At 54.3% G+C, this 915905-nt stretch carries 843 protein-coding genes, 16 tRNA genes, 6 rRNA genes, 1 other RNA gene, 14 pseudogenes and 3 riboswitches (2 of these 883 running past the window's edge); of the genes and pseudogenes, 507 read left to right on the forward strand and 373 right to left on the reverse strand.

The genetic code is table 11. The features are described 5' to 3' along the window. Positions 1 to 278, forward strand: the 3' end of a protein-coding gene (locus tag B9K09_RS02765; RefSeq protein WP_087515419.1) for a mechanosensitive ion channel family protein. Its footprint begins 1381 nt before the window's first position; 278 of the gene's 1659 nt are visible here — the last part of the coding sequence; its start codon lies off the left edge, out of view; the stop codon is at positions 276 to 278. Between the two features lie 193 nt (positions 279 to 471). Here B9K09_RS02765 and B9K09_RS22905 read toward each other — a convergent pair whose 3' ends face one another. Together B9K09_RS22905 and B9K09_RS22910 are read right to left on the reverse strand one after the other, a co-directional pair. After that, entirely contained in the window at positions 472 to 1314 is an 843-nt protein-coding gene (locus tag B9K09_RS22905) for a methyl-accepting chemotaxis protein (RefSeq protein WP_371917444.1), read from the reverse strand. A 63-nt stretch (positions 1315 to 1377) separates the two neighbouring features. Beyond that, positions 1378 to 2265: pseudogene (locus tag B9K09_RS22910) on the reverse strand (cache domain-containing protein); the annotation flags it as partial. Between the two features lie 205 nt (positions 2266 to 2470). Here B9K09_RS22910 and B9K09_RS02775 point away from each other — a divergent pair. Next, a complete protein-coding gene (locus tag B9K09_RS02775) occupies positions 2471 to 3412 on the forward strand; it encodes an AraC family transcriptional regulator (protein ID WP_087518954.1) in 942 nt (313 codons plus the stop codon). Between the two features lie 54 nt (positions 3413 to 3466). On the opposite strand, the gene B9K09_RS02780 is transcribed toward B9K09_RS02775, so the two are convergent. Together B9K09_RS02780 and B9K09_RS02785 are read right to left on the reverse strand one after the other, a co-directional pair. Next, positions 3467 to 5380, reverse strand: coding sequence for a tyrosine-protein phosphatase (locus tag B9K09_RS02780; protein WP_087515421.1), 1914 nt, complete (start codon positions 5378 to 5380; stop codon positions 3467 to 3469). A 210-nt stretch (positions 5381 to 5590) separates the two neighbouring features. After that, positions 5591 to 5911, reverse strand: a complete 321-nt coding sequence (locus tag B9K09_RS02785) for a hypothetical protein (RefSeq protein ID WP_087515422.1) — start codon at positions 5909 to 5911, stop codon at positions 5591 to 5593. Between the two features lie 253 nt (positions 5912 to 6164). Between B9K09_RS02785 and B9K09_RS02790 the strand changes: the two genes are divergently transcribed. From B9K09_RS02790 to B9K09_RS02805, 4 genes are all read left to right on the forward strand, one after another. Beyond that, positions 6165 to 6416, forward strand: a complete 252-nt coding sequence (locus tag B9K09_RS02790) for a helix-turn-helix transcriptional regulator (RefSeq protein ID WP_087515423.1) — start codon at positions 6165 to 6167, stop codon at positions 6414 to 6416. After that, a complete protein-coding gene (locus B9K09_RS02795; protein ID WP_087515424.1) occupies positions 6416 to 7612 on the forward strand; it encodes a type II toxin-antitoxin system HipA family toxin in 1197 nt (398 codons plus the stop codon). The genes B9K09_RS02790 and B9K09_RS02795 overlap by 1 nt, the downstream gene beginning before the upstream one ends. Positions 7613 to 8146: 534 nt before the next feature. Further along, positions 8147 to 8629, forward strand: a complete 483-nt coding sequence (locus tag B9K09_RS22745; RefSeq protein WP_305882904.1) for a restriction endonuclease fold toxin 5 domain-containing protein — start codon at positions 8147 to 8149, stop codon at positions 8627 to 8629. Between the two features lie 72 nt (positions 8630 to 8701). After that, entirely contained in the window at positions 8702 to 9361 is a 660-nt protein-coding gene (locus B9K09_RS02805) for an Imm52 family immunity protein (protein WP_256574200.1), read from the forward strand. A gap of 193 nt (positions 9362 to 9554) precedes the next feature. Here B9K09_RS02805 and B9K09_RS02810 read toward each other — a convergent pair whose 3' ends face one another. From B9K09_RS02810 to rpsU, 8 genes are all read right to left on the reverse strand, one after another. Beyond that, a complete protein-coding gene (locus B9K09_RS02810) occupies positions 9555 to 10325 on the reverse strand; it encodes a nuclease-related domain-containing protein (RefSeq protein WP_087515426.1) in 771 nt (256 codons plus the stop codon). Positions 10326 to 10511: 186 nt separating this feature from the next. Continuing rightward, entirely contained in the window at positions 10512 to 11846 is a 1335-nt protein-coding gene (locus B9K09_RS02815; RefSeq protein WP_087515427.1) for a type II toxin-antitoxin system HipA family toxin, read from the reverse strand. A 2-nt stretch (positions 11847 to 11848) separates the two neighbouring features. After that, positions 11849 to 12109, reverse strand: coding sequence for a helix-turn-helix transcriptional regulator (locus B9K09_RS02820; protein WP_087515428.1), 261 nt, complete (start codon positions 12107 to 12109; stop codon positions 11849 to 11851). 473 nt (positions 12110 to 12582) lie between these two features. Further along, positions 12583 to 12659: transfer RNA gene (locus B9K09_RS02825), tRNA-Ile, on the reverse strand. Positions 12660 to 12674: 15 nt separating this feature from the next. Continuing rightward, positions 12675 to 16409 (reverse strand): bifunctional diguanylate cyclase/phosphodiesterase, encoded by a 3735-nt coding sequence (locus tag B9K09_RS02830; protein WP_087515429.1) that lies wholly within the window; start codon positions 16407 to 16409, stop codon positions 12675 to 12677. Positions 16410 to 16517: 108 nt separating this feature from the next. Next, positions 16518 to 18362 carry an RNA polymerase sigma factor RpoD gene (gene rpoD / locus B9K09_RS02835; protein WP_087515430.1) on the reverse strand — a complete coding sequence of 615 codons (1845 nt, stop codon included), beginning with the start codon at positions 18360 to 18362 and terminating at the stop codon, positions 16518 to 16520. Between the two features lie 67 nt (positions 18363 to 18429). Next, positions 18430 to 20403: a DNA primase gene (gene dnaG, locus B9K09_RS02845; RefSeq protein ID WP_087515432.1), complete on the reverse strand. Its 1974-nt coding sequence runs from the start codon at positions 20401 to 20403 to the stop codon at positions 18430 to 18432. Positions 20404 to 20743: 340 nt separating this feature from the next. Beyond that, positions 20744 to 20959: a 30S ribosomal protein S21 gene (gene rpsU, locus B9K09_RS02850; protein WP_003296736.1), complete on the reverse strand. Its 216-nt coding sequence runs from the start codon at positions 20957 to 20959 to the stop codon at positions 20744 to 20746. A gap of 209 nt (positions 20960 to 21168) precedes the next feature. Here rpsU and tsaD point away from each other — a divergent pair, with 209 nt between their 5' ends. Beyond that, the gene (gene tsaD / locus B9K09_RS02855; RefSeq protein ID WP_087515433.1) at positions 21169 to 22194 is read left to right on the forward strand and encodes a tRNA (adenosine(37)-N6)-threonylcarbamoyltransferase complex transferase subunit TsaD; all 1026 of its coding nucleotides are present in this window, start codon (positions 21169 to 21171) and stop codon (positions 22192 to 22194) included. 64 nt (positions 22195 to 22258) lie between these two features. Here the strand turns inward: tsaD and plsY are convergent, their stop codons facing one another. Next, on the reverse strand, positions 22259 to 22828 hold the full coding sequence (gene plsY / locus B9K09_RS02860) for a glycerol-3-phosphate 1-O-acyltransferase PlsY (protein WP_087515434.1): 570 nt from the start codon (positions 22826 to 22828) through the stop codon (positions 22259 to 22261). 344 nt (positions 22829 to 23172) lie between these two features. Here plsY and folB point away from each other — a divergent pair, with 344 nt between their 5' ends. Continuing rightward, positions 23173 to 23529, forward strand: a complete 357-nt coding sequence (gene folB, locus B9K09_RS02865; protein WP_087515435.1) for a dihydroneopterin aldolase — start codon at positions 23173 to 23175, stop codon at positions 23527 to 23529. Continuing rightward, positions 23520 to 24053 carry a 2-amino-4-hydroxy-6-hydroxymethyldihydropteridine diphosphokinase gene (folK, locus tag B9K09_RS02870; protein ID WP_087515436.1) on the forward strand — a complete coding sequence of 178 codons (534 nt, stop codon included), beginning with the start codon at positions 23520 to 23522 and terminating at the stop codon, positions 24051 to 24053. The genes folB and folK (B9K09_RS02870) overlap by 10 nt, the downstream gene beginning before the upstream one ends. Positions 24054 to 24092: 39 nt before the next feature. Here the strand turns inward: folK (B9K09_RS02870) and B9K09_RS02875 are convergent, their stop codons facing one another. The 12 genes from B9K09_RS02875 to B9K09_RS02930 form a co-directional block, all read right to left on the reverse strand. Next, complete coding sequence (locus B9K09_RS02875; protein ID WP_087515437.1) at positions 24093 to 25331, reverse strand: multifunctional CCA addition/repair protein; 1239 nt, start codon at positions 25329 to 25331, stop codon at positions 24093 to 24095. A gap of 56 nt (positions 25332 to 25387) precedes the next feature. Beyond that, positions 25388 to 25906, reverse strand: coding sequence for a DUF4136 domain-containing protein (locus B9K09_RS02880; protein ID WP_087515438.1), 519 nt, complete (start codon positions 25904 to 25906; stop codon positions 25388 to 25390). 60 nt (positions 25907 to 25966) lie between these two features. Further along, a complete protein-coding gene (locus tag B9K09_RS02885; protein WP_087515439.1) occupies positions 25967 to 27547 on the reverse strand; it encodes a SpoVR family protein in 1581 nt (526 codons plus the stop codon). Beyond that, positions 27544 to 28815, reverse strand: coding sequence for a YeaH/YhbH family protein (locus B9K09_RS02890; RefSeq protein WP_087515440.1), 1272 nt, complete (start codon positions 28813 to 28815; stop codon positions 27544 to 27546). The genes B9K09_RS02885 and B9K09_RS02890 overlap by 4 nt, the downstream gene beginning before the upstream one ends. A 111-nt stretch (positions 28816 to 28926) precedes the next feature. Then, a complete protein-coding gene (locus B9K09_RS02895; protein WP_087515441.1) occupies positions 28927 to 30849 on the reverse strand; it encodes a PrkA family serine protein kinase in 1923 nt (640 codons plus the stop codon). 418 nt (positions 30850 to 31267) lie between these two features. Beyond that, positions 31268 to 31597, reverse strand: coding sequence for a thiosulfate sulfurtransferase GlpE (glpE, locus tag B9K09_RS02900; RefSeq protein WP_087515442.1), 330 nt, complete (start codon positions 31595 to 31597; stop codon positions 31268 to 31270). A gap of 2 nt (positions 31598 to 31599) precedes the next feature. Beyond that, entirely contained in the window at positions 31600 to 32418 is an 819-nt protein-coding gene (locus tag B9K09_RS02905; RefSeq protein ID WP_087515443.1) for a symmetrical bis(5'-nucleosyl)-tetraphosphatase, read from the reverse strand. Next, positions 32418 to 32798 carry a Co2+/Mg2+ efflux protein ApaG gene (gene apaG, locus B9K09_RS02910; RefSeq protein ID WP_087515444.1) on the reverse strand — a complete coding sequence of 127 codons (381 nt, stop codon included), beginning with the start codon at positions 32796 to 32798 and terminating at the stop codon, positions 32418 to 32420. Before apaG ends, B9K09_RS02905 begins: the two co-directional genes overlap by 1 nt. Positions 32799 to 32917: 119 nt before the next feature. Beyond that, entirely contained in the window at positions 32918 to 33733 is an 816-nt protein-coding gene (gene rsmA / locus B9K09_RS02915) for a 16S rRNA (adenine(1518)-N(6)/adenine(1519)-N(6))-dimethyltransferase RsmA (RefSeq protein ID WP_087515445.1), read from the reverse strand. Between the two features lie 166 nt (positions 33734 to 33899). Further along, positions 33900 to 34895 carry a 4-hydroxythreonine-4-phosphate dehydrogenase PdxA gene (gene pdxA / locus B9K09_RS02920; protein ID WP_087515446.1) on the reverse strand — a complete coding sequence of 332 codons (996 nt, stop codon included), beginning with the start codon at positions 34893 to 34895 and terminating at the stop codon, positions 33900 to 33902. Then, the gene (locus B9K09_RS02925; protein WP_177408628.1) at positions 34892 to 36184 is read right to left on the reverse strand and encodes a peptidylprolyl isomerase; all 1293 of its coding nucleotides are present in this window, start codon (positions 36182 to 36184) and stop codon (positions 34892 to 34894) included. The genes pdxA and B9K09_RS02925 overlap by 4 nt, the downstream gene beginning before the upstream one ends. Beyond that, entirely contained in the window at positions 36165 to 38939 is a 2775-nt protein-coding gene (locus B9K09_RS02930; protein ID WP_087515448.1) for an LPS-assembly protein LptD, read from the reverse strand. Before B9K09_RS02930 ends, B9K09_RS02925 begins: the two co-directional genes overlap by 20 nt. Before the next feature lie 125 nt (positions 38940 to 39064). On the opposite strand from B9K09_RS02930, the gene B9K09_RS02935 reads away from it, so the two are divergent. From B9K09_RS02935 to B9K09_RS02945, 3 genes are read left to right on the forward strand one after another with little or no spacing between them, the layout of a single operon-like run. Then, positions 39065 to 40099, forward strand: coding sequence for an aminoglycoside phosphotransferase family protein (locus tag B9K09_RS02935; RefSeq protein WP_087515449.1), 1035 nt, complete (start codon positions 39065 to 39067; stop codon positions 40097 to 40099). Next, a complete protein-coding gene (gene murU / locus B9K09_RS02940; RefSeq protein ID WP_087515450.1) occupies positions 40096 to 40767 on the forward strand; it encodes an N-acetylmuramate alpha-1-phosphate uridylyltransferase MurU in 672 nt (223 codons plus the stop codon). Before B9K09_RS02935 ends, murU begins: the two co-directional genes overlap by 4 nt. A 1-nt stretch (position 40768) precedes the next feature. Next, positions 40769 to 41509, forward strand: coding sequence for a DnaJ domain-containing protein (locus B9K09_RS02945; RefSeq protein WP_087515451.1), 741 nt, complete (start codon positions 40769 to 40771; stop codon positions 41507 to 41509). A 25-nt stretch (positions 41510 to 41534) separates the two neighbouring features. Here B9K09_RS02945 and B9K09_RS02950 read toward each other — a convergent pair whose 3' ends face one another. Continuing rightward, positions 41535 to 42602 (reverse strand): alpha/beta hydrolase family protein, encoded by a 1068-nt coding sequence (locus B9K09_RS02950; protein ID WP_087515452.1) that lies wholly within the window; start codon positions 42600 to 42602, stop codon positions 41535 to 41537. 136 nt (positions 42603 to 42738) lie between these two features. Between B9K09_RS02950 and rpe the strand changes: the two genes are divergently transcribed. From rpe to trpC, 6 genes and pseudogenes are all read left to right on the forward strand, one after another. Then, a complete protein-coding gene (gene rpe, locus B9K09_RS02955) occupies positions 42739 to 43413 on the forward strand; it encodes a ribulose-phosphate 3-epimerase (RefSeq protein ID WP_087515453.1) in 675 nt (224 codons plus the stop codon). Beyond that, positions 43410 to 44271: pseudogene (locus tag B9K09_RS02960) on the forward strand (phosphoglycolate phosphatase). The gene rpe and the pseudogene B9K09_RS02960 overlap by 4 nt, the downstream one beginning before the upstream one ends. Positions 44272 to 44339: 68 nt before the next feature. Continuing rightward, positions 44340 to 45815: an anthranilate synthase component I gene (trpE, locus tag B9K09_RS02965; protein ID WP_087515455.1), complete on the forward strand. Its 1476-nt coding sequence runs from the start codon at positions 44340 to 44342 to the stop codon at positions 45813 to 45815. 10 nt (positions 45816 to 45825) lie between these two features. After that, positions 45826 to 46419: an aminodeoxychorismate/anthranilate synthase component II gene (locus B9K09_RS02970; RefSeq protein ID WP_087515456.1), complete on the forward strand. Its 594-nt coding sequence runs from the start codon at positions 45826 to 45828 to the stop codon at positions 46417 to 46419. Next, a complete protein-coding gene (gene trpD, locus B9K09_RS02975; protein WP_087515457.1) occupies positions 46419 to 47468 on the forward strand; it encodes an anthranilate phosphoribosyltransferase in 1050 nt (349 codons plus the stop codon). Before B9K09_RS02970 ends, trpD begins: the two co-directional genes overlap by 1 nt. Then, complete coding sequence (gene trpC / locus B9K09_RS02980) at positions 47465 to 48304, forward strand: indole-3-glycerol phosphate synthase TrpC (RefSeq protein WP_087515458.1); 840 nt, start codon at positions 47465 to 47467, stop codon at positions 48302 to 48304. Before trpD ends, trpC begins: the two co-directional genes overlap by 4 nt. A gap of 80 nt (positions 48305 to 48384) precedes the next feature. Here trpC and crp read toward each other — a convergent pair whose 3' ends face one another. Beyond that, positions 48385 to 49029, reverse strand: a complete 645-nt coding sequence (gene crp, locus B9K09_RS02985) for a cAMP-activated global transcriptional regulator CRP (RefSeq protein ID WP_010486147.1) — start codon at positions 49027 to 49029, stop codon at positions 48385 to 48387. Positions 49030 to 49261: 232 nt separating this feature from the next. Between crp and B9K09_RS02990 the strand changes: the two genes are divergently transcribed. After that, a complete protein-coding gene (locus tag B9K09_RS02990; protein WP_087515459.1) occupies positions 49262 to 49693 on the forward strand; it encodes an OsmC family protein in 432 nt (143 codons plus the stop codon). Between the two features lie 259 nt (positions 49694 to 49952). Next, positions 49953 to 50747: an adenosylmethionine decarboxylase gene (speD, locus tag B9K09_RS02995; RefSeq protein WP_087518956.1), complete on the forward strand. Its 795-nt coding sequence runs from the start codon at positions 49953 to 49955 to the stop codon at positions 50745 to 50747. A gap of 53 nt (positions 50748 to 50800) precedes the next feature. On the opposite strand, the gene B9K09_RS03000 is transcribed toward speD, so the two are convergent. Next, positions 50801 to 51568, reverse strand: coding sequence for a carbonic anhydrase (locus tag B9K09_RS03000; RefSeq protein WP_087515460.1), 768 nt, complete (start codon positions 51566 to 51568; stop codon positions 50801 to 50803). Positions 51569 to 51678: 110 nt separating this feature from the next. Further along, positions 51679 to 52326: a 2-polyprenyl-3-methyl-6-methoxy-1,4-benzoquinone monooxygenase gene (gene coq7 / locus B9K09_RS03005; RefSeq protein ID WP_087515461.1), complete on the reverse strand. Its 648-nt coding sequence runs from the start codon at positions 52324 to 52326 to the stop codon at positions 51679 to 51681. 339 nt (positions 52327 to 52665) lie between these two features. On the opposite strand from coq7, the gene B9K09_RS03010 reads away from it, so the two are divergent. Further along, positions 52666 to 54150, forward strand: coding sequence for an AAA family ATPase (locus tag B9K09_RS03010; RefSeq protein ID WP_087515462.1), 1485 nt, complete (start codon positions 52666 to 52668; stop codon positions 54148 to 54150). Here the strand turns inward: B9K09_RS03010 and B9K09_RS03015 are convergent. The 4 genes from B9K09_RS03015 to hemJ form a co-directional block, all read right to left on the reverse strand. Continuing rightward, the gene (locus tag B9K09_RS03015; RefSeq protein ID WP_087515463.1) at positions 54147 to 54938 is read right to left on the reverse strand and encodes an SDR family oxidoreductase; all 792 of its coding nucleotides are present in this window, start codon (positions 54936 to 54938) and stop codon (positions 54147 to 54149) included. The two genes, B9K09_RS03010 and B9K09_RS03015, sit on opposite strands and share 4 nt — an antisense overlap. Positions 54939 to 55000: 62 nt before the next feature. Continuing rightward, positions 55001 to 55957 carry a DUF805 domain-containing protein gene (locus B9K09_RS03020; RefSeq protein WP_087515464.1) on the reverse strand — a complete coding sequence of 319 codons (957 nt, stop codon included), beginning with the start codon at positions 55955 to 55957 and terminating at the stop codon, positions 55001 to 55003. Positions 55958 to 56126: 169 nt separating this feature from the next. Continuing rightward, on the reverse strand, positions 56127 to 57092 hold the full coding sequence (locus tag B9K09_RS03025; RefSeq protein WP_087515465.1) for a nitronate monooxygenase family protein: 966 nt from the start codon (positions 57090 to 57092) through the stop codon (positions 56127 to 56129). Positions 57093 to 57133: 41 nt separating this feature from the next. After that, positions 57134 to 57562 carry a protoporphyrinogen oxidase HemJ gene (hemJ, locus tag B9K09_RS03030; protein ID WP_087515466.1) on the reverse strand — a complete coding sequence of 143 codons (429 nt, stop codon included), beginning with the start codon at positions 57560 to 57562 and terminating at the stop codon, positions 57134 to 57136. A 135-nt stretch (positions 57563 to 57697) separates the two neighbouring features. Here hemJ and argC point away from each other — a divergent pair, with 135 nt between their 5' ends. The 4 genes from argC to erpA all read left to right on the forward strand — a co-directional run bounded on the left by argC (position 57698) and on the right by erpA (position 60325). Then, positions 57698 to 58732: an N-acetyl-gamma-glutamyl-phosphate reductase gene (gene argC, locus B9K09_RS03035; RefSeq protein WP_087515467.1), complete on the forward strand. Its 1035-nt coding sequence runs from the start codon at positions 57698 to 57700 to the stop codon at positions 58730 to 58732. Positions 58733 to 58779: 47 nt separating this feature from the next. Then, positions 58780 to 59466 (forward strand): DUF6776 family protein, encoded by a 687-nt coding sequence (locus B9K09_RS03040; RefSeq protein WP_087518957.1) that lies wholly within the window; start codon positions 58780 to 58782, stop codon positions 59464 to 59466. A 9-nt stretch (positions 59467 to 59475) separates the two neighbouring features. After that, complete coding sequence (locus B9K09_RS03045) at positions 59476 to 59901, forward strand: polymer-forming cytoskeletal protein (RefSeq protein ID WP_087515468.1); 426 nt, start codon at positions 59476 to 59478, stop codon at positions 59899 to 59901. 73 nt (positions 59902 to 59974) lie between these two features. Continuing rightward, on the forward strand, positions 59975 to 60325 hold the full coding sequence (gene erpA / locus B9K09_RS03050) for an iron-sulfur cluster insertion protein ErpA (RefSeq protein WP_010486164.1): 351 nt from the start codon (positions 59975 to 59977) through the stop codon (positions 60323 to 60325). Between the two features lie 85 nt (positions 60326 to 60410). On the opposite strand, the gene B9K09_RS03055 is transcribed toward erpA, so the two are convergent. Both B9K09_RS03055 and B9K09_RS03060 read right to left on the reverse strand, forming a co-directional pair. Beyond that, positions 60411 to 61502 carry an anhydro-N-acetylmuramic acid kinase gene (locus B9K09_RS03055; protein WP_087515469.1) on the reverse strand — a complete coding sequence of 364 codons (1092 nt, stop codon included), beginning with the start codon at positions 61500 to 61502 and terminating at the stop codon, positions 60411 to 60413. A 5-nt stretch (positions 61503 to 61507) separates the two neighbouring features. Continuing rightward, positions 61508 to 62917 (reverse strand): OapA family protein, encoded by a 1410-nt coding sequence (locus tag B9K09_RS03060; RefSeq protein ID WP_087515470.1) that lies wholly within the window; start codon positions 62915 to 62917, stop codon positions 61508 to 61510. Positions 62918 to 63139: 222 nt separating this feature from the next. Here B9K09_RS03060 and tyrS point away from each other — a divergent pair, with 222 nt between their 5' ends. The 57 genes from tyrS (at position 63140) to bfr (B9K09_RS03350) (ending at position 108624) form a co-directional block, all read left to right on the forward strand. Further along, complete coding sequence (gene tyrS, locus B9K09_RS03065) at positions 63140 to 64339, forward strand: tyrosine--tRNA ligase (RefSeq protein WP_087515471.1); 1200 nt, start codon at positions 63140 to 63142, stop codon at positions 64337 to 64339. A 572-nt stretch (positions 64340 to 64911) separates the two neighbouring features. After that, a 16S ribosomal RNA gene (locus tag B9K09_RS03075) occupies positions 64912 to 66454 on the forward strand. 65 nt (positions 66455 to 66519) lie between these two features. Beyond that, positions 66520 to 66596 (forward strand) — tRNA-Ile (locus tag B9K09_RS03080). A 31-nt stretch (positions 66597 to 66627) separates the two neighbouring features. Continuing rightward, positions 66628 to 66703 (forward strand) — tRNA-Ala (locus tag B9K09_RS03085). A gap of 260 nt (positions 66704 to 66963) precedes the next feature. Continuing rightward, positions 66964 to 69855 (forward strand): 23S ribosomal RNA (locus tag B9K09_RS03090). Between the two features lie 126 nt (positions 69856 to 69981). After that, a 5S ribosomal RNA gene (gene rrf / locus B9K09_RS03095) occupies positions 69982 to 70097 on the forward strand. Together the 16S, 23S and 5S rRNA genes with 2 tRNA genes alongside form the textbook arrangement of a ribosomal RNA operon. A gap of 378 nt (positions 70098 to 70475) precedes the next feature. After that, complete coding sequence (birA, locus tag B9K09_RS03100) at positions 70476 to 71441, forward strand: bifunctional biotin--[acetyl-CoA-carboxylase] ligase/biotin operon repressor BirA (RefSeq protein WP_087515472.1); 966 nt, start codon at positions 70476 to 70478, stop codon at positions 71439 to 71441. Then, on the forward strand, positions 71431 to 72177 hold the full coding sequence (locus tag B9K09_RS03105; RefSeq protein ID WP_087515473.1) for a pantothenate kinase: 747 nt from the start codon (positions 71431 to 71433) through the stop codon (positions 72175 to 72177). The genes birA and B9K09_RS03105 overlap by 11 nt, the downstream gene beginning before the upstream one ends. A 7-nt stretch (positions 72178 to 72184) precedes the next feature. Further along, entirely contained in the window at positions 72185 to 72859 is a 675-nt protein-coding gene (locus B9K09_RS03110) for an SPOR domain-containing protein (protein ID WP_087515474.1), read from the forward strand. A 142-nt stretch (positions 72860 to 73001) separates the two neighbouring features. Next, positions 73002 to 73086: transfer RNA gene (locus tag B9K09_RS03115), tRNA-Tyr, on the forward strand. Between the two features lie 24 nt (positions 73087 to 73110). Beyond that, positions 73111 to 73184, forward strand: a tRNA-Gly gene (locus B9K09_RS03120). Between the two features lie 26 nt (positions 73185 to 73210). Beyond that, positions 73211 to 73286 (forward strand) — tRNA-Thr (locus B9K09_RS03125). Positions 73287 to 73370: 84 nt separating this feature from the next. Next, positions 73371 to 74564 carry an elongation factor Tu gene (gene tuf / locus B9K09_RS03130; protein ID WP_087515475.1) on the forward strand — a complete coding sequence of 398 codons (1194 nt, stop codon included), beginning with the start codon at positions 73371 to 73373 and terminating at the stop codon, positions 74562 to 74564. 53 nt (positions 74565 to 74617) lie between these two features. Then, a tRNA-Trp gene (locus tag B9K09_RS03135) sits at positions 74618 to 74693 on the forward strand. Positions 74694 to 74736: 43 nt separating this feature from the next. Next, on the forward strand, positions 74737 to 75105 hold the full coding sequence (secE, locus tag B9K09_RS03140; RefSeq protein WP_087515476.1) for a preprotein translocase subunit SecE: 369 nt from the start codon (positions 74737 to 74739) through the stop codon (positions 75103 to 75105). Between the two features lie 9 nt (positions 75106 to 75114). Next, positions 75115 to 75648: a transcription termination/antitermination protein NusG gene (gene nusG, locus B9K09_RS03145; RefSeq protein ID WP_087515477.1), complete on the forward strand. Its 534-nt coding sequence runs from the start codon at positions 75115 to 75117 to the stop codon at positions 75646 to 75648. Positions 75649 to 75766: 118 nt separating this feature from the next. After that, a complete protein-coding gene (rplK, locus tag B9K09_RS03150) occupies positions 75767 to 76198 on the forward strand; it encodes a 50S ribosomal protein L11 (RefSeq protein WP_010490901.1) in 432 nt (143 codons plus the stop codon). Next, the gene (gene rplA / locus B9K09_RS03155; RefSeq protein WP_087515478.1) at positions 76199 to 76894 is read left to right on the forward strand and encodes a 50S ribosomal protein L1; all 696 of its coding nucleotides are present in this window, start codon (positions 76199 to 76201) and stop codon (positions 76892 to 76894) included. It abuts the gene before it with no gap. A 201-nt stretch (positions 76895 to 77095) separates the two neighbouring features. Then, entirely contained in the window at positions 77096 to 77596 is a 501-nt protein-coding gene (gene rplJ / locus B9K09_RS03160) for a 50S ribosomal protein L10 (RefSeq protein ID WP_087515479.1), read from the forward strand. 78 nt (positions 77597 to 77674) lie between these two features. After that, positions 77675 to 78046 (forward strand): 50S ribosomal protein L7/L12, encoded by a 372-nt coding sequence (rplL, locus tag B9K09_RS03165; protein WP_087515480.1) that lies wholly within the window; start codon positions 77675 to 77677, stop codon positions 78044 to 78046. Between the two features lie 219 nt (positions 78047 to 78265). After that, on the forward strand, positions 78266 to 82339 hold the full coding sequence (rpoB, locus tag B9K09_RS03170; RefSeq protein WP_087515481.1) for a DNA-directed RNA polymerase subunit beta: 4074 nt from the start codon (positions 78266 to 78268) through the stop codon (positions 82337 to 82339). Between the two features lie 64 nt (positions 82340 to 82403). After that, positions 82404 to 86603, forward strand: a complete 4200-nt coding sequence (rpoC, locus tag B9K09_RS03175) for a DNA-directed RNA polymerase subunit beta' (RefSeq protein ID WP_087515482.1) — start codon at positions 82404 to 82406, stop codon at positions 86601 to 86603. Positions 86604 to 86760: 157 nt separating this feature from the next. Next, positions 86761 to 87132, forward strand: a complete 372-nt coding sequence (rpsL, locus tag B9K09_RS03180; RefSeq protein ID WP_003186084.1) for a 30S ribosomal protein S12 — start codon at positions 86761 to 86763, stop codon at positions 87130 to 87132. A 123-nt stretch (positions 87133 to 87255) separates the two neighbouring features. Beyond that, positions 87256 to 87726 carry a 30S ribosomal protein S7 gene (rpsG, locus tag B9K09_RS03185; protein ID WP_010490886.1) on the forward strand — a complete coding sequence of 157 codons (471 nt, stop codon included), beginning with the start codon at positions 87256 to 87258 and terminating at the stop codon, positions 87724 to 87726. A 33-nt stretch (positions 87727 to 87759) separates the two neighbouring features. Beyond that, a complete protein-coding gene (gene fusA, locus B9K09_RS03190) occupies positions 87760 to 89862 on the forward strand; it encodes an elongation factor G (RefSeq protein WP_087515483.1) in 2103 nt (700 codons plus the stop codon). Positions 89863 to 89892: 30 nt separating this feature from the next. Next, positions 89893 to 91086: an elongation factor Tu gene (gene tuf / locus B9K09_RS03195; protein WP_087515475.1), complete on the forward strand. Its 1194-nt coding sequence runs from the start codon at positions 89893 to 89895 to the stop codon at positions 91084 to 91086. 143 nt (positions 91087 to 91229) lie between these two features. After that, positions 91230 to 91541, forward strand: a complete 312-nt coding sequence (gene rpsJ / locus B9K09_RS03200; protein ID WP_010486970.1) for a 30S ribosomal protein S10 — start codon at positions 91230 to 91232, stop codon at positions 91539 to 91541. A gap of 81 nt (positions 91542 to 91622) precedes the next feature. After that, complete coding sequence (rplC, locus tag B9K09_RS03205; protein WP_087515484.1) at positions 91623 to 92258, forward strand: 50S ribosomal protein L3; 636 nt, start codon at positions 91623 to 91625, stop codon at positions 92256 to 92258. A gap of 12 nt (positions 92259 to 92270) precedes the next feature. After that, entirely contained in the window at positions 92271 to 92873 is a 603-nt protein-coding gene (gene rplD / locus B9K09_RS03210; RefSeq protein ID WP_087515485.1) for a 50S ribosomal protein L4, read from the forward strand. After that, positions 92870 to 93169, forward strand: a complete 300-nt coding sequence (gene rplW, locus B9K09_RS03215; protein WP_069901955.1) for a 50S ribosomal protein L23 — start codon at positions 92870 to 92872, stop codon at positions 93167 to 93169. Before rplD ends, rplW begins: the two co-directional genes overlap by 4 nt. 14 nt (positions 93170 to 93183) lie before the next feature. Further along, positions 93184 to 94008, forward strand: a complete 825-nt coding sequence (gene rplB / locus B9K09_RS03220) for a 50S ribosomal protein L2 (RefSeq protein WP_010486979.1) — start codon at positions 93184 to 93186, stop codon at positions 94006 to 94008. Between the two features lie 16 nt (positions 94009 to 94024). Beyond that, on the forward strand, positions 94025 to 94300 hold the full coding sequence (gene rpsS / locus B9K09_RS03225; RefSeq protein WP_010486981.1) for a 30S ribosomal protein S19: 276 nt from the start codon (positions 94025 to 94027) through the stop codon (positions 94298 to 94300). A gap of 11 nt (positions 94301 to 94311) precedes the next feature. Next, positions 94312 to 94644 (forward strand): 50S ribosomal protein L22, encoded by a 333-nt coding sequence (gene rplV, locus B9K09_RS03230; RefSeq protein WP_003103908.1) that lies wholly within the window; start codon positions 94312 to 94314, stop codon positions 94642 to 94644. 13 nt (positions 94645 to 94657) lie between these two features. Continuing rightward, complete coding sequence (rpsC, locus tag B9K09_RS03235; RefSeq protein WP_010486985.1) at positions 94658 to 95344, forward strand: 30S ribosomal protein S3; 687 nt, start codon at positions 94658 to 94660, stop codon at positions 95342 to 95344. 12 nt (positions 95345 to 95356) lie between these two features. Continuing rightward, positions 95357 to 95770, forward strand: a complete 414-nt coding sequence (gene rplP / locus B9K09_RS03240) for a 50S ribosomal protein L16 (RefSeq protein ID WP_003243901.1) — start codon at positions 95357 to 95359, stop codon at positions 95768 to 95770. After that, on the forward strand, positions 95770 to 95961 hold the full coding sequence (gene rpmC / locus B9K09_RS03245; RefSeq protein ID WP_002555481.1) for a 50S ribosomal protein L29: 192 nt from the start codon (positions 95770 to 95772) through the stop codon (positions 95959 to 95961). The genes rplP and rpmC overlap by 1 nt, the downstream gene beginning before the upstream one ends. Positions 95962 to 95963: 2 nt before the next feature. Then, the gene (gene rpsQ / locus B9K09_RS03250; protein ID WP_087518958.1) at positions 95964 to 96230 is read left to right on the forward strand and encodes a 30S ribosomal protein S17; all 267 of its coding nucleotides are present in this window, start codon (positions 95964 to 95966) and stop codon (positions 96228 to 96230) included. Between the two features lie 23 nt (positions 96231 to 96253). Then, complete coding sequence (rplN, locus tag B9K09_RS03255) at positions 96254 to 96622, forward strand: 50S ribosomal protein L14 (RefSeq protein ID WP_003281831.1); 369 nt, start codon at positions 96254 to 96256, stop codon at positions 96620 to 96622. An 11-nt stretch (positions 96623 to 96633) separates the two neighbouring features. Then, on the forward strand, positions 96634 to 96948 hold the full coding sequence (rplX, locus tag B9K09_RS03260) for a 50S ribosomal protein L24 (protein ID WP_087515486.1): 315 nt from the start codon (positions 96634 to 96636) through the stop codon (positions 96946 to 96948). Between the two features lie 19 nt (positions 96949 to 96967). Continuing rightward, positions 96968 to 97507 carry a 50S ribosomal protein L5 gene (rplE, locus tag B9K09_RS03265; RefSeq protein ID WP_087515487.1) on the forward strand — a complete coding sequence of 180 codons (540 nt, stop codon included), beginning with the start codon at positions 96968 to 96970 and terminating at the stop codon, positions 97505 to 97507. Positions 97508 to 97520: 13 nt separating this feature from the next. Further along, a complete protein-coding gene (rpsN, locus tag B9K09_RS03270) occupies positions 97521 to 97826 on the forward strand; it encodes a 30S ribosomal protein S14 (RefSeq protein ID WP_087515488.1) in 306 nt (101 codons plus the stop codon). A gap of 209 nt (positions 97827 to 98035) precedes the next feature. Further along, complete coding sequence (gene rpsH / locus B9K09_RS03275; protein WP_010486999.1) at positions 98036 to 98428, forward strand: 30S ribosomal protein S8; 393 nt, start codon at positions 98036 to 98038, stop codon at positions 98426 to 98428. 12 nt (positions 98429 to 98440) lie between these two features. Then, the gene (rplF, locus tag B9K09_RS03280; protein WP_010487001.1) at positions 98441 to 98974 is read left to right on the forward strand and encodes a 50S ribosomal protein L6; all 534 of its coding nucleotides are present in this window, start codon (positions 98441 to 98443) and stop codon (positions 98972 to 98974) included. A gap of 9 nt (positions 98975 to 98983) precedes the next feature. Then, positions 98984 to 99334 (forward strand): 50S ribosomal protein L18, encoded by a 351-nt coding sequence (gene rplR / locus B9K09_RS03285; protein ID WP_087515489.1) that lies wholly within the window; start codon positions 98984 to 98986, stop codon positions 99332 to 99334. Positions 99335 to 99337: 3 nt separating this feature from the next. Then, positions 99338 to 99838 carry a 30S ribosomal protein S5 gene (gene rpsE, locus B9K09_RS03290; protein WP_010487004.1) on the forward strand — a complete coding sequence of 167 codons (501 nt, stop codon included), beginning with the start codon at positions 99338 to 99340 and terminating at the stop codon, positions 99836 to 99838. Between the two features lie 2 nt (positions 99839 to 99840). After that, on the forward strand, positions 99841 to 100020 hold the full coding sequence (gene rpmD / locus B9K09_RS03295) for a 50S ribosomal protein L30 (protein ID WP_010487007.1): 180 nt from the start codon (positions 99841 to 99843) through the stop codon (positions 100018 to 100020). Between the two features lie 3 nt (positions 100021 to 100023). Next, complete coding sequence (rplO, locus tag B9K09_RS03300) at positions 100024 to 100458, forward strand: 50S ribosomal protein L15 (RefSeq protein WP_010487008.1); 435 nt, start codon at positions 100024 to 100026, stop codon at positions 100456 to 100458. Next, positions 100459 to 101787, forward strand: coding sequence for a preprotein translocase subunit SecY (gene secY, locus B9K09_RS03305; protein ID WP_087515490.1), 1329 nt, complete (start codon positions 100459 to 100461; stop codon positions 101785 to 101787). A gap of 28 nt (positions 101788 to 101815) precedes the next feature. Next, entirely contained in the window at positions 101816 to 101932 is a 117-nt protein-coding gene (gene rpmJ / locus B9K09_RS03310; RefSeq protein ID WP_002555468.1) for a 50S ribosomal protein L36, read from the forward strand. A gap of 133 nt (positions 101933 to 102065) precedes the next feature. Further along, complete coding sequence (gene rpsM / locus B9K09_RS03315; RefSeq protein ID WP_010487012.1) at positions 102066 to 102422, forward strand: 30S ribosomal protein S13; 357 nt, start codon at positions 102066 to 102068, stop codon at positions 102420 to 102422. A gap of 30 nt (positions 102423 to 102452) precedes the next feature. Continuing rightward, complete coding sequence (gene rpsK / locus B9K09_RS03320; RefSeq protein ID WP_013789773.1) at positions 102453 to 102842, forward strand: 30S ribosomal protein S11; 390 nt, start codon at positions 102453 to 102455, stop codon at positions 102840 to 102842. Positions 102843 to 102859: 17 nt separating this feature from the next. Further along, the gene (gene rpsD / locus B9K09_RS03325; protein WP_087515491.1) at positions 102860 to 103480 is read left to right on the forward strand and encodes a 30S ribosomal protein S4; all 621 of its coding nucleotides are present in this window, start codon (positions 102860 to 102862) and stop codon (positions 103478 to 103480) included. Positions 103481 to 103502: 22 nt separating this feature from the next. Then, positions 103503 to 104504 carry a DNA-directed RNA polymerase subunit alpha gene (gene rpoA / locus B9K09_RS03330; protein ID WP_087515492.1) on the forward strand — a complete coding sequence of 334 codons (1002 nt, stop codon included), beginning with the start codon at positions 103503 to 103505 and terminating at the stop codon, positions 104502 to 104504. A 42-nt stretch (positions 104505 to 104546) separates the two neighbouring features. Continuing rightward, complete coding sequence (gene rplQ / locus B9K09_RS03335) at positions 104547 to 104933, forward strand: 50S ribosomal protein L17 (RefSeq protein ID WP_010487018.1); 387 nt, start codon at positions 104547 to 104549, stop codon at positions 104931 to 104933. Positions 104934 to 105080: 147 nt separating this feature from the next. Further along, positions 105081 to 106454 (forward strand): Na+/H+ antiporter NhaC family protein, encoded by a 1374-nt coding sequence (locus B9K09_RS03340; protein ID WP_087515493.1) that lies wholly within the window; start codon positions 105081 to 105083, stop codon positions 106452 to 106454. Between the two features lie 142 nt (positions 106455 to 106596). Next, positions 106597 to 108039 (forward strand): catalase, encoded by a 1443-nt coding sequence (locus tag B9K09_RS03345; protein ID WP_087515494.1) that lies wholly within the window; start codon positions 106597 to 106599, stop codon positions 108037 to 108039. Between the two features lie 120 nt (positions 108040 to 108159). Continuing rightward, positions 108160 to 108624, forward strand: a complete 465-nt coding sequence (gene bfr, locus B9K09_RS03350; protein WP_087515495.1) for a bacterioferritin — start codon at positions 108160 to 108162, stop codon at positions 108622 to 108624. Between the two features lie 155 nt (positions 108625 to 108779). On the opposite strand, the gene uvrA is transcribed toward bfr (B9K09_RS03350), so the two are convergent. Beyond that, positions 108780 to 111635 (reverse strand): excinuclease ABC subunit UvrA, encoded by a 2856-nt coding sequence (gene uvrA, locus B9K09_RS03355; RefSeq protein ID WP_087515496.1) that lies wholly within the window; start codon positions 111633 to 111635, stop codon positions 108780 to 108782. A gap of 134 nt (positions 111636 to 111769) precedes the next feature. Here uvrA and B9K09_RS03360 point away from each other — a divergent pair, with 134 nt between their 5' ends. From B9K09_RS03360 to B9K09_RS03380, 5 genes are all read left to right on the forward strand, one after another. Continuing rightward, on the forward strand, positions 111770 to 113146 hold the full coding sequence (locus B9K09_RS03360; protein ID WP_087515497.1) for an MFS transporter: 1377 nt from the start codon (positions 111770 to 111772) through the stop codon (positions 113144 to 113146). 29 nt (positions 113147 to 113175) lie between these two features. Continuing rightward, on the forward strand, positions 113176 to 113685 hold the full coding sequence (locus tag B9K09_RS03365; RefSeq protein ID WP_087515498.1) for a single-stranded DNA-binding protein: 510 nt from the start codon (positions 113176 to 113178) through the stop codon (positions 113683 to 113685). A gap of 283 nt (positions 113686 to 113968) precedes the next feature. Next, a complete protein-coding gene (locus B9K09_RS03370; protein WP_256574300.1) occupies positions 113969 to 115117 on the forward strand; it encodes an MFS transporter in 1149 nt (382 codons plus the stop codon). Between the two features lie 394 nt (positions 115118 to 115511). Next, positions 115512 to 116396, forward strand: coding sequence for a sugar nucleotide-binding protein (locus tag B9K09_RS03375; RefSeq protein WP_087515499.1), 885 nt, complete (start codon positions 115512 to 115514; stop codon positions 116394 to 116396). Next, entirely contained in the window at positions 116389 to 117321 is a 933-nt protein-coding gene (locus B9K09_RS03380) for an NAD-dependent epimerase/dehydratase family protein (RefSeq protein WP_087515500.1), read from the forward strand. Before B9K09_RS03375 ends, B9K09_RS03380 begins: the two co-directional genes overlap by 8 nt. 549 nt (positions 117322 to 117870) lie before the next feature. Here B9K09_RS03380 and B9K09_RS03390 read toward each other — a convergent pair. The 20 genes from B9K09_RS03390 to B9K09_RS03480 form a co-directional block, all read right to left on the reverse strand. After that, on the reverse strand, positions 117871 to 118233 hold the full coding sequence (locus tag B9K09_RS03390) for a Mor transcription activator family protein (RefSeq protein WP_256574216.1): 363 nt from the start codon (positions 118231 to 118233) through the stop codon (positions 117871 to 117873). Beyond that, on the reverse strand, positions 118233 to 118778 hold the full coding sequence (locus B9K09_RS03395; RefSeq protein WP_087515502.1) for a hypothetical protein: 546 nt from the start codon (positions 118776 to 118778) through the stop codon (positions 118233 to 118235). Before B9K09_RS03395 ends, B9K09_RS03390 begins: the two co-directional genes overlap by 1 nt. Further along, complete coding sequence (locus B9K09_RS03400; RefSeq protein ID WP_087515503.1) at positions 118778 to 119344, reverse strand: gp16 family protein; 567 nt, start codon at positions 119342 to 119344, stop codon at positions 118778 to 118780. The genes B9K09_RS03395 and B9K09_RS03400 overlap by 1 nt, the downstream gene beginning before the upstream one ends. 1 nt (position 119345) lies before the next feature. Further along, complete coding sequence (locus B9K09_RS03405) at positions 119346 to 119558, reverse strand: hypothetical protein (RefSeq protein WP_087515504.1); 213 nt, start codon at positions 119556 to 119558, stop codon at positions 119346 to 119348. After that, positions 119542 to 120267, reverse strand: coding sequence for an HNH endonuclease signature motif containing protein (locus B9K09_RS03410; RefSeq protein WP_087515505.1), 726 nt, complete (start codon positions 120265 to 120267; stop codon positions 119542 to 119544). Before B9K09_RS03410 ends, B9K09_RS03405 begins: the two co-directional genes overlap by 17 nt. Before the next feature lies 1 nt (position 120268). Then, positions 120269 to 120478: a hypothetical protein gene (locus B9K09_RS03415; RefSeq protein WP_087515506.1), complete on the reverse strand. Its 210-nt coding sequence runs from the start codon at positions 120476 to 120478 to the stop codon at positions 120269 to 120271. After that, positions 120475 to 120720, reverse strand: a complete 246-nt coding sequence (locus B9K09_RS03420) for a hypothetical protein (RefSeq protein WP_087515507.1) — start codon at positions 120718 to 120720, stop codon at positions 120475 to 120477. The genes B9K09_RS03415 and B9K09_RS03420 overlap by 4 nt, the downstream gene beginning before the upstream one ends. Position 120721: 1 nt before the next feature. Beyond that, positions 120722 to 121417 (reverse strand): DUF2786 domain-containing protein, encoded by a 696-nt coding sequence (locus B9K09_RS03425; protein ID WP_087515508.1) that lies wholly within the window; start codon positions 121415 to 121417, stop codon positions 120722 to 120724. Positions 121418 to 121419: 2 nt separating this feature from the next. Beyond that, positions 121420 to 122046 carry a DUF3164 family protein gene (locus B9K09_RS03430; RefSeq protein WP_087515509.1) on the reverse strand — a complete coding sequence of 209 codons (627 nt, stop codon included), beginning with the start codon at positions 122044 to 122046 and terminating at the stop codon, positions 121420 to 121422. Next, a complete protein-coding gene (locus tag B9K09_RS22645) occupies positions 122039 to 122197 on the reverse strand; it encodes a hypothetical protein (RefSeq protein ID WP_177408629.1) in 159 nt (52 codons plus the stop codon). Before B9K09_RS22645 ends, B9K09_RS03430 begins: the two co-directional genes overlap by 8 nt. 14 nt (positions 122198 to 122211) lie before the next feature. Further along, positions 122212 to 122469, reverse strand: coding sequence for a hypothetical protein (locus tag B9K09_RS03435; protein WP_087515510.1), 258 nt, complete (start codon positions 122467 to 122469; stop codon positions 122212 to 122214). After that, entirely contained in the window at positions 122466 to 122807 is a 342-nt protein-coding gene (locus B9K09_RS03440) for a hypothetical protein (protein ID WP_087515511.1), read from the reverse strand. Before B9K09_RS03440 ends, B9K09_RS03435 begins: the two co-directional genes overlap by 4 nt. A gap of 2 nt (positions 122808 to 122809) precedes the next feature. Continuing rightward, entirely contained in the window at positions 122810 to 123988 is a 1179-nt protein-coding gene (locus B9K09_RS03445; protein ID WP_087515512.1) for an ExeA family protein, read from the reverse strand. Beyond that, entirely contained in the window at positions 123982 to 125760 is a 1779-nt protein-coding gene (locus tag B9K09_RS03450; RefSeq protein ID WP_087515513.1) for a DDE-type integrase/transposase/recombinase, read from the reverse strand. The genes B9K09_RS03445 and B9K09_RS03450 overlap by 7 nt, the downstream gene beginning before the upstream one ends. A gap of 2 nt (positions 125761 to 125762) precedes the next feature. After that, complete coding sequence (locus B9K09_RS03455) at positions 125763 to 126692, reverse strand: hypothetical protein (protein WP_157699319.1); 930 nt, start codon at positions 126690 to 126692, stop codon at positions 125763 to 125765. Further along, positions 126692 to 126967: a hypothetical protein gene (locus tag B9K09_RS03460; RefSeq protein WP_087515514.1), complete on the reverse strand. Its 276-nt coding sequence runs from the start codon at positions 126965 to 126967 to the stop codon at positions 126692 to 126694. Before B9K09_RS03460 ends, B9K09_RS03455 begins: the two co-directional genes overlap by 1 nt. Positions 126968 to 126983: 16 nt before the next feature. Further along, on the reverse strand, positions 126984 to 127295 hold the full coding sequence (locus tag B9K09_RS03465) for a helix-turn-helix domain-containing protein (RefSeq protein ID WP_087515515.1): 312 nt from the start codon (positions 127293 to 127295) through the stop codon (positions 126984 to 126986). Continuing rightward, on the reverse strand, positions 127288 to 127773 hold the full coding sequence (locus tag B9K09_RS03470; protein WP_087515516.1) for a hypothetical protein: 486 nt from the start codon (positions 127771 to 127773) through the stop codon (positions 127288 to 127290). Before B9K09_RS03470 ends, B9K09_RS03465 begins: the two co-directional genes overlap by 8 nt. Positions 127774 to 127873: 100 nt before the next feature. Continuing rightward, positions 127874 to 128434 (reverse strand): hypothetical protein, encoded by a 561-nt coding sequence (locus tag B9K09_RS03475; protein ID WP_157699320.1) that lies wholly within the window; start codon positions 128432 to 128434, stop codon positions 127874 to 127876. A 28-nt stretch (positions 128435 to 128462) separates the two neighbouring features. Then, positions 128463 to 128675, reverse strand: coding sequence for a DNA-binding protein (locus tag B9K09_RS03480; RefSeq protein ID WP_087515518.1), 213 nt, complete (start codon positions 128673 to 128675; stop codon positions 128463 to 128465). Between the two features lie 146 nt (positions 128676 to 128821). Here B9K09_RS03480 and B9K09_RS22915 point away from each other — a divergent pair, with 146 nt between their 5' ends. From B9K09_RS22915 to B9K09_RS03630, 31 genes are all read left to right on the forward strand, one after another. Continuing rightward, the gene (locus B9K09_RS22915; protein WP_087515519.1) at positions 128822 to 129220 is read left to right on the forward strand and encodes a hypothetical protein; all 399 of its coding nucleotides are present in this window, start codon (positions 128822 to 128824) and stop codon (positions 129218 to 129220) included. Between the two features lie 23 nt (positions 129221 to 129243). Next, the gene (locus B9K09_RS03490) at positions 129244 to 129741 is read left to right on the forward strand and encodes a hypothetical protein (protein ID WP_087515520.1); all 498 of its coding nucleotides are present in this window, start codon (positions 129244 to 129246) and stop codon (positions 129739 to 129741) included. Positions 129742 to 129785: 44 nt separating this feature from the next. Then, entirely contained in the window at positions 129786 to 130307 is a 522-nt protein-coding gene (locus B9K09_RS03495) for a hypothetical protein (RefSeq protein WP_087515521.1), read from the forward strand. A gap of 276 nt (positions 130308 to 130583) precedes the next feature. Further along, positions 130584 to 130883 carry a putative holin gene (locus B9K09_RS03500; RefSeq protein ID WP_256574217.1) on the forward strand — a complete coding sequence of 100 codons (300 nt, stop codon included), beginning with the start codon at positions 130584 to 130586 and terminating at the stop codon, positions 130881 to 130883. 2 nt (positions 130884 to 130885) lie between these two features. Then, positions 130886 to 131566: a transglycosylase SLT domain-containing protein gene (locus B9K09_RS03505; RefSeq protein WP_087515522.1), complete on the forward strand. Its 681-nt coding sequence runs from the start codon at positions 130886 to 130888 to the stop codon at positions 131564 to 131566. Between the two features lie 187 nt (positions 131567 to 131753). Next, positions 131754 to 132176, forward strand: a complete 423-nt coding sequence (locus tag B9K09_RS03510) for a hypothetical protein (RefSeq protein WP_087515523.1) — start codon at positions 131754 to 131756, stop codon at positions 132174 to 132176. A 117-nt stretch (positions 132177 to 132293) separates the two neighbouring features. Next, a complete protein-coding gene (locus tag B9K09_RS03515; RefSeq protein WP_087515524.1) occupies positions 132294 to 132614 on the forward strand; it encodes a DUF2730 family protein in 321 nt (106 codons plus the stop codon). Continuing rightward, positions 132611 to 132907, forward strand: coding sequence for a hypothetical protein (locus tag B9K09_RS03520; RefSeq protein ID WP_087515525.1), 297 nt, complete (start codon positions 132611 to 132613; stop codon positions 132905 to 132907). The genes B9K09_RS03515 and B9K09_RS03520 overlap by 4 nt, the downstream gene beginning before the upstream one ends. Before the next feature lie 2 nt (positions 132908 to 132909). Next, the gene (locus B9K09_RS03525) at positions 132910 to 133458 is read left to right on the forward strand and encodes a phage protein Gp27 family protein (protein ID WP_087515526.1); all 549 of its coding nucleotides are present in this window, start codon (positions 132910 to 132912) and stop codon (positions 133456 to 133458) included. Next, a complete protein-coding gene (locus B9K09_RS03530; protein ID WP_087515527.1) occupies positions 133458 to 135116 on the forward strand; it encodes a terminase large subunit domain-containing protein in 1659 nt (552 codons plus the stop codon). The genes B9K09_RS03525 and B9K09_RS03530 overlap by 1 nt, the downstream gene beginning before the upstream one ends. Continuing rightward, positions 135110 to 136675 (forward strand): DUF935 domain-containing protein, encoded by a 1566-nt coding sequence (locus B9K09_RS03535; protein ID WP_087515528.1) that lies wholly within the window; start codon positions 135110 to 135112, stop codon positions 136673 to 136675. The genes B9K09_RS03530 and B9K09_RS03535 overlap by 7 nt, the downstream gene beginning before the upstream one ends. Next, positions 136665 to 137894, forward strand: a complete 1230-nt coding sequence (locus tag B9K09_RS03540; protein WP_087515529.1) for a PBECR2 nuclease fold domain-containing protein — start codon at positions 136665 to 136667, stop codon at positions 137892 to 137894. Before B9K09_RS03535 ends, B9K09_RS03540 begins: the two co-directional genes overlap by 11 nt. A 2-nt stretch (positions 137895 to 137896) precedes the next feature. Continuing rightward, a complete protein-coding gene (locus tag B9K09_RS03545; RefSeq protein ID WP_087515530.1) occupies positions 137897 to 138466 on the forward strand; it encodes a phage virion morphogenesis protein in 570 nt (189 codons plus the stop codon). 212 nt (positions 138467 to 138678) lie between these two features. Beyond that, positions 138679 to 139782: a phage protease gene (locus B9K09_RS03550; protein ID WP_087515531.1), complete on the forward strand. Its 1104-nt coding sequence runs from the start codon at positions 138679 to 138681 to the stop codon at positions 139780 to 139782. Positions 139783 to 139785: 3 nt separating this feature from the next. After that, entirely contained in the window at positions 139786 to 140193 is a 408-nt protein-coding gene (locus tag B9K09_RS03555; RefSeq protein ID WP_087515532.1) for a hypothetical protein, read from the forward strand. 14 nt (positions 140194 to 140207) lie between these two features. Continuing rightward, a complete protein-coding gene (locus B9K09_RS03560; protein WP_087515533.1) occupies positions 140208 to 141098 on the forward strand; it encodes a Mu-like prophage major head subunit gpT family protein in 891 nt (296 codons plus the stop codon). 11 nt (positions 141099 to 141109) lie between these two features. Beyond that, positions 141110 to 141874: an HI1506-related protein gene (locus tag B9K09_RS03565; RefSeq protein WP_087515534.1), complete on the forward strand. Its 765-nt coding sequence runs from the start codon at positions 141110 to 141112 to the stop codon at positions 141872 to 141874. Between the two features lie 2 nt (positions 141875 to 141876). After that, positions 141877 to 142392, forward strand: a complete 516-nt coding sequence (locus tag B9K09_RS03570) for a gp436 family protein (protein WP_087515535.1) — start codon at positions 141877 to 141879, stop codon at positions 142390 to 142392. Continuing rightward, a complete protein-coding gene (locus B9K09_RS03575) occupies positions 142392 to 142832 on the forward strand; it encodes a hypothetical protein (RefSeq protein ID WP_087515536.1) in 441 nt (146 codons plus the stop codon). Before B9K09_RS03570 ends, B9K09_RS03575 begins: the two co-directional genes overlap by 1 nt. Then, on the forward strand, positions 142829 to 143038 hold the full coding sequence (locus B9K09_RS03580; RefSeq protein ID WP_087515537.1) for a hypothetical protein: 210 nt from the start codon (positions 142829 to 142831) through the stop codon (positions 143036 to 143038). The genes B9K09_RS03575 and B9K09_RS03580 overlap by 4 nt, the downstream gene beginning before the upstream one ends. Before the next feature lie 11 nt (positions 143039 to 143049). Beyond that, complete coding sequence (locus tag B9K09_RS03585) at positions 143050 to 143820, forward strand: hypothetical protein (protein WP_087515538.1); 771 nt, start codon at positions 143050 to 143052, stop codon at positions 143818 to 143820. 2 nt (positions 143821 to 143822) lie between these two features. After that, positions 143823 to 144329: a DUF6631 family protein gene (locus B9K09_RS03590; RefSeq protein ID WP_087515539.1), complete on the forward strand. Its 507-nt coding sequence runs from the start codon at positions 143823 to 143825 to the stop codon at positions 144327 to 144329. Beyond that, the gene (locus B9K09_RS22650) at positions 144326 to 144469 is read left to right on the forward strand and encodes a hypothetical protein (protein ID WP_177408613.1); all 144 of its coding nucleotides are present in this window, start codon (positions 144326 to 144328) and stop codon (positions 144467 to 144469) included. The genes B9K09_RS03590 and B9K09_RS22650 overlap by 4 nt, the downstream gene beginning before the upstream one ends. A 94-nt stretch (positions 144470 to 144563) precedes the next feature. Continuing rightward, positions 144564 to 148007 (forward strand): phage tail length tape measure family protein, encoded by a 3444-nt coding sequence (locus B9K09_RS03595; RefSeq protein ID WP_087515540.1) that lies wholly within the window; start codon positions 144564 to 144566, stop codon positions 148005 to 148007. Continuing rightward, complete coding sequence (locus B9K09_RS03600) at positions 148007 to 149149, forward strand: hypothetical protein (protein ID WP_256574219.1); 1143 nt, start codon at positions 148007 to 148009, stop codon at positions 149147 to 149149. The genes B9K09_RS03595 and B9K09_RS03600 overlap by 1 nt, the downstream gene beginning before the upstream one ends. Beyond that, positions 149149 to 150030, forward strand: a complete 882-nt coding sequence (locus B9K09_RS03605) for a hypothetical protein (protein ID WP_087515541.1) — start codon at positions 149149 to 149151, stop codon at positions 150028 to 150030. Before B9K09_RS03600 ends, B9K09_RS03605 begins: the two co-directional genes overlap by 1 nt. Before the next feature lie 2 nt (positions 150031 to 150032). Then, positions 150033 to 151748 (forward strand): hypothetical protein, encoded by a 1716-nt coding sequence (locus B9K09_RS03610; protein ID WP_087515542.1) that lies wholly within the window; start codon positions 150033 to 150035, stop codon positions 151746 to 151748. After that, on the forward strand, positions 151738 to 152559 hold the full coding sequence (locus tag B9K09_RS03615) for a phage BR0599 family protein (RefSeq protein WP_087515543.1): 822 nt from the start codon (positions 151738 to 151740) through the stop codon (positions 152557 to 152559). The genes B9K09_RS03610 and B9K09_RS03615 overlap by 11 nt, the downstream gene beginning before the upstream one ends. Position 152560: 1 nt before the next feature. Then, complete coding sequence (locus tag B9K09_RS03620; protein WP_087515544.1) at positions 152561 to 152791, forward strand: hypothetical protein; 231 nt, start codon at positions 152561 to 152563, stop codon at positions 152789 to 152791. A gap of 8 nt (positions 152792 to 152799) precedes the next feature. Then, the gene (locus tag B9K09_RS03625) at positions 152800 to 153030 is read left to right on the forward strand and encodes a hypothetical protein (RefSeq protein ID WP_087518964.1); all 231 of its coding nucleotides are present in this window, start codon (positions 152800 to 152802) and stop codon (positions 153028 to 153030) included. Beyond that, positions 153014 to 155188 (forward strand): phage tail protein, encoded by a 2175-nt coding sequence (locus tag B9K09_RS03630; RefSeq protein ID WP_087515545.1) that lies wholly within the window; start codon positions 153014 to 153016, stop codon positions 155186 to 155188. The genes B9K09_RS03625 and B9K09_RS03630 overlap by 17 nt, the downstream gene beginning before the upstream one ends. Before the next feature lie 368 nt (positions 155189 to 155556). Here B9K09_RS03630 and B9K09_RS03640 read toward each other — a convergent pair whose 3' ends face one another. Beyond that, positions 155557 to 156237, reverse strand: coding sequence for an OmpW family protein (locus B9K09_RS03640; protein ID WP_087515547.1), 681 nt, complete (start codon positions 156235 to 156237; stop codon positions 155557 to 155559). A gap of 189 nt (positions 156238 to 156426) precedes the next feature. On the opposite strand from B9K09_RS03640, the gene B9K09_RS03645 reads away from it, so the two are divergent. The 6 genes from B9K09_RS03645 to B9K09_RS03670 are packed head-to-tail and all read left to right on the forward strand — an operon-like array spanning position 156427 to position 161321. Beyond that, a complete protein-coding gene (locus B9K09_RS03645; RefSeq protein ID WP_087518965.1) occupies positions 156427 to 157194 on the forward strand; it encodes a DUF3450 domain-containing protein in 768 nt (255 codons plus the stop codon). Next, positions 157194 to 158555 (forward strand): MotA/TolQ/ExbB proton channel family protein, encoded by a 1362-nt coding sequence (locus B9K09_RS03650; RefSeq protein WP_371917429.1) that lies wholly within the window; start codon positions 157194 to 157196, stop codon positions 158553 to 158555. Before B9K09_RS03645 ends, B9K09_RS03650 begins: the two co-directional genes overlap by 1 nt. Continuing rightward, the gene (locus tag B9K09_RS03655) at positions 158548 to 159096 is read left to right on the forward strand and encodes a MotA/TolQ/ExbB proton channel family protein (RefSeq protein WP_087515548.1); all 549 of its coding nucleotides are present in this window, start codon (positions 158548 to 158550) and stop codon (positions 159094 to 159096) included. Before B9K09_RS03650 ends, B9K09_RS03655 begins: the two co-directional genes overlap by 8 nt. Positions 159097 to 159107: 11 nt before the next feature. Further along, complete coding sequence (locus B9K09_RS03660; protein WP_087515549.1) at positions 159108 to 159518, forward strand: biopolymer transporter ExbD; 411 nt, start codon at positions 159108 to 159110, stop codon at positions 159516 to 159518. Further along, a complete protein-coding gene (locus B9K09_RS03665; RefSeq protein WP_087515550.1) occupies positions 159518 to 160210 on the forward strand; it encodes an energy transducer TonB in 693 nt (230 codons plus the stop codon). Before B9K09_RS03660 ends, B9K09_RS03665 begins: the two co-directional genes overlap by 1 nt. A 1-nt stretch (position 160211) precedes the next feature. Beyond that, complete coding sequence (locus tag B9K09_RS03670; protein WP_087515551.1) at positions 160212 to 161321, forward strand: lipopolysaccharide assembly protein LapB; 1110 nt, start codon at positions 160212 to 160214, stop codon at positions 161319 to 161321. 434 nt (positions 161322 to 161755) lie between these two features. Here the strand turns inward: B9K09_RS03670 and B9K09_RS03675 are convergent, their stop codons facing one another. The 4 genes from B9K09_RS03675 to B9K09_RS03690 form a co-directional block, all read right to left on the reverse strand. Continuing rightward, entirely contained in the window at positions 161756 to 162292 is a 537-nt protein-coding gene (locus B9K09_RS03675; RefSeq protein WP_371917430.1) for a DUF3299 domain-containing protein, read from the reverse strand. Beyond that, positions 162289 to 163554 carry an ABC transporter permease gene (locus tag B9K09_RS03680; RefSeq protein WP_087515553.1) on the reverse strand — a complete coding sequence of 422 codons (1266 nt, stop codon included), beginning with the start codon at positions 163552 to 163554 and terminating at the stop codon, positions 162289 to 162291. Before B9K09_RS03680 ends, B9K09_RS03675 begins: the two co-directional genes overlap by 4 nt. A 1-nt stretch (position 163555) precedes the next feature. After that, complete coding sequence (locus tag B9K09_RS03685) at positions 163556 to 164266, reverse strand: ABC transporter ATP-binding protein (RefSeq protein WP_087515554.1); 711 nt, start codon at positions 164264 to 164266, stop codon at positions 163556 to 163558. 188 nt (positions 164267 to 164454) lie between these two features. Further along, positions 164455 to 165048: a DUF2796 domain-containing protein gene (locus B9K09_RS03690; RefSeq protein ID WP_087515555.1), complete on the reverse strand. Its 594-nt coding sequence runs from the start codon at positions 165046 to 165048 to the stop codon at positions 164455 to 164457. Positions 165049 to 165175: 127 nt separating this feature from the next. On the opposite strand from B9K09_RS03690, the gene B9K09_RS03695 reads away from it, so the two are divergent. Beyond that, positions 165176 to 165520, forward strand: a complete 345-nt coding sequence (locus tag B9K09_RS03695; RefSeq protein ID WP_087515556.1) for a hypothetical protein — start codon at positions 165176 to 165178, stop codon at positions 165518 to 165520. Positions 165521 to 165564: 44 nt separating this feature from the next. Here the strand turns inward: B9K09_RS03695 and B9K09_RS03700 are convergent, their stop codons facing one another. The 4 genes from B9K09_RS03700 to B9K09_RS03715 all read right to left on the reverse strand — a co-directional run bounded on the left by B9K09_RS03700 (position 165565) and on the right by B9K09_RS03715 (position 168180). Continuing rightward, entirely contained in the window at positions 165565 to 166011 is a 447-nt protein-coding gene (locus B9K09_RS03700) for a DUF417 family protein (protein ID WP_087515557.1), read from the reverse strand. A gap of 101 nt (positions 166012 to 166112) precedes the next feature. Next, positions 166113 to 166985 (reverse strand): thioredoxin, encoded by an 873-nt coding sequence (gene trxA, locus B9K09_RS03705; protein ID WP_087515558.1) that lies wholly within the window; start codon positions 166983 to 166985, stop codon positions 166113 to 166115. An 86-nt stretch (positions 166986 to 167071) separates the two neighbouring features. Beyond that, on the reverse strand, positions 167072 to 167749 hold the full coding sequence (locus tag B9K09_RS03710) for a methyltransferase (protein ID WP_087515559.1): 678 nt from the start codon (positions 167747 to 167749) through the stop codon (positions 167072 to 167074). Continuing rightward, positions 167746 to 168180 (reverse strand): YbaY family lipoprotein, encoded by a 435-nt coding sequence (locus tag B9K09_RS03715; RefSeq protein WP_087515560.1) that lies wholly within the window; start codon positions 168178 to 168180, stop codon positions 167746 to 167748. The genes B9K09_RS03710 and B9K09_RS03715 overlap by 4 nt, the downstream gene beginning before the upstream one ends. 126 nt (positions 168181 to 168306) lie before the next feature. On the opposite strand from B9K09_RS03715, the gene nrdR reads away from it, so the two are divergent. The 14 genes and pseudogenes from nrdR (at position 168307) to B9K09_RS03785 (ending at position 179814) form a co-directional block, all read left to right on the forward strand. Further along, positions 168307 to 168771, forward strand: coding sequence for a transcriptional regulator NrdR (nrdR, locus tag B9K09_RS03720; protein WP_010487069.1), 465 nt, complete (start codon positions 168307 to 168309; stop codon positions 168769 to 168771). A 2-nt stretch (positions 168772 to 168773) separates the two neighbouring features. Beyond that, complete coding sequence (ribD, locus tag B9K09_RS03725) at positions 168774 to 169910, forward strand: bifunctional diaminohydroxyphosphoribosylaminopyrimidine deaminase/5-amino-6-(5-phosphoribosylamino)uracil reductase RibD (RefSeq protein WP_087515561.1); 1137 nt, start codon at positions 168774 to 168776, stop codon at positions 169908 to 169910. Positions 169911 to 170024: 114 nt separating this feature from the next. Beyond that, positions 170025 to 170234, forward strand: a riboswitch (FMN riboswitch). A gap of 280 nt (positions 170235 to 170514) precedes the next feature. Then, a complete protein-coding gene (locus B9K09_RS03730) occupies positions 170515 to 171177 on the forward strand; it encodes a riboflavin synthase (RefSeq protein WP_087515562.1) in 663 nt (220 codons plus the stop codon). A gap of 10 nt (positions 171178 to 171187) precedes the next feature. Beyond that, a complete protein-coding gene (gene ribBA, locus B9K09_RS03735; RefSeq protein ID WP_087515563.1) occupies positions 171188 to 172282 on the forward strand; it encodes a bifunctional 3,4-dihydroxy-2-butanone-4-phosphate synthase/GTP cyclohydrolase II in 1095 nt (364 codons plus the stop codon). A 52-nt stretch (positions 172283 to 172334) separates the two neighbouring features. Beyond that, positions 172335 to 172811 (forward strand): 6,7-dimethyl-8-ribityllumazine synthase, encoded by a 477-nt coding sequence (ribE, locus tag B9K09_RS03740; protein ID WP_087515564.1) that lies wholly within the window; start codon positions 172335 to 172337, stop codon positions 172809 to 172811. Continuing rightward, positions 172808 to 173308 carry a transcription antitermination factor NusB gene (nusB, locus tag B9K09_RS03745; protein WP_371917431.1) on the forward strand — a complete coding sequence of 167 codons (501 nt, stop codon included), beginning with the start codon at positions 172808 to 172810 and terminating at the stop codon, positions 173306 to 173308. Before ribE ends, nusB begins: the two co-directional genes overlap by 4 nt. A 75-nt stretch (positions 173309 to 173383) precedes the next feature. Then, the gene (gene thiL, locus B9K09_RS03750) at positions 173384 to 174352 is read left to right on the forward strand and encodes a thiamine-phosphate kinase (protein WP_087515565.1); all 969 of its coding nucleotides are present in this window, start codon (positions 173384 to 173386) and stop codon (positions 174350 to 174352) included. A gap of 9 nt (positions 174353 to 174361) precedes the next feature. Next, positions 174362 to 174742 (forward strand): annotated as a pseudogene (locus B9K09_RS03755) (phosphatidylglycerophosphatase A). A gap of 84 nt (positions 174743 to 174826) precedes the next feature. After that, on the forward strand, positions 174827 to 175555 hold the full coding sequence (locus tag B9K09_RS03760; RefSeq protein ID WP_087515566.1) for an ABC transporter substrate-binding protein: 729 nt from the start codon (positions 174827 to 174829) through the stop codon (positions 175553 to 175555). Positions 175556 to 175580: 25 nt separating this feature from the next. Beyond that, entirely contained in the window at positions 175581 to 176219 is a 639-nt protein-coding gene (locus tag B9K09_RS03765; protein WP_371917432.1) for a TIGR02281 family clan AA aspartic protease, read from the forward strand. 158 nt (positions 176220 to 176377) lie between these two features. Next, the gene (ribA, locus tag B9K09_RS03770; protein ID WP_087515568.1) at positions 176378 to 176998 is read left to right on the forward strand and encodes a GTP cyclohydrolase II; all 621 of its coding nucleotides are present in this window, start codon (positions 176378 to 176380) and stop codon (positions 176996 to 176998) included. Further along, positions 176995 to 177411, forward strand: coding sequence for an MFS transporter (locus B9K09_RS03775; protein ID WP_087515569.1), 417 nt, complete (start codon positions 176995 to 176997; stop codon positions 177409 to 177411). Before ribA ends, B9K09_RS03775 begins: the two co-directional genes overlap by 4 nt. Further along, complete coding sequence (locus tag B9K09_RS03780) at positions 177411 to 178214, forward strand: cobalamin-binding protein (RefSeq protein ID WP_087515570.1); 804 nt, start codon at positions 177411 to 177413, stop codon at positions 178212 to 178214. Before B9K09_RS03775 ends, B9K09_RS03780 begins: the two co-directional genes overlap by 1 nt. A 226-nt stretch (positions 178215 to 178440) precedes the next feature. Continuing rightward, positions 178441 to 179814: an APC family permease gene (locus B9K09_RS03785; RefSeq protein ID WP_087515571.1), complete on the forward strand. Its 1374-nt coding sequence runs from the start codon at positions 178441 to 178443 to the stop codon at positions 179812 to 179814. Between the two features lie 82 nt (positions 179815 to 179896). Here B9K09_RS03785 and B9K09_RS03790 read toward each other — a convergent pair whose 3' ends face one another. From B9K09_RS03790 to B9K09_RS03815, 6 genes are all read right to left on the reverse strand, one after another. Beyond that, positions 179897 to 181819 carry a TonB-dependent receptor domain-containing protein gene (locus tag B9K09_RS03790; RefSeq protein ID WP_087515572.1) on the reverse strand — a complete coding sequence of 641 codons (1923 nt, stop codon included), beginning with the start codon at positions 181817 to 181819 and terminating at the stop codon, positions 179897 to 179899. 95 nt (positions 181820 to 181914) lie between these two features. Beyond that, a riboswitch (cobalamin riboswitch) is annotated at positions 181915 to 182133 on the reverse strand. 31 nt (positions 182134 to 182164) lie between these two features. Further along, complete coding sequence (gene dxs, locus B9K09_RS03795; RefSeq protein ID WP_087515573.1) at positions 182165 to 184066, reverse strand: 1-deoxy-D-xylulose-5-phosphate synthase; 1902 nt, start codon at positions 184064 to 184066, stop codon at positions 182165 to 182167. Positions 184067 to 184203: 137 nt separating this feature from the next. Continuing rightward, positions 184204 to 187488 carry a carboxyl transferase domain-containing protein gene (locus tag B9K09_RS03800; RefSeq protein WP_087515574.1) on the reverse strand — a complete coding sequence of 1095 codons (3285 nt, stop codon included), beginning with the start codon at positions 187486 to 187488 and terminating at the stop codon, positions 184204 to 184206. A 162-nt stretch (positions 187489 to 187650) separates the two neighbouring features. After that, complete coding sequence (gene ispA / locus B9K09_RS03805) at positions 187651 to 188538, reverse strand: (2E,6E)-farnesyl diphosphate synthase (protein WP_087515575.1); 888 nt, start codon at positions 188536 to 188538, stop codon at positions 187651 to 187653. Then, complete coding sequence (locus B9K09_RS03810) at positions 188535 to 188777, reverse strand: exodeoxyribonuclease VII small subunit (protein WP_087515576.1); 243 nt, start codon at positions 188775 to 188777, stop codon at positions 188535 to 188537. Before B9K09_RS03810 ends, ispA begins: the two co-directional genes overlap by 4 nt. Positions 188778 to 188864: 87 nt before the next feature. Further along, positions 188865 to 189635, reverse strand: a complete 771-nt coding sequence (locus B9K09_RS03815) for a sulfite exporter TauE/SafE family protein (RefSeq protein WP_087515577.1) — start codon at positions 189633 to 189635, stop codon at positions 188865 to 188867. Positions 189636 to 189848: 213 nt separating this feature from the next. Between B9K09_RS03815 and B9K09_RS03820 the strand changes: the two genes are divergently transcribed. The 6 genes from B9K09_RS03820 (at position 189849) to B9K09_RS03845 (ending at position 197696) form a co-directional block, all read left to right on the forward strand. Then, positions 189849 to 189938: a potassium-transporting ATPase subunit F gene (locus tag B9K09_RS03820; RefSeq protein ID WP_157699321.1), complete on the forward strand. Its 90-nt coding sequence runs from the start codon at positions 189849 to 189851 to the stop codon at positions 189936 to 189938. Between the two features lie 8 nt (positions 189939 to 189946). Further along, a complete protein-coding gene (kdpA, locus tag B9K09_RS03825; RefSeq protein WP_087515579.1) occupies positions 189947 to 191647 on the forward strand; it encodes a potassium-transporting ATPase subunit KdpA in 1701 nt (566 codons plus the stop codon). A 12-nt stretch (positions 191648 to 191659) separates the two neighbouring features. Further along, on the forward strand, positions 191660 to 193720 hold the full coding sequence (gene kdpB / locus B9K09_RS03830; RefSeq protein ID WP_157699385.1) for a potassium-transporting ATPase subunit KdpB: 2061 nt from the start codon (positions 191660 to 191662) through the stop codon (positions 193718 to 193720). Positions 193721 to 193781: 61 nt separating this feature from the next. Beyond that, positions 193782 to 194348 (forward strand): potassium-transporting ATPase subunit KdpC, encoded by a 567-nt coding sequence (kdpC, locus tag B9K09_RS03835; RefSeq protein ID WP_087515581.1) that lies wholly within the window; start codon positions 193782 to 193784, stop codon positions 194346 to 194348. A gap of 4 nt (positions 194349 to 194352) precedes the next feature. Further along, a complete protein-coding gene (locus tag B9K09_RS03840; RefSeq protein WP_087515582.1) occupies positions 194353 to 197007 on the forward strand; it encodes a sensor histidine kinase KdpD in 2655 nt (884 codons plus the stop codon). Then, the gene (locus B9K09_RS03845; RefSeq protein ID WP_087515583.1) at positions 197004 to 197696 is read left to right on the forward strand and encodes a response regulator; all 693 of its coding nucleotides are present in this window, start codon (positions 197004 to 197006) and stop codon (positions 197694 to 197696) included. Before B9K09_RS03840 ends, B9K09_RS03845 begins: the two co-directional genes overlap by 4 nt. A 77-nt stretch (positions 197697 to 197773) precedes the next feature. Here B9K09_RS03845 and B9K09_RS03850 read toward each other — a convergent pair whose 3' ends face one another. Continuing rightward, positions 197774 to 198628 (reverse strand): LysR substrate-binding domain-containing protein, encoded by an 855-nt coding sequence (locus B9K09_RS03850; RefSeq protein WP_087518968.1) that lies wholly within the window; start codon positions 198626 to 198628, stop codon positions 197774 to 197776. A gap of 109 nt (positions 198629 to 198737) precedes the next feature. Between B9K09_RS03850 and B9K09_RS03855 the strand changes: the two genes are divergently transcribed. Continuing rightward, entirely contained in the window at positions 198738 to 199448 is a 711-nt protein-coding gene (locus B9K09_RS03855; protein ID WP_087515584.1) for a haloacid dehalogenase type II, read from the forward strand. Between the two features lie 160 nt (positions 199449 to 199608). On the opposite strand, the gene B9K09_RS03860 is transcribed toward B9K09_RS03855, so the two are convergent. Further along, the gene (locus B9K09_RS03860) at positions 199609 to 200235 is read right to left on the reverse strand and encodes a histidine phosphatase family protein (protein WP_087515585.1); all 627 of its coding nucleotides are present in this window, start codon (positions 200233 to 200235) and stop codon (positions 199609 to 199611) included. A gap of 491 nt (positions 200236 to 200726) precedes the next feature. Continuing rightward, the gene (locus B9K09_RS03865) at positions 200727 to 201440 is read right to left on the reverse strand and encodes a response regulator transcription factor (RefSeq protein WP_087515586.1); all 714 of its coding nucleotides are present in this window, start codon (positions 201438 to 201440) and stop codon (positions 200727 to 200729) included. Between the two features lie 1285 nt (positions 201441 to 202725). Here B9K09_RS03865 and B9K09_RS03870 point away from each other — a divergent pair. Both B9K09_RS03870 and B9K09_RS03875 read left to right on the forward strand, forming a co-directional pair. Continuing rightward, a complete protein-coding gene (locus tag B9K09_RS03870; RefSeq protein WP_256574221.1) occupies positions 202726 to 203727 on the forward strand; it encodes a FecR domain-containing protein in 1002 nt (333 codons plus the stop codon). A 71-nt stretch (positions 203728 to 203798) separates the two neighbouring features. Continuing rightward, entirely contained in the window at positions 203799 to 206102 is a 2304-nt protein-coding gene (locus tag B9K09_RS03875; RefSeq protein ID WP_087515587.1) for a CHASE2 domain-containing protein, read from the forward strand. A gap of 90 nt (positions 206103 to 206192) precedes the next feature. On the opposite strand, the gene ppa is transcribed toward B9K09_RS03875, so the two are convergent. Next, positions 206193 to 206720: an inorganic diphosphatase gene (ppa, locus tag B9K09_RS03880; RefSeq protein WP_087515588.1), complete on the reverse strand. Its 528-nt coding sequence runs from the start codon at positions 206718 to 206720 to the stop codon at positions 206193 to 206195. Positions 206721 to 207113: 393 nt separating this feature from the next. Between ppa and B9K09_RS03885 the strand changes: the two genes are divergently transcribed. After that, positions 207114 to 208712 (forward strand): protein kinase, encoded by a 1599-nt coding sequence (locus tag B9K09_RS03885; RefSeq protein ID WP_177408630.1) that lies wholly within the window; start codon positions 207114 to 207116, stop codon positions 208710 to 208712. A gap of 67 nt (positions 208713 to 208779) precedes the next feature. On the opposite strand, the gene B9K09_RS03890 is transcribed toward B9K09_RS03885, so the two are convergent. Beyond that, a complete protein-coding gene (locus B9K09_RS03890; RefSeq protein WP_087515589.1) occupies positions 208780 to 209235 on the reverse strand; it encodes an N-acetyltransferase in 456 nt (151 codons plus the stop codon). A gap of 239 nt (positions 209236 to 209474) precedes the next feature. After that, entirely contained in the window at positions 209475 to 210995 is a 1521-nt protein-coding gene (locus B9K09_RS03895; protein ID WP_087515590.1) for an aldehyde dehydrogenase family protein, read from the reverse strand. 366 nt (positions 210996 to 211361) lie between these two features. On the opposite strand from B9K09_RS03895, the gene mpl reads away from it, so the two are divergent. From mpl to B9K09_RS03910, 3 genes are read left to right on the forward strand one after another with little or no spacing between them, the layout of a single operon-like run. After that, positions 211362 to 212714, forward strand: a complete 1353-nt coding sequence (mpl, locus tag B9K09_RS03900) for a UDP-N-acetylmuramate:L-alanyl-gamma-D-glutamyl-meso-diaminopimelate ligase (protein WP_087515591.1) — start codon at positions 211362 to 211364, stop codon at positions 212712 to 212714. A gap of 2 nt (positions 212715 to 212716) precedes the next feature. Further along, positions 212717 to 213349: a flavin prenyltransferase UbiX gene (gene ubiX, locus B9K09_RS03905; protein ID WP_087515592.1), complete on the forward strand. Its 633-nt coding sequence runs from the start codon at positions 212717 to 212719 to the stop codon at positions 213347 to 213349. After that, positions 213342 to 213641 carry a YceK/YidQ family lipoprotein gene (locus tag B9K09_RS03910; protein WP_087515593.1) on the forward strand — a complete coding sequence of 100 codons (300 nt, stop codon included), beginning with the start codon at positions 213342 to 213344 and terminating at the stop codon, positions 213639 to 213641. Before ubiX ends, B9K09_RS03910 begins: the two co-directional genes overlap by 8 nt. Here B9K09_RS03910 and B9K09_RS03915 read toward each other — a convergent pair. The 6 genes from B9K09_RS03915 to B9K09_RS03940 all read right to left on the reverse strand — a co-directional run bounded on the left by B9K09_RS03915 (position 213638) and on the right by B9K09_RS03940 (position 218047). Further along, the gene (locus B9K09_RS03915) at positions 213638 to 213907 is read right to left on the reverse strand and encodes a peptide methionine sulfoxide reductase (RefSeq protein WP_087515594.1); all 270 of its coding nucleotides are present in this window, start codon (positions 213905 to 213907) and stop codon (positions 213638 to 213640) included. The genes B9K09_RS03910 and B9K09_RS03915 overlap by 4 nt on opposite strands. A gap of 74 nt (positions 213908 to 213981) precedes the next feature. Continuing rightward, on the reverse strand, positions 213982 to 214593 hold the full coding sequence (locus tag B9K09_RS03920) for a class I SAM-dependent methyltransferase (protein ID WP_087515595.1): 612 nt from the start codon (positions 214591 to 214593) through the stop codon (positions 213982 to 213984). Between the two features lie 19 nt (positions 214594 to 214612). Then, a complete protein-coding gene (locus B9K09_RS03925; RefSeq protein ID WP_087515596.1) occupies positions 214613 to 214963 on the reverse strand; it encodes a DUF5629 family protein in 351 nt (116 codons plus the stop codon). A gap of 18 nt (positions 214964 to 214981) precedes the next feature. Then, positions 214982 to 215623 (reverse strand): oxidoreductase, encoded by a 642-nt coding sequence (locus B9K09_RS03930; RefSeq protein WP_087515597.1) that lies wholly within the window; start codon positions 215621 to 215623, stop codon positions 214982 to 214984. 116 nt (positions 215624 to 215739) lie between these two features. Next, a complete protein-coding gene (locus B9K09_RS03935) occupies positions 215740 to 217446 on the reverse strand; it encodes a C13 family peptidase (RefSeq protein ID WP_087515598.1) in 1707 nt (568 codons plus the stop codon). A 145-nt stretch (positions 217447 to 217591) separates the two neighbouring features. After that, positions 217592 to 218047, reverse strand: coding sequence for a MaoC family dehydratase (locus tag B9K09_RS03940; protein WP_087515599.1), 456 nt, complete (start codon positions 218045 to 218047; stop codon positions 217592 to 217594). Between the two features lie 241 nt (positions 218048 to 218288). On the opposite strand from B9K09_RS03940, the gene B9K09_RS03945 reads away from it, so the two are divergent. Genes B9K09_RS03945 through B9K09_RS03955 form a run of 3 tightly spaced genes read left to right on the forward strand, consistent with a single transcriptional unit; the run spans position 218289 to position 219965 of the window. Continuing rightward, positions 218289 to 218651, forward strand: coding sequence for a CidA/LrgA family protein (locus B9K09_RS03945; RefSeq protein WP_087515600.1), 363 nt, complete (start codon positions 218289 to 218291; stop codon positions 218649 to 218651). Next, on the forward strand, positions 218648 to 219364 hold the full coding sequence (locus tag B9K09_RS03950) for an LrgB family protein (RefSeq protein WP_087515601.1): 717 nt from the start codon (positions 218648 to 218650) through the stop codon (positions 219362 to 219364). The genes B9K09_RS03945 and B9K09_RS03950 overlap by 4 nt, the downstream gene beginning before the upstream one ends. A gap of 10 nt (positions 219365 to 219374) precedes the next feature. Next, positions 219375 to 219965 carry an LON peptidase substrate-binding domain-containing protein gene (locus B9K09_RS03955; protein WP_087515602.1) on the forward strand — a complete coding sequence of 197 codons (591 nt, stop codon included), beginning with the start codon at positions 219375 to 219377 and terminating at the stop codon, positions 219963 to 219965. A 42-nt stretch (positions 219966 to 220007) separates the two neighbouring features. Here B9K09_RS03955 and B9K09_RS03960 read toward each other — a convergent pair whose 3' ends face one another. Both B9K09_RS03960 and B9K09_RS03965 read right to left on the reverse strand, forming a co-directional pair. Then, positions 220008 to 221324: a bifunctional DedA family/phosphatase PAP2 family protein gene (locus tag B9K09_RS03960; RefSeq protein ID WP_087515603.1), complete on the reverse strand. Its 1317-nt coding sequence runs from the start codon at positions 221322 to 221324 to the stop codon at positions 220008 to 220010. Further along, positions 221321 to 222037, reverse strand: coding sequence for a DNA-3-methyladenine glycosylase (locus tag B9K09_RS03965; RefSeq protein ID WP_087515604.1), 717 nt, complete (start codon positions 222035 to 222037; stop codon positions 221321 to 221323). The genes B9K09_RS03960 and B9K09_RS03965 overlap by 4 nt, the downstream gene beginning before the upstream one ends. A gap of 64 nt (positions 222038 to 222101) precedes the next feature. Here B9K09_RS03965 and B9K09_RS03970 point away from each other — a divergent pair, with 64 nt between their 5' ends. Further along, positions 222102 to 222950 carry a class I SAM-dependent methyltransferase gene (locus tag B9K09_RS03970; RefSeq protein ID WP_177408631.1) on the forward strand — a complete coding sequence of 283 codons (849 nt, stop codon included), beginning with the start codon at positions 222102 to 222104 and terminating at the stop codon, positions 222948 to 222950. On the opposite strand, the gene B9K09_RS03975 is transcribed toward B9K09_RS03970, so the two are convergent. After that, positions 222883 to 224178: an alpha/beta fold hydrolase gene (locus B9K09_RS03975; RefSeq protein WP_087515605.1), complete on the reverse strand. Its 1296-nt coding sequence runs from the start codon at positions 224176 to 224178 to the stop codon at positions 222883 to 222885. The two genes, B9K09_RS03970 and B9K09_RS03975, sit on opposite strands and share 68 nt — an antisense overlap. A 333-nt stretch (positions 224179 to 224511) precedes the next feature. Here B9K09_RS03975 and B9K09_RS03980 point away from each other — a divergent pair, with 333 nt between their 5' ends. The 12 genes from B9K09_RS03980 (at position 224512) to lipA (ending at position 235830) form a co-directional block, all read left to right on the forward strand. Further along, positions 224512 to 225780 carry a glutamate-5-semialdehyde dehydrogenase gene (locus tag B9K09_RS03980; protein ID WP_087515606.1) on the forward strand — a complete coding sequence of 423 codons (1269 nt, stop codon included), beginning with the start codon at positions 224512 to 224514 and terminating at the stop codon, positions 225778 to 225780. Continuing rightward, positions 225773 to 226417: a nicotinate-nucleotide adenylyltransferase gene (gene nadD / locus B9K09_RS03985; RefSeq protein ID WP_087515607.1), complete on the forward strand. Its 645-nt coding sequence runs from the start codon at positions 225773 to 225775 to the stop codon at positions 226415 to 226417. Before B9K09_RS03980 ends, nadD begins: the two co-directional genes overlap by 8 nt. A 183-nt stretch (positions 226418 to 226600) precedes the next feature. Continuing rightward, complete coding sequence (gene rsfS, locus B9K09_RS03990; protein ID WP_087518972.1) at positions 226601 to 226972, forward strand: ribosome silencing factor; 372 nt, start codon at positions 226601 to 226603, stop codon at positions 226970 to 226972. A 12-nt stretch (positions 226973 to 226984) separates the two neighbouring features. Continuing rightward, entirely contained in the window at positions 226985 to 227452 is a 468-nt protein-coding gene (gene rlmH / locus B9K09_RS03995; RefSeq protein WP_087515608.1) for a 23S rRNA (pseudouridine(1915)-N(3))-methyltransferase RlmH, read from the forward strand. A gap of 12 nt (positions 227453 to 227464) precedes the next feature. Beyond that, a complete protein-coding gene (gene mrdA, locus B9K09_RS04000) occupies positions 227465 to 229354 on the forward strand; it encodes a penicillin-binding protein 2 (RefSeq protein ID WP_087515609.1) in 1890 nt (629 codons plus the stop codon). Between the two features lie 38 nt (positions 229355 to 229392). Next, positions 229393 to 230496, forward strand: coding sequence for a rod shape-determining protein RodA (rodA, locus tag B9K09_RS04005; protein ID WP_177408698.1), 1104 nt, complete (start codon positions 229393 to 229395; stop codon positions 230494 to 230496). 17 nt (positions 230497 to 230513) lie between these two features. Beyond that, complete coding sequence (gene mltB / locus B9K09_RS04010; protein ID WP_087515611.1) at positions 230514 to 231524, forward strand: lytic murein transglycosylase B; 1011 nt, start codon at positions 230514 to 230516, stop codon at positions 231522 to 231524. Further along, positions 231524 to 232516: a septal ring lytic transglycosylase RlpA family protein gene (locus B9K09_RS04015; RefSeq protein WP_157699322.1), complete on the forward strand. Its 993-nt coding sequence runs from the start codon at positions 231524 to 231526 to the stop codon at positions 232514 to 232516. The genes mltB and B9K09_RS04015 overlap by 1 nt, the downstream gene beginning before the upstream one ends. A 132-nt stretch (positions 232517 to 232648) precedes the next feature. Beyond that, the gene (locus B9K09_RS04020; RefSeq protein WP_087515612.1) at positions 232649 to 233812 is read left to right on the forward strand and encodes a D-alanyl-D-alanine carboxypeptidase family protein; all 1164 of its coding nucleotides are present in this window, start codon (positions 232649 to 232651) and stop codon (positions 233810 to 233812) included. A gap of 118 nt (positions 233813 to 233930) precedes the next feature. Next, positions 233931 to 234212: a DUF493 domain-containing protein gene (locus B9K09_RS04025; protein WP_087515613.1), complete on the forward strand. Its 282-nt coding sequence runs from the start codon at positions 233931 to 233933 to the stop codon at positions 234210 to 234212. Beyond that, positions 234212 to 234859, forward strand: a complete 648-nt coding sequence (lipB, locus tag B9K09_RS04030) for a lipoyl(octanoyl) transferase LipB (protein WP_177408632.1) — start codon at positions 234212 to 234214, stop codon at positions 234857 to 234859. Before B9K09_RS04025 ends, lipB begins: the two co-directional genes overlap by 1 nt. Beyond that, positions 234859 to 235830, forward strand: coding sequence for a lipoyl synthase (lipA, locus tag B9K09_RS04035; RefSeq protein WP_087515615.1), 972 nt, complete (start codon positions 234859 to 234861; stop codon positions 235828 to 235830). The genes lipB and lipA overlap by 1 nt, the downstream gene beginning before the upstream one ends. Positions 235831 to 235948: 118 nt before the next feature. Here lipA and B9K09_RS04040 read toward each other — a convergent pair whose 3' ends face one another. From B9K09_RS04040 to leuS, 5 genes are all read right to left on the reverse strand, one after another. Continuing rightward, positions 235949 to 237256 (reverse strand): lytic murein transglycosylase, encoded by a 1308-nt coding sequence (locus tag B9K09_RS04040; RefSeq protein ID WP_087515616.1) that lies wholly within the window; start codon positions 237254 to 237256, stop codon positions 235949 to 235951. A 75-nt stretch (positions 237257 to 237331) separates the two neighbouring features. Continuing rightward, positions 237332 to 237490, reverse strand: coding sequence for an alternative ribosome rescue factor ArfA (gene arfA / locus B9K09_RS04045; RefSeq protein WP_087515617.1), 159 nt, complete (start codon positions 237488 to 237490; stop codon positions 237332 to 237334). A 102-nt stretch (positions 237491 to 237592) separates the two neighbouring features. Next, complete coding sequence (gene holA, locus B9K09_RS04050; RefSeq protein WP_087515618.1) at positions 237593 to 238630, reverse strand: DNA polymerase III subunit delta; 1038 nt, start codon at positions 238628 to 238630, stop codon at positions 237593 to 237595. A gap of 196 nt (positions 238631 to 238826) precedes the next feature. After that, the gene (gene lptE, locus B9K09_RS04055) at positions 238827 to 239435 is read right to left on the reverse strand and encodes an LPS assembly lipoprotein LptE (protein WP_087515619.1); all 609 of its coding nucleotides are present in this window, start codon (positions 239433 to 239435) and stop codon (positions 238827 to 238829) included. A 57-nt stretch (positions 239436 to 239492) separates the two neighbouring features. Beyond that, positions 239493 to 242099 carry a leucine--tRNA ligase gene (gene leuS, locus B9K09_RS04060; RefSeq protein WP_087515620.1) on the reverse strand — a complete coding sequence of 869 codons (2607 nt, stop codon included), beginning with the start codon at positions 242097 to 242099 and terminating at the stop codon, positions 239493 to 239495. Between the two features lie 207 nt (positions 242100 to 242306). Here leuS and B9K09_RS04065 point away from each other — a divergent pair, with 207 nt between their 5' ends. Both B9K09_RS04065 and B9K09_RS04070 read left to right on the forward strand, forming a co-directional pair. After that, complete coding sequence (locus tag B9K09_RS04065; protein ID WP_087515621.1) at positions 242307 to 242732, forward strand: hypothetical protein; 426 nt, start codon at positions 242307 to 242309, stop codon at positions 242730 to 242732. Positions 242733 to 242896: 164 nt separating this feature from the next. Then, positions 242897 to 243655, forward strand: a complete 759-nt coding sequence (locus B9K09_RS04070) for a YdcF family protein (RefSeq protein ID WP_087515622.1) — start codon at positions 242897 to 242899, stop codon at positions 243653 to 243655. A gap of 33 nt (positions 243656 to 243688) precedes the next feature. Here the strand turns inward: B9K09_RS04070 and lnt are convergent, their stop codons facing one another. From lnt to miaB, 5 genes are all read right to left on the reverse strand, one after another. Then, on the reverse strand, positions 243689 to 245209 hold the full coding sequence (gene lnt, locus B9K09_RS04075; RefSeq protein ID WP_087515623.1) for an apolipoprotein N-acyltransferase: 1521 nt from the start codon (positions 245207 to 245209) through the stop codon (positions 243689 to 243691). Positions 245210 to 245329: 120 nt separating this feature from the next. Further along, entirely contained in the window at positions 245330 to 246169 is an 840-nt protein-coding gene (locus B9K09_RS04080; RefSeq protein ID WP_087515624.1) for an HlyC/CorC family transporter, read from the reverse strand. 33 nt (positions 246170 to 246202) lie between these two features. Continuing rightward, positions 246203 to 246664 (reverse strand): rRNA maturation RNase YbeY, encoded by a 462-nt coding sequence (gene ybeY, locus B9K09_RS04085; protein WP_087515625.1) that lies wholly within the window; start codon positions 246662 to 246664, stop codon positions 246203 to 246205. Continuing rightward, positions 246654 to 247658 (reverse strand): PhoH family protein, encoded by a 1005-nt coding sequence (locus B9K09_RS04090; RefSeq protein WP_087515626.1) that lies wholly within the window; start codon positions 247656 to 247658, stop codon positions 246654 to 246656. The genes ybeY and B9K09_RS04090 overlap by 11 nt, the downstream gene beginning before the upstream one ends. A gap of 134 nt (positions 247659 to 247792) precedes the next feature. Continuing rightward, positions 247793 to 249136, reverse strand: a complete 1344-nt coding sequence (gene miaB, locus B9K09_RS04095) for a tRNA (N6-isopentenyl adenosine(37)-C2)-methylthiotransferase MiaB (protein WP_087515627.1) — start codon at positions 249134 to 249136, stop codon at positions 247793 to 247795. Positions 249137 to 249265: 129 nt separating this feature from the next. Between miaB and B9K09_RS04100 the strand changes: the two genes are divergently transcribed. Continuing rightward, positions 249266 to 249589, forward strand: a complete 324-nt coding sequence (locus B9K09_RS04100) for a DUF1820 family protein (RefSeq protein ID WP_087515628.1) — start codon at positions 249266 to 249268, stop codon at positions 249587 to 249589. 86 nt (positions 249590 to 249675) lie between these two features. Here the strand turns inward: B9K09_RS04100 and B9K09_RS04105 are convergent, their stop codons facing one another. The 5 genes from B9K09_RS04105 to B9K09_RS04125 all read right to left on the reverse strand — a co-directional run bounded on the left by B9K09_RS04105 (position 249676) and on the right by B9K09_RS04125 (position 253917). Beyond that, positions 249676 to 250221 carry a tetratricopeptide repeat protein gene (locus B9K09_RS04105; RefSeq protein ID WP_087515629.1) on the reverse strand — a complete coding sequence of 182 codons (546 nt, stop codon included), beginning with the start codon at positions 250219 to 250221 and terminating at the stop codon, positions 249676 to 249678. Between the two features lie 243 nt (positions 250222 to 250464). After that, on the reverse strand, positions 250465 to 251127 hold the full coding sequence (locus B9K09_RS04110) for a hypothetical protein (protein WP_087515630.1): 663 nt from the start codon (positions 251125 to 251127) through the stop codon (positions 250465 to 250467). Further along, positions 251127 to 252416: a glutamate-1-semialdehyde 2,1-aminomutase gene (gene hemL, locus B9K09_RS04115; protein WP_087515631.1), complete on the reverse strand. Its 1290-nt coding sequence runs from the start codon at positions 252414 to 252416 to the stop codon at positions 251127 to 251129. The genes B9K09_RS04110 and hemL overlap by 1 nt, the downstream gene beginning before the upstream one ends. A 69-nt stretch (positions 252417 to 252485) precedes the next feature. Further along, on the reverse strand, positions 252486 to 253109 hold the full coding sequence (gene thiE, locus B9K09_RS04120; protein ID WP_087515632.1) for a thiamine phosphate synthase: 624 nt from the start codon (positions 253107 to 253109) through the stop codon (positions 252486 to 252488). A 13-nt stretch (positions 253110 to 253122) separates the two neighbouring features. Next, on the reverse strand, positions 253123 to 253917 hold the full coding sequence (locus B9K09_RS04125) for a bifunctional hydroxymethylpyrimidine kinase/phosphomethylpyrimidine kinase (RefSeq protein WP_087515633.1): 795 nt from the start codon (positions 253915 to 253917) through the stop codon (positions 253123 to 253125). Here B9K09_RS04125 and B9K09_RS22530 point away from each other — a divergent pair. The 5 genes from B9K09_RS22530 to amn all read left to right on the forward strand — a co-directional run bounded on the left by B9K09_RS22530 (position 253916) and on the right by amn (position 260339). Continuing rightward, positions 253916 to 254053, forward strand: coding sequence for a hypothetical protein (locus tag B9K09_RS22530; protein WP_157699323.1), 138 nt, complete (start codon positions 253916 to 253918; stop codon positions 254051 to 254053). The two genes, B9K09_RS04125 and B9K09_RS22530, sit on opposite strands and share 2 nt — an antisense overlap. A gap of 188 nt (positions 254054 to 254241) precedes the next feature. Further along, positions 254242 to 256209 (forward strand): hybrid sensor histidine kinase/response regulator, encoded by a 1968-nt coding sequence (locus tag B9K09_RS04130; RefSeq protein WP_087515634.1) that lies wholly within the window; start codon positions 254242 to 254244, stop codon positions 256207 to 256209. 142 nt (positions 256210 to 256351) lie between these two features. Continuing rightward, positions 256352 to 256993, forward strand: a complete 642-nt coding sequence (locus tag B9K09_RS04135; RefSeq protein WP_087515635.1) for a TetR/AcrR family transcriptional regulator — start codon at positions 256352 to 256354, stop codon at positions 256991 to 256993. Next, positions 256990 to 258639, forward strand: coding sequence for an acyl-CoA dehydrogenase family protein (locus B9K09_RS04140; RefSeq protein ID WP_087515636.1), 1650 nt, complete (start codon positions 256990 to 256992; stop codon positions 258637 to 258639). The genes B9K09_RS04135 and B9K09_RS04140 overlap by 4 nt, the downstream gene beginning before the upstream one ends. Positions 258640 to 258863: 224 nt before the next feature. Beyond that, on the forward strand, positions 258864 to 260339 hold the full coding sequence (gene amn / locus B9K09_RS04145; RefSeq protein ID WP_087515637.1) for an AMP nucleosidase: 1476 nt from the start codon (positions 258864 to 258866) through the stop codon (positions 260337 to 260339). A gap of 64 nt (positions 260340 to 260403) precedes the next feature. Here the strand turns inward: amn and B9K09_RS04150 are convergent, their stop codons facing one another. After that, entirely contained in the window at positions 260404 to 261438 is a 1035-nt protein-coding gene (locus B9K09_RS04150) for an NAD(P)-dependent alcohol dehydrogenase (protein ID WP_087515638.1), read from the reverse strand. A 145-nt stretch (positions 261439 to 261583) separates the two neighbouring features. On the opposite strand from B9K09_RS04150, the gene B9K09_RS04155 reads away from it, so the two are divergent. Continuing rightward, positions 261584 to 262216: a pseudouridine synthase gene (locus B9K09_RS04155; RefSeq protein ID WP_087515639.1), complete on the forward strand. Its 633-nt coding sequence runs from the start codon at positions 261584 to 261586 to the stop codon at positions 262214 to 262216. A gap of 65 nt (positions 262217 to 262281) precedes the next feature. Here the strand turns inward: B9K09_RS04155 and B9K09_RS04160 are convergent, their stop codons facing one another. From B9K09_RS04160 to B9K09_RS04170, 3 genes are all read right to left on the reverse strand, one after another. Next, a complete protein-coding gene (locus B9K09_RS04160) occupies positions 262282 to 262491 on the reverse strand; it encodes a DUF2788 domain-containing protein (RefSeq protein WP_087515640.1) in 210 nt (69 codons plus the stop codon). A gap of 135 nt (positions 262492 to 262626) precedes the next feature. Next, the gene (locus B9K09_RS04165) at positions 262627 to 263106 is read right to left on the reverse strand and encodes an Lrp/AsnC family transcriptional regulator (RefSeq protein ID WP_087515641.1); all 480 of its coding nucleotides are present in this window, start codon (positions 263104 to 263106) and stop codon (positions 262627 to 262629) included. 329 nt (positions 263107 to 263435) lie between these two features. Further along, on the reverse strand, positions 263436 to 263855 hold the full coding sequence (locus B9K09_RS04170) for an MAPEG family protein (protein ID WP_087515642.1): 420 nt from the start codon (positions 263853 to 263855) through the stop codon (positions 263436 to 263438). 231 nt (positions 263856 to 264086) lie between these two features. Between B9K09_RS04170 and B9K09_RS04175 the strand changes: the two genes are divergently transcribed. Further along, complete coding sequence (locus B9K09_RS04175; RefSeq protein ID WP_087515643.1) at positions 264087 to 264497, forward strand: DUF6515 family protein; 411 nt, start codon at positions 264087 to 264089, stop codon at positions 264495 to 264497. A 25-nt stretch (positions 264498 to 264522) separates the two neighbouring features. Here B9K09_RS04175 and B9K09_RS04180 read toward each other — a convergent pair whose 3' ends face one another. Further along, a complete protein-coding gene (locus B9K09_RS04180) occupies positions 264523 to 265428 on the reverse strand; it encodes a cation diffusion facilitator family transporter (RefSeq protein WP_087515644.1) in 906 nt (301 codons plus the stop codon). Between the two features lie 70 nt (positions 265429 to 265498). Further along, positions 265499 to 265918: a polyribonucleotide nucleotidyltransferase gene (locus B9K09_RS04185; protein WP_087515645.1), complete on the reverse strand. Its 420-nt coding sequence runs from the start codon at positions 265916 to 265918 to the stop codon at positions 265499 to 265501. Between the two features lie 140 nt (positions 265919 to 266058). Between B9K09_RS04185 and hrpB the strand changes: the two genes are divergently transcribed. Continuing rightward, positions 266059 to 268590, forward strand: coding sequence for an ATP-dependent helicase HrpB (gene hrpB / locus B9K09_RS04190; RefSeq protein WP_087515646.1), 2532 nt, complete (start codon positions 266059 to 266061; stop codon positions 268588 to 268590). A 30-nt stretch (positions 268591 to 268620) separates the two neighbouring features. Here hrpB and B9K09_RS04195 read toward each other — a convergent pair whose 3' ends face one another. From B9K09_RS04195 to B9K09_RS04220, 6 genes are all read right to left on the reverse strand, one after another. After that, positions 268621 to 269613: a D-2-hydroxyacid dehydrogenase family protein gene (locus B9K09_RS04195; RefSeq protein WP_087515647.1), complete on the reverse strand. Its 993-nt coding sequence runs from the start codon at positions 269611 to 269613 to the stop codon at positions 268621 to 268623. A 34-nt stretch (positions 269614 to 269647) separates the two neighbouring features. After that, positions 269648 to 271165, reverse strand: a complete 1518-nt coding sequence (locus B9K09_RS04200) for a tripartite tricarboxylate transporter permease (RefSeq protein WP_087515648.1) — start codon at positions 271163 to 271165, stop codon at positions 269648 to 269650. A gap of 3 nt (positions 271166 to 271168) precedes the next feature. Beyond that, positions 271169 to 271624, reverse strand: a complete 456-nt coding sequence (locus tag B9K09_RS04205; RefSeq protein WP_087518974.1) for a tripartite tricarboxylate transporter TctB family protein — start codon at positions 271622 to 271624, stop codon at positions 271169 to 271171. A gap of 52 nt (positions 271625 to 271676) precedes the next feature. Next, entirely contained in the window at positions 271677 to 272660 is a 984-nt protein-coding gene (locus B9K09_RS04210) for a tripartite tricarboxylate transporter substrate binding protein (RefSeq protein WP_087515649.1), read from the reverse strand. A gap of 69 nt (positions 272661 to 272729) precedes the next feature. Continuing rightward, positions 272730 to 274049, reverse strand: coding sequence for an OprD family outer membrane porin (locus tag B9K09_RS04215; protein ID WP_087515650.1), 1320 nt, complete (start codon positions 274047 to 274049; stop codon positions 272730 to 272732). Positions 274050 to 274156: 107 nt separating this feature from the next. Further along, complete coding sequence (locus B9K09_RS04220; protein ID WP_087515651.1) at positions 274157 to 275224, reverse strand: 4-oxalomesaconate tautomerase; 1068 nt, start codon at positions 275222 to 275224, stop codon at positions 274157 to 274159. A gap of 221 nt (positions 275225 to 275445) precedes the next feature. Between B9K09_RS04220 and B9K09_RS04225 the strand changes: the two genes are divergently transcribed. After that, the gene (locus B9K09_RS04225; protein WP_087515652.1) at positions 275446 to 276366 is read left to right on the forward strand and encodes a LysR family transcriptional regulator; all 921 of its coding nucleotides are present in this window, start codon (positions 275446 to 275448) and stop codon (positions 276364 to 276366) included. 79 nt (positions 276367 to 276445) lie between these two features. On the opposite strand, the gene B9K09_RS04230 is transcribed toward B9K09_RS04225, so the two are convergent. Further along, positions 276446 to 277444, reverse strand: coding sequence for an NAD(P)H-quinone oxidoreductase (locus B9K09_RS04230; RefSeq protein ID WP_087515653.1), 999 nt, complete (start codon positions 277442 to 277444; stop codon positions 276446 to 276448). A gap of 314 nt (positions 277445 to 277758) precedes the next feature. On the opposite strand from B9K09_RS04230, the gene B9K09_RS04235 reads away from it, so the two are divergent. Then, positions 277759 to 278604 (forward strand): SDR family oxidoreductase, encoded by an 846-nt coding sequence (locus B9K09_RS04235; RefSeq protein ID WP_087515654.1) that lies wholly within the window; start codon positions 277759 to 277761, stop codon positions 278602 to 278604. Beyond that, the gene (locus B9K09_RS04240) at positions 278604 to 279389 is read left to right on the forward strand and encodes an ABC transporter substrate-binding protein (protein ID WP_087515655.1); all 786 of its coding nucleotides are present in this window, start codon (positions 278604 to 278606) and stop codon (positions 279387 to 279389) included. Before B9K09_RS04235 ends, B9K09_RS04240 begins: the two co-directional genes overlap by 1 nt. Here the strand turns inward: B9K09_RS04240 and B9K09_RS04245 are convergent. Both B9K09_RS04245 and B9K09_RS04250 read right to left on the reverse strand, forming a co-directional pair. Beyond that, entirely contained in the window at positions 279386 to 280048 is a 663-nt protein-coding gene (locus tag B9K09_RS04245; protein WP_087515656.1) for a YciC family protein, read from the reverse strand. The two genes, B9K09_RS04240 and B9K09_RS04245, sit on opposite strands and share 4 nt — an antisense overlap. Before the next feature lie 123 nt (positions 280049 to 280171). After that, positions 280172 to 280750 carry a cysteine hydrolase family protein gene (locus tag B9K09_RS04250; RefSeq protein ID WP_087515657.1) on the reverse strand — a complete coding sequence of 193 codons (579 nt, stop codon included), beginning with the start codon at positions 280748 to 280750 and terminating at the stop codon, positions 280172 to 280174. A 139-nt stretch (positions 280751 to 280889) separates the two neighbouring features. On the opposite strand from B9K09_RS04250, the gene B9K09_RS04255 reads away from it, so the two are divergent. The 5 genes from B9K09_RS04255 to B9K09_RS04275 all read left to right on the forward strand — a co-directional run bounded on the left by B9K09_RS04255 (position 280890) and on the right by B9K09_RS04275 (position 286278). Further along, positions 280890 to 281402 (forward strand): NYN domain-containing protein, encoded by a 513-nt coding sequence (locus B9K09_RS04255; RefSeq protein ID WP_177408634.1) that lies wholly within the window; start codon positions 280890 to 280892, stop codon positions 281400 to 281402. Between the two features lie 86 nt (positions 281403 to 281488). Then, positions 281489 to 282100 (forward strand): PolC-type DNA polymerase III, encoded by a 612-nt coding sequence (locus B9K09_RS04260; protein ID WP_087515659.1) that lies wholly within the window; start codon positions 281489 to 281491, stop codon positions 282098 to 282100. A 117-nt stretch (positions 282101 to 282217) separates the two neighbouring features. After that, complete coding sequence (locus B9K09_RS04265; RefSeq protein ID WP_087515660.1) at positions 282218 to 283549, forward strand: DEAD/DEAH box helicase; 1332 nt, start codon at positions 282218 to 282220, stop codon at positions 283547 to 283549. Positions 283550 to 283668: 119 nt separating this feature from the next. Next, a complete protein-coding gene (locus B9K09_RS04270; RefSeq protein WP_087515661.1) occupies positions 283669 to 284850 on the forward strand; it encodes a PLP-dependent aspartate aminotransferase family protein in 1182 nt (393 codons plus the stop codon). Then, positions 284851 to 286278: a Na+/H+ antiporter NhaC family protein gene (locus B9K09_RS04275; RefSeq protein ID WP_087515662.1), complete on the forward strand. Its 1428-nt coding sequence runs from the start codon at positions 284851 to 284853 to the stop codon at positions 286276 to 286278. Here B9K09_RS04275 and B9K09_RS04280 read toward each other — a convergent pair. Beyond that, the gene (locus B9K09_RS04280) at positions 286273 to 287514 is read right to left on the reverse strand and encodes a TIGR03862 family flavoprotein (protein WP_087515663.1); all 1242 of its coding nucleotides are present in this window, start codon (positions 287512 to 287514) and stop codon (positions 286273 to 286275) included. The two genes, B9K09_RS04275 and B9K09_RS04280, sit on opposite strands and share 6 nt — an antisense overlap. A 57-nt stretch (positions 287515 to 287571) precedes the next feature. After that, positions 287572 to 288486 carry a histone deacetylase gene (locus tag B9K09_RS04285; RefSeq protein ID WP_087515664.1) on the reverse strand — a complete coding sequence of 305 codons (915 nt, stop codon included), beginning with the start codon at positions 288484 to 288486 and terminating at the stop codon, positions 287572 to 287574. Positions 288487 to 288563: 77 nt separating this feature from the next. Here B9K09_RS04285 and B9K09_RS04290 point away from each other — a divergent pair, with 77 nt between their 5' ends. Genes B9K09_RS04290 through B9K09_RS04310 form a run of 5 tightly spaced genes read left to right on the forward strand, consistent with a single transcriptional unit; the run spans position 288564 to position 292655 of the window. Further along, positions 288564 to 289130 (forward strand): GNAT family N-acetyltransferase, encoded by a 567-nt coding sequence (locus B9K09_RS04290; RefSeq protein WP_087515665.1) that lies wholly within the window; start codon positions 288564 to 288566, stop codon positions 289128 to 289130. Continuing rightward, positions 289123 to 290745 (forward strand): SagB/ThcOx family dehydrogenase, encoded by a 1623-nt coding sequence (locus B9K09_RS04295; protein ID WP_087515666.1) that lies wholly within the window; start codon positions 289123 to 289125, stop codon positions 290743 to 290745. The genes B9K09_RS04290 and B9K09_RS04295 overlap by 8 nt, the downstream gene beginning before the upstream one ends. Then, positions 290738 to 291607 (forward strand): acyl-CoA thioesterase II, encoded by an 870-nt coding sequence (gene tesB / locus B9K09_RS04300; RefSeq protein ID WP_087515667.1) that lies wholly within the window; start codon positions 290738 to 290740, stop codon positions 291605 to 291607. Before B9K09_RS04295 ends, tesB begins: the two co-directional genes overlap by 8 nt. Beyond that, positions 291604 to 292203: an HAD family hydrolase gene (locus B9K09_RS04305; RefSeq protein ID WP_087515668.1), complete on the forward strand. Its 600-nt coding sequence runs from the start codon at positions 291604 to 291606 to the stop codon at positions 292201 to 292203. Before tesB ends, B9K09_RS04305 begins: the two co-directional genes overlap by 4 nt. Further along, positions 292200 to 292655, forward strand: a complete 456-nt coding sequence (locus tag B9K09_RS04310; RefSeq protein ID WP_087515669.1) for a GNAT family N-acetyltransferase — start codon at positions 292200 to 292202, stop codon at positions 292653 to 292655. The genes B9K09_RS04305 and B9K09_RS04310 overlap by 4 nt, the downstream gene beginning before the upstream one ends. A 93-nt stretch (positions 292656 to 292748) precedes the next feature. Here B9K09_RS04310 and cueR read toward each other — a convergent pair whose 3' ends face one another. From cueR to B9K09_RS04325, 3 genes are all read right to left on the reverse strand, one after another. Continuing rightward, positions 292749 to 293156 carry a Cu(I)-responsive transcriptional regulator gene (cueR, locus tag B9K09_RS04315; RefSeq protein WP_087515670.1) on the reverse strand — a complete coding sequence of 136 codons (408 nt, stop codon included), beginning with the start codon at positions 293154 to 293156 and terminating at the stop codon, positions 292749 to 292751. Between the two features lie 68 nt (positions 293157 to 293224). Then, positions 293225 to 295600 carry a heavy metal translocating P-type ATPase gene (locus tag B9K09_RS04320; protein ID WP_087515671.1) on the reverse strand — a complete coding sequence of 792 codons (2376 nt, stop codon included), beginning with the start codon at positions 295598 to 295600 and terminating at the stop codon, positions 293225 to 293227. Positions 295601 to 295687: 87 nt separating this feature from the next. Beyond that, positions 295688 to 296080 (reverse strand): hypothetical protein, encoded by a 393-nt coding sequence (locus tag B9K09_RS04325; protein ID WP_087515672.1) that lies wholly within the window; start codon positions 296078 to 296080, stop codon positions 295688 to 295690. 162 nt (positions 296081 to 296242) lie between these two features. Here B9K09_RS04325 and B9K09_RS04330 point away from each other — a divergent pair, with 162 nt between their 5' ends. Continuing rightward, positions 296243 to 296440 carry a heavy-metal-associated domain-containing protein gene (locus tag B9K09_RS04330; RefSeq protein ID WP_087515673.1) on the forward strand — a complete coding sequence of 66 codons (198 nt, stop codon included), beginning with the start codon at positions 296243 to 296245 and terminating at the stop codon, positions 296438 to 296440. 102 nt (positions 296441 to 296542) lie between these two features. Here B9K09_RS04330 and B9K09_RS04335 read toward each other — a convergent pair whose 3' ends face one another. After that, entirely contained in the window at positions 296543 to 297748 is a 1206-nt protein-coding gene (locus B9K09_RS04335) for an NAD(P)/FAD-dependent oxidoreductase (RefSeq protein ID WP_087515674.1), read from the reverse strand. Between the two features lie 290 nt (positions 297749 to 298038). Here B9K09_RS04335 and B9K09_RS04340 point away from each other — a divergent pair, with 290 nt between their 5' ends. After that, positions 298039 to 298602 (forward strand): Rrf2 family transcriptional regulator, encoded by a 564-nt coding sequence (locus B9K09_RS04340; RefSeq protein ID WP_087515675.1) that lies wholly within the window; start codon positions 298039 to 298041, stop codon positions 298600 to 298602. 102 nt (positions 298603 to 298704) lie between these two features. Here B9K09_RS04340 and B9K09_RS04345 read toward each other — a convergent pair whose 3' ends face one another. Then, positions 298705 to 299328 (reverse strand): TetR family transcriptional regulator, encoded by a 624-nt coding sequence (locus B9K09_RS04345; protein ID WP_087515676.1) that lies wholly within the window; start codon positions 299326 to 299328, stop codon positions 298705 to 298707. Between the two features lie 142 nt (positions 299329 to 299470). On the opposite strand from B9K09_RS04345, the gene B9K09_RS04350 reads away from it, so the two are divergent. The 3 genes from B9K09_RS04350 (at position 299471) to B9K09_RS04360 (ending at position 305057) form a co-directional block, all read left to right on the forward strand. Further along, positions 299471 to 300616: an efflux RND transporter periplasmic adaptor subunit gene (locus tag B9K09_RS04350; protein WP_157699324.1), complete on the forward strand. Its 1146-nt coding sequence runs from the start codon at positions 299471 to 299473 to the stop codon at positions 300614 to 300616. An 11-nt stretch (positions 300617 to 300627) separates the two neighbouring features. After that, complete coding sequence (locus B9K09_RS04355) at positions 300628 to 303777, forward strand: efflux RND transporter permease subunit (RefSeq protein ID WP_087515677.1); 3150 nt, start codon at positions 300628 to 300630, stop codon at positions 303775 to 303777. A gap of 89 nt (positions 303778 to 303866) precedes the next feature. After that, on the forward strand, positions 303867 to 305057 hold the full coding sequence (locus B9K09_RS04360) for a multidrug effflux MFS transporter (protein ID WP_087515678.1): 1191 nt from the start codon (positions 303867 to 303869) through the stop codon (positions 305055 to 305057). A gap of 11 nt (positions 305058 to 305068) precedes the next feature. Here the strand turns inward: B9K09_RS04360 and B9K09_RS04365 are convergent, their stop codons facing one another. The 3 genes from B9K09_RS04365 to B9K09_RS04375 form a co-directional block, all read right to left on the reverse strand. Further along, on the reverse strand, positions 305069 to 305248 hold the full coding sequence (locus tag B9K09_RS04365; protein ID WP_087515679.1) for a hypothetical protein: 180 nt from the start codon (positions 305246 to 305248) through the stop codon (positions 305069 to 305071). Positions 305249 to 305478: 230 nt separating this feature from the next. Beyond that, positions 305479 to 306495 (reverse strand): zinc-binding alcohol dehydrogenase family protein, encoded by a 1017-nt coding sequence (locus B9K09_RS04370; RefSeq protein ID WP_087515680.1) that lies wholly within the window; start codon positions 306493 to 306495, stop codon positions 305479 to 305481. Between the two features lie 9 nt (positions 306496 to 306504). Next, positions 306505 to 306798 carry a putative quinol monooxygenase gene (locus tag B9K09_RS04375; protein ID WP_256574228.1) on the reverse strand — a complete coding sequence of 98 codons (294 nt, stop codon included), beginning with the start codon at positions 306796 to 306798 and terminating at the stop codon, positions 306505 to 306507. Positions 306799 to 306916: 118 nt separating this feature from the next. Here B9K09_RS04375 and B9K09_RS04380 point away from each other — a divergent pair, with 118 nt between their 5' ends. From B9K09_RS04380 to B9K09_RS04400, 5 genes are all read left to right on the forward strand, one after another. Continuing rightward, a complete protein-coding gene (locus tag B9K09_RS04380) occupies positions 306917 to 307834 on the forward strand; it encodes a LysR family transcriptional regulator (protein WP_087515681.1) in 918 nt (305 codons plus the stop codon). Positions 307835 to 307888: 54 nt separating this feature from the next. Then, on the forward strand, positions 307889 to 308278 hold the full coding sequence (locus B9K09_RS04385; protein WP_087515682.1) for a DUF2946 domain-containing protein: 390 nt from the start codon (positions 307889 to 307891) through the stop codon (positions 308276 to 308278). A 119-nt stretch (positions 308279 to 308397) separates the two neighbouring features. Next, positions 308398 to 309810 (forward strand): PepSY domain-containing protein, encoded by a 1413-nt coding sequence (locus B9K09_RS04390; RefSeq protein WP_087515683.1) that lies wholly within the window; start codon positions 308398 to 308400, stop codon positions 309808 to 309810. Positions 309811 to 309905: 95 nt separating this feature from the next. After that, entirely contained in the window at positions 309906 to 310325 is a 420-nt protein-coding gene (locus B9K09_RS04395; protein WP_087515684.1) for a DUF302 domain-containing protein, read from the forward strand. A gap of 151 nt (positions 310326 to 310476) precedes the next feature. Next, positions 310477 to 310944, forward strand: a complete 468-nt coding sequence (locus B9K09_RS04400) for a copper chaperone PCu(A)C (RefSeq protein ID WP_087515685.1) — start codon at positions 310477 to 310479, stop codon at positions 310942 to 310944. A 162-nt stretch (positions 310945 to 311106) separates the two neighbouring features. On the opposite strand, the gene B9K09_RS04405 is transcribed toward B9K09_RS04400, so the two are convergent. The 6 genes from B9K09_RS04405 to B9K09_RS04430 all read right to left on the reverse strand — a co-directional run bounded on the left by B9K09_RS04405 (position 311107) and on the right by B9K09_RS04430 (position 318996). Next, on the reverse strand, positions 311107 to 312054 hold the full coding sequence (locus tag B9K09_RS04405) for an adenosine deaminase (protein ID WP_087515686.1): 948 nt from the start codon (positions 312052 to 312054) through the stop codon (positions 311107 to 311109). A 109-nt stretch (positions 312055 to 312163) separates the two neighbouring features. After that, positions 312164 to 313138, reverse strand: coding sequence for a 2-oxoglutarate and iron-dependent oxygenase domain-containing protein (locus tag B9K09_RS04410; protein ID WP_087515687.1), 975 nt, complete (start codon positions 313136 to 313138; stop codon positions 312164 to 312166). A 79-nt stretch (positions 313139 to 313217) separates the two neighbouring features. After that, positions 313218 to 314300, reverse strand: coding sequence for a BMP family ABC transporter substrate-binding protein (locus B9K09_RS04415; protein ID WP_087515688.1), 1083 nt, complete (start codon positions 314298 to 314300; stop codon positions 313218 to 313220). 374 nt (positions 314301 to 314674) lie between these two features. After that, positions 314675 to 316033, reverse strand: a complete 1359-nt coding sequence (locus tag B9K09_RS04420; protein ID WP_177408635.1) for an 8-oxoguanine deaminase — start codon at positions 316031 to 316033, stop codon at positions 314675 to 314677. Positions 316034 to 316210: 177 nt separating this feature from the next. After that, positions 316211 to 316897 carry an SDR family oxidoreductase gene (locus B9K09_RS04425; protein ID WP_087515689.1) on the reverse strand — a complete coding sequence of 229 codons (687 nt, stop codon included), beginning with the start codon at positions 316895 to 316897 and terminating at the stop codon, positions 316211 to 316213. Between the two features lie 131 nt (positions 316898 to 317028). Further along, positions 317029 to 318996 (reverse strand): alkyl/aryl-sulfatase, encoded by a 1968-nt coding sequence (locus tag B9K09_RS04430; RefSeq protein WP_087515690.1) that lies wholly within the window; start codon positions 318994 to 318996, stop codon positions 317029 to 317031. 240 nt (positions 318997 to 319236) lie between these two features. Here B9K09_RS04430 and B9K09_RS04435 point away from each other — a divergent pair, with 240 nt between their 5' ends. Further along, positions 319237 to 319926, forward strand: coding sequence for a Crp/Fnr family transcriptional regulator (locus tag B9K09_RS04435; protein WP_087515691.1), 690 nt, complete (start codon positions 319237 to 319239; stop codon positions 319924 to 319926). An 88-nt stretch (positions 319927 to 320014) separates the two neighbouring features. Here the strand turns inward: B9K09_RS04435 and B9K09_RS04440 are convergent, their stop codons facing one another. The 8 genes from B9K09_RS04440 to B9K09_RS04475 form a co-directional block, all read right to left on the reverse strand. Beyond that, positions 320015 to 320941 (reverse strand): ABC transporter permease, encoded by a 927-nt coding sequence (locus tag B9K09_RS04440; RefSeq protein WP_087515692.1) that lies wholly within the window; start codon positions 320939 to 320941, stop codon positions 320015 to 320017. Positions 320942 to 320994: 53 nt separating this feature from the next. Next, positions 320995 to 322092, reverse strand: coding sequence for an ABC transporter permease (locus tag B9K09_RS04445; RefSeq protein WP_087515693.1), 1098 nt, complete (start codon positions 322090 to 322092; stop codon positions 320995 to 320997). Positions 322093 to 322102: 10 nt separating this feature from the next. Continuing rightward, positions 322103 to 323644: an ABC transporter ATP-binding protein gene (locus tag B9K09_RS04450; protein ID WP_087515694.1), complete on the reverse strand. Its 1542-nt coding sequence runs from the start codon at positions 323642 to 323644 to the stop codon at positions 322103 to 322105. A gap of 237 nt (positions 323645 to 323881) precedes the next feature. Next, positions 323882 to 324466: a YigZ family protein gene (locus B9K09_RS04455; RefSeq protein ID WP_087515695.1), complete on the reverse strand. Its 585-nt coding sequence runs from the start codon at positions 324464 to 324466 to the stop codon at positions 323882 to 323884. Next, positions 324466 to 325131 (reverse strand): TetR/AcrR family transcriptional regulator, encoded by a 666-nt coding sequence (locus tag B9K09_RS04460; protein ID WP_087515696.1) that lies wholly within the window; start codon positions 325129 to 325131, stop codon positions 324466 to 324468. Before B9K09_RS04460 ends, B9K09_RS04455 begins: the two co-directional genes overlap by 1 nt. Positions 325132 to 325408: 277 nt before the next feature. Continuing rightward, positions 325409 to 326710: an NTP/NDP exchange transporter gene (locus B9K09_RS04465; RefSeq protein ID WP_087515697.1), complete on the reverse strand. Its 1302-nt coding sequence runs from the start codon at positions 326708 to 326710 to the stop codon at positions 325409 to 325411. 40 nt (positions 326711 to 326750) lie between these two features. Further along, the gene (locus B9K09_RS04470) at positions 326751 to 327674 is read right to left on the reverse strand and encodes an aldo/keto reductase (protein WP_087518978.1); all 924 of its coding nucleotides are present in this window, start codon (positions 327672 to 327674) and stop codon (positions 326751 to 326753) included. 259 nt (positions 327675 to 327933) lie between these two features. Then, positions 327934 to 328854 carry a LysR family transcriptional regulator gene (locus tag B9K09_RS04475; protein WP_087515698.1) on the reverse strand — a complete coding sequence of 307 codons (921 nt, stop codon included), beginning with the start codon at positions 328852 to 328854 and terminating at the stop codon, positions 327934 to 327936. A 121-nt stretch (positions 328855 to 328975) separates the two neighbouring features. On the opposite strand from B9K09_RS04475, the gene B9K09_RS04480 reads away from it, so the two are divergent. From B9K09_RS04480 to B9K09_RS04500, 5 genes are all read left to right on the forward strand, one after another. Then, positions 328976 to 330322: an aspartate aminotransferase family protein gene (locus B9K09_RS04480; protein WP_087515699.1), complete on the forward strand. Its 1347-nt coding sequence runs from the start codon at positions 328976 to 328978 to the stop codon at positions 330320 to 330322. Continuing rightward, positions 330322 to 330618, forward strand: coding sequence for a cupin domain-containing protein (locus B9K09_RS04485; RefSeq protein ID WP_087515700.1), 297 nt, complete (start codon positions 330322 to 330324; stop codon positions 330616 to 330618). Before B9K09_RS04480 ends, B9K09_RS04485 begins: the two co-directional genes overlap by 1 nt. 111 nt (positions 330619 to 330729) lie before the next feature. Beyond that, positions 330730 to 332226, forward strand: a complete 1497-nt coding sequence (locus tag B9K09_RS04490) for a CoA-acylating methylmalonate-semialdehyde dehydrogenase (RefSeq protein ID WP_087515701.1) — start codon at positions 330730 to 330732, stop codon at positions 332224 to 332226. Positions 332227 to 332536: 310 nt separating this feature from the next. Then, positions 332537 to 333103, forward strand: coding sequence for a nicotinamide riboside transporter PnuC (gene pnuC / locus B9K09_RS04495; protein ID WP_087515702.1), 567 nt, complete (start codon positions 332537 to 332539; stop codon positions 333101 to 333103). Continuing rightward, a complete protein-coding gene (locus B9K09_RS04500; protein ID WP_087515703.1) occupies positions 333100 to 333627 on the forward strand; it encodes an AAA family ATPase in 528 nt (175 codons plus the stop codon). Before pnuC ends, B9K09_RS04500 begins: the two co-directional genes overlap by 4 nt. 30 nt (positions 333628 to 333657) lie before the next feature. Here the strand turns inward: B9K09_RS04500 and B9K09_RS04505 are convergent, their stop codons facing one another. Both B9K09_RS04505 and B9K09_RS04510 read right to left on the reverse strand, forming a co-directional pair. Beyond that, positions 333658 to 334383 (reverse strand): ABC transporter substrate-binding protein, encoded by a 726-nt coding sequence (locus tag B9K09_RS04505; RefSeq protein ID WP_087515704.1) that lies wholly within the window; start codon positions 334381 to 334383, stop codon positions 333658 to 333660. A 188-nt stretch (positions 334384 to 334571) separates the two neighbouring features. Beyond that, on the reverse strand, positions 334572 to 334910 hold the full coding sequence (locus B9K09_RS04510; RefSeq protein WP_087515705.1) for a zinc ribbon domain-containing protein YjdM: 339 nt from the start codon (positions 334908 to 334910) through the stop codon (positions 334572 to 334574). A gap of 942 nt (positions 334911 to 335852) precedes the next feature. Between B9K09_RS04510 and B9K09_RS04515 the strand changes: the two genes are divergently transcribed. Continuing rightward, on the forward strand, positions 335853 to 336938 hold the full coding sequence (locus tag B9K09_RS04515; RefSeq protein ID WP_157699325.1) for a GGDEF domain-containing protein: 1086 nt from the start codon (positions 335853 to 335855) through the stop codon (positions 336936 to 336938). 1 nt (position 336939) lies between these two features. Here B9K09_RS04515 and B9K09_RS04520 read toward each other — a convergent pair whose 3' ends face one another. From B9K09_RS04520 to B9K09_RS04545, 6 genes are all read right to left on the reverse strand, one after another. Next, positions 336940 to 337416, reverse strand: coding sequence for an LEA type 2 family protein (locus B9K09_RS04520; RefSeq protein ID WP_371917445.1), 477 nt, complete (start codon positions 337414 to 337416; stop codon positions 336940 to 336942). A gap of 102 nt (positions 337417 to 337518) precedes the next feature. Next, on the reverse strand, positions 337519 to 338364 hold the full coding sequence (locus B9K09_RS04525; RefSeq protein WP_087515708.1) for a DMT family transporter: 846 nt from the start codon (positions 338362 to 338364) through the stop codon (positions 337519 to 337521). Between the two features lie 135 nt (positions 338365 to 338499). Continuing rightward, the gene (locus B9K09_RS04530) at positions 338500 to 339294 is read right to left on the reverse strand and encodes an outer membrane protein OmpK (RefSeq protein ID WP_087515709.1); all 795 of its coding nucleotides are present in this window, start codon (positions 339292 to 339294) and stop codon (positions 338500 to 338502) included. 398 nt (positions 339295 to 339692) lie between these two features. Next, the gene (hmgA, locus tag B9K09_RS04535; RefSeq protein WP_087518979.1) at positions 339693 to 340985 is read right to left on the reverse strand and encodes a homogentisate 1,2-dioxygenase; all 1293 of its coding nucleotides are present in this window, start codon (positions 340983 to 340985) and stop codon (positions 339693 to 339695) included. 181 nt (positions 340986 to 341166) lie between these two features. Next, complete coding sequence (locus tag B9K09_RS04540; RefSeq protein ID WP_087515710.1) at positions 341167 to 341748, reverse strand: alpha/beta hydrolase; 582 nt, start codon at positions 341746 to 341748, stop codon at positions 341167 to 341169. Between the two features lie 188 nt (positions 341749 to 341936). Then, on the reverse strand, positions 341937 to 342338 hold the full coding sequence (locus B9K09_RS04545; RefSeq protein WP_087515711.1) for a hypothetical protein: 402 nt from the start codon (positions 342336 to 342338) through the stop codon (positions 341937 to 341939). A 410-nt stretch (positions 342339 to 342748) separates the two neighbouring features. Here B9K09_RS04545 and B9K09_RS04555 point away from each other — a divergent pair, with 410 nt between their 5' ends. The 7 genes from B9K09_RS04555 to B9K09_RS04585 all read left to right on the forward strand — a co-directional run bounded on the left by B9K09_RS04555 (position 342749) and on the right by B9K09_RS04585 (position 352346). After that, a complete protein-coding gene (locus B9K09_RS04555) occupies positions 342749 to 343264 on the forward strand; it encodes an Hcp family type VI secretion system effector (protein ID WP_087515713.1) in 516 nt (171 codons plus the stop codon). 116 nt (positions 343265 to 343380) lie between these two features. After that, positions 343381 to 345462, forward strand: a complete 2082-nt coding sequence (locus B9K09_RS04560) for a type VI secretion system tip protein VgrG (RefSeq protein WP_087515714.1) — start codon at positions 343381 to 343383, stop codon at positions 345460 to 345462. Continuing rightward, positions 345459 to 346262, forward strand: a complete 804-nt coding sequence (locus B9K09_RS04565) for a DUF4123 domain-containing protein (protein ID WP_157699326.1) — start codon at positions 345459 to 345461, stop codon at positions 346260 to 346262. The genes B9K09_RS04560 and B9K09_RS04565 overlap by 4 nt, the downstream gene beginning before the upstream one ends. Further along, on the forward strand, positions 346259 to 350071 hold the full coding sequence (locus B9K09_RS04570; RefSeq protein WP_087515716.1) for a hypothetical protein: 3813 nt from the start codon (positions 346259 to 346261) through the stop codon (positions 350069 to 350071). Before B9K09_RS04565 ends, B9K09_RS04570 begins: the two co-directional genes overlap by 4 nt. A 21-nt stretch (positions 350072 to 350092) precedes the next feature. Further along, positions 350093 to 351154 (forward strand): hypothetical protein, encoded by a 1062-nt coding sequence (locus B9K09_RS04575; protein ID WP_087515717.1) that lies wholly within the window; start codon positions 350093 to 350095, stop codon positions 351152 to 351154. Positions 351155 to 351286: 132 nt separating this feature from the next. Further along, positions 351287 to 351703, forward strand: a complete 417-nt coding sequence (locus B9K09_RS22655; RefSeq protein WP_177408636.1) for a hypothetical protein — start codon at positions 351287 to 351289, stop codon at positions 351701 to 351703. A gap of 172 nt (positions 351704 to 351875) precedes the next feature. Next, a complete protein-coding gene (locus B9K09_RS04585) occupies positions 351876 to 352346 on the forward strand; it encodes a hypothetical protein (protein WP_087515718.1) in 471 nt (156 codons plus the stop codon). A 360-nt stretch (positions 352347 to 352706) separates the two neighbouring features. Here the strand turns inward: B9K09_RS04585 and cysW are convergent, their stop codons facing one another. The 3 genes from cysW to cysP form a co-directional block, all read right to left on the reverse strand. Then, entirely contained in the window at positions 352707 to 353537 is an 831-nt protein-coding gene (gene cysW / locus B9K09_RS04590; protein WP_087515719.1) for a sulfate ABC transporter permease subunit CysW, read from the reverse strand. After that, positions 353534 to 354382 (reverse strand): sulfate ABC transporter permease subunit CysT, encoded by an 849-nt coding sequence (cysT, locus tag B9K09_RS04595; RefSeq protein ID WP_087515720.1) that lies wholly within the window; start codon positions 354380 to 354382, stop codon positions 353534 to 353536. The genes cysW and cysT overlap by 4 nt, the downstream gene beginning before the upstream one ends. A 73-nt stretch (positions 354383 to 354455) precedes the next feature. Further along, complete coding sequence (cysP, locus tag B9K09_RS04600; RefSeq protein ID WP_087515721.1) at positions 354456 to 355469, reverse strand: thiosulfate ABC transporter substrate-binding protein CysP; 1014 nt, start codon at positions 355467 to 355469, stop codon at positions 354456 to 354458. Positions 355470 to 355884: 415 nt separating this feature from the next. Here cysP and B9K09_RS04605 point away from each other — a divergent pair, with 415 nt between their 5' ends. Beyond that, complete coding sequence (locus tag B9K09_RS04605; RefSeq protein ID WP_087515722.1) at positions 355885 to 356874, forward strand: sulfate/molybdate ABC transporter ATP-binding protein; 990 nt, start codon at positions 355885 to 355887, stop codon at positions 356872 to 356874. Between the two features lie 151 nt (positions 356875 to 357025). On the opposite strand, the gene grxC is transcribed toward B9K09_RS04605, so the two are convergent. After that, complete coding sequence (grxC, locus tag B9K09_RS04610) at positions 357026 to 357280, reverse strand: glutaredoxin 3 (protein ID WP_087515723.1); 255 nt, start codon at positions 357278 to 357280, stop codon at positions 357026 to 357028. A gap of 12 nt (positions 357281 to 357292) precedes the next feature. After that, positions 357293 to 357811: a carboxymuconolactone decarboxylase family protein gene (locus B9K09_RS04615; RefSeq protein ID WP_087515724.1), complete on the reverse strand. Its 519-nt coding sequence runs from the start codon at positions 357809 to 357811 to the stop codon at positions 357293 to 357295. Between the two features lie 126 nt (positions 357812 to 357937). On the opposite strand from B9K09_RS04615, the gene B9K09_RS04620 reads away from it, so the two are divergent. Beyond that, positions 357938 to 358759: an AraC family transcriptional regulator gene (locus B9K09_RS04620; RefSeq protein WP_087515725.1), complete on the forward strand. Its 822-nt coding sequence runs from the start codon at positions 357938 to 357940 to the stop codon at positions 358757 to 358759. A gap of 447 nt (positions 358760 to 359206) precedes the next feature. Then, a complete protein-coding gene (locus B9K09_RS04630) occupies positions 359207 to 359875 on the forward strand; it encodes a hypothetical protein (RefSeq protein ID WP_087515727.1) in 669 nt (222 codons plus the stop codon). Positions 359876 to 359919: 44 nt separating this feature from the next. Here B9K09_RS04630 and B9K09_RS04635 read toward each other — a convergent pair whose 3' ends face one another. From B9K09_RS04635 to B9K09_RS04645, 3 genes are all read right to left on the reverse strand, one after another. After that, positions 359920 to 360609 (reverse strand): DUF899 domain-containing protein, encoded by a 690-nt coding sequence (locus tag B9K09_RS04635; RefSeq protein WP_087515728.1) that lies wholly within the window; start codon positions 360607 to 360609, stop codon positions 359920 to 359922. Between the two features lie 252 nt (positions 360610 to 360861). Beyond that, complete coding sequence (locus B9K09_RS04640; protein WP_087515729.1) at positions 360862 to 362634, reverse strand: S8/S53 family peptidase; 1773 nt, start codon at positions 362632 to 362634, stop codon at positions 360862 to 360864. Positions 362635 to 363029: 395 nt separating this feature from the next. After that, positions 363030 to 363914 (reverse strand): AraC family transcriptional regulator, encoded by an 885-nt coding sequence (locus B9K09_RS04645; RefSeq protein ID WP_087518980.1) that lies wholly within the window; start codon positions 363912 to 363914, stop codon positions 363030 to 363032. A gap of 139 nt (positions 363915 to 364053) precedes the next feature. Between B9K09_RS04645 and B9K09_RS04650 the strand changes: the two genes are divergently transcribed. The 13 genes from B9K09_RS04650 to B9K09_RS04705 all read left to right on the forward strand — a co-directional run bounded on the left by B9K09_RS04650 (position 364054) and on the right by B9K09_RS04705 (position 377917). Beyond that, positions 364054 to 364797: an SDR family NAD(P)-dependent oxidoreductase gene (locus B9K09_RS04650; protein ID WP_087515730.1), complete on the forward strand. Its 744-nt coding sequence runs from the start codon at positions 364054 to 364056 to the stop codon at positions 364795 to 364797. An 18-nt stretch (positions 364798 to 364815) separates the two neighbouring features. Beyond that, the gene (locus B9K09_RS04655; protein ID WP_087515731.1) at positions 364816 to 365217 is read left to right on the forward strand and encodes a VOC family protein; all 402 of its coding nucleotides are present in this window, start codon (positions 364816 to 364818) and stop codon (positions 365215 to 365217) included. Next, positions 365214 to 366191 carry a trans-acting enoyl reductase family protein gene (locus B9K09_RS04660; RefSeq protein WP_087515732.1) on the forward strand — a complete coding sequence of 326 codons (978 nt, stop codon included), beginning with the start codon at positions 365214 to 365216 and terminating at the stop codon, positions 366189 to 366191. Before B9K09_RS04655 ends, B9K09_RS04660 begins: the two co-directional genes overlap by 4 nt. A gap of 28 nt (positions 366192 to 366219) precedes the next feature. Further along, positions 366220 to 366399 (forward strand): SDR family oxidoreductase, encoded by a 180-nt coding sequence (locus tag B9K09_RS22920; RefSeq protein ID WP_371917433.1) that lies wholly within the window; start codon positions 366220 to 366222, stop codon positions 366397 to 366399. A gap of 123 nt (positions 366400 to 366522) precedes the next feature. Further along, positions 366523 to 366927 carry a VOC family protein gene (locus tag B9K09_RS04670; protein WP_087515733.1) on the forward strand — a complete coding sequence of 135 codons (405 nt, stop codon included), beginning with the start codon at positions 366523 to 366525 and terminating at the stop codon, positions 366925 to 366927. A 210-nt stretch (positions 366928 to 367137) separates the two neighbouring features. After that, a complete protein-coding gene (locus B9K09_RS04675; protein ID WP_087515734.1) occupies positions 367138 to 369123 on the forward strand; it encodes a class I SAM-dependent DNA methyltransferase in 1986 nt (661 codons plus the stop codon). Next, on the forward strand, positions 369120 to 370130 hold the full coding sequence (locus tag B9K09_RS04680; protein ID WP_087515735.1) for a YhcG family protein: 1011 nt from the start codon (positions 369120 to 369122) through the stop codon (positions 370128 to 370130). Before B9K09_RS04675 ends, B9K09_RS04680 begins: the two co-directional genes overlap by 4 nt. Beyond that, positions 370127 to 371503, forward strand: coding sequence for a restriction endonuclease subunit S (locus B9K09_RS04685; RefSeq protein WP_087515736.1), 1377 nt, complete (start codon positions 370127 to 370129; stop codon positions 371501 to 371503). The genes B9K09_RS04680 and B9K09_RS04685 overlap by 4 nt, the downstream gene beginning before the upstream one ends. After that, complete coding sequence (locus B9K09_RS22535; RefSeq protein WP_157699327.1) at positions 371504 to 371677, forward strand: hypothetical protein; 174 nt, start codon at positions 371504 to 371506, stop codon at positions 371675 to 371677. Then, a complete protein-coding gene (gene rhuM / locus B9K09_RS04690) occupies positions 371674 to 372684 on the forward strand; it encodes a virulence protein RhuM/Fic/DOC family protein (protein ID WP_218191982.1) in 1011 nt (336 codons plus the stop codon). The genes B9K09_RS22535 and rhuM overlap by 4 nt, the downstream gene beginning before the upstream one ends. Before the next feature lie 44 nt (positions 372685 to 372728). Then, positions 372729 to 375926 (forward strand): type I restriction endonuclease subunit R, encoded by a 3198-nt coding sequence (locus B9K09_RS04695; protein WP_087515738.1) that lies wholly within the window; start codon positions 372729 to 372731, stop codon positions 375924 to 375926. Positions 375927 to 375954: 28 nt separating this feature from the next. Beyond that, positions 375955 to 376866, forward strand: coding sequence for a restriction endonuclease (locus B9K09_RS04700; protein ID WP_087515739.1), 912 nt, complete (start codon positions 375955 to 375957; stop codon positions 376864 to 376866). A 355-nt stretch (positions 376867 to 377221) separates the two neighbouring features. Continuing rightward, a complete protein-coding gene (locus B9K09_RS04705) occupies positions 377222 to 377917 on the forward strand; it encodes a hypothetical protein (protein WP_087515740.1) in 696 nt (231 codons plus the stop codon). 198 nt (positions 377918 to 378115) lie between these two features. Here B9K09_RS04705 and B9K09_RS04710 read toward each other — a convergent pair. The 4 genes and pseudogenes from B9K09_RS04710 to B9K09_RS04730 form a co-directional block, all read right to left on the reverse strand. Beyond that, positions 378116 to 378345 (reverse strand): annotated as a pseudogene (locus B9K09_RS04710) (integrase arm-type DNA-binding domain-containing protein); the annotation flags it as partial. A 694-nt stretch (positions 378346 to 379039) separates the two neighbouring features. Continuing rightward, entirely contained in the window at positions 379040 to 381160 is a 2121-nt protein-coding gene (locus B9K09_RS04720; RefSeq protein ID WP_256574235.1) for an ATP-binding protein, read from the reverse strand. 13 nt (positions 381161 to 381173) lie between these two features. After that, positions 381174 to 381743, reverse strand: coding sequence for a hypothetical protein (locus B9K09_RS04725; protein WP_087515742.1), 570 nt, complete (start codon positions 381741 to 381743; stop codon positions 381174 to 381176). Positions 381744 to 381801: 58 nt separating this feature from the next. Beyond that, positions 381802 to 382062: a DNA-binding protein gene (locus tag B9K09_RS04730; RefSeq protein ID WP_256574236.1), complete on the reverse strand. Its 261-nt coding sequence runs from the start codon at positions 382060 to 382062 to the stop codon at positions 381802 to 381804. A gap of 127 nt (positions 382063 to 382189) precedes the next feature. Between B9K09_RS04730 and B9K09_RS04735 the strand changes: the two genes are divergently transcribed. The 12 genes from B9K09_RS04735 (at position 382190) to B9K09_RS04800 (ending at position 391477) form a co-directional block, all read left to right on the forward strand. Beyond that, positions 382190 to 382414, forward strand: a complete 225-nt coding sequence (locus B9K09_RS04735; RefSeq protein WP_177408637.1) for a DNA-binding protein — start codon at positions 382190 to 382192, stop codon at positions 382412 to 382414. After that, on the forward strand, positions 382411 to 382575 hold the full coding sequence (locus B9K09_RS04740) for an Arc family DNA-binding protein (RefSeq protein WP_087515744.1): 165 nt from the start codon (positions 382411 to 382413) through the stop codon (positions 382573 to 382575). Before B9K09_RS04735 ends, B9K09_RS04740 begins: the two co-directional genes overlap by 4 nt. Before the next feature lie 114 nt (positions 382576 to 382689). Further along, positions 382690 to 382929: a DUF5447 family protein gene (locus tag B9K09_RS04745; protein WP_371917446.1), complete on the forward strand. Its 240-nt coding sequence runs from the start codon at positions 382690 to 382692 to the stop codon at positions 382927 to 382929. A gap of 60 nt (positions 382930 to 382989) precedes the next feature. Beyond that, positions 382990 to 383316: a hypothetical protein gene (locus tag B9K09_RS04750; RefSeq protein WP_087515746.1), complete on the forward strand. Its 327-nt coding sequence runs from the start codon at positions 382990 to 382992 to the stop codon at positions 383314 to 383316. Between the two features lie 199 nt (positions 383317 to 383515). After that, positions 383516 to 383893: a hypothetical protein gene (locus B9K09_RS04755; protein WP_087515747.1), complete on the forward strand. Its 378-nt coding sequence runs from the start codon at positions 383516 to 383518 to the stop codon at positions 383891 to 383893. A gap of 466 nt (positions 383894 to 384359) precedes the next feature. Continuing rightward, positions 384360 to 384662: a hypothetical protein gene (locus B9K09_RS04765; RefSeq protein WP_087515748.1), complete on the forward strand. Its 303-nt coding sequence runs from the start codon at positions 384360 to 384362 to the stop codon at positions 384660 to 384662. Between the two features lie 399 nt (positions 384663 to 385061). Next, complete coding sequence (locus B9K09_RS04775; RefSeq protein ID WP_087515750.1) at positions 385062 to 386276, forward strand: hypothetical protein; 1215 nt, start codon at positions 385062 to 385064, stop codon at positions 386274 to 386276. A gap of 2 nt (positions 386277 to 386278) precedes the next feature. Continuing rightward, a complete protein-coding gene (locus B9K09_RS04780; RefSeq protein WP_087515751.1) occupies positions 386279 to 386650 on the forward strand; it encodes a DUF5455 family protein in 372 nt (123 codons plus the stop codon). A 9-nt stretch (positions 386651 to 386659) separates the two neighbouring features. Beyond that, entirely contained in the window at positions 386660 to 387760 is a 1101-nt protein-coding gene (locus tag B9K09_RS04785) for a zonular occludens toxin domain-containing protein (RefSeq protein WP_087515752.1), read from the forward strand. Between the two features lie 9 nt (positions 387761 to 387769). Further along, positions 387770 to 389134 (forward strand): type II secretion system protein GspD, encoded by a 1365-nt coding sequence (locus tag B9K09_RS04790; RefSeq protein WP_256574238.1) that lies wholly within the window; start codon positions 387770 to 387772, stop codon positions 389132 to 389134. Between the two features lie 70 nt (positions 389135 to 389204). After that, complete coding sequence (locus tag B9K09_RS04795) at positions 389205 to 390482, forward strand: hypothetical protein (RefSeq protein ID WP_087518985.1); 1278 nt, start codon at positions 389205 to 389207, stop codon at positions 390480 to 390482. Next, positions 390482 to 391477 carry a tyrosine-type recombinase/integrase gene (locus B9K09_RS04800; RefSeq protein ID WP_087515754.1) on the forward strand — a complete coding sequence of 332 codons (996 nt, stop codon included), beginning with the start codon at positions 390482 to 390484 and terminating at the stop codon, positions 391475 to 391477. The genes B9K09_RS04795 and B9K09_RS04800 overlap by 1 nt, the downstream gene beginning before the upstream one ends. A 4-nt stretch (positions 391478 to 391481) precedes the next feature. On the opposite strand, the gene B9K09_RS04805 is transcribed toward B9K09_RS04800, so the two are convergent. After that, a complete protein-coding gene (locus B9K09_RS04805; protein WP_087515755.1) occupies positions 391482 to 392105 on the reverse strand; it encodes a hypothetical protein in 624 nt (207 codons plus the stop codon). A 168-nt stretch (positions 392106 to 392273) separates the two neighbouring features. Next, positions 392274 to 392660, reverse strand: a transfer-messenger RNA (tmRNA) gene (gene ssrA, locus B9K09_RS04810). A 149-nt stretch (positions 392661 to 392809) separates the two neighbouring features. On the opposite strand from ssrA, the gene B9K09_RS04815 reads away from it, so the two are divergent. Then, positions 392810 to 395731: an ATP-binding protein gene (locus tag B9K09_RS04815; RefSeq protein WP_087515756.1), complete on the forward strand. Its 2922-nt coding sequence runs from the start codon at positions 392810 to 392812 to the stop codon at positions 395729 to 395731. 110 nt (positions 395732 to 395841) lie between these two features. On the opposite strand, the gene B9K09_RS04820 is transcribed toward B9K09_RS04815, so the two are convergent. The 5 genes from B9K09_RS04820 to B9K09_RS04840 all read right to left on the reverse strand — a co-directional run bounded on the left by B9K09_RS04820 (position 395842) and on the right by B9K09_RS04840 (position 402953). Then, complete coding sequence (locus B9K09_RS04820) at positions 395842 to 396255, reverse strand: HPF/RaiA family ribosome-associated protein (RefSeq protein ID WP_087515757.1); 414 nt, start codon at positions 396253 to 396255, stop codon at positions 395842 to 395844. A gap of 289 nt (positions 396256 to 396544) precedes the next feature. Then, the gene (locus B9K09_RS04825) at positions 396545 to 396820 is read right to left on the reverse strand and encodes a hypothetical protein (RefSeq protein WP_087515758.1); all 276 of its coding nucleotides are present in this window, start codon (positions 396818 to 396820) and stop codon (positions 396545 to 396547) included. A 229-nt stretch (positions 396821 to 397049) separates the two neighbouring features. Continuing rightward, a complete protein-coding gene (locus B9K09_RS04830; protein WP_087515759.1) occupies positions 397050 to 399860 on the reverse strand; it encodes an FAD-binding and (Fe-S)-binding domain-containing protein in 2811 nt (936 codons plus the stop codon). Between the two features lie 100 nt (positions 399861 to 399960). Next, complete coding sequence (lldD, locus tag B9K09_RS04835) at positions 399961 to 401106, reverse strand: FMN-dependent L-lactate dehydrogenase LldD (RefSeq protein ID WP_087515760.1); 1146 nt, start codon at positions 401104 to 401106, stop codon at positions 399961 to 399963. A gap of 149 nt (positions 401107 to 401255) precedes the next feature. After that, entirely contained in the window at positions 401256 to 402953 is a 1698-nt protein-coding gene (locus B9K09_RS04840) for an L-lactate permease (protein ID WP_087515761.1), read from the reverse strand. A 295-nt stretch (positions 402954 to 403248) separates the two neighbouring features. On the opposite strand from B9K09_RS04840, the gene B9K09_RS04845 reads away from it, so the two are divergent. Next, positions 403249 to 404022 (forward strand): FCD domain-containing protein, encoded by a 774-nt coding sequence (locus tag B9K09_RS04845; protein ID WP_087515762.1) that lies wholly within the window; start codon positions 403249 to 403251, stop codon positions 404020 to 404022. Between the two features lie 44 nt (positions 404023 to 404066). Here B9K09_RS04845 and smpB read toward each other — a convergent pair whose 3' ends face one another. Beyond that, positions 404067 to 404546, reverse strand: coding sequence for an SsrA-binding protein SmpB (gene smpB, locus B9K09_RS04850; protein ID WP_087515763.1), 480 nt, complete (start codon positions 404544 to 404546; stop codon positions 404067 to 404069). Positions 404547 to 404727: 181 nt separating this feature from the next. Between smpB and B9K09_RS04855 the strand changes: the two genes are divergently transcribed. Genes B9K09_RS04855 through B9K09_RS04865 form a run of 3 tightly spaced genes read left to right on the forward strand, consistent with a single transcriptional unit; the run spans position 404728 to position 406932 of the window. Further along, entirely contained in the window at positions 404728 to 406131 is a 1404-nt protein-coding gene (locus B9K09_RS04855) for a sodium-dependent transporter (RefSeq protein ID WP_087515764.1), read from the forward strand. Between the two features lie 34 nt (positions 406132 to 406165). Then, the gene (locus tag B9K09_RS04860; protein ID WP_087515765.1) at positions 406166 to 406600 is read left to right on the forward strand and encodes a type II toxin-antitoxin system RatA family toxin; all 435 of its coding nucleotides are present in this window, start codon (positions 406166 to 406168) and stop codon (positions 406598 to 406600) included. An 8-nt stretch (positions 406601 to 406608) separates the two neighbouring features. Continuing rightward, on the forward strand, positions 406609 to 406932 hold the full coding sequence (locus B9K09_RS04865; protein WP_087515766.1) for an RnfH family protein: 324 nt from the start codon (positions 406609 to 406611) through the stop codon (positions 406930 to 406932). 187 nt (positions 406933 to 407119) lie between these two features. On the opposite strand, the gene B9K09_RS04870 is transcribed toward B9K09_RS04865, so the two are convergent. Further along, on the reverse strand, positions 407120 to 407659 hold the full coding sequence (locus B9K09_RS04870) for an outer membrane protein assembly factor BamE (RefSeq protein ID WP_087515767.1): 540 nt from the start codon (positions 407657 to 407659) through the stop codon (positions 407120 to 407122). A gap of 97 nt (positions 407660 to 407756) precedes the next feature. On the opposite strand from B9K09_RS04870, the gene fur reads away from it, so the two are divergent. Beyond that, positions 407757 to 408161 carry a ferric iron uptake transcriptional regulator gene (fur, locus tag B9K09_RS04875; protein ID WP_087515768.1) on the forward strand — a complete coding sequence of 135 codons (405 nt, stop codon included), beginning with the start codon at positions 407757 to 407759 and terminating at the stop codon, positions 408159 to 408161. A 120-nt stretch (positions 408162 to 408281) separates the two neighbouring features. Here fur and recN read toward each other — a convergent pair whose 3' ends face one another. Next, positions 408282 to 409955 (reverse strand): DNA repair protein RecN, encoded by a 1674-nt coding sequence (gene recN / locus B9K09_RS04880; RefSeq protein WP_087515769.1) that lies wholly within the window; start codon positions 409953 to 409955, stop codon positions 408282 to 408284. Positions 409956 to 410148: 193 nt separating this feature from the next. Between recN and grpE the strand changes: the two genes are divergently transcribed. From grpE to B9K09_RS04920, 8 genes are all read left to right on the forward strand, one after another. After that, on the forward strand, positions 410149 to 410718 hold the full coding sequence (grpE, locus tag B9K09_RS04885; protein WP_087515770.1) for a nucleotide exchange factor GrpE: 570 nt from the start codon (positions 410149 to 410151) through the stop codon (positions 410716 to 410718). Positions 410719 to 410817: 99 nt separating this feature from the next. Continuing rightward, a complete protein-coding gene (gene dnaK, locus B9K09_RS04890; protein ID WP_087515771.1) occupies positions 410818 to 412734 on the forward strand; it encodes a molecular chaperone DnaK in 1917 nt (638 codons plus the stop codon). 205 nt (positions 412735 to 412939) lie between these two features. After that, on the forward strand, positions 412940 to 414082 hold the full coding sequence (dnaJ, locus tag B9K09_RS04895) for a molecular chaperone DnaJ (RefSeq protein WP_087515772.1): 1143 nt from the start codon (positions 412940 to 412942) through the stop codon (positions 414080 to 414082). Positions 414083 to 414268: 186 nt separating this feature from the next. Then, positions 414269 to 415072 carry a 4-hydroxy-tetrahydrodipicolinate reductase gene (dapB, locus tag B9K09_RS04900; RefSeq protein ID WP_087515773.1) on the forward strand — a complete coding sequence of 268 codons (804 nt, stop codon included), beginning with the start codon at positions 414269 to 414271 and terminating at the stop codon, positions 415070 to 415072. 207 nt (positions 415073 to 415279) lie between these two features. Next, positions 415280 to 416428, forward strand: coding sequence for a glutamine-hydrolyzing carbamoyl-phosphate synthase small subunit (gene carA / locus B9K09_RS04905; RefSeq protein ID WP_087515774.1), 1149 nt, complete (start codon positions 415280 to 415282; stop codon positions 416426 to 416428). A 38-nt stretch (positions 416429 to 416466) separates the two neighbouring features. Continuing rightward, on the forward strand, positions 416467 to 419688 hold the full coding sequence (gene carB / locus B9K09_RS04910; protein ID WP_087515775.1) for a carbamoyl-phosphate synthase large subunit: 3222 nt from the start codon (positions 416467 to 416469) through the stop codon (positions 419686 to 419688). Beyond that, complete coding sequence (gene greA / locus B9K09_RS04915; RefSeq protein ID WP_087515776.1) at positions 419685 to 420161, forward strand: transcription elongation factor GreA; 477 nt, start codon at positions 419685 to 419687, stop codon at positions 420159 to 420161. Before carB ends, greA begins: the two co-directional genes overlap by 4 nt. Before the next feature lie 43 nt (positions 420162 to 420204). Beyond that, complete coding sequence (locus B9K09_RS04920; protein WP_087518986.1) at positions 420205 to 420606, forward strand: DUF4149 domain-containing protein; 402 nt, start codon at positions 420205 to 420207, stop codon at positions 420604 to 420606. A gap of 167 nt (positions 420607 to 420773) precedes the next feature. Here B9K09_RS04920 and yhbY read toward each other — a convergent pair whose 3' ends face one another. Then, positions 420774 to 421085, reverse strand: coding sequence for a ribosome assembly RNA-binding protein YhbY (yhbY, locus tag B9K09_RS04925; protein WP_087515777.1), 312 nt, complete (start codon positions 421083 to 421085; stop codon positions 420774 to 420776). A gap of 101 nt (positions 421086 to 421186) precedes the next feature. Here yhbY and rlmE point away from each other — a divergent pair, with 101 nt between their 5' ends. The 15 genes from rlmE (at position 421187) to pnp (ending at position 436781) form a co-directional block, all read left to right on the forward strand. Beyond that, positions 421187 to 421810, forward strand: coding sequence for a 23S rRNA (uridine(2552)-2'-O)-methyltransferase RlmE (rlmE, locus tag B9K09_RS04930; RefSeq protein WP_087515778.1), 624 nt, complete (start codon positions 421187 to 421189; stop codon positions 421808 to 421810). Positions 421811 to 422050: 240 nt separating this feature from the next. Continuing rightward, positions 422051 to 423991 carry an ATP-dependent zinc metalloprotease FtsH gene (gene ftsH / locus B9K09_RS04935; protein ID WP_177408638.1) on the forward strand — a complete coding sequence of 647 codons (1941 nt, stop codon included), beginning with the start codon at positions 422051 to 422053 and terminating at the stop codon, positions 423989 to 423991. 161 nt (positions 423992 to 424152) lie between these two features. Beyond that, a complete protein-coding gene (folP, locus tag B9K09_RS04940) occupies positions 424153 to 425004 on the forward strand; it encodes a dihydropteroate synthase (protein ID WP_087515780.1) in 852 nt (283 codons plus the stop codon). A 20-nt stretch (positions 425005 to 425024) separates the two neighbouring features. Next, the gene (gene glmM, locus B9K09_RS04945; protein ID WP_087515781.1) at positions 425025 to 426362 is read left to right on the forward strand and encodes a phosphoglucosamine mutase; all 1338 of its coding nucleotides are present in this window, start codon (positions 425025 to 425027) and stop codon (positions 426360 to 426362) included. Positions 426363 to 426426: 64 nt separating this feature from the next. Then, positions 426427 to 427182, forward strand: a complete 756-nt coding sequence (gene tpiA / locus B9K09_RS04950; RefSeq protein ID WP_087515782.1) for a triose-phosphate isomerase — start codon at positions 426427 to 426429, stop codon at positions 427180 to 427182. A 4-nt stretch (positions 427183 to 427186) separates the two neighbouring features. Further along, positions 427187 to 427567, forward strand: coding sequence for a preprotein translocase subunit SecG (gene secG, locus B9K09_RS04955; protein WP_087515783.1), 381 nt, complete (start codon positions 427187 to 427189; stop codon positions 427565 to 427567). A gap of 13 nt (positions 427568 to 427580) precedes the next feature. Then, a tRNA-Leu gene (locus tag B9K09_RS04960) sits at positions 427581 to 427666 on the forward strand. Between the two features lie 98 nt (positions 427667 to 427764). Continuing rightward, positions 427765 to 427841 (forward strand) — tRNA-Met (locus tag B9K09_RS04965). A 133-nt stretch (positions 427842 to 427974) separates the two neighbouring features. After that, the gene (rimP, locus tag B9K09_RS04970; protein ID WP_087518987.1) at positions 427975 to 428433 is read left to right on the forward strand and encodes a ribosome maturation factor RimP; all 459 of its coding nucleotides are present in this window, start codon (positions 427975 to 427977) and stop codon (positions 428431 to 428433) included. Between the two features lie 47 nt (positions 428434 to 428480). Next, the gene (gene nusA, locus B9K09_RS04975) at positions 428481 to 429962 is read left to right on the forward strand and encodes a transcription termination factor NusA (protein ID WP_087515784.1); all 1482 of its coding nucleotides are present in this window, start codon (positions 428481 to 428483) and stop codon (positions 429960 to 429962) included. Positions 429963 to 429987: 25 nt separating this feature from the next. Beyond that, positions 429988 to 432495: a translation initiation factor IF-2 gene (gene infB / locus B9K09_RS04980; protein ID WP_087515785.1), complete on the forward strand. Its 2508-nt coding sequence runs from the start codon at positions 429988 to 429990 to the stop codon at positions 432493 to 432495. 110 nt (positions 432496 to 432605) lie between these two features. Next, a complete protein-coding gene (gene rbfA / locus B9K09_RS04985) occupies positions 432606 to 433007 on the forward strand; it encodes a 30S ribosome-binding factor RbfA (RefSeq protein ID WP_087515786.1) in 402 nt (133 codons plus the stop codon). 3 nt (positions 433008 to 433010) lie between these two features. Then, positions 433011 to 433928 (forward strand): tRNA pseudouridine(55) synthase TruB, encoded by a 918-nt coding sequence (truB, locus tag B9K09_RS04990; protein ID WP_087515787.1) that lies wholly within the window; start codon positions 433011 to 433013, stop codon positions 433926 to 433928. Positions 433929 to 434137: 209 nt separating this feature from the next. After that, entirely contained in the window at positions 434138 to 434407 is a 270-nt protein-coding gene (gene rpsO, locus B9K09_RS04995) for a 30S ribosomal protein S15 (protein WP_010487557.1), read from the forward strand. Between the two features lie 268 nt (positions 434408 to 434675). Continuing rightward, positions 434676 to 436781: a polyribonucleotide nucleotidyltransferase gene (pnp, locus tag B9K09_RS05000; RefSeq protein WP_087515788.1), complete on the forward strand. Its 2106-nt coding sequence runs from the start codon at positions 434676 to 434678 to the stop codon at positions 436779 to 436781. Positions 436782 to 436877: 96 nt separating this feature from the next. Here pnp and B9K09_RS05005 read toward each other — a convergent pair. After that, positions 436878 to 437553: pseudogene (locus B9K09_RS05005) on the reverse strand (ArsR/SmtB family transcription factor). Between the two features lie 73 nt (positions 437554 to 437626). On the opposite strand from B9K09_RS05005, the gene B9K09_RS05010 reads away from it, so the two are divergent. The 4 genes from B9K09_RS05010 (at position 437627) to B9K09_RS05025 (ending at position 441342) form a co-directional block, all read left to right on the forward strand. Then, on the forward strand, positions 437627 to 438904 hold the full coding sequence (locus B9K09_RS05010) for an MFS transporter (RefSeq protein WP_087515789.1): 1278 nt from the start codon (positions 437627 to 437629) through the stop codon (positions 438902 to 438904). Positions 438905 to 438946: 42 nt separating this feature from the next. After that, positions 438947 to 440434, forward strand: coding sequence for a tetratricopeptide repeat protein (locus B9K09_RS05015; protein ID WP_371917434.1), 1488 nt, complete (start codon positions 438947 to 438949; stop codon positions 440432 to 440434). Between the two features lie 205 nt (positions 440435 to 440639). Then, positions 440640 to 441011: a BON domain-containing protein gene (locus B9K09_RS05020; protein ID WP_087515790.1), complete on the forward strand. Its 372-nt coding sequence runs from the start codon at positions 440640 to 440642 to the stop codon at positions 441009 to 441011. A 133-nt stretch (positions 441012 to 441144) separates the two neighbouring features. After that, positions 441145 to 441342 (forward strand): CsbD family protein, encoded by a 198-nt coding sequence (locus B9K09_RS05025; RefSeq protein ID WP_087515791.1) that lies wholly within the window; start codon positions 441145 to 441147, stop codon positions 441340 to 441342. 58 nt (positions 441343 to 441400) lie between these two features. Here the strand turns inward: B9K09_RS05025 and B9K09_RS05030 are convergent, their stop codons facing one another. From B9K09_RS05030 to B9K09_RS05105, 16 genes are all read right to left on the reverse strand, one after another. After that, positions 441401 to 442858 (reverse strand): rhomboid family intramembrane serine protease, encoded by a 1458-nt coding sequence (locus tag B9K09_RS05030; protein WP_177408639.1) that lies wholly within the window; start codon positions 442856 to 442858, stop codon positions 441401 to 441403. 58 nt (positions 442859 to 442916) lie between these two features. Continuing rightward, positions 442917 to 443207, reverse strand: coding sequence for a DUF2845 domain-containing protein (locus B9K09_RS05035; protein WP_371917447.1), 291 nt, complete (start codon positions 443205 to 443207; stop codon positions 442917 to 442919). 34 nt (positions 443208 to 443241) lie between these two features. Continuing rightward, the gene (locus tag B9K09_RS05040; RefSeq protein ID WP_087515794.1) at positions 443242 to 443532 is read right to left on the reverse strand and encodes a DUF2845 domain-containing protein; all 291 of its coding nucleotides are present in this window, start codon (positions 443530 to 443532) and stop codon (positions 443242 to 443244) included. 11 nt (positions 443533 to 443543) lie between these two features. Continuing rightward, the gene (locus B9K09_RS05045; protein ID WP_087515795.1) at positions 443544 to 446666 is read right to left on the reverse strand and encodes a DUF748 domain-containing protein; all 3123 of its coding nucleotides are present in this window, start codon (positions 446664 to 446666) and stop codon (positions 443544 to 443546) included. Between the two features lie 100 nt (positions 446667 to 446766). Continuing rightward, on the reverse strand, positions 446767 to 447783 hold the full coding sequence (locus B9K09_RS05050; RefSeq protein WP_087518989.1) for a class I SAM-dependent rRNA methyltransferase: 1017 nt from the start codon (positions 447781 to 447783) through the stop codon (positions 446767 to 446769). Between the two features lie 120 nt (positions 447784 to 447903). Then, positions 447904 to 449085: an acetyl-CoA C-acetyltransferase gene (locus B9K09_RS05055; RefSeq protein ID WP_087515796.1), complete on the reverse strand. Its 1182-nt coding sequence runs from the start codon at positions 449083 to 449085 to the stop codon at positions 447904 to 447906. 333 nt (positions 449086 to 449418) lie between these two features. Beyond that, positions 449419 to 450291, reverse strand: a complete 873-nt coding sequence (locus tag B9K09_RS05060; RefSeq protein ID WP_087515797.1) for an oxygenase MpaB family protein — start codon at positions 450289 to 450291, stop codon at positions 449419 to 449421. Between the two features lie 154 nt (positions 450292 to 450445). Beyond that, positions 450446 to 452383 (reverse strand): acetate--CoA ligase, encoded by a 1938-nt coding sequence (gene acs, locus B9K09_RS05065; protein ID WP_087515798.1) that lies wholly within the window; start codon positions 452381 to 452383, stop codon positions 450446 to 450448. 172 nt (positions 452384 to 452555) lie between these two features. Further along, a complete protein-coding gene (gene pgi / locus B9K09_RS05070; RefSeq protein ID WP_087515799.1) occupies positions 452556 to 454220 on the reverse strand; it encodes a glucose-6-phosphate isomerase in 1665 nt (554 codons plus the stop codon). Positions 454221 to 454510: 290 nt separating this feature from the next. Continuing rightward, positions 454511 to 455371, reverse strand: a complete 861-nt coding sequence (gene panC / locus B9K09_RS05075) for a pantoate--beta-alanine ligase (RefSeq protein ID WP_087515800.1) — start codon at positions 455369 to 455371, stop codon at positions 454511 to 454513. After that, positions 455368 to 456168: a 3-methyl-2-oxobutanoate hydroxymethyltransferase gene (gene panB / locus B9K09_RS05080; protein WP_087515801.1), complete on the reverse strand. Its 801-nt coding sequence runs from the start codon at positions 456166 to 456168 to the stop codon at positions 455368 to 455370. The genes panC and panB overlap by 4 nt, the downstream gene beginning before the upstream one ends. Positions 456169 to 456432: 264 nt before the next feature. Beyond that, positions 456433 to 456924 carry a 2-amino-4-hydroxy-6-hydroxymethyldihydropteridine diphosphokinase gene (gene folK, locus B9K09_RS05085; RefSeq protein ID WP_087515802.1) on the reverse strand — a complete coding sequence of 164 codons (492 nt, stop codon included), beginning with the start codon at positions 456922 to 456924 and terminating at the stop codon, positions 456433 to 456435. Beyond that, complete coding sequence (locus B9K09_RS05090; RefSeq protein WP_087515803.1) at positions 456924 to 458330, reverse strand: polynucleotide adenylyltransferase PcnB; 1407 nt, start codon at positions 458328 to 458330, stop codon at positions 456924 to 456926. The genes folK (B9K09_RS05085) and B9K09_RS05090 overlap by 1 nt, the downstream gene beginning before the upstream one ends. Before the next feature lie 695 nt (positions 458331 to 459025). Next, complete coding sequence (locus tag B9K09_RS05095) at positions 459026 to 460462, reverse strand: sigma-54 dependent transcriptional regulator (RefSeq protein WP_087515804.1); 1437 nt, start codon at positions 460460 to 460462, stop codon at positions 459026 to 459028. 34 nt (positions 460463 to 460496) lie between these two features. Further along, the gene (locus B9K09_RS05100; protein WP_087515805.1) at positions 460497 to 463451 is read right to left on the reverse strand and encodes a sensor histidine kinase; all 2955 of its coding nucleotides are present in this window, start codon (positions 463449 to 463451) and stop codon (positions 460497 to 460499) included. Further along, positions 463435 to 463611, reverse strand: coding sequence for a hypothetical protein (locus B9K09_RS05105; RefSeq protein WP_003244646.1), 177 nt, complete (start codon positions 463609 to 463611; stop codon positions 463435 to 463437). The genes B9K09_RS05100 and B9K09_RS05105 overlap by 17 nt, the downstream gene beginning before the upstream one ends. A 300-nt stretch (positions 463612 to 463911) precedes the next feature. Between B9K09_RS05105 and B9K09_RS05110 the strand changes: the two genes are divergently transcribed. The 4 genes from B9K09_RS05110 (at position 463912) to B9K09_RS05125 (ending at position 471823) form a co-directional block, all read left to right on the forward strand. Continuing rightward, a complete protein-coding gene (locus tag B9K09_RS05110) occupies positions 463912 to 467220 on the forward strand; it encodes a DUF2126 domain-containing protein (RefSeq protein ID WP_087515806.1) in 3309 nt (1102 codons plus the stop codon). A 227-nt stretch (positions 467221 to 467447) separates the two neighbouring features. Beyond that, positions 467448 to 469943 carry a circularly permuted type 2 ATP-grasp protein gene (locus B9K09_RS05115; RefSeq protein ID WP_087515807.1) on the forward strand — a complete coding sequence of 832 codons (2496 nt, stop codon included), beginning with the start codon at positions 467448 to 467450 and terminating at the stop codon, positions 469941 to 469943. After that, complete coding sequence (locus B9K09_RS05120) at positions 469940 to 470893, forward strand: transglutaminase family protein (protein ID WP_256574251.1); 954 nt, start codon at positions 469940 to 469942, stop codon at positions 470891 to 470893. Before B9K09_RS05115 ends, B9K09_RS05120 begins: the two co-directional genes overlap by 4 nt. A gap of 81 nt (positions 470894 to 470974) precedes the next feature. Then, positions 470975 to 471823, forward strand: a complete 849-nt coding sequence (locus B9K09_RS05125) for a mechanosensitive ion channel family protein (RefSeq protein ID WP_087515808.1) — start codon at positions 470975 to 470977, stop codon at positions 471821 to 471823. A gap of 166 nt (positions 471824 to 471989) precedes the next feature. Here the strand turns inward: B9K09_RS05125 and B9K09_RS05130 are convergent, their stop codons facing one another. Beyond that, positions 471990 to 472937, reverse strand: coding sequence for a DUF808 domain-containing protein (locus tag B9K09_RS05130; RefSeq protein WP_087518991.1), 948 nt, complete (start codon positions 472935 to 472937; stop codon positions 471990 to 471992). 224 nt (positions 472938 to 473161) lie between these two features. Between B9K09_RS05130 and B9K09_RS05135 the strand changes: the two genes are divergently transcribed. From B9K09_RS05135 to B9K09_RS05165, 7 genes are all read left to right on the forward strand, one after another. Beyond that, the gene (locus tag B9K09_RS05135; RefSeq protein ID WP_087515809.1) at positions 473162 to 475201 is read left to right on the forward strand and encodes a type VI secretion system tip protein VgrG; all 2040 of its coding nucleotides are present in this window, start codon (positions 473162 to 473164) and stop codon (positions 475199 to 475201) included. Next, a complete protein-coding gene (locus B9K09_RS05140; RefSeq protein WP_087515810.1) occupies positions 475198 to 476034 on the forward strand; it encodes a DUF4123 domain-containing protein in 837 nt (278 codons plus the stop codon). Before B9K09_RS05135 ends, B9K09_RS05140 begins: the two co-directional genes overlap by 4 nt. A gap of 71 nt (positions 476035 to 476105) precedes the next feature. Continuing rightward, a complete protein-coding gene (locus B9K09_RS05145) occupies positions 476106 to 476879 on the forward strand; it encodes a hypothetical protein (RefSeq protein ID WP_256574252.1) in 774 nt (257 codons plus the stop codon). Positions 476880 to 476885: 6 nt separating this feature from the next. Next, positions 476886 to 477674 carry a hypothetical protein gene (locus tag B9K09_RS05150; RefSeq protein WP_087515812.1) on the forward strand — a complete coding sequence of 263 codons (789 nt, stop codon included), beginning with the start codon at positions 476886 to 476888 and terminating at the stop codon, positions 477672 to 477674. 6 nt (positions 477675 to 477680) lie between these two features. Continuing rightward, a complete protein-coding gene (locus B9K09_RS05155; protein ID WP_256574253.1) occupies positions 477681 to 478466 on the forward strand; it encodes a hypothetical protein in 786 nt (261 codons plus the stop codon). Positions 478467 to 478472: 6 nt separating this feature from the next. Next, the gene (locus B9K09_RS05160; RefSeq protein ID WP_256574254.1) at positions 478473 to 480629 is read left to right on the forward strand and encodes a lipase family protein; all 2157 of its coding nucleotides are present in this window, start codon (positions 478473 to 478475) and stop codon (positions 480627 to 480629) included. 381 nt (positions 480630 to 481010) lie between these two features. After that, a complete protein-coding gene (locus B9K09_RS05165; RefSeq protein ID WP_087515814.1) occupies positions 481011 to 481784 on the forward strand; it encodes a type IV pili methyl-accepting chemotaxis transducer N-terminal domain-containing protein in 774 nt (257 codons plus the stop codon). Positions 481785 to 481873: 89 nt separating this feature from the next. Here the strand turns inward: B9K09_RS05165 and B9K09_RS05170 are convergent, their stop codons facing one another. The 8 genes from B9K09_RS05170 to osmE form a co-directional block, all read right to left on the reverse strand. Beyond that, positions 481874 to 482461: a TIGR00730 family Rossman fold protein gene (locus tag B9K09_RS05170; RefSeq protein WP_087515815.1), complete on the reverse strand. Its 588-nt coding sequence runs from the start codon at positions 482459 to 482461 to the stop codon at positions 481874 to 481876. Between the two features lie 1459 nt (positions 482462 to 483920). Further along, positions 483921 to 484832, reverse strand: coding sequence for a glycerophosphodiester phosphodiesterase (locus tag B9K09_RS05175; RefSeq protein ID WP_087515816.1), 912 nt, complete (start codon positions 484830 to 484832; stop codon positions 483921 to 483923). Between the two features lie 156 nt (positions 484833 to 484988). After that, on the reverse strand, positions 484989 to 485561 hold the full coding sequence (locus tag B9K09_RS05180; protein ID WP_087515817.1) for a HupE/UreJ family protein: 573 nt from the start codon (positions 485559 to 485561) through the stop codon (positions 484989 to 484991). A 25-nt stretch (positions 485562 to 485586) separates the two neighbouring features. Next, a complete protein-coding gene (gene ureG / locus B9K09_RS05185; protein WP_087515818.1) occupies positions 485587 to 486201 on the reverse strand; it encodes an urease accessory protein UreG in 615 nt (204 codons plus the stop codon). A gap of 14 nt (positions 486202 to 486215) precedes the next feature. Beyond that, positions 486216 to 486890, reverse strand: coding sequence for an urease accessory protein UreF (locus B9K09_RS05190; protein WP_087515819.1), 675 nt, complete (start codon positions 486888 to 486890; stop codon positions 486216 to 486218). After that, positions 486887 to 487387 carry an urease accessory protein UreE gene (gene ureE / locus B9K09_RS05195; protein WP_087515820.1) on the reverse strand — a complete coding sequence of 167 codons (501 nt, stop codon included), beginning with the start codon at positions 487385 to 487387 and terminating at the stop codon, positions 486887 to 486889. The genes B9K09_RS05190 and ureE overlap by 4 nt, the downstream gene beginning before the upstream one ends. Before the next feature lie 142 nt (positions 487388 to 487529). Beyond that, the gene (locus B9K09_RS05200) at positions 487530 to 488198 is read right to left on the reverse strand and encodes a TetR family transcriptional regulator (protein ID WP_087515821.1); all 669 of its coding nucleotides are present in this window, start codon (positions 488196 to 488198) and stop codon (positions 487530 to 487532) included. Positions 488199 to 488337: 139 nt separating this feature from the next. Continuing rightward, positions 488338 to 488703 (reverse strand): osmotically-inducible lipoprotein OsmE, encoded by a 366-nt coding sequence (gene osmE, locus B9K09_RS05205; protein ID WP_087515822.1) that lies wholly within the window; start codon positions 488701 to 488703, stop codon positions 488338 to 488340. Between the two features lie 190 nt (positions 488704 to 488893). Here osmE and B9K09_RS05210 point away from each other — a divergent pair, with 190 nt between their 5' ends. Then, positions 488894 to 489790 carry an AEC family transporter gene (locus B9K09_RS05210; RefSeq protein WP_087515823.1) on the forward strand — a complete coding sequence of 299 codons (897 nt, stop codon included), beginning with the start codon at positions 488894 to 488896 and terminating at the stop codon, positions 489788 to 489790. A gap of 23 nt (positions 489791 to 489813) precedes the next feature. On the opposite strand, the gene B9K09_RS05215 is transcribed toward B9K09_RS05210, so the two are convergent. Next, a complete protein-coding gene (locus tag B9K09_RS05215; RefSeq protein WP_087515824.1) occupies positions 489814 to 490044 on the reverse strand; it encodes a hypothetical protein in 231 nt (76 codons plus the stop codon). A gap of 342 nt (positions 490045 to 490386) precedes the next feature. On the opposite strand from B9K09_RS05215, the gene B9K09_RS05220 reads away from it, so the two are divergent. The 8 genes from B9K09_RS05220 to B9K09_RS05255 all read left to right on the forward strand — a co-directional run bounded on the left by B9K09_RS05220 (position 490387) and on the right by B9K09_RS05255 (position 499632). Then, positions 490387 to 491277, forward strand: a complete 891-nt coding sequence (locus tag B9K09_RS05220) for a triacylglycerol lipase (RefSeq protein WP_087515825.1) — start codon at positions 490387 to 490389, stop codon at positions 491275 to 491277. 76 nt (positions 491278 to 491353) lie between these two features. After that, entirely contained in the window at positions 491354 to 492298 is a 945-nt protein-coding gene (locus tag B9K09_RS05225) for an alpha/beta fold hydrolase (RefSeq protein ID WP_087515826.1), read from the forward strand. Positions 492299 to 492462: 164 nt separating this feature from the next. Next, positions 492463 to 492969, forward strand: coding sequence for a TRAP transporter small permease subunit (locus B9K09_RS05230; protein WP_087515827.1), 507 nt, complete (start codon positions 492463 to 492465; stop codon positions 492967 to 492969). After that, positions 492969 to 494294, forward strand: a complete 1326-nt coding sequence (locus B9K09_RS05235; RefSeq protein ID WP_087515828.1) for a TRAP transporter large permease subunit — start codon at positions 492969 to 492971, stop codon at positions 494292 to 494294. The genes B9K09_RS05230 and B9K09_RS05235 overlap by 1 nt, the downstream gene beginning before the upstream one ends. A 153-nt stretch (positions 494295 to 494447) precedes the next feature. After that, entirely contained in the window at positions 494448 to 495497 is a 1050-nt protein-coding gene (dctP, locus tag B9K09_RS05240; protein ID WP_087515829.1) for a TRAP transporter substrate-binding protein DctP, read from the forward strand. 130 nt (positions 495498 to 495627) lie between these two features. Then, positions 495628 to 497001 (forward strand): glutamine synthetase family protein, encoded by a 1374-nt coding sequence (locus B9K09_RS05245; protein WP_087515830.1) that lies wholly within the window; start codon positions 495628 to 495630, stop codon positions 496999 to 497001. 65 nt (positions 497002 to 497066) lie between these two features. After that, entirely contained in the window at positions 497067 to 498455 is a 1389-nt protein-coding gene (locus B9K09_RS05250; RefSeq protein ID WP_087515831.1) for an aldehyde dehydrogenase family protein, read from the forward strand. A gap of 7 nt (positions 498456 to 498462) precedes the next feature. Next, a complete protein-coding gene (locus tag B9K09_RS05255) occupies positions 498463 to 499632 on the forward strand; it encodes an iron-containing alcohol dehydrogenase (protein ID WP_087515832.1) in 1170 nt (389 codons plus the stop codon). A gap of 46 nt (positions 499633 to 499678) precedes the next feature. Here the strand turns inward: B9K09_RS05255 and B9K09_RS05260 are convergent, their stop codons facing one another. From B9K09_RS05260 to dksA, 3 genes are all read right to left on the reverse strand, one after another. After that, complete coding sequence (locus B9K09_RS05260; RefSeq protein WP_087515833.1) at positions 499679 to 500212, reverse strand: hypothetical protein; 534 nt, start codon at positions 500210 to 500212, stop codon at positions 499679 to 499681. A 45-nt stretch (positions 500213 to 500257) separates the two neighbouring features. Next, complete coding sequence (gene gluQRS, locus B9K09_RS05265; protein WP_087515834.1) at positions 500258 to 501145, reverse strand: tRNA glutamyl-Q(34) synthetase GluQRS; 888 nt, start codon at positions 501143 to 501145, stop codon at positions 500258 to 500260. 103 nt (positions 501146 to 501248) lie between these two features. Continuing rightward, positions 501249 to 501692 carry an RNA polymerase-binding protein DksA gene (gene dksA, locus B9K09_RS05270; RefSeq protein ID WP_087515835.1) on the reverse strand — a complete coding sequence of 148 codons (444 nt, stop codon included), beginning with the start codon at positions 501690 to 501692 and terminating at the stop codon, positions 501249 to 501251. Between the two features lie 382 nt (positions 501693 to 502074). On the opposite strand from dksA, the gene B9K09_RS05275 reads away from it, so the two are divergent. Next, on the forward strand, positions 502075 to 503256 hold the full coding sequence (locus tag B9K09_RS05275) for a pyridoxal phosphate-dependent aminotransferase (RefSeq protein ID WP_087515836.1): 1182 nt from the start codon (positions 502075 to 502077) through the stop codon (positions 503254 to 503256). Continuing rightward, the gene (sfsA, locus tag B9K09_RS05280) at positions 503246 to 503953 is read left to right on the forward strand and encodes a DNA/RNA nuclease SfsA (RefSeq protein ID WP_087515837.1); all 708 of its coding nucleotides are present in this window, start codon (positions 503246 to 503248) and stop codon (positions 503951 to 503953) included. Before B9K09_RS05275 ends, sfsA begins: the two co-directional genes overlap by 11 nt. A gap of 13 nt (positions 503954 to 503966) precedes the next feature. Here sfsA and B9K09_RS05285 read toward each other — a convergent pair whose 3' ends face one another. Together B9K09_RS05285 and B9K09_RS05290 are read right to left on the reverse strand one after the other, a co-directional pair. Further along, positions 503967 to 504290, reverse strand: coding sequence for a Rieske (2Fe-2S) protein (locus tag B9K09_RS05285; protein ID WP_087515838.1), 324 nt, complete (start codon positions 504288 to 504290; stop codon positions 503967 to 503969). A gap of 284 nt (positions 504291 to 504574) precedes the next feature. Beyond that, entirely contained in the window at positions 504575 to 506884 is a 2310-nt protein-coding gene (locus B9K09_RS05290; protein WP_087515839.1) for a TonB-dependent hemoglobin/transferrin/lactoferrin family receptor, read from the reverse strand. Positions 506885 to 507080: 196 nt separating this feature from the next. On the opposite strand from B9K09_RS05290, the gene B9K09_RS05295 reads away from it, so the two are divergent. The 5 genes from B9K09_RS05295 (at position 507081) to B9K09_RS05315 (ending at position 511811) form a co-directional block, all read left to right on the forward strand. Beyond that, a complete protein-coding gene (locus tag B9K09_RS05295; protein WP_087515840.1) occupies positions 507081 to 508145 on the forward strand; it encodes a hemin-degrading factor in 1065 nt (354 codons plus the stop codon). A gap of 81 nt (positions 508146 to 508226) precedes the next feature. Next, positions 508227 to 509123, forward strand: a complete 897-nt coding sequence (locus B9K09_RS05300) for a hemin ABC transporter substrate-binding protein (protein WP_371917448.1) — start codon at positions 508227 to 508229, stop codon at positions 509121 to 509123. Beyond that, positions 509120 to 510151: an iron ABC transporter permease gene (locus B9K09_RS05305; RefSeq protein WP_087515842.1), complete on the forward strand. Its 1032-nt coding sequence runs from the start codon at positions 509120 to 509122 to the stop codon at positions 510149 to 510151. The genes B9K09_RS05300 and B9K09_RS05305 overlap by 4 nt, the downstream gene beginning before the upstream one ends. Continuing rightward, positions 510151 to 510918: a heme ABC transporter ATP-binding protein gene (locus B9K09_RS05310; RefSeq protein WP_087515843.1), complete on the forward strand. Its 768-nt coding sequence runs from the start codon at positions 510151 to 510153 to the stop codon at positions 510916 to 510918. The genes B9K09_RS05305 and B9K09_RS05310 overlap by 1 nt, the downstream gene beginning before the upstream one ends. An 8-nt stretch (positions 510919 to 510926) precedes the next feature. Beyond that, a complete protein-coding gene (locus B9K09_RS05315) occupies positions 510927 to 511811 on the forward strand; it encodes a ChaN family lipoprotein (RefSeq protein WP_087518993.1) in 885 nt (294 codons plus the stop codon). An 815-nt stretch (positions 511812 to 512626) separates the two neighbouring features. Here B9K09_RS05315 and B9K09_RS05320 read toward each other — a convergent pair. From B9K09_RS05320 to B9K09_RS05330, 3 genes are all read right to left on the reverse strand, one after another. Next, on the reverse strand, positions 512627 to 513427 hold the full coding sequence (locus B9K09_RS05320; protein ID WP_087515844.1) for a Crp/Fnr family transcriptional regulator: 801 nt from the start codon (positions 513425 to 513427) through the stop codon (positions 512627 to 512629). A gap of 105 nt (positions 513428 to 513532) precedes the next feature. After that, on the reverse strand, positions 513533 to 513805 hold the full coding sequence (locus B9K09_RS05325) for a TfoX/Sxy family protein (protein ID WP_087515845.1): 273 nt from the start codon (positions 513803 to 513805) through the stop codon (positions 513533 to 513535). Positions 513806 to 514093: 288 nt separating this feature from the next. Next, on the reverse strand, positions 514094 to 515656 hold the full coding sequence (locus tag B9K09_RS05330; RefSeq protein ID WP_087515846.1) for a bifunctional aminoglycoside phosphotransferase/ATP-binding protein: 1563 nt from the start codon (positions 515654 to 515656) through the stop codon (positions 514094 to 514096). Between the two features lie 119 nt (positions 515657 to 515775). Here B9K09_RS05330 and mrcB point away from each other — a divergent pair, with 119 nt between their 5' ends. The 3 genes from mrcB to B9K09_RS05345 are packed head-to-tail and all read left to right on the forward strand — an operon-like array spanning position 515776 to position 519141. Further along, complete coding sequence (mrcB, locus tag B9K09_RS05335) at positions 515776 to 518094, forward strand: penicillin-binding protein 1B (protein ID WP_087515847.1); 2319 nt, start codon at positions 515776 to 515778, stop codon at positions 518092 to 518094. Positions 518095 to 518110: 16 nt separating this feature from the next. Further along, a complete protein-coding gene (locus B9K09_RS05340) occupies positions 518111 to 518812 on the forward strand; it encodes a M48 family metallopeptidase (RefSeq protein WP_087515848.1) in 702 nt (233 codons plus the stop codon). Then, positions 518812 to 519141, forward strand: coding sequence for a YqcC family protein (locus B9K09_RS05345; RefSeq protein WP_087515849.1), 330 nt, complete (start codon positions 518812 to 518814; stop codon positions 519139 to 519141). The genes B9K09_RS05340 and B9K09_RS05345 overlap by 1 nt, the downstream gene beginning before the upstream one ends. 39 nt (positions 519142 to 519180) lie before the next feature. Here B9K09_RS05345 and B9K09_RS05350 read toward each other — a convergent pair whose 3' ends face one another. Continuing rightward, positions 519181 to 519621, reverse strand: coding sequence for a DUF4124 domain-containing protein (locus B9K09_RS05350; protein WP_087515850.1), 441 nt, complete (start codon positions 519619 to 519621; stop codon positions 519181 to 519183). Positions 519622 to 520027: 406 nt separating this feature from the next. On the opposite strand from B9K09_RS05350, the gene B9K09_RS05355 reads away from it, so the two are divergent. Both B9K09_RS05355 and ilvN read left to right on the forward strand, forming a co-directional pair. Then, complete coding sequence (locus B9K09_RS05355; protein ID WP_087518994.1) at positions 520028 to 521752, forward strand: acetolactate synthase 3 large subunit; 1725 nt, start codon at positions 520028 to 520030, stop codon at positions 521750 to 521752. 2 nt (positions 521753 to 521754) lie between these two features. Continuing rightward, positions 521755 to 522246, forward strand: a complete 492-nt coding sequence (ilvN, locus tag B9K09_RS05360; protein ID WP_087515851.1) for an acetolactate synthase small subunit — start codon at positions 521755 to 521757, stop codon at positions 522244 to 522246. Between the two features lie 54 nt (positions 522247 to 522300). Here ilvN and ilvY read toward each other — a convergent pair whose 3' ends face one another. Further along, positions 522301 to 523182 (reverse strand): HTH-type transcriptional activator IlvY, encoded by an 882-nt coding sequence (gene ilvY, locus B9K09_RS05365; RefSeq protein WP_087518995.1) that lies wholly within the window; start codon positions 523180 to 523182, stop codon positions 522301 to 522303. A gap of 125 nt (positions 523183 to 523307) precedes the next feature. Here ilvY and ilvC point away from each other — a divergent pair, with 125 nt between their 5' ends. The 12 genes from ilvC (at position 523308) to B9K09_RS05430 (ending at position 536563) form a co-directional block, all read left to right on the forward strand. After that, positions 523308 to 524324 (forward strand): ketol-acid reductoisomerase, encoded by a 1017-nt coding sequence (gene ilvC / locus B9K09_RS05370; RefSeq protein ID WP_087515852.1) that lies wholly within the window; start codon positions 523308 to 523310, stop codon positions 524322 to 524324. Between the two features lie 155 nt (positions 524325 to 524479). Continuing rightward, a complete protein-coding gene (pssA, locus tag B9K09_RS05375; RefSeq protein WP_087515853.1) occupies positions 524480 to 525295 on the forward strand; it encodes a CDP-diacylglycerol--serine O-phosphatidyltransferase in 816 nt (271 codons plus the stop codon). Between the two features lie 62 nt (positions 525296 to 525357). Then, positions 525358 to 526371 (forward strand): protein-methionine-sulfoxide reductase catalytic subunit MsrP, encoded by a 1014-nt coding sequence (gene msrP, locus B9K09_RS05380; RefSeq protein ID WP_087515854.1) that lies wholly within the window; start codon positions 525358 to 525360, stop codon positions 526369 to 526371. Beyond that, complete coding sequence (gene msrQ / locus B9K09_RS05385) at positions 526371 to 526994, forward strand: protein-methionine-sulfoxide reductase heme-binding subunit MsrQ (RefSeq protein ID WP_087515855.1); 624 nt, start codon at positions 526371 to 526373, stop codon at positions 526992 to 526994. The genes msrP and msrQ overlap by 1 nt, the downstream gene beginning before the upstream one ends. Positions 526995 to 527566: 572 nt before the next feature. Continuing rightward, positions 527567 to 529109: ribosomal RNA gene (locus tag B9K09_RS05395) — 16S ribosomal RNA — on the forward strand. Between the two features lie 65 nt (positions 529110 to 529174). After that, positions 529175 to 529251: transfer RNA gene (locus B9K09_RS05400), tRNA-Ile, on the forward strand. 31 nt (positions 529252 to 529282) lie between these two features. After that, positions 529283 to 529358 (forward strand) — tRNA-Ala (locus B9K09_RS05405). Positions 529359 to 529618: 260 nt separating this feature from the next. Continuing rightward, positions 529619 to 532510 (forward strand): 23S ribosomal RNA (locus tag B9K09_RS05410). Between the two features lie 126 nt (positions 532511 to 532636). Then, positions 532637 to 532752 (forward strand): 5S ribosomal RNA (gene rrf, locus B9K09_RS05415). Between the two features lie 239 nt (positions 532753 to 532991). Continuing rightward, positions 532992 to 533654: a paraquat-inducible protein A gene (locus B9K09_RS05420; RefSeq protein ID WP_087515856.1), complete on the forward strand. Its 663-nt coding sequence runs from the start codon at positions 532992 to 532994 to the stop codon at positions 533652 to 533654. After that, positions 533641 to 534264, forward strand: coding sequence for a paraquat-inducible protein A (locus tag B9K09_RS05425; protein ID WP_087515857.1), 624 nt, complete (start codon positions 533641 to 533643; stop codon positions 534262 to 534264). The genes B9K09_RS05420 and B9K09_RS05425 overlap by 14 nt, the downstream gene beginning before the upstream one ends. Next, the gene (locus B9K09_RS05430) at positions 534257 to 536563 is read left to right on the forward strand and encodes a PqiB family protein (protein WP_087515858.1); all 2307 of its coding nucleotides are present in this window, start codon (positions 534257 to 534259) and stop codon (positions 536561 to 536563) included. Before B9K09_RS05425 ends, B9K09_RS05430 begins: the two co-directional genes overlap by 8 nt. An 86-nt stretch (positions 536564 to 536649) precedes the next feature. On the opposite strand, the gene mksF is transcribed toward B9K09_RS05430, so the two are convergent. From mksF to mksB, 3 genes are read right to left on the reverse strand one after another with little or no spacing between them, the layout of a single operon-like run. Beyond that, entirely contained in the window at positions 536650 to 539484 is a 2835-nt protein-coding gene (mksF, locus tag B9K09_RS05435; protein WP_087515859.1) for an Mks condensin complex protein MksF, read from the reverse strand. After that, positions 539481 to 540182 carry an Mks condensin complex protein MksE gene (mksE, locus tag B9K09_RS05440; RefSeq protein ID WP_087515860.1) on the reverse strand — a complete coding sequence of 234 codons (702 nt, stop codon included), beginning with the start codon at positions 540180 to 540182 and terminating at the stop codon, positions 539481 to 539483. Before mksE ends, mksF begins: the two co-directional genes overlap by 4 nt. Continuing rightward, complete coding sequence (gene mksB, locus B9K09_RS05445) at positions 540179 to 541447, reverse strand: Mks condensin complex protein MksB (protein WP_087518996.1); 1269 nt, start codon at positions 541445 to 541447, stop codon at positions 540179 to 540181. Before mksB ends, mksE begins: the two co-directional genes overlap by 4 nt. 276 nt (positions 541448 to 541723) lie before the next feature. Here mksB and B9K09_RS05450 point away from each other — a divergent pair, with 276 nt between their 5' ends. From B9K09_RS05450 to B9K09_RS05490, 9 genes are all read left to right on the forward strand, one after another. Continuing rightward, positions 541724 to 542374: a hypothetical protein gene (locus B9K09_RS05450; protein WP_087515861.1), complete on the forward strand. Its 651-nt coding sequence runs from the start codon at positions 541724 to 541726 to the stop codon at positions 542372 to 542374. A gap of 135 nt (positions 542375 to 542509) precedes the next feature. Further along, a complete protein-coding gene (locus B9K09_RS05455) occupies positions 542510 to 543553 on the forward strand; it encodes a hypothetical protein (RefSeq protein ID WP_087515862.1) in 1044 nt (347 codons plus the stop codon). A 2-nt stretch (positions 543554 to 543555) separates the two neighbouring features. Then, the gene (locus tag B9K09_RS05460) at positions 543556 to 544602 is read left to right on the forward strand and encodes a hypothetical protein (RefSeq protein ID WP_087515863.1); all 1047 of its coding nucleotides are present in this window, start codon (positions 543556 to 543558) and stop codon (positions 544600 to 544602) included. Then, the gene (locus B9K09_RS05465) at positions 544592 to 545197 is read left to right on the forward strand and encodes a DUF6160 family protein (RefSeq protein WP_087515864.1); all 606 of its coding nucleotides are present in this window, start codon (positions 544592 to 544594) and stop codon (positions 545195 to 545197) included. The genes B9K09_RS05460 and B9K09_RS05465 overlap by 11 nt, the downstream gene beginning before the upstream one ends. An 11-nt stretch (positions 545198 to 545208) precedes the next feature. After that, entirely contained in the window at positions 545209 to 547533 is a 2325-nt protein-coding gene (locus B9K09_RS05470) for a DUF6160 family protein (protein ID WP_087515865.1), read from the forward strand. A gap of 285 nt (positions 547534 to 547818) precedes the next feature. Next, a complete protein-coding gene (locus B9K09_RS05475) occupies positions 547819 to 548610 on the forward strand; it encodes an energy transducer TonB (protein ID WP_087515866.1) in 792 nt (263 codons plus the stop codon). Further along, on the forward strand, positions 548607 to 549059 hold the full coding sequence (rimI, locus tag B9K09_RS05480; protein WP_087515867.1) for a ribosomal protein S18-alanine N-acetyltransferase: 453 nt from the start codon (positions 548607 to 548609) through the stop codon (positions 549057 to 549059). Before B9K09_RS05475 ends, rimI begins: the two co-directional genes overlap by 4 nt. A gap of 146 nt (positions 549060 to 549205) precedes the next feature. Next, on the forward strand, positions 549206 to 549850 hold the full coding sequence (can, locus tag B9K09_RS05485) for a carbonate dehydratase (protein ID WP_087515868.1): 645 nt from the start codon (positions 549206 to 549208) through the stop codon (positions 549848 to 549850). A 5-nt stretch (positions 549851 to 549855) separates the two neighbouring features. Then, on the forward strand, positions 549856 to 550791 hold the full coding sequence (locus B9K09_RS05490) for a DMT family transporter (RefSeq protein WP_087515869.1): 936 nt from the start codon (positions 549856 to 549858) through the stop codon (positions 550789 to 550791). On the opposite strand, the gene B9K09_RS05495 is transcribed toward B9K09_RS05490, so the two are convergent. Beyond that, positions 550788 to 550994: a hypothetical protein gene (locus B9K09_RS05495; protein ID WP_087515870.1), complete on the reverse strand. Its 207-nt coding sequence runs from the start codon at positions 550992 to 550994 to the stop codon at positions 550788 to 550790. The two genes, B9K09_RS05490 and B9K09_RS05495, sit on opposite strands and share 4 nt — an antisense overlap. Before the next feature lie 204 nt (positions 550995 to 551198). Here B9K09_RS05495 and B9K09_RS05500 point away from each other — a divergent pair, with 204 nt between their 5' ends. The 8 genes and pseudogenes from B9K09_RS05500 (at position 551199) to B9K09_RS05540 (ending at position 557644) form a co-directional block, all read left to right on the forward strand. After that, complete coding sequence (locus B9K09_RS05500) at positions 551199 to 551687, forward strand: PaaI family thioesterase (RefSeq protein WP_087515871.1); 489 nt, start codon at positions 551199 to 551201, stop codon at positions 551685 to 551687. A gap of 431 nt (positions 551688 to 552118) precedes the next feature. After that, complete coding sequence (locus tag B9K09_RS05505) at positions 552119 to 552385, forward strand: type II toxin-antitoxin system HicA family toxin (RefSeq protein ID WP_087515872.1); 267 nt, start codon at positions 552119 to 552121, stop codon at positions 552383 to 552385. Next, positions 552375 to 552818 (forward strand): type II toxin-antitoxin system HicB family antitoxin, encoded by a 444-nt coding sequence (locus tag B9K09_RS05510; protein ID WP_087515873.1) that lies wholly within the window; start codon positions 552375 to 552377, stop codon positions 552816 to 552818. Before B9K09_RS05505 ends, B9K09_RS05510 begins: the two co-directional genes overlap by 11 nt. After that, positions 552815 to 553264 carry a hypothetical protein gene (locus B9K09_RS05515; RefSeq protein WP_087515874.1) on the forward strand — a complete coding sequence of 150 codons (450 nt, stop codon included), beginning with the start codon at positions 552815 to 552817 and terminating at the stop codon, positions 553262 to 553264. Before B9K09_RS05510 ends, B9K09_RS05515 begins: the two co-directional genes overlap by 4 nt. 201 nt (positions 553265 to 553465) lie before the next feature. Next, positions 553466 to 554527 (forward strand): DUF4062 domain-containing protein, encoded by a 1062-nt coding sequence (locus tag B9K09_RS05520; RefSeq protein WP_087515875.1) that lies wholly within the window; start codon positions 553466 to 553468, stop codon positions 554525 to 554527. Between the two features lie 695 nt (positions 554528 to 555222). Beyond that, positions 555223 to 555619, forward strand: a pseudogene (locus B9K09_RS22755) (integrase); the annotation flags it as partial. A gap of 74 nt (positions 555620 to 555693) precedes the next feature. Beyond that, positions 555694 to 556131, forward strand: coding sequence for a hypothetical protein (locus B9K09_RS05535; protein WP_087515876.1), 438 nt, complete (start codon positions 555694 to 555696; stop codon positions 556129 to 556131). Between the two features lie 427 nt (positions 556132 to 556558). Further along, positions 556559 to 557644, forward strand: a complete 1086-nt coding sequence (locus B9K09_RS05540) for a GTP pyrophosphokinase family protein (RefSeq protein ID WP_087515877.1) — start codon at positions 556559 to 556561, stop codon at positions 557642 to 557644. A 156-nt stretch (positions 557645 to 557800) separates the two neighbouring features. On the opposite strand, the gene B9K09_RS05545 is transcribed toward B9K09_RS05540, so the two are convergent. Beyond that, a complete protein-coding gene (locus B9K09_RS05545) occupies positions 557801 to 558274 on the reverse strand; it encodes a hypothetical protein (protein ID WP_087515878.1) in 474 nt (157 codons plus the stop codon). Positions 558275 to 558634: 360 nt separating this feature from the next. On the opposite strand from B9K09_RS05545, the gene B9K09_RS05550 reads away from it, so the two are divergent. The 3 genes and pseudogenes from B9K09_RS05550 (at position 558635) to B9K09_RS05560 (ending at position 561294) form a co-directional block, all read left to right on the forward strand. After that, on the forward strand, positions 558635 to 558805 hold the full coding sequence (locus B9K09_RS05550) for a YhfG family protein (RefSeq protein ID WP_087515879.1): 171 nt from the start codon (positions 558635 to 558637) through the stop codon (positions 558803 to 558805). Next, positions 558805 to 559400: pseudogene (locus B9K09_RS05555) on the forward strand (putative adenosine monophosphate-protein transferase Fic). Before B9K09_RS05550 ends, B9K09_RS05555 begins: the two are co-directional and overlap by 1 nt. Before the next feature lie 388 nt (positions 559401 to 559788). After that, complete coding sequence (locus B9K09_RS05560) at positions 559789 to 561294, forward strand: hypothetical protein (RefSeq protein ID WP_087515880.1); 1506 nt, start codon at positions 559789 to 559791, stop codon at positions 561292 to 561294. A 415-nt stretch (positions 561295 to 561709) separates the two neighbouring features. On the opposite strand, the gene B9K09_RS05565 is transcribed toward B9K09_RS05560, so the two are convergent. After that, the gene (locus B9K09_RS05565; protein ID WP_087515881.1) at positions 561710 to 562663 is read right to left on the reverse strand and encodes a hypothetical protein; all 954 of its coding nucleotides are present in this window, start codon (positions 562661 to 562663) and stop codon (positions 561710 to 561712) included. A 133-nt stretch (positions 562664 to 562796) separates the two neighbouring features. Here B9K09_RS05565 and B9K09_RS05570 point away from each other — a divergent pair. Next, positions 562797 to 563036 (forward strand): annotated as a pseudogene (locus B9K09_RS05570) (tyrosine-type recombinase/integrase); the annotation flags it as partial. Here the strand turns inward: B9K09_RS05570 and B9K09_RS05575 are convergent. Together B9K09_RS05575 and B9K09_RS05580 are read right to left on the reverse strand one after the other, a co-directional pair. Further along, positions 563012 to 563677 (reverse strand): hypothetical protein, encoded by a 666-nt coding sequence (locus B9K09_RS05575; RefSeq protein WP_087515882.1) that lies wholly within the window; start codon positions 563675 to 563677, stop codon positions 563012 to 563014. The pseudogene B9K09_RS05570 and the gene B9K09_RS05575 overlap by 25 nt on opposite strands. Before the next feature lie 85 nt (positions 563678 to 563762). After that, positions 563763 to 563839, reverse strand: a tRNA-Met gene (locus B9K09_RS05580). Positions 563840 to 564191: 352 nt separating this feature from the next. Here B9K09_RS05580 and B9K09_RS05585 point away from each other — a divergent pair. After that, positions 564192 to 565385: a CynX/NimT family MFS transporter gene (locus B9K09_RS05585; RefSeq protein ID WP_087515883.1), complete on the forward strand. Its 1194-nt coding sequence runs from the start codon at positions 564192 to 564194 to the stop codon at positions 565383 to 565385. A gap of 84 nt (positions 565386 to 565469) precedes the next feature. Here the strand turns inward: B9K09_RS05585 and ychF are convergent, their stop codons facing one another. From ychF to B9K09_RS05630, 9 genes are all read right to left on the reverse strand, one after another. After that, positions 565470 to 566570 carry a redox-regulated ATPase YchF gene (gene ychF / locus B9K09_RS05590; protein WP_087515884.1) on the reverse strand — a complete coding sequence of 367 codons (1101 nt, stop codon included), beginning with the start codon at positions 566568 to 566570 and terminating at the stop codon, positions 565470 to 565472. A gap of 36 nt (positions 566571 to 566606) precedes the next feature. Continuing rightward, entirely contained in the window at positions 566607 to 567191 is a 585-nt protein-coding gene (gene pth, locus B9K09_RS05595; protein ID WP_087515885.1) for an aminoacyl-tRNA hydrolase, read from the reverse strand. Positions 567192 to 567259: 68 nt separating this feature from the next. Continuing rightward, positions 567260 to 567913, reverse strand: coding sequence for a 50S ribosomal protein L25/general stress protein Ctc (locus B9K09_RS05600; protein ID WP_087515886.1), 654 nt, complete (start codon positions 567911 to 567913; stop codon positions 567260 to 567262). Positions 567914 to 568030: 117 nt separating this feature from the next. Next, on the reverse strand, positions 568031 to 568972 hold the full coding sequence (locus tag B9K09_RS05605) for a ribose-phosphate pyrophosphokinase (RefSeq protein WP_087515887.1): 942 nt from the start codon (positions 568970 to 568972) through the stop codon (positions 568031 to 568033). 46 nt (positions 568973 to 569018) lie between these two features. Continuing rightward, a tRNA-Gln gene (locus tag B9K09_RS05610) sits at positions 569019 to 569093 on the reverse strand. Between the two features lie 67 nt (positions 569094 to 569160). Then, positions 569161 to 569235 (reverse strand) — tRNA-Gln (locus B9K09_RS05615). 26 nt (positions 569236 to 569261) lie between these two features. Further along, complete coding sequence (gene ispE, locus B9K09_RS05620) at positions 569262 to 570155, reverse strand: 4-(cytidine 5'-diphospho)-2-C-methyl-D-erythritol kinase (protein ID WP_087515888.1); 894 nt, start codon at positions 570153 to 570155, stop codon at positions 569262 to 569264. After that, a complete protein-coding gene (gene lolB, locus B9K09_RS05625; RefSeq protein ID WP_087515889.1) occupies positions 570155 to 570772 on the reverse strand; it encodes a lipoprotein insertase outer membrane protein LolB in 618 nt (205 codons plus the stop codon). Before lolB ends, ispE begins: the two co-directional genes overlap by 1 nt. After that, the gene (locus tag B9K09_RS05630) at positions 570772 to 572499 is read right to left on the reverse strand and encodes a tetratricopeptide repeat protein (RefSeq protein ID WP_087515890.1); all 1728 of its coding nucleotides are present in this window, start codon (positions 572497 to 572499) and stop codon (positions 570772 to 570774) included. Before B9K09_RS05630 ends, lolB begins: the two co-directional genes overlap by 1 nt. Positions 572500 to 572822: 323 nt before the next feature. Between B9K09_RS05630 and hemA the strand changes: the two genes are divergently transcribed. The 6 genes from hemA to B9K09_RS05660 all read left to right on the forward strand — a co-directional run bounded on the left by hemA (position 572823) and on the right by B9K09_RS05660 (position 578309). Beyond that, positions 572823 to 574103, forward strand: a complete 1281-nt coding sequence (gene hemA, locus B9K09_RS05635) for a glutamyl-tRNA reductase (RefSeq protein ID WP_087515891.1) — start codon at positions 572823 to 572825, stop codon at positions 574101 to 574103. Next, entirely contained in the window at positions 574100 to 575182 is a 1083-nt protein-coding gene (gene prfA / locus B9K09_RS05640; RefSeq protein ID WP_087515892.1) for a peptide chain release factor 1, read from the forward strand. Before hemA ends, prfA begins: the two co-directional genes overlap by 4 nt. Before the next feature lie 132 nt (positions 575183 to 575314). Then, positions 575315 to 576148, forward strand: coding sequence for a peptide chain release factor N(5)-glutamine methyltransferase (gene prmC / locus B9K09_RS05645; RefSeq protein WP_087515893.1), 834 nt, complete (start codon positions 575315 to 575317; stop codon positions 576146 to 576148). After that, positions 576141 to 576938 (forward strand): molybdopterin-synthase adenylyltransferase MoeB, encoded by a 798-nt coding sequence (locus B9K09_RS05650; protein ID WP_087515894.1) that lies wholly within the window; start codon positions 576141 to 576143, stop codon positions 576936 to 576938. Before prmC ends, B9K09_RS05650 begins: the two co-directional genes overlap by 8 nt. Next, positions 576931 to 577737, forward strand: coding sequence for a glutamate racemase (gene murI / locus B9K09_RS05655; protein ID WP_087515895.1), 807 nt, complete (start codon positions 576931 to 576933; stop codon positions 577735 to 577737). Before B9K09_RS05650 ends, murI begins: the two co-directional genes overlap by 8 nt. A 53-nt stretch (positions 577738 to 577790) precedes the next feature. After that, positions 577791 to 578309, forward strand: coding sequence for an acyloxyacyl hydrolase (locus B9K09_RS05660; protein WP_087515896.1), 519 nt, complete (start codon positions 577791 to 577793; stop codon positions 578307 to 578309). A gap of 57 nt (positions 578310 to 578366) precedes the next feature. Here B9K09_RS05660 and B9K09_RS05665 read toward each other — a convergent pair whose 3' ends face one another. From B9K09_RS05665 to B9K09_RS05695, 7 genes and pseudogenes are all read right to left on the reverse strand, one after another. Beyond that, a complete protein-coding gene (locus B9K09_RS05665) occupies positions 578367 to 578696 on the reverse strand; it encodes a YkgJ family cysteine cluster protein (protein ID WP_087515897.1) in 330 nt (109 codons plus the stop codon). A gap of 37 nt (positions 578697 to 578733) precedes the next feature. Then, entirely contained in the window at positions 578734 to 579261 is a 528-nt protein-coding gene (locus B9K09_RS05670) for a DUF2878 domain-containing protein (protein ID WP_087515898.1), read from the reverse strand. Then, a pseudogene (locus B9K09_RS05675) lies at positions 579254 to 579892 on the reverse strand (class I SAM-dependent methyltransferase); the annotation flags it as partial. The gene B9K09_RS05670 and the pseudogene B9K09_RS05675, both read right to left, overlap by 8 nt. A 68-nt stretch (positions 579893 to 579960) precedes the next feature. Then, the gene (gene phrB, locus B9K09_RS05680; RefSeq protein WP_087518997.1) at positions 579961 to 581400 is read right to left on the reverse strand and encodes a deoxyribodipyrimidine photo-lyase; all 1440 of its coding nucleotides are present in this window, start codon (positions 581398 to 581400) and stop codon (positions 579961 to 579963) included. Positions 581401 to 581402: 2 nt separating this feature from the next. Then, on the reverse strand, positions 581403 to 582356 hold the full coding sequence (locus B9K09_RS05685; RefSeq protein WP_087515899.1) for a MerR family transcriptional regulator: 954 nt from the start codon (positions 582354 to 582356) through the stop codon (positions 581403 to 581405). Beyond that, positions 582353 to 583315 (reverse strand): DUF523 and DUF1722 domain-containing protein, encoded by a 963-nt coding sequence (locus B9K09_RS05690; RefSeq protein ID WP_087515900.1) that lies wholly within the window; start codon positions 583313 to 583315, stop codon positions 582353 to 582355. Before B9K09_RS05690 ends, B9K09_RS05685 begins: the two co-directional genes overlap by 4 nt. Positions 583316 to 583660: 345 nt before the next feature. Continuing rightward, complete coding sequence (locus B9K09_RS05695; protein ID WP_087515901.1) at positions 583661 to 584653, reverse strand: NAD(P)/FAD-dependent oxidoreductase; 993 nt, start codon at positions 584651 to 584653, stop codon at positions 583661 to 583663. A gap of 255 nt (positions 584654 to 584908) precedes the next feature. Between B9K09_RS05695 and B9K09_RS05700 the strand changes: the two genes are divergently transcribed. From B9K09_RS05700 to B9K09_RS05710, 3 genes are all read left to right on the forward strand, one after another. Then, on the forward strand, positions 584909 to 585814 hold the full coding sequence (locus B9K09_RS05700; protein WP_087515902.1) for a TIGR01777 family oxidoreductase: 906 nt from the start codon (positions 584909 to 584911) through the stop codon (positions 585812 to 585814). A gap of 33 nt (positions 585815 to 585847) precedes the next feature. Further along, positions 585848 to 586873: a ferrochelatase gene (gene hemH, locus B9K09_RS05705; RefSeq protein ID WP_087515903.1), complete on the forward strand. Its 1026-nt coding sequence runs from the start codon at positions 585848 to 585850 to the stop codon at positions 586871 to 586873. A 165-nt stretch (positions 586874 to 587038) separates the two neighbouring features. Further along, positions 587039 to 588418 carry an MFS transporter gene (locus B9K09_RS05710; protein ID WP_087515904.1) on the forward strand — a complete coding sequence of 460 codons (1380 nt, stop codon included), beginning with the start codon at positions 587039 to 587041 and terminating at the stop codon, positions 588416 to 588418. Between the two features lie 233 nt (positions 588419 to 588651). Here the strand turns inward: B9K09_RS05710 and B9K09_RS05715 are convergent, their stop codons facing one another. The 4 genes from B9K09_RS05715 to B9K09_RS05730 all read right to left on the reverse strand — a co-directional run bounded on the left by B9K09_RS05715 (position 588652) and on the right by B9K09_RS05730 (position 593011). Further along, positions 588652 to 588858, reverse strand: coding sequence for a hypothetical protein (locus B9K09_RS05715; RefSeq protein ID WP_087515905.1), 207 nt, complete (start codon positions 588856 to 588858; stop codon positions 588652 to 588654). Between the two features lie 285 nt (positions 588859 to 589143). Continuing rightward, positions 589144 to 590487: an OprD family porin gene (locus B9K09_RS05720; protein ID WP_371917435.1), complete on the reverse strand. Its 1344-nt coding sequence runs from the start codon at positions 590485 to 590487 to the stop codon at positions 589144 to 589146. A 437-nt stretch (positions 590488 to 590924) separates the two neighbouring features. Then, positions 590925 to 592340 (reverse strand): heavy metal sensor histidine kinase, encoded by a 1416-nt coding sequence (locus B9K09_RS05725; RefSeq protein ID WP_087515906.1) that lies wholly within the window; start codon positions 592338 to 592340, stop codon positions 590925 to 590927. Next, complete coding sequence (locus tag B9K09_RS05730) at positions 592337 to 593011, reverse strand: heavy metal response regulator transcription factor (protein ID WP_087515907.1); 675 nt, start codon at positions 593009 to 593011, stop codon at positions 592337 to 592339. Before B9K09_RS05730 ends, B9K09_RS05725 begins: the two co-directional genes overlap by 4 nt. A 718-nt stretch (positions 593012 to 593729) precedes the next feature. Between B9K09_RS05730 and B9K09_RS05735 the strand changes: the two genes are divergently transcribed. The 5 genes from B9K09_RS05735 (at position 593730) to B9K09_RS05750 (ending at position 601649) form a co-directional block, all read left to right on the forward strand. Next, positions 593730 to 594998, forward strand: a complete 1269-nt coding sequence (locus tag B9K09_RS05735) for a TolC family protein (RefSeq protein WP_087518999.1) — start codon at positions 593730 to 593732, stop codon at positions 594996 to 594998. Between the two features lie 504 nt (positions 594999 to 595502). Next, positions 595503 to 596693 carry an efflux RND transporter periplasmic adaptor subunit gene (locus tag B9K09_RS05740; protein WP_371917449.1) on the forward strand — a complete coding sequence of 397 codons (1191 nt, stop codon included), beginning with the start codon at positions 595503 to 595505 and terminating at the stop codon, positions 596691 to 596693. 24 nt (positions 596694 to 596717) lie between these two features. Next, the gene (locus B9K09_RS05745; RefSeq protein WP_087515908.1) at positions 596718 to 599894 is read left to right on the forward strand and encodes a CusA/CzcA family heavy metal efflux RND transporter; all 3177 of its coding nucleotides are present in this window, start codon (positions 596718 to 596720) and stop codon (positions 599892 to 599894) included. 302 nt (positions 599895 to 600196) lie between these two features. Beyond that, positions 600197 to 600337, forward strand: coding sequence for a hypothetical protein (locus B9K09_RS22540; RefSeq protein ID WP_157699329.1), 141 nt, complete (start codon positions 600197 to 600199; stop codon positions 600335 to 600337). A gap of 28 nt (positions 600338 to 600365) precedes the next feature. Further along, on the forward strand, positions 600366 to 601649 hold the full coding sequence (locus tag B9K09_RS05750) for an arsenic transporter (RefSeq protein ID WP_087515909.1): 1284 nt from the start codon (positions 600366 to 600368) through the stop codon (positions 601647 to 601649). A gap of 26 nt (positions 601650 to 601675) precedes the next feature. On the opposite strand, the pseudogene B9K09_RS05755 reads toward B9K09_RS05750, so the two are convergent. The 3 genes and pseudogenes from B9K09_RS05755 to B9K09_RS05765 all read right to left on the reverse strand — a co-directional run. Next, positions 601676 to 602200 (reverse strand): annotated as a pseudogene (locus B9K09_RS05755) (anti-sigma factor domain-containing protein); the annotation flags it as partial. A 223-nt stretch (positions 602201 to 602423) separates the two neighbouring features. Next, entirely contained in the window at positions 602424 to 602996 is a 573-nt protein-coding gene (locus B9K09_RS05760; RefSeq protein ID WP_087519001.1) for a YdeI/OmpD-associated family protein, read from the reverse strand. Between the two features lie 306 nt (positions 602997 to 603302). Beyond that, positions 603303 to 604199, reverse strand: a complete 897-nt coding sequence (locus B9K09_RS05765) for a TauD/TfdA family dioxygenase (RefSeq protein ID WP_087515911.1) — start codon at positions 604197 to 604199, stop codon at positions 603303 to 603305. 141 nt (positions 604200 to 604340) lie between these two features. On the opposite strand from B9K09_RS05765, the gene B9K09_RS05770 reads away from it, so the two are divergent. Further along, complete coding sequence (locus tag B9K09_RS05770; RefSeq protein WP_087515912.1) at positions 604341 to 605357, forward strand: AraC family transcriptional regulator; 1017 nt, start codon at positions 604341 to 604343, stop codon at positions 605355 to 605357. Between the two features lie 97 nt (positions 605358 to 605454). Here B9K09_RS05770 and B9K09_RS05775 read toward each other — a convergent pair. From B9K09_RS05775 to B9K09_RS05855, 17 genes are all read right to left on the reverse strand, one after another. After that, positions 605455 to 605528 (reverse strand) — tRNA-Gly (locus B9K09_RS05775). A gap of 141 nt (positions 605529 to 605669) precedes the next feature. Next, complete coding sequence (locus B9K09_RS05780) at positions 605670 to 606557, reverse strand: alpha/beta fold hydrolase (protein ID WP_087515913.1); 888 nt, start codon at positions 606555 to 606557, stop codon at positions 605670 to 605672. 399 nt (positions 606558 to 606956) lie between these two features. Further along, positions 606957 to 607649 carry a pseudouridine synthase gene (locus B9K09_RS05785; protein ID WP_087515914.1) on the reverse strand — a complete coding sequence of 231 codons (693 nt, stop codon included), beginning with the start codon at positions 607647 to 607649 and terminating at the stop codon, positions 606957 to 606959. 4 nt (positions 607650 to 607653) lie between these two features. After that, the gene (locus B9K09_RS05790) at positions 607654 to 607893 is read right to left on the reverse strand and encodes a cysteine-rich CWC family protein (protein ID WP_087515915.1); all 240 of its coding nucleotides are present in this window, start codon (positions 607891 to 607893) and stop codon (positions 607654 to 607656) included. 175 nt (positions 607894 to 608068) lie between these two features. Beyond that, the gene (gene atzF / locus B9K09_RS05795) at positions 608069 to 609871 is read right to left on the reverse strand and encodes an allophanate hydrolase (RefSeq protein WP_087515916.1); all 1803 of its coding nucleotides are present in this window, start codon (positions 609869 to 609871) and stop codon (positions 608069 to 608071) included. Between the two features lie 64 nt (positions 609872 to 609935). After that, positions 609936 to 613559: an urea carboxylase gene (gene uca / locus B9K09_RS05800; RefSeq protein ID WP_087515917.1), complete on the reverse strand. Its 3624-nt coding sequence runs from the start codon at positions 613557 to 613559 to the stop codon at positions 609936 to 609938. Between the two features lie 200 nt (positions 613560 to 613759). After that, positions 613760 to 614410, reverse strand: coding sequence for an urea amidolyase associated protein UAAP2 (locus B9K09_RS05805; protein ID WP_087515918.1), 651 nt, complete (start codon positions 614408 to 614410; stop codon positions 613760 to 613762). Between the two features lie 10 nt (positions 614411 to 614420). Beyond that, positions 614421 to 615149: an urea amidolyase associated protein UAAP1 gene (locus B9K09_RS05810; RefSeq protein WP_087515919.1), complete on the reverse strand. Its 729-nt coding sequence runs from the start codon at positions 615147 to 615149 to the stop codon at positions 614421 to 614423. 10 nt (positions 615150 to 615159) lie between these two features. Continuing rightward, positions 615160 to 615969: an ABC transporter ATP-binding protein gene (locus B9K09_RS05815; RefSeq protein ID WP_087515920.1), complete on the reverse strand. Its 810-nt coding sequence runs from the start codon at positions 615967 to 615969 to the stop codon at positions 615160 to 615162. After that, entirely contained in the window at positions 615966 to 616781 is an 816-nt protein-coding gene (locus B9K09_RS05820; protein WP_087515921.1) for an ABC transporter permease, read from the reverse strand. The genes B9K09_RS05815 and B9K09_RS05820 overlap by 4 nt, the downstream gene beginning before the upstream one ends. Before the next feature lie 72 nt (positions 616782 to 616853). Beyond that, entirely contained in the window at positions 616854 to 617921 is a 1068-nt protein-coding gene (locus tag B9K09_RS05825) for a putative urea ABC transporter substrate-binding protein (RefSeq protein ID WP_087515922.1), read from the reverse strand. Positions 617922 to 617984: 63 nt separating this feature from the next. Continuing rightward, positions 617985 to 618090, reverse strand: a riboswitch (guanidine-I (ykkC/yxkD leader). Positions 618091 to 618290: 200 nt separating this feature from the next. Continuing rightward, complete coding sequence (locus tag B9K09_RS22665; protein ID WP_177408640.1) at positions 618291 to 618929, reverse strand: potassium channel family protein; 639 nt, start codon at positions 618927 to 618929, stop codon at positions 618291 to 618293. Positions 618930 to 619036: 107 nt separating this feature from the next. Further along, positions 619037 to 619921, reverse strand: coding sequence for a 3-hydroxyisobutyrate dehydrogenase (mmsB, locus tag B9K09_RS05835; protein ID WP_087515923.1), 885 nt, complete (start codon positions 619919 to 619921; stop codon positions 619037 to 619039). 31 nt (positions 619922 to 619952) lie between these two features. Next, positions 619953 to 621056, reverse strand: a complete 1104-nt coding sequence (locus tag B9K09_RS05840; RefSeq protein WP_087515924.1) for an enoyl-CoA hydratase/isomerase family protein — start codon at positions 621054 to 621056, stop codon at positions 619953 to 619955. An 18-nt stretch (positions 621057 to 621074) separates the two neighbouring features. Next, the gene (locus B9K09_RS05845) at positions 621075 to 621893 is read right to left on the reverse strand and encodes an enoyl-CoA hydratase (protein ID WP_087515925.1); all 819 of its coding nucleotides are present in this window, start codon (positions 621891 to 621893) and stop codon (positions 621075 to 621077) included. 193 nt (positions 621894 to 622086) lie between these two features. Next, on the reverse strand, positions 622087 to 623250 hold the full coding sequence (locus B9K09_RS05850) for an isobutyryl-CoA dehydrogenase (RefSeq protein WP_087515926.1): 1164 nt from the start codon (positions 623248 to 623250) through the stop codon (positions 622087 to 622089). Between the two features lie 82 nt (positions 623251 to 623332). Next, positions 623333 to 624826, reverse strand: a complete 1494-nt coding sequence (locus B9K09_RS05855; protein ID WP_087515927.1) for a CoA-acylating methylmalonate-semialdehyde dehydrogenase — start codon at positions 624824 to 624826, stop codon at positions 623333 to 623335. Between the two features lie 195 nt (positions 624827 to 625021). Here B9K09_RS05855 and B9K09_RS05860 point away from each other — a divergent pair, with 195 nt between their 5' ends. Continuing rightward, positions 625022 to 625903: an AraC family transcriptional regulator gene (locus tag B9K09_RS05860; RefSeq protein WP_087515928.1), complete on the forward strand. Its 882-nt coding sequence runs from the start codon at positions 625022 to 625024 to the stop codon at positions 625901 to 625903. 10 nt (positions 625904 to 625913) lie between these two features. Here the strand turns inward: B9K09_RS05860 and B9K09_RS05865 are convergent, their stop codons facing one another. Further along, positions 625914 to 626372, reverse strand: coding sequence for a PaaI family thioesterase (locus B9K09_RS05865; RefSeq protein ID WP_087515929.1), 459 nt, complete (start codon positions 626370 to 626372; stop codon positions 625914 to 625916). Between the two features lie 174 nt (positions 626373 to 626546). On the opposite strand from B9K09_RS05865, the gene ung reads away from it, so the two are divergent. Next, complete coding sequence (ung, locus tag B9K09_RS05870) at positions 626547 to 627254, forward strand: uracil-DNA glycosylase (protein WP_087515930.1); 708 nt, start codon at positions 626547 to 626549, stop codon at positions 627252 to 627254. A 14-nt stretch (positions 627255 to 627268) separates the two neighbouring features. Here ung and B9K09_RS05875 read toward each other — a convergent pair whose 3' ends face one another. The 6 genes from B9K09_RS05875 to B9K09_RS05900 form a co-directional block, all read right to left on the reverse strand. Beyond that, on the reverse strand, positions 627269 to 628141 hold the full coding sequence (locus tag B9K09_RS05875; RefSeq protein ID WP_087515931.1) for a DUF6279 family lipoprotein: 873 nt from the start codon (positions 628139 to 628141) through the stop codon (positions 627269 to 627271). Between the two features lie 196 nt (positions 628142 to 628337). Then, positions 628338 to 629369 (reverse strand): AbrB family transcriptional regulator, encoded by a 1032-nt coding sequence (locus B9K09_RS05880; RefSeq protein WP_177408641.1) that lies wholly within the window; start codon positions 629367 to 629369, stop codon positions 628338 to 628340. Next, positions 629362 to 630867, reverse strand: coding sequence for a tripartite tricarboxylate transporter permease (locus B9K09_RS05885; protein WP_087515932.1), 1506 nt, complete (start codon positions 630865 to 630867; stop codon positions 629362 to 629364). The genes B9K09_RS05880 and B9K09_RS05885 overlap by 8 nt, the downstream gene beginning before the upstream one ends. Positions 630868 to 630871: 4 nt before the next feature. Continuing rightward, the gene (locus B9K09_RS05890; RefSeq protein ID WP_087515933.1) at positions 630872 to 631312 is read right to left on the reverse strand and encodes a tripartite tricarboxylate transporter TctB family protein; all 441 of its coding nucleotides are present in this window, start codon (positions 631310 to 631312) and stop codon (positions 630872 to 630874) included. Positions 631313 to 631426: 114 nt separating this feature from the next. Then, positions 631427 to 632404 (reverse strand): tripartite tricarboxylate transporter substrate binding protein, encoded by a 978-nt coding sequence (locus tag B9K09_RS05895; RefSeq protein WP_087515934.1) that lies wholly within the window; start codon positions 632402 to 632404, stop codon positions 631427 to 631429. Between the two features lie 29 nt (positions 632405 to 632433). Beyond that, positions 632434 to 633699, reverse strand: a complete 1266-nt coding sequence (locus B9K09_RS05900; RefSeq protein WP_087515935.1) for an OprD family porin — start codon at positions 633697 to 633699, stop codon at positions 632434 to 632436. Positions 633700 to 633934: 235 nt separating this feature from the next. Between B9K09_RS05900 and B9K09_RS05905 the strand changes: the two genes are divergently transcribed. Together B9K09_RS05905 and B9K09_RS05910 are read left to right on the forward strand one after the other, a co-directional pair. Continuing rightward, positions 633935 to 634606 (forward strand): response regulator, encoded by a 672-nt coding sequence (locus tag B9K09_RS05905; protein WP_087519004.1) that lies wholly within the window; start codon positions 633935 to 633937, stop codon positions 634604 to 634606. Then, positions 634599 to 635993 (forward strand): sensor histidine kinase, encoded by a 1395-nt coding sequence (locus B9K09_RS05910; protein ID WP_087515936.1) that lies wholly within the window; start codon positions 634599 to 634601, stop codon positions 635991 to 635993. The genes B9K09_RS05905 and B9K09_RS05910 overlap by 8 nt, the downstream gene beginning before the upstream one ends. A 54-nt stretch (positions 635994 to 636047) precedes the next feature. On the opposite strand, the gene B9K09_RS05915 is transcribed toward B9K09_RS05910, so the two are convergent. Together B9K09_RS05915 and B9K09_RS05920 are read right to left on the reverse strand one after the other, a co-directional pair. Then, positions 636048 to 636884, reverse strand: coding sequence for an HDOD domain-containing protein (locus tag B9K09_RS05915; protein ID WP_087515937.1), 837 nt, complete (start codon positions 636882 to 636884; stop codon positions 636048 to 636050). A gap of 106 nt (positions 636885 to 636990) precedes the next feature. Further along, on the reverse strand, positions 636991 to 637932 hold the full coding sequence (locus B9K09_RS05920; protein ID WP_087519005.1) for a folate-binding protein YgfZ: 942 nt from the start codon (positions 637930 to 637932) through the stop codon (positions 636991 to 636993). Between the two features lie 180 nt (positions 637933 to 638112). Here B9K09_RS05920 and B9K09_RS05925 point away from each other — a divergent pair, with 180 nt between their 5' ends. Further along, positions 638113 to 638367 carry a succinate dehydrogenase assembly factor 2 gene (locus B9K09_RS05925; RefSeq protein WP_087515938.1) on the forward strand — a complete coding sequence of 85 codons (255 nt, stop codon included), beginning with the start codon at positions 638113 to 638115 and terminating at the stop codon, positions 638365 to 638367. Beyond that, positions 638351 to 638842 carry a protein YgfX gene (locus tag B9K09_RS05930; RefSeq protein ID WP_087515939.1) on the forward strand — a complete coding sequence of 164 codons (492 nt, stop codon included), beginning with the start codon at positions 638351 to 638353 and terminating at the stop codon, positions 638840 to 638842. The genes B9K09_RS05925 and B9K09_RS05930 overlap by 17 nt, the downstream gene beginning before the upstream one ends. Here the strand turns inward: B9K09_RS05930 and nadB are convergent. Beyond that, a complete protein-coding gene (nadB, locus tag B9K09_RS05935) occupies positions 638811 to 640427 on the reverse strand; it encodes an L-aspartate oxidase (RefSeq protein ID WP_087515940.1) in 1617 nt (538 codons plus the stop codon). The genes B9K09_RS05930 and nadB overlap by 32 nt on opposite strands. 377 nt (positions 640428 to 640804) lie before the next feature. Here nadB and rpoE point away from each other — a divergent pair, with 377 nt between their 5' ends. The 12 genes from rpoE to pdxJ all read left to right on the forward strand — a co-directional run bounded on the left by rpoE (position 640805) and on the right by pdxJ (position 651397). Continuing rightward, positions 640805 to 641386, forward strand: a complete 582-nt coding sequence (rpoE, locus tag B9K09_RS05940; RefSeq protein ID WP_010484408.1) for an RNA polymerase sigma factor RpoE — start codon at positions 640805 to 640807, stop codon at positions 641384 to 641386. Positions 641387 to 641416: 30 nt separating this feature from the next. Further along, positions 641417 to 642013, forward strand: coding sequence for a sigma-E factor negative regulatory protein (locus B9K09_RS05945; RefSeq protein WP_087515941.1), 597 nt, complete (start codon positions 641417 to 641419; stop codon positions 642011 to 642013). A 17-nt stretch (positions 642014 to 642030) separates the two neighbouring features. Further along, a complete protein-coding gene (locus tag B9K09_RS05950) occupies positions 642031 to 642990 on the forward strand; it encodes a MucB/RseB C-terminal domain-containing protein (RefSeq protein ID WP_087515942.1) in 960 nt (319 codons plus the stop codon). Further along, positions 642987 to 643439, forward strand: a complete 453-nt coding sequence (locus tag B9K09_RS05955) for a SoxR reducing system RseC family protein (RefSeq protein WP_087515943.1) — start codon at positions 642987 to 642989, stop codon at positions 643437 to 643439. The genes B9K09_RS05950 and B9K09_RS05955 overlap by 4 nt, the downstream gene beginning before the upstream one ends. Before the next feature lie 39 nt (positions 643440 to 643478). Next, entirely contained in the window at positions 643479 to 644906 is a 1428-nt protein-coding gene (locus tag B9K09_RS05960; protein WP_087515944.1) for a DegQ family serine endoprotease, read from the forward strand. A 205-nt stretch (positions 644907 to 645111) separates the two neighbouring features. Continuing rightward, on the forward strand, positions 645112 to 646911 hold the full coding sequence (lepA, locus tag B9K09_RS05965) for a translation elongation factor 4 (protein WP_087515945.1): 1800 nt from the start codon (positions 645112 to 645114) through the stop codon (positions 646909 to 646911). A gap of 5 nt (positions 646912 to 646916) precedes the next feature. Further along, positions 646917 to 647774: a signal peptidase I gene (gene lepB / locus B9K09_RS05970; protein WP_087515946.1), complete on the forward strand. Its 858-nt coding sequence runs from the start codon at positions 646917 to 646919 to the stop codon at positions 647772 to 647774. A gap of 106 nt (positions 647775 to 647880) precedes the next feature. After that, complete coding sequence (locus B9K09_RS05975; protein WP_087515947.1) at positions 647881 to 648258, forward strand: DUF4845 domain-containing protein; 378 nt, start codon at positions 647881 to 647883, stop codon at positions 648256 to 648258. Further along, positions 648255 to 648944 (forward strand): ribonuclease III, encoded by a 690-nt coding sequence (gene rnc / locus B9K09_RS05980; RefSeq protein WP_087515948.1) that lies wholly within the window; start codon positions 648255 to 648257, stop codon positions 648942 to 648944. Before B9K09_RS05975 ends, rnc begins: the two co-directional genes overlap by 4 nt. Next, positions 648937 to 649839 (forward strand): GTPase Era, encoded by a 903-nt coding sequence (gene era, locus B9K09_RS05985; protein WP_087515949.1) that lies wholly within the window; start codon positions 648937 to 648939, stop codon positions 649837 to 649839. Before rnc ends, era begins: the two co-directional genes overlap by 8 nt. Positions 649840 to 649959: 120 nt before the next feature. Next, positions 649960 to 650658: a DNA repair protein RecO gene (gene recO / locus B9K09_RS05990; RefSeq protein ID WP_087515950.1), complete on the forward strand. Its 699-nt coding sequence runs from the start codon at positions 649960 to 649962 to the stop codon at positions 650656 to 650658. Continuing rightward, the gene (gene pdxJ, locus B9K09_RS05995; RefSeq protein ID WP_087515951.1) at positions 650651 to 651397 is read left to right on the forward strand and encodes a pyridoxine 5'-phosphate synthase; all 747 of its coding nucleotides are present in this window, start codon (positions 650651 to 650653) and stop codon (positions 651395 to 651397) included. The genes recO and pdxJ overlap by 8 nt, the downstream gene beginning before the upstream one ends. Before the next feature lie 64 nt (positions 651398 to 651461). On the opposite strand, the gene cmoB is transcribed toward pdxJ, so the two are convergent. The 5 genes from cmoB to lon form a co-directional block, all read right to left on the reverse strand. Further along, positions 651462 to 652430, reverse strand: a complete 969-nt coding sequence (cmoB, locus tag B9K09_RS06000; protein WP_087515952.1) for a tRNA 5-methoxyuridine(34)/uridine 5-oxyacetic acid(34) synthase CmoB — start codon at positions 652428 to 652430, stop codon at positions 651462 to 651464. Then, complete coding sequence (gene cmoA, locus B9K09_RS06005) at positions 652427 to 653170, reverse strand: carboxy-S-adenosyl-L-methionine synthase CmoA (RefSeq protein WP_087515953.1); 744 nt, start codon at positions 653168 to 653170, stop codon at positions 652427 to 652429. The genes cmoB and cmoA overlap by 4 nt, the downstream gene beginning before the upstream one ends. Positions 653171 to 653300: 130 nt before the next feature. Then, positions 653301 to 653936: a lysoplasmalogenase gene (locus B9K09_RS06010; protein ID WP_087515954.1), complete on the reverse strand. Its 636-nt coding sequence runs from the start codon at positions 653934 to 653936 to the stop codon at positions 653301 to 653303. A gap of 125 nt (positions 653937 to 654061) precedes the next feature. After that, positions 654062 to 654454, reverse strand: a complete 393-nt coding sequence (locus tag B9K09_RS06015) for a protease inhibitor I42 family protein (RefSeq protein ID WP_087515955.1) — start codon at positions 654452 to 654454, stop codon at positions 654062 to 654064. A gap of 175 nt (positions 654455 to 654629) precedes the next feature. Continuing rightward, positions 654630 to 657020 (reverse strand): endopeptidase La, encoded by a 2391-nt coding sequence (gene lon / locus B9K09_RS06020; RefSeq protein ID WP_087515956.1) that lies wholly within the window; start codon positions 657018 to 657020, stop codon positions 654630 to 654632. 168 nt (positions 657021 to 657188) lie between these two features. On the opposite strand from lon, the gene B9K09_RS06025 reads away from it, so the two are divergent. The 5 genes from B9K09_RS06025 (at position 657189) to B9K09_RS06045 (ending at position 664270) form a co-directional block, all read left to right on the forward strand. Next, on the forward strand, positions 657189 to 657941 hold the full coding sequence (locus B9K09_RS06025; protein WP_087515957.1) for an AraC family transcriptional regulator: 753 nt from the start codon (positions 657189 to 657191) through the stop codon (positions 657939 to 657941). Positions 657942 to 658075: 134 nt separating this feature from the next. Continuing rightward, positions 658076 to 658543, forward strand: coding sequence for a GNAT family N-acetyltransferase (locus tag B9K09_RS06030; RefSeq protein ID WP_256574267.1), 468 nt, complete (start codon positions 658076 to 658078; stop codon positions 658541 to 658543). Positions 658544 to 658922: 379 nt separating this feature from the next. Continuing rightward, positions 658923 to 662102, forward strand: a complete 3180-nt coding sequence (gene putA, locus B9K09_RS06035; RefSeq protein ID WP_087515958.1) for a bifunctional proline dehydrogenase/L-glutamate gamma-semialdehyde dehydrogenase PutA — start codon at positions 658923 to 658925, stop codon at positions 662100 to 662102. 276 nt (positions 662103 to 662378) lie between these two features. Beyond that, on the forward strand, positions 662379 to 663866 hold the full coding sequence (gene putP / locus B9K09_RS06040) for a sodium/proline symporter PutP (RefSeq protein ID WP_087515959.1): 1488 nt from the start codon (positions 662379 to 662381) through the stop codon (positions 663864 to 663866). A 182-nt stretch (positions 663867 to 664048) separates the two neighbouring features. Beyond that, on the forward strand, positions 664049 to 664270 hold the full coding sequence (locus tag B9K09_RS06045) for a VF530 family DNA-binding protein (protein WP_087515960.1): 222 nt from the start codon (positions 664049 to 664051) through the stop codon (positions 664268 to 664270). Between the two features lie 71 nt (positions 664271 to 664341). Here B9K09_RS06045 and B9K09_RS06050 read toward each other — a convergent pair whose 3' ends face one another. Then, positions 664342 to 664755 carry a hypothetical protein gene (locus tag B9K09_RS06050; RefSeq protein ID WP_256574268.1) on the reverse strand — a complete coding sequence of 138 codons (414 nt, stop codon included), beginning with the start codon at positions 664753 to 664755 and terminating at the stop codon, positions 664342 to 664344. Between the two features lie 292 nt (positions 664756 to 665047). Here B9K09_RS06050 and B9K09_RS06055 point away from each other — a divergent pair, with 292 nt between their 5' ends. Further along, on the forward strand, positions 665048 to 665731 hold the full coding sequence (locus tag B9K09_RS06055; protein ID WP_087515962.1) for a bifunctional 2-polyprenyl-6-hydroxyphenol methylase/3-demethylubiquinol 3-O-methyltransferase UbiG: 684 nt from the start codon (positions 665048 to 665050) through the stop codon (positions 665729 to 665731). 52 nt (positions 665732 to 665783) lie between these two features. Here B9K09_RS06055 and metR read toward each other — a convergent pair whose 3' ends face one another. Beyond that, positions 665784 to 666701, reverse strand: a complete 918-nt coding sequence (metR, locus tag B9K09_RS06060; protein WP_087515963.1) for a transcriptional regulator MetR — start codon at positions 666699 to 666701, stop codon at positions 665784 to 665786. Positions 666702 to 666878: 177 nt separating this feature from the next. Between metR and metE the strand changes: the two genes are divergently transcribed. After that, complete coding sequence (gene metE, locus B9K09_RS06065; RefSeq protein WP_087515964.1) at positions 666879 to 669167, forward strand: 5-methyltetrahydropteroyltriglutamate--homocysteine S-methyltransferase; 2289 nt, start codon at positions 666879 to 666881, stop codon at positions 669165 to 669167. 210 nt (positions 669168 to 669377) lie between these two features. Then, on the forward strand, positions 669378 to 670367 hold the full coding sequence (locus B9K09_RS06070) for an alpha/beta fold hydrolase (protein WP_087515965.1): 990 nt from the start codon (positions 669378 to 669380) through the stop codon (positions 670365 to 670367). Between the two features lie 124 nt (positions 670368 to 670491). On the opposite strand, the gene glpD is transcribed toward B9K09_RS06070, so the two are convergent. Together glpD and B9K09_RS06080 are read right to left on the reverse strand one after the other, a co-directional pair. Beyond that, positions 670492 to 672048 (reverse strand): glycerol-3-phosphate dehydrogenase, encoded by a 1557-nt coding sequence (gene glpD, locus B9K09_RS06075; RefSeq protein WP_087515966.1) that lies wholly within the window; start codon positions 672046 to 672048, stop codon positions 670492 to 670494. A 181-nt stretch (positions 672049 to 672229) separates the two neighbouring features. Beyond that, the gene (locus tag B9K09_RS06080; protein ID WP_087515967.1) at positions 672230 to 672988 is read right to left on the reverse strand and encodes a DeoR/GlpR family DNA-binding transcription regulator; all 759 of its coding nucleotides are present in this window, start codon (positions 672986 to 672988) and stop codon (positions 672230 to 672232) included. Between the two features lie 93 nt (positions 672989 to 673081). Here B9K09_RS06080 and ybaK point away from each other — a divergent pair, with 93 nt between their 5' ends. From ybaK to B9K09_RS06100, 4 genes are all read left to right on the forward strand, one after another. Continuing rightward, positions 673082 to 673552, forward strand: coding sequence for a Cys-tRNA(Pro) deacylase (gene ybaK, locus B9K09_RS06085; RefSeq protein ID WP_087515968.1), 471 nt, complete (start codon positions 673082 to 673084; stop codon positions 673550 to 673552). A gap of 97 nt (positions 673553 to 673649) precedes the next feature. Further along, the gene (gene glpK / locus B9K09_RS06090) at positions 673650 to 675137 is read left to right on the forward strand and encodes a glycerol kinase GlpK (RefSeq protein WP_087515969.1); all 1488 of its coding nucleotides are present in this window, start codon (positions 673650 to 673652) and stop codon (positions 675135 to 675137) included. A gap of 60 nt (positions 675138 to 675197) precedes the next feature. Beyond that, positions 675198 to 675992, forward strand: a complete 795-nt coding sequence (locus tag B9K09_RS06095; RefSeq protein ID WP_256574269.1) for an ABC transporter substrate-binding protein — start codon at positions 675198 to 675200, stop codon at positions 675990 to 675992. Positions 675993 to 676041: 49 nt separating this feature from the next. Then, positions 676042 to 676833 carry a PhzF family phenazine biosynthesis protein gene (locus B9K09_RS06100; RefSeq protein WP_087515971.1) on the forward strand — a complete coding sequence of 264 codons (792 nt, stop codon included), beginning with the start codon at positions 676042 to 676044 and terminating at the stop codon, positions 676831 to 676833. A gap of 15 nt (positions 676834 to 676848) precedes the next feature. On the opposite strand, the gene B9K09_RS06105 is transcribed toward B9K09_RS06100, so the two are convergent. Next, a complete protein-coding gene (locus B9K09_RS06105) occupies positions 676849 to 677958 on the reverse strand; it encodes an ABC transporter ATP-binding protein (RefSeq protein ID WP_087515972.1) in 1110 nt (369 codons plus the stop codon). After that, complete coding sequence (argF, locus tag B9K09_RS06110) at positions 677955 to 678875, reverse strand: ornithine carbamoyltransferase (protein WP_087515973.1); 921 nt, start codon at positions 678873 to 678875, stop codon at positions 677955 to 677957. The genes B9K09_RS06105 and argF overlap by 4 nt, the downstream gene beginning before the upstream one ends. Before the next feature lie 394 nt (positions 678876 to 679269). Here argF and B9K09_RS06115 point away from each other — a divergent pair, with 394 nt between their 5' ends. Further along, the gene (locus tag B9K09_RS06115; protein WP_087515974.1) at positions 679270 to 681378 is read left to right on the forward strand and encodes a molybdopterin oxidoreductase family protein; all 2109 of its coding nucleotides are present in this window, start codon (positions 679270 to 679272) and stop codon (positions 681376 to 681378) included. Between the two features lie 144 nt (positions 681379 to 681522). After that, a complete protein-coding gene (gene grxD, locus B9K09_RS06120; protein ID WP_087515975.1) occupies positions 681523 to 681849 on the forward strand; it encodes a Grx4 family monothiol glutaredoxin in 327 nt (108 codons plus the stop codon). 220 nt (positions 681850 to 682069) lie between these two features. On the opposite strand, the gene bfr (B9K09_RS06125) is transcribed toward grxD, so the two are convergent. Together bfr (B9K09_RS06125) and B9K09_RS06130 are read right to left on the reverse strand one after the other, a co-directional pair. Beyond that, a complete protein-coding gene (gene bfr / locus B9K09_RS06125) occupies positions 682070 to 682540 on the reverse strand; it encodes a bacterioferritin (RefSeq protein WP_087515976.1) in 471 nt (156 codons plus the stop codon). A 220-nt stretch (positions 682541 to 682760) separates the two neighbouring features. Beyond that, entirely contained in the window at positions 682761 to 682979 is a 219-nt protein-coding gene (locus tag B9K09_RS06130; protein ID WP_087515977.1) for a bacterioferritin-associated ferredoxin, read from the reverse strand. A gap of 285 nt (positions 682980 to 683264) precedes the next feature. On the opposite strand from B9K09_RS06130, the gene B9K09_RS06135 reads away from it, so the two are divergent. From B9K09_RS06135 to B9K09_RS06145, 3 genes are all read left to right on the forward strand, one after another. Then, positions 683265 to 683867 carry a peroxiredoxin gene (locus B9K09_RS06135; RefSeq protein WP_010484487.1) on the forward strand — a complete coding sequence of 201 codons (603 nt, stop codon included), beginning with the start codon at positions 683265 to 683267 and terminating at the stop codon, positions 683865 to 683867. Between the two features lie 254 nt (positions 683868 to 684121). Then, positions 684122 to 684394, forward strand: a complete 273-nt coding sequence (locus B9K09_RS06140) for a CopG family ribbon-helix-helix protein (RefSeq protein ID WP_087515978.1) — start codon at positions 684122 to 684124, stop codon at positions 684392 to 684394. Beyond that, a complete protein-coding gene (locus tag B9K09_RS06145) occupies positions 684382 to 684675 on the forward strand; it encodes a type II toxin-antitoxin system RelE/ParE family toxin (protein ID WP_087515979.1) in 294 nt (97 codons plus the stop codon). Before B9K09_RS06140 ends, B9K09_RS06145 begins: the two co-directional genes overlap by 13 nt. A gap of 286 nt (positions 684676 to 684961) precedes the next feature. Here the strand turns inward: B9K09_RS06145 and rnt are convergent, their stop codons facing one another. Next, positions 684962 to 685636, reverse strand: a complete 675-nt coding sequence (rnt, locus tag B9K09_RS06150; protein ID WP_087515980.1) for a ribonuclease T — start codon at positions 685634 to 685636, stop codon at positions 684962 to 684964. Continuing rightward, positions 685633 to 686679 carry a dihydroorotase gene (gene pyrC, locus B9K09_RS06155; RefSeq protein WP_087515981.1) on the reverse strand — a complete coding sequence of 349 codons (1047 nt, stop codon included), beginning with the start codon at positions 686677 to 686679 and terminating at the stop codon, positions 685633 to 685635. Before pyrC ends, rnt begins: the two co-directional genes overlap by 4 nt. A 152-nt stretch (positions 686680 to 686831) precedes the next feature. Here pyrC and B9K09_RS06160 point away from each other — a divergent pair, with 152 nt between their 5' ends. The 5 genes from B9K09_RS06160 (at position 686832) to B9K09_RS06180 (ending at position 691558) form a co-directional block, all read left to right on the forward strand. Beyond that, complete coding sequence (locus tag B9K09_RS06160) at positions 686832 to 687791, forward strand: OmpA family protein (RefSeq protein ID WP_371917436.1); 960 nt, start codon at positions 686832 to 686834, stop codon at positions 687789 to 687791. Between the two features lie 131 nt (positions 687792 to 687922). Continuing rightward, a complete protein-coding gene (locus B9K09_RS06165; RefSeq protein WP_087515982.1) occupies positions 687923 to 689140 on the forward strand; it encodes an argininosuccinate synthase in 1218 nt (405 codons plus the stop codon). Positions 689141 to 689319: 179 nt separating this feature from the next. Further along, on the forward strand, positions 689320 to 689610 hold the full coding sequence (locus B9K09_RS06170) for a hypothetical protein (RefSeq protein ID WP_087515983.1): 291 nt from the start codon (positions 689320 to 689322) through the stop codon (positions 689608 to 689610). A 155-nt stretch (positions 689611 to 689765) separates the two neighbouring features. Next, positions 689766 to 690158 carry a lactoylglutathione lyase gene (gene gloA, locus B9K09_RS06175; protein WP_087515984.1) on the forward strand — a complete coding sequence of 131 codons (393 nt, stop codon included), beginning with the start codon at positions 689766 to 689768 and terminating at the stop codon, positions 690156 to 690158. Positions 690159 to 690424: 266 nt separating this feature from the next. Then, the gene (locus B9K09_RS06180; protein WP_087515985.1) at positions 690425 to 691558 is read left to right on the forward strand and encodes an aminotransferase class V-fold PLP-dependent enzyme; all 1134 of its coding nucleotides are present in this window, start codon (positions 690425 to 690427) and stop codon (positions 691556 to 691558) included. 154 nt (positions 691559 to 691712) lie between these two features. Here B9K09_RS06180 and B9K09_RS06185 read toward each other — a convergent pair whose 3' ends face one another. The 9 genes from B9K09_RS06185 to metG all read right to left on the reverse strand — a co-directional run bounded on the left by B9K09_RS06185 (position 691713) and on the right by metG (position 700941). Next, complete coding sequence (locus tag B9K09_RS06185) at positions 691713 to 691892, reverse strand: PA3496 family putative envelope integrity protein (RefSeq protein WP_087515986.1); 180 nt, start codon at positions 691890 to 691892, stop codon at positions 691713 to 691715. A 107-nt stretch (positions 691893 to 691999) separates the two neighbouring features. After that, positions 692000 to 692638: an endonuclease III gene (nth, locus tag B9K09_RS06190; RefSeq protein ID WP_087515987.1), complete on the reverse strand. Its 639-nt coding sequence runs from the start codon at positions 692636 to 692638 to the stop codon at positions 692000 to 692002. Beyond that, a complete protein-coding gene (locus B9K09_RS06195; protein WP_087515988.1) occupies positions 692635 to 693348 on the reverse strand; it encodes an electron transport complex subunit E in 714 nt (237 codons plus the stop codon). The genes nth and B9K09_RS06195 overlap by 4 nt, the downstream gene beginning before the upstream one ends. Further along, positions 693348 to 693974 carry an electron transport complex subunit RsxG gene (rsxG, locus tag B9K09_RS06200; RefSeq protein ID WP_177408705.1) on the reverse strand — a complete coding sequence of 209 codons (627 nt, stop codon included), beginning with the start codon at positions 693972 to 693974 and terminating at the stop codon, positions 693348 to 693350. Before rsxG ends, B9K09_RS06195 begins: the two co-directional genes overlap by 1 nt. Positions 693975 to 694004: 30 nt before the next feature. Further along, on the reverse strand, positions 694005 to 695036 hold the full coding sequence (gene rsxD, locus B9K09_RS06205) for an electron transport complex subunit RsxD (protein WP_087515990.1): 1032 nt from the start codon (positions 695034 to 695036) through the stop codon (positions 694005 to 694007). Positions 695037 to 695050: 14 nt separating this feature from the next. Further along, positions 695051 to 697552: an electron transport complex subunit RsxC gene (gene rsxC, locus B9K09_RS06210; RefSeq protein ID WP_087515991.1), complete on the reverse strand. Its 2502-nt coding sequence runs from the start codon at positions 697550 to 697552 to the stop codon at positions 695051 to 695053. Beyond that, positions 697549 to 698139, reverse strand: a complete 591-nt coding sequence (gene rsxB / locus B9K09_RS06215; RefSeq protein WP_087515992.1) for an electron transport complex subunit RsxB — start codon at positions 698137 to 698139, stop codon at positions 697549 to 697551. Before rsxB ends, rsxC begins: the two co-directional genes overlap by 4 nt. After that, positions 698136 to 698720, reverse strand: coding sequence for an electron transport complex subunit RsxA (rsxA, locus tag B9K09_RS06220; protein ID WP_087515993.1), 585 nt, complete (start codon positions 698718 to 698720; stop codon positions 698136 to 698138). The genes rsxB and rsxA overlap by 4 nt, the downstream gene beginning before the upstream one ends. A gap of 178 nt (positions 698721 to 698898) precedes the next feature. Then, positions 698899 to 700941, reverse strand: a complete 2043-nt coding sequence (gene metG, locus B9K09_RS06225) for a methionine--tRNA ligase (protein WP_087515994.1) — start codon at positions 700939 to 700941, stop codon at positions 698899 to 698901. A 170-nt stretch (positions 700942 to 701111) separates the two neighbouring features. On the opposite strand from metG, the gene apbC reads away from it, so the two are divergent. Continuing rightward, on the forward strand, positions 701112 to 702203 hold the full coding sequence (apbC, locus tag B9K09_RS06230) for an iron-sulfur cluster carrier protein ApbC (protein ID WP_087515995.1): 1092 nt from the start codon (positions 701112 to 701114) through the stop codon (positions 702201 to 702203). Between the two features lie 119 nt (positions 702204 to 702322). Here apbC and B9K09_RS06235 read toward each other — a convergent pair whose 3' ends face one another. After that, complete coding sequence (locus B9K09_RS06235) at positions 702323 to 702532, reverse strand: cold-shock protein (RefSeq protein WP_010484518.1); 210 nt, start codon at positions 702530 to 702532, stop codon at positions 702323 to 702325. A gap of 335 nt (positions 702533 to 702867) precedes the next feature. On the opposite strand from B9K09_RS06235, the gene dcd reads away from it, so the two are divergent. The 4 genes from dcd to umuC all read left to right on the forward strand — a co-directional run bounded on the left by dcd (position 702868) and on the right by umuC (position 706280). After that, positions 702868 to 703434, forward strand: coding sequence for a dCTP deaminase (gene dcd / locus B9K09_RS06240; protein ID WP_087515996.1), 567 nt, complete (start codon positions 702868 to 702870; stop codon positions 703432 to 703434). A gap of 608 nt (positions 703435 to 704042) precedes the next feature. Further along, entirely contained in the window at positions 704043 to 704270 is a 228-nt protein-coding gene (locus B9K09_RS06245; protein WP_087515997.1) for a hypothetical protein, read from the forward strand. Positions 704271 to 704587: 317 nt separating this feature from the next. After that, positions 704588 to 705013 carry a LexA family transcriptional regulator gene (locus B9K09_RS06250; protein ID WP_087515998.1) on the forward strand — a complete coding sequence of 142 codons (426 nt, stop codon included), beginning with the start codon at positions 704588 to 704590 and terminating at the stop codon, positions 705011 to 705013. Continuing rightward, complete coding sequence (gene umuC / locus B9K09_RS06255) at positions 705006 to 706280, forward strand: translesion error-prone DNA polymerase V subunit UmuC (RefSeq protein ID WP_087515999.1); 1275 nt, start codon at positions 705006 to 705008, stop codon at positions 706278 to 706280. Before B9K09_RS06250 ends, umuC begins: the two co-directional genes overlap by 8 nt. 85 nt (positions 706281 to 706365) lie before the next feature. Here umuC and B9K09_RS06260 read toward each other — a convergent pair. The 17 genes and pseudogenes from B9K09_RS06260 to B9K09_RS06350 all read right to left on the reverse strand — a co-directional run. After that, positions 706366 to 706833: pseudogene (locus B9K09_RS06260) on the reverse strand (AI-2E family transporter); the annotation flags it as partial. A gap of 479 nt (positions 706834 to 707312) precedes the next feature. Further along, positions 707313 to 707540 (reverse strand): annotated as a pseudogene (locus tag B9K09_RS06275) (transposase); the annotation flags it as partial. Between the two features lie 105 nt (positions 707541 to 707645). Next, entirely contained in the window at positions 707646 to 708830 is a 1185-nt protein-coding gene (locus B9K09_RS06280; RefSeq protein ID WP_087516001.1) for a M20 aminoacylase family protein, read from the reverse strand. A 123-nt stretch (positions 708831 to 708953) separates the two neighbouring features. Beyond that, positions 708954 to 710447 (reverse strand): aldehyde dehydrogenase, encoded by a 1494-nt coding sequence (locus B9K09_RS06285; RefSeq protein WP_087516002.1) that lies wholly within the window; start codon positions 710445 to 710447, stop codon positions 708954 to 708956. A 63-nt stretch (positions 710448 to 710510) separates the two neighbouring features. Continuing rightward, the gene (locus B9K09_RS06290; RefSeq protein ID WP_218191983.1) at positions 710511 to 711935 is read right to left on the reverse strand and encodes an aspartate aminotransferase family protein; all 1425 of its coding nucleotides are present in this window, start codon (positions 711933 to 711935) and stop codon (positions 710511 to 710513) included. 708 nt (positions 711936 to 712643) lie between these two features. Continuing rightward, the gene (locus B9K09_RS06295) at positions 712644 to 713696 is read right to left on the reverse strand and encodes an AraC family transcriptional regulator (RefSeq protein ID WP_177408643.1); all 1053 of its coding nucleotides are present in this window, start codon (positions 713694 to 713696) and stop codon (positions 712644 to 712646) included. A 462-nt stretch (positions 713697 to 714158) separates the two neighbouring features. Further along, entirely contained in the window at positions 714159 to 715271 is a 1113-nt protein-coding gene (locus B9K09_RS06300) for an AI-2E family transporter (protein WP_087516004.1), read from the reverse strand. A gap of 420 nt (positions 715272 to 715691) precedes the next feature. Continuing rightward, on the reverse strand, positions 715692 to 718229 hold the full coding sequence (locus tag B9K09_RS06305) for a penicillin acylase family protein (protein WP_177408644.1): 2538 nt from the start codon (positions 718227 to 718229) through the stop codon (positions 715692 to 715694). Between the two features lie 300 nt (positions 718230 to 718529). Beyond that, positions 718530 to 721073 carry a fused MFS/spermidine synthase gene (locus B9K09_RS06310; protein WP_371917437.1) on the reverse strand — a complete coding sequence of 848 codons (2544 nt, stop codon included), beginning with the start codon at positions 721071 to 721073 and terminating at the stop codon, positions 718530 to 718532. A 101-nt stretch (positions 721074 to 721174) separates the two neighbouring features. Continuing rightward, positions 721175 to 722761, reverse strand: coding sequence for an arylsulfatase (locus B9K09_RS06315; protein ID WP_087516005.1), 1587 nt, complete (start codon positions 722759 to 722761; stop codon positions 721175 to 721177). A gap of 99 nt (positions 722762 to 722860) precedes the next feature. Then, complete coding sequence (locus B9K09_RS06320) at positions 722861 to 723868, reverse strand: HAD family phosphatase (protein WP_087516006.1); 1008 nt, start codon at positions 723866 to 723868, stop codon at positions 722861 to 722863. Positions 723869 to 724044: 176 nt separating this feature from the next. After that, positions 724045 to 725364, reverse strand: coding sequence for a BatD family protein (locus B9K09_RS06325; RefSeq protein WP_087516007.1), 1320 nt, complete (start codon positions 725362 to 725364; stop codon positions 724045 to 724047). After that, positions 725361 to 726959: a VWA domain-containing protein gene (locus B9K09_RS06330; RefSeq protein WP_087516008.1), complete on the reverse strand. Its 1599-nt coding sequence runs from the start codon at positions 726957 to 726959 to the stop codon at positions 725361 to 725363. The genes B9K09_RS06325 and B9K09_RS06330 overlap by 4 nt, the downstream gene beginning before the upstream one ends. A 1-nt stretch (position 726960) precedes the next feature. Next, a complete protein-coding gene (locus B9K09_RS06335; protein WP_087516009.1) occupies positions 726961 to 727962 on the reverse strand; it encodes a VWA domain-containing protein in 1002 nt (333 codons plus the stop codon). Beyond that, entirely contained in the window at positions 727949 to 728455 is a 507-nt protein-coding gene (locus B9K09_RS06340) for a DUF4381 domain-containing protein (RefSeq protein ID WP_087516010.1), read from the reverse strand. The genes B9K09_RS06335 and B9K09_RS06340 overlap by 14 nt, the downstream gene beginning before the upstream one ends. Beyond that, positions 728452 to 729402 carry a DUF58 domain-containing protein gene (locus B9K09_RS06345; RefSeq protein WP_087516011.1) on the reverse strand — a complete coding sequence of 317 codons (951 nt, stop codon included), beginning with the start codon at positions 729400 to 729402 and terminating at the stop codon, positions 728452 to 728454. The genes B9K09_RS06340 and B9K09_RS06345 overlap by 4 nt, the downstream gene beginning before the upstream one ends. 14 nt (positions 729403 to 729416) lie before the next feature. After that, positions 729417 to 730385 carry a MoxR family ATPase gene (locus B9K09_RS06350; protein WP_087516012.1) on the reverse strand — a complete coding sequence of 323 codons (969 nt, stop codon included), beginning with the start codon at positions 730383 to 730385 and terminating at the stop codon, positions 729417 to 729419. Between the two features lie 622 nt (positions 730386 to 731007). Between B9K09_RS06350 and B9K09_RS06355 the strand changes: the two genes are divergently transcribed. The 3 genes from B9K09_RS06355 to B9K09_RS06365 all read left to right on the forward strand — a co-directional run bounded on the left by B9K09_RS06355 (position 731008) and on the right by B9K09_RS06365 (position 734805). Then, complete coding sequence (locus B9K09_RS06355; RefSeq protein ID WP_157699330.1) at positions 731008 to 731706, forward strand: cytochrome P460 family protein; 699 nt, start codon at positions 731008 to 731010, stop codon at positions 731704 to 731706. Positions 731707 to 732249: 543 nt separating this feature from the next. Next, positions 732250 to 733254 (forward strand): DUF2860 family protein, encoded by a 1005-nt coding sequence (locus B9K09_RS06360; RefSeq protein WP_087516013.1) that lies wholly within the window; start codon positions 732250 to 732252, stop codon positions 733252 to 733254. A 276-nt stretch (positions 733255 to 733530) separates the two neighbouring features. Then, entirely contained in the window at positions 733531 to 734805 is a 1275-nt protein-coding gene (locus B9K09_RS06365) for an OmpP1/FadL family transporter (protein ID WP_087516014.1), read from the forward strand. Positions 734806 to 734832: 27 nt separating this feature from the next. Here B9K09_RS06365 and B9K09_RS06370 read toward each other — a convergent pair whose 3' ends face one another. After that, entirely contained in the window at positions 734833 to 735729 is an 897-nt protein-coding gene (locus B9K09_RS06370) for a LysR family transcriptional regulator (RefSeq protein ID WP_087516015.1), read from the reverse strand. 114 nt (positions 735730 to 735843) lie between these two features. On the opposite strand from B9K09_RS06370, the gene B9K09_RS06375 reads away from it, so the two are divergent. Both B9K09_RS06375 and B9K09_RS06380 read left to right on the forward strand, forming a co-directional pair. Beyond that, entirely contained in the window at positions 735844 to 736272 is a 429-nt protein-coding gene (locus B9K09_RS06375) for a VOC family protein (protein ID WP_087516016.1), read from the forward strand. Further along, complete coding sequence (locus B9K09_RS06380; RefSeq protein WP_087516017.1) at positions 736269 to 736856, forward strand: glutathione S-transferase family protein; 588 nt, start codon at positions 736269 to 736271, stop codon at positions 736854 to 736856. The genes B9K09_RS06375 and B9K09_RS06380 overlap by 4 nt, the downstream gene beginning before the upstream one ends. A 14-nt stretch (positions 736857 to 736870) precedes the next feature. Here the strand turns inward: B9K09_RS06380 and B9K09_RS06385 are convergent, their stop codons facing one another. Both B9K09_RS06385 and B9K09_RS06390 read right to left on the reverse strand, forming a co-directional pair. After that, a complete protein-coding gene (locus B9K09_RS06385) occupies positions 736871 to 737620 on the reverse strand; it encodes an ABC transporter substrate-binding protein (protein WP_087516018.1) in 750 nt (249 codons plus the stop codon). 155 nt (positions 737621 to 737775) lie between these two features. Beyond that, positions 737776 to 738660 carry a LysR substrate-binding domain-containing protein gene (locus B9K09_RS06390; RefSeq protein WP_087516019.1) on the reverse strand — a complete coding sequence of 295 codons (885 nt, stop codon included), beginning with the start codon at positions 738658 to 738660 and terminating at the stop codon, positions 737776 to 737778. Positions 738661 to 738772: 112 nt separating this feature from the next. Between B9K09_RS06390 and phnD the strand changes: the two genes are divergently transcribed. The 5 genes from phnD (at position 738773) to phnX (ending at position 743482) form a co-directional block, all read left to right on the forward strand. Beyond that, the gene (phnD, locus tag B9K09_RS06395; protein WP_087516020.1) at positions 738773 to 739639 is read left to right on the forward strand and encodes a phosphonate ABC transporter substrate-binding protein; all 867 of its coding nucleotides are present in this window, start codon (positions 738773 to 738775) and stop codon (positions 739637 to 739639) included. Continuing rightward, on the forward strand, positions 739636 to 740433 hold the full coding sequence (gene phnC / locus B9K09_RS06400; protein WP_087516021.1) for a phosphonate ABC transporter ATP-binding protein: 798 nt from the start codon (positions 739636 to 739638) through the stop codon (positions 740431 to 740433). Before phnD ends, phnC begins: the two co-directional genes overlap by 4 nt. Before the next feature lies 1 nt (position 740434). Beyond that, complete coding sequence (gene phnE, locus B9K09_RS06405; protein ID WP_087519012.1) at positions 740435 to 741253, forward strand: phosphonate ABC transporter, permease protein PhnE; 819 nt, start codon at positions 740435 to 740437, stop codon at positions 741251 to 741253. A 131-nt stretch (positions 741254 to 741384) separates the two neighbouring features. Beyond that, the gene (psrA, locus tag B9K09_RS06410) at positions 741385 to 742476 is read left to right on the forward strand and encodes an iron-containing alcohol dehydrogenase PsrA (RefSeq protein WP_087519013.1); all 1092 of its coding nucleotides are present in this window, start codon (positions 741385 to 741387) and stop codon (positions 742474 to 742476) included. Positions 742477 to 742654: 178 nt separating this feature from the next. Beyond that, a complete protein-coding gene (gene phnX / locus B9K09_RS06415) occupies positions 742655 to 743482 on the forward strand; it encodes a phosphonoacetaldehyde hydrolase (RefSeq protein WP_087516022.1) in 828 nt (275 codons plus the stop codon). A gap of 108 nt (positions 743483 to 743590) precedes the next feature. On the opposite strand, the gene B9K09_RS06420 is transcribed toward phnX, so the two are convergent. From B9K09_RS06420 to B9K09_RS06430, 3 genes are all read right to left on the reverse strand, one after another. Then, a complete protein-coding gene (locus tag B9K09_RS06420) occupies positions 743591 to 745840 on the reverse strand; it encodes a TonB-dependent siderophore receptor (RefSeq protein ID WP_087516023.1) in 2250 nt (749 codons plus the stop codon). A gap of 199 nt (positions 745841 to 746039) precedes the next feature. Continuing rightward, complete coding sequence (locus B9K09_RS06425; protein ID WP_087516024.1) at positions 746040 to 746903, reverse strand: sensor domain-containing diguanylate cyclase; 864 nt, start codon at positions 746901 to 746903, stop codon at positions 746040 to 746042. 204 nt (positions 746904 to 747107) lie between these two features. Continuing rightward, positions 747108 to 747506 carry a hypothetical protein gene (locus tag B9K09_RS06430; RefSeq protein WP_087516025.1) on the reverse strand — a complete coding sequence of 133 codons (399 nt, stop codon included), beginning with the start codon at positions 747504 to 747506 and terminating at the stop codon, positions 747108 to 747110. 89 nt (positions 747507 to 747595) lie between these two features. On the opposite strand from B9K09_RS06430, the gene B9K09_RS06435 reads away from it, so the two are divergent. Further along, a complete protein-coding gene (locus tag B9K09_RS06435) occupies positions 747596 to 747985 on the forward strand; it encodes a GFA family protein (protein WP_087516026.1) in 390 nt (129 codons plus the stop codon). A 187-nt stretch (positions 747986 to 748172) separates the two neighbouring features. After that, the gene (locus tag B9K09_RS06440) at positions 748173 to 749708 is read left to right on the forward strand and encodes a YdgA family protein (protein WP_087516027.1); all 1536 of its coding nucleotides are present in this window, start codon (positions 748173 to 748175) and stop codon (positions 749706 to 749708) included. A 294-nt stretch (positions 749709 to 750002) separates the two neighbouring features. Here B9K09_RS06440 and B9K09_RS06445 read toward each other — a convergent pair whose 3' ends face one another. From B9K09_RS06445 to B9K09_RS06450, 3 genes and pseudogenes are all read right to left on the reverse strand, one after another. Next, complete coding sequence (locus B9K09_RS06445) at positions 750003 to 750476, reverse strand: AAA family ATPase (RefSeq protein ID WP_087519014.1); 474 nt, start codon at positions 750474 to 750476, stop codon at positions 750003 to 750005. Between the two features lie 52 nt (positions 750477 to 750528). After that, positions 750529 to 750816: pseudogene (locus B9K09_RS22765) on the reverse strand (integrase); the annotation flags it as partial. Positions 750817 to 750904: 88 nt separating this feature from the next. Then, positions 750905 to 750989: transfer RNA gene (locus B9K09_RS06450), tRNA-Leu, on the reverse strand. Between the two features lie 110 nt (positions 750990 to 751099). On the opposite strand from B9K09_RS06450, the gene queA reads away from it, so the two are divergent. The 6 genes from queA (at position 751100) to B9K09_RS06480 (ending at position 757154) form a co-directional block, all read left to right on the forward strand. After that, positions 751100 to 752149 carry a tRNA preQ1(34) S-adenosylmethionine ribosyltransferase-isomerase QueA gene (gene queA, locus B9K09_RS06455; protein ID WP_087516028.1) on the forward strand — a complete coding sequence of 350 codons (1050 nt, stop codon included), beginning with the start codon at positions 751100 to 751102 and terminating at the stop codon, positions 752147 to 752149. A gap of 14 nt (positions 752150 to 752163) precedes the next feature. Then, a complete protein-coding gene (tgt, locus tag B9K09_RS06460) occupies positions 752164 to 753279 on the forward strand; it encodes a tRNA guanosine(34) transglycosylase Tgt (protein ID WP_177408706.1) in 1116 nt (371 codons plus the stop codon). A 43-nt stretch (positions 753280 to 753322) separates the two neighbouring features. Continuing rightward, positions 753323 to 753658 (forward strand): preprotein translocase subunit YajC, encoded by a 336-nt coding sequence (gene yajC, locus B9K09_RS06465; protein ID WP_087516030.1) that lies wholly within the window; start codon positions 753323 to 753325, stop codon positions 753656 to 753658. A gap of 62 nt (positions 753659 to 753720) precedes the next feature. Further along, positions 753721 to 755589 carry a protein translocase subunit SecD gene (gene secD / locus B9K09_RS06470; RefSeq protein WP_087516031.1) on the forward strand — a complete coding sequence of 623 codons (1869 nt, stop codon included), beginning with the start codon at positions 753721 to 753723 and terminating at the stop codon, positions 755587 to 755589. Positions 755590 to 755598: 9 nt separating this feature from the next. After that, a complete protein-coding gene (gene secF / locus B9K09_RS06475) occupies positions 755599 to 756504 on the forward strand; it encodes a protein translocase subunit SecF (RefSeq protein ID WP_087516032.1) in 906 nt (301 codons plus the stop codon). Positions 756505 to 756620: 116 nt separating this feature from the next. After that, positions 756621 to 757154 (forward strand): glycine zipper 2TM domain-containing protein, encoded by a 534-nt coding sequence (locus B9K09_RS06480; RefSeq protein ID WP_087516033.1) that lies wholly within the window; start codon positions 756621 to 756623, stop codon positions 757152 to 757154. A 239-nt stretch (positions 757155 to 757393) separates the two neighbouring features. On the opposite strand, the gene suhB is transcribed toward B9K09_RS06480, so the two are convergent. Beyond that, positions 757394 to 758209 (reverse strand): inositol-phosphate phosphatase, encoded by an 816-nt coding sequence (gene suhB, locus B9K09_RS06485; protein WP_087516034.1) that lies wholly within the window; start codon positions 758207 to 758209, stop codon positions 757394 to 757396. Between the two features lie 144 nt (positions 758210 to 758353). Between suhB and trmJ the strand changes: the two genes are divergently transcribed. From trmJ to B9K09_RS06595, 22 genes are all read left to right on the forward strand, one after another. Then, a complete protein-coding gene (trmJ, locus tag B9K09_RS06490; protein WP_087516035.1) occupies positions 758354 to 759133 on the forward strand; it encodes a tRNA (cytosine(32)/uridine(32)-2'-O)-methyltransferase TrmJ in 780 nt (259 codons plus the stop codon). Then, entirely contained in the window at positions 759126 to 759911 is a 786-nt protein-coding gene (gene cysE / locus B9K09_RS06495) for a serine O-acetyltransferase (protein WP_087516036.1), read from the forward strand. Before trmJ ends, cysE begins: the two co-directional genes overlap by 8 nt. 132 nt (positions 759912 to 760043) lie before the next feature. Continuing rightward, complete coding sequence (iscR, locus tag B9K09_RS06500) at positions 760044 to 760535, forward strand: Fe-S cluster assembly transcriptional regulator IscR (RefSeq protein WP_087516037.1); 492 nt, start codon at positions 760044 to 760046, stop codon at positions 760533 to 760535. 50 nt (positions 760536 to 760585) lie between these two features. Next, complete coding sequence (locus B9K09_RS06505; RefSeq protein ID WP_087516038.1) at positions 760586 to 761800, forward strand: IscS subfamily cysteine desulfurase; 1215 nt, start codon at positions 760586 to 760588, stop codon at positions 761798 to 761800. A 41-nt stretch (positions 761801 to 761841) separates the two neighbouring features. After that, positions 761842 to 762228 (forward strand): Fe-S cluster assembly scaffold IscU, encoded by a 387-nt coding sequence (iscU, locus tag B9K09_RS06510; protein ID WP_010484583.1) that lies wholly within the window; start codon positions 761842 to 761844, stop codon positions 762226 to 762228. Between the two features lie 12 nt (positions 762229 to 762240). Next, entirely contained in the window at positions 762241 to 762564 is a 324-nt protein-coding gene (iscA, locus tag B9K09_RS06515; RefSeq protein ID WP_087516039.1) for an iron-sulfur cluster assembly protein IscA, read from the forward strand. A 7-nt stretch (positions 762565 to 762571) separates the two neighbouring features. Next, on the forward strand, positions 762572 to 763093 hold the full coding sequence (gene hscB, locus B9K09_RS06520) for a co-chaperone HscB (RefSeq protein WP_087516040.1): 522 nt from the start codon (positions 762572 to 762574) through the stop codon (positions 763091 to 763093). 53 nt (positions 763094 to 763146) lie between these two features. Further along, positions 763147 to 765012 (forward strand): Fe-S protein assembly chaperone HscA, encoded by a 1866-nt coding sequence (gene hscA / locus B9K09_RS06525; RefSeq protein ID WP_087516041.1) that lies wholly within the window; start codon positions 763147 to 763149, stop codon positions 765010 to 765012. 2 nt (positions 765013 to 765014) lie between these two features. Beyond that, entirely contained in the window at positions 765015 to 765353 is a 339-nt protein-coding gene (fdx, locus tag B9K09_RS06530; protein WP_087516042.1) for an ISC system 2Fe-2S type ferredoxin, read from the forward strand. An 11-nt stretch (positions 765354 to 765364) separates the two neighbouring features. Beyond that, on the forward strand, positions 765365 to 765565 hold the full coding sequence (gene iscX, locus B9K09_RS06535; RefSeq protein WP_087516043.1) for a Fe-S cluster assembly protein IscX: 201 nt from the start codon (positions 765365 to 765367) through the stop codon (positions 765563 to 765565). A 113-nt stretch (positions 765566 to 765678) separates the two neighbouring features. Continuing rightward, entirely contained in the window at positions 765679 to 766110 is a 432-nt protein-coding gene (gene ndk, locus B9K09_RS06540; RefSeq protein ID WP_087516044.1) for a nucleoside-diphosphate kinase, read from the forward strand. Between the two features lie 23 nt (positions 766111 to 766133). Then, a complete protein-coding gene (gene rlmN / locus B9K09_RS06545; RefSeq protein WP_087516045.1) occupies positions 766134 to 767282 on the forward strand; it encodes a 23S rRNA (adenine(2503)-C(2))-methyltransferase RlmN in 1149 nt (382 codons plus the stop codon). Positions 767283 to 767296: 14 nt separating this feature from the next. Continuing rightward, positions 767297 to 768055 carry a type IV pilus biogenesis/stability protein PilW gene (gene pilW, locus B9K09_RS06550; protein WP_087516046.1) on the forward strand — a complete coding sequence of 253 codons (759 nt, stop codon included), beginning with the start codon at positions 767297 to 767299 and terminating at the stop codon, positions 768053 to 768055. Continuing rightward, positions 768055 to 769047: a RodZ family helix-turn-helix domain-containing protein gene (locus B9K09_RS06555; RefSeq protein WP_087516047.1), complete on the forward strand. Its 993-nt coding sequence runs from the start codon at positions 768055 to 768057 to the stop codon at positions 769045 to 769047. Before pilW ends, B9K09_RS06555 begins: the two co-directional genes overlap by 1 nt. Before the next feature lie 3 nt (positions 769048 to 769050). Further along, on the forward strand, positions 769051 to 770163 hold the full coding sequence (gene ispG / locus B9K09_RS06560) for a flavodoxin-dependent (E)-4-hydroxy-3-methylbut-2-enyl-diphosphate synthase (RefSeq protein ID WP_087516048.1): 1113 nt from the start codon (positions 769051 to 769053) through the stop codon (positions 770161 to 770163). A gap of 25 nt (positions 770164 to 770188) precedes the next feature. Further along, positions 770189 to 771478, forward strand: coding sequence for a histidine--tRNA ligase (gene hisS / locus B9K09_RS06565; protein WP_087516049.1), 1290 nt, complete (start codon positions 770189 to 770191; stop codon positions 771476 to 771478). Between the two features lie 27 nt (positions 771479 to 771505). Then, positions 771506 to 772150, forward strand: a complete 645-nt coding sequence (locus B9K09_RS06570; RefSeq protein WP_087516050.1) for a tetratricopeptide repeat protein — start codon at positions 771506 to 771508, stop codon at positions 772148 to 772150. Beyond that, positions 772143 to 773294 (forward strand): outer membrane protein assembly factor BamB, encoded by a 1152-nt coding sequence (gene bamB, locus B9K09_RS06575; protein ID WP_087516051.1) that lies wholly within the window; start codon positions 772143 to 772145, stop codon positions 773292 to 773294. The genes B9K09_RS06570 and bamB overlap by 8 nt, the downstream gene beginning before the upstream one ends. 118 nt (positions 773295 to 773412) lie before the next feature. Continuing rightward, positions 773413 to 774885 (forward strand): ribosome biogenesis GTPase Der, encoded by a 1473-nt coding sequence (gene der, locus B9K09_RS06580; protein ID WP_087516052.1) that lies wholly within the window; start codon positions 773413 to 773415, stop codon positions 774883 to 774885. A gap of 118 nt (positions 774886 to 775003) precedes the next feature. Further along, on the forward strand, positions 775004 to 776152 hold the full coding sequence (locus B9K09_RS06585; protein ID WP_087516053.1) for a pyridoxal phosphate-dependent aminotransferase: 1149 nt from the start codon (positions 775004 to 775006) through the stop codon (positions 776150 to 776152). Further along, positions 776140 to 776931, forward strand: coding sequence for an amidohydrolase (locus B9K09_RS06590; RefSeq protein ID WP_087516054.1), 792 nt, complete (start codon positions 776140 to 776142; stop codon positions 776929 to 776931). Before B9K09_RS06585 ends, B9K09_RS06590 begins: the two co-directional genes overlap by 13 nt. 13 nt (positions 776932 to 776944) lie before the next feature. Further along, entirely contained in the window at positions 776945 to 777388 is a 444-nt protein-coding gene (locus tag B9K09_RS06595; RefSeq protein WP_087516055.1) for a hypothetical protein, read from the forward strand. 93 nt (positions 777389 to 777481) lie between these two features. Here the strand turns inward: B9K09_RS06595 and leuA are convergent, their stop codons facing one another. The 9 genes from leuA to xseA all read right to left on the reverse strand — a co-directional run bounded on the left by leuA (position 777482) and on the right by xseA (position 787918). Further along, positions 777482 to 779149, reverse strand: a complete 1668-nt coding sequence (gene leuA / locus B9K09_RS06600; protein WP_087516056.1) for a 2-isopropylmalate synthase — start codon at positions 779147 to 779149, stop codon at positions 777482 to 777484. Between the two features lie 331 nt (positions 779150 to 779480). Beyond that, on the reverse strand, positions 779481 to 780737 hold the full coding sequence (locus tag B9K09_RS06605) for a mechanosensitive ion channel family protein (RefSeq protein WP_087516057.1): 1257 nt from the start codon (positions 780735 to 780737) through the stop codon (positions 779481 to 779483). Positions 780738 to 780815: 78 nt separating this feature from the next. Continuing rightward, positions 780816 to 781658: a M23 family metallopeptidase gene (locus B9K09_RS06610; RefSeq protein ID WP_087516058.1), complete on the reverse strand. Its 843-nt coding sequence runs from the start codon at positions 781656 to 781658 to the stop codon at positions 780816 to 780818. Between the two features lie 124 nt (positions 781659 to 781782). Next, the gene (locus B9K09_RS06615) at positions 781783 to 782550 is read right to left on the reverse strand and encodes a M15 family metallopeptidase (RefSeq protein WP_087516059.1); all 768 of its coding nucleotides are present in this window, start codon (positions 782548 to 782550) and stop codon (positions 781783 to 781785) included. 4 nt (positions 782551 to 782554) lie between these two features. Continuing rightward, positions 782555 to 783835, reverse strand: coding sequence for a TRAP transporter large permease (locus B9K09_RS06620; protein WP_087516060.1), 1281 nt, complete (start codon positions 783833 to 783835; stop codon positions 782555 to 782557). Beyond that, positions 783832 to 784326: a TRAP transporter small permease gene (locus tag B9K09_RS06625; RefSeq protein WP_087516061.1), complete on the reverse strand. Its 495-nt coding sequence runs from the start codon at positions 784324 to 784326 to the stop codon at positions 783832 to 783834. Before B9K09_RS06625 ends, B9K09_RS06620 begins: the two co-directional genes overlap by 4 nt. Positions 784327 to 784381: 55 nt before the next feature. Next, the gene (gene dctP, locus B9K09_RS06630) at positions 784382 to 785422 is read right to left on the reverse strand and encodes a TRAP transporter substrate-binding protein DctP (RefSeq protein ID WP_087516062.1); all 1041 of its coding nucleotides are present in this window, start codon (positions 785420 to 785422) and stop codon (positions 784382 to 784384) included. Positions 785423 to 785597: 175 nt separating this feature from the next. Then, entirely contained in the window at positions 785598 to 786533 is a 936-nt protein-coding gene (locus B9K09_RS06635) for a LysR family transcriptional regulator (protein ID WP_087516063.1), read from the reverse strand. A gap of 5 nt (positions 786534 to 786538) precedes the next feature. After that, positions 786539 to 787918, reverse strand: coding sequence for an exodeoxyribonuclease VII large subunit (gene xseA, locus B9K09_RS06640; protein ID WP_087516064.1), 1380 nt, complete (start codon positions 787916 to 787918; stop codon positions 786539 to 786541). 129 nt (positions 787919 to 788047) lie between these two features. On the opposite strand from xseA, the gene B9K09_RS06645 reads away from it, so the two are divergent. Next, positions 788048 to 788596, forward strand: a complete 549-nt coding sequence (locus tag B9K09_RS06645) for a sugar ABC transporter ATPase (protein WP_087519015.1) — start codon at positions 788048 to 788050, stop codon at positions 788594 to 788596. A gap of 20 nt (positions 788597 to 788616) precedes the next feature. Here the strand turns inward: B9K09_RS06645 and B9K09_RS06650 are convergent, their stop codons facing one another. Further along, positions 788617 to 789225 (reverse strand): hypothetical protein, encoded by a 609-nt coding sequence (locus B9K09_RS06650; protein ID WP_087516065.1) that lies wholly within the window; start codon positions 789223 to 789225, stop codon positions 788617 to 788619. Positions 789226 to 789432: 207 nt separating this feature from the next. On the opposite strand from B9K09_RS06650, the gene stpA reads away from it, so the two are divergent. Then, positions 789433 to 790710, forward strand: a complete 1278-nt coding sequence (gene stpA, locus B9K09_RS06655; RefSeq protein WP_087516066.1) for a glucosylglycerol 3-phosphatase — start codon at positions 789433 to 789435, stop codon at positions 790708 to 790710. Here stpA and B9K09_RS06660 read toward each other — a convergent pair. Beyond that, positions 790690 to 792645, reverse strand: a complete 1956-nt coding sequence (locus B9K09_RS06660; protein WP_087516067.1) for an ATP-dependent helicase — start codon at positions 792643 to 792645, stop codon at positions 790690 to 790692. The two genes, stpA and B9K09_RS06660, sit on opposite strands and share 21 nt — an antisense overlap. Before the next feature lie 86 nt (positions 792646 to 792731). Next, the gene (locus B9K09_RS06665; protein ID WP_087516068.1) at positions 792732 to 794819 is read right to left on the reverse strand and encodes a TonB-dependent siderophore receptor; all 2088 of its coding nucleotides are present in this window, start codon (positions 794817 to 794819) and stop codon (positions 792732 to 792734) included. Between the two features lie 384 nt (positions 794820 to 795203). Here B9K09_RS06665 and guaB point away from each other — a divergent pair, with 384 nt between their 5' ends. The 4 genes from guaB to B9K09_RS06685 all read left to right on the forward strand — a co-directional run bounded on the left by guaB (position 795204) and on the right by B9K09_RS06685 (position 802094). After that, the gene (guaB, locus tag B9K09_RS06670) at positions 795204 to 796673 is read left to right on the forward strand and encodes an IMP dehydrogenase (protein ID WP_087516069.1); all 1470 of its coding nucleotides are present in this window, start codon (positions 795204 to 795206) and stop codon (positions 796671 to 796673) included. 130 nt (positions 796674 to 796803) lie between these two features. Next, positions 796804 to 798384, forward strand: coding sequence for a glutamine-hydrolyzing GMP synthase (guaA, locus tag B9K09_RS06675; RefSeq protein ID WP_087516070.1), 1581 nt, complete (start codon positions 796804 to 796806; stop codon positions 798382 to 798384). A 246-nt stretch (positions 798385 to 798630) separates the two neighbouring features. Continuing rightward, positions 798631 to 800349, forward strand: coding sequence for a hypothetical protein (locus tag B9K09_RS06680; RefSeq protein WP_087516071.1), 1719 nt, complete (start codon positions 798631 to 798633; stop codon positions 800347 to 800349). Further along, positions 800346 to 802094: a hypothetical protein gene (locus B9K09_RS06685; protein ID WP_087516072.1), complete on the forward strand. Its 1749-nt coding sequence runs from the start codon at positions 800346 to 800348 to the stop codon at positions 802092 to 802094. The genes B9K09_RS06680 and B9K09_RS06685 overlap by 4 nt, the downstream gene beginning before the upstream one ends. Before the next feature lie 219 nt (positions 802095 to 802313). Here the strand turns inward: B9K09_RS06685 and B9K09_RS06690 are convergent, their stop codons facing one another. Continuing rightward, complete coding sequence (locus B9K09_RS06690; RefSeq protein ID WP_087516073.1) at positions 802314 to 803117, reverse strand: helix-turn-helix transcriptional regulator; 804 nt, start codon at positions 803115 to 803117, stop codon at positions 802314 to 802316. Positions 803118 to 803222: 105 nt separating this feature from the next. Between B9K09_RS06690 and B9K09_RS06695 the strand changes: the two genes are divergently transcribed. Then, positions 803223 to 804794, forward strand: a complete 1572-nt coding sequence (locus B9K09_RS06695; protein ID WP_087516074.1) for an MFS transporter — start codon at positions 803223 to 803225, stop codon at positions 804792 to 804794. 660 nt (positions 804795 to 805454) lie between these two features. Here the strand turns inward: B9K09_RS06695 and B9K09_RS06700 are convergent. Genes B9K09_RS06700 through B9K09_RS06720 form a run of 5 tightly spaced genes read right to left on the reverse strand, consistent with a single transcriptional unit; the run spans position 805455 to position 810248 of the window. After that, positions 805455 to 806468 carry a proline racemase family protein gene (locus B9K09_RS06700; protein WP_087516075.1) on the reverse strand — a complete coding sequence of 338 codons (1014 nt, stop codon included), beginning with the start codon at positions 806466 to 806468 and terminating at the stop codon, positions 805455 to 805457. A 35-nt stretch (positions 806469 to 806503) separates the two neighbouring features. Next, positions 806504 to 807292, reverse strand: coding sequence for an ABC transporter permease (locus tag B9K09_RS06705; protein ID WP_087516076.1), 789 nt, complete (start codon positions 807290 to 807292; stop codon positions 806504 to 806506). Next, positions 807289 to 808125, reverse strand: coding sequence for an ABC transporter permease (locus B9K09_RS06710; RefSeq protein WP_087516077.1), 837 nt, complete (start codon positions 808123 to 808125; stop codon positions 807289 to 807291). The genes B9K09_RS06705 and B9K09_RS06710 overlap by 4 nt, the downstream gene beginning before the upstream one ends. After that, a complete protein-coding gene (locus B9K09_RS06715; protein ID WP_087516078.1) occupies positions 808122 to 809186 on the reverse strand; it encodes an ABC transporter ATP-binding protein in 1065 nt (354 codons plus the stop codon). Before B9K09_RS06715 ends, B9K09_RS06710 begins: the two co-directional genes overlap by 4 nt. Before the next feature lie 15 nt (positions 809187 to 809201). Continuing rightward, positions 809202 to 810248, reverse strand: a complete 1047-nt coding sequence (locus tag B9K09_RS06720) for an ABC transporter substrate-binding protein (RefSeq protein WP_087516079.1) — start codon at positions 810246 to 810248, stop codon at positions 809202 to 809204. Between the two features lie 108 nt (positions 810249 to 810356). On the opposite strand from B9K09_RS06720, the gene B9K09_RS06725 reads away from it, so the two are divergent. Both B9K09_RS06725 and B9K09_RS22705 read left to right on the forward strand, forming a co-directional pair. Beyond that, positions 810357 to 811382 (forward strand): GlxA family transcriptional regulator, encoded by a 1026-nt coding sequence (locus B9K09_RS06725; RefSeq protein ID WP_087516080.1) that lies wholly within the window; start codon positions 810357 to 810359, stop codon positions 811380 to 811382. 18 nt (positions 811383 to 811400) lie between these two features. Beyond that, complete coding sequence (locus B9K09_RS22705; protein WP_087516081.1) at positions 811401 to 811616, forward strand: hypothetical protein; 216 nt, start codon at positions 811401 to 811403, stop codon at positions 811614 to 811616. 53 nt (positions 811617 to 811669) lie between these two features. Here the strand turns inward: B9K09_RS22705 and B9K09_RS06735 are convergent, their stop codons facing one another. Then, positions 811670 to 812563, reverse strand: coding sequence for an oxidoreductase (locus B9K09_RS06735; protein WP_087516082.1), 894 nt, complete (start codon positions 812561 to 812563; stop codon positions 811670 to 811672). 345 nt (positions 812564 to 812908) lie between these two features. Between B9K09_RS06735 and B9K09_RS06740 the strand changes: the two genes are divergently transcribed. After that, positions 812909 to 814276: a multicopper oxidase family protein gene (locus tag B9K09_RS06740; RefSeq protein ID WP_087516083.1), complete on the forward strand. Its 1368-nt coding sequence runs from the start codon at positions 812909 to 812911 to the stop codon at positions 814274 to 814276. Next, positions 814276 to 814764, forward strand: coding sequence for a tRNA adenosine(34) deaminase TadA (tadA, locus tag B9K09_RS06745; protein WP_087516084.1), 489 nt, complete (start codon positions 814276 to 814278; stop codon positions 814762 to 814764). The genes B9K09_RS06740 and tadA overlap by 1 nt, the downstream gene beginning before the upstream one ends. A gap of 15 nt (positions 814765 to 814779) precedes the next feature. Here the strand turns inward: tadA and mltF are convergent, their stop codons facing one another. Further along, positions 814780 to 816249: a membrane-bound lytic murein transglycosylase MltF gene (gene mltF / locus B9K09_RS06750; protein ID WP_087516085.1), complete on the reverse strand. Its 1470-nt coding sequence runs from the start codon at positions 816247 to 816249 to the stop codon at positions 814780 to 814782. Positions 816250 to 816416: 167 nt separating this feature from the next. Between mltF and purL the strand changes: the two genes are divergently transcribed. The 3 genes from purL (at position 816417) to B9K09_RS06765 (ending at position 821022) form a co-directional block, all read left to right on the forward strand. After that, positions 816417 to 820313, forward strand: coding sequence for a phosphoribosylformylglycinamidine synthase (gene purL / locus B9K09_RS06755; RefSeq protein WP_087516086.1), 3897 nt, complete (start codon positions 816417 to 816419; stop codon positions 820311 to 820313). Positions 820314 to 820394: 81 nt separating this feature from the next. Then, positions 820395 to 820595, forward strand: a complete 201-nt coding sequence (locus B9K09_RS06760) for a CDGSH iron-sulfur domain-containing protein (RefSeq protein ID WP_256574304.1) — start codon at positions 820395 to 820397, stop codon at positions 820593 to 820595. A gap of 109 nt (positions 820596 to 820704) precedes the next feature. Next, a complete protein-coding gene (locus B9K09_RS06765) occupies positions 820705 to 821022 on the forward strand; it encodes a YqfO family protein (protein WP_087516088.1) in 318 nt (105 codons plus the stop codon). Positions 821023 to 821252: 230 nt separating this feature from the next. Here the strand turns inward: B9K09_RS06765 and B9K09_RS06770 are convergent, their stop codons facing one another. Both B9K09_RS06770 and B9K09_RS06775 read right to left on the reverse strand, forming a co-directional pair. Continuing rightward, on the reverse strand, positions 821253 to 821774 hold the full coding sequence (locus B9K09_RS06770; protein WP_087516089.1) for a murein L,D-transpeptidase family protein: 522 nt from the start codon (positions 821772 to 821774) through the stop codon (positions 821253 to 821255). A 19-nt stretch (positions 821775 to 821793) separates the two neighbouring features. Beyond that, positions 821794 to 822351: an NUDIX hydrolase gene (locus B9K09_RS06775; RefSeq protein ID WP_087516090.1), complete on the reverse strand. Its 558-nt coding sequence runs from the start codon at positions 822349 to 822351 to the stop codon at positions 821794 to 821796. Positions 822352 to 822508: 157 nt separating this feature from the next. On the opposite strand from B9K09_RS06775, the gene B9K09_RS06780 reads away from it, so the two are divergent. From B9K09_RS06780 to B9K09_RS06800, 5 genes are all read left to right on the forward strand, one after another. Then, positions 822509 to 823114: a CoA pyrophosphatase gene (locus tag B9K09_RS06780; RefSeq protein WP_087516091.1), complete on the forward strand. Its 606-nt coding sequence runs from the start codon at positions 822509 to 822511 to the stop codon at positions 823112 to 823114. 12 nt (positions 823115 to 823126) lie between these two features. After that, complete coding sequence (locus B9K09_RS06785) at positions 823127 to 823651, forward strand: gamma carbonic anhydrase family protein (protein ID WP_087516092.1); 525 nt, start codon at positions 823127 to 823129, stop codon at positions 823649 to 823651. Then, on the forward strand, positions 823651 to 823839 hold the full coding sequence (locus B9K09_RS06790; RefSeq protein WP_087516093.1) for a DUF1289 domain-containing protein: 189 nt from the start codon (positions 823651 to 823653) through the stop codon (positions 823837 to 823839). The genes B9K09_RS06785 and B9K09_RS06790 overlap by 1 nt, the downstream gene beginning before the upstream one ends. A gap of 139 nt (positions 823840 to 823978) precedes the next feature. After that, a complete protein-coding gene (gene purT / locus B9K09_RS06795; protein WP_087516094.1) occupies positions 823979 to 825160 on the forward strand; it encodes a formate-dependent phosphoribosylglycinamide formyltransferase in 1182 nt (393 codons plus the stop codon). Then, positions 825157 to 825900, forward strand: a complete 744-nt coding sequence (locus B9K09_RS06800) for an SGNH/GDSL hydrolase family protein (RefSeq protein WP_087516095.1) — start codon at positions 825157 to 825159, stop codon at positions 825898 to 825900. Before purT ends, B9K09_RS06800 begins: the two co-directional genes overlap by 4 nt. Here the strand turns inward: B9K09_RS06800 and B9K09_RS06805 are convergent. Both B9K09_RS06805 and B9K09_RS06810 read right to left on the reverse strand, forming a co-directional pair. Next, the gene (locus B9K09_RS06805) at positions 825866 to 827152 is read right to left on the reverse strand and encodes an HlyC/CorC family transporter (RefSeq protein ID WP_087516096.1); all 1287 of its coding nucleotides are present in this window, start codon (positions 827150 to 827152) and stop codon (positions 825866 to 825868) included. The genes B9K09_RS06800 and B9K09_RS06805 overlap by 35 nt on opposite strands. Positions 827153 to 827167: 15 nt before the next feature. After that, a complete protein-coding gene (locus B9K09_RS06810) occupies positions 827168 to 827968 on the reverse strand; it encodes an inner membrane protein YpjD (protein ID WP_087516097.1) in 801 nt (266 codons plus the stop codon). A gap of 157 nt (positions 827969 to 828125) precedes the next feature. On the opposite strand from B9K09_RS06810, the gene ffh reads away from it, so the two are divergent. The 6 genes from ffh to B9K09_RS06840 all read left to right on the forward strand — a co-directional run bounded on the left by ffh (position 828126) and on the right by B9K09_RS06840 (position 832285). Beyond that, on the forward strand, positions 828126 to 829505 hold the full coding sequence (gene ffh, locus B9K09_RS06815) for a signal recognition particle protein (RefSeq protein WP_087516098.1): 1380 nt from the start codon (positions 828126 to 828128) through the stop codon (positions 829503 to 829505). Between the two features lie 227 nt (positions 829506 to 829732). Further along, entirely contained in the window at positions 829733 to 829984 is a 252-nt protein-coding gene (gene rpsP / locus B9K09_RS06820; RefSeq protein ID WP_010484678.1) for a 30S ribosomal protein S16, read from the forward strand. Between the two features lie 6 nt (positions 829985 to 829990). Next, positions 829991 to 830527 (forward strand): ribosome maturation factor RimM, encoded by a 537-nt coding sequence (gene rimM, locus B9K09_RS06825; protein WP_087516099.1) that lies wholly within the window; start codon positions 829991 to 829993, stop codon positions 830525 to 830527. Positions 830528 to 830532: 5 nt separating this feature from the next. Then, on the forward strand, positions 830533 to 831285 hold the full coding sequence (gene trmD / locus B9K09_RS06830) for a tRNA (guanosine(37)-N1)-methyltransferase TrmD (RefSeq protein ID WP_087516100.1): 753 nt from the start codon (positions 830533 to 830535) through the stop codon (positions 831283 to 831285). A 42-nt stretch (positions 831286 to 831327) separates the two neighbouring features. Further along, positions 831328 to 831678, forward strand: coding sequence for a 50S ribosomal protein L19 (gene rplS, locus B9K09_RS06835; RefSeq protein ID WP_087516101.1), 351 nt, complete (start codon positions 831328 to 831330; stop codon positions 831676 to 831678). A 187-nt stretch (positions 831679 to 831865) separates the two neighbouring features. Next, entirely contained in the window at positions 831866 to 832285 is a 420-nt protein-coding gene (locus B9K09_RS06840) for an acyl-CoA thioesterase (protein ID WP_087516102.1), read from the forward strand. A 65-nt stretch (positions 832286 to 832350) separates the two neighbouring features. Here the strand turns inward: B9K09_RS06840 and B9K09_RS06845 are convergent, their stop codons facing one another. Beyond that, positions 832351 to 834225 carry a sodium:proton antiporter gene (locus B9K09_RS06845; RefSeq protein ID WP_087516103.1) on the reverse strand — a complete coding sequence of 625 codons (1875 nt, stop codon included), beginning with the start codon at positions 834223 to 834225 and terminating at the stop codon, positions 832351 to 832353. A 75-nt stretch (positions 834226 to 834300) separates the two neighbouring features. On the opposite strand from B9K09_RS06845, the gene xerD reads away from it, so the two are divergent. The 5 genes from xerD to gtfA all read left to right on the forward strand — a co-directional run bounded on the left by xerD (position 834301) and on the right by gtfA (position 840509). Then, the gene (gene xerD, locus B9K09_RS06850) at positions 834301 to 835197 is read left to right on the forward strand and encodes a site-specific tyrosine recombinase XerD (RefSeq protein WP_087516104.1); all 897 of its coding nucleotides are present in this window, start codon (positions 834301 to 834303) and stop codon (positions 835195 to 835197) included. A gap of 80 nt (positions 835198 to 835277) precedes the next feature. After that, on the forward strand, positions 835278 to 836006 hold the full coding sequence (gene dsbC / locus B9K09_RS06855; protein ID WP_087516105.1) for a bifunctional protein-disulfide isomerase/oxidoreductase DsbC: 729 nt from the start codon (positions 835278 to 835280) through the stop codon (positions 836004 to 836006). Between the two features lie 130 nt (positions 836007 to 836136). Beyond that, positions 836137 to 837441, forward strand: a complete 1305-nt coding sequence (locus B9K09_RS06860) for a homoserine dehydrogenase (protein WP_087516106.1) — start codon at positions 836137 to 836139, stop codon at positions 837439 to 837441. 11 nt (positions 837442 to 837452) lie between these two features. Further along, entirely contained in the window at positions 837453 to 838862 is a 1410-nt protein-coding gene (thrC, locus tag B9K09_RS06865; protein ID WP_087516107.1) for a threonine synthase, read from the forward strand. 204 nt (positions 838863 to 839066) lie between these two features. Continuing rightward, the gene (gene gtfA / locus B9K09_RS06870) at positions 839067 to 840509 is read left to right on the forward strand and encodes a sucrose phosphorylase (protein WP_087516108.1); all 1443 of its coding nucleotides are present in this window, start codon (positions 839067 to 839069) and stop codon (positions 840507 to 840509) included. Between the two features lie 93 nt (positions 840510 to 840602). Here the strand turns inward: gtfA and B9K09_RS06875 are convergent, their stop codons facing one another. Beyond that, positions 840603 to 841919, reverse strand: a complete 1317-nt coding sequence (locus tag B9K09_RS06875) for a short-chain fatty acid transporter (protein ID WP_087516109.1) — start codon at positions 841917 to 841919, stop codon at positions 840603 to 840605. A 322-nt stretch (positions 841920 to 842241) separates the two neighbouring features. Here B9K09_RS06875 and B9K09_RS06880 point away from each other — a divergent pair, with 322 nt between their 5' ends. Then, positions 842242 to 843033, forward strand: coding sequence for an IclR family transcriptional regulator C-terminal domain-containing protein (locus tag B9K09_RS06880; RefSeq protein WP_087516110.1), 792 nt, complete (start codon positions 842242 to 842244; stop codon positions 843031 to 843033). Between the two features lie 164 nt (positions 843034 to 843197). Here B9K09_RS06880 and B9K09_RS06885 read toward each other — a convergent pair whose 3' ends face one another. From B9K09_RS06885 to B9K09_RS06905, 5 genes are all read right to left on the reverse strand, one after another. Continuing rightward, the gene (locus B9K09_RS06885) at positions 843198 to 844655 is read right to left on the reverse strand and encodes an amidase (RefSeq protein ID WP_087516111.1); all 1458 of its coding nucleotides are present in this window, start codon (positions 844653 to 844655) and stop codon (positions 843198 to 843200) included. Between the two features lie 132 nt (positions 844656 to 844787). Then, positions 844788 to 845822, reverse strand: coding sequence for an extracellular solute-binding protein (locus B9K09_RS06890; RefSeq protein ID WP_087516112.1), 1035 nt, complete (start codon positions 845820 to 845822; stop codon positions 844788 to 844790). 27 nt (positions 845823 to 845849) lie between these two features. Further along, entirely contained in the window at positions 845850 to 846656 is an 807-nt protein-coding gene (locus tag B9K09_RS06895; RefSeq protein WP_087516113.1) for an ABC transporter permease, read from the reverse strand. Continuing rightward, entirely contained in the window at positions 846656 to 847582 is a 927-nt protein-coding gene (locus tag B9K09_RS06900; protein ID WP_087516114.1) for an ABC transporter permease, read from the reverse strand. Before B9K09_RS06900 ends, B9K09_RS06895 begins: the two co-directional genes overlap by 1 nt. Before the next feature lie 15 nt (positions 847583 to 847597). Further along, entirely contained in the window at positions 847598 to 848716 is a 1119-nt protein-coding gene (locus B9K09_RS06905) for an ABC transporter ATP-binding protein (protein WP_087516115.1), read from the reverse strand. Positions 848717 to 848919: 203 nt separating this feature from the next. On the opposite strand from B9K09_RS06905, the gene B9K09_RS06910 reads away from it, so the two are divergent. Next, the gene (locus B9K09_RS06910; RefSeq protein WP_087516116.1) at positions 848920 to 849843 is read left to right on the forward strand and encodes a LysR substrate-binding domain-containing protein; all 924 of its coding nucleotides are present in this window, start codon (positions 848920 to 848922) and stop codon (positions 849841 to 849843) included. On the opposite strand, the gene B9K09_RS06915 is transcribed toward B9K09_RS06910, so the two are convergent. Further along, the gene (locus tag B9K09_RS06915; protein ID WP_087516117.1) at positions 849840 to 850571 is read right to left on the reverse strand and encodes an endonuclease; all 732 of its coding nucleotides are present in this window, start codon (positions 850569 to 850571) and stop codon (positions 849840 to 849842) included. The two genes, B9K09_RS06910 and B9K09_RS06915, sit on opposite strands and share 4 nt — an antisense overlap. Before the next feature lie 222 nt (positions 850572 to 850793). Between B9K09_RS06915 and B9K09_RS06920 the strand changes: the two genes are divergently transcribed. After that, entirely contained in the window at positions 850794 to 851333 is a 540-nt protein-coding gene (locus tag B9K09_RS06920; protein ID WP_087516118.1) for a YaeQ family protein, read from the forward strand. Positions 851334 to 851419: 86 nt separating this feature from the next. On the opposite strand, the gene B9K09_RS06925 is transcribed toward B9K09_RS06920, so the two are convergent. The 5 genes from B9K09_RS06925 to B9K09_RS06945 all read right to left on the reverse strand — a co-directional run bounded on the left by B9K09_RS06925 (position 851420) and on the right by B9K09_RS06945 (position 855914). Further along, a complete protein-coding gene (locus tag B9K09_RS06925; protein ID WP_087516119.1) occupies positions 851420 to 852646 on the reverse strand; it encodes an NRAMP family divalent metal transporter in 1227 nt (408 codons plus the stop codon). Positions 852647 to 852734: 88 nt separating this feature from the next. Continuing rightward, the gene (locus B9K09_RS06930) at positions 852735 to 853526 is read right to left on the reverse strand and encodes a putative hydro-lyase (protein ID WP_087516120.1); all 792 of its coding nucleotides are present in this window, start codon (positions 853524 to 853526) and stop codon (positions 852735 to 852737) included. 20 nt (positions 853527 to 853546) lie between these two features. Beyond that, positions 853547 to 854467: a biotin-dependent carboxyltransferase family protein gene (locus tag B9K09_RS06935; protein ID WP_087516121.1), complete on the reverse strand. Its 921-nt coding sequence runs from the start codon at positions 854465 to 854467 to the stop codon at positions 853547 to 853549. After that, a complete protein-coding gene (pxpB, locus tag B9K09_RS06940; RefSeq protein WP_087516122.1) occupies positions 854464 to 855168 on the reverse strand; it encodes a 5-oxoprolinase subunit PxpB in 705 nt (234 codons plus the stop codon). Before pxpB ends, B9K09_RS06935 begins: the two co-directional genes overlap by 4 nt. Continuing rightward, positions 855165 to 855914 carry a 5-oxoprolinase subunit PxpA gene (locus B9K09_RS06945; RefSeq protein ID WP_087516123.1) on the reverse strand — a complete coding sequence of 250 codons (750 nt, stop codon included), beginning with the start codon at positions 855912 to 855914 and terminating at the stop codon, positions 855165 to 855167. Before B9K09_RS06945 ends, pxpB begins: the two co-directional genes overlap by 4 nt. A gap of 215 nt (positions 855915 to 856129) precedes the next feature. Here B9K09_RS06945 and B9K09_RS06950 point away from each other — a divergent pair, with 215 nt between their 5' ends. From B9K09_RS06950 to B9K09_RS06960, 3 genes are all read left to right on the forward strand, one after another. Beyond that, on the forward strand, positions 856130 to 856657 hold the full coding sequence (locus B9K09_RS06950) for a winged helix DNA-binding protein (RefSeq protein WP_087516124.1): 528 nt from the start codon (positions 856130 to 856132) through the stop codon (positions 856655 to 856657). A 44-nt stretch (positions 856658 to 856701) separates the two neighbouring features. Beyond that, a complete protein-coding gene (gene recJ, locus B9K09_RS06955; protein WP_087516125.1) occupies positions 856702 to 858417 on the forward strand; it encodes a single-stranded-DNA-specific exonuclease RecJ in 1716 nt (571 codons plus the stop codon). Positions 858418 to 858601: 184 nt separating this feature from the next. Beyond that, complete coding sequence (locus B9K09_RS06960; protein WP_087516126.1) at positions 858602 to 859354, forward strand: tellurite resistance TerB family protein; 753 nt, start codon at positions 858602 to 858604, stop codon at positions 859352 to 859354. Positions 859355 to 859424: 70 nt separating this feature from the next. Here the strand turns inward: B9K09_RS06960 and B9K09_RS06965 are convergent, their stop codons facing one another. Continuing rightward, a complete protein-coding gene (locus B9K09_RS06965) occupies positions 859425 to 860009 on the reverse strand; it encodes a carboxymuconolactone decarboxylase family protein (protein WP_087516127.1) in 585 nt (194 codons plus the stop codon). A 223-nt stretch (positions 860010 to 860232) separates the two neighbouring features. On the opposite strand from B9K09_RS06965, the gene B9K09_RS06970 reads away from it, so the two are divergent. The 17 genes from B9K09_RS06970 (at position 860233) to B9K09_RS07050 (ending at position 879519) form a co-directional block, all read left to right on the forward strand. Next, positions 860233 to 860988 carry a tellurite resistance TerB family protein gene (locus tag B9K09_RS06970; RefSeq protein WP_087516128.1) on the forward strand — a complete coding sequence of 252 codons (756 nt, stop codon included), beginning with the start codon at positions 860233 to 860235 and terminating at the stop codon, positions 860986 to 860988. Positions 860989 to 861157: 169 nt separating this feature from the next. After that, positions 861158 to 862834 carry a GMC family oxidoreductase gene (locus tag B9K09_RS06975; RefSeq protein ID WP_087516129.1) on the forward strand — a complete coding sequence of 559 codons (1677 nt, stop codon included), beginning with the start codon at positions 861158 to 861160 and terminating at the stop codon, positions 862832 to 862834. 136 nt (positions 862835 to 862970) lie between these two features. Then, positions 862971 to 864611, forward strand: a complete 1641-nt coding sequence (locus B9K09_RS06980; RefSeq protein WP_087516130.1) for a methyl-accepting chemotaxis protein — start codon at positions 862971 to 862973, stop codon at positions 864609 to 864611. A 6-nt stretch (positions 864612 to 864617) separates the two neighbouring features. Further along, the gene (locus B9K09_RS06985; RefSeq protein ID WP_087516131.1) at positions 864618 to 865136 is read left to right on the forward strand and encodes a chemotaxis protein CheW; all 519 of its coding nucleotides are present in this window, start codon (positions 864618 to 864620) and stop codon (positions 865134 to 865136) included. Further along, entirely contained in the window at positions 865129 to 866415 is a 1287-nt protein-coding gene (locus tag B9K09_RS06990) for a CheR family methyltransferase (protein ID WP_087516132.1), read from the forward strand. Before B9K09_RS06985 ends, B9K09_RS06990 begins: the two co-directional genes overlap by 8 nt. Beyond that, positions 866408 to 867094, forward strand: a complete 687-nt coding sequence (locus tag B9K09_RS06995) for a chemotaxis protein CheW (protein ID WP_087516133.1) — start codon at positions 866408 to 866410, stop codon at positions 867092 to 867094. The genes B9K09_RS06990 and B9K09_RS06995 overlap by 8 nt, the downstream gene beginning before the upstream one ends. Beyond that, positions 867091 to 869379 carry a hybrid sensor histidine kinase/response regulator gene (locus B9K09_RS07000; RefSeq protein ID WP_087516134.1) on the forward strand — a complete coding sequence of 763 codons (2289 nt, stop codon included), beginning with the start codon at positions 867091 to 867093 and terminating at the stop codon, positions 869377 to 869379. The genes B9K09_RS06995 and B9K09_RS07000 overlap by 4 nt, the downstream gene beginning before the upstream one ends. Next, a complete protein-coding gene (locus tag B9K09_RS07005; RefSeq protein ID WP_087516135.1) occupies positions 869376 to 870380 on the forward strand; it encodes a chemotaxis response regulator protein-glutamate methylesterase in 1005 nt (334 codons plus the stop codon). The genes B9K09_RS07000 and B9K09_RS07005 overlap by 4 nt, the downstream gene beginning before the upstream one ends. A 64-nt stretch (positions 870381 to 870444) precedes the next feature. Continuing rightward, complete coding sequence (locus B9K09_RS07010) at positions 870445 to 871458, forward strand: diguanylate cyclase (RefSeq protein ID WP_087516136.1); 1014 nt, start codon at positions 870445 to 870447, stop codon at positions 871456 to 871458. 90 nt (positions 871459 to 871548) lie between these two features. Next, a protein-coding gene (gene prfB / locus B9K09_RS07015; RefSeq protein ID WP_157699331.1) for a peptide chain release factor 2 occupies positions 871549 to 872644 on the forward strand; the annotation gives its coding sequence in 2 pieces (ribosomal slippage) (positions 871549 to 871620 and positions 871622 to 872644; 1095 coding nt in all). A gap of 167 nt (positions 872645 to 872811) precedes the next feature. Beyond that, complete coding sequence (lysS, locus tag B9K09_RS07020; RefSeq protein ID WP_087516137.1) at positions 872812 to 874311, forward strand: lysine--tRNA ligase; 1500 nt, start codon at positions 872812 to 872814, stop codon at positions 874309 to 874311. A 246-nt stretch (positions 874312 to 874557) separates the two neighbouring features. Beyond that, positions 874558 to 875268 carry a TetR family transcriptional regulator gene (locus tag B9K09_RS07025; RefSeq protein ID WP_087516138.1) on the forward strand — a complete coding sequence of 237 codons (711 nt, stop codon included), beginning with the start codon at positions 874558 to 874560 and terminating at the stop codon, positions 875266 to 875268. Positions 875269 to 875364: 96 nt separating this feature from the next. Further along, a complete protein-coding gene (locus B9K09_RS07030) occupies positions 875365 to 875916 on the forward strand; it encodes a hypothetical protein (RefSeq protein WP_087516139.1) in 552 nt (183 codons plus the stop codon). 30 nt (positions 875917 to 875946) lie between these two features. Next, positions 875947 to 877242, forward strand: coding sequence for a flavohemoglobin expression-modulating QEGLA motif protein (locus B9K09_RS07035; protein ID WP_177408645.1), 1296 nt, complete (start codon positions 875947 to 875949; stop codon positions 877240 to 877242). A gap of 326 nt (positions 877243 to 877568) precedes the next feature. Further along, positions 877569 to 878315 (forward strand): TIGR00266 family protein, encoded by a 747-nt coding sequence (locus B9K09_RS07040; RefSeq protein ID WP_087516140.1) that lies wholly within the window; start codon positions 877569 to 877571, stop codon positions 878313 to 878315. Continuing rightward, a complete protein-coding gene (locus tag B9K09_RS07045; protein WP_087516141.1) occupies positions 878312 to 879193 on the forward strand; it encodes an alpha/beta hydrolase in 882 nt (293 codons plus the stop codon). The genes B9K09_RS07040 and B9K09_RS07045 overlap by 4 nt, the downstream gene beginning before the upstream one ends. After that, positions 879190 to 879519, forward strand: a complete 330-nt coding sequence (locus tag B9K09_RS07050; protein ID WP_087516142.1) for a hypothetical protein — start codon at positions 879190 to 879192, stop codon at positions 879517 to 879519. Before B9K09_RS07045 ends, B9K09_RS07050 begins: the two co-directional genes overlap by 4 nt. Before the next feature lie 111 nt (positions 879520 to 879630). Here the strand turns inward: B9K09_RS07050 and B9K09_RS07055 are convergent, their stop codons facing one another. Beyond that, complete coding sequence (locus tag B9K09_RS07055) at positions 879631 to 879975, reverse strand: pilin assembly protein (RefSeq protein WP_087516143.1); 345 nt, start codon at positions 879973 to 879975, stop codon at positions 879631 to 879633. Positions 879976 to 880175: 200 nt separating this feature from the next. Between B9K09_RS07055 and ppc the strand changes: the two genes are divergently transcribed. The 5 genes from ppc (at position 880176) to B9K09_RS07080 (ending at position 885978) form a co-directional block, all read left to right on the forward strand. After that, positions 880176 to 882812: a phosphoenolpyruvate carboxylase gene (gene ppc / locus B9K09_RS07060; RefSeq protein ID WP_087516144.1), complete on the forward strand. Its 2637-nt coding sequence runs from the start codon at positions 880176 to 880178 to the stop codon at positions 882810 to 882812. 268 nt (positions 882813 to 883080) lie between these two features. Continuing rightward, complete coding sequence (gene adk, locus B9K09_RS07065) at positions 883081 to 883728, forward strand: adenylate kinase (RefSeq protein WP_087516145.1); 648 nt, start codon at positions 883081 to 883083, stop codon at positions 883726 to 883728. A gap of 217 nt (positions 883729 to 883945) precedes the next feature. Continuing rightward, positions 883946 to 884626, forward strand: a complete 681-nt coding sequence (gene tsaB, locus B9K09_RS07070) for a tRNA (adenosine(37)-N6)-threonylcarbamoyltransferase complex dimerization subunit type 1 TsaB (RefSeq protein WP_087516146.1) — start codon at positions 883946 to 883948, stop codon at positions 884624 to 884626. A gap of 126 nt (positions 884627 to 884752) precedes the next feature. After that, complete coding sequence (locus tag B9K09_RS07075) at positions 884753 to 885097, forward strand: hypothetical protein (RefSeq protein WP_087516147.1); 345 nt, start codon at positions 884753 to 884755, stop codon at positions 885095 to 885097. Beyond that, positions 885097 to 885978 carry a DUF72 domain-containing protein gene (locus B9K09_RS07080; RefSeq protein ID WP_087516148.1) on the forward strand — a complete coding sequence of 294 codons (882 nt, stop codon included), beginning with the start codon at positions 885097 to 885099 and terminating at the stop codon, positions 885976 to 885978. The genes B9K09_RS07075 and B9K09_RS07080 overlap by 1 nt, the downstream gene beginning before the upstream one ends. 12 nt (positions 885979 to 885990) lie before the next feature. On the opposite strand, the gene B9K09_RS07085 is transcribed toward B9K09_RS07080, so the two are convergent. The 8 genes from B9K09_RS07085 to B9K09_RS07120 form a co-directional block, all read right to left on the reverse strand. Continuing rightward, positions 885991 to 889137 carry an efflux RND transporter permease subunit gene (locus B9K09_RS07085; protein WP_087516149.1) on the reverse strand — a complete coding sequence of 1049 codons (3147 nt, stop codon included), beginning with the start codon at positions 889135 to 889137 and terminating at the stop codon, positions 885991 to 885993. After that, positions 889134 to 890624, reverse strand: a complete 1491-nt coding sequence (locus tag B9K09_RS07090) for an efflux RND transporter periplasmic adaptor subunit (protein WP_177408646.1) — start codon at positions 890622 to 890624, stop codon at positions 889134 to 889136. The genes B9K09_RS07085 and B9K09_RS07090 overlap by 4 nt, the downstream gene beginning before the upstream one ends. Further along, positions 890621 to 891877, reverse strand: a complete 1257-nt coding sequence (locus B9K09_RS07095) for a TolC family protein (protein WP_087516150.1) — start codon at positions 891875 to 891877, stop codon at positions 890621 to 890623. The genes B9K09_RS07090 and B9K09_RS07095 overlap by 4 nt, the downstream gene beginning before the upstream one ends. Positions 891878 to 892001: 124 nt before the next feature. After that, positions 892002 to 892331 carry a hypothetical protein gene (locus tag B9K09_RS07100; protein WP_087516151.1) on the reverse strand — a complete coding sequence of 110 codons (330 nt, stop codon included), beginning with the start codon at positions 892329 to 892331 and terminating at the stop codon, positions 892002 to 892004. 20 nt (positions 892332 to 892351) lie between these two features. Continuing rightward, the gene (locus B9K09_RS07105) at positions 892352 to 892867 is read right to left on the reverse strand and encodes a DoxX family protein (RefSeq protein WP_087516152.1); all 516 of its coding nucleotides are present in this window, start codon (positions 892865 to 892867) and stop codon (positions 892352 to 892354) included. 12 nt (positions 892868 to 892879) lie between these two features. Beyond that, entirely contained in the window at positions 892880 to 893653 is a 774-nt protein-coding gene (locus tag B9K09_RS07110) for a DUF2063 domain-containing protein (RefSeq protein ID WP_087516153.1), read from the reverse strand. Then, positions 893650 to 894546, reverse strand: a complete 897-nt coding sequence (locus tag B9K09_RS07115) for a DUF692 domain-containing protein (protein ID WP_087516154.1) — start codon at positions 894544 to 894546, stop codon at positions 893650 to 893652. Before B9K09_RS07115 ends, B9K09_RS07110 begins: the two co-directional genes overlap by 4 nt. A 25-nt stretch (positions 894547 to 894571) precedes the next feature. After that, positions 894572 to 894877 (reverse strand): DUF2282 domain-containing protein, encoded by a 306-nt coding sequence (locus tag B9K09_RS07120; protein WP_087516155.1) that lies wholly within the window; start codon positions 894875 to 894877, stop codon positions 894572 to 894574. 380 nt (positions 894878 to 895257) lie between these two features. On the opposite strand from B9K09_RS07120, the gene B9K09_RS07125 reads away from it, so the two are divergent. Continuing rightward, entirely contained in the window at positions 895258 to 896013 is a 756-nt protein-coding gene (locus B9K09_RS07125; protein WP_371917450.1) for a class I SAM-dependent methyltransferase, read from the forward strand. An 18-nt stretch (positions 896014 to 896031) separates the two neighbouring features. Here B9K09_RS07125 and B9K09_RS07130 read toward each other — a convergent pair whose 3' ends face one another. Further along, complete coding sequence (locus B9K09_RS07130) at positions 896032 to 896670, reverse strand: TetR/AcrR family transcriptional regulator (RefSeq protein ID WP_087516156.1); 639 nt, start codon at positions 896668 to 896670, stop codon at positions 896032 to 896034. 92 nt (positions 896671 to 896762) lie between these two features. Here B9K09_RS07130 and B9K09_RS07135 point away from each other — a divergent pair, with 92 nt between their 5' ends. The 3 genes from B9K09_RS07135 to B9K09_RS07145 all read left to right on the forward strand — a co-directional run bounded on the left by B9K09_RS07135 (position 896763) and on the right by B9K09_RS07145 (position 901678). Continuing rightward, the gene (locus B9K09_RS07135) at positions 896763 to 897866 is read left to right on the forward strand and encodes an efflux RND transporter periplasmic adaptor subunit (protein ID WP_087516157.1); all 1104 of its coding nucleotides are present in this window, start codon (positions 896763 to 896765) and stop codon (positions 897864 to 897866) included. A 4-nt stretch (positions 897867 to 897870) separates the two neighbouring features. After that, positions 897871 to 900945, forward strand: a complete 3075-nt coding sequence (locus B9K09_RS07140; protein ID WP_087516158.1) for an efflux RND transporter permease subunit — start codon at positions 897871 to 897873, stop codon at positions 900943 to 900945. Between the two features lie 220 nt (positions 900946 to 901165). Continuing rightward, positions 901166 to 901678, forward strand: a complete 513-nt coding sequence (locus B9K09_RS07145; RefSeq protein ID WP_256574271.1) for an ATP-dependent zinc protease — start codon at positions 901166 to 901168, stop codon at positions 901676 to 901678. Between the two features lie 98 nt (positions 901679 to 901776). On the opposite strand, the gene rimO is transcribed toward B9K09_RS07145, so the two are convergent. The 5 genes and pseudogenes from rimO to B9K09_RS22925 form a co-directional block, all read right to left on the reverse strand. Beyond that, complete coding sequence (gene rimO, locus B9K09_RS07150; RefSeq protein WP_087516159.1) at positions 901777 to 903096, reverse strand: 30S ribosomal protein S12 methylthiotransferase RimO; 1320 nt, start codon at positions 903094 to 903096, stop codon at positions 901777 to 901779. Between the two features lie 451 nt (positions 903097 to 903547). Continuing rightward, positions 903548 to 903991 (reverse strand): SRPBCC domain-containing protein, encoded by a 444-nt coding sequence (locus B9K09_RS07155; RefSeq protein ID WP_087516160.1) that lies wholly within the window; start codon positions 903989 to 903991, stop codon positions 903548 to 903550. 357 nt (positions 903992 to 904348) lie between these two features. After that, positions 904349 to 907867, reverse strand: a complete 3519-nt coding sequence (locus B9K09_RS07160) for an AAA domain-containing protein (protein ID WP_087516161.1) — start codon at positions 907865 to 907867, stop codon at positions 904349 to 904351. 556 nt (positions 907868 to 908423) lie between these two features. Next, a complete protein-coding gene (locus B9K09_RS22770; RefSeq protein ID WP_256574306.1) occupies positions 908424 to 910619 on the reverse strand; it encodes a molybdopterin oxidoreductase family protein in 2196 nt (731 codons plus the stop codon). Between the two features lie 852 nt (positions 910620 to 911471). Further along, positions 911472 to 912422, reverse strand: a pseudogene (locus B9K09_RS22925) (4Fe-4S binding protein); the annotation flags it as partial. A 98-nt stretch (positions 912423 to 912520) separates the two neighbouring features. Here B9K09_RS22925 and B9K09_RS07170 point away from each other — a divergent pair. After that, positions 912521 to 913534: an AraC family transcriptional regulator gene (locus B9K09_RS07170; protein ID WP_087516163.1), complete on the forward strand. Its 1014-nt coding sequence runs from the start codon at positions 912521 to 912523 to the stop codon at positions 913532 to 913534. Between the two features lie 510 nt (positions 913535 to 914044). Then, positions 914045 to 914347, forward strand: a complete 303-nt coding sequence (locus B9K09_RS07175) for a hypothetical protein (RefSeq protein WP_087516164.1) — start codon at positions 914045 to 914047, stop codon at positions 914345 to 914347. A gap of 174 nt (positions 914348 to 914521) precedes the next feature. Here the strand turns inward: B9K09_RS07175 and eco are convergent, their stop codons facing one another. Then, the gene (gene eco / locus B9K09_RS07180) at positions 914522 to 914992 is read right to left on the reverse strand and encodes a serine protease inhibitor ecotin (RefSeq protein WP_087516165.1); all 471 of its coding nucleotides are present in this window, start codon (positions 914990 to 914992) and stop codon (positions 914522 to 914524) included. Positions 914993 to 915343: 351 nt separating this feature from the next. Next, positions 915344 to 915905 carry the 3' portion of a TetR/AcrR family transcriptional regulator gene (locus B9K09_RS07185; protein WP_087519020.1) on the reverse strand. 59 nt of this gene lie beyond the right edge of the window, so the window shows 562 of its 621 coding nt (coding positions 60-621); its start codon lies beyond the right edge, outside the window — the gene reads right to left on this strand; its stop codon occupies positions 915344 to 915346.

Consider the following 915905-nt stretch of genomic DNA (forward strand, 5'->3'; position numbering starts at 1 on the left):
TCCAGACTGCGCTCTCAGACTTCTATCCTGAGTATCGCCTGGTCGCACAGGCCATCCCCAGTGAGCCACGCCCTCGTGCGCAATTGCTCAGCGTGTTGCATGCCAATATTCAGGATGTCTTCAACGAGTACGGCGTAGCCATTATGTCGCCGCATTATTTAAGTGACCCGCAAGACGCCAAACTGGTCCCGCGCGAAAACTGGTATGCCGCGCCTGCGCAAAAGCCCAAAACGGCATTGGGTGAAGGCCGAGGGAGCGACAGTGCGGAGCCCGCGTAACGGCTTGGCAGTTTGCTTGGAAAAGTCGCATGGAGAAGGACGAGGGCAAGCGACTTCAGTACCGTTGCCGGACGCCTAGCGATGCAGCTGCTGTGAAACGATCTGCGTAATAAAAAGGGGGCAGAAATTAATCTGCCCCCTTTTTTTGCTGTTTTCGCAGCAGGGTTTGCCCGAGGTCTAAGCTGCTATAGCCTTAGATACGGAACTGACCAACCAGTGAGCCCAAACGATCACCAAGGCCTGCCAAGTTGCGTGCAGTGTGTGCGCCTTGCTGGGTTTCATCCGCCACGCTGTCGACTGCCACAGCAATCTTGTGCACGCTACGGTTGATCTCTTCAGCCACTGCGGTTTGCTCTTCTGCTGCGCTGGCGATCTGCGCGTTCATCGCATTGATGGTGCCGATCAGCTGCGCAATCGCGTCGAGCGAAGTACCCGCGTGGTTGGCTTGCTCGCGGGTTACATCACCGGCATCGCTGGAGCGCTGCATCGAGGTGACCGCAGCTTGCGTACCCTTCTGCAAGCGATCGATCATGCCTTGAATCTCTTGGGTGCTCTGCTGAGTGCGACTGGCCAGTGCACGGACTTCATCGGCGACGACGGCAAATCCGCGACCGGCTTCACCAGCACGTGCGGCTTCGATAGCGGCGTTGAGGGCGAGCAAGTTGGTCTGTTCAGCGATTGAGCGGATCACATCCAGTACGCCGACAATCGAGGTCACATCCTTTTGCAGGGTATCAAGCGATACACCGCTGTCACGAATATCCTGCACCAGAGTGTGAATACGCTCGATACTGCCATCGACCACTTTTTTCGCGGCCTGGCCTTCGGTGTCAGTCTTCTGCGCAGCCTCTGCTGCACCTTGAGCGCTTTGTGCAACTTCTTGCGCTGCTGCCGACATCTCGTTGATCGCGGTGGCAACCTGATCGGTCTCGTGGCGCTGGCGCTCCATGGCATCTTCCGAGCGCTGGGCTTGTGCCGATACCTGGCCGACCAGCTCGGTCAGTTGGCCCGTCACGTCAACCATCTGGCTAACCATGCCATGAATCTTCTCGACAAAGCGGTTGAACGAACCGGCCAGTTGGCCCAGCTCGTCGTCGCCATTAATGGGCAGGCGACGGGTTAGGTCACCTTCACCGGCGGCGATGTCATCGAGGTTGTCCTTGATCTGCTGCAGAGGGCGCAGGAAGGTGTTGCTCAACACCACACCGGCAATGCCGAACACGACCAACAACACAATCGCGATCACCACGATGCTGCTGATGATGGTGCTGATGCGCTGATCAATTGCAACCTGCACCTTGGCGATTTGCGCCTCGACACCGTCCAGATTAATTGCCGTGCCCAGCGCCATGTCCCACTTTGGCAGGTAATAGCTGTAAGCCATTTTCGGCACCATCACTGAGTCATCAGTCGGCAATGGCGAGCTGTAATTCACGTAGTAGGTATTGTCCTTGGCGACCCTCACCAATTCGCGATTGATGTACACGCCGTTGGAGTCGCGTCGGTCGTTCAGATTCTTGCCGACATCCACTGGGCTGTCACCCCGAAACAGGCGAACCACATTGGAGTCATGGCCGAAGAAGTAGCCGTCTTTGCCGTACTTGATCTTCGACAGAATGGCGATGGCCTGCTCACGGCTAGCCATATCGCCCGGCGCTGCGTTGTCATACAGCGTCTGCACCGAACCCAGTGCGATTTGCGAGTAATGCTGCAGTTCCTTGCGGCTTTCCTGTAGCAGGCGCTCGCGCGTTTCCTTGAGCTCTTCGGTGGCCAGGTTTTGCAACACCCAGCCGGCCGCGCCACTAATGACCAAGGCAAAGAGCAGTACAGGTATCAGTGCGAGCAGCACCACTTTGGTTTTCAGTTTAAGCAACATTAGGCAAATCCTCGTACAGCGCCAAAGGCAGATTACTAGCGCGTCGGATACCTTATCGGTCGCTTGGCTGAAAAATTGAATGGGAATTGTTGTGCCGCGATGAACAGTCATCTTCAGGCCCGGCTGAGTGGACTGTCTTCATACCAAGGTGCGTCATCTGTTTGTAACGTTATCGACATAAGTTGGCAGGCGGACTGCTGTGGGTGATGGGTTTCGACGTCATTATTTGTCTTCTTTGTCGGACTTAATGATCGAATAGGAATTTACTATGACGGCCGGTGACACCCGCAGAAAAGTGATAATCAGGTCTGATGACATGAAAGCTGATGACTTCATGCAGCTGTCCTCAATGATGTTTGGCACCGTCTATGCCAACTTACCCCGTTTGGACAAGCGCATTAATATCGCTGGCGTATATGGCCGCTATGACGGGGTTAGTTTTCGCCATATGATTTACCGCGGAAACTTTACGATCGAGCTGCCGCCGGTTAACGATGAAATAACTTTTGTGCTGCCCATCGCAGGCAAGATCATGTTCAACCAGGCCAGCGATATGGTCGGTGTTCCCAGTGTTGGCATTGCCATGGACAAAGCTGATCTGCGCTCAACACGGTTTATCGACAGCCATGAACAATATGGTTTTTCCATTCGCCGGGGGCTATTTGCCGAGCGGCTTTCTACGCTCTTGGGTAAACCCATTTTAAACAGTGTCAGGTTTCATCCGATGGTGGATTTAAACCTGCCTGCATTTGCGGGCGTCAGGTCATTGCTGGAGTTTGCTACTGGCGCTGATGCTGACGCTTTGATCAACTCCAGTGCCCTGATGCCGATGCGTATTCAAGAGATGTTGGTGGATGCTGTGCTGGAGAGCTGGCCACACAATTACACTGACTTGCTGCAACGCAAGGGGCCGCTTATAGCGCCGCGTCACGTGAAGTTGGCTGTTGAGTTTATTCAGGAGCACCCAGAAGCGTCGGTCAGCGGCACTCAACTGGCTGAGCTGACCAATGTCAGCTTGCGCGCCTTGCAAGATGGGTTTCGCCGTTTTATGGGCACTTCAATTGCGGCCTACCAGAGACAAGTACGCTTGGAACGAGCCCATAGCGCTATTGTTCAGGACCCTTCGCGCTCCATCGCTGAGATTGCCCTGTGTTTGGGCTTTACCAATGTGGGGCGTTTTAGTCAGTACTTTCAGAGTGCCTTTGGGCAAAGCCCGCTGGATGTAAAGAACGGTCTGCGCAGGCGTATTTGCACATAGGTTCGCCGCACCCCCAGCTTCTATTCGAGACTGGGTGTGCGGCGTGATAGCGGTTTAGAAGGCAATGCTCGCGTTGATCTGACCACTCAGACCACTGCTTTCATCGCCAGAAAGCACATTAAAGTCGGCACCCAGCGTCAGGGCCTGGTGCGATGCGCTGATGTTCAACCCTGCTTTGATCATGTTGTCTGAGTCGAAAGCCGAATCCTGATCAATGCCCAGCCCTAATACGCTGGCCGAGCTTTTAACCTTCGGGTCATTGAGCATGTGTTCATAGCCCAGCTGCAAGCCGGGCGTCACGCGCCAATCAGCAACCAAGCGCGACTCGAAGCCAAGTTTTACCCCGGCTACCACGCTGTTTAGGCTCCGGTTGGTGCTGTCTACGTCCAGCGCCAGTTCACTGCCTTTTTCCTTGAAACCATCGAGTTGCACATAGCTGGTGCGCAAGCCAATTTCAGGCTCAATGAGCAGAGACCCACGTGTCATGCGATAACCCAAGCTGCCTTTGGCTCCATAGAAGCTGCCATGGGTGTCACCCTTTGCCGTTCCGAGGCCGCCAGTCAGATCGCGCTTGCTGCTGTAGTCGATGTAACCCGCATTAACTTGAACGCTCAGATAGGCACCGCTTTCGAGGCTGTCGAAGGCATAGCGACTGCCCGCGCTGATAAAGGTTGAATCGGTGTTTACATCGCCACCGGCACTGCCAATGCTGCCCTTGTTGTAGCCAAAGGCGACGTTAGCGCTGGTGCGCTCATTGAAGCGATGAACGCCACCGACCACCGCGCCTTTGGTGTGTTCGTTACTGCTGGCGGTGCTGCGGGAGCCGTCAGTGCCAAGGTAACCAGCTAAGCCCGTCATCCACAGCGAGGATTCTCCAGCTTTGAGATTGACTCCTGCTGCATAGGGGCTCAATGCATCCTCGATTAGCGATGCCTGGCGGAGCAAATAGGCACTGGCATCGGCATGTACCTGACCACCGACCTGGGATTCCAGACCGCCTAAGCTGCCAGCATCAATAGCCGATTGCAGGTAAAAGTTATAGGCGCTATAGGTGCCCGCAAGGCTGGTGTCCTGCAAGGCATTGAGCAAGGAGGCACCAGCTGCATCGTTGCCGCTGAAATACTGTTGACCCGGTAGCGTGGCATAACGAACCATCTTGCCACGCAGCACATAAATGGTTTCCTGATCTAAACCAAGGCCTTCTTTGAGGTAGTTATCCATGCTGCCATAAGTGGCCTCAACCTGGTCTAGACCCGCTTGCAGAAAGCTTGCCTGTACGCCCAGAAGCGGCTCATAGGCGGCAGCCATGTCCGGAGAAATGGCGTTCAACTGATCCAAGGTCGCCGCCACGCGTTCAGCGGTGTAGGCGTTGGTCGACAGGTAATCGGCCATAATCGTTTCTTCATCAACCCCGGCCAGGCTTTGCAGCACCGCGGCTGTCCAGCCGGTGCGATCTTTACCCGCTGTGCAGTGAAATACCGCTGCGTCCTCGCTGCTGGCTAATGCGCGCATCAGGTTGCCAAACTCTGAGCGCACATTTGGGTCGGTGACGAACTCACGTTCCCCTGCCTCCATCATCGCAATGCTTTGGTCCGCAGAGGTGAAGTTGATGTTGGTAAAGGCTTGGCCGGTAACATCGAAGGTGGTGTAGCTGGCGCCATCAGGAAGAAGGTCCGGAGCCGATGCAATCTCTTCGGGCGTGCGCAGGTCGAAAACGTTACTGATGTTCAAGGTATCAAGAGTCGCAAGATCTTTAGGCGAAACCGTCAGTTGGTTTGAACGATAAAACACGCCACCACGCATGACCCCATTGTTGCTCGTGGTGTACGCCGTGGTATTGCCTGCGACATCGCGGAAGTTATCCGCGCTTGCCAGTCGTGGGGTATCGAGTGTGTTTGTGCTGGCAGCCTGTGCACTGGAAATGGACAAACTAAGAACGGACAGGGAAAACAGAATGCGGTGAAACACTGAGTAGCCTCCTAGGGCATTGGCTTGTCCGGCCTACTATCGGTACTCAGTTGTTAACCTATGTTACAGAAATTGTTCCGCGCAAAATGGCTGCGCGATCTGTCCTTTTGTTGCGCAAACTGTCTGTTGAGCAGCATGCTCAGACGTGGACAGATTTATTCCGCGCGTGCCATTTGCAGCGCGTTAATAAATCTGTCCCTTGGTGGTTGCTTAGACGAATGTCTGTTTGGCGGCGCCACGCGGCAAGCGATTGCGACCTGGGATTTGCTCTAGCTTCTGACGCCAGGCACTACGAACACTGTGGCTCGTTTTAGGCGTTGCGGTTACGGGTGCAGCCTTCGCGGCTTTGGCCGCAGCGCGCAATTCGGCAAGGCTCGGTGAGCGATTGACAACGGCTGGCGCTGCTTCTTTCTCGATGGTGCGCAAGCAAAGCTTGCATGAAACCTGCGCCTTTTCCTCAGTGCTGCTAAGGCTTGCGCCAGTACGACCGCAAGCAACGGCATCAGGGGAGGGCGAGTAGTGAATAGCCAAGTGTACATCTCCAGCTTTTTAACAAAGCCGGCGATTTTACCTATCAACCACCACCTCTGTCCTTGGAAATCACACCATAAGTGCAACGACGCTTGCGTTGGATCAATGGGGGCCCAAGCTTGGCCTGCGTCAGTCCTGACATATCTAATCGCCGCGTAGCGTCGGTTCTTAGGTTTGAGTAGCCAATTCGCTTTGATTTTTCGATAAGTTAGGTATACGTTACATTTAATATCATTTGTTACGTATACAGAACATGGATCACTCCCTTATCACACAGCGACTTGGCGAGCAGATTCGGCAGCGCCGCCTCAATCGCGGTCACACTCAGGCCGTGCTTGCTTCTTTAGCCAATATCACCCGGCAAAAGGTCATCGCCATTGAAAAGGGTGACCTCTCTGTTGGGATGCTGGCCTATGCGCGAGTGCTGGCAGCCCTGGACTGTGAGCTCAGCGTGGTACCAGCGGCCATGCCCACGCTGGATGAAATCCACGGAGTATTCGACTGATGAGGACCGTGCTGCAGGTTGCGACGCCGCAAGGCGACAGCGGAAAAATTGTTACCAGCGCCAGCGACTATTTGTTCCGTTACCACGAAGACGCCATTGCGCAAACAGCGATAAGTTTGCTAATGCCGATGCGCCTGGATGAATACCGCCACCGGGAACTGCATCCGATCTTCCAAATGAACCTGCCCGAAGGCTACGTTTTGGAGCAGTTGCGCAACCGCTTGGCCAAGGTTGCGAAGGTTGACCCGGTGTTTCTGCTGGCTTTGTCTGGCAGTAGTTCGCCTATTGGGCGGGTGACGGTTAGCTCGCCAGAGATCGATGCGTTGTTGCGGCGGCAACAGTTCCCCGGAGAGAAGCTGGAAGAAATCCTCGCGTGGGACGGCGCTGAAGATATTTTTGCCAACCTAGTGGATCGCTACATCCTGCGCGCCGGTATATCGGGCGTGCAGCCCAAAGTGTTGGTGCCTGAGTACCAGGACTCCGCGCCGCAGCGTTTCACCTCTAAAACCTCTGACCTGATCATTAAGAGCGGCCGAGATGAGTTTCCGGGGGTGGCGATCAATGAGTTCCTTTGCATGTCAGTGGCCAAGGAAGCGGGGATTGCGGTGCCGGAGTTCTATCTCTCCGACAACGCCAAGCTCTTTGTCATGCGCCGCTTTGACCGGGATGCGCAGCTCAATCCAATCGGCTTTGAAGACATGGCGGCATTGATGGGCTTGGGAGCAGAACAGAAGTACAGCAAAAGCTATTCAGCCATCGCCAAGGCCATCCGTCTGTTCTGCCCGGCCGATCAGGTTCAGAGTTCGTTGGCACAATTATTTGCCATCGTGAGCTTGAGTTGTATCGTCGGTAACGGCGACGCCCACCTGAAGAACTTCGGGCTGCTTTATTCCGATCCTATCCAGCGCGATGCGCGGCTGGCACCTGCCTACGATATCGTCAACACCACGGCCTACATTCCAGAAGACGTATTAGCGCTGGAGCTTGTTGGCAATAAGTCACTGTTTGCGTCTCGCCAAGGGCTGTTGGATTTCGCTCAGGTCTGTAATGTGGCGCGGCCAGAGGAAGTGATTCGCGGGCAGTTGAGCGCGCTGGAGCTGGTGCTGGCCCGTTCGACCGAGTTATGCGAACGGGCACTGCATGTCGTCGCGGCGATCAGGCAGAGTGCTGCACCGTTTATGCAGACGTTTGACTAAGGATGTATGAAAAGGTCCTGCTACGAAACACACAGCCCAGTAACCATGAGGCTTGCAGGCCTGTAGTTCGGTAAAGCGGCCTTTTTCAGCGTACCCCTATACATTAATATTTGAAGTTGCGCCGGAGTAAACAGAGAGGGCAAGGCCTCGGTGTATTTTCTGTAAAACGTGGTCTGACCCCTATTTATTTAAACGTGGTCTGACCCCTATTTATTGCGACCCCTATTTATTGCGATCGGCGCCGCGGGAGCTTCACTGGCAAGTCCGGGAGCGGCTATGGGCGTTAGAGTTGCCCCTCGAATAGCCCCAAGCCTACCTCTATCGCGTCCACTGCCACCACGACTGCCAATGCCTCTGGCGCGACCTGCACCTCGGCCCATCCCGGAAACGTTACCGCGGTCACCTGCAAGGCCCGTACCTAGGCCAATTGCTGTCCCGCAAACCCGAACGGCAGACAAGGCTCAAGAACGTACACGCAACTGTGATAGCAAAAAGGATAAGGACTGTATCGATTGTCAACCTGCTGAGGGCACAATGTTGGCGCCCAACAATGGAAAAGGGCACTCGATGTCTAAACAGGCTGCGAGCTATCAGGCCTGGGTAACAGGGTTTCCCTTTCCTTTTGAGTGGAGTTGGAACGCAACTTGGTGGGATGGGTTCGACGAGTTGCGCTGCACTCTACTTGAGGCTAAGGCGAACTACGAGTTTATGTTCATACCTATTATTGGGTTGCCGAAGCCGTGGGCTAATGTTGAAAAGACACTAATTGAACCTGCACGAAATCACTCGTCAAAAGCCAGGCCAACTCCCCCGGTTAGAGTCGAGTGGCATTTCCTCCAGCGCATCGTCTATGAGTATTGTTCTGATAAGTATCTGAGTTTAGGACTAGCCAATTTGACAGCTTTTTGGAATCCCATGCCTGGAGCTTCAGATCACGAGGAATACCTGAAGGAGCGTGACCGTGAAAAGCGGGAGCTGGAAGACTACTACCGCGACAATCCAGATCTTTTGGTCTAAGGAGCAGGCATTACAAGTCCTTTTCGCTTATTCGTGTTCAGAATGCGATTTGATAAGCAAGCAATTGCATCAGTGTCACGTGAAGATCAGGTGGCGAGGGTTCACCGCTATTTGAGAGGCTTAGGTGGATTACACCCACTTCTCAGCAAATGGTATTTAAAAGGTTCCTCTCTTCGGGAGGCGCTCGAAAGTGAAGTGGTAGAAAACTTTGAATGCCTAGCAAACGAAGCGTCAAAAGGGTTTGATGATCAATATCCGAATTGTCTAAGCCTGTACGTCTGGAATGGTCAGGAGAACCCGCTTCAGGGCGGATTGTCCTTTAATTACGACGCGCACGACATGCCATCCATATCCAGTATTGAGTTTGAGGACGCCGGTGCTTTGGTTTCAGCGCTTGATGACCCAAGGACCTTATTGGTTGATATGTTAAGACTAGCAGTCTCCATTTGGTCAGAGATCGATTGGGGTGTAATAGCCCCCCGCAAGTACTACTTGAAAGAACAAGTGTTCTCCGACCGGCAAACCATCGGCTGGATAGGTTTCTGCCCCCACACGCTGAAACGCGGAGACTTTCCAGAGGCTAAAGAACTCATCGACATACCAGGCCGTGGAACCATCATGGTGAACTTCGAGCAGGTGATGGATGAGCGCAACCACGATCACTTCCGCATCGTTGGAACGCACGACACCAAACTCGTCGAGTTGGGCTATCTGCCGATGTTTAATGACTGATCGTGAGCTCGGCTGTTGCCTAGAAGTGCTGCAAGCCTAGTGAAATTGGGCGTAGCCTTCCTTTAGCCCGCTGGTGTAACGCAAGAACAAAAGCACAAGGCCCAGATTTACCGGGCTTTGTGCTGAGCAGTAAAGCTGCTTGAGATTATTGAACGAGTAATAGGGGACCCCAATTAACTCTTTCGGCCTTCCTCTAAAGACTCTGTATCGTCCGACACTTAGGAAACCCCGAACACCCCCAAAACTGCTCTCCAGCCTTAGCTCCTGTTTTTCGCGTGCGGACCAGCAGGGCGCTGCCGCATTTCGGGCATTGCCGCTCGGCTGTCGGGTCGCTACGGCGTTTAAGGTTTTGCACATGCTCGCGGTGGGTGGCGAGAGTGGGGGCGCGGCGGCCGGTTTGTAGGGCGTGCAGCATGGCGTTGACTTCAGCTTCGCTGAACACTGGCTGCTGGAATGATTTGATATAGCGAATAAAACCGATGCCTTGGGTGACATTGGCGGGCATTGGTGTTTTGAAGGTGCTGCCGCCGACAAAGGTAATGACTGAGTGCAGATGCTCTGGGCTGATGTCGAGCGTTGCTTCCAGCGCCTTGAGGTGTTTGTAGTTCTGGCGCAGTGGGTTTTGGAATTTGAAGCGTTTTTTATAAATCTGTTGCGTCCACTGTGGCTGCTTTTCGCTGCCAAAGATCCAGCCGCTCATATTCTTGGTTTCGAGCACGAAGATGCCGAAAGGCGAGAGAAATACGTGATCGATCTGCGTGGTGCCGTCGGGTGTGTTGAGGGTGACGTTGTGCAGGCGGCGGTAGGTTTGCTTATCCAGTTGCAGGTGAGCAAATGGTCGCACCAGCTGCTCACCGATGTAGCCCTTAAACCAAGGCGACTTGAGCAGAGCCGCTAAAAACGCTAGCGGAATCAGCCAGCCTAGCGTGCCCCAGAGCTGCGTGATGATGGGAGTGAAGTCCATTTCCTGATCTTCTGTACACCATAGTTATCTGGACCTTACCGGAATCTGGCGTAATAGCACGGTAGTATTAAAAGGCGTTAATCGGCTCATTCGGTGAGCCGATTGTGCAGGCTATTCGGCTCACAAGCTTCCTGGCTCTTGTGCTTCAGTCACCGACCCCTCACAGCTGTCCCTGCTTTATGTGCTTCAGTGCTTCTTTGCCAGCAGTTCAGAGCGACCAATCACTTCACGGCTGCGCTCTGGTTTGCGCGGCCCTGAGAAACCGGCTTCTTCGATGGCGGTATCCAAGCCTCGGAAATGCGGAGCGGCTTTGGGGCTGCGCAATGTCTCCATGCCCTCGTTCCAAGCATGCACCATCTGTCTGGCCACATCGCGCCAGGCGGGCTCATTTTTCGATGCTTCGATAACTTCGTTACCGACCTCTACGGTGGATTCGCAGAGTTGCTCGACCATGGCGGCATACTGGCGCGGTGGAATACCTAAGACAGCTTTGAAAAAGGTTTCCAGCGACCGACCCGGTGTCCAGGTTTGTCTTCCGCCCACGGACAGGCCAGGAGGGTTGCTGGCGAAGCGCGGGTAGGCCTGAGTGGTCACCAGGTCATAAATCGGGGTAAAGGCCACGTCAGCACGCGAGGTGTAAAACAGCGCGATGTTCTTCGAGTGACAGTCGGCATTGCGCACCACATAGTTGGTCAGCAACTGCCAGCCGAAGTGCTCGCGTTGCGTTTGGAGACGGTTGGCGGGGATATAGGCTCGTGTGGCATTCCACACCCGTTCGGTGGTGGGGTTGTACTTTTCATGTGGCGGCAAACCTAGAAGTCCACAAGCGTCTTCGACTCCGCAGCGCGCGATGCCTTGCTCGTCCACATCGAAGCGATCCACTACCAGGATTTTGCCATCCTCAGACATACGACATGCTGCGACCGGCACGACGTTAAGCCGCTCCAGCACGCGCATGGTGTAGAACTCGTTGAAGCCTAGAAACGGGGTCGTGTCGTCGGAGCCTTTGATGATGTGAAAGCCGGTGCGCAGGGTAGGTTTGCCTAGTGGCTCCCGAGGTTCGGCGGTGTCGGTGGCAATGAATTTTGGCACGACCCCCGACACGGCTACCCGAGCATATTGCCGTACCAGTGCGGCGAACCGGTCAGTGGTGTTTTCCGCCTTGAGCAGATGACTTATCTCAAGCGGTGCCATCTCGACGCCAGGCTGAATGCCTTCAGGCGTGACCGAAACTCTGCCGATGCCGGAGCCTCCCACCACGCCCAGCAGCGACAGGTCGGTGCCATCGAGCAGCGGGCCGAATTCCTCGCGGATAACGCCCAGCAAATAGCCCTCTGGAAGGTTTTGCCGAAAAAAAGGAAACAAATCGCGGGGCCAGCGCCATGCTTGTTCACGAACAGGCATCGTTAGGCTGACAAAGTCTTCCGGTGCTGTTGTTGGAAGATATTTCAGCACGTACTCATCGCGCTCCCGGTAGAGTTTGGCCACTAGCCTGGAGCTGACGTGAACGTCGAGAATCATGCTCAGCTTCTCCCAGATCGTTGCTCGTCGAGGATGTCTTCGACCGTGCGCTGGTGTCCTGCCTTGACCAGTTTCAAGTCATAGCCTGCTGCTTCGAGCAGGCGAACCAGCACCGAGACGCTCATATCGCCTTTGGCCAATGTTTCCATTCGGGCTACCGTTGTGCGTGAGACACCGGCACGGCTAGCCAAGGCTTCTTGGCTCAGCTTCGCATCACCACGCGCCTGTTTCAGCATTTCCGAAACATCGTAGAGAGAGGTCATTTGTAGCCCTTGGGCGTCAAAAATAGATGTAATACCGGAAAATGTAGCTCATGGGCTACATTAACGCAAGAGATGCTGAACTTGATTTGTGGCTTTCGGGCTACGAAATGAATTTATTAGTCATTATTTGTGGCTTAAGGGCTACAAATTAGCGAGCGTGACTAAGCGCATGACTGCGCCTTAGCGTTGGCGCGGGATGAGGTCATGTGAGGCTTCGATCGGAGCCTGGAATGAAGTCAGAAGTAATCACTCAGTTGCCCAAAGAGCTGGCTGTTGCCGTTGTGAGTAGTGATGTCCCTGACTGACTGGAAGTGTCGTTAGAGCGTGACGAGTATGTGATTGAGGGCTGGGTTTTAAGGAAATACCTCACCCGAGTTTACTGATGTGGACGAATTGTGGACGTTGGTACCTGTGAAAGGTCCATGTGTCCGTATTCAGAAAGACAAAAGCCGCGCAGTGCGCGGCTTTAAAGATGGTGGGCCCACACGGACTCGAACCGTGGACCAAAGGATTATGAGTCCTCTGCTCTAACCAACTGAGCTATGGGCCCTCAGAAGCTGGCGGATTATACCGGCGCCTTCCGTGTCATGCCAACTGATCGCTTCGGTTGGAGGAATTTATCTGCAAAAAGTTTGGCATCCAGGGGCCGATTGATAAAAAAGCCCTGTATTTGCTCGCAACCGGCTTCGGCTAAAAATTGCGCCTGGGCTTTGGTCTCGACACCTTCTGCAATTACCGTGAGCTGCAGGCTTTTGCCCAAGGCGATGATGGCGCGGGCGATTGCCGCGTCATGGGGGTTTTGCGGTAAGCCACGTACGAATGACTGGTCGATTTTTAGTGTGTCTAGCGGCAATCGTTTTAGGTAACTCAGCGATGAGTAGCCGGTGCCAAAATCATCGATTGCCAGTTGTAGGCCGAGGTCTTTGAGGTGGTGAAGTGTACCGAGAGCGTCCTCTGTCTGATTCATGATGAAGCTTTCGGTGATCTCCAGCTGCAATAGGTCAGGCGCCAAGTTATAGCGCTTGAGTAATGCTGTGATCATTTCGATCAAGTCGGGCTGGCGCAGTTGAACGCCTGCGAGGTTGACTGCGATTGCCCCGAATGGAGCATGCGTCGCTTGCCAGTTGGCCATCTGTTTGCACGATTGCTCCAGCATCCAACGGCCCAACGGCAGAATCAAGCCGCACTCTTCGGCTATCGGTATAAAACGGCTTGGTTGGATTTCGCCCAGCTCTGGGTGCGTCCAGCGAACCAGTGCCTCGGCGCCGATCAATTGGTTGTTGTTCAGGCTGAATTTAGGTTGGTAGACCACGTGCAACTGGTTGTGCTCCAGCGCATGGCGCAAGCCGATTTCAAGGTTCATGCGTTCGGTGGCAATCGAGGTGAGCTCTGGGGTGTATAGCTCTAAGCGATTGCGGCCTTTGGCTTTGGATTGGTACATGGCCGCGTCGGCATTTTTGATTAGCGAGGCGACATCTTGCGCGTCATCGGGGTAGAGGCTGAGACCGATGCTGGCACTTATGAAGAATTGATGCTGCTCAACGATGAATGCCTGGTTGAAGCAGGCGAGCAGCCTTTCGGCCGTTTTCGCCGCTTGGTCGCGGGTCTGCAGTTCAGGTAAAAGGATGATGAATTCGTCGCCACCGAGCCGCGCCACGGTGTCCTGTTCGCTTAATTGAAGCTTGAGTCGCTCGGCAATACTTTTAAGTAGTTGGTCACCAATCGGGTGGCCGAGGCTGTCGTTGATGTGCTTGAAGCGGTCCAGGTCCATAAACAGTACCGCGCCATGTCGGTCGCTGGCATGGCATTTTTCAAGCTCGGCCTGCAGGCGCGTTTCAAACAGCAGCCGATTAGGCAGGCCGGTTAAAGAGTCGTGGTGGGCTTGGTGGTCGAGTTTTGCTTGCGCTTGTTTCAGTGGGGTGATGTCAGCAAACACACCCACATAATGGGTTATTTCATTAAGGCTGTTTCGTACGGCGCTTATGGTCAGCCATTCTGGGAACAATTCACCGGTTTTACGTTTGTTCCAGATCTCACCCTGCCAATGACCGTTGCGGGTTAGTTGCTGCCACATTTCAGTGTAGAACTTGCGATCATGCAGGCCCGAAGACAGCATGCTGGCGTGGTTGCCCAGTGTTTCAAGTTCGCTAAATCCGGTGATTTCGGTGAAGGCGCGGTTAATTGCGGTGATGTGTTGATTGGTGTCGGTGATCATCACGCCTTCTGCAGTGCTTTCAAATACCGTGGCGGCTTGCAGTAGTTTTTCCTGCATGACTTGCCTGTCCGTCACATCGCGGGCGATGGTGAGCAGGCAGGCCTGGTTGCCTATGGTCATGAGCTGGGCTGAAAGTTCGCAAATACGCACAGCGCCAGTGCTTGTTCTAATCGCGGCGGTGTAGTCCCGTATGCTGCCGTGGCTCTGTAGCTGCTGCAGTATATAGGTGCGTTGTTTGGGGTTGCTCCAAAGCCCGAGCTCCAAGGTTGAGCGATTTAATACTTGTTTTGCATTGAACCCGGTTATGTGGGTGAACCCCTCGTTGGCATCAAGCAGCACGCCATCTTCTGCGCGGGTAATCAGCATGCCATCTGGAGATGCGTGGAATGCTTTAGCGAATTTTTCCTCGGACAGTTCAAGCAGGTGTTGAGTGCTACGTATTATGCTGATGTCGCGGATGACGATGACCAGCGTGCTGTTGTCCGCGTGATTAAGTGCTTCGGCTGAGATCAAACCGGTAAACAGCTCGCCGCTACTGCGGCGAAAAGGCAACTCAAGATTGCGCAGTGAGCCATTTGCCATTTTTTTCTGAAATGTTCGGTCCGCGTCGGGCTCGCCCCAGATATTCAGTTCATGTGGGGTTTTACCAATTGCCTCGTCTATACGGATTGCAAATTGTTGTTCAAAAGCCTGGTTTACTTCGAGCAGGGTGCCAGCCTTACGGTCGGCAATGACCATGATGTCTGGGCACTGTTGGAACACCGAAATAAACTTCTGTTTGGACAGGCGCAATGCTTGCTCTGTGCCTTTGGCTTCGCTGATATCGATCATCAGGCCGCGCAACGTGAGCCTGTCGTTTTGCTGGCTAAGGGTGACGATGTCGCGCACCCAAACGATATGACCATCCTTGGCCAGCATGCGATAGTCGAGACTGTGATCGCGGCCAGCAGCGGTCTCTGTTGTGGTGAAACTTATGGTTTCGGCTGCGTCCTCAGGGTGCAAAATACTTTGCCAAAAACCTGATTTTTTCCAGTTGTCGAGCGGGTAGCCCAAGAGCTTTTCTGCATGGGAGGAGACGTAGGTGTAGCAGAATGAGTCTGCGGTTGATTCCCAGGTGATTGCCGACAAGTTTTCAACCAGGCCGCGATAGTGATGTTCACTTGTACGTAATTCTTGCTCGACCAGGCGTCGTCTGCTGGCTTCGGAATTCAGGCGCCGGTTACTGATTACGACACTTAACAATATAGCGAGCAGAGCCACTAGAAACGGTAGTCCGTAGATCAGCAACTCACGCCAATGGTCGCGGCTATCTATGACCCCGCCAATCCACGGCTCTTGCAATTCATCGATTTGCTCACTGCTCATGTCGTCAAAAACTTTGTCGAGTATGCCGACTAATACATGGTTTTTAGACGGTGTCGCCATCGCTAATTGGTAGCGATAGGGGGTCTCACCACTTATCGATACGCCCTCCAGCTTAAGTTGACGCAAACGCCAGACGCTGGAGGCAAGGTCACCGACCAGTGCATCTGCACGGCCAGTGCTCAGGGCTTGCAGGGCGGCATCAACCGAGGGCAGGGGCAGCAAGTTTAGATCTGGGTTGTTATCGCGCAGTAGCTCGTGTGGTGCGTAGTCTTTGACGACGGCAACCTTTAATCCGTAAAGCGCTTTGAGGTTACGGGGTTGAGGCCCGTCTTTGCGCGCCAAAATGACGATGGGGAAATCAAGATAAGGGCGAGTAAAGGCTAGGTAGGTTTGCCGTTCGGGTGTCGACATGATGCCCGGCAGTAAGTCGATATCACCGGCCTTGGCGAGCGTGAGCACTGCACTCCATTCGCGCGGTTCAATGGGTTTGACTTTGACCTTGAGGGTTTGCTCGATGTGGGTGATGTAGCTTGCGGCGAGACCTCGATACTTGCCTTGTTCATCACGGAATTCAAACGGCGGCCAAGAGGCGTCTATGCCGAGGCGTAGTGTTGGGTGCTGCTGTAGCCAAAGCTTTTCTGTTGGCGTTAACGTGATTGCCGCTGCGGTTGAAGCCCACAGCGCCAGACAGAACAAAATAATGACTGACAATTGCCGCATCACATGTGCAGTCCATGTCGAATGGATAGTTATTTCGAGTGTAGTCTGGGTCTTACTTTGCCGGGAACTATAAAATAAAACCCCCGGTGTTTGCCGGGGGTTTTAGTGTTACTCGTCGAGGAAGGAGCGCAGATGCTCGCTTCGTGTCGGGTGGCGCAACTTGCGTAGCGCCTTGGCCTCGATCTGACGAATACGTTCACGCGTTACATCGAACTGTTTACCCACCTCTTCAAGAGTGTGGTCGGTATTCATGTCGATGCCGAAGCGCATGCGCAGTACCTTGGCTTCACGTGCAGTGAGGCCGGAGAGTACTTCGCGGGTGGCTTCCTTGAGACTTTCCACGGTCGCCACATCAATTGGCGATTGCATGGTGGAGTCTTCAATGAAGTCGCCCAAATGCGAATCTTCGTCGTCGCCGATTGGGGTCTCCATGGAGATCGGCTCTTTAGCGATCTTCAATACCTTACGGATTTTGTCCTCAGGCATTTCCATGCGTTCGCCCAGTTCTTCCGGCGTCGGCTCGCGTCCCATCTCTTGCAACATTTGGCGAGAGATGCGGTTGAGCTTGTTGATCGTCTCGATCATGTGCACAGGGATACGGATGGTCCGTGCCTGGTCAGCAATGGAACGAGTGATCGCCTGGCGAATCCACCAGGTTGCATAGGTCGAGAACTTGTAACCGCGACGGTATTCGAACTTGTCCACTGCCTTCATCAAGCCGATGTTGCCTTCCTGGATCAGATCGAGGAATTGCAGGCCACGGTTGGTGTACTTCTTGGCGATGGAGATAACCAGACGCAGGTTAGCTTCAACCATTTCTTTCTTGGCGCGACGTGCTTTAGCTTCACCGATCGACATGCGACGGTTGATGTCTTTGATTTCAGCCAGAGTCAGGTCGCACTCTGTCTGCAAAGCCACCAGCTTCTGCTGGCAACGCTGAATATCAGCAATGCGGGTGCCAATGGCTTCGGCGTATTTGGCCTTACCTTTAGCTATGGTCTCAGACCAGCTTTCGTCGATTTCATTGCCTGGGAACTGGCGAAGGAAATCAGCACGCGGCATGCGTGCATCGCGAACACAGATTTGCATAATGGCGCGTTCTTGACCGCGAAGGCGCGCAAGCGCGTCACGCAGACGAACAACCAGTGCTTCATACTGCTTAGGCACCAGCTTGATCGGCATAAACAGCTCAGCCAGAGCTTTTAGCTCAGCTTTTGCCTGCTTGCTGCTACGACCATGCTTTTTAAGCGCCTTGTTGGCGATTTCGAGCTGTTCAGCTACTGCGGTGAAGCGGCGAAGGGCTTCTTCCGGATCCGGACCACCGTCGCCTTCTTCTTCCTCGTCATCGCTGTCGTCGCTGTCGTCGTCATCGTCTTTGTCGTCTGCGCTATCGTCCTTTGCAGGAGTCGGGGCGGCAGCTTCGGCAGGCACGGTGCCGTCGTCCGGGTCAATATAACCACTGAGGACTTCAACCAAACGACCACCTTCGGTGGTTACGCGGTTGTATTCGGCAAGAATGCTGTCGACTGTTCCTGGGAAATGGGCAATAGCGCCCATAACTTCGCGGATGCCTTCCTCAATGCGTTTAGCGATTTCGATCTCGCCTTCGCGGGTAAGCAGTTCCACGGTGCCCATTTCACGCATGTACATCCGCACCGGATCAGTGGTGCGGCCGATATCGGTTTCAACGGCTGCGAGTGCTGCTGCGGCTTCTTCAGCGGCAGCTTCGTCGGTGTCGGCTTCAGCCAACAACAGAGCGTCCGCATCGGGAGCACTCTCGAATACGTTGATCCCCATGTCGTTAATCATGCGGATGATGTCTTCCACCTGTTCCGGATCGGAAATATCCTCCGGCAAGTGGTCATTGACCTCCGCGTAAGTCAGGTAACCCTGCTCACGACCGCGGCTGATCAATTCTTTCAAACGAGATTGCTGTTGAGCTTTTACGGACATAACACCCTATCCATTGAAGGTCTTGGCGGGCTAAAAACAAGCCGAGGATTATACCTCGGAATTGGGCTCAAGCGCCAGTTGAGCTCTTCTCGCTCTGTGAGGAAGGGCTGCTGTAGTGTTCTCTCAGCAGTGCTTTTTCCTCTTCGGTCAGTTCGCTCGGGCTTTTCAGCATGACACTGCGCAGTGCCTGTTCACGCCGCCTTTGCGATTGGTTCTGTGCAAGTCTAGTTATGGTGTCGATAAACTGTTGTTCAAGGTTGTCGTGATCAATTAGCCATTCCTTTTCTGCAAGTGCCTGTAATAGACGCCCCTGTTCGGTGCCGTGCCAGCGTGCAATCAGTTGCAGTGAGCGTAAGCTCGGGTCCTTTTGCAGCGCGCCAACCAAGGCGACAAGAAGTTGCGCATAGGTGTCGTCTTCTGCAGCGAAGTGGCTGACATTTTCGACTTTTTGCGCAAGCTCAGGGTGGTGGAGGAGTGTGCGTAATGCACTGATGTTGGGCGATTCAACACCGATAACCGTACGTGGTTTGCGGGGCTTGAAATCGTCGCGAGCTTTCTTGCTCCACTTGCCGTCCTGTTTCTTCCAGTTGCCTTTGCTCTTTTCCTTACTGCTGAACTCAAAGTTTAGCTCTGGTTCAGCATGTTGGTAGTCGTTGTAGTCCGGTTGTCCGTCGAGATAAGCGCTGTCCGGTATGTCAGCGAAATCATTTGGCGCTGCACTGCTCTGGTGGCTGTGAGCTGGAGCCATTTGATTGACTGTTTCACCGCTAAGGCCAGTGATCTCGGTAAGACGTTGGCGCATCAATATGCGCAGGTTGTTGCCTGGGACTTTTTCAATCATTGGTGCGGCGAGGGTGACCAGGTGTGCCTTGCCTTCTAGTGAGCGTGGATCGGCTTCTTCGCTCAAATGTTCGAAAAAGTAGTCAGCAAGTGGCTGTGCTTGCTGGTTGATCCGTGCGCGGAAGGCGTCTGTGCCTTCGCTGCGCACCAGGGTGTCTGGGTCTTCGCCGTCCGGTAAAAATAAAAAGCGGGCGCGTCTGCCGTCCTGCAAATTGGGCAGAGTGGCCTCTAGGGCGCGCCATGCTGCGTTGCGTCCTGCTTGGTCACCGTCAAAACAAAATAATACGCTTGGCACAATGCGAAACAGGCGTTTCAGGTGTTCTTCACTGGTCGCTGTGCCGAGCGTGGCAACGGCATTGCGCAGGCCTTGTTGGGCGAGGGCAATGACGTCCATGTAACCTTCGACGACCATTATTTCGTCAAGGTCACGGTTGCTTTTGCGCGCTTCAAATAAGCCGTAAAGCTCTTGGCCTTTATGGAATACCGGGGTCTCTGGCGAGTTTAGGTATTTCGGCTTGTCGTCACCGAGTACGCGTCCGCCAAAGGCTATTACTCGGCCGCGGCTGTCGCGAATCGGGAAAATAACCCGGTCACGAAAGCGGTCGTAGCGTTTTCCGCTCTCGGCGTTTTCGACCAGCAGGCCCGCGTCAATCATGGCTTTTTGCTGGAGATTATCGCTGGCCAGGTATTTGTGCAGGTTGTCCCAGCCGGGCGGGGCAAAGCCAAGCCCAAAGTCGCGAGCGATTTCGCCTGTAAGGCCGCGACCTTTAAGGTATTCAATGGCGGCTTTGCGCTGTGGATGGCTCTTGAGTGCTTGGCGGTAAAACTCTGCTGCTGCGGTGAGCAGCGGGTAAAGCGGTGAGTCTGTCGGCTGGCGCGGCTTGTTGTTGCGTCCGCCTTCTTCGCGGGGCACTTCCATGCCTGCGCGCTTTGCCAGGTCTTCTATCGCTTGTGGGAAATCAAGCTGGTCGTGGTCCATGACAAAGCCGAGCGCGTTGCCGCCAGCGCCGCAACCGAAGCAGTAGTAGAACTGTTTGTCAGGGCTGACGCTAAAAGAGGGGGTTTTCTCTTTGTGGAACGGGCAGCAGGCGGTGTAATTCTTGCCAGCTTTTTTTAATTGAATGCGCGAACTCACCACGTCGACAATGTCGGTGCGGTTGAGCAGGTCATCAATAAAAGACTGTGGAATCAAGCCGGCCATAGGCGCTCAGTATGTTGGCCTGGAGTTGCGCAGGCGGACATGGGAAACGTACATATATAGTCTATTGTGGAGCGCAGATCATTACATCGAAAACTGCAGCGACACCCAAAGAGTGTGGCCGATGCGATGTGCGGTTACCTGCCATAAAGCGTGTGTTGTGCGTATTTGCGAGAAATTTGTGGCAATCGCTCAGCAAAAAAACTCCGATTATTCGCGATGGCGAAGCGGAGTGGAGCGCTCAATAGTGAGTAAGCTGAGCTAGGTCAGAAGTTATCTGACAGAAACGGCAAAGCCCGGCCGGAGCCGGGCAATGCAGACTGCAGCTATGCGGTCTGTACGATTAGTACAGGCGCACGCTACGGCGCTGTTCGCGCTGTACTTTCTTCGCGTGACGCTTAACAGCGGCTGCTGCTTTACGCTTACGCTCAGAAGTCGGCTTTTCGTAGAATTCGCGGCTGCGAACTTCAGCCAGTACACCGGCTTTTTCGCAAGAGCGCTTGAAGCGACGCAGAGCTACGTCGAAGGGTTCGTTCTCTTTAACTTTGACGGCTGGCATCCAGGGCGTACCTTCACTTTAATTCGGTGGTTAACGTGCTCCTAACTAAAGGCGCTGGAGTACGTAGGTTTTTAAGGGTTGCGGATGTTAACGCCTCATCGCGAAGAATGCAAAGCCTCTGATCGAAAAGCGCTGGTCGGCATACCCGTGCGGCCATTATTATGCCTGACTTCTTGTTCAAGTCCCTCTTTAAATCAAGGCATTAGCCAATGTTGGTACTGGGTTTAGAAACCTCTTGTGATGAAACCGGTGTCGCGCTCTATGACAGTGAGCGCGGGCTTTTGGCTGATGCGTTGTTCAGCCAGATCGATTTACACCGTATCTATGGCGGTGTCGTGCCGGAATTGGCCTCGCGCGACCACGTAAAGCGCATGCTGCCGCTGATCCGGCAGGTATTGGAGCAGGCGCAGTGCAGCACTGAAGATATTGATGCAATTGCCTATACCGCAGGCCCAGGGCTGGTCGGTGCGCTGTTGGTGGGGGCTTCCTGTGCCCAGTCTTTAGCCTTCGCCTGGGGGGTTCCTGCGCTGGGTGTGCATCACATGGAGGGGCACTTGCTCGCGCCAATGCTGGAACAAAATCCGCCTGGCTTTCCGTTCGTCGCTTTGTTGGTTTCCGGCGGGCATACCCAGTTGGTTCGCGTTGATGGCATTGGTCAATATCAGTTGCTTGGTGAGTCACTGGATGACGCCGCGGGCGAGGCTTTTGATAAAACAGCCAAGTTAATGGGTTTGCGTTATCCCGGCGGTCCGGAAATTGCGCGCTTAGCCAGTCAGGGTGTTGCTGGACGGTTTGTGTTCCCGCGACCAATGACTGATCGCCCAGGCCTGGATATGAGCTTTAGCGGCTTGAAAACCTTCACCCTGAATACCTGGCAGCAATGTGTGACTGAAGGTGATGACGGCGAGCAGACGCGCTGTGATATTGCTCTGGCATTTCAACAGGCCGTGGTTGAGACGCTGACAATCAAGTGCCGCCGCGCCTTGAAACTGACAGGGTTGAACAGCTTGGTGATTGCCGGTGGCGTGAGCGCTAACACGGCTTTGCGCCAATCGCTGGAAAAAATGCTCGGCGAGTTTAACGGGCAGGTGTTTTATGCGCGTCCGGAGTTCTGTACCGACAATGGCGCCATGATCGCCTACGCGGGTTGTCAGCGCTTGCTGGCCGGGCAGCACGAAGACTTAAGCATTGCGGTGCGCGCACGTTGGCCGATGGAGCAGCTTGCGCCGCTGTAACCGGATGCTCATGCAGTTTCTGCTGGCGCCGCCCTGCTGGGTGAGCGCGGCTCATGCTGTGGATTCAGAATTGTCGCTCTCGCCCGGCGAAAAGATCGCGTAAATTCCCGCGGTGACGCCACACGATAAGTGCGGTCAATACGCTTACCGGCAGCAACAGGCTAGGCTGTAGCCAGGCCAGTAACGGCAGTGTTAGCGGTGTCGCAATAAGCGCGGCAAGTGAGCTGGTGCGGGTGGTGGCAAATGTCAGCAGCCATAACACGGCCGCCAACAGCGCGGCGGGCAGGTATAGACCGAGGAATACCCCTGCGGCGGTTGCGACGCCTTTGCCGCCTCTAAAGCGGAAGTAAAGGGGATACATGTGACCGACGACGGCAGCCAGCCCGATCCATGCTTGCTGCTGAAGGTTAAGACCGAGCATTTTGGCGATAAAAATAGGCAGTAAACCTTTGAGCAAATCGCCAAACAGGGTGAGCGTTGCTAGGCGTTTGCCAGCGGTTCGCATCATGTTGGTTGCGCCAGGGTTGCCTGAACCGTACGCGCGCGGGTCTGGTCTGCCTGCAATCTGGCTGAGCAAGATCGCAAAGGAGACTGAGCCGAGCAAGTAAGCAAGCATTACCAGCAACGCAAACATGGAGTTGATCCGCCCCAAGAGGTGCATTGATTCTAGCAGGGCTGACGAAGCCCTAGGAATCCTCTGACAAACTAGCAGGGCTAAGCAATCACTAAAAACTGCTGCGCGAGTTATTTTGCGGCTGCCGACGCTGCGCCAGCCGACGCTGCGGCTGCGATGATGGGCCAGCCTTTGGTTATTACTTACTTTGCTCGTTACTTTTTCAGGGGGGGGCTCTAAGTTCGGGGGGCTCTAAGTCGCAATTGAGCATTTATATCTGTCTGGGAATCTTTATAGTGCCAGACTAATATTTTCATTCGAGTAACGTCAGTAATCGTTGGCTAATTCGAGAAGTGGAGAAAAGTTTGGACACAGTCTTTATCGAAGGTCTGGAGGTCGATACGGTGATCGGCGCATACGACTGGGAGCGTACGATTCGTCAGTGCCTGCGTTTGGATCTGCAACTGGGCTGGGATAACAAGCCAGCAGCAGCGGGCGATGATCTCGAGAAGGCGCTTGATTACGCTAAATTGTCTGCGCGAGTGCAGGCGTTTGCCAGCGAGGCGACTTTTATTTTGGTCGAAACATTCGCTGAGCGTTTGGCTGAGATGCTCATGAGTGAGTTCCAGATTCCCTGGTTACGCTTGAAGCTGACCAAACCAGGCGCCGTTCCAGCCGCGCTTGGCGGTGTCGGTGTGGAGATTGAGCGCGGATGTCGCTAACCCCGGTTTATCTTGGTCTTGGCAGTAATATCGACCGCGAAGCGCATCTGTGTGCCGGTCTTGATGCGCTGGCGGGATTGCTCAAGGACATGCGCTGCTCGGCGGTATTTGAGAGTGCACCCGTCGGCATCAAAAGTGGGCCGTTCTTCAATTTAGTGGTGGTCGGCTTGACCGACATGTCGCTGCACGATCTTGATCGTAAATTGAAGTTTATCGAAGCCGATAACGGCCGATATGCGCCTGATCGCGTCGGTTTGCCGTTGGACATTGACGTCTTGCTCTATGGCGATCTGGTTGGCAACTTTGATGGCTTGATATTGCCGCGTGCTGAAATCCTGAAGAATGCGTTTGTGCTTTGGCCGTTGTCGCTGCTAGCGCCAACGGTGTTGCACCCTGGCGAACAACGCAGTTTCACTGAGCTTTGGGCGAACGCGCAGATTGAGCAGGTGCTGAAGCCCACCCTGTTTAGCTGGCGACAGCAGCAACTGACGCCGCAGGCGCTCCTTGAGACGCCTGCCTGCTGAAACCATGCAGTCATTGCGCTAATTCGTGTGCAGCCGCAATCAGACTGATTGCGGCTGATAGCCCTTCTTGAATTGGGTGATGGCCCGCAGCCGCTCGCGCTGTAACGCCTCACCCAATTCCGGCCCTTTGAATCCCTGAGCCAACAAGGGCTGTACGGCGACGGCGCAAGCTGTTTGCATCACACTTCGCAAATAGCTGGCTTGTGGGTAATCACGTCCTTCAAAACCATCACGACCGCGTGCGTCCATCTCGCAGGCAGCAATGAACTCTTCAAAGCGTTGTGGTCTGCGGAATACGTCAAAGCGTTGCAGTAACTCCAACAATGTTGACGGTTTTAGCTCAAGGGCACGATGACCGTGGGTGTGAAACTCACCGACCAGCAACGCCAACTCCTGGCAGTCTTTGGGGGCTTTGCAGCGAGTATTGATGGCCTTGATCAGCTTGAGTCCACGTTGTTCGTGGGCAATGTGCCGTGGCCACTGGTCTTCCGGGGTCAGGCCTTTACCCACATCGTGCAGCAAGCTAGCCCAGCGAACACTGAGTGGCTGGTTATATTCTGCGCACTGGCGCAGCACGCTGAGGACATGCGCGCCGGTGTCTATTTCGGGGTGATGCGCCGGTGGCTGAGGTACACCAAACAGGGCGTCGACTTCAGGCAGCAAAACCTTGAGCGCGCCGCAATCGCGCAGCACCTCAACGAAAACATCGGGTCTTGGTTCCATCAATGCGCGAGATATTTCTTTCCAGCTACGCTCTGCCGTTAAGGCGCTGAGCTCGCCTGATTCGCTCAGTTGCTGCATCAGTTGCAGCGTCTCTGTGGCGACGCTAAACCCAAGAGGCGCATAACGCGCGGCAAATCTGGCGACCCGCAGCACACGCAGCGGGTCTTCAGTAAAGGCGGGCGATACATGGCGCAGTAACTTGGCCTCCAGGTCGCGCTGGCCGCCGTATGGATCATAGAGCTTGCCGTTATCATCCTCGGCGATAGCGTTGATGGTCAGGTCGCGGCGAATCAGGTCTTCCTCGAGCGTAACCTCGGGGCTGGCGTAGAAGGTGAAGCCGCCATAGCCGCGACCGCTTTTACGTTCCGTTCGCGCAAGCGCGTATTCATCTTTTGTTTGTGGGTGCAGAAAAACCGGAAAATCTGCTCCGACCGGACGATAACCCAGCGCGAGCATCTGCTCGGCTGTGGCGCCAACCACGACCCAGTCATTTTCGGTTACTTCACGTCCCAACAAGCGATCACGTACTGCACCGCCAACCTTATAAATTCGCATGTATGCCTCCATTGCTGCAGAGGATAGCGGTTGTAGGTGTCGCATAGGAAGTTAGCTTAACGGGCTGTGCTGACGGGTATCTGTGCAGTGAGTGCAAGCACTGCTTGTTTGAGCTGTTCGGCACTGCAGCTGGCAGGGCTGAGACTGGTTATACCGGTGCCTTGCCACAGCACATTGTCGGCCGGATCGGTCAGGCGTAAGTGTAGGGTGCCGGTTTCGTCGTGCAATACATGAATGGCCTGATAGGCGCCCAACTGGTTGGGCGGCGCTTGGTCAACCTTGAACTCAATAGGTTGCTCACGCACTTCGAGCCAGTAGTAAACATGGAATTGCGCAGGCTCAGCCTGTTGATAACCCAGCTGTTGCAGTTGTTCGCGCAGTAACGAAGTCAGCTGTGGATAAAGTGCAGGAGTCGCCGCTGAGGGTTTTAGTATGGGTTCGGGGGCGATAAGTTTGAAACGGCTTAATGCGCTGAGAGCCTGCGGGTTTACAGTGCTTATCTCGGTATGAGGCGCCGGGGTATTTGCGCAACTGGCCATAGCCACGCAGGTCAGAAGTATCAGCAATAAGCGCATCAAGGTCACCTCACAAGATAGGCCTTGATGCTCTTTAGCGGGAAGGCAAAGCACAACCTATCAAATGGGCGGGATGATCAGGTCTAGGCGCGGGTAGTCAGCCTCACGTTCAGCTTCCTTTTTGGGCGGTACATGCTGGCTGTTGATCTGTTTGTCGCCTTGCATCACTTCAAGATGGATGTCGAAGCCCCACAGGCGATGCAGGTGCTTGAGAACTTCCTCGGTGGAGTCGCCCAGTGGTTTTCGATCATGCTGCTGATGGCGCAAGGTCAGGGAGCGATCACCGCGTCGGTCGATGCTCCATATCTGCACATTGGGCTCCCGGTTGCCCAGGTTGTATTGCGCGGCTAAGGTTTCGCGAATTATTTGGTAGCCGTTATCGTCGTGGATGGCTGGGACAAGCAATTCATCTTGCTGGTCGTCATCGAGCACGCTGAATAGCTTCAAGTCGCGGATCACTTTGGGCGATAAGTACTGCAGGATAAAACTCTCATCCTTGAAGCTGTGCATGGCGAACTTAAGGGTGCTCAACCAATCACTGCCCGCGATTTCCGGGAACCAGCGCTGGTCTTCCTCTGTTGGATCCTCACAGATCCGGCGGATGTCGCAATACATGGCAAACCCTAAAGTGTAGGGATTGATGCCACTGTAATACGGGCTGTCGAATGCTGGTTGGTAGACCACGCTGGTGTGCGACTGTAAAAACTCGATCATAAAACCGTCTGTGACCAAGCCTTCGTCATAGAGGTCGTTCATTAACGTGTAATGCCAGAAGGTTGCCCAGCCTTCGTTCATGACTTGGGTCTGGCGCTGTGGATAAAAATACTGGGCTATTTTGCGCACTATTCGAATCACTTCACGCTGCCAAGGCTCAAGCAGCGGCGCATGTTTCTCGAGGAAATACAGGATGTTTTCTTGTGGCTCAGAAGGAAAGCGGTTGTCGTCTTTGTCGCTGTCCTTGCTCGCGCCTTTAGGGATGGTGCGCCACAGGTCGTTGATCTGCTTTTGCAGATGCTCTTCGCGCTCTTTCTGGCGGCGGCGCTCTTCCTCGGCGGATATTGGGTAAGGGCGTTTGTAGCGATCAACGCCGTAATTCATCAGTGCGTGGCAGGAGTCGATCAGGTCTTCAACTGCATCAATGCCGTGGCGTTCTTCGCATTGCATGATGTATTGCTTGGCGAACACCAGATAATCGATGATCGAGCTAGCGTCTGTCCACGTGCGGAACAGATAGTTGCCTTTGAAAAAACTGTTGTGGCCATAACAGGCATGGGCGATGACCAGTGCCTGCATGCACATGGTGTTCTCTTCCATGAGGTACGCGATGCACGGGTCAGAGTTGATCACGATTTCGTATGCGAGCCCCATTTGCCCGCGGCTGTAGTTTTTCTCGGTAGAGAGGAACTGTTTGCCGTACGACCAGTGGTGATAACCCAGCGGCATGCCAATAGAGGCGTAGGCGTCCATCATTTGTTCGGCGGTGATCACTTCAATCTGATTGGGATAAGTATCCAGCGCATAGCGTTCGGCAAGCCGGCTGATTTCACGGTCGTAGGTCCGGATCAGCTCAAAGGTCCACTCCGAGCCGGTGGAGATTGGTTGACGCTTCTTTTCGGATACAGCCTTCTCAGGATTGATCATGCTGTTAGCCTGCGCTGAAAGAGTTCGCGGAATACCGGGTAAATATCACCGGCAGTCACCAACTGTTGCTGAGCAAAGGTGTCAGCAAACGCCTCACTAATCTGTTGGTATTCGTACCACAGTGCTTGATGCTCGCGCGGGGTGATTTCGACATAGGTGAAGTACTGCACGAACGGCATTATCTGGTTGATCAGAATGTCTTTACACACCGGTGAGTCGTCATTCCAGTTGTCGCCATCCGAGGCTTGCGCGGCGTAGATGTTCCATTCATTCACCGGGTAACGCTCGGTCATGACTTCTTGCATCAGTTTCAAGGCGCTGGAGACGATGGTGCCGCCAGTCTCGCGCGAATAGAAAAACTCCTCTTCGTCCACCTCGCGCGCACTGGTGTGGTGACGAATAAACACCACTTCAATTTTGTCGTAATTACGTTTGAGAAATAGGTAAAGCAGAATGAAGAAGCGCTTGGCGATGTCTTTGGTGGCTTGGGTCATTGAGCCAGAGACGTCCATCAAGCAGAACATCACCGCCTTTGAGCTGGGGTTTGGGTGTTTTACCAGCAGGTTGTATTTAAGGTCGAAGGTATCGAGAAACGGCACGCGATGGATGCGGGCCTGTAGTTTGCTGATTTCTTCCTCAGTGGCTTGAATATCGCCGAAGTTGTCCGGTTCTTCGCGCTTTAGGCGCTCAAGCTCAGCTTGCGCCAGTTTAAGCTTTGCCCGGCTGCTGCCCGATAGAGCAATGCGTCTGGCGTGGGCTGAGCGCAAGGTACGTACGATGTTGATGCGTGATGGATTGCCTTCACTGCTGATGCCCGCCCGCACGGTTTTAAAGGTGTCGGTACCGGTTAAATGACGTTTAACCAAGTTGGGCAGTTCGAGGTCTTCGAACATGAAGTCGAGAAATTCTTCCTGAGTAATCTGAAAGACGAACTCATCCATGCCTTCGCCGGAGTTGCTGGCTTTACCACTGCCCTGACCACCACCGCCCCCTTGTGGCCGGGGGATACGGTCACCGCTTGAAAACTCCTTGTTGCCGGGGTGCACAGTGGTTTGTTTGCCACCGCGGCCGTGATGCAATACCGGTTCGTCGATATCGCGTCCCGGTATGCTGATTTGCTCACCGTGCTCCATATCGGTAATTGAGCGATGGCTGACAGCCTCCTCAACTGCTTTTTTGATGTGCTCGCGGTAACGTCGCAAAAAACGCTGACGGTTTACCGTGCTCTTGTTCTTGCCGTTTAGACGTCGGTCTATCACGTAGCTCATGACTTCTCCTTAGAGAATGTCTGGGCGGTATTAGCCTCAGACAGCTCTATGGCTAGCAGACATTCAAGCGCCTGCAGCAACCCGCGCAGCCATGGGGCTGCCGGGTATTGGTTACTGCGATTTACGTACCCGTAGATACCACTCGGACAGCAGGCGAACTTGCTTATCGGTGTAACCACGCTCAACCATGCGCGTAACGAAGTCGTTGTGCTTTTGTTGATCCTCTTTGCTGGCTTTGGCGTTGAAGCTGATAACCGGTAGCAAGTCCTCGGTGTTGGAGAACATTTTCTTCTCGATCACCACGCGCAACTTCTCGTAACTGAGCCAGGTTGGGTTCTTGCCGTTGTTGTTGGCCCGGGCGCGCAATACAAAGTTGACGATCTCGTTGCGGAAGTCTTTTGGATTACTGATGCCTGCTGGTTTCTCGATTTTCTCCAGCTCTTCGTTAAGGGCGACACGGTTGAGGATTTCGCCGGTTTCCGGGTCGCGGTATTCCTGATCCTGAATCCAGAAGTCGGCGTACAGCACGTAGCGGTCGAAGATGTTCTGACCGTATTCACTGTAAGACTCAAGGTACGCGGTTTGAATTTCCTTGCCGATAAACTCGATATAGCGCGGTGCCAGGTATTCCTTGATGAAGCGTAAGTAACGTTCGCGAACCTCGGCCGGGAATTGCTCTTGCTCAATCTGTTGCTCGAGTACGTAGAGCAAATGCACCGGGTTGGCTGCGACTTCGTTTGCATCGAAGTTGAAGACCTTTGACAAAATCTTGAAGGCAAAGCGGGTTGAGAGGCCGTTCATGCCTTCATCGACGCCTGCGCTGTCGCGGTACTCCTGAATTGACTTGGCTTTAGGGTCGGTGTCTTTGAGGTTTTCGCCGTCATAGACGCGCATCTTCGAGTAGATATTCGAGTTTTCTGGCTCTTTTAGGCGCGACAACACTGAGAATTGAGCCAGCATCTTCAAGGTGTCAGGCGCGCAGTGCGCATTGGCCAGGGAGCTATTGATCAGCAATTTGTCGTAGATCTTGATTTCATCGCTGACGCGCAAGCAATAAGGCACTTTGACGATATAAATCCGGTCGATGAATGCTTCGTTGTTCTTATTGTTACGGAAGCTATGCCATTCCGATTCGTTGGAGTGCGCAAGCAGTATGCCGTTGTAGGGGATCGCGCCGAGACCCTCGGTGCTGTTGTAGTTACCTTCCTGGGTGGCGGTGAGCAGTGGGTGAAGCACCTTGATCGGCGCCTTGAACATCTCAACGAATTCCATCATGCCTTGGTTGGCCCGGCACAGAGCGCCTGAGTAGCTGTACGCGTCGGCGTCGTTCTGTGGGTACTCTTCCAGCTTGCGGATATCGACCTTGCCGACCAGGGCGGAAATGTCTTGGTTGTTCTCGTCGCCAGGCTCGGTTTTGGCGACGGCAATCTGCTTGAGAATCGATGGGTAGAGTTTGACCACGCGGAACTGGCTGATGTCGCCACCAAACTCGCCAAGACGCTTGGTTGCCCACGGCGACATTATGCTGCTCAGATAGCGCCGGGGAATGCCGTATTCCTCCTCTAGAATCTCGCCGTCTTCGGCATCGCTAAACAAGCCAAGCGGGGACTCGAATACCGGCGAGTCCTTGATTGCATAGAACGGCACTTTCTCCATCAAGTGTTTGAGTTTTTCGGCCAAAGAAGACTTGCCGCCACCCACTGGGCCCAAGAGGTAGAGGATTTGTTTCTTTTCCTCCAGGCCCTGAGCTGCGTGGCGGAAATAGGAAACGATCTGGTCGATACACTCTTCCATGCCGTGGAAGTCGGCAAAGGCAGGATAGCGACGTATAACCTTGTTTGAGAATATTCTCGACAGTCGCGAGTTGCTTGAGGTGTCGAGTAGCTCCGGTTCGCCAATGGCCAGTAATAACCGCTCTGCTGCCGAGGCGTAAGCGCTGCGATCCTGCTTACATAGCTCGAGATACTCCTGCAGAGACAGCTCTTCCTGGCGTGTCGATTCGAAACGTTGTTGGAAGTGACTGAAAATGCTCATGACTTCACCTCGCTCGATGTTCAGAGACGGCTCGGGGTCGGTCGTGCAGGCGCTGGCGGTTTAGCTGAGCTTCAGCTACAGATATCCCCCCAGAACACCTACTGAACCTCAGAAAACTACTGCGCTAGGCATTGCTGCGCGTTGCCAGGCTGCTCAATCACGCAGTTTCATCGATAAACTGCGCTTTCTCGCGGTCGATGCTTTGCACTGCCTTTGCGCCCTGCATTTTTCAAGAGGTCCTTATCATACCGATGGCCCGGATGCCGGATGGCAGGCTCTACTTGGTATTTAGATGGCCTAAGATAAATGATAGTTGGTAATTAGAGAGGTCAAGCGTCAAGTGGCCATATCCTTATGATGGAAATGCCAGAATGGGGCGCCAAGCCTTGGCTGGTGCGGCTTGGCGTGATGTAAAAAATTATTCCTGATCAGACTTGCTGGTTTCGTCTGGGAAGCGCGCGTGCCATAGCTCAAAGCCACCATCAAGGCTGTAAACCTCAGTGAAACCTTGGCCGATCAGGTAGGCCGCAGCGCCCTGACTGGAATTGCCGTGGTAGCAGGAGACGATCAAGGGGTGATCGAGGTCCGCTTGGGCGATAAAGTCGACCAGTGAATGGTTATCAAGATGTTGTGAGTCACTGATGTGTCCAGCGGCAAAGCTGTCCGGGTCGCGAATGTCGACGACCACAGCGCCTTGCTGACGCAGTGCGTGGGCTTGCTCGGGGGAAATTCGTTTGAACTCACTCATTACTATTCCTCGCGGCACTCACAGCGGTGCAGCTTAGCATTATCGATATTCATCAAGGTCAGGGCGCCACCCCATACGCAGCCAGTATCCAGAGGGTACAGGTCGGGCTCTGAGCATTTGCCTTCAAGTGCTGCCCAGTGCCCAAAGATAATCTTGGTGCCGAGGCTTTTGCGTTGTTTATGGCTGAACCACGGCTGGTAGCCTGGTGGAGCAGTATCCAAACCTTCCTTGCTTTTCAGGTCCAGAGTGCCATCGGCTGTGCAAAAACGCATGCGGGTGAAGTAATTGGTGATCACCCGTAAACGTGTGACGCCGCTTAATTCGCTATTCCACACACTGGGTTCATTGCCGTACATGCCATCGAGAAACTCTTTCAAGCGGCTGTCATCGCGCAGGACTTCTTCAACTTCGGCTGCGCGTTTGAGGGCTTTTTCGATAGTCCACTGTGGCGCAATGCCCGCATGCACCATCGCCAAGTTGCGCGAGGCATCAAAGTGCATGAGTTTTTGCTGGCGCAGCCAATCGAGCAAGTCTGTCCGGTCCGGTGCGTCGAGGATTTCTTGCAGGGTGTCGGACTTTTTCAAGCGTTCGACATTCTGGGAAACGGCCAGCAGGTGGAGATCATGATTGCCCAGCACACAGGTGACTGACTCACGCATGGCATAGAGAAAGCGCAACGTCTCAAGTGATTGCGGGCCACGGTTTACCAAATCACCTGCCAGCCAGAGCTTGTCTTTAGCAGGGTCGAAGTTGACACCTTCGAGTAAACATTTAAGCGGTTTTAGGCAGCCCTGCAGGTCGCCAACAGCATAAGTCGTCATCAGTGCAATGAACCTGGAACAGCCAGACGGAAGGGGGCGATGTTGGCATCAAAGGGAGTGCTGTCTTCGGCAATCATCTGATAGCTACCTTGCATGGTGCCCACTCGTGTCGTCATGACTGTGCCGCTGGTGTAGGTGTGGGTTTGGCCTGGCGCAATCAACGGTTGTTCGCCGACCACACCCGCGCCGCGAACTTCTTGTACGCGACCTTCTCCATCCGTGATTAACCAGTGCCGCGATATAAGCTTGGCCGCAAGTTGACCGTTATTGGTAATGGTCACGGTGTAGGCGAATGCGAAACGGTTTTGCTCGACCTGTGATTGCTCCGGCAGGTACTGAGTCGCAATGCTGACGTCTATTTGGTAAGGCGAATCTGACATGCTCAAACCTGCGGGGCTAGGTAAAACGGTAAATTGGGTATGCGCGTACAGACATAAAGCTTTAACCCGTTTTTACGCGGGCACATGTCTATTTAGTTGCTGGCAGAGCTCGAGGTTGTTCACGTCGGGCTGCTTTCTGTGCTCTGTTCCACCAGTTTGTCGGCCAAGCGCACGAATGCTGCCAAGTCGAGCTGTTCTGGGCGCAGGCTGCCATCGACTCCTGCCGCTTCAATCTCACTGGCAGGCATTAAAGTCTTGAGCGTATTGCGCAAGGTTTTGCGGCGCTGGCTAAACGCTTCACGCACAACGCGCTCGAGCAGTTTGTGATCCTTGGCAGGGTGCGGCAGAACTTCGTGCGGCACCAGGCGAACAATGGCTGAGTCGACTTTAGGCGGGGGATTGAACGCCCCCGGGCCAACATTGAATAAGTGCTCAACTCGGCAGTGGTACTGCACCATGATCGATAACCGTCCCCAATCACCGCCGCCAGGGCCTGCGGCAAGACGCTCAACCACTTCCTTTTGTAGCATGAAGTGCATGTCACGTATCAGTGATGCATTGTTCAGCAGGTGGAAAATCAATGGGGTCGAGATGTTGTACGGCAAGTTACCAACTACTCGGAGGCTGCGTGGCTGCGCTTCAAGTCGATTGAAGTCAAACTTCAGGGCGTCACCCTGATTCAGGCGAAAGCGCGGTTCGCTGCCGAACTTGGCTTGCAGGATCGGGATCAGGTCTTTGTCGAGTTCAATTACATCCAGCTGTGTGCCGCTGTTGAGCAGGCCTTCAGTCAGGGCGCCTTGTCCCGGACCGATCTCAAGCAGGTGCTCGCCTTCTTTGGCGTGGATTGCGCGAAGGATGCGGTGGATCACGCCGGCGTCGTGCAGAAAGTTCTGGCCAAAACGTTTGCGCGCACGGTGTTGGTAACTCTCGGACATTAGTAACTCTCGGACATTAGTAGCTTTCAGGCATTAAAAGCAGCTTCAAGCGTCAAGCCAGGCTTAAAGCAAATATAAAGGCTTAGGGGTCGTTAGTTTAACAGGGAGTCAGCGCGCTGGCGTCGGTCATCATCGGCGAATGAGCGCAGAGTGGTTTAGCCCGTGATTAACCGCGCAATTGGCTAGCGGCCATCGCATAGGCGGTTTGCAGGGCGACATCCAGGCTTCCACTGTCGATATTGCCACTGCCAGCCAGGTCCAGGGCGGTGCCGTGGTCGACTGAGGTGCGGATAATCGGTAGGCCCAGAGTGATATTCACCGCTGCGCCGAATCCTTTGAACTTGAGCACTGGCAAACCCTGATCGTGATACATCGCCAGCACCGCATCGCAATGGTCGAGATGCTTGGGGGTGAACAATGTATCGGCAGGGAGAGGGCCAATTAGCTGTATGCCTTCGGCGCGCAGGCGGTCAAGGGTGGGCTCGATGATTTCGATCTCTTCGCGGCCAAGGTGTCCGCCTTCACCTGCGTGGGGGTTCAGGCCACAGACTAAAATACGTGGGTTTTCGAGGCCGAACTTGGTGCGCAGGTCGTTGTGGAGGATGCGTGTGACACGGCTTAAGCGTTCGTCGGTAATCGCCTCGGCCACATCTTTAAGCGGTAGATGGGTGGTGACCAACGCCACACGCAAGCCATGGGTCGCGAGCATCATTACCACTTGTTCGGTGTGCGTCAGCTCAGCCAGAAACTCGGTATGTCCTGAAAAGGCAATGCCTGACTGGTTGATCACACCTTTATGCACGGGGGCGGTAATCATCCCGGCAAAGTGTCCGTCAAGGCAGCCTTGGCCTGCGCGAGTCAGTGTTTCAAGCACATATCCGGCATTGGCTGCATCCAGTCGGCCAGCAGTGACTGGTGTCGCTAAAGGGGTATCCCACACATACAGGCTGCCTGCGGGTGCGGGGCGGTCTGGCCACGCAGCAGGGCTGGTGCTGATTAAGCGGATATTCAAGCCGAGTAAAGCCGCACGCTCTGCAAGCAGGGTGTGGTTGGCAATTACAATGAGCGGATGGGGATGTGCTTGCTGGGCAAGCAGCAGGCATAGGTCGGGACCTATGCCTGCTGGCTCACCCGGCGTCAGTGCAAAGCGTTGCGCTGTCACTGTTTAACTTCTACGTAAGCCTCGTCGCGGATCTGGCGTAGCCAGGCTTGCAGCTCTTCGTCGTACTTGCGGTTACGCAAGATGGTCTGCGCCTGCTGCTTGCGAGATTGCTCGCTGCTGTCAGTGGCGCGACGGCCAATCACTTCAAGAACGTGCCAGCCATAACGCGACTTAAATGGCTTGGAGACTTCACCGCTTGGGGTGGCGTCCATCACTTCGCGGAACTCAGGCACCAATGCCGTTGGATCAATCCAGTCAAGCTTGCCGCCGTTGAGTGCCGAGCCCGGATCTTCCGAGTAGCTCTTCGCCAGTTCGGCGAAGTTTTCACCTGCTTGAATGCGCTCGTAAAGGCGTTCAGCCAGGCGCTGGCTCTCAGCATCGCTACGGATTTCGTTTGGCTTGATCAGGATATGACGAACACTGACTTCGTCACGCATCTGGGCGCCACCGCCGCGTTTTTCCTGCAGCTTGATGATGATAAAGCCGCCGGGTGTGCGTACTGGTTCAGTGATGTCGCCAGCACTCATGGAACTCAGCATGCTGTCGAACGGAGGTGGTAGTTGGCCAGCTTTGCGCCAGCCCATTTCCCCGCCTTCCAAGGCCGTTTCGCTAGACGAGCGGGCGATTGCCAATTGAGCGAAGTCGGCACCTTGCTGCAACTGCTGGTAAACGTCTTGGGCTTGGCGGGCAGCCGCTTGAACTTGTTCAGGCGCTGCACTTTCAGGAACTGGCACCAGAATGTTAGCCAAGCGGAACTCTTCCGACAGCTGCATTTTGCCTAGGTCCGAGGCCAGGAAGTTTTGTACTTCTTGATCGGATACCTGAATACGATCAGCAACGCGGCGCTGGCGCACGCGGCTGATGATCATTTCACGGCGCACCTGATCCCGCGCATCGTCAAACGACAGGCCATCTCTGTTCAGTGCAGCACGGAACTGGTCAACGCTCATGCCATTGCGCTGGGCAATGGTGCCGATGGCCTGATTAAGCTCCTCGTCGGTGATGCGAATTCCCGACCGCTCGCCAATCTGCAGTTGGATGTCTTCAATAATCAGACGCTCCAACACCTGCTGTTGAAGCACGTGCTCAGGCGGTAATGCTGAACCACGCTTAGCGATCGTTTGCTGGACCTCATTCATGCGCGCATTAAGCTGGCTTTGCATGATGACATCGTTATCGACGATGGCCGCTACGCGGTCCAAAGGTTGTACTTCAGCGTGTACCGCAGTACCTATTAGCATCGCGCCCAGCAACAGCGGGCGCACGTAATTAGAAAGCTTTGTCTTCACGTTCACGATAACCTTGAATGCCTTGGTCGAGGAAAGATTCAGTTTTGTTGCCAGTCACACCGCCCAAGCCTTTGAGTACGATCTGCAGGAAGATTCCGCGATCAGGCTCATCGTTAAACGATGGGTTCTGGCTAACTTCGTCATTGTCGATCCAGTAACGATTAATTAAGCGCAGTTTCCAGCAGCAGCTGTCGTACTCAAAACCACCAAAGGCTTCCAGCGTACGGTTGCGGCTGTAATCATACTGCCAGCGTGAAATAACGCTCCACTGCGGAACAATCGGCCAGATAACCGAGAAGTCATGCTGACTGATCTTGTAGTAATCCTTGATGTACTCATCGGTGCCAGGCGTGCCGTAGTCACCGCCGCCAACAACCCAGTTACCGGTGCTTTGGTCGTAACGAACGGTGTCGTTGCGATAGCGATAACCAGCGTTGATAACCTTGTTCGGGTTATCTTCAGGTTGATAGTGGAACATTGCACTGCCGGAACGAGTGCGGTGGCTGTCTGGATCCCAGTTGAAATCTGAGCTGAAGCGCCAGTCGCGGTTGAAGCGATACAGATACTGCAGCGCGTAAGGTGATACCGATGCCTGAGCATCGTCACGCGTTTTGTAATCAATGCCTGGCAACTGCACTTTGCGGTCAGCAAAGTAGAAGGCTTGGCCGATGCTGAAGCGCTGACGCTCGAAGCCATTGTCCTCGATCCAGCGGTTGGTCACGCCCAGCGACAGTTTGTTTTCGTCACCGATGCGGTCTTTACCGGAGAAACGGTTCTCACGGAATAACGAGTTGTAGCTGAAGGTAGATTCACTGGTATCGAATACCGGGATATCGGTTTGATCTTCTTCAGGTACATAGAGGTAGAACAAGCGCGGCTCAAGGGTCTGGCGATAATTGGTGCCGAACCATTGGGTGTTGCGATCAAAGTACAATCCACTGTCGACGCTGAGCATGCCAACGCCACGGTTTTGTGTGCTGTCATACTTCTGCTCGGCGAGCAAAGTCGACTTGCCTTGGCTATCCAGGTCCAGATCGTAGTTGGTGTACAGGTATTTAGCCTGTGGCTTGATGTAGCCCCAGCTCCAGTCCAGCGGCAAGCTTACCGCTGGCTCAAGGTGTAACCGGTCACCGTTGGCGCGGGCTAGACCCCTGACGTTCTCGTCGAGACGTCGTTCAGGGTTGCCTTCATCGTCAATGTAGTTACCGCTGCGCAGGTCACGATCAAAGCGAACCAGCTCAGTGCCGTAAGCGAACTGAACACCACCTGGTTGGAATGGCAGCTTACCGTTCAAGGTGATTTGCGGCAGGCGGTTGTAAGGGGTGATATCGCTGATAGTCGCCAGCTCATACGCATGAGCGTTAAGTTTGGCGGTATAGCTGTCACCACGGTAAGTCAGGGTGCCGCGCTGGTTAACGAAGTCCGGCGTATCAATACCAAGATCAGTATTCAGGTCCTGGAAGTAGTACGGGTCACTAATGTCGGTGTAGTCAACCTCAGCCAGCAGCCGATCATTCAGGCCACCTTTGTGCTGCCAGCTGTACATCCAGCGAGTGTCGCTGTAGTCGGACTGGAGCTTGCGGTCATCGTTCTCATCGTTAAGGTAGGCGGCGCCAATCTGGCCTTCGCTATTCTTTGTCAGATAACGGCCTTCGCCTTCCATCAACAAGCCACGGTCACTCATATACGTTGGGTACAGAGTGGCGTCGTAGTTGGGGGCCAGGTTGAAGTAGTACGGCGTCTGTAACTCGAAACCGTTGTCGCTTGAGCTGCCGATGGTGGGTGGCAGGAAGCCTGACTGGCGACGATCATCGATAGGGAAGTAGATATACGGTGTGTAAAACACCGGGAAATCTTTGACCCGCAGGGTTACGTTAGTTGCGGTACCGAAGCCGGTGGCAGGGTTTAACGTGATGTTGTTACCTGTCAGGTGCCAGGCATTGCTGCCAGGTTCGCAACTGGTGTAAGTACCGTCTTTGAGTCGAATAATCGCGGTTTCTTCACGCTTGGCGTACAACGCGTTGCCGCGAATGTGACCGCGGTGCATGACGTATTCGGCGTTATCGATTTTGGCTTCGCCGTTATCGAGCTGTAGCTCGGCATGATCGCCGACAACCAAGGCACCTTTGTCGCGCAGACGAACGTTGCCGTTCAGCTCGCCGAGGTTTTCAGCTTGCCGTAGGTTGGCTTCATCAGCTTCAACCTGCATGCCTGCCTGGCGTATGACGACATCACCCGCCAACGTGGCAATCTGCTCTTCCTGCTGGTAGCGCGAGGCTTTGGCAGAGACGAACATCGGCGCCTGACTTAGCGGCGTATCGTCATTCATGCCTGGGCGTTCAGGCTCGACGTAGGCACCCGAACAGTACGGGGCGGTTTCGGCCAGCTGCGCTTCGCTCAACTTTTCACGCGGCACCCAGTCCAAATGGCTGTAGTCTGCGCTGCGAGATGTCAGACCTTTGCCTTCACTTTCAGTGACAAGCTTGGTGCCGACAGCTGCGGCTGCAACTTTACCGCCGCTACTGCTCTCTGAAGAGGCAGGCATGCTAATACTGGACTCGGTGTGAACCGGGCGCGCAGGCACTGCCGCATCAGCAGTTTTGGGGCTACACGCCCAACCGCCAGAGGCAGAGGCCGCACAGTCATACTGCTCGGCTGCTACAGCAAATTGACTGGCAACAGGTTGCAGGGCCAATAGGCCACTAGTCACCAGAAGTGGGAATTTTTTACGAATAGCGGGGTATTTTACTGCCATCTTATTTTTCCGGGCTTCCTGCGCGCTAATGACCTAGAGGCCGCACGCCTCTCGATGGGCTTGAAAAGATGCTGGATAATAAAGCATGACCCGCGCAACGGCTAGGGCCGTCGGAGACCCTTGTAATGCATAAAGAAGATATACGCCTACAACTGCTGGATAAATGGCTCGATCAACAACTGCCCAATGTGTTTGCAGAGCAAGGCTGGGGGGCGGTTCCAAGCGCCACAATGACCTCTGCCAGCAGTGATGCGAGCTTTCGTCGTTATTTTCGCTGGCAAGGCGAAAATCGCACATTAATTGTCATGGATGCCCCACCACCGAATGAAGATTGTCGGCCGTTTGTGAAAATAGCGGCCTTGCTCCAGCGGGCAAATTTGAATGTGCCGCTGATTTTGGCTGAAGATGTTGAGCAAGGTTTCTTGTTGCTAAATGATTTGGGGCGTCAGACGTATCTGGATGTCATCACCCCTGAAACTGCCGATGAATTGTTTGCCGACGCCTTGCAAGCACTCCTGGCGCTGCAGCAATTGCCAATGGATACAGCATTGCCTAGCTATGACACGGCATTGTTGCGTCGTGAGCTGGAGCTTTTCCCGGAGTGGTACGTTAAGCACCACTTGAAGACTGAGTTCAGTGCTGAGCAGCAAATCGCATGGGACAAAATCAGCGCTTTGTTGATCGACAGTGCGCTGGCGCAACCGCAGGTGCTGGTTCATCGCGACTTTATGCCACGCAATCTAATGATTAGTGAGCCTAATCCAGGTGTGCTCGATTTTCAGGATGCGGTCTATGGCCCAGTAACGTATGACGTGACCTGTCTGTTCAAGGATGCTTTTCTTAGCTGGCCGGAACCTCAGGTGCGTCAGTGGCTTGAAGGTTATTGGCAGAAGGCGCAGGCAGTGGGTATTCCAGTCCAGCCTGAACTCGAAGACTTTTTGCGCGCCAGCGACTTAATGGGGGTGCAGCGCCACCTGAAAGTCATCGGTATTTTTGCGCGCATTTGTCACCGTGATGGCAAGCCCAAGTATTTGGCTGATGTGCCGAGATTTTTCGCGTACATCAATGCGGTTATGCAGCGCCGCCCTGAACTGGCTGAATTGGCGCAATTATTTGCCAGTTTGCCGCAGGCAACTGAACCCTCGGTGAGTCAACTATGAAAGCGATGATTCTGGCTGCAGGTAAGGGCGAGCGCATGCGCCCGTTGACACTGCATACGCCAAAGCCGCTGGTGCGCGCGGCAGGTGTGCCTTTGATTGAATACCACATCAATGCCCTGGTCAGTGCGGGGTTTAGCGAGTTGGTGATCAATCATGCGTGGTTGGGGCAGCAGATCGAGGATTATCTCGGCGATGGGAGCCGTTTTGGGGTGAGCATCCGCTATTCCGCAGAAGGAGAGCCTCTGGAGACCGGGGGCGGAATTCATCGTGCTCTGCCGCTACTCGGTGACGAGCCATTTCTGGTGGTTAATGGCGATGTGTTTACTGATTACAGTTTCGCTAATTTGCAGCAACCCATTAATGGCTTGGCGCATTTGGTGTTGGTTGATAATCCTGCGCACCATACTCAGGGTGACTTTTATCTGCAGCAGGGCTTGGTCAATGATGGCGTTGCAGGTCAGGAGTGCCTGACCTATAGCGGCATTGCGGTGTTGTCGCCCCAGCTGTTTGCTGACTGTGAGCCGGGGGCTTTTAAGCTCGCACCGCTGTTGCGTGAGGCAATGGCTCGAGGGTTGGTCAGTGGTGAACATTTTAGCGGGCACTGGATAGATGTTGGCACGCATGAGCGTCTAGCCGATGTTGAGCGGCTGTTGGCGCAGGAGCACTAAAGTGATTTGGCCGAGCACAGTGTTGGGCGCTGTTGCAGGATTTGCCATTGCCAGTATTCCAGGTGGTTTACTGGGGGCGCTGCTTGGCCAAGTTGTCGATCGGCGTTTGCGTATGGCCAGTTGGGCGCAATTGCGTGAGCGGCTTGGCGGGCCTGCGCAGACCGACGATGATCAACTGCTGTTTCTAATGCTTGGGCGTCTAGCCAAATGTGACGGTCGGGTGTTGCCACAACATATCGAACAGGTGCGTTTAGAAATGCAGCGCTTGCGGCTTGATGAGGTGGCCCAACGGCGGGCGATTGAGGCATTTTCCAGAGGAAAAACCGGGCGTGACAATCTGCGCACACCGTTGCGTAGCCAAAGTCGAAATGCCACGCCGCTGTTGAGTGCATGCTGGCGTGTGGCAAATGCTGCTGGTCGGGTGAGTCGCACAGAGCGTGAGTTGATTTTGCTTTGGGGGACATGGTTGGGGGTGTCGGTGCATGCCAACGAATCGCTGCGCACAGGCGGCCAGTCAATGCCTGTTTCATCTGCATACCAGCAAGCGCTGCGATTGTTAGGCGTCACTGCTCAGAGTGAACGCGCAGAGATCAAGCGCGCATACCGGTTGCTGTTGAGTCGCCATCATCCGGATAAACTGCAAGGCAGTGGCGCCAGCGTAGACCAGGTGCGAGCGGCTACAGACAAAACCCGCGAGCTGCATCAGGCTTACGAGGTTGTACGCAAGCGTCATGGGTTTTAAGTCGTCCCAGCTGCTACGGGTGCGCCTACTGCGCCGCTGGGCCGGTATTGCTTTGCAAGTGCAAGCTAAGCCAGCCTTTGATGCGCCGAAATAGTTGCTCCTGCTCAACATCTCGATTGCCGGGTAGTGAAGTCATTGCCACTTGCAGGTAGGCCGTGCGTTTCTGCCTCTTCGCCGCATTCAGGCGTTGTTTGGCTGCGTCGCGTTCTACGGCTTGATCCTTGTAGTAAAAATCCCCGGTTGCAAGTTCAAGCTGGCTGATCAGTGTCTCCAGTTCGGGTTCAAAACCGGCAGGTGTCTGTGCGGCAACCAACAACAGATTGTTCACCGGCTGCGGTTGTTGTTGTTGTTGTTGTTGTTGTTGTTGTTGTTGTTCGGCGATATAGCGCGCCGCCCAGTAGGCGCCAGTTCCCTGGCCGGTCAATACAACTGTCGTGGCGCCTTTTTGCTGTGCGAAGGTAATACCTGCTGCGATGCGTGCAAATATGCGATCAACATAAGCCTGCTGTTTTTCTACGAGGTCACTGTCGCTAGGTTCAGGCATTGCAGTTGTATCCTGGCTTTGTTCAGCGGGGTCAGACGTTGCTTCCGCCGGTGTCGCAGGTATTTCTGGCTGCTCTGCGGGTACTTCGGCAGTTTCAGTGTTTGTATCTGGTGTTTCGTCTGGCGCAGGCTCATTGCCGTTCTCAGGCGATGGCGCTGCCTCGGCGTCTGGCAGTGTCAGGCTCAGGCTGCTCCAGCCAGCGTCCGGAAGTTTGCGCCGCAGTGGGCCAATGCCGATCGGCCAGTCTGCGCTCTCATCTTTGCCCGGAACTAAGATCACCGCCCCCATTGGTGTGGCGCTATTGGCAGGGCGCCATAAGGCTAGAAATGTTTCGTTTGCCTGGGTTTTCAGTTGCTGCTGTTCGTGAGCGGCTAATTGTCTTTCAAGGGCGGCTGTTTCGGCTTGGCTACGTTCGCCAAGGGCAGGGCGCACGGTGGATTTTTCATCAGCTTTTGCTGGTGTCTCAGCGCTTTCGGGGGCTGTTTCGGCATGCACCAATGGCCCAATGATTAGTAGGCTGAGAACGATAGAACGTGCGCGCAACAACATAAGTAAGCTTCCCCAAGGGCCAGAGTGTTCCAGCCTAGCTGTTTCGGCATCCACTTGTAAGCCGCTATATGCGCGGCAAAACCTTAGTGCGGGCTGCTACAATGCGCGCAATCCGTGTGTATTTCTGAGGTTAGCCATGCAGCCCTTCGCCATTGCCCCGTCAATCCTTTCCGCTGATTTTGCCCGTCTGGGTGAGGAGGTGGACAACGTCCTCGCTGCGGGCGCCGATATTGTTCACTTTGATGTAATGGACAATCACTACGTGCCTAATCTGACCATTGGGCCAATGGTCTGTGCAGCGTTGCGTAAGTACGGCATCACCGCGCCGATTGATGCACACCTGATGGTTAAGCCGGTAGACCGCATTATCGGTGACTTCATTGAGGCGGGTGCCAGCTATATAACTTTTCATCCAGAGGCCTCCGAGCACATCGACCGCTCACTGCAGTTGATCCGTGAAGGCGGCTGCAAGGCAGGTTTGGTGTTCAACCCGGCCACGCCACTGAGCGTGCTTAAGCATGTGCTGGATAAGGTCGACATGATCTTGCTGATGAGTGTTAACCCAGGGTTTGGCGGGCAGAAGTTTATCCCCGGGACCCTCGACAAGCTGCGTGAGGCGCGTGCGCTGATTGACGCGAGTGGGCGCGAGATTCGCCTGGAAATCGACGGTGGAGTCAATGTCGGTAATATTCGTGAAATCGCTCAAGCGGGCGCGGACACGTTTGTTGCAGGCTCGGCGATCTTCAATCAGCCGGATTACTCAGCGGTGATCAATGCCATGCGCGCTGAACTGGCGCAGGTGCAGGGCTGATGCCTTTAAGCTCCGTGCTTGCTGGAGAACTGCCGAAGTTGGTGATGTTCGACCTCGATGGCACCCTGATTGATTCAGCTCCGGATTTGGCTGTCGCCCTCGATAAAACCCTGCACTCGCTCGGCCACACGCCAGCGGGTATCGACAATGTGCGCCACTGGATTGGTAACGGCGCGCGCGTGTTGGTGCGCCGCGGACTGGCTAAGAACATGGCGCATGAACATGTTGATGAGGCGCAAGCAGGGCCTGCGCTTGAACTGTTTATGAGCGCATACGCCGATAATCACCAGCTGACGCAGGTTTATCCTGGCGTGGTCGAAACCCTCGACTGGTTGCAGGAGCAGGGTGTGGTGATGGCTGTGGTAACGAATAAACCTGAGCGGTTTGTTGCCCCGTTGTTAGATGAAAAGGGCTTGGGCGGATATTTTCGTTGGATTATTGGCGGAGATACCTTGCCACAGCAAAAGCCTGATCCTGCTGCGTTGCTGCATGTCATGCATATGGCTCAGGTCAGCGCTAACCAGGCGTTATTTGTCGGTGATTCGCGCAATGACGTGCTTGCAGCCAAGGCTGCGCAGGTTTCGTGCGTCGCACTGAGTTATGGCTATAACCACGGTCGGCCTATTAGCGAAGAGAGCCCAGCCTGTGTGTTGGATGATTTGCGTGAGCTGATACCGTTGATTTCCTTTGAGTCCGAAGCATCGCTGGGTTGATTAGACCCGGCGCCTGCGCTAGTGTTGCCTGACTTTACATCCACTCTCTAGAGATTTCCCCGTGGTGGTTACCTGCAAACTCTGGCTTGAACGAGCTGGAATGAAAATCATCAAGGCTCTGGCCCGTTGGCGCTGGCGCCTCTGAATTGATATTGGCCGGTTAGCCGGCGCGTTTGCACACGACCGTTTTACCCTCAAACCACGAGGCAGATCATGATCCGCGAAGAATTCCTGCGTTTAGCCGCTTCCGGCTATAACCGTATCCCTGTTGCCCACGAAACCATTGCTGACTTCGACACACCGCTGTCGATCTATCTGAAACTGGCTGATCAAGCCAACACCTATCTGCTTGAGTCAGTTCAGGGTGGTGAGAAATGGGGGCGTTACTCAATCATCGGCTTGCCAGCACGCACAGTGCTGCGCGCCTATGATCACACCGTCATTGTTAGCATCGACGGCGTCGAGACCGAACGTCACGAATGCGAAGACCCGCTAGATTTTGTCGAGAAGTTTAAAGAGCGCTATCGAGTCCCGACCCTGCCAGGCCTGCCGCGCTTTAATGGCGGTCTGGTCGGTTATTTTGGTTACGACAGTGTTCGTTACGTTGAAAAGCGTCTGGCTGTTTGCCCCAATCCAGACCCGCTGGGTAATCCGGATATTCTATTGATGGTCTCGGATGCGGTGGTTGTCTTCGACAATCTCGCTGGCAAGATGCATGCAATCGTACTGGCCGACCCTGCGCAGGATGACGGCTTCGAGCAAGCTCAAGCCCACCTGCAAGAAATCCTACATAAATTGCGCCAGCCGATTGAACCGCGCCTTGGTGTCGATCTGAATGCGCCGGTGGGTGCAGAACCTGCATTCCGCTCAAGCTTCAGTCGCGAAGACTATGAGCGTGCGGTTGATACCATCAAGGAATATATATTGGCGGGCGATTGCATGCAGGTGGTGCCATCGCAGCGCATGTCGATTGACTTCAAGGCCGCGCCGATTGATCTCTACCGGGCGCTACGCTGCATCAACCCGACGCCTTATATGTACTTCTTCAATTTTGGTGACTTTCACGTAGTTGGCAGCTCGCCAGAGGTGCTGGTGCGGGTTGAGGATAACCTCATTACCGTCCGCCCAATTGCCGGTACACGGCCACGTGGTGTCAACGAAGAAGCCGATCATGCGCTCGAAGAAGATCTGCTGTCCGATGCCAAGGAGATTGCTGAGCATCTGATGCTGATTGACCTTGGGCGTAACGACGTGGGCCGTGTGGCCAGCACGGGGAGCGTCAAGTTAACCGAGAAAATGGTCATCGAGCGTTACTCCAACGTGATGCACATCGTGTCCAACGTTACCGGGCAGTTGAAGCCAGGCCTGACGGCAATGGACGCCCTGCGCGCTATTTTGCCGGCAGGCACCTTGTCCGGTGCACCGAAAATCCGTGCCATGGAAATCATTGACCAGTTAGAGCCCGTGAAGCGCGGTGTGTACGGCGGGGCAGTGGGCTACATGGCATGGAACGGGAATATGGATACCGCGATCGCGATTCGTACGGCGGTGATCAAAAACGGTGAGCTGCATGTGCAAGCAGGCGGTGGGATTGTTGCTGACTCAGTGCCCGCACTTGAGTGGGAAGAAACGCTTAACAAACGTCGGGCTATGTTCCGCGCTGTTGCCCTAGCCGAACAATCTCACTGAGGAGTTTGCCATGTTACTGATGATTGATAATTACGACTCCTTTACCTACAACGTGGTGCAGTACCTCGGTGAGCTGGGTGAAGACGTCAAAGTTGTACGCAACGATGAGTTAACCATCGCCGATATCGAGGCGCTCAAGCCTGATCGTATAGTTGTGTCTCCCGGGCCTTGCACGCCGAATGAAGCGGGCGTGTCACTTGAAGTGATCAAACACTTCGCTGGCAAGCTGCCTTTGCTTGGTGTGTGCTTGGGGCACCAGAGCATCGGCCAGGCGTTCGGCGGCGATGTCGTGCGCGCACGGCAAGTCATGCACGGCAAAACCAGTCCGGTTCATCACTTCGATAAAGGTGTTTTTGCCGGGCTTAATAATCCGTTGACCGTGACTCGCTACCACTCGTTGGTGGTTAAGCGTGAAACCTTGCCCGACTGCCTTGAGGTGACCGCCTGGACCCAGACTGAAGACGGTGCGGTCGATGAAATTATGGGCCTGCGTCACAAGACCCTGGATGTCGAAGGTGTGCAGTTCCACCCGGAGTCTATTCTCACTGAGCAAGGCCATGAGCTATTTGCCAATTTCCTCAAACAACAAGGAGGCGTGCGCTGATGGATATCAAGCAAGCCCTTAATCGGATTGTCAGTCAGCTCGACCTTAGCACCGAGGAAATGCAGGACGTCATGCGCGAAATCATGACTGGCCAGTGCACTGAAGCCCAGATTGGCGCGTTCTTGATGGGCATGCGCATGAAGAGCGAAACAATCGATGAAATCGTCGGTGCCGTTTCTGTCATGCGTGAACTGGCCAGCCATGTTGTATTGCCGACCTTGGATCACGTTGTAGATGTGGTGGGGACTGGCGGCGACGGCGCGAACATCTTCAATGTTTCAACCGCCGCAAGTTTTGTTGTCGCAGCAGCGGGAGGCAAGGTTGCCAAGCATGGTAATCGCGCTGTTTCAGGCAAAAGCGGTAGCGCTGATTTACTCGAAGCCTCGGGCATCTATTTGAATTTGACCCCAGAGCAGGTCGCTCGCTGTATTGATAGCGTCGGTGTGGGTTTTATGTTCGCGCAGGTGCATCACAAGGCGATGAAGTATGCAGCTGGGCCGCGACGTGAGCTGGGGTTGCGCACACTATTCAATATGCTTGGCCCTCTGACGAACCCGGCGGGTGTCCAGCACCAGGTCGTTGGTGTGTTCAGTCAAGCCTTGTGCCGACCGCTGGCCGAGGTGCTCAAGCGCTTGGGTAGCAAGCATATTTTAGTGGTGCATTCGCGAGATGGTCTGGATGAGTTCAGCCTCGCGGCAGCGACTCATGTTGCCGAGTTGAAGGATGGTCAGATCAGCGAATATGAAGTGTTTCCAGAAGACCTCGGCCTAAAGAGCCAGAGTCTGGTTGGGCTTACGGTCGATAGCCCTGAAGCATCGCTTGAGTTGATTAGCGATGCATTGGGCAAGCGCAAAACTGAAGCCGGAGAAAAAGCGGCTGATATGATCGCACTCAATGCGGGCGCGGCGCTGTATGCTGCTGACTTAGCTACGAGCCTTAAAGAAGGTGTGCAATTGGCGCATGACGCCCTGTGCACCGGTCTTGCGCGCGAAAAAATGCAAGAGCTGGCATCATTCACTGCAGTATTCAAACAGGAGAACCAAGGGTGAGCGGGCCAACAGTTCTGGAAAAAATCCTTGCGCGTAAAGTCGAAGAAGTCGCTGCGCGTAGCCGCATCACCAGCCTCAGTGAGCTGGAGCGTGAGGCACGTGCTGCTGATGCGCCGCGTGGCTTTGCTCTAGCATTGCTTGACCAAGCAGCTGCGAAGAAGTCTGCGGTGATTGCCGAGATTAAAAAAGCTTCGCCAAGCAAAGGCGTGATCCGTGAGCACTTTGAACCTGGCGAAATTGCTCGCTGCTACCAGGAAGGCGGTGCAACCTGTTTATCGGTATTGACTGATATCGATTTTTTCCAGGGCGCTGATCACTTTTTGCAGATGGCACGTAACGCCTGCTCACTGCCGGTGCTGCGTAAAGACTTTATGATTGATCCCTACCAGATCGTCGAGTCGCGAGCATTAGGCGCTGATTGTGTGTTGCTGATTGCCTCTGCATTAGAAGATGGACAAATGGCTGAGCTGGCAGCTACGGCTAAGTCATTCAACCTTGATGTATTGGTTGAGGTGCACGACGCTGCAGAGCTAGAGCGCGCGTTGAACACGCTGGATACTCCGCTTATCGGTATCAACAACCGCAACCTGCATACCTTTGAGGTTAATCTGGATACAACTTTGGAGCTGTTGCCGCAGGTGCCACGCGACCGTCTGGTTGTGACCGAGAGTGGCATCATCAACCGTGCTGATGTTGAGTTGATGGAAATCAATGAGGTGTATGCATTTCTGGTTGGTGAAACCTTCATGCGTGCAGAGAAACCAGGGGTTGAACTGGAGCGTCTGTTCTTTCCGGACCGCAAGCGCTTGTTCAGTAATAACCTTGATGTCGATTAGTCGTACAGGCTAAAAAAAACCGCTACTTCAGTATTCCTGAGTAGCGGTTTTTTTATGTCGCTTGTTGCGCTATAGCGCTATCAACGCGTACCGAAAACAACCATGGTTTTGCCTTTGACGTGCACCAAGCCTTGCTCTTCGAGCGCTTTGAGTACACGGCCAACCATCTCACGAGAGCAGCCGACGATTCGGCCGATTTCTTGGCGAGTGATTTTGATCTGCATCCCATCAGGGTGAGTCATCGCATCAGGCTGCTTGCACAGATCAAGCAGTGTCCGGGCCACGCGCCCGGTTACGTCAAGGAATGCCAAGTCACCGACTTTGCGCGTGGTATTGCGCAGGCGTTCGGCCATTTGGCTGCCCAGAGCATAAAGGATATCGGGGTCCTGCTCTGTCAGTTCGCGGAACTTGGTGTAGCTTAGCTCAGCGACTTCACACTCAGTTTTTGCGCGGACCCAAGCGCTGCGCTCCTTATCGGCGCCTTCTTTATCAAACAGGCCCAACTCACCGAAGAAATCCCCGGAGTTGAGATACGCGATAATCATCTCGCGACCGTCGTCATCTTCAATCAGGATCGTTACCGAGCCTTTAACGATGAAGAATAGCGTTTCGCAGCGATCACCCGCATAGATGATGGTGCTTTTAGCCGTGTAACGACGGCGGTGACAATGTGCAAGAAGCTTGTCGAGGTTCTTTATTTTAGGTGTAAGGGTTATTGCGACCATGCCCGAGTCCCGAAATATAAAATGTGTGCCCGTGTTGGAGGCGTTTTCTTATTAGTTATTTGAGCTAGTGTGCCAGTAAAGTGGCGTCAGCTTAATCAACACTATCTTACACAGGCTAATTTTGCGACCCAGCTAACAACATTGAGTTGAACTTTCTTCAAAGTGAGGCTATAGCCGGGGATTTACGGCGCTGTGATAAGCTGCCGAACTTTTCATCAGCGGGGTCTTGGTAATGAAAGCGCGCATTCAATGGGCTGGTGAGGCCCTTTTTATCGGTGAATCGGGTAGTGGCCATGCAGTGGTGATGGACGGTCCCCCAGAAAGCGGCGGACGTAACCTGGGTGTTCGGCCCATGGAGATGGTGTTGATAGGCCTCGGTGGCTGCAGCAACTTCGATGTGGTGAGTATTCTTAAGAAGTCCCGACAAGCAGTTGAAAGCTGCGAAGCGTTCCTTGAAGCCGAGCGTGCGGGTGAGGAACCTAAGGTTTTCACCAAGATTCATCTGCACTTCGTCGTAAAGGGGCGCGGCTTGAAAGAGGCGCAGGTCAAGCGTGCGGTCGAGTTGTCGGCTGAGAAGTATTGCTCTGCATCAATCATGCTCGCTCGCGGCGGGGTTGAGATCAGCCATGACTACGAGATTATCGAGCTCGGACAGGCGGAATAAGCCGGGTTAACTCCGTTTGATTTAACTCGTTAGCCTTTCGCTGACATCCTTTTATCATTTGTAGCGTCCACACTCTGGCGGGCGGTGCATTGCATCTGCATAATGGCGCCCCTTTTTAGGGGTGCTATGCACTTCGTACACATAACCAAAATCGCCAAAGCGAAGAGGTGTTAACCGTCCTACGCAGCCGAGTACTTCACGGTTGACGGGCATGCTCGACCACGCGGCTTTGCCGCTTTCTATAGAGAGTTTTAAAACGGTGAAAAGCAGACTCAAGCTCCATGGGTTTAACAACCTGACCAAGACCTTGAGCTTCAACATCTATGACATCTGCTACGCGGAAACGCAGGAAGACCAGCAGGCTTATGTTCAGTACATCGACGAAGAGTACGATGCTGAGCGCCTGACGCAGATTCTCACTGATGTTGTTGACATTATCGGCGCTAACATCCTCAACATTGCCCGTCAGGATTACGAGCCGCAAGGCGCCAGCGTAACCATCCTGATTTCCGAGCAGCCGGTTGAGCCGACCGAAAGCCAGATAGAGGAGTCCCCAGGCCCGCTGCCTGAGACAATCCTTGCGCATCTGGACAAAAGCCATATCACCGTACATACCTATCCGGAAATTCATCCGGTAGACGGTATTGCCACTTTCCGTGTTGATATTGATGTGTCGACCTGTGGCGTGATTTCACCGCTGAAAGCGCTGAATTACCTGATCCATCAATTTGATTCGGACATCGTGACTGTCGATTACCGCGTTCGTGGGTTCACCCGTGACGTTGAAGGTAAGAAGCACTTTATCGATCATGAGATCAACTCAATCCAGAATTACCTGTCTGATGACACGCAAGACGCCTATCAAATGACGGACGTTAACGTGTATCAAGAAAACCTGTTCCACACCAAAATGCTGCTCAAGAACTACGATTTGGACGATTACCTTTTCGGTGATGCCAGCCGCAGTTTGACCCCAGAGCAGCGTCAGCAGGTTGAGGCGCGTTTGCGTCACGAGATGCTTGAGATTTTCTACGCGCGCAACATGCCGAAGTAGATGATTTGCTGAATAAAAAAACCCGCTGATGCGGGTTTTTTTAGGGCAAGTACTCAGTCCTCATCAATCTCGCGCTGATTGATTGCTTCTGCTGGACGGTTGTTGCCAGTAAAAACGCTTTGGAATGCGCTGATCTGATCGGGGGAAAGCTCCAATAGCTTCTCGAATAATACCCATTGCACGCCTTCAGTGCAGGGCGGTGTGGTCAATGAGCCCTTATAGAAAAAGTGCTTGCTGGAGCTGGGTAGAATTTTGCCGAGATCAGGCGCCTGCTCTTGGCTGAGTTGTACATGAGCGCCCTTTTTTTGCGGCAACATTTTGCTCCAGATGTGTTCAAGCTGGGTGTTTTTATCACCGCTTTTGATCATCGCTGCAACCACTAACAACGAGCCATCCGACGCCTGATTGACCCAATGCATTTCCATGGGGAAACGTTTGCCGCTGTACAGGTGTTCGCTTGGGGAGTGGAAGTGGAACTGTACTAGCTTGTAAGTTTTGCCCTGAAACTGAAGGCTGTTGTCTCCCGTTACGTTGGCTTGAATCGAGTGACCATTGTTGACTACGTCTAGCGGGCTGCGTTGATAGTTAATACTAAGGCTGGCCGACGCCGCTTTGACATGCGTCGCGCTAGTACTAGGTATATCGATAGGTGATTGGTGTGTGCCCTTGGCACAGGTGGCGTAGTCGCCATTGGCATCGAGCCCGGCCCAGTGATCCGGGGAGTTGTGTCCTGAATAGCTCCATTCGCTTGCAGCGCTGTACAGCGGTAAAGTTGCGAGCACGCAGGCGATAAGTTTCAGGCGAATTGGTTTTACTAACATAAGCACATTCCTTGTGTTTTACAGGTTGGGTTACCTAATCGAGCTTTCTACTCGGCCAAGGCTGTATAGCGTCTCGGCCTTTTGCTTGTCCGACTTGGCAGAGCCAAGCCTCAGATTCGGTAAGCGCTTTTAGTCATGATCTTGGAGAGCAGGGTCATGCCGAACTTAACTGGACGAGGGAATTTAATCCCACCGGCTTCGAGTGCAGTACTTGCGTGATGGCTTTCGTCTACACGCATTTGTTGCAGAATTGCCCGAGTCTTTTCATCATGCTCAGGCACTTGTTCCAAGTGTTCATCTAGGTGTTTAACCACTTGGTCTTCGGTGGCCGCGACAAAACCTAGGCTGACTTTGTCACTGACCAAGCCGGCGAGCGCGCCGACGCCGAATGACAAGCCATAAAAGAGCGGGTTGAAAACACTTGGGCGGCCACCCAGTTGGTGAATCCGCTGCTCACACCACGCGAGGTGATCAACTTCCTCGTCTGCGGAGTGCTCCATTGCCGCTCGAACTTCAGGCAATTTAGCCGTCAGTGCCTGGCCCTGATATAACGCTTGAGCGCAAACCTCACCGGTATGGTTGATACGCATCAACCCGGCAATATGCTTGGCCTCTTGCTGATCAAGCTCGGTATCGGGTTGCACAACCGCAGGAGATGGGCGTGTTGGTTGGCCGCTGAACGGCAGTAGCGTGCGCAAGGCAACATCCGCTTGCAGTAACAGGCGATCGACTGGGGAGTATTGGCGGTCACTGGCCATGGGATAATCTCCGGCGAGAACAATTGCCGACAGTGTACGCTAATCGGCAGAGCAGGGCTTGACCGGGATCTGCCTGGTGGTTGTGTCGTGTGCGCATGGTGCCGTGTTTAGTCACAGCGGCTGATCAATTTCCAGCTGTATTTCAGCGAAATCTAACACCGTTAAATGAATATCTTTGGTCAGCGCTTTATCATCTGTGGATAAAGTCATGCTTTTATAGCGTGTATCAACGGGGGCTGCGACAACGCTAAGAACAGGCACTCGATTGAGTTTGCCGGCTATTGGCTTGGAGTACTGTGCGGCATAGGGCCGTTACAGTAGGTTGTTTGGGGAGTTGCTGTGAAAAACGACATACACGACCTCGGCATGGTGCTCGATTCGAAAGTCAAGTTGGTGCTGATCGAGTCTTGGGATGAGCTGCGCGTTCTGCAAATGCTCACCAGTTTGGCGGTTAAACGCAGTTTGGGCTTGTACACCTGGTCGGTGACCGAAGGTTTGCAGCATCTTGGATTTTCCGCGGATACACCCGACCGAGAGGGGTCGCAGGAGCCTGAAGTCGCATTGCGACTGATCAAGGCCGACCCGCAACCCAATCTTTATGTCATGTGTGATTTGCACCCATTCATGCTGGATAACCCAAAGCTGGTACGGCTGCTTAAAGAAATCGCCATGAATGACAGCTTGCATAAACCAACGCTGGTTCTGGTTTCACATGCGTGCAAGCTACCGCCCGAGATTCAGCGCTACGCAGCCCGCTTCAGCCTGGCATTGCCGAGCGAAGATGAATTACATGCAATTGTGCGTGAGGAGGCGGCGCGCTGGAGTGAGCGCAACCGTAATATTCGGGTGCGCACCGACAATCGCACTTTGCAGCAGGTAGTGAAAAACCTGCGCGGTATGAGCCACGCGGAGGCGCGAGTTTTGGCGCGCAAGGTGATTTGTGATGACGGTGCAATCACCCAGGAAGACTTGCCCGAGCTGAATAAAGCCAAGTCGCAATTGCTTGACCTTGAAAGCGTGCTCAGCTTTGAGTCTGAAACCGCGCGCTTTGCCGATGTCGGCGGTCTGGAAAATCTCAAGCGCTGGTTGGCGGACCGCCAAGCTGCGTTTGTTGAAGCGACGACGCAAGATTTACCAAAAGGCGTGCTGTTGGTCGGGGTGCAAGGTGGCGGCAAAAGCCTGGCCGCCAAAGCCATTGCCGGGCTTTGGGGCTTGCCGTTACTGCGTTTGGATTTCGCCAGCCTGTACAACAAGTTCTTCGGTGAAACCGAGCGTAATTTGCGTGAAGCGCTGAAGTTAGCCGAGCAGATGTCGCCTTGCGTACTGTGGGTGGATGAAATTGAGAAAGGACTGGCCAGCGGGGATAACGATGGTGGTGTGAGCCAACGTGTGCTGGGCACTCTGTTGACTTGGATGGCGGAGCGTAAGACGCCGGTTTTTATGGTTGCGACCGCTAACGTCATTGAACGGTTGCCGCCTGAGTTGGTGCGCAAAGGCCGGTTCGACGAGATGTTTTTCGTTGACCTACCAAGCGTGGTTACACGCGAAGAGATTTTCAGCATCCATCTTAAGCGGCGTGAACTCGACCCTCAGCAATTTGATTTGAAATTGCTGGCGAGTGCCAGTGATGGCTTCTCGGGCGCTGAGATTGAGCAGGTGGTGGTCAGCGCGCTGTATGCGGCCCAGGCGCGTCAGCAACCTGTCGATATAGCAATGCTGCTGGAAGGGATTCAGACAACCTCGCCGTTATCGGTGGTGATGTCTGAACATCTGGTGGCATTGCGTAGTTGGGCGAAAGGTCGAACGGTGGCTGCCAGCGATTAGCGTTGGGCGAGGAATTGGCGATTTAGCCGTGCGCTGATTTTTCTCACCAACCAGCGGGGGGCTAATTTAGGAGAGAGGGCTAAAAGACGATTGCGCCAACCGGGAATAATAATCGCGCGATTTTTATCCAACGCTCGAACGGTAATCAGTGCAACCTCTTCGGCACTCATCATCAACTTACTGCTTCTCAGGCGCCTGTCATCTAGCGCTGCTTTACGAAAAAATGCGCTTCGGGTCGGGCCAGGGCACAGCACCGATACAGCAACTCCATGTTCTTTAAGCTCTTCACGCAGTGCTTCTGACAAGTGCAGTACATAGGCTTTGCTGGCGTAATAATTGGCCATCCAGGCGCCCGGATGAAAAGCGGCGATGGATGCGACATTGAGAATCTGGCCGCTGCCTTGACCTGCCATGACATTGCCAACTGACTGACACAGACGCGCCAAGGCCAACATGTTGACCTCAATCAGTTGTTGTTCTTGTTGCCAGTCCTGGGCCACGAATGCGCCGGATGTGCCGAGCCCTGCGTTGTTGACCAGTAAATCGATGGAGTAAGTGCCTTCCTCCAGCTCCATCAACAAACCCGTCAGCTGGGTTGGCTTGCTCAAGTCGCAAGCACGGATTAACACCTCGACAGAGAAGCGTCGGGAGAGCTCGGCGGCAATGGCTTCCAGGGCTTCGCGTTGGCGAGCCACTAGCAGTAGGTTACGTCCGCGCCTGGCAAGGGCTTCAGCTAGGGCTAAACCAATTCCGCTAGTTGCGCCGGTAACTAAAGCATATCGAGACATCAGGCAGTTCTCCGTGATGGGGTCAGTGTTGACCCCATGCGTGCAAGGCAATAGGCCTTATCTTACGGCTCAAAACCTGAGAAGGCAGTAGGCATTGCGATACCGACAATAACGCCAAGCACAATGAATACTATCCACAGGCCCGCAAGAACCTTAACCGCCGTAGTATTGGCGGGTGGCATTGGGCCGTAACGGTTGGGGCCCTTAGTGCCAGGCATTACCAGCATTAGTAAGCTGAAGACGCTGCCGACTACTGGCACGATGGTAATGAGCAGTAGCCAGCCAGACCAGCCAATGTCATGCAGGCGCTGGACGTTGATCATCACGCCGACTACCACAAGCGCGATACTGACGATGATCATCAAAATAACGCCGACTGTCGTTGATAGTGCAAAACCTGCCGCCGCTATACCGAAAATCGGTGCGCAAACCAGCATCAATACCAGCGTCCACGCCAAGAAACGCAAGCGACCAATACGGCCATCCGTAGTAAATGGCTTTAGCTCACCGAATTCCGGCAAACGCTCACCCACTGGCGCTTGCGGTGGGGCGTATGGTGTATGCGCTGCAGGTGTTGCTGTTGCTGTTACTGCTGGGGCTGGTGCATTTTTTGCGGCTTCTTCTTGCTGTGCCTGTCGTGCCAGAAACTTCTCAATGACAATGCCGCACGCCGAGCACTCAATGGCTTTGTCCTGTTGATGTCCGCACTTTGGACACTTCATCGTTTCAGCCGGTTCGACATTTTGGTTATGGTCTTCGGTATCAACCAGCGATAGGCTCGCAGCCAAATCAGGCTCTTTTCTGGCTTTGGCGCCAGCACGGTGGAGAACGGCAATGTACTTGTCCGCTTCGTCTTCCAGCAGGTCGCGCTTGAGGGCGATTGGGCTGCCGCTAAAGAGTGTGTTGATGCGAGCGCTATCACTTTTAAATAGTTTGGCTAGATTATCTTTGGCTGTCTCAAGTGCCACCTCGGGCATCAGTTCACCATTAAAAACAATCTTGAAACGAGCTTGTGTCATGCGAGCTTCCTTGTCGGCGCCAGTTTGTCATTAGGGGATCAGGCTATCGGCTTATCTCGCCGTTTGAGCTCAGCCTAGAATCTAAAGAGCAGGTTTTCTCTGGCGCATGCTGGGTGGTATCAAAGTGCCGATAAAGGGTTGATGGCAATATGCCGTTAAGCGACTGTGATTATTGATTCCATCTGTGCTGTTGTAAACGCAAAGTACGTTCTTGAGCGGCCTTATACTCGTGATCCAGTCGTGAAATCAGCGATTTAACATCTGGGATCTCATTGATCTCACCAACGCCTTGCCCTGCGGACCACACGGTTTTCCATGCTTTGGCTTCATCGTTGATTGGCTTGAGTTTCTCGCCATAATTGACTTCGCCTTTCTGCTGCAGTTGGGCCAGATCATAGCCAGCACGCTGCAAACTCTGGCGCATAAAGCTTGCTGGTATACCCGACACGGCGGGAGTGTGGATGATGTCAGCGGCTTTGGCTTGGGTAATCATTTGTTTGTAGTCTGCCTCGGCGTCACTCTCTTGCGTGGCAATAAAGCGGGTGCCCATATAGGCGAGGTCTGCCCCGAGTACCTGAGTTGCAAGAATTTCATGGCCGTGATTCAGGCAGCCGGAGAGCAGCAAGGTTTTATCGAAGAACTGGCGTAGTTCAGCGATCAGCGCAAAAGGGCTCCAGGTCCCGGCATGGCCACCGGCGCCTGCCGCAACCGCAATGAGTCCATCAACGCCAGCTTCGGCCGCCTTTTCACCATGTCGGCGGGTGGTTACGTCGTGAAATACCAGTCCACCGTAACTGTGGACTGCATCAACCACCTCTTTGACCGCGCCAAGACTGGTGATCACGATAGGTACACGCTTCTCAACGCAAATCGCCAGGTCGGCCTGCAGGCGTGGGTTGGTGCCATGGACGATCAGGTTCACCGCATAGGGTGCCGCGTGTTCATTGAGCCCCGCTTCTATTTCATCGAGCCATGCGCGAAAGCCACTGCTCTCGCGCTGGTTCAGAGCAGGAAAGCTACCTACTATTCCGTTGTTACAGCAGGCCGTCACTAATTGCGGGTTGGACACCAGAAACATTGGAGCCGCAACTACCGGCAGGCGTAAACGTTGTTCGAGCAGTTGGGGTAATGACATCACAGCACCTTATAATTCGTTGTATGTGGGTTGGGATGAAGTCAGAACGGGCGAACGATCACCAGGATTACAATGCCAATCAATGCCAGTACCGGCGCTTCGTTAAACCAGCGGAAAAACACATGGCTGCGGGTATTCTCGCCTAAAGAGAAACGTTTTAGCTGTGCACCGCACATGTGCTGATAACCGATCAAAAGTATGACTAATACTAGTTTGGCGTGCATCCAGCCTTGGCTGAAGTAATAGCTTGGGTTCAGGCTTATGAGTGCTGCGCCGAAAATAAGGGTGGCGAGCATGCTTGGGATCATGATGCCGCGATAGAGCTTGCGCTCCATGATGCAGAAGCGCTCGCGGCTGACGTTGTCTTCACTCATGGCGTGATAGACGAACAGGCGCGGTAAATAAAACAGCCCGGCGAACCAGCAGACCATAGAAATTATGTGTAAAGCTTTGAGCCACAAGTAGAGCATTTAGACTAACCCGGATAGATTTATACCCGCGATAGTAGTGCTCCGTTACGCATCCGTCATCACTGCTAGTTGGCCGCATCGTCTCAGGGCTTTATTATCGTTGGCTTTCCAGTGGCTTTTAGCAGGGGGCAAGTAATGATTAAGGTCGGAATCGTCGGCGGCACAGGTTACACCGGTGTCGAACTGCTGCGCTTATTGGCGCAGCATCCGCAAGCTCAAGTGACGGTCATTACTTCGCGTTCTGAAACTGGGTTGCGTGTGGATGAGATGTATCCGAATCTGCGCGGTCACTATCCAGACCTAGCGTTCAGCGTGCCAGATGTGGCAACGCTGGGTGCCTGTGACGTGGTGTTTTTTGCCACACCACATGGCGTTGCGCATGCGTTGGCCGGTGAGTTGCTCGATGCAGGCACCAGGGTAATCGACTTGTCTGCTGACTTTCGCTTGGAAAACGCTGAAGAGTGGGCGCAGTGGTATGGCCAGCCCCATGGTGCTCCCGAGCTACTGGGTGAAGCGGTATATGGTTTGCCAGAGGTTAATCGTGAAGCTATTAAAGGTGCGCGCTTAATTGCTGTGCCTGGCTGCTATCCAACCGCGACCCAGTTGGGTTTTATCCCGTTGCTTGAGGCCGGTTTGGCCGACCCGAGCCGTTTGATTGCTGACTGCAAGTCGGGTGTCAGCGGTGCCGGTCGTGGTGCTAGCGTCGGCTCACTGTTCAGTGAGGCTGGCGAGAACATGAAGGCTTATGCAGTCAAAGGGCATCGCCATTTACCTGAGATCAGCCAGGGCCTGCGCCGCGCTGCCGGCCAGCCTGTTGGGTTGACCTTTGTCCCGCATTTAACGCCGATGATTCGTGGTATTCACTCCACGCTTTACGCGACTGTTGCTGATACCACTGTTGACCTGCAGGCGTTGTTTGAAAAACGTTATGCCAACGAGCCGTTTGTCGATGTGATGCCCGCTGGCAGCCACCCGGAAACCCGCAGTGTGCTTGGCGCCAATGTTTGCCGGATTGCCGTGCACCGTCCGCAAGGTGGTGAGTTGGTCGTGGTACTTTCGGTCATCGATAATTTGGTCAAAGGTGCTTCAGGCCAAGCGGTGCAGAATATGAATATTATGTTCGGTTTGGATGAGCATGCAGGCTTGTCGCATCCTGCTTTGCTGCCCTGATGGCGGGCTGGGAGGTACGACCGAGTGGTCCTGATCGTTCAGGACGAGTGCGTCTTCTAGTATTGCTGTTGCTCCTTGCTTTGCCCGCGGTATTTTACGGCGGCGTGTACTGGGAGCGTCAGCAGACGGCATCTCTTTCGGCGCAAATCAAGCCGATGGCCCAACGCCTGGCTGAGCAAGAAACTCAGTTGGATGACTTGCGGGCACAGGTCGCCATCGCGACTAGCGGAGCAAGTGTGGCTGAGAAAGCAAACGAGCAAAACCGCCTAACGATTAAGCTGCTTGAAGAGCAAATCTTCAAAGAACAGCAGGATCTTTCTTTCTATAAAGGTGTGCTGGCGCCTGCGAGCCGACGAGAGGGCTTGCGAATTCGAACTTTTGAGCTGCAGGCAACGGAAAATCCACAGCGTTATCGCTACAAAGTGCTACTCAGTCGCGTGGGCAAAGATGACACCCCGATTAATGGTCAGTTACACATTACTGTTGAGGGTAGTCAGGGTTCAAAAGACAAGGTGGTGCTTGAGCTTTCGAGTCTTGCTCAAGATGAGTTCGTACCCTTTAAGGGCAAGCTGATTCCTTACACATTCAAGCATTTTAAATCGATCCCGGGAGCCGGGCGTTTTGCTGAGCTTGAGTTGCCCGCCGGCTTTGAGCCGAGTCAGATACGAGTGCGTGCCGTCATAAAAGGCGAGAAACCGCTGGAGCGCACATTCAAATGGTTAGACAAAGAGTAAGCAATCCTTATGTGGAATAAAGAAAAATCCAAACCTGATCTGCAGAGTTTCAGCGGTAAGACCAGCTTGATTGCAGCGGGTGCAGCGCTTAGCGGTGACTTGAAATTTTTGGGTGCAGTGCAGGTCGACGGGCGCGTCAGCGGCAACTTGGTGACCAGCGAGGGGATGGTCCGTATTAGTGTTGAGGGTAAGGTTGAAGGTGAGATTCGTGCACCCCATATAGTGATTGATGGCGAAGTGGTAGGTGATGTCTTCGCTAGCAAAAATCTCGAACTGGGTGCGCGCGCGCGCGTACAGGGAAACCTGTATTACGGCCTGATGGAGATGGCCATGGGCGCACAGATTGAGGGCAGCCTGTGCCACCTGAAAGATGAGGCGCGGCCACTCGAGTTACCAGAAACTTTGGATGATATCGAGTCAGAGGTAGTACAATAGTTGACCGCTTTTGTAGGGTAAGCGGATAATAGCCGCAACGCAGTATGGCGCATAGCGCCGGGAGATAGTCAGCATGAGCGTCGAAACCTTCACCCCCACAGCTTTGCAATTTACTCAAGGTGCTGCAAGCAAGGTGAAGAGCCTGGTTGACGAGGAGGGTAATCCTCGTTTGAAGCTGCGTGTGTTTGTCACAGGTGGCGGTTGCTCCGGGTTTCAGTATGGATTCACTTTTGATGAAGAACTCGCGGATGATGACACCATCGTCGAGCGCGAGGGCGTTAGCCTTGTGGTCGACCCAATGAGCTTCCAGTATCTGGCTGGCGCTGAAGTCGATTATCAAGAAGGGCTTGAGGGCTCACGGTTTGTGATCAAAAATCCTAACGCAACGACAACCTGTGGCTGTGGCTCGTCCTTTTCTATTTAAAGGGCTGCTCTTAGCTACAGTTGTAGGGCATGAAAAAGCCGCGATTATCGCGGCTTTTGTGTGTCTGGAGAGGGTGAAGTATTACTCAGGCAGGATAGATAGCCCCGAGTATGCGTAAGCCACTTGCGCCAGTGACACTAGGCCGGTTAGCACAGATTCTCTCCAGGCAGCAGTGTGCCAGCCAAGCAAATGCCATCGCTTCAACCCAGTCGGCAGGTACACCGTAAGCGGCTGTACTGGCAACCTGACAATTAGGCAGCAGTTGGGCAAGGCGCTGCATCAGTGCTGAGTTGTGCGCGCCACCCCCGCAAACCAGTAACTCTTGGGTATTGGTTTGAGCTGCTTGCAGTGAGTCGACGATGCTTTGCGCTGTTAATTCGAGCAACGTCGCTTGGACATCTTCAGGTGAATAGCTAGGTAGTGCTTTAAGCTGTTGCTCAAGCCATGTGAGATTGAACAGCTCGCGCCCGGTACTTTTAGGTCCCGAGGTCTGGAAGAAGGCATCGCCATAGAGTGCCTTGAATAAATCCGGTTGAACCTGGCCACTAGCAGCCCAGGCGCCGTTGCGATCATAGCTCTGCTGTTGCTGGCGCTGGATCCACGCGTCGAGCAGTACATTACCCGGACCACAGTCGAAGCCGTGGACATGACTGTCTGCTTCAATCAGGCTTAGATTGCTGAAACCACCAATGTTTAGCACCGCTCTGGCGCCTTTCCCTTCGCCGAACAGCGCTTCATGAAATGCTGGAACCAAAGGAGCGCCTTGTCCGCCTGCCGCAACATCGCGGCGTCGGAAATCTGCAACCACGGTAATTCCGGTAAGTTCAGCGAGGAGGGCGGGGTTATCTATCTGGATGGTGAAGCCGCGTGCTGGCTCATGTCGGACTGTTTGCCCGTGGCTGCCAATCGCTCGGATCGCATCGGCTTTTAGCCCTGACTCGGTCAGTACCTGACTGACACCTTGTGCGGCAAGGCGGACCCAGCTTTGCTCGGCTAGGGCTGCGCGGGCTAATTCATCATTACCTGATGAACACAGCGCCAGAAGTTCTGCGCGTAAGTCATCGGGCATTGCGATGTAATGGCTTGCGACGAGGCGGGTATTACGCTGTTGTTCGATCAGGGCGATGTCCAGACCATCAAGGCTGGTTCCGGACATCACACCTATATAGTAAGGCATCGCAGTTAGCGCTTGTTTTGTGCAAGCATGGTGCTGCGCTCTTGATCCATCTGCGCCATCAACGGCTTGGTGGTCGCCATGAATCGAGCTTTTTCATTCTTGGCGATTGGGTCTGCCATCGGCAGCTTCTGGCTCAATGGGTCAACGTGCACACCGTTGACCTGGAATTCATAATGCAAATGCGGTCCGGTGGACAGGCCAGTGGTACCAATGTAACCAATGATCTGACCTTGTTTGACCGAGCCACCAGTGCGAATGCCTTTGGCGAAACCCTGCATATGGCCATACAGCGTGCGGTAACGTTGACCGTGTTGAATAATTACGGCATTACCGTAGCCTCCACGGCGCCCCGCGAGGACAATTTTCCCATCGCCAGTGGCTTTAATTGGCGTGCCGCGTGGTGCTGCGTAATCAACACCTTTATGCGCACGGATTTTGTTCAGAATCGGATGCCGACGGCCATTGGAGAAGCGCGAGCTAATACGGGCGAAGTCTACCGGTGTTCGAATAAAGGCTTTGCGCATGCTGCTACCGTCGGCACCGTAGTAAGTGGTGTTACCGCGTTTGTCGGTATAGCGTACGGCTGTATAAGTTTTGCCGCGATTGGTAAAGCGGGCAGAAAGGATGTTGCCGCTGCCGACACGCTTGCCGTTGACGAGCTTGTCTTCGTAGATGACTTCGAACTCGTCGCCATTACGAATATCCATAGCAAAATCGATGTCATAACCGAAGATGTTAGCCAACTGCATCGTTAGGCTGTGTGGCAAACCTGAGCGCTGGCCTGCCAGTGACAGAGAGCTGCGAATCACCCCATGAGCATAAGCGTTCTTCACTTCGGGTTTGATGATGTCGCGTTTGAAAGCATAGCCGTCATCAGTTTTCGCGATGCTGACGGTTTCCATGTCACTGAGCTTGCTGCTCATGCGTTGAAATTCGCCGGTGTCGCTGAATTTGAAATCTAGAACTTGGCCCGCTTTGATCCGCGTAAGCTTCTTCGCTTCTTTGCTACTGCTGAGTACTTCATGCAATGTGCTGGCAGGAATATTGGCGCGCTCGAACAAGGTCGATAGCGTGTCGCCTTTCTCTACTGTCAGTTGGCGTTCGGTAGGGTCTTTGGGCGGAGCTACAGGTTCAGGGGTAATTGCAGCTGTAGCTTCTGGTTGTGTCGGCGTGCCCATGTTTGCGAACGGGGCCGGTACTGTGTCTTCTGGGTTGATTATGTTCGCGGCATCACTGCCTGGTTCGAACTGCTCTGTGTCGTTATTCAGGTCCAAGCCGATGTAGGTTTTTTTCGCTTCTACTTCACGCGTGGGAAACACCAGAAGGGCAAGACTGAGGATGGCGGCGACACCGCTAGCCGCGAGAATATGGGTTTTGGGGTAAAGAGGTGGCTTTTTGCTAGTTATATTTGTCATAAAGATGGCTTTTGGCTACGAAAAGATGAAAAGAGAAATATATAAAATAGGTAGTACATGATGAATGTGCACTAACTGTATAAAATATAACCAAATTGCCCCTGAGGCAACCCGGATAGCGACGCAAAGGTGTAAGTTTGTTTGTAGATTGGCAAAACTTGTCATTTACCTGTGATCTTGTATCGTTGTTCACCTTTATTTTTAGTGGTCATGAGTCCTGCTATGAAGTCGGTTGAAGAGCAGCTAGCGCTAATTAAGCGCGGCGCAGAGGAAGTCCTAGTTGAATCCGAGCTGATCGAGAAGCTCAAGCGCGGGCAGCCGCTGCGTATTAAGGCGGGCTTTGATCCAACCGCGCCAGATCTTCATCTCGGTCATACCGTGCTTATTAATAAGCTGCGTCAATTCCAGGAGTTAGGTCATCAGGTGATTTTCCTGATTGGCGACTTCACTGGGATGATCGGTGATCCAAGCGGTAAGAGTGCAACGCGTCCGCCGTTGACGCGTGAACAGGTTTTGGAGAACGCCGAGACCTATAAGGCTCAGGTGTTTAAAATTCTTGATCCAGCGAAGACCGAGGTTGCATTCAACTCAACGTGGATGGAGCAGCTGACGCCAGCTGACTTTATTAAGCTGGCTTCGCAGTACACTGTTGCGCGGATGCTTGAGCGTGATGACTTTGATAAGCGCTACACCACCAATCAGCCGATCGCGATTCATGAGTTCCTCTATCCGTTGGTGCAAGGCTATGACTCGGTCGCATTGAAGGCTGATGTTGAGCTGGGTGGAACCGATCAGAAGTTTAACTTGCTGATGGGGCGTGAGCTGCAGCGTTCATACGGGCAGTCATCACAGTGCATCGTCACCATGCCTTTGCTCGAAGGTCTTGATGGTGTGAAGAAGATGTCCAAATCGCTGGGTAACTATATTGGTATCCAGGAAGCGCCGGGGGCTATCTATAACAAGCTGGTGTCGATGCCTGACTCGTTGATGTGGCGTTACTTCGAGTTGTTGAGTTTCCGTTCTATGGACGAGATCAATCAGTTCAAGCTTGATGTTGAAGCTGGTGCGAACCCGCGTGACATCAAAATTAAGTTGGCTGAAGAGATTGTTGCGCGCTTCCATGGTGAAGAGGCAGCGGCTAATGCTCATCGTTCTGCGGGTAACCGTATGAAGGAAGGTGAGTTGCCGGAAGACCTACCGGAGATCGAGCTGTTATCCGCTGAAGATATGCCTATCTCTGCGCTGCTTAATAAAGCAGGGTTGGTCAAGAACTCCGCAGCAGCTCGCGACTTGTTAGGTAATGGTGGTGTGCGCGTCGACGGCGAAGTGGTTGATCGCACCTATATAGTCAAGCTAGGCGCAACTCAGGTCTTTCAGGCAGGTAAGAAGGCTTTTGCACGAATTAGCTTAAAAGCCGAATAAAACCCTTGACGGCAAATCTGAGGTGCCTATAATGCGCACCTCTTCCGGCGTAGACCTATCGGAAAACCTCTTGTAAAACAAGAAGTTAGCTTAAAAAGAGGGGTTGCAAAGCAACGAAAGTTGTGTAGAATGCGCCGGGCTCTGAAGGGTGTTTAGATGGCCTTTAGAGTGATCGCCACGGTGATCGAAAGCGGTAGAAAAAGAGGTGTTGACAGCGGTTTTGAACGCTGTAGAATGCGCCTCCCGCTGACGAGAAGCTGGTTTGATCGGAAGCGCAAGTGGTTGAGTAGAAACGGTTTTCTGCGGAAAAGAACTTCGAAAAACAGCTTGACAGTAAATGAGGCTGCTGTAGAATGCGCGCCTCGGTTGAGACGAAAGACTTAACCAACCGCTCTTTAACAACTGAATCAAGCAATTCGTGTGGGTGCTTGTGAGGTAAGACTGATAGTCAACAGATTATCAGCATCACAAAGCAACACTCGTTAATTCGAGAGTTACCTTACATTAATTTGTAAGTTTTGCGATTGCTGAGCCAAGTTTATAAGGTTTTCTCAAAACCTAATTGCAGTATTAAACTGAAGAGTTTGATCATGGCTCAGATTGAACGCTGGCGGCAGGCCTAACACATGCAAGTCGAGCGGTAACAGGAGGTAGCTTGCTACTTTGCTGACGAGCGGCGGACGGGTGAGTAATGCCTAGGAATCTGCCTAGTAGTGGGGGATAACGTTCGGAAACGGACGCTAATACCGCATACGTCCTACGGGAGAAAGTGGGGGATCTTCGGACCTCACGCTATTAGATGAGCCTAGGTCGGATTAGCTAGTTGGTGAGGTAATGGCTCACCAAGGCGACGATCCGTAACTGGTCTGAGAGGATGATCAGTCACACTGGAACTGAGACACGGTCCAGACTCCTACGGGAGGCAGCAGTGGGGAATATTGGACAATGGGCGAAAGCCTGATCCAGCCATGCCGCGTGTGTGAAGAAGGTCTTCGGATTGTAAAGCACTTTAAGTTGGGAGGAAGGGCAGTAAATTAATACTTTGCTGTTTTGACGTTACCGACAGAATAAGCACCGGCTAACTCTGTGCCAGCAGCCGCGGTAATACAGAGGGTGCAAGCGTTAATCGGAATTACTGGGCGTAAAGCGCGCGTAGGCGGTTTGTTAAGTTGAATGTGAAAGCCCCGGGCTCAACCTGGGAACTGCATCCAAAACTGGCAAGCTAGAGTACAGTAGAGGGTGGTGGAATTTCCTGTGTAGCGGTGAAATGCGTAGATATAGGAAGGAACACCAGTGGCGAAGGCGACCACCTGGACTGATACTGACGCTGAGGTGCGAAAGCGTGGGGAGCAAACAGGATTAGATACCCTGGTAGTCCACGCCGTAAACGATGTCAACTAGCCGTTGGATTCCTTGAGAATTTAGTGGCGCAGCTAACGCATTAAGTTGACCGCCTGGGGAGTACGGCCGCAAGGTTAAAACTCAAATGAATTGACGGGGGCCCGCACAAGCGGTGGAGCATGTGGTTTAATTCGAAGCAACGCGAAGAACCTTACCTGGCCTTGACATGCTGAGAACTTTCTAGAGATAGATTGGTGCCTTCGGGAACTCAGACACAGGTGCTGCATGGCTGTCGTCAGCTCGTGTCGTGAGATGTTGGGTTAAGTCCCGTAACGAGCGCAACCCTTGTCCTTAGTTACCAGCACGTAATGGTGGGAACTCTAAGGAGACTGCCGGTGACAAACCGGAGGAAGGTGGGGATGACGTCAAGTCATCATGGCCCTTACGGCCAGGGCTACACACGTGCTACAATGGTCGGTACAAAGGGTTGCCAAGCCGCGAGGTGGAGCTAATCCCATAAAACCGATCGTAGTCCGGATCGCAGTCTGCAACTCGACTGCGTGAAGTCGGAATCGCTAGTAATCGTGAATCAGAATGTCACGGTGAATACGTTCCCGGGCCTTGTACACACCGCCCGTCACACCATGGGAGTGGGTTGCACCAGAAGTAGCTAGTCTAACCTTCGGGGGGACGGTTACCACGGTGTGATTCATGACTGGGGTGAAGTCGTAACAAGGTAGCCGTAGGGGAACCTGCGGCTGGATCACCTCCTTAATCGACGACATCAGCTTCCTTATAAGCTCCCACACGAATTGCTTGATTCATTGCGAAAGACGATTGGGTCTGTAGCTCAGTTGGTTAGAGCGCACCCCTGATAAGGGTGAGGTCGGCAGTTCGAATCTGCCCAGACCCACCAATTGTTGAGGGGTTAGGCCTTGGATGTAAATGGGGCCATAGCTCAGCTGGGAGAGCGCCTGCCTTGCACGCAGGAGGTCAGCGGTTCGATCCCGCTTGGCTCCACCACTTTACAGATTGCTTGATTCGTTTTTGTTAGTGTTCAGAAATGAGCATTCCTACTGAAGGGTAGTTGAATGTTGATTTCTGGTCTTTGACTAGAAAGAAAATCGTTCTTTAAAAATTTGGGTATGTGATAGAAGTGACTAATTGATTACTTTCACTGGTAATTAATTTGGTCAAGGTAAAATTTGTAGTTCTCAATTGCAAATTTTCGGCGAATGTCTACTTCACGTTATAGACAATAACCAGATTGCTTGGGGTTATATGGTCAAGTGAAGAAGCGCATACGGTGGATGCCTTGGCAGTCAGAGGCGATGAAAGACGTGATAGCCTGCGAAAAGCTTCGGGGAGGTGGCAAATAACCTTTGATCCGGAGATGTCTGAATGGGGGAACCCAGCCATCATAAGATGGTTATCTTGCACTGAATACATAGGTGTAAGAGGCGAACCAGGGGAACTGAAACATCTAAGTACCCTGAGGAATAGAAATCAACCGAGATTCCCTTAGTAGTGGCGAGCGAACGGGGACTAGCCCTTAAGTTGATTAGAGATTAGCGGAACGCTCTGGAAAGTGCGGCCATAGTGGGTGATAGCCCTGTACGCGAAAATCTCTTTTCAATGAAATCGAGTAGGACGGAGCACGAGAAACTTTGTCTGAATATGGGGGGACCATCCTCCAAGGCTAAATACTACTGACTGACCGATAGTGAACTAGTACCGTGAGGGAAAGGCGAAAAGAACCCCGGAGAGGGGAGTGAAATAGATCCTGAAACCGTATGCGTACAAGCAGTGGGAGCAGACTTTGTTCTGTGACTGCGTACCTTTTGTATAATGGGTCAGCGACTTATTTTCAGTGGCAAGCTTAACCGAATAGGGGAGGCGTAGCGAAAGCGAGTCTTAATAGGGCGTTTAGTCGCTGGGAATAGACCCGAAACCGGGCGATCTATCCATGGGCAGGTTGAAGGTTGGGTAACACTAACTGGAGGACCGAACCGACTACCGTTGAAAAGTTAGCGGATGACCTGTGGATCGGAGTGAAAGGCTAATCAAGCTCGGAGATAGCTGGTTCTCCTCGAAAGCTATTTAGGTAGCGCCTCGTGTATCACTGCTGGGGGTAGAGCACTGTTTCGGCTAGGGGGTCATCCCGACTTACCAAACCGATGCAAACTCCGAATACCAGCAAGTGTCAGCACGGGAGACACACGGCGGGTGCTAACGTCCGTCGTGAAAAGGGAAACAACCCAGACCGTCAGCTAAGGTCCCAAAGTTATGGTTAAGTGGGAAACGATGTGGGAAGGCTTAGACAGCTAGGAGGTTGGCTTAGAAGCAGCCACCCTTTAAAGAAAGCGTAATAGCTCACTAGTCGAGTCGGCCTGCGCGGAAGATGTAACGGGGCTCAAACCATACACCGAAGCTACGGGTTCATCCTTTGGATGAGCGGTAGAGGAGCGTTCTGTAAGCCTGTGAAGGTGAGTTGAGAAGCTTGCTGGAGGTATCAGAAGTGCGAATGCTGACATGAGTAACGACAATGCGAGTGAAAAACTCGCACGCCGAAAGACCAAGGTTTCCTGCGCAACGTTAATCGACGCAGGGTGAGTCGGCCCCTAAGGTGAGGCAGAAATGCGTAATCGATGGGAAACGGGTTAATATTCCCGTACTTCTAATTACTGCGATGGAGGGACGGAGAAGGCTAGGCCAGCACGGCGTTGGTTGTCCGTGTTTAAGGTGGTAGGCTGGAATCTTAGGTAAATCCGGGATTCTAAGGCCGAGAACTGATGACGAGTTGTCTTTTAGACGATGAAGTGGTTGATGCCATGCTTCCAGGAAAAGCTTCTAAGCTTCAGGTAATTAGAAACCGTACCCCAAACCGACACAGGTGGTTAGGTAGAGAATACCAAGGCGCTTGAGAGAACTCGGGTGAAGGAACTAGGCAAAATGGCACCGTAACTTCGGGAGAAGGTGCGCCGGTGAGTGTGAAGGGTTTACCCCGTAAGCACATGCCGGTCGAAGATACCAGGCCGCTGCGACTGTTTATTAAAAACACAGCACTCTGCAAACACGAAAGTGGACGTATAGGGTGTGACGCCTGCCCGGTGCCGGAAGGTTAATTGATGGGGTTAGCTAACGCGAAGCTCTTGATCGAAGCCCCGGTAAACGGCGGCCGTAACTATAACGGTCCTAAGGTAGCGAAATTCCTTGTCGGGTAAGTTCCGACCTGCACGAATGGCGTAACGATGGCGGCGCTGTCTCCACCCGAGACTCAGTGAAATTGAAATCGCTGTGAAGATGCAGTGTATCCGCGGCTAGACGGAAAGACCCCGTGAACCTTTACTATAGCTTTGCACTGGACTTTGAGTTTACTTGTGTAGGATAGGTGGGAGGCTTTGAAGCGTGGACGCCAGTTCGCGTGGAGCCAACCTTGAAATACCACCCTGGTAACCTTGAGGTTCTAACTCTGGTCCGTTATCCGGATCGAGGACAGTGTATGGTGGGTAGTTTGACTGGGGCGGTCTCCTCCTAAAGAGTAACGGAGGAGTACGAAGGTGCGCTCAGACCGGTCGGAAATCGGTCGTAGAGTATAAAGGCAAAAGCGCGCTTGACTGCGAGACAGACACGTCGAGCAGGTACGAAAGTAGGTCTTAGTGATCCGGTGGTTCTGTATGGAAGGGCCATCGCTCAACGGATAAAAGGTACTCCGGGGATAACAGGCTGATACCGCCCAAGAGTTCATATCGACGGCGGTGTTTGGCACCTCGATGTCGGCTCATCACATCCTGGGGCTGAAGCCGGTCCCAAGGGTATGGCTGTTCGCCATTTAAAGTGGTACGCGAGCTGGGTTTAGAACGTCGTGAGACAGTTCGGTCCCTATCTGCCGTGGACGTTTGAGATTTGAGAGGGGCTGCTCCTAGTACGAGAGGACCGGAGTGGACGAACCTCTGGTGTTCCGGTTGTCACGCCAGTGGCATTGCCGGGTAGCTATGTTCGGAAAAGATAACCGCTGAAAGCATCTAAGCGGGAAACTTGCCTTAAGATGAGATCTCACTGGAACCTTGAGTTCCCTAAAGGGCCGTCGAAGACTACGACGTTGATAGGTGGGGTGTGTAAGCGCTGTGAGGCGTTGAGCTAACCCATACTAATTGCCCGTGAGGCTTGACCATATAACACCCAAACAATTTGCTGTTTGTGTGTCATGACAGAAGTTGATGAAACCGAAAGTTTGCACGACTACAAACATCACATACCCGATTCGAAGCAGCGTCCTAGACGAGGCTTCAAACAAATTGCTTGACGACCATAGAGCATTGGAACCACCTGATCCCATCCCGAACTCAGTAGTGAAACGATGCATCGCCGATGGTAGTGTGGGGTTTCCCCATGTGAGAGTAGGTCATCGTCAAGCGTCTATACCGAAACCCCAGATCATGTAAATGGTCTGGGGTTTCTCTCTGCGCAAAAGAAAAGTTCGGAAGGGCGGCAGCGCGCAGCGTGCCCGCCTATGCTTAACGGCCCAGGTGTTAGTAGCGACACAGCCGGTGGATGGATAAAGCGTCATCCACCCTACGTGGCAGCAGTCGCCGCGACCCGCATGGTGCGCACCAAACCGCGCGCAGGCCCAAATCTCACGCATTAAAAAGCCACCTGACGGTGGCTTTTTAATTACCACGGCTAGTCATGTGAGTAATCACATTTTATCTGCATGGTTAATCATTTGGCCCGTGAGTAGGCAATGTGACGCCTCGCCGTTATCATGCGTGCCTCAATATTTTACGAGCTAAACATGCAGCCACTATTACGGCTACTTCAAGACGGCAGGTTTCATTCGGGCGAAGCTCTGGGTGAGGCGCTGGGTATTAGTCGTTCGGCTGTATGGAAGCAGTTGCAGGTGCTCGAGGCTGAGTTCGGGTTATCGATTCATAAAGTACGTGGGCGTGGTTACCAATTGCAAAATCCACTCATATTGCTCGATCAGCAGCGTCTGTCCGCGAGTCATGCCGCTCAAGGTTGGCCCGTCACGGTATTGCAGTCCGTAGATTCAACCAATGCAGAGGTTCTGCGGCTATTGGCTGCTGGAGAATCAGCACCATTTGTACTGTTAGCTGAGCAGCAGACTGCTGGCCGCGGTCGCCGTGGTCGTACTTGGGTCAGCCCGTTTGCTGAGAATATGTATTACAGCCTGATTATCCGTATTGATGGTGGGATGCGTCAGGTTGAAGGGCTCAGTTTGGTTGTGGGTTTGGCGTTGCTCAAGGCAATTGAACAGCTTGGTATTAGCAATGCTGGATTGAAGTGGCCTAACGATGTACTGGTTGAGGGTCAGAAAATCGCGGGAATCCTGCTTGAAATGTCAGGTGATCCTGGTGATGTATGTCACGTGGTTATCGGTGTTGGAGTCAACGTCAATATGAAGATGGTTGGGGCTGATGTGATCACCCAGGCGTGGACCTCATTGTCTAACGTGCTGGGTCGCTCGGTGGACCGTAACCAGTTAGTTGAGTTCTTTAGCGTGCACCTGCAAAGGTATATTGATGTACATATGCGCAATGGGTTTGCAGCCTTGCAGACTGAATGGCAAGACAATCATCTTTGGCAGGGGCGTATGGCAACGTTAACGGCGGGGCAGACCCCCATCAAGGGTGAAATATTAGGTGTTGATGCTACGGGGGCTATTCGCCTACGGGTTGATGGCGAGGAGCGTAGTTTCAGTGGTGGTGAGTTGAGCTTGAGGCTGAGCGATGATTCTTGAGCTTGATTGCGGTAATAGCTTTATAAAGTGGCGCGCATTGGCGGGAGATGCATCACAGGTTATTTGTGGTGGTGTTGTCGGCTCTGATGAAGAGTTGATGCAGGCGGTGCAGGCGCAATCATTGCGCTTGCGTGTCTGTCGGCTAGTAAGCGTGCGTACTGATGCTGAAACTCAGTCATTGGTTGGGTTGATCAGCCAGCAATTTGGCATTGAGTGTATATGTGCTCAGGCGGTCCCCGAGCTTGCAGGTGTGCGCAATGGCTATGAGCAATATCAGCAACTGGGGCTTGATCGTTGGCTGGCCTTGGTCGGAGCGTACTTGCAGGCTGGCAAGGCATGCCTTGTTCTTGATCTGGGTACGGCGGTGACGGCTGATTTTGTCAGTGCTAATGGTGAGCACCTTGGTGGATTTATCTGCCCTGGCGTTCCGTTGATGCGTAATCAGTTGCGTACCCATACCCGGCGCATTCGCTACAGCGATGATGTCGCCGAGCGCGCGCAACAGAACAACGGTCCAGGGCGCACTACAGCTGAGGCCGTAGAGCGCGGCTGTTCACTTATGCTGCAGGGCTTTGTCGCGACGCAGTTGGAGCTTGCCGGTGAATACCTAGGCGATGCATTTGTGGTATTCCTGACCGGAGGGGATGCTGCACTTGCGGTTGATATGGCGCCAGGCGCGATCATTGCTCCAGATTTGGTTTTTAAGGGGTTGGCTGCTGCCTGCCCGCTGCCTTGAGGTTCGCATGCGTTGGATTTTTTTATTGCTGGTGGTGCTTAACGCTTTCTACTATGTCTGGCATCAACAGCAGGCGCCTTTAAAACCTAAAGAGGTCGCCGCTACAACCTTGCGGCAGGATAGCGGGCGCGATATTCAGTTGCTTAGTGAAACTGATGGTGATCAGCGCCGGGCGCCGGTAGTGGAAGAACTGCCGGCAGATGACACTTGTATGTATCTCGGCGCGTTTGATCAGCGCTCAGAGGCTGAGGTTGTTGAGCAGCGCCTGATAAGTCTCGATATTAATTCTGAAGTGCGTTCGGTTGATGATCAGGCTGGTGTCGATTACTGGGTTTATATTCCGCCGTTAGCGTCGCGTTCGGCATCCCTGCGTCAGCTTAGGGAGTTGCAGGCGCGCAATATCGATAGCTATTTGATTTCCCAGGGGGATCTGGAGAACGGCATCTCTTTGGGTATATTTCCGCGCAAGGACTCTGCGCAGAGCGTTATTCAGCGCCTGCAAGATGTCGGTTATGAATCCTCTTTGCGGGAATTACCGCGCGCACATCGTAGCTACTGGGTGCGTATAGCCCCGGAAAGTCGGCGTTTGGCCGATGATTCGCTGCTGGAAAAGCTCGCTTTTGATTTTAATGGTCTAAAACATCAATTAATGCCGTGCGAAAGCATTGCATCCTCTGAATAGATTGCATAGAATGGCGCCCGCTTCGCAGGGTGGCCTTAAACAGCTGTTCAGCAAAGTTACTGTCAAATGCGCTAAGCTCAGGTTTTTATTGAGAAAATGCTTGACAGTAGGGTGGCTTCTCTTGAGAATGCCGCTTCCTTTTGGAGGGATTCCCGAGCGGCCAAAGGGATCAGACTGTAAATCTGACGTCTACGACTTCGAAGGTTCGAATCCTTCTCCCTCCACCAGATTTAGCGTTAATTGCAAGTAGAGCGGGTGTAGTTTAGTGGTAGAACCTTAGCCTTCCAAGCTAATGATGCGGGTTCGATTCCCGCCACCCGCTCCAAGTTTGCAGTGTTCGCGACACTATTCGCTCATGTAGCTCAGTTGGTAGAGCACACCCTTGGTAAGGGTGAGGTCAGCGGTTCAAATCCGCTCATGAGCTCCATTTGATAAAGGCAGATATGCAAGTATCTGCCTTTATTTTAATGGTGGTAAGGCTTCTGCAATTCTTCGCTTGGAGACGGTCGAGATGGCTAAAGAAAAGTTTGAACGTAAAAAACCACACGTAAACGTTGGCACAATCGGCCACGTTGACCATGGTAAAACTACTCTGACTGCAGCACTGACTCGCGTTTGTGCTGAAACTTGGGGCGGTTCCGCTCGCGATTTCTCCCAGATCGACAACGCTCCGGAAGAAAAAGCACGTGGTATTACCATCAACACTTCCCACGTTGAATATGATTCACCAACCCGTCACTACGCACACGTAGACTGCCCGGGCCACGCTGACTATGTTAAAAACATGATCACTGGTGCTGCGCAGATGGACGGCGCGATTCTGGTTTGCTCGGCTGCCGATGGCCCGATGCCACAGACTCGTGAGCACATCCTGCTGTCCCGTCAGGTTGGCGTACCCTTCATCGTTGTCTTCCTGAACAAGGCTGACATGGTTGATGACGCTGAGCTGTTGGAACTGGTTGAGATGGAAGTTCGTGACCTGCTGTCGACTTACGACTTCCCAGGCGACGACACTCCAATCGTAATCGGTTCGGCGCTGATGGCTCTGAACGGTCAAGACGATAACGAAATGGGCACCACTGCCGTTCGTAAGCTGGTTGAGACTCTGGATACTTATATCCCTGAGCCTGAGCGTGCAATCGACAAGCCATTCCTGATGCCAATCGAAGACGTGTTCTCGATCTCTGGTCGCGGTACTGTTGTGACTGGTCGTGTTGAGCGTGGCATCGTTAAAGTACAGGAAGAAATTGAGATTGTTGGTATCCGTGATACCACCAAGACCATCTGTACTGGTGTTGAGATGTTCCGTAAGTTGCTCGACGAAGGTCGTGCTGGTGAGAACGTTGGCGTACTGCTGCGTGGCACCAAGCGTGATGACGTAGAGCGTGGTCAGGTACTGGCTAAGCCAGGCACCATCAAGCCACACACCAAGTTCGAAGGCGAAGTGTACGTCCTGTCGAAAGAAGAGGGTGGTCGTCACACTCCTTTCTTCAAGGGCTACCGTCCGCAGTTCTACTTCCGTACTACGGACGTAACTGGTAACTGCGAACTGCCGGAAGGCGTTGAAATGGTAATGCCGGGCGACAACATCAAAATGGTTGTTACCCTGATTGCTCCAATCGCCATGGAAGATGGTCTGCGTTTCGCGATTCGCGAAGGCGGCCGTACCGTTGGTGCTGGTGTAGTTGCCAAGATCATCGAGTAATCGGTTGATTTGTCCCTCTTAGGCCGACATAATGGTCGGCCTAATTTTGTTCTAGGTCAGTAGCTCAATTGGCAGAGCGACGGTCTCCAAAACCGTAGGTTGGGGGTTCGATTCCCTCCTGACCTGCCATTTTCTCATGAATTTGGCGCGTCTTTTAACAGGATCCTCGTAAATGAATGCAAAGGCTGAAGCCAAAGAAACTCGCTTTGACCTGCTCAAGTGGCTGGTTGTTGCTGCTCTTGTAGTGGCTGGCGTGGTTGGTAATCAGTACTTCGCAGCTGAGCCGATTCTGTATCGTGTACTGGCTCTGCTGGTTGTTGCTGTAGTCGCTGGTGTTGTTGCGTTGCAAACCTCAAAAGGTCAGGCCTTTTTTGTTTTGCTGAAAGAAGCGCGCGTCGAAATTCGTAAGGTTGTCTGGCCGACGCGTCAGGAAACCACGCAGACCACATTGATTGTTGTGGCTGTTGTTTTGGTAATGGCTCTGTTGTTGTGGGGATTAGATTCTCTGCTCGGCTGGGCTATTTCGTTGATTGTCGGCTAAGGGTGTCCCGTGGCTAAGCGTTGGTACGTCGTGCATGCTTACTCGGGTTACGAGAAGCATGTTATGCGTTCGTTGATCGAGCGTATAAAACTCGCTGGTATGGAAGATGGCTTTGGTGAAATTCTCGTGCCTACTGAAGAAGTGGTCGAGATGCGCAATGGTCAGAAGCGTAAAAGCGAGCGCAAGTTCTTTCCGGGTTATGTCCTGGTTCAAATGGACATGAGCGAAGGCACTTGGCACTTGGTTAAAGATACGCCACGTGTCATGGGTTTCATCGGTGGCACGGCTGATAAGCCGGCTGCAATCACTGATAAAGAAGCAGAAGCGATCTTGCGTCGCGTTGCTGATAGTGGTGATAAGCCTAAGCCGAAGACTCTGTTCGAGCCAGGTGAAATGATCCGTGTTACCGATGGCCCATTTGCTGATTTCAGCGGTGTCGTCGAAGAAGTTAACTATGAGAAGAGTCGTGTTCAGGTGGCTGTCACCATCTTCGGCCGCTCTACACCGGTAGAGCTGGAGTTCAGCCAGGTCGAGAAGGCATAGTTGACATAAGCATCCCTTACCCCGCAGTTATTGACTGCGGGGTTTTGTCGTCACTGGGATAAACGCGTAAGTAACTGGGGAGCCGTTAAGGCGTTTGAACCCAATATTGGAGTAGCTCATGGCTAAGAAAATTTCAGCTTATATCAAGCTGCAGGTAAAGGCAGGTCAAGCTAACCCTTCGCCACCGGTAGGTCCGGCGCTGGGTCAGCACGGTGTGAACATCATGGAATTCTGCAAGGCGTTCAACGCCAAGACCCAAGGCCAAGAGCCAGGTCTGCCGACTCCAGTGATCATCACTGTATATAGCGACCGTAGCTTCACCTTTGAAACCAAAAGCACCCCGGCTTCGGTTCTGTTGAAGAAAGCAGCTGGCTTGACCAGCGGTTCTGCTCGCCCGAATACCGTTAAAGTTGGCACCGTGACTCGTGCTCAGCTGGAAGAGATCGTTAAGGCTAAACAAGCTGATCTGACTGCCGCTGACTTGGATGCAGGCGTACGTACTATCGCCGGCTCCGCACGCAGCATGGGCCTCAACGTGGAGGGTGTGTAAATGGCTAAGCTGACTAAGCGTCAAAAGGCAATCGCTGAGAAAGTTGAAGCTGGTAAGGCTTACAACTTCAACGAAGCTGCCGCTCTCCTGGCCGAGATTTCGGCTGTCAAGTTCTCCGAGTCTGTAGACATCGCTGTGAACTTGGGCGTTGATCCGCGTAAATCTGACCAAGTTGTTCGTGGCGCTACTGTGCTGCCAAACGGCTCGGGCAAATCTGTTCGCGTTGCAGTGTTCACTCAGGGTCCAGCTGCTGAAGCTGCTCTGGCTGCCGGCGCTGATCGCGTTGGTATGGACGATCTGGCTGCTGAAATGAAAGGCGGCGACCTGAACTATGACGTCGTTATTGCATCGCCTGATGCAATGCGTGTTGTGGGTCAGTTGGGTCAAGTGCTCGGTCCTCGTGGCCTGATGCCTAACCCGAAGGTCGGCACTGTTACTCCTGACGTAGCAACTGCTGTGAAGAATGCTAAAGCTGGTCAAGTACGTTTCCGTACTGACAAGAACGGCATCATCCACGGTTCCGTCGGTAAAGTTGGTTTTGACGCCGAGAAGTTGAAGCAGAACGTTGAGGCTCTGATTGCAGACCTTAAGCGTTTGAAGCCTTCGACTTCTAAAGGTATCTACGTTAAGCGCGTGACCCTGAGCACTACCATGGGTCCAGGTTTGATCATTGATCAGGCTTCGCTCGACGCATAAGGAATAAAGCGGGCGTGAATTTCACGCTCGTTTGCAAAAATTGGGGTCCCTGCCTGGCGGGGGCTATCCAAGACCGTAGGTGGCGCAAGCCTTAAACAGGAAAACCTACGCAGATGGTGCTCCCGGTTCTTTACCGAATCAGACACCAAAACGACATCCGGCTTCGGCCAGATGAAACGGTAACAAGCAGGAGTTTTACCCGTGGCAATTAAACTCGAAGACAAGAAGGCCATCGTCGCTGAAGTCAACGAGGCTGCCCAAGCTGCCCTGTCCGCTGTCGTGGCTGATGCCCGTGGCGTGACCGTAGCTGCAATGACCGGACTCCGTAAAGAAGCTCGTGAATCAGGTGTTTACGTTAAAGTTGTACGTAACACTCTGCTCAAGCGCGCAGTTGAAGGCACTTCGTATGATGTGCTCAACGACGTCTTTACTGGCCCAACCCTGATTGCGTTTTCTAATGAACATCCGGGCGCTGCTGCTCGTATCTTCAAAGAATTCGCCAAGGGTCAGGACAAGTTCGAGATCAAGGCCGCCGCGTTTGAAGGAAAGCTGATCGCAGCCAACCAGATCGACGTACTGGCAAGCTTGCCGACATACGACGAAGCGATTTCTCAGCTGATGAGCGTGATTCAAGGCGCTACCAGCAAGTTCGTTCGTACTTTGGCAGCTGTTCGTGACCAGAAAGAATCTGCTGCTGCCTAAGGCACTCAGCACTCTTTCGATCATATTTGTTTATTTGATGGCCGCGAAGGCTGTCCCCCAATACAGGAAATTAGAGTCATGGCTCTGACTAACGAAGACATCATCAACGCCGTATCCGAAATGTCCGTGATGCAGGTTGTAGAACTGATCACCGCTATGGAAGAAAAGTTCGGCGTTAGCGCTGCTGCAGCTGTTGCTGCTGGCCCAGCTGCTGGCGGCGCTGCTGCTGCTGAAGAACAGACCGAGTTCAACATCGTTCTGCTTGAAGCTGGCGAGAAGAAAGTAAACGTAATTAAAGCAGTTCGTGAACTGACTGGTCTGGGCTTGAAAGAAGCCAAGGCAGTAGTTGACAGCGCTCCTGGCGTTGTTAAAGAAGGCGCTTCGAAAGAAGAAGCCGAAGCTGCTAAGAAAGTTCTGGAAGAAGCTGGCGCCAAAGTCGAGCTTAAGTAAGCACGACCTTGCGTCTACAGCCCGAGCAACTCGCTTAAGGCTGATGGCTGGTGGCTTTGCCACCGGCCTTTTTCCGTTCTAGGTTGGCTCTCGTACAGCTAGCCTAGGGCTGGAAAACCCCACCCGAAGTGGTGGCGCAAACCAAAGGGGTTTGCAAGAGTTTCTGGCTGCTCCCGTCGGAGAGGCCAAATAAGCAGGTGACCAAGCTGGGGAACGCTGATGGCTTACTCATATACTGAGAAAAAACGTATCCGCAAGGACTTTAGCAAGTTGCCGGATGTCATGGATGTGCCTTATCTCCTGGCCATCCAGCTGGATTCGTACCGCGAATTCCTGCAGGCGGGAGCGACCAAGGATAAGTTTCGCGATATCGGCCTCCATGCCGCCTTTAAGTCCGTTTTCCCGATTATCAGCTATTCCGGCAATGCTGCCTTGGAATATGTCGGTTATCGCCTGGGCGAACCGGCTTTTGACGTCAAAGAGTGCGTCCTTCGCGGCGTAACTTACGCCGTACCGCTGCGGGTAAAAGTTCGTTTGATCATTTTCGACAAAGAATCGTCGAACAAAGCGATCAAGGACATTAAAGAGCAAGAAGTTTACATGGGGGAAATCCCCCTGATGACTGAGAACGGTACCTTTGTTATTAACGGTACTGAACGTGTCATCGTTTCCCAGTTGCACCGTTCGCCAGGCGTGTTCTTCGATCACGACCGTGGCAAGACGCACAGCTCTGGCAAGTTGCTCTATTCGGCTCGTGTAATTCCTTACCGTGGCTCTTGGCTCGATTTCGAATTCGATCCGAAAGACGCTGTATTCGTACGTATCGACCGCCGTCGTAAACTGCCGGCTTCGGTACTGCTGCGCGCGCTTGGTTATAGCACTGAAGAGATGCTGGACGCGTTCTATGTCACCAACGTATTCCACGTTAAGGGCGAATCCCTGAGCCTGGAACTGGTGCCACATCGTCTGCGTGGTGAAATTGCTGTTCTCGATATCAAAGACGAGAAAGGCAAGGTCATTGTTGAGCAAGGCCGCCGTATTACTGCGCGCCACATCAACCAGTTGGACAAAGCCGGCATCAAGGAACTTGAAGTTCCTATCGATTACCTGATTGGCCGTACTAGCGCCAAGGCAATCGTGCATCCGGCAACTGGCGAAATCATCGCTGAGTGCAACACCGAGTTGAACGTTGAAATCCTCGCCAAGGTTGTTAAGGCGCAGGTTGTACGCATCGAAACCTTGTATACCAACGACATCGATTGCGGTCCGTTCATCTCTGACACCCTGAAGATTGATTCGACTACCAACCAATTGGAAGCGTTGGTCGAAATCTATCGCATGATGCGTCCAGGCGAGCCGCCAACCAAGGACGCTGCCGAAACCTTGTTCAACAACTTGTTCTTCAGCCCAGAGCGTTATGATCTGTCGGCTGTAGGTCGCATGAAGTTCAACCGTCGTATCGGTCGCACCGAGATCGAAGGTTCGGGCGTGTTGAGCAAAGAAGATATCGTTGAAGTCCTCAAGACTTTGGTTGATATCCGTAACGGTAAAGGCATCGTCGATGACATCGACCACCTCGGTAACCGTCGCGTTCGTTGCGTCGGCGAAATGGCCGAGAACCAGTTCCGTGTAGGTCTGGTGCGTGTTGAGCGTGCGGTTAAAGAACGTCTGTCGATGGCTGAAAGCGAAGGCCTGATGCCGCAAGACCTGATCAACGCCAAGCCAGTGGCTGCCGCGGTCAAAGAGTTCTTTGGTTCCAGCCAGCTTTCACAGTTCATGGACCAGAACAACCCGCTGTCCGAGATTACGCACAAGCGTCGTGTCTCTGCACTGGGCCCTGGTGGTTTGACTCGTGAGCGTGCAGGCTTCGAAGTTCGTGACGTACACCCGACTCACTACGGCCGTGTTTGCCCGATTGAGACGCCGGAAGGTCCGAACATTGGTCTGATCAACTCCCTGGCTGCCTATGCGCGCACCAATCAGTACGGCTTCCTTGAGAGCCCGTACCGTGTGGTTAAAGACACGCTGGTAACCGACGAGATCGTCTTCCTGTCAGCAATCGAAGAGGCCGATCACGTGATCGCCCAGGCTTCGGCTCTGATGAACGACAAAGGTCAATTGGTTGATGAGTTGGTGGCTGTACGTCACCTCAACGAATTCACCGTTAAAGCACCTGAAGACGTAACCCTGATGGACGTCTCGCCGAAGCAGGTAGTTTCGGTTGCCGCCTCGTTGATTCCGTTCCTCGAGCACGACGACGCCAACCGTGCGTTGATGGGTTCGAACATGCAGCGTCAGGCTGTTCCGACCTTGCGTTCGGACAAGCCGCTGGTGGGTACTGGTATGGAGCGCAACGTAGCGCGCGACTCCGGTGTCTGCGTAGTTGCACGTCGTGGCGGTGTGATCGACTCGGTTGATGCGAGCCGTATCGTTGTTCGTGTGAATGACGACGAAGTTGAAACTGGCGAAGCCGGTGTTGATATCTACAACTTGACCAAATACACCCGTTCTAACCAGAACACCTGCATCAACCAGCGTCCGCTGGTGAGCAAGGGTGACAAGGTCAAGCGTAGCGACATCATGGCTGACGGCCCGTCGACCGACATGGGTGAGCTGGCTCTTGGCCAGAACATGCGCGTCGCGTTCATGCCGTGGAACGGTTACAACTTCGAAGACTCCATCCTCCTGTCGGAGCGCGTGGTTCAAGAAGATCGTTTCACCACAATCCACATTCAGGAACTGACCTGTGTGGCGCGTGACACCAAGCTTGGGCCTGAGGAAATCTCCTCGGACATCCCGAACGTTGGTGAAGCAGCTCTGAACAAGCTGGACGAAGCAGGCATCGTGTATGTCGGCGCTGAAGTAGGCCCAGGCGATATTCTGGTTGGTAAAGTGACGCCGAAAGGCGAAACCCAACTCACTCCAGAAGAGAAGCTGTTGCGTGCCATCTTCGGTGAAAAAGCGTCTGACGTTAAAGACACCTCCCTGCGTGTGCCAACCGGTACCAAAGGTACGGTCATTGACGTACAGGTCTTCACCCGTGACGGCGTTGAGCGCGATGCGCGTGCACTGTCGATCGAGAAGACTCAGCTCGACGAGATCCGTAAGGACCTCAACGAAGAGTTCCGGATTGTTGAAGGTGCAACCTTTGAACGTCTGCGTTCAGCTCTGGTTGGCAAGGTAGTTGAAGGCGGCGCTGGCCTGAAGAAGGGTGCAGAGCTGACCGACGAATTCCTTGACGGTCTGGAGCGTGGCCAGTGGTTCAAGCTGCGCATGGCTGACGATGCACTGAATGAGCAGTTGGAAAAGGCCCAGGCCTACATTTCCGATCGCCGCCAGTTGCTCGACGACAAGTTCGAAGACAAGAAGCGCAAGCTGCAGCAGGGCGATGACCTGGCTCCAGGTGTGCTGAAAATCGTTAAGGTTTACCTGGCAATCCGTCGTCGCATCCAGCCGGGTGACAAGATGGCTGGTCGTCACGGTAACAAAGGTGTGGTTTCGGTCATCATGCCGGTTGAAGACATGCCGCACGACGTACACGGTACGCCGGTCGACATCGTACTAAACCCGCTGGGTGTTCCATCGCGTATGAACGTAGGTCAGATTCTCGAAACTCACCTGGGCCTTGCGGCTAAAGGGTTGGGCGAGAAGATCAACCGCATGCTCGAAGAGCAGCGCAAGATCGCTGAACTGCGTAAGTTCTTGCAGCAGATCTATAACGAGATCGGTGGCCGTCAGGAAAGCCTTGACGAGTTCAGTGATCAGGAAATTACCGATCTGGCGAAGAACCTGCGTGGCGGTGTGCCAATGGCCACTCCAGTATTCGACGGTGCCAAAGAGAGCGAAATCAAGGCCATGCTGAAACTGGCAGATTTGCCAGAAAGCGGCCAGATGCGTTTGATCGACGGTCGGACGGGTAACCAGTTCGAGCGTGAGACCACTGTCGGCTACATGTACATGTTGAAACTGAACCACCTGGTGGACGACAAGATGCACGCGCGTTCCACTGGTTCCTACAGCCTCGTTACTCAGCAGCCGTTGGGTGGTAAGGCGCAGTTCGGTGGTCAGCGCTTCGGTGAGATGGAGGTCTGGGCGTTGGAAGCCTACGGCGCCGCTTACACATTGCAAGAAATGCTGACCGTGAAGTCGGACGACGTGAACGGCCGTACCAAGATGTACAAAAACATCGTTGACGGCGATCACCGTATGGAGCCAGGCATGCCTGAGTCCTTCAACGTTCTGATCAAAGAGATCCGTTCACTCGGTATCGACATCGATCTGGAAACCGAATAACACGTGACGCGAATCGGCGGTGGAGCACTTTGCTCCATCGCCAGCTCCGCCAGGAGGAAAGGCCTTGAAAGACCTACTGAATTTGCTGAAAAACCAGGGTCAAGTCGAAGAGTTCGACGCCATCCGTATTGGATTGGCATCGCCTGAGATGATCCGTTCGTGGTCGTTCGGTGAAGTTAAAAAGCCGGAAACCATCAACTACCGTACGTTCAAGCCTGAGCGTGACGGCCTGTTCTGCGCCAAGATCTTTGGCCCGGTAAAGGATTACGAGTGCCTGTGCGGTAAGTACAAGCGCCTCAAGCACCGTGGTGTAATCTGTGAGAAGTGCGGCGTTGAAGTTGCACTGGCGAAAGTTCGTCGTGAGCGTATGGCCCACATCGAACTGGCTTCCCCGGTTGCTCACATCTGGTTCTTGAAGTCCCTGCCAAGCCGTATCGGTTTGCTGATGGACATGACCCTGCGTGATATCGAACGCGTTCTCTACTTCGAGAGCTATGTCGTTATCGATCCAGGCATGACCACCCTTGAAAAAGGTCAGCTGCTCAACGACGAACAGTACTTCGAAGCCTTGGAAGAGTTCGGTGACGACTTCGACGCACGTATGGGCGCCGAAGCTGTTCGCGAGCTGTTGCACGCTATCGACCTGGAACACGAGATTGGCCGTCTGCGTGAAGAAATTCCGCAAACCAACTCGGAAACCAAAATCAAGAAGCTGTCCAAGCGTCTGAAGTTGATGGAAGCCTTCTTGGGTTCCGGCAACTTGCCAGAGTGGATGGTCCTGACCGTTCTGCCGGTTCTGCCGCCAGATCTGCGTCCGTTGGTACCGCTGGACGGTGGTCGTTTCGCGACTTCTGACCTGAACGATCTATATCGTCGCGTTATCAACCGTAACAACCGTTTGAAGCGTCTGCTTGATCTGTCTGCGCCGGATATCATCGTGCGCAACGAAAAGCGCATGCTTCAGGAAGCAGTTGACGCATTGCTCGACAACGGCCGTCGTGGTCGCGCCATCACTGGTTCGAACAAGCGTCCGCTGAAATCCTTGGCTGACATGATCAAGGGTAAGCAAGGTCGTTTCCGTCAGAACTTGCTCGGTAAGCGCGTTGACTACTCCGGTCGTTCGGTAATTACCGTAGGCCCAACGCTGCGTCTGCATCAGTGCGGTCTGCCGAAGAAGATGGCTCTCGAGCTGTTCAAGCCGTTCATTTTCGGCAAGCTGGAAATGCGTGGTCTCGCGACTACCATCAAGGCTGCCAAGAAGATGGTTGAGCGTGAGTTGCCAGAAGTTTGGGACGTTCTCGCTGAAGTAATTCGCGAACACCCAGTGCTTCTCAACCGTGCACCGACCCTTCACCGTCTGGGTATCCAGGCGTTTGAGCCGGTTCTGATTGAAGGTAAGGCGATCCAGCTGCACCCGTTGGTTTGTGCGGCCTACAACGCCGACTTCGACGGTGACCAGATGGCTGTTCACGTACCGCTGACGCTGGAAGCCCAGCTCGAAGCGCGTGCGCTGATGATGTCGACCAACAACATTCTGTCGCCAGCTAACGGTGAGCCAATCATCGTTCCTTCGCAGGACGTTGTATTGGGTCTGTACTACATGACCCGTGAAGCTACCAACGCCAAAGGCGAAGGTCGCGTATTCGCTGACCTGCAAGAAGTTGACCGCGTATTCCGTGGTGGTCAAGCGTCTCTGCATGCCCGCGTCAAGGTGCGTATCAACGAGGTCATCAAAGACCGCGATGGCAGCATCACCAAAAATACTCGCATCGTCGACACCACTGTTGGCCGTGCGCTGCTGTTCCAAATCGTGCCGGACGGCCTGTCGTATGACGTGGTCAACCACTCGATGAAGAAGAAGGCGATCTCCAAGCTGATCAACCAGTGCTACCGTACTGTAGGCTTGAAAGACACCGTTATCTTCGCTGACCAGCTGATGTACACCGGTTTCGCATACTCGACGATCTCGGGCGTTTCCATTGGTGTTAACGACTTCGTTATCCCTGATGAAAAAGTTCGCATCATCGACGCGGCTACCGAAGAAGTTAAAGAGATCGAAAGCCAGTACGCATCGGGCCTGGTAACTCAGGGCGAGAAGTACAACAAGGTGATCGACTTGTGGTCGAAGGCCAACGACGAAGTCTCCAAAGCGATGATGGCGAACCTCTCGAAAGAGAAAGTAGTCGATCGTGACGGCAAGACTGTTGATCAAGAGTCCTTCAACTCGATGTACATGATGGCCGACTCCGGTGCGCGGGGTTCTGCTGCGCAGATCCGTCAGCTCGCTGGTATGCGTGGTCTGATGGCCAAGCCAGACGGCTCGATCATCGAAACGCCGATTACTGCGAACTTCCGTGAAGGTTTGAGCGTACTTCAGTACTTCATCTCGACTCACGGTGCTCGTAAAGGTCTGGCGGATACCGCACTGAAAACAGCTAACTCCGGTTACTTGACGCGTCGTCTGGTTGACGTTGCCCAGGATCTGGTAGTGACTGAGATCGATTGCGGCACTGAGCGCGGTCTATACATGACTCCGCACATTGAAGGCGGCGACGTTGTAGAGCCATTGGGTGAGCGCGTATTGGGTCGAGTAATCGCCAATGACGTATTCAAGCCAGGCACCGAAGACGTCATCGTGCCAGCCGGTACCTTGGTTGATGAGCAGTGGGTTGAGTTCATTGAACTGAACAGCATCGACGAAGTAGTCGTGCGTTCGCCAATCACCTGTGAAACCCGTTACGGCATCTGTGCCAAGTGCTACGGTCGCGACCTTGCACGTGGTCACCAGATCAACATCGGTGAAGCTGTCGGCGTAATCGCTGCACAGTCGATCGGTGAGCCGGGTACACAGCTGACCATGCGTACGTTCCACATTGGTGGTGCGGCTAGCCGGACCTCGGCTGCTGACAGCGTTCAGGTTAAGAACGGCGGCACTGTCCGTCTGCATAACTTGAAGCACGTAGAGCGTCTTGACGGCGCACTGGTCGCGGTATCGCGTTCTGGTGAGCTGGCCATGGCTGACGAGTTCGGTCGTGAGCGCGAGCGTTACAAGCTGCCTTACGGTGCTGTGATCTCGGTTAAAGAGGGTGACAAAGTGGAGCCGGGCGCAATCGTCGCCAAGTGGGATCCGCACACTCACCCAATCGTTACCGAGATGAAAGGTACTGTGACCTTCGTTGGTATGGAAGAAGGCATCACGATCAAGCGTCAGACTGACGAATTGACCGGTTTGACCAACATTGAAGTTCTCGATCCGAAAGACCGTCCAGCTGCCGGCAAAGATATTCGCCCAGCAGTTAAGATGGTTGGCGCTGACGGTAAAGACTTGCTGCTGCCAGGTACCGATGTACCGGCTCAGTACTTCTTGCCAGCAAACGCCTTGGTCGGTGTAGCGGATGGTGTGCAAGTGGGCGTGGGTGATGTAATCGCTCGTATCCCGCAAGAAACATCGAAAACCCGTGACATCACCGGTGGTCTGCCACGCGTTGCCGACTTGTTCGAAGCGCGTCGTCCGAAAGAAGCTTCGATTCTGGCGGAGATCAGCGGCACCATCTCCTTCGGTAAAGAAACCAAAGGCAAGCGTCGTCTGGTGATTACACCAACCGACGGTAGCGATCCGTACGAAGAGCTGATTCCGAAGTGGCGTCACCTGAACGTGTTCGAAGGTGAACAGGTTAACAAGGGTGAAGTTATCTCCGACGGCCCAAGCGATCCGCACGACATCCTGCGTTTGTTGGGTGTTAGCGCGTTGGCTAAGTACATCGTTAACGAGATTCAAGACGTTTACCGTCTGCAGGGCGTGAAAATCAACGATAAGCACATCGAGACCATCCTGCGTCAGATGCTGCGTAAAGTTGAAGTGGCTGAATCCGGCGATTCAACCTTCATCAAGGGCGACCAGATGGAGTTGACCGCGGTACTGGGTGAGAACGAGCGTCTGGCAGCAGCCGACAAGTTTGTCTCCAAGTACACTCGCGTATTGCTGGGTATCACCAAGGCGTCGTTGTCGACTGAGTCGTTCATCTCGGCAGCATCGTTCCAGGAAACCACTCGCGTTCTTACCGAGGCGGCGGTTACTGGTAAGCGCGATTACCTGCGCGGCCTGAAGGAAAACGTTGTTGTGGGTCGTTTGATCCCAGCAGGTACAGGTTTGGCCTATCACAGCGAGCGTAAGCGCAAGCGTGAAATCGACAAGCCAGTGCGTGTTAGTGCCAGTGAAGTTGAAGCGGCACTGACCGAAGCGTTGAACTTCAGCGGAAATTAAGAGCGTAATCCCGCCGCATATGCGGCGGGGTTGCATCTTGACTGGGAGGCTGAGTCTCTTTAGACTCATGCACCCCTAAATTTGGCAGGGCATGTTGCTCTGCCATTTTGCTTTGTTTGAAAAGCAATAGCGTCGAAAGACAACAGTGGAGCTAAAGATGGCAACTATTAACCAGCTGGTACGTCAGCCGCGTAAGCGTATCGTCGAGAAATCCGACGTGCCTGCGCTGCAGAACTGCCCGCAACGTCGTGGCGTATGCACTCGCGTGTATACCACTACGCCGAAAAAACCTAACTCGGCTTTGCGTAAAGTTTGCCGTGTTCGCCTGACCAACGGTTTCGAAGTTTCTTCGTACATCGGTGGTGAAGGTCACAACCTGCAAGAGCACAGCGTTGTTCTGATCCGTGGCGGTCGTGTAAAAGACCTTCCGGGTGTTCGCTACCACACCGTTCGCGGTTCTTTGGATACTTCCGGTGTTAAAGGTCGTAACCAGGGTCGTTCGAAGTACGGTACCAAGCGTCCAAAGTGATTGCGGCCCAGTAATGGGGCGTTTCGCTAAATTGCAGTTATCTATTTATTTGAGTCGATAAGAGTAAGGTCGGGCGCATATGCGGTCCCGAGCTAACCTGAAGACCGTTTGAGGGCTTATCACATGCCAAGACGTCGTGTAGCAGCCAAGCGCGAAGTGCTTGATGATCCAAAATACGGAAGCCAAATTCTGGCCAAGTTCATGAACCACGTAATGGAAAGCGGCAAGAAAGCCGTTGCCGAGCGTATCGTTTATGGCGCGCTGGACAAGGTTAAAGAACGTAAGAACAGCGATCCCCTGGAGATCTTCGAGAAAGCTCTCGACGCCATCGCTCCGCTGGTCGAAGTGAAGTCGCGCCGCGTTGGCGGTGCTACTTACCAGGTTCCTGTTGAAGTACGTCCTTCCCGTCGTAATGCTCTTGCCATGCGCTGGCTGGTAGATTTCGCCCGTAAGCGTGGCGAGAAATCTATGGCTTTGCGTTTGGCTGGTGAGTTGTTGGACGCTGCCGAAGGCAAGGGTGCTGCAGTTAAGAAGCGTGAAGACGTGCACCGTATGGCTGAAGCCAACAAGGCTTTCTCGCACTACCGCTTCTAATTTTCTAGCGCTTCTAAACTTTGCGAGGGCTTTATGGCTCGTACTACCCCGATTAACCGCTACCGTAACATTGGTATTGTCGCGCACGTTGATGCCGGCAAAACCACTACGACTGAGCGGGTTTTGTTCTACACCGGTGTTAACCACAAAATGGGTGAGGTGCATGATGGCGCCGCAACCATGGACTGGATGGCGCAGGAGCAGGAGCGTGGTATTACCATCACCTCCGCGGCAACTACTGCTTTCTGGCAGGGTTCCGAGAAGCAGTTCGACAAGCACCGCTTCAACATCATCGACACCCCGGGCCACGTTGACTTCACCATCGAAGTAGAGCGCTCTTTGCGCGTACTCGACGGCGCGGTCGTTGTGTTCTGTGGTACTTCGGGTGTTGAGCCGCAGTCTGAAACCGTATGGCGTCAGGCCAACAAGTACGGCGTTCCACGTCTTGTTTACGTAAACAAGATGGACCGTGCCGGTGCTAACTTCCTGCGTGTGATCGGTCAGATTAAAGCGCGTTTGGGTCACACTCCGGTGCCGATCCAGCTCGCTATCGGTGCAGAAGATAACTTCCAGGGCCAGATCGATCTGGTCAAAATGAAGGCTATCTACTGGAACGACGACGACAAGGGTATGGCTCTGCGCGAGGAAGAAATTCCTGCAGACATGCTTGAGTTGGCTGAAGAGTGGCGCAGCAACATGGTTGAAGCCGCTGCTGAAGCTTCAGAAGAGCTGATGAATAAGTATCTGGAAGGCGAAGAGCTGACCACTGCTGAAATCAAACTGGCTCTGCGTCAGCGTACTATCGCTGGTGAGATCGTTCTGGCTGTGTGTGGTTCTTCGTTCAAGAACAAGGGTGTTCCCCTGGTTCTCGACGCAGTAATCGACTACCTGCCTGCTCCGGTTGATATTCCGGCGATCAAAGGTTCGGACGTTGATGATGAAACCGTAGAGATGGAGCGTCATGCAGATGATGCTGAACCGTTCTCTGCTCTGGCTTTCAAAATCGCTACCGACCCGTTCGTGGGTACGCTGACGTTTGCTCGCGTTTACTCGGGTGTACTGAGCTCCGGTGACGGCGTTCTGAACTCGGTTAAAGGCAAGAAAGAGCGTGTGGGTCGTATGGTGCAAATGCACGCAAACACCCGCGAAGAGATCAAAGAAGTACGCGCTGGCGACATCGCTGCTCTGATCGGCATGAAGGACGTCACCACAGGTGATACTTTGTGCTCGCTTGAGAAGCCAATCATTCTTGTTCGTATGGACTTCCCAGAACCGGTAATCTCGGTTGCTGTAGAGCCTAAGACCAAGGACGACCAGGAAAAAATGGGTATCGCTCTGGGCAAGCTTGCTCAGGAAGATCCATCTTTCCGCGTTAAGACTGATGAAGAGACTGGTCAAACGATCATCTCCGGCATGGGCGAGTTGCACCTCGACATCCTCGTAGATCGTATGCGTCGCGAGTTCAACGTTGAGGCCAACATCGGCAAGCCGCAGGTTTCGTACCGTGAGAAGATCACTAAGTCTTGCGAAATCGAAGGCAAATTCGTACGTCAATCTGGCGGCCGTGGCCAATTCGGTCATTGCTGGGTTCGTTTTGCTCCGGCAGACGAAGGTCAGGAAGGCTTGCAGTTTGTCAACGAGGTAGTCGGTGGTGTTATTCCTAAGGAATACATCCCAGCTATTCAGAAGGGCATTGAAGAGCAGATGAAGAACGGTGTTGTTGCCGGCTATCCGCTCATCGGCCTGAAGGCTACTGTGTTCGATGGTTCTTACCATGACGTCGACTCCAACGAGATGGCGTTTAAGGTAGCTGCCTCCATGGCGACCAAGCAGTTGTCCCAAAAGGGCGGCGCAGTTGTGCTTGAGCCTGTGATGAAAGTGGAAGTAGTAACACCTGAGGACTATATGGGTGACGTGATGGGTGACCTGAACCGTCGTCGTGGTCTGATCCAGGGTATGGAAGATACGGTTTCCGGCAAGGTTATCCGCGCCGAAGTTCCGTTGGGTGAGATGTTCGGTTACGCAACCGACGTTCGCTCCATGTCTCAGGGTCGCGCGAGCTACTCCATGGAATTCTCCAAATACTCCGAGGCTCCGTCGAATATCGTCGAAGCTATCGTTAAAAAACAAGGCTAATCCAGCCCTTTAGGCAAGAGGTTCACTGTCGTGGCTAAAGAAAAGTTTGAACGTAAAAAACCACACGTAAACGTTGGCACAATCGGCCACGTTGACCATGGTAAAACTACTCTGACTGCAGCACTGACTCGCGTTTGTGCTGAAACTTGGGGCGGTTCCGCTCGCGATTTCTCCCAGATCGACAACGCTCCGGAAGAAAAAGCACGTGGTATTACCATCAACACTTCCCACGTTGAATATGATTCACCAACCCGTCACTACGCACACGTAGACTGCCCGGGCCACGCTGACTATGTTAAAAACATGATCACTGGTGCTGCGCAGATGGACGGCGCGATTCTGGTTTGCTCGGCTGCCGATGGCCCGATGCCACAGACTCGTGAGCACATCCTGCTGTCCCGTCAGGTTGGCGTACCCTTCATCGTTGTCTTCCTGAACAAGGCTGACATGGTTGATGACGCTGAGCTGTTGGAACTGGTTGAGATGGAAGTTCGTGACCTGCTGTCGACTTACGACTTCCCAGGCGACGACACTCCAATCGTAATCGGTTCGGCGCTGATGGCTCTGAACGGTCAAGACGATAACGAAATGGGCACCACTGCCGTTCGTAAGCTGGTTGAGACTCTGGATACTTATATCCCTGAGCCTGAGCGTGCAATCGACAAGCCATTCCTGATGCCAATCGAAGACGTGTTCTCGATCTCTGGTCGCGGTACTGTTGTGACTGGTCGTGTTGAGCGTGGCATCGTTAAAGTACAGGAAGAAATTGAGATTGTTGGTATCCGTGATACCACCAAGACCATCTGTACTGGTGTTGAGATGTTCCGTAAGTTGCTCGACGAAGGTCGTGCTGGTGAGAACGTTGGCGTACTGCTGCGTGGCACCAAGCGTGATGACGTAGAGCGTGGTCAGGTACTGGCTAAGCCAGGCACCATCAAGCCACACACCAAGTTCGAAGGCGAAGTGTACGTCCTGTCGAAAGAAGAGGGTGGTCGTCACACTCCTTTCTTCAAGGGCTACCGTCCGCAGTTCTACTTCCGTACTACGGACGTAACTGGTAACTGCGAACTGCCGGAAGGCGTTGAAATGGTAATGCCGGGCGACAACATCAAAATGGTTGTTACCCTGATTGCTCCAATCGCCATGGAAGATGGTCTGCGTTTCGCGATTCGCGAAGGCGGCCGTACCGTTGGTGCTGGTGTAGTTGCCAAGATCATCGAGTAATCGATTGGTCTAGAAAAAAGCCTCCGCTTGCGGGGGCTTTTTTTATTGGGTTGACACTGGTGGGGAGCGTCTATAGAATTGCGCCTCCTTTTAACGGGCGTACTGCGCCCGTTGGGAATCGCAGCTTGGAATCTGAGGTCAAAATGCAAAACCAACAAATCCGTATTCGGTTGAAGGCTTTTGACCATCGCCTGATCGATCAATCAACCCAGGAAATCGTGGAAACCGCGAAGCGTACTGGTGCTCAGGTGCGTGGTCCGATTCCATTGCCTACTCGCAAAGAGCGGTTCACAGTTCTTACTTCTCCGCACGTCAACAAAGACGCGCGTGATCAGTTTGAAATTCGAACCCACAAGCGTGTTCTGGACATTGTCCAGCCAACGGATAAAACCGTTGACGCGCTGATGAAGCTCGACCTTGCGGCTGGCGTGGAAGTGCAGATCAGCCTCGGCTAAGACTTGGGTCTTAGTCGTGTAACGCTCTGAAATGGGCGGCCATAGCGGGTGAAAGCCCCGTACACTCATGAGGTTTACAACATGACTATTGGTGTAGTCGGTCGTAAATGCGGTATGACCCGTATTTTCACCGAAGAAGGTGTCTCCATTCCGGTTACGGTCATTGAGATCGAACCGAATCGCGTCACCCAGTTTAAAACTGAGGAGTCCGATGGCTATCGTGCAGTGCAAGTCACTGTCGGTGAGCGTCGTGCTTCGCGTGTCAGCAAGGCTCAAGCCGGTCACTTCGCTAAGGCGAACGTCGCGGCAGGTCGTGGTGTTTGGGAATTCCGTCTTGAAGAAGGCGAGTACTCAAATGGCGACTTGATCAACGCTGAAATCTTCCAAGCTGGACAGATGGTCGATGTGACCGGTCAGTCCAAGGGTAAAGGCTTTGCCGGTACCATCAAGCGTTGGAACTTCCGCGGCCAAGACAACACTCACGGTAACTCCGTGTCCCACCGTGTGCCGGGTTCTATTGGCCAGTGCCAAACCCCGGGTCGCGTATTCAAGGGCAAGAAAATGTCCGGTCACATGGGTGCTGAGCGTGTGACGGTACAGTCCCTGGAAGTTGTGCGCGTCGACGCTGAACGCAACCTGCTGTTGGTCAAAGGCGCTGTTCCTGGCGCGACTGGCGGTAACCTGGTTGTGCGTCCAGCAGCTAAGACTCGCGGTTAAGGGGAAGCTGACATGCAATTAAATGTAAATGGCGCTCAAGCGATCGAAGTTTCCGAAGCTACTTTCGGTGGCGATTACAACGAGACCCTGGTTCACCAAGCAGTTGTGGCCTACATGGCCGGCGGCCGTCAAGGCAGCAAGCAGCAGAAGACTCGTTCCGATGTATCTGGCGGCGGCAAGCGTCCGTGGCGTCAGAAGGGTACTGGTCGTGCTCGTGCCGGTACCACTCGTGGTCCAATCTGGCGCGGTGGTGGTGTGACTTTCGCGGCTCGTCCGCAGAATCACGACCAAAAGCTGAACAAGAAGATGTATCGCGCGGCGATCCGTTCGATTCTTGCTGAGCTGGTTCGTACTGATCGTCTGGTAGTAGTTGAAGACTTCGCTGTTGAAGCTCCGAAAACTAAAGATCTGCTGGGCAAGCTGAATGGCATGGGTCTGACTAACGTCCTGATCGTGTCTGATGCAATTGATCAAAATTTGTACCTGGCTGCTCGTAACCTGCCGCACGTCGATGTTCGTGACGTTCAGGGTTCCGATCCGGTCAGTCTGATCGCGTATGAAAAGGTACTGGTTACCGTTTCTGCCGTGAAGAAATTCGAGGAGATGCTGGGATGAACCAGGAACGCGTATTTAAAGTGCTGCTGGGGCCGCACATCTCTGAGAAAGCCACACTACTGGCCGATAAGAAAAGCCAGTTCGTATTTAAAGTTGCGACTGACGCAACCAAGCTGGAAATCAAGAAGGCCGTCGAAAGCCTGTTCAGCGTGAAAGTTGAGCGTGTTACTACTCAGAACGTTCTGGGTAAGAGCAAGCGCACCGCTCGCGGTCTGGGCAAGCGTAACGACTGGAAGAAAGCGATCATTTCGCTTCAGCCAGGCCAAGATCTCGATTTCGCCAGCAGTGCTGAGTAAGGAAGGGATGCATCATGGCAATCGTTAAATGCAAACCGACTTCCGCTGGCCGCCGTTTTGTGGTCAAGGTGGTCAATCAGGAGCTGCATAAAGGCGCTCCTTACGCTCCGCTGCTTGAAAAGAAGTCGAAGACTGGCGGTCGTAACAACAATGGTCGCATCACTACCCGTCATATCGGTGGTGGTCACAAGCAGCATTATCGTCTGGTCGATTTCCGTCGCAATGACAAAGATGGCATTCCAGCCACTGTCGAGCGTATTGAATACGATCCGAACCGTACCGCACACATCGCTTTGTTGATGTATGCAGACGGCGAGCGTCGCTACATCATCGCACCTAAGGGTGTGAGTGCTGGCGATCAGCTGATTGCTGGGATCATGGCTCCAATCAAGCCGGGCAACAGCCTACAACTGCGCAACATTCCAGTTGGTAGCACTGTTCACGGTATTGAACTGAAGCCAGGTAAAGGTGCACAGATCGCTCGTTCCGCTGGTGCTTCGGCTCAGCTGATCGCTCGTGAAGGCGTCTATGTGACATTGCGTCTGCGTTCCGGTGAAATGCGTAAAGTTCTGGCCGAGTGCCGTGCGACTTTGGGCGAAGTTTCGAACTCCGAGCACAGCCTGCGTTCGCTAGGTAAAGCTGGTGCTAAGCGCTGGCGTGGCGTTCGCCCGACCGTTCGTGGTGTTGCCATGAACCCGGTCGACCACCCACATGGTGGTGGTGAAGGTCGTACCTCTGGTGGTCGTCATCCGGTGTCTCCATGGGGCTTCCCTACCAAGGGTGCTAAGACTCGTGGTAACAAGCGCACCGATAATATGATCGTCCGTCGTCGCAAGTAATTAGAGGGATACGACAGTGCCACGTTCTCTGAAAAAAGGTCCTTTCATCGATCTTCACCTACTGAAGAAGATTGAAGTGGCAGTTGAAAAGAATGATCGCAAGCCAGTTAAAACCTGGTCGCGCCGTTCTATGATTCTGCCGCAAATGGTCGGTCTGACCATTGCTGTGCATAACGGCCGTCAACATGTCCCAGTTCTTGTGAACGAAGACATGGTCGGTCACAAACTCGGCGAGTTTGCTGGTACCCGCACTTATCGTGGGCACGTAGCAGACAAGAAAGCCAAGCGTTAAGGGGTTAGGAAATGGAAGTAGCCGCTAAGTTGTCGGGCGCTCGAATCTCCGCCCAAAAAGCCCGCTTGGTCGCCGACCAGATCCGCGGGAAAAAGGTGGGCGAAGCGCTCAACTTGTTGGCTTTTAGCAGTAAAAAAGCCGCCGAGATCATGAAAAAAGTGCTGGAGTCGGCTGTAGCCAACGCCGAGCACAACGAAGGCGCAGACGTTGATGACTTGAAGGTCAGCACCGTTTTCGTCAACGAAGGGCGTTCGCTGAAGCGAATCATGCCGCGTGCCAAAGGCCGCGCTGATCGCATCGTCAAGCGGTCTTGCCATATCACTGTCAAGGTTGCGGACAAGTAACGGAGTCGATCAGATGGGTCAGAAAGTACATCCCATTGGCATTCGCCTGGGAATCGTCAAGGAGCACACCTCCGTCTGGTACGCAGACGGTCGGACTTATGCGGACTATTTGTTCGCTGATCTGAAAGTGCGTGAGTATCTCCAAGACAAATTAAAAAGCGCGTCCGTAAGCCGTATCGACATTGCTCGTCCGGCTCAAACTGCACGCATCACCATCCACACCGCTCGTCCGGGTATCGTTATCGGCAAGAAAGGTGAAGATGTTGAGAAGCTGCGTCAGGACCTGACCAAGCAAATGGGTGTGCCTGTGCACATCAATATCGAAGAGATCCGTAAGCCGGAGCTCGACGGTATGCTGGTTGCGCAGAGCGTAGCTCAGCAGCTGGAGCGTCGCGTGATGTTCCGTCGCGCTATGAAGCGCGCTGTACAAAACGCCATGCGTATTGGTGCCAAGGGCATCAAAATCCAAGTGAGCGGTCGTCTCGGCGGTGCTGAAATTGCACGTACCGAATGGTATCGCGAAGGTCGTGTGCCGTTGCACACCCTGCGTGCCGATATCGACTATGCCACGTACGAAGCGCACACCACTTACGGTGTGATCGGTGTCAAGGTTTGGATCTTCAAAGGCGAAGTAATTGGTGGTCGCCACGAAGAACTAAAACCACAAGCACCTGCGCCTCGTAAAAAAGCTGCTAAGTAAGGGGTACGCCAAATGTTGCAACCAAAGCGTACGAAGTTCCGCAAGCAGATGACAGGCCACAACCGTGGCTTGGCACAACGCGGTAGCAAAGTCAGCTTCGGCGAATTCGCCTTGAAGTCTGTTGCCCGCGGTCGTCTCACCGCCCGTCAGATTGAGTCCGCTCGTCGTGCTCTGACTCGTCACGTTAAGCGTGGCGGGAAAATCTGGATTCGCGTTTTCCCGGATAAGCCGGTTACCAAGAAGCCTCTAGAAGTGCGGATGGGTAAAGGTAAGGGTGGCGTTGAGTATTGGGTAGCCCAGATTCAGCCAGGCAAAGTCCTGTATGAAATCGAAGGCGTTTCCGAAGAGTTGGCGCGTGAGGCTTTCGCCTTGGCAGCTGCAAAGCTGCCTCTCGCCACCACTTTTGTTAAGCGGACGGTGATGTGATGAAGGCGAATGAACTTCGTGAAAAATCAGCACAGCAGCTGAACGAGCAACTGCTCGGCCTGCTGCGCGACCAGTTCAATCTGCGTATGCAGAAAGCGACTGGCCAGTTGGGGCAGTCTCATCTGCTCTCGCAAGTTAAGCGCGATATCGCTCGTGTGAAGACTGTGCTCAACCAGCAGGCAGGTAAGTGATCATGGCTGAAGCCGAAAAAACAGTCCGTACGCTGACCGGCCGTGTTGTCAGCGACAAGATGGACAAGACCATCACCGTATTGATCGAGCGTCGCGTTAAGCACCCGATCTACGGTAAATACGTTAAGCGTTCGACCAAGCTGCACGCGCATGACGAAACCAATCAGTGCCACATCGGTGACAAAGTTTCGATTCGTGAAACTCGTCCCGTTGCCAAGACCAAAACTTGGGCATTGGTTGAAGTCATCGAACGCGCAGTGGAAGTCTAAGGACTAGGGGTCGGAGAAATTATATGATTCAGACTCAATCCATGCTCGACGTTGCTGACAACAGTGGCGCACGTCGCGTTATGTGTATCAAGGTGCTGGGCGGTTCACACCGCCGTTATGCAGGCATCGGTGACATCATCAAGGTAACCGTTAAGGAAGCAATTCCACGCGGTAAAGTGAAGAAGGGCCAGGTAATGACTGCAGTTGTAGTCCGTACCCGTCATGGCGTTCGTCGTCCTGATGGCTCGATCATTCGCTTCGATGGCAATGCTGCTGTTCTGTTGAACAACAAGCAAGAGCCTATCGGTACCCGTATCTTTGGGCCCGTGACTCGCGAACTTCGTACTGAGAAGTTCATGAAGATCGTCTCGCTCGCCCCTGAAGTGCTGTAAGGAGATCCGACATGCAAAAGATTCGTCGTGACGACGAGATCATCGTGATCGCCGGCAAAGACAAAGGTAAGCGCGGTAAGGTGCTCAAGGTTCTCGCTGACGACCGTTTGGTCGTTGGTGGGGTCAACCTGGTGAAGCGTCATACCAAGCCTAACCCGATGTCGGGCGTTCAAGGCGGTATCGTTGAGAAAGAAGCGCCATTGCACGCTTCTAACGTGGCCATCTTCAATGGCGAAACCAGCAAAGCAGATCGCGTTGGTTTTAAAGTTGAAGACGGTAAAAAAATTCGTGTCTTCAAGTCGACCCAAAAAGCGGTTGATGCTTGAACACTGCTAGGTAGAGACCATGGCACGACTAAAAGAGATTTATCGGAAGGAAATTGCGCCCAAGCTCCAGGAAGAACTGAAGCTTGCTAACGTGATGGAAGTTCCGCGTATTACCAAAATCACCCTTAACATGGGCCTGGGCGAAGCGATCGGTGATAAGAAGATCATCGAGCACGCAGTTGCCGACCTGGAAAAGATTACCGGTCAGAAAGTCGTTGTGACTCATGCCCGTAAGTCGATTGCAGGCTTCAAGGTTCGTGAGGGCTGGCCGATTGGCGTTAAAGTTACTCTGCGCCGTGAGCGTATGTATGAGTTCCTGGATCGTCTGCTGTCTATCTCCCTGCCGCGCGTGCGTGACTTCCGCGGCCTGAATGCCAAGTCGTTTGACGGCCGTGGCAACTACAGCATGGGTGTTAAAGAGCAGATCATTTTCCCGGAAATCGACTACGACAAAATCGATGCCCTCCGCGGTCTGGATATTACCCTGACCACTACTGCTCGGACGGATGATGAAGGTCGCGCATTGCTGCGTGCTTTCAAATTCCCGTTCCGCAACTGATAGGAGCTGGATCATGGCCAAAATGAGCATGAAAAACCGTGAGCTGAAGCGTCAGCAAACGGTTGCTAAGTACGCTAAGAAGCGTGCTGAGCTGAAAGCCATCATCGTCGATCAGGAAGCAACTCCTGAAGCGCGTTGGGAAGCTACAGTAGCACTGCAGAAGCAGCCACGTGACGCAAGCGCCTCGCGCATGCGTAACCGCTGCCGCATTACCGGTCGTCCGCACGGCGTTTATCGCAAGTTCGGTCTGTCGCGTATCAAGCTGCGTGAAGCTGCTATGCGCGGTGACGTACCAGGTCTGGTTAAAGCCAGCTGGTAAGTCGCTGTTAGCGAGTCACCTGTTTACCCCGGTTTACTGGGGGAAACAGGTGAATATCGCAAGCAATTTGAATCAAGCCCCTTTTGGGGCTTGATTCATTTTTGATCAGTCACTAGAATGTTCGGCTCGCCTGAGCCTGGGTTCGCCCAAAGGTGTCTGGTGACTCTAGCCGTAAGGCTAATTCTTTTTGTATCAGGAGCGTCTAGCCCATGAGTATGCAGGACCCGTTAGCGGACATGCTAACTCGTATCCGTAATGCCCAGATGGCTGAAAAGTCCGTCGTAAGCATGCCATCTTCTACTTTGAAGGTAGCCGTAGCCAAAGTTCTTAAGGACGAAGGTTATGTTGCGGATTATCAGATCAGCGGTGAAGCAAAACCGCAGCTGTCCATCGAGCTGAAATATTTCGAAGGCCGTCCGGTCATCGAAGAAGTAAAACGCGTTAGCCGTCCAGGCCTCCGCCAATACAAAGCTGTCGAAGATCTGCCGAAAGTTCGTGGCGGTCTTGGCGTGTCTATCGTCTCCACCAACAAAGGTGTGATGACGGATCGTGCTGCGCGCGCTGCCGGTGTCGGTGGTGAAGTGCTTTGTACTGTGTTCTAGGGGGAGATAAGCATGTCTCGCGTTGCTAAAAACCCCGTCAAGCTGCCATCTGGTGTAGAGATCAAACTCGCCGGTCAGCAGCTTTCGGTGAAAGGTGCCAAGGGCACTTTGGAACTGAATGTTCACTCGTCCGTTGAAGTGGTCCAGGATTCCGGTGAGCTGCGTTTCGCTGCTCGCAATGGTGATCAGCAGACTCGCGCAATGGCCGGTACCACTCGTGCGTTGGTTAACAACATGGTAATCGGCGTCAGCGAAGGCTTCGAGCGCAAGCTCCAGTTGGTCGGTGTTGGTTATAAAGCACAAGCTAAAGGTCAGGTTCTGTCCTTGGCATTGGGCTTTTCCCACCCAATCGACTACGAATTGCCGCAAGGCGTTACCGCCGAAACCCCTAGCCAGACAGACATCCTGATCAAGGGCGTCGACAAACAACTGGTTGGTCAGGTAGCTGCGGAAATTCGTGACTTCCGTCGTCCTGAACCTTACAAGGGCAAAGGTGTTCGTTACGCTGACGAAGTCGTCCGCCGTAAAGAAGCCAAGAAGAAGTAGGGCTAGCAAATGACCGACAAAAAAGTTACTCGACTGCGTCGCGCTCGCAAAGCACGTCTGAAAATGCACGAACTCGAAGTCGTGCGTCTCTGCGTGTATCGTTCCGCGCAGCACATCTATGCCCAGGTCATCTCGGCCGACGGCAGCAAGGTATTGGCCACCGCGTCGACCTTGGACAAAGCACTGCGTGATGGCGCCACTGGCAACATCGACGCAGCCAAGAAAGTTGGCGAGCTGGTTGCCGAGCGTGCGAAAGCCGCTGGTGTGACTCAGGTTGCATTCGACCGTTCTGGCTTCAAGTACCACGGCCGCGTTAAGGCGCTGGCTGATGCTGCTCGTGAAGGCGGGCTGGAGTTCTAAGTTATGTCAAATAACGACCAAAAGCGCGACGAAGGCTACATCGAGAAATTGGTGCAGGTTAACCGTGTTGCTAAAACCGTAAAAGGTGGCCGTATCTTCACTTTCACCGCGTTGACCGTGGTAGGTGATGGTAAGGGTCGCGTTGGTTTTGGCCGCGGCAAATCCCGCGAAGTGCCAGCTGCTATCCAAAAAGCGATGGAAGCTGCACGTCGTAACATGATCACTGTTGATCTGAACGGCACTACTTTGCAGTACGCAATGAAGTCTGCTCATGGCGCCTCTAAGGTGTACATGCAGCCTGCTTCCGAAGGTACCGGTATTATTGCTGGTGGCGCGATGCGTGCTGTTCTTGAAGTAGCTGGTGTTCACAACGTACTGGCTAAATGCTACGGCTCTACCAACCCTGTGAACGTGGTTCATGCCACTTTCAAAGGTTTGAAAGCTATGCAGTCTCCGGATTCCGTTGCGGCTAAGCGTGGCAAGAGCGTCGAGGAGATTCTCTAATCATGGCTAATACCGTAAAAGTCACGCTGATCAAAAGCGTGAACGGCCGTCTGGCTAATCACAAAGCTTGCGTCAAGGGTCTCGGCCTGCGTCGTATCAATCACACCGTTGAAGTTCTGGATACTCCAGAAAATCGCGGCATGATGAACAAAGCTTATTACCTTCTCCGCGTGGAGGGTTAACGCATGTTCCTGAATGATTTGAGTCCTGCGCCGGGTTCCCGTCGCGAGAAGCACCGTCCGGGTCGTGGTATCGGTAGTGGTTTGGGTAAGACAGGTGGCCGTGGTCACAAAGGTCAAACCTCCCGCTCCGGTGGTTCCATTGCACCAGGTTTTGAAGGCGGCCAGCAGCCTCTGCACCGTCGTCTTCCTAAATTCGGCTTTGTCTCTTTGAAAGCTATGGACCGCGCAGAAGTGCGTACTTCCGAGCTGAACAAGATCGAAGGTGATGTAGTTACTCTGCAGGCGCTGAAGGATGCTGACCTGATTAATCAAAACGTACAGCGTGTGAAAGTCATGCTGTCCGGCGAGATTACTCGTGCAGTTACCCTTAAAGGTATCGCCGCCACCAAAGGTGCGCGCGCGGCTATCGAAGCAGCTGGCGGTAAGTTCGAGGAATAAATGGCTAAGCAAGGTGCTCTCTCAGCGCTAGGCAATGGCGGGTTATCCGAGCTCTGGGCTCGTCTGCGCTTTCTGTTCATGGCGATTATCGTCTACCGGATTGGCGCACACATCCCTGTGCCCGGAATCAACCCTGATAGACTGGCGGATCTGTTTCGACAGAATGAGGGGACCATTCTTAGCTTGTTCAACATGTTTTCCGGTGGTGCGCTGGAGCGCATGAGCATTTTTGCATTGGGGATCATGCCGTACATTTCGGCATCGATCATCATGCAGCTCATGTCCGCTGTCAGCCCACAACTGGAGCAGTTGAAGAAGGAAGGTGAATCTGGTCGTCGCAAGATAAGCCAGTACACCCGCTACGGCACTCTCGTGCTGGCATTCGTTCAAGCTATCGGCATGTCCGTTGGTCTGGCGAGCCAGGGCGTCGCGTTCGCAGTTGATTTCAGCTTCTACTTTGTCGCAGTTACTACGTTCGTTGCAGGCGCAATGTTCATGATGTGGCTCGGCGAGCAAATCACTGAGCGTGGTGTTGGCAACGGTATTTCGATGCTGATTTTTGCAGGCATCGTAGCCGGTCTGCCGCGGGCGATTGGGCAGTCTTTCGAGTCTGCTCGTCAGGGCGATATCAATATCTTCGCCCTTGTCGCCATCGGTTTGCTGGCAGTAGCGATCATTGGTTTTGTGGTGTTCATTGAGCGTGGGCAGCGTCGCATTGCGGTGCATTACGCCAAGCGTCAGCAGGGCCGTAAGGTTTTTGCTGCGCAGACGAGCCACTTGCCACTGAAGGTGAATATGGCGGGGGTTATCCCGGCTATTTTCGCTAGCAGCCTTCTGTTGTTCCCGGCATCGCTGGGGTCTTGGTTCGGTCAGTCTGAAGGTTTGGGCTGGCTTCAAGATATCTCACAGGCTATCGCTCCTGGTCAGCCGTTGAACATTTTGCTGTTTAGTGCAGGGATCATTTTCTTCTGCTTCTTCTATACAGCGCTGATGTTCAATCCGAAAGACGTAGCGGAAAACCTGAAGAAGTCTGGTGCCTTTATTCCAGGCATCCGTCCAGGCGAGCAGTCGGCACGTTACATTGATAGCGTATTGACTCGTTTGACCCTGTTCGGAGCCATGTACATGACGGCCGTCTGTTTGCTACCCCAGTTTCTGGTGGTTGCAGCCAACGTACCGTTCTATCTCGGCGGGACCTCGTTGCTGATTGTGGTTGTGGTTGTAATGGACTTCATGTCCCAAGTACAATCGCACCTCGTTTCGAACCAGTACGAATCCCTGATGAAGAAAGCCAACCTGAAGGGTTACGGCAGCGGCATGATGCGCTGAAGTTCCCATAAGGTTCGAGGAGTTGGTGATGAAAGTTCGTGCATCAGTGAAAAAGCTGTGCCGTAACTGCAAAATTATTCGTCGCGAAGGTGTCGTGCGAGTGATCTGCAGCGCGGAACCGCGTCACAAACAGCGCCAAGGCTGAGAGTGATTGTAGCGATATAAGCCCGACAGCTAGTGCGCTGTCGGGTTGATTATTTGTTTTTACAGCGTTAAGATCTTGCGCCCCATTTCTTGGCTTCCGGGGCGTGGGTTGCTGTCAATTGGAGTTACACTGAATGGCCCGTATTGCAGGCGTTAACATTCCGGATAACAAACACACTGTTATCTCGCTGACCTACATCTTTGGTGTCGGTCGCACAACTGCACAGAAAATCTGTGCTGCTACTGGTGTAAACCCAGCAGCTAAAATCAAAGATCTCTCTGACGAGCAGATCGAGCAGCTGCGTGGTGAAGTCGCCAAGGTTAACACCGAGGGTGATCTGCGCCGCGAAGTTAACATGAAAATCAAACGCTTGATGGACCTGGGCTGCTACCGCGGCCTGCGCCATCGTCGCGGCCTTCCGGTCCGCGGTCAGCGTACCAAGACCAACGCGCGTACCCGTAAGGGCCCGCGTAAGCCGATCCGCAAGTAATTGCGCCCGCGAATCGACAGGAAATAAGTCATGGCTAAGCCTGCTGCTCGTACTCGTAAGAAAGTCAAAAAGACAGTTGTGGATGGCATCGCCCATATCCACGCTTCTTTCAACAACACTATCGTGACCATTACTGACCGTCAGGGCAATGCTCTGTCTTGGGCTACCTCTGGTGGTTCAGGTTTCCGCGGCTCACGTAAGAGCACCCCGTTTGCTGCCCAGGTGGCTGCAGAACGTGCTGGTCAAGCTGCGCTGGAATACGGCCTGAAGAACCTTGACGTTAATGTCAAAGGCCCAGGTCCCGGCCGTGAGTCCGCTGTCCGTGCATTAAACGGCTGCGGTTACAAGATCGCCAGCATCACCGATGTGACGCCCATCCCGCATAACGGATGCCGTCCTTCGAAGAAGCGTCGCGTGTAATCAGGAGACAGTGAGATATGGCTCGTTACATTGGTCCCAAGTGCAAACTGTCTCGTCGTGAAGGCACAGATCTTTTCCTGAAAAGTGGCGTACGCGCCCTGGAATCGAAGTGCAACATCGAAGCAGCCCCAGGTATTCACGGCCAGCGCCGTAGCCGTCAGTCTGACTACGGCACACAGCTCCGTGAGAAGCAAAAAGTTCGTCGCATCTATGGCGTACTTGAGCGTCAGTTCAGTGGTTATTACAAAGAAGCAGCCGGCAAGAAAGGCGCTACTGGTGAGAACCTTCTGCAACTGCTCGAGTGCCGTCTGGACAACGTAGTTTACCGTATGGGCTATGGCGCAACTCGCGCTGAATCCCGTCAGTTGGTTTCGCATAAAGCGATCTCCATCAACGGCAAAACTGTAAACGTCCCGTCTTACCAGGTTAAAGCTGGTGACGTAGTTGCAGTACGCGAGAAATCGAAGAATCAGCTGCGCATTGCTCAGGCTCTTGAGTTGTGTGCCCAGCGCGGCCGCGTTGAATGGGTTGAAGTTGACACTGAAAAGAAATCGGGCGTTTTCAAAGCCGTCCCAGTTCGCAGTGACCTCTCCGCCGACATCAACGAAAGCCTGATTGTCGAGCTCTACTCCAAGTAAGGGCTAGAAAAAGGGTGCATCCATGCAGATTTCGGTAAATGAGTTCCTGACCCCCCGCCATATTGATGTGCAGGTGGTTAGTCCGACCCGCGCCAAGATCACTCTCGAGCCTCTCGAGCGTGGTTTCGGCCATACCCTGGGCAACGCGCTGCGTCGCATCTTGTTGTCCTCCATGCCTGGCTGTGCAGTAGTCGAGGCCGAGATTGACGGTGTACTCCATGAGTACAGCGCAATCGAAGGTGTTCAGGAAGACGTTATTGAAATCCTGCTCAACCTTAAAGGTCTGGCTGTCAAACTGCACGGTCGTGACGAAGTGACACTGACTCTGGCGAAGAAGGGCTCGGGCGTAGTTACCGCTGCCGATATTCAGCTGGATCATGATGTTGAAATCGTCAATGGCGACCACGTAATTGCCAACATGGCTTCTACTGGCGCGCTGAACATGAAGCTCACTGTAGCTCGTGGTCGCGGCTATGAGCCAGCTGACTCCCGTCAGAGCGATGAAGATGAAAGCCGCAGCATTGGTCGCTTGCAGCTGGATTCATCGTTCAGCCCGGTGCGTCGTGTCTCTTACGTGGTGGAAAATGCTCGTGTTGAGCAGCGCACCAACTTGGACAAACTGGTTATCGACCTGGAGACCAACGGTACTCTGGATCCTGAAGAGGCAATTCGTCGTGCCGCTACCATCCTGCAACAGCAGTTGGCAGCGTTCGTCGACCTCAAAGGTGACAGCGAACCTGTTGTGATCGAGCAAGAAGACGAGATCGATCCGATCCTGCTTCGCCCGGTTGATGATCTGGAACTGACCGTTCGTTCGGCAAACTGCCTCAAAGCAGAAAACATTTACTACATCGGCGACCTGATTCAGCGTACCGAAGTAGAACTGTTGAAAACGCCGAACTTGGGCAAGAAATCCCTGACTGAAATCAAGGATGTTCTGGCTTCTCGCGGTCTGTCCCTCGGTATGCGCCTCGACAACTGGCCGCCGGCAAGTCTGAAGAAAGACGATAAGGCTACTGCCTAATCGTCATCATCACCGAACGAGAGTTTGGTAAGGAATTGAACCATGCGTCATCGTAAAAGTGGCCGTCACCTCAGCCGCACAAGCGCTCACCGCAAGGCCATGTTTCAAAACATGGCGGTATCGCTGTTCGAGCACGAGCTGATCAAAACTACTCTTCCGAAAGCAAAAGAGCTGCGTCGCGTTGCCGAGCCGCTGATCACTTTGGCTAAAGAAGATAGCGTTGCTAACCGCCGTTTGGCATTCGACCGTACTCGTTCGAAAGCTATCGTTGGTAAGTTGTTCAACGACCTGGGCAAGCGCTACGCCACCCGTCAGGGCGGTTATCTGCGTATTCTCAAGTGCGGTTTCCGCGCTGGCGACAACGCTCCTATGGCTTATGTTGAGCTGGTTGACCGTCCGGTCGGCGGCACAGTAGAAGCTGCAGAGTAAGTTGTAGGTTGTAGAAAAAACCGGGCCTTGGCCCGGTTTTTTTGTTTCTACGCTGAATGATATTCCGCACGTCGTGTTTGATATTGTGTGCAGTGCTCGCCTCAGGTAAGGTTCGCGTAAATCTGATACTTCAATAAGAACAAGCACATGCCCGAACCTACTGCTCTGAGCCTAATCCCTCCTGTTGTTGTTCTCGTCCTCGCCGTTTGGCTACGTCGACCCATTCTTGCCCTGATAATTGGGGCGGTTGCTGGCTTGATGATGATTTCGCCAACTGCCGCGCTTCATAGCTTTTCCGAGATATCACTCAAGGTCATGCAAGATGAAACCATCGGCTGGTTGATTCTGGTATGCGGCAGTTTCGGTGCGCTAATCGCGTTACTGGTTCGTACAGGAGGCGCACAAGCCTTTGGTCGCGCCTCAATAAAACTGGCCAAAGGTCGGCGCTCGTCGCTGCTGATGACTTGCGTATTGGGTCTGGTGATCTTTATCGATGACTACCTCAATGCGCTTACAGTCGGTGAAACCATGAAGCGTGTTACCGACCGCTTTAAGGTGTCGCGCGAAATGCTCGCCTACATCGTCGATTCAACCGCTGCGCCGGTCTGCGTATTAGTGCCGCTGTCGACCTGGGCGGTGTTTTTTGGTGGTTTGCTTGAAAACAATGGTATTGCAGAAAGTGGACAGGGGATCAGCGTCTACATGAGCGCCATTCCATATATGTTCTATGCCTGGTTATCGGTTGTCTTGGTGCTGTTGGTAGCCGCTGGGGTTGTTCCAGCGATTGGCCCAATGCGTAAAGCAGAAATGTTCGCACAGCGCGGTTCAGTAGGTGCAATGCATGTAGGGGAGTTAAACCCTGAGCACAACTCTGCAATCGAGATGGATGAAGCCGTAGGTACTGATCAAAGTGGCGGCAAGTTGTATAACTTCCTGGTACCGCTGTTGTTGCTGGTCGGCTTTACTCTCTACTTCGATATTGATGTATGGATGGGCATGCTCGCGACCATGGCGCTGGTCGTACCCTTCTATTTGGTGCAGGGCCTGATGCCGCTGGCTGAAATGCTCGAGCAGATGATGGATGGCTTCAAAACCATGCTGCCAGCAATCGGTACTGTCATCGCGGCATTTATATTCAAAGAAGTCTGCGATCAGTTGCACTTGTCGTTATTCGTCGTTGAGTCGTTGAAACCCTTCATGACTGCGCAGCTATTACCGGCCATGGTGTTCTTGAGTATGGCGGTGCTGGCATTTGCAACAGGATCATCCTGGGGGATTTTCGCCGTGACTATCCCAATCGTGATGCCACTGGCGTATGCGCTTGATGCCAATATTCCCTTGGTGATCGGTGCGCTGATGTCTGCCTCAGCCTTTGGCAGCCAGGCGTGCTTTTATAGCGACTCTACGGTATTGGCGGCGCAGGGCTCCGGCTGTAACTTGATCAGCCATGCAATCACCCAGTTGCCTTATGCGCTTATTGCTGCCGGCTTAACGTTTGTTGGCTTTATCGTGATCGCTTAGTTTGTTTATAGATTCGTTACAAGAGTTTTTAACTATCAGGGCGGTTCATTCAATACATTAGCTCTCTTGCCGATGGCTGGTTAACCTTGATTCATCGCTGGGTTAACAGCCCAGCTGATTTGATCTAATCAGGAGAGAGCTAATGAGCAGCAAGCCTATGTTGACTACCAGCGCCGGTAACCCGATTGCCGATAACCAGAATTCTCTTAGTGCAGGGCCGCGCGGTCCGTTGTTGATGCAAGACTACCAATTGATCGAAAAGCTTGCGCACCAAAACCGCGAACGCATTCCTGAGCGAGCAGTGCATGCCAAGGGCTGGGGTGCATACGGCACACTGACCATCACTCACGACATTAGCCAATATTCCAAAGCCAAAGTGTTTGAGTTGGGTAGCAAGACTAAAATGCTTGCGCGCTTCTCCACGGTAGCAGGCGAGCAGGGCGCTGCTGATGCAGAGCGCGATGTTCGTGGCTTTTCGCTGAAGTTTTATACCGATGAAGGCAACTGGGACTTGGTGGGTAATAACACGCCAGTATTCTTCGTTCGTGACCCGTATAAATTCCCAGACTTTATTCACACGCAAAAGCGTCACCCGAAAACCAATCTGCGCTCAGCAACTGCGATGTGGGATTTCTGGTCGTTGTCGCCAGAGTCGCTGCATCAAGTGACTATCCTGATGTCCGACCGTGGCCTACCGACTGATGTGCGCCATATCAATGGCTACGGCTCGCACACCTTCAGTCTGTTGAATGCAAACAATGAGCGTGTTTGGGTCAAGTTCCACTTCAAGACCAAGCAGGGCCACAGGCACTGGACCAATGCTGAGGCTGAAGCCGTCGTCGGCAAAAGCCGTGAAACCACTCAGGAAGACTTGTTTGGCAGCATTGAAAAGGGTGATTTCCCCAAGTGGGGCTTCTTTATTCAAGTGATGACGGAGCAGCAGGCCAAGCACACCAGCTTCAATCCGTTCGATCTGACCAAAGTCTGGCCACATGGTGATTTCCCGCTGATTGAGGTGGGCGAGCTTGAGCTGAATGCCAACCCTGAAAACTATTTTGCTGAGATCGAGCAAGCCGCGTTCTCACCATCGAACGTCGTGCCCGGTATTGGGTTTTCGCCGGACAAAATGCTTCAGGCGCGGGTCTTTTCCTATGCGGATGCCCACCGCTATCGTTTAGGCACGCACTACGAAGCGTTGCCGGTTAACGCTCCGAAGAGCCCTGTGCATCATTATCACAAGGATGGTGCGATGCGTTTCTTTAGCGGCAACTCGAACCCTGATGCGTATTACGAGCCCAACTCGTTCAATGGCCCTGCGCAAGCGCCTGAGTACGCTGAGCCGCCATTACCGTTGGAAGGTGATGCGGATCGTTTCGACCACCGCCAAGGTAACGATGATTACAGTCAGCCTCGGGCATTGTTCAATTTGTTCGATGAGGGTCAAAAACAGCGTCTGTTCAGCAATATTGCTGCCGCGATGGGAGGCGTGCCAGATTTCATTGTTGAGCGTCAGTTGGCTCATTTTGACCAAGTACATGCGGACTACGGCAATGGTGTAAGGCAAGCGCTAAAAGCCAATCGTTAACATTCGCACCAGTAAACACGGGGCTTCCAGCGATGGTGGCCCCTTTTTTTTGCTTGACCTATGCCCGCTTGGGGTTGAGCATATGCAGATGTTAAGAGTGTTTGTTTCAGGAGCGGTAAGATGAAAGGTCACCAGGAAGTAATCGATTATTTCAAAGTACTGCTGAAGGGCGAGTTGGCTGCCCGTGATCAGTATTTTGTGCACTCACGCTATTACGAAGACTGGGGATTTACCAAGCTCTTTGAACGTATCAATCATGAGATGGAAGAAGAGACTCAGCACGCTGACGCGTTGCTCAAGCGGATCTTGTTCCTTGAAGGGACTCCAGACATGGCGCCGGATACCTTCGTTTTTGGTCAGAGCGTGCCAGAGATGCTCAAGCTCGACTTGGCGCTGGAATATCACGTACGTGCTGCCTTGTGCAAAGGCATTGAACTCTGTGAGCGCCTGCAGGACTACCCGAGTCGCGATATTCTGCTGGCTCAGCTTAAAGACACCGAAGAAGACCATGCTTATTGGTTAGAAATCCAGTTGCAGTTGATCGACAAGATGGGCCTGGAAAATTACCTGCAAGCGCAGATGTAATTTAAACCCTGCGCAATCACAACTGATTGCGAAGGGTGTGATAACGCGAAGCCTGTCCACCACGGTGCAATACCGGAATCCGCAAATAAACCACCCTGTTCGCGACCGCAAAAAGGGTGGATAAAGAAGCGTTATCCACCCTAAAGAATCCCTCCCTAGCTCGCTGCGCGGTCACGCTCCAATAACGGTTTCAGGAAGTAGCCGGTGTGTGACTGAGGCATCTCGGAGACTGCTTCCGGGGTACCCACGGCAATAATCTGCCCGCCTTTCGAACCGCCCTCAGGACCGAGGTCCACCAGCCAATCAGCGGTTTTGATCACGTCGAGGTTGTGTTCAATCACCACCACGGTATTGCCGTGGTCACGCAGGCGATGAAGTACATCGAGTAGCTGCTGGATATCCGCGAAGTGCAAGCCAGTGGTTGGCTCATCGAGGATATACAGGGTCTTGCCAGTGTCGCGCTTGGACAGTTCGCGAGACAGCTTGACCCGCTGCGCCTCACCGCCCGACAGGGTCGTCGCGCTCTGTCCCAACTTGATGTAGGAAAGGCCCACATCCATCAGCGTTTGCAGCTTGCGCGCCAGGGCTGGAACCGCGTCGAAAAACACCCGAGCTTCCTCGATGGTCATGTCGAGGACTTCAGTGATGTTTTTGCCCTTGTACTTAACTTCAAGGGTTTCACGGTTATAGCGCTTGCTCTTGCAGACATCGCACGGCACGTAGATATCAGGCAGAAAGTGCATCTCAACCTTGATCAAGCCGTCGCCTTGGCAGGCTTCGCAGCGGCCACCTTTTACGTTGAAGGAGAAACGGCCAGGGCCATAGCCACGCGAGCGCGACTCGGGTACACCCGCAAATAACTCACGGATTGGGGTGAACAAGCCCGTGTAGGTTGCAGGGTTGGAGCGCGGCGTACGACCAATTGGGCTTTGGTCGATATCCACCACTTTGTCCAGATGCTGCAAACCGTCGCAGCTATCATGGGCGGCAGCTTCCAGAGTCGTCGCGCCATTGAGTGCCGTAGCGCTGAGTGGGTAAAGGGTATTGTTGATCAGTGTCGATTTACCTGAACCCGATACGCCGGTCACGCAGGTCAGCAGGCCGATGGGGATTTCCAGATCAACATTGCGCAAGTTGTTGCCGCGCGCGCCTTTGATTTTCAGCAGCTGCTTTTTATTTACCGGATGACGCTTGGCTGGCACCTCGATCTTGACTCGCCCCGACAAGTATTTGCCGGTCAGCGAATCAGGGTGTGCCATGACTTCGGCAGCGGTGCCTTCAGCCACCACGCGGCCGCCGTGTACGCCAGCACCAGGGCCGATATCGACAACATAGTCGGCCATGCGAATGGCATCTTCATCGTGCTCAACCACGATCACCGTATTGCCAATGTCACGCAGGTGGCGCAGCGTGCCGAGCAGGCGTTCGTTGTCACGTTGGTGCAAACCAATCGACGGTTCATCAAGGATGTACAGCACCCCGACCAAGCCGGCGCCAATTTGGCTAGCCAGACGAATACGCTGCGCTTCACCGCCCGACAAGGTGTCGGCACTGCGGTCCAGCGATAGATAATCGAGGCCGACATTAACCAGAAACTGCAGGCGCTCGCGAATCTCCTTAAGGATCTTTTCGGCAATCTCACCGCGTCGACCAGTCAGTGACAGGCCGGAGAAATACTCCGCAGCATCGCCAATTGGTAATCCGGTTACCGCAGGCAACGTGCGTTCGCCAACCCACACATGGCGGGCTTCACGACGCAGGCGAGTGCCACGACAATCCGGGCACGGTTGGGTGCTCAGCAGCTTGCTCAGTTCCTCGCGCACGCTGGTCGATTCAGTTTCACGATAGCGACGGTCAAGGTTCGGCACGATGCCTTCAAACGGGTGCGCACGCTTAACAATATCGCCACGGTCATTCAGGTAGCGGAAGTCGACACTTTGGCTGCCGCTGCCGAACAGGATGACTTTTTGGTGTTCGGCGCTGAGGTCGTCGAACGGAATCTCCAGACTGAAACCGTAATGTGCCGACAGTGAACCCAGCATCTGGAAATAATAAACGTTGCGTCGGTCCCAGCCGCGAATCGCGCCTTCGGCCAACGTCATCTCGCCATGAATCAGGCGTTTGGTATCGAAGAACTGCTTAACTCCGAGGCCGTCACAGGTCGGGCAGGCGCCAGCTGGGTTGTTGAACGAGAACAGTTTGGGTTCCAGCTCACTGATCGAGTGGCCGCAATGCGGGCAGGCAAAGCGAGCCGAGAAAATCATCTCGCCCTTGATCCCACTGCTGTCGTCATCGCTGTCGAGTGGGGCAATAAGTGCCAGGCCGTCGGCTAGGTTCAAGGCTGTTTCAAATGACTCAGCCAAACGCTGTTGCAGGTCTTCGCGCACTTTGAAGCGGTCAACGACCACATCAATGGAGTGCTTCTTTTGCTTGTCGAGCTTGGGCAGCTCGTCTAGCTCATGAAGCTTGCCATCAACGCGAGCGCGGACGAAACCCTGTGCGCGCAGCTCCTCGAATACCGAGAGGTGCTCGCCTTTACGCTCGCGGATTACGGGGGCCAGGAGCATCAGCTTGCTGCCTTCAGGCAGGGCTAAGACCTGATCGACCATTTGGCTGACGGTTTGCGCCTCGAGCGGCACATCGTGATCTGGGCAGCGTGGAATACCGACGCGCGCATAGAGCAAGCGCAGGTAATCGTAGATTTCAGTGATGGTGCCGACAGTTGAACGCGGGTTGTGCGAAGTCGATTTTTGTTCGATAGAAATCGCTGGCGACAAACCCTCAATGGTGTCGACGTCGGGTTTTTCCATCATCGACAAAAATTGTCGGGCGTAGGCTGACAGAGACTCAACGTAGCGTCGCTGACCTTCGGCATACAGGGTGTCGAAAGCCAGAGATGACTTGCCCGAGCCAGACAGGCCGGTAATCACGATCAGCTTGTCGCGCGGTAAGGTCAGGTCGATGTTCTTCAGGTTGTGGGTACGTGCCCCACGGATCAGAATCTTGTCCACAAACAGCGGCCTCGCTTGGCGGGCGGAAACCCACGAGTATACGGCCCACAGCCACCCTGCGGCAAAGTGTGCTCCTGTGCCGCAGTCAGTATGGCTGTTAGAATCGCCGCCTTGTCTGACTTCGAGTCCTGGTAATGCACGATCTGCACAATGACCGCATGAGTGGCAGCGAAAATCGGGCGGCAGCTGGCCTGTCGATGGTTTTTGCTTTTCGGATGCTCGGCATGTTCATGGTCTTGCCGGTATTAGCGACCTACGGCATGGATCTCAAAGGCAGCACGCCTGCGCTGATTGGTTTAGCGATTGGTGCTTATGGCCTGACTCAGGCGTTCCTGCAAATCCCGTTTGGGATGATTTCCGACCGCATAGGCCGGCGCCCGGTTATTTACGTTGGCTTGCTGATATTTGCTGCCGGTAGCGTGCTGGCGGCAAACGCTGACTCTATCTGGGGGGTTATCGGCGGCCGGGTGTTGCAGGGCGCCGGGGCAATTTCCGCCGCGGTGATGGCGCTGCTTTCAGATCTGACCCGTGAGCAGCACCGCACCAAAGCCATGGCCATGATCGGCATGAGTATCGGTCTTTCGTTTGCCGTGGCCATGGTTGTTGGCCCGCTACTGACCCGAGCGTTTGGTTTGTCTGGCTTGTTTTGGGTGACGTCAGTAATGGCCCTGATTGGCATGTTGATTATCGCCGTGATTGTGCCCAGCACACCGGGGCAATTGCAGCACCGCGAATCCGGGGTGGCGAAGCAGGCGCTGATGCCGACACTGCGCAATGCTGACTTGCTGCGCTTGGATATCGGTATCCTGGCCCTGCATTCAATTCTCATGGCCAGCTTTGTGGCCCTGCCGCTGGCGCTTGTTCAAGAGGGAGGCTTGCCTAAAGAACAGCATTGGTGGGTGTACCTGACCGCCTTGTTGATTGGATTCTTCGGCATGGTTCCGTTCATTATCTACGCCGAGAAAAAGCGTCAGATGAAACGTGTGCTGGTCGGTGCTGTTTCGGTGTTGTTAGCTTGCGAAGTGTATTTCTGGGCGTTTGGTCATAGTTTACAGGCGCTAGTGCTGGGCATTATCGTGTTCTTCACTGCATTCAACCTGCTTGAAGCATCTTTGCCCTCGTTAATCAGTAAAGTAGCGCCTGCAGGTGGCAAAGGAACGGCGATGGGGGTTTACTCAACCAGCCAGTTTCTAGGGGCCGCGCTGGGCGGTATTGTCGGTGGTTGGCTGTACCAGCACTACAGCTTGTCGGGGGTGTTCCTCGGATGTGCTGCGATGGCGCTTCTTTGGCTGGCCTTTGCTGTTAATATGCGTGAACCACCCTATGTAACCGGTCTGCGCATGCCGCTTTCAGCTTCAGCAGTGCAAGATACTGGGCTGGCTGAGCGCTTGCTTGCATTGCCCGGTGTGACAGATGCGGTTGTGGTGGCCGAAGAGGCTGCTATCTATATCAAAGTGGACACCCAAAAATTGGATCGTACGGCGCTTGAGAGCTTGATAGAACAAGCCTGAGAGCCGTACTGACAGCTTAGGAGATCGTTATGGCCCGTGGGGTTAACAAAGTTATTCTGGTCGGTACCTGCGGACAGGATCCAGAAACGCGCTACCTGCCTAATGGCAACGCCGTTACTAATCTGAGCTTGGCAACTAGCGAGCAGTGGACCGACAAACAAACCGGTCAGAAGGTCGAGAAGACTGAATGGCACCGTGTTTCGATGTTCGGCAAGGTCGCTGAAATTGCCGGTGAATACCTGCGTAAAGGTTCGCAGGTTTACATCGAAGGTAAACTGCAAACTCGCGAGTGGGAAAAAGACGGTATCAAGCGTTACACCACTGAGATCGTGGTCGACATGCAAGGCACCATGCAGTTGTTGGGCGGTCGTCCAAACAACGAAGGTGGCGATTCAGCACCCCGCCAGCAGCGTCCAGCGCCGCAGCAACGTGCCCCGCAGCCACAACAACAGGCTGCTCCACGTCCAGCGCCGCAGCCTCAGGCTCAGGCTCAGCCAGCGCCAGACTACGACAGCTTTGACGACGATATTCCGTTCTGAGGCAATGTCTTAGTCAAAACGTATGGTTTTAACTTGAAGCCTCCGCACTGCGGGGGCTTTTTGTTGTTCGGCTGTTGTAAAGTCCTAAGCGATTTACGCATCTAGCTTTTTCCCAGCACTTCAGGGTTAAACTGACGGCGTTTTTTTGCATGCCGATCAACGCACTGCTGTGAGCATTCGCTGTCTGGAACCCCTGATTATGTCCAGCAATACCTCTACCAATACCCCATCCTTAGCTGCAAAGGTGTCCGATTCAGGTGTTGGCCAAGCCAGTCCTTTAGTGATGCGGGTGATCGGCGCCTGCGCCTTGGCGCACTTGATTAACGACCTGATTCAGGCGGTGTTGCCGGCGATTTATCCGATGCTCAAGCTGAACTACGGTCTGAGCTTCACCCAGGTTGGCTTGATCACCTTGACCTTTCAGCTCACCGCATCGTTGTTGCAACCTTGGGTTGGTTATTACACCGACCGTCATCCGAAGCCGTGGCTGCTGCCGTGTGGTGCGGTTTGTACCTTGGTTGGCATTCTGATGCTGGCTTTCGTCGGTAGCTTTGCAGCAATCCTGATGGCGTCTGCGTTGGTCGGCATTGGGTCGTCGACTTTCCACCCAGAGGCTTCACGTATTGCGCGCTTAGCTTCTGGTGGCCGCTTCGGACTTGCCCAGTCGACATTCCAGGTCGGCGGTAATGCCGGGAGCGCCTTTGGCCCACTGCTGGCGGCCGCTATTGTAATTCCCTACGGGCAAGGCCACGTCGCTTGGTTTGGCCTGTTTGCAGTATTTGCTATCGCCGTGCTCTGGGGGCTGAGTCGCTGGTATCGCAACCACTTGAATTTGTTCAAGCTCAAGCAAGGTGGCAAAGCGACCCACGGTTTGTCTTCGAAGCGAGTCAGATTGGCTTTGGTGGTGTTGGCTCTGCTGGTTTTTTCCAAATACTTCTATATGGCCAGCTTCACCAGCTACTTCACCTTTTACCTGATTGAGAAGTTCGATCTGTCGATCGCCAGCTCGCAGTTGCACTTATTTATGTTTCTCGGGGCCGTTGCCGCAGGAACATTTTTGGGTGGTCCTATCGGCGACAAAATTGGTCGCAAGATGGTTATCTGGGTGTCGATTCTTGGCGTTACGCCTTTTACCCTGGCGCTGCCTTACGCTGATCTGTTTTGGACTGGCGTGCTGAGCATGATTATCGGGTTCATCCTGGCCTCGGCGTTCTCGGCAATTGTGGTTTTTGCTCAAGAACTTGTACCGGGTAACGTTGGCATGATCGCCGGGGTATTCTTTGGCCTGATGTTCGGCTTTGGTGGGATTGGCGCCGCACTGCTTGGGTATCTGGCGGACATTCACGGCATTGAGTATGTCTATAAGCTTTGTTCTTTCCTGCCGCTTATAGGGATTATTACGCTGCTGCTGCCATCGACCAAAAATGCTTAGGCAACCTTTGGAAAACTCAACTAACTTGCGCGAATAGTTGTTGTGTAGCCGAGCCTCGCGTCTAGCCAAGTGGGTCGAGTATTTCCCTCTATATGGCTTTCGCACATTATCTATTTAGCGGCTGCTTGATGTTTTTCGTGCGGGTTATTTTGTTTTTCATCGCCTGAGCTTTAGTATGCAACTAACTTTAAAAAGCTTTGGAACCCCTGAAAAACTACTGCGCTAGATATTACTGCGTTAAAAAACTGCTCAAAATGCTCATTTACAGAACGTAGACTCCGCTTTCTCGCAGTTTTTTGCCTTGTACTACCTTCGCTCGCTACCTTTTTTAGAGGATCCCTTTGTAGCTTTCTCTTACTTATAACCGTTCTGATTGCTGAGATAGCTATCGATTATGCGAATGCGTTTGATGCTGTTGGGTGGAGGCAGCGCTTTAGGGCAAGCGCTGATTCGTCTCGGCGCAGAGGAAGACATTAACTTCCTCGCACCGCGACCACCGGAGTCTGGCTGGGATGCCGCCAACCTGACTCAGTTGCTTGACGACACCCGCCCTGATGCTCTGATCAATCTTGCGTATTACTTTGACTGGTTTCAGGCTGAAGTGGTGAGTGAAGCACGCTTGGCTGGTCAGGAACGTGCGGTTGAGCGTCTTGCTGAGCTGTGCAAGTACCACGAAATTCGGTTGATTCAGCCGTCCAGCTATCGCGTGTTTGATGGCGCACGGGCGACTGCCTACAGCGAAAAAGAAGAACCTGTGCCGCTGGGCCTGCATGGGCAAGCATTGTGGCGCCTGGAGCAAAGTGTGCGCGCCGTGTGTTCGCGGCATGTGCTGATCCGCTTTGGCTGGCTGTTGGACAGTTCAGCAGAGGGTCTCATGGGGCGTTTTCTGGCGCGTGCCGAGCGTGAAGAAGTGCTGTATCTGGCGGATGATCGCCGCGGCAACCCAACGCCTGTAGACGATGCGGCGCGAGTCATTCTTGCGGTGCTCAAGCAGCTAGACTGTCAGGTGCCATTATGGGGAACCTATCATTACGGCGGGCATGAAGCGACAACGTCGCTGGCGCTAGGGCAGGCCTTGTTGAGTGAGGCGCGTAGCTTTCGCAGCAATCTGGTTGATGATATAGCGGCGCAAGCCCACGCTGCCCGGCCTGATGCGGCAGAAGAGCCGCAACATGCGGTGCTCGCGTGTAAAAAAATTCTCCACACCTACGGCATTAAACCGCGTGCTTGGCGTGCAGGGCTGCCGAACCTCTTGGATCAATACTATCGTCATGTCTAAGTTATTTCTGGTCACCGGCGGAGCCGGATTTATTGGGTCGCACATGGTTGACGCATTGTTGGCCAATGGTCATACCGTGCGGGTGCTGGATAACTTGTCGATGGGCAATCGCGGCAATTTGCCGCTAGATAATCCACAGTTGCAGTTTATTGAAGGGGATGTTGCCGACGCCTCTTGTGTCTCGGCTGCGGTCAAAGACTGTGATGCGGTGGTTCATTTGGCTGCTGTTGCTTCGGTGCAGGCATCGGTGGATGATCCGGTCAGCACTCACCAAAGCAATTTTGTCGGCACCTTGAATATCTGCGAAGCCATGCGTGAGCACAGTGTCAAACGAGTGGTATTTGCTTCCAGTGCTGCGGTTTACGGCAATAACGGCGCCGGTCAGCCGATTGATGAAAATACCGCCAAGTCGCCACTGACACCTTATGCCTCGGATAAGTTATCAAGCGAGTACTACCTCGATTTTTATCGCCGCCAGCATGGTCTTGAGCCTGCTGTTTTCCGTTTCTTCAATATTTTTGGGCCACGCCAGGATCCGTCTTCGCCGTACTCTGGCGTAATCAGCATTTTTACTCAGCGTGCGCAGCAGGGCTTGCCGATCAGTGTTTTCGGTGATGGCGAGCAGACGCGTGATTTTTTCTTTGTTGCGGACTTGATTGAGTTGCTACAGCAAGGATTGTTCGCTGAGCAAGTTGTGAACGAGGCGGTCAATGTCGGTTGGAATCAGGCGACCAGCCTCAAGCAATTACTTGAAACCATCGGCGAGCTGTTTGGCGGTCTGCCAGCGGTTACTTATCTGGAGCCGCGTGCTGGTGATATTCGCCATTCGCGGGCCAATAATGATCGCTTGAAGCAGGCTTACCGCATGCCGCAAGAAACACCGCTTAAGGAAGGGTTGCGTCAGTTGCTGGGCATAGCCAAGTAATGTGCTTGGATTACCCGGCAGCGCCTCGCTGCCAGCAATAAAAAAGCCGGCACTCAATGCCGGCTTTTTTATTGCTGGCAAGGTTGTGCAGGTGTGAGAAAGATATAACCAGAAAAGCGCGATAAAGGCGGAATTTGAGGGAACGCTGGGGAACATATCTGAATGGAGTTGAAAAACCGTTGCCGCTAAGGCAACGGTTTGGATGGCTGCTCAACCCAAGCTAGGAACTGCTCTGCAAGAGCTGTCAGATCCTTGGGGTCGCTTCCTGTATAGATGCTGGATGCTACTTCTAAAGCACGCATCCGCAGATCGGAGTCTAGCGTATCAGTTTGTTCCACCGGAAGGCGGTCGATGCTGCTGGATATATAGCGGTGAATACTCGATCGAGCAACGATGTATCCATGCTCTGCAAACCAATCTACGTGTGAGTCTAATGTCCAGCCAGGATTCAGTTGTACATGCTTGATGAACTGATTCCGAATTTCGGCTGGTAGCTTCTCGATAACTGATCTTCTCCCCATTGACCTATCCCCAATTAAAGGTAGCAGCCTAGAGCAGGCTGTCACCGAGGTCGAGTTTTTGCTGGTCGCGGTCGAACTTCCTGTCCTGGACCCGCTTCAGCAACTTATAGATGGCGTTCTCGGTGAGGTTGTATTCCACTGAAAGCGCATGATGGTTGTTGCCCTTAAACTTCGAGAGAATCACTAGGTCCCGCTTACTCAGCTTGAAGCGATGATCCTTCGGAATGCAGATAGTCGACCCTGCCCAGGTCTGGGATAGGTGATCGGCCACGGCGTTTCCAGCCTGCTCGGTGATATCAGACTCAATGCCGTGCTCCTTGAGCACTTCCGCAACATGATCAGCTATATCGCTGAGCAGTTCGTGCCTTTTATCTGCCATTGCCGATGACATTAGTTCCCCCTCAGCGCCGCTACGCGACGCATGCCTTCTTCTTTATCAATAATGCCCAAGCGCACATCAGCATCAATGCGACCGATTTCTTCCTGAACTGCCTGCTGTGGTGTGCTTGCCGAGCGAGGCGGCTTAACTGGAGCGATGGCTTTCACTTGTACAGGGTCGGAGGCGATACCAAACACAACCGCGCGTAGATAGTTATGGCTTTCCAAAGGCAGCGATAGACGATCGCGTTGCGCGATCATCTGCTCGATGCCCGCAGCCCAAAGACGCGGTGGTGCAGGCTTGCTCTCTGTGGTTCGTGCATCACGTTGCACCTGGCTGGATTCAACCAAAGCGAGCAACTCCTCAACAATGCGGATCGCCTTAGTCATACGCAACCCGCGTTTGGCTGGGCTGAACAACCGTAAGTAGTTGAGCACCGCACGTCCTAACTTAGGCTCTAGCTTTGCGAACAATGCTGCCAACTGTTTACCGTCTGCATCAGCAAACCCAGCTTCAAACGGAAATTGCTCGCCACAGCATGGGCACTGCATCTGCATCACAAAAGCCCTCGTGACGAGGCTGCCGCTGTAAGTGTATCTACCAGGGATTTAAGGATTGGACGTCGCCGCTCCCAGCCCTCGGGCAAGGCTTCTAAATCGACCTGCCAATTTGGATCACTCTCACCCAGCAGTTCCAAGAGCTGTTCCACCTGGGCAAACAGACCGCGTTTTTCCTGCTCAACGTGAAGCGCAGCGATCAGCGCATCAAGCTGCGCGGCTTTTTTAAGCCACGCCACTCGCTCGACCTTATACATCTGCCTGGCCAGTGCATCTGCGTAGGCCCAGGGCAGTCGCATATCCGTGAGCTGCGCCTCGATCTTGTCGATACGCGGACCTAGTTGGCTGACGTTTTTGGGTTTTCCCTTTGACTTAGTGCTGGGCTTCGGCTTGAAGCCCAGGCGCTCAAGCTCACGGAGTACTGCACCGGCCTGCCGGTCATTCAGCTCTTTGGATGATCTAACGCCAGCTATGCGGGCCAACATCCCTCTATATATGTCGTCTTCCATGCCGAGCTGGCTTTTGGCGATGTGGATCTTGCCGATAATGGCCTTAGTGATTGCCATATCAGTTCTGCTCCATGCCAATCTGCAGAAACTTGCTGCCGTTGCCGTTGAGTAATTCGATGGCTTTTACCTCGACCTTCGCCATTTCAACCATCACGCTGCCTACCTGGGCAACGGCCTTGGCACGCTCAATGTCCAGCGGTTCGTCTTTGTCCAGCAGGCCCTCAATCGTGGCAAACAGGTGGTTACGCAGATCCTCAACCTTGTTTTTCATGGCGCTCGACCTCTTTGATAGTGCGTTTAAGCTTGGCTACCGTGCGAATGGCATCCTTCAGCTCCGGTGGGTATCGATGGATGGAGTTGCGCCGCATGCGCTCGGCACGGGTAATCAGTTCCAGGTTCTCGATAACAATGTTTTGCTTATTGCCGTCCTTAAAACACAAGCAATGGCCGGTTGGTACGCAGCCGTTGTGTTCTTCCCACAGAAGTGTGTGCACCGCAATCCAGTCTCTCGGTGGATAGCCCGTATCGGTTACCTTGCGCTGCAGATAGCCATCCTTGCTGAACCTATAGCTCCCTATGGGTAGCCAGTTACCTGGCTTGCTGCCTTTCTTGAACTGGGTTTGCTCCATGCGCCCAATCGACGGCATCCCTTTCCGGCCTTTGTTCCAAGGCACCAGCCCCTTCTGAAACCGAGTTGCACGTCCTGATTCGGCTCGCTGCTGACCACATAGGGTCAAGCACTCAGCCAGGTATGCTTCGGACTTGTGCAGCCCAAGCTGGGATGCTTTGGAGTAGACCTTCTCCACCGAGCAGTTGAGATCCAGGGCAATGCTGGCTGTATCCTCATCTGCATAACGATCGCGCAGCAGTTGAATTTCCTCGGCGGTCCAATGCCGGCGGTTTCGACAGGCTTCGCTTCGGCGCTGGAACTGCTTAACTTGGTCAAGAGCCGATTGGGCGATTTCGCTGAGGGCTCCCATTTCAGCCTTCCTCCCGCATTTCTTGCAGGCCTTCCAGCACCATGCCGAGGCCGTCGAGACTCTCGGCTGTAACGGCGAGAAGGATCAGTTCGCGACCTGAATCGAGCGATAGCCGCACAAGATCGAAGGTGTCTTCGTGGTTCTGCTCGGCTTGCTGGATTAGCTGCAGGAGCGTGGTTTGCTCGTAATCGATGTCATGTAGAAGGGTCATTGCAGCATCTCCGGTACCAGGTCGTCGTTGTCCTCGAAGTCTTCTTTCAGAATCAGCAGTGTCTCGTCGGCCGCTGCCTCGATGACTTCTCGAAAGCTCTCGAACTTCTTACCTGTCCCTGGGTGATGCGTTGGTGCGCCCATCGCATGCTTGGTGGCAGCCTTAACCCAGCCCGGCATGGCCTGGAAGCTGCGATCCAGGCGGTCGATCAGCTTGGTGCGCTCATCAGATGAAAGCGACATATCAAACCCCCTGCGCCAGTCGGGCGACCGGCTTGTGGCTGATGGCTTGGTGCAGCTGGGCAGCTGTTCCTGCCTGGTAACCAGCGTTTACGGCCGATTCATCGCGGGCCTTGAGTTTGCGGCGCTTCATCTCAGTTTTTTCAAGGTCCGGGTGATGCTTGGCCATATAGGCCTCGATCGCCTCGGCGATGTTGTCCTCGACGCCCGCAAAAGCGTCGACCTTGTGATACACCGCATCGATCCATGCATTGGCGAAGTGGTCGCCGCGCGCCACCTTTGTTGAGCGCTTGCAGCGTTTCTGCTTGGGCTCTGCCAAGAACGCTCGGCGCGCCTTCTGTAGCTGGCGTTCAAGCACCTGGTAGGCGTACCCGGTCAATTCTGGAGCCGCGCCGCAGCCAACGAAAATGAACCCTGCCACACTGAATATGCCCGTGGTGATGATCAGCTTGGTGCCAAATGCATGGCCGCAAACCTGAGCCAAGCGGACCCGCCAAGCAGGTGGCGAACCGTCCGAGCCAGCTGCGATCTTTGCCTCGCAGGCCATGCTCGCCAGTACGTCACCCAGCTCAAGGTTGTAAGCCTCCATCAGCTTGTGCGCCTGACGCAGGGCGATCTCGGCCTCATTGGGGTTGGCAGTTTTCGACTTCGCCATCTCCATGCATTTCTTGATACGTTCGAGAATACGGTCCTGGTCCATAGTCACACCGCCGCCAGGTCGAGAGGGATGGCTTGGTACTGGTCGGTGCTGGCAATGCGTTTGTAGATACGCACGTAGACCGCCGTGCCACTGATCAGGATCGAGTCTTTCACGGCCTGCATGGCTCGCTTCCAGTCTTCGTCATCGATTTCCCAGCGCAGCATTTCTAGTACGTCAGCAGTGCGGATTTGGCCGTTGCGGCCTGGGCTGAGCATGCGATGTACGACTTCCACTAGATGGGCATTGGCACCGGACGTCCAAGACTTCACGCATTCGAGCACCTGGGCCTTCGCCGCCAACATTTCCTCGGTAAAGCTAATGCGGTTGGCATAGGAACGGATCACTTTGTATTCACCGTCGAACGAGACGACTGAGACGTTGCCTTTTTCACCACCCAGCGTGACGCCATAACGATCGGCTGCGATGCTGACCAGGTCGGCGATATCGCCCAAGGCCTTCTTTTTGAACTCCGCCAGTTGCTCATTCAAAGCGATAGCTAATTTGGCTAGGTCGGTGGCGACCTGATCGCGAAGTTTGTCCTGCTCGCGCACGCTTGATTCGGGCACCAGATGGCCTACAGCGTTGCGCAAATAACCGGCTGGTACCGGAGTTTGGTTGGTATTAGTCATGTTTCTGCTCCTCGACTGGAGTGAAGGTTTTGCAGGCGCAGCGCGGGCAGACGTTGTCTGAGACCCCGCGCTCTTTCGGGTCGGGCCGTTGGCGCAGTTCCTCATGGCTACCTATCCAGCGGCAGCGACGGCACTTAAGTTGATCAGCCATTGCTTTAGCCCTCATCAAATCCAGCCTTCGAAACGTTGAAGCCGCGACAGCTGAAGCGCGTGGCTGGCTTTAGCCTGGATGGTCCTAACCTCGTAATCCTCATAAACGCCATCGGCAAGGTCTTTAACGAACTCTTCAAGCGGGCCGTGCTGGGCCAGCATGTGACCTTGTGCCCAACTAACAACCTCGCCATCTGCAGTTGTGCGAGGCACTTCGGTGCCGGTTGCCCCACGGATCACCAGCGTGTCGTAACGTACGGATGGACCGATCATTGATCCTGCTCCTTCACCGGTGTCATCCAAGCGACGGTCACCCCACCAAGGCGCACCATGTTCTTGGTGTGCTTGCCGCAGGTCGTCCAAGACACGCCGCGCCATTCGCTGCGGAAGTAGTCGGCCAGTTGCTGCGCGTTGTCGGCAGCGATGAAAATAGTGAGGTCGAGTGGTGATGCCGTTTCGACGCGTATGCCCGCAGTGCGCAGGCGGCGAGTCATGCTGTTCACCTTGCCCAGCGAGTCGGCCAACTGGGCTGTCAGCACCGTGCAGACAGGCATAAAGTGCTGATTGGCCTCAGTCGATCGGTCGGAATGAATACGGTGGATTGTCGACATGGCTACACCTCCTTGATCACATCAGCTGTGACTAGAGGCTCACCAATGCGGGTGGCCAAGTTCATCGCGGCAACCATCATGTTGCCGATGGCCAACGGATACAGCAGGCTCTGCTGACGGTCTCGACCACTCATAGTCAGACGCTCTGCCAAAGCTGCGACTGCATCAGAATCAATCACGTCAGCCAGCTTTTTGTTGGCCCGCCCGAGACGGAATGCCAAGAACTCGTCGAGCCTTGAGGCATTTACTGGCTGCAACTCGGCCAGCTCGATGCGTTGGACAACTTCACGCACCTCGGCATTACGCTCACTCAGTTTTACTTCCAGCTCAGTTTGACCAATTAGGATGATGCTGAGCAGCTTGGTAAAACCTGACTCAAGTTCACGCAGACGCTTGAGATGCTTAAGTGTTGCAAGAGGCAGGCTGTGTGCTTCCTCAATGATCAGAACATGCCGATAACCGCTTTCATGGCTGTTTTTCAACGCTTGGTGCATCTGCCGAAAGCGAGCCTCAGGGTTGGACTTAGGACGTTGCAGCGGTGCAACCGTGTCCAGTATCGCCTCAGCAATGTGTGGCACTTTTAGGGCTTTGCCCTTATCGCCACGGTCTTCCATAGCCAACACGTAGGGTTCAATCACAGCTACCGGCGCGCCCTCAGCCTGCAGACGGTTGATAAGGTCGCGACGCAGCGTGCTCTTTCCTGCACCGGACTCGCCAACGATAGCCAGGAAGCCGTCGTGTCTTGCCGCCTGGTACATGGACTCACGGATGTAGCGAATATCTGGGCTGACATACATATCTTCAGCGCACTGCAGATCCTCGAATGGATCGCGGAATATGCCAAAAGCACGTTTAGTCTCTGGCAATAACACCTGCTTCCGTAGCAACATGGTTTCGCACTCCTGGTCGTCTTTAGGTTTTTTGGTTGGGACTGCAGGAGTCTGGGCGTTGGCGCGCCCAGGCTCCGCTTCTTCAAATGCGGTATTCACCGCGAAATCATTTGCACCGTTCTCCTTCAAGAACCCTTCAATGCGCATGCGCAAGTCAGCTGCATCGAGCGTGCGAGGCCACTGCTTGTGGTTGATCAGCAGGGAAACAGCCGCAGAACTTACTGATAGATGCTGAGCCAGGGCGATTTGCCGCTGGCCGAGATCCGCCAAGGTGTGTTTCAGATTCAACATGGTTCACCTCCCACCACACGCAGCCCTGGGCGTGCTGGTTTGTTAAGTGCTGCGGTAACTTCATCCAGTTGGGCCTCTGGCACACCGTCCGGGTATTGCTGTTTAAGCCATGCCATAGATTCGCCAGACCAGTTGTTGACCTTGCTACGCAGTAACTTGGCCGCAGCCACATGGGATAACGGCTTGAGTTCAACTGTTGGGATAATTAGGTCGTGCTGGGTGCCACGACGTGGCATGAAGGCTGGCAGATCGGCTTCGTCCATTTGCTTGTACGGCTGGAGCTGGCCACCGAATGGAATGGACTTAGCTTTGCGTGCCGCGTCCACTTCGTCTTGAGTGTCCGCCCCCATAGCGAGCTTGGCAGCTTCCTTGCGGGCCTCTTGGGCCGGGGTATCCGCACGGCGAGTAAACTTCTCGCCGATGACAGTAGCGGCCACATCGAAACCTAGCTCGTTCGTCACGATGGCTGGAATTACATAGAAAACCTCATGGCCGTTGGTATCGGTGGCCACTACCTGCGCCGCGTCGTCGCGCCAAGGGTTGCGGGTGACCAGTACGAGGTCATGCACCATCACGCCCGGCACACCCGATACGTCGTACTCACGGCCTTGGAAACTAACGCGCAACTTGGTGTTGACCTTGCGGCTTTCCGGTTCTGCTACCGCCAGGCGGCGGCATTCTTCAACGTTTGGCACCTTGATTAACTGGTGCTCGCGAATAGTCATCCATACCGCAGAGCGGTTCTTCTTGTGGCGTGAATGAACTGACGTGGCATTGAAGTAACCGCGCCACCGAGCGGCCAGCGCGTTGAGTTCGTCCAGATCTGCAACCGGTTGGAAGCGCAGGCCAGCCTCAAACTTTCGTTCGATGATGTTTCGCGCGTTCTCGACTTGACCGGTCACTCGTGCCGCACCTGGTGCGTGGACGATCATCTGTATGCCCAAGCTGCGACACAGGTTCTTGGCCATGGCAGACGTGTTCGCAGAGCCGGGGTCCATCATCAGAATTTCAGGACGACCGTGCAGAATGTCGGCATCGCCGCGCTCTTGCATAGCGTTGATCAATACACTGCAAAGGTTTTCGCCGCTCTCAGCACCCATCACGTATTCGAGGTAAATCCAGCCGCTGGCATGGTCAGTGATCTCGTATGACCAAACCCGGTTGGCAGCAATGCGTGCAAGGTTCTTCGGCTTGTTTTTATAGAACTCCTCCGCATCCATTACCCGCAAGCCGTTAGCCTTTGGATCTGCGCCAGGCTTGAGGTAATAGAGAACACATATCGAGGCATCTATCTCCCAAACATGGTTCGGGTGTGTGCTGGCCAGCTCGGTAACCGGCGCAGGCGCGAGTAGTTGATCCGGGTGCAGCCTGTAGCTATGCAACGCCCGGCCTATGGCACTTAACGACATTGGGCGCAGCTCACCGGTGGCTTTATCCACCGATTCGGCGCGGATCATGCCGCTGATGCGCAAGGCATCCACGGCATCACCCAATGAGAACAAGCGCTTTTCATTACGCCGAGCGGACTCAATCAGCGCGGCGCTGATGGTCAGCGCTTCGTGCCGGGTTAATCCACTCTGGCCAGCATCGGCACGGCGTTTTCGGGGTGCTGTGGCGGACACGTTGACCTCCTCCAGTTTGCGGTAGATGGTCGCCAGCGATAACCCGAGTTCGTGCGCCGCTGCTTTGCACAGCGCCGTGCGCTGACCTTTGCCTGCCCCGTCTAGGGCACGGCTCAGGTCAACTAGGCGTTGGGTAATAACGGCGCTCATGCTCAGGCTTCCGGCTGCGTAAAGAAGTCGAGGTCATTGCCGCCAGTGTTTTCAGGCAGATGAAACTCGGTGCGGATATCCGCCAGCAGGCGTTCAAGCTGATGTACTAAGCCGGATTTGAAGTTGCGATGATCGGTGCCAGTTTCCTCAGCATGTACAGCCAAGGTGGCAAAGGCCTCCCGCAGCTTGCCGCTGATGTCCGCCTCAGCTTCAAACGCAATGCCGATAACCTCTTGGCGCAACTCCTTGGCGGCTTCGTCAGCGCTGAGGGTTTGGATACGGCGCTTGGCCTTCTCTAACTCCAGCTTGGTTTTGTCCAGTTCGGCCGACTTATTGGCCAGCACATCGCCCTGGGCTTCGTAGTCAGCCTTGGTTTCGGTCAGCGCCTTGCTGAGGTTTTCCTTTTCCTGCGTATGTGTAGCGATCAGCTCTTCAGCCAGGAAGATCACAGCTTCCTTGTTATCGGTTTTGGCAGCTTCGATTAACGCGGATCGAGCATCGTCAGGTAGTCGGCGCCATTGGCGCAGATCACGGTATCCGATGCCCATATTCGACATGGATTCAAGGGCTTCCTCGCCGAAGGCACGGAGGTTGGCTATGTCCATATCTGCCTTGTCAGCAGACATGCCAAGCGTTTGGCAGAACTCGTCCCAGGTACCTGAAAACACCGAACCGTTCGGACTTTTACGTCCAGCTAGCGCCCTGTAGAGCTTATGTTCTTTGACATAAGCGATTTTAGAAGTCCGAACGGTTCGGGAAAATTCTTCAAATGCTCCTGCCATCTGCGCTTGGCCCAGCAGTTGGTTAACCAGATCGCGTTCGTCCTGCATTCCTTGCGCAATTGCTCCCAAGTTTTGCGAGGTGTTTAGTGCATCAATATCCAGCGGTGCGTCAGGCACCAGGGCCACGCCTGCTTCTGCTTTACGAGCCATTAAGCAGCCCTCCGTACTTCGGCGAGCGTACGCATGCGTGCAATAGCCACTGCACGATCGCCATTAGCTTCCACCAGCAAGTTACGAAACTCGTTACTGGCACGCGTGCGCCCAGCAAAGAATGCATCTTCTTCAACGCTACCCGCCGCATAAGGGCTGGCTACGGGGGTTTCATCTACGCGGTTTTGCAGCACAGCAGCCATGCCTTGCTTGAAGGGCTCGCTGCGCTTGGGGTCGTGCTCCAGAAGCTTGTCAGTCAGTTTGCTGTAGTCCATGTATTGCTCCTTGTGATTAACGGCTGGCGCCGGCCAGTACACGTTGGTTGATTTCGTTAATGCGCCCCTGGGCCATGGCCATTTCATTGGCATGTGCCTGGGCGATCTGCAGCACAGCAATGCTCAGCGCAAAGCGCCCGGTATCGAGCTTGGTGGCCATGCCTTCGGCAATCAGGGTGTTAATGCAGCGGTTAATGGTGGCCGGGCTCTCGCCAAGGGCCTTGGCCAAGTCACCGTTGCTCAAACCTGTGAGGCTGTGGCCACGCAGCGCTTTGAACACGCGCAGCACACGGCCACCGCTGTCACTGGTGCGGGTCTTGTCATTCATGGGGTTCACCCAGTTCAAGTTGTGGATGGCCGTGCTGCTGCACATTGCCTCGATGCCAGACCAGGCTTTCCAGACCCGCACGGAGAGCGTCTTGGGTCGATTCGGCGTCAGCTGTGCCGTTATAAAAGGCAAGTAGTGCCCCAACAGCGGTGTGCAAAACGGCCTGCAGTTGCTGAAGGTCTTCTGTGCTGGAGTTGCGGCCTGTAGGCATGTCCACCAGCAACTTGCCATGGGCAGCGGCCAGGTAACGGGTGATCAGCGGTGTGCCGCAGGCATGCTCGAACGGCAGCACCAGGGTTAATGGCAAGCGACCATTGCTCATCCACTTATAAAGCGTGGCGGCGCTATGCTGCCCAAGGTGCTCGGTAGCCAACCGTTCAAGTCCACGGTTGTGGCGCTCTAGGGCGCGCTCAGCGCAGCCGCTCATGGCTTCCGCAGGGCTACGTGGCACCCAGCTCTTCCAGTTGCGGCGCTTCATTAGAAGGCCCTCCCGGCAGTCGCTTTGGCGGCATCCAAACAAAAAGCCTTTTTCACCCTTGGCAACAGTGTTACCAATAAGCCAGCCTGTTGAGGTACATTCACTGGCATGGGGATTCATCCGATGGGCGATCAAGAGATTCGTTTGTTGCAGATTGAGGGGCAGATCCATGCTCTGAGTCGGGCGTGGCTTTATTTGGCTGCGCAGGTTGAGATTCAGGAAGTGGCTGACCCGGAAGTACTTGAGCGCTCGATGCTGAGCACGAACTGGCAAGGTGCTCCGTTCGAGCAGCATGCTCATGGGATGATGCAGAGCCTGATTGCAGATCTGTCTGACGCTCGCGAACGGCGGCTGCAGATAGATCAATACCAATCAACGAGGCGAGATGAGTAAAACCAAGTTCATTGCGGGGCGTCTTTTGTGTATCGAGTTGCCCTCCGAAAGTCTTGGCGGCACTTAATAGCATCAGCCGGTCGATCAGCTTCGCCTCGCCTTGACTGGCAGCGGTGAAGTCACGACAGATCATGATTTTTTCACTGGCGTCTTTGAGGTGCCAGGCAACATCAGCAGTAACGCCAGGAGCAACGGCGATCAGCGCATTGAGCGCTGCTCGCCAAGCATCCAGGGGGTGTGGGAGGAGTTCGATTTCTTCGATCGGCATTTGTGGTTGGTTAGGCATGGTGTGGGCCTCAGGCAACGGCAAGTTCGGAGTGCTTCATGCCCAGTGCGACAGCAATGTCATGGGCTTGGCCGTAACGGCCTTTAGAGAAGCCGTTGAGCACTTGGTAAACCGCGTTTGGCGGGAAACCATGCTGATCGGCCCACTGAATGACGGTGGTACCAGAGCGCAAAAAGCTCTCTTTCACCTGCTCTGCGGTTTTGGGTTTTTGCTGGGCGGCCATGGCGGTGGCTCCTCGGCTAATGTTTGAAGGGTTTTAATAATGTTTGGTGTTTGTAGAGCTGATAATGGTAGAGAAATATCTACCAGTCAAGCAATTGGTAGATATTTATGAACCTTGGCGCGCGACTTAAGGCTGAGAGAGAGCGCATGGGTTTCAGTCAGACCGACTTTGCTGCACTGGCTGGGGCGTCCAAGCATGCGCAGATCAACTGGGAGAAAGGGGCAGCCGCGCCGAATGCGATTGCTCTGGCTGCTTGGGCTGCTTATGGGCTGGATGTGCTTTATGTGGTAACAGGTCAGCGCTCACAAAACATGACCGGCGCTACCAGTTCGGGTACGGATGAACTTGGGCTGACTGAAATTGATGAAGTAATGATGCGCCGCATCGTGACTATGCTAGCGAAAACTGCCAAGGCTGCTGGCAAGCGTTGGCAGAGCGAGCAACTGATGCTAGCTGCGGTTGACGTTTACAAGTTTCTAGCTAAAGAAGACAGCGTTGACGACGACAAACTAGAACGAACTTTGAAGTTGGTAGTGAACAGGTAGCGCTCTGCGCATAAGGATTGGGAATGAAGGACGATGATCTGATGACGTTCGCCGGACAGTTGGCTAAGGAAATTGAAGCCTTACCCAAAGACGGAAAAGAGCATTCGCTCTCAATTACGGTTGGTGGCAACAACTCTGGCAACATCTCGCTAGGCGGCACGCAAATTGTGTTTAGCCCCCAAGAAAAGCAGCGTTCTTGGGCAGATTTGAGTGCTTCTGAATTGCGTTCTGAACTAGTGCACTGGAAAGCTCAGTGGTGGAGCGGATGGCGGGGGTACTGGTTGAACGCGCCCTGTATTCTTCTAATTGTTGGACTTGTATTTATGGCGATTGGTTTACTGAGCGGTTGGTTGTTCACCCTCTCTCAGACTAAGTTGCCATACGTGATGGCGCCCTTAATTATCCTGATGGCCATACTGACGACTTGGATGATGCGGGTCCGTCGGATTGAAGGGAGATTGATGCAGGATAGCCAGACCTACATCGACGCTATTGAAGCTGAGTTACGGCGTCGACGTTAAGGCTGTAGCAGCAGTCATGTCAGCACAAGCGAAAGGATGGGAACATGAACAAGTCGATTTTTAGAGGCTGTGTATTACTTGGCTTGGCTGGTGTTGTACTTGTTGGATGTGCAACCACCAAGCCGGTACAGCTAACAACAAGTTTTAACGCGGACGAAGCACGCAGGCTTACTCAGCCTGGCGTTAACATCATTTCTGGTAGTGCGCTAATTCGTCAAAACGGCGGCGGAGTCGTTACCTGTGCAGGCTTACCAATTCTGTTAATCCCTCACACAAGTTATGCGGTTGAACGTATTCGTGCGATTTATGGCAACACAGAGCGTGGCTACAACAACGTTTACCGGCAAGTAAAGTTCACACCTGACGAACCAGGGTATCTCCAGCACACACGACAAACTGTTTGTGACGCACAAGGTAAGTTCGTTTTCCCCAACGCGGCTGACGGGCGTTTTTACTTGATAGGAAACATCACCTGGCAGGTTGGAAACACAGCTCAGGGCGGCTCATTGATGCATGCTGTGACCGTTAATGGAGGAGAGAGTCGCGACGTTGTCTTAAGCCCATAAAACAGATTCATTAAAAAGGCACCTAACTCAGGTGCCTTTTTTCATTTTGGGAATGAGTCTTTCGATAACGGTTACATAGCCATGCTCCTGGTGTGTTTGTGATGATCTCGTCGGATTGATGACCAGCGAGATCAATCCTGCCACCTGATCTCTGATTCGTATTTTTGCCCCGTCAAAATTACTCCGCGTGCGCGTGAGGCGATGATTGCAGTGCCTGCTTAAACAGGCCTGACCATCAGCCGGCCAAGGATGGCCACCTCACACGCGGAGAGTTTCATGTCTAATTCCTGCACGCCTCGTTCCCGCCTGCCGCGTATGACGCTGTGGACGATCATCACTCTTTGTTTATTGCTGCTGCTGGCGTTTGTCCGCCCTGAGCAGTTGCAAGTGATTCTGTACAAATCCCTTTTGGTTACGCTCGCAGCGGTGATCGGCTACTGGATTGACCGTTCGTTGTTTCCCTATGTCCAAGATCGCCCGCACCAATGCATTGGTGGCATCCACATCGTGGGAGCCTGGTTGCGTCGAGCACTGATTGTGCTGGCGTGCGTCCTCGGCATGACGCTGGGGCTTTAGTCATGCGCACTGTCATTTTGTGCTTCCTGGAGTCGGTGGTCAGTAGCTCACTGGGCTGGCTGCTCTTGGGCTTGGCCCTGCTGGTTGTGAGCTGCCAACCGGCCTACGCCGACACTATCCCCCGTGAAGCTGAGCAATATCGTCGCACCTTGGTACGTGCTGCACATGCTGAATGGGGGCTTGATGCGCCTATTGCCACACTTGCAGCTCAAGTACATCAAGAGAGCGCCTGGCGGGCCAATGCTCGATCACCCGTTGGGGCTCAGGGGTTAGCGCAATTTATGCCCGGTACCAGTGCGTGGATGGCTGAGTTGTACCCCAAAACCCTGGGCGCCAACCAACCTTTCAATCCCGGCTGGGCGTTACGGGCCATGGTTGTATATGACCGTTGGCTGTATGCACGAAACCAGACCGCCGCCAGTGAGTGTGATCGCTGGGCGTTTGTCCTATCTGCCTATAACGGCGGATTGGGTTGGGTGATTCGCGACCGGAAACTGGCATCGGCAAAAGGCGCAGATCAGCTGGTCTGGTTTGATTCTGTCGAGCGGCACAATGCGGGCCGTTCGACTGGCAACTTCCGTGAAAACCGCCATTACCCGCGCGTGATTCTTCTGCGCTGGGAGCCGATGTATGTGGCTGCCGGTTGGGGCTCTGGCGTTTGCTCTGAGAGGTACTCCCTATGATCCGCTTACGCCTTAGTTGTTTGGCTTTGGGTTTGGCATCTGCACTCAGTGTTTCTGCCGCAACTCGTAACTGGCTAGCCCAACCTGAGCTGTATTGCTCCCCAATTCCGCGCCCTCGCCATGGGAAAACAGGTGTGCTTAAAGCTAAGCGCGCTGCGCGCAAGTACAAGCGCCGCCGGTGTCAGCAATGATCAATCGTATCGTGTTGTCGTTATGTGCCATCACGGGTCTAGGTGTTGTGTTGTTTGTTGTGTACCAACTCGGTGCGAGCAATGCCTACGACCTGGGGTATGCCGAGGGCACAAGTGCTGCGAAAGACAGTTGCCAAGCCGCCCAGTTGGGTGCGCTGCAGGCCGTGATCGACAGCACGGTGAGTCTCACAGTAGCGGCCAACACCGCTAGCCAAGAGCTAGGCAAGACCATCAGCGCTCGCAAACAGGCGGACGCCAATACAACAAAGGAGATCCGTGATGCGCTCGCATTTACTGCGCCTCAGCGCGCTGGCTGTGTGTTTGACGCTAGCGTCATGCAGCAGCTCGACACCGCGCGGCATCGAGCCGCCGAGGCCGCTGCCAGCGGAGTACGCAGCACAGTGCCCGCCGCCCGTTGAACAGGCCAGCAACAGCGCCGATGCAGCCGCTGTGGCTTTGAAAGAACTCTATGACCAGTACGGTCTGTGTGCCGGCCGGTTGGTTGACCTGGTGAATTACCTGCAGGAGCAGCGCTGATGGATTGGGACTTCGTGACCAGGGTTGGTCAGTTCATTTTCACGGTAGGGGTCGGCCTTTACACCGTAATGGCCTCGCGCCGTTCGGCATCTACCGCCGAAGCCCAGGCGCTGGATAAGCGCCTGAACAATCATCACACCCGTATCGTCACTGTTGAACAGCAGTTACTGCATCTGCCGGATGCCAAACAAATGTCCGAGTTAGCCGGTGATATGAAGGCTGTTAAGGCTGAGCTTGCGGGGGTAGCTCGTGAACTGGCCCCTTTGGCCAGAGCGCTGGATCGGATTAATGACTACCTGCTAAACGCGAGGCCCCAATGAGCACTCCCTTTTCTGATTTCCTGCGCCAGGACCAACGCCTGGTTATGTTGCGCATCCTCTCTGAGGTGCCGCAGTACCGCGCTAACTCATCCGTGATCGCCAGTCTGCTTGGTGAGTTCGGCCACCATCCGAGCCGCGACCAAGTGAAGACTGAACTGGTATGGCTTGGCGACCAGGGCCTTGTGAAGGTTGAGGATATTGGCTCTGTACTCGTGGTCACTTTGATTGAACGCGGTGCTGATGTAGCGGCTGGTCGCTCCTCGGTGCCGGGTGTCAGTAAGCCGAGGCCTTGAATATGGCACGCAAGAGCAGCATCGACAAAGCGCGTGATGAGGTTCGAGAAGTTATCCACCGTATGTTGAGGGATAACCGGCTGACGCTCGACGAGATGAAAGAGGTACTGGGAGAGCGCTTCCCTGAGGAAGTAACGCCAAGCCGCACGGCACTGCATCGTTACAGGCAGGGGTTTTCCGAGATCATGCGTAGCCATCGCGAGATTCAGGTTGCGAGTGAGGCGCTGGTCGCTGAGCTGGGCGAAAACTTCGACGACAAGAGCGGTGCGCTTCTGGCCCAAGCAGTGACAACCCTCGCCACACGGGCATCTCACGATGCATTGGCAGAGGATAAAACTGAAATTGGTGACGTGCTCGACCTTGCCCGTGCAGCCAAATATGCCCAAGAAACCCGAGCGCTGAGCCTGAAAGAACGCCAAGTGGTTGCCAAAGAGGCACGCGAACGGCTCATCAAAGAGCAGGAAGAGCGCCTGGAAGAAATGCGTGGCAGCGACGGTATGAGCGAGCAGCTTGAAGATCGCATTCGTCGCGTACTGATGGGGAAAGCCTGATGACACAGACAGAGGCCAAGCCACTCAAAGCGCTAAGTGCACCCCGTAAAATCGACCTCGCCGCCGAAATGGAACTGCATGGCGTAGTAGTGCCGCAAGACATGGAAGACGCTATCCCTGGTGGCGAAGCGGTGTTTCTGCCGTACCAGCAGCGTTGGTTCGATGACACCAGCCAGATCATGATTGCCGAGAAAAGTCGACGGACCGGACTGACTTGGGCCGAGGCCGGTCGCAACGTGATCAATGGCGCCAAGCCTCGCCGCCGTGGCGGCTGCAACACGTTCTATGTGGGCAGTAAGCAAGAGATGGCGCTTGAGTACATCGCCGCTTGCGCGCTGTTCGCCAAGGCGTTCAACGAGCTTGCTCAGGCCGATGTTTACGAGCAAACCTTCTGGGATGACGGCAAGAAGGAAGAGATCCTGGCCTACATGATCCGCTTCCCGAAAAGCGGTTTTAAGATCCAGGCACTTAGTTCTCGACCAAGTAACTTGCGCGGTCTGCAGGGCGACGTGGTGATCGACGAAGCGGCATTCCATGAATCCTTGGAAGAGCTGCTTAAGGCGGCTCTAGCACTCACCATGTGGGGCAATAAGGTTCGGTTGATAAGCACCCACAACAGCGTCGACAACGCTTTCAACAGTTACATCCAAGACGCTCGCGAGGGGCGCAAGGACTACAGCATTCACCGCATCACGCTTGACGAGGCGATTGCCCAAGGGCTGTACAAGCGCATCTGCTATGTCACCGGACAGGATTGGTCACCCGAGGCTGAGAAAGAGTGGCGCGATAAGCTCTATAAGAACGCTCCGAACATCGAAAGCGCCGATGAGGAATATGGCTGTGTGCCGAAGAAATCAGGCGGTGCTTATCTCTCGCGCGTGCTTATTGAACAGGCGATGGTGCTCGATCACTCAATCCGCATTTACCGCTACGAAGCCCCGGAAGGATTCGAGCAGTGGACGCCTGAGATGCGTGAGGCTGAAGTTAAGGCATGGTGCGAGGAGAACCTAGCCCCCGAACTGGCCCGACTTAACCCACGCAACCGCCATACCTTCGGCGAAGACTTTGCCCGCCGTGGCGACCTGACAGTGTTCACGCCACTGCAGATCAACCCGATGTTGCGCAAGCGTGTGCCCTTTGAAGTTGAGCTGCGCAACCTTACCTACGAAGCTCAGCGGCAGATCATGTTCTTTATCTGCGATCGCCTGCCGCGCCTTAGTGGTCTGGCGTTCGACGCCACAGGTAATGGCGGATATTTGGCCGAGCAAGCTGCTTTGCGTTACGGCGCGGGCTTGGTCGACCAGGTGCAACTGAACTTGGCCTGGTATGCGCTCTGGATGCCCAAACTCAAAGGCGAGCTTGAGGCTTTCAACCTGGAGATCGCCCGTCATCAAACGCGCCTCGATGACCTGCTGTCGATCAAGGTCGATAAGGGTGTGCCGGTAATCGACAAAGGCCGCACCAAGGATCTGCAATCACAAGACAGCAAGGCCAAGCGCCACGGCGACAGTGCTGTGTCACTGGTGATGGCCGTGCGCGCTTCATTCATGGAGGGCGGTGCCATTGAGTTTACCGCCGTGCCGCGTCACAGCCGGGGCTTCGATAACACAGACCCTGACGACAACGACATCGAATTACCGGAGCCTTCCGCATGGTGACTACATCCCGCATTCTTGGGCCAGATGGCCAGCCGATTCAGATGGCTGAGATTCGGGCGGCGCAGACCGCACACCTGACCAGCCTGCACCACGAGGTGGGCAACCACCCCTCGCGTGGCCTGACGCCGAGCAAGCTGGCGCAGATCCTCGACGCCGCGGAGCATGGTGATGTGGTGGCGCAGTACGAGCTGTTTGAAGACATTGAGGAGAAAGATGGGCACGTCTTTGCCGAGATGGACAAGCGCCGCCGCGCGGTGTCTCAACTCGATTGGCAGATCGTTCCACCGGATAAACCCACCGCCAAAGAGAAGGCTGCGACCGCTGCGCTGCAGGCGATGTTGGCGGGGCTTGATGATTTTGAGCTGATGCTGTTCGACGTCACCGATGCCATCGGCAAAGGTTTTGCGTGTCTGGAGTTTGATGGCTGGCACCGGGTAGATGGTGACTGGCTGCCCAGGGCCATCGATTATCGCCCGCAAACCTGGTTCCAACTGGTGCGCGGCACCCGCCAGGAGATCCGTCTGCGTGGTGCCAGTGGCGGTGAGGCCCTGCAGCCGTTCGGCTGGATCACCCACATTCACAAAGCCAAAAGCGGCTATCTGGAACGCTCTGCGCTGTTCCGCGTGCTGGTGTGGCCATACCTGTTCAAGAACTACAGCGTGGGCGATCTAGCTGAGTTCCTAGAGATCTACGGTATCCCGATGCGCGTGGGCAAATACCCAGGCGGCGCCACTGAGAAAGAGAAACTCACTCTGCTGCGTGCCTTGGCCCAGCTCGGCCACAGCGCCGCTGGCATCATCCCTATCGGCATGGAGATGGAATTTCTCAACGCAGCCGAGGGCGACCCGGCCGCGTTCAAACTGATGATCGACTGGTGCGAACGCACTCAGAGCAAGGCGATTTTGGGCGGCACGCTCACCAGCGGTACCGGCGACGGCACCAACACCAACGCCCTGGGTAACGTACACAACGAAGTACGTCTTGACCTTCGGGACTCAGATGCCAAACAGTTGGCCGCGACCATCAGCCGTGACCTGATCTATCCAATCGCGGTGCTCAATGGCCTAGCCGATAGCTGGAAGCGCTGCCCAAGGCTAGTGTTCCAAACTCAAGAGCCCGAGGATCTGAAAGCCTATGCCGCTTCACTTCCGGGGCTGGTCAAGATGGGTTTCAAGATCCCGCGCCAGTGGGCTCAAGAGAAGGTGGCCATCCCCGAACCTGCCGAGGGTGAGGAGATCCTGCAGACTGCTGCACCCGTCGCGCGGCCAGTCCCCGACGAACCACCTGCAGGCCGTGCGGTGGCCACTGCACAACAAGCAGCCCGCACTGCAGCTGATCGCCTGGACGATGATCTGCAGCCACTCACAGACCAGTGGATCAGCCGTATACGCCAACTGGTCGAGCAATCCGAAAGTCTGGAGCAGATACGCGATGGCCTGGCCGAGCTGCTGCCGGATATGAGCATCGAACAGTACGCCGAGGCCATGGCACAGGCGCTGGCTGCTGCTGCCCTGCAGGGCCGTTACGAGATCATGCAGGAGGCCGCTGGTGGCCGTTAGTGCGACCTCGTTGCCGTTCCGTGAGCAGAACGAGTTTCTGCGGCGCAAACTCAATCTGCCCACCAATGGTTGGACTGATGTATACGGTCGTGAGCATGACTTTGCGTTTGTGGTGGCCGGTGCGAATCGTGACGACCTGGTGGCTGATTTTCATCAAGCTGTGCAGCGGGCCATCGAGGGCGGTACCACCCTAGAGCAGTTTCGCAAGGACTTCGACCGCATCGTCGCCAAGCACGGCTGGAGCTACAACGGAGGCCGCAACTGGCGCTCGCGGGTTATCTACGAAACCAACATGCGCAGTAGCTACATGGCAGGTCGTTATGAGCAGCTGATGGCAGTGCGCGAGGAGCGTCCCTATTGGCAGTACTTGCACAGTGACGCTGTTGAGCACCCGCGCCCGGAGCACGAAGCCTGGAACGGCATGGTGCTGCGCTGGGATGATCCATGGTGGCAGCACCATTTCCCGATTAACGCCTGGGGCTGCCAGTGTAGCGTGCGGGCACTGAGCTATGACGATCTGGTGCGCATGGGTAAAACCGGCCCAGACACCGCCCCGGCGATCGTTTGGGAGCAGCGCACAATCGGCCAGCGTAGCCAGCAGGGGCCGCGCACGGTTCAGGTTCCACAGGGTATTGATCCAGGCTTCGAGTATGTTCCTGGCCGCTCGCGCTTGGAAAGCCAGGTGCCGGTACCGCGAGCAGGTGAAGAGCTGATCGCTTCAGCCACGCCAGGGCTGCCCAACCGACTGGCTCCTGACTCACTGCCGGAGCCCAAGGCGATCGATCCTGCTAGCTTGCCACCTGCAGGTATGAGCGATGCCGAGTATGCCCGCCGGGCACTCGATGCGTTCGGCGCCCAACTCGATGCGGCTGAGCTAGTCACTGACGTGCTTGGCGAACGCATCACAGTCGGCCCCACAATGTTTGCTCAACCGTCTGGCCCGCTGGTGTTGCAGGACAAAGGCGAGATGCTGCCGTTACTGGCTGAAACGCTATTACAGCCTGATGAGGTATGGACGCGCCTGGAGTACTCCAACCAGTTGCAGAAATCGCAGGTGCTGCGCCGTTACTTGGGCCGCTTCAACCTGGGTGAGCAGTTGACTCAGTTGGTGGTAGTTGAGCTGGCTGGTAATGCCTGGAGCTGGGCTATCGAGGCTGATAGTCCAACCATCACCCAACTGTTGCGCCAGGGCGTGCGCTTATATCGGCGTGAGGACTGAGCATGGCCGGCGCCACTCTAGAGTTTGACGCCACAGGGGCGCTGGCCATCATCAACGAGGCCGCAGCTGCTGTTGCTGATCCCAAGCCGATGCTGCGCAATATCGGTGAGTACTTGTTGATTGCCCACGATCGACGCTTTGCCAGTCAAAGCTCGCCAGATGGCACACCCTGGCAGGCACTCTCGCCGGCATACCTCAAACGCAAGAAGAAAAACCGCGACAAGATCCTCACGCTCGATGGCTTTCTGAAAAATACATTGCGCTACCAGGTAGGCGATAACGACCTGGTGTTTGGTACTAACCGTATCTACGGCGCAATACAGCACTTTGGCGGCAGCATCGACATTGCTGCGCGCAGCCAGCAGGCCTATTTTCGTCAGGACAGAAAGACAGGCGATGTAGGCAACCTGTTTGTCAGCAAGCGCAAAAGCAATTTTTCGCAGTGGGTTACTCTGGGTGCGTACACCATTCAGATTCCTTCACGCCCTTGGCTGGGTACCAGTGAGGATGACAACTACGCCATCGCTGGCATCGCCATGCGCTACTTGATGCCCAATTCTGCCGAAAGTTGAAAGCAGCCCTGTGAGGCGTTTTAAGGGCCATAGGCGCGGCCCTTATATCTATGTAACCCAGTTCGACGTGCTGATGGCGTTTATAAACACGCCAAGTGGCCATTGTTGCAAACCCTGCAGACGATATTTGCAGCTGAGCGCCTAAACCCATCCCGGATTATTTTTGCCTCGGCAAAATTACTCTCGCGCGCGCATTCGCCATCCTCGGCGACATGAACAGAAAACGTCTCCCTCTCGCCGTTGCACTCGCCGCCTGCAGTTTCTCGCTGGGCGCGGTGGCGGACGACAACACCATCTGGCTGCAGGTGACCCCTGCGGGCAACTTCACTCCGTCCGATGGTCGCGAGATTAACGTCGCCTCCTGGTACATCGACAGCGCAGTCGCTGAGAAGGTGATTGCCAGGTTCAGCGCCCGCCGAAACAAGCGCGTTCTGGACTACGAGCATCAGACCCTTCTCAAAGAAAAGAACGGTCAGCCTGCACCCGCTGCTGGTTGGATTCAGGAGTTGGCTTGGCGTGAAGGCCAAGGCCTGTTTGCAAAAGCAAAGCTCACTGCGCGTGCAGCTGAGTACATCGCCAACGAGGAATATCTCTATTTCTCCCCAGTCTTCCTCTATCACCCCACGACCGGCGAAGTGCTGGACGTGCAGATGGGGGCGCTCACCAACGACCCAGCAATCGACAACATGGAGGAACTCAGCCTCCGTGCAGCCGCTTCGTTCGGGCTTGAAATTGAAACCGAAGAGGAAATCCCCGTGAACCCATTGCTGCTGGCGATGATCGCCGCCCTCGGCCTTGCCGAGAACACCACTGAAGAGCAGGCAGTCGCTGCGCTTTCTGCTCATACCGCCAACCTACGCAAAGCCCTCGGCCTGGATGACAAGGCCAATGGCGAAGCAATGGTGGCAGCTTGCACCGGCCTCAAGGCCAAGGCGGCTGTCAGCGTTGACCCTTCTAAGTTTGTACCGGTATCTGCTGTCGCCGGTTTGCAGGCTGATCTCGCCGCACTGACCGCTCGCTTGGGCGAACGCGACGAGGAAGACCTTGATATTCAGGTCAAGGCCGCTCTTGGGGACGGACGTTTGCACAAGAGCATGGAGAAATGGGCACGCGAACTGGGTAAAGAAAATCGTGCCTCCCTGACTGCTTACCTGAATGAGTCGGCACCCATCGCGGCGCTGACCCGTAGCCAAACCGAAGGTAAACCACCGGTTGCCGATGAAAAAACCGGGCTCACCCAAGCTGAGCAAGCAATGTGCTCGCACATGGGCCTGACCGCTGAACAGTTCAAGGCCGCTAAAGCCGAGGAGCAATAAGCCATGACTGCGCTTACAAAAGACCGAAACACCGTGCGCCGTGATGGCGTGCAGCACTCAGACCCGGTGGATGGCGCAACACGTATTTATGCCGGTTCTTTGGTGTGTCTGAATGCTTCCGGCAATGCTGTGCCGGGCGCGCTCTCTGACGCGCTTAAAGCTCGTGGCGTGGCGCAAGAGCAAGTAGACAACCGCGACGGAGTGGCTGGCGATCTGCGTATCGAAACCCGCCGTGGCGTGTTCCCGTTTGCCAACAGCACCACCACTGACGAAATCACCCGTGCCGATATCGGTGCTGATGCCTACATCGTCGACGACCAGACGGTTGCCAAAACCTCTGCCACCAGCACCCGATCGGTTGCCGGCATCATCCGCGATGTGGATGAAGCTGGCGTCTGGGTCGAAATCTAAGGAGCAAGACTCAGATGATCATTAACCGCGCAAACTTGAATATGCTGTTCACGGGCTACAAAGCCTCTTTCCAGAACGCATTCGCTGGCATTAAGCCGGACTTCATGCCTTTTACTATGGAAGTGCCTTCGGTCAACTCAGTCGAGCAATATGCCTGGCTGGGCAACAGCACTGTATTTCGCGAGTGGCTAGGCGATCGAGTCATCCAGAATCTGGCTCTGCACGACTACAGCATCAAGAACAAATCGTTCGAGAACACTGTTGGCGTCAGTCGCGAGAGCATCGAAGATGACAGCTACGGTGTGTTCACTCCGTTGATGGGCCAATTAGGCCAGGACTCAGCCAACCACCCATCCACGCTGATCTATGACCTGATTTCCGCTGGTTTTTCCAGTAAGTGCTACGACGGCCAGTATTTCTTCGACACCGATCACCCGGTGACGAACAAAAACGGCAATGAAGTGAGCATGAGCAACTTCCAGGGCGGTACAGGTACCCCTTGGTACCTGCTGGATACCAGTCGCGTAATGAAGCCGGTGATCCTGCAGAAGCGCAAAAACTACAACTTCGTCTCAATGGATAAAGAGACGGACGACAACGTGTTCATGCGTAAAGAGTACGTCTACGGAGTAGATGCACGTTTGAATGCGGGTTACGGCCTTTGGCAGCTTGCCCACAGCTCGAAGGAAACGCTTGATGCGGCGGCCTTCAATGATGCGTTTGCCTCTATGCAATCCATGGTTGGCGATCGCGGCAAAAAGTTAGGCATCCAGCCCAAACTTCTGGTTGTTCCGGCTAGCTTGCGCGATGTAGCGCTTGAGATCGTCAAGGCCGAACGTGGCGCCAACGGTGCTACCAACATCAACCGCAACGCTGTGGACGTGCTCGTCACGCCGTGGCTGTAAGGGGGTGATGTATGCCACGTAAAACACCGAATAAGGGCGCTCAAGCGCCCGCAACTAAAGCAGATAAGGCAGCCACTGCGGCTGCCTCTGCTACCGCCGAACAGCTGGACACCCAGCCGGCGGGTTCTACAGATAGCGCGGCTTCGCCAGCCGCTGATTCCATACAAACCGTGAGCGGAGCGTCAACTGGTCAGGAGACCGGTGATAAGGGGCAGGATGCCCCGACTGTTCTCATTGTTGGCGATCTGGGTGCTGGGCAGTACATCGAGGCCATCATTGATGGCGATGTGAATGTGTTGCCGCTCGCCGAACTTAACGAGCCGTTGTTGCGCGAGGTCGGTAAGTTCGTCGAGATCGAGCAGTACGATGTGTTGCCCCCAGAGCAACTGATTTTGCAGATCGAGCAGAAGGTTGGTATCGAACCGCTGCCGTACCCATCTGGTGTGTCAGATGGTGATGATCCGCTGGCGGCTGCGCTGAATGAACTGAGCGTCGATAAAACCGCCAATACGTCCGTCATCGACGCAGCTGCTTCTGCCGCGCTCACCGATGGTGAAGGTGCAGACAACGCTCTTGACGACGACGGCGATATCGAAGGCCTTTGGATTACCGCGACTTCCGAGCAGGGTTTTCGTCGTTGCGGTTTTCGCTTTACCCGTGAGGGCTTTGCCATTGCACTGTCTGCCCTGACCAAGGCGCAGATCGAGCAGCTGGAGGGCGAGCCCAATCTCAAGGTTGAGCGTGGCATCTTCAGCGGCCGAGCCGGAGCGCAATAACCATGCAATACATCACCGCCGACGACCTGGCCGAACGCCCTGGTGCACGTGAGCTGGCCCAAGTGGCCACGCCTGATAACGCACGCCAGATCGCTACTGACCTCATGGAGGCCACCCTGCGCGGTGGCGACCGCAGTGCTTGGCCAGTTGACCAGGTCGTCGTGGCGGATGATGCCTTGCAACGTATTCAAGATGCAGTCACCGAGGCAGAAAGTCTTATTGATGGTTATCTCGCACGGCGCAGTTATCCGCTACCACTGAGCCCTGTACCCAAGCTTGTCACCGGCTGGGTCCGCGATATCGCCCGTTACCTGCTGCACAAGGATCGCGGCGGTAAAGAGGATTCCGACCCAATCGTGCGCAACTACAAAGATGCGATGAAGTTCCTGGGGCTGATCGCCAAAGGTGAGTTCAGCCTGGGTGCCGAAGACCCTGTGACCAACAACCCGGATCAGTTGGATGTGCGGTTTGAATCCGCACCGAGTGTGTTTGATCGCACAAGCCGGAGACACTTCTGATGAGTTATGCGCCGCTGGATACCTCACTGATTGAGCAACGCCTGCGTGACCTAGTGCCGGCGTTCGAAGAGGTTAACGGTGCCGCCGCTTACCACACTCTCAAGGGTCTGCAGGACTTTCGCACTGGCACTTGTTATGTGGTGCTGGCAGCTGAGAGCAACCCTGCCGCCGACGGTGGACAACCGCGCCGCAAGGCAGCTGCCTCTGCCGTGTTTGGTGTGGTGATTTGCACTCGTAACTACCGCGACCCGCATGCCGAGGCGGCAAAAGATGATGCCATTATTTTCGCTGGCAAGGCACGTGAGGCCTTGATCGGCTGGACACCAGGCAACTGGTCAAATTGCACCTGGCTCAAAGGTCAAGTGCTCGACAGTGATCAAGATCGCGTGCTCTGGATCGACGTTTACCACACCACCCATGTACTAGGGGGCAACCCGTGAACAAGCAAACCGATATCGCCGTTAAACCTGCTGCCAAAGCCGAGACATTTAAGGAAAAGCTGCTCAAGGCGCACACCCATCGTGGCGAGAAATTGCCAGCGGGTAAGACCATTGAAGTGACCGCACCCGAACGCGACTTTCTGCGCGGCAAAGGTGTGATCGCAACCCCAACCACAACGGATGCTGCCGCTCTGGCCGCTGAATAACGAGGTGCACCATGTCTGAGAAATATTACTTCGGCCAAGGCAAATTGTGGATCGCCGAGATCCTCGCCGGCGGCGCGCTTGGCCCTTGGGTTTGGCTGGGCGATGTTTCTGAATTGTCCGGTCAGGGCAGTGAAACGCCTGTACAACACCGAGAATCCTTCAGCGGCACCAATGCCTTGGTGCGGGAGTTCTCCCGCGAACTTGGCATGGCCTGGAGCGCAACTTTGCACCAGCTTGATGTCGACAACGTCGGTCGTTTCACCCGCTCGAAAATGAGCGAGACCATCGGCGGTACCGTAACCGGTGAAGAGCTACCCAACCCGGTGGCGGACGGTGACCTTATTGCACTCGATAACATGAACGTCAGCGACCTGGTGCTCACTGACAGCCTGACGCCAACACCTGCAACTTTGGAGCTTGGCGTCCACTATGATTACGATGTGTTTGGTGATATCGAAATTCTGACCCTGCCGACCTCTCCAGCACCGACAGAACCTCTGTTAGCTGCGTATTCTCATGGGGCCACCAAGCAGGCTGCCTTGTTAGCCGGTAGCCGCAAGAACTATGCGCTGAAATACAAGGGCATCAACTTGGCCGAAAACGAAGCGCCAATTCTTGTTGAGCTGTACAAGGTCAGCGCAGGCCTGTTGCAGCAGTTGGCTTTGATCACCAGTGGTAACCAGTTGGCCGGTTCGCCAGTTACATTCACCACATTATTGGACACCAGCAAGCCAGCCAGTGGTGACCTCGGCCAGTTTGGTCGCTTTGTTGAGCTTGCCTGACCATGGCCAGGCGTAAGAGAGGTGTAATCAAGGCATCTGAGCCAGCAGCAGTTGAAGGTGCTGATGATCTGCAGGTGCTGCACCCCAACCTGGCGGCCGACCTTAATGGCCGCCAGGTAATGGTGCGCGAATACGGGTTTGTTGAAGGCTTGCAGCTGCAAGCCGAACTGCAGCCATTTCTCAATGGGTTATATGAGCTTGCGCAGGCCGGTACAACTCCATCACTTGATGAGATTTTGGTGCTGATTGGTCGCCACACTGACATTGTGATGGGCGCGATGGCCATCTCTGCCGACGTGACCGTCGATGAACTCAAAGGCCTGAAAAGCCAGATTGAAGGCCGCACACTGTTGATGAAGTGGTGGACCGCTAACGGCCCTTTTTTCTGGCGCTGCGTCCACGACCGGATACTGGGCGAGCGCGAGCTGGCCAAACGTCGCGGTGGGCAGATATCTACGCCCAGCTCATCCGCGCCGGCTACGGAGACGTCGAATCCATCGGGCGAATGACGCAGCGCCAAATACTGTTGTTGTTCGAGGCTGAGTTAAGGGCACGCCGCCAGGAGCGTGCCGAGGCGTTGATTGATACCAACAATGCCTTCGCTGGCGGCGAAACTGCCAATAAACATCTCAAAGACCTGACCTCATAACCGCCTTCGGGCGGTTTATTTTTGCCTCGTCAAAATTACTTGGCATCACGCGCGCGCGAACATGACGGCATCCCTACCAGCCTGATGCCAGCCAATGAACAATCGTGGTGATATCGAATTTGCGCTACGCCTACGTACTGACCTTGAGCAAGGTCAACGTGAGCTTGAGGGCCTGGCTCAGTCCGTTGGAGAAATTGGTGATGCCGCCACGGCCTCAAGTTCACAGCTTAACCAGGTAGGCGAAACCGCCGCACAACAGGCTGCGCGTATTCGTTTGATGGTGGATGCCAGCCTGCAGCAGCAAGCCGCAGCTCAAGGCGTTACCGATAGTTTGCAGCGCTCGACCGCTGCAACCCAAGAAGCCAATAGCAGTTGGCAAGAAAATGCTGCTGCACAAACTCAGGCAATGAATGCCTATATCGCCAGCGAGCGCGCTGCCGAAAAAAAAGCAGCAGCGGATCTCAATGCCGCTGCTGCAGCAAAAAAAGCTGCCGGGTCAGTTGAACAAGAAGCCCAGGAGCTGCAGCAACTGCTGGGGAAAATCGATCCAGTTATTCGAAAGCTCGACGAACTGGACAACATGGAGCAAAAGCTGCGCAGTGCTCGCTCCAGTGGGCGGATCGATTTAGACACCTACACCGAGTTCAATAACAAGCTTCAGGAACAACGCAAACGCCTGGGCGGAACCTCAGACGCGATGCACAGCGGTGCTATCAGCGCTGGCCAGTACGAGCAGGCGATGCGCCAACTGCCGGCGCAGATCACTGACATTACTACTAGCTTGGCAAGCGGTATGCCGGTTTGGCTGGTGGCCACTCAGCAAGGTGGACAGATCATTGATTCGTTCGGTGGGTGGGCTGAAGCCGGTCGTGCGTTAATCAGTTCTATCAACCCCCTTACGTTGGCTATCGCCAGTATCACAGCTGTAGTGGGCGGTACTGCGCTAGCGTTTGTTCAGGGTGCTGCAGAAAATTACGAGTTTGAAAAAGCCATTTCTCTGACGGGAAACTCAGCTGGCGTGACTGCTGACAGCTTGGCGGAAATGGCCAAGCAGATCGATGGTATGTCAGGTACGCAGCGCCAGGCAGCTGCAGCACTGGCGGAAGTCACGGCAGCGGGTAAGTTTACAGCCGATCAGATCCTTTTGATCGGCACCACTGCGGTGGTGATGGAGAACAGCGTCGGCCAAGCAGTGAGTGCCACTGTCGAGGAGTTCAAACGCCTGGCTGACGAGCCTGCTCAAGCATCGGCAGCGCTAAATGAGCAATACAACTATCTGACCGTGGCGGTGTATGAGCAGATCGTCGCGCTTGAAGCACAGGGTGACTCAGCCGGCGCGACGCAATTGGCTATGGAGTCGCTTGCCAATGCAATGCAAGGGCGCGCCGCAGATATCGCAGGTCACCTAGGACTGATCGAGTCCGCTTGGGAAGGTATCAAGAATGTTGCGGGTGAGGCATGGGATGCCATGCTCGATGTCGGTCGTAAGGAAACACTTGAAGACCAGCTCGCGAGTGTTCAACGGCAACGCGAATCGGCCATGTACGGTGTGCGCGGTGACCGGGTTAATCCATCCATAGACCCTGCACAAGAAGCGCGCTTTGCAGCTGAAGAGAAAGATATTCGGCGGAAAATAGCGCTGGAGGCCGAGCAGGCTAAACAGACAGCGGACTCGGCGGCCAAAGAGCGTGAAGGTATTGCCGCATCACGCGAGCGCGCTAAAGCGGCCGATGCGTTTGTTAAAAGCACTGAGGGTCAGTTGCAGAGTCTGCTTAAGCTCACCAATGTGCAACGCGCTCAGCAGCTCATTCAGGAGCAAGGCATTGCTGCTACCAGCGAGCAGGCTGAACGCATACTCTCGGTGGCAGAAGCAGCAGACCAGCAAAAAGCAGCGAATGATGCCGAAGCCGAAGCCAAGCGCAAAGCAACTGCGGAGCAACGCAAGGCCACCCAAGCCCAAAAAGAAGCTGAACGTGCCAGTGCGGCGGCATTGCGCACCGCCGAGCAAGCCTCCCGTCAGCAACTGAACTATGTACAGGCTCTGGAAGATCAAGCCAGAAAACTTGGAATGACCGCAGCTGAAGTGCGTCAGTACGAACTGGCTGAGCGCGGTTTGGCTGGAGCGATGCAGGCGCGTGCTCAGGCGGCTCTGGTATTAATTGATGCAGCAGAGCGTCAACGTGAAGTTGATGCAGACAGCCAGCAGTTAAGCAGCATGCGTGCCGACCTGCTGGAGGCCCAGGGCGATCAATCCGGTGCTGCGGCTATTCAGATTGAGCAGCGTTATAGCAAGTTGATGGATCGGTTGCAGGCCCGAGGTGATCAGGCGGGCATTGATCTGGTCAACAGCTTGATCAACGTGGAACAGGCGCAGGCCCAGTTGGACCAACTCAACCAGGGCCTCGAACAAATTTTTGCCGAGCAGTCTCGCCGTGAACAGACGATCAATACCCAGCAGGATGCTGGACTGATCAGTGAACTGGGTGCGCGTCAGCAGATACTCGACCTGAACAAGTCAACCGCTGCCGAGGTTGAAAAACTGTTGCCGAAAATGCGCGAGCTGGCGGCTGTCACAGGTGATCCAGCGGCGATCGAGCGCATCAAGGATCTCGAAGTACGCCTGGGCAACCTTAAAACAGTCGCGAATGAGTTCAGTAATGCACTGAAGGCAGGCTTCGAGAACGGAATCCAGGGAGCGCTCAAAGGTCTTGCCGACGGCACAATGAACCTGCAGGAGGCGGCTACCTCGTTCCTCACCAGCATTGGCAGTGCGCTTGCTGACCTCGCATCTCAGCAACTTGCCAAGATGGCCACAGATAGTTTGTCTGGCCTATTTACGTCTGGTGCTGAGGTAGCAACTGACGCGGTCGCGGATACAGCATCTGCAACCGCCACAGCTGCAGCTATCACATCAGCGTCAACGGTTGGTGCTACTGCAATGGGTTCAGGGATTACTGCTGCCGGTGCCTCAGCAGCAGGAGTCATGGCCGCAAGTATCACGGCGGCGGGTGCATCTGCCGCCACTGCCATGGCGGCGGCTATAGCTTCATCAGGTGCTGCCAGCTCAGCCTCATCGGCATTGACGACTGCTGCATCGGTTGCAGTAGCTGCAGCAACTGGTGGACATATCACCGGTCCTGGTACGGGCACGTCCGACTCGATTCGCGCAGCACTCTCAAATAATGAGTTTGTCACCCGCGCAGCTGTGGTCACCCAGCCCGGAATGCTACCCGTCCTGCACGATATTAACGCGCGCGGCATGGTGGCTTTAGACGACTGGGCTGGTCGCGTTCGCCATAGCACCGGCGGTCTGGCTGGTGTGCCAGCACCGTCATTACCCGCCCCAACCATGAGTGGCAGCAAATTGGCAGACCCAGCCAAGTCAGGCGCCACCCTTAAAAACGACGTGAACCTCTACCTGATGCAAAACCCTGACGAGATTGCCTCGATGGCATGGGGCAAGTCAGGGAAAAACCACTTCTACATCGAGATGGAACAGAACGCCGCCACTGTGCGGCAGATATTGGGAATCAACTGATGCCTCATAAAATCGGCTTCGTCGACAACAGCAACGGCCAACTGGCCCACTACAACATGCTCGCGCAACTGCGGCACTTCTGCGGAGGTTTTGGTGACCTTGGCAGTATTACTCGGTCCGGTACCGGCAATGGCACGATCTCGGGTGTTGAGGCTTCGCCCAGCGCCGTTACCGAGACCTGGACCATCACCTGCACGATCGACGCCGTAGACGGAGGCACATTCTCGGTCGTCGGTTCGGTATCCGGGGCCCAAGCCGATGCGGTGGTGGGTACCCCATACGAAAACGGCCTGATCAAATTCCTGATCAGCGACGGCAGTACCGATTTCACTGTTGGCGCCACGATCAGCATACCTGTCACTCAGGGTGCAGCCAGTGCTGCAGGGGCAGTCTGGGAAGTACTGCGCTATGACACTGTTTCAGATAATCGCCAACTAATTCTCAAGGGTGCTGGCTACACCGGAGAGGAAGAGATCTTTGTAGGGTTTCGCACCTACCAAAGCGAACCGGCCGACTACTACAACCTGTTGGCTGGCGTATTTACAGGTTACGTACCTGGTAACAGTTTTGATTCCCAGCCTGGCGCTCGCCTGAGCGGCGTGCCTGCACACAACAACCGTATCGACTACTGGTTGACGCTCAACCCACAGCGCATCGCCATGGCCATGAAGGTGGGCACGCCGGTGTATGAGAGTTGCTATGTGGGCAAGTGTTTACCCTATGCCAGACCAAGCCAATACCCGTATCCGGTCGTGTGTAGCGGAATGTTGACTGGTGCCGCAGCGACACGATTCAGCGATACCAGTGAAAACCACACCATCGGCTATAAGGGCAACTCTGCACGACTAGGGCTGCGTTCAAATGACGGTTGGCTTGATGCCTATTGCTACCCATGGGGAAACTCCCGAATAGCTGGCTCGACTCAACTTCGAGATACCGGTGGCGTGTATCACCTTCTGCCGATCGAACTGCACGACAACACCGCAAATCTTTGGGGGGCGCTGGATGGAATCAGCTACATCACTGGATTCAACAATGCTGTGGAAAACACACTCACGATCGATGAAATAGATTACGTCGTGATCCAAGACGTGGCACGCAATGGTTTCACTGACTACTACGCACTAAGGATGGACGCCTAATGGCTTATTACAGTGGTTCGGCGAATGATATTTCTGAGGTGCGCGCGGCGCTGGTGGCTGCATGTGTTGCAGAGGGCTGGGGTTGGGATAGCGGCACGGAGATGTTGAGTAAGGGTGTAATGTTTTTGAGGCTGCAGATGGTCAGCGGGTATTTGACGCTGCTAGGACGGACAAGTGCTACAGGTGGAGATGCGCCCAGCGTAGTGCGCATGGGCCAGATAGGGGCGACTGCGATTACATGGCCAGTTGCATATAGTGTTTTCGTATTTGACGATGAGGTTTATTGCGTCATCAGATACAACGTTGACTATCATCTTTGGTGTGCATTCGGGCGTTCGACTGTGAGCGGCTTACCTGGAACTGGTATGTGGGTGGCCGCTTCGTGCCCTGCCGCAACAAGCACTAACCCACAAATTAACAAAAATTCTGGCCCTGTATCCTCATCGATATATATTTGCCCTGCATTATTTTGGCGGACATTAGCTGCTGCCAATTCCAACGAGTACTGGGTGCATTCTGATCTGGATGCACAGGGTTGGTGGAATGCTCAGACTGTATCAGGCAACTCAGTTGGTATAAGCCCATCCGTGCCACTAATCGGCATTCTGCCAAATAACTGGAATAGTGAATCAGTACTGTTACCTATTCGCAGTTATAAATTCAGGCCCTCATCAAAGATCACCCTGACAGTCGACTTACTCAATGCGCGGTACACACGGGTTGATAACTATTCGCCGGGTGAGATCATCCAAATTGGCGGCGAAAGATGGATGATCCTGCCGTTTTACAGGAAGAACTCTGCTGAGCGAGATGGGTACTCCGCGACGGGGGGTACCCACACAGGCACGTTTGGTTGGGCCATCCGCTACGAAGGTCCATAACAGTGGCCGTTCTCAGTGCTCAGCATGTTCAGAGTATCCTTGGCGGCCAGCTTGACAATGCCAACTTAACCGGCGATCACTGGCATTTCGCATGGGTCAATCAGTTCACTCCGTCTCCATATATTTCGGATGCACAGCTGATTGGTCAGGGTCTACTGATAGCCGCTTGGCCTGTAGAAGCCAATGGCCGAGAAATCGACGCGCAGCGCCTCAGCGCCTATGTCGATGACTATTACTACCGTATCCATATTAATCCGGCACAGCTCGACCTGGGGAATGTCGTGTCAGCACAGACCACCCCGGTGTTCCTATGGAACGCTTGGCTGGAGCCGCGAACGCTGAACAACATTGCAGGACTCGATGAAGGGGTGCTGGTCACTGGTCAGCCTGACCCACCAATGCTTTTTCCTGCACTGAAAGAGCTGGAGTGGCAATTAACTGTCACCCCCGATGGTCAGCCCGTATTGGACACAGTTGTTGAGTGGCAATTCGATAACGGTCGCAATGCCGGCATTCGCGTTACGGCCAATCGCATCATCGGCTGGGCATTCGTCCCCGACTGGGGGGACGGGATTATTGAGCGACTGTCAGCCTCAACTGACATCTTGCAGAGCGAGTCAGCAGTAAGTCAGCGCAGACAGCTGCGTCTGGCTCCTCGTCGCGAGTTCAGTGGGCAAATGTACGCCGAGGGGCGTGAGCGGCAGTTACTCGACCTTTCGCTGTTTGGTTGGAGCAATCGTATTTGGTCGATGCCAGTTTTCCCTGACGTCCAATTGCTACAGGTCGGTATTGGTGCCGATGTTGACTTTGTCCCATGCAGTACTCAATGGCTGGATTTCCGTGCCGGTGGCTTGGCCATGTTGCGCGGTGAAGATGCGTTTACTAGCGAAACAGTTGAGATTCTCGAAGTACTCAGTGGTGGCCTCCAGCTCAAACGCAATACCCAGCTGGCTTGGCCAGCAGGATCTCGCCTGTATCCGGCGCGCGCCGCGCAACTGCTTGAGGAACCGTCGCTATCGAAGCTCACCGATCGCCTGATCGAAGCTGAGGTGAGGTTTCTGATCGTAGAAGCATGTGATTGGCCGGAATGGTTACCCAACACTTTATATAGAGGACGCCCGGTATGGGACCGCAGCCCGGATGAGAGCGAGAACATCACTCACACCACTCAACGCTTGCGTCAAACCCTAGACAGTGGCTTTGCTCAACCACTGATTACCGACACCGCGAAACGCGCTTTACAAGTACTTGGCCAGCGTCACTTAGACCTTGGCCGCGAGGCACGTGCAATGGTTCGTTCGTTCATTTATGGCATGCGCGGCAGGCAAAAAGTTGTGTGGGTGCCGAGCCACATGGACGACCTGACTTTAGTTGCCACGATTTCGGCGGTGGCCACCACATTGGATATCGCCTACATCGGGTACACGCGATTCAGTGCAGGTGAACCTGGTCGTCGTGATATCCGTATCGAGTTGGCTGACGGCTCGACATTTATGCGGCGTTTGATCGGTTCTATTGAGTTGAGCACCCAAATAGAACGTGTGGCAATGGATAGTCCATTGGACGTCGAAGTGCATCCAAATCAGGTTGTACGGATCAGTTGGATGAACTTAATGCGCTTCGAGAATGATGTTCAGGAAATTGAGCACATGACCGACAGCCAAGGTGTTGCCGCCTGGGCAACGGTGTTTCGTGAGGAGCGTGACGATGAGTTTTGACAGCCGCGAGCAGTCGTTAGACGCCGGTACACCGGTACGCTACTACGAGTTTCGCCGAGGTGTGTTGCGCTGGCTGTACAACAGCAGTGACCGCGACATCAGCATTGGTACACAGGTGTATCGAACCTTGCGTGGTGGCATCAGCGACAACGGGATTCGCCAGTCCGGCGTAGCCAAACAGGACTCGCTAGTAATCACCGCCCCGGCCGATCTAGAGGTCGCCCAACTGTTCCGCAACACTCAGCCGAGCGCTAAGATTGGCCTGATCATCTACGACGGCCACTATGGCGAGCCCGAGCGCAAGTGGCGCTATACAGGCAGCGTTGCTAGCGTGCGGTGGCCAACTCTAGATAGCTGCCGTGTCACCTGCCAGGACATCGACGCCGATATGGAGCGGCCCGGATTGGTGGATACCCACAGCCGCACCTGCACCACTTACCTGGGCTCGCCCTGGTGCAAGGTTGACCTGAACCCATACCGCGTCGAGACCACTATTCAGTCTTTGACAGGTGCCAGCATCAGCAGTGGCGCCTTCGCGGCCTTCTCGGACGGCTGGTTCAATGGCGGCTGGGTGGAGTGGCCCATCGGCCAAGGCGAGTACGACAGTCGTACCATCGAATCTCATGCCGACAGCACCTTGATCCTGCTGGGGGGCACTCTGGCGTTGTCGGCCGGCCAGGCTATCCGCGTCTACCCAGGCTGTGATTTCCTCGCGACGACGTGCCACAACAAGTTCGACAACTTACCCAACCTCCGGGCCATGCCTCAGATGGATGGCAAGAGCCCCTTCGACGGCGAACAGGTGTTCTGACATGTGGGTACAGATTGCAATCCTGGTTGTCTCCTACCTCATCAACCAAGCCAACCAGCCAAAGCCGACCAAGCCTAAGCCAGCCGCGTTCCAAGACTTCGACTTCCCACGCTGCGACGAGGGCACCGAGAAAGAGTGGATCTTCGGCCAGGTCTGGGGGAAGGACTGGATGGTACTGGCAGTGCGCAACCAGCGCAGCCAGGCGATCAAGGTAAAAGGGAGCAAGAAATGAGTGAGCAACTGATCGTGACCATTCAGCACCTTCATACGGTTCCTACCTGGACGACTAGGACGGGCTATTGCGCCCGCCAGTCGCGTGCTTTCTTTGCCGAGCATGGCTTGGACTGGCTGGACTTCGTACGTACCGGCATCGATGCAGATGTGCTGATAGCAACTGGCAACGCACTCGCTCTGCACTTAGTCGAACACGCCCGCAATGTTGAGGAGGCCCGCGATGGGAGCCAAGCCTAAATCGCAAACAGTTGGATTTCGCTACAGCTTCGATATCCATGGTGCAATCGGCAAAGCCGTCGACGGACTGCTGGCCATTCGTGCCAATGGCAAGTCGGCCTGGTCGGGAAATGCCACGAGCAATCAGACGATCAATGTCGATGCCCCGAACCTGTTCGGCGGTGATAAAGGCGAAGGCGGTATCCAGGGCCGTTTCGATCTAATGCTCGGTGAGGAGGATCAGGCGCTCAATCAGAGTCTGGCTGCAGCTTTGGGCGGTGAATTGGTGCCGAACTTCCGAGGCTTCGCTGGGTTCTTCTTTTCTGGTCTGGTGACGTCAATCAACCCATACCCGAAACCATGGGAGCTGTTGCGGTACCGCAGGGTGAAGGGTTGGGATGGGGCAGTCTGGTACCCGGAGACCTGTGCGATCGATCTTGCTGATGGCCAAGTACGTGCGATGAATCCGGCGCATATCCTCTATGAGATATACACCAACCGAGAGAACGGCCTCGGTGTTGACCGCTCTATGATCGACGATACGCAATGGCGCGCCTCGGCGCTTAAGCTGTACAACGAAGGCTTCGGTCTGTGCATCGGGTGGAAGCGATCGACAGGCTCGCTGGGTGATTTTCGCGATCAGATCTGCGACCACATCGGCGCTTACTGCGGTCCCGATCGCAATACTGGCCTTATCACCCTTAAGCTGGTCCGTGACGACTACGACGTCGAGACGCTGCCGCTGTTCGACGAAGATAGCGGTCTGCTCAGTATTGAAGAAGATGAGGCCAGCAGCGCTCTGATCGCCCCTAGCCAGCTGTTCGTTGAGTTCATTGACGCTATCACCGGCGAGACCCGGCGCGCTCGGGCGGTCAATCAGGCGATCGCACAGTTGCAGGGCGGGCCATCTGCCGAGACAGTGACTTACCCTGGCATCCCTACCGCAGAACTTGCAGGGCGTGTTGTACAGCGTGATATGCGAGTCCGGGCCAGTAACCTGCGTAAGTACAAGGTGAAACTGGATCGCCGAGGAGCTGGTATTGGCCCGGCTGACGCCTTCCGCATTCGATCGTTGAAGCGCGGTATCGAGGAGGTTGTTGTCCGTGCTGGTCGGATCGAGGACGGCACCTTGAGCGGCGCCGCTATCACTATCACCGCTCTGCAGGATGTGTTCGGCTTGCCTGCTGCATCCTTCGTTGCGGTGCCACCCAGCGGTTATGTACCGCCCGACCGCACACCGCAGCCCATCAGTCTGCGTCGCCTGATGGAAGTTCCATATCGTGAGCTTTCCGGGGTGATCGATCCAGCCAACCTGGCCTTGGTGGATGTCTCGTCCGCTTGGCTATCGACATTGGCGGCGAAGCCCACTGGTCTGTCGCTCAGTTACAACCTCACCACTCGACCTGGTGGCAGCGGTGCGTTTGTCGACCGCGACAGTGCAGACTGGTGTCCGACCGCCCAACTGGTGGCGCAACTCTTGCCAAGCGATACGGAGGCGGTGCTCACAGATGGCATCGACCTCAACCGCGTGACAGTTGGCCAGGCGGCGTTGCTGGGGGAGGAAATTGTGCGGGTGGATGCGATCAACCTAGTCAGCGGCGCCATCACCTTGGGACGCGGTTGCGCCGACAGCGTGCCGGATCAGTTGCATGCGGCTGGCACGCGGATCTGGTTCTACGATGGCTTTGAGGGTGTGGACGAGACGGAGTACTCCTCCGGGGTCACCATGCAAGCCAGGCTGTTAACCAACACCAGTATTGGCCAGCTCGTTCCTGGACTGGCTAGCACCGACAGTCTAGCCCTGCAGGGTCGCCAAGGGAGGCCATACCCTCCGGGGCAGTTCACCCTGAACGGCACCAGTTGGCCAACCGCGATCGAGGGCGACGTAGTGATTGAGTGGGCCCACCGTGACAGGCTGGGTCAGGCCGACCAGTTGATCGATACGACAATGGGTAACATCGGCCCAGAAGCAGGTACGACTTATAGCGCCAGACTGCTTCGCGCTGATACCAGCGCTGTATTGGCTGTTGAGACAGGCATCAACGGGACTTCATCGACATTAGCAACCACATACGAAGGTGCAGTAATCGTTGAGCTATGGTCGGTTAGAGAGGGGTTGGAGAGTCAGCAGCGACACAGATGGTCAATTGAACACACGGTTGCGCCAGTTGGACCGTAAAAGGACTTATTCGATTAATTGAATGACGATATAGTCTGGTGTCAGTTCTCATATAAAGGATGAGTTAGCTATGACAAGACCTATCAATAGCACTATCAGCAGCGGGTGGAAGGCAGAGTCAGAACCGCTGCCGGAGGCGTCAGAACTAGAGTTTCTTCGCTGGTTCTACAGTAATACTGATGATGTGACTCGCAATGCTTTGGTGAAGGAGTTCCACCTAAAGCAGCAGAAGGCCCTCCCGAAGAACCTTCGCTAACCCATCCCAATTATGAAATTCCTTTGCCGTATGGTTAAAACCATCCATACGGCATTTATCGCGCGTTAGGCCTCAGTTTTTCGCGCGGCGCTACACAAGGTGGGGTTAAGCTTTAGAACTTGTAGCCCAGACCGACCATATAAACCCATGGGTCTACATCCACGTCGAGCTTCAAGTTACCCACGCCGGCTAAGTCCGCGTGGGCGTTGGTGTCGATATCGATATAACGTACCTGGCCGTTGACCATCCAGTGGTCGTCGATCATGTAGTCGGCGCCAATTTGTGCGGCAGCGCCCCATGAGTCACTCAGATCAAGATTACTAAAGCCTTTGGCTTCGGCGCTGCTTGAGGTGTCGGCGTCATAGAAAGCGGTGTAGTTGATACCAATACCGACGTACGGTTGGAACGCATAGTTCTTGTCTAGCGGGTAGTAGATCAGGCTCAGGGTCGGTGGTAGTTGTTTAACGTCACCGAGGTCGCCATTCAAACCTGCTAAACCTCCTTGCAGGCCGTGTACACCCACATCGTGGCTGAACGGTGTGGCGGCCAGCAGTTCGATACCCAAATGGTCGGTCATCATGTAGGCAAAGTTGAGGCCCAATTGAGTGTCGCTTTCAACCGTTGCGCCACCACCCAGGTCACCCAGTGGGCTCTTCACGCCAGAGCTGTCTTCATTAGGATCAACGGTAATAGCACCTGCGCGGACAATGATGTCTCCAGCTTCATATGCGTGAGCAAAACTAGGGGCGATCGCAAGGGCAAGCAGTGGAGCTATGAGTGTGTATTTATTCATGGATAACTCCTATTGAGTCATTGGGGCTGTCTGATGGATAAATCATAGCTAACTATCGAAAACAGATATTGATCCAGCTCAATTAAGTCGGCTGATTGCCTTTTTAGAGCATTCACTCATTGCCTTTGCTTACGAATAAAGATGATAATGGTTCTCTTTAACGAGTCTGACGCAGAGGATTTTCACCGCATGAGCCCGTACCCCATCCGCTTATTGGCGGCAGCGTTGATGTTTTCGAGCGCCACCGTGAGCGCTGCTCCATTAGGCGCGGCATTGGATGAAAGCCAAGGTTTGGCTGCTGACGCCAAGGCCTCTCAAGCGCGCATTGAAAAGCTCGATGACGCCAGCCGAGAAATGCTCATCGAATACCGCAGTGCGCTGGAGCAAGCTGAGGCATTGAAGGGCTACAACGTGCAGTTGCGCGAATTGGTCGCCGCGCAGCAAAAGGAGCTGGCGGGTTATCAAGCGCAGCTCGACGGTATTGAGCGTACCCAGCAAGCAGCCACTCCGCAGATGCGCAAAATGGTTGAGGTGCTCGGTGAGTTCATTAGTGCCGATGTGCCCTTTCTGCCGGAAGAGCGCGCTGATCGCCTGGCGCAACTGCAAGACTTGTTGCCGCGTGCGGATGTCAGCCTAGCTGAAAAATATCGCCGTATTCTTGAGGCCTACCAAGTTGAAAGCGACTACGGCCGCACGCTTGAAGCCTGGCGTGGTGAGCTGGATGGCGAGCAGGGCGTGCGCAGTGTTGAGTTCCTGCGTTTAGGCCGCGCAATGATGTATTACCAGACCCTTGATGGCCATGAGAGCGGTTGGTGGAATTCGCAGGCGCAGGCCTGGCAGGTGCTTGATAACAGCGCGCGTCGACCGCTGCACCAAGCCATTGCCATTGCTCGTCAAGAGCAGGCGCCAGCATTGCTCGAACTGCCGGTTAAGACTTTGAACCAAGGGGCCCAGTAATGAGTTTTGTGATGAAGCGTGGGTTGATCGCGGCGCTGGTTTTGAGTGTGCTGCCAGTGGCCGTCAGTGCGGCTGAACCGCTGAGCCCAGACCAACTGCTAGAACGTATTCGCAGTGAGCGTGCCGCTGAAGTCAGCGCCATGCAGCAACGTGAACAAGCATTCGTCGCTGAGCGTGGCGAGCGTGCGCAGCTCTTGGCCAAGGCCAAAGCTTCCTTGGCTGAGCAAAAGGCGGAAGCGGAACGCTTGAAGGCCGATTTTGATCGTCAGGAAAGCGAGCTCGCTGAGCAGGAGAAGCTGCTGCAGCAACGTTCGGGCAGTTTGGGTGAGTTGTTTGCAGTGGTTCGTCAGAGTGCCGGTGATGTCGCTGGGCAATGGCAAGATAGCCTGCTCAATGTGCAATACCCAGAACGCATCCAGCGTTTGCAGGCATTGTCAGAAAATCGTGCATTGCCATCGGCCCAAGACCTTGAAGATTACTGGATGGTGTTGCTCGAAGACCTCACTGCCAGTGGCCGAGTTGAGCAGGTTGAGCTGCCGGTGGTTGCCGCCGATGGCACACGCAAGCAGCAACCGGTACTGCGTGTAGGTGCGTTCTCTGCTTTCAGTGACGGCCAGTTCTTGCGCTACGACGCCGATTCGCATGAGTTGCTGGTGCCTGCGCGACAGCCGTCGGGTTCAGGTCTGGTGAGTGATTATCTGGCGAGTAAAGAACCGTTGGCTGTACTGCCGATTGATCCAAGTCGCGGCACAATTCTGGCGCAATTACAGCGTAAGCCAAGTCTGTGGGATCGCCTGCAACAGGGTGGTTTGGTCGGGTGGGTAATTGTTGCCCTCGGCGTGCTGGGTCTGCTGCTGGCGCTCTGGCGCATGGTGTACCTGGCTAAGGTGAGCCGTGGTGTGGGTGCGCAAATGCACAACCTCAGCGCCCCCAATGATCAGAACCCGTTGGGCCGTGTAATCGGTGTGCTGGGGCCGAATCCGCAGCTGTCTGACTTGGAGACATTGGAGCTCAAGCTCGACGAAGCGATTCTTCAGGAAACCCCGCCGCTGGAGAAAGGCCAGGGGCTGCTCAAGCTGCTGAGTGCGGTTGCGCCATTGCTCGGCCTGCTGGGTACGGTGACCGGCATGATCGTTACCTTCCAAGCCATCACCCAAGGTGGTGGCGGCGACTCGCGACTGATGGCCGACGGGATCTCGCAAGCATTGGTGACCACTGTACTCGGCTTGGTGGTGGCGATTCCGCTGCTGTTCTTGCACAGCTTGCTGGCGAGTCGCAGTAAAGCCCTGATTCAGTTACTTGAACAGCAAAGCGCCGGTTTGATCGCGCTGCACCTGTCTGGGGCGCCGCGTCGTGACTGATCTATTCGCCTTATGGCTGCGTGTAACCGACAGCGCCTATGCGTTGCTTGATTTCATGAGCGCGGGCGGTGTGGTGATGTGGGCGTTGGCTGGGTTGTGCGTGGTGTTCTGGACGCTGGTACTTGAGCGTTTCTGGTTTATGCGCAAGGTCTTCCCGGTATGGGTCGATGAGCATCGCCATGCTTGGCAGCAAATGCTGCAAGACGACTCTGGCAGTTGGCAGCGTGCCGTGCGCAGTGCTTGGTTAGCCCAGGCGCGGCAACATTTGATGGGGCCATTGCGCCTGAGCAAAACCCTGGTGGCGATGTATCCGCTGCTGGGTTTGCTCGGCACCGTTAGCGGCATGGTTGCAGTGTTTGATGTGTTGGCATTGAGCGGCACCGGCAACCCGCGCGGAATGGCCGCGGGTGTCTGGCAGGCGACATTGCCAACCATGGCCGGCATGGTGCTGGCGATTACTGGATTGTTCAGCCTGGCGCGTCTTGAACGTAACGCCCGTCAGGCAATTGAGCGGCTGGCTGACCAGCTGCGACACGACTGAGATAGCTAATCATGAGAATGCGCCGTCACCATCAGCAAGACGAAGACACCGGCATCGACCTGACGCCGATGCTCGATGTGGTCTTTATCATGCTGATTTTCTTTATCGTCACCAGCTCGTTTATCAAAGAGTCTGGCGTCGAGGTTCAGCGCCCGGAGGCGCAAACAGCCAGTCCTCAGGACAAAGGCAACATCCTCATCGCGATTACCGCTGATGGACAGGTATGGATGGATAAAAAAGTGGTTGATGTGCGCAGCGTTCGCGCTAATGTTGAACGCATGCGTGTCGACCAGCCCGAAGGTGCGGTAGTGGTCCAGGCTGATCAGGATGCTCGCACTGGTTTGGTGGTGCAGGTGATGGATCAGGCGCGTCTGGCTGGTGTTCAGGATGTTGCGCTGGCCGCCACCTCGGGAGCGCTTTGATGCGTTTGGCGTGGTCGTTTATAAGTGCCTGCTTGATCGCAGTACTGCTGTTTGCGTTGATGTTGTATATGGTCGCGCCGCCCACCAGTCAGCCGTCCGATGAACCCGTGACGGTGGCAAACTTTGTGCGTATGGATACCAGTTCCAGCGACACGGCAACGCGGACGCGTCAGCAAGCGCCGCAGCCGCCACAACCGCAGACACCGCAGCCGCCGACGCCGCCAACACCGGTTGCGTCGACACCGAATGCGAGCATGCCGAAGCTGGATATTGACCTGCCAACCATGAACAGTGGCGTGGCGGTAAACAGTGCGCCAACGCCGAATCTGACCGGCCTCGTGGCTGGCGCTGCTGCGCCGAGTGCGCCGGCCCCGGCTCCGGCAGCAGACGCAGGTGCGCAGTCCGGTGGTCCTGAAAGTGAGGTTATGCCGCTCAACGATGTGAGCCCGCAGTATCCACGTTATGCGTTACAGCGGGGCATTGAAGGCCACGTAAAACTGGCTTTCACAATCAACCGTGCGGGTGCGGTTGAGAACGTGCGGGTGCTTGAGGCCAGTCCCAAGAATGTATTTGAGCGTGAAGCCCGCCGCGCAGCTGTGCGTTGGCGTTTCGCTCCGCGCACCGAAGGTGGTTTGGCGGTGGCGCGTGAGGCAGTAAAAACTTTGTACTTCCGTTTACAGGGAGATAGCTAAAATGATCCGTCTAGCACTGATTTTTAGTTTTCTGGTCAATCTCAGCATGGCCAGTGAAGTATTCGCCGCCGGGCAAACGGTGGAGCCCAGCGTGATGCGGGCTTTGAACACTGCCCAGGTCGCGCAGCAAAAGGGTGACTATGCTGCGGCTGAACGTGCTCTTGATGGTGTAAAAGGTGAGGCGGGTAGCCTCGAGGAAACCTTGTTGTGGCGCAGCCATGGCTACCTTGCTTGGGCGCAAGGACGCAACGGCAAGGCGATTGAGTTTCTCGACAAGGTCGTCAAAAGTGGCAAGCTCGACGACGCTTCACAAGCCAATGAAAAGCTCAATTTAGCCAAGCTGAACCTGACACAGCAGCGCTATAAAGAAGTTATCCGCTTGCTCACCCCCGTTCCGGCTAAGGCCAGTGAAGAAGTTTTGCAGATGCTGGTGCAGTCTTACCAGGCATCCGGCCAACCCGCGAAAGCACTGCCTTTGGCTGAGCGCTATGTGCAGGCTCACCCACGTGCAGAAGATCGCTGGTTGCAGTTTTTGGTCGGGGTTAACGCTGATCTAAAGCGCTACTCGGCGGCCGAAAAGTGGCAGCAGCAGTTGCTCGCCCGCAGCCCGAATGATGTTCAGCATTGGCGTCAGTTGGCAGCGCTGCAGCAACTTTCCGGACATTATGAAAATGCCTTGGCAACCTTGCGTACGGCGCGTACCAAAGGCCTGAACTTCAATGCCAAAGAGCTGGATAACCTGACCTTGCTGGCCAGCGCCGCTGATCAGCCGTGGCAGGGCGCCAAACTACTCAAAGGTATGCTTGATCAAGGGTTGCTGGCGAACAACAGCACACGCCAGGAGCGCCTTGGCTTGTTCTACTGGCAAGCACGTGATCGAGCCCATGCGGTAGAGGTTTATCGTCAACTGGCTAGCGCTTCAGGTAGCGGCAAACACTGGATGAATGTGGCGCAGCTGGAGTTGGAGCAGTCACGCTGGAAGGCTGGGCTGGCCGCACTGAAGAAAGCTGAAAGCGCTGGCGCCGACCAGCGTCAAGTGCGTGAGTGGCGAAACTGGGCGGAAAATGAGTTGAATGCTGGCGCCAATGACCGTCTCGCCAGCACTCACTAGGGTGGGAGACGCTTTTTACCCACCATTTCGGCTACATAGGTTCATGCCATTCGCCCATGTTTGAGCGGTTCGGCGTTGGAGCCATGGCGGACAAGCTTCGCGTTGTCCGCCCTACGAAGATCGGGTACGTTGAGGCTCGAATTCGTAGGGTGGGTAATGTTTTTCTACCGACCATTTCGGCTACATAGGTTCATGCCATTCGCCCATGTTTGAGCATTTCGATGCTTGAACCATGGCGGACAAGCTTTGCGTTGTGCGCCCTACGAAGATCGGGTGCGTTGAGGCTCGAATTTGTAGGGTGGGTAATGTTTTTCTACCCACCATTTCGGCTACATAGGTTCATGCCACTTGCTCATGTTTGAGCATTTCGTTGCTTGAACCATGGCGGACAAGCTTCGCGTTGTCCGCCTTGCGGAAGGTGATTGAGCTGGTTGTTACTCGCCTTCCGGCAATTCGTATGGATAGATCTTCTGGGCGCTCATCTGGTAACCGGCATCCGCCAGTTCGCTGGTGCTTTGCTCAACCTTGAGCGGCCCTTCGACCCAGAATGGTTGGTACAAGGTATCAAGCTTGACCCCAAGCTCGGTGGTGATGTGCACGATCTGGTTGGACGGTGGTGGCGGCACATGGATGCATGCGCCGAAGTACGGCACCAACAGGAACTCGGTCACCCGACCTTCATCCGTCGCATCCAGCGGCACGATATAACCCGGCAGCTTCACCGCGACACCATCCAGATTTTTAACCACGGGCGCAGCTGGCGATAGCTGCTTCATGCCTGGGCCTGTCTCTGACAAGGTGTCGCCCAACTGCGACAAGTCATGCATGGGCGCCATTTGTGTGACCACCGGTGGTGCGTTCGGCGGGATCAGCTCTGACCAAGTCAGCTCGCGTGGCTCTGCCGCCCACAGCGAGGTGGACATGGCCAGGATTAGGACGCCAAGGGCGGTGCGCTGCATGGTTAACCTCATAAACGAATTGAAAGACCGTCAGCCAGAGACTGTCGGTATGCACGCCATGCAGGTACACAACCCATCAGCAGTGCAGCGCCAAGGATACCGCCGAGCAGCATCCACTCATAGCCACTGGGCGCATTGAGTGGCAAATAGAGGCCGTAGTTAGCTTGTACATAGCTTTGCACCGCGGCGATGCCTACATACAACAGCAGCAAGCCCAGCAGCACACCCGCCAACGCCAGAGTAAAGGCCTCAAAGATCAACAGGCTGGCGATATGCCAAGGACGCGCACCGACTGAGCGCAGAATAGCCATTTCGCGGCGACGCTCATTGAGGCTGGTCAGAATCGCGGTGAGCATGCCGATCAAACCGGTGATAACCACAAACAGCGACACCACAAACAAGGCTTTCTCGGCGGTGCCCATTAAGCCCCAAAGCTCTTGCAAGGCAACCCCAGGCAGAATCGCCAGCAGGGGTTCGCCGCGAAACTCATTGATATCGCGCTGCAAGCTAAAGGTGGCGATTTTGCTTTTCAGACCGAGCAACACAGCGGTTATGGCTGTCGGTTGCAGGTGCATGCCGCGCACTTGATCTGCGCTGATTTTATCTGCGCCTCGTGCTGGCATGCCGTTTTTCCAGTCAACGTGCAGAGCTTCCATCCCGGCTAGCGAGATATGCAGCGTGCGGTCGACCGGTGTACCGGTGCGTTTGAGAATACCGACCACGTGAAAGGGTTTGTCGTCGTGCTTAACCAGACTGATGGTGGCAACGCCGTGGGCCAGAACCAGCTCATCGCCAAGTTTGTAATGCAGGGCGTCGGCGACCTCAGCGCCGAGTACGACCTCAAACGGGTCATCAGCAAACTCACGGCCCTGGCTCAGCTCCAAGGGCTGTTGGCGAGCGTAGCGGTAATGCTCGAAGTAATCAGTGTTAGTGCCCATGACCCGGTAGCCACGGTGCGAGTCACCCAACGAAATCGGAATTGCCCACTTAACCCGTGGGTTTTGCGTCAGCTGTTCAAAGCTGTCCCAGCGAATGTTGTTAGTCGCATTGCCGATGCGGAATACCGAGTACAGCAACAAGTTGATTGAGCCGGAGCGGGCGCCGACGATTAAATCGGTACCGCTGATGGTGTTGGCAAAGCTGGCGCGGGCTTCGGTGCGCACGCGTTCAACGGCGAGTAATAGGCAGACCGACAAGGCGATGGCGAAAACAGTGAGCAGGGCAGTGAAGCGGCGGTTGCTTAAGCTAGCCAGCGCCAGACGAAATAAATACACCTTAAATCTCCTGTGGCCGAGTGGCGCGGTTAAGTTCGGCAAGCGACAGGTTGCGATCGAACAGTGGTGCGAGGCTCTGGTCATGGCTGACAAACAGCAAGCTGGCGCCGACTTCGCGGCATTCCGCAAACAACAGTTGCAAGAAGGCTTCGCGCGCGTCGGCATCAAGTGCTGAGGTGGGTTCGTCGGCGATGACTAATTCTGGTTGGCCGATCAGGGCGCGAGCGGCTGCAACTCTTTGTTGCTGGCCGATTGACAGTGAGTCAGCACGGCGCTCGAGTAGTGTTGGCTCCGTTAGACCGAGATGCGCCAGCAAGCTAGAGGCTGCCTTGGCAACACTGCCATAGCGATGACAGGCACGATTATTTCTGATGCTAGAAAAATGACAAGGCAGCTCGACATTTTCGCGCACTGATAAAAACGGCAGCAGGTTGAATTGCTGAAAAATGTAGCCGGTATGATTGACTCGAAAGCTATCTCGCGCCCCGGATGACAATGCACTCAGGTCTTGGTCGAGCAGTTTAATCAGGCCTCGGTCAGGCTTTTGCACGCCACCCAGCAAACCCAGCAGAGTGGTTTTGCCGCTGCCGCTCGGGCCTTTGAGAAATAACGTCTCGCCGCGTTGCAGTGTAAAGCTGGGAATATCAAGCAGCTCGGGCTGGCCGGGCCATGCGAAGCCGAGGTCAGTGAGGCTAATCAGTGCTGAGGTCATGAATGCAACGGCCCGGTTGCCCGGGCCGGTCTATGCTGAAATGAACAGGTCTGGAGTGCCTGTGAAACGCCACAGAGTTGGCCGTGCTGGAATAAAATCGAGCCTACTGGTTTTCGACCCGTAAACGAAGCCATTGTTATGCACGGCATGTACTCGCTGGTTTCTCAGTGCGGTGTTCAAAAGGTGGCTTAAAACTTGGCAGTGCTCTGTTCTGGGCTGAGTTCGGCACCTTGCTGACCATTTGGGCTGATCAGTTGTAGCTGGATTTTATGTGTGCCGGGGAATTGCTTAAACAGTTGAGCCAGATCAAGTTGTTGCAGGGCTTGTGGCTGCTTGCAGTTAAAACTGTAATGCGCGTGAATTTCGCTGTGCTCGTGCTCGTGCTCGTGCTCGTGCTCGTCGGCTTCGTGCTTATGCTCTGCCTCGGCATGGCCACCTGAAAACAGCGGGCTTTCCAGTTCGCTGCTGCTGACGCTGCACTCGCCAGTGTTGAGGCTAAATAGCGCCAGAGGCTTTTCAAGTTGGCTGCGTGCTTGGCGAATGGCGGCTTTGTCTGCATCAGAGCTTGGTGCGTGTTCAAACCCCACCAGGTTCATGGCCGGGCTTTCCAGCTCAATCTCCAAAGTATTGCCGTCAAGCGCGACATTCAGTTGGGCGACGCCGTGCTCATGAGCGCCAAGACTGGCATGTTCAGCGTGCTCGTGGTCATGATCGTGCGCCTCTTCAGCCATTGCGGCAAATGGAAGAAGGGCGAAAGGCAGTGCTAGCAGTACGCGACGCATTATTGAGCTCCAAGCGGATGGTGAAATAAGTTGTAATGTTATAACGAATTAAACCATGGATTGCTAGAGCGAGTTGTCATCGTATACCTCGACGTGGGAGCATCTCGCTCAGTGCACTGGAGGCAAAATGGTACGCATACGCGGCAAGATCGGCGATTGGCCGGTGGATCTAACAGTTGAACTCGATGCCCAGGACTGGGCGCATTTGGCCGCTAACCTGCCAGTAAATACGGCGCCGGTGAGTGCGCCACCGATGCAGGGAGAAGCGCCAAAAACAGACGCGTTATGGCAAACCACCCTGTCTTTATTGGCTAAGGCCGGAAGTATTGAGGGGCCGCAGTTGATGGCGCAGCTCACAGGTTTGGCGGGTAGTGAGGTTGCAGCGAAACAACTGCTGGTGCGCTTGCGCCACTGTGCGCAGGTTCGGGTTGAAAGCGGGGCTGATGCGCCGGTTTATCACTGGCTTGGCTAGTGATAAACCGGCTGGATGGCTTGCAGGCACTAGAGCGGAAGGCTCTACCGTGTTTGCTTGAGCTCGGCCCACGATTCGGCCACTACCACCAGCACGACACCGAGCGATACCACGTCTTTGATCAAAAAACCTCCGAGCAGCGAAGGGAAGATGCTTTCCGGGTGCAGGGTGCCAGGTGTTGTCAGCAAGAAGGTCAGGGTTGTCAGGAACAAACCAGTCGCCAGCAAACCGCCGAGCAGCGAGGCTTTCTTGCTGATTGGGTAGAGCGCTAGAAGGGCGGCGATGGTTAGCTCGCCAACGCCAATAATCGCTGAGATTCCGTCAACACTGCCGACGCTGTACATCCATGAAAGAAATGGCGAGTTCTCAATCAGGTGGCTGATAGCTTGGGCTTCATCCGAGGTGAACTTGAATGCGCCAATCCAGGCAATGATAAACACGGTGCCGTACAGCGCAATATAAAAACCGATCCTTGAATGCTTGTTAGTCATAACCTTTAAACGCTTTAGTTGAGAAGCGGAGAGCGCTGCAAAACCATGGTTTCGCAGCAATGCTTACTTAACTAGAGACGTTTGGTAATGAAAAATTACACTTAGTAGATCGCTTGATAGAGTTTTCTGCGATATTGGGTGACCAAGGTATGGTCATTGCCAAGCAGTTCAAACACTTGCAGCAGGGTCTTATGTGGCAGCCCGTCGGCATAGTTGCGGTTGCGCACGAACAGTTTAAGCAAGGCATCCAGCGCGGATTCGTATTGCTGGTTTGCAAGCTGCTGAACTGCAAGCTGATAAACGGCTTCATCATCTTCAGGATTTTGCCCAAGGCGACTTTTCAGGTCGGCCACGTCGGGCAGCTCTGCGGCTTGGCGCAAGAACGTCAGTTGTGCTTTAGCACCGCTCAGCGCCTGTTTGTGTTCGTCGCCGGTGACGGCATTAAGCACCGACTCCGCTTCAGTCAGTTCGCCGCGTTCAGCCAGGCAGCGGGCATACAGAATCAAGGCAGGGGCATTGCTGTTGTCTTCACTAAGCAGCTGCTTGAGTTGCGCCTCGGCAGCGTCTACCTGACCGTCGGCGAACAGCGCGCTGGCGCTGTCGAATAAGTTTTCTTGCGCCGGGGCAGGCTCGCCAACATGGGGTTGCAGCATCTCGCGGATTTCTGATTCAAGCTTGGCACCGGCAAAGCCATCAACTGGCTGGCCATCTTTGAACAGCACCACGGTCGGCAAACTGCGAATGCCAAAGCGGGCGACGATGTCTTGCTCGATGTCACAGTTGACCTTGGCCAACAGCATCTCGCCTTGATAACCCTCGGTGATCTGCGCGAGCAGCGGCATCAGCGCTTTACACGGCGCACACCATTCGGCCCAGAAATCGACCAGCACGGGCTTATGAAACGAGTTTTCAACGACCAGTTGATCAAATTGTGCGGCGCCGGAAACATCAAAAATATAAGGGGTGTCGCTCATGGTCTGTCTCGCACAATCAAAAGGCTGATGAGTAAGTTAATAAGGGCTGTAGGCTAGTTTAACAAGTGGCTGCCTGTAATGCGGTGTCAGCTGCGTTGCGCAGGATACAGGCTAACTTGGCGAAACTCAGCGGGCTCGGCCAGGTCCGGCCATGTGCAGGCCTGCATGATACCGAGCCGCTGGTAGAGCGGGTGCTGAAAATCGCGTACTCGTGAGTCGGCAACCAGTGCTTGCTTGCCGCGACTGAGGAACTGATCCAGCAGGGGCAGATTGGCACGATCGTAAAGGACGTCGGCAACAATGATCAGGTCGAAGCGATCTGCTTCAACAAAAAAGTCTGCTGAATAACTCAGGTCTACATCATTCAACTCGGCGTTGGCTCTTGTCGCCGCCAGCGCGAGTGGGTCAAGGTCGCAGGCCACGACTTCGAAGGCGCCTGTTTTGGCGGCGGCAATGGCAGCAACTCCTGAACCTGTACCGAAATCAAGCACACGCTTATTGCGCACCCAATCGGGGTTTTGTGCCAGCCAACGAGCTAGAACCAAGCCGCTGGCCCAGCAGAAGCACCAATACGGTGGCTCTTCAAGGATGCGCTGAGTTTCTTCCGGGCTGAACTGGCGGTCCATGTTGTCCGCATTAATCAACCACAGCTTGATCTCGGTATCAGGCAGGGTTTGCATGCTCAACTGCCCATCGCCAAGTAGCAGGCTTAGTGCATCGAGCAGCTGTGCAGGCGGATTGGGCGCTATACGGGTTGAGCTCATGGCGCGGGTTGCATGCGGATGTCACCGAGCGTCTGGTTTTGCGCGGTGCGGATCAGCTGTGTAGGCATCTGTTGAATCAAGCGCCCTTGAAGATTGGCTCGGCCGCGCAGTTCAACACGAATGCCGCGCTCAAATGACTCTGGGTTGAATATCAGGCGAAACGGCAGGGGCGAGCCATTACCGCGCAGCTGAATGTTGCCCAGTAATTGGATGGGCAGGCCATTGCTGCCGATTACCAGCAAGGCGAGTTCTGCCGTGGCGCCATCAGGCACACCGAGCAGGTTGCCGTTTAGCTCGCGCATATGTGTCGGTGTGGCGGCTGCGTCTGCGCTTTTAGCGATGGGTTGGGCTGCCACTGGCGTTGCAGGCTCGCTCGCGCAGGCGCTTAGAAGCCCCAATAGGCCGAGTAGGGTTATGTTGCGCAAATACATGCATGCTCCTTTTGTCGTGTATCCGTTCAATGGATTATTGCCCGCCTGTATAGCGCAAAGCTGGCGGCTTGTCTTGCCGCTGAGATGCGCTACCATGGCGCCTTTCCGTCCAAGGCAGGCCATTATATGCACTGTCCATTCTGCGCCGCTAATGACACCAAGGTGATTGATTCACGTCTGGTGGCCGAAGGTGAGCAAGTTCGTCGTCGCCGCGAGTGCTTAGCCTGCGGCGAACGTTTTACTACGTTTGAAACTGCGGAACTGGTGATGCCGCGGTTGATCAAACAAGATGGTAGTCGCCAGCCTTTCGATGAAGAAAAGCTACGCGCAGGCATGCTCCGCGCGCTGGAAAAGCGTCCGGTGAGCATCGAGCGAGTGGAGGCGGCAATTGCTCATATCAAGCATCGCTTGCGTGCCACCGGTGAGCGTGAAGTGAAATCTCTGGTGCTCGGTGAATTGGTCATGACCGAATTGCAAAAGCTTGATGAAGTTGCCTACATCCGCTTTGCTTCGGTGTACCGACGTTTTCAAGACCTCAATGAGTTCCGTGAGGAAATCGACCGTTTATCTCGCGAACCGTCAAAGGATTAAGCATGACAGTTGATAACGCCTTTATGGCCCGTGCTTTGGAGTTGGCCCGTAAAGGATTGTACTCAACGCACCCTAATCCCCGTGTGGGTTGCGTGCTTGTGCTTGATGGCAAAATTGTCGGTGAGGGCTGGCATGCCCGCGCGGGTGAACCGCACGCGGAAGTTCATGCATTACGCCAAGCGGGTGCTCTGGCTAAAGGGGCGACCGCGTATGTGACGCTGGAGCCCTGCAGCCATCATGGGCGCACACCGCCTTGCGCCGAAGCATTGATTGATGCTGGCGTGGCGAGGGTTGTGGCGGCGATGCAAGATCCCAACCCGGAAGTCTCAGGCAGCGGTTTACTGCGTTTGATGCAGGCGGGTATTGCGGTACAGAGCGGCGTGCTTGAGGCGGAAGCGCGGTCCCTGAATGCTGGTTTCATCAAGCGCATGGAGCAAGGTTTACCATTCGTGCGGGTTAAACTGGCGATGAGCCTGGATGGGCGTACGGCAATGGCAAGCGGCGAAAGTCAGTGGATTACCGGGCCTGCTGCGCGCTCGGCGGTGCAACGCCTGCGTGCCCGCTCAAGTGTGGTGCTCAGCGGCGCCGATACGGTATTGGCTGATAATGCTCGATTGACCGTGCGCAACGATGAGCTTGGTTTGAGTGCGGAACTGTCCGCGTTAGCCGAGACCCGTCCACCACTGCGTGTATTGATTGATGGTCGTTTGCGGGTGCCTCTCGACGCTACATTCTTTCAAGCGGGCGCGGCAATGGTCGCGACCTGCGCCGCAGCCACGGCGCGAGACCGCTATTTGAGCGATGGTCACGAGTTGCTGGCCGTACCTGGCAGCAATGGCCACGTTGATTTGCGCAGGCTGCTGGTTGAACTAGCCGCACGCGGCGCGAATGAAGTCTTGGTCGAGGCAGGCCCGCGTTTGGCCGGTGCATTTGCCCGACAAGGGCTGGTTGATGAGTATCAGATATTTGTCGCCGCCAAGTTTCTCGGCTCCAGTGCGCGACCATTGCTCGACTTACCGCTCGGCCGGATGGCTGAGGCTCCGCAGCTTAAAATCGTTGATATTCGCGCAGTTGGCGATGATTGGCGGATAATTGCGGTGCCAGTTGCGCCTGTGCCAGAGCCGTCTAGCGCACATTAATCGATCATCCTTGCAGTTTCTGCAGTGCGAACCCAGGCCAACATTGGCGCAGGTTTGCGGTGCGTCTGCGGCGCAAATATGGTAAAAAGCCACTCGCGAGAACCTAGGTGCTCGCAACGTTCTCAGGGCGGGGTGTAATTCCCCACCGGCGGTAATGATGCGCAATGCGTCTAGCCCGCGAGCGCTTGGTGCCCTTGTTAGGTCAATGGGTGACAAGGTCAGCAGACCCGGTGTGATTCCGGGGCCGACGGTTACAGGCTTTTGCAAACACTGTTTATGCGGTGTTTTGCAGGGTTCTACAGTCCGGATAAAGAGAGAGCGGGTTTGTTTGAATGGTGCGTAGACAGCAGGCTGTCGCCAGTTGCGCAGGCTTTATCGATTTTACTCGCACCACGCTTTGCCAGAGAGCAGCGTTTATGCGGTCAGGTTGATATGCCATGTGTGCTGAACAGTTTGTCTGGCTAAGTACTGGCAAGCACCCTATCGATCGAAACGCCCTGTTTTTTATAAACAGGAGTTCGCAAATGCCACATATTTTTTACTCGGCCCATACTGATCGTTTAATCGGTCAGTGCAGCGCCGTGCTCGCAGACGGGGAGGCGCCATGTTCACTGGCATAATCGAGTCGATCGGCAATATTCGTGCGTTGACCCCAAAAGGCGGCGATGTACGGGTCTACGTTGAGACCGCCAAGCTGGATTTATCTGACGTCAAGTTAGGTGACAGCATCGCCGTTAACGGGGTTTGCCTGACTGCGGTTGAATTGCCTGGCGATGGCTTCTGGGCCGATGTCAGCCGTGAAACTTTGGCCCGCACCGGTTTTGTCGATCTCAAGCCGGGCAGTCGAGTCAATCTTGAAAAAGCCCTGACGCCGACCAGCCGCTTGGGCGGACATCTGGTTAGTGGTCATGTCGATGGCGTCGGTGAGATTGTCGGCCGTGAAGAAAACGCCCGTGCGGTGCAGTTCACTGTGCGTGCGCCTAACGAGTTGGCTAAATACATCGCCCACAAAGGCTCGATCACGGTTGATGGCACCAGCCTCACGGTGAACGCAGTCAACGGCGCAGAGTTCGAGCTGACCATTGTTCCGCACACCCTGGCCGAGACCATCATGGTCGACTACCGCCCGGGACGTAAGGTCAACCTTGAGGTTGATTTGCTGGCACGTTATCTGGAGCGCTTGCTGCTGGGTGATAAAGCTGCCGAGCCGAAGGCCTCGGGTCTTACCGAAGGTTTTTTAGCCGAACACGGCTATTTGAAGGGTTAAGGAAATCACCATGGCACTGAATAGTATTGAAGAGCTGGTTGAAGATATCCGCCAGGGCAAAATGGTCATTCTCATGGATGACGAAGACCGCGAGAACGAAGGTGACTTGATCATCGCCTCGGAATGCGTCACCGCCGAGCACATCAATTTCATGGCACGCTTTGCCCGTGGCCTGATCTGCATGCCGATGACCCGTGAGCGCTGCGAGCTGCTCAAGTTGCCATTGATGGCGCCGCGCAACGGTTCTGGTTTTGGCACCAAGTTCACGGTCTCGATTGAGGCGGCGGAAGGTGTGACCACTGGTATTTCTGCAGCAGACCGCGCGCGGACCGTGCAAGCGGCTGCATCGAAAAGCGCCAAGGCCGACGACATTGTCAGTCCGGGCCATATTTTCCCACTGATGGCTCAGCCGGGTGGCGTCTTGGCGCGTGCCGGCCATACTGAAGCTGCATGCGACCTAGCGCGCATGGGCGGTTTTGAGCCAAGTGGTGTGATCTGCGAAATCATGAACGATGACGGCACCATGTCGCGCCGTCCTGAGCTTGAAGAGTTCGCCGCGCAGCACGGAATCAAGATCGGCACAATCGCCGACCTGATTCACTACCGCCTGATCCACGAGCGTACGGTTGAGCGTGTCAGCGAACAACTGCTCGACAGCGAGTTAGGCAGCTTCAATCTGGTCACCTACCGTGACTCAGTTGAAGGTGATGTACACATGGCGCTGACGCTGGGCAAGATCTGTCCAGAGGAACCGACCCTGGTCCGTGTGCATAACATGGATCCGCTACGCGACTTGTTCATGGTTAAGCAGGAAGGTCGCTGGAGTCTTCGTGCGGCCATGAACGAGGTGGCGAAAGCTGGCAGTGGCGTGGTGTTGCTGTTGGGCAATCCGCTGACTGGTCCGGACCTGCTGGCGCACCTTGAGCGTCAACTGGGTGGGGACGGCAAAGCCCCTAGCCCGGCGACTTACAGCACGGTAGGTGCCGGTTCGCAGATACTTCGTGACCTCGGAGTGCGCAAGATGCGCCTGATGAGTTCACCGATGAAGTTCAATGCGATATCCGGATTCGATCTAGAGGTAGTAGAATATCTGCCCTCTGAATAATTCATTCATGGCCGCTAACGGCGGCCTGGCTCTTTAATAGATGAGATTGGCTATGACCCTGAAGACCATCGAAGGTACTTTTATCGCCCCCAAGGGCCGCTTTGCTCTGGTGGTTGGCCGCTTCAACAGCTTTGTTGTTGAAAGCCTGGTAAGTGGCGCTGTTGACGCCCTGGTTCGCCACGGTGTGAGCGAAAGCGACATTACAATCATTCGCGCGCCGGGTGCTTTTGAGATTCCATTGGTTGCGCAGAAAGTTGCTCAGCGTGGCGATTTCGACGCAATCATCGCGCTTGGCGCGGTTATTCGTGGCGGCACTCCGCATTTCGAATACGTGGCAGGCGAGTGCACCAAGGGCTTGGCTCAAGTATCCATGGAGTTTGGCGTGCCGGTTGCATTTGGCGTGCTGACTGTAGATTCTATCGAACAAGCAATCGAGCGTTCCGGCACCAAAGCCGGGAACAAAGGCGCTGAAGCTGCTTTGTCCGCCTTGGAAATGGTTAGCCTGCTGGCGCAGTTGGAGGCCAAGTGAGCCAGAACGATAGCAATAGCCAATCGCCAAAGCCGGCGCCCGCGGCCAAGAAAGGCCCGAGCCCTAAAACCTTGGCGCGCCGTGAAGCGCGTACTTTGGCTATGCAGGCGCTGTACTCATGGCACGTAGCGGGCCAGGCACTCAATGAAATCGAAGCGCAGTTCCGCGTTGATAACGATTTCACTGCAGTGGATGGCGCCTACTTCCACGAGATTCTGCATGGTGTCCCGCGCCAGAAGACTGAAATCGACAGCTCGTTCGAGCCGTTGCTTGACCGTCCGTTGGATGAAATCGACCCGGTCGAACTGGCTATCCTGCGTCTGTCGACGTATGAGCTGCGCAACCGTATCGACATCCCGTACCGCGTGGTAATCAACGAAGGTATTGAACTGGCGAAAATTTTCGGTGCCACCGACGGACACAAGTTCGTTAACGGTGTACTCGACAAGCTGGCGCCACGCCTGCGTGCTGATGAAGTTCGCGCCCACAAGCGCTAACCAATCAATGCTGTCATAGCCAAAAGCCGCCTGTCTTAGCGCGGCTTTTGCTTATCTAATCGGGCCTCAAAAGTCATGGGTGAGTTCGAACTAATTGGTCATTACTTCGCCTCGGCGGCTTGCGCCCAAGGTGGCGACGGTGTGGTTTTGGGCATTGGTGATGACTGCGCCTTGCTTGAGGTGCCAGCCGACGAACAGTTGGCCATATCCACAGACACTTTGGTCGCTGGCGTACATTTTCCGCATGATCCTGATCCCTATCTGCTGGCGCAGCGTGCGCTGGCGGTAACGGTCAGTGATTTGGCGGCAATGGGCGCAACCCCGATTGGTTTTACCCTGGCGTTAACCCTCGAATCTGCAAACGCAGACTGGTTGCAGGCTTTTGCTCAAGGCCTCGATCAGATGGCGCGTGCCTGTTCGATAAGCTTGATTGGCGGTGATACCACTCGCGGCCCGCTGAGTCTGACACTGACGGTATTTGGGCGTACGCCAAAGAATCTGGCCCTGACACGCAGCGGTGCCCAAGTGGGGGACTTGCTCTGTGTTGGCGGTTGTTTAGGCAATGCCGCGGGTGCTTTGCCGTTGGTGCTCGGTCAGCGCAGTGACGATTCAGGCGCAGCTAAGGCCTTATTGCAGCATTACTGGTCGCCGCAACCGCAGCTTGCGTTGGGGCAGGCATTGCGCGGTAACGCCAGTGCCGCCCTGGATATTTCAGACGGGTTGCTGGCTGACTGCGGGCACATTGCTGCTGCATCGCGGGTCCGTTTACAGATTGAACTGGCTAAAGTGCCTGTATCTGCAGCTTTGCAAGCGTTTGCCGATGCTGAAACGGCGCGCAACTGTGCGTTGAGTGGCGGCGATGATTATGTGCTGGCATTCACCTTGCCAGCGGCGAAGCTAGCGCCTCTGCAAGCGCAAGGTTGGCCGGTGCATGTAATTGGTAGCGTGCAAGCCGGGCAGGGTGTTGAGCTGGTTGATGAGAGCGGGCAAAGGAGTCTTCAGGCCAAGGGCGGCTATCAACACTTTGCGGGTAGCGGTGACTGACACGGATAAATCCCGCATTCAGTGTGGAGTCATCCGTGGCTCTTTAGAGCCTTTGGTTTCGGTTCCGGGACGCTCCCCAAGGCGTCGGGCACGTAGGCTCGATGGTCGCCGTGTCATTTATCCCGCTTTGGCTGGATCCTGAAGGTTGAGGCTGGTTGCTGCTAGGCTTTCTAATGTTTCGACGGTTCGACGGTTCGACGGTTCGACGGTTCGACGGTTCGACGATTCGACGTTCTCAAGCCGTGGCCGATCCGCTGGATTGATTGGCATGTGCGTGGCGGTGTTGGAATCATGCTCAATGATGTGCTGGCCGGTGTACTCGCCAGGCTTGCGATGCAGTTGGCCGTTTGGGGTTGGGCTAATGAATTAGCGTCCAACTTAGGTTTTTGAGCGGTGCGGGTTCGAGTTATAGCGCGCGGATTGACGCGTTGCTTAAGCGTAATCGTGCTGCTCGCGAAGAGATTTGAAGGGCTTATGATCGCGCGGTATTTAGCGATATTTCTGCTGTGTTTGCTTGGCTCTGCGTCGGCTGCGCAACCGCTTGCACCGAACAATATTAATCTGGTCAGCGACGTCTGGGAGGAATACACCCAAGCGGATGGCAGCGGCTTGGCGTGGGATGTCCTGCGTGCGGTTTACGAGCCTGCCGGGGTTAAGCTGAATATCCAAACCATGCCGTACACCCGTTCAATCGGCCTGGTTCAGCGTGGCGAGGCTGATGCCTGGGTTGGCTCATACCTCAATGAGGTTGAGCAGGGCGTGTTTTATCCGCACTGGTATTACGATGCCGACCAAGTAACTGCGCTGAGTACGCTCAATACTCCGGTGCCAAACATGCAGACCATTAGCCAGTATCGATTGGTTTGGGTGCGCGGTTACGCCTATCAACAATATTTGCCAAACTTGACGCGCTTCCGCGAAGTTCAGCGGCGTAAGGGTATTCTTGAAATGTTGGATTTTGGTCGCGCAGATTTCTATATCGACGCGCGTACTGAGATTGAGCAGTTGCTCATGACCGCTGTCGACCCTGCGCACTACCGGATGACACCGCTAACCCGATTACCGATTTATCTAGGTTTTGCTGACAATCCGCGGGGGCATAAGCTGGCTGATTTGTTTGATCAGCGTATGCAGAAGCTGGTTAAGGATGGTTCGTTGAAGCCAATTTTTAAGCGCTGGAAACAGCCATACCCATTTGACTGATAACAGGGACTGTTGGATGCCGCACATGAAATTACTCTGTTTAAGCGTGCTTTTAACCTTAGCCGGCTCGGCTTGGGCCGCTGCGCAAATACAAGTGGTTGGATTATTTCCGGGCGCCGCGGTGTTGAATGTCGATGGCCAGCGCAAGTTGGTAAAAGTCGGCCAGACCGGACCGGGTGGGGTCCAGGTGGTTCGTGCAGATGCGCGGGGTGCGGTGCTGCGAGTTGATGGGGTCGAGCGCAATTACAGCCTTACTCGTGATTACAGCCAGGGTATGGCTGCACCTGAGAAGCGTACTTTCAGTATTGCTAAAGGTGAAAATGGTCATTACTGGGTTGCGGGTTCGGTCAATGGCCATCCTATTCAGTTTTTGGTCGATACAGGCGCCACTTCGGTGGCGTTGACCGGTGCTCAGGCTGATCAATTAGGTATCGATTACCGGGCAACGGGCCGCGAAATTCGGGTCAGTACTGCAAATGGCGTGGCGCGTGGCTGGAGGATTCACCTCAAAAGCGTCAAGGTTGGCAGCATTGAAGTGCTTGGTGTTGATGGGACAGTGATGGATGTCGGCACCAATGGCGAGGCGCTTCTAGGCATGAGTTTTCTCGGTCGGGTGGGCTGGAAGGTTGATCAAGACGTGCTGGTGCTTGAGTCTAAGCACTGATCAGGCCCTAGTTTAGTCCCGACCTCTTACTGCTGATGATATTGGTTAAGTCGAGTTATTTACCTTGATACTTATCATCAGTAATTCAAGCTGACCTGTGGCTATTCGCTGCTGGTACAATGCACGGCCATATCCCTTACTTATTTTAGGAGCACACGGTGCCAATCGTGTTCGTCGCCGCCTCCCAATTACCTACGCCGTTTGGCGTTTTTACCATGCATGGTTTTCTTGAACAAACCACGGGTAAAGAGCATGTTGCGCTGACCTTTGGCGATGTTGCCAATGGTGCGCCTGTGTTGGGTCGTTTGCATTCTGAGTGCCTGACCGGTGATGCACTGTTCAGTTTGCGCTGCGATTGTGGTTTTCAGCTTGAAGCTGCGCTCCGCGCGATTGCGGCTGAAGGTCGTGGCGTATTGCTGTATCTGCGTCAAGAAGGACGCGGTATTGGCTTGCTGAATAAAATCCGTGCCTATGAGTTGCAAGACGGTGGCGCCGACACTGTGGAAGCTAACGAGCGCTTGGGCTTTGGTGCGGATCAGCGTGATTACGCGATCTGCAAGCCGATGCTCGACCACTTGGGCATTACAGAGCTCAAGTTGATGACCAACAACCCGCGCAAGGTAAAAGCTCTGGGCGACATGGGCATTAATGTGGCAACGCGCGTACCGCTGCAGATTGATCACAATCCGCACAACAAAAAGTACCTGGCAACCAAGGCCGGTAAGCTCGGACATATGCTCGGCAGCATGCATCAGGCCGAGGTCGAGGAAAAAGTGTGAATCGACCTCAGGTACGTCGCCATCTTTCGATTCTATGGTGGTGGCAGTTGATACTGGTTTTGGTGCCGGTCATCACTATCAATATTCTGTTCGAATCCAGCCGCCAACCGGGCGTATTGGCGATGCCGTTTTTCATCGTCGGTATGTTGTCGATGTTTGTTAGTTTGCCGCTGTTCAACGCATACAAGCATGCAGTGATTGCCACGGGGAAGGCGCGTGATAGTGATGCTGAACCTGCAGCTTGGCAGGCACTCGCCAAAACGCGGCGCAAAGCCTTTATGGGTGCCAGTTTGCCTGCCTGGATTGCTGCGGTTGCGGTGTTCACTAGCCTTGAAGCGATTCCACTGATCCTGCTTACGGTGTCGAGCCTGGTTATTCTGTACCTCTACCGTATACCTCGCCAGCTCGGTTGATGCACCGCCTGCTGCTGATTCTGCTGCTGGTAACTGGCTCATCTGCGCCAGTGTCAGCGGCAGAGCGTATCGTCAGTCTCGCGCCTTCGTTAACAGAAATCGTCATAGAACTTGGCGCCGCGCAGCAGTTGGTTGGCGTGCTCGATGGCGGCCCGCGACCTGAGGCTGTGGCTAATCTGCCTTCGGTTGGACGCTATTCACAACTGGAGTTGGAAACCCTGCTAGCTCTGCAGCCGGATCTGATTCTGTTGTGGCCCGGTAGCATCAGCCGAGCTCAGCGTCAGCAGTTACAAGCCTTTGCTATTCCAATGTTTGTGGCTGAGCCGCACACGCTAGACACGCTTGCCGATCAGTTTGCCGAAATAGGTAAGCGCATTGGCCGAGCTAAACAGGGTCAGCAGTTGCAGCAGCAATTCCACAAGGGGTTGGCTGCTTTGCGCAGTCGTTACCACCGTGAACAACCGTTATCGGTGTTTTATCAGGTCTGGGATAAACCGCTATACACCTTGGGCGGCCAGCAAATCATCAGTGATGCATTGCGTGTCTGCGGCGCGGAGAATGTCTTTGCTGACATAAGTCTGCCTGCACCGCAGGTCAGCATTGAGGCCGTGTTGCAGCGCAACCCCGAAGTTATTTTAGCGGGCAGCGGCGCGCAACTTGAACCCTGGCAACGCTGGCCCGATATCACCGCAGTGCAGCGCAAGCAGCTTTGGCAAGTTCCGGATAAAGGCCTGGAGCGCCCCAGCTTCCAAATGCTCCACGCCACCGAGCAACTCTGCCAAGTGCTGGCAAAGGCGCAATAACCCCAACAGACTGTAGCCTCCAACGGGAGCTCATGCGCTAGCGCTGTCGTCCAGCCCTGGTCGGTTTTCTTGCGCCCGTAAGTTTATAGTCGGGTGTGTGGAAAATCTTATGGCAAGCATCTGGCCATTGAACCGATGCGCAGTTTAAGGGTTCATATTTTCAAATGAAGCCTTCAGGAACTGTTGCCCAGAGCTGGCCTAGAGGTTTTGGACTCAAGGAGGAACCATGTCTAATAAAACAAAATTTGCTCGGGTATTGGGCTCAACGGATGTAATCGCGCTGGCCTTCGGTGCAATGGTTGGCTGGGGCTGGGTTGTACTTGCCGGGACCATGATCAGTAACGCCGGCACAGGCGGCACGATGCTGGCTTTTGCGATTGGCGGCACTGCGGTGATTATGATCGGCCTGGCCTATGCCGAGCTGGCTTCAGCCATGCCGCAAAACGGCGGAGAGCACGTATATGCTCACCGCGCATTAGGCGCCGGAGCCTCGTTCTTTTGCACCTGGGCGATCATTCTCGGGTATGTCTCGGTGGTGGCCTTTGAGGCGGTTGCCTTGCCCACTGTGCTTGAGGAGCTTATCCCCGGATACAAGGTCGGATTGATGTACTCGATCGCCGGTTGGGAGGTTTACTTCACCTGGGCGCTGGTGGGTATTGTCGGCGCAATCGGCATGACATGGCTGAATATTCGCGGTGTGAAATCCAGCGCGCTGTTTCAAGCGGTGATCACGGTATTGATTATCGCGGTTGGCATCATGCTTATCACCGGTTCATTGTTTAACGGTTCAAGCGCCAACACCGAGCCGCTGTTTGTCGGCGGAATGGGCGGTGTATTTTCAGTCATCATCATGACGCCGTTTTTGTTTGTTGGCTTTGACGTTATTCCGCAAGCCGCTGAAGAAATCGACCTGCCATTTCGCAAGATCGGCATTATCCTGATCGTTTCCGTCTTGATGGCTGTCGCCTGGTACATCTTGATCATGTACGCCACTGGGCGTGCATTGGATGCCGAAGCTTTGGCCGGATCGAAGCTTGCGACCGCCGATGCAGCAACAGCAGTGATGGGCGGTAGCTGGGCAGGCAAGCTTTTGGTCCTTGCCGGCTTGGGCGGTATCTTGACCAGTTGGAATGCGTTTCTAATCGGCGGTTCGCGAGCGGTGTATGCGATGGCCGAAGCCAAGATGCTACCGGCGTTCTTGGCCAAGTTGCATCCCACCTATAAAACACCGGTCAATGCGATTCTCCTGATAGGTGCGCTGTCGATCATCGCACCATTATTTGGGCGTCAGGCGCTGGTCTGGCTGGTTGATGCTGGCGGCTTGGGCATCGTTGTTGCCTATGCGATGGTGGCGCTTTCGTTCATTGTGCTGCGCAAAAATGAGCCTGATATGGAGCGTCCATTCCGTGCCGGGCGTGGCCCGTGGGTTGGCTATGTTGCGCTGGTGCTATCGCTTGGCCTGGTGCTGCTTTATACGCCTATCTCACCTTCGGCGTTGCTGCCTGTCGAGTGGGTGCTAGTCGGCGTTTGGGCGGTCTTGGGCGCCGTGCTTTATGGCTACTCTCGCAAGACTTACGGAAGCGTTGAAATTAGCCATTGAGTAAAGGCGCTGAACACTCATAAAAAGGACCGCCTGATGCGGTCCTTTTTATGGGTCGAGAATTATGGGTCGAGAAGTGTTGTTACAGCTGTGGTGTCCAGGTCATTGAAACCAGTGCGGTACGCCCGGCTTCCTCGTAGTGGAAGGGGACTTGGGCAAATGTGGTGCTATCGAAGGCAGTGCCATTGGCTTGGTAGTAATCATGGTCGAGCAGGTTGTCCAGCTTCAGGTCAAAGCGCAGGTCGTTGGGGGCTTTCCAGCCAGCGCGCAGGCCCAGCACGCCGTAGCCCGGAATCTCCTGGTCGTTCGCCAGGTCGTTGTAGCTATGGCTTGCAACCAGCCAGCCCGCGCCGATATTGAACTGACCGAAGCTACGGTCCACATCCAGGGTAAAGGTGTTTTCTGGGTGACGACTCAGGCGCTTGCCATCATTGCCGCTGCCACTGCTATTGCGTGCATCGACCAGGCTGTAGCCGAGGCTGGTCTGCCAGCCGAACAGTTGTTGTTTGAGCGCGACTTCCAGGCCGTTGATGGTCGCTTGGTCGATGTTCTCTGGGCGGAAGGCATCGATACTGTTTGACTGGTTACCGTCCAGCGCATTGTTGGTGACAATGGCGTCTTCAATGCGTGTGCGGTACGCCGATACTTCCAGCGAGCTGGTCGGCGACAAGCGAGAGCGCCACTGCAGCTCATAGCTACGAGCGGTCTCCGGCTGGAGGTCGGGATTGCTGTAGACCGTGCAACCGAATCCGGGGAAGCAGTCGTCCGGGTAGTACAGGTCGTTAAAGGTGGGGGCGCGGAATGACTCGCTATACGAGGCGATCAAGTCGTTATCGCTGTTTAAGTGCCAGGTGAAAGCGGCGTTCCAGCTGTTCTCGTTGCCAAAGGCTTCATTGTCATCGTTGCGTAGACCCAGCTCTGTGCCGAACAGGTCGTTGTCGTAGCGGTGCTGAATGAATACGGCTTTGTTCCAGCGAGAGTTTTCGTTGAATGCTGTCGAGCTATTCAGGCGATCCTCGTACCAGTCCAGGCCGAGCAACAATTGCTGGTGCTCCGCAAAATTGACCGTATTGAGCCAGCTAGCCTGGTCGCGGTAGGTATTAAATACTGAGCCACCGTAAGGGTCATGGGATTTTTGCCGGTTCTCGGTATGGCCCAATTCCAGGCGTGAAGTCCAGTTTTCGCTCAGTTGCGATTGCAGATAAGCGCTGCCAGTGGATTCTTCAAAATCAGTGTCGGCGGCCTGGGCTGGCGACAAGCTGTAGTCGTACTCGCTTTGCCCGGTTTGGCGCAGCAGGCTAATTCCGGCTTCAAGGCTGTCGCTGAAATTGTGTGACAGGCTTAGATTGATGCCCTTGTTACGGTAGGCGCTGTCTTCGCTACCTATAAGGTTGCTGCGCTCAAAACCGTCGGTTTCATCCAGTGAGGCGCCTATATCGAAACGGGTATTCTCATCACCTCCAGACAAGCCAAGACTGCGCTGCCAGGTACCATGAGTGCCATAGCCGACTTTAAGGCGAGGGTGCAGACCTTCTTTACCGCTACGAGTGAATATCTGAATAACGCCGCCAATAGCGTCAGAGCCGTACAGCGCAGAACGACTACCGCGAACCACTTCGATACGCTCGATTTGATCAAGGTCGAATTGCTCAAGGCTGGCGGTACCGCTGGAGCTGCCTGCGATGCGCTGGCCGTTGACCAGGACCAAGCTTTGCGCAGTCGAGGTGCCGCGAATAAATATCCCGCTGAGTGAGCCGCTACCGCCACTGCGCTGGACGCTGACACCCGGCGTGCGGGCAAGTAAATCAAGCACGTCACTCGCTTGTAGACGCTCGATGTCTTTGCGTTCAAATACAGTAATTGCAGCGGTAGCTTTGCTGATCGGCTCGGCTTGGCGCCCAGAGGTGATGACCAGTGGCGCAGCTTGGTAAGGCTTGGCTGATTCGGCAGCAGAGGCCAGGCATGGAGCCAGGGCTAGTGCCAGAGTGACGCGGGAAAACTTCATTTAAAAACCTCAAAAGAGCAATGCTTTTGAGGAGGGCAGGAGCAAGTACTGGCAAACAGAGGCCTGCACTTGACGGTGATGCCCTCCGCAACACCTGTCAAAAATTGCAACGAGGCAGGTCTCCGGGCTGCCGACTGCGTTTTTCACCTTCCCGGGCACGCCCAGTGGTTGTCGAAAAACGTTGTGCTGTGCTCGAAAGCGCAGCCCTGTCGGTTACCGTTGCGGGGGCAGCGCAGGCATTGTCATAGACGCACCTGCTTCCCTTTTCACGCTGAGCCTTGCGGCTGGCAGCGACCTCGGTCAATCACGTTAAAACGGCTACCGCGATACGCGGTAGCGGGCCAATCACTTGTTGATTACTGCCAAACGTTGACGAATTGCGCGCTCAATACCACTGGCATCAAGACCGCACTCGGCAAGCATTTGTGATGGTTTTGCGTGTTCGACGTAGACGTCAGGCAGACCCAGGTGAAGTACCGGCTTGAGTATGTTCTCGTGCGCCAGGAACTCGCTGACAGCACTGCCAGCACCACCCATGATGCTGTTTTCTTCGATGGTCACCAGCAGCTCATGGCTTGCGGCTAACTGGCGGATCAACGTTTCATCAATCGGTTTTACGAAGCGCATGTCGACCACGGTCGCATCCAGCTCTTCTGCTGCTTTCAGCGCTTCGCTCAATTGTACGCCGAACACCAGCATGGCAGTGCCGGTGCCTTCGCGGCGAACAATGCCTTTACCGATTTCAAGCGGCTCGAGGCCTGCTTCAATCTGCGCGCCGGGGCCAGTGCCGCGTGGATAACGCACCGCGGCCGGACCATTAAACAGGTGGCCGGTGGTGAGCATGCGGCGTAATTCGTTTTCATCACTCGGGGTCATCACCAGCATGCCGGGAATGCAGCGCAAGTAGGTGATATCGAAACTGCCCGCGTGAGTCGGGCCGTCTTCACCGACCAAGCCCGCGCGGTCGATGGCAAACAATACATCGAGATGCTGCACGGCAACATCGTGAATCAGTTGGTCATAGGCGCGTTGCAAGAAGGTCGAGTAGATCGCTACAACCGGTTTGCTGCCCTCACAAGCCATGCCTGCTGCGAGTGTGACCGCATGCTGTTCGGCAATCGCCGTATCGAAGTAGCGGTCTGGGTATTGCTCGCTGAAGGCGACCAGGTCAGAGCCTTCTTTCATCGCCGGGGTGATGCCGAGCAGGCGCGAGTCTTGCGCTGCCATGTCGCACAACCATTGGCCGAATACGCTGGAGTATTTAGGCCCAGACGCTTTCTTGGCGGCTGGTGCAGCGGCGTGGTTGATCGGCTCAAGCTTGGTAATGGCGTGGTAACCAATGGGGTCTGCTTCTGCGGGGGCGAAACCTTTACCTTTTTTAGTGATGACATGCAGAAACTGCGGGCCTTCAAGGTCGCGCATGTTGCGCAGTGTCGCCAGCATTGTTGGCAGGTCATGGCCATCAATTGGGCCGATGTAGTTCCAGCCCAGCTCTTCAAAGAGTGTGCCTGGCACCAGCATGCCTTTGGCATGTTCTTCGGTTTTGCGGGCGATTTCCCAAGCACCGGGAAGACGCGAAAGGACTTTCTTGCTGCCTTCGCGCATGCTCGCATAGGTGCGGCTGGAAAGAATTTTCGCCAGATAATTAGACAGCCCGCCAACATTGCGCGAGATCGACATGTCGTTGTCGTTGAGCACCACCAGCATGTTGGCTTTAAGATCGGACGCGTGGTTTAACGCCTCGAAAGCCATACCTGCGGTCAGCGCACCGTCGCCGATGACCGCAACACTTTTGCGGTTGCTGTTCTGTAACTTTGCGGCAGCCGCCATGCCCAGCGCTGCACTGATTGAAGTGCTTGAGTGACCAACGCCAAAGGTGTCGTACTCGCTTTCACTGCGCCGTGGGAATGCGGCAATGCCGTCCTTTTGCCGCAGTGTGCCCATGCGTTCGCGGCGGCCGGTAAGGATCTTGTGCGGGTAGGCTTGATGGCCAACATCCCATACTAAGCGGTCGTCGGGGGTATCAAAAACGTAATGCAGGGCAATTGTCAGTTCGACGACACCGAGACCTGCACCGAAGTGACCGCCGGTCTGGCCAACGGTGTAGAGCAGGTATTGGCGCAGCTCGTCGGCCAGGGTTTCCAGCTCGGCCTCACCCAAACGGCGCAGCTCGGTCGGCGTGTTCGCACGGTCAAGCAAGGGCGTCAGCGGGCGTTCGCGGGGAATCTCATGGAAAGTCGTCGGCATCAGGCGAATCGTTATAAATACAAAGATACGCCAGTTTACCCGAAGCCTTGGGCCGACCCAAACAAGAAGTGGCCGATTACGCCTTGTTCACACTCCGTATTCAGGCATTTTCTTTAATGATTGGCGCTCGCGTGGCCTCACCATGTATCGATAAAGCCGCGCTTGTGGACCTTTTCAGTTGCGGTGGCAGGTGTTGCGTTTAGCCCGCGAGTTATCCATTCGCGAGTTTGCACAGGGTCAATCACTGCGTCGATTTCAAGGAAGCTGGCCATATTGATTGCTTTGCCATTCTCATAAGCCTTGGCCACCAATTTGTCGAACAGTTGCTGGCGCGCTTGATCGGATTCAGCCGCAGCCAGCTCTTTGGCAAAACCTAGGCGAACGGCTCCTTCAATGCCCATGGCGCCGAACTCCCCGCTGGGCCAGGCGACGGTAAACAGCGGGGAGTGAAAGCTCCCAGCGGCCATTGCTTGTGCACCCAGACCGTAACCTTTGCGCAGAACGATGGTGAAGAACGGCACGCTTAGATTGGCGGCGGCGACAAACATTCGCGATACGTGGCGCACCGTGGCTTGTTGCTCTGCTTGCGGGCCGACCATAAAGCCGGGGGTGTCACACAGCGATACCAGTGGGATATCAAACGCATTGCATAGCTGCATAAAACGTGCGGCTTTGTCGCCACAGGCTGCGTCAATGGCGCCGCCAAGATGCGCCGGGTTATTGGCAAGCAAACCAAATGGCTGGCCTTCAATGCGAATGAAGGCGGTAACCAAGCCCGGAGCAAACTCGCGGCGCAGTTCAAGCACTGAGTCTTGATCTGCAAGGGTTTCGATCACTTGGCGGATGTCATATACCCGCAGCCGGTTTTCAGGAATCAAATGACGCAGCAAGCGTTGGTCAGCACATTGCCAAGTGGTTAGCGCGCCTTGGAAATAACCGAGGTATTGTTTGGCGACTCTGACCGCCTCGGCTTCATCTTCGACCAGAACATCAATCACCCCATTCGGGCTTTGTACGCCGGTTGGGCCAACTTGTTCCGCGCTATAGCTGCCCAGCCCGCCGCCCTCAATCATTGCCGGGCCAGCCATGCCGATGCTGGCGTTGCTGGTGGCGATAATCACATCACAGCAACCCAGTAGCGCGGCGTTACCCGCAAAGCAGCGCCCAGACACCACACCGACCAGCGGTACCAAACCAGACAGCTTGGCCATACCGACAAAGGTGTGACAGTCGAGCCCAGCGACACCGACGAAGTCCGTATCGCCGGGGCGTCCGCCACCGCCTTCGGCAAATAGCACCAAGGGCAACCGCCATTGCTCGGCCAATTGCAGCATACGGTCTGTTTTTTTGTGATTCATGACCCCTTGGGTGCCAGCAAACACGGTGTAGTCGTAGGCGATGGCCATGCAGCGCGCGGCTTTATTGCCAAACAACTCGGCGTTGATGGTGCCGGTGCCTGCAACCAAACCGTCAGCAGGGCTTTGTGAAATCAGTTCATCCAGCGATCGTCGGCGCCGTTGTGCAGCAATCGCCAGTGCGCCGTACTCACTAAAACTGCCTTCATCAAGCAGGTCTGCAAGGTTTTCACGGGTGGTGCGTTGTTCGGTTTTGCGGCGTTTGGCTACGGCTTGCGGGCGTCTTTCGTCACGGGTGATTGCGTGGCGCTCAAGTACCTCGCTGAGGTCGGCGCGGATATTGTCCAGATCGATAAGTTCTTCGTTGAGCAGTTGCTCACTGGCAACGTCCGCAGGCTCGACATACAACAATGCTGCGCCTTGGCTGACGATGCTACCGGCTTCTACTGCGAAGCTATGCACAATGCCACTGTGCTCGGCCTTAATCTCAAGCTCCATCTTCATGGCTTCCAGCACGGCGATGGTTTGGCCCTTTGCAATGCTGGCGCCTGCGCTGACTTCGAGGCTGATAATCACCCCGCTGCTCGGCGCACTTAGCGTTACGCAACCCGCGGGCGCTTGGGTGGCGACCGCTGAATGGCCTGATGAACGGGTGCTGTGATCGAAGTACAGGTGCGGATGCTGGGCGTTCTGTGCATCGAGCAGCGTGCCCAGTTGGCTTTCCACAAAGCGCGTGTTGACTTGGTTGTGCACAACTTCTGGCAGCTGTACCAAGGCTTGCAGCAAGCTAATCGAATTGCTCACACCTTCGATATTGAACTCGCACAGTGCGCGATAGGCTTTACGCAAAGCGCTGGGGTAGTCAGGCGCGTGCACAATCAGCTTGGCAAGCAATGAGTCGTAGCTGGGGCTGACGCTGTAGCCGGAATAACCGTAGCCATCAACTCTCAAGCCAGGGCCGCTGGGAGGTTGATAGACGTTAAGCGTGCCTGCGGCCGGTTGGGTGGCGCCATCGCTGTCGATGGTTTCCAGATTGACCCGCAACTGCACGGCGCAGCCATTTATCGGCGGTGGCTGGAGCAGATTGAGGTCCGCCAGCGAGTAACCCATGGCCAGTTTGATTTGACTTTGCAGCAGGTCAACGCCGGTGATTTGCTCGGTAATGGTGTGCTCAACCTGAATCCGTGGGTTGGCCTCCATAAAGTAAAACTGTTGAGGATGGTCGTTGTCGAGCAGGAACTCGAAAGTACCAATGCCCTGATAATTGACACTGCTAGCCAGCTTTAGCGCGGCATCAATCATGCGTTGGCGAGTGGCTGGCGGCAGGTCTGGGCTTGGTGCTATCTCGATGATTTTTTGCTGGCGTCGTTGCAGGCTGCAATCGCGCTCCCACAGATGGCTGACCGCGCCGCTGCCATCACCGAGCAATTGGATTTCGATGTGCCGGGCGTTGCTTACCAGTTGTTCGATGTATAGCGAGTCAATGCCAAACGCGCTGCGAGCTTCAGACTGGCAGCGCTTGAATGCCTCAGGCAAATCCGCAGGCTTGAATACCGCGCGCATACCGCGTCCGCCACCACCGGCCAGCGCCTTGAGCATTACTGCCGAAGAGTCACCGAGGCTGTGCATAAAGTCCTGCGCTTGCTGCAGGTCTATCGGCTGATTGACGCCACGTACCAGCGGCACATCACAGCGTTCAGCCAGCGCACGGGCTTGCGCTTTATCGCCAAACAATTGAAGGACTTCAGGGCTTGGGCCGATAAAGCTAATGCTTGCCGCTGCACATTGGCGAGCAAACTCCGGGTTTTCTGCAAGAAAGCCATAACCGGGATGGATGGCGTCGCAGCCTTGTTCCTGCGCGATAGCAATGAGTTGGCTGATGTCCAGATACGCGGCAACCCCTCGACCCTTGAGGGCAACTGCATGGTCAGCTGTGCGTACATGCAGTGAAGTCGCGTCGTCCTCTGCATAGATAGCAACGCTGCGCAGATTCATATCGGCAGCGGCGCGGGCGATGCGGATGGCGATTTCACCACGGTTAGCGATCAGCAAAGCTGAAAAGGGCATAGCGGCGGCTCCGGAATTCTTATTCTGGCGACCATCTTATGCACTATGCGGCGCAGGTAAACAAAGCCTCGCCTGCTGATCGGTAAGGTATTTGTTTGAGTGATTGTGCGTGAAACTGACGGTATCTGAATCGCTCAGATCGCCGCACTTATAGCCGATGTATCAGTTGCGCCGCTCAACGATGTAGCGGGCCAGTACGCGTAACGGTTCAGCCGGGGTGCCAAGGCCTTCAAGCGCTTCAAGGGCCTGGTCGCGTAACTCGAGTGCATAGCGTTTAGCATTCTGCAAACCCAGTAGCGCCGGGTAAGTTGGCTTGTCGTTAGCTTGGTCTTTGCCTTGGGTTTTACCCAGGGTGCTGGTGTCGCTCTCAATATCGAGGATGTCGTCCTGCACCTGAAAGGCCAGGCCGATTGCCTGTGCATAATGCTGCAAGGCTTGCAGAGTGGCTGGGGCGGCATTGCCGCTGGCCAGTGCACCAAGCTCCACGCTGGCCTCGATCAGGGCGCCAGTCTTGTGCCGGTGCATGTTCTCCAAGTCTGCTTGCTCGAGCGCCTTACCGACTGAGCCGAGGTCTATTGCTTGCCCGCCGACCATGCCTGCCGGGCCTGCGGCGCGGGTGAGGGTTGCGATCATCGCCAATCGCAGCTCGGCACTATGCGGATTCAACTCGGCGCTGCTGAGCACTTCAAAGGCCAGAGTTTGCAAGCCGTCGCCAGCAAGAATCGCGGCGGCCTCATCGAAGGCCTTGTGCGTGGTCGGTTTGCCACGGCGCAGGTCATCGTCATCCATGGCGGGTAAGTCGTCATGGACCAAGGAGTAGGCGTGAATCAGTTCAACCGCGCAGGCTGCACCATTGGCGTGGTCGGCATGTCCGCCGAGTGCCTCGCAAGCTGCATACGCAAGCAATGGGCGTACGCGTTTGCCGCCATTAGTCACGCTGTAGCGCATGGCTTGGTAGAGGCGTTGCAGGTTGGGTTGTGGCGCGACAAACAAACGCTCAAGGGCGGCATCCACGCGCTGCTGGCACTGCGCCTGATAGGCTTCGATCATGCTTGTTTATCCGCGTCGAAAGGCGCTTCCTCCAGCTCGCCATTGCGCTCCAGCAACAGGCTGACCTTTTGCTCGGCCTGTGTCAGTGCGGCTTGGCAGTCACGAGTCAGGCGGATGCCTTGTTCGAAGGCAGTCAGTGAGTCTTCGAGCGACATTTCGCCGTTTTCTAGGCGTTCGACCAAGCTTTGCAGCTCTGTCAGGGACTGCTCAAAATCAACAGCGGCTTTCTTGCGGGCCATGGCGGGTGTTCTCGGCGGGAAATCAACGGACGAATATCGGTCGCGACACTAGCAGAGACGAGGCTCCCGGGCAAATTATGGCCCGCCTCAGCTGCGTAAGTAAGTCGCCCAGAAATAATACAGTGTCATGCTGCTGCCAACGGCAATAACCAGCATGCGCAGGAACTTGGGTGGCAAATGCTGGCCAAGTGCACCGCCCGCGTAACCGCCAATGGTTGCGCCGCTTAGCAGTATTACCAGTTCATACCAACTGACCCGCCCAGCAATGATGAACGTGCCAGTCGCTACGCTATATATCACCGCCGAAATCAGGTTTTTCAGCGCGTTGCTACGTGCTAGCACATGGCCTTCGATCGAGAATGCGGCGAGTTGTAAAATCCCCATGCCTGCGCCGAAGTAACCACCGTAAACCGAGACTGTCGCATGCGCCGCCAGTGACCAAGGTGTATGCGGTGGCTGCATGCTCGCTGAGCGGCGCGCGGCCAAAGCACGACTTAGTTGTGGGCTGGCGGCAAATAGAAGTGTGGCGGTGAGTAGTAGCCAAGGGATTAAACCGCGGAAAATTTCATCGCCACCGATTAGCAGCAATACGCCGCCAAGCAAGCCGCCACCAAGCCCTGCCAATAGCAGGGGAATAAGGTAGTTGCCGAGCGGTTGCAGCGTTTTACGTGCTGCCCAAGCTGCCGCAATGCTTGCTGGCCAGAGTGCAACAGCGTTAGTCGCATTGGCGGTGACAGGCGGCAACCCAGTCGCTAATAGCGCCGGGAACGAGAAAAACGTACCGCCCCCGGCTAATGCATTCATTCCACCCGCGGCGAATCCTGCGGCAATCAAAATCGCTATATCAAGCCAAGGCATTGGGTAGTCTTCGCGGTAAAAGGCGCAGCCTAATCAATCGTCTGCTATTCGCCAAGCAAGATGTTGGTCTGACCGTGCAGGTGCTGGCCGGTTAGGCAACGGTTGAATTTTTATAGTTTCTTTACGCGGGCGCCGCATTACGCCAATCGAACCTTTACGCCTGAAATCCGAGAATGACTCATGCGCCGTTGGGGCGTTTTCGGAGCAATGACTATGAGTATTCTCGACGGATTGTCGCTGAGCCTGGCCCTTGGCCTGTTCTTTTACCTGCTAGCTGCGCTGATGCGCGCAGAGCGGGGTTAGGAGGCCTTATGCAAGCCCAAGACTATTGGCTGATTCTGGCCTTCTTTTTATTGGTGCTGGTGCCTGCTCCTTTTCTGGGTCGCTATATATTCCGGGCAATGGAGGGGCAGAAGACCCTACTTAGTCCGATTTTTTCGCCCATAGAGCGTTTGTGCTACCGCTTTGCGGGTATCGATAGCCAAGCCGAGCAGGATTGGAAAGGTTACAGCGCCGCACTCTTGATGTTCACCCTGACGTGCCTGATCGGGTTGTTTGCAATTCTGATGCTGCAAGACCGGCTGGGGCTAAATCCGCAGCATATTGCCAGTATGGATTGGCCGTTGGCGCTGAATACGGCGGTGAGCTTCGTCACCAATACCAACTGGCAGGCTTATAGCGGCGAGGCATCGCTGAGTTATTTCAGCCAAATGGTCGGGCTCGGCGTGCAAAATTTTGTCAGCCCGGCAGTGGGCCTCGCTGTGTTGGTGGTTTTCTGTCGAGGGATTGCCCGGCGTTCAAGTAATGGCATTGGCAACTTTTGGGTCGATCTGACGCGTGGCGTGCTCTACGTACTATTGCCATTTTGCCTGTTGCTGGCGCTGTTTTTGGTCTGGCAGGGCGTGCCGCAAAGTTTTATGGCTTATGTACACGCCAAGACATTGCTGGGCGCTGATCAGACCATTCCGCTAGGACCAGCAGCCAGCCAAATTGCGATTAAGCAGTTGGGGACCAATGGCGGTGGATTCTTCGGCGTCAACTCGGCACATCCGTTCGAGAATCCGACGGCGTGGAGCAATCTGTTTGAGATGGCTTCGATCATTCTGATTCCGGCGGCGTTGCTGTTTACCTTTGGTCACTACGTCAAAGATTTGCGGCAAAGCCGTGCGCTGCTGGCCAGCATGCTGATTCTGTTTGTGGTTGGTTTTGCTGTGACCTTGCACGCTGAACTGCAACCTAACCCCGCACTCGCTGCATTGCCAATCGAGCAAGCGGGTTCGCTTGAAGGCAAGGAAAGTCGGCTGGGCATTACGGCCTCGGCACTGTGGGCGGTGGCCACTACGGCTGCGTCTAATGGTTCGGTCAACGCCATGCACGACAGTTTTAGTGCGCTCGGTGGGATGATCCCGATGTTAAATATGATGCTCGGCGAGGTCATATTTGGCGGTGTCGGCGCGGGTCTTTACGGCATGTTGTTGTTTGTATTGATTACGGTATTTCTCGCCGGTCTGATGATCGGTCGCACACCGGAATACCTTGGTAAAAAGCTTGAGGCGCGTGAGGTGCGGTTGTTAGTCATGACCCTTCTGGTCATGCCCGTCGGCGTGCTTGTGTTTAGCGCCTTGGGTGTGAGCTTGCCTGGCCCGGCGATGTCGATTACCAACCCCGGCGCGCACGGGTTTAGTCAGGTCTTATATGCCTACACATCAGGCACTGGCAACAATGGTTCTGCATTTGCAGGTTTTGGTGCCAATACCCCGTACCACGACCTGATGATCGCCTTGGCCATGCTCCTGGGCCGCTTCGGTTTCATCCTGCCAATCCTCGCTATAGCAGGCAGTCTGGCCGCGAAAAAATCTGCACCGCAAGACGGCAACAGTTTCCCGACTCACGGCCCGCTGTTTGTGACGCTGCTGACGTTGGTGATTTTGTTAGTGGGTGGTTTGACCTTTTTGCCAGCGCTAGCGCTTGGCCCCATCGCTGAACACCTGACTCTACTGCAGGCCTTCTAAGGAGCAATCATGATGAATGCCCGTATTCTGACGCAAGACCCGCAACCAAAGGCTGCGGCCCATGGGAAAACCAGCGCCTCGGTACTTTGGCAGGCGGCGCTGGGTAAGGCTTTTATAAAGCTGGATCCACGTCAACTGCAACGTGCGCCGGTGATGCTGGTGGTCGAGCTGACAGCAATCGTTACCACCGTGCTGTGCTTTATCCCCAACCCAGCAGTGAGTACAGGGTTGGCGGTGCAGATTGCGCTCTGGTTGTGGTTCACCGTTTTGTTCGCAAATTTCGCTGAAGCTCTGGCCGAAGGGCGTGGTAAGGCTCGAGCCGACAGCCTTAAGGCAGGAAGCCAAGGGCTCACGGCCCGCAGACAAACCCAGCCTGGAGAGTATGAGTCAGTTGCCGCGAGCCAGCTGCGCCGAGGGGATATCATCCGAGTTGAGGCGGGTGAGCAAATCCCGGGTGATGGCGAAGTGGTTGAGGGCATCGCTGCTGTCAATGAGGCGGCTATCACAGGTGAGTCGGCGCCGGTTATTCGTGAATCAGGTGGTGATCGTTCGGCCGTCACCGGTAACACCAGCGTGGTATCCGACTGGTTGCTGGTGAAGATCAGCGCTAACCCCGGCGAGTCAACGCTGGACCGTATGATCGCCTTGGTGGAGGGGGCGCGTCGGCAGAAAACACCAAACGAAATTGCGCTCGATATGCTGTTGATCGGCCTGACTTTGATCTTTCTGGTGGTGGTCGCTACGTTGCAGCCGTTCGCCCGGTACGCAGGAGGCGATTTGCCGCTGGTGTATCTGGTGGCGCTGCTGGTGACGTTAATTCCAACCACTATCGGCGGTTTGCTTTCAGCTATTGGGATTGCGGGTATGGACCGTTTGGTCCGGCTCAATGTCATCGCCAAATCGGGGCGTGCAGTTGAGGCCGCAGGAGATGTGCATGTATTACTGCTCGATAAGACGGGCACGATCACCTTTGGCAATAGACGTTGCAGCGCATTAATCGAGGCGCGAGGTATTACCCCACAAGCTTTAGCGCAGGCGGCGCTGTTGTCATCGCTGGCAGATGACACGGCGGAAGGTAAGTCAATCGTCGAGTACATTCGTAATCTTGGCCCTGTGCAGGAGCCCGACCGGTCGGCAATCAAGCCAATCGCATTCACCGCTGAGACACGTTTGTCCGGGGCGGATTACGACGTTCATAGTTACCGCAAAGGTGCTGTCGATGCAGTGCTCAATTACCTCAACATGAGCCGTACCGAGATGCCGGCTGCGATGGCTAACGCTGTCGATAAAATTGCTCAAAGCGGAGGCACGCCGCTACTGGTTGCGAGTGAGGCGGGTCTACTCGGCGCCATCCATCTCAAGGATGTGGTAAAGCCGGGTATCCGCGAACGCTTCGCTGAGTTACGCGCCATGGGCATTCGCACCGTGATGGTCACTGGTGACAACCCATTGACTGCCGCTGCAATTGCCGCTGAGGCGGGTGTTGATGATGTCATCGCCGAGGCTACGCCCGAGAAAAAGCTGCAACGTATCCGCAGTGAACAGGCCGAGGGCAAGATGGTTGCGATGTGCGGTGACGGCGCCAATGATGCCCCGGCGCTGGCCCAGGCTGACGTGGGTTTAGCAATGAATGACGGCACTCAGGCCGCGCGTGAGGCTGCAAATCTGGTTGATCTCGATTCCGATCCAACCAAACTGCTCGATGTGGTGCGAGTCGGTAAAGAGCTGCTGGTCACTCGCGGAGCGCTAACTACGTTCTCGGTAGCCAACGATGTTGCCAAGTATTTTGCCATTTTGCCTGCACTGTTTATCGGCGTTTATCCGCAGCTCGGCGCACTCAACTTGATGCATTTGCACAGCGCACAAAGTGCGATCCTGTCGGCAATTGTGTTCAACGCGCTGATTATCGTGGCCCTGATTCCGCTGGCACTGCGCGGGGTTCGTGTGCAAGCGACAGATGCCGCCAGCCTGCTGCGGCGCAACCTGTTGATCTACGGGGTGGGCGGTTTGCTGGCACCTTTTGTTGGCATCAAATTGATCGACATGCTGCTAGTGGCTGTCGGTTTGGTTTGATGGTTCGGGACGCCTTTTCAGTTTATCGAAGAGGCGTCGCATAGAATTTGGAGAGTCGATTATGTTTAAGAAAATCCGTCCGGCAATTAGCCTCTTAGTGTTTATGACCTTGCTCACCGGGGTGATATATCCATTGACGGTGACCGCTATCGCTCAGGTCGCTTTTCCGGTGCAAGCCAATGGCAGCCTGATTCATGATGCTCAAGGTGAGGTGCGAGGTAGTAAGTTGCTGGCGCAACGCTTTGTGGGGGCGCAATGGTTCCATTCACGACCCTCTGCAGGGGATTACGCGACTGTTGCTAGCGGCGCGAGCAATCTGGCCCCGAGTAACCCGGCTTTGGCGATCCGTGTGGCTGATGATGCCAAGCGCTTGTTGGTTGCAGAGCAGAGGGCTGTGCCTATGCAATTGGTGACAACATCAGGCAGTGGCCTCGATCCGCACTTATCCCCAGAAGCGGCGCGCTATCAGATAGCCCGTATTGCGGGTGCGCGCAATGTGTCTAAATCGGCGCTTGAGCAGCTGATTGACGCGAAGCTAGAGGCGCCTTTAATTGGACCCGCGGTGGTCAATGTACTGGCGCTAAACATGGCGCTGGCAGAAGATGAGGGCCTGTCCCGCGCTGAGTAACTTTATGAGTGATGCAACCCACGCAGACGTCTTGCTGGCTGATTTACCTAAAAACACGCGCGGTCGGCTCAAGGTGTTTTTAGGTGCCGCGCCAGGTGTCGGTAAAACCTTTGCCATGCTCCAAGCTGCGCAAGCTCTGCAACGTGCGGGTACTGACGTGCGTGTCGCGGTTGTAGAAACCCATGGTCGAGTCGAAACTGAGGCGATGCTGGTCGGCTTGCCGCAACAAGCGCCGCGTCAGTTGGAGCACCGTGGGGTATTAATGCGCGAGATGGATCTGGATGCCATTCTCGCGCAGCCGCCCAAGCTGGTATTGGTCGATGAGTTGGCGCATAGCAATGCCCCCGGCAGTCGTCATAGCAAGCGCTGGCAAGACGTACAGGAGTTGTTGGATTCGGGCGTCGATGTTTACACCACGGTCAATGTCCAGCACCTCGAATCACTCAATGATCAAGTGCGTGATATCACCGGCGTGCAAGTGCGCGAAACATTACCGGATTGGGTGCTGCAGGAAGCCGATGAGATTCTGCTAATCGACCTGCCCACGCGCGAGCTACTTGAGCGTTTGCGTGAGGGTAAGGTTTATGTGCCGGAGCAAGCGCGCGCAGCCATAGATGCTTTTTTCAGCCAGACCAACCTGACAGCCTTGCGTGAGCTGGCAATGCAAACCGCGGCAGCGCGGGTTGATGCTGAGTTGACGCGACGCCACCGGTTGAGTGGGGGCGGCGTACCGGTTTTACGTGGACGACTGCTGGTTGGTATCGACGGCGATATTCAGGCGGAACGCTTGGTGCGCCATGCGTTCAGGGTTGCTGAGCGTCGTCATTTGCCGTGGTCAGTGGTGCATGTCGATACCGGCGGGGCTCGCGACGAGCAACGTTTGAGTTTGCTCCAGGCTGCGCAACAATTGGCCGAGCGTTTGGGGGGAGAAGTTGTAAGTTTGCGTGGCAGTGAACGTGCAAAAACCTTGCTTGAACATGCTCGTGAACGTCATGCAAGCCTGATCCTGGTCGGTCGAAGTCGCCCACGTCTATGGCGGCGCTGGTTAGGTCGGGGGCTTGCCGAGCGCCTAATCATGAACGGTCAAGGGCTGGAAATCTGCGCGCTAGATTGCGAGTCAGAACGGGCCATGCAACGGCGTCGGATCAGTGCGCCGCTGGTCTGGCGAAATTATCTGCAGGCCTTGATCGCAACCGTCTTGGCGGCCTTTGTGGCGCTGGGCTTGTCGCACGTGCTTGAGCTGCCGAATATATCTCTGGTTTTTCTTGCTGCAGTACTGGTTGTGGCTGTGCGCAGCAGTTTGGGGCCTGCGTTGGTGTGTGCTGGTTGCTCGTTCCTGGCATACAATTTTTTGTTTATTCCGCCGACACTTACCCTAACAATTGAGCGTCAAGAAGACGTCTTAACCTTGCTTTTTTTCCTGTTGATGGCCGCACTTACCGGTAATTTGGCCAGTCGCCAGCGTCAGCAGTTGCAAGCCTTGCGTCAGACTCAGGCGGAAACCGCGGGTTTGCTGGAGCTGTCCAGCAAACTAACGGCCGCGACTGATCGTCAGGCGGTGCTCAGCGCGGCAATGCAGCAGTTTTCACTGTGGCAAGAGATGGACGTCAGCGTGCTGGCGCTTAGTGATGACGGTACGTGGAAAGTCGAAGCGGGCACTCAGCGGTTACTCACCGAGTTGGAGCGCGCTGCTGCCGACTGGTCTTGGCAGCATATCCAGCCAGCCGGGCTTGGCACCGATACCTTGCCGGGCGGGCATTGGTGGTGGTGCCCGTTGGCAGGTGAGGATGGTCCGTTAGCCTTGCTTGGCGTCAATCCCAAGAATGGCGCACCCTTGGCCAGTGCGCAGCGTCGTTTGATTGCCGCGCTCGCTCAACCCTTGGCACAGGCATTGAGCCGTGCGCAGCTTGCACAAGATTTAGAGGCGGCACGCCTGCATGGCCAAACTGAAGAGCTACGCAGTGCCTTATTGGCTTCGGTGTCCCATGATTTGCGAACACCACTGACGGCGATGCGTGGCTCAATCGACAGCCTGCTGACGCTTGGCGAACAGATCCCGGTTGCGGATCGCTACGAATTACTGGAAGGCACACGCGACGAGGCCGAGCGTCTTGATCGCTATATCCAGAACTTGCTCGACATGACTCGCCTGGGCCATGGAGCTCTTAAGCTTGCACGGGACTGGGTGGCTCCATGCGATATCGTTGCCAGTGCCGTGCAGCGATTACGCTTGGTGCTTGCGCCACTGAGGGTCGAGCTATCGCTTGCCGATGACTTACCGCTACTTTACGTACATGCCGCGCTGATTGAGCAAGCGTTAGTCAATGTGTTGGAAAATGCGGCGCGCTTTTCACCTGTTAACGGGCGCCTGCGCGTCGTGGCGGAAAATGATGGCAAGGAGTTGCGCATCGCGGTTAGTGACCAAGGACCGGGTATTCCCGAACAGGAGCGCGATAAAATTTTCGATATGTTCTATACCGCAGCCCGTGGTGATCGTGGCGGGCAAGGCACTGGTTTAGGTTTGGCGATATGCCAAGGAATGCTGGGAGCCCACGGCGGGCGAGTCAGCGTAGGTGAGGGGCTTGATGGGCGAGGGGCAACCCTGACACTGCACATACCGCTGTCACCACAACCGATAATGGAAGACGAGTCTGTATGAGCAGCAACCAGCCGACTGTTTTAGTCGTTGATGATGAAGCTCAGATTCGCAAGTTCTTGCGCATCAGCCTTGTTGCCAAAGGCTACCGGGTGATCGAAAGCGCGAATGGCAGCGATGGCCTGGCGCAAGCGGCGTTGACCAGTCCAGATTTGGTGGTGCTTGATCTCGGTCTGCCCGATATGGATGGCCAGCAGGTGTTGCGCGAGTTGCGTGAATGGTCACACGTGCCGGTATTAGTGCTGTCGGTTCGTGCTAGTGAAGGTGAAAAAGTTACCGCGCTGGATGCCGGTGCTAACGACTACATGACCAAGCCGTTTGGGATTCAGGAGTTTTTGGCGCGGGTACGTGTGCTATTGCGCCAAGCGGGTAGCGGCGAGCAAGCCGCGGCGGTTATCAGCAGCGGTCCATTGAGTGTCGACTTTGCTTATCGCCGGGTGCTGCTCAATGGATTGGAGGTCGCGCTGACCCGTAAGGAATATGCTGTGTTAGCGATTCTTGCCCGACACCTTGGTCGTGTCGTGACCCAGCAGCACCTGCTCAAGGATGTTTGGGGCGCCAGTCATGCAGATGACAGCCATTATCTGCGAGTGGTTATTGGCCACCTGCGACAGAAGCTCGGAGATGACCCCGCCGCGCCGCGCTTTATTATCACCGAGGCAGGTGTAGGGTATCGGTTGCTGGAGCAATGACTATGAGTATTCTCGACGGATTGTCGCTGAGCTTGGCCTCACGCTTACAGCCGTGGGGGAGCGGTTAAAACCAAGCGTCAAGTATTGCCACGCATCTGCTCAACCAGATAATCGGCAAGGCATTGCTGGATGTTGCTGAGGATCTTGGTCGAGGCGATTAGCGCCAGTTCAGTCGGGGCCGGTGCGGCCAATCCAAGTTGTTCGGTAATGATGCGTTGCTCGGGTCTTACCGCGCTGTGCGGCAGAAGGCTCAAGCCAATGTTTGCGGAAACGGCCGCTTGAATACTCGCCAGACTTTGCGAGCTGAATGCGATGTGCCAGCGTTGGCCAGCGGCTTCAAGTGCGCGAATGGCTCGCTCCCGATATAGGCAACCTTGTTCGTAAACCACCAGTGCAATGCTTTCTTGTTGCAATTGCCACTGGGCCCCTGCGACCCACTCAAGTTGCTCTGGCCAGGTTGCGATCGCTGCGCTTTGTTCAACGTTACGTTTGATCAGCGCAAGGTCCAGTTCACGATTTTGAAGTTGCTCATTGAGCTCACAACTGAGGCCGTTGCGTGTGTCCAGGCGGATATCCGGGAAGCGCTGATTAAAACCTGTCAGCAGTTCGATCAGCCGATCCAGAGGAAAATCCTCGGGGACGCCAAGGCTGACAACACCACGCATGTCACGAGCGCTGAGCATGTCACTGGCCTCCATGGCCAGAACGACGAGGCGTCGGGCATAGTTGAGCAGACGCTCGCCATCCTCCGTGAGCTGGATTGACTTGCTGGCGCGGCGCCTGATCAACAGCGGGCGGCCGATCTGGTCTTCGAGCTTTTTGATCTGCTGGCTGATGGTTGATTGTGTTCGGTTGACCTGGTCACTTGCGCGGGTGAAGCCGCCGGAGTCGACAACGGTCACGAAGGTTTTTAGCAGTTCAAGATCAAGCATGGTTTTAAATTCGATTAATGAATTATTATTTAATAATAATTTAATTTTCAACTTTAGTCTGTTGGCCCGACGATTGACTCCTTCCTATTGTTTTTAGAGGTTGTTCGTCATGTCACTCCAACACTTCGCAAAACCGCAATGGCTCACCTTTGATTGCTACGGCACGCTGATCCAGTGGGATGAAGGTCTGCTCGAATGTGTTCGTGAGTTGTTAGCGCTCAAGGGGATCAGTCATCGCGAGACCGATTTCATTCGCGTTTATGATCAATACGAATACGGTCTGGAGCAGCAACCCAGCTACATGAGCTTCCGTCAGGTGTCAGAGCAAGCGTTGCGGCGCACCTTGACCGATTTGGGTGTCGGTTATGAACAAGGTGATGGCGAGGCATTCGTTGCCCGTATCGGGCGCATGCCTCCATTTCCTGAAGTGGTTGAAACGCTGGGCTGGCTGAAACAGCAGGGATTCAAACTGAGTATCGTGTCCAACACCGATGACAACATCATTGCTGGCAATGTGGCGCAGTTGGGTGGGCATATTGATCGGGTGATTACGGCACAACAGGCCGAAGCGTATAAGCCCAATCCTCGGCTCTTCGATTTCGCCCATGCCAGCCTCGGCGTGCAGCGCTCGCAAGTGTTGCATATCTGCGCTAGCCCACACCTCGACTTGGTTGCAGCCCGAGACATGGGCTTTCACTGTATCTGGATCGACCGCGGCACCCAGCGAGTCGCACCGGCTGACTACCAACCCGATGCGGTGCTGGCAACGCTTGATGAACTGCGCCAGCTTTTCGCAAGCCTCGGCTGGACGCATGATTAAAGAGCAAGCGATGACTCAATAACTGAGCAGCAAGTGCTGCCCATGTGTTGAAGCGCAGTGACGTTGATTAGTCTGAGATTCGCGCAGCACGTTGCTATCTCAACGCCTGTTTGCGCATGGCTGCACACCTGAGGTGTGCAGGGCCTGCCCATATATCAGGTCATAGAACCGGTTGCTCAGGGCGTTCTTCAGGGTCAGATTTTCCAACAATCCGTATTTTGTTGTGGTCTGAGATTTTTGAAAAAAGCAGGCTTCCATATTCAGGATCTTCTGACGTTCTATAGTGGCCGGTATCTATTAAATCGTTAATGCATGAGCTGTGGGTCACGACTATCAGGTTTCTATTGGTGGTCTTGTGCTTTAACAGGTCGTCAACGATGTCGCTTCCGCAAATGGTCTTGCTATTTGCTAGTGGGTTAGCTTTTCCAAACATGAAGTCTGATGTTTGAACTGTTCTGATAGCTGGGCTTGTAAGGATGTCGGTATTGTCCAGTGTGAAGTTTGACTTTAAACGGTTTCCTGTCTCTTTTGCTCTCTCGCTTCCAAGCGATGTGATTCCGTCATCGGGACCTAAACACGGGTTGCTTGAGCGGTCGCAGCGTTCTTCGTGTCTTACCAATAAGATGATATTTCCACTTTTCCAGTCTTCAGAAAGGCCTGAGCTGACTAGTTTTTTATTCGAATCTAAGTCCTCTACAGTTTTTTGTGCAAACGAGTCGTAAGCAAAAAAAATAGTGCCAATAAAACCAATGGTTAATACTGCTTTCGATCGGTTGCTATTGAACATTTGGAGTATCCACAATTTGTATTTCGTATAGCTGTTTCTTAGCTATACAACTTATCGAGTGATAATTGGGAACCTCCCTGGAAACCCTGCTGAGATCAGTACTGATCTGAAATAGAATCATCTCCTAATTGGGTTAAGGAATTTTTACGTGAGGACATAGTGTTTTTTTGACAGGCAAGTCATCGCGATCATTACGTCGGCCGAGGTCGACAGCCCGGCGTCGGAGCTACGTTGTGAGCATGGAGTCAGATCAGGGGTTTTATAGACGTGTCGGGCCAAATCCGGCGCAATGGAGGCGTCGTTGATGGCCCGGCAGGGAGATATGTTTCTGCAGGCGGTTCGCTCGGGTTGGACCCGCGTTGCCTGCTATTGCTACCAGCCTCTACTGCCCTTGGAAAATACCGCGATCGCCGAACTCCTCATCCGGTTCATGCACAATCGGCGCATGAACAACCAGCACAACTGTTTCAGCGTTTTGGTTTGGGTTAGAGCTATTCGCTGGCAATTCGTTCCAAACGATAGCCATAGCCATAGATGGTCGCGAGGCGCCAGCCGTTTTCGGGGGTGAGTCCAAGCTTAGTGCGCAGCCGGTAAATGTGGGTGTCTAGCGGGCGTGATGAATGGACTTCTTCACGGGGCCAGAAACGCTCATAGAGGTATTCGCGTGAGAGCGGGCGGTCTATGTTGCTGATCAAGCACTTTGCCAAGCTGTATTCACGCTCGGTCAGGTTAACTGGCGTGTCATTGCGTTTAACTTGCTGTTCGGTGTCATCAAACAGCAGGTCGTAGACCTTGAGCGAAGGGCTTTTGATTTGCGCGATGTTGCCTTGACGACGCAGGACTGCAAGCACTCGGGCTTGTAGCTCCTGACTGCGGAAGGGTTTGTTGATGTAGTCATCGGCGCCTTCATTCAGCGCCAGTACCACATCTTGCTCTCGATTCCGGCTGGTTAGCATTATGACCGGAGGCTGTTTTTCAAGATGTTTTCGGCTCCAGCGCAAAACCGCCAATCCACTCACGTCAGGCAGTTGCCAGTCGAGAATGAGTAGGTCGAATGTTTCGCGCTTCAGTTGCTTGAGTAATTCTTCGCCACGGTTGAAGCCATGCAAGCTCCAAGGGTCCTCATTCTGCTTTGCAATACTTTGCAGGGTGTGAGTTATGCGGTCGAGCTCAGCTTGTTCGTCATCCAGTATTGCTATGCGCATAGCTTGGAACTACCCGTCTCCATATAACGAATGGGTTGAAATGAGTAAGGCTATTTTTCTCATGAATCGTTTACTTCGGAATCTGAACAAATGTGAGATTTACCTAAATACAGCATTACGATTTGTTAAATTTACTCAACATTAAAACCCATACAAGCACTTTTAATGATTCAAATCAAGGCGGCAGAACGTGCTTGTGATCGCCTGCTGTGGGGGATGCAAGCAAGTAATCATGTAGGTGATTAGCCTGTGTATGGCCGGGTTTGTACGGCGCTCTAGATACTCTCTGGGACAGGCAATATTTCAGCTTAGCCACCTGATCCATGGAAAAAGTGAAGGGTTGGCTTGAGTAAACAGCTACAGGGGCAAGTGTTCTGGCGTGCTTATGTAGCCGCTAACACTGTCTTGGCGTGGATAGCTAAGTCCGCGTTAAGTTTTGAATTAACTGCTCTGAACATCAGGCAGTAAAAGAGTTCAATCTATTGCTCAAGGATTGTGCAATAGATTGAAAGTGAGCGGCATGGAAGCTGCGAATGAAAGCCATAGGCCGGGAGGCGTTAATTTCCGCGAACAGCGGTTGTTAAGAGTTGCCTTGAGTGTTCAGCTGAAAACGGATTTTGTTGGCTGATTGCGATGTAGGTGCTTGGTTTTCATATGTAAAGGACTTCTGTGGTACGTGCGCAGATTCCGTAAGGAGAGTGTCGGTGTTGGATGGAACCAACGTGGAGCTGGATTCTCGCTAGCTGTCGGGCTTGCTCGATGGGCGGCGAGCTGTAGCTAGGATGCTACTGTGCAAGGATGCTTCAGGGATGATTTAGCGCAGCGGCTGCTGCACTGTGGCAGGCCAGATTTGTTGTTCAGTTATGCAGTCGAACTTCATTGTCGCGCTTAGTAAATAGCACAAGGATGTGCTTCCCATTGAGGCTCTTGGGTTAATTAAACCTTTATATCGACCCTCGGGAGTAACAATTGAGGGGCTGGCGTCAGAGAGTCGAGGGTATGAAAAGCGAATTTGCGAACGCTCGACTTTAGTGATCTTAAATGAATATTTGATTCGCGTTGCTCGTCCCTGCATGGTTAGTGCTACTCACTGTCGAGTGAAGGCTGACCCTGCAAAGTTTTGATTGTCGTTTTGATCTGTCTGTGAGGTAACGCATACGTTCGTGCTATGTTGTGATTGAGTTATTGAGTTATTGAGTTATTGAGTGAGTGTGGGTTGGTTATATAAAGGCCATTAAACCACTCTCGGTTAGTTCAAGTGCTTAAGTTTATCCAGTAAATATACATGTCGATCATAGGAAAGTATCAAATTGAGTCATTCGATAACTCGTACGTATTTAATGCGCACGACAGCCCATTTATGATCAGCTTGCAGCGCAATACTGTTGCAACCTTGATAGTGAGCTTGGCAATGATGTCCATGCTGTTCAGCACCTCTGTTTATGCTGAGAAGTTGAGCCCTGATGTTAATGAAAGTGTTGCGCTTGAAGATGTCCCGGAACCTTTACCTGCACAGGTCGAGGCGCTTGAAGGTGAGGCTTGGCTGATCGATAAGCGTGGTACGGAAACACCGTTGGTTGAAGGTATGGAAGTCAAGAGGGAACAAGGTATTCGTACCGGTAGCAATGCCTATGTTGCACTGGTGCTTGGCGATGACTCACGTATCGTTCTGCCTTCACAAAGTAGTGTTGTGTTGCTGTCTGATGAAAAGGTCATGCAGGTCAAGCTACTGCAAGGGCAGGTAGAGTCTTATGTGCGCAAACGCGAGCCTCAGGTCGAGCACTTCCAGATACTCACGCCCGTCGGGGTTCTGGGTGTGAGGGGTACGCACTTTCGTGCGCGACAGGTCGCAGGTGAGGATGCAGTGCTAGCAGAGGTGCTCAGTGGCAGCATTGCCGCCGAGCGTGATGAGCGGCAAGAAGCGCCGAGTTTAATCAATGCTAAGCAGGGCATGCGCATCGTGCCAGATGGCAATTTGAATGCGGTCGAGTTATTGCCCGGGCCGCAATTGCTTGGCCAGCAAGGCAGTGCTGCTGCGGACAGCGGTTGGACCATCGTGATCAAACCGCTCCCGGGGGCGCAGCGTTACCGCGTGCAGGTTGCGAGTGACCCGAAGTTTATGCGGATCAAGCGTGAGCAGTTTTCGAACTCAACCGAAGTAAGTTTCTTTGGATTGGATCTGCCTTTGTATTACGTGCGCATATCTGCATTTGATGAGCTGGGTCTTGAAGGTCTTACCTCAATCTATCATGTGATGCACTTCTTGCCTGTCGCAAGTCAGTACTGAGGGTCTTGGCGCGTGTGACAAACAGTAAAATTGGGTCTGAGATGAAGGTAGAGCGGCGAAATTCCTTTTCAATGTCTCGCCAGCTATTCAATCGCATTGCGCGCGAGTGGATAGTCGTGACCTTAATTTTGATCCCTCTGACGGCAGGGCTTTCACTGACACACGCACTTGGACTTGACTCGCTAATCTACGACCGTCTGTTGTCGATGACTCGACTGAATGCTGACCCACGGATTCTCCTGGTCAATATCGACAACCGCAGCCTGGCCGAGATTGGCCGCTGGCCGTGGTCACGTGATGTCCACGCAACGCTGATTGATCGACTGACGAAGGCCGAGCCCGCTGCTGTTCTGTTTGATGTGATTTTCAGTGAGCCGGGATTAAGCCCTGATATCGATCAGCGTTTTGCCGACGCATTATGTAAATCGGGTGTCGTTGTGTTGCCGTCTATCCGCAGAGGCATAGAGCAGGCGGATGGCGTGTCGAGTGAGTTTCCTCCAATTGAACCGCTGCGCACATGTGCATGGGGTATTGGCCATATTAATGTGCAGGCAGATAGTGATGGAGTTGTGCGTAGTGTTCACTTGCGTGAAGGCTTAGTCGATGACCTGCGGTTACAGATGGCGTGGGTCGGAAATTTATTGATTAATCCAACTGCCCGAACAAAAGGCCTGCCTGGCCAAGCTTCACAAGGTAGTGCGCAAGGTTGGGTTGTTGATCACTCTATTCGCATTCCTTATTTACGCAGTGCCCAAGCATTTTCTAGCGTGTCGTACTCAAGCATCTTGCGTGGCGAAGTGCCGGACTCAATACTGCGCAATCGTATTATTTTGATCGGGGCAACAGCGCCAGGTTTAGGGGATCGCTACGTAACGCCGATATCGGGAAGCGCTGGAGGGACTGCGGGCATTGAAATTCAGGCCAGTATTCTCAATGGGCTGTTGCAGGACCGCAGTGTTGCTGAGTTTTCTGATTGGCTGTGCGCGTTCTTCGCGGTTGTCCCCGTCATGTTACTGCTGGCGATCATGTGGTTATCTGGCCTGCGATTTGCGCTGCTATTGAGTCTGAGTGTGGTCGCGCTGACCCTGCTCGCTTGCTTATTGTTGCTTCAAGCTGGCTGGTGGTGGCCGCCCTCTGCCAGTCTGTTGGGTGTTTTACTGGCTTATTCGCTGTGGAACTGGCGACGCTCAAGCGCTGCCTTAGGATATCTCGGTTGGGAGTTGGCGCGCCTTGACCAAGAGCCGCAAGTCTTACCTGAACGTACTTTTGAGAAAGGACTTATTGCTGGAGACATAATCCAGCAACGTATGGTTGCACTTGAACGTGCGGTTGATCAGGTGCGAAATACACGAAGGTTTATGACCGATGGTTTGGAGCATCTGCCTGTAGCGAGTTTGATGTGTCGTAAAGACGGGGGCATATTATTTGCCAATCGATGTGCACGGGCTCTGGTCAAAGACTACACCGCAGGTAGTCGCTTAAGTGAATACCTGCAGCGCTTGGGGCACCCGGATGTAACGGCTCCTGGTTTCAGTGAGTCGGATCAGTTCAAGACGCTCCGTGATGTCGAGTTTCGCACTCCGCAAGGCTTAAGCCTGCGTACCGAAGTCGCGCCCATGCTGACAGCAGAGCACGGCACAATCGCTGGCTGGTTGATTAGCTTGGTCGATCTGACCAGTGAGCGTGAATCTGAAGAGCAGCGAGCAAGTATGTTGCGCTTCCTCTCGCATGACCTACGTGCACCTCACTCGGCAATTCTCTCACTGCTTTCGATGCATCAAGCTCAAGTCGGCGAGGAGGGCGGGCACGCCATGCTCTCTGCCAGTATTGAAAAACAGGTGCGTCGAGCGCTGCGGCTCACCGATGATTTCTTGCAGCTAACCAAAGCTGAATCATCCGAGTACAGGCTTGAGCCTGTGTTACTTGAAAGCATTGTGCAGGACGCCGTGGATGAGGTCTGGACGCTGGCGCAAAGCAAGTTTATCGCGATCAAGATGCATCTGCCTGATGAGGAGACTGTGGTATTGGCAGACCCTGGTTTGTTATGCCGTGCGCTGTTTAATCTGCTTGAGAACGCGATCAAATACAGCCCGAATAACACGCTGGTCAGCGTAACCCTATCGGTAGAACAGGGCTGGGTGGTATGTGCGATTGCGGATCAAGGCGAGGGCATTGCCTCTGAAAATATTGCGCAATTGTTCCGGAGCTACCAGCGCTTCTCCAAAGACCCATCGATTGGCGGCGTGGGTCTTGGTTTGGCAATGGTTAAAGCGGTGGTTGAGCACCATGGCGGGGTTATCGAATGTCACAGTGAGGTCGGCACGGGTAGCGTGTTTAGGTTGAAGCTACCACTGCTTGATGAGCCGCAGGTTTGAGGCGGGCGCTTTCAATCGTGACTTAACGGTTCACCAGGCACAAAAAAACCAGCACTAGGCTGGTTTTTTTGAATTAGCGATTACCCAGTCTTACTTTTTGTAAGCGGCAACTGCCTTGGTGATTTCAGCGCGGGCTGCGTCAGCATTGCCCCAGCCTTCAACCTTGACCCACTTGCCTTTTTCGAGGTCTTTATAGTTCTCGAAGAAGTGTTTGATTTGCTCAAGCAGCAGCGCTGGCAGGTCGGTGTATTCTTTGATGTCGACGTACAGCTGGCTTAGCTTGTCGTGCGGTACGGCGATCAGCTTGGCGTCGCCACCGGCTTCGTCAGTCATGTGCAGTACGCCAACTGGGCGAGCACGGATCACTGCGCCTGGTGCAACTGGGTAAGGTGTTACAACCAGTACGTCGAGCGGGTCACCGTCGTCAGCCAAGGTGTTCGGGATGTAGCCATAGTTGGCTGGGTAGAACATTGGCGTAGCCATGAAACGGTCGACGAACAGGCAATCGCTGTCGTGATCGATCTCGTATTTGATCGGCGCGTGGTTGGCCGGAATCTCGATAGCGACGTAGATGTCATTCGGCAGGTCTTTGCCTGCCGGAATCTTGCTGTAGCTCATGGGGGAGCTCCCTGAAAGTAGACCAAAAAAGTGGCGAGATTATAGGCGTATTCCTGTACGCATGCTACGCCAGCGTAGCTAGCCATTGGTCGCTTAACCTTTAGCCCTGAGAGTTTAAAGGGGGTTGACGATAGCGCGCCTGAGTTTTTTAGTCTTTGTAAGTGTTTCAGCGGGTGCTCTCAGCAGAACGATGTTGTCGGTAAAACAAAGTTGTTGGTGAAGCTATGGTGACGTTAAAACTATCGTGTCGGTAAAACTATGCAAGCGGTGCTTATTCACTGGCGATAGCTTAAATCCAGCGGTTTTATGGGCGGTAAGCCAAGGGCAAAACGGCACAAAGAGTGCACAGGCATTTCGGGTAACCAATTCATCGTTCGCGAGGGAGGGTTTGAAATGCCTACAGAGCGCATGGAGCACCCGGCAGCCACAGTAGTATTGGGTCATGGAATAGACTTGCCGCGCCAAGCCGCGCGAGTCAGAGCGATGTGGGTGGCAGGGCGTAAAGGGCGTCCGCCCGTTTTGATGGTGGCATTACTTTGGGCGCGCGAGTGCGCTGAAGTGGTGCAAACCATTGAACATTACCTTGATGCGTTGTTTGCCGACTACCGCTGCACTCCGCAAAGTTGGAGCGAGGCTCAAGCGGCGCGGCAGGTTCTGGCGGCCCTGAATCAACAGTTATTTCGGCGCAAACAAACTGGGCGTCAAATAGCAGAGCTCAATGTCGGCCTGTTATTGCTTCAAGAGGATGACCTGCAGTTCCTGCAGGCGGGTTCAATAGGTCTGCTGCGTTACCAGAACGATACTATCCATACCTTGGTTGGTCGTGATGGTATGCAGATTGGTGAGCGAGCCGAGCTGGCGCTGGTTCAGCATAGTTTGCCGCTAAATGCTGGCGAACTGCTGCTAATGGCGCCACAGCCGTTATTGGGCGTTGCTGATCTAAATGCATACCGCCACGCCCGTCAAACCCAGTGTGCAACCGAGTTACAGGCGTTGCTTGAGCCACTTTTGCATGCCCCAAGTGCGGGGGTTCTGCTTTTGCTAGGTGACTCGAATACGCTCAACAGTCACCCAAGTACCGAGTCATGGCCGGTGGTGAAGAATGCTGTTGCAGGCATGCAAATAGATGGCTGGACACTAATCAGTAGCTGTTCATTTGGGCCGCCAGGGCGTGTATTCAGAGCGCTTGATGCCGCGGGGCGTTGTGCGCTTTTATGGTTGTCTGAGTGGCCCGCCGATGATGTTTTCTGGCAGCGAGAGTGGGCCGTGCGTGGCAGCCGAGTGTCGGGTTTGCCTCAAGTCATGTCAGCCTACACGCCTCGCGAGCACGCCTTCTCGTTGTTTGAATCTCCGCCGATGGATATGCGCAGTCTGGCCGACTGGGCTGCGGCGCGTGGCCCGTTAGCGCTGCACACGGTCATGTCGATAATCAAGCAGGCAATAGGTGCAGTGCGCGCCCTGCAGCGCCGTGGTATGCAAGGGTTGTTGTTAAGCCCGCGCAACATTTTGATTAGCGAGTCTGGTCAGGTGTTGTTATTTGTAGAGCAGGCCGTGCTGATTCCAGGGGCGCCGCGACAAGCCTTGCCTGCCGAGGCTGTTCCGTTGGCTCCGGAGTTGCGAACGGCTGAAGGGAGTGTGGATGGCCGTGCCGATCAGTTTGCGCTGGCAGCATTAGCCTACTGGCTGTTGTGCGGGCAGTGGCCTGAGGTCGCACGACCCGAAGCCAGTTCATATAGTCGTTATGTGCCGTTGGAAAATTTTAATCGGCGTCTACCCAATGGCTGGGATGGCGTACTGGCAAGGGCCTTGGCGCCACAAGCTGCGTCGCGATTTGATGCGCTATCAGAGTTTCAACAGGCCTTGGAACAACCGCTCCAGCACAGCTTCGGCAGCAGTCGGCACGACAATAAAGTCTCCAGATGGCGCGTCTGGGTGGTCGCTATTTTACTGTTGCAGTTGGGCATCGGCCTGCTGGTAAGCCTTGCCCATTGATGCGCTGAAATGGTCGAGCCACTTCATTAGGGCTGGAAACTGTGCAGGCCACAGCAACTGCAGTGATTTAGTCCGAATTGATTGGCAGCACGTAGTTTTTGAATTGCTCATCAACGACGAAGCCAATTGATTCGTAAACCTTTTGCGCCACTTCGTTATCGCTGCTGGTCGACACGCGCATGCGCACGGCATTGGTATCTTTGGCCATTTTCTTGGCGGTTTGGATGAGGCGGTCGGCAACCAGTTGGCGACGTGCGTCTTCGGCAACGTAAATATCGTTGAGAATCCAGACACGTTTCAGGGCTAACGAGGAGTAGCTCGGGTACAGCTGGCAGAAACCCAGCAGCTTGTCCTCATCATCTGCCAGAGCCAGGTAAATGGTTGACTCCTTACGGCGCAGGCGCTTTTCCAGAAATGCTCGCGATGAGTCCGGGAAGGACAGTTCGCCGTAGAACTCACGGTATTTAACGAACAAAGGAGTCAACAAATCCAAGTGTTCCAGCGTGGCTTGAACAATACGCATTGCGGGCCCTCGATATCAGTTTTTGAGCAGGCGTAAAGTCGCTCAAGCAGCAGTCATTACCAGAGATTTGGTCTGAGTAATGAAGCATGAGTTATGCCATTAATTGATTTGATGCTGCCTAAAAAAATTTGAAAGCGCAATCCAAGCGAGCGTTTGATTTGCTCTGGCAGCCGCAACGACTACCGGGTTGCAGGAGGCAGGCTACACATTGCATGTGGCCTGCCTACGGGGTTGGAATATCAGAAGAAGCCGAGCGGGTTGATGTCGTAACTGATCAGCAGGTTTTTGGTTTGCTGATAATGATCAAGCATCATCTTGTGTGTTTCGCGGCCGACGCCGGACTTTTTATAACCGCCAAAAGCGGCATGCGCGGGGTAAAGGTGATAGCAGTTGGTCCAGACGCGACCGGCTTTAATCGCCCGTCCCATGCGGTAAGCACGGTTAATGTCACGGGTCCAAAGACCAGCGCCTAAACCAAACTCGGTGTCGTTGGCGATGGCTAATGCCTCTGCCTCATCTTTAAATGTGGTCACGCCAACCACTGGGCCAAAGATTTCCTCCTGGAAGACGCGCATTTTATTGGTGCCTTTAAGCAGTGTCGGTTGGATGTAATAACCGTTCGACAGATCGCCCTCGAGCGTTTCTCTTGCGCCTCCGGTCAGCAACTCGGCACCTTCTTGCTGGGCGATTTCGAGGTAGCTAAGTATTTTATCGTACTGTTGCTCCGACGCTTGCGCGCCGACCATTGTCTCGGTATCCAGCGGGTTGCCCCGTTTTATCTGTTTGATCTTCTTCATTACTTCGAGCATGAATGGCTCGTAGATTGACTCCTGCACCAAGGCCCGTGACGGACAGGTGCAGACTTCGCCTTGGTTGAAAAATGCCAGTACCAACCCTTCGGCAGCTTTTTCGATGAACTCAGGCTCGGCCTGCATGATGTCTTCGAAGAATACGTTGGGTGATTTTCCACCCAGTTCCACGGTCGACGGGATAATGTTTTCGGCAGCGCACTTGAGGATGTGTGAGCCGATAGGGGTTGAGCCGGTGAAGGCAATTTTGGCGATCCGTTTGCTGGTGGCCAGCGCTTCTCCTGCTTCACGGCCATAGCCCTGAACAATGTTCAGCACGCCAGGGGGTAATAAGTCACCCACCAGTTCGGCAAATACGGTGATCGATAGCGGTGTTTGCTCTGCCGGTTTGAGGATTACACAGTTACCAGCCGCCAGCGCGGGGGCGAGTTTCCAGGCCGCCATCAACAGTGGAAAATTCCAGGGAATGATCTGGCCGACGACGCCCAATGGTTCATGGAAATGATAGGCCGCGGTGTGTTCGTCAATTTCTGCGGCGCTGCCTTCTTGTGCGCGGATGCAGCCGGCAAAGTAACGAAAATGGTCGGCTGCCAGCGGTACGTCGGCGTTTAGCGTTTCACGTACGGCTTTGCCGTTGTCCCAGGTTTCGGTGACAGCCAGTAGCTCAAGATTTTCTTCGATACGGTCAGCAATTTTCAGCAGTATCAAGGCGCGTGCCTGCGCTGAGGTTTTGCCCCAGGCATCGGCAGCGCCGTGGGCTGCATCCAACGCACGCTCAATGTCCGCTGCGCGTGAGCGCGGAAATTCAGCAATTACCGATGCGTCAATTGGGCTGGTGTTGGAGAAGTATTCGCCATCAACTGGGGCAACAAACTCGCCCCCAATAAAGTTGCCGTAACGCGTCTTGAATGAAACGACTGAGCCTGGAGTTCCGGGTTTGGCGTAAATCATGATGCGGGCCTCTCTTGTGTTGAGGTGATGCACATTAAGGACAGCGGTGGCAGCTCATGTGCATCACATGATCAATCTAGGGGTACGGGCTAGCCGAAGACATTGGACTATGCTCGGCGCACAGTTTGCTTCTGCGCGCAGGTTAGATAGAGATTAGTCGCTCTGGCGCTTATCGCCCTGCGCGAATTTGCGATCCTGTAGCGTGTTGGAGTCCAGTTGTGCCCTTAGGTTTCACTGCACGCTGGCGCTGTGTTTGTATGCTCGGGACTGCAGCGCCTTTTGCGGCCGAGCAGGGCGCTGCTGTGCTAATCTGCGGCGAGATTTTGTCGGGCTGATGCGGTCCGTTTTTTGAGGTTTAGGTTTTTCATGCATATCCACATTCTCGGTATTTGCGGCACGTTCATGGGCTCAATGGCGGTTCTGGCCAAGGAGCTGGGTCACCATGTCACCGGTTCCGATGCCAATGTCTATCCGCCAATGAGCACTCAGCTTGAAGCTCAGGGCATTGTGCTGACGCAGGGTTATGACCCCGAACAGTTGGATCCCGCTCCTGATTTAGTGGTGATTGGCAACGCCATGTCGCGCGGTAACCCGGCAGTTGAATACGTGCTCAATAAAGGCTTGCCATACGTTAGCGGCCCGCAATGGCTGGCCGACCACGTGCTGCAAGACCGCTGGGTGCTGGCCGTTGCCGGTACTCACGGTAAAACCACCAGCAGCAGTATGTTGGCGTGGGTGCTTGAACATGCTGGCCTGAGCCCAGGTTTTTTGATTGGCGGTGTGCCGCAGAACTTTGGCATTTCAGCGCGTTTGGGCGACACCCCGTTTTTCGTCATTGAGGCGGATGAGTATGACAGTGCGTTTTTCGACAAGCGCTCGAAGTTTGTGCATTACCGTCCACGCACCGCGATTCTGAATAACCTTGAGTTTGACCATGCGGATATCTTCCCTGATCTGGCATCGATTGAGCGCCAGTTCCACCATTTGGTCCGCACCATTCCAAGCCAAGGTCTGGTAATCCATCCGGCTGCCGAGACTGCGCTTAAACGTGTGGTTGAGATGGGGTGCTGGACGCCAGTTCAAACTACCGGCGTTGATGGCCAGTGGCAGGCGCGATTACTGAGTGATGATGGCGCGCGTTTTGAGGTGCTGTTTGACGGCCGCGTTGAGGGTATTGTCGACTGGTCGCTAACCGGGCAGCACAACGTCGCCAACGCATTGGCTGTGCTTGCAGCTGCGCGGCATGTCGGTGTTGTTCCTGCGCTGGGTACTGAAGCCCTGTGCCTGTTCAAGAATGCCAAGCGGCGTATGGAAAAGGTCGCAGAGGTCAATGGTGTGACCATCTATGATGACTTCGCGCATCACCCGACTGCGATTGCCACAACGCTTGATGGCTTGCGCAAACAAATTGGGCCAGCCAAGCTGATTGCAGTGATTGAGCCGCGTTCCAACTCGATGAAGCTAGGCGCCCACCGAGATGGCTTGCCGGGTTCTGTGCATCAGGCGGATCAGGTGTATTGGTATGCGCCTGCCAACCTCGGCTGGGATCTGGCTGCTGTCGTGGCTTCATCCACGGTGCCAACTACCGTGTGTGATTCGCTCGAGGCGATTATTGCAGGGGTTAAAGCGCAGGCTGAGCCCGGTACGCAAATCGTGGTGATGAGCAATGGTGGCTTCGGCGGCCTACACGGTAAATTAGCTAAGGCGCTGGAGGCATGAGTATGCAGGGCCCGGAACGAGTTACCTTGGCGATGACAGGCGCTTCTGGCGCCCAATATGGCCTGCGCCTGCTTGATTGCTTGGTGCAGGAAGAGCGTGAGGTGCACTTTCTGATCTCCAAGGCCGCGCAACTGGTAATGGCCACTGAAACGGATGTCACCTTGCCTGCCAAACCGCAAGCGATGCAGACGTTTTTGTGTGAGTACACCGGGGCTGCGCCTGATCAGATTCGGGTTTACGGCAAGGAGGACTGGATGTCGCCCGTGGCCTCAGGCTCTGGTTCGCCGAGCGCAATGGTGGTTGTACCTTGTTCGACCGGCACACTTTCTGCGATTGCCACTGGCGCCTGTAACAATCTGATTGAACGGGCGGCAGATGTCACCCTCAAGGAGCGTAGGCAGCTGATTTTGGTACCGCGTGAGGCTCCGTTCTCAAGCATTCATCTGGAAAACATGCTGAAGCTGTCGAACATGGGGGCAATCATTTTGCCGGCAGCGCCCGGTTTTTATCACCAGCCGCAAACCATTGATGATTTGATCGACTTTGTCGTCGCACGAATCCTCAATTGTCTTGGCGTACCGCAAGATATGTTGCCGCGCTGGGGCGAACATCATCACGTTAGTCGCGATGACTAAACCTTATGCGGGCATCCTGATATGGCTTGCATTACTGTCCGTAACCAGTGGCTGCGCAAGTGTGCGTACCCTTGATGCGGCTAAAGCCGATGCCCCTGTGGTGTATGCCGGAACACGGCTTGATTGGTATGTGCTGAACGGTGGTTGTTGCCCGGTTGACCGCTATGGCGCAGAAGCACCGGCGTTACCGGGCCTCGACCTGCCATTCAGTGCGCTGCTGGATACGCTGCTGTTGCCGTTGTCGTTAATTACCGCGTTGGGTGGGACGCTTAATGTCAGCGGCGGTCTTTAGCTGCTCTGGGTAATCAATTCAAACTCTCGCAAGAAACTCATCACTTTATCCTGCGGCATCTCGCAAGGTTTGAGCAGCGCTGTGTTTTCCGTTATGTAGTAGTTGAAGCTTATAAAGTCCGTCCCGCCCAGCTCTTCGGCATAAACCTTGATGCTTTTACCTGTATTGAAGTCGCTGCGGCTAATACTGTAAGTGCGGCCGAACGCTTTGGCCTTGCTGGTACCTAGTGGGATTTTATTGATCAGCTTGCTGCGTTGATCTTCCATGAATGGCTTCCAGCACTTTGATCAGGCTGCAACAATTCACAGGCTGAGCTATTGCAGTTGTTCTTTCGGGGTTGTTAGTCAGCCCAGCCAGAATAGACGTAAGTCATGGCTTTGGGGCCCTGCAAATAACGCGTGTCCAGTTGGCGAACGGTAAAGCCCCCTGCTTGAATCAGTGCAGGTATGTCGCGATTCAGATGGCAGCCGCCAGCCAGTGGCTTCCAGATGGGCGTCAGCCTGTTCTGCCAGCGTACCACCGCTGCGTCAGGCGCTAGGCCGTGCTCGCAAAACAGCAGCCTTCCATGCGGTTTAAGCACCCGGCGCATTTCTTTTAGTGCGGCAACGGCATCGACAATCGTGCATAACGTGAAGGTGCAAACGATGCTGTCGAAGCTGGCGTCCTCAGCTTTAATCTGGCCGAGTTCGAGGGCGATCATTTCAACTGCAATAGGGGTTTTTGCGGCACGTTCACGCGCGAGCTTTTGCATCTCTGCCGAAGGGTCAACGCCAATCACCACGCTGACCTTGTTCGGGTCATAAAACTCTAGGTTAAGACCACTGCCGATACCGATCTCAAGCACTCTGCCACACGCCTGCGGGACAATTTTTGAGCGAGCCTTCATGACTTCGCCCATGCCGCAGGCAAAATCAATTAAGCGAGGCAATACAAAGCGTTCATACAGGTTCATCAGTATGCCTCGTTAACGGTCAGGCCGGGTCTTCTGGCTCTTCACTCTCATCATTGTTGCCACTGATGGCGGCAAAGCATTTCAGGCTATGTGATTGCTCAGGTCCGGCGATAGTCCAGCATTCGTTGCTGTTGTCATAGCTGGCGGCGCTTACCTGGCCCAACGTGAACTGCCAGTGGCGGCGATCACGACCGTCAATGCACTCCATGCTAAGCAGTGGCTTGGCTTGGCTGTCGTTACCTGCCGAACCGGCACTAACTTGCGCAAGAAGTTCTTTGTCGAGGCTGAACTGCCAAGCGTAAAGGCCGTCAATTTCAAGCATGTCGGCATCAACCAGGGCTTCAATCAGACTGTTGTGAGTAGTGCTCATAATCAGCTTATCTCGGGGTTAGCGGCCTAATCGGCGCAGTTGGTCTGACTCAATGATACGAGTGCCATCATCTTCCTCAAGTGCCAGTCGCCATAAGGCACGCGCCAGAACCGTGGTTTCAATACCGTGATATTTGCCTGGGAGTAAGCGTGACAGAGGGGTCATCAAACGCTCCCCCAGACGGAACTCCGCACGCGGGCCAATCAGTAGAGAAGGGCGGGCGATGGTCAACTGCGGCCAGCCTTGTTGTTTCAGCGCTTCTTCGGTCTGGCCTTTGACTTGATTGTAAAACACTGATGAGTTTGCATCTGCGCCGAGCGCACTGACCACCAGTAAGTGACGCGCCCCCAGCTCACGGGCACGCTGGGCGAATGCTAAAACCAAGTCGTGATCGACCGCGCGGAATGCTTCTTTCGAGCCCGCCTGCTTGATCGTTGTGCCCAAGCAGCAAAAGGCGGTATCGACCTGACCGCTGAGTTGCGGCAATACATCCAGTAACTCGCCCACTGGGTTTTCTAAGTGAGCGTGTTCTGCCAGTGCACGGCGAGTCGGAGCGAGGAGCCTTTTGACGGTTGGCTCATTGAGCAGCCTGTCGAGCAAATGTTCGCCAGTAAGGCCTGTCGCGCCGGCAAGCAGGATGTGTTGAGGGGTCAAATACATAGTCGTTGTTTCTCCGCTGATACATATCAGCTTATCAGGCCGTGGCGAACTATTGCGGGATACGCAAAAAATCTGCATCTAGTTATCATTTTGTCGATGGCTCATATGCCGGTGACTTAACTGCTTTTTATCATCAATGCGCGCTTTGCTTGCTCAGCACGCAACGCTCGCCAGTGTTTGATAACGTGTTCGGGGGCCCAGATTTGCGGCTCTGATGGGGCAAAGCCTTGTTCCTTTTCGCGTTGACTGACTTCTGTTCTGGCTTGTTTGAATGCTCGTTCAAGGTCATCTGTCTGGCTCAACGCATTGGCAAACAGCGCACGGCCAAAATAGGTGAAGTCATTGTCGTCGGAGCATCCAAAAGATACGCGATCAGCGCGTGAAGCCGTCATCAGCAGGGTTTGCTGGTTTTTCAGTTCTGGGATAAAACCGCCGGAGTAGCAGGCAGAGATGACGATGACCTTGTCGCGAGCCGCCAAGGGTTTGAGCAGTGCGGCAAGCTCACTGGCCGGTAAGTCGGCGAACTGGATACGTGGCACATCCAGATTCAGCTCGTGATTGCGCGAGCCATGACTGGTCAAGTAGATGAACACCAGGTCTTCTGGCCCCGTGCGTTGGGCGAGGCCTTCGATGGCGCGGCGGATGCTCTCACGCGTTGCCATTGGACGATCATTAAGGTGATCGCGGTGGTTGATCAGGGTTATTGTGCCGCGTGCGGAAAAGCGTTGTAGCAGTAAGTCGTTGACGAAATCTGCTTCACGCATGAAGACGCTTTGCTTGCCGTCGCCAGCGACCGTAAGGGCATAAATTTCTTGGTCAGGTGTCGATTCAGGTAGCGCTTTTATTGCGCTTTCTAGCAAGTGTCCTTGTTCGAGTAAGCCGATCTCAAGCGGGTCTGGAAGGGCTTGACCTTGATCGTCGCGAATCAATTTGCTGTTTAGCCATATTCCGGATGTTTTGCTGCCATCAGCCTGTGTGAGGGTGCCTTGGCCACTGTATTCACCGTAGATAAAGCGACCTTCGTAGGTGCTGCCATCAGCTTGGCTCAAGCGGCCTTGGCCGTTGTATGACCAGTCACTGAACTGCCCCAGATAATGGCTGCCGTCAGCCCCCTTGAATTCGCCATCACCAGTCAGCGCCCCGTCGTGGAATTCCCCTGACCAGGAATCTCCCTCAGCGCTTTGGTAGCGGCCGTCGCCATTGAACTGGTCTTTGCTGAAACTGCCGATATACAGGTCGCTATCACTGCTTTTAAAACTGCCAAGGCCATTGAGCAAGCCGTTGCTAAAGATCCCGCTGAATTGGTTGCCGTATTCATCGGTGCGCACACCTTGGCCATTTGCTTGGCCGGCGCGGAACAGGCCGTGATAACGGCTCTTGTCAACATTCTCAAGTGTGCCTAAACCGCTGAATTGACCTTTTTTGAACTGGCCTCGATAGACCATTGCGTTGTTTTTCAGGGTGCCTTCGCCCGCGTACAACCCTTCGATAAAGCCGCCTTCATAGTGACTGCCGTCTGGATGAGTCAGTTTGCCCTGTCCATGATAACGGCCATGCTTGAAACCGCCGATGTAGTGCTCGCCGTTGCTTTTACTGAGCTCACCTGCACCGCTCATTTGCCCGTCTTTAAAGTCACCCTGATACCAACCTCCGCCGACAAAATCGAGGCGTCCGGGTCCTTGCAGCAAGCCGTTGATAACTTGGCCACGGTAATGTGAACCGTCAGGTAATGTGGCATTTGCAGGTAGCAGCGACTCACCCTCACCACAGGCTGTCAGTACTAGCCCAAGGGCCATAGGTGCCACCTTGAGGAAACAGCGCATAGGAAACATCCCCATAAATACAGAGTTGAAGTATGCAACAAAGCAAGGTGTTAGGAAGGGCGGGTTTTGCTGGGGGCGAGTGAGTAAAGTCAGGGGGGGAACGATGGCAACAGGCGTGCGCGGCCTGCCGCCATCAACGCTCAGGTTAAACGAAGCACAGCGTCAGTAATTCGGAGACGTATGCAGGTTTGTCAGAGCCTTCGATTTCAAGAACGGCACTGACTTTGAGCAACCACTGGCCTGGATTCTTCTCAGTGGCATCAAGTAGGGTGGCGGCCAGGCGAACCTTGGAGTCGACTTTGACTGGCTGGATAAAACGTACGCTGTCGAAGCCATAGTTGATGGCCATTTTTAGGCCTTCAGGGACAATCATGATGTCTTCCATCAACATCGGGATCAGCGATAGAGACAAGAAACCGTGAGCGATGGTTGAGCCAAATGGGGTGTGCTTGGCCTTCTCTGGGTCTACGTGGATGAATTGATGGTCACCCGTGCAGTTTGCGAACTCATTGATACGTTGCTGATCAATGGTCAACCATTGTGACCGACCAAGTTCTTTACCGATGAAGCTCTTTAGCTCTTCAATTTTCACCTGCGGCATATTCCCTCCTTGGGGAGACGGGTTTTGTTTTTTTATGTGTATTGCCTCATTGGCTTAGATCACCATGACCCGATTGCAGGGTCAAGGACGATGTTGCTTTTTGAATGGTGGGTTATAGCCGAGCCCATAGGCAGCCTATAATGGCGTGATCTACTGGAGTGCAATGCGCACTTCCAAATACCTGATGCGTGCGCGGATTGTTTAATGCGCCGTCATGCTCAATATCTTGCGGAGATTCACAATGCTGCTGCGCGGCCTTTCCTGGCTGGTGCTGTGCCAACTATTGGGCACAGCACTGAATGTTCTATTTTTCCCGATTTTGCCGGGGCCGATTATTGGCATGATGTTGCTGTTTGTCTTTTTACTGTTTCGTGGCGAGGTTGATGCGCCGCTGCGCGAAGCCGCGAGCAGCTTGCTTAAATATCTGCCACTGATTCTCGTCCCGCCCGCTGTTGGGGTAATGGCGTACGCCACTGACATTGCTGCGGATTTCTGGGCAGTGGTGGGGGCATTGGTGCTTTCGTTGGTGCTTTCGCTGGTATTCGCTGGTTGGCTGATGCAGAAGCTGATCGACCGTCAAGTGCGCAAGCAGGGTGATGTATGACGCTAGATTGGTTCGCGGCATGGCAAGCAGTCACTCATCATCCGTTGTTTGGCGTAGGCATCACGCTAGGTGCATATCAGTTGGCGATGTTTGGCTATGAGAAAACCCGTTGGGTCTTTTTGCAGCCGGTATTGGTATCGATGGTTATCGTCATCGCGGTGTTGCTTGTCTGTGGCCTGAGCTATGCCGAGTACAAGCTTAGTGTTGAATCAATGACTTTATTCCTCGGTCCAACCACTGTTGCCCTGGCGGTGCCGTTGTTTCTGAATTTGCGCAGAATCCGCCAGCTATTCTGGCCAACCGTGACGACTTTGCTGCTGGGTGGCTTGGTTGCCACGTGTTTAGGTATCGGCATTGCGTGGTTGTTCGGGGCTGAGCCGCTGATGTTGATGAGTATTGCGCCTAAGTCAGTGACATCGCCGATTGCTATGCTGGTGGCCGACGAAATTGGCGGAATTGCTGCGCTAGCTGCAGTATTTGTAATGCTGACCGGTGTTGTGGGCGCCATTCTTGGGCCGTCATTGTTGCGTCTGTTTGGCGTTCGCCACCACGCAGCGGTTGGGCTTGCATTGGGTATCACCGCGCATGCGGTGGGTACATCGCGGGCGATGCAAGAAAGTGAAGAGTGTGGCGCGTTTGCTGCATTAGCGATGAGTTTGATGGGGATGTTGACGGCCGTGCTGTTGCCGTTGGCTATTGTGTTACTGAGGTAAGGAGGTTGCTGTGCACCTGCCATTGTTTCCGTTAAATACGGTGTTGTTCCCTGGCTGTTTGTTGGATTTACAAATTTTTGAAGCGCGCTATCTCGATATGATCAGTCGCTGCATGAAGCAGGGCGAAGGCTTTGGTGTGGTGTGCATCATTGAAGGTAATGAAAGCGGCGAAGCTGCCGGGCAGTTCTCTGCCATAGGCTGCGAGGCCCTGGTTCGCGATTTCCAGCAGCAACCGAACGGTTTACTCGGTATTCGTGTTCAAGGTGGGCGTCGTTTTCGTGTTGAGCGTGCACAGCTATTGGCTGATCAACTGACCATGGCCGATATCACGTGGTTGGATGAGGTACCTGAGCAGCCATTGCTGGAAGAGCACGCCGATCTCAATGCATTGCTGCATGCGCTGGCGGTGCATCCTATGGTCGAGGCACTGGGTATGGAAGGCCAGGCCAATGGTCAGGCTGACCTGGCCAACCAGTTGGCTTATTTATTGCCGCTTGAGCCAGAGCAGAAAATTCAGCTGTTGGGCATTGATCAGCCGCTGGAGCGACTGGAGCTGCTACAAGAGGTGCTTGATCAGCTGCAAGATGAACTCAACGCCTAGCGACAGTTTGATGGTTATCTGCAGCTCTGAGGCGTTGCCTCCTTAGTAGCGGTATTGCAGGGCATGGCTTGAAAATTGCCAAATTGAAATGCCAGCCAGCAATGCGGTACAGGCAGGCAGAATCAACCACCACGCTTTCAACGACATGGCCGCCAGCGGTCGTTTACTTTGCGTGGCCGCCAGGCTTGCGGCACACAGAGTGCTCGCCAATAGGGCCCCGCCAATGATATCAGTCGGCCAATGCACGCCGAGATATACCCGCGAGCAGGCGATCATTAGTGCCGGTATGCAGGCCATTATCAGCCAGGTCAAACGCAGTCGCGCCGGTTGTCCGCGTCCGGCCAGGACACCGAGTACTAAGAAAAATGCAAAGGCTGCTGAGCTGTGCCCGCTTGGAAAACTAAAGCTACTAAGAGGCTCGGCCAGCACGTCTGGTCGCTGGCGAGCAAACGTCAATTTCAGCGCGTGATTGCTAAATGCGGTGCCGAGCAGTGTCATTGAGCTGAATAACGCTGAACGCCATTGCTTGGCTGCTATCAATAACAAACATAACAATGCGCCGACCGCTAGCTGTGTGGTGAAGTCACCCAAATGGGTGACGCTCTGGGCAAAGAGGTCTGCATGGCTGCTGCGCTGCTCTTGAATCAGCGCCATTAAGCCTTGATCCAGCTCAGTCAAATGTGGCCAACCAATGAACATGGCGATTAATGCAATGAGCCCGATGCCAGCGGTGTAAAGGCTCGCGTGGCGTTGATCGCGTAAGTTGCTTTGCGCCGCAACCAGCAAAAATAAACCAATGGTTGCTGCGACAATTGCCGCCTCCGTCCAGAAGCCAGGGGGTAAAGGCAGGCGTAACGCCGCACCTGTGGCCCAGCCGGGCAGTATATAGGCGACCGCCCAGCCAGCCGCTGCGATCAGACTGACCACAATAAAGCGTGGCAGTGGCATGTTCAGCATTCCGGCAATCATGGGCAGCATGGGGCGCAGCGGCCCGATGAAGCGACCCACTAACAAGCTGGCGATGCCGTAACGTTGAAAATAATTTTCTGCGTGGGTAAGCCAATGCGCTTTCTGTCGCAACCCGGGCAGACGGCGGATATCTTCATGGAAAAAACGGCCAAGTGCATATGACAATGCATCACCCAGCAGGCCGCCACAATAGGCCAGTAGCAAGGTCTCGCCGAGGCTCAATGACGAACTGCCCGCCAGCGCTGATACTGCGAACAGTAAAAACGTTCCGGGGACGATCAGCCCGACAATCGCCAAGCATTCGGTCAAAGCGATTAAAAGTACGGCAGCGGCCAACCACTGCGGATTGCTGGATAGCCAGTTAGTTAAGGGGTCAATCCATTGGCTCATCGGTGTGCTTCCTGGCGATCAAGTCGATAAAAATCACGGCCTTCTAGCTGCCCACGGCGCAGAGGATTGCGCGTGCAATGGTGTGCATGGGCCGCGTCTACAAAGCGATAAGGCAACTGTTCATCCCGGCCATGAGGAATGCCAAGGCGAGTCGTTTGAATAATGTGCTGTGGGTAGTCGCCGACATCCTCGACAAATAATCGCAGCGGGTCAAAGCGTTGTGCATCCCAATCTGGAACTTTCAGACCGAGCGCCTTACAGAGCAGGGTTTGCCCTGCACAGAGCTTCTCAAGCGCGCGCGGCAGTCCTTGGTTGTCTGGGTTATTGCGTTGCATGCGCTGCAGGCTTGGTTCCCTAGATACCTCATCCAGCCAAGGGAAACCAGATTTAATCAAAACAGCATTTCCTGGCCCTTGGGCGCTGAAGTTCAAAGAGTCCCCACCGCGCGCGTAATACATGTAGATGTGCCCGCCATCGAGAAACAATGCGCGACGTTTGTCGGTATAGCCGAGGGAGGCATGGCTGCCTTTTTCAGCGCAGTAATAGGCTTCAGTTTCGATAATGCGCGCAGACAGCCAGAGGTCGCCTTGGCGATGGCGGATAACTTTGCCAAGCAGGTCGCGGGCCAGCACCCGTGCATCGCGATTAAAGAAATCATCGCTCAGCATGTTAGGTGACGAACTTGCAGTGCTAAAGACGGGTTTGTCATGCATGGTCTGTCGCTGTTTGGTAGTAGGGCATAGGCTGGCTTGGATAATAACAAGACGAGCCTTAAGCATGTCTGAACGAGTTCTTCATAGCCACATAAGCCCTAGCGCGCATTTTACCGCGTATGTCTGGTATCGGCGCGGGTTGTCGGATGCCGCCTTTATCAGCACTTTTGGACAGTTTTCACATGGTGTCTTACGACCTGTTATGTGGGCGGGCAGACAGTTTTTTGATCTCGATCTTGAAAGCATGTTGTTGCTGCGTCATTTGCAAATTGATGCAGGTTTACACCGTGCTATTGAGTCTTCTGGGGTTCGTCAGGTGGTGGAAATCGCTTGTGGGCTTTCGCCAAGAGGGCACCGCTTCACTCAACGTTATCCACAACTTTGCTATTTAGAAGCAGATTTGCCTGCCATGGCCGAACGTAAGCGTCAGTTGCTGGCGGACAATGGTTGGCTCAATGATCAGCATCGGGTCGTCTCGATCGATGTGTTTGCCGAGAGCGGCCCCAGCAGTCTTGCCAGCGCATTTGCCCAGCTGAATCAAAATGAACCGGTTTTGGTGATAACTGAGGGGCTGGTCAATTACTTCCCGCGCAAACAGATAGAGTTATTTTGGACACGTTTGGCCGTCCAGCTAAAACCCTTCCCTGTTGCAAGCTATGTCACTGATTTATACCCGGAGCTGGAGGCTCACCCGCGTTATCGGCAAATCCGCTGGGGTGTCGATTTGGTCGGGAAGTTAACCCGTGGTGAGTATTACCTGCATTACGCCAATGCCGACGCTATTGATGCAGGCTTTAAAGCCTGTGGTTTTGCTGGTGTTGAGGTGGTTGACCCCAGTCTACGGGCTACAGACTTGGGATTGCCAGTACCGACTGTACCAGGCTTGGTGCGAGTCGTTCATGCCCGTATGTGAGGGCTCGACGATTCTGATGTGCGTGAGCTCGTTGCAGGTAGTTGGCGAGTGCTTGGCTGGCGGGTGCATCGCCGTGGGTGAAAATAAATGCGCTGCTCTCAGCCGACTGGTGAAAAAATAAAACGTCCAGTGGCTCAAGCTCCTGGATTGACAGCTGCCAGCCACGAACGGGCAAGCTCTGAATATTCTCGGTGTACAGCGTGCCGCCAAAAAATCCCAGCTCAATAATCTCCGCGTGGCATGTGCTGCCATCAATATTTTGCAGGCGAGCTTGAGGGTGCGCAGGCGCTTTGCGTGCTTCCTGGCGACGCTCTAACTGTAAAAGTGCATGGCTCTCGACGCGCATGACGCCTGCGCAGTGCGTGGGTAGCGGCATGCTGCGTAGAAAGGGTATGTAAAGCTGGCTGCAACTTGGGCGGCGCTCTATCTGTGCAAGGTGATCGGCTTTGTGAATGATTGCGAACTCTGCGTCCGCGCAGGCTGCAGCAAAGTGAGCATGTTCCCATGGCTGGGTGAAATGGTCGTACTCGCCGGCGAGAATCAATGTTGGGCATTGAGGGTGCGAATCAAAACCTTTGAAGTCGAGCAAGCGCTGGCTGTTTTGTTGGTAACGCTGCATTTCTGAGCTTGATAACCGTTGTAGCTGGCGCAGCATGGCCTTTTGAAAGGTTGGGGATATTCCGGTTTGTTGGGTGCGTAAGGGGTTTATCAAACCGCTGATAACGCCTTGTGCAAAGTAGCCAATATTGCCCTGCTCTAGGGCATGTAGACTTTCCTCAAGCAGTAGTCGTGCGCCAGGTCTGCCGAATGCTGCGATACCCGAAAGGAGTAAGCGGTAACACTTGGTTGGGTGGCGGCAGGCAAACAATGCGGCGAGCGCCGAGCCATAGGAAAGGCCGATCGGCATGACGGCAGGTAAATTCAGTTCGCCGATAAATCTCGCGATCAGATCAGCCAAATCCTCCAGGTTCAGCTCGCCGGCTGGCTGCAAATTACCGCCTTGGCTGGGCAAGTCGAGCAGAATGACGGGATGATCGACCAGCAGCTCGCCGACTTCGTGACTGAACGAGCGGAAACCCTGAAATGCCCCGCCAATTAATAACACAGGGTGGCGTGGGTCATCACTGTAGGTTGAGTACGCTAAGTAATGCAGACGCCAAGGGCCGATCATCAGCGTCTCATGACTATTATTCAGTTGCGTCGGGTGGTAGTCGGTTTGATAGCGCATAGATCAATGGCTCCGACGGTAAACCGTCTCTCTTCAGCCCTTGCCATGTCAGACGAATATGTCTGAGCGTTTTCATGAGCTTTAAGAAGCAAGGGCTTTCTATGTAGGCCGCTTTGAACATAAACAGATGCCTTTCTTTTGGTTACCGATCCTTAGAACTGTCTCCAGGGCCAGCGACCCGCGTGTACCGTGACAGGGTCAAATAACACCTGTCGCAGCTGTTACTGTGAAAAAAACGCAACAACCGGGTCGCCTTCCGCCCGTCACCGCTGTGCGTGAAGCCTTACGCTCGCTATAATCAGCCGCTTTCCTTGTTGCCTGGCTACCGAGACCATGACTGAGTCCGTGCTCGACTATATGACCCGCTTGGGCCGTGCTGCCCGTGAGGCTTCGCGCGTGATAGCGCGTGCCAGCACCGCACAGAAGAACCGCGCCTTGCTGGCAGCCGCGTCTGCGCTGGATGCGGCGCGTGCTGAATTGACCGAAGAGAACGACAAAGACCTCGCCGCAGGCCGTGCAAATGGTCTTGAGCCGGCGATGCTCGACCGTTTGGCGCTGACTCCTGCGCGTATCGACGCAATGATTGAAGGTCTGCGTCAGGTCGCAACATTGGCCGATCCAGTCGGTGCTATTCGCGATATGAGCTACCGTCCGTCGGGTATTCAGGTCGGCAAGATGCGCGTGCCACTTGGGGTGGTCGGTATCATTTATGAGTCACGGCCTAATGTGACCATTGATGCAGCAAGTCTGTGTCTGAAATCCGGCAACGCGACTATTTTGCGCGGTGGCTCAGAAGCTATTCACTCCAATCGGGCTGTCGCGGCGTGCATCCAGCGTGGTCTGGCTGCGGCAGATTTACCTGCCGCGGTGGTGCAAGTGGTCGAAACCACTGATCGCGCCGCGGTGGGTGCGTTGATTACCATGCCTGAGTTTGTTGATGTGATCGTGCCGCGTGGCGGTAAAGGGCTTATCGAGCGAGTCAGCCGTGATGCGCGCGTACCGGTGATCAAGCACCTTGATGGTATTTGTCACGTGTACGTTGATGCCTTGGCCGAACTGGCGAAGGCACAGAAGATTGCCCTCAATGCCAAAACATACCGTTATGGCATCTGCGGTGCGATGGAGACCTTGTTGGTCCACCAATCGGTTGCGGCTGATTTCCTGCCGGCAATGGCTGCTCTGTTCGTTGAGAAAGGTGTGGAGTTACGTGGCTGTGAACGTACGCGTGAGCTGATCGCGGTTAATCCGGCAACTGATGAAGACTGGGCGACCGAATATTTGGCCGCGATCCTGTCGATCCGTATCGTTGATGATCTTGATCAGGCAATTGAGCACATTAACCATTATGGCTCGCACCACACCGACTCGATTGTGACTGAACATCAGGGCAACGCTCGGCGCTTTATGGCTGAAGTGGACTCCAGTTCAGTGATGCTCAATACCCCAACCTGTTTCGCTGATGGCTTTGAGTATGGCCTCGGCGCGGAGATTGGTATTTCCACTGATAAGCTACATGCGCGCGGACCAGTCGGGCTTGAAGGCCTGACTTGCGAGAAGTATGTAGTGGTCGGCGATGGTCAGTTGCGCGGACAGAATGCCTAAACGCATTGGCCTATTTGGCGGCACCTTTGATCCGGTGCACATTGGCCATTTACGCGGCGCGGTTGAAGTTGCCGAGTTTATGGTTCTTGATGAGCTGCGTCTGATACCGAGTGCGCGGCCGCCACACAGAGATACGCCGCATGTTTCTGCCCATGACCGCTTGGCGATGGTTGAGCGTGCAGTAGCTGGCGTTGCGCCGTTAGTGGTTGATGACCGTGAGCTTAAGCGCAATAAGCCGTCCTATAGCATCGATACTTTAGAATCGCTGCGGGCAGAATTGGCTGCGGATGATCAGTTGTATTTGTTACTGGGCTGGGATGCCTTTTGCGGGCTGCCAAGCTGGCACCGTTGGGATGAGTTATTGCTGCACTGCCATATTTTGGTGTTGCAGCGTCCCGATGCTGACAGTGAAGCGCCAGAGGCGCTGCGCGATTTGTTAGCTGCGCGCAGTGTCAGTGATCCACATGCGATGGCCGGTGCATGTGGGCAGATTTCCTTTGTCTGGCAAACGCCGATGGCGGTGTCTGCCACACAAATCCGCGGGCTATTGCATAGCGGAAAATCGGTACGTTATTTGGTGCCAGACACGGTACTGACTTATATCCAAGCGCACGGGCTGTACCGTGCAGCGAACTAATGAGTATGTAGATAAATTACTGCGTTACGCTATGCATCATTGAACCAGCCGAATGAGTAATCATCAGCTGAGTATGCTTAGCGGAGCGTTTGATGAATATCGCGATTAATGGCGAGTTTTAGCAGCAGTAGTATGCAAACTCTGACACATGAGGCAAACGAGTTACCTATGAAGAATCAAATCATGCCGAGCGAAGACCTGGTCAAATTGGCCATCCTTGCTCTGGAAGACATCAAAGCCCAAGACATCATCACTATTGATGTGCGTGAAAAGACCAGCATCACTGATTTCATGGTGATTGCCAGCGGTACTTCCAGTCGTCACGTTAAGTCGCTGGTCGACAACGTGCTGGAAAAAGTAAAAGAGCAGGGCGTACGTCCAATCGGTAGTGAAGGTCTCGACACGGGTGAGTGGGCGCTGCTCGATCTTGGCGATATCGTGGTTCACGTAATGCTGCCGACTACCCGTCAGTTTTACGACCTTGAGCGACTGTGGCAGGGTGCAGAGCAGAGCCGTGCACAGCACGCGCCAGAGCAAGGCCCGGAAGCTGAGTAAGGGCGTCTAGCTGTGCGTATCAAATTGATTGCAGTCGGGTCTAAAATGCCGCGCTGGGTCGAGGACGGTTGGCAGGAATATGCCAAGCGTATGCCCTCTGAGCTGGCGCTTGAGCTGATTGAGATACCGTTGACCACGCGAAGTAAGAATGCCGACGTAACCCGTATGATTCGCCAGGAAGGCGAAGCCATGCTGGCTAAAGTTCAGCCGGGTGAACGGATCGTCACCCTGGAAGTCGAAGGACGACCATGGAGCACCGAGCAACTTGCCCTTGAGCTGGATAAGTGGCGGCTTGATTCGCGTACAGTCAATTTGATGGTTGGTGGCCCTGAGGGGCTTGCGCCTGAGGTTCAGGCGCGTAGCGAACAGCGTTGGTCGCTGTCGCCGCTGACTTTGCCACATCCGCTGGTACGTATCCTCATCGGCGAGCAGGTTTATCGCGCCTGGACTGTATTGTCCGGCCATCCATACCATAAGTAGCCACAGTAACCGATGCCGCAGCCGATCCGCCTAAAAGACCACGAGAAAGACGCGCGCCTGATTCGTGGGCGTGCGATCGTCGGTGCCATTGTGGTCTTTTTGTTGATCGGCGTGCTGGTGAGTCGTCTGTACTACCTGCAGGTGGTGCAGTACGAGTATCACTCGACGCTGTCTGAAAACAACCGCGTGCATGTTCAGCCGATTCCTCCAAATCGTGGGCTTATTTACGATCGAAATGGGGAGATCATCGCCGATAACCGGCCAAGTTTCAGTCTGACCCTGACGCGTGAGCGCGCGGGTGACTGGGAGCAGGTGTTGGATGTTATTGTCGAAGTGCTGGGGCTTCCCGAAGAAGACCGCCAGCTCTTTGAAAAGCGCGTGCGGCAGGGGCGCAGGCCGTTCGAGCCGGTGCCGGTGCTATTTGAACTGAGCGAAGAGCAAATCGCCAAAATCGCCATTAACCAATTCCGCTTGCCCGGCGTTGAAGTGACCGCGCAATTGGTTCGTCATTACCCATTGGGCGAGCACTTTGCTCATTCGGTTGGTTATGTGGGGCGAATCAATGAGACTGAGCTGAAAAAACTCGACCCCGTTGAGTACAGTGGCTCGCACCATATCGGTAAAACCGGTATCGAGCGTTTCTACGAGTCCGACCTGCATGGCAAGGTCGGTTATGAAGAAGTTGAAACCAACGCGCGTGGCCGTGTTTTGCGAGTGCTTAACCGCACCGACCCGCAGCCTGGAAAAGACCTGATTCTGACCATCGACACCAAGCTTCAGGAGGCAGCCGAAAAGGCGCTGGGTGGGCGTCGTGGCGCAATTGTGGCCATTCAGGTGAAGACCGGCGAGGTGTTGGCGATGGTTAGCCAGCCGAGTTTTGATCCAAATCCGTTTGTGACCGGCATTAGCTTCAAGGCCTACGCTGAATTGCGCGACTCGATTGATCAGCCGTTGTTTAACCGCGTGCTGCGAGGGTTGTATCCGCCGGGTTCGACGGTCAAGCCGATGATGGCTATCGCAGGTCTTGATGCCGGTGTGATTACTCCGACTTCAAAAGTGTATGACCCAGGCTTTTACCAATTACCTAACAACACTCATAAATACCGTAACTGGAACCGTTATGGTGATGGCTCGGTAAACCTCGACACCGCTCTGATGCGCTCGAATGACACCTATTTCTACGACTTGGCGCATAAGCTGGGCATTGATCGCATGCACGATTACATGTCCAAGTTTGGGCTGGGGCGGCGTGTCTCGCTGGATATGTTCGAGGAAACCGCAGGGCTGATGCCTTCACGTGAATGGAAGCGCGGGCGCTATCGTCAAGCCTGGTATCCAGGTGAAACGCTAATTCTCGGTATCGGTCAGGGCTACATGCAAACCACCCCGCTGCAGCTGGCGCAAGCGACTGCGTTAGTGGCTAGCCGCGGAAAATGGATTCGTCCGCATTTGGCTAAAACCGTGGATGGGGTGGCGCCAGTAGACGACAACCCTATCCCTGATATTGTGCTTAAAGACCCTAGATACTGGGACTATGCGCGTCACGGTATGGAAATGGTTATGCATGGTGCGCGCGGTACTGCGCGTAAAGTCGGTAACGAGGCGGCCTACCGAATCGCCGGTAAGAGTGGTACTGCGCAGGTCGTGGCAATCAAGCAAGGCGAGCGTTACGACCGCACTAAAATTCGTGAGCGACACCGTGACCACGCCTTGTTCGTAGGTTTTGCTCCAGCTGAAGATCCTGAAATTGCAGTCTCGGTGATGGTCGAGAACGGTGAGTCGGGCTCCGGGGTTGCGGCGCCAGTGCTCAAAGCAGTGATGGATGCTTGGTTACTGGATGACAATGGCGTGCTCAAGGCTGAGTATGCTCCTCCCGTTAAAGAACAGGCGCAGGACCAATGAGCAATAGCTTTGACCGTACCCTGTCCAGTGAAGATGTGCTGCGCCGCAGAGCGAGCCTGCTCCAGCGTTTGCATATTGACGGTATCTTGTTGCTGCTGCTGTTAACCCTGGCTGCTGGCAGCTTGTTTATCTTGTATTCAGCCAGTGGCAAAGATGTCGATCTTTTGATGAAGCAGGCCAGTTCATTTGGTATTGGCCTGGTTGGCATGATCATCATCGCCCAGTTTGAGCCGCGCTTTATGGCGCGCTGGGTACCGCTTGCCTACGTTGCGGGTGTCGGTCTGTTGGTGGTGGTCGATGTCATGGGCCACAACGCGATGGGCGCAACGCGCTGGATCAATATTCCAGGAGTCATTCGCTTTCAGCCGTCGGAGTTCATGAAGATCATCATGCCCGCGACGATTGCCTGGTATCTGTCGAAACGCGCCTTGCCGCCGCGTCTGAAACATATTGTGGTGAGTCTGGCGCTGATTGGCGTGCCCGTGAGCCTTATCCTTATACAGCCAGATTTGGGCACATCGTTGTTGGTGATCACGTCTGGTGCGTTTGTGCTGTTTATGGCGGGTTTGCAGTGGCGCTGGATCATTGGTGCCGTGACTGCATTGGTTCCTGTTGCAGTTGGCATGTGGTTTTTTGTCATGCATCAGTACCAAAAACAACGGGTATTGACCTTTCTGAGTCCTGAGACAGATCCACTCGGCAGTGGCTGGAATATTATCCAGTCGAAAGCAGCGATTGGCTCTGGGGGCGTGTTGGGTAAAGGCTGGTTGTTGGGCACGCAGTCACACCTGGACTTTTTGCCGGAAAGCCACACGGACTTTATCATTGCGGTTCTGGCTGAAGAGTTCGGTTTGGTTGGCGTATGCATATTGCTGTTTGTCTATTTGTTGTTGATCAGTCGTGGGCTAGTGATAACCGTGCAAGCGCAGACGCTGTTCGGTAAGCTCTTGGCCGGGTCAATAACGATGACGTTTTTCGTCTACGTGTTCGTCAATATCGGCATGGTTAGTGGTTTGCTGCCTGTCGTTGGGGTTCCTTTGCCATTCATTAGCTATGGCGGAACTTCGCTGATCACGTTGTTGTCAGGGTTTGGAGTTTTGATGTCGATCCACACACACCGTAAGTGGATCGCTCAGGTTTAATTGGGGTTATGAATTCAATGCAAAATCTGCGTGGCTGGGCCGTAAGACAAGCACATTGGTTAGGACTTGCCACTGCGCTCGGATGGGTTCAGCAAGCCAGCGCAGGTGATTATTCTGAATCACCTGAAGTTGCCTCGTTTATCACTGAAATGACCCGTGACTACGGGTTTGCCGATGAGCAGCTAGTCAACTTGTTCGGAGAGGTTGAGCGCAAGCAGTCGATTATCGATGCTATTTCGCGCCCGGCAGAGCGGGTTAAGCAGTGGAAAGATTACCGCCCAATTTTTATCACTGACTCGCGTATCGCTCGCGGCGTCGATTTTTGGCGTCAGCATGAAGCCGCTTTGGCGCGTGCGGAAAAGGAATACGGTGTTCCGGCTCAGTATATTGTCGCAATCATCGGCGTTGAGACCTTTTACGGCGGCAATACCGGCAGCTATCGAGTGCTCGATGCATTGTCGACGCTGGCATTTGATTACCCGCCACGTGCGCCATTTTTCCGCAAGGAGTTGCGTGAATTCCTGATGCTGTCGCGTGAGGAGCAGGTCGATCCAATTACTCTTAAGGGCTCTTACGCGGGTGCGATGGGGCTGCCGCAATTTATGCCGAGCAGCTTCCGTGCTTATGCGGTGGACTTTGACGGCGATGGTCACATCAATATCTGGAGCAATCCAGATGATGCCATCGGCAGCGTAGCTAGCTACTTTAAGCGTCATGGTTGGTTGGCAGGTGAGCCGGTAGTCAGCCGCGCTAGCGTTTCTGGGGATAAAGTTGAGCAAGGTTTGACCGAAGGCCTCGAACCAGTGAAAAATATTAACCAGCTAAATGAGCTAGGCTGGAGCATCACCGATAAGCTCGATGGCGAAATGCCGGTGACGGCTTTTCGTTTTGAGGGTGTCGATGGCGACGAGTATTGGTTAGGCTTGCCCAACTTTTACGTGATTACACGTTACAATCGCAGCAGCATGTATGCGATGGCGGTCACTCAACTGGCTGATTTGATAGCCGAAGCGCGGGGAACCCATTGATGTCGAGCTTGCCACTCAGACTCGTTACGCTTGGCGCCATTACCTTGGCGTTGGCAAGCTGCTCGTCTACTAAACAGCCGGTGGTTAAACCCGTCGCGTCACAGCCGGCAGGTATTAGCGGTCCCAGTGACTTTGCGCGCCCTCATCGTGATGGCGCGCCATGGTGGGATGTCGATGTCTCGCTGATTCGCGATGCGGTACCGACACCTCACACCGGTGCTTACAAAGCCAGCCCGTACACAGTATTGGGCACTAAGTATTTCCCTATCTCCGATGGTAGTAGCTACCGTGCTACGGGCTTGGCGTCTTGGTATGGCACCAAGTTTCATGGTCAAGCGACCGCCAACGGTGAAACCTATGATCTTTATGGCATGACCGCCGCGCATAAAACCCTGCCGCTGCCGAGCTATGTCAAAGTCACCAATCTGGAAAACGGCAAAACCGCAATTTTGCGGGTCAATGACCGTGGTCCGTTCTACTCAGATCGCATTATCGATCTGTCGTTTGCCGCCGCTAAAAAGCTTGGTTATGCCGAGAAAGGTACTGCGCGTGTCAAGGTTGAAGGCATTGATCCTCAACAGTGGTGGGCAAAGCAGGGCAAGACGGCGCCAATGGTGCTAGCTCAGCCCACCGCCAAAACGCAGATGCAAGCCATGGCTGAGCCGGTTGAGCAGTATGTGCCACCTGCGAGCCAGCACGCCGCGCCCGTATTGCCGGTGCAAGTTGACTCAAAAAAAAACGCTTCACTCGCAGCCTCTGGCCTGTATCTCCAAGTGGGAGCCTTCGCCAATCCGGACGCTGCGGAGCTTCTCAAGGACAAGCTGAGCGGGACAGTAACTGCCCCGGTATTCATCAGCTCAGTGGTGCAGAATCAACGAACGCTGCACCGCGTTCGAGTCGGCCCGATCAGCAATCAGGGCGAGGCTGAGCAAATGCAAGAAAGTCTTCGTCTGGCCAATTTGGGCAAGCCCACAATGGTACGGGCGAACTGAATTGGCTAAGCGCAGTCACTGTAATCAGCCCATTAGCTAAGCAGCATGTTGTCGCAACCGCTCTGAGTTGCGACAGCCATTCATAATTTGTCCATTCGGGCATGTTCCACCATCAGCTACTTCGAGAGACGGATGAATATCACCAGCTTTGCGCAACGCGCTTCATTGTCACTTTTGCTACTCGCTGCGCCAGCCGCATGGGCCCAGCAAATGGCTACACCTGCGCCACCTCAGCTGGCGGCTAAATCCTATGTGCTGATGGATGCCGCAACTGGTCAGGTGCTGGTTGAGAATGAAGGTGATCAGCGGCTGCCGCCTGCAAGCCTGACCAAGCTGATGACCGCCTACATCGCAACCCTGGAGATCAAAAAAGGCCAGGTGAGTGAAGACGATATGGTCACCATCAGCGAGCACGCCTGGCGTACCGGCGGTTCGCGGATGTTCGTTCAGGTCAATACTCAGGTGTCGCTGAGTGACCTGCTGCACGGCGTTATCATTCAGTCGGGTAACGACGCCAGCGTCGCTGTTGCTGAGCATATCGCCGGTAGCGAAGATGCATTTGCTGACATGATGAATAGCACCGCGAAAGAGCTGGGCCTTACTAACAGCCACTTCATGAATGCGACTGGGTTGCCTAATCCGGATCACTATTCGTCAGCGCACGACATGGCCACGCTGGCTCGTGACATCATTTCTGTTGACCCGGCTCACTACGCCATTTATTCGCAGAAAGAATTTCTCTGGAACAATATCAAGCAGCCAAATCGTAACCTGCTGTTGTGGCGCGACAAGACCGTTGACGGCCTGAAAACCGGTCATACCGAAGAAGCCGGTTATTGCCTGGTAGCATCAGCCGTGCGTGACGGTATGCGTTTGATTGCTGTTGTTTTTGGTACGAACAGCGAGCAGGCCCGCGCTGCTGAAACGCAAAAGCTGCTGACTTACGGCTTCCGCTTCTTTGAAACGCGCACCTTCTACAAGAAGGGTGCTGAGCTTGCGCAAACTGCCGTGTGGAAAGGTGCTGATCACCAGGTTAAAGCCGGTTTGGCAGATGATCTGACCTTGACCTTGCCAAGAGGCCAGGTAGACAAGTTACAAGCCAGCATGAGCATGACGCCGCAGTTGATTGCACCGATCAAGCAAGGTGACGTCGTCGGTAAAGTTGAAGTCAAACTGGGCGATAAAGTGGTTCACACTGCCGACCTGATTGCACTTGAACCGGTTGAAGAGGGTGGTTTGTTCCGTCGTGTGTGGGATAGCATTCGTCTATTCTTCTACGGCTTGTTCAACGGATAATTCGCTTAGAGCCTCTAAATGCCGTTGCCTAGTTTGCAATCCAGGTGTTTAGAGGCGTCTAATACGCCCCCTATCCGGGGCGTAATACTTATGGACGGGCCAAAAGCCTGCTAATGCCATGACTGATACTGACGATGTAAAAGCGCCAAAGATTGAGTTTCCTTGCGAACGCTACCCAATCAAAGTGATTGGCGATGCGGGCGAAGGCTTTGCTGATCTGGTAATTGAAGTTATTCAGCGCCATGCGCCTGACTTGGACGCCGGAACTCTGGTCACTCGTGACAGTAGCAATGGGCGTTATCTTTCTGTGCAAGTGCTGATTACCGCGACCGGCGTCGAGCAGTTGCAAGCCATCCATGTTGATTTGCGAGCAACTGGCCGCGTCCACATGGTGCTGTGATGAGCCTGATTGGCTTTCGCGAGTTAGGCCGGGTGGCTTACGAGCCAACCTGGCATGCCATGCAGCGATTTACCGACAGTCGCGGTCCTGAAACCCCTGACGAAATCTGGCTGCTGGAACACCCGCCAGTGTTTACTCAAGGGCAGGCGGGTAAAGCGGAGCACGTTCTATTTCCGGGGGATATCCCGGTGGTGCAGGTGGATCGAGGCGGTCAGGTGACCTATCACGGCCCCGGCCAGTTAATCGCGTATCTGATGCTTGATGTACGTCGCTCAAAACTCGGTGTGCGTGATTTAGTCACGCGCATTGAACAAAGTTTGTTGGCCCTGTTGGCCAGCTATGGCGTTACGGCATACACCAAGGCGGATGCTCCTGGGGTATATGTTGCTGATGCAAAAATTGCCTCGCTCGGCCTGCGTATTCGCAATGGTCGCTCGTTCCATGGACTGGCCCTAAATACCAACATGGACTTGTCTCCCTTCCAGCGCATTAACCCATGTGGCTATGCGGGGATGGCAATGACTCAACTGGCTGATCTGGTTGATACACCAATAGAATTTTCCGAGGTTAGTGCCCGGCTGCGTGACCAGCTCGTCAAACACCTCGACTACGCTGAACAGAAGACCCTTGCGGGCGGAATTGACTGATGAGCACTGTGGAAACAGCCGGCAAACCGGCCAAGGTTGAAGTAGGCGTTAAGCTGCGTGGCGCAGAGAAAATGGCGCGCATCCCAGTAAAAATTATCCCGACTGATGAGCTGCCAAAAAAGCCTGACTGGATTCGTGTCCGAATTCCGATTTCACCTGAGGTTGACCGCATTAAACAACTGCTGCGCAAGCACAACCTGCACAGCGTGTGTGAAGAAGCGTCATGCCCTAACTTGGGCGAATGTTTCTCGGGCGGTACTGCCACCTTTATGATCATGGGTGACATCTGCACCCGTCGCTGCCCGTTCTGCGACGTTGGTCATGGTCGGCCGAAGCCTCTGGATACTGATGAGCCAACCAACTTGGCCGTGGCTATCGCTGACCTGAAATTGAAGTACGTGGTGATCACCTCGGTTGACCGGGATGACCTGCGTGACGGCGGGGCTCAGCACTTTGTTGATTGTTTGCGTGAAATCCGCAAGCTGTCGCCCAATGTTCAGTTGGAAACACTGGTGCCTGACTACCGTGGGCGTATGGATGTCGCGTTGGCGATTACTGCCAATGAGCCGCCTGACGTATTCAACCATAACCTTGAGACTGTGCCGCGTTTGTACAAGGCTGCTCGTCCGGGTTCCGACTTTGAGTGGTCTTTGGACCTGCTGCAAAAGTTCAAGGAGCTGGTGCCCGGCGTGCCAACCAAGTCGGGCTTGATGCTGGGTTTGGGTGAGACCGATGAAGAAGTCATCGAAGTGATGAAGCGCATGCGCGAGCACGACGTTGACATGTTGACCCTGGGCCAATACTTGCAGCCATCGCGTAACCACTTGGCGGTGCAGCGTTTCGTGCATCCAGACGTATTTGCCTGGTTTGCCGAAGAAGGTCTGAAGATGGGCTTCAAAAACGTCGCCTCTGGCCCGCTGGTACGCTCCTCTTACCATGCGGATCAGCAAGCGCACGCTGCCAAGGCCTAAGACGGTTTAAAGCGTCAGGGCGGCTTTGAAGCCGCTCAGCCGAAACAGTTATTGCTGCATGCAAGAAAAAGGCGACCCTTGGGTCGCCTTTTTTGTCGCTATGATTTGCGCGCTACCATCAGAACCTGCGTAATTCCTGCAGTAACTCAACGCTTGGGTAGCCGTCCGCAGGTTGCTGTTGTTGTTGCTGGAAGGCGCGAACGGCTTTGCGTGTATTGGCGCCAATGATGCCGTCGGCCTTGCCGGGCTCGAAGCCCTTTTGCGTCAGTAACTGCTGTAGCTCTATACGTTCTTGGCGGCCCAGCTGGCGCTCGCCAACTGGCCACTTGCCCTGAACGCCTGCGTCGCCGCGTAGGCTGTCGCTGAGCAGGCCGATGGCCAGGGCGTAAGAGGTGGAGTTGTTGTAGCGCAAAATACTGCGAAAGTTATTCATCAGCAAAAACGCCGGACCTTTGTGACCCGCTGGCAACAGTAATGTGGCCAGCGAATCGCCAGGCAGCTGCGCGGCGGTGCTATTGACCGGTTTAAGGCCTAGCGCTTGCCATTGGCTCAGCGTGCGGCGGTTTTCTGGGTCGGCCAGTGCGTAGTCGAAGTCGCCTGGCAGGCGTACTTCAAATCCCCAGGGCTGATCCATTTGCCAGCCAGATGCGTTTAAGTACTGTGCGGCAGAGGCAAGGGCATCGGTTGAAGAGCGCCAGACATCACGGCGACCATCACCGTCGAAGTCCACGGCGTGGTCGTTATAGGTGGTTGGCATAAACTGGGTTTGACCCATTGCGCCAGCCCATGAGCCGACAAGGTGCTCGGGGTCGGTATCACCGTGCTGCAGGATTTGTAGCACCGCTAATAGCTGGCTGCGCCAAAAGGCTTGGCGACGGCCTTCGTAAGCGAGTGTCGCCAGCGAACGCACGACGTTATAGCTGCCAATGTTGCCGCCGAAGTTACTTTCCATGCCCCAGATAGCAACCAAGGTTTCACGATTGACTGCATAGTGCTGTTCGATCCGATCCAGCGCTACCCGCTCTTGCGCCATCAGGCGTCGGCCTTGGTTTACACGGGCAGGCGAAACTGCGCCGTCGAGGTATTCCCAGACAGGGCGGGTGAATTCGGGCTGGCTGCCGTCCAGACGTATAACGTCGGGGTTGGGCGTGACGCCAGCGAAGGCGCGGTCGAATAAGGTGTCACTGATGCCGGCGGCAATTGCGTCGCTGCGCAGTAGCGTACGCCATTCGGCGAAGGTCAGCGCTGGCTGTGGCGTTTGCGCAGAGTCTGACGCGGCTACAGCGGTAACAGATGGCGAAGTAGTGGGTGCTGTTGTAGGCGTCCCGCTCATTGATTGTGCAGGTGCTTCGGAACAGGCACTTAGAAGTACAAGCGAGAGGGTAATTGAGGTGTGGCTCAGGCCACGGAAAAGCAGGTTTGGCATGGTGGTCTCAGCACGTTTCGCAGGGTTCTACCATAACATGAATGAATCGCTATGCAGACTGCTGGCCCGGGGCTTTCATGCTGCCATAAACGAAAAAGCCTCCCAGTTTTGCTGGGAGGCTTGGCGACGGTAACTACCTTTACCTTTTTGCGGTTTTTGTTGCTGACTGCGAAATAGCGGTTGGGCAACGATTGATTTAGCTTTATTGGGCCGTTTTTGGCCTGATTTGCTCATGTGTTTCTCCCGTTTGATTCGATCTACAGCGCTGCGGCTGCACAACTTAGGCGATTGTTGCAGGGTAAAGTTCAGGCGCGCGTGGCGAGGCCCAAGCGGAGATTATACCGCGTTGCTGATGCTAAGGCGTTTGCCGCACATGCTCAGAGTCAGCATATTTAGACTGCTCCAGGCATCGCCCGGTGCCTGACCTTTGATTTGTGCATCGATGGCTTGTGCATCTTCAAGCAACTTGCCCCAACGCGGCGCTGAGTGACGTTGTAAAGCTTTGCTGACCAGGGGTCTGCGCTTATCCCAGACCGGTGGCCGAGCCGAGCTGAACGCTTTATCAAGCGGTATGCCTTGGCTGTATTGCTGAGCGATGGTTGCCAGCATGCGAACCTCTCGGGCCAGTGCCCAGAGAATAACTGGAGGCTCAACACCTTCACCGCGCAGACCTTCAAGCATGCGCAGCGCGTGCGCGGCTTCGCCATTGAGCGCGGCATCAATCAGACCAAACACATCAAAGCGGGCGCTGTCGGCGACGGAGGCCTGCACCGTATCGACATCAACCTGATTGTCTTTGGCGAGTAGTTTGAGCTTTTCGATCTCTTGCGCAGCCGCGAGCAAGTTGCCCTCGACTCGCACCGCAATCATTTCCACGGCTTCCTGGCTTGCAGTCAATCCGGACTGAGCCATGCGCTGGCGAATCCATTGGCCAAGCTGGTTGGTGTCAACCGGCCAGATTTGTAAAAACTGAGTGTTGGCGCCTTCGATCAGGGCTTTGGCCCATTTGCTCTTTTGCGTGCTGCCATCGAGCTTGGGCAGGCTTATCAGCAAGACAGTATCTTCAGCAGGGCGCGCCAGGTACTCAAGCAGAGCGACGCCTTTGTCGCTTAGTTTGCCGCCGGGTATACGCAGCTCAAGCAAGCGCTTGTCGGCAAAGAGCGACAGGCTGGCGCTGGCCTGAAGCAGGCTGCCCCAGTCGAAGTTGGTCTCGGCATTAAACACTTGGCGTTCACTGAAACCTTGAGCACGTGTGGCGGCACGTATTGCATCGCACGCTTCCTGGCACAGCAGTGGCTCGTCACCGCTCACCACGTAAACGGCTGCGAGAGTGCCCTGAAGGTGTTTGCCAAGTTGTGCTGGGTTTAGTTTCATCTGCGCCGGGTGCCTCTAAAAAGTGGCGGATTAAGCCAGGTCCGCCGGGCGTAGGGTGTAACAAGGCGAAGCCTGTCCACCAAAGTACAGCAATTGATTGAATATCAGTGGCGCAAATGGTGGGCGGAAAAAGTTCACATCACACCATTGGCTGCGTCAAAGGGTGGACGAAAAAAGTGTCGTCCACCCTACGGTTTTACTCTGTCGGTATTTCTATTGGCGACTGCTGCGGTTGAGCATCCTGACGTTGGCGAGCAGCTTTCTCAGCATCGGCTTCGGCCTGAGCCTTGGCTTCTGCGGTCTGCAGTAATGCATCAAGCTGTGCCGGGCTGATCAACTGCAGGCGTAGCATCAGTTGGTTGATCAGGTCGCGGCGCATTTCTTGGCGCAGTTGAGCCATTTCTTCGTCAGAACCCACGATGTTGTTGCCGTCACGGGTTTGAATGCTGCGCACTTCAAGTTGGTTGTTCAGCAACAGCAGATTCTTGCTACCACCGCGGATCTCGTAGTCGAGGCGGGTGGTCAGCTCGTTTTCTGCGGTTTGCGCAGAGCTGGTGTAGCTGGCTGTGCGTTGGGTCTCTTGCTCATTGACCAGGGCCAATGTGTAAGGCGCGCCCGCATGAACCTTGACCTTGTTGTTTTCGAGGGTCTCGATCACTTGCTTGACTGTTTCACCGTAGGCGTTGCGTGCGATCACATTGAGTTCAGTCAAGGTGAACTGCACGTCGCCAGTGCCGCGTAGCTGAAAGCCGCAGGCACTGAGTAGAGCGGTCAGGCCGATTAGTAGCAGATTCCGTTTAATCATCTTGTATCCCCTTGGCGAGCGTCCCGGCGCGGTGTGTTGCACGGCGCCGGTTTCTAATCAGTTAGCGACGATGTTGACCAGTTTACCCGGTACTACGATCACTTTGCGGATGGTCATGCCTTCGGTGAAGCGCAGCACGTTTTCGTTAACCCGCGCAGCCGCTTCGACTTCTTCACGGCTGGCGCTGGCAGGCATTTCAATTTGTCCGCGCAGCTTACCGTTGACCTGAATCACCAGCGTCAAGTTGTCTTGTACCAGGGCCGACTCATCCAGTTGTGGCCAGCTGGAGTCGATTGCCGCAACTTCATGGCCCAACTGCTGCCAGATTTCGTGGCTGATGTGCGGTGTTATAGGTGCCAGCAGCAGCACCACCGTTTCCAGGCCTTCCTGCAACAGGGCGCGATCTTGGTCTGTGGTCTGCGCGGCTTTCTCAAGCACGTTCATCAAGGTCATCACGGCAGCAATTGCGGTGTTGAACTTGTGGTGCTGGCCAATATCCTGGCTGGCTTGCTTGATTGCCAGGTGAATAGCGCGGCGCACTTCTTTTTGTGCGTCGTTCAGTTCAGTTTGTAGCTTGGCACTCGGAAGCCCTGCATTGACGTGTGCCTGAGCCAGACGCCAAACACGGCGCATGAAGCGGCTAGCGCCTTCAACGCCTGAGTCCGACCATTCCAGGCTCATGTCGGGCGGTGAGGCGAACATCATGAACAGGCGGCAAGTATCTGCGCCGTACTGGTCGATCATGGCTTGCGGATCGACGCCGTTGTTTTTCGACTTCGACATCTTCTCGGTACCGCCAATTTCAACTGGCAGGCCGTCAGCCTTGAGCCTTGCGGCAGTGACTTTGCCTTTGCTGTCGTGCTCAATCTCGACATCAGCCGGGTTGAACCAGTCCTTGCCACCGTTTTCAGCTATGCGGTAGTAAGTATCAGCGACCACCATGCCTTGGGTCAGCAACTTCTTGAACGGCTCGTTAGAGCTAAGCAGGCCTTCGTCACGCATCAACTTGTGGAAGAAGCGTGCATACAGCAGGTGCAGAATCGCGTGTTCGATGCCGCCGATGTATTGATCGACCGGGAGCCAGTGGTTGGCTGCGTCTGGGTCAACCATGCCGCCGGTGTAGTTTGGTGAGGCATAGCGTGCGAAGTACCAGGACGATTCAACGAAGGTGTCCATGGTGTCGGTTTCGCGCTTGGCCGGTGCGCCACATTTCGGGCAGCTGCACTCATAAAACTCAGGCATGCGCGCCAGTGGTGAACCTGCGCCGTCCGGTACTACATCTTCGGGTAGCACGACAGGCAGTTGGTCTTCCGGTACGGGCACATCGCCACAGCTGTCGCAATGCACGATCGGGATTGGGCAGCCCCAATAACGCTGACGGCTGATGCCCCAATCGCGCAGGCGGAATTGAGTGCGGGACTGACCGAGGCTTTTCTTTTGCAGGGCGACTTCGATTGCATCGAACGCACCGGGGAAGTCGAGACCATCAAACTCGCCAGAGTTGATCAGTTCGCCGTGCTCGCCATAGGCGTCTTGCCAAGGAGCAGGTGTTTCATCACCGGCGCTGGTACGAACTACAGTTTTGATTGGCAGGTCATACTTGGTGGCGAATTCAAAGTCGCGCTCGTCGTGTGCAGGCACGGCCATAACAGCACCGTCGCCGTAGTGCATCAAGACGTAGTTAGCGACCCAAACTGGCAGCTTGGCGCCAGTCAGTGGGTGTTCTACGAACAATGAAGTCGGTAGGCCTTTCTTTTCCTGGGTTGCGATATCGGCTTCAGCGACACCGCCACGCTTGCACTCATCGATAAATGCTTGCAGCTCAGGGTTGCCTTGCGCTGCTTGAGTCGCGAGCGGGTGTTCCGCCGCTACAGCAACATAAGTCGCACCCATCAAGGTGTCTGGGCGGGTGGTGAATACTTTCAGTTCGCCGCTGCTGCCAATGCTGGCAACATCATACGGAAAGCAGACTTCCATGCCGCGCGACTTACCGATCCAGTTGCGCTGCATGGTCTTGACCTGTTCAGGCCAGCCATCCAGTTCATCAAGGCTGCTCAAGAGTTCATCCGCGTAAGCGGTGATCTTGAAGTAATACATCGGGATTTCGCGTTTTTCGATCAACGCGCCACTGCGCCAGCCGCGACCGTCGATAACTTGTTCGTTGGCCAAAACGGTCTGGTCGACTGGGTCCCAGTTGACGCTGCCGTTTTTACGGTAGATCACGCCTTTTTCAAACAGGCGGGTGAATAGCCACTGCTCCCAACGATAGTAGTCAGGCTTGCAGGTGGTGACTTCACGCGTCCAGTCGATTGCCAAGCCCAGGCTCTTCAGCTGGGTCTTCATGTAATCGATGTTTTCGTAGGTCCATTTGGCGGGCGCAACCTTGTTCTTCATGGCAGCGTTTTCAGCTGGCATGCCAAAGGCGTCCCAGCCCATTGGCTGGAGTACGTTCTTGCCCTGCATACGTTGGTAGCGGGCAATCACATCACCGATGGTGTAGTTGCGCACATGACCCATGTGCAACTTGCCGCTCGGGTAGGGGAACATCGACAGGCAATAGAATGTTTCTTTGCCTGGCTGTTCGCTCACTACAAAGGATTTCTGCGCATCCCACTGGGATTGCGCGGCGGCTTCGATTTCGCGTGGCTGATACTGTTCGTGCATGGCTACTTGCGCTAGGAATAGAGGCTTTCGGGAAACGCCGTAGCATACATGACCCCCGGCAGCAGTGGGAAACCTTGATTTCATAAGCGAGCAGATGATTCGCCGTTTATCCGGCACTCAGTCACCGTTTGTCGCTGCAGCCTCTCGCTTAAATGCAGGCCGCTAAGCTTGCTGTAAGGGTGAGTATCTACCCGGGAGAGGTGCTTGATGGGTGAATTGCAAAAGACACAAGACAGTGCAGGGTTATATAGCCGTTTGTTACAACGACTCGCCATTGCGCTGGATGATGCACAAAGTGTGCAGGGCCTTGCCACAACTGAGCCGCAGGAGTTGGAGCTGCGTGGCTTGACCCCCGCAGAGCTTGGGCTGATCAATGCCTATTTAGAGCGTGACTTGAGTTGGTTGCGAGGTTGGCATGCCGCCGCCAAAGAGCTTTCCACCCGTGAAAACCTTCCCGTCTGGAGCGCGCGCCTTAAGATAAAACCGCGGTTAAGGCCATTTTGTGCGAGGCGCGGGCAATTATGCTGTGCCCTGTGTGGCAATACCGTGTCATTGCAGGCTATGTCGCGGGTGTTCGACTGTCAGGTTTGCGGCTCAAAATTATTCCGTCTGGAAAGGGCGCAAGTACATTGAGTTTCAGGAGCGTTGTGCTGGCTACAGCGCTGTAAATACAGCTTATTTTTAACGTCCATATTTGCCCAGGCGTTCCTGAACGGAGACAGTAATCTGATATATGCTGGTGCTTCACCGCCTTAGCTTGTGAGGACACTGCTCACAATTGTCGATGGACTGACTCAATGCCGCTTCGTTTCCTGATCAAACAACTGTGCATGCCGCCCGGCGTGTTGTTCATCCTGCTTATTCTCGCGTGGTGGCTGCGTAAACGTGCGCCGCGAATTGCCACATGTTGCTTTGTGTGTGGGGCCGGAGGGCTCTACGTGATGAGTTTGCCGGTGGCGGTTGAATGGGCTGCGCGACAGATCGAAACAGAGCCCGCACTGAACGCAGAGCAAATAGGCCAGCTGGCGCAGACTGCCGATGCCATCGTCGTGCTCGGCGCCGGCCGTGATCAAGGGGATGCGGCATGGGCGGAAGATCAACCCAGCGCATTAGCGATTGAGCGCCTGCGTTATGCCTCTAGGTTGGCTAAGGCTTCAGGATTGCCGGTGTTGATAACCGGTGGACTGCATTTCGGTAAGCCACCCAGCGAGGCGACCATCATGGCCAACGTGTTGGCCGAGGATTTTGCGGTGGCTACTCGCTGGCAAGAATCACAGAGTCGTACCACGTGGGAAAATGCGCAGTTCAGTCGGCAGATACTCGAGGCAGAGAAGATCAATCGAGTGGTGTTGGTCACCCAGGCGTTTCATATGGCGCGTTCGCGCTGGAGTTTCGAGCAGGTTGGCTTTCAGGTAGTGCCCGCGCCAGTTGGGTCTCTGGCCCGTTTGGATGCACGACCAGATGGAGGTTGGCTACCGGACGGTAAAGCTTTTATGCAAAGTACCTGGCTGATTAACGAGGCGATTGGCCATGTTGCCTATCGCCTCTTTTATTAAGCTGTCCCGCGTCTGGCGTTGATTGGCGGCGGCTTAAACCGTTTTGGCCATGCGGCTGGCCAGCAAGGCCCAGCCAAGCAACAGCGTGCAAATGATGATCAGCGGCCACGAGCGAAACTGTAGATAAGGGGTCAACTGCTGCATCGGCTGCACGCTGCCGTAGAGCATGCCGCGCTTGAACTGCGGCAGTTGGGCGGTGATTTTGCCCATTGGGTCGATCAGCACAGTCATGCCATTGTTGGTGGTGCGAATCATCCAGCGACCTGCTTCCAGAGCGCGCATTTGCGCCATCTGCAAGTGTTGCAACGGGCCGATTGAATCGCCAAACCAGGCGTCGTTGCTGACCGTGAGCAATAGGTCGCTCTTGGCTGCAAGTTCGGCGGCAAACTCCGGATAAACCACTTCGTAACAGATCAAGGTTGCGATTCTGTAGCCTTTGGCTTCAAGCAGGGGCTGGTCGGAGTCGCCACGGGCAAAGTCAGACATTGGCAGGTCGAAGAAGGCGATCAGGCCGCGCAGCACTTCTTGCAGTGGCACGTACTCGCCAAATGGCACCAGCTTTTGCTTGAGATAGTCGCCACTGCCTTGGCCAAGCACGGTCACACCGTTGTAATAGCGCATCTCTCCAGCTTTATTTGGCTGGCGAATCGGTACCCCGGTGATCAGTGCGCTTTTCCGCTCGCTGGCAAAGCGATCCATGCTGCTCAGGTAATCCAGCGCCTGGTCTTTGAGTACCGGCACTGCCGTTTCAGGCCAGATGATCAAATCTGTTGGCTTGGCATTTAGCGTCAGGTCGCGATACAGCTCAAGTTGTGCTTCAAGCTTGGCCGGGTCCCATTTCATGCTTTGCTCTATATTGCCTTGGATCGACAGTACGCTTTGCGGCTGCCCGGCAGGTTTGGTCCAGGCATAGCCATTGAGCACCAGACCGCTGAGCCAAGGCGCGGCCAATAGCACTGCGCCAGCCATTAAAAACGCTGGGCGCTTGCGCAGCGAGTAAAGGTTGACGGCTAAGGCGGCGCAGAGCGCGAGGGCAAATGAGATCAGCCATACACCACCGATGGGTGCGAGGCCGGTCAGCGGGCCGTCGAGTTGGCTGTAGCCTGCATAAAGCCATGGGAAGCCGGTCAAGAACCAGCCACGAAATGCTTCTTGAGCGACCCACACGGCGGCGAACGCCAGTGCATCGGCCAATGGTGCTTCAGGGCGGCGGATCCAGCGTGCCCAAAGAAACGCTGTAAGGGCAAAAAACAAGCCCAGGCCTGCAACAAAGCCAAGGGTTAACAGGCCAGCGAGTAAGGGTGAGGCATCACCAAAAGTATGGATGCTGACGTAGACCCAGCTAGTGCCAGCGGCAAACAGGCCAAAACCATAGCACCAGCCGCGTCCAGCCGCTTTGCGTGGTGCAAGATCACGCAGGCCAAGGTAAAGCAGCGCGATAGACAGCAGCGCCAGCGGCCAGATATCGAAGGGTGCAAGTGCAAATGTGGTGATGGCACCTGCAGCCATGCTAATCAGGTTGCCTAGCCAGCCCGGGCGGGTGATCCAGCGCATGTTAAATCCTAGACGGTAAAAGACCGCTGGAGGCTATAGGTAAGCGCCCATGTTCGGCAAGTTTGCAGTTGTAATTGCTGTCCTGACTGAGCCAGCATTCTGGCTCAGTCAGGTTGAGCATCAGCCTACTAGAGGTGACAAGCGCAGCAAATGTACGCGCCGGCTGTCAGCGTTGAGGATGCGGAAGCGAAAGCCGCCGATCTCAGTCACTTCATTGCGTTTTGGCAGGTGACCAAAGGCGCTCATGACCAGGCCGCCAACGGTATCGAACTCATCATCGGAAAAGTTGGTGCCGAAGGCTTCGTTGAAGTTTTCGATCGGGGTCAGTGCTTTGACCAGAAAGTCGCCGCTTGGCAGCGGTTTGACGTAGCTGTCTTCCTCGACGTCATGCTCGTCTTCAATATCGCCGACGATCTGCTCAAGCACGTCTTCAATTGTCACCAGGCCTGCGACGCCGCCGTATTCGTCAATCACCACCGCCATGTGGTTGTGATTGGCGCGGAACTCGCGCAGCAGCACATTAAGCCGTTTGGACTCTGGGACAAAAGTTGCCGGACGCAGCAGGTCTTTGATGTTGAAGTTCTGTTGCTCGTCTTGCAGGATCAGCGGGAGCAGATCCTTGGCAAGCAGGATGCCGATCACGTCATCAAGGCTTTCACCCACTACCGGGTAGCGCGAGTGCGCGGCATCGATAATTGATGGCAGAAACTCTTTTGGAGTTTGCGTGGCTTTGATGCTGATCATCTGTGAACGTGGAACCATAATGTCGCGAACTTGCAGGTCAGCCACCTGAATAGCACCTTCAACGATGGCTAGCGCCTCGCTGTCGAGTAGCTTGTTCTGGTGCGCTTCGCGCAGGACTTCCAGCAGTTCTTGACGGTTTTTCGGCTCGTGAGCAAAAGCCTGTGTCAGCTTATTCAGCCATGACTTTTGCTCGTTGCTCGATCGGTCTTCGCTCATGGGGTTTTACTCAGGATCCTTGCTTGTGATCAATCATTCGTCGTCGGCATAAGGGTCGGGATGACCCAGCTCGGCGAGCAGTGTACGTTCTAAAGCTTCCATTTCCTCGGCTTCGGCATCTTCGATGTGGTCGTAGCCGAGAAGGTGCAGGCAGCCGTGAATCACCAGATGTGCCCAGTGGGCAGTCAGGCTTTTTTCTTGCTCGATGGCTTCGCGAGCCACTACTGGCGCGCAAATGACCAAGTCGCCAAGCAGGGGAATGTCGAGCATCTCATCCGGCACGTCCGCAGGGAACGAGAGTACGTTGGTGGCGTACTCGCGTTGGCGGTAAGTGTGGTTGAGCTCAAGTCCTTCTGCTTCATCGACCAGGCGTATGGTTAGTTCAGAGTCGGCGGTGCGCTGGCGTAGAGCAACCTCGCACCACTGAGTAAATTGCGCTTCGCTGGGTAAATCGCTGGCATTGCTGGCGATCTGTAAGTCCAGCTCAACCATCACCGTTGCCCCGTTCATTGGCAGGTTTGTTGTGTGCGTGATCTTCAAAGCGCTCGTAAGCTTCAACAATACGTTGGACCAATGGGTGGCGGACCACGTCCTTGGGCTTGAAGTGAGTGAAGCTGATGCCGGGCACGTCGCGTAATACATCGATTACATGGGTCAGGCCAGACTTGCTGCCGCGCGGCAGGTCAACCTGAGTAATGTCGCCGGTGATTACAGCCGTAGAGCCGAAGCCGATCCGGGTGAGGAACATCTTCATTTGCTCAAGCGTGGTGTTCTGGCTTTCATCAAGAATGATAAAGCTGTTGTTCAGCGTACGACCGCGCATGTAGGCGAGCGGGGCCACTTCGATCACTTGTTTTTCGATCAGGCGGGCGACGTGTTCAAAGCCGAGCATCTCGTAAAGTGCGTCGTACAGCGGGCGCAGATACGGATCAATCTTCTGTGACAGGTCGCCTGGCAAGAAGCCGAGCTTCTCGCCCGCTTCAACCGCTGGACGCACCAAGAGAATGCGGCGAATTTGCTCGCGCTCCAATGCGTCAACTGCGCAGGCCACTGCAAGGTAGGTTTTACCGGTGCCTGCCGGGCCAATGCCGAAGTTGATGTCGTGCTCGAGTATCGATTTGACGTAAGCCTGCTGATTGGCTCCCCGTGGCCGGATCATGCCTTTGCGCGTGCGCAGGCCAATAGTGGATTCGACCGTTGAGCTTTTCAGCTCCTCGATACCGGACTCCTGCAAAAACAGATGCACTGTGTCTGGAGACAATTCTGTGTTTTGGGCTTCACGGTAGAGACGGCGCAACAGTTGCTCTGCTGCACGGGTTTGCTCGCTATCGCCAAGTAATTCGAACTGATTGCCGCGATTGCGAATTTCGATCTCGAGGCGCTGTTCAATCAGGCGCAGGTTCTCGTCAAATTGCCCGCACAGATTGGCGAAGCGATTGGCTTCGAATGGCTCGAGGATGAAATGATGTGGTGCTGTCTGTGTATTCAAAATAATAAGATGGCCGCCAGTCGGCAGGGGTAATTGGGCAAGAATAGCCTTAGCTGTTCACGCAGGAAAGCATCAACAGCATAGGCTTTAGTGCAGTATGCGTGAAGAGCCCGAATATGTTGGGCTGCACAGGTTTATTCCGCGCCGGAATCGGTGATCAGACTGCCGCGCAGAGAGTAGGACTGAGCGCTATCAATCATCACGTCGACAAATTGGCCAATCAGGCTTGGGTTGTCGCAGCGGAAGTTGACTACGCGATTGCTCTCGGTACGACCTTGGAGCATGCCAGGGTCTTTTCTTGAATAATCACTGACCAGAATGCGCTGGATGCTGCCGACCATGCGGCGCGTGTTTGCCGAGCCGATCTGATTGATGCGGTCCTGAAGAATCTTCAGGCGCTGCTTTTTCAATTCTTCGGGGGTGTCGTCGGGCAAATCTGCTGCCGGCGTGCCGGGGCGTGAGCTGTAGACGAACGAGAAAGAGAAATCGAAGCCAACATCTTCAACCAGTTTCATGGTTTGCTCGAAATCTTTCTCGGTCTCGCCTGGGAAACCGATGATGAAGTCAGAGCTGATCAGAATATCTGGCACCACGGCTTTCAGCTTGCGAATCCGCGATTTGAACTCAAGTGCCGTGTGGTTGCGCTTCATGGCCGCGAGAATCCGGTCTGAGCCGGATTGCACAGGTAAATGCAGGTACTTCACCAGCTCGGGAATGTCTGCATGGGCTTGAATCAACGCGTCGGAAAACTCCAGCGGGTGCGAGGTCATGTAGCGAATGCGGTCGATGCCATCAATTGCGGCAACTGCATAGAGTAACTCGGCAAAGTCAGCGATCTGGCCGTTGCCGGTGTCGCCGCGGTAGCCATTGACGTTTTGCCCAAGCAGAGTCACTTCACGCACGCCGTTTTCAGCCAGATGGAGAATCTCGCTCAGCACGTCGGCCATGGGCCGGCTGACTTCTTCGCCGCGGGTGTAGGGCACCACGCAGAAGGTGCAGTACTTGCTGCAGCCTTCCATCACCGATACGTAGGCGGTTGGCCCGTCAATGCGCGGTTCTGGCAGGCGATCGAATTTTTCGATCTCAGGGAATGAAACATCAACCTGCGGTAGTTTGGTGGTGCGTGCCGCGTTGATCATTTCCGGCAGGCGGTGCAAGGTTTGCGGGCCGAACACCACATCGACATAGGGTGCTCGATCGCGAATTGCCGCGCCTTCCTGACTGGCCACGCAGCCGCCAACGCCAATAACCAGATCCGGGTTGCTTAGTTTCAGTTCACGCCAGCGGCCCAGCTGGGAATATACCTTGTCCTGCGCGCGCTCACGGATGGAGCACGTGTTGAGCAGAATCAAATCTGCATCCTCAGCGCGTTCAGTAACTTCCAGTGCTTGATGTTCGCCCAAAAGATCGACCATGCGCGAGCTGTCGTACTCGTTCATCTGGCAGCCGTGGGTTTCGATATAAAGCTTCTTGGTCATGCGGGCTCAAAGGGTGATTCGAAGAACCGCATATTATAAGGCCCAAGCGCTTCTGTTCCTAGCGTTGCCTGACTGCCTGCATGTTATGATTCGTGCCCGTTATTTTCCTGGCCCGACTAAACTGCCTATATGAGTAAGCGCGAACCTATCTATAAAGTGATTTTTCTGAATCAGGGGCAGGTGTACGAAATGTACGCCAAGCAGATTTTTCAAAGCGATCTGTGGGGCTTTCTTGAGGTGGAGGAGTTTGTCTTTGGTGAGCGTACTCAGGTCGTGGTCGACCCGAGTGAAGAGAAGCTCAAGGCACAGTTTGATGGTGTTGTGCGTAGCTTTGTCCCCATGCATTCGATCATCCGGATTGATGAAGTCGAGCGCTTAGGCACGCCGAAGATCAGTGAAGCCAGAGGTGGCGGCAACGTCATGCCGTTTCCAATGCCGATGCCTGATAAATAATCAGCTCAGGCGATTGGGCAGGCAGCTTGAGCTTGCTGTCTGATGGCGGTGTAGCTTGATTCGTAGGTTTTTAGACGAATGGGCGATTAAGGCAGCGGATTGAAGGGCGTTATATGCTCGGCGGTTTGCAGTTCTTGCAAATAGTTGCGGAATATCTGCCCCAGCACTTGGTTGGATATCTCCAGCTCATTGCGCTCCATTTTCTCTGCGATCAGGTCTGCGCTGTCCATGGCTTCATCCGAGCCATTGACCGCGGCCATTTTCAGCACGATAAACGCCTGAATATTATTGGCCTGCACGCCTTCTCCACGGAAGAACATCATGCCGAGCCGATATTGCGCCTGCGCATGACCTTTTAATGAGGCTTGCTCGAACCAGTTGAGCGATTGCTGCAGGTCACGGGGCGCACGTTTACCGTCGTAATGGAACTCGCCCAGCTCGTATGCCGCTTGCGGGTCGCCAGCGTTGGCGGACGCGAGGCAAGCATCAAGCGCCTCAGGCAGTTCTTCGGGGGCGGTATTTAGTGAGCAACTCCCTGTCGCTGGAATGAGCAGCGAATTACCGCTCGCGAAAGCGAGTGAAGGCAGAAGCAGCAGGCAGCCCAGTGTGAGGGCGCGGCCGGTGCGGTTCATGAAAGTCCGTGTTCCTCGCATTGCAATACGACTAATGAGTGGCCGTGGATATGTGGCGGGTGTCACATTATGAAATAAGCGGCGGTGTTCTTACAAAGTGTTTACGAAGTTTAACGTAAATAGCTGTAATGCAAGGGCTGTGAATAGGTCGCCAATAATTGTTAGGCAAACCAAAACCCGCCAAGACCAATGTTTACTCTATATAAATCAGTGGTTTGAGCAGGTTTGTGGGCATCAAGGCTGTTACTGGTCAGCTTTATCGGTTACTTGGCTTGTTTCAGTTGAGACCGCGCTCTGCACTGGCAGTTTCAATATTAGCCAAGCAAGTAGTGGGTAAGCGGGTGTCAGGAGCAGATGAAACAGGTCAACGCGGCGTACCGCGCCGATATAACCCGTGGTGCCGACAGCCAAGCCTGCCACCACAAACAACCCAGCCGAGGCCACTGCTGCAAGCATCAGTGCTTTGTTGGGGTGTTGGATCAGGCCAGCGTAGAGCACCGCTGCGAGCGTGATGAGGTTGAGCAGCAAGCGGTAATCATCAAGCTGGTTGAGCTGGCGCGCCAATTCGAAAAAAGCACACAGGCCGAGCAGTATCCGCCCCCAGTTTGCACGGCTCCACGCCCAGTTGCGGCTTAATGACAGGGCTGCGCAGCCAATCAGTGGTAGGCCGAGGAAGGTGCTGGCCTGGCTTAGCCATAAGTGAGCGCCTTGCCAGCTAGGATCGAGCCCGTAGCGCAGGCTGCCGCAAAGAGCGGCGGCAGCGGTCAATCCGAATCCGAGTAGCGCGCAAAATAGAGCGGGTTGATAGGCTTCGTGATAGCGCCCTCGGGCTTTGCCAATGATGATAGCGCTGGCTGCGCAAGCCAGCGCCAGCAATGCATCGCTGGCGGCGGTGGTGTATTGCATCAGGCTTTAGTCATCTCGGCGAACGCATGCTCGGCAGCGTCAAGAGTCAGCTTCAGTTCAGTATCGCCAAGGGCGATCGAGGTGAAGCCAGCTTCGAATGCGCTTGGCGCGAGGTAAACGCCGCCTTTGAGCATCAGGTGGAAGAACTGCTTGAAGCGCTCGCTGTCGCTGCTCATCACGTCTTCAAAACTGCTGATGTGCTTGCGCTCGGTGAAGTACAGGCCAAACATGCCGCCAGCTTGAGTGGTAGTGAAGGCGATGCCTGCTGCATCGGCACGTTCCTGCAAACCTTGCAGTAAGCGTGTGGTGTAGTCGCTTAGTTCGGCGTGGAAGCCTGGGCGGCTAATCAGGCGCAGTGTGGTCAAGCCTGCGGCCATGGCCAGCGGGTTGCCAGACAAGGTGCCTGCTTGGTAGACCGGACCCAGCGGTGCGATGTGACTCATGATTGCGCGCTTACCACCGAAGCAGCCGACTGGCATGCCGCCGCCGATAATCTTGCCGAAGGTCGACAGATCCGGGGTGACGCCGTAATGCGCCTGGGCGCCGCCAAGCGCAACACGGAAGCCGGTCATCACTTCGTCGAAAATCAGCACTACACCGTGCTTGTCGCACTGCTCACGCAAACCCTCAAGGAAACCTGGAGCTGGCGGTACGCAGTTCATGTTGCCAGCAACTGGCTCGACGATGATGCAAGCAACCTCGTTGCCGACTTCGCTGAGGCACTTGGCCACGGCGTCGATGTCGTTGAATGGCAGTGTCAGGGTGTGTTTGGCGAAGGCTTCAGGTACGCCGGGCGAGCTGGGTACGCCGAGGGTCAGGGCGCCCGAGCCGGCTTTTACCAGCAAGCTGTCGGAGTGACCGTGGTAGCAGCCTTCGAACTTGATGATTGAGTCACGACCGGTGAAGCCGCGTGCCAGACGAATTGCGCTCATGGTGGCTTCGGTGCCGGAGCTAACCATGCGCACCATTTCCATGGAAGGCACAATGCTGCACACCAGATCTGCCATCTCGGTTTCCATGGCCGTCGGTGCGCCGTAAGACAGGCCGTGTTCCAGCTGCTTGCGCACTGCGTCGAGAACCTCTGGGTGGCTGTGGCCGAGAATCATCGGGCCCCACGAGCCTACGTAGTCGACATAGCGCTTGTCATCTTCGTCAGTGACATAAGCGCCGGCAGCGTGCTTGAAGAAAAGTGGCGTGCCACCCACGCTTTTAAAGGCGCGAACCGGCGAGTTAACACCGCCCGGAATATGTTTCTGGGCGTTGGCAAATAGAGTTTCTGAACGTGACATTGGAAGCCTCTCAAAGTCTGTGCAGAGCGCTGGGCTCCGCAAAATTTAATCTGTGGTTAGCCTGCGTGCTCAGGTAAACAGCGCGCTGTAGGCGCGGGCGCGGCGCTCGACCTCATCCGCTGAATCAGCGGCAAACAGCCCATGAATCACCGCCACCATGCTGGCGCCTTCGGCGATCAGCTGTGGTGCGGTCTCAAGCGTAATACCACCAATGGCAATGATCGGCAGATTAAAGCGGGTTTTGGCCTGGTTAAGCAGTTCGATAGTCGCTGCCGGCGCACCCGGTTTGGTGTTGGAGTTAAAAAAACGGCCGAAGGCTATATAGCTGGCACCTTCGCTGGCTGCGTTCTGCGCCAGATCAAGCTCGGCGTGACAGGTGCCGCCGATGATTGCGTTGCGCCCGAGCAGGGCGCGTGCGGCTGCAAGTGAGCCATCGCTCTGGCCCAAGTGCAGGCCAACACCCAGCCGCGCTGCTAATTCGGCGTCATCATTAATGACCAAGGTGGCACCGTAGCGGTTGCACAGCTCGCGCAGCGCTTCGGCTTCGCGCAGGCGCCGCGCATCATCGCTTGATTTGTCGCGGTACTGCAGGAGTTTGGCGCCGCCTTTGAGCGCGGCTTCGACGTAGGGCAGTAACTTGCCATCCGCCAGTAGCTGGCTATCGGTGATGGCGTAGAGTCCGCGCAATTTCATTAAATGGCCTCCATCAGAATCCATCCAGCGGTAAACGCCGCGGAATAAATTGACCCTGGCCGGGCTGTTCTGCATCGCGCAGGGTTCGCCAGGTGTAGTCGAGCGAGGTGCGCACAGCGCTGACCAGCTCTTCGCCAATCGCTAAGCGACCTGCCAGGGTGCTGGCTAATGTGCAGCCTGACCCGTGATAACTGCCGGGTAGGCGCTGGCACGTGAATGTGTGCTGGTTGCCGTCGCGCGAATAAAGGCGATTGTGTACTTCGTGCTCGTCGCCGTGTCCGCCAGTGATCAATAAGTGCTCGATGAACGGCAATAGCTTGGCCGCGCACTCATCGGCGCTGCCGTTGGGCAATTCAGCCAGGATGCGTGCTTCGGGCAGGTTCGGCGTGGCAATGGTCGAGGCCGGGAACAGTCGCTCGCGCATGGCGAAGCCTACTTCATCTTTGCCTAGAGCGCCGCCGCCACCTGCGCGTAATACAGGGTCGCAGACCAATGGAATCCCAGGCAACTTGTTGCGGATTTCCAGTACCGTCTCGACCATCTCGACCGAGCCGAGCATGCCCAGTTTGATCGCTTCGACATGCAGGTCGGCGATGACGGCATTGGCTTGCGCCAGTACCCATTCGCGATCCAGTACGCGGAAGTCGGAAACGTTGACTGTGTCCTGAACGGTCAGTGCAGTCACGGTAGGTGCAGCGTGACAGCCCTGAGCGAGCAGCGCTTCGATATCTGCCTGCAAGCCGGCACCACCACTTGGGTCGTGTCCAGACAGGCAAAGTACTACGGGACGGGAAGTAGGCGTTTTCATGGTGCGCGAGCTTATCATTAAATCGCTGATTTTGGCCCGCGAGATGATTGTCATGGACCGTGGTAATTCGCTAGGTTTAAACGCGCTGTTTAGCGCCTTGTCCGGGCTTGTTGAAGACGGCTTGTTGTTTAATTAAAACCCCGCGCTAGAGGGGGTTTAAGCAAAGTTTTGGGTATTTTGTGAGAGGGTACTTATTGCAGGTTTTACCCTATGATATTGTGGCGCAAATTCGAATAAACAGACATGCCAGACGGCGTCTAATTAGTGAGTTGGGGCTCACGGACGCAGTCCAAGATTGTCGGTCATCACGTACCGCGGGGCTGAATGCGCACCATTTTGATTCTGTTACTTGCTGTCTGGCCGCTATTGGCTGGAGCTGTGACATTTGATGAACATACGCGATCAGTAGATTTGGGTCGCGACACTTATGTGCTTGAAGATGCCAGTGGTACAGCCACTATTGATCAAGTCTCGTCGGCTGCTTATGCCTCGCGTTTTAAACGCCAATCCAACAATATTTTGAATGCCGGTTACTCGCGGTCGGCATTTTGGCTGCGTGTCGACCTTGATTACCGACCGCAGCAGCTCCATGGCGAGCGGCCTTGGCTGTTGGAGTTGGCATACCCGCCGCTCGATCATCTGATGCTTTATATCGATAACGTTCAAGGTGGTTTCGACCTGCTGCGGACCACAGGTGATGCACTGCCTTACGCTTCCCGTGAAATCAAAAACAATAACTACCTGTTTGAGTTGGGGTTGCAGCCCCATCAGCCGCGGCGAGTTTATTTGCGCTTACAAAGCCAGGGCTCTCTTCAAGCACCTTTGAAGCTGTGGGCGCCGAACGCATATATTGAAAACCAGCCGACGCGCATTTATGTACTGGGCATCATCTATGGCGTGCTGCTGGGGATGATCATTTACAACCTGTTCATCTACCTCAGCGTGCGCGACACCAGCTACCTGTATTACATCCTTTATATCGCCTCGTTCGGCCTTTATCAGGTGTCGGTAAACGGTGCCGGTATCGCCTATTTCTGGCCGGATAATCCGTGGTGGGCGAACGCCGCTACACCGTTTTTGATTGGCTCGGCGATCTTGTTCGGTACTCAGTTTGCGCGCAGCTTTTTGCAAACCGCGCAGCAGGGCAAATGGATTGATCGTTCGCTGCTTATGATGATAGTTACAGCTGTGCTGGTGATGGTTTTGGCGTTGACCGCCAGCTATGCGCTGTCCTTGCGTTTAGCCACTTATCTGGCGCTGATCTTTACCTTGGTTGTTTTTTGCGCGGGCCTTAGTGCCTGGTTTAGTGGCATGCGTGTTGCGCGCTACTTTATCTTTGCTTGGTCGGCGTTTTTGCTCGGCGGCATTCTCAATACATTGATGGTGTTGGGCTTTTTGCCGAATGTGTTTATCACCATGTACGCCAGCCAGATAGGCTCGGCGCTTGAGGTGGCGTTGCTGTCGCTGGCGCTGGCTGACCGGATCAATATCCTCAAAGAAGAACGCACCGCGATTTTGCAGTCCGCACGGCGCGAGTTGGAGTCGCTTAACCAGGCATTAGCCAACAATAACCGGCTAAAGGACGAATTTCTGGCAACCATAAGCCACGAGTTGCGAACGCCAATGAATGGAGTCATCGGCTCTCTGGACTTGCTGCAAACCGTACGCCTGGATAACGAGATGGAGCAGTACCGTTCGATGGCATCGGGCTCGGCGCAAGAGATGATGCGCATGATCAATAACATCCTGACGCTCACCGAGTTGCAGGCTGGCAGGTTGTACCCTTTGTGTGAACCTTTCAGCCTACGGGCTCTGATTGACTCGCTCAGCGCGCAATACACACCGCTTGCGCAGAGCAAAGGCCTTGAATTTGTAGTCGAGTACGATGAAGCCTTGGCTGATGAACTAGAAGGTGATGTGGTTAAACTTCGCCTAAGTATCGGTATTCTTCTGGAGAATGCGATTAAGTTCACCGATAAAGGCTATGTAACTCTACGCATTAATCCGCAAGCGAATGCGCAGCATGGCGTGCCGTTGTGTATCGATGTTCTCGACACCGGTGCCGGTTTCAATCAGGCCAACAATCACTCCTTGTACCAGTGCTTCCAGCAATTGGATGGCTCCATGACTCGGCGTTTCGGCGGTTTAGGAATTGGCTTGGCTATCTGCCGACAAATGGTTGCGCTATTGGGCGGTGAATTAAGCCATGAGTCGCAAGTAGGTAAAGGCAGCCATTTCAAGCTCAACGTCAGTCTGGCTCTGGCCGGTACGCTTGCTGCGAAGCCGCAATAGCCGCCTTCTTGATGTCCTACGAAACTTGCGTGTCGAAGTTGCCAGTCCTTGGCAGAAACGGCATCTAATCTGCCTAAAATCCCTCTGTATTGAAAAGCTGAATCCTGATTCACTAGTTAAATGTTGAATCAGGATTCAGATCATGGCTTACCGCACTAGCGCCCTACGAATTGACCGCGACAATGCCTTGCGTTTGCGAATTCTGCACTGCGCTTTGGCCCGCGTGAGTGAGGCCGGATTTGCTGCGCTGACCATGCAGGCGTTGGCTGAAGATGTTGGCATCGCAACGGGCAGCCTGTATCGCCACTTCCGTAGTAAAGGTGAGTTGGCAGCAGAGGTATTTGCCCTTGCCAGTCAACGTGAGGTCGATGCCATGGCGCAGGCATTGCAAACCCAGGCTCTGGCGCCGAAGCGGCTGGCTGCTGGTTTGACCCAGTTTGCCGCGCGTGCCTGGCACAGCCGTCGTTTGGCCTACGCACTGATTGCTGAACCGGTTGATCCTGAAGTTGATGAGCAACGCCTGCTATTTCGCCACGCCTATGCCGAGCTTCTGGTTGAGGTACTGGAGGACGGGGTTGCCAGCGGCAATTTTCGTGTGCAACACACTCAACTAAGCGCCGCGTGTCTGGTCGGCGCTATTGCTGAATCACTGGTCGGGCCTTTATCGCCAAGTGCCTGCGCTGCTCGTGCAAGGGGCCAACCGGCCTTGGCGCTGGGCGATATTACTGCAGACCTGATCGCATTCTGTTTAAGCGCCGTCGGCGCCAAGGAGTTATCCGCATGAACCCGAGCCTTAACGCAGAAACCCATGAAGTGTTTAATCAGGTGCCATCTTTGGATGGCGCCAATTTGTATCGTGTCGATTTGCCGTTGCAGGAGTGGAACCGTCGGTTTGGCGGCGCTTGGGCAGAGGATCGTTTGCACACATACGGCATGCTGACTGGCGGCCCGTTAATGGCGGCAGGCTTTTTGGCCAACGAACAAAAGCCCGTGTTCAAAAGCCACGATCGCTACGGCCATCGCATCGACCTGGTCGAGTTTCACCCGGCTTATCACGAACTGATGGGCGCCGCGATCAAACACAGTTTGCCATCGTCGCCATGGACTGATCCACGCAGCGGAGCCCACGTGGCGCGGGCCTCCTTGAGTTATTTGCACAGTCAGGCCGAAGCCGGTTCTGGCTGCCCGCTGACGATGACCTACGCCAGTGTTCCGGCGATCAAGCTACAGCCCGATATCGCTGAAATCTGGCTACCAAAGATTCTTTCGACAGAATACGACCCGCGTAATTTGCCGATTGAGCAAAAGACTGGTGCGACCATCGGAATGGCCATGACCGAGAAGCAGGGCGGCACCGATGTCCGTGCCAACACCACGCGCGCCCATCCAGTAGGTATTGCGGGGCCGGGGCAAGCGTATGAACTGGTTGGCCACAAATGGTTTTGTTCAGCGCCAATGTGCGATGCATTTTTAACTCTGGCCTATACCGATAAAGGCTTGAGCTGCTTTTTGCTGCCGCGCCATCGTCCAGACGGTTCACGCAACGAGTTCTACATCCAGCGCCTGAAAAACAAGCTTGGCAACTGGTCGAATGCTTCCAGCGAGGTAGAGTACCGTGGCGCGCTGGCGTGGATGATCGGTGAAGAAGGCCGCGGCGTGCCGACAATTATCGAGATGGTTTCGCTGACCCGCTTTGATTGCATGATCGGTTCCAGCGCCTTGATGCGCCAGGCCCTGACTCAAGCCGCGCATCACTGTGCGCATCGTAAAGTGGGCGGGCGAGTGCTGGCCGAGCAGCCGTTGATGCAAAACGTCCTGGCGGATCTTTCCCTTGAAAGCGAGGCGGCGCTGGCGCTGACGCTGCGTATGGGCAAGGCATTGGATAACGCCCATGACGAACAGGAAGAAAAATTTGCGCGTCTGGTGACGGCAATTGGCAAATACTGGATCTGCAAACGCGCTCCGGCAATGATCAACGAGGCGCAAGAATGCTTGGGTGGCGCAGGTTACGTTGAGGAAACCATCTTGCCGCGCCTGTATCGCGAAGCACCGGTCAACTCCATCTGGGAAGGGTCGGGCAACGTGCAGTGCCTTGATGTATTGCGTGCACTGTCCAAGGAGCCGGGTGTGCTTGAAGCCTTGTTTATCGAGTTGGGCGATGGGCATGGCGATGCACGCTTGAAAGCCCACATCGGCAAGGTTCAGGCCGCGTTCCGTGACACTGACGATATTCAGTTCCGTGCCCGTCAACTGACTGAAGATGTGGCCATTGCCCTGCAAGCAAAGTTGCTGCTCGAGGCTGGCAACTCGACGGTCTCCGATGGCTTTATTGCCAGCCGTTTAGGCGAGGGCGGTCGGGTTTATGGCACCTTGCCGCGCGGTGTTGATGCTGAAGCCTTGCTTGCGCGCAGCACACCTCATCTGGCTTGAGCCCCGCCAAGCCCGGAAACTGACCGACAGCAGGTGGTCAGTTTCTGGGTGTTTTCAGGCTGAGCAAGCTGGCTGGAATTTTCGGACCAGGTTTAAGACGCCGCTGCCAGTAGTCCTGTGGCGGCTATCGTCGGCTCCAGTTGATTCATGCAAGTACTTAGGGTGGCTAAGCAGGCCGTCTAGGGTGCAATATTAGTGTGCATGTTCAGTCAGGAAGGTTTGCCGTGAATCCATGTCCAGAAGACTTTATTGTTGTAAGCAGCCCTGAAGAGGCGGTTGATCGACTCGCCGCGCTACATGAGCAAGCCACGCGCGCTTTGAGCCAGGCTCTCAAGGCCTATCTAAAGGATCGGGTCAAGCCAGACCCCACCACGCATTGCCAGTTTCGTTACCCAGAACTGCGTCTGACCTATTTGTGTCATGGCGAGGCGCCTGCCACCGTGCGCGCATACGCCAAAGTGCAGGTGCCTGGCACTTACAGCATCACTGTTACCCATCCCGGTGCCTTTCGTAAGTACTTGCTGGAGCAGTTGCAACCCTTGATGCACGACTACACGCTACGCGTTGAAGTTGGCCTCAGTGAGCAGAACATTCCGTATCCCTATGTGGTCGAGCAGGGCGATGAGCTTGCCGGTTCTGGAGTGACCGCCGGTGAGCTGGCGCGGGTCTTCCCGAGTACTGACCTGTCCGCCGCGACAGATAGCACCGCCGATGGGTTATACAGTTGGGAAAGCATGGACCCCATGCCGCTGGCGCTGTTTGATGCCGCGCGGGTGGATTTCTCGCTGCGTAGACTGGTGCATTACACCGGCAGCGACTGGCGCCATGTGCAGCCGTGGATCTTGCTGACTAACTATCATCGCTACGTCGACCAGTTCATTCGTCATGGTCTGGACATGTTGGTCGGTGAGTCACGTTTCACCCGCATGATACTGCCGGGTAACGTGGTTATCGAACGCGGCATGTCCGAAGGTGAGATGCAGGCCATCATCGGCGGCGTGGTTTGGCATCGCTACCAGATGCCGGCATATCACCTGCTGGCTGGCGACGGCGGAGATGGGATCACCTTGGTCAATATTGGTGTAGGCCCTTCAAACGCGAAAAACATCACCGACCACCTCGCCGTATTGCGTCCACACTGCTGGCTGATGATTGGTCACTGCGGCGGTCTGCGTCAATCGCAAACCATTGGCGACTATGTGCTCGCACACGCTTATATGCGCCGCGACGGGATTCTTGACCGAGTCTTGCCGCCGAATATCCCGCTGCCTGCCTTGGCTGAGGTGCAGCAAGCCCTGCAAGATGCTGCGGCGCAAGTGACCGGTGAGAGGGGCGATGATCTCAAGCGGCGTTTGCGCACCGGCACCGTGCTTACCTATGACGATCGTAATTGGGAATTGCGCTGGGCTCAGGAGCGACCGTTGATTAACCAGGCGCGGGCAGTTGCGGTGGATATGGAGAGTGGCACGGTCGCCGCGCAAGGTTATCGCTTGCGCGTGCCATACGGAACGCTGTTATGTGTTTCGGATAAACCGCTGCACAGCGAAATCAAACTGCCGGGTGCGGCGGGGGCGTTCTACGAGCGCGCGGTGACTCAGCACCTGCACATCGGCATCACCGCCTTGGACATGCTGCGTGGCCAGCTCAACTCGCTGCACTCACGTAAGTTACGTAGCTTCGACGAGCCGCCGTTTCGCTAATCAGGCATTCCTCAAGGCAATGCAAAACGCCCCAGTGCTGAGCTGGGGCGTTGTTTATTGCAGGTTATTTACTGGCGTCGAGCACTACTCTATAGCGCGCTTTGCCGTCACGCAGATGCTGGATCGCATCGTTAACCTTGCTCATCGGAAAGTGCTCAACCTGCGGCAAAATTTGATGGCGTGCGCAGAACTCAAGCATTTTGCGCATGACCGTTGGCGAGCCAACCGGGGAGCCTGAAATGCTGCGTTGGCGCGGAATCAACTGGAACACATGCACCGGGATCGCACTCGGCACAATCCCGACAAAGTGCAGCTGTCCCTTACCGCGCAGCGTGCCGATCAATGCATTCCAGTCGAGGTCAGCACTGGCGGTTATCAGCAGGAAATCCAGGGTCCCAGCCATTTTTTTCATGGCATCGCTGTCGGTTGAGGCGACCACGTTGTGCGCACCGAGACGTTTGGCTTCTTCCTGCTTATTGAGTGATGAAGTGAAGGCGGTGACCTCGCAGCCCCATGCATTCAAAAAGCGTAATGCCAGGTGGCCCAAACCGCCGATACCGACTACGCCGACGCGGTCTGTTGGTTTGACGTCAAGCTCAAGTAGCGGCGCAAATACCGTTGAGCCGCCACAAAACAGTGGCCCAGCCATGCTTGGGTCGAGGCTGTCGGGGATTGCCAAGGTCCAGGCCCAATGCGCGCGCATACGATCGGCGAAGCCGCCGTGGCTGCCAACAATCGTTGGTTTAATCGTGCTGCACAGTTGGTGTGAACCTTCCATGCACGGATCGCAATGCATGCAGCTGCCTTTGTGCCAGCCGATACCTACCCGCTGGCCTAGCTTTAGGCCGCGTGCTTGTTCGCCCAAACGCACCACTGTGCCCACCACTTCATGACCGGGAATAAATGGGTAGCGCGCGTTCCTCCATTCGTTGTCGATCATTGATTGGTCAGAGTGGCAGATGCCGCAGTATTCAACGGCAACTTCAACCTCATCTACGCCGAGAGGGCCGGGGTCATACTCAAACTGCTCAAGCGGCGCGCCCGCGGCGGTCGCAGCCCAGCCAATGAATGTATTGACGATCGATTCGGATGTACTCATTACGGGCTCCTTGGAAGCGGTGATAAACCAGTGACAAGCAGCATAGACCCTTGCTCGAGTTGAAGAATCAAGATAATCAGCGGTGATGATGTCGGCCCGTCCTCGGGTAAACTGCGGGTTTAGTCATGTCCTTGGGAAATCTTCAATGCCACGCCCACCACGCCCTGCTGCGCCGCGACGCTCTGTGAGCGCAAAGCCGGCGCCCCGTCGTCAGGCAAAAACACCGCCTGCTGAGCCGCGTTTGCTGGTGCTGAATAAACCATTTGATGTGCTGACACAGTTTAATGATGAGCAAGGCCGCGCCACCCTCAAGGATTTTGTCGACGTACCCGGCGTATATCCGGCAGGGCGTCTGGACCGTGATAGCGAGGGTTTGCTGCTGCTGACCAACGACGGCCGCCTGCAGGCGCGGATCGCCGACCCTAAACACAAATTGGCGAAAACCTATTGGGTGCAGGTTGAAGGTGAGCCGACTGCTGAGCAATTACAGCGCTTGCGTCAAGGTGTGGAGCTTAATGACGGCATGACCTTGCCCGCCGAGGCTCGCCAGTTGGATGAGCCGCAACTGTGGCCGCGTAATCCGCCGGTGCGCTTTCGTAAAAGCATTCCCACCGCATGGCTGGAGTTGGTGATTCGCGAGGGCCGTAACCGTCAGGTCAGGCGCATGACGGCGGCGGTTGGCTTGCCGACATTGCGCCTGGTGCGAGTGCGTATTGGCCCTTGGGGGCTCGATGATTTACAACCGGGGCAGTGGAAGGACCTCGAACCCCGACTTTAGATATCTTCTGCGCGCTGCATTACTCGTCAGTTGTGTTCGGGCGGGCGAGGGTCGAGCCCTTCGCTTTAGTGGCCTTCGATTTCGAGACCGGCAATGACAAAGGTTTTGATCACAAAGCCGAGCACGCCCAAGCCGAGGGCGAGAAACAGGATCATGCTGCCAAAGCGGCCTGCTTTGGATTTTTTTGCCAAGTCCCAGACAATAAATGCCATAAACAGGATCAGGACGCTGATCAGTACTGTTGTCATTAAATCTTCGAAAACTTCGGTTTCCATCGTGACCTCAATTACCTAGTAAATAACCCTGACCACACGTCTATCGGAGCTGGCGTAAGGCCTGACGCAGGCCCGCGATTATACGTAAGCGCTGTGATTTGTCAGGCACCATTGGCCGGTTTGAGGTGTAAACCTTCAGTTACGAAGATGTTCCAGCGGTAACTGGGTACTCGATAGAATCTGCTGCAGAACGAAGCTGGAGCGCACGCTGGAGACGCCTTCGATGCGGGTGAGGGTGCCGAGCAGAAGCTTCTGGTAATGATCCATATCGGGCACGACCACTTTCAATTGGTAGTCGGCGTCCATCCCGGTGACCAGGCTGCATTCGAGCACTTCCGGGCAATTGCGGATGGCTTCTTGGAAATGCTCGAAGCGCTCAGGTGTATGACGATCCATACCAATCAATACATAGGCGGTAAGGCTCAGGCCAAGCTTCTTGCTGTCGAGTAAAGCAACTTGCTTGGCGATATAGCCATCGTCTTCAAGCTGTTTAACCCGGCGTGAACAGGGCGAAGGTGACAAGCCAATACGCTCGGCCAGCTCTTGATTGGACAAGCGGGCGTCGCGTTGCAATTCTGCCAGGATGCTCAGGTCATAGCGGTCTAGTTTGTTCATGTTGATCACTATTTCTATTTGGATTGCGCTAAATAATGCTTCATTAGATAAATATTGCGCAACAGGTAGTTGAGTTAGCAATATTCGCAATCATTCACTCGTCGGCTCGCCGTACTATTTATCTCAGTTTCAAGGCCCGGACGACATGTCCACGCCGACTCACTCAATCAGGTGAGCGGCCGCCGCCGATCCAACAGGGTCGTTTCGGCACCCGGGTCCGCACTGTCCAATCAGACGGGCGATAAAGGCGGCGACACAATTGCCAGCACAGGACAACATTCCCGAAGGGAGGCCGAGAGGCCTCCCTTTTTAATGCGTTGAAGAATGTCTTAAATCAAACCGGACAGACGCAGCAACCACCACACAGTGATGATGATCTGCACCAAGAGTCCAGCAAAACGCAGCCAGACGAACAAGGCTGAGCTGCTGATCAGGTGCATGCAGCTTTGAAATATTCGCGCCGCCAGTAGTACCCCGGCCAGTGGGTCGGTGATGCTGGTTTGGCTGACGACCATCGCGTAAAGCAGCACCGCTGCCATTAACGGAACATTTTCAACACAGTTGGCATGCGCACGGACTAAGCGTTGGCCGAATGCGCCCGGGGTATTACTGCCATCCGGGGAGAAACCATTGACTGCAAGTTTGCCGCTGAGCACCAACAAGCCGCGCTGATTGATCATCAGAATCAGTAGAAACAGGGTCCAGGCAACCAGCCCGAGCAGCGCAACTGCGCTAGGCGATAGAGTCATGAGTGAGTCCTTGAGAGTGGATAATGTTGTTTTTATTAGACCGCCTCAGCAGCTTAGGATAGTTAGAGCTTTTACTCTATATATCTTCCGCTGTTTTAAAGCGTGAAACCTGACGAGTGCAGTGGTTTTCACGCCGGCGGCGCTATTTACCGACTCTTTACTCAGCCTTGACCCTACTTTGACCAGGCTTTAGTCATTCTGTAACTCAGATAAACCAATGAGGTGACAGCGATGATTAAGCGCTTTAAGTGGGTCGAAATTGGCGTGTTGGTTCTGCTGGGACTTTCACCTTTGGTGCAGGCGTCGCCCAAGCACGAGCAGCAACACCGCGATAAGCACTCGGTGGTTAAAGTGGTAAAGGTCGAGAGGAAATCACCCAGGATTTCGCATCTGCCTGTTAGGCATCAACGGATTCGCTACAACCATGGCGACTACTACGTTGCTGATGGTCGCTGGTACAAACCGGCGGCAGGCCGATATGTACGGGTTGCACCGCCCTATGGTTATACAGTCCGGCAATTGCCACGCGGCGCACGTCAGGTTTGGGTACGCGGCGTTAAGTATCACCGAGTTTCTGATAGCTATTACCGCTGGCAGGGCAAGCGAGGCTATTACCAGGTCGTGCGTGTGCCACGTGGCTAGGCAGTCGCCAGCTAAGCGATGAGGGTTATGGCTGCGCGGCTGCGGGCTGATCGGGCAATACTTCAGGCGGGTCGGCGTGCACCAGCACCTCGGCCCGCGGGTATTCTGCGCGGATCGCATCTTCGACTTGCTCGCACAATGCGTGCGCTGCAGATAGGGTCAGATGGCCGGGTAATTCGGCGTGTAATTGCACAAACCAGCGCGTACCGGAAACCCGCGTGCGCAGGTCATGTGCGCCAAGCACGCCAGGCACTGCACAGGCCAAGGCATACATGTGTTCGCTGACGTCGGGCGAGAGTTCCTTGTCCATCAGTACCGCACTCGCTTCGCGGGCAATGCTGATCGCACTCCAGAGAATGTAGAAGGCAATGCCGATGGCGAAGATTGCATCGACATGCAGCCAGCCAAAACTGGCCAGAAACAGCGCGAGCAAAATGCTGCTGTTGAGCAATAAATCAGAGCGGTAGTGCAGTGAGTCCGCATGAATGGCGGTTGAGCCGGTGACGCGCACAACGTGGCGTTGAAACATCAGCAGCGCGACGGTAACTGCCAAGGACAGGATCATCACCGCAATCCCTAAACCTTCGCTGGTCAAGGGGGCGGGGTTGATAAGACGCTCAACCCCTTGCACGCCAACCAGCACGGCGCTGGCTGCGATAAACAGCGCCTGACCCAAGCCTGCGAGCGCCTCGGCCTTGCCGTGACCATAACGGTGATCATCATCTGCCGGACGCAGCGCGTAGTGCACCGCAATCAGGTTGAGCAGCGAGGCGGCGCCATCGAGCAGCGAGTCAGTCAGGCCAGCAAGTAAGCTGACCGAACCGCTCAGCCACCACGCAACCGCCTTGGCCAGCGCGAGCGCCAAGGCCACCACTAATGCCGCAGAAGAAGCTTGGCGCATCAGTCGAGCATGTTGCGGCAATACACTCATAAACTGTCTCTAATCCGGAGATGTGGTGATGGCTGGCGCCCTGGTTGTTCACCCTGCGTATTTGCTGTGATTACGCCGCCGGGCGCAGGCCGTAAGCTGCGAGCTGCTGTAAGTCACCACGGTGTTCAATCACCCGCGGGTCATTCAACGGCAGGTTTTTACCGGTTTTTTGCATGATCAACGCTTTTAGCTTAGCGCGATCAACTTGTCCTTGGCTGTCGACCAGGTTTTTTAAATCATTCGGGTCAACCTGGGCAGTTTTGCCGCCTGGCAGGTAAATAGCGCCCGTGGCGAAATCGACTCCCAGAGCGATCAAGCCCGGCAGCACGTAAAACAGAATGCCGACGGCGTCTAATACGACAATTACCGGGTCGACCTGGCCTTCGATCTGGCCGCGGCGATCAGGGTAGAACAGCGTGCCGCATGCACTCAATTGAGTGAGCAAGCTGGCGCTCAGAACACAGCCAAGAATGCGGGTTGAGGGGCTCATCTAAGTTCTCCTGATTGTCGGGGGCGCAACTATAGCAAGGCGATGACTGCATTGCTGCGGGTTTAAACGGCCTCGTGATTAATGACTGTGCAAGGCTCAATCAGTTCGCCGGTATAATCGTCATCCGCACTGGAGAACTCATGAATTCGCTGCCAATTGACCACCTGCTGCCTGCCCTTCGCGATGCCTTGACTGCGCGCAATGAAGTTGTGCTTGAAGCGCCGCCGGGCGCGGGTAAAACCACGCGGGTGCCGTTGGCGCTGCTGGATCAGCCGTGGCTCGCGGGGCAGCAAATCATCATGCTTGAACCGCGCAGATTGGCCGCGCGAACCGCGGCTGAGCGACTGGCCAGCGATTTGGGCGAAAAGGTTGGGGAAACCGTCGGTTATCGGATTCGTCTCGACAGTAAAGTCGGACCCAAAACCCGGATTGAAGTGGTCACCGAAGGTATTCTTGCCCGACGCCTGCAAGATGACCCGGCGCTTGAGGGCGTGGGTTTGGTGATATTCGATGAGTTTCACGAGCGTAGTCTCGACGCCGATCTGGCGCTGGCGTTGACCCTCAATGGCCGGGCGATGTTTCGCTCAGCGGACTCCGGCGAGTCGCCATTAAAAGTGCTGTTGATGTCGGCAACCCTTGAAGGCCCGCGTCTGGCGCAGTTGTTGGATGATGCGCCGGTGCTGACCAGTGAAGGGCGGATGTTCCCGGTGGATAAGGTGTGGGGCAAGCCACATCAGGCGGGCGAGTACATTGAGCCTCGCGTTATCTCAGCTTGCTTGGAGGCGTTGGACGAGCAGCAGGGAAGCATCCTGGTTTTCCTGCCGGGTCAGGCTGAGATTCGACGTGTTCATCAAGGGCTGCATGAAAACCTTGGCGATCGGCAGGATGTATTGCTCTGTCCGTTACATGGTGAACTCGACCTGAATGCCCAGCGTGCGGCTATCAATCCCGCCCCGATCGGAAAGCGCAAGATTGTGCTGGCAACCAACATTGCGGAAACCAGCATCACCATCGACGGCGTGCGCGTTGTCATTGATGCGGGCCTTGAGCGGGTGCCGCGTTTCGACCCGCGCAGCGGTATGACCCGGCTCGATACACAGCGTATTTCCAAAGCCAGTGCGACCCAACGCGCTGGGCGAGCCGGACGACTTGAGCCCGGTGTTTGTTACCGGCTGTGGTCGCAAGCACAGCATGAACAATTGGCGAACTTTTCTGCACCCGAGATGCTCCAGGCTGATCTGGCCGGGCTTGCGCTGCAATTGGCGCGCTGGGGCGTATCGGTTGATGAGTTGGTGTGGCTCGACTTGCCTCCCGCAGCGGCTTACGCTCAAGCTCGCGATTTGCTGCAGCGCCTGAGCGCGCTGGATGAGCGGGGTGTGCTCAGCGCCCATGGCCAGGCGATGGCGGAGTTGCCTACGCATCCGCGCATCGCTCATTTGCTGTTGCGAGGGCAGGCACTTGGCCTGGGAAATCTTGCGTGTGACATCGCCGCACTGCTCGGTGAGAAAGACATTCTTCGTGGTGCCGGCGCCGACCTGCATGATCGCGTTGCAGCAATGGCCAGCGAGTCTTTATCGCGGGCGAGCCGAGGAACGGTTCAACGCGTTCGCCAACTTGCCCGTCAGTTCCGCAGCCATCTGCGGGGGGCTGTATCGTCTCCGGTTACCGATCCCGATCACCCGCGCTGGCTCGCTGCGCTGCTGGCCTTTGCATACCCTGATCGCGTTGCTCGGCAACGGCGCGAGGGCGGTGCCGAGTACCGGCTGACCAACGGTCGCGCCGCACAGTTCGGTGAACCAGATGCGCTTATGAAGGAGCCATGGTTGGTCATCGCCGACCTCGGCAGTCGTCAAGGCCAGCGCGAAGAACGCATTTATCTGGCTGCCGCACTTGATCCTTCGCTATTCGACACGGTGCTTGCAGAGCAGGTCGTCCAGCGCGATGAGTTGGAGTGGGACGAGCGAGAGGGCGTACTCAAGGCTGAGAGGCAGCGGCGTCTGGGCGAGCTGGTGCTGAGCCGCACAAGCTTGCCGGAACTCAATGAAGAGGCCCGCATCAATGCCCTGGCTGGCTTGGTTCGGCGCAAGGGCATTGAGCTGCTTCCTTGGCGTCCCGAACTGCGCCAGTGGCAAGCGCGCATCGCTCTTTTGCGCAAGCTGGATATTGATCAGAAAGGTGCGAGCGAGTGGCCGGATCTAACAGATGCGGCATTGTTGGACTCCCTTGAGCTATGGCTGGCTCCTTACTTGGGCAAGGTGAGTCGTCTCAGTCATTTCGCCAACCTCGACTTAGCGAGCATTCTTCTCGCCCAGCTGCCTTGGCCATTGCCGCAGCGGCTGGATGAGTTGGCACCAAAGACGCTGCCGGTGCCTTCAGGCTCGCGCATACCCATCGACTATTCGGAGCATCCGCCAGTGCTTGCGGTGAGATTGCAGGAGCTGTTTGGGCTGGCTGAAACGCCGCGTATTGCAGGCGGCAGGCAAGGTGTCTTGTTGCACCTTCTATCACCCGCGCGACGTCCGGTGCAGGTGACTCAGGATCTCGCCAGCTTTTGGGCCAACACCTATATCGATGTGAAGAAGGACTTGAAGGGGCGATACCCAAAACACTGGTGGCCGGATGACCCAATGGAAGCTGAGCCAACCGCCAGAGCGAAGCCGCGTAAGAGTTGAGCAGGTGCCTGGCAAACCAGACCGCGACGTTTAACTCGCGTCAGCTGAGTAGCGTGCATTGCTGATAGCTGAACGATTTATCTGCTGGCAGGGTTTGCCGTCGAAAAAGTTAAGAGTATTGGTAAACGCCTCGCCAAAATACTGCTCATAACTATGCTTTTCGACGTAGCCGAGGTGTGGCGAACAGATGATTTTGGGGTGGTTGAGCAATGGGTTACCAAGGCTGACCAGAGGCTCGGTTTCGAACACATCCAAGGCTGCATAGCCGGGACGGCCTTTATCGATGGCAGCCAGTAAAGCGCCGGGTGCAATCAACTCGGCACGGCTGGTATTGACCAGTAGGGAACTGGGCTTCATCAATGCAAGATCAACAGCGCTTATCAGGTGTTTAGTCTGCTCCGATAAACGCAGATGCAGGCTGATAATATCGGCTTGGGTAAAGAACGCTTCACGAGAGTCTGCGGCGCTATGTCCGTCCTGCTCAGCAGCTTGCCTTGATGCCTCGCTTCCCCAAACCAATACTGGCATCTCAAATGCCTGAGCGTATTTTGCCAAGCGCTTGCCGATGCGCCCATAACCCCAAATGCCGAGTGTTTGCCCGCACAGTCGCTCACCGATATTGTTTTGCCAGGTGCCAGCGTTAAAACTGTTTATTGCTGCAACTAGCCGACGGCGAGCGTTAAGTATCAACGCCCAAGTGAGCTCTGCTGGCGCTACGGGTGAACCGCTGCCCTCGGCTACTGCAATCCCCAGTCTATTGCAGGCTGCGATATCAACATGAGCTCCGACCTTACCGGTTTGGCTGATCAGTTTTAGTTTGGGCAATTGCATCAGTAACTCGGCGGTAAGCCGGGTACGCTCGCGCGTCAGAACGATGGCATCGGCATCGCGGAAACGTTCAAGCAGTACCTCGGACGATTGTTGCCAGTCGTGATAGAGGCTAACGCGGTGGCCCGTGAGCAAACTAAAGCAGTCCAGGTCGCGAACCGCATGCGGGTAATCATCAGGAATTACGATGTGCATTGGCTGACTCACAAGGACCCCTTTGAGCTTATATTTACGAGCTGACTGTTGTTAATCGGATCAGTTTGCGTGAGCGCAGGGCTCTGCGTATTGGTAGCACGATCATGATTGCTACTAAGATCCAGGAACCGATGGTTATTGGACTATCCCAGAGGATGCTCAGTTCTCCATTGGATAATGACAATGCCCGGCGCAAATTGTCTTCCATCACACCGCCCAGGATGAAGCCGAGAAGCACCGCCGAGAGCGAATAATCCAGCTTCCGCAAGATGTAGCCACACACGCCGATTCCAATCATCAAATACAGATCGAAACTGGAGGCGTGCACTGCATAGACTCCGATCGAGGTAATGATGGCTATCGCGGGCACCAATGCCCAGGTCGGTACGGCGAGAATGCGCGTGAAAATCCGCACCATGGGGACGTTCATCACCAGCAGCATGACGTTGGCGATAAACAGTGATGCAATCAATCCCCAGACAATTTCTGGCTGATTCTGGAACAGCATTGGCCCTGGCGTTATGTTGTAAAGCGTTAGTGCACCCAGCATGACGGCTGTTGTCCCCGAGCCCGGTACGCCCAGGGTCAGCATAGGTACCATCGAGCCACATGCCGCGCCACTATTGGCTGTTTCTGGTGCGGCCAGGCCGCGGAGGTCACCGTGCCCGAATTTGCTGTCCTTTCCGGCTAGACGCTTTTCAGACATATAAGCCACTGCGCTGGCGAGCGTGGCTCCTGCACCAGGCAATACGCCCAAAACAAAGCCAATGATGCCGCTGCGCAAATTGGTGGCAATGACAAAGCTGCCTTCTTTCAGGTTGAAGAGCATGCGCCCGGTTGCTTTGGCTGCTTTATGCCCATGGTGGGTGCGCTCAAGTAAAACCAGTATTTCACTGACACTGAATAGACCGAGAACCAGCACAATAAATTGGATACCGTCCGCCAAGCCTAAGGTGCCGAAAGTGAAGCGGTAGACACCACTGTTGGCATCAATACCAACGCAGGAAAGGAGCAAACCTATCAGTGCCGCGGTGGCGGTTTTAAGGGGTTTGTTATCGGCCATCCCAGCGAGGCAAGTGATTGCAAAGACCATCAGCACGAAATATTCAGCTGGCCCAAATGCAACTGCCCACCTGGCTAGAAATGGCGCAAACAAGACCACGCCAATGGTTGCGATGGTGCCGCCAATAAACGAACTCCAAGCGGACAGAGAAAGGGCAATGCCGGCTTTGCCTTGTTGGGCAAGCGGGTAGCCATCCAGGGTGGTCATTACTGCAGATGCTTCCCCTGGAATGTTCAACAGAATTGATGATATCCGGCCGCCGTACTCACAACCCAGATACACCGCAGCCAAAAGAATCAGCGCGGTTTCCGGAGGCAAGCCCAAAGCAAATGCAATCGGAATCAGCAGTGCCACACCATTGACCGGGCCCAAACCCGGCAACAGACCGACCACGGTGCCGATCAGGGTTCCACAGAATGCAGTCGCCAGATTGAAAGGGCTAAGTGCAACCCCAAAACCCAGTTCGAGGTAGTGCAAGGTATTTTCCATGGTTTAGCTCCAGACTTGCGCGAATATGCCGAGGGGTAGAGGCACATCAAGGCCGTAGTCAAATAACAGGTAAAGCCCAATAGCGATCAATACACCGCTGATCAATCCATGCAGTTTGCTAGCGCCGTACAAGTAACCAATAGCGATGGCAAATAACATGCTGCTGGCGATGAAACCGAGCACCTCAAACAGCCCCGCGTAAACGGTCATGATGAGGATGCACAGTGCGATTTTTTTGATGACATGACGGTCGAGGCCAGGCTCATCCGACTTTGCATGAGTTGCCGAGGGTTTAAGCACTTGATACAGCGTGCTGACAATCAGCAAAGCAAGCAATAACAGTGGGAATGCGCGTGCGCCGACAGGCTCATATGAAAATGGTGCCTGATATCCCCAAGCCATAATTGCCAGCCCGGCGCAGATCAAAAGGCTGCTGCCTGCAAAAATACGATCTTGCATAATTTTGCTCCCGAACAGGCTGCTTGCCAGCAAGTCTGCTCTGTGGATTGATCTACTCGGCGACGAGGCCAAACTCCCTGCCAAGCTGTCGATAGTTATCAACTTGCTTCTTCACCAGAGCCTGGAGCTCTGGGCCGGTGACCGTTAATGGGATCACGTCGCGGTCGGTCAAGTACTGTTGGAACTCAGCAGAACTGGTGAGCTTGGCAAAGGTGGTTTTCCAGAAGGCCAGTTCTTCACCTTTCACTTCTGGGCCGACGTAATAGCCGCGAATAAGTGGCCACTGAATGTCATAGCCCTGTTCTTTAGCCGTTGGCACGTCAGACAGATCTCCCGGCAGGCGTTCTTCGCTATAGACCGCCAGGGCGCGGATGTGATTACCGCGCTGGGCGCGAATCTCACTGGCACTGCCGGTGACCAGATCAACGTGTTTGCCCATTAACGCCATGTAGTGTTCCGAGCCACCCTCAAACGCGGCGTAGCGCAGTTGCCGTGGATCGACACCTGCCGCTTTGGCCAGCAGTGCGATCTTCGCCCAGCCCTGACCACCGATACTGCCTCCACCGCCTATAGCGACGCTTTTGGGATCTTTTTTCAGTGCTTGAATGACGTCATCAAGGGTTTTGAATGGCGAGTCGTCACGCACCGCCAAGGTGCCGTAATCCGTCCCTACAGTCGTTAGCCACTGCACGGCAGTTTCGTCATAACGGCCATATTTACCCAGTGCAAGGTTAAGCAGTGACGCTCCCGAGAAGGCCACTATGGTGCCTGGTTCATCGCGGCGATTAGCTGCAATGGCGTTATAAGCTACAGCTCCGATACCGCCAGGCATGTAGGTCACTCGCATGGGGGCATCGAGTAATTTTTCATCTTTGAAACCTGCTTGAGCGAGCTTGCAGGTCATGTCGAAGCCACCGCCTGGTTTACTTGGGGCAATACACTCAGGACGGTGTGGTTGGCCAGCGTTTGCTTGCACTGCTGAAATTGTCAGTGCGCAGGCCAAAGGCAGGATTTTTTTCAGTAGAGAGATCTTCATGGTGCTTCCTGTTATTGGATTTATTTGCAGGATGGATGGGTGAATCATCAGGTTATTCAGAGAAAATTGTCAGAGAAAACTGAAGGTGTAATCGAGGTAAAGCCGATGGTCGGTCTGGTCTTCCTTGACACCGTCAAGTCGGCCGGTTTTGTCCGAGTTGTAATCCAGGAATATGTAGCGAAATGCCAAGCCTTTAACGGCTGGGATTTGATAACTCAGATCGAATGCCAATTCGCTTTCATCCGCCTTGCCAAGCGAAGTGTTGGCACTGTTACGCGCATCTGAGCCGCTTTTGTAGCTAACGACAGTCTTTAACCCCTTAGCGAGTTGATCCCATTTGTAACCCGCTTTAAGCATCCAGACTTTCTCGTCACGGTTAGAAAAGTCAGCCAACACGCCAGCGGTGGGAAATGGGTTGGTGCCATGGTCACCGGCGTAGTTGTCTTCAATCCAGGCATCGCTGAATTTCGTGATCGCGCCGCCAAGCTCAATATTTGAAAACACCCAGTCAGCGGCGAGGTAAACGCCTTTGCCATCGTTTTGGCTGCGGGTTTGCCCGACCACGGCGCCTGCTTCGTCTTCATCATCATATTCAGCACTTTCTGCGCCGGTGACGAACAACTTCCCGTCATCCTTGGAGGTGTGCATGGCAGCAGTAAGTTTCAGGTTTGAAGCGTTTGCTAGCTTGAATGTATAGCTGGCAACCACTCCTGTTTTGTTTAGGAATTCCTGTGCTCGCAGGTATTCAATATTCAGATTGAATGGGCCGTTGAGATAGCTGGCACCGTAGTTTTCCAGTGCATTAATTGCACCTTTGGAACTGGTGTCGGTTTGGAACCCAACAAAAGAGCTGTCGGAGCGTGATGACCATTTGTCATACCACGCGCCATACAGGGTGAGCCCATTGAATGGCTTTAGGTCGAAGCTGGCACCCGAGTAGGTATTTGGGATTGCACGGCTGTTTGAGCTGGATAGCAGTAAGCTTTTATGTAGTTGGCGGCCAATTTTTCCAGAGGCAATGCCTTGATACTTCAGCTTCAAAAAGGCTTGGCCAAGCTTGCCGAATGAATCCTCGAAGTCGCCGTCATTATCGACAGATAAAACATCAGAGCTATTGCGTCCCGAAGCCTCCAGCTTGGTCACGCTGTAGCCTGATAAGCCGACACCAACAATATCGGCGAGGTAGGCTGACTCATAATTTAGCTGTAAGCCCAGACCACCTTGATTGCGGTCATTGCTGTCAGACTCATAATCACGATCAAAGTAGATTGCACGGGTTTTTAGTTCGAGTGTTTGCCCGTCTGCAGCCGCTGCAAGTGTGGGCAGTGACAAGCCTGCACTCAAAATGGCGACCGGGCAGAGCATGTAATTATTTTTATGGGTGCACATAAACACGGACTCCGGTATTTCTTTACTCGGGTGGTGTAGTCCACATTCGCTCTTGGCGGCCTGTACCAGGCGGGAAAGCGTCTGTGGTCGGATGCTACTTCTGTTGGTTAGCGTGAAATTGAGGGCACATACACATCGCCGGTAAATAACCGCCGTGCTGTACGTACCAGCGATGCACGCATTGTTTCTGGTCTTTGGTCTTCAGCAGGCTCAAGTGACACCTCAATCTGACCGCCAGCATGTTCCAGGCGAATCAGGGCAGGGCCATCAACCGGGAATATTTCGTGGGCTACGCTGCCCGGTACCGCACAGGCACTTGCCAAGCCAATTGCACCTGTCGCAGCAAGCGAGCGATGGCAGTTGTGTGGCATGAAATAACGCGTGTTAAGTGAGCCGCCGTTTCTGGCAGCAGATAGCAACACCGGCTTCGGGATCACCATGTTGGAAACATCGCCAAGACCCATGGCAAGCCCTGCTTGCAGGCGAATTTTTTCCAGACGGGCCATAAATGCGAGGTCAGCGTCTAGCTCGGTTGGGCTTTCGTAACCGGTTTTACCCAGTTCATGGGCGTGCACCACGACCATTGGCATAGCCATATCGATGCAGGTTGCTGAGACCCCATCAAATACATCTCGCACATTACCTGTAGGTAATAGGCTTCCGGTCTTTGCCCCAGCCGCATTGAGAAAGGTCAGCTTGATTGGCGCTGCACTGCCGGGGACACCGTCGATACAGGTCGCACCGTCGTAGCGGACTTTACCCTTTGGAGTCATGACCTCAGAGTCGACAAATGTATGGGTGTTGAGGTTGCGAATGCGCACCCGGGTTACCGGAGATTTTGCGTTGACTAATCCGTGCTCAATGGCGAAGGGGCCAATGGCGCATAGCATGTTGCCGCAGTTTGGGGCGGTATCGACACGGCGTTGATTAACCAGAACCTGCACAAACAGATAGTCGACATCAGCATCCGGGTGCGGTGAGGTGCTCACGATTGCGACCTTGCTGGTTTGTGCACTACCACCGCCAATGCCATCAATTTCAAGCTCGTGACCAGAACCCATGATTCTGATCAGCAGCTCGTCGCGTTGCGCAGGATCGCTGGGTAGATGGTTCGCCAGAAATACTGGGCCTCTCGATGTCCCACCGCGCATTAAAACGCAAGGAATGGCTTGCATGATGTCTCCGATGCATGAAATATCGTTATTGTTGCGTTGAGTAGATATTGCCAATTTGCTTTCATTTGTAAATTGCATATATTTGATAAATTGTTTTGTTTTACGCATTAATGCGTGTGTTGGAATTTACTCAGCACCTGGGAATTTGCACAAACCGAGTTGCCTTAACGACTTCAAATGTTTTTGGTGCAATAAAATTCTATGATTAATAGGTATTGCGCATGAATTACGAGCTGCAAGACATACGTGCTTTCGTCAAAATTGCTGAGCACGGCAGTTTTCACGAGGCGGCTGATGCGATACATCTGTCGCAACCCGCCTTAACAAGGCGCATGCAGAAGCTGGAAGAGGGGTTAGGTACTCAGTTGCTTGACCGCACGACAAGGCGGGTGAGCCTGACGGCTGTTGGACGTGACTTCCTGCCCAAAGCGCAGCGCTTGCTGGATGATTTTGAGCGCTCGATTCTAGGCATACAGGAGTTAGCGGAGCGTCAATCAGGGCAAGTAACTTTGGCCTGCATCCCCACCGCGGCTTTTTATTTCTTGCCGATTGTTATTCGTGAGTTTAATCAGCAATACCCTAAAGTCCGCATTCGTATTCTCGACCATAGTGCGCATGAGGGGCTGGAAGCTGTGCTGCGTGGCGAGGCAGATTTTGGGATCAGTATGCTCAGCGGCCAGAGTGCCGAAATTGATTTTACGCCGCTGGTTAACGAGCCTTTCGTGTTGGCTTGTAGGCGTGACCATCCTTTGGCAAAACAAGAACAGGTGGCTTGGCGTGAGTTGAGTGATTATCGTCTCATCGGCGTTGGACGTATGAGCGGTAACCGTGTGCTTCTGGATCACGGTCTGGCGAATCTGGATTGGCGCCCTAGCTGGTTTTATGAAGTGCAGCATTTGTCCACTTCGTTGGGCATGGTCGAAGCCGGGCTTGGCGTTTCGGCGCTGCCCAGTTTGGCAATGCCCGCCGAGGATCACCCGATATTGGTTCAGCGCCCGTTAGTTGACCCGGTGATTAGCCGTACGCTTGGGTTGGTACGTAAGCATGGCTCATCGCTCTCGCCTGCGGCTGAGAAATTCATCGACACACTGCTCCGGCATTGGTCAGGCAATGCGTCATTGATTAAGCCACCGAGTGAGTAGCCATTCTCTGTTCTGAATGACTATTTGGCTGCACGCTGTCTGCCCGCGGGATACTACGGGCAGCAGCAGCGCCGCTCGCTCAGTTCATTGTCAGGACAATCTTGCCGATGTGCTCGCCGTTCTCCATGCGCTTATGTGCCTGCGCCACCTCTGTGAATGGGTAAACCTTATCGATGATTGGTGTGCAGCGCCCGGCTGCAAGCGCGGGCCATACCTGTTCGCGTAACTGTTGGGCGATTGCGGCTTTTTCATCGTCAGTGCGAGGGCGCAACAGTGAGCCGGTGACTATTGCACGCTTGCCCAGAATCGCCATCAGATTCGCGTCCTGGGCTTTTGCTCCGCCGAGAAAGCCAATCATGACCAGGCGGCCATCCATCGCCAGAGCGCTGATATTATTGTTGAAGTAAGAGCCGCCCATGATGTCGAGGATGACATCGACGCCTTGGTCAGCGGTCTTTTGCATAATCACTTGAGCAAAGTCCTGCTCGCGGTAATTGATCGGTTCAGCGCCGAGCTTACGAATTGCCGCGCACTTTTCCTCACTGCCTGCAGTGGCGAATGCTTCGATGCCAAACTCGCGGCAGAGCATCAACGCGGTGGTGCCAATACCGCTGGTGCCGCCATGAATCAACACTCGCTGGCCTTTTTTTGCCCCGCCAATGCCAAATACGTTGGCCCAGACAGTGAAGAATGTTTCTGGAATCGCCGCCGCATGCACCCAATCCAACCCATCAGGAATTGGCAGGGTTTGTCCGGCCGGGGCGACGCAGTATTGTGCGTAACCGCCGCCATTGGTTAGCGCGCAGACTTTGTCGCCAACCTTAAAGTCACTGACGCCAGTACCCAGTGCGACCACTTCGCCAGCTACTTCCAAACCGGGGATTGGGCTCATGCCGGGTTTCATTGGGTACTTGCCGGCGCGCTGAATCACGTCGGGGCGATTAATTCCAGCGGCGTGTACATGAATCAGTACTTCCCCTGCGCCTGGCGTTGGCACTGAAGTTTGCCGGGGCTGTAAAACTTCAGGGCCGCCGGGTTCGGTGATCTCGATCTGTGTCATTTGTGTTGGAAGAGTCATGATGCAGTGCCTCCGCAGCAGGGTTGAGTTGCATGTTGTGTGCGACTGGTTAAAGTCATGGCTGGTTCCACAATAAGTACGATGACGATTGCAGCACGGCTGATTATCAAATAATGCGATAGGCTGGCTGGCATTGGTATTTAACGGGGTATCTAACCGTGCTGGGCTCCTGATAGCCACTTTGCTCAAGGCTTTGCGCTAGTATCAGCGAATTGGTTACCCTGCATGAATATGACGCGCTCACCACCCTAACAACTTTGTTGTGATCATTCGTGCTGTAGCCGGACCCACATAACGATTATTGAGGGCGCTCAATGCACCGCAAGGTATTTGCCAGCAAAGTGTTTGATCGCAAAGTCGTGCTGATTACTGGCGGCTGTGCGGGCATTGGCCGTGCGTTAGCCATGCGCGCCGCGCAAGGTGGTGCGCGATTGGTGATTCTTGACTTGCAGCAAGAGTCACTCGACAGCCTTGTCCAGCACCTTGAAGACCATCACAACGTTGAAGCTCTGGGCGTGTGTTGTGATGTCGCCGATGCCCAGGCGGTCGAGCAGGCGGTGGCACTTGCGGTCGAGCGCTTTGGTGGTATCGATGTGCTGGTCAATAACGCCGGTATTACCCATCGCAGCAACTTTGCCGATACCGAGCTTGGGGTGTTTCAACGGGTTATGGCGGTCAACTATTTTGGCGCGGTGCACTGCACCAGAGCTGCGTTACCAAGCCTGATTGCACGTAGCGGTCAGATCATCGTGCTCAGCTCGCTGTCTGGTTTTGCGCCTTTGCTTTACCGCAGTGCCTATAACGCCAGCAAGCATGCCTTGCATGGGTTATTTGAAACACTGCGCTCCGAACTCAAAGGTTCTGGGGTCAATGTGATGCTGGTTTGCCCCGGCTTTACTGCCACCGATCTGCGCAAAAATGCTTTGGTTGGCGATGGCTCCGTTGCACCGCAACCGCCACTGGCGATTGGTAAGGTTGCTTCCGCACAGGACGTTGCCGAGGCCATCTATCAAGGTGCGTTAAAGCGTAAGCGTCTATTGGTCTTATCCAACGTCAATTGGCGTGCGCGGCTGTTGGCTAGGTTCTTCCCACGGTTATTCGAGCGCGTGTTGTTGCCTCGTCTTTCTGGCCTGAAACCCCTGCGGTCGGGGACGCGCTAGTGAGGGCTGCTTTGCTGTTGGTCGTCATGTTGTCGAGCTTTCAGGTGGTGGCGGACTCATTAACCCTTAAAGTGATGACTGATGTCTGGCCGCCGTTTCGCATGCTTGATGCAAACGGCAAACTGCATGGGTTGGATATTGATTTACTGCATGAAATTGAGCAGCGCAGCGGCTACCAATTGATCGTTGAGCGAGCACCTTGGGCGCGTGGACTGGCAGCGTTGAAGTCAGGGCGGGCGGATATGATGGCCGGGCTGGCGAAAACTCCGGCGCGTGAGCAACACATTAATTATTTAGAACCGGCTTATTACGCCTGCGCGCCACGAATTTACGTGGCGCCTGAGGCTGCGCCATTGCTGACCAGTTACCAGCAACTCGCGGGTTTGCGTATCGGCTATGTGCTCGACTCTGCTTACTTCGAGCCTTTTGATAGCGATAAAGCCCTGAAAAAAGTCGCCGTGCCTAGTGAGTCGCAACTGCTGGGAATGTTAGCCCGTGGCCGTATCCAGGCATTCGTCGGCACTAACTGTCAGGTTGACTATGAGTTGCGCGACCCGAAGAAAGCCAAGCACATCGCTAAGGCTGTCTATAAGCCCGATAGTTATATCGGCTTGTATCTGGGTTTTAGTCGTGAGGGCGATCATGCTGCCGCGATAAAGCGCATCAGTGAAGTATTACAGCAACTACGTAAAGACGGCTGGGTCGAGCGGCGCGCAGAACATTATGGGCTGGCGAAATCGAGCCTGCCTGAGTATCGCGCGCGCTTGTCGCCTGTCGCGGATTAACCTTCGGCGGGTTGCTGTTTATGCAGCATGAATATGCGAAACAACACGACGCTGGCAAATAGCTGCAAGAAGTTGTCTGTGCTATTGAGTAGTACCTCAAAAACTCCGCCTGCATCCGTACCTTGAGTGGCTTGCAGCCAGCCGCTAAGCAGCCACAGCGGTACCATCACGATAAGCACACAACCGGCAATTGGCCAGAAATAGCCGCGCGTCATCTCGAAGCTCTCATGCAGTGCCTTGATCGGGGTGAGGCCGCGCAACACCAGCAAGTACTCGGCAAACGCCAATTTGATCATGAACCACAGGCCCGGAATGATGAACAGCGAAGCACCAAGCGCAATGACCAGTGTGCTGATTGCCGTTAGCAGGGCGAAAGCGGGCCACATGTGCAGGCTGGTGGCGATTAAGTTGCGTATCTGTGGCGACTCGTTGCGGCTGCGCGCATCGAGAAACAGAATCAACGCCCCGGTATACAGCGGATAAAACAACAGGCCGAGCATTATTCCATAGACCATCTCGTTTTCAGGCCCAGCGATACTGCTGATCCATAGATGGATAACTGATTCGAGAATGATCAGCGGGAGGCACAGTTTGGCGATGCTCAGCAGGTTAGTACTAAAGAAGAACCAGGAGTCGCGCAGGATCGCAGTGATATTCATTGGGGGCTTGATCACGTATTGATGGGGCAGCAGTTAAACAGGACGTCACTTTAGCCGATCTGGCAGAGGCTCCCCAAGCACGACGTGCTCGCGGCAGCGACTCAACCTGTAACCCTGTATGACTCAAGGCTGGTTTGCCAGCCGTTTACGCAGTTCCGCGCAGCTGACAACCTCGGCGTACTCATCGCGAAGATTAGCCATCGCCATGTTATGGACATCATCGGCGCTGCGCGGATTGCCGGCAAAGTCGGTTTTGTCGAAGGTGTAGCAGGCATCATTGACCACCACAGTCTTGAACCCCAGATTGCTGGCGCTGCGCGCTGTGGCTTCGACCGAGTTCTCGCTGGCCACGCCAACAATCACCACCTGCTCGATGCCGCGCACATGCAGCCAACGCTCAAGCGCTGAGTGACAAAAGGCATCAGTCACATTTTTTTCCAGTACGTACTCATCGGCTAACGGCTCAAGCGCGGGTTGAAACAGGGCTCCGCTCTGGCCCGGCGCAAATACTGAGTCAGCCTGTCTGGAAATATGGCGAATATGCACAAGCGGCCAACCGGCAGCGCGCCAATGTTGCTGCAGCGCTGCGATCTGTTGCTCGGCACCGGGGTTATTACGCGGCAGGCTGACGCGCTGAATACCTTGCTGCATGTCGATGGTCAGCAGAGCGGTGAGTGAGTCAAATTGGGCAACTGCGGGCATGGTTCACCTTTGATCTATAGGCTGTGCCTGGCTGTCAGTAGCAGGCAAACGAAGTGTCGGTTTGCAGGTGGTTTCATCGGTTCAGCGGCCTTTTTACAGCACCACGTCTGTAGGGCTGGCATACTGTTCCTTATCTTGCATGCTGTGCTCGTCAGCCGCCACCCGAGGAAATCCGGTGAAAAAAATCGCCCTATTCGCCGATGTACAAAACCTCTATTACACCGTTCGCCAAGGCTATGGTTGTCACTTTAACTATTCGGCGCTGTGGGAACAGGTCAGTCAGAATGGCGAGATTGTCGAGGCCTACGCCTATGCAATCGACCGTGGTGACCCGAAACAGCAGCAATTCCAGCAGATATTGCGCAACCTTGGCTTCACCGTAAAGCTCAAGCCGTATATCCAGCGTAGCGATGGTTCGGCCAAGGGCGATTGGGATGTGGGTATCACCATCGATATCATGGATGCTGCGCCACGTGTTGATGAGGTTGTGCTGGCCTCGGGCGACGGCGACTTCGCGATCTTGCTGGATAAAATCCGCGCCAGTCATGGTGTTGAGGCGATCGCTTACGGCGTGCCGGAACTTACCGCTCAAGCACTGATGCGCGCTGCCAGCAAATATGTGCCGATTGAAGGCGCTTTACTGCTCAAGTAATTTTTTGCGCCTGGGCTGTGTCGATACCGTGAAACCTTGGCGTGTGTGCCAAGTCATTATGACGCTTGTATATCAGGACTTTTTCCGTGGAACAGATTGCTGTAATCGACTTTGAGACCACCGGCATGTCGCCGGCGCAACAAGCCCGCGCCACTGAAATTGGCGTTGCAATAGTGCAGGACGGGCAGATTGTTACGCGCTATCAAAGTCTGATGAACAGCGGCGCCTGGGTGCCACCGTTTATTCAGCAGCTGACCGGCATTAGCAACGCCATGTTGCGCGATGCCCCGCCAGCCGCACAGGTGATGAACGAGGTCGCGGACTTTGTCGGTGACATTCCACTCATGGCGCACAACGCGGCATTCGACCAAAAGTTTTGGGACGCCGAGCTAGCGCTGGTAAGGCGTAAGCGGGTACAGCCGTTTGCCTGCTCCTTGCTGTTATCACGCCGTCTGTTGCCGCAAGCGCCGAGCCACAAGCTGGGCAACCTCAATCGTTGGGCGCAGCTACCCTCAACCGGCCAAGCTCACCGCGCGTTGGCTGATGCTGAGATGGCGGCGAACCTCACCTGTTTTATGAGCGCCTTGCTGCGCGAGCGCCATGGTATTAGCGAAATCACGCATGAGCTGTTTTGTGCTTTGCAGAAAATTCCTGCGGCCAAGATGGGGCTGGCACTCGAACGCCTGCGTCAGGCTTGAATCTGGCGGCGCAAGAGACTCAGTTGTAGACGCTGCTTGCTGCGGCACCTGAAACCGCGCGCAGCCTGCTAAACTACGCGGCATTATTTTTCGCGTTACTTCATCAGGTTATCCACCATGACTTTTGCCTCGCTCAACTTGATTGAGCCGCTGTTGCGCACCCTTGACGGTCTCGATTACAAAACCCCGACGCCGGTGCAGGCGCAAGCTATACCGCCGATTCTGCAGGGGCGCGATTTGATGGCTGCGGCACAAACCGGCACCGGCAAGACCGCAGGTTTTGCCCTGCCGCTGCTGCAACGCTTGATGATGGAAGGCCCCAGCGTTGCCAGCAATTGCATACGCGCGCTGGTGCTGGTGCCGACTCGCGAACTGGCTGAGCAAGTTCAGCAGAGTTTCCAGACTTACGGTCAGCACCTGCCGCTGCGCAGCTATGCGGTGTACGGCGGCGTTAGCATCAACCCGCAGATGATGAAGCTGCGTAAAGGGCTTGATGTGCTGGTGGCAACGCCCGGGCGTTTGCTCGATTTGTATCGCCAGAACGCGGTTAAGTTTAATCAGTTGCAAGTGCTGGTCCTGGATGAAGCCGACCGTATGCTCGATCTGGGTTTTGCCCGTGAGCTGGATGACCTGTTTAGCGCCTTGCCGAAAAAACGCCAGACGCTGCTGTTCTCGGCGACATTTTCCGATGCGATTCGCAGCATGGCTGGTGAGATGTTGCGCGACCCGCTGAGCATTGAAGTCAGCCCGCGTAATGCGGCGGCCAAGTCGGTGAAGCAGTGGCTGGTCACTGTGGATAAAAAGCGCAAGGCCGAGCTGTTCTTGCACCTGTATCAAAGTAAAAAGTGGCAGCAAGTGTTGGTGTTCGTGAAAACCCGTAAAGGGGTCGATGAGCTCGAAGCCGAATTACAACGCAATGGCATTAGCGCTGATGCGATTCACGGTGACAAACCACAGCCCACTCGTTTGCGCGCACTGCAGCGTTTCAAGCAGGGTGAAGTCAAAGTATTGGTCGCGACCGATGTAGCGGCGCGCGGCTTGGATATCGACGACATGCCATTGGTGGTCAACTTTGACTTGCCGATTGTGGCCGAAGACTACGTACACCGCATCGGTCGTACCGGTCGTGCCGGAGCGACGGGGCAAGCGGTTTCATTGGTCTGCGCCGATGAAGTGCAACTGCTGGCGGCAATCGAAAGCATGACCCAGCAAATTTTGCCGCGCGTAGATGAACCAGACTTTATTCCCGACCATCGTGTGCCGCAGACTGTTGCGGGTGGTGCGGTGATTAAAAAACCAAAGAAAGCCAAGAAACCGAAAGTGCTTGGTGGCAATAAGGCCGGTAGCTTGGGGCGCTGGCTTGAAAGCGATGAACCTGCTGAGCCGCCAATCAAAGCGATCCGCAAAGTGCCAAGCTTCGGCGGTAAGCCGGTCAAGCGCGGCAAATAAACCCTTAGCGAGCAAGGTATTGATGTCCTTGGGCGACACGCTTCGCGTTTTGCCCTTACTCAATACCTGCTATCCGCCACTTTCGGCTTGAAGCACACCGACCGACCAGGAACCACATAATGAGCCAGGACAAAGCCAAATTCTCTACTCAGGTGATCCACGCCGGTGACCAGTCGAGCTATGCCGATAATGCTATTTTCCCGGCGATTGTTACCGCCAGCTCATTTGTTCAGCGAGGCCTTGATGAGCCCAGCGAGTACGCTTACAGCCGGGTCAGCAACCCCACACGTCATGCTTATGAGACCTGCATCGCCCAGCTTGAGGGCGGCTGTGGCGCCGTGGCGTGCGCCTCCGGCATGGCCGCGACGTCTACTGTGTTCGAGTTGCTGGAAAAAGATGCCCACGTCATCGTTATGGCAGGCGTTTATGGCGGCACCTTTCGCTTGCTTAACGATTACCGCAGCAGAACCTCTGGCTTGACCGTCAGCTATGTCGACCTCAACGATCTTGAAGCGCTGGCTGCCAGCAGCACCGAGAAGACTCAACTGATCTGGATCGAAACCCCAACCAACCCAATTCTGCAGCTGGTCGATATTGCCCCGGTGGCCGCGTTCGCCCGTGAGCACGGGATTCTTACCTGCGTCGACAACACCTTTTGCTCGCCCTGGAATCAGCGACCAATTGAGTCTGGGGTTGATCTGGTCATGCACTCGGCGAGCAAATACATTGGTGGCCATTCCGACCTGATTGGCGGTGTGGTGGTGGCGGCCAACGAGGACCTGTTCAAGCGCCTGCGCAACATCAGCATGGCGATTGGTGCAGTGCAGGGGCCGTTTGATTGCTACTTGGCCTTGCGGGGCTTGAAGACGCTGGATGTGCGCATGGAACGCCAATGCAGCAATGCGCTGAACGTCGCGCAGTTTCTCAGCCAGCACCCGCAGGTTGAGGCGGTGTTTTATCCAGGGCTGCCGAGCCATCCGCAATACGCCCTTGGCCAACGGCAAATGCGCAGCGGCGGCGCGGTGGTGTCATTGCGTTTGAAGGCCGATCGCGCAGGCACCGCACGGTTTATCGAGCAACTGTCGATCTTCGTCCTGGCGGATTCGCTGGGCGGGGTTGAAAGCATGATCAATCATTCCTACAGCATGTCGCATTGCTCGCTGAGCCATGAGCAAAAAGCGGCGTTTGGGATTACCGAGAACCTGCTGCGACTGTCGATCGGTATCGAGCATGCCGATGATCTAGTTGCAGATCTGCAGCGAGGTTTTGCTGCGGTTTTACCCGAGAAGGCAGAACTATAAATGACGGATTACGGTATCTGGTCAATCATGCCGCCGCTGCTGACGATTTTTTTAGCAGTGTTCACTCGCCAAGTAATCCTGTCGCTGGTTGCCGGTGTTGTTGCCGGTTTTCTGGTGCTCTCGGATTTCCACATAGGCCCAGCATTGGTAGGTTCCGCGCAGGGTCTGGTTGATGTATTCAAATCTGATGGTGCGGTTAAGACCTTGCTGTTTGGCTTGATGGTCGGCGCGATTATCCACTTGGCCCGCATCACCGGCGGCATGGCCAGCCTGGTCAAGTTGCTGACTGATCGCGAGCGTGTGGTGAAAGGCCCAATCAGCACGCAACTGCTGGGTATGGCCATCGCGACCTTGATCTTCATCGAGAGCAATTTGTCGCTGCTGACCGCAGGTACTGTGACCAGCGGCTTGGCCAGCAAGTACCGGGTTTCGCGTGAGCAAATGGCTTATGTGATCCAAGGCACGGGGCTTAGCGTGTGGTCGTCGATTCTGTTCAACGGCTGGGGCGCGGCAATGATGGGTGTCATCGCATTGCAGGTAGGCAAGGGCTTTGTCAGTGGCGAGCCGTTTAGCATCCTCGCCAATTCGATGCTTTACAACGTCTACGCCTGGGCGTCGATTGGCTTTGTCCTGCTGAGCATCTTCAGCCGTTTCTCATTTGCCGGTATGCGCCGGGCAAACGAGCGGGCGGCGCAAGGTATTGAGTTGCGTGAAGGCGCGATTCCGTTGATGGCTGAGTTTGATGAAGAGTCGGTGCGTGAACCGAGCACGCACAGCGTGTGGAATCTGCTGCTGCCGCTGTTGGCGATGATTATCAGCGTGCCCATTGGTTTGTATATCACCGGTGATGGACAGCTGAGCAAGGGTTCTGGCTCGACGGCCGTGCTTTGGGGCGTGCTCAGCGGTCAACTCGTCGGCGCGGTGCAGTACTTGCTGATCAAGCGGATTTTCACCCTTGATGAGTACTTTCGTGAGCTGCTGGCGGGGTATCAGTCAATGATCCCGCTGACGGTGGTGATGACCTTGGCATTTATGATCGGCAATATCAGTGGCGACCTCAACGTCGGTGGTTATCTGGCGCATCACATTAATGACTACGTGCCAGCCGGTTTGTCTGCCGCCTTCGTGTTTGTTGTGGCATGCGGTATTTCGCTGTCGACCGGCACATCCTGGGGCACCTTCGCGATCATGATTCCGATTGGAATCCAGATTGCTGCGGCGACTGGCGTTGACCCTTATCCACTGATTGGCGCGGCGATTTCAGGGTCTATCTTTGGTGACTCGATTTCACCGATCAGCGACACCGGTATCGTCACCTCGATGGCCACGCGTAACGATCACATCGACCACATCAATACCCAACTGCCTTATGGCTTAGCGGCCGGTGCGGTGGCGCTGTTGTTCTTTATTGGTGTCGGCCTTCTATAACGGGCTGTGCAGCCAGTCGAGCATACCCAAGCCTGCTTGTCGGCCAGTGGCGAAGCAGGCGGTGAGCAGGTAGCCGCCGGTTGGCGCTTCCCAGTCGAGCATCTCACCCGCGCAGAATATGCCGGGCAGTTGGTTGAGCATCAACTGTTGATTAAGCTCGGCAAACGGTACGCCGCCAGCGGTGCTGATGGCTTCATCCAACGGTCGGGGTTGAACCAAGGTAATCGGCAAGGCTTTAATTGCCTGGGCCAGACGCGCCGGGTTCTGGAATACCTCGGCAGCAGTCAGCTCACGCAGCAGACCTGCTTTAACCCCGTCTATATTGACCTGCCGATGCAGGTGCTTGGCCATTGAGTGTGAACCTCGTGGCTTGCTCAGGGTTTTTTCCAAGGTATTGATAGTGCTGTGCGGCAGTAGGTCGAGGTAAACCGTGGCGCTGCCGTGCTGGTTGATCTGCTGGCGAATTTTTGCTGAAAGCGCATACACCAAGCTGCCTTCGATGCCCTTGGCCGTCAGTACAAACTCCCCTTGGCGTGGTGTTTCATCCGCTAAGTTCAGGCTGATGTTTTTCAGCGGTGAACCGGCAAATTTGTCCTGTAGAAACGGGCTCCAGCCGGCCACCTCAAAACCACAGTTGCTCGGTTGCAAGGGGCTGATTTCAACGCCGCGGTTTTGCAGCAGCTCAACCCAGGCCCCATCAGAACCCAAGCGCGACCAACTGGCGCCACCAAGTGCCAGCAACGTTGCGTCAGGCGCAAATTGAAACTCGCCCTCTGTGTTCTTCATGCGTAGCTGGCCATCCTCGGTCCAGCCAAGCCAACGGTGGCGAGTGTGGATGCTGACATTGTGCTCACGCAGGCGTTTGAGCCAAGCGCGCAGCAGCGGCGCGGCTTTCATATCAGTCGGGAATACCCGGCCCGAGGTGCCGACAAAGGTCTCGATACCCAGGTCGTGAATCCAACTGCGCAATGCATCGGCATCAAATGTTGTGAGTAACTGACCGATTTCCCCGCTGCGTTCAGCGTAGCGCTGGATAAACGCAGGTTTGGCTTCCGAATGTGTGATGTTCATGCCGCCGACACCCGCCAGCAGGAACTTGCGTCCCACTGAAGGCATGGCATCAAACAGGTCAACTCTGACCCCAGCCATCCCCAGAACTTCAGCCGCCATCAAGCCAGCCGGACCTCCACCAATAATGGCGACGTGTCGGGCAGGGTCAGTGGAATTCGGCGTCATCAGGGCTTTGCTCGGTCATGTCAGCGAGGGTAATGGCCGGCATTCTACACCAGCGAATTACATGCGCTCAGCCCAAACACGTGTGGCGCTGTGATGCAGGATGCCGTGACGCGCCGCGAGCGCCTTGCGGTCTTTGTCGTAGCCACCACCAATGACGCCCATCACCGGAATGTCGCGGCCAACGCAGTGGCGCAATACCGCTTCATCACGCGCAGCGACGCCTTGATCGGTGAGTTTTAGATAGCCCAATGCATCATCTTTATGCACATCGACCCCGGCGTCGTACAGCACAATGTCGGGCTGATACAGCGGCAACAAGTAATTCAGGGCGTCATCGACCACTTGCAGGTAGTCACTGTCGCCCATGCCCATCGGCAATGGAATGTCCCAGTCGCTTTGGGCTTTGCGTGCCGGAAAATTTTTTTCACAGTGCAGCGATACGGTGATTGCTTCTGGCGTATCGGCTAGCAAACGTGCGGTGCCGTCGCCCTGGTGTACGTCGCAATCAAAGATCAATACACGTTGTACTTTGCCCGCTTCGAGCAGGTAATGGCTGATCACCGCGAGGTCATTGAAGATGCAAAAACCAGCCGGGTGATCATAGTGCGCATGGTGCGTGCCGCCAGCCAGGTGGCAAGCCATGCCATGCTTGAGCGCCAGTTCAGCGGTTAGAATCGAGCCGCCAACGGCGCGGACCGTGCGCTGCGCCAGTGCTGCACTCCAAGGTAAACCGAGTCGGCGTTGGTCGGCATGGGGCAACTCACCGCTCATGTAGCGCTCGATGTAATCTGGGCAATGGGCTAATGCCAAAACCTCATTGGGGCAGAGTTCTGGGCGCTGCAATTCACTGTCGCTCACCACGCCGCTGTCGATCAGGTGCTGATGCAGCAGCCGGAATTTTTCCATGGGGAAGCGGTGCTCCACAGGAAACTCCGGGCTGTAGTCGGGGTGATAGACCAGCGGTAGGCGCATACAATGACTTCTATAAGAGGTTTTCAGCGATCCAAGAGTATGGCGCTGCAGAGCATGACGACTCAAGTGGAGTAGCAATGAGCGAGCTGAGAGAGCTGCAAACACAACGATTAATCCTGCGTCCGTGGCGCGAGAATGATCTGCCTGCGTTCGCGGCAATGAATGCCAACCCAGAGGTCATGCGCCACTTTCCAGCGTGCATGAGCGGCGAAGAAAGTGATGCGCTGGCGCAGCGAATTATCCAGCACTTTGCCGATTATAGCTTTGGCCAGTGGGTGGTTGAACGCGCGGCTCAACCGGGATTGATAGGTGTTGTCGGTTTGCAGCATGTCAACTTTGCAGCGGCATTTACCCCGGCAGTTGAAGTCGGCTGGCGACTGGATTCGAATCACTGGCGTCAAGGTTATGCACTGGAGGCGGCACAGGCGGTACTGCGCCATGGTTTCACTGAACTAGAGCTTGAACAGATCGTCGCGTTTACCGTACCGGCAAACACTGCATCGCAAGCATTGATGCGGCGTTTGCATATGCAGCGCGATCCGCTTGCTGACTTTGAGCATCCGCGTCTACCGGTCGAGCATCCGTTGCGTCAGCATGTGCTTTATCGGCTTACGCGTGAACAGTGGCAGCAAACCCATGAGTGATCTCGTCAGGGCTTATCACCAGCTCAGTAAGCACCAACCCGGTCACTTTGCACCTGGCCCCGGTCAGTTGGAATGGGCCACGCAGCCCGCGCCGTTTCGCCGCTACAACCGTGCGCGACTGATTGAGTTGTGGCATCGCCCATATGAGGAGTCACCTGCGTATGACAGCGCCTTCAGTGAGTCGGCACAGCCACCTGCCGAGCTTAATCTGGCAAGTATCTCGCAGCTGTTTTATGACAGCCTGGCGGTGTCCGCGTGGAAGCAGGCGGGCGCCACGCGCTGGGCGTTGCGGGTTAATCCATCGTCCGGCAATTTACACCCGACCGAGGCCTATGCGCTGATTCCGGCAGGCACGCTTGAGTCGTCTGCCTTGCTCGTGCATTACGCGCCGGATGCGCACGCATTGGAGGTACGCAGCGAGTTGCCTGCAGCGCTTGCTGAACAGTTTCACTGTGCATTGCCTGCGGGTGGGTTTCTATTGGGTTTGAGCAGTATTGCCTGGCGCGAGGCATGGAAGTACGGCGAGCGCGCTTACCGTTACTGCAATCATGACCTTGGCCACGCATTGGCGGCGCTGGCGATAGCGGCAAATGTGCAGGGCTGGCAAGTACGCATGCTGCATGCCGTTGCAGAGGAACAACTCGATGCAGTGCTGGGGTTGGACCGCCACGGTTTTGCCGAAGCGGAGCACGCAGATTGCCTGTTGTGGGTTGGCCCAGCGGTAACCGCTGAATTCCCGCTACCTGCAACCTTGCTGCACGGCTTGTCTGCGCTCGAACTGGCTGGAACGCCGAATCGTTTGTCGCGCCAATACCGCAACTGGCCGGAGTTGCCGCGCGTACAGGCGCTGTGCCGTGCACCAGCATTGCCGGCCGCTGACTGGCAAGCCGGGGAGGGGCGCATGCACGCAGATAATCCGGGATTGCCGCTGCGTCCGATTTTGCACCGCAGGCGCAGCGCTCAATCCATGGATGGCAAAACCGGTATCCATGTTGAGTTACTGTTGGCCTGGTTGCGTCGTCTTATGCCGCACAACTCGCCCGTGCCGTTCGCCACGATGGGTGAGCCCGCTCAGGTCGATTTATTAATCTTTGTTCATCGGGTGCAGGGCTTGCAACCGGGGCTCTACTGGTTAGCACGCGTGACCGGCGAGGTTGAAACTGGCTTACGTGGAGATTTTAGCTGGCAGCGCGTGGATAATCAGCTGCCGCTGTATCGCTTGCTGGAAGGTGATGCCCGTGAGCTGGCTGAGTTTTTATCCTGCTCGCAAGATATCGCCAGCGATGGTTGTGTGGCCATGGCTATGCTCGCGCGTTTTGATACTGCGCTGGCGGCAGGCCAGTGGCGCTATCCGCGCTTGTATTGGGAATGCGGTCAGATAGGCCAGGTATTGTATTTAGAGGCAGAGGCTGCAGGGCTATCTGCGACGGGTATCGGCTGTTATTTCGACGATGCTGTGCATGAATTACTGGGCTTGGCCGACACCCGCTGGCAAAGTCTCTACCATTTCACCTTGGGTAAGGCTGTTTGGGATGAGCGTTTAACTGCGCTACCCGCCTATCCAACGCTACGATTACCAGCCGCAGCAAGCGGTAAGGAGCGGTTCGATGAGTAAAGTTCTTGATGATTTGGTGGCGTTGCTGAGCCTCGAAACCATTGAAGAAAACCTGTTTCGCGGTGTGAGCCAGGATCTGGGATTTCGTCAGTTGTTTGGTGGCCAAGTACTCGGTCAGTGCATCTCTGCGGCGAGCCAGACCATGGATGATGAGCGGCATGTGCATTCGATGCACGGCTATTTCCTGCGCCCGGGTGATCCAACCTTGCCGATTGTCTATCAGGTCGATCGCGTGCGTGATGGCGGCAGCTTTAGCACGCGCCGCGTCATGGCGATTCAAAAGGGCCAGCCAATCTTCACCTGCAGCGCCTCATTTCAGGCGGACGAGTCAGGCTTTAGTCATCAGATCGAAATGCCGGATATTCCAGGCCCAGAAGAGTTGGCGTCGGAGACTGAACTGGCGCAGCAAGTGGCGCACTTGCTGCCCGAGCGGATGCGTGAGCGAGCGCTGAGTGACAAGCCAATCGATATTCGCCCGGTTACCGTCGGCAATCCGTTCAACCCGGAAGTTACTGAGCCGGTTAAGTATGTCTGGTTCAAGGCTGATGGTACGTTGCCAGAGAGCCCGGCGCTGCATAAGTACATTCTTGGCTATGCCTCGGACTTCAATCTGTTGACCACCTCGATGCTGCCGCATGGTATTTCGGTGTGGCAAAAGTTCATGCAGGTGGCCAGCCTAGATCATTCCTTGTGGTTTCACTGCAATCTGCGCATGGACGACTGGTTGCTTTATGCAATGGACAGCCCGTGGGCGGGTAACGCCCGTGGTTTCGCCCGCGGCAGCGTGTTCAACCGGCAGGGCAAGCTGGTTGCCTCGGTTGCTCAGGAAGGTTTGATACGTCTGCGTGAAGACTGGAAATGAGCCTGCACACAGCGCAGCACTGGGTGTTCGACATGGACGGCACGCTGACGCTGGCTGTGCATGACTTCGAGGCGATCAAGCGTGAGCTGGATATTCCGCTTGAGCAAGATATTTTGCATCATCTTGCCGCGTTACCGATCGCCGAAGCCAAGGCCAAGCATGCGTGGCTACTCGAGCACGAGCGCGAATTAGCGCTTAATGCGCGGCCTGCACCCGGCGCGGTCGAGCTGCTGCGTGAGTTGTCTGAGCGTGGTTATCAACTGGGTATCCTGACCCGCAATGCCCATGAACTGGCGCTGCTGACCTTGCAGGCGATTGGGGTTGGCGACTACTTTGCGGCACCTGATGTGATCGGCCGTGGTGAAGCGCTGCCCAAGCCAGACCCGGATGGTTTGCTGCGTTTGGCGCAGCGCTGGAAGGTTGCGTCAACGCAGTTGGTGATGGTCGGTGATTACCGCTTCGACCTGCAATGCGCCCGTGCGGCTGGCGCTTACAGTGTGTTGGTTAACTTGCCGAGCAACCCTTGGCCCGAGCTGGTTGATCACTTTGCCGTGGATTGCAATGCTCTGCTCAAGCAACTTACTGGCCAGGCATGACGTTGCTGATACGCAAGGCTCAGCTGGACGAGGCGTCAGTGATCAGCTGGGTAATCATCACTGCGATCAAGCAAACCAATGCCAAGGATTACCCCGCTGAACTAATCGAGTCGTTACCTGAGCATTTTTCTGCTGAACAAATCGCAGAGCGCATGTCGACGCGAGACACCTATGTCGCCCTGGACGCTGGCGTGGTCATCGCCACTGCCAGCCTGGACGGGATGACCGTGCGCTCGGTTTTTGTCTTGCCGGAGTATCAAGGCCATGGCGCGGGTTTGGCGCTGATGGCGCAAATAGAAACGCTGGCGCTGCAGCGCTCGATTCGCAAATTGAGTGTACCGTCCTCGATTACCGCCGAAGGCTTTTATAAGCGTCTGGGCTACGCAACGATTCGTGAAGTGTACGAGGGCGCCGAAAAAATAATCGTCATGACCAAGGCGCTTGATCCCTGACTGGGGTGGGCGACGCTTTTCCGCCCACCATTGGTGGTTGTGGATATCTATGCAAATGATCAGGAGTTGCTGGACAAGCTTCGCGCTGCCTTTCTACGGATGGCCCCCGTTTGTGCTCGGCTCCAGCGCCTTGATGATTGGGCAGTCTGGTCGTTGATCGCCGTGGCAGTGATCGCTCAGCTCTTGCAGTGTGTTGCGCAGGCCCGTCAGCTCAACGATTTTGCGATTGAGCTCCTCAATATGCTCGCCAGCCAGCTTCTTCACATCAGCGCTGGCGCGGTCACGGTCTTGCCACAAGGTCAGGAGCTTGGCGGCCTCTGCCAGAGAAAAACCCAAGTCTCTTGAGCGTTTGATAAACGTCAGGCGGTGCAGGTCCTGTGAGCTGTAAATCCGATAGCCACTGTCGCTACGCCCAGCCTCTGGCAGCAAGTCGATTGACTCGTAATAACGAATCATCTTCGCGCTAAGCCCGGTCTTTTTCGCTGCTTGGCCAATATTCACTTCAAGTCTCCATCAAACAATTGGTCCCTGCTGGTTGCGCCATCTGTCGCCACATGGCGCAACAGTTTTCAGGGCCTCCAGCGTTTCAACAATAATGCATTGGCCACTACGCTGACGCTGGAAAGCGCCATCGCCGCGCCAGCAACCATCGGGTTGAGGTAACCAAACGCCGCTAACGGAATGCCGACCATGTTGTAGGCAAAAGCCCAAAACAGGTTCTGCCGGATCTTGTTAAAGGTGCGGTTGCTGATGTCCAGCGCCGCAGCCACCAGGCGCGGGTCGCCACGCATAAGCGTAATGCCTGCCGCCTGCATCGCAACGTCAGTGCCGCCGCCCATGGCGATACCGACATTGGCCGAGGCGAGGGCGGGAGCGTCGTTAATACCGTCGCCGACCATTGCCACCACGCCCTGCTTTTTCAACGCGTTGATGATCGAGGCTTTGTCTGCCGGCAATACATTGGCGTGGGTTGAGTTAATCGCCAGTTCATTAGCGACGTTATCGACGCTGCCGCGGTTGTCGCCGCTGATCAGGTGAGTGTCGATATCCAGTGCCTTCAAGCGGCTGATCGCCTCTTTGGCACCTTCCTTGAGAGTGTCACCGAAGGCGAATAAACCCAGTACCCGTGGCTGCGGCTTTTGCTCGATCAACCACGACAAGGTGCGTCCTTCTGCTTCCCAGGCTTCGGCCTTGGCAGCCAAGTCGCCGGGGCTCAAATCATGCTCATCGAGCATGCGCCGATTGCCTAGGGCCAGGCTGCGCTCACCTATTATACCGGCGATGCCGCGACCGCTCAGGGCTTGGCTTGCGGTTACTGGCTGCGTTTTGATGCCTTGTTGTAAACAGGCATCCAGCACTGCTTTGGCCAGTGGGTGTTCGCTCCCGCGTTGCAAGCTCCCCGCCAGTTGCAGCAAGGTTTGAGTGTCGTTGTCGACGGCTTGCAGGTGGGCAACTTGCGGTGTGCCTGAGGTGAGTGTGCCGGTCTTGTCGAAGGCAACAATATTGACTTTGTGCGCGACCTCAAGTGCCTCGGCATCCTTGATCAAAATACCGTGCCGCGCCGCTACACCGGTGCCCGCCATAATCGCTGTAGGTGTCGCCAAGCCCAGTGCACATGGGCAGGCAATCACCAGCACCGCAACGGCATTGAGCAGCGCTACCTGGATTCCTACTCCAGCGATAAGCCAGCCAATCAGGGTGATCAGAGCGATGACCAAAACAGCGGGCACAAACACCTGGCTGACTTTATCCACCAGCTTTTGAATCGGTGCTTTGGCGGCTTGCGCGTCTTCGACCAGCCGAATGATTTTCGCCAGGACCGTTTCTGTGCCCAGTGCCGTAGTTTCGATCAATAAACGACCTTCGCCGTTAATTGCGCCTTCGGTGATCGAGTCGCCCGGTTGTTTGGCCTGCGGCACACTTTCGCCACTGATCAGCGCTTCATCGGCATGGCTTTGACCTTCAAGCACCTTGCCGTCTACCGGGAACCGTTCGCCCGGTTTGACCACGACCTGATCGCCGAGCACTAATAAGTTGAGGGCAACAAGTTGTTCCTCGCCGTCTTTCAAGCGCAGTGCTTGATCGGGACGCAGTGCTTGCAGAGCACGAATGGCACTGCTGGTTTGCCGTTTGGCGCGGCTCTCCATGTATTTGCCGAGCATGATCAGCGCAATAATCACCACTGAGGCTTCGAAATACAGGTGCGGCATTTGTCCGGCTGGAGTGATCAGCCACTGGTAAACGCTCAAGCCATAACCGGCGCTGGTGCCGATGGCAACCAGTTGGTCCATGTTCCCAGCACCTGCTCGCAGCGCTTTCCAGGCGGCTCGATAGAAGCGTGCGCCAAGGATGAACTGCACCGGTGTAGCGATGACAAATTGTGCCCAGGCCGGGAGCATCCAATGCACGCCAAATGGAGCCAGCAACATCGGTAAAACCAGCGGTGCAGCCAGTACCAAGGCGATAATCAATAACCAGCGTTCGCGCTGTAGGTTTTTCTCGGCGCCGCCCAGTTCTGCTGTCTGTTCAGTCAATAATGTCGCGCTGTAGCCCGCCTTACTGACTGCGCTGAGTAATAGGTTGCGGTCAGTGCCTCGTGCAACCTTGAGTTGCGCGTGCTCGGTTGCCAGGTTCACGCTGACTTCGAGTACCCCCGGGTGCTTGGCTAATGCCCGCTCAATACGGCCGACGCAACTGGCACAGGTCATGCCCTGAATAGCCAGTTCGATACGTTCGCTGGGTACTTCGTAACCTGCGGCTTCAATGGTGTCGAGCAGTTTGAGCAGACTGTCTGCCGGGGCGTCGATACGTGCCTGTTCGCTGGCAAGGTTAACGCTGACATTGCTGACCTCAGGCAGTTGACGCAAGGCGCGCTCGACGCGTCCGGCACAACTGGCGCAGGTCATTCCGCCGATTGGCAGGTTGAATGTTTGGGTGGCGGACATGTGGCGATCTCCTTGAAGTTCACCAACATGATCAACCTTGCCATCTTGGTAAGGTCAAGTGTTTGGGTGACTTTATTTCACGCAGCGTTAATTGACCGCCGGGGCACGAATCAGTTTATAGCCCGCACTGGTTTGGCTAATCCGATAACGGCTGATTTCGCCGGCTTTAAGCGACAAGCGTTGACCGTCCAGTTGGTTAATACCTGGCTGGCAGGTTTTGGTGCCGACAGTGGCCAAGCGGACCGTAATCTCTCCCGGCGGCAGATTAAATGAAGCCGACTGTCCTTGATCCAGACGCGCTGTCAGCTCGTCTTGCAAATACAGGCCAATCTCACATTGGGTCGACACTTGCAGGCGTTCGCGAGAAATAATCAAAACCGCATAGCCTTCAGCGCGGCTGTAGTCGGCAGCCTGTGCTGTGCCACTTAAACAGCTGGCGGCGATGGCACTGCAAATCACAGATATTACTAATTGACGCATGTTTATCCCCGCAAAATCAGGACCAACGCAGGGCATCACGGCGCTGCAGGTCGTTGCCAAACAGCATAGCTGCCAGCGCTTGACCTTCCCAGTGCGGCAAGCTTGATACTGCGCTCGACAGGGTAGCCAATGCCCTATATCCGTAATGTTTGGAGATTGAAAATGCAAATATTCAAAGTCGATGGTATGAGTTGTGGGCACTGCATAAAGGCCATCACCAACGTGATTAAAGCCGTTGATATGCAGGCGCAAGTGCAAGTTGATCTGGCAAGCGCTGAAGTGTGTGTGAGCAGTTCATTGGATACCGCGCAATTGAGTGCCCTGATCAAAAAAGCAGGCTATACCGCACAAGCACAGTAGCCTTGCTCTGCGCAGTCACTGTTAGTCGATGAAAAGCGTCACCCACCCTGACGGCTTTAGGGTGGATGACGCGCAGTTTGTTCAGCCGCTCAGCAGCTGTCCTCAGGCAACCACTGGAATCAATGGGTCTGCCGCAGCCAGCGCGATTGCGCGATCAGCCACCGGAGGGTAAATCCATTGGGTGTTGATCTGGGTTTTAAGCTGTTTGCCTTCATCCTTAACCAGCTTGACCTGACGATCCCAACCTTCGGTATACACCGCGCCCCACTGACCGAGATCCAGGCAGGTGACGTATTTCTCCTGGCTGTAAGGAATCGGTGCGACATCCAGCAAGCTGGCAGCCGCGTTATTACCTGAACTGCGACCCAGTGCAATTGCGTGCTGGCAGGTCATCAACGCGTAATTGCCTTGATCATCCGTAGCGGCATACGCCACATCGCCAGTGGCAAAGATATCCGCTTGACCCATCACCTTGAGGTTAGCGTCGACATGCAAGCGGCCATGGTTGTCACGTTCGCCAGCGATTTGTTCGGTCAATGAGCTGGCGCGAACACCAACGGTCCAGACCACGGTTTTTGCCTCGATACGTTGCCCGTCAGACAGGGTGACGCCGTCTGCGTCGATACCTGTAACCGCCGTACCTAGCCGCCACTCAACACCTAGTTCTGAGGTTGCCTGGGCAATTATCGGGCTGATGTTTTCACCCAGTGCGGCGCCAATCTGCTGGCCTCGATCAACAATGACCACTCTGATCTTTGCATCATTACCCAAGGCTGCGCGCAGCCGTTCAGGCATTTCAGTTGCGGTTTCAATCCCGGTAAACCCACCGCCCGCGACAACGACTGTATTGCGCGCCGCTGAGTCAGGCTGATTTGCCAATGCCTTGATGTGCGACTCCAGCTTCGCAGCTTGTTCGATCTGGTCAACATCGAAGGCGAACTGGTTAACCCCCGGTAGTGCAGGCCTTGCAACGCTGCTGCCAGTCGCCAAGATCAACCGGTCATATGTCACGTGGTTTGGCTGTCCTTGGTTGTCGTTGTAGCTGATGCGCTTATTCGTGGTGTCGATGGTCTGCGCTGAGCCTTTGATAAAGTTCACGCCAACCGCTGCAAATAGTTCATCCAGCGCGGCTTTCATCGTGTGCACTTCGGGCTCGTAGAAGCGTGGACGCACACGCAACTCTGCTTGAGGCGCAAGTACGCTGACCGAGATATCGCTGCGATTGTTTTTATCCAGCAAACGCGCTGCGCTCAGTGCACTCCACATGCCCGAAAAACCGGCGCCGAGAATCAAAATATGCTGTTTCATGGGTCGCTCCAAAAGGGTAGATACGATTAAAAAAACACTGGGTCTGGAGTGGCTTTTAACCCCTCCGTTGAGCCTGCGCTGAGCGCTGATAAATTGAATGGCTAAGCGCTCAAAACAACTACGACTATATTGGTCGTAGTTTAATTCGGCAAGTATTTTTAATGCTGTTGGTCTGATTCGCCCAGGAAAAGGCATTGCGCTGGTGCAGCGTTGATATGCGGTATGGTCACCTCGCTTGTTGCTGTGGCGGCTATTTGTTAAATTTGCGACTAAGTTAGTCGGAGATGGTGATGTCTTTTTACAGCGCGGGCGTTGAGTACGGGATTCATTGCCTGCTGTTTTTAGTGGATGAACATGGCAACTCTCGCGAAGCCAGTGTGCGTGATCTGGCCGAGCTACAAGGCGTGCCGCAAGAGTACTTGGCCAAGGTCTTTACCAGGTTGGCCAAGGCTGGACTGGTTGCGTCGACCGAGGGTGTAAAAGGCGGTTTCAAGCTGGCGCGTCCAGCTGCTGAAATCAATGTGCTGGATATCGTGACCGCGATTGATGGGCGCAAGGACATTTTTGATTGCCGCGAAATTCGTAGTCGTTGCGCATTGTTTGAAGGCTCGCCGCCGACTTGGGCGCAGGCTGGCACCTGCACCGTTCATGGCGTCATGCTGACTGCGCAGAAACGCATGGAGGAGGCGTTGTCGCAACAGACAATCCTCGATATGGCACTCCGTGTCGGACGTGCTGTGCCTGAAGAGTTCTCCAGCCAAATTGGCCAGTGGATGACTCGGCGCCGTGAGGCTAAGCCTGCAACTAATGAAGCACAGCCGGATAAGGCAATCGCGCACAAGCAAATTAGCTGAGCAACAGGTGTTCTCACTGCGCGATTAATAATGGTGCTTCCAAGCAGTCGCGTGCCCCTTTAAGTTGCTGACATGCTTTGGCTTGGTGTGTGCGACGCCCGGTTATGCATCGGTGTGCTTGAGCAAACCGTTAAACAATGCAACGAAAATTGGCCTGATATCTTGCTCAGGATCGAACAGCTCAGGATCGCGAAGCCAGTCACTTAACAGGCCGACAATCAGTGCGTTGAGTGTTCTCGCTGCAAGCCGCGGGGTGATACCGGGTTGCAAATGCTCTGAAATTGGCAGTTGGCTGAAATATTGCTCACACAAAGCAATAAACTGATTGATGAATTCAGTGTGGCGATCCATCGCTTCCTGCAGTTCTTCAGTTAATTCGCAGCGGTGCAACAGAATCGTAAAGATACGCTGCTTCTGTGGGTTAACCGCCAGGTCCAGCATGACCTCAATGCAAAGGTCGCGAAGGGCCAGTTTTGGGTTGTTTTCAAAGCCTTTGCAGAGCTGCTCGGTTAGTTGCTCAATGGGTAAGCGGACTTGGTTGAGCATTTCATGAAACAAATGTGCTTTATTCTCGAAGTGCCAGTACACCGCGCCTCGGGTTACCCCGGCGTGTCTGGCAATATGTTCTAAGCTGGTTCGGGCTACGCCATGTTCCAAGAACAATGTTTCGGCTGCCATGAGAATGGAGGCCCGGGTTTTTTCAGCTTCTTCTTTCGTTCGGCGCATGTCAGATTAATTATTTATGGCTAGGCTGTAGATACGGAAATGATTGTAGATAGATTACCTGTATAGTGCTATTTACAAACACACCTGTATGTAATTAGCATTCTCGCCTTTGTTTGCACGCTGTGCTGTCTCGGAGACACCTATGGTTTTTGCACGATCTTTCCCGGCTGCACTGGGACTTCTGGCTTTTTGCACGTTAAACGCACAGCTGCATGCTGAAGATGCGCCACCTGCACCTGAAGTTTCGGTCGAAACAGTCAAAGTCGCACCGCTACCGTTGGAGCTTGAGTACCCTGCACGGACCGCTGGTTTTCGTGAAATCGAAGTGCGTGCCCAGGTCAGTGGCATACTGCAGGAGCGTACTTACCTGGAAGGTAGCAGTGTTAAACAAGGTCAGTTGATGTTTCGCATCGACTCGCGTACTTATCAGGCGGCGCTGGCCCGTGCTAAAGGTGCATTGGCCCAAGAACAGGCGCGCTATCGTCAGACTGAGCGTGACCTTCGGCGTATCCGTGAGCTGCAGAAGAAAGGTTTCGCCAGTGAAAGTGAACTGGACAACGCAGTCTCCAATTTCGAACAAAGCAAAGCCAACATCCAGGCTGCTAAAGCCGAAGTGCAGTCCAAACAGATTGACTTCGATTACACGACCGTCACAGCGCCGATCTCAGGTATCACCAGCAAGGAAACGGTGTCTGAAGGTAGCTTGATGGTCGCCGGGGACCCGAATGCCAGCTTGCTGACCAAAATTACTCAGATGGACCCGATTTACGTTAACTTCGCTGCACCAGACAGTGACGTTGAAAGCGTGCGCAACGGCTTGGCTGATGGCTCTTTGGTACTTGATGGCGACGAAGTTCGTGTCGGCATTACCTACGGTGACGGCTCAACCTATCCGTTAGAAGGCAAGGTCAACTTTACCGACAGCTTGATTGATCGCGGTACCGGCACTGTTAGTACCCGCGCTGTGGTGCCAAACCCGAAGCAAACTCTGCTGCCGGGGCAGTTCGTTCGTGTACAGATCAAAGGCATCTCGTTACCAAAAGCACTGACCGTCGCTGAACGTGCTGTTGCGCAAGGGCCTAAGGGCACCTTCGTTTATGTGGTTGATGACAAAGGTGTTGCTCGTGTTCGCCAGGTCGCCGTCGGTCGTACCTCAAAAGGTCGCTGGGTGATTAAGTCTGGCGTCAGTGAGGGCGATAAAGTCATTGTTGAAGGTCTGACCAAGGTTCGCCCGGATACTCCTGTTAAGGTCGAGTCGGAAGTTGCCGACGCCGACAAGAAATCGTGAGGAGCATCTAGTTGATTTCTCGTTTCTTTATTGAACGACCGGTTTTCGCAACGGTTATCTCGGTGGTGATAGTGCTCGCTGGCCTTATGGCCATGCGCTCGTTGCCAATTGCTCAGTACCCACAAATTCTCCCGCCGCAGGTCTCGGTGACCGCAACGTACTCTGGGGCGAGCGCGCAGGTTATTGCTGAAACAGTAGCCGCGCCGCTCGAACAAGAGATCAATGGCGTTGAAGGGATGATTTACCAGCAGTCGAACTCCGGTGGTAACACCATGAGTTTGTCAGTCTATTTTGAAGTAGGCAGAGACCCAGACCAAGCCACCATCGACGTGAACAACCGGGTACAGGCCGCACTGGCTAAGTTACCCGAAGAGGTTCGCCGTCAGGGCGTGAATGTGGAGAAGAAGTCTTCAGACATTCTTCAGGTGGTGACCCTGTTTTCACCGGATGACTCACGTGACCCGGTGTTTATCAGTAACTATGCGTTGATCAACGTAATTGATGAACTCAAGCGTCTGCCGGGCGTTGGCGATGTGTCTCAGTTCGGTTCCAAAGACTACTCGATGCGTATCTGGCTGCGGCCGGACAAGCTGGCCCAGTTCAATCTGACGCCGACTGATGTAGTTAACGCAATTCGTGAGCAGAACTCGCAGTTTGCTGCCGGTAGCTTCGGCCAGCAGCCTCTGAAGAAAGAGCAAGACTTCACCTATACCGTTACCACGCAAGGGCGTTTTTCCGATCCTAAAGAGTTCGAAAACGTCATTCTTCGCTCTGATGCGACAGGTGCAAGTTTGCGCTTGAAAGACGTCGCACGGGTTGAGTTGGGGGCTCAGGATTATTCCCTGATGACGTCGCTCAATGGCCAGCAAAACGCCGCCTTTGGTGTGTACCTACAACCAGGCGCAAATGCGCTGGATACAGCTGAAGCGGTTCAGTCGACCATGGATCGTGTGTCGAAGAACTTCCCGGACGGCATGGCTTATAAGATCCCGTACGACACCACCAAGTTCGTAAAGGTATCGATTGAAGAGGTAATCCATACCTTTTTCGAAGCCTTGGTACTGGTTATCCTGGTGGTGTTCCTCTTCCTGCAAAACTGGCGTGCAACGTTGATTCCGGTACTGGCGATTCCGGTCTCGCTGATCGGTACCTTTGCCGGTATGTATGCCTTGGGCTTTTCCATCAACCTGTTGACATTGTTCGGCTTGGTGCTGGCAATCGGTATCGTGGTGGACGATGCCATTGTGGTGCTTGAGAACGTCGAGCGGGTCATGGCCACCGACAAGATTGGCCCGAAAGAAGCTACCATCAAAGCCATGGAGGAGGTGACGGGACCTATCGTCGCCATCGTTCTGGTGCTGTGTGCGGTGTTCGTGCCAGTTGGCTTCCTCGGAGGCCTTGCAGGGGAGATGTATAAACAGTTTGCGGTAACCATTGCCGTGTCTGTGGTGATCTCGGGCATCGTTGCCCTGACCTTGAGCCCGGCGCTTTGCGCCTTGCTACTCAAACCAGGTCATCAGGAACCTGCTGCGCCGTTCCGTTGGTTTAACCGGGGCTTTGATAAATTCACCAAGGGTTATACCGCTGGTGTGCGTTTCTTCCTCAAGCGTTCGGCTATCGGTTTGCTCCTGTTTGGCGGCATGATCGTACTGATGGTGATGTTGTTCGGGCGCGTACCAAGCTCGTTGGTACCGGACGAAGACCAAGGCTATGTGATTAACGCCTACTTCTTGCCGCCAGCAGCATCGTTGACCCGTACCGAGAAACTTACTGGCGATGTAACCCAGCAGTTAATGAAGCACCCCGCGGTTGAAGACGTGGTGACTTTTGCTGGTTTCGACGTTTTGACCTTTGGTACACGTAGTAACGCCGGTGTGTCCTTTATTCCATTAAAGGACTGGAGCGAGCGCACCACCCCAGAGCTTGATGCGCGCAACCTGACCCATGAGTTTATGGCCATGGGCGCCTCGCAGAAAGACGGTGTGGTGCTGACCTTCAACCCACCGCCGATTACCGGTATGAGTACCACCGGTGGTTTTGAGGGCTACATTCAAGACCGTAGTGGCGGCACGACTGCGCAACTCTCGACCAAGGTTCAAGAGTTCCTTGCCGCTGCGGCTAAACGCCCAGAGTTAGCGGGTCTGCAAACCACGTTTAACGCCGATGTACCGCAGTACTACATCGATCTTGACCGTACCAAAGCGCGCTCGCTTGGGGTTACGATCAGTGATGTATTCACAGCGATGCAATCGACCTTTGGCAGTTACTACGTCAATGACTTCAGCTTGTATGGCCGTACTTGGCAAGTAAGCTTGCAGTCAGAACCGGAGTTCCGGCGTAAGCCATCAGACCTGTCTCAGGTTTATGTGCGCTCGGCTTCAGGGGACTTGGTATCACTGGCATCGCTGGTTAAGGTTGAACGTATTCTTGGGCCAGATACCTACGCCCGCTTCAACGTGTACCCATCAGCGAAGATTCTCGGTGGGCCGGCTCCAGGCTATAGTTCGGGTCAGTCGTTGCAAGCAATCCAGGAAGTTGCAGACCAAGTGCTGGGTAGCGATTACAGCATTGGTTGGACGGGTTCTGCATACCAGGAGCTGGCCACTCAAGGCTCGGGTAGTTTGGCGTTTGTCTTCGGCTTGATCATGGTGTTCCTGATCCTGGCTGCCCAATATGAGCGCTGGACCTTGCCACTAGCGGTCGTTACTGCTGTACCGTTTGCGGTATTTGGCGCGATTCTCGCGGTTTGGTTGCGCGGTATTGAGAACGACGTGTACTTCCAGGTCGGCCTGATTACCCTGATTGGTCTGGCGGCGAAGAACGCGATTCTGATTGTTGAGTTCGCGGTGATGTTGCGCCGGGACGGCATGGGTATTCTCGAGGCTGCATTGGAGGCTGCGCGCTTGCGTTTCCGCCCAATTGTGATGACCTCGTTGGCGTTCATCCTCGGTGTTGTACCGTTGGCTATCAGCAGTGGCGCGGGTTCCGCAAGTCGCCACTCGATTGGTACCGGGGTAATCGGCGGTATGTTGGCGGCAACACTGCTGGCGACTTTCCTGATTCCAATGTTCTTTATGCTGGTTGAATCGCTTGCCGAAAAGCTCAGCGGAAAAGGCAAAAAAGGCGAAAAGGACCTGCCAGCGCATAGCGACTCGGTATAAGTCTGCGGTAAAACAACGCCGCCATTCGCAAGAGTGGCGGCGTTGTTGTTTGTATAGTTAACGCCAGCTTTGAATGGCAGGGGCTTTTGATGAAATTATCAACCTTATTGATTCTCGGTGCCCTTAGCGCCTTTGGGCCGTTGGCAATCGACTTTTACTTGCCGAGCTTCCCGAGCATTGCCAGTGCATTTGCAACCGATGTCGAGCATGTGCAGCAATCGCTCGCGGTGTACTTTCTGGGCTTGGCGATCGGCCAACTCGCCTACGGTCCATTGGCTGACCGTTTTGGGCGCCGCAAGCCATTACTGGTCGGCGTGACCTTGTTTACTATCGGTTCGCTGGCTTGTGCGCTGGCGCCTAGTCTTGAGTGGTTAATTGCTGCCCGTTTTGTACAAGCGCTTGGCGGTTGTGCTGGTATGGTTATTTCGCGCGCTGTAGTACGGGACTTGTGTGACCCGATTGCTTCAGCAAAAGTATTCTCGCAACTGATGTTAGTGATGGGCTTGGCGCCGATTCTTGCCCCGGTATTTGGCGGTATTTTGCTGGGTGTTTTTGGCTGGCAATCGATTTTTGTCTGCCTGACTATATTCAGTGTGCTGTGCATGATTGCAGTTTGGCGTGGGCTACCAGAAACGCTTGATAGCAGTGTTCCTGGCGCGCCGTTATCGGGTGCGCTCGGAGCTTATCTGCGGTTGTTCTCGGACTGGCCATTTATCGGTCACGCGCTGACAGGTGGCTTGGCGGTGGCCGGAATGTTTGCCTATATCGCCGGATCACCATTCGTCTTTATCGAGCTTTATGGGGTGCCAGCCGAACACTACGGTTGGGTATTCGGCAGTAACGCAGCGGGCTTTATTCTGATGGCGCAAGTCAACGCTTGGCTGGTTGCCAAGCATGGACCAAGCTTTTGGTTGCGCCGAATCGTTTGGTTCTATTTAGCCTGCGGTGCAGCACTGCTGATCATCGCCTTGAACAAGCCTGCACATTTGTGGCCGCTGCTGATTCCTTTGTTTGGCTGCATCGCCAGTTTGGGGGTGTTGCTACCTAACGCATCCGCCTGCGCCATGGCTGGCCAAGGCCGCCATGCAGGCAGCGCCTCGGCCTTACTGGGTTGTTTGCAGTTCTCAATTGCGGCCAGTGCAGCAGCCTTGGTGAGTTATCTGCATAACGGCACAGCATGGCCGATGGCACTGGTTATTTGTGGCTGCGCAATGCTTGCAGCACTGTGTTCGCGCTTTACCGTATGGGCCGAACACCGCGCAGGCTATCCGGCTATTTAACGGTTTGCGTGTTAGCCTGCCAAGCGCTGTTCCTCTGTTGGCAGACAGTGCGGCGCTTGCAGGCGTGATTGCAGGGTCGAGACAAAATTACGCGCCTCAGCCTCATTGCGAAATGAGATTTGTTGACCCGCAAAACTGACCTGCCAACGCGAGTTTTGGCTTTTGCTTAGTGGGCTAATCCGGATTTTCATTTGGTTGGCCTCCTATGGTTGGTCAGCCCAGTGTAGACCTTGAATATGAGATTTCACTGACACAAATAAATTTCTCGATTAATGGTAAAAAAATCGATAATTCAAAATATTTCTAGCGCCTGGCTGCATTCATGATTAGCAGCGGTAGCGGTAAAAAGCCGACGGCTAAAAACCACCGGCTTGGTTGCTTGGCTGCAGCATTCAACCCAGTCCCTGCCGCTTAAGGCGACCTAGAAACCTTCGAGAACGATTTTGCCCTTGGCCTTGCCCGACTCCAAAAGAACGTGGGCGCGGCGTAGGTTCTCAGCATTGATCACGCCGTAATGCTCACCTAGCGTTGTTTTAATCGCGGCGGTATCAACCAGTTCAGATACTTTGTTGAGCAGACGTCCCTGTTCGGTCATATCGGCCGTGCCGAACAGCGAGCGGGTGAACATCAGCTCCCAATGCAGCGAAAGACTCTTGCGCTTGAGTTGCATGATATCCAGTGGTTCAAGCGGATCGTCAATCAATGCCAGGCGCCCTTGTGGGGCGAGCGATTCGACCAATTGAGTAAAGTGCTGGTCGGTCTGGGTCAGACTGGCGACATGGGTCACCTGCTCAAGGCCTGCACGCTGCAACTCTTGTTGCAAGGGCTGGCTGTGGTCGAGCACGTGATGAGCGCCAAGCTCGCGCACCCAGGCTTGGGTTTCAGGGCGTGAAGCAGTGGCAATCACGGTTAGCCCTGTCAACTTGCGCGCTAGCTGAATCAACATTGAACCCACGCCGCCAGCGCCGCCAACAATCAACAGGCTCTGCCCTTGGTCGATGTTGCCCTGGATAATTTGCAGGCGGTCAAACAATAACTCCCAGGCTGTAATTGTGGTCAGTGGCATGGCCGCAGCTTCAGCAAACGTCAGGCTTTTGGGTTTGTGGCCGACGATGCGTTCGTCAACGATGTGCAATTCGCTGTTGGCTCCCGCGCGGTTAATTGCTCCTGCGTAAAAAACTTCATCGCCGGGCTTGAATAAGCTGACCTCGGCACCGACCGCTTTGACCACGCCCGCTGCATCCCAGCCGAGTACTTTGGCTTCAGCGTTTTCAGGGGCGACGTTCCTGCGGATCTTGGTGTCGACCGGGTTGACCGAAATAGCTTTGACCTCAACCAGCAGGTCGTGGGGTCCAGGGGTTGGTGCTGCAAGTTCAATATCAACCAGTGACTGTTGATTGTCAGCCGGCAGGGATTGGTAGTAAGCAACTGCTTTCATGGGGGCTCCTTAGGCAATCTGGGTCATTAATTTGAGCTCAACACCTTGCAGCAACTCGGCGCAGGTTGTTGAAAAATGCTGGTAGTGCGCGGTTTGCTTATGCTCGGCAAGTGCTGCGGCATCGCGCCACTGCTCAATCATGATGAATACGTTGGGTGCATCTTGTTGCTGGTGCAGGTCGTACTGAATGCAGGCTGCTTCTTTGCGGCTGGCAGCCACCAGTGCCTGCAAGTGGTTTTTTACAGTTGCCTGATGCTCAGCAATAGCTGTGATTGTGGCGACTAACGTCAGTGTGTGGGTCATGGTCGAAACCTCAAATCGTTGGGGCAGGAATGTAGCCATGCTGAATCAATTGATCGTTTAGTAAAACCCAGAGAAACTAGAGTCTATTTCAATATTATTTTGATAATAGGCGGCCGTGATGCTTCGCTTTGATGACTTGCAACTGTTTGTGCGCACCACTGAAACAGGCAGTTTATCGGCCGCTGCTCGCTTGCTTGATATCTCTCCTGCTGTGGCCAGTGCGGCGCTAAAGCGACTGGAGCAACAACTTGATGCGCGCTTATTCGCCCGTTCTACGCGCAGTTTGCGTTTGACCGCTGAAGGTCAGGCTTTTCTCAGTCACGCCCGGCAAGCGTTGCAAAGTATTGAAGCAGGTCGCATGCAATTAGCCGGTAATAAAGTGGGTATCAGCGGCTTGATGCAGCTTTGTGCCCCTTCAGATTTTGGGCGCAACACCTTGTTGCCTTGGCTCGATGAATTTCAGCATGCACACCCACAATTACAGTTACGCCTGTTGCTGGGGGATCGCGTGACAGACCTGTTCCGCGAGCCCGTGGATATCGCTCTGCGTTATGGCGAACCCGAGGACTCAACCTTGGTTGCCTTGCCGGTGGCTGCAGATAATCGGCGTGTACTGTGTGCGTCTGCGAGTTATCTTGCGCGCCACGGTGAGCCGCAAACAATCGAGGAGTTGGCCGGACATAATTGCCTGCTGTACATGCTCAATGGGCGCGTGCATGAACGTTGGCAGTTCAGCAATGGCAAGCGCCAGCAAAGTATTACCGTGCAAGGCGACCGGCAAAGCGATGATGCCGATGTGGTGCGGCGTTGGGCGCTTGCCGGTCAGGGCTTGATGTACAAGTCGTGGTTGGACGTCGCCGGAGATGTCCAGGCCGGGCGCTTGCAAGTGCTGATGGGTGAACACCTCGGCGAAATAACGCCGCTCAATTTGATCTGCGCGCATCGCTCGCAATTAAGTAAGCCTGTGCATTTACTTCGCGAGTTTGTGCAGTCACGTTGTCGCGCACTACTGGCGAAAGCGCCTTGGGCCAATTAAGCTTGTCATAGCGCGTGACAGACGCTGACACGCTTCGTGATAGAGTTGCCCACCATGGACATGACCAGAGTCGATCGTTCGCTGATTGCGTGGCTGCTGTACGCCAGCATCCTGTTCAGTGCGTTCGCCTGCAGCATTAGTCATGGTCAGATGACCGGTTTGCAACTGAGCGGCATCGACGGGGTTTACTGCTCCGCTCAAGGCAGTAGCAACGCAGCCCTCGATATTGCCGGGTCAGACACGCCACTGTTCAATCCGGCGACAGGCTTTGGTTGTTCAATGTGCTCGACATTCGTCGGCATCGCCCTTGCTGCTTTCTTTGGCGTTCTTGGTTTATTCCTGCGCCCCCAGCAGAAACTGGTTGCACCGCGGCTGTTGTTCCGGCGGCCGGTTCGCTATCTCTGGCCCTCGGCCAATCCTCGCGCTTCCCCATTCCTCGCATAAATTCAGATGCCTGCTGCTCGGCCTGAACCGAGGGCAACAATCATAAGAATTGCATTGCACTTGCCAGCGCTTATCTACGTTATGTGGTGGGCAAGTGTATTGGGAATTGGGGAAAACTGATGCGCGATGCACATACTTCAGAGTCGCCGGTAACGGTCGTTGGCTCATCCAGTCTGTCGTTTTATAACCTGGCTTGGCGCTGGCATTTTTACGCCGGGTTGTTGGTCATACCGTTCTTTATCATGCTCTCGGTTACCGGAATTATTTACCTGTTCAAGCCGCAGCTCGACCAGCTGATGTACGGCGATTTGTTGCAGGTACCCGTTGCCGAGCAGCGAATTAGCGCTGATCGGCAAATGGCGCAGGTCATGCAGGCTTATCCAAAAGCCAACGTCAGCAAGTACCTACCGCCAGTGAATGAGCAGGGCAGTGCGCAGTTCGTGATCACTACGGCGGATGCCACGCTCAACGTGTTTGTTAATCCCTATAACGGTGAAATTCTTGGCGCTCAAGACGCTGAAGATAACCTGCAAGCCATCGCCCGCAAGCTGCATGGCGAACTGATGATTGGCACCGTTGGCGATCGCTTGGTAGAGCTGGCCGCCGGTTGGGGTATCGTCCTGGTTCTTTCGGGGTTGTATCTCTGGTGGCCGCGCGGCACGAGCAAGTCGGCGCAGTTCTGGCCGCGTTTGGCCAGTCGCGGGCGGCTGTTTTGGCGCGATGTGCATGCGGTCGTTGGCTTCTGGGGCTCGCTGCTGTTGCTGTTTATGTTGTTGACCGGCATGACCTGGACCGGTTTCTGGGGCGCCAAATTCGCGGGTGCCTGGAATCACTTCCCTGCAGCTATGTGGGATGACGTGCCGCAATCCAACAAGCTGGCCGGTAGTCTTAACACCAGCACCAACCAAACGGTGCCTTGGGCAACTGAGGTCACACCTATGCCTGAGTCTGATCCGCATGCGGCGCATAACGGTATGACGCATATGCACTCAAATGCCAGCACTGCTCAGGTCGGCTTACAGCAGGTGGTCGATAGTGCAGAGGCGCGCGGGGTGCACCCCGGTTTTAGTGTGAGCCTGCCTGTGGGTGAGCGCGGGGTTTATAGCGTTAGTGTGTTTGCCGATGATCCACGTAACGATGCCACGCTGCATATTGATCAATACAGCGGCAAAGTGCTCGCTGATATCCGTTGGAGCGATTACGGGCTGGTCGCCAGAACTGTGGAGACCGGCGTCATGCTCCACGAAGGCAAAATGTTTGGCTTAGCCAATCAGCTGCTAATGCTGTTGGTCTGCCTGATGATTTTGCTGAGTAGCGTCAGTGGTTTGGTACTCTGGTGGAAGCGTCGTCCACAAGGTCGCTTTGGCGTGCCACCCATTCGTCATGATCTACCGATCTGGCGCGGGGGCATGGTGATTATGCTGGTGGTTGCTTGCCTGTTCCCGTTGGTTGGCGCTTCGTTATTGTTGGTTGCACCATTGGACTGGCTGTTTACACGTCGGCGGATTAACGCTCAATTACAAATCAGTTGAACCCGAGTGTTATTAAATTGCCCCAATATTTAACGTGAGTAAGTCGTACGCGCTATTGCATTACATGATTTATCTGGTCACTCAAGGAGATTGCCATGGAAGACAAAAATAGTATCAGTGAAGGTCGTTGGGTCCGCAAAAGTTCTAATTCAGTAAAAGAGACGGCTGACCGTCTTCTTGCCAGGTTGGACGCATTCCCTGAAGTCATGCGAGTCGCGCGGTTGAATCAACAAGACATTGCCAAGTTATCCGGTGAGGAAGTTAACCCGACGGAATGTCTATTGATCCAAAATACTACTCTGGTTGGAAAGCTGCTTAGCGCCAATCTTGAAGCGGGTTTTGAGTTGCCCGTCAGGGTGTTTATTTGGCAGGCAGATGATGGTCAAGTCTGGGTTCGTTGTACCGATATCGATCATTTAGATAGCGCATATCAGCTAAATGGTGCGGACGGGGCGATTGCTGCGATTAATTCACTGCTGCCTGACTGGCTTGATTATATGGTCGCTGCAAGTTGATTAAACAGGGCCTGACTATTGATGAACCCTATTAAGGTGCAATCCACGTGCGCCCGGATTACAGCTTGATAGGGGGGCATGTCATGCATTGTTTTTATTACAACAGTGTTCATTTATGTGAGTTTTTATTCAATGTTACTGGAGAGCTTGAATGTTAAATAAAATTCTATTGGTTGCGGCGCTGATGAGCCCTGCTTTTTTGGCCAATGCCCATGAGTTCGATCTGGGCGATCTGCATATCGAGCACCCGTGGTCACGCGAGATGCCACCCGTTGCTCCAACTGCGGCGGCTTATTTTGTTGTCGATAACAAGGGTAAGGAGGCTGATCGGCTCATCGCCGTCGAGACCCCAGTTGCTGGCAAGGCAGAGATGCATGAGCACGTCCATGCTGGCGATGTGATGAAAATGCAGCAGGTGCAAGGCGTTGATATTCCCGCAGGCGGTCAGGTCAGGTTTGAGCCCATGGGTTACCACGTCATGTTGTTCAATCTGGAGCAGCAGATGAAAGCGGGTGAGCATTTCCCCATGACCTTGACCTTTGAGAAGGCCGGTGATGTCGAAGTGCAAGTCAATGTGCAGAAGGATGCGCCAGCCGCAGGCGAGGCACATAAACACTAGTAGTGGAGGTGTAGGGTGTGACAACGCGCAGCTTGTCCACCGCGAATCGGCAAGCAACCCTGTTTTGCGCCGCAAATGGCGGACAGAAAAGCGCTGTCCGCCCTACACGATAAATATCACCGCGTGGGGTGTGACACGCGCAACTTGCCCACCCCATCTGTTTTAAGTTAAACGTGCGTCGAGACTGTTTTGCGCGAGACGCTTGGCCTGGTCTTCGGTCATGCCGAGGCTGGTATGCAGCGCTGCAAAGTTCTCGGTGACGTAGCCACCGAAATAGGCAGGGTCATCTGAGTTGACGGTGACCTTGACGCCGCGCTCAAGCATCTCAAGGATATTGTGCTGGCGCATATCGTCAAACACACAGAGCTTGGTGTTGGACAGCGGGCAAACGGTCAGCGGAATCTGTTCATCAATGATGCGCTGCATCAGGCGCTCGTCTTCAATCGCCCGGACACCGTGATCAATGCGCTCGATTTTCAGCAAGTCGAGCGCCTCCCAGATGTATTCCGGCGGGCCTTCTTCACCTGCGTGCGCCACGCTCAGATAACCTTCGCTGCGAGCCTTGTCGAACACCCGTTGAAACTTGCTTGGCGGGTGGCCCATCTCTGAGCTGTCGAGACCGACGGCGATAAAGGCATCGCGAAATGGCGTTGCTTGATCAAGTGTTTTGAAGGCTTCTTCTTCTGATAAATGGCGCAAGAAGCTGAGAATCAAACCATGGCTGATGCCCAGCTGTTTTTTTCCGTCATCCAGCGCCTGCTTGATACCCGTCAGCACCACCTCAAATGGAATGCCACGATCGGTATGGGTTTGTGGGTCAAAGAACGGTTCTGTGTGAATCACGTTCTGTGCCTTGCAGCGCTCCAGGTAAGCCCAGGTCAGGTCGTAGAAATCCTGCTCGGTACGCAGAACATCAGCACCCCGGTAGTACAGGTCGAGAAACTCCTGCAGATTGTTAAACGCATACGCGCCGCGTAGCGCTTCAACATCATTCCACGGCAGCACGATTTTATTGCGCTCAGCCAGCGCAAACAGCAACTCAGGCTCAAGCGAACCTTCAAGATGCAAATGAAGTTCGGCTTTGGGTAGGGCGTTGAGCCAATCGTACATAGTTAATTCTCGTCAGCTGTTTAGTCAGGCCATAGTTTAACCGCTGAGTCAGGAATCGGCGAGGGTGATGCAGCGGCCCTCGCGGTTCATATAGCTGTTTGCTTGCTTATTAGCTTTCAGCTTGTTCGGTGCGGCGGTAGGCGTAAGTGTCAGCGAAGCGGGAAAGTAAATATTCGGCACTGGTAGTGGCTGCATATTTGGCCGGGTTATTGGCGTCGGAGCAGCCGGGCAGGCAGCTGATTTCGGTGTCGGGGTGTGGCTCGGCGAAGAATGGCATTGAGTAACGATCAACCCCCAATGGGCTGATAACCCGATGCGGTGTCGACTTGTAGCGGTCGTTGCTCCAGCGCGCCATCATGTCGCCGATATTGACCACAAAACTGCCTTCAATTGGCGGCGCATCAATCCATTCGCCATTGACGTTTTGCACCTGCAAGCCACCGGCGCTGTCTTGGTAAAGCAAGGTCACGCAGCCGTAATCTGTGTGCGCCCCCGCGCCTTGTTGCTCGGCGCTGCTGGCGGTGTGGCGCGGAGGATAGTGGATCATACGAAACACGCTGATTGGCTCTTCGAAACGCGTATCGAAAAAATCACGCTCAATCCCCAACGCGATAGTCATGCTGCGCAGCAGGGTTTTTGCCAGCTCATGCATGTCGTTGTAATGCTGCTCCATCAGCTCGTTCCAACCGCTCAGTTGTGGGTGGCGATTAGGGCCGCGTAACGGTTTGCCAGCCACTACATCCGGGTGATCCGCTGGCATGTTGAAACCCATGTCGAAGGTTTCTTTGAGGTCGCTGGGTTTGCTCGGATCGAGTTGCTCGGTGGCAATTGCGCCGTAGCCTCGATGATGCTGGGTCTGGGTAATATCAATCTTGAGTTTTTCAGCGTCGGGCTGGCCGAAGAAGGTCTTCGCCGCATCCGCCAGCTGGGTAATACGTTGGGTGGAGATTGGGTGGCCGGTGATGTAAAAAAAGCCCCATTCGCGGCAGGCTTGATCAATCTGCCTGGCAACCTGTTTCCAAGCGTTTTCATCAGTGCTGTAGAGCGGGGCTATATCGATTAGGGGCAGTTGATTTGGATTCATGATCTTCTCTGAGAATAGACTGCCAGGGCTTGGCTGGCAGTCTCAATCAGTTATTAGTAGCCAAGGGCTGCGCCGCGAATTACTTCGGCAGTTCAGCTTTGACGTTTTCGACGTAGTAATTCATCGAGGCCAGCTCGGCATTGGTGGCGACGACACCCTCTGCAATTTTGACTGCGCCGCTCTGGTCTTTGATTGGGCCGGTGAACGGATGGAATTCACCGCTCTTGATGCTGGCTTCAATCTGCTCGGCCTCAGCTTTGACGTCCGCCGGAACCAAATCGCTGAGCGGCAGTTGGATGGTGTCGTCATTCAAGCCGCCCCAGTAATCCTGTGATTTCCAGTTGCCGTCAATCACAGCTTGCGCTGACTTAATGTAGTGCGGCCCCCAGTTGTTGACGATCGAAGTCAGCACGGCATTTGGTCCAAAGTGCTGCATGTCAGAGGCATAGCCGACTGCGTACACGCCCCGGCGTTCTGCTGTCTGGATGGGTGCTGGGCTGTCAGTGTGCTGGAACACTACGTCAACGCCTTGGTCGATCAGAGCGTTTGCAGCGTCAGACTCTTTACCCGGGTCGAACCAGGAGTTAACCCAGACCACTTTGATTTCGGTGCCTGGGTTGTACTTGTCGAGTGCCAGTTGGATCGAGTTGATATCGCGGATCACTTCTGGAATTGGGAAGGAGGCGATGTAACCGATTTTCTTGGTCTTGGTCATCTTCGCGGCAAGGTAGCCACCGACATAACGGCCTTCATACGAACGCGACAAATAGGTGCCGACGTTCTTGGCTTGCTTGTAACCCGTTGCATGCTCAAAGGTTACTTTCGGGAACTGCTTGGCGACTTTCAAGGTTGGATTCATGTAACCAAACGACGTGGTGAAAATCAGGTCGTAGCCACTTTTCGCCATGTTACGAATAACGCGCTCGGCGTCAGCGCCTTCTGGCACGTTTTCGACGAAGCTGGTTTCGATCTTGTCACCCATCTTCTCAACCATCATTTTACGGCCTTGCTCGTGCTGATAGGTCCAGCCGTGGTCGCCGATAGGGCCTATATAGACGAAGCCGACCTTCAGTGGGTCAGCGGCGGACGCGCTCATGGCGGCGCTAAAACCGAGGGCGGCGACGAGGGCACGCAGCAGTGGCTTTTTACTCTTCTTCTGCATAGCGGGTATTGCTCCGTAGGTGAAGTTAATTGCGGCTAGGCGCTGAATTCTTGTTGGCGCTAAGTCGGTTGCAAAAAACTGACCAACTAGACAATTACCCGTTCTCAGGCGATTCCTCCCTAGTTAGGGGCCTCTGAAAAGGTAGCGAGCGACGATAGTACAAGGCAAAAAAATGCGAAGAAGCGACCGGGGTCGCGCGCGACTTTAGTGGCCTAAATGAGCATTTTGAGCAGTTTTTTTAACACCGTAATATCTAGCGCAGTAGTTTTTAGAGGTTCCTTAAAACACAGAACCCTGCCGGAGCAGGGTTCTGTGTTGGTGCAACTGCGCTGGCGAAAGTCACCTGCGTGCTGCCAAGTGGTGCAAGCGCTTGGTTAGCCTGCGATCAACTCTTTGGCTGCTTGGCGGTGATCGGCAATCAGCTGAGCAACATCAAGGCCTTCGATTTGACCGTCGATGACGCGCCATTGGCCACCAATCATCATCCTGTCAGCACGGTCCGCGCCACACAGCAGTAACGCCGAAATTGGATCGTGGCTGCCGGAGAAGCGCAGTTCATCAAGTTTGAAAAATGCCAGATCCGCTTGTTTGCCCACGGCCAGCTCACCAATGTCGCTACGCCCAAGCAGGCGTGCCGAGCCTTTGCTGGCCCAGCCGAGCACCAGTTCAGGGGTGATCTTTTCTGCACCGTAGCGCAGGCGCTGAATGTACAGCGCCTGCCGTGCTTCGAGGATCATGTTTGAAGCATCATTCGATGCCGAGCCATCAACCCCCAAGCCGATTGGCGCGCCAGCTGCTTCCAGGTCGATGGTTGGGCAGATCCCGGATGCCAAGCGCATGTTTGAGCTTGGGCAGTGGCAAATACCGGTGCCAGCCTGGCCCAGACGCACGATCTCATCAGGGTTGAAATGGATGCCGTGGGCCAACCAGGTACGTGAGCTGAGCCAGCCGACACTGTCGAGATAATCAACGGTGCGCAGGCCAAAGCGCTGCAGGCAGAAATCTTCTTCATCCAGTGTTTCGGCCAAATGCGTGTGCAGGCGTACATCCATCTTCTCAGCCAGGTCAGCGCTTTCACGCATGATCTCTTGGGTCACCGAGAAGGGTGAGCAGGGCGCCAAGGCGATTTGGATTTGCGCGCCATCGCCACGCTCATGGTATTCATTGATCAGGCGCAGGCTGTCTTCAAGAATTACCTGACCTTGTTGCACCGTTTGCTGCGGCGGCAGGCCGCCATCGGCTTCGCCTAAACTCATCGAACCACGCGTGAGCATGGCGCGCATACCAAGTTCACGTACCGCTTCGACTTGCACGTCAATCGCGTTTTCCAAACCACCCGGGAACAGGTAATGGTGGTCGGCAGCAGTACTGCAACCCGACAACAACAGTTCTGCCAGCGCAACTTTACTCGCCAGAGCGAGTTTTTCTGGCGTCAGACGAGCCCAAACCGGGTAGAGGGTTTTCAGCCACGGAAATAACGGCTGATTGACCACTGGGCCCCAAGCGCGGGTGAGTGTCTGGTAGAAGTGATGATGGGTATTGATTAGCCCCGGCAGTACCACGTGCTCGCGGGCGTCGAAGACCGCATAACCAGGTTTTGCAGGTTGCTGACCCGCGCCGAGAATTTCGCTGATGACGCCATGCTCGACGACAATGCCGCCTGAGGCATCAAGGCCGTTGGCAGTGAAAGTGGCGAGTGGGGTTTTGATCCAGATATGAGTATTAGGCACCATGCAGGCCCTCTGAGTTGATTTCAGGTAGCCAGCTCAGTGTTAACCCTGTCTGCTGATCCAGGTGCGCCGCACGGGGGCGCGACAGGTACTTAAGATAACCGTCAACGTGATCTTGTTCAACAAAACCGAGTTAGGTTGCACCTGAAGCTCATCCGTCTTGGTAACTGAATCTGTGTATTACCAGGCGATTGTTTGGCCTTTGTAGTCAATAAAGTGATGACCACCTTTACCGGCAAAGCGTTGCACTTGAACGGCTAATCCCGCGCAGCTGGTTTCAACGTCAATCTCGGCATTCGGTCCGCCCATCTCTGTTCTAACCCAACCTGGATGCAGGGAAAGTACGGTCGGGCGCGGCTCAGGCAGTGCGCATACAAAACTGTTGGTCAAGGAGTTGAGCGCCGCTTTACTGGCTTTATACAGCGCCATGTTGTCGCCTTCCGGGTTGGTTACGCTGCCTAGTACCGAACTCATAAACGCCAGAACCCCAGTGTCTGGGCGAAGCTGATCAACTAATCTTTCAGCCAAACGGATCGGGGCGGCGACGTTGGTCATAAACAACTGGCCGAGTTCTTTCTGAGTTGCAGCTCCAGCCGACTGATGCTCGGGACCAAGTACCCCAGCATTGACGAAGATCAGATCGAATACTTGGTCCTCAAGTTGTTTGACCAGCGCATCTAACGACTCGTTGCTGTCGATATCCAATGTTTCGATTTTTACCCCCTGTACAGCTTTCAGCTCATCAGCCCGTTGTGGTGAGCGAACGGTTGCCATGACGCTCCAACCTAACAGGCTGAATTGTTTCACCAGGCCAAGGCCCAGGCCGCGAGAGGCTCCGATTATTAACGCTGTTTGTTGCTCGGCCATAAAGGTCTCCTCGGGTTGTATATTGGATGGCGCCATTGTCTACGATTTTGCCTGATCAAATCTCGGGCAATAAAAAACGCCCCTGATTCGGGGCGTTTTTTAACTACAGGTCAGTAGTTATAGGTCAGGGGTTATGGTTCAGAAATTTTGAACCAGAAATTGAAGGTGTCGAGGTTGCTCAACATTTCCTTGAACTTGGCTTTGTCACCGTCGACTGTCACTTCGCCGCTTTCAGTCAAGTTGCCCATTTTCAATTTACCCAGAGCGATGTCATTGAGAACGCTGCGGTTGAGGGTCACTGAGCCGTCAACTGCCTTGCGGGTCTTGTCCTTGGCATAATTCATCACGCCATTTTTGACCGTTAACAGAAACTTCTCTTGGGTGTCTGGGAACTCAAGATTGAAGGCATAGTTCTTATCGCCGACCTTAGGACCATTAAGGTGAACGGCCACGAAGTCCAGGATCATTTCCGTGGTCATGCTGCGAATGAGGTCAGGAGAACTGGCGTTAGGTGTAATCATTTTCTTAACACCGTTACGCAGTTCTTGAGCACCACTCAAGTAGAAGTTACGTGCAGGACCGGATTCGGCCTGATAACCCATTTGCTCGAGTGCATCGGCTTCTAGGTTACGGGCTGCCTGGTTTTCTGGATCAGCAAACACCAGCTTGTTGGTTACAGTCGCGGACCAGCGATACTCGCCTTTATCGTAAGCTTCCTGGGCATTTGCCAGCATCTTGTCGGCACCTACCATTGCAACATACTTCCTGGCTTCTTCTACCGGCGGCAGCGGGTTGAAGTTAGCTGGGTTACCGTCCCAGAAGCCGAGGTACAACTGATACGTCGCGCGTACGTTGTGCTTCAGGTCACCGTAATAACTGCGGTTGTAGAACTCTTTGGCCAAGCTGTCTGGCAGCACGAATTCTTCAGCGATCTCATTCATGGTCATGCCTTGGTTAGCCATGCGCAGTGTTTGATCGTTGATGTATTTGTACAGGTCGCGTTGTTTTTCCAGGTGTTCGACAACCCTTTCTTGCCCCCATTGTGGCCAGTGGTGGCTACCAAACGAAACTTCAGCTTTGTCGCCCCACATGTCGAGGGTTTCACCCAGGGTGCTGGACCACTTTTGTGCGCTGCGTACTTTGGCGCCGCGCAGGGTGAGCAAGTTGTGCAGGGTGTGGTTGGCGTCTTCGGCTAAATCCAGTGCTTTAAACTGCGGGAAGTAGAAGAGCATTTCCGCTGGCGCTTCGGTGCCAGGCGCCATTTGGAATTCTACATCGACACCGTCAATGGTCATCTTCTCGCCAGTCTTGCCGATCAACTTGTTCGGCTCAAGCAGAGTGATATCGCCGGCAGCAGTGGTGATACCTAGACCAGCCCCGACGTTACCTTTGGGATTTTTCGGTAGCAGGTTGCCGAACATGTACGAGGCGCGACGGCTCATCGCTGTGCCAGCAAATACGTTCTCGCTCACGGCTTCTTCCATAAAGCCTTCAGGCGCAATGAGTGGAACCTTGCCTGACTTAACATCGGCCTCATCGACGATTGCACGCAGCCCCGCGAAGTGATCGAGGTGTGAGTGAGTGATGAGCACCGCCGAAACAGGCAGTCTCTCGACTTTATCGTTGATCAGGTCCAGTGCCGCCTTGGCTGTTTCGTCTGAGGTCAGCGGATCAATCACAATCCAGCCGGTTTTACCGCGCACGAACGTCATATTCGCCAAGTCGATGTTGCGCACCTGATAAATGCCATCCACCACTTTGAACAGGCCGCGAATTGCCAACAGCTGCGATTGACGCCATAGGCTCGGGTTTACGGTTGCCGGTGCCTCGCCTTCTTTATTAAGGAAGTCATACTGTGTCAGGTCGATAACAGTCTTGCCGTCCTTGCCTTTAATTACCGGGCTAGGCAGGTCAGCAATGAAGCCGCGCCTGGCGTCTTCGAAATCTTGCTTATTGGTGAAGGGGAGGTAGTTCGCGATTGCCTCGTTGGCTTTCTTGGTTGTGTCGGTTGCTTCATTAGGCGCAGCAAATGCACTGCTGGTAATAACCACAGTGGAAAGTACTGCAAGGGATAATCGTTTTGTTACAAGTCCTAGCATGCTTACAACTCCTTGATATTCATACTCCCACCAGTCAGTGGGAGTCCGTCTGCTTGCGAAAATACAGCCATGGAACCGCACTTAGGTTGCATGAGCCTTTGAGCGCGATTCGAAATAGAGGATTACCGCAGGTGAATAACGCGCGTAATCGAGTCACTTTTTGTTTAGTCTTGGGGAACTCTATTGGAAAAAAATAGATTCAACTGTCCCAAAAGTGACAATTGATAAATAAGGTAATAAATGGACTTTTTTGATGCCGCGCAGACACTGCGAAGCCATGGTTGGCTGTCACAAACACCCGTTGAGTTTCAGGATGCGTTGTTAAGTCGTGCGACTCTCCAGCATTACCATGCGGGTGAGGTTATCTTGCGTTGTGCAATGCCCGGCAATGCCATAATTGGGCTGGCCAGTGGTTGCCTCGCCTGCCAATTGCCGCCGCGAGTAGACACTTCAAGCTTGCTTCATTTATTTGCGCCGGGCGCATGGACTGGTGAGTTAGCATTCCTCAGTGGAGGCATTCGTCGAGTTGACACCATTGCTTACACCGATAGTTATTGCCTGCGTTTGACTAAAGCCTGCATGGACAAAATCCTCGAGCAAGAACCCGGTTACTGGCAGTGGTGTAACCTGCTTACGGCGATCACCTCTGATGTCGCATTGATGACTCTCGATGCACTGACCACTTCTGATGCCACCACGCGAATCGCTAAGACATTGCAGCGGCTGGCAACCATTAGCGATAAAACCCGTCTGCCGAAAACCTCACAGTCTGATATTGGCTCGATGGCAGGCTTGTCGCGTAAAAGCGCGCACGAGGCGTTAAAGCGGCTGGAGCAAATGGGCATTGTGCGCTGCGGTTATGGAACTGTTGAGGTGCTCAGCCTCGATGCACTTGAGTGCATTTCGCAGGGAATTAAACCACCGGTTTGAGCAGGGACTCAGCGCATATCAATGGTCATCAGGACGAAGGGGATTCGATGCGGGGCAGACCGCAGTGGGTCTGCCCTTATTGAACTGATCAGTGACCTGGCTGCCAGGGTTTACCCAATGACACTGGCGCGAACAAGCGGGTTTTGATCGGGTCGCGTGACAACAACACCAAGACCACAATCGTTGCGACATACGGCAGCATGGCTAGCAGGTTCGAGGGGATCGACAAGCCGATACCCTGGGCAACCAAGTGAATGATGCTGGCCAAACCAAATAGGTAAGCGCCGAGCAACACACGCATTACTCGCCAACTGGCAAAAACCACTAACGCCAAGGCAATCCAGCCGCGTCCAGCTGTCATGTTTTCCGCCCACATTGGCGTATAAGCCAGCGACAGGTATGCCCCGGCCAAGCCGGCCATGGCGCCGCCGAACAGCACCGCCAGGGTGCGTACGCGCAGCACCGGTAAACCCATGGCGCTGGCGGCATCCGGGTTCTCGCCTACAGCTTGGACAATAAGACCAATGCGGGTTTTCAATATCACCCATGCGACCAGCGCAAACAGCGCGAATGACAGATAAATCAGTAAATCCTGAGCGAACAGCATGCGCCCGATCAGTGGAATATCACTTAAAAAAGGAATAATCACCGGTTCAAAACCGGTCAATGGTTTACCCACCCAGGCTGCACCAACAAAGGTCGATAAACCGACGCCGAAGATGGTCAGCGCCAAGCTGGTGGCTACTTGATTGGCGTTAAAGCCCAAAGCCACAGCCGCGAACAGCAATGACAAAAGCATGCCCGCCGCCATCGCCAGTATTACTCCAAGCCACAGGTTGCCGGTGCTGAACGCGATGATAAAACCAATTACCGCGCCAAATAGCATCATGCCTTCTTGGCCCAGGTTGAGTACGCCACTTTTCTCGCAGACCATTTCACCCAATGCGACCAGCAGCAGCGGAGTGCCGGTGCGCACCATGGCGAATAAAATGTTGCTCAGTAAGTCGATATCCATGCAGCTTCCTCACATTCTACTAACGCATCCGGCCGGGCCAGATGCCGCTGTTCTTAGGCCAAGGCGTTTTGCGTGTCTGTGCGTTTCGCCCATTGCCACTTAAAACGTGGGCGATACAAAATCAGCACATCGCAGGCGAGTAGAAAGAACAGCATCATTCCCTGGAACAACTGAGTAATTGCCTGCGGTAGGTTCATCGCCATCTGCGCGGTCTCGCCACCCAGATACAGCAGCGCCATAAGCAGGCTGGCGAAGAGGATGCCTAGCGGGTTCAAGCGCCCCAGGAATGCCACGGTGATTGCGGCGTAGCCGTAACCGGGAGACACCTGCGGCACCAGTTGGCCGATGGGTCCGGCGACTTCGCCAACCCCGGCAAGACCTGCCAATGCGCCGCTGACCAACAAGGCGAACCAGACCAGACGTTTCTCCCGAAAGCCGACAAAACCTGCGGCGCGGCGATCAAGACCGAGCACTTTGATCTGAAAACCAAGAAAGCTTTTCTGCAGTAAAACCCAGATGGCAACCAGTGCCAGCAGGGCAAAGTACAAGCCTGCATGGACACGGCCATCTTCACTGAGCAATGCCAATCGACTGAAGTCACCAAACATCGCCGACTCGGGAAAGTTATAGCCTTGCGGGTCTTTCAATGGCCCGTGAACGAAGTACAGCAGCAGGTTGAGGGCGATGTAGTTGAGCATGATGCTGGTAAGGATTTCATTGGCATTGAACTGCGTGCGCAGCCACGCCGTAAGCCCAGCCCAAGCAGCACCTGCAGCAATCCCCGCGCTGATAACTAATGCCAGTGCCCAATGGCTTTCCCAATCAATGATATGCACCGCCACGGCACTGCCAGCCAAGGCGCCGAGTAACAACTGGCCTTCGGCACCGATGTTCCAGATACGGGCGTGGTATGCCACTGCCAACCCAAGCGCACAGAGTAAAATTGGCAGTGCCTTGACCAACAGTTCAGACACGCCATACCAGTCGCTCAATGGCGAAATCAGCAATGTATGCAAGGTCAGTAATGGGTCGAGGCCCAGCAATAAAAACAGCAGCGAGCCGCAGATCAATGTCAGTGCAGCAGCCAACACCGGTGACAACCAGAGCATGGCGCGCGATTGCTGGCCGCGAGGTTCAAGCGATAACAACATAAAAACTCCGTCAGCTCAGAACAGCTTCAGTGTTGAATTGGCCCGCCATCCAGCGGCCGACCTCCACCGGATTGGTTTCAGGGGTATTGGCCAGTGCCGATAACTTGCCGCTGCTGAGCGCACCAATTCGGTCGCAAATCTGGAACAGCTCATCAAGGTCTTCGGATATCACTAGAATCGCCGTGCCTGCATCACGTAACGCAATCAAGGCGCGATGAATCGCTGTGGCGGCACCGATATCAACGCCCCAGGTCGGGTGGGCAGCGATCAGCAACTTGGGGTTTTGCATGATTTCGCGACCGAGAATGAATTTCTGCAGATTGCCGCCTGACAAGCTGCGTGCAGCCGTTTGTGCATTCGGTGTTTTTACCGCAAACCGGCGGATGATCTCTTCGGCGAACGCCACCACCGCATTGCGTTTGATCAAACCCTTGCTGACCAAGCCTTGTTGGAAGGCGGTGAGCAAAGCGTTATCGCTCAAACTCATGTCTGGGACTGCGCCATGCCCGAGGCGCTCAGCGGGTACAAACGCCAAGCCCAGTTGACGTCGTGCATCCGGTTGCAAGTGAGCAACCGGCTGACCGGCAAAATTGATACGCATGGCGTCGCGCTTGTGCAGTGCCTGTTCGCCACTGAGTAGCGCCAGGATTTCATCCTGCCCATTGCCGGCAACACCGGCTATACCCACGATCTCGCCACTGCGCACCTCGAGTTGTAGGTCGCGCAGCGAGGTGCCGAATGGGTCGGGGTTGTGCCAGGACAGTTGCTCGACTTGCAGGAAATGTTCGCCGCCGCTGACTTTCGGGTGACGTGTTTCAAGCCCTTCGGTTTCGCCAACCATCAACTTGGCCAGCTCTAAATCTGTGCACTGAGCAGGGATGCAGTGCCCGGAGACTTTGCCGCCGCGCAAGACTGTCGCGCTCTGGCAGAGTGCGCGAACCTCTCCGAGCTTGTGACTGATAAACAGAATGCTGCAGCCTTCAGCTGCGAGTCTGCGCAGGGTGGTGAATAACTCGTCAGCTTCCTGCGGAGTGAGCACCGAGGTGGGTTCATCGAGAATCAGCAGTTTTATGTCTTGCATCAGGCAACGCACGATCTCGACGCGCTGGCGCTCACCAATCGACAAGCTGTGCACCAGTCTTTCCGGTTCGAGTGGCATGCCATAACGTTTTGATACTTCGCGGATCTTCGGTTCCAGCTGTTTCGGTGTGCCAGCTTGGCGGCCCATTGCTAAGGCAATGTTCTCGGCAACGCTGAGCGTCTCGAACAGCGAGAAGTGCTGAAACACCATGCCGATCCCGAGGTTGCGGGCCATGGAAGGGTCACGCATGGTCAGCGCTTCACCGTGCCAGCGTAGTTCACCTTCATCAGGCTGGATGACACCGTAGATGATTTTCATCAAGGTGCTTTTGCCGGCGCCGTTCTCGCCAAGCAATGCATGGATTTCACCGGCCTGGATGTTCAGATCAATCTGATCATTGGCCACGCAGCCGGGATAGCGCTTGGTAATGCCGCGCATCTGTAAACGTGCGAGTGAAGTTGGGCTAGACATGGGCAGTGACTCAAATAAACGACTGCCGCTACTAAAGCAAAAACTTAGCCAGTCACAGTAAAAACTTGGCCGGTAGGTCAGAAAAGCCTATCTCAACGATGCCATTGACTGGGCGCTGTGATGCCGGGGACTTTATTGCACCAGTTTGGGGTGCCATTGTGCAGCTAGGGAGCAATATCAGTGCGCTGTAGTGTTACGACCCGACTCGCATCGATAGGTATAAACCGAGCATGAGGTTCAGGGGGCAATCAGTGCTTCACGGCCACGGGTGAGGTCGGCAACGAGTTGGGTGAAATCTTCGAAGTGCTCGGGGTTGATCGCCAATTCCAAATCGACTCCTTGTGCGGTGAATGCTTCCTTCTCGATCAGCACATCAAATTCACTCAGCCGGGCTTTGAGACGTGGCAACTCAGCAAACTGCACGTGACAATCGCAATGTACGCGCGCGACCAGTTGCAAGCGTTCGCCCGCCTGCAAGCACTTGTTGGCACCGCCGCCATAAGCGCGAGATAAACCGCCGGTGCCCAGTTGGATGCCGCCGTACCAGCGGATAACCAGAACGACCACTTGATCGAACTCTTGACCCTCAATCGCCGCCAGAATCGGCCGGCCAGCTGTGCCGCCCGGTTCACCATCGTCATTGAACCGGTATTGCTGGCCTACCTTCCACGCCCAGCAATTATGCGTGGCGTTGCTGTCACTGAATTGATCAATGAATGCCTGGGCAGCGGCGGGGCTGTCCGCATGCCCAGCCAAGGTGAGGAAGCGGCTTTTGCGAATTTCCTCTTGGTGCTGGCACGGGCTGGTAAGGGTGTAAGCCATCAGACTGTTGGCGGCGTTAGCCCGCAACCTTTAAGAATGATGTGGATCAGGTTGTTTGTCGCTTCTTCGAAGTCTTGCTTGGTCAGGCGCGAGCGGCCGCTGACTCGACAAATCTGTGCGGCGAAGTCTGCATAATGCTGAGTGCTGCTCCACAGCAGGAAAATCAAGTGAGTGGAGTCGACCCGGTCAATCTTGCCGGCGGCGATCCATGCATCAAATACTGCCGCACGGCCGCGGAACCAGGCGAGGTAGTCTTCATTGAAGTATTCAGTGAGGCACTCACCGCCACTGATGACTTCAATTGCAAAAATCCGCGAGGCTTTAGGCTGGCGCCGTGAGAACTCCATCTTCGCCCGAATGTAGCGGCTCAACGACTCTGCTGGGTCATCTTCAGCGGTCAGGTTGTTAAAGGTGCTGTCCCAGAGTTCGATAATGTTGCTCAGAACCGCAAGGTAAAGCCCGAGCTTATTGGTGAAGTAGTAGTGCAGATTGGCTTTGGGCAGTCCCACATTTTGCGCAATGGTGTTCATGCTGGTGCCTTTGAAACCATGGCGCGCAAACTCTTCTTCCGCAGCACGCAGAATGGCTTCTTCATTTTTCTGACGGATGCGCCCTGCAGGTTTACCGCTGTTGTTGGCGCTATGCGCTGGCACTTCAAGAGTCATGGGGGCGGTTCCGAATTATTCTGTGAACTGAGCTAATGAACAGATACCCGAGTGGCGCTTGGGTGACAAGCTCGGTAAGAAAAAAATACACTTGGCGAGTCAGCCGCACAGCTCTGGTGCGCCCTTGGTAGAGCGTGCGCAGCCTTGATGTTGTTGGTTGCGCTACGAGACATTACTTTTGTGTCCAACTCTGCGCCATTTTATTACTTTAGCTGCAGCCATGCACAGAGCACTTTCCTCGACGAAACTGCAAGCGCAATGCGTTGCAGTTTGATCTTCAAGTGTCGGTTTCGGTCTTGGGTTGTTGCTTTTGTTGTTTGGGTTGCCCACCCAGATACCAGCCAAGCAGCCCCCAAACCGCAGCGCAGACTGCTCCGGCCAGCGCTGCGACCAATACGCCGTTAGCCAGGTTGTCGATCAGCGCCTTGGCCCAGGCGCTGGCGGCGTCACCGGCGCGGTAAACCACCGTGTCGATAAAGTTCTTAGCCTTGTATTTGGTCTGCGCATCGAGCGGTGCAAAGAGCATTTCCCGGCCCGGACGCACGAAGGCGTATTCACCTACGCGGCGTACAATCATCAAGGCGGCGAGCACGGCGAAGGTCGGTGCCAGCGCCAGGCCGATAAACCCCAGGCAGACTAAAAACGGCACGCCTGCGAGCAGGGCGCGAATATCAAAACGCTGAGCGATGCGCCCGGTGATAAACAGCTGCGCGAGCAAAGATAGCGCTTGCACGGTAAAGTCGATCAGGCCAAATACACGGACTTGCTCGTTACGGTCGGTAAAGGTTTCGGCGACCAAGCGGGCCTGCTCGAAGTAGAGGAAGGTACTGGCGGTGGCAAGCAAAATCACAAATGCGCTGATACCCAATAAATAGGGGGAACGCACCACCTGAGTGAAGCCACTAAAGGGGTTACCCAGGACCGGTTTTCGCGGGTTTTCATTACGTTCGGCGCCCGGTCTGCCTGCACCGCTTACCGCGCGCCAACGCATCAGATAGCCCTTGCTCAGGAGTGCCAGTGCAAGCAGTAGCGCCGCACAAACCATTAAACCGCTTTCATCGAGCACATTAATCAATAGCGCGCCAAAGGCTGGGCCGATCAAGCCGCCGCAACTGGCGCCTGCCGCAATAAAGGCAAACAGGCGCTTGGCTTGCTGGCTGTCAAAGACATCGCTCATCAGGCTCCAGGCCACGGAAACCACGAACAAGTTGTAGACCGACAGCCACACATAAAAAGTGCGGGCCAGCCACACGTCGCGCTCGACCCAGCTAAATAGCGCTGCGAAGCCCAATAGATTCAGGATGAAAAAACCGTAGACCCAATCGATGTAGCGTTCGCGTGGTACATGCGAGTTGAGCCAGGCGAACAACGGCACGGCAATCAACATCAGGACAAACGTCGCGCTAAATAGCCATTGCAGATTTTCCACACCGCCAACGATGCCCATCGCTTCGCGAATCGGGCGGAGCATGAAGTAGCCGCTGAATAGACACAGAAACAAGGCAAAGCCGCTCAGCGCTGCCAGCAGCTCATGGGGTTTTGCATTAATGGCACTGGCTAGCTGTTGAACCCTCAGCATAAGCGCGGCAAGGGTTCAAAACGGGTGTGCGGCGTGGCCATCAGCTAAATGCCTGAATAATCCGCTCGCGTAACGTCTCATCAGGCAATCGGCCCATGCCTGCCTTGATGTTGTCGGTGACGTAGCGCGGCGTTGAGGTGGCCGGCAGCACTGCGGTCACCGCTGGGTTCGCGAGGATGAACTTGAGCAGCAGCTGCGCCCATGAAGTTGCATCGGTATCAATCGCCCAACCCGGTAACGACTGGCCTTTCATCTTGCTGAGTAGTTGACCGCGCATAAACGGTCGATTGACCAGCACGGCAATGCCGTTATCGGCACAGTACGGCAGCAGGTATTTCTCGGCATTGCGTTCGCCGATCGAGTAATTGAGTTGAACAAAGTCAGGTTTGTGTTTCTTCAGCGCCGCGAGCAAGTCGTCGTGCGCGGACTCCAGATAGTGGGTTATGCCTGTGTAGCGAATCTTGTCTTGCTCTTTTAGTTCGCCCATCAACTGCATCTGAGTCTGGGTGTCTTGCAGGTTGTGTACCTGCAGCAGAGCTACCTTGTCGGTCTGTAGTTTCTCCAGGCTGGAGTTGAATTGGGCAAGACCATTGTCGCGGCTGGTTGCTGATAGTTTGGTCGCCAGGAATGCCTTGCGCTGGGTATCGATACGTTTGAGTAACAAGCCGGTGACGGCCTCGGCGGTGCCGTAGCTTGGGGCGGTATCGATAAGCGTTGCGCCACCGTTGATAAAGTTGCGCATGACCAAATCAAGCGGGTTAATCCCTGCTTCATTTGGGGTTACGTTAAAGGTGCGCGAGGTGCCCATGCCAATAACCGGGAGCATTTCTCCACTGGCCGGTATTTTGCGCCGCAGTAATTGACTGGGCTCGCTGGCGAAGGCGAAGTTCGGTAGCAAAGGCGCTGCGGCGGCTAAACCAAGCAAGGCAGCGCTGCGCTGGATAAAGTGGCGACGGCTGGACATGGGGTCCTCCTGGTGAATGGTGCGCAGCAGGCGCATCGTAGAATCATAGTCTGATGACTACCCGCCATAGAACGCAGGACTGAACGAGTTGTTACTGGCTGTGTCGATTTATGCGATTGCAACCCTTTCAGTGTTTACCGTTTGCGCTTCCAGCGGCGTCACCGCTTGAAGGTGGTTGCTTTCAAACCACCGCGGCCGGGCAGGTATTCTCCAGTCACAATCAAATCTGCTGGGTGTTGGCTGAACCTCTGAAGCAGGTTCAGCTGACGGCTTCCAGCGCTTCGAGAAAGCTTTCAAGCACCAAGTGCGGACGACGACCTTTACGGGTCACTGCCGCTAAATTCAAATCATAGAAACGTGAGTCAGCTTTTAACGCGCGCAGGCGTCCTTGTTGCACCCATGCGCTGGCGTAGTGGTCGGGTAAGTAGCCGATGTAGCGCCCAGTCAGAATCAGGAACGCCATGCCTTCGCGGTCGGAGGCACTGGCGGTGCAGTTGAGCACTTGATAGTGCGTCTGTATTTCTGATGGCAAGCGAAAGGTTGGGGCGATAGCGTCTTGAGTGTTCAAGCGCTCATCGTCGAGTAGTTGATCGTCGGCATAAAACAGCGGGTGGCCGACTGCGCAATAGAGCAATGAGCGCTCATCGTACAGGGGCTGGTAGTCGAGTCCCGAAAGGGCGCCAGATTGCGGTACCACACCAATATGCAAGCGCCCGTCGAGCACGCCTTGTTCCACTTCGCTGGGTGGCGTCATGCGGATATTGACCCGCACATCCGGGCCGCGCTCCTTGAGTCGCGAAAGGGCGTTGGTGATGCGCATGTGCTGCACGGTGACCAGGTTGTCGGTCAAGCCGATATTCAGTTCGCCACGCAGGTTCTGGTGCAGGCCGTTGACCTCTGTACGGAAGCTTTCCAGCGCGGCGAGTAATTGCTGAGTTGACTGAAACACCTCACGGCCTTCTTCAGTCAGGGCAAAACCGGCGCGCCCCCGCTGGCAGAGGCGCAGGCCCAAACGCTGTTCGAGGTCGCTCATTTGCTGGCTGATTGCTGAGCGGCCTATGCCCAGCACGCTTTCGGCAGCCGAAAAACCGCCGGATTCAACGACGCTACGAAACAGTTTTAACAGGCGAATATCAAAATCGCTGACTTGGGCGAGCGGATCAGGGCGGCGAGTGCTCATTAGTTTAGTGGCCGGTTATCTAAAGATATGAAGAGTTGAGTTTTACCAACTTTATGCCCGTGGCACCTTTGATGGCAAGCGTACTTCACGTCCGAACATTGTCTTCTAGCGAGGCCGTCCCATGAACATGCCCCAGACCGCTACTCTTCCGTTGACCAGCCAGCTCAAGCTGGATGCTCACTGGATGCCGTTTTCCGCCAACCGTAACTTCCATCGCGACCCACGTTTTATTGTGTCTGCCGAAGGCAGCTGGCTGACGGATGACAAGGGGCGCAAAATCTACGACAGCCTTTCAGGGTTGTGGACATGCGGTGCCGGTCACTCGCGCAAAGAAATTCAGGAAGCGGTTGCCAAGCAGCTGGGCACACTCGATTACTCGCCAGGTTTCCAGTACGGCCACCCGTTGTCATTCCAGCTGGCCGAGCAAATTGCCGATTTGTTGCCTGCTGGTCTCGATCATGTGTTTTTCACCAGCTCTGGTTCCGAGTGTGCTGATACTTCAGTGAAAATGGCCAAAGCCTACTGGCGTTTGAAAGGTCAGCCAGCCAAGACCAAGTTCATCGGTCGTGCCCGTGGTTATCACGGGGTAAACATTGCCGGTACCAGCCTCGGTGGTATCAACGGCAACCGTAAAATGTACGGTCAGTTCATGGATGTCGATCACCTGCCGCACACCCTGCAACCGGGCATGGCCTTCACCAAGGGCATGGCGCAAACGGGTGGCGTTGAGCTGGCCAATGAACTGCTCAAGTTGATCGAACTGCATGATGCGTCGAACATCGCCGCGGTCATCGTTGAGCCAATGTCGGGTTCAGCTGGCGTGCTGGTACCACCAGTGGGTTATCTGCAGCGTCTGCGTGAGATCTGCACTCAGCACAACATCCTGCTGATTTTCGACGAGGTGATCACCGCCTTCGGTCGCATGGGTAAATGGTCGGGTGCTGAGTACTTCGGCGTGACACCAGACATCATGAACACGGCCAAGCAGATCACCAATGGTGCGGTACCGCTGGGCGCAGTGATTGCATCTAACGAAATCTATCAAACCTTTATGAACCAGCCATCGCCCGAGCATATGGTTGAGTTCAGTCATGGTTATACCTACTCGGCGCACCCGGTTGCCTGTGCGGCGGGCCTGGCTTCGCTTGAGTTACTCAAGCGTGAAAACCTGGTGCAGCAATCGGCAGAAATCGAACCGCACTTTGCCAATGCGCTGCATGGCTTGAAAGGCGCTAAGCACGTTGTGGATATCCGCAACTGCGGTCTGGCTGGAGCCATCCAGTTGGCACCACGTGATGGTGATGCTGTTATTCGTCCGTTCGAAGCAGGCATGGCTCTATGGAAAGCTGGGTTCTATGTGCGCTTCGGTGGCGATACCCTGCAGTTTGGCCCAACCTTCAATGCCATGCGTGAAGACCTCGACCGGGTATTTGATGCCGTCGGCCAAGCGCTACAAGGTGTCGATTAATGCCTAAGCGTATGCAGGCGGTGCCAACCGTTCAGGTTGATAACAGCGATGTTATCGTGACTGAGTGGCGGTTTGCGCCGGGCAGCGAAACCGGTGCCCATCGTCATGCGTACGATTATGTGGTGGTGCCAATGACTGCGGGCACACTGCTGCTGGAAACGCCTGAGGGCGATAAGCATGCAACCTTGGTGGCTGGCCAAGCCTACTTTCGCAAAGCGGGCGTTGAGCACAATGTGGTCAACGCCAGCGAGCACGAAGTGGTGTTTGTCGAGACTGAGATTAAAGCAGCGCAGTAGATTTTTTGGGGTCGCTACGGGCGATCCCTCACGTCACTTACCTTAGCGGGTTGGATTTAGCCGACCCCCTTAACGCCGACCCCCTTAACATAGTTGCTAACGGAGAATTCCATGAGCGTAGTTAATCACTTAATCCATGGCGAGGCAGTTGCTGGCACTGGCCGCACCGCTGATGTGTTCAATCCGTCTACAGGCGAGGTTATTCATCAGGTTGCATTGGCTGATCGCGCGACTATTCAGCAAGCAATCGACTCAGCCAAATCTGCTTTCCCGGCTTGGCGTAACACGCCGCCCGCCAAGCGTGCGCAGATCATGTTCCGCTTCAAGCAACTACTTGAGCAGCATGAAGACGCCATCTCGAAGATGATCAGTGAAGAACACGGCAAGACCCTTGAAGATGCCGCCGGTGAATTGAAGCGCGGTATCGAGAACGTTGAGTACGCATGCGGCGCGCCAGAAATCCTCAAAGGCGAATACAACCGCAACGTGGGTCCGAATATCGATGCCTGGAGCGACTTCCAACCCATCGGCGTAGTGGCCGGTATCACCCCGTTTAACTTCCCGGCGATGGTGCCGTTGTGGATGTATCCGCTGGCGATCGTTTGCGGCAACTGCTTTATCCTCAAGCCATCCGAGCGCGATCCAAGCTCGACGCTGTATATCGCTCAGTTGCTGCAAGAAGCCGGTTTGCCAAAAGGTGTGATGAATGTTGTGCACGGCGACAAGGAAGCGGTTGATGCGCTGATCGAAGCGCCAGAAGTCAAAGCCTTGAGCTTTGTAGGTTCGACGCCGATTGCTGAATATATCTACGCCGAAGGCACCAAGCGCGGCAAGCGCGTTCAGGCACTGGGCGGCGCGAAAAACCATGCGGTGCTGATGCCGGATGCCGACCTTGATAACGCTGTTAGCGCATTGATGGGCGCTGCTTACGGTTCGTGCGGTGAGCGTTGCATGGCTATTTCGGTTGCCGTTTGCGTAGGCGATCAAATTGCTGATGCGATGATTAAAAAGCTGGTGCCGCAGATCAAGGCATTGAAAATCGGTGCTGGCACTTCAGCGGGTCTGGACATGGGCCCACTGGTGACTGGCGTTCACCGTGACAAGGTCAAGGGCTATGTCGATGCGGGTGTTGCAGCCGGTGCGGAATTGGTTGTCGACGGTCGTGGTTATAGCGTTGCAGGCAACGAGAACGGTTTCTTCCTCGGTGGCTGTCTGTTCGACCGTGTAACACCTGAGATGAGCATTTATAAGGAAGAAATCTTCGGTCCAGTGCTCTGTGTGGTTCGCGTCAACAGCCTCGAAGAAGCCATGCAACTGATCAATGATCACGAGTACGGCAACGGTACTTGTATCTTCACCCGTGACGGTGAGTCTGCACGCTTGTTCTGTGACGAAATCGAAGTCGGCATGGTTGGCGTCAACGTGCCGCTGCCAGTGCCGGTCGCTTATCACAGCTTCGGCGGTTGGAAGCGCTCGCTGTTTGGCGACCTGCACGCCTACGGTCCAGACGGTGTGCGGTTCTACACTCGTCGCAAAGCAATCACCCAGCGCTGGCCACAACGTGCTAGCCATGAAGCCGCTTCCTTTGCGTTCCCAAGCAACGGTTAAGAAACGCGTGTTTCAGGGCTGCCTGAGCAGCCACTGAACCGTTAGCAAATAAAAAGACCCGTCATCTGGCGGGTCTTTTTTATCTGTGGTTTTTGAACGCTGGTGGACAAGCTTCGCGTTGTCACACCCTACTCGATCGGGTGGGCAGCGCGTTGTCGTACCCTGCCGGGAGATTACACATGTTAGCTGCCAGCTGTACGCCAAGGGCTCGCATTGAGTGATGCACGCGCAGTGATTTGCAGAGTTGGATACAATCGGCAAATTATAAGACTACAGCGTGGCGCACAGCTGCTCTGTCTCTGAGGTTTGTATGTCGTCCCTTGAACTAGTAGCCGCCGCTCTCGGCGTAATTGCCGTGTGGCTGACGGTTAAACAGAACATCTGGTGCTGGCCGGTTGGGCTGGTGATGGTGTTGATGTACAGCTGGATCTTCTTCGAAGTAAAGCTCTATTCCGACATGCTACTGCAGGTTGTTTACGCCGCACTGCAACTCTACGGCTGGTGGCAATGGACTCATGGCGGCGGCGATCATAACGGTCGTCAGATCAGTCGTTTGAGCGCAAAAGCCTTGGCCAGCAGCCTCTTACTGGGTGCGCTGGGTAGTGTCTCTCTGGGTTATGTGATGGCGACTCATACCGATGCGGCCTCGCCCTGGCTGGATGCAGCACTGACCGCGTTCAGCTTGGTTGCACAAGTCTGGATGGCGCAGAAACGTCTGGAGTGCTGGGCGTTGTGGATCATTGTTGACGTTATCTTTGTCGGCCTGTTCATCAGCAAGGAGCTGTACCTGACGGCTGGGTTGTATGCGCTGTTCACATTGTTGGCTGTACAAGGCTGGCGCAGCTGGCGGCGAACGCCTGAGTTTGCATACGCATGAAGGTGTTGGTGCTAACCGGGCCAGAGTCGACCGGTAAAAGCTGGCTGGCAGCGACTCTGCAGGCGCAGTTTGGCGGCATCGTGGTTGGCGAGTATGTGCGCTATTTCATTGATCAACAGCAGCGCGACACATGTTATGCAGACATCTCAACCATCGCTCTGGGGCAGCTTGATTGGGAAGATAAGGCCCGCGCCGAGCGGCCTGAACTGTTGATTCTCGACACTCATCTGCTGAGCAATTTGTTGTGGAGCCGTGAGCTATTTGGCGATTGCCCGGCGTGGATAGAAGATGCGCTGTTAGCGCGCCGCTATGATTTGAACCTACTGCTCGACCCACAAGGTGTGCCTTGGGTTGACGATGGTCAGCGCTGCCAGCCGCAATTGGCTGAGCGTGTGCAGTTCTTTGAACAATGTCGCGACTGGTTAGTGCGCCACCAACAGCGATATATCACCCTGCAAGGTAACTGGTCGGAGCGCCAACAACACGCATTGAGCAGTGTGCAGCAATGGTTAGCGCAGAGCTAAGAGGCTGCGTCTGTGGGACATGGTTTCAGGTTAGTGTTGCCATTTTTGAAAGATAGCGTGCAGTTCGCCGTTATCTTTCAAGCGTTGCAGTGCGCTCGCGAATCTTTGTGAATTTTGTTCGTCGCCTTTATTGAAGGCAACGTAGCGCGGCATTTCGACCAGTGCGCGCGGTAAAATTCGAACCTTGGACTCTGAGTTTTGCTCATGCACGAAATACATCAGCTGAGTTTTGTCTCCGACGATGATGTCGATTCTGCCTGCCAATAGCATCGATACCAATTGTCTGGGGTTTTTGGCGCTGGTGTCCCGCGAAAGCTCTGCATGGTCAAAGTTTGTGGCATAGGCATAGCCTCGAACTTGACCCACCACATAGGGCATTAAGTCATTGAGGCTTTGCCAATCAGTGATGGCGGTTTTATGGGTCGTCATAAATACCGTAGAGCCGCTACGTAACGGGCCTACAAGAAGGTTTTTATCCTTGCGCTCTGCTGTACCAGCAAAAGCAAATGCCAGATTGGCGTCATGCTGCTCAAGCATTTGCTTAACGCGTTGCCAAGGGTACAGACGTATTCTGAAATCCAGCTTTGCTTCGTTCAGAACTGCGCTTACCAGGTCAACATCCAGGCCTATTGGTGTTTCGCTATGAGCTTGAGTAAAGCTGTAGGGCGCAAATTGTTCATCGGCAACCGCCAGCAATGGGGCCGCATATGCTGACACGCTGAGGCACAGCAACAGACCAATAAACAGGTAGCGCATAGTGAGCTCCAACTGGCCTTAAGTAGGATTAAGCCAATTTGCAATACGTACAGAGGCTAGCTAATGCTGGCGAATATGTGCAGTTTGCGCTGGAGAAGACCGGATCTAATTCAAGAATTGTGAACAGAGCGGCTGCTGGGAGCCATACCTGTGCGGGCTGAAGAGTTCGAGCCCGCTTCGGTGGTGGGTCAAACTTTTCTGACAAACTCAGACTTGAGTTTCATTGCGCCGATGCCGTCAATTTTGCAGTCAATATCGTGATCGCCGTCGCACAAGCGAATCCCTTTGACCTTGGTGCCGACTTTGACTACCAGCGATGAGCCTTTGACCTTAAGATCTTTGATCACGGTGATGGTGTCGCCGTCTTGCAAAACGTTGCCGACAGAGTCTTTGATCACATTATTATCTTCAGGCGTGTCTTCAGCTGTTGCTGACCACTCGTGGGCACATTCAGGGCACATCAGCATGGTGCCGTCTTCGTAGGTGTATTCAGAGTTGCATTTGGGGCATGGTGGCAGAGTGCTCACGAAGCGACCTCGGGTTCAGTCTGTTAAATGGCCGTATATTGTATAGGGTTTTGTCGGGGTTGCGGTTATCAACGCAGATATGGATTGTTCTGAGTTGGACCAGGCTGGGAAATCCCTTTCATGCGAGGCTCATAACCGCTTGGCATGATGACAGCGGCCGCTATGTGTGGACTAACCGCTTGGGCCGGGCCTTTGGGAGCTCTGCGATGATTGGCCTAAAATATCTGGCGCAGAACTTTTTCGTGGGCTCTTAGTCTTTTGGTTAGGTTTGGATGGTTGAGGTTGGGCTACTCTATAAGCGTCATGAGTTTTTTTATTCGTGATAAATATCAGTATCAACGCGGAAAGCTACGTACAAAACTACGCAGAAAGCTTTTGTAAATAGACTTCAACGGACTGTTTTAATTACTCAAACTAGACGGTTTAAATAGCAAAATAGTGCTTAAGGAATATAGTTGCATTACACACGTTGAAGCTTGAAGTTTTGCTGAGTAATACGGGTAGTAATTCTGACGTTCAGCTAAAGAATTTCTAGCCGATGGTAGCAAGCGACGGACGGCAAGAAGAAAGAGGCGGAAATACGGAAGTTTCCGTGCTGTGAGTGAGCAATTGATTCGCGCTTCCAGCTTTTCCAGGCCGCTCGATTGGAACTGCTGAAGTGCATTCACTCAGGGGCTGCGAGCAGCGCTACTAACGTAACAAAGGATTGTCACAGCAATGGCTATTACGATTATGTTTGCCACCGTAATTCTTAGCATCGCACTTCTCTGCGGGGCTAAAAATAAAGCGTGTTCTCACTTGTTTGGTTGCCTCATCCCAGTCGATTCTTCTGTATGAGCTGGTTTGACAACGGTTGCATGCGATTAAGTACTCGCTGCTAGTACAGATGTCGTATCCATGCTGGCGCTGCCAGCTGCTATTGGATTGCAGGAGAACACGCGTATGTCATCTTTCTTATCTGGCATAGAGCGAGACCCGCTCGATACTGACTTTATAAGGATGACCTTCCGCTCTTTTGTGCAGAGGGGCATTCTCATCATAATGGTGGTGAATCCACTGCACGCAATATTGCTATGGCTTAACCAAAGCCATTGGTGGCAGTTCAGCCTTTTGGCAATGATTGTTCAGTTGCCACTCTATCCGTTGTGCGCGCGGCAACGTTCATTCGCAGTATTTCTACCCAGTGTGCTCGTGCTGTTTGCAACGGTTACGGCCTATCTCATACTGTTTTCTGAGCACTTCGGCTCACTTGCAGGCTTTCATTATCTGGCTATGGCGCTGATTCCGCTGGTGATATTCGCCGGGCGCATCGGGCTTAAGCTCAAGGTATTGATCTGTCTGATGATGGCCGTTGGCATGTTTGTATACGAGCTCGAAATACGTGGCAGTGCGAATAGTCCTCTGAGCGCGGAGGCGCTGAAACAGCTGCGTGTTTTGAACTTGCTGATTTGCTTCGTGACGATATCTTTATTGACCTTTACCCACTTTGTCACTGTCTCGCAGATCCAGTCCGAGCTGCAGCGATTGGCGGCTTATGACCCTCTGACACAGTTGGTTAATCGTCGCAGAATGGAACAACTGGCGGAGCAGGCAATTTTACTAAGCTGGCGTCAGAAGTACCCGCTGTCAGTGATTCTGGCTGATGTTGATAATTTTAAAATGATCAACGATCGTCACGGCCACCCCGTTGGAGATGCCGCTTTGCGGCATATCAGTGATCTGATCCTCATGATTGCCCGTGATTCGGACAGCTGCTGTCGCTGGGGCGGTGAGGAGTTTTTGATTTTATTGCCACACACAGACCTATCCGGTGCCATGCAAGTGGCTGAGCGGATAAGAGCGGAGGTTGCTGCGGCAACCTTGCAAACACCCGATGTTGCGCTTGAGATGCAACTGACCTTGGGCGTGGCGATGCTGATGCCGAAAGAACAACTGGTTGACTTGATCAAGCGTGCTGATACAGCGCTTTATGAGGGCAAGAAGGCGGGTCGCAATTGCGTGGTTAAAAGTGACCCGCAGCCGAGCTAGTTCAAGGTGCCAGCTTGTTTGGGTCTGGCCAGGTCAATGTGCCTGAATCACTGAAGCGGGAGGTGCCGAACAGGCCGCCAGCAAACTTGCCACTTAGCTCATAAGGTAAACCTTGGCCCGGTTGAAAGCGCGATGCGCCCATTGCCTGACGCATTGCCGAAAACGCTGAGATGGTCACCGGCACACTGATAACCGCTTCACCAAAGCGCGGCACTTGTCCGCTCTGATCACTGACACCGCTGGCCAATGGCTGATCGTTCACTTCCAGGTCCAGGGCAATACCGTTGTAATCAATGGCGCTGTCATTCGGGTTTTGTACCCGTAGCTTTACCGAAAAACGCATTTCCAGACCTTCGCCGGGTAATGGCTCTATACCAACGAGGTCAATTTTTACCGGGTCATGGGGGCTCAAGCTGCTACAGGCCGCCAAGCTGATAATAAAAAAGCTGGCCAGAGCTGCTCGAAGCAGCGCGCGAATGGAGGAGGTGATGCTGAGCATGGCTGAGGTTCCGTTCAATTATGCAAAGATTTGGCTGGCGCACAGCATGCAGCGCCATAGTGATAGACCACAAATATTTATTTAGGCTGTGCTGCGCTGTTTGGCCGCAAGAACTATGGCGATACCACCGAGCACTGCCGCTGAGCTCAGTAGCAGGCGCAATGTCAGCGCCTCACCGAGCAACAAACTGCCCGCTAGCGCAGTTAATATTGGCACGCTCAGTTGGACTGTGGCCGCCTGGAAGGACTTCAAACCGCGTAATGCGCTGTACCAGATCGCATAACCGACGCCAGATGTGAGTGCGCCTGACAGCACCGCGTAGCCTACGCCTGCAGTGTCCCACTGCGAGCGGCTAATTAAAACAACACTGATGATTAACGCAATCGGCACTGCCCGCAAGAAATTCCCGGCGGTTGTTGCCAGTGGGTCAATAGCGCCGCGGCCCATCAGTGAATAGGCGCCCCAAGCCATTCCAGATAACAACATCAGCAAGGCACTACTCAGTACAGGCGTATTGGCTCCGGGTAGCAGTAATGCAACAAGCCCCACGAGTGCCAGGGCCAAGCCGGCAGTAGTGGCCACACCAAAGCGTTCACCGCGATAAAAGCCCCAGGCGATCATGCTCAGTTGGACTGCACCAAACAGTAGCAGCGCACCGCTGCCAGCATCCAGGTTGATATAGGCGAATGAAAAGGCCGCCGCATAAGTCGTCAGCGCCAGAGCCCCTGGCCAACTGCCGGTCAGTGGCTGTGCGGCGTCTTTTAAGCGCAGGATGATCGGCAAGGTGATTGCGCCCGCGACAATGCGCACGCTGGTGAAGCTCGCGGCATCTATTTCAGTGGCTTTCAATGCGAGTCGACAAAGAATCGAGTTACCAGCAAATGCCAGCATCGCCAGTGCGGTAAGCAGCAGAGTACGCGAAGACATGTCGAGCCCTTGTATGCAGATGTGCTCATCTAATCACACAAGTGTCGGCAGCGGCATTGGATAGATGGCCTAGGCGCTGTGAGCAGGATGTAAAACGCGCAGACCAACCGTGTACTGGTCTGCGCGTTGGTGCGGTTAGAAATGCACTTTTACGATGAAATTGGTAGCGCTCTGGTTAGTGCCATCAAGGATGGTATCGCCGAGATAGCTGTCGTTATCGATGCCGTATTTGTCTTTCCAGTAATCGTATTCGATACCGACATAAAGTTGCTTGTCGCCCCAGTTCATGGCTTTACCCAAGTCGTATTTGATCTGGGGATTGAAGTGCAGGTTGGCGTGATAGCTGTTGTCATTATCGACAACCCAATCCATGAAACCGTCAATCAGGATGTCTGAATTACCGACAGGGATGGTGTAGGCCCAAACTGGGGTGATCTGCCAGACATTATCGCCATCGCGCTTACCATCGGTGGTGCGCAGATAGGTGTTGATCTGGAAATAATCGAAACCTGGAATAGCCAGGTCGAAACCTGGGCCGATCAAGTAGGACTCGGTGTCGTCTTCGCCAAACTCATAGGTCATGGCCAGCAGCACATCTTTGACTGGACCGAATTCCAATTTGCTATTGAACAGTTTGCCAAACGACAAGCGTGGGCTGAATTCACCGTAGAAAGTGCTTGAGTCACCCGCGCCATTACGTTCGGCACTGTTGTAGGTGATGCCATCGACGAAGAAAAACAGGTCGCCGAAACTCCAGCCGCTGGCGTGCTCAAATGTCACCGTTTGCTGATCTTCCGGGTCAACCTTGAAATTCTTGCCGTAAAGATAGGTGAAGCTGTTGTTTTGCCATTGCATTAAATCACCGGCAACAGCCTGGCCGCCCGCCAGAAGCCCGCCGGCTAACATCAGAGTTGGGAGAAAACGGTTCATCGATGGTGCTCCTGGTGCGCAGAGTTATAGTTTTAAACCTGTCTATTCGGTCAGGCTGCCGGTTCTAGAGCAAAAACGAAGCCAATTACTGATTTTTGGGTTTTCTGCGCTCAAAAATCGGTTTTTGAGCGTTTTTAACGGTGTTTGCTCACATAGTGATCAACCGTCTGCGCCTCATTGACAGTATTTTTCTGACTGACAGGACAGTTTTGCCTCAATTTGGGGCGAGATTTGCCACGCGCACGTTGTCGCCCCGCGCAGCTGTTATGTCTGCGTTAAGGACTGAGGCAATGATGAGAAAGCGCGCGGCATACTAGCGGGTCGCGTGCAGAGGTCAAGCGAGAAGTGGTGGCGGGTCCATAGACTCAGAAACGCCTGAGTCTATGGTGGGTCAAGCATCAAGCCTGGTTGGGATTGAAGGTCTTGCTCATGCCAGACCAGCACGCATCGTAATCAGCCTGCAGCTCCGGGCACTGCAGCGCGTACTGGCTTGGGCGCAGCACATTGCAGGTCTCAAACATGAAGGCCATGGTGTTATCGATTTTATGCGGCTGCAAATCCGCAGCTATGGCTTGAGTCGTGGTGGTGTTGTCCGGCCCATGAGCACTCATGCAGTTATGCAGTGAGGCGCCGCCCGGCGAGAAACCATCGGCTTTGGCGTCGTAAGCGCCTTTGATCAATCCCATGAACTCATTCATCAGGTTGCGATGGAACCATGGTGGACGGAAGGTTTTTTCGGCAACCATCCAGCGCGGAGGGAAGATCACAAAGTCCGCATTGGCTTGGCCCGGCGTGTTACTCGGTGAGGTCAGGACGGTGAAAATCGATGGGTCCGGATGATCAAAACTAACCGTGCCGATCGTATTGAAACGGCGCAGATCATATTTGTACGGCACGTTGTTGCCATGCCACGCGACCACATCCAACGGCGAGTGATCGAGCTGCGTTGCCCACAATTCACCGAGAAACTTCTGCACCAATTGGACGGGTTCGTCGCTGTTCTCAAAGTGCGCGACTGGCGCTAAAAAGTCACGTGGGTTGGCCAAGCCATTGCTGCCAATCGGACCCAGATCAGGCAGGCGCAGGGCGCAGCCGTGGTTTTCACAGATATAACCGCGCGCGCTGGCATCGAGCAGTTCCACTCGAAACTTCATCCCGCGAGGGATTACCGCGATTTCAAGTGGCTCGACTGCAAGTAAACCCAGTTCGGTAGCAATGCGTAAGCGGCCCTGCTGAGGAACGATTAGCAACTCACCATCGGCGTTGTACATCACGCGCGTCATCGAGCAATTAGCCCGGTAGATATGCACGCTGACTCCGGATGCCTGATCAGCAGCGGCCGTTGCGGTAAGGGTGACTAAACCGTCGATGAAATCAGTCGCCGGTTCCGGTATTTCCAGCGGATTCCAACGCAGACGATTAGGCGTAACGGGGCCCAGTTGGCCACCGCTAATTTGCTTATCCATGCGCTTAAACGCCGGGTGATTGGCCGACGGCTTGATGCGGTACATCCACGTACGTCGTGAATCTGCGCGGGGCACCGTAAATGCTGTGCCCGAGAGCAGTTCGGTATACAAACCATAAGGGACTTTTTGCGGAGAATTCTGGCCAATCGGCAGCGCACCGGGCAGCGCTTCACTGCTGAAGTGATTGGCAAAGCCAGATAAGTAGGCGAGGTCGTCAGTGTTCATGGTTTTATTTTTGTGTAATTGAATTACGATAAGCGTAACTCTGGATATGCTGGGCGTCAAACAGCGCATAAGTCAGCGCCTGAAACCGCCGGCTTAGAGGGTTTTCAGCAATGTATGAATGTTCTTTAGAGGCGCGCGCGGACGGTGCCCGCGTAGTGAGCAGGCTGTATCGTGGGGAGGACTAAGCTATTTTCCGGATGTTTTGTTCTAACTGGCGCTGAAGACGGTAGAGGTGACTAAACCCTTGCTCCCAGCGGTTGTGGCCCGATGACACATTGATATGCCCGACTCCCCGCAGAATAGACACTTCGCTCCCCCAATTTTGCGCCAGTTGAAGGGCGCGCTCAGGACTGGCTGCCGAGTCGTTGTCTGAGCCAATTAGCTGGCTAGGGAAGGGCAGCCTGGCGCTTGGGATAGGCGCAAAGTTGCGCAGTGGATCAGGGCAGTTCAGTCGCTCTACGTCGGCAGGAGCTACCAGCAGGGCTCCCAGCACGCGGTTAACCAGTTGCTTTGGCGCTTGCGCCGCCCAATGGGCCACCGTGACACAACCCAAGCTATGAGCAATGAGCACTACCGGCCTCGTGTCATCAGCAATAGCGGCATGCAATTGTTCGACCCAGCTGGATTTTTGTGGGTATTGCCAGTTGTCTTGTTCGACCCGGCTGCTGTTCGGCAACACGCGTTGCCAATGACTTTGCCAGTGCTCATCAGGCGAACCATGCCAGCCTGGAATGATTAGGTAACGGATAGCTTGCTCAGGCATCTGCTTGGCTCATGAAGGTGTGAGACCTGCGCAGAGTAGGCAATATTTTTAGCGATATAAAAGAATAAAAAATTATTTTCTTATGCTTTTTTGGTTCTGCACGATTCTTTTCAACAATACGCGACCTTTCCAGTCACCAGCCTCACCTCCACTTGCAGCGGTCAGAGCCGCATGCGCTAAGCGTCTGACTAGGTGTCGCGCAGTAAGTCGTGGCTATCAAGCAGACGGAAGGCAATTTCTGGGTGTTTCTCCAGCCCTCGACGAATGGCCGCTGGAATCGACTGTCGAGTTTTGCGGCACAGTCCGGTAATTTCGGTGACTTCAATGGCTAGGCCGCGCATGCTGCGCACCTCGTTAAAGCCGGGCGCTACACTCACGCGTACACCTAGCTGCTCATAGATGCGCATTTGCATGCGTTCAAGGTCATCAAGGCTTTGGATGTTTTCCAGGCGCTCGATCAAGCGTTTTTCTTCCTGGCGGGTTAATCGCAGGATGCGTACATCCGCTCCCGGAGTAGTCTCCAGTTGCTCGCGCCCGCAGTCGCAAGCGCCGGGCGGGCAAGGTTGTCGAGTGGTAAAGGATGCGGTCATGGTGTCCGATCATAAAGGCGTAGTAGGGCGCTTGACTATCAGCTTAAGCAGTTGCACAAAAAACACTCAGTTTATGATTTTACCGGGTATGTTTCTGGTGATCATTGCCTGCATTTCAGTGAGAGTGGATTGCGCAGTTTTCTGCACAGCAATTGATCGAATATCCCAGTTTTATCAGCCGCAGCCAGCGGCCTGAAAGGCCTGTAGGTTAGTGCGCAAGAAGTTGCACATCGGTGCGCAAGAAGTTGCATAGTTTTTGCGGTTTTTTATCTATAAATCTGAGGTTTATTACCTTAAATATTTATAACTGCCTGTATTAAAAGGTTTTTTTAAAAGTCGGCATGCCTTTTGTATGTTCTTTGCCACCGGATCATCTTTTCGATCCATGACCCAAGGCAAGGAGAGCTTTCATGCCAACACCTGCGTATCTGTCCCTCGAAGGCACAAAACAAGGTTTAATCACTGCCGGCACTTTCACCGAAGACTCGGTCGGCAACATCTTCCAGGAAGGTCATGAAGACCAGATTCTGGTTCAAGGTTTCAACCACCAAGTCATCATCCCACGTGACCCGCAGTCCGGTCAGCCGACTGGCCAGCGCGTTCACAAGCCTCTGATGATCACCAAGGTTTTCGACAAGGCTTCGCCGCTGATTTTCAACTCGTTGACTTCTGGCGAGCGTCTGAACAAGTGCCGTCTTGAGTGGTACCGCACTTCTTCGACTGGTACTCAAGAGCACTACTTCACCATCGAGCTGGAAGATGCTGTGATCGTTGATGTGCAGTCGCGTATGCCGAACTGCCAGGATCCAAACATGGCTCACTTCACTCACCTGGAAGACGTGTACTTCACCTACCGCAAAATCGTTTGGACCCACGAAGTGTCAGGCACTTCGGGTTCGGATGACTGGCGCACCCCAATCGCTTAATCCCTTAGAGGCCTCTGCATTCGCTGTCTTGTACAGAGGTTTCTTGATTAAACGATTGTGCAACAAGTTCGGCCAGATTTACTGGCCGAACTTATTTCTGAAAAGAGGAACAACGGATGTTCGCCCCCGCTAACCAGACCCACTTCAGCCTGAATATTGAAGGCCTTAGCCACGATTTACAGGTGCTCGAATTCACGGGCCGCGAGGCGATCAGCCAGCCTTACGAATTTGAGTTAGAACTGGTCAGCGAGCGTCCAGACCTCGACCTCGAAAGCTTTCTGCATCAGCCAGCATTTCTTGCGCTGTCTCAGGCCGGCAATGGCATCCATGGGCATATTTACCGCATTGCCCAAGGCGAATCCGGCAAGCGTCTGACCCGTTATCACATCAGCTTGCGACCCCAGCTTTATTACCTGTCGCAGCGGGTTAATCAGCGTATCTTTCAGAACCTGAGCGTGGCTCAGATCATTAGCCAAGTGCTTGAAGAGCACGGCATTCAGGCTGACGCCTACCAATTTAAACTCGGCTCGATTTACCCCGAGCGCGAGTATTGCGTGCAGTACGACGAGTCTGACCTGCACTTTGTTCAGCGCCTGTGCGAGGAAGAAGGTATTCACTACCATTTTCAGCACAGCGCCCAAGGCCACATGCTGGTGTTTGGCGATGACCAGGCACCCTTCCTCAAACTTGAGCCCACCGCCTACCAACAAGACAGTGGCCTGGTCGCCGACAAACCAGTGATCAAGCGTTTCGGCGTGCGTGTGAAAACCCGTACCAGTCGGGTGACCCGCCGCGATTACGACTTCGAAAAGCCGCGTATGACCTTGGAAGCGGCAGTCAAAAGTGAGTTCAAGCCCGACCTTGAAGACTACGATTATCCGGGCCGTTTTGTTGACCGCGAGCGCGGCAAGCATCTCAGCCAACGTGCGCTGGAGCGTCACCGTCACGATTACCAATTAGCCGAAGGCGAGGGTGATCAAAGCTTGCTGGTCAGCGGTCACTTTCTGGCGTTTACCGATCACCCTCGCGCGGCGTGGAACGACCTTTGGCTGCTGACTGAAATCGAGCACGAAGGCAAGCAGCCGCAAGTGCTGGAGGAGTCCGTAACCAGTGATACCAAAGCCGCTGATGGCTTCCAGCAAGGCTATCGCAATCGCTTTAAAGCCACGCCTTGGACGGTGCCTTTCCGGCCCAGCTTGCAGCATCCTAAACGGCGTATCCTCGGCAGCCAGAGTGCAGTCGTAACCGGCCCGGTGGGTGAAGAAATCTACTGTGATCAGTATGGCCGGGTGAAGGTTGAGTTCTTTTGGGACCGCGCCGATTTCGGCACGGACAAAAGCAGTTGCTGGTTGCGCGTCGCCTCAAGCTGGGCGGGCAATAACTACGGCGCCATCGCCATACCGAGAATCGGCATGGAAGTAGTGGTCAGCTTCCTCGAAGGCGACCCGGATCAACCGCTGGTTACCGGCTGTTTGCACCATAAAGAAAACCCGGTGCCTTATGAGCTACCTGCCAACAAAACCCGCAGCGTGTTCAAAAGCCTAAGCTCACCGGGCGGCGGTGGTTTTAATGAATTGCGTATCGAAGACAAAAAGGGCGAAGAACAAATCTTCGTCCATGCGCAAAAAGACTGGGACGAAAACGTCGAGCACGACCAGAAAATCCGTATCGGCAACGAACGCAACGACACGATCGTGGCCAACAGCTATAGCGAATTCAAAGCCGAAGAGCACCGCACCACCCGCGCGGACCGCAAGACCGATGTCAAAGCCAGCGACCACATCACCGTTGGCCAAAACCAGCACATCAAAATCGGCACCAGCCAGTTCATCAAGGCCGGCAATGAAATCCACCTGTCCAGTGGCCTGAAAGTTGTGCTCGAAGCAGGCAGCGAACTGACCTTCAAAGCCTCCGGCAGCTTTATCAAATTCGACGCCAGCGGCGTCACCCTCGTCGGCCCAAGCATCAAATCCAACAGCGGCGGCAGCCCCGGCAAAGGCAGTGGCGCAGCGCCGTTGTTGCCGGGCAAGGTTAAGGCGGCTGATGCGGATGTGCCTGGCGCGCTGCTTAAGCAGCGTTTGCGTGAGGATGTTCCAATCGTAGAGTTGTGTCAGAAACCGATTGGCGGAACTCCATTGCAGTGCCCGCTGGCTGACTGTCCATGCAGAGCAGCGATGAATGCAGGGGCGAGTGCATGACAGATTTACAAAGTTGGCTGTTGCTGGAATATGCCGATGATCTACCAGAGAGACTTTACCGTCTTGGAGAAAACCCAGATCCATATCGACTGTTCGACGAAACTGAACTGGAGCCTTATGCCGAGCAAAGCCCTTTACTGATCAGTGCTGCGCAAAACCCGTCTATTGCTGCTGAGTTTTTTGCGCAGCCAAATGATTGGGTCGGTTTGAAGGTCGATAGCACTCAGTCTTTGCAAGTGGTGTTGCGACACCTGCGTCATATCCTGTTCGTTGGTTTTGATGGTGAGCGCAAAGGTGTGCTGCGTTACACCCATCCACGAACAGCCAGTTATTTCTTCCCGTCCCTTGATTCAACTGAGCTTGTCACGTGGCTTGGACCGATTTGTGCGCTCTCTTGGTTCGCTGAAACGTGGCGCGATAGTGCTGTAGAGCAAGCAGAGTGGGTTAATCAAGAAAACCCAGATGCTGAGCAATGGCGAGTACCGGCCACATCTAGCGCTCTATTTTTGGGCAAGGGCCAAACTGAAGCATTGCAACGTCAGCAAACCGAGAAATTTCTGTTTCACTGGTGGCAAAAACAGTCTCAACTTTCTTTCGATCAAGCCTTTGCCTATCTGCAAGAAGGCATGAATAGTGAGTTTTATTCAGCGGATTCGCTGAGCGCGTATCTCGATATTCGCACTACTTACCGAGAAATAGCAGCACCTGCCACGCTGCCGTCAGGTAGTGATGAAGCTCGTCTGAGCTACCTGGAACAAAGTTTGAAAGGCAATGCGACCGACAAGGAAAGCTACGCATGAGCGCAACTGTATCTTCACTTAGTGCAGGTGCTGCCTGCGAACCTGCCAAACTTATTATTCAAGTAGTGGGAAAGGACCATCCTCAAAGTCAGCGTCTGGTCATTTATGATGAGACTGGCCAAGAGCAACAAGAGTGGCTAACCCAGCAGGACAAACCTGAGTATCAAGAAAGTGCGACATTCAGCAGTGTGCTCCATGTGTGGGACTGGGAGGGGCAACCCAACCGTCACCTATGGCTAGAAATCGCGGCAAGTGAAGGTGGCCCCATTCGCCTGCCTTTACTTGACGACATGCGCCCAACGCCGCGCCAAGATGAACATCAGCTGCAGTGGAACCAAATAGTCCCTGTAGTGCCAATGACGGCTTTGCCCGGCAGCAAAAGTTTTTATGATCTGGGCACGCCAGTTTCAGTGCGTAGCGGCTTTATTTATGTGTTTTATCGCAATGCCCTTTGGCGTGAGCTTGAGGTGCGGATAGAGGGTGATAAAACCACTTATCACGACATAAATGTTGAGCGTTACCGGCAGGTTAACGGATTCAAAAAAGGTGCGCGTAAAGCCACAGGCCAACCTTTAGAGGATATTTGGCTGCCTTCCCAGTGGAATAACCGCCAGCCTACCGACATTCAACTGTGCTTTTCTGAAGTACAACTGAGTGCAGCTCGTCTCAAACGACTGGAACAAGATGAGGACATACTTCACGCCCGCTGCAAACGCCCAGATTTGCGGGTGTCTCAACGCAGCTTCAAGGGTATGTATGAAGGCCAGGCAAATGGTCAGGACATGCTCGAGGCCTTTGCAGCTTTTAATGTGCGCGACTACGCCAATCAGAGTGCAGTTGGTAAAGCGCGAGTCGTAAGGCTTAACCTTGGAGACCATGCGTTTCCGATAAGTTTGCCCGCACCACAGCGCGTTCGTGAACCTGACTATGAATGGCTCTTGAATCACCCAGGACGCTATATTTGCGACCTTACTGGCCAGTTCCCGGTCCAGAGCAAACAGACGGCTCAGAGCTACCTCGATAGCTGCGAACAGAAGGCGCCACAACAAGACACACGCCTGCTTGAGCTTGAGGCGTGGCGTACCTGCTTGACAGATTTGGTCAAGCGTTCGCAGCCCGCCACCAGTGACGCAGCTGAAGACGAGCCAGCCCCTTCGCTTTGGGAGGCTCAACCAGCGGTAGCTGATGTATTGAGTGCTGCGCGCAACCGTCAACTCTGTGGTGTATTACTGGATGACCCTATGCATCGCATGCGTCATCTGGCAGCGCGTATAACGGACCTTCAACAAACACTTCCGCTATGTGCTCAGCGCGCTGCGCAGCATGCCAATCACGGCAGTGCAGTATTACTGCAGCAACTGGTTGTACCGAGGAGTTTGCAAGGGCAACGCAATCCTCTGCATGAAGCGCTGGAAAAAATTAATGAACAAGGCAAGCGTGATATCAACTGTTATACCGCGACCCCCGAGCGGATTATGCTCTGGCGAGAGTTGGCGTATATACAAGACAACCTAAGTGATTACTTGGGGCAGAGCGAATTTCAGCAAACCCTTGCCGATCACTTGAGTCTTGACGGGTTTGATTACTTCGCTGCTTTTTATGCTGTTAGCCAATTGTTTGCAGGGCTCGCTGCGAGCCCCGCGCAATATGATCCGCTCGCGGTCAATACTGATCTGACTGATGCGCTTACGGGTATCAGTTCGTACAGCCCCACGGCTAGCAAAGGTCAGGCGTTCCTCAGTGAGGTGGCAAACAATTCTCAGCATCCTTTAAACCTGATGATCTGGCCAACTTGCGATCAAGAGTCGTTGTGCGCTCCCTACCAGGCCCCGGCGCAGAAGGAAGAGAACCAAGGTGACGGGCATTTTCGAGCAACTGAACTGGCCCAGTTTGAAACCCAGGATGCTCCTGCAGCCAAGCCGGAAGATACCTTGGACACAAGCGCACTGATTAGCTTGATGGCCGCGGGTAGTTTGAACAGCACTCTCACTGCGCAGCTCAAGGCTGGAGCAAGTGCCCTGATGAGCATCTATGAAGGGCTTCAAGGCGCGATTAATACCGCTCAAGGATCGGTAGATAACGCCCATGTTGAGGCGCGGTCTGCGCAGCAGGGTGCTCAAGCTGCAGCACGCAATCACACCCAAGCCAATGAAGCCTATGCCCAGCAGCGCGCAGCTCTTGCCAGCAGAGGCCGACAAGCAAGTGTGCGCTTGCATGGACAGGGGCTTGGGCAAATGCGCAGCACTCTGCCACAAGCTTTTAGCGGCGCGATGTTTATACGGCGCGGCAATGTAAATACCCGGGAGTATTATATTTTCGGGCTTGAGGATTTGCCGGAGGCCAGAGCTAATCGGTCTGTACGCATGTACGGCCAGTACCAGGACGCAGAAGGTAATCTTCTGGCCACCACTAATGGCCGACAGGCCGCGCGTGCCGGACTCACCCAAACCAGCGACCACATGCTGGTGGCAATTGCGCGAACCGATGCAACCGCCAGGATGATTAGCACCCTGAACCAACAGTTCAATCAGGTGAACCAAGCTGCAGCGCAAACGCAGGCGGCCCAAGTGCGTAGCGCGCGTACCGAAGGCGCATTGCAGCAAGCAGTTGACGAGCTTGATGCGCGCAGTGGGTCCAGGTCTTATCGGGTACTCAACTCAACGCCTTTTGCAGTAGGGGTGTTGATGTTGGAGCTTTGGAATGTGCGGACTGAATTGAATGCATATCAAACAACTGGCGCAGAAAAGGGGACGTGGCGTGCACGAGGAGGAAGCCTGGGAGCAGGACTGGATTTAGTTATTGCTATGGAAGCATTGACTGTGAAGTTTGTGAGTAATCAGTCGATCTTAGCCTCTGCCAGAAAAGTGTTGTTTACGATATCTGAAGACACTGCCAAGCGGATGTTTAAAACTACACTCGGGAAGCGATTTGCTAAGGAGTTCACTGGTCGTTTGATAGGCCAAACGATAGCAGGCCTAATCTTCCTCGGCATAAACCTCTACGACGCTTGGTATGCGTTTCAGTGGGGTGATGATGCCATGTGGGGTTACCTGTTAATGGCTGGCGGGGCGCTAACAGGAGTGGGTGCCACCCTAATCACTGCTTCATCAATACTGGGCCTTACACCATTAGGCTGGGTGGCTTTAATTTTGATAGCCTCAGGTGCTGGTGTGGCGTATTGGCTTAGCAGTACGCCTGTTGAGGACTGGATGGCCAATGGCCCTTTCAGCGACAGCGATAGTTCAATCACCGCATATTTGCGTGATCCAGAAGAGGCGTTCTACCGGTTACTCGGGGTATTTGCTGGTATCCGCATTCAGGTCAATCAAAATCTGGACTTTGACGCGAGTGCCAAGCTCGATGTCAACGCAGAATTGCCGTACCCAATTAGGGCCGCGAATACCGTGGTCCGTATCGAGAGTAACTTACCAGGTTTGGTTGGGAGCTTAGGCAGCCTTAACCTTAAAACCGAATGTCGCATGCGTACCACCACTTCAACCTCAAGTCACGCAGCCTCGGTAGAAAGCTCCTTGGTCGGCCCACGTGTTGAACCATTGGCCCAGCGCGCTTGGCCTAATGCCTTGGAGCTCTACTTCACTACCCCAGCCGCCCAGTCCAGCTCAGAAGGGGGCTATTTAAACCGGACTACATCCAGTGTGGCAGTCAAAGCGCAGTTCGGATTAACTGACGCCAATGGCAAAACTTGGTACTTTCCTGCGCCTACACCCAAAACGCAGGTGCTGGAGAGCGAGGCCAATAGGCAACCAGACTTTAGCGATGACGAGCAATCCTTCTGGGCCAGTGAATAAGTTTTGGATACCCCTTACACAATGACCGATAAGACCTATTACGCCAGCACGGCTTATAACCCAGCGAATATCCCAGACCAGCCCGCTTCAACTGAGCGTTCTTGGTTACGTAAACTCGGAGCGACTCGTTTGCCTTGGGGGCGCACTCAAGATGTGGCCCCGGAAAGTATCATGACTGACCCAACCCCAAAAAGTATGCGGTTTTGGGAGCAAGCCGATAAAGAGAAGGCAGAGGAGAAAGCTTTAGGTATTTATAAAGAAGGCCCCTTGGAAGGAGCCGAATTACATTGGCTATATGATCATGAACGTTTTCGCTATGCTGTTTTATCCAAGCGTTCGCACTTTTGGTTGTATCTTTTTGGGGGGGGGCGATTTTCATTTTATCTTTTTTTAGTTTTATCTGTTTTTGTGTATTTTGTAGAGGTTATCCAAACTAAACAGTCATGGTTGGCAGTTGCTATTGATAGTGCATCTTTTTATGGCCTTCTTCTAGGGATACCACTTTTCTGCTGGGGGCTCGGCTATTTAGTTGTCCATAAATTTCCCAAGCTATGGTTCAAACCTTCTCGCGGCCCAATTTGGGAGTTAAATCGGCGAACGGGGTTGGTTACCGTGTTTGACTATGACAATAACGGTGAATATAAAAAGAACGGGACGATAGGTGAACTCACCGCACCGTTCTACGAGTTCGATGCGTATTTGCGTACCTCGCCAGACCGGCAAGGTTTGCCGATGAACTTTTTGTATATGGCCCACCGTTATCGCGATATCACCATTAACTTCGCCTCGCTTGTTGCGGCTGATCGCACGCCGAACCTGGCTTTTGCGCTCTGGGATTTTTTGCAGAACTACATGGATGTCACTCGTCCTCTGCCAGAGCTGCCATGCTTCGAAGAGTCCAGACACCTTGACCCGGTAAGTGCTGAGCACGATAAGCAGATTAATCGCCCGGCGCGTTACTGGATCGACATGGACGATGAAACCTTCGATGTTCAACTCAAAGAGATGTCTGGCCGCATCTTCGGTATCGACACCCTAAGCCGCCCCAACTTAATGGCGCAGCATGTTGAGTATGCGGACTGATCGAGCAGAAAGAGGGCTTAATAGGGGCCGATCATGTGTTCGCTGATTAAATGGGGTCTGTCCTTGCCCGGTCTTTAGCGATGACGAGCAATCCTTCTGGGCCAGTGAATAAGTTTGGATACCCTTTAGATAATGACCGATAAGACCTATTACGCCAGCACGGCCTATAGCCCAGCGAATATTCCAGACCAACCCGCTTCAATCGAGCGTTCTTGGCTAAGGAAGCTTGGAGCGACTCGTTTGCCTTGGGGGCGTACTCAAGATCTAGCTCCAGAACGATTTTTGGAAGATGACTCGCCAGAGAATATGCGTTACTGGGAAGAGGTGTTTAGAGAGCGCGAAGAAGAAAAAAAACGGGGTACCTGTAAACCAAAGCCTTTTGAAGGTGTAGACCTGCATGATGCGCTTGATCATGAGCACTTCCGTTACGCGCACCTATCCAAACGCTCTATTTTTTGGTGGTATCTTTGGGGGGGGGCGATTTTCTTTTTATCTTTTTTTAGTTTTATCTGTTTTTGTGTATTTGATGTTTATCACTGCACTAGATGAATCATGGTTAGAAACATTTATTAAATTAGTTCCACTTTTTTCTGTTGTCATAGGTACACCACTTTTCTGCTGGGGCCTCGGCTGGTTAGTTCTAAACAAATTCCCCAAGCTATGGTTCAAACCCTCTCGCGGCCCAATTTGGGAGTTTAATCGGCAAACGGGGTTGGTTACCGTGTTTGACTATGACAACAACGGTGAATACAAAAAGAACGGGACGATAGGTGAACTCACCGCACCGTTCTATGAGTTCGATGCCTATTTGCGTACCTCGCCAGACCGGCAAGGTTTGCCGATGAACTTTCTGTATATGGCTCACCGTTATCGCGATATCACCATTAACTTCGCTTCGCTTGTTGCGGCTGATCGCACGCCGAATCTGGCTTTTGCGCTCTGGGATTTTTTGCAGAACTACATGGATGTCACTCGTCCTTTGCCAGAGCTGCCATGCTTCGAAGAGTCCAGACACCTGGACCCGGTAAGTGCTGAGCACGATAAGCAGATTAATCGCCCGGCGCGTTACTGGATCGACATGGACGATGAAACTTTCGATGATCAGCTCAAAGAGATGTCTGGCCGCATCTTCGGTATCGACACCCTGAGTCGCCCCAACATAATGGCGCAGCATGTTGAGTATGCGGACTGATCGAACGGAAAGAGGACTTAATAGGGGGATATCATGTGTTCGCTGCGTGCGGGCCGGCGCCCTGTTTCTCGTATTGGGTCGAGCGCGAGTAGCCGGTAAATAGACCTGAACTACAAGTTTGCGTTAATCAGCTTATCTCAACCAAGTACCTTTCAAGCATAAGGCTTAGCAACTCTTCTTAACCAACACTTGTGCCCGTATCCGCAATGGCGTCACTACGTCGGCATATCCCTTAACCGCAACATTACCTGCTACGCCATTCGTGCGTGCTGTTTGGCCAAGTCAACTCAAGTCTATGCAACAAGCCTTAACGCCACCAAGCCAGCTAATCTGGCTCAGCATGCGCTTCTAGCCTATCAACTACTGGGCTTCTGCTTTTTGCATCAGTGTGCGCTGGCGCCATTCCATAAAGGTTTTTAGCAGCAGTGTGAGTAGCGCCATCAGTGCGAGCAGGGCTGCTGCGGTGAAGGCTGCTGCGGTTTTGTAGTCGTTGTTGAGTTGATCAACCAGCAAGGGCAAGGTCAGTGTCTGGTTAATAATGGTGCCTGATACGACCGATACTGCGCCGAATTCACCGACTGCACGGGCGTTGGTTACCACGACGCCATAGAGCAATGCCCACTTGATTTTGGGCAGGGTGATATTGCGGAATATCTGCCAGCCATTTGCCCCCAAGCACAGGGCGGCGGTTTCTTCATCCTGGCCTTGGGCTTGCATGACGGGGATCAGAATACGTGCCACATAAGGCGCGGTGACGAACACTGTCACCATGACAATGCCGGGCCAGGCGAACATCATCTGGATGTCGTTATCGTAGAACCATTGGCCCAGTGTGCTTTCGATGCCATACACCACCAAATAGCAAAGGCCTGCCACAACAGGGGAGACTGCGTAAGGGATGTCGACAAATGTGGTCAGTACTTTGCGGCCACGGAAGTCATAGTGAGTGATGCACCACGCCAACAGTATGCCGAACACCAGATTGATCGGTACGGTCATGGCAGCAACCATTAGCGTCAGGCCGATGGCATGCAGCATGTAGTCTTCATTGAGGTTGCCCCACAACAGAGCCAATCCGCCCGACAGCGCCTTACTGAAAATCAACAGCAAAGGAACGAGCAGAATCAGGGTAACCAGGCTTAAACCCAGTGCGATCAGCAGCCATTGATGCCAGTGTTGTGGTTTTTTCATTTGCCCTGCCGTTGCCATTTAAAAAGATGGCCCTGTAGTACTTGCAAGCTGAACAGCAGTGTCAGAGACGCCAGCAGGATGACCGACGCAATTGCGGCAGCTGCAGGGTAGTTGAACTCTTGCAGACGGATAAAAATCATCAGCGAGGACACTTCGGTTTTAAACGGAATATTGCCGGCCAGCATGATCACCGCACCAAACTCGCCGAGGCTGCGAATGAACGATTGCGAGGCGCCAGTCAATAGCGCGGGCAGTAAAGTCGGGAGTATCACGTGAAAGAAGGTCTGCACGCGGTTGGCGCCCAGCGTTCTGGCGGCCTCTTCGTATTCGTGCCCCATGTCTTGCATCACCGGCTGCACGGTGCGCACCACAAATGGCAGGCTGGTAAAGATCATGGCGATCATGATGCCGGGGTAGGCATAGGCCAGCTTGATACCCAAAGGTTCAAGCCATGCGCCCAGCCAGCCACTTGGAGCCAGTAGCGTGGCCAAGGTTAAGCCGGCAACTGAAGTCGGCAAGGCGAAGGGCAGGTCGATAAATGCATCGACCAGGCGCCTGCCCGGGAATTCATAGCGGGTAATGATCCACGCCAACAACATGCCGATTAGCACGGTAGCAATGGTGGCGTAGAAGGCACCACTCAGGGTCACCTTATAACTTTGCACCACGCGTGGATCACTGATTGCCTGCCAATACTGTGCCCAGCCCATGTCACTGACATAAACCAGCAACGCCGACAACGGAAACAGAATCACCAGAGAAATATAAAACGTGCTGAAGCCGAAGCTCAGGCCAAAACCTGGGAGCAAGGGTTTCTGCAGAAAAAAACGCGGGGAGGTTTGCACTCTAAATATTCCCGAACGAATAGGCCACAACTCAAGGTTGTGGCCTATTGCTTTGACTCAAAGCAAAGAACTATCAGCGACCTTCAGCCAACAATTGGTCAAGAATCCCGTTCGACGCGAAGTGCTTAGCGGTGATCTCATCCCAAGTGCCGAGCACTTTATTAGGGTTGATCAGGCGCACCTGCGGGAATTGGCTGGCCGTTGCTGCGACCACTTCCGGGTTATGCACGCGGTAGTTGAAGGTGGTCAGCAGTTGCTGGATTTCTTTGGTGTATTGGAAATCAAGGAAGGCTTTGGAAACCTCACGCGTACCTTTGGAGTCGACGACCTTATCAACCAGCGCGACCGGAAATTCAGCTAGAACGCTCACTGGCGGTACCACGATTTCATATTCGCCGGACTTGAATTCATCGCTGTTGGCGATGTTGACCACTTCAGATTCAAATGTCAGCAGCACATCACCTTGGCCATTTTGAGCAAAGGCTACAGTGGCCGCGCGACCGCCAGTAGGGAAGTTTTGTACGTTGTGCAGCATTTTAGCGACGAAGCTTTTGATCTTGCTTTCATCGCCGTCAAACTTCTCGTTGGCATACAGCCAGGCGCCCAAGTAGCTGTAACGCGCATTGCCCGAGGTTTTCGGGTTAGGGAAAACCAGCTTCACATCTTCGCGCGCCAAATCATCCCAGTTCTTGATGTTTTTCGGGTTGCCTTTGCGCACCAGAAAAGCAGTGGTGCTGTAATACGGCGAGCTATTGTTGGGGAATTGCTTGGCCCAGTCTTTGCGCACCAAACCGCGCTTGGCGAGAATGTCGATATCGGTGACCTGGTTGAACGTGACGATATCAACCTTTTTACCTTGAATGATGTCTTGCGCCTGACGCGAAGTACCGGCAAACGACTGGTCAATCACTAAATCCTTGCCGGTTTCAGCCTTCCATTTAGCGACGAACTTTGGGTTGATTTCGGCAAACACTTCACGAGCGATATCGTACGAAGCATTGAGGATCGGCTTGTCCTCAGCCAGAGCAGACACGCTGCTGAACAGACTGGTGGAAATAACACTGGCAAGAAGCAGTTTCTTTAACATGAGCAAGACATTCCTCGTCAAACAAGCACATCAGGCGCTTAGGCGAAAATATTGGGGCTGATACTGCCTAAGTTTTTTATTCTTAAAAAGTAATTTTTGGCGCTATGTATAGAACCTAATAGAATTTAAACCGCCATCTGATCAGACCTGAGCTTCGGTGTTACGGATTTACAGTCAGCCGCGGATTGTCTAGTGTTTCGGCGGGTTTTGTGGCGTTTCGGTAGAGCTTTATATTCTAAATGCGAATATAAATGTGACTAAACGATATTTTTAAGAATATAAAGTCAGCGCTATGATCTGCGCACCCGTGCATCGCCTTTATCAGCCTGCTGTCTCTGGCGCTGTTTACCTGCAACCCTGGTTGTAGCGCACGTAAGAATTAACCGCCCGCGCCACAAGGCTGAGGACGCAACGCATGTCGATTGAAATCACTAACGTCAGCAAGAACTTCAATGCGTTCAAGGCGCTTAACCAGATCAACTTGAATATTCAAAGTGGCGAGCTGGTTGCTCTGTTGGGGCCGTCCGGGTGTGGCAAAACCACCTTGCTACGGATTATTGCCGGCCTCGAAACCCCTGATACTGGCAGTATTCAGTTCCACGGCGAAGATGTCTCCGAACACGATGTGCGTGACCGTAACGTCGGTTTCGTATTTCAGCACTACGCACTGTTTCGCCACATGACGGTGTTCGACAACGTCGCCTTTGGCCTGCGCATGAAACCCAAGCGCGAGCGACCGAGTGAATCGGTCATTGCACAAAAGGTTCATGAGTTACTCGGCTTGGTCCAACTCGATTGGCTTTCTGATCGTTACCCCGAGCAGCTTTCTGGCGGGCAGCGCCAACGTATTGCGCTGGCCCGCGCACTCGCCGTCGAACCACGAGTCTTATTGCTTGATGAACCCTTCGGTGCGCTGGATGCCAAGGTGCGCAAGGAGCTTCGCCGCTGGTTGGCGCGGCTGCATGAAGATGTTCATCTGACCTCTGTGTTCGTGACCCACGATCAGGAAGAAGCCATGGAAGTGGCAGATCGGATCGTGGTGATGAATAAAGGTGTGATTGAACAGATTGGCTCACCAGCAGAGGTGTATGAAAATCCGGCCAGTGATTTCGTCTATCACTTCCTGGGGGATGCGAACCGCCTTTATATAGGCGACGACCATCACGTATTGTTCCGTCCGCATGAGGTTCACTTGTCGCGCCATGCCGAAGAAGGGCACCAGGCTGGTGAAGTGCGTGATATTCGACCATTAGGTGCGATCACCCGGGTGACGCTCAAGGTAGAAGGGCAGAGTGATCTGATCGAAGCAGAAGTCGCCAAGGACCACATGAGCCTTGATGACCTAACCCGCGGCGAAACACTCTACTTCAAACCCAAGGGCGGCCAAGCACTGTCCAATCCTTGATCAGCCAAGTGGCTCTTCTAAATTAAGTGGCTCTGCTAAATTAAGCGGCTTTGCTAAAGCGGATGGAGTGAAAAGCAGATGGCCTGAGGTTCGGGCTCGAGTTGCCACTTTCGCCCGATTGCGTTGGCTGTTCAGACCATCCACATGCATGTCACGCCTGTAGCAATGCATCCAGTTCGCCCTTGCGCTCGAGACTCGCTAGATCATCAAAGCCTCCGACATGCGTATCGCCAATGAATATTTGCGGCACGCTTCTGCGCTTGGATTTATGCAGCATTTCGGCGAGCTTCTGAGGGGAAGCTGCGACGTCAATCTCGGTTGTGCTCGCGCCCTTGCGTGACAACAAGCTTTTAGCGCGTACGCAGTAAGGACAATACTGAGTTGTATAGAGGGTTACGTGGCTCATGCTCTGGTCTCCTTAGTCTGCAAGTGGTGGGTAGTCCACATCGGTGTCGGCAATGTTGTTCAGGTAATTGGTCAGGGTTAGCAATGTCACCTGCGCAACCACTTCAACGATCTTGCTGTCAGTCAGGCCTGCATCATGGGCTGCCGCTATTTGTGCATCAGTCAGATGGCCACGGCTTTCAGTGATTTGTCGCGCCAGCACGGCCAGCGCATTCAACTCACCTGAGCGTGCCTGCTCAATGTCGCCCTTGCTCAAGCCGGCTTTTTCACCGTAGAAGACGTGTGCCGCGATGCAATAGTCGCAGCCGTTAACGTCTGAGGTTGCAAGGGCCGCAACTTCCCGTTCGGCAGCGCTTAGTGAGCTTTTGCCCAAGGCTTGGGTCAGGGCCAGATAACCATTCAATGCCGCCGGAGCATGGGCCAATGTCTTGATCGCGTTGGGAACAAAGCCTAAGGCTTTTTGCACACCTTCAAGGGCTGCACGTGAGCCAGCAGGGGCTTGATCCAGGGGCAGGGCAGTGATGCGAGTCATAGTGAACCTCCAATAAGTTAAGTCGCGAGCTTGTTGAACAGCGTTGAGTGAATATTAGCGGCAGGGCTTTCTTTTCGGGTTCAGATCGTCGATGTTATGCAACAGATCGTCTAAACAGGCATCACCATGGACCGTTTATCAACCCTTCTAAAACACTTCAACCTGCATGCCGCCACCTACCATCAGGGCGGTTTTTGTGGGGTGGAGGATATCGCCAAGGGCAGCTTCGGCCATGTGCATCTGTTGCGCTCTGGCCACCTTAGTTTCAGGGATGAGCACCATCAGCTCATCGAATTGACCGAGCCAAGTCTGGTTCTGGTGGTTCGCCCCCTGGAGCATCGGTTAGTGGCGACAGAGGCCGACGAGGCAGAACTGGTGTGCGCAACCTTGAGCTTCGATGGCGGTGCCAATAACCCCCTGACGCTTGCGTTACCGCCTTATGTCATCAAACCTCTTCGAGAATTACCGGGCTTACTCGGTAGCCTCGAATGGCTGTTTGAAGAAGCATTCGGCGATGAATGTGGCCGTGATGTGGTGCTCAACCGCCTGTTCGAATTGATGGTGATTCAGTTGATTCGCCACCTCCTCGCCAGCCGTAGCATTGCCTCGGGGATGATGGCCGGGCTAGCTAATCCACGTCTGTCGCGTGCACTCACCAGTATCCATAATGAGCCACAGCGCAATTGGACGGTGGCCGAGTTGGCGGGCATTGCGACTATGTCGCGGGCCAGCTTTGCTGCGCACTTTCGTCAGACAGTGGGCATCACCCCTGCAGATTACCTGGCGAACTGGCGAATCAGCCTGGCACAAAAACGCTTACGCGAAGGGCGGCCTATCGCGCTAATCGCCGACGAGGTCGGTTATGAAAGTCCATCTGCCCTTGCGCGCACCTTTCGCCGTAAGGTGGGTGCCAGCCCGAGAGAGTGGATGCAGCGCGAAACGTTGTAGACACGATTTTGCTGCTCATGCCACAGGATGAGCAGAGCACCCCATGTACGCTAAGGAACCTCTGAAAAAGGTAGCGAGCGACGATAGTACAAGGCAAAAAAGTGCAAAAAAGCGGAGTTTAGTTGGCCTAAATGAGTATTTTGAGCAGTTTTTTAACGCAGTAATATCTAGCGCAGTAGTTTTTCAGAGGTTCCCTAACGGATTGGCTAAAGAGACAAAGGAGCTAGCCATGCTTGGGCGTCAACGGGGCTGGTAGTTTATTCACGCCGACACCATTCAGTAGACCTCATTTGCAGGCCCCACTCGCAATGATTGCGCCTAGCGGCACGCAGCAAACTACACCAAGCCAGCGCTTCAGAATCGACCTACATATCAGTCAGAAAAGTCGACTCACGGCCTCCCTCGTGATCCTGCAGCATACGCAGCTTTCCGTACAGAGGCACCCGCATGCGCGATCTTCGTATTATCGCTACAGCACTTAGTCTCGCCCTGTTTTTTCCGCTGTCTTACGCTCAAGCCGGCACAGCCGCTAACATCCGCTCAACCTCACTCGATGTGGAGCGCTATTTATTGCTTTACGGAAAAGGCGGGGATGAGCGGTTCTGGGCTCGGATGAGCGAAGCAGAAAATCAACTTGGCGAACAGATCAAAAAAGAGAAAGGCGCGGCCACACTAGAAGCCATTCTCTCTACCTATCAAGGTTATGCAGAGACTGTTCGAGCTGCTTATTCGGAAAAAGATCTCGATCTGGGCACCTCACTGGCTCAAGCACTCGATATATTCAATCTGTTAGATTCATTTTTGCCTGTCGACATAACCAGCTCCCCACCAAGCCTTGCGGACAACTTACGCATCTTCGCTGTACTCAGCATTCGCCAAGATACGCCGCTCGCAAAAGCCCGCGATCCAGAAACCATTGACCGGCTAACCAGAGACATCAGTGCGCAGATTGACTCGCTAGCCAGCCAAAACACTGGGGCTTACCAGCAACTGCCGCTGCGCTGGAAGTACCTGCAAACGGCCCACCGCGATGGGAAACCCCTGATTTACCCATTCAATGCACAAATCGAATCCATGCTGGCGCAGTTAGAACAAGTTCCAGACGAGAACCCGTAGCGCTGGCCCACAATGCAGCCTGATCACTCAGGCTCTGGCCCGCGTTACTGATCGTATTCGTCGTGGCGACGGTTCCAGGTGTAAGGTTCGGTTTGCGGCCAGCCTTCTGGGGATTTCTCCCACGTTTCCTGACGCCCATACGGAGTTAAATCCAGATAACTCCAAAGGGTGCCGAGGTATTCAACACCACGCGCGCCTGTGTAGTAGGTCCGGTAAATATCGTCGCCGTCACGAATAAACACGCTAGCACCGTGCTTCTCACCATCCTTGGTGGTTGCATCAAAGTCGTAATTAAACTCACTTGCGTAAGATGAATACCACGGGATGGCATCACTCCAGCCCATGCGCGCTTTGTATTGATCGAGCTTTGCCAAGGGCGCACGCGACACCATAACCAATGACGTATCGCGAGCATGCAGATGAGCCGGATGCGTCATCGCATCGGCCACCCATGAGCATCCGTCGCAGCCGGCGCGCCAGTCGGGGGCAAACATAAAGTGATAAACAATCAGCTGACGACGCCCCTCGAATAGGTCGAGCAATGACAACGTCCCCGTTTTCCCCTCGAACGAATAGTGTTTTTCCACTTTAACCATCGGTAGCTTTCTGCGTTCGGCATTGAGCGCATCGCGCGCACGCGTAAGCTCTTTTTCTTTTATAAGCAGCTGATCCAGCGCTACTTTCCAATCGTCCAAGGAAACACAATGTGGCAGCGGTTGCTTAGTAGAAGCCATGGCGCAACGTCCTTCAGAATTTAATTGGGCTCCGGGTCAGCACTTATATTCACGGGTGCGCGATAGCGAGCTGAGGCAGAGCAACACGACAATTAAACATAGCACCCCGTTTGCCAAGCAACGCGCCACGCATCGGCTTTGGGTATCGGCGAGGACGGGGTGTACAGCGCCCATCATATGGCGCTGCCGGGTAGCGGTAGTGTCTTGCGCTGAGCGGTGCGCAATAGATCACGGCGCCGCTTTTCCCTTCTGTCAGCGCACCCGGTTCAGGCTTTGCACTGTCAGGTCCAGCGCCTTGTACATGTCCAGTCGCGCAGAATGTCCCACGTCTGGATTATTGAGTTCATTGGCTCGTTCGGAGGGCAGGATGGGGGCAGTCAGATCGTCACCTTCGGTGGGTTCAAAATCATATTCTTCACCGATGGTCATGGCGCTGCGACGTAGCAGCATGCGCAACTGATCTGGCTCCAGCTCGGGATTGATCGACAGCATGGCGGCCAGTAGCCCGGCGACCAACGGGGTCGCGTAAGAAGTACCGCAATGCACTTCGCCTTTCTCATCAGGCTTGGCCGTTGAGGTGTGGACGCAGGCAGCGGCGGTGATGTCTACGCGCATGTCGATGTTGGAAGCCTTGCGCTTGGTGGCGTACTGAGCATCCTCGACCGGTACGTCTTTTTCGCTGCGTTGATGACCACCCACCACGAACAACTGATCGGTGACGAAAGACGAAGGCAGGCGATACTCGTCACGACCGGAGAAAGACGAGCCGTTACCCGCCGAGTTGACTACCACCACGTTCGGGTGCTCTTCACGCAGCCAGAGGAAAAATTCTTCCAGCAGTTCTTCGTAGCCGCTCATGGCAATACCCGAGCGCACCAGTGAGTCGATGGGGTCGCCGTTGACGTCAATCGCACCGATGCGGTGAATACCCCAGCTCCAGTTCAGCACGCGCACGCCGTCTTCAACCAGATTGACCGACGCCGCCACATTGGCGGTGATACCTGCATCCGAGTCGCGCGCGACTATTACATCAAAACCGGGGCCGACATTATCCAGCCCACGCAAAAAGCCGCTGTTGCCGCTCTTGTCCCAGGCTGCCGCCAATATGCCACTAACCGTGGTGCCATGGGCGCTCGGCTTATCGGCATCACGCGCGTACAGGCAAAGGCGCTTGCTGTTGGTGCGACAATCGTCACCGATATAGTCGGCGAAGTCCGGGGTATCAAAATCAACATCGCGCTCAATCACACCGATGCGCACCGGATGGGTCTTCACGCCACCGTTCTCGCGCTGCAACCGTCGCTGATAAAAATTTACCGCATCAAGAAAGCGGTTGGAGGCCCACTCTTCGTTGTCCGCCGGTGGTGCCTTATCGGGATCATCCTCGATACTTTTTTCGGCGCCGGACTCTTCGATCACCACCGCATCCACACTGACTTCACCGCCAAGACGCAACACCGTGGCATCGCGCTCATCCAGATTCTTCGCTGCAAGGCGCAGCTGATAGGTGTTCAGCGGAGGGATCATGCCGACCACCTTGGCGCCGTATTTTTCTGCCAGGCGCTTGGCTTCTTTCGCACCGTCGTAATTTTCCTCAATCACGACGCTGATCAGATCCACATAGGACGTGAGCCCATCCATGTTCTTGGCTACTTCGTCGTCATTGGCCGCCACCACGTGGCTACTGCCCAGCGACAACCAGACCGGATTACTCTGCTGGCCCTGTTGTTCAAGCACCAGCGGGCCACTCTGCTTGCCCTTGGTATCAAGTTGCAGTTGCAGCATCTGACCTTTGCCGCTGAGCCGCTCCGGGCTCAGAGGTTCGCCATTGAGCCGCGCCTGCCAATCACCGGACTGCAGGCCTTTAACCCGCAGGCAGAATGTTTGCTCCTGCGTTTCAAGCAGATCACCACAGCGCTGCAGCTGTTGTATGCGAATAGGCTCCGCCGCCGACACACCCAGCGGCAGCGCTGCAAGCAGGAACGCTGGCAGAGACTTGCACAAGGAGAGAAAAGGACGCTTCATTTACTACTCCGCTTTCGGTTGTCAGCTCGCGCAAGCAGAGTTTCCGCTGCGCTTGATCAACTTCCGACCGCCAGATCAGTGAATGTTTCAATGGCCGACCGGAATGACAAAGCGGCAAGGTGTTTATTGCGGCTAGCTTGAGCATGCTGCGCGATGCGATTGCATGCGTGCCCCTCAAGTCGCCCCGCAAGTAAGTGCTAAGTTACGGAGCTGCTCAAGCATGTTGTAGACGACCACATGCAAGCTCGTTTCAGTGCTAAATCAAGGCAAGGTTTTGCTCAGGAAGTGGGCGGCGCCCATCCAGGTTTTTCAATATGGGTGCCTGTGTTTTTACATAGCCTGGCCGATAGCGGCCAGTCGCATTCGCATCACCGGGCTTGGCTGCGTTCGCTCTACTAGCTTCTCGTTGCTTGCAAGATTCTTCCCGCATCCCTCGCTGGAGGCAATCCAAACACCCGCGCATAGTCACGACTGAATTGTGTCGCGCTTTCATAGCCCACCTCGAAAGCGGCTGCGGTGACGCTTTTACCACTGGCGACCATGAGCATCCGCGCCTGGAGCAAGCGAACCCGCTTCTGATACTGCAAGGGGCTCAAGGTGGTGACCGCCTTGAAGTGGCGGTGAAAGGCCGAGACGCTCATGGCTGCTTTTTGAGCGAGGTTCTCGACTCTGATGGTTTCGGCGAAGTCCTGACGAATCCATTGAATGGCCTGGTTCACCCTGGCCATCGCCGTGTCTGGCGCTGCTATCTCTCGGAGCATCCAGCCGTGCGGACCTTGCAATACACGGAACAATATCTCGCGCTCGTAGGCGGGAGCGAGAGCCGCAATGGCTTCAGGATTGCCCATCAACCGCAACATTCGCACCCAGGCGTCCATCAATTCAGGCGTGACGGGCGCTACCGAAAACCCAGGGTCATTATCGTGACGCTCGGTAGGTTTGGGCAGGTCTGCCAGCAGCGTAGATAACACGATGGGATCAAGTGTCAGGCTGACAGCCAGATAGGGCTCGCCTGCGGAACTCGGATGGACCGAGCCCACTGCTGGTAACTCGATGGACATGACGAAATAGGTTGCTGGGTCATACCGCAGCGTGCGGTCGCCCACGGTCATCGTTTTGCTGCCTTGCAGGATCAGGTTGATCATCGGGTCGTAGACCGCAGCGAGCATGTGCTCAGGGATCTTGCCCTGAACCATGGCGATGCGCGGAATCCCTGTCTCTGTGCGGCGGTTTTCGGCTCCGGCTGTTAAAGCGCGGAGTTCATTCAGTTGGCTGTTCATGGCTGGCATGCTGACGGGATTGTGATGCCCAGCGCAAGCAAAAAGCAGAAACGGGCAGGTTTTGAGTAGGAACGGCTGCGCCAGCCACAACGGCGCTCTTTACTGTGGAGGCTCATTCAATCGACAGTGGAGCAAGGTCATGACCGTTATCGTTATTACCGGTGGGAGTCGTGGAATCGGCGCCAGCGCAGCAGAACACGCTGCCCGGCGCGGCATGGGGGTAATCCTCACCTACAACAATCACCCTGACGCCGCCGAACGGGTGGTGCACCGCATCGAGCAAGCAGGCGGTAAAGCGGTAGCGCTCAAACTTGACGTTGCGGACGTCGCCAGCTTCGAGGCTTTCCGCACGACGGTCGTCGCGACCCTGCAGAGTATCTGGGGCACAAGCACGCTCGCTGGCTTGGTGAATAACGCAGGCTACGGTTTGTTCAACCCACTTGAGTCGGTCAGTGAGGCGCAGTTTGATGGTCTTTTCAATGTCCATCTCAAAGGCCCTTTCTTTCTGACCCAGGCCTTGCTGCCACTGTTGGAAGAGCATGCCAGTATCGTCAACCTCACCAGCGCCACCACGCGCGTAGCCACAGCTGGGGTTGCGCCTTATGCAGCCTTCAAAGGTGGCCTTGAGGTGCTCACCCGTTATATGGCCAAGGAGTTTGGTGATCGGCGTATACGGGCCAATGCGGTATCACCCGGTGCGATTAGTACTGAATTAGGTGGCGGGCTCAATGATGAGTTCGAAGCCATGCTGGCCGGGCAGACTGCTCTGGGCCGAGTGGGCGAACCCGAAGACGTGGCGCAGGTCATTGCCATGCTGCTCTCGGAAGAGGGCGCCTGGATCAATGCGCAAAGTATTGAGGTCGCAGGCGGCTACATCATCTGAACAATCGAGGGCTTTACCATGTTGGATCATATTTTTCTGTCCGTAAGCGACATACCGCGTTCTATACGTTTTTACGAGGCGGCCCTTGTGCCGCTGGGCATCACCGCACGGCTGGACTACGACGGTAAGGACGGCCCGCCAGGACACCCTGATCTAAAGGGCTTCGGTGTCAACGGCAGGGTGTTCTTCTGGTTGCGCCAGGGCGTCGTTGAAGGGCAAGCCGTGCACGTAGGATTTGTCGCTCGAAGCAAGGCTGAAGTAGAAGCCGCCTATGCTGCTGCGATGGCCCACGGCGCCGTCGACAATGGTGCGCCGGGAGCACGTTTGCACTATGACCCAAACTACTATGCCGCCAATGTGTTGGACCCAGACGGGTACAGCTTGGAATTCGTCTACAAGAACTGGCAGCACGCCCAATGAGTACACTCCTGATCTACGGCGCCACGGGTTATACCGGCCGCATGGCTGCGGAGCGGGCGAAGGCGCTCGGCCTGCCTTTCGAAATAGCCGGTCGCAATCGCCAGCGTTTGGCAGATCTCGCTGGGCAACTGGGCGTTCCCTATCGTGTCTTCGATGCAGGGCCGAACGCTGCGCACTCGTTGTCTGGCATTAGCGTATTGCTGAACTTCGCAGGCCCGTTTGCGCACACAGCGCCTGCCTTGATGAGTGCGTGTATTGCGGCCAAGGTCGATTACTTGGACATCACCGCTGAGATCAATGTCTACCGGCTCGCCGAGCGGTTGGGCGTGGAAGCTACGGCGTCAAACGTGATGCTATTGCCGGGCGTTGGCTGGGATGTGGTTCCCACTGACAGCTTGGCGGCGCACGTAGCCCGGCGCGTAGTTAATCCAGTGGCGTTGAGCATTGCGCTTCAGGTGCCAGGGTCCATGTCGCGTGGGTCGGCGATGAGTGTCAGCGAGATTATCGGTGCAGGTGTGCTGGCGCGGATTGATGGGCAACTCGTATCGACCCCGGATGCGCAGCCACGCCACTTTGATTTCGGTGACGGTCCGGTTCTGTGTGCGCCATTGTCGTTCGGCGATCTGGTGACCGGTTGGCATTCGATAGGCATACCGAATATTGCGATGTTCGTGCATATTTCAGGTGAAGCGTTTCCTCAGGGCGATCTGTCGGCTCTGCCCGATGGCCCCAGTGCACAGGAACGAGAGGCACATCGCGCTCGCGCGGTGGTCGAAGTAACGGCTGAAAATGGCAACGTGGCTCGTGCTGTGATCGAGACGGTGAACGGCTATTCCTACACGCCGTTGGCAGCTATCGAAGCGGCACGCCGTGTTCTGGCTGGCGACCGACGTCCGGGGTTTGAAACACCTGCACGGATCTTCGGTGGCGGCTTCGCTGAAAGTATTCCGGGGACGACAATTACTGATCTCTAGGCACTGGGTTGTTTCTCAAGAAGTAGCGGTGATTTTCATTGCGTGGCCCTCGGTCGTGGGCGGTAATAGTCAGCGTACCCTCGGTAAGCGCAAACGTTTCTGGCAGGCACATGAGATCGGTCAGGCCGTACTCTTTCTGGCGAGCGATGCGTCGAGCTACATTAACGGCACCGAGCTGTTCGCCGACGGCGGTGCTTCCCAAGTCTGAGCGACTCCTTGATCTCCTTTTGAGCCACAAAAAATGAACACACCGTGCCGTTGGCAGCATCGCTCGCTGCTGATGGCCCGCTCAACGAACCTGCCGAGTAACGGCGTCTGATGGAGTTACCCAATGAGTGAATTTGTAGGATCGACAATCGATCATGTGGGCATCGGTGTTTCGGACATTGCGCATGCGCGTGTCTTCTACGAGCAGGCGCTCAAACCGCTAGGAATCACCTTGATGATGAGCATCGAGGCCGATCCCCCGGGGGACAAGCCTCGACGACTTGGGTTCGGTTTTGCAGGAAAACCATTCCTCTGGCTGCATGCTGCGCCGGTTCCCAGCCACGGAGCGCATATCGCACTGATCACGCAAAGTCATGAGGCGGTCGACGCATTCCATGCAGCAGCCATGGCCGCTGGCGGGCAGGATAACGGGGCGCCGGGCATCAGGTCCCACTACCACTCGAAGTATTACGCAGCCTATGTACTGGCCCCTGACGGCGTGAATCTGGAGGCTGTTTGCCAAGAGTAATGTGAGGATAGATCCCTAATAAATAACTGATGGGGTGAGGCTGAGCCAAGATCATGGTGCGCGTATTCAAAGTCGCTGCCCCCTTACACGAACGCCTATTCAGTTGCCGAGTTCCTATATAGAGAAGCACACGGCTATATTTTGTGCTGAACCAGATCACGCAGCGGGTTAGACTCGGATTTTTTAGTAGTCTTATCTTGGAGTTACTGCGTGAACACGGAAAATCATTCCCAGACGGCCGCTTTTCTTTGGTCCATTGCCGATCTGCTGCGCGGAGACTTCAAGCAATCCCAGTACGGTCGCATCATTCTGCCGTTCACCTTGCTGCGGCGCATGGAGTGCGTGCTAGCGCCGACCAAGGATGAAGTGATCAAGCAATCCTTCGCTCAAGAAGGCAGGCCAGATCACGTGCGAGAGATGTTGTTGCTGCGCGCAAGCGGTGACTTACAGTTTTTCAACGCATCCAAGCTAACCCTCGGCACCCTGTCGGACACGCAAACAGCGGCAGACTTGAATAAATACGTGCAGTCTTTCAGTAAGGACGCTCGCGAGATATTCGAGCACTTCCACTTTGAAGACTTCGTTCAGCAGTTGGACAACGCCAACCTGTTGTATCAAGTGGTGCAACGCTTTGCCGCCACCGACCTCAGCCCCGAGCGCATCAGCAACTTTGGCATGGGCATCATCTTTGAAGAGCTGATCCGCAAGTTCGCTGAAAGCTCTAATGAGACCGCCGGGGAACACTTCACCCCTCGCGATATCGTCCACCTGACCACCTCGCTGGTGATCACCGATCAAGACCACAAGCTCGCGCCCAACAACATCGTCACCATCTACGACCCAACCGCAGGCACGGGCGGCTTTCTGTCCGAGGGCGATGAGTACATTCAGTCTATTAGCGACAACGTGACTGTGTCGCTGCACGGCCAGGAGCTCAACCCCGAGTCTTACGCTATCTGTAAGGCCGACATGCTGATCAAGGGGCAAAAGGTCGAGAGAATCAAACTCGGCAACACGCTGTCCAATGATCAGTTGGTCGGCTCCGAGCATCACTTCGACTTTATGCTCAGCAACCCACCGTTTGGCGTTGAGTGGAAGAAGGTACAAAAGCAGATTACTGACGAGCACAATCACAAAGGCTACGATGGCCGCTTTGGCCCCGGCTTGCCGCGGGTGTCCGACGGCTCACTGCTGTTCCTCCTGCATTTGGTCAGCAAAATGCGTAAAGCGCACGACGGTGGCTCGCGTATTGGCATCATCCTTAACGGTTCGCCGCTATTCACCGGTGGCGCAGGCTCGGGCGAGTCGGAAATTCGTCGTTACCTGCTGCAAAACGATCTGGTCGAAGCCATAGTCGCGCTGCCCACCGATATGTTCTACAACACCGGCATCGCCACCTATGTATGGATTCTCTCCAACCACAAATCGGCTGTGCGCAAGGGCAAGGTGCAGTTGATCGACGGTAGCCAGCACTTCGCCAAAATGCGCAAGTCACTGGGCAGCAAGCGCCAGTACATCACCGAAGCGCAAATCAACGACCTCGTGCGCCTGTACGGTAATTTCGAGGAAACAGCACAGAGTAAAATATTCCCGATCTCGGCTTTCGGTTACCGGCGCATCACCGTCGAACGTCCGCTGCGCTTGAACTTCCAGCCCAGCGCTGAACGTATAGAGCGAGTGCTGGAAGAGAAGGCCATTCAGAAACTCGACAGCACAGTGCAACACCAGCTGGTCAACGCCCTGCAATCTATGGATGCCAACGTGCTGCACCGCAACCGCGAGCAGTTCAGCAAATTGCTGAAAAAGGCGCTTGCTGACCACCACGTCTCCGTTAGTGCGCCAGAGCTTAAAGCCCTGCTCAACGCCTTGAGTGAGCGCGACCCTGAGGCCGATATCTGCAAGACCAAGGGCCAGCCGGAAGCTGATACCGGCCTGCGTGATAACGAGAACGTGCCGCTGGGCGAGTCAGTGTTTGATTACTTTCAGCGTGAAGTTATCCCGCATGTGCCGGATGCCTGGATTGACGAAAGTAAAACCGATTCGCTGGACGGCGAGGTTGGCATTATCGGTTTTGAGATTCCGTTCAATCGCCACTTCTATGTGTTCCAGCCACCGCGCCCGCTGGAAGAGATCGACCGCGACCTCAAAGCCTGCACTGATCGCATCAAGCAGATGATCGAAGGCTTATCAGCATGAGTGCGCCAACCGCCACTGACGAGCGCTTTGATGAAGTGCTTGCGCTGATTTATACCGCCAAGCAACAAGCCGCGCAGGCGGTTAATACTCGGCTTATCGAGTTGTACTGGCAGGTAGGCGCTTACATTAGCCACAAATTGGAGCAAGCAGAGTGGGGCGATGCCGTGGTCAGCCAGTTGGCGGATCACCTTGCGCGAACCCAACCGGGCTTGCGTGGTTTTACCCGGTCAAATTTATTTCGCATGCGCCAGTTCTATGAGATCTACCGAGATGAGGAAAAAGTCGCACCACTGGCGCGACAATTGTCTTGGTCACACAACCTGATCATCTTCAGCCAGAGCAAGCTTCCAGATGAGCGCGAGTTCTATTTGCGTATGGCCGTGCAGGAAAAATGGTCAAAACGCGAGCTGGAGCGCCAGTTCAAAGCCGCTTTGTTTGAGCGTAGCGTCAGCCAACCGGCAAAAGTCTCAGCAGTGCTGAGGCAATCTCACCCTGCTGCGCTGGAAGTGTTCCGCGATACCTATATGGTTGAGTTTCTTGACTTGCCCAGTGGCCATGTCGAGGCTGATTTGCACCAAGGCTTGCTGGCGCGGCTCAAGGAATTTTTGATCGAGTTGGGCCGCGACTTCTGTTTTGTGGGCTCTCAATACCCGTTGCAAGTAGGCGGTCGTGATTTTGCTCTGGACCTGCTGTTTTTCCATCGCGGCCTCAATTGCCTTGTCGCTATCGAACTCAAAGTCGGGCGCTTCGAGCCGGAATACCTCGGCAAGCTCGACTTCTACTTGGAAGCGCTGGACCGCGACGCCCGCAAACCCCACGAAAACCCGGCCATTGGCGTGCTGCTCTGCGCCAGTAAAGACGATGAAGTGGTCGAGTACGCGCTGAATCGTTCGCTGTCGCCAGCACTGATTGCTGAGTACCAAACTCATTTGCCGGATAAGCAACTGCTGCAAGCCAAGCTGCATGAGTTCTACGCCCTGAATACCGCGCAAGGAGAAGAGCAATGAGCGGATTTAAGCCGTATCCGGCGTATAAGGATTCTGGGGTGGAGTGGTTGGGGGAAGTGCCGGAGGGGTGGACGGTAATTGCCTTAAAGTGGCTTTCTCCAGTGTTCAGAGGTGCGTCTCCGAGGCCTATTGATGACCCGGTTTATTTTGATGATGACGGTGAATTTGGCTGGGTCAGAATCGCGGATGTAACTGCATCCCCTGATGGATATTTATACGAAACTACTCAGAAGCTTTCCGCTCTTGGATCTTCTTTAAGTGTAAAGCTTGAGCCGGGCGAACTGTTCTTGAGTATCGCGGGGTCTGTTGGTAAGCCATGTATTACTGCTATTAAGGCCTGCATTCATGATGGGTTCGTTTACTTCCCATGGTTATCTATTGACCAACGCCTTTTGTATAGGGTCTTCGAGTCTGGCCTTTGCTTTGGCGGGCTGGGGAAAATGGGTACTCAGCTCAACTTAAATACCGACACTGTTGGTGGAATTTGTATCGCTGTCCCCCCTGCGGCTGAGTTGAGTAGGGCGCTCGCATTCCTCGACCACGAAACTGCCCGCATCGATGCACTGATCGAAGAGCAGCAGCGCCTGATCGAACTGCTCAAGGAAAAGCGCCAAGCCGTTATCTCCCACGCCGTCACCAAAGGCCTCGACCCGACGGTACCGATGAAAGACTCTGGTGTGGAGTGGCTGGGCGAAGTGCCGGCGCATTGGGTTGTTGGTCCGCTGCGTTGGTATGCAACCATTCAGGGAGGCATCGCCAAAGGTAAAGATTACGAGGGTCGCGAGACCGTTTCGCTACCTTATCTACGTGTTGCCAATGTGCAGAGCGGTTTCGTTGACCTCACCGAGGTCAAAGAAATCTCTGTGCTCGAATCTGAAATTGGGCGATATAGCCTACGTTCAGGTGATGTACTGATGAATGAAGGCGGAGATAACGACAAGCTAGGACGTGGAACTGTATGGCAAGGGCAGATAGAACCTTGCCTTCACCAAAATCACGTATTTGCTATTCGCCCGAATGATTTGCTCTCAGCAGAATGGTTGACCGCGTTTACGCAGTGCGATCAAGCACGCAGTTACTTTTTCTTGAACTCCAAGCAGAGCACTAACTTGGCCTCCATATCAGCAAGCAATGTCATGAGTCTTGCTTTACCAATTCCTTCAGTTGCTGAGCAAAAAGAGATTCTTTCAAGGTTGAATCAAAGCCGCGTAGCTCACGAAGAGCTGGTTAATCTAGCTACTTCAACCGTCGAATTTCTCAAAGAACGTCGCTCCGCCCTAATTTCCGCCGCCGTCACCGGCAAAATCGACGTACGCGGCTGGCAGCCACCGGCCAAAGCTCAAGCCCCCGAACTCGAACAAGAGGCCGTGTAAATGGCGGACAGCAAGGAAGCACAGTTCCAGCAAGACATCATCGATGCACTATCGGCCCAAGGCTGGCTAGTCGGCACCGCCAGCGCTTACGACCGGCGCACGGCGCTGTATACCGAAGACTTTCTCGGCTACTTCAAAGAAGCTTGGCCGGAGCGCTGGGGGCCGTTGTTATGAAGCAACCCATGGGCCAGCAGCAGATTCAGCTTTTCACCTCAGCCGACGGCCAGGCACAGCTGCATGTTGCGCTGGAGCATGACACGGTTTGGTTGAGTCAGGCGCAAATGGGCCAGTTGTTCGACACCACGCCCGAAAACGTACTCATGCACCTGAAAAATATCTTCAAGGATGAGGAATTGGCCGAACAGGCAACCACTAAGGATTTCTTAGTGGTTCGCCAGGAAGGTGCCAGGCAGGTACGTCGGCGCATCAAGCATTACAGCCTCGATGCCATTATTTCAGTGGGTTACCGCGTGAGCTCCAAGCGCGCTACCCAGTTCCGCCAGTGGGCCACCGGGGTGTTGAAAGCGCATTTAGTCGATGGCTACAGCCTCAACCAGCGCCGTCTGGCGGAGCGCGGTATCGAGTTTGAACAGGCAGTGAGTCTGCTGTCGCGCACACTGGCCAATCAACAACTGGTCAATGCCCAAGGCCAAGCCGTGGTGCAGGTGATCAGTGACTATGCCCGCAGTTGGAGCTTGTTGCAGGGCTATGATGAGCAAAGTCTGGAGCAACAGAGTACGGCCCAGACCAACATGCGTGCCCTGGCGTTGGAGGATGTGCTGGCGGCAATCGCACAACTGAAGGCCACGTTGATAGCCAAGGGCGAAGCGACCGAGCTGTTCGGCCAATTGCGTGGAGAGGGGCTGGCTTCGGCCATTGCTACCATCGAGCAAGGGTTTGCCGATGAATGGTTTTATCCTAACGTGGCCAGCCGGGCAGCGCACCTGTTGTATTTCGTGATCAAGAATCACCCACTGGCCGATGGCAACAAGCGCAGTGGTTCGTTTCTGTTTCTCTGGTATTTGCAGTTGAACCAACACCTGTTGGCGAGGCCCGTGGCGCAATTGATCAACGACAACACGCTGGTGGCTCTGGCCTTGTTGTTGGCCGAGAGTCTGCCTGAGCAGAAGGAATTAATGGTGCGACTGATTGAACACTTTGTGCTGCTAAAACCGCTGTAAAAACAACTAAAACTAACAAACTGCCGAGCAAGGAGCAGAGCGTTATGGCGGATAGCCGGGAAATACAGTTCCAGCAGGACATCATCGATGCACTATCGGCCCAAGGTTGGCTAGTCGGCACCGCCAGCGCTTACGACCGGCACACGGCGCTGTATACCGAAGACTTTCTCGGCTACTTCAAAGAAGCTTGGCCGGAGCGCTGGGATAAGTTCGCCAAAGCCAATCCGAACGATCCGGAAGGCGTGCTGGTGCAAAAACTGGTACGCGAGCTGGAGCAGAGCGGCACGCTCGATGTGCTGCGCCACGGCTTTAAGCTCCCGGCGGTCAAGGTTGAGCTGTGCAGTTTTAAGCCAGACCACGGTATGAACCCGGACACGCTCAAACGCTATCAATGCAACCGCCTTCGTGTGGTACCTGAGGTGTCTTATTCACCCCATGCGCGGGACAAGGCCAGCGGGGGGCAGAGTTATAACCCTCGGTTGGATCTGGTGCTGTTCGTCAATGGTATCCCCACCGCGACGCTGGAGTTGAAAAGCGAGTTCAAGCAATCGGTAGAAAACGCCAAGCGCCAATACCGCGACGACCGTCCGGTAAAAGACCCGCTTACGCGCAAGCCAGAACCGTTGCTGACCTTCAAGCGCGGCGCGTTGGTGCATTTTGCGGTTGGCCAGAATGAAGTGGCGATGACCACCAAACTGGCAGGTAAAGATACTTTCTTCCTGCCCTTTAACCTAGGCAGCGAAGAGGGCGGCGCGGGCAATCCGATGCCAGCCGACGACAGCCAATATGCCACCAGTTATTTGTGGCAACGGCTGTTTCAACCCGATGCGTGGCTCAAGGTGCTGGGGCGCTTCTTGCACCTAGAGAAGAAAACCAGCGAGGCCTTTGACGGCACACAAGTCACTAAAGAAACCATGATCTTCCCGCGTTATCACCAGTGGGAAGTGGTCAATAAACTGATCGACACCACTCGCACTGAAGGGCCGGGCAAGCGTTACTTGATTCAACACAGCGCCGGCTCGGGCAAGTCAAATTCCATCGCGTGGTCTGCTCATCAGCTTTCTTCGCTGTATGACGATGCCGGGCAGCGGCTGTTCAACTCGGTGATCGTGGTAACCGACCGCACAGTACTCGACAGCCAACTGCAGAAAACCATCTACCAGTTCGAACATGCCCAAGGCGTGGTCAAACCAATCACCCGTGATGTCGGCAATCAGAGTAAATCTGAACAGCTTGCTGAGGCCTTGGCCGAACAGACGCGCATTATCATCGTTACCATCCAGACCTTCCCGGCACTGTTCGATGCGCTGGATAAATACCCCAAACTCGCCAGTGGCCGTTACGCGGTTATCGCTGATGAGGCGCACTCGTCACAAACCGGCTCATCGGCCAGCAAGTTGAAAAGCATCCTCGGCAGTGACGTGTTGGAAGGCGAGGAAATCAGCGCCGAAGAGCTACTAGACGCCGCGGTGCAAGCGCGCCAACCGAATGAGCGAATCAGTTACTACGCCTTTACTGCAACGCCTAAAGCCAAGACGCTGGAGCTGTTCGGCCGCCCGGCTGATCCATCTATCCCTGCCAGCTCAAGCAACAAACCAGAGGCGTTTCACCTGTATTCCATGCGTCAGGCCATCGAAGAAGGTTTTATCCTTGATGTGCTGCGCAACTACACCACTTACAGCACCGCTTGGAAGATCGCCCACCCGGATGGCGAAGACGATGAGGTCGACAGCAAGAAAGCGCGCATGAAGCTGGCGCGTTGGGTGCGGCTGCATCCGTACAACATCAACCAGAAAGTTGAAGTCATCGTGGAGCATTTCCGCGCCAATATCCGCCACCTGTTGAACGGCCAAGCCAAGGCCATGGTGGTGACCAGCAGCCGACAGGAAGCGGTGCGTTACCAGTTGGCGATGAAGGCATATGTGCAGCAAATGGGTTATGGCGATGTGCACCCGCTGGTGGCGTTCTCCGGCAGTGTGTTGCCAGATGAGGTGATCCCCGAGGAAGTAACAGAAAACAGCAGCCTGCTCAACGCTGGCCTGAATGGCCGAGACTTGGCTGCTGCGTTCGACACGCAAGACTTCAATGTGATGATCGCAGCCAATAAATACCAGACCGGGTTTGATCAGCCCAAACTGTGCGCCATGTATGTGGATAAGAAACTGCAAGGTGTGGACTGCGTGCAAACGCTGTCACGGCTGAACCGCACCTTCCCGGCCAAAGAAACCTTCATCCTCGACTTCTTCAACGAACCGCAAGACATTCTCGACGCCTTCTTGCCGTATTACACCAAGGCCGAGCTGAACGATGTGACTGATCCGCAGATCATCTATGACCTGCAGAAAACCCTGGATGCCGAGGGCATCTATTACTGGACCGAAGTCGAGGCATTCGCCTTGGCCTTCTTTGACCCTAAAGCAACGGCCAGCAAACTCAGTTACTACTGCGCACCTGCCAAAGAGCGCTTTGCCAAGCGTTATGCGTTTAGCCAAGAGGCCCGCCAACACGCGCTGGACTTCAAGCGCACCGCAGAAGCTAACGGCGACAGCGCAGGCCTTAAAAAAGCCGAACACGCACTGAAAGAAGCAGGCGAGCAGGTTGATCAACTCGATCTGTTCCGCAAAAACCTGCAAAGCTTTGTGCGCCTGTACGAGTTCCTCTCGCAGATCGTGCCGTATGAAGATCCAGAGTTGGAGCAACTTTGTGTATACGCCAAGCACCTGTATCCGCTGCTGCGTATTGATCGCCTGCAAGAAGACGATGTGGATGTGGGCGAGCTGCAATTAACTCACTATCGCCTGAGCAAGCGCGCCGAACATCAACTGCGCCTCAGCGAAGACCCCGGCGAGTACGGCCTTGACCCGGCCACAGCGGTCGGCAGCGGCAAAGCGCATGACCCGGAGAAGAAACGCCTCTCGGAAATCATCGATGCGCTGAACGATATTTTTGGTGCCGAGGTCAGTGATGACGATCAGTTGCAGTTTCTCACTGGCATCGCCCAGCGCATTAGCCGGCAAGAGGATGTAATGGCTCAGGTAAACAGCCACTCGGTCGAGCAGGTAATGCATGGCTTGTTCCCTAAACGGGTGGTGGACACCGTGCTGGATGCGATGACCGACAACGAAAAGATGTCGCTAGAGGTGCTGGACAATGAAACCAAGAGCCGGGCATTTGCGTTGGCGATTTTGAAGTTGATTAAGTCGGCATCTGGTTTTGATACAAATTTACAGCGCGACGCGTGACTGCTAGCCATACGGATAGGGAATAAAGATGGCGATTCCGGATTTTCAAAGTGTAATGCGCCCCGTACTTGCAACTGTGCAGAGCGGGGCGCCTCTGCCGCTTAACGAGTTGCGAGAACGTGTGGCTGATCAGTTCCAGCTGACTGACGAAGAGCGCAAGGAGCGCCTGCCTTCCGGGCAGCAGACGGTGATGAATAACCGTGTCGGTTGGGCGCGTACTTACCTGAATAAAGCAGGTCTGCTGACGATACCAAGCAAGGGCATGGTGCAGATCACCGCGCGAGGGCTGGACGCTTTAGCCAATGGCCCCGAGCGCATTACTGTAAGCTGGTTGAAGCAGTTTCCTGAGTTCGCGGATTTTCATACCGCTAAACCCCAGGCAGCTGATGTACCGCCGATGGTTGAGCTTGATAGCGCTGAGACCACACCAGACGAGCAGTTGGCCGAGGCGCATCAGGCGCTGTTGCAGTCGCTGGTTGACGAGTTGTTGGTTCAGGTTCGAGCCGCGACACCGAGTTTCTTTGAGCAGTTGGTGGTCGATTTAATGATCGCCATGGGCTATGGCGGCTCCCGCAAGGAAGCTGGTAAAGCAACTCAGGCAACCAACGACGATGGGATCGACGGGATCATCAAGGAAGATAAGCTTGGCCTCGACGTAATTTATCTGCAGGCCAAGCGCTGGACTAACACGGTGCATCGCCCGGAAATCGACAAATTTATTGGCGCGTTAACCCGCCAACGCGCGCGCAAGGGCGTGTTTATCACCACCTCTGATTTTTCCCAAGGCGCCCGTGATGCTGCTCTGAGTTTAGATATCAAAGTGGTCTTGGTTGATGGTGTGGAGCTGGCGAGCTTGATGGTAGAAAACAATCTTGGGGTGAGCGTTAAGCAGGTCTACCAAGTGAAGCAGATCGACAGTGATTACTTTGCTGGGGAGTAATTGTAGTGGTCAACTAATCCCGGACGCGGTTTTAAGTAGTTCTTCTGCGGTTGCCGGAGCCATCCCATCGTTAAATTGATGAGGACTGATTACCTTACGAACGATGTCAATGAATGGGCGGTCGAGACTATGAACAATCCTAAATACCCATTGGAACTGTTTTTGTGTGTGGTTACTGTGAGTCTGGAAACCATGAAAATTGTAGAAGCTTTGCCTCCGCTAGATATTTAAATTAGATTCGCCTCTTAAACGGCTCGTTTTCTTGCCAGAGGAAACGAGCCAGTTGGTTCGGCGTCATTCAGAAGGCGCTTACAGAGCATGGCTTTATGGTGTTAATAAATCATGGAGGAAGAAAATGCCTCAGCCAGTTGAGAGAACAATTCAGGTATTGGAAGAGCTAAGCCGCTGTGAGCCGCGAAAAATACAGCGAACGAGTTTAGAAAGAAAGGCGCAATGGGTAGCTAATTGGTGCCTTGCCTGTTCTTTCGTTTTTCTTATTATTAGCGGAGGATTTGTCTTTTTTTATGATGTTAGGCCTCCTTCTGTATATGCAAAGATATTTGTATTGCTGATGAGCTCTACCTCAATGCTGTTGGCTATTATTACATTGATTGCGCCAATGGTAGCCTCTTTGTTACTTGCTTTTCGGTGGAAAAAATTAGCATTTGAAGGGTTGTGTGATGATATTCGTCATGAGCAGGCGATGGCTGATCGCTTAGCTAGTTATGAGGCTGCCGCTCTCAAAGATGCGCATTTTTGGTTGAGCCGAAAAGTTAGGCGTATAAGTGAGCGGACGGGGCGTTTTTTTGGCGAGAAGACTGCCGCAATAGGTTTATTGGCTACTGTGTATTCATTTACTGCTGAGTTTGGTGGTTTCGAATGGGTTTCCCGAACTATGAGTGCAGGTCTTCAAGCTGGTAACGTAGGCAATACTATATTGTTAGGTGTAGGTGCGTTCTTGTTTGGCATGTCTATTGGATCTATCCTGATGGGGTATGTTGCCTCCCGTTATCGGTATCAGATTGAAATAATTGAGTTGGTTGATAGGTAGCGTTGAAATGAAGCTGCTTTGTCAGCTGATAATGCCGTGCCTGTCGTTTAGTGATTTTTGAGAGTTTTATATTTCGTGCGCATGCTAAGTGCTATTTCTTATAATTTATAATCAGCGTTTTTGGGCATATCTTTGCTATTTCATAGTCAGGGTTATAGGTTGCGAGATTGTGAGCTGCAATCGTTAAGCCAGCTGCAACTCCACTGTGATTTTCCTTGCTTGGGCTAGAGACGGCTCAGGGTATGCATCAAGGCCCATATTGATGCGTTTCTTGGTTACAGGGTGGTAGTAGTTAAAATTCCATAGCTTAGAGCCATTAGTTCTCACTCGCATTTGAAGGCCGTCGCCATCAACCAGAACGCAATCCTTCTCTAAAGGCTTGGCGGTTCTGATCTTGAGTTCAGAAAGGCAGTAGCTTGAGCGCACATTGGTATTCCAAAAATTAGCACTTGAAGGCTTGGAATGCCATCTGGAATACCAAAGGACATAGATCTTGCTGGACGCTCGCGGACACTAATGGCGCTGAAAGCCCCGTATTTACTGGATTTCAGGCACAAAAAAGGACGTCCGCGGACGCCCTTAGATGTATATTTGGTGGAGCCGGGGGGATTTGAACCCGTTTTCAGCGCTGTCCGTTGCTGACCTATTTTAGTCAAAGCCAGTCATTCTCTGGCATTCGCTTTTATCCAGTTGGTCAACGCTGTGCATCATTGGCATTTGATTTCGACACTTTTTCGACACCTTTCTTTCTTTGCCCAATGGTTGACCTGTAGTGTCATTATGATGTTATCTGTCTAAGCTGATCATGTTAGTCCTTACCAGCAATCCAGTTCTTGAGGGAAATGTTATGCCAATTTATGTTGCCCCAGGTGTAGAGGTTGGCCGCAACGGAGGGTCTTTCCAAGAAGTCTCTATGAATACACAGACTCATACAGTAATTACACGGTATGGTCGATACTGCACTATTCGAGACTACGAAAAAGCACCGCCAACCAGCAAGCCTAACCGTCACTGGTTTCAGATTTATAGAACGCCTGATAATACTGAATAGTATTGGTGCATAAAAAAATGAATGCGCTCTTTTTGTTTGGAGCGCATTTTAAATAATAACTTGTCTTGAAGCTATGTAGCTAACGTCTCGGTCTGCGCTTGTAAGTTGTTGAGTAGGATGTTTTTATTAAGCTTATCAAGTTCTAATGATTCTCTTTCGATTTTTAAATTATCAAGAAAGTGATTGTTTCTTAATTCAAAATCATCGAGTATTGTGTACCAGTTTTTAACATATCTTTTCATTCTTGGATCGTCAGAAACTAGCCCCATTTCACCTTTTAGTATGTGGTTGTTTATCCTGCTTTCTATCTCTGAATCTTGGTCAGATATTTTTCTTCCCACAAGGATTAACTCAACATGCATATGCCCGCTTGAGAATTCAGGGAATTTCTTTATTAAGGCAGCATAATCATCTAGCTGTCTAAGATGCTTGATGTTTAAGGAAATGCTTGGCCTTTTTATTTCTATAATAACGCAGCGATAATATTTTCTCCCGGAGGAGTCTATTGAAGGTATCTTTCTTGCTAAGAATAAGTCAGGCTGCCGTTGTGAGATTATAACCCCATCTCTTTCTTCTTCATCTAGGTCGTCTTCGTTGATGGTTTCGATGCCTCTGACTGTGTCACGTATTCCTTTTGATAGCTTTGTAAAGGACGCTTCTTCTGCACCTAGGGTTTCGTAGGCTGGACCAAATAGCCATGTATTATTTTCAATTACGCTTTGAAGATCAGGGGTTTCAAGAATCTCAAGATAATGTTTGTTCATTATCTCTCTAAGTTGGTGGACTGCAACTTGTCTTTTGTAAAGTATCTCAATGGTTGATATTACATTTTCAAGTTTAATTGACTTTATTTGGCGAGCAAGTTTTTCTGTTGAATCTTGATCGAGGTCTAAGGTACTTTCCAAAATATCAAGCAGCGCGTCGTTCTCATTTGATATGAGCAGTCGATCTAATAACCTAATAAGTATTTTCTTTTGTTTCTTTTGTAGTGTGTTGAATACAGATGGGTCGGCTAGATATATAGATTTTACTGTGCTTTTTACCTTGGTACTTCTCCATTTGGCTTCATGGGTGTCTAACTTGGAGTAGTCAGGGAATATGCCATCTTTTTCGAACTTATCAATCTGAATGTCAGCGAATTTTTTTAAGAAATCATCATAAATATCTTGTGTTATGGCGTTGAGGTCTTTCTGTAAGCTTCTCCAGGTTTTGCAGTTAGGGTTGAAGCTGCTTGAAAGAAATGTATCGTTGTTTTCTTCGAACTCATTAGCCCATTCTGAAATTATATAAATGCTTGTGTAAAAATTGGGCTTGTTGTTTAAGCTGCTGAGTTCTTTGTGAACATTTGACCCTACGCTGGTCATTAAGTATGTATATGATTTTTCCGAGCTAGGCTTCTCAGTCCAGCGAATAACCTTTATTACAAAATCCTGTCCTTCCGTACTGATTTTTTTTTCAGTAATTTCGTGTGCGGGAATCTCAATTGGTTTTCCGTTGAGTAAAAGGCTTTTGTCTTTGTTAAGGGCTAAGTACCACCCGAACTCAATAGACATTAAATTCGCAAGCTCTGGCTCAGCGGGTAAATTTTTTGTAAAGTTAAAAAGTTCAACACAGGTTCCTTGGCACTCTGATGATAGCAGGGCGTGTTGATCTTCTTTTGCTATGCCTTGAATGTTGTAATTTGCCAGGTTGGCAGAATTAATTGTTATGACAGCATCGCCATCATTTTTGTTCCGCGTGTGCCAACGGGCTTCATTACAAAGTACGTGAAATGCTAACCGGCCTCTTCCATGCGACCCATGCTGGCTGGCTCTTCCGAGCTTGGATGATTCATTAAACTTCCCGAAATTATTATCTGCGTATAGAAACTCTATGCCTGTGCCATTGTCCAGCACAGAGATTTGTTCTGGTCCGCCAGCCTCATTCGAGGCGTAATTAACTTTTACTGATGATGAATTAGCGTCAAACCCATTCCAAGCAAGTTCAAATATTGGTTGCCAAGGATCAGTTTTTTTAAAGTGTTTCTTAATGCCGAGTCCTGTAATATTTGTAGAGGCAGAAAGCTTGTAGTTAGACATTTTCTTTCTTGATCCTTTTTGCGCTAATTCAATTGGAGTTTCTAGCTTTTGAGGTTGGTCATAAGTTTTTATTTTTAATATATATTGCCCATTGCTAAGAATGGCAGCTTTCAAAAGGTGACTGTTTTCAATCTCGGTGGCTTAACCCAACTCTTGCTCTGCAATTCCTGCCTTCAATGCTGCCTGCTTTGTGTGGCCAGCAAGCCCTGTCTTTCATGCTCGGCTTTTGCTCAACAATTGTGATTTTCGTCTTCTCTGGGGGCTTTGGGGCTTCTATCGGTATTTTGGGGTCTTCGAATTTCAAAACGTTATCCGCGCCGCGTCGTACGTAATTTCGGTCGTTGAAGGAAACTTGTTTAACCTGGGCGGATTTTGACTCGTTTTGAGACGGTGGGGTGAAGGTCACTGTTTCTCGGGCGCGATCACGTTTTGCCTGTTGTTCCACGACCCGATCCCAGTTTTTGGAATCGCTGCTTACGCTTCTGCTACGCTGCTTCTCATAGTCTGGCGTAGGTCTTACGTAGTTTGGGTTCGTGAAGTTCTTTGCCAAGTCGCCCATGCGGGCTGAGTCGGTAAAGGCAAGTCCTCCTAGCGTCACGCAGGTTCCGATCACACCGGCTATGATCAGTCCTTTTGTGTTTCCCCTACGTGCCCTTGTCCGTATGTAGTCTGGGGCATCGTTCCAATCAGCCTTCATTTCTTGCTCTCCCTTGTCCCTCGGGCATACCAACGTTTAGCTAATTCTTGTGTTATCGCTATCCCGCGTTTTGACTGGTCAAGTTTCGGTTGGCCTCGTCGTACTCTGGGCTTGTCTGACCTTTATCTGGCATGACTTCACCAGTCATGAGCCACCACCGATAGTTCGGGTATAGCTTCCCAAGCTGGTCAATTTCTTCTGCGCTAATTCTGGCTCGCCCTCTCTTAATGCTCTGCCACCTCACGTATTCCTTGCTGTTTACCTCGGCAAGGTCTTTGAGGCTGGTTGCATCAAGCAATTTAAGAACTCTATCAAGCATTGATTCGCTCATTACCAAAAACAATCGTATGGACTATTGCCATAATCCGGTTATTTATGGATACTGTCCATATGGATTTATTCCATATTGATAGTCCAACAATGACCAACATAGTGCAGGAAAGATCATGGATGTGGAAGGAACTGACCTCTCTTTGAAAGACCTTATTTCTCCGCCGCCGCTTATGCCTTGGCGCCAGTTTGCAAATTGGATTCGTATGGCTGATGACCATCCCACTGTTTGGGGCTGGATTCGCAACGGTTATCTGCCTTCTCGCAAAGTAGGTAAGCACATGATGGTCAATGTGTCGTTGCTTGCTAAACAGCTTCTCGATGAAGAGTTCACCGAGTGAGCAGGGCAGATCAGCAATTCAAGCTGCGGCTACCCGCTGCCTTGCGTGCTCAAGTTGAACAAGCCGCAAAGGCATCACGCCGCTCTATAAATGCAGAGTTAATCATTCGCCTAGAAGCCAGCTTCGTACAGGTCAAAGAAAGTCAGGAGGACGCCCAGTGATCTACATGACCCACGGACGACTAGGGGAGGGCATGAGCTATGACGCTCAACCGCTACCTGCATCAGCCTCACGCCGAGGACTGCGCCTGCTCTGTATGTTGGACTTTGGCCGAAATGGCAAAGCCCGCTCTTTACCAGTCCACACCCTGCAACGATTGCAAACCCCATGGGCTGCCGTATCTCGTCAATGGCCGTTGGTACTGCCAGACGGCTTACAAATGCGCGAAACACACGCCCAGCAAACGACCTCCGAAGTATTGGAGCGTTATTCACGACTCGGGCAAGCCGGTGCCTTACGTCCCGCTGTGGGGTGTCACCAATGACTTTTTTGGGAGCGGGCATAACGTGGACTGAGCTAGCGATAGTCAGTACCTGCGTCACGATCAACCTCAGCATTGTTTGGGCGATTTTCCGATGATCACTTTACAAATCATTTTGGCGGTCATGTTTTGCGTTGCTGCCTTCGAGATCTGTCGCAGTGAGATTGCTAAATCAAAGTCAGCCTTTCGCACGGCTCGCTATCTAGTCGCACTGTTATGGCACTGGTCGATTCCCTTTGTACTGGGCTGTCTTGCCGCTTCGGTGGTTTCGCTTATGGGCATTCAGCAAGGGCTTATGCAGGTAACCGATGTGCTGGATGAGGCCATTCAACAAGCCGTACAAGCCTGCGGGGTAGCCGATCAACCGCCTGACAGTAGATCGCCGTCTGAGTCCGGGACAGCTTCACCGTCGCGGGCTTAGGGGGCGAAACGGGATAACAAGGGCCGGGCCCTTGGTTTTAAACAGGCAACACAACTCACGAATTTAGCGACTTAACAGAAACGCCGCTTCGAACTGAAAACCACCCACCGGAAAAACTGAAAGTTAACCGGTGCGGGAAAACTCAGCCCGAAGAAAGGCAAAACCGCGCAATCAAGCGCAATTCAAAGAGGTGGTAAACATGGCTCGTTCAACTATGGAAGTAGCATTTCTCGGCACTCAACGTTTCGACGGTGAGAACGGCCAGAAGTACATCAAGGTTTTCTACGGTGATGAACCAGACGGCAAAACCGAGCACGGCTTGTCGATCATCGGTATGGCTGCTGACGACGATGTCGCTGATGAAATCTTTCACGCTGGCTCCAAGTTCGAACCCCTGCAGCTTGTGCGCATCACCTTCGATGTCGCTCGCGGTGGCCAGAACAAGGGCAAAAATCTAGCCCTGCACATCGAAGAAGTAGAACGCCCAGGCACTCGCAACGCACCAACCCCGTCCACCACTGGCGCGACCAAAGCATCAGATTCGGCCAAACCATCCGACCCGACGAAAGCCAGCTAATCGGAGGGCATGACCGTGCTCAAAGGTGATCGCGTTATCTGTGACCTCTGCCAGAGCGATATGGGCCAGTTACACAACTTGCCTAGTGATTTCGTCGACTCGGCACCTGATATGCGCGTTCCACCTCACTACGCGGTCTGCCCGGTTTGTTTCGAGTACTCGGTTCCTCTGGAACCCGAACAAGACACTCAACCGCTTTAGGGGCTTCGGGATATGGACGCATACCTGCTGAACATCACTCTCGGCGACCTTTGGGCGCTCCAATTCATACAAGGCGTCGTGATGGTCATGGCCCTTGGACTGATCCACGGACACCAGAGGTAACGACTATGGCTTTCACTTGGGGGCAATACCTCGTTATCGCTGGGTTCTTGGTAGGTGCCCTAGGTATTGGCGTCGCTTGGGGCAACTTCCGGCTCGGCTGGAAAGAAATGATAGACGCATCAACCAACTGAGGTAATTCAACATGGAAAAAACACAACTGGCCGTCTCTATCGGCCAAGCCAACAACAGCAACGGGACCAGTGTCGGTAAAGCACTGGGCGGCAAAAAGGCGCTCGCCATGCTCACCGTTGTTTCCGCTTCGCTTACTGCTGCATCCGCTAACGCAGCCATTGATGTTCCGGCTGAACTGCTAGCCATCTTCACCGATCTGGCAATTGCTTTCGGCACGCTCATGGCAGCCGGTGCGGTGCTGTTCGGTGTGATTCGCGGCGGCATTGCACTGTTCAAAATCGCTGGTCGTGTATTCAGCGCTGCAGGCGCTTAACCCTAACCCGGAGGCTGATAGATGCGTACGGCTATTGGCCTTCGATTACTGCTTGCTCTCACCCTTATGGGGTGGGGGCAATTTGCGTTTGCTGAGGATTATTCATGGGGTAATCCAAACGTTTCGCAAGTTCCACGCACAAGCTCACCTCAAGAGTGGTGTGAAGCTTATCGAGTTTGGCGAGCTACAAGCGCTTACCCTTCATTTGCGCTTAGCCGATTTACGGTTACAGCGACTAAAAAAAGCGCTACTAGTTACAACTGTGTTGTTTACCTTGATGGGGGGTATAACACTCAAGTCAGTGTGAGCCGGAACGGGGATACGTGCCAACCGGGCTATTCGTTAGACCCGGCTACAGATGCGTGTCACCAGCCTAAAGACTGCATCAACAACCATAACGTGACCCTTGAAGCCATTTGCACGCTGGACACCTCTGGCGCCACATCCGAGGTCGCGTGTCCTGACAAGGTGTATTACGACGGTTGCTCGTTTCGTCGTGATACCTCCAAAGATTCAACCAAGTGCTATTGGGATCTGACTTCCCCGGAAAAAACTTACCGCTGCAATGTCGATTACTTGGGCGGCTACGGCTCTGTTCCACCTTCACCTGATCCTGATGCCATCGTGTGTAATGGCGAGGGTGTGTGCAAAGACCCTGCAGGCAACGAAACGGGTATCAACCCTTGGGATTCAGATACGCCATCGGCCAACTGCTATATGTCCGATGGCCGGGAAATTTGCCGAGACCCTAAAGATAACGAATGCATCAAGGTCGGCGCCTCTGGTTCCTGCTTAGCCAATGACATGAACTGCTATTACTCAGGGCTTACCCTGCAGTGTGTCGAGGGCGACAAACCACAACGCAACTGCACCTATTTCAACGGTGCTTATAAATGCTTCGACCCAAAAGACCCGTCCAAAGAGATTCCGGCAGATTCACCGGATCATCCCGACAACGGCGGCAACGCTGACGGCAATGAAAACAATGATCCAAAAGACCCTTCCGCTCCCGGTGATGATGGTTCGGGTGAACCGGATAAACAGGGCAAAGATGACCTTGCTACCAACAAATCAGTAAAGGACGTCGAAGACGCCGTTAGCAGCCTGGAAGCCGCTGTTAAAGATGGTTTAGCTGAAACCAACAACCTGCTTGAAGAAATCAAAGACGGGCTGGTTACCGATGAATACGACAACTCAGGCGATGGCAACGATGCCGATGCAAAAGCCGCCGGGGATGCTGTCGGTGTCGAGTTGGCCAACGCTATTGAGACCGAAACCGCCTCCATTCTCGAAGAGCGCGATGCTGACGCTCAATCGTACCTAGATAGTCTGCCAAAGGATGTCGAAGACTGGTTTGGTGCTGATGGCTCAAAGGTCGGTTTAACCGATGTCATTGATACGATTATTCCATCCGCTACCGGGTGTTCTGACTACACCGTCAGTCTCAAATTCAAAACCTACTCCGCCAATCTTGTGATTCCAGTTTGCCAACTCACGCGGGTTAAACCGCTGCTTGAGTGGGTCATCTGGTGCATCACCTTTATTGGCCTCTGGAAAATCCTCTATTCATCACTTCGCCAAGACGACGTTAAAGCGTCGAAGGGAGGCTTCTAATCATGCCTTGGCTTATTGGGTTCTTTAGTCGTTTCTTTCTTCGGTTCTTCGCCGGTGCGGGCAAATTCCTGTTGGGGCTTCTCGCGCCGCTGATCACGCCGGTGATGCAGTTCATTGCTTCTTTCTTCAAAAAGCTGGGCATTCTCGCCCTGATCGTGGCGGCCATCTATACCGCTATCACTGTGCTTTCCGGTGGTATCTCGCAACTAATCAGCACCCTTACGGGCGGCTTTCCAAGTGACTTGCTTGTCTTCGGTCGCATGTTTTTGCCCGACAACCTCTCGTTCTGCATAGCGGTACTGGTCACGGCTCGGGTCAAGTCGCTGATCTTCTATTGGGTTTCCAAGCTCTCCGAAAAACTCATTCACACCTAGGGACTCGCCATGGCCGTTTATATCGTCACCGGCAAGCTCGGTGCGGGCAAAACATTGCTGTGTATTTTGAAGATTCTCGACTATCTCAAAGCCGGTCGCCGGGTGGCTGTGAACGTCGATGTGAAAATGGACAAGCTCTGCAGACCCGGTAACAAGCACTCACGCCTTGTTCGCCTGCCTGACCTGCCATCAGCCGAAGACTTAACCGGCCTCGGCTTTGGCTTAGAAAAATACGATGAAGAAATGTTCGGCGGGATCTTTCTCGATGAAGCCGGTGTTTGGCTCAACTCGCGGGACTGGAACTCGAACGGGCGTACCGACTTACTCAAGTTCTTTCTGTTCCTGCGTAAACGCCGTTGGGATCTGTGGCTGTGCGTTCAAAACGTCAACGTCATTGATAAACAGATCCGTGAATCGATCGCTGAACACGTCGTTTACATCAACCGTTGGGACAAGCTGAAAGTGCCTTTCTTTCTGCGTTTGCCGGGGCGGCTTCTCACGCTCGGGATCTGGAAAGGCAACCTGCCAAAGATGCATCAGGCCATCGTCAAATACGGCCCCAAATTCAACTCGCCCAAGGTCGATGACTGGTTCTATCAGGGCAAAGAGTTTTACAGCTTTTACGACACCACGCAGGAATACAACAAGGACTACGAAAAAGGCTCGTACTCCATGTTGCCGCCCGGTTACTGGCGTCGCCACCTGCCGACTTCCCCTCGCAACATGGGGTTCTTTATGCGCACTACAAAAATCTTCTTCCGCCGTACTCGTACGCTCAACGCATTGTTTCTCGGAGGCGTCATTGCGCTATGTATTGCTGTTCCCGTTTTTGCTGCTGTGGCTCTGGTTAGCTATCCGTCTGTACAAGCACCTGATGCTTTGCAAACACTCCGAACGCCCGATGCATCCAAGCTGGGCGATCAATTCGGGTCGTTACGTATTGCTACTTATGGTCGTTTATCTGGCCGGGTTCTCTACGTTTTTGTGGATGAATCAGGCACCCGGATAACAACAGAAGACCTAATCGCCAAAAACATCACCGTCAAAGACCGCGGCCCAAGGGAAGCGCTGTTGGTGCGTGATGACGACTTTCTCTCTGTTTACCGCTGAGTAACCGCCATGATTACTGAACGTAAAAGGATGGCCGCTAGCGCTTTCCTGTCTTCTCTGAGCATGGCGACCGTACTCGCCATCAATCCCAGTCAGTGTCAGGCAGAAGAACGCGTCGAGCTATACGACGCCACACTGCAGGACTTTGTTGAATGGTCTGCTGTACAGCTGAAAAAGTCGGTCGTGGTGGGTTCTGATATCCGTTCTGCGCCTGTGTCGATCTTTGCCACTTACACCGGCAACAAAGAACTCGAAGCACTGCTTGAAAACGCCGTGCAATCGTCCGGCTTTTACTTTTCATCAACGCCCACGACCATTCGGATTAGCTCGCAACAGATCCCGGAATCGCCCGACCTGATTACCGAAGTTATTCAGCTGCAGAACCTGCAGGCTGATTTTGCAGTGCAATCGATTCGCGATGTACTTGCCTCACGCCGCGACACTGAAAGCCAAAACGGCAATCAGGTCATGGTCACACCATCACCCACCACGAACGCCATCATCGTCACCGCCACCAAACCCCAGCTTGAGGCTATACGCGGGGTCATTAAAGAGATCGATCAACCACGCAGGCAAGTTGAAATTACTGCAGTAATCGCCGAGCTGTCTGATGATGACTTTACAGCGCTCGGACTAAACATTGGCGGTTCAACTGATCATGTGGATTTGGCCGGGGCATCACTGCGGCCTAGTGATCGGTCTGATTTAGGGTTTAGCCTGACCTTTACCGGCCCGACCATTTCAGCCTTCCTGCAGGCCATCAAAACCAGCGGCAACAGTCGGCTACTTTCAACACCGCAATTGCTCACCCTCAACCGCGAATCCGCTTCCATCGTTGTTGGCCAGAACGTCCCGTTTATTACTGGGCAAACCACCAGCGGTTCCACGCCGGCATCAGATCCGTTTCAAACCATCGTCCGCCAAGATGTGGGCGTGTCCCTTGAGGTTACACCGTTTATAACCCCGTCCAACTCCATCGAGCTGCAGGTTAACCAGTCGGCCTCTAGTGTTTCGGATGATAAGACCGCTGCAGACATCATCACCAACACCAGAAGGGTGTTAACGCGGGTGCAATTGAAAGATGGGCAAGGGGTGTTGTTGGGTGGTCTCAGGTCGCAGCAAGAAGACACCTCAACCGCCGCCATCCCGATCCTGTCGGATATTCCCTATCTAGGTCGGCTCTTTCGGTCTGAGTCCAAGCGCACCCGCACTACCAACCTTGTCGTCCTGCTCACGGCCCGTATTCACGATATGCGCGATTCTGTGCTTGTGCCTAACGACATGAAGCCTTTCGTTGATCTTTCGCTCTGGCAGCTCGGCAGCGGTTCGGGCGCAGCCCGTGACACTGCCGAGCGCGCCAAGAGCGCCCGGTGACGTCCCTGTAACACGTCATATAAATCAGAAAAGAAGTGGCCAATAGTGGTCAATGCTGGAGAAACGCAAATTGAAACCACAAGATCAAATCAGGTTGAACAACGACGGTTACGAGTCTGCAACCGGTAGGCTGTTTGCTGACCGTGGAAACGGTCGAATCACAGACCTTTCAAAAGTCCGTTTGCTTCGTTGTGGTGTGGATACGGTTCGCCAGTTGTATCGGGGGCTGATCCGTCCGCACATCATGGCGCTGTTTGAGGTGCCGGGATCAATTGTCGATTTCGCTGGGCAACGTTGGCACTCGGGACGGGTAGGGCGTGACTCTGGCTATCAGTACAAGCTGCAAAACGCTGACCTTGGCCTGATTTTGCTGATCAAGAACTTCAATGCCAAGCTTGAAAGCGCTGGGCCTCACTTGAAAATTGAGGTTTCACCGCACGCAATCGACAACCTGTCACCTGAACGTCTGCAAGCACGCTTGGACTACTACGCCGAGCACATTCTGAGTAACGTTGAAATCAATCAGTGCGCCGTCCATTTGGCCTTAGACCTTCAAGGCTGGACACCTCCAACCGATTTGGTTGCCCGCATGCACTGCCGTGCCCGGACTCACCGTGATATCTCGGGCATCAATGAAATCAACTGGGCCACTAAGTCCAGTGTGTATGGACGTGGCGAAACGTCGATGTTTGGCTCAGCTAACGGTGTTCAGTTGTGTATCTACAACAAAACCGAACAAGCCCGAGCTACTGACAAGCTCGACTATTGGGAAAGCGTTTGGAAGCGTCGTGACAGCTTCGACGATAACGACCCGGACAACTACGACCCAAACCAAGACGTATGGCGCATCGAGCTGCGTTACCACCACTCAATAATCCAGCAATTCGCCAGCGGCTCTGTCGATCTGCAAAGCGGCTCAGTTATCGACACCAGTAGCTTTGCGGCGTTCTCTGGCCACTTAGACGGGCTTTGGCGCTATGGGTTGAGCCAATTCAAATTGCTATGCCGTCCGGGCTATTTCGAGCCGTTCTGGACGCTCATTCGTGAGGACGTAAAAGTGGATATTGAAGCCGATTCGCTACTCGATGACACCGAGTACAAGCGTTACTACAAGACCTCCCGTGGCTTTTCGGGTAAGAACGTTGAGCTTTTCTTGGGAAACTTCGTAAGCCTACTGGCAAGGGAGCAGGTGGGCGCAAAAAAGGCGTTTGATCGTCTGAAAGAATGGGAATGCTGGCCGGTAATACGCGATCACTACGCGGCCAAGGGTATGAGCGAACGGGATCTGTATAAGCACATCAAGGCGTTACTTGAGGAACGTCATGTTCGTTGGGGTAGGGCGGTTTAATGGCGATTGATCAACAGCCAGATGGTCGCTGGAAAGTCGATATAGAGCCAGTCAAGGGCAAGCGCTTTCGCAAGACCTTCAAGACCAAAGGCGAGGCTCAACGGTTCGTCTCGTACTGCAGGGCTAAGGTTGTCGAAACGCCGGTTTGGAACCCTCGTCCCACTGATGCTCGGCGTCTTACTGGGCTTATTGACGCTTGGTTTGAGCTGCACGGGCACTCATTGCGCGATGGTCAACGTCGCAAGGCCAAACTCGATCTGGTGGCTAAGCGCTTTCGCAACCCATTGGCAGCTAAGTTAGATCCGCAGGTCTACGCCAACGACCGACGCAAGCGGCTCGCTCAAGGCGTATCACCCAAGACGCTGAACAATGAACTTGGCTATCTGCGCTCTGTGTACAACGAATTGTCTAGGCTGGGAGTTATCACCTATGCAAACCCACTCGCCCAGGTCAAACCGCTGCAGATCCAAGAGCGTGAGCTTTCATGGCTGACCTCTGAGCAAATAACCGAGTTGCTGCAGGCAATTAGCAGTGGTTGTGATAATCCGCATGTCGAGATCATCACACTGATCTGCTTGGCTACAGGTGCTCGATGGTCTGAGGCTGAGAAACTCAAGTCTACTGGGCTGCGTAACGGGGTGATTACATTCAGCGGAACCAAGAGCGGTAAGGTTCGCTCTGTGCCTATCACCAAAGAGCTAGAAGCCAAGATCGTCCGTCATTGGAAGCAACACGGACAACCTAACTCGTCCATCACTTCGTTTCGGCGTGCTTTGGCCAGAACTTCAATCAAGCTCCCGAAAGGGCAGGCCGCCCACTCCCTGCGGCACACCTTCGCCAGCCACTTCATCCAGAACGGCGGAAATATCCTGACCCTGCAGAAGATCCTTGGTCACTCCAGCTTGGCTATGACCATGCGCTATGCACACCTTGCGCCGGATCATCTGCAGGATGCTGTGCTACTCGGTCCGCTTATTTTGCGAGAGGATTATTGATTTGTTACGTTGCATCACTGGGCGAAGGGGGGCTTGAGCTTCTTGCTTTATGAATTACAAAGGTTGCGACGTATGTTGCCATCATCAGGAGCGTGCCAGCTATGAGGATGAGAGCTAACCCCAAAGGTGTAAATAGAAATTTAGTAATGGCATCCAATTTCGGCTTTTCTGGATTTAGAGTCGTATCGGAACTTCTGGCGCGCATTCGTACCTGCATATCAACCTTCATTGCTCCATAAGCTTTACGCTCTATGTTTTCAGCGACTCTACTTTTTGGAGTCTCCACGAATGTTTCTTTGTAAAGTGCCATCGCGTCTTCACAGTAGTAGTTCGTGTTGGCGTCATTGGCCTTTTCTGCGCTTATGCAGAGGTCAAGGTAGTCTAATACCTTCCAGTCCCAGTTATACGTTCTGGCTTCATTCACCTTCATACGGAAGGCGTCTGAGCTGTCGGAATATATTTTGACCTGGCTAAAGGTATATAGATTAAGGCTTCCCAGCGTAATGACGCCTACGGCTGCTAGTAGTAAAAGCCTACTCCACATCCAATTGGACGCTTTTATGACTAGAGTGATAATCAGCGTTCCTACGTATTTTGCTTCCTCGATCCTGTCTTTAATCCCGCTCACTATCTCACCCTGATAAATCGCTTAAGGAATGCCCTTAGCGTTTAGAGTTCGAATAGTAGCAATGTAGTGGCACTCTCTCAATGTCGACACTTTTTCGACACCTAACACCCAGAAAGCAAAAAGCCCCTGAAAATCACTAGGAAATTCAAGGGCTTATCGTGTTGCAAATGGTGGAGCCGGGGGGATTTGAACCCCCGTCCGCCAGTTCTCCGCTGTCGGTTCTACATGCTTAGCCGTGTCTATTAAGTTAACCCTTGGCCGCCCGACGGGCAGGGTGCTTTGGGCGAGTTGTGTAAGTTTTAGCCACTTCGTCCACAACGTACTACGCGGCGATTCTGTTCTATATGACAATCATTTCGGGTTTACAGACATCCCCTAATGATTGCTGGAGCCGAAGCTACCAGAAGTGCGACTAGGCTGCTTACGCAGCTAGTTGAGCACCGTAATTGTCATCATTGGCAATTATAAAGTTTGCAACAGTGGATTTACGAGTTCTGTTACCCACTCGGCATGCCCCTCGAGTTTCGCTACCGGCGTCGAATCCTAATCGGCCCCGAAACTGTGGTGCGTCTTTACGACCCCTCTAGTGTACGACAAAGCGCCTGTGTGCGTCGACCGCCAATACTTCGATTGCTGAGTCGCCCTGCCTGATGCATGTATGATGGCGGTTGCTAGACATTGGGTCTTCGGGAAGAGGCAAGTGTATGTCATCACGGGTATCGCCATATCCATTGCGCCAGTGGATATGGCGGGCATTTGTACAGAGCTCGCTGATTCCGCTGGTGCTGGTCGAGTGCGTGCTAATTGCTGTTTACATGCTAAGCAATTCGGCCATACGAGAAGCTCAAGTGGGCTACCTGCGCGACAGTGCGCTTAGCCAGTTGTCGACTTCCGTTGACCGCGAGCGGCAGGTTATCGAAAGCCGGCTACGAGGCGTGCAGGTTCAGGTTGAGCTATTGCGTGATGCTGCTCAGCAAGCGCTGTTGGATAAGGACTTCAAACCTGATGAAGTCGAGCGAAACCGTTACAGAACCAGCCCGGAAGGGATTTACTATTCAGAACCAGACCTTGGCCGCGCTTCATCCTTCTATTCGAATCTGACCCCACTGCAGCAGCAGGATCATGACAAGGTCCTGCGTTTATCTCAGATTGACCCGCTTCTGCGCTCCATTCACGCTGCGAATTCGACCGTGGCAGCGGCGTATTTCAATACGTGGGACAGCTACAACCGGATTTACCCCTCTATCGATTCACTTGCGGTCTACCCGCGTGACTTCGACATGACCAAGTTCAGTTTCTACTACAAGGCTGATGCCGCGCATAACCCTGAGCGCAAAACGGTCTGGACCGATATTTATCTCGATCCTGCGGGCCAAGGCTGGGTGATGTCGGCTATTGCACCGGTGTACCGGGGTGATTTTTTGGAGGGTGTGGTTGGGCTCGATGTCACGGTCAGTGAGTTGATTCAAGAAATCAGCGATTTGATTGTGCCCTGGGAGGGGTACTCCGTGTTGGTCGGTCCTGGAAACATCATCATGGCGCTGCCTAAAGCTGGTGAGCAAGACTTCGGTTTAGCAGAGCTTACCGAGGCCTCGTACAGCGGAGCGGTAAGCGCTGAAGTCTTGAAGCCCAAACGCTTTAGCTTGGCTGGGCGCGAAGACATGCAGCCACTGTTGGCCGCTATTACGCAAGGCAATGGCGCAGTAACCGAGACCAACCTAAACGGCCGTAAGCAGTTAGTGGCATGGAGCGAGGTTAAACAGACTGGCTGGAAACTGCTGCTGGTTGTTGATGAGGTCAATATCTTCCGCGAGGCCAATCGCATTGCCAGCCATTACCTGAGTATTGGCTATCTGATGATCGTGGGCTTATTGCTGTTCTACCTACTGTTTTTCGGCTGGATGTGGCTGCGGTCCAAACGTTTGAGTGCTTTGTTGCTCACGCCGATTGACTCTATTGTGGGGATGCTCCGGCAACTGGGAAGCGGGCAATACGAGTTGCAAGCGGTACGCAGTGAGATCCATGAGCTGGAGTCAATTTCAACTGCGGTGCTGCAGACCGCAGAGCAGTTGCAGGCGAGTGAACTCAAGCGGCAGGAAGCGCAAGGCATCTTGCAGCTGGTGCTTGAAAGTACGACCGAGAGTTTGTGGGAAGTGGACCATCATTTGTTGACGATTCGTATCAGTGAGCGGTTTCGCACGCGCTTTGGGCTACCTGAAAATGTCATCTCTTTCACGGATTTCAATCAGCGTATGCACCCTAATGACGTAGAGCGTATACGCCATTTGCGTGAGCAATTTTCACACAGTGATCAAGAGCGCTTCGAAGCCGAGTACCGTTATGCAGACGCTGCCGGTAACTACGTCTGGTTGCTGAGTCGCGGCAAGGTTTTGCAGCGTGATGATGATGGCTATGCAGTTCGTATTGCGGGGACGCATGTTGATATTACCCGCCTGAAACTTGCCCAGGAGGAGCTGCGCAGCGCCACATTGGAGGCTCAATCTGCAAGTCAGGCCAAGAGTCGTTTCCTGTCGAGTATGAGCCATGAGCTGCGTACGCCACTCAATGCGATTCAAGGGTTTGCCCAGCTAATTGAGCTCGAGACGCAGGATAAAAACGACCGCCAGCAAGAGGCTGATTATGCGCAGGAGATTGTCAACGCCAGCCGTCACCTGACCTCATTGGTTGATGACATTCTTGACCTGTCGAGCATTGAAAGCCGCACCCAGCAATTGCACATGGAATCGGTCGAACTTTCTGGCCTGCTGCACGGCTGCGCGGAATTACTGCTGCCGGAAGCGCAACGTCGTGAGCTTAATATCGACGTTGAAATTGGCAAGGATGTTTCGTTGTATGTTCACGCTGACGCTAGGCGCGTTCGTCAGGTGTTACTCAACTTTTTGTCGAATGCGATCAAGTACAACTCGCCAAAAGGCACCGTCAAGCTTGGTTACGAGTTGCGCTCTGACTCAGTAAGGTTATGGGTGAGTGATAATGGTGATGGACTCAGTGAGGAGCAGATCAGGCAACTGTTTGAACCCTTCCAGCGGCTTGGTCGTGAGAGCTCGAACATCCCAGGTACTGGCATAGGTTTGGTGCTTTGCCGCGAGCTGGCTAATTTGATGGGGGGCGAAATCGGGGTGGATAGCGAGGAAGGGAAGGGCAGTTGTTTCTGGATCGACCTACAGAGCGCGGGCCAACCAGATTTAACTCACCAGCACAGCTTACTCGCGCTGCAAACGCCGACAGTGCTATGCGTTGACAGCAGTCTGGTTAGCCTGGAGCTGGCTACAGAAGTGTTGCAAGACTTAGCTGATGTGCGCGGGGTTAATACTGCGCAGCAAGCGTTGGCCGCGCTTGATGAAGAGGTGCCAAGTCTGTTGCTGTTAGACCTTGATTTACCGACCGCGACTGAGGGGCTAGTTCTATTACGCCAGATCCATGGCAACCCTGCGCTCACTGGACTCCCAGTGATTGTCATCAGCGCGAAATCTGATGAGCGGGTATTTGCAGAGGCACGCGGCCTTGGTGCTCAAGCTTGCATGACCAAGCCGATAGCGCTCAAAACGCTGCGCCGCCTGCTGTTGTCATCGCTGGATGTCACCAGTCAGGTCGCACGGCCGTAAGCCTGTGTCGCTAGGGGAAGTCTATTAAAAAGGGTGGAAGCGCTTATGCGGTTCCACCCTTTCAGGATCGTTTTAGCACTGATGATCAATGCCTAAGACATCGCTATTGCTTAGCTGTGCAGAGCTTGATCGTTCTCCAGAAACTCTTCCTGAAGCAGGGCATCTGTATTGCCTGAGGTTTCCTCAGTGGCCAGTGCATTGGCGCCTGCGCGTTTGTTTCGCAGTTTGCCGAACATGTGTTCAAGCGCGTGGTTGAGCTTGGTGGCCGCGCCTTCAACGGCTTGATCCAGAGAGCTTGCCTTGTGAGAGACCGAAACCGGTTGATGGCCTTTGGGCCGGGCTTCCATCTGACAACGCATGTCATCCGGGCCGGGCTTGTCGCCGTTTTCATCGCTGAGGTGAACTTCAACGCGAGTAAGGTGCTCGTCATAGTGCGCGAGTGCGCCTTCAACGGTACTGCGGACCCAATCCTCCAGTCGGCTAGTGCTATCGATGTGGTTATCGCTATTGACTTGGATTTTCATAGTTTCCCCTTACTTAGGCGTTCTCACATGAGAGTGATCCACCTTATTCGGGTGACGCAGCGGTGTCTATTCTTCCCGGACATCTCGATACATTAAAAGTCACCAGCGCAGGGTCGAGAAGCTTTTTACAGTGGGAAAATTACAGATGGGAACCGCTGAACATCCGACGATAGCTGCAAGCTATCGAGTGTCAGATTGTTTGCGGTTGAGTATTAGGCTGCGGCTGAATACTCGAACGATGCAGGCAGCCATTCAGGAGTGAGCCTGAATGGCTGTCATATGGCCGTGATTAGCCTGCGTCGGTGTTGGTGTCGCCGCTTGGGCCTTTAAGCATCTGCAGCGCTTGTTCTGCATGGCTGCCACACTCTTCCAGATTGCCAGCCGCTTTGGCTTCTTTGGCCGCTTTCACGTGCTCTTCAACCTGCTCTTTTAGCGGTGAGCCAAGCGTGGTGGTGATGGCGGAGTTGTCAGCGAGCTTTTGCAGATTTACGTCACATAGATCATCAGCGGCGAAGACAGGTGCTGTCAGGGCGGCTGCGATAACGAAAGCTGAAATACGTTTCATAATAGTCATCCTTTTCAATGGTAGGTCTCGCGAGCTAACTCATTATTTCGAGTTGCGTCTGCGGTTTCTAACAAGCCATTTTTTTAAACGCTCATAGAAAATGACATGGCGAACCGATCGAAAGTTCAGATTCGTTCAATGCTGTAACTGCGTCGCGCTGACTGGAGAATGGCTAGATAAACCACGCACGCGGCCTGTCGTGCCTTGTGCGGTTTTTTTGCCAGCAGCTTTAAATAGAACGGGGACGCGAAACGCGATCAAGCAAATAAACCAGGCTGTGATAATCAATGCCGGCATGCTGGCTCAGGCCAATCTCACAGGTGCGACTGGTCGAGATACCTTCATCACAGATCTGTACCGCGTCTTTCAAGCTGCGCAATGCATGAGTGTTTAGTTCTGGGGTAGTAAAACCCTTGTCACCAGCAAAACCACAGCAATGAATACCTTCCGGAATCAACACTTGGGTCGAGCAGCGTCTGGCAATGTCGATCAAACCTTGAGCCTCGCCCAGGTGCTGAGTGCTGCAGGTGACATGCAAGGCGATGGGTTTGCTTTGCGGGGTTATCTCCAGGCGATCGAGTAAATGCTCGCGGATGAATTTAACCGGATCATTTACATTGAGCCGCGGGTCGATGCCGTCTTGAATCAGGCGCAACGTGCAAGGGCTGGTGTCGCAGTAAATTGGATCAAGCCCACCACGGCTGGCTTTGAGTAATGCATCGACTAACTCTGTACGCTTACGTTCAGCTTGCTCTGCGTAGCCTTTGGAGGCGAATGGCTGACCGCAGCAGAGGCTTTCCCGAGCTTCGGGGAAAACAACCTGATACCCGGCTTTTTCCAGCAGGCTACGGGTCTTGTCGATCAGCGGCACTTGTTCACTGTCGCTGAATGACGTGCCCATCGCCCGTGATACGCAGGCGGCCAGATAAACCACGCGGGGGCGTGCGTCATTTGTTGGAGGGTGTACGCGTATGGGCCGCACAGCCTGCGGCATGGCAGGCGTCCACTGTGGGATGCGTTGTTTGGATACACGGCTCAAGCTGGCGGAGAGGCTTTGCAGGCGTGGCGCGCCGAGAAATTTGCGCACGCCATTGGCCAGTGTCAGCGTCGCTCGCGCGCCATTTACAGCCGTTTCAAAGTTATCGGCTAGCCAGTTAGCGCTGCGGGTATGCGTTGCCTCTTTGGCGCGCAACTTACGTACTAAATCACCGGTGTTGATACCAACAGGGCAGCGTTGTGCGCACAGACCGGTGGCCGCACAGGTGTCGATACCTTGGTAATGGTAATCGCGCTCCAGCGCCGTGGTGTCAATGCCTGCGCGTTGTTTGGCCTGAATGTCACGCCAAATAACGATGCGCTGGCGTGGGCTCAAGGTCAGGCCTTTTGAAGGGCAAACCGGCTCGCAGAACCCACACTCGATGCACTTGTCGATTATTTCGTCGGCAGCTGGCAGTGGCTTCAGGTTCTTCAGATGAATCTGCGGGTCTTCGCTTAATACGACATCCGGGTTGAGGATGCCTTGCGGGTCAAGCAGGTGTTTGATCTGCCACATCAATTGATGTGCGTCGCGGCCCCACTCTAATTCAACAAAGGGCGCCATATTGCGTCCGGTTCCGTGTTCTGCCTTGAGCGAGCCGCCGAACTCCACCGCCACCAATTGAGCAACGTCTTGCATAAAGGCTTCATAACGGGCGACTTGTTCGGGCAAGTCAAAGCCTTGGGTAAAGACGAAGTGCAGGTTGCCTTCGAGTGCGTGGCCAAAAATAATGGCTTCGGAATAAGCGTGTTTGTCGAACAGTTCAAGCAGCCGGTTGACCCCTTCGGCGAGTTGCTCAACCGGGAAGGTGACGTCTTCGATGATCACTGTGGTGCCCGTCTCACGGACGGCGCCTACTGCTGGGAAGGTGTCTTTGCGGATCTTCCACAGTTGGTTGTAAACCAATGGGTCGCTGCTGAAATCGACCTGTTTCTCGACCGGGAAATGGCTGATGGATGCGCTGATCTGGCTAAGCTGCTCGGCCAGCAAGCTGTAACCGGCGGCTCGCGCTTCAATCAATAATGCGCAGGCATTGGCCGACAACGCTTTGACCCACTCAGGCATGCCTTGTTGATTTTCGACCGAGCGTAAACTGCGTCGATCAAGAAGCTCGACGGCGGAGACCGGTTGGCTTTTCAGTACGGTGACGGCGCGACAGCAGGTCTCGACATCCGGGAATACAATCAAGGCGCTGGCTTTGTGCGGATGATCCGGCACCGTGTTGTACGTGACTGCGCTGATAAACCCCAGCGTACCTTCGGAACCGACCATCAAGTGGCTGAGGATATCCAGCGGTTGATCGAAATCGACCAAGGCGTTGAGTGATAAGCCGGTGGTGTTTTTCAGCCGATACTTGTGGCGAATCTTCGCTGCCAACTCAGTATTGGCGCGGGTCTGCTGGCCCAGCTCTTTGAGCTGTGCAAGCAGCTCGGCATGGCTTTTCTCGAAGTTGGCAACGCTGGTGCTGTCTTCACTGTCGAGGATGCTGCCGTCAGCCAGTACCAAGCGAATACCGGCGAGTGTCTGGTAACTGTTTTGGGCGGTTCCGCAGCACATGCCGCTGGCATTGTTGGCGACGATGCCGCCGATTTTGCAGGCATTGATTGAAGCGGGATCTGGGCCGATTTTGCGTTGAAACGGTGCCAGAACCAGATTGGCCTGTGCGCCGATGACCCCGGGTTGCAGGCGAATCTGCGCCCCTTGCTGGCGCACCTCGCGAGCGTTCCAGTTGTCACCTAATACGATCAATACCGAGTCGCTCAGCGCCTGACCAGAAAGACTGGTGCCCGCCGCGCGGAATGTCACCGCGACCTGATGTGCGCCAGCAAACTTCAATAGATTGACGACTTCTGCTTCTGACTCGACGCGCACCACCAGCTTTGGGATCAGGCGATAGAAGCTGGCATCTGTGCCAAATGCCAGCGTCGATATCGGGTCATCAAACAGGCGCTCGCGTGGAATCAGGCGTTTAACTTCAGTCAGGAATGCAGCAGGCAGGCTCATACGAGCTCCGTGAATCATCGGTGGTTGAGCGGTATTCAAGCGTTAGCAATGAGGCTACGTTCAACCGCATTGCTCCGCTTTTTTAAGTTTTATCCAGGGCTTAGCGGCCTAGTTCGCGCACCAGTGACTCTGCGCTGATCTCGCTGATTGATTTAGCGCCAGTCAGCACCATTGCCACGCGCATTTCTTTCTCGATCAGGTCGAGTAAATTGCGCACGCCAGCCTCACCGGCTACCGACAGTGCATACAAGAATGCACGGCCGAGCATTACGCAGTCAGCGCCGAGTGCGACCATGCGCACCACATCGAGGCCAGTACGAATGCCTGAGTCCGCGAGGATTTTAAGATCGCCTTTAACTGCATCAGCAATGGCTGGCAATGCACGGGCGCTGGACAACACGCCATCGAGCTGACGACCGCCGTGGTTGGATACGACGATGCCGTCGGCGCCAAATTTGACTGCATCTTTAGCGTCTTCTGGATCGAGAATGCCCTTGATGATCATCGGGCCGTCCCAGTAGTCGCGAATCCACTCCAGGTCTTTCCATGAAATCGACGGGTCGAAGTTATTCGCCAGCCAGCCGATGTAGTCAGCCAGCCCGGTTGGATTGCCGCGATAAGTAGAAATATTGCCCAGGTCATGCGGGCGGCCCAGCAAGCCTACATCCAAAGCCCAGGATGGGTGAGTCACGGCTTGCAGCATGCGCCGCGCCGCCGCATTCGGGCCGCTCATGCCGGAGTGCGCATCACGGTAGCGGGCGCCCGGTGTTGGCATATCAACGGTGAACACCAGTGTGGTAACGCCCGCCGCCTTGGCGCGTTCAAGCGCGTTTTTCATAAAGCCGCGGTCTTTTAAGACGTACAGCTGGAACCACATCGGGCGATTGATCGCTGGGGCAACTTCTTCGATCGGGCACACCGACACAGTCGAAAGTGTAAACGGAATGCCTTTTGAGTCTGCTGCACGCGCGGCCTGAACTTCACCGCGACGCGCGAACATGCCACATAAACCAATGGGTGCGATTGCCACGGGCATCGACAAGGTTTCGTTGAACAGTTGGGTTTCCAGGCTGAGCTCGGACATATTGCGCAGCACGCGCTGGCGCAGGGCAATGTCAGCCAAGTCAGCAACGTTACGGCGTAGGGTGTGCTCGGCGTAAGCTCCGCCGTCTGCGTAATGAAACAAAAATGGAGGCAGTTTGCGTTGGGCTGCGGCGCGGTAATCAGTTGAGGCAGAGATAATCATCAATAAAGCACCCTGTGATGTTGATTATGAGGATCTTGCCAGGCGGGCGCTGTCCTCGACTTTGCGTGCACAGAGCTGCGCGCGCTTTCTATACATAACGTCTCTAGCGACAACATACCCAGAGGGCTGGGCATGTTGTATTGAAGCGCTTACTGCGCGGCCAGCAATGGATCGCTGATACCCAGACCATACACGGCAATCATGGCAATGATGCCGGTGAATAGCACGTAGTACAGCGTAGGCCAGATGGTTTTGCGCAGCGTATTGCCTTCACGGCCGAGCAGGCCGACGGTAGCCGATGCGGCAACGACGTTGTGGATGGCCACCATGTTACCGGCTGCCGCGCCAATGGCCTGGGCCGCAACAATCAGTGCGCTGGATAAACCAAGGCTCGTGGCAACCCCAAACTGGAACTGGCTGAACATCATATTGCTGACGGTGTTGGAGCCCGCAATAAATGCACCCAACGCGCCGATACTTGGCGCTAGCAGTGGGTAAATACCGCCAACGCTATCCGCAACCCAGCGCGCCATGACAATCGGCATGCTGCCCAAGTCGGCACCATTAACCCCAGAGTTGATGAGGATACGCACCATCGGCACGGTGAAGAGCAAGACAAAACCCGCGCTGAGCAATACCGAGCTGGATTCTTTTACAGCAGCAGTCAGCTCACGCGCTTTCATGCCGTGCAGGAAAAAGGTTGCCAGCACCACGGCGACCAGAATACCGCCGGGTAGGAAGAGCGGCTGGAAGTTAGCGCTGACCCCGGTTTCACCCAGCAAGTCAGGGAAGTTGATCACCACTGCTTTGAGTGCGTTGCCAACGTCCGGGAATACGCGGCTGATAACCAGCAACACGCCAACCAATACATAAGGCAGCCACGCACGTAGCGAGCTCATTGGTTTGTGGGCCAGTTCGTCAAGCTTCATTTCGACGGTGCCGATCCACTCGGCAGGCCAGTCTTTGGCCGGGGCAAAATCCCAAGCGGTTTTCGGTACCAGAAAACCCATGCGCGCCGCGCTGGTGACAATCGCCAAACCCGTGAGGCCACCAATCAGTGATGGGAACTCAGGGCCAAGGAATACACCGGTCAAGGCGTAAGGAATGGTGAAGGCCAGGCCCGCGAAAAGCGCAAATGGCAACACTTCCAGACCGGCTTTCCAGCTTTTCTCCTGACCAAAGAAACGGGTCAGCATCATCGCCATGAACAGTGGCATCACCGTGCCGACAATGGCGTGAATGATCGCCACTTCGCTGGTGATCAGTTGCAGGAACTGCGCCCATGACGAACCGTGTTCCAGTAGTTGCGCACCAATCGCATGGCTGTCGAGGCCGGTGCTAACACCGACGATAATCGGCGTACCGACGGCGCCGAACGATACCGGCGTACTTTGCACCAGCATGCCCATCAACACAGCAGCCATGGCCGGGAAGCCAATTGCCACGAGCAATGGTGCGGCAATAGCCGCTGGAGTGCCGAAACCTGACGCGCCCTCGATAAAGCACCCGAACAGCCAGGCAATAATGATCGCCTGAATGCGGCGGTCTGGACTAATGGTGGCAAACCCTGCGCGAATCGCGGTAATGCCGCCGGAATGCTTGAGTGTATTCAGCAGCAAGATCGCGCCGAAGATAATCCACAGCAGGCCAAGGGTAATCAGCAGGCCTTGCAGGGTTGAAGCCAGAATACGGGTGAAGCTCATGTCCCAGGCCAGCAAGCCAACCGCAGCGGTCAGTAAATAAACCAAAGGCATGGCCCGTTTGGCCGGCCAGCGCAGACCAATCAACAAAACGGCAGCGAGCAATATAGGCGAGAAAGCGAGTAAAGCGAGTACACCGGAATTCATCTGAAATCTCCGTTCAGTAGCGCGTAGGTGCGACGTGTGAGGTGCGAACGAAGGTGGCTGTTTAGTGCAGCAAACATGACGAACCTCAAAATTATTGTTATTAAGTGGCGCATTAATTGGTAAGACCAATTTACAATGCGCGGTGATCAGGTTAAAAGTAGCGGGGCCGACTGTCAAACCTCATCACTAAGACTTTGGTCGGATGGCATGTTGTTGTGCGGTTAATGGCGACGATATAGGCTTGCGTTCTTGGCACACGCTTCAGTTTGAAGTGGTCAAACCAGTGAGGTTAAGTATGGAAGTTGGACCACTGCGTCAGCGACGTCTCAGTGATGACATCGTTGCGCAACTGGAAACCATGATTCTTGAGGGATCGCTAAAGGTCGGTGAACGCTTGCCGGCGGAGCGAGTGCTGGCTGAGCGCTTTGGCGTGTCACGGCCATCGCTGCGTGAGGCGATCCAGAAGCTGGTTGCCAAGGGGCTGTTGGTCAGTCGGCAGGGCGGTGGCAACTATGTCGCGCAGACGCTGGGCTCAACCTTTAGCGACCCTCTGCTATTGCTGATGGAAAGCAACCCAGAGGCGCAGCGTGATTTGCTTGAGTTTCGTCATACGCTGGAAGGTTCCTGTGCCTATTACGCAGCACTGCGTGCAACCGAGCTTGATCTGGATCGCCTGAAAAATGCCTTCGAGGCGCTGCAGGATTGCTATAACCGCAGCGGCAAGGTAACCCGCGCAGAAGAGGGCGCGGCCGACGCACAGTTTCACTTGGCTATTGCCGAGGCCAGCCACAACGCGGTGTTGCTGCACACCATTCGCGGTTTGTTTGATTTGCTCAAGCGCAACGTGGTGACCAACATCGGCGGCATGTATGAGCAGCGCAGCGAAACCCGGGACATGCTGATTAACCAGCATCGGGCGCTATACGAGGCGATTATTGCGGGGCGTGCCGATGAGGCGCGAACCTTGTCCAATCAGCACATTGATTATGTGCAGGAAGTGCTCGCCGAGGTGCAGCAGCAGGTGCAGCGCGAAGCCAGGGCGCAGCGCCGTTCGACGCAAACTCCCTAGCTCGCCGACTAGCCGGGCTAGTCGCGTTCATCCAAGGCGGCGTTTTACTCTTTACCCTTGGTGCGCATGGCGCGCTGAACTTCACGATCGGCATCACGTTCTTTCTCGGTGTGACGCTTGTCGAAGTCTTTCTTACCTTTCACCAGTGCAATGGTGCACTTGACCAGGTGTGCCTGCCACTGAATCGACAATGCGACGCAGGTATAGCCTTTCTGGTTGACTGCGCCGAATAGCTTTTCCAACTCACGCTTGTTGAGCAAAAGCTTACGGGTGCGTGTCGGGTCTGCAATCACGTGGGTGCTTGCAGTTGTGAGCGGGGTGATGTGGCAACCCATCAGCCAGGCTTCATCGTTTTTCAGCAGCACGTAGCTGTCGGTCAACTGAGCTTTGCCGGCACGCATGCTTTTCACTTCCCAACCGGCGAGCACGAGGCCTGCTTCGAACTTGGTTTCGATGAAATAGTCATGCAGCGCTTTTTTGTTAAGCGCGATGGTGTTCTCGTTCTGTTTCTTTTGTTTAGCCATAGGCGGCGCATTATAGGGAGTCGTACGCGCTCGCGCTATCTGCTGATGCACGACAATTGATTAATTGATTGCGTCGTCATGCATGCAAACCTCGGGGTGCGGGCCATGCGAGCTTGAGCCGCCTCGCGTTATCTCGGACAATGCGCGATCTTTTTGGGTCAGCACAGCAGGCTAGCGGCACATGGCAAACGATAAAGTCTCGATTCACGGCGCTTGGGCCAGCCGCTGGGTGTTTATTCTGGCGGCCACTGGTTCGGCGGTTGGATTGGGTAATATCTGGAAGTTTCCCTACATGGCCGGGCTTTACGGCGGCGGCGCGTTTGTTGCCATGTACTTGGTGTGTATTGCTGCGGTCGGTTTGCCGATCATGTTGGCTGAAACCTTGATTGGTCGACGTGGTCGGCAAAGCCCGGTCAATTCGATGCGCAGCTTGGCTGCGGAATCTGGCGGCTCGCGCTATTGGTCGGTCGCCGCGGTAGTCGGCATGGTCGCGGCGCTGCTGATTCTCTCGTTCTACAGCGTGGTTGCTGGCTGGTCGCTGGATTACATCATTGGCATGGGCCGTGGCGATTTCACCGGCATCACTGGCGAAGGCGCAGGCGCAGCATTCGGTGGCCTGACTGATAACCCCTGGCGCCTGACTCTGTGGCATACGCTGTTTATGATTGGCACTGGTTTTGTCATCGCCAAGGGCGTTGTGGCCGGGCTTGAGCGCAGTTTGCGGATCATGATGCCAATGCTGTTTGTGTTGCTGTTGATCCTGCTCGGCTACAGCTTTACCACCGGGCATTTTATGCAAGGCTTTAATTTTCTATTCCACTTTGACCCAAGCAAGGTTCAGGGCGGGATTCTCGCAGCGTTGGGTCACGCTTTCTTCACGCTCAGCGTTGGCGTGGGTTCGATCATGGTTTACGGCTCGTACATGCCGAAAAAGTCTTCAATCGGTGCCACGGTGCTGGCGGTCGGCCTGCTTGATACCTTGGTCGCACTGACGGCTGGCTTGGCTTTGTTCCCGATTGTTTTTGCTGCCGGCCTTGAGCCCGGCGGCGGGCCAGGATTGATGTTCGTCACCCTGCCGATTGCCTTCGGCAATGTGGCGTTTGGACAGGTCATGGGCTTGGTGTTTTTCGTATTGGTGGCATTGGCTGCTTGGAGCTCGTCGATTTCCATGCTTGAACCTGCAGTCGCTTACTTTGTTGAGCGTACCGGGCGCAGCCGCGCGGCAGTGACCAGCATACTGGCAGTTTTCTGCTGGATAGTCGGTATGGGTACGGTGCTATCGTTCAATATTGGCGCAGATGCTAAGTTCTTTGTATTTGCCAAAGACGGCTTTCACCTGTTTCAGTGGGGCGCAGAAGGCGGCAAAACCTTCTTTGAGGGGATTGATTACCTCACCAGCCGTATTTTGTTACCTGTTGGTAGCGTGGCTTTCGCCATGTTCGCGGGTTGGGTCATGAGTCGGGACTCGGTGCGTGATGAGTTATCGATCAAAAGCCCGCTGTTGTTCAATATTGCCCTGTGGTTGATTCGCGTTGTGGCACCGGTTGGTGTTTTGATTGTGTTTGTTGCAGAGCTGACTAAGTGAGAATTATGTTCGTGTTGCATGAAGTTGTTGGTTTATGAGTACGCATATTCAGCGCTCGGCGCTGCTGCCATACCCGGCACAGGCGCTCTATGACTTGGTCAATGATGTGGCTAAATACCCCGAGTTCTTGCCGTGGTGCTCGTCCAGTGAGGTGCTTGAAGTCACCGATGTGCTGATGGTCGCCAGCCTTGAAGTGGCTAAGGCAGGCTTTAGCCAGCGCTTTGTCACGCGTAATACCTTGGTGCCGGGGCAGTCGATTGAGCTGAACCTTGAAGACGGCCCGTTTAATCACTTTCATGGCCGCTGGGAGTTCAAGGCCTTGGGTGACAAGGCCTGTAAAATCAGCCTTGATCTGACCTTTGATTACGCCGGCTCGATTGTCCGTGCGACATTGGGGCCACTGTTCAATCAGGCAGCAAACACTCTGGTCGATGCGTTCTGCCAACGCGCTAAAAATTTATACGGGTAACTCGCTTTATGGATAGCAAAAGCATTGTGGTCGAAGTGGTGTATGCCTTGGCGGATAAGCAAAAGCTGCTGCGCTTGAGCCTGCCGTATGGCACCACAATGCGCCAGGCTGCCGAGCAGTCGGGGATGCAGGCGCATTTTCCCGGCCTGGATTTAGCCAGCAGCCCGCTGGGCATATTTGGTAAAGCCGTAGCCAAGCCTGAAGAGCGGGTGATGGAGGATGGCGAGCGAGTCGAAATTTATCGCTCTTTGATCGCCGACCCGAAAGAGGTGCGCAAGCAGCGCGCCGCCAAAGCTGCCAAGGCTAAGGCCAAGGAAGAGTCAGGCGAGTAGGGTGCGACAACATCACATGCCTGCCGAAGGCTGTGGCAACGCGAAGCTCGCCAACCAATGCTCGGTAAAGCCCGGCAATGCTCGACAAATAAGCCAAGTGCTGGACGATAAAAGCGTTGTTCAGCTTGCTTGAGTAACAAAAAAACCGGTTTTCACCGGTTTTTTTGTATCTGGCTATTGGCGACCTTTATTCGGTATCCAATGGCTCAGGTGAAGGCACCGCTGCAGGTTCTGCACTGTCGACGTCCCCCTGGATTTGCTCCAGCAGCGAGCCCGGTGCAGGCGGCTCATCGTCAACTTGCGGTGCTTCGGTCTCTGGCTGCTCTGTGCTGCCGTCAGCAGGTGTGACAGTCGTCGCAGGCTCATCGCCCATGATTTCCTGGTCACGGCTGACGCCTGGCATAAAGTCGCCAGCTAAACCGGTGAGTTGGTCATTGTCGTCAAACATAAGACTCACGCGTTCTTGCAAACGCTGGCGACCACCTGGCTGCATGCTGTACAGATAATCCCAGCGATTTGCATGGAATGTATCCGTAATCAGCGGGTTGCCCATAATAAACCGCACTTGTTTGCGGGTCATTCCTGGGCGCAACTGGTCTATCATGTCTTGTGTGACGACATTGCCCTGTTGAATGTCGATTTTATAAACCCCGGGGAATGAACAACCGGCGAGTGCGATGAGCCCCGTAAAGGTGAGGCTGGTCAGCAGGAGCTTGGTTTTTTGCATCGGTGCGTGACTTCCACTATCTTGGCTGGGCAACGTAAACCCCGATCATACCCGTAATAAGGGAAGCTGCGAAACCGCTTCCTCGAGAAAGCAGACCATGGTTGAAAATAACGAACTACGCAAGGTTGGCCTAAAAGTAACCCTACCACGGGTTAAGATCCTGCAAATGCTGGACTCAGCAGGTCAACGCCACATGAGTGCAGAAGATGTCTACAAGTCTCTGATGGAGGCGGGTGAGGACGTTGGTTTGGCCACTGTTTATCGGGTATTGACGCAATTTGAGGCCGCAGGTCTAGTTGTTCGTCATAACTTTGATGGCGGTCATGCCGTGTTTGAACTGGCTGACGGAGGACACCACGACCATATGGTTTGTATGGAGACTGGTGAGGTGATCGAATTTTTCGATAGCGAGATCGAAAAACGCCAAAAAGAAATTGTAAGCGAGCATGGTTTTGAGCTCGTAGACCACAACCTGGTGCTCTACGTACGTAAAAAAACCTAAGAAATCATTTGGGGTTCCCCCAGCGATTTCTACTCCACGCGGCATGTTTGTGCGTGTGATTTAAAAAGGCGACCTACCTTGGTCGCCTTTTTTATGCCTTGTTGAGCGGTGTAAATACGTTCAGGCTTGGGCGCTGCCGACCATTTGTCGGGCGTGGGCGATTGATTCATCGGTCAGGTCAACGCCGCCAAGCATTCGTGCGATCTCTTCGACACGTTGTTCGTTGCTGAGCTTGCTGACGGCGGTGCGTGTGGCGTCGTTGCCACGTGCCTTGTGCACGAATAGATGTTGGTGGCCTTGTGCTGCAACTTGCGGCAAGTGGGTAACGGTCAGTACTTGTCCGCGTCCCCCCAGGCGGCGTAGCAACTGGCCGACGACCTCGGCAGTTGGGCCGCCAATGCCCACGTCAACTTCGTCGAATACCAGCGTTGGTACGCGTGAGGTTTGCGCGGTGATTACCTGAATGGCCAAGCTGATGCGCGACAGCTCGCCGCCCGATGCAACTTTAGCCAGGCCTTTGAGCGGCTGGCCGGGGTTGGCGCTGACCAGAAATTCAACCTGTTCCATGCCGTTAACGTGCGGCTCGGCGCTGCTGCAGGCTTGCAGTTTGATGCTGAAACGTCCGCCGGGCATGCCCAAGGTTTGCATTTCCTTTTCTACCGCTTTGCCGAGCTTCTCGGCGGCTTTGTTGCGCAGGCGGCTTAGTTCGGCGGCCTTTTTTTGATAATGCCGCTCAAATGCGCTGAGTTCTTCGTTGAGACGCTCAACGGCTTGGTCGTCAGCGTTGAGTGTTTCAATTTCATCGAACAGTTGTTGTTGCATGTGCGGTAGCTGGTCGGGTTGAATCCGGTGCTTGCGCGCCAATGTATAAATAGCATCAAGGCGTTCTTCGAGCGTTTGTAGGCGCTCTGGATCAGCGTCGAAATGATCAATAAAGCGGTTTAGTTCGCCGACGGCTTCTTCAACCTGAATTTGTGCGTTGGCGAGCATGTGGCTCGCTTCTGTCAGTGCGCCGGGCTGGCCTTGAAAACTGCTGAGTCGGTTGAGGCTGCCAGTCAGTGCTGATAACACGTTGCCTGCATCGTTCTCGCTGCATAGCTCCAATACCTGGCGACAGGCGCTGAGCAGGCTTTCCGCATTGGTCAGGTTCTTGTGTTCTTGCTCAAGCTGCTCCAGTTCGTTGTCGACCAACGCCAGGTTGTCGAGTTCTTCAAGCTGATAGCTGAGCAATTGATGGCGCGAGCGTTGTTCATCGCCGAGGTTGGAGATGCGCTCCAGTTCATTCTTGGTTTGCTTCCAGCGCTGCGCTGCCAGCGACACTTGGCGAGAAATTTCTTGGCTGCCAGCAAACTCATCAAGCAAGCGCCGATGAGTTTCAGCTTTAAGCAGCGATTGGTGCTCATGCTGGCTGTGAATATCAATCAGCAGCTCGCCCAGCGCTTTTAAATCGGCTTGCGGGCAGGGTGATCCATTGATGTAGCCGCGCGAGCGGCCTTCGGCAGTGATCACGCGGCGCAAGATACACGGGCCGTTATTGTCGAGGTCGCGCTCGGCTAGCCAGGTGCGGGCTTCGGGGATGTCATCCAGGTCAAAGCTGGCCAGGATGTCGGCTTTGTCGGCACCGGGGCGCACGACACCGCTGTCTGCCCGGTCGCCTAAGGTCAGGCCGAGCGCGTCGAGCATGATGGATTTGCCGGCCCCGGTCTCGCCGCTGATCACGCTCATGCCGCGCTCGAGCTCTAGATCGAGATGCTCAACGATTGCGTAGTTGTGTACGGACAGGTGCACCAGCATGGCGAGGTCTCCGGGGTGTTTGACATGGTTATTTATACAGTAGTTTTTTTGCTGCTGGCAATATCCTTATGTGGCGCGTGTTTAATCTTGCGTATTTGCGAGTGTTTTCCCCTTGAAGCTCTAAAAACCGCCCCCATATAACGGTGCAGAAGCGTGAGTTAAGACTCGCGCCCGTTATTTAGAGGAGAGAGGCATGGCTGACGAACAGACCCTGGATACGCAGATTCCCGAGGCAGATGCAGCAGTAGATGCAGCGCCGGGTGACGAACTGGCTGCTCGCGTGCAAACGCTGGAAGAGCAGTTGGCAGCTGCGCAGGATCAATCGCTGCGCATGGCTGCTGACCTGCAAAACGTACGCCGTCGCGCAGATCAGGATGTAGAAAAGGCACACAAGTTTGCCTTGGAAAAATTTGCCAACGACCTGTTGCCGGTTGTCGACAGTCTGGAGCGCGGCCTTGAGCTGTCGAGTCCGGATGATGAGGCGATCAAAGCAGTGCGCGAAGGCATGGAGTTAACCCTTAAGTTGTTCCGTGACACGCTGTCGCGTTTTCAGTTGGAAGCGATTGATCCGCATGGCCAGCCGTTCAACCCTGAGTTGCATCAGGCGATGGCGATGCAGGAAAGCGAAACCCTGGAGCCAAACAGCGTGATTCAAGTGTTCCAGAAGGGTTACCAGTTGCACGGTCGTTTGTTGCGTCCGGCGATGGTTGTAGTGAGCAAGGCACCTGCCGCTCCGACGCCATCAATTGATGAAAAGGCTTGAAATTAATTTTTTAGCCCCCATTAAACAGTCAAGCGTTTTAGTGCTAGCGCAACTGGCTCAGAACCAGTGCGCAATTATCAAAGTTTCGGGAGAGTAATTATGGGTAAAATCATCGGTATCGACCTGGGGACAACCAACTCCTGCGTCTCCGTTCTTGAAAACGGCAAAGCCAAAGTTATCGAAAACGCCGAAGGCGCACGCACTACTCCTTCGATCATCGCTTATGCAAACGATGGCGAAATCCTGGTGGGCCAGTCGGCTAAGCGTCAAGCAGTGACCAATCCGCACAACACCCTGTACGCGGTGAAGCGTTTGATCGGTCGTCGTTTTGACGAAGAAGTTGTACAGAAAGACATCCAGATGGTGCCTTACAAGATTGTCAAAGCTGAAAATGCTGACGCTTGGGTTCAGGTAAACGATCAGAAAATGGCACCGCCACAGATCTCGGCTGAAATCTTGAAAAAGATGAAGAAAACCGCCGAAGACTACCTGGGTGAAGCTGTAACTGAAGCGGTCATTACCGTTCCGGCCTACTTCAACGATAGCCAGCGCCAAGCGACTAAAGACGCTGGCCGCATCGCGGGTCTGGACGTTAAGCGCATCATCAACGAACCAACCGCAGCCGCTCTGGCTTACGGTATGGACAAGGCTAAGGGCGACCACACTGTCATCGTTTATGACTTGGGTGGCGGTACCTTCGACGTTTCGGTTATCGAAATTGCTGAAGTTGATGGCGAGCACCAGTTCGAAGTGTTGGCGACCAACGGCGACACCTTCCTCGGTGGTGAAGATTTTGATATTCGTTTGATCGACTACCTCGTCGACGAATTCAAGAAAGAAAGCGGCATGAACCTCAAAGGTGATCCGCTGGCGATGCAGCGTCTGAAAGAAGCTGCTGAAAAAGCCAAGATCGAGCTGTCTTCGAGCCAGCAGACTGACGTTAACCTGCCGTACATCACTGCAGATGCGTCTGGTCCTAAGCACTTGAACGTGAAAATCTCGCGCTCCAAGTTAGAGTCGCTGGTTGAAGATCTGGTTCAGCGCACCATCGAGCCTTGCCGCATCGCGTTGAAAGACGCTGGTGTTGATGTCGGTGCGATCAACGACGTGATTCTGGTCGGTGGCCAGACCCGTATGCCGTTGGTACAGAAGTTGGTTACTGACTTCTTCGGTAAAGAAGCGCGTAAAGATGTGAACCCGGACGAAGCTGTGGCCATGGGCGCTGCAATTCAAGGTGCGGTTCTGGCCGGTGACGTTAAAGACGTGCTGCTGCTCGACGTATCGCCTCTGACCCTGGGTATTGAAACCATGGGTGGCGTGATGACTGCGCTGATCGAGAAGAACACCACTATTCCGACCAAGAAGTCGCAAGTGTTCTCGACCGCTGATGACAACCAAGGCGCTGTGACTATTCACGTGCTGCAGGGTGAGCGTAAGCAAGCTTCGCAGAACAAGTCACTGGGCAAGTTCGATCTGGCTGAGATTCCACCAGCTCCACGTGGCGTGCCACAGATCGAAGTGACCTTCGACATTGATGCCAACGGCATCTTGCACGTAGGCGCTAAAGACAAGGCGACTGGCAAGACTCAGTCGATCGTGATCAAGGCTAACTCGGGTCTGTCCGAGGAAGAAATCGAGCAAATGGTGCGCGACGCTGAGGCTAACGCCGATGAAGACCGCAAGTTCGAAGAGCTGGCGACTGCACGTAACCAGGGCGACCAACTGGTTCATGCAACCCGCAAAATGATCACCGAAGCTGGCGACAAAGCCACTGAGGAAGAGAAAGCAACCATCGAGAAAGCCATTGGCGAACTCGAAGTTGCGGTCAAGGGCGACAGCAAAGAAGAGATCGACGCTAAAGTGGCGGCACTCTCGGAAGCAACTGCACCTCTGGCGCAGAAAATGTACGCCGAGCAGCCGCAGCCGGGTGCTGAAGCTCAGCCGGAAGGCAACGATCAAGGCTCTGCTGATGACGTTGTTGATGCTGAGTTTGAAGAAGTTAAAGAAAACAAGTAAGCGCACGCTTGCTAGGCGCATCCTTGGTGGTTTCAACGATGCGCTAAGGCTCCAGCCGGTTGTGGCGTGAGTCACAACCTGTATGATCCGCCGCGCGGGAGCTTGCTCCCGCGTTGGCGTGTCTGGAGGGAATGATTTGCAAGGCGTTAATCAGAGACGCAGGTGCGATAGCTTTTTAACGATTTGTTTAAGGTGTTGAGGATTTATGTCTAAACGTGACTATTACGAGGTGCTCGGTGTTGAGCGCGGCGCCAGCGAAGCTGAGCTGAAGAAAGCTTACCGACGCCTGGCGATGAAGCATCACCCGGACCGTAATCCTGACGATAAAGTCTCGGAAGAAAAGTTCAAGGAAGCCAATGAGGCTTACGAAGTACTTTCTGACTCGAGCAAGCGTGCCGCTTATGATCAGTATGGCCACGCAGGCGTTGACCCAAGCATGGGAGGCGCTGGTGCTGGCGGTGCAGGTTTCGGCGGGGCTAACTTCTCCGACATTTTCGGTGATGTGTTCAGTGACTTCTTCGGTGGTGCAGCAGGTGCTGGCGGCCGAGGTCGTGGTGGTGCGCAGCGCGGTAGCGACTTGCGTTACACCCTTGAATTGGATCTGGAAGAGGCCGTACGCGGCACGACCGTGACCATTCGAGTGCCAACGCTGGCGAACTGCAAAACCTGTGATGGCTCGGGTGCCAAGAAGGGCACGACGCCAGTGACCTGTACCACCTGTGGCGGTATTGGTCAGGTGCGTATGCAGCAGGGCTTCTTCTCGGTGCAGCAAACCTGCCCGCGCTGCCACGGCAGCGGCAAGATGATTACTGATCCATGTGATTCTTGCCATGGTCAGGGTCGTGTTGAAGAGCACAAAACCCTGTCGGTTAAAGTCCCGGCCGGTGTTGATACGGGCGACCGTATCCGTCTCTCGGGTGAAGGTGAGGCGGGTGCCATGGGCGGCCCGGCTGGCGACCTGTACGTGGTGGTGAATGTGCGTGAGCACGCGATCTTCCAGCGCGATGGCAAGCATCTGTATTGCGAGGTGCCAATCAGCTTTGCGGATGCAGCGCTAGGTGGTGAGCTGGAAGTGCCGACGCTGGATGGTCGGGTCAAGTTGAAGATTCCGGAAGGCACGCAAACCGGTAAGTTGTTCCGTCTGCGTGGCAAGGGCGTTGCGCCTGTGCGCGGTGGTGGCGCCGGTGACCTGATGTGCCGTGTAGCGGTGGAAACGCCGGTGCACCTGGATCGTCGTCAGCGTGAGTTGCTTGAAGAGTTCCGCAAGTCGATCGACGGCGACAGCTCGCACTCGCCAAAAGCCAATGGCTGGTTTGAGGGTGTTAAGCGTTTCTTCGGTGATCTGTAAGAATATCGCAAGCACATCGCTGTATTGAAAAAGCTGCTTAATGTGCAGGTTTACCTAGTAAACTGCGGGTTAAGCAGCTTTTTTATTTGGGCGAAGCACGCTTGCAGCATCGAGATTGATGTGTGTGGGTTGTAGCGTGCGCCGGTGATTTTTAAGTGGGCTATTTTTCAGTTTGGAGTGGTTGGTATGCAACGTATCGCTGTGATGGGCGCCGCCGGGCGTATGGGTAAAACCCTGATTGAAGCTGTACAGCAGGCTGATGGAGCGAGCCTGAATGCTGCAGTTGATCGTCCGGATAGCAGTCTGGTCGGTGCGGATGCTGGCGAGTTGATAGCGGTTGGTAAGATTGGCGTTGAGCTGTCAGGCGACTTGAGCAGCGTGCTTGATGATTTCGATGTGCTGATCGACTTTACGCACCCAACCGTCACCTTGAAAAACCTTGAGGTTTGCCGCAACGCTGGCAAGGCGATGGTTATCGGTACCACTGGTTTCAGCGTTGAAGAAAAGCAATTGCTTGTCGAAGCAGGTAAGCAAATCCCTATCGTCTTCGCCGCTAACTTCAGTGTGGGTGTGAACCTTTGCCTGAAGTTGCTCGACACTGCTGCGCGGGTGTTGGGTGATGATGTTGATATCGAAATCATTGAGGCGCACCACCGACATAAGGTTGATGCGCCGTCTGGTACGGCTGTGCGTATGGGGGAAGTCGTCGCCAAAGCGCTGGGTCGTGACCTGGAAAAGGTTGCGGTTTATGGCCGTGAAGGCCAGACCGGTGCGCGTGAGCGCGAAACCATCGGTTTTGCCACTGTGCGCGCCGGTGACGTGGTGGGCGATCACACTGTGCTGTTCGCAGCAGAAGGCGAGCGGGTTGAAATCACCCACAAAGCATCCAGCCGTATGACCTTTGCCAAGGGCGCTGTTCGCGCCGCTTTATGGCTCAAAGATCAGCCAGCCAAGCTCTATGATATGCAGGATGTTCTCGAGCTGAATTGAGTCACTCGATCAATGGTGCCGAGTCGATGAATTTTTAGCGTAAGTCGGGTGGACCAAAAACGCACTTTCCTGTAAGCTTTCTGCTTTAGTGTGTCCACTAAAAGTTACGCAGAATGAATTCATATAAAAAGCGGGATGACGGTTCACACGTCATCCCGCTTTTTTACAATCTGCGTTTGCTTCAAGCTTTGATCTTCGGAGGTTTTCTTGAGTAAGCCAGCCCCTAAAGCTGCCATTTTGGTTCTCGCTGATGGCAGTATTTTTCGTGGCGAGGCCATCGGTGCCGACGGCCATACAATCGGAGAGGTGGTTTTTAACACTGCCATGACTGGCTATCAGGAAATCCTTACCGATCCTTCCTATGCCCAGCAAATCGTTACCCTGACCTATCCGCACATCGGCAACACTGGCACCACGCCAGAGGATGCTGAATCGAATCGCGTTTGGGCTGCTGGTTTGATTATTCGTGATCTGCCGCTGATCGCCAGTAACTGGCGCAACAAACAGTCACTGGCTGATTACTTGAAAGAAAATGGCACTGTTGCAATCGCTGGTATCGATACCCGCCGCCTGACCCGCATTCTGCGTGAGAAAGGCTCGCAAAATGGCTGCATTCTGGCTGGCGATGACGCCACCGAAGAAAAAGCCTTGGAATTGGCGCGCAGCTTCCCTGGTCTCAAGGGCATGGATTTGGCCAAAGTCGTGAGCTGCACCGAGCAGTACGAATGGCGCTCAACTGTTTGGGATTTGAAAACCGATAGCCACGCTGAAATCCCGGCTAGCGAATTGCCTTATCACGTCGTTGCGTTCGATTACGGCGTTAAGCTGAATATCCTGCGTATGCTGGTGGCTCGCGGTTGCCGTATCACTGTTGTGCCGGCGCAAACGCCTGCCAGCGAAGTGTTGGCGATGAATCCTGATGGTGTGTTCCTGTCCAATGGCCCGGGTGACCCTGAGCCGTGCGACTACGCCATTCAGGCAATCAAAGAGGTGTTGCAAACCGAGATTCCAGTATTTGGTATCTGCCTCGGCCACCAACTGCTAGCGCTGGCTTCGGGTGCTAAAACCGTGAAAATGGGCCACGGCCATCACGGTGCCAACCACCCGGTTCAAGATCTCGATACAGGCGTGGTGATGATTACCAGCCAGAACCACGGCTTTGCTGTGGACGAGGCGACGTTGCCAGACAATGTTCGGGCCATTCACAAGTCACTGTTTGATGGCACGCTGCAGGGCATCGAGCGTACCGACAAGGTCGCGTTTAGTTTCCAGGGCCACCCTGAAGCGAGCCCAGGTCCAAATGACGTCGCGCCACTGTTTGACCGCTTCATCGAAGCCATGGCCAAGCGCCGCTAAGCCTGCTGACTGTGACCAACGGATTCGAGTGAGTAAAAATGCCAAAACGTACTGATATAAAAAGCATCCTGATCCTCGGCGCCGGCCCGATTGTTATCGGCCAGGCCTGCGAGTTTGATTATTCGGGTGCTCAAGCCTGTAAAGCGCTGAAGGAAGAGGGTTTCCGGGTCATTCTGGTGAACTCCAATCCAGCAACCATCATGACTGATCCGTCGATGGCCGACGCCACCTATATCGAGCCGATCAAATGGTCGACTGTGGCCAAGATCATCGAGAAAGAGCGTCCAGACGCGCTGCTGCCAACCATGGGTGGCCAGACTGCACTGAACTGTGCGCTGGACCTTGAAAAGCACGGCGTGCTGGAAAAGTTCGGTGTCGAGATGATCGGCGCCAATGCTGACACCATCGACAAGGCTGAAGACCGTTCACGTTTCGACAAGGCGATGAAAGACATCGGTTTGGCGTGCCCGGTATCCGGTATCGCGCACAGCATGGAAGAGTCCTATGCGGTGTTGGAAAAGGTCGGCTTCCCGTGCATCGTTCGTCCGTCCTTCACCATGGGCGGCACTGGCGGTGGTATTGCTTACAACCGTGAAGAGTTCGAAGAAATCTGCGCCCGTGGTCTCGATCTGTCGCCGACTCGCGAGCTGTTGATCGACGAATCGTTGATCGGTTGGAAAGAGTACGAAATGGAGGTTGTCCGCGATAAAAAGGACAACTGCATCATCGTTTGTACCATTGAAAACTTCGATCCAATGGGCGTGCACACCGGTGACTCGATCACCGTGGCTCCAGCACAGACCCTGACTGACAAAGAATTCCAGATTCTGCGTAACGCATCGCTGGCCGTTCTTCGCGAAATCGGCGTAGAAACCGGTGGCTCGAACGTGCAGTTCGGTATTTGCCCAAATACCGGGCGTATGGTCGTAATCGAGATGAACCCGCGTGTATCGCGCTCCTCGGCACTGGCGTCGAAAGCAACCGGTTTCCCGATTGCTAAAATCGCGGCCAAGTTGGCGGTCGGTTACACCCTTGATGAGCTGTCGAACGACATCACTGGCGGTCGCACGCCTGCCTCGTTCGAGCCGGCGATCGACTACGTCGTAACCAAGATCCCGCGTTTCGCGTTCGAGAAATTCCCTAAAGCCGACGCACGCCTGACAACCCAGATGAAGTCTGTGGGCGAAGTCATGGCCATCGGTCGCACCTTCCAAGAGTCCTTGCAGAAAGCCTTGCGCGGTCTGGAAGTGGGCGTTTCAGGGCTTGATCCAAAGCTCGACCTGAAAGACCCGGAAAGCGCAAGCACGCTTAAGCGTGAGCTGATTGTGCCGGGCGCAGACCGTATCTGGTACATCGGTGATGCATTCCGTGCTGGCAAGACAGTTGAAGAAGTCTTTGCCCTGACCAACATTGATGAGTGGTTCTTGGTTCAGATCGAAGATTTGATCAAGGACGAAGAGCGCATCAAGACTCAAGGCCTGACCAGCATCGATCGTGATGTGATGTTCAAGCTCAAGCGCAAAGGCTTCTCTGATGCGCGTCTGGCCAAGTTGCTGGGTGTGACCGAGAAGAACCTGCGCAGCCACCGTCACAAGCTAAAAGTGTTGCCGGTGTATAAGCGGGTTGATACTTGTGCGGCAGAATTTGCTACCGACACCGCTTATATGTACTCGACCTACGAGGAAGAGTGCGAAGCGAATCCGTCGACTCGCGACAAGATCATGATCCTGGGCGGCGGTCCAAACCGTATTGGTCAGGGTATCGAGTTCGATTACTGCTGCGTACATGCGGCGCTGGCGATGCGTGAAGACGGTTACGAGACCATCATGGTCAACTGCAACCCGGAAACCGTATCGACCGACTACGACACCTCTGATCGTTTGTACTTCGAGCCAGTAACCCTGGAAGACGTGCTTGAAATCGTCCGTGTTGAGCAGCCTAAAGGTGTAATCGTGCAGTACGGTGGGCAAACCCCGCTGAAACTGTGTCGTGCCCTTGAGGAAGCTGGCGTGCCAATTATTGGTACCAGCCCTGATGCAATCGACCGTGCAGAAGACCGTGAGCGCTTCCAGCAAATGGTTGAGCGCCTGAACTTGCGTCAGCCGCCTAACGCCACTGCGCGTAGTGAAGATGAAGCCTTTGCGGCCTCGAAAACCATCGGTTATCCGCTGGTTGTGCGTCCATCCTATGTATTGGGTGGTCGTGCCATGGAAATCGTTTATCAGGAAGACGAGCTGCGCCGTTATATGCGCGAAGCCGTACAGGTGTCGAACGACAGCCCGGTATTGCTTGATCACTTCCTCAACTGCGCGATCGAAGTCGATATCGATGCAGTCAGCGATGGCGAGCAAGTGGTGATCGGCGCAATCATGCAGCACATCGAGCAGGCCGGTGTTCACTCCGGTGACTCCGCCTGTTCGCTGCCGCCTTACTCGTTGCCTGCGCACATCCAGGACGAGATTCGGGATCAGGTCAAGAAAATGGCCCTCGAACTCAACGTAATCGGCCTGATGAACGTGCAGATGGCTGTGCAGGGCGAGGATATCTTCGTCATCGAAGTCAATCCGCGTGCATCGCGTACCGTACCGTTTGTGTCCAAGTGCATCGGCGTGTCGCTGGCTAAAGTGGCTGCGCGTGTAATGGCAGGCAAGACATTGGCCGAAATTGGTTTCACCAAGGAAATCATTCCGCCGTTCTTCAGCGTCAAGGAAGCGGTGTTCCCGTTCGCCAAGTTCCCGGGTGTTGACCCGATCCTCGGCCCGGAAATGAAGTCCACCGGTGAAGTGATGGGCGTTGGCGACAGCTTCGGTGAGGCCTTCGGTAAAGCCCAGTTGGGTGCTAGCGAAATTCTGCCAAACTCGGGCTGTGCGTTTATCAGTGTGCGTGATGATGACAAGCCGCAAGCGGCTGACGTTGCCCGTGACCTGATCTCGCTGGGCTTCGAGGTTGTGGCCACTGCGGGAACTGCTAAAGTGATCGAGGCTGCAGGCTTGCCTGTGCGTCGCGTCAACAAGGTGACTGAAGGTCGCCCGCACGTTGTCGATATGATCAAGAATGACGAAGTCACGCTGATCATCAATACCACTGAGGGGCGTCAGTCGATTGCTGACTCCTACTCGATCCGTCGTAACGCTCTGCAACACCGGATTTGCTGCACAACCACCCTGGCGGCGGGTGCGGCTATCTGTGAAGCGCTGAAATTTGGTCCAGAGAAGACCGTGCGCCGCTTGCAGGATCTCCATGCAGGAATCAAGGCATGACAAAATACCCAATGACCGTCCAGGGCGCGCGCGCCCTGGAAGAAGAACATTTGCACCTGACCAAGGTCGTGCGTCCAAAGCTGAGTGAAGACATTGGTACCGCACGCGAGCTGGGTGATCTCAAGGAAAACGCTGAATACCATGCTGCCCGCGAGCAGCAAGGTATGGTTGAGGCGCGTATTCGCGATATCGAAGGGCGTATGCAGAATGCGCAGATCATCGATGTCACGGCTATCCCGCACACCGGTAAGGTGATCTTCGGTACTACCGTTGAAATCGCTAACTGCGAAACCGATGAAAGCGTGACCTATCAAATCGTTGGTGACGACGAAGCCAATATCAAGAAGGGCAAGATCTCGGTCAGCTCACCTATCGCCCGTGCCTTGATCGGCAAGGAAGAAGGTGATGTCGCCGTGGTTCAAACGCCGGGCGGTTTGATTGAGTTCGAAATTGTCGAAGTCCGTCATATTTAGGTCTGGTAATTCGCGGGCAGTGCCGCAAGGAACTGCTTCGCGACTGAATGCAGGTGCGATCAGTTGGTTGATCGTCCAGACCTTCTGGGTCGGCGGTATTTGGTTGCTGCAATTCCTGGTGATGCCAGCGCTGATTAAGTTGGGGTTGGCACCGCTACTGATTGACGACCTGATGGATACGTTGAAGCCATTGCTGGTGGGGTTGGCGGCATGCTGCGCAGTGCTGCAGGCCGTTGTGCTGATTGCTGCGTCGGGCTTGCCCAGCTTGTGGCGCGATATTCGTGGGCAGTTGCTGCTCACTGTGTTGTTGATGGCGGTGGGTTATTTTGCCGTGCATTGGCTCGAGCTGCAGGCCCCGCGCTGGCAATTGTTTAACTATATGGTGTTGGCATTCTGCGGCTTGCTTCTGGTGTTGCAGCCGGTGCCCGCCAAGTCGGGTGGGTGAGGTTTTACCCATCGAGCTGATGCGATAGACGTATACGCTTGGTTTGGGCGTTTGAAGCGGGTGGACAAGCGGCGCGTTGTCACACCCTACCGTTTCATGCTGGTTAGGGTGGTTGGCGCTTTACTTATCCACCGCAGGCTGTGGTGGATAGCCGAGAGCTGTATGCATCAACCTTGAAAGCGGCTGATATTCGACAGGTTTTTATTCACTTTCGGATTTTTGCGGTAGATCAGCGCCATTTTGCCGATGATCTGCACCAATTCAGCGTTGGCCGATTTGCACAATTCATTGATCGCGGTGATACGGTCTTCGCGCTCAGTGATGCGAACCTGTACCTTGATCAGCTCATGATCGTTAATAGCGCGCTCTAGCTCGGCTAAAACGCCTTCGGTCAAACCGTTATCGGCGACCATTACTACCGGTTTCAGGTGGTGGCCGATAGACTTGTACTGTTTCTTCTGCTCTTGAGTGAGCGGCATAATCTGATCCCTGCGTGTGATCTGGTGAAAATATGGCGCTCAGTTTACCTGAGCGCTTTAATGCTCGCCCAGAAATTCACGAATGTTAATAGAGGTGCCACGTGGCGCGTTCCAAAACTAGCCAGCGTTGGCTGAAAGAACACTTCGATGACCCTTACGTCAAAATGGCGCAAAGGGATGGCTATCGCTCGCGAGCCAGCTACAAGCTGCTGGAAATCCAGGAAAAGGATCGGATTCTGCGTCCCGGCATGACCGTGGTTGATCTGGGGGCGGCGCCCGGTGGTTGGTCGCAGGTGACCAGTCGGGTAATTGGCGACAAAGGCACTTTGATTGCATCCGACATCTTGGAAATGGACAGCATCCCTGACGTAACCTTCATTCAAGGCGACTTCACCGAAGATGAAGTCTTTGCGCAGATTCTTGAAGCTGTCGGAAATAATCCTGTAGACCTTGTGATTTCCGATATGGCCCCCAATATGAGTGGAGTAAGGACAGCAGATCAAGCGCGCGCGATGTATTTGTGCGAGCTGGCGCTAGACTTATCTGCACGTGTGCTCAAGCCGGGCGGTGATTTTTTGATCAAGATTTTCCATGGTGAAGGTTTTGATGCGTACCATAAACAGGTGCGTGAAATGTTTGACAAGGTGCAAATGCGCAAGCCGTTATCTTCACGTGATCGTTCGCGTGAGCAATACATGCTTGGGCGCGGATTTCGCGGTAACTAATCGGCTTGAGAGACTGACGCTATGAAACCTAGGACGGGGTTGTCAGTCTTATGTATACCTAGATATTTAGGCGTGTTGGATTAGGAATTTCGCGAGTCGCGAGTCGCGGCTCATAAAGGGTTACAGACAGCGCCTGCAATAAAGGGGCGTAGTGTAGTAAGTTAGATCGGTACATAACTGGTCGTCATGCGAGGCATGCTCGCGCACGGGCTTGCTTCAGAGGGTAGGTAATTGAACGACATGGCAAAAAATCTGATCTTGTGGCTAATCATCGCGGCCGTTTTAGTGACCGTGATGAATAATTTCTCTAGTCCGAACGAGTCGAATAAGCTCAATTATTCTGAGTTCATTCAGCAGGTTCAAGAGGGCGAAGTTAAGCGTGTGACGGTTGATGGTTACATCATCAGCGGTGTGCATTCTGACGGCAGCTCGTTTGAAACCGTGCGCCCGGCTATTCAGGATAATGGCCTGATTAAAGACTTGATCGACAACAAGGTCGATATTGTCGGTAAGCAGCCAGAGCGTCAGAGCATCTGGACGCAGTTGCTGGTTGCCAGTTTCCCGATTCTGGTAATCATTGCCGTGTTCATGTTCTTTATGCGCCAGATGCAAGGCGGTGCCGGCGGTAAAGGCGGGCCGATGAGCTTTGGTAAGAGCAAGGCGCGTCTGCTCTCTGAAGACCAGGTTAAAACGACCTTTGCTGACGTCGCTGGTTGCGACGAGGCCAAGGAAGAAGTGAGCGAGCTGGTTGAATTCTTGCGTGATCCGGGCAAGTTCCAGCGTCTCGGCGGGCGTATCCCGCGCGGCGTACTGATGGTCGGCTCGCCGGGTACGGGTAAAACCTTGCTGGCCAAGGCGGTTGCCGGTGAAGCTAAGGTGCCGTTCTTCACTATTTCCGGTTCTGACTTCGTCGAGATGTTTGTCGGTGTAGGTGCTTCGCGTGTTCGTGACATGTTCGAGCAAGCCAAGAAGCATGCGCCGTGCATCATCTTTATCGATGAAATCGACGCCGTCGGTCGCCATCGTGGCGCTGGCATGGGTGGCGGTCACGATGAGCGTGAGCAGACACTTAACCAGTTGCTGGTTGAAATGGATGGCTTTGAAGCGAATGACGGCATCATCGTTATTGCTGCAACCAACCGTCCGGATGTACTCGACCCGGCATTGCTGCGTCCAGGCCGTTTCGACCGCCAGGTTGTTGTGGGGCTGCCAGATATTCGTGGTCGCGAGCAGATTCTCAAAGTGCACATGCGTAAAGTGCCAATGGGTGAAGACGTCAAGCCCGCTGTTATTGCGCGCGGTACGCCGGGCTTCTCCGGTGCGGATCTGGCCAACTTGGTCAACGAAGCGTCATTGTTCGCTGCGCGTTCGGGCAAGCGCCTGGTCGAGATGAAAGAATTCGAGCTGGCTAAAGACAAGATCATGATGGGCGCTGAGCGCAAAACCATGGTCATGTCGGATAAAGAAAAGCTCAACACCGCTTATCACGAAGCAGGCCACGCGATTGTCGGCCGCCTGGTGCCTGAGCACGATCCGGTCTATAAGGTTTCGATCATTCCACGCGGCCGTGCGCTGGGTGTGACTATGTTCTTGCCTGAGGAGGATCGTTACAGCCTCAGCAAGCGCGCCTTGATCAGTCAGATTTGCTCGCTGTTCGGTGGTCGTATCGCCGAAGAAATGACTTTAGGCTTTGATGGTGTAACCACCGGGGCTTCCAACGACATCATGCGTGCGACTCAATTGGCTCGGAACATGGTGACCAAGTGGGGCTTGTCAGAAAAGCTCGGGCCACTGATGTATGCCGAGGAAGAGGGTGAAGTATTCCTGGGTCGCAGCATGGGCAGTCAAAGCAGCAATATTTCTGGCGATACCGCCAAGCTGATTGACCAGGAAATTCGCAGCATCATCGATGGTTGTTACGATACTGCCAAGCGCATGCTTGAAGAGAATCGCGACAAGCTTGAAGCAATGGCTGAAGCCTTGATGAAGTACGAAACCATTGATGCTGACCAAATTGAAGACATCATGTGTGGTCGCATACCGCGCGAGCCGCGTGACTGGCCGGGCGATGGCGGTGCAGGTACGCCTGTTGATCCAAGCCTGAATTCGGATAACACGCCTGGTTCTGATAAGCCAGACACGCCTGAAAAACCGATTGGTGGCCCAGCGACAGAAGTTTAAGGCTCTGTTGCTGTATCACTCGCAGTCACTGTAAAAGCGCGCCGGAATACTTCGTAGAGGAGTCTTCCGGCGTTTTGCTTTGCTGGTCAGTAAAGTTTGCTCGGTGATGCAGGCCGGGTAAAATGTTGGCTTGAGTTGCTCACGTTTTTTTCAGGTTCTACATGACGCTAAAGCACAGTTTCAGCCCGCTGCCTTGTGGTGGCCGGATTCTTGATCTGGCCCGTACGCAAGTGATGGGTATCCTCAATGTGACACCTGATTCGTTTTCCGATGGCGGTCGTTTCAGTCAGCGCGATGCGGCGTTGCGTCATGCTGAGGCCATGTGGCGTGCAGGCGCTACGCTGATAGATATCGGTGGTGAATCAACCAGGCCTGGTGCACAGGCGGTGTCTGTCGATCAAGAGCTTGATCGAGTTGCTTCAGTGATTGAAGTGATTGCGGCTGAGCTGGATGTGATTGTTTCGGTCGATACCTCAACCCCAGAGGTTATGATCGAGGCGGGGCGTCTGGGTGCAGGCTTAATCAACGATGTACGCTCATTGCAGCGTGAAGGGGCCTTGGCGGCTGCTGCAACAACAGGTCTGCCTGTGTGTCTGATGCACATGCGAGGTGAGCCGACGACCATGCAGCAAAGCCCGCAATACGCCGATGTGGTTGCCGAGGTTGAAGGTTTTCTGGTTGAACGCATGCAGGCTTGTGCGGCCGCGGGTATTGCCAGCGATAAGCTGCTGTTGGACCCCGGTTTTGGCTTTGCTAAGACCCTTGAACACAACCTGAGCCTGTTCAAGCGCATGGAATCCCTTCACGGGTTGGGGCGGCCATTGTTGGTGGGCGTTTCGCGTAAAAGCATGATCGGCCGTGTGCTGGGTCATGAGGTCGATGGCCGTTTATCTGGCAGTCTGGCGCTTGCAGCGCTGGCAGTTACCAAAGGTGCGCACATCTTGCGGGTGCATGATGTGGCAGAAACAGTTGATGTAGTGCGGATGATTGCTGCGGTTGAGGCTGCAGAATAACTATTTAGGGAAGACGACTTATGGCGCGTAAATATTTTGGTACTGACGGTATTCGTGGCCGTGTAGGTGACTATCCGATTACCCCTGACTTTATGCTCAAGCTGGGCTGGGCTGCCGGCATGGCATTTCGTAAGCAGGGTGTATGCCGAATTTTGATCGGTAAAGACACGCGCATTTCTGGTTATATGTTTGAGTCTGCGCTAGAGGCCGGGTTATCTGCTGCGGGTGCCGATGTGATGCTGCTTGGGCCTATGCCAACGCCGGCAATCGCCTATCTGACCCGTACTTTTCATGCCGATGCGGGCATCGTAATTAGCGCGTCGCATAACCCGCATGATGACAACGGCATCAAGTTTTTCTCAGGGCAGGGCACCAAGCTGCCGGATGAGGTCGAGCAACTGATCGAAGATTTGCTGGATACGCCAATGACCGTGGTTGAGTCCGCCAAGTTGGGTAAGGTGTCGCGAATCAATGATGCTGCGGGTCGTTACATCGAATTCTGTAAGAGCAGTGTGCCTACCAGCACCAGCTTTGCTGGATTGAAAGTGGTTCTCGATTGTGCCCATGGGGCGGCATACAAGGTCGCGCCGAGCGTGTTTCGTGAGCTGGGTGCTGACGTAGTGGTGCTTTCGGCTGAACCTAATGGGCTGAATATCAACCATGGCTGCGGTTCGACGCACATTGAAAACCTGCAAGCTGAGGTCGTCGCGCAAGAGGCTGATTTGGGTATTGCTTTTGATGGTGATGCCGACCGGGTGTTGATGGTTGATCATACCGGCGCCTTGGTTGATGGCGATGAGTTGCTGTTTATCATTGCGCGAGACCTGCAAGAGCGCGGCAAGTTGCAGGGCGGTATTGTGGGTACGCTGATGAGCAACCTGGGGCTTGAGCTGGGCTGTGCGGAGCTGAATATCCCGTTCGTGCGAGCCAATGTCGGTGATCGTTATGTGATTGCTGAGCTGCTTGAGCGCGATTGGGTGTTGGGCGGTGAAAACTCAGGCCACATTGTTTGCTTCCAGCACACCTCGACCGGAGATGCGATTATCGCAGCCTTGCAAGTATTGCTGGCCGTGCGTCGTCGTGAGCAGCCATTAGCGCAGGCCCGTCAAGGGATGCGTAAATGCCCACAAGTATTGGTTAATGTCCGTTTTAAAGGTGGTGTTGATCCGCTGGAACATCCTTCGGTTAAAGAAGCATGTGCGCGCGTGACGGAGAAAATGGCCGGTCGTGGGCGTGTTCTATTGCGCAAATCCGGCACTGAGCCGCTGGTTCGAGTGATGGTTGAAGGCGAGGAAGAAGCCCTGGTTCGCGGCTATGCCGATGAATTAGCTAAAATTGTTGCAGAAGTATGTGGTTGAACAGCTTGCCAGTCACGGCAGCGCTGGGTATCATCTGCGCCCTCTTTGATCGACGAGGTATTGCATGCGTCGCCCCATGGTAGCTGGTAACTGGAAAATGCACGGTACCCGCGCTAGCGTCGCAGAGCTGATCAAGGGTCTTCGTCAGTTGGCGTTGTCGACTGGCGTAGATGTCGCGGTGTTTCCACCTTGTCTGTACGTTGGCCAGGTTGTAGAAGGTCTGGCAGGTAAATCGGTGGTGGTAGGTGCGCAGAATTGTGCGTATGAGCCATTGCAGGGTGCCTTGACGGGTGAAGTGGCTGCGAGTCAGTTGCATGATGCGGGTTGTAAGATGGTTTTGGTTGGGCACTCTGAGCGACGTTTGTTGTTGGGTGAGTCTGATGAAGCCGTAGCACGCAAGTTTGCAGCGGCTCAGTCATGTGGTCTGACTCCGATTCTGTGTGTGGGTGAAACCCGCGAGCAGCGAGAGGCAGGCAAGACACTGGAAGTAGTAGGTCGCCAGCTTGATAGCGTCTTTGAGTCGCTGGGTGTTGGAGTGTTTGCGCAGGCCGTGATTGCTTATGAACCTGTATGGGCGATAGGCACCGGTTTGACAGCTACTCCAGATGAAGCGCAAAGCGTTCATGCGGCGATACGCGCGCAGCTCGCGGCAGAAAATGCTGAAGTGGCACGTGGCGTAAGAATTTTATATGGCGGCAGTGTTAAGGCCGCTAATGCTGCCGAACTATTCGGTATGCCGGATATCGATGGGGGGCTTGTTGGTGGAGCCTCTCTGAATGCGGATGAATTCGGTGCGATTTGTCGCGCCGCGGGAAACTGAGAAAATGCTGGAAACAGTCATAGTAGTACTTCATCTGTTGGGCGCTATTGGCGTTGTTGTGCTGGTTTTATTGCAGCAGGGCAAGGGCGCTGATGCGGGTGCATCTTTTGGTTCGGGTGCTTCGGCTACTGTGTTTGGTAGTCAAGGTTCCTCTACCTTTTTGAGTAGAGTTACTGCTATACTCTCAGCCGCTTTTTTCATTACTAGCCTGGGCTTAGCCTACTTAGCTAATGAAAAAGCTGATGTGTCAGCTCAAGTAGGTTTGCCAGATCCGGCAGTCTTGGAAACACCTCAGACTCAGCCGGTCATCGAAGATGTACCGGTGCTCGAAGAGCAAAATGCAGCTGATAAAGCCGCTGATGTGCCTCAAGCTCCAGAGCAGTAATAAAGTAATATTTGCCGAGGTGGTGGAATTGGTAGACACGCAACCTTGAGGTGGTTGTGCCCATAGGGTGTAGGGGTTCGAGTCCCCTTCTCGGTACCAATTGTCAAGCAAGCCCGCTACATGCGGGCTTGCTTGTTGATGGGGCTTTGGTTGACCCGTAGCAGGGTTCAGCCGTATAATCCGGCCCCCGGCTTTGACGCGGGATGGAGCAGTCTGGTAGCTCGTCGGGCTCATAACCCGAAGGTCGTCGGTTCAAATCCGGCTCCCGCAACCAGTAGTAGCGGAGCCCCTTTGCAAGGGGCTTTTTGCTAGCTGAGAGACAGCTTTACTTACCTTGCGAAGAGGTAAGCTAAATGGATGGGCGTTTCGCCCATTTTTTATTTGCACAGCATGCGCGAGGGGTTCGAGTGTCGAGCAAGCTAGAACAGTTGCAGGACTTGCTGGCCCCGATAGTCGAGGAACTTGGCTATCAGTGCTGGGGCATTGAGTTTCTGTCCCAAGGGCGGCATTCGCTGCTAAGAATTTATATTGATCATGCTGATGGTGTTCTCGTCGAAGACTGCGAGAAAGTAAGTCGGCAGATCAGCGGTGTTTTGGATGTAGAAGATCCGATCACGGCTGAATACACCTTGGAAGTTTCATCTCCAGGTATGGATCGACCACTTTTCACTTTGGCGCAGTTTGCTGCGTTTGCGGGTGAGCAAGTGAAAATCAAGCTGCGTTCGCCTTTCGAAGGGCGCCGTAACTTTCAAGGCCTTCTGCGTGGTATTGAAGAGCAGGATGTCGTGGTGCAGGTTGATGATCATGAATTCCTTTTGCCGATCGATATGATCGACAAGGCCAACATTATCCCAAGGTTTGATTGAGACGCGGATCCCGCGGATCCAATGGATTGCGAAAGGCGAGGCGTACGATGAGCAAAGAAGTATTGCTGGTTGTTGAGTCGGTATCCAATGAAAAGGGCGTACCGGCGAGTGTGATTTTTGAAGCGCTGGAGTTGGCTTTGGCCACGGCGACCAAAAAACGATTTGAAGACGAAGTCGACCTGCGTGTAGCGATTGATCGCCACACCGGTAATTATGAGACTTTCCGTCGCTGGACCATTGTTGAAGATGCAGAGCTGGATGATCCAGCGCATCAACTGACTCCAGATATGGAACAAGCCATGAAATCCGACGCTAAAGTCGGTGAAGTGCTTGAAGAAAAAATTGATTCGATTGAGTTCGGTCGCATCGCTGCACAGACTGCTAAGCAAGTCATCGTGCAAAAGGTTCGTGAAGCAGAGCGCGCTCAAGTAGTTGAAGCGTATCGCGAGCGTTTGGGTGAGATCGTCGCTGGTACCGTTAAAAAAGTTACTCGTGACAACGTTATTGTTGACTTGGGTAACAACGCTGAAGCGCTGTTGGCTCGCGAAGATATTATCTCGCGTGAGACTTTCCGTGTGGGTGCGCGTCTGCGTGCACTGCTTAAGGAAATTCGCACTGAGAACCGTGGTCCGCAACTGATCCTTTCGCGTACTGCTCCTGAAATGCTGATCGAACTGTTCCGCATTGAAGTACCAGAAATCGCTGAAGGGTTGATTGAAGTTATGGCTGCATCCCGTGATCCGGGGTCGCGCGCCAAGATTGCAGTTCGCTCGAAAGATAAGCGTATTGATCCTCAGGGTGCCTGCATTGGTATGCGCGGTTCGCGCGTTCAGGCGGTCTCTGGTGAGTTGGTTGGTGAGCGTGTCGATATCGTACTGTGGGATGACAATTCTGCGCAGTTCGTTATCAACGCGATGTCCCCTGCTGAAGTCGCTGCAATCATTGTCGACGAAGATGCCCATGCCATGGACATCGCCGTAGGCGAAGACAACCTTGCTCAAGCAATTGGGCGTGGTGGTCAGAACGTACGTTTGGCGAGTCAATTGACTGGCTGGACGCTTAACGTAATGACTGAAGCGGATATTCAAGAGAAACAACAGGCTGAGACTGGCGATATTCTGCAGCGTTTCATCGACGAGTTGGAAGTTGATGAGGAGTTGGCGCAGGTACTGGTTGAAGAAGGCTTTACCAGCCTGGAAGAAATTGCCTATGTGCCGATGGAAGAAATGCTCAGCATCGACGGTTTTGATGAAGAAATCGTTAATGAGCTGCGTTCACGGGCTAAAGATCGCCTGTTGACTCGTGCCATCGCCACAGAAGAAAAACTGGCAGACGCCCAGCCAGCCGAAGACCTGCTCTCACTTGAGGGTATGGAGAAAGGCCTGGCACAGGAACTGGCAGTACGCGGTGTGGTTACCCGCGAAGACCTGGCCGAGCAGTCGATTGACGACCTGCTCGACATCGACGGCATCGACGCAGATCGTGCCGGCAAGCTGATCATGGCCGCCCGAGCCCATTGGTTCGAGTAGTTTTACGGCCTGAGGAGAGAAGTGCATGACGCAAGTCACGGTGAAAGAACTGGCCCAAGTGGTCGACACACCGGTAGAGCGCCTGCTGCAGCAGATGCGTGAGGCGGGATTGCCGCACAGCAGTGCCGAGCAAGTTGTCACCGATAATGAGAAGCAAGCATTGCTTGCTCATCTCAAGAGTAGTCATGGCGATAAAAAGGCTGAAGAGCCGCGCAAGATTACTCTGCAACGCAAAACCACCAGCACGCTACGCGTGGCTGGCAGCAAAACTATCAGTGTTGAAGTGCGCAAGAAGAAAACCTTCGTTAAGCGTAGCGCTGAAGAGATCGAAGCTGAGAAGCAACGTGAGCTCGAAGAGCAGCGTGCTGCAGCTGAAGCTGCGCGCCTGAAAGCTGAGGAAGAAGCCAAGCGTAAAGCTGCTGAAGAAGCTAAAAAAGCTCCTGCAGCCGCTCAAGCCACTCCAGCTACTGTTGACGCACCTGCGTCAGCTGCTGAAGTGCCAGCGCCTGTTGCCACTCCGATGCCGGCTGACGTTCCTGCGGTTGATGAACGCAAAAAAGACGAGCCTCGCCGTCCTGATAAAACGCGCAATGACGATGATCGTCGTACCGAGCGTAAGTCGGGTTCGCATCGTCCAGCTGTTAAAGAGAAAGCGCCAGCTCCACGCGTTGCCCCTCGTACAGTTGACGAAGAGAGCGATGGTCACCGTCGTGGTGGTCGTGGCAAGTCGAAACTGAAAAAACGCAATCAGCACGGTTTCCAGAGCCCAATGGGCCCGGTTGTACGTGATGTTGCCATCGGCGAAACCATCACTGTTGGCGAACTCGCTGGGCAGATGTCGGTTAAAGCCGCTGAAGTTATCAAGTTCATGTTCAAGATGGGCACTCCGGTGACCATCAACCAGGTACTGGACCAGGAAACTGCCCAGTTGATCGCAGAAGAGCTGGGCCACAAGGTCAAGCTGGTTAGCGATAACGCACTTGAAGAGCAATTGGCTGCATCGTTGAAGTACGACGGTGAAGCAATCTCTCGTGCCCCGGTTGTGACCGTAATGGGTCACGTTGACCACGGTAAGACATCGCTGCTCGACTACATTCGTCGTGCCAAGGTGGCCTCTGGCGAAGCCGGTGGTATCACTCAGCACATCGGTGCCTACCACGTAGAAACCGAGCGAGGCATGGTGACCTTCCTTGATACTCCGGGTCACGCTGCGTTTACGCAGATGCGTGCTCGTGGTGCCAAGGCGACCGACATCGTGATTCTGGTTGTGGCTGCAGACGACGGTGTAATGCCGCAGACCGAAGAAGCTGTTCAGCATGCGAAAGCAGCTGGCGTTCCATTGGTTGTTGCAGTCAACAAGATCGACAAGCAAGGCGCTGATCTTGATCGCATCAAGAACGACCTGGCTGGCCGTGAAGTTGTTCCGGAAGAGTGGGGTGGTAACACTCAATTCGTACCGGTTTCGGCTAAAGAAGGTACTGGCGTTGACGAATTGCTTGAAGCTGTATTGCTGCAAGCTGAACTGTTGGAACTCAAAGCTACTCCGTCGGCTCCAGGTCGTGGTGTAGTCGTTGAGTCGCGCCTCGATAAGGGCCGCGGTCCAGTTGCAACCGTACTGGTACAAGACGGTACGCTGCGTCAGGGCGACATGGTTCTGGTTGGTTCGAACTACGGCCGCATCCGCGCCATGATCGACGAGAACGGCAAGTCGATCAAAGAAGCGGGTCCATCGATTCCGGTTGAGATCCTTGGTCTTGACGGTACGCCAGAAGCTGGCGATGACATGACTGTTGTTGCTGACGAGAAGAAAGCCCGTGAAGTGGCTCTGTTCCGTCAAGGCAAGTTCCGTGAAGTTAAGCTGGCGCGTGCTCACGCAGGCAAGCTGGAAAACATCTTCGAGAACATGGGCCAGGAAGAGAAGAAGACGCTTAACATCGTCCTCAAATCTGACGTTCGTGGCTCGTTGGAAGCGTTGCAAGGTTCGCTTAGCGGTCTTGGTAACGATGAAGTACAAGTGCGCGTAGTAGGCGGCGGTGTCGGTGGTATCACCGAGAGCGATGCTAACTTGGCACTGGCTTCCAACGCTGTTCTGTTCGGCTTCAACGTTCGTGCTGATGCTGGCGCGCGTAAGATCGTCGAGCAAGAGTCGCTGGATATGCGTTATTACAACGTTATCTACGACATCATCGAAGACGTCAAGAAGGCCCTGACCGGCATGCTCGGCAGCGATGTTCGCGAGAACATTCTCGGTACTGCTGAAGTACGTGACGTGTTCCGTTCGCCTAAGTTCGGCGCCATTGCCGGTTGTATGGTTATCGAAGGTGTTGTTCACCGTAACCGTCCAATCCGTGTACTGCGCGACGACGTGGTGATCTACGAAGGCGAACTTGAGTCGCTGCGTCGCTTCAAAGACGATATGGCTGAAGTGCGTAACGGCATGGAGTGCGGTATTGGCGTCAAGAGCTACAACGACGTCAAGGTCGGCGACAAGATCGAAGTGTACGAGAAAGTCCAGGTGGCTCGTAGCCTGTAAGGCTTCTGCCGCAACATGCAAACGCCCGGCCCTGCTTATGCACGGCCGGGCGTTTGCCGCTTTTGAGTCTGATGCTTTTGTGGCTTCAGACGGGTAATTAGGTAGTAAAAATGGCAAAAGAATACAGCCGTGCCCAGCGTATCGGCGACCAGATGCAGCGTGAGCTGGCGCAGTTAATTCTTCGCGAAGTCAAAGATCCACGCGTCAGTGGTTTGGTAACTGTGACCGCTGTCGAAGTGAGTCGCGATGCTAGCCACGCCAAAGTGTTTATCACTGTGATGGGCGCTGAGATTGATGCCGAGAGCATTCGTCTGAGTGTCAAAGTGCTGAACGATGCCAGCGGCTTTCTGCGTATGCAGCTAGGCAAGGCGATGAAGCTGCGTAGCGTGCCAAACCTGCGTTTCCACTATGACGAAAGCGTCATTCGTGGTGCTCAGCTGTCGGCGTTGATCGAGCGCGCAGTGACTGAAGATCGTCAGCATGACGACGAAGCAACTGATGCCAAGGAGTAAGTCGTGGCTCAGGTAAAACGTATTCGTCGCAAGGTTAACGGCATCATCCTGCTGGATAAGCCGAAGGGCTTCAGCTCCAATGCAGCACTGCAAAAAGTGCGCTGGTTGCTCAATGCCGAAAAGGCTGGCCACACCGGCAGTCTCGACCCATTGGCGACGGGTGTATTGCCGTTGTGCTTTGGTGAGGCGACCAAGTTTTCGCAGTATTTGCTCGATGCCGACAAGGGCTATGAAACCCTGATGCAGCTGGGCGTTACCACCACTACGGCAGATGCCGAAGGTGAAGTTATCGAGCGTAAGCCGGTCACTGTTGTGGGCGCTGATATTGAAGCTGTATTGCCGCAATTTCGGGGTGACATAAAGCAGATTCCACCGATGTATTCGGCGCTTAAGCGTGACGGTCAGCCATTGTACAAGCTAGCCCGAGCAGGCGAAGTGGTTGAGCGTGAGCCGCGTGCAGTGACTATTACCCGTTTGGAGCTGTTGTCCTGTGAGGCTGAAGTTGCAAGCCTTGCGGTAGATTGCACCAAGGGCACTTACATCCGCACGCTGGTTGAAGATATCGGCAATCTGCTCGGATGCGGCGCCCACGTTGCAGAGCTGCGCAGAACCAAAGCCGGCCCGTTCAATCTGACTCAAACCGTCACTTTGGAAGAGCTTGAAGCGGTGCATGCAGATGGCGGTAACGAAGCCGTTGATCGCTTCTTGCAGCCAGTCGATAGTGGCTTGGAACACTGGCCACTGCTGCAGTTTTCCGAGCATAGCTCGTTCTACTGGCTGCAGGGTCAAGCGGTACGCGCCCCGGATGCGCCGAAGTTTGGCATGGTTCGGGTGCAGGATCACAACGGTCGCTTTATTGGTATCGGTGAAGTGAGCGAAGATGGCCGTATTGCACCACGTCGGTTGATTCGCTCTGAGTGAACAAACCGTAGTAGAATGCGCGGCCAGCGAATTTAGTAACCTAAGTTCCAGAAAGAATTTGAGAGCTGCTTAGAGCGCAGGCGCTATAAGTGGCTCTCACACAGAGGATGGCTGTTAATAGGCACGGTCACTCCTCACTTTAAAACATGGGAAGCAGTTCCCAGCCTATTGCGACCGTTTTGCGGTCGCCTGAATGAGAGGAAGCCACCATGGCACTCAGCGTTGAAGAAAAAGCCCAAATCGTAAACGACTACAAGCAAGCTGAAACTGATACTGGTAGCCCAGAAGTGCAAGTTGCACTGCTGTCTGCCAACATCAACAAGCTGCAAGGCCACTTCAAGGCCAACGGTAAAGACCACCACTCGCGTCGTGGCCTGATCCGTATGGTTAACCAGCGTCGTAAGCTGCTGGATTACCTGAAGGGTAAAGATGTTAGCCGTTACAGCGCCCTGATCGGTCGCCTGGGTCTGCGTCGCTAAGCGATGCTTGCGCGTAGCTGAATGCTGAAGCTGGAAGTGGGTTTATCCCACTTCCAGCTTTTGTGTTTCAGCTACATGCATTTTGGACAGTCTCGGGCCGATTCCCGCAACTGCCCACGAATTGTTTTACCCCTGTTACACAGGTAGAAAATTAGGAATCCTCGGAAAAGCTAGTGAGCGCAGGCAGGACATCTCAACGCCAAGCGCAGCCATTTTTCGCAGAGTTCCCGCAAGTTTCCCCCAAGGCAATATAGAGAAGGAAAACACCGTGAACCCGGTAATTAAGAAGTTTCAATTCGGTCAATCGACCGTAACCCTCGAGACTGGCCGTATCGCCCGTCAGGCCTCTGGCTCCGTGCTGGTCACCGTTGACGACGACGTTGCTGTTCTGGTTGCTGTAACCGGCGCCAAAACCGCTGACCCGAGCAAAGGTTTTTTCCCGCTGTCCGTGCACTACCAGGAAAAAACCTACGCAGCCGGTAAAATCCCTGGTGGTTTCTTCAAGCGTGAAGCACGTCCTTCCGAGAAAGAAACCCTGACTTCGCGTCTGATCGACCGTCCGATCCGTCCGTTGTTTCCAGAAGGTTTCCAAAACGAAGTGCAGGTTATCTGCACCGTTATCTCCACCAGCAAGAAGACTGATCCGGACGTCGCTGCGATGATCGGTACTTCGGCTGCTTTGGCTATTTCGGGTATCCCGTTCAATGGCCCAATCGGTGCTGCGCGCGTAGCTTTCCACCCGGAAACAGGCTACCTGCTGAACCCGAACTACGAACAGCTCAAGGCTTCGAGCCTGGACATGGTCGTAGCCGGCACCAAAGACGCCGTATTGATGGTTGAATCGGAAGCCAAAGAGCTGACCGAAGACCAGATGCTGGGCGCAGTATTGTTCGCCCACGACGAATTCCAGGTTGTAATCGACGCTGTTGCCGAATTGGCAGCCGAAGCCGCCAAGCCGACTTGGGACTGGCAGCCAAAGGCTGAGAACACTGCACTGCTTAACGCTATTCGTGGCGAATTTGGCGATGCAATCTCTCAGGCTTATACCATCACCGTTAAGCACGAGCGCTATGCGCGTTTGGGCGAGTTGCGCAATGAGGTCGTTGCCAAGTTCTCCGGTGAAGAAGGTCAGCCTACTGCTGGTGAAGTCAAAGAAGTATTTGGTGAGATCGAATACCGCACCGTGCGCGAGAACATCGTAAATGGTCAGCCGCGTATCGACGGTCGTGACACTCGCACTGTACGTGGCCTGAACATCGAAGTCGGCGTTCTGGACAAAACCCACGGTTCGGCGTTGTTCACCCGTGGCGAAACTCAGGCGTTGGTTGTTGCCACTCTGGGCACCGCACGTGATGCACAGCTGCTCGATACCCTTGAAGGCGAGCGTAAAGACCCGTTCATGCTGCACTACAACTTCCCACCGTACTCGGTTGGTGAGTGTGGTCGTATGGGCGCCACTGGTCGCCGCGAGATCGGTCACGGCCGTTTGGCTCGTCGCTCTATCGCTGCCATGCTGCCAAGCGCTGATGAGTTCCCGTACACCATTCGTGTGGTATCGGAAATCACTGAATCCAACGGTTCCAGCTCCATGGCTTCGGTCTGCGGTGCATCCTTGGCACTGATGGACGCTGGTGTACCGATGAAGGCTCCAGTTGCTGGTATCGCCATGGGTCTGGTTAAAGAAGGCGAGAAATTCGCAGTTCTGACCGACATCCTGGGTGACGAAGATCACCTTGGCGACATGGACTTCAAAGTAGCGGGTACCGATAAAGGTGTTACCGCGCTGCAGATGGACATCAAGATCCAGGGCATCACCGAAGAAATCATGGAAATCGCTCTGGGCCAAGCCCTGGAAGCGCGCCTGAACATTCTCGGCCAGATGAACCAGGTTATTGCCCAGTCGCGTACAGAGTTGTCGGCTAACGCCCCAACCATGATCGCGATGAAGATCGATCAGGACAAGATCCGTGATGTGATCGGTAAAGGTGGCGCGACTATCCGTGCGATCTGTGAAGAAACCAAAGCTTCGATCGATATCGAAGACGACGGTTCGATCAAGATCTTTGGCGAAACCAAAGACGCAGCTGAAGCCGCTAGGCAGCGCGTTCTGGGCATCACTGCTGAAGCTGAAATCGGCAAGATCTATGTCGGTAAGGTTGAGCGCATTGTTGACTTCGGCGCCTTCGTAAACATCCTGCCGGGCAAAGACGGTCTGGTGCACATCTCGATGTTGAGCGATGCTCGTGTTGAGAAAGTCACCGACATTCTTAAAGAAGGTGAGGAAGTTGAAGTGTTGGTACTGGACGTGGACAACCGCGGCCGTATCAAGCTGTCGATCAAAGACGTTGCTGCTGCTAAAGCATCAGGCGTTTAATCGCGAGCAGTCTGTAGTGTAGAAAAGGGCCCCTTGCGGGCCCTTTTTTTGCCTGTGACAGGCGCGTTTTCAACCGTGTCGGGAGAAAACGGCTGATCAGCATTGAATGCCAAATTTTTTGCTCAGCTTGCTGGCCCCTTTAGGGGTTAAGGTGAGCGCTCTGGAATCGAGATGACGACTCATCCAGCCTTGTTTAAGCATCAAGTTAAGTAGTGCTGCTCCCAGTGCACCGCCGAGGTGGGGAGAACGTTCGCTCCAATCCATGCAGGGATAGGCCAAACGTCTGCGTTGGCTTAATGCGCTATCTACATCAAGCCCCATTTGGGCAAAGCTGTCTGCACCTTGTTCACTCAGGCAGTAGTCGTTGCCCTGTAAGTAAATCCAACCCTCCTGAAGCAATGCATCATGCAGCCCGACTGCAATTTCGCCGGCGCAATGGTCATAACAGGTTCGCGCATGCCTCAAGGCTGACGGTGTGCTGGGTTTGAATGTCATTGCCCGGCGATCCGTGATCGACAGCAACGCCTCTAACGCTTCGGCTACTTGGGCATTGCTCAGCCGGTAATAACGATAACGACCCTGAACATGCATCTCGACCAAGCCTTGCTCACGAAGTCGCGAAAAGTGAGCGCTTGCGGTGGAGGCGCTTACATCGGCCAGTGCGGCCAGTTCAGTTGCCGTCGAGCAGCGCGCACAGCATTCTTGAGCGTGCAGGATCAGCAATTGCACCTGCCACCGCTGCCAGAGAAAGATCCGCAGATTCAACATCCATAGTTCAGTTTTTCCCGAAGTGTCCATGTGCGAAATCATCATACTTCGGTAAAAGCACTGGAAGGAATACGTTGATGGGCGCATCGAGTTTTTTTGGTAAAAAGGTAGTGGCTGCGACTTTTTTGATGGCGGTCTTCGGCTGGGGTATTGGTTTTTATGGCCCGCCGATATTTATGTATGCCGTGATGCAGAAGACCGGCTGGTCTTTGGCACTGTGTTCGGCAGCGGTGACTGTGCACTTTCTGGCTGGCACCTTGATCGTCGTGAAACTGCCTGTTTTGTATAAGCGTGCAGGCATTCCCCTAACGACACTTCTCGGGGCGACGACCCTTGCTTTCGGTGTATATGGGTGGTCGATAGTCAGCCAGCCGTATCAGTTATTCATAGCCGCAACCCTCAGTGGGTTTGGTTGGGTCACGATGGGCGCCGCAGCGGTCAATGCAGTCATCGCTCCCTGGTTCATCAGCAAGCGCCCAGGCGCCTTGGCTATGGCCTACAACGGCGCGAGTATCGGTGGTGTCATCTTTTCATCTGTTTGGGTCTATCTGATTGGCCGGGTTGGGTTTTCATACGCCTCCATTGGGGTAGGGGCTCTGTCGGTAACAGTTATCGCTATGCTTTGCTTCTACGTTTTCAGGATTCGGCCCGGACAGATCGGCCAATACCCCGATGGCGAATCTCACGAGCCAATTGAGCAGACGCAAGCACCCAGCACTTCAGCGATATCACTATGGCGTAATAGGCAATTCCTCACGTTGACGGTGGCAATGTCTCTCGGCCTGTTCGCTCAGATTGGACTGATTAGCCAGCTGTTCTTGCTGTTGGTGGGGCACGTCGCGGAACAAGAGGCTGGGCTGGCAATGGGGCTGGCAACGGCAAGCGCAATAGTGGGCAGGTTTTTGTCCGGCTGGCTGATATCACCCAGCACCAATCGCCGTACGGTCGCCGGCATAAGCTATGGTTGCCAGTTTGCAGGGTGCCTGACCTTGATGGGCATCAGCACTTTCCCTGAGCTGCTTTGGATCGGCATGATCCTTTTTGGCATGGGGATTGGTAACGCAACTTCCCTGCCGCCACTTATCGCTCAATCAGAATTTCCCCGCCAGCAAACTCAGCGCGTAGTGACGCTGATCGTTGCAACAGCACAGGGTTGCTACGCGTTTGCTCCGGTATTTTTTGGCGCGGCCAAATCACTGTTTACAGGGGCGACGGGGGAGTTATTCATATTGGCTTTGGCTGGATGTATTCAAGTTCTTGCAATACTCGCCCTTTTTGTTGGGAGCAAAGGCTCAGAGCAATCAGGGGTAATGCTCAAGTCGTCAGGCAATGATGGGCCAAGCCCAAATATCTAGCGTGACGCGCTGCATGGCCTTGGAGTTTTCTAGGTGCAGATAATGCCCGCTGGCATTACGCTATCGCACTGGATAGCTAAGTACATATTGAGCACTCAGGAAAAACCACTTATGGACAAGACCGCTTGCCGCTATCACCCCGAGCAGCCTTCAACCTGGCTGTGCCGCTCGTGTGAGCGGAGCTACGGTGATTGTTGTATTCCCCTGAACATGGATGCGCCGGATGACGCGCCGCGTTGTCCCATGTGCAGTGGCCAGCTGGAGTTTTTGGGTGCGGCTAATACTGCGCAGCCGTTTTGGCAGCGCTTGCCAACATTTTTCCTCTACGCCTTGCAGTCTGGGCCGCTGGCATTCGCCGCGCTGCTGGCCGTTGCCAGTATCTTCATGCCGCGTTCAATTATCTTGTGGGTGATTCTGTTCAGTATTGCCACTAAGTATTTTCACAGCGTAATTGAGTCGAATAGCCTTGCGATAAAGGCAGCGCCAAGTTTGAGAAGCGCTTTTAGTGGCGAAGGCTTCAGCCTGTTTTTCAAGCAGCTTGCCGTGTTCCTGATCGCCTTTGCGGCGTTGTGGCTGGCGGCGGACTTCAACAGTGAAGCGCTTTATTGGTGTGTGAACATCGGACTGTTGCTGGTTATGCCCGCAAGCATTATCCGCTTGGCGTTGGATAAAGACTTGTCCTCGGCATTGAGCCCGGAACAAGTCTGGCAGGTCATTGCCGCAATGGGCTGGCGCTATCTGATTCTCTGCGCGTTCCTGTTTATCCTCTGGCAGTCGCCGGGTTGGGTTACTTATATGCTGTCTCATGGCTTGCCACGGGTGATTCTGTTACCGGTGATGGCCTTTGCATTCGCCTATTTCGGCGTGGTGATGTGCGCGATGATGGGCTATGCCGTATTCCAGTACCAAGGGGCGCTGGGTTATGTGATTGTTGATGAAGATAGCCATGCCGCGTTCCCTGCTGAGGAGTATCTGCGGCGTAAAGCCTTAGCTGAAACTGAGATTCGGCTCAAAGAAGGGCAGAGTGCTAATGCTCTGGAGACGCTGACCGCTGCACTGGAAAAGAATCCTGATGACCTCAAGCTCAATGAGCGCTTTCACCAGTTGCTATTCAACCTTAATGCCGCTGATCGCTGCTTGCGCCATATAGCGCATTACTTACCGCTAACGGCCAGGCTTAATCCGGCGCTTGGCGCCACCGCGTTGCTCAATGCGCGCAGGCTTAAGGCTGATTATCTGCCCTCAGAGCCTGAGGTGTGTGAACGTATTGCGGAGGCGTTGAGTAAGCGTCATAAAAATCGTGAGGCCTTGAGTCTATTGCGTAATTTGCATCAACGCGCGCCGGATTACCCACATATCCCGCGTGCATACCTGTTGGCTGCTCGTGTCTTTGCTGAGGGACTTGGGCAAGTTGAGCAAGCGCAAAAATTATTGCAGTTCGTTCGTGTGCGCTATCCACAATCACCATTGCTGGCTGAGGTGGTAAATCTCGAGGCGACGCTAGCCAAATTATCGAGCATGCCGGGTTGAGCTGAAGGTATCGTGCAATATGCCCGGTAGATTTTGATCGAACATGCGCATTGCACGAAAACTGAAAACTGGCAGTTTATGTAAGTGTATGATTTATATGAATTTATTTGTATTTTATAAGTTGGCACAGGGCCTGCAATAGTACTGGTGACGCTGCAGCTAGGATCTGGCATGCAGAATAATCAAATGTACAGGAGCGATACCCATGAAAATGCCAATTAATAAGTTCGCCTTTGCCGCTATCACCGCGACCGCCCTGAGCTTGCCGCTGGCGGGTACCGCATTTGCCGATACCTCAAGCACTCTGCAACAGCCAACCATGCTGGCCGCCAACGACACCATGGATCAAGCCGGTGAAGTTGTTACCGATACCTGGATCACCAGCAAAGTGAAGTCGACCTTCCTTGCTGATGACAGCCTAAGCGTTTTGGATATCAAGGTTGAGACCAACAAAGGTGTTGTGTCGCTGTCTGGTGTTGTTGCCACTGAAGCAGAGCGTGACTTGGCGGTAGCCAAGACCAAGGACGTCAACGGTGTTAAAGCCGTTTCGGCTGATGGCCTGAAAACAGCTGACTAATACAGTTTGCTAAGTTTGCCAGGTGCAATTGCATCTGGCGTCTTCAACGCTACTTAATGTACGCAATTTAGAGACTTCTGAAAGCTGCAGGGATTGCAGCCGTGTTTTCAGCGGTCTCAAATAGGAGCACACCATGAATTCTGATGTAATCAAAGGTAAGTGGGAGCAGCTCAATGGCCGCATCAAAGAGCGTTGGGGCAACCTGACTGACGACGATTTAGATGTAGCTGAAGGTCACAGCGAATACCTCGCAGGGAAGCTGCAAGAGCGTTACGGCTGGACCAAGGAAAAAGCTCAGGATGAGCTACGTGATTTCAGCGATAAGCTGTAATCAGCGCAACAGTTTAAAAGGCCCGCAGCTAACTCTGCGGGCCTTTTGCATTTGAGTTTCAGTGGTTATTGAGGTGTTGCAGGTATATGCCGATTTGCGCAGTCTGCTCGCTATCCGGATAGGTGCGATTTAGAAACTGCGAGAGTTCGGCCACTGCTTTCAGGTCTTGCTGGCGACCGAGCTGTTTCGCCAGTTGCAAGGTCATGGCCGGCAGCATCGGTGGACGTTGTTTGGTTTTGCAGAGCAAACGCCAGGAGGCGAGAGCAGAGGCGCCTTGATCGAGTCTCAGCAGCCGCTGTAATAGATGCAGTTGTACGTTTGGATGGCGGAGCAAAGATTGTTGCGCCGCCGTGCTGTCTGCCGCCAATCGCTTGAACAGTAGCAGGCTCTGTGCTGAGTCGGGCAGCTTGAATAATTGCTTTAACACGGCGCTGAGCAGGGTTTTATCTTGGCGGTTGAGCGCCAGTGAATACAACTTTTCCAACAACTCAGGACGGCTCGGGTAGCGCTCCAGCATGGCTAAGCCGCGGGTGCTGGCTTTTTCAAGTTCGAAGCTAGCAATTTGCTTGTCGAGGCCTGTTAGCTCACGTTTGAATTCGGCGTCTGGATCGGTTTTATTCAAATAGTCTTGATCGACGCTTAACCTGTTGCCGAGTTGAGCCAGGTAAATCGCTACAAAACCGGCACCCAAACCACCCAGGTGCGCATAGTAGTTGGTGTTGTCATTGGCCATGAACAGTCCGTACAGCTCTTTGCCCATCCACACCGGTAAAATCCATAGTGCTGGCGCACGAAAATAGCCAAACATCGGGCCTAGCCAGTAAAAGAAATTAATTCTACGCAGGCCGTAGAGCGCCAGATACATACCCATCAAACCGGAAATTGCCCCCGAAGCGCCAACGCCAGTGATCCAGGCCGGGTCCATGACCCACCAGAGCAGATGAGAGGCGACGCCGCAGGTTAGATAAAGGCCAAGATAGAGCCAGCGGCCCAGCGCTATCTCCAGGGCAAAGCCGAAGATGAACAGAAAGAGCATGTTGCCTGCTAAATGGGCAAAGCTGCCGTGCAGGAACATGGCGCCGAATAAGCCTTCAACGCTAAACCGTGCAGGGATAAAACCGAAGCGCATGCTGCTGATTTGGTCGCGCAGCTGCTCAACCTTGCTGCGCTGTGCTTGCCAATTGTTGTCGGCTAGATAATCCGAATTGTTGTGAATCGAGTTCTCAAACTGCAGGTCATACAGCACCATGCGCGCCATTTGGTTGCGGCGCACGTGCTCAAGCTGTGTGGTTGCGCTGGCTGTCAGCTCGTGCCGAGCGCTGAATGATTGAATAAATAGCGAGCGCTCCCGGCTGAGCAAACCCGCTTGCAGGTAGCTCTCGACTGCTTTCGCTTCGCGAGCGCTATCGCCACCTTGGTAACCGAAATAGATCAGCACGTTGAGGGCAATCAACAGCAGGGTCATGACTGGCGGTTTTTTCCAGTCAAGAGGGTGCTCAGCAGGAAGAATTAGCATCGACAACCGATCTGTGGTGGCATTTTGCCGAGGAGCCTAGCACTGGTGGTGCCTGGTGTCAGTTGCCGCGTTTACTGGTGACTCGTTTTAAGCGGTTGCCCTCAAAACGAATGAAATGATACATGCCACTGCGCGGCCCATAGGCCCATTCCTCAATCGCCACTTCATTGGTGTAGCCGAACGAGTCGACCGTTTGTTTATAGCCAAGAAAGTCGCGGCTGACAGGCTCGCCGCACTTGTCGAAGACCTCACTGGTCGAGTCGTCAGTGGTGACTAAAGCGCTGCCGCAGCGCAGGCTATCAGCCAAGGCGAGGCTGCTGAAGCTGAGTAATAGAGAGGCTGCCAACAATGACTTCACATGCGTTCCTATTCTGACCACCAGGTTACTGGCGCTTGCGCTCAATATGCCGCAGTCGACTGCCTTCGAATGTGAGGATGCTATTGACGCCGTTATTAGGCCCGTAAACCCATTCTTCAATTTTCATTTCGCGGCGTTCATAAGGGCCAAGGGTGTAGCCGATTACGTCGCGAAAAGCCGGTGCACCACATTTTTCCTCGACCTCGAATGCGCGGTCCCCGGTGCTAATCAGCTGGCTGCCACAGCGCATGGTGTCGTCGGCTTGAGCGACACCAGCACCAAGTGTGATAGACAGCAATACCCATAAACGCTGCATAGGTTCTCCAGTTATTCACTGCCAAGTTGCAGCGGAGAGGCAACACGGCCATCAGTTGCGGCAGTACCTAGGCTGACATCGAGCAGGTAGATGCGCTCATCACTCAAGCCGTTCTGGGCCAAGTAATCCTTGATTGTTGCTGCACGTTCTTGGGCCAGTTTACGCAGCAGCAATTCGCTGCTGCTCCAGTGTGCGACGACTGCATCGCTAAGTTTTTTACTGCGCTGTTCCTTATCCAGCTCGGCCCATTCAGCAGGTGGCTGTTTTTTCAAGCGAGCACGGTATATGCCTTCAAGCATTGGCCCTTTGACGTCATCCGGTACTTCAAGCTCGTCGGCCTCACCAGGTACGGTATCGCCACGGCGTTGGAGCATCTTGTAGTAGGTCGATTGATATTCTCTCTGCAGGCGCTGCTCCGCCAGAAGCGGGCCGTCAGATGCTTGTGCGCTCATGCCTTCTACTTCAAGGCGCAAGGCCGGGCGTTCAGCAAGGGCTTTGATCAAGGTGTCGAGTGAGGTTTGCGCCGTCTTGTCGAGCTCGCTGCTGCCTGCGGCAAACTGCACGTTGCTCAAATCGACATCACTGCCGCCGGAAACCAGGCCGCCAATGAACTTGAATGGCGCTGTTGCCGCGCGAACCACCAGGTTACGCAAGGTCTGCCAAACGATTGGCATGACACTGAACTGCGGGTTGTTGAGGTCGCCCTGTACGGGCAGGGCCAAGGAGATTTTGCCATCGCTGTCTTTGAGCAGCGCCACTGCCAGCTTAATTGGCAGGTCCACTGCGCTTGGGCTGTCAACTTTTTCACCGAGTTGTAGCTGTTCTACGACCACACTGTTTTCGGCATTTAGCTTGCCGTTATTGATGCGGTAATGCAGATCAAGATTGAGTCGGCCCTTGCGAATACGATACCCGGCGAACTTGCCGGAGTATGGCGTCAACGTGGTGAGCTCGACACGTTTGAACTGGGTGGCGATATCCAGACTGGCCAGCGGGTCAAACGGATTCAAGCTGCCTTTGATGCTAACCGGTGCGTACTTGTCGACCTTACCGGCAATATTGATTTTCGCGGGTTTTGGCGCACGACTATCAATGGTGCCGATCTGGCCGTTGAGCTGTTGGATCGCCGTAGCAAAGTTGGGCGTCAAGCTAAAGTCGGCAAAGTTAGCGGAGCCATCGGCAATATTGATTTGACCAATATGGATACCCAGTGGCTTGCCTGCGGGTTCGGCTTTGGCATTTGGCTCGGCTGGCTGCGGGATCACCAGTTCACTGACGTTGGTGGTCAGGTCTTCGTTGATCAGGAAGCGCGCGTAAGGGTTGTCCAAGTTGACTTTGTCGATGCTCAGGCTGTCGCCGTGCTTATAGCTCAGGCCAGACAGGTCAAGCGTCTTCCAGCGTACAAAGTCGCGCTGCTTGAGCGTATCAAGCGTGTGTAGCTGGCTGACTTGAGCGTTACCGGTAACACTCAACTGCAATGGGGCAGTGCTGGTCAGCGCAACATTTAACTGGCTGCCAAGCATACCGCTGCGCAGCTCTAACCGCACAAATGGGTCCATGTAAGCCTGAGCGACACGCAGGTCAATATTCTGGGTGGTGACGTTAAGGTTGGCCGTGGTTGGCGTCAGTTGTACTTTGCCTTCAGCCTGAAGCTTGCCTTGCTTGCCAAGCCCGGTATCGAGCTTGATATCAAAGGGTGTGGTGCCTTGGCTGTTAAAGTTTTTGATATCAAGGTTCAGCGGACCAAGCTCGAGCGCCAAGTCTTTCTCCGGCACCTTGTCGGCCAGATGCACTTGGTAGTCGCGTAATTGAACATCCTTGAGTAGCACAACCCATGGTTTGCTGGCTTCGGGGGTGGCGGCAGCTTGAGTCGCTGGTTTGCTTTCTGGAGCTTTATTGGCCGCAACCTGCTGGTCTTTGGCGTCTTGGTCTGTGGTGGCTGCTGTGCTGGTTGTTTCCGTGGTGCTGCTGTTTGCTGCTGTTTCTTCGGTTGCTGCAGTCTCGGTATCCGCTTGGGCTACAGCTTGAGGCTCATCGGCCTTGTTTGCCGCAGGCTCTGCGTTAGGCGCATTTGCGGCAGGCGAGGTTGGCATGGCAGCAGGTTTTTTCGGGGCTTTTTTAGCTGTGGGTTGGCTGGCAAAGAGTTTTTGCCAATCCAGTTCGCCATCGGCTTCACGACTGGCCCAGGTTTCGAGTTTTTGGCTGCGAATCTTGCCGACTACAACTTCTTGTTTAACCAGGTCTAAGGTTGTATCGCTAACTTCAAGGTTCTCAAGGTTGACCAGCGGACGCCCGTCCGGTGCTTTGATGGCGAAAGGTGAGACCTTTAGTTCGAGATTGTTCAGGCGCAGCTCTGTGCTTTTGGCCAGATCAAGCGTGTAGTCACTCGACAGATTGAGTACGCCTTTTTCCAGATCAAGCGGCACAGCATCGCGCACGTATGGCCAGAAGCCTTTCATCTGCGCATCGGTGACTTTAATGCTGCCAGTTGAAGTGATGGGCACCAAGCTGACTTTACCGGTCCAGTCGATGCGACCGCCCCGTGGCCCTGTGGCTGACAGCGTCATCGCTGCGTTGTCGTCGGGCAGGGTGCTGAGGTTGTTCAGTTCAAGGTTTAGCGCGTCGTAAACGAAGTTGATCGGCTCGCTAGGGCGCAGGTCCTGAAAGTGCACATAGCCATCAACCAGCTTGATCCGGTCGATACGCACCGGGAAGGGCTCGCCAGGCGGCTCTTCGGTTGCAGGTTGCGGGCTTTCAGGCAGTTTGAATAATTGCGTGAGGTTGAGCCCGCCATCTTTGTCGAAAAGAATTTCGCTGTGGGCTTTATCCAGTTCAATGTCGGCAAGATGCAGCGCTTTAGTCCATGCGCTATCGGTTTCGACATTGGCATACAAGCGCTCGAAGGCAATGTGCTTGGTTTCACCGGCACCGACGCTCATCCCCCAAAGTTTCAACTCCAAGCTGAACGGGTTGAACTGCATGCGTTCAAGCTTGGCCGGTTGTGTGGCGTATTGCGCAAGCTGTTGATTGATCACGCGCAAACCAGCGCCTGGGATGATCAAAAAGCCCAGCAAGGCATACAAGCCAATGCCGAAAATCAGGGTGCCAGCGGTGTATTTCAGTCCTTTGTACATAGCTAAGCGTCATCTATCCCGACAAGAAATGCTTTTGAGTATGGCACGCTTGGATGGGTTGAATGAAGCCAGTACTCGTTTGGTCGGCGATGCGATGCCCTTAAAACTGCAAAATCAGGGTTTTCAGCGGTGGTTGGCCATCATTTGATGGGAAGTCAGCTGCCGGGCTGATTACTTGCCAGTCACGCACGGGGCGCCCCAGTTTACTGGCACAGCGCAGTACTTGTTCGCGCCAATCGCTGATCGCCACTTTGGCCAGATTGTTACAGCAGATCAGTACACCGTCTTCAGCTGTGGCCAAAATCGCAGGCTTAAGCAGGCTTTGGTAATCACGCAGCAGATCGACTGTGCCAAATGCACTTTTCGCCCATGCGGGCGGATCAAGCAAAACCAAATCGAATTGCTGTGGGGTGAGTCGGGGATAACTCGGTAGCTTTTGTCCGCGACGCTGGGCAATAGGCAAGCCAGCGAGTTGGCGGATAGCCGGAAAGTAGTCCGACTGAATAAACTGCATCGGCACTAACTCTGGGTTCAGCGCGCTGTTTTCGCGGCCAACGGCAAGGTTGCCTTCAGCGAAATCAAGATTGGTCACCGCATTAGCACCGCCAGCAGCAGCCGCTAAACCGACGCCACAGGTGTAGGCGAATAGGTTGAGCACGCTTTTACCCGCGCTGTGTTGTTTAACCCAGCCGCGAGCGTTACGCAGATCAAGGAACAGCAGGGGATCTTGTCCGGCATGGCGTCCGCGCACCCGGTACTTAAGCCCCCATTCATGGCCGATCAGGTCTTCGAGGGCTGCTTCCTGGGCTTTATACACAGGGTCTTGGCGGTCGATCCGCGAGTTACCTTTTGAGCGGTCGTTGTAGACCAGCAGCAGTGGCTGCTCAAGAAACTCACTGCATTTATCAGCGAGCTGTAAAAGCTCTTCTGTCGTTAGGCTCTGATGAAAGCTCTGAACCAGTAATTGCGGGCCATATCGGTCGATTGTTAAACCGCCAGCACCTTCTTGGCTGCCGTGAAACAGGCGATAGCAATCTGTGCCTTGGCTGTGCAGTTGTTCGATTAGCGGTTTACGGTTTGCCAGTGCGGCGCGCAGCGCCAGGATGAGAGCGGACATGCGCGACGACTCAAGAGGGGGAAGTGAGGCTAGTTTATCAATAAAAATGCCGGTGCTGAGCGACAGCACCGGCATTTAAGGTTTAGCCCGGTTAGGGGGCTCTGAAAAAGGCGGCGTTAGTTAATTGCGTTCAATGGCAAGGGCAACACCTTGACCGCCACCAATGCACAGAGTGGCCAAACCTTTTTTCGCGTCACGCTTGATCATTTCGTGCAGCAGGGTGACCAATACCCGGCAGCCGGATGCGCCAATCGGGTGGCCGAGGGCAATCGCGCCACCGTTAACGTTGATCTTCTGAGCATCCCAACCAAGTTCCTTGTTCACCGACAGGGCTTGCGCAGCAAAGGCTTCGTTGGCTTCGATAAGGTCGAGGTCTTCGATTTTCCAGTTGGCTTTTTCCAGGCAGCGGCGAGTTGCGGAAACCGGACCTATGCCCATGATCGCTGGGTCGACACCGGCGTTTGCATAGCTGGCAATACGTGCCATGACGGGTAAGCCGAGCGCTTTGGCTTTGTCGGCGCTCATCAGCAGTACTGCAGCGGCGCCATCGTTGAGGCTGGAGGCGTTTCCGGCGGTGACTGTGCCGTCTTTTTTGAATGCAGGCTTGAGCTTGCCCAGTGATTCGGCAGTCACACCTGCGCGCGGGCCTTCATCCTTGGCGAAGGCAATCGGGTCGCCTTTACGCTGAGGGATCATGATCGGGGTGATTTCAGCGTCAAAACGTCCAGCTTCAGCGGCAGTCACGGCTTTTAGCTGTGACGCGGCGGCGAAAGCATCCTGCTGTTTACGGCTGATGTCATATTTTTCGACCAAATTCTCGGCGGTGATGCCCATGTGATAGTCGTTGAACGCATCCCACAGGCCGTCGGTAATCATGCTGTCGATGATTTTCGTGTGGCCCATACGTAAGCCCGTGCGTGCTCCGGGCATTACATAGGGTGCGAGGCTCATGTTCTCCATGCCGCCCGCAATGATGACATCGGCGTCACCGCAGCGAATCGCTTGAGCACCCAAGTGCAGAGCCTTGAGGCCAGAACCGCAGACCTTGTTCAGGGTCAGCGCCGGTACTGCATTTGGCAGCCCGGCAAGGATCGACGCCTGGCGAGCCGGGTTTTGGCCGGAAGCGGCGGTCAATACTTGGCCGAGGATGACTTCGTCAACCTCAGCCGCATTAATACCGGTTTGCTCAAGTAGACGGCGAATAACCGCTGCGCCCAGTTCAGGCGCTGGAATGCTCGACAGCGCCCCTTGAAAGCTGCCAATTGCGGTACGTGTGGCAGCGACTATTACGACTTCTTGCATGGTTCTGTCCTCATCCTCAAAGGGTGAACAAGGCGATGCTTGTCCACCATGATTGTGCGGCTAGCCGGGTGCCCGCAGGTACAACTGGCGGATGATGAAAAGCCTGGCTAGTGGCGCCTGTGCGCGAATGGGCCATATCTTGGCACACTGCTCGGCGACGCGACCAGCCTTAGGGAGCCTCTGAAAAATTACTGCGCTAGATATTACGGCGTTAAAAAACTGCTCAAAATGCTCACTTAGGCCACTAAAGTCGAGCGCGACCCCGGCCGTTTTTTCGCATTTTTTTGCCTTGTACTATCGTCGCTCGCTACCTTTTTCAGAGCTCCCTTTAGCTTATTTGACAATGCCTAAGCGGCGGCGCGCGCGGTGGATAGAGCCATTGCGCACAGCCCAGCGCAACAAGGGGGCAAGTCGGTTAATGCGTAGGCGAATCCAACGGCTGTGCCGTTCGCTGATAGATTGCCCAAGCATGCTTTGCGCCCAATCCGGCAGCAGATCGATGCCGCCCTGCATAAATAACTTTGCCGCGAAGCCCGCCACAATGTTTGGGGCAGGTGCATTGAGTAAAATTCGCAGAATTTCCAGTGAGCGCTCGTCGCACAACAACTGCGGCCGCATATTGTCGAGGTATTGGCTAATCTCGGCTCGTGAGCGCGGTACCTTGGTTGCACCTAAGCGTTCGGCAATCTGCGCAACTTCGGTGTAATAACGATCCTGATCCGCACCTGATAACTCTGGGTTGCGGTAGCGCAGATGTGACTGTAGAAAGCTGTGCACTTCGGCCACGTGAACCCAGGTTAGAAGCTCCGGATCACTGGCCGCGTAAGGGCGCCCATCCGGGGCAAAGCCGGTGACTTGCAAGTGAATGGTTTTGACCTTTTCGATCAGCCAGTCGGCATCGGCTTTAGCGCCATAGGTGGTGCCGGATATGAATAGCCCGGTACGTCGCAAGCGGCCGAGCAAGTCTTCACGAAAGTTTGAATGATCCCACACCCCGGCCAGTGCCAGCGGATGCAACGCCTGCAATAACAGGGCGCTGATACCACCGACCAGCATGCTGGTGAAGTCGCCATGAACCTGCCAACTGACTGACTCCGGGCCAAATAAACCGGGGTCGCCTTTGGGCTTTTCAAAGTCAATTTGCCTCAGCGCGAGACCGCTGAGTGCTAAAATCTGACTTTCGATTTTTCGGCGAATATATTCCATGGTGCGAGTGTGCGGTTTATCTGCCTGAGCTACAAGATAAGCCCAAAAAGCCTCTTGTTATACAAGCCTTATCGCTGATCGTCCGCGCTATGATCTAGACGTCGCTCCCCCTGAAAAGACGCGTCATGCGAGTTTTCAGGGGATAGTCCCAGCGTTAGCGATTGAGACGTTTATCGATTAAATCATCGACGACCGATGGATCTGCCAAGGTTGAAGTATCGCCCAAGGTATCAAGTTCATTGCAGGCAATTTTACGCAGGATACGCCGCATGATCTTGCCTGAGCGGGTCTTCGGCAAACCAGGCGCCCACTGCATCAATTCTGGCTTGGCGAAGCTACCAATTTCTTTGCTGACCAAGGCCAATAGTTCCTGCTGCAGGGCGTCGCTGACTTCCACTCCATTCATCGGGGTGACGAAGGCATAGATCCCCTGACCTTTGAGGTCGTGCGGGTAACCGACGACCGCGGCTTCTGCGACCGCGTCGTGTAATACCAGTGCGCTTTCGACTTCTGCAGTGCCAATACGGTGGCCGGAGACATTGATCACGTCATCGACTCGCCCGGTTATCCAGTAATAGCCATCTTCGTCTCGGCGCGCGCCGTCGCCGCTGAAGTAATAGCCGGGATAGGTTGAGAAATAGGTATCGATCATGCGTTGGTGATCGCCGTAGATGCTGCGAATCTGGCTCGGCCAACTGGCTTTGATCGCCAGAACACCTGAGCCAGCACCGTCGATTTCCTTGCCTTGCTCATCGAGCAAAACCGGCTGTACGCCAAAGAAAGGTCGTGTGGCTGAGCCGGGCTTGAGATCAGTCGCCCCCGGTAACGGCGTGATCATTATGGCGCCGGTTTCGGTTTGCCACCATGTATCAACTACAGGACAGCGCTTGTCACCGACTACATTGAAATACCATTCCCAGGCTTCAGGGTTGATCGGCTCACCTACGCTGCCAAGCAACCGTAAGCTGCTGCGCGAGGTACTTTTGACCAGATCGTTTCCTTCACGCATCAGCGCGCGCAGGGCGGTTGGTGCGGTGTAGAAAATATTGACCTGGTGTTTGTCGATCACCTGCCAGAAGCGAGAGGCATCAGGGTAATTGGGTACGCCTTCGAAAATCAGGCTGGTCGCGGCATTCGCCAGCGGACCGTACACGATATAACTGTGACCCGTGACCCAGCCAACATCGGCGGTGCACCAGTAAATCTCGTCCTGGTGATAATCAAATACGTATTTGTGGGTCATCGCCGCTTGTAACAAATAGCCACCGGTGGTGTGCAGCACGCCTTTGGGTTTTCCTGTGCTGCCGGAGGTGTAGAGGATGAATAATGGGTCTTCAGCATCCATCGGCTCTGGCGGGCAGTCAGCGCTCGCGTCGTGCATAGCTTCGTGATACCAGATGTCGCGGCCTTTAAACCATTGCACATCGCCTTCAGTGCGTTGTGCGACGATTACGGTTGAGACGTTCGGGCAACTTTGCAACGCTTTGTCGACATTGGCTTTAAGCGGTACATACTTCCCGCCGCGCACCCCTTCGTCAGCGGTTATTACGGTGCGGCAATCTGCATCGAGAATGCGGTCGCGCAGGGCGTCTGGGCTAAAGCCGCCGAATACCACTGAGTGCACGGCGCCAATCCGTGTGCAGGCGAGCATGGCGTAGGCAGCCTCTGGAATCATCGGCATGTAGATACACACCCGATCACCTTTTTCCACTCCACGGCTTTTCAACACGTTGGCCAGGCGGCAGACTTTATGGTGCAGTTTGTTGTAAGTGATATTGGCCGACTCTGCGGGGTTGTCGCCTTCCCAGATCAGCGCAATTTGCTCACCATGCTCGGCAAGGTGACGGTCAATGCAGTTGAAGCTGACGTTCAATTTGCCGCCCTTGAACCAGCTGGCATGGCCCTTACGCATGTCAACCTTATGCACGCTTTGCCAAGGCTCGAACCAGTCGAGGAAGGTCTTGGCCTGCTCAGCCCAGAAGGTTTCAGGCTGTTCGATTGATTGCTTGTACAAGCGCAAGTAGTCGTCGTTGTTGATGTGTGCACGCAAGCGGACATCATCGGCAACAGGGTGGCGAGTGATCTCAAACATGGCGGGTTCCTTATTTTTTGTATCCGCGACTGTTTTAGGTTAGCACCCCATGGCCTGCGATTGTCGATGTGCGCCGCGCTTCACGCTAAGTGGTAGCGTCTGGATACAGAATGAGTGCAGATAAGCAAAACCCCGGCAATTGCCGGGGCCTGGATTGACGCAACAGCTGCTTTTAACCGCGATGGCGGGCGCGGAAAAAGTCGATTAAGCCTTGAGTTGATGGATCTTCAGCGACATTTTGCTCGGCGCCGGTCAGGCGTGAGTAAACCCCTTTGCCGAGTTCTTTACCCAGCTCTACACCCCACTGATCGAAGGCGTTGATGCCCCAGATCACGCTCTGGGTGAAAACCTTGTGCTCATACAGCGCAACCAGCGCGCCGAGGCGCCGAGGGCTGATACGCTCCAGCACCAGAGTGTTACTCGGGCGGTTGCCGGGAATCACCTTGTGCGGTGCCAGCTCGGCAACTTTATCTTCGCTCAGGCCTTGGTTGCGCAGCTCCGTTTGGGCTTCGTCAAAGCTCTTGCCGAGCATCAGCGCTTGGCTTTGTGACAGGCAGTTGGCGTACAGCCATTGGTGATGGTCAGCGACAGGGTTGTAGCTGACCACGGGCACAATGAAGTCAGCCGGGATCAGCTGTGTGCCTTGGTGCAGTAACTGGTGATAGGCATGCTGGCCATTACAGCCAACGCCACCCCAGATCACCGGCCCGGTCGCGCAGTTTACCGGGCTGCCATCTTGCATCACCGATTTACCGTTGGACTCCATGTCGAGCTGCTGCAGGTGCTTGGTGATGTTTCGCAGGTAATGGTCGTACGGCAGAATCGCTTGGCTCTGGGCGTCCCAGAAGTTGCCGTACCATACGCCGAGCAGCGCCAATAGCACCGGCATGTTTTCTTCAAAGGGTGCGGTCTGGAAATGCCGGTCCATGCTGTAAGCACCGGACAGTAATTCCTTGAAGTTGGACATGCCGATGGTCATCGCAATGGGTAGACCAATCGCTGACCACAGCGAGTAACGACCGCCCACCCAATCCCACATCGGGAAAATGTTTTCTTCGCGAATACCGAAGGCGACTGCCGCCGTGGTGTTACTCGACACCGCAATAAAGTGCCGGTAGAGCTCAGCCTCACTGCCGCCCTGTGCCAGATACCAGGCGCGCGCTGCTTGTGCGTTCTTCAGGGTTTCCAGCGTGCTGAACGATTTTGACGAGACGATAAACAGCGTGGTTTCGGCGCGCAGTTTGGCGGATAACTCGTGAAACGAGCTGCCGTCGATATTGGCCAGGTAATGGCAGCGCACGCCGCGCTGAGCAAACGGTAACAACGCTTCGGACACCAGCTGCGGGCCAAGGAAGGAGCCGCCGATGCCGATGTTGACCACGTCGGTGATCGGTTTGTCGGTGTAGCCGCGCCACAGGCCGTCATGCACGCTGCCGACCAGGGCTGTCATTTTGTTGAGTACCTGCTGGACCTGCGGCATGACATCGATGCCGTCGACCATGACCTTGTCGCCAATTGGACGGCGCAGGGCGGTATGCAGGGCCGGGCGACCTTCGGAGGCATTCAGGTGCTCGCCGCAGAACATCGCGTCAATGGCGGCCTGTAGATCAACATCGCGCGCCAGTTTCACCAACAGGTCACGCGTTTCAGTGGTCATCAGGTTCTTCGAGTAATCGAGGAACAAACCGCATCCGCTCAGGCTAAAGTTTTCAAAACGCTGAGGGTCATTGGCAAATGCATCGCGCATGCTGAAGTTCTGCAAGCTGGCTCGATGTTCCTGAAGTGCTTGCCAAATGGGCTGGGCAGTAACATCGAGGGGCTGCTGATAGTAAGGCATGGGCGCGGGCTTCCTTCTGGTGTGCGTGTGGGTGGTTCTTCCGAGGTTGACGGCATTTTGCTTCGGGGCAACTCAACAGGTCACGCTAAGATCAGGCCAACTGCACCGGTATTGCATCATGGCGAGGGCTGATTGGTTCGCTGGAGCCCTACACAGCATACCCGGCTTGAGAGGTTTCGGCTCGGCTTCGCTGCAATGAACATATTCGCAGGTCATCACAGCGGCATCCGCCAACCTTGGCTGTATTTGCTGCTGTGATGGCCGGGTTCACCTGTAAGCGGGCTCGCTATTTATGCAGGCGTGTCCAGATCAACCAAGAGGTTGTCGATCAGTCGGGTGTTACCGATAAATGCCGCCACTAAAATAACCAGTTGACGGTCTTCTGCTGTAACCGGGCGCAGGCTGTTCGCTTCGCGTATTTCAAGGTAGTCAGGGCGAAAGCCTGCTGCCGCGTGTTGGCTTTGCGCGTGAGCAATCAACTGCGCAGGATCATGCTCGGCGCTTTTCAGCCCACTGGCAATTTCTTGCAGTGAACGATAGAGCACGGTTGCGGCATGGCGTTGTTCATCACTCAGATAACCGTTGCGAGACGACAGCGCCAAGCCATCTGCTGAGCGTACTGTGGGCTCACCAATAATCTGGATCGGCATATTCAGGTCATTGACCAGTGTGCGGATGACCGCCAGTTGCTGGAAATCCTTTTGGCCGAAGATCGCCAGGTCAGGCTGCACCATGTTGAACAGCTTGCTGACCACGGTCGCGACACCATCAAAGTGCCCAGGACGGCTGGCGCCGCACAAGCCTTCGGATACACCAGGCACGCTGATCCGGGTTTGCACGTCCATGCCGTGCGGGTACATCTCTTCAACGCTGGGCGTGAACAGCAAGTGGCAACCGGCTTTGACCAGTGTTTCCTGGTCTGCAGCCAGGGTGCGCGGGTACTTGTCGAGGTCTTCGTTGGCCCCAAACTGCAGCGGGTTTACGAAGATGCTGGTCACTACGAAGTCGCTACGCTGAGCGGCTTTCTCGACCAGCGCCGCGTGGCCAGCATGCAGGTTGCCCATGGTTGGGACCAGGCTGATGTGTTTACCTTCAGCACGCGCTGCCGCAACAGCAGCGCGTAATTCGCGGACGGTTTTAACCGTGTTCATGCAGAGAATCCATGTTCGGTAGCTGGGAAACTTTGGTCTTTTACCGCTCTGACATAGGCAGTAAGTGCACCTTGAATAGAGCTTTGCCCAACCATGAAGTTCTTCACGAACTTTGGCGTGCGACCCGTGAGGGAAAGGCCAAGCATGTCATGTACAACGAGTACCTGGCCGTCTGTGCCTCCGCCAGCGCCAATACCAATCACCGGAATATTGACCGCTTGAGTGATCTCCGTCGCAAGTTCACTGGGTACGCATTCGAGTACCAGCATCGCCGCGCCAGCTTGCTCCAGAGCCATGGCGTCAGCCCGCATTTGCCGAGCCTGTGCTTCCTGGCGGCCTTGCACCTTATAGCCGCCCAGAACGTTTACCGCTTGCGGTGTGAGGCCCAGGTGCGCGCATACCGGAATGCCGCGCTCGGCTAGAAGCCGGGTAGGCTCAGCCAGCCAGACCGCACCTTCGAGCTTGACCATATGCGCACCGGCTTGCATTAGGGTTGCTGCATTGTTCAGGGTTTGCTCAATGGTGGCGTACGCCATGAACGGCAAGTCAGCGACAATAAGTGCACCTTGGTTGCCACGTTTGACACTGGCGACGTGGTACGCCATTTCAGCAGTGGTCACAGGTAGCGTGCTGTCGTGTCCTTGTAGAACCATACCCAGTGAGTCGCCGACCAATATCACATCAACACCCGCCTGACAGGCGGCGTGGGTGAAGGTGGCGTCGTAACTGGTCAACATGGCGATTTTTTCGCCACTTTGCTTGAGGCTTTGCAGAGTAGTCAGGGTTATATCAGGCATTTAGATTGTCCTCACTCAGGCATTATTAAGCAGAAAGCTGCTCTAATTTGGCCTGCATTGGCCTCGGTTTGCACCGGTGCTGGGCAACGGGACGCCTATAGTCCTGATGACGAGGCGTTAAGTCAATTGCAGGTGTTACCGTCTTGTTACCGAGGCATATCGCGCGGAGTGGCTTTAAGCGGTCTATACGCCAGAAAAACTGCCTGTACAGCGCGCTGCCGCAGCCTGTGTATCTGCAATAGAGCGGTAACAACTCGCACGGGGTTAGCTTGCGCTGTTCAGTCGTTCAAGTCCTTCGAACGGGCAGGCTACCAGCAAATCCTGTAGCGTTCGCCCGTCGGGAAGTTGCAGCTCCGGGGCGATTTCGGCAAGTGGATAAAGGACAAATGCGCGTGCATGCATGTGATAGTGCGGAACCACCAAGCGTGGTTCATTAAGCACCAGTTGGCCAAACAGCAAAATGTCCAGATCAAGTGTACGCGGTCCCCAGCGCTGTTCTTTACGCTCGCGACCTTGTTCAAGTTCTATCGTTTGCAGGGCGTCGAGTAACTGCAGAGGGCTCAGTTGGGTGTCGAGTGCCGCGACAGCATTGAGGTAGCGCGGCTGGTCTGCTGGGCCGAGTGGGTCGCTGGCATAGAAGCTTGATTGTGCGACTAAACGCGTTTGCTTAATCTCGGCGAGCGCCGACAACGCTGCATTTAGCTGCTGTTGTGGCGTTGCCAAGTTGCTGCCCAGGCCAATATAAACGCGTGTCATTAGTCGTTGCTTGGGGGTGGGCTGCTGTCGGCCGCAGGGTTGCGCTTGCGGCGATTGTTAGTGCGACGACGTTTGCGCGGTGCGCTGGTGCTGTCATCTTTGCTGCTGAGGTCGCGAATCATGTTGCGGCGTTCGCTGTCACTCGCATCCTGATAAGTCGTCCACCAATCGCCGAGGCCATTGGTTTGCTCGCCGGCGCTTTCACGCAGGAGTAAGAAGTCATAGCCAGCACGGAACCGAGGGTTTTCGAGCAGGGCGTCAGCGCGTTTACCGCTGCGGCGTGGCAAACGTTCCTGCATGTCCCATATTTCGCGGATCGGCATAGTGAAACGTTTGGGGATAGCAATGCGCTGGCATTGCTCGGCGATCAACTCGTGGGCGGCTTCTTGCATTGCCGGAATCGGTGGCATGCCGCGTTCCTGCAAGCGCAGTACCCGAGCGGGGAGAGCAGGCCAGAGCAGGGCCGCAAAGATAAATGCAGGGGTAACCGTTTTGCCCTGTTTAATCCGCAGATCGGTGTTCACCAACGCATTGTGGATCAGGTTGTCGGTGTAATCCGGGTCTTGTTTCAGTGCGGCGGCAGCGGCTGGGAACAGTTGGCCAAACAGGCCGTAATCCACCAGCAATTCATAGGTGTAAACCGCGTAGCCAGCGAGAAATAGCTTCAGCACTTCATCAAATAGGCGTGCGGAAGGGATCTCATTCAGCAGTGGCGCCAGTTTGTAGATTGGCGCGGCGCTGTGTTTTTCGATGTCGAAGTCCAGTTTGGCCGCGAAGCGAATCGCGCGCAGCATGCGCACTGGATCTTCCTGATAACGTTGAGTCGGATCACCGATCAGACGAATCAGGTTATTGCGAATGTCATGCGCACCGTTGGCGTAATCAAGAATCCGCTCGTTTGAAGGGTCGTAGTACAGCGCATTAATGGTGAAGTCGCGGCGCTGAGCATCGTCTTCAAGATTGCCATAGACGTTGTCACGCAGAATTCGACCGCTCTCGTTGCGCGAAGACAGGTTGCTATTTTCTTCCTCGTCACCTTGTGGGTGATTTGCACGGAAGGTCGCCACCTCGATGATCTCGCGGCCAAAGTGCACATGCACCAGTTTAAAGCGACGGCCAATGACTCGGGCGTTACGAAACTCGGCGCGTACTTGCTCAGGCGTGGCGCTGGTTGAGACATCGAAGTCTTTCGGGTCGACATCAAGCAGTAAGTCGCGAACACAGCCCCCCACCAAAAACGCTTGATAGCCAGCGTTTTGGAGGCGCTCGACGACACTGATCGCGTAGCGACTGATTTGTTTGCGCTCGATAGGGTGTTGGTTGCTATTGAGCACAACGGGAGTGCTGTGCGCTTGCTTGGCATGGCGCACTGGTGGGCGTAACGACTTGAACAGCTTTTTCAGCATGGGATGCACTGTATAACGAAATGGCCGGCCAGAATTGATGATGACCGCAGGAATGGCGCGGATTCTAGCATTATGCGGGGATATGGTGTAGGCGAGAGGTGAATCATTCTGGAAACCCAGAAAGCACTGAGGGAGCCGAAGCTCCCTCTTAAATTGTTGCGTGCTTTATTTTTATTATTATTTCGGGCTTGTTGTTTTTGTTGAATTGCCCGTTCCTTCTGGTCAAAGACCTCAGGAAAACCTCTCAAGTTGAGAGTTAATAGCAAACGGATTTCTTTGGATGCTGACAGTGCGATGATCATTCCGTGACCCAACCAGTTCAGGTGCTGCCTAAGAGCAGTTTTGTTGTTCTCTACCTGGTCGCGGGGCAAGCCCCAAAAGCATATCCTCTACCCAAAAGAATCAGTTTTCTGCGCCTCCTGTCCTATTGTTTTTATTGTACTGGAGTCGTTACGTTTTATTTTTATTGTCTTGTTTGCTGCTTGTTATTGTTGTTGTGCAATAGATAAAGCATTCGCCGTGCCAGTTTTTTCAAGTCCTTTAAAATCAATGACTTAGCAATACTCACGATTCTCGGTAGGCAGAAAAAAGCCGGGTGACGTTACCGTAACTCCCGGCTTTTGTTACTAAGTATTGAAACGGTAACAGTCTGTGGAACCCTTTTGCTGCTCCCGTGTCACGCTGCGTTGAGCGTGTTACTCACTGGTAGCACCTGATTTGCGCCGTGGAATGCCTAAACGTTGTCGACGCTCCCACAGGCATTTGCGACTTATGCCCAATTTGCGGGCCAGTTCGGTTTCGGTCATGTGGTCTTGATGTTCCAGTACGAAGTGCTGGAAGTAGTCTTCTAGCGACAGGTCTTCGGTAGGTTCATGGCTGTTGCTACTGGACTGGCCGTTACTTTGCTGGCTGCTGGAGAAGTCATCGTCTTCCATGTCATCCAGTTCAACATCTATACCTAGCAGCTCGGCGGTAATCAGCGGGCTTTCGCAAAGGATCACCCCACGCTCGATAGCGTTTTCAAGCTCGCGCACGTTACCCGGCCATGGGTATTGGCGAATGGCGTGTTCGGCATTCGCTGCAAAGTGCAGGTCTGTGCGGCCGATGCGAGTGGATTGCCGCTGGAGAAATGCCTGGGCGATTTCGAGTACGTCCTTGCCGCGTTCACGCAATGCTGGAAGCTTGAGCGCAATGACATGCAGGCGGTAATAAAGGTCTTCACGAAATTGGCCGGTTTTAGCCAGGGTTTTCAAGTCGCGGTGGGTCGCTGCAATCAGGCGTACATCAACCTTCTGCGATTGCACGGAGCCAACTCGGCGAATCTCGCCCTCTTGCAGTACTCGTAACAGTCGCGCTTGAGCTTCAAGCGGCAACTCGCCGATCTCATCGAGAAACAGGGTGCCGCCGTCAGCCGCTTCAACCAAACCTGCACGTGCTGCACTGGCGCCGGTAAACGCGCCTTTTTCGTGACCAAAAAGCTCGGACTCGATCAGGGTTTCTGGAATCGCTGCGCAGTTAACCGAGATCAGCGGTGCTTTGGCACGTTTGGATAGGTTGTGCAGGGCGCGGGCGACCAGTTCTTTACCGGTGCCCGATTCGCCCTGAATCAATACATTGGAGTCAGTCGGCGCGACCTTGCGGATTTTGCTGTAGAGCTCAAGCATGGATGGCGATGAGCCAATGATGCCGATCTCGCCATTGCAATTGTCTACGCTTTTGTCGGCACCCGATGGCGCGCCAGCCGAGCGTACAGGTGCGGCACTTAGATGGCTTTTGAGTGCCTGGTGGTCGCGTAAAATCCGTGCGACGGCCTGAAGCATTTCATCATGGTCAAACGGTTTGGCAATGTAGTCGACGGCACCCATCTTCATCGAATCGACAGCGGAGCGCAGGCTCGCGTAGCTGGTCATGATGAGCACAGGTGTGCCTTCCCCGAGTTTTATCAACTCGGTACCGGGTGCGCCGGGCAGGCGCAAGTCACTGACAATCAGATCAAAGCTGGGGATACTGAAACGCTCTTGCGCTTCTTGTACTGATCCGGCTTCGCTGACTTCGTATTGGTTGCGCTCGAGTAAACGACGCAAGGCAGAGCGGATAATGGTTTCGTCTTCGACGATCAAAATATGAGGCATTAATTCGGTCTCTCGACGGTCTCAGGTCGCTGGTTTAAGTCGCTATTGACGTCGCTTCAACATGCCGCGGCAATGTCACCCTGATTCGGGTGCCCCGTTGCAGTTCGGTATCAGCCGGGCTGTCGATTGTTATTTGTCCATAATGCTCTTCCACGATGGAATAGACCAGCGCAAGGCCGAGTCCGGTTCCACTGCCCGGGTCTTTTGTAGTGAAGAATGGCTCGAATAAACGGTCCATTATGGCCTTGGGAATGCCGCTGCCCTCATCTTCTACAATGAGATCAACGGTATGCTCGAAAGCCTCGCTCTTGACCCGGATAGCCGTATTCGCGGAAGAGGCGTCGCGGGCATTGGACAGTAGGTTGATCAGCACCTGTGCCAGACGTTGCGGGTCGCCCACGACCCAATGATCAGAGTCACATAAATTATAAAAGTGTACTTCAACACTTTGCCGGTTTAACGAGAGCAAGCCAATGGCGTCCTGCGCCACTTCGGCTAAACACACCGGTTCATCGGCGTGTTGATGGGAGCCTGAGTGGGCAAAACTCATTAGTGACTGAACAATTCTGGACACGCGCTTGGTTTGCTCGATGATTTGTTGGCTGATCTCAGTTAGCTCATCATCATCTTCGCGTTCTTCACGCAGGTTTTGCGCTAAGCAGGCGATGCCGGTGATCGGGTTGCCAATCTCATGGGCCACGCCAGCGGCCAGTCGACCAATACTGGCCAGGCGTTCAGAGTGCACAAGTTTGTCTTCGAGCACCTGAGTGTCGGTCATGTCTTCTAGCAGGATCACCAGTCCACTGTTACCGGGAGCAAGGGGTTCGATAATTGCGGCTTTGTGCAGGCTCAACCAGCGGATCAGGCCGTCATCACTTAAGCGGTGTTTGTGCAGATGCTGGTCGGGCAGATCGACGAAGTCCATCAGCAGGCTGCGCCAAGGTTCACTCAGGGTGCTAAGGCGTGAGCCGACCACGCGCTGCGCCGGGATATCCGTGAGTTCCTCCATGGCTTTGTTCCACATCAGGATTTCTTGATCTTTTGCTAGCGAACACACACCCATTGGCAGTTCTTGCAGGGTTTGCCGGTGATAGCGGCGTAAAGCATCAAGCTCGGCTGCCAGCCCGGTAAGCCGTGAATGGTAGTCTTCCAGCCGGCTCTCTATAAAGTGTATGTCTTCGGTCACATAGGCTTCGCTGCCAGTCTTGAAGGGCAGAAAGGTTTCGACGATATCCTGTGACACGCTCGGGCCCATCAAGCCAGACAAGTTGGCTTCTATGCGGTCACGCAGGCGGCGCAAGGCATATGGGCGGCTTTCATCGAAAGGCAGATGTAGGTCGCGTAGGGCTTGTTCAATTTCACGTTGAGCTGTCTTGGCGCCTAACGGCTTGGCCAACTGGGTTGCGAATTCTTGCGGCGATGTAGCCAGCAGTTCACGCCGTTGCGGGCGGCGCACGTTGTCTACTGCACAGGCTTGGGCGGCACTTTTTTCTTCTTCACTGGCATCGCTGAACAATGAAACCAGAGTGAATACCAGCACGTTAGCCGCGAGTGAGCCGGTAGCGGCAAGGTGCCAACTACTGTCGTTGAGCACATAAACCATATTGACGATAGGCAGGTAAATGTTCTGCAAGTTGCCCAGTAGCGGCATCAGCATACTGACCGCCCATACGGCGATGCCTGCAAGGAGCCCGGCAATAAAGCCGCGTCGATTGGCAGTTGGCCAGTAAAGGACCGAAAGTACACCCGGCAGAAACTGCAGGGTGGCGACAAAGGCGACAATACCCAGGTTGGCCAGGTCTTGTTCGGCGCGTAGCAGGGCATAGAAGCCGTAGCCGGCCATGATAATCACGACGATCAGCGCACGCCGGGTCCATTTCAACCAACGGTAGATATTGCCCTCGGCCGGTGGCTGGTAAAGCGGCAACACGACATGGTTGAGCAACATGCCCGAGAGTGCCAGCGTGGTCACAATGATCAACCCGCTGGAGGCTGATAACCCTCCGACATAGGCGATTAAAACCAGTGCCGGGCTGTCCACCGCCATACCAAGGCCCAGGGTGAAATATTCCGGGTTGGTGGTTACGCCGAGTTTTAACCCCGCCCAGAGAATTAACGGTACAGCCAAGCTCATCAGCAATAGAAACAGCGGTAAGCCCCAACTGGCGCTGACCATTGCCCGTGGGTTGATATTCTCGGTAAAGGTCATGTGATACATGTGTGGCATGACGATCGCAGAGGCGAAGAATACCAACAGCAGTGTCCGCCACGGCCCTTCTTGCAGCGGCGTGTGTAGGCTGGCTAGCGCAGCCTGATTTTGTACCAGCCATTGTTCAAGGTCATGGGGCCCATTAAACACACCGTAAAGGGCATAGAGGCCGATGGCGCTGATCGACACCAGCTTGACTACCGATTCAAAGGCAATCGCGAACACCAGGCCTTCATGTTTTTCGCGGGTTGCGATGTGGCGTGCGCCAAAGAGGATGGTGAAGAGGATGATGAGCACACAGAAACTGATCGCAACGCGCGCCTGCATGGGCTCATGAGTGAGGATGCTGATGGTGTCTGCAACCGATTGAATCTGCAGGGCAAGTAGGGGTAAAACCCCTATAAACATGAAAATGGTGGTCAGTGCGCCAGCCCATGTGCTGCGAAAGCGAAAGGCAAATAAGTCAGCAAGCGATGAAAGCTGGTAGGTCCGCGTGATGCGTAATATCGGGTAGAGCAGCACCGGAGCCAGCAGGAATGCGCCAGACACACCTAAATAGCTGGCTAAAAAACCGTAACCATATTGGTAGGCCAGGCCGACAGTGCCGTAGAACGCCCATGCGCTGGCGTAGACACCCAAGGAAAGTGTGTAGGTCAGCGGGTGACGGATGATTTTGCGCGGGATCAACCCGTGTTCGCTTGCCCAGGCCACGCCAAACAGCATGAGCAAATAAGCCGCACTGATGAGTATCAGTTGGCTAAGACTAAAGCTCATCGGCATCTCGCTGACTCTGCAGAATAAATGTCACCACGATCAGAATCAGCCAAAGCAGATAAGGTCGATACCACGCACCATTGGGGTCAATCCACCAATCCATGATGGCCGGGGAGAATAGGTAGATCCCGACCACCAGAATCAGCACGAGTCGATAGATATACATGCCGCATCTCTTTTCGTGAGTGTGCTGATGTTACCGGATGCGTGAGCGGCTGCGTAGTTTGCTGGTGTTTGATTGCTTGCTCGACCAAGGCACACGCTTGTATTGCCTGCGCACAATCTTTTGTTGGGAATGTTGCCGCAGGTTTTGGACCCTAATTTGTGCGTATGATCAGTAACCGATGTGCTGCTGCGCGGTTCTGGTGCTTAATGGATTAGCCTTGAGCTTGCCCCCCAAGCGAATAGGGCTCTGGCATAAGTTTTGCGCAGCATTGTTATCGCTCAGGCTAGCAGGAGGCCCGCTGTGTCGATCCATATCGCATTACATCACGTTACCCATTACCGGTATGACCGGGCCGTTAACCTCGGCCCGCAAATTGTGCGGTTACGTCCAGCGCCGCATAGCCGGACCCGGGTGCTGTCTTATGCGCTGAGCGTCGAGCCGGGCGAGCACTTCATCAATTGGCAGCAAGACCCGCAGGGTAATTACCTCGCGCGCGTAGTGTTTCCGGAGAAAACCCGTGAGTTAAAAGTTGAGGTTGATCTGGTCGCGGAGATGGCGGTCTTCAACCCATTCGACTTCTTTTTAGAACCCTACGCAGAAAAAATCCCGTTCAAATACACCGAGAGTGAGCAACATGAGCTGGCGCCTTATCTGGTGACCTTGCCGGGTACGCCGCTGTTCGATAAATACTTGGCGGGGATTTCTCGCGAGCCGTTGCCGAGTATCGATTTTTTGGTGGCGATAAATCAGCGCTTGGCGGGTGATATCAAGTACTTGATCCGCATGGAGCCAGGCGTTCAAACACCTGAACTTACACTGGAAAATGCCTCGGGCTCATGCCGCGATACTGCTTGGCTGATGGTGCAACTGTTGCGCCACTTGGGTATGGCTGCACGCTTTGCTTCAGGTTATTTGATTCAGCTCACGGCTGATGTGAAGTCGCTGGATGGACCTTCGGGTACTGATGTCGACTTCACTGACCTGCACGCATGGTGCGAGGTTTATTTGCCGGGTGCAGGCTGGGTTGGCCTGGATCCTACCAGCGGCTTGTTTGCTGGCGAAGGACATATTCCATTGGCTTGCAGCCCTGAACCGTCATCAGCTGCGCCCATTAGTGGTGGGGTCGATGAGTGTGAGTGCGAGTTTTCTCACGAAATGCGCGTCGAACGCATCTGGGAGGCTCCGCGTGTCACCAAGCCTTATAGCGAAGCGCAGTGGCTGGCTATTAATAGCCTTGGTAAACAGATAGACACTGAGCTTAAAGACGCTGATGTGCGTTTGACCATGGGCGGTGAGCCGACGTTTGTGGCGCTTGATTATCCAGATGATGCTGAATGGAATACCGCAGCGCTGGGGCCGAATAAGCGCTTGCTGGCGGCTGATTTATTCCATCGGCTGCGCGAACATTACGCGCCGAATGCGTTGGTGCATTTTGGCCAGGGTAAGTGGTATCCAGGCGAGCAATTGCCGCGCTGGTCGTTGAACTGTTTCTGGCGGCGTGACGGCCAGCCAATTTGGCGCGATGCCAAGCTGTATGCCGACGAACACCGTGATTACGGCGCCGATGAAACCCTGGCAGCAACGTTCCTGAAGACGCTTGCCGGGCGCTTGGGTATCTCGGCTGAACACCGTTTCCCGGCGTATGAAGATGGCTTCTATTACTTGTGGCGTGAGCGCAAGTTGCCCAGCAACCTTACGCCGGATGACCCACGCCTGGCTGATCCATTGGATCGCGAGCGCTTGCGCAAGGTTTTTCAACAAGGGCTGGACAAGGTCATTGGTCATGTCTTGCCATTGGCGCGTAACGCCGCTGAAACCGAATGGCTGACCGGCAGTTGGTACCTGCGAGAGGAACATTGCTGGCTGATCCCCGGCGACTCGCCATTGGGTTACCGCTTGCCGTTGGAGTCTCAGCCTTGGGTCAGCAAAGCTGATTATCCCTATGTGAATCCGGTCGACCCTTCACAGCGTCTGGCGCCTTTGCCAGCAACTGCGCAGGTTCAAAGCCAATTGCGCGGCGTGTGGCAAGGCGGTCAAAAGGCTCCGGCAAAGCGTCCGCAGTTGAACACCTCGGCTGACGATATTGTGCGCACCGCTTTATGTGCAGAGCCCCGCGAAGGGCGGCTGTACCTGTTTATGCCGCCATTGGTGCGACTTGAGGATTATTTAGAGCTGGTGGCCGCCATTGAAGTAACTGCCGTTGAGCTTGATTGTCCTGTGGTACTTGAGGGTTATGAGCCGCCCAATGATCCGCGCTTGCAGTTTTTCCGGGTAACCCCAGACCCGGGCGTGATTGAGGTCAATATTCATCCGGCCGCAAGCTGGGATGAGCTGGTTGAACGCACGGAGTTTCTCTACGAGACAGCGCGTCAGTGTCGTCTGAGTAGCGAAAAATTCATGATTGATGGTCGTCACACCGGAACCGGGGGCGGGAATCACTTCGTTCTGGGGGGCGCGACGCCACCGGACTCACCGTTTTTACGTCGTCCTGACTTGTTAAGAAGCCTGATCAGCTATTGGCACAATCATCCATCGCTGTCGTATCTGTTTTCGGGTTTGTTCATTGGTCCGACATCGCAAGCGCCGCGCGTGGATGAGGCGCGTAACGATGCGCTGTATGAGTTGGAAATTGCCTTTGCGCAAATGCCTGAGCCGGGCAAGGACTGTGCGCCGTGGTTGGTCGATCGCTTGCTACGCAACTTGCTGGTCGACGTGACCGGTAACACTCACCGTTCCGAGTTTTGTATCGATAAACTCTATTCGCCAGACTCCGCTTCGGGGCGCCTCGGCCTGCTGGAGCTGCGCGCCTTTGAAATGCCGCCACATGCGCAAATGAGCTTGGCACAGCAGTTGTTGTTGCGCGCCTTGATCGCGCGTTTCTGGAAGCAACCTTATCAACCTGCAAGATTGGTGCGTTGGGGCACAGAGCTGCATGATCGGTTCTTGCTCGCGCACTATGTTGAGCAAGACTTTAATGATGTCCTGCAGGAGTTGGGCGTAGAGGGCTACAAGTTTCGCGCCGAGTGGTTTGCGCCACACTTCGAGTTCCGCTTCCCGAAAGCCGGTGACTTTAATGTTAAAGGTATCGACTTGGAGTTGCGTCAGGCGCTTGAGCCTTGGCATGTATTGGGTGAAGAGGGCACGGCAGGCGGCACTGTCCGCTATGTCGACTCATCGCTTGAACGCATGCAAATCAAGGTGCGCGGCATGGCTCCGGATCGCTACGTGATTACTTGTAATGGCGTGCCTGTGCCGCTGCACTCAACCGGCAAGGTGGGGGAGTATGTCGCAGGTGTTCGTTATCGCGCATGGCAGCCTGCCAACTGTTTGCAGCCGACAATTGGTGTGCATGCGCCATTGGTGTTTGATGTGCTGGATACGTGGATGAATCGCTCATTGGGTGGCTGCCAGTATCATGTTGCGCATCCGGGAGGCCGCAACTATGAAACCCTGCCGGTTAATGCTTATGAGGCTGAAAGCCGGCGCTTAGCGCGTTTCTTCAGGCTCGGTCATAGCCCGGGTAAGCGTGTGCCAATGCCGGTGGTTGCAAATGGTGAGTTGCCGATGACTCTCGACCTGCGGCTTAGCCCAGCAGGTCGCAAAGACTAGCGTTTAGTCAGGACTGAGCTTGGGCATAGGCAAAAATACTCAGGTCGGTTACCGGGATCTGAGTGTTTTTCAGGCCAATTGCGTTGGTTTCAGCCCGTGTCGACTTTCCAGCGAAGGCGCATCTGGCTGAGCAGGCGCATGTCTGTTGCTGAATTCTGTACAAGCCTCAAAACTAACGACGCGCAAATGCTAAAGTTTGCGCATGTAAATGACTGTCCGAGATTTTGATGGCTGACCTACTTGCCGACTTTTCGCCCAATAATGCGATTTACCATGAACTGCTCGATACCGACGGGCAGGTTCGACCGCATTGGCGGCGAATTGTCGAGCAATTGCAGCGCAATACGTCGTTTCAGTTGCAACAACGTCAGGATCTGCTGTCACGGCAAATTCAAGAAAACGGCATCACTTACAACGTTTATGCCGACCCCGAAGGAGCTGATCGGCCTTGGGAATTGGATCTGCTGCCGAATGTGATCGCTGCAGACGAATGGCAGGTAATTGCCAAAGGAGTGGCCCAGCGCGCGGGTCTGCTCAATCAGGTTTTGGCTGATGTTTACGGCCCGCAAACCTTGCTTGCCGATGGCCTGCTTCCACCCGAACTGGTCTTTGGTCACAATAACTTTCTTTGGCCTTGCCAAGGCATCGACGTGCCAGGCGGCACGTATCTGCACCTCTATGCAGTTGATCTGGTGCGTGCCCCGGATGGTCGTTGGTGGGTCACCGCTGACCGGACTCAGGCACCGTCTGGCGCGGGCTATGTGTTAGAAAATCGGCAGATTGTTTCACGCTCATTCCCGGATATCTTTCGTGAGATGCGTGTGCAGCACCTCACGAGCTTCTTCCGCACATTGCAAGAAACCATCGCTCGGCAAGCCCCGGCTGATGGCGAGACGCCGTTAGTGGTGGTGCTAACAGCGGGGCGTCTCAACGAAAGTTACTTTGAACACCTGTATCTTGCCCGGCAACTGGGTTATCCCTTGGTTGAAGGTACTGACCTGACCGTACGTGATGCCACGGTTTACCTGAAAACCTTGGCCGGGCTACGTCGAGTTCATGCGATTTTACGTCGCCTGGATGATGATTTCTGTGACCCGCTGGAGCTGCGCCTCGACTCGGCACTTGGTGTGCCTGGTCTGCTCGATGCTGTGCGTCAGGGGCGTGTACTGGTCACTAATGCATTAGGTAGCGGTGTACTCGAGTCACCCGGTTTTTCGAGCTTCTTGCCAGCCATCAGTGAAAAATTACTGGGTGAGCCTTTATTGCTGCCGAGCATCGCCAGTTGGTGGTGTGGAGAACAGTCGGTGCTTGATGAGGTACTCAATAAGCTGCCCGAATTATTGATTCGCCCGAGTTTTCCCTCACAAAGCTTCAACTCCGTATTTGCAGGAGATCTTGATGGGCCGCAGCGTGAAGCGCTAGCGCAACGCCTTAAGGACAGGCCTTATGCCTACGTTGCGCAAGAAGTTGCAGAGCATTCGTTGGCGCCGGTCTGGCAGAGTGAAAAGGGCTGCTTGCAATCGCGCGCCATAGGCATGCGCGTGTTCGCTGTCGCTGGGCCAAACGGGTATTGGGTGATGCCGGGTGGGCTGACGCGGGTTGTAGCACAAGGGGATGTGGACGTTGGATCAATGCAGCGCGGCGGCGCCAGCAAAGATACTTGGGTGTTGGGCAGTCGCAACCATGACAGCGAGTCCTGGCAGGGCGCTCGACCTTTAGGGGTTGCCGATCTGGTGCGCAGTGACCCTTATTTACCCTCGCGGATAGTTGAAAACCTATTCTGGTATGGCCGTTATAGTTCTCGCTGCGAAGACAATGCGCGTTTGTTGCGGATCATGCTGTCACGCTATGTCGACGATGATGGCGACCCGCGTGCGCTCGAAGCCGCATTGAATCTGGGAGAGAGCAGGGGGTTGCTGCCGTCTGCTGAAGACGGCGATACCTTGGAGCAGCGACTCGAACAGGCTTTACTCGGTGATGAGTGGTCGGCTAGCCTGCGGGCAAACTTACAGCAGTTGATTTGGACTGCTGGCAGCGTGCGCGGCAAACTTTCTCAAGCCAACTGGCAGGCTTTATTAGAGCTACAAATTGAGGCGCAGGAGCTTGAGGTTCAGCAGGCTGACTTTGGTGAAGCCCTGGATTTCCTTAATGGCCTGGTGATGTCTCTCGCAGCACTTTCAGGTTTTGCCTTTGACGATATGACCCGTGATGACGGCTGGCGCTTTCTGATGATCGGCCGCTGCATCGAGCGTTTGCAGTTTATGAGCGAGAGTATCGCCAGTTTTATTCGCAGCCCAATGGCTGATGATCAATCTGCGCTGGAATGGTTACTCGACTTGGGTAACAGCAGTATCACCTACCGAACCCGCTACCTTGCGACAGCCCAGTTGATACCGGTTCTGGACCTGTTGTTACTGGATGATCAGAATCCGCACGCGGTGTTGTTTCAACTACGAACCCTGCTTAACTCGCAGGCGAGATTGGCCGAACGCTTCGACCTACCTGTCGCGTCACGACTGGCCGGCTTGGAGCGTCAGCTCAGTGGTTTTAGTCTGGCTACCTTGGAAAACTCTTTGTTTGGACCTAGCAGTGTGCGTGCGGTTTTGAATGGTTTGGCGCAGTTGCTTGAGACTATCGCTCAAGCCAGCGCGGAAACCTCTGATCAGTTGGCGCTGCGCTTCTTCGCGCATGTTGATGCCAGCCAGCGGACGCAGTCGTCATGAGTGCAAAGCTGATGCCCAGCGAAGCGCCTGAGGTAAAGTTGGCGCGCTATCAGATCATTCATGATACGCATTACAGCTACTCGGCCCCCGTCTCACTTGCGCAACAATTGGCGCACCTGGTGCCGCGGGATTGTGCCTGGCAGGTTAAACACCAATGCCAACTTGAAGTCAGTCCTAAGCCATGCAAGCGTCACGAGGGCCTGGATGTATTCGGCAACCCGCTGACACGTTTGGTTTTTGAACGGCCACATGACTCATTGAAAGTCAGCGCACAGATGCGCTTGGATGTATTGGCTCGTCCGGCTATTGCCTTGCAAGACTCGCCAGCGTGGGAGGATGCCTGCGCGGCACTGAGTTACCGCGCCGCGCCGCTGTCCGCTGGTTTGCTTGAGGCCAGCAAGTTTCGCTTTCAGTCGCCTTTCGTTCAGGTGAAGCATAATTTCGCTAAATATTCGGCAGATTGCTTTCCTCCACGCAAACCGCTGCTACTGGCCGCCCAAGCGTTGATGAACAAAATATTCACCGAGTTCACCTTTGACGCAGTGGCCACACAGGTGGCAACGCCGTTGCTACAAGTGCTAGAGGAGCGGCGCGGGGTTTGTCAGGACTTTGCGCACCTGATGCTCGCCTGTTTGCGCTCGCAAGGCGTGGCAGCACGTTATGTCAGCGGTTATTTATTGACGCAGCCGCCACCGGGACAGCCTCGATTGATCGGGGCAGACGCCTCACACGCATGGGTTTCGGTGTATTGCCCGAATCAGGGGTGGGTCGATTTTGATCCGACCAATAACATCCGACCAGCGCTTGAACACATCACCTTGGCTTGGGGACGTGACTTTGCGGATGTTTCACCCCTGCACGGGGTAATTCTTGGTGGTGGTAGCCATGACCCGGATGTCCAGGTGACGGTGCTCCCGCTCACCGAGGACGGTGCGATCGCACAATCTTGATCACATGTTTTGCGGCAAGTTTTTTTTCGCGTGCTAGCGTCTTTAGGGATAGCTGTACTTATCCCTGAATGGAGCACGGCCATGGACGAAACAACCATCGTAAATGTGGGTACGGAAAAAGCGCACGCGCTGTACAACTTTGCTACTCAGTACGGTGCCGCATTTGCTATAAAAATTCTTTCAGCCATCGCATTCTGGGTGATCGGCCGTTGGCTGATTGGGTTTGCAGTTGGCCTCGTGCAAAAAGCCTTGGGACGACAGCATGTTGACCCAACGGTATTACGCTACGTTGGCAATTTCATCACCGTGACCCTGAACATCCTTCTGGTCATCGGCATCCTCGGCTTCTTCGGCGTGCAGACTACAACCTTTGCTGCGCTGATAGCGGCTGTCGGTTTAGCGATTGGTATGGCGTGGTCAGGTTTGCTGGCAAACCTTGCCGCAGGCGGCTTCATTATCATATTGCGGCCGTTCAAGGTCGGCGACTTTATTTGTGCCGGAGGGGTAACCGGTACGGTCACCGAGATTGGCTTGTTTGTAACGGCTATCAACACGCCAGACAATGTGCTGACGCTGGTCGGTAACAACAAGATCTTCAGCGACAACATCCAGAACTTCTCGCACAACGCATTCCGCCGGGTAGACCTGAAGGCCCAGCTTTCAGGCGCTGCAGACTATAAAGCGGCGGCCGCACTACTTAAGAAGCGAGTTTCCGAGATTGATAATGTGCTGTCCGATCCGGCGGTTGAAGTTGAGATTCTTGAGTTCAACCTGGTCGGGCCAGTGATGGCGGTGCGACCGTATTGTCATACCGATAATTATTGGCAGGTGTATTTTGACACCAACAAAATGATCAAGGATGCGCTCGCTGAAGCAGACTTCCCTGCACCTATGCCCGCGCAGACGGTGATCATGCAGCAAGCCAGTTGAGTTTAAGTATGGCGAGCCTGTAAGCAGTAGGGCGGATAACCCATGTTATCCGCCACTGGGGCCTGTGGGCACTTGGACGATTGGCTTATCGTTGGTTGAGCAATGGCGGGCAAGCTGCGCGTTGCCCACCCTACAAATGCCTTCGAACGGTAGTGTTCGCAATTCCTTAGCCTTTTACGGCTTTCCACAGTTTGCCCGCTAGCGTTACAACCACGAGCGCGATTGCCCCCGCAATAATCCCCGCTATACCGTTGAGCAGGACGGGCGCTGCGCTCGCCATCAGTTCGATTCCAGAGCCTTGCGCGATGAGTTCAGAGGTACGCTCTATCCAGTGATGCGCCGCTGGCACGCCGTGGGTGAGGATGCCGCCACCGACCAGGAACATCGCTGCAGTGCCGATAACCGAAAGGCTCTTCATCATGTACGGCGCTGCGACTAAAATGCCGTGGCCAAAGCTGCGTGTGGCGCGGGTGAACAAACCTTCACCTTCGCGCTGATTCAAATAAAGCCCGGCGTCATCGAGTTTGACAATGCCCGCGACCAGACCATAAACGCCAACGGTCATCACCAGCGCAATGCCGGCTACTACGATAATCTGTTGCGTCAGTGGTGCGCCGGCGACCGTGCCCAGTGTAATCGCAATAATCTCGGCCGAGAGGATGAAGTCGGTGCGAATGGCGCCACCAATTTTTTCTGTTTCGAACGCCTTCAGGTCTTCCGAAGATTTACTCGCGGCCTCAAGCAACTCAGCTTTTTCTTGCTTTTGGTCTTCCTCGGCATGCAGGAACTTGTGTGCCAGCTTCTCGAAGCCTTCAAAACAGAGGAACGCACCACCGAACATCAGCAGCGGTGTAACGGCCCAAGGTGCTAAGGCGCTGATGACCAAGGCGGCTGGCACCAGAATAAACTTGTTGCGCATCGAACCCTTGGCGACAGCCCATACAACGGGTAACTCCCGGTCAGCGCGTACGCCGCTCACTTGTTGGGCATTGAGTGCCAGGTCATCACCCAGCACACCTGCGGTTTTCTTGGCTGCAACTTTGGTCATCAACGACACATCGTCGAGCACGGTTGCAATGTCATCCAAAAGGGTTAAAAGGCTGCTGCCTGCCATGCAAGTGATTCCTTTAGTCTGCGAGGCTTGAAGTATCTGGGCAATACCATAGCCCAGCAAGCGTTTGAGCTTAAGTATTAAACGTGGTTGCATCCGTTGGATGTGTTGTTTTAGCCCCATATTGTTGACGTACTGCAAGCTAACGACACGCAAGTATTGTCCTATGGCGCTGTGTACGGCACTCTTGGACTTCTTATATAAACCATGGACGGAGGTTAGGCACGATGGATGCCAATCAAGCGCATATTTCGCTGACAGTTTCAGGTTTCTCCGCAGACTTGCAAGTGCTCAAGTTCGACGGTTCTGAAGCGCTCAATGAACTTTACGAGTTCGACATTGAGCTGGTTAGTGAGAAGCCCGATCTTGACCTCAATGGCTTAATCAATCAGCCCGCCTACCTAAGCTTTGGCCCTGAACAAAAGGGCATCCATGGTGTTGTCTATGCGGCCGAGCAGGGCGATTCAGGCAAACGTCTGACTCGCTATCGCATAAGCCTTAGGCCGCAACTGGCGTATCTGGCGCATTGTTCTGATCAACGCATCTTCCAGCACATGACCGTGCAACAAATCATCAGCGATGTGCTCAACAAGCACGGGATCCAAGCGGATGCCTATCGCTTTCAGCTTGGGCCGTACGTCTACCCTGAGCGCGATTATTGCGTGCAGTACAACGAAACCGACCTGCACTTTATCCAGCGCTTGTGTGAAGAAGAAGGCATCAGTTTTCACTTCCAGCACAGTGCCAGCGGCCATGTTCTGGTGTTTGGTGATGAACAAACGGTATTTCAGAAATTGCCGCCCCTGCAATATCAGCCCGACAGCGGCATGGCGGCGGATGGCGCAGTCATCAAATCATTGCTGGTGACCCTGGAGACGCGCAGCAGCGCAGCCAGTTACCGTGACTATAACTTCGAAAAACCTAAGCTGACCCTCGACGGCGAATATCAAGCAGAGTTCTTGCCTGCGCTTGAGGTATATGAATATCCGGGTCGCTTTGCCGAACGCCCGCGGGGTAAACATTTAGCCAAGCGTGCGCTAGAACGACTGCGCAGCCGCTATGAGGTTGCCGCAGGCCGCAGTGATGCAAGCCTAGTCAGCGGTAGCTTCCTGAGTATGACTAACCATCCTCGCGCGCAATACAACGACCTCTGGCTGATTCACTCCGTGGTGCACCAAGGCCGCCAGCCGCAAGTGCTTGAAGAGTCGGTTAGCGGCGACGTTAAAGCTGAGGACGGCTTCACCCAAGGCTATCGCAACAGTTTTGTCGCAACGCCGTGGGACATTCCATTCCGTCCTGCGCTCAAGCATCGCAAGGGTAAGGTTCAAGGTGCGCAAAGGGCTGTTGTTACGGGTCCCAAAGGCGAAGAGATTTATTGTGATGAATACGGCCGGGTCAAGGTTAAATTCTTTTGGGACCGAGTAGGCCAGGCGGATGAGCAAACCAGTTGTTGGCTACGGGTGAGTAACAGTTGGGCGGGTAACAGCTATGGCGCGGTGACCATCCCGCGCATCGGCATGGAAGTGTTGGTGAGCTTCTTTGAGGGCGATCCAGACCAACCCATCGTCAGCGGTTGTCTGTACCACAAAGAAAATGCCGTGCCTTATGCGCTGCCTGAAAATAAAACCTGCAGTACCTTCAAAACCAACAGCAGCCTTGGTGGCGCTGGGTTTAATGAATTGCGTATTGAAGATAAGGCCGGTCAGGAACAAATTTTCGTCCATGCCCAGCGTGATTGGGATCAGCGGGTTGAACACGACGAGAAAATCCGCGTCGGCAACGAGCGTCATGACACTGTTGAAGCCAATAGCTACAGCGACTTCAAGGCCGAAGAACACCGCATGACCCACCTCGACCGCAAAACAGCGGTAGACGCCAGCGACCACCTGAATGTAGCGGTTACACAGCACGCCAAAATAGGCGTGGGCCAGTTCGTCGAAGCCGGTACGGAAATTCACTATTACGCGGGCAGTAAAGTCGTCATCGATGCAGGCATGGAGCTGACCGCCAAGGGCGGCGGCAGCTTTGTCAAAGTAGATCCCAGTGGCATCACCTTCAGCGGTGCGACCATCAAGGTCAACTCCGGCGGTGCGGCGGGAGTAGGCTCCGGGATCGCGTTGTTGTTGCCCAAAATCGGCAAGCCAGCGGATCAGGCGATGCCGGGTGAGTTGCCCATGGCGCTAACAGCCCGCCAAGTTGGCGCTAGCCGTTGCCCAATCTGTGAGGCGTGCGCTGGAGGTGTTTGTGAAACCGGCGTTGCCTCATGAACAGTGTGCTGAGTGATTGGCTGGTTGAACAGAGACGGCAGCAGCGCGAATTTATTCTAGTTATCGACAGCATGGCTGACCCTGACCCCATCAAGTATTTGTTCGGGGCCGATGTTATGCATGACTACACGCGGATTTACACCAGTAGCCCGCTGGCAAGCTTTATTGAGGCTAGCCCTTGGTTGGTGCGCCTTAGTGGCCAGCAAATGAACTCGGTTAAAGCGTTGCTGGACAGCCCCGAAGCAAATTGGGGGTGGATAGCCAGCACCACGCAAAACGATCTTAACTTGCATACCCAGCATTGGCTGGACCGCGCCTTGATTGAGGATGGTGCCCAGCGCTGGCTGTATCGCCTACAAGATAACCGCGTCATGGCTCATCACTTAAGCACGCTAGAAATTGCGCAGCGGCCATTGCTACTGGGTTTAATGGACAGCGCAATATGCTGGGACGCAGAAAAGTGGGTCGTTATTGATAACCCACGACCTGATTTTTACCCCCAGCCATTCGCTACTCCGTGGCTAAATATTGCTGAACCGGAGTCAGTAGCCGATGCCATTGTCCACCACAACCTCAAGCAATGGTTGTGGGATGAACACCCTCACGCAACGACCGCGTTAAAAGACGCTCAACCCCTCGACCCTTGGCTGTATGAGCAATTGCAATTAGCAAAGACCTGGGGCTGGACTGACCAAGCTCAAATTGAGTTTTTGCTCATTAATAAATTAAAGCCAGAAATAGCTAACCATCCTCAGTGGGCCAACGCTGACGGTGAGTCACCCGCGCAGCACTATGCCCGTTGCGTAGATCTGTTTCAGCGGGCCGCGATATAAGCAATTTAAACGCTGGAATTTGAATGTCAGTCTGATAGCAAGGTTTGGGGTAAATTAGATTGGAATATATCGTGGCTGTGCAACGCAGCATATTGATTTGCATAAGTGCTGGTGTTTTGGCGGGCTGTAGTCTTATGGGTGATGCAGCCAAGGAGGGTGCGTTATCCCTTGTTTCATTCGGTGGGGCGGATACCTTTACTTTACGCGGTACGCTGCCCGCCAACTTCAAGATAAAAGCCCAAGCCTATTATGGTTCGGAAGATGGTGCATGCAGCGCGCGAGGTGATGCGAATAGCTATGAAAGTTCGCAGGATAAAACACCGCACAATTATAAGTTTAAAATCCCGGTTAGTTATCACAAAGGCTTATGTACGCTAAAGCTTGCTCGGGTGGCACTCTATACAACAGGCCGGTACGGCGAGAAAGATTGGCAACAAACCTATGATAATGGCGGTTTAAAGGTTGTTGATAAGTTACCTGCGAAGGCCCCTGGCTTTAATGTGCAGGGTGAGTTAGTCAAAGAGGCGCAGTGTACGTGGTGGTTTCAAATGACTAAGGCTAAATCGCGACAAGGTGAAATAAGCAAATTACTTGATTGTAAAGGTGATGGTGCTTATGTCGTTACTGAAAGTCTACCGGGAAAAATATTGACTATAAATATAAATGAAAACCCTGAAGAAGAACCATATAGAGATAGTTACTGGGTAAAGACTGAGAACGGTTGGAAACCATGTACCGGTAGATGGGGGACTGACTACGAAGAGCTTTGCACATCTCCACCTAAATTTAGAACTTTTCGGATGAATGATCAAGAGTGCAGCGTTTATCCGAACTGTAAGGAGTAAATTAGATTGAACGTTATTTATCGTTTACAGCGTGGTTTATTAATTTTTATCAGCGGCTTTACACTGGCAAGCTGTGGTTTTGCGGGTGATGCAGCAAAGGAGGGTGCGTTATCCCTTGTTTCATTCGGTGGGGCGGATACCTTTACTTTACGCGGTACGCTGCCCGCCAACTTCAAGATAAAAGCCCAAGCCTATTATGGCTCGGAAGATGGCGCGTGCAGCGCGCGCGGTGATGCGAACTCTTATGAAAGTACGCAGGATAAAACACCACATAATTATAAGTTTAAAATACCGGTTAGTTATCACAAAGGCTTATGTACGCTAACCCTTGCTCGGGTGGCGCTCTATACAACAGGCCGGTACGGCGAGAAAGGTTGGCAGGAAATATATGATAATGGTGAGCTCAGGGTTGTTGATAAGTTGCCTGCCAAGGCCCCTGACTTTAATGCGCAGGGTGAATTGGTTAAAGTCGCACAGTGTAGATGGTTGTTTCAGCTAACTAAAGCTAAGTCCAGACTTGGTCAGATAGATAAGCAGCTAGATTGTAAGAGTCTCGGTGCTTATGTTGTTACTGAGAACCTACCGGGAAAAGTCTTAACTATAAATATAAATGAAAGTCCCGAAGAAGTGCCTGCGATTGGTGATACATGGATTAAATTTCCACAGGGCTGGCGACCATGTTCGGAAAAGAAAACTGAGTCTGGCACGTGGTCGTGGTGTGAAACACCTCCTGAATTTAGAACGTTTAAAATGGGTGATAAGACGTGCACCTATTACCCAAATTGTACGGAGTAAATTAGATTGAACGTTATTTATCGTTTACAGCGTGGTTTATTAATTTTTATCAGCGGCTTTACACTGGCAAGCTGTGGTTTTGCGGGTGATGCAGCAAAGGAGGGTGCGTTATCCCTTGCCTCATTTGATGGGGCGGATACCTTTATTTTACGCGGTACGCTGCCCGCCAATTTCAAGATAAAAGCCCAAGCCTATTACGGTTCGGAAGATGGCGCATGCAGCGCGCGCGGTGATGCGAATAGTTATGAAAGTTCGCAAGATAAAACACCACACAATTATAAGTTTAAAATACCGGTTAGTTATCACAAAGGCTTATGTACGCTAAAACTTGCTCGGGTGGCACTCTATGCAACAGGCCGGTACGGCGAAAAAGATTGGCAGCAAACCTATGATAATGGCGGCTTAAGACTAGTTGATCCATTACCTGCGAATGCCCCTGATTTTAGTGAACAAGGGGAATTGCTCGTTAATTCACAGTGTACGTGGAATTTTAAAATGAGTCAGGCGATATCTAGGTCTGGTGAAATTAGCAAACTCTTAAACTGCAAGAATCTGGGTGCTTATGTTGTTGGTGACACTCTCCCGGAAAAAGTGTTGACGTTAAATATAAATGAAAATTCTGAAGAAGAACCATATATGAATGGTTACTGGCTAAAGACCCAAAGCGGTTGGAAACCATGTACCGGTAGATGGGGGACTGACTATGAAGAACTTTGCACGTCACCACCGGAATTTAGAACTTTCCGGATGAATGATCAAGAATGCAGCGTTTACCCAAACTGTAAGGAGTAATCAAGGGTGAGTAACTCAGGGACGAATGCTAAGGTTGTTTCATTAAATTGCCCAAAGCGTAAAGCTTGGGTTAGTTTTCAATTCTTGGATGAGGGCGGTGAGGGCGCTGCATACGCTGGGCTTTCCTATACATTGACCGATGTACAGGGGCAAATACATTCCGGAAAGTTAGATGGTAGCGGCTGTGCGCGTATAGATGGGCTTGTCAGTGGGTTGTGCATGCTGTCTGTAACTGCTGGCTATGTTGGAGGAGATCAGTGGTATTCTGGTCTTTCAAGAAGAAAGAGATTCGCTATTCCTTTGACAGAACTCCAAGTGGCGGCTGAGCAAAATATACTAGGGCCGCGCTCGGCAAACCAGAAAACCTATTTGGCTGAACAGCATGCAGTCAAAGAAAACGCAAGATTTTACCGAGTTGAAGTCAGTGATTTTGTCGAGCACACCGGGCATCTTCCAGATACTGATTCCACGTGGGGGCCTAAACCCTCAGTCAAGTTAGTGCAGGCCAGTAATGCAACCACTGAAAAGTGTGTGGAGTTACAGCCCTGCCAACATCATGTGTTTGAAGTAAAGGCACTGCGTGCCTACAGCCCATTATTCTCTCGGGATAAAGCCTTTTGCGCATTAAATGCATATCATCTGGCGGTAATGACGACATTTGTCTATGCACCCTTTAGCACTGAAAGTGACCCTTACAAATCAGCACCGCCGCCTTATACGCAGCAAGGTTCTATTGGCAATGTACTGCGTGAACAGCTGGCTGCACTGAAAAAAGCCCAGCAGTTTAATGATGCAGGGCCTTACAACTTGCTTTATGAGGAGGTTGCCTACTCAAAGCGCTTGGAAGTAATGCCTTATGACCCTGCGCTTTATGCTGAAGAAGCAGCAGAAGGGTTAAGAAATCCGGAAGATGTGCATTTTCTGTTTGATCAAGAGACTGAGAGCCAAGCGTTTATTACGCACAATGACAAAGTGGTTTTAATCTCAGTAAGGGGCACGGCTGGTGGGGCCGATGCGCTGCGCGATATGGACGCGCGACAAGTGCCCTATGCGGAAGGTGACGGGCAAGCTCACCGTGGGTTTTATAATGCGTTTTTAGCCGTGAAACCATTTGTAGAGCGCTATTTGAGTGCTTTTTATATCAAAGGTATGACCGTTGTTGTATGCGGTCACAGCTTGGGTGGTGCTATTGCATTATTACTGGCTGAGTGGCTGCGCAGAGAGTTCTCAGGCGACGATACTTTGCTTTACACCTTCGGCTCCCCTCGCGCAGGGGATCAAGGCTTTGTTACTGGTGCGAGCGCACTGACCCACCATCGCTTGGTTAACCACAACGATCCGGTACCTTCCGTGCCAACAACCTGGATGGACGCTGAGTGGAAAGTTGCACTGGCGGGTACCGTTGTATTGTTGAGTTCGCCGCCAGTTGGTGCGGGTTTATTGCTGGGCGGGTTGATTAACCTTAAGGGTGATGATTACGAGCACCATGGGCAACAGCGCCACTATATGCCGCGTAAGCCTGAGGGCGGCAGCGAGGCATCGATTCTGTGGCAGCCGGGGTGTGAGTCTATTGATCAGCAGGCCTGCGCCGAATTTGCAGGACGCATAAGCCTGGAAGGCGATATGCCCAAACGCGCCGGATTTATCAGGCAAATCGTTAATATGGGTGAGCACTCCAGTGACACAGGTTATAGCCGGGCAGGGTTGACCACGTTAGTCCGCTGGTATGCCAGTGCGACCGAGCGTGAGGGGGCTTTGTTCACCCCACAAGAACTTAAAGATTTAGAGCCGCAAATCAAGCAAGTCGAGCAACAAGTAAACGCTTGGCAGGCCAACTCTTACTTGGATTTTAGACGTGCCACGCGAAACGATATGCGCTTCTACAGAAAAACCGATTTAGAACTGTTGGCGATGTATAACGACGGCATCTCTGAGGCGAAATCGTTGCAAGCCGTACAAAGCAAAAAGCTCAATCAAGTACGTGCGCGCTTACTGGCCGAAGCTCAACGGGTGGTCACCTTGCAGAGTGTTTTTGGTGAACACGCACAACGCGCGGATATGCATGAGCTTATGGCTGAGTGGCGTGAGCTTAAAGAAAACCAGGAAGCTGAGCGCTTGGCCCAGGTTGCTCCAGTCAGTAGCAATACGCCGCGTTATGCCTAGCGGGTAGCGGCGCTGCTTAAAAGCGCGTCGCAAGGCTGAGGTGCAAGTCCGGCAAGCTGTTCTGCCTGCGTGAGGCTGCCGGTTTTGCATGAGCTCGAGACGTTCACGCAGCGCTGCAACATGGTGCGATGGTTGGCGCACACAAACAACTTCTCGACGGGGCGTTTTATAAGTTGTGAACAGTAGCAAACTGCTGGCACCGAGATGAATTAGAATGCCCGCCCGCTGCAGGCGTCGGAATGCTTATCTCCCTTTCATTCACGCACGCCCATTTTCATAAGAACAGTACAGCGCCCCTTGTCCTCATAAAGCCCTCGCTTGCTTTGTGATCGATGTTCTTTTGATACCCGCCTGAAGGCGAAATAAGGAATTACCCTGTTTATGAAAGGTTTTATGCGTGCGTTGCTGCTCGGTTGCAGCTTATTCATCAGCTGTGCAAGCTGGGCTCAGATGGCGACACTGGAAGCTATGAACATGGCTGGCTTGCAGCGCAGCCTTGGCCAGATCATTGCCAAGGATTACTTGATGATCGGTTCCGATGTGAAGGTGGAATCTGCCACACGGCAACGTGAGGAGAGTATTGCGCTGTTCGAGAAGCATCATCAGCAACTGAAAGATTATGCCCCAACTGATGAGATTCGCGCGTCGTTGGCGCAGGTTGAAGCGATCTGGGTCGAATATAAGCCTTTCATCACTGCCCAACCGGATAAGGCCCAAGCGGCACTTGTGTTGGCCACTGCAGAGAAGCTGGTTCAGGAATGCCAGCAAATGGTCGATCTGCTCGAGAAGCACAACGGCGATGCAGCATCCCACGCAATCAATCGCAGCGGTTGGAACCGCGTGCTAACCCAGCGCACGGCGATGTTCTACATGGCGCGTGTCTGGGGCGTGGATGCGCCGAACCTGGATGCTGACTTCAATGCATCCGTGCAGGAGTTCGGCGCGATCATGCAGGAGCTTCAGGCCAGCAAAGCACCTAACCCTGAAATCGCCGAAGCGCTGCGTAAGACCGATGCTAAGTGGCAGTTTGCGAGCAAGGCTCTTTCTTCCAAGGATTTTGTGCCGACCATCGTTGCGATTAATGCAGACTCGATGTTTCGTCAGCTCAACGAAATGACTCGTCTGTACGCAGGGCTAGGCACCGATAGCCTTTAATAGGTGAACAAGACAGCCGCCCCGTTTGAATACGGGGCGTGGTAATCAACTTAATTAGTACGCGCTTGCGGCCAGCGGTATGACGCCGTCTAGTCCGATTTGTTGTTCTGCCAGCGCGGCGCTTCCAGAGGTTGCCAGTTTTGCAGCAGCTTGAGCAGCTCACCCGGAGTCTCGCTGAGCTGCAGCATGGCGCGGTGATTAGCGCGCACGAACTGCTCTTCTACCAGTTGATCGAGAAACGCTCCCAGCTTGCTATAGAAACCGTTTACGTCGAGTAAGCCCAGTGGCTTGTTGTGGTAGCCAAGTTGCGCCCAGGTCCAAACTTCAAATAGCTCTTCGAGAGTGCCCAACCCGCCGGGCAATGCGATAAAGGCATCGCTAAGCTCAGCCATACGTGCTTTACGGGCATGCATGCCATCGACCACTTCCAGCCGGGTAAGGCCTTGGTGACCGACTTCAGCGCGTTTTAAGCTCTGTGGAATAATGCCAATTACCTCACCGCCTGCTGCCAGTGCTGCGTCTGCGACAATCCCCATCAGGCCTACAGCACCGCCACCGTACACGAGGCGGATGTTGTGCTGGGCAAGGTGCTGGCCGAGTCTTACTGCAGCTTCGCGGTAGATCGGATTGGCCCCGGTACTCGCTCCGCAGAACACACAGATCGAACGCAAGGTCATGGCTTCACTCCTGAGTAATTAGCTGCTCAGGTTAGCCGTTCTAGCTGGGCAAAACCAAGGGCGTTTGTTAGTCGACGCTAACCCCGCTATTCCCACCTGCATAAGCGGCAAGCAGGCTTTGCAGCAACTGACTGAAATGACTCTGTTGGCTATTCATGATCTTGCTCCTTGTTGATAAAGCAAGCTTAGGCTCGGCAACGAGGGTTGGCTTGTTGATTGAATTGATCGCACCGATAGCTTTTCAGCACAGTTGCACACAAAGACTGTGGAACGAGCTGTGGGTAACATGGGCGTATGCCGCTGCACCCTAAGTAATTAGGGCGTTTGCAGTTGTTGTATGTTTTTTGACCAGCTTTTGAAAGTGCACAGTATTTGAGTCGTGAATGAGTTATCCACCTCCTGATTCCGCGGATTAAGTTGTCCACGACTACTGTGGGTAGCCCTGTAGATAACTAGGGTATGCATTGCTGCAGGCTCGTAAATACGCGGCATGCATGGAGTTGGTTGTTTTTTGAACAGCGTTTGGATCGGGTAAATTGCCCGGCTTTGCGTGCGCATAGTCAAGCAAATCTTTAGCGATTCTCAGTTTGGGCGGAAGTTGCTATGCACAGTTATCCAACTTCTCTGTGGAGTGCCCTGTGCATAAGCTGCGGGCTAAGTCGTAGAAGCCTTGAAAGACTAGGTCTACAGGGTGATGTACGTTTTTTGATCGATAATGATTAAATAGTTGACTCAATAAGTTAATAACAGCTAAATGGATGACTTGACGATAATCCATAGTTGTCCACGGCTACTGTGGGTAGGCTTGTTGATAACTATTGTATGTATTGTTACAGCCCAATGAAATCAAGCTTTTACGACTATTGGTTGTTTTTTGATCAGTGCTTTTGCGGGTTAGAAATCTTGCTGGGAGGGCCAGATAGTCAAGCTTTTATTCAGTTATTTCAGGGCGTGGCGTAGATGATGTGCTCAGTTATCCAGTTTCTCTGTGCAGCATTCTGTGGATAACCTGCGTGCTAAGTCGTGCGAGCCTTGAAAGACTAAGCTTACGGCGTCTTGTGCATTTATTGATCAATACTGATTAAATAAGCAAATCAGAGAGTTACATAAGTAAGGATAGGGTTTGGCAGACTATTAACAGTTGTTCACGACTACTGTGGGTAGGCCTGTTGATAACTATTGTATGCATTGTCACAGCCCAATGAAATCAGGCGTTGCCGGCCGTTGGTTGTTTTTTAAACAGTTGTTTTGTGGCAAATACAGCTTGGCTTCAAGCCCCGATAGTCAAGAAATAATTCAACTATTTCAGTGGCTTGGCAATTAGGTGTGCACAGTTATCCCAGTTCTCTGTGTGTGGTTCTGTGGATAACCTGCGGGCTAAGCGGTGTAGGCCACGTAAGACTAAGCGCAGCCAAAGTTGTACGTTTTTTGAGCAGATGTAAGCCGCAGACTCTTTAGCTTATTCGCTAAGTGCGCTAATGCGTGTAGGGCGCCCTAGCAACTGCAGGGCGCGGTCGGGATAGTCGGTGATCAAGCCCTGAGCTCCGAGGTTCAGTAGTTTGCGCATCACTGGCTGCTCGTTGATTGTCCACAGTTGCACGCTCAAGCCTCGTGCTTTAGCCGATTCGAATAATGCGCTACTGGCAAGCTCCACGCCGCTGTGGCGTGGGGGAATCTGCAGTACCTGGTATGAGGGGGAAAGCACGCTGCTTAGCCCTAGCCAGTTCATGGCAATTAATAATCGTATTGAGCTGGGGCTGGCTGAGGTGGCCACACCGGGGCAACGCTCACGCAATCGTTGCAGGCTGGATTCATAGAAGCTGGCAATAATTACCCGGTCGCGCTGTGAATAGGTTTCTAGGCTCTGGCACAGTTTGTCCACAAGGGCGTTGTCAGCGACCTTTAACTCAATGACCTTGGCGATTGCGGGCTCAGCTTGCAGCACCGTTTCTAATTGCGGAATAACAATACCTTGATCGCGATATGGGTAGCTTTGACCGCCATTGGCAGTCCAGCTGTAGCCTGCATCCAGCTGTTGCAGTTGCTCTAGGGTAAAACTGTCTACAAGGCCTTCGCCATCCGTGGTCCGGTCGACACTATCGTCATGGATAACCACGATTTGCCCGTCACTGGTTAGCCGCACATCCATTTCCAGCATATCCACACCAAGTGCGCTGGCGCGCTGAAAGGCGAATAGGCTGTTTTCTGGCCACAATCCGCGGCCGCCACGGTGGGCAATAACCAAGGCTTGTTCGCCAAGTGAGCTGAGTACTTTTGGCGTTTGTGCGGGCTTGCTAGTCAGCGCCAGCACGGTGAGGGTGATGGCGACAAGCAACGTGGGAGCAATTAGAAAGCGGACGACGCGCAGCATGATTATTCCGACTGGTCTGAGTTATCACATTAGGGAGGCTGACTATGACAGAGCCGATACTATGTGGATTACGACCCAGAGCACAGTTGCGCGTGTTGCTGAAGAAAACCTACAGCCGCTCGGCTGCAGGCTGTATAGGCGACAGGCAGCTTTGAACTAACTGGCAAGCAGCCATGCGCCGGTCAAGGCTGAGGCTGCGCCAGCAATGCGCACCAGAGGCGCCGCTGCTTGTGGCAGAAACCGCACCACCGCATAACCGCTGGCGTGCAGAGCTGCGGTGGCAGCGACAAAGCCGATTGCGTAGCTTGCAGGGCTCGTCAGTGCTGGCAGTTCAAGGCCGTGCGCAACTCCGTGGCTGAGGCCGAAAATCGCGGTGAGACTCAGCGCCAAGGCCGCTGGCAGGCGGGCGGCAACCGCAACCAGCAAGCCGAACGCCAGGACAGAACCGGCGATTGCAGTTTCCATCAACGGGATTTTTACGCCACTAAAACCAAGCACGCCGCCGAGCAACATACAGCTGACAAAGGTTACCGGCAGGGTCCAGCGCGCTACGCCTTGTTGCTGAGCGGCCCATAAACCTACAGCCAGCATTGCAAGCAGGTGATCAAGGCCAAACACAGGGTGAGCGAGGCCCGCCATTAATCCAGATTCGTGGTGGCCGGGATGAGCAAAGGCCAGTGCTGGGCTGAGAAATAGAGCAACGGCAAACAGGGTCTTACGTAGGTTCATGATAGGTGTCCTTGGAGTGTTCAAGTCAGGCTGCGTTGAGCATGCCGTGGCGTTCGATGAAAGCGATGATGTCTTCTAGGCCCTGGCCAATCTTTTGGTTGCTGAAGACAAAGGGTTTGTCGCCGCGCATTTTTTTTGTGTCGCGGTCCATGACTTCGAGCGATGCGCCCACCAGCGGCGCGAGGTCGATTTTATTAATCACCAGCAAGTCAGACTTGCAGATGCCGGGTCCGCCTTTGCGCGGCAACTTATCGCCAGCGGATACGTCGATCACATAGATCGTCAGGTCAGAAAGCTCCGGGCTAAAGGTGGCCGACAGGTTGTCACCGCCTGACTCAACCAGAATGATATCGAGGCCGGGGAAGCGTTTATTCAGTTGATCAACCGCTTCGAGGTTGATCGAGGCATCTTCGCGGATCGCGGTATGTGGGCAACCGCCGGTTTCAACGCCGATGATTCGCTCAGGCGCTAGCGCCTCGTTACGTACCAGAAACTGTGCGTCTTCCTGGGTGTATATGTCGTTGGTAACCACGGCGATGTTGTAACGTTCACGCAGGGCCAGGCACAGCGCTAAAGTCAGCGCGGTTTTGCCGGAACCGACCGGGCCGCCAATGCCGACGCGCAAAGGTTGGCTATTCATGTTGGAGTTTCCTTTTAAGAGCGAAATAGTCGGCTGTACTGGCGCTCATGCGCCATGCTCATGAGCGCAAGGCCAAACGCGGCGCTGCCCCAATGAGCGGGTTCAGTTTGATTACATTGTTGCTGGCATTGTTGTAGAGCCGGCAGCAGTGCTGATGTCAGGCGCTGTGCGGCTTGCTGGCCGAGTGGCAGGGTTTTCATCAGCACCGCCAGTTGGTTCTCAAGCCAGCCCCAAAGCCATGCGGCCAAAGCATCCTGCGAGTCTATTTGCCAGGCACGTGCTGCTAAGGCCCAACCGAGCGCTAGCCCCGGTTCTTGCTGGTGCTCGAACAATTCGCGGGCTGGCGCGTCGAGTTCGGGCAGGCCTTGCAACAGTTGCTGTATCGAATAACCCATTTGCCGACTTTCGAGGCGCAATTCGCGGGTCTCGCGACTAGCGCGGTGTTGCTCCGAGAGCGACTTCAAGGCATCCCAGTCATCACGTTCTGCTGCTTGGCAGTGGGCGAGCAACAGTGGCGCTTCAAATCGTGCGAGATTGCACAGCAGTTGGTCGCTGATCCAACGTTGAGCGCTAGTTGCATCCTTGACGATGCCTTGCTCAACCGCCATTTCCAGACCTTGTGAGTAGCTGTAGCCACCGATGGGGAGTTGTGGGCTGGCTAAACGTAATAGCGCCCAGGCTTTATTCACTTGCGCACACCAAACTGGTGCAGGCGCGGTGCATAGCTGAATTCGGCATCGCCTGCATGGGAGTGATGATGTCCTCCGCCATAAGCGCCATGCTCAGGCTGATAAGGCGCTTCGATCAATTCAACCTTGGCACCAAGCTGTTCGAGCATGGCTTTGAGTACGTAGTCATCGGGCAGGCGCAACCAACCATCACCCAGTTGCAAGGCGACATGTCGATTGCCTAAATGATAGGCCGCGCGCATCAGTTCGAACGGACTGCGACAGGTAACGTGCAGCAGTTGTTCCACACGGGCGCCGACGCGTATTACACGTCCGTCCTGGGCTTGCAGGCACTCGCCATCATGTAGGGGCGGTTGGCCACGCTCAAGAAACAGGCCTACATCTTCACCGCTAGTTGTGAAGCAGCGTAGGCGGCTTTTGCTGCGTGCCTCAAAGGTCAGCAGCAGTTCTGCGTCCCATTTTTCCTGAGGCTTGATACGTTGATGAATCACCAGCATGCGTTGTGTTCCGACAGGACAATTCAACGTTATAGAGCAAGGGGCTTGCCAATGCGGTATAGCGCAGAAATGGTGCGGGCTGTAGCGAGGGCATGGTGATTTTTGATGCGTTAGACAGGTTTTATTTGGTGCGCCTAAGGCTTTACTGCGCCACTTTGGTGCGCTTGATGTGTCTGGCCAATTGTTGGGAGCCGGGCACGTGCCAGTATTTTGCGCCAATGAAGATAACCCGCAGTTGCTCAATCATCTTGGCGGCAGGCTGCAGGTGAGCCGGTAGGGGATTTTGTGGGGTATCAATCAGCTCTGGCAGGGTGGCAAACACCGTTTTAACAATCATGTCGGCGAGAAGCTCAAGTTCTTCGCTGCCGTGATGTTGGTGCTTAGGCATGAGCGCCAGATCGGCGGCGAGGTCGGCCATGATGCGTCCGCGCAATGTCCCAATGGCCTGACGTACCGGCAGCGAGCCACCGAATTGCTCGCGGGCAAGAAAGATAAACTGTGGCCGGTTGGCATCCACCGCATCAAGGAATATACGCACGGAGGCGTCGATCAGGCCGCCTAGCTCGAATTCGTTGTGGCGCACCTTACGAATGGTGCCGCGAAATGTCTCGCCGACCTCAGCAACTAGCGCCAGGCCCAGTGAGTCCATATCTTGAAAGTGGCGATAAAAGCCAGTCGGTACAATACCGGCTGCGCGTGCGACTTCGCGCAGGCTTAGGCTGCAAAAGCCACGACCCCCGGCCATTAGGCTGCGTGCCGCGTCCATTAGGGCGTGGCGGGTCTGCAGTTTTTGTTCGGCGCGAGGTTGCATCAGCTAAGACTTCCGGAAGATTGCAGCCCACTTTAACAAATGGCTCGCAAGGACGTCGATTCTAGCGTGCTTGTGTCTGCTGTGCGCATTAAACGCAGTACCTATGAAGCAGTTTCCCAGGGGTTAAGATTGCGACGGGTCAGTAACCCAGGACACGTGCGCGGGCACGCGCATTTTCTTCCATTTGCTGGCAGCTCATAAAGCCTTTGCCATCGACCCGGTCTGCCGAGTTGAAGCTGACGTAGTAGGGCTGCTGATGACCCTTGTTGTTGAGGATGTAGTTGTTACAGGTGCCAGGTTCGACACTGCGGGTGATCTCGGTTGAAGGTTGGCCGCCAACCTGCAGCACTTCCTTTTTAGTCATGTCGTCGACCACATCTCTAACCAGAGGCTGGTCATTGAAGGTGAAGTAGTCAACCGGGTTTTCAGGCTTGTCTCCTGCGCAACCAGACAGTGCCGCGAGGGCCGTCAGTGCACACGCAACGCCTAGAACTTTATTTTTCATGGTGTTTCCCTTCGAAATCAGCAGTTATTTATTATTAAGTTCACCAGTCATATGACTGTAGATTGCTTTAGAAGTTGTGTTGTCGATTTGTTATGTTGTCGAGTGCGCCGCAGGTATGCTTGCAGGCACTCTAGCTCGGCACGTCAGGGCGCGTCAGGCGGTTATCTAGCAGTTGAGGAGCCTTGGGGATATGCCTGCTGTTCTCGCAATTTTGCCAATCTTTGGTTTGATCGTACTCGGTTACCTTTTGGGTTGGCGCCAGTGGTTGAGCACTGAAACTGCCGCCGGGCTGGCCAATATCACCTTCAAGCTGTTTATGCCGACGTTATTGTTTGCCGGTATTGCCAAGGCGCCACTGGATGATGGTTTGTCGATAACACTACTGCTCGCCTATTTTTTGCCCGTGGTCGTGGTGTTCAGTACCGTCAATTTTATCGTCCATCGCCAGCGCGGCGTGGCGACACCGCTTGGTTTGGCTGCGACGTTCTCCAATAACGTGCTGGTCGGTATCCCTATCGTTACCACCTTGATGGGGCATGACGGCCTGGGTTATCTGTTCGCTATTTTGGTGTTCCACAGCCTGACGCTGTTTTCGATGCAGAGCTTTTATGCCGCGTTCGGTAGCCCCGAGAAGGTCAATGTGCGAGCGCTGCTGAAGAACTTGGCGAATCCAATGATTATCGGCTTGCTGCTAGGCGCGCTGCTTAATCTGTCGGGTTGGACTGCGCCGGAACCGCTGTGGAAGATGGTCACCTGGCTTGGTCAGGCAGCGTTGCCCTGCGCGTTGATTGTTCTCGGGGCGAGCTTGTCGCGTTTCCGTTTGCGTCCGAGCGGCAGTGTGCTGGCTCTGACGACAATCAAGCTGGTGGCTTTTCCGGCATTGGTATGGTGGTTCAGTAGCCTGTTGCCGCAACTGAATGATGGCGCACGGAGTGTGCTGGTGTTGATGGCTGCATGCCCGAGCGGGGTAAATATTCTCGGTTTTGCAAAAACTCAGGACGATGTGCGCAGCGTCAGCTCCACGGTATTTCTATCTACCGTTCTCGGAGCTTTGACGCTGCCTGTCTGGGTTCTATTGGTCATTTAGCGGTTAGCCTCGTAGCACAAGTATCAGCCAGTGGTGCGGGCGTCTAGCGTGCGTTGAGCGCCACCCTCAGCGACACGAAATTGCGCGCCTGGAGTGCGTGATGAACCGTCCTCAGCCAATGGGTCCAGAATATTAAAGACTTCTGAGTTGTCTTTCTGTTCAGTTAACAGCGGTTGTGGGCTGGAACTTGGCAAAGCGAATGCGTTTGCGGCAAATAGGCTTAGTGCCAAGCTGATAGCGAGTTTGCTTTTCATGTCTGACTCCTTGAATAGGTGTGTGGTGCTTACGGGAGTCAATACTAGAGATATGGCTAAAAATAAGAACTTGAGCGCTTTAATAGTGTTCATCGATTGTGCTGATGATGAGCGCGGTACATCCATAAACCTGCATTAGACGTACTGTTTTGGCACGGTCAGCTAAGCTAGGTCACAGCGTTAGGGAACCCTTGGAAAACTACTGCGCGAGGTATTACTGCCTTGCTCGCTACCTTTTCAGATTCTCCCTTGATCGTGTGGTTAAGCGGGTTTGTCCAGTGAACCGGTGCACGGGTATATCACCGTGATTCTTTAAGTCAGTTGAAACAAGGAAGTCAGTTGATGACCCCATCCGCGACTGTGCGCTACCCCTTGGTCCTGGTTCCAGGAATGTTGGGCTATGTGAGTTTGCTCGGGTATCCCTATTGGTATGGGATTGTCAGTGCGCTGCGTGCCGCAGGCGCTAAAACCTATGCGGTTCAGGTTTCGCCGCTGAACTCTACCGAGATACGTGGCGAGCAGCTATTGGCACATATCAGCGATATATTGGCCAAAACCGGTGCTGAAAAAGTGCATCTTTTAGGGCACAGCCAAGGCGCTTTAACGGCACGCTACGCGGCAGCCTTGCATCCTGAGTGGGTTGCTTCTGTAACCTCAATCGCAGGGCCTAATCACGGCTCAGAACTGGGCGATTATCTGGCCCATAAAGCAGCGGCTGGCAGCTTTACCGAGACGTGTCTGAGGCTGCTGCTACGTGGTTGTGTAAGGGTGATGGGCTGGCTTGAACAAGGTTATAAAGGACCACCGTTGCCTGTGGATATCGCGGCTGCACATGGCTCATTAACCAGCGCCGGGGTGGCGGAGTTCAATCGCAAATACCCGCAAGGTTTGCCGCAGACATGGGGTGGCGAGGGCGCGGCTGAGGTCAATGGGGTCCGCTATTATTCGTGGTCTGGCACTTTACAGCCGGGCATCACCAATCGCGGGGGTAACCGGTTTGATGGTCCAAACGTGGCGTGCCGGATCTTCGCCAAGACCTTTCGCCGGGAGAAGGGTCAGTGTGACGGTATGGTCGGTCGCTACAGCTCGCATTTGGGCACCGTAATTGGCGACGACTATCCGCTGGATCACTTCGATATCATCAACCAGACCTTTGGTCTTGTCGGTAAAGGTGCTGACCCTGTGCGCCTCTATGTTGAGCATGCGCAGCGTTTGCGTGACGCTGGATTGTGACGGGGTGGATCATCGCCATGCTTCGCGCCGATAGCCGCTACGCTTTGTTCGTAACACCGCAGATCAAGGATAAATAATGCGTCGCTTGATGAAATTATTGCGCGGTACTGTGCTGATTATCATCCTGTTTATTGGCGGGTTCGTGGTGTTCAACTGGGCTCCAGACCTGCCGCTCGATGAACTGAAAGCACGCTGGGCACAGTCGCCATCGATGTTTGTGGGTATCGACGGCATGCAGGTGCACATTCGTGATCAAGGCCCGCGAGATGATCCTGAGCCGCTGTTATTACTGCATGGTACGTCTGCGAGCCTGCACACATGGCAAGGCTGGGTTGAGCAACTTGAGCACAAGCATCGAGTGATCAGTATTGATCTACCAGGTTTTGGCTTAACCGGCCCATTCCCGGACGGCAATTACACTGTTGAGCGTTACCAACGCTTTCTACAGCAGCTATTTGCGCAGCTTAAACTTAAACGGGTCACCCTGATTGGCAATAGTTTTGGTGGCCAGTTAGCCTGGCTATATGCGCTCAATCAACCGCAACAGGTTGGGCGTTTGGTATTGGTCGATGCTGCCGGCTACCCGCGTCAATCGAATTCAGTACCGCTGGGTTTTCGACTGGCGCAGAACCCGATTCTAGCGCCACTGATGGGTAAAATTCTGCCATACAAAATGATTGAGTCCAGCGTCCGCAATGTCTATGGCGATCCGTCCAAGGTCACGGATGAACTGATTGATCGTTACTATCAACTCACCCTGCGTGAAGGTAATCGCCAAGCGCTGCGCGAGCGGTTTCATCAGGTCAAGAACACTGGCTATGCGCAGTTAAAACAACTACAGGTGCCAACTCTGATTATTTGGGGAGGCGAGGATCGTCTGATTCCTGTTTTCAGTGCTGAGCGATTTGCTACAGATATTGCCGGTAGTCGTTTGGTGATATTTGAAGACCTTGGCCACGTTCCGCAAGAAGAAGATCCGCTGCGCACCAGCGCTGCGCTAATCACTTTTCTGGGGGATTAAGCTCTGGGTGATTAAGCGCCGCCCAGTGCTAAAACATTAGCTCTGCCCGGCGCGTGAGTCGTGTCGAGACCGTATCTGGCTGCTCGCATATTGAGCGGCGGGAGTTGGCTTTATCTGATCTTCAACTAGGCTGACGAGATAACTATGAAAAAGCAGGGATCGCCATGCGCAGGGTCATCTGTGGTTTTGTCAGGGGGGTGGAGAAAATCAATCGGTCGGTTGGCCGATTTGCGATGTACTTGATTTTCGCCATGTTGGGCGTCTTGTTGTACTCATCGATCAGTAAGACCTTCTTCCAGCCCGCCGAATGGACGCTGGAGAGTGCGCAGTTTTTGATGGTCGCTTACTTTTTGCTCGGCGGCGCCTATTCGATGCAGCTTGATGCGCATGTGCGCATGGACCTTATTTACAGTCGGTGGTCGCCAGCCACTCGGGCGCTGGTTGATGCATTCACCGTGATATTGCTGATCTTCTATCTGGTGTTTTTGTTGTACGGCGGCATTTCCTCAACGATGTACGCCCTTGAATACAAGGAAACAAGCTATTCCGCATGGTCGCCACCTATGGCGCCAATCAAGATAGTCATGTGTATTGGTATCTTCCTGATGCTATTACAGGCAATTGCCACCTTTTTCAAAGATGTCGCTGCAGCGCGTGGGGAGACCTTGTAATGGGGTATGAACTCATCGCGTTGATGATGTTTTCTTCAATGATGTTGCTTCTCCTGACCGGTAAACGCGTATTTGGCGCGATTGGTTTCGTCGCCGTTGTGTCGGCGTTGATGCTTTGGGGCGATGGGGGTTCCGAGGTGGCTTTCAGTGCTGCCATGAAGCTGATGAAGTGGTACCCGCTACTGACCTTGCCGCTGTTTGTGTTCATGGGCTACATGCTCTCCGAGTCAGGCTTGGCCGAGGACCTGTACCGCATGTTTCATGTGTGGATGGGGCCGTTGAATGGAGGTCTGGCGATCGGCACCATTGCCCTGATGGTGGCGATCTCGGCAATGAATGGCTTGAGTGTCGCCGGTATGGCGATTGGCGCGAGCATCGCGCTGCCCGAACTACTGCGCCGTGGCTACGACAAAATCATGGTCACCGGTGTGATTCAGGCAGGAAGCTCTTTGGGTATTTTGATACCGCCAAGTGTGGTGCTGGTGCTTTACGGCATGATCGCCCGCCAACCTGTTGGTCAACTGTGGCTGGCGGGTGTATTTCCCGGCTTGCTGATGGCCGGATTGTTTGTCTTGTACATCGCCATTCGTTGCCGCTTGCAGCCTGAGCTTGGCCCGGCACTCAGTGAAGAGGAACGCAAGGACATTACCTGGAGCGAGAAAATTCGCTTGCTGCAAGCCGGAGTCGTACCGCTTTTTATCTTTTTCAGCATGACCGGTTTATTCTTGATGGGCATCACCAGTCTGGTCGAAAGCTCCGCGGTTGGGGCTGCTGCTGCGACGCTGGCGGCACTGTTCAAGCGTCGCTTGAATCGCGTGGTGATGGAAGAAACGATGCGCAAGACCTTGGCGATCAGCTGCATGTTCATGTGGATCATTCTTGCAGCGCTGTGCTTTGGCGCGGTGTTTGATGGTTTGGGTGCGGTCAAGGCGATTGAAGCATTCTTTATTGACCGCATGGACCTGAGCCCTTGGCAGGTACTGATCATGATGCAGGTCTCATTCATCCTCATGGGTATGTTTCTCGACGACACGGCGATGCTGGTGATTGTCGCGCCGTTATACGTGCCACTGGTCGGCGCATTAGGTTTTGATCTGGTCTGGTATGGCGTGCTCTACACCATCACCTGCCAAATTGCCTATATGACGCCACCCTTTGGCTACAACCTGTTTCTGATGCGCGCCATGGCGCCGCCTGAAGTCACCTTGCGGGATATCTACGTCTCCGTCACTCCGTTCGTGTTGATCATGGTGCTGGCGCTGGTGTTGGTGATGGTGTTCCCGCAAATAGCCTTGTGGCTGCCGCAATGGCATTACGCGCGTTGAGGTGTGCGTCAGTTAAACCGTGCGCGTTGTTCAGTTTGTGCGCACAACTGGGTTAGCGAGTATTCGCGAGCCTGATAAAGCGCGCCCACCGAAAGAGTGGGCGCCGATCTGCGGTTGTATTGCATCTGAATCGACACTATTGGAGAGCACAGCATGAGTACGAGACGCGATTTTCTGAAAACCGCTGCAGTGACTACCGGCGCAGTTGGGGCTACAGCGCTGGGTTCTGCACATATTTACGCAGCTGAACCGAAAAAGATCACCTGGCGATTGCAAACCTACGCTGGCCCGGCATTGGCTGAACACGTCATCAAACCTTCCATCGACGCCTTCAACAAAGCCGCTAATGGGCAGATGGAAATCCAGTTGTATTTCGCCGATCAGCTGGTCCCAACTGGCGAGCTGTTTCGCGCCATGCAGCGCGGCACGATTGACGCAGTACAGAGTGACGACGACTCAATCGCGGCGCCTGTTGATGTCGCGGTGTTTGGCGGTTACTTCCCGTTTGCCACGCGCTACAGCCTGGATGTGCCGGTACTGTTCGAAAAGTACGGGTTAAAAGAAATCTGGGAGGAAGCCTACGGTGAAGTGGAGGGCGTGACCTGGCTCGGTGCTGGTGCCTGGGACCCGTGCAACTTCGCGACAGTTGAGCCGATCAAGAGTCTGGACGACCTCAAAGGTAAGCGTATTTTTACCTTTCCTACCGCCGGTAAATTCCTCTCGCGTTTTGGTGTGGTTCCAGTGACCTTGCCTTGGGAAGATGTTGAGGTAGCCGTACAAACCGGCGAACTCGATGGTATTGCCTGGTCCGGGATTACCGAGGATTACACCGTCGGTTGGGCTAACGTCACCAAGTACTTCCTGACCAATAATATTTCTGGTGCCTGGTGTGGCTCCTACTTCGCCAACTCAGAAAAATGGGCCGAGGTGCCGGAACACCTGCAAACCTTGTTCAAGCTGTGCATGGACAGTTCCAACTATTACCGCCAGCACTGGTATTGGGGCGGTGAGGCGCAGTTGCGGGTTGAGGGCAGCAAGCTGCAGCTCACCAGCATTCCACCGGAACAGTGGAAAAAGGTTGAAGACGAGGCGCAACTGTTTTGGGATGAGATTGCCAAGACTAGCCCGCGCTGCGCCAAAGTGGTTGAGATATTCAAAAAATACAATGCACTGATGGCCAAGGCTGGCTCGCCGTATCGATAAGTGCAAAGCATATGCGCCTGAGCCAGTGTTTAAGCGGGCTCAGGCGTTGTGCGTTTAAGACTGCCGCAATGATTTACCCAGCTAACGCGTTCCATTGGATGTTGGCCAAAACAATTCAACAGGGGGTGTCATGCTCAATCCGCGGGATGTGAAAACCATCGAGGATGCCAAGCGTATTATCGAGGAGCGAAATCTTAGTCATATCAAAGTCGGACTGTTCGATAACGACGGGGTCATGCGCGGTAAGTACATGAGCCGCAGCAAATTCTATTCATCGCTGGAGCATGGTTTTGCATTCTGCGATGTGGTGCTCGGCTGGGATGTCAAAGACCAGCTTTACGACAACGCCAGCTACACCGGCTGGCATACCGGTTACCCCGATGCGCCGGTGCGCATTTTACCCGATACGTGCCGCGATATTCCGTTCGAGAATGGCATGTTGTTATTCCTTGCGGAATTCGATTTGCAAGCTGAAGCGGTCTGCCCACGCGGCACATTGCGCAAGGTTATCAAGCGCTGCCAAGACATGGGTTATGACCCTTTTGCAGCGCTTGAATATGAGTTTTTCATGTTCGATGAAACGCCTGAGTCGGTGCGCGAGAAAGGTTATCGCAACCTCAAGCCTTTCACGCCTGATTGGTTCGGGTACTCGATGATTCGAAACTCCGTGCATAGCGAGTTGTATCAACAGATCCTCGAAATGTCTGAGATCATGGACTTCCCTATCGAAGGCCTGCACACCGAAACCGGGCCTGGCGTACTCGAAGCTGCGCTGGCTTATGACCATGCCGCGGATGCTGCCGATAAAGGCGCGCTGTTCAAAACCTTTATGAAAGTGTTGGCCCAACGTAACGGCTTGATGGCGACCTTTATGGCCAAGTGGTCGGGTAAATATCCGGGGCAGAGCGGTCATATTCATGTGTCGCTGCGTAATCGCAGCAATGGCCAATCAGCATTCTTCGACCCTAGCCAGGACCACAACATGAGTGAGCTGCAACGTCACTTCCTGGCGGGGCAGCAACGTTTGATGCCGGAGTTCTTGTGCATGGTCGCGCCCACGTTGAACAGTTACCGGCGGATGATCCCTGGTTTCTGGGCGCCGACCGATGCTACCTGGGGTGTCGAGAATCGTACGGCTGCGTTGCGGGTCATTCCCGGTAGCGATAAATCTCAGCGTCAGGAGTACCGCCTCGGCGCAGCGGACGCCAACCCGTATCTGGCGTTGTCTGTCGCCCTGGCATCGGGGTTGTATGGGGTCATGCAAAAGTGGCAACCGACCGACCCCGTCGTGGGCAACGCTTATGAGCAAAAACATCCTGAACATTTAGCCCTGCCGCGCACCTTGTGGGATGCAGCTCAGCGCTTAAAAGCCTCCAGCGCTGCTCGGGAGATGTTTGGTGATGCCTTTGTTGAGCACTTTGCTGCCAGTCGTGAGTGGGAGGAACGTGAATACCGCCGACACGTCAGCGATTGGGAGCTTGAGCGCTACTTCGAAATTATCTAGCACAGGCAAAGACTGCTTACCCTTGCTCCAAGATGGCAAGGTTTGGTGAATGTTTGGAGTGTTTTATGACTACCTTGAAATGTATTTCACCCATTGATGGCTCGGTTTATGTTGAGCGGAAATTGGCAACCACCCCCGAAATTGAAAGCGCGCTGGCGGACGCGGAAAAAGCCCAGCATCAGTGGAAGCAAACGCCCTTGAGCGAGCGCATTGCCATTGCGCGCAAAGCGATTGAGGCCTTCAGCGCTAAAGAAGGCCTGCTGGCGCAAGAGTTGTGCTGGATGATGGGCCGTCCAATTCGTTACGCCGCTGGTGAGATCAAAGGCTTTGTTGAGCGTGCAAGCTACATGGCCGATATTGCCGAGCAGGCACTGGCTGATATTCAGTTGCCTGAAAAAACTGGATTCACACGATTTATCCGCCGTGAGCCGCTCGGTGTCGCGTTGGTCATTGCCCCTTGGAATTACCCTTACCTCACCGCAGTGAATGCGGTGTTACCGGCGTTATTGGCCGGTAATACGGTATTGCTTAAACATTCTGCACAGACGCCGCTGTGTTCTGAACGCATGGTGGCGGCGTTCCATGAGGCCGGGCTGCCCAAAGGGGTTTTCCAATATTTGCACCTTAGCCATGAAGACACCGAAAAACTGATACAGGCACCTGCCGTGCAGCACGTGGCGTTTACCGGCTCGGTGCCGGGCGGGGCGATGGTTGAGCGCGCTGCTGCCGGACGCTTCATCAGCACCGGTCTGGAGCTTGGCGGCAAAGACCCCGCTTATGTGCGCGCCGATGCTGATTTGACCTATGCGGTCGAAACCACCATCGACGGGGCCTTTTTCAACTCAGGGCAATCCTGTTGCGGGATTGAGCGCATTTATGTGCATGAGTCGCTGTATGAGGACTTCGTCAAACAAGCGGTGGAGTTGGTCAACAATTACAAGTTGGGCCGTTCGGATGATCCGGAAACCACCTTGGGGCCGTTGGTAAAACCGCAGGCGGCCGATTTTGTCCGTGGGCAGATTGAAGAGGCGACGCGGCAGGGCGCTACTGCGCACATTGACCCCACCGACTTCGCCATGGATCAACGCGGCACTGCTTATATGGCGCCGCAACTGCTGACCGATGTTGATCACCGCATGCGGGTGATGACCGAGGAATCATTTGGTCCGGTGGTGGGCGTGCAGAAGGTTAGAGACGATGAGGAAGCCCTGACCCTGATGAACGACAGTGAGTTTGGCTTGACCGCGGCAATTTTTAGTCGCGATATAGAAGCGGCAATGGCGCTGGCTGATCAAGTCGAGGCGGGCACTGTATTTCTCAACCGCTGTGATTATCTCGACCCAGCGCTGGCTTGGACTGGTGTGAAGAACTCCGGGCGAGGCTGCACCTTGTCGAGTGTCGGCTTCGAGCACCTGACCCGAGCAAAATCCTTTCACTTCAAAACCGAATTGTGAGGTCGATATGAGTCTTGATCAGTACCGGATGAATTGGAATTACCCGACCGCGATGCGCGTCGGTGTCGGGCGTATTGCCGAGTTGGCGCAGGCGTGCAGCAGCCTGGGTATGCACGCGCCGTTAATCGTGACGGATCCCGGCCTTGCTGCGTTGCCGATGATTGAGGCAGCGCGGGCGCAGTGCCGAGATGGCGGGCTGAAAGTTGGCGTGTTCTCGGCGATAAAGGGTAATCCGACCGGTGATAACGTCGTGGCTGGCGTCGCCGCTTTCAAAGCGGGTGAGCACGACGGGGTGATCGCTTTCGGTGGCGGCTCAGCATTGGATGCTGGCAAGGCCATCGCCCTGATGGTTGGGCAAGATCGCCCACTTTGGGACTTCGAAGACATTGGCGACAACTGCAACCGAGTGAATGTTGCAGGCATGGCGCCGGTGGTTGCGGTACCGACGACGGCCGGCACCGGCAGCGAAGTCGGGCGTGCTTCGGTGATCACTGATTCTGCTGCGCATATCAAGCGCATTATCTTCCATGCGCGCATGCTCCCGGCTGTGGTGATTCTCGACCCCGAATTAACCCTCGGCTTGCCCGCCAGAATTACTGCCGCCACGGGCATGGATGCGCTGTCGCACAATCTGGAGGCTTATTGCTCGCCGCTGTTTCACCCAATGGCTGAAGGTATTGCGCTTGAAGGGATGCGCATGGTCCAGCAATTTTTACCGCGAGCGGTTGCGCATGGCGATGATGTAGAGGCGCGTCTGCAAATGTTGGTGGCATCAAGCATGGGCGCGACTGCATTTCAGCGTGGGTTGGGTGCCATGCATGCGTTGGCACATCCACTAGGCGCCTTGTATGACGCGCACCATGGCTTACTCAACGCAGTGCTGATGCCGTATGTGCTGCAAGCTAACAAGGCCCAGATTGCGTCACAGATGGAGAAGCTGGCGCGCTATCTGAATTTGCCGGATGTGGGTTTCAACGGTGTTCTTGACTGGGTGTTGGCGCTGCGTGAGGAGGTGGGAATTCCGCACAGCTTGGCCGAGATTGGCATCGATGATACGCAGATCGAGCGTGTCGGTACTATGGCCCAGGTTGATGCCTCAGCAGGCACTAACCCGATTGCGTTCAGCGCGGCGCAGTACAGCCAGTTATTCCTCCGGGCGCTGGACGGCAAGCTTTAGCTGTCTAGCTATACGGCTGCGCCGACTCAGGTCGGCGCAGAACTGCTCATTCCTCAGTTTGTGCGGCTTTCAGTGCTTCATAGGCAGGTGCTGCGTAAATACCTGCTTCAACCGCCAACGCCATGACGCGTTCAAGGTCGGTGCTGTAAACCAGCACGGCCTGCAGTTCGTCATCCAGCGGCTCGCTTAAATCAACCAGCACATAACCCTTGGTTTCCGGGCTCAGGCTGCTGAGTTGTACCTGGATACGATTAAGCGCTTTTAGCGGCTCAACTTTCACCAACTGCTTAGGTTTTAGTACAAAGCTGACCTGCGGCCCGAACGAGTCGACAATTTGCTGGAACAGCGCGTCATAACTGTCAGCCTGAAACAGCACGGTTTCCGGCAGACTGCCGACCACCACCCACTCGCCCAACGGGATAGGGAAGCTGTCGTCATAATTGATATCCGGGTTGGCGGCTAAGAACGCTTGCGGATCGGCATAGGCTTGCGCGGCTTCATCGGCAATTTTGGCCACTTCTTCAGGGAGCATACAGCCCGAGCTAATTTTACTGATCAATTCTTCGAGCTGGGCTTTCATTTGACATCCTGTGTGTGGGAAGTGAGTAAGAAGGTCGGAAGCTGTTTAGGGAAGCTCGGCTTCAGCCAATGTTAGTTTGCGCGGTATCAAGTTGCTGTCCCAGTGTTGGGTCGCCCATTTGAGTAGCTCCTGAGGCCGCGAGTCGGCCGCATCAGCCGGGGTCGCTTGGCCCAAGGCGCGCAGGGCACGTAGCAGTTGTGCAGTTGCCTGCTCAGCCTTTAACGGCGGTGAGCGGTAGGACTTACCCAGTTTATGGCCATCAGGCTGAACAATCAGCGGCAAGTGCAAGTAGCGAGGTTGAGCGAGGCCCAGCAGTTCTTGTAGATACAGCTGGCGCGGCGTTGAGTCGAGTAAGTCTGCACCACGCACCACATCGGTAATGCCTTGCCACGCATCATCAAGCACCACTGCAAGCTGGTATGCATACAAACCATCGCGGCGACGAATCACCATGTCACCGACTTCCTGGCCGAGGTGCTGGCGAAACTCACCCTGCACACGATCAGTAAAGTCATAAATGAGTTCGGGCACACGCACGCGTATTGCCGCGTTGTCGAGCGGCTTGCCGAGGTTGCGACAAAATCCTGGGTAAATCCCGTTGTAAGCTTCCAGTTGCTTGCGTGAGCAGGTACAGGCGTAGGCCAGACCTTGACTGAACAGTTGTTGTAACACGTGCTCATAGTGCTCATGGCGCTCGCTTTGACGCACCAGTTCGTCATCCCACTCAAAACCATAGCTCTCCAGCGAAGCCATGATCGCTGTCTGTGCCCCGGGCATTTCACGCGGTGGGTCGAGATCTTCCATGCGTACCAGCCAGCGTCCACCGACCGCGCGCGCGTCGAGATACGAGGCAAGGGCTGCGACGAGAGAGCCGAAGTGTAGGTAACCGCTGGGCGTGGGGGCGAAACGCCCGATGTAGGCAGAATTATTCATGCTAACGAGCCAGGTTTAGACAAGCTAATGCATGCGACTGTGCGCGATAGAAACGGCACAGGATAGAAACAAAACGGGGCGCCTTAGCGCCCCGTTTTTCAGATCAGGAACCGACCTGTTTTTCTTTGATTTCCGCCAGCGTTTTGCAGTCAATGCAAAGCGTTGCGGTTGGGCGGGCTTCAAGGCGGCGGATGCCGATCTCAACGCCGCACGACTCACACCAGCCGTAATCTTCGTCTTCGATTAACTGCAGGGTTTCGTCAATCTTCTTGATTAACTTACGCTCACGATCGCGGGCGCGCAGTTCCAGGCTGAACTCTTCTTCCTGGCTTGCACGATCTGCTGGATCAGGAAAGTTGGCTGCCTCGTCCTGCATGTGATGCACTGTACGATCGACTTCTTGCATCAACTCCAGCTTCCACTTGTTGAGGATGCCGGTGAAGTGCGCACGCATAGGCTCACCCATGTACTCTTCACCCTTAGCCTCTTGGTAGGGTTCGAAGCCACGAATCAGTTGACCGCTTTTTGCTTTTGCTTTGGTGGGCATGGATGACCGCCTCTCACTTTCTCAATTCTACTGCGCAGGATGATATCCCTTGGCCGATTTCGGTCGGCCCTGCGGCTGCAAGCGGGCGAACTTACCAGATCAATACCCATCGCGCTACTCCCGGTTGTCTAGCATATTGCGGTTTTGAGTAGTGGAACGGCTTATATGCACCTGTTTTTATTGATAATCCAACTCTGCGTCAGCAGTAAAAGCCTGTATTAGATGGCTTCTGGCTATTTTCGGTGCCTGTTTAAATAAGTTGGTAATAAACAGCAGATTTACATGATTTTATTTCGTTGAAGACGTTTAAAGCTGAGTTCGCTGCCGTTTTAACGGCTGGTTGGTTAGAATCCACCGTTTGTTTACTTGCCAAGGCAGTCCCATGGCCCAGCCCTACAGTGCACGCAGCCGCGCGATCGAACCGTTCCACGTGATGGCGCTGTTGGCCCGCGCAAATCAGTTACAAGCGGAGGGTCACGATGTTATTCATCTTGAAATCGGCGAGCCGGACTTCACCACGGCCGCGCCGATAGTCGCTGCCGGGCAGGCCGCCTTGGCGGCGGGACATACTCGCTACACCCCGGCACGCGGGATACCGCAATTGCGTGAAGCGATTTCGGCTTTTTATGCCCAGCGTTATCGGCTGAATATTGATCCGCAGCGGATTCTGATTACCCCGGGCGGGTCCGGCGCATTGCTGCTGACCAGTAGTTTGTTGGTTGACCCAGGCAAGCACTGGTTATTGGCTGATCCTGGATATCCCTGTAATCGTCATTTTTTGCGCTTGATCGAAGGGGCTGCGCAACTGGTTCCAGTCGGTCCTGATGTGCGTTATCAACTGACGCCCGAGCTGGTGGCGCGGCACTGGGATAGCTCCAGTGTCGGCGCTTTGGTTGCATCACCGGCTAACCCGACTGGAACTATCTTGCAGCGTGAAGAGCTGGCGGGTTTATCGCAGGCCGTTAAGCAGCGCGGCGGCCATTTAGTGGTGGATGAGATTTATCATGGCCTGACTTACGGTGTTGAGGCGGCCAGTGTGCTTGAGGTCGATGATGACGCCTTCGTACTCAACAGTTTCTCCAAGTACTTCGGTATGACCGGTTGGCGTCTGGGGTGGATGGTCGCGCCTGAAGCGGCTGTGCCTGAGCTTGAGAAGTTGGCGCAGAATCTCTACATCAGTGCGCCAAGCATGGCTCAACATGCTGCGCTGGCCTGTTTTGAGCCAGCAACTATTGAGATTCTTGAGCAGCGTCGTGAGCAGTTTGCCAAGCGGCGCGATTTCTTGCTGCCAGCGTTGCGAGAGTTGGGCTTTAAAATTGCGGTTGAGCCGGAAGGCGCCTTCTATCTATATGCAGATATCTCGGCTTTCGGCGGCGACGCTTTTGCCTTTTGTGAGCACTTTCTTGAAAACGAGCACATCGCATTCACTCCGGGTTTGGATTTTGGCCGTTATCAGGCCGCGCAGCATGTGCGTTTTGCCTACACGCAAAGTTTGCCGCGCTTACAGGAAGCGGTCGAGCGTATTGCCCGTGGCCTGAAAAGCTGGAGTGCACATGCAGTTTGATCCACCACTGGAAGAAGGACGCTTGCTACGCCGCTATAAGCGCTTTTTAGCGGATATTGAAACCAGCAGCGGCGAATTGTTGACGATCCACTGTGCCAACACCGGCTCAATGCTTAATTGCATGAGTGAGGGCGCGCGGGTCTGGTTTAGCCGTTCCAATGACCCGAAGCGCAAGTTGCCGGGCAGTTGGGAAATAGGCGAGACCCCGCATGGGCGCCTGGCCTGCATCAACACTGGGCGAGCGAATGCCTTGGTTGAAGAAGCGCTTAATGCTGGGGTGATCAGCGAGCTGAACGGCTTTACTGCACTCAAGCGCGAAGTGCCTTACGGGCAGGAGCGCAGTCGGATTGATTTTCGGCTTGAATACCCTTCAGGCTTTGCCTTTGTCGAAGTCAAAAGCGTCACCTTGGGCTTTGCCGATACTGATGTCGCGGCATTCCCCGATGCGCGTACCGAGCGCGGTGCCAAGCACCTGCGCGAATTGGCGGCTCTGGCCAGAGACGGCGTGCGCGCCGTGCAGCTTTATTGCGTGAACCTGTCTGGGGTCACGGCGGTGCGCGCGGCCAGTGAGATTGATCCGGCTTATGCTGCGGCCTTGCTTGAGGCCAAACAGGCAGGCGTTGAAGTATTGGCCTACGGTGTGGATATCAGCCCTGCTGGAATTCGTGTCGCGCGACGCTTGGCCCTGATGCTTTAAAGGCTCATGCAGGCTATGCGGTGATGTCGACCCAGATTCCCTGAGCGTCTTCCTTGCAGTCCAGGGCATCCAGAAATTGACCTGCGCATGGCCCGGCGACGCACTCGCCAGAGTCGATAAGGAACAAGGCACCGTGGGTGGCGCATTGGATCAAGCTGGCGCTGCTGTCGAGAAATTGGTTGGGCTGCCATTCCAGTGGGACGCCGCGATGTGGGCAACTGTTGTGGTAGGCAAATACCCGAGCGTCTTTACGCACGATCAGCAACTTTCGCTCGGCGACTTCAAAGCCCAGGCTCTGGCTTTCTGCAAGCGCCTCGCTGGCGCATAGATATATCATCAGGCTCTCCACAATTAGTTCGCATTATCGCGTAACTGGGGGCAAGCAAGATAGAGTGCGCATCCCTGCACAATTTTCAAACTCCAGTAGGGCGGGTAACGCTTTTCTATCCACCATTTTTGCGGCCGTAAACAGGACGCTCAAGTTGGGCGTTTCTGTATCGTGTCCTGGTGGACAAGCTTCGCGTTGTCACACCCTACCGACGGCGCTTTAGTTGCTCGATAATTAAGTTGCGCCGGGTAGGGTGGATAACGCTTTTCTATCCACCATTTCTCAGTGGTTCATTAGTACTGCCAAGAGGCTGACACCCGCACACTACGCCCGACTTCGCTGTAGTAATCGTCAGGCTGGACGAGCGCACCATCCGGAACGTTCAACGCATTCCAGTACTTCTTGTCGAGGATGTTGAAGACGCCTGCTTGCAGCTTGACCCCATCCAATGCCCCAGGCAGCCAGTAAGCGGTCATGTCGACTACACCGTAGCCGGGGGCTTTAAAGTCGGCGTCTGTTTCGACCTTGTCCCGAGCGCTGGCGGCGGTCAGCATCAAGTCACTGCCAAAACGCTCATGCTCGTAGCTCAGGCCAATTGTGCTGGTCAGTGGCGCTACCGAGTTCAGGTATTGATCGGTCTTGCGATCTTTACCACGTGCCCAGGCCACAGCACCCCAAAGTTTCCAGTCTTGGGCAAAGCCCCAGTGAGCGGTCGCTTCGGCGCCGTAGATGCGGACTTTGTCGCGGTTTTCAGTGCGCGTTACCCCGAATGGATAATCCGTAGCATCGAGTCCGAGTTCGGCGATTTGCTGGCTGTCGAGGGTGACGCCTTCATCAATGAAGTTCTTGTAGTGATTGTCGAACAGGCTCAGCGAGCCGCCTAATTGGCGGTTGCCAAACTGCCCGCCGACCTCATAACCGTTACTTTCTTCTGGCTTGAGATCCGGGTTGCCGACGCGCAGGTAAGTGCCTGAGGCGCCGTAGTTCATGTACAACTCAGTTGCGTCAGGTGCTTTAAAGCCTTGTGCCCATTGTGCGTAAAGCAGTGCTTGCTCGGCTACTTGCCAGGTTGCCAACAAGCTTGCGGACAGTTTGCTGTCGTCGCTGTCAGTGAGTGAGGCATTGTTGTTGGGGTTAACGTTGTTGGCGTAGTCGCCGCCTGCATCGGGTTCAACTTTATACGCGTCGTAGCGCAGGCCGGGAGTCAGTTTGAATACGCCGTCAGCAAAGCTGATTTCGTCTGCGGCGTACACAGCCCATTGGCGGCCTTTGGCTTCAGGGCTGTCGGCTTGATTGGTGTGCAGGAAGTCGCAAGTGCTTGGGCCCATGTAAACGGGTGAGCCTGGCGAGGGTGTAATCAGGTTCGCGGGGCAATTGTCCTGACCTTTTGAGGCTTGCTGGGTCTCGATCCAGTACAACTCACCGCCCAAACTGAAATCGTGGTCCAAGCCTGCCAGTTGCTGCTTTTTGCCGACCTCGCCGGTGAAGCCGTAAAGGTTTTTTTCGATACGGTTATTGCGCTGGAAAACTCCGCTTGGGTATTTGTACGGGTTTTCCGGCACGCCAAACATCTGGAATACAAAGTCCGGAATACCTGCGCGTGAGTCGAGTGCACGCACGGCGTCTTGATCATCTTCGCGCTCGATTTTTTGCCAGTAGGTGATCGCATGCGCGCGATCGAACCAGCCTTCGCTATCTTCTGCTTTGAAGTCATAGTCGAGCGATAGTCGTTGGCGTTTAGTGTCTTCCTGGGTGCTGTTTTCGCCAGCGAGGTACGTAGTGCCTTGGCCTGTGCGAGTGTCGATGTCATTTTCGCGTTTGAAATATTCGGCGGTAAACCCTAGCTGGTGCCCACCGTCGAAGCCTTGTTGCAACTTGAACAGGGTGTTGTGGCGGTCGACATCTGCAGGGTTGGCTTCGGTACGCTGCGTGCCCAGGAGATTGTCATTGCCCGATGTTTCGAGTTCATCACCTTGGCGTTTCCCCGCTTGCAACAACCACTTGGTGTTGTTGTAACGTCCAGCCAGTGCAGCATTGAGCCCCCAACTGTTATCTGCACTGTCGTAATCAGATTTGACCAGCGTGGCAAAATACTTGCCTTCGCGCAGCAGGTCATCCGGATTGAGGGTGAATAACTGCACCGCACCGCCGAGTGCCCCGGAACCCGCCTGGCTGGAGTTCGCGCCCCGAACGATATCCACCGCCGACAGACTGTTGAAATCAATTGCATCCAAGCCGCCTTGAGCACCGCCGGTTGGCCCCTGACTCCTTGCACCATCGGTCATCCAAGGCACGCGAATACCGTCGATGGTCGTCAACACGCGGTCACGATCAAGCCCACGAATATTGATGCTTTCATTGCTGCGATTGAAATTTACCCCGGGTTCCGAACGCCGCCCAAGGTCATCAAAGCTACGGATGAAGCGCTTGTCTAACTCTTCAGCATCGGTGCGGGTTGTGGTCGGCAACGGTGTCTGGATTGGCGCTCCGGTGACTTCCGTGTCGGCGAGTTGAGCCGGTTCCGTTGCCGCAAGGCTCAAGGACGGGCTGAGCAACATGAGCGCGAGGTATGAGCGCAAGGGGAAGGGGGCATTGGCAAACATGAAAACTCCTGAATGGTGTGTTGGGCAGCTTCTGTGAGTGCTTGTTGGAATTTGCGCAAACAGTAATGAGATTGATATGCTAATGCAAATGATTATCAAATCAATTTAGCGAATAAAAATACCCATCGTCCTTTGTTGCTGTGCACGTCAGCGCTGCAGCAGTGGAATAACCGTCAAGTCAGGAGTCCGATCAGCTATGAGCAATCTCAATCCGGTGCAAGCCAGTGATCTGTACCAAAAGTGGCAGCAACTCCGCGGTGCTCAGTCACGGCTACGCGCGCGTGATGCTGCGGTGCATTTGAGCGTTAGCGAGGCCGAACTGGTTGCCAGTCGGCTCGCGGTAGATACCGTGCGTTTACGGCCTGAGTGGGAAGCGTTGCTTCCTGCGCTGGGCGAGTTGGGCTACGTGATGGCGTTGACTCGCAACGAGCATTGCGTGCATGAGCGCAAGGGTATTTATCGCGACGTTACCGTGAGTGCTGGCGGGAAAATGGGCTTGGTGGTCTCGGCAGATATTGACCTGCGTTTGTTTCTTGGCGGTTGGGGCAGTGTATTTGCCATCAGCGAGCAAACCGACAAGGGCATTCAGCGCAGTATTCAGGTGTTCGATCATCAAGGCATGGCCGTGCACAAGGTATTCTTGACGGATACCAGTGATTTAGCGGCCTGGGAGCCATTGGTTGAGCGGTTCCGTGCTCCACAGCAATCTACCGAGTTGCAACTGCAAGCGCCTCCAGAGCGTCAGGCGGTTAAGCCCGACAGCGAGATAAACCAGCATACGTTGCGCCAAGGCTGGTCTGAACTCAAAGACACCCATCACTTTTTTGCCTTGCTGAAAAAGCACGGTGCGGGGCGTACTCAAGCGCTGCGTCTTGCCGGTAAGGAGTGGGCCGAACCCTTGGACCCGTCTGAGTTGACCCGCGCCATGGAGCAGGCGGGGGAGCGGGACATCGCTATTATGGTGTTCGTCGGCAATCGTCACTGTATCCAGATTCATACGGGCCCGGTGCGCAAGCTGCGTTGGATGGACACATGGTTCAATGTGCTCGATCCAGAATTCAATCTGCACCTGAAAACCCCGGGCATCACTGAGCTGTGGCGGGTACGTAAACCGAGTAATGACGGCGTTATCACCAGTCTTGAGGCGTTTGATGCTGATGGCGAATTGGTGATCCAACTCTTTGGTGCGCGCAAGCCTGGTATTCCAGAACTCAGAACATGGCGCGAGCTGGTCGAGTCGCTGCCGGTAGTAGCGCCGTAGCGGCTACTGTTTTATCGCGCTGGCGCTAACGCAAGTATGCGCTAGCGCCGTTACCGGATTGTTGTCATGGAGTTTATGAATATGGGGATTGGCGGATTTATTGTAAGCATCGCGGCGGGTTTGATGTTCTGGACCATCGCCCAGGCCGAACCGCTGCCGCAGCGCTGGGTCAGTGCGGGTGGCTCCATTAGTGAGTGGGTGGTCGAGCTGGGTGGCGAGTCAAAACTGGTCGGCGTCGACACCACCAGCCAGCATCCCGCTGCGCTGCGTGAGTTGCCCAGTATTGGTTATCAGCGTCAGCTTGCCGCCGAAGGCATTCTCGCGCTGCGGCCTGATGTTATGCTCGGCAGCGATGAAATGGGACCCCCGCCAGTGCTAAGCCAATTGCAGGCAGCGGGGGTCAATATTGAGCGTTTGTCGGTCAGCCCGCAGCTATCCGCATTGCACGCGAGCTTGCAGCGCATTGGTCAATTGCTGGGTGATCCGCCGCGTGCCACGCAGGTGTTTGACGCCTATGAACAGCGCTTGCAGCATCAGCAGCAATGGGTTGAGCGCGCACAGGTAAATCAAGCGGCGCCGAAAGTTTTATTGTTGCTGGGGCATACAGGTGGCAGCCCCATGGCTGGCGGGGTGGAAACTTCGGCAGACTGGTTGATCAAGCAAGCGGGTGGTGTGAATCTGGCGAGTCACAGCGGTTATAAGGCGTTATCGAGTGAGGCGCTGATCGGGCTTGATCCGCAGGTGATCGTGATCGCTGATCGCAGCCTTGAGGGCGAATCAGCCAAACAAGCATTGCTTGAACAAAACCCGGCACTGGCGGCGACTCGGGCCGCTCGTGAGGGGCGCCTGATTAGCCTTGACCCAACGTTGTTGGTGGGTGGTTTGGGGCCGCGTTTACTTGATGGACTGGCGGCCTTGTCCGCAGCCTTTTATCCTGAGAGCCAACCTTTGACCGCTGACGCCAAGTTGATGCCATGAATTTAGTTGTCCAACCACGCTCACTGCTGATTGCACTGGGTGTGTTGCTGGTGTGTGCATTCGGCTTGTCTTTGGCATTGGGGCCGGTGAGCCTGTCCCTCGCTGATACTGCGAAGGCGTTACTTCATCTGCTGGGTTTGCCTGTGACGGGTGCTGAGCAAGCGCAATTAATCATTGAGCGAATCCGCATGCCGCGCAGCCTGTTAGGTGCTGCAGTTGGCGCCGTATTGGCGCTGTGCGGGGTGGCGATGCAAGGTCTGTTTCGCAATCCACTGGCTGATCCCGGCTTGGTCGGTGTGTCGAGCGGCGCGGCTTTAGGCGCAGCGGTGGCGATTGTCGGCGGGGCGATGTTCGGCGGAATACCTGCGGCGATTTCCCCCTATCTATTGTCGGTTTGTGCATTTGCTGGCGGCTTGGTGGTAACGGCGGTGGTGTATCGGCTAGGTCGCCGCGACGGTGTCACCAATGTCGGCACCATGTTGTTGGCGGGTATCGCCTTGACCGCACTGGCGGGTGCTGCAATTGGCTTGTTCACCTACTTGGCGGATGATGCAACCTTGCGCACCCTGACATTCTGGAACCTTGGCAGCCTGAATGGCGCCAGTTACCCACGACTCTGGCCATTGCTGCTGGTCACCGTTGCTGTAGGTTTATGGTTGCCGCGTCGGGCCAGCGCCTTAAATGCACTATTGCTTGGCGAGTCTGAGGCGCGGCATTTAGGTATTGATGTCGAGCGGGTCAAGCGTGAGTTGGTGTTCTGCACCGCGCTGGGTGTTGGTGCTGCCGTTGCGGCTGCGGGGATGATTGGTTTTATTGGCTTGGTCGTCCCACACGTCGTTCGGTTGCTGGCAGGGCCGGACCATCGTTTGTTGCTGCCAGCTTCGGCGTTGGCGGGGGCTAGCTTGTTGCTCTTCGCTGATCTGTTCGCGCGCTTGTTGCTGGCGCCTGCCGAACTGCCTATCGGTATTGTTACCGCGTTGATCGGTGCGCCGTTCTTTCTCTATTTATTGGTACGAGGGCGCGCCTGATGTTGCGAGCCGAAAATATAGCGGTCAAACGTGGCCCTTGCACCGTGTTATCCGGGATTACCTTGCAGCTGCAACCGGGCCAGGTGCTGGGTGTGTTGGGGCCCAATGGCGCGGGCAAAAGCACTTTGCTCGGTGCTTTAAGTGGTGAGCTTGAAACCGCCGACGGTGAGGTTTACCTCGATCAACAGCGCTTAGCGGATTGGTCCGGCACTGAGCGTGCACAGCGTTTAGCCGTGCTGCCGCAAAGCTCGACGCTGAACTTTGGCTTTCTAGTTGAAGAGGTCGTGGCGATGGGCCGTTTGCCGCACGCCAGTGGTGCCGCGTGTGACGCTGACATTATCAAACACGCCTTGACCGCTGCGGATGCTATGCACTTGGCGGGTCGCAGCTATTTGGCGTTGTCCGGCGGTGAACGTCAGCGTGTGCATTTGGCGCGTGTGCTGGCGCAATTATGGCCGGGCAGCGAAGGGCAAACCCTGTTGCTGGATGAACCCACCTCGATGTTGGATCCACTCCATCAACACACCACATTACAGGCCACTCGCACCTTTGCTGAGGGCGGCGCGGCGGTGATGGTGATTTTGCATGACCTTAATCTGGCTGCGCGTTATTGCGATCAGTTGCTACTGCTTGATCGCGGGAAGGCCTGTTTGCTCGGCAGTCCGGCAGAGGTGCTCCACGCTGAGCCGCTGCGTGAGGTGTTTGGTCTTGAGGTGTTGATTCAGCAACATCCTGAGCGGGGGCATCCGCTGGTAATTGCACGATAAGGATGGGTATGCGCCAAGCAATATTTCTACTTCTGGTTCTGCTGGCGGGGTGTCAGGCTGCATTGCCGACGCTGCCTGAATGGCAAAGCCCACAAGGGCGAGATGCTAGCAACCTTGGCCTGATCGAGGATTTGCGCAGCGGCGAAATACTGACTCCTGCTGAGTTGGTCGAACGATTGTCTGCTGCAAACCAAGTGCTGGTGGGCGAGCAGCACGATAATCCCGATCATCATGCTTTAGAGCTGTGGTTATTGCGGGCAATGGCCAGTCAGCGTGAGCAGGGTAGCGTACTGTTGGAAATGCTCACTAGCAGCCAGCAAAGCGCAGTCGATCACGCACAAAAGGCCTTGCGGGCAGGCCAGCCAGTTGCAGACTTAACTCAGCAACTGGACTGGCAAGAGGGGTGGGATTGGTCGATGTATGGGCCGATTGTGCGTTATGCGCTAGCGCAGCCGGCGAGTGTGCTTTCGGCGAATCTTGATCGCACGGATATGATGCAGATCTACCGCAAACAGCCTGCTCTGAATGGGCCTGCATCAACCTCTAAGGCCGTGCGTGAACCTTTGCTTGAGCAAATCCGTGAATCGCATTGCGGCTTGCTTCCCGACAGCCAAATGCCAGCCATGCTGGCGGTACAGCAGCAGCGTGACCGGCGCATGGCTGAGCGCTTGCAACAGGCGAAGAAACCTGCGGTATTGCTGGCGGGAGCCTTTCACGTGCGCCGCGACGTAGGCGTGCCTGTGCATCTGCGTGACCTGGGCAATACAGTGACCAATGCCGTACTGATTCTCAGTGAAGTGGGCAAACCGGTGAGCGCTGAACAAGCGGATTACGTCTGGTATACCGCCGCGGTCGAAGATAAGGATTATTGTGCTGAAATGCGCAAGCGCTAGAGATAGGCATCCACCAACTCCTAGCAACTAACTCACACATCCCCAACGCACAATGGTGGGTAAAAAAGCGTTACCCACCCTACAGCGAATTATCCAGTCTTCAAACGTAGGGTGTGACAACGCGAAGCTTGTCCACCAAAGTCCGGCAACTAATCCAAATTCCGCAACGCCTAATGGTCGATGAGCAGGCGCCAGGTATTCGTGCAAACGGGTGGTGGGTAAAAAAGCGTTACCCACCCTACAGCGAATTATCCAGGCTTCAAACGTAGGGTGTGACAACGCGAAGCTTGTCCACCAAGCAATCACTTTCCAGGTTACGCCCCGTGTGATGACTCAATGCCTGGCTTGAAGCGGGAGCTTTTGTTCAGGCAAAAAAAGACCCGGCAAAAATGCCGGGTCAATAACCGTGATTAGCCTGATGAGGAGATAATCTGAAGAGTCCGACTGAAGGTCTCTTGAGGTTATCAGCTGATCTCGCGACCAGATGATTGAATAATAACAATTCTCATTATCATGTCAACAGTCTAAGGAAATTAATTGTGGAAGCCTTTTCGCAGGCAAAAAAAGACCCGGCAAAAGTGCCGGGTCAATAACCGTGATTAGCCTGATGAGGAGATAATCCGAAGAGTCCGACTGAAGGTCTCTAGAGAATATCGGCTGATCTCGCGATCAGTTGAGTTAATAATAACAATTCTCATTATCATGTCAACCGTCGTTTGAAAGTTTTTCCTGGTGGCCGTTGTTAGCTGTTTTCAGGCGCAAAAAAGCCGGTAGTTAACCGGCTTTTTATTCGTGCGCAGATTGGCTGCGTATAGCTACTTCGTCTCGTTGCTCAAGCGTAGCTGGGTGACCTCTTTGTTGAGTAGGTCGATGCGCCGTGCCATGTTTTCTATCAGGCTGTGAGCTATGCGCGGGTTGCTGTGCATCAGGCTAAGGAACTGATCTTTGGGGATCAGCATGACGGTGCAAGCTTCTGAGGCGATAACCGTGGCGCTGCGTGGTTCGCGGGTGAAGACAGCCATGGCACCGAAGATTTCATCTTTCTGCACGTCACCGACTTTATGCCCGTCGACGAATGCCTCGGCATGGCCTTCGATAATCACGAATACGTGCTCGGCATCGTCGCCTTGGTGAATCAGCTCTTCACCTGCGGCAAAATGCTGGAAGCCGGTAGAGGGGCGAATGTCTGGTTGCTTCAGGCGTACCAGTGCGTCTGACAACAAAGCGGTGTGGCCGATCAGGTATTGAATCAGCAGCTCTTGACGGTTCTGGTCGGCATAGATGTGATTGAACGCATCAGTGCGTGAATAGGGGATCAAGCTCAGTGGCTCATCGCAACTGTAGCGACAGCTGGGCAAATCAAGGCCCTGACGCAACCCGAGTAAGTCGCCTTCTTGCAAGTAGAACAGCGGGCGTTCATCTACCAGTGCATGCAGCAAGCCATTTTCAATGATAAACAGGCTGTTGTCGGGCAGGCATGCATTTAGGTCATCATTTTGATCTACATGAATGATCTCGCCTGAGGGGGCTAAACCTTCCAGCATTTGACTGGGTATATTCTGCAGTCGGTTAATCAGCTGGTCGGCGTAAGCGGGTTGCTCCCCGAGTAGATACATAATGTGATTCCTTGAACTGGCTTGGCAGACATAAACGCACGAACATCCCTCCGACAATATGCCGGGCTGCTGTTTTGGTAAATCACTCTTGACTAAGGTTGTGAGCTAGCTCTTATTGCGTGAGCTTCCTGCGTCAAGTTGGCCGTTTAATTCGGCCTTATGTGCTTCCGGCAGCTCGTTCCAGTAAACATCCAGCAGTGCCCCCTCAATCGAGTAAAGCAACACTTTTGATGCTCTGAAACCGCGTGCCTTTACCGCTCGATAGGCGCTCACTGCCCCGAGCCTACGCAGATCATTTGCGCTGTGGATGCCCGCCGCATGCAGCCATTGGGCGGATGTTTTCCCCAAGTTCTTCAAGTGTTGCAGCTCGTCGTTCATTGAGCCTCCATGGCGCCGCGAAAGTGCGGTTTGAGCAATCACTTTTGAATACCTGAACAAAAGTGTAGCGGCCTAATGAAAAAGTGTGGCGAATTGATATCTCTGGCTCTTTGTCTGAGCGCAATTCAAGTCTGCAGGCTTTAAATTTCAGGCGCCCGAGAGGGGGAAGTGGAGGCAAGAGTGAAGGTCAAAGAGGATAGTTGGAGCTGTTGCCTGCGTTTGCTCCACGGCAGCTCTATAAAGTGGTGTAGCGGGGCAGATTGCCTGCCCCGCGCTTATCGCGAGCGGTTAAAGGCCCGGCAAACGTTGACGGATCCGCGCAACCAGGCTGTCGAGGCTAGCGCTGTCGTTGGTTTCGATGCATTGCTCGTTAACCAGCTCAGTGCTTGTTAGTTTTTCGCGGTTGGCCAGTTGCGTCTCGATGACTTGCATCGTCGCATCTGATGGGTCTTGAGCTTCTTGCTGGCGCTGTTTGAGCCAGCCGGCAATGACCTCGGTCGGTGCGTTGCAGCTGAGAATCAAAAACGGCACGCCAGTTTCTTCGGCAATCTGCATTGCAGCATGGCGCTGTTCAAGCTTGAGGTAGGTTGCATCGACCACGACTGGGAAGCCGGCGTGCAGGGCTGCATCAGCAATTTCATGCAGGCGCTGGTAGGTCGCAATGCTGGAGTCCTGATCGTAGATGCCTTGGTTTTGCTGACCTTTATTGGCTTCCGTTTGTTCGCCAAACAGGCGCTTGCGTTCGACATCAGAGCGCAGGCGGATGGCCCCAAGCGCCTCAACCATGCGCATGGCGACCTGGCTTTTGCCAACCGCTGAGACACCGTGGGTGATAGCCAGAAAACGTGAAGGAATTGAGCTGTAACTTTCAGCCAGCGCTGCGTATTTGCGGTATTGCCGCAAAATAACTGCACGTTGCACCGCGCTTTGCTCCTGGCCCAGGCGGAACAGGCTGACTTTGCCGCGAACCATCGCTCGGTAGGCTTTATAGAAATTCAGCAATTGCAGTGATGCGTAATCGCCGGTGTGCTCCAACCAGTTGCTGACAAAACGTCGAGCAAGGCACTTGAGGCCACGGTCTTCAAGGTCCATGGCCAGAAAAGCAATATCAGAGGTGATGTCAGTCAGGCGAAACGGCTCGTTAAATTCAATGCAGTCAAACAGAGTGACCTTGCCGTCAAGCATGGTGATATTGCCAAGGTGGATGTCGCCGTGGCATTCACGAATAAAACCATCTGCCTTGCGCTGGGTCAGCAGTGGCTTGAGGCGTTCAAAGCTGGTTTCAGCCCAAGCCTGCAGAGCGTCGAGCTGCTGCAAGTCGGTCTTATCCGAGAGCATGGCGCGAGCCTGTTCAAAATTTTGTAGAACTGGGGCCATAACGGCTTCTGCAGTTCCCAGCTCATGTTCTTGTGGGACTTTTGGGGCGCTGATATGAAACTGAGCAATTTGCTTGGCTAGGGCATCTATGTGCGCTTCGTTGAGTTCGCCGCGAGCTTGTATTTCGCTGAGCATCTGCTCCTGCGGGAATTGACGCATTTTTAGCGCGTACTCAATTACTGGGCCGTCTTCAGATAGATTTGGCGCCTCGACGCTGCCGTTAATTGGTACCACTTGCAGGTACAAGCCCTCGGCCAGCCGTTGGTTAAGGCGTAGTTCTTCACCGCAGAAATGTTCACGGCCGCTCAATTCAGTGAAGTCGAGAAAACCAAAATTAACCGGTTTTTTGATCTTGTAGGCATACTCGCCAGTGAGCAATACCCAGGAAATGTGTGTCTCAATTACCTGGAAACTGTCGACCGGATGCGGGTACAAGGCCGGGTTTTGCAGGGCTTCAATCAGGGCTTGGCTCACGGATGATCCTTGGTTTTAAACAACAATATAGTGGCGCTCATTATGGCCTCTGAATGTCAGTCTGCAAACCGGCGGACGGCTCCTGCTTGCCGCCTGCAAAATGCGTATAATGCCGCGCCATGACTCGACCTAAATCTTCCCGTTCCCGTTCAAAACGTCGCTCACGCGGCACGCGTCCTTGGCTTGGCTGGGCTGTAAAGCTCGGCTTGGTTGGCTTAGTGGTGTTTGCAGGCTTTGCGGTTTATCTCGATGCAGTTGTCCAGGAGAAATTCTCCGGCAAGCGCTGGACTGTACCGGCAAAGGTCTACGCTAGACCTTTGGAGCTATTCGTCGGTGAAAAACTGGCGAAGAGTGATTTCCTTAAAGAGTTGGACGCGCTGGGCTATCGGCGTGAAAAAGCCGTCGACGGACCGGGTGGGGTTTCAGTCTCGGGTAACAATATTGAGCTGTATTCACGCGGCTTCCAGTTTTACGAAGGCGCCGAGCCTGCGCAGCATGTGCGTGTGCGCTTCTCGGGCGACTATGTGGCCGGGCTGTCTAAAGCTAACGGCGGCAAGCTGGCGGTTGCGCGTTTAGAACCCATGTTGATCGGTGGTTTGTATCCTGTGCATCAGGAAGACCGGGTGCTGATCAAGCTCGATCAAGTTCCGCCTTATCTGATTGAAACCCTGGTGGCGGTTGAGGATCGCGAGTTCTTCAATCACTTTGGCGTGTCGCCAAAATCAATCGCTCGGGCTGCCTGGGTCAATGCTTCATCTGGGCAGTTGCGCCAAGGTGGCAGTACCTTGACGCAGCAGTTGGTAAAAAACTTCTTCTTGACCAACGAGCGCAGCCTCACGCGTAAAGCGACTGAAGCGATGATGGCCGTGCTGTTGGAGCTGCATTACGAAAAGAAAGACATCCTTGAGGCGTATCTCAATGAGGTATTCCTCGGTCAGGACGGTAATCGTGCCGTACACGGCTTTGGGTTAGCCAGTCAGTACTTCTTCAGCCAGCCGCTGTCTGAGTTGCACCTGGAGCAGGTGGCACTGTTGGTCGGTATGGTTAAAGGGCCGACCTACTACAACCCGCGTCGCCATCCTGAGCGGGCTAAAACACGTCGCGATTTGATTCTTGATCTGCTGGCAGAGCAGGGCGTGGTAACGCCTGAACAAGCGGCTTCAGCCAAGGCCCGGCCATTGGGTGTGACGACACGTGGCAATATGGCGAATGGCTCGTTCCCGGCATTCCTTGATCTGGTTAAGCGTCAGCTGCGCCAGGATTATCGTGATGAGGATTTGACCGAAGAAGGTCTGCGTATCTTTACCAGTTTTGATCCGATCATGCAGATCAAGGCCGAGAACTCACTCAGTGAAACCCTCAAGCGCCTGTCGGGTCGCAAAGGGGTCGATAAAGTTGAAGCGGGCATGGTCGTCACCAACCCTGAAACTGGTGAGGTACAAGCGTTGCTGGGTGGGCGTCAGCGTAATTTTGCTGGTTTCAACCGAGCGATTGATGCTGTGCGACCAATCGGCTCCCTGGTTAAACCTGCTGTCTACCTGACTGCCTTGGAGCGTCCAAGCCAGTACACCTTGACCAGCTTTATCAAAGATGAACCGTTCTCGGTCAAAGGGCAGGATGGTCAGGTGTGGCGTCCGCAGAACTATGATCGCAAGGCCCACGGCACAATCTTTCTGTATCAGGGTTTGGTCAAGTCATACAACTTGGCGACTTCCAGGCTGGGCCTTGAACTGGGCGTGCCCAATGTGCTCAAAACGGTAGCGCGCTTAGGTGTTGAGCGTGAATGGCCAGCGTATCCATCAATGCTGCTGGGTGCGGGTTCGCTGAGTCCGATGGAAGTTGCGGGTATGTATCAGACGATCGCCAACGGCGGCTTTAATACGCCATTGCGTGGTATTCGTAGCGTGCTGACTGCAGAGGGTGAACCACTCAAGCGCTACCCATTCCAGATTCAGCAGCGTTTTGATGCCGGTTCTATCTACTTGCTACAAACCGCGATGCAGCGGGTGATGCGTGAAGGTACCGGGCGTTCGGTCTACAACCAATTGCCACGCTCGCTGAACCTGGCAGGTAAGACCGGCACCAGTAATGACTCACGTGACAGCTGGTTTGCAGGCTTCAGTCAGGACGTCTTGGCCGTGGTCTGGTTGGGGCGTGACGATAACGGCCCAACGCCTCTCACCGGTGCTACTGGTGCGTTGCAAGTGTGGACCAGTTTTATGGCGAAAGCCGATCCGCTACCGCTGGACATGCCGCAGCCAGATAACATTGTCCAAGCATGGATTGATGCGAAGACCGGCCAAGGCTCTGATTCCAGCTGCCCGAATGCAGTGCAGATGCCGTATATTCGTGGCAGCGAGCCGGTACCTGGCTCGGGATGTGGTATTCAGGAACCGGTTGACTCGGTCATAGACTGGGTCCGGGGCTGGATGAATTAAGGCAAGAGGGCGTAACGTGATTAAGTGGTTGATACCAGTAATAACAGCTTCGACAGTATTGGCGGGTTGCTCCAGCGTGCCAAACGGTTCGATTCCGGTCGTTGACTCCGGTGCGCCGGCCTCTGCCCATCGTATGGACCGCGTCGGTGGTGGCGCTGCGCCTACCAATACTCCGCAAGCCCAGCCGCAAGACTCCGGTGTTGTGGTGATGATACCGGGTGCTCCGGGTGGCTCAGGCAGCCAACCGTTAAGCACTTCGCCAATTACCACCGGACCAATCACCACCGACTCTGCGGTAACTAGCCCGAACTCAATGCCAGGTTCGCCGCAAGCGCCTGCCAACAATAGTGGTGGCTCTTCAGGTTCTTCAGGCGGCTTGTCTGCCGACGAGCAACTGGATGGCCCAGTGTTGGCGCTACTGACAACTGCCCAGCAGCAGCAAGGTGGTGGCGATTTGGATGGTGCGGCCTCAAGTCTTGAGCGTGCACAACGTATAGCGCCACGTGAACCGCAGGTACTTTATCGTCTAGCCGAGGTTCGCTTGGCTCAGGGTGATGCTGCGCAAGCGGAACAGTTTGCTCGCCGTGGTCTTAGCTATGCCAGTGGTCGTCCGCAGTTGCAGGCCAGTTTGTGGGACTTGGTTGCACAGGCTCGAGAGAAGCAAGGTGATTCCGCAGGCGCTGCTCAGGCACGTGAACGCGCCAAGGTCGCACTGTAATGGATGCACGTACACCTGAAATTGCTGAGCAACTGTTGTTGATCGAGCGCGAGTTGCGCATGCAGGGCTGGTGGAGTGAGCTGCCGCCAAGCGATAAAGCAATGGCCAGCCCTGAGCCTTTTTGCGTTGATAGCATGCCGCTGGAACAATGGTTACAGTGGATTTTCTTGCCGCGGATGAAGGTGATGCTGGAGCAGAACGCGCCCCTTCCAAGCGTCTCCGGTATTCAGCCGATGGCAGAGCAGGTTTATGGCGTGGGCAATGCTCAGGCACGCGAGCTGATTAAGCTACTCGGCGAGTTTGACGAGATACTTACTGGCGCGAACTGAGTCGCGCCGAGAGTTGCCTCAGGTCGAAAGCTGCCAGCCTTACTGGCAGTTCTCGCTGATTGCTTTCTTCGTTTCCTCAATGCGTTTTTGACGCTCTTCTTCGCTGATCCTCCGGACTTCTCCGTCGATCTCAACGCGAACACGTGGATTATTCTCTATTTGCGCAAGGCTGGTCCGCACATCCGTGCAGTATTGCTTGCGTTCGGCTTCTTTGGCGGCGACCTCACGCTTAACCTTCTTGTCGATTTCAGCTTGCTCTGGGTCGGCAATGTCATCAAAGGTTGGTGCAGGTTCTTCTACCGCAGGCACGCCTGATGGTGTTGGCACTGCCGTGTTGATTTCGGTGCTTTGCTGACCTTGTGGCGGTTGGGCGCCAAAATGGGTCACCCCTTGTGCGTCAACCCACTTGTAGACCTGACTTGCCATCGCTGTAGTGCTGAATGCGAGTAACAGACTGGTGGTGAGAATCAAACGGCGCATGCTGTTTCCTTAGTGAGTGCTGCGAAGCCTAAGATTACTATAATCAATAACGCTAGATCGTCATCCTGCACCAGGTTGTAGCAGAAGATTGTCGATTCATGCACAGATTACTTGACTTAAAGGCCTCTAATCCCAACAATCCAACGTTCGCTGTAGTGGAGTCGGCCGCAAGCAGGCTTTAGCTCAGTAGAGATGAGGTGCACACCCGCGCCGACCTTGCAACACCCGCAACGCGTTACCTCGCGCTGGGTGGGAAGACCCCGCAACACTTTGGGGCGTTCCCAATACTTGCTCAGTAGTAGCTGACGTAGTCGGCGACCACCGTCGCTCATGCTCTGCTTGGCAGTAAAACCTATTTTAGACCGTCACTTTGTGGGCGGTTTCTGGCGTTTTAGAGGTGATCAACGTGGAGCTTTTATCCGGCGCTGAAATGGTCGTCCGCTTTTTGCGTGACGAAGGCGTTAAGAATATCTATGGGTACCCAGGCGGTGCCTTGCTGCATATCTATGATGCGCTGTTCAAAGAGCCTGAGGTGAACCACATTCTGGTTCGTCATGAACAAGCTGCAACCCATATGGCCGATGGCTATGCACGTGCAACAGGTAAGGCAGGTGTGGTGCTGGTGACCTCAGGTCCTGGTGCAACCAACGCAATTACCGGTATCGCCACTGCCTACATGGACTCCATTCCGATGGTGGTTCTGTCAGGCCAAGTGCCAAGCAACATGGTCGGCACCGATGCCTTCCAGGAAACCGACATGATCGGTATCTCGCGTCCTATCGTGAAGCACAGCTTCATGATCAAGCACGCCTCAGAAATTCCTGAAGTGATGAAGAAAGCCTTCTATCTTGCTGAGTCGGGTCGCCCTGGTCCTGTTGTTGTCGATATTCCGAAAGACATGACTAATCCGGCCGAGAAGTTCGAGTACGTCTTCCCGAAGAAGGTCAAGCTGCGCTCCTACAGCCCAGCACTGCGCGGCCATTCAGGTCAGATCCGCAAGGCGGCTGAAGTCCTGCTCGCAGCCAAGCGCCCGGTTATTTACTCCGGTGGTGGCGTAATCCTGGGGCACGCAGCGGAGCCGTTGACCGAGTTGGCGCAGATGCTCAATATCCCTGTGACCAACACGCTGATGGGCCTGGGCGGCTATCCGGGCACTGATCGTCAGTTCCTCGGTATGCTCGGTATGCACGGCAGCTATACCGCCAACTTGACGATGCACCACGCGGATGTGATTTTTGCTGTTGGTGCGCGTTTTGATGACCGAGTTATCAATGGTGCTTCTAAGTTTTGCCCGAACGCCAAAATTATCCACATCGATATCGATCCAGCTTCGATCTCCAAAACCATCAAGGCCGACGTGCCGATCGTTGGCCCGGTTGAAAGCGTGCTGACCGAGATGGTTGCGATCCTCAAGGAAATTGGCGAGAAGCCAAATAAAGAGGCGCTTGCCAGTTGGTGGAAGCAGATTGAAGAGTGGCGCGGTGATCGCGGCATGTTTCCTTATGACAAAGGCGACGGCAGCATCATCAAGCCACAGACTGTGATCGAGACGCTGAGCGAAGTGACCGAGGGTAATGCCTACGTTACTTCCGACGTGGGTCAGCATCAGATGTTTGCTGCTCAGTACTATCGATTCAACAAACCGAACCGTTGGATTAACTCTGGCGGCTTGGGCACCATGGGGTTTGGTTTCCCGGCAGCAATGGGCGTCAAGTTGAGTTTCCCGGATGACGACGTAGCCTGCGTAACCGGGGAAGGCAGTATCCAGATGAACATTCAGGAACTGTCGACCTGCCTGCAGTACGGTTTGCCGGTGAAAATCGTCAACCTGAATAACGGCGCGCTGGGTATGGTGCGCCAGTGGCAGGACATGAACTACAACAGCCGTCATTCGCACTCTTATATGGAGTCCTTGCCGGACTTCGTTAAGTTGGCCGAAGCCTATGGCCACGTTGGCATGCGCATCACTGATCTGAAAGACCTGAAGCCAATGATGGAGAAAGCCTTTGCGATGAAAGATCGCCTGGTTTTCCTCGATATTCAGGTTGATACCAGTGAGCACGTCTATCCGATGCATATCAAAGACGGTGCAATGCGCGACATGTGGCTGAGCAAGACGGAGCGGACTTAATCATGCGACACATTATTTCCCTGTTGCTGGAAAACGAGCCGGGCGCTTTGTCCCGCGTGGTGGGTCTGTTCTCCCAGCGTAACTACAACATCGAAAGCCTGACGGTGGCCCCAACCGAAGACCCGACTCTGTCGCGTCTAACGTTGACCACTGTTGGTCATGACGATGTTATTGAACAGATCACCAAAAACCTCAATAAGCTGGTTGAGGTGGTCAAGTTGGTCGATTTGTCAGAAAGCTCGCACATTGAGCGTGAGTTGATGCTGGTCAAGGTTAAAGCGACAGGCGCACAGCGTGCCGAGGTCAAGCGCACTACGGATATCTTCCGCGGTCAGATCGTCGATGTAACCACCAGTGTTTACACCATTCAGTTGACAGGCACTAGCGATAAGCTGGACAGCTTCATTCAGGCGGTAGGCACAGCCTCGATCCTGGAAACTGTGCGCAGTGGCGTTACCGGCATTGCCCGTGGCGACAAAGTACTCAGTATCTGATCCTGCTGTATTAAAAAAACCTCGCATTTTTGCGAGGTTTTTTTTCGCCGTCATTTAGCGTTGGCGATTCCAGAAGGCATTGATCAACGGCTCTTTCAGGTGTTTTTCCAGAGCAAACAGGCCAATGTCGTAGGCGGTTAGTGGTGGTTGAATATCGTAGGTGCGGATGCGTGCGGTCAGTGGGCTGTTATCGAGCACGATTTGCGGCACGACGCCGATGCCAAAACCCAGACTGACCATGCTGACGATGGCTTCGTTACCGCTGACTTGCGCATAAATTCGCGGCTTGATGTTGTGGCTTTTCAGCCAGCGGTCTGTACGCGTACGTGCGAGGCCCTCTTCCGAAAGAATCATCGGCACATCGCGCCAACTGGCTGCGCTCGGGTGTTTAAGCTGTTCATCCGTTAGCAGTTGGGGGGATTGTGGACCGATAAAGCACAGCGCCGAGCGGGCAATCGGTTGAAATGCGATGCCGGCAGGGAGGCTGTCGGGGCGGGCGCCGATGGCAAGGTCTTCAAGACCTTCTTGGATGCGCTCAACGGCTTTTGCCGCATCACCTGTATGCAGCTTCATTTCAATGCGTGGATAGTCCTGACGAAAACTGCTCAGAATATCGTAGAGAAAGCTGTAACTGGCCGTGACAGAGCAGTACAGCGAAAGCTCTCCATGCAAGATCAGTTGATCTTGTTTAAAGGTCTGGCGCATGGCTTGCCAGCCGCTTATTACTCCCTTGGCGTATTCGCGGAACTGTTGCCCCTCGCGGGTTAGGCGAACTGAACGGTTATCCCGTAGAAACAGCGGTGCGCCGAGTTCATCCTCAAGCTGCTTGATGCTGCGGCTGAGCGCGGAAGGGCTGACATGCTGCTCGCGGCTGGTTTTACCGAAGTGCAGGTTGTCGGCTAAAGAGAGGAAAAGTCTAAGCGCGTGGCTATCCATGATCATTTCATATATCGGCATGTTGTGTTGCAAATATATCATTTTACGCAATGGGTTTGATCACTTACAGTGTCTCAGTCGCGGTGCTTGCACCCACTCATTTTTCGATTAAAAGAGCCAACAACATGAAAGTTTATTACGACAAAGACTGTGACCTCTCAATCATCCAGGGCAAGAAAGTTGCCGTTATTGGTTACGGCTCGCAGGGTCACGCCCAAGCGTGCAACCTGAAAGACTCTGGTGTTGATGTCACTGTTGGTCTGCGTAAAGGTTCTTCAACTGTCGCCAAGGCTGAAGCCCACGGCTTGAAAGTTGCTGATGTTGCGACCGCTGTTGCGGGTGCCGATGTGGTCATGATCCTGACCCCGGACGAATTCCAGTCGCAGCTGTACAAGAATGAAATTGAGCCAAACATCAAGCAGGGCGCAACTCTGGCGTTCTCCCACGGCTTCGCGATTCACTACAACCAGGTCGTTCCGCGCAGCGACCTCGACGTGATCATGATCGCGCCAAAAGCACCGGGCCACACTGTGCGTTCCGAGTTCGTCAAAGGCGGCGGTATCCCTGACCTGATCGCGATCTACCAGGATGCTTCGGGTAATGCCAAAAACGTAGCACTGTCTTACGCTTCAGGCGTGGGCGGCGGCCGTACCGGCATCATCGAAACCACGTTCAAAGACGAAACTGAAACTGATCTGTTCGGTGAGCAGGCTGTACTTTGCGGCGGTTGTGTTGAGCTGGTTAAAGCGGGCTTCGAAACACTGGTTGAAGCTGGTTATGCGCCAGAAATGGCATACTTCGAGTGCTTGCACGAGCTGAAGCTGATCGTTGACCTCATGTACGAAGGCGGCATCGCCAACATGAACTACTCGATCTCGAACAACGCTGAATACGGTGAGTACGTGACCGGTCCAGAGGTTATCAACGCCGAATCGCGTCAGGCCATGCGTAACGCTCTGAAGCGCATTCAGGACGGCGAGTACGCCAAGATGTTCATCCAGGAAGGCGCTGCTAACTATCCTTCGATGACAGCTTATCGTCGCAACAACGCTGCCCATGGTATCGAAGTTGTGGGTGAGCAGCTGCGTTCGATGATGCCGTGGATTTCCGCGAACAAGATCGTCGACAAAGCTAAAAACTAGGTCTTACCGACTTACATAAAAACGCGGCTAAATAGCCGCGTTTTTTTATGCGTTCGGTATCTTCTGGTATAAAGCGCGTAATGATTAAACTTATATATTGCGCGTAGCGCTGTAACATACGTGCTGAATTTTCAATCCCGTTGCAAGGTATACCCATGAGCGAACGCCCAGAAGAGCCTAAATCGGCTCCCGACGCAGAAAGTCTTTTGCCGGTCGATGAACACGAAGAAGAGGGCCATGACGACGAAGGGCGCAAGGTTCGCCATCGTGGCGTCTATTTACTGCCGAACTTGTTCACCACCGCTAATTTGTTCGCTGGTTTCTACGCAATCATCAATGCCATGAACGGCAATTACTATGTGGCGGCTGCGGCTGTATTCGTTGCCATGGTATTGGACGGTCTCGATGGTCGTGTTGCACGCCTGACCAATACACAAAGTGCATTCGGCGCCGAATACGATTCGCTGTCGGATATGGTCGCCTTCGGTGTTGCTCCGGCGTTGCTGGCATTTGAGTGGGCGCTTGGCAGTCTAGGTAAAGTCGGTTGGATGGTCGCCTTCATCTATGTAGCGGGCGCAGCACTGCGTTTGGCTCGCTTCAATACTCAGATTGGTAGTACCGATAAACGCTACTTTATTGGCTTGGCCAGCCCAGCTGCCGCCGGTGTGGTTGCGGGAACGGTCTGGGCGTTTAGTGACTTCGGCATCCAGGGCTCGAACATGGCCTTTGTAGTGGCAATCCTGGTTGCTGCGGCGGGTATGTTGATGGTCAGCAATATCAAATATCACAGCTTCAAAGACCTTGACCTGAAAGGGCGGGTACCTTTCGTTGCCATTCTCGCAGTGGTATTGGGGTTTGCCGTGATATTCAGTGATCCGCCGCGCATCCTGCTGATCATCTTCCTCGCCTACGCGTTTTCGGGGCCGATTCAATTTTTGTTGCAGTTACGTCGCCGCAATAAAGCTGCGTGATGTAATTTCATGGGGACTCCGTAGTCTACTAACTATTGTCTACTTGTAGCCGTGGAGTCCCAATGCTGATCAAGGTCCCATCTACATCCGCTTGCAAAGAGTCGGATGTCACCCCGGAAGCGCTTTACCTTTCCCGTCGTACCTTTTTAGGTGGTTCTCTTGCAGGCTTGGCACTTTCGGCCATGCCAGGCATGTCGTTTGCACAGGATGCATCGCGCTACTCAGGTGTCGAGGCTGTTGATGGTCCTGCTTGGTTTCAGCAAAAGCTGCAGACGACCAAGTGGCAAGCGATCACTGTCAAGGGTGAGTCGATCACGCCGTTCAAGGATGCGACTGACTACAACAACTTCTATGAGTTGGGCGCCAACAAAGGCGACCCGTCAGCCAATGCCAAGGCGCTAAAAACTGAGCCCTGGAGTGTTGTCATCGACGGTGAGGTAGCAAAGCCTGGGCGTTATGCGCTTGAAGACTTCATCAAGCCTTATGAGCTGGAAGAGCGGATCTACCGCCTGCGCTGTGTCGAGGCTTGGTCAATGGTTATTCCGTGGATGGGGTTTCCGCTTTCTGCACTCCTTAAGCAGGTGCAGCCGACCAGCAAGGCTAAATACATACGTTTTGAAACACTGGTTGATCGCAAGGACTTGCCGGGGCAGCAATCGAGTTTTGGCCTGATTGACTGGCCGTATGTCGAAGGCTTGCGTCTGGATGAAGCGATGAATCCGCTGGCGATCCTGGCTGTAGGAATGTATGGCCGGGTTCTGCCTAATCAGAATGGCGCGCCGCTGCGCTTGGTTGTGCCTTGGAAGTATGGCTTTAAAAGTATTAAGTCGATTGTGCGTATCAGTCTGGTTGAGGAGCAGCCAAAGACCACTTGGCAGTCGATTGCGGCAGATGAATACGGTTTCTACGCCAACGTTAATCCGAATGTAGATCACCCACGTTGGACACAAGCACGTGAGCGCCGACTTCCAAGCGGCCTGTTCAGTCCCAATGTGCGCGATACCCTATTGTTTAATGGCTATGGCGATGAAGTTGCATCTTTATATAGCGGTATGGATCTGAGGGTTAACTACTGATGCGCTACCCGCTTTGGCGTTTGATGGTTTTTATAGTGATCGCAGCGGTGCCACTGTTCTGGCTGTATGAGGCGTGGACCTTTGCACTCGGGCCTGATCCAGGTAAGACTTTGGTTGATCGGCTTGGCTTGGGTACGCTGATACTGTTGTTTATTACCTTGGCGATGACACCGCTGCAAAAGCTTACAGGTTGGTCAGGCTGGGTTATTACTCGCCGCCAGTTAGGCCTTTGGTGCTTTGCCTTTGTGGTGTTGCACCTGACGGCTTATTGCGTCTTTATTTTAGGGTTTGACTGGGCGCAGCTTGGTGTCGAGCTGCGTAAGCGACCTTACATAATAGTCGGAGCGCTTGGGTTTCTTGGTTTGTTGGCGTTAGCGCTGACATCTAACCGCTATAGCCAGCGCCGTTTGGGCCGGCGCTGGAAGAAACTGCACCGTGCGGTGTACGGCGTCTTAGCATTGGGTTTGTTGCATATGCTCTGGGTTGTGCGTGCCGACCTTAAAGAGTGGAGTGTGTATGCGCTGATTGGCGCTGCGCTGATGCTGTTGCGCATCCCGGCGATATCAGGGCTTTTGCCACGTATTCGAGCTAAAACAGCCAATACAGTCATAAATCCGCAATAAACCCTTGACGGCAAATCTGAGGTGCCTATAATGCGCACCTCTTCCGGCGTAGACCTCTCGGAAAACCTCTTGTAAAACAAGAAGTTAGCTTAAAAAGAGGGGTTGCAAAGCAACGAGAGTTGTGTAGAATGCGCCGGGCTCTGAAGGGTGTTTAGATGGCCTTTAGAGTGATCGCCACGGTGATCGAAAGCGGTAGAAAAAAGAGGTGTTGACAGCGGTTTTGAACGCTGTAGAATGCGCCTCCCGCTGACGAGAAGCTGGTTTGATCGGAAGCGCAAGTGGTTGAGTAGAAACGGTTTTCTGCGGAAAAGAACTTCGAAAAACAGCTTGACAGTAAATGAGGCTGCTGTAGAATGCGCGCCTCGGTTGAGACGAAAGACTTAACCAACCGCTCTTTAACAACTGAATCAAGCAATTCGTGTGGGTGCTTGTGAGGTAAGACTGATAGTCAACAGATTATCAGCATCACAAAGCAACACTCGTTAATTCGAGAGTTACCTTACATTAATTTGTAAGTTTTGCGATTGCTGAGCCAAGTTTATAAGGTTTTCTCAAAACCTAATTGCAGTATTAAACTGAAGAGTTTGATCATGGCTCAGATTGAACGCTGGCGGCAGGCCTAACACATGCAAGTCGAGCGGTAACAGGAGGTAGCTTGCTACTTTGCTGACGAGCGGCGGACGGGTGAGTAATGCCTAGGAATCTGCCTAGTAGTGGGGGATAACGTTCGGAAACGGACGCTAATACCGCATACGTCCTACGGGAGAAAGTGGGGGATCTTCGGACCTCACGCTATTAGATGAGCCTAGGTCGGATTAGCTAGTTGGTGAGGTAATGGCTCACCAAGGCGACGATCCGTAACTGGTCTGAGAGGATGATCAGTCACACTGGAACTGAGACACGGTCCAGACTCCTACGGGAGGCAGCAGTGGGGAATATTGGACAATGGGCGAAAGCCTGATCCAGCCATGCCGCGTGTGTGAAGAAGGTCTTCGGATTGTAAAGCACTTTAAGTTGGGAGGAAGGGCAGTAAATTAATACTTTGCTGTTTTGACGTTACCGACAGAATAAGCACCGGCTAACTCTGTGCCAGCAGCCGCGGTAATACAGAGGGTGCAAGCGTTAATCGGAATTACTGGGCGTAAAGCGCGCGTAGGCGGTTTGTTAAGTTGAATGTGAAAGCCCCGGGCTCAACCTGGGAACTGCATCCAAAACTGGCAAGCTAGAGTACAGTAGAGGGTGGTGGAATTTCCTGTGTAGCGGTGAAATGCGTAGATATAGGAAGGAACACCAGTGGCGAAGGCGACCACCTGGACTGATACTGACGCTGAGGTGCGAAAGCGTGGGGAGCAAACAGGATTAGATACCCTGGTAGTCCACGCCGTAAACGATGTCAACTAGCCGTTGGATTCCTTGAGAATTTAGTGGCGCAGCTAACGCATTAAGTTGACCGCCTGGGGAGTACGGCCGCAAGGTTAAAACTCAAATGAATTGACGGGGGCCCGCACAAGCGGTGGAGCATGTGGTTTAATTCGAAGCAACGCGAAGAACCTTACCTGGCCTTGACATGCTGAGAACTTTCTAGAGATAGATTGGTGCCTTCGGGAACTCAGACACAGGTGCTGCATGGCTGTCGTCAGCTCGTGTCGTGAGATGTTGGGTTAAGTCCCGTAACGAGCGCAACCCTTGTCCTTAGTTACCAGCACGTAATGGTGGGAACTCTAAGGAGACTGCCGGTGACAAACCGGAGGAAGGTGGGGATGACGTCAAGTCATCATGGCCCTTACGGCCAGGGCTACACACGTGCTACAATGGTCGGTACAAAGGGTTGCCAAGCCGCGAGGTGGAGCTAATCCCATAAAACCGATCGTAGTCCGGATCGCAGTCTGCAACTCGACTGCGTGAAGTCGGAATCGCTAGTAATCGTGAATCAGAATGTCACGGTGAATACGTTCCCGGGCCTTGTACACACCGCCCGTCACACCATGGGAGTGGGTTGCACCAGAAGTAGCTAGTCTAACCTTCGGGGGGACGGTTACCACGGTGTGATTCATGACTGGGGTGAAGTCGTAACAAGGTAGCCGTAGGGGAACCTGCGGCTGGATCACCTCCTTAATCGACGACATCAGCTTCCTTATAAGCTCCCACACGAATTGCTTGATTCATTGCGAAAGACGATTGGGTCTGTAGCTCAGTTGGTTAGAGCGCACCCCTGATAAGGGTGAGGTCGGCAGTTCGAATCTGCCCAGACCCACCAATTGTTGAGGGGTTAGGCCTTGGATGTAAATGGGGCCATAGCTCAGCTGGGAGAGCGCCTGCCTTGCACGCAGGAGGTCAGCGGTTCGATCCCGCTTGGCTCCACCACTTTACAGATTGCTTGATTCGTTTTTGTTAGTGTTCAGAAATGAGCATTCCTACTGAAGGGTAGTTGAATGTTGATTTCTGGTCTTTGACTAGAAAGAAAATCGTTCTTTAAAAATTTGGGTATGTGATAGAAGTGACTAATTGATTACTTTCACTGGTAATTAATTTGGTCAAGGTAAAATTTGTAGTTCTCAATTGCAAATTTTCGGCGAATGTCTACTTCACGTTATAGACAATAACCAGATTGCTTGGGGTTATATGGTCAAGTGAAGAAGCGCATACGGTGGATGCCTTGGCAGTCAGAGGCGATGAAAGACGTGATAGCCTGCGAAAAGCTTCGGGGAGGTGGCAAATAACCTTTGATCCGGAGATGTCTGAATGGGGGAACCCAGCCATCATAAGATGGTTATCTTGCACTGAATACATAGGTGTAAGAGGCGAACCAGGGGAACTGAAACATCTAAGTACCCTGAGGAATAGAAATCAACCGAGATTCCCTTAGTAGTGGCGAGCGAACGGGGACTAGCCCTTAAGTTGATTAGAGATTAGCGGAACGCTCTGGAAAGTGCGGCCATAGTGGGTGATAGCCCTGTACGCGAAAATCTCTTTTCAATGAAATCGAGTAGGACGGAGCACGAGAAACTTTGTCTGAATATGGGGGGACCATCCTCCAAGGCTAAATACTACTGACTGACCGATAGTGAACTAGTACCGTGAGGGAAAGGCGAAAAGAACCCCGGAGAGGGGAGTGAAATAGATCCTGAAACCGTATGCGTACAAGCAGTGGGAGCAGACTTTGTTCTGTGACTGCGTACCTTTTGTATAATGGGTCAGCGACTTATTTTCAGTGGCAAGCTTAACCGAATAGGGGAGGCGTAGCGAAAGCGAGTCTTAATAGGGCGTTTAGTCGCTGGGAATAGACCCGAAACCGGGCGATCTATCCATGGGCAGGTTGAAGGTTGGGTAACACTAACTGGAGGACCGAACCGACTACCGTTGAAAAGTTAGCGGATGACCTGTGGATCGGAGTGAAAGGCTAATCAAGCTCGGAGATAGCTGGTTCTCCTCGAAAGCTATTTAGGTAGCGCCTCGTGTATCACTGCTGGGGGTAGAGCACTGTTTCGGCTAGGGGGTCATCCCGACTTACCAAACCGATGCAAACTCCGAATACCAGCAAGTGTCAGCACGGGAGACACACGGCGGGTGCTAACGTCCGTCGTGAAAAGGGAAACAACCCAGACCGTCAGCTAAGGTCCCAAAGTTATGGTTAAGTGGGAAACGATGTGGGAAGGCTTAGACAGCTAGGAGGTTGGCTTAGAAGCAGCCACCCTTTAAAGAAAGCGTAATAGCTCACTAGTCGAGTCGGCCTGCGCGGAAGATGTAACGGGGCTCAAACCATACACCGAAGCTACGGGTTCATCCTTTGGATGAGCGGTAGAGGAGCGTTCTGTAAGCCTGTGAAGGTGAGTTGAGAAGCTTGCTGGAGGTATCAGAAGTGCGAATGCTGACATGAGTAACGACAATGCGAGTGAAAAACTCGCACGCCGAAAGACCAAGGTTTCCTGCGCAACGTTAATCGACGCAGGGTGAGTCGGCCCCTAAGGTGAGGCAGAAATGCGTAATCGATGGGAAACGGGTTAATATTCCCGTACTTCTAATTACTGCGATGGAGGGACGGAGAAGGCTAGGCCAGCACGGCGTTGGTTGTCCGTGTTTAAGGTGGTAGGCTGGAATCTTAGGTAAATCCGGGATTCTAAGGCCGAGAACTGATGACGAGTTGTCTTTTAGACGATGAAGTGGTTGATGCCATGCTTCCAGGAAAAGCTTCTAAGCTTCAGGTAATTAGAAACCGTACCCCAAACCGACACAGGTGGTTAGGTAGAGAATACCAAGGCGCTTGAGAGAACTCGGGTGAAGGAACTAGGCAAAATGGCACCGTAACTTCGGGAGAAGGTGCGCCGGTGAGTGTGAAGGGTTTACCCCGTAAGCACATGCCGGTCGAAGATACCAGGCCGCTGCGACTGTTTATTAAAAACACAGCACTCTGCAAACACGAAAGTGGACGTATAGGGTGTGACGCCTGCCCGGTGCCGGAAGGTTAATTGATGGGGTTAGCTAACGCGAAGCTCTTGATCGAAGCCCCGGTAAACGGCGGCCGTAACTATAACGGTCCTAAGGTAGCGAAATTCCTTGTCGGGTAAGTTCCGACCTGCACGAATGGCGTAACGATGGCGGCGCTGTCTCCACCCGAGACTCAGTGAAATTGAAATCGCTGTGAAGATGCAGTGTATCCGCGGCTAGACGGAAAGACCCCGTGAACCTTTACTATAGCTTTGCACTGGACTTTGAGTTTACTTGTGTAGGATAGGTGGGAGGCTTTGAAGCGTGGACGCCAGTTCGCGTGGAGCCAACCTTGAAATACCACCCTGGTAACCTTGAGGTTCTAACTCTGGTCCGTTATCCGGATCGAGGACAGTGTATGGTGGGTAGTTTGACTGGGGCGGTCTCCTCCTAAAGAGTAACGGAGGAGTACGAAGGTGCGCTCAGACCGGTCGGAAATCGGTCGTAGAGTATAAAGGCAAAAGCGCGCTTGACTGCGAGACAGACACGTCGAGCAGGTACGAAAGTAGGTCTTAGTGATCCGGTGGTTCTGTATGGAAGGGCCATCGCTCAACGGATAAAAGGTACTCCGGGGATAACAGGCTGATACCGCCCAAGAGTTCATATCGACGGCGGTGTTTGGCACCTCGATGTCGGCTCATCACATCCTGGGGCTGAAGCCGGTCCCAAGGGTATGGCTGTTCGCCATTTAAAGTGGTACGCGAGCTGGGTTTAGAACGTCGTGAGACAGTTCGGTCCCTATCTGCCGTGGACGTTTGAGATTTGAGAGGGGCTGCTCCTAGTACGAGAGGACCGGAGTGGACGAACCTCTGGTGTTCCGGTTGTCACGCCAGTGGCATTGCCGGGTAGCTATGTTCGGAAAAGATAACCGCTGAAAGCATCTAAGCGGGAAACTTGCCTTAAGATGAGATCTCACTGGAACCTTGAGTTCCCTAAAGGGCCGTCGAAGACTACGACGTTGATAGGTGGGGTGTGTAAGCGCTGTGAGGCGTTGAGCTAACCCATACTAATTGCCCGTGAGGCTTGACCATATAACACCCAAACAATTTGCTGTTTGTGTGTCATAACAGAAGTTGATGAAACCGAAAGTTTGCACGACTACAAACATCACATACCCGATTCGAAGCAGCGTCCTAGACGAGGCTTCAAACAAATTGCTTGACGACCATAGAGCATTGGAACCACCTGATCCCATCCCGAACTCAGTAGTGAAACGATGCATCGCCGATGGTAGTGTGGGGTTTCCCCATGTGAGAGTAGGTCATCGTCAAGCGCCTATACCGAAACCCCAGATCATGTAAATGATCTGGGGTTTCTCTTTGCGCAAAAGAAAAGTGCAGGGCGTGCAAGCTAAGCGCAGAGCGGGTTGGTAGACATCTGCCGGGCCTGTCATATAGTTATTTTGACCGTTGCTACATCTGTTACAAAAATATGCGTTGGTAATGGCCAATTGTTTACCACCCGAGTCAAGACTCCTCGTTTACACTAGGCACACTTTGTAAAGGGGCATATATGCCGGAGCCGATTGAAGCCACATCCCTCACAGGGCATTCCATTGACCAACTGATTGCGTGCCATGAGTGTGATCTACTCATGCAAAGTCAACCAGTCGAGGATGGTGAGCGAATCGAGTGCCCACGCTGTGGCTATGAGCTATATAGCCATCGTCATCAAGTTATACGTCGTAGCATGGCCTTGGTTATAGCCGCTTTGCTGCTGTATATCCCCGCGAATTTTCTGCCCATTATTGAGCTCAACCTGCTTGGTCAGCAGACTCAGGACACGGTCTGGTCTGGCGTACTTGGCTTGTATCACAGCGGGATGCAGCCTGTAGCGCTTGTTGTGTTCTTGAGCAGTATGGTGATTCCACTATTCAAGCTGCTGATTCAGTTCTTTGTTTTGCTCAGCATCCGTTTCGATTTTGGGCGCAGCTACGGTCTGTTGTTTTATCGCATGTATCACCATATGCGTGAATGGGGAATGCTTGAGGTTTACCTCATGGGGATTCTGGTCGCGGTGGTTAAACTGGTTGATGTCGCAGACCTTACCTTTGGCATTGGCTTGTTATGTTTTGTCGCGCTTTTGCTGTTGCAGGTGTGGCTTGAAGTGACCATGTCGCCACATCAGATCTGGCAAGGGCTATCAGGTGGGGAGCACGCCAGTGAGGGCCATTGATGCCGGATTGCTGGTATGTGATGAGTGTCACAAATTGGCTCCAATTGATACGAGCGTAGACAAGCAGTTCTGTCAGCGCTGCGGCGGTCGAGTCCACGCTCGCCGACCGAATAGTCTACTGCAGACCTGGGCGCTGCTAATCACCTCGGCAATCTTATATATTCCAGCAAATATGCTGCCTATTATGCGGGTCAGCTCTTTGGGTAAAGGGCAGTCAGACACCATAATGTCAGGTGTTATTGAGCTGGTTAATTACGGCATGCTGCCAATAGCAGCAGTGGTGTTCATCGCCAGTATTTTGGTGCCTACGTTTAAGTTGGTGGGCATTGGTTTATTGCTTTACTCGGTACAACGGCGTCAGCCGATGTCCCCACGCCAACGAATGTTTATGTACAGATTTATTGAGTGGATTGGCCGTTGGTCAATGCTCGATATTTTTGTAATTGCTATTTTGGTTACGGTGGTCAAATTTGGCACCTTAGCCACCATCGAGCCAGGCTGGGGGGCGGTTGCATTTGCCAGCGTGGTTATCTTGACCATGCTCGCAGCATTGACCTTCGATCCCCGCTTGATTTGGGACAACACTGATACGGATGACAACGATGAATGATTTGCCTCTGGCTAAAAAACGGCCGGCCTCTAACTGGTCGGCTATCTGGGTATTGCCCATCATCGCGTTGTTGATTGGTGGCTGGCTGGCATGGAAGGCTTACGACCAGGCTGGAATCATGATTGAGGTCAGATTCCCAAGTGGTGGCGGCATTGAAGCCGGCAAGACAGAAGTTATCTATAAAGGTATTGCTGTAGGCAAGGTTAAAACTGTGAGCCTCGATACCGAAGGCAAAGCGGATGATGTTGTTGCCACTATCGAAATGAGTAAAGAGGCCGAAGGGCACTTGCTCGCAGAGACACGCTTCTGGTTGGTTAAGCCCAGCGTATCTCTGGCTGGAGTTACTGGCCTGGAAACCCTGGTGTCGGGTAATTACATTGCCGTGAGTCCGGGCAAGGGTGAACCCACGCTGAAGTTCAAAGCACTGGATGAACCCCCGCCGTTATCCAGTGATACCCCCGGGTTGCACCTTACTTTGAAGGCTGACCGTTTAGGCTCGATAGATAAAGACAGCCCGATTTTTTACCGCCAACTAAAAGTGGGCCGGGTAAAGGACTATGTGCTGGATGATGATCAGCAAACTATCCGTATCAACATCTTCATCCAGCCTGAATATGCCAACCTGGTGCGCAAACATACGCGGTTCTGGAATGCTAGCGGCATCACTATTGATGCAGGGCTTTCCGGTTTCAAGCTGCGTACAGAGTCTCTTGCCAGTATCGTCGCTGGCGGTATTGCCTTTGGTACGGCTGAAGACCGTAAAGACAGCCCTCCGACTGATCCGTCGCTGCCGTTTCGCTTGTATGACAGCTTTGACGCTGCTCAAGCAGGGATCAAGGTCGTGGTTAAGCTCCCTGATTTCGATGGGCTCGAAGAGAAGCGCACTCCGGTTATGTACAAGGGGATTCAGGTCGGCACCTTAAAGAAACTCAAGGTGAATGATAATCTGCAAGGTGCTATAGCTGAGTTAGCCCTTGACCCATTGACTGAGCGCTACCTGGTTGATGGCACTGAGTTTTGGGTGGTTAAGCCATCGATCTCCCTGGCAGGTATTACCGGTATTGAGGCGCTGGTTAAAGGCAACTACATTGCGGTTCGACCGGGCAAAAAAGGCGGATCACCTACTCGTGAGTTCGAGGCGCTCAGCAAGGCCCCACCACTTGATTTGGGCGCGCCAGGTTTACATATGGTTCTGCGCAGTAAGAATCTTGGTTCAATTGAGATCGGCAGCCCTATTCTGTATCACCAGCTTAAAGTTGGTTCGGTGCAGAGTTATCAACTGGCGCGTAACAATAAAGAGGTGTTACTGGGGGTTCACATCCTGCCTGAGTACACCCATCTCGTTAACCGTACCAGCTACTTCTGGAATGCTAGCGGCGTGACGCTCAAAGGCGGCTTGTCGGGGATTGAGGTTAAGAGTGAGTCTCTGCAAACCCTGATTGCCGGTGGTATTGCCTTTGAAACTGCAGACCTCAATGGCGCCCGTTCGAGCAAGCGTATCCAAATGTTCAGTCTATACAAGGACCGTGAGGATGCGCTAAAAGCGGGTACGACCATAACCATTCGGGTTGATCGGGCTGATGGTCTCAAGCCCGGCGCTGCGATTCGCTATAAAGGTATGGATGTCGGTACCATCGAAAGTCTTGAGCTGACCAAAGACCTGCAAGCAGTGCAACTCAATGCGCGTATTACTCAAGGCGATGCAAGGATTGCGCGGGCAGGTAGCAAGTTCTGGGTGGTTAAACCGGAACTGGGTCTAACTCAAGTGGGCAACCTCGATACTCTAGTTCGCGGCCAGTATGTTGAGGTTTTGCCTGGCAATACTCAGGAGACCAAACGAACTCAATTTATTGCCCTGAGCGAACCGCCAAACTTAGCCGAAAGCGAAGCGGGCTTGCGTCTGGTGTTGAGCGCGTCACGTCGTGGCTCCTTGAAGACAGGTGTACCGGTTACCTATCGCGAAGTCGTGGTGGGCAAAGTCGTCAGTTATGAGTTGGGGGCCACGGCTGATCGTGTGCTGATCCATATTCTGATAGAGCCTCGTTATAAAGCCCTGGTTCACACCGGAAGTCGGTTCTGGAATACGTCAGGTATAGGCGTAGATGCAGGTTTGTTTAAAGGTGTGAAGCTGCGAACTGAGTCGCTTGAGACGATATTGGCGGGCGGTGTGTCGTTTGCGACACCGGATAATGCTGATATGGGTAACCAGGCGATTAACGGTCAGACCTTCGCGCTGTTTGATGAGCCGAAAACTGATTGGCTGCACTGGGCACCGAAAATCCCGCTACCTAAACAGTAGTCGCTACATACAACAAGGGCCGCATATGCGGCCCTTGTTGTTTATCCACGCTCAGTATCCCGATGTAGATTATAGCCGTTTAGGGCTTAACTCACTGCTTCTTCAGTCTCGGCCGGTTCTGCAGCTTTCACCGTACTTTCGCGCGGTTTGATGTACTTCCAGTCGGCTTCGTCAATATAAATACCGTTCGGGCCACTGCCGCCTTCGAGGTCGATTGCGACGTGAGCTGAAACCTGTGGCTTAACGGATGCAAGGATTGGTACAAAACCAAGCTGAAGGCTGGTTTCGATCAATGCTTGCTGGTTGCGCTCGTCAATGTCGGCCGCTTCATCCAGGTAGTAAGGTAGGCGTACGCGACCGGCTTGATCGCGATCCATCAAGTGCAGCAACAGGTACATGTTGGTCAGCGCTTTGATGGTCATAGTTGTGCCGTTGGATGCAGCGCCGTCAATGTCGGTATGAATCACCGGCTGGCCATGAACCTTAGTGATCTCAAACGACAGCTCAAACAGCTCTTTCAAACCCAACTGGTTGTGATTGGCAGCAACTAGGCGGGCCAAGTACTCTTTAGCTTCTTCGTTTTTGATGTCTTGATCGGCTGATTGCGACAAATCAAATACCGACAGTGTTTCACCTTCTTCGTATTGGCCAGCACTGTGGATAATCTGGTCAATGTGCTTAAGGGCTTCCTTGTTAGGCGCCAGAACAATACGGAAGCTTTCGAGGTTTGAGACCTGACGCTTGTTGATCTCGCGGTTAAACAACGCAAGCTGATGTTCCAGGTTGTCGTAGTCGCTACGGATGTTGCGCAAGGTACGTGCAATGTCCGTAACCGCTGCACGACGCGCCTTGGCCAGCGTGAGCGCTTCATCTTGACGGTGGGCATAAGCGTTGATCAGCAAGTGCAAACGACGCTCGACATCGTCCTCGCTGTCGAACTTAGCCACACCTTTCAAGCGCACTTGTGCATAAAGCGCATCAACTTGGCCATCAATACGCTGCAAGCCCTGCCATGCATCTTGATAGTCATTGAGCAGCGGCAGCAGGTTATCCAGCGAGTCATCAACCGGATCAGTGAACGGTGTACCAAAAGGCAAATCAGACGGCAGCAATTGGCGACGGCGTAGTGCATCTTCCAGGGTGCGCTCTTTGGCCTCAAGATCAGCCAACTGACGACCCACCAACTGCAGCTTGGCCGAGAGTTGTTGTACGCGTTCAGTGAAGGCATCACTTGAACGTTTCAATTCGTCTTGGGCGGCCTCATGGACGGCGAGCTGTTCTAGTTTGCTTGGTTTTTCTGCAACCAGTGTTTCGCTACGTCGGAAATCTTCGAGTGCTTTCTGCGCGTCGAGTACATCTTTGTACAACTGCTCAGCCTGCGACTTGCTTGCAGCACGGTCAGCGGCGACAGCTTGCTGAGTTTTAAGCTGCTTATATTCACGATCGAGGCGATCTTTCTGGTCACGCAAAGCCGCTCTGTCAGCCAGTGCTTGCAGAGCTGGAGGCTCGATGTTCGTAAGGTTAATAGACAGTCCAGGCACTTCAAACTGTTCGCCTTTGAAGCCATCTAGAATTGCCTCAAGTGATTTAACCCAAGCATCACCGTCTTCAACGTGAATGCCTTTCTCGCCCAGTGGCAGGCTGAATAGCTGGCCATTGAACAGGCGCATCAGGCGATCGACATCCTGTTGCGAAAACTCTTCGCGCAAACGCGAGTAGCTGTTGTTGTCGGCGTGCTCAAGCTGTTGCTTGACTGATTTCAGACGTTTATCAAGGTCACGCAAACGCTCATCAATATCTTCACTGGAGAACTGTCGAGATTGCGCCAGTGCTCCGGCGAGTTCGTCGTGTGCATCCTTGGCAGCGAGCAGTTGTTGCTCAAGAACCTGAACGTTATCGACCAGTGCAAAGCGGTGAGTGAGTGCGTCCAGCTCGCCAAGCCAGCGTTGGATTTCGCTGATTTCACGTTCAAGGCGCATCAGTTCCTGAGTGCCGCCGCGTTGCTCATTCTGTAAGCCATCTTGCTCATTACGATAGTGCTCGGCTTGAATGACCAGTTCCTCGCGCCGCGCCGCAGCGTAGTCCTGCCAAGTACCGAGCAGGCTGTCGAGTAGCGGCGACAGGCGATGCAGTTTGCCGCGCAGTAATTCACGTTGCGCGACACCGGCAGACAGCGCTTCAATCAATGACCCGGCAGTTACCAATGCTTGGTAATCCTGCTCCATGCGGCGTACATCACGGAAGGCTTCTTCAGTGGCGGCAATATAGTCAACACTGCCTGAGCGCAGGCTGTGTTCGAAAGCATCAAGGAACAGCTGCTTAAGTTTGGCCGCGGTGATCTCGCGCATGTGCAGTAGATTGATGAACAGCGCGCGGAAGGTTTTCAGGCTCTGCTCACTCGTCGAGCGTAGCGGAATAATTGTCAGATCCAATGGGATCGAGGTGTGTCCGCCAACCAGTAAGCGACGTAGCTCATCAGGCTTGAGTTCATAAGCCTTGATGCCTTCGCGTTCGAGGACGTTAAACAGTTCACGCTGACGTAAGCAGGTACCGTTTTTCTGGTAATGCTCAAGATCCAGCTCGCCTGCATAGGCAAAGAATTGATGACCAAAACCGCCGCCCGGCCCGCGCCCGGCAACGCCAATGACATGGGTACCATGCGGAAGTGAAACTTCAACCAGGATATAGCTTGTGTCAGTGGCAAAGTAGAATTTGCGCGACTGCTCAAGGCTGTACTTACCGAAGCTCATGTCCGACATGCGCGCGAGGATCGGGAATTGCAGCGCGTTAATCGACGCGCTCTTGCCCAGGTTGTTGGCGCCATAAACTGACAGCGGGTTTTCCAGAGGGAAAATACCAAGGCTGTAACCAGCGGTGTTTAACAAGGCAAAGCGGCGAATGCCGTAGCGTTCCTGGCTCATGCATCAACCTCCTGGTTTGCGCGTTCTGCGGCAATGGCTGCAGACATTGCCTGCTCTTCGGATAATTCGTCATCACTTGCTGCTGATTCGTCGAGGCGAATGATGTCTTCCTCTTGATCATCTATCAGTACCGGCGTTGGCAGCGGTAGATTGCTGTGCAAGCTGGCAGCCAGATCGCGGTCTTGTTGGACCGACAGGCAGACGTCCAGAAAACGGTGCATTGGTGCCAGGAAGCGATAGATACCGTTGTCTTCGCTGGCAAAACCCAACTGACAAAGACGGCGCATAACTTTTTCCTCAAGCTCATCTTGAGTGGTCACTTCCGCCTGCACGAACAAGTCGCGGTATTTCTCCAGCACGGCCGGCAACTCATCACGGCCCAGGCTGCCACCGTCGAGTACTGCTATCGGGTCTCGGCCTTGGTCGGCCAAGTGTTCAACCAGAATAAAGGTGAACAAGGCGAGGCGCTGGGCGGTCTTGTTGACCTGAGCACCAATTTGCTCCGGTACGAAATAGTAGAAACCGCGTGGATCACAGGTCAGTTCAAAGCCTAGAGCCTTGAACAGCGCCCGGTATTGATCTTGCTGGTTGGACAGCTGCGTATAGAGCTCCGGGTCGCGACGGCTAACGTGGTAACCCTTGAACAACTCACGGAATACAGGGGCTAAGTGGCTCAGTTCGGAAAGATCGATATTCATACGCTGCTCTTCTCGGCTTTGCTGGACGCCGCATTGCTTTTAATCAGGGCGAATGAGCTCAGGCTGACCTGATGCTCGGCGGTGAGGTATTCGCGGCGCTCGAGGCGGTCGCGCTGAAAACGCGAGTCACGTGATAAGCGTGAGAACCAGTACAACAACTCATCGGTTGCACCGTTAGGTTCCTGCTCAAGCAGCCACGTCATTAGGTCTGGCAAGGGTAAGGCTTGTTCGCAGCGCTCAAGCATTTCCCGGGCGGTACGCGGTGCACGAGGGGCTTGTCCCTTGCGGCTGCTACTGGCTTTCGGGAACTGCGCAGGTTTTGGCTCAAAGCGGGCGAGGGCATAAACGTATGCCTCAACCTGCGAAGCACTTCCCAGGAAAGTACTTTGCGGCCGGCTGAACATTGGCATTGACGCCTGCGGCACTGCATCAAGCCCTTTGCGGCGAATAGCCGAAAGCGCCAATGCGGCCCCACGTGTGACGGCGTTATGCCTACGCGCTTCTTCACGCAGAGGCAGTAATAGCTCACGTGCGCGGCGCAGGGTCAGTTGCGCAGTCGTTTGCATTTCGAGAATACGTGCATGGGTTCGTAGCAGCAGGTCGTCGTCAACCAATTGGCCAAGGCGCTGCTGCTCACTCAATAGGCGCAGCAAAACATGCTCAACACGATTGACGCCTTGCTCAAAAGCGCCGTCGGCAGCTACGAGTTGGATCATCGGCTCAACGTATTCGTCCCACGTTGCCAGTACTTCAGCGTAACGTTGGCGTAGCGGGATTTGCCGGTCGCTGGTCTTGGCTCGATCCGCAACGGCGACTAGCGCCTGCTCGTCATTCAATAGCTTTTTCAGTACGTCACGTACGCGCATGTCGAGCAAGCGCAACTGGCGCGCGAGGTCATGCGCATCGCGGACTTCGAACGCATCCTTTATATAGCCTGCCAGGCGCTCGAGGTGACGCAGGTACGCTTCGATTTCCAGACACAGCCCCAGGCGGTGTTCGCGGCGCAGGTAGGCAAGAAAGTCATGAATTTGCGCGTTGAGCTCAAAACGATTCGGACTTTTGGCAACCGGCACCAATATATCGAGACGAATCCACTGGTCGAGCAACGCGGTGATATCGACTGGAGTGCTGTCCGGTAGTTGCGCTGAAAGCTGACTGCGCAACTCAATCAGGCTTAAGGTCCCGGAGTCGAAGTGCTCGCAAAGTGGCTCAAGTAACGTCCAGTGTTCGGCTAGGGCACGCAATACGCGCTTGGGATCAATCATTGAGAGGCCAATCACCCAATTGAGAAAAACGGCAATTGTACTGCATCGCCGGCAAAACGCTTCAGTTACAACCGATCAGAGGTTACTTCGCGGGTATGCAGCATTTCGCAGGTGAGTTGTGGCGCCATTAATGTGACAGATTACGGCAGTATGCGACTGCCTAAAGAGCTTGAAAGGCCCAGGCGCGTGAGCTACTTCGCATTTAAACGTCGGATTCTTATGGCATTGATTTTGCGATGCAGATGAAACAGTACACGTTTGTTTGTGGTGCCTGATATGTCTGCCAATACCGCTGTATTAATTGATGATTGCTGGGCCGGACTAGAAGAGCAGAGCGATCTCGATTGGGATCTGCATGCGATCTCTAATCGACGTGAAGCGATTGCGTTCTTGCAACGCTTTGAGAATCGTTTGTGCGTTTACTCTCCATACATTGAAAAGCTATACAGCAACTACAGCTTCGTCGTCCCTCAGAGCGACCACGGAAGCATCACCATCCTGCCTGACGAGCAGGCTTGGCATGATACTTTTCAGGATATTCCTGCCCACGCTGTGGAGCCAACAGGGGTTTACATTATCCCGGGTGAAACCATGGGTCACTCTGGGCTGTATTTGAAAATACCAAATGAAAATCGTCTGGTGGCGTCCAAAGAATTGCCCTTTTATGACGGTTTGAGGTTGCTCATCCGACATTACAAAACCTTAGGCGAGGCATTCCTTCCGGTGCTGGTCAAAGGCGATTTGCGCGAGTACGAGGCACGTATGCCCTCGCTTCATCTGCACCGGGTCAAGCTAAATTGCCTTACGCATTGCTCGCAACTCAGCGTGAATACCCTGGCGCGGGCGATTACAGCTCATGTAATGGCGCTATTCGAGCAATATGGACAGCGTGCCACGGATGTGGCGATGCGTAACAGTTGCCATTAACTCAGGCTGGTTAATGACCTATCTGCTCTTTTAGGCCTCGACTATGGGTTGGGGGTGTTCTGCGTCAGTGGTTCTTATAGTGGTAATCAGAAAGAAGGTTACTAGCTTTCGTCAGATAAGAACCCTGGAGGCGGTATGTATTCGGTTTCCCGATTTAGAAAAAATGCATTGGCATTGCTCTGTGCTGGACTAACCAGTGCCGGTGTCAGTGCGCAAATGATCGAGATGGCGGATAAAGAGCTTTCAGGTGTGTCTGGCCAAGCGTTCATCAACCTGACAACCGATCAAAATGCAGGTGTTGACTACACCCGCTTGAACCTTGGCCTGAATGTTGAAACCCAGTTAAATATCAAAAAGCTCGAATTAGGCAAATATGATCGTGCGGGTGAGGACGCAGGTACTGCAGATATTCTGATCAACAATTTTGCTTTGGGCACGGTAAACGCAGACGACACGATCAACCCGTTTCAAATTACTGATCCCTATTTAGAGCTGGCATACGATGGCAATAAAGTCATTGGTGTCAGAGTCGGTTTTGGTGAAGCGAAAGGGTATCTTTCCGGTGATATAGAGCGTTTGACTGGCAATATTCCAATCAAAATCGAAGGCTCGGCCGCGCCGATATTTAAATCAGCTAATACGTTTGAAGATATTCTCCTGACCGTTGCAGGCGTTACCAGGCGTACAGCACTTCAAGCTGATGCTAGCCTGGTTACTCAAGATGGAGACCCCGACTCAATTCGCGCGACGTACTCAGGGCTTGAGAACGGTCAAAGGTTGAGTTGCAGTGATTGCAATTTGACTGGTTTCACCGATGCGCTGCTTAGTTTATTTGCCTCAAGAGGTTGTGAGGTTCTCTCACTGCCCACTTGCTTCCCGTTAAGCAACTTTAAATCCCTGCCTGTCGGCAATTTGAACTTGGCTGACAACCCAAATACCGCTGCGATAGAGGGGGCCGCTCGAGGATTCTTTTTGTCCTTGCAAACCCAAGATGTTGCCTGGCGTGACAGGGACAGCAATGCATTTCGTAATGTTCTTGCTGGCGCATTTCTAAATATTCCTAACTATCGCGATGAGAACGGCAACGTAGTGGCGCCGATTAAACTCAATTTTGAACAGGCCTTTAACGGTATCGCGCGACAGGATACCTGCTTGGGTTCTGCGACCGTGGGGTGCTGAAAATGAACCGTTTATTTTGCATGCTATGGGGGGCTTTGTTTGTGCTTCCGGTGCAAGCTGATCTGCAAGAAATGGACGATCAGCAACTTGCAGGCGTCAATGGCCAAGGCATTGCTTTTTCGTTGGAGGGCATCCTGCTTGATGCTTCTGAATCGAGCATATTCATTAACGATATTACCAATGCCTCGGGTGAAAATATCCCGATATCGGTCCATGAGTTCTACTTTGCCTCAACCGGAAGTAACAAAGGGAGCAACCTGCAACCGGTCAACCTTGGGCGTCTCAACAATCCGTTCAAGCTTCAATTTGGCAACGGGGAAGATCTGTTAACGCTAAGAGATGATGGTGTTTGGGTGCAAACGACACCCAATGAAGTCGCTATTTTAGAACTGAAGTTTCCCGAGCGTTTGACCGGTGTTATGGGGCAACCTTGCATTGCTGGATTTGCTGCAGCCGGTACTAACTGCTCAAGCCGTCTCAGTGAACGCCTCGATGCAGGTATTCGCTTTGATTTTCAAGTCGCAGCAGGGCGTACCGACATACTTAATATCGACATAGTCGAGTTGATTATGGATGGCAGCTATCTACGGCTTTGGGGCGATGAAACACGGGATCAGTTAGTCGGCGAAGCACGGATTAATCTCTTCGCAAAACGCATCGATTTAATGTCTTGTATCCCCGGCTCAGCGAACTGCGCCAGTGAGCAGGAACAAGCTGATCGCACTTTAAGCTTTAGTAATACCTACGCAAATGTTGCTTTAGGTTACGGCAAGAGCCAACCGTTATTGTTTGATGTGACGAGTGATGGTCAGTTTGTACTTGAACTACCCAATCCTGTTCGCCGTAACGCGGATGGTTCTGCTCGCTCAGTTGCTGAACGTAATGACATCGCCACTGATTTCTATACCAATGCCCCAAGAACCAATGTCGTTATCGGTAACTTAAGTTCTGGTAATAGAAATACTTTGTCCGGTGGATATAACTATGGTCAGAACACCATCAAAGGGTTGGGCATCAATTACCTAAAGGCGACTAGCCGTGATTTATAAAGTGCTTTGTGTGGCTGCTCTCATATTCTCGCCATCTTTATACGCAGAAATGCAGGCGCTTGATGATGCTACTTTGAGCGAATTAAGCGGGCAGGGTGGCGTGTACCTGTCGGGTGAACTAAGTATCAACAAAAATGGTGGTGTTCTGTGGGACACACCAACCACTAACAACCCTGGTGCCTGGGCTGCAAACCAACGTAGCTGTGCGGCTGCGAATGCATCCGTTGCAGCTGATTGCGGTTTGCGTGTAGCCGTACGAGCCGAAAAAACGGGTGGGTGGTATGTGCTGGATAATATAAAAGGCATTTTTAGCTTTGAAGGTTTGACCTTTCGTACTCGTACTATCAACAGTGGTTTTGATGGGGATGGCGCAATATTTAATCAAGATGTATTGGAGTTTGGTTTGCCGAACGAGATTACTTTTAAAGATGCCAACTACACATTCGGTGTTGCTAATCAAGGCAGTTGGAGAAATAACGCACTCAGTACAGCGCAAGGCGGCGACCCTAGTTACCAGCAAACTAATATCTTCTCTGTCACGATTGATGGTGTCACCCGTGTTCAAGGCAATATTCTAGTTTTTCCGAGTAACTGAGGACTTAAGTCATGTATCGTTATTCAATGGGTCTTATTGGCCTTTTCAGTTCGGTTCTGCAGGCCATGCAAGCGCTTGATGATAACGACCTGTCAGCAGTTACGGGGCAAGACGGTATTAGCATACAGACGAGCGGGCCGGGTTGGTCCGTAAGCAGTATTGATTATGCTCAAGACGGGCAGACACTGAGCCTTAAAAATGTCAGTAGTCGGCCGCAATCAGCCAACGCTGCTTCAAATACAACAATAGATGTCTTGGGCGGCCAACTTCAGGTTGAGCATAAAGGACGTGCTAATGAGTTGTCCGTGGGTAAGGTTGAAATCGCAGGCAACCCGAATAACTTTGGCAGTCTACGTATGTTTTCAACATTGGGCGCCAGCCTGAAGTTGAGGGGCGGAGGTGCAAGTGGTGTTAGTGGGTTCTCGATTGATGACAGCAAACTTTCACTGACCGATACTACATTTTACTACCGTGATAATGGACTTGACCTAGTCGTTAAAGGGGTTTCGTTCGATACCTTTCTGAATAATGCCTATATAGATATTGTGAGTGGCGGCAATGGCGAACAGGTAAAGCTTGATCTTGGCGACACACGCTTTGTTGCTTCGGTTGCGGGTATTGGCCTTGACCTTGCTCATTCTGATGCTGTCGCTGGTAATCCAGCTACGCCAAGTGCCCCTGATAGTCGTGACCCGCAGTCAGGGCGCAGCTTTGGCCAGCTAAATATGGATCTACGGCTTGGTGGTAGCATCAGTATCGCGGGTGGTGGCCAGAGCGGAGAGGGATTACGCCTGATACCTGACATCACTATTGCCAACAGCCTTTTTCAATACACAGACTCTGGGGTATTACGTGCTGAAAACTACTCAGGCGTGGTTGCTAGCCAATCAGGCTTGACCCTCGACTTTGAACAAGACGCCCAGGGCAGCTATGTAAAGTTAGCGTTTGAAGATCTCAACCTCGCCGCAGAGCTGCAAGGGTTGATTATTGGTGATCCTGCTAGTCAAAGAGTCGGTAGTGTCGGCTTTGACCTCAGTTTTCAAAATCAAGGCGGGTATGAAAACTATCTCAAGTTACGGCCGGGAGGAGATACCAACTCAGGCAGCGAAGGGATAACAGCAGATGTTAGTTGGAGTTTGGCTGATGGCGCTTTATCGCTGACCGATAACGGTAACAGTTTGTGGTTTAGCGGCTTGCGCAGCTACGGTACAGGCCAAGTGGCAGTTGATATAACCAAAAGCTGTGCGACTGGACTTGCTGCGGGTTGTTACTCCGGGCTCAATGACCTTGACCCTTCTAGCGGGAGTTATGACGGGTATTTCGATGGTATTCGATTTGGTCTTAACAATGTCGTTGGTCGTTATAGTCTCGATGGGATACGTGTTGGGAAGCCTGATGCACCACTCCAAGGCGGTAGCGAGCTACTGGTGTTACTCGCGATTTTTCCAGCTTACGATTTCACCCTTAATGGCCAGTTGACAATTAAGCCTGGCGGCTTTGTTGGTGATGGTTTTGGTTTTAATGCTGATTTCTATACCACCGAAGCGAATGCGGCGATCACAGTTGATGAAAATAGTCAGGGCTTATGGCTGAGTGGTGCCGAGTATGAGATGCATTATCGTGATGGCTCTGTGGATGTCAGCAATCAGGGAGTTGAGTTCAGAAAAGGCACTTATTGGTCAAAGCTTGATGTCTCCGATTTGCGCCTAGGCGATAAAGACACCGGAAGAAGCGTAGGCAGAATTGTGCTTAAGCGTTATGAGCGGGACTCACTACTAGCATTGAGCTCCGGTGGCGCAGGCGCATTGTGTGTCGGTGGTACAGGGGCGAGTGCTGGCGCTTGTTCTGCAAGTGGCGGGCGCTGGGATGATCGCGGCAATGAAGGGCTTAGCGCTAAATTGAAGAGTGTTTTTGTTCGGGACAACTCTGGCAGCCCAGAGAATGCTGTCTCAAACAATGATAAACGTAACCAGTTTATCCTCGAAAACGGCCGGGTAAATAACGTCAATGGCAGTGGTAGTCAGTGGGTTATTGATAATTTCTATACTTCAGATGGTGACCCTGCGAATCCCGATCAAAATACCTATGGCTTTAATGTCGACCTAGGTTTGGATGTTGCGCCTTCCAGTGTCTGTATAAAAAACAGTACCGGCTGTACACCAATTACCCCTGACCCACTTGGGTTTGCAGTGAACGCACGCGCACATTTCAAAGAGATCAATATCGAGCGGTTTCAAAATGTTCATCCCACAGGTGGCAGTGTTACCTCCTTCTATGGTGTGAAACTACAAAACGCGGATATCCGCGCAAACCTTACCGCTACACCGATCAATTGAGCGTGTGATTATCCTCATGGATCACAAGCGCCCTGGATTGCGCTGGCCGCTCGGTGCCAATCCGGGAAATCACTAACCCCCATTCCTATTAGAAATTGCTCTCGCTCTCACCTGCATAAATAAAGGCGATCAAGGGAATACGCTGGCTCCTCTGGCAAAGAGTGGGCGTATTGTTATTGGTCATGGCTGTGTTACTGGTATTCTTGGGGCACCTGTTAAGCCTTGCATAAGTGCTTTGGGCTCAATGCAGGTAGGCCAATAAGCACATCCACAGGTAGTTGACCTTTGATTCCAGAATTACGCCGCAGGGCTTATTTGAGTGCAATGCAGGTCGCCAATTGGCTGCCTCGTGTGGCATTACCCTTTGCTGCGCCTTCGCGGCCAGAGCTGTTAGAGCCACTTGAGGAGCCGATTGTAGAGGCTCAGCCGCAGGCAACTGCTGCCCCAGGGACACAACCAGCCGTTGATGTATCTGCAGTCGCACGGCCTCGAGTTGAAGTACCTCGGCCCAAGCCGCACGAGCGCAATGTCCGTCCAGCAGTGGGTGATGAGCAGCAGACGCCAACGTCTTCAGTTAAACCCAAAGTAGAACCGCCTCCGCGTTTTGCTTTACAGCTGCTGCGCGCAGGCCATTGTGCAATATTGGTTGAGCTACCCACCGGTGAGCCTTTGCAAGGGCGCGATCCAGCCTATTTGCTCCTCAAGGATATACTCCGCGCTGCTGGCTTGCCGGATAGCCCGCATATAGTTGGCCAACCCGTGCGCTGGCCATTATTGTCTAGTGGCAACATGGACCAAGGACCGGCTGCAGCCCTCGAATTCGTGCAGAGCTTTGTTGCGGCTCGCTTAGAAGAACAGGAGCCATGCACTTGCTTATGGCTAGTGGGTTTGCCGGCGATTCGCTTTGCCGGTGAAACTGATGCAAGTGACTACAACCGAGAGTTGCAAATTGAAGGCATTGGTAGTGCCTGGGCAGTACCTGGCCTGGAGCTGTTAATGGATGAGCCTGCACGCAAAGCTGCGCTGTGGCAGGCAATGCGTCGCGTAAGTCAACGTTGGATGAGTCTGCAGGAATGAGTGACGTACTATCGTTCCGCCCTATGACAGAGGCGGATATTGAGGCTGTACTAAAAATTGAGTACGCCGCTTACAGCCATCCATGGACACGCGGTACTTTCACTGACAGCCTCAAGTCTTACGACACTTGGGTGATGTTTGTAGGTTCGCAACAGGTGGGGCACGGTGTCATCAATGTGATCATCGATGAAGCACACCTGCTCAATATCACGGTTAAGCCTGAAAGTCAGGGCTGTGGATATGGTCTGCGCTTACTTGAGTTCCTGATGCAACGTGCAATGGAGCTAAAGGCGGGGGAGTGTTTTCTGGAGGTTCGCTCTAGTAATCAGGCGGCCTATCGGCTCTATGAGCGCTACGGCTTCAATGAAATAGGCCGCCGCCGAGATTATTACCCTGCGGTCGGCGGTCGCGAAGATGCTCTGGTTATGGCTTGTACGCTGATAGATTAAACACGTTACTGCTATTCAATCGTTCTGGGTGCTGTTCTCAGTATTGGTGGCGACGATGCACGCAACTGTGACCGTTACGCGAACCGGCTTGTCAAACCTTCATTGCGGCGCTTGAAGCGCACCTCAGTATTTTTGGAGTAAATGGAATGAGTGATTTACAACACCTCTTCGATAACAACGAACGGTGGGCGCAGGCAATCACTCAGCGCGATCCAGAGTTCTTTGCCAAACTGGCACGGCAACAGACGCCCGAATATTTGTGGATTGGATGCTCAGATGCGCGCGTACCGGCCAACGAGATTGTTGGCATGCTACCCGGCGACTTGTTTGTGCACCGTAACGTTGCCAACGTGGTGCTTCACACTGACATGAATTGCCTATCGGTGATCCAGTACGCGGTCGAGGTGCTGAAGGTTAAGCATATTCTGGTCACCGGCCATTACGGCTGCGGAGGTGTGCGCACCGCTATGCAAAACCGCCAGTACGGCCTCATCGATGGCTGGTTACGGACTATTCGTGATCTCTACTACGAGCACCGCAATGATCTCGAAAAGCTAGCCAACGAAGAAGACCGGGTCGATCGCCTGTGTGAACTCAATGTCATGCAGCAAGTCGCCAATGTCAGCCACACAACCATCGTGCAAAACGCTTGGCATCGTGGCGAGTCGCTGTCTGTGCACGGCTGTATCTACGGCATCAAAGACGGTCGCTGGAAGGACTTGAACGTGACCGTCGACGGTATTGATCAACTGCCAGCACAATACAGGTTACTCCCCGTCAGCCCTAAATAACCGATATGAAAAACTCTCGCACATGGGCCACGCTCGGCCTATTGCTCGCCATATTGTGCTGGTCAGGGAATGCGTTGGTTGCCCGAGCGGTTCACAATGACATCTCGCCATTTGCCTTAGCATTCTGGCGCTGGAGCCTTGCCTGTGCGCTGCTCTTGCCGTTTGTGATTGTGCCGCTACGCCGCCATATCGCCGATTTGAAACATGCCGGTTGGCGTTTATTGGTGCTCTCTGCTTGCGGCATCAGCGCCTATAACTCACTGCTCTACAGCGCAGCGCAAACGACCGTCGCGATCAACATCACGCTGGTGAGTACATGTTTGCCGCTGGTGACCTTTATCGGCGGGGGCCTACTGCTCGGCGAATGGCCTGCGCGACGTGCTTGGCTGGGCATGTTTATCGCGGCGATCGGCTTGTTGATTTTGATTACCCAGGGTAGCTGGGCGACGCTGACTTCAATGTCGTTCAACCCTGGTGACTTGATCATGCTGCTGGCTGTGACGGATTGGGCCTTGTACTCCTTGCTGCTCCGGCGTTGGTCCAAGTACTTGCAGCCCATACCTCCGCTGGCGCTGCTGGGCGTACTGATGGTGCTCGGTGTGCCGATGATTCTGCCGTTTTACCTGTTCGAGCTGGCCCAAGGGGCTCAAGTCAATATAAATGCTACAACCATTGGCGCGATTATCTATACGGCGCTGTTTGCATCCTTGGTCGCCTACCTCGCATGGAACCACGGCATTCGTGTGGTTGGCGCAGCAAAAGCTGCGCTGACCAGTTACTTAATGCCGGTGTTCACAGCGGTTTTGGCTTGGCTTCTGCTGGGCGAAAGCTTGCAGGCATATCACTGGGTTGGTGGTGCCTTGATCTTCAGTGGCCTGTTGCTGGCAACCCAAATGAGAGCCAACAATGCACCCAAGGTCCAGGCTAGGGTGATTGACTAGCTCGGGACCTGTAATTGCAAGCCGCTCGCAGCGAGTTTCAGCCACAGCATCGTGGCAACGAAACCAAGCAGGCTCAGCACTGTATAGCCGACCACAATCCCCAGCGCGATCTGCTTCCACAAACCCGCGTAGTTAGGGCTGGGCTTCGCGCGATAGTGTTCAATATCGCGCTCAGCGCGCAGATTTTCAAAGTTGTTGCTCACAGCATCGCTCCATACATTCGGGCGCAGGGTATTGCAGGCTTGCGGCCCGTAAACACTGCTAGATTGGTTGCTGATTATGCGGCTCTTCGAGTGCGCCGTATGCTGAAATTATTGCGCCTGTACGCGATTTTACGGCATGGTTGCGGCCGATATCGTTGTGCAAACTGAAGCGCACAGCAAAGAGTAATCAAGAGGTGTTCAAGCATGCACAGGGTTTCCCTCCAAGACGCCGCCGCGCCAGAAGGTATCTGTTATGGCTGCGGCAGTAGCAACCCGCATGGGTTGCATGTCAAAAGCTACTGGCATGAGGATGGCGTGCACATCATGGCTGAGTACTTGCCAGATGAAAAATACACCGGCTGGCCAGAACTGGTTTACGGCGGGTTAATTGCGATGCTGGTTGATTGCCATTCCAACTGGACCGCGATGGCCTACCACTTTCGCGCAGAGGGTAGAGAAGTCGGCAGTCTGCCGCGCATTGACTGCGTCACCGGCAACCTCGGTATAAAGTTTATCAAGCCAACCCCAATGGGCGTGCCACTCACCCTGCGCGCTAAAGTTGAAGGCGAAGTAGGACGCAAGAGCCGAATTATCTGCGAGGTGTACGCAGGCGATGTGCTTACGGCAATTGGTGATTCAATATTTGTACGCGTCGACACCGCACAACTAAGTGCCGCAGCGCATGGGCGATGAGACGAACACATGTAAAGGGCACTAGGGAATAGCGCTCGCGCGCGCAAACAAGGGCTTGAACCCGGACCCTTGCATTATGAGTCGCCTGTGGTCCTGCTGGCGGTCCCTTAGCTACTCATGAAATGAGGCTTTAAGTCCCTTGGCCCCCTCATACTCTCAGTCCTTCACATAAAAGGCTTGGTGGTCACCTTGCGACCGCGTTTGACGCGGATGCGTCTTGGTCTCTTTCCTGTGAGGTGCTGTAACCATAGGGCTATGCGCTTCGGGCTTGATGATGGCAATTTAGTGGTGCAGTATTCTTGAAAAAATCCACTTTGACACTATCTACAAGCTGTAAGGATGAACAGGTGTGCAAGGATGACAGTGCTTAAAATTGCTACTACTCTGCAACTATATTATAGTTGCACTGATCCAAGGCAGAGACGGCATTTATGAGTCAGATTGACAAGCTGATTGCCAAGCTGACCAAAAAACCTTCCCCAAAGGATTTTTCATGGAGCCAGCTTCAGAAGGTGATGAAGCATTTCGGTTACAGTGAGCTTGAAGGTCAGGGGTCAAGGAAAAAATTTTTCCATCCAGAAACCGGACATAAAGTGCTTCTTCATAAGAGGCATCCCGATAGCACTCTAATCGGCCCTCAAATTGAGGATGTTGTTGAATCGCTAATATCACAGGGTTATTTGAAAAATGACAACTAAGACGCTTGAGTACAAGGGATTTCAAGGGTCGGTAGATTTTGACGCACTCTCTGATGAGATGTATGGAAAAATCTTACACATTAACGACCTCGTAACTTATACATCTGACTCTATTAAAGGGTTGCGTGAGGAGTTTGAAGAGTCAGTTGACGACTATTTGGAAACTTGTGTTCAACTTGGACTTGATCCAGAGAAGCCATTGTCAGGATCTTTTAATGTGCGAGTTGGAATACAACTACATAAAGAACTCGCGAGATATGCAGCTAGAAATGGTTGTTCTATAAATGAAGTTGTAAAAGATGCAGTGAATTGCCATGTCAACGGTGTGCGTAATGAAGTTCACCACCATCATTATGCTTATAATGAATATGAATCTAGTGAAATCATTATGAGAAAAGCTGTTAGTCGTCCGCAGCTTACGGTGGTGAAATGAGCCTTATAAATGCGGCTTTAAAACAAGTCACTATATCAAATGTTTTCGGTCGTTCGTACGAAGATGGAATAGATGAAACATCGCCCGGTTTTAAGGCTAGGTTTGGACTTTCAATAAATTCGGAGGACTTTGGATCGGAGAATGGTTATAGCTTCCAAGTGACTCAAAATTTTGAAGCTGTATTTTCTGAGAAAGAAGAGCCTTTTTTTAGAATTGAAATTATTGGGCATTTTTGCGCATTGCGCCCGAACGGTATGAAAGAGTGGATTGATACTGAGGAGGCCGCCTATATATTAGGTGCAACGTTGTATCCTTATCTTAGGAACCTTTCCAAGCCTCTTTTAGAAGGGCTTGGTTCTGCGCAAGTAGATTTCCCGTGGAGCTCACCTCCGATTTCAAAAATCACTCAAAAAAAAGTAAAAAGAAAAACAACTAAAAAAAACTAAGTTAACCCGGCTTTTATGCCGGGTTTATTTTTCATACGACCACGTTTTTTCTCGTAATCCTTCTGTGCATTCCTTTACGTCATCATCAATGACGTTCCCGGGTTTTATGCTTTCTTTCACGGCACCTCCTAGCGGGCCACATTTTAAAGCTTGGAGGTGTCTACGAAACTAGAGGGGGAATTCACATTGCTCGGAGGGCTTATGTCTGCTAAATACCAAATATTCGTTAGTTCTACGTATGTTGATCTCAAGGATGAAAGAGATCTTGTAATTAGAGCGATTCTGGAAATGGGGCATATTCCTGTTGGTATGGAAATGTTTAGTGCTGCCGATGAGGAACAGTGGAATATTATAAAGCGTCAAATAGATCAGTCAGATTATTATGTTCTTATTGCCGCGCATCGTTACGGTTCTTGTGACTCATCAGGACTTAGCTATACTGAAAAGGAGTACAATTATGCACGTGAGATTGGTGTGCCAGCGTTAGGCTTTCTTCTTGAGGAATCGGTTAGCTGGCCGAGAGAAAAATCTGAAACGTGCCCTGTTGCAATAGATCGTTTGAATTTATTCAAGACAAAAATCAGAGATAGGCCTGTCAGTTTTTGGCGCTCAACTGATGATTTGTATGGGAAATGTTCTATTGCATTGGTTAAAGCTTTTAATGCATATCCTCGTGAAGGCTGGGTTAGAGCATCACAAGTTCAAGATACTGCTGCTTCAAAGGAGATTGTTCGACTAAGTGGTGAGAACGCGGAGTTGCGAGAAAGGATTTTGGGATATGAGAGGGCTGATAGCGAAGAGACTGCTATAACTGAAGCCTTGGACCTGCTTAGATCAAATTTTAAGAGTATCAACGTCTGGCGGAAAGGGGATAAAACTTGGAGTGAAGGTGCTGAGGTAACTCTATATCAGATTTTTGAAGTTCTTGCTCCAGAGCTTCAAGTTGAGTCTGATTTAGTGACTATTGCTAAGTTTATTGCAACTAATGCTATCGGTATTTCTAGCTCTGAAATTAGAAGTACTTGGCCGACTCCTCGTAATGTAATCAGGGCAATATTAGCCGACTTTGCAGCTTTGAATTGCATTGTACCCTCAACGCGCAAGAAACCTGTAGCTAATACTAATGAGTATTGGACGCTTGGTGAGTTCGGAGTAAAACTCTTGGCACATATGCGTCGTAGGCGACTTGCTAAAATAGAGAGTCTTTTGCCAATCGACTCTGACTCTGACTCTGATGCTGATGTCGATGCAAGTGTAGGGTAGTTGTAATTGAGTTGAGGGTTTACCATTCGTTGGTTCATAAGCCCTCCATGCACTCCTTCACGTCATCATCAATAACGTTCCCAGGCTTAATGTATTCCTTCATGGTGCGTCTAACTCCGCGATTGGTTTCGCGTTCTTTTCGATATTGGGCTTTAAGGTTTGCGCGTGCAGCTTCGCCCATCGGGCTGTTAGATCCAGCGAATAACTCACTGACTAGATGATTCAAGGTCTTGCTGTCGGCTTCGGCAGCTGGGCGTATAGCGTCGCTACAGGCTTTGATTCTTCTGCAAGGGCTGGGCCTGCTGTTAGGGCTAGTACAACAAATATCCTTTTCACACTTATTTTCCATTCCTTCGAGCGTACCAGCGTCTAGCAACTTTATTAGTGATCACTACCCCAAGTTTTGACCTGGAAAGTTTCTGTTTACCTCGTCGAAATTAGGGCTAGTTTCGCCATTCGCGGGATCTGTCCTTTGCCCTAGAGAGTACTAGGGGTGGCAGTCTGCTATCAAGCCCACTTCGTTTGTCATAACGAATCGTCTTGCAGCGTTCTTCCTTGATACCAGCAGCCTTGCTGGTTTGTATTTAGGGGAAAAGGTTCTAGCTTTGCAGTGCGCAGGTGGGCTTAGTCTCAAGCTATCTCAACGGTCAAGATTGGGAGCCGTCAGGTGATTAATCTGCAGTGCGTTCACCGTAAGCCTGACGCGTGCAGCTATCTTCGGGGAAAGGCGCATTTTCACCGCACTAAATACCGCTAGTCGCGCTCTGTGCCAATACCTAATAGAGGTTGAGGCCGAGGCTTTCAAGGTGGCCATGCCGGGTAACGGTCGTTTATTTATGTCCTGCAGGGCTGCATTTCGTAGTGCTTATGAGCTGTACGGCTTTCAGCCTCTAGGTCAACTAATCCACATTTTGCGCCACACCTTCGCCAGCCATTACATGATGGGGGATATTCTCCGTCTGCAGAGAATCCTTGGTCATTTATCAACATCATGACCATGCGCTATCCACATCTGTCGCCGGATCATTTGGAGTCTGCACTACGATTGTCGCGCCATTGAGCCAAAGCCGCTATTTAGTTCTAGCCGGTTGAGCGGGACTCAATTGTCATCGTCTGCTAAATCTGCACATACTCCAGCCCAAAGAAGACCAATCTTAGGGCGAAACATGGAAAGCAAACTACCAGTACCTACGGATAACATTTTTAAGTTCTATGCACTTTTTGGTTTGCTGCTGATTATTTTCTCTCTCTCAGCTGTCGTTTATGTGACTCAGTCAACCAACACCTTGCTTTTTTCATCACTTGTAGAGCTTGGTGAGTTGAAAGAACAAAAGGAACCACGGCAATCAGTACAGGTAAGGATCGCTGGGCTTGAGCGCTTGGTAGAGGTAGGGAAATCTAATCGGACGTTTTACAACATTACTCTTGGTTTACTGCTTGGAGTTGGAGGGATGATTTCATATTACGGCTTTTCTTGCTGGCACCGAATCATTCAGCCAGTAATAGACGAAACGCAGAAGGTTCAGCTTGAGATAGCAAAGCTACAATTAATGAAGCTCCAGGCTGAGCTGCAGCTATCTGAGGAAGAAAGGCAGGAAGAGTAGGCGCGCTGTAGTCGCTCGCGCGCACAAAAAAGGGCTTACCTTTCGGTAAGCCCTTTTTTGTTTGGTGGTTACGCAGGGACTTGAACCCCAGCCCCAGCATTATGAAAATTCGTCACCTGATCTCGTAACCTCTGGATGTGAGTGATTACGAGGGTTTGAAGGGGGAGGACGGGGGCAAAGTTTGACTACTACTAGGTGTTGTTGTCATTTGGGACACTCTTGTTTGTCGTGCACATTGTTGCATGCTAGAGTTCAATAATAGTTAAAGATTTTTGTTGTGGATCCATGGTCTATAACTCTGAAAATGTATCCAGTATTGTGTTTTTGAATTTTTATTATTTAGTAAAAGCATATGGTACATCTCTAGCATTTGTTTTAAGTGTGGCTGATGTGCTAGGCAACTTAATAGCTTAGGTTTTTATATAATATGTCTGAAAAGAACGTTAGTGATATTGAGCAGGCTTGTGTTGAATATACAAGAGTTCGCCCAGACTATGTGAGCTATACCAGCAAGGTCCAAACATTGTTTGAGGATTTGTTGCGGGTAAATGAAATTGATTACCATCTTATAGAGTCTAGGGTAAAGGATGTTTCCAGCTTTCGCGATAAAATTTCTCGTGCTTCAAAAGCATATTCCGATCCTCTTCGAGAGCTTACTGACCTCGGGGGTATACGCATCATCACCTATTACCAAGCTGATGTTGATGATATTGCAAAGTGTATAAGGCAACAGTTTGAAGTTGATCAGCATAACTCAATAGAGCACTCACCTGATGGTGCTGAATTCGGCTATCGCTCTGCTCACTATGTTGTACAGATATTAGCCGTGCGTGCAAAGCTACCCGAGTGGGGTGGTTTTGCGGATTTTAAATTGGAAATACAAGTTCGTACTGTTCTTCAGCATGCGTGGGCAGCTATTTCACATAAGCTTCAATATAAGCATGAGGATGATGTTCCTCAAAAACTACGGAGAAAACTATTTAGACTATCGGCTCTTTTTGAGCTGGCGGATGATGAGTTTATATCTCTTAGGGATGAATCGATTGAGTTATCGTCAGCAATTGACGAAAAACTGTCAGTGGGTAATAAAGATATAAAGATTGACTTTGTATCACTGAGTCATTATTTAAACAGGTCTCCCGAAGTCGCTGCATTGTGTGTTTGTGCGTCAGAAGCTGGGTTTGTAATTGAAGAGAGTAGAGTTGATAGTGATTGGCTTTCCGGGCTCGTTCAACTGACTTCTTTGTTGGGGGTTGTTGATGTCTCTGAGTTGGATTCGGATCTGGCTCAGGCGCTTCCTAAGGCTAAAGAATATTTTCAGGTGCAACTTGAGCGGGGCAATGACGAGGATCCTGGTCTGTGGACTGTCACTCCTGAGTTTATCTGTGTTTTAATTTTGATTGGAGTGCATGCGCAAAAAATTGAACCTGAATTTTTTGCTCCAAATGATTGGAGCGAGAACATTGCTTGGCGCGTTCTAAATGTCGCGAAGATGTTTGACTTTAGAGGTTAGTCAGAGTAGCGCTCAATATCTTTCAATGCCACAATTTCTCCTTTTGTATTGAATGCAGCTACGCAATCCGTTTCAAATGCGCACTTTAGGAACTCTACGTATTGGCTACCCTTGCTGCGGTAGATGATGTGGCCTTTCTTCTTTTGATTGCTGTCTCTAGTTAGCAAGAGAAAATCCTTGGCTATCTTTAAAGCTGCTTACGTGTTCTGGCTCTATTCCTAGGTGAGCGCAAGCATCTCTGAAGCCCTTGGCACGTTCTTTATTCTCGAAGTGGATTACATCCAGGAATACTTCATCCGTGCTTTCTAGCGTGCTGATCTGGGTTGCGGTAGTTGGAGGGAAGCCAGGGAAGATTGGTTCTCCGTCATCTGAGGGTGCTTTGAGCTTGTGGCTTGTGGTGAACGCTCCGGTGAAGGTCACCACTTCATCCACAAAGCCAGCTTCTGGTGTCACTACCTTGTAGATGATGGGGAGGGTCACTTCTGTTTTTGGGCATGTATAGCGTTCGCTGGCATTTGACCTGCGAAGGTGCTCGAAGCTGGCCATGTCGATTACGTTACCCAATGCTTTCCCCTTGCCTTTAGCAGGTTTGTGTTCTGCTAAGTAAGCACTCCCTTGGCTCAAATTCAAGCGGTGCTCATCCTGGTCTTCTTCGGCTAAACCACCGTCGGGCCACTTCCTGTGTTATTTGCTGCCCGTTTTGGATTCTTCCAATTTTACGTCTGCTGTTTGGTAGCTTGGGCTGTAGTGGTCAACTAACCCCGACCCCCAGCATTAGCATTATGAATCGCTTGAGTAGCGCCTTGTCAGCCCTGTTCACCCCATAAAACGGGCCTTTCAGGCGGGGGTAAAACTGGTTGCTACTCAGCTTTGCAGAAAAATACCTGCGATGTAGTCATCACTCTGCAAGTGGCTGTGATATTCATTTTATGGCAATAATTTTACTGATTTTCGCTATAATAATTAGGTACGCAACGAAAGGGGTTATTAATGCCAGCTGCATCCCTTAAAGCCAAAAAGGCATACTACGCCAAGGCTCGTCAGTCTAACTATGTTGCCAGCCTCCGCTTGGAAGGCTTCCAGGTAACTCGGGCAGACGCTGTGCGTAAGCTTCCAACCCGTGAATCCGTTTTAAGCGCCTACCGTAACAAGCCAGCTTAATGCTTGATAAGTACGGCACAGGGAAGATCCCTATTGCTACCCCGGTACGAACGTTCTTCGCAACCTCCTCAACATCACAAATGATGATGACCTAAACGAAGCTGAGCACGTTCTGTCTGAAATCGCCGCTAGCGAAATTGAGTTCGACCTCCCTCCCTACGACTTTCAATACCTGCAGCGCATCCACCGTAAGCTGTTCACAGATGTCTATGAATGGGCGGGAGAATTGCGCACGGTCGATATTTCAAAAGGCGAGACGCATTTCTGCAACCTTGCCCGAATCGAGGCTGAGTCTCAAAAATACTTCCGTAGCTTGGCTAGCGCTAACTGGTTTGAGCCGCTTGGTCGTACTGAGCTGGTTCTGGCTGTAGCAGAGCTATTTGGCGACCTGAACGTGATTCATTCCTTCCGCGAGGGTAACGGCAGAGCCCAGCGAATCCTGTTCGAGCACATAATCATCAACGCCGGTTACGAGATCGATTGGTGGGTTGTCCAGGAAGGGGAGTGGGTGCAGGCCAATATTGATGCAGTGATATGTGATTACACTGCGTTGGCTCGCATCTTTGATCGTTGCATCGGCTCGTCGATTGCCTGATAGTTCCTAGCTTTCTGAGTTTCGCTTAGGCTTCCAGCTTACGGAGTTATGAATTCTCCGTAATAGGCAAGACAAGCCTGTATTTAAGGTTTTAGGTAGCTTTAACAACTGCAAAATGCAGAGCTTTCCTCTAAAAATATTCAGTTGTAGTCACCTTGTGGTTTAACTGATCTATGCGTTTTTGTACGAAATAACTGTTCCATAAAAAAACAATAGTTTCTAATTTTAGTTATAGGAAATAATGATCTATATTGTATTTGGTGTTGTGCTTCTTGTATTCTGCTGAGGATTTGCGCTGTCTATGTTTTGATGCTAGCAATGCTGTTTTGAGCGTGCCAGTAATGATTGATATTTAATATTACTGGCCTAGGTTTGTTTGGGAGGGGATATGGCGCTTTTTAATAGTGTAGATCAGGATGAGTTTGATAAATTTAAAAAGGAAATGTTTTCTAGGGTTTCTGCAATTGAGAACTCTTTGACAACAAATGTTTCTGCTTTGCAACACGCAATTGATTTGAAGGTCACGGACTCTGAGCAGGCTGCATTAGAATCTGCAAATAATTCGGCAGATATTGAGAGGAATGTACGCAATACTGCGTCCAGAGTTGAAGAAATACTTAAAGTGCTCGAAGAGTGTAGTTCGGTAGCTTCTTCTAAAATCGTGGAAATAAATGAATCTAAAGCACAAGCTGAAGAATCTGCTGGTGAATTGAAAACTTCAATAAGTGATGTTCAGGACGCGTATAAAGAATTTAATGCTGAGAAAGAGAAGGTAGATATTTCCCTTGAAAGCATATACGGCGCGTCGAGTGAGCTCAGTGCTCTGTTAGCAAAACGTGATGAACTCTCAGGTCAAGTGGTAGTTATTGAGTCTATTTCTGTTAGAGTTAATGAGCTTAATAAAAATATTTCTGACTTGCTAGAAGGATCTATTAAGCGCAAATCGAAAATCGATGAAATCCATAATGAAATATTTGGTTATCAGCTTAAGGGTGAGGATGGGGCTGTCCAAGAGGTAGAAGGGCTCTATAGTGAGCTTGATAATGCATATGGAGATATTAAAGAAAAAATAGAAGGTTTGGATGACAGTGTTTCTGAAATTGGAAAGCTGGCTGCTGATAAATATGAGAGTCAATTAAATGAGCAGCTCAAGACTTTTGAAGGATTAATAAAAGAATCTAACGATAGGTTTTCTGCTGTTGATGAAGAGTTAAAGGGGTTGATGCCTGGAGGCATGGCAGCAGGTTTGAGTGCTGCATATGAGGAAAAGAAAAGAGACGAAGGGACGTATTTAACTACAAATTCAAATAATTTCAGTCTTGCAATCTTAGTATTAATTGCCGTTTCTCTTATCCCTTTTTGTGTGGATGCATATCTACTCATTATTAAAGGAAAGGATCTGGTTGATGTTATCAAGGATACTCCAAACTTAATACTTTCCATACTTCCTTTGTATTTTCCTGTTCTATGGTTCGCCTTCTCTGCAAGTAAAAAAGTTAATTTGTCCAAGCGGTTAATTGAGGAATATACGCATAAAGCTGTCCTCGGTAAAACTTTCTCTGGACTATCAAATCAAATTTCTAGCCTTCCTCATGAAAGTGAGGTTAGAGAGGATTTAAGGACTAGGCTTCTCTTTAATATGCTGCAGGTTAGCTCGGAGAATCCGGGGAAGTTAATAACTGATTATAATAAATCAGATCATCCGCTTATGGAGGCGCTAGAGAATAGCGCTAAACTTGGTTCTTCAGTCGATGCTCTCTCTAAGATTCCTGGGTTCTCGGCTTTGGCAAATAAGTTATCGAGGAAGTCGAAAGAAATAATGGATGTGCATGAGCGTAAAGTTACAGATGGTTTAGGTGTTCAAGATGCTCTAGAGGCAGATTCTAAAGCTTGAGTATTTAATCATCTAGCCTTTATTCAAGGGCAGTAGTTATGCCCTTGGGTATTCGATAATATCCATGCTTTTTTATGATCGATATGGTATTTCTGATTCTTCAATTGTAGTATCTATTAAGAAGTCTGGTACTTGATAAGTCTTTTCGAGAAATGCTATGGCTCCTTTTCTAGCTAGGTCTTTTCTTGAGGTTGGGCCTATTATTATTTTGCTTATGCAATCCAAGCTCTTGATAGGTAGTTCCAAGTAAGGAACTAATGAGAAACACCCCTGCCTGAACTTGATTCTTTCGTCGAACAATCAGGGTCAGACCACGATATTGATGTTGCTGAGCGCCAGCTAATGGCTGTTATCCGTCGGTCGCGATAGGTAGAGCCGGGCGGTTTGGGCGGAACCTATCTCTATCGTGGCTTTATTACAGTGCGCCTGTACGCCGAGACCTGGCATTACGCCGTGCTAATGCTTTGGCTCGTCGGATGCGACGCCATACCTTTGGAAGCTCCTCAAGCGGGGCAATGCAGATACGGACCATCCAATATGCCCATGCTCTTGTATTGCGCAAAAGAAGACGTTCGCCTCTGTCGTGCAATTCCAGCAGTTCTGTGATGAAGCGGTAGAACGCTATATTGCTCAGGAACTGGTCGTCCATCCACTCTAGCAGTGCCTCACCAATCTGCTTTATGCCAACGAGAATGACTGCGCCAGGTAGTACGCAAACGGCGAATGGCAGCACGATAGAGAGCCATAGCTGAACGATTAAGTCCCATGTATCTACTAGAAACTGCTCCAAGTCTGCAAAAATCGTTTCTCTGGAAAGGGTTGCGATGACGATAGCGGCCAAGATCGCTACAAAGCCTGTCAGGTATGCGGCGAAGTTACCAGGCGATGGTAGTTTGAAGAAGCCTTTGGCGCGGAGCATCAAGGGCTCCTGTGCCCTGATCTTGAGCTCTCGTCGCCACTCCCATTCCTCGATAAGGTGCTTGGCCAAAGCACGTAAATCACCCCCATGAGCGAAGGTGGTACGTAGATGGGCATGCTTTTCTTTGGCTAAGGTGACGTGTGGTGTTCTGAAGTGCACGCGCTTTGCGGCGGGGTGAAGTATGCGATACCGACGTTCAGCACCTTGGAAGTAGACTTGCATAAGGCCGAACACCATAGGCACTTCGTAAACCAGCAGCCATGCCTGGTCGCTCGTACCGAGCAGATATGTGCTTTGAGTTATACGCAGGTAAAGGTCGAAGAACAGCAACCCCAAAATAAGTGTTGCTAGTCCAATTGATAGCCATAGCGCTAGGGAGGAAAGGGCATAGAAGACAGGTGCGCGAAATGTTTTTCGGTAATAGCGGATTTTGTCGGCGATCGCTTCCATGTGATTTCTCTGTCACTAATATGTTGGTGATAAGTACTTTGTACGCCGGAGCTTTGTATGCATTGTGTTAGTCGCCACAGGACTTCACAAGGTATAAGGGGGACAACCAAGCTGAAAGCGAAGGCAAGAAGTAGCAGGTCACAGTGCCTATGAGCGGTGCGGCTTTCAGACCCCAGGTCAACTAACCCACATTCTGCGCCACACGTTCGCCAGCCATTACATGATGGGGGGAAGAGATATTCTCAGCCTGCAGCGAATCCTTGGTCATTCATCCATCACCATGACCATGCGCTATGCACATCTGTCGCCGGATCATCTTGAGTCAGCACTACGGTTATCGCCACTGGCTCAGAGCGAGCACCAGATTTTATAGTCCTCACTTTCAACTATTGACTTGAGCAATGGTGAGTTTGGCGGCGGAGTAGGGCATCCCCTTCCGGAGTGTTTGCCTTGGAAACTGGTGCGGCTACTCCATAGAATAATGGGGTTTCTTCCGTAGGCTTTCACTGACGAAGCCATCAGTAGACCTTCTTTTACTCTCCAGACCATCAGTCCCTTTTCAAATCTTGCCCATGGGCTCTTATCCAAGCGTGTATAGGCGACAAGGCTTTTAGAAAGGTAGTTCTGCAAGTCATCGAAGCTTTTGCTCGTAAACTCGATGCGGACGTGGTTTAGCTTTCCTTTAGCGAAGAAGAAAGTTACCAGCCGAGCCTGAATGTTGTAAGCGGTACTAATGTGAGCGGAGCATAAATAGTCGTCATTCTTATCAATGCGCTCGCGATCACCTAGGTTGCCATAACACTTCAGCTTGTGGCCGCGTGCCTGCATGTCGCGGATAACCGAGGCTTGTTCTCGTTCTGAATAAAGATCTGGTGCTTCGGCGTAGTCGGGTGTCCCAAGCCGTTTGTACCAGTCAGAAATCATGAGCCTGTACTGTAGGGGCATTCTGTCGTAGGCCGTGAAACCTGCCGCGAATAAAACGACAGCGAGCAAGGTTACTTTAAGATATCTCATTTGGCTTCCATTCCCGGTGTGGGCACGCTGTAGTCACTCGCGCACACAAAAAAGGGCTTACCTTTCGGTAAACCCTTGTTTTGTTTGGTGGCTACGCAGGGACTTGAACCCCGGACCCCAGCATTATGAATGCTATGCTCTAACCAGCTGAGCTACGTAGCCGAGTGGCGCGCATTATTCTAGTCTCCGGCGTTTGTGTCAAGCATGTTTTGATAAAATTATTGCGTTTGATCAAGTGCTTACGCGCAATGCGTGCACTTGATGGGTTTAGCTTGGCGCTGCGTCGAGCTTGTTTTTTGTTACCTGTCTAATGCGTCAACTTTTCCGAGCGGGCGTGGCACAATGCTCGGATCTTGAATTGTCCTCCTTTGAGCTTCGGCTTTATCTCTGTTGCCTATCAATGATCCATGGTTGATGGCTGTCTGGTTATTTGGCTCAAGGTGTGAGGTTTATTGTGGAGTATGCGTCTGTGCAGTGTGTTCAACGGTTTATCTGTACTGCTGGAGTGATTTGAATGGGGATCAGGTTTTGGGGTTGGCTGGTGCTGGTTGCCTTGGGTCTTAACCTGCGGCCAATACTGACCTCGATCAGTCCCTTGCTGGACGATATTCGGCTCAGTACGTCCTTGAGTTTCCAGGGGGCGGCACTGTTGACCACATTGCCGGTTGTTTGTATTGGTTTGGTGGCGCTGTGTGGCTCATGGATTGAGGCGCGATTGGGCGAGGGCAGAGGCATAGCTCTTGGTTTGCTGTGTATTTTTCTGGCATGCCTGGCGCGTGGCTTTATCGCTGACGGCAACGTGCTGTTGGCTACAGCGTTGTTGGGCGGTGTTGGCGTCGCGCTGATTCAGGTGCTGGTGCCGGGCATGATCAAGCGCCAATTTGTGGGTTGCGTGGCTTTGGCGATGGGGGTTTATTCGGCGTCCTTGATGAGTGGCGGCGGTCTGGCTGCCTTGCTTAGTCCGCATATGGCCCATGCATTCGGGCACTGGCAGGCGGGGCTGTGGGTTTGGCTGATCCCCGCGTTGCTCGCCGCATTGCTGTGGTTCAAAATGCCGTGGCACAGGTCTCACCCCTCGGCGCAAAAACTTTCATTCAAGACATTCATCAGCAACCGTCGTGCATGGCTGTTGGCGATTTATTTTGGCTTCTGTAACTGGGGCTTCATGACGATGGTGGCGTGGCTGCCCGCGTATTATCAGCAGCTTGGCTGGAGTCAGCAGGCCAGTGGTGCGTTGTTGGCGTGGATGACAATCTTTCAGGTGCTGGCGGCGTTGTCGATGCCGGTGCTGGCCCACCGCCTCAAGGATCGGCGGCCTTTGCTTGGTATTAGTTTGGGAGCGCAAGTGGTTGGCTATGCGGGGCTGCTCTGGGCGCCATTGGCGGCATCGGCGATCTGGGTGGGATTGATCGGTTTTGGTTTAGGCGCTTGCTTTGTATTGTGCTTGTTACTGAGTCTCGACCATTTGCATGAGCCGAGAGCGGCCGGTCAATTGGTGGCTTTTGTGCAGGGCTTTGGCTTTTTGATCAATGCCATTGCGCCGTCACTGGGCGGCTGGCTAAGGGAGCTGAGCGGATCTTTCTACAGCACGTGGCTGGTGATGTTGGTTAGCTTGATCCTGATGCTGTTGCTGACCTTGCGGTTTAGTCCGGCCAGCTACGCGAGGATTAATCAGCGTGGGCCGCTTGCTGGCGCAGGGCCGGTTTAGCCCGGACGTTTTCAGCCGGCAATAAAAAGCCCCCGTCTCACGTAGTGAGGCGGGGGCTTTGTTTAGGCGGTTTGAGCGCCCGGGTTACACGTTAAAGCGGAAGTGCATGACGTCGCCGTCTTTAACGATGTATTCCTTGCCTTCCAAGCGCCATTTACCGGCTTCTTTGGCGCCTGCTTCACCTTTGTATTGGATGAAGTCGTTGTAGGCGATGACTTCAGCGCGGATAAAGCCTTTTTCAAAGTCAGTGTGGATGGCGGCAGCCGACTGCGGGGCCGTAGCGCCGACGCGAACTGTCCACGCGCGTACTTCTTTCACGCCAGCGGTGAAGTAAGTTTGCAGGTTAAGCAGTTCGTAGCCTGCGCGAATTACGCGGTTAAGGCCTGGCTCGTCAAAGCCCAGTGATTCAAGGAACATGTCCTTCTCTTCACCGTCGTCGAGCTCGGCAATTTCAGCTTCGATCTTGTTGCAAACTGGAACCACGATGGCGCCTTCAGCGTCAGCGATACCGCGTACGATGTCGAGTAGCGGGTTGTTCTCGAAGCCGTCTTCAGCAACGTTGGCAATGTACATCACCGGCTTGCTGGTCAGTAGGTGGAAGCCGCGAACCAGCTGCTTTTCGTCATCGCCCAGGTCTTTGAGCAGTGTGCGCGCAGGCTTGCCTTCAGTGAAGTGAGGGATCAGCTTTTCCAGCAGGGCTTTTTGCGCCACCGCGTCTTTGTCACCGCCTTTGGCGTTGCGCGTGGTTTTCTGCAGTTGCTTCTCACAGCTGTCGAGGTCGGCGAAGATCAACTCAAGGTCAATAATCTCGATGTCGCGCTTTGGGTCAACGCTGTTCGACACGTGAATGACGTTTTCGTCTTCGAAGCAACGCACGACGTGGGCAATGGCGTGAGTTTCGCGGATGTTGGCAAGGAACTTGTTGCCCAGGCCTTCACCTTTGGATGCGCCTGCAACCAAGCCTGCAATGTCGACGAATTCCATGGTGGTTGGAATCACGCGCTCAGGCTTGACGATCTCGGCCAGGGCGTCCAGGCGAGCGTCTGGCATTGGCACGATGCCCGTGTTCGGCTCGATGGTGCAGAAGGGGAAGTTCTCCGCAGCGATACCGGATTTGGTCAGGGCGTTGAACAAGGTTGACTTGCCGACGTTCGGCAGGCCGACGATGCCGCAATTGAATCCCATGGTGTTTTCCTCGCGCAGATGTTGTCGAAAGTTAAGTTAGGCTTTTTGGCTATGAAGCTTTTGCATCGCTTTGTTCCACTCTCCTGCGAGTATCTCTGGGAGTACGCCGAGTGAGAAGTCGATGCTGGTGTCGAGCAGTTCTTGTTCGCTGCGCGGGGCGCGCCCTAGAACATAATTAGACACCATACTGCTGTGACCGGGGTGGCCAATGCCAAGCCGTAAGCGGTAAAAATTATTCTGATTGCCCAGCTGCGCAATGATATCGCGCAAGCCGTTATGCCCGCCGTGCCCGCCACCCTGTTTGAGTTTGGCGACGCCGGGAGGCATATCGAGTTCGTCATGAGCCACCAGAATCGCTTCAGCAGGGATGCGAAAGAAGTTCGCCAGCGCTGCGACGGATTGACCGCTGCGATTCATGAAAGTGGTGGGGATCAGTAAACGAACGTCGCGACCTTGATGGCTGAATTTGCCAGTCAGGCCAAAATACTTGCGATCAACACTGAGGTTGATGCGCTGGCTATCTGCTAGCCGTTCAACGAAAAGGGCCCCGGCATTATGCCGAGTCTGGTCGTATTCAGGGCCTGGGTTACCAAGGCCAACGATCAGTTGTACGGCAGTCATACTGGAGCCCTTTGTCGAAAACAGCTCAAGCGCATATGCACCTGAGCTGTTGATCTGCGTAGCAGGTGTTACTCAGCTTCTGGAGCGTCAGCTGCTGGAGCTTCTGGAGCTTCCGGCGCGTCAACTTCAAGATCTTCAGCTTTAGTTACACGTGGCATGTGGGCGTTTGCCACGGCCAAGTCGCTGTCGTGAGCCAGAGCAACCAGTTCAACGCCTTTTGGCAGAACCAGGTCAGACAAGTGCAGGGTCTGGCCAACTTCGATCTTAGCCATATCGACTTCGATGAACTCAGGCAGGTTGCGTGGCAGTACGCTGATTTCAACTTCAGTAGCGGTGTGAGAGATCTCGCCGCCTTGCTTCTTGACTGCAACTGCTTTGTCTTCGTTGATGAAGTGCAGCGGAACCTGAGTAGTCAGTTTCTGGCCAGCAACAACACGGATGAAGTCAGCGTGCAGAACGAAACCTTTCGAAGGGTGACGCTGCAGAGCTTTGATCAGTACGTTTTCTTTGGCGCCGTCAACAGACAGCGACAGGATGTGGCTGAACGAAGCTTCGTTTTCCAGCAGCTTGGCGAAGTCTTTAGCAACCAGGCTGATGGATTGTGGAGCCTTTTCGCCACCGTAAATTACGGCTGGAACCAGGCTGGCGTTACGACGCAGGCGGCGGCTCGCACCTTTCCCCAGGTCTGAACGCGCTTGTGCGTCGATGTTAAAATCACTCATTTCATTTCTCCAAAATAACCTTCACGCCCTTTACGCTTGCGACCAGCGACGGGGCGGTTAGGTAAAAAAGCCCCGCATAGGGCGGGGCGCATTTCGCTCAGGGCAAAAGGCTCCGAATTAACGGAACATTGCGCTGATCGATTCTTCGTTGCTGATGCGGCGAACCGCTTCGGCGACAATTGGGCCAATATCGAGCTGGCGAATACGCGAGCACGATTGTGCGGCAGCGGACAATGGGATGGTGTTAGTCACCACCAACTCGTCCAATACCGAATTCTCAAGATTCTCGATGGCGCGACCCGACAGTACAGCGTGGGTGGCGTAAGCGAAAACCTTGGCAGCGCCGTGTTCTTTCAGTGCTTTGGCACCGTGGCACAAAGTGCCAGCGGTATCGACCATGTCGTCAACCAGAATGCACGTGCGGCCTTCCACGTCACCGATGATGTGCATCACCTCGGAGTGGTTAGCTTTTTCGCGGCGCTTATCGATAATCGCCAGATCAACACCCAGAGACTTGGCTACAGCACGCGCACGCACTACACCGCCAATGTCAGGGGAAACGATCATCAGATTTTCGAAGCGTTGATCTTCAATATCATCCACCAAAACTGGGGAGCCGTAGATGTTATCTACTGGGATATCGAAGAAACCTTGAATCTGGTCAGCGTGCAGGTCGACAGTGAGAACACGGTCAATGCCTACAACGGTGAGCATGTCAGCCACGACTTTAGCGCTGATTGCAACGCGAGCGGAACGCGGACGGCGATCCTGGCGTGCATAGCCAAAGTAGGGGATCACAGCAGTGATTCGGGTCGCTGATGAGCGGCGGAAGGCGTCAGCCATCACTACCAGTTCCATCAGGTTATCGTTTGTTGGCGCGCACGTCGGCTGAATCAGGAAGACGTCTTTACCACGAACGTTTTCGTTGATTTCAATGCTGATTTCACCGTCGGAAAACTTACCGACAGAAGCATCGCCGAGGGGGATGTGCAGCTGGCGTACAATACGCCGCGCCAGATCGGGGTTAGCATTCCCCGTAAAGACCATCATCTTGGACACGCGCAGTACCTACCGGCTGAGGGTATACCTGGATGAGTATAGAAAATGGCAGGGGCGGCTGGATTCGAACCAACGCATGGCAGGATCAAAACCTGCTGCCTTACCGCTTGGCGACGCCCCTGTATCGTGTTTCATTGCTGATGCTTGTAGCTTGATCCAGACATTAAAGCCTAATAATCAGACATTAATGGCAGGGGCGGCTGGATTCGAACCAACGCATGGCAGGATCAAAACCTGCTGCCTTACCGCTTGGCGACGCCCCTATCTGGTGTAACTAACTACTTTGCATCTACTTCCTGTCCAATTCTTGCAGCGCTCGGTGCAACATCGAGATGTTACGCCCTTGTGCAACAAAACTTGGCAAAGTGGCTGGAAGTTGGCGGGCGACTTTACCAGCATCGACCTCATTTGGGAAGCTCCCAAATACACAAGCTCCAGTGCCAGTTAATCTTGCAGGAACAAATTTGTTCAACAAGATCAAAGCGTTACGTACTTCTGGATAACGCTTTTCTACAACTGGCTGGCAATCATTTCGACCGCCCCCCTCAAGAAGGCTGCGAACTTTAATGGGCGGCGAATCGCGTGTCAACTCGGCGTCAGAGAAAATTTCTACTGTGGGTACAAGTACTTGCGGTATTGCCACGAGAAACCAGGGTTCCGGAAGCTCTATTGGCGTCAGTTTTTCACCTATGCCTTCAGCAAATGCAGCATGCCCACGAACGAATACCGGAACGTCTGCACCCAGCGTCAAGCCTATGTTTGCCAGTTCGTCGAGGCCGCAGTTCAGTTGCCATAAGCGGTTGAGGCCGAGCAGGGTGGTGGCAGCATCAGAGCTGCCACCACCGATACCGCCGCCCATCGGCAAGTTTTTTGAAAGCCAGATATCAGCGCCATGCGCACCATTGCCGTGTTTCTGCAGCATGCGTGCGGCGCGCACTATCAAGTTGCTGTCGTGAGGCACGCCGGTAATTTCAGTATGCAGGCGAATCTCACCGTCATCGCGCGGGGCAAAACTCAGCTCGTCACCAAAATCGAGAAACTGAAACAGGGTCTGCAACTCATGATAACCATCGGCGCGGCGGCCAAGGATGTGCAACATTAAGTTGAGTTTGGCGGGGGCGGGCAGGGTCAGTCGAGCGCCACTGTGATCAGGAACCGCAGTGGCGTGGTGTCGCGCAATCATTATTGTCCCAACTGGCGAGGTTGCCAGTCCTTGACCACGATGGTGACTTGCAGGTCTTGGCCGTGCAGCTTGATACGCTCTGGCAGCCAGTAACCGTTTTGCTCAACATAACTGAGATACTCGACTTGCCAGCCATCCTGGCTCAGCTGCGACAGGCGACTGTCAGTGTCTAAGGTTACATTGCTCTTGGTGTCTGGGGCTGGGAGGCCGCGGACCCACCACAGCAGGTGCGAGACGGGCAAGTTCATGCGCAGCTGTTCCTGCAGCAGAGCTTCGGGCGATTCGGCTTTATAGCGGCCTTTGTTGGCAACCTCGAGCAACACTTCGCCCGGGCGACCGGTCAGGCGCGCGGCACCTCCACCCAGAGGTCCGGAGAGGCGAATGTCAAAGTAGTCTTGGCGTTGCAGCCAAAACAGCGTGGCGCTCCCTGAGTCTTTTGGCGCACGGATTCCGATTTTTCCGCTGATTTGCCAAGCATCCAAAGCAGTTAGCTGCTCTTTATGAGCTTGCCAGGCGGCTTGATTTCCTTGGCCTTCAACGGATTCGTGGGAGGTCAAGCCGGCGCAGCCGGTCAGTACAGCGAGCACGCTGCATGCAATAAGGTGGCGCAAACGCATTAGGGTTTCTCTGCTCCTGTCAGGCGCTTTATGGTGCTGCGCAAGATTTCACTGTCGGGTTGTTTTTCCAAGGCGGTTGTCCAGACTTCCCGGGCTTTGCTTTGATTGCCCTGAACCCAAAGCACTTCGCCCAAGTGGGCCGCGACTTCATGGTCGGGGTAGTCTGCGAGCGCTTTACGGAGGAAGCGTTCAGCTTCATCAAGCTTGCCTAGGCGGTAATTAATCCAGCCTTTGCTATCGAGAATGGCCGGATCATTCGGGCTCAAGCGGTAAGCTTTGTCGATTAATTCGTCAGCTTCCTGATAGCGGGTGGTGCGGTCGGCCAGGGTGTAACCCAAGGCGTTCAGCGCCATGGTGTTTTCTGGATCACGCTCCAGAATAAAGCGCAGGTCGGTTTCCAACTGGTCTAGGTCGTCACGATCTTCGGCGAGCATTGCGCGGGTATATAGCAGGTTAAGGTCGTCCGGGAACTGCTCAAGCCCTTGATGGATCACCTGCCAGGCCATGTCTTCCTGTTTATTGTTAGCCAGCGCCTCCGCTTCGATCAAGTACAACTGGATCGCGTAATCAGGTTCGGCGCCGCGTGCTGCGCGGAGCTTGGCTGAGCCTTCGCTGGTGCGGCCGCTCGAAAAAAGGATCTCGGTCTGACGGGCTTGGGCGGGCAGATAATCATTGCCGGGGCCAACGAGGCTGTACTCAATCAGGGCGCTGTCCGGTTCATCCAGCTCTTCATAGGCGCGAGCGAGGTTGTAGTGTGCGGCGTCCACATGGCTGCCGCGCTCGACGAGTTCATCGAGATAAACAATCGCTTCTCGCCATGCTTCAGCCTCAAGGCAAACCAAGGCCAGCGAGAAGCGCAGGTCGTCGTCTTCCGGAAACTGTTGCACCAGCGATGAAAACTCGCCTTTAGCGTCTTCCATGCGGCCTTGTTCAACCAGGGAGCGTGCATAGGTCAGGCGCAAGCGCTTGTCGTCAGGGTGCTTGCGGATACCGTCTTCAAGTAGAGGCAATGCTTCATCGCCACGCTGCAAGCTGGTTAGCAGGCGGGCGTGGAGCAGCAGTGGCGCCACATCATCGGTTTTGGCTGGATGACTTTCGAGGAGTTCAAGGGCTTCCTCAGGGCGACCGTCTTCCTGCATCAGCAGGGCTTTGCCAAAAATCAGCTGGCCATTCTCGGGATACTTGGTCAGTAGCCGATCAAAGCTCTGTAGCAGTCCTGCGCGGGAGTCCGGGTCAGTTTCAGCGGCAGACAGGGCTAGAAAGTCGAAGTGTGTGTCGCCTTGGCGTTGCAGGACTTTCTCCATGTAAGTCATGGATTCGTCATAGCGTCCGGCGCGCGCCAATTGCACGGCCGCTGCGCGTTGCGCCTCGATCGAGTCGGGGGCGTTTTTCGCCCAGATCAACGCGGTGTCGAGAGCAGATTGATCTGCGCCCAGGTATTCGGCGATACGAAAGCCGCGTTCAGCAACGCCAGCATCTTGTGTCGCGTTAGCCTGCTGCACGTAATTGCCCAGCGCAATGTCGAAGCGATTGCGCTGACCCGCCATTTCAGCTGTCAGCAATGCCAGCAAAGTATCCTTGCTGAACGAGCCATAAACTTCGGGCTTGGCCGCTTGCTCAGTTGCGGTCGCGTCCTCTACCGGTGGCGAACCATCAGTCGAGGTATTAAAGGTTTGGCAGCCACCCAAAAAAGCCATGGCTGTCAGTAGCGCTAAAGATCTATTCATAGAGACGAGACGGCTAACCTGCGGTCGGAACATCATGACATAGGCCATTGGGCAAGCCCATGGGACAATTGGTCGGGCAATTCAACCAGCCCTCACTATTGCATGATGCTGAGTTAAAGCTGAGCAATGAACAACAGTGCAGCGCAAATATTTTACTAAAAACATTTAAATTTATCGGCTTTCCTGGTTCAGGCATCCCTTATCCGGGCCCGTCGGGCTGGATAAATTCTGCTTGAGATGTTGTGACAATAATCAGCGGTGGTTGTTCTCAATCGGTCGAAGTAGGACAATTGTCGGCTTATTTAATCTGTCAGCGATCATGCATGGCCTTTATTGCCCTCGGTATTAACCATAAAACCGCTTCGGTGGACGTCCGCGAACGCGTGGCTTTCACTCCAGAGCAGGTGGTTGAGGCATTGCAGTTACTCTGCCGGGATACGGCTAGCCGCGAAGCCGCCATACTTTCGACCTGTAATCGCAGTGAACTTTACATCGAGCAAGACACCCTCACATCGGAGGCGGTCCTGCAGTGGTTGGCGAAATACCACAATCTAAACTTCGAAGACCTGCGCGCCTGTGCTTATATTCATGAAAATGATGCGGCAGTTCGTCACATGATGCGTGTGGCTTCTGGCCTCGACTCCATGGTTTTGGGCGAACCGCAGATTCTCGGGCAAATGAAGTCAGCATTTGCGGTCGCACGCGAGGCTGGCACGATGGGGCCGTTGCTGGGGCGCCTGTTTCAGGCAACTTTCAGCACCGCCAAACAGGTCCGCACCGATACCACTATTGGTGAAAACCCGGTTTCCGTGGCATTTGCCGCGGTGAGCCTGGCCAAGCAGATCTTCAGTGACCTCAATCAAAGCCAAGCGTTGTTGATAGGTGCGGGTGAAACTATCAGCCTGGTCGCCCGGCACCTGCATGACCAAGGGGTTAAACGGATCGTCGTTGCCAACCGCACGTTGGAACGTGCAAGCACCTTGGCGGAACAATTTGGCGCACATGCGGTTTTGCTCTCGGACATTTCGCAGGAGCTTGCCAAAAGTGACATCGTTATCAGCTCGACCGCGAGCCAGTTACCGATTCTGGGTAAGGGCGCTGTAGAAAGCGCGCTCAAGCAGCGAAAGCACAAGCCGATTTTTATGGTTGATATCGCTGTCCCGCGGGATATTGAGCCGGAAGTTGGCGAGCTTGATGATGTTTATCTGTATACAGTTGATGATCTGCATGAAGTCATCGCCGAGAACCTCAAGAGTCGTCAAGGTGCGGCCCAGGCAGCGGAAGAGTTGGTTTCGAGCGGTGCTGACGACTTTATGCAGCGCCTGCGAGAGCTGTCCGCTGTCGATGTGCTTAAAGCGTATCGCCAGCAGGCTGAGCGCTTGCGCGATGATGAGTTAGCTAAAGCTCAGCGGATGTTGAGCAATGGTGCCGCCGCTGAGGATGTGCTGGCACTGCTGGCGCGTGGTCTGACCAATAAATTGCTGCATGCGCCTAGCGTGCAGATGAAAAAACTGTCGGCCGACGGGCGCATTGATGCCCTGGCTGTGGCACAAGAACTCTTTGCCCTCGATGAGGGCGCGTCATCCAACAAAGGCATGCAATGAAACCTTCGCTGCTCAATAAACTTGATTTGATGCAGGACCGCTTTGAGGAACTGACAGCATTGCTTGGCGATGCTGAAGTGATCAGCAATCAATCGCAATTTCGCGCCTATTCCAAGGAATATGCCGAGATCGAGCCGGTAAATAAAACCTTTAGCGAGTTTCGTAAAGTTCTGGCTGACCTCGAAAGCGCTCAGGCGCTGTTGAAAGACAGCGATCCGGATATGCGTGAAATGGCTGAAGAAGAAGTCGCCGAAGCCAAAGAGCAGCTGGTTAAGCTCGAAGGTGACTTGCAGCGCATGTTGCTGCCTAAAGACCCCAACGATGACCGTAACGTGTTCCTGGAAGTACGCGCGGGCACCGGTGGTGATGAAGCGGCGATCTTCTCCGGCGACCTGTTTCGCATGTATTCGCGTTATGCCGAACGTCGTGGCTGGCGGGTTGAGATTCTCTCCGCCAACGAAGGCGAGCACGGCGGTTACAAAGAAGTTATCGCGCGTATCGAAGGTGACAACGTATACAGCAAGCTCAAGTTCGAGTCGGGTGCGCACCGCGTGCAACGTGTCCCTGAGACTGAGTCCCAAGGCCGCGTGCATACCTCCGCCTGTACCGTTGCAGTGTTACCTGAGCCGGACGAGCAAGCTGAAATTAATATCAATCCTGCCGATTTGCGTGTGGATACCTATCGCTCATCAGGCGCGGGTGGTCAGCACGTCAACACCACCGACTCCGCAATTCGTATTACCCACATCCCGACGGGAACCGTGGTGGAGTGTCAGGAAGAACGTTCGCAACACAAGAACCGGGCCAAAGCCATGTCATGGTTGGCTGCCAAGCTGAAAGATCAGCAAGACGCCGCTGCGCACAAAGAGATTTCCGATACGCGTAAATTGCTGGTGGGTTCGGGCGACCGCTCTGAGCGTATTCGCACTTACAACTTCCCGCAGGGGCGGGTGACCGATCATCGTATCAATCTGACCTTATACTCGCTGGCTGAAGTCATGGCGGGCGGAGTTGATGCGGTAATTGAGCCACTGCTAGCCGAGTATCAAGCGGATCAGTTAGCTGCGCTGGGTGACTGATTCAACCCGCGCTCGTTGCCCGAGTCGCAGGCGATGGTTGTGAGTAACAGCACAGCCGCAGTCTGCGAGCGTTAACACCCACGGCTCGGCGCGCTACTCTATATGACCTTTGCCTAAGCCGACTTTTAACCCATGCCGACGATCCAAGCGCTACTCAGCAACACAGAGCTGCCGGACTCCCCAAGTGCCCGGTTAGATGTTGAGTTATTGCTGGCGCATGTGCTGGGTAAATCGCGCAGCTACTTGCATACGTGGGCCGATAAGGCCTTGAGCGATGAACAACTCGAACAGTTTGCAGCGGCAATCAAGCGGCGCCAAGCCGGCGAGCCGGTGGCTTATATACTTGGCCAGCAAGGTTTCTGGAGCCTTGAGCTGGAAGTCGCGCCGCATACTCTGATCCCTCGCCCCGACACTGAATTACTGGTTGAAACAGCATTGCAGTTGATCGCTGCAACGCCCGCCAGCGTGCTCGATTTAGGTACCGGCACCGGCGCAATCGCGCTTGCATTGGCATCAGAGCGCCCGGCATGGCGGGTCAGTGGCGTTGACCGGGTGCCGCAAGCGATTGAGTTGGCAGAGCGTAATCGCAGTCGCTTAAAGCTTGGGAATGCACAGTTCTTGCTCAGTCATTGGTTTGACGCGATCAGCGATCAGCGCTATCAGATGATTGTCAGTAACCCGCCGTATATCGCGGCGGGCGATCAACACCTGAGCCAAGGTGATGTACGTTTCGAGCCGAACAGCGCACTGGTTGCAGGTGATGATGGTCTCGACGATATTCGTTTGATCATTGAGCAAGCGCCACATCACCTCAACGCTCAAGGCTGGCTTTTGCTTGAGCATGGCTACGATCAAGCCGCAGCAGTGTGCGCGCTGTTGAGCGAGCGCGGATTTAACCAAGTTGAAAGTCGTCGCGACTTGGGCGGCCATCAACGCATCAGTATTGGACGTTTTGATCATGAGTGAACGCGCCGGTTTTTACGACGAGCTCAGCGACGAAGAGTTACTGCGCTACAGCCGACAGATTCTTGTTCAGCAGATAGATGTTGCCGGTCAATTACGCCTAAAAAATAGTCGGGTGCTGATCATCGGGGTTGGCGGGCTGGGTTCGCCGGTTGCGCTGTATCTGGCGGCGGCTGGCGTTGGCGAGCTGCATTTGGCCGACTTCGATACGGTTGATCTGAGCAACTTGCAGCGCCAGATCGCTCACGACAGCTTGAGTGTTGGTCAGGCCAAGGTTGACTCAGCCGCCGCGCGACTCAAGGCGATCAACCCGCTGATCAAGCTGCAATTACAGCGCACAGCCATGGATCAAGACTCACTGGGCAGCGCTGTGGCCGCAGTCGATGTGGTGCTTGATTGCTCGGATAATTTCACCACGCGAGAAGCGGTTAACGCCGCCTGTGTGGCCAACAAAATACCGCTGGTAAGTGGCGCCGCTATTCGCCTTGAAGGGCAGTTGTCGGTGTTTGATCCGCGCAACGACAGCAGTCCTTGTTACCACTGCCTGTACGGCCATGGTAGCGAAGCTGAATTAACCTGTAGTGAAGCCGGTGTGGTCGGTCCATTGGTTGGTTTGGTCGGTAGCCTGCAAGCGCTTGAGGCCTTGAAGCTGTTGGTGGGTTTTGGTGAGCCAATGGTTGGCCGCTTGTTACTGATAGATGCCCTGGGCTCGCGTTTCCGTGAGCTGCGGGTTAAGCGCGACCCCGCTTGCAGCGTCTGCTCAGGCACTGATCAACAGGTCGCGCATGAGTAAGTTGGCGATCAATAAAAATGCGCCTGTCGGGGTATTTGATTCAGGTGTCGGCGGGCTGTCTGTTTGGGCTGAGATTCGTCAGCTATTACCCAATGAATCATTGCTCTACGTCGCCGACAGCGCACATGTGCCCTATGGTGAGAAAAGCCCGGAATTCATTCGTCAGCGTTGCCGCGAAATTGCCCAGTTCTTGTTAGGTCAAGGCGCCAAGGCGTTGGTGCTGGCCTGCAATACCGCGACGGTTGCGGGGGCGGCTGATTTGCGCGAGCTCTATCCAGACCTACCTATTGTCGGCATGGAGCCTGCGGTCAAGCCGGCGGCAGCAACAACCCGTTCAGGTGTGGTCGGTGTGTTGGCAACTACCGGCACACTCAAGAGCGCAAAGTTTGCAGCCTTGCTTGATCGTTTTGCCGCCGATGTTCGGGTGGTGACCCAGCCGTGTCCTGGTTTGGTTGAGCAAATAGAAGCGGGTGATCTAAACGGCCCAGTCACTCGTGCTTTGCTTGAGCGTTATGTCGAGCCGTTATTGGCTGCGGGTTGCGACACGCTGATTTTGGGCTGCACTCATTATCCATTTATCAAGCCGTTACTTCGCGAGTTGGTCCCTATAGATGTCAACTTGATTGATACCGGAGCTGCTGTTGCTAAACAATTGCAACGTTTATTGATAGAGCGCAATTTACTTATTGGGCCTTCTGATGTTAAACAGCGTTTCTGGTGCAGTGCAGACCCGCAGAAAATGCAGGCGGTGTTGCCTGCACTTGGGATGGATAACGCTGAGGTTACTGCGTTTACATAAAAATATGTTGGCCTAGTGAGTAGGACTCACGTACACATAGGAAAAAGGAAGGTATGAAAAAAGTTATTACTTTGGTTGCAGCAGCCATTGTTGTGTCGGGGGGCGCTAGCAATGCGGCACAAGCTGCGGACTTTAGTTTTTCTGTAGGTCAAACCAGCGAATCAACTACAACCTACCGTTTTGGTACCCAGTTTGACTTCAATAAAAGCTGGCTACAAAGCGATGTTGGGCGCTTAACAGGTTACTGGGATGGTGCATACACGTACTGGGATGGTGATGACACTTCAAGCAATCACAGCATCTCGCTGGCTCCTGTGTTTGTTTACGAGTTCGCGGGTGAAAACTTTCGACCTTATGTCGAGGCCGGTATTGGCATCGCGTTTTTTTCCAGCACGGAAATTGAAAATAACGATTTGAGCACCTCGTTTCAGTTCGAAGACCGTATCGGTGCAGGCGTACGTTTTGCTAACCAGGAAGTTGGTATCAGGGCTATTCACTATTCCAACGCCGGGATCAAGAATCCTAACGATGGGGTTGAGTCCTATGCGTTGCATTACCGTCTGAGCTTCTAAACGGCTTTTAAATAACAACGCCGGCAATGGCCGGTGTTGTTTCAGCGGTATGTTGTTTTAGCGGTAAATAGTCGCCATGCCGCGCCGCTCTTCAATGCATTCCGCCGAGGCCATTTCAAACTCTCGGCAAATCAAGGGGCGGTTCTGATAAATGCTGCAGCGCATGCTGTCGCGGTCCAGCGCTGCGCACCAGCCGTCATCCAAGCGCAACATCACCTCACCACCCCAATCATCCGTGCTGATATAGCGCTCGGGAACGCCAGTGTCGGTGATCAACATGACTTCCAGCTGACAACAACATGCTGCGCAATTAGAGCAAGCCACCGCCTCAGCATCTGGCGTTTGTGGCTGCAATTGTGTCAGTGGTATCTGAGAAGAATCGGTCATGCGTGGCAGTGTACGTCAGCCAGAATATTTTGGTGGGCTAAGCCGATCGACGCATACGCACAGCTTGCTCGTACTGCACACGATAAAGTTTGGCAAACGCATGCAGCAGCGGCATTACCACTGCCCAGATCAGGGCCAGAAGGAGCATGCTGGGTACAATGCCGAGCGGTAAGCGCACGTCAGCGATCTGCGCGCCCGCGTAGTACGACAAAGGCCCTGCAATTGCGCCCAGCAGGCTGGCACGCCACCAGGGTTTAGCTGTCCATGCCAGGCAATGGTTAAGCGTGCTGGCGAGCAATATCCAGAGCAGCGCTAGCCACAGCGGAATCAACGTGCGCGGCTCGGAAAACTCAAACACACCGATGTTGAGCAAAAAGCTGTCGAGTGCGCTGCCCGCACAGAAAACACTGATTAACAGTTTGCCTTCTGCTGCCCAACTACTGACCCAGAAAAAATGCACCGCCAAAATGCCCACCACAAGCAGTAACCATAAGCTGTCGCCGGTGAGTACACAGGTTAGCCAGCCAAGTTGAAAGAGTAGGGCGTTGACGATCAGTTTAGGCATTAAAGCGTCCAAGTAAGGGAGCTGGTTGCGCAGCAGGTTTTGCCAGCAGTAATTGTGCGGTACCGATGGTGCGCTCGATAAAGCCACCCTCGCAATAGCACAGGTAAAACTCCCACATACGATAGAAGTACTCATCGTAGCCGAGCTGTTCCAAATCATGCCGCGCCTGATGCAAGTTTTCGTGCCAAAGACGCAGTGTGCGTGCGTAGTGCTGACCGAAGTCTTCCATGTGGTGCAGGTTCATATCGGTCTGGTCGGTAATGATATCGAGCATCGTGGTGATTGAGGACAGCGCACCACCGGGAAAAATGTAACGTTGAATGAAATCGACGCTGGCTTTGGCTTGCTTATAGCGTTGGTCGCGGATGGTGATTGCTTGCAGCAGCATCAACCCGTTGGGTTTGAGCAGATTGGCACACTGTTGAAAGTAGTGGCTGAGAAAGCGGTGACCGACAGCTTCAATCATTTCAATCGACACCAGTATGTCGTAGGTGCCTTGCAGGTTGCGATAGTCTTCCAGCAGCAAGGTGATGCGATCTTCCAAGCCTTGCTTCTCAATACGTCGCTTGGTGTAATCGAATTGCTCTTTGGACAACGTGGTGGTGACTTTGCAGCCGTAATGGGTCGCGGCATTTTATATCTCAAGGTTATCTTTGTTCAGCGCAGCAAAGTTACTGGCGAACGTGCGCAGGAAATCGCTCATAAGTAGAACTCTTCAGTCGTTTTGGGCAAGTCCCTGAAAGCATTGATTGCCCGTTCACGGCTGCTTTTCAAATCAACCATCGGGCTTGGGTAATTGGCTACGCCAAACAATCCGCCGAGTGCAGATGGATCATGGATTTGTTTGCTGCTCAGCCCGTCTAACTCGGGCAGCCATTGACGAATAAATTGCCCGTCGGGGTCGAAGCGCTGTGACTGGCTGACCGGGTTGAATATGCGGAAATACGGCGCTGCGTCGGTGCCTGTTGATGCGCTCCATTGCCAACCACCATTATTCGCCGCGAGGTCGCCATCAATCAGGTGGCGCATGAAGAAACGCTCGCCTTCGCGCCAGTCAATCAACAGGTTTTTGGTCAGGAACATAGCCACAACCATGCGCAGCCGGTTGTGCATCCAGCCGGTGTTGAGCAACTGACGAATCGCTGCGTCGATGATCGGAATACCGCTGCGACCTTGTTGCCACGCCTCTAAGTCTGCGGGCGCGTTGCGCCATTTCATCGTGTCAGTTTCAATCCGAAATGCGCGGTGCTTCGAGACTCGCGGGTAACCCACCAATATGTGTTTGTAGAACTCGCGCCACAGCAGCTCGTTGATCCACGTCGTCGCTCCGGCATTGCCGCTGTCTAACTCGCCGCGATTAAAGCCAAGTGCGCCGTGCAGGCATTGACGTGGCGAAATTACCCCCGCTGCGAGATAGGCAGACAATTGGCTGGTGCCGGGTTTGGCCGGAATATCACGCTGCGCTTGGTAGTCGGCAATGGACTCATCAGCAAACTCCGCTAGGCGCCTCATTGCTTCATCTTCACCGGCAGGCCAAAGCTGTTGCAGTTCTTTGGTCGGCATTGCGAAGCCGTCGACCTGCGTTGGCACGTGATCCGCCTGTATCGGCAAGGGCGATTGCGCGTCAGGCTTGGCGATCCGCTGCGGAACATGGTCGTGCAGACGCTGGTAACAAACCTTGCGAAACTGGCTGAAAACCTGAAAGTAGGTGCCGGTTTTAGTCAGCACGCTGCCCGGTTGGAAAAACAGCTGGTCCAGGTGGCTGTGTAGATTTACCCCTTGATCGTCCAGCGTGAGCGCAACCTGACTGTCGCGCTGGCTTTCATTGAAACCATACTCTTGGTTGAGGTGTACGTCGGCGATCTCGAGTTGCTGACACAGTTTGCCAATCACCCCGGCCGCTTGATCCCAGCGCTCGGCACTACGGATCAGCAAGGGCACATTGATCTTGCCCAGTTCGCGGCTCAGCTCAGTAAGATTGCGCAGCCAGAAATCAATCTTGCAAGGCGCATCATCGTGCTCTTGCCATTGAGTTGGGCTGAGCAAAAACACAGCAACAGTCGGGCCACCAGCCATGGCGGCGGCTAAAGCGGTATTGTCGTGGACCCTGAGGTCGGTACGGAACCACATCAGCTGCAACATCATGCATCCTCTAGCAGGTGTCGATCAGCCAGCACTTGCATGGCGATAATGGGATCAATGGCGATTGTCAGGTTGCTGTAGCGCGCACCCAGTGTTTGCAGTTCTGCGTGATGAATGGTCACGGTTGGCCCGGTGATCAGCACTGTGCTTGCACAGCCTTCGAGCAGTGTCGGCAATTGGCTGATATTCAGTGGTTGAGTCGAGTACAGGAGCAGCGCTGACGGCCGGATATGCTCCATTGCCATGCTTAACTCAGCTTGCGGCACTGGCCAGTCAAACACTTCAACCGGGGCTTGAGCGCTACTCGCCAGCCAAGCACTGAGCCATAATCCAGGGGCCATCGGCAGGTCGGAGCAATTGACCATCAACAGTGGTTCACCGGTATGTTGCCGATTGTTGTGGTAGACGCGGGCGCCAAGTTTGCTGCGCAGCCAGGAGTAGAAAAATACCTGCTCGAGCCGTGCGCCAAATTGTCCGCGCCAGCGTTGTTCTAATTCGTTGAGTAGCGGTAACAGCAACTGGCTGCACAGCACGGTAGGCGGATACAGCGCGAGTTCGCTGTTGAATACGTCGTCGAGACGGCGCTCCGCCAGTTTGCTGACTGCCTCAAGCAACTGCTGGCTCTTCTCTGACCACTGCGAGTCCGGCCATTGTCCATCTGCTTCAGCACGCGTCGGCACTGTGCTGTGAAGCAACACTTTGACTTGGCTAACCGAGACACCACGGTTGATCCACATCAGAATCGCTTGGATCTGGGCGATGTGTTGTTCGCTGTACAAGCGGTGACCTTTGGCGGTGCGTTGCGGCACGATCAAACCGTAACGTCGCTCCCAGGCACGCAATGTCACCGGGTTAACGCCGGTGATACGTGCCACATCGCGGATAGGCCGAAAACCCTCAGCCAGTGCTAGCTGATATTCGTTTTCAGCGGGGGCTTGCTTGGCTTGGCTCATAAGGCATTTCGCAGGCTTAGGTTTTCCGGGTACGGCTGCAGGTAAACCTGTTGATTGATGTAGTGGTCGGGGTGCATTCGGAAGTGATGCTTGAGCAGTGTCAGCGGCACCACTAACGGCACGACGCCTTGGCGGTACTGGCTGATCAGCGATTGCATTTCCTGCTTTTCTTCGGCGCTCAATGACTGCTTGAGATAACCACTGATGTGCTGCAATACATTGCTGTGGGTGCCTCGGGTGGCGCAGCTTTTCAGCGCTGCCATGAGCCGGCTGAAATAGTCGGTCGCCAAGATGTGCAGCTCATGCTGGCTAAGATCTCCCAGCAGACTGCCAAGGGTTTTGTACTGCAATGGATTGGTTGCCATCAGCAGGTATTTGTAGCGCGTGTGGTATTCGATCAGGCTTTTGCGGGTCAGGCCTGCTTGCAGCACTTGTTGCCAGTCGGCGTAGGCAAACACGCGGGCGAGAAAGTTCTCGCGCAACACTGGGTCGTTTAAGCGACCGGCTTCTTCAATCGGCAAGTTTGGATGGTGGGCGATAAATTCAGCTGCGAATATTCCTGTGCCCTTGGGTTCACTGGGGCGACCGTTGTCTTGATAAACCTTGACCCGCTGCATCCCGCACGATGGCGATTGCTGCATGAGGATGTAGCCACAAATATCTGTCAGCTCGTCAGCAATCTGCCGGCCATAGGCAGCCAATCGCTCAGTTACATCGTTGTCTCTGGATACCGTGCCTACCGCCCTTGGCGCGTCAGGGTTACCGACCAGGCGTATAGGCTCGCGTGGGGTGCCCAGGCCAATGGCGACTTCAGGGCAAATTGAGACAAAGTCAAAGTAATCACTCAGCGTCCGGCTGCACAGCTGTGACTCTTTATTGCCGCCGTTGTAGCGCACCTGCTCGCCCAGCAGGCAGGCACTAATCGCGATTTTGGGTTTGCTTACGGCAGCGTCTGGCATGATGAGCCCTTGATATTAGTTGTACATAAAATCAAAATGTACAACTTGTGTTCATCATAGGGTTGGCGTTGTACAAGTCAAATTTTTTGTACAGGTTTTTTGTGGCAAATGTTGCGAGGAGTTGCGCGGCTTACTTTCAGCCTACGAGCCAGCCCTGCTTGGCTGGGCAATCGATCAGCGGACTTCGCTTGCTTGATAGCGTCTGTCGGTCTATTTGCAGGATATGAGCTTCATCGGCAGGCACTGTGACCATAAAGTGCTTTTCACGATTGGGTGGGGCTGCTGTCATTGCGGCAGCAGCAGTTTTGCGGGTTGACGCCCTGAACAGTTTCTACAAGCTGATATTTATTGCATGTGTTCGAGCAGTTTGCGGGCAGCCTCCTGGCCGCTCAACCATGCGCCTTCAACTCGGCCCGATAAGCACCAGTCACCACAGGCATACAGACCCAGGTCTGCATCGGCCAATGCGCCCAGTTGGTGTGCGGCTGATGGGCGTGCATACAACCAGCGGTGAGCAAGGGTGAATGTAGGGGCCGCGACTGCGCAGCCAATTAACTCAGCGAAGGCCCCGTGCAGGTGTTCGATAACCTGTTCCTTGGGCAGGTCGATGTGTTGACGACTCCATTGGCTGGTTGCGTGCAATATCCAGGTGTCGTGTTCGCTCTCACGCCCGGGTTTGCTGGTGCTGCGAGCTAACCAGTCGAGTGCGCTGTCCTGTACGAAGCAGCCCTCTACACGGGTGGCTAGCGGGGTTGCGAATGACAGGGCGACAGCCCAGGTGGGGTCCATCGAAACGCTAGCCGCTGCCCCGGCAAGCTTAGGTGCCGCGGCTAACAATGTACTGGCTTGTGGCGCAGGCAGGGCGATGACTACGTGGCTGAATGGGCCATGACTTTGGCCCTCGGCATCTTGCAGGCTCCAATGCTGCTCACCGCGAAAAACCTCAGTAATACGGCAACTGAAATGGACCGGTAATGCACCCAGCATGGCGCGGGTAATTGAGCTCATGCGCGGCGAGCCAACCCAGCGCACTTGCTCATCGGGGGATGCACAGAGAGCGCCGTCTTGATAGTTATACAGGCTAGGTTGCCACTGGCTGACCCAACCGCGTGCCTGCCATTGCTGTACAACCTCAACAAAACGCCGGTCACGGGCGGTGAAGTATTGTGCGCCGAGATCAAGGGCACCGGCGTCGCTGCGCTTGCTGGCCATACGGCCACCGCTGCCACGACTTTTATCAAACAGCTGGACGCTATGCCCCGCGTTTTGCAAGGCTTGAGCGGCGGATAACCCGGCGATTCCTGTGCCAATAACCGCGATGGGGATACTTGAATTCATGGTCTGCCTCATGTTCTGGAACGTTAGGCTTAGCTGCGGGTGAAATCTATACAAAGCCATTTTTATGTATAAGATTATGCGACTATAGATGTGACTCATCTATAGTTAAAGAGTCACCGCCACCTCTTGCGTAGCCGTATTTGGGCGTTTTATTGAGCTTAGTCACTGTTAATAAGATGCCGCACTCTATGTCAAAAATAGACCGCAAAAGCTGAGCTTAATTACCTCACGAGAGAAACATGCGAGGAAGATGCCATGCATATTTTGCTGACTGGCGGCACCGGTTTGATCGGTCAAAGCCTGTGCCATCACTGGGCCGCACAAGGACATCAGTTGAGTGTCTGGAGCCGTCGTCCTGAGCAGGTCGTTGGCCTTTGTGGTGACTCGGTTAGAGGTGTCGCAAGGCTCGAAGAGCTTAACCATGAATCTATTGATGCAGTGATTAATCTGGCAGGCGCACCTATCGCCGATAAGCCTTGGAGCGCTGCGCGCAAAGCGCTGTTACGCGAAAGCCGGATAGCTCTGACGGAGCAGTTAGTCACATGGCTCAAGCAACGAGAGCAAAAGCCTGCTGTGTTGATATCCGGTTCTGCGGTCGGTTGGTACGGCGACGGCGGTGATCAAGAGCTGACAGAACAATCACCCCAGCAAAGCGATGATTTTGCCGCGCAGCTATGTGCGGATTGGGAAAGCGCAGCGCTGCAAGCTGAGCCATTGGATATTCGTGTCGTGCTGGTACGCACTGGATTGGTGCTGGCGCCACATGGCGGCATGTTGAAACGCTTGTTGTTGCCGTTCAAGCTAGGACTGGGCGGGCGTATTGGCAGCGGTCAACAATGGATGCCGTGGGTGCATTTGAGCGATCAAATCGCCTTGATTGATTTTCTCTTACAGCATCCGCAGGCCAGTGGTCCTTATAATGCGTGCTCGCCGCATCCGGTACGCAATCGTGAGTTTGCCAATGAGTTGGGGCATGCGGTAAACCGCTTCACGCTGTTGCCTGTACCCGGTTTTTTATTACGCGCGGGTCTGGGGGAAATGTCGATCCTGCTGCTGGGTGGCCAACGTGCGCTGCCGGACCGTCTGACCGACATTGGTTTTGAGTTTCGCTTCACGCACTTGGACGTCGCATTGACGGATTTGTTGAACCCGATTGACTAAGCCCTGCTGCACAGGGCATCACTAGGAACTTGCATGACCGATCACGCTTTACTACTGGTTAATTTGGGCTCGCCAGCCTCAACCAAAGTTGCCGATGTGCGCAGCTACCTTAATCAGTTTTTGATGGATCCCTACGTTATTGATTTGCCGTGGCCGGTGCGACGCCTGTTGGTGTCATTGATTCTGATCAAGCGTCCGCAGCAGTCAGCGCACGCTTATGCATCCATATGGTGGGAAGAGGGGTCGCCACTTGTCGTGCTCAGCAAGCGTTTGCAGCAGGCAATGCAAGGCAAATGGACGCATGGGCCAGTAGAGTTAGCGATGCGCTACGGTGAACCGTCGATTGAGTCGCAGCTAAACAAGCTGATTGCCCAAGGCGTTAAAAAAATCACCCTGGCACCGCTGTATCCGCAGTTTGCTGATAGCACCACGACCACGGTGATTGAAGAGGTGCGCCGGGTACTCGCTAAGTGTCAGTCAGAGGTGCAGTTGTCGATTTTGCAGCCTTTTTACGACCAGCCAGAATACATTGCTGCGCTGGTCGACAGCGCCAAGCCGTATCTGGATAAAGGCTTCGAGCATTTGCTTTTGAGCTTCCACGGTTTGCCAGAGCGTCACTTGCATAAGCGCGACCCGAGCGGGGAGCACTGCCTGAAGAGCGCAGATTGCTGCCAAACCGCATCGCCTGAGGTGCTAGCCACCTGTTATCGCGCACAGTGTATGCGCAGTGCGCAGGCATTTGCCGAGAAAATGGGCTTGCAGCCAGAGCAGTGGTCGGTGTCGTTTCAGTCACGTCTTGGCCGGGCCAAGTGGATTGAGCCCTACACCGAGGCGCGTCTTGAGGAACTGGCGAAGCAGGGCGTTAAAAACTTGCTGGTGATGTGCCCGGCGTTTGTTGCTGACTGTATCGAGACGCTCGAAGAGATTGGTGATCGCGGCTTGGAGCAGTTTCAGGAAGCAGGCGGTGAAACCCTGCAGCTGGTGCCGTGCCTGAATGATCACGCAAGCTGGGTTGAGGCCCTCAACGAGCTGTGTGAACGAGCACCGCTAAGCCTGTAAATCACACTGGGCAGTGAGCCGCCTGTGCAGGGCGCTCACTCCAAAGGATGACATTCATACCATCAATAACTACTCCGGGCGATACTCAGCCGACGGCATATCCGCCTAAGCTGGCAGTACTTTAAACCGTCGCGCACTGCATTTGCGCTGTCGAGGAAACTGCCCATGCCCAATAACAACAATGGCTACCCCTCCAATATTCGCGCCTGGACCACCGTCAGTATTTTGATGGTTGCCTATGTACTGTCATTTATTGATCGGCAGATTCTTAACTTGCTGGTCGGCCCCATCCGTCGCGATCTGGCGATTTCCGATACTGAAATGAGCCTGTTGATGGGTTTGTCGTTCGCCTTGTTCTATACCGTGTGTGGTATTCCGCTTGGTCGCCTGGCGGATAGCAAAAGTCGTCGCGGGCTGATTGCCTTTGGTGTTCTGTTTTGGAGTGCAGCCACCGCCGCGTGTGGGATGGCGCGTCTTTACTGGCAGTTTTTACTGTGCAGAATTGGTGTCGGCGTTGGCGAGGCGGCGCTATCACCTGCCGCCTATTCGTTGATTGCTGACAGTTTCCCGCAGGAGCGTCGCGCAACCGCGATCAGCGTTTACTCGATGGGGGTTTACCTGGGCTCGGGCTTGGCATTTTTGCTGGGCGGTCTGGTTATCAAGTTCGCCTCAGCGCAGGGTGATGTGATGTTGCCGGTGCTGGGTGAAGTTCGCCCTTGGCAGCTGATATTCATCGTGCTGGGTGCTGCAGGCGTGCTCTTTACTTTATTGATGCTGGCAGTTAAAGAGCCAGCGCGCCGCGGTGCCGGAGCCGGTGTTGTGGTGCCGCTGTCACAAGTGGCTAGCTATATCCGGAAAAATCGGCGCACGGTGCTGTGCCACAACTTTGGTTTTGCAGGTTTAGCCTTTGCCGGTTATGGCAGCGCGGCGTGGGTGCCAACCTTCTACATTCGCACTTACGGTTGGGATGCCAGCCACGTCGGTATCGTCTACGGCAGTATCGTCGCGGTATTTGGTTGTTTGGGCATCGTCTTTGGCGGGCGTTTGGCAGACTGGATGACCAAGCGTGGCCGCACCGATGCCAATATGCGCGTGGGCTTGTATGCGGCGATTGGTTCTGTGCCGTTTGTGTTGGGTTTCCCGTTGATGGAAAGTGCCTTTTGGGCTTCGGTATTAATGGCGCCTACGGTGTTTTGCCTGAGCATGCCGTTTGGTGTTGCCCCGGCTGCGATCCAGGAAATCATGCCTAATTCGATGCGTGGCCAGGCCTCGGCGATTTACCTGTTTGTCATCACCTTGCTCGGTTTGGGGATCGGTCCGACTGCCGTCGCGCTGGTAACTGATTACGTGTTTGCCGACGATAACGCGCTGCGTTATTCGCTGCTGATCGTCACCTTGGTGGCGGTTACTACTTCGATCATTCTGCTTGGCAAAGGGCTCAAGCCTTACCGCGAAAGCATAGAGCGAGTCCGTGGTTGGTCGGCGCAAACGTCTGAACCCGCATCTGCTGAAGCTCTGACGGGGGCGGCGCCTAACCGTTCGTAGGGATAGCACATGACTATTCACAGATATGGATGACAAGCAGATCAAGCTAATGCGATGTCCTGAGTAAGGGTAATGGCATCAAGATGCGTACTACCGCGTTCAGCCACAGAGCATGAGTTGCTAGCTTGTATATTTTGAACGGAAAAAAAGCGCCTATCAGGGCGCTTAAGGTGACACCTCGTCCAAAGGAGCTGTGTATAGCTACAAGAGGTGGGCACTAACGGAGCTTGAGATTAGCTGTTATCAGCTAACTCTTCGGATGGTTCTTCTTGTTCATTCTCATCCGCATATACGACTACCGTATCGTCTCCATGAATTCGTTCTTGGTTTGCCAGAAAGCGCTGGCGAAACTCTTGTGAGCGCTCACTGCCGTTTTCTGCGAGTGCAGCGGTAGAACCCAGTAGAAGCAAGCTGATCAAAACCACTTTAAAATTTTTCATATCTATTCACCTGTCTGCGTAAGTTTCAGCGTCAACTGTTTGTTTAATGAACCTCTGAAGAGCAATTGCGCAACGTATTGCTGAGCCAGACTTGGCTGTGGTTGCCTGACATTCTCGTTGCGCGTTACTTTTTAGCGGTTTGCTAATGCCGTTTAGGCGGTAAGTTCGAGTGAAGTATACGAAGCGAAACCTAACAGAATGCTGAAGTGCAGATTACAAAACTGAAAGTTTACGACATGGTATTGCTTTAATTCGTTCGGGCATTAATGCATCGGCGCTTAATTATTAAAGTATGTTGAGTGGGTACTCAGTAATGACGCGTATCTCATTAAGATCAGGGGAGAACTCGTCTGCGCGTGTGACGGCATGACGAACACGAACTGACAAGTCTTTGAATGATCCCTCTTGAACAACATAGCGCGCTTCTAAATCACGCTCCCAACGGCTTTGATTACGTAATGCATTGCCGCTTGAGTCCACACGTGCGTAATAGCTGTTGGCGTTGGAGTAATCAGCGTCACGTCCAGACGCATAACGTGCCATGAGTGACAGGCCTGGCACGCCAAATGTCGCCATGTCTAAGTCATAGCGCAGCATGACTGAGCGTTCATTTGGTGAGTTGAAGTCACTGTACTGGATCGAGTTGTCCAAGTAGATAGACCCTGAGTTACTGATGTAGTCAAAGTCATCGTCACCGGTGTTCTCTTGGTAAGATAAGGTGATTCGATGCGGGCCACTGCTAACGCCTATATGGGTGCTGTAAATGTCGTTATCGAATGAGCCCAACAATTGCTTGCCTTGGTCTTTGGCTTTGTAATAGTTGAAACCGCCAAATAGCGTTAAGTTGTCGCTGAGGTCGTAGTTGAGGTTCATCGAGGCGTAATGTTGATTCCAGACATCCTTGAGGCGGCTTGTGTAGAGCCTGATGCTGATATTTTCATTGACGGAGTAATCACCACCGAAATAGCCCAGCCAGTCGGAATCGACATCACCGACATAAAACGTTGAGAAACCTTTGCCGAGAGAGCTGTTCTGTGGCTGGCTCATCGCGTGGAAACGTCCACCCTGCAAGGTCAAACCATCAATACTGAAGTTGCGAACATTGAGCCCACGAAAGGTTTCCGGTAGAAGTCGCGACTCACCAAATTGAATCACCGGCGATGTCGGGAAGACGTCTCCGTACTTGAATTCGGTGTCGAGCACGTACATTTTTACTGCCCCTCCGACCTTTGAGTAGCTGTCTTCCGCTTGATTGTTGCTGTCGACAGGCAGGAGCGTTGTGCCGAGTGCGCGGCCGGCACCCGTGTCGAGTTTGAGTCCGAGCATGGCAAACGAGTCAATGCCGAAGCCAACAAAACCTTGGGTATAACCTGATGAGAATCGCGTGATTATGCCTTGTGTCCACGCTTCGGAATAACTATTGCCAGTGGGGCTTGAGCCTCCTTTGCGGATGTCACGATTGAAGTAATAGTTGCGGTTTAAAATAGACAGCTCGCTGTCTTCGATAAACCCCTCCGATGCTTCAGATGTGTTTGCAGTTGCCGCTGACGACATTGTCCAGGCGAGAATTAAACCCCATGCGCGTGATGTGCTTAATTTAATGTGCATAAATTTACCTTGCCCAGTCATGAAAGTTATTGTTTTGCGTTATTGGTATCTATAGCTAATTACCAGTTTGCATGATTGCAAGGTGCTAATAACCTTAAAGTGACGCGTAGATTACAATTATGTAATTTAGCTAAATTGGACATGTTGTTGCTGTTAAATGGTTGTGGGCAAGTTGTATGTTGAGGGTTGAACTCATCAAGTGTTCATCGAGCTTTTTTAATGATTGTGGTTTTTAATGCCTCGATTTGCTACCGAGTGCTGTATTGTCCACAGCATGATTTCAATACACGACACCGCTGCAATAATCTGGTTGTGCTTAAGCAATTACTTGCTCAGGCACAGTCCAGGATTGTCGACCTTTAAGTAGACGAAGGAAAAACGTTATTTAAAATGCGGGGGGTATTGAACGCGAGTGCTTTATTTATTAACCACACTAGCGATTTGCTGGGTTCATCACCCTAGGTGTGTGCGAGGTTGTGTTGAGCTGCTGTTTGTGGCGGAAAGATTAAGCTGAATTGAGTCAGGCCATTGACTTCACTGCTGACGCCTACCGTACCGCCGTGCAATTGCATAATTGAACTGACAATTGCTAAGCCCAGGCCTTTGCCTCCCAATACCCGGGAACGATCTGGATCAACTCGGTAGAAACGTTTAAACAAGTGAGTTATGTGCTGCTCAGGGATGCCGGGCCCTGGATTGTACACGGTAAGTAACGTGTTTTCGTTTTCGGCGCTAATTGAAATGTCGATCTGGCTGCCAACGGGGCTGTGGCGGATTGCGTTGGAGAGGAGGTTAGAAATCGCTCGCTGGATCATCAAACGGTCACCGTAAGCGCTGCCGTTGCCTGTGATCCGTAAGTCGATCTGTTTCTCCTCCGCACTGAAGCTGAACAACTCCACGAGTAGCCCTGTCTGGTAATTGAGGTCGACTGTTTCGAGATCCAACAACGCTGCGGGTTGAGTAACATTGGCCAAAAACAGCATGTCAGTTACGATTCGCGAGATTCTTCCCAGCTCTTCTGTACAGCTTTCAAGCGTGGCTTTGTAGGCTTCCGTTGTGCGTGTTTTGGATAAGGTGACTTGCGCCTTGCCCATCAGGTTGGTGATAGGTGTTCGCAACTCGTGGGCAAGGTCGTCAGAGAATTGGGTCAGTTGTTGCACGCCGTTATCTAGGCGGTTGAACATGATGTTTATGCTGTCTGCGAGTTTGCTCAACTCCGTTGGCAGATTATCGACAGGGATACGATGCGAGAGGTCTTGTGTCGATGTCAGGGCAGCAGTCTGGCGAAATTTGCGCAACGGTGAAAGGCCGCGACGAACAATCCAAAATGCGCCGACACCAGTGAAAATAAGCAGCAGTGGTACGGTAATAATAGCGACTTTGATGTAGGCACTTAACAACGCTTGATCAGCTACTCGGTTACTGGAAAGTAAAACCCGAACCGTGTTGCCATCAGCTAATGGCATGGCAATTGAGACGGTGAGCATTTTGTTGCCGCTGCGATTGGTCCACGCGTGGTAGGTTTTCACCTCTTTGACATTGATGCGGGAGAGTTGTGGGTCAAAATCTTCTCTGCCGATGCTAAGCAAATGGCTCGCGTTGCTCTTGGCGATGAAAATGGTCAGGTTGAGGTTGTCATGCCCGGTGACTGAGTCCAGTAGCACGTGGGGACTGTTCGCCACCTTATCCAATGTCATGCCGACAGAAAGGTCGTGCTGAATTTGCTCCAACTTGCTGTCTAGGTTTTGTCGAGCGAGCAATTCCAGTTGGTGAGTCAGCGCTATGTACGCCAATGAAGCAAGCGAGATGACCAGTGCGGCGCCTGTTAGCGCGACTGATAAACTCAGGCGCATCGACAAACTGATTGGTTTCATCCGCGGGCCTCAAGGACATAACCGACTCCGCGTAATGTGTGAATCAGTTTGTCCTCAAATGGGTCATCGACTTTCGCGCGCAAACGCCTGATTGCGACCTCTACCACGTTAGTATCGCAGTCAAAGTTCATGTCCCAGACCAGAGATATTATCTGCGTGCGTGTCAGTACCTCACCCGAGCGGCGCATTAACAAGTGCAGCAGTGCGAACTCTTTACTGGTTAGGTCGATACGGTGGTTGTTGCGGTAGGCACGGTGGCGAGCAGGGTCTAGTTCTAGCTCAGATACACGGAATATCTCGGGGACTGAAATTTGTTCGCTTCGCCGAAGTAGCGTTCTAATCCGGGCCAATAATTCAGGAAACTCGAACGGCTTAACCAAGTAGTCGTCAGCGCCTAGGTCAAGGCCCTTGATTTTGTCGGCTAAACGGCCGCGAGCGGTCAACATGATGACGCGTGTGCTTTCGTGTTTACGGATATGCCCAAGCACCTCGAAGCCGTCCATTTCTGGCAGATTTACATCGAGAATGACTAAGTCATAGCTGTATTGCTCAACGAAGTGAAGGCCATCCATGCCAGTGGCTGCGCGATCAACGATATATCCACTTTCGGACAATCCCTGTTGTAAGTATTCGGCAGTTTTTTGTTCGTCTTCAATAATAAGTATACGCATTTTATATCGCTGATTTAAGAGTGTGTCTTGGGTATTAATAGCGCTCTATAAGAGCCGGGCGTACACACTTCAGTTGAATTGGGTGAAACGTTAAACGTCAGGTTTATGCGTGACTTGCTGCGAATGCTAAACCCTGTAGTCGCTACTGAGTCAAGCTGTAGGTGCTGATGTGCTTGGGTCTTCGGCTGATGACTAATCAGTCAGTTGTTTCTGTATGTTGCATTTTCAGTGCGAGTTAGTTGCTGTAAGTACAACGCGATATTAAGTCACTTAAAGTTTGTTTTTTGCTTAATAACAATTTTGTAATTTTCTAGTCATCCTGCCGATAGTGCCTCGTCGCTACATTCTCCGGCGTCAACGATTGCTGACGTGGATCGATTGAAAAGTTTAAGTGGTTGATGGCAGTTAACCGCCAGTGATTGCTTCAGCATTGTTTTTAATTGTTAGAGAACCTCTGAAAAAGATAGAGCGCGTCGGGAGTGCTAGGCGAAAGGATGTGAATAACGACAGGTCGCGTTCGACTTGAGTTGTTCGAAATAATAAGCATTTGATTCGCTTTGCACGTCCCTTCTGGGTCGCAGCAGGGACTGCCCCAGCAAGGGTTCCCCCCATAAGTGCGTTCAGCCTGAAGGCTGTGAGCAGTTTTCAACACGCCAATACCTATCGCAGTTGTTTTTCAGAGTTTCCTCAGGGGGTACGAGTGCTGGATGTAGGTAATGTGTGTAAGGGCGTCGCCTCAACGCGGCCCAATTTAAGGTCGGTCATTGCGGCTGGTTTTTTATGTGCGGCAAGTTTCTCAACAAGTATTTATGCGTTGGAGTCTGCCGAGGTAACGGTGACTCAAGCACTCGAGCGTGCGTTTCAACAAAACCCTGAACTCGCTGCAGCCAGTTGGAATATTGATATTGCGGCCGGCGCCCGTGAACAAGCGGGACTTATACCTAATCCAGAGGTGTCATTTGAGGTTGAGGACACGCGCAGTAATAGTCGCTCCACGACGGTTCAACTCACGCAGCCTATTGAGCTTGGCGGCAAGCGCGGGGCTCGAGTTGAGCTAGCAGAGCGTGGTCAGGATGCAGCAGCAATCAAGTTGCAACGTTCGCGCAATGAGTTGCGCGCAACTGTAATTCAAGCTTTTTACAGTGTATTGAGGGCTAAGGAGCAAGTTGCTCTGGCAAAAGAGTCGCTAGCTTTAACTGAGCGGGCGCTGGTTGTCGCAAATGGGCGAGTTAAGGCGGGTAAGGTCTCGCCAGTCGAGGCGGTCCGGGCTCAGGTGCAGTTGTCTGAAGTACGCCTTGACGTGCGGCGTGCGGCGATGGCGCAAACCAACGCTCAGCAACAACTGGCTGCGGTGATGGGCGATGCCAGCATTGGCCTTAATCAAGTAAAGGGCAATGCTCACGATTTGCCGAGTTTGCCAGCCGCTAAGCAATTATTGACGCAGGTTAATCAGACTGTTGATTTACGTTTGGCTGAGATGGCCATTAACCAACAAGAAGCTTCGCTCCGCTTAGAGCAGAGCCAGCGTATTCCTGATCTTAATGTGACCGTGGGTACCCAGTACGACGCCCTCGAGAATGAACGAGTAAATGTGTTTGGGTTGTCGATGCCGATTCCGATTTTCAATCGTAATCAGGGCAACATCCTTTCAGCCGCTCGTCGTGCGGACCAGGCTCGTGATCTGCGCAATGCCACTGAGCTTCGTATCCGTACACAAACCCAGTTGGCACTAGAGCAATGGGCAACCGCCCAGGAACAACTGACCTCACTTCATAAAACCATATTGCCCGCCGCGAAAAGTGCAGTGACAAGTGCTACACGCGGTTTTGAAATGGGCAAATTTTCTTATATCGATGTCCTCGATGCACAGCGCACTTTGCTCAGTGCCCGTGACCAATACATTCGTTCAATTGCTGAGGCAACCGATGCCTGGGTACAGATTGAGCGTATCTATGGCGACATTTCTGTACTCACTTCCAGCCGTTAATCCTCTTTTGAATTTATCTCCGGCGTTGCCTTAACCATTTGGGCTTAGAGCTGCGTTAACAGATTACCGATACGCCACCGGCTCGGGCCTAGCGCCCGGCGAACCCTCTGAGCTGAACAAGGAGTTGTCATGGACACTAATCAACGCTTCGCAATCGCGATCACTTTAGTTGCAGGCGTGGCAGGAGGCGCGTGGCTGATGCAAGGCATTATCTCGCCCGCCATTGCGCAACAGGATATTCGCGTTGTGGCCGATAACCGCCCAGACAGCGAGCAGCATAGTGAGACGGGGGATGATCAACATGCTGATGTGCAGGGTCATGATAACCCTGAGCAACATGAGGCGTCAGAGCAACTAGGTCCGCATGGAGGCACATTGTTTGAACAAGATGGCTTATCGCTTGAGCTGGTCACTGTGGAGGATGAGTCTGGACAAGAGCCCATGACAATCTATCTGTCACGTGATGGTCAACCGCAGCCAAACAGCCCGGAGGCTAGCGTAACAATGCTGGTTGAGCGGCCTAATGGAGATGCTGCGACTCTGGCGTTTAAAGCGCAAAACAATAGTTATGTCAGTTCGACTGGAATTGCTGAGCCTCATTATTTCACGGCGCAGATAAACGTCACGCAAAGCGGCGTTACGCGTTCATTTGAATTCAATAAACAAGAAGGCAAGATTGAATTAACCGATGAGCAACTCAAGGCCGGAGGTATTCAATTGGTCACGGCTGTTCCGGGTGAGTTGAGCACCTCGATTTCACTGCCTGGAGAGATTCGATTTGACGATAACCGCACCGCCCACGTCGTTCCGCGTGTGGCCGGAGTGGTTGAATCTGTTGCTGTAAGCCTTGGTCAAAAAGTTAAGAAAGGTGAGCTGTTAGCTGTCATCACCAGTCAGCAGGTGTCCGAGCAACGCAGTGAGTTTGCCGCTGCGCAACGCCGGGTGGAATTAGCACGAATTACCTATAAGCGTGAACGCCAGCTTTGGCAGGACAAAATTTCTGCAGAACAAGATTACTTGCTAGCCAAGCAGGTTTTGCAAGAGGCCGAAATTCAGCTGAATAACGCGCGTCAGAAAATTTCAGCTATCAGCGGTAGCGTCAGCACGAGCGGGGGAAACCGGTATGAGTTGCGTGCACCGTTCGATGGCAGTGTCGTTGAAAAACACATTGTGCTGGGTGAAGTCGTCAGTGAAACCAGCAACGCTTTTACTATCTCCGATTTGTCTGAGGTTTGGGCAACTTTCAACATCTCGCCTAAAGACCTCAATCAGGTACAGGTTGGCAAGCGCGTAAAAATCAGTGCACCAGAGCTGGGTACCGAACTGATGGGTGAGGTGTCATATGTGGGGAGTTTGCTGGGTAAGCAAACGCGCACGGCAACCGCTCGAGTCACGGTGAAAAACCCTCAAGGTGCTTGGCGGCCTGGCTTGTTCGTCTCGGTCTTGCTGGCAACACAAACCCAGAATGTGGGGGTCACGTTGCCTGAGCAGTCGATTCAAACGGTTGAAGAACAACCCGCAGTATTTGTCCGCGTTGACGGTGGCTTTATCGCGCAGCCCGTTGTGTTGGGGGCTCGCGACAGTGGCTATGTCGAGATAAATGAAGGACTGGCAGCAGGCGCCGAAGTCGCCAGTGTCGGCAGCTTCACCCTTAAGTCTGAACTGGGTAAGTCCTCAGCTCAGCACGCCCATTGATCCTTCATCGACGAGAAGCTAAATATGTTTGAGCGCATTATTCAATTCGCTATCGAACAGCGCATTGTCGTGCTGTTTGCGGTGCTGGCTATGGCCGGTGTGGGAATCGCAAGCTATCAGAAACTGCCGATTGATGCCGTTCCCGATATTACAAATGTGCAGGTGCAAATCAATACAGCTGCGGCTGGGTTTAGCCCTCTGGAAACCGAGCAACGAATAACTTTTCCAATTGAAACTGCGATGGCCGGGTTGCCGGATCTGGTACAAACCCGTTCTCTTTCACGTTCTGGGCTGTCGCAGGTCACCGCAATTTTTGAAGACGGCACGGACTTGTTTTTTGCCCGCCAGTTGGTCAATGAGCGCTTGCAGATTGCCCGCGAGCAATTGCCCGATGGCACTGAGGCAATGATGGGGCCGATCTCCACGGGCTTGGGTGAAATTTTCCTGTGGACGGTTGAGGCCGAGCCGGGTGCGTTAAAAGAGGATGGCACTGCGTATACCCCGACCGACCTGCGGGTAATCCAAGACTGGATTATCAAACCGCAGCTACGCAATGTGCCAGGCGTAGCGGAAATCAACACCATTGGTGGCTTTGCTAAGGAGTTTCAGGTTGCACCGGACCTCAAGCGCTTAGCTGCCTATAAGCTGACGCTGGCGGATCTGGTTAGCGCCCTTGAAAGTAACAATGCCAACGTTGGTGCTGGCTACATTGAGCGTAACGGCGAGCAACTGATAATCCGCGCGCCAGGGCAGGTGGCGAGTATTGCGGATATTGCCAACATCGTCATTGCGAATGTCGATGGCACACCGATTCGTGTCAGTAATGTGGCTGATGTTGATATCGGCCGTGAGCTGCGTACGGGCGCAGCGACTGAAAATGGTCGCGAAGTCGTGCTCGGTACTGTGTTTATGTTGATTGGCGAGAATAGCCGGAGTGTTTCCCTAGCGGTTGCCACAAAGCTTAAGGATATTAACCGCTCGTTGCCTGCAGGCGTGGTGGCGGTGACGGTCTATGACCGCACCACACTTGTGGATAAAGCCATTGCTACGGTGAAAACCAACCTGATCGAAGGCGCGATTCTGGTTATCGTGATTTTGTTCCTGTTCCTCGGCAATATCCGGGCTGCGTTGATTGTTGCAGCAGTCATTCCGCTGTCTATGTTGTTTACCTTTACCGGCATGTTCAGCAACAACGTTAGCGCAAACCTGATGAGTTTGGGCGCGCTCGACTTCGGCATTATTGTTGATGGCGCGGTGGTCATTGTGGAGAACGCAATACGGCGTTTAGCCCATGCCCAGCAACATCATGGGCGCATATTGACCCGCTCTGAACGACTGCATGAGGTCTTTGCGGCTTCTAAAGAAGCACGTCGAGCGTTGATCTTCGGTCAACTGATCATCATGGTTGTGTATTTGCCGATTTTCGCCCTGACCGGTGTCGAGGGGAAAATGTTTCATCCGATGGCCTTCACGGTTGTGATCGCTTTGTTGGGTGCGATGATCCTTTCGGTCACATTTGTGCCGGCTGCAATTGCGATGTTTATTACAGGTAAAGTCCAAGAGAAAGAGAATGCTGTCATGCGGGCTGCGCGACTGGGTTATGAGCCGGTTTTGGCTTGGGTCATGCGACATCGCAATAAAGCATTTGCTGCAGCGCTGGGTTTGGTTGTGTTGTCGGGATTGGTTGCCAGTCGCATGGGCAGTGAGTTTGTGCCGAGTCTGAGTGAAGGTGATTTTGCGCTCCAAGCATTACGCGTTCCTGGCACCAGTCTCACCCAGTCGGTTGAAATGCAGCAGCGACTCGAGAAAGTAATAATCGAAAAGGTTCCTGAAGTGCAGCGGGTGTTCGGTCGAACGGGTACTGCAGAGATCGCCTCTGATCCAATGCCGCCAAACATTTCCGACAGCTATGTGATGCTTAAACCCAAGTCCGAATGGCCAGACCCGAACAAGCCGCGTGAGCAATTAATTGCTGAGTTGCAGCAGGCCAGTGCGATTGTTCCGGGCAGTAACTATGAGCTGTCACAACCCATTCAATTGCGTTTTAACGAGTTGATTTCAGGTGTGCGCAGTGACGTCGCAGTAAAGGTGTTTGGTGACGACATGGATGTGCTGAACAGTACTGCGGCTGAAATTGCCGAGTCACTAGGCAAGGTACAAGGCGCTTCCGAAGTGAAGGTCGAGCAGACCACAGGTTTACCGGTACTGACGATCAATATCGACCGCGATAAAGCTGCGCGTTATGGGCTGAATGTAGGTGATGTGCAAGAAACCATTGCGGTTGCTGTAGGAGGGCGCAAGGCCGGTACCTTATATGACGGTGACCGCCGTTTTGACATAGTGGTGCGTTTGTCAGACAAGTTGCGTTCCGATATTGAAGGTTTGTCTCGACTACTGATTCCTGTGCCCGCAACAGCCAGTAGTACCAGTGATGCGATTGCGTTTATCTCGCTCTCTGAAGTTGCTTCATTGGACCTTGTATTGGGACCGAATCAAGTCAGTCGTGAAAACGGCAAGCGCCTGGTAGTGGTCAGCGCCAACGTTCGCGGGCGCGATATCGGCTCCTTTGTCGAAGATGCCGCAGATCGAATCGAAGCCGAAGTTACAATTCCTGCAGGTTACTGGACTCTCTGGGGAGGCCAGTTTGAACAACTGCAATCAGCTGCCAAGCGTTTGCAAATCGTCGTGCCGTTGTCGCTGTTTTTGGTGTTGGGGTTACTGTTTATGATGTTCAACAGCCTCAAGGATGGCTTGTTGGTCTTTACCGGAATTCCTTTTGCACTCACTGGTGGGGTATTTGCCCTGTGGCTTCGCGATATACCGTTGTCGATTTCTGGAGGAGTCGGGTTTATTGCACTTTCAGGGGTAGCGGTGTTGAACGGTCTGGTGATGATCTCGTTTATTCGCAACCTGCGTGAAAATGGGATGTCATTGAGTGAGGCGATCAACCAAGGCGCGATTACCCGCCTGCGACCGGTGTTGATGACGGCGTTGGTTGCATCGCTGGGTTTCATCCCGATGGCATTGGCCACTGGCACCGGTGCTGAAGTGCAGCGACCTCTGGCGACGGTCGTTATCGGAGGGATTCTGTCCTCAACGATATTGACACTACTGGTGCTGCCGGCTCTTTATCAGTTGGCGCATCGACGTGAGGAGGATGACTTGCCCGCTCAGAGCGATGGCGCAATTGCATCGGTCTGATTTCAACTCAATATGAACCGTTGAGGTTGTCGATAGCGACAACCTCGCGGCCGTCCAGGCATGAGTGCAATGCCAGTGCCTGTCTCGGTGGCTCAGCCAAGCCGAGCCCCTCCGTTATGTTTGCAGCGGGGCATAGCCAATCTGGCATGAGCCTGGTGTGACTGCCGCTTGCAAATATCTGTTTTGCAGGATATTGGTTTTCTATATATTTGATTTTCGTATATGAAGAACACCGCATCCATTCGCAGTGATCATGGTGCAGACGTCCACGCCCACCAAGTGGCTTGAGTACATACTCGCGCATGGCTCTGCTGCCTACATTCCGAGTTTCCGGTTTGGCTTATTCAACGGTTGTTGAAACTAATCAGCAATGGCTTGAAGGCGATACTTGTCGCCTGCGTGAAATCAACAGTCGTCCACCCAGCCAGTCGATGTGCGACTGATCAATCTTTATCCAATTGAGTGACCTGCATGCTGATCGCGCTGTCGATATTCATCATTACCATCACCTTGGTTATCTGGCAGCCAAAAGGCCTTGGGGTTGGCTGGAGTGCCAGCTTTGGCGCCGTCCTGGCACTGCTCTTCGGGGTGATTGGTTTCGCTGATATCCCGACTGTCTGGCAGATCGTATGGAACGCCACGGGGGCGTTTATCGCGATTATTATCATCAGTTTATTGCTTGATGAAGCTGGGCTTTTCGAGTGGGCGGCGCTGCATGTGGCCAGGTGGGGAGGGGGCAGTAGTCGCAGGCTCTATGCGTTTATTATTTTGCTGGGCGCTGTGGTTTCTGCGCTGTTTGCCAATGACGGTGCCGCCCTGATCCTCACCCCGATCGTTATTGCCATGCTCTTGGCGTTGCGGTTTTCAGCGGCGGCAACGCTGGCATTCGTAATGGGCGCTGGCTTTATTGCCGATACCGCCAGCTTGCCGTTGGTGATATCGAACTTGGTGAATATCGTTACCGCTGATTATTTCGGTATCAGTTTCAGCGAGTATGCGTCGGTCATGGTGCCGGTCAATATGGTCAGTATTGCGGCCACGCTGGGCATGCTGATGTGGTTTTTCCGTAAGGATTTACCCGCTGGCTATGACCTGGCTGATATCAAGCCTGCCGTTGAGGCGATTCGTGACCGGGCGACCTTTATCGCCGGATGGTGGGTGCTGGCGCTGCTGCTGATGGGCTTGTTTGTGCTTGAGCCATTAGGCGTGCCGATCAGTGCGATCGCCGCCGTGGCTGCTTTTGTGCTTTATCTGATCGCCGCTCGCGGGCATGTGATCTCAACCCGTAAAGTGCTCAAGGAGGCGCCGTGGCAAATCGTGGTGTTTTCGCTGGGCATGTATTTGGTGGTCTACGGCCTGAAAAACGCCGGGCTGACTGACCATATCGCGCAATTACTCAACGTTTTTGCCGAGTACGGCGTGTGGGGCGCAACTCTGGGGACGGGCATGCTGACTGCATTGTTGTCGTCGCTGATGAATAACCTGCCGACCGTACTGGTGGGGGCGTTATCGATCCATGCCGCCGATGTCAGCGGGGTGACTCAGCAGGCGATGATCTATGCCAACATCATCGGCTGTGACCTCGGCCCTAAAATCACCCCAATCGGCAGCCTCGCCACACTGCTGTGGTTGCATGTTCTTGCACGCAAGAACATGACGATAGGCTGGGGTTATTACTTCAAGACGGGCATCGTACTCACTGTACCTATCCTGCTTATCACGCTTAGCGCCTTGGCTATACGTTTGAGTTTTTGAGTTCGGGGTCAGGGCGTAAAAGCTGTTTATATAACCTTCACCGCACGACCAATAAACTGCACCGGTCCTGTTGGTTTGCCAGTGGCTGAGCCGGTGGGGTTTTCCAGGGTTAGCTCAAACAGTTGATTAGGCGCCAGCGGGGGCAGTTGATCGAGTGAGATTGACAGTGTTTGCCCGGGTTTGACCAAGCCCAAGGAAACTGGCGCTTGCCAGTCATCACCTTTAGTCCAGAACTCAAGTGCCTTGCCGTGGGGCACCTCAGTCACGCCCAGCGGTATCAACTGGATGTCCTGTTGGTTACTGGTTTGAATAACCCAGCCGGGGGCTTTATCTTGCGGGGCAACCAGTACCACCAGATAAGCCGTTTCATTCAAGGGTGCACCGCGCAGCAGTAACACGGCAGCCAGCACCAGTGTTGCGGCGATACCGGTGGCGGCAAGGCTGCGCCACAGGGGCAACAGGTTCCACCAGGACGTGGCGCCTGTTGTTGATGCGTGTTGTTGGCTTGAGTTAATACTGCGCTGCACGCGCCGCCATAGAACAGGCGAGGGTGCTTGTGCATCCATGCGAGTCTCTCCATAAGGGCAAAAGGAGCAGCGTTTAGTGGGCTGCTACTGGTACTACCCGGCAGAAAGACAATTGGATGCAGTGCGGCGGAAATATTTTTTGAAAGGGCAAGCCCAGTGATTAATTGAGATGGGCGTCGGTCGCGGTGAGTCGTTTATCCCTAGCGTTACCTCTTTACGGGGCGGCTGATCGGAAAAACCTCGCTGACTAATCGATCTCAGAGTCAGTCTGCTCAGCTTCACGCGGTGCACTGAACGCCTTGCTGTAGTAGCCCGAGGAATCAAAACAACAGACTCTCTTCTTCCCTGTTGCAAGCATGTCGCATGCATCGTTGGTCCGTTTGGTGCGCGTCTTCGTCTGTTTGGCTGATGTAATCCAATGGATCCAGTCAAGCCTGGCAATAGTGGTGGTGTCCTGCCAGGTAGCCAGCGCTTCGGGTGAGGCTTGTAAGGCCTTACTCAGATCAAGGGGGATTTGGGGCTCGGGCTCCTGCGCCACGGCATTAACGTCGAAACAAACAGTGTCACCAAAACTTGCGGCAATCTTTTTTAGCAGTTTTTCATCGAGTTTAAGCCAATGGCTTTTTTGACCGTCGGGCTCAAGCAGCGCTTGGAAATGTTGGCCGTTAATGGTGCCCTCTACCGTTACCCGGCCGCGCCTCGGCAGTTTTTCGCTGGCTGCTTTGGGCAGGATCACAAACGCCCATGCGTTGCCGTCTTCTGGCTCTTCAGGGCGTAGTAATTGTGCATTGAACTGTGATCTTGAGTCTTTTGGCGTCATTGGTTGGGCAACCGTGCAACGTAGGTAATAGGGGCCAGGCCACGATTCAACTGGTTTCACCTGCTTGAGGTGTCGTTGGCCCCTTTATTTTTAACCCACCTGGTCATAGATCGGAAGTTTTACGTCAGTAAATGACTGCGCTCGACTTAGATCCGGCATACGGTATCCGGCATGCGGCATGCAGCCGAATCAACAGCGTGGCCTGTTTTCAAAGGCGCACAGATGGCTGCACTGGCCGAGGTTGGCAAGCCAGTCCCGGCACAACGCTGCTGGTGCTGGTGCTGGTGCTGGTTATGGTGATTGTGATCATCGGCTTGGCACTTCACCGACCACGGTGGTGCGGAACATTTCGCGACGCATGCCGTGGTAGTCGGCCACCGGCAAATGCCAAGTGCTGCGATTGTCCCAGATCGCCAGGCTGCCCTTGCGCCAGCGCATACGGCAGGTGAAGGCCTCGGTGGTCGCCAGCTTGAACAGATAGTCGAGCAACGGTCGCGCTTCGTCCGGGCGTAGGCCCTTGATGCCGGTGGTGTAGGCCGGGTTTATGTACAGCACTTTCTGCCCGGTTTCCGGGTGCCTGATTACCAGCGGGTGGCTGCGCACTTCACTTGATGTATCGCTGCCGTAACGGATCGCCATATTTTCCAGCAGGGCGTTGTGCCGGGCATTGACTCCATACGCCATTTCCGGACTGTGTACCGCATCGAGGTTGGCGAGCAGCGCCTTCATTCCCGGTGACAGCCACTCGTAGGCCAGCGCCAGGTTGGCGTAGCAGGTATCGCCGCCGTAAGGCGGGATGTCATGGCCGTAAAGTAAGGTGAACGCGGGTGGGCGTTCTTGAAAGGTCCAGTCGGTATGCCAGGCACCGCCGAACACGAAGGGCGTTTTCTCGGTCGCCTCCTTGACCACGTGGACCACATGCGGATGGTCGTCCATGCAGGTTACATAGGGCTCGCGACCGAACTCGCCGAAGTGCTGGGTGACCCGCTCCAGGTCACTCACGCTCAAGGCTTGGTCGCGGATAAAGATTACCTTGTGCGCAAGCAGGGCTTGTCGCAGCTCGGCGAAGCCTTCATCACTCAGGCGGGTCAGGTCGATCTCCTCGATATCCGCGCCGATTGCGCCGGTGCTCGGGGTCACACGAAAGTGCTGGTAGCTGGCCGCGCGGTTATGACTGGGCAGGGTGTAAATGAATTCACTCATGGCTCGCACTCATTGTTATTGGAGTGCTTACAGAATGCCGGGCGAGTGCTAGGCTCAGCCATGATAAAAGCTGCCAAAAAATGATAATCACTGCCATGGCGATAAAGGTTTGGAGCACCGCCTGATGCATGGACTTACCTGATGGATTGGCGTCAGAACCGTCCGCTTACCGGCGTACGCTACCTATTGGAAACAGCTCAAACAGTCGGCGTCGACGCTTCAACTTGCTTGATCGGCAGCGCCATCAGCAGCGCGACGCTGCAACAACGTAATGCTCAGATCGAGGCATGGCAGGAGTTGGCGGTTATCCGCAATCTAATCGAGCATGCCGGTCGGCCGGGGTTGGGTTTCGTAGCGGGGCAGCGCTATCACTTGACCTCGCTGGGCCTGTTGGGCTTCACCATGCTTGCCAGTCGTACCCTCGGCGAGGCCTTTGCCACCTTCAGTCGTTTCCAGTTGCTGGCGTTGACCTTGTGTCCGGCGTACACCGAGCCAGATCGACGCGGTATGTGGCTGCTGTTTGATGCCAGCGTACTGCCTCAGGATGCCCGCGCCTTTGTGATCGAACGAGGGCTGTCTGGCTGTCTGGGTGTGGCCAGCGAACTACTGCAACGGCCCATTGAGCCTCTGGCTGTGGAGGTGATGGCCAGTGCTCCAGCAGACCAGAGCAGCCTGCAGCGTGACTTTCCCCACCCGCTGCGCTTTGCCGCTACGCGTAATGGCATCCTGTTTTCCCATGCTGATCTGAAGTTCCAGCTACCGCAGGCACACATCAGCGCCCACAGCGAGGGTGAGCAACTGTGCGAGCGCCTGTGCCTGGAAATTTCGCACAGTCTGGCCAAGGCCATGACTGCACGTCTGGTGCAGCAGGTGTTGATCCGTGATTCGGCCAGTTTGCTCAGCAGCCGTGCGGTGGCCGAGCGGCTGGGGCTCTCGGAGCGTACCTTGCACCGCCGCCTGGCGAGTGAAGGCCATTCCTTTCAGCAGCTCAACGAGCAGATCAAACAACGTCTGGCCGAACGCCTGCTCAGCGACTCACGTCTGGATCTCAACGATATAGCCCAGCGTCTGGGCTACGCCGAAGCGGCCAGTTTCTCCCGCGCATTCAGCCGCTGGACGGGCTCCGCGCCCGGACAGTGGAAACGTAAGGAGCGGTAAGCGGTTGAGCAAGCTCGCCAGCTTCTCTAGCAGGCAGATTCCCAAACCTCAGAAACAACGAGGCCCCGTCGATGACGAGGCCTGATTGTGATTTGTCTGGAGCGGGTAGAGGGAATCGAACCCTCATCTAAAGCTTGGGAAGCTTTCGTTCTACCACTAAACTATACCCGCATTTGCGGGTGACTTTGTACCAGATGTTGGCGTGAAATTGAAGCGGCAGCGATCGCTATTTGTTTCGTTCACCGACAGGCAGCCCCTGAAAAGCGTTGTTTTCGCTTTTCAGGGGCTGCCTTGGTCCCATGCTTTCATGCGCTAAACTGCGATGGCTTGCGAAACTTCTGCGGGCAGCGCGTGGTAGCGGTTGCTGCGCTGTGTCGTGTGTTGCAAGAAGTTCATCAATATTGCCTTGCTTTGCTGACAGGCGCTTTTGTGCTCCATGTCGAGGAAATGCCCGGCATCTTCGATGGTCGCGAACTGGCAGTCTTCGAGGTAATCAGCGAATACACGCACGTCTTGTCCGGTGGTGTATTCATCTTTTTCACCGTTGACGAACAGCAGTGGGACATTGATGCGCGCCAAATACTCCATCTGGCAGTGAGCTTCCATGCGCACGACCTGGTTGATGTGCGCGTGCATTTGCAGGTACTCGTGCTCGTCCAGACGGCTGATGTGGCGGTAGTTGTAGCGCTTGAACAGTGATGGTAAATGCTTACCAATGGTGTCGTTGACCAAGTGGCTGATGCTGTCGCGATCAACTGCATTGAGGTAGATCAGGCCTCTTTCCAAATAGTCGAGCATCGGCTCGTTGAGCAGCGGTGAGAAGGAGCTGATCACGGCTTTCTCGATACGCTCAGGACGTTTGGCCAGCGCCAGCATTGCGGCGACACCACCCCACGAAAACGACATCAGGTAGTTGGCTTCAAAGTGTTCAATGAGCTCAAGCAGTACGTTGGCCTCATCTTCTTTGCTGATCGGCTGATGATTGCTGTTATGCGCTTTCGATTGCCCGGCATAGGGCTGGTCGTAGAGCACCACATTGAACTGTGGCTGCAGGTACTTAATCGTTTGCGCGAATGAGGAGGTGGTTGCCAGTGAGCCGTTAACCAAAATGATGGTCTTGCGGGCCATTGGGTTGGCATGGAACTCCGTGTGTACCTTGAACGTCCTGTGAATATCGACGACAGCTGTAATTGGCTTCATGTCGTTTCCTCTTGGCGCAATCCAAATCATGGCTTACGCAGCTGCGTAAACCGAACTAGAGCAGGGCAATAGGTAAACGCCTGGACGTGACAAAGACATGTCAGGCGTAGATTTTTTATTGGATTTTTTTGTCAATCGGTAAGGGCTGAAATAGAGCTGCCGCCCCGCAGCACTAGATGCTGAGGAGGGAGTCTTGTAACCAGGCAGGAACCCAATTTGCGCAGAACGCAAGAAACCAAGAGAGCGCTTAGATGGCGATTGTGACCGTCCAGTCACGTTTCGCCTTATGCTTCGATTTAAGCAGCCACTTTCCAAGCTGACAAGTATTTATTTGAACGATTGTTTGCCGTTTATCGGTGGCTAATAAATTGCTGCTGATGGATCTGCCGCAGAGGCGGATTAAACACTGGCGATTTCATCGGGTGTGAGTGCGCGGTATTGGCCAGGTGCTAGCTGTGGGTCAAGTTCTATTGCGCCAACGCGCTCGCGGTGCAGGCCGATGACTTTGTTCTGAAAGTGGCCGAACATACGTTTCACCTGATGATACCGGCCCTCATGCAACCACAGCCGTGCATTGTAGGTGGCAACGATCTCGAGCTTGGCGGGCAGGGTGGTGAGGTCTTCATATTTGAAGTACATGCCTTCAGCAAAGGTGTCAGCGTAATGCGCCTCGATCGGCTGCTCAGTCGATACCCAATAAACCTTGGCTTGCTTGCTGACCGGTTGCGTCACACGGCGCGACCATTGCCCGTCATTGGTGATTAACAGTAAGCCGCTGGTGTTGAGGTCGAGACGACCCGCCAGATGCAGTTCGTGCTTGTCCGGTTCATCAAGCAGGTCAATAACTGTTTGATGGTCTGGATGCTCAGTCGCACTGACCACGCCGATCGGCTTGTTAAGCATGAAATAGCGTACGGGTTTGCCTGTCTGGACGACTTGCTCATCCAGTTCGACCCGATCAAATACCGTGATATCGCAGCGCGAATCTCGGCAGCACACGCCATTAACCTGCACGCGGCCACTGGCGATCAGCTGACGCACAGTCTGACGGTTGAGGCTCGGCAGATTGCTGAGTATTCGGTCGAGACGCATTGGTTTACTGCTGGGAGCCGGTTGTTGCGGGCTGCACTGCGTGGTTGGCCTCAGTGGTATCGAAACCTTTTGCGCAGCGCGGACAAATACAACTGCGATCAATACCGGCTGGAATTTTTTTCAATACTTCGGGCGAAATCCTTTCAGCAAAGCACCAACAGCTTTTCACTGGCGCCGCCACACCTGCTTGCGCGCATTGGTTGAGCTGACCGCACAGAGGACAAGTGCTCGCTGAGTTGTTCATGGCTGGGTATCAAGGGCTAGTGAGTTGGCAAGATTGCAGCAGTATAAAGCGCTTCATCCGGAGATAGCGTAAAACCATTTGCCCGGATTGGTTTGAGCACAGCGTCTTGCTTGGGCTGAACATTCGCTGCGCGTGATTTTTATTGGCAGATCACGCGCAGTTCAAGTGTCGCCGTTTAGGCTTTGGTTTGCATATAGGCGCGCCAGCCCCCCAGTTCGGTAATGTTCTGCGCACCTTCGATACCGTGCGGCTCGCAGATGAAACCAACTTCCCAGCGACCATCCGCCAGCTGGACTTTGCCAAGACCAAGAGGCGCTGGAATTGCGCACAGAAATGAGCCCAGCTCGCTATTTGGCAGCTCCCAGACTTCAACTTCAATTGCTGCGCCGCCCTCGGCTACGCGAACCATGCCTGGGCGAAATGGCGGCCCGCCGGCCAGTGCATAGAGTTGATAGTCAGGCGAGCTGTGGGTCGCCTCAAGTAACTTCGCGCCGCGCTTGAGCAGTTGCCAGTTCAGCGCAAAACCTTGCAAATGCGCGCCGCAAACCACGACGCGGGCAAGGTCATTGCCTGCTGGATTAGCTGGCAGGCTGCAACCGGCAGGGCGATCACCGCAAAGCGGTAGATTGTGCTGGTGCTGTAAGGCATTGGCGATGCTGAGCAGGTATTGATCGGTAAATACGCGACCAAACAAGGTTACGCCCCAGGGTAAACCGTTGTTCATAAAGCCTGCTGGCACGGCGACCGCGGCATAGTCGAGCATGTTCATGAAGTTGGTGTAGTAGCCGAGGTCCGAGTTGCGTGCTACCGGTTCGGCATGCAGTTCAGCCAGGGTCACCGGGCGTGGGTAGGCTGGAGTAAGAATGCAGTCAACACTGTCCATGATCGGTTGGCAGATAGCCTTGAGCGCTTGCAAGCGGTATTGCGAGCGAAAGGCATCGACTGCTGTGGTACCTGGCGCTTTAGCCAGCACGGCGTGGATCACCGGCAAGACCGCCTCTGGCTGCGCTTCGATCAGCTCTCCGGCGACGCTGTAGCGTTCAGCCACCCACGGTCCTTCATAGAGCAGGCGTGCTGCTTCCAGAAACGGTGAGAAGTCGATTTCGACAGGTTCTGCGCCCAATTTTTTGAGCTGCTCGACGGTGGCACTGAACAGTGCAGGGCTTTCGCTACAGCCTAAAAACTCCAGCTGCTTGGGCACGCCAAAACGGAATGGGCGTGGCGTACCGAAGGCATTGGCTGCATTCCACATTGGATTGGCGCGGCTGTATTCGTCACGGGGGTCCAGTGTTGCGGTCAGGGCCAGTAATTGGCTGGCTTCCGCTGCTGTGGCTGTGAAAAAGGTTACGCAATCCAGCGTGCGGCAGGCGGGTACAACACCGGCTGTGGAGATCAAGCCTTTACTGGCCTTGAGACCTATCAGGTTGTTCAGCGCTGCCGGGACGCGCCCTGAACCTGCGGTGTCGGTGCCTAAGGCAAAACTGGCGAGGCCCAATGCGACAGCCAGTGATGAACCTGCGCTGGAACCGCCAGACGGATAATCCGGATGCACGCTGTTGCGGCATTCGCCGTAAGGTGAGCGCGTACCGTTGAGACCGGTGGCAAACTGGTCGAGGTTGGTTTTGCCCATGGGTACAGCACCAAGGGCAATTAACTGTCCAACAATAGTAGCGCTTTGAGTTGGGGTATAGGCGAACGCCGGGCAGGCAGCGGTGGTGGGAATGTCTGCGAGGTCGATATTGTCTTTAATCGCAAATGGCACACCGTACAGCGGCAACTCATCTGGCGAGCGGGAATCCAGCGCGGCAAGATAAGGTTCTTGTTCGGCGTCAGTGAGCAAGTGGATAAACAGATTGAATTCAGGATTGAGCGCAACAGCTTGCTCGCGCAGGGCGGTGATGACTTGGCGCGGCGATAGTGTCTGGCTTGCATAGGCATTGCGTAAGGCGCTGAGGCGTAAATCAAATTGATGTTTCATTGTCAGGGTTCCCATGCTGAGTGAACCCGCCAGTTGCCGGTTGCGGCCGTTGGCGGCTCGATGATTACTGTTCGAGCACAGCAACTCGCTGGCCTGCTCGAATCGCAGACCCCGGCTGTACGCTGATGCTTTTGATGATGCCGTCGTGTGGGGCGAATAATGGGATCTCCATCTTCATCGACTCGAGAATCACCAGCACATCACCGGCATTGACGCGGCTGCCTTCGCTGACCTGAACCTGCCAAAGATTGCCGGCGATATGGCTTTCGATAGCGTGCTGTCCCGCACTTAAAGGCGCATCTTCGAGTGGTTCGGGGGGCGTCTCTTCGCTGTCAAAATGTGCTTGGCCGCTATCGATCCAGCGTTGGCGCTCGGCGTCAAAGGCGTTGCGTTGCTGGCTGCGAAATGCAGCGATCTCGTCGGCTTCGGTGATCAGGAATTGTTGGTAGTCAGCCAGTGATAATTGGCTGTGTTCTATGCGCAAATCAAAGCGCCCGAGTGGGAAGTCGCGGCGGATTTGCAGAAGCTCTTCAGGGCTTACTGGGTAGAAGCGAATCTGGTCGAAAAATCTTAGCAACCAGGGTTTACCGGCAAATGCGGCAACCTCGCGATAGCGATTCCACATCTGCAATGTGCGCCCTACAAACTGATACCCCCCGGGACCTTCCATGCCATATACGCACATATAGGCGCCGCCAATGCCCACTGAATTTTCTGCGGTCCAGGTGCGTGCCGGGTTGTACTTGGTGGTGACTAATCGGTGGCGAGGGTCGAGTGGTGTGGCAACCGGTGCGCCGAGATAAACATCGCCAAGGCCCATTACCAGATAGCTGGCTTCAAATACCGTGCGGTACACCTCATTAAGATTTTCGAGGTCATTGATGCGGCGAATGAACTCCAGATTACTTGGGCACCAAGGCGCATCTTTACGCACAGTGGTCATGTATTTTTCGATTGCCAGTTGGCAGGCCGGGTCATCCCAGGACAACGGCAAATGAACAATGCGCGAAGGCACCGTGAGGTTTTGGCTGGCGCAAACGGAGTCCCATTCACCGGCGACAATCGCCAGCAAAGAATCCAGGCTCAACGTCTCTGGCTGATAGTGCACCTGCAGCGAGCGAATGCCGGGCGTCAGGTCGATTACACCCTCCAGCGCTTTATTCTCCAGTGCCTGCATCAGTGCATGGGCTCTGAATCGCAGGACCAGATCCAGTTCAGGTGCACCGATCTCCAGCAGCAAGTGGGTATCCCCGGAAAGCCGTGCAACCAGACGAGTGTCGTCCTGACCAAGGTCGAGTACGACCGGAGAGACCAGTGAGGCGGGGCGGGTCGGCGTTTCCCCGTTGTTCAAGGACGCGGCGTAGGTTTGCGCATTCAATGCGTCGAGTTCGCTAAGGCGCGACTGCGCCAATGCCCGAGCGGTGTTGATATCGACGGCAGTGAAGCGAACCTTGTCGCCAGCCTTGAGCTGACCAAGCTGCCACAGGTCGGCTTCAATAATGGTCACCGGGCAAACAAAGCCTCCCAGGCTTGGGCCGTCAGGACCGAGAATTACCGGCATGTCGCCCGTGAAGTCGACCGCGCCTACGGCGTAGGGATTGTCGTGAATATTCGATGGATGCAAACCGGCTTCACCGCCGCTGTCACGCACCCATTGCGGTTTCGGACCGATCAGGCGCACACCGGTGCGGCTGGAGTTGAAGTGAACCTCCCAGGCGGTGCTAAAAAAGCTGTTGATGTAGTTTTCGCTGAAATATTCCGGTGCGCCGTGTGGTCCGTAAATTACACGTAGTTCACGTATGGCGGGCAGCTCACTGCACAGGGCCGCGGGCAAGCTTTCGCCGCTGTTGTGCTGGGTCAGTTTGGCCAGGTGTAATACATCTCCCGCACGTAATGCCCGGCCGCCATGGCCCCCGAACTGGCCGAGGGTGAAGGTACTTTTACTGCCCAGATAATCAGGTACTTCAATACCACCACGCAGGCATAGGTAACTACGTGCGCCAGTGCCACTGATGCTGCCAATGCTCAAGATACTGCCAGCGTTGATTTTTATTGCCGTGTTCAGTGGCTGATCAATACCGTCAAGTTGTAAGACGATGACCGCGCCGGTAACGGCAATCACCGCGTCAGTGTTAAAGCGCAGGCTCGGCCCGCTCATGGTGATTTCCAGTGCGGCTGTACCCTGTGGATTACCCAGGAGACGATTGCCTAGACGCAGTGCACGATCATCCATTGGTCCTGATGGCGGTACCCCAACAGCCCAGTAACCGAGGCGGCCAGGATAATCCTGCACGCTGGTTTGCGTGCCCGCACTGAGCACCTCAATGGTTTCAGCCTGGTAGTGCAAGCCTTCGAGGCAGCGCGTCCATGGTTGACCATCGACAAACGGGGCGTAGGCGAGAATTTGGCGCAGATAGTTGCGGTTATTCTCTACCCCATACAACGTGGTTTCGCTTAGCGCACCCGCTAACTTCATACGTGCGGTTTCGCGGTCGGTTGCCCAGCAAATCACCTTGGCGATCATGGGGTCGAAATAGGCTGGAATTTCACAGCCTGCTTCAACCCAGGTGTCTATGCGCAGTGCTTTGCCATCAGCTTGGGGGAAGTTAACAGTTGTCAGCAATCCGGGGCTTGGCTGAAAGTCGCGCCCCGGGTCTTCGGCATAGACCCGAGCCTGCATGGCATGGCCGCTTGGCTTAAGCTGCGCTTGCAGTTGTGCGAGCGGCGCCAGTTCACCAGCGGCTAACTCGATCATCCAGCTTACCAGGTCGACACCCCACACTTGCTCGGTAACGCCGTGCTCAACTTGCAGTCGGGTGTTTACTTCGAGGAAGTAGAAACGCTCGGCGTGGCTATCGTAGACAAACTCCACAGTGCCGGCACTGCGGTAATTAATTGCTTTCGCCAGTTTGATGGCCGCCGCGCAAAGCTCGTCTTCCATCCCGTCCGGCAAGTTTGGCGCCGGGGTTTCTTCGATGACTTTCTGGTTGCGCCGCTGCACCGAGCAATCACGTACGCCGAGGGCGAGCACTTCACCGAGACCGTCGCCGAAGATTTGCACTTCAAGATGGCGTGCATGCTCAATGTACTTTTCGATAAATACACCGGCGTCGCTGAAGTTGTTCTGGCCGAGACGCTTGACGGTTTCAAAGGCGTCCGCAAGCTCCTCGGCATTACGGCAAACGCGCATGCCAATGCCGCCGCCACCGGCTGTACTTTTCAGCATCACCGGATAACCGACGCTTTCGCCAGCGCTTAGTGCCACTTCGATATTTTCCAGCAGCTCGGTGCCTTCAAGCATTGGCACGCCTTGCGCTTTGGCCAGGGCACGGGCGGTGTGTTTGAGGCCGAAGATGCGTAGCTGCTCAGGCGTTGGCCCAACAAAAGCGATACCGGCTGCCTCGCAAGCTTCAGCAAATGCAGCGTTTTCCGAGAGGAAACCATAACCCGGGTGAACCGCCGTAGCTCCGGATTCGCGTGCAGTGGCAAGGATTTTCTGCACCTGCAAGTACGTGTCGGCGGCGGGGCCATCGCCGAGGCTGAATGCCTCATTCGCTTGTTGAATATGCAGACTGGCGGCGTCGGCTTCGGCGTACACCGCAACCCCTTGAACACCGAGGCTGCGCAAGGTACGCAGGATGCGGCAAGCAATTGCGCCACGGTTGGCGATTAGTAGTTTGTTGAACATCTATTACGTCCTTCGAAAGGGCAGCAGGTCGTCCCGCTGTGGGTGAGCTGCGCCACGGTCGTCCGTGGCTGAGTGTCTGCTGTAAACCTATTCGCCGCGCTAGTCCGGCTTTGTCGTCGAAGGTTTTTCAGGGGGGTGTAAGCATTGCCCTGAACGACTTTGGCAAAGGGTAAACAACCATAGGCGTAGGCGAGCCTTGATCAGTTCCATATCAATATCTCGGCAGGTGTTGGGTTGTAGGCATTGCATGGGTTGTTGAGTTGCGGGCAGTTGGAGATCAATACGATGATGTCCATCTCTGCGCGCAACTCGACATACTTGCCGGCTGCGGAAATACCGTCTTCAAAGGTCAAGCCACCTTGTGGTGTGACCGGCACGTTCATGAAGAAGTTGATGTTGGCGCTGATGTCGGCTTTATTCAGACGTCCGTCGTGCAGGCAAGCGCGCAGGAAGTTGTCGCGGCAGCTGTGCATGTAGCGTTTGTCGAGGGCGTAACGCACGGTGTTGCTTTCTTGTGCGCAAGCGCCGCCGAGGGTGTCGTGACGGCCGCAGGTGTCGGCCGTGATGGTCAGCATTGGCTGACCTAGGTTGGAGTACAACACGGTGCCGGTGGTCAAGTAGACGCGGTTCTGTTTGCGTAGCGTGCGCTGCACGTCATAACGCTCACGCGGATTGCGCGCGCTGTAGAACAAGGTATCGACCGCTTGATTACCTTCCAGGTCGAGCAAACGCAGAGTTTGTCCGGCTTTGACTTCAGTCATAAACGGCTCGCCAGCGCCAATTTGTGCACGGAAGACGGCCGCCTCGGGATGATTGTCGCTGTGTATCAGACTGTTTGGATATTCAGACATGGGCCGCTCCTCAGATGTAAAGACGTTCAGTGTTGTGGAAGGCGCGTGCGTTTTCTTCGCGCGAGGTGCGGCACAGCACGCTGATACCGTCGCTTTCGACCTTGTGCCAGCTCAGCTGTAACGGCTTCGGTGCGTAGTTCGGGTTAGGGTCCATCGGGTGTTGCAGTGCGGTGAGCGCCACTAAAGTGTCCATCGGCGCATAGAGCTCGATGTAATCGCCCGCTTGCGAATTGTCCGGTTCAAAGTGGAAGCAGCCATCGCTGTCGACCTCAACCCGGCTGAACAGGTTGAGACACATCAGCAGGTCTTGCAGGTTGAGATTCCACTTACCCATCTCAACCAATAAGTTGTCTACGCCATTGCGATAAAAGCTGTTGCGCAAGGTTTGGTAGCTGCCTTCACCGTATTTCTCGGCCACTTCCTGAGCATTTAGCACACCGCCAAAACTGTCGTGCCAGCCGCAGGTGTCGGCGGTGATGGCAGCCAGCACCCGGCCCATATCCGAGTACAGGCAATGGCCGCTAGTGAGCTTGGCGGTGTGTTGGCCTTTGAGCGAGTCCGGCAAGCTCAAGCGTTCGCTTTTCTCATTGGCATTGAGCAGAATCAGGCTGGCATTGGCATTGCCTTCAAGGTCGGTGATCCGCAGTAATTGGCCACGCTTGAGGACAAAGGAAGTGTGTCCGCCACCGGGAATAAGTTCTTCGTAGAGGGACGGTCGAAAGGTTAATGAGGCAGTCATCAAAAACTCCTTAGACAGCAGGTTGCAGGCTGGCTGCAACGTGCGCAGGTAGCTCATCGAACGCTGCGCGGTTGGCGCGGCGTTCGTGGTTAAGTGGAATGTCGTAGGTAATACGTGCGCCAAAGGCATTCGGTGCATGCGGGTCTATGCGGGTTTTGTCGAACACCAGCAGGCGTGTGCCCAGGCTGAAACCTTCCGAGAGGTCATGGGTGACCATGAATACGGTGAGTTTGATCTCGTTCCACAACTCCAGCAGCAGGCCGTGCATGTCTTTGCGGATGCCGGGGTCTAGCGCGCCGAAGGGTTCATCGAGCAGCAATATTCGCGGTTTCATGATCAAGGCTTGAGCAATCGCCAAGCGTTGTTGCATGCCGCCTGAGAGCTGGCTTGGGTATTTGTCCAGCGCATGGCCCAAACCAACCTTGGTCAGCAACTCGGCAGCTTGTTCACGTGCTTCGCGCTTGGCATTGCCAAATAGGCGCCCGAGCACGGGGGATTGCAACAACTCCAGACCGATCGCTACGTTGTCCAGCACGCTAAGGTGCGCAAACACCGAGTAGCGTTGAAAGACCACGCCGCGGCTTGCATCCGGTTCGCCTGCCAAGGGCTTGCCTGCGAGCAGGATTTGTCCTTTGCTCGGCCGTTCTTGGCCGAGCAGTAAGCGCAGGAAAGTTGATTTGCCGCAGCCTGATGCTCCGACTAAAGTGCAGAACTCACCTTCGCTGATCGACAGGTCAAGTCGCTCAAGCACGACTTGGTCGGCGTATTGCTGCCAGACGTTATTCACTTCAATAAAGCTGTTCTGGTTGGCCTGGGTCATGCTTTGGCTCCTTCGTACCACGGGAATGCCAAGCGCGCGATCTGGCGAAGACCCAGGTCCATCAACCATGCAAGGAGAGTGATCCAGATGACATACGGCACGATCACATCCATGGCTAGATAACGGCGTACCAGAAATATTCGATAACCTAGCCCGTCGGTGCTGGCGATGGCTTCGGCGGCGATCAGAAACAGCCACGCAGAGCCAAGAACCAAGCGCAACGCAATCAACAGGCGTGGCAGCAAATGCGGCAAGACTACGCGCAGCATCAACGTCCAGGTATTGGCGCCGAGGGTTTGGGCCTTGATCAGTAGTTCAGTTGGAATTTCTCGGGCACGTTGTTCAAGGTCGCGGGCCAGTACCGGGGTGATGCCAATGACGATCAGCATCACTTTGGATAGCTCGCCTAAACCAAAGACGATGAATAAAATCGGCAGAATCGCCAGTGGAGGCACCATCGACAGCACCGTGAACAGCGGCGACAACGGTGCGCTGAACAACGGTAGAGTACCGGCGGCAATCCCCAGGCACAGGCCAACCACCGCGGCGATGCCGAGGCCCATGCCTAAGCGCTTCAAGCTCGATAAGGTATCTTGCCAGAACAGGTAATTGCCGCTGCGTTTGTCTTCGGTAAAAGCTAGGCGATCAACCGCCGCGGCCATCTGCGTGGCGCTGGGCAGTAACTTGTCGTTTGGGTTTTCCGCCAGGCGATTGGCCGAGCCGACAAAGTAGGCGAACAGCAGTAGCGCGAAAGGCAATAGCACCAGCATCAATCGACCGGTTCTGTCTGGGTGACGGTTGATTAAGCGCATTAAGTCATCCCGTATAAGGTGATGCGTCTGCGGCTCGGCAAGCTAGAGTCCGAGCCACAGTTGCGATTGCTGTTACAGGCTGTTGTCTGCCGCCATTTGCATAAAGCTTGGGTCAAAGCGCAGCTTGATATTGTTCTTGTCACCGGTGCTAACGCCCTTGGCGAAGCTCATACCGACTGCTTCGGCAGATTGCGCACCTTCACCGAGCAAGCCATGGCTGAACGAGAACTCAGCCACTTTGCTCATGGTCGCTGGCAGCTTCGGGCTATTGGCGAAGGCCACTGCGTCGCTGGCGTTGTAGAACATTTTGGTTGCAGCAAGCTGTGATTCGTAACCGGCCAAGTCCGTGCCAGAGGCTTTAGCCATGCTTTCGCGTGCGGCTTTGCCTTCGGTGGTATCGGCGCTCATGGTGGCCATCACTTCATACCAAGCGCCGGTCAGTGCTTTGCCGAAGTTAGGGTTGTCTTTCAGGGTGTCGCTGTTGACCACCATCAAATCGATGATCTCGCCTGGAATCTTGCTTGAGTCAAAGACTTTGGTGACATTGGGCGTGGCTTCAATTTCAGCCAGCAGAGGGTTCCAGGTGGTGACGGCTTTTACGTCATCGGTCTGGAAGGCTGCCACCATATCGGCGTCTGAAGTGTTGACCACTTTGAGGTCTTTCTCGCTGAGATCGGCGCGTTCTAGGCCGCGTGCCAGCAAGTAGTGCGAAACTGACAATTCAACCAGATTGACCGGCATGCCTTTGAGGTCCGCCAAGGTTTTGTTGGCGCCCTTGATCACCACACCATCGTTGCCGTTGGAAAAGTCGCCGATGACCAATGCTGTGGTGTCAACGCCACCTGCCGCAGGAATGGTAAGTGCGTCCATGTTGGTCATGGTGCAGCCGTCAAACTGGCCAGCGGTGTACTGGTTGATGGATTCGACGTAATCGTTGATCTGCACCACATCAATATTGATGTCGTATTTCTTCGCCCACTTGTCGACGATGCCCTGTGCCTTGGCATATTCCCAAGGCATCCAGCCAGCGTAAATGGTCCAGCACACACTGAAGTTGTCTTTCTGAGCGGCGGGAGCATTGATGCTGATCGCGACAGCTAAACCAGCAGCCATTAGGGAGAACAGACGGGGTGTACGCATGTGGAACCTCCAGTTCGAAATTGGGCGGGCAGGAGTTCGCGGCGGATCCTCAAATGAGGCGCGTTCTCCCGGGCTTTTATCCCGCCGTGTAACCTCACTGGAGGTCGCCAACTCTCGGACCAGCCACTCATCGAACTATCGGTGAGCCGGAACCCTAGTCAGCCATTTGCAAATTGTCAGCCGCGTCCCCGTTGCGCATCTCGCTACCGGGGTTGTCCTGCTTCAAGTTAGTTAAAGCGAACATCGTGCCAGTTGAGCTGAGGCTTCTAGAGCGGGGGATTGCGGATTGATGCTGGTGCCCGAAATGACTTATTGCATCGCAATGGTGCGGTTATTGATGTGAGTGCTGCGATGCGGGGCGTTGCATGCTCAGTCGACTGGGTCGTTATCGCTCATCAGGGCTAATGTACGGGCCACTGCAACAGCAATGAACATTACCCCGGCGAAGGCCTCCGCACCGGCTAGCAGGCGCGCTCCCGGGGCTAATGCATGTATGTCTCCGTAACCAACGGTGGTCAGGGTGACCAGGCTGTAGTAAACGAAATCATGCAGTTCTAAGGGGCCATGCTCACTCCAGAATGCATTGGGCACAAAGCCGTTAATGACGTGGAATGCAGCAGCGAAGGCCAGCGCGAGTTGCAGATACAGGGCGGTCAGGCCGTAGAGCAGTTCCTGGGTAACCGGGCGTTGGTGAATTACCCGATTGAAGAGTGCATATACAACCAGCATGTAAAAGGCGATCAAGCCAAAGCCATCACTGAGCGCGCTGGGTATAACGATGTACTTTTCCAGAAAAAACAGGATCAGGTTCACTATGCCTAAGGTCAGCGCAATTCTCAGCAATGCGCCTTTGTGACGCAGGGTGTTCATGGCGGATAGTACTAACAGTGAAAAAGCGGTCCACTTCAACGCTAAACCTGGGGCGGGCCAACCGCTGACGCAGGTAAGTAAGACGCTACTGGCAAACAACAGGCGAAATCGGTAGCGCAGTAAAAAGGTGTTGATCACTGATATATCCTTGGGCAAAAGTCTGACTGAGCTGAGTAGTCATACAGTATATAAGGATATTTGCTGACGAGTTCTGTCGTTGAATCACAGAACTCGTCTGGCTGCGTTTAATCGATAAACAGTTGCTGGATTACCGAGAAGTCCTGTTTGCCTTTGCCCTGTTTGAGCAACATGCGATAGAGCTGTAGGGCCAGTGCTCCCATTGGTGCGCTATTGCCAAAGTGCTGCGCTGTTTCCTGGGCAAGGCCAAGGTCCTTGGCCATCAATTCAGCCATAAAACCACCGCTGTAACCCTTGCTTGCCGGGGCATTTTCCATGACTCCAGGCCATGGGTTGTATTTCTCCAGGGTCCAGTTTCCGCCGGAGCTTTGGCGCATGACTTCGGCCAGCACGGCTGGGTCAAGTCCGTTGGCAACGCCCATCGCCATTGCTTCTGCAGTGGCGATCATCTGCACCGCCAGCACTTGGTTGTTGCACACCTTGGCCACCTGGCCGGCGCCGTCGGGACCCGCATGGAAAATATTTTTACCCATCAGCTCAAAGATCGGACGTGCTTGTTCAACGTACTTCGCTTGACCGCCAATCATAAAGGTCAACGTGCCTGCCGCTGCACCTGCTGTCCCGCCTGAAACCGGCGCATCAAGCATGTAGATATCACGCTCAGCTGCGGCTTGGTGCACCCTGCGTGCTGTCTCCGGGGCGATGGTTGAACATTCCAGAACCAAGGTGCCGGACGGCAGGCTGGCCAATAAGCCTGACTGCCCCAGATACAAGCCCTCAACGTGACGACTGGCGGGCAGCATACTGATGACAGTTTCTGCACCTAGCACAGCGTCATGCGCGCTTTGTGCCGCTGTCGCACCTTCCTTGGCCAGCGCGGCAACTGCATCCTCAACCAAGTCGAAGACGCGCAAGGAGTGTCCTGCGCGGAGCAGGTTGCGGGCCATTGGCAGGCCCATATTGCCGAGACCGATAAAGGCGATAGTTGTCATTGTTATTTTCCTTATCTGTTAAATACGGCTTCTAGAGATCGGCCAGTGGGTGCTCGCCCTGCCAGACCGGTTCAAAGTGCGCGGCGATGGTTTCTTCGCTGATGCCAGCGATGTTCGGCCAGTGCCATTTCGGTGCTTGATCTTTGTCGATCAGACGGGCGCGCACACCTTCGGGAAACTCCGGGTGGCGGCAGCAGTTCAAACTCATGGCGTATTCCATGCGAAACACATCTGCCAGTGACAGGTGCTTGGCGCGGGCAATTTGCTCCCAGACCAAATGCGCAGTCAGCGGGCAGCCGCTAGACAGTGTTTTGGCCGCGCGGGCGAGCAGTTTGTCGTCATCATCATGCAGCTCAATCAAGGCGTTGTAAGCGCTTACGAGATCGGCATGGTCGAGCAATTGGTCGATCCGCGAGCGTCGCGGTAACCACTGCGCCTCAGGCATTTCTGCAATGGCTTGTTGTTCAAGCGCTTTGAGCAGGCTGTGCAATTGCACTTCAGGCTGGATTTGCCAGTTGAGTTGGACCAAACCTTCGAGTAGCTCATCTTGCTGGCTGTCGAGCAAGAAACGATCAGCCAAATCAAGGTCCAGGGCATCACGCGCATTCATACTGCTGGCGGTCAGACCCAGGAACAGGCCTAGCGCCCCTGGCATTCTCGCGAGGAACCAGCTGCCACCAACGTCAGGGTACAAACCGATATTGATTTCAGGCATGCCCAAGCGGCTGGAGGGGGTGACGATACGCGTGCTGGCGCCCTGCATCAGGCCCATGCCGCCGCCCAGAACATGCCCATGTGCCCAGCAGATAAAGGGTTTGGGGAAGGTGTGAATACGGTGATCGAGACGGTATTCATCGGCGAAAAAGCGCCGTGCCAACGGAGGCACTTCGTTGGGATGAGCGCGGCACTCCTCAACCAATTGCACCACATCACCACCGGCGCAGAACGCTTTGGGGCCATTGCCGCGCAGCATTACACAGGCGATCCGCGGATTGTCAGCCCACGCTGCGAGTTTGCTGTCGAGCGCTTCAATCATCGGCAGCGTCAGGGCGTTGAGGCTTTTTTCTGCATTGAGACTGGCGACGCCAACACTCACGCCGTGCAGGCAAGGGATCTCTTCAAAAGTAACGTTCATTAGTTTTCCATTCTGGTCTTAACGATTACGCCATTGCGGGTCACGTTTTTCGAGAAATGCATTAACCCCTTCGCGTGTGTCGTCGGCATCGAACAGGTCGACAAAACGCTCACGCTCCTCAGGTAGCCAGGTATTTGGATTGCGTTCGCGCGCGCCCTGCAGCAAGGGTTTGATGGTGCGCACAGCAACAGGGCTTTGGCGCGCGACCTTGGATGCCAGGAGCAGGGCGTGGTTGCGTGCTTCACCGGTCTCGACCACTTGCTCAACCAGGCCGATGCGCAACGCAGTGCTGGCATCAACCCGCTCACCGCAGAGAATCATGCGTTTGGCCCAGCCTTCACCTATCAGCCAAGGCAACGCCTGAGTACCACCAGCGCAGGGCAGCAAGCCAACGGTTGCTTCTGGCAGCGCCATAAAGGCTTGCTCTTCAGCGATACGAATGTCGCAGGCTAGAGCGCACTCAAGGCCGCCGCCCATGGCAAAGCCGTTGATAGCCGCAATCGAGACGCCACGAAAGTCACGCAAGGCTTCAAATGCCTGACCAAATAAACGCGCCATTTCACGGGCGCGGGCCTTGTCACCATCGGCAAACAGTTTGAGGTCGGCGCCAGCCGAGAAGAACTTGCCTCCTTGACCGGTGATTACCAGCGCGTAAATGTCGTCGTCACGGTTGAGGTGTTCAACCAGTTGCTTGAGCCCAATCAACGATTCGCGATCCCAGGTATTGGCGGGAGGATGGTTGATGGTGATCAATGCGGTGTGAGCGTGCTTTTCGACCGTGAGTTTGTGGGTCAGGTCAAAGGCGCTTGGGTTGTAGGGTTCTACTGCGGTTGTCATAAAACTCCTCCTTGGGAACCTCTGAAAAACTACTGCGCTAGGTATTGCTGGGGCAGCCCGTGCTGTGTTGAAAAGCTGCTCAAAATGCTCATTTAGGACAACTAAAGTCGAGCGCGACCCCGGTCGCTTTTTCGCATCTTTTCGCCTTGTACTCCCGTCGCTCGCTACCTTTTTCAGAGGTTCCTTACTTGTTTTACAGCAGGTGATCAAGCATGCCATCTTGCTGCAAAAGTCGGCGGGCGATGATGACCCGCATGATTTCATTGGTGCCTTCGAGTATTTGATGCACGCGGCTGTCACGCACCCAGCGCTCCAACGGGTAGTCGTTTAGATAACCATAGCCGCCGTGGATTTGCAGCGCCTCGTTACACAGGGTGAAACAATGGTCGGTGGCAAAGCGTTTGGCCATCGCGCAATAGAGGCTGGCTTCGCCGTGCTGGTTATCCAGCTTGTAGGCGGCCATGCGCACCATTTGCCGGCTGGCGGTAAGGTCTGTGAGCATGTCCGCCAACTTGAATTGCACGGACTGAAAGTCGCTCAACGATTGGCCAAATTGCTTGCGTTCTTCAACATAGCGCAACGTGTGTTCGAGTGCTGCCTGCGCGGCGCCCAGCGAGCAACTGGCGATGTTGATACGGCCGCCATCGAGCCCTTTCATTGCGTAGACAAAGCCTTGGCCTTCGGGGCCGATGCGGTTGCCTACGGGGATGCGCACATTGGCAAAGGTGATGGTTCGAGTCGGTTGTGCGCACCAACCCATTTTCAGCTCATTGCGCCCGTAAGTGATACCGTCCGTGTCAGCCGGGACCAGAAAGCATGAGATGCCTTTGGCGCCCTCTTCACCGGTGCGGGCCATGACGATAAGTACTTCGGTCGCACCGGCGCCGGAGATAAAACATTTGCTGCCATCAAGCACATAGGCGTCGCCGTCGAGCCTGGCGCGGGTGCGTAAGTTGGCGGCATCAGAGCCTGCATCAGGCTCGGTCAAACAATATGAAGCCAACAGTTCGCCGCTAATCAAGCCTGGCAGCCATGTGTCTTTCAGGGCTTGTTCGGCGAACGAAGCGAGCATCCATGTCGCCATGTTGTGGATGCTGATAAAAGCCGTGGTGGCGACGCAGCCTGCGGCTAACTGTTCAAATATCAGCGCCGATGACAGGCGCGACAGGCCAAGCCCGCCGTTGTCTTCATCAATGTACAGCCCGAGAAAGCCTTGCTCTGCCGACTTGCGGATAACATCGACTGGAAAGTGGTGGTCACGGTCCCAATCGGCTGCAAGTGGGGCCAGTTCTATGCGTGCAAATGCTTGTGCGCTGGCGACCAGTAAACGCTGTTCGTCGCTTAAGTCAAAATCCATAGCTCGTCCTTTTCGCCGCAGTGAAACAGGCGTTCAAACCGGGTGAATACGCGCTGTGCGCAGGGTACTCACCCGCCGCGCATTATTTCAGTTGGATCGTCATGTTGTGGCTGGCCACTGAGTCTTCATCAAACCAGCGACTGGTGACAGTCTTGGTCTCAGTGAAAAAACGCACACCCTGTTTACCGTAGGCGTGCAGGTCGCCGTAGAACGAGCCTTTCCAGCCGGTAAACGAGAAGAACGGCAGCGGCACGGGAACCGGGACATTGATCCCGACTTGACCTACTTCAACTGCATGTTGGTAACGCCGAGCGGCGCCGCCGGAACGGGTGAAAATCGAGGTGCCGTTACCGTATGGACTGGCGTTGACCAACTCAATGGCTTCCTCCAGCGTATCGACCTGCATGCACACCAGCACGGGGCCAAAAATTTCTTCACGGTACAACGCCATTTTCTGGGTTACGCCGCTAAACAACGTCGGCCCGACCCAGTTGCCATTTGGATAGCCTTGCACCTGACATTGCGAACCATCAAGCAAGCATTCAGCGCCTTCAGCTTTACCTTCGGCAATCAGGCGCAAGACTCGCTGTTTGGCTTGCTGGTTGATCAGCGGTCCGTAGGCAGCAGAGGCATCATTCCAGTAGCCGGGTTTGAGTTCGGCCATTTGATCGCGTAACTCGTTGATCCACTGATTCGACTCGCCGACAAATACCGCCACGCTGATCGCCATGCACCGCTGGCCCGCGGCGCCGCAACTGGCGCCGAGCAAATTGCTCAAGACTTGATCTTTGTTGGCGTCGGGCATGATCACCATATGGTTTTTCGCCCCGGCGAAGGCTTGTACCCGTTTGAGGTGCGCGGTGCCGGTGCGATAGACATGCTGACCAACCGGGACTGAGCCGACGAATGAAATAGCGCGAACATCAGGGTGCGTCAGCAGGCTGTCGACCACTTCGCGAGCACCATGCAGCACTTGCAGAACGCCTTTGGGCGCGCCCGCTTCGATAAACAGTTCAGCCAGACGGTTGGGCGTCAGTGGGTCTTGCTCAGAGGGTTTGAGGATAAAGCTGTTGCCGGCAGCAATGGCCAGCGGGAACATCCACAGCGGAATCATCGCTGGAAAATTGAATGGGGTAATCCCCACACATACGCCCAGCGGCTGAATCCAGCTCGCGGTATCGATATCGCGGGCAACGTTTTCGGCGGTTTCACCCATCATCAGGCTGGATATATTGGCGGCTTGTTCGACCACCTCGATACCGCGCCAGACGTCACCTTTGGCATCGGCAAAGGTCTTGCCTGTTTCTTGCGCGAGAATTTCGGCGAGCTCGTCGTGATGCTCCTTGAGCAGGTGCTGATAGCGCAACATGACCCGCGCACGCTCAGGCACTGGTACTTCACGCCAGGTCAGGAAGGCCGCTTTGGCGCTGGCTATAGCCGTCTCGATATCTTCAGCGGTGGCTTTGGGAGCAAGCGCCAGCACCTCTTGGGTTGCTGGGTCGGTGACTTCGATAAATTCGCTGGTGCGACTTTGACGCCACTCGCCTTCGATCAACTGGGGAATTGTCTTGGACATTTTTGCCTCCGTTGAAGCCCTCGATTTCGCGGCTAAGTTTCGCGCAGCTAATTTAGGGGCTGATTGTTATTTTCATCTGTTATAGCGCTTGTGTTGAGACTTGTGGATTGACGATCTTGTCAGGTGGATGGACTATCTTGGGTTATGTTGTTGGTTTGATGACAGGGGAATTGCCCGCGGGCTGAGCCATATCCGATGAGTAGCCAAGTCGAAACCTCCAGTTGGCCGTTGCCTGCCAATGGTCTGCGCTTTATCACGCCGCCACGCTTGCGCAGAGTTATGGCGCGCACTGCGCTGACTCAAGGGTGCTATCCGTTAGCCCTTGGTTTTTATCCCAATGCCTTGAATCATCGTATGCAGCGTTCGGATTCAGATGACTATCTGCTGATCTATTGCCGCTCGGGGCAGGGCTGGCTTGAAACGAGCGATGGACGATTGGATGTTGCGGGTGGTGATTTGTTGTTATTGCCCAAAGGCCAATGGCATGCCTACGGAGCTGATCGCGATAAGCCGTGGACTATCTACTGGATTCATTTTGATGGTGAGCTGGTCAGCGATTTTTTACGCCCGCTGGGCAAGGGCCCACTGTGGCGAATCGGCGTGCAGCCGCGGCTGTTGGCGGAGCTGGATGCACTGCTGAACTTGCGCAAACAGGGTCTGAGCCTGCGTCACTTTATCTATGCGGCGCATCAGCTTCAGGCGTTGCTCGCCTCATTGGCCGTGTTGCCAGCACGGGTTAAATTGAAGTCTGGCCGGGTGCTGGATGTCGATGCGGTGCAAGCGGTGATGCGTGCGCACCTGCATGGCAGCCTTAATCTGGATGAGCTGGCCGCACAGTTCAAACTGTCGCGCTTTCATTTTGCCAAGACCTACCGGGCTCTGACCGGGCAAGCGCCGATTCAGGAATTTATCCAGCTCAAAATAGCCCACGCCTGTCGCCTTCTTGATGAGGGCGAGCAAAGCATTAGCCAGGTCGCCGAGCAACTCGGCTATGAAGACGTGTATTACTTCTCGCGGCTATTTCGCAAGGTCGTCGGTATGGCCCCCAGTCATTACCGCGCGCTGCATCAGGGCTGATACGCGCAGCCTAGATGCGAGCGATGGTGGCAAGCCCGGTGGCGACCATTTTCTGTTTACCGTCGAGCACGGCAAAAACATCTGCACGCGTCACCACTTGGCGTTTGCCGGCTTTGATCACATCACTGCGGCAAATTAATTTCTCGCCCAGCGCTGGTGCGAGCATGTTGACCTTGTATTCGCTGGTCACCACGTCACCGACCATCGAGGCTGCCGCCCACGCGCAGGCGCTGTCGATCATAAAGCCGATCACCGCGCCGTGGACGAAACCGTGATGCTGAGTCAGTTCTTTGCGTGGCACCACCTCCATCTCGATCGAACCCGCGCTGTAATGGGTGAGGCTAAAGCCGATAAGTTGCGCAAAGGGTGATTTATCCAACGCTTGTTCAAGCTGGTCACGGCTGAAAAGTGGCTCGGACGGTGTGTGCAGCACGTTTGATTCGGCATCTATCTCGGTTGAGCTGTTCATACGCTTTGTCCTCGGCGATGGACTTTCAGTCTTGGCCGGTTAATAGCCGCTCACAAGCTGTATCCACGGCTGTGATGCAGGCTCATTAGTCGCTGCCTTGACTTGCCTGCGGGGGTTCTCTAGCGTGCGTCCTTGGATTTTATTCTTCGTATTTTGTTGGGCATGAAGGTGCATATGACCGCAAGTGATCGCATCAAACTTGAAGCTGGCTGGAAAGCGGCGCTGAGTGATGAGTTTGAACAACCCTACATGAAGCAATTGGGGGATTTTTTGCGCGCCGAAAAAGCGGCAGGTAAAGAGATTTATCCGCCGGGGTCGATGATTTTCAATGCCTTCAACTCGACGCCGCTGGCTCAGGTCAAAGTCGTCATCATCGGCCAGGACCCTTACCACGGGCCGGGGCAGGCACATGGCATGTGCTTCTCGGTGCAGCCGGGCATCGCCACGCCGCCATCCTTGCTGAATATCTATAAAGAGCTCAAGCGCGACCTGAATATCGATATTCCCCAGCACGGTTATTTGCAGTCATGGGCCGAGCAGGGCGTGTTGCTGCTCAACACCTCGCTCACAGTAGAGCGCGCCAACGCGGGTTCGCATGCCAAGAAAGGCTGGCAGTTTTTTACCGATAAGGTGATTGAGACGGTCAGCAGCCATCAGCAGCATGTGGTGTTTATGCTCTGGGGCGCCCATGCGCAGAGTAAAGAGAAGTTGATTGATAGCACCAAACACCTGGTTTTGCGCTCGGTGCACCCTTCGCCTTTGTCGGCGTATCGCGGCTTTATTGGCAACGGCCACTTCACCCGTGCCAATAAATTTCTCCAGCAACACGAGTTGCAAGGGATCAACTGGATGCTACCAGCAGTAGTTGAACCCCTGAGCTGAACTGTTGCGGTAGATTACGGCGCGGCAGGAATACACACTTGTTTCGCCAGTTGCTCCTGAAACATATTCAGGCGTTTGCTGATGTTCGCGTGCTGTTCATCGTTCGCTTGGCTAACCAGCTCGCTGAATAAATTGGCGAGCGCCTCCTGGGCCTTTGGGTAAACCTGCTTATAGTCGGCGGTGTAGAAGTCCTCACGCGACTCCAACAATGGTTGCAGACGCGCGGCAAAGGCTTCTGTGTGACGAACCTCAAGCGCGCTATGCAGCGCACTCTGCCATGCTGCGCGGTTGCCGAGCCATATGCGGTTTTGCTGGCCAAGGCTGGCTGACCAAGCATCGATACGCTTGATCTGTTCTGGACTCAAGTGACCAAACCAGGGCTCGAGACGTTCTTGCATGCGCGTGCTGCGCTCACTGACTTGGGTCGCAAGCGGTGGTTCGATAAATTCTTCTCGATCTTCCTGGTTTTGCTCGTCCAGGGTTTCATACAAACCTGCGACTTGCTGGTCTGACAGGCTGCTGAGTAGTTGGGTGGCCGTTGGGGTTATTTTTCTGGCTATGCGCTTGAGGGCGCTATTGACCTGATTGATTTGTAGGCTGATGGCTTCGCTGCTGGGCGCGGGTTGTTTAAGCAACAGCTGGTTTTGTTCCAGCCAACTGATGGTGTTGGGCAATTCTGCGCTGCAATGCCAGTTCAGCAGAGTTTGCAGCTGTGGTTCGAGCAGGTCTTTTTGTTCGGAGGTAAGATTGAGTGCGTCATCAATCTTCCACATCAACCACCAGTCCATGTGTTTGTACGAGAAACCGACCATGCTGCACGCACTTAGCGTGAGGCAGAGTAAGCCTGCGCCAATCAGACCTTTGAGTTTCTTGTTCGACCCCATCATTAAACCTGCCTCAGTCTTTAACCGTCACAGAACCTATCTGACATCAAGCTTATGACAGCTCGCGCAGATCGATTGTGTTTTGAAATATTTATTAAGCAATCTCTGAAAACATAACGCAGCAAATGTTCAGGGTTCACTAAAAAGAACCCGCGCTAGCGGCGGGTTAAACGTGGTTCTTGTGGGCATAAAAAGAGGTTTATGTTTTTTGCCAAACTTTGAATAAAGGCTCAGCCAAGAACATCACCATGAACAGGCGCAGCACTTGCAGCGCGGTCACCAATGCCACAGACAGTTGTAAGGCCTCAGCGGTGAGGCAGAGTTCAGTGATACCGCCCGGCATCATGCCAAGCATCAGCGAGGTTGAGTCTTGCTCGGCCATCAAACCCAAGCCTTTGGCCAGTAATGCGGCGGTCAGCATTGCCAGCAAAGTAAACAGCAAGATGCGCATTAAAAAGCCCGGTGCACTGCGAAAGAATGCGCGATCGAAGTGGCAGCCCAATGTGCAGCCAATCAGCCATTGGCCAACTTGACCCAAACCTGGCGGTAGTCCGATATGCAGGTCAAAGGTACAAGCGGCAATCGCGCAGGCTGTAAGCGGGCCAAGCATCCAAGGGTTGGGTTGCTTGAGTTTGCCCCAGATAACCGCCAGCAGCGCTCCGGCAGGCAGTAATATCGCCAGCCACATCCAGTCAACAGGGAGCGGAGCAGGGCGCTCCATGGGTGGCAGGCTCCAGGTGAATACCGCAGGAACGATCAACACCACCAGTAATAAACGCATGCTGTGGGCGGCCGCAACGCGAGCTGTGTGGGCATTGTGGCGTTGGGCGAAATTAACCATCTCGCTCGCACCACCCGGCATGCTTGAGAAAAACGCAGTGGCGCGATCAACGCCGGACCGGCGCAATACTGCAATGCCGATCACGCTGAGGAGTAAGGTGCAAAACGCACCGGCGAGGATCACCCCGAAGTGGCTGTGCAATTGGCCCATGACTTCACTGGTGAAGTGCAGGCCAATGGCACTGGAGACTATCCATTGCCCGGCTTTGCGCCCCGAGGGGACTTCTGTCACCAGCCAGCCACTGCAGCGGGCGATGATGACCGCAAGCAGTGAGCCGATGATCCAAGGCAAAGGCCAGCCGATGAGGCTGGCCAAATAGCCACCGATCGCACCGATCAGTGGCGTCGCCCACCAGCTAGGCAGGCGTGCCAGGAAGGGCAGGTTAGGCATGTGCCATACGCACTTTACGCGCTCGCCACCAACGGAAACCTGGTAGCGAAAGCATCAATACCACCAGCGCCCAGAGGATTAGCGTGATCGGGCTGGACCAGAGAATGTTCAGGTCACCCGCAGAGATCGACAAGGCGCGGCGCAGATTATCTTCCATTAGCTCGCCCAGGACGAAGCCGAGAATGACTGCCGAGAGCGGGAAGTCGAGCTTGCGCAAGATGTAACCGAATACCCCCAGCAAAATCATCAGCACCAAGTCGAATGTGGTGCTGTGCACCGCATACACGCCGACCATACTGATCACGGTGATCGCAGGCACCAGTACCCAATTCGGCACGCTAAGCATGCGTGAGAACAGGCCAACCAGCGGGATGTTCATTACCAGCAGAATTACGTTACCGATGAACAACGAGGCGATCAGACCCCAGACGACATCTGGCTGCTGTTCGAACAACAATGGACCCGGGGTGATGTTGTACAAGGTCAGAGCGCCGATCATTACAGCAGTGGTGCCAGAACCGGGAACACCCAGCGTCAGCATCGGAATCAGCGAGCCGCAAGCCGAGGCGTTGTTGGCCGCTTCTGGCGCTGCCAAGCCACGTAGGTCACCTTCACCGAATTTGCCGCTGTCACCCGCCATGCGCTTTTCAGTCATGTAGGTCATGGCGCTGGCAATGGTTGCACCGGCGCCAGGCAAGGTGCCGATGACAAAGCCTGCAACGGCGCTACGAACCATGGTCCAGAAGGTGAAGCAGAACTCTTTGAAGTTGAACAGCAGGCGGCCGCTGGCTTTAACTGCTTTTTGACCGTTGTGGGTTTTTTCCAGCATCAGCAGTACTTCGCTGACACTGAAGAAGCCGATCACCACGATGACGAACTGAATACCGTCCGACAGGCTGACACTGCCGAAGGTAAAGCGGTAGACACCCGTGGTTGAGTCTACTCCGACGGTGGCAAGCGCCAGACCAATCAGCGCAGCCATCAGGGTTTTTACCGGTTTATCACCGACCATGCCGCCAAGGCAGGCAATCGCGAAAATCATCAGCACAAAGTACTCGGCAGGCCCAAATGCAACGGCCCATTTCGCCAGTATCGGAGCAAACAACACCACGCCACAGGTGGCGATGATGCTACCGATGAACGAGCTGACCGCTGATAAAGACAAAGCAATGCCTGCTTTGCCTTGGCGCGCCAATGGATAGCCGTCGAGGGTGGTCATTACCGCAGCAGCATCGCCCGGTACGTTGAGCAGAATTGCCGAGATACGGCCACCATACTCACAGCCGAGATACACCGCAGCCAGCAGAATCAGAGCCGTCTCCGGGGGAAGACCCAGAGCGAATGCCAAAGGTAGCAGCAGTGCAACACCGTTGATTGGACCGAGGCCCGGCAGCAAGCCAACAATGGTGCCGACGAATGCACCGAACAGCGCGACCAGTAGGTTCGCTGGGCGGGTGGCGACGTCGAAGCCTTGCATTAAATAAGTTAGCGTTTCCATCTCATCACTCCACGTAGGCTTCTAGCACGCCGAGCGGCAGAGGCACATCCAGCAAATAATCAAACAACAAGAACAACAAAACGCCCATCAACACTGCGCTGATCAGGCACGGCACGGGTCGACCGGTGAACAGCAGGCCGAGAACGAATACCGCAAGCGTGGTACTTAAAACAAAACCCAGAGGCTCAAACGTCAGGGCATAGGCCAGCAGTACGAGCACACAGATGGCCGACCGTTTCACGGTTGGCATGTGCAGCTGTTGTTCCATCAGACCCGGCTTGATGACCAGCCACAACGAGCCAGCGCCCATTAGCCCCAGCAACAGCAGCGGGTAAGCACGTGGACCTACTGGGTCGTAGGCGAAGGGCGCCTGGAAACCCCAGGCGATGAAGGCGAGCCAGATGCACAGCAGCAACCAGATCACAGAGAACAAGCGGACATACATGGCGGAAGTCTCGTAAAAAAACGACGCTGACAGGCGTCTAGTACGTGAGCGCTAGCTTCGCGCTTGCGCCCACGTCATTCAGGCTTAGTGAACCCGGCTGTACTGATCCTAGCTTTACTGGACTAGGCCGAACTCACCGGCGAGTTTCTTGTAGTCTTCAACTTGCTTGAAGACGAATGCTTTCAACTCATCACCGGTCAGCGACAGAGGCAGCAGGTCACGTTGTTCACGTAGCTTGGCGAAGTCTTCGCTGGCGAGCATGGTGTCGAATTGCTGTTTCCACCAGTTGTACTGCTCGTCGCTGACTTCTGGGCCAACGTAGAAGCCACGAATGACTGGCCAGCTGATGTCGTAGCCTTGTTCTTTAGCTGTTGGGATGTCTGCCAGTCTGCCCGGCAAACGTTCATCAGACAGAACCGCGAGAATGCGGATTTTCTTCGCCTCGATCTGTGGCGTAACTTCACCCAAGCCGCTGCTCGTCACCTGAACGTGGCCGCCGAGCATAGCTGTTACGGTTTCACCGCCGCCTTCAAACGCTACGTAACGCAGGTTTTTCGGGTCGATACCGGCGGCGCGAGCGATCAATGCAGTTTGCATCCAGTCTTGGCCACCGATAGTTGCGCCAGCGCCAAAGACCACGCTTGATGGGTCTTTTTTCAGGGCGTTGATCAAGTCATCAAGATTCTGATAAGGCGAATCTGCGCGCACGGTAATGGCGCCGTAGTCAGTGCCAACTGCCGCAAGCCAACGTACAGCTGACTCGTCATAACGACCGAACTTGCCTTGCGCCAAGTTCAGCAGCGAGCCGCTGGAGAACGCCACGATTGTGCCCGGGTCATCAGCACGCTGGGCGACAACAGCGTTATAGGCAACGGCGCCAACACCACCTGGCATGTAGGTGACGCGCATTGGTTTTTTCAGCAGACCGCCATCTTTCAGACCGCTTTGCGCCAGTTTACAGGTCAGGTCGAAACCTCCGCCTGGCTTGGCTGGAGCAATACATTCAGGGCGCTTTGGGTCCGCTGCAAGCAGTTGACCGGCAAAAGCCAGGCAGGCTGTCGCGAGAGCGATTCGGGTAAAGGCAGTTTTCATTGACTGTTCCTCTTGAGTTTTTATTGTGCTTACCAGACGGCTAATGAATAGCCGATCACGATACGGTTTTCATCGGCGTTGCGAGCAAAGTCCGAACGGAAGGAGGCGTTACGCAGGCGTACATACAGGTCTTTCATTGGTCCGCTCTGGACCACGTACTTGAGTTCAATGTCACGTTCCCACTCATCCCCAGTTTCGTTGCTGCCAGCGATTTGAGCATCGCTACCGCTGATGTAGCGAGTGAGGAAACTCAGGCCAGGTACACCCATTGCGCTGAAGTCGTAGTCGTAGCGCGCTTGCCACGAACGTTCATCCGCATTGGCGAAGTCGTTTATTTGCACAAAGTTGACCAGGAAGGGATCAGTGCCGTCGACGTAGGCGAAGCCGGTGTCACCGCTCATGTCTTGATACGCCAAGCTTAGCTTATGGCCGTTGAGGCCATAGCTGACCATGCCGTTGAGTGCGCGGTTATCAACTTTGCCCGCGTTGGCTGCACCGTGGTCATCGCTGAGTGAAAGACGCAGGTCGGCAGTAAAGGTGCCAGGGCCAACTGGTTGCGAAGCCTTCAGGCCAAAGAAGTGTTGGCGATAAATATCATCAAGTTCGGCGAAGTGATAACGGCCGGTAATGCGGTCGGTAAACTTGTAGTCGGCGCCAGCCAGGGTCAAATGATCAGCCGTCGCAGCGCTGGCGAAACGGCGGTTCTTGTTATTTAACGCAAGGTCTTGGTTGTTGCTGGAGTCACGATCTTTTGCTTCATCAATACGCCCGCCAGTGAAGGTCAGGTTGTTGATGTCTTTGGAGGTGACTAAGCCCCCCTCAAAGGTTTGCGGCAAAATGCGGCTGTTGTTGCTTTTCAGCGTTGGCAGTGCTGGCATCAATGTGCCGATTTTCAATTCGGTCGCGGAAACCTTAACTTTGCCGGTCAGGCCGAGGTGGGAATAATCATCAGCGGCGCGGCCATCGTCATGGGTCGGTAACAGGCCGGTGCCGGTGCGGTCCGGGCTGGAATCAAGTTTTAGACCGAGCATCCCCAATGCATCAACACCGAAGCCGACAGTGCCTTCGGTGTAACCTGACTGGATATCGAAGATAAAGCCCTGAGCCCATTCTTCGCGTTTGTTTTGTCCAGTGCCTTCGCGGAAGTCGCGATTCAGATAAATATTGTTGGCGGTCAGGGTGCCGGAGCTGTCTGTAAAGAACTCGGCATGAGCAGTTGGAGCAAGCAAGGTGGTACTTACAGCTACGCTAAGCAGACTAACAGGCGTAAAAGTCTTATTGGATGCTGAAGGCATCGTGTGGTCTCCGATGTTGTTGTTTTTGTAGCGGATGCACGCCACTGTGCTAACCGCTCGGGTAAGTGGGTCGAGCCACTTGAGATCGATGCTATGGGGTCAAGCTTTCAGCAACCTTTCATTGCTGAAAGTTTTTGCCATGGCCATTGCAGGCGAAAGCGTGCTTCAAAGTTGCTTCAGCACGGGTAAACTGCCGCGCTGCTTGTAACCGCGTACTTTGATCTTGGAGACAATGGTGCGAATTCTGTTGGTTGAAGACCATCCGCAGCTTGCGGCAAGTGTGGCGCAGGCCCTCAAGAGTGCGGGCTGGACTGTCGATGTGCTGCATGACGGAGTGGCCGCTGATCTGGCTCTGAGCAGCGAGCAATATGCATTGGCTATTCTTGATATCGGCTTGCCGCGCATGGACGGTTTTGAGGTGCTTGCCCGTTTGCGTGATCGTGGTAATACCTTGCCGGTGTTGATGCTCACTGCACGCGGCGAAGTCAAAGATCGGGTTCACGGCTTGAACTTGGGCGCTGATGACTATTTGGCCAAGCCTTTTGAACTCAGCGAGTTGGAAGCCCGGGTCAAGGCATTGTTACGCCGCACCGTGCTCGGCGGCGAGCAAGTGCAGAGATGTGGTGATTTAGCCTACGATCTGGCGACACGACGTTTTAATCTGCAAGATGAATTGCTCACTCTGACCTCCCGTGAGCAGGCTGTATTGGAGGCGCTGATTGCCCGGCCAGGACGAGTCATGAGCAAAGAACAATTGGCCGCGCAAGTATTTGGTCTGGACGAAGATGCGAGTGCCGATGCGATTGAAATTTATATCCACCGGTTGCGCAAAAAACTCGAAGGCAGCTCGGTAAAAATCGTCACCTTCAGGGGCTTGGGTTATCTGCTGGAGGCTGTCAGTGGCTGAAGTGGGTAGCTTGCGCGGGCGCTTACTTTGGCGCTTGGCAATTTTGCTTGCGATCATCTTGCTGGTCAGCAGTGTCAGTGCTTATCTAAGCGCTCGGCGTGCTGCAGACACCGCCTATGATCGTACATTGCTGGCGTCCGCACGGGCGATAGCCGATGGCTTGTATACAGAAGAAGGTAGGCTCAGAGCTAACGTTCCATACGTAGCGCTGGATACCTTCGCCTATGACAGCGCCGGACGCATTTATTACCAGGTCATCGGCTTAAACGGCGCCTTGGTCTCCGGCTATGATGATTTGCCTGCTGCGCCTCCAGGCACCAAACGTACCGATGATTACCCGGCCTTGGCGCATTTTTATGATGGCCAGTACCGTGGTCAGGGCGTGCGGGTAGTCAGCCTTTGGCAGCCGGTCAGTGAGCCGCAGTTAAATGGCTTGGCTGAGATTCGGGTGGCGGAAACCCAAGGTGCGCGTGAGCGCCTTGCTCGCGAGCTGCTATACGGCACTTTGTGGCGCATGGGCTTACTTTCGGTCAGCGCCCTTGGCTTGGTCTGGCTGGCAGTCAGTGCCACATTACGCCCGCTAAATAGCTTGCGTCGCACTGTTGCTGAGCGAGCCCGTGAGGACTTACGACCGCTGCCTGATGCCGACATGCCGCGTGAGTTACGCCCATTGGTGCGTGCACTGAACCAGTTCAATGAGCGACTGCATCAACTGTTTGAACGTCAGTCACAGTTTATTGCCGACGCCGCGCATGAGTTGCGCACCCCGCTTGCAGCGATCAAGGCAAGGGTCGAGCTGGGCTTACGCTCGGAAAAACCTGAAGTGTGGAAAAGCACTTTGCAAGACGCGGCACAAAATACTGATCGTCTGACGCATCTGGCCAACCAGTTGTTATCCATGGCTCGGATAGAGAGCGGTGCGCGGGCGATTGCCGAAGGCGGTGCAGAGCTGCTTGATCTTAGTCAGCTAGCGCGCGAGTTGGGTTTGGCATTGGCGCCATTAGCGCATGCTCGAGGGGTTTCCCTGGCGTTGGAGGCCGATAAACCGATTTGGTTAAATGGTGAGCCAACGCTACTCAACGAATTGCTTTCCAACCTTGTGGATAACGCCATTGCCCATACCCCAGCGGGCGGCAATGTGGTCATTCGCGTCGTTGAGCCGTGCATTCTTGAGGTTGAAGACGACGGTCCGGGTATTCCACAAGCTGACCACGAAAAAGTCTTCGAACGCTTTTACCGGCGCAATGTGCAGGGCTCGGGAGCAGGTTTGGGTTTAGCGATTGTTGGTGAGATATGTCGTGCGCATCAGGCACAGATCAGCCTTCATCAGTCACCGAGTAACGGCTTGCGCGTGCGGGTGTCATTTAATGCACCTGATGGCGCTTGAGCCCGCTACGAGCCAAGACTTCCTTGGGCACGCCAAGAAAGTCTTGGCGCGGTTTCACTGCAGCATTTTCATGGCAGCTTCCATGTCCGCTGCCAGGTCCTGATCTTCTTGAACATCAACATTTGGGTCCAGGCCCAGTTTGGCGAACGCTGGAATCTCGCTCCAATCAAGCTGGGTGTACGGATGATCGGTGCCCAAGTAGCTTTGCAAGGTGGCGACTTGAACGATGTCGACATAATCGACTTTGGCGCTGTTGCGGCTGAAGTCCAAGTGTTGGCTTGGCACCATGCTGATCAGCTCTGGGAAGTCCCATGCGCGCAGAATGCGGTCACCAATGATCGGGTGGATGTTGTCGATAACATGACTCAGGCTGATGGCGTCAGCGAGTAACTCACTGTTTTCTTCCGCGTAAGTCAGAATCGGCAGCACGCCGATCTGATGGACCAATCCGGCAAGGGTGGCCTGGTCAGGCATCAGGCGAGTGTAATGGCGACAAAGCACGTGGCATATGCCTGCTATTTCGGTGCTTTTGGTCCACACCTCACGCATTTTTCGATCGACCACGTCGGTTGTCGCTTGGAACATTTGCTCCATGGCCAAGCCGATTGCCAGGTTACAGGTGTAGTTGATGCCCAAGCGGCTGATAGCCATCTGCAAGTCGGTGATTTCACGACTCGAGCGCAAAAGCGGGCTGTTAACCACTTTAATAATGCGAGCCGTGAGCGCAGCGTCATTGCCGATCACTTTGCTGATTTGTGGCACGCCGATGTCTGGGTCTTCGGCTGCATCACGCACTTTTAGTGCAACTTCAGGCAGTGTCGGTAAGACCAGACGGTCGTTATCAATGGCCTCAATCAGTTCCTGCTGGACCTTCTCGGCAAGTTTGCTCATCGTTGTTCTCGTATAGGTTGGGCAACTTGAAGTTTACGCAGCGGCTCAGTTTTTCGCGTGTGGTATTTCGCTTTTATGAGGATTGCCGCTTACAGATTCCCTAAATTCAACGCTGGATATCGCGGTCCGAATCCAGGGTGTATGGCAGGTCGAGCAAGTGCAACGGCGAGCCGTCTGCGGCGCCCAGGGTTAAATCGGCGCTTTGGGCTGCGTCGTTTTGCAGCACGGCGAGTAACTCAATACCTTCCTCACTCTGAGCGGCTGCAACGACTTCACCGACCGAGGAGTTGTGCATACTGGAAAATAGTTCTGTTGCCGGAGCAGGCAACACTTGGCTATTAATCGCCAGGCGGTACAAGCGCCGCTTGAGTTTGCCGAGGTACTGCATGCGTGCGACGATTTCCTGGCCTGTGTAGCAACCCTTTTTGAAGCTGACGCCGCCCAAGGCTTGCAGATTGAGCATCTGCGGAATGAACAACTCGCGTGTGCTGCCTTGCACATGGCCAATGCCCTGGCGAATTTGCTTTAGTTGCCATTGGTTGAGGTCCGCCAGCGGCGCATGTTCACTCAAACGGTCGTGCAGGGCTTGTGCTTGCTCGGCTGGCGCCCATAGCTCAGCGCAGTTTTCACCGACGCGCACGGCAATCAATTGATCATTGCGGGCAACGCTATCATTGCTCTGCGCGAGATCAATACCCAGGTCAAGCAAGGTTTGATCGCAGTTGTAGAGGCCAAAGCGCACCCACTGGCTGGTTTCGTCAGTCAGTTTTGACTTGGAAAACACTGCATATTTCTGCAAGTCAGCGAGTTGTGGTCCTACCAACTCAGCAGCCATTGCCAGTAAGTAACCGTCATCGACGCTGATAACCCGGAAGCTGGAGAGCATCCGGCCTTTGGGGGTGCAGCGTGCGCCAAGGCTGGAGTGGTTGGCGTTTAAGTAGTTGAGGTTGCAGGTCAGTTGGCCTTGCAGGAATTTGTTAGCGTCCGCGCCGCGTACGGTGAGAATGCCTTCGTGACTGAGTATGCAATAGAACGCGTTATCAACCATGGCAATCATGTATCGCTGAAAAAAGTTAGGGGCTTATCATAGAGCGCTACTAAGTGCTTGTCAGCGCCAGTGTGCGATTGCTTTTGTGCTCGCTAGGCGACAGGCAGGGTCAACAGCGTGAGCATTCACCGTTATACTGGCGGGCTATATCAATGCCTGGCTTGCTCAAGGATCTTTCCAATGGTCGACTCGACTGAACTCAATCGCCTTTTCTGGCATAGCCGTCGCGGTATGCTTGAGCTGGATGTGCTGCTGGTGCCGTTTGTTAAAGAAGCCTATTCAGACCTCAGCCCTGAAGATCAGGCTCGCTACGTCAAGCTGTTGGAATGCGAGGATCAGGATATGTTCGGCTGGTTTATGCAGCGCTCCGAGCCTGAAGATGAAGATTTGAAGCGTATGGTTCGAATGATTCTGGATCGTGTCCAGCCAAAGTAGTCGCTTCGAGTTTCGCTGGCAGCCTTCAGTGCTGCTGCGAGTTTTCTATCTGAGTATCCAATTACTCGCATTGATCGCTTTGTGGGTAGTTGATCTTCCTTTATGGGCAAGTGCTGGCGCGACATTGCTCTGCGCGTTACATGGCGCCTGGGTTTTGCCGCGATATGTGGTGTTGACTGCGCCTGAGGCGCTGACGGCGTTGCGGCGGGTGGAGGATGACTGGCAGCTGTGGAGCGATGCGCAGGGTTGGCAATCTATTCAGCTGTTGCCAGATAGCCTGGCGTTACCCTGGTTGATCGTCTTGCGGTTTTGCTGGGCGAATGCGTCGCCGGGCAACGTGGCTCGAACCAGGATGGCACGCGCCCGAGCGGCGCATACCATCTGTATCCCTCGCGATGCTATGGCGGGTGCTGAGCACCGACGTTTTCGCGTGCGGCTTAAATTCAGCCAGCGTAGATGGGCGGCTGCAGAATAGTGTCTTCGGCGTGCGCAAGCATGTTTGGATAGTCCAAGGTGTAATGCAGGCCGCGTGATTCCTTGCGCTGCATGGCCGAACGGATCATCAGTTCGGCCACTTGTGCCAGATTGCGCAACTCAATCAGATCGCGGCTGACTTTATAGTTGCTGTAGAACTCATCGATCTCATCCAGCAGTAGGCGTACGCGGTGTTCGGCTCGTTGCAGGCGCTTATTGGTGCGCACAATGCCGACGTAGTCCCACATGAAGCGCCGCAACTCGTCCCAGTTATGCGCAATGATCACATCCTCGTCAGAGTCGGTCACCTGGCTGGCATCCCAGTCGGGCAGGTTCTGTGGCGTGGCTATGTCGTCGAGCTGGCGAGCAATGTCATCCGCTGCCGCGCGGGCATAAACGAAACACTCGAGCAGCGAGTTGCTCGCCATGCGGTTGGCGCCGTGCAAGCCGGTAAAGCTGGTTTCACCAATTGCATATAGACCGGGAACATCGGTATGTCCCGATTGATCGACAACCACGCCGCCACAGGTGTAATGCGCTGCAGGTACCACCGGGATGGGTTGCTTGGTGATGTCAATGCCGAAGTCCAGGCAGCGCTCATAAACGGTTGGGAAGTGGGACTTAACGAATTCAGCCGGTTTGTGGCTGATATCCAGGTAGACGCAGTCGACCCCCAAGCGCTTCATTTCATGGTCTATGGCGCGAGCTACGATATCGCGCGGTGCCAGTTCGGCGCGCTCATCAAAGCGCTGCATGAAGCGTGAGCCGTTGGGCAACTTGAGGTGGGCGCCTTCGCCACGCAGGGCTTCAGTGATCAAAAAACTTTTCGCCTGAGGATGATACAAGCACGTCGGGTGGAACTGGTTGAACTCCAGGTTGCCAACTCGGCAGCCCGCACGCCAAGCCATGGCAATACCGTCACCACAGGCGCCGTCTGGGTTACTGGTGTACAGGTAGACTTTGGCCGCACCGCCGGTGGCGAGAATAACGAAGCGTGCGCTGTAGGTGTCAACGTGCCCGGTCTCGCGGTTTAGTACGTAAGCTCCGAGACAGCGGTCGCCATTTAGGCCCAGCTTGCGCTCGGTGATCAGGTCAACCGCGACGCGCTGCTCAAGCAGTTCAATGTTGTCGCGGTGCTGAGCTTGCTCGAACAGCGTTTTGAATATTGCTGCGCCTGTTGCATCGGCTGCGTGAATAATCCGCCTGTGGCTATGGCCGCCTTCGCGGGTCAGGTGAAACTCGAAGCCGCCGTCTTCGCGCGCTGTTTCATCGTCACGGGTGAACGGCACACCTTGATCAATCAGCCATTGGATCGCTTCGCGGCTATGCTCGACAGTAAATCGCACGGCATCCTCACGACACAAGCCACCGCCCGCATTGAGGGTGTCTTCAACGTGCGACTCAACGGTATCTAGGTCGTCAAGCACTGCTGCGACGCCACCTTGCGCCCAAAAAGTCGAGCCATTGGCTAACGAACCTTTGCTAAGTACCGCAACTTTCAGGTGCTCAGGTAGGGTCAAGGCGAGGGTAAGGCCAGCAGCACCGCTGCCAATAACCAGGACGTCGTGTTGAAAATGGTGGCTCATGAGCAGATTCCACGTGAATGCCCCACTAGTATATAGAGGGGGCGCGCGTCACAATAGTCGGCTTGATGCGGTGTGAGCGCTAAGGGAACTTTTTACAGGTTTTTGGGTTCTATTAGCCGTCACCCAGAGAGGGACATTGTTTATTTATCGTGGCGGATCGGTTCTAGATCGCTGATTTTGACGGTAATCTAAACGTTCTAAGATTATTTGCGCAGGTCAACGGTGCTGCATTGACCTGCGCGGCTTCATGCAGAACAGAAAAAAATCTGCAAGAAGCTTGGTTGGAGGGGAGAACTTTTGCGCAACGCCCGAGTCTATTTTGACATGCCGATTAATTGGTTGGCGGTGCACTCCTCACAATTCATTAAGGAGTGTTCATGCTAAGCCAGGAAGAGGATCAGCAGCTTGTCGAGCGAGTTCAGCGCGGTGATAAGCGAGCATTTGATCTATTGGTGTTGAAGTATCAGCACAAGATTCTAGGGCTTATCGTGCGTTTCGTGCACGACACCCATGAGGCGCAAGATGTCGCTCAAGAAGCTTTTGTTAAAGCTTATCGAGCTTTGGGAAACTTTCGCGGTGACAGCGCTTTCTATACTTGGCTGTACCGCATCGCCATTAACACGGCAAAGAACTATCTGGTGTCACGAGGTCGTCGTCCTCCAGATAGTGATGTGAGCGCTGAAGACGCTGAGTTCTATGATGGTGATCACGCCCTCAAAGATATCGAGTCTCCAGAGCGAGCATTGCTGAGGGATGAAATTGAAGCCACCGTGCATCGTTGCATCCAGCAATTACCAGAAGATTTGCGTACGGCTCTAACATTACGTGAATTTGATGGTCTCAGTTATGAAGACATTGCGAGTGTCATGCAGTGTCCAGTCGGTACAGTGCGTTCCCGGATTTTCCGGGCGCGAGAAGCAATTGATAAGTCACTGCAGCCTTTGTTGCAGGAAACCTAAGACAGCGGCGACAGCCAAGAGAGGATCATTATGAGTCGTGAAGCCCTGCAGGAATCGCTGTCCGCGGTGATGGATAACGAAGCGGACGAAATGGAGCTACGGCGTGTACTCGGTGCCAGCAATGACGCTGAACTCCGCGCCAAATGGTCGCGTTACCATATGGCTCGCGCAGTGATGCATAAAGAGGCGTTTGAGCCGCGCTTGGACATCGCCGGTGCCGTCTCTGCTGCGATTGCTGACGAAGCAATGCCAAAGGCTTCGGGGTCTATTGTCCGCGGTCCATGGCGCGCAGTGGGCCGGCTGGCCGTTGCAGCTTCGGTGACTGTTGCTGTCCTGGCCGGTGTACGTATGTACAACCAAGACGACATGACCGGTGCCGAGTTGGCACAGCAAGCGGCTAATCAGCCAGCGCTTAATCATGTTCAAGTACAGGGTCCAGCAATGTTGGCAGGCTTTACCACCGACGAGCAAGGCAGATCCATGATACCGTCGAGTAAAGCTGAGCCAACATGGCATGAACAGCGCTTGCCAGCCTATGTGCGTCAGCATGCACAACAGCTTGGAAGCAATGTGACTGAAGGTGCATTGCCGTATGCACGCGCAGCTAGTCTGGAAGAAAGCCGTTAAAGCCATTAAGGAAACACATGCGCTTTATACCCCTGGCCGCCATGCTGCTAAGCGCCTGCTTGGCGTTACCTGCTGTTGCTGCTTCTGATGCGCAAGATTGGTTGCGCCGCTTAACAGAAGCCAGTCAGCATCAAAGCTACCAAGGCACGTTTGTTTATGAGCGTAATGGTAGCTTTTCAACACATAGCATTTGGCATCAGGTCGGTAAGGACAGCGTTGTACGTGATCGTTTGCTTCGCCTTGACGGGGCAGCATATGAGGCCTTTCGCGTTAATGGCCGCACTGAATGTGTGGATGGCACCTTGGCCGATCAAGCCACCGATGCTCAGGGATGGCCAGCGCGTGATCTTGACGCAGCCGAGCTAGCCAAGTGGTATGACATACGTGTCATGGGTGAGTCTCGCATTGCTGGGCGCAGCGCAATCGTTTTAGGTCTGCTGCCGCGCGACCAGCACCGCTACGGTGTTGAGTTGTACCTTGACCGTGAGACCGGAGTGCCGCTTAAGTCGTTACTGCTTAACGACAAAGGGCAGATGTTAGAGCGATTCCAGTTTACTCAGTTTGTGGCTAATCAAGCCGCGGCAGATGCCGATGCATTGCAGCCGAGTGCTGATTGCAAGCCGGTAACAGCTGTTGAATCATCACCATTGGATGCCAAAGCGTGGCGTTCAGACTGGTTGCCCCCTGGTTTTGTCTTGAGTTCAACCAGTCAGCGGGTAAGCCCGATCACTCACGAGCCTGTTGGCTCTTTATTGTATGACGATGGTCTGGCCCGTTTTTCAGTCTTCTTAGAGCCGCTAGATGGCGCAACCGCAGAGGATGCGCGTACTCAGCTCGGTCCAACAGTCGCTGTGTCGCGGCGTTTGGCAACCGCTTCGGGTGACGTGATGGTTACAGTCGTGGGGGAGATTCCGCTTGGCACCGCTGAGCGAGTGGCGTTATCAGTTCGCCAGGGTGAGGCTCAACCTCAGCCATGATCGAAGAGCAGGGGCGGGTCGTTGCAGTGGAATCTGGCGCAGTCTGGGTCGAGACACTTCGCAAAAGTACCTGTTCAACCTGCTCGGCAAATGCTGGCTGTGGCCAAGGTCTGCTCGATAAATTAGGCGTCGATAGTCGTCGTGGCTACGTTCGGGCGCTATCAAATCTGGATTTAAGTGTTGGCGACCAAGTAGTGATTGGTGTGCGCGAGGATTTGCTTGTGCGCGGTTCACTACTGGTCTACCTGATGCCCTTGGTTGGGCTGTTTTCGGCGGCTGTTCTTGCTGATCAGCTGTCTCTGAGTGAACCGTTGGTGATTCTGTCTGGTTTCGCGGGGTTGGTTGCATCCTGGCTCGGGGTGCGCTGGCGGAGTTCCCGCGTGGCAGAAGATCCAGAACTTCAGCCGGTAGTAATGCGCGCCGTATTGGCAGATGCTACGACTGTTTAATGAGTCAAACCTCTATTCCGGATGGGGAGCTGTACGTTAATGCCTAGCCTGAAAATATGCTGTTCTGCTGTACTCTCATTGTTGCTGATGGGGCAGGTACTTTCCGCTCACGCGGAGCTGCCTGACTTCACTGAGCTGGTTGAGAAATCCTCGCCCGCGGTTGTAAACATTAGTACGCGGCAAAAAATTCCAGATGCGGTCGCTAATTCCGGTGGGATGTCGGCACCAGACCTTGAAGGTCTGCCGCCGATGTTTCGTGAGTTCTTCGAGCGCAGTATTCCTCAGCAACCACGACCGCCAAGCCATGGTCGTCAGCGTGAAGCGCAATCACTGGGTTCTGGTTTCATCATCTCCTCCGATGGCTACATCATGACTAATAATCATGTGGTCGCCGATGCCGACGAAATTATCGTCCGTCTGTCTGATCGTAGCGAGCTTGAGGCCAAGGTGATTGGCGCAGACCCGCGTAGTGATGTGGCCTTGCTCAAGGTCGACGCTAAAGACCTGCCGACAGTGAAATTGGGTAAGTCGGAAGACCTTAAGGTCGGCGAGTGGGTGTTGGCGATTGGTTCTCCGTTTGGTTTCGACCATTCGGTGACCGCCGGTATCGTCAGCGCTAAAGGTCGCAGTCTGCCGAATGAAAGCTATGTACCGTTCATTCAGACCGATGTTGCGATCAATCCAGGTAACTCTGGTGGTCCGCTGTTTAACCTGAAGGGCGAAGTTGTCGGTATTAACTCGCAGATATTCACCCGCTCCGGTGGTTTCATGGGGCTGTCGTTTGCGATCCCGATGAGCGTTGCCATGGATGTGGCTGATCAACTCAAGTCTGACGGGAAAGTCAGTCGTGGCTGGCTGGGCGTAGTCATCCAGGAAGTGAATAAGGATTTGGCTGAGTCGTTTGGTTTGGATAAGCCAGCAGGCGCTTTGGTTGCTCAGGTGCTCGAGGGTGGCCCAGGGGCGAAGAGTGGTTTGCAGGTGGGTGATGTGATCCTGAGCCTCAATGACAAGCCAATCATCATGTCTGCTGACCTGCCGCACTTGGTCGGTGGCTTGAAGCCAGGCTCCAAGGCGGAAATGGATGTCGTTCGCGAAGGTGCGCACAAAACACTTGAGCTGACCATTGGCTCGCTGCCGGAGGATGGCAGTACTCTGGCTGGCACTGCGGCGCCAAGTGCCGAGCAAAGCAGTAACCGCCTGGGTATTAAGGTGGCTGGGCTGAGCGCCGATCAGAAGAAAGCGCTGGACCTTAAAGGTGGTGTGGTCATTAGCGAAGTCATGGATGGCCCGGCTGCGTTGATCGGTCTGCGTCAGGGTGATGTAATTACTCACCTGAATAACCAATCGATCGATTCGGTTGCGACCTTCGTCACCGTGGCCAAGGCATTGCCGAAAGATCGCTCGGTGTCGATGCGTGTACTGCGTAAGGGCCGTGCAAGCTTCATCACGTTCAAGCTGTCTGAGTAACAGTAGGTAGCGGAAAAGGGCGATTTTATCGCCCTTTTTTGTGTCTTGAGCTTATCCAGCCAAGCGCAGCCCATGCCCTGCAAGGCGTTTTCGGCCTTGTGCCAGTTAGGTCAGGGGCTGTGGGTGACGTGCTGGCGGTAAATCGGGTACACTTCGCGGCTATTTTCGGCGGGCAGTCGCCTGCGATCTTTTTGAGTGTTGTCTTGTGAGTGACCTAAGCCACATACGTAATTTCAGCATTATTGCCCATATTGACCACGGCAAGTCGACGCTTGCTGACCGCTTTATTCAAATGTGCGGTGGTCTGTCTGAGCGCGAAATGGAGGCCCAGGTGCTGGACTCCATGGACTTGGAGCGCGAGCGCGGCATTACTATTAAGGCGCATAGCGTGACCTTGTATTACAAGGCGCGTGACGGCAAAACCTATCAGTTGAACTTCATTGATACTCCCGGCCACGTTGACTTCACCTACGAAGTCAGCCGCTCGCTGGCTGCGTGCGAAGGCGCGTTGTTGGTGGTCGATGCGGGTCAGGGCGTTGAAGCACAGTCGGTAGCGAACTGCTACACCGCTATCGAGCAGGGCCTTGAGGTCATGCCCGTGCTGAACAAGATGGACTTGCCGCAGGCCGAGCCTGAGCGAGTCAAAGAAGAAATCGAACACATTATCGGCATCGACGCGACTGACGCGGTGGCCTGTAGCGCCAAGAGCGGCATGGGCGTCGATGAAGTGCTTGAGCGTCTGGTTGCGACCATTCCAGCACCAACGGGCGAAATTGATGCCCCGCTGCAAGCCTTGATCATCGACTCCTGGTTCGACAACTACCTAGGTGTTGTCTCCCTGGTGCGCGTACGTCACGGGCGCATCAAGAAGGGTGACAAGGTACTGGTTAAATCGACTGGCAAAATGCACCAGGTCGATAGCGTCGGCGTGTTTAACCCTAAGCACACGGCTACCGTTGATCTTAAAGCCGGTGAAGTAGGCTTTATTATCGCTGGCATCAAAGACATTCACGGCGCGCCGGTTGGTGACACCCTGACCCTGTCGAACACCCCTGATGTCGACATGCTGCCCGGTTTCAAACGCGTCAAACCCCAGGTTTACGCCGGTTTGTTCCCGGTCAGTTCAGACGACTTCGAGGACTTCCGTGAAGCCCTGCAGAAGCTCACGCTGAACGACGCTGCGCTGCAGTACGAACCAGAAAGCTCCGATGCTTTGGGCTTCGGCTTCCGTATTGGCTTCCTTGGCATGCTGCACATGGAAATCATCCAGGAGCGCCTTGAGCGTGAGTACGACCTGGACCTGATTACCACTGCGCCGACTGTAGTGTTTGAAGTGGTGCTGAAAACCGGCGAAACCATCTACGTCGATAACCCATCGAAGTTGCCGGATATCTCTGCTGTCGAGGAAATGCGCGAACCTATCGTGCGCGCCAATATTCTGGTGCCGCAGGAGCATTTGGGTAACGTCATTACCTTGTGTATCGAGAAGCGCGGCGTGCAGATCGATATGCAGTACCTGAGCAGTCAGGTGCAGGTTTCTTACGATCTGCCAATGAACGAAGTGGTGCTCGACTTCTTCGATCGTTTGAAGTCGGTAAGTCGTGGTTATGCGTCGCTGGACTACAGCTTCGACCGCTTCCAATCGGCTAATCTGGTCAAGCTGGATGTGCTGATCAACGGTGAAAAGGTTGATGCGCTGGCGTTGATCGTGCACCGCGACAAGGCGCACTACAAAGGTCGCCAGTTGACCGAGAAGATGAAAGAACTGATTCCGCGTCAGATGTTCGATGTGGCTATTCAGGCTGCAATTGGTGGGCAAATCATCGCGCGTACAAGCGTTAAAGCTTTGCGTAAAAACGTATTGGCCAAATGTTACGGTGGCGACGTAAGTCGTAAGCGTAAGCTGCTTGAAAAGCAGAAGGCCGGTAAGAAAAGAATGAAGCAAGTCGGCAATGTGGAAATTCCACAAGAAGCCTTCCTTGCTGTTCTCAAAGTGGATAGTTAAGGCATATGTCGATCAATTTCCCGCTGGTCCTTGTCATCGCAGTTGCTGTGTGTGGCGCTTTGGCTTTATTTGACTTGGTGTTTTTGGCACCGCGTCGGCGTACAGCAATCGCCACCTATCAGGGCCAGGTTGATGGTGCGGCCGACGAGCAGGTGATTGAACGACTTAATAAAGAACCGTTGCTGGTTGAGTACGGTAAGTCTTTTTTCCCGGTGCTGGCGATAGTTCTGATACTGCGCTCATTTCTGGTGGAACCCTTCCAAATTCCGTCGGGCTCTATGCGCCCGACGCTGGAAGTTGGTGATTTCATTTTGGTAAACAAGTTTGCTTACGGCATTCGTTTGCCGGTGCTTGATACCAAAATTATCCAGGTTGAGAACCCGCAACGCGGTGATGTGATGGTCTTCCGTTACCCGAGCGATCCACACATCAACTACATCAAGCGTGTAGTCGGTTTGCCCGGTGACCAGATTCGTTACAGTAAAGACAAGCACCTGTACGTTAATGGTAAGCAGGTCGCTCAACAGTTGATCGGTGAAGAACCAGGCAGCCTCGGCAGCGTGATGCTCTACAACGAGAAACTCGGTGAAGCTGAACATTTGATTCGCAAAGAGATGAAGCGTTATCACGCTGTTCCTGGCGGGGAATGGGTGGTGCCTGAAGGGCATTACTTCATGATGGGTGATAACCGCGATAACTCTAACGACAGTCGTTACTGGAATGACCCAAGCATTCCTAAGCCACTGCTGGGCATGGTTCCGGATCAGAATATCGTGGGTAAGGCCTTTGCGGTGTGGATGAGCTGGCCTGATCCAAAGATGAGTAATTTGCCAAACTTCTCACGCGTTGGCTTGATTCACTGATTAAAACGATAAAAATGCGGCGCTGTTCAAACCAGCGCCGCAGTCTATATATAGTCTGGTAGCTCGCCGTTTTGGCTTTTGAAAATTCTAATAAATGGGGTCAATCATGACATTTGCGCGCTCGCAAAAGGGAATGTCTATTATTAGTTGGTTGCTGGTGCTGGGGCTTGTCGCATTCTTGGCCAGTGCAGCTTTCAAAGTGATACCGCACTACCTTGATTATATGTCGATGGAAAAGATCATCACCTCGGTTGAAACCGATAAAGCAGCGGATATTCGTACCGTTCGTGATTTTTACAGCCATGTTAGCAAGGGTATGCAGGTCAACAGTATTCGTGACCTGAAACTTGAGGATGCTCTCAAGGTAACAGTTGAGAACAATGAGTTTCGTGCTCATCTCAAGTATGAGAAGCGCGAGCCGCTGATCGAGAATCTCGATCTGGTGGTCCATTTTGATAAAGAATTCCGTGTGCGTATGCCGTGAATGATTCGTTAGCCCGTTTAGAGCGTAAGCTCGGTTACACCTTTAAAGACCAGGACCACATGGTCCTGGCTCTCACTCATCGCAGCTTTGCTGGGCGCAATAATGAGCGCCTGGAATTTCTCGGTGACGCTATTCTTAATTTTGTCGCTGGGGAGGCACTCTTTGAGCGCTTTCCTCAAGCTCGCGAAGGCCAATTGTCGCGCTTGCGTGCTCGCTTGGTTAAGGGCGAGACACTGGCGATTCTGGCCCGCGGCTTTGATTTGGGTGAATACCTGCGCCTGGGCTCTGGCGAGTTGAAAAGTGGCGGTTTTCGCCGTGAGTCAATTCTGGCCGATGCGCTGGAAGCATTGATCGGCGCGATTTACTTGGACTCAGGTATGGACGCTGCGCGTGAGCGCGTGCTGGCCTGGCTGACCAATGAGCTGGAAAGCTTGACGCTGGTTGATACCAACAAAGATCCAAAAACGCGTTTGCAGGAGTTCCTGCAGTCGCGTGCCTGTGAGTTGCCACGTTACGACGTGGTTGATATTCAGGGTGAACCGCACTGTCGGACATTCATCGTTGAATGTCAGGTAACTTTATTGAATGAAAAAACCCTGGGGCAGGGCGCTAGTCGGCGCATTGCTGAACAGGTAGCCGCCGGGGTGGCTTTGATCGCCCTAGGTGTGGAGAACGGCCATGACTGATTCACCTGTTTCACGCTGTGGCTATGTCGCCATTGTTGGCCGGCCTAACGTAGGTAAGTCAACGCTGCTGAACCATATTCTTGGGCAAAAGCTTGCGATTACCTCACGTAAGCCGCAAACCACTCGCCATAATATGCTCGGGATCAAAACCGAGGGCGGCGCCCAAGCTATCTACGTAGATACCCCAGGCCTGCACAAAAACAACGAAAAAGCGCTTAATCGTTATATGAACAAAAGCGCTTCATCGGCGTTGAAAGACGTCGATGTGGTGATTTTTGTGGTTGATCGCACTCGTTGGACTGATGAAGACCAGATGGTACTTGAGCGTATTCAGTATGTTGAAGGCCCGGTGATTCTGGCAATCAACAAGACTGACCGTCTTGAGGACAAATCTGCTCTGATGCCGCACCTGGAGTGGCTGGCAACTCAGCTACCCAAGGCTGAGATTGTGCCGATCTCTGCGCATCATGGGCATAACCTTGAGGCCCTTGAAAAACTGGTCAGTGAGCACTTGCCTGAAGGTGTGCACTTCTTCCCTGAAGATCAGATTACCGATCGCTCAAGTCGCTTTTTCGCTGCTGAACTGGTTCGTGAGAAAATCATGCGTCAGCTAGGTGCGGAGTTGCCGTACCAGATCACTGTTGAAATTGAAGAATTCAAGCAAGAAGGGCGCATTCTGCATATTCATGCGCTTATTCTGGTTGAGCGCGACGGTCAGAAGAAAATCATCATTGGCGACAAGGGTGAGCGTATCAAGCGGGTCGGCCAAGAGGCTCGCAAAGACATGGAAGTGCTGTTCGATTCCAAAGTCATGCTCAATCTTTGGGTTAAGGTCAAAGGTGGTTGGTCGGATGATGAGCGTGCCTTGCGTTCACTTGGTTACGACGACATCTAAGCGAGCGCTGCAGTGGCCATTGCGTTGTCATGCTCTAGCTCGCAGATCAGTTAAGCTTCTTGCCTTTATGTGCTGCGTGGCACCCGGCCACGCAGGGTCCAGATTGAGTTAATACTCGTCATGCTTGTGCTCAACCAGCCCGCTTATGTATTGCACAGTCGTGCTTATCGCGAGAGCAGTGCATTGGTTGATTTTCTCACTCCGCAAGGGCGCTTGCGCGCTGTTTTAAGGGGCGCACGCGGTAAAGCCGGAACCCTCGCCCGGCCTTTTGTTGCTTTAGATGCTGACTTTCGCGGGCGCGGTGAGCTGAAGAATGTTTCGCGCCTTGAGGCAACAGGCATTCCGAACTTATTGTCAGGTGAGGCGCTGTTTAGCGGCCTGTATCTCAATGAGCTGCTGATTCGGTTATTGCCCACCGAAGATGCCCAGCCTGCTGTTTTTGATCACTATGCGATGACTTTGCTTGCACTCGGCCAAGGACGTGCCATCGAGCCGTTATTGCGCTCGTTTGAGTGGCGTTTGCTTGATCAGCTAGGCTATGGTTTCGCCCTTGACCAAGACTTGCACGGCCAGCCGGTGGTGAGTGATGGTATTTATCGCTTGCAGACGGATGACGGCCTGGTGCCTATCGGTCAATGGCAGCCGGGCGCATTTCAGGGAGCTGAGCTGTTAGCTATGGCCGAGGCCAGTTGGCAAACACCTGGTGCGCTGGCGGCGGCCAAACGGCTTATGCGCCAAGCGCTGGCCCCTCATTTAGGCGGCAAACCCCTGGTTAGCCGCGAATTGTTTATGACGCTTAAGGAGCCTTCTCGTGACTGATGCCAACCGTGTTTTGCTGGGTGTGAATATTGATCATGTCGCCACGCTGCGCCAGGCCCGCGGCACGCGTTACCCAGACCCGGTCAAAGCTGCATTGGACGCCGAAGAAGCAGGCGCTGATGGGATTACCGTGCATTTGCGTGAAGACCGCCGGCACATCCAGGAGCGTGACGTGCGCATGCTCAAGGAAGTCATGCAAACACGCATGAATTTTGAGATGGGTGTCACCGAAGAGATGCTCGCATTCGCTGAAAGCATTCGTCCTGAGCATGTCTGCCTAGTGCCTGAGACGCGTCAGGAGTTAACCACTGAAGGCGGGCTTGATGTCGCAGGCCAGGAAGAGCGCATCCGCGCAGCGGTGGAACGCTTGAGCAAGATTGGCTGTGAAGTCTCGCTGTTTATCGACCCGGATCCGTTGCAGATTGACGCCTCAAAGCGTGTCGGTGCGCCAGCGATTGAGCTACACACCGGGCGTTATGCCGATGCACATACAGCGCAGGAACAAGCCGTCGAGTTGGCACGTATTGCTGATGGTGTAGCACGCGGTGTCAGTCACGGTTTGATCGTCAACGCCGGGCATGGTTTGCACTACCACAATGTCGAGCCGGTGGCCGCTATCGCCGGGATCAATGAGTTGAACATCGGCCATGCATTGGTGGCGCACGCTTTGTTTGTTGGTTTTAAGCAGGCAGTGGTGGAGATGAAGCAATTGATCGTGGCAGCGGCTAATCGCGGTTGAGGCCGAAAGCCAGATAACCGTGCGGCTATCTGGCTGACTCTATAAGGCCAAGGTTTGTATAAGGCTAAGGTTTGCGCGCGGTTATCACCGCGCGGCTAGGCGCTGGCAGGCCTTCGATGGTGCGGCTGTGATCAGCCGGGTCGAGAAACTCAGGCAGCGACTGATAGCGCATCCAGTCTGTGGCGCGTTGTTCTTCGACCGAGGTGGTGCTGACATCAACGCATTGAATGTCAGTAAAACCTGCACGGCGCAACCACAGCTCAAGTGCCGGTACTGACGGCAGGAACCAAACGTTACGCATCTGCGCGTAGCGATCTTCAGGCAATAATACTTGCTGCGCATCGCCCTCAACAACCAATGTTTCGAGCACCAACTCGCCGTCTTTTAGCAGGCAGTCCTTGAGGTCGATCAGGTGATCGATTGGCGAACGACGGTGATAAAGCACGCCCATCGAGAACACTGTGTCGAAGCCTTGAAGCTTCGGTGGTAACTCCTCAACAGCCAACGGCAGGTGCCAGATGGGTTGCTCTGGCAGGTAGTTTTTCATGGCCAGAAATTGATTGAAAAACAGCCAGTTTGGATCAATGCCAACCACGCTGCTGGCGCCCGCACCGAGCATGCGCCACATGTAATAGCCATTGCCGCAGCCAACGTCGAGAATGCGTTTGCCTTTAAGGTCCAGGTAGGGCGCAACACGCTGCCATTTCCAGTCGGAGCGCCACTCGGTATCAATGTGCACGCCAAATAGCTGGAACGGGCCTTTGCGCCACGGAATCAAACCCTGCAGAGCCGTTTTTAACTGTTCGCGGGTTTGCTCATCACAGGAGCCGTCGAAGCTGAACGTTTGCAGCATGTCCAGTGTTTCAATCTCCAGCGCGGGCAGCGCTTGAACCGCTGTGTACCAGCGCTCCAGGTCGCCATGACCAATCGCCAGCTTGCTGTCTATTTGCCTTGGCAGGTCCATGCTCCATTCTTGAAGTGGGGTCCCGGCTAATTGTGATTGCAGTGCATCTAAATCAAAACGCTGGATCATGGTAGGGCAATCATCGAGGCAAAATTAAGGCACTGGAACCAAGGCGTCACCTTGCTGAATCCTGCGTTTAGCAAGCGTTCACGGTGGGTTTCAAGGCTGTCGGGGATCATTACGTTTTCGATAGCACTGCGTTTCTGTGCTATTTCCAGCTCGCTGTAACCATTGGCGCGTTTGAAGGCGATGTGCAGCTCGTTCAGTAACTGCTGTTGTTCGTCGTCTTCAAAGCAGAGTTTTTCAGAGAGGATTAACGCGCCGCCAGGCAGCAAGGCGTTGCGGATACGCTTCAGTAGTTCAAGCCGCAGATCAGGCTTGATGAACTGCAAGGTAAAATTCAGGGCAACCAGTGAGGTTGGCTGGAGTTCGAGGTTGAGGATATCCGCCTCAATCACCTCTACCGGCAACAGCTCTTGAAACATCGAGTCTTGGGCGTGCAGGTATTCGCGGCAGCGTTCAACCATCGCACTTGAGTTATCAATGGCGATTACCCGGCAGTCCTCAATCTGTACATGGCGGCGTAGGGCTTGGGTGACTGCACCCAACGAGCTGCCCAAGTCGTAGAGCACGCTATGCGGTTTGGCGAACTGGCTGGCGAGTACACCAATATTCTCAACAATTGTCGGATAGCCGGGCACTGATCGCTTGATCATGTCCGGGAATACCCTGACCACATCCTCGTTAAAGGCAAAGTCTGGTACTTGCGCCAGCGGCTGGGAGAATATGCGGTCGGGGTCTTTGCTCACGGTGGTTCCGAAACAGTGTGGAAATCCGCGTATTTTAGCCAACTTGGCCGCTTAACCAAACCATGATTATTTGCCTTGGTCGTAAAACACCCCTGGTTACGGTGCAGCCGCCTCAGAGCCGTGCCTGACTTCAGCGAAATCTTTGCTGAGCAGATGCGGCAATCGCCCACTGGCCTAGCCAGTAAGTAACAATAATTGCATAGGGTGCGGCTTCGAACGGCGCGACAAAACGGTTGATGCCGATCAGGCTGTCGGACAGGACAAAGAGCAGAGCACCACCAGCAGCCAACCATGCGCCCTGTGGATTGATATTTGGCTGGTTCAGTCGGGCTAGGGCCCGCCAGAGCATGGCGCCGATGGCAGTGGAGTAAAAAATCACGGGAATCAGTAGTGGTCCCAGTCCAGCGCTGGCGAGGATGCTGAACATACCGCCGCCAACGATAAGCGCAATGAACAACGCAGGCCAGGCTACTTGTTTGCAATCGCTGAAGTAGGCACGCAGGTAGGCCAGGTGAGCGAGCAGGAATGCGCCAAGGCCGAATACGAATAAGTCGCCGGGCCAGTCGAGCAGGATATCGCCGGCCAGTGAGCAGAGAAGACCGATGCGGATCCAACGGCTATAGGTGCCAACGGGCGCCTGTTGCAACCAAAGCAGCAGCGCAATGACAGGGATGCCTTTGGTCAACAGGCTCAGCAGTGCCAGATCAGCAGCTCTTGCATAGATAAACAGTGCGGCGCCACTCAGGGCAAAAATCAACCAGCGCATATCAAGTGCTCGACAAAGTCTTAGGAGGTTAAAACCTCGCAACTATGTCGACTTAACAGCGTATTGCCAACGCCGAGGATGACGTTCGAAGTAGCTTTTCGCGCCGAAAGACAAGGTGCCGCAGTTTATTTGACCTTGATATTGCAGTCGAAGGTTTGGGCGGGTGCTACGTCGGTTTCCCATGGGCGCTGGTAGGTCATTAGCAGGTGACCTTCGCCGGGTTGTTTAGCCGTATAGCGCCAAGTTGATTTACCTGCACTGCCAACCAGTGCTGCATCTTCAGGGTTGCTGTAGACCTCTGGGCCGAGGCTGGTTAGAACAGTCGGAGCCGCATCGCGTACAACCCAGCGAAACCCTGTGGTGGGGTTGCTTGGCAAGGTGATAATCAGTTGTTGGCCGGTGGTTAGCGACAGTGGGCAATCGCTTTGCTGTTGCACATTAACCGTACTGGAGTGGGTGGCGCAGCCTGCCAGTAACGCAAGGCTGAGTGGCGGCAGTAAACGGTAAACTGCGGTCATGTTTAGCTCCGGTGATTCAAAAGGCTATTCAGCATAGCTCCAGTCGATGCGAAAACGTAAGCCCAATTGCATCGAAACAGCCTATGCACTCATGTTTCAAGTAAGCGTCGGCAATCGTGTGGGTAACAAGGGTTCACCCGATATTCGTCGGCCGAACCCTTGCAACTTGCTGACTTTAATCAAATAGTACTTTGGCTACATCGCTATAGCGTTTGGCGAAATGCACGGTGATGCCTTCTTTCAAATAGTCTGGCAACTCCTCAAACGAGCCTCGGTTGGCATCAGGCAGAATCAACTCATGGATTTTTTGCCTGCGAGCTGCGATGACTTTCTCGCGAACCCCGCCAATCGGCAACACCTGCCCGGTTAACGTCAGTTCGCCGGTCATGGCCACACCTTTTTTTGGCACTTGGTTACGCGCCAGAGAGAGCAGAGCGCTGGCCATGGTCACACCTGCGCTTGGGCCGTCTTTCGGGGTGGCACCTTCGGGTACGTGAAGGTGAATAAACGCTTGATCGAAGAAGCTACTATCGCCGCCAAATTTTTTCAGATTCGAGCTGATGTAGCTGTAAGCGATTTCAGCGGACTCCTTCATCACATCGCCCAGTTGGCCGGTGAGTTTGAAACCACGATTCAAGGTATGGATGCGGGTGGCCTCTATCGGTAGCGTAGCACCGCCCATGCTGGTCCACGCCAGCCCGGTGATAACGCCTTTACCGGACAGCACTTGCTCATTGCGGAACACTGCGATGCCTAAATAGCGCTCAAGGTCCTTGTGGCCAATTTTGACCGGAGTGTCTGGGGTATCCAGCAATTGAACCACGGCTTTGCGCACCAGTTTGCCGAGTTGCTTTTCAAGCTGACGCACACCGGCTTCACGAGCGTAACCTTCAATAACACCACGCAGCGCTGCATCAGTAATGCTCAGGCTTTTTTTCGGCACACCGGCTTTTGCCAGTTGCTTTGGCCACAGGTGATGCTTGGCAATCGCCAGTTTTTCTTCGGTGATGTAACCGGAAAGACGAATAATCTCCATGCGGTCGAGCAGCGGCCCCGGAATCGAGTCGAGGGTGTTTGCGGTGCAGATGAACAGGACCTTCGACAGGTCGATGCGTAGGTCTAGATAGTGGTCAAGAAACTCGACGTTCTGCTCTGGGTCGAGGGTTTCCAGAAGCGCAGAAGCAGGGTCACCTTGAAAGCTGGCGCCCATCTTGTCGATCTCGTCGAGCATGATCACCGGGTTCATCACTTCGACTTCTTTCAGCGCTTGCACCAGTTTGCCGGGCATTGCGCCAATATAAGTACGGCGATGGCCCTTGATCTCTGCTTCGTCGCGCATACCGCCAACACTGAAACGATAAAAGGGGCGGCCTAACGACTCGGCAATTGATTTACCAATACTGGTTTTACCCACCCCAGGCGGACCGACAAGCAGCACGATAGAACCGGCGATTTCACCTTTGAACGCACCTACAGCAAGGAACTCGGTGATTCGCGATTTGATGTCATCCATGCCCGCGTGATGCTTGTCGAGCACTGTGCGCGAATGCTTGAGGTCCAGCTTGTCCTGGCCAAAGACGCCCCACGGTAACGCGGTGGCCCAGTCCAAGTAATTGCGGGTCACAGCGTACTCAGGGGAGCCGGTTTCCAATATGGATAACTTGCCCAGCTCTTCGTCTATACGTTTGCGCGCCTGCTCAGACAGGGTTTTACCTTCAAGGCGCTGCTCGAACTGTTCGATATCTGCGCTGCGGTCGTCTTTGCTCAAGCCCAGTTCTTGCTGAATAATCTTCAGCTGTTCCTTGAGAAAGAACTCGCGTTGATGCTCAGAAATTTTCCGGTTTACCTCAGCGGATAGCTCGCCTTGCAGGCGCGCGACCTCAACCTCTTTACGCAGCAGTGGCAGCACTTTCTCCATGCGTTTAAGCATCGGCACGGTGTCGAGAACTTCTTGCAGTTCCTTGCCCGGCACGGTGGTCAAGGCGGCAGCAAAGTCGGTCAGCGGGGACGGATCGTTAGGGCTGAAGCGATTGAGGTAATTCTTCAACTCTTCGCTGTACAGCGGGTTGAGCGGCAGCAGCTCTTTGATCGCATTGATCAGCGCCATGCCATAGGCTTTGATCTCATCACGCGACTCGAGCAGGGTTTTTGGGTATTCAACTTCTGCCAGATAGGGTGGTTTACGGCTTAACCAGCCACGAATACGCACACGGGTCAGGCCCTGCGCGACAAACTGCAGCTTGCCACCTTCTTCCGAGGCATTGAGCACACGCACCAATGTGCCGTGCTCGGGTAGGGAATCGGGGTCAAAACTTGCCGAGCCATCAGCCGGCGGATTATCCACGAAGAACAGTGCCAAGCTCTTGTGCTGCGTATCACTCACGCGCTTGAGAGTCGAGCTCCAGGGCTCGGGGTTGACGATGATCGGCAACACCTGAGCCGGGAAGAGTGGGCGGTTATGGATGGGAATCACGTACAGCTTGTCTGGTAGTTGCTGATTAGGCAGGGCCAGACGTTGATCATCCTGATTTTCTGGTTCTACGACGATATCGTTATCTTCGTTCATGCTGCACCTGCAATTGGGCGATGACATAAACATGGGGGATAATTTGGTTTTTTCAATCGTTCGTTGCCTGCGGCGCAATGTCACTGTGACGTCCATTGGTCGTCGACAGTGCTGTTTTGGCCCTTTAAGGGGTAAAATGTGCCATCACTTAATGGACGCCGTCTTGCGATGCTCAATGCCCGTCTAATTCGACTCGATGATAAAGCCCACGAACATACCCACGACCACCATCAATTGGTGTTGTCGCTGTCTGGGCGCGCAGAATTCGAGGTGAATGGCAGTGGCGGAGAGGTCTGCCGGATGCGCGCCTGCCTGGTTCCTGGCGATGCAGATCACCAGTTTGCCGGCATGGGTGATAACCGCATGTTGATCATCGACCTCGATGAGCAGGACACCACCAGCGAAGATCTCGAGTTGTTGGCGCACTTGTTTGAGACGCCGCGTTATCCCCAGTTGGATGCGGATTTTCAGCACTTGCTCAGCTATGCGGGCGCCGAGCTGGAACGCTATGGCAGTGACCTGATTCTTGCGCGCTCGCTGGGCGGGGTGCTGTTGCGTGCGTTGCACTTGCGCCTGTTTGGCGAGCAACGAAACCGTGTCAGCGGTTCACTCAATTTGGAACGCTTGGATCAGTACATCGTTGAGAACCTGGCGCGGCGTATCAGCGTTGCCGAGCTGGCTCAGACTGTCTGCCTGAGCCCGAGCCACTTCCACGCTCAGTTCAAAGAAAGCGTTGGCCTGACTCCGCATCAATACCTGCTTAAAAGCCGTCTTGATCGAGCCGCGCGCTTGCTCCGTGAAAGCAACCTGCCGCTGATTCGGATTGCCGAGGAGTGTGGTTTCTCTTCACAAAGCGCTCTGACTACAGCAATGCGCCGTTATATGGGCCTGACCCCCAAGCGTATGCGCAAGCCTGAGTAAGCGGGTGTTTGCGCCATAATCTGATATTTTTAACAGCGCCTGCCGGTTTGATTGAACGGCTCATTCTGCGCGCGCCTATGATTGACGCGCACCTATCATTGATCAGTAATTATTGGATTTCAGGAGGATCTGCTTTGGCCGAGCAACAGTCACCCGTTACCTGGCAAATCAAACATCACAGTGAGCTTGGCGTCGCTGATGTATACGCTGCTTTAAAGCTGCGCAGCGCGGTTTTCGTGGTCGAGCAGAATTGTGTCTACACTGATATCGATGGTCTCGACATGCTCGGTGAAACGCGTCATTTACTGGCATGGCAGGGCGATACGCTGGTTGCGTATTTACGCTTGCTTGATCCTGCGCAAAACGATTCGAATGTTGTGATCGGTCGTGTGGTTACCGACCCGTCAGCGCGCGGCACTGGCTTAGGCCACAAGATGATGGGACATGCTCTCGAAGCCTGTGCTGAGTATTGGTCAGAGTTGCCGATTTACATGTCAGCGCAAGCACATCTGCAAGGCTATTACGGGCGTTATGGTTTTGTTGCATGCAGCGAAATTTATCTTGAAGACGGCATCGAGCATGTCGGGATGCGTCGCCTTTAATTGTCACTGCGCGTCATTATGGTGCGCAGTGGCCACCGCCCGAAATACTCGATTTACGTGTTTGCTCGGCGCTGACTGATTTTGTCGATGAAGACAGCATCTGGCTGAATCTGAGCGGCTTGCTCCTTCTAGTCCGGGCGGTGTAGCCGCTTACAGGTGTTTTTAGGCAAAAAAAGCATCTTGAATTAGTTCCTTGCCCCATAGTTTTTTGCAAAAACTCCAGAGGTTTTAGTAAGAAGCTGTAATCACTCTGCCACTAAATTCAGACATCCAATTGCGTCGAGTTTGTTGCCTTGCGTTTTGTCGTCCGGGCAACACATCTGCACCCTATGTATGCACAGACGCTTACAACAACAGTCTCCAGAAGAGGATGGGCGTGATGTTTAAAGCCAGTCACGTCTTGCAGGACGAGTTCCTAACCCGGATCTCTGCCGCCAAGGCCGCCGATTTTTTCCCTGTCATCAGCGCTAATTACAGCGTTGACGAGGCAGCCTATCTCACTGAGCTTTTAGAGCTCGCCGACCCCGGTGAAGCAGGCATTGAGGCTATCCGCCAGAATGCCCGCACATTGATTGAACATGTGCGTAGCCGGGACAATGCCGTCGATACCCTCGACGCACTTCTTCGTCAGTACAGCCTCGACACCCAGGAAGGGCTGATGCTCATGTGCCTGGCCGAGGCTTTGCTGCGGGTGCCGGATGCTGTCACTGCCGATGCGTTGATCCGCGACAAGCTCAGCGCTGCCGAGTGGGAACGCCACTTAGGTAAGAGTGACAGCGTTCTGGTCAACTTTGCTGCCTGGGGCTTGGTCATGACCGGCAAGGTGGTTGACCCGGAAACAGCAGACGGCCGCCCAAAAAACGTGTTGGGCAAGTTGATCAAGCGTTCCGGCGAGCCGGTTATTCGCGCGGCGATGAACCAGGCCATGAAACTCATGGGCAAGCAGTTCGTACTGGGTCGGACCATCAGTGAAGCACTGAAAAATGGCCGCCCGGAGCGTGAAAAAGGTTACAGCTATTCCTTTGATATGTTGGGTGAAGCAGCGCTGACCGTTGAAGACGCCGACAAGTACATGGCCGACTATCGTCAGGCGATTGATACCGTTGGCGCTGAGCCGCAAGTTGGTAAAGGCCCGCGTCCATCGGTATCGATCAAACTTTCGGCGCTGCACCCGCGCTATGAAGTGGCTCAGCGTGAGCGCGTACTGATTGAATTGTTCGATAACGTGCGCGAGTTGTGTGTGCGTGCCCGCAAGCTGGACGTTGGCATCTCGATCGATGCCGAAGAAGCTGATCGCCTTGAGCTGTCGCTCGAACTCTACGAAAAGCTCCTGCGTGACCCGGCAATTGCAGGTTGGGGTGAAGTGGGTCTGGTCATTCAGGCTTACTCCAAGCGTTGCTTGCCAGTGCTGGTATGGCTGACCTTGTTGGGCAAAGAACTCGGCGAAAAAATGCCTCTGCGCCTGGTCAAAGGTGCGTATTGGGACAGCGAAATCAAACAGTGCCATGTTCAGGGTCTGGATGGTTTCCCGGTATTTACCCGCAAAGAAGGCACCGACAGTTCTTACCTGGCCTGTGCCCGTTTCCTGTTGTCCGAGTTCACCCGTGGGGTGATCTATCCGCAGTTCGCCAGCCACAACGCGCACACGGTCAGCTGCATTCTGACCATGGCCGCCGCGCTGCCACAGCCGCGTGATTTCGAGTTCCAGCGCCTGCACGGCATGGGCGACGCGCTGTATGACACGGTGCTGGAAAAGCACGCGACTAATGTGCGTATTTACGCTCCGGTTGGCGCACACAAAGACCTGCTGCCGTATCTGGTGCGTCGTCTGTTGGAAAACGGTGCGAACTCCTCGTTTGTGCATCAATTGGTTGACCCAAGCATGCCGATTGAGTCACTTCTTGATCATCCAGTGACGCAGTTGCGCAAGTTCAAGTCGCTCAGCAATGAGAAAATTCCACTTCCGCCTGCACTGTTCGGTGCTGCTCGGAAAAACTCCCAAGGCATCAACATGAATATCGAGCACTCCTGGGCAGAATTGAACAAAGCCTACCAGCCGCACCTCAGCCGCCAATGGCACGCAGCACCTGTAATCAATGGTGAAAAGCTCGCCGGTACTGCGCAAGATGTGCACTGCCCATATGAGTTGAGCAAGGTTGTTGGCAGCGCTGAGTTCGCGACCGCCGCCCAAGCCGCTCAAGCGCTTGATGTGTTGAGTGCTGCCTGGCCGCGCTGGAATGCCACTGCAATCGATGACCGTGCGAGTGTTTTCGAGCGCTTGGCAGACCTGCTGGAAACCCACCGTGCAGAGCTGATGGCAATGTGCACGCTGGAGGCGGGTAAGAGCCTGCAAGACGGTATCGATGAGGTGCGTGAAGCGGTTGATTTCTGCCGCTATTACGCGCAGCAAGCGCGCCTACGTTTAGGTCGTGAAGAGCTGCAAGGCCCTACTGGCGAACGTAATGAGCTGTTCCATGAAGGGCGCGGTATTTTCGTTTGCGTCAGCCCGTGGAACTTCCCTCTGGCTATCTACTTGGGCCAGATTGCTGCAGCATTGGTTGCCGGTAACTGCGTACTGGCTAAGCCAGCAGAGCAGACCAGCCTGATTGCTGCACGTGCTCTGGAGCTGATGTTTGAAGCGGGCTTGCCGAAAGATGTAATTGCTTTCCTGCCGGGTGATGGCGCTACTTTGGGCGGCGTATTTTGCCGTGATGCCCGTGTATCGGGTGTGTGCTTCACCGGTTCGACCGATACCGCGCGAATCATCAACCGCCAATTGGCTGAAAAACAAGGTCCAATCGCTGCCTTGATCGCCGAAACTGGCGGCCAGAACGCGATGATCGTTGACTCGACAGCACTGCCTGAGCAGGTGGTTAAAGACGCCGTGCAATCGGCCTTTACCAGCGCTGGCCAACGTTGTTCGGCCCTGCGCGTGCTCTATGTGCAGGCTGATATCGCCGACCGCGTGCTGGAGCTGCTCAAAGGTGCGATGGCCGAACTCAAAGTTGGTCCGACACACCTGCGTGCCAACGACATTGGCCCGGTGATCGACGCTGAAGCTAAAGCCGGTCTGGATGCTCACGTTGCTAAGCTCAAAGGCGAAGGCAAGCTGATCGCTGAAACACAAATGCCAGCTGATCTTGATGGGCATTTCGTGGCGCCTGTGGCGTTTGAAATTAGCGGCATCAACGAATTGGAGAAAGAAAACTTTGGCCCGATCCTGCACGTAGTGCGCTATCAGGCCAGCGAGCTGGAAGCGGTGGTCGGCGCTATCAACGGCACCGGTTACGGCTTGACCCTTGGGGTTCACAGCCGTAACGAAGAAACCGCCGCACGCATCGAAGCCTTGGCGCGCGTCGGTAACCTGTACATCAACCGCAACCAGATCGGTGCGGTAGTCGGTGTGCAACCGTTTGGTGGTTGTGGTCTATCCGGTACGGGTCCAAAAGCCGGTGGGCCAAGCTACTTATTGCGCTTTGTTAACGAGCGTACGACTTCGGTGAACACCACCGCAGTCGGAGGTAATGCGTCGTTGCTATCATTGGGCGACGAGGTTTAAACAGTTTTACGGGCGGGTGCCTTCGGGCCTCGCCCGTTGTTTTATTGAGGGCTCAAAAGAGTCTGAAGTTGGATGAGTGACCTGAGGGCGGGTTGCTCAATCTTAAAGAGGGGGCCGGTTGTTCTGATATTGCGCTGAGCTGGGCTTTCCGGCCGCAGGGTATAGACAACGTATCCGCTTTGTTACGTGCGGGCGCTACACGCGAACGCGGTTTGCCATACAGGGCACGGGTCAACCCCGTGCTGCCATAACAACAAACGAGAGGGGACCACCCCAATGACAGCTAACACACCCATGCTAGTCACCTTCGTGGTGTACATTACTTTGATGATCGGGATTGGCTTATTCGCCTATCTGCGTACCAAAAACTTATCCGATTACATCCTTGGTGGCCGTAGCCTCGGCAGCTATGTAACTGCGCTGTCTGCGGGTGCATCGGACATGAGTGGCTGGTTGTTGATGGGCTTGCCGGGCGCCGTGTACTTGTCGGGCCTGTCTGAAGGCTGGATTGCCATTGGTTTGGTGATTGGTGCTTATCTGAACTGGCTGTTTGTTGCGGGTCGTCTGCGGGTACAGACCGAGCACAATGGTAATGCGCTGACGCTACCTGATTACTTCAGCAATCGCTTCGAAGACAACAGCCGCGTGTTGCGGGTTTTTTCTGCTGTCGTCATTCTGGTGTTCTTCACCATCTATTGCGCATCTGGCGTGGTAGCTGGCGCGCGTTTGTTTGAAAGCACTTTCGGTATGCCTTACGAGACTGCGCTGTGGGCGGGTGCTGCTGCAACCATCGCCTATACTTTTATCGGCGGCTTCTTGGCTGTTAGCTGGACTGACACCGTACAAGCAACACTGATGATCTTCGCTTTGATCCTGACGCCAGTGGTTGTAATGATTGCCACCGGCGGTGTGGATACAACATTCGCTGCAATCGAGATGCAAGATGCCACCAACTTTGACATGTTCAAAGGCGCAACCTTTATTGGTGTGATTTCGCTGATGGCGTGGGGCCTAGGCTACTTCGGTCAACCACACATCCTGGCGCGCTTCATGGCGGCTGACTCGGTTAAAACCATTCCATCAGCACGTCGCATCTCCATGGCGTGGATGATTCTTTGCCTGATTGGTACGGTGTCGGTTGGTTTCTTCGGTATCGCTTACTTCGCTGCAAATCCTGATGTTGCGGGTCCAGTGACTGAAAACCCTGAGCGGGTCTTCATCGAGTTGGCCAAGTTGCTGTTCAACCCATGGGTTGCAGGTGTGTTGCTGTCGGCCATTCTGGCTGCGGTTATGAGTACCTTGAGCTGCCAGCTGCTGGTATGTTCGAGTGCTCTTACGGAAGACTTCTACAAAGCATTTCTGCGTAAAGATGCCTCGCAAACCGAGCTGGTTTGGGTCGGTCGTGGCATGGTACTGCTGATTGCCTTGGTTGCGATCCTGCTCGCTGCAGATCCAAATAATCGCGTGTTGGGCCTGGTGTCTTATGCGTGGGCTGGTTTCGGCGCTGCATTCGGTCCAGTGGTATTGCTCTCTGTCATGTGGGCACGCATGACCCGTAACGGTGCACTGGCAGGTATGTTGGTGGGTGCAATTACCGTGATCGTGTGGAAGAACTACATCGGTTTGGGTCTGTACGAAATCATTCCTGGCTTCATCCTCGCAACGCTGTCCATTGTGGTCTTCAGCCTGCTGGATAAAGAGCCATCTGCAACCATGCAGAAGCGTTTTGCTGACGCTGAGAAAGAGTACAACGCCGCTCAATAATCGGTTGGATGTACTACAAAACCGGCCCATGCATGCTGTGCATGGGCCGGTTTTTTTCTGCCTGAAATAGCTGTGCGGCAACTACTGCTAATGTTTGATTGGGCAGATATAGCTTTATTTCTTCCGTTGGCGCCTGTGCTTGGCTATGGTGCGCCTCTTAACCGATCAGCTGGCGAAGGCTTATGACCCAAACTCCAAAGAATCCACTGCATGGCGTTACGCTTGAGGCGATTCTCAATCAACTGGTAGCAACTTACGGCTGGGATGGGCTGGCGCTGCGTATTGATATTCGCTGTTTTAAAAGCGATCCAAGTATCAAGTCGAGTCTGACTTTTTTGCGTAAGACGCCGTGGGCGCGCGAGAAAGTAGAAGCGCTGTATATCAAGGCGCAACGCAATACGTGATCGCCGTAAAGGTTGCTTAGGTGGGAAGATGAGCCGCGGCAATGCGCAGGCTCATCGGTAACAGGGGAGCGTTAGCTCATGGGCTCGTCGTCGCGCACCACTATGTATTCACGTCCGTTGTCATCTTCGCTGTAGTCGAGCACATAAAACATCACCACCTCACCTGGGTTAGGCATTGTGGCGACATAGTCGTTACCTTCAACCGTGAAGAACTGCGCTGATTCGGGCTTGGCCTCGCATTCAATAAATGCGGTCATGAACAGCTCAGGGTTGGTGTCTGCGAAGAACTCTTCCCGTTCATGCTCATCCCAGTCAGCTGGCGCTTCGAATACGCCGGTGAAGAGAATCTTGGCATCGCCGAGGTCAATTTCTTCAGCTTCAGGGTCCTGCTCATCTGGGCGATAAACCATGCAGTTCAGCGCATCTTCGTGAGTCAAGGTGGCATTGCGCGCGGCAAGGCGCTTTTGCGGGTCGAATGGTGGCACGTCTAGCTCCATGTATGTGGCCGTATGCTGGTTGTTTCAGCAGCGGTGACTGACAGCAAACCATAGTCAGTGAGTGTTAAAGGAAAAAGACCGTTGGTCTGTTTTCGATTTCCATGCCTGCGTATGGTTCATCCGTAGGCGCAGATATTACCACCGCATGACGCTCTGCCATGGGCGAGTTAGCACTATATTTGATGGTAGTCGCTGCTTGAGTAAAGTGCAGGTTTAGGCGTAAGACTATGCGCTCAAGAGATGACGTAAAAGCCAACCAAAAGCCGGAAATGAGGTCGACATGTCAGTTGATAAACCCTCGCAACTGATGCGCAGTTGGCAAGCCAATGCCGATGCGTGGGCCAAGGTTGTGCGTGAACAGCGCGTCGCGAGCCGTCGCCTGGTAACGGATGCCGCGGTGCTTGAGGCGATACATCAATGTACTCCCACGCGTGTGCTGGATGTCGGTTGCGGTGAGGGTTGGCTGTGCCGGACATTGGCGGCAAAAGGTTTTGAGGTGCTCGGTGTTGATGCCTCGCAGCCATTAATATCGCAGGCTCGCGCAGCCGATCCTCACCCGCAACGTTATTATGAGTTTGGCTATGATCAACTCGCAGAAGCGGGACAAGGATTGGGCCAGTTTGATGTGTTGGTGTGCAACTTTGCACTGCTTGATGAGGATCTTTTACCCAGCCTCAAGGCAATGCGTACCCGTGCGACTGACGGCGGATATCTACTCATCCAAACGCTGCATCCTTGGCAAGCCTGCGCCAACCAACCGTATGTGGATGGTTGGCGCGTTGAGCAGTTCAGTGATTTTGGCAATGAGTTCACTGAACCCATGCCTTGGTTCTTTCGCACCCTGCAATCGTGGCTTGCGCTGCTGGCTGAGGCGGGTTGGCAGTTGCAATCGTTGCAGGAACCCAAACACCCGCAGCAGATGCAGCCTGCGTCGCTGTTGCTGTTATTGCGCGTGCGCAGCTAGCGCTGGCTAAAGAACACTGAGTTACGTGGCGCAGTGACTTTCCGGAAGTGTTTTAGCGGGCGACGCTAACGCCTTCAAGGTTAGCGAACGAGGTGTCTTTCGCGGTCAGTAAAAAGTCGCGCATAAATGGCGCATCGAGCATGTCGGTGCGAATCCCCGCGTAGAGTGTAGCCAGCAAGCCTTTTTCACCTAGCCGTTTGGCGGTGACATAACCCCGCGAGCTGTACTCATGCAGCGCCCAGTTCGGCAAACCGCAGACTCCACGCCCGCTGGCCACCAGTTGCATCATCATGACTGTCAGCTCGGAAGTACGTACTTGCGCTGGCTCGATATCAGCTGGTTCGAGAAAACGAGTGAAAATATCCAACCGGTCACGCTCGACAGGGTAGGTGATCAAGGTTTCCTTCTCTAAATCCTGCGCGACGATAAATGCCTTATTCGCCAGCGCATGCTGATTGGCTACGGCGAGCATTGCTTCGTAAGTGAACAGCGGTATGTAGGTAATACCTGCCAGCTCGATGGGGTCTGAAGTGACGACCAAATCGAGGTCGCCGCGAGCCAAGGCGGGCAACGGTGCAAAAGAGAACCCTGAGGCCAGATCAAGTTCGACTTCTGGCCAGGCATCGCGGAATTGGTCAATCGTCGGCATCAGCCACTGGAAACAACTGTGGCATTCAATCGCCATGTGCAACCGGCCAGCAGTCCCGCCAGCCAAGCGCGCTAGGTCACGTTCGGCGCCGCGCAATAAGGGCAGCACCGAATCGGATAGCTGCAATAAGCGCAAGCCAGCACTGGTGAAACGCACAGGTTTGGTCTTGCGCACAAATAACTGCATGCCCAGTCGCTCTTCAAGCTCTTTGAACTGATGCGAGAGTGCCGACTGGGTCAGGTGTAAGCGTTCTGCTGCGTCAACCAGACTGTCGCTTTCGCGCAGCGCGTGCAGGGTTTTTAGATGGCGAAGTTCAAGCATGGCGGTCTCATAGTCGCGGGGGCAATAGAGGTAAAGCGGTGGAGTGGGTGGAGCTGTATCCGCGGTGGCGTTATATGAACATGAGCAAAACTATAGATCAATACGAATATGTTGAGTTTGTCTCATGATTCAGTGTTGTTGAGAATACACGCCATCATCTGTATGGAGTATTAAATCATGGCTGTATCTCATTCCCTCGGTTTTCCTCGCATCGGCCGCGACCGTGAATTAAAGAAGGCGCTGGAAGCGCATTGGCGAGGCGAGCTGGATGAGGCAGGTTTGCGTGCCGTCGGCCGCGAGCTGCGCGCTAATCACTGGCAATTGCAAAAAGACGCGGGTATCGACTTGCTGCCAGTGGGTGACTTTGCCTGGTATGACCAGGTGCTCACTCATTCGCTGACCTTTGGCGTTATTCCTCAGCGTTTTCGTCCTGAGTCAGGCCAGCCGACACTGGATACCTTGTTTGGCATGGCTCGTGGTGTCAGCAAAAGCTGTTGCGGCGGTGCCCATGCGCAGGAAATGACTAAGTGGTTCGATACCAACTATCACTACTTAGTACCCGAGTTTAGTGCCGATCAGCGCTTTCAATTGAGCTGGGAGCAGCTGTTTGAAGAAGTCGCGGAGGCCAAAGCTTTGGGGCACCAGGTCAAGCCGGTCTTGATTGGCCCGCTGACTTACTTGTGGCTCGGCAAAGCTAAGGGCGACGATTTCGACAAGCTTGAATTGCTTGAGCGCTTATTGCCTATATACGGTGAAATTCTTGGTCGTTTGGCTGCTCTGGATGTTGAATGGGTGCAAATTGATGAGCCAATCCTCGGTCTGGATTTACCGCAAGACTGGAAGAACGCTTTCGAGCGCGCTTATCACTTGCTCCAGCACGCACCGCTGAAAAAACTGGTTGCCACTTACTTCAGCGGCCTTGAAGACAACCTCGGCCTGGCCGTCAATTTGCCAGTCGATGGTCTACACGTCGATTGGGTGCGAGCGCCTGAGCAACTGCCGCTGCTGGTTGATCGTCTACCTAGTTACAAGGTGCTGTCTCTGGGTGTGGTCAATGGTCGTAACGTTTGGCGTTGTGATCTCAACGCTGCGTTGCAGGCGCTGAAGCAGGCGCAGCATCGTTTTGGCGACAACCTATGGGTGGCAGGGTCTTGCTCGTTGCTGCACAGTCCGGTTGACCTGAAGCGTGAAGACACTTTGGATACCGAGCTTAAAAGCTGGCTGTCGTTTGCCGTGCAGAAGTGCTCGGAGATAGCGCTGTTGAGCAAGGCATTGAATGAGCCAGACGCTGAGGACGTTAAGGCCGCATTGGCGCACAGCGCTCAAGTGCAAATCAGCCGTGAGCAGTCCAAACGTATTCACAAGCCTGATGTTCAAGCGAGCTTGCGTGCAGTGACTGCCGCCGACAGCCAGCGTGCATCGATCTTTGCTAAGCGTATTGAGTTGCAGCGCCAACGCTTGCAACTTCCTGCTTTTCCGACCACCACCATTGGCTCGTTCCCGCAGACCGCGTCTATTCGTCTGGCGCGCCAGTCGTTCAAGCAAGGCAAATTGTCTGCCGCTGAATACACCGAGGCGATGTACAGCGAGATCCGCCATGCGGTCGAAGTGCAAGAAGCTCTCGGCCTGGACGTGCTGGTGCACGGAGAAGCAGAGCGCAACGACATGGTCGAGTACTTTGCTGAGCAGCTTGATGGCTACGCGTTCACTCGTTTTGGTTGGGTGCAGAGTTATGGCTCACGCTGCGTAAAACCAGCGGTGATATTTGGCGATCTAAGTCGCCCTAAAGCGATGACGGTTGAATGGATTCGCTACGCGCAAAGCCTGACCCACAAAATCATGAAAGGCATGCTGACCGGGCCGGTGACCATGCTGATGTGGTCATTCCCGCGCGAGGATGTCAGCCGTGAAGTGCAGGCGCGTCAGTTGGCGCTGGCGATTCGCGATGAAGTGGTTGACCTGGAAAAAGCCGGCATCAAGATTATTCAGATTGATGAGGCCGCGTTCCGCGAAGGTTTGCCGCTGCGCAAAGCGGCTTGGCAGAGCTATCTCGACTGGGCAACCGAGGCATTTCGTTTATGTGCTTCAGGTGTACAGGATCAGACTCAGATTCATACACACATGTGCTACAGCGAATTTAACGATGTGATTGAGTCAATTGCAGCGATGGATGCTGACGTCATCACCATCGAGACCTCGCGTTCGGATATGGAGCTGCTGGATGCGTTTGAAGCCTTCGATTACCCCAATGATATTGGCCCAGGCGTCTACGATATTCACTCACCACGGGTGCCAGAGCCCGCTGAAATAATCAAGTTAATGACCAAGGCTGTGCAACGTATTCCGGCTGACCGGCTGTGGGTTAACCCCGACTGCGGCTTGAAAACCCGTGGCTGGGCGGAGACCGAAGCGGCGCTGGTGAATATGGTCGCGGCAGCGCGTGAGTTGCGTACGCAACTGGCTTAAACCTACAACCTGCCAGCAACGCGCGCATGCAAGGTGCGAGCGTTGCTGGCAGGGTTTAAAATGCTATTAATCAACCGCCGATGTTATTTCCGCTGGAAACAAAACGACCATCCAGCAGAGTTCATCAAATTGTCATGGTTCTGTGGCAGCGCGAAAGCATAAATATCATCAAACTCGCGACTTAATGGGGTTCTGCGTTTTGGTGTTTTTATGCGTGCGTTTTTGTTTATCGCCGCGCTGTTATTCAGTGTGTCGTCATTTTCTGCGGTCCGTTGCGATCTAACAGCAGCTACACAATTTGCTGATGTGGGTGAACTCAACCTTGCTTATCAAAGCGTTGGTCGTGATCGTGATCCGGCCTTGTTGCTGTTGATGGGGCTGGGTGGGCAACTGATTCATTGGCCAGATGAAGTCGTTCAGTCGCTGTGTGAGCAGGGCTTTCGGGTGATTCGTTTTGATAACCGTGATGTTGGTTTGAGTACCTGGCACCAGCCTGAGGCAACGGTAAACCTGAGCTATCAAGTGTTGCGCTACCGCATCGGCTTGGGTGTGTCCGCGCCATACAGCTTGACTGATATGGCTGAGGACTCACTAGGCTTGATGGATGCACTGGGGATACAGCGCTTTCATGTGTTGGGTGCAAGTATGGGTGGAATGATCGCCCAGCATCTGGCCGATATTGCGCCGCAGCGAGTGCAAAGCCTGACTCTCATCATGACGAGCTCGGGTGCCGAGGGCTTACCTGCACCGAGCCCTAAATTACTCGCGTTATTGGGGCGGCGCGAGGCTCCGAATCGAGCTGTTGCACTGGAGCAGCAAGCAGATTTACTCGCAGCCCTGGGCAGCCCCGAGGTGAAGGATGATCGTCAGGAATTGCTGCACGAAGCACAGGTTTCTTATGATCGGGCGTTTAATCCACAAGGCGTTGAGCGGCAAATAGCAGCTATTTTGGCCGAGCCTAGCCGCGTCGAATTGCTCAACCGCTTACGTGTTCCAACACTGGTCGTGCATGGCACGGCAGATCCGCTGTTGCCGGTGATGCACGGTGTTCATGTGGCAGCGCATATTCGCGGCAGCCAGTTAAAGCTGATTCCCGGTTTGGCTCATCGTTTTCAAGCGGCGTTTAAACAGCCGTTACTGTCAGCGGTGTTGCCGTATTTGATTCAGCATCGTACCGATACTCATATCGCCAAACTGTAGGTTTGCGCGAGATAGTGGGGCCATTCGAGGGCAATCGGAAGGGCGGACAACGCGAAGCTTGTCCACCATGATTGAGCGAACGGCCAGGCTATGTGAACAAGCGCAGACTATGTAAACAAGCGCATTAGTCAGTCAGCGTTGCATTCAGAGGCGCTGGTTTTGCCGCTGTTCCACGGCGTTCTTGCAAGTACTGGCTCAGGCGTAATTGTTCTGCTGCGCTCATGAACAAGCCCAGCTTGGTGCGCCGCCATACAATGTCTGCGGGTGCTGTGGCCCACTCTTCATTGCACAGATAGTCAACCTCACAGGCATACAGGTGTGCACCAAAGTGCTCGCCCAGGTCTTGCAGGTGCTGTACGCCGCGTAGCAGCAGCCAGCTGCGGTTTCCGTAGGTGGTCGCCCAGCGTCTGGCCAAGCCGGTCGGTAACCAACTGAAACGTGCGCAGAGTGCTTCGACCAAGGCGCTCTGGCTTTCAAAATCCTCGGCGCCTGGCAGCAAGCTGGTGGCTGTCCAGCTTGGTCCCATTTTCGGAAAATGGCTGGCCAGCAATTTCAGTGCGGACTCGGCCAGTTTCCGGTAGGTGGTTAGCTTGCCGCCGAATACCGAGAGTAGCGGCGCTTCACCGGGGTGTCCCAGGAGTGACAGGGTATAGTCGCGCGTTACGGCTGACGGCTCAGCAGACTCATCATCACACAGCGGTCTGACCCCAGAGAAACTGTGCAAAATATCTTCGCGTGCAAGCGGCTGACGAAAGTGCGCGTTGAATACTTTGAGCAGGTAATCGGTTTCCTCCTCGGTGATCGCAACGGCGCGAGGGTCGCCCTTGTATTCACGATCAGTGGTGCCGATCATGGTGAATTGATCAAGGTAGGGGATCGCAAACACAACGCGCTGGTCTTCGTTCTGCAGGATGTACGCCTGTTCGCCCTCAAACCTGCGGGGCACGATGATGTGGCTGCCTTGAATCAGGCGCACACCGTAGGGCGACTTTTGTTTGAGGTCGTCGTGAATAAACTTCGCCACCCAAGGCCCTGCTGCATTGACGAGCGCGCGGGCGCGAATTGAAAACAGGCTGCCGTCGGCGCGCTCAAGATGAATGTGCCAGAGGCCTTTACTGCGCCGGGCACTGCTGCAACGGGTTTGAGTGTGGATGTGCGCACCGCTTTCGCGGGCAGCCATGGCATTGAGAACCACCAGTCGGGCATCGTCAACCCAGCAGTCGGAGTACTCAAAGCCGCGGCTGATCTCCGCTTTCATCGGGCTGTTGGCACCGAAGCGTAAACCACGTGAGCCCGGCAGCTTTTCGCGTTTGCCGAGATGATCGTAGAGAAACATGCCTGCACGAATCATCCACGCCGGGCGTAGGTGAGGGCGATGCGGCAGGATAAAACGCATTGGTTTGATGATGTGTGGTGCTTTCGCCAGCAGTACTTCGCGCTCAGCCAGTGCCTCGCGCACCAAGCGAAACTCATAATGTTCCAGGTAGCGTAAGCCGCCGTGGATCAGCTTGCTGCTGGCTGACGAGGTGTGCTCGGCCAGATCATCGCGCTCACACAAAAACACCGACAAGCCGCGTCCGGCAGCATCGGCGGCAATACCGACGCCGTTGATACCGCCGCCGACAACGGCAAGGTCGTAAATCTCGGCAATGGGCGCGTTGTGGGTGCTGTGATTGGGCATGCTGGCACTCGCAAAAGGTCGAAATTGAACTTCATGTGTTCACTTTCGAACATATGTTAGTTGAATAACCTTAATCCCGCCAGTCTGCGGAGGATGTTTGCACTGGCCAGTTCGATTTAGTTCATACAGGCATACGCACGCTTACCTTGGGCCAGGTAAGCGGGGCGCTATCAGACGGTTTTTAAACGAGGTTGAGCTGGATTTTAGCGTCGTGCAAAAGCCGGATAATTGCCGGGCTTGGCGCCGCATCAGTGAATACCTGATTGACCAGATTGATGGGGCCTAGTCGAACCACTGCGTTGCGTCCGAATTTGTTCGAGTCAGCGGCCAACAATACATGCCGAGCATTGCTGATGATTGCTTGGGAAACCCGGACTTCCTGATAGTCGAAGTCGAGGAGGCTGCCGTCTTCGTCAATCCCGCTGATGCCAACCAGCGCAAAGTCGACCTTGAATTGTGCAATGAAGTCGACTGCGGCTTGGCCGACAATTCCACCGTCTGGACGCACTGTTCCGCCTGCTACGAGGACTTCGAAGTCAGGCTTGCTGCTGAGTTGCGCCGCGACATGCAGGTTGTTGGTGATGATTTTTAAACCTTTGTGATTCAACAGGGCGCGGGCAATGGCTTCAGTGGTCGTGCCGATATTGATGAACAAAGACGCATGGTTGGGTATCTGTGCGGCAATGGCTTCAGCGATGCGCTGCTTTTCTTCACGCATTTGCCCGGCACGCATGGTGTATGCCGTATTTTGCGTGCTTGAGTTTTCGCAAGCCGCGCCGCCGTGAGTGCGACGTAGCAAGCCTTGTTCGGCAAGCTGATTGATGTCGCGGCGAATAGTTTGGGGGGTAACGGTGAATGCTTGAGCAAGTTCGTCGATGCTGACGTATCCGCGCTCACGAGCCAGATTAAGAATGTCTTGCTGACGCGGTGCCAGAGTCATGAAAGGGTCCTTTTTTGCGCCATTATAGGCTGCTCAGGAAGAATTTTTCGGCTATGGTAATCAGACTTTGTCAGAGTATTTTCACAAACGAACATGACGCCTGCAATCGATCTGTTAAAAAAGGCTAAAGCGCAGTTCCAAGTGCACAGCTATAGCCACGATCCAAAAGTTGCTTCTTATGGGCTGGAGGCTGCCGAGAAGCTTGGCCTTGATCCTGCCCGGGTATTCAAGACGCTATTGGCTGCCAGTGAGAAAGGGGAGCTTTTAGTTGCAGTGGTGCCAGTAGCCGGTAGTCTGGACTTGAAGGCATTGGCCAGTGCCGCCGGGATTAAAAAAGCGGATATGGCTGATCCTACTGCGGCGCAACGCGCTACAGGATACTTGCTAGGGGGGATTAGCCCGCTGGGGCAAAAGAAACGTTTGCGTACTTTTATAGATACCTCGGCTCAACACTTTCCCAGTATTCATGTCAGCGCTGGTAGGCGCGGGCTTGAGGTTGAGTTATCGGGTGCCGTTTTGGCGCAGCACACCTCTGCACAGTTTGCGGCAATTGGCCGCGAGTAATTTCAGTTTGCTGCACGTCTTGAGTATGGCGTGCGCGATTTCACTTCGCCCAACACCTATTCAGGCGTGAAGGCGCGACAATAATAAGGACCTACACATGTCACGGTTTCTGCTTGCGATTGATCAGGGCACGACGAGCAGTCGAGCAATTGTATTCAGTGCCCAGGGCTTGCCTGTGGCGCGCGCGCAGCAGGAGTTCAAGCAGTACTTTCCGCAAGACGGCTGGGTTGAGCACGACGCTGAAGAGCTGTGGCTGACGACGCTTAAGGTCTGTCGTGAGGCCTTGAAACAGAGCGGTTTGAATATTGAAGAAGTCGCTGCAATCGGTATCACCAACCAGCGTGAAACCACCTTGGTTTGGGATGCCAAAAGCGGCGCGCCGATCCACCCGGCAATTGTCTGGCAGGACCGGCGCACTGCTGACTATTGTGCCGAGCTTAAGGAAGCAGGGCATGAGGCATATGTTGCGGCGAAAACCGGACTGCTCATTGATCCCTATTTTTCCGCCACCAAGCTGCGCTGGATTCTGGAGAATGTCGCTGGAGCCCGTGAGCGAGCAGAGCGTGGCGAACTGCGCTTTGGTACGGTCGACAGCTTCTTGTTGTGGCGCCTGACGGGTGGTCAATCGCATAAGACCGATGCGACCAACGCGTCGCGCACATTAATGTTCAATATCCACACCCAAGAATGGGATGCAGAACTGCTCGAGCTGTTTGATATCCCGGCGAGCATGCTTCCGGAAGTAATGGACTCGGCTGCGGATTTTGGTACGTGTTTACCCGATCTGCTAGGCGCGCCAATCCCTGTCTTAGGTATTGCCGGTGATCAGCAGGCTGCATTGGTCGGTCAGGCGTGTTTTCAACCAGGTATGGTTAAAAGCACTTACGGCACCGGTTGTTTCATGATTCAAAACACCGGCGAGACACCTGTAGCCTCGCAGAATCGTTTGTTGACAACGGTGGGCTATCGTCTCAATGGCAAGGTCACATACGCCGTTGAAGGCAGTATTTTTGTCGCCGGTGCAGCAGTGCAGTGGCTGCGTGACGGGATCAAACTGATCAATCATGCGCGTGACAGTGAAGCGATGGCTGAGCAAACCGGAGATGCCTGCGGCGTGTATTTGGTGCCTGCCTTTACCGGTCTGGGCGCCCCTTATTGGGACCCTAAAGCGCGCGGTGCGATCTTTGGTCTGACGCGTGATACTGGAATCAAAGAGATCGTCACAGCAGGTCTGCAATCGGTGTGCTATCAAACCTTGGATTTACTCCAGGCCATGCGTCAGGACGGAGCTGCAGCGCCCAGTGCGCTAAGGGTTGACGGTGGAATGGTTGAGAATAACTGGGTTATGCAATTTTTGGCGGACATTCTCGGGGTCACAGTCGAGCGCCCGAAAGTCACAGAAACCACCGCGCTTGGCGTTGCTTACCTCGCGGGCTTGCAGGCAGGCATTTATCCAAACCTGGATGCGATCGCGAGCCACTGGCACCGTCAGCAACGCTTTGTCCCGCGTATGGCCGACAGTCACCGCGATACGCTCTATAACGGTTGGTTAGATGCGGTCAAGCGCGTTCGCAGCGAAGGTTAGATAAACGACTACTGTTCTTTGCGAGGCAGATATTTGATTCGCTCATTACGGTTATGGCTGGTGACCACTGCGATCATAAACGCTCAAGGGCTCTACGCAGCTCAAGCAGATAGTGAAAAATTGGTGATCGCAGGGGATGTCTGGTGTCCTGTGAACTGTGCTCTTGATGCGCAGCAGCCAGGTATTTTCGTTGAATTGGTGCAGCGTATCTTTGCCGAGCGCGGGATTAATGTTGAGTATCGTGTTGTTAACTGGGCGCGCGCCGTACACGATGTCCGGCGCGGTACAATCAACGCATTGGTCGGTGCTGGCGTCAAAGATGCCCCAGACTTCATTTTCAGTAAGACTTTCCCCGGAGTCTCACGCAACTGTTTCTATGCTAAACCTGAGCATGATTGGCGCTATGAAGGTACTGAGTCACTGTTGAACGTGACAGTTGGCGCCATTAATGGCTACAGCTATGGCACTGAGCTAAATACTTATTTTGAACGTCATAAAAGTGATCGAGCACGGGTGCAACTGGCTTATGGTGATCGTGCGCTGGCATTAAATATTGATAAGTTGCACAAAGACCGGGTGGACACCGTTATTGAAAATAGCTGGGTAATGCAAGCTTACCTGGCTGCTCACGGGCAAGCGGGTGCGCTGCATGAAGTGGGGTGCCGCAAGGTTGATGTGCCGATATACGTCGCATTTTCACCTGCACTAAAGTCCAGCCAGCGCTATGTCGATATTTTTGAGCAAGGCCTGCAGCGTTATAAGAATAACGGTGAGCTGGATGCTTTATATCGTCGTTATGGTATCAACCCGATTACTGTCGACAATGGCGCACTCTTGTCGGACCCTCAACAATAGCGGCGGTTTTGCCGTGATCGCTGACTAAAAAAGTCTAAGGTTTATCGCTATGCAGCTCGAATATCATCAAGTTGATGCATTTTCTGATCGTCCATTTGCCGGTAACCCGGCCATTGTTTACCGGCTTGATCAATGGCTCGATGACGCCCTGATGCAGCAAATTGCTGGTGAGCACAATCTGGCTGAAACCGCATTTGTCGTAAAAGAGCCTGAGCGCTGGCACATTCGCTGGTTTACCCCGGCGACTGAAGTGCCGTTGTGCGGCCACGCAACGTTGGCGGCAGCTTATGTATTGTTCAATATTTACGCCGAGCCGGGTGAAGTGATTGAGTTCCACAGCCTCTCTGGGCTGCTTCGGGTGACCCGTGTTGGTCAGCGTTTGGAGCTGGATTTTCCTGCGCAAAGCATTCGGCCAGATGAGCAATTGCTAGGTGCGGTATCTGCTGCATTGGGCGTTGCTGTGGAGGCGACATTTGTCGGCCCGGAATTGCTTGCCGTGGTTGCCGATGAAGCGACTGTACGCGGTTGCCTGCCGAACTTGGCTGAGGTCGCCAAGTTGCCGGGTATGGGTGTTATCGTTACCGCACCGGGGCAGCAGCATGATTTTGTCTCGCGTTACTTTGCGCCATCAATCGGGATTGACGAAGACCCCGTGACGGGGGCTATCCATTGCAGTTTGATTCCCTATTGGTCACAACGTTTGGCCAAGCTTGAAATGCGTGCATTTCAGGCTTCTGCGCGGGGTGGTGAGCTGCATTGTCGGCTGGCGGGTGATCGGGTAAAAATTGCCGGCGACGCAATTTTGGTCGCCAAGGCTATGTTGCTATTGGAAGGTGTTTAGTCCTCGGGAAGCTTCTTAGCTACCTGAGCTATGACGGCGCACGCCCGAGTCTGCCAACTCAGTGTGTGCCGCAATACTGCCTGGTACGGCGAAAGCAACGAGGTGATCAGCCGCAACGCGGATACCCACGCTTTCACCTGGTTGCAGATCTGCGTGGCTAGGGAACAGTGACTCCAGTTGGCTGCCGGTTGGCAGTTGCAGGCGATACAAGGTTGCCGCTCCGAGGAAGGTTTTACCGACGATTAGCGCTTTGAGTGGGCTTTCAGGTGCGTAAACAATGTCGTCGGGTCTGAGCAATACATCCACCGCGCTGCCGACCGGCCAGATATAAGCGCGATCACCGCAGATCACACCCAGCTCGGTTTGTACCGTTTCCGGGGTTAGCAATTGGCCACGGATAAAATAACCCTGGCCAATAAAGCTGGCGACAAACGGCGTCTTGGGTTCGTGATAAAGATTGAATGGGGTGTCCCACTGTTCCAGCTTGCCTTCTTTGAATACGCCCACCTGGTCGCTGACGGCAAAGGCCTCTTCTTGATCGTGAGTCACCAAAATAGCGCTGGTGCCGCGGCTCTTGAGGATATCTCGGACTTCATGACTTAAACGTCGACGCAGTTCACCGTCGAGGTTGGAGAACGGTTCATCGAGCAGTAACAATTGAGGTTCTGGTGCCAGTGCACGGGCCAGCGCCACACGCTGTTGTTGGCCACCGGATAATTCGTGCGGATAGCGTTTGCCCAAGTGGTCGAGTTTAACCAGGGTCAACAACTCGGCGGTGATGCGCTCACAATCGGGCTGCTTGCGGATACCAAAGGCTACGTTCTGTGCCACGCTCAGATGCGGGAATAGGGCGTAGTCCTGAAACACCATGCCGATCCGCCGCTTCTCTGGTGACAGGGTAAAGCCCGCACTGGAGATCACCTCGCCGGCAAGGCTGATTTCACCGCTGTGCACCGGTTCAAACCCGGCAATCGCGCGTAGGGTTGTGGTCTTGCCGCAACCTGATGGGCCGAGCAGGCAGCCAATATCACCGGCGTTCAGGTGCAGATTAAGGTCCTGCACAACTTTATGCTCGTGGTAGCCACAGCTGAGGTCATGCAGGTTGAGCAGCATTGAGTGCGTCATGCGTGGTGGTACGAAGGTTCAATCAGGAATTCAAGCAAGGCTTTTTGCGCATGCAGACGATTTTCAGCCTGGTCCCATGCTGCCGAGCGTGGGTCATCAAGCAGGTCTTCGCTAATTTCTTCACCACGGTGTGCTGGTAAACAGTGCAGGAACAGCACGCTTGAATCAGCGGTATCCAGCAGGGCGCGATCAACTTGATAGGGCTTGAACAGCTTCATGCGTTCTTGCGCTTCATCTTCTTGACCCATTGAGGCCCACACATCGGTGGTGACCAAGTGCGCGCCCGCTACAGCCTGACGTGGATCACGGAATATTTGTACGCGTTCGCCGGCTTCAGCCATCAGCTTGGCGCTCGGCTCGTAGCCTTCAGGGCAGGCAACACGCAGCTGGAAATCAAACTGTATGGCCGCCTCTATATAGGAGTTGCACATATTGTTGCCGTCACCGATCCAGACCACGGTTTTGCCAGCGATGTTGCCCCGGTGCTCAAGGTAAGTCTGCATGTCGGCCAGCAATTGGCAGGGGTGCAGATCATCCGACAAACCATTGATAACCGGTACACGTGAATTGGCGGCAAACTCGGTCAGGGTTTCGTGGGCGAAGGTACGGATCATCACCGCATCGAGCATGCGTGACATGACTTTAGCTGCATCAGCGATAGGTTCGCCACGGCCCAGTTGGGTGTCGCGTGGAGACAAGAAAATAGCCTGTCCGCCGAACTGGATCATGCCTGCTTCAAAAGACAAGCGTGTGCGGGTCGAGGCTTTCTCGAAAATCATGCCCAGCACACGGTTTTTAAGCGGCTCGAATAGCACGCCTCGGTTGCGCAAATCCTTCAGCTCCATGGCGCGGCGGATCAAACTCACCAGCTCAGCGGGGGTGCAGTCCATCAGCGAGAGAAAGTGTCTTGCGCTCATCAAAATTACCTTTTTACAACAGGGCGCAGATTGCAAAGCCAACTATAAATAGTAGGAATGGCTGAACCTGCGGCAGGAGGCCGCACAGTGCGACGAAACAGGGAAAGGCGAAATCTTATAAGGAAATGACGATTCGGCGCAAATTGTCTGGTGTTTCAGGGTTTGCCCACCAACTCAAGGTTTGGTCTGTGGCCAATTGCCTGAGGCTATCTACCTTAACTGAATCGGTTGGCCTAATGCCTATCGATTCACAGGACGAACCCTGCTGGTGCAATGCCGGACTGGGCGCCATAGTCGTTGCTGGTATTCCGTGCTAATGCACTCTCAAAGGGCATCTGAAAAAGACAGCGCAATGGTTTTTCAGCGGTTCCTTAATAAGAATATGAGGCTAGCTATGAGCAAGACCCTCCATCATCGTGCGTGCCACCTGTGTGAAGCGATCTGTGGTCTGACTATCGAAACCGAGCGTGCCGCTGATGGCAGCCAACAGATTTTGTCGATCAAAGGCGATGCACAGGACACTTTCAGTCGCGGCCATATCTGCCCGAAAGCCGTCGCACTGCAAGATATTCAGAATGACCCGGACCGTATACGTCAGCCCATGCGCCGTGCTGGCAATGAATGGCAGGCGATTGAGTGGGATGAGGCCTTTGCTTTGGTTGCCGAACGTTTAAGCGATATTCAAGCGCGTCACGGCAACAATGCGGTAGCGATTTATCAGGGTAACCCGAGCGTACATAATTACGGGCTAATGACGCACAGCAACTACTTTCTCGGTCAGCTGAAAACCCGCAACCGTTTTTCCGCGACCTCGGTTGACCAGTTGCCGCATCACCTCACCAGTCATCAAATGTACGGTCATGGTTTGTTGATTCCGATTCCGGACATCGATCACACCGACTTCATGCTGATTCTGGGAGGCAACCCGCTGGCCTCCAACGGCAGCATCATGACCGTGCCGGATGTCGAGAAACGGCTAAAGGCAATCAAGGCCCGTGGCGGCAAACTTGTGGTGATTGATCCGCGGCGTACGGAAACCGCTGCAATTGCCGATCAACATGTGTTTGTCCGCCCAGGACAGGACGCGGCGTTGTTGTTTGGGTTGCTGAACACCTTGTTCGCAGAAAACCTGACGCGTGAAACGCACCTGAATGTGCAAGGGCTGGAGTCTGTGCGTGAGGCCATCAGCGGCTTTACCGCCGAGGCAATGAGTGAGCGTTGCGCGGTGCCGGCAGAGGTCATTCGCCAACTGGCGCGTGACTTTGCCGCCGCTGACAAAGCGGTGTGCTATGGCCGTATGGGCGTCTCGACTCAGACATTTGGCACGCTCTGCCAATGGCTGGTGCAACTGATAAACCTGGTGACTGGCAATCTTGATCGAGTTGGCGGTGCTCTGTGTACAGAACCGGCGGTTGATCTGGTCGCAAGCACTTCTGGCGGGCATTTTAATGTTTGGCAAAGCCGTGTGTCAGGCTTGCCTGAATACGGCGGAGAGCTGCCGGTGGCGGCCTTGGCTGAAGAGATGCTGACCGCAGGCGAAGGGCAGGTCAGAGCCTTGGTCAGTGTTGCGGGTAACCCAGTGCTGTCGACGCCTAATGGGCGCAAGCTGGAGCAGGCGTTGGATGGCCTGGAGTTTATGCTCAGTATCGACTTTTATATCAATGAAACCACGCGTTACGCTGATTTGATCCTGCCGCCCACTGCGCCGCTGGAGCATGATCACTACGACACCACGTTCAATAGTTTTGCCGTGCGCAATGTCACTCGTTTTAACCAGGCAGTGTTGGATAAACCTGCCAATGCGTTAGATGACTGGGAGATTTTTGTCGGTTTGGCGAAAGCGTTCTCGGCAAAAATGGGCACCGCGCTCAAACCTACCATGGCGCCAGCCAAGATGATCGACATGGGCCTGCGTCACGGCGCGTATGGCGACAATTCAACGCATAAGCTCAGTGTTGCGGCGCTGGGTGAGCATCCACATGGTCTGGATTTGGGGCCTTTGAAAGCTAATCTGGCAGGGCGTATCAAAACGACTGATAAAGCCGTTCAGGCTGCGCCAGAGATTTTCATGGCTGACTTGCAGCGCTTTGCTCAGCAGCCAGTGCCAGCGAGCGGGGAGCTGTTGTTGATTGGCCGGCGCCATGTGCGCAGCAATAACTCCTGGATGCACAATTATCACCGACTGGTTAAAGGCAAGCCGCGCCATCAGTTGTTGATGCACTCCACGGACATGGCCAGCCGGGGTTTGACCGATGGCCAACGGGTGCGGGTGCGCTCGCGGGTTGGACTGATTGAGGTTGAAGTCGCCGCCAGTGATGAAATAATGCCTGGCGTCGTTAGCCTGCCGCATGGTTGGGGGCACGCGCGACCGGGTGTACAAATGGCGATTGCCAGCAACCAGCCGGGCGCCAGCGCCAATGACCTGACGGATGAGCTACAACTCGACAGGTTGTCTGGAAATGCCGCGTTGAATGGGGTGCCGGTCGAAGTCGTAGCCGCTTAAGGCACTGCTCACGGCGCGCAGCCAGCTATTTCAGGGCAGATGCTATCTGCTGTTGGCGAGGCCGAGCATTACGCTCGGCTTTTCGCTACAATAGCGCCAACCGTGTCGACTTTTGAGTCGTAAAGCCAAGTCTTGAGGTGCCCAATGGATATCATCGAAACCATCAAAGAACAGATCGCTAACAACTCTGTTCTGCTGTACATGAAAGGTTCGCCGAACGCCCCGCAGTGTGGCTTCTCGTCGAAAGCTTCGCAGGTTGTTATGGCATGTGGCGAAAAGTTCGCTTATGTCGATATCCTGCAAAACCCAGAAATTCGCGCCAACCTGCCGAAGTACGCTAACTGGCCAACATTCCCACAACTGTGGGTTGGCGGTGAGTTAGTTGGCGGTAGCGATATCATTGCTGAGATGTTCGATAATGGTGAGTTGCAGACCATGATCAAAGCAGCAGTTGAGAAGTCCGAGGCGTAAGCTTCGCTGAGACAAAAAAATCGATGCTTAGGCGTCGATTTTTTTTGCCTGGTCAAAAGCCAATTGCTCTGTACACGGGAGGCGTAATTCTCCGCAAGGTGTTGCAGGCCGGTTATCGACTTTCCTATATTGATTGGATGGTCGTCTCGGTACACCGGCAGTTCGCGGTATAAAAAACGGCAGCCCAAGGCTGCCGTTTTTGATGCTGCAGGCGTTTGAATTATTCGTCCATCTGCGACTGCAAGTAGTTTTGCAGACCGACAGCTTCGAGCAGGCTGAGTTGGGTCTCGAGCCAGTCGATGTGTTCTTCTTCAGAGCACAGAATATCTTCAAGCAGTTCGCGGCTAGCGAAGTCGCCAATGCTTTCGCAGTAGGCAATCGCCGCCTTCAGGTCGGTGTGAGCTTTGTGTTCAATTTTCAGGTCACATTCAAGCATTTCCTTGGTGTTTTCACCAATCAGGATCTTGCCGAGGTCTTGCAGGTTAGGCAGGCCTTCGAGGAAGAGAATACGCTTGATCAGTTTGTCAGCGTGTTTCATTTCGTCGATCGATTCGTGGTACTCGTGCTCGCCAAGTTTTTTCAGGCCCCAATCTTCGTACATACGTGCATGCAGGAAATATTGGTTGATCGCGACCAGCTCGTTACCGAGGATCTTGTTCAGATGCTGGATGACTTTCTTGTCGCCTTTCATTTGCGTGCCTGCCTTGTGCTTAAAATAATGTAAGGATCAAATTTTGAGCGCAGAAACTTGGCCTGTCAAACCTAAGTGTTTGATACATAAGTTAAAATTAAACTTAATACGAATGTTTAAGTTCTGCGTTTAGGGATTAAGTTATTGAATTTTAGACATAAAAAAACCGGATATTAAATCCGGCTTGGTATATGTCTAATTTTAGCTGCGATAAAAAAATTTAAGCGGCTACAAAATTCGCCTGATAGGCGAGGGCGTTTTGATTCGCACGTGCCTCCGTCAGGGTATCGCGAACAACGGACTTGGCCAGGCAGGCACATTTTCCGCACTGGCTTGCAACGCCTGTGGCTTCACGTACTTCACGGTAGCTGCAGCAACCTTCATAGATTGCATCGCGGATCTGACCGTCAGTGACACCTTCACAGAGGCATACATACATAGTTAAGACTCGCTGCTCATAGTCTGTTCGTTGTGAAGGATACTAATGTTAATGAGAATGCTTGTCAAAGCCATCCAGCTTCGGTTTTCGATTAAAGCCAAAGACGCTGATGAACGGTCATCCGCTGGATGAGTTCCTTGATTAGGCCTCAGGTCAAAAAGCGGTGGGCGAGGCTTAAAATCGAAGTGTATGATGGTGGACCCAGTCAGTGCGGGCGTGTCATTGCGTTGTCGTGTTACAGCGCTAAGCTACCCGCACTACTCAAACTTTTTTAGGAGATCTCGAATGAGCGTACTCGTAGGTAAGAAAGCCCCAGATTTCGACGTCGCAGCTGTATTGGGTACAGGCGAAATCGTTGACAGCTTCAGCCTGTCTTCTGCGATCAAAGGCAAATACGGCCTGGTATTTTTCTATCCACTGGACTTCACCTTCGTATGTCCTTCGGAGCTGATTGCTCTGGATCACCGCATTCCTGAGTTCCAGGCGCGTAACGTTGAAGTGATCGGTGTTTCCATCGACTCCCACTTCACCCACAACGCATGGCGCAACACTCCAGTCGACAAGGGCGGCATCGGCCAGGTTAAGTACACCTTGGCTGCTGACATCAACCACGACATCTGCAAAGCCTACGACGTTGAGTCTGAAGGCGGCGTGGCTTTCCGTGGCGCGTTCCTGATCGACCTTAATGGTGTGGTTCGTTCGCAGATTGTTAACGACCTGCCACTGGGCCGTAACATGGACGAGCTGCTGCGTCTGGTCGATGCTCTGCAGTTCACCGAAGAGCACGGCGAAGTTTGCCCAGCAAACTGGAAGAAAGGCGACAAGGGTATGACTGCATCGCCAGACGGCGTTGCTGCTTACCTGTCTGAGAACGCTGCCAACCTGTAAGGGTTTGCATTCAGGTGAGCGTGCTCACCTGAGCGTTGCTTGAGGCAAATAAAAAACCGGCTTATGGCCGGTTTTTTTATATATCCAATATATTGATTTATATGAATTTATTTTTTAATCATGGATCAATCCCCCCACTTGTCCCCCGTCCTGGTTCTGCGTGCAGTCGTCCGTCTTCTGAGCGTATGGACACATGAGCTGGGAGACTGATACCTTATCAAAAGGTAATACCTTTAGATAACGAGGGTTCGGCTATGGCCACTTCTATCAAAATTGATGACGAGCTGAAAAGTCGCATTCAGCACTTGGCTGGTCTGCGTCAACGTTCGTCGCATTGGATTATGCGCGAAGCGATAGCGCAGTACGTCGATCGCGAAGAAGCCCGCGAGGGCTTTAAACAGGAAGCCTTGGCGTCGTGGGCCGCGTATCAGGAAACGGGGCGGCATCTGACCGGCCAAGAGGCTCGGGCCTGGCTCAATACCTGGGGCACCGAGGCTGAGGTGGGGCTTCCCAAGTGCCACGATTGATTATCACTGAAGGTGCTGCGCAAGGGTTGGAGCATTGCCGCCAGTTTCTTATCGAGAAAGGCCCGCAGGTGGCCCTGCGAGCTGCGCAGGCGATTGAGCAACAATTCGCTCGACTGGAAGAAGGCCCGGAAGTAGGCCGCCCACTCCCAGAGCTGCCGGAGCTGCGTGAGCTGATCATTGAGTTCGGTGATTCGGGTTATGTTGCGCTCTATCGGCATGAGCGTGTGGATGATGCTGTCTATCTGCTTGCCTTTCGGCATCAGAAAGAAGTAGGTTACTGAGCTTTAGTCCTTGTGATGGCGAGCTTGGAATTCTGGGTGTTTGGGTTGGCGTGCTTCCAATGCTTACAAACCCACCCCTGCAGGCGGGAAGATTGCAGATGGCGTTGAACACCATCGGACAGGGAAATGTCTTAAACCCCTAGAATAGCTAAGCTATCGGGAAGATTTTCGGATGGGATGGGATTATTTCAGGCAATAAAAAACCGGCTTATGGCCGGTTTTTTATTGCCTGACTGCTTAGTGCCAGGCCTGTTCAGCATATTCAGGTACGTGCACCGCGGGCGCTTCAGTCGTTGAAATCTTCCCAGCCGCCCATCTCTTTCCAGCGGTTAACGATGCCGCAGAACAGCTCTGCGGTCTTTTCGGTGTCGTAACGTGCGGAATGTGCTTCACGGCCATCAAACTCAATGCTCGCCGCTTGGCAGGCTTTGGCTAGAACGGTTTGGCCGTAAGCCAGACCAGCCAGGGTTGCGGTGTCGAAGCTTGAGAACGGGTGGAACGGGTTACGTTTGAGGCCGGTACGGGCAACCGCAGCATTCAGAAAGCCAAGGTCGAAGCTGCTGTTGTGGCCGACTAGAATCGCGCGTTTGCAACCATTGGCTTTCAGCGACTTGCGCAGGCCACGGAATATCTCAGTCAGGGCGTGTTCTTCGGTCACCGCCATGCGCAGCGGGTGATCAAGCTTGATGCCGGTGAACTCCAGCGCTGCTTGTTCGATGTTAGCGCCCGCAAAGGGTTCTACCCGGAAGAAATGCGTGTGATCAGGGTACAAAAAACCCAGTTCATCGATGCCAACCGTAGTCGCGGCGATTTCCAGCAGGGCGTCAGTCGCGCTGTTGAAACCGCCGGTCTCGACATCAACCACCACTGGCAAGTAGCCACGAAACCGTGCGGCCATTGGGTGGCGTGGGCCAGACGGTGCGCTGCTTTCCAGTTCGTCTTCGTACTGTTCTTCGCTCATGCGTTTTGCTCCAGCAAGCGCCAGCGCAAGGTTTCACCAGCACGCAGCGGGATAACGGTTTGCTCGCCGAAAGGCAGGCTGGCCGGCACATTCCAGTCTTCACGAACCAGAGTAATGGTCTCGGTATTGCGCGGTAAGCCGTAGAAGTCTGGGCCGTTGAGGCTGGCGAAGGCTTCCAGTTTATTCAGGGCATTGCGCTGTTCGAACGCCTCGGCGTATAGCTCGATAGCGGCGAACGCGGTGTAGCAACCGGCGCAACCACAGGCTGATTCTTTAGCGTGCACGGCGTGCGGCGCTGAGTCGGTGCCAAGGAAGAACTTGCGGCTGTCGCTGGTCGCGGCATCGAGCAGGGCTTCTTGGTGTACGTTGCGCTTGAGAATCGGCAGGCAATAAAAATGCGGGCGAATCCCGCCAACCAACATATGGTTGCGGTTATAGAGCAAGTGGTGAGCGGTGATTGTCGCGCCAACGTTAGCCGAGGCTGCCTTGACGAACTCAACGGCATCACGCGTGGTGATGTGCTCGAACACCACTTTCAAGGTTGGGAAGCGCTCAACCACCCGACCAAGATGCTCATCGATAAACTGCTTTTCGCGGTCGAAGATATCGATCTCGCTGCGGGTCACTTCGCCATGCACCAGTAGCGGCAAACCGACTTCAGCCATGGTTTCAAGGGTGGCGAATATTTTGTCGATACTGGTCACGCCAGAGTCGGAATTGGTGGTCGCACCGGCTGGATACAGTTTAGCCGCATGGATAAAGCCCGAGGCTTTGGCGGTGCGCACATCTTCAGGGCTGGTCTGGTCAGTGAGGTACAGCACCATCAGCGGTTCGAACTGGCTGCCTGCCGGGCGAACGCTGAGAATGCGTTGGCGATAGGCATCAGCTTCGTGGGTATTGCGTACTGGCGGAACCAGATTGGGCATGATGATCGCGCGGCCAAAAGTACGCGCAACGTCGGTCACGGTATGCGGCAAAACGCCACCGTCGCGCAGGTGAATGTGCCAGTCATCAGGACGCAGCAGAGTAAGACGGTCGATCATGGAAGCTTCCAGGCGGGTAAAACGTGGCTGGAATCCTACCGGAAAACCCCCGTCAGAGCACGCCATGCGTGCGCTCAGTAGGCATATGACTGACCAGCGCCCTTAAGTTTTCTCACGAGCAACCGATATCAAGGGCAAACCCGTGATTACGTGTGGAGCCCACCGTGCGCCTACTACCGATTTCCCCGCTGTGCCTGCTCATTGGTTTGAGTGCGAGTCTGCCTGCGTGGGGCATTAGTTTTCAGACGCGTCTGGAGAATGTTGAGTGGAAGGTCGAGGGCGACAAATTCGAGTGTCGCCTGTCGCAGCCAGTGGCTGATTTTGGCGTCGGTGAGTTCGTCAGAAAGGCCGGTGAACAAGCCACTTTCCGTCTGCAAACGCAGGGCCGTTGGTTGAGCACCGGCTCGGCAACCTTGCTCGCGGCGGCCGCACCGTGGCAACCGGGGCGCTCAGATATCAATCTGGGTCGTGTCGGGGTTAACGACAGCAGCACGCCTTTCAACAGTTCCCAGGTTCAAGCCGGGCGTTTATTGGCGGGCCTGCTGGACGGTCGTAGCCCGCTGGTGCAGCACCTCAGGATTCAAGGTGGCGATCGCGTTGAGGTGCGCCTGTTACCGGTCAAGTTCAAGCAAGCCTACAGCGATTATTTGGCCTGCACTGCCAAGCTTTTGCCCGTCAACTTCGATCAGGTTAAGCAAAGCCGCGTCGGTTTCCCTAACGGTGGGGTTGATCTCGATCCAATGGCTGAGGCCAAGCTGCAGATATTGTTGGATTTTCTTAAGTCTGATCCTGCGGTAAACCGCGTTCTGGTTGAGGGCCATTCTGATAACAGTGGCAGTCGTTTGACCAATCGCGACTTGTCGCGGCGTAGGGCAATGGCGGTCATGAGTTACCTGGAAGCGCACGGCGTGCCTGCCGATCAGATCACCCTGCGTTTTCACGGCGAACGTTACCCAATAGTGCCGAACAATAGCCCGGCTAATCGGGCGAAGAACCGCCGCGTGTCGATTACCTTGGATAAAGTCCCCGAGCAAGCCGCGGAAAAAGCCCCGGATGAACCGGCTCCCGCGCCTAAATCCACTGCACCCGCAGATCCCGCCGCGACCTCTTGACCGGGGTTTTTTCGGTCGCATCGATTAAACAATTTGTCGCCTCGTCGTCTTAAGCTGTCGCGCCTCTGTAAATTGGCCGCCAGGGTCAGTAGAATGGTCGGCTTTCCGCACAACCCCATGGAGTTCATGGCATGGCCGATGTAAACAAGGTAGTCCTGGCATATTCCGGTGGCCTGGACACGTCAGTGATCCTCAAGTGGCTGCAAGATACTTATAACTGTGAAGTGGTGACTTTCACTGCTGACCTCGGTCAAGGCGAAGAAGTCGAGCCAGCTCGCGCTAAAGCTCAGGCCATGGGCGTTAAAGAAATCTACATCGATGACCTGCGCGAAGAGTTCGTTCGCGATTTCGTCTTCCCGATGTTCCGTGCCAACACTGTTTACGAAGGCGAGTACCTGCTTGGTACGTCGATCGCGCGTCCGCTGATTGCCAAGCGCTTGATCGAGATTGCCAACGAAACTGGCGCTGATGCCATTTCCCACGGTGCTACCGGTAAAGGCAACGACCAGGTTCGTTTCGAGCTGGGCGCGTATGCACTTAAGCCAGGCGTTAAAGTAATTGCCCCGTGGCGTGAGTGGGACTTGATGTCCCGCGAGAAATTGATGGATTACGCTGAAAAGCATGCCATTCCAATCGAGCGTCACGGTAAGAAGAAGTCGCCGTACTCGATGGATGCCAACTTGCTGCACATCTCCTATGAAGGCGGCGTGCTGGAAGATACCTGGACCGAGCATGAAGAAGACATGTGGCGTTGGACCAAGTCGCCAGAGCTGGCGCCGGACACCCCGACCTACCTCGAACTGACTTACCGCGCAGGCGATATCGTTGCCATCGACGGTAAAGAGATGACGCCTGCGACTGTTCTGGCCGAGCTGAACCGCATTGGTGGCGAGAACGGCATTGGTCGTCTCGACATCGTCGAGAACCGCTTCGTCGGCATGAAGTCACGCGGCTGCTACGAAACCCCAGGCGGCACTATTATGCTCAAGGGCCACCGCGCCATTGAGTCGATCACCCTGGACCGCGAAGTCGCTCACCTCAAAGACGAGTTGATGCCGAAATACGCTAGCCTGATCTACAACGGTTTCTGGTGGAGCCCTGAGCGCACCATGCTGCAGCAGATGATTGATGCTTCGCAGGCTAACGTTAATGGTGTGGTCCGCATGAAGCTGTACAAAGGCAATGTAATCATTGTCGGTCGCAAGTCTGACGACTCGCTGTTCGATGCCAACATCGCCACCTTCGAAGAAGATGGCGGCGCTTACAATCAGCAAGATGCTGCCGGCTTTATCAAGTTGAACGCTTTGCGCATGCGCATCGCCGCCAACAAGGGCCGCAAACTGATCTAAGCTAAAGAAGCTGTTTGATAGCTTCCATAAAACCTCATACAGACTTGTCTGTATGAGGTTTTTTTATGCGCCATTGGTCGGCGCGAGCAGGCGAGCAATTGGCTCATCTGTGAGGGTTTAGGAGTTTGAACCATGGCGGACAAGCTTCGCGTTGTTCGCCCTACGAAGGAGTAGTGCTCATGTCTAAATTATTAGTTGGTCTGTGCCTCGGTCTGTTTTGCTTGAACCTTCAGGCTGGCGTTATCGATCCGGATTGCACGCCTGAAAAAGCGGCTAAAAGCGCAGCCATGAAAGCCACAGTAGGCGTGGGTGGCCGCTGCGATGCTAAAGATGTCGCCTCTGACAGCATGGGCCTGGACGACAAAAAGGATAAAGTCGATGACGCAAAAGACAGCGTCTCCGGCAAAAAAGATAAGGCCAGCGATGCGGCTGACGATCTAGGTCGAAAAGCGATCAAAAAAGCGTTTTAGAGCAGCTTTTTCACTCATACAGTTCGGGCATTTAGGCATCTGGTCAGCCGCAAGACTGGTCAGATTCCGTTAGGACGCTCACAATAGGCCTTCATTAATAAGGCCACTGATGTGGCCTTTTGCATTTGCCATAACGACTCTATGGAGCCTTTATCATGCGCTTGTTGCATACCATGCTACGCGTTGGCGATATGGATAAGTCCATCGCTTTTTACACTGAAGTGCTGGGCATGACCCTGCTGCGCCGCAAAGATTACCCGGATGGGAAATTCACTCTGGCTTTTGTTGGCTACGGTGATGAGGCGCATAACTCGGTGCTTGAACTCACCCAGAACTGGGGCACCGAAAGCTACGACCTCGGCAACGGCTACGGCCACATCGCCTTGGAGGTCGAAGACGTTTACAAGGCCTGCGATGACATTCGTTCACGCGGCGGAAAAATCACCCGCGAGCCGGGGCCGATGATGCACGGCACCAGTATTCTCGCGTTTGTCGAAGATCCGGATGGTTATAAGATCGAACTGTTGTCGCCATCGCGTAACGACTGACTCTTAGGAACTCTCTGAAAAAGGTAGCGAGCGACGGGAGTACAAGGCAAAAAAATGCGAAAAACGACCGGGGTCGCGCTTGACTTTACGTGTTGTAAATGAGCATTTTGAGCAGTTTTTTAACGCAGCACGGGCTTGCCCCAGTAATCCCTAGCGCAGTAGTTTTTCAGAGGTTCCTTCGTTTGCTAGCACGGCTAGAATGCCAGGCCGCTTCAGTTTGCCTGGCGTCTACCGCATTTCACTGCCACTGTTTACAAGGTATCCGCATGCATAATCCAGTCTCAGCTGTTGATCCAGAAGGTCTGCTTGAATATTCGGTGGTCTACACCGACCGTTCGCTGAATCACATGTCACAGTCCTTCCAACTGGTCATGAACGATATTTCGCGCACCCTCAAACAGGTGTACAACGCTCACGCTGTGGCTGTGGTTCCAGGCAGTGGCACCTTCGGCATGGAGGCGGTTGCGCGTCAGTTTGCCGGTGATAAGAAGTGCCTGATCGTGCGTAACGGCTGGTTTAGCTACCGTTGGACGCAGATTCTCGAGATGGGCAAGATCGCCGCGCACAGCACTGTGCTAAAAGCGCGTCCGGTCAGCACTGAGCCCCAAGCGGCGTTTGCGCCTGCGCCGATTGAAGAAGTGGTTGCTGCGATTCATCAGGAAAAGCCTGACGTAGTGTTTGCACCGCACGTTGAAACATCTTCAGGAATCATTCTGCCAGACGCTTACATGCGTGCAATTGGCGATGCTGTGCATGCGGTAGGCGGTATCTTTGTGCTCGACTGCATCGCCTCAGGCACCTTGTGGGTTGATATGCAGGCCAATGCTGTGGATATCCTGATCAGCGCTCCACAGAAGGGCTGGAGTGGCTCTCCGTGCTGTGCGTTGGTGATGTTCAGTGAGTTGGCCCGTGAACGGATTGAAAGCACCGAAAGCAGCAGCTTTGCTTGTGATTTGAAGAAGTGGCTGCAAATCATGAGTGCTTACGAGCAGGGTGGTCACGCTTATCATGCGACCATGCCAAGCGACTCGCTGGTGCGTTTTCGCGATGTGATGAAAGAGACCGAGCAATATGGTTTTGACGTGGTGCGCACTGAGCAGCAAGAGCTTGGCGATAAAGTCCGCGCGTTGCTAACCGAGAAGGGTTTTAGAAGTGTTGCTGCACCAGGCTTTGAAGCGCCGGGTGTGGTGGTTTGCTACACCGACGATGCGGATATCAAAAGCGGTAAGAAGTTTGCTGCACAAGGCTTGCAGATTGCTGCTGGCGTGCCGCTGATGTGCGATGAACCTGCAGATTTCCAAACCTTCCGCCTGGGGCTGTTTGGTCTGGATAAGTTGAATAACGTTGAGCGTACGGTAGCTACTTTGGCAGATGCCTTGGATAAGGTGACGTCTAAGTAATGGCTCGCTGCACTTCAAAACGATGCAGTTCAAAACAGTGCAGTTCAAAACAATGCAATAGCGCTGGTCTGGGACCGCGCTATTGCGTTTCAACCTGTTCAATCAGGCCCGCTGCTGGCTATTGTGCAGGGCAGGCTGCTGCGCAGGGCAGTGCTTACAAATCGAAATCGTATTCAGACAGCTGTTTGTTCAGGCGGCGTTCGTCGAGAAAATTATCAATGATACGGCGTTTGGTCAGGTTGGTTTTCGCCACCTCAACCGGAGCATCACCGTCATCGCTATCGTCTGCGGCAAAGTCGTCGTCGATGTCTAGGTCTTCTTTGTCAGTGCTCATATCTTCCACTCCCGGCTGTATAAGCCATTTGCGCACCTTATAGCGGCAAAATCGAACCGGGTAAAAAAGATTTTTTCAATCAGGTGGATAGAAAAGTCACTGAAAAATCAATCGTCAGATGTTTTCTGCTTGAATTCGCACAAATCTTCGATGCGACAACTGCCGCAGCGCGGCTTGCGCGCCTGACAGACATAGCGTCCGTGGAGGATCATCCAGTGGTGCGCATCGAGTAAAAAATCTTTTGGCACAAACTTCAGCAGCTTCTTTTCAACCTCAAGCACGTTCTTGCCCGGCGCCACGCCCGTGCGATTGCTGAAGCGGAAAATATGGGTGTCGACCGCCATGGTGAATTGGCGAAATGCAGTGTTAAGCACCACATTGGCTGTCTTGCGGCCGACGCCGGGCAGCGCCTCGAGTTCTTCGCGGGTTTGCGGCACTTGGCTGTTGTGCAGCTCAACCAACATGCGGCAGGTTTCAATAATGTTTTTTGCTTTGCTTGGGTACAAACCGATGGTTTTAACGTACTCACACAAACCGTCGTAACCCAAGGCGTAAATCGCTTCCGGGGTGTTGGCAACGGGATAGAGTTTGGCTGTGGCCTTGTTGACGCCAACATCGGTGGCTTGCGCCGAGAGAATCACCGCAATCAACAGCTCAAAAGGAGTGCTGTAGGCCAGCTCGGTTTTGGGCTCTGGATTGTCTTCATGCAGACGGCGGAAAATTTCGTAGCGTTTAGCAGCGTTCACTCGATTACTCCTGTCACACGAACGCGGCGACTCTGCACAACAACCTCAGGCTGCTTGGCTTTGGCGCGCTCGGCCAATACCGAGTCAATACGGTTTTTACCGGCAATCAACAAGCCCAGCACGATAAACGCACCCGGCGGCAAAATGGCCAGCAGGAAGCCTTGGTAATCGCTGAACAGGGTAATTTGCCAGTCAGCCGCAGACGGACCAAACAGCAATTGCATGTTGGCAAATAAAATACCGGTGCCGAGGAGTTCGCGAATGGCGCCAATGGCCACCAGCACCGCGGCAAAGCCTAAACCCATCATCATGCCGTCGTATGCGGCGCGGCCGGGGTCGTTCTTCGCAGCAAAGGCGTCGGCGCGGCCAAGAATCACGCAGTTGGTGGTGATCAGCGGGATAAAAATACCGAGAATCTGATAAAGCTCGTAGGTGTAGGCCTGCATCAACAATTCGATGCAAGTAGTCAGTGCGGCAATGATCATGACGAAGGCGGGGAGGCGCACAGCGGTATTAACGACACCGCGTACCAGCGACACAGCCGTGTTGGAACAGATCAGCACCAAGGCACTGGCCAGAGCCAGGCCCAAGGCGTTAACCGTAGAGTTGCTGGTGCCGAGCAGTGGACACAGGCCGAGCAGTTGAACCAGTCCCGGGTTGTTCTTCCACAGGCCGTTCAGGGTTATTTCGCGGTAACTGGTGCTAGCCATCAGTTGGCTTCCTGTTTGGGCGTGCGCTGAGTGGCAAACAGCTGTTGCTGGTGCGCATCAAAATACTGCAAGGCTTTATGCACGGCTTTGACGACTGCACGCGGAGTAATAGTCGCGCCTGCAAATTGGTCGAAAACGCCGCGATCTTTCTTCACTGCCCAGCCATTATCATCCGGGTTGTTCAGGGATTTGCCATTGAACTCTAAAATCCAATTGCTTTTGCTCAAGTCAATGCGGTCGCCCAAACCGGGCGTTTCGCGGTGGCTGAGGGCGCGGACGCCAGCCAGCGAGCCATTGGCATTGATTGCGATCAGCAAGTGAATCGCGCCGCTGTAACCATCGGGGGCAGTGGCTTTGAGGATGATTGCACTCGGCTGGCCATTCTTCAGGGCGATGTAGGCATCTTGCGGCGTTTTAACCCCAAGCAACTTCGGGTCAAACACCTCGACGACGTTATCCAGCAGGTGATTGTCGTAGCTTGTGGCAGGCAGTATTTCCGCCAGCGCGCGAACCTGGGCTTCGCGTTGAGCAGTTTCAATACGCGATGCCGTGCCTAATTGAGTGAGCGCCACCGTGCCCACGGTGACCACGGCGAAAAGTCCGAGCACCAAGCTGTTTTTGATCATCGATCGGCTGATTTCAGGCAAGGCCACTGGTTATTCTCCGAGCTTGAAGCCGCGGGTGGGCTTGCGGTGACCATAAGTGCGTGGCCGTGTGTAGTAGTCGATGGTTGGTGCCGCGAGGTTCATCAGCAATACGCCGAAGGCGACGCCGTCTGGGTAACCGCCCCACGCGCGAATCACGTAGATCAGCACACCGACACCGATGCCAAACAGCAAGCGCCCGAGATTGCTGGTTGCGCCGGAGACTGGATCGGTGACGATAAAAAACGCGCCGAGCATGGTCGCGCCGCTGAGCAGGTGAAACAGCGGCGAGCCGTGTGAGTCTGAGCCACTGCCGTTCCAGAACAGCAGGCTCATTACCGCCAATGCCGCGAGCATGCCGACGGGGGCATGCCAAGTGAACAGGCGTTTGCGCAGCAGGTACAGGCCGCCGAGCAGGAAGGCAAGATTGACCACTTCCACCCCGGCGCCGCCGAAGCGGCCAAAGGCAGGGCTTTGTGCCCAGAGCTCGTCAATGGTCAGGCTGTTATTGATTTTCAGGGCATCCAGCGCTGTCGCTTGCGCCCAGCCATCTGGCAGGTTGGCAAAGCCAAAAATATGCTGGAACGCATCCAGCGGGCCAACCATGTGCGGTGCAGGCCAACTGGTCATCTCGACTGGAAACGAAACCAGTACCACGACATAACCCACCATCGCCGGATTGAACGGGTTTTGCCCAAGGCCGCCGTACAGTTGTTTACCAAAGCTGATGGCGAAGCCAGTGGCGACCAGTGTGAGCCACCAGGGCGCGTAAGGCGGTAAAGCCAGCGCGAGGAGTACCGCAGTGACCAAGGCGCTGTAATCCTTGAGGAAGAAGCCTACAGGGCGTTTACGCAGGGTGAGAATCAGTGCTTCAAAGCCTAATGCACAGACGCTGGCCCAAAGCAGGTTGATCAGCGTGCCAAAACCGAATAGCCATGTCAGCGCGAGGATCCCCGGCACGGTCGCCAGCAACACCTGCAGCATGACTTGCTGAGTGCGATTGCTGCCCTTGGCGTGGGGCGATGTGATGCGGGGCAGGGCCATGGGTTATTGGGTCTCTAAAGGGTTGGGTCGGTGGCTTGATGGGCGCTCAGCGCTTGCTCGGCTGCGCTCAGGCGCGAGCGCGCAGCCTCCAGTGCAATGGCTTCGGCGTTGTCATCGCGCTCAAGTTTGCGCAGGTCGGCGCGGGCGAAGGCGACTTCAGTTTTCAATGCGCGGGTGGCTTCATCAACTGGACGCTTGTCGCTGCGCTGCAATTGTGGCGCTGGTTTGCTTGATGCCTCTTCGGCTGCGTGCAGTGCTTGTTCGGCAGTACTCACTGCGGCCGTCAACGTGCTCAGCTGATCTGTATCGGTCTCGGCCTTTTCAGCTTTTTTCAACGCTGCGCGGGCCATGGCTAGCTCAATCTTGGCTTTCTTCAGCGGGTCAACTACGCCTGCCTCTGTTTGGGCTGGCGCCTGTTTTTCCGGTGGCTGCAGGCTGGCGAGAAGTTTCTCGGCAGCTTCGAGCTGGCTGCGCAACTGTTGCAGTTCAGTGGCCTGCTCGGCAGTGGGCGCTTCGATCTTTTCCAGCTTACGCAACTGCGCGCGGAGCATGGCCGCATCGATCTTGGCTTTTTTCAGCTCGTCATCGTTTGCTGCAATGGCAGGTTTGGCCGGAGCAGGGGCCGGTGTCGCTTGCAGGCTGGCGAGAAGTTTCTCGGCAGCTTCGAGCTGGCTGCGTAACTGTTGCAATTCCGTGGCCTGCTCGGCGGTAGGCGCTTCTATCTTTTCCAGCTTACGCAACTGTGCGCGGAGCATGGCCGCGTCGATTTTGGCTTTTTTCAGCTCGGCATCATTTGCAGTGGGTGCAGTTGATGCGCTGGCCGGCTCGGCGGCCAGTGCCGCATCCAAGGTTTTTTGCGCTTCTTCTGCGGCGCTGCGCAGTTCGCTGACCTGTGCATGCAGTTCTGGTGTGTTGTGAGTGGCGAGTTGTTTCTCGGCTTTTTTCAGTGCGACTTGCGCCATGCTCGCCTGAATTTTCAGTTTCTTTAATTCATCGCTCAGGCCGCTTGCCTTTGGCGCTGCTGTAGCTTCTGTAGATTTAAGCGCCGGGTTGTCTGCTTGCGCGGCCTTGGCTAGGGCGGCGCGTTCCAGACGGGCTTTGCGCTCGGCCTCTTTCTTCTCTTCGGCAAGACGCAGGCGCTCTTGGCGTAATTCAAAGCGCTGCTTGGATTGTTCAGCCTTGAGTTGTTTTTGCTCAAGGTCGCGAATCTCACCTTTGGCGGCGCGATAATACTGCACCAGGGGGATGCTCGAAGGGCAAACGTAGGCGCAGGCGCCACACTCGATGCAATCGAACAGGTTGTGCGCTTTGAGCTGTTCGTGATCTTGGCCGAGGGCAAAAAAGTGCAACTGTTGCGGCAGTAAGCTGGCCGGGCAGACTTCTGCACATTCACCGCAACGAATGCATGGCATCGCCGGGGTGGGAGCGGGCAACTCTGCGGCACTGGAAGCCAGTAAGCAGTTAGTGGTTTTAATCACGGGTACATCGATGTTGGGCAGGGTAAAGCCCATCATCGGACCGCCCATGATCAAGCGGTTTAGGGCGCGCTCATCCAGCCCGGCAAAGTTCAGCAGCTCGCCGACGGGCGTGCCAAGCAATACCTCGACGTTCATTGGCCGTGCCAGAGCTTCGCCGGTTAGGGTGGTGATTCTCGATATCAGCGGTTTACCCAGTATCACTGCATTGTGCACGGCGACGGCAGTGCCGACGTTTTGACAGAGCATGCCGATGTCGGCAGGCAGGCCGCCGCTGGGCACTTCAACCCCAGTGAGAATCTGGATCAGCTGTTTCTCGCCGCCCGAGGGGTATTTGGTCGGGAATACGCAGACTTGAAAGGGGCGCTCGGCTACCGCTTGTTTAACCGCGGCGATGGCTTCGGGCTTATTGTCTTCGATGCCAATCAACACCTGTTCAGGGTTGACCAGATGAACAAGGATTTCGATGCCTGAAATCAATTCGGCAGCGAACTCACGCATCAGCATGTCATCGGCGGTGATGTACGGCTCGCACTCAGTACCGTTGATAATCAGCGTATGGATTTTTTGCGTTGGGCGTTCGGTCAGTTTCACTGCTGTGGGGAAGCCGGCGCCGCCCAAGCCGCTGATCCCGGCTTGGCGAATCAGCTCAAGCAGTGCACTGGGTTCAAGCGCGCGATAATCACTGCAAGGTTGCAGCTCAGACCATTGGTCTTGGCCGTCAGTGTCGATGACGATTGCCGGTACCAGCATGCCCGAGACATGAGGGTAAGGCTGCGGGCCAATAAAACTGACGGTGCCTGAAGTGGGTGCATGCACCGGCACGCTGATAAACCCATTGGCTTTGGCAATCAACTGGCCCTTGAGCACGGGTTCGCCAACGGCAACCACCGGCTCTGCCGGAGCACCGATATGTTGGTTAAGCGGCAACACCAATCGCGCTGGTAATGGCGCTCGCTGGATCCCAGTCTTATTGGAAAGGTCTTTGCGTTCAGGTGGGTGAATTCCACCTGGAATATCCCAGATTTGCATCACGCTCATGCAGCTTCGCCTCTGTGGCTATCGGCGCGGTCAGTCGCGATTATCTGGCCCGGAGCGAGTGGTTGCTGCCATTTCCAGGTTTGTACGCTGCTGCCAACTTCGATCATATCGATGCAATCAACCGGGCAAGGCTCTACGCAGAGGTCGCAACCGGTGCACTCAGAGACAATGACCGTGTGCATCTGTTTGGCCGCGCCGACAATTGCATCCACCGGGCACGCTTGAATGCATTTGGTGCAGCCAATGCACTCCGCTTCACGGATGTAAGCGACCATCTGCGGCTTTTCACCTTCGACCGCATCAAGCGGTTCTGGCTCGACATCCAGCAGGTCGGCCAGTGCTTGAATGGTGGCTTCGCCGCCGGGTGGGCACTTGTTGATCTTGTCGCCACCGGCAATGGCTTCAGCGTAAGGCTTGCAGCCGGGGTAACCGCACTGGCCGCATTGGGTTTGTGGGAGCAGGGCGTTGACTTGCTCGGCAATTGGGTCACCTTCAACCTTGAACCGCACCGCGGCATAACCGAGGATCGCGCCGCAGACCAAGCACAGGGCCAGCAACGCGAGAACGGCGCTGATGACCAGGCTCATAACTTGATCAACCCGGTAAAGCCCATGAATGCCAACGACATCAAGCCCGCGGTGATCATGCCGATGGCCGCGCCCTCGAATGTTTTGGGTACATCTGCAATGGCAATTCGCTCGCGCATGGCGGCGAACAACACCAGCACCAATGAGAAACCAAGGCCGGCGCCAAAACCGTTGGCGGTGGCGGTGATAAAAGTGAACTCGCTCTTGTTGGCGTTGAGCAGGGCAACACCCAGCACGATGCAGTTGGTGGTGATCAGCGGCAGGAAAATTCCCAGCACGCGGTAGAGCAGGGGGCTGGTCTTGTTGACCACCATCTCGGTGAACTGCACCACAACGGCGATCACCAGGATAAAGCTGATGGTGCGCAGAAACTCGATATCCAGCGGCTTGAGCACGTATTGCTGGACCAGATAACTGCACATGGCGGCCAGGGTCAGAACGAACGTGGTCGCCAAGGACAAGCCAATCGCGGTTTCGATTTTCTTCGACACACCCATGAATGGGCACAGGCCAAGAAACTGCACCAACACGAAATTGTTGACCAGGATGGCGCTAACCAGAATCAGTGCGAGTTCGGTCATTGCGGGTACCGTTTGGACGGGCAAAGGCCGTATAAAAAGAGTGTTTATTATCGGTGACAGGAAAATAACACTCAAGCCAGCATTGGTTTGAGTGTTATTCGCCTATAAGCCTAGCACCGCTGGTGGCAGGTGCTGACTGGCGCTGCTGCTCGGTTACAGAGCGCCAGTGTTGGCCGTTCTACTTAACCCGTTGGCCCGGCTTGGCGCCGCTGTCTGGGCTGAGCAGGTAAATTTCTTCACCGCCGGGGCCCGCAGCCAAAACCATGCCTTCGGATACGCCAAATTTCATTTTGCGCGCGGCCAGGTTGGCTACGTACAGGGTCAGGCGGCCTTCAAGTTTGCTTGGGTCTGGGTAGGCGCTTTTGATCCCGGAGAAAACATTGCGCTTGGCGTCGCCGATGTCCAGGCTCAGGCGCAGCAGCTTGTCGGCACCTTCAACGAACTCACACTTTTCGATCAGCGCAACGCGCAAATCAACTGCGGCAAAGGCGTCGAAAGCGATTTCGGCGGCGATTGGCTCTTTGACCAGTTCACCGTTGCCGGCGGGCTGGTTGCTGGCTTCAGCAGCGGCGAGGTCTTCTTTGGAGGCTTCGATCATGGCTTCAATTTTCGCAGGTTCAATACGGGTCAGCAGAGCGCTGAACGGATTCAATTGATGGTCGGCCAACAGGGTTTTGTAGTCATCCCAGTGCAGTGGCTCAACATTGAGGAACTTCTCGGCATCGCTGGCAAGGTTTGGCAGCACTGGCTTGAGGAATATCACCAATTGGCGGAACAGGTTGATCGCCTGGGCGCAAATCGCCTGGACTTCTTCCTGTTTACCTTCCTGCTTGTTCAGCGACCACGGCGCTTTGTCAGCAATCCAGGCGTTGGCGCGGTCGGCCAAGCCCATGATTTCACGCATGGCGCGGGCAAAGTCGCGGGCCTCGTAGGCTTCTGCAATGCTTGGTGCTGCCGCCTGGAAAGCCTCTGTCAGTTCAGGTGCTGCATTGCTGGCGACCAATACACCGGCGTTGCCCTTGTGAATAAAACCGGCGCAACGGCTGGCGATATTGACCACTTTGCCTACCAGGTCGGAGTTGACCTTCTGCACGAAGTCTTCGAGGTTGAGGTCGAGGTCATCAACGCCACGGCCCAGCTTGGCGGCGTAGTAGTAACGCAGGTATTCCGGGTTGAGGTGGTCGAGGTAAGTGCGCGCCTTGATAAAGGTGCCGCGCGACTTCGACATTTTCTGCCCATTAACCGTTAAGTAACCGTGTACATTGACCGCAGTTGGCTTGCGCAGGCCTGCGCCTTCGAGCATGGCTGGCCAGAACAGGGCGTGGAAATTAACGATGTCCTTGCCGATGAAATGGTACAGCTCAGCGCTGGAGTCTTTGTTCCAGAACGCATCGAAGTCCAGTTCCGGACGGCGTGAACACAGGTTCTTGAAGCTGGCCATGTAACCAATGGGTGCATCCAGCCAGACGTAAAAGTACTTGCCCGGTTCATCTGGGATTTCAAAGCCAAAGTACGGCGCATCACGGCTGATGTCCCACTCGTGCAGGCCAGAGTCGAGCCATTCGGCGAGCTTGTTGGCGACTGCATCCTGCAATGCCCCCCCGCGAGTCCATTGCTTGAGCATGGCCTCAAACTCAGGCAGCTTGAAGAAGAAGTGCTTGGACTCTTTCAGCACTGGTACTGCGCCAGAAATAGCCGAGCGCGGGTCTTTCAGCTCAGTGGGCTCGTAGGTTGCGCCACACTTCTCGCAGTTATCGCCGTACTGGTCTGGCGTCGCGCATTTCGGGCAGGTGCCTTTAATGAAGCGATCCGCCAGAAACATGCCTTTTTCCGGGTCGAAATACTGGGTCACCGAGCGAGTGGCAATGTGGCCAGCGTCGCGTAGCTTCAGATAGATGGCGGCAGACAGCTCACGGTTCTCATCGGAGTGAGTTGAGTGGTAGTTGTCGAAATCTACGCCGAAATCGGCAAAGTCGGCGGTGTGCTCGGCTTTGACGTTATCAATCAATTGTTCGGCAGTGATGCCTTCTTTCTCTGCGCGCAGCATGATGGCCGAGCCATGAGCATCGTCAGCGCAGACATAGATGCACTGATTTCCGCGCAACTTCTGGAAGCGCACCCACATGTCGGTCTGGATGTACTCGAGCATATGCCCAAGGTGAATCGAGCCATTGGCGTAGGGCAGGGCGCTGGTAACGAGAATCTTGCGGGCTTCAGACATAGAGATCGGCTGCACTGGTAAATCAAAGGAAGTCGACAACTATATAGCCCTGACCATTTTTTTTCATCCCGCGCAGTTGCCGAAAGGTGGAAAAGTCGGCATCTGTTGCAAGTCAGGCTTTGCGGTAACATGCTGGGGCTGCGTTACTTGACCTTTGTTTGGGAGTTTTCATGTCTGTCACCCGTGAAGTAGTTGAAGCCACTCTGCGTCAGTACACCGATCCGCATTTAAACCAAGACCCGGTCAGTGCCGGTTGTCTGCGAGAGATTGATATTCAGGGCCGCCAAGTCAACGTGCGCCTTGAACTGGGTTACGCCGCCGGTTTGTTCAAGAGTGGTTGGGCGCAGGTGCTGGAAATGGCGCTGACCAATCTCGAGGGTATTGATGCTGCAAAAGTGCAGATTGACTGCGTGATTGCTGCGCACAAAGCGCAAGAGCAAGTGCCTGCGCTGGCCAATGTTAAAAATATTATTGCGGTTGCCTCGGGCAAAGGTGGCGTCGGCAAGTCGACCACTGCGGCGAATCTGGCACTGGCCTTGGCCCGTGAAGGCGCCAAGGTCGGCATTCTCGATGCTGATATCTATGGCCCGAGCCAAGGCATCATGTTTGGTATCGCCGAAGGCACGCGGCCGCTGGTCAAGGATCAGAAATGGTTCGTGCCGCTTGAGGCGCACGGCGTTGAAGTGATGTCGATGGCATTTCTGACCGACGAGAACACGCCCGTGGTGTGGCGTGGCCCGATGGTATCCGGCGCGTTGATTCAGTTGATCACGCAAACCGCCTGGACTGACTTGGATTATTTGGTGGTGGATATGCCGCCAGGCACCGGAGATATCCAGCTGACACTGGCGCAGAAGGTCCCGGTTGCCGGTGCGGTGATTGTGACTACGCCGCAAGACTTGGCGCTGCTTGATGCCAAAAAAGGCGTGGAGATGTTCCGCAAGGTCAATATTCCGGTGCTGGGCGTGGTTGAGAACATGGCCGTGCACATTTGCTCGAACTGCGGTCACGCCGAGCATTTGTTCGGTGAAGGCGGTGGTGAGAAGCTGGCCAAGCAGTTTGATGTCGACCTGTTGGCCTCGTTGCCGCTGTCGATGGCGATTCGCATGCAGTCTGACGGTGGCAAGCCCACGACCATTGCCGACCCGGAAAGCCAGATCGCCATGATTTACCAGGAAACTGCGCGCACAGTCGGTGCACGTATTGCTCAAAGCGGCGCTACAGCCCAAGCCATGCCGACTATTTCGGTTAGCGACGACTGATAGACAAGCAGCAGCCCCGGTGCGCCGGGGTTGTTCTTATTGTTGTTGCTGGCCTGATGACGGTTTCTGCAGGCATAAAAAAACCCCGCCGAAGCGGGGTTTTTTATAGGGAGGACAAGTTAGATAACTTGTACTTCCTCAGCTTGCATGCCTTTCTGACCACGAGTGGCCACGAAAGTTACTTGCTGGCCTTCTTTCAGGCTCTTGAAGCCATCGCTCTGGATAGCTTTGAAGTGTACGAACAGGTCATCACCAGATTGTGGAGTGATGAAGCCGTAACCTTTCTCGTCGTTGAACCACTTAACGGTGCCAGTTTGACGATTAGACATGTGTAATCTCCTAACAAAAGTAATATACAGCCCTGGAAAAAACCAGGCCGGGACTGAGTGCAACGAGTACTAGGAGTCGGACGATGTTTGGATCGAAATCTAGGCATCAAGTAGCGATTCGCGGTGACACATGCAGCACAGTGGAAGCACCATACTCGTTTTTCACGCTAAGCGCGAACACTGTGTGCACCTTTCTGTTATTTAGCGACTGATGGAGCAAAAAATGCTCAATTTTTGTACATTCGACGCCAGCCTTTGAACCCTATCGCCAGCCCCGGTAAGATGCGCTCACTTTTTCACCATTTGTTTCATTACTAACATTCAGGACGCCCGCCATGAGCATCAAATCGGATAAGTGGATTCGCCGCATGGCCCAAGAACAGGGCATGATCGAACCTTTCGTTGAACGCCAAGTACGTACTGAGGGCAGCGAGCGATTAATTTCGTACGGTGTCTCGAGCTACGGTTACGACGTGCGTTGTGCGGATGAATTTAAGGTTTTCACCAACATCAACTCGGCGACTGTTGATCCTAAAAACTTTGATGAAAAAAGTTTTGTTGATGTGAAAAGTGATGTTTGCATCATTCCGCCGAACTCGTTTGCCTTGGCTCGAACCGTTGAGTTCTTCCGCATTCCGCGCAATGTACTGACTATTTGCCTCGGCAAGAGCACCTACGCGCGTTGCGGCATCATCGTTAACGTCACCCCGCTTGAACCCGAGTGGGAAGGCCACGTCACACTGGAGTTCTCCAATACCACAACGCTGCCAGCGAAAATCTACGCCAACGAAGGCGTGGCGCAGATGCTGTTCCTGGAGTCGGATGAAGAGTGCGAAGTGTCTTATAAAGACCGCGGCGGTAAGTACCAAGGTCAGCGCGGCGTGACCCTGCCAAAAGCCTAAGGAACCTCTGAAAAACTACTGCGCTAGATATTACTGCGTTAAAAAACTGCTCAAAATGCTCATTTAGGCCAACTAAACTCCGCTTTTTCGCATTTTTTTGCCTTGTACTATCGTCGCTCGCTACCTTTTTCAGAAGCTCCCTAAGTTCACAGGTTTTCAAGAGCCTCGCCTGGTGCGGGGCTTTTTTATGCCTGTCCGGTTACTCAGTCGCGGTCAGCAGGTGGAGTTGTGCGCGAGGGCAAACTTCAGGCAAAAAAATAGGTGGTCTGCATGCGCCTTCCACCTCAATACCATAGAGCTAATGGTGCGTGCAGCGTACCGAACCCAGTCTCTAAAGCTGAACAGAGACGTGCATTGGCGTGTTCGGTTTACTGCTCGGTGACACCAGTATTAACCCTGTGATAGAGAAAAAATTGCCAACTGATGCCAGAAACTTGTCGAATGACGACAAACGGGTCGGGTGACCGCAGGGAGCCGGATAGTCTCAACGCTAGACGTCCGAATACCTTTCAATATGTAACGTTAACGAACTGTCACCACTATGTGCTTTCTAATGATATAGGCCGTATTGCGGTGAGATGCTTATAACGTTTGATTGAGGAGGCATTATGCCGGTTTGGCGAATTACCTATAACCACGATGAAAGTGCCGAGAGTCTCGAGTTTGAATCAGCGCAAAAGCCCAGCATCGATGAAGCTGTTGAACGGGTGTTGCGCATGGCCAAGCAAAACCTTAAAGCTCTGCCTCCGAAAGAGCTTCCGCATGAGGATCAAACGCCTGCTGTGCAGCTCTTGGAGCGGTACGCAATTACCGTGACCGGGATATCGCAAGAGTAACCGTAGTTGTCATTCCCTGCGCTTGGCTTGGCCAATGCGAGGCAAACAAATGTTCAGGCAAAAGAAAGGACGCCAGAGGCGCCCTAAAGATGATCATGGAGTAAGTCCATAATGTCTGACTGACGGCTGCGCGTTTGGTTCAGCGGATCCCGATAAATGGTTGCTATTTGTCTTCGGCGCGCGGTGCGTTACTCGACAAAGGCTTTTACGGAATAGGTGTTTGCACCTGCATATTGTGGGTGATTCGTCTGAAATTTTTGGCGTAAGCAATATTTAAAAGATACTGTATATGTAACCAGTATTTATGAGCTTTCGTCATGTATTTTCAGTACCACGGCCTCCAGCTTATTGCGGGAGGTGAGTTGCCGCTTTATTCCTTTCATGTACCTGCTGGGTTTCCGTCACCGGCGCAGGATCATATTGAGCGCGAAATTTCTCTGGATGAGTTGCTCGGGCTACGTCTCCCGCAGACGTTTTTGGTGCGAGTTGCTGGCGACAGCATGATCGGCGCCGGAATTTTTGATGGTGATCTGGGCGTGGTTGACCGCGCAACCGAAGCCAAACCCGGACATATCGTAATTGCCGCATTGAATAACGAGCCGTTGGTAAAACGCCTGCACAAAGAAAATGGCGTGTATGTGCTCAGATCGGAAAACCCCGCCTATGCGCCGCGACACGTGCTGACTGGCGATGAGTTCAGCGTTTGGGGTGTTATGCACTACAGCGTGCGCCAGCATGTCTGAACTGCGCAACGTTTATGCGTTGGTTGATTGCAACTCGTTCTACGCCAGCTGTGAGCGAGTATTTCGCCCCGACCTCGCCAGAGTGCCGATTGTGGTGCTGAGTAATAACGATGGTTGCGTTATCGCCCGTAGCGCCGACGCCAAGCCTTTCGTGAAAATGGGCGAGCCTTATTTTCAGATAAAAGAGCGCCTCAAGCAGCACGGCATCCTCGCGTTCTCCAGTAACTACGCGCTGTACGGCGATATGAGCCAGCGGGTGATGGCAGTTATTGAGGGGCTGGTTCCCGCTGTTGAGGTGTATTCAATTGATGAAGCCTTTGCTGATCTGACCGGTATGGCGCCACCATTTGAGCCGTTGGGGCAGCAAATCCGCAGTAGAGTGCAGCTCTATACGGGGTTGCCGGTCGGGGTCGGTATTGCAGGCACTCGTACCTTAGCCAAGCTGGCGAACCATGCGGCCAAGCGCTGGCAGCGCCAGACGGGTGGGGTCGTTGATATCACTGATTCGGTGCGGCGCGACAAACTGCTCAAAGCTTGTGAGGTAAGTGATGTATGGGGCGTAGGCCGACGTATGACTGAGCACTTGATCCGCATGGGGATTAAGACTGCTTGGGATCTTGCCCAGGCAGATCCTTGGACGCTGCGTAAACGCTTTAGCGTTGTCGTCGAAAAAACCGCACACGAACTACGCGGTACGCCCTGTTTAGAGTTTGAAGAGATGACCGTGGCCAAGCAGGAAATTTGTTGCAGCCGAATGTTTGGCCATCGCTTGAAAAGCATCGAACCAATACGTGAGGCTGTGGCCACGTACACCGCACTCGCCTGTGAAAGACTACGCGCTCAAGGGTCGTTGTGTAAAAAGGTCAGAGTGAGTATTCGCACCGGTATGTACAACTCCGATGAACCCAAGTTCGCTAGAGGCGTGGTCTGCGATTTGCCTTACCCGACCGACGATACGCGGTTGATCACCAAGGTCGCGATGGAGGGGGTAGTTGATGCGTTTCGTCCGGGCTATGCCTTCAGCAAAGCCGAAGTGCTGTTGCTTGAGCTGTGTCAGCGCGGTGAGTTTACTGACGATATGTTCACTGGCGCTCAAACCGCCACAAGCGAAAAAGTAATGCAGGTTCTCGACTCCATTAATGCCAAGTGGGGTAAAGGCACCGTGCGCCCCTGTGGCGTGCCGGTAGCGCCGGAGTGGGGCATGCGCCGCGAGTTGATGAGCCCGGGGTATACCACTCGGCTGGATCAACTGTGGCGGGTTGAGTAATGCGTCTCAGGCCCCAGCAGTACCACACCGCCGCACAGTAGCGACGGTGTGTGCTGCTCTTTGCCGTGCTTATTGCCGTATCCTGCGTAACGCTTTCGGTTTGCACTGCAGGCGCCTTTCCGGCATCGATCCATTGCCAGAACAATTTGTAGCCAACGGCTAACACGACTGGGCCAATGAACAAGCCGATAATACCGCCCGCCAACATCCCGCCCAAGGCGCCGATGAGAATCACCGGCATGGGTACGTCAACCCCGCGGCCCAACAGCATCGGCTTGAGGATGTTGTCGAGCAAGCCGCCGATAAAGGTGTAGATGGCGAATATGATGGTGGCCAGTGTGGCGCCCTCGGTGAAGAACACAAAGGCGATCACCGGGATCGTGACCAAAGGCACAGGCAACTGCATGATGCCCAGCAGTAATACCACCATCGCCAGCAAGCCAGCCCCGGGAATACCCATGACGATAAAGCCGATGCCAATCACCACCAGCTGGATAAAGGCAATACCGATGACACCTTGGGCAACGGCGCGAATAGTTGCGGTACACAGGGTAATAAAGCTGTGGCTGCCAGCCAGTCCGGCTGTGCTATCAGGCGCAGCAACCGGTCAATCCGTTGTGGCGGATCTGTTGCTGCCCATGTGGCAAGCTTGCGTTGCATTTCGCTGATTATCAAAGGTCTTCACCTTATTAGGTCAGTTAATTCGCTTGGCAAACACATTTAAACTGCACCCCTTCGCCATGTAATGGGCTTTCCCCGGTTCACCTATCTGGACTCAAGCATGTTGAGGAGGCTGCCCATCGCACTCTTTATCCTTGCTTGCTGCAAGTTGACAGAAGGCAGCAGTCCGATCTGTGATGGATTCTGCTGTCCCAGAACTCTGCATACATATCAAAGCTCCTTCGATCGGCAGCGCATACCTGTCACTGCCTGTTCCTTCTGTATGGCTTCCCGGAGCACTTCGCCCGCGGGTAAACAGCCCATTCACTTGGCTACGTAGCTTCAGTCGTACGCCGCCTGAGACGGTGTGCGTATTCGAGCTTCCAGTTCTTGGATTTTTTGCTGCTCTGGAGTCAGCGCCTTACTTTTGGGGGTAACGCCTGTTCGCTATTGCTGAAGCTGATCGACCCAGCGACGTAGTGCTGTCTCACCAACGCCGAGTGAACGACTGGCTTCGATGAAACTGTAGTTTTGCTTGAGTACGAGGTCGGCAGCCTCGCGTTTGAATTCAGGGGAAAAGGTACGGCGTTGTTTGGTCATAGGACACCTCGATCTGGCGTGTATTCTCGCCTAAATGGGTGTCCGGTTTGATTAGACCGCTACAAGCGGGCCGCCTTTGCTTCAGCACCTACAGATTCAGAAAAATTATCTCTTTGCCGAATAGCTCTCAGAGTGGGATGTCACTAAACCTGTAAAGAGACGTACCCCTAATGGAATAAGTCCATCATTAAAATCGTAATGGGGATTATGAAGCGGGGTTGAATGTTGTTCACAATCGGCCCCTAACCAGAAGTAAGCTCCTGGGCAAGCCTCCAGCATGTAGGAAAAGTCCTCAGTTGCCATCGAAGGAGGAGCGTTCCAACGAACACTGTCTTCACCTAACACCTGCCTCGCGACTTGGGCTACTCGTGTGGCAGCTTCAGGAGTGTTCTGAGTGACGGGATAACCAGGGCGATAGTCCAGAGTGCCAGTAACTCCAAATGCTTGCGGCAAGTGATTAATCATTTCTGCCATAAGCTCGCGTACATGCTCCCTTACGCTCGGCTGTAAGCAGCGCACAGTCCCCTTAAGGAGCGCTACGTCAGGAATGACATTGTAAGCAGACCCAGCTTCCACAGCAGTCACGCTGATCACAGCCGGGTCCAGTGGCGATAGTCGCCGAGATACCAGGCTTTGCAGTGCGGTCACGAGCTGGCAGGCAACCACAACCGGATCAATACCGCGATCAGGCATAGCCGCGTGGCACCCCTTGCCATACAGCGTGATATCGAACATATCCTGCGATGCCATCATGGCACCTGGATTGACCTGTAGTTGGCCCAGGGGAATACCAGGCCAGTTGTGTAATCCGTACACGTAGTCCATTGGGAAGCGCTCGAAGAGACCATCTTCGATCATTTTTCGAGCTCCGGCTCCTGTTTCCTCAGCAGGCTGAAAAATGAAGTGGATTTTACCTACAAAATCACCTGTTTCACTCAGGTGGCGGGCTGTAGCAAGCAAGATACTGGTATGGCCATCATGGCCACAGGCATGCATGCATCCAATATGGCTAGACCGGTGTGCAATCTCTCCCTTCTCCTGCATCGGCAACGCGTCCATATCGGCCCGCAGTCCAATTGAAGGCCCCGGCCCGTTTTCTAATGTGGCAACGACTCCTGTCCCACCGATGCCAACGAAAACCTCCATACCGAACGACATAAGCAGTTCGGCAACTCGTCGAGCAGTACGCTCTTCCTGATATCCGAGCTCAGGAAAGGCATGGAAGTCCCTACGCCAGGCGATCGCGTCGGTAATCAGAGAAAGAGGTGGTAAAGCGTTTGGGCTGTTCATCTTTTGTTCCTAAAGAAAGTAGCTGCAAGCTGGCACAGGCATGCCCAACAGCCTAAGGCTTTTAGGGTCTCGCTCGTGATGTGCACCATGTTCTCCGACGTCCCATGGCGCACTCAGAACCGCTTAAAGTCCGATGAGGGTCGCTTTCAATTCGGTGTATTTGTCAAAGGCATGCAGTGACTTATCACGACCGTTCCCAGACTGCTTGAAGCCGCCAAATGGGGTGGACATATCACCACCAAAGTACTGGTTAATTTCAACGGTTCCTGCACGCAAAGCTCTAGCGGTTTTGTGAGCTTTGGATATGTCCCTCGTCCAAACCGCAGCCGCCAACCCATAAGGTGAGTCGTTCGCAATGCGTATCGCTTCTTCAGCCCCATCAAAAGTCAAGACCGACAGGACGGGGCCGAAAATTTCCTCTCGGGCAATTCGCATACCGTTCGAAACGCCATCGAAGATGGTCGGTTCTAGATAAGTCCCACCTGTTTCGTTGAGTGTGCGTTTCCCCCCAATGATCAATTGAGCGCCTTCCGATTGCCCCGCCTCGATATAGCCTATAACAGTCTCTAGCTGGTGCGAGTCGACCATCGCACCTACTTTTGTGGCAGGGTCAAGTGCGTGGCCTGGCTTCCAGTCCTTCATTGCGTTAACCAGCAATGGCATGAACTTGTCCTTGATAGATGCCTCTACAAGCAGCCGCGAGGCGGCATTGCAGACCTCTCCTTGGTTGAAGGCGATTCCAAGAGCAGCAGCTTTTGCCGCCTTTTCGAGATCAGGTGCATCGGCAAAGACAATGTTTGGACTTTTGCCGCCGGCCTCCAGCCAGACACGTTTCATGTTGGACGCACCGGAGTATTCAAGAAGTTGCTTGGCTACTTTTGTCGACCCAGTGAAGGCAATGACGTCAATGTCGGGGTGGAGTCCTAAAGCCTTGCCAACCAAATGGCCGTACCCCGGTAGGACGTTGAAAACACCAGGAGGTATGCCAGCTTCGGTGGCCAATTGGGCAATTCGAATAGCTGTCAGCGGAGATTTTTCCGACGGTTTCAGGATTACAGAATTACCTGAAGCCAATGCTGGGCCCAATTTCCAGCTAGCCATCTTCAGTGGAAAGTTCCAGGGCACAATTGCGGCTACAACACCTGCTGGCTCGCGTGTCACAAGGCACAACTGATCTTTAGACGTTGGAGCGACCTCATCGTAGATCTTGTCAATGGCCTCAGCGCTCCACCGAATTGCTTCAGCTGCTCCAGGAACATCCAAGGTAATAGAGTCGGAGATGGGTTTACCCATGTCCATGCTTTCGAGTAGCGCAAGCTCTTCAATATTTGCATCGATGAGATTGGCGAAGCGAATAAGAACTTGCTTGCGTACGGCAGGCGCCAAATCGCACCAAATACCGGACTCGAATGCTCGACGCGCGGCGCTTACTGCGATATCAGCGTCTTTGCTTCTGGTACAGGCAACGTTGGCGAGGAAACGACCGTCGACTGGACTTAAACATTCAAAAGTCTCGCCGAGTGTGGCATCCACATATTGCCCATTGATAAAGGCCCGGCCCTCGATCTGCAGGGTATTTAGGAGCTTTTCCCAATCTGCGCGGCTGGCGATGCTCATAATGCCTCCTTGTAATATCTGGAACGCCAGCCAAATAACTGGCGTTGGTGATTGAGAGCTGGGTCAGGAGAAAAGGTCAGAGCGCAGCTGTTCGTTCAGAACGGTCTTCAACTGATCAACAAGCCAATCAATTTCTGTGCGATCCAGAATCAGAGGAGGCGAGAGCTGAATCAGAGGAGTGCCTTCATGGTCAACGGCGCTACGGCAGAGGACACCAGCAGCGACGAGGGCTGGAGCGAGCTTTTTCTGAACGAAATCGATCGATTTCGTCGGGCCTGTCCAAGAGCGCGTCTCTTTGCTGGAAACCATTTCCAAGGAATAGTGGTAGCCAGCACCGCGTAGGTCGCCGACATACGGGTGATCAAGCAGTTCGGAGAGGCGAGCCTTGAAATATCCCTCGTTTTTGCGAACGTTCTCGTTGATTTGAAGACGCTCCATAATCTCCAAGTTGGCCAGGGCTGCAGCGCAAGCAGCGGGGTGTCCGCCATATGTAAGGCCATGCAGATACATTTGCTGTGGGCCATTAAGAACAGTGTTGAAAACCTTGTCGCAGGTGATCATGCCGCCCAAAGGTACGTGGCCAGATGCGATGCCTTTGGCAAATGTGATTACATCAGGTTTGAAGTTGAATCGGGTCGAGGCAAACCATTCACCCAGGCGGCCAAAAGCGCAGATCACCTCATCCGCGACCAGCAATACACCGTGGCGATCACAGATTTCTCGCACACCTTCAAAATAGCCGGCAGGCGGAGTGAGGCTACCTCCAGCGCTCTGCATGGGCTCCATGAATACACCGGCAACGGTGTCGGGGCCCTCTTGGATGATCAAAGAGTCGAGTTCTTCCAGCAGGAAGTGGGTAAACTGCTGTTCACTCTCGTTCTCCGGACGGCGATAACGCTTGGTGTTTGACACATGACGTGCGCCCGGCACGAGCGGTTCGAAAACTTTACGGAAGTTGGTCATCCCGTTCACAGAAAGCGCACCATAACTCACGCCGTGGTAGGCGCTGCGCCGACCAATGAATTTGATTCGGCTAGGCTCGCCCCTTGCCTGATGATACTGGCGAACGAGCTTGATCGCTGATTCGTTCGACTCTGAACCGCTAGATGTAAAGAACACGCGATCCATACCTTCTGGTGCAAGTTCGGCAACCTTCGTCGCCAACCGAATAGCGGGCTCATGGGCATATCCCCAGTTTGTGTAATACGGTAGGTCGCACATTTGGCGCTTCACCGCCTCACCGATTTCCTGTCCATGGCTGTAGCCGATCTGTACACAGAAGAGGCCCGCGAGAGCGTCCATGTACTTATTGCCTTTCTCGTCCCATAGCCAAGCGCCTTCACCACGGCTTATCACGGCCAGTGGAGCGTCTTCATAGGCGCTTTTGTGAGTGAAGTGCATCAAAAGATGCTTTCTGGCTAACATCTGAAGTTCAGTGTCCGCAGAATTTTTTGCTTCGTTAGGAGTTAAAATATTCATATCGTTCATGGACGAGTCCCTTTTTTTGACAAAACTTGTCTTGGTCGCGCGTTTGACTGCGTGAGTCAAGGCGTTAGCGGGTCATCAATTTAGTAAATATTTTCGGAATAGTTGTTTAGTGGTTTTTTGGTAAAGCCCTTTGTTATCCATAGCCAGTGGACCATGCCAATGGCTAGCCACATCAGGCCTACTTCAAATGACTGGCGGGTTAAGCTAGTCCATAGCCACACAGTGAGAGTTAGGCCAATAGCAGGAAGAGCGCCGTATCGAAAATAGCCACTTGCAGTACGACTTCCCGTTCAGCTTGGAGCACTTTACATACCGACAGATTTACAAAAGAGAATCCAACAAGTGCGCCGAAACTGATCATGGTGGTGGCCAACTCCAAGCTAATTACCAGCGCTGTTAGAGAGATAAGGCTAAAATCGTTTCTCAGCTCAATTCTGAGCTCGTTCTGACCTTGCCGTGAGAGGTGATCAGGACACCACTGGAGATAATTTCGGACATTGGGTGCGGGTGAAATACCGCCCGAAAGCCTGAACGGCTGTGTAGCGTGAGGGAATGGGGGGCGGGGGGCTTAATTGCGTGGCTGTCGCGTGCAGCGATCCCGCTGCCGTGAAATGGTTGGACAGAGCACCTTGATAACCTGGCGATCACCCATGCATGCGGCAGCTACTTGAGTGGACGGTTAATGACTGACCAAAGGAGGTCGTCGACTCAGCGGACGCCTAGCCCGGCGCGATACTCACTTGGTGACTTCCCAGTCCAGCGTCGGAAAGCATGGCGAAAGCTTACCGTGTCGCTGTAGCCCAGCTCTTGAGCAATGCTTGCAATACTTTTTGATTCGCCGAATAAAAGGCATGCACGATCGTGCCTCACCTGGTCGAGCAGATGTTGGAAGGAGCAACCTTGGTGATCAAGCCGTCGGCGCAACGTTCGTTCAGTTAAACAGAGCTCCGCGCATACGTGAGCAAGGGAACTGTAGGTAACAAGGTCGCTTTCCAGTAGCTGCTTGACGTGAAGAAAACAATCGTCAGACGCTTTGGTTGCCCATTGACGTTCCAAGTCCTTGCACTGAGCATGCAGCGCGTGAAAACTGACAGTGTTCGCCAGTGGCGCTTTGCTCTCGAACACCTTTGGAGGAAAGTAGACGCCATTTTCAGAAGCGCCATATTCCACTTCGCATCCGTAAAAGGCTCGGTGCTTAAGCATGTGCCCGTTTGATGGCGCTGTGTAACGCACAGTTACCCTGGACGGAAGAGTGCTTAATCCCATCAGGTCTTCAACTACTGTTTTCACAGCGGCGAGACACATGTCGGTGGTCATAACTTCCAACTCGGAGGAGTAGCCATAATTGTCGATTACCACAGCCGTTTCAGTTTCACTCTCCCTGATCCGTACAGTGTGATAAAGCCCCATCGCCAAGGGGAACTCCTCCATACAGGCGAAGGCCACTCGAAGGTTTTGACTAACCAGCATCGTGTAACCGGGTATGCCAAAACTTGAAACGTGCACCCGTTGACCGATCTCTAGACCGACCGATTTGTCTCCACTGAGTAGCTGGAGATTGCTGAAAACCTTGAGTTCCTGCTCTCGGGTGATGACGGTCGACGGTAGATCCAATTCATCTAGTCGCAACCGTGCTCCCTCCAGGATCGCGGCAGGTACTATCCCGAGCTTCCGGGCCTCTTCCACCGCCAAAACAATCACGTGAGTGGTAGCGGGAATCTTTGTCGGGGAGGTGTGTAGCATGAGCAGTCGGTCACTCATTGACATGCGTTCATCTTCGTCAAATTTGCCTACATTCGAAGTGCTAGTGAGTAGCTTTGACTTACTTCCGGGTGTTTTGAGCCGCCCTCTCATGTTTTACACCTCACTCTGAACGTCGAAGCTAAAGGAGTCTCGAAGACAGCACGACCATTACGAAACGAATGCGTGGGTGGTCACGAGTCTGAGTGACGGCCCTGTCGATCGAACCGACTCCATATTTACACGGAATAGATGCGCCCGTTTCGCAACTACGTTCGCTCAAGCCACTGGCATCCTTGGCGGGAACCCTGTAAGCGCTCACTAGCCTAACACCCATCACCATTGGGTTAAGTAATTCGTCTCTGGCCACTGCTCACCAATACCCGAGCGCGTTCAGCCCACGATTTGCCTGGCGAGGTGACATCGAGCTCCAACTGCACACACCGCTGCAAAGTCGCGACGGTGTGTGCTGCTTTGCCGCGCTTACTGCGTATCCTGCATAACGTTTTCGGTCTGCACCGCAGGCGTCTTACCGGCATCGACCCATTGCCAGAACAGCTTGTAGCCAACGGCTAACACGACTGGACCAATGAACAAGCCGATAATACCGCCCGCCAACATCCCGCCCAAGGCGCCGATGAGAATCACCGGCATGGGTACGTCAACCCCGCGGCCCAACAGCATCGGCTTGAGGATGTTGTCGAGCAAGCCGCCGATAAAGGTGTAGATGGCGAATATGATGGTGGCCAGTGTGGCGCCCTCGGTGAAGAACACAAAGGCGATCACCGGGATCGTGACCAAAGGCACAGGCAACTGCATGATGCCCAGCAGTAATACCACCATCGCCAGCAAGCCAGCCCCGGGAATACCCATAAGGATAAAGCCGATGCCAATCACCACCATCTGGATAAAGGCAATACCGATGACACCTTGGGCAACGGCGCGAATAGTTGCGGTGCACAGGGTAATAAAGCTGTGGCTGCGGTCAGCGCCGATGATGCGGTCCGAAATGCGAACTGCGCTTTTGTGGCCGGTTTCGCCGTAAGTGATAATCACACCCGCAATGACCAGTGAAGCGATGAATACCAGAAAGCCAACGCCAACACCCGCCAGCTTGCTCAGCAGGCCAAGGGTGAAGCCTTTTAGGTGTGGGGCCACACTCTGCAGCACGCCGGTTAAGTCAGAGGCTGCATTTGCCCAGAAGCTGTAAAGCGGTCCGCCTATCACTGGCCAGCTTTCGACGGATGTCGGTGGCGGCGGAATGTGCACGCTGCCACTTTTGACCGTCTCGATTGCGATGTGGACGGATTCAGTCAGCGAGCTGCCGAGGAAGTACACCGGAACCAGTAACACAGCAATTGCAAATGCCACGAGCAGTGACGCTGCACGGCCGTTACGGTTACCCAAGCGCGTTTTAATCATACGGTGCAGTGGATACAGGGTAACGGCGAGTATCAATGCCCACAGCATCATGCTTAGGAATGGATGAAAAACCTGATAGCAGCCGTAAACCAGAACCGCGATCAGCGCGGCGCGGATAAAGGTATCCAGCAGCGTTCGCGAAAACTGCAGCTCGGGGGGTGTGGTAAGCGACATTTGAGTTCCTTTCTGAGTGGCTGAGCAAGATATGTGCAGTAGGCGTAAGTGCAGCCTTGATCACGGCCTATATCGAGTTTCCGTGTGTTGTCTAAAGCGTGTTTATGTAAAGCAAAGCATAGCCGCTTGCCAGAGATAGCATGAGCAACATGGCGAGCTGTATGTCAGAGGCTGATTTAGCCGTGTAGCTTAGATAGGCGGCGGTTGATAGGTAGTCACAATAAATATAAGGATTAGTCTGCTGGCCTTTCGGGCACAGACTGGCGGGCAACATCGAATTGCTTGGGTTGTTACTCAGGCAATGAGGGCCGCATGAATTTCAGGTAAAAGAAAGGGCGCCAAAAGGCGCCCTAAACGATGATCATGGAGTAAGTCCATTAACTCTGAACGGTGCTTTCGCAATTGGTTCCGTAGTAAGGGTTATTTACCGGGTGTCAGCAGTAAGCGTTTGCTGCCGTATACCTTGTCGATATTTTGCGACTTGAACGGAAAGCTCATGTATTGCCCCCTGAGCCATGCATCAATGCCATCGGCGTAGTGATCGCTTGCCGGATTACCCGATTGGCCAGAGCTGTTAACCCCGTAAAATGGCTCATCCAGACCAAAATCGACAGCAATGCGCATGGCAGGAATCAGCCAGGTATCAAAGTTCTGGCCCCAGTGATAAGCCGACACATTCAGGGTGCTGTGATCGCCGCCAGCAGAGTATGGGCCGCGATCAAGGTAGCTGCTGATGGCGCTTAAGCGGGTGCGCTGGCTGGCGCTGAGCATTGGCGCAATTTTGCTGCTATCGCTTAACCAGTTGTAGTTGTGCAGTTTGCCCCATTGCCAGCCTGCAGGGTCGCTGCCGAGTTTGCTTTGAGTGAAGGTTGCGGCTGCACTCAGGCTGCGCGCCAGAATCATGGCCTTGGTTTCTTTCTGTGGGGTGCTGATGTCGTCCCAGAACGGACTGTCATCGCGGCCTAGCAAGTGATCCGCTTGGGCGGAATACGATATACCTGCAGTTTCAACCAACGCCTTCCATGCCGCGCTGGTATCGGGGCCCAGTTCATCAAGGAATGTTTGCCGTGCGCTTTCATGCAAAAAAGCACTGTACAGGGCCGCGTCAGCCGAATTGGCGGCCAACTTGCCATCGAACGTCATCAGGCGTTTAAGGGTATTGCGCGCATTGGCAGCATCACCCGGTGCCATTGCATCAATCGCTTGTTTCAGCGGCTCGGCCATGCCTGGAGCTGCAAACATGCCTTGCAGCTTGCCAGCAAACAAGGTGGTCTGATCGTACTGCATAGCTTTGATACTGCGCAGGTCTTGCTTACCGCTGTTAAGCAACTGGGCGATACGCTCGGCGCGTTCCGGGTAGTGCCATGAGTTAGACAACTGCATGCCGTAGCCGGGCGGCACAGTGCGGTTATTGGCGGTTGCGATCCAGCCTTGCTGTGGGTCTTGATCATAGGGATGGAGCATCGGTTCTGCATAACCATCCCAGTCGTACTCGCTGTTCCAGCCGGGTGAGGGCAACAGGCCAACGCCGCCACGGCGATTAGGGAAGCGGCCAGTGACTTGCCAGCCGATATGCTCGGCATCGGCAAATACAATGTTCAACGGTATTGCACGGATTTCACGGGTGGCGGTCGATGCTTGATCCGCTGACTGCGCACGCGACAGGTCAAAAAATGCATCGAGGCTTTTGTCGGTTTCAAATTGCGCTGTTTGTAATGCCAGGCCGTAACCGCTGCTGATTTGTATCGGTTGCAGCGGGTGCTTGCGTTCACCCAATACTGAGTTGAGCAGCGGGCCATGGCGCGTTTCAAAAATAGTTTCGCGGATTGGGCTTTGGCCCTTGATGAAGAAGGTTTCCTGACGTTGTTTAGCAGGCAGCCACTTGCCATCTGCGAGGTAGTAAAGCTGGCCGTTCTGGCGTCTGATTTTCTCCAGGAACAAGTCTTGGTTGTCGCCCATGACCATGGTCATGCCCCATGCGACTTTACCGTTGAAACCTGCAACCACCGCAGGTACGCCTGCGATTGAAACGCCCGCGACATGATATTTCGGCGCGCGGATTTGTACGAAATTCCACATTGACGGCAATGACAGGGGCAAGTGTGTGTCATTGGCCAGCAAACTCTTACCGCTGCGACTCTTTTGTGGGCTCAGCGCCCAGTTGTTGGATGCGGCAACACCGAGCAAACGGGTGTCAGCCACTTGTTGTGCGGCTGAATCGATGGCGTTTAATCCGCTAATTTGGCCGCTGAGTTTCAGGCCTTTGAGCTTGTCGGCTTCCTCAAACGGCAGCGGTTCGTCTGGATAAATGGGCAGTAGCCACGCGAGGTTGTTGCTGCCAACTTTTTGCGCCATGACCAGTGCGGCGATTTCCTCTTGCAGGTTCACCGACAAGCCAAAGTTGATCAGGCTGAACACCAGCGCCGAATCTTCAGGCTTCCAATACGCGGGACGATAGCCAGATTCGGCGATATCCATCGGCAGCTTGTCACGGAAGCGGAACATGTAGGCGTTCACCCCGCGTGCATACACCTCAAAAATTCTCTTCAGGCGCGGCGATGCTCCCTTATAAAGCAGTTCAGCACTTTGCTTGAGATTGACCGCACGCATCAGTCGGTCGACCTCCAGCGCACCAGGGCCCACCATTTCCGAGAGGCGACCTTCTGCGAGCAGGCGCATGCCAACCATTTGGCTAAGGCGGTCACCGGCATGCACGTAGCCGAGGGTGAACATTGCATCGTGCAGGGTGCTGGTTTCAATCAGTGGCATGCCCAGCGCATTGCGTCTGACAACCGCGCCTTTGGCCAAACCTTTAACGCTGCTGATGCCTTGATCGGGCGGCACGCTGTCACTGTAGCGGCTGCTTAAAAACGACTGGCAACCACTCAGCGTAAGCGCAGCGCTGATGAGTGCGGCAAGACCGAACACGGTTGTTGGACGAAACACACGCGATTGCATGCAGCTAACTCCTGAAGGATGGAGCGGGTCGATGATTCATTCAGCTATGGTCACAAGCCTAGCAGGCATAGAGGGCCGGGTGACGGGCTGTTTGAGCTGTTTGGTTGGCGCTGCGTAAGTTAGTCAGCGGCGCAGTAACTGGCAATAGCCGGATTAAAATTATCAGTGTTTGCAGCGCGGCAGCCGACCTGCCTTCAAGGTGAGACTTGTTGTATCAAGTTAAGCCCGTGTGGATATACAGCGAAGAGACCTGCAGCTAGAGCGTGATCTAGCTGCAGGTTAGAGGATGGGGTAACAGAATTAGTTCGAACCGCTTTGGGGCATGCCCAGAAACCAGCGGTAATAAGGATTATCCTCGTCAGTTTTGAGCAGTTGGCGAACTTCGCGGGTCCAGCCCTCGCGATCACGCTGGTAGGAAAACAATCCCGCGGCATAGAAGTGCTGCAGGCGTTTCCAGTTACTTGCGACCTCGGCACGAAAGGTGTCGTCAGCACCGATCAATGGCGGTGCGCTGTGCAGTTCAAGCAGTGCTGGCAATACACGGGTGATTTCTTTCGAGCGCACCCAAGGGGCGTACTCAATACGTGGGCGGTCGTCGGTAACGGCGGGCGCATCGCCTGCAAAACGCTCAAGGCCTTTGCGGTCGGTGATCCATGTCGCGAGCAATGCCGCTGGCGAGTCAATTCCTACCTCTCTTAATGACTCGGCGACTTGTGGGCGTGCGAAGCGTTGCTGAATATCCGGCACCGATAGCGGCATGGGCTCAAGCGAGCCAATCAACAGCATCTCGTGGAGTTCAGTTGTCCATAACGTGGCATGGGGAAATACATCGATAAAGCTGCGCACCAATGAACGACTGTCTTCGATGTTTTGCGTGGGCAGCGGTAGCCATTGCGCCACTAAACCACCGGGTTGCAAGCGACTGGCAGCCAGAGCATAGAAGTCGCGGGAATAAAGATTAACGACTCCGGCGGCGGAGGGCGGCGGCGGTTCCAGGGTGACCAAGTCGTAGCGCTCAGCACTGCGTAGCAGTTCGCGGCGGCCATCGCGTAAACGAATGTCCAGTTGCGGGTTTTCAGCGGCATTATAGTTACCACTGAATAGTGGCGCGGCTTCAAGTACTTCTGGAAGCAGCTCCGCGACTACTGGTTTTTTCAAGTCGGTATATCGCAACATGGCGCCGACGGTGATGCCTGTACCAAAGCCAATGACCAGCGCTGACTGCGGTTGCCCTTTATGGATCAGCAGTGGCAACAGGGCTTGCAAGCGCATGTAGCGCAGCGAAGGCATCGCATCGCCTGTGTTGGAAACGCCTTGGATATATAGGCGATTGAACTGGCGTTCCGCTCGACCTTGAGTGACCACCGCGACCGTGCCGCTACGACCTTCTTGATAAAACACGATTTTGCCGTTGCGCGCCCCCGGTAGCAGGTCGGCAAGCCGCTGTGGTGGCGTCAGTACGCCGCCAATAAGGGTGGCCAAGCCTATCGCTAGCACTGCGAAGCGCATCCCTTTACCGACCGTCGCGCCTTTGAGGGCTGCTATTGCACCAATCAATGCTGCGACTACAGCCAGCACAACCAGGGTTCGCACCAGCCCGAGTTCGGGTACCAATACGAAGCCGGTAAGCACCACTCCAACAATGCCGCCGAGGGTGTTGAGCGCAACTACGGCGCCAACATCTCGGCCGACGTGATTGCTGTTGACCGCTAAGCGCAACGCCAGCGGAAAGGCTGCGCCGAGCAAGGTAGTCGGCAAAAACACCACACACAGAGCGGCAACGGCAAAGCGTGCGGACATTCCGGCCAGGGCATTGCCGGTCAGTTGCAGCACCATCACCTCCGCATGGGTTTGCGCAATGATCAGCCAGCGACCGAGGCCGGAAATCTGGAGCAAGGCCAGCAAGCCTGCCGCTGCGATCAACAGGCCGAATAATCCCCAGGGGTCAGCAATGCGATCGGCGCGGCGCGCGTATAACGCACTGCCAAGTACGAGGCCCGTGAGATAGGTGGCCAAGACCACGGAGAACGCGAAGGCTCGGGTGCTCATGAATGGCACGATCGATTGAGTCCAGACCACCTCGTAGCCAAGTGCTACGCCACCGGCGATGCAATACAAGGCAATGGCCAAGCGTGCTGTGTTTGAACGTGGGGCAGGGGACGCAATTGTAGGCTTGGACAGCCTTTGATCATTGCGCCGCGCGAGCCAGGCACCGCCGCCTGCAAGCAGGTTAAGCAGGGCCGCAGCGTAAGCGCTGCCATTGACGCCTAGTTGTGGAATCAGAAAAAAAGCCGCAAGCAGTGTACCGGCGATGGCGCCAGCCGTATTACCTGCGTAGAGACGCCCGCCCGCTTCACCGAGGCGACCATCAGCCGGAGATAAAGCACGTACCAGCACCGGTAATGTTCCGCCCATGAAAAACGCGGGTAAGCCAACTAATAAAAAGGGTAGTAACCATGCGAACAGACCAATGCTGTCCTCGAGTCGAGCGAACAGGCCAGCCGACTGAGATAAGGCGTAGGTTGTTGCAATCCCGAGGATCGCTACGAGCAGCTCCAGCGCCGCGTAAAGTTGAATCGGACGACTCAAGCGATCGGCCCAACGGCCAAAAAACAGACCGCCTAAGGCAAGTCCGGCGAAGAATGCACTGATGCCAGTGGTGATTGCATAAACCTCAACCCCGACCACCAGAGAAAGTTGTTTAACCCAAAGCACCTGATAGACCAATGCTGCGCAGCCGGAAATAAACAGCAGCAGCACGGGAATCAGCATGGGCAGAGCAAGAGGGGTATCAGCAACCGCACCACGAGAGCGGGCGCGAGACGAACTGGCGGCTGAGGACATCAAAAAAAGCGCCTTATCTGATATGAGAAAACCTGCGACAGGTTGCCCCGTCGCAGGTTTTTTAAGATAGCGTCCGAAGCAGGCGGACGCCACGTTTTACATCACTGTTTTTTCGCCGCTTCTGCTTCTTTCATCTTCGCTTCGATCTGCTTATCTACGTTCGCACGAATCTGGTCGATGCTAAAGCTCGCCGGACGTTGGCTTGGTGGATAGTCGACGAAGGTCTGCAAGAACTTGGCTGCTCGCTGAGTTGCTTGCTCGGTGATGAACACGTTCTTGGTCAAGAAGTCATAGTACTGATCGGAAACAATATCAGCCCGCTCATACGGATCCATTCGCAGGTTGAAAATCTTCGGTAAGCGAAGACAAACAAAGGGTTCGCTCCAGACTTTCATTCCGCCGGGCTCGCGCTGCTCACAGAAAACGACTTTCCAGTTGTCAAAGCGCATGGCAACCAAGTCCGTATCATCATTGAAATAATAGAACTCGTTACGTTCGCTCTTGTCGGTTTTACCTGTCAGGTAGTCCAACTGGTTATAGCCATCAAGGTGTACCTTGAAGTTTTTACCGCCTACGTCGGTTCCCTTGAGAAGCCTTTCTTTGATATCAGTATCCCCGGCCGCAGCAAGCAGTGTAGGGAACCAGTCGAGTCCGGAGAACATTTCACGAGAAACAGTTCCTGGCTTGATATGGCCCGGCCAGCGAACCATCGCAGGTACTCGGTATGCACCTTCCCAGTTGGAGTTCTTCTCGTTACGGAATGGCGTGGTTGCCGCATCCGGCCAAGAGAACTGGTTCGGGCCGTTGTCTGTGGTGTAAACCACAATGGTGTTATCAGCAATTTTCAGGTCATCTAGCTTTTTGAGCAGCATGCCGACGTCTTCGTCGTGTTCGATCATCCCATCAGCGTACTCATTGCCAGGCATCCCGCTCTGGCCTTTCATCGAATCACGTACGTGCGTGAACAAGTGCATACGTGTGGTGTTCATCCACACGAAAAACGGCTTGTCCGCTTTGGCTTGCTTCTCGATGAAGTTGATTGCAGCTTGAGTCGTATCGTCGTCAATGGTTTCCATGCGCTTGCTGGTAAGCGCCCCAGTGTCTTCGATTTTTCCGTCAGCAGTGGATTTGATTACCCCCCGCGGAGACGCGCCCTTGACGAATTCAGCATCGTCCTTTGGCCAGAGCTCGCGTTCAGGTTCTTCCTCAGCATTGAGGTGGTAAAGGTTTCCGAAGAACTCATCGAAACCATGATTGGTCGGTAGGAATTCGTCACGGTCACCCAAGTGGTTCTTACCAAATTGGCCGGTTGCGTAGCCAAGTGGTTTGAGTGCCTGGGCGATAGTGATATCGCGACCTTGCAGGCCCACCGGAACTCCAGGCAGGCCTACTTTCGAAAGACCTGTGCGGAAAATGGTTTGCCCTGTGATGAAGGTTGAGCGTCCCGCAGTGCAGCTGTTTTCAGCATAGTAATCAGTAAACTTCATGCCGGCCGCGGCAATCTTGTCGATGTTCGGTGTTTCATAACCGACAACACCTTGACCGTAGGCACTGATATTGGTCTGACCAATATCGTCCCCGAATATCACCAGAATATTAGGTTTGTCTGCAGCTATTGCGGCTGAGGCACTGATGGCCGCTGCCATTGCGAGTGCAACTCGCGGTATCCATTTTCGAGGGGTTCTCATTCTCGTATTTCCTTTATGCACAAGTTTTGGCAACTACAACGGTTTAAAAGGGTAGTACACGAACTAGGTTGTTACCGGCCTTTTTATTGAAAAAAAGACCTAAGGTTGATCCACCTCAAAGGGGTAGATGTTTTTCCACTCCTTGGCCATATCGACTACGGTCCAGTTTTGGGTTTTGGCCGCATCAAGCGCTTTGTCGAGGCGGCCGATCTTGCTGTCACGGTCATAGGCCCATTCGCGCTTGGCGTCGGTGTGATGGACCAGGCCTGCAAAGCGTTTGCCGCTGGCAGCGGTGGTCCACTGCAGCATTTGCAGGTCACCATCAGAATTGCCGAAGGCAAAAATTGGCCGGCGCCCAATGATTGACTGAATGCTCACAGGTTTGCCTGGGCCGTCATCGTTAAGCGCCAGTTTTGGTTCACGCAAGATCGAGTATTTGCCATCCTGATCCTGGAACTGGGTAACGAACGTTGTGCCGATCACCTGCTCGGGTGGTATTCCGTAGACTTCCTCAGCGAAGGCGCGCATGAACTCAACCTCGCCACCTGAAACGATGTAGGTTTTGAAGCCATTCGCGCGCAGGTAATCAAGCAGCTCCAACATCGGTTGAAACACCATTTCAGTGAATGGTTTTGCGCTTTTCGGGTGTTTGGTGCTGGCGAGCCAACGTTGAGCATTTTCATTGAATGTGGCTGTGCTTATTCCAGTGTGAGTGGCCCCAACGATCTTCATCAGGCCTTCCATGCCGCTGGCAGCAAGCGTCTTTTGGTCGTTTTCGAGGACGGCCTTGAATGGTTGCTCGGTTTTCCATTCAGGGTGTTGTGGCGCCAGGCGTTTGACCTCGCTCAGGGCAAATAACAGCTGAAAATACATCGGCTGCTCGCTCCACAAGGTACCGTCGTTATCGAAGACGGCAATGCGCTCGGCAACAGGCACATAATCCTTGCTACCTTCGCTGGTGACCGCCTGAACAAACTGTACGATGGCCTGACGCGAGGGGCCTTCGTTCCATGACGGTAATTCATCGGCCGCCTGAGCCAGCAATGGTAAAGCCAACAGTAATGCGACCAGCCCGCGCCATGAAGTTTGCGCAATTAATCGACGCATGGGTCCATCCTCGTTTTCAAATTAGCAAATTTTTAGGGAACCGCTGAAAAACTACTGCGCTAGATATTACGGCGTTAAAAAACTGCTCAAAATGCTCATTTAGGCCAACTAAACTCCGCTTTTTCGCTTTTTTTTGCCTTGTTCTATCGTCGCTCGCTACCTTTTTCAGAGGTTCCTTAGTGCTTTGGATTAAGCGGTTTAAGTGTTCCTACCGCTGGAGGGGCAGTGCGGCTATGTTTAAATAACTCGCGGAGTTTAGTTAGTGTCTGTTTTTGCGCAGAGGCCCGTGCTAGAGCGGTTTTGTTCGCAGAATAACTTGCTTTTAATAAGATTAGCAGCTGATTTCTAAGGTGCGAGGGTAAATTTTTAGAGGCACCTTGTAGTGTGTCCGCGTCCGCACTCCGTTTGACCCAGCGATAGAGCTCACTGGCGGCAAGTGTCTGGTCGTTTAGACGTGCCTGAAGTTGTTGCCATGCGAAATCAGGTGAGTCACGCCAAGCTTGCTGACGCGCTGCTCGCCGTTGTAGAAACAATTGCAAACCGCGATTCCAGTAGGTTCTACCGAAGTAACCAATGAGCGCGGCGAGCAGTATTAAAGCGCTCAATAGCAGCCAATGACGGGCAATATGCAGTTGAGTGTTTTGTCCAAGCTGACGCAAGTCTTCGCTGATCGAGAAGGGCCCGCTGTAGCCGCTTTCGCCTTGGGCCTTGAAGGTGACTTTGGGGATAGAGGCAATCTGGGGTTGACCGGCTTGGTCCCACCACTTCAGCTCTATAGCGGGCAATGTGTAATTGCCCTGCTCGCTTACCACATAGGTGATGGTGTCAGTACGGATGCCGCCGGTAATGTCGCCCCGACCATTGTCCATCGGTTGAATGTTTGGTGTTTGTACGTACTGTTTAAGTCCATTCACCTCAGCCAATTCCGGTGCTGGAATCAGCATGGCCTGCGCGCCTTTGGCGCGGACACTGAGTTGACGGCTAATGCTGTCGCCAACCCGCAGCGGCTTGTGAGAGCGAACAATAGTCTGGGTGTAGGTGACTTGTTCGGCTACCAGTACATGTTCCTGATCATTGGCGCCTACAGGCTGTACGGCGCTGAATTTTTGCGCTTGAGTCTGCACCGTTTGCGGCTTACTACCTTGTCCAGGTTGCACCTGAACGCTAAGCGCTGGGATGTCGAATGTCTGCGCTTGCTGGGGTGTGATCCGATAGGTAAAACGTAGGCCGAAAAAGGTTTTCCCGTCGCGTTTTTGGGTGAGGTGGGTTGCTTGCGAACTCGGCGCAGACACTACTGCGCCTGGCAGCTCAAGCTTCGGCAGTTGGGGCGCACTGGTGAACCAGGTATCGACAAGCAGGTCGACCTCAAGCGTAACGATGCCACCGACTAACACTTGGTTTTTCGGCGTTAGGCGGCTGTCGACAAGCAATGTCGGCTCGGCTGCCCAGACCGATAAAGGCAGTAATAAAGTGAGGAGCAGGATCAAGTGTTTCATGGCGAAGACTCCATCTCCTGCTGACGTTTAGCGTCCTGAAGAAAAAACTTCTGCTTGAGAAAGCGAGCTGGTGAAGTGTTCAGATTCTCTAGCCAAAGTTGATCGGATGCAGGCTTGGCAACGGGTTGCGGTGTGTCCTTGCCTTCGTTGGTTTTGTTATCGAACTTGAGTTCGTCGGGCTTTTCATCTGGAGTGCCCGCTTCTTGCTGGCTTTCGTAGTCTTTCTGCAGGGCCTGCGCGAGGGCGAGGTTGCTGCTGGCCTCAGGGAATTGGGCCTGTCGTTTAAGTGCTTGTTGGTAAGCCGTTATCGCCTCGGGGAAACGCGATAAACGCACGTAGCTATTGCCCATGTAGAAGAAAGCCTGGGCGCTATCGAGGTTGGCGAAACTGACTAGGGCTGCGTCATAGTCAGCGGCGTTATAAGCAGCCACGCCTTTCCAGTAGGGGTCATTAAAGTGCGCCGCCGCTTGCGGGTAGCGTTGGTGCTCAAAGGCCCATCGTCCTTGTTGGTCCGGGGTGAAAAAGGCATCTGCAAACGCTCCTGCTTGAGCGGGCGCCGAGGGTAAACCAAGGCCTACAGCCAGCAGTAAACTGGCCAACCAGTGCACACGCCAGCCTCGACGTACACAAACCAGTGCGATCAGCAACAAGGGCCAGCACAGCCAGTAGCCCGCATCTTTCCAGTGAACCTCTCGTCCTTGGTCGCTGACCGCTTGAAAGTGGCGTTGGGCGTGCAGCTCAATCCAATCCAGATCATCATCATTAAGGGTCAAGCTTCCAAGCGGAGCGTTGGCTGCGTCAGCAAGTGCTTGAAGTGCTTTGCTGTCAAAATTGGCTACGACCGGGCGGCCACTGGCATCAACCTGCGGTTGCCCCTGGGCGTTGCGTACAACGCTTGAACTCTTGCTGCCAACGGCGAGAACCAGCACTTGCAGGTCAATACCTTCGAGATGCTGACCTATTTGTTGATTCAGGGCGGGATCGGCTCCATCGGTAATGAGTACTAGGCTTCCCGGGCTGTTTTCCGCTTCCAGCAAACGCTTTGCTTGATCTATCACGCCTAGGACGTCACGCCCGGCTTTCTCTATAAGGTTGGTGGACAGCGCCTGCAAGAAGGTATTTAACAGCTCCGGATCGTCGGTCGCCGGCAACACCAGGTGGGCACTTCCGGCATAGGCGATGAGTGCTGTGCGTGCGCCGGCGCGGCGCTCAACCAGATCATGTAATTTATTGCGTACTGCGCTCAAGCGTGTTGGCGGCACATCATCAGCATCCATTGATGGCGACAAGTCGACCGCCAGTATCAGCGGTGCACGGTCATCAAGAAAGTCTGGGCGATCTTGCTGCCAAGTCGGACCCGCAGCGGCCACGGCGCCCAAAATGAGCAGGGCTGCGAGCAAATGCACTGGGCGCAGACGATGATTATCCTGCGGTGTTATCACCAAATGCTGCAGAAGATGCGGGGCGATGGCGCCTTGCAACTGACGGCTCAGGTCATGGCGGTGCGCCCAGATTATGGGCAGCGCTATTCCCGGCACCATGAGCAGCAGCCAGAGCGGGCGAAGAAAGTGGAAGGCGCTCAGGTCGATATCCATCTCATGGCTCCTGTTGCGATCGAGGCGTGCCTATTGAGGACACTCGAGCCGAAAGGGCAGCCAAACACTGACTAATGGCCAGCAGCAGAAGTGCAGCACCTAAAGGCCACCAGAACAGGTCCCGTTTGGGTTGATGGCTGAAGGTTTTGACTTTGTGCGGGGTTATCCGATCAAGCGTGTCGTAGACCTGCTTCAGCGCATTACGATCGTCGGCGCGAAAGAAGCGGCCATGGGTAATGCTGGCGATGTTTTGCAGGGTTTGCAGATCAACCTTGGATTCGCCGGTGGCTTGTGGGTCACCAATACCAATGGTGTGTACGACAATACCTTTACTGGCGGCCAGGTCGGCGGCGTGGTCTGGGGTAATTGCACTGCCGGTGTCGTTGCCGTCGGTGAGCAGGATCAATACTTTCTCCTGCTCCTTGGCTTTATCGAGCAGCTTTATGGTCAAGCCAATAGCATCACCCAGCGCCGTGTTGGGCCCGGCCATGCCTATGCCCACTTCATCAAGCAATATATGCAGGCTGGCATGGTCTAAAGTTAGCGGCGCCTGCGGGTAAGCACCGGTACCGAAGACGATCAAGCCGATGCGATCATCCTTGCGCACATCAATGAAGTCACGCACCACATCCTTGACTGCACTAAGGCGGTCAGTTTGCTGGCCGCTGGCGCTGGTGTAGTCGCGCGTTTCCATTGATTGGGAAATGTCGATGGCAAGCATCAAATCACGGGTTGGCTGTGTATGTTCAATCGGTTTTTCAACATAGACAGGCCGGGCACAGGCAAGCAGTACCAGCGCCCACACCAGCAGGTTGATGAAGAGCTGCCAGCGGCCACCGCCTGAATGTGGTTGTCCGGGTTGTTGCCCTGCGGCTTGGCTAAGCGCCCCGAAAAACGGTACGCGTACTGCGCTGCGTGATTCGCGGTATTCGCCCATGTAGTGGAAAACCAACCACGGCAATGGCAACAGCAGCATCAGCCAAGGGTAATCAAGCTGCCACATGATGAGCCTCAATCCATTGCTTGCAGGTGCTGAATAGCACGTCTAGTTGCTCCTGACTCAAGGTCGCCAACTGTGCTTGTGGGCCGTAAGCCAGTAGCGAGAGTTGCTGGCTAAAATCAGCGGGCAAGTGGGTCGCGCTCGCGTCTTGCAGAAAGCTCTGCCAGCGAGCGCCGCTCAGGGTGGCGACGTCAGGTGAGTTGGGCATCGATAGCGCCACTCTTTTGAGCAGTTCGGGGAGCTCGCGCAAAGCCGGCAGGCGTTGATGTTCATGCATGACGGCGTCTTGCAGTTGTGCCAGCCGAAGCAAAGCGTCGCGGCGATATTGATTGCGCTGCCAGTGGCGCCATCGCAGCACCGCCCAGACAGTGAGGATAATTAAGGTAACCAGTAATAGCGCAAGCCAACCCCAGGTTTGTGGGAAATAGCTAAAGGCCGGAGCCGTCAGCTCCAACTCTTTTAACTGGCTGATATTGGGCGCATCCGTGCGGTTCATCGTGCCACCTGTGCAAGCCTGCCCAACTCTTGCCGCAGCTGTTCAAGGCTGTTTTCGCCAGTGCTGAACATCATCAGTGGTACTTGGCTGAGCCTTAATAGCTCGGCCACCTGGCGAAGGCGTCCAGTGAGAAATTCACCCAGTGGTTTGTTAACCCGACGGTGGTCGATTTGCAGTTCGACTTGCAGTTCGCCCTGCGTAACCATCAGCCGACCTTTGCTTGGCAGGTTCAGGGCAATAGGGTCGTAAACCTGCATGGCGATTACATCGTTGTGGGTCTTGAGCTCGCGGAGCAACTGCAAGGTGCGATCACTGGTGGCCGCAAAGTCGCTGATGATGCAGATCAGATGGTCGTGACCGGCAAGATTCAAGCAGTTGCGTAGCGCTTGGTCTAATTGATCAACGTTTTCATTATCAGGGCGTGTCGCAGATAAAATCTGGTTTTGCCGCACGATGCTTGTGCACAAGGCTTCTACGCGTGAACGGCTGCGTAGAGGGCGGATATGTTCGATACGGTCGTCACCGAACACCAGACCACCAACACGGTCGCCAGCTTGCAAAGCGATCCAGGCACAAAGCGCACCCAGCTCGGCAGCGGTAACCGACTTGAAGTTACGCTGCGAGCCAAAGAACATGTTCATGCGCTGGTCGACAAGAATTAAGGTCGGACGGTCACGCTCCTCGGTAAAGCTGCGCACAAATGGCTTGCCATAGCGCATTGAGGCTCGCCAGTCGAGATGACGTAAATTATCGCCGGGCATGTAATGTCGCAACTCGTCGAAACTCAAGCCCCGTCCGCGCAAGCGTGATGCATGGTTGCCGGATAGAACGCTCGATAACGACTGACGAGCCATAAAGCTTAGGCCGCGGGCTCGGTGCTCAAATGCCATTAGTTGTGGCAATGATGCGTAAACGAACCCGTCTGCAGCGGTCTTGGAAGACTGCATGGTATTGCTCCTAATCAGGCGGGTATTGCCACCTTGTCGAGCAAACGATCCAGCACTTGGTCGGCGTTTACGCCATCGGCCACGGCGTCGTAGGTGAGCAATAGTCGGTGGCGCAGTACCGGGTGTATGACTGCACGCACATCGTCTGGTGAAACGAAGTCGTTGCCTGACAACCACGCATGGGCTCTGGCAACCCTGTCCAGACTGATACCGCCGCGTGGGCTTGCGCCAATATGAATCCAGCGAGCAAGGTCTGCGTCATAGTCGGCGGGGTGGCGAGTTGCGTTGACCAGATCAATCAGGTAGCGGTCGATAGCCTCTGAGACATGAACCGCATTAACTTCCTGGCGCGCTGCGAAAATCACTTCTTGGGCCAAGCGCATTTCTTGCTCCGCAGTCTTGGCTTGATCCTCTGATCGCAACATGCGCAGCACCTGAGCTTCGTCCTCAGTATGCGGATAATCCATCACCAGTTTCATCAGAAAGCGGTCCATCTGCGCTTCAGGAAGTGGATAAGTACCTTCCTGTTCAATGGGGTTCTGCGTCGCCAATACGATGAACAATTGCGACATGGGGTGAGTCTGTCCGGCGACGGTTATTTGTCGCTCCTCCATCGCTTCAAGCAAGGCCGCCTGAACTTTTGCAGGCGCGCGGTTAATTTCGTCCGCGAGTATGACGTTGCCAAACAAAGGTCCCGGTTGGAACTTGATTTGGTTTTGACCATTAACTTGCTGAAGGATTTCCCCGCCAGTGATGTCCGACGGTAGGAGGTCAGGGGTGAACTGAATACGACTCATGTGAGCATCAAGATGCTCAGCGAGTGCTTTGACAGTGCGGGTTTTGGCGAGGCCAGGAAGACTTTCCAGCAAGATATGTCCGTTGGCCAACAGCCCCAGAATTACGAACTTGATGGTCTGTTGCTGCCCAAGTACACGCTGGCTGACGAAGCGCTCTAAGTTTACAACTTGTTCTCTGCAATCCATGGACTCTTCCTTAACTACGTCGCAATACTTAATACAATCCATTACACCTAAGCGCATGGCTTTGACAGTAAGAACAGGCATTCTTACACATAAATTTAGAGCATTGAATTTCCAGTTAAATGTAGCTGTTAACTGGGCTTCGGCAAGCCTCCTGGCTGTCTAAATAGCTTGCGCAGCCTAAATAAGTGATGCGTAAAGTTTCGCGCCATTGGTGTGCGTATTCTTCTGGGCAATAGGCTATGCATTGAGGGCATATCTTAGGGATACCGCTTTTGGGCTTGATCTGGGCGGAGTCGTGTTGAAATTTGCTTCGCCTCGCTTGGAACCGACGCGAAAAATGTCGAAACAGTCTATTTCAGGACAAATTCCCGTAGAGAATTTCGTGCGAATTCAATAAATAAATTTAACCACACTAAAGTTCGGGTCGCTAGCCAGATAAGCCCGGTTTAATGGCCCCGGGTAGGCGGGCACGGTTTTTTGCCGTGGTCCGTAAAGCATTGCGATTCAATGCACAGAGCAACAGACCGTGATGATCAAAGCTCTGCATCCCAGAGGAAACTCAAGCAACTTATGGTGAGAGCACCGTAGTGTTTGGAACAATATAATATATAGGGAAATTAATATGCTTAATAAAGCCAAAGTCCTCAGCAGCACTTCAAAGTGGCTTATGCTGGCTCTTTCGCTCACTGCGTTTGGCAGCGTTGCCCAAGCGGCCGAAACCGTCGATGAGAGCGCAAAAGCCAAGTTTGTCGATGTTGATACCGCGCATATCCCTGAGGGTTACCGCAGCTGGACTCACATCGGTACATTCGCGACTCCACCGGGTCGTCATACTATTCTCGATGGCAGCATCAGAGAGGGTGTTCAGTTCGGCAATACTTATGTCGAGTCATCCGCGCTAGCCGTATACAAGGCAACTAAAAAATGGCCTGACGGTACTCAGTTCGTCAAAGAGTTCAGCGAGTCACGCATATCCAGTGATTGTGACAAAAGCAACGGTAGCTGCACAAAAAACAATGGCAAGAAGTGGCCGCAGAGTATGGGCAAGTGCGACAAAACCACCGGTGTATGTGTGACGAACCACGGCAAGGGCATCTTCCAAAATAATTTCTTTGGCGTCACTTATATGGTGAAAGACGCGGCGCGCTTTCCTGACGCGCCAGGTAACTGGGCGTATTTCGCATATGGGCCATCCAAGGACGACAAAACTTATCCACAGACAGCCAAGGTTCTGCCGTATGAAAAATGCGCGGGCTGCCATGTCGCCAATGCCAAAGACACAGGCTACGTGTTCAGTGATCTGCACTTAGGCTTGCAATAAGCCGAGCGCTTCAGTCGGCGCTGTGTGCCAAATGGCGCACAGCGCTGCTCTGGCATTTACATGCTTTCGTAGCATTCAATGGTCTTCATCGTCGCTTGAAGAACTTCAGCCTTGATCCGTTAGTTAACGACGTTTTTCTCCGTCTACCTCGAATAAACAGGTGCGCATGCTGTTGTCGAACCTGGTGGCCGCTGTGTTTCGGGGAATACCGCTGGCTTGAGGGCTTGCGCGTCTAGCGTTTGCCTGCCCAAAATTGGTTGGTCGCATCACTGATGCCCGCAAAGAATCTCAAGCGCCAGCACAAATGCAATCAATCGCTGGATAATCCTAAACCTGTACCCTGCAGCCGTTTACTCTAATGATCAGAATCTTGTGCCTCAATAGCAGTATTTTGTGCGTTGAATACCTAGGTTTTTGTATAAATTAGACTAAGGTTGGAGTGAGATTAATGCGTTCAGAACTAAAACTTAGTTTCACTGTGTTCTGACGCACCAATCATTATTGATCATCTATCAGGCCTAACTGCGTTTACAGGAGTTCCACATGCGTAGATTTATCCTTACAACTCTCGGTATGGCGGTAGCGTGCTCTGCGCAAGCGTTCGACCGAATTCCCGAGAAAGATGGCTTCAGTGGTTATGCATATCTTGGCGCCAGCACCAACCGCATGGAAAGCAACACCGTCGCAACTTTGGCCGGAACAGATGTCAGTGACAGTCGTATTGACTCTTTAGACAGCTCCCCGGACAGCAAAAGCTTTAGCAAGATTGTGCCCGCTTTTGGCCTGTCTTATAAACTGCAAGGTAGCCGCACCGTATTCTTCGGCGGTACCGAACTAGAAGACTTCCTGACCCAGGATGGCACCCTTGCGCTGGGTGTGCGCCAAGGTATTGGTCACTTCGGTAATGTCAGCGCCAGCGTACTTGCCTCGACGCCAGTGGAAGTTTGGGAAGACCCTTACCTGGTTAATGGCAAACGTAAAGAAACCGACCGCTCAAGCTCCGGTGCGCGCATGGCTTGGGAACACATCTTTGAGTCTGGTTTCGATGTTACCTATACCCATCGCAAGATCGAAATCGACGACGAGAACAGCGGCGATGCATTGGGCCTGACTTCGGCCCAGCGCAGTCTGCTTGATCGTGAAGGTGACGAATCAAAACTCGACGTGCGTTATGTATGGGGCATTGGCAGTGATCACATTGTGATCCCGACCCTTAGCTACATAAATCGCGATCTCGATGGCGATGCAATGTCCATGGACGGCTATCAAATGGAGCTTAACTACGCTTACACCGGCTTTGATCGCTGGGAGCTGGTGACCAATTTGTTGGCAGGCCATCTAGAAAGCGATGATAACAATCCAATTTATGACAAAAAAGCTGACACAGATCGTCTGGGCATTTCCTTTGCCGCAACCTACAAAGAGCCATTCGGCCTGAAGAACTGGCGTGCGCGAGTCGTTGCCAACTATGGCGAGGAAGACAGCAATATCGATTTCTACGACACCAGTATCAAGAGCCTTAGCTTAGGTATGCTCTACAACTTTTAATATTCACTGAAATGGCTGCGTTGGCTGTGTCACATTGATCTGGATCTGTAATACACAGTGAAGGGCATGTGTGGCATAGCCTGCGGCCGTTGACGCTGTTGCATGATGAAATTAACAGCTTATGTGTTTGCTGTAATTAGGCTGCAGTACACGATTTTGACTGAATGGACAGTTGGGTGAGGGCTATTATACTCAGTGCCAATCGTGCATCTTTAAGTGCACTACAAGCAGCTAGACCGCTAAGTATTAATACACAAATGAAAGGTATTTCAGGCCATGCTGCACAAAGCATTATTGTCTATCGCGTTGTTGGGCATTACAGGGAAAGTTTGGGCTGGCGGTATAATGCTGTATGAGGTGGGGCAGGAGGGGGCCGGCCTAGCCAATGCCGGTGCTGCAGTGTTGGCAACCGATCCCAGTATTTTAATGAATAACCCTGCCGGTTTGACCGCGCTTGCTGGGACTCAGGTCAGCGCTAATGGCCAGCTCTTGCTGGGTAACGTCAAGTTCTCCCGTGATGATGACAATACCTTCGGCGGCAACGAAGGCGGCAATGCTCTTAAGTACTTTCCGAGTGGCAGTACGTTTATCAGCCACCAGCTCAATGACCGTGCTGCTATCGGCTTCGGCATGGTTGGCAACTTCGGCTTGGCAGTGAAGTATGACGATGATTGGGCGGGGCGTTATTTCACTCAAAAATCATCACTGATTGCCGTCGCTTTCCAACCGACCATTGCATACAAGGTGACCGATGATCTGTCGGTCGGTATTGGCCCGCGTATCATGCTTGGACGCTTTCTTACTGAAATAGCGGTGGATAACAATCCACTGGGATTGGGTGATTCAGCTGATGGCCAGCTCAAGTACAAAGATACCGATTGGGGCATGGGAGCTACCGTCGGCATCATGTACGACCTCTCTGAGCGCACAAAGCTAGGTCTGTCTTATGTCAGCGAAATCGATCTTGAGTTTGAAGATAAACCTGACTTTGATGGCATCACCAATCCGCTATTGAATGGTGCGCTTAACCGTATCAATGCAGATCAGCTTAATGTCGATATGACCGTACCGCAGACGGTTCTAGCGAGCATCTCACACCAGTTGAATAACCAATGGACAGTGCTCGGTAGTCTGGGTTGGCAGGACTGGAGTGAGTTCGGCAAGATTGGCGTAGAAGTCGATGGTAATCCTGACGGTTCGGCTGTCTCGCGTTCAGTGGACCGCAGCTATAAGGACACTTGGCATGCCTCGCTGGGCGCACAAAATCAAATCACTCAGAAGCTGCGGCTCAACATGGGCGTCGGCTATGACAGCTCTGCCGTTGATGACAAGGATCGCACGGTAGATGTACCAATGGGGGAAACTTGGCGGCTTGCGACAGGGTTCAACTACCAAGTGGATGAGACGCTGTCGGTCAATATGAACTACACACTCATATGGATGGGGGACATGAGTGTTGATCAGACTAAGCGCAACGGCGAGACCTTGTCCGGTGAGTTCAAGAATGCCGCAATCCACGTCATCGGTGGCGGTGCGACCTGGCGCTTTTAAACGCTTCTGCTCCTTGTCGCACCCGACTCAATTGGGATCTGGCGTGATCTGCTCCAACTGTGGACACGCCCATTCAACGAATGCCCGTACGCGTGGCGACAACTGCAAGGCGTGCGGGTAGACCAGCTGAACCGGCAAGTCCATGGGCTCGAAGTCTTTAAGAATCCTGACCAGTCGACCTTCAGCGAGCTCATCCGCAACTTGATAATGCATCAATCGAGTAATGCCTATGCCTTGCAGGCAGGATAGTTTGGCGGCGCGTATTTGATTGCAAACAAGTCGTGGGGAGATTGTCTCAGCCAGTTCTTTAGCTTTATGGCGGAAGTACCATTGCCGTCCTTGTGACGCGAGTGTGATGCACCTGTGCTCTTGCAGTGATGCTGGGCCATCAATAGCTGGGGCGCTAGCAAGGTAGTCAGGGCTTGCACAGGTTATCAATCGAGTTGCACCGATCTTTCGTGCCACCATGGCCGAGTCAGGCAGATGACCGATGCGCAGTGCAAGATCGAGGCGCTCATCAAGTAATCCAACCACGTGGTCGTTTAGTGCCAGCTCAACGCTTATTTCGCTATGCAGCTTGAGAAACTGGTTGACCAGTGGCGCGATGAAGCGCTGGCCAAACTCCACGGGTGCGGTGAGACGCAGCAGGCCGCGAACGGTGCCGTCCCGAGCTTCCAGATGCTGCTCCATATCATCGAAATCTGCGAGCATACGCCGACTCCAGCCCAGGTATTCTTCACCTTCATCAGTCAAGGCCATGCGCCGAGTGCTGCGGTTCAACAAGCGAACCCCTAAATAGCGCTCCAAAGCCGCAAGTGAGCGCACTAAGGATGCCACCGACTGGCCTGTTGCATCTGCCGCTGAACTCAAGCTACCGCTGTCGACGATGCGCACGAAGTTGGCCATTGCTTTGAGCCTGTCCATTGTCACCTTCTGATTTGTGCGATTTGTGCATAAGTATTGTCAGGTTCACACCATAGGTGAAACCGCAAATTGCGCTGAAACTCTAGGGACCTTATCACCTGGAGTTGCAAGCACATGAGCCATCGACCCAGCCCTGCACGGATTTGTGCCTACGACCATATCGGCATTCGAGTTAGCGACAAAAACCGAGCCATTGCTTTTTATCAGGCTCTTGGCTTTGTCGAAAGTGCCAGCTTTCCCTTGTATGAAGCCAACGAAATGCTCAGTTCGGACGGTGTTCGGATAAACCTGATCTTCAATGGCGCACGCTTACCCAATGCACATAACGTCCTGCTGGACGCGCCGCTGAAGCTACCGGGCGTGACCCATCCGGCATTCGTTGTCGATGACCTGCAGGCGCTTGAGGCTTGGTTGTGCGAGGAGGGCATCACTATCACTGAAGGACCCCATCACATCGGCCCTAGACGAGTCGCGCTATTTATCCGCGACCCCGATGGCAATGTTCTTGAATTCAATCAGCTAATTAATGGAGATGAACAATGAAACTTTACGATTTGGACGCGTCGGGCAATTGCTACAAAGTCAGACTTTTAGCGTCTTTGGCCAATATTGAGCTTGAAGTAGTTGCAGTGGATTTTCTAAACGGCGCGCACAAGAAAGCGCCATTATTAGATTTAAACCCACTGGGGGAGTTGCCGATCCTGGAAGACGGAACTCAGATCATTCGGGATTCGCAAGCCATTCTGGTTTATTTGGCGGGCGTGTACGGTGGTTTGGCCTGGTGGCCCGCGCATGCTCAAGGCCAAGCTGAGATCGTGCAATGGCTGTCTTTTGCGGCTAATGAGGTTGGTCACAGTCTTTGTGCGGCGCGTCTTGTACAGAAGTTTGGGGTCGAGTTGGACAAGTCGGCGGCGCTGGAAAAGTCGAAAGTGACGCTCTCGTTGCTCGATAAACACTTGGAACACAATGATTGGCTTGCGATTGGTCGCCCTTCAATTGCCGATTGTGCGGTCTACCCTTACGTCGTACTTGCCCCTGAAGGCGGGGTGGATCTTACGCCGTACACTCATATTGCACGTTGGATGAGCCGAGTGGAGGCTTTACCCGGTTATCTGGCCAAGCCCTGAGTGGTTTTGCAATGTTATTGCCCGGTGGGCTCTTCATACCTGCGCTGGATGCGTTTGAGCTCACCCGACTTGCGCAGTTGTTCAAGTGCGCTGGCCCAAGCAGCTACCAGTGTGTCGTCACTGTCACGGCTGAAGGCGATGTACAGTGATGAGCGATAAAGCTCAATGGGAATCTGGCGCAGCGTGCCATCGGCGATGTTGAGTTGGCGGCTGAAGTAAGCCACCCCGGCATCAGTGTCGCCGATGATGATGTCGGTGCGTCCGGCTAGCAACATGAGGTAGAGCTGATGGCTCTCGGTTGCACTTTTGTCGAGGTTTTTAAAACCCAGCGACTGCAGCATTTTGGGCACAAGCCCAGCATGACGGGTGGTGATCTGTGGTGCGCGCAGCAGTTGTTCCAGAGAGTTTACCGGCTGCGCCGCAGTGGCCAGTTGATAGGGGTGAATGGACTCCTCCACGATTGGGCCGACCCACTTGTACAACGGTTCGCGCTCTGCCGTGCGGAACATTGAAAACATGATGGTCTTGGGCCAGGTGTTCAATGCGTGGGTGGCTCGCATACTGGGCAGCAGTAGTAATTCAAAATCATCCCCGGTCAGGGCCATGATGGCCCGAACGATCTCCGTGGTCATCCCGGTGAGCTGGTTGTTCTCTTGATAGTTGTAGGGTGGCCACTCTTCGGTCACTACCTTGTATTGCTCGGCCCTGACAACTGAGCCCAGTAACAGACAGAGCAGCGCTAAAGTTAGTGTCGAATATTTCAAATGTTCTGCCTGATGAGCTGCACGGTGTTCAAGGGCGGACCTAATTTAAAGAACAAGATAATAAGCATAGCCAGTGATACGCGTCTGATGCTCAGTGCAGTCTCAGAGGGGGCTGGAGTTGCCCCTACTAAACCGGAATACCACCTGCTGCGGTTTTATGCGCGCGATGGTCTTTGTTGTCTGGCTTGATCGGCACTGGCGAAAAAAGTCTCAATCATCTGGCTGGTCTTACGTTCAGCTAAACAGTATAGATAGGTCTCGGTGTGTATTGGCTCGTCTTCGATGTGAATAGGCCTGAGTTGCGGGTCTGCAATATATTCCGCTTCCGACACCACGCCCAGCCCTATACCTCTTACTACCGCCTCGCGCAGGGCTTCGCGGCTGCCGATCTCCATCACTATGCGCGGTGATACATCTCGTTCAGCCAGCGCTTTCTCGAAAGCTAGCCGAGTGGTGGAGCCTTGCTCGCGGTACAACATGGGTTGCCCTTGCAGCGCGCTGAGTCGAATTTTTTCGCGCTGCGCCAATGGGTGTTGGTGATGTGCGAAAACAATCACCGGATGGCGTGCGTACAGCATGGAGTAAAATGCAGGGGAGTCGTGCCGCCCTGCCAAAACCCCAACTTCAATAACGTAATTTTCAAGGTCAGCCAGCACCGAAGCAGAATTGCCGATACGGATCGACAAGTCGATTTGTGGGTAATTGCGACGATAGGCGTCGACCATCTCAATGACGTGAAAGGGACCAACAGCCCCAAGTCGTAACTGGCCGCGAATGAGGGTGCCCGAATCGCGGAGCAATCCATCGGCTTCAAACTCCAGAGCGATGAGTTGTTGGGCGAGGGGAAGTAGCTGTCTGCCGACGGTGGAAAGTTCGGCGCGGCGACCCCGGCGATGAAATAGCTCGAGGTTATGCTGGCGCTCAAGTGCTTGCACTTGAGTGGTGATGGTCGGTTGGCTGAGACCTAGAGAGCGAGCGCCAGCGCTGAAGCTGCCATGACGTGCCACGGCTAGAAAGGCGCGCAGTTTACTGTTCGACATCCATAGATTCCTTCAATACTTTTCGACGTAAACGCATATTGAATCGATCATATGACCGTCACATTACAGGTTTAGGGTAAGTCGCATTCCCACGACAACTGCTGGAAATGCCATGACTACCTTCCGCAAACTGCTTTGTGCCTTCAGTGTTTCTCTTCCGCTTCTCGCCAGCACTCACGCTTTGGCTGAGCCCGTCCTGCGTATAGGTTTGATTCCTTCCGAGGATTCGCAATCGATGATCGAAAGCAGTAAACAGGTGCTTGATCAGCTACAGGAGGGCTTGGGCATGCCAGTCAAACCGTTCGTGGCCAGCGATTACAACGGTGTGATTGAGGCCTTGCGTTCGAAAAAGCTGGATGTTGCCTACCTTGGGCCGTTCTCCTACGTGCTTGCCAACAAAATGGCTGATGCCGAAGCCTTCGCCGTTGCCGTGACCAAGAAGACGGGCACCAGCGCTTATCACAGCCTGATCATCACTCGCCGTGACAGCAACCTTAAGTCGCTGGCCGACCTCAAGGACCATACATTCGCCTTCGTCGATCCGAGTTCGACCTCTGGCCATCTGTTCCCTAAAGCCGGAATTGAGCAGGCAGGCTACCAGCCGGAGAAACTGTTCTCGCGGGTGATGTTTTCTGGCTCGCATGATGCCAGCATCCTCGCCGTTGTTAATGGCAAGGTTGATGCGGCTGCTGTTGCTGATCGTATTCTCGCCTCTGCGATCAGTCAGGGGCAGATCAAGCCAGACGATATCCAGATTGTATGGACCTCGCCTGACATTCCTGAGTCGCCGATGGTCTGGCGTAAGGATCTGGACCCAGCCTTGAAGAAGAAGCTGGTTACCGCATTGGCTCAGGTCAAGGATGTGCCTTGGGGTGACCAAGGTGTGCTCAACGGCTTCCAGCCAACCAACGACGCCGCCTACGATGTGGTCCGCGACACCGCCAAGGTGCTTGATCTCGACCTGAGCAAAATGAAATGATCAGGGTTAGTAAGCTTACCAAGCACTATGGCGACAATCCGGTGCTACGGGGCATTGATCTGCAGGTTGGGCCCGGGGAGTTCGTTGTTGTGCTCGGTCAGTCGGGTGCTGGTAAATCAACCTTGCTGCGTTGCATGAACCGCTTGGCCAAAGCCGACGGCGGGGCACTGCAAGTGGCTGGCATCGACGCTTTACATGCCCGCGATGAACGCGCACTGCGCCGTCAGGTGGCGATGATCTTCCAGCACCACAATGTGGTTCCGCGCCTGTCGGTGCTGAAGAACGTACTCACTGGGCGACTCGCTTCGGTGTCGACCTTGGCTTCGGTGTTGCAACTGTTTGGCCGCGACGACATTGAGTTGGCCCACCAATGCCTGCGCCGGGTGGAGTTGGGGCACAAGGCCGATGAGCGAACGGACTCGCTGTCCGGTGGGCAGATGCAAAGGGTCGGCATCGCCCGAGCACTGGCTCAGCAGCCCAAGGTGATACTGGCCGACGAACCGGTGGCCAGTCTCGACCCCAAAACTGCTCGGCTGGTTATGCAATACCTACGGGATGCCAGTCGCGAGCTGGGTATCACCGTGGTGTGCAACCTGCACCAAGTGGAATTCGCGCGTGAATTCGCGGACCGTATTGTGGGGCTGGCGCATGGCCGTTTGGTCTACGACGGTGATGCCAGTGGTCTTGATGAGGCCACCCTGCAGCGTATCTACCCCGACGCAGAATGCATCGATGGCGAACCCGCAGCAGCGCATGCGCCGCAGTTGCACTATGCCAATGGCCTGGGAGGCTGACATGCGTATGCACAATTATCGCTGGATGGTGGATACGCCCGAAAGCCTGCGTGGTTGGGCGGGTAGTGCGGCCATGTTGCTGGCTGTGATTGTTCTGCTGCACTGGAGTGCAAGTGGTGCGGAGCTCAGCTGGGGCGAGTTGGCTGCGGGCTTGCCGCAGATCGGCGATTTCTTAAGCCGTTCGATGCCGCCAGATTTAGATATTCTGCCCCGATTGGTCGGGCCAGCAGTGGAGACGCTGCAAATTGCTATATGGGGCACGTTACTCGGTGTCATCTTCGCCGTGCCGTTGGCGTTTCTTGCTGCCCGTAACCTGCATAGCAATCGCTGGGTGTATCAGGGTACTCGGCAAGTGCTCAATGTGATTCGCAGCATCAATGAGCTGATCCTCGCCTTGGTGTTTGTCTCGGCGGTCGGCCTGGGTCCGTTCCCCGGTGTGTTGGCGTTGGCTCTGCACGGCGTCGGCATGCTGGGCAAGTTTTTCGCCGAAAGTATCGAGGAGATCGATCAAGGCCCCCTCGAAGCATTACGTGCCACCGGCGCCCGTCCGTTGCAGGTGATTGTCTTCGGTGTGTTGCCACAGGTGATCACTTCCTGGATCGCAGTCATTCTCTATCGTTTTGAGGTCAACCTGCGTTCAGCCACCGTGCTGGGCATGGTCGGTGCTGGCGGTCTGGGCTTCGAGCTGGTGAGCAGCCTGAAACTGTTCAAGTATCCGGAAACAGCGACCTGCATCATCGTCATCACCCTGATGGTTGTTGCGGCAGACATGCTCTCAAGTCGGCTGCGAAACGCTATCCAGAGCAATGGCCGCCACTGAGTACGCTTAGCGGCTCGAACGCATACCTTTCCATAACGTGCCGTGGCGATGCCACGGCTACCTTTGGCTTGCCCGGAAAGTGGGCATATCAACGGAGTAACAGCGCAATGACCGACTTCACTGCAACAGGTCTGCCAGCTCAATTCTATAACCCGGTCGCCACCTATTTTGGGGGGGGTAGTCTGGGCCAGATCGTTGCGTTGACCGAAGGGCAGGCGGTTGCATTGGTGACCTTTCCCGAAGCGCGCGCATTGGGCCTGATCGACAAGATTCAAACCTTGCTCGGCGACCGCCTGATTCATGTGATCGAAGATGTCCAGCCCAATCCAGATGTCGCTCAACTACGCGCTACATACCAAGGTTTCTGGCAACAGGCCGGCCACTGTCAAACCGTGTTGGCGGTTGGCGGCGGAAGCGTCATTGATACTGCCAAGGCGCTGATTGTCGGCACCGAGTCCGGCGAGTTCGATGAACTGCTGGCTCTGTTGGCCTCTGGCAAGCCCTTCACTCCATCGCGCAGCAAGGCATTGATTGCCGCACCAACCACCGCTGGCACCGGTAGCGAAGTTACTCCTTGGGCGACTATCTGGGACTCGGCGTTGCAGGAAAAGTACTCGCTACACCTGCCATGTACCTGGCCGACAGCGGCGATTATTGACCCGGACTTAATGGTGACAGTGCCGGTTGGCGTGACCGTTTCTACTGGGTTGGATGCACTTTCCCATGCGCTGGAGTCAATCTGGAACGTCAACGCCAACCCGATCTCAGACACCTTTGCGATCTCCGCCATTGAGGACATTCTCGATTGCCTGCCCCGATTGCAGCGCAATTTGACGAACCGCGAATTGCGCTCGCGCATGGCGTTGGCCGCTCTAAAAGCGGGGCTGGCTTTTTCCAATACCAAGACTGCATTGGCGCACTCAATCTCTTACCAGATGACCTTGCGTCACGGACTGCCTCACGGCATCGCCTGCTCCTTTACCTTGCCTTATGTTCTGGGGCTGGCCTGGGGCAAGAGCACTGCACGTGACCAGACTCTGCAGCGGATCTTCGGTCCGGATTTGGCTCAAGCTCAAGCGCAATTGAAAACGTTTCTGCATCGTCTCGATGTCAAAACCGAATTTGCCGATTACGGCGTAACGCAAGTTGAAGCACAGCAAATGATCGATCACGCCATGCTGGGTGCTCGCGGCAAGAATTTTATCGGTTCTCAAGCTGCCTGACAGATTGCCGTTGCTCTGCTGGCCGCACGGTTGATTCGCTGTTGGATCTAGGTTGTACCGACTCAGTCTCTCAGGATTAACCATCTCAACGCAGCGGCATCCCGGCTCGATTACAACACTCAGCCCAGGCTTCCGCCTGAAGCTTGGGTACAGCTCACATTGCAACTGGAGAAAGACCATGAACTACCAGCAACCAACCCGTCTGCAAGCCGCGATTCTCGACTGGGCTGGCACCGTCGTCGACTTTGGCTCCTTTGCGCCAACACAGATCTTTGTTGAAGCTTTCGCTGAGTTCAACGTGCAGGTTTCCCTTGAGGAAGCTCGCGGTCCGATGGGCATGGGCAAGTGGGATCACATCCGCACCTTGTGCAACGTTCCTGAGATTGCCGAACGCTACCGTGTTGCGTTTGGTCGCACGCCTACAGACGCTGATGTGACTGCCATCTACGAGCGCTTTATGCCCCTGCAGATAGAGAAGATCGCCGCGCATTCAGCGCTGATCCCCGGTGCGCTGAGCGCCATCGCCTCGCTGCGTGATAAGGGGCTGAAAATCGGCACCTGTTCCGGGTATCCGGCGGTGGTAATGGCCAAGGTGGTTGAGCTGGCCCGTGGCAATGGTTATGTCCCGGATCATGTAGTCGCGACCGATGAAGTGCCTAATGGCCGTCCGCATCCGGCTCAATCGCTGGCTAACGTGATCGCCCTTGGTATCAGTGACGTCGCTGCCTGTGTGAAAGTCGACGATACATGGCCGGGTATTCTCGAAGGCCGCAGCGCTGGCATGTGGACCGTAGCGCTGACCTGCTCAGGCAACGCATTGGGCCTGACGTATGAGCAGTTCAAGAACTTGCCCGAAGATAAACTGAAGCAGGAGCGTGCGCGTATCGGCCAGATGTTCGAAGGTTCGCGACCGCATTATCTGATCGACACCATCGCCGAGCTGCCAGCGGTGATCGATGACATCAACGCCCGTCTAGCTCGGGGCGAGATGCCGCAGAACGCTTGAAACGCTATCGTCCAGTCCGGCATCGACCGGGCACAGGTCGTCACTAAAAGCACAACACCGGCGCAAGGCCGGTGTTGTGGATAGAGCAAAGCTCGCTTGGTAACGCTTTTAGAAGCGGTACTTCGCCGAAGCGGTGAAGCTACGTGGTGCACCGTAAGTCAGGGCGCCGTAGGCATCGAAAATATCGAAGTACTTTTCATCGGTGATGTTGTCGGCATTCAACTGGGCCGAGAGGTTATCGGTGAACTCGTAGCGCGCCATCAGATTGACCAACGCATAAGCATCTTGCTCGATCTTCTCTGAGTTACCCGCCGGATTGACGGCATAGGTGTGGATGCTGTCCTGCCAGTTAACGCCGCCGCCGATGGTCAACTTGTTGAACATGCCGGGCAGGCGGTAAGTGGTGAAGGTACGCAACAGTTTGGTCGGGTACAGTGTGTTGACGTCATTGTCATCGGCATCTTCAGCGGTGAACTGGGTGTAACCAATCGAGGCATTCCAGTCTGTCGCCAACTCGCCCGACACTTCCAGTTCGAAGCCTTTGCTGGTCGCGCCTTCACTCGCCTCATAGGCGTAGCCGCCAATCGGGTTCGTCGGGTCAATCAATTGGCCGGTGCTTTGGCCGAGGTTGTCTTGTTTAATCTGGAATACCGCCGCAGAGGCGTTCAAGCGGCCATTGAAAAACTCACCCTTCAGGCCCAGTTCGCTGCTCTCGCCGACAATCGGCTCAAGCTGTTGACCTCTGCTGTCGCGAACGGATTGCGGCAGGAAAATTTCCGTGTAACTGGCATAGACCGACAGGTATTGATTGAGGTCGTAGACGATGCCCGCGTAAGGCGTTAGTTCGTGATCAACATCGACCTTACTCACTTCCGAGTAGATATCATCGCTGGTCTGCTCGTACCAACTTTCACGCGCGCCAAGAATCAGCTTCAGATCGTCGGCTAGGTTCAGGCGAGTCGCCGCATACAGACCCTTCTGGCGGGTTTCGCTGTAGCCATAATCACCTCGTGGTCCCCAGATCGGCTCTGGGAAATCGCCGTTGTAGGCGTCGAAGTTAGGCACTCCGCCAAAACCAGTTTGTGCAACGAGCGCGTCAGCGTCGAACTCTTGTTTGCTGTCGATGTAACCGAAGGCCAAGTCGTGCTTACGACCCAACAGCGAGAACGGACCATCGAAACGGATGCTGTAATCATCCTGCGTGGTCTCGGTTTTATAGGTCGCCGGGAACGAGGACATGGGGCTGCTGCCATCGCGGCCCGGGTTGCCGGACAGGTACAGCAGGGCAGAGTCACCGCTGCGCTCGCCACGGTTGTAGCTAAGGTTGACCCGCCAATCGTTGGCGAAAGTGTGGTCAAGATTGACGAAGTAGGTCTTGTAGGTCGTGTCCCATTTGCTCCAACCTGCGGAGGTCGATTTCGAGCGGCTCCAGTTGGTGCGGCTACCGTCGGCGTACCAGACTGGCAAGCCACCCCACATCGGTGAGTCTTCGCTGTTTTCCTGATTGCTCAGACCGAACCACAAGGTGGTATCTGGCGTCAGGTCAATGTCCATGGTGCCGTACACGGTTTCGCTGCGCTTCGAGTTACCGTCGATCCAGGTGTCGCCATCGGTAACTTCGCCTACCAAGCGTGCGCGAATAGTGCCGGCCTCGTTAAGCGCAGTGGATACATCCGCTTCGGTACCAAAGGTATCCCATGTGCCCGCGCTAAATTTTACCGAGCCTTTCAGGTCACGGCTGCTGGCGCGCTTGCGTACCAGGTTGATAGACGCCGATGGATCGCCAGCACCGGTCATCAAGCCGTTGGCACCGCGTACGATTTCAACGCGGTCATACATCGCCAGGCTGCTGAAAATCTCGCCGGAACTCCATGGCTGCTCATAAATGGTCGGTACGCCATCAATCATCAGCGAGTTGAGTTCAAAACCGCGGGCGTTGAACTGTGCTCGGCTGGTCTCGTAGCGGTTGACCGACACCCCGGTGGCGTTGTTGACCACATCGAGGATGGTTTCCAAGTCCTGATCTTCAATGCGCTGCTGAGTGACTACGCTGACCGACTGCGGCGTCTCGCGCAGCGACATGCTCAACGGCGTGGCGGTGCGTGCTGCTTCGGTGGTGTAGGAGTGAGTGTCCTCAGTGACTGCGCTCGGCTCGGCGGCACCGGTGATTTCCATCGGCTTCAGGGTCACAGCACTCGCGGCCTCAGTTGACTCTGTTTGCTCCGCTGCCATCACGGCTGGAGCCGCAAAGGCCGCACCGGCTGCAAGCATATGCACTGCCAGAGCTAAGGGGCGGATCGCTAAAGATGAGCGCAGCGCAAATGGGGTGTGTGAACGCAAGGGAGGAAGGGTGGACATGGCGAACTCTGCTGTAATTATAGTGTTAATGCGAATCACTATCATACGCAGCTGTTAAGGTTTCTGGAATGACCGAATGGAAATTTATTTTTGTTTTGCGAGCGATTAACCGCCTTGGATACCTCGGCGAAACAGTCGCCCCGGACAGTGGGTTGCACAAGGCCTGCTGGAAAACCCATGGAGTGGAACCTGCGGGCTGCTAGCGAACTGCAGGGCGCAGTTTTTTTATCCGATACATCTCGCCATCCGCATGGCTAAGTAGGGTATCGGCATCCTCACCGTCCGCGGGATAGCAGGCTACGCCGATACTGCAGGACGGCATCATTATTGCCCCAAAGTCAGCGTCCAGCGGCTCGGCCATGAGCGCGAGGATTTGCTCCACCTTAGCGGCAACGGCCTCTTCAGATTGAATACCCGTCAATAGCACCGTGAATTCATCACCGCCCATACGTGCGACTGTATCCGTCTCGCGTACGCTGCTTTTCAGCCGCCGAGCGATCAAACGCAATACGCGATCACCCGCTGCATGCCCATGGACATCATTGATGACTTTGAAGTCATTGATATCTATAAACAGTAAAGCCAAAGTGTTCTGGTGGCGGCGGGCTCCACGCAGGGCGGATTCTAATCGTTCGCTAAAAAGCGAGCGGTTGGCCAATTCTGTTAGCGGGTCATGGTGGGCAAGGAAATGTAATTCCGACTCTGCCTGCCAAAGGGCTGTAATGTCCCGCGCCACACCGATTCTTGCACCGACATCCTCGGACCAACAGGCCGCCCAGAGGATGTGTACGACACTTCCATCCTTACGGATATAACGGTTGCGGAAATCGATGTGGGGTTGACCGTTCATGACGCGAACGATCGAGGCTTTGGTGATCGCCAAATCATCTGGATGCATATAGTTGGTGATCGCGGTGCCGGTCAACTCGTTGGCACGATAGCCGAGCAGGGACTCACAGGCATCGCTGACAAATACAATCTGATTGTCCCTGTCGACCACGAAAACGGTGTCCAGCATCAGATGAATCAGTTTGGGATAGAGCGCTTGCAGGTCAACGGCCATAGTTCAAGGAGTCCGCTTTATGTCGCTCAATCATAACTCGAATGCGAAGCGAGACGCAGGGCTGAATGCAGGCGTTTAGCTATCAGTTTAAAGGTCGCCTCGACAGCCCCGCTCATGCACCGGCATGCCAGCCCCGAGTTTTGCCATCTTCACCGCTAAAACCGGTGGCGAAGCCAATCAGGTCACCTGTGGGGGCTTAAGTATTCAGTCTCGGCAGTAGCCTTCACCTGGCTTCACAATCAAGCAATTGTGCTTGTCTGCCAACCATTTCAGGCCAGTGGCCTGGCCATCTCCAGCGCGTAGTAATTGCTGGCCATCCTGGCGGTTAAAGCTGATGCCATCTGCTGTTGCTTGACCTTTGTAAGTGCCGCTTTGCTCGGCATCGAGACCATATTGCATCTTCAGCAAATAGTGTCCGGGACCTGCCGCAGCATCCTTGCTCAGGGTCAAATTGAGGCCTTCGACGCCTATCCACCTACCGACCCACTGATCGGTAGTTTGCTGAATTGAAGTTGCGTGAGGGGCGGGCGTTGAACGATTGTTGTCTTGAGCGCATCCGCTGAGCAGAACACCTAAACTGAGTATTACGGTTGTTTTGAGCATGGGCCGTTCTCCAGCGAGGTAAAGATGGTTGCTGTTGAGTAATTGTCTAGGCGATTGGTTACAAAACCACAATTTTAGAGGAGGTGCTTGTGGAGTCGTTCAACGCAGGATGCCAGTGCGGCAATGTTCGAGTTGTCGCAGTGGGCCAGCCATACCGAGTGGGCATTTGCCATTGTCTGGATTGCCGCAAGCACCACGGCGCACTGTTTCACGCCTCGGCAATATTCCCAGAGGATGCGGTAACCGTCACAGGTGAGGCCGGTGAATACCAGGGCAGGTACTTCTGCCCCCGCTGTGGCTCATCGGTATTTTCCCGCACCGATGACGAGGTTGAGCTGAACCTGGGCTCGCTGGATGAGCCTGACCAACTGCGGCCCACCTACGAATTATGGATGCTTCGACGTGAATCGTGGCTGCCGCCATTCCCACTGGTACGCCGCTACCTGCGTGACCGTGATGGAGCGGGAAGGACTGAGTGAATAGCGCAAGGTTGAAGCTATTTTTCTGGAGGCCGATCAATCACTCGGAATAGAGAGGTGTAGCACGATGTTAAGGGTGGCATAGTGCTAGTATTCGGCCGCCTTTCATAAGTGTCACACTTGTCAGCAATGAGCTATTGCCAGGAAGGCTGAACTTTCAAATCATGGACATTCATTGAGTAGTCAAATGAAAAAAACAGCAGGAATAGCTGCCGCATTAGTGGTTGCCATCGGTGTGATCAGCACAGCTGGAGCATGGTATACCGGGACTCAGTTGCAGGGTGTATTGCAATCAACCATAACCGACGTCAATCAGCAGTATAAGGAGGCTCTGGTAGGTACTGGGATTGCCATCAAGTTCGAAGTGGTTTCCTTGGAAACTCACTGGTTTACCAGCACTGCTCGTTATCGCCTTAGTTTTACCGCCCCCGCTAACGAAAATCTCCCTGAACATCTGGAGCTTTTGTTTCGGGACAACATTCAGCACGGCCCGCTGCCTGTCTCGCGCCTGAAACGTCTTAATCTTTGGCCAGTGATGCTGGCTAGCAATTATGAGCTAGAAGCCAACAAATTCACCCAGAAGTGGTTCGACGCTGCTAAAGGTGCTTCACCACTGACCGGCGAGTCTAGCCTAGGCTATGACGGTTCGCCTTCCGGTACCTTGGTGTTTGCGCCTCTGGATTTTGCCCCGACGCCGACTGCCACAATCAAGTTCTCTGGCCTAACTCTGGATGCTGAAGCCACAAAGAATGCGGAAAAAGTAGTAATCGCTGGCGGCATGGACAGCTTGGTTATTAGTACTGCTGACAACACTGGCAAGCCAGTCCGTGCTGAGCTACGGGGCTTGACCTTCAATAGCGATCAGCAACGGGGTAGTGGCGATTTTTACCTAGGTGACCATAACCTTAAACTGGCAACCGCTCAGTTCAACTTTGACGACAAGCCTGCGGTGCTGGTCAAGGACATCTCGCAGTCCGGCAGCTTGAATGAAACCAAGGGTTTGCTCGATGGGGGCTTGGCCTACGACATTGGCATGCTCACCTACGATGGCAAAGACTTAGCCAGTATGCACATGCTCTGGTCGCTGAAGAACTTTGACGTCGCGGCTGTGCAAGCCTTTATCGAGATTTACCGCGATCTGGTGATTAAACTTCAGCAAGCCCAGGCTCTTGGTCAGGACAAGCCGGATATCGCCCTCTCGCCAGAGGAAGAAGCACGGCTTAAAACTAGCATCGGAAATCTCTTGGACGCAAAACCGCAAGTCGCTCTGGAAAAACTCAGCATCAAGACCACAAATGGCGAAGCGCTGCTGAGCATGGTTTTAGACTTGAAAAAGCCCGAGCCGTTTGAGCTGCCATTGTCGGAACGGGTCAAGCAAACCATTGCGCAACTGGACGCCAAGCTTTCTGTTTCTAAGGAGGTTATTGCTGATGGCGTTCGCGCCCAAGCCATATTCACCGGAGAAACTGACAGCAAGGCTATCGAAGATCAAGCGGCCATGTTCACTGAAATGGCTAGCGGCATGGCCCTTGGCACTGGCTTGTTGACTCTGGAGGGCGAGAACCTGCAATCGTCATTGCATTACGCCAATGATAAGGTGGTTTTCAATGGCCAGGAAATGACAACTGAAGAGTTCGCCATGTTCGTTATGTCCAAGGCCAATGGCATAGGTGGTGGTGCGTTGGGTGGCGATGCCCCGTCGCAAGATTATGCGCCAGACTGAAGCTGACATGAGCGAATAAGAACTCACCACGCTGCCCTGAAAGCGCATGCGGCTGAGTCTTTGTAACTTCGTGGGCTTACATGAAAAGGCCAGTCATTTGACTGGCTTTTTCAATGCTGCTCCAGGTCTAAATATCATTCAGGAAACCTGAATGAAACCCGTTGAAAAACTGGAGCGCTTGCGTTCAACGTGGGTTGCCTGAGTAAAGCTGTACTTAGTGTTTTGCTCTGGAATAAATGAAAAAATAACTCTGCAATATGAACCACTTTGAACCAGCAGTTAGGCAACCGCTGATTAGCCTGCAGAGCGTTCGCATTTATGGCCTGAAAAAGTATCAAAAATCTGCCGGTGTGCGTGGTACGACCATTGATCTTGCCGTTCATAGTAGCCGGCAACCCAAGCTTGTAGGTTCTGTAGCATTTCATCTTGAGCTTGTTTAGACGAATACTTATGCGGTTCCCATGGGCGATGTCGGTTGTGCTCAAGACAGACCTCAAGCCCAGGGTTAAGAAAGATCAACTCAGTGCAATGATTTGTTGTTGCTTCAATGAGTTCGCCGTAGCAGCCCTCAATAACCCAATTTTTATGGGTGATCAGAAATGCTTGAAGTGATTCGCTCACAGCTTCTGGTGCCCGTGGAACAGCAATTTTGCCGGGTTCCCATACGATTGAATCAAGGTCGAGGTGGGCCAACCCGTGATCTTGAACCAGGCGTTGAGCAAGCGTGGACTTTCCTGAGCCGGAGTTGCCAAAGACAAGAATTTTCATGTGGCCTAACGTTTGGTCAAGGGGCAGTGTTGTTGCGCCCAGCAAATACCTAGGCATAGCGCCCTGTCAATCCTTGCAGCTGGCGCAGGATGACCACAGCTTGGTCCGGCAGTGGTGCTTGATGGTCCCTTCCATGTGTTCTTTCGGGATAGTCCAAGTGGCGGCGTCCAGGTCAAATTCGACTCAGGGCGCGGCCGTAATTTGCCAGGGCACACGGCAATTAGCACTGGCAAAAGGATCGCGTGGCGGGTGAGGATATTGATGTGGCGACGTCGATCTTGCCGGGCAGTTCGGGTAGCTCGGCAAGTGTGACGTGCGGGTAATGTCCTTGGCCGGACGGGTAGGGAATTACGGACAATAAAAAACCGGCTCAAGTGGCCGGCTCTTTATGGTTTCAGGTCGTTTCGGTACGTCCTGAGAAAATTACTTGGTGCCCCGGGGGAGACTCGAACTCCCACTTCTTTCGAAAACGGATTTTGAATCCGCCGCGTCTACCGATTCCGCCACCGGGGCACAATGGCGGCGAAGTATAGGGACGAGTTTCGAGTTGGTCAATGCTCTTTCGTGGTCATTTTTAATATTTTCCGCTAAACTTTGCCGCCCTGCTAGTTGACCCTTCTGTCATGCGTGTTGCCGATTTTCATTTTGATCTACCTGAAGCCCTGATTGCTCGTCATCCATTGACTGAGCGGCGCGCGAGTCGCCTGCTCACTGTTGATGGGCCGAGCGGTGCGTTGGGCCATCGCCAATTCAGCGACTTGCTTGAATTTTTGCGTCCGGGCGACCTTATGGTGTTTAACAATACGCGGGTAATTCCTGCGCGCTTGTTTGGGCAGAAGGCATCGGGCGGCAAGCTTGAGGTGTTGGTTGAACGTGTGCTCGACACGCATCGCGTACTGGCGCATGTACGTTCAAGTAAATCGCCAAAGCCGGGGTCGCAGATTTTGCTTGAGGGCGGTGGCGAGGCTGAAATGGTTGCCCGTCACGATGCATTGTTCGAGTTGCGTTTTGCAGAGGAAGTGTTGCCTTTGCTGGAACGGGTCGGCCATATGCCGTTGCCGCCTTACATTGATCGCCCAGACGACGAAGCCGATCGTGAGCGTTATCAGACGGTCTATGCGCAGCGTGCTGGCGCGGTGGCTGCGCCAACGGCGGGGCTGCATTTCGATCAGGAATTGATGGCGGCCATCGCTGAAAAAGGCGTTGAGTCTGCCTTTGTCACGTTGCATGTCGGTGCAGGGACATTTCAGCCGGTGCGCGTTGAGCGTATTGAAGAACACCACATGCACAGCGAGTGGCTTGAGGTCGGTCAGGACGTGGTTGATGCAGTGGCTGCGTGCCGTTCGCGAGGCGGGCGGGTGATTGCGGTTGGCACTACTAGCGTGCGTTCGCTGGAGACGGCTGCGCGCGATGGTGAGCTCAAGCCATTTAGTGGCGACACAGATATTTTTATTTACCCTGGCCGGCCCTTTCATGTGGTTGATGCCCTGGTAACCAATTTTCACTTGCCTGAGTCGACCTTGCTGATGCTGGTGTCGGCGTTTGCAGGTTATCCGGAAACCATGGCGGCTTATCAAAGTGCTGTTGCCGAGGGTTACCGCTTTTTTAGTTATGGTGATGCGATGTTTATCACCCGTAATCCCGCGGCGCGCGGGCCTGAGGATCACGTATGACGCGTACTTGCCGTATGTCTTTCGAGTTACTGGCGACCGAAGGAAAGGCCCGGCGTGGGCGGCTGACATTTCCTCGTGGTGTGGTTGAGACGCCTGCTTTTATGCCGGTCGGTACTTACGGCACCGTTAAAGGAATGTTGCCGCGCGATATCGAAGCGATTGGCGCGCAGATGATCCTGGGTAACACCTTCCACCTGTGGCTACGTCCGGGTACCAAGGTAATCAAAGAGCACGGTGACCTGCATGACTTTATGCAGTGGAAAGGTCCGATCCTTACTGATTCCGGTGGCTTCCAGGTCTTCAGCTTGGGCGCCATGCGCAAAATCAAGGAGGAGGGCGTGACCTTCGCTTCTCCGGTGGATGGTGCAAAGGTTTTCATGGGGCCGGAAGAGTCGATGCAGGTCCAGCGCGACTTGGGTTCTGATGTGGTCATGATTTTCGACGAGTGCACGCCATACCCAGCTGAGTTCGATGTCGCCAAGACGTCGATGGAGCTGTCGTTGCGCTGGGCCAAGCGCTCAAAGGCTGCTCATGGCGATAACACTGCCGCGCTGTTTGGCATTGTTCAGGGTGGTATGCATAAAGAGTTGCGTCAGCGCTCGCTCGACGGTCTGAATGAAATTGGTTTTGATGGCTTGGCGATCGGCGGTTTGTCGGTTGGCGAGCCGAAAGAAGAAATGATCAAGGTGCTCGATTATCTGCCGGAAATGATGCCGGCTGAAAAACCGCGTTATCTGATGGGAGTGGGCAAGCCTGAAGATTTGGTCGAAGGTGTGCGCCGTGGCGTGGATATGTTCGATTGCGTAATGCCAACGCGTAACGCGCGTAACGGCCATTTGTTCATCGATACAGGCGTGCTGAAAATCCGTAATGCGGTGCATCGTCACGATAATTCACCGTTGGATGCCAACTGCGATTGCTATACCTGTCAGAATTTTTCCCGTGCGTATCTGCACCATTTAGACAAGTGTGGCGAAATGCTGGGCAGTATGCTCAATACAATCCATAACTTACGTCACTATCAGCGCTTAATGGCTGGTTTGCGCGGTGCTATCCAACAGGGTACATTGGCCGCCTTTGTCGATAGCTTCTACACCCAGCGTGGCTTGCCAACGCCGCCGCTGGACTAAAACTGAGTTTTTTTAAAAAGAACTGTTCCAACAGGAGTGATACATGAGCTTTTTTATCCCTGCAGCATTCGCAGACGCCGCTGCACCTGCCGCCGGCCCAGCTGGTAGCGGTTTTGAGTGGGTATTTCTGGTCGGCTTCCTGGTCATCTTTTATCTGATGATCTGGCGTCCGCAGGCTAAGCGTGCCAAAGAGCACAAGAGCCTGCTGGGTAGCTTGCAGAAGGGCGACGAGGTTGTAACCACCGGTGGTATCGCGGGTAAAGTCAACAAGGTTAGCGATGACTTCGTGGTCATTGAAGTGTCGGATACCGTTGAGCTGAAAATTCAGAAGGTAGCGATTGCAGCGACCTTGCCTAAAGGCACTCTGAAAGCCATTTAAGTTTCAAACCTTTACCATTCGACGGGGCGCTTAATGCGCCCCGCGTTATAACGGGCGGCGTCATGCTCAATAAATTTCCAGTTTGGAAGTATCTGCTGATTGTGGCCGTATTGGCCGTCGGCTTTCTCTACTCTGCGCCAAATCTGTACCCGGATGATCCGGCGATTCAGATCAGTGGCACCAGCATCGCCAAGCGCATCGAACAGTCTGATCTAGATCGTGCAGACCGTGCGTTGAAGGAGGCCGGCATTGATGTCAAGGGCCTTAGCGTTGCTGATCAGGGCAAGGCAGGCTTGCTGCGCTTGGCCAAGAAGGAAGATCAACTTCCTGCAAAAGACATCGTGCGTAAGGCGCTCGGTGAAGATTTCGTCGTTGCGCTGAACCTGGCGCAAACGACCCCTGACTGGCTGCGCAGTGTGGGTGCGACGCCGATGAAGTTGGGTCTCGACCTTTCCGGTGGTGTGCACTTCTTGCTCGAAGTGGACATGGAAAAAGCCTTGGATGCACGTCGCAAGGTTTACGAGGGCGAGGTGAAAACTTTGCTGCGTAAAGAGCGTGTGCGCTATCGCAGCATGCCAGAGCAGGGTGGTGCTATTCAGCTGGGCTTCGCTGATGAAGACACGCTTGATAAAGCGAGCAGCCTGGTACGCAAGGAATTTACTGACTTTGAGCTGACCACCGCTGAGCGTAACGGCATGCAAGTGCTGCGCTTGACGCTGACTAAGGCCAAGGTCGCTGAGATTCGTGAATACTCGATCAAGCAAAACCTGACCACAGTGCGCAACCGTGTTAACGAGTTGGGCGTGGCTGAGCCATTGGTTCAGCGTCAGGGCGCCAATCGTATTGTGGTTGAGTTGCCGGGTGTCCAGGACACTGCTGAGGCCAAGCGTATTCTGGGTAAGACTGCGAACCTTGAGTTCCGCCTTGAAGCCGCTGTTGATGCGTCAAAAGCGTCGACTGAGGCATTTGAGTTTCGTGAGCCGGGTCGCCCGCCTGTTGATCTTGAGCGTGATCTGATCATCACTGGTGACCAAGTGACCGACGCGCAGGCCAGCTTTGACGAAAACGGCCGCCCGCAAGTGAATATCCGTCTGGATAACCACGGTGGCGACTTGATGAGCCGCGCTACGCGCAGCAACGTCGGGCGCAGCATGGCGGTAATTTTCATCGAGCAAAAGCCGATCACCAAATACGTGCGCAAGACGGTTGATGGCGTGGAGCAAGAAGTTCCCGTGCCAAGCTTCGTCGAAGAAAAGAAAATCATCAGCTTGGCAACCATTCAGTCGCCGCTGGGCAGTCAGTTCCGAATTACCGGTCTGAATGGCCAGGGTGAGTCGTCTGAGTTGGCGCTGTTGCTACGTGCCGGTGGTCTGGCTGCGCCGATGTATTTCGCTGAGGAGCGCACTATCGGTCCTAGCCTGGGTGCGGACAATATTGCCAAAGGTGTTGATGCGGCGTTGTGGGGCATGCTGTTCGTGTCTCTGTTCATCATCGCGATCTACCGCTTCTTTGGTGTCTTGGCGACTATCGCGCTGGGCTTCAACATGATCATGTTGCTGGCATTGATGTCGTTGCTCAGTGCCACTCTGACCTTGCCAGGTATCGCCGGTATCGTATTGACCATGGGTATGGCGGTTGATGCCAACGTACTGATCTTCTCGCGTATTCGTGAGGAGATTGCCAATGGCATGTCGATTCCACGGGCAATTCACGAGGGTTTTGACCGTGCGTTCTCGGCGATCATCGATGCCAACCTGACTACATTGCTGGTCGGGGGTATTCTGTTCGCAATGGGTACTGGGCCGGTTAAGGGCTTTGCGGTGACACTGTCGCTTGGCATCCTGACGTCTATGTTTACCGCCATCTTTGTGACCCGCGCTATGGTCAATCTGATTTTCGGTGGGCGTGACTTCAAGAAGTTGTGGATTTAAGGGGCTGACATGAATCGTACAATCAACTTCATGGGGGCGCGGAACCTCGCGTTTGCTGTGACTGTTTTCCTGACGCTACTGGCATTGGGCAGTTGGGCAGTTAAAGGTCTGAATTTCGGTCTGGACTTCACTGGCGGTACTCAGATCGAACTGAGCTACGAACAACCTGCTGCTTTAGAGCAGGTGCGTGAGAAGCTTCAGGGCGCTGGGTTTACTGATGCGGTGGTGCAGAGCTTTGGTGCGACGACTGACGTGGTCGTGCGTATGCAGGGCGATGACCCGGATTTGGGTATCAAGGTCGCAGACGCGTTGCGCTCAACCGGCGATAAGCTGGAAGTCAAAAAGGTCGAGTTCGTTGGCCCGCAAGTGGGTGAGGAGCTGCGTGACCAAGGCGGTATCGGCATGTTGCTGGCGCTGGGTGGGGTGCTGTTGTATCTGGCGTTCCGCTTCCAGTGGAAATTTGCGGTCGGTGCAATTGTCTCGTTGATCCACGACGTGATCGTAACATTGGGCATCTTGTCATTTTTCCAAGTGACCTTCGACCTGACCACGCTGGCGGCTATTTTGGCGATTATCGGTTACTCGCTGAACGATACAATCGTAGTGTTTGACCGGGTGCGTGAGAACTTCCGGGTACTGCGTAAATCGACCTTGATTGAAAACATCAACATCTCGACCACGCAAACCTTGTTGCGTACGTTGGCGACTTCGATCTCGACGCTGCTGGCGATTGGTGCGCTGCTGTTCTTTGCAGGCGACAATCTGTTCTCATTCTCGATCGCGCTATTCATTGGTGTGTTTGCCGGTACTTACTCATCGGTTTACATCGCGAACGTGGTGCTGATCTGGCTCAACTTGAGCGTCGATGATCTGATTCCACCCGTCGTTGCAGAAGAGGTCGACGAGCGCCCTTAAGCCTGCGTCAAAAGTAATCCAACGAGCCCCCGCAGGTTATTGAACTTGTGGGGGCTTTTTGTTGTCTTATCGACGAATAGGGCGAGATTCGCCAGGTAGAAGGTCAGGAGTCAATTATGAATAAGTCTTTGCTAGTAGGTGCGGTATTAGGTGCTGTGGGCGTAACTGCCGGTGGTGCTGTTGCGACTTACAGCTTGGTCGGTGGCCCGGACTACGCTGATGTGCTGGCTGTGGAGCCTATCAACGAAACTATCAAGACCCCGCGTCAGGAATGCCGCGATGTGACTGTGACGCGTCAGCGTCCGGTACAGGATCAGCACAAAATTGCCGGTACAGCTATCGGTGCCGTTGTAGGCGGCTTGCTGGGTAATCAGGTGGGTGGTGGTAGCGGTAAGAAAATTGCGACTGCAGCAGGTGCTATTGGTGGTGGTTACGCCGGTAACAAGGTGCAGGGCAATATGCAGGCTAACGATACCTACACCACGACTGAAAACCGTTGTAAGACAGTTACCGATACCAGCCAGAAACTGGTGGGTTACAACGTGAAGTACGAGTTGGATGGCAAGGTTAGCCAGGTGCGCATGTCTGAAGATCCAGGCAGCCGTATTCCGGTTAAAGACGGCAAGCTGATGCTTTCTGAAGCACAGTAATCCTGTTAGACAAAAAGCGCCCTGATTGGGCGCTTTTTTGTGGGCGGCTGTTTAAGTGGTGGAGGCTGTGTAGGGTGAGACAACGCGAAGCTTGTCGACCATGGTTCATTCAAATAACGCCGCTGCTAATGGCGGCAGAGAAAGCGTCAGCCATGCTACAAAAGCTACATGCGTGTCGTGTGTGTGAACCGAACAGGCAATAAAAAAGCGCCCTCAGGCGCTTTTCTACACAATCAAGCTTAGCGTTTCAGTGATGCTGAAAGGTGTGGCTGGATTGCGGTTAAAACAGCTTTGAAACACTTGGTGTTGCCCGCAACGATCTGGCCTTTGGCCAGGAAGTCGTGGCCGCCAGTGAAGTCGCTGACCAGGCCGCCTGCTTCTTGAATCAACAGTGCTCCCGCCGCCATGTCCCACTCGGACAGGCCAAATTCCCAGAATGCATCATAACGACCCGCTGCAACATAGGCCAGGTCGAGGCTGGCGGCGCCTGCACGACGTACGCCGGCAGTTTGGCCGACCAGGCTGCGGAACATGCCGAGGTAGTTTTCGAGATTGTCGAGTTGGCTATCGCGGAATGGGAATCCGGTGCCGAGTAGGGCGCCGTCGAGGCTCTTGCGTGTGCTTACGCGCAAGCGGCGACCATTAAGGGCAGCGCCACGGCCGCGGCTGGCAGTGAACTCTTCTTGGCGAACCGGGTCGATGATCACGGCGTGCTCAAGGCGGCCACGGTATTTACAGGCAAGACTGACTGCGAAGTGCGGTACGCCGCGAACGAAGTTGGTGGTGCCGTCCAGCGGATCAATGATCCACAGATAGTCAGCGCCCTCGCCAGAGCCTTCGGTGAGGCCGCTTTCTTCGCCGTAAAAGCCATGAGTTGGGTAGGCTTTGCGCAATGCTTGAATGATCATCTGCTCCGCAGAGCGATCAATCTCGGTCACGTAATCATTGGCATCTTTCTCGTCTACCGAGATGACGTCCAGGCGTTCGATTGAGCGGAAGATCATTTCACCGGCGCTACGGGCTGCGCGCAGCGCGATATTCAGCATAGGCTGCATGGATGGGTCACCTGGGTCGTTAAAGAAAGCCGAACATTCTATCAGAAAAGTTACATATATGAAGTGCCGCTTAGCCTTGCGTGGCGTAATCAAGGTGGGTTCTGTAAGATTTGCTCCTTTCTGCATTCTGTGTGAGCGCTTTCGTTGCTGCAAAATATTCGAGTGGTCTTAGTCAACACCAGTCATCCCGGTAATATCGGTGGCGCGGCGCGGGCGATGAAAAACATGGGGTTGAGCCGATTAGTTCTGGTCGATCCGATTGATTTCCCGAGTCATGAGGCGGATGCGCGAGCATCTGGTGCTAGCGATATTCTTCAGTCGGCACAAATTGTCGGCACCCTTGAAGAGGCGCTGGCTGGCTGCAATCTGGTGCTCGGCACCAGTGCCCGAGATCGGCGTATTCCTTGGCCGTTGCTAGATCCGCGGGAGTGCGGGGTGGCGGCGTGCGAGCAAGCGCTGGAGGGTGCTGATGTGGCGTTGGTGTTCGGCCGTGAGTACGCTGGTCTGACCAACGAAGAGCTGCAGCGCTGTCAGTTTCATGTGCATATTCCGTCCGATCCAGAGTTCAGTTCACTGAATCTGGCGGCGGCGGTGCAAGTATTGGCGTATGAAGTGCGCATGGCATGGCTGGCAGCACAAAATAAACCAACCAAGGTGGCTAAGCTCGAAACCACGGCGATGCTCAACACTCAGTTGGTCACTGCTGATGAGTTGGAGTCGTTTTACGCGCACCTGCAAAAGGCGCTGGAAGAAATCGGCTTTCTTGATCCAGAAAATCCACGGCACCTGATGAGTCGGTTGCGGCGTTTATATGGCCGCAATAACATTAGTCGAGCCGAGATGAATATTTTGCGCGGCATTTTGACTGAAACGCTCAAGGCCGCGCGCGGTGAACACCACAAGCAGGGGAAGTCAGATGTTTGAGCTCATCCGTGAAGACATTCAAAGCGTATTTCATCGCGATCCAGCTGCGCGTAATACCTTTGAGGTGATCACCTGCTATCCCGGTTTGCATGCTGTGTGGTTGCATCGCGTGGCGCACGCCTTGTGGGTCAATGGCTGGAAATGGCTGGCGCGGGTAGTTTCAAACTTTGGTCGCTGGACGACCGGTATTGAGATTCATCCGGGCGCCAAAATCGGTCGTCGCTTCTTTATTGATCACGGCATGGGCATCGTCATTGGTGAAACCGCTGAGATTGGCAACGATGTAACCCTGTATCAGGGTGTCACGCTGGGCGGTACGAGCTGGAATAAAGGTAAGCGCCACCCGACCCTTGAGGATGGCGTGGTTGTTGGTGCGGGAGCCAAGGTTCTGGGGCCGTTTACCGTGGGGGCGGGTGCCAAGATAGGCTCGAACGCGGTGGTCACCAAGGAAGTCCCGGCTGGTGCGACTGCTGTTGGGATTCCGGGTCGAATCATTGTCAAAGACGACAGTGATCAAGAAGCCAAGCGCAAGGCTATGGCTGAGAAGCTCGGTTTTGATGCCTATGGCGTCAGTCAGGATATGCCGGACCCGGTGTCGCGGGCGATTGGTCAGTTGCTTGATCACTTGCAGGCGGTAGACGGTCGTCTTGAGGGGATGTGCCAGGCGCTTACCTCGCTAGGCAGCGACTACTGCGCGAAGGATTTGCCTGCGCTGCGCGATGAAGATTTTATCGGTGTCTGCAAGGAGCAAGGCGACAAGCCAGCGCCTGATGCATAGGTATAGCTAGTTTGCTATGCTTTGCGCCCCCCGCAAGCGCTAATCCCGAGTAATTTAATAGGACTTATAGTTGACTTAAATACTCGGGAATTGCATAATTTGCAGCATATTGTAATCCCCGGTGCCTCTTCGATGAGACTGACAACCAAAGGCCGATACGCCGTCACCGCCATGCTTGACTTGGCGTTGCACGCGCAAAACGGCCCCGTGTCCCTTGCTGATATTTCTGAGCGTCAGGGGATTTCCCTTTCCTACTTGGAGCAACTGTTCGCCAAATTGCGACGTGGAAGCTTGGTTTCCAGTGTTCGCGGTCCGGGCGGTGGTTATCAGCTGGCGCGTGCTATGGCCGGTATCCAAGTTGCAGAAGTGATTGATGCAGTCAATGAGTCTGTTGATGCAACGCGCTGCCAAGGGCAGGGCGACTGTCATGCGGGTGATACCTGTTTGACTCATCATCTGTGGTGTGACCTGAGCCAGCAGATCCACGAGTTTCTGAGTGGTATCAGCTTGGCTGATCTGGTTACCCGTCGTGAGGTTCAAGAAGTTGCTCATCGCCAGGACCAGCGTCGCTGCAACGGCAGAGCGCCGCAATTAGATAAAATCGAAGCATCCGCCGTCGACTGAATTTATAGGGTGCCAGCCTGCAAAGCCTGAGTCCTGATAGGAGAGAATCAATGAAATTGCCTATTTACCTCGATTATTCCGCAACCACGCCGGTTGATCCGCGTGTTGCGCAGAAAATGGTTGAGTGTCTGACAACTGACGGTAACTTCGGTAACCCAGCTTCGCGCTCCCACTTCTTTGGTTGGAAAGCTGAAGAAGCGGTTGAGAATGCGCGTCGTCAAGTTGCCGAGTTGGTGGGTGCTGACCCGCGCGAGATCGTCTGGACCTCCGGTGCAACCGAGTCCGATAACCTGGCCATCAAAGGCATCGCCGACTTCTATAAGAGCAAGGGCAAGCACCTTGTTACTTCGAAGATCGAGCACAAGGCGGTCCTCGACACCATGCGCCAGCTTGAGCGTGAAGGTTTTGAGGTCACTTACATCGAGCCTGGTGAAGATGGCTTGATTACCCCGGCCATGGTTGAGGCGGCGCTGCGTGAAGACACCATTCTGGTTTCGATCATGCACGTCAACAACGAGATTGGTACGGTCAACGACATTGCCGCTATCGGTGAGCTGACCCGTTCACGTGGGGTTATCTTCCACGTTGATGCGGCGCAATCGACTGGCAAGGTTGAAATCAACCTTGAGAATCTCAAAGTTGATCTGATGTCGTTCTCTGCGCATAAAACCTATGGCCCTAAAGGTGTTGGTGCTCTGTATGTGCGCCGCAAGCCGCGCATTCGTCTGGAAGCACAGACCCACGGTGGCGGTCACGAGCGCGGCATGCGTTCCGGTACATTGGCGACTCACCAGTGCGTTGGCATGGGTGAAGCGTTCCGTATCGCGAAAGAAGAAATGGTCGCCGAAAACCAGCGTCTGCTGGCCCTGCGTGATCGCTTCTATTCGCAGCTTGAGGACATGGAAGAGCTGTACATCAACGGCAGCATGGTTTCTCGCGTACCGCATAACCTCAACCTCAGCTTCAACTATGTTGAAGGTGAGTCGTTGATTATGGCACTCAAGGATCTGGCTGTTTCGTCAGGCTCTGCCTGTACTTCGGCATCGCTTGAGCCTTCATACGTTCTGCGCGCCTTGGGCCGCAACGATGAATTGGCACACAGCTCGATTCGCTTCACCTTCGGTCGTTTCAGCACTGAAGAAGAGATTGATTACGCAGCAGCCAAAGTTCGCGACGCAGTTACCAAGCTGCGTGAGCTTTCGCCACTGTGGGATATGTTCAAAGAAGGTGTCGATCTGTCCCAAGTTGAATGGGCGGCACACTAAAGCTGCCGATGAGCGGCGCCTGATGATTGAGGAATAAGAGCATGGCTTACAGCGAAAAGGTCATTGACCACTACGAAAACCCGCGCAACGTCGGCAAGATGGATGCGCAGGACCCTGATGTTGGTACCGGCATGGTCGGTGCTCCAGCGTGCGGCGACGTAATGCGCTTGCAGATCAAGGTTAACGGCGAAGGCGTTATTGAAGACGCCAAGTTCAAAACTTACGGTTGCGGTTCGGCTATCGCTTCCAGCTCCCTGGCCACTGAGTGGATGAAGGGTAAAACGCTGGATGAAGCTGAAACGATTAAAAACACTCAGCTCGCTGAAGAGTTGGCGTTGCCGCCAGTTAAAATTCACTGCTCAGTACTCGCCGAGGACGCCATCAAGGCTGCCGTGCGTGACTACAAGCAGAAGAAAGGTTTGCTCTAAGGAGGTTTGTCGATGGCTATCAGCATGACCGAAGCCGCCGCCCGGCACGTACAGCGTTCCCTCGATGGGCGCGGTAAAGGTGAGGGCATTCGTTTGGCTGTTCGCACGACTGGCTGCTCAGGTTTGGCTTATGTGCTGGAGTTTGTCGATGAAACTGCTGGCGAAGACCAAGTCTTTGAGAGTCACGGGGTCAAGGTAATTATTGACCCTAAAAGCTTGGTTTACCTCGACGGCACTGAGCTGGATTTCGTCAAGGAAGGTCTGAACGAAGGTTTCAAGTTCAATAACCCTAACGTACGCGGTGAATGTGGCTGCGGCGAAAGCTTCAACATCTGAGGCTATTGTGGGTACTCCTTGTCACTTCGCTCTATTTGACCTGCAGCCGAGTTTTCGGCTGGACCTTGATCAACTGGCTACGCGCTATCGTGAGTTGGCGCGTGCGGTTCATCCAGATCGCTTTGCTGATGCCGAGGCGCGTGAGCAGCGTATTGCTCTAGAGAAGTCTGCGAGCCTTAATGAGGCGTATCAAACGCTTAAGAATGCGCCGCAGCGTGCCCGTTACTTATTGGCGTTGAGTGGTCCTGAGCTACCGCTTGAAGTGACCGTGCATGACCCAGACTTCCTGATGCAGCAGATTCAGTTGCGTGAAGAGCTTGAAGACCTGCAGGACGCCGCAGATATTGACGGTGTGTTGCAGTTCAAGCGTCGGCTGAAGGTTGCCTCGGATGAGCTGAACGAAAGCTTCGCGGTTTGTTGGGATGATCCTGCTAAGCGTGATGAGGCCGAGCGCCTGATGCGTCGTATGCAGTTTCTCGACAAGCTTTCCCACGAGGTCCGCCAGTTGGAAGAGCGCCTCGACGATTAACGCTCGCGCACCTGACCGGGTGCGCCTGATATTCACAAAAGCACATATAAACCATGGCCTTACTGCAGATCGCTGAGCCCGGACAGAGCCCCCAGCCACACCAGCGTCGGCTGGCAGTTGGGATCGACCTGGGTACCACCAATTCGCTAGTTGCTGCGTTGCGCAGCGGCATTTCTGAGTCGTTAGCTGATGCTGCTGGCGAAGTTATCCTGCCGTCAGCTGTGCGCTATCACGCCGCCCATGTTGAAGTGGGCGAGGGTGCCAAGGCGGCAGCTTCGAGTGACCCGCTCAATACCATTGTTTCGGTTAAGCGCCTGATGGGGCGCGGCCTTGCTGACGTTAAGCAATTGGGTGAGCAACTGCCTTACCGCTTTGTTGGTGGTGAGTCGCAGATGCCGTCGATCGAAACGGTACAGGGCGCCAAGAGCCCGGTTGAGGTTTCCGCTGAAATTCTCAAGGTGCTGCGCGACCGCGCCGAACTGACCCTCGGTGGTGAGCTGGTTGGTGCTGTTATCACCGTGCCTGCATATTTTGATGAAGCGCAACGTCAAGCAACCAAAGATGCGGCGCGTCTTGCCGGGCTGAATGTTTTGCGGTTGCTCAATGAGCCCACTGCAGCAGCTGTCGCTTACGGCCTTGATCAGAAAGCTGAAGGTGTTGTTGCTATTTACGACTTGGGCGGCGGTACCTTCGATATTTCGATTCTGCGTCTGACTAGTGGTGTGTTTGAAGTCATGGCTACCGGCGGCGATAGCGCGCTGGGCGGCGATGACTTTGATCACGCGATTGCTAGCTGGATTATCGAGCAGGCCGGTTTATCCGCTGATATCGATCCAAGTGCCCAGCGCAGTTTGTTAGAGACGGCCTGCGCCGCCAAAGAAGCGTTGACCAGCAGTGATTCGGTTGAAGTGGTTTATCAGCAGTGGCGCGGTGTGCTGAGCCGCGAGCTGTTTGAAGCACTGATCGAACCAATGGTTGCGCGCAGCCTTAAAGCTTGTCGCCGTGCTGTGCGTGACTCGGGTGTCGAGTTGGATGAAGTTGGCGCCGTGGTGATGGTTGGCGGCTCAACGCGAGTGCCGCGTGTGCGTCAGGCTGTTGCTGAAATGTTTGCGCGTCAGCCGTTGACGGATATCGATCCGGACCAAGTGGTTGCTATTGGGGCGGCGATTCAGGCCGATGCCCTGGCGGGTAATAAGCGTGGCGACGGTGAGGAACTGTTGCTGCTCGATGTGATTCCGTTGTCGCTAGGTCTGGAGACCATGGGCGGGCTGATGGAAAAAATCATTCCGCGTAACACCACAATACCCGTTGCTCGTGCCCAGGATTTCACCACCTACAAAGATGGTCAAAGCGCGATGATGGTGCACGTGCTGCAGGGTGAGCGTGAGCTAATCAGTGATTGCCGCTCGCTGGCACGCTTTGAATTGCGTGGCATTCCGCCGATGGTGGCAGGCGCCGCGAAGATTCGTGTGACCTTCCAGGTCGATGCCGACGGTTTGCTAAGCGTTGCCGCCCGTGAGCTCGGCTCTGGCGTCGAGGCGAGCATTCAGGTTAAGCCTTCCTATGGCCTGACAGATGATCAGGTCGCGAAAATGCTCCAGGACTCATTCAGTAATGCTGGTGATGATAAACAAGCGCGGGTTCTGCGTGAGCAGCAGGTTGATGCGAAACGCCTGCTTGAAGCGGTCGAAGTCGCGCTGGCAGCCGATGGTGAGCGTTTGCTGGACAGCGAAGAGCGTCTGGCAATCGATGCCCAGGTTGAACTGTTGCGCGAATTGATAGATGGCGCCGACGGTTTAGCCCTTGAGCAGCAAACGAAACGATTGACCCAAGTGACCGATGCGTTTGCCGCGCGTCGTTTGGATTCCACGGTAAAAGCCGCGTTGGCAGGCCGTAGTCTTAACGAGATTGAGGAATAAGCATGACCCAGTTGATTTTCCTGCCGCACGCCGAGCATTGCCCAGAGGGTGCGGTTTTCGAGGCTCAGCCTGGTGAAACTGTGTTGAATGCGGCGCTGCGCAATGGCATCCATATTGAACACGCGTGTGAAAAGTCATGCGCGTGCACAACCTGCCACGTAGTGGTTCGTGAAGGTTTCAATTCGCTTGAAGCTTCCGACGAGCTGGAAGACGACATGCTCGACAAAGCCTGGGGTCTGGAGCCTAATTCGCGCTTATCTTGCCAAGTGGTCGTGGGTGAAGAAGACATGGTCATCGAAATCCCGAAATACACCATCAATCAGGTTTCTGAAGGCCACTAAGGAGCATCACCATGAGCATTAAATGGTCTGATGTGCTGGAAATTGCCATTCAGCTGGCAGAGAGCAAGCCGGACGTTGACCCGCGCTACGTTAACTTCGTCGATCTGCACCGTTGGGTAGTCGAACTGCCGGAATTTTCAGATGACGCTCAGCGTGGCGGAGAGAAGGTTCTTGAAGCTATTCAGGCAGCCTGGATCGAAGAAGCTGACTGATTTTTGACCCAAGGCAGTGCGCCGTCAGGCGCGAGCCCTACGCATTTCCCTAGAACCCGCGTATAATTCGCGGGTTTAATTTTTCGCTTTAATCCTCTTTTTTGGAGTTTCACATGGCTGTTGAACGTACTTTCTCTATCATCAAACCAGACGCAGTAGCTAAAAATGTCGTCGGCGAGATCGTTACCCGCTTCGAAAAAGCAGGTCTGCGCGTTGTTGCATCGAAAATGGTTCAGTTGTCCGAGCGCGAAGCTGGCGGTTTCTACGCTGAGCACAGCGAGCGCGGCTTCTTCAAGGACCTGGTTGCATTCATGACCTCCGGTCCGGTTATCGTTCAGGTTCTGGAAGGCGAAGGCGCCATCCTGAAAAACCGTGAACTGATGGGCGCTACCAACCCTAAAGAAGCAGCTGCTGGCACTATCCGTGCTGATTTTGCTGTTTCTATCGACGAAAACGCTGTTCACGGTTCGGATTCCGAAGCGTCAGCTGCTCGCGAAATCGCTTACTTCTTCGCCTCTACTGAGGTGTGCGCTCGCATTCGCTAAGCGAATCGAGTGAAGGTGAAACCATGACTATTGCGACCGGTAAAATTAATCTTCTGGGTCTGACCCAGCAGGAAATGGAACAATTCTTCGACAGTATCGGCGAGAAGCGTTTCCGTGCCGGTCAGATAATGAAGTGGATTCACCACTTTGGTATCGATGATTTCGATGCCATGAGTAATGTCAGCAAGGTCTTGCGCGAAAAGCTCAAGGCCTGTGCTGAAATTCGCGGCCCGGAAGTGGTCAGCGAAGATATTTCCACCGATGGCACCCGCAAGTGGGTGGTTCGCGTGGCATCCGGTAGTTGTGTTGAAACCGTGTATATCCCGCAGGGCGCTCGTGGCACCTTATGTGTGTCGTCGCAGGCCGGTTGTGCGTTGGATTGCAGTTTCTGCTCCACCGGTAAACAAGGCTTTAACAGCGACCTTACCGCCGCCGAGATTATTGGTCAGGTCTGGATAGCAAACAAATCATTCGGCTCTCAGCCCGCGAAAGTTGATCGCGCCGTCACCAACGTGGTGATGATGGGCATGGGTGAGCCGTTACTGAATTTTGACAATGTCGTCGCCTCGATGAAAATCATGATGGACGACCTTGGTTATGGCATTTCCAAGCGCAAGGTGACGTTGTCTACCTCGGGCGTGGTGCCAATGATCGATAAGCTGGCGGGCGAGATCGACGTCTCCCTGGCGCTGTCGCTGCATGCGCCGAACGATGCGCTGCGCAACCAGTTGGTTCCGATCAACAAGAAGTACCCGCTGGAAATGCTCCTCGCAGCATGCAAGCGTTATGTTTCGGGTTTGGGCGAGAAGCGCGTGTTGACTATCGAATACACCCTGCTCAAGGATGTGAACGATAAGATTGAGCATGCTGAGGAAATGATCGCACTTCTCAAAGATGTACCTTGCAAGATCAATCTGATTCCGTTTAATCCCTTTCCTTTCTCGGGATATGAGCGGCCGAGCAACAATGCGATACGCCGTTTCCAAGACCTGCTGCACAAAGCAGGGCACAATGTCACTGTGCGTACAACGCGTGGAGAGGACATTGATGCCGCTTGTGGCCAGTTGGTTGGCCAAGTGATGGATCGTACTCGCCGCAGCGAACGTTATATCGCCGTGCGTGAATTGAGCAGCGAGGCAGAGTCGCCACGTTCCACCGCAAACACAAATTAGAAGAGAGGAAATCCATGACCCTGCGCCCCGCGCTGTTCTTGTTACTTGCCAGCCTGCTTGCTGGCTGTGTTACCACCGGTGATGTTGATCCGATGAGGAGCGCAAAGGGTCGTGAAGAAGCACGGGATGCCTACATTCAGCTTGGCATAGGTTACATTCAGCAAGGTGCGAGCGAACGCGCCAAGGTGCCGCTGAAGAAGGCGCTTGAGATTGATTCAGCCAGTGCCGATGCGCATGCCGCGTTAGCGTTTGTGTTCCAGCTTGAAATGGAGCCCCAACTGGCTGATGAACATTACAAAAGAGCCATTTCAGAGCGTCCGAACGATGCACGGTTGTTGAATAATTACGGCAGCTTTCTGTTTGAGCAAAAGCGTTACGACGAAGCGCTGGAACGTTACAAGCAAGCCGCGCAAGATAACCTCTACCAAGAACGTTCGCGGGTATTTGAGAATCTCGGTGTAACCTCTTTAGCGCTTAATCAGACTGAGCAAGCAAAAAAGTACTTCCAGCGCACGCTGCGCTTGAATAGTCGCCAGCCGCGCGCGTTATTTGCGATGGCTGAGATATCGTACAAAGAGCAGGACTACGTGTCAGCGCGTCGTTACTACGATAGCTTTAGTCTTATTAGTGAGCAAAACGCTGAAAGCCTGTTGTTAGGTGCGCGTCTTGCCAAAATATTTGAAGACCGCAATAAGTCAGCAAGTTTAGGTCTGCAACTAAAACGTTTGTATCCCGGCACTGCGGAATACAAGCAATACCTGTCGGAGCAATGATGAAATCGGCGCCACCTGAAGCTATAGCAGCAAATCGCGTCAATCCCGGTGAAACTCTGCGCATTGCGCGAGAGGCCAAAAACTGGTCGATTGTAGAGGTCGCCGCACAGCTTAATTTGACCCCCGAGCGTCTCGGTCAGATTGAAGCAGGCGCATTCGATAAACTGCCGGGCACTACATTCGCCCGTGGTTACCTGCGTACTTATGCAAAGCTATTGGGTGTTGATCAGACAGAAATTGTTAAAGAGTTTGATCAGTTCACCGGCAGCAGTGTTGCGGCTAGCAATGTGCAGAGTCTGGGACGCATCGAAGAGCCGGTTAACTATTCGCAGAAAGTTTTGCGATTTGTCAGCTTTGCCATGCTGGTTGTCTTGGGCACCGTAGGTTTCTTCTGGTGGCAAGAACAGGCCGAACGCCAGGCCGACGATGCTGCAGTTGCTGGCATCGAGCATGTTGAAGTTGAAGGTGCCGATGGTTCAACCCAGATTCATACCTTGGATGAGCCAGAGGATCAGGCGGTTATTGCTGCTCAGAATGAAACTCAACTGGAACTGCCGAGCGCCAGCGACACGCTTGCCGAGCCTCCTGAGTCGGGAGTGGCTGTGGACGCAGCTGATGCTGAAGTAGTGGTTGACTCTACGCCGACTGCTGGCGTGGCGAGTTCTGCACCTACAGCTGAGCCTGTGACGCCTGACGCAGACGCTCAGGCGCCTGCTACTGAAGCCGCGGCCGCACCGGCTGTGGCTGCTGGTGAAGGTAACGTCAATATCGATTTCAGCGCAAATTGCTGGCTGCAACTGACAGACGCCAACGGCAAAGTGGTTTACAGCGGTTTGAAGAAAAAAGGTGAAAGCCTAAACGTTACTGGTAAAGCACCTTTAGAACTGCGTTTGGGTTTTGCGAGCGGTGCACAGGTTACTTATAACGGTCAGGCTGTTGATGTCGCGCCTTACGCAACTGGCGAAACTGCACGCCTGAAACTGGGGCTTTAACTCATGCATGGCGAATCACCGATCAAGCGTCGCTTGTCGCGTAAAATCTGGGTTGGCTCTGTACCGGTAGGTGGCGATTCGCCCATTTCGGTACAAAGCATGACTAACACCGATACCAACGATGTGGCGGCCACTGTCGCGCAGATTCGTCGTTTGGAAGAGGCCGGTGCTGACATCGTGCGCGTGTCAGTCCCCGACATGGATGCCGCGGAGGCATTCGGCAAGATTAAGAAGCAAGTGAATCTGCCGCTGGTCGCAGATATCCACTTCGATTACCTGATCGCCCTGCGCGTGGCGGAGTTGGGTGTCGATTGTTTGCGAATCAACCCGGGCAACATCGGACGTGAAGATCGCGTGCGTGCAGTGGTTGAAGCGGCGCGTGACAAAGGCATTCCAATCCGTATTGGGGTCAACGCCGGTTCGCTGGAAAAAGACCTGCAAAAGAAATATGGCGAACCGACCCCAGAAGCTTTGGTTGAGTCAGCGTTGCGCCATGTTGAGCACCTCGATCGGCTGAATTTCCCTGATTTCAAAGTCAGTGTTAAAGCCTCGGATGTGTTTATGGCGGTAGCGGCTTACCGCCTGCTGGCGACGCAAATCGAGCAACCTTTGCACTTGGGTATCACTGAGGCCGGAGGTTTACGTTCCGGTACGGTAAAATCATCAGTTGGCTTGGGCATGCTGCTTGCGGACGGGATTGGCGATACTATTCGCATCTCGCTGGCGGCTGATCCGGTAGAAGAAATCAAAGTTGGTTTCGATATCCTCAAGTCATTGCGTCTGCGTTCGCGCGGTATCAACTTCATCGCTTGCCCGAGTTGTTCGCGGCAGAATTTTGATGTGGTTAAAACCATGAACGACCTGGAGGGTCGCTTGGATGACCTGCTGGTGCCGCTGGATGTTGCGGTAATTGGTTGTGTGGTCAATGGACCAGGTGAGGCAAAAGAGGCGCACATCGGCTTGACGGGTGGCTCGCCAAACAACCTTATCTACATTGATGGCAAGCCTGCACAAAAACTGAATAACGAAAACCTCGTGGATAACCTAGAAAAGTTGATCCGTGAGAAAGCAGCTGAAAAGCTCGCAGCAGATGCCGCTGTGATTGTTCGCAGCTAAGAGCTTTGACGTCTAAGGAATTGAATTGAGTAAGCCCCTGCAAGCCATTCGTGGCATGAACGACATCCTGCCAGAGCAAACTCCGCTGTGGCGCTATTTTGAAGCCACCGTTGCAGGTCTGTTGGATGGCTACGGCTATCGTCAGATTCGGATGCCTATTGTTGAGTTCACCGAGCTGTTTAAGCGCTCGATTGGTGAAGTCACCGATATCGTTGAAAAAGAGATGTACACCTTCGAAGACCGTAATGGTGACTCACTGACCTTGCGTCCAGAAGGTACGGCTGCGTGCGTGCGTGCGGTGCTTGAGCATGGTTTGTCCGGTGGCGGTCAGGTCCAGAAGCTCTGGTACATCGGGCAAATGTTTCGCCACGAACGTCCACAGAAAGGCCGTTATCGTCAATTCCACCAGATCGGTCTTGAGGTTTTTAATCTTGACGGTCCGGATATCGATGCCGAACTGATCATGCTGACGTGGCGCCTGTGGAAGCTGCTCGGCATTCGTGACTCGGTAAAGCTTGAACTCAATAGCCTGGGCACCAGTGAAGCGCGTGCGGTTTACCGTGGCGACTTGGTTGAGTATTTGACCGCGCGGATCGATCAGCTTGATGAAGACAGCCGTCGTCGGCTTTCGAGCAACCCGCTACGTATCCTCGACAGTAAGTCACCAGAGACTCAGGCACTGCTGGTTGATGCGCCCAAGCTTGAAAACTATCTGGATGAAGAGTCGCGCGTGCATTTCGCCGGGCTCAAGGCGCGTCTTGACGCTGCTGGCATTCCCTATGTGATAAATCCGAAGCTGGTTCGTGGTCTCGACTACTACAGCAAAACCGTATTTGAGTGGGTAACCGATAAACTGGGTGCGCAAGGCACCGTTTGCGCTGGCGGTCGGTATGATGGGCTGGTTGAGCAGATGGGCGGTAAGCCGACCACCGGTGTTGGTTTCGCCATGGGCATCGAACGTCTTATCCTGTTGATCGAGACACTTGATAAAGTGCCTGCTGAAATCGCGCGTACCGTCGATGTGTACCTGTGTGCTTTAGGTGATGCTGCTGAACTTGCAGCAATCCCGTTGGCCGAGCAATTGCGCGACAAAATCCCAGGTTTGCGCCTGCAAGTTAATGCGGGCGCTGGCAGTTTCAAAAGCCAGTTGAAAAAAGCTGACAAGAGCGGTGCGTTATTCGCTCTGGTCATGGGGGAAGACGAACTGGCCCAGCAAGTGGTAGGTTGCAAGCCGCTGCGCGGTCAGGGTGAACAAAACAGCATTGCTTGGGATGTTCTTGCAGAACATCTGGCAACCAGCCTCAAACAGGCTTAAGCGAATTAGCGAATAAGGAGTATTGGGGTGGTTTCGCGTAACGACGAAGAAGAATTAGCGGTACTCAAGGACTGGTGGCAGAGCAATGGCAAGCCACTGATGGCAGGTTGTGCGCTGGCACTGATTGCAGTGCTGGGCTGGCAGGGCTGGCAGAAGTATCAAACCAACCAGTCACAAGGCGCTTCAGTGCTTTACCAGCAACTGCTGGAAACTGCCCTTGATCCAAGTGGTAAGCCGGATACCGGTAAAGTCGCTGAAATCGCTGGCAAGCTGAGCAGTGAGTACGGTGGCACCTATTATGCTCAGTACGGCAGCTTGTTTGTGGCTAAAGTAGCGGTCGAGGCGGGTGAGCTGAAAGATGCTGCCGCCCAACTGCAAGCTGTAGTTGATAAGCCAGCTGATGCAACGCTTGAAGAACTGGCGCGTCAGCGTCTGGCGCGTGTGCTGGCTGCGCAAGAGAAAACGGAAGAAGCCTTGAAACTGCTTGATGGCGATGCGGATAAAGCATTTCTGGCAAGCCGCGAAGAGCTCAAAGGTGACCTGCTGGTGAAGCTGGGTCGTACCGATGACGCGCACGCTGCTTATCAGAAAGCCAAGTCTTCATTGTCTGAAGATGCAGCGGTTGGTGGCTTGCAAATCAAGCTGGACGACCTAGCCAAAGGGGATGCGTGACGTGATTCAGTGGAAGAGTATCGCACTACTGAGCCTGGCCTTGATGGTCGTGGGCTGCAGTAGCAGTAGCAAGAAGGAACTGCCGCCCGCAGAGTTGCCTGACTTCACCGCAGAAGTTGAACTCAATGAGCAGTGGGATCGTTCAATTGGCGATGGCCAAGGTGAAACGTTCAACATGCTTCAGCCTGCGATTGAGGGCGAAAAAATCATTGCTGCCGACGTCCATGGCGTTGTCATGGCAATGGATCGCATGACCGGTGATGTTCTCTGGGAAAACGACCTGGACCTTCCTGTTTCTGGCGCTGTGGGTGCCGGCTATGGTTTGGTTTTGCTGGGCACGCTCAAGGGCGAAATTATTGCTCTGGACTCCAGCACCGGTGAAGAACAGTGGCGCGCTCGGGTCAACAGTGAAGTGCTTTCAGCCCCTGCAATCAACGGTGACATCGTTCTGGTACAAACCCAGGATGACCGTTTGATCGCATTTGATGCACAGAGCGGTAATCAGCGCTGGAGCTTTGATAACACCCCAGCTGTACTGACTCTGCGCGGTACCAGTGCACCGGTGCTAACCAACAATCTGGCGATTGCTGGTCTGTCCAGCGGTAAAGTCATTGCGCTCGATGCGCAGCGCGGCATTCCAGTGTGGGAACAGCGTGTTGCTGTGCCGCAGGGTCGCTCTGAGTTGGACCGCGTGGTTGATATCGACGGTGGCCTGTTGCTGTCGGGTGGCAAGCTTTACGTAGTCAGCTATCAAGGCCGTGTTGCCGCTCTGGACCTGGAATCAGGTCGTGTGCTTTGGCAGCGTGAAGCGTCTAGCTCGGTTGGTGTAGCGCAAGGCTTCGGCACTGTTTACGTCAGCTTGGCCAATGGCACGGTTGAAGGTGTTGATGAGCGTTCAGCGTCGGCACTGTGGAGCAATGATGCACTGGCCCGTCGCCAGTTGTCGGCTCCTGAAGTATTTTCCAGCTATATCGCATTTGGCGATTTTGAAGGCTACCTGCACTTGATCAGCCAGATTGATGGCCGTTTTGTCGGTCGTGAACATGTTGACAGTGATGGCCTGCGCGCGCGCCCACTGGTTGACGGCGATTGGCTGTATGCCTTTGGTAACAGCGGAAAACTGGTCGCTTACACGATCAAATAGCTGGCAACTGACAGGCTTGTCTATGCTGCATTTGTAGCGTCCAGGCCTAGCTTTGAATTCCGGCCGCTGCTCATGCAGCGGCCTTTGTATTTTCTGAAATAACGAAGTGGAGAGCCTAATGGTTCCCGTAATTGCCCTGGTGGGCCGACCGAACGTCGGTAAGTCCACTCTATTCAACCGCTTGACCAGGACCCGCGATGCCATCGTTGGTGACCTGTCGGGTTTAACCCGTGATCGTCAGTATGGCGAGGCCAAGTGGCAGGGACGCACCTACATTGTCGTCGATACCGGTGGTATTTCCGGCGATGAAGAAGGAATTGATGCAAAGATGGCCGAGCAGTCACTGCAGGCTATCGAAGAAGCTGATGTGGTGTTGTTCCTGGTGGATGCGCGGGCGGGGTTGTCTGCCTCTGACCAGATGATTGGTGAGCACCTGCGTAAGCGCAATAAGGACAGCCACCTGATCATCAACAAGGTCGACAATCTCGATCCCGATTTGGCGCGTGCTGAGTTTTCCTCGATGGGTATGGGCGAGTCGCTTGCGATTGCCGGTGCCCATGGCCGTGGCATCACACAGATGCTTGAAGCCGTACTGAGTCGCTTCCCGAAAGATGCTGGTGAGCTGGAGGAGGGCGAAGAGCCTGAAGAGGTTGCCGAAGGCGAAGAACCCAAGCGTATTCCTGGCCCAAGCGAGAAAGACGGCATCAAGCTGGCTATCATCGGTCGTCCAAACGTCGGTAAATCGACACTGGTCAACCGCATGCTCGGTGAAGACCGGGTTATTGTTTATGACCAGGCGGGCACTACGCGCGACAGTATCTACATCCCGTTTGAGCGTGATGATGAGAAGTACACGCTGATTGATACCGCGGGCGTGCGTCGTCGCGGCAAGATTTTTGAAGCCGTCGAGAAGTTCTCGGTGGTTAAAACCCTGCAGGCCATTCAGGACTCCAACGTTGTCGTATTCGTCATGGATGCGCGCGAGGGTGTGGTCGACCATGACCTTAACTTGCTCGGTTTTGTCCTGGAAAGTGGTCGCGCGCTGGTTATCGCCCTGAACAAGTGGGACGGCATGGAACCAAGCGAACGTGATTACGTGAAGACCGAGTTGCAGCGCCGCTTGTTCTTTGTGGACTTCGCTGATATTCACTTTATTTCGGCGTTGCACGGCACCGGTGTGGGCCATCTGTACAAGTCGGTACAGGCTTCGTTCCAGTCGGCGATTACCCGCTGGCCAACCAACCGTTTGACTCAGATCCTCGAAGATGCGGTGCGTGAACATCAGCCACCACTGGTTAACGGTCGCCGGATCAAGCTGCGTTACGCTCACTTGGGTGGTGCAAACCCGCCGCTGATCGTTATTCACGGTAATCAGGTTGAGTCAGTGCCGCGTGCGTATTCGCGTTACTTGGAGAACACTTATCGCCGCGTGCTGAAGCTGGTCGGTACGCCGATCCGCATTGAATACAAAGGCGGTGAGAACCCGTATGAGGGCAATAAAAACACCCTCACGGATCGTCAGGTGAACAAGAAGCGTCGCTTGATGAGTCACCACAAAAAAGCTGAGAAAAAGCGTAAAGACAAACGCTAGACCGGCTATTTTGCTGATGTTGAAAAAGGCGCCTGACGGGCGCCTTTTTCATGTCTGGCTGATCCGTTATCCTGCGGTTATCAAACGCCTCGTCGGGCGTGTGCAGTAGGAAGGTGTGATGATTATCAGCAAGTTGCCGAATGTTGGCACAACCATCTTTACCCGTATGTCCCAACTCGCCATGGAAACCGGTGCGCTGAATCTGTCGCAAGGCTTTCCCGATTTTGATGGTCCGCAAGCATTGCGTGACGCGGTCGGCCGCCATGTGGCAGCAGGGCATAATCAATACACCGCCATGACAGGCTTACCAGCACTGCGTGAACAGGTTGCGGCTAAAATCGCCCGCAGCTACGGTTGCAAAGTCAGTGCAGATACAGAGGTCACGATTACCCCTGGCGCTACTCAGGCGATCTTCTGTGCGGTGCAAGCGCTGGTGCAGCCGGGTGATGAGGTCATTGTCTTTGACCCCAGTTATGACAGCTATGAGCCCTCGGTAGAGCTTGCTGGCGGTCGCTGCATCCATGTGCCGTTGGCCTTGCCGGATTTCGCTATCGATTGGCAGCGCTTCACTGATGCGCTGAGTGACAAGACCCGTTTGATTATCCTCAACAGTCCGCATAACCCGAGTGGCGCGCTGATCAGTCGAGCGGAGCTGGACCAACTGGCCAGCTTGATTCGCGATCGTGATATTTATCTGATCAGCGATGAGGTCTACGAACACTTGGTGTTCGATGGCGTCACGCATACCAGCGTATTAGCGCACGAAGAGCTGTATCAACGCGCGTTCGTGGTCAGCTCCTTTGGCAAGACATACCACGTCACTGGCTGGAAAACCGGCTATGTGGTTGCGCCGCCGGTGTTGACGGCTGAGTTACGCAAGGTCCACCAGTACGTCAGCTTTTGCGGTGTCACTCCGCTGCAATGGGCATTGGCAGATTTTATGAGTGAGCAGCCGCAACACGTCACAGAGCTGCCGGGGTTTTATCAGGCCAAGCGCGACCTGTTCTGCGATTTGCTAAAGGACTCGCGTTTCAAGTTCAACCCGACCCCGGGCACATACTTTCAGCTGGCTGACTACTCGGCTATTCGTGATGATCTTGATGATGTGGCAATGTCTGAATGGCTGACGCGTGAGCATGGTGTGGCAACAATTCCGGTGTCGGTTTTTTATCAGCAAGCACCGAAAGACTTACGTTTGGTCAGGTTCTGCTTTGCCAAGCGTGAAGACACCTTACGCCAAGCTGCGGAGAAGTTATGCGCGATTTAACGACGTTGCCAGACCTTAATCTTGCGCTGGTCCAGAGCGATCTGGTTTGGCAAGATCCAGCCGCCAACCGTGAGCATTTCGAGCAATTGCTGGCCTCCGTTGAAGGCGTCGATTTAGTGGTGCTGCCGGAAATGTTCAGCACCGGTTTCTCGATGGATTCAGCCAAGCTGGCCGAGCCCGAAGGCGGTCCAAGCAGCCAATGGCTGGTTGAACAGGCTGTGCGGATGAACGCAGTGGTGACTGGCAGTCTGATTATTCAGGCCTCAGACGGCAGTTATCGCAATCGTCTGATCTGGGCGCGCCCGGATGGATCTGTTGCACATTACGACAAACGTCATTTATTTCGCATGGCCGGGGAGCACAAGCATTTTGCCGCTGGCCAACAGCAAGCGCTGTTTAGCCTCAAAGGCTGGAATATTCGGCCGCTGATTTGTTACGACCTGCGGTTTCCTGTTTGGAGCCGTGATGCAACAGATACTGACTTATTGCTCTACACCGCTAACTGGCCTGCTGCGCGACGTAACCACTGGAATCGTCTGCTGCCCGCGCGGGCGATTGAAAATTTATGCTTTGTTGCTGCAGTAAACCGCACTGGCACTGATGGCAAGGGGCATGCCTACAGTGGTGATTCTAAAGTCATTGATTTTCAAGGAGAGGTACTACTCGAGAGTGCCGATGTAACAGGGGTGTATTGCGTAACTCTAAAGGGGGGTGATTTAGCAGAGTATCGCCAGCGTTTTCCCGCAGATCGTGATGCTGACACATTCACCCTTGGTTGAAGAAAGGTCTAACATGACTGTTTCTGCCTCTCCCCGCACGCTAGAACGGGGGCCTCGCTGTGCCGGTGCTGACGACGTCAAGTTGTACTCTGTTGCTGCGATTGCCCTGGCCACACTCCTGGGCTCACCTCTGGCAGGCGCGTTTGTTATGCAGCATAACTTCAACGTGCTGGGTCGTAGGCATCAATCATTCAGGCTCTGGGGCATCGCTATCAGCCTGTTTGTTGCAGCTTTCTTCATTTGCGCCTTTCTCCCTGAGACCTTTGGCGCGCAGTTGTTAATCGTGCTCGAAACGCTGGTGATGTCTGTCTACGCGAAGCGCAGCTTTGCAGGCTCAGTCGAACTGCAAGGGAAGGCGTTTTATTCGAACTGGAGAGTTGTCGGTATTTGTTTGTTGCTGCTGTTGGTCATGCTTGTCGCAATTATTGAGGTGACGTTGTTTCTGAACTTGTTTTAGGGGCAGCAGTAACAGGGCTAGAGCCAAATGCAAACAACCCCGCCAATTGGCGGGGTTGTTTGTTACAGCCTCGGGCTAGCTTCAGTCGAGCAGTTACGCCGCTTCTTGAGCCTGAACCAAGGCGCGATTTAGCGCGCTGAACAGGGCACGGAAGCTGGCAGTCGTCAGGTTCTCGTCGATACCTGCGCCATGCAGCGCACGGCCGCCATCCATCCGCAGCTCAATATAGGCTGCAGCTTTGGCGTTGGTTCCAGCACCAATCGCATGCTCGGAGTAGTCCATGATTTCTACATCGAAGGGCAGGCCCGCAACCAAGGCTTCTAGTGGACCTTTACCGATACCGCTCCAGTGCTTGCTTTCGCCGCCGCTGATGACTTCAACGTCTACCGCGCTGGTGCCGTTTTCTTCTTGCAAGCGGTGGCTCTTAAGAGCATAGGGCGAAGCAGCCTGGAGGAACTCGTTTTTAAACAGGCTGTAGATCTGTTCAGCCGTCATCTCCAGGCCCAAGCGATCGGTTTCTTTCTGCACAACTTGGCTGAACTCGATTTGCATGCGTCGTGGTAAGCACACGCCGTATTCCTGTTCGAGCAGGAAGGTGATGCCGCCCTTGCCAGACTGACTGTTGACGCGAATCACCGCTTCGTAGCTGCGACCAATGTCCGCTGGGTCAATCGGCAGGTACGGCACCTCCCAGATAGCGTCTGATTTCTGTTGAGTAAGGCCTTTGCGGATCGCATCTTGGTGCGAGCCGGAGAATGCAGTGTGTACCAGGTCGCCAACGTACGGGTGGCGCGGGTGAACCGGTAACTGGTTACATTCTTCGACCACTTTGCGCACGGTATCAATATCGGAGAAGTCCAAACCCGGATTAATGCCCTGGGTGTAGAGGTTCAGTGCGAGGTTAACCAAATCAACGTTGCCAGTGCGTTCGCCGTTACCAAACAAGCAACCTTCGACCCGGTCAGCACCGGCCATCAAGCCCAATTCACTGGCTGCAACGCCTGTGCCTCGGTCATTGTGGGTGTGCAGGCTGATCAAGACGCTGTCACGGCGGCTAATATTGCGGCCAAACCACTCAATCTGGTCGGCGTAGACGTTCGGCGTCGCCACTTCAACAGTGGTCGGCAGGTTGAGGATGACTTTGTTGTCTGGCGTTGGTTGCCAGACATCGAGCACTGCATCGCAGACCTCGACGGCGAAATCCAACTCGGTAGAGGAGAAGATTTCAGGCGAGTACTGGAACGTCCATTGCGTGTCTGGCTGCTCATCAGCCAAGCGCTTGATAACTTTGGCGGCGTTGGTTGCGATGTCGACTACGCCAGCCTTGTCGAGGTTAAACACGATGCGGCGAAACGACGGCGCAGTCGCGTTGTAGACATGGACAATAGCTTTCTTGGCGCCCTTGAGTGACTCAAAGGTACGGGTGATCAGATCTTCACGGGCCTGGGTCAACACTTGAATCGTGGTGTCGTCAGGGATGTGACCGTCGGTGATCAAGGTGCGTACGAAGTCGAAATCAGTTTGCGAGGCAGAAGGAAAGCCCACTTCAATCTGTTTGATACCGACCTGCACCAAGGTCTTGAAGAAACGCATCTTCTTCTCGGCATCCATTGGCTCAATCAGCGACTGGTTACCGTCACGCAGGTCAGAGCTGCACCAGATCGGCACTTCGGTAATGGTCTTTGACGGCCAAGTGCGGTCAGGCAAATTAATCGGCGTAAAAGCACGGTACTTACGTGATGGGTCTTTAAGCATGCTCATGATAAATCCTTGGAAGCGGCGACCTGATATTGAACAGGGGTAATCAATGGGGAGCGCGGGCGAGGCGAAGCAGTTTTAGCTACGCAGTCGCTGGCTTACCAAGCAGAGATTGGCGTGTTGCCGCTGAAGAAACAGGGTGTGAGAAGTATTCATGGGTCTACACTACTGCGCCAGGTTAAAGCTGGCAAGCATGCTTGGGAAATTGGTGATTTTGGTTGTTGTCGGGGATGTGGCGAGAATTAATTGCGCATTAGCATGGAATGTTATGTAAATATTGCGCGGTGTTGCCCTTGGTTAGGTATTGCACTTAACCAAGGGCCCAGCCCCTTATTCAATCAACCTGACTGAACGGGAATTGTTGGCGAAGTTCGCGCATATCCGTGCCACTTGGATGTTGGTAAACCCGCAGGCCAAACTCCGGCAAGATGGCGAGTAAGTGATCAAAAATATCCGATTGAATGCTCTCGTAACGGGCCCAGGATGTGGTTGTTGTAAAACAGTAGATCTCAATCGGCAGGCCCTCGGAGCTTGGCGCAAGCTGGCGCACCAGCTGGGTCATTTGCTGGTGTATATCTGCATGGTGTTTGAGATAGTTTTCAACATAGGCGCGTAATGTGCCGATATTGGTCAGGCGCCGGGTATTGGCCTGCACCTCGGCACCCCCTGCCAATTCCTTGTTCCACTGACTGACTTCAGCCCTTTTATCGCTTAAGTACTGATTAAGCAGGGTCATCTGTTGCAAGCGTTCGAGCTCATCGGCACTGAGAAAATGAATGCTCGACTGATCAAGGTAGAGACTGCGTTTAATCCGCCGTCCGCCGCACTCCTGCATGCCGCGCCAGTTTTTGAAGGGGTCGGTGATAAAGCGTCGAGTCGGAATGCTGGTGATAGTTTTATCCCAGTTCTGCACCTTGACCATATGCAAAGCGATATCGATTACATCGCCATCGGCATTGAGCTGCGGCATTTCGATCCAGTCGCCGACACGGACGATATCGTTCGAGGAAATTTGAATGCTGGCGACCAGTGACAAGATAGTGTCCTGGAAAATCAACATCAATACGGCCGCCATGGCGCCCAAGCCCGACAGCAGGATCAGCGGTGAACGGTCGATGAGTGCGGCAACAATCAGAATCAGCGCAATCAAAGAAATGATGATTTTGACGACCTGCAGGTAACCCTTGATCGGGCGTAGGTGTGCATCAGGTCGGCGCTGGTAAAAGTTGTTGACGATGTCGAGTACAGCGTTAATGGCCAGCGCCATGGTCAACACAATAAAGGCGCTACAAACATTGGTAACGATAGTCACCAGCGTTTCAGGCATGCCTTCAATAATGCGTATGCCATTAGACAAAATCAGCGCTGGAACAATGTTCGACAGACGCTTGATGACACCGCTTTCCTTGATGCTCGCTTCCCGCCATAAACGGGTTTTACCTGCTACGGCATGTAAGCTGCGGACCAGCACGCGCTTAACTAACCAGTTGCACAGCGCTGCGACAAAAACCAGCGCAAGTAGCGCAGTCGGTGTGTACAGGTCAGGGTGCTGTTGCAGCCACTCCAGCCCATTCGCTAGCTCTTGTTGCATGAAAAACTCCTGCTTGCCTGATTAAACGCCGGGTACCATAACAAAGCCCTGTGGGCTCTACAGAGCCTTATTCGTAACTCAAGGCTTGAATGCACCAATGAAAATCGCCGGATCAACCCGGTTGGCATTGAGGCTGACGTTCCAATGCAGATGCGGCCCGGTGGCGCGGCCCGTTGCACCGACTTTGCCAATAACTCCGCCGCGCGGCACTTCATCACCGACCTTTACGCCGATCTGTGACAGGTGACAAAACATACTGATCAAGCCTTGGCCATGATCAATAAATACCGTGTTGCCGTTGAAGAACAGATTGCCGGTGAGCAGCACCTTGCCAGCCGCCGGTGCCTTGATCGGCGTGCCACTGCGGGCTGCAAAATCAAGTCCTGAGTGTGGGTTGCGTTCCTCGCCATTAAAGAAACGGCGCAGCCCAAACGGGCTTGAAAGTGGGCCACTGACAGGCCGGTCAAACAATAAGTTGCTTGGCTGGCGAGGACTGAACTGATCGTACGCGGCGTTCTGTTCGGCAAGCTCGCGGTTAATACGCTTGAGGTTGGCAGCGTTAGGGTTGACCTGTTGAGTGTTCTTGATGGTGATGCGTTGCTCTTTATAGTGCTTGGCCTTGATCTCGAAACTCAGGGTTTTCTCACCCTGGTCACTGCTGACCTGTAGCTTGTCAGTGCCTGCTTTGGCGGTTAATGCGATGCCGACGATCGCAATCCAACGCTGCTGATCCTCTTTCACGACCAACACAGGTTTACCGTGATAAGCCGCACGTGGCGCCTTGGTCTCGTTACCCAAATCGACCACAGCAATGCCGCCCGGCACTGGCTGGTTGAGCAGGCGAGTAATAAAACCTTCGGCACTGACCGGCAAGGCGACCAGTAATAAGCACACAGAAAAAGCAAAGCGCAGGCGTGACATAAAAAAACCTAAATGAGGAACCCCAGCCGCAATGCTGGCATTAAAGCCTGTGTGCTGTGAAGTGCAGAGTATTAGCCGGTGTGTAGAACGAGCTGCAAAGCAGGTTGTACGAACCTTGCAGGGCTTATCCGTGCGGGGCGGTCTGCATTTGCTTCTCAAGTTGTTGGCGCCACAGGTTATCCAGTGACTGAACTTGTGCCGGTCCGTAAATCGCAGTATCCAGCCCGTTGTGCCACGCCCATAACTGATCGCCGTAATCGTAGTGCCACCACTCACTGGGCAAATTAGTGAAGCCCGCTGCATGCATCGCGTTATAGAGCATTCGGCGGTTGTCACGGATGCGTCTTTGTTGCGCGTCAGGGTGCTCTATGTGCTCAAAATAATCGCTTGCCGACAGAGCACTGGCTTCATCGAAGCCGGTGCCCATATCGAGCCAGCGACCTTCTTCGTCGCACAGAGCTACATCTATCGCACCTCCGGTTAAATGAGGGCTGGGGGCGGTTCTGCTGGTACTGGGTGGCGACACAAACTGGCGCGTCAGATGTTCAAGTTGCACACTATCGGCTTGCGGGTGGTACTCGGTCAGGGCATCCCACAAGCTGTCGTAAAGATATTGCTGCACCCCGAATGGTCGCCATGCATCAAGGACCACCAAACGGATGCCGCTAGGCAGCAGGCGAGTAACTTGCAGCAAGCGTTCAAATACTTCGCTGCGCACGTAGCATTCAGCAATAGCATTGGGCACGCCAAGCTTGTGATATGCCGGATGAACGCTCAGCGATCGGTTCAGGCTGAGCGCTTGCAGCGGTTGATTGCACTCGACAATGGGCAGCGCAGCAACCGCTTGCCAGTCTGGCTCAGGATTGTGCGCAATAGGTTTATTGATATTCATGTTGTTAGCTCAGCAGGCGCGGTAGCCACAGCGTCAGAGAAGGAAACAGGATCAACAGATAGAGCACGCTCAAGGCCACGGCAATGAAGGGCCAGATCCCTTTGAACATTTCGGTAATACTCAACTTGCTGATGGTCGCGACAATAAACAGGCAAGAGCCCATCGGTGGCGTAATCATCGCGATAGTGATGTTGAGTGTGAATATCAGGCCCAAATGCACAGGATCGACGCCTGCCGCCAAGGCTACGGGAGCAATAATTGGCGTAAGCAGCATCAGTACCGACACTTCCTCCATCACCATCCCGCAAATGAAGATGATTGAACTGATCACCAGCAACATCAGCGTAGGGGAGTGATTGAAAGGCTGTAGCAACGTGGCAAATTCGTTGGCGACTTGCGCATAGTTGAGCAGCCAATTGACCACCGAGGCAGCAGCAATGATCACGTAGATACTGGCGGTCAGTCGGACTGTTTCCTGAATTGAAGTCCAAAACCCCTTTAGCGACAGCTCGCGCTGAATAATCCCGATCAGTGCCACATAGAGCACGATGATTGCACCCGACTCGGTCGGAGTGACCACGCCCAGGACGATACCCGCAACGATCAGAACTGGCGCAACAAGAGCCGTTGATGCACCCGCCACTGCGGCAAATACTTCTGTCCAGGAGGGGGCTTTGTGCTGTGCTTTGAGGCCTGCTTTACGGGCGTAAATCGCATTGATGGTCATAAAACCAACGGCTAAGACCAAGCCCGGAATGACTCCCGCCAGAAACAGCTCACCAACCGAAGTGTTGGTCAGTGAGGAGTAGAGGATCATGAAGATACTGGGCGGAATAATAGGGCCAATCAGCGAGCTGCCAGCGGTAAGCCCCGCCGCAAATTTTCGCGAATAGCCTTCTTTTTCCATCGCCGGAACCAGCAGGGTGCTGAGTGCGGATGCATCCGCTGCAGCAGAGCCATTAACTCCGGCAAAAAACACACCGGCGACTACGTTGACGTGTCCAAGGCCGCCGCGGAAATGTCCGACCAGCGCATTGGCCAAGCGCATCAGGCGCGGAGTCATGCCTGAGCTATTCATCAAGTTACCCGCCAAGATGAACAGTGGAATCGCCATCAGCGAGAAAATATCCATGCCGCCATAGAAGCGTTGCGGCAAGGTGTTGAAAAACAAGTTGGGATCAATAAATAAAAAGCCAACCAGTGCGGTCAGTAACAAACATAAGAACAGCGGTAGGCCCAGCACCAGGTTAACGGCAAAGGCTGCGATCATGGCAAAGCCCATCATGGTGCTATTCCTTGTTCGGTGTGCTGCTCCGGTTGGTTATTGCTCCATGGGCCCTGAATCAAGATCATTAATGTCAGTACGCCGAAGCCGATGGGTAAGCTCAGCAGTGGCCACATGCGGCTAACGCCAAGGCCCATGCTGCGGAAACGGCTGGCATTGAGCGCATAGTGGATACTCGCCCAGGTCGCAAAAGCGAAAAAGCACAACGCAATCAACCATTGGTAAAGCTTCAGCACTCGCGCAAGTTTGCGCGGCAGATGTTGCTCAAGCAGGTTGATGCGCATATGTCCGCCCTGCACCCAGAGGGTGCCCATGACGAGCATGACGCTGCCAATAATCAAATAGCGCGCCAGTTCGTCCATCCAGATGGGTGAACTACCGATGAGGTAGCGTGCGAACACGCCGTAGCTGAGCAACAACAGGTCGAGCAGCAACAGCAACGTACCTAGGTTTAGTAGGACGTTGCTGCTGCGCTGTAATAGAGAAGACATAGGTGACTCCGGATCAGGCGCAGCGCCCTGGCTGAGCAGGGCGCGGATAAGCGTTTTACTGAGCGTGATTGAGGCCAGTATCTTTAAGCGCCATATCGATCCACTTGGCATCGATGTTTTGCTCTTTCAGCCAAGCGAGATAAGCCGGTTGGCCTTTACTTTGGAAGGCGGCGAGGTCTTTATCATCAGGCTGGATAATTTCCATGCCTTCGGCTTTAAGAAATGCCAGGTCAGTGTCTTCCTGCTTGGCAATCGCTTCACGGTTAAGACGAGTTGCCTCTTCGCTGGCAGCTAAAAGTGCAGTGCGGTCTTTTTCGGGCAACGAAGCCAGCATGTCACCGTTAGCAACCAAGAACTGATCAGAGTACTGAATGTTGGCCAGAGTCAGGTATTTCTGCACTTGATACAGGCTGCCCATGATGATGTACGAGGCCGGATTCATCTGACCATCCGCTACGCCCGTGCGCAGACCCATGTACAGTTCTGTCCATGGAATTGGCGTGCCGGATGCGCCGAATGATTCATACAGCGCCACTTGGCTCGGGTCCATTGCGCGAAAGCGCAAACCGGCAAAGTCGTCAGGTGATTTGATTGGTTTTTTATTGTTGGTGAAGTTGATGAATCCGCCTTCCTCAACAACCGCGAGCAGTTGTGTGCCTGTACGTTCCTTGAACTCAGCTTTGGAGGCTTTCCAGTATTCGCCTTGATCAAAGAATTTATGCGCGGCGCTGGCATCCTTGAACATGAAGGGGATGGCGCTGACGTAGATTTCAGGAAACAGCGGTGCAATACCGGCGAACGATGCGATGTTCAAACCGGGCGAGCTGATGACCTGTTCCATGCGCTGCTCTTCTTCGCCGAGCATGCTGTTTGGGTACAGTTTGATGGTGAGATCACCTGCACTTTTTTCTTCAGCAAGACGTTTAAGGTTGGTGGCGAACAGGTGGACAGGGTTTTTCTCGCTGTCAGCGGCGCCGTTGTAACTCAGGTTGATCTCTGTTGCAGCTTGGGCAACGGCTCCAGCCAGTGAAATTGCCGTGAATAGCAGCCCAGCGGTGAAACGACGAGCGACGTTATTACGCAGAATCGAATGCATATTATTTTCCTTGTGGCAGAGCGAGTTCGAGATAAAAACAAGATTATTATTTTGTAGAGCAAGTGCTTAGCTTCCCTAAAAATAAATTAGCTGTTGTCGTGTTGACTATTCAAGTCTCAGCGTGATGCATTAAATGCAACACTGTCCGTGCACCTGAAGCCTTTTGGATAAGGCGTTATCTTTTATCGAGAATACTCGGGGCGTGGTCGTTAAAAAAACGCATGCCGTCGCGCAAATGCTCAAGGCATGCTTGGCTGGCGACCGTCAGCTCACGGCCTTTGTGACTGACAATTCGTGCACGGGCGTCACGCAACGCACGATTGGCCAGTGTGCAGCGGCGAATGCTGCATGACTGCAGTTCAGTGTGTACGGTCAGCTCTGGCATAAACGCCACGCCAATGCCTGATTTGACGAAGTTGACCAGCACCGCAACTGAGTTGGTGCGCAATTTGGGCCGCAGTTGTAAATGCTCAAGTTGAGCAACGATCACAGCCAATTGCCCCATGCCGGTGCTGTTATGAATCAGGGCAAGAGATTCATTGCGCAATGCAGCCATGCTGATGGGCGACGTCGACTGTGCCAGTGGGTGATCGGGCGGGGTTATCAGGTCAAGCGGTTGCAGTGTATCGACATGCACATGCAGTGAGTCATCTTCTGCAGGTGCATAAACCAGCGCAAAGTCGACGGCATCCTCTTTGACCAAGCCAATCGCTTCATTCGCGCCGGCCATGCTCACCTCTAAGTCGATGCCCGGATGGCTGAGGATAAAGCTTTGCAGAGGCTGGGATATCAAGTCCGCAATAAAACCTTCGCCCACCGCGATGCGTACGTGGCCTTGGCGCAGCCCGCGTAAGTCAGACAGTCGAGAGAGAACGCCTCGGTCGTTGGCCTGTTGCTGGCGGTAATGAGCAACCAGCATCTCTCCAGCTTCGGTTGGGCTAACGCCTTGCGCCGTTCGTTCGAGCAAACGCGTATCCAGCTCCAGCTCCAACGCGGATATCTGCCGGCTTATTGCTGAGGGGTCAATATTCAGATGTTGAGCCGCACGCCTCAACGAGCGGTGGTGAATGACCTCATTCAAATAAGCCAGCGCGCGTTGGTTAATCCGCATTGTCGTCAATCCAGCAGTGACAAAGTGGTTGGGGTGATGTGATTGTCTTCTACGCGGATAGCCAGTTCCCCTTCGCCCAGCCTGGCTTGCAGGCGTTGGCCCGGCTGGGTGTCTGCGGCTTTGCGAATCACTCGATTATTTTCATCGAGCAAAATACTGTAGCCGCGGCCAAGGGTTTCGAGGGGGCTCACGGCGTTAAGAGTTTTCATCTGGCTCTGCAACTGCAAACGGCGTTGTTTGAGCGCATCGTTGATGGCTCTGGGCAGACGCTCAGCAAAGCTGTCGAGGCGTTGCCGCAGGAGTTGCAGGTTGCGCCCCGGATGCTGGGTGATCAGCCGTTTGTCCAAATACGCCAAGCGATCTTTGCGGCTGTTGAGTTGCTGCTGAAATGCACGTTGCATGCGCATTTCCAGGTCGTCCAGTTGTTGCGCTTGTTGGCGCAGACGTTCGCCGGGATGGCGCAAGCGCCGGCTGACGTTCTCAAGACGCAGTCGTTCGCGCTCCAGGCGACTTTGCAGGCGCAATACCAAGCGGCGATGCAGGTTGCTCAGCCGTTGCACCAGTTCTGAACTGTCGGGGGCGAGTAACTCGGCGGCGGCAGAGGGCGTAGGCGCCCGAACGTCGGCGACAAAATCACTGATCGAGACGTCTGTTTCGTGGCCGACCGCACTGACCAGCGGGGTGATGCAAGCATCAATCGCCCGCGCTACAACTTCTTCGTTAAAACACCAGAGGTCTTCCAGCGAGCCGCCACCACGCGCCAGAATCAGCGCGTCGAACTGCTGCTTATCGGCAAACTGCAAGGCACGGACGATTTGCCCGGTGGCTTCGCGGCCCTGCACGGCGGTTGGGATCAGTACCAGTTCAACCTGCGGTGCGCGGCGCTTGAACACGCTGATGATGTCGCGAATCACCGCGCCAGTCGGTGAGCTGATGATGCCAATGCGCTTTGGGTGGCTGGGCAGGGCGACTTTGCGCTCTGCTGCAAATAAACCCTCGCTGCTGAGTTTTTCTTTGAGGGCTTCGAATGCCGCGCGTAAAGCACCATCACCGGCTGGCTCTACGGTATCGAGAATTAGCTGATAGTCGCCACGGCCTTCAAACAGCGACACCTTGCCACGCACTTTTACCGCTAAACCATCACGCAGCTCTTGGCGAACCCGGGCCGCGCTCTGACGAAATAGCGCGCAACGCACCTGAGCCTGACGATCTTTAAGGGTAAAGTAGACGTGGCCCGAGGCAGGCTTGGCCAGGTTGGAAATTTCACCTTCAACCCAAATACCGGCAAATACGTCCTCAAGCAGCAGGCGTGCGCGGTTATTGAGTTGGCTGACGCTCAGCACCTCGCGGTCAAGGCCCAAACGCTGGAACGGATCTTTAATCATGAGCGCATGATAAAGGCTTTAAGGGTTGCGACATAGACCGCCACTCATAGATTGTCTTGACCCTGAGGCTGGCGCGATTAAGCTGCGCGGCTTTTAATTACCGATAACCTCAGTAGAGCGCGTGAGATGATCGACCAGCAAGCCATAATAGTCCCGCAAATATCCAGCTTCCCTGGCCATGAGGGGCGGGCGCGTTTGATTGTGCGTTGGCTGGTGCAGCAAAAGATTATTGAAGAGCAAATGACCACCTGCGGGCGCACATTCAAAAAGATGGCGTACGGCATTGCGCCCGGTGCACGACGTGTTGTGGAGCAGCCGGAATTGTTGCCGTTTGAACAACCGGTTAACGGTTTGGAGATTGTCACCCGGCGTTGCATTTTCACTCCGCAGAAAGATTTTAAAGAAGAAGCCGGTTGCCCCGAATGCAGGCAGGAGATTGGCGAGGCATTGTTCGACAGTCTTGAGAACTGGATGCCGGGGCATACCGATAATTTTATCTGCCCTGAATGCCGCCACGAAGACGATATCAATGGGTTTCTTTACTTGCAGCCGTGCGGGTTTTCAAACTTGGGTTTCATCTTCAATAACTGGGCGGATGCTGTGTTCAAACAGGCGTTCGTTGATGAGTTCGCTGAGCGTTTAGGTTATGCGGTTCGAGTGGTGCGGGTCGACCTTTGATAATCAAGCGCAACCGCTGGTCAGACCGGTTCTTGCTGGGGCTTTGGCAACCATGGTTCAGCAAGGGTCAAGCTGCCGTGGCCGCTGCGCTTGAGGCATTTCAGCACATCAAACCAAGCCAGTTCGGTCAGGTGAACATGTTCAGACGGAACGATTTGTACGGCACCTGCCGTTAGCCCAGAAGAGCCTCCGTCTGGAATGAATACCGAGGTCCAATCGCCGCCGCTTTCGACAATCAAGCAGAACTGCACAATATCGCCATCAACATACAGGCCAACTTGGGCGTTGACCTCGTCTTCAACACCGGTCATGCGCGCCATGGTGTCTTTAATCAGGCGATAGCCTGGCACATTGTCCAGCAGCTTTTCTTCAATCGAGTCGCGAATACGTTTTGCAACCTTGGTTTTAGCCAACAATCCGGCGAGAAAACACAACAGCAGCAAGGCTAAAAGTGCGACCAAGGTCAGAGCAGTGACACCTGCGACGCTATGGTGATCGAATACGGGCATCATCTTGCTGATCGGGCCGCGCAAAATGTTCACCGCTTTTTCGATCAATACGCCGATCAAGATCAGCGGCAAAATAAACAAAACTCCGCCGAGCGCAGTTGTTTTAAGAAACTTGAACATCGAACTCTCCAAAGCGCAGTCTAGGCGTTGTAAATAGGCAGTCGAAGGTGCTTAACGGCGTCTCAGATAAAGGCTAGTTGAAAACCCTGCTACTGACGGAAATATATGCGGATAAACCGGCTGTTCAGCCAACTGCTACAACCCATTCAAGGCTGCGCGATCAGTCGCTGATTTGGCGCTGGCTTAGTCTCCACGTAAGATGGACGCATGGTTGATTATCAAAAAGGGTACTCCCTCGACTCCATCGAACTGCTCAATTCACTGGCTGCAACTGAGCGTCTACTGATCGTCCAGGATCTCGACGGCGTTTGTATGGGGCTGGTGCGTGATCCGCTTACGCGGGTGATTGAACGCAAGTATGTGGCGGCTGCAGCACATCTGGCGGGGCGTTTTTACGTGCTCACCAATGGTGAGCATATTGGCCGCCGCGGCGTGAATAGAATTATTGAGCGCGCTCTGGAAAATCCCGCGCAGGCGCTTGAGCATGGCCTGTATTTACCGGGCTTGGCTGCGGGTGGCGTGCAGTTGCAAGATCGCTTTGCTGAGGTCTCGCATCCGGGAGTGAGTGAGGCGGAGTTACAGTTTTTGCAGCAAGTGCCGCGCAAGTTCACCCGCTTTTTACGGGCGTTGCTGGTAGCGGAGCCATATCAGCTTGATGGGCAACTGGTTGATCAACTGGTTGCCTCGGCGGTACTTGAGAACTTGGTATCGCCGACGCTGAATATCAATGTCCTGTTTCAGCATTTAAAGACTCAGCCAGATATCTACCGCCGTTTACAGCAAGAGATCGCCGCCTTTATGGCTGACCTGCATGCGCAGGCGGCTGAGCAAGGGCTGGGCGCTAGCTTCTTTACCCATTACGCGCCTAATTCCGGACGCGATGCGCAAGGGCATGAACGACTCAAGCCCGGCGCTGAGAACAACGCGGGTACCACCGACTTTCAATTCATGCTCACCGGTGCGATCAAGGAAGTCGGGCTGCTGGTGCTGCTCAATAATTATTACTTTGCTCAGACGGGGCATTACCCACTTGGCCACGACTTCAATGCACGCCAAGCGCCGCACGCGCAGGCTGAGTTGCTCAAGCTGGCACGCGCTAAGTTTGACCCTGCACTAATGCCACGCATTGTTGGGGTAGGCGATACCGTCAGCTCCAGTGTGCAACCCGATTCTGCGGAAGTCTTACGCGGTGGCAGCGATCGCGGCTTTTTGCATCTAGTGCAGGCGCTTGGTGAAGAGTTTGAGCGCGAAAATCTGGTTGTCTATATCGACAGCAGTGCGGGTGAAGTGCGCCGCCCCGGGGTCGATGCTGAGTTGTTGCAGCGGCGCAAAACTGAGCCAACGCTGGCCCCATGGCCTGCATTGGAAGGCATTAGCGATCCTGCTGACCCGTTACGCCTGGATGTGATTTTCAGCGGCGGTCATCAGCAATACGTTGAGTTTTTCTGTGAGCTCGCCGAGCGCTTAACCGCTAGTCGCCAGTAGTTGAGTGGCGCCTTGGACTTTTTGCGTGTACCAGAATACCCGGCTCACGCCGCGAGTGATTGCGACGTAGCCGAGGCGCAGGCTTTCGTCGCGCATGGCTTGGTCATAGCTGTTCACAAAGTAACCAGAGTAGGCGTACAACGCGTTGCGTAGCGGATAGCTTTCAGGTGCTTTGCAGTCGTCGACAATGATTGCAACTTGCGCTTGCAGGCCTTTGGCACGGTGAATGGTGTAGCCCTTGACCGGCAGTTTTTTATCGAGCTGAGCTTGTATGGTTTTCAGCGTGTGATTAGCTCGGCTCAATAGCAAAACAGCGTTTTTTTCAGGTTTGTTCTGCTCGGCTGCGTAACTGCATTGCTCGCTGATTTGTTTGAGCAGCTCTGGCAAGCGCTGGTTGATATCAAAACGGCTGATGACCTTGACCCCGTGCTCGCCGGGCTGCGTGGTTCTGAACGCCTTACTGGTTTTATTCTGTTTCAGTTCGACACCGTTCAACACCTGTTCGCCAGCGCCAATGATCGGCTCAATCGAGCGGTAGTTGGTCGTCATCATCAGCACGCTGCTTTTCTTCGATTTACCTTTGCTGGGGAAGTGTTTATCGAAGTTCATGAACAGTTCTGGCGAGCTGCCGCGCCAGGCATAGATTGATTGCCAGTCATCACCAATGGCCATCAGGCTAACCGCTTGCTTTTGCCTGGCCAGACTGCGCTGAACAGCCTGCAGCCACGCCACGATTTGCGGTGAAATGTCCTGGAACTCATCAATCAATAAATGCTTGAACGGCTCCAGTGTCGATTGGGCGGATGAATCAGTGTTGCCATTAAACAGCTGTGTAAGCTGCTCAAACGCCAGGTTAAAGGTGATCAAACCTTGATCTTTCAACGCGGCCTCAAAGTAACCGTTGAATGTCACCAATGCTTGAATGAACAGGCGCTCGCTGGCGCTGCACTGTAGTTTTGCCGGATCCAGTTGAGTGATGTGAATGCCGATGCTTTGCATGAAGTTGGTCTGTGCATAAAAAGCTTCAAACAAGGGCGCAGGACTGAACTCACCTTTGAGTTTGTAAGTATCCAGTGGCGCTTTACCTGCAGGTTTGGCTTTAGCTGCATCTTGCACGGCTGCTGGCAGCGGCAAGTTGAGCAGTTGGTGAACCTGTTGGCGAAAAGTCGGTTCTGCGTTGTAACAGGCTTGATAGGCCTGTTTCAGCAGGCGCTGCTGGGCCGCACCCAAGCGCGATGCGGTTAGCGGGTTATCCAGCTCGCTTGGGTTGGCCGTTTTGTCATTAAGTTGCTCGAACCAGTTGGGCTTGCCCAGCAGCTCAGTTGCCAGCGTACCCATTGCCGAGTGGAAGGTACGCACGCATTGGCGCGCCTGACTCTGGTCAAAGGGGTATTGCCAGAAGCTCAGTAGGTCAAGCAATTGCTTGCGCAGTTGTTCGCACGAGGCGCTGGTGAACGAGATCACCGTGAGCTGATCGGGCTTGATCTGCAAGTGACACAACATAAACACCACGCGCAGCAACAGAGTGCTCGATTTGCCCGAGCCCGCACCAGCAAAGACGCGGGTGAGTGGTGCGTCGCTGAGAATCATGGCCCACTGTTCATCAGATGGCAGGCTGACCACGCCCGCGCTAACCGCCTTGTTCACTTGATCGCGCATGGCGCGGATCTGTTGCTCGGCAATCGGCAGCGGCGCTGGGCCGTATATACCCTCAACGGTTTTTTTCGGGCGATTGCCGGCAGGTTTGCGCGCTGTTTTAGCTGTGGTCTTGCGTGCTTTGAGCGCATTTTTAGATTGCGGCTTTTTACCTGTGACGCCTGAAGGGTGGCGTAGCAACTGGCCCTCTTCAGCGCGTAAATAGGCGCTGGTGCGCGGGAAGTAACGGCCCAGCGCCCCGGATAACAGGAGTTTGTAGCGTTTAACTGTAGACAGCATTCAAATGTTCCAGCGAACTGATCATGTACAGCGCTGAATCATAAGGGTTTTGCGCGCTGGCATGGGGCCAAGCGCGCTGTTTACGTTTAGAAATCGACACTCGCTTGCAGGCGAACTTCACGCGGCTCACCCACGTTGACTCGCAGGTTGCCGCCGCTCGATGGGTAGTACTCTTGATCGAACAGGTTGCGCACGTTCAGCTGTAGCCGGGTTTTATCTCCCAATAACGTGCTGTCCCAAGCGATAAAGGCATCGGCAACGGTATAACTGTCGAGCCAGAATGAGTTGCTGTTGTCGCCTGCGCGTTCACCTACATAGCGTGCGCCGCCGCCGATCCGCCAGTTCCCGGCTTCTGGATTGATGTCGAGGTCATGGGAGATATACAGGCTTGCGACGTTTTTTGCCGCATTGACCAGTTCGTTACCCTTGTTGGCTGGGTCGTCTTTGATCTCTGTATCGGTGTAGGCGTAGGTGCCAAGCAGGTTCCAGCGATCGGCGATGCGGCCGTTGATGTCTACTTCAATGCCGCGTGAGCCAACTTTGCCAGCGGCTTCGGAGCGGCCGTTATTGCTGACCACGACGTTTTCTTTTTCGATATCAAACACTGCAACGCTGGCGGTCAGGCCGCTGTTGAGGTCAAGCTTCACCCCCAGCTCATAACTACGGCCTTGTTCCGGGTCAAACGACTCACCGGTGTCGGCATCGGATGAGTTGGGTACGAACGAGCGGCTGTAGTTACCGTACAGCGAGACGTTTTTGTTGAGTTGGTAAACCAGTCCGGCGAAGGGCAAGAAGGTATTGTCAGTGCGATCAGTGGTTTTTACGTATTCATCGCCACGACCCTGATCTGCATATTGCTCGAAACGTTGATAGCGACCGCCCAGCACCGCAATCCATTGGTCATTCAAGTGCCAGTTGTCTTTGAAGTAAACCGATTGTGAGTGGAGTTCGTCGCTGCGATCGCTTTGCGTTTCGCTGAGCAACGATGGCTGATCAAGGTTGCCGTATTGTGGGTCATAGATGTTGAAGCCAGTGCTGTTACGCCCGCGATAGGTGTCGCCACGAAAATTATCAACGCGTTCAGTGTCTGCGCCGATCAGCACGTCGTGTTGTTGGTTAAACAACTGCGACTGACCAATCCAGTCCCATCCCAGGTATTGCGTCTGGTTGTCGTGCTCGCTGCCGTCGGCGCGGCGGGTTAGGTCGCCGGTAGTTTCGTTCAGCGAGGCCGGGCGCGCCTCGTTGTAATCGTATTGCTCGCGGTTCCAGCCGTAGGTCAACCGGGTCAGCCAATTCGGGTTGATCTGATACTCGGCCTTGGCCGTGACCAGCTCATCAGTGCCTTCGGCCTTCGACCAGGATTCACTAAAGCGCTTGTTGTAATCAACGTGGGCAGGTTTGCCGTTGACTATCACCGTGCCGCGATCAAGTGGTGTCGAATACTCTTTGTGCTCGTATGCCAGGCTCAGCGTCAGGTCGTTGCCGGTCCAGCTTACAGACGGGGCAATAAGCGTGTGTTCATCCTCGCCCGAGTTGCGCCAGTAATCTTCATGCTGGCGCTCGGCAATAAAGCGAAAGGCCAAGCCGCTATCCGCCAAAGGGCCGGTGACGTCGATCATCGCGTTACCACCGCCAAAGCTGGAGGTTTCGCCACTGATTTGGCTGCTCCAGACATATTCAGGCTGTTTGCTGATGACGTTGATCAGGCCGCCAGGCTCAAGCGCGCCATACAGCAGTGAGGCTGGGCCTTTGAGCACCTCGACCCGCTCGGTGGTGGCGCTGAAGTTGCGCGATAAGCTGGAGCGAATCCCGTCGCGCAAAATCGAGCCGTCGGTATTGCTGCCAAAACCACGTTTAACAAAGCCATCCTGACTGCCTGCCAACGTATTGCTTTGGGTGATGCCGCTGACGAAGTTCATCGCATCATCCAGGCTATTGACCTGAAAATCCTTGATCACCTGTTCGGTCACCACTTGCACCGCTTGCGCTTCTTGCATGATCGGCACTGCGCTTTTACTCGCAGTGCTGGCGGTGTCGCTGGTGTATGAGCGGGCTTGCTGCTGAGCGGTGACTTGCTGGCCCGGTAACTCGAGTGCCGTGTCGGCTTTGGCTGTAAGAGGGGCGAGCGTAAGTGCAGCAAGAGCGGTAAATTTGCTGATGCGAAACAAATGCATTGGAGTCTGATTCTTTAATGGTATCGATAATCATTATTATATGTGTTTTTGAAATGCAAACACCAACCCCAGCAAAACTTTTCTATTCAATCGGCTGGGAAAAGGCGAGCAGCGCTAGTTAACCCCAGCGCTTGGCTCGAAGGTCGAGCACCAGTGAGTCAAAGGTGCGAGCGAGACAGGGCGCGCGCAGGACTTTGCTCGATGTATAGGTGTCCTTGATTGGTATTGTTAGCCCCTTGAGGTCGCAACTAGAGGCTGCCTCAACATCGGCTAGCACAATTGTTTTTACCTTTTCATGGGTTCCTTTGCTTGTTTGCATTGAGTGGAGGGCCGCTGCTGGGTATAATGGCGCGCTTCCTATTTTCCCGTCTGGGAGCCCCCGCCATGCTGCGTATTAGTCAAGAAGCTCTTACCTTCGACGACGTTTTACTTATTCCCGGTTATTCCGATGTTCTGCCGAAGGACGTCAGCCTCAAGACTCGCCTAACCCGTGGTATCGAGCTGAACATTCCTTTGCTTTCAGCTGCGATGGACACTGTCACCGAGGCGCGTCTGGCAATTGCCATGGCCCAAGAAGGCGGCATCGGCATCATCCACAAGAACATGACCATCGAGCAGCAAGCTGCCGAAGTGCGCAAGGTCAAGAAATTCGAAGCAGGTGTGGTCAAAGACCCAATCACCATCGAGGCTGATGCCACGGTTCGTGACCTGTTCGAGCTGACTCGCCAGAACAACATTTCTGGTGTGCCTGTGTTGTCCAACGGCGACCTGGTCGGCATCGTCACTTCCCGTGATGTGCGTTTCGAAACCCGTATGGACGCCAAGGTCCATGAAGTGATGACGCCAAAAGAGCGTCTGGTCACGGTCAAGGAAGGCGCAGATAAAGATGTTGTGCGCGATTTGCTGCACAAGCATCGCATCGAGAAAGTCCTGATCGTCAATGATGCCTTCCAACTGAAGGGCATGATGACTGTTAAGGACATCGAAAAAGCCAAGGCTTACCCGCTGGCCAGCAAAGACGACCAAGCGCGTCTGCGTGTTGGCGCGGCAGTCGGCACTGGCCCGGAAACCGGTGATCGTGTAACGGCGCTGGCAGCTGCCGGGGTTGATGTGATCATCGTCGATACCGCTCACGGTCACTCTAAAGGTGTGATTGAGCGTGTGCGCTGGGTTAAGCAGAACTTCCCGGAAATCCAGGTCATCGGTGGCAACATCGCCACTGGTGCTGCAGCCAAGGCTCTGGTTGAAGCAGGTGCTGATGCCGTTAAAGTCGGTATTGGCCCAGGCTCGATCTGCACCACGCGTATCGTTGCAGGTGTTGGCGTGCCGCAAATTTCGGCAGTGGCCAACGTTGCGGCAGCCCTTGAAGGCACTGGCGTACCGTTGATCGCTGACGGCGGCATTCGGTTCTCGGGTGATTTGTCGAAAGCCATCGTTGCTGGCGCATCCTGCGTGATGATCGGTTCGATGCTCGCCGGTACTGAAGAAGCGCCGGGCGAAGTTGAATTGTTCCAGGGCCGTTCGTACAAGGCATACCGTGGCATGGGCTCGCTGGGCGCTATGTCGCAGGCGCAAGGCTCGTCCGACCGTTATTTCCAGGACTCCTCGGCAGGTGCTGAGAAGTTGGTGCCGGAAGGTATTGAAGGTCGCGTGCCTTACAAAGGCTCGATGTCGGCAATCGTTCACCAGTTGATGGGTGGCCTGCGTGCATCGATGGGCTACACCGGTTGTGCAACAGTTGAAGACATGCGCACCAAGCCTGAGTTTGTCCGCATTACCGGCGCCGGTATGGCTGAGTCGCATGTGCATGACGTGCAGATCACCAAGGAAGCACCGAACTACCGCGTCGGCTAAGGAACCTCTGAAAATCATTTTGACGCTACTGCGCTCGCTGCGCGGCAAAATGATTTTTATATACGTTAAGAAATACGGGGCTGTTTAATCAGCCCCTTGTCATTTGTGAATTCCGCTACGAGAGACGGCTATGGCTCATCCTGATATTCACGCCCATCGCATCCTTATTCTGGATTTTGGCTCCCAGTACACTCAGTTGATCGCCCGCCGTGTGCGTGAGATCGGGGTTTATTGCGAACTGCATCCGTTCGACATGAGCGATGACGAAATTCGCGCATTCGCGCCACGCGGCATCATTCTCGCCGGTGGTCCTGAGTCTGTTCACGAGGCGAATAGCCCGCGTGCGCCGCAAGCAGTATTTGAGCTTGGCGTACCGGTTCTGGGTATCTGCTACGGCATGCAAACCATGGCTGAGCAGATGGGCGGTAAAGTGCTCGGCTCCGATGTGCGTGAGTTTGGTTATGCGCGTGTTGACGTAGTTGGCAAGGGTCGTCTGCTCGATGGTATCGAAGACCACATTGATGACGACGGTGTGTTCGGCCTTGATGTGTGGATGAGTCACGGCGATAAAGTGACCACCATGCCTGAAGGCTTCAGCGTTCTGGCGAGCACGCCAAGCTGCCCGATTGCCGGTATGTTCGACGATGCGCGCGGTTACTATGGCGTGCAGTTCCACCCAGAAGTGACGCACACCAAGCAGGGCGGTCGTATCCTTTCGCGCTTCGTGCTCGATATCGCTGGCTGTGAAGCGTTGTGGACACCGTCGAATATCGTTGATGACGCCATCGCTCAGGTGCGTCAGCAAGTCGGTGATGCCAACGTCCTGCTCGGCCTGTCTGGCGGCGTTGATTCCTCGGTTGTGGCAGCGCTGCTGCACAAAGCGATCGGCGATCAACTGACCTGCGTGTTCGTTGATAACGGTTTGCTGCGTTTGCATGAAGGCGAGCAAGTCATGGCCATGTTTGCTGAAAACATGGGCGTTAAAGTGATTCGCGCCAATGCTGAAAAGCAATTCCTCGACAATCTGGCTGGCGAAGCAGATCCAGAGAAGAAACGTAAGATCATCGGTCGCACCTTTATCGACGTATTCGATGCGCAAGCCTCGAAGTTGGAAAACATCCAGTTCCTTGCTCAGGGCACCATTTATCCAGACGTGATCGAGTCTGCCGGAGCCAAAACCGGCAAGGCACACGTGATCAAATCGCACCACAACGTCGGCGGCCTGCCAGAGGAAATGAACCTCAAGCTGGTTGAACCACTGCGTGAACTGTTCAAAGACGAAGTGCGCAAGATCGGTCTTGAGCTGGGCTTGCCATTCGACATGGTTTACCGCCACCCATTCCCAGGCCCAGGCCTTGGCGTGCGTATTCTCGGTGAAGTGAAGAAGGAATACGCCGACCTGCTGCGCCGTGCGGATCACATCTTCATCGAAGAACTGCGTAACTTCGACTGGTACCACAAGACCAGCCAGGCGTTCGTGGTATTCCAGCCGGTTAAATCAGTTGGTGTAGTCGGTGATGGCCGCCGTTACGCATGGGTTGTGGCATTGCGTGCAGTGGAAACCATCGACTTTATGACCGCACGCTGGGCGCACCTGCCTTACGAGCTGCTGGAAAAAGTCAGCAACCGCATCATCAATGAGATCGAAGGCATCTCACGCGTCACCTACGACGTGTCGAGCAAGCCGCCGGCAACCATTGAGTGGGAATGAGAGTATTTCTAACCAATTGATTTAGTTACAAAAAATACATGCCATTGATAGTGTTTTATACATTGTCAATGGCATTTTTTATGGTATCTAAAAAGTGAAAAATATTTAGCTTTGTTTTGTCGATAATTGGCCGGGGCTTTCTGTGTAATAGCCTGAATAAAAGATAGATTGGACACCAAATCAATTGCATCGACTTTGAGAATCTTGGAAGCTGTTTGAGGGACAAAGGATCCAAGGAGTAGAGCCATGTCAACAGAAGGGCCATCGGTAGACGAGACGGAATTGGCTATGGAACTGCGCACACGTGGCTTGCTTCGGACTGTTGCGGGCCACGGTAGTCGGTGTCTGGAAGATAAGCATTCTGCGTTGCTAAAGACGCTTGCAGCCATACTGAATGCTGCCGATGCGCCTCCGATTGACCTTTATATCGAAGAAGCGCTGGCGGAGTTAGAAGGACCTCGCTTCTTTATAGTCCAGCATTTTCTATGCGATCTGATACCTCTTCTGAACGTGAACCAGGACGTCCTTCTTAAATTTATCACGCGTATGCTCGATGCGGGCGGTAACGATCTGGCTGCAGGTGCCCCAAGTACCGCTTTTGGGGAGTGGACAAAGAAAGATCCAGCAAGATCTTCCAAGGTCTATAAAGCAGCACGTACCGGCGATAGCCTCGCGCTACGTCAACTATGCACGGTTCTCCGGATGAACGCTGATATCGAGGAGGGCCTTATTTTCGTGCAAGCCCACGCGCGGGAAGCGAAGCTCGCAGCCATCTCGGCTTTGGGTGCTGTGGATCTAGGCGAACGCTACGGTGAGGTGCTCGTTACCTTGCTCCAGGGAGCGTCCAGCAATGATGAAGGCATCTCACTCCGGTCCCTCGAAGCGGGCTATCGCGCGGCTGCACAGCGAAAAACAGTTGCACCTGTCGGCTTTGATAAACAACTCGAACGGGTCCTTCAGACGAGGAGTCCCTTCGCGATTCACTTGGCAACGAACCTGTTGTGGATTCACCGAGTAGGTCTCACAGAAAACGCCTTGGGTCTGTGTCTTGATGCTGCTGCAGATGTTGACCCAGATAGCGCAGGCACGATTTCGCATATCGACCATGCCGCATATCAGCTTGTGGGTGCTGGGCATGCTGAAAAAGTGATCCGCCTGCTTAGTGAGTTATTTGATCGCTCAAAAGGTCGGATTACGCTGGACACGTTCCAGAGCACTTATCGCGCGCTGCAAGATGTCGGCTCTGAGGTGCTGGGCAGCGCAGTTGTGTATTGGCTCATGAACGGGAGTGCGCACACTCACCAATGCGTAGCTAACGAGGTTTGCGGCGTTGGAAACGATGACCCTCCTTTCTCCATCCCCACGTCATCTCTTCCAGTAGACCCATCGGATCAGCTGTTTCTCTGCCGGAAGGCTGTTGGATGGTTCTTTATTGATCCGCTGTCTGCGGTTGTCATACCGTTAGCGGTGCTTCGTGATGGATCTCCGCAGATTGCAAATGACGTCCTCAATCTGATCTACGATCCTTTGCTCTTGAGCTATGGCGGCAAGCTGAAGGACTACCTTGAGCGCTATGTTGAGAGCATCCCGGTCCTTGCTGAATTGCTTGCACGAAAGAAGGTACTTCAGGATGCGATGGATGGCATTGAGCGTCTGGTTGAACTGCACCCTAGCGAAATGCAGCGCGAGACAGGGCGTGTTCAGTGGCACGACCAAATGGAGCGGAGTATGGAGCAGGGGCGTCGAAAATCTATTTTTGATGATCTCATCACTAAGCAGTACATCTTGTATGGCCGATCTTCGTTGACGCCGATCTATACCGGAGGGGACACCACACATCTCACCGAGACTGCGATGCATTCGTTCTCAATCTCGTCCGAGCTGCCCATCCTCGATATCGTGGACCCAGTTGGACTCGATTATATGCTCGTCCACTTCAGGCTTGAGCAGCGAGAACAGAAATGAAACTTGTCGTGATGCACTATCTGCGCTCGCTACGCGAGCGTGACGAACTCGACGCTATTCTGCCTGATCTTTTGGCTGAGAGTGGTTTCGAAGTTCTAACTCGTCCTCGTCGTGGCACAGGGCAAGCTGGTGTCGACGTAGCGGCAGTCGGCCCTGACCCTGATCGTGATGGAACTCGAAGTCTGTTCCTGTTCACGATCAAGTCCGGTGATTTGACGCGAGAGCATTGGGATACCGGCCAGCAAGCCGTACGACCGTCGCTGAATGAGGTTCTGGATGACTATATTCCGAACCGCATTCCGCCCCATTTTGCGGATCTGCCCGTCGTTATATGTGTCTGCATGGGCGGTGAGATGCGCGAGAATGTTCGGGCACAGTGGAGCGGTTACTGTCGGGCGCACGAGAAAGCCAACATTAACTTTGCCGAATGGAACGGGGATCGTCTTTCGGATCTGATCCTCAGCGGCATGTTACGTGCTGAGTTAATTGAGAGTGAGAACCGGGGGCTGTTTCAGAAAGCGCTGGCAATGCTTGATCAGCCCGACGTTGCTTATCGGCATTTTCGCCACTTGCTCAATGCTATTTTTATTGAGCCGAAGAGCCAGACAGAGCGCACGCGCCAGCTACGCAAGGCCTACCTGTGCCTTTGGATACTCTTTGTATGGGCTCGCGATGCCGATAACCTTGAGGCAGCGTATCGAGCATCCGAGCTGGTGCTCCTACGCAGCTGGCCTTACTGCGATAGTGCGCGTCTGCGCAAAGGAGCGACGCAACAGGAGCGGCTAGCTCATTTCGATCAGGTCTTGAAGCTGCATCTGATCATTGCGCACCTTCTACTCGTCGAGAAGATTGGTCCGTTTGTCGACAAGCGCTACGCGCTTTCAATGGCCGTAAATTCACGCAACGCGGCAGACATTAACATCGCGCTGTTCGAGACGCTTGGAAGATTGTCTCTCCACGGACTATGGCTGGATGCTATGACTGCCGGGGAGGACGAGTCATTCGTGCAGGCAATGAGTGAAGCGGCGGACAAGGTGCTCAACATGGCGATCGGGATGCTGAACGCGAATCCGGCGCTTGCCGTTCCCGTTCGTGACGATTTCACGATTGAACTGGCTCTGTTCATGCGTCTCGCAGACGTTCGCGGCCGCCTATCCAATGTTGCTGATTACATCCGTATCATGTCCGACCGCCTATGCTACGGACTAAGTGCTCGGCGGCACTATCCGACGCCGACCACAGATTATCGAGATGTCCTCGTCCATCCGAGAGACCGCAGTGACGCTTACTTCGAAGAGCATACGCGTGCGGGGATTCTTTACACCTTCGTGCTCGCTTGGCTTGCGATGATAGGAGACCAGGAGCGAGCAGAGCGTTTGCGCAGCACGTTGTTAGAGCACGCTCCGCACATGACTCACCAAATCTGGATTCCCGACGCACGAACGGATGAGGTTTTCTGGGATGGTGATCGAGATCATGGGGTGTCGGTACCAGGTCTGCCACTCAACGACTCACTAGAGGCCGTTTTTAGCCTACTGAACCGTGTGATGAGAGAGTATCCGCTGGATGAGCGAATAAGCGCTGTCCGAAATCACCTGACTCCAATTTTTCTTATGGCCTGCCGTCACTATCGCATGCCTGTACCACCGCATATTTGGCAAGGCCAGAAGCGTTCAGCATCGAACAATACTACCTCCGCTCAAGCAGCATCGGATCCCGAAACGCAGCAGTCGCGAGGTGAGTAGTCTTTGGTATGGTCGTTACTCAAATTGGCGAAGACTGAATGCCACAAAGGCACAGACAATGGTAGATCCTTATTTGTGGTGGACGATTGCAACATGAGCTAACAAAATCTGCCACTAGGCCGGTGATGTGTTTCATGGCGCGCTAAGGGCGTGCCATGAAAAAACGGCGATTCCATGTTCGGGTATGCACTCTCAGTATCAAGTGTGGCTGTGGGAGCTTCAGTGACTGGCTTGTTCCGCGAAGTACACCACCATCCTGAGATGCCGGTGTTCATCCACCACTAGCGTCTCATGGCGAAAGTCCTTTCGCTCGCTATCGGTAGTCAGGACAGACCCGATTCCACGCCGCGCTTCGTCACTATCCTGTGTCTCCCACCAGCGCCGAAAGTCGGCCGACAGAACCTTCAAATCTTCGACCAATGCCAGCATGGGCGGATCGTTCGGTGCCACGGCGAAGTCGTAACGGAACTGCGCCAGCAATTTGGGCGCATCGTCTCGCCAGGTAGGAAGGCGCCGTCGCATGTCGGGATCGGCAAACACCATGCGCAAGATATTGCGTACCTTACGATTCCGGGCCTTGAACCCGAACAAATCATCGGCCGCCGCATTCCAGGCAATGACATCCCAGTGCAAATTGAGCACATAGGCGGGCCTTGTCGCCAAATCGTCCATCAGCTGTTGGATGAGTGGCGTGATCGATACCAATTGATGGGCCTGTGGTGGCGGTGGCCGATTGTGGGCCAGAAGAAACAGGTGGCTGCATTCGGCGTCATCGAGCTTGAGTGTGTAAGCCACGCTTAGCAGGAATTTCTCTGAGACCTGAACGTCCCGTCCCTGTTCGAACCAGGTGTACCAGGTGAGTCCTACCCCAGCCAGCGCTGCAACTTCTTCCCTTCGCAGGCCCGGTGTTCGACGCGTCCCGTGAGAGGGCAGGCCGACATCGGCTGGGGTCAGTTTTTTGCGGTGCCGGGTCAGGAACTCCGATAACTCGTTCTTGGTGCGCCTGAGGCTGCGTTCGGCCATGACTATTACCTTTTGTAATAGGATAAACACTTAAATTGTAATGTGATGATATTGCTTTGACAATGTGCTTTCCGCAACCCGTCCGAACGAATCCGGAGGTGACTTTTGACTGCACTTGGCGATTCATCCCCCACTACCGAAAGGCTTCAGGTGCATGCTGATGCCGTCGAGAGATGCGCGGGTGCCCGCGAATGGATTGGGCTGGGCCTGCTTGCGCTGCCGACCATTCTGCTCGGGCTTGACCTGACGCTGTTGCATCTGGCGTTGCCAGCACTGGCAGTGGATCTGCGTCCGACGAGTGCGCAGGCACTCTGGATCGTCGATATCTATGGCTTCATGATTGCCGGCCTTCTCATCACGATGGGAACGCTGGGTGATCGCATCGGGCGGCGCAAGTTACTCATGGTTGGCGCGGCCGCTTTCGGGGTTGCCTCCGTGATGGCGGCCTATTCGACCAGTGCCAATATGCTGATTGCCGCGCGTGCCGTGCTGGGTGTGGCGGGTGCGACGTTGATGCCATCGACGCTGGCGTTGATCAGCAACATGTTTGCCCGTCCCGAGCAGCGCGCGTTGGCCATTGGGGTGTGGGCGACGATGTTTGCGCTGGGCATGGCGGCTGGCCCCGTGGTGGGTGGCATCCTGCTTGAGTATTACGGATGGGGGGCAGCATTTCTCGTAGCGCTGCCGGTCGTCGCGCTTTTGTTGGTGGCTGCGCCGTTTCTCCTGCCAGAGTACCGTGCTCCGCAACAAGGGCGGCTGGATCTGCCCAGTGTCGCGTTGTCGTTGCTTGCCTTGCTGCCGATCGTTTACGGCATCAAGCAGCTCGCGAAAGATGGGATAGGGGCCGGTGCCACGCTGATTATCGTGGGAGGACTGGTCTTCATGACGCTGTTCATCCGGCGGCAGCGCCAATTGAGCAGCCCTTTGATCGACCTCGGCCTGTTCTCCAGTCGGGCATTCAGCGTTGCCTTGCTGGTGCTCTTGGTTGGCCTGGTCGGTGTCGGCGGTACGATGTTGCTAGTGACCCAGTATCTGCAATTGGTGGTGGGCTTGTCACCGTTTGAGGCTGGGTTATGGATGGGGCCACCAGCACTCGCCATGTTAGTGGCGGGTATTACAGCACCACTGCTTGCAAGGCGAGTCCGGCCAGGCTATGTGATCGCAGGAGCGCTGGGGCTATCCGTAGTGGGCTATCTGATGTTGACTCAACTCGATCATGCGCCTCATGGGATTGTGCTGGTAACGGCATCGTTTTCTCTGGTTTATCTCGGTCTGGGCACCATTGCCGCACTGGGAACAGATCTGGTGGTGGGGGCTGCACCCGCTGAAAAATCAGGATCGGCCGCAGCCATGTCGGAGACGGTACAGGAGCTTGGGCTGGCTGTAGGTATTGCCACGCTGGGCAGCCTGACGACCAGCCTCTATCGCATCAGGATGACCGATCAAGTCAGCGTCCCAATGGCGCAGGACGTTCAACGCGCAGTATCGGACAGTCTTGCAGGAGCCAAGTCGGTGTTGCAGGAGTTGCCTGCTGGTATGTTGGAGCAGGCGCAAGCCGCTTTCATGGTGGGGTTCAACGTAGCGGCGGCAACCAGCGCCATCAGCATCGCTATCCTGGCTGGACTGGCAGCGATCACATTGCGACATATTGGTGTTGGTGGGGAGCTGACGAAATGAAGCCCTGATGGCTAATGGTGTCGCGGTTCAAAGAGTTAATCGGGACATTAGAAGCCAGGCTCCTCACTGCATACGTTTGGTTGGATTGTTGATAATCGAGTGGGAGTGAGGTCATGTCCTTCGGTGGCTATCGCCGACCCGCAAAATAAGTTGGCGGTAGAGCTGACCGCAAGCAATCCAGAGTTCCAGCGCTTGTCAGTGGAGCTGTAAAGAATGCGAATGGCGTGCGCGCCTGCGGGAATCTGCTTCTGTACGGCGAGGGCTTCGCCGATGCGCCTGGATTCGACAAGGACAAGTGGCCTGATATGCAGGACTCCGACCTGGAGTAAGGAAACCCATGCTTACTACGGCACGACGCCGAATGTGGATGACCGGTTTTAGGACGACCTGCTAGGCCAGAGTTCAGGCGCAGGCCGATTTTGCGGTTGTCGGTGAAGGTCGGCTGCAGGTCGAGGATGTCGTCGCCGCGCTGGCCCGGCAACCCGGGAGTGGTTTTGTCAGCGGTGAATAACCCCGGATGGCATACGAGCTACCAAAAATGCCGTTCACTTGGCTTAAGTGAACGGCATTGCACCGCATGGACGAGCCTTTGGGTTCGGTATGGGCGATGCCAGAACGGAAGCGAGCTGCCGACACCTACCAGTCCCTTTTGGGGGGAGGTCAGTTGACCACGAAACCAGCGCCTATCGGGTCGTTGCGCTCGATCACCCAGCGCGAGGTGCCGAGGATGCTGGCGGTGCCCTTGACGGTTGGGCGCAAGGCGCGCGTGCCGTTGAGGTCGACCTCGCCGAGCAGGCAGCCTTCGAAGGTACCGCTGCCAAGCAGGCCCTCGGATAGGATCGGCTGGTTCAGGCCGAGTCTGCCCCGCGCCTCGAACATAGCCATCATGGCGCTGGTACCGGTGCCGCCGGGGGAGCGGTCGAGTTGGCCGGCGCTGAAGACGTGGACGTTCTTGTAGAACGCGCCCTCGATGGTCGCCGGGTGCCAGAAGGTGATGAAGTTGAGGTCGTTGATGTGAGCCTCGGTCGGGTGCTGGATCTTCAGCTGTTTCTGGATCTGCTCACGGGCCAGCAGGCCGAGGCGCGATAGTTCGCTGCCATTCTCCGGACTGATGCGCAGCGCGCAGTCGCTCAGGTCGATGATGCCGAAGTAGTTGCCGCCCCAGACCAGGTCGGCCTTCAGCTCGCCATAGCCGGGCAGATGCACCGGGATGTCTTGCGCGGCGACATAGGCCGGCACGTTCTCGAAGCGGGTCCAGAGCACTTTATCGCCTTCCGAGGCCACTTCGGCCACGACCAGGCCCGCGGTGGTTTCGAAGCGGATTTTGGTGATGCCATCGGCGCCGCGTGGCACTAGGCCCAGGGCGACCATCGCCATGCTCACTGCGATGGTGCCGTGGCCGCACATGTGCGAATACACGCTGCCGTCCATGTAGATCAGGCCGGCGTCGAACTCACGACTGGACGGCGGGGTGAGGAAGACCCCGAACATGTCCTTGTGGCCGCGCGGCTCCTGCATCAGCGCCTTGCGCAGCCAGTCGTAATTCTGCTCGAGAAAGGCCCGTTTCTCCAGGATGCTGGAGCCGGCCGGGTAGGGAATGCCGCTGTGCACGATGCACAGGGGTTCGCCTTCGGTATGGGTATAGATGACATCGAACGTGTCTTGCATGCGCATGACTGAACTCCTGGCTTGCGGGATGTTTGAGGGGGTTATTTGCGTTCTGACAAAAGGTCGAGACCGATGCACAGATCGAGGGCGATGACGGCCACCACGACAACCAGAATGGTGGCGCCGGAAGCGGCCGCGATCGTCGGGTCGACGGTGTATTGCACATAGTTGAAGAGCTTGACCGGGATGGTGTTGAGGTCCGGGGTGGTGTTGAAGATCGACAATTCCACGTTGATCCACGACGCGATGAAGGCAAAGATCGACCCGGTGACGAGCCCCGGCCGAATCTGCGGCAGGACCACCAGCCAGAAGGTTGCCCACGGGGGGGCGCCCAGGTCGCTGGAGGCTTCTTCCAGGGCGCGTTGTTCAGGGGTCAGCATGGACAGCACCGAGCGCAGAACGAAGGGCGAAACGATGATGGTGTGGCCGATCAATAGCGCGAGAAAGCTGCGGGTCAGGCCGAAGTAACCACCGAATTGCAGCAGCGCCGCACCCAGCACGATGTGCGGAAACACCAGCGGCGAGGTCAGGGCGGCGACGATCGTGCCTTTGCCGGCGAACTCGTAGCGCGCCACCGCCAGCGCGGCAGGCACGCTGAGCAGCACCGCGACGACTGTCGCCGCCAGGGCGAGCACGGTGCTGGTGGCAAAGGAGGCGACGTAGCTCGGGTCGCCGAGCATTTGCCGATACCAGTCCAGGGTCCAGCCCTGGGGTGGGAAGGCGAGAAACGACGAGGCGGTGACAGACGCGCCGAGAATCACCACCAGCGGCAGCAGCATGTAACCGAGAACGGCCCAGGAAATCAGTCGAATCAGCAGGCGAGTGATCATTGGCCGCTCCCGCGGACACTGCCGGCACGCCCGGCGAGTCCGATCATTACCAGGGTGAAGACCAGCAGCACGACGCTCAGCGCGCCGCCGTAGTTGAAGTCGAAGACCGAACTGTACTGCTGGAAGATCAGCATCGAGAGCACCGAAATGCGTCCGCCCGACAACAGCGCCGGGGTCACGTAGGCGCTGGCCGCCAGAGTGAACACCATGATCGAGCCGGAAATGACCCCCGGCATGGTCAGCGGCAGAACGACGTGGAAAAAGGTGGCCCGTGGGCTGGCGCCGAGATCCTCGGAGGCTTGTTCGTAGCCCGGGTCGACCTGCGCCAAGGCATTGCCTGCGGCGAGCACGGTGAATGGCAGGAGGATGTAGACCATGCCGATGAGGATGCCGAGCTCGGTGCCCAGGAAGCGCACCGGCGTGTCCACCAGGCCCGTTTCCAGCAGGCTCTGGTTGACCAGGCCGTTACGCCCCAGCAGCACCATCCAGCCGAACGAGCGGACGATATTGCTGGTGAACATCGGCACTACCAGCAGGATCACGCAGGCGCGGCGCCAGGCGCGCCACTTGACCACGCGCACCAGGTACCAGGCGAGCGGGTAGCCGAGCAACAGAGAGACTAGGGTGGTCAGCGCGGCGATGCGAAAGGTCACCAAAATGACATCCCAGTGGTACTGATCGGCCAGCACCCGGACATAGTGCTCGAGGGTAAAGGCCTGGTCGGTCGCCGTGGTCAGGCTGGCGAAGATCACCACGGCGAACGGCGCGAGAAAGAACGCGGTGAAAAACGCCAGTGCCGCGGAGAGCATCAGGATCGGGGCCGGTCGTTTCATACCGGCTCCCCCACCAGATGCAGGTGGGCTGGGTTGAAAGCCAGGTGCACGGCGCCACCAACAACCAGATCGGCGCGTGGAAAGCCCATAGTCCGGGCGACGATCGCCTGCCCGTTGACCAAGGTATGAATCAGGGTATGGCTGCCGACGGTGACGATATCCGTCACCGTTCCGGCCAGCTTGCAGCAGGCGCTCTCCGGGTTGGCCGTATCCAGCACCTGCAGGTGCTCGGGCCGCAGGATGGCCACGCCCTGTGGCGGGATATCCCGGCCTCCGCAGGAAAGCGGCTGGTCCCCGACCGTCAGGCGGATTTCACCGGCACCGGCGGCTCTATAGTCGATAAGGTTGGCCTCGCCGATGAAGTCCGCGACGAAGCGCGAGGCTGGTGCGCTGTAGATCGCGCTGCTTGAGCCGACCTGCTCGAGGCGCCCGGCGTTCATCACCACGATGCGGTCGGCGATGGTCATCGCTTCTTCCTGATCATGAGTGACGAAAATGAAGGCGATGCCGAGCTTGGCCTGGAGGTGCTTCAGCTCCAACTGCATGCGCTTGCGCAGTTTCATGTCCAGCGCCGAGAGCGGTTCGTCGAGCAACAGCAGCTTTGGCCGATTGACGATAGCGCGGGCCAGTGCCACGCGTTGCTGCTGCCCACCAGACATCCCCCGGGGAAAACGCTCTTCCAGTGCTTCCAGGCCGACCAATGCAAGTGCCTGGCGAGCGAGTTCGCGCGCTTCCGAGCGCTTGATGCCCTGGCGTCTTGGACCGTAGGCGACGTTTTCCAGTACGCTCATGTGGGGAAACAGCGCGTAGTTCTGGAAGACCGTATTCAGCGGGCGGCGATAGGGTGGCAGGCGGCTGACATCCTGCCCCTCGATCACGATGCTGCCGGAGTCCGGCTGCAGGAAGCCGGCGATCGAGCGCAGCAGGGTGGTCTTGCCGCAGCCGCTGGGGCCGAGCAGGACGATGAACTCGCCCTGCTCGATGTCCAGATGAATATCGTCCAATACCTGGAAGGCCCCAAAGCTTTTGCAGACGCTTTCTATGCTCAACAAAACTGACATTGCAGACCTCTTGAGCTAGTTGCCGATGACTTTGCGGTTCCAGTCATCGGTGACATCCGCGCGGCGCGCGTTGATCTGGCCCCAATCGAACAGTCGCAGGTTGTCGATGGAACCATTCACGCCCCATGGCAGCTTGCGGGCCACGTCTGCGGACACGGTCACGCCCTTGACCGCGGGGCCCAGGTAGAGTTTGCTGGCAAGGCAAGAGGAAGCTTCCTGGGTCAGTGCGGTATTGATGAACTGCTCTGCTGCCTTGTTGTTGCGCGCGCCCTTGATCAGATGTAGGCGCGCGTCGGTGGCCCAGACGCCTTCCTCAGGGATGGTGAAGCCGATGGGGACGCCCTTGTCGATCAGGTCCCAGGCGCCGACGTTGAAGTGGGCACCGATGATTGCTTCGCCACTCTGGAAGGCGTTGGTCGCGGCGCCCGAGCTGTCAAAGAACAGCGCCGTGTCCAGCGCTCCAAGCTTGCTGTAGAGCGGCGCGAGATCGGCCGGGTCCACGTCCCAGACGTCCGCCAGGAAGAACACGAATGGCACGCCGGACGAGTTGGCGGGCGACGGCAGGGCGATGGCTCCGGCGAATTCCGGTTTCCACAGATCTTTCCAACTGGTGGGTGCCTGGGGTACTTCCTTGGTGTTGTAGGTCAGGCCAAGTGAGTAGAAGCCTGAGCTGACGGCAAAGGTGTGACCGTCGCTGGAGTAGACGGCTTGATCCAGCACGTTGCGCAGGTTGGGAATGGCTGTCGGGTCGAGGTCGGCTAGTACGCCTGCTGCGTAGGCGAGTTCACTGATGCCGCCATCCATCCAGGCCACGTCGATGGTCGGGCTGTCTTTCTGTTGCTGGAGTTTCGCCAGGGTGGTGGTCGAGGTGCCGATTTCCGCGGCTACTGCAATCCCGGTCTCGCGGGTGAAGGGCTCGGCGACGCAGCTGAGGAAGGCTTCGCCCCAATTGCCGCCGTACAACGCAACGGTTAGTTTCTGTTGGGCCATGGCGCCTGGTGAGGAGATGCAGCCCGCGAGCAAGAGCGCGACTGTGATTTCGTTACGAGTCTTCAGTCTCATGTCATGTCCTCCAGGGGAGTGATGTTGTTATTTCCCCTTGTCTACATCTTGCTCGTCACGCCGCTACGGGGCTTGCATTGTGGGGTCTTTTAGTTGAATAGTTGGGTCATGTTGAACATGACCCCGATCGACAACCCGTCTCCTGAGTCCGCTCAAGGCGCGGGTGGCCGCGCTCAACTTTCGGTGGGCCTGGTTCTGCTGGATCAATTCACCCTGGCCGCGTTTTCCTGTTTCGTGGATGTTCTGCGCCTGTCCGCCGATCTGGGCGGCGGCAGTCGGCAGATCCATACCGCCTGGCGGGTGATGAGCGTCGACGGGCGGCCGCGAACCTCCAGCGCGGGGATCGTCCTCGAGGTCGCCAGCGCTCTGGCGGAGGACCCAGGTGAGTTCGACTACGTGGCCATCTGTGGCGGCAACGACTATCCCAATACCCACCTGCCCAAGAGTCTGCTCGACTGGGTGCGCCGTGCCGCCGACAGCCGTGCGCGGCTGCTGGGCATTTGCACCGGGACTTTCGCCTTGGCCCAGGCGGGCGTGGTCGGCAGCCGTTCGGTGTGCGTGCACTGGAACGTGCTGGACGACTTTCGCGCACGCTTTCCAAAGACCCGTGCAGCGGTGGATCACCTGTTCATCGACGAGGGCGACCTGATCACCTGCGCCGGCTCCACGGCGGCGATCGATCTGGGCTTGTACTTGGTGGCCCGGCATTGCGGTCGGGAAAAGGCCCTGCAAACCGTGCGGCACATGATGCTGCAGGGTATTCGCCAGGGCCGACAGCCCCAGGCCCACTTCTATGCAGATCTGGCTGGCATCAAGGATGAGCGGGTGCGCCAGGCCGCGCACTACATCGAGCAGCGCATGGACAGCCTGCCCACCCTGGATGCCATTGCCCGCTACGTGGGGCTTGGGCGGCGGCAGCTGACGCGGGCGTTCCAGCATGCGCTCGGCATATCGCCTATGGAGTTCCAGCGCTCGCTGCGTATCGAGTACGGTAGTTGGCTGCTGGTGAACAGCCACAGCAGCATCACCCAGATCGCCATGGATTGCGGCTTTTCCGATTGCGCGCATTTCTCCCGCGAGTTCCGTGGGCGCTTCGGCATGTCCCCTCGCCAGTTCCAGCGGCAGGGACGATAACCCCTCGGGGCGTCGGGTGTGTTGCTTGGTTCGCTGGCAATCGACCAGCTATCCATGGACGGTGCTCAAGGGGGGCAAGCCCGTCCCGCTCGCCACATGGGCGCTGCAGTTCCGCCACAGGCTGCCGACCTGCCTGCCGTGCAATGGAAGCTGATCAACCTTAGCAAGTTGCGAGACGAGAATCCTGGCAAGCACGCAGAGCAGAGGCGTTTTCTGACGGCGTTGCCAGGATAGAGCGAGCGCGTTGCTGCTTGTCTGCGATGTTCAGGTTGATCGTGAGATGCGCTTTAACCGGGCCCATCGCTGGCAGCTGCCAGCAGAGGCACGATCAGATCGCCGATAGGCGTAGGAATACCGCGAGTTTGAGCGCAGCGTTGGATGACTCCATTGCGGCAGTCCCATTCCAGCGGTTGGCCCGCGAGTCGGTCGACGAGGATCGAGGTGCCTTGGTCTGCCGGGTAGCGACGAAATACGTCGATGATATCTTGCGGCACGTCGTCGCTTAGTACTGCGCCTTCCGCGCGAGCCACTTCAAGGCATTCGCGCAGATAGGCCAGAGCCAGTTCGGTGATGTCGGCTCGGGCGAACATACCTGCACGTCGGCCAGTCAAAACCATCAAGCCAGCCGCCGCGTTTTGTAGAAGCTTGCGCCATGCGATGGAGGTGAAGTCCGATGACACCTCGACAGAACACAAAGTGCCTCTCAACGCTTTAACCACGAGCTCGGTCGCTTGAGTGTCCGGCAAGGTGAGCCGGGCTTTGGCGCGCAGCCATACCGAGGCGTCCGGTTCGCGCTGAGCAGGAAACCAAACGACTGCTGGCAATACGGGGCAGCCTGACAAATACGGCTCGATCAGGGCTTTTTGTTCAACGCCGTTTTGCAGTACGCAGACCACGGTTTTCGCGCTGCACAGTGCAGAAAGCCAAGGTGCTATTGCTTCAATCTGGGTTGACTTGACCGCGACGAATACCAGGTCGAAGGTGTTTTGGGTCTCTGTCGGGTCAGTCAGCACGGGCCCCGGCACCACAATATTGCCGCCCTTGTAGCGAAGTTCCAACTGCTCGTACGCTGTGCGACCACAAACCGTCGGCGTGCGCCCGACCTCATGCAGCGCCGCCGCGATGGTCGTGCCGATTGCTCCGGGGCCAATGAGGGCGATGGTTGGATTGTCAGGCATCATGGTTATTATCCTGTTTTGATCGTCATTATCTGCTCTGACAACCATGCAGCCCCGGCCCGTCTAGATCAAGTATTAAGCTGTGGCGTGTGCTCGCGCGACGTGTCTAAGTGCGGCATGCATTTATGGATGTCAGTCGCGTAAACGCTCGGTTTTCGGATGTGGTGTTTGTTCACTCGGTCTTGCGGCCTGGGCCGTGATAAAATCAGCGGATCGCCGACTGAAGTGATTTGTGGCAACACAGCAGTTTGTTGTAACCCTTAAAATAGAAGACGTTTTCCAGAGAGGAAACGCTGTAAACCGTTGCCTGATGGGCTCGAAATGATTGGCTATTAGGAGCCCATTTGTATGTCGTTCACGCGTAGACAAGTGCTCGCAGGTCTTGCGGGCTTGAGTGTTATTGGCATTGGTGCCGGTGGCGCTCGCTATTGGTTGGGCCGTCCGTTTGATCAGAAAACCCATGACTATGAGTTAATCGCCGCGCCAGTTGATTTAGAGCTGGTGCCCGGCCACGTAACCACTGCGTGGGGGTACGGCGGCATGGCGCCTGGCCAGGAAATCCGTTGCCGTCAGGGCGACCTGTTGCGCGTGCGCTTTATCAATAAGCTGCCCCAGCAGACCACCATTCATTGGCATGGCATTCGCTTGCCACTGGATATGGACGGTGTGCCTTACGTTTCACAAATGCCGGTGCTGCCTGGCGAATACTTCGACTATAAATTTGTGCCACCGGATGCCGGCAGCTACTGGTATCACCCGCACCTCTCCAGCTCTGAGCAATTGGGTCGTGGCCTGGTTGGGCCATTGATCATCGAGGAACGTGAACCCAGCGAATTCAAGCATGAGCGAACGCTGAGCCTGAAAAGCTGGCATGTTGATGAGCAAGGCCAGTTCACTGAGTTCAGCATTCCGCGCCAGGCTGCGCGTGAGGGGACGCGCGGGCGGTTGTCTACCATCAATGCAGTGCATGTGCCGACGCTGGAGTTACCAGCGGGACAGGTGGTAAGGCTGCGTCTGATCAATCTCGACAGTACGATTACCTACCGACTGAATTTGCCGAACGCTGAGGCGCGTATGTATGCGCTCGACGGTAACCCGATTGAGCCGCGTGAGTTGGGTAAAGAATATTGGTTGGGCGCCGGTATGCGTCTTGATCTGGCGCTGCGCGTTCCTGAGGCCGGAACAGAGTTATCACTGCGTGATGGTTCTGTGCGTTTGGCAACGATTAAGAGTGTTGCCTCAAGCGAGCCTGTGGCTGATTGGCCTGCGCCATTGCCAGCTAACCCAGTTGCCGAGCCTGATTTGGCAAATGCCGAGACCATTAAATTCAACTTTGAGTGGGCGGCGTCGCTGGCGGACCCGAATCAAGCCGGGCCTGCCAAGTACTGGCAGATTAACGGTCAAGCCTGGGATATCAACGATAAAACCTGCGCTGATCGGCCAATTGCTACGCTTAAGCTGAATAACCACTATATTTTTGAGCTGCGCAATATGGCGCAGTATCTGCACCCGATCCACTTGCATGGCATGACTTTTAAAGTCATCAGCTCGAATCGGAAAAAGATTATCCCGTACTTCACCGACACTTATCTGCTGGGTAAGAATGAGACGGCAAAAATTGCCCTCGTTGCCGATAATCCAGGTGTATGGATGTTCCATTGCCATGTGATTGATCACATGGAAACCGGCCTTATGGCCGCCATTGCGGTGGTTTGATGCGTCAACCGAAAATCATTGATCGCAGTCAGGATCAACACTTTATGCGTGAGGCGCTGCTGCTGGCCGAGCAGGGTGCTGCGCTGGGTGAAGTTCCGGTGGGTGCAGTGTTGGTGCAGGACGGCAAGATCCTCGGGCGCGGCTTTAATTGCCCGATTTCAACCCATGATCCAAGCGCCCATGCCGAGATGGTGGCGATTCGTGATGCTGCCGTTCAGTTGGATAATTACCGCCTGCCGGGCAGTACGCTGTACGTCACCTTGGAACCCTGCAGCATGTGTGCGGGGCTGATCGTCCATGCGCGAGTCGAGCGCGTGGTGTTTGGCGCGACAGAGCCTAAGGCCGGTGTCGCCTTGAGTCGTGGTGAGTTTTTCAGTCAGGCGTTTCTCAATCATCGGGTGATGATTGAGGGCGGGGTCTTGGCGCAAGAATGCAGTGAAGTGCTGAGCGCGTTTTTCAAAGCGCGCCGCGCCAGTTCTGCGCGTTAGGCTGTTAGCAGGCGTTTAAAGCGGGGGCGATTCAGCGTCTAGGGTTTCTTTAGTGACGCCCGGCAAGTGCATGCCGCTTTCGACGACCTGGTTGCTCTCAAGTTGAGGCTGCGTCACCCAGGTGAGGATGTCGTAGTAACGGCGGATGTTACGCACAAAATGCACCGGCTCACCGCCTCGGGCATAGCCATAGCGGGTTTTGCTGTACCACTTCTTTTGCGCTAGCCGCGGCAGTATTGACTGCACGTCGAGCCATTTATTTGGGTTAAGGCCTTCAGCCTCGGTCAGCTTGCGTGCATCTTCCAAGTGTCCGCCGCCAACGTTATAAGCGGCGAGGGCGAACCAGGTCCGGTCCGGCTCAAGTATGCTGTCTGGCAGCAACTCTTTAACGTGAACAATGTATTTGGCACCGCCATCAATGCTTTGTTTAGGGTCGAGTCGATTGGATACGCCCATTGCCTGCGCGGTACGCAATGTCAGCATCATCAGCCCGCGTACGCCGGTTTTCGAGGTGGCGGTGGGTTGCCAAAGCGATTCCTGATAACCCATGGCGGCGAGTAGTCGCCAGTCTATATTGTTGCGGCGCCCAGCCTGGCGGAAAAACTGCTCGTAGCGCGGTAGGCGTTTTTGCAGGTGTTGCGCGAAGGTGTAAGCGCCCACATAGCCGAGTACATCAACGTGACCGTAATAGCGGTCGGTCAAACGTTTGAGGCTACCGTTTTCTTTGGCGCGGGCAATGAAGATGTTGACCTCATCAAGCAGGCTATGGTCTTCGCCCGGTTTTACCGCCCAGGCCAGATTGAGCGAGTCCCCGAGGTCGAATGCCACGCGTACATTGGGGAAGTACACCTGATTCATTGCCAACTCATTGGAGTCGACCAGCGTCAGGTCTATCTGGCCTTCATCTACCATGCGCAGCAAGTCGACGATTTCCACCTCGGACGACTCTTCGTACTCAAGTGTTGGTATCTGTACTTTTAGCTCGGCCAGTTGTTCGGCGTGGCTGCTGCCTTTTAGCACTACGATGCGTTTGCCGAGCAAGTCTTCAGGGCGAGTAGGGCGACGCTGACCGTTGCGGTAAATAATTTGCGGTGTGACTTCAAGGTAGGGCTTGGAAAACAGCGCCTGTTGTTTGCGTCCGGCGCTATCGACCAGACCAGCGGCAGCCAATACCGGACCATCTGCGTTGTTTAAACGGTTAAATATGTCGTCCAAATTGTCGGCTGTTTCAATTTTTAGCTCGACTTTAAGGTCGGCGGCGAAACGTTTGACCAGCTCATACTCGAAGCCGGTTTCACCGTTACGATCCTGGAAATAGGTCGCTGGGCTGTTCCTGGTGATCACGCGCAGTACACCCTCCGCCTGCACTCGCTCAAGGGTTGTGGGTACTTTTTCTTCAGCACCACAGCCATTTAGCAGCAGAAGGATTCCGATCGCTGACAGCCATTTGGCGTAGCGCGTGCGGATCGCAGATTGGGAATACATCGATGCAGTATACGCAAAGGATTCGCCTTGCAATATCTCGACAGGCGCTCGCTTCTCTGCTAGCGCGCAGACTGTCGTTTTGGCGTTGGCAAACGGGTGATGTGTTCAGCGCTTTAGGCTAGAATGCACGGCCTCAAAGCACACCCCCTTCCCAGAGGCTGTCATCGATGTTGATCTTGCGCGGCGCCCCCGCTCTTTCTGCTTTTCGTCACGGCAAGTTGCTCGAGCAACTTACCCGCAAAATACCGGCTGTTACTGGGCTGTACGCCGAATTTGCACACTTCGCCGATGTTGTCGGTGTTCTGACCACTGACGAAGAGCAAGTCTTGGCTCGCTTGTTGAAATACGGGCCGAGTGTAGACGTGCAGGAGCCAAGCGGTCGCTTGTTTCTGACGATTCCACGGTTTGGCACTATTTCACCGTGGTCGAGTAAGGCCAGTGATATCGCTCGCAACTGTGGTTTGGCGAAAATTCATCGCATTGAGCGTGGCATTGCCTACTACGTTACCGGTGAGCTGGATGCGGCTGCGCGTGAACAAGTGGCAGTGCTGCTACATGACCGCATGACTCAGTTGGTGCTGGAGAATCTGCAAGACGCTGCGGCGCTGTTCAGCCACGCCACTCCCAAGCCGTTGACCGTGGTTGACGTGCTCGGTGGCGGTCGTGCTGCTCTGGAAAAAGCCAACGTCGAGTTGGGCCTGGCGCTGGCTGATGATGAAATCGACTACTTAGTCAGCAGTTTCGGCACCATGGGCCGTAACCCGCATGACATCGAACTGATGATGTTTGCTCAGGCTAACTCTGAGCATTGTCGGCACAAGATTTTTAATGCCAGCTGGGACATCGACGGCCAGTCGCAAGAAAAATCGCTGTTCGGCATGATCAAAAATACCTACCAGATGCACAGCGAAGGCGTTCTGTCTGCCTATAAGGACAACGCTGCGGTAATCGTCGGTAGTACAGCTGGACGTTTCTTCCCGAACTCGGAAACCCGTGAATACAGCGCTGTTACAGAGCCTGTGCACATCCTGATGAAGGTTGAAACACACAACCACCCAACTGCGATTGCCCCGTTTCCGGGTGCCTCGACAGGTTCGGGCGGTGAGATTCGTGACGAAGGCGCGACCGGTCGTGGTGCCAAGCCTAAAGCTGGTCTGACTGGTTTTACCGTCTCGAACCTGCAGATTCCGGGCTTCGAACAGCCGTGGGAAGTGCCTTACGGTAAGCCTGAGCGCATTGTCACGGCCTTGGACATCATGATCGAAGGCCCGCTGGGCGGCGCTGCGTTTAACAACGAATTCGGTCGTCCGGCGCTGACGGGTTATTTCCGTACCTTCGAGCAGTTGATCAGCACGCCACACGGTGACGAAGTACGGGGTTATCACAAGCCGATCATGCTGGCCGGTGGTATGGGCAACATCCGCGAAGACCACGTACAAAAAGCTGAGATTACCGTTGGTTCCAAGCTGATCGTACTCGGCGGTCCGGCCATGCTCATTGGCTTGGGTGGCGGTGCGGCTTCGTCGATGGCAACGGGCGCGAGCTCTGCTGACCTTGATTTCGCTTCTGTGCAGCGTGAAAACCCTGAAATGGAGCGCCGCTGTCAGGAAGTTATCGACCGTTGCTGGCAGTTGGGCGAAAACAACCCGATCAGCTTTATCCACGACGTCGGCGCGGGTGGCTTGTCTAATGCCTTCCCTGAACTGGTTAACGATGGCGAGCGCGGTGGTCGTTTTGACCTGCGTGCAGTGCCTAACGATGAACCGGGCATGGCGCCACTGGAAATCTGGTGTAACGAATCCCAGGAACGTTACGTAATGGCGGTTGATGCCGCTAATTTCGAGCGTTTCAAAGCTATTTGTGAGCGTGAGCGTTGCCCATTCGCAGTGGTCGGTGAGGCCACTGAAGAGCGGCACCTGACTGTTGCGGACAGCCACTTTGGCAACAATGCGGTCGATATGCCGCTAAACGTGTTGCTCGGTAAGGCGCCGCGCATGCACCGCAGCGCCGACCGTGAAGCAGAGTTGGGCGATGACTTCGACCCCGCTAGCGTTGATATCAAAGAAGCGGTCTCCCGCGTCTTGCAACACCCAGCTGTAGCCAGCAAGAATTTCTTGATCACCATTGGCGACCGCACCATTACCGGTATGGTGGCGCGCGATCAAATGGTCGGCCCTTGGCAGGTGCCAGTGGCAGACTGTGCGGTAACTGCTTCCAGCTTCGACACCTACAGCGGTGAAGCCATGGCCATGGGTGAACGCACGCCGTTGGCTTTGCTTAACGCACCGGCCTCGGGGCGTATGGCAATTGGTGAAACCCTGACCAACATGGCGGGTGCCTGTATCGCCAAAATTTCCGACATTAAACTGTCGGCAAACTGGATGGCTGCTGCGGGCCACCCAGGTGAAGACGCTCGCCTTTATGACACGGTTAAAGCCGTCGGTATGGAGTTGTGCCCAGAGCTGGGTATTACCATTCCGGTGGGTAAAGACTCGATGTCGATGAAGACGCGCTGGCAGGACGGCGATGACGACAAGAGCGTGACGTCACCAATGTCCTTGATTGTGACTGGCTTCGCGCCGGTCACAGACATCCGTCGCACGCTGACCCCAGAGCTGCGCATGGACAAGGGCGAGACCGATCTGATCTTGATCGATCTTGGCCGTGGCCAGAATCGTATGGGCGCCTCTATTTTGGCGCAGGTATACGGCAAGCTGGCTAAGCAGGCTCCGGATGTCGATGATTCTGAAGACCTGAAAGCATTCTTCGCCGTGATTCAGGGCCTGAATGCAGACGGCCGCTTGCTGGCTTACCACGACCGTTCGGACGGTGGTTTGTTGGCGACCGTGGTGGAAATGGCTTTTGCTGGCCACTGCGGCCTCAGTCTGCAACTCGATACCTTGGCTCTCAGCCATAATGAGCTGGCGGGTGTGTTGTTCAACGAAGAGTTGGGCGCGGTTATTCAAGTTAACCAGGACTTCACCGCTGAAGTGCTTTCGCAGTTCTCTGCTGCGGGGCTGGATGACTGTGTTGCGGTTATCGGTAAGCCGGTTAATAACGGTCATGTCGAGATCAGCTACAAAGACGTCTCGGTGTTCTCTGCCGAGCGGCGCATCCTGCAACGTCAGTGGTCTGAGACCAGCTACCAGATTCAACGCCTGCGCGATAACGCTGAGTGTGCTGATCAAGAGTTCGACGCGCTACTCGAAGAAGACAATCCGGGCCTTAGCGCCAAGCTGGGCTTTGATGTCAACGAAGACATTGCGGCGCCGTATATCAAAAAAGGTCTGCGCCCACAGATTGCCGTATTGCGTGAGCAAGGTGTCAACGGCCAGGTTGAAATGGCTGCAGCGTTCGATCGCGCCGGTTTCAATGCTGTCGACGTACACATGAGCGATATTCTGGCAGGTCGTGTTGATCTCGAGGCTTTCAAAGGTTTGGTCGCGTGCGGCGGCTTCTCCTACGGCGACGTACTGGGCGCGGGGGAAGGCTGGGCTAAGTCGATCCTGTTTAACAATCGTGCACGTGATGCGTTCAGCGGCTTCTTTGAACGTAAAGACAGCTTCTCGTTGGGCGTGTGTAACGGTTGCCAGATGCTCTCCAACCTACATGAGCTGATTCCGGGCAGCGAGTTCTGGCCGCACTTTGTGCGTAACCGTTCCGAGCAGTTCGAAGCGCGTGTGGCAATGGTTCAGGTGCAGGAGTCAGAGTCGATTTTCTTGCGTGGTATGGCGGGTTCACGCATGCCAATCGCTATCGCTCACGGCGAGGGTCATGCCGAGTTTAAGAGCAACGACGCGCTGGTTGAAGCTGACTTGTCCGGTTGCGTGGCGATGCGCTTTGTCGATAACCACGGCAAGGTCACCGAAACCTATCCGGCCAATCCGAACGGTTCGCCGCGCGGTATCACGGGCCTCACCAGTCGCGATGGTCGGGTGACAATCATGATGCCGCACCCTGAGCGGGTCTTCCGCGCCGTGCAGAACTCATGGTGCCCGGATGAGTGGAATGAAGATGGCGCATGGTTGCGCATGTTCCGCAACGCCCGCGCTTGGGTCGATTAATGACCTGCGCTCGACAGGCTCGTGACTGAGCCTGTCGAGCTATTACCCGAGGCTCGCCAGGTTAATCCTGGCGATACTCTTGTGCTGTGCCGTTGTGGGCATTCGTCCACACTTCCCGATTGCTCCAACTCCTGCTCCCAAGCGTTCGCTGTCCATGCACAGCGCCAGCAATGGCTGCTGCTATGCCGTTGTGGGCGTTCTGCGCGCTCACCCTATTGTGATGGCAGTCATAGTTCATCCGTCTCCGGGTTCAAGCAGCGCTGGCTTCGCTTCTGGGGCTGAACGATTGCCGGATTTTCAGGTCTTAAGTTCAATAAGTTTAACCAGTAGTTAGATGCTTTGATGGCAAAATGGCATTATTGACTTGACTGCCTGAATTGCGGAGATCTTGATGTATAAATTGTGCTTTTACGTGCCTGAAAGTCACCTTGAAACCGTTAAAGTCGCCATTTTTGCCGCAGGTGCTGGGCATATAGGCAATTACGATAATTGCTGCTGGCAAGTACCGGGGCAGGGCCAGTTTCGCCCGCTGCCGGGCAGTCAGCCATATACGGGTGGCGAAGGGGTTTTAGAGCGACACTCTGAGTGGAAGGTCGAGCTGGTGGTGGCGGATGAGCTGATTCACGAAACGGTCAAGGCGCTCAAAGCCAGCCATCCTTACGAAACCCCAGCATTTGATGTGTGGCGTCTGTCTGATCTGCAGTTCTAAGCGATTCGCTTGGCAAGACTTGGCGGGACAGGCATCGCCTTGTCGCACTCATACACTGTTGTACTCATACACTTTGCCGCACTCATACATTGTTGCTGGGGTAGGGGGCAGCGCTGTATTGCCCACCGTCTATGGCAGCGAATATCAGGGCAATTTGCTTGAATTTGATGAACCAAGCTTCGCCCTGTCGCACTCTAAAGAGTGTCACACCCTACAGATGCAGCCGCGAATCAGGGGCGAATTTCGATCAGTGTGCCGTCTTTAACCAGCGACCAGATTTCGCGCATGTCGGTGTTTTTCATGGCAATGCAGCCGTTGGTCCAATCGAGTGTGCTGAAGTACCACTCTGGGTATTCTTCATCGATTGGCGTGCCATGAATCATGATCATGCCGCCCGGTGACAGACCTTTACTGCGAGCAGTGGCTTGGTCGCGGGCATTGGGGTATGAGATGTGCATCGACAGTTGGTAGTTGTCGCTGGTTTTGCGCCAATCAATCCAATAGATGCCTTCCGGTGTGCGTTGGTCGCCTTCAAATTGTTTGTGGCCCTTTGGCTTTTTACCCAGAGAAACACGATAGCTTTTGAATGGCTGGCCTTTGCTGATGAGTTGCAGTTTGCGTTCGGACTTGAGGATCAGCACTTTGTCGATGCGCTGAGCTTGGTTACTTTTCTGTAAAGGTGGCGGCACCGGTGTGTTTGCAAACACATTAGCAACAAAGGAAAAGCAGATTAAAGCCAGCAACCAGCGCATTAGAACGATATCCATATGATCAAAAAGCTACTTTGTAGTGTGCGCGTAAGGCCTCTAAAGACTCATTGCGGACCGGAAACCGGGCGGTTATGCGATCAGCAAAGTAGCATTCTAAAGTACGCCCGATGGTCGGGAAAGCCAGCTCTGACCAAGGGATGTCCGCTTCATTAAACAAGGCGACCTCCAGACTCTCTTCACCCACCGCAAAGTCCATGTCAGTGAGTTCTGCGCGAAAGAATACATGCACCTGATTGATGTGGGGTAAATCAATTAGGTTATACAGCGCTAAATCGTGGACTCGGGCGCAGGCTTCCTCGGCTGTTTCGCGAATAGCGGCTTGTTCAATGGTTTCACCATTCTCCATAAAGCCTGCGGGTAACGTCCAGAAACCCCGGCGCGGTTCAATGGCCCGGCGGCAGAGAAGGACTTGCTGGTTCCAAACAGGAATACAGCCCGCAACGATGCGCGGATTTTCGTAATGAATCGTGCTGCAGAGTTCGCAGACAAAGCGTAAACGGCTGTCCCCCTCAGGGATTCGATGGCTTACCGGGTTGCCACACTGACTGCAGAATTTCATGCCGTTTCCTCGTTGCTTATGGCTTATCTTGGCTTGATACGCCCGCTTGAATCAATCTCAGCGTCTCTAATAAGGCAATTTCGGCACTGTCTCAGGCTTGGGTGTCGCGGGCTTTCATGCCATTATCCAAGGAAGAAAAAGAACGCTGAGATTGCCCATGCTCGATGAGCTACTCCAACGTGTACGGTCTTACCAACCGCTAGTTCTGGAAGCAGACGATAGCTTCCCTGAAGCGGCGGTACTGGTCCCTATCACCCGTAGTGATGAACCCGAAGTCGTGCTCACCCTACGCGCCAGTGGTTTGTCCACGCACGGCGGTGAGGTTGCGTTTCCAGGCGGGCGGCGTGACCCTGAAGATCAAGATCTTGTGCAAACAGCATTGCGTGAAGCAGAAGAAGAGATCGCGTTGCCGCCGGGGTTGGTAGAAGTGATTGGCCCGCTTAGTACTCTGGTTTCGCGCCATGGTATTCAGGTCACACCCTTCGTTGGTGTGGTCCCGGACTTTGTTGATTACCGGGCCAACGACGGCGAGATTGCGGCGGTATTTTCGGTGCCACTGAAGTTTTTTCGCGAGGATCCTCGCGAAACCACCCACCGGATTGATTACCTTGGCCAGAGTTGGTACGTGCCGAGCTATCGCTTTGGCGAATATAAAATATGGGGGCTGACGGCGATCATGCTGGTCGAGCTGATTAATCTGCTCTACGACGAGTCACCGATCGATTTGCACACGCCGCCAAAGCACTTCATTAGCCTGACGTGAGGGATGAGCCATATGAAATACCGACTAGGACAATCCGCAGTCGATGCGCACCCGGAAAGCTGGGCCGCGCCGAATGCGACCTTGGTTGGCAAGATCAAGCTGGAGCAGGGCGCAAGCGTTTGGTTTAACGCTGTGCTGCGCGGCGATAACGAACTGATCCATATTGGCGAGCACAGTAATGTGCAAGACGGCAGTGTCATGCATACCGACATGGGGTTCCCGCTGACCCTCGGTAAAGGCGTTACGGTTGGCCATAACGCTATGCTGCACGGTTGCACGGTAGGCGATTACAGCCTTATTGGTATCAATGCCGTGGTGCTCAATGGCGCCAAAATTGGTAAATACTGCATCATTGGGGCGAACTCCTTGATTGGTGAAGGCAAGGAAATTCCTGATGGCTCGTTGGTCATGGGTTCGCCCGGCAAGGTCGTGCGTGAGCTGACCGATGTACAAAAGAAAATGCTTGAGGCCAGCGCCGCGCACTACGTCCACAACGCCCAGCGCTATGCCCGTGAATTGACTGAGCAAGATGGCTAATGAGTGATGAGCGTCCTGTTGCCTCACCCTGCGTACACGTTTGTGCGCTGGATGAAGAGGATATTTGCATCGGCTGCCAGCGTAACGTCGCTGAAATTACCCGCTGGAGCCGCATGGATAACCAAGAGCGCCGTGATGTGCTGGTGCAGTGCCATCAACGTGCCGTGAGCAAAGGTATTATTCTCTAGGGAGCATTTTCAAAGGCTCCTTGAAGCTTGGCTTTACGCGTATTACACATCGTTTTATCAGATTGGCTCTGATGCATTCTGCTCGGGCTGCCTCCCAAAAGGGAGCCTCTGAAACAAGTCGCTAGTCCAGGGAATTGTTATGCCTAGTATTGGAACTCCGTTGTCGCCAAGTGCGACTCGCGTATTGCTGTGTGGCTCGGGCGAGCTGGGAAAAGAAGTGGTGATCGAGCTGCAGCGTCTCGGGGTCGAGGTGATTGCTGTTGACCGCTATGCCAATGCTCCGGCGATGCAGGTTGCGCACCGTAGTCACGTGGTCAATATGCTTGATGGCGCTGAACTTCGTGCGGTGATTGAGCAGGAAAAACCGCATTACATCGTGCCCGAGATTGAGGCAATTGCCACCGCGACTCTGGCTGAGCTTGAGCGTGAAGGCTACACCGTGATCCCAAGTGCGCGCGCCGCTCAACTGACCATGAACCGCGAAGGCATTCGCCGCTTGGCCGCAGAAGAACTGGGTCTGCCAACCTCGCCGTATGAATTTGCTGACTCGTTTGAGGCGTTCCGGGCTGCTGTAAGCACTATTGGCTTCCCTTGTGTGGTTAAGCCGATCATGAGTTCTTCTGGCAAGGGCCAGTCGGTACTCAAGAGTGAGGCTGATGTACAGCAAGCATGGGATTACGCGCAGGAAGGCGGTCGCGCTGGCAAGGGGCGGGTAATTGTCGAAGGTTTTATCGACTTTGATTATGAGATTGCCCTGCTGACTGTACGTCATATCAATGGCACCACGTTTTGTGCACCTGTTGGCCATCGTCAGGAGCGCGGTGACTACCAGGAGTCGTGGCAACCTCAGCCCATGAGTCCCAAGGCCATGGCCGAGGCTGAGCGCATTGCGTTGGCGGTCACTGATTCGCTGGGCGGCCTCGGTTTGTTTGGTGTTGAGTTGTTTGTTAAGGGCGACCAGGTCTGGTTCTGTGAAATCTCGCCGCGCCCGCATGACACCGGCATGGTGACCTTGATCTCCCAAGACCTTTCCGAGTTTGCCTTGCATGCGCGGGCAATTCTAGGTCTGCCAATTCCAGTGATTCGCCAGTTTGGTCCTTCGGCTTCAGCTGTGGTGCTGGTTGAGGGGCAATCCGAGCAGGTCAGCTTCGGCAATCTGGCTGCAGCACTGGCGGAGCCCGATACCATGCTGCGCTTGTTCGGTAAGCCGCAAGTCAATGGTCAGCGGCGCATGGGTGTAGCGCTGGCGCGTGACGAGTCGCTGGAGCTGGCGCGGGGCAAAGCAACACGTGCTGCCAAGGCGGTTAACGTCGAGCTGTGAATGGCCAGAGCTGGCGTTGGTGGCTGCTGATTGGATTGACGTCGCCTGTGGTCATACCGCTGGCGCTATACACACGCCTTACTGCATTGCGTCTTGCTCCTGCTGCTGGGCCTGCCGAGGGCGTGGCCGGTGTTCGTTACGCCGGACGGCCTGTGCGACTTTTACTGCTCGGCGAGTCAACGGCGGCTGGCGTAGGCGTAAGTTGCTTGTCGCAAGCCTTGGTCGGGCAACTGGCTAGTGCGTTGGCCGACTCCCAACAGCGTCCGGTCGCATGGCGGGTGCTGGCTGAGAACGGTATTACCGCCACCCAGGCCTGCCAGCGATTGCTACCGCAGGTTCCAGCCGGCTCGTTTGATTTGGCGGTGTTGGTGTTCGGGGTTAACGACTGTAGTCACCTGACTCGGCTTAGCCGTTGGCGCGCTTCGTTGTGCAGGCTCGCCGTTGGGCTTCAAGCGGGTGGTGCGTCAGTGGTTTTTACCGGTGTTCCGCCGCTACAGTACTTTACGGCGCTGCCTTGGCTGCTGCGCTGGTTATTAGGTGCCAGAGCGCAGCAGCTGGACGCGCAATTGCAGGCGCTGGCTGATGAGCACCGCGCTCTGTATGTGCCGCTAGAACTGGATTTTTCAGACGAGTATCTGGCGCTCGATGGTTATCACCCATCAGGTGCGGGGTATCGAGTTTGGGCGCAGCATTTGGCCGCTGCGATTACTCGCTCGCTTCACTCTCGGAAGATCGACTAAGCGCTTGCCAGACTTTCACGCTTTTAACGCGGTTGTCAGACGATTGCAGAATTTCCAAGTGATAGTTGCCTATTTTTAGGCACACCGGGCTATCTGGAATACTTTCCAATGCTTCAGTGATCAAGCCGTTCAGGGTTTTTGGCCCTTCACACGATAGTTCCCAATCCAGTGCTTTGTTGATTTCGCGAATATACGCGGCACCATCGATGACGTGGGTGCCGTCGGCTTGCGGGTGAATGTCTGGATTGCGCAGGGTATTTTGGTTGCTGAAGTCGCCGACAATTTCTTCAAGAATATCTTCCAATGAAACTACGCCGATGACATCGCCATATTCATCAACGACGATACCAATGCGATGTTTTTGCTTTTGGAAGTTGATCAGCTGAGTCGAAAGCGGCGTGCTCTCGGGCACAAAGTATGGCTCCATGCAGGCGCCTAACAGGCTCTCTTTGGTCAGTTGGTTGCTGGTTAGCAGGCGGGCGATCTGGCGGATATGCACCACACCTTCGATCTGGTTGATATCAGTGCGAAAGACCGGCAAACGCGTGTGTGTCGTGCTGACCAACTGGGTAATGATGATTTCGATGTCGTCTTCGAGATTGATCCCGGTCACTTCATTGCGCGGAATCATGATGTCGTTAACCGTGACCTTTTCCAGGTCAAGAATGCCCAGCAGCATGCTTTGGCGGTTTTTCGGCAGCTCATGGCCTGACTCACGCACAACGCTGCGCAGCTCTTCGGTGGTCAGGCTGTCACTGCTTTTGCTGGTTGGGTCAACGCCCAGCAGCCTGAGAAGGCCGTTGCTGATCCAGCCGAGCATGATGACCAGCGGGTAAAACAGTTTGAGCAGTATGCTTAGGGGCATGCTGAATGGATAGGCCACGCGCTCCGGGTGCAGGGCTGCCAGGGTTTTTGGGGTGATTTCGCCGAAAATCAGCAGTGCGATGGTCAAGCCAATGGTGGCAATAGCGATACCGGCTTCGCCCCAGAGCTTGATTGCCAAGACGGTTGCGATTGAGGAGGCGAGAATATTGACGAAGTTGTTGCCGATCAGAATCGTCCCGAGCAGCCGATCGGGACGGCTGAGCAAGGCGCTGACGCGCTTGGCGCCGCGATGACCTTCTTTGGCCATGTGGCGCAGGCGATAGCGGTTGAGGCTGAGAATGCCGGTTTCGGAACTTGAGAAGAACGCTGAGCAAGCCAGCAGGAAAATCAGAACGCCAAGCAGAAAGCCGGGGGGCAAAGTGTCCACGGGGTGCGGGCCTACCTATATGTGCAGAATGAATTCGCGAACCAGCTTGCTGCCAAAGTAGGCGAGCATTAGCAGGCAGAAACCTGCAAGGGTCCAACGAATTGCCTTGTGCCCGCGCCAGCCGAGCTGATGGCGACCCCAGAGGAGTACGGCGAAGACGATCCAGGCGAAACAAGAAAGGATGGTTTTGTGCACTAAATGCTGTGCAAACAAGTCATCAATGAAAAGTGCTCCCGATAACAGCGACAACGAGAGCATGATCCAGCCAGCCCAAAGGAAACCGAACAACAAGCTTTCCATGGTTTGTAGTGGCGGGAAATTTTTGGCCAGGCCTGAAGGGTGCTTGTGCTTGAGCTGGTAGTCCTGCATCGACACGAGCAAGGCTTGAAATACCGCAATCGTCAGGATGCCGTAGGCAATGATCGACAGCAATATGTGGGCAATGATGCCGGGGCTTTCATTAATCGGGTCAATGGTGCCAACGGGCATAAACTGCGCGAGTAATACGGTGATGCAACCTAGTGGAAACAAAAACAGCAACAAGTTTTCTGTCGGAATGCGCAGGCAGGCCAATAGTGTGATACAGATCACGGCGAATGTGATGAGGCTGGCCGCGTTAAAAAAATCTAACTGCATGCCAATATCGTGATGCATTTGCACGAAAAGACTGCCGCCGTGGAACAGCAGTGCGAGTACGCCGAGCAGGCCGAGCAGGCGCTTGTTAGGGTTGCTGCGTGTGGAAAGGCGCAGTCCTTGGTAGATTGCAGCGCCGCCGTAAAGGCAGGCGGCCGCTAAGCTGGGCAGCAATGGGTGCATAAATCCTAGTAGGGAAAGCCCGAAAGGCGCTGAGTTTGGCACATAAAGCATAATTTACGAAAGACTACTGGCGGTGTCAGTGTTGCAGACAGTTGGTTATAATCACCGGCTAGTTGCAAGCCCAGCCTCGGTTCAGTTGAACCTGAAAGGAACGAGCATGTTCGAAAATTTAACAGACCGCCTCTCGCAATCACTGCGAAATGTCACTGGCAAAGCCAAGATGACAGAGGAAAACATCCAGGACACCCTGCGTGAAGTGCGCATGGCTTTGCTCGAGGCCGACGTTGCATTGCCGGTGGTCAAAGAGTTCGTTAACCGGGTTAAAGACCGCGCGGTTGGCACTGAAGTGTCGAAAAGCCTGACGCCTGGTCAAGCTTTTGTGAAGATCGTGCGCGCCGAGCTCGAAGAGCTGATGGGTGCGGCCAACGAAGATCTGGCTTTGAATGTTACGCCTCCGGCTGTCGTGCTGATGGCGGGTTTGCAAGGTGCAGGTAAAACCACCACTGTCGGCAAGCTGGCAAAGTTTCTTAAAGAACGTAAGAAGAAAAGCGTGCTGGTGGTTTCCGCTGACGTTTATCGCCCAGCGGCGATCAAGCAGTTGGAAACCCTGGCCAATGATATTGGCGTGACCTTCTTTCCGTCTGACATTACGCAAAAGCCAGTGGCGATTGCGCAGGCGGCAATTAAAGAAGCGACGCTCAAATATATTGATGTAGTGCTGGTCGATACCGCGGGTCGTTTGGCCGTTGATGCCGAAATGATGGCTGAGATCCAAGCGCTGCATGCTGCGGTCAATCCTGCTGAAACCCTGTTCGTGGTTGATGCCATGACCGGTCAGGATGCGGCGAACACCGCCAAGGCCTTCGCTGATGCCTTGCCGTTGACCGGTGTGGTGCTGACCAAGGTCGATGGTGATGCGCGTGGTGGTGCGGCGCTGTCTGTGCGCCATATCACCGGCAAGCCGATCAAATTCATCGGTATGGGCGAAAAGAGCGATGCGCTCGAGCCGTTTCACCCGGACCGTATTGCGTCACGCATCCTCGGGATGGGCGACGTACTCAGCCTGATCGAACAAGCGGAACAAACCCTTGATCGTGACAAGGCCGACAAGCTCACCAAGAAACTGAAGAAAGGTAAGGGTTTCGACCTCGAAGACTTCCGTGATCAGTTGCTGCAGATGAAAAACATGGGCGGCCTTGGCGGTCTCATGGACAAGCTGCCGCAAATGGGTGGGGTCAATCTTGCGCAGATGGGCAATGCCCAAGGCGCAGCTGAAAAGCAGTTCAAGCAAATGGAGGCCATCATCAATTCGATGACTCCAGCCGAGCGTCGCGACCCTGAAGTTATCAGTGGTTCGCGTAAGCGCCGTATTGCCATGGGTTCTGGAACTCAGGTTCAAGACATCGGCCGGCTGATAAAACAGCACAAGCAGATGCAGAAAATGATGAAGAAATTCACCGCCAAAGGCGGCATGGCGAAAATGATGCGTGGTATGGGTGGAATGTTGCCAGGTGGCGGCGGAATGCCCAAGATGTAATTCAGTGTCTCGATTTAGAGCTGCAGCCCCCTGAAATGGGTTGTTCAGGTGTTTAATCGGGACAGTTTGAATGGCTTTACAGGCATGTAAAGTCACGACCCGGACCGGCGGGGTCAAAAAGTTATTTGCAAAAAACCGGATTATCCTTAGAATATGCGGCCTTTCGGGCCTAGTGCCCGATGCTTGCATTATCAGTTTTGCAGCACCGACTACAGGAACGAAGTTTAATGGTAACCATCCGTCTAGCCCGTGGCGGCTCTAAAAAGCGCCCATTTTACCACCTCACCGTGACCAACAGCCGCAATGCGCGCGATGGTCGTTTCGTTGAGCGTGTTGGTTTCTTCAACCCAGTTGCATCGGGTAACGAAATCAAGCTGTCCGTAAACGAAGAACGCGTTACTTACTGGCTTGGCCAGGGTGCGCAGCCGTCTGAGCGTGTTGCTCAGCTGCTGAAGGAAAATGCTAAGGCTGCAGCCTAAGTATTTATGAGCACAACGCCAGCTCCAGCTGAAGACTTGGTTGTCCTCGGCAAGATCGTATCGGTGCATGGCGTGAAAGGCGACGTGAAGGTGTATTCCTTTACCGATCCGATCAATAACGTGCTCGATTATCCGCGTTGGACGCTTAGGCGTGACAACGAGGTTAAGCAAGTTGAAGTGGCCAATGGGCGCTTGCAAGGCAAGGTCCTGGTAGCGAAGTTGAAAGGTCTCGACGATCGCGAAGTTGCGCGTACTTACGCTGGCTTTGAGATTTGCGTGCCTCGCAACCAATTACCGGAACTAACCGATGGCGAGTTCTATTGGTATCAGTTGGAAGGTCTTAAGGTGATAGATCAAGCAGGGCAATTGCTCGGCAAGATTGACCATCTGTTTGAGACTGGCGCCAACGATGTGATGGTAGTCAAAGCCTGCGCCGACAGCCTTGATGATCGCGAACGCCTGTTGCCCTATACCGAGCAATGTGTGTTGTCGATTGATTTGAGTGCTGGCGAAATGCGGGTTGACTGGGATGCGGACTTTTAAGCGCCATGCCTAGCTTGCGCGTTGAAGTCATTACGTTGTTCCCGGAAATGTTTGCTGCCATCAGCGAATATGGCATTACCAGCCGTGCGGTGAAACAAGAGCTGTTGCAGCTTACTTGTTGGAATCCGCGGAGCTACACCAGCGATCGTCATCACACTGTGGATGATCGACCTTTTGGTGGCGGTCCAGGCATGGTGATGAAGATCAAGCCGCTTGAGGATGCTTTGCTCGACGCCAAGCATGCCGCAGGTGAAAAAGCGAAGGTGATTTACCTTTCGCCGCAAGGTCGCCAGCTGACTCAGTCAGCAGTACGCGAACTGGCAAACGAAGAGGCTTTTATCCTCATCGCAGGTCGCTACGAAGGCATCGATGAACGCTTTATTGAAGCGCATGTTGATGAAGAATGGTCGATTGGGGATTACGTCCTGTCTGGCGGTGAGCTGCCAGCCATGGTTCTGATCGATGCGGTAACGCGCCTTTTGCCTGGTGCATTAGGTCATGCAGGTTCGGCCGAGGAAGACTCCTTTACGGATGGCTTACTTGACTGCCCGCACTATACCCGCCCGGAGGTGTATGCGGATAAACGTGTTCCTGAGGTGCTGCTTAGCGGCAACCACGAACATATCCGGCGCTGGCGTTTGCAGCAGTCCCTTGGTAGGACGCACGAACGACGCGCTGATCTTCTGGATAGCCGCTCGCTTTCTGGGGAAGAGAACAAGCTGCTGGAGGAATACATCCGCCAGCGGGACGATAGTTAATGTATCGATGACAAGCCAGACCGCTTGTCTTAGGAGCGCAGCATGACCAACAAAATCATTCAGCAGATCGAAGCTGAGCAGATGAGCAAAGAAGTCCCTCCTTTTGCACCGGGCGACACCATTGTCGTTCAGGTAAAAGTTAAGGAAGGCGACCGTCAGCGTCTGCAGGCTTTCGAAGGCGTCGTAATCGCCAAGCGTAACCGTGGTCTGAGCAGTGCTTTCACTGTTCGTAAGATCTCCAACGGTGTAGGCGTTGAGCGTACTTTCCAGACCTACAGCCCGCTGGTTGACAGCTTGGCTGTTAAGCGTCGCGGTGACGTTCGTAAAGCTAAGCTTTACTACCTGCGTGACCTGTCTGGTAAGGCAGCACGCATCAAGGAAAAACTGTCGTAAGACGTTTTTCTTTGAAAAAAGGCAGCCTACGGGCTGCCTTTTTCGTTTAAGCATGATCAGTAGAGCGAGCGTCGCTTCATCCGTCCGCCACTTGGCTGCCGGATATTCGACTTCTGGTGGGCAAGCTTCGCGTTGTCACACCCTACAATGACTATGCTTCCTCAATACCAAACCACAGGCCGCTACGATGACCGCTCGTGAGCAAGAAATTCAACGCCGTATAGAACTCTCCACCACGCGCGTCGCCAAAGCCGTGTTCCCGCCGACAACTAATCACCACAACACGCTGTTTGGTGGTACCGCGTTGGCCTGGATGGATGAAGTTTCGTTTATTGCCGCGACACGTTTTTGTCGACGCTCGCTGGTGACAGTGTCTTCGGATCGCATCGACTTTAATCATGCAATTCCTGCGGGCTCGATTGTTGAGCTGGTTGGGCGGGTAATCAAGGTCGGCAATACCAGCCTCAAGGTTGAAGTCGAAGTCTTTGTTGAAAGCATGTATCAAGACGGTGTGGAGCGGGCAATTAGCGGTGTGTTCAGCTTCGTCGCCATCGATGACGACAAACGACCGGTACCGGTTTTACCCGATTTCCCGCAAGACGCATAAGCCGTCCACTGATACCAAAAAGGCGCCTAAATCGGCGCCTTTTTACCTTGTGCAACACTGTTGAGCTATTTGCCGTTACTGGTCGTTGCGGCAGGGGTTTCCGACTGCTTTGTGAGTTCGGTTTTGGCTGCAGGAGCGCTGGCTGGTTCGTCATCAATCAAAGACACTAGTGTCCAGCCGGCTTCAGGTTCAAAGTCTAGAGGTTGGGTGGCAACGTGGAGCCAGCCTTTAGGGTCTTTAGCCATCAGTAGTAAAGCACTGCTGCCATGCAGTTCTTGATATTCCTGCCAGCCGAACGCTGCCTTGAGAGTGGTGGTGCGGATTTCTGCGCCCTTGCTCAAGCGGCTGGCGAACTGTGGAAAGCTTATGGCTTCACTGCCTATGGAGCGCCCGCGTACACCGTCACTGCTGCGGTGCTTGTCCGAGCGGCGGCTGTCGGTTCCTGAGGGCAGGGTGAAGCGGTTCTTTGCGGCAAAGTCATGGCGGAAATGCATGCAGGCCAGCGCATTTAGTTCGCTTGAGGGCGATAACGCAATCAAGTGGCCAAGGCCGACAAGGTCCATGTTGGCTTCAGCGTGCTGTGAGGTTGGATTGCCGAAGTAGGCTGGCAGGTTGGCCATGCGAGCCGCGCGGGTGTTTTCCCAACTGGAGTCGGTCAGTAGCACTCGGTTGCCCAGGCTTTGCAGGGCTTTGCCCATGGCGCGGGCCACGGGGTTTGCACCCACAATCAAGAAGCCGCTGGGTGCAGGTTCAGCAACTTTCAACAGTCGCGCCAATGGCCGCGCAGTGGCGCTTTGCAGCACTACGGTGCCGATGATCACCAGAAAGGTCAGTGGCACAAGTAACACTGCTTGCTCATCGCCTGCTTCTTGTAGGCGCAGGGCGAAGATTGCTGAAACGGCTGCCGCAACAATGCCTCGCGGGGCAATCCACGCCAGTAAGCTGCGTTCGCGCCAGTTCAGGTTCGAGCCGAGGGTGCAGGCAAATACGCTTAGCGGGCGGGCGATAAACTGAATAATTGCCAGTAATACCAAGGTCACCGGGCCTAGCGCGATCAATGCATTAAGGTCCAGGCGTGCGGCGAGCAGAATAAATAGCCCGGAAATCAGCAAGACACTGAGGTTTTCCTTGAAATGGAGGATTTGCCGCACATCCACTCCGCGCATGTTGGCCAGCCACATGCCCATGACGGTCACGGCCAGCAGGCCAGACTCGTGCATCAATTGGTTGGAGGTGATGAAAATACCCAGTACGGCGGCCAGGGAGGCGAGGTTGTGCAGGTATTCAGGAAGCCAGTGGCGCTTGAGCACCTGGCCAAATAGCCAGCCGCCAACCACGCCGAGAAACGCACCGGTGCCAATCACCGCGCCGAATGTTGACAGGCTGTGGCCCCACGGGCTGCCGTCCTCAATGCTGACGATAAAACTGAAAACCACAACCGCCAGCAGTGCGCCGATGGGGTCGATGGCGATACCTTCCCAGCGCAGAATATTGGCGATCGAGGCTTTGGGGCGCACCACACGCAACATCGGCACGATAACTGTTGGTCCTGTGACGAGTGTCAGGGTGCCGAACAGGAGCGCCAACTCCCAGCTGAAACCGAGCAAATAGTGGGTCGCACAGGCGATGACTGCCCAGGTGATCAGCGCGCCCCATGTCACCAGGCGGTGAACCACAGTGCCGATCTCTTTCCATTCGGACATGTGCAGCGTCAGGCTGCCTTCAAACAGAATCAGCGCGACAGCCAGCGATACAAGCGGGAATAGTAAGTCACCAAACAATGCTTGAGGGTCGAGAACTCCAGTGATGGGGCCTGCCAGCAAACCACTTAACAATAAAAATAAAATCGCAGGCAAACGCAGGCGCCAAGCTAGCCATTGACTGGCCAAAGCTGCTGCGCCGATGCCTCCAAGAGCAAATAATATTTGTGTTTCGTTCATCAAGACTCCTTGTCACTGGTGCAGCGTTACGTGCTATGGAAGACTAAAGCGCATGCCACATTAAAGCAGTTACTTATGCCGACGCTAGAACATCAACTGATCGACCGATTCCTTGAAGCATTATGGTTCGAAAAAGGCCTTTCTGTGCACACTCGCGATGCATATCGGAGTGATTTAGCGCACTTCAATGCCTGGCTCGATTCGCGTGGTTTGGCGCTAGAGTCGGCTGGCCGCGATGTGATTCTGGATCACTTGGCCTGGCGCCTGAATGAAGGTTACAAGGCGCGTTCTACTGCACGGTTTTTATCGGGCTTGCGTGGCTTCTACCGGTATTTATTGCGTGAAGGAATGATTAGCCAAGACCCGACCCTGCAGATCGATTTGCCTCAATTGGGCCGTCCTTTACCTAAATCGTTATCCGAGGCCGACGTTGAGGCGCTGCTGGCCGCGCCTGAGCTGGATGACCCCATTGGCTTGCGCGATCGTGCCATGCTTGAGGTGCTCTACGCCTGTGGCTTACGGGTGACCGAGTTGATTAGCCTGACGCTCGAACAGGTTAATCTGCGTCAAGGTGTACTCCGGGTATTTGGTAAGGGCAGCAAGGAGCGGCTGGTGCCGTTGGGCGAGGAAGCGATTCTATGGATTGAGCGCTACGTCAAAGAGGCGCGAGCGTTTTTGCTCGATGGCAAGCCGAGTGATGTGCTGTTTCCCAGCTCCCGTGGTGAGCAAATGACCCGCCAGACCTTTTGGCATCGCATCAAGCACCAAGCCAAGGTCGCCGGCATCGCTAAATCATTGTCACCGCACACGCTCAGGCATGCGTTTGCCACGCACTTACTCAATCATGGTGCCGACCTGCGCGTGGTGCAAATGCTGCTGGGCCACAGCGATCTATCGACCACACAAATTTACACGCACATTGCCCGTGCCCGCCTCCAGGAGTTGCATGCGGTTCATCATCCACGCGGATAAGCCTGTTTGGCGGCGCCCCGCGGGCCTGAATTATGATAGTCTCCAGCCTCCGAAATTTGCGCTGCTCTGTAGGAGAACTCATGCGCTTGACCCGAATTATTGCAACAGCCGCATTGGCACTGTTAAGCAGCATGGCGTTTGCCGACGAGGCTGAACAGGCTATCCGCAAAACACTGGATACCCTGCAGATCGATGTTCCGGTAGAAAGCATCGTTGCAAGCCCGCTTAAAGGCTTATACGAAGTTAAGCTCGAAGGTGGTCGGGTGATCTATGCCAGCGCCGACGGCCAGTTTGTGATGCAGGGCTATTTGTTCCAGATGCAAAATGGCGCGCCGGTCAACTTGACCGAAAAAGCCGAAAGCCAGGGTATCGCCAAGGTCATCAACGCTATTCCGCAAGCGGAAATGGTGGTTTACCCGGCGGTTGGCAAGGCCAAGACCCACATCACGGTGTTTACCGATACCACGTGCCCGTACTGCCACAAGTTGCATGGCGAAGTGGCAGAGCTGAATAAGCAAGGTATCGAGGTGCGCTATGTTGCGTTCCCACGTCAGGGTTTAGGCTCGGCGGGCGACAAGCAGCTACAAGCAGTCTGGTGTTCCAAGGATCGCCGCGAGGCCATGGATAAAATGGTTCAAGGTGACAATGTAACGGCTGCAGCTTGCTCGAACCCGGTCTCCAAGCAGTTTGCTTTGGGCCAGTCTATCGGTGTACGTGGTACTCCGGCTGTAGTGCTTGCCGATGGTCAGTTGATCCCAGGTTATCAACCTGCCGCTCAGCTCGGTGCCAAGGCACTCGCCGCCCAGTAATCTCCAGGGTTCTTTGGTCGTGGAGTGGGGCAGATTGACTATTACTTAGCCGCTTCGTAATGTGCGGCTCTCTTTTTATGCGACCGGCCTATGAGTCGGTCGTTTTGTGCAGTACAGATGGGAGTTCAGTGTGAAACCGGTCAAAGTAGGCATTTGTGGTTTAGGTACTGTCGGTGGCGGTACATTCAACGTGCTCAAGCGTAATGCCGAGGAAATCTCGCGGCGTGCTGGGCGTGGTATTGAAGTGGCGCAGATTGCGCAGCGTTCAGCTAACCCGCAATGCGACACGACCGGTACTGCAATTACCAACGATGTCTTCGAATTGGTCAGCAACCCCGAGATTGAAGTGGTTGTCGAACTGATTGGCGGCAGCACAATCGCCCGCGACGTGGTGCTCAAGGCCATTGAAAACGGCAAGCACGTGGTGACCGCAAACAAGGCGCTGATCGCTGTGCACGGCAATGAGATTTTTGCCAAGGCCCGCGAGAAAGGCGTGATCGTTGCGTTTGAAGCCGCGGTTGCTGGCGGCATTCCAGTGATCAAGGCGATCCGTGAGGGTTTGGCGGCTAACCGTATCAACTGGCTGGCTGGCATCATCAACGGCACGGGTAACTTCATCCTCAGCGAGATGCGTGAGAAAGGCCGTGCCTTTGCTGATGTGCTGTCTGAAGCGCAAGCGCTGGGTTATGCCGAAGCAGACCCGACCTTTGATGTCGAAGGCATTGATGCGGCGCACAAGCTGACCATTTTAGCGTCGATTGCCTTTGGTATTCCGCTGCAATTCGACAAAGCCTACACCGAAGGCATCACCAAGCTGACCACCGCTGACGTCAATTACGCCGATGCTCTGGGTTATCGCATCAAGCACCTGGGTGTGGCGCGTCGCACCGAGGCTGGCATCGAGTTGCGTGTGCACCCGACGCTGATCCCGGCTGATCGCCTGATCGCCAACGTCAATGGCGTAATGAACGCAGTCATGGTCAACGGTGATGCAGTGGGCTCGACGCTGTACTACGGTGCTGGTGCTGGTATGGAGCCAACGGCTTCGTCAGTGGTTGCTGATCTGGTTGACGTAGTGCGCGCCCTGACTACCGACCCAACCAACCACGTGCCGCATCTGGCCTTCCAGCCAGATTCACTGTCTGATCATCCGATCCTGCCGATCAGTGCCTGTGAGAGTGCTTATTACCTGCGCATTCAAGCCAAGGATCGTCCGGGTGTTCTGGCTCAAGTGGCGAGCATCTTGTCGGCGCGTGGTATCAACATCGAATCAATCATGCAGAAAGAAGTCGAAGAGCATGACGGTTTGGTGCCAATGATCCTGGTTACGCACCGTGTCGTTGAAGCGCAAATCGATGAAGCAATCACCGCGCTCGAAGCGTTGGATGATATTGCTGGCAGCGTTGTGCGCATCCGCGTCGAACAACTGGTCTAAGGGGAATCGTTATGCGTTATATCAGCACTCGCGGTCAGGCCCCGGCCCTGAATTTTGAAGATGTACTGCTGACCGGCCTGGCCAGTGACGGCGGCCTGTATGTGCCGGAAAACTTGCCACGCTTTACCCAGGAAGAAATCGCCTCGTGGGCGGGATTGCCTTACCACGAACTGGCATTCCGAGTGATGCGCCCATTCGTGACCGGCAGTATCCCGGATGCGGATTTCAAGAAAATCCTCGAAGAAACCTACGGGGTATTTGCCCACAGCGCTGTTGCGCCATTGCGCCAACTGAACGGCAATGAGTGGGTGTTGGAGCTGTTTCATGGCCCAACATTGGCATTCAAAGATTTCGCCCTGCAATTACTCGGTCGCTTGCTCGATTACGTGCTGGAAAAGCGTGGCGAGCGCGTAGTGATCATGGGTGCTACCTCGGGTGATACCGGTTCTGCTGCGATTGAGGGCTGTCGTCGTTGTGAGAACGTCGATATCTTCATTCTGCATCCGCATAATCGCGTATCCGAAGTTCAGCGTCGGCAGATGACCACCATCGCTGGCGAGAACATCCATAACATCGCCGTCGAAGGTAACTTTGATGACTGCCAGGAGATGGTCAAGGACAGCTTTGCTGACCAAAGCTTTCTCAAAGGTACGCGCTTAGTCGCAGTCAACTCGATCAATTGGGCGCGGATCATGGCCCAGATCGTGTACTACTTCCATGCATCCCTGCAGCTCGGTGGTCCGGCGCGCTCGGTGGCATTCTCGGTGCCAACCGGCAACTTCGGCGACATCTTTGCCGGCTACCTGGCGCGCAACATGGGCCTGCCAATCAGTCAGCTGATTGTTGCGACCAACCGTAATGACATCCTGCATCGCTTTATGAGCGGTAATCAGTACGTCAAAGACACCTTGCACCCAACGCTGTCGCCGTCGATGGATATCATGGTTTCGTCGAACTTTGAGCGACTGTTGTTTGATATGCACGGCCGTAACGGTGCGGCGATTGCTGAATTGATGGCCAACTTCAAGAAGGGCGGTGGTTTCAGCGTCGAGCAGGATCGCTGGACCGAAACCCGCAAGTTGTTTGATTCGCTGGCAGTGGACGATACCGAAACCTGCGAAACCATCGCAGACGTCTACAAGGAATGCGGTGAGTTGCTTGACCCGCATACGGCGATTGGGGTCAAGGCAGCGCGTGAGTGCCGCCGTAGCCTGAGCGTGCCAATGGTTATTCTCGGTACTGCACACCCGGTTAAATTCCCGGAGGCGGTTGAGAAAGCCAGCATCGGCCAAGCCCCTGTGTTGCCGCCACACTTGGCTGACCTGTTCGAGCGTGACGAACGCTGCACAGTGCTGGCCAATGACCTGAAAGCGGTTCAGGGCTTTGTTTCCGCTCACGGTAATCGCGGCAAGCCGCTCTAAACGATCTGCGTTTTAAGTTGCGCCAAAAAAGGCCGGTAACCATAAGGGTTACCGGCCTTTTTTATGGCGGTTATTTACATTTAACCAAGATTTTTAATCAACTGCGCACGCGATACTTGTTAGGGTAGTTGCCATCGCATCGAAAGCTGTCGCCTGGGGGCGTTTTCGTGTACTGCCCGCAAGGGCTGAACTGGAGGGGCTGCCATGTCGCTGCGTAATGCTGTCCAGCTAATTTGTTATCCCAATCGGTTGGGTAATAATCTTGCTGACCTATATACCGTTATCGATCGCTACTTGGGCGATACCATTGGTGGCGTGCATATTCTGCCGCTGTATCCATCCAATGCCGACAGTGGATTTTCACCACTGACTCACGCTGAAGTCGATCCGGCATTTGGTACTTGGGAGGATGTTGAGCGCATCACCGCACGCTATGACCTGTGCTTGGACCTGACCATCAATCATATTTCCGATGAGTCGGTGGAGTTCAAGGACTTCCTGAAAAACGGCGCAGCCTCAGCCTATGCTGATCTGTTTGTGCAGGTCGATCGATTAGGGCCAATCAGCCCTGAAGATCTGGCGCTGATCCATATTCGTAAAGAAAAAGAGCCATTTCGCGAGGTGCAGTTTGCCAATGGCGAGCGCGGACGTGTGTGGTGCACTTTCACCGAGCAGCAAATTGACCTCGATTACACCGCAGCGCATACCTATCAGTTGATGGAGGGCTATATCGCCTTTCTTGCGGCGCGTGGGGTCAAGTTGTTCCGTCTCGATGCATTCGGCTATACCACCAAACGCATAGGTAGCAGCTGTTTTTTGGTTGAGCCTGAGGTTTATCGGATTCTCGAATGGTTCCGCGATACCACGCAGAAGTACGGTGCGGAAACCCTGCCCGAAGTACACGATCACACCAGTTATCAGTACGCCATTTCCCGGCGTGGTATGCGCCCGTACGCCTTCGCATTACCGCCACTGATGCTGCATTGCCTGCTTGAAGGCAGCAGCCGTTACCTGAAGAACTGGTTGCGTATGAGCCCGCGCAACCAGGTGACGGTGCTTGATACGCACGATGGTATTTGTATTCCTGATGTTGAGGGCGTGTTACCAGAAGATCAAATTAAGGCATTGATCGCCAATGTCTCCGAGCGCAGTGCCGACCCGATTATGCGCCGCTCGGCGGTGAATGTGCACAGTGTCGGTGCCATCTATCAACTGACCTGCACTTTCTATGAAGCACTGCAGTGTGATGACGATGCTTATATCGTTGCCCGCGCCATCCAGTTTTTTACCCCGGGTATCCCACAAGTCTATTACGTCGGTTTGCTGGCCGGGGCCAATGATTATGATTTGCTGGAAAGCGGTGGCGAGGCGCGCGATATCAATCGCCACTACTACAGCCTTGAAGAAATAGAGCAGGAAATGCAGCGGCCGGTGGTTCAGCGCCTGCTCGAACTCATGCGTTTTCGCAGTAACTATCCTGCATTTTCAGGCCGCTTTGAGCTCAACTCGTCAATTGACAGTCGAGTATTGATGGGGTGGCGCCATGGCGAGTTTTATTGCCGGCTGGACATCGACTTGATCGCCAAGACCGCAGTCATCAATTACCGTGATGTTGAGGCTTGTTGCGAGCGTGAGATGCAGTGCTAGAAACGACAAGGGCTCACCGAGTGAGCCCTTGTCGCAGTGGGGATTCTGCAGCAGAGAACCTGCTGTAGATTGACGTGACAGTGGCCTAAGTTATCAGCTCATCATCGATACAATCACGAATGTGCCGGCGATCGCGACCCCTGAAATACCTAGCCAGATGATCAAGTAACCCATGATATCCCGGGCTGAGAGCCCAGCAACGCCCAGCAACGGCAGGGCCCAGAACGGTTGGATTTGATTAGTCCAGCCGTCACCCCACGTGAATGCCATGATGGTTTGCGCCGGATCTGCACCCAAGGCGTGGGCCGCATTCATCATGATAGGACCTTGGATCGCCCACTGGCCGCCACCGGAGGGGATAAAGAAGTTGACGATGCCCGCGCAGAGGAATGTCAGCAAGGGGAAGGTTTCTGGTGTGGCGATGTGAATGATCGCCTCAGAGAATTCCGTCACCAGCCCGGAGCCGGTCATCATTCCGGCAATCCCTGCGTAAAGCGGGAACTGCACAATAATGCCACTGCCGGCAGTCACTGCCTTGCTGGCTGCCTTGGTGTAAGAGGCCGAGTTTTTGTGCAGTATCAGCCCGAGCGCGAGAAAGAACAGAATGATGGTATTGAGGTTTACGTTGAAGCCTTTGTCGATGATCTGTCCAACCAAATAGGCCGCGGCTATACAGCCCAGGAAAAAGATCGGCCAGCGACTGTGTTCAAGGCGATCAGAGGGAGTCATGCCTTTTTTGCTGATGGGGGCATCGTCTTGCACATCCTCATCGGTATCTTGCAGACGGATGATGTCCTTGGGCTGCTTTTGCAGCAAAAAGAAACCTACCAGTAATACCAGCAGCAACAGGGTGAGGATGATGTTCCAGCTTGAGTAAAGCGTTTGCGAGACGGGAATGATGCCTAGGGTGTCTTCCATGAAATGGCCTGGCGTCGCGATAACCAGCGGAATCGAGGACGATGGCCCGCGCACCAACTCGCCACCATATGCGGCCGCCACGATCAACGGGAAGTGAATCGCCACGCGTTTACCCATTTCCCGGGCAAGGATGGCGCCCGCCACCATACCAAAGCCCCAGTTGAGGTAATAACAGACAAAGCTGACCACAATGGTCAAAACCAATGCTTGTTTTGGGGTGTTGGCGTGCTTGGTAAGACCGCTGAGCATGGCTTGGACTGCCGGGCTCAATGCGAGTACATAACCGGTCAGCAGTACGAGCACCATCTGCATGCCGAAGGTAAACAGTTTAGAGAAGCCATCTCCCCAATAACTGGCCATGTCCATGGGTGATTGGCCCGTGATTCCAACTCCCATCAGCAGCACAATAAAGGTCAGCAGGACTGCCAATAGAAAGGCGCTAGGCAGATAACGCTGCACCATTTTTACAGAGAAATTAGTTATCGCTTCCATCAGAAATCCTGTTGTTTTTATGGTGATTGCAATTGGTTGCAAGGGTATAAGCAGACGGCCTCTACTCGTCGGGGTGTTTGGCTTTTAGAGAAATTTTCACATCTTGTGATAGGGGGCAGCCTTTGGCGGTACGGCTGGTTGCCTCATTTATCATATGGTTCGCTATACGAACATATGTTTGCTTAACGAACACAATGCGCGATCATCTTTCTCAGGTCAATACTTTCCAGGTCGCGCTTGCAAAATGCATGTTCGTAAGGCGAACAAATGCTAGAGTTCTGCCCGCTCGAGAGGGTGTATGTGTAGCGATCAAGGAGAAACGATGGACGACAAGGTGCTTCAGCCAGATGACCGGGATTACGTGAGTGCATTGGCTTCCGGGTTGAAGGTTTTACTGGCATTCGATGCGGATCACCCACGAATGACGTTGAGTGAAGTGGCTGCCCGCACGACCATGGATCGCGCTAAAGCCAGACGATTTCTACTCACCTTGCATTCACTGGGGTATATGCGTCGCAGTGGCCGTCAGTTCGAGCTGACGCCGCAGGTGTTGCAGCTCGGCCATGCATATCAGGCATCGAATCAATACAGTACGGTGATTCAGCACTACCTGCAGGACATCACCTCGGAGCTTGGCGAGTCGTCTTCTTTAACCGTTCTCGACGGTAACGATGTGGTCTATGTGACTCGCTCCGCCGCGCCGCACCGACTGATGGCGATCACTCTTGTGGCGGGGACCCGATTGCCCGCCGCCTATACTTCAATGGGCAGGGTATTGCTCGCGCAGATGACTAACCAGGCGTTGCAAGCCTTTGTCGAGCGTGTACCGTTGGAGTCGCATACGGCGTTTTCGATCACCGATAAAGACGCATTGCGTGAAGAAATTAGTAAGATTCGAACTCAAGGCTACGCCATGGTCGATCAGGAACTGGACCTTGGCTTGCGTTCGGTGGCCGTGCCTGTATTTGCCGGCAATGGTGATTTGCTGGGGGCTATCAATATCAGCACCAATGCCTCACGGGTGCCCACTGAAGTCCTTCTGAATGATTATCTGCCCAAGCTTCAGCGGGTTGCGCAAACTGTGCGTACTGTCATTCGCTCAGCCTTGGGCTGAGCTTTTTGACGAAAATTGCACCGTTGCAAGATTGTCTCGATCAGCTCGCAGAGTGGTTTTCTAATTCGCGGCAAGCAGGGCAGCTTGCCTCGATTTCAATAGGCAGCAGGTTGCTTGCGTGCAACCGCTTACCTGCCTCTTACCTAAAACCGCTCGATTCAGCTTTACATGCCAAGCAGTGGTGGTGGGCAGCGCTGATACCACTGCGTGGCCTGTTCATAAGCATAGGCCAGTTGCAGTACTGCCATGTCTGCTTGATGTCGACCTATGATCTGCATACCCATTGGCAAACCCTGCTCATTGAAGCCAACCGGCACATTCGCCACCGGACAACCGGAGAGGGTGCCGGGAATCACCACTTCCATCCAGCGGTGATAGGTGTCCATGGCAATGCCTTCGATTTCTTTAGGCCAGTCGAGGGTCTTGTCAAACGGGAACACCTGCGCGCTGGGCAGCAACAGATAATCGTATTTCTCGAACAGGCGACTGATGGCCCGATACCAGTCGGTACGCGCGGCAGAGGCGCGATACACATCCATCGCCGAAAGGGCTAACCCCCCTTCGATTTCCCAGCAGGCCTCGGGCTTTAATTGGGCGCGTTGTTGTGGGTCGGCATAGCGGCTACCGAGTGAACCCGCAACCAGCCAATGGCGTAGGGTGCACCAGGTGCTCCATAACCGCTCGGGGGCATAATCCGTGTGGGCATCTTCGACATGACAACCCAGCGCTTCGAAGTCTCCAAGGGCGCGTTTGCACAAATCAAGCACACCGTGTTGCATTGGCAAGTAGCCGTTAAAGTCACCCAGCCAGCCGAGTCGTGCACCTTTGACGTCACACTCCAGCGAACTTGCGAATTGGGTGCCCGGCTCGCTGATCGACAAGGGGGAGCGTGAGTCGCCGCCGGCTTGCGTTGACAGGAGCAGGGCGACATCACGCACGCTGCGCCCCATCGGCCCTTCATAGCCTAACTGATCAATAAATAAATCAGCGCTGTCATCAAATGGAACCCGGCCTTGTGAGGGGCGAAAACCAATGATGTTGTTGAATGCAGCAGGGTTGCGCAGCGAACCCATCATGTCACTGCCGTCGGCCACTGGCACCAGTTGCAAGGCCAGCGCCGCTCCGGCTCCGCCGCTACTGCCACCGGCCGTGCAGCTAGGATCATAAGCGCAGCCGGTGACGCCGAACACGGGGTTATAACTGTGTGAACCCAGACCGAATTCGGGTGTATTGGTTTTACCGATAATGATGGCGCCAGCCGCACGGATACGCTCGACCATGATGCCATCGTGATCAGGTATATGGTCGCGGAACAAAGGTGAGCCCAAGGTGGTGCGAATACCCTTGGTCAGTGACAAATCCTTGATCGCATGGGGCAGACCATGCATCCAACCGTGGTATTCCCCGCGCGCTAACTCGTTGTCACGCTCGTCGGCCTGAGCTAGAAGGGTTTCTTCCGGTTGTAGGCTGACGATGGCGTTTACTGCCGGGTTGAATCGCTCGATATGCGCAAGGTAATCGCTCATCACTTCACGGCAGGACACTTGACGCAGGCGGATGCGTTCAGCCAATTCGTGGGCCTGAAGTTGAACCAGTTCGCTGATATTTTGGTTCTTGCTCATTAGGTCTCGCTCAGGAAAGCAGTTATGAAAGAGCGCCCAGCCGCGTCCGCAAGAAACGTGGGCGCAGAGCTCAGCGTTGTGTAAATGGAGGGCAGTGTTGCTCAGGTGGATATTTGCCCTCACCGCAGAGGCTTAACGCATTAAGTTGGTCCATAGCCTGTCGGCCAGACGGATCGAGTCTTTGCCGCAGGTCTGGCTGAATACAACCTTGGTGCCTTCGGGGATTTGCAGCTCTGGCGCTGTTTTTAGATCCGCATCAAGGAAGGCCTCGGAACCTTTGAACGGGCTCTGATGTTTAAGAAAGTTCTGCGTCATCGCCGAATTTTCAGGCTGGCTCATGAAGGCGATGAACGTGCGCGCGGCGTCTGGATTGTTGGCGCCTTTGGGGATCACCAAATTGTCTACCCAAGCCATGACACCTTCCTTGGGGTAAAGGTATTTCAGACTCGGCTTCATCTCCCGCGCGCGCAACGAGGAACCGCCCCAGAACAACGACATTGAGGTTTCCCCAGCAGCCAAGTTTTCGCGAATAGAGCCCGCCTTGGAGCTGTAGGTTTTGACAAAGGGCTTCTGCGCTTTGAGTAGATTGAGGATCTGCTGGACCTGCTTTGGGTCTTCGCTGCATTGTGGAAGCCCCAAGTACAGGCTCGCTGTGTCCATCACGTCACTGACCGAGTCGAGCATGTTGATCTTGTCCTGCAGCTCTTTTGGCGGCTGGAATAGCACCGAGTAGCTATCCATCGGACCATTGTATTTCGCGGTGTCGAGTACCACGCTGGTGGTGCCCCAGATAAATGGCACCGAATAGCCACCTTGCGGGTCCCAGCTCGGCTTTTGCAGGTTGTCGCTCAGGTTTGCATAGTACGGCTGCTGGACTGGATCGAAGCGTTCAAGTAGGCCTTCATGGACCAGAATGGGAACGAACTGGTGCGAGGGAATGGCTACATCGTAACCACTACCGCCTTGTTTGAGCTTGGCCAGCAGGGTTTCGTTGGAGTCATATGAGTCCACGTTAACCTTGATTCCGGTTTGCTTCTCAAATTTTTCAATGATTGGTACAGAGAAATAACCGCTCCAACTAATCACATTCACACTTTGATCGGCGTGCGCAGCGTTGGCCAAACTCAGGGTCATAACGGCCGCGATGGCAGTAATTGACTTGTGCATAAGTGACTCCCTTTAGTGAACGTGTGCTTAGGCTTTGGATTTACCAAGCAAGAACGACAGGCTGACGAACAGCACCGAAACGCCGAGGATCAGCGTTGATACAGCGTTGATATCCGGGGTTACACCCATTCGCAGCATGCCGAAGATGAAGATCGGTAAAGTGGTGGTTCCGGCTTGGGAAACCATCATCGAGATCACGAAGTTATCCAGCGATACGATAAATGCCAGCATCAAACCGGAGAAAATCCCTGGCATCAGCAGCGGCAAGGTGACCTTGGTGAATGTCCGCCAAGGGCCTGCATACAGGTCGTTGGCGGCTTGCTCCAACGACAAATCCATGTCCTCCAGGCGTGCGCGGATTGGCAGGTAGGCGAATGGGATGCAGAACACGGTGTGCGCAATGATCAAGTTGCCGTAGCCAAGCGAAAGGCCAATGCTGGAAAACAATCCCAGAGTGGCGACACCTACGACTATCTCCGGCAGCACAAGTGGCAACATGATGGTGCCGATGGACAGGCGCATGCCTTTGAACTTAGCTCCGCGAGAGGTGCTAAGCGCGGCGAGGGTAGCGATCACTGTGGCGATTGCGCTCGCACATACGGCAATCAGCAAGCTGTTGCCAGCAGCCGAGCGTAACGCCTGGTTGCTGAAGGCCGCACGGTACCAGTCAAGGCTGAAACCGCTCCATACCGTGGCCGACTGGTTAGCATTGAACGAGTACACAACCAGTACCACGATAGGTGCGTAAAGGTAGATATAGAACAAAAAGCTGAAACTGCCGAAGCCGGGGAAGTGATGTATATCGAGCTGACGACGCTTGAATAGAGACAACATTATTTGCCCTCCCTTGCAGCGCGAAGGTGCTCGGCGCGCATTGCATAGATCATCAGCACAAGCATCACCATGGCCGTCAACGCTAGCGACAGGGCGGCGCCGAATGGCCAGTTACGGGCATCACTGAATTGCCTGAAAATCAAGTTGCCAAGCATCATCTTGGTGCCGCCGCCGAGCAGTTCGGGGGCGATCATTGCGCCAAGGCAAGGCACAAACGTAAGAATGACGCCCGCGAGGATGCCGGGCTTGGCGATCGGCAAAACAACCTTGCGCAGTGTGCGCAGGCGGCCGGAGTAGAGGTCTTGGGCGGCCTCCAGCAGCCGCATGTCCATCTTTTCCAGTGTTGCGTAGATGGGCAGCACGACGAAGGGGGCGTAGGTGTAGACCAAGCCCAGCAGCACGGCACCGTCGTTGTATAGCAGCGGTAGTGGCTGCTCGATCAGGCCCAGGCTGATTAGGCTGTTATTGATGGTGCCGGTGCCACGCAGCAGCAAAATCCAGGCGTAGGTGCGGATTAGCAGATTGGCCCAGAACGGTATGGTGATAAGGAAAATCAGCAGCCCACGGCGATGCAGTGGCTGCATGGCCAGCCACACTGCTACCGGAAAGCCAATCAGCAAGGTAATCAGCGTGGTCGCGGCGGCAATACCGAGCGAGCGCAGGGCGATAATTAGGTAGGAGTCGGTGAAAGCCAAGCTGTCGTCGAGTTGGCGTTCAAATAGCAGAGAGGTGTAGGCCTCGCTGCTGAACACATGGTCAACGCCGCCGTAAGGGTTGGCTTGCATCAGGGAGTAGGCGCCGATGATCAGGATCGGCACGATCAAAAACAGGCCAATGGCAAGCATTGCGGGCGACACACCGATTAGGTTGCCTAAAGTTTGGCGGCGCGCTAACGCGTTGCCGGGACGTACAGTTGGGGGCGTCATTGTTCGCTCCTTGGCTCAGTCCAGCAGCACACTGGCGCTTTCACGGTCAAATTGCAGACCGAGGCGCTGCCCCGGAACGAAACATTGGCTTTGCCCAGCTCTATTCGGTGCACGCACCCGTAGGCATGTGCCGTCAGTAAGGCTCACTTGGTATTGCAAGTCCGTACCGAGGTAGACCTGTTCTGTCAGCGTGCATGGCGTTGTTTCAGGGCTGTCGATTGCGACTAATTGCAAGCGCTCCGGGCGGATTGATAAGGTCACCTGTGCACCCTGACGTAGGCCTTCGCGACTTGCGGTGCGCATCAGATGGCCACCAGGAATGCGCAACAGAGCATGATCGTCGGCGAGCTTGTCGACCTGCGCTGAGAGGAAGTTGGTCTCGCCTATAAAGTCGGCAACGAAACGATTGTTGGGCTGTTCGTAAATATCCGACGGCCGCCCAACTTGCTGTACTTGGCCTTCGGCGAGCACGGCAATGCGGTCAGACATCGTCAGTGCTTCTTCTTGATCATGGGTCACGAAAATGAAGGTGATTCCGGTTTTGCCTTGGATTGTCTTGAGTTCCTCGCGCATGGCCTGGCGTAGTTTTAGGTCCAGTGCCGAAAGCGGCTCATCAAGTAGCAGAACTTTAGGGTGGGGAGCGAGCGCGCGGGCCAGTGCTACGCGTTGTTGCTGCCCTCCGGAGAGCTGGGATGGCCGACGTTCAGCAAAATCTTCCATCTGCACAAGGGCAAGCATCTCGCGAATCCGCTCCGCGACGGCTGCCTTGCCTAAGCGTTTGCCCATGGGATGCGATTCAAGGCCAAAGGCGAGGTTTTCAGTGATGCTCATGTGTGGGAACAGCGCGTAGTGCTGGAATACGGTGTTTACCGGGCGTTCATACGGCGGTCGGTCAGCGATATTCTCGCCATAGAGCAGAATCTCACCGGCGCTAGGGAATTCGAAGCCTGCAATCATTCGCAGTAAGGTGGTTTTGCCACAACCAGAGGGGCCGAGTAGGGTGAAAAATTCGTTGTCTTGAATATCCAGATCGACATTTTTTAGCGCCGCAGGACCTGTGTGCGGATCGCCATAGACTTTGCGTACCGAGCGAATTGATACGGCTGCCGTCTGCAAACTGTGCAGGGCATTCATGGTCATACCTCCGATTCCCTCCCCGCCGATGCTTGGGCATGCCGGGGGTTTTAATTGTTGTGGCAGGGATTAAGAAAATATCTAGGCAGCGGTTTTTGTAATGGGGCTGCTGAAGACGAGTGTGTCCAGATTGCGGTTGTGAGAAAAGCTCAATTTGTTTACCGTTGCTGTTAATAAATTTAATAGCAACGTGAAGGGCCAACATGACAACATCACGCCTGCCACCGCTTAACGCAGTGCGCGCCTTTGAAGCAGCGGGGCGTCTAGGCAGCTATGTTGCAGCTTCTAAATCATTGCACGTAACTCAACCAGCAATCGGTCGACATGTGCGCCTGCTGGAAGATTGGCTTGGCGTACAGCTGCTTGAGCGCACTTCACGTGGGGTCAGCCTGACCCCGGCTGGGCAGCGTTACTTCGACAAGATTTCCACGGCGTTGCAACAGATTGCCGAGGCCAGTTTGGAGCTGACACCTGGTGGCGCGGCGCGCTGGCTGAAAATCCTGGTGGTTCCGGCATTTGCCAAGCGCTGGCTGATGCCTCATCTGGATGCGTTGCGTCAGGAGCGGCCAGGGCTGAAAGTGGCGATTGAACCGAACCCGACCTTTACCGAGGTCGATGCCAACGTGGCCAGCCTGGGGATTGTATATGGCATGCCCGGCGATTTTGCTCAGAGTCAGGGCATGTTGCTCCATCCCCAAGTATTTCCCGTGTGCTCACCCGCCTATTTAGAGGCGCATGGCCCGCTACAAGGTATTGAGGAGTTGGTGCAGCACGAATTGATTCACGTCGACGAAGGTACTTGGTGGAACGCTTGGCTCGCGGCAAACAGTCAAACGTTTCGGGTCAGTTCAGAGGTGCGTTATGTGAGTAACGACCATGCCTTGTCGATGGCGGAGGCGGGCGCCGGTATTGCGCTGGCCAATGATGTGCTGGTGCGCAAAGAGCTTGAGTCCGGTCTGTTGGTTAGGCCACTGCGCAATCAGGTGCGCTTGGATAGCTACCAGTTACTGATTCCATCGGGGCCGCGAAGTGCTGATATGCAGTGGTTTGAAGTCTGGCTGAAAACCATATTGGCCAGGGAGTTTCCCGAGGCCATTCCCGGTAATGCAGAGCAGTTAGAAAACTAGGGTGAATCTCTGATATTGAGCTGACGCGCAGTAATGCTTGGGCATAGTTTCGGGTTGTAGTTGCCAACATAGGGATTGCTCCAGCCCATCACACAGCCGAGTAATTGGTTGCGTTGGCGCTCCCAGTTTTTAACCGGATAGGTGCGATTCCAGACGCTGTACAGTTGTCGGTTCTTTTTCGATAGACGCAGTTTGTAGCGGTCGCTCATGTAGAGGTAGGTGCGGGCGATCATGCCGCGCACCGATTTACGTGGCATTGCGACCCTGGCCTTGAAATCCACCACCATTGGGCAGGCGCCATATTGGCTGGGGGATTGCGGTAGCCAGCCATAGCGAAAGTTACTGCGATCACCGTTGATTTCGCCGATGCCGGGGACCAGATTGAACAAGTCAGCCTCCGCGCGCTGGTAAACCTTGTCGTTCTTCGAGCAGTTCTTGCGCCCGCCTTGTTGCCAGCATTGGCGCTGGTGACCGATTTCCCAGGCTGAGACGATGTGCTCCCATTCGATACGAGAAGCCCGATTACGGTTTTTACGTGGAATGTAGCCGCAACTCTTCAGGTCGATCCGTTTACCGCTGAATTTGCAGCCGCAGTAAAACTCGGTCGATTGCTTGGCGTAGAGCTTCCAACCAATCTTCTTTGCCTCGCTAAACGTGCGTGGCGGGCTTGCCCAAATGCTGCTGCACACCAGCAGGCAGACAAGGCTAATGATCAAGCGAATAAACATGCAGCTTCGTCCAAAAGGATCGCATCATAACAACCACTGAGCATTTGCCAAGTCTGGTTAAGTGTTTGTATATGCTGGCAAATTAACTTTTCAGACGGCTTTGATGACGATTGGCTCGGGACGTTTTTTACTTCCATCCATCAGGCGTTGGACGTGCCTCTGACGTGCGCGGGCTGCATCGGGTAGACTTGCCGCCTATTTGATCAGCCAAGAAGCTCGCCCATGGCCCTGCCTTCCACTACGTACAAAATTGAGTTGAACCTTACCGACATCGATCGTGGGGTTTACCAAAACCTGCGTTTCACGGTTGCCAGGCATCCGTCTGAGACGGAAGAGCGTCTGGCTGTGCGCCTGATTGCCTACGCATTGTTCTATGACGAGAAGCTGGCATTTGGCCGTGGCCTGTCGGATGTTGATGAGCCGGCGTTGTGGGAAAAAAGTCTGGATGACCGTGTGCTGCACTGGATTGAAGTGGGTCAGCCAGACAGTGACCGCATCACCTGGTGTTCACGGCGTACCGAGAAATTCAGTTTGATTGCCTACGGCAGCCTGCGCGTTTGGCAGACCAAGGTGCTGGCGCCAGTGCTTAGCCTGAAGAACATCAATGTGGTCGCGCTGGGTCAGGAAGAATTGGCCGACTTGGCGCTGGATATGCCGCGTGCGTTGAACTGGAGCGTCATGATCAGTGATGGCGAGTTGTTCGTCACCGACGAGCGCGGCCAACATGAAATACCAATGGAATGGCTCAAGGGCGAGCGCTAGACACTGGTATTGCTGAGGGAGAACAGCGCGTGTTCCCCCTCAGTTGTTTTATCTGTCAGCCGCTTATTTTATTGGCTTGGATGCAATCAAGACATCCAGAACTTGATAAACGAGTCGAAAGACAGCGCCACACCAACGCAGGTCGCAACGACCGCAAGAATACCGAAACCGAGCATCCAGTTAGGGTGGTGGTAGTCCTTGCCGACAATGTTCGGTTTTTTCGCCGCAATCAGAATGCAACCCAGTGCCAGTGGCAACACTAAGGCGTTGAGCGTGCCAGCAACCACCAGCACTTTGACCGGTTGGCCAACCAGGCTGTAAATCAGGGTTGAACAGACGATAAAGGCGATCACCACGCGTTGATTGTGACGCTTGATGCTTTCATGCAATGAGTACATAAAGCTGACGCTGGTGTACGCCGCGCCAATCACCGAAGTGATTGAAGCCGCGAGCAGCACGATGCCGAATATTTTGTAGCCAATGGTGCCCATCGAGTGTGAGAACACCGAGGCGGCTGGGTTGCCCGGATCAAGAAGCAAGCCCTGGCTGACCACGCCAAGTGCAGCGAGAAACAAGCACACACGGACGGCGCCGGTGGTGGCGATACCGATTACCGCAGCACGCGTGACTTCGCCGACGTTTTCGATACCGGTGATTCCTGCATCAACCAGACGATGGCCGCCGGAGAAGGAGATGTAGCCGCCAACGGTACCGCCAACCAGCGTTACGATTGGCAGCAGCAAGAGCATCGGATCATCTGGGTTAATGCTCTGCGACAAGGCCTCAAGCAGTGGTGGATTAGATTGCAGCATGGCGTAGCCGATCATGCACAGCATCACCAGCCCCAGTAATTGCATGACTTTGTCCATGACCCGCGCGGCATTGCGCATCATGAAAATACCGATGATGGCAACTGCTGCGATGATTGAGCCAATCACCGGTGGCACACCAAACAGCACGTTCATGGCCAAGCCAGCGCCACCAATGTTGCCGATGTTGAAGGCGATACCGCCGAGCACGATAAACCCTGAAATCAGATGGCCAACGCCGGGTAGAACCTTGTTGGCGACGTCTTGGCCACGCAGATTGGAGACGCTGAGTACGCGCCAGATATTCAGTTGTGCGCCGATATCAATCAGCAATGAGATAAGGATGGCAAACGCGAAGCTGGCCATGTATTTGGCGGTGAACAACGAAGTCTGGGTGAGAAACGCCGGACCAATCGATGAGGTCGCCATAATGAAAATCGCGCCGCGCATAACGCTTCGCTGGTGCCCGGGGACGGTGTCGAGGGTGCTTGCCGTTGGTTGCATGATTACCTTCTTTTTTTTGGAGTTTGGCAGGGCGTTTTTAGAAAATCGGTACAGCCTGAATTGTTATTTTGTAGAGCCTTAAGGTTTCTTAAATCACGCCCAGCTGCTCATTGCGGACATCACAAATAAGCATATGACCAGGTGCGTGAGTAATTGCCAGCGCCGGTTTGCTGTGCATGGCGACTGCTTGTGGAGTAACCCCACAGGCCCAGAACACGGGTACTTCACCTTCGTTGAGCGTTGATGCGCAGCCAAAGTCAGGCTGTGCCAGATCGTTAATCCCCAATGCCGCCGGATCGCCAATGTGTACGGGGGCGCCATGCACACCGGGAAAACGCGACGTCACCTGGACTGCTCGTACCACCTTGTTGGCGGGCATCGGGCGCATGCTCACCACCATCGGGCCGCTGAACTGGCCTGCTGGACGGCACTGGCGATTGCTGATGTACATGGGCACGTTGTGGTTGTCTTCGATATGCCTGACCGGTACGTCATTGGCCAATAGCGCGCTTTCAAAGCTGAAGCTGCAACCAATCAGAAAGGCGACCATGTCGTCTTGCCAGTGAGCGCAGATATCGCTGACTTCCGTGTCGAGCACGCCGTGGCGGTATATCCGGTATTTGGGCAAATCAGTGCGAATGTCTGCACCCGGTGCGGCGTAGCGCGAAACAGCTGAGCCTACATCGGTTACATCCAGCAGCGGGCAGGCTTGCGGGTTGCGCTGGCAGAACAATAAAAAGTCATAGGCCTGCGCTTGATTAACAATCAATAAATTCGCCTGAGCAAAACCAGCAGCCAGTCCCGCTGTTGGGCCGGTAAATTCTCCGAGGCGAATTTTCTGGCGTAATTGTTCAGGGCTCAAATTGTGTAATGGCTGCATGGTCGAATCTCCGCAAGCCGTTAAACCCACTGAGTGAGTAGCTGTTTGTGTAGGCGTTGAGCTGTTTCCAGCGCCATGGGGTTAAGCTGCAACTCGGTGCCCGGTAAACACTGAGCCAGCTGCGCGACTGCGGATGGCGTCAGCGCACCAAGGCGCGGATAACCACCAATGGTTTGCCGGTCGTTGAGCAGCACAATCGGCTGGCCATCGCTCGGAACTTGAATGGCGCCAAGTGGCACACCTTCAGACACCATCTGCTGGCGCTCACAGCGCAATGCCGGACCGAGCAAACGAATGCCCATGCGGTCTGCGCGCTGATCAACCTGCCAGGTGCTGTTGAATGCATCGAACAAGCTTTGCCCGCTGAAATCAGCAATCTGCGCACCCAAAATCACCGGGAGGATAATGCTCGCTGGGCGTTGCGGCGTTTGTTGCGCGCTCAACTGTCGTGGCGTGGGGATAGCTTTGGGGGTGTGCCATTGCAGGCGATCATTGGCTTGCAGCGACTGACCATCACCGTGCAAGCCGCCGAGCTGGTCGCGCTTCACACTCGAACAACTGCCCAGTACTTGCGGGGCGACAAAGCCACCGGGTGCTGCGATATAGGCGCGTACACCATCGACTGGGGTTTGAAAACGCAGGCGTTGACCCCTGCGCACGGTGAAACTGCACCAAGGTGCAAGCGGTTGCCCATCAAGCTGGGCGCCAAGGTCTGCGCCACACAGCGCAAGGCACGTATCGGTTTCAGCAAGTAATTCAAGATTGCCGAGAGTGATCTCAATCACGGCGGCGTTGAGTGGGTTACCCAGCAGCCAGTTGGCCCAGTTTTGCGCGATCCAGTCAGCGCCGCCGCCTTGGGTTACGCCGAGATGACGCACGCCAATGCGCCCGGTGTCTTGCAGGTTGGCGAGGGCGCCACTGCGTTCAATCAACAGGCTCATGATTTAGCCTCAAACGGTGTGTCATCGCCGCCCAGCTTGATAAATTCGGCATGATCAATGGGGACGAAGCGAACGCGGTCACCGGGCTGCAGCAAGCTGTAGCCATCCAATTCACGGTCAAACAAGCGAGCAGGGCTGCGCCCGATCAGGTTCCAGCCGCCCGGCGATTGCAGCGGATAAATAGCAGTTTGCCGATCAGCAATACCCAGGCTGCCCGCCGGTACTTGTTGGCGCGGAGTGCTCAACCGCGGGCTGGCGAGCACTTCATCGACCAGGCCCATAAAGGCATAGCCGGGCGCAAAGCCCAAGGCGAATACCTGATAAGTGTGTTCGCTGTGCAGTTTGATAACACCCGCATCACCGAGCCCGGTGCGTTCGCCGATGGCTTGCAGTTCAGGGCCCACGCTGCGCTGGTACCACACGGGAATTTGTTGTTCGCGTCCGGCTTTGCTGGCTTGCGGTTGTAAGTCAGTTAACGCCTGTTGAATCAGTGTGCGTGCCTGGCGGTCGTCAATTTGCTTCAGGTCATATTGCAGCAATACGGTGGTGTAGGAGGGGACCAGCTCAAGCAGCGCGCCAGCGAATGTCTCGCGCAGGCGCTCTGTTGCAGCCAGCAGCCACGGCATGTTGTCTTCTGCAATCTCGTCGAACAGGCGCAGCATCAAGCTGTCAATGGCGACGACTTCAATGCGCAACTTCATGCAGGAAGTGCCTTCAAGGCTGCGCGGATTTTTTCTACCGCGGCGACTGAGCCAGCGTTATCACCATGCACACAAAGGGTGTCGGCGCGAAGCTGCAAGGCGCTGCCATCTTCGGCAATCAACGCAGTGCCAGTGGCGAGGTCGGTGGCTTGTTTGATGATGGTTTCAGCTTGGTGATGAACCGAGCCCGGTTTGGCGCGAGAGACCAGCATTCCGGCGGCGTCATAGGCGCGGTCGGCAAATACTTCGAACCACAGCTTGATCCCGATTTCATCTGCAAGACGCTGGCTGGCGCTGTTGTCGCGGGTCGACATCAACATCAGTGGCAACTCAGGATTGTAGCGGGCGACAGCCTGCATGACAGCACGCAGCGAGTCCGGGTTGCGCATCATGTCGTTGTACATGGCGCCGTGCGGTTTGACGTAACTGACTTGCGTGCCTTCAGCGCGGCAAATGCCTTCGAGCGCGCCAATTTGGTAGAGCAGCATGTCTTCAATTTCCTGCGGACTGCAGGCCATCGAACGACGCCCAAAACCGACCAGGTCGGGATAGGCCGGGTGCGCGCCGATACGTACTTGATGGGCCACCGCAAGCGCCACTGTACGGCGCATGATGCTGGGGTCGGAGGCGTGAAAGCCACAGGCAATATTGGCACAGTCGATAAATGGCATAACCTCGGCATCGAGGCCCATGCGCCATGCGCCAAAGCTTTCACCGATATCGCAATTGAGCAGTAAACGACTCATTGAAATCCCCTGTTTATTATTGGCGTTCAAAAGGCGAACTAGAATTTCTTTGACAAAACGATGATATTTTATCGATAAAACGTCAACGTATTTTTCATAAGAATCTTCCGATCAGCCGTCTGCCGGACAAACGGCTTTGTTGTATGCTTGCCTGCAGCCACCCGCTAAAGCAGCAAAAAAACCTCAAGAAACCTAGGCTTAAAAACGGATTTCAGATGACCGACGGCAACTCTTCACGGACCCCGCGCAGCTCTATTGTGGCCTCCAGTCACCTTGCGGAGCAGTCGCAAGAGCTTTCGCAGATGGAGTTCGGCATGATCATCGCGGGCAATGCATTTATGCGCTGGATGGAGCGCTGCATGAAGGCCGCGGGTGGCGTTGAAATGAATGCACTCGATGTGATGGTGCTGCACAACCTGGTAAGTCGTGGCCGGGCCAAGCGCCAGGCAGACATCTGCCTACTGTTAAATATAGAAGACACCCACACAGTTACCTACGCCCTGAAAAAACTCAGCAAGCTGGGTTTTGTCGTGGGTGAAAAGCAAGGTAAGGAAATGTTCTATCAGGCCACTGAAAAGGGGCTTGAACTCTGTGCTGAATACACCGAGATTCGCCAAGAGTGTCTGATCTCAGCCTTTGAGAATCTCAATATTAACCCCGAGGAAATTCATCGCCTCGCGGGTATGCTACGGGCGATGTCCGGGCTTTATGACCAAGCCGCACGTGCTGCGACCTCTCTGTAAACTGTACAAGTGTTTCGTTGTGCAGCCATCCTGGATACTGATTAATGCGTATTGAACCTCGTCCACTGCCAGACATTCTGCCTGATCTGGGCAGCTTGCCACCTTTGCTGACGCGTCTGTATGCCGCGCGCGGTGTGCAAACAATCGCTGAGTTGGATAAAGGCTTGGCGCGGCTGATTCCCTACCAGCAACTCAAAGGCATCGATGCCGCGGTTGATTTGTTGGTGACTGGCCTTGAACAGCGCCAACGCATGCTGATCGTCGGAGACTTCGATGCTGATGGCGCCACGGCCAGTACGGTCGGTGTGCTGGGCTTGCGGATGCTGGGTGCTGCCCACGTCGATTACCTGGTACCCAATCGCTTCGAATATGGCTACGGCCTGACGCCGGAAATCGTTGCCGTAGCGCTTGAGCGCGAACCGCAATTGCTGATCACCGTTGACAATGGCATCTCCAGCGTTGACGGCGTGGCAGCGGCTAAAGCCGCTGGGCTGACTGTATTGATCACTGACCATCACTTGCCCGGGCCAGAGTTACCGGCGGCGGATGCCATCGTTAACCCCAACCAGCCTGGCTGTGAGTTTCCGAGTAAAGCCTTGGCCGGTGTTGGGGTTATGTTTTACGTGCTGCTGGCGCTGCGTGCGCGCTTGCGGACGAATGGCTGGTTTACCAATCAAGCCATCCAAGAGCCGAATTTGGCTGAACTGCTTGATTTGGTTGCATTGGGCAGTGTTGCTGACGTGGTACCACTGGATGCCAATAACCGCATCCTGGTGCACCAGGGTTTAGCGCGGATTCGTGCCGGTCGTGCGCGTCCCGGCCTGCGCGCGGTGCTTGAGGTTGCAGGGCGCCAATACGGACGGATTACCTCTACTGATCTGGGCTTTATTCTTGGGCCACGCTTAAATGCTGCTGGGCGTCTGGATGATATGAGCCTCGGTATCGAGTGCCTGTTATGTGAAGACGAAGCGCTGGCGCGCGATATGGCTGTGGAGCTTGATCAACTCAATCAGGACCGCAAAAGCATCGAACAAGGCATGCAGCGCGAAGCCTTGGCGCAACTCAAGGATTTGCCGATTGAAGACATGCCGTTTGGTTTGTGTCTATTCGAACCAGACTGGCATCAGGGCGTCATTGGGATTCTCGCCTCGCGTCTGAAAGAGCGCTATCACCGACCAACCATTGCCTTCGCCGACGCTGGCGATGGTGCGTTAAAAGGCTCGGCGCGTTCGGTGCCAGGTTTTCATATTCGCGATGCGCTGGACGCAGTTGCAGCCAAGCATCCGGGGTTGATCAGCAAGTTTGGCGGCCATGCGATGGCGGCGGGCTTGTCCTTGCCAGAGCTTAACTTTCCGGCATTTGCCGAGGCATTCGATCACGAGGTGCGCCGTCAGTTGGTTGAGGATGATCTCACCGGCCGCTTGTTTTCAGATGGAACCCTGTCGCTTGCGGAGTACAACCTTGAACTGGCGCGTGCGCTGCGTAATGCCGGGCCTTGGGGGCAACATTTCCCAGAGCCGCTTTTTCATGGTGCATTCCAGCTTGTGCAGCAGCGCTTGGTGGGTGAGAAGCACCTGAAAATGGTTTTGAAAACCGAATGTGGCGGACAAACCCTAGATGCCATCGCATTCAATATCGACCGCGACCAGTGGCCGAACCCGACCGTACGCTGGGTCGAACTGGCCTACAAACTTGACGTGAACGAATACCGTGGGAATGAGACGGTGCAACTGTTGGTTGCCCATCTGGCAGCCCGCTAAAGAGCCGCTGCGGCCATAATGGCTGGGCTGTGGCAACGCTCAGCTGCATTGATTGTGCGTCCATACTCCGCAATATTTCGATGCACTCTGTTTATAGGCTCTGCGCAACTGATGCGCTTAAATCCGGTCAACTTATTTAGACCTTCAGGTTTATAACGCCTTCAGACTCAGCGCGGAGAGTGCAATGAACACACGTGGACTGCTCGATCAATTACTCAAGTCGGGCCAAGACCTGATGCAACAAAAGTCATCAGGCCAGCAGAGCTCCAATAACCAGGGTTCGAACTCAAGCGGTGGTTTGAGCGATGTTTTGGGTGGCGTTTTGGGCAAGTCGGGCTCATCCGGTGGTTTGGGCAGCTTACTCTCTGGTGCAGGTGGCGGCGCGCTGGCGGCAGGCGCGATGGGATTGTTGCTGGGCAATAAAAAGGCACGCAAATTTGGCGGTAAAGCCCTGACATACGGCGGCTTGGCAGCACTTGGCGTGATTGCTTACAAAGCCTACGGCAACTGGCAATCCCAGCAAGCAGGTGTGCAGCAAGAACCGCAAACTATCGATCGCTTGCCCGCGCCAGAAGCAGAGATTCACAGCCAAGGCATTCTTAAAGCATTAGTGGCAGCAGCCAAGGCTGATGGCCATGTCGATGCCCGCGAACGTCAGTTGATTGAAGGTGAGCTAAGCAAGCTGGCTGATGATCAAACATTACAGCGCTGGCTTGAGGCTGAGTTGAATAAGCCACTGGATCCGGCCGATGTGGCACGCGCCGCAACTACGCCAGAAATGGCTGCAGAAATGTATATCGCCAGTGTGCTGATGGTGGATGAAGAGCACTTTATGGAACGGGCCTATCTTGAAGAGTTGGCACGTCAACTCAAACTTGAGCCGGCATTGAAGCAGGAGCTGGAGGCGCAGGTGAGAGCTGAGCTTACTCAGGCTTAAATTACTGCGTCAGCCTGACTCCCTTCTGCCAGCTGACTCAAATTAGGCAGAAGGGGAAGGCGGCTCAAAGCTATTTGCTTGGGGCTGCATTGCTTGCTTCATCAGCCACGTAGGCTGTTTTACCTTGAGCGAGGAAGAGGCGCGACCACACGCTCATCAGAATCGCACAGTTGGTTAACTCTTCTTTCTCGGTTGCGCTGTAGCCGACCGCATCAAGTTGCGCGTATACGACTGGCATGGCGGCGTTATCCACCTTGGCCAATGCTTCGGCATAAGCCAGCGCCGCGCGCTCTTTATCGCTAAACAGTTCACTGCGACGCCAAGTGGATATCGAGCTGACCTTGGCCGGTGCGATACCCGACTCAAGTGCGTCTTTGGTGTGGAATACGACGCAGTAATTGCAGTTGTCCACCTGGCCGACACGCAGCCGTACCATCTCCGCGATTTGCGGTGCCAGCTTCAATGATTTGTTGCGCGAGCCGTAGTTCTTGGCCCATTGAGTGGGCAGCTTTAGGTAGTTGGACTCGTTGGTTGACAGGCGCGTGGTCTTGAAAGCGATGTTGTCAAAACTTTGGTGGGTGATATCGGCAGCGCTGGCGGTGCCTACAACGCCTGCCAAAATGCAGGCGGCTAGGGTAATGGTCTTGCGTATCATTTTTCACAGTTCCTTTGCTTGATCAATCCGCATAACGCGTGCGCGCTAAGCTCCATTTTGCGCGGGCTCATAGTACTTAGGATGATTCACCGCCACAAGGCAAGCAGCTTGCCCGCCTGTTTCAACCTGTGCGCGGCAGTTAGGCCAACTGCTGGTGCAGAGTGTGTTGCTGGTCTATCGTTTACTGCCTTATATGCGGTGTATCAAGGCAATGGAGGCACAGATGAACACTAGCGGTTTGCTTGAACAATTATTACGCGCGGGGTTGTCCGGGCAGGGAGGCTCTAGCCGAGGCGCAGGCGGTATGGCTGGAGGGCTTGGTGGCGTATTAGGTAGTGCGCTCGGCGGTCTGCTTGGTGGCTCGAGCAGTACTTCAGGTGGTGCTGGAGGCTTGGGTGGCCTGGGTGATTTGCTCGGCGGCTCAGGACCGGCGGGCCAGACAACTCAGTCGCGAGGCACTAACGCCAACAGCAGTGGCGGGATGAGCATGGGCAGTTTGGCCACGCTGGGTATGCTGGCTTATCAGGCGTACAGCGCTTGGCAAAAAAGTCAGGCACAGACCTCAGCAGCTCGTCCGGCAGCCATGGCGATGCCGCAAACTGTCGACATGCTCGCAGGCCCTGAAGTTGAAGAGCACAGTCACGCGATATTGCGTGCGCTGATTGCTGCGTCCAAGGCTGATGGGCGAGTTGATGAACAAGAGAAGAAGCTGATCTACGCCGAAATAGCCAAAATGACTTCTGACCCCGATCTGCAAAGCTGGTTGGATCAGGAAGTACGCAGTCCACTGGATGCCGCAGCGGTTGCCCAGGCAGCGAATAGCCCAGAAATGGCGGCTGAAATGTACCTGGCCAGTGCCATGTTGATTGGTGCTCAAGAGGGTGGTGAACGACAGTATCTCAATGATCTGGCTAGCCAACTACAGCTGGAGCCTGGCTTGCAGGCTCAACTGGAAGCGCACGCCGGTCTGCCGGGCTGATCGGTAGTTGCAAATATCAGGACAAACTTTGCCGGCCGCGCTCTGCGGCTGGCAGTGTCTCGCACGTGTTTGGCTCGCATGGCCCCCCCGACAAATGGATCGTTCTGTTAGCCCGCTTAAGCGGTTAGGCTGAGCCGTGACCGAATAAAAATTAGAAAGCGAGGCGTCAATGCAGCAACTTCTCGAGAGTTATGACTATCTGATCGTCGGCGCTGGACCCGCGGGGTGCCTGCTGGCTAATCGCTTGTCTGCCGACCCCAGCGTGCAAGTGTTGCTGCTTGAGGCGGGAGGGCGCGATAACTATCCGTGGATTCATATTCCGGTGGGTTACCTCTATTGCATTGGCAATCCGCGTACAGACTGGTGTTATGACACCGTTGCCGAGGCTGGGCTTAATGGTCGTGCGCTGAAGTATCCGCGCGGTCGGGTGCTCGGCGGCAGTTCCTCAATCAACGGCATGATTTATATGCGTGGTCAGCGCCAGGACTACGATGGCTGGGCGGCTGCGGGCAATACAGGTTGGTCTTGGGATGAAGTATTGCCGATCTTCAAGCGCAGCGAAAATCACTACGCCGGTGACAGCGAATTGCACGGCGGCCAGGGTGAGTGGCGAGTCGAGCAGCAGCGCCTGAAGTGGGATGTGCTGGAGTCGTTCAGGCAGGCCGCAGCACAAACTGGGATCGCCAGCATCGAAGACTTCAACGGCGGTGATAACGAAGGCTGCAGTTACTTTCAGGTTAACCAGCGCCGCGGTGTGCGCTGGAATGCCTCGAAAGCATTTTTGCGTGGGGTCGAGCACCGTGCAAACCTGCATGTTGTAACTGACGCTGACGTGCAGCGGGTAATCTTGGCCGATGGTCGGGCCCAAGGTGTACAGGTGCAACATCAAGGGCGTGAGCAGACGGTTAGGGCGCGCCGAGAAGTCATTTTGTGTGCCGGGGCGATTGGCTCACCTGCGTTGTTGCAACGCTCCGGCATTGGTCCGCGACCGTTATTGGAACGCTTGGGTATCACTGTCCAACATGACTTACCGGGGGTTGGCGAAAACCTTCAAGACCACCTGCAATTACGCCTAATTTATAAAGTAAGCGGGGTCAAAACCCTCAATCAAATAGCCTCGAAACTGACCGGGAAAATGGCCATGGGTCTTGAGTATTTGCTCAAGCGCAGCGGTCCGCTTGCGATGGCGCCAAGCCAGTTAGGTGCTTTTGCCCGTTCGAGCGCTGAGCAAACCAGCGCTAACTTGGAATATCACGTGCAACCCTTGTCGCTCGAGCGCTTTGGCGAGCCGTTGCATGCTTTTCCGGCGTTTACCGCTTCAGTGTGCAATCTGCGACCGTTTAGCCGCGGCAAGGTCGAAATTAATTCGCTCGACAGCACTGCAACGCCGTTGATTCAACCTAATTATCTAAGTGATCCGCGTGATTTACAGGTGGCTGCAGAAGCTATTCGACTCACTCGCCGGATTGTCGCTGCGCCGGCGCTGGCGGCCTTCAAACCTGAGGAATACAAGCCCGGCCCGAGTTATCAGAGTGACCAGGATTTGTACCGTGCGGCAGCAGAGATAGGCACTACCATTTTTCACCCAGTCGGCACCTGCAAGATGGGGCAAGGCGCCGATGCGGTGGTAGATGCACAGTTGCGGGTACACGGTGTTCCCGGTTTGCGAGTCGCCGATGCCTCAATTATGCCAAGCATCGTTTCGGGTAATACCTGCTCGCCCGTACTGATGATCGCGGAAAAAGCAGCGCAGATGATCATGCAAAGCCATTCAACAGCTATGGTTAATAGGGCGCATGCTGATTCGCTTACGCAAGGAGTTCGTGAGCCGGTAAGCAGCGAGTAACTATATTCGAAAGTGCGAAGCTGCTTTAGATAAGTCACTTGCAGTCGATAGAGTGAGTCACTAGAGTCGCCGCCATAGCGTTAAGCTATAGGCTGCGGATCTGCGTTGAATTTAGTACTTGAGATCGGGGAAAACTGTGAAGAACTGGACTGTTCGGCTGCGTATTGTTGCTAGTTTTGCGGTTGTCATTGCCATTCTGCTGCTACTTGCAGCCTATACATATACCGGTCTGCTGAGTATCGACGAAGAGGCCGATGTAGTACTGGACGATGCTGTTCCTGGCCTGTACGAGATTTCCAAGATCCGCAGTGTGTGGGTTGAGCATATGCTCATGACCCAGCAGCGTTTGCTTGTCGCATCTGCACGTACGGGTGGTTCTGAGTCAACGGGGCAGGGCGAATACGCGAAGAGTTATGCGGCCAGTGAAAAGCTGCTCGACAAAGAAATTGAGTTGTATAAACAAACCGTCTTTGACACCGCCGACAGAGAGCTTTTAGCTGGCTTTGAGCAAGACCGCATTGAATACCTGAAGCTCCACGCAGAATTTAAGACATTGGTCAGTCAAGGCAGGCTTGACCAAGCCTCAGCGTTGATTCGAGGCCCGCTTGCCAGCAAATGGCTGGAAGGTCAGGAGCAGCTTCACCAACTGGTCGATTTAAACCGTAGCAACGCCAAACTGGCGGTTGAGGACATAGCGTCTTCAGTGCGCGCACTGGAAATCAGTATCTTGATTGCTGTGTTGCTGGCCATGCTGATCGCCAGTATTTGCGGTTTCTTGCTATTGCGCGCCATTACCACACCAATTAAAACAATCGTACGGACGTTGCGAGTGATGGGCGAAGGTGATTTGTCGGTACGCCTCGACCTGCAACGCAACGATGAATTCAATGCGATTGAACTCGGTTTCAATGAGATGAGTGAGGCGCTGAAGTCGTTGGTGACTCAGGCGCAACGCTCAGCTGTGCAGATGACAACGGCGGTAACTGAAATCGCCGCGACCTCCAAGCAACAACAAGCCACTGTCACTGAAACCGCCGCGACCACCACCGAGATTGGTGCAACTTCGCGTGAGATTACCGCCACTGCACGCGATCTGGTGCGCACCATGGATGAGGTTTCCGGTACCGCCGAACAAACCTCAGTTCTGGCAGGCTCGGGCCAGCTTGGCCTGACACGCATGGAGGACACCATGCATCAGGTAATGGGCGCGGCTGATCTGGTTAATGCCAAGCTGGCGATTCTCAATGAAAAGGCTGGCAATATTAATCACGTGGTCACCACGATTGTTAAGTTTGCTGATCAAACTAACTTGTTATCCCTGAATGCTGCGATCGAGGCTGAAAAGGCCGGTGAATATGGTCGTGGTTTTGCGGTTGTAGCCACCGAAGTGCGCCGCCTTGCAGACCAGACGGCAGTGGCGACTTACGACATTGAACAAATGGTCCGAGAAATTCAGTCCGCGGTATCTGCCGGGGTGATGGGCATGGACAAGTTCTCGGAAGAAGTGCGTCGCGGAATTACAGAAGTTGGCCAAATGGGTGAGCAACTGTCGCAAATTATCCATCAGGTTCAAGCGCTGGCCCCGCGCGTGCAGATGGTCAATGAGGGCATGCAAGCACAGGCGACGGGTGCCGAGCAGATCAACCAAGCGTTAGTTCAATTGGGTGAGGCCAGCGGTCAGACCGTTGAATCGCTGCGTCAGACAGGGTCGGCAATTGATGAGTTAAATCAGGTGGCTGGCAGCCTGCGTTCCGGCGTTAGCCGTTTTAAGGTTTAAGCATCAATGAGCCTGCGAGCCAATTATCAGCAAGCTCGCCGCCAGCAAGGTGAGTTGCACTTGCTGTTTTCGCTGGGTGACGACCGCTATGCGCTTGATGTCCATGCCATTAGCGTGGTGTTGCCATTGCAGCAGCTCAAGCAAATACCTGATGCGCCAAAGTGGGTTTCAGGTTTGTTTGTATTTCGCGGTGAACCGTTGCTGGTGATTGATCTTAGCCATTTGGCACTTTCCAAACCCGCACAAAAGCGAGCCAGTACCCGTTTGGTCGTGGTCAAGTATTTATCGGCGGACGGCCAGCCCGTCCAGCTTGGCTTAATCCTTGAGCAAGCTACTGATACCCAGCGCTTGCTAAAGGAGGGTTTCAGCCCTAATCCGCTGCAAAATCCGCAGACACCCTACTTGGGCATGGTTCAACAAACCCCGCAAGGGATGGTTCAGCGCATCAGTGTTGAGCGGTTGTTGACTGATGAGGTGCGAGCGCTGCTGCTGCGTAATGCAGCGGATGATTCTGCTTATGGATGATCGGTTTGAGCAGTTACTCAAGCGCAAAATCGGCCTGGACGTTGAGTCTGTTGGGCAGGTGGTGCTTGAGCGAGCGATACGTCAACGCATCAAAGCCACGGCCAGCGGCGATGAGGATAGTTATTGGCAGCAGCTACACGTATCCCCGGCTGAGCAACTTGCCTTGGTTGAGGCGGTTGTGGTGCCTGAAACCTGGTTTTTTCGTTATCCAGAATCATTCAGTCAGTTGGTAAAGTTGGCGCAAGCTCGGCTAACCGAACTAAAGCATGCACGCCCGCTGCGAATTATCAGTTTGCCATGCTCGACGGGTGAGGAACCCTATTCGATTGTCATGGCCTTGCTCGATGACGGCCTGGCACCACAGTCGTTTGAAGTCGATGCGCTGGATGTCAGTGAACGGGTTATTCAACTGGCCAGTGAAGGGGTATACGGGCGCAATTCATTTCGCGGCGATTCCCTGGGCTTTCGTGATCGTCATTTCAGTGTTGAGGGCGATCGCTATTTGCTGGATCAATCGGTGCGTGAAAAAGTGAATTTGCAATGTAGCAACTTGTTCGCCACGAATTTGCATAGCACGCGCCAACCCTATGATTTCGTCTTTTGCCGCAATCTGTTGATCTATTTCGATAGGCCCACACAGCTACAGGCCTTGCAGACTTTGAAACGCTTATTGGCGCCGGGTGGTGCGATGTTTACCGGGCCGGCTGAGACCGGTTTGTTCAGCCAGAACGGTATGCAGGCATTGGCGGCGCCGCTGAGCTTTGTGTTTAAAGTAGCCGATGTCAGCCCGCCAGTATCGAAGCCAAGCGCAGGCTTGAGCTTTCAAACTCAATCTCAGGCAGCACGGCCATTACAGCCGGTCGCAAAACCGGTCATGGCTAAACCGCGGCAAGCTAATGTGAGCAAACCAGCATTGGCAGAGTTGCATTCGAGTGCTGAAGGTAGTGCAGTAACCAAGGCAGACACAGCAGCGGCTGAGTTGAGTGCAATTGAAGCATTGGCCAACAGCGGGCGCACCGCTGAGGCGTTAAAAGCCTGTCACCTGTTGTTAGACACGCACGGTGCCAGCGCCGGGCTGTTTTATTGGCTTGGATTGCTCAGTGATACCGTTGGCGATAGCGATGCCGCGCAGAATTTTTACCGCAAAGCACTCTATCTCGAGCCTGAACATATTGAGGCGTTATCGCACCTGGCGATGTTGCTGGAAGCCCGAGGTGATCAGGCCGGCGCCCGACGGTTGCGGCAGCGTGCGAGCCGTGGAGTAAATAACAGTGGTTGATAGTTCGCACCTCTACGCTAGCGATGAGGCCTTGCCGGCACTTGACGATTGCTGGAAACGCATTGGCGTGTACGGCGATAAAAGTTGCTCGCGTCTGGCTGCACATGTGCACTGCCGGAACTGTGAAGTGTATGCACAGGCGGCAATCAGTCTGCTCGACCGCTACGGTGCGCAGCTGCTTGAGCGCGACGACGCTACGACGGCGATTGAGGAAGACCTCGGTGAGCGCCGTTCAACCCTGATTTTTCGCCTTGGCGAACAGTGGTTTGGCCTTGCGACGACGGGTTTGGTCTCGGTGGTTGGACAAACGCCTATTCACTCATTACCGCATCAACGGTCACCTAACCTATTGGGGGTTACCAATGTTAATGGTGCGCTGGTTGCCTGTATTTCTCTGCAAGATTTGCTCGGTCTGGAGCCAACCGTAATTGCCAGTACTGAGCGCAGAGTGGTGCCGCGCATGCTGATTCTCGGTAGCCCTAACGGTGTGTTTGTGGTGCCGGTTGATGAGGTTGAAGGTATCCATTTGCTTGCTCTGCGCGATATCAAAAAACCTGCTCGCGGTACAGGCCAGGCTGCGGGTCAATACGCCAGTGGTGTGGTGCGCTGGCGCCAGCGCAGCATCACTCTGTTAGACGAACAATTACTGGTGCAGGCGATGATCAGGAGCCTGTCATGACTCCGGATCAAATGCGTGATGCACCTCTGCTTGAGTTGTTCCGCCTGGAGGCCGAAGAGCAGGTCAACGTGCTGAATGCGGGCTTGTTGGTGCTGGAGCGTGACCCAACAGACGCAGGCCAGCTTGAAGCCTGTATGCGTGCGGCACATTCGCTAAAAGGGGCTGCGCGTATTGTTGGCCTTGATGACGGTGTCAATGTTGCACACGTCATGGAAGATTTGCTGGTCGCCGGTCAAACAGGTTTATTGCGCATACAGCCGGACCATATCGACGCATTATTGCAGGGCTCTGATGCACTGTTGCGCATTGGTCAGGCGGGGCTGAGCAGTGCGCAGCAGGCGCAGCTTACCGAGCAAGTTAACAGTGTTGTTGCTCGCTTGCAGGCGTTGTTCGGGGCGGCTGTACCCTCGCTGGCACAAGCTCCGCAGCCCGCAGTCTCCAAGCCTGTAGCGCCTGCAGTTGAGCCAGAAGCGCAGGTGGCAGATGAATTGTCTGAGACTGCTCAGGATGCTAGTCATGAGCCGGCAACTGATGCGCGCGGGCGAGTGTTGCGCGTATCGGCTGAACGTCTTGACCATCTGTTGGATATGTCGGGTAAGTCGCTGGTTGAATTCCAGCGGATCAAACCGCTGAGTGAATCGTTGGCCCGCCTCAAGCGGTTGCATGCAACCACCAAGCGCTCTCTGGACGCTTTGCGTGAAGCAACTTTAGCGTCGTCCCTGGATGTACAAGCTCAGGCTTTGCTGAGTGAAAGCCGAGGCTTGCTCAGCGAGTGTCAACAAATGCTGCTGCAACACGTGGAAGCGTTTGATGAGTTTGCCTGGCAAGGGGGGCAGCGTACGCAAGCGTTGTACGATGCGGCTCTGACCTCGCGCATGCGTCCATTTGCCGATGTGTTGTCGGGGCAGGCGCGGCTGGTGCGTGATCTTGGGCGCTCGCTTGGTAAACAAGTACGCCTCGACATTGAAGGGGAAAGCACGCAGGTCGACCGAGATGTATTGGAGCGGCTTGAGTCACCTCTTACACACTTGCTGCGCAACGCTGTCGATCATGGGATTGAAAGCCCTGAGCAGCGCATTAATGCGGGCAAAGCGGCAGAGGGCATGATCAGTCTTCGCGCTCGTCACCATGCCGGAATGCTGGTGCTGGAGCTTCGCGACGACGGCGGTGGTGTTGATTTAGAACAACTGAAAGAGAGTATTCACGCGCGCAAACTGTCCACAGCTGAAACCATCGCGCAACTGAGCGAGGAAGAATTGCTGGCGTTTTTGTTTCTGCCCGGGTTCAGCATGCGCGATAAGGTCACCGAAGTCTCTGGGCGGGGTGTCGGGCTTGATGCGGTTATGCATGAGATTCGCCAATTACGTGGCAGCGTGCGCATGCAGCAAAATAACGGTCAGGGCAGTCTATTCGTCATTGAAGTGCCGCTAACCCTGTCGGTTGTGCGCAGTTTGGTCATTGAAATTGGTTCTGAAGCCTATGCGATCCCGCTGGCACATATTGAGTACATGCTGCGCCTTGAGCAGGAACAGATTGTTCAGCTTGAAGGGCGCCAGCATTTTTGGCATGAAAACCGTCATGTCGGTTTGATCGCAGCCAGTCAGCTACTGCAAAAAAGCGCCGGGCGTGTTGAGCAAGATGGCATTCCCGTGGTGCTGATTAATGATCGTGAAATGCTCTATGGGCTAACGGTTGAGCGCTTTATCGGCGAGCGCACCTTGGTGGTCATGCCGCTTGATCCGCGCCTTGGCAAAGTTCGCGATGTGTCGGCAGGCGCTTTGCTGGATGACGGCACGCCGGTATTGATCCTTGATATCGAAGACCTCTGCAGCTCAATTGGCAAACTGCTTGGGAGTGGCAACCTGCAGCGTGTCGACAGTCGCGATAAGCAGGCCGGTGGGCGCGCCCGTAAGCGTGTTCTGGTGGTTGATGACTCGCTTACTGTGCGCGAACTTGAGCGTAAGTTGTTGCTCAGCCGTGGCTATGAAGTGGCCGTGGCCGTAGACGGTATGGACGGCTGGAACGTGCTGCGGGCGGAGTCCTTTGATCTGCTGATTACCGATATAGACATGCCGCGTATGGACGGTATCGAGTTGGTCAGTCTGGTGCGGCGCGACAGCCGCATGCAGTCACTGCCAGTGATGGTGGTGTCTTATAAAGACCGTGAAGAAGATCGCCAGCGTGGTCTCGATGCGGGGGCTGATTACTACTTGGCCAAGGCCAGCTTCCACGACGAGGCATTGCTTGATGCTGTGCAAGTATTAATCGGGGATGCACAGGAATGAGGATCGGAATTGTCAATGACATGCCGTTGGCGATTGAAGCCTTGCGGCGAGTCATTAGTCGAGAGCAAACGCATCAGGTTATCTGGACCGCCAGAGATGGCGCTGAAGCGCTGCTGCGTTGCGAAGAGCAAAGGCCTGACGTGGTGTTGATGGATATGTTGATGCCACGTATGGGTGGCGTTGAAGCGACTCGAAGAATCATGGCCGAGTTTCCTTGCGCTATTTTGATCGTTACATCAGACATCGAACGTAACTTGAATATGGTGTTTGAGGCCATGGGGCATGGCGCTCTGGATGTGGTAAATACCCCGTCGCTGGGTGAGTCGCAGGCCGTTGACGCAGCAGCATTACTGCGCAAATTACACAATATCGGTTGGATGATTGGTCAGCACGGCGCCAAGACAGTGGCTTCGCCAGCCCAAACGGCAACCACACGCAAGCGTGAGCGCATCGTTGCCATTGGCGCTTCGGCAGGCGGACCAGCCTCGTTGGTTAGTTTGCTTAAACAGTTGCCCGATGACTTTAGCGCTGCGATTGTGCTGGTGCAGCATGTAGACGAAGTATTTGCCTTGAGCATGGCGCAGTGGTTGGCCAGTGAATCAAAGCTGCCAGTGCGTTTGGCGCAGTCGAATGATCGGCCTCAGCCGGGTGAGATACTGCTGGCGGGAACAAATAATCACCTGTCCATGCAAAGTGATGGACGCCTCAATTACTGCAAAGAGCCCCTTGAGCAAATATATCGACCATCAATCGATGTATTTTTTGACAGCCTGGTGCGTAATTGGCAAGGCGATGCGGTGGGCGTTTTGCTAACAGGTATGGGACGCGACGGCGCGCAGGGCTTGAAGCATATGCGTGAGCGAGGTTTTTTGACCATCGCCCAGGATCAAGCAAGTTGTGCGGTTTATGGCATGCCTAAAGCCGCTGCTGCTATCGATGCGGCGGTAGAGATTCTACCGCTCGACCAAATTGCGCTTAAATTGATTAACTATTACGCATAACACGTTGGCCGTTGGCTGAGTCGAGTAGGTAAAGGCACAATGCTATGAGTAGTCTGGAGAGTGTATGCACGATTCCAAGCAAATAGATGCGCAAGGCTTTGCTGCTGCGGCGAACGCAGTCATGGTTTTGTTGGTTGATGACCAGGCCATGATTGGCGAAGCCGTTCGTCGTGCATTGACGGAAGAAGAGGGCATCGATTTCCATTTTTGCTCGGACCCTAATAAAGCCGTTGAGATTGCTCGGCAAATCAAGCCTACCGTTATTCTGCAAGACTTGGTCATGCCTGGCATTGATGGTTTGAATTTGCTGTGCGCTTATCGAGCAGATGCTACCTTGCAAGATATTCCAATTATCGTGCTCTCGACCAAAGAAGAACCTCAAGTCAAGAGCGCGGCGTTTGCTAATGGTGCTAACGACTACCTGGTGAAATTGCCCGATAGTGTTGAACTGATCGCACGCATTCGTTATCACTCACGTTCCTATATTGCTCTACAGCAGCGTGACGAGGCGTTTCGCGCCTTGCGTGAAAGCCAGCAGCAACTGTTGGAAGCTAATCTGGTGCTGCAGCGCATGATGAAATCCGATGGTTTGACCGGCTTGGCCAATCGTCGGCATTTCGATGAGTACCTTGAAATTGAATGGAATCGTGCGCTTCGTGAGCAGAGCCAATTGTCGCTAGTGATGATCGATGTCGACTACTTCAAGGTTTATAACGACCAGTTCGGCCACGTTGCTGGCGATGACGTGCTGCGCCGTATCGGCACGGCGTTGGCCGAATCATGCTCGCGTTCCTCTGATTTGGCTGCGCGATACGGCGGAGAGGAGTTCGCAATGATACTGCCGGGGACATCTCCCGGCGGTGCGCGCTTGCAGGCCGAGAAAATTCGTAGGGCTGTTGAGGCGCTGGATATTCCACACTGTCGACCTGAAGTCGGATCGCCGGTGACGGTTAGTATCGGCGTGGCAACCGTTATGCCCGTTGCAGGAGGGAGCTCACTGGCTTTGGTTGAAAAGGCCGACTCTGGTTTGTATATGGCTAAAGACAATGGTCGTAATCAGGTCGGCGTCGAGCAATAGCACCCTGTAAACTCTGGGCTGTCGATGGCGGGCTACAGCAGGTATAATCGTCGGCTTTTCGAACGTTTTACCTGTGAGTGCCCGCAAGCTATGGAAATCAACCCGATCGTTAACAGCATCAAGGACCTCTCCGAGCGCACCCTGACAATTCGGGGGTATCTTTGACTACGATCAAAAGCATGATCGTCTAGTCGAAGTAAACCGTGAGCTTGAAGACCCGAATGTCTGGAATGACCCTGAGTATGCCCAGAATTTGGGGCGCGAACGCGCATCCCTTGCATTAATCGTCGAAACGCTGGACGACCTTCATACTGGCCTGGCCGATTGCAGTGACCTGCTCGAAATGGCCGCAGAAGAAGACGACCAGAACGCTGTTGATGATGTAGCCGCTGAAATTGAGCGTCTGCGTGGAATTCTTGAGAAACTTGAATTTCGCCGCATGTTCAGCGGTGATATGGACCCTAATAACGCCTATCTGGATATCCAGGCTGGCTCGGGCGGCACAGAGGCTCAAGATTGGGCCAACATGCTGCTGCGAATGTATCTGCGCTGGGCTGATAAGCGCGGCTTTGATGCGACCATCATGGAGCTGTCGGCCGGTGAAGTTGCCGGTATCAAAGGCGCTACAGTGCACATCAAGGGCGAGTACGCATTTGGTTGGCTGCGCACTGAGATCGGTGTTCATCGCTTGGTGCGCAAAAGTCCATTCGACTCTGGCAACCGCCGTCATACCTCATTTACTGCAGTGTTTGTCTCACCTGAAATCGATGACAACATTGAAATCGAGATCAATCCGGCGGATCTGCGTATCGACACCTATCGTTCTTCGGGCGCGGGTGGTCAGCACGTAAACACCACTGATTCGGCGGTACGTATCACTCACGTGCCAACAAATACCGTGGTGAGCTGCCAGAATGAACGCTCTCAGCACGCCAACAAAGACACCGCCATGAAAATGTTGCGGGCTAAGTTGTATGAGCAAGAAATTCAAAAGCGTAATGCTGCATCACAAGAGCTTGAAGACTCCAAGTCGGACATCGGCTGGGGCCATCAGATTCGTTCTTATGTGCTCGATCAGTCGCGAATCAAAGATTTGCGCACCAATATCGAGAACAGCAACTGCGACGCAGTGCTTGATGGTGACCTTGATGGCTTTATTGAGGCCAGTCTTAAACAAGGGCTGTAAAACACGTTGCCTCGCGCAGCTTGTAATAACGCAATGTAGGTTGAGTCCGGCTAAGCTGGGCGCAACGAGCGGCGCTGCATTTGCGTAGGATCCTGGCTAAACAGGCCGGATGTTGAGCATCGCCGCGCTCAGCAAAAACCTACGAATACAGGAACAGACGGAAGACCATGAGCGACGAACAACTCGACCAGCACGATCTGCAACAGGAAGAAAACAAGCTAATTGCCCAGCGCAAAGAAAAGCTTGCAGCCGTGCGTGAGCAAGGTAATGCCTTCCCAAATGACTTCCGCCGCGATAGCTATTGCGCGGACTTGCAGAAACAGTACGTCGATAAGACCAAGGAAGAGCTGGCTGAGGCCGCAATTCCAGTCAAGGTTGCCGGTCGAATCATGCTCAACCGTGGCTCGTTCATGGTGCTGCAAGACATGACTGGGCGTATTCAGGTCTACGTCAACCGCAAAACCCTGCCAGAAGAAACCCTGGCCGCGGTTAAAACCTGGGACCTGGGCGATATCATCGCCGCTGAAGGTACCTTGGCGCGCTCGGGCAAAGGCGATCTCTACGTTGAAATGAGCAGCGTACGTCTGCTGACCAAGTCACTGCGTCCGTTGCCTGATAAGCACCACGGCCTGACTGACACCGAGCAGCGCTATCGCCAGCGCTACGTTGACTTGATCGTCAACGAAGAAGTGCGTCAGGACTTCCGCGTGCGTTCGCAGGTGATCAGCCACATTCGTAAGTTTCTTGCCGAACGTGACTTCCTGGAAGTTGAAACACCGATGTTGCAGACCATTCCGGGCGGCGCTGCGGCCAAGCCATTTGAAACTCACCACAATGCGCTGGATATGCCGATGTTTTTGCGTATCGCGCCTGAGTTGTACCTCAAGCGTCTGGTTGTTGGGGGCTTTGAGCGGGTCTTCGAGATCAACCGTAACTTCCGTAACGAAGGTGTTTCGACTCGTCACAATCCAGAATTCACCATGCTTGAGTTCTACCAGGCTTACGCCGACTACGAAGACAACATGGACCTTACCGAAGAGCTGTTCCGTGAATTGGCGCAGCTGATCTTGGGTACAACGGATGTGCCGTACCAAGGCAAAGTCTTCCATTTTGGCGAGCCGTTCGTACGCTTGTCGGTATTTGATTCGATCCTCAAGTACACCGATGTGACGGCTGAACAGTTGCGCGACATAGGCAGCGCCCGTGAAATCGCCAAGAAAGCCGGCGCCAAGGTGCTGGGCTTTGAAGGTCTGGGCAAGTTGCAGGTGATGATTTTCGAAGAGCTGGTCGAACCAAAACTTGAACAGCCGCATTTCATTACCCAATACCCGTTTGAAGTCTCGCCGTTGGCGCGTCGCAATGACCAAGATCCAAGTGTCACTGATCGCTTTGAGCTGTTCATTGGTGGTCGCGAAATTGCCAACGCATACTCCGAGCTTAATGATGCGGAAGATCAGGCCGAGCGCTTTATGGCGCAGGTTGCTGATAAGGACGCAGGCGATGATGAAGCCATGCATTACGATGCTGATTTTGTTCGTGCGCTGGAATACGGCATGCCGCCGACCGCAGGTGAAGGCATCGGTATTGACCGTTTGGTCATGCTGCTGACCGATGCCCCTTCAATCAGGGATGTAATCCTGTTTCCACATATGCGGCCGCAAGCGTAGGATGTTGGCAAAAGCCGCCTTCGGGCGGCTTTTTGTTTCTGGATCAAGATGTCGCAAAACGACAACTCTTTATCGTTTGCATGAACCTCAACAATTGGCCGTGCCGGACAGGATGATCTTGCGCAGTGCTGTGTGGTTTTGGGGTCGTATGAAAATCGACACAGAAAACAGGGCGCCGTTTGTTTGTCGGTAAAACCTAAAAGTCTAGGGAAGCTAAAAATCCGTTTATAAGTATGTGTTCGAGGATTGCCTGCCGTGAAACAAGTAAGTGATAGCCCCGCGGTCATTGCTGTAACCGACAGTATTCAGTACCGCGGGCGTAAAGCCAGCCGTGCTGGGAGTGAGAAGCGCCGTCAGGCAATTCTTGAGGCTGCGCTGCGCATTATTGTGCGTGAGGGCGTGCGTGCTGTTCGCCATAGAGCTGTGGCTGCCGAAGCGCAGGTTCCGCTGTCCGCGACCACCTATTACTTCAAAGATATTAACGACCTTATCAGTGACACCTTCACGCTCTTCGTCGAGCGTTGCGCCGCTAACCAGAATCAGCTCTGGGCCCGCAACGAGACACTGTTGCAGGATCGCGTGAGCAAATTTGATGGTTCACCAGACGCGTTGCGCTCCTTTGCCGATGAGGTTGCGCACATAGCCGTCGCCTTCGTTCGTGATCAACTGATTAATCGTCGCGATCATTTATTGGCCGAGCAAGCGTTCCGTCACGAAGCGCTGCTTAATCCACGTCTGCATGAGCTGGTACGTGCACAAGCGCAAATCCTTTTGCAGGGTGCAACACGGTTGTTCACTATTCTCGGCTCAAAACATCCGCTCGAGGATGCAACACTCTTGACGACTGTGGTCGAGCGCATGGAATATCAAGGCCTGATAGAAGGTGTTGATACGCTGGACATTGAGGCAATGTTAGCCATTCTTAAACGGTACATGTATTTGGTTCTGGACGTCTAAAACGGTCGCAGGCAGCAGGTTGCCGGTTTCACACTGGCAGAGCAAAAAGCAGCAGCGGGCGGAGCAGTAAAAAACCGATTTCACAAGGAGAGCTGAATGAACGCTTGGCGTGCGCTGGTTGCCTTGTCCTTTTTGTTGTTGAGTGGCTGCTTAGTTACCTTTAAAGACCCGATCCCGGCAAATGAAGCCGCACCTATTCCGCTCCTGGGCGAGTGGTCGCGCAAGAATGAATGGAACGAGTTGCAGTACCTCGAAATCAGTCGCTCGGGCTCAAATACCTACAAGGCAAGAAGCTTTGAAGGCAGTCCGGATAACCTGGTTGATGCTGAAGAATACGGTTTTACCGTTGCGCATCACGGCAGCCGCTGGTACCTGTCGACTGGTTTGCCCAAGCGTCTGGGTGCCAATTTTGTAATCCTTGGTTTTGAGCTGACGCGCAATAATGAGCTGGTGTTGTACAGTCTCGACGTTGAACGCATGCTGCAAGAGCTCGAAGAGGGCATGTGGCAAGGTAAAATGGTTGAGATGCCGGTTGGCGAGGGCGTATTGATTACCTCGCCGATGGATAAGGTCTTTGCTTACTTGAATGACCCCGCCAACTCGGACGTGTTTATCGAGATTGCGCGCTATCAGCGCGAGGGTGAATGATTTTGCTGGTCTTGAGGCCGCGAGGGAGTCATGAATAGCCATGTAGGTTTGGATGATTATCAATTAATCGTCCGTGCGTTATCAGACAGGATCGTCGAGGCGCAAACACCCATTCGTGTTTTGGATGGGGTGAAATGGGACGAAAGCATTCGCAGCGAGTTTCTTAAACACAAAGGAACAAAGCTGCCGAAAGTAGACCGTGCCTATTACGAGAGTCGTCCGCTGGCGTTTGATGCGACGGCAAAAAAACTCGAATTCCAAAACATTGAACGCGATATCACTCGCCAGCTTGGACAATTCAATCCAGTCGGGCAGATCATGCGGCGCATGTGCCGTGAGTACCGCATGGTTATTCGCATGCTTGAGGCCCGTGGTACCGAAGACTTCGGTTTAATCTCGCAAGACCTCTACGGCGCGGCCTCGGACGCATTCCATGCTGGCGATCCAACCTTGGCTGATCTCGGCGTCATGTTCTCGGGCTTTCTGAACAATATCGACAGCCGTGGTGACTTGAAGGATGAGGTTAAAAGCCTCAATGCCAAGGCTGCGGTTGACCTGCTACAGCACCGCCTGAACAAGGTGTTTGGTGAGCATGAAGATACCATTCGCGTTTTTGAATCCGACGGTATCCTGGCTGATGCTGCAGCGGGCGCTGATTACATTAAAATTCGTACCGATGCGATGTTCAACGAGCGCGATGTTAAAGCGCTTGAAGTGCATGAAGGGCTGGTTCATGTGGCGACAACCCTGAATGGTCAGAATCAGCCAATCTGCACCTTTCTATCCAAGGGGCCACCGTCTTCCACAGTGACTCAGGAAGGTTTGGCAATTCTGATGGAGGTGATCAGCTTCGCCTCGTACCCAACGCGCTTACGCAAGCTGACCAATCGCACCCGCGCCATTCACATGGCCGAGGAGGGCGCCGATTTTCTGCAGGTTTTCGACTTTTACCGCGAGCAGGGTTTCGGCGTAGAGGACAGCTACAGTAACGCCAGCCGTGCCTTCCGCGGCTCGACACCGACCGGTCTGCCTTTCACCAAGGACCTCTCGTACCTGAAAGGCTTCATCATGATCTACAACTACATTCAGCTCGCGGTGCGTAAAGGCAAGCTGGAGCAAATCCCACTGCTGTTCTGTGGCAAAACCACGCTTGAAGACATGCGCACGTTACGTCAGTTGGTTGATGAAGGCTTAGTCGTGCCGCCTAAATACCTACCGCCGCAGTTCAGTGATCTGAACTCATTGTCGGCGTGGATGTGTTTTTCTAACTTCCTCAATAACCTGAGTCTGGATCGCATAGAAGCTGATTACGCCAACATCCTGTAAAGCGTCCTGTACTTTGGTGATGCTGCGTTGGAATTGCCCCCGAAAATGCTCATTTACCGGAGTAAACTGCGCTTTTCGGTGGCAATGCCGCCTTGCCTGACCTGCGTACAGAAAGCTTTAATTCATTGCAGGTAGGGCTACTGCGCTTGGCGATACTGCGTTGCAGCCCTTCTGAAAACTGCTCATTTACTGGAGTAAACTCCGCCTTTTCAGAAGGGCTGCGCCTTGTCTGGCCTGCGCTCGCTACGCCCTGGATTTGTATTGTCAGTGGGCATGATTAAAGATTGTTTAGTCTTGTATCAAAGACCCCGCCTAAAGGATTTTTAATGAACAGCCACGAACTGGAGTACGAAATTCTCGGTAATTCGGCGCAAAGTGTTGAGGTGATTCTTGATCCGGGGGAGACGGTGATTGCCGAGGCGGGTGCGCTCAACTACATGACCGAGGGCGTGCGTTTTGAAACACGCATGGGCGATGGCTCATCCACTGGGGTGTTGGGTAAGTTGTGGAGTGCCGGTAAGCGCATGGTCACCGGTGAGTCAATGTTTATGACGCACTTCACCAACTCCGGTAATAAACAGGCGCGGGTTGCCTTTGCCGCGCCGTATCCGGGCAGTGTGGTGCCGGTTTCACTGGCGCAGGTGGGCGGCTCGTTGGTCTGCCAGCGGGATTCATTCTTGTGTGCTGCGCGCGGTACTTCAATAGGGATCAGTTTTAATAAGCGTCTGGGCGCCGGTTTTTTTGGCGGAGAGGGTTTTATCCTGCAAAAGCTTGAGGGCGATGGCCTGGTCTTTATGCATGCCGGTGGCACTGTGATTCGCAAAGAGCTAAATAATGAGACGTTGCGCCTCGATACCGGCTGCTTGGTCGGTTTCAGTTCGGGTATCGATTACGACATCAAATTGGCTGGGGGTCTGAAGAGCATGCTGTTCGGGGGTGAAGGGATATTTCTTGCCACGCTCAAGGGTACCGGCACCGTGTGGATTCAAAGCTTGCCCTTTTCACGATTGGCAGAGCGCATCTATGAGGCAACCTACAAGGCCCGTGAAGAAGTGCGTGCGGGCGGCCAATGATGCGTCTGTTTGTATTGCTGGCGATCATCTTGCTGCAAGGTTGTAGCTCGCTGCTGTTCTATCCCGAGAAAGGTCTGCCGTTCACACCTGAGCGCGCCGGGCTTGAGTTTCGTGATGAATACCTGATCGCCGCCGATGGCACGCGTCTCAATGCATGGTGGCTGCCAGCAAAAGCTGGCGTTGAAGTTAAGGGTACAATTCTTTATTTGCACGGCAATGGCGGCAACATGGCCATGCACTTGGGTGCTCCGTGGTGGCTGCCAGAGCAGGGCTATCAAGTGTTGATGCTTGATTACCGCGGTTATGGCCTGTCGGAAGGTGAGCCGAGTCTGCCAGCGATTTATCAGGATATTGATGCGGCGTTTGCCCAGCTTAAGGATACTGCCGAGGTGCGCGGTAAACCCTTGTTCGTGCTCGCGCAAAGCTTGGGAGGCGCACTTGCCGTGCATTATCTGGCTGAGCATCCGCAACAAGCTGAGGCGCTCGATGCTTTGATCATTGACGGCACACCCGCCAGTTACCGTGATGTAGCTCAATATGTACTGAGCACGTCCTGGCTAACCTGGATGTTTCAAGTGCCATTAAGCGAGTTTGTCCCTGATGGCGACAGTGCGATTGCTGCAATTCCCAATCTGAAAGGCTTACCATTACTGATTTATCACAGCATTGATGATCCTGTAGTGCCGGTATCTAACGCTATCAGTTTGTATCAGGCCGCGCCGGCACCAAGGGTTTTGCAACTGACCCGAGGTGCTCATGCACACACCTTCAATGATCCCACTTGGCGTCAAGTGCTGTTGCTGTTTATGAGTGATCCGCAAGGCTTCAAGGGCTTGCGTCGCTTAGCTGAAGTTCCCAACTCTGAGAGTCCGCAATGACTGAACGTGATCCTGCAATTCCAATGATTCTGACTGCTGTTGCCACCGTCTGTGCCACCGTAGCGGTGCTGAGCTATTACGGCTACGTGCAATTCTCTAAACCACAGGATGCACTGCTTTTGTCTGAGTTCACCATGCTTAAGACGGTGCCAGGAGAGGACTATAAAGTTTCCCTGAAAGCCGCTTCACAAGTGGCACAGTGCGTTGACGGTATCGTGGTGATGTTTGATACCGAGCAAAAAGGCTTGAGTGGTGTGTTGGTCAATAATCGCAAGCAGGCGGTGCATTGTTTGGGTGAAAAAACACCACAGCAAATCGAACCTTAAGCAAACGGCTTTGGGTAGCGGGTTGGCTTTCAAGCGATAACAGATTTGCTACGCAGGCTTGTGCGCCTGCGTGCGATCTAAACCCCAAACGGCTGAGCTAAGTTGTTTGGCTCAATGGTCGGTGCTTTTCAGTTGCTCATTCAGGTCATGCAGGTACTTACGTGACAGTGCTAAAAAGCGTGGGGTAGGACCTATGTCTTCGTAAAGTGGGTCGCCGAGCTCATCGGTTGCCACAACATGGCTGCCTTTGACGTAAGGCAAACTGACCTCAAGCTCTTCAAGCGCGGCGCCAATCAGCTCACCGAGCAACTCTTCCGGGCTGCGCTTGGGGTACATTTCAGCCAAGGCCGCTACCCGTGCGGCAGCTTCGACATCCAGCCGGATTTGATAGGGGCTGCGGGTCAGGCGACCTTTAGCGTTCTGTTCCCAATGGTCAGCAAGTTCGCGAATTCTCATTTCTAGCTCATCCTTTGCCCGCTCGTGGCAGGCTTCAGTGCGATCCTGGTTCAGCGTGGTTTTCTGAAACACGCCTACTACACAAGACTAGACCGCTATTTGGCCGGGTGAGTTCGATGTCGTGTGCTTGTAACCGATTGCCGCAATGGGGCACTCTTGGGGCATGCATTACTCTGTTTACCGCAATGGGAAGCACGGATATGACTGAAATTGACGCGCGCTTGCGCGAGAACGTCCACCAGCTCGGTGAGTTGCTTGGGCAAACTATCTGCACTCAGTACGGCGCTGAGTTTCTTGAGAAGATTGAGCGTATCCGCAAAGGCGCAAAGGCTGCACGGCGCGGTTCTAAAGAAGGGGCGAAGCAGCTCAGCGAAACCCTTAATAGCCTTAACGACGAAGAGCTGTTACCCGTGGCACGCGCGTTTAACCAGTTTCTCAACTTGGCCAATATCGCAGAGCAATATCACCGTATTCGCCGGCGAACCAGTGGCGAGCCAGAGCCCTTTGAATCCCGTGTGCTGGGCGAGTTATTGCAGCGCTTACTCAGCAGTGGCCATGGTGCCGACGAGCTGGCTCGACAATTAAGTCGTCTGGATATTGAGCTGGTGCTCACTGCACACCCAACGGAGGTTGCACGGCGTACTTTGATTCAAAAGTACGACGCTATTGCTGCTGAGCTGGCGCGGCAAGATCACCTCGACTTGACTGACAATGAGCACAAGCAGATCAGTGATCGCTTGCGCCAGTTGATTGCCGAGGCTTGGCATACCGAAGAAATTCGTCGCACCCGGCCAACCCCCGTTGATGAGGCTAAATGGGGCTTCGCGGTCATCGAGCACTCGCTATGGCAGGCGGTGCCGAATTTTATGCGCCAGGCTGACATTGCCTTGCATGCTGCGACGGGTCTGCATTTGCCGCTTGAAGCAGCGCCCATACGCTTTGCCTCCTGGATGGGTGGCGACCGTGATGGCAACCCCAATGTAACGGCCCCGGTAACCCGCGAAGTGCTCTTGCTGTCGCGCTGGATGGCGGCGGATTTGTACTTGCGCGACATTGACCAACTCGCGGCCGGATTGTCGATGCAAGAGGCCAGCCCTGAGCTATGCGCGGTAGTTGGTGAAACCGCTGAGCCATATCGGGCATTGCTCAAACAGTTGCGCGAGCGTTTACGGGAGACTCGACGCTGGGCGCAGGACGCACTGCATAGTGATGCGCAAGCCAGTGAGGCGGTACTGTCTGACAACCGTGAGCTGCTTGAGCCATTGCAGCTGTGTTATCACTCACTGCATGAATGCGGTATGGGTGTTATTGCCGATGGGGCATTACTGGATTGTCTGCGTCGTGCGGCAACATTTGGCTTGTTTTTGGTCCGTCTGGACGTGCGCCAGGACTCTTCTCGGCATGCTGCAGCGCTTAATGAAATCACCGATTATCTCGGACTTGGCAGTTATGCCGAGTGGGATGAAGACCAGCGTTTGCAATTTCTGTTGACCGAGTTGGAAAACCGTCGACCCTTGTTGCCAGAGCATTTCAAGCCAAGCGCCGAAACGGCAGAAGTGCTGGCAACCTGCCGTGAGGTGGCGCGTGCGCCAGCGGCATCCCTGGGTTCTTATGTGATTTCCATGGCGGGCGCTTGTTCAGATGTGCTGGCGGTGCAACTGTTGCTCAAGGAAGCGGGCTTGCAACGGCCTATGCGCGTGGTGCCATTGTTTGAAACCCTTGCTGATCTGGACAACGCAGGGCCGGTGATTGAGCGTTTATTAGGCATAAAAGGCTATCGCGCCAAGTTGCACGGTCCGCAAGAAGTGATGATCGGTTATTCCGACTCCTCAAAGGATGCTGGCACTACTGCCGCAGCGTGGGCGCAGTACCGCGCTCAGGAAGCATTGGTTGATATTTGCAAGGCTCATGACGTCGAGCTGTTGTTGTTTCACGGCCGTGGCGGCACGGTCGGTCGTGGTGGTGGCCCTGCGCATGCGGCGATTCTGTCGCAACCACCGGGCTCGGTTGCCGGGCGTTTTCGCACCACCGAGCAGGGCGAGATGATCCGCTTCAAGTTCGGGTTGCCAGATATCGCCGAGCAGAACCTTAACCTGTACTTGGCCGCCGTGCTTGAGGCCACACTTTTGCCACCGCCAGCTCCGCAACCGGCCTGGCGCGAGATGATGGATAAACTGGCTGCGGATGGTGTTGCCGGTTATCGCGCCGTTGTACGCGAAACTCCAGAATTTGTTGACTACTTTAGTCAGGCCACTCCAGAACAGGAGCTGGGGCGCTTACCTTTAGGCAGTCGTCCGGCAAAACGCCGCGCGGGCGGTGTCGAGAGTTTGCGGGCTATTCCGTGGATCTTCGCCTGGACCCAAACGCGGCTAATGCTTCCCGCGTGGCTGGGTTGGGAAAGTGCTTTAAATAACGCGCTACAGCGTGATGAAGGGGCTTTGCTGGAACAAATGCGTGAACAGTGGCCGTTCTTTCGTACCCGTATCGATATGCTGGAGATGGTGCTTAGCAAGGCCGACGAGGCAATCGCCGGGCTTTACGATGACCGGTTAGTCGATCCAGCGTTACAGCCTTTGGGTGCGCATTTACGCGACCTATTGTCGCAGGCCTGTACGTGCGTGCTAGGCCTGACTCAGCAGTCGCAACTGCTTGGTCACAGCCCTGAGACACTTGAGTCAATAACCGTGCGCAATACCTATCTAGACCCGTTGCATCTATTGCAGGCAGAGTTATTGGCGCGCTCAAGAATGCGTGAAAACCAAGCCGACACCCCTCTGGAGCAGGCTTTGCTGGTCAGTGTGGCCGGTATTGCTGCCGGTTTGCGTAATACCGGTTAACTGAGGGCCTGTTCGCGCCTGCGTAATACTCTGCTATCGCGCTGCTGCACCTGGTCCAAGGGGTATGCAGCGCTGCAGCCGTAAGTAGGTGCTAACAGCGCTTGCAGGCGTATCCGACTTTCGGTGGCTTGTGCAGGGGGGGACTGCTGTGTATCTTGATCGGCCTTTGGCAGTTTGTTGCGCGACTGTGCCGCTGCCCTGAATATTCTGAGATTGGCCCCAAGAGGCGAGTCCACTGATTACTAATTACAATTTGAGGAGCACATCGATGCGCGTGATTTTGCTAGGGGCGCCCGGTGCCGGAAAAGGTACCCAAGCGGGCTTCATTACCAAGAAGTTCGCTATTCCACAGATTTCGACTGGCGATATGCTACGTGCTGCCGTGAAGGCTGGCAGCCCACTTGGCCTCAAAGTCAAAGGCGTTATGGATAGCGGTGGTTTGGTATCGGATGAAATTATCATCGACCTGATCAAAGAGCGCATCACTCAACAAGACTGCGTCAATGGTTTCCTGTTTGACGGCTTCCCGCGCACCATTCCGCAGGCAGAAGCACTCAAGCAAGCTGGCGTGACTATTGACCACGTGGTTGAGATCGCTGTTGCAGACGAAGAGATCGTCGGCCGCATCGCTGGTCGTCGTGTACACCCTGCCTCTGGCCGCGTGTATCACACCGAGCACAATCCGCCGAAAGTCGAAGGTATAGACGACGAAACCGGTGAAGAGCTGATTCAGCGTGAAGACGACAAAGAAGAAACTGTGCGTCATCGCTTGTCGGTCTATCACTCGCAAACCAAGCCGCTGGTAGATTTTTACCAGAAGATGGCTGCAGCTGAAGGCACGCCTAAGTACAGCGCCATTGCTGGTGTTGGCTCGGTTGAAGAGATTACTACCAAGGTTTTGGCTGCACTCTCTTAAGATAAACGCGAGAACACTGGGCTCGGCAGTTTTTTGTCAGATAGCCAGTATGCATCGATTCAACGGCTCGCTTAGGCGGGCCGTTGTTGTTTATGCGCTATAAAACAGCATGAAGGCCGCTGAGGCCACCACTGATAGACCACTGTAAGGCTGCACGCCTACAGCTTATTGTGCTCAGCGTTTATACTGCGCGACCATCTGCTTGCTGGATTCACACATGACCACCTTGTTGGCCCTCGATACAGCCACTGAAGCCTGTTCAGTCGCCTTGCTCCATGACGGCAAGGTGATCAGCCATTACGAAGTAATACCTCGCCAGCATGCTCAACGCCTGCTGCCGATGATCAAAACGTTAATGGCCGAGGCCGGTATACCGTTGTCGGCACTTGATGCTATTGCCTTTGGCCGCGGGCCAGGCGCGTTCACTGGTATCCGTATCGCCATCGGTGTGGTGCAGGGGCTCGCGTTTGCGTTGGATCGCCCGGTTATCCCGGTGTCAAATCTAGCCGTGTTGGCTCAACGCTCGATGCGTGAACATGGCGCCGACCAAGTTGCCGCCGCGATTGATGCGCGCATGGATGAGGTTTATTGGGGTTGCTATCAGGCGCAGCAAGGTGAGATGCGCCTGCTCGGGCGTGAAGCTGTGCTAGCCCCCGAGCTCGTCGTTCTCCCAGAAGACGCAACAGGTGACTGGTTTGCCGCCGGTACGGGGTGGGGCACTTTTGCTGAGCGTATTGGGGTCAAACCCAGTGCTCAGGACCCATCGATGCTGCCGCATGCACAAGACCTGCTGACATTGGCGCAGTTTGCCTGGGCGCGTGGTGAGTCGCTGGTCGCGGATGAGGCACAACCTGTTTACTTGCGTGATCAAGTCGCGACGCCGAAAGCGTCACGTTAGCCTGTTTTTTCGGGCCGTTGGTGCAAAAAAGCCAGCGGCTGATCAGTTGTTGATTGCCAACCCGCTCACGCACAGCTAAATTGCAGCTGCAAGTACCGTATTTACTGAATCTCAGAGCTTTTATTGATGCGCATTGACGGCTCCATACCTTCATATTCGCCGGATCGTGGCCCTCGCTCGGGGACTGCTGTCACCCCGTATCGCGAAGCCCAACGCGAGACTGAAGCGCGCCGTGAACAACCTGCAACAGTTGGTGCGACTCAAGGCTTTGAACAAGCGCCGCAGATTCGTCGAGTGCAAGCCTCTAGCGAAGGCGGACAGAGCCGCGCGATGCAGGCGCAGGATTTAACCTACCAACAGCCCGCCATCAGCAGTCGAGCTTCGCAAGCGATTGCCAGTTACAGCAGCACGGCTGAATTCATTACCGAAACCGATGCGCAGCAGGTGCTGGGTCTCGATCTTTACGCCTAGTGCTCCCGTATTTTCTCGGCTGCCCGTCGTGGAGCGAATCAGCCTGGCGTGGTGCGGTTTATCCGCAAAGCAGCACGTCTGCTGATTATCTCAAGCAATATTGCCAACTGTTCAATGCGGTAGAAGGCAACACCACGTTCTATGCGCGCCCTGCGCCTGAAACCATCGCCAAGTGGTCTGTGGCGATGCCTGAGCATTTTCGCTTTTGTGCCAAGTTGCCCCGTGATATCAGTCATGCCGCTGACTTGCGTGAGCAATTCCATGCAATTGATGAATTTCGTCGATTGCTAGCGCCTTTAGGCCCGCGTATTGCGCCTTACTGGTTGCAATTGCCAGCAAGCTTTTCCCCGCATCGCTTGTTTGAATTGGCTATGTTGATTGAACATTGGGGCACTAGCGCGGAGCATTTTGGCGGCAAGGCATTAGCCATAGAAGTGCGTCACCCGGAGTTTTTTGCCAAGGGCGATGCCGAGCGGGCGTTAAATCGATTACTGCTTGATCAAGGCGTGGAGCGTATTTGTCTGGATTCACGAGCGCTGTTTAGTTGTCACTCCAGCGACCCGGGAATCGTGCATGCGCAAGATAAAAAGCCGCGCTTACCCACTCGTCCTACCGCGTTTAGTCAGGCGCCGCAGTTGCGTTTTATTGGTCATCCTGAATTGCTTGAGAATGATCCATTTATGGCGCCGTGGCTGGATAAAGTCGCCAATTGGATCGAGCAAGGCCTGAGCCCCTATGTGTTTTTGCACACGTCGGATAACCGCCTGGCGCCGCAATTGGCCCGACGTTTTCATCAGCAACTGATGACGCGCTTACCCGGCATGCCTGAGTTGCCCGCTCTCAACGTAGAAGCCCCAGCTGAACAGTTGGGGCTTCTATAGTTGGTTTAGTCGTTAGTCACGGGTTAGCTCTATCCCTTGCTGCTTGCGTCTTCTCATCAACAAATATGCAGCTGGCACCACGAACAACGAAAGTAGTGGTGCGGTAATCATGCCGCCAATCATCGGCGCTGCGATACGGCTCATGACCTCACTGCCGGTACCGCCACCCCACATGATCGGCAGTAAGCCCGCAATAATCACCGCCACCGTCATCGCTTTTGGCCGCACGCGTTGCACTGCGCCTTCGCGAATCGCCTCAATCAAAGCACTTTGACCGGTTCGACCTTGCTCAAGGCGCTCCAGCCAGGCGTTTTTCAGGTACAGCAACATGATCACGCCAAACTCGGCGGCGACTCCAGCCAAGGCGATAAAGCCGACGCCGGTGGCGACCGAGAGGTTGTAATCGAGCAGGTACAGAAACCAGATCCCGCCAGTTAGCGCAAAGGGCAGTGTGGCCATGATCAGCAATGCTTCGCTGAAGCGTGAGAAGGTTAAGTAGAGCAGCACCAAGATAATCATCAGCGTTGCTGGCACCACTAATTTCATGCGCTCATTGGCCCGTTGCAGGAACTCGAACTGCCCTGCATAGCTCAAGCTCATGCCAGGTTGCAGGGTGACCTGTTGATCAATCGCGGTGCGCAGGTCAGCCACCACCGATGCCAAGTCGCGACCCCGTACATCAACGTAAACCCAGCCGGAAGGGCGTGCGTTCTCGCTTTTGAGCATTGGCGGGCCATCTGTAATTTTCACCTCGGCAACACTGCCGAGGGTGATCTGGTCGCCCTGCGGGGTGTAGATTGGTAAAGTTTTCAGGCGGCTTAACGAGTCGCGCCATTCACGCGGATAACGCACGCTGATTGGATAACGTGCCAGCCCTTCAATGGTCTCGCCGACATTAGCCCCCCCAACGGCGCTGGCGATGATGGCCTGTACGTCAGCAATGTTTAACCCGTAGCGAGCTGCTGCCTGACGGTTTATGTCGACATCGATATAGCGCCCGCCAGTCAGACGTTCAGCGAGTGCCGAGCTGACGCCATCGACCTGTTTTGCGACTTTCTCAACGGCTTGGGTAACCTCGTCTATTTGCAGCAGATTAGGGCCAGCGACTTTGACGCCAATCGGGCTTTTAATGCCGGTTGCAAGCATGTCGATACGGTTACGAATCGGCGCAATCCAGATATTGCTAAGCCCAGGCACCTTAACAACACGGTCGAGTTCTTCAATCAGTTTTTCGGGGGTCATATCTTCGCGCCACTGATCACGCGGTTTGAACTGGATAGTGGTTTCAAACATTTCCAGCGGTGCCGGGTCGGTGGCGCTTTCGGCACGGCCAGCCTTACCAAATACCCGTGCGACCTCAGGCACCGTTTTGATCAGCCGATCAGTCTGTTGCAGCAACTCGGCAGCTTTTTGCACGGACAAGCCCGGCAGTGCCGACGGCATATAGAGCAGATCTCCTTCATCCAATGGTGGTAAGAACTCGCCACCGAGTTGCGACACTGGCCATGCCGCGCTGAGAAAGACCAGCACAGCAACAATCAGGGTGGCTTTGGGTTTGCGCAGTACCGCGTCCAGTGCTGGTTGGTAGATGTTGATTAACCAGCGATTGATCGGGTTTTTATGCTCACTGGGAATCTTCCCGCGAATCCAGTAGCCCATCAGTACCGGAATCAGCGTAATCGACAGGCCTGCAGCGGCAGCCATCGAATAGGTCTTGGTATAAGCCAGTGGCGCAAACAAACGACCTTCTTGCGCCTGCAGGGTGAATACCGGAATGAACGAGAGGGTGATGATCAACAGGCTGAAAAACAATGCTGGCCCAACCTCGACGGCGGCATCGCAGATAACTTGCCAATGTTGCTCGCCGCGTAACTCCTGATCGGGGTGTTTGGTGTGCCAAAGCTCAATCTTTTTGTGCGCGTTTTCGATCATCACTACGGCGGCATCGACCATGGCGCCAATTGCGATGGCGATACCGCCCAACGACATGATATTGGCGTTGATTCCCTGCTGCTGCATGATGATAAATGCGATCAAAATGCCAACCGGGAGTGAAACTATCGCCACCATCGATGAGCGTAGATGCCAAAGAAATATCAGGCAGACCAGCGCCACCACGATGAACTCTTCGAGTAGCTTGAAGCTAAGGTTGTCGATGGCTCTGTCGATCAGCTGGCTGCGATCGTAGGTGGTAATAATCTCCACGCCGGGCGGCAGGCTGGCTTTGAGTGAGTCGAGTTTGTTCTGCACCGCTGTCAGTGTTTCGCGAGCATTCTTGCCGCTGCGTAAAATCACCACCCCGCCAGCGACTTCACCTTCGCCATCAAGCTCGGCAATGCCGCGGCGCATTTCTGGGCCGATTTGAATGCTGGCAACATCGCCCAAGGTAATCGGTACGGAGTTGGCATCCAGACGTAGCGGTATTGTGCGGAAATCATTGAGGTTTTCCAGGTAGCCCGAGGCTCTGACCATAAAGTCGGTCTCAGCCATGGCCATAACCGCACCGCCAGTTTCCTGGTTGGCTTGGCTGATTGCATCCGTCACTTCGCGTTGAGTGATGCCCAGGCTCGCCATCTTTAGTGGATCAAGCTGGACTTGGTATTGCTTGACCATGCCGCCGATACTGGCAACCTCGGCAACATTGGGCAGGGTTTTCAACTCAAACTTGAGGAACCAATCCTGCAGTGAGCGTAATTGACTGAGGTCGTGCTTGCCGCTGCGATCGACCAGCGCATATTGGTAGATCCAGCCGACTCCAGTGGCGTCAGGACCCAGTGTTGGCTTAGCCCCTTCAGGCAGTTTTCCCTGAATCTGGCTGAGGTACTCAAGCACCCGTGAGCGCGCCCAGTACAGATCTGTACCGTCTTCGAACAACACATAAACATAACTGTCACCGAAGAACGAATAACCACGAACAGTCTTCGCTCCCGGCACCGACAACATGGTTGTCGTCAGCGGGTAGGTCACCTGGTTTTCGACAATCTGCGGTGCTTGCCCGAGGTATGGGGTGCGGATGATCACCTGCACATCGGACAAGTCGGGCAGGGCGTCGATTGCGGTGTTCTGCACCGCCCAAACGCCCCAGGCAGTGGCAAAGGTAGTGGCAAGCAATACCAGAAAACGGTTGCCAACCGACCAGCGAATCAGTGATGCGATCATGGTTGCATCTCCATTTTCATTGGTTCTATTTGCTCAATCAGTAAACCGTTATCGCCTTCGCTTACCGCGACTCGCACCGAGTCTCCAACCTGCAATCCTGCAAGCAGTTGAGGGTTTGCGACTGGGAATTGCATGGTCATGCCGGGCATCGACAATGTCTTGAATGGACCGTGGGCGAGGGTAATGTTGTCTTGCCCAAGGTTGATGATTTTGCCTTCCGCTTGGTGCAACGCAGCGTTCATCGCATTGTTTTGAGTACTGCCAAGCGCTGTAATTTCGATGCCGCGTAAGCTGGCTTCTGAGTCGAGCAGGAACTGCCCTGAGGCGACGACTTTCTGACCCGCCTCCAGGCCTTGGGTGATCTCGATCTGCTCACCAGATTCCTGGCCCAGCGCTACCTGCGTGGCTTGATAGCGGCCTTTTTCGGTTGCCAGCATCACCAGCGCCCGTCGGCCGCTGCGGATAACCGCTTCGCTTGGTACCAGTAACACGGGAGTTGTTGAGGTTTGCGCAAGACGCACGTTGGCGGTTTGCCCTGGGCGCAGCTTACCGTCACGGTTATCCAGTTCGACGCGCACGCGCAGTGTGCGCGATCGCAAGTCAGCCTGAGGCAAAATTGCGCTGATACGACCTTCGATCACTTCGCTGGCAAAGCCGGGCAGGCGGGCCTCAACAGATTGGCCAGCTGCCAAGCCTGCACCTTGTGCTTCAGGAACAGCTACATCCAGCCAAACACTGCTTAAGCCGTTTACTCGAGCGAGCGTCATGCCGGTGGCCACAGTCATGCCCTGACGAACATCGAGCTGTTCAATCACTCCGGCGATCGGGCTGGTAACTGTCCATACCGCGTGTAACTTGCCGCTGCGTTCGACTTTGCTAATAAGCCCTGCGGGCATGCCGACCAGCCGCATTCGCTGTTTGGCAGCAGCGATAAGACTCCCCGCACCGCTGTTACGCAGTGCCAGGTAATCTTCCTGGGCGCTGGTCCATTCAGGCACTAATATATCCGCCAACGGCGCTCCAGCCGGTATTACATCCTGCTCCGCGCGTGCATAGACACGCTCTACAAACCCCATGTTGCGTGCTTGCAGGACCGCAACATCGCGATCATTCAAGGTCAGGGTGCCCGATGCTCGTATTTCTCGATTAAGCGAGCCCAATGTTACCTCGGCCAAGCGCATCCCCAGGTTTTGGGTGATGCTTGAGTCGATGCTGATACCTGCGGCTTCGCCATCTTCGTCGCCGTAACGGGGCACCAGTTGCATGTCCATAAAGGGCGACTTACCGGGTTCATCAAACTTCTGCTGCGGGAACATAGGGTCATACCAATACAGTACTTTCTTCTCTGTGCTGGCGGTTTCAGCAGGCTCTTCTGCGGACATTACGCTGCCTGCGGGCGACACGCTTGCCAGCCAGTAGCCAGCCGCTGCGCCAACAGCAAGCAATAAACCGGTGATGATCAAGCGTTGATAAAATTGAGTGCTCACAGGCCTGCCTCCATGTCAGTGAAATACAGGCGGGCGCTGGTGAGTGCACGCTGCTGTTCGATATCAATCTGCTTGAGTTGCGCCTCGATAAGTTCTTGGCGGGCGCTGATAACGACTGATAACTGGTTGCGGGCGGCACGGTAGTCCGCCATCGACAGCTTTACTTTGTCTCTGGCCAGTGGAACTAAGGTTGTCTGGCTGCGTTTAAATGCACGGTCAAGACGTTGATAGGTCGCCAGGTCGTCCTCTAGCTGTTGAGTGTGCAGGCGCAGTTGCGCTTCCTGCTCAGCTTCGATTTGATTCAGCCTGGAGCTGCGTGCAGCAATCTTCGGGTCCTGCCGTGAACCGCTAAAAATTGGCAGATCAATACTGAGTTGCAGGCTGACCATGTCGCCGAAATCCTGATCGCGATTCTGGTAAGCGACTTCCCAGCTCCAGTCGGATTTTTTTTCAGCCTTGGCTTCACGCAATTGCGCTTGTGCTTCGCTGGTTATCGATGCGAAGGCTGCAAGCTCAGGGTGACGTTCCAGGTTGTGTTTGTAGTACTGCGAGTCGACAGGCCAGTTAGGCATTTGCCCAGTCAGTTTTTCATTTGCGCGTACTCCGACCCAGCGCCGCAATGCGGCCCGCTGCAGCGCGAGGTCCTGTCGAAGCTGATCTTCTTGCTCTTCAAGCAACGCGGCTTCCATTTGTGGTGCGATGGTGTCTGCGGTCTGGCCATTACCGCCAGCAAGGCGAGCTTGAACTGCTTTGCTAAGCAAGCGGTTTTCGTTGTAGAGGGTCTTGAATAGAGCAATTTTACGTTCAACCGCCAGAGTCGATATCCACGCCAGCGCTGTTTCGCGGCGTACATTTAAGCGTTCAATCTGCTCTTCAATCTTTGCCCGTTCGACACCAGCCTGAGCCCGATCAACCCGTGCTTTGCGCTTATCGGCGTTGAGCATTTGCTGCATTACACCGATTTTTGTTGATGTCATCGGCATCGCATTTAGCTCGCCGCGATCAGGGCCGTTGATAGGGTAATTCTGTAAACCAAGGAGTAGCTTGGGGTCGGGCAATTCACCCGCAGGTATGGCGTCGTTTCTTGCTGCGTCAACTTGTGCGGCTTGGGCCGCAAGTGACGGGGCATCACGTTCGGCCTCACGCATGGCTTCTGTAAGTGACAGCGCATAGGCGCCATGGCTGACTAGCCCGGATAGCACAGTCGCCAGTGCCCACACCAATGGGTGTAGGCATGCATATTGAAATTTCATTGCGGCGATTCCAATCATGTGGAAGTCACGCCGAGTGCTGCACCTGAATAACCGGTAACCAAGCACGCAGCGCCCAACCGTGATCGCTATGGATCCGGCTGGAACTCAAAACATAGAAAAGGAATCAGGCCCGGGGAGGGCGCCAGACGCTATCGGGAGCCGTTGATGCTATGAAGTCGGTTTGCGCCGATACAACTGGCTGGTGGGCAAAGTTTGCCGGGGATTTAAGGCTTAGAACTTGAACCATGACACTGTTGGCTTGGCATTCGAGTCCGCTCTCGCAGAACTTCTCAGCCATGTCCATTTGCTCTGCGCAGCACTCCATCGCGTCGTGCTGCACCGTATTGCCTTCGTTCATTGGGCACGGTAGGCGCACATCTGCCTGCACCAGACCATTAAAGGCCAGTGTCAGGCAGATCAAGATGCGCATGGCATGCCGAATAAACAGGTTCATTTAACTACTCTAACCGGTTTTTATCGCTTGTCGCCATAGCGACGTGCAATCAAGTGGTCCAGCGATAACATGCCAGGACCTTTGCTTATAAGCATTAAGAACACCGCAGCCCATACCCCGTGAGTTGGATAAGCTCCCGGATAAACCAGCAGTTGAATCACTAATGTCATCATCAGCAAGCCCAGTGCTGAGAAGCGTGTGGCAAATCCAAACAGAATCAGCACGGGTAGAAAGTGCTCCGCGCATGCAGATAGCGTGGCAGCAAATTCAGGGGATAAAAAAGGCAATTTATACTCATCCGAGAATAGTGGAATTGCCGAAGGGGAGAGTGAGGGGATACCGAAAACGAATGTGCCGGAGACAAGATCAATTTCAAGGCCGGTAATTTTTGTCTGTCCGGATTTCCAGAACACGGCAGCGATCGAGAACCGCCCGATAAACGCAATCAGGCTGTAAGGGATTCGCTTCAGCAAATCGATCGCGCGGTTAATCACACGTACCGGCGCTGAAGCCTGTGGGTTGGGTAAATTAATCATGAAGCATCCTTGTTAGGCGGCAGAGTTGGAAACGCTATAACGGGTGATTGCACCTGCTTGAATCAGGTGGGCCAAAAGCGGGGGCAGGTCAAAGTCAGGCTCGCAAGCGATGGCATATTCGACAGCCGCTGCTAACGGTTGCCGTTCCATCAGCACGCCAATAAACAGTGCCGCAGCGGCTGATATATGCATCACCTCAACATCCAGTTGGTTACGCAATATCAGGGCATGTTCAGCGGTGTTTGGGTTGACCTGCGTAATATCAATATGGCCCTGATGCGCGCCCCACAGCGAGACAATCGCGTGGGCAGAATTAAGCACCGTAAGTGATGGATGCAGGGTAAACGTCATCCGTTCAAGTGCTTCGGGCTGGCTTAACACTTGGCTAATTTGTTCTGGACCCAGTGCTGCGACATCAGCGCTGTGATAAGCCTGAATGCGGACAAACTCAAGGCGTGCCACGTCAGCAAGATAGGGCAGGCTTCGGGCAGGTGGAAATGCCTCGATAAACCGGGCAAAGCCAGCCCCGTAAAAGGTCAGAATTCGCGTTTGTGGCGGGAACTCGCGAACAAACACATTGGCCATCGCCCGGAAAAAGTCATCGCCGACCAACTGCAATACCACGGGGAAATTATCGGCAAGAGCGTTGATCAATGAACTGATAACGTTGTTGCGATATACCGCAAAACGACTGCTGCTGTCAGAACCATTCCAGGTTTTCAGCTGGGTAGGACAAGGCTGTTCAGCATTGATCAATGCGCTGGAAAATTCCTGCTGGTAGCTCATGCTCGCTCCAGCTGTTGCGCGTGCTGTGCTAATAGACCTTCGGCCTGCTGCACTTCAGCAAGCAGCACAGCAAGGGGCGGAATATCGTTGTCACGCTCGATCAATGTTGGCAGCGGGCCGGTGCGGCTAAGAACGTCGCGGTAGAGCGACCAGACTGCGTTATCGACGGGTGCACAATGGGCATCGATTAACAGGCGACTACCGGCACTGTCTTGATCCTCAGCGAAGCCAGCCAAATGTATTTCACCGACTGCTGCAAGTGGCAGGCTGGCAATGTATTGCTGCGGGTTCCAGTTGTGGTTGACGCACGATACATACACATTATTGACATCGAGCAGCAGGCCGCAGCCGGTACGTTCTACGACTGCACGGATGAAATCGGCTTCGCTCATGCTGGAGTGGGCAAACTCAACATAAGTCGAGGGGTTTTCTAGAAGCATGCGCCGCTGCAAGCGTTCTTGGACACGATCAATGTGCTCACAAACGCGCGCCAGAGTGGCTTGGTCGTAAGGAATCGGTAGCAGGTCGTTATAAAAGTTCTCGCCGTGGCTTGACCAGGCCAGATGTTCTGAAAAAGAGTGTGGTTGGTAACGGTTGAGTAGCTCGGCCAGGCGGTCCAGGTGATCTTCGTCGATAGCTTGTTCGGCACCGATCGATAAACCTACACCGTGAATCGACAGGGCATAGCGCTGACGAATCTGCGTTAGATGATGGTGAAATGGCCCGCCAGCAATCATGTAGTTTTCAGCGTGCACTTCAAAAAAACCAATATCGGTTTTTTCGTTGAGAATTTGCGAGATGTGCTGGTTTTTTAAACCTAACCCTGCTCGAACGGGCAGGGTTAGGTGTATATCAGAAGCGCTGCTTACATGCGGTAAAGGGGACAATGTCATGTGCAGTGCTCCTGATCGTCAGTGCTTAAGCCTTTGGCTTATATTCAGTCAACTGACCAAAGCCAGTTGGCGACGTTGGCGACTCAGTTTTTTCACATGTCCCAGTTGGAACGTATTTCCAGGCGTTGGCTTGGTAGTCGGTTTTTGCAGTGCCTGCGCAAGTAGTGCCAGCACCTGCTGCACAATCGTTTTTGCCTTGCAGAGAAATACCGAAGCATTTTTCGTTGTCGGCGGCATGTGCAGTTGTAACTACAGCAGATGACAGTGCCACAGCTGCGCCCAATGCGAGTGCGAGGCTAGCGGCGGAAACAGTACGGGTCTTGGCATTCATAAAGGTGAATCTCCGTTAGTTGGATGCATATACTCAAACTCAGGGTTGGCGATGAATGTGGCTATCGCCCGTTAGCGCGCTATCACTCAAGACAAGGACAAGGAGTCCCCCCATTTGACTTGGCGCGCCTAGTAATACAGAGAGAGGGCGTACGGATTTATTACAGAGCGGACTGAAATAATTTAAAAACTCGTGAGTTTCACGAGTCGATAGGAGCAAATGCGGGCAAGGGAGTTATTCAGATGACTCACCTTTCCCCGGTTGGCTCTGGCAAAATAGCGGTCGGTTTAGCGCTGGTCTTTTTTTGCGTGACCAAGCCCAATATAGATGCAGATGAGCAGATGCAGATGAGTCAAGACAACCCTAGCACCACTGTCCGTATGGATGCGTTGGCTCCCCATTTGGCGGCAGCCGCAAAGCAATGGGCAGCGCGGCTGGGTTTGCCGCAAGTGGGTGAGGCGGCATTTGCTTTGCAACTAGCGGACAGTGGCTTGCAGTTAGCCGAACTCGGCCCGCAAGCGCCTGGGCCAGTACGTGTAGATTTCGTTGAGGGTGCAGTTGCGCATCGGCGTTTGTTTGGCGGCGGGAGCGGCCAGATGATAGCCAAGGCAGTGGGGATTCAGTCGGGTGTGCGTCCGGTGGTACTGGATGCAACTGCTGGGCTTGGGCGCGATGCATTCGTGTTGGCAAGTCTGGGCTGCACTGTAAGCCTGATTGAGCGTCAGCCATTAATTGCCGCGCTGCTTGAAGATGGCTTGGCGCGAGCCGAGCGCGATCCTGATGTGGCGCCGATTACTGCGCGCATGCAGTTGCTCGTCGGCAACGCGATTAGCTTGATGAATGATTGGCAGGGTGAGCGACCGCAGGTGATTTACCTTGACCCGATGTTCCCGCATCGCGACAAAAGCGCTTTGGTCAAAAAGGAAATGCGGGTATTCCGCCCGCTGGTGGGGGATGACATGGATGCCCCTGCTTTGCTGGCTGCTGCGTTGCAGTTGGCCAGCCACCGTGTGGTGGTCAAACGCCCGCGTAAAGCGCCGGTCGTTGAGGGCACAAAGCCCGGCTACGCGCTTGAGGGCAAGTCCAGCCGGTACGATATCTATCCGTTGAAAAAGCTCATTGCAGCAGACAAGTAACAGTGTATTCGCGGCCGCTCAGTCTGCTTGATAGGCACGGATAAACATAGCGACGTGTTGTTGGATATGTTCCAGAGCCGCATCGCCCTCAAGGGCTTCCTCCAGGCCGATCAATACACAGAAGTTGGCTCCGCCTTTAATCAGGCAGAAAAACTGGTCCGCGGCGATATGTGTATCGTCGATTTTCAGCTTGCCGCTGGCATTGGCGCGTTCCAGCAATCGCTGCATGGCGTCGAGCAAGCGTTGAGGGCCTGCTTCGAAGAACAGTTTCGATAGCTTGGTGTCCTGGCCGCTTAGGCTGACCATGACCCGGTGCAGCTCAATCGACTCACGGCTATTGATCAGCGTATGAAAGGCAAGTGCAACGTTAAGCAAGATTGTTTCGATAGGGGTTTCGTCGGGCAACTCAAACAGCAATTCAGGTATTTGTGCTTCGCATTTGGCTTTGACTGCCGCCGAGAACAGTGTCTCTTTATCTGTGAAGTGGTTGTACACCGTGAGTTTAGACACGCCTGCCTCAGCGGCAATTGCGTCCATGCTGCTACCGTCGTAACCGTTGCGCAGAAACAGCGTTTTCGCCGCTTCCAGAATGGCGTTGCGTTTTGCGAGATCTTTGGGCCGACCCGGGCCATTTGACTGTAACAACTTGTTTGGCATTAGTGGTTTTTAATACTGGACTGGTGAGTTTGGTATTTATACTATACCCATCAGTATAAATATTCTAAAACTTTCCTGAAAGGCCAACGGTCATGTTCCAGCATGTCATGCGAGCTGTATTTCCCTTAAGCCTTATGGCTGTACTTGCCGCGTGCGGTAATGGTGAAAAGACTGAGCCAGTGGTGAGCCCCGCAATGGTGGTGCAGCCTGTGCCTTCTACATCGCGGCAAGACACCTATCCGGGCGAAGTGCGTGCGCGTTTTGAGCCAGATCTGGCATTCCGGATTGGCGGCAAAGTAGTAAAGCGCCAAGTTGATGTGGGTGACCGCGTTAAGAAAGGCCAGCCATTGGCTGAGCTTGATCCTCAAGATGTGCGTTTGCAGCTTGAGTCGGCTCGCGCGCAAGTCGCTTCCGCACAGGCGAATTTGCAGTTGGTGAAAGCTGAGCGCGACCGCTACAAAACCCTGCAGGGTCGCCAATTGGTAAGCCGCTCGCAGTATGACAATGCGGAAAACCTGTATCGCGCAGGTGTTGCACGTCTGAAACAGGCTCAGGCGGAGTTTAATGTTGCTGATAATCAGAGTGACTACGCCGTATTAGCTGCCTCACAAGATGGGGTTATTGCTCAGCGTGCTGTTGAGGTCGGTCAGGTTGTCGCGGCGGGACAAACCGTCTTCTCGTTGGCTGTCGATGGTGAGCGTGAAGTCCGCATTGATTTACCGGAGCAGGCTTTCGGGCGTTATCGCGTGGGCCAGCAGGTTACCGTTGAGTTGTGGTCACAACCGGGGAAGCACTTTAAAGGTCAGATCCGTGAAATGTCCCCTGCGGCTGATGCGCAATCACGCACCTTTGCTACGCGGGTGACTTTAAACTCAGGAGAGGTGCCAGCCGAGTTGGGGCAGAGCGCTCGGGTGTTTATTGCCCGTGAAGGTGAGGTAGCACTGGCTATTCCGCTCTCCGCCTTAACCGCAGATGCAGGCGAGCCTTACGTCTGGGTGGTTGACCCACAGAGCCTGACCTTGAAGCGTACACCTGTGCGTGTTGGCCCTTATAGCGATAATTCTGTGCCAGTTTTGGCGGGACTCAAGGCGGATGACTGGATTGTCGCGGCGGGTACTCAAGTGCTGCAGGAGGGGCAGCGAGTCAAGCCACTGGATCGTGAAAACCGCACGATCAAGCTGACGGCGAAGGAGTAATCCAATGGATTTCAACCTCTCGCGTTGGGCCCTGAACAACCGTCAGATCGTCCTCTACATTATGCTCTTGCTGAGTATTATCGGGGCGATTTCCTACACCAAGCTTGGTCAGAGTGAAGACCCGCCCTTTACCTTCAAAGCGATGGTGATTCGTACCAATTGGCCGGGTGCTTCGGCCGAAGAAGTTGCACGGCAAGTAACTGATCGCATCGAAAAGAAGCTGATGGAAACCGGCGAGTACGAGAAGCTGATTTCATACTCGCGCCCGGGTGAGTCCCAAGTCACCTTTTTAGCCAGCGACTATCTCAAGCCTGATGAGGTGAAGGAGCTTTACTACCAGGTCCGCAAGAAGGTGGGCGATATCCGCCATACATTGCCGCAAGGTATTCAAGGGCCGTTCTTCAACGATGAATTTGGCGATACCTTTGGCAACATCTATGCGTTAACCGGTAAAGGCTTTGATTACCCGATTCTGAAAGATTATGCCGACCGTATTCAACTGCAGCTGCAACGCGTCAAAGACGTCGGCAAGATCGAGCTGCTCGGTCTGCAGGATGAGAAAATCTGGATTGAGCTATCAAATACCAAAGCCGCGACTCTGGGGTTATCCCTAGCCGCAGTGCAGCAAGCGCTTAATCAGCAAAACGCGGTGACGACCGCCGGGTTCTTTGAAACACCGACTGACCGTGTGCAGGTAAGGGTTGAGGGGCGATTCAAAACCCCGGAAGAAATCCGTAATTTCCCAATGCGCGTTGCCGGACGAACCTTTCGCCTGGGCGATGTGGCTGAGGTCAAGCGGGGCTTCAATGATCCCGCGGCGCCACGCATGCGTTTTATGGGTGAGGAGGCATTGGGTATTGCCGTGTCGATGAAGGACGGTGGCGACATCCTGCAGCTCGGTGAATCGCTGGAGAGCCAGTTCGCCCGAATCCAGCAAACCTTGCCAGCTGGCATGCAGTTGCACAAAGTGTCTGATCAACCTGCAGCCGTCAAATCAGGCGTTGGTGAGTTTGTTCAGGTGCTTGCTGAGGCATTGATTATCGTACTGCTGGTGAGTTTTTTCTCATTAGGGTTACGCACCGGTTTGGTGGTGGCACTGTCGATTCCGCTGGTGCTGGCTATGACTTTTGCGACCATGTACTACCTGGGCATCGGCTTGCATAAAATATCTTTGGGCGCGCTGGTGCTCGCACTTGGTTTGCTGGTGGATGACGCGATCATTGCGGTTGAGATGATGGCGATCAAGATGGAGCAGGGTTTCGACCGGGTAAAGGCGGCCAGTTACGCCTGGACCAGCACCGCTTTCCCGATGTTGACGGGCACCCTGATTACGGCCGCAGGCTTCTTGCCGATTGCTACTGCGCAATCAGGGACAGGCGAATACACGCGTTCAATCTTTCAGGTGGTGTCCATTGCACTGTTGGTGTCATGGATTGCAGCAGTGATTTTTGTACCCTATCTAGGCGCTAAATTTTTGCCTGATCTGGCCAAGCTACACGCGGCAAAGCATGGTGGCAGTGCTGCTGGGCATGACCCATACGCGACGCCTTTTTATCAGCGGGTGCGGCGTACGGTCACTTGGTGTGTACGCCACCGTAAAACAGTGATCCTGGTAACCGTGTGCATGTTTGTGGTTTCGTTGGGCTTATTCAAGCTGGTGCCGCAACAGTTCTTCCCCGCATCGAATCGTCTCGAACTGATGGTCGACTTGAAGTTGGCTGAGGGTGCCTCACTGCGCGCGACTGAAGAGCAAACCAAACGCTTGGAAGCGTTGCTCAAAACCCATGAAGGTATCGATAACTTTGTGGCATATGTGGGCAGTGGTTCGCCGCGTTTCTATCTACCGCTCGACCAACAATTGCCGGCCGCCAGTTTTGCCCAGTTTGTGGTGTTAACCAAAAACATCGAACAGCGTGAGGAAATTCGCAACTGGTTGATTAAAACCATGAACGAGGAATTTCCGACTTTGCGCACGCGTATTTCGCGTCTGGAAAATGGCCCGCCAGTGGGTTATCCAATTCAGCTGAGAGTCTCGGGCGAGCACATTGATACGGTGCGCGCGCTAGCGCGTCAGGTCGCAGTCAAGGTGCGTGAAAACCCGTACGTGACTAACGTGCATCTCGACTGGGAAGAGCCGAGCAAAGTCGTGCGGGTCAATATTGACCAGGACCGTGCGCGAGCGCTGGGTATTACGTCCGAAGATATTGCTGACTTCCTGCGTGGGACCCTGATCGGTACCACCGTTAGCCAATTTCGTGAAGATGATGAGTTGATCGAAATACTGCTGCGCGGAACTGACCAGGAGCGGCGCAGCCTGGATATGCTGCCAAGCCTGGCGATCCAGACCAGCAGCGGTAAGAACGTTGCGCTGTCGCAGGTTGCAACACTTGAGTACGGCTTTGAGGAAGGCATCATCTGGCACCGCGAGCGTCTACCAACGGTCACTGTGCGCGCAGATGTTTACGGCAAAGAGCAGCCTTCAAGCATCATTACGCAAATATTGCCGACACTTGATCAAGTTCGCGCAGAGTTACCTTCAGGCTATTTGCTGAATGTTGGCGGTACGGTTGAGGATGCTTCCAAGGGCCAGACGTCGGTGAACGCCGGTGTGCCGCTGTTCATCGTGGTGGTGTTGACCCTGTTGATGTTGCAATTGAGGAGTTTCTCGCGCACGGCGATGGTGTTTATTACTGCACCATTGGGATTGATCGGTGTGACCCTGTTCTTGCTGTTGTTCAACCAGCCGTTTGGTTTCGTCGCCATGCTCGGCACCATCGCGCTGTCGGGCATGATCATGCGTAACTCGGTGATTCTGGTTGATCAGATCGAGCAGGACATCAGTGCCGGGCAAGATCGCTGGAACGCGATTATCGACGCCACTGTGCGGCGTTTCCGTCCCATCGCCTTGACGGCTTTGGCTGCGGTGCTTGCAATGATTCCGTTGTCACGCAGCATCTTCTTCGGGCCAATGGCGGTCGCGATTATGGGCGGATTAATTGTCGCTACTGCGCTGACCCTGCTGTTCTTGCCTGCGCTGTATGCCGCCTGGTTTAGGGTCAAGGAGAACCCGCAGACCTAAAGATCCTGGCTCCCGGTGGCTGCGCAAGGGAGCTATTTACGGATAGTGCTTGTCTACTCACTAGCGCGGCCTGCAATAGACGCATGGCAAGGGAGGGTTACGATCGTCTCTTGCTATGCCGTTCAGCACAGCTTGCCTAAGCTCCGTCCACTTGGCGTCACGAAGTTTTCACAGGTCAGCGCGCACAGTGTGTCGGTGTTCACTCAATGAGGGCGTCACTTTGAAGTTGCCGTATATAAAAGCACTAGCCGTATCAATTCTCGCACTGGGCCTTGCTGGGCCGGTACTTGCAGCTCAGTCGGCCAAGGTTTTTGGTTGGGTTGAGGAGGGCGAGATCGAGCCTGAAGGCATCGCCGTCAAGATCAAACTCGACACCGGCGCCAAGACCTCATCAATGGATGCCAAGGATCTGGACCGGTTTAGCAAAGACGGCGACGAATGGGTGCGTTTTAATGTTGAGCTGGAAGACACTGACACCGGCAAGCTGAAAACCATGAAGGTTGAGCGCAAAGTCGTGCGCAATATTAAAGTGCGCGGTGCTGGCGGGTCAGAGCGTCGTCCAGTGGTGATGATGAGCATGTGTATTGGTGATCAGGTGTACAAGGAACAGTTCTCACTGAAAAACCGTGGCAAGATGAATTATCCCGTGCTGATCGGTCGTAGCACGATTGAGCACTTAGGCTTGGTCGATGTATCGAAGACTTTCACCAGCGAGCCCGATTGCAAGAAATAGCTGTGGCAAAAAATAGCTGTTTTTGGCGAATGTCACCCATGAAAAAGCCGCGATTATCGCGGCTTTTTCATGGGCGCTTGGCTTAAACGTTCGCGGGTTTAAATCAGCTCAGCCCACATGTCGTATTCATCCGCATCGACGATAATCACGCGGACTTTATCGCCTGGTTTGACCTCAGTGCTGGCGATGAAAACGCTGCCGTCGATTTCCGGGGCGTCGGCGTAACAGCGAGCTACGGCGCCTTGGTCGTCGACTTCATCGATCAACACGTCCATCTCTTTACCAACTTTCAGTTGCAGGCGGGCGGTGCTGATGGCTTGTTGGTGAGCCATGAAACGGTCCCAGCGATCCTGCTTCACATCGTCTGGTACCAGGTCATCGAGCAAGTTAGCCGGGGCGCCTTCAACCGGCGAATACTGGAAGCAACCCACGCGGTCGAGCTGGGCCTCGGTCAGCCAGTTGAGCAAGTATTGGAAGTCTTCTTCGGTTTCACCGGGAAAGCCGACAATAAAGGTTGAGCGGATGGTCAGCTCTGGACATATTTCACGCCAGTTCTTGATTCGCGCCAGAGTTTTGTCTTCAAAAGCTGGGCGCTTCATTGCCTTGAGCACTTTCGGGCTGGCGTGCTGGAACGGGATATCCAAGTACGGCAGGATCTTGCCAGCCGCCATCAGCGGGATCAACTCGTCGACGTGCGGGTACGGGTACACGTAGTGCAGGCGTACCCAAACGCCCAGGCTGGAAAGTGCCTCACACATTTGTGTCATACGGGTTTTAATCGGCTGACCGTTCCAGAAATCAGTTTTGTACTTCACATCAACGCCATAGGCGCTGGTGTCTTGAGAGATAACCAGCAGCTCTTTAACCCCGGCCTTAACCAGGCGTTCGGCCTCGCTCAACACTTCACCTACCGGGCGGCTGACCAATTTGCCACGCATTGACGGGATAATGCAGAAGCTGCAGCTGTGATTACAGCCTTCAGATATTTTCAGGTAGGCATAGTGGCGCGGTGTTAGCTTGACGCCTTGTGGCGGCACCAAGTCGATCAGCGGATTATGATCTTGGCGCGGCGGCACGACTTCATGCACGGCATTAACCACTTGTTCATACTGCTGCGGGCCAGTGACCGAAAGCACGCTTGGATGAACGTCACGGATAGAGCCTTCTTCAACGCCCATGCAACCGGTGACTATCACCTTGCCGTTTTCAGCAATGGCTTCGCCAATCACTTCCAGCGACTCAGCCTTGGCACTGTCGATAAAGCCGCAGGTATTAACCACGACCACGTCGGCGTCTTCGTAGGTTGGCACGACCTCGTAACCTTCCATACGCAACTGGGTCAGGATGCGCTCGGAGTCCACCAGGGCCTTGGGGCAACCTAGTGAAACGAATCCGACTTTAGGAGCGGTGGTGGACATGCGGCAAACCTCTGGCTACGAGCGGCGGACACGAAGCATGTCCATTGATCAAAAAGTGCGCAATTCTAGCGGCCCTTGATGAGATTATCCAGTGTCGTTGATAGAGTGGTGAGCCCAGCGTGACAGTAAGCTTTATAGGAGTAATTGTCTGGGGTATCGGCAACTTGGTCCTGTCCGATCAATCTGCGTGGTCAATGCTATGAAAGATGGCATCCTCCCGATGCTGGACCAGCTTTCAGGGGGGGGCTGACATTGATCTGTCATGACTGGCAGCAGTCGATCCAAAGCCGATGGTCGAAAGGTACAAAAGCAGACGCTCAACGGCAAAGCTCACTTACGCGAATAGGGCGAAGCGGAATTGGCTTCAAGTAGAGTGAGTGGTTAGAAGTAATCACTATCTCGAAAGACATGCTGAAATCTTAATAAACATTACGCCCCTATCAGCGCCTTGTTATTCGGCATTGCCGGCCTCTTTGAGCACATGTGTCAGACGATCAATGTTCTGCTCGTTTGCGGAGCCAGCCCTTTCTTTGACGGCTTTGGCTGTTTCCGAGTCTTCGAAAACCTGCTCCCACGTCAAGTGCGTACCTTCGCTGACAGGAGACAGTTGCACAGTAAGCTTGAAGTTTGGAGGGCAATCGTGATGGATGACAATTTTGACATCAGGCACAAGCTCTTCAAAGAAGCTCTCATTGAGATAGTTTTTTCCGCCAGGGCCGTGCATCACGAACTTCCAGCGACCGCCAGCAGTAAACTCAAAAATTTCGAATGTATTGGAAAATCCTTCAGGTCCCCACCACAATGCTAATAAATCAGGCGACGCAAAAGCGCCATATATTTCTTTGGGTGAGAATGGCAGGGTTCTTGAGGTGCGCAGAGTCCTATCTTCAGTCATGACCGTAACTCCTAGGTGTGTGGGTTTAGGGGCGCATGACGATTAAGCTAAGGGGCGGCGGCACGCCGTCCCAGCGAACGAAGTGAGCGAAGAGAATTCTAGATAACCCCGCGCTACCAATTTCGACTTTTCAAAGCCCATATAAATCATAGACCTACATTTTGCGCCAAACCCTCAGCTGTAATCGCGCGACTTCTGCATTTTGTCGCCAATACCACTAGCCGAAGATAGATCACGATCAATAGGTGGTCGAGGAAACTGAGTGTAACCCTTGACTGTAGGAGGTCGCTTTTGGCCGGTAGTTGACTCAGTCACGATCGGCAGATATTGGCCAAGAGCAGACGTTCATGTCGATCGCTAAGCTGACGTTGTTCTCCCCGGAATGGACGTCACCCGTTGCGCCAAACTAGTGCGGTTGATTGCAAGTTCACCGCTTACATCAGGGCCGCGATAGACCATGGAAGTTTCATGATGCACGTAGTCGCCATAGCGCTGCGCACTCAGCCAATTGAACGAGCCGATACACAGTAACTCCTCATCGGCCATAACGATCTTGCTGTGCACCTTGTTGACCACGCACACCTGAACATCCCGGGTTATCAGCGCTGCAATCGCGTCTGTGAATTCAGCGATTCTCTCGGGGTCGCCCTCAGGCTTGGCGCGCGTGATACCAGTGTTGAATCCCAGGTCGGTATACACCACCACCTGGACGCCGCGCTGCACCGTATTGCCCATGATGTCCAACGCGCCACTTTCCTGAATCCATCGCAATTTCACCCAGGGCGTTACGATCTGAACCTGATGGCGAGCCGATTCCAGCGCCTGCATCAGAAACCGATCATGCTCTTCAACTTCATGCAGGTGGCTCAATCCTGTTTGCGGGGTTTGTAAATCCTCCCTGGGTTGATACTCGAAAATCAGCTCGTTCGTAGAATCCGCAAACAGAAACTGGGTCAAACGCCCACGCGGCTTGCTTATCGGCACCTGGCTGAACAGGTCCATGTCACCAAACACCAGAAAACTGTCCTTGGCGCGAGAAACGGCAACGTTCAGCATGCTGTCCTTGCGGTCGATAAATTCGCCATCGGCATGTTTGGAATAGACGGCAGAGAAAATCACCACCGGCCGCTCGGCGCCCTGGAAGGAATGAACCGTGCCGACAGTCATCTCGCCATCGCCTTTACCGGTCTTGATGCCCAGTGCTGTGCAAGCCTGAACGATCGCCTGCGTCTGTGCGCCGAACGGCGTGATCACGCCGAGGATTTCCCACAAATCCTTCTTGTAGCGCTTTATCAGCTCGGCGCCATTCGCTTGAATCCACGCAGCGATCGTCTGCGCTTCCAGGAGGTTATGACGGCTACCGCCATTGCTCTTCTGGCACATTCCATCAATATGCAGGTAGCCCAGCCCCGGCAAGCCACCTTCCGGTTTTCTCCCTCGTCGCGGCTGCAGCTTGCCCTTGTAGCAAAGGGCATTGCAGTAATCGATTATCGAGTCGTAGCAGCGACGATGCTCATACAGATACATGCCTCGGGCTAGGTCGTGATCGTAATGATACCGACTGGTCGCCTGGGCGATGGCCATGACGCTACCGTTGGCCGCGCTACGGCCGCTATCGCAAAAGGCGGCATACTCGTCATCGACCTTGTCGCGCGATAGCAGACCGGCGCTCATCAGGTTGCCAATATCGACCGCAGCCGGAATCGACCAGATGGGTTCGATCTGCTGAGTGTCGCCGATCACCAGCGCGTGCTTGGCGAGCGCGAACGACGGCGCGGCGACTTCAGGAAGGACTTGGCCGGCTTCGTCGACGATCAGAAGATCGATGAAGTTCAGCGCGTAGTCATCGACGAAGCCGTTACCGTCGTGCCGCTTGCAGTGCAGCTCCCTGGGCAGCCTGAAAAAGGTGGCCACCACGCAGGGCGTGAGCTTCATCCACCGCCGCCAGTTTTTCTCCAGGGTCTTGCGACCGTTTTTGCCGCGGCTCTTGAGAATCTCTGGCAGGCTTTCGGCGACTTCCATCAGCCAACGACCTTCCCAGTAATGGGTAGTCAGCAGGAAGATTTCGAAACGCAGGGAAGTGTCCGCCCAGCTGTCGCAGTCGTTGAGAGTCACCTGGGCAGCAGGCCTGTCGGTAGGGGTCGGCAGAACGGCAATCACGGCCTGCCAATTCAATACCTGACGTTGCTCGGTTTGCAGCAATTGCCGGGCCTGCTGCAGTCGGGCCTCGATTAATTCCTTAGCCTTGCTGGCTTGAGCAACGGAGGCAGTCAACCGGGTTTCGATTTCGCTAACACTGGCGGCGTTTTGCAGTTCGGTGTTGGCCTCATCGAGATGTAACTTCGCCAAGCGCAGACGTTTGCCAGCGACCGGGCCAAACCAGCCGAACAGCGTGTAGATCAGCGGCTCATGGGCCAGGTAGTGTTTGAAAACCTTCAGACGTGCTTGCGCGTTCGCAAGCTGTTCGGCCTGGTTGAGGTGCTGTGCGTCAAGATGCGCCATGCCTGCCTGTGGATCGTCGCTCAGCAATGCCTGGATGGCTTCGCGAGCGCCGACCAGTTTGGCCCAGGCCTGCTCGATATCGGTGAGTTGCTGCTGCCGCGAGCGGATCGCGGCCTGGAGCTGCTTGACCGTGCCTTGGACGCTCGGGCTCAGGTCATTGGGGAAGGCGATGGTGGCTCGGGCCAGGTAGGCCTGTTGCGCCTTGTCCAGATAAGCCTGTGACTCAAGCTCGGTGAAAAAGCTTTTGGTCTGGTAGGTACTGGCCATTTCCGCTTCGGCCGAAGACTTGGGAAAGTAAGCGCCGAAGCTTTTGATATCGGGCAGCCAGCGCCCCGCAAAGGGACCGCTCCCTTCTGAGAAGTCCTTGCCGAACGTTTTGATGATGTTGGTCACGGCTTGGTTGTTGGTGGAACTGGCCACGATCACCGGCGGCTCGCCACCGGCCACCGCGGCTTTGGCCCAGAGCGAGGCGACGACCGAAAGCAGCAAGGTGGTTTTACCAGTACCCGGCGGCCCGTTGACAGCCAGCACATCCCCCATATCAGCGACGAGGAGATGAGCCAAGCCATCACGTTGGGCGGGCGCCAAGGCATATTCGTCCCCAGCATGGCCAAGTCGCGCGGCAAACTGGCTGTTGGCGGGCAAGCAAACTTCGTCAGGGCTAGAATCGCGCTGAGCGAAGCGGTCGAACAACGGTGCGTCGGGCTTGCTGTCGCGCAAGTAGTCGTAGAGGCAGACGATATTGCGGCTGAAGCCGTCAGCTTTGTCTTCCTTGAGCAAATAGCAGAAGTTGACGAGGTCGAAGCCATCCTCTACCCCCTCCCAGCCGCTGGTGACCTTGCGGAACATTTTCATGCAGAACTGCAGATAGGCATTCCACTTGTCGCTTTGCTGGTCTACGGTCAGTTCTTCACCCTCGGCAGATGGATCGAACTGCGACACATCTTCGGCGGACAAAAACGCGTCCAAATCGACTTGGGCACCGATGGCGAAATTGTCGCGGTCCAGCGGTTCGAGAATGTCGCGGGGCATCAGGGTTTGCGATGTCGGATAAAGACGACCATCGCGGGCGACTAACACTCGACCTACAACCGGGGTGATGAACGCCGGCAGACCGTTGCGGGCTTTGCGGTGCTCTAGGCGTGACTTGTAAACCAAGGGCCGCAGGGTGATTTCTACGCAGGGTAACTCAGCGGGTTCGTTGGCGAATAACAGGCTCACCTGATCTGCCGGCACACACCCGGCGAATAAGGCCTCGATGGGTAAAGCGGTGAGCTTTTGGGCTTGGCTGGTGGACAAGGCTCCGTTGCCATTTTCGGCATCGGCCAGGGAATTGCGCCAGTAGTTCGCGAGTTTGAAGGAGTAGTCGTTCATCGTCCTGATTCAATGCAGACCGTGACTCACTGTGACGGTCGATGGATGGGTGATTGGAGACGAGGGTAACGTGTTGGGTGGTGATGGCCAATCAGGACATGCTGCGCAACTGGATGCTCCAAGGCTCTAACCATCGGTGTCAATGAGTTGTATTGATAAAAAGCTTCCACGAGAATCGGAAATTTACTGAATAGCCCGTGGTTTCATAGGCAACGTGGAAGGCTGCTTTGGGTCGATATCTGCCATCTGTGAGAGTCTGCTTATGGCCCAGAGTGTGTAAAAACACTTTCGTACCTTGGATGCTTCAGCCCAGGGCTACTGGGCGAGGCGATTGCCCAAGCGTTTGCCACAATCAGCACCGATAACGCTCCAGAACATTTATGAAGTGCTTTAGCGTCTCCTAGAGCAACGAAAGCCGGGGTTTTACGCCGCCATTGCCTGTTTGTCAGGGCGTTTTTACACACTCTGGGCCGGAAGCGGTCATCGTGTGTCTACAAAAGCTGGGGCAATTCAGTTTATCCGGACGTCCCTCGTCACCATTGTCGGGACGGGTAAGTTATGCCTTGCCATACGGGTGGAGCTTCACCGGCACTCCGCTCAGCACCGCGTTGCCCGACAACTCGTCCACTACTTGCTCATCTGTGATGTCGTTGATACTGATCCCAGGATGGGCCTGGGCTGTGCTGATGCGCATGCCGGGGCGGTGATGACCCCAGCCGTGGGGCAGGCTGACCACGCCGGGCATGATGTCTTCGGTGATCTTCACGGTCACGATCAATTCACCCTTGACCGATGCCAAGCGCGCCTGGTCGCGGTTGCTCAGGCCGTGGGCGGCCGCGTCCTGCGGGTGGAGAAACAGCGCGCAGCGATCCTTGCCTTTCACCAAGCGGTAGCTGTTGTGCATCCAGGAGTTGTTGGTGCGCAGGTCGCGTCGGCCGATCAGCAACAGGCCAGGCTTGGCCGCCTGCTCGCCGAAACGCTGGCACAGCCGATCCAAATCGGCCACCAACACCGCTGGCACCAGGTCGATCTTCTTGTCCTTGGTGAACAGCCGGCCGGGCAGCGATGGTTTGAGCGGCCCCAGATCCATACCGTGAGGATGCTTTTGCAGTTCTGCGAGGGACAGGCCTTTGCGGGCGAAAGGGTTGAGCCGCTGCAACCAGCCGCTACCGCTACCGTATGGCCCAGCGCGCAAGCCCTGGTCAAGGATGCGCTGGGGCGTGAGGTACTCGCCCAGATGCGCGTTGGCCGCGTATTTGAGGCGCTGCTTCAGCGGCTTGTTGGCCATCTTGCGGCGTTCGATGCGTTTGCTCAGCTCGCTGAATATGTCCCAGTCGGAGCGGGTGCCCGGAGGGTGGACGAACAGCGGCTCGGCGTACTTGGCCACGTTGTGCACTGAGAACAGATTGAAGATCAGGTCGTACTGCTCGTGTTCGAAAGGCCCGGTCGGCGGCAGGATGATATGAGCGTGGCGTGTGGTTTCGTTGAGGTAGAAATCCACCGAAACCATAAACTCCAGCTGTTCCAGGGCCTGTTCCAGTTGTCGGCCGTTGGGCGAGGACAGTACCGGATTGCCGGCGACGCTGACGAAGGCGCGGACCTGGCCCTGGCCGGGTACCAGCATTTCCTCGGCCAGCGCCGAGGCGGGCAGCTCGCGGTTGAATTCAGGCAGGCCGCGGACTCGGCTGCGATAGCGGTCGAAGCCACCGCGTCCGGTGATCTTCAGCATGTCCACCGCCGGGGTGCTGAACATCATGCCGCCGGCGCTATCGAGGTTGCCGGTGAGGATATTCAGCAGGTTGATCAACCAGTGGTTGAGAGCACCGAATTCCTGGGTGGAGATACCCATGCGGCCGTAGCACACCGCCTTGTCGGCGCTGGCGTACTCCACGGCAATGCGCTCGATATCCGCCGCGGCGATGCCTGTCCGCTCGGCGATGCGCGTCAGCGGCATACGCTCGAGCAGAACGCTCAGCGCCTCCCAGCCCTTGGCCAGTTCCAACAGCCGGCCCGGCTTGCCCAAGCGGCGTTCGATGATCACCTGCAGCAGGCCGAGCAGGAACAGCGCGTCGGTGCCGGGCTGGATAAATTGGTGTTCGCTGACGTAGAGCGCGGTTTCCGTGCGCCGTGGGTCGATCAGCACTATCTGGCCACCGCGCCCAGTAATGGCCTGCAAGCGGCCGAGCACATCGCCGGCGGACATCAGGCTGCCGTTGGAGGCCGCCGGGTTGGCACCGAGCATCAGCATATAGTCGGTGCGGTCGATATCGGGAATGGTGAACAGCTGGCTATGCCCGAACATCAGGTAGGACACCAACTGGTGCGGCATCTGGTCTAGGCTGGAGGCGGAGAACTGGTTGCGTGTGCCCAGTGCCTTACGAAAGCGGCCCATGGTCAGCAGGATGCCCAGGTTGTGGGCGATGGGATTGCCCGAGTAGGCCGCCAGCGCATCGTTGCCGTGGGCCGCCTGGATCTCGGTCAGGCGGCTGGCGACTTCCTCCAGGGCGTCGTCCCAGGAGATCGGCAGCCACTGCTCGCCGACGCGTTTGAGCGGTGTTCGCAAGCGCTCTGGATCGTTGTGCAGATCCTGCATGGCATAGCCCTTGGGGCAGATATGGCCGTGGCTGTGCGGGTCGTCCGGGTCGCCGGTGATGGAGAGAATCTTGTCGTCCTGGTACTCGATCTTGATGCCGCACATGGCCTCGCACAGGGTGCAGGTGCGCAAATGGGTCTTGACCTCGACGCTGGCAATGGTCGCGCTTTTATCGTTGGCCGCGCTTTCTACAGAAGCCGCCACGGCTGGCTGGGCCTGGTTAGCCGCCTGCCGCCGCGCGCGGATGATCTCCAGCATATGCGCGACTTCCACCACCTTGCGCCGCGGCCGACCTTGAGGCTCGCCCTGTTCGCGTTCGTGGGCGTCGAGCAAGCTCCAGTCGGCGAAGGTGACAAACTCAATGCCGCGCGTTTCAAGTAGGCTCAGCACATCGGCGGTCTGTCCCGCCGCAAGCGCAGCAGGCACCTCGGCCAGATCTGCCACTAGGCGGCCGACGGAGTCCACCGCGCACTGCTTGTTGCTGCCGATCACTCCGCTGGCACCGCGCTTGATCCAGCCGGCGGCATATTCCTTGGTGGACACAGCCTGGTCGACGAGAACCCGGCCGTTGTCGTTGGCAATCACCCCGCGTCGTTCGTCGAAGGCCACGCCAGGAATAGCGACTCCCTGATAGCCAGTGGCGTTGATCACCAGGCTGGCATTGAAGTGTAGGTATTGGTCGGTGGCAACGACGCTGACCGAGCCGCGCCCGTCGTCCTGCAAGCCGTTGCGCACACATTTCATCGTCGTTACGCGCTGGTTCTCGCCAGTGAACTCGGTCGGCGAGGCCTTGAACACGAAACGGATAATTTTACCGCCGCGTTGCGGCCGGGCCTGGGCTTCCTGTAGCAGGGCCATATTGTGCCGGGCTTCGGTGTTCAGCGGCTCGGCCAGCTCCGCGGCGCAGGCGGCGTCCAGCAACAGATCTTCGGCCTCCACCAGGATGTCCACGTCCTGGGTGTCCAGCAGTTGGCGCAGTTCCTTGGGGGTGAAGGCCGCCTGCACCGGTCCGCGCCGGGCGACCAGGCAGACCTCGCGGATATTGCTCTGGCGCAGGGCCTCTAGGGCATAGTCGGCGATGTCGGTGCGTTCCAGCTCCGCCACCGGCATGGCGAGGATGCGCGCGATATCCAGTGCCACGTTACCCATGCCGATCACCACCGCGGTGTCGCCGGATAGGTCGACCTGCAGGTCGCGATAGTCCGGGTGGCCGTTGTACCAGCCGACGAAGGCCGAGGCCCCCTGGATACTGCCCAGCTCGGCACCGGGCAGGGCCAGCGGGCGGCTGACCGAGCCGCCGGTGGCGTAGAGCACCGCGTCGTAGTGCGCGAGCAGTTCGTCGCGGCTCAGGTCGCGACCCAGTTCGACGTTGCCGAAGAAGCGCACCTTGGGCGAGCGGGCGATCTTATCGAAGCTGGCGGACACCGATTTGATCTTCGGATGATCCGGGGCGACCCCGTAGCGCACCAGGCCGAATGGCGTAGGCAGGCGCTCGAAGATGTCCACGGTCGATTCCGGCAATTGCCGAAGCATTTCATCGGTGGCATAAAAACCCGAGGGACCGGCACCTATCACCGCCAGGCGGCGGGCCGGGCCGACCGCGCGCCGCACCTTGGTCGCTTTGCCGGCCTGGCTGTCGTCGACATCCAGGCTCTCGGTGATCGGCGGGTACTGCTTGGCCATGCGCGCGTTAAGTTCGATGTAGTCTTGCATCGGCTCAGGCACGGCGGAATCCGGGTAGATGGCGCGCACCGGGCATTCGGTCAGGCAGGCATTGCAGTCGATGCACACCAGTGGGTCGATGTAGAGCATCTGTGGGCCTTCGCGGAAGGCATCCACCGGGCATACATCTACGCACTTGGTGAACTTATCGCCCAAACAATTTGCGGTTACGACGTATGCCATTTTAATTCTCCTGTACTTGACCCTTTGGCCGCCCCGGGAAGTCCCGGATTGCAGCATTGATTGCCTGCAATTTTGGGGGCTCTGGGCTACGTCGTCTTGACACTAAGCAGTCTGTTTGACATTTTGTGCCACGACCCTGGCAACCCGGAACCCGCATGTCGAAGGACGTCTATATCTCCTGCGCTCTGGCCGAAACCCTGCGCGATTACATCGACAAGAACCAGTTGGCCGCGCCTGATGTACTCGAGGCACTTGCGCCATATTCCAGCAGTCAACGCATGCCGATCCTGTTGTTTTGGGGCTTGCTTGAGCGCCTGCAAGTCTTGCATCCAGTGCCAGCGCTGGGCCTGCGTATTGGCCGTTGTGCCAAGCCGCAGCATTTCGGCGTGGTCGGTTACCTGGCCGCTTCCTGCAGTGGCCTAGGCCAAGCGCTGATGCGCTATCGACGCTTCCAGAGTCTGCTGGTAAGCAACCTCGATGTGCAGGTGAGCCAGCGTGGCACGGTAATCCGTTACAGTTGGGGGGAGGGCGAGCACGACACTATTCCGTTGGCCAGCGAGTTTGGCGTGGCAGCTTTCGTCAACCTTTACCAGGCGTTGATCGGCCATGATATTGCACCTATTGCCATCGAAATTCCCTATGCGCGACCGCCGCAGCCGTCCATATACGAGGCATTGATGGGTTGCCCGGTGCGCTTCGAGGCGCCGCGCCACGCCCTGGAAATTCCCGCCAGCCTGCTGGCCATGCGCATCGCCAGCAGCGACCCCTATATGCGCGGGCTGTTCGAGCAGCAGGCCCAGGCCATGCTGGCGCAACAGCCCAAGCCCGACGCTTTTCTGGAGCAGTTGCAGTGCCAGATGATGGCTGCCTTGCAGGAAGGCGATCCCTCCGCCGCCGCCCTGGCCGATCAGATGAATTGCTCCCTGCGTACTTTCTACCGGCAGTTGGCTGATCATGGTCTGCGTTATCGGGTGCTGCTCGCGGACGTGCGCTTCAAGCTAGCGCGTATGTACCTAGCCGACCCTCATCTATCCTTGGTTGAGGTGGCTCTGCTGCTGGGTTATTCAGAACAAAGCGCCTTCAGCCGCGCGTTCCGTGCCTGGAGCGGCAATACCCCTGAGCGCTACCGCCGTCACTTGCAACAATCTTTCCCTTCGCCACTGGGCTAGAACGATTGATAGCCTAGTCATATGGCAATCGTCAGGATTGTAAAAGTTGACGACCTGAAGGCATGCTCATATAAGCGAGGTTCACTACGTATGGGCTAGTGCACTGGGGCTACCGGCACTTCATCCCTGACCTCTTTGAATGCCCTGGTAATGTATCGCTCTTCGACGTCCTCCTTGGTTTCGCAAGCTTCATCATCGAATATCTGCGTTGAAATCCAGCACTCGCGTGGCACGATCAAAGGGAACTTGCCGACCGAAACCACTCTGGGGCGTGTGTCGCCGTGTTCTGTGCGGCGTATCCGCACTGTGTTTGTTTGCCAACCGCTGACTCGGGCCAGGTGCTGCACGCGGCCGAGCAGATCGGCCGTGAAATCTTAGCGGCGATGAGCACGCCAGTATCACCGCCGGGAGTTGACAACGAACTCGATAATTTGCATATTTATCCAGTCGGATAAATTTATATCCCTTTCTATCTAACAGTGTCTCAACAAACATAAAAAGGAATGAGTCATGCGCGTTTCTATAATCATGGGTGCGGTGTTGTATGTCATGGGGCTTTCGCTTCACTCCATGGCGTTTGCGGAGCAAGCTCAAGCTCCAGCTTACAGCTCGGCGACAACGCCAATTGGGGAGTTACTAGAGGACTCCAGAACTCGGGCGGTGATCGACCATCACTTTCCTACTCTGGCCAATCATCCGCAGGCTAACATGATGCGTGGCATGACCTTGCGGGATATTCAGCCTTTCTCTGACGGGGGGATTCAGGACGAGCAGCTCGATGCTGTCGATGAGGATCTGGCAAAACTGCAATGATGTGCAGTCAAGCTGGCCATCTTCAGGCCTGAACGGATCGTTCTATACGTCAAAGGTCTATCGCTTCGATCATTGCCAAATTGAAATTGATCATCGAAAGCAGTCTAAGTATGTAGCGGCGTAACCGGATAAAGGGTACGCCGTCGCCACTGCTGCCAATGATCAGAGGGGCCTTTACTGGCGGGGTGCGGGCGTGGTGGTTTCAGCTGCCGACCAGATGCGGTAACGCACTTGCATATCGATGGGTGTGTAGATCACCAGCGGTAGCTTGCTGTTGTAGCGCACCAGCATGGGCTCGCCGCCCACCTGTACGAAAGCCGGCTTGCGGCTGTTGTCGGGACAGGCCATCAGGGTGCTGACCGCCGGGCCGATCGAGCCCAGTTCGTAGTAGGTATAGCCCCAGCCTTGCACCGTCTTCTCTTGCCACTGGCCGCCCAGGCGCTGCTGGTTGCAATCCACTTCCATAGTTTTTCCGGCGATGAGTTCCACCTTGTGCTCCGCTTCCTTGGTCTGGGCCGGCAACTCGATCACATAGCGATTGTAACCCTCGGCCGCCACCGGGAAGGGCTTGAGTGCTTCAGGCGTGGAAGCACAGGCGGCCAGTGGCAGGGCGCAGGCGATAAGAGGCAGTTTGAACGTGTTCATTAAGAGTCCTTGCTGAAAAAGCCTTGTGGGCGTCCATGAATGGTGGAGACCGCCTAGTCGGCGGAATAGCACTGACCATTGTGAATAGCTGAAGTTCCTGCGCTTTGCAAATCGCCGCGACAAGCTCTAATCGTGAGGTGGACCGGAGGCCAGGAGCCGTTTAAACCTGCGCGTGATGCTCTATATCGACACCCGCGAACTGTTGCCGTATCGCGGTGGTGATGCCCCGCGTGGGGGCGATATGGAACTGCCTTAGGATTTAGCGAAACCTGCCGCCCGGTTAGCCCAACAATGCAGGGATGGGCTTGTCGCGGACTTATGCCAGAGTAGCCCCCGGCGGCCTTGCGCTGATCAGGCTCGAAAGACCATCCAGATCACGGCATCGGCATGAGCTTCGATGGCTTCTGGGGTGAGCGCGTCGCGATCGTGGGTGTACTTCAATTCGGCCGTTAGCAGATAGGGCATCTGTACGACCGAGACGATCATGTACAGCAGCATCAGCGGGTCGATCTTGGCAAGGCCGTTAGCCTGCTGGGCGAGGGTAATCATTTTCAGCACGCCTTCATGGGATGGTCGGATGAAGGTTTCCGCGACCCACTTTAAACGCTCGGATCCGGTGATGGACTCCTGGACCATCAGTCGTGCGTGTTCGGGGTGGCGCGCGCAGTAGCGGACGTAATTGCGCACGTACTCCTTGAGGTCGTCGAGATCGGCTGGCCTCGAGGAAAGGTCGGGCGGCGGCACTTCTACCTGCAGGCGCTGGAATAGATAGGAGGCGCTTTCCTTCCAGAGCGCCTCCTTGTTGCCGAAGTGATAGCGAATCATTGCGTGGTTGACCCCCGCTTGTTCGGCAATCCCCCTGAGGCTGACCGCTTCAAAACCATGGGCGGAGAACTCTTCGAGCGCGATTTCC

It is taken from the genome of Pseudomonas sp. M30-35 (assembly GCF_002163625.1).
GTDB lineage: Bacteria > Pseudomonadota > Gammaproteobacteria > Pseudomonadales > Pseudomonadaceae > Aquipseudomonas.

Excerpts from the sequence above, each read along its gene's own strand:
- rpsQ (WP_087518958.1), top strand. The coding sequence starts at position 95,964 with ATGGCTGAAGCCGAAAAAACAGTCCGTACGCTGACCGGCCGTGTTGTC.
- B9K09_RS03515 (WP_087515524.1), top strand. The coding sequence starts at position 132,294 with ATGGATTGGGACTTCGTGACCAGGGTTGGTCAGTTCATTTTCACGGTA.
- B9K09_RS05960 (WP_087515944.1), top strand. The coding sequence starts at position 643,479 with ATGCCTAGCCTGAAAATATGCTGTTCTGCTGTACTCTCATTGTTGCTG.
- tuf (WP_087515475.1), top strand. The coding sequence starts at position 73,371 with ATGGCTAAAGAAAAGTTTGAACGTAAAAAACCACACGTAAACGTTGGC.
- B9K09_RS05175 (WP_087515816.1), bottom strand. The coding sequence starts at position 484,832 with ATGCTGCGCGTCGTCCGCTTTCTAATTGCTCCCACGTTGCTTGTCGCC.
- B9K09_RS05180 (WP_087515817.1), bottom strand. The coding sequence starts at position 485,561 with ATGAACCTACGTAAGACCCTGTTTGCCGTTGCTCTATTTCTCAGCCCA.
- B9K09_RS06015 (WP_087515955.1), bottom strand. The coding sequence starts at position 654,454 with ATGACCGCAGTTTACCGTTTACTGCCGCCACTCAGCCTTGCGTTACTG.
- B9K09_RS03650 (WP_371917429.1), top strand. The coding sequence starts at position 157,194 with ATGAGTTTTGTGATGAAGCGTGGGTTGATCGCGGCGCTGGTTTTGAGT.
- B9K09_RS05710 (WP_087515904.1), top strand. The coding sequence starts at position 587,039 with ATGCCCAATAACAACAATGGCTACCCCTCCAATATTCGCGCCTGGACC.
- xerD (WP_087516104.1), top strand. The coding sequence starts at position 834,301 with ATGCCGACGCTAGAACATCAACTGATCGACCGATTCCTTGAAGCATTA.
- B9K09_RS05515 (WP_087515874.1), top strand. The coding sequence starts at position 552,815 with ATGAGCCTTATAAATGCGGCTTTAAAACAAGTCACTATATCAAATGTT.
- B9K09_RS06555 (WP_087516047.1), top strand. The coding sequence starts at position 768,055 with ATGAAATCGGCGCCACCTGAAGCTATAGCAGCAAATCGCGTCAATCCC.
- B9K09_RS03395 (WP_087515502.1), bottom strand. The coding sequence starts at position 118,778 with ATGCAGATGCAGTGCCCATGCTGTGGCGAGCAATTTCCGTTTGAAGCT.
- B9K09_RS04555 (WP_087515713.1), top strand. The coding sequence starts at position 342,749 with ATGCCAACACCTGCGTATCTGTCCCTCGAAGGCACAAAACAAGGTTTA.
- B9K09_RS06305 (WP_177408644.1), bottom strand. The coding sequence starts at position 718,229 with ATGCAATCGCGTGTGTTTCGTCCAACAACCGTGTTCGGTCTTGCCGCA.
- B9K09_RS06765 (WP_087516088.1), top strand. The coding sequence starts at position 820,705 with ATGTATAAATTGTGCTTTTACGTGCCTGAAAGTCACCTTGAAACCGTT.
- rplQ (WP_010487018.1), top strand. The coding sequence starts at position 104,547 with ATGCGTCATCGTAAAAGTGGCCGTCACCTCAGCCGCACAAGCGCTCAC.
- umuC (WP_087515999.1), top strand. The coding sequence starts at position 705,006 with ATGTCTGAACTGCGCAACGTTTATGCGTTGGTTGATTGCAACTCGTTC.
- B9K09_RS06790 (WP_087516093.1), top strand. The coding sequence starts at position 823,651 with ATGAGTGATGAGCGTCCTGTTGCCTCACCCTGCGTACACGTTTGTGCG.
- apaG (WP_087515444.1), bottom strand. The coding sequence starts at position 32,798 with ATGTCAGATTCGCCTTACCAAATAGACGTCAGCATTGCGACTCAGTAC.
- B9K09_RS05740 (WP_371917449.1), top strand. The coding sequence starts at position 595,503 with ATGCTGGTTGAGCGGCCTAATGGAGATGCTGCGACTCTGGCGTTTAAA.
- B9K09_RS03855 (WP_087515584.1), top strand. The coding sequence starts at position 198,738 with ATGTCACTCCAACACTTCGCAAAACCGCAATGGCTCACCTTTGATTGC.
- B9K09_RS04025 (WP_087515613.1), top strand. The coding sequence starts at position 233,931 with ATGACTGATACTGACGATGTAAAAGCGCCAAAGATTGAGTTTCCTTGC.
- B9K09_RS05170 (WP_087515815.1), bottom strand. The coding sequence starts at position 482,461 with ATGACCTTGCGTTCGATCTGTGTGTTCTGCGGAGCGAGTACCGGGGCC.
- B9K09_RS03895 (WP_087515590.1), bottom strand. The coding sequence starts at position 210,995 with ATGATTTACGCCAAACCCGGAACTCCAGGCTCAGTCGTTTCATTCAAG.
- B9K09_RS06735 (WP_087516082.1), bottom strand. The coding sequence starts at position 812,563 with ATGATGCCTGACAATCCAACCATCGCCCTCATTGGCCCCGGAGCAATC.
- B9K09_RS04630 (WP_087515727.1), top strand. The coding sequence starts at position 359,207 with ATGCGCGATCTTCGTATTATCGCTACAGCACTTAGTCTCGCCCTGTTT.
- B9K09_RS06195 (WP_087515988.1), bottom strand. The coding sequence starts at position 693,348 with ATGGCTAGCACCAGTTACCGCGAAATAACCCTGAACGGCCTGTGGAAG.
- B9K09_RS06905 (WP_087516115.1), bottom strand. The coding sequence starts at position 848,716 with ATGAATGCCCTGCACAGTTTGCAGACGGCAGCCGTATCAATTCGCTCG.
- purL (WP_087516086.1), top strand. The coding sequence starts at position 816,417 with ATGTTGATCTTGCGCGGCGCCCCCGCTCTTTCTGCTTTTCGTCACGGC.
- kdpB (WP_157699385.1), top strand. The coding sequence starts at position 191,660 with ATGAATGCCCGTATTCTGACGCAAGACCCGCAACCAAAGGCTGCGGCC.
- B9K09_RS06710 (WP_087516077.1), bottom strand. The coding sequence starts at position 808,125 with ATGAAACGACCGGCCCCGATCCTGATGCTCTCCGCGGCACTGGCGTTT.
- ispG (WP_087516048.1), top strand. The coding sequence starts at position 769,051 with ATGCATGGCGAATCACCGATCAAGCGTCGCTTGTCGCGTAAAATCTGG.
- hemL (WP_087515631.1), bottom strand. The coding sequence starts at position 252,416 with ATGTCACGTTCAGAAACTCTATTTGCCAACGCCCAGAAACATATTCCG.
- B9K09_RS03960 (WP_087515603.1), bottom strand. The coding sequence starts at position 221,324 with ATGAGCCAATGGATTGACCCCTTAACTAACTGGCTATCCAGCAATCCG.
- B9K09_RS05300 (WP_371917448.1), top strand. The coding sequence starts at position 508,227 with ATGGGGATTGGCGGATTTATTGTAAGCATCGCGGCGGGTTTGATGTTC.
- B9K09_RS04215 (WP_087515650.1), bottom strand. The coding sequence starts at position 274,049 with ATGTGCACCCATAAAAATAATTACATGCTCTGCCCGGTCGCCATTTTG.
- B9K09_RS04730 (WP_256574236.1), bottom strand. The coding sequence starts at position 382,062 with ATGCTTGATAGAGTTCTTAAATTGCTTGATGCAACCAGCCTCAAAGAC.
- B9K09_RS04500 (WP_087515703.1), top strand. The coding sequence starts at position 333,100 with ATGAAGGTGTTGGTGCTAACCGGGCCAGAGTCGACCGGTAAAAGCTGG.
- B9K09_RS04765 (WP_087515748.1), top strand. The coding sequence starts at position 384,360 with ATGGAAAAAACACAACTGGCCGTCTCTATCGGCCAAGCCAACAACAGC.
- B9K09_RS03360 (WP_087515497.1), top strand. The coding sequence starts at position 111,770 with ATGCACGATCTGCACAATGACCGCATGAGTGGCAGCGAAAATCGGGCG.
- B9K09_RS03555 (WP_087515532.1), top strand. The coding sequence starts at position 139,786 with ATGACTGCGCTTACAAAAGACCGAAACACCGTGCGCCGTGATGGCGTG.
- B9K09_RS07100 (WP_087516151.1), bottom strand. The coding sequence starts at position 892,331 with ATGAACCTGTTTATTCGGCATGCCATGCGCATCTTGATCTGCCTGACA.
- B9K09_RS03550 (WP_087515531.1), top strand. The coding sequence starts at position 138,679 with ATGAACAGAAAACGTCTCCCTCTCGCCGTTGCACTCGCCGCCTGCAGT.
- rpsP (WP_010484678.1), top strand. The coding sequence starts at position 829,733 with ATGGTAACCATCCGTCTAGCCCGTGGCGGCTCTAAAAAGCGCCCATTT.
- B9K09_RS04705 (WP_087515740.1), top strand. The coding sequence starts at position 377,222 with ATGCCTCAGCCAGTTGAGAGAACAATTCAGGTATTGGAAGAGCTAAGC.
- rplP (WP_003243901.1), top strand. The coding sequence starts at position 95,357 with ATGTTGCAACCAAAGCGTACGAAGTTCCGCAAGCAGATGACAGGCCAC.
- B9K09_RS02895 (WP_087515441.1), bottom strand. The coding sequence starts at position 30,849 with ATGAGCATTTTCAGTCACTTCCAACAACGTTTCGAATCGACACGCCAG.
- greA (WP_087515776.1), top strand. The coding sequence starts at position 419,685 with ATGACAAAATACCCAATGACCGTCCAGGGCGCGCGCGCCCTGGAAGAA.
- B9K09_RS02950 (WP_087515452.1), bottom strand. The coding sequence starts at position 42,602 with ATGTTGTTGCGCGCACGTTCTATCGTTCTCAGCCTACTAATCATTGGG.
- B9K09_RS05460 (WP_087515863.1), top strand. The coding sequence starts at position 543,556 with ATGAACCGTTTATTTTGCATGCTATGGGGGGCTTTGTTTGTGCTTCCG.
- B9K09_RS06425 (WP_087516024.1), bottom strand. The coding sequence starts at position 746,903 with ATGGCCGTTGACCTGCAAGCGCTCTATCCCAAACTGATTCATCTGATG.
- panC (WP_087515800.1), bottom strand. The coding sequence starts at position 455,371 with ATGAACACGGTTAAAACCGTCCGCGAATTACGCGCTGCTGTTGCGGCA.
- B9K09_RS03980 (WP_087515606.1), top strand. The coding sequence starts at position 224,512 with ATGACTGAGTCCGTGCTCGACTATATGACCCGCTTGGGCCGTGCTGCC.
- B9K09_RS03110 (WP_087515474.1), top strand. The coding sequence starts at position 72,185 with ATGCGTTGGATTTTTTTATTGCTGGTGGTGCTTAACGCTTTCTACTAT.
- B9K09_RS03505 (WP_087515522.1), top strand. The coding sequence starts at position 130,886 with ATGCGCACTGTCATTTTGTGCTTCCTGGAGTCGGTGGTCAGTAGCTCA.
- B9K09_RS06280 (WP_087516001.1), bottom strand. The coding sequence starts at position 708,830 with ATGAACAGCCCAAACGCTTTACCACCTCTTTCTCTGATTACCGACGCG.
- B9K09_RS04475 (WP_087515698.1), bottom strand. The coding sequence starts at position 328,854 with ATGAGCACTCGCCGCCCTGATCCGCTCGCCCAAGTCAGCGATTTTGAT.
- rpsG (WP_010490886.1), top strand. The coding sequence starts at position 87,256 with ATGCCAAGACGTCGTGTAGCAGCCAAGCGCGAAGTGCTTGATGATCCA.
- rplK (WP_010490901.1), top strand. The coding sequence starts at position 75,767 with ATGGCTAAGAAAATTTCAGCTTATATCAAGCTGCAGGTAAAGGCAGGT.
- rpsU (WP_003296736.1), bottom strand. The coding sequence starts at position 20,959 with ATGCCAGCCGTCAAAGTTAAAGAGAACGAACCCTTCGACGTAGCTCTG.
- rbfA (WP_087515786.1), top strand. The coding sequence starts at position 432,606 with ATGGCAAAAGAATACAGCCGTGCCCAGCGTATCGGCGACCAGATGCAG.
- B9K09_RS03415 (WP_087515506.1), bottom strand. The coding sequence starts at position 120,478 with ATGACCCTTCTACATGACATCGATTACGAGCAAACCACGCTCCTGCAG.
- B9K09_RS04800 (WP_087515754.1), top strand. The coding sequence starts at position 390,482 with ATGGCGATTGATCAACAGCCAGATGGTCGCTGGAAAGTCGATATAGAG.
- B9K09_RS06165 (WP_087515982.1), top strand. The coding sequence starts at position 687,923 with ATGGCCGATGTAAACAAGGTAGTCCTGGCATATTCCGGTGGCCTGGAC.
- B9K09_RS06620 (WP_087516060.1), bottom strand. The coding sequence starts at position 783,835 with ATGATGGGCTTTGCCATGATCGCAGCCTTTGCCGTTAACCTGGTGCTG.
- B9K09_RS03595 (WP_087515540.1), top strand. The coding sequence starts at position 144,564 with ATGAACAATCGTGGTGATATCGAATTTGCGCTACGCCTACGTACTGAC.
- B9K09_RS03365 (WP_087515498.1), top strand. The coding sequence starts at position 113,176 with ATGGCCCGTGGGGTTAACAAAGTTATTCTGGTCGGTACCTGCGGACAG.
- rsxB (WP_087515992.1), bottom strand. The coding sequence starts at position 698,139 with ATGAGCCTGGTCATCAGCGCCGTTCTCGCGTTGCTGGCCCTGTGCTTG.
- rpsO (WP_010487557.1), top strand. The coding sequence starts at position 434,138 with ATGGCACTCAGCGTTGAAGAAAAAGCCCAAATCGTAAACGACTACAAG.
- B9K09_RS05045 (WP_087515795.1), bottom strand. The coding sequence starts at position 446,666 with ATGTACAAAGGACTGAAATACACCGCTGGCACCCTGATTTTCGGCATT.
- B9K09_RS04525 (WP_087515708.1), bottom strand. The coding sequence starts at position 338,364 with ATGTCTTCGCGTACTCTGCTGCTTACCGCACTGGCGATGCTGGCATTT.
- B9K09_RS03875 (WP_087515587.1), top strand. The coding sequence starts at position 203,799 with ATGTCTCGCCAGCTATTCAATCGCATTGCGCGCGAGTGGATAGTCGTG.
- cysP (WP_087515721.1), bottom strand. The coding sequence starts at position 355,469 with ATGTTAAAGAAACTGCTTCTTGCCAGTGTTATTTCCACCAGTCTGTTC.
- B9K09_RS03525 (WP_087515526.1), top strand. The coding sequence starts at position 132,910 with ATGGCACGCAAGAGCAGCATCGACAAAGCGCGTGATGAGGTTCGAGAA.
- B9K09_RS05235 (WP_087515828.1), top strand. The coding sequence starts at position 492,969 with ATGGGGTATGAACTCATCGCGTTGATGATGTTTTCTTCAATGATGTTG.
- phnX (WP_087516022.1), top strand. The coding sequence starts at position 742,655 with ATGAACTACCAGCAACCAACCCGTCTGCAAGCCGCGATTCTCGACTGG.
- trmD (WP_087516100.1), top strand. The coding sequence starts at position 830,533 with ATGCCTAGCTTGCGCGTTGAAGTCATTACGTTGTTCCCGGAAATGTTT.
- B9K09_RS05095 (WP_087515804.1), bottom strand. The coding sequence starts at position 460,462 with ATGCCTCATATTTTGATCGTCGAAGACGAAACCATTATCCGCTCTGCC.
- B9K09_RS04230 (WP_087515653.1), bottom strand. The coding sequence starts at position 277,444 with ATGACTCTTCCAACACAAATGACACAGATCGAGATCACCGAACCCGGC.
- B9K09_RS03730 (WP_087515562.1), top strand. The coding sequence starts at position 170,515 with ATGTTCACTGGCATAATCGAGTCGATCGGCAATATTCGTGCGTTGACC.
- B9K09_RS05650 (WP_087515894.1), top strand. The coding sequence starts at position 576,141 with ATGAGTGAACGCGCCGGTTTTTACGACGAGCTCAGCGACGAAGAGTTA.
- rpsL (WP_003186084.1), top strand. The coding sequence starts at position 86,761 with ATGGCAACTATTAACCAGCTGGTACGTCAGCCGCGTAAGCGTATCGTC.
- panB (WP_087515801.1), bottom strand. The coding sequence starts at position 456,168 with ATGCCTGATATAACCCTGACTACTCTGCAAAGCCTCAAGCAAAGTGGC.
- B9K09_RS05060 (WP_087515797.1), bottom strand. The coding sequence starts at position 450,291 with ATGGAATATATTCGCCGAAAAATCGAAAGTCAGATTTTAGCACTCAGC.
- tgt (WP_177408706.1), top strand. The coding sequence starts at position 752,164 with ATGTCTTTCGAGTTACTGGCGACCGAAGGAAAGGCCCGGCGTGGGCGG.
- B9K09_RS05765 (WP_087515911.1), bottom strand. The coding sequence starts at position 604,199 with ATGAGTGAATTCATTTACACCCTGCCCAGTCATAACCGCGCGGCCAGC.
- tpiA (WP_087515782.1), top strand. The coding sequence starts at position 426,427 with ATGCGTCGCCCCATGGTAGCTGGTAACTGGAAAATGCACGGTACCCGC.
- rplR (WP_087515489.1), top strand. The coding sequence starts at position 98,984 with ATGACCGACAAAAAAGTTACTCGACTGCGTCGCGCTCGCAAAGCACGT.
- tadA (WP_087516084.1), top strand. The coding sequence starts at position 814,276 with ATGCGTCAACCGAAAATCATTGATCGCAGTCAGGATCAACACTTTATG.
- rsxD (WP_087515990.1), bottom strand. The coding sequence starts at position 695,036 with ATGGCCCTGCCCCGCATCACATCGCCCCACGCCAAGGGCAGCAATCGC.
- B9K09_RS04275 (WP_087515662.1), top strand. The coding sequence starts at position 284,851 with ATGACGGATTACGGTATCTGGTCAATCATGCCGCCGCTGCTGACGATT.
- B9K09_RS07130 (WP_087516156.1), bottom strand. The coding sequence starts at position 896,670 with ATGCCAAACAAGTTGTTACAGTCAAATGGCCCGGGTCGGCCCAAAGAT.
- B9K09_RS03620 (WP_087515544.1), top strand. The coding sequence starts at position 152,561 with ATGTGGGTACAGATTGCAATCCTGGTTGTCTCCTACCTCATCAACCAA.
- B9K09_RS05420 (WP_087515856.1), top strand. The coding sequence starts at position 532,992 with ATGCCGGAGCCGATTGAAGCCACATCCCTCACAGGGCATTCCATTGAC.
- sfsA (WP_087515837.1), top strand. The coding sequence starts at position 503,246 with ATGCAGTTTGATCCACCACTGGAAGAAGGACGCTTGCTACGCCGCTAT.
- rsxC (WP_087515991.1), bottom strand. The coding sequence starts at position 697,552 with ATGAGCGTGATGCAAATCTGGGATATTCCAGGTGGAATTCACCCACCT.
- B9K09_RS06925 (WP_087516119.1), bottom strand. The coding sequence starts at position 852,646 with ATGCAACCAACGGCAAGCACCCTCGACACCGTCCCCGGGCACCAGCGA.
- B9K09_RS03055 (WP_087515469.1), bottom strand. The coding sequence starts at position 61,502 with ATGCCTTACTATATAGGTGTGATGTCCGGAACCAGCCTTGATGGTCTG.
- B9K09_RS04165 (WP_087515641.1), bottom strand. The coding sequence starts at position 263,106 with ATGAACAAACTAGACCGCTATGACCTGAGCATCCTGGCAGAATTGCAA.
- B9K09_RS06965 (WP_087516127.1), bottom strand. The coding sequence starts at position 860,009 with ATGATACGCAAGACCATTACCCTAGCCGCCTGCATTTTGGCAGGCGTT.
- B9K09_RS04860 (WP_087515765.1), top strand. The coding sequence starts at position 406,166 with ATGAGTACGCATATTCAGCGCTCGGCGCTGCTGCCATACCCGGCACAG.
- thiL (WP_087515565.1), top strand. The coding sequence starts at position 173,384 with ATGGGTGAGTTCGAACTAATTGGTCATTACTTCGCCTCGGCGGCTTGC.
- B9K09_RS03510 (WP_087515523.1), top strand. The coding sequence starts at position 131,754 with ATGATCAATCGTATCGTGTTGTCGTTATGTGCCATCACGGGTCTAGGT.
- B9K09_RS06080 (WP_087515967.1), bottom strand. The coding sequence starts at position 672,988 with ATGACTCTGGCACCGCGTCAGCAAGACATTCTTAATCTGGCTCGTGAG.
- B9K09_RS05575 (WP_087515882.1), bottom strand. The coding sequence starts at position 563,677 with ATGAGATATCTTAAAGTAACCTTGCTCGCTGTCGTTTTATTCGCGGCA.
- kdpC (WP_087515581.1), top strand. The coding sequence starts at position 193,782 with ATGTTTAAGAAAATCCGTCCGGCAATTAGCCTCTTAGTGTTTATGACC.
- B9K09_RS03910 (WP_087515593.1), top strand. The coding sequence starts at position 213,342 with ATGACTAAACCTTATGCGGGCATCCTGATATGGCTTGCATTACTGTCC.
- ybaK (WP_087515968.1), top strand. The coding sequence starts at position 673,082 with ATGACGCCTGCAATCGATCTGTTAAAAAAGGCTAAAGCGCAGTTCCAA.
- hemH (WP_087515903.1), top strand. The coding sequence starts at position 585,848 with ATGACCGATCACGCTTTACTACTGGTTAATTTGGGCTCGCCAGCCTCA.
- B9K09_RS06505 (WP_087516038.1), top strand. The coding sequence starts at position 760,586 with ATGAAATTGCCTATTTACCTCGATTATTCCGCAACCACGCCGGTTGAT.
- grxD (WP_087515975.1), top strand. The coding sequence starts at position 681,523 with ATGGATATCATCGAAACCATCAAAGAACAGATCGCTAACAACTCTGTT.
- B9K09_RS22905 (WP_371917444.1), bottom strand. The coding sequence starts at position 1,314 with ATGGTTAGCCAGATGGTTGACGTGACGGGCCAACTGACCGAGCTGGTC.
- pgi (WP_087515799.1), bottom strand. The coding sequence starts at position 454,220 with ATGCCTTACTATCAGCAGCCCCTCGATGTTACTGCCCAGCCCATTTGG.
- B9K09_RS22530 (WP_157699323.1), top strand. The coding sequence starts at position 253,916 with ATGGTGCGCGAGCTTATCATTAAATCGCTGATTTTGGCCCGCGAGATG.
- B9K09_RS05975 (WP_087515947.1), top strand. The coding sequence starts at position 647,881 with ATGACATTTGCGCGCTCGCAAAAGGGAATGTCTATTATTAGTTGGTTG.
- hemA (WP_087515891.1), top strand. The coding sequence starts at position 572,823 with ATGGCCTTTATTGCCCTCGGTATTAACCATAAAACCGCTTCGGTGGAC.
- pnuC (WP_087515702.1), top strand. The coding sequence starts at position 332,537 with ATGTCGTCCCTTGAACTAGTAGCCGCCGCTCTCGGCGTAATTGCCGTG.
- pilW (WP_087516046.1), top strand. The coding sequence starts at position 767,297 with ATGACCCTGCGCCCCGCGCTGTTCTTGTTACTTGCCAGCCTGCTTGCT.
- era (WP_087515949.1), top strand. The coding sequence starts at position 648,937 with ATGACTGATTCACCTGTTTCACGCTGTGGCTATGTCGCCATTGTTGGC.
- yhbY (WP_087515777.1), bottom strand. The coding sequence starts at position 421,085 with ATGCCGCTCACTCAAGAGCAGAAGAAACAGTACAAGTCTATCGGCCAC.
- B9K09_RS03690 (WP_087515555.1), bottom strand. The coding sequence starts at position 165,048 with ATGCGTCGCGTACTGCTAGCACTGCCTTTCGCCCTTCTTCCATTTGCC.
- thrC (WP_087516107.1), top strand. The coding sequence starts at position 837,453 with ATGCGTTATATCAGCACTCGCGGTCAGGCCCCGGCCCTGAATTTTGAA.
- B9K09_RS04840 (WP_087515761.1), bottom strand. The coding sequence starts at position 402,953 with ATGAATTCCGGTGTACTCGCTTTACTCGCTTTCTCGCCTATATTGCTC.
- B9K09_RS04450 (WP_087515694.1), bottom strand. The coding sequence starts at position 323,644 with ATGTCTAGCCCAACTTCACTCGCACGTTTACAGATGCGCGGCATTACC.
- B9K09_RS07010 (WP_087516136.1), top strand. The coding sequence starts at position 870,445 with ATGCACGATTCCAAGCAAATAGATGCGCAAGGCTTTGCTGCTGCGGCG.
- B9K09_RS02905 (WP_087515443.1), bottom strand. The coding sequence starts at position 32,418 with ATGACGACTTATGCTGTTGGCGACCTGCAGGGCTGCCTAAAACCGCTT.
- B9K09_RS04415 (WP_087515688.1), bottom strand. The coding sequence starts at position 314,300 with ATGCAGAAGAAGAGTAAAAAGCCACTGCTGCGTGCCCTCGTCGCCGCC.
- B9K09_RS04170 (WP_087515642.1), bottom strand. The coding sequence starts at position 263,855 with ATGACTCTATCGCCTAGCGCAGTTGCGCTGCTCGGGCTGGTTGCCTGG.
- infB (WP_087515785.1), top strand. The coding sequence starts at position 429,988 with ATGACGCAAGTCACGGTGAAAGAACTGGCCCAAGTGGTCGACACACCG.
- B9K09_RS06390 (WP_087516019.1), bottom strand. The coding sequence starts at position 738,660 with ATGTCGAACAGTAAACTGCGCGCCTTTCTAGCCGTGGCACGTCATGGC.
- B9K09_RS04015 (WP_157699322.1), top strand. The coding sequence starts at position 231,524 with ATGTCGAGCTTGCCACTCAGACTCGTTACGCTTGGCGCCATTACCTTG.
- stpA (WP_087516066.1), top strand. The coding sequence starts at position 789,433 with ATGGTTGATTATCAAAAAGGGTACTCCCTCGACTCCATCGAACTGCTC.
- can (WP_087515868.1), top strand. The coding sequence starts at position 549,206 with ATGAGTGATTTACAACACCTCTTCGATAACAACGAACGGTGGGCGCAG.
- B9K09_RS06345 (WP_087516011.1), bottom strand. The coding sequence starts at position 729,402 with ATGCAGTCTTCCAAGACCGCTGCAGACGGGTTCGTTTACGCATCATTG.
- nrdR (WP_010487069.1), top strand. The coding sequence starts at position 168,307 with ATGCACTGTCCATTCTGCGCCGCTAATGACACCAAGGTGATTGATTCA.
- B9K09_RS07170 (WP_087516163.1), top strand. The coding sequence starts at position 912,521 with ATGTCGAAGGACGTCTATATCTCCTGCGCTCTGGCCGAAACCCTGCGC.
- B9K09_RS22655 (WP_177408636.1), top strand. The coding sequence starts at position 351,287 with ATGACCGATAAGACCTATTACGCCAGCACGGCCTATAGCCCAGCGAAT.
- B9K09_RS05895 (WP_087515934.1), bottom strand. The coding sequence starts at position 632,404 with ATGAAAACTGCCTTTACCCGAATCGCTCTCGCGACAGCCTGCCTGGCT.
- B9K09_RS06665 (WP_087516068.1), bottom strand. The coding sequence starts at position 794,819 with ATGCATTTGTTTCGCATCAGCAAATTTACCGCTCTTGCTGCACTTACG.
- rimO (WP_087516159.1), bottom strand. The coding sequence starts at position 903,096 with ATGTCCACCACCGCTCCTAAAGTCGGATTCGTTTCACTAGGTTGCCCC.
- B9K09_RS02815 (WP_087515427.1), bottom strand. The coding sequence starts at position 11,846 with ATGATTCTCGACGTTCACGTCAGCTCCAGGCTAGTGGCCAAACTCTAC.
- B9K09_RS05540 (WP_087515877.1), top strand. The coding sequence starts at position 556,559 with ATGTCTGAAAAGAACGTTAGTGATATTGAGCAGGCTTGTGTTGAATAT.
- B9K09_RS06285 (WP_087516002.1), bottom strand. The coding sequence starts at position 710,447 with ATGAGCATCGCCAGCCGCGCAGATTGGGAAAAGCTCCTAAATACCCTG.
- B9K09_RS05315 (WP_087518993.1), top strand. The coding sequence starts at position 510,927 with ATGCGCCAAGCAATATTTCTACTTCTGGTTCTGCTGGCGGGGTGTCAG.
- B9K09_RS06915 (WP_087516117.1), bottom strand. The coding sequence starts at position 850,571 with ATGTTTATTCGCTTGATCATTAGCCTTGTCTGCCTGCTGGTGTGCAGC.
- B9K09_RS04830 (WP_087515759.1), bottom strand. The coding sequence starts at position 399,860 with ATGAGCCTGCCTGCTGCATTCCTGACTGAAGTTAAACGCCTGATTCCA.
- B9K09_RS03500 (WP_256574217.1), top strand. The coding sequence starts at position 130,584 with ATGTCTAATTCCTGCACGCCTCGTTCCCGCCTGCCGCGTATGACGCTG.
- B9K09_RS05955 (WP_087515943.1), top strand. The coding sequence starts at position 642,987 with ATGATCGAAGAGCAGGGGCGGGTCGTTGCAGTGGAATCTGGCGCAGTC.
- B9K09_RS05430 (WP_087515858.1), top strand. The coding sequence starts at position 534,257 with ATGAATGATTTGCCTCTGGCTAAAAAACGGCCGGCCTCTAACTGGTCG.
- rpsD (WP_087515491.1), top strand. The coding sequence starts at position 102,860 with ATGGCTCGTTACATTGGTCCCAAGTGCAAACTGTCTCGTCGTGAAGGC.
- B9K09_RS04540 (WP_087515710.1), bottom strand. The coding sequence starts at position 341,748 with ATGCCTGAGCAAGCTATCCGTTACCTAATCATTCCAGGCTGGCATGGT.
- B9K09_RS05025 (WP_087515791.1), top strand. The coding sequence starts at position 441,145 with ATGAATTCTGATGTAATCAAAGGTAAGTGGGAGCAGCTCAATGGCCGC.
- B9K09_RS06660 (WP_087516067.1), bottom strand. The coding sequence starts at position 792,645 with ATGCTGTCTACAGTTAAACGCTACAAACTCCTGTTATCCGGGGCGCTG.
- B9K09_RS05230 (WP_087515827.1), top strand. The coding sequence starts at position 492,463 with ATGCGCAGGGTCATCTGTGGTTTTGTCAGGGGGGTGGAGAAAATCAAT.
- B9K09_RS03845 (WP_087515583.1), top strand. The coding sequence starts at position 197,004 with ATGAGCAGCAACCAGCCGACTGTTTTAGTCGTTGATGATGAAGCTCAG.
- lipB (WP_177408632.1), top strand. The coding sequence starts at position 234,212 with ATGAGCCTGATTGGCTTTCGCGAGTTAGGCCGGGTGGCTTACGAGCCA.
- B9K09_RS05320 (WP_087515844.1), bottom strand. The coding sequence starts at position 513,427 with ATGTATCTACTCGGGGAGCAACCCGCTTACGCCGACCAGCTGATTAAC.
- B9K09_RS06140 (WP_087515978.1), top strand. The coding sequence starts at position 684,122 with ATGGCCACTTCTATCAAAATTGATGACGAGCTGAAAAGTCGCATTCAG.
- gluQRS (WP_087515834.1), bottom strand. The coding sequence starts at position 501,145 with ATGAATAATTCTGCCTACATCGGGCGTTTCGCCCCCACGCCCAGCGGT.
- B9K09_RS05470 (WP_087515865.1), top strand. The coding sequence starts at position 545,209 with ATGTATCGTTATTCAATGGGTCTTATTGGCCTTTTCAGTTCGGTTCTG.
- adk (WP_087516145.1), top strand. The coding sequence starts at position 883,081 with ATGCGCGTGATTTTGCTAGGGGCGCCCGGTGCCGGAAAAGGTACCCAA.
- B9K09_RS04565 (WP_157699326.1), top strand. The coding sequence starts at position 345,459 with ATGACAGATTTACAAAGTTGGCTGTTGCTGGAATATGCCGATGATCTA.
- B9K09_RS04685 (WP_087515736.1), top strand. The coding sequence starts at position 370,127 with ATGAGCGGATTTAAGCCGTATCCGGCGTATAAGGATTCTGGGGTGGAG.
- rplA (WP_087515478.1), top strand. The coding sequence starts at position 76,199 with ATGGCTAAGCTGACTAAGCGTCAAAAGGCAATCGCTGAGAAAGTTGAA.
- B9K09_RS04205 (WP_087518974.1), bottom strand. The coding sequence starts at position 271,624 with ATGCAAGATCGTATTTTTGCAGGCAGCAGCCTTTTGATCTGCGCCGGG.
- B9K09_RS05875 (WP_087515931.1), bottom strand. The coding sequence starts at position 628,141 with ATGATGGGGTCGAACAAGAAACTCAAAGGTCTGATTGGCGCAGGCTTA.
- rpsH (WP_010486999.1), top strand. The coding sequence starts at position 98,036 with ATGAGTATGCAGGACCCGTTAGCGGACATGCTAACTCGTATCCGTAAT.
- dksA (WP_087515835.1), bottom strand. The coding sequence starts at position 501,692 with ATGCCCACCAAAGCAAAAGCAAAAAGCGGTCAACTGATTCGTGGCTTC.
- B9K09_RS06115 (WP_087515974.1), top strand. The coding sequence starts at position 679,270 with ATGAGCAAGACCCTCCATCATCGTGCGTGCCACCTGTGTGAAGCGATC.
- B9K09_RS05920 (WP_087519005.1), bottom strand. The coding sequence starts at position 637,932 with ATGGTTGATAACGCGTTCTATTGCATACTCAGTCACGAAGGCATTCTC.
- B9K09_RS06130 (WP_087515977.1), bottom strand. The coding sequence starts at position 682,979 with ATGTATGTATGCCTCTGTGAAGGTGTCACTGACGGTCAGATCCGCGAT.
- B9K09_RS05565 (WP_087515881.1), bottom strand. The coding sequence starts at position 562,663 with ATGGAAGCGATCGCCGACAAAATCCGCTATTACCGAAAAACATTTCGC.
- B9K09_RS04385 (WP_087515682.1), top strand. The coding sequence starts at position 307,889 with ATGGACATGACCAGAGTCGATCGTTCGCTGATTGCGTGGCTGCTGTAC.
- B9K09_RS04365 (WP_087515679.1), bottom strand. The coding sequence starts at position 305,248 with ATGAAAATCCGGATTAGCCCACTAAGCAAAAGCCAAAACTCGCGTTGG.
- B9K09_RS05215 (WP_087515824.1), bottom strand. The coding sequence starts at position 490,044 with ATGAAAAGCAAACTCGCTATCAGCTTGGCACTAAGCCTATTTGCCGCA.
- queA (WP_087516028.1), top strand. The coding sequence starts at position 751,100 with ATGCGTGTTGCCGATTTTCATTTTGATCTACCTGAAGCCCTGATTGCT.
- B9K09_RS03465 (WP_087515515.1), bottom strand. The coding sequence starts at position 127,295 with ATGAATGACAAGACCCGCACCAGTGACAGCGGTGGCCGTGTGCTGCGC.
- B9K09_RS03490 (WP_087515520.1), top strand. The coding sequence starts at position 129,244 with ATGAAGGACGATGATCTGATGACGTTCGCCGGACAGTTGGCTAAGGAA.
- B9K09_RS03765 (WP_371917432.1), top strand. The coding sequence starts at position 175,581 with ATGAAATTACTCTGTTTAAGCGTGCTTTTAACCTTAGCCGGCTCGGCT.
- phnE (WP_087519012.1), top strand. The coding sequence starts at position 740,435 with ATGCGTATGCACAATTATCGCTGGATGGTGGATACGCCCGAAAGCCTG.
- B9K09_RS06135 (WP_010484487.1), top strand. The coding sequence starts at position 683,265 with ATGAGCGTACTCGTAGGTAAGAAAGCCCCAGATTTCGACGTCGCAGCT.
- B9K09_RS04615 (WP_087515724.1), bottom strand. The coding sequence starts at position 357,811 with ATGACTCGCATCACTGCCCTGCCCCTGGATCAAGCCCCTGCTGGCTCA.
- prmC (WP_087515893.1), top strand. The coding sequence starts at position 575,315 with ATGCCGACGATCCAAGCGCTACTCAGCAACACAGAGCTGCCGGACTCC.
- B9K09_RS05725 (WP_087515906.1), bottom strand. The coding sequence starts at position 592,340 with ATGAAACCAATCAGTTTGTCGATGCGCCTGAGTTTATCAGTCGCGCTA.
- rpmJ (WP_002555468.1), top strand. The coding sequence starts at position 101,816 with ATGAAAGTTCGTGCATCAGTGAAAAAGCTGTGCCGTAACTGCAAAATT.
- fur (WP_087515768.1), top strand. The coding sequence starts at position 407,757 with ATGGTTGAAAATAACGAACTACGCAAGGTTGGCCTAAAAGTAACCCTA.
- mmsB (WP_087515923.1), bottom strand. The coding sequence starts at position 619,921 with ATGACAACTATCGCCTTTATCGGTCTCGGCAATATGGGCCTGCCAATG.
- B9K09_RS04515 (WP_157699325.1), top strand. The coding sequence starts at position 335,853 with ATGTCATCTTTCTTATCTGGCATAGAGCGAGACCCGCTCGATACTGAC.
- ribD (WP_087515561.1), top strand. The coding sequence starts at position 168,774 with ATGACAGTTGATAACGCCTTTATGGCCCGTGCTTTGGAGTTGGCCCGT.
- gloA (WP_087515984.1), top strand. The coding sequence starts at position 689,766 with ATGCGCTTGTTGCATACCATGCTACGCGTTGGCGATATGGATAAGTCC.
- B9K09_RS03925 (WP_087515596.1), bottom strand. The coding sequence starts at position 214,963 with ATGAGCACTACTCACAACAGTCTGATTGAAGCCCTGGTTGATGCCGAC.
- nadB (WP_087515940.1), bottom strand. The coding sequence starts at position 640,427 with ATGAGCCACCATTTTCAACACGACGTCCTGGTTATTGGCAGCGGTGCT.
- ppa (WP_087515588.1), bottom strand. The coding sequence starts at position 206,720 with ATGAGCTACAGCAAGATTCCGGCAGGCAAAGACCTGCCGAATGACATC.
- B9K09_RS04445 (WP_087515693.1), bottom strand. The coding sequence starts at position 322,092 with ATGTTGTTATCGCTTGAACCTCGCGGCCAGCAATCGCGCGCCATGCTC.
- B9K09_RS05325 (WP_087515845.1), bottom strand. The coding sequence starts at position 513,805 with ATGAACGACGAGCTGCAACACTTGAAGAACTTGGGGAAAACATCCGCC.
- B9K09_RS05510 (WP_087515873.1), top strand. The coding sequence starts at position 552,375 with ATGACAACTAAGACGCTTGAGTACAAGGGATTTCAAGGGTCGGTAGAT.
- rpsN (WP_087515488.1), top strand. The coding sequence starts at position 97,521 with ATGGCCAAAATGAGCATGAAAAACCGTGAGCTGAAGCGTCAGCAAACG.
- B9K09_RS04845 (WP_087515762.1), top strand. The coding sequence starts at position 403,249 with ATGGAAGTTGGACCACTGCGTCAGCGACGTCTCAGTGATGACATCGTT.
- B9K09_RS05820 (WP_087515921.1), bottom strand. The coding sequence starts at position 616,781 with ATGCGCTTAATCAACCGTCACCCAGACAGAACCGGTCGATTGATGCTG.
- B9K09_RS06010 (WP_087515954.1), bottom strand. The coding sequence starts at position 653,936 with ATGCGCTGGTTGATTTTTGCCCTGAGTGGCGCCGCACTGTTTATCTAT.
- mltF (WP_087516085.1), bottom strand. The coding sequence starts at position 816,249 with ATGTATTCCCAATCTGCGATCCGCACGCGCTACGCCAAATGGCTGTCA.
- B9K09_RS03590 (WP_087515539.1), top strand. The coding sequence starts at position 143,823 with ATGGCCAGGCGTAAGAGAGGTGTAATCAAGGCATCTGAGCCAGCAGCA.
- B9K09_RS03380 (WP_087515500.1), top strand. The coding sequence starts at position 116,389 with ATGTCTAAGTTATTTCTGGTCACCGGCGGAGCCGGATTTATTGGGTCG.
- B9K09_RS04545 (WP_087515711.1), bottom strand. The coding sequence starts at position 342,338 with ATGACCGCATCCTTTACCACTCGACAACCTTGCCCGCCCGGCGCTTGC.
- B9K09_RS03785 (WP_087515571.1), top strand. The coding sequence starts at position 178,441 with ATGTCTAATAAAACAAAATTTGCTCGGGTATTGGGCTCAACGGATGTA.
- B9K09_RS03865 (WP_087515586.1), bottom strand. The coding sequence starts at position 201,440 with ATGCGCATAGCAATACTGGATGACGAACAAGCTGAGCTCGACCGCATA.
- ispE (WP_087515888.1), bottom strand. The coding sequence starts at position 570,155 with ATGATTGCGCGACACCACGCCACTGCGGTTCCTGATCACAGTGGCGCT.
- B9K09_RS03710 (WP_087515559.1), bottom strand. The coding sequence starts at position 167,749 with ATGAGCTCAACCCGTATAGCGCCCAATCCGCCTGCACAGCTGCTCGAT.
- secY (WP_087515490.1), top strand. The coding sequence starts at position 100,459 with ATGGCTAAGCAAGGTGCTCTCTCAGCGCTAGGCAATGGCGGGTTATCC.
- B9K09_RS06360 (WP_087516013.1), top strand. The coding sequence starts at position 732,250 with ATGCGTAGATTTATCCTTACAACTCTCGGTATGGCGGTAGCGTGCTCT.
- guaA (WP_087516070.1), top strand. The coding sequence starts at position 796,804 with ATGGCTCATCCTGATATTCACGCCCATCGCATCCTTATTCTGGATTTT.
- B9K09_RS03535 (WP_087515528.1), top strand. The coding sequence starts at position 135,110 with ATGGTGACTACATCCCGCATTCTTGGGCCAGATGGCCAGCCGATTCAG.
- B9K09_RS03425 (WP_087515508.1), bottom strand. The coding sequence starts at position 121,417 with ATGGACCAGGACCGTATTCTCGAACGTATCAAGAAATGCATGGAGATG.
- B9K09_RS03570 (WP_087515535.1), top strand. The coding sequence starts at position 141,877 with ATGCAATACATCACCGCCGACGACCTGGCCGAACGCCCTGGTGCACGT.
- B9K09_RS07035 (WP_177408645.1), top strand. The coding sequence starts at position 875,947 with ATGAATAGCCATGTAGGTTTGGATGATTATCAATTAATCGTCCGTGCG.
- B9K09_RS05050 (WP_087518989.1), bottom strand. The coding sequence starts at position 447,783 with ATGTCCGCTCTCATCCTGGCGCTGCGCGCCGCACTGGCAAACCGTAAA.
- B9K09_RS06785 (WP_087516092.1), top strand. The coding sequence starts at position 823,127 with ATGAAATACCGACTAGGACAATCCGCAGTCGATGCGCACCCGGAAAGC.
- B9K09_RS03375 (WP_087515499.1), top strand. The coding sequence starts at position 115,512 with ATGCGAATGCGTTTGATGCTGTTGGGTGGAGGCAGCGCTTTAGGGCAA.
- iscU (WP_010484583.1), top strand. The coding sequence starts at position 761,842 with ATGGCTTACAGCGAAAAGGTCATTGACCACTACGAAAACCCGCGCAAC.
- B9K09_RS03575 (WP_087515536.1), top strand. The coding sequence starts at position 142,392 with ATGAGTTATGCGCCGCTGGATACCTCACTGATTGAGCAACGCCTGCGT.
- rsxA (WP_087515993.1), bottom strand. The coding sequence starts at position 698,720 with ATGACCGAACTCGCACTGATTCTGGTTAGCGCCATCCTGGTCAACAAT.
- B9K09_RS06875 (WP_087516109.1), bottom strand. The coding sequence starts at position 841,919 with ATGGAAGCGATAACTAATTTCTCTGTAAAAATGGTGCAGCGTTATCTG.
- B9K09_RS05120 (WP_256574251.1), top strand. The coding sequence starts at position 469,940 with ATGAGTGCAAAGCTGATGCCCAGCGAAGCGCCTGAGGTAAAGTTGGCG.
- grxC (WP_087515723.1), bottom strand. The coding sequence starts at position 357,280 with ATGAGCCACGTAACCCTCTATACAACTCAGTATTGTCCTTACTGCGTA.
- B9K09_RS04155 (WP_087515639.1), top strand. The coding sequence starts at position 261,584 with ATGCCACGCCCACCACGCCCTGCTGCGCCGCGACGCTCTGTGAGCGCA.
- ubiX (WP_087515592.1), top strand. The coding sequence starts at position 212,717 with ATGCAGGGCCCGGAACGAGTTACCTTGGCGATGACAGGCGCTTCTGGC.
- argC (WP_087515467.1), top strand. The coding sequence starts at position 57,698 with ATGATTAAGGTCGGAATCGTCGGCGGCACAGGTTACACCGGTGTCGAA.
- B9K09_RS05505 (WP_087515872.1), top strand. The coding sequence starts at position 552,119 with ATGAGTCAGATTGACAAGCTGATTGCCAAGCTGACCAAAAAACCTTCC.
- B9K09_RS06320 (WP_087516006.1), bottom strand. The coding sequence starts at position 723,868 with ATGCGTCGATTAATTGCGCAAACTTCATGGCGCGGGCTGGTCGCATTA.
- B9K09_RS06780 (WP_087516091.1), top strand. The coding sequence starts at position 822,509 with ATGCTCGATGAGCTACTCCAACGTGTACGGTCTTACCAACCGCTAGTT.
- mrdA (WP_087515609.1), top strand. The coding sequence starts at position 227,465 with ATGCCGCAGCCGATCCGCCTAAAAGACCACGAGAAAGACGCGCGCCTG.
- B9K09_RS06290 (WP_218191983.1), bottom strand. The coding sequence starts at position 711,935 with ATGAACGATATGAATATTTTAACTCCTAACGAAGCAAAAAATTCTGCG.
- B9K09_RS06895 (WP_087516113.1), bottom strand. The coding sequence starts at position 846,656 with ATGTTGTCTCTATTCAAGCGTCGTCAGCTCGATATACATCACTTCCCC.
- B9K09_RS04640 (WP_087515729.1), bottom strand. The coding sequence starts at position 362,634 with ATGAAGCGTCCTTTTCTCTCCTTGTGCAAGTCTCTGCCAGCGTTCCTG.
- dapB (WP_087515773.1), top strand. The coding sequence starts at position 414,269 with ATGCAACGTATCGCTGTGATGGGCGCCGCCGGGCGTATGGGTAAAACC.
- B9K09_RS03670 (WP_087515551.1), top strand. The coding sequence starts at position 160,212 with ATGATCCGTCTAGCACTGATTTTTAGTTTTCTGGTCAATCTCAGCATG.
- B9K09_RS04505 (WP_087515704.1), bottom strand. The coding sequence starts at position 334,383 with ATGCGCTACCTGTTTATTGGTCTGTTGCTGTGCCTCAGCGTGTCAGCA.
- B9K09_RS05040 (WP_087515794.1), bottom strand. The coding sequence starts at position 443,532 with ATGCAGCGTTTATGGGTATTGCTGTCTATCACACTTGGTGCTGGTGTC.
- B9K09_RS05685 (WP_087515899.1), bottom strand. The coding sequence starts at position 582,356 with ATGAGCCAAGCCAAGCAAGCCCCCGCTGAAAACGAATATCAGCTAGCA.
- secG (WP_087515783.1), top strand. The coding sequence starts at position 427,187 with ATGCTGGAAACAGTCATAGTAGTACTTCATCTGTTGGGCGCTATTGGC.
- thiE (WP_087515632.1), bottom strand. The coding sequence starts at position 253,109 with ATGAAATTGCGCGGACTCTACGCCATCACCGATAGCCAGCTACTGGCG.
- rpe (WP_087515453.1), top strand. The coding sequence starts at position 42,739 with ATGCAGCCCTTCGCCATTGCCCCGTCAATCCTTTCCGCTGATTTTGCC.
- rpsM (WP_010487012.1), top strand. The coding sequence starts at position 102,066 with ATGGCCCGTATTGCAGGCGTTAACATTCCGGATAACAAACACACTGTT.
- B9K09_RS04425 (WP_087515689.1), bottom strand. The coding sequence starts at position 316,897 with ATGGCCGAGCAACAAACAGCGTTAATAATCGGAGCCTCTCGCGGCCTG.
- lnt (WP_087515623.1), bottom strand. The coding sequence starts at position 245,209 with ATGCGCTGGATCACCCGCCCGGGCTGGCTAGGCAACCTGATTAGCATG.
- B9K09_RS06365 (WP_087516014.1), top strand. The coding sequence starts at position 733,531 with ATGCTGCACAAAGCATTATTGTCTATCGCGTTGTTGGGCATTACAGGG.
- B9K09_RS05810 (WP_087515919.1), bottom strand. The coding sequence starts at position 615,149 with ATGACTGCCTCATTAACCTTTCGACCGTCCCTCTACGAAGAACTTATT.
- B9K09_RS07105 (WP_087516152.1), bottom strand. The coding sequence starts at position 892,867 with ATGATTAATTTACCCAACCCACAGGCTTCAGCGCCGGTACGTGTGATT.
- B9K09_RS02935 (WP_087515449.1), top strand. The coding sequence starts at position 39,065 with ATGCATAAAGAAGATATACGCCTACAACTGCTGGATAAATGGCTCGAT.
- B9K09_RS04700 (WP_087515739.1), top strand. The coding sequence starts at position 375,955 with ATGGCGATTCCGGATTTTCAAAGTGTAATGCGCCCCGTACTTGCAACT.
- B9K09_RS04020 (WP_087515612.1), top strand. The coding sequence starts at position 232,649 with ATGAATATCACCAGCTTTGCGCAACGCGCTTCATTGTCACTTTTGCTA.
- B9K09_RS04105 (WP_087515629.1), bottom strand. The coding sequence starts at position 250,221 with ATGAACCGCACCGGCCGCGCCCTCACACTGGGCTGCCTGCTGCTTCTG.
- B9K09_RS04655 (WP_087515731.1), top strand. The coding sequence starts at position 364,816 with ATGTTGGATCATATTTTTCTGTCCGTAAGCGACATACCGCGTTCTATA.
- B9K09_RS05670 (WP_087515898.1), bottom strand. The coding sequence starts at position 579,261 with ATGCCTAAACTGATCGTCAACGCCCTACTCTTTCAACTTGGCTGGCTA.
- B9K09_RS04065 (WP_087515621.1), top strand. The coding sequence starts at position 242,307 with ATGGGTGAATTGCAAAAGACACAAGACAGTGCAGGGTTATATAGCCGT.
- B9K09_RS03950 (WP_087515601.1), top strand. The coding sequence starts at position 218,648 with ATGACGCTAGATTGGTTCGCGGCATGGCAAGCAGTCACTCATCATCCG.
- B9K09_RS05750 (WP_087515909.1), top strand. The coding sequence starts at position 600,366 with ATGCTGATCGCGCTGTCGATATTCATCATTACCATCACCTTGGTTATC.
- B9K09_RS02830 (WP_087515429.1), bottom strand. The coding sequence starts at position 16,409 with ATGCGGCAATTGTCAGTCATTATTTTGTTCTGTCTGGCGCTGTGGGCT.
- B9K09_RS05290 (WP_087515839.1), bottom strand. The coding sequence starts at position 506,884 with ATGTTTGCCAATGCCCCCTTCCCCTTGCGCTCATACCTCGCGCTCATG.
- B9K09_RS05785 (WP_087515914.1), bottom strand. The coding sequence starts at position 607,649 with ATGCGTCTCGACCGAATACTCAGCAATCTGCCGAGCCTCAACCGTCAG.
- B9K09_RS05760 (WP_087519001.1), bottom strand. The coding sequence starts at position 602,996 with ATGACGCCAAAAGACTCAAGATCACAGTTCAATGCACAATTACTACGC.
- B9K09_RS04820 (WP_087515757.1), bottom strand. The coding sequence starts at position 396,255 with ATGAAAATCCAAGTCAATAGCGATAACCACATCGATAGCACTAGCCGA.
- B9K09_RS03420 (WP_087515507.1), bottom strand. The coding sequence starts at position 120,720 with ATGTCGCTTTCATCTGATGAGCGCACCAAGCTGATCGACCGCCTGGAT.
- purT (WP_087516094.1), top strand. The coding sequence starts at position 823,979 with ATGCCTAGTATTGGAACTCCGTTGTCGCCAAGTGCGACTCGCGTATTG.
- B9K09_RS04125 (WP_087515633.1), bottom strand. The coding sequence starts at position 253,917 with ATGAAAACGCCTACTTCCCGTCCCGTAGTACTTTGCCTGTCTGGACAC.
- hemJ (WP_087515466.1), bottom strand. The coding sequence starts at position 57,562 with ATGCTCTACTTGTGGCTCAAAGCTTTACACATAATTTCTATGGTCTGC.
- B9K09_RS03790 (WP_087515572.1), bottom strand. The coding sequence starts at position 181,819 with ATGAAGTTTTCCCGCGTCACTCTGGCACTAGCCCTGGCTCCATGCCTG.
- B9K09_RS06325 (WP_087516007.1), bottom strand. The coding sequence starts at position 725,364 with ATGAAACACTTGATCCTGCTCCTCACTTTATTACTGCCTTTATCGGTC.
- rplF (WP_010487001.1), top strand. The coding sequence starts at position 98,441 with ATGTCTCGCGTTGCTAAAAACCCCGTCAAGCTGCCATCTGGTGTAGAG.
- ribBA (WP_087515563.1), top strand. The coding sequence starts at position 171,188 with ATGGCACTGAATAGTATTGAAGAGCTGGTTGAAGATATCCGCCAGGGC.
- B9K09_RS06185 (WP_087515986.1), bottom strand. The coding sequence starts at position 691,892 with ATGAGCACTGACAAAGAAGACCTAGACATCGACGACGACTTTGCCGCA.
- prfA (WP_087515892.1), top strand. The coding sequence starts at position 574,100 with ATGAAACCTTCGCTGCTCAATAAACTTGATTTGATGCAGGACCGCTTT.
- yajC (WP_087516030.1), top strand. The coding sequence starts at position 753,323 with ATGAGCTTTTTTATCCCTGCAGCATTCGCAGACGCCGCTGCACCTGCC.
- B9K09_RS05840 (WP_087515924.1), bottom strand. The coding sequence starts at position 621,056 with ATGAACGTTACTTTTGAAGAGATCCCTTGCCTGCACGGCGTGAGTGTT.
- B9K09_RS04560 (WP_087515714.1), top strand. The coding sequence starts at position 343,381 with ATGTTCGCCCCCGCTAACCAGACCCACTTCAGCCTGAATATTGAAGGC.
- B9K09_RS05115 (WP_087515807.1), top strand. The coding sequence starts at position 467,448 with ATGGCTGACCTACTTGCCGACTTTTCGCCCAATAATGCGATTTACCAT.
- B9K09_RS04360 (WP_087515678.1), top strand. The coding sequence starts at position 303,867 with ATGAAATTATCAACCTTATTGATTCTCGGTGCCCTTAGCGCCTTTGGG.
- B9K09_RS03340 (WP_087515493.1), top strand. The coding sequence starts at position 105,081 with ATGCCCGAACCTACTGCTCTGAGCCTAATCCCTCCTGTTGTTGTTCTC.
- B9K09_RS04250 (WP_087515657.1), bottom strand. The coding sequence starts at position 280,750 with ATGCCCGCAGTTGCCCAATTTGACTCACTCACCGCTCTGCTGACCATC.
- putA (WP_087515958.1), top strand. The coding sequence starts at position 658,923 with ATGTTTAAAGCCAGTCACGTCTTGCAGGACGAGTTCCTAACCCGGATC.
- ndk (WP_087516044.1), top strand. The coding sequence starts at position 765,679 with ATGGCTGTTGAACGTACTTTCTCTATCATCAAACCAGACGCAGTAGCT.
- grpE (WP_087515770.1), top strand. The coding sequence starts at position 410,149 with ATGGCTGACGAACAGACCCTGGATACGCAGATTCCCGAGGCAGATGCA.
- B9K09_RS03025 (WP_087515465.1), bottom strand. The coding sequence starts at position 57,092 with ATGTCATTACCCCAACTGCTCGAACAACGTTTACGCCTGCCGGTAGTT.
- B9K09_RS07160 (WP_087516161.1), bottom strand. The coding sequence starts at position 907,867 with ATGAACGACTACTCCTTCAAACTCGCGAACTACTGGCGCAATTCCCTG.
- ffh (WP_087516098.1), top strand. The coding sequence starts at position 828,126 with ATGTTCGAAAATTTAACAGACCGCCTCTCGCAATCACTGCGAAATGTC.
- B9K09_RS06650 (WP_087516065.1), bottom strand. The coding sequence starts at position 789,225 with ATGTTCAAGTTTCTTAAAACAACTGCGCTCGGCGGAGTTTTGTTTATT.
- B9K09_RS06440 (WP_087516027.1), top strand. The coding sequence starts at position 748,173 with ATGAAAAAAACAGCAGGAATAGCTGCCGCATTAGTGGTTGCCATCGGT.
- B9K09_RS06605 (WP_087516057.1), bottom strand. The coding sequence starts at position 780,737 with ATGCAACAAGAGCTAGCGAATGGGCTGGAGTGGCTGCAACAGCACCCT.
- B9K09_RS06180 (WP_087515985.1), top strand. The coding sequence starts at position 690,425 with ATGCATAATCCAGTCTCAGCTGTTGATCCAGAAGGTCTGCTTGAATAT.
- B9K09_RS05695 (WP_087515901.1), bottom strand. The coding sequence starts at position 584,653 with ATGAATTCAAGTATCCCCATCGCGGTTATTGGCACAGGAATCGCCGGG.
- B9K09_RS04280 (WP_087515663.1), bottom strand. The coding sequence starts at position 287,514 with ATGACGCCGAATTCCACTGACCCTGCCCGACACGTCGCCATTATTGGT.
- folK (WP_087515802.1), bottom strand. The coding sequence starts at position 456,924 with ATGACACGCGTTTATATTGGCCTGGGCAGCAACTTGGCAACGCCACAA.
- B9K09_RS03060 (WP_087515470.1), bottom strand. The coding sequence starts at position 62,917 with ATGACAAATATAACTAGCAAAAAGCCACCTCTTTACCCCAAAACCCAT.
- B9K09_RS06170 (WP_087515983.1), top strand. The coding sequence starts at position 689,320 with ATGTCTAAATTATTAGTTGGTCTGTGCCTCGGTCTGTTTTGCTTGAAC.
- B9K09_RS07040 (WP_087516140.1), top strand. The coding sequence starts at position 877,569 with ATGAACAGCCACGAACTGGAGTACGAAATTCTCGGTAATTCGGCGCAA.
- kdpA (WP_087515579.1), top strand. The coding sequence starts at position 189,947 with ATGCAAGCCCAAGACTATTGGCTGATTCTGGCCTTCTTTTTATTGGTG.
- B9K09_RS06585 (WP_087516053.1), top strand. The coding sequence starts at position 775,004 with ATGATTATCAGCAAGTTGCCGAATGTTGGCACAACCATCTTTACCCGT.
- B9K09_RS03890 (WP_087515589.1), bottom strand. The coding sequence starts at position 209,235 with ATGCGTATTGTTCAAGCCACGCTGGAACACTTGGATTTGTTGACTCCT.
- B9K09_RS07115 (WP_087516154.1), bottom strand. The coding sequence starts at position 894,546 with ATGACATTGTCCCCTTTACCGCATGTAAGCAGCGCTTCTGATATACAC.
- B9K09_RS03970 (WP_177408631.1), top strand. The coding sequence starts at position 222,102 with ATGTCTGAACGAGTTCTTCATAGCCACATAAGCCCTAGCGCGCATTTT.
- B9K09_RS06245 (WP_087515997.1), top strand. The coding sequence starts at position 704,043 with ATGCCGGTTTGGCGAATTACCTATAACCACGATGAAAGTGCCGAGAGT.
- B9K09_RS04325 (WP_087515672.1), bottom strand. The coding sequence starts at position 296,080 with ATGCGTCAATTAGTAATATCTGTGATTTGCAGTGCCATCGCCGCCAGC.
- B9K09_RS05730 (WP_087515907.1), bottom strand. The coding sequence starts at position 593,011 with ATGCGTATACTTATTATTGAAGACGAACAAAAAACTGCCGAATACTTA.
- B9K09_RS06810 (WP_087516097.1), bottom strand. The coding sequence starts at position 827,968 with ATGCACCCATTGCTGCCCAGCTTAGCGGCCGCCTGCCTTTACGGCGGC.
- B9K09_RS04195 (WP_087515647.1), bottom strand. The coding sequence starts at position 269,613 with ATGCACATCGTAATTCCTGATGATTACCCGCATGCGGTTCGCGACCTG.
- B9K09_RS06890 (WP_087516112.1), bottom strand. The coding sequence starts at position 845,822 with ATGCACAAGTCAATTACTGCCATCGCGGCCGTTATGACCCTGAGTTTG.
- B9K09_RS02795 (WP_087515424.1), top strand. The coding sequence starts at position 6,416 with ATGAGGACCGTGCTGCAGGTTGCGACGCCGCAAGGCGACAGCGGAAAA.
- ilvC (WP_087515852.1), top strand. The coding sequence starts at position 523,308 with ATGAAAGTTTATTACGACAAAGACTGTGACCTCTCAATCATCCAGGGC.
- dctP (WP_087515829.1), top strand. The coding sequence starts at position 494,448 with ATGAGTACGAGACGCGATTTTCTGAAAACCGCTGCAGTGACTACCGGC.
- B9K09_RS04735 (WP_177408637.1), top strand. The coding sequence starts at position 382,190 with ATGGATGTGGAAGGAACTGACCTCTCTTTGAAAGACCTTATTTCTCCG.
- iscR (WP_087516037.1), top strand. The coding sequence starts at position 760,044 with ATGAGACTGACAACCAAAGGCCGATACGCCGTCACCGCCATGCTTGAC.
- rpmC (WP_002555481.1), top strand. The coding sequence starts at position 95,770 with ATGAAGGCGAATGAACTTCGTGAAAAATCAGCACAGCAGCTGAACGAG.
- B9K09_RS07155 (WP_087516160.1), bottom strand. The coding sequence starts at position 903,991 with ATGACTGAAGATAGGACTCTGCGCACCTCAAGAACCCTGCCATTCTCA.
- B9K09_RS05305 (WP_087515842.1), top strand. The coding sequence starts at position 509,120 with ATGAATTTAGTTGTCCAACCACGCTCACTGCTGATTGCACTGGGTGTG.
- rpsJ (WP_010486970.1), top strand. The coding sequence starts at position 91,230 with ATGCAAAACCAACAAATCCGTATTCGGTTGAAGGCTTTTGACCATCGC.
- miaB (WP_087515627.1), bottom strand. The coding sequence starts at position 249,136 with ATGACCAAGAAGCTTTATATCGAAACCCACGGCTGCCAGATGAACGAG.
- B9K09_RS04130 (WP_087515634.1), top strand. The coding sequence starts at position 254,242 with ATGCGCACCATTTTGATTCTGTTACTTGCTGTCTGGCCGCTATTGGCT.
- erpA (WP_010486164.1), top strand. The coding sequence starts at position 59,975 with ATGAGCGTCGAAACCTTCACCCCCACAGCTTTGCAATTTACTCAAGGT.
- B9K09_RS05490 (WP_087515869.1), top strand. The coding sequence starts at position 549,856 with ATGAAAAACTCTCGCACATGGGCCACGCTCGGCCTATTGCTCGCCATA.
- rpsE (WP_010487004.1), top strand. The coding sequence starts at position 99,338 with ATGTCAAATAACGACCAAAAGCGCGACGAAGGCTACATCGAGAAATTG.
- B9K09_RS03430 (WP_087515509.1), bottom strand. The coding sequence starts at position 122,046 with ATGACTAATACCAACCAAACTCCGGTACCAGCCGGTTATTTGCGCAAC.
- B9K09_RS06295 (WP_177408643.1), bottom strand. The coding sequence starts at position 713,696 with ATGAGTGACCGACTGCTCATGCTACACACCTCCCCGACAAAGATTCCC.
- B9K09_RS06720 (WP_087516079.1), bottom strand. The coding sequence starts at position 810,248 with ATGAGACTGAAGACTCGTAACGAAATCACAGTCGCGCTCTTGCTCGCG.
- rplW (WP_069901955.1), top strand. The coding sequence starts at position 92,870 with ATGAACCAGGAACGCGTATTTAAAGTGCTGCTGGGGCCGCACATCTCT.
- B9K09_RS04670 (WP_087515733.1), top strand. The coding sequence starts at position 366,523 with ATGAGTGAATTTGTAGGATCGACAATCGATCATGTGGGCATCGGTGTT.
- rpoA (WP_087515492.1), top strand. The coding sequence starts at position 103,503 with ATGCAGATTTCGGTAAATGAGTTCCTGACCCCCCGCCATATTGATGTG.
- der (WP_087516052.1), top strand. The coding sequence starts at position 773,413 with ATGGTTCCCGTAATTGCCCTGGTGGGCCGACCGAACGTCGGTAAGTCC.
- B9K09_RS04785 (WP_087515752.1), top strand. The coding sequence starts at position 386,660 with ATGGCCGTTTATATCGTCACCGGCAAGCTCGGTGCGGGCAAAACATTG.
- B9K09_RS04235 (WP_087515654.1), top strand. The coding sequence starts at position 277,759 with ATGCACCGCAAGGTATTTGCCAGCAAAGTGTTTGATCGCAAAGTCGTG.
- B9K09_RS04410 (WP_087515687.1), bottom strand. The coding sequence starts at position 313,138 with ATGAATCCAAATCAACTGCCCCTAATCGATATAGCCCCGCTCTACAGC.
- B9K09_RS03760 (WP_087515566.1), top strand. The coding sequence starts at position 174,827 with ATGATCGCGCGGTATTTAGCGATATTTCTGCTGTGTTTGCTTGGCTCT.
- B9K09_RS04150 (WP_087515638.1), bottom strand. The coding sequence starts at position 261,438 with ATGAGTACATCCGAATCGATCGTCAATACATTCATTGGCTGGGCTGCG.
- hscA (WP_087516041.1), top strand. The coding sequence starts at position 763,147 with ATGGCCTTACTGCAGATCGCTGAGCCCGGACAGAGCCCCCAGCCACAC.
- B9K09_RS04395 (WP_087515684.1), top strand. The coding sequence starts at position 309,906 with ATGGAAGACAAAAATAGTATCAGTGAAGGTCGTTGGGTCCGCAAAAGT.
- B9K09_RS07075 (WP_087516147.1), top strand. The coding sequence starts at position 884,753 with ATGCGCATTGACGGCTCCATACCTTCATATTCGCCGGATCGTGGCCCT.
- B9K09_RS06845 (WP_087516103.1), bottom strand. The coding sequence starts at position 834,225 with ATGAACGAAACACAAATATTATTTGCTCTTGGAGGCATCGGCGCAGCA.
- B9K09_RS07050 (WP_087516142.1), top strand. The coding sequence starts at position 879,190 with ATGACTGAACGTGATCCTGCAATTCCAATGATTCTGACTGCTGTTGCC.
- birA (WP_087515472.1), top strand. The coding sequence starts at position 70,476 with ATGCAGCCACTATTACGGCTACTTCAAGACGGCAGGTTTCATTCGGGC.
- metE (WP_087515964.1), top strand. The coding sequence starts at position 666,879 with ATGGCTGTATCTCATTCCCTCGGTTTTCCTCGCATCGGCCGCGACCGT.
- rhuM (WP_218191982.1), top strand. The coding sequence starts at position 371,674 with ATGAAGCAACCCATGGGCCAGCAGCAGATTCAGCTTTTCACCTCAGCC.
- dctP (WP_087516062.1), bottom strand. The coding sequence starts at position 785,422 with ATGCATTCGATTCTGCGTAATAACGTCGCTCGTCGTTTCACCGCTGGG.
- B9K09_RS22650 (WP_177408613.1), top strand. The coding sequence starts at position 144,326 with ATGACGCAGCGCCAAATACTGTTGTTGTTCGAGGCTGAGTTAAGGGCA.
- B9K09_RS04270 (WP_087515661.1), top strand. The coding sequence starts at position 283,669 with ATGAGCCAGGACAAAGCCAAATTCTCTACTCAGGTGATCCACGCCGGT.
- arfA (WP_087515617.1), bottom strand. The coding sequence starts at position 237,490 with ATGAGCAAATCAGGCCAAAAACGGCCCAATAAAGCTAAATCAATCGTT.
- cysW (WP_087515719.1), bottom strand. The coding sequence starts at position 353,537 with ATGAAAAAACCACAACACTGGCATCAATGGCTGCTGATCGCACTGGGT.
- B9K09_RS05860 (WP_087515928.1), top strand. The coding sequence starts at position 625,022 with ATGAGTAGCCAAGTCGAAACCTCCAGTTGGCCGTTGCCTGCCAATGGT.
- secD (WP_087516031.1), top strand. The coding sequence starts at position 753,721 with ATGCTCAATAAATTTCCAGTTTGGAAGTATCTGCTGATTGTGGCCGTA.
- phnC (WP_087516021.1), top strand. The coding sequence starts at position 739,636 with ATGATCAGGGTTAGTAAGCTTACCAAGCACTATGGCGACAATCCGGTG.
- glpD (WP_087515966.1), bottom strand. The coding sequence starts at position 672,048 with ATGCCCAATCACAGCACCCACAACGCGCCCATTGCCGAGATTTACGAC.
- pssA (WP_087515853.1), top strand. The coding sequence starts at position 524,480 with ATGAGCGAACGCCCAGAAGAGCCTAAATCGGCTCCCGACGCAGAAAGT.
- B9K09_RS06680 (WP_087516071.1), top strand. The coding sequence starts at position 798,631 with ATGTCAACAGAAGGGCCATCGGTAGACGAGACGGAATTGGCTATGGAA.
- B9K09_RS03640 (WP_087515547.1), bottom strand. The coding sequence starts at position 156,237 with ATGAATAAATACACACTCATAGCTCCACTGCTTGCCCTTGCGATCGCC.
- B9K09_RS06775 (WP_087516090.1), bottom strand. The coding sequence starts at position 822,351 with ATGAAATTCTGCAGTCAGTGTGGCAACCCGGTAAGCCATCGAATCCCT.
- rplN (WP_003281831.1), top strand. The coding sequence starts at position 96,254 with ATGATTCAGACTCAATCCATGCTCGACGTTGCTGACAACAGTGGCGCA.
- B9K09_RS02775 (WP_087518954.1), top strand. The coding sequence starts at position 2,471 with ATGAAAGCTGATGACTTCATGCAGCTGTCCTCAATGATGTTTGGCACC.
- B9K09_RS05295 (WP_087515840.1), top strand. The coding sequence starts at position 507,081 with ATGAGCAATCTCAATCCGGTGCAAGCCAGTGATCTGTACCAAAAGTGG.
- B9K09_RS04400 (WP_087515685.1), top strand. The coding sequence starts at position 310,477 with ATGTTAAATAAAATTCTATTGGTTGCGGCGCTGATGAGCCCTGCTTTT.
- B9K09_RS06235 (WP_010484518.1), bottom strand. The coding sequence starts at position 702,532 with ATGTCTAATCGTCAAACTGGCACCGTTAAGTGGTTCAACGACGAGAAA.
- B9K09_RS03780 (WP_087515570.1), top strand. The coding sequence starts at position 177,411 with ATGCACCGCCTGCTGCTGATTCTGCTGCTGGTAACTGGCTCATCTGCG.
- B9K09_RS05105 (WP_003244646.1), bottom strand. The coding sequence starts at position 463,611 with ATGTATATCTATCGACTCGTGCTGATTCTGGTGGTCGGGATCTACCTA.
- msrQ (WP_087515855.1), top strand. The coding sequence starts at position 526,371 with ATGCGCTACCCGCTTTGGCGTTTGATGGTTTTTATAGTGATCGCAGCG.
- B9K09_RS04440 (WP_087515692.1), bottom strand. The coding sequence starts at position 320,941 with ATGGATATCGACTTACTGAGCAACATTTTATTCGCCATGGTGCGCACC.
- rplE (WP_087515487.1), top strand. The coding sequence starts at position 96,968 with ATGGCACGACTAAAAGAGATTTATCGGAAGGAAATTGCGCCCAAGCTC.
- B9K09_RS04465 (WP_087515697.1), bottom strand. The coding sequence starts at position 326,710 with ATGCTGAGGGTTCAACAGCTAGCCAGTGCCATTAATGCAAAACCCCAT.
- B9K09_RS05790 (WP_087515915.1), bottom strand. The coding sequence starts at position 607,893 with ATGAACAACTCAGCGAGCACTTGTCCTCTGTGCGGTCAGCTCAACCAA.
- B9K09_RS03915 (WP_087515594.1), bottom strand. The coding sequence starts at position 213,907 with ATGGAAGATCAACGCAGCAAGCTGATCAATAAAATCCCACTAGGTACC.
- B9K09_RS05125 (WP_087515808.1), top strand. The coding sequence starts at position 470,975 with ATGGACGAAACAACCATCGTAAATGTGGGTACGGAAAAAGCGCACGCG.
- iscX (WP_087516043.1), top strand. The coding sequence starts at position 765,365 with ATGAGCATTAAATGGTCTGATGTGCTGGAAATTGCCATTCAGCTGGCA.
- B9K09_RS03850 (WP_087518968.1), bottom strand. The coding sequence starts at position 198,628 with ATGCTTGATCTTGAACTGCTAAAAACCTTCGTGACCGTTGTCGACTCC.
- B9K09_RS05885 (WP_087515932.1), bottom strand. The coding sequence starts at position 630,867 with ATGGAAACGCTAACTTATTTAATGCAAGGCTTCGACGTCGCCACCCGC.
- xseA (WP_087516064.1), bottom strand. The coding sequence starts at position 787,918 with ATGATTAAAGATCCGTTCCAGCGTTTGGGCCTTGACCGCGAGGTGCTG.
- B9K09_RS05100 (WP_087515805.1), bottom strand. The coding sequence starts at position 463,451 with ATGCCGATGAGCTTTAGTCTTAGCCAACTGATACTCATCAGTGCGGCT.
- B9K09_RS04430 (WP_087515690.1), bottom strand. The coding sequence starts at position 318,996 with ATGCTAGGACTTGTAACAAAACGATTATCCCTTGCAGTACTTTCCACT.
- B9K09_RS04420 (WP_177408635.1), bottom strand. The coding sequence starts at position 316,033 with ATGGTGCCTAATACTCATATCTGGATCAAAACCCCACTCGCCACTTTC.
- B9K09_RS06420 (WP_087516023.1), bottom strand. The coding sequence starts at position 745,840 with ATGTCCACCCTTCCTCCCTTGCGTTCACACACCCCATTTGCGCTGCGC.
- B9K09_RS03390 (WP_256574216.1), bottom strand. The coding sequence starts at position 118,233 with ATGTCATCGGCAATGGCAGATAAAAGGCACGAACTGCTCAGCGATATA.
- B9K09_RS04485 (WP_087515700.1), top strand. The coding sequence starts at position 330,322 with ATGCCTAAGCGTATGCAGGCGGTGCCAACCGTTCAGGTTGATAACAGC.
- lon (WP_087515956.1), bottom strand. The coding sequence starts at position 657,020 with ATGAACGAAGATAACGATATCGTCGTAGAACCAGAAAATCAGGATGAT.
- B9K09_RS03475 (WP_157699320.1), bottom strand. The coding sequence starts at position 128,434 with ATGCCGATCGAAGAAATCGAACTCCTCCCACACCCCCTGGATGCTTGG.
- leuS (WP_087515620.1), bottom strand. The coding sequence starts at position 242,099 with ATGCACGAACAGTATCAGCCACGCGAAATCGAAGCCGCCGCGCAATCC.
- tyrS (WP_087515471.1), top strand. The coding sequence starts at position 63,140 with ATGAAGTCGGTTGAAGAGCAGCTAGCGCTAATTAAGCGCGGCGCAGAG.
- B9K09_RS07000 (WP_087516134.1), top strand. The coding sequence starts at position 867,091 with ATGACTCCGGATCAAATGCGTGATGCACCTCTGCTTGAGTTGTTCCGC.
- ispA (WP_087515575.1), bottom strand. The coding sequence starts at position 188,538 with ATGATCGAAGCCTATCAGGCGCAGTGCCAGCAGCGCGTGGATGCCGCC.
- hrpB (WP_087515646.1), top strand. The coding sequence starts at position 266,059 with ATGAATTCGCTGCCAATTGACCACCTGCTGCCTGCCCTTCGCGATGCC.
- B9K09_RS03645 (WP_087518965.1), top strand. The coding sequence starts at position 156,427 with ATGAGCCCGTACCCCATCCGCTTATTGGCGGCAGCGTTGATGTTTTCG.
- B9K09_RS05700 (WP_087515902.1), top strand. The coding sequence starts at position 584,909 with ATGCATATTTTGCTGACTGGCGGCACCGGTTTGATCGGTCAAAGCCTG.
- B9K09_RS03440 (WP_087515511.1), bottom strand. The coding sequence starts at position 122,807 with ATGTCGACAATCCACCGTATTCATTCCGACCGATCGACTGAGGCCAAT.
- murU (WP_087515450.1), top strand. The coding sequence starts at position 40,096 with ATGAAAGCGATGATTCTGGCTGCAGGTAAGGGCGAGCGCATGCGCCCG.
- B9K09_RS02820 (WP_087515428.1), bottom strand. The coding sequence starts at position 12,109 with ATGACCTCTCTCTACGATGTTTCGGAAATGCTGAAACAGGCGCGTGGT.
- B9K09_RS06770 (WP_087516089.1), bottom strand. The coding sequence starts at position 821,774 with ATGCGCTGGTTGCTGGCTTTAATCTGCTTTTCCTTTGTTGCTAATGTG.
- B9K09_RS04390 (WP_087515683.1), top strand. The coding sequence starts at position 308,398 with ATGCGCGATGCACATACTTCAGAGTCGCCGGTAACGGTCGTTGGCTCA.
- B9K09_RS04305 (WP_087515668.1), top strand. The coding sequence starts at position 291,604 with ATGAGCCTGCACACAGCGCAGCACTGGGTGTTCGACATGGACGGCACG.
- B9K09_RS06740 (WP_087516083.1), top strand. The coding sequence starts at position 812,909 with ATGTCGTTCACGCGTAGACAAGTGCTCGCAGGTCTTGCGGGCTTGAGT.
- B9K09_RS22540 (WP_157699329.1), top strand. The coding sequence starts at position 600,197 with ATGGCTCTGCTGCCTACATTCCGAGTTTCCGGTTTGGCTTATTCAACG.
- B9K09_RS06595 (WP_087516055.1), top strand. The coding sequence starts at position 776,945 with ATGACTGTTTCTGCCTCTCCCCGCACGCTAGAACGGGGGCCTCGCTGT.
- B9K09_RS06945 (WP_087516123.1), bottom strand. The coding sequence starts at position 855,914 with ATGAGTCGTTTACTGCTCAATTGCGATATCGGTGAAAGCTTTGGCGCA.
- B9K09_RS07120 (WP_087516155.1), bottom strand. The coding sequence starts at position 894,877 with ATGAATGCCAAGACCCGTACTGTTTCCGCCGCTAGCCTCGCACTCGCA.
- B9K09_RS02810 (WP_087515426.1), bottom strand. The coding sequence starts at position 10,325 with ATGGACTTCACTCCCATCATCACGCAGCTCTGGGGCACGCTAGGCTGG.
- B9K09_RS03930 (WP_087515597.1), bottom strand. The coding sequence starts at position 215,623 with ATGTATTTGACCCCTCAACACATCCTGCTTGCCGGCGCGACAGGCCTT.
- dxs (WP_087515573.1), bottom strand. The coding sequence starts at position 184,066 with ATGCCGACGACTTTCCATGAGATTCCCCGCGAACGCCCGCTGACGCCC.
- rplB (WP_010486979.1), top strand. The coding sequence starts at position 93,184 with ATGGCAATCGTTAAATGCAAACCGACTTCCGCTGGCCGCCGTTTTGTG.
- B9K09_RS05720 (WP_371917435.1), bottom strand. The coding sequence starts at position 590,487 with ATGACTGGGCAAGGTAAATTTATGCACATTAAATTAAGCACATCACGC.
- B9K09_RS03105 (WP_087515473.1), top strand. The coding sequence starts at position 71,431 with ATGATTCTTGAGCTTGATTGCGGTAATAGCTTTATAAAGTGGCGCGCA.
- mpl (WP_087515591.1), top strand. The coding sequence starts at position 211,362 with ATGCATATCCACATTCTCGGTATTTGCGGCACGTTCATGGGCTCAATG.
- B9K09_RS06840 (WP_087516102.1), top strand. The coding sequence starts at position 831,866 with ATGACCGCTCGTGAGCAAGAAATTCAACGCCGTATAGAACTCTCCACC.
- B9K09_RS03410 (WP_087515505.1), bottom strand. The coding sequence starts at position 120,267 with ATGGGAGCCCTCAGCGAAATCGCCCAATCGGCTCTTGACCAAGTTAAG.
- B9K09_RS02930 (WP_087515448.1), bottom strand. The coding sequence starts at position 38,939 with ATGGCAGTAAAATACCCCGCTATTCGTAAAAAATTCCCACTTCTGGTG.
- B9K09_RS04335 (WP_087515674.1), bottom strand. The coding sequence starts at position 297,748 with ATGAAACAGCATATTTTGATTCTCGGCGCCGGTTTTTCGGGCATGTGG.
- B9K09_RS07140 (WP_087516158.1), top strand. The coding sequence starts at position 897,871 with ATGGATTTCAACCTCTCGCGTTGGGCCCTGAACAACCGTCAGATCGTC.
- bfr (WP_087515976.1), bottom strand. The coding sequence starts at position 682,540 with ATGAAAGGCGACAAGAAAGTCATCCAGCATCTGAACAAGATCCTCGGT.
- B9K09_RS07125 (WP_371917450.1), top strand. The coding sequence starts at position 895,258 with ATGGATGCGTTGGCTCCCCATTTGGCGGCAGCCGCAAAGCAATGGGCA.
- B9K09_RS04635 (WP_087515728.1), bottom strand. The coding sequence starts at position 360,609 with ATGGCTTCTACTAAGCAACCGCTGCCACATTGTGTTTCCTTGGACGAT.
- lipA (WP_087515615.1), top strand. The coding sequence starts at position 234,859 with ATGAGCACTGTGGAAACAGCCGGCAAACCGGCCAAGGTTGAAGTAGGC.
- B9K09_RS06960 (WP_087516126.1), top strand. The coding sequence starts at position 858,602 with ATGAACACACGTGGACTGCTCGATCAATTACTCAAGTCGGGCCAAGAC.
- B9K09_RS05090 (WP_087515803.1), bottom strand. The coding sequence starts at position 458,330 with ATGCTGAAAAAGCTGTTCAAGTCGTTACGCCCACCAGTGCGCCATGCC.
- ureG (WP_087515818.1), bottom strand. The coding sequence starts at position 486,201 with ATGAATAGCCAACCTTTGCGCGTCGGCATTGGCGGCCCGGTCGGTTCC.
- lysS (WP_087516137.1), top strand. The coding sequence starts at position 872,812 with ATGAGCGACGAACAACTCGACCAGCACGATCTGCAACAGGAAGAAAAC.
- B9K09_RS06990 (WP_087516132.1), top strand. The coding sequence starts at position 865,129 with ATGGATGATCGGTTTGAGCAGTTACTCAAGCGCAAAATCGGCCTGGAC.
- glpE (WP_087515442.1), bottom strand. The coding sequence starts at position 31,597 with ATGAGTGAGTTCAAACGAATTTCCCCCGAGCAAGCCCACGCACTGCGT.
- B9K09_RS06635 (WP_087516063.1), bottom strand. The coding sequence starts at position 786,533 with ATGCGGATTAACCAACGCGCGCTGGCTTATTTGAATGAGGTCATTCAC.
- B9K09_RS04140 (WP_087515636.1), top strand. The coding sequence starts at position 256,990 with ATGAACCCGAGCCTTAACGCAGAAACCCATGAAGTGTTTAATCAGGTG.
- B9K09_RS04225 (WP_087515652.1), top strand. The coding sequence starts at position 275,446 with ATGAATTACGAGCTGCAAGACATACGTGCTTTCGTCAAAATTGCTGAG.
- B9K09_RS07175 (WP_087516164.1), top strand. The coding sequence starts at position 914,045 with ATGCGCGTTTCTATAATCATGGGTGCGGTGTTGTATGTCATGGGGCTT.
- B9K09_RS04110 (WP_087515630.1), bottom strand. The coding sequence starts at position 251,127 with ATGCAATACACCACCGCCGCCAGCGATGCATTGCTGGCGCTGGCTTGC.
- secE (WP_087515476.1), top strand. The coding sequence starts at position 74,737 with ATGAATGCAAAGGCTGAAGCCAAAGAAACTCGCTTTGACCTGCTCAAG.
- B9K09_RS22745 (WP_305882904.1), top strand. The coding sequence starts at position 8,147 with ATGTTGGCGCCCAACAATGGAAAAGGGCACTCGATGTCTAAACAGGCT.
- B9K09_RS04650 (WP_087515730.1), top strand. The coding sequence starts at position 364,054 with ATGACCGTTATCGTTATTACCGGTGGGAGTCGTGGAATCGGCGCCAGC.
- B9K09_RS03045 (WP_087515468.1), top strand. The coding sequence starts at position 59,476 with ATGTGGAATAAAGAAAAATCCAAACCTGATCTGCAGAGTTTCAGCGGT.
- nadD (WP_087515607.1), top strand. The coding sequence starts at position 225,773 with ATGCCTAAACGCATTGGCCTATTTGGCGGCACCTTTGATCCGGTGCAC.
- B9K09_RS03920 (WP_087515595.1), bottom strand. The coding sequence starts at position 214,593 with ATGAACCTGTATGAACGCTTTGTATTGCCTCGCTTAATTGATTTTGCC.
- B9K09_RS04210 (WP_087515649.1), bottom strand. The coding sequence starts at position 272,660 with ATGAAGATCTCTCTACTGAAAAAAATCCTGCCTTTGGCCTGCGCACTG.
- B9K09_RS03020 (WP_087515464.1), bottom strand. The coding sequence starts at position 55,957 with ATGACACAAGCTCGTTTCAAGATTGTTTTTAATGGTGAACTGATGCCC.
- B9K09_RS05250 (WP_087515831.1), top strand. The coding sequence starts at position 497,067 with ATGACTACCTTGAAATGTATTTCACCCATTGATGGCTCGGTTTATGTT.
- rsfS (WP_087518972.1), top strand. The coding sequence starts at position 226,601 with ATGCCGAGCGAAGACCTGGTCAAATTGGCCATCCTTGCTCTGGAAGAC.
- B9K09_RS04380 (WP_087515681.1), top strand. The coding sequence starts at position 306,917 with ATGCTTCGCTTTGATGACTTGCAACTGTTTGTGCGCACCACTGAAACA.
- B9K09_RS05770 (WP_087515912.1), top strand. The coding sequence starts at position 604,341 with ATGGATTGGCGTCAGAACCGTCCGCTTACCGGCGTACGCTACCTATTG.
- B9K09_RS04135 (WP_087515635.1), top strand. The coding sequence starts at position 256,352 with ATGGCTTACCGCACTAGCGCCCTACGAATTGACCGCGACAATGCCTTG.
- B9K09_RS05220 (WP_087515825.1), top strand. The coding sequence starts at position 490,387 with ATGACCCCATCCGCGACTGTGCGCTACCCCTTGGTCCTGGTTCCAGGA.
- B9K09_RS05845 (WP_087515925.1), bottom strand. The coding sequence starts at position 621,893 with ATGACAACCGCAGTAGAACCCTACAACCCAAGCGCCTTTGACCTGACC.
- B9K09_RS03885 (WP_177408630.1), top strand. The coding sequence starts at position 207,114 with ATGCCTACAGAGCGCATGGAGCACCCGGCAGCCACAGTAGTATTGGGT.
- B9K09_RS05130 (WP_087518991.1), bottom strand. The coding sequence starts at position 472,937 with ATGGCAGGCAGCAGCCTTTTAACCCTTTTGGATGACATTGCAACCGTG.
- B9K09_RS04245 (WP_087515656.1), bottom strand. The coding sequence starts at position 280,048 with ATGAATATCACTGCGATCCTGCGCGACTCCTGGTTCTTCTTTAGTACT.
- B9K09_RS04660 (WP_087515732.1), top strand. The coding sequence starts at position 365,214 with ATGAGTACACTCCTGATCTACGGCGCCACGGGTTATACCGGCCGCATG.
- B9K09_RS04295 (WP_087515666.1), top strand. The coding sequence starts at position 289,123 with ATGAGTGATCTCGTCAGGGCTTATCACCAGCTCAGTAAGCACCAACCC.
- B9K09_RS03460 (WP_087515514.1), bottom strand. The coding sequence starts at position 126,967 with ATGGACTACAGCAAACTGACTGACAAGCTTCTGGAGCACGACCCCAAG.
- acs (WP_087515798.1), bottom strand. The coding sequence starts at position 452,383 with ATGTTTGAGATCACTCGCCACCCTGTTGCCGATGATGTCCGCTTGCGT.
- B9K09_RS06920 (WP_087516118.1), top strand. The coding sequence starts at position 850,794 with ATGGCCCTGCCTTCCACTACGTACAAAATTGAGTTGAACCTTACCGAC.
- B9K09_RS04605 (WP_087515722.1), top strand. The coding sequence starts at position 355,885 with ATGTCGATTGAAATCACTAACGTCAGCAAGAACTTCAATGCGTTCAAG.
- B9K09_RS06330 (WP_087516008.1), bottom strand. The coding sequence starts at position 726,959 with ATGGATATCGACCTGAGCGCCTTCCACTTTCTTCGCCCGCTCTGGCTG.
- B9K09_RS04220 (WP_087515651.1), bottom strand. The coding sequence starts at position 275,224 with ATGCAAGCCATTCCTTGCGTTTTAATGCGCGGTGGGACATCGAGAGGC.
- rpsK (WP_013789773.1), top strand. The coding sequence starts at position 102,453 with ATGGCTAAGCCTGCTGCTCGTACTCGTAAGAAAGTCAAAAAGACAGTT.
- B9K09_RS05855 (WP_087515927.1), bottom strand. The coding sequence starts at position 624,826 with ATGTCCAAGACAATTCCCCAGTTGATCGAAGGCGAGTGGCGTCAAAGT.
- B9K09_RS05665 (WP_087515897.1), bottom strand. The coding sequence starts at position 578,696 with ATGACCGATTCTTCTCAGATACCACTGACACAATTGCAGCCACAAACG.
- B9K09_RS07005 (WP_087516135.1), top strand. The coding sequence starts at position 869,376 with ATGAGGATCGGAATTGTCAATGACATGCCGTTGGCGATTGAAGCCTTG.
- B9K09_RS06900 (WP_087516114.1), bottom strand. The coding sequence starts at position 847,582 with ATGACGCCCCCAACTGTACGTCCCGGCAACGCGTTAGCGCGCCGCCAA.
- B9K09_RS05660 (WP_087515896.1), top strand. The coding sequence starts at position 577,791 with ATGAAAAAAGTTATTACTTTGGTTGCAGCAGCCATTGTTGTGTCGGGG.
- hmgA (WP_087518979.1), bottom strand. The coding sequence starts at position 340,985 with ATGAACACTGACGACCTCGCCTACTTATCTGGCTTTGCCAATCACTTC.
- B9K09_RS04480 (WP_087515699.1), top strand. The coding sequence starts at position 328,976 with ATGAACATGCCCCAGACCGCTACTCTTCCGTTGACCAGCCAGCTCAAG.
- B9K09_RS04285 (WP_087515664.1), bottom strand. The coding sequence starts at position 288,486 with ATGCGCCTACCGCTGGTCTATCACCCCGACTACAGCCCGGAGTTTCCT.
- B9K09_RS04320 (WP_087515671.1), bottom strand. The coding sequence starts at position 295,600 with ATGTCCGCCACCCAAACATTCAACCTGCCAATCGGCGGAATGACCTGC.
- B9K09_RS04460 (WP_087515696.1), bottom strand. The coding sequence starts at position 325,131 with ATGACTCTTGAAGTGCCAGCGCATAGCGCCAACAACAGCGGTAAACCT.
- B9K09_RS05135 (WP_087515809.1), top strand. The coding sequence starts at position 473,162 with ATGGATGCCAATCAAGCGCATATTTCGCTGACAGTTTCAGGTTTCTCC.
- B9K09_RS07095 (WP_087516150.1), bottom strand. The coding sequence starts at position 891,877 with ATGAAATTTCAATATGCATGCCTACACCCATTGGTGTGGGCACTGGCG.
- bfr (WP_087515495.1), top strand. The coding sequence starts at position 108,160 with ATGAAAGGTCACCAGGAAGTAATCGATTATTTCAAAGTACTGCTGAAG.
- tsaB (WP_087516146.1), top strand. The coding sequence starts at position 883,946 with ATGACCACCTTGTTGGCCCTCGATACAGCCACTGAAGCCTGTTCAGTC.
- B9K09_RS06715 (WP_087516078.1), bottom strand. The coding sequence starts at position 809,186 with ATGTCAGTTTTGTTGAGCATAGAAAGCGTCTGCAAAAGCTTTGGGGCC.
- B9K09_RS05900 (WP_087515935.1), bottom strand. The coding sequence starts at position 633,699 with ATGCCTTCAGCATCCAATAAGACTTTTACGCCTGTTAGTCTGCTTAGC.
- B9K09_RS04870 (WP_087515767.1), bottom strand. The coding sequence starts at position 407,659 with ATGCAAAAAACCAAGCTCCTGCTGACCAGCCTCACCTTTACGGGGCTC.
- B9K09_RS06685 (WP_087516072.1), top strand. The coding sequence starts at position 800,346 with ATGAAACTTGTCGTGATGCACTATCTGCGCTCGCTACGCGAGCGTGAC.
- B9K09_RS04620 (WP_087515725.1), top strand. The coding sequence starts at position 357,938 with ATGGACCGTTTATCAACCCTTCTAAAACACTTCAACCTGCATGCCGCC.
- B9K09_RS06370 (WP_087516015.1), bottom strand. The coding sequence starts at position 735,729 with ATGGACAGGCTCAAAGCAATGGCCAACTTCGTGCGCATCGTCGACAGC.
- B9K09_RS04345 (WP_087515676.1), bottom strand. The coding sequence starts at position 299,328 with ATGCGCCGAACGAAAGAAGAAGCTGAAAAAACCCGGGCCTCCATTCTC.
- rplL (WP_087515480.1), top strand. The coding sequence starts at position 77,675 with ATGGCTCTGACTAACGAAGACATCATCAACGCCGTATCCGAAATGTCC.
- B9K09_RS05815 (WP_087515920.1), bottom strand. The coding sequence starts at position 615,969 with ATGACCCAGGCCAACCAGAACAGCTTTATTGAAGTGAATAACGTCTGG.
- B9K09_RS06705 (WP_087516076.1), bottom strand. The coding sequence starts at position 807,292 with ATGATCACTCGCCTGCTGATTCGACTGATTTCCTGGGCCGTTCTCGGT.
- B9K09_RS04070 (WP_087515622.1), top strand. The coding sequence starts at position 242,897 with ATGCCGCTTCGTTTCCTGATCAAACAACTGTGCATGCCGCCCGGCGTG.
- B9K09_RS06025 (WP_087515957.1), top strand. The coding sequence starts at position 657,189 with ATGCTCAATGCCCGTCTAATTCGACTCGATGATAAAGCCCACGAACAT.
- B9K09_RS03685 (WP_087515554.1), bottom strand. The coding sequence starts at position 164,266 with ATGACCTCAGCACTGATTAGCCTCACTGACCTCGGCTTCGCATGGCCC.
- ychF (WP_087515884.1), bottom strand. The coding sequence starts at position 566,570 with ATGGGATTCAATTGCGGCATCGTCGGCCTGCCGAACGTCGGCAAGTCA.
- argF (WP_087515973.1), bottom strand. The coding sequence starts at position 678,875 with ATGAGCGCAAGACACTTTCTCTCGCTGATGGACTGCACCCCCGCTGAG.
- B9K09_RS05450 (WP_087515861.1), top strand. The coding sequence starts at position 541,724 with ATGTCTGCCAATACCGCTGTATTAATTGATGATTGCTGGGCCGGACTA.
- B9K09_RS05805 (WP_087515918.1), bottom strand. The coding sequence starts at position 614,410 with ATGTCTGAATATCCAAACAGTCTGATACACAGCGACAATCATCCCGAG.
- B9K09_RS05825 (WP_087515922.1), bottom strand. The coding sequence starts at position 617,921 with ATGCGTACACCCCGTCTGTTCTCCCTAATGGCTGCTGGTTTAGCTGTC.
- mksB (WP_087518996.1), bottom strand. The coding sequence starts at position 541,447 with ATGATTGATCCCAAGCGCGTATTGCGTGCCCTAGCCGAACACTGGACG.
- rpmD (WP_010487007.1), top strand. The coding sequence starts at position 99,841 with ATGGCTAATACCGTAAAAGTCACGCTGATCAAAAGCGTGAACGGCCGT.
- B9K09_RS05560 (WP_087515880.1), top strand. The coding sequence starts at position 559,789 with ATGGCGCTTTTTAATAGTGTAGATCAGGATGAGTTTGATAAATTTAAA.
- B9K09_RS03675 (WP_371917430.1), bottom strand. The coding sequence starts at position 162,292 with ATGAGGTTAACCATGCAGCGCACCGCCCTTGGCGTCCTAATCCTGGCC.
- B9K09_RS05535 (WP_087515876.1), top strand. The coding sequence starts at position 555,694 with ATGGAAAGCAAACTACCAGTACCTACGGATAACATTTTTAAGTTCTAT.
- lolB (WP_087515889.1), bottom strand. The coding sequence starts at position 570,772 with ATGCGTTTGCGCCACCTTATTGCATGCAGCGTGCTCGCTGTACTGACC.
- B9K09_RS03965 (WP_087515604.1), bottom strand. The coding sequence starts at position 222,037 with ATGCATGACAAACCCGTCTTTAGCACTGCAAGTTCGTCACCTAACATG.
- B9K09_RS06070 (WP_087515965.1), top strand. The coding sequence starts at position 669,378 with ATGCGTGCGTTTTTGTTTATCGCCGCGCTGTTATTCAGTGTGTCGTCA.
- B9K09_RS04645 (WP_087518980.1), bottom strand. The coding sequence starts at position 363,914 with ATGAACAGCCAACTGAATGAACTCCGCGCTTTAACAGCCGGAGCCGAA.
- B9K09_RS03975 (WP_087515605.1), bottom strand. The coding sequence starts at position 224,178 with ATGCGCTATCAAACCGACTACCACCCGACGCAACTGAATAATAGTCAT.
- B9K09_RS04695 (WP_087515738.1), top strand. The coding sequence starts at position 372,729 with ATGGCGGATAGCCGGGAAATACAGTTCCAGCAGGACATCATCGATGCA.
- B9K09_RS03600 (WP_256574219.1), top strand. The coding sequence starts at position 148,007 with ATGCCTCATAAAATCGGCTTCGTCGACAACAGCAACGGCCAACTGGCC.
- B9K09_RS04530 (WP_087515709.1), bottom strand. The coding sequence starts at position 339,294 with ATGAACCGTTTTCTCCCAACTCTGATGTTAGCCGGCGGGCTTCTGGCG.
- iscA (WP_087516039.1), top strand. The coding sequence starts at position 762,241 with ATGGCTATCAGCATGACCGAAGCCGCCGCCCGGCACGTACAGCGTTCC.
- rplO (WP_010487008.1), top strand. The coding sequence starts at position 100,024 with ATGTTCCTGAATGATTTGAGTCCTGCGCCGGGTTCCCGTCGCGAGAAG.
- B9K09_RS04160 (WP_087515640.1), bottom strand. The coding sequence starts at position 262,491 with ATGGAAACCGAAGTTTTCGAAGATTTAATGACAACAGTACTGATCAGC.
- B9K09_RS04815 (WP_087515756.1), top strand. The coding sequence starts at position 392,810 with ATGTCATCACGGGTATCGCCATATCCATTGCGCCAGTGGATATGGCGG.
- B9K09_RS04185 (WP_087515645.1), bottom strand. The coding sequence starts at position 265,918 with ATGAGCCCCTCAACCCGCATTCTTGGCTGTGTTCTGAGCGCCAGCTTG.
- rplC (WP_087515484.1), top strand. The coding sequence starts at position 91,623 with ATGACTATTGGTGTAGTCGGTCGTAAATGCGGTATGACCCGTATTTTC.
- bamB (WP_087516051.1), top strand. The coding sequence starts at position 772,143 with ATGCGTGACGTGATTCAGTGGAAGAGTATCGCACTACTGAGCCTGGCC.
- mltB (WP_087515611.1), top strand. The coding sequence starts at position 230,514 with ATGCAAAATCTGCGTGGCTGGGCCGTAAGACAAGCACATTGGTTAGGA.
- B9K09_RS06700 (WP_087516075.1), bottom strand. The coding sequence starts at position 806,468 with ATGCGCATGCAAGACACGTTCGATGTCATCTATACCCATACCGAAGGC.
- B9K09_RS04455 (WP_087515695.1), bottom strand. The coding sequence starts at position 324,466 with ATGGCTTACACCCTTACCAGCCCGTGCCAGCACCAAGAGGAAATTCGC.
- B9K09_RS05310 (WP_087515843.1), top strand. The coding sequence starts at position 510,151 with ATGTTGCGAGCCGAAAATATAGCGGTCAAACGTGGCCCTTGCACCGTG.
- folK (WP_087515436.1), top strand. The coding sequence starts at position 23,520 with ATGTCGCTAACCCCGGTTTATCTTGGTCTTGGCAGTAATATCGACCGC.
- smpB (WP_087515763.1), bottom strand. The coding sequence starts at position 404,546 with ATGGCTAAACAAAAGAAACAGAACGAGAACACCATCGCGCTTAACAAA.
- B9K09_RS06690 (WP_087516073.1), bottom strand. The coding sequence starts at position 803,117 with ATGGCCGAACGCAGCCTCAGGCGCACCAAGAACGAGTTATCGGAGTTC.
- B9K09_RS06590 (WP_087516054.1), top strand. The coding sequence starts at position 776,140 with ATGCGCGATTTAACGACGTTGCCAGACCTTAATCTTGCGCTGGTCCAG.
- B9K09_RS04825 (WP_087515758.1), bottom strand. The coding sequence starts at position 396,820 with ATGAAACGTATTTCAGCTTTCGTTATCGCAGCCGCCCTGACAGCACCT.
- B9K09_RS05585 (WP_087515883.1), top strand. The coding sequence starts at position 564,192 with ATGGGGATCAGGTTTTGGGGTTGGCTGGTGCTGGTTGCCTTGGGTCTT.
- fusA (WP_087515483.1), top strand. The coding sequence starts at position 87,760 with ATGGCTCGTACTACCCCGATTAACCGCTACCGTAACATTGGTATTGTC.
- B9K09_RS03015 (WP_087515463.1), bottom strand. The coding sequence starts at position 54,938 with ATGTCTCGATATGCTTTAGTTACCGGCGCAACTAGCGGAATTGGTTTA.
- ppc (WP_087516144.1), top strand. The coding sequence starts at position 880,176 with ATGACTGAAATTGACGCGCGCTTGCGCGAGAACGTCCACCAGCTCGGT.
- guaB (WP_087516069.1), top strand. The coding sequence starts at position 795,204 with ATGCTGCGTATTAGTCAAGAAGCTCTTACCTTCGACGACGTTTTACTT.
- B9K09_RS04745 (WP_371917446.1), top strand. The coding sequence starts at position 382,690 with ATGGCAAAGCCCGCTCTTTACCAGTCCACACCCTGCAACGATTGCAAA.
- B9K09_RS03660 (WP_087515549.1), top strand. The coding sequence starts at position 159,108 with ATGAGAATGCGCCGTCACCATCAGCAAGACGAAGACACCGGCATCGAC.
- B9K09_RS04310 (WP_087515669.1), top strand. The coding sequence starts at position 292,200 with ATGACGTTGCTGATACGCAAGGCTCAGCTGGACGAGGCGTCAGTGATC.
- B9K09_RS04350 (WP_157699324.1), top strand. The coding sequence starts at position 299,471 with ATGGTTTTTGCACGATCTTTCCCGGCTGCACTGGGACTTCTGGCTTTT.
- B9K09_RS04680 (WP_087515735.1), top strand. The coding sequence starts at position 369,120 with ATGAGTGCGCCAACCGCCACTGACGAGCGCTTTGATGAAGTGCTTGCG.
- B9K09_RS06335 (WP_087516009.1), bottom strand. The coding sequence starts at position 727,962 with ATGTGGCAGCTTGATTACCCTTGGCTGATGCTGCTGTTGCCATTGCCG.
- recN (WP_087515769.1), bottom strand. The coding sequence starts at position 409,955 with ATGCTGGTGCACCTGTCCGTACACAACTACGCAATCGTTGAGCATCTC.
- B9K09_RS04790 (WP_256574238.1), top strand. The coding sequence starts at position 387,770 with ATGATTACTGAACGTAAAAGGATGGCCGCTAGCGCTTTCCTGTCTTCT.
- B9K09_RS05945 (WP_087515941.1), top strand. The coding sequence starts at position 641,417 with ATGAGTCGTGAAGCCCTGCAGGAATCGCTGTCCGCGGTGATGGATAAC.
- B9K09_RS04340 (WP_087515675.1), top strand. The coding sequence starts at position 298,039 with ATGTCTTTTTACAGCGCGGGCGTTGAGTACGGGATTCATTGCCTGCTG.
- B9K09_RS03940 (WP_087515599.1), bottom strand. The coding sequence starts at position 218,047 with ATGCCGCAGGTGAAAATTGAAGAGCTAAAGAGCTTCATCGGTAAAGAA.
- glmM (WP_087515781.1), top strand. The coding sequence starts at position 425,025 with ATGGCGCGTAAATATTTTGGTACTGACGGTATTCGTGGCCGTGTAGGT.
- B9K09_RS06625 (WP_087516061.1), bottom strand. The coding sequence starts at position 784,326 with ATGTCTTCTCTATTACAGCGCAGCAGCAACGTCCTACTAAACCTAGGT.
- B9K09_RS05140 (WP_087515810.1), top strand. The coding sequence starts at position 475,198 with ATGAACAGTGTGCTGAGTGATTGGCTGGTTGAACAGAGACGGCAGCAG.
- B9K09_RS04175 (WP_087515643.1), top strand. The coding sequence starts at position 264,087 with ATGATTAAGCGCTTTAAGTGGGTCGAAATTGGCGTGTTGGTTCTGCTG.
- B9K09_RS05915 (WP_087515937.1), bottom strand. The coding sequence starts at position 636,884 with ATGAGCAAACTTGCCGAGAAGGTCCAGCAGGAACTGATTGAGGCCATT.
- ureE (WP_087515820.1), bottom strand. The coding sequence starts at position 487,387 with ATGCTGGTGATTCATCAACGTATCAAGCCTCAGGAAAAATGGGACGCA.
- B9K09_RS06250 (WP_087515998.1), top strand. The coding sequence starts at position 704,588 with ATGTATTTTCAGTACCACGGCCTCCAGCTTATTGCGGGAGGTGAGTTG.
- B9K09_RS03820 (WP_157699321.1), top strand. The coding sequence starts at position 189,849 with ATGAGTATTCTCGACGGATTGTCGCTGAGCCTGGCCCTTGGCCTGTTC.
- B9K09_RS07135 (WP_087516157.1), top strand. The coding sequence starts at position 896,763 with ATGTTCCAGCATGTCATGCGAGCTGTATTTCCCTTAAGCCTTATGGCT.
- atzF (WP_087515916.1), bottom strand. The coding sequence starts at position 609,871 with ATGAAACATCAATTTGATTTACGCCTCAGCGCCTTACGCAATGCCTAT.
- B9K09_RS05455 (WP_087515862.1), top strand. The coding sequence starts at position 542,510 with ATGTATTCGGTTTCCCGATTTAGAAAAAATGCATTGGCATTGCTCTGT.
- B9K09_RS03800 (WP_087515574.1), bottom strand. The coding sequence starts at position 187,488 with ATGCCCTTTTCAGCTTTGCTGATCGCTAACCGTGGTGAAATCGCCATC.
- B9K09_RS04100 (WP_087515628.1), top strand. The coding sequence starts at position 249,266 with ATGAGTAAGCGCGAACCTATCTATAAAGTGATTTTTCTGAATCAGGGG.
- B9K09_RS06725 (WP_087516080.1), top strand. The coding sequence starts at position 810,357 with ATGTTGAACATGACCCCGATCGACAACCCGTCTCCTGAGTCCGCTCAA.
- B9K09_RS04865 (WP_087515766.1), top strand. The coding sequence starts at position 406,609 with ATGGATAGCAAAAGCATTGTGGTCGAAGTGGTGTATGCCTTGGCGGAT.
- B9K09_RS06975 (WP_087516129.1), top strand. The coding sequence starts at position 861,158 with ATGCAGCAACTTCTCGAGAGTTATGACTATCTGATCGTCGGCGCTGGA.
- B9K09_RS04370 (WP_087515680.1), bottom strand. The coding sequence starts at position 306,495 with ATGAAAGCAGTTGCTTACTACCAATCCCTGCCGGCTGACAATCAACAG.
- B9K09_RS03945 (WP_087515600.1), top strand. The coding sequence starts at position 218,289 with ATGCTGCTGCGCGGCCTTTCCTGGCTGGTGCTGTGCCAACTATTGGGC.
- B9K09_RS04780 (WP_087515751.1), top strand. The coding sequence starts at position 386,279 with ATGCCTTGGCTTATTGGGTTCTTTAGTCGTTTCTTTCTTCGGTTCTTC.
- trpE (WP_087515455.1), top strand. The coding sequence starts at position 44,340 with ATGATCCGCGAAGAATTCCTGCGTTTAGCCGCTTCCGGCTATAACCGT.
- B9K09_RS04375 (WP_256574228.1), bottom strand. The coding sequence starts at position 306,798 with ATGACCCACACACTGACGTTAGTCGCCACAATCACAGCTATTGCTGAG.
- B9K09_RS03605 (WP_087515541.1), top strand. The coding sequence starts at position 149,149 with ATGGCTTATTACAGTGGTTCGGCGAATGATATTTCTGAGGTGCGCGCG.
- B9K09_RS07030 (WP_087516139.1), top strand. The coding sequence starts at position 875,365 with ATGAACGCTTGGCGTGCGCTGGTTGCCTTGTCCTTTTTGTTGTTGAGT.
- B9K09_RS03695 (WP_087515556.1), top strand. The coding sequence starts at position 165,176 with ATGGTACGCATACGCGGCAAGATCGGCGATTGGCCGGTGGATCTAACA.
- B9K09_RS22645 (WP_177408629.1), bottom strand. The coding sequence starts at position 122,197 with ATGGCTGATCAACTTAAGTGCCGTCGCTGCCGCTGGATAGGTAGCCAT.
- B9K09_RS04255 (WP_177408634.1), top strand. The coding sequence starts at position 280,890 with ATGCTGTGCTCGTCAGCCGCCACCCGAGGAAATCCGGTGAAAAAAATC.
- tesB (WP_087515667.1), top strand. The coding sequence starts at position 290,738 with ATGAGTAAAGTTCTTGATGATTTGGTGGCGTTGCTGAGCCTCGAAACC.
- B9K09_RS06480 (WP_087516033.1), top strand. The coding sequence starts at position 756,621 with ATGAATAAGTCTTTGCTAGTAGGTGCGGTATTAGGTGCTGTGGGCGTA.
- B9K09_RS04265 (WP_087515660.1), top strand. The coding sequence starts at position 282,218 with ATGACTTTTGCCTCGCTCAACTTGATTGAGCCGCTGTTGCGCACCCTT.
- B9K09_RS02890 (WP_087515440.1), bottom strand. The coding sequence starts at position 28,815 with ATGAGCTACGTGATAGACCGACGTCTAAACGGCAAGAACAAGAGCACG.
- B9K09_RS05245 (WP_087515830.1), top strand. The coding sequence starts at position 495,628 with ATGCTCAATCCGCGGGATGTGAAAACCATCGAGGATGCCAAGCGTATT.
- B9K09_RS05780 (WP_087515913.1), bottom strand. The coding sequence starts at position 606,557 with ATGAAGCCAATTACAGCTGTCGTCGATATTCACAGGACGTTCAAGGTA.
- cysE (WP_087516036.1), top strand. The coding sequence starts at position 759,126 with ATGTTTGAGCTCATCCGTGAAGACATTCAAAGCGTATTTCATCGCGAT.
- putP (WP_087515959.1), top strand. The coding sequence starts at position 662,379 with ATGACAGCTAACACACCCATGCTAGTCACCTTCGTGGTGTACATTACT.
- B9K09_RS02790 (WP_087515423.1), top strand. The coding sequence starts at position 6,165 with ATGGATCACTCCCTTATCACACAGCGACTTGGCGAGCAGATTCGGCAG.
- B9K09_RS05020 (WP_087515790.1), top strand. The coding sequence starts at position 440,640 with ATGAAAATGCCAATTAATAAGTTCGCCTTTGCCGCTATCACCGCGACC.
- B9K09_RS03405 (WP_087515504.1), bottom strand. The coding sequence starts at position 119,558 with ATGAAAAACAAGGTTGAGGATCTGCGTAACCACCTGTTTGCCACGATT.
- B9K09_RS03470 (WP_087515516.1), bottom strand. The coding sequence starts at position 127,773 with ATGAAGCGCCGCAACTGGAAGAGCTGGGTGCCACGTAGCCCTGCGGAA.
- ilvN (WP_087515851.1), top strand. The coding sequence starts at position 521,755 with ATGCGACACATTATTTCCCTGTTGCTGGAAAACGAGCCGGGCGCTTTG.
- B9K09_RS06355 (WP_157699330.1), top strand. The coding sequence starts at position 731,008 with ATGCTTAATAAAGCCAAAGTCCTCAGCAGCACTTCAAAGTGGCTTATG.
- rsmA (WP_087515445.1), bottom strand. The coding sequence starts at position 33,733 with ATGTCCGAGAGTTACCAACACCGTGCGCGCAAACGTTTTGGCCAGAAC.
- gtfA (WP_087516108.1), top strand. The coding sequence starts at position 839,067 with ATGTCGCTGCGTAATGCTGTCCAGCTAATTTGTTATCCCAATCGGTTG.
- B9K09_RS03455 (WP_157699319.1), bottom strand. The coding sequence starts at position 126,692 with ATGGCTCGTAAAGCAGAAGCAGGCGTGGCCCTGGTGCCTGACGCACCG.
- folP (WP_087515780.1), top strand. The coding sequence starts at position 424,153 with ATGACGCTAAAGCACAGTTTCAGCCCGCTGCCTTGTGGTGGCCGGATT.
- B9K09_RS06930 (WP_087516120.1), bottom strand. The coding sequence starts at position 853,526 with ATGCAGCCATTACACAATTTGAGCCCTGAACAATTACGCCAGAAAATT.
- metR (WP_087515963.1), bottom strand. The coding sequence starts at position 666,701 with ATGCTTGAACTTCGCCATCTAAAAACCCTGCACGCGCTGCGCGAAAGC.
- B9K09_RS03585 (WP_087515538.1), top strand. The coding sequence starts at position 143,050 with ATGTCTGAGAAATATTACTTCGGCCAAGGCAAATTGTGGATCGCCGAG.
- B9K09_RS05715 (WP_087515905.1), bottom strand. The coding sequence starts at position 588,858 with ATGAAAAATTTTAAAGTGGTTTTGATCAGCTTGCTTCTACTGGGTTCT.
- nusA (WP_087515784.1), top strand. The coding sequence starts at position 428,481 with ATGAGCAAAGAAGTATTGCTGGTTGTTGAGTCGGTATCCAATGAAAAG.
- B9K09_RS07085 (WP_087516149.1), bottom strand. The coding sequence starts at position 889,137 with ATGATCGCATCACTGATTCGCTGGTCGGTTGGCAACCGTTTTCTGGTA.
- B9K09_RS05210 (WP_087515823.1), top strand. The coding sequence starts at position 488,894 with ATGCCTGCTGTTCTCGCAATTTTGCCAATCTTTGGTTTGATCGTACTC.
- recJ (WP_087516125.1), top strand. The coding sequence starts at position 856,702 with ATGCGTATTGAACCTCGTCCACTGCCAGACATTCTGCCTGATCTGGGC.
- recO (WP_087515950.1), top strand. The coding sequence starts at position 649,960 with ATGCTTGTGCTCAACCAGCCCGCTTATGTATTGCACAGTCGTGCTTAT.
- leuA (WP_087516056.1), bottom strand. The coding sequence starts at position 779,149 with ATGAGCATGCTTAAAGACCCATCACGTAAGTACCGTGCTTTTACGCCG.
- holA (WP_087515618.1), bottom strand. The coding sequence starts at position 238,630 with ATGAAACTAAACCCAGCACAACTTGGCAAACACCTTCAGGGCACTCTC.
- B9K09_RS03815 (WP_087515577.1), bottom strand. The coding sequence starts at position 189,635 with ATGCCTTGGCTTGATATAGCGATTTTGATTGCCGCAGGATTCGCCGCG.
- B9K09_RS03615 (WP_087515543.1), top strand. The coding sequence starts at position 151,738 with ATGAGTTTTGACAGCCGCGAGCAGTCGTTAGACGCCGGTACACCGGTA.
- B9K09_RS03715 (WP_087515560.1), bottom strand. The coding sequence starts at position 168,180 with ATGTATTTGCGCAACATAACCCTACTCGGCCTATTGGGGCTTCTAAGC.
- B9K09_RS03840 (WP_087515582.1), top strand. The coding sequence starts at position 194,353 with ATGAGTGATGCAACCCACGCAGACGTCTTGCTGGCTGATTTACCTAAA.
- B9K09_RS06935 (WP_087516121.1), bottom strand. The coding sequence starts at position 854,467 with ATGAGCCTGTTGATTGAACGCAGTGGCGCCCTCGCCAACCTGCAAGAC.
- dnaG (WP_087515432.1), bottom strand. The coding sequence starts at position 20,403 with ATGGCCGGCTTGATTCCACAGTCTTTTATTGATGACCTGCTCAACCGC.
- B9K09_RS05745 (WP_087515908.1), top strand. The coding sequence starts at position 596,718 with ATGTTTGAGCGCATTATTCAATTCGCTATCGAACAGCGCATTGTCGTG.
- B9K09_RS06055 (WP_087515962.1), top strand. The coding sequence starts at position 665,048 with ATGTCAGTTGATAAACCCTCGCAACTGATGCGCAGTTGGCAAGCCAAT.
- ribE (WP_087515564.1), top strand. The coding sequence starts at position 172,335 with ATGACCCTGAAGACCATCGAAGGTACTTTTATCGCCCCCAAGGGCCGC.
- B9K09_RS06880 (WP_087516110.1), top strand. The coding sequence starts at position 842,242 with ATGGACGACAAGGTGCTTCAGCCAGATGACCGGGATTACGTGAGTGCA.
- lptE (WP_087515619.1), bottom strand. The coding sequence starts at position 239,435 with ATGATTAAACGGAATCTGCTACTAATCGGCCTGACCGCTCTACTCAGT.
- tsaD (WP_087515433.1), top strand. The coding sequence starts at position 21,169 with ATGTTGGTACTGGGTTTAGAAACCTCTTGTGATGAAACCGGTGTCGCG.
- B9K09_RS03630 (WP_087515545.1), top strand. The coding sequence starts at position 153,014 with ATGGGAGCCAAGCCTAAATCGCAAACAGTTGGATTTCGCTACAGCTTC.
- B9K09_RS06045 (WP_087515960.1), top strand. The coding sequence starts at position 664,049 with ATGACCCAAACTCCAAAGAATCCACTGCATGGCGTTACGCTTGAGGCG.
- B9K09_RS03480 (WP_087515518.1), bottom strand. The coding sequence starts at position 128,675 with ATGGCCGCCCAGCAAAAACCCAAAACCGCAGAGCAGGTGAAAGAGAGC.
- B9K09_RS02970 (WP_087515456.1), top strand. The coding sequence starts at position 45,826 with ATGTTACTGATGATTGATAATTACGACTCCTTTACCTACAACGTGGTG.
- B9K09_RS05350 (WP_087515850.1), bottom strand. The coding sequence starts at position 519,621 with ATGCGCCGTTTGATTCTCACCACCAGTCTGTTACTCGCATTCAGCACT.
- B9K09_RS05255 (WP_087515832.1), top strand. The coding sequence starts at position 498,463 with ATGAGTCTTGATCAGTACCGGATGAATTGGAATTACCCGACCGCGATG.
- B9K09_RS03445 (WP_087515512.1), bottom strand. The coding sequence starts at position 123,988 with ATGTTGAATCTGAAACACACCTTGGCGGATCTCGGCCAGCGGCAAATC.
- B9K09_RS22915 (WP_087515519.1), top strand. The coding sequence starts at position 128,822 with ATGGGTTTCAGTCAGACCGACTTTGCTGCACTGGCTGGGGCGTCCAAG.
- B9K09_RS03935 (WP_087515598.1), bottom strand. The coding sequence starts at position 217,446 with ATGCGCTGTTTCCTCAAGGTGGCACCTATGGCCCTTGGGCTAGTACTG.
- fdx (WP_087516042.1), top strand. The coding sequence starts at position 765,015 with ATGACCCAGTTGATTTTCCTGCCGCACGCCGAGCATTGCCCAGAGGGT.
- uca (WP_087515917.1), bottom strand. The coding sequence starts at position 613,559 with ATGTTCAACAAACTACTAATCGCCAACCGTGGCGCAATTGCTTGCCGC.
- B9K09_RS03860 (WP_087515585.1), bottom strand. The coding sequence starts at position 200,235 with ATGTTCAATAGCAACCGATCGAAAGCAGTATTAACCATTGGTTTTATT.
- B9K09_RS05690 (WP_087515900.1), bottom strand. The coding sequence starts at position 583,315 with ATGCCAGACGCTGCCGTAAGCAAACCCAAAATCGCGATTAGTGCCTGC.
- B9K09_RS03435 (WP_087515510.1), bottom strand. The coding sequence starts at position 122,469 with ATGATCGGTCCATCCGTACGTTACGACACGCTGGTGATCCGTGGGGCA.
- rpoB (WP_087515481.1), top strand. The coding sequence starts at position 78,266 with ATGGCTTACTCATATACTGAGAAAAAACGTATCCGCAAGGACTTTAGC.
- B9K09_RS05630 (WP_087515890.1), bottom strand. The coding sequence starts at position 572,499 with ATGAATAGATCTTTAGCGCTACTGACAGCCATGGCTTTTTTGGGTGGC.
- B9K09_RS06615 (WP_087516059.1), bottom strand. The coding sequence starts at position 782,550 with ATGAATATCAATAAACCTATTGCGCACAATCCTGAGCCAGACTGGCAA.
- B9K09_RS03700 (WP_087515557.1), bottom strand. The coding sequence starts at position 166,011 with ATGACTAACAAGCATTCAAGGATCGGTTTTTATATTGCGCTGTACGGC.
- secF (WP_087516032.1), top strand. The coding sequence starts at position 755,599 with ATGAATCGTACAATCAACTTCATGGGGGCGCGGAACCTCGCGTTTGCT.
- trpD (WP_087515457.1), top strand. The coding sequence starts at position 46,419 with ATGGATATCAAGCAAGCCCTTAATCGGATTGTCAGTCAGCTCGACCTT.
- B9K09_RS05285 (WP_087515838.1), bottom strand. The coding sequence starts at position 504,290 with ATGATATATCTATGCGCCAGCGAGGCGCTTGCAGAAAGCCAGAGCCTG.
- B9K09_RS05225 (WP_087515826.1), top strand. The coding sequence starts at position 491,354 with ATGCGTCGCTTGATGAAATTATTGCGCGGTACTGTGCTGATTATCATC.
- B9K09_RS03000 (WP_087515460.1), bottom strand. The coding sequence starts at position 51,568 with ATGTTAGTAAAACCAATTCGCCTGAAACTTATCGCCTGCGTGCTCGCA.
- B9K09_RS22535 (WP_157699327.1), top strand. The coding sequence starts at position 371,504 with ATGGCGGACAGCAAGGAAGCACAGTTCCAGCAAGACATCATCGATGCA.
- B9K09_RS07055 (WP_087516143.1), bottom strand. The coding sequence starts at position 879,975 with ATGAGAATTCGCGAACTTGCTGACCATTGGGAACAGAACGCTAAAGGT.
- B9K09_RS03520 (WP_087515525.1), top strand. The coding sequence starts at position 132,611 with ATGAGCACTCCCTTTTCTGATTTCCTGCGCCAGGACCAACGCCTGGTT.
- B9K09_RS06970 (WP_087516128.1), top strand. The coding sequence starts at position 860,233 with ATGAACACTAGCGGTTTGCTTGAACAATTATTACGCGCGGGGTTGTCC.
- B9K09_RS04725 (WP_087515742.1), bottom strand. The coding sequence starts at position 381,743 with ATGAAGGCTGATTGGAACGATGCCCCAGACTACATACGGACAAGGGCA.
- B9K09_RS04435 (WP_087515691.1), top strand. The coding sequence starts at position 319,237 with ATGGACTTTTTTGATGCCGCGCAGACACTGCGAAGCCATGGTTGGCTG.
- B9K09_RS03495 (WP_087515521.1), top strand. The coding sequence starts at position 129,786 with ATGAACAAGTCGATTTTTAGAGGCTGTGTATTACTTGGCTTGGCTGGT.
- lepB (WP_087515946.1), top strand. The coding sequence starts at position 646,917 with ATGTCGATCAATTTCCCGCTGGTCCTTGTCATCGCAGTTGCTGTGTGT.
- B9K09_RS06100 (WP_087515971.1), top strand. The coding sequence starts at position 676,042 with ATGCAGCTCGAATATCATCAAGTTGATGCATTTTCTGATCGTCCATTT.
- plsY (WP_087515434.1), bottom strand. The coding sequence starts at position 22,828 with ATGTTTGCGTTGCTGGTAATGCTTGCTTACTTGCTCGGCTCAGTCTCC.
- B9K09_RS03810 (WP_087515576.1), bottom strand. The coding sequence starts at position 188,777 with ATGGCCCGCAAGAAAGCCGCTGTTGATTTTGAGCAGTCCCTGACAGAG.
- B9K09_RS02990 (WP_087515459.1), top strand. The coding sequence starts at position 49,262 with ATGAAAGCGCGCATTCAATGGGCTGGTGAGGCCCTTTTTATCGGTGAA.
- msrP (WP_087515854.1), top strand. The coding sequence starts at position 525,358 with ATGCTGATCAAGGTCCCATCTACATCCGCTTGCAAAGAGTCGGATGTC.
- B9K09_RS04200 (WP_087515648.1), bottom strand. The coding sequence starts at position 271,165 with ATGGAAAATACCTTGCACTACCTCGAACTGGGTTTTGGGGTTGCACTT.
- B9K09_RS07110 (WP_087516153.1), bottom strand. The coding sequence starts at position 893,653 with ATGAGCTACCAGCAGGAATTTTCCAGCGCATTGATCAATGCTGAACAG.
- dcd (WP_087515996.1), top strand. The coding sequence starts at position 702,868 with ATGAGCATCAAATCGGATAAGTGGATTCGCCGCATGGCCCAAGAACAG.
- B9K09_RS05275 (WP_087515836.1), top strand. The coding sequence starts at position 502,075 with ATGGCCCAGCCCTACAGTGCACGCAGCCGCGCGATCGAACCGTTCCAC.
- B9K09_RS05500 (WP_087515871.1), top strand. The coding sequence starts at position 551,199 with ATGCACAGGGTTTCCCTCCAAGACGCCGCCGCGCCAGAAGGTATCTGT.
- crp (WP_010486147.1), bottom strand. The coding sequence starts at position 49,029 with ATGGTCGCAATAACCCTTACACCTAAAATAAAGAACCTCGACAAGCTT.
- B9K09_RS04405 (WP_087515686.1), bottom strand. The coding sequence starts at position 312,054 with ATGTACGATTGGCTCAACGCCCTACCCAAAGCCGAACTTCATTTGCAT.
- B9K09_RS04470 (WP_087518978.1), bottom strand. The coding sequence starts at position 327,674 with ATGTCCAGCCGTCGCCACTTTATCCAGCGCAGCGCTGCCTTGCTTGGT.
- rnt (WP_087515980.1), bottom strand. The coding sequence starts at position 685,636 with ATGAGCGAAGAACAGTACGAAGACGAACTGGAAAGCAGCGCACCGTCT.
- B9K09_RS06430 (WP_087516025.1), bottom strand. The coding sequence starts at position 747,506 with ATGCTCAAAACAACCGTAATACTCAGTTTAGGTGTTCTGCTCAGCGGA.
- B9K09_RS05950 (WP_087515942.1), top strand. The coding sequence starts at position 642,031 with ATGCGCTTTATACCCCTGGCCGCCATGCTGCTAAGCGCCTGCTTGGCG.
- B9K09_RS06105 (WP_087515972.1), bottom strand. The coding sequence starts at position 677,958 with ATGACGCACTCAATGCTGCTCAACCTGCATGACCTCAGCTGTGGCTAC.
- B9K09_RS06950 (WP_087516124.1), top strand. The coding sequence starts at position 856,130 with ATGACCGACGGCAACTCTTCACGGACCCCGCGCAGCTCTATTGTGGCC.
- B9K09_RS03870 (WP_256574221.1), top strand. The coding sequence starts at position 202,726 with ATGTCGATCATAGGAAAGTATCAAATTGAGTCATTCGATAACTCGTAC.
- B9K09_RS04575 (WP_087515717.1), top strand. The coding sequence starts at position 350,093 with ATGACCGATAAGACCTATTACGCCAGCACGGCTTATAACCCAGCGAAT.
- B9K09_RS05015 (WP_371917434.1), top strand. The coding sequence starts at position 438,947 with ATGCCCGCTGGCATTACGCTATCGCACTGGATAGCTAAGTACATATTG.
- B9K09_RS06985 (WP_087516131.1), top strand. The coding sequence starts at position 864,618 with ATGAGCCTGCGAGCCAATTATCAGCAAGCTCGCCGCCAGCAAGGTGAG.
- trxA (WP_087515558.1), bottom strand. The coding sequence starts at position 166,985 with ATGAGCGACACCCCTTATATTTTTGATGTTTCCGGCGCCGCACAATTT.
- B9K09_RS06445 (WP_087519014.1), bottom strand. The coding sequence starts at position 750,476 with ATGAAAATTCTTGTCTTTGGCAACTCCGGCTCAGGAAAGTCCACGCTT.
- murI (WP_087515895.1), top strand. The coding sequence starts at position 576,931 with ATGAGTAAGTTGGCGATCAATAAAAATGCGCCTGTCGGGGTATTTGAT.
- B9K09_RS04330 (WP_087515673.1), top strand. The coding sequence starts at position 296,243 with ATGCAAATATTCAAAGTCGATGGTATGAGTTGTGGGCACTGCATAAAG.
- lldD (WP_087515760.1), bottom strand. The coding sequence starts at position 401,106 with ATGATTATCTCTGCCTCAACTGATTACCGCGCCGCAGCCCAACGCAAA.
- carB (WP_087515775.1), top strand. The coding sequence starts at position 416,467 with ATGCCAAAACGTACTGATATAAAAAGCATCCTGATCCTCGGCGCCGGC.
- B9K09_RS02885 (WP_087515439.1), bottom strand. The coding sequence starts at position 27,547 with ATGATCAATCCTGAGAAGGCTGTATCCGAAAAGAAGCGTCAACCAATC.
- ung (WP_087515930.1), top strand. The coding sequence starts at position 626,547 with ATGACCGCAAGTGATCGCATCAAACTTGAAGCTGGCTGGAAAGCGGCG.
- B9K09_RS06380 (WP_087516017.1), top strand. The coding sequence starts at position 736,269 with ATGAAACTTTACGATTTGGACGCGTCGGGCAATTGCTACAAAGTCAGA.
- B9K09_RS03560 (WP_087515533.1), top strand. The coding sequence starts at position 140,208 with ATGATCATTAACCGCGCAAACTTGAATATGCTGTTCACGGGCTACAAA.
- B9K09_RS05055 (WP_087515796.1), bottom strand. The coding sequence starts at position 449,085 with ATGCAAGAAGTCGTAATAGTCGCTGCCACACGTACCGCAATTGGCAGC.
- B9K09_RS04040 (WP_087515616.1), bottom strand. The coding sequence starts at position 237,256 with ATGCCAAACCTGCTTTTCCGTGGCCTGAGCCACACCTCAATTACCCTC.
- ftsH (WP_177408638.1), top strand. The coding sequence starts at position 422,051 with ATGGCAAAAAATCTGATCTTGTGGCTAATCATCGCGGCCGTTTTAGTG.
- cmoB (WP_087515952.1), bottom strand. The coding sequence starts at position 652,430 with ATGATCCAGCGTTTTGATTTAGATGCACTGCAATCACAATTAGCCGGG.
- B9K09_RS04490 (WP_087515701.1), top strand. The coding sequence starts at position 330,730 with ATGAGCGTAGTTAATCACTTAATCCATGGCGAGGCAGTTGCTGGCACT.
- B9K09_RS06340 (WP_087516010.1), bottom strand. The coding sequence starts at position 728,455 with ATGAACCGCACGGATGCGCCCAATATCAGCCAGTTAAAAGAGTTGGAG.
- B9K09_RS05925 (WP_087515938.1), top strand. The coding sequence starts at position 638,113 with ATGGTCGACTCGACTGAACTCAATCGCCTTTTCTGGCATAGCCGTCGC.
- B9K09_RS02880 (WP_087515438.1), bottom strand. The coding sequence starts at position 25,906 with ATGCGCTTATTGCTGATACTTCTGACCTGCGTGGCTATGGCCAGTTGC.
- B9K09_RS03545 (WP_087515530.1), top strand. The coding sequence starts at position 137,897 with ATGGCCGGCGCCACTCTAGAGTTTGACGCCACAGGGGCGCTGGCCATC.
- B9K09_RS04855 (WP_087515764.1), top strand. The coding sequence starts at position 404,728 with ATGGCAAACGATAAAGTCTCGATTCACGGCGCTTGGGCCAGCCGCTGG.
- B9K09_RS06610 (WP_087516058.1), bottom strand. The coding sequence starts at position 781,658 with ATGTCACGCCTGCGCTTTGCTTTTTCTGTGTGCTTATTACTGGTCGCC.
- rsxG (WP_177408705.1), bottom strand. The coding sequence starts at position 693,974 with ATGATCAAAAACAGCTTGGTGCTCGGACTTTTCGCCGTGGTCACCGTG.
- rplS (WP_087516101.1), top strand. The coding sequence starts at position 831,328 with ATGACCAACAAAATCATTCAGCAGATCGAAGCTGAGCAGATGAGCAAA.
- B9K09_RS03530 (WP_087515527.1), top strand. The coding sequence starts at position 133,458 with ATGACACAGACAGAGGCCAAGCCACTCAAAGCGCTAAGTGCACCCCGT.
- mksF (WP_087515859.1), bottom strand. The coding sequence starts at position 539,484 with ATGAGCCAGGAACGCTACGGCATTCGCCGCTTTGCCTTGTTAAACACC.
- rpoD (WP_087515430.1), bottom strand. The coding sequence starts at position 18,362 with ATGTCCGTAAAAGCTCAACAGCAATCTCGTTTGAAAGAATTGATCAGC.
- B9K09_RS04750 (WP_087515746.1), top strand. The coding sequence starts at position 382,990 with ATGATCACTTTACAAATCATTTTGGCGGTCATGTTTTGCGTTGCTGCC.
- rplX (WP_087515486.1), top strand. The coding sequence starts at position 96,634 with ATGCAAAAGATTCGTCGTGACGACGAGATCATCGTGATCGCCGGCAAA.
- osmE (WP_087515822.1), bottom strand. The coding sequence starts at position 488,703 with ATGAAAAATAAAGTTCTAGGCGTTGCGTGTGCACTGACGGCCCTCGCG.
- B9K09_RS05880 (WP_177408641.1), bottom strand. The coding sequence starts at position 629,369 with ATGCCTAACCTGCCCTTCCTGGCACGCCTGCCTAGCTGGTGGGCGACG.
- B9K09_RS05165 (WP_087515814.1), top strand. The coding sequence starts at position 481,011 with ATGAAAGGTTTTATGCGTGCGTTGCTGCTCGGTTGCAGCTTATTCATC.
- B9K09_RS05260 (WP_087515833.1), bottom strand. The coding sequence starts at position 500,212 with ATGAAAGCCCAGCTCGAAGAATTGATCAGTAAAATTAGCTCGGGCTGT.
- mrcB (WP_087515847.1), top strand. The coding sequence starts at position 515,776 with ATGACTCGACCTAAATCTTCCCGTTCCCGTTCAAAACGTCGCTCACGC.
- B9K09_RS04290 (WP_087515665.1), top strand. The coding sequence starts at position 288,564 with ATGAGCGAGCTGAGAGAGCTGCAAACACAACGATTAATCCTGCGTCCG.
- B9K09_RS03565 (WP_087515534.1), top strand. The coding sequence starts at position 141,110 with ATGCCACGTAAAACACCGAATAAGGGCGCTCAAGCGCCCGCAACTAAA.
- pyrC (WP_087515981.1), bottom strand. The coding sequence starts at position 686,679 with ATGATCGACCGTCTTACTCTGCTGCGTCCTGATGACTGGCACATTCAC.
- B9K09_RS05010 (WP_087515789.1), top strand. The coding sequence starts at position 437,627 with ATGGGCGCATCGAGTTTTTTTGGTAAAAAGGTAGTGGCTGCGACTTTT.
- rpsC (WP_010486985.1), top strand. The coding sequence starts at position 94,658 with ATGGGTCAGAAAGTACATCCCATTGGCATTCGCCTGGGAATCGTCAAG.
- metG (WP_087515994.1), bottom strand. The coding sequence starts at position 700,941 with ATGTCTGAAGCCCGCAAGATTCTCGTTACCAGCGCCCTGCCCTACGCC.
- B9K09_RS03345 (WP_087515494.1), top strand. The coding sequence starts at position 106,597 with ATGAGCAGCAAGCCTATGTTGACTACCAGCGCCGGTAACCCGATTGCC.
- dnaJ (WP_087515772.1), top strand. The coding sequence starts at position 412,940 with ATGTCTAAACGTGACTATTACGAGGTGCTCGGTGTTGAGCGCGGCGCC.
- B9K09_RS02875 (WP_087515437.1), bottom strand. The coding sequence starts at position 25,331 with ATGCGAATTTATAAGGTTGGCGGTGCAGTACGTGATCGCTTGTTGGGA.
- suhB (WP_087516034.1), bottom strand. The coding sequence starts at position 758,209 with ATGCAGCCTATGCTGAATATCGCGCTGCGCGCAGCCCGTAGCGCCGGT.
- B9K09_RS04570 (WP_087515716.1), top strand. The coding sequence starts at position 346,259 with ATGAGCGCAACTGTATCTTCACTTAGTGCAGGTGCTGCCTGCGAACCT.
- apbC (WP_087515995.1), top strand. The coding sequence starts at position 701,112 with ATGTCTGTCACCCGTGAAGTAGTTGAAGCCACTCTGCGTCAGTACACC.
- B9K09_RS06310 (WP_371917437.1), bottom strand. The coding sequence starts at position 721,073 with ATGTCCTCAGCCGCCAGTTCGTCTCGCGCCCGCTCTCGTGGTGCGGTT.
- rimI (WP_087515867.1), top strand. The coding sequence starts at position 548,607 with ATGAGTGACGTACTATCGTTCCGCCCTATGACAGAGGCGGATATTGAG.
- B9K09_RS05850 (WP_087515926.1), bottom strand. The coding sequence starts at position 623,250 with ATGGATTTTGACTTAAGCGACGAACAGCGTTTACTGGTCGCCAGCGCA.
- rplD (WP_087515485.1), top strand. The coding sequence starts at position 92,271 with ATGCAATTAAATGTAAATGGCGCTCAAGCGATCGAAGTTTCCGAAGCT.
- B9K09_RS06910 (WP_087516116.1), top strand. The coding sequence starts at position 848,920 with ATGACAACATCACGCCTGCCACCGCTTAACGCAGTGCGCGCCTTTGAA.
- pth (WP_087515885.1), bottom strand. The coding sequence starts at position 567,191 with ATGACTGCCGTACAACTGATCGTTGGCCTTGGTAACCCAGGCCCTGAA.
- eco (WP_087516165.1), bottom strand. The coding sequence starts at position 914,992 with ATGAACACGTTCAAACTGCCTCTTATCGCCTGCGCCCTGCCACTGGCC.
- B9K09_RS05200 (WP_087515821.1), bottom strand. The coding sequence starts at position 488,198 with ATGCAACCTCGCGCCGAACAAAAACTGCAGACCCGCCACGCCCTAATG.
- rpoE (WP_010484408.1), top strand. The coding sequence starts at position 640,805 with ATGCTAAGCCAGGAAGAGGATCAGCAGCTTGTCGAGCGAGTTCAGCGC.
- B9K09_RS05030 (WP_177408639.1), bottom strand. The coding sequence starts at position 442,858 with ATGCTAATTCTTCCTGCTGAGCACCCTCTTGACTGGAAAAAACCGCCA.
- dnaK (WP_087515771.1), top strand. The coding sequence starts at position 410,818 with ATGGGTAAAATCATCGGTATCGACCTGGGGACAACCAACTCCTGCGTC.
- B9K09_RS04180 (WP_087515644.1), bottom strand. The coding sequence starts at position 265,428 with ATGAGTGTATTGCCGCAACATGCTCGACTGATGCGCCAAGCTTCTTCT.
- B9K09_RS07045 (WP_087516141.1), top strand. The coding sequence starts at position 878,312 with ATGATGCGTCTGTTTGTATTGCTGGCGATCATCTTGCTGCAAGGTTGT.
- phnD (WP_087516020.1), top strand. The coding sequence starts at position 738,773 with ATGACTACCTTCCGCAAACTGCTTTGTGCCTTCAGTGTTTCTCTTCCG.
- B9K09_RS04080 (WP_087515624.1), bottom strand. The coding sequence starts at position 246,169 with ATGAGCGAAGACCGATCGAGCAACGAGCAAAAGTCATGGCTGAATAAG.
- rplV (WP_003103908.1), top strand. The coding sequence starts at position 94,312 with ATGGAAGTAGCCGCTAAGTTGTCGGGCGCTCGAATCTCCGCCCAAAAA.
- B9K09_RS06350 (WP_087516012.1), bottom strand. The coding sequence starts at position 730,385 with ATGGATTGCAGAGAACAAGTTGTAAACTTAGAGCGCTTCGTCAGCCAG.
- B9K09_RS03370 (WP_256574300.1), top strand. The coding sequence starts at position 113,969 with ATGCGGGTGATCGGCGCCTGCGCCTTGGCGCACTTGATTAACGACCTG.
- B9K09_RS05890 (WP_087515933.1), bottom strand. The coding sequence starts at position 631,312 with ATGTATGTCCGCTTGTTCTCTGTGATCTGGTTGCTGCTGTGCATCTGG.
- B9K09_RS05600 (WP_087515886.1), bottom strand. The coding sequence starts at position 567,913 with ATGAGTGATTTTAACATCGACGCACAAGCGCGTTCAGACCTGGGGAAA.
- B9K09_RS06300 (WP_087516004.1), bottom strand. The coding sequence starts at position 715,271 with ATGTCGCTTACCACACCCCCCGAGCTGCAGTTTTCGCGAACGCTGCTG.
- B9K09_RS04755 (WP_087515747.1), top strand. The coding sequence starts at position 383,516 with ATGGCTCGTTCAACTATGGAAGTAGCATTTCTCGGCACTCAACGTTTC.
- mksE (WP_087515860.1), bottom strand. The coding sequence starts at position 540,182 with ATGAATATCGATCTTTCCGAACTGAGCCACTTAGCCCCTGTATTCCGT.
- coq7 (WP_087515461.1), bottom strand. The coding sequence starts at position 52,326 with ATGGCCAGTGACCGCCAATACTCCCCAGTCGATCGCCTGTTACTGCAA.
- pxpB (WP_087516122.1), bottom strand. The coding sequence starts at position 855,168 with ATGAAGTTGCGCATTGAAGTCGTCGCCATTGACAGCTTGATGCTGCGC.
- ilvY (WP_087518995.1), bottom strand. The coding sequence starts at position 523,182 with ATGGATAGCCACGCGCTTAGACTTTTCCTCTCTTTAGCCGACAACCTG.
- B9K09_RS05550 (WP_087515879.1), top strand. The coding sequence starts at position 558,635 with ATGCCAGCTGCATCCCTTAAAGCCAAAAAGGCATACTACGCCAAGGCT.
- B9K09_RS03665 (WP_087515550.1), top strand. The coding sequence starts at position 159,518 with ATGCGTTTGGCGTGGTCGTTTATAAGTGCCTGCTTGATCGCAGTACTG.
- B9K09_RS05865 (WP_087515929.1), bottom strand. The coding sequence starts at position 626,372 with ATGAACAGCTCAACCGAGATAGATGCCGAATCAAACGTGCTGCACACA.
- B9K09_RS05520 (WP_087515875.1), top strand. The coding sequence starts at position 553,466 with ATGTCTGCTAAATACCAAATATTCGTTAGTTCTACGTATGTTGATCTC.
- rimM (WP_087516099.1), top strand. The coding sequence starts at position 829,991 with ATGAGCACAACGCCAGCTCCAGCTGAAGACTTGGTTGTCCTCGGCAAG.
- dsbC (WP_087516105.1), top strand. The coding sequence starts at position 835,278 with ATGCGCTTGACCCGAATTATTGCAACAGCCGCATTGGCACTGTTAAGC.
- B9K09_RS05345 (WP_087515849.1), top strand. The coding sequence starts at position 518,812 with ATGGATGCACGTACACCTGAAATTGCTGAGCAACTGTTGTTGATCGAG.
- glpK (WP_087515969.1), top strand. The coding sequence starts at position 673,650 with ATGTCACGGTTTCTGCTTGCGATTGATCAGGGCACGACGAGCAGTCGA.
- B9K09_RS06885 (WP_087516111.1), bottom strand. The coding sequence starts at position 844,655 with ATGAGCAAGAACCAAAATATCAGCGAACTGGTTCAACTTCAGGCCCAC.
- B9K09_RS03450 (WP_087515513.1), bottom strand. The coding sequence starts at position 125,760 with ATGAGCGCCGTTATTACCCAACGCCTAGTTGACCTGAGCCGTGCCCTA.
- B9K09_RS06375 (WP_087516016.1), top strand. The coding sequence starts at position 735,844 with ATGAGCCATCGACCCAGCCCTGCACGGATTTGTGCCTACGACCATATC.
- B9K09_RS06315 (WP_087516005.1), bottom strand. The coding sequence starts at position 722,761 with ATGAGAACCCCTCGAAAATGGATACCGCGAGTTGCACTCGCAATGGCA.
- B9K09_RS03400 (WP_087515503.1), bottom strand. The coding sequence starts at position 119,344 with ATGGCAATCACTAAGGCCATTATCGGCAAGATCCACATCGCCAAAAGC.
- rlmN (WP_087516045.1), top strand. The coding sequence starts at position 766,134 with ATGACTATTGCGACCGGTAAAATTAATCTTCTGGGTCTGACCCAGCAG.